This is a genomic window from Pseudomonas sp. NFACC42-2 (assembly GCF_900116055.1).
In the GTDB taxonomy this organism is placed as follows: domain Bacteria; phylum Pseudomonadota; class Gammaproteobacteria; order Pseudomonadales; family Pseudomonadaceae; genus Aquipseudomonas; species Aquipseudomonas marginalis.
On the sequence record NZ_FOZO01000003.1, the window covers coordinates 1 to 737,915 of the forward strand.

Here is a 737,915-nt window from a genome sequence, read left to right on the forward strand (position 1 = left end):
CTCTTTGCGTAACGAAAGAGGGCATGCTTGTGCGGTTGATCAAGTCGGCGTGACGGAAGTCTCCAAGGTAGTCGGGGCGTGTTTATCGATAGCATAATCAGAGTCCAGCTCGTTACTCTCCCGGATGGTAAAGGTTCGTTTGATGGACACGTCCACACCCTTGACTTCGCTGGGTTCGACATCCGGATTCAAGAGACGTCCCTTGGATAGCACGCTGACCTTGGTGACGTTGGTGGAAGGATCGTGATCGATTTGAAAGGTCGTATCCGTAGCGCTGAACAGATAAGGCTCTTTCAGAACCGCATGGCTGTTCAAGTCGACTACACCTGGCCCGGTCGCTCCCTGATGGGCTACTTCGGAGATCCTGGCACGCAGTTCCGGATCGGGAATGGCAGCTTCAAAGCGGTCTATGCTGTTTCTCATAAGAAGATCAGCGGTTTCTGCCGAGACTTCATTCCCTGTTTGGCGGAGTTCGTTTAATTGCATGTTGATGTTGATTTCCGTGCGACTTTCCCCGTTATTTATGATGTAAGGGTTACGGCGTACATCTTTGATAAAGGGCGATGCATAGTCGCTGCTGCCATATTCCGAGGGGCCGGCGGTTTCTGCAGCTAGAACTTCAAAGTCGGATTTTTTGTCGATTGACCAGTTAACGTTGAATTTCGTTTTGTCGCCGCTTGGATCGCGGAAATTTTTAGTGGCGAGGTCAAACTCGGCTCCATCATTGATTTGCAAATACTGATCGACGGCCTCGGCCCCTTTCATCACATTGCCTTCGACGTCGCGAAATTGTGTAGCGAAGTTGGCAGGGTGCCTTGCTTCATCGCTGGGGGCGGGTAAGGGCGCACGTCTCCAAGGCAGTCTGATGCCGCCATCTCCCTTGGCAGGCGCCCACTCGCCATCACCAAAAGAGTGAACGATCATCACCTGTTTTCGGGTTCCGGGATCAATGATCTCTACACGGTTGTTGCTCAGTTTGAAATTGCTTTTGATCTCATAGACCTCGGGAACACCTGTCGCATCGGTATAACGAATGTACCAGCGGTCTTCCCCGGGGGTTGGCCCCTTGACCCGGTAAATACCTTTGGCGTTGCGCGGGGCATTTTCAATCACCTGCTCACCGTTCGGCACTGCATGCTGGCTGATCTTTCCCGATTGGCTTGGGCGTATCCGGTCGACTTCTCCAGTCGGTGGCAACTGAATGTCTCCTGTTGCTCCACCGGACGCAGGTTCGGCGGGCATGCCATCGATAGTGTTCGAAGCCTTGGGTGGGCGTACCAATTCCACATCGCTTGTTTCAGGGTTGAACCTCCAATTGTAAAGTTCTGCATTCAGCGCATTAGAAAGGCCGGGCAGATCACCTTCCCCAAGCTCTTCCGCACCTGGTACCAGTTCGTGTGCCAATTGCAGCCCCGATATCACGGCCGCAGCATTTCCGCCAACGCGATCCTCTGCCGTCATGCCATAGGTGCCATCATGAATGCCAAAGACAATGTTGCCAGCGTTGCCAATGACGGGAACGTAGCCGAAGGTATTCCCCCAGAATTCTCTGGCTGCTTTCCAGGATTGTTGCGAGGAGCCAAACACTTCTGTCTGGTCGGCCCATACCGAATTTTTTGTGTTTATGTCCTGGTATTTATCGGCTAGTCCGTTGTTCAGGTCGCCATATTTAAGTTGATAGTCAGCGCCTCGCGCACGAGTGTAATTAAATGCCTCAGATACCGGTATGGATTGGTCTGAAAGCAAGTTTTTATACCCCTCAAGGTGAGCATTTTCGCCTGAAATCAGGTTGTCGAGAACTTCACCTGCCTTCGGCCAATGTGCGTCTTTTCCTCCTTGTCTATCCTTGGTATTTAAACTTTTAAGCACGCTGTCACGATGGTCTTTGGCCCAGCTGGCAAAGTCCTTGTCCCCGTGTATTTCGCGGATGATGCCGTTTTTCAAGTCGACCATCACTCCCTTGTTGGGCCTATTGTTGTAATCGCCGTCGTAGGGGGTGTAAGGAATAAATGCATGCCCTGCCAGTGGGTAGCCGTATATGTTGGGGATTATAACCTGCCCATTTTTATCCAATGTCCGGTTAATGGCTTCCTGACCTTCAGGGCTTAGGCTGTTGAATGCGCTTTTAACACTGCGCAGGCTTTGTAAGTTTCCCTGTAGAAGATAGATGTCTGCTTTTCCTGATCTTTTTGCCAGTTCTCCCGAGGCGTCTCGCATTGGCGCTGCTACGGTCGTTTCCCACCTATTTTGGAGGCTTTTGCCCAGCGACTCCAAGTCACTCACCGTACTCCTGTCTTTAGGGTCGATATTCATGAAGTTAAAGTTGATCGGCCCACCGCGCTCTACTTTATCGTGCAGCAGTGCGCCTGCTGCAATTTCCCATGCATAGTAAGTGCGTTTCTCTGAGGCGCTTAAATTCTCGGGAGTACCCCGCCCTACATAGGACTCGAATGTCACCGTGATTTTTTTATGCGGGTCGTATCCGGCTGCCAACAAACCAGCACTGAAGTAACCTGCGGGTTCCATGAATTGACGAGCATCCTGGTATTTAATATTCCTTTCGCCTTCTTTACCGGACTCGATATCCTTAATCTTCCAATCTACGCGATACGCATATTCTTTGACACGCTTCTCCCGTTCTTGCATAGAAGCGCTGTCCTTGGGCGGAGTTACGCGCCACCCATAAATGACACCGTTGTAATTACCCGGTTTAAGATCTTTTTTTTGCGTGTGGCCGTTTATTAACCCGCCAATATAAAATTTCTTGCCGTGCGGAGTATTGCCTCCCGGGTCCGGAGGGGCGATTGAGCGACGGACTCGATTCCGCGCGGGTTCTTGTTCTGCGGAGTACGCTTTTGGATCCAGGGCGTAGGCTGTTGATGAAGGATCAGCTGTCGAGGAAAATTGCAGTGGGGGGGGAGTCAGTTTTTGCATTGGCGGCTCGATTTACTTAGTGGTTTTTAAGCTCTATCGTTGATCATCTATGTGCTGCCAAGCGGCAATGATTTCAAACTGCTGTGCATTAGCAGGCATCGTACCGAGAACCTCGAAAAAGCCACATTTTTTCAAACTAAGATGGCAGTGACTTTAGTTACGTGGCCACGTGGATGCATCGAGTTCCCTTTATACAATTGGATTGGGCGCGTAGCGTAACCCTTAAGCTTATTCCTATGGAGCGGAAGAAATTTTTTTACGCGCAAGCAGCGTAAGCATGTTTCATGGCTGTCTGAGTTGGGGCACTTGCCATTTGAGTCTTACTGCTGCGGTTAGTGAAACTCTGCCTGCATGGCCTTCGAGAGCGGCGATGTGAGTAGTGATTTTATTCTGGCCGTGTGGGGGCTGATTGGCGACATAAGAACTGTCCAAAAAAAAGCGCAGCCTTTGAGGCTGCGCCGTTTCTAATGCTGCAAACTGTTTACTGCAAGACTTCAATCACCCCATCAGCACTCATACTGACCTGACTGGTACCTGCCTCCACTTCCGGCGTCGGTGCTGAATCCATCATGGCCGCCTTCATCATCATTCCGCCACGGGCATAAGGTTGTGGGTAGCCATTGGTGTTGAAGTTCAAGTTGACAATCTTGTAGCCCTTGCCGCCCAGCGCATCGGTGGCCAGTTGCGCGCGTGCTTTAAACGCGGCGACCGCGTCCTTGAGCAGGGCGTCTTCGCTGGCCTTGCGCGTGGTGTCGGCGATGGCGAAGTCCATGTTTTCCATTTTCAGGGTATTGAGCAACTCGCCGGTGAGTTTGGACAGCGCCGGGAAGTCCGCGCTTTCCAGGCGCAGTTCGGCGCGCTCGCGCCAGCCGGTGATCTTCTGGTTCTTGTTGTCGTAGATCGGGTAGCTGTTACGGCTGCCCTGGCGCAAGGTCACGCCTTGGACTTCGCGCGCCTGGCCCAGGGCCTTGTTCATGGTGGTGGTGATTTCGGCGGCGAGCTTGGCCGGGTCGGCGTTCTGGGACTCGGTGTAGAGGGTGACGATCATCTTGTCGCGGGCCACTTCCTGGCTGACCTCGGCGCGCAGGGAAATCTGGTTGTAATTCAGTGCATCGGCGGCCAGTGCCGGAAGGCTGGCCAGGGCGCTGGCGCTGAGGGTGAGAACAACTGCACTGCGAGTGAAACGAGACATGGAAGCTCCTTAGGGTGTTCGTATCGGTATGACTGTAGACGGTGGTGTCGGGTTCTTCGGGTTTACACATTCGCTACACATCGGGTAATCGCCGACGAACGGTCATTTGCCCGGCCTGCGGCAAAGAGCCACACGCGCCATGCCAGGGCGCCTGCTTCGTTTATACTCCTGCCGATCCGCCTGCAGCGCTCATCGGGAGAGCTCATGCTCGCCGCCGTAAAACTGACTTCCGCCACCCGCCAGAACCTATGGCGCCTGACGTTCATTCGTACCCTGGTACTGGCCGCGCAGGCCGGTTCGGTCGGGCTCGCCTATTGGTTCGACCTGCTGCCGCTGCCGTGGCTGCAATTGGGCGTGACCCTGGGTTTCTCCATCGTGCTGTGTGTGTTTACCGCCATTCGGTTGCGCACCACCTGGCCGGTGACCGAGCTGGAATACGCCCTGCAATTGGCCTGCGACCTGTTTATCCACAGTGTGTTGCTGTATTTCTCCGGCGGTTCCACCAACCCGTTCGTTTCTTATTACCTGGTGCCATTGACCATCGCAGCAGTGACCTTGCCGTGGCGTTATTCGGTGGTGCTGTCGGGTATCGCCCTGACCCTGTACACCCTGCTGCTGGCTCGGTTCTATCCGTTGCAAACGTTCCCCATCGCCCGAGAAAACCTGCAGATCTACGGGATGTGGCTGAGCTTTGCCCTGTCTGCCGCCGTGATCACCTTCTTTGCCGCGCGCATGGCCGAAGAGCTGCGCCGCCAGGAAGAACTGCGCGCCATTCGCCGCGAAGAAGGCCTGCGTGACCAGCAACTGCTCGCCGTCGCCACCCAGGCCGCCGGCGCGGCCCATGAATTGGGCACGCCGTTGGCGACCATGAGCGTGCTGCTCAACGAAATGACCCAGGACCATCACGACCCGGCGCTGCAAGAGGATCTCGGCGTGCTGCGCGAACAGGTCAAGCAATGCAAGCAAACCTTGCAGCAACTGGTACGCGCGGCTGAAGCCAATCGCCGCCTGGCGGTCGAGATGCAGGACGTGACCCAGTGGCTCGACGAAGCCCTGAACCGCTGGCACCTGATGCGCCCCGAAGCCAGCTACCGTTTCCATCTGCTGGGGCAGGGGACCGTGCCGCGCCTGGCGCCACCGCCGGACCTGACCCAAGCCTTGCTCAACCTGCTGAACAACGCCGCCGACGCCTGCCCCGAAGGCCTGGAAGTCCGGCTGGACTGGGATGTGGATGACCTGACGATCAGCATTCGCGACCATGGTGCAGGCGTGCCGCTGGCCATCGCCGAGCAGATCGGCAAACCTTTCTTTACCACCAAGGGCAAAGGCTTCGGCCTCGGCCTGTTTTTGAGCAAGGCCAGCGTGACCCGCGCGGGCGGCTCAGTGAAGCTCTATAGTCATGAGGAAGGCGGTACGCTCACCGAGCTGCGCCTGCCCCGTGTCGCACGAGGAGATATCGATGAGTGACGAGATCCAAGTCGAAGGCGAAGAACTGCCGCACCTGTTGCTGGTAGATGATGACGCCACGTTTACCCGCGTGATGGCGCGCGCCATGAGCCGTCGCGGTTTTCGTGTGAGCACCGCCGGCTCCGCCGAAGAAGGCCTGGCCATCGCCCAGGCCGACCTGCCGGATTACGCCGCGCTCGACCTGAAAATGGATGGCGATTCCGGCCTGGTGCTGTTGCCGAAGCTGCTGGAACTCGACCCGGAAATGCGTGTGGTGATCCTCACCGGTTACTCCAGCATTGCCACGGCCGTCGAGGCTATCAAGCGCGGTGCCTGCAACTACTTGTGCAAGCCGGCGGATGCCGATGATGTGCTGGCCGCATTGCTGTCCGAGCACGCCGACCTCGACACCCTGGTGCCGGAAAACCCGATGTCGGTGGACCGCCTGCAGTGGGAACACATCCAGCGCGTCCTCACCGAACACGAAGGCAATATCTCCGCCACTGCCCGCGCCCTGGGCATGCACCGGCGCACCCTGCAACGCAAGCTGCAGAAGCGTCCGGTACGCCGCTGAACCTAAGCTGAACAGCCTGCTTCAGGCCGCACGGAACCCTGAACCGATCACCTATGATCGGTTCAAACGCCTGCCTTCCTCCCTACGAGCCTGAACGATGAATCAGAACGCTGAGTACTCCGCGGTCAATGACGCTGTGCGTGGGCAATTTTTTCGCCGAACCTGGGCGATGATCACGCCTTATTGGCGAAGTGAAGAGAAGGGCAAGGCCTGGTTGTTGCTCGCCGTGGTGATTGGCCTGTCGCTGTTCAGCGTGGCCATTTCCGTGTGGCTCAACCACTGGTACAAGGACTTCTACAACGCCCTGGAAAACAAGGACACCGCGGCCTTCTGGCAACAGATCGGTTATTTCTGCGGTATCGCCACGGTGGCGATTCTCGGCGCGGTCTACCGTCTCTACCTCACCCAGATGCTGACCATTCGCTGGCGTGCCTGGCTCACCGAAAAGTATTTTGCCCGCTGGCTTGGCAACAAGAACTACTACCAGCTCGAGCAGGGCGGCTACACCGATAACCCGGACCAGCGGATTTCCGAAGACCTCAACAGCTTTACCCTGAACACCCTGAGTCTTGGCCTTGGGCTGTTGCGCAATGTGGTCAGCCTGGTGTCGTTCTCCATCATTCTGTGGGGCGTGTCGGGCAGTATTGAAGTGTTCGGTATCACCATCCCCGGCTACATGTTCTGGTGTGCATTGGTCTATGCCGGTGTCGGCAGTTGGCTGACCCATCTGATCGGTCGTCGTTTGATCGGCTTGAGCAACCAGCAGCAACGCTTCGAAGCGGACTTGCGTTTCTCCATGGTGCGGGTGCGGGAGAATGCCGAGAGTATCGCCCTGTACAACGGCGAACCTAATGAGCATCAGCGGTTGAGCGCGCGGTTCGGAAAGGTCTGGCATAACTACTGGGACATCATGAGGGTGTCCAAGCGCCTGACGTTCTTCACTGCCGGCTATGAACAGATTGCGATCGTCTTTGCGTTTATCGTGGCTGCCCCGCGCTACTTTTCCGGCAAGATCGAACTGGGCGAGCTGATGCAAATCAACTCGGCGTTCGGCAATGTGCAGGGCAACTTCAGCTGGTTTATCAGCGCGTACGCCGACCTGGCCGGCTGGCGCGCGACCAGCGACCGTCTACTGAGTTTTCAGCAGGCCATGCGTGAAAACGAGCAACGCCCAGCTGCCATCGACGTCAGCGCTGAAGGCGAGCGTCTTGTGGTGCAAGGTCTGGGCTTGAACCTGGTGGATGGTCGCCACCTGCTGACCGACGCCAACATGATCGTTGAACCGGGCCAGCGCGTCATGCTCAGCGGCCGTTCCGGCAGCGGCAAAAGTACCTTGCTGCGCGCCATGGGACATCTCTGGCCGGCTGGTCACGGCAGCATTCGCCTGCCGGTCAGGCGTTACCTGTTCCTGCCGCAGAAGCCTTACCTGCCGATCGGCACGCTCAAGGCGGTGTTGAGTTATCCACAGGACGACAGCGTCTATTCGGCAGAACGTTATGCACAGGTCCTGGAAACCTGTCGCCTGCCGCACCTGGTGGAGCGACTGGACGAAGCCAACCATTGGCAACGCATGCTCTCGCCCGGCGAGCAACAGCGCCTGGCCTTTGCCCGTGCCTTGTTGTTCGCGCCGCAATGGCTGTACATGGACGAGGCGACGTCGGCGATGGATGAAGAAGATGAGGCGACGTTGTATCAGGCGTTGATTGATGAATTGCCGGGGTTGAGCATTGTCAGCGTCGGCCATCGCAGCAGCCTCAAGCGCTTCCATGGGCGGCATGTGCGGATCGAGGGTGGATGGCTTCAAGAGCAACCTGTGGCCTGAGGCCCCTTGTTCTGGAGAATGGTGCCCAACAAAAAGCCCGGTTGATCAGCGATCAACCGGGCTTTTCTATTGCTTGAAAATAATTTACTTCTTCAAGCCGTAATGCTCATCCAGCATGCCTGGGGCGTTTGGCGTTTTTGGCGCGTAGTCCCGTGGCGGCTCCTGGTTTTCCCGGGGTGGAGTCAGGCGTTCCCGTGGAGTTTGCGGTGCATCGGAATGCAGCGCGGCCAGCAGGCGCTGGCGGGTGATGTCGTCGAGGGCCAGGCGGTTTGCGCCATCGGCGAGGTGATCCTGTACTTCCTGGTAGCTCTGGGTGAGTTTCTTGACCAGGGTCGCGGTGCTGTTGAAGTGGGTAACAACCTCGTTCTGATAACTGTCAAAACGTTCCTGGATGTCATCCAACTGACGCTGCGTGCGGTTAGGCGCGGCATTCGGCAGCAGGCGGGCAACCAGGAATCCAATGGCGACACCGGCAACCAAGGCGAGAGTCGGCAACAACCAAACTAAGAGCGAGTGTTCCACGAGTCCTTCCTCTATAAACGGCTTTGCTTTACGTTAACGGCTCAAACCTGCGCTGTATACCGCGATTAAGCTCGCAATGATGCCATGCACAGACTTTTAGCTAGACGAGTCGACCCTTTGAGAGGTCACGGAGTTCATTCCTTGCTCATGCGTGAAACCCCCGTTTTGATCGATGGCCCGGTAGGCCAATTGGAAGCCCTGTACCTGGATCACCCCGAGCCACGTGGCCTGGCGCTGATCTGCCACCCTAATCCGGTGCAGGGCGGGACCATGCTCAATAAAGTCGTTTCGACCCTGCAACGCACGGCTCGCGATGCCGGGTTGATTACTTTGCGTTTCAATTACCGTGGCGTCGGCGCGAGTGCCGGCACCCACGACATGAGCACCGGTGAAGTGGACGATGCCGAAGCGGCTGCCACCTGGCTGCGTGAAAAGCACCCCGACCTGCCGATCACCCTGCTCGGTTTTTCCTTTGGCGGCTACGTGGCGGCCAGCCTCGGCGGCCGCCTGGAAGCCAAAGGCGAAAAGCTCGCGCACCTGTTCATGGTCGCCGCGGCGGTGATGCGCCTGCGCGATACCGATGTGCTGCCCCACAGCTGCCCGTTGACCTTGATCCAGCCGGAAACCGACGAAGTGGTCGACCCGCAAACCGTCTACGACTGGTCCGCCGCCTTGAAACGCCCCCATGAGCTGCTGAAAGTGGCAGAATGCGGGCACTTTTTTCATGGCAAGCTCACCGATCTCAAGGATCTGGTGCTGCCGCGCCTCTCGAATTGATAGCAGTCTGATAAGCGATTACCCATGACGACTCGTACCCGTATCCTCACCGGCATCACCACCACCGGCACGCCGCACCTGGGCAACTACGCCGGTGCGATCCGCCCGGCGATCCTGGCCAGCCAGGATGCCAATGCCGATTCCTTCTACTTCCTGGCCGACTACCACGCCCTGATCAAATGCGATGACCCGCAGCGTATCCAGCGCTCGCGTATGGAAATCGCCGCGACCTGGCTGGCCGGTGGCCTGGATGTGAACCGGGTGACCTTCTATCGTCAGTCCGACATCCCGGAAATCCCCGAGCTGACCTGGCTGCTGACCTGCGTCGCCGCCAAGGGCCTGCTCAACCGCGCCCATGCGTACAAGGCCTCGGTGGACAAGAACGTGGAGACCGGCGAAGACCCGGATGCGGGCATCACCATGGGCCTGTACAGCTACCCGGTGCTGATGGCGGCGGACATCCTGATGTTCAACGCGCACAAGGTGCCGGTGGGCCGCGACCAGATCCAGCACGTGGAAATGGCCCGCGACATTGGCCAGCGCTTCAACCACCTGTTCGGCAACGGTAAAGAATTCTTCACCATGCCCGAGGCGCTGATCGAAGAAAGCGTTGCCACCTTGCCGGGCCTGGATGGCCGCAAGATGTCCAAGAGCTACGACAACACCATCCCGTTGTTCACCAGCGCCAAGGACATGAAAGACGCCATCTCGCGGATCGTCACCGACTCCCGCGCGCCCGGCGAAGCCAAGGACCCGGACAACTCGCACCTGTTCACCCTCTACCAGGCATTTGCCAGCAAGGCCCAGGAAGAACAGTTCCGCGGCGAGCTGCTGCAAGGCCTGGGCTGGGGCGAGGCGAAGAACCGTCTGTTCCAGCTGCTTGACGGTCAGCTCGGCGAAGCGCGCGAGCGTTACCACCAGTTGATGTCGCGCCCGTCGGACATGGAAGACCTGTTGCAGGTCGGCGCCAGGAAAGCCCGTGCCGTAGCCGCGCCATTCCTGGCCGAGTTGCGTGAAGCGGTGGGCCTGCGTTCGTTCGTCAACCAGGCTGCGGCGCCGGTCGCGACCAAGAAGAAAGCCGCGAAAGCCGCGCGTTTCGTGAGCTTCCGTGAAGACGACGGCAGCTTCCGCTTCCGCCTGTTGGCCGCCGATGGCGAGCAACTGCTGCTGTCGCGCAATTTTGCCGATGGCAAGGCGGCCGGCGCGGTGACCAAGCAACTGCAAAGTGGCGCTGCGCTGGATGTACGCAGCGAAGCCCTGAGCTTCAGCGTATGGCTGGACGGCGCCGCAGTGGCCGACAGCGCCGCGTTCGCCGATGCCGCATCCCGTGATGCCGCCATCGAAGCCTTGCGCATCGCGTTGACCCCAATCGAGGATTAACCCGACCAAGGGTTGATTGCCATTATCCAGGGCCGTCGTTACAGTGACGGCCCGTTTTTGTTGCCTTGCTAACGAAATTATGACGCCCCTAGAACGATACCAAGCTGATCTGAAACGCCCTGAATTCTTCCATGACGCGGCCCAGGAAACGGCGGTGCGTCATTTGCAGCGCCTGTACGACGACCTGGTCGCGGCCTCACAGAGCAAGCCGGGGATGCTCAGCAAGCTGTTCGGCAAGAAAGACCACGTGCCGGTCAAGGGTCTGTATTTCTGGGGCGGCGTGGGCCGGGGCAAGACCTACCTGGTCGATACGTTCTTTGAAGCGCTGCCGTTCAAGGAAAAGGTACGGACACACTTCCACCGCTTCATGAAGCGCGTGCACGAAGAGATGAAGACCCTGCCGGGTGAGAAAAACCCGCTGACCATCATCGCCAAGCGTTTTTCCGATGAAGCGCGGGTCATTTGCTTCGATGAGTTCTTCGTCTCCGATATCACCGATGCCATGATCCTCGGCACCCTGATGGAAGAGTTGTTCAAGAACGGCGTGACCCTGGTCGCCACCTCGAACATCGTGCCCGACGGTTTGTACAAGGACGGCCTGCAACGTGCGCGCTTCCTGCCGGCCATCGCGCTGATCAAGCAGAACACCGAGATCGTCAACGTCGACAGCGGCGTCGACTACCGCCTGCGTCACCTCGAACAGGCGGAGTTGTTCCATTTTCCGCTGAACGAAGCGGCGCACGAAAGCCTGCGCAAAAGCTTCCGCGCCCTTACGCCGGAATGCACCCAGGCGGTGGAAAACGACAAGCTGATGATCGAGAACCGCGAAATCATCGCCTTGCGTACCTGCGATGACGTGGCCTGGTTCGAATTCCGCCAACTGTGCGACGGCCCGCGCAGCCAGAACGACTACATCGAGCTGGGCAAGATCTTCCACGCGGTGATCCTCAGCGGCGTGGAGCAGATGAGCGTCACCACCGACGACATCGCACGACGGTTTATCAACATGGTCGACGAGTTCTACGACCGTAACGTCAAGTTGATCATCTCGGCGGAAGTCGAACTCAAGGACCTGTACACCGGCGGGCGCTTGAACTTCGAATTCCAACGGACATTGAGCCGTTTGCTGGAAATGCAGTCCCACGAGTTCCTGTCGCGCGGGCACAAACCCTAAGACCGATGTAGGTCAAGTGTGGGGGCTTGCTCCCGATAGCGGTCTTTCAGTAACAGATGCACTGACTGATCCACCGCTATCGGGAGCAAGCCCCCTCCCACATTTGCCTACGCAGCCTGTTGGAATTGCTGGCGGTATTGGTTCGGCGATAACTCGGTGTGTTGGCGAAACAACCGCGCAAAGAAACTCGCATCGTCGTAACCCACCTCATAACTGATGGTCTTGATGCTCTTGCGGCTGCCCGAGAGCAGGCCCTTGGCCGTCTCGATGCGCAGTCGTTGCAGGTAATGCAGCGGCTTGTCGCCGGTGGCGGTCTGGAAGCGGCGCATGAAGTTGCGGATGCTCATGCCGTGTTCCCGGGCGACGTCTTCGAAGCGGAATTTGTCGGCGAAGTGCTCCTCGAGCCAATGCTGGATCTGCAGGATGATCACGTCCTGGTGCAGCTTCTGGCCGCCAAAACCGATACGCCCGGGTGAATAGCTGCGCTGCACTTCGTAGAGGATGTCGCGGGCCACGGCCTGGGCGATGTTGGCGCCGCAGAAACGTTCGATCAGGTAGATATACAGGTCGCACGCCGAGGTGGTGCCGCCGGCGCAATACAGGTTGTCGGCGTCGGTGAGGTGCTTGTCCTGGTTGAGCTGGACCTTGGGGAAGCGTTCGCTGAAGGCGTTGAAGAAACGCCAGTAGGTGGTCGCCTCCTTGCCATCGAGCAGGCCGGCTTCGGCCAGCCAGAACACCCCGGTGGCTTCGCCGCAGAGTACCGCGCCCCGTGCATGCTGTTCGCGCAGCCATGGCAGCACTTGCGGGTAGCGCGCGCACAGGGCATCGAAGTCATCCCAGAAGGCTGGTAGCACGATGATGTCGGCGTCTTCCAGGCCGCTGTCCACCGGCATGATCACGTCACTGAAGCTGCGCACCGATTTTCCGTCGGGGCTCACCAGGCGTGTTTCGAACGCTGGAGTCAGGCCCAGGCCTTGCTGTTTGCCATAGCGCAGGCTGGCGAGATGGAAGAAATCCTTGGCTTGCATCAGGGTTGAAGCGAATACCCGATCAATGGCCAAAATGCTGACGCGCCGCAATGGCGTGGAGATTTGGTTAGACATAATTTCATTTATTCTTATAGGGGAAAGTGGTCACCAGACGGCTGGATCGTCTTATTTTTTGTCGCATGTGTCCAGTGTCCTGTGACGCCATCGGGGCATAGGCTCTGTGGGTTCGTCCTTGTCCGACAATCCACGCAGGTGACCCATGATTCCGAGAACCTTGTTCAGCCCGGAGCACGACCTCTTCCGCCAGAGCGTGCGCACCTTTCTTGAAAAAGACGCTGCACCGTTTCACGGGCAATGGGAGAAGCAGGGCTACATCGACCGTAACCTGTGGAGCAAGGCGGGGGAGGCGGGGATGTTGTGTTCCCATCTGCCGGAGGAGTACGGCGGGCTGGGCGCGGACTTTCTCTACAGCGCGGTAGTGATCGAAGAGATCAGCCGCCTGGGCCTGACCGGCATCGGCTTTTCCCTGCATTCGGACATTGTCGCGCCCTACATCCTGCATTACGGCAGTGAAGCGCTGAAGCTCAAGTACCTGCCCAAGTTGATCTCCGGTGAGATGGTCACGGCCATCGCCATGACCGAGCCAGGGGCCGGGTCCGACTTGCAAGGGGTCAAGACCACCGCCGTGCTGGACGGTGATGAGTACGTGATCAATGGCTCCAAGACCTTTATCACCAACGGGTACCTGGCTGAGCTGGTGATCGTGGTCGCCAAGACCGATCCCAAGGCCGGTGCCAAGGGCACCAGCCTGTTTCTGGTGGAGGCCGATACGCCCGGCTTCGCCAAGGGCAAGCGCCTGGAGAAGGTCGGCATGAAGGCCCAGGACACCTCGGAGCTGTTCTTCCAGGACGTGCGGGTGCCCAAGGAAAACCTGCTGGGCCAGGCCGGCATGGGCTTCGCCTACCTGATGCAGGAGCTGCCCCAGGAGCGTTTGACGGTGGCAATTGGCGCACTGTCATCCGCCGAGGCTGCGCTGCAGTGGACCCTGGAATACACCCGTGAGCGCAAGGCGTTCGGCAAGGCGATTGCCGACTTCCAGAACACCCGTTTCAAGCTGGCGGAGATGGCCACGGAGATTCAGATCGGCCGCGTGTTCGTCGACAAATGCATGGCGCTGCACCTGGAAGGCAAGCTGGATGTGCCCACTGCCGCGATGGCCAAGTACTGGGCCACGGACCTGCAATGCAAGGTGCTGGATGAGTGCGTGCAGTTGCACGGGGGCTACGGCTTCATGTGGGAATACCCGATTGCGCGGGCGTGGGCGGATGCGCGGGTGCAGCGGATTTATGCGGGGACCAACGAGATCATGAAGGAGATCATTGCGCGGGCGCTTTGAGTGCTGTGTTGTTTGTGAGGGCCCTATCGGGGCGGTGCGACGATTCGACTTGCCCCCGATAGCGGTCTACAGATCAATCAAGGCGCAGGATTCGGATGATCCTTCTGAATCGCCTCAATCCCTTCCAACACCTCTTTCGACAGCTTCAGATCAGCACTGGCGATGTTGCTGTCCAGTTGCTCCAGCGACGTTGCGCCAATAATGTTGCTGGTCACGAACGGTTGTTGGGTCACAAACGCCAACGCCATCTGCGCCGGATCCAGGCCATGCTCCCGCGCCAGTGCCACATAACGGCTGCACGCCGCCTCCGACTGCGGGTTGAAGTAGCGGCTGAAACGGCTGTACTCGGTCAGGCGCGCCTTGGCCGGGCGTGCGCCACCTTCATACTTGCCACTGAGCATGCCGAACGCGAGGGGCGAGTAAGCCAGCAGGCCGCATTGCTCACGGATGGCCACTTCGGCCAGGCCCACTTCAAAGCTGCGGTTGAGCAGGTTGTAGGGGTTCTGGATCGATACCGCGCGGGGCCAGCCACGGGCTTCGGCCAGGGCCAGGAATTTCATGGTGCCCCACGGGGTTTCATTGGACAGGCCGATATGGCGGATCTTGCCGGCCTTGACCTGCTCGTCCAGGGCTTCGAGGGTTTCCTCCAGCGGGGTGAGGTGGTCTTCGTCCTTGTGCTTGTAGCTCAGTTGGCCGAAGAAGTTGGTGCTGCGCTCCGGCCAGTGCAACTGGTAGAGGTCGATCCAGTCGGTTTGCAGGCGCTTGAGGCTGGCGTCCAGTGCCTCGACGATGTGCTTGCGGTTGTGGCGCAGGTGGCCATCGCGGATGTAGTCGATGGTGTTGCCGGGGCCGGCGATCTTGCTGGCGAGGATCCAGTCGCCGCGGTCGCCGCGACTTTTGAAGTAATTGCCGATATAGCGTTCGGTGGTCGCGTAGGTGTCGGCCTTGGGCGGCACCGGGTACATTTCCGCGGTGTCGAGGAAGTTGATCCCCGCCGCCTTGGCCCGTTCGATCTGCGCGAAGGCCTCTGCCTCGCTGTTCTGCTCGCCCCAGGTCATGGTGCCCAGGGCTATCGCGCTCACGTTCAGATCCGTACGGCCCAGCTGTCGATAATCCATCGGGTACTCCTTCAGGGAAAACAATCATAAAAGCAGGTTGAATTTTTTTTCGCAATCTGCATAATTGCCCACCTCTTTCTGCAGTGGAAGTGATGCGCCGCCTGCCGAAGAATCTTGCCGTTGAACGGACGCGCCGACCCGAGCCCCCGATAGCGTCTGTATCCGGCTGCCTTTGACTTGTCAAAGTAAGCACTATTCAGTAAGATCCGCCGTCTAATTTACAGGGCGGCCCCTGAGGCTATTAAAGAATGACAACTTTTACTGCAAAACCGGAAACAGTTCAGCGCGACTGGTTTGTCGTCGACGCCGCTGGTCAGACCCTGGGTCGTCTGGCCACTGAAGTCGCCAGCCGTCTGCGTGGCAAGCACAAGCCTGAGTACACCCCTCACGTTGACACCGGTGACTACATCGTGATCATCAACGCTGAGCAGGTACGTGTTACCGGCAACAAAGCGCAAGACAAAATGTACTACCGTCACTCCGGTTTCCCAGGCGGTATCAAGTCTTCCAACTTTGAAGGCCTGATCTCCAAGAAGCCTGAAGCCCCGATCGAAATCGCGGTCAAAGGCATGCTGCCGAAGGGCCCACTGGGTCGCGATATGTTTCGCAAGCTGAAAGTCTATGCGGGCGCTGTACACCCTCATGCTGCTCAGCAGCCCCAAGAACTGAAGTTTTAACGGAATAGTTCATTATGTCGGCGACTCAAAATTACGGCACTGGCCGTCGCAAAACCGCAACCGCACGCGTTTTCCTGCGTCCGGGCACTGGTAACATCTCGATCAACAACCGCACTCTGGACAACTTCTTCGGTCGCGAAACTGCCCGCATGGTAGTTCGTCAGCCGCTGGAATTGACCGAGACTGTTGAAAAGTTCGACATCTACGTCACCGTTATCGGTGGCGGTGTAAGTGGTCAAGCTGGCGCAATCCGCCACGGTATCACTCGCGCTCTGATGCAGTACGACGAAACCCTGCGTGGCGCTCTGCGCAAAGCTGGCTTCGTGACTCGTGATGCCCGTGAAGTTGAACGTAAGAAAGTCGGTCTGCGTAAAGCGCGTAAGCGTCCGCAGTACTCGAAGCGTTAATTCGCTTTACGTTCCACAAAAACGCCCAGCCTCCTTACGGAGCTGGGCGTTTTTTATTGCCTGCGATTTATGCACATTTTTCACCGTGACAACTTGCCACATCCGTAGACCCCCTATACTACAAGGCCTGGAGGCGGAGCCCCGGGCAATTCCCTTGTCAGACGTGGGGCTTTTCATTACCATTCGGCAAAATTTTTATAAGTTCAGATTTAATACTTAGTAGACGCCTGATTTAACAGGCCAAAAAGCTGATGGGAGAGGACTGAATGAGCAATGACGGCGTGAATGCAGGCCGGCGTCGCTTCTTGGTAGCAGCCACATCCGTGGTGGGTGCTGCAGGAGCGGTGGGGGCTGCGGTCCCGTTCGTGGGGTCATGGTTTCCCAGTGCCAAGGCGAAAGCCGCAGGTGCACCGGTGAAGGTGAATATCAGCAAGATCGAACCAGGCCAGCAGATGATTGCTGAGTGGCGCGGCCAGCCGGTATTCATTGTTCGTCGTACGGAGGAAATCCTGGGAAATCTGAAAAAGATCGAAGGCCAGTTGTCTGACCCCAAATCTGAGAAATCCGACCAACCCGCCTACGCCAAAAACGAAGCACGTTCGATCAAGCCAGAGATTCTGTTGCTGGTCGGCCTGTGTACCCACTTGGGATGCTCACCCACCTTCCGCCCGGAAGTTGCTCCAGTCGATCTGGGTAAAGACTGGGTCGGTGGTTATTTCTGCCCCTGCCACGGCTCCCACTACGATCTGGCGGGACGCGTCTACAAGTCCCAGCCCGCGCCCTTGAACCTGCCCGTGCCTCCGCATACCTACGAAACTGACGACCTCATTGTCATTGGCCTCGATAAGGAGAACGCGTGATGAGCAAGTTCATGGATTGGGTCGATGCACGCTTCCCCGCTACTAAAATGTGGGAAGACCATCTCAGCAAGTATTACGCGCCAAAAAACTTCAACTTCTTCTACTTCTTTGGTTCCCTGGCACTGCTGGTGCTGGTCAACCAGATCGTCACCGGTGTCTGGCTGACGATGAGCTACACCCCGTCGGCGGAAGAGGCGTTTGCTTCCGTCGAATACATTATGCGTGACGTCGAGTACGGCTCGATCCTGCGCCTGCTGCACTCCACCGGCGCTTCAGCGTTCTTTATCGTGGTCTACCTGCACATGTTCCGTGGCCTGCTCTACGGTTCGTACCAGAAACCACGGGAGCTGGTGTGGGTGTTCGGCATGCTGATCTACCTGGCGCTGATGGCGGAAGCCTTCATGGGCTACCTGCTGCCATGGGGCCAGATGTCGTACTGGGGCGCCCAGGTGATCATCTCGCTGTTTGGTGCGATCCCGGTCATCGGCAACGACCTGACCCAGTGGATCCGCGGTGACTACCTGATCTCCGGTATCACCCTGAACCGCTTCTTCGCCCTGCACGTCGTGGCGCTGCCCATTGTGATCCTGGGCCTGGTGGTGCTGCACATCCTGGCGTTGCACGAAGTGGGTTCCAACAACCCGGATGGCGTGGACATCAAGAAGCACAAGGACGAGAACGGCATCCCGCTGGATGGCATCCCGTTCCACCCGTACTACACCGTGAAAGACATTGTCGGCGTGGTCGTGTTCCTCTTCGTGTTCTGCTCGATCGTGTTCTTTTTCCCGGAGATGGGCGGTTATTTCCTCGAGAAGCCTAACTTCGAACAGGCGAACGCCTTCAAGACACCTGAGCACATTGCCCCGGTCTGGTACTTCACGCCGTTCTACGCGATCTTGCGGGCGATCCCCGACAAACTCATGGGCGTCATCGCCATGGGCGCGGCCATTGCGGTGCTGTTTGTGTTGCCGTGGCTCGACCGAAGCCCGGTCAAGTCCATGCGCTACAAAGGCTGGCTGAGCAAAATCTGGCTGTGGGTGTTCTGCATTGCGTTCGTGATTCTGGGCGTGTTGGGCGTATTGGCGCCGACCCCTGAGCGTACGCTGCTGTCGCAGGTCTGCACCTTCCTGTATTTCGCCTACTTCATTCTGATGCCGTTCTACACCCGGCTCGAGAAGACCAAACCGGTTCCGGAAAGGGTGACTGGCTGATGAAAAAATTATTCGTTGCATTGATGCTTGCGGCGCTGCCGCTACTGTCCTTCGCTGCCGAGCACGGCGGCCCGGAACTGGAAAAAGTCGATATCGACGTGTCTGACAAGGCGGCTATGCAAGACGGCGCGCGTACGTTCGCCAACTACTGCATGGGCTGCCACAGTGCCAAGTTCCAGCGTTACGAGCGGGTAGCCGATGACCTCGGTATCCCCCATGAAATGATGCTGGAGAAGCTGGTGTTCACTGGTGCCAAGATCGGCGACCACATGAATATCGGCATGAAGCCTGCCGACGCCAAGACCTGGTTCGGCGCAGCACCGCCTGACTTGACCCTGGTGGCACGTGTACGCGGCACCGACTGGCTCTACGGCTACCTGAAATCCTTCTACGAGGACCCGGCGCGCCCTTATGGCGTGAACAACCGTGTGTTCCCGAACGTCGGCATGCCTAACGTTCTGGTCGGCCTGCAAGGCAAGCAAGTGGTAGGATGCAAGCAGGTTCAGGTCGTCGAAGACGGCAAGAAGCAATATGATCCGTTGACCGGTACGCCTCTGACTCATGAAGCGTGTGATCAACTGAAGATAGAAACCCCTGGTTCGTTGACTGACGAGCAGTTTGACGAGAAGGTCAAGAATCTGGTGACCTTCCTGGCCTATTCGGCCAACCCGGTCAAACTGCAACACCAGCGCATCGGGACGTATGTCTTGCTGTACCTGGCTTTCTTCTTCGTATTCGCTTATCTGCTTAAGCGCGAATACTGGAAGGATGTGCATTGATCCAACCGTAAGCAATTGCTGTTAATCTTGCGCGCCCAGCGGCATCTCTAACCCGCAGCGATCTGGACTTTCCAGAGGCTGCAGAGATGCTTTCTGGGCGCGCTCGTTTTTGAGCTTTCCATAATTTCAACAAGCGAGGAGGACCGCCATGGGCGTGACCAATCGGTTGGCCTGTTACTCCGACCCCGCCGACCACTATTCCCACCGAGTACGCATCGTACTCGCAGAGAAGGGTGTCAGCGCCGAGATCATCAGTGTGGAGGCGGGTCGTCATCCGCCGAAACTGATCGAAGTGAACCCTTACGGCAGCTTGCCCACCCTGGTCGATCGTGACCTGGCGTTGTGGGAGTCAACCGTGGTGATGGAATATCTGGATGAGCGTTACCCGCATCCGCCTTTGCTGCCGGTGTATCCGGTGGCCCGTGCCAACAGCCGCCTGCTGATCCATCGGATCCAGCGAGATTGGTGCGGGCTGGTGGATTTGATTCTGGATACCCGCAGCAAAGAAGCCGCTCGGGTGCAGGCGCGCAAGGAATTGCGCGAGAGCCTGACCGGTGTTTCGCCGTTGTTCGCCGATAAACCTTTTTTCCTCAGCGAGGAACAAAGCTTGGTGGATTGCTGCCTATTACCCATACTCTGGCGTTTGCCGATTCTGGGCATTGAACTGCCACGGCCGGCCAAGCCGTTGCTTGATTACATGGAGCGCCAGTTTGCGCGTGAGGCTTTCCAGGCAAGTCTGTCTGGGGTCGAACGCGATATGCGCTAAGGCTTAAGGAGCCGTTGATGAACTCCAGTCGACCTTACCTGGTCCGCGCGCTCTATGAGTGGATTGTGGATAACGATTGCACCCCGCACATGCTGGTCAATTCCGAATTTCCTGCGGTTCAGGTACCGCAGGGGTTTGCCAGTGACGGGCAGATTGTGTTGAACGTATCACCCAGCGCCGTGCGCCACCTGCACATGGACAATGAAGCGGTGAGCTTCGAAGGGCGTTTCGGCGGTGTGCCGCATACGCTGTTCGTGCCGATTGGCGCTATCCTCGGCATCTATGCCCGGGAGAACGGCCAAGGCATGGTGTTCGATCTGGAGTCGCCTTTCGAGGACGACGAAGCGATTGAACACGAAGACGGCGATGATGTGCCGCCACCGGATAGCGAGCCACCGCGTCCAAGCGGTCGGCCGAGCCTGAAAGTGGTGAAGTAAAATGCGCAAGTCTTCGGGCCTGCGTTAAAAAATGCCTCGGCTCTGCCGGGGCATTTTTTTGTCAAAATCTCCCCACTGTTTCGCTGGCGGCCCCCGTGGTGAACTGAGTGTTGAGGCCGTCTTGCCAGTAGACCTCGTTGACATTGCTCAGGCTGCGGATCAGGCATTTCCATTCGATGTGCTGCTGTGTCGGCCACACGACAGTGCCACTCCAGCGATTGGATGCGCCGGGTTGCAGTGGGATGGCGTGGGCCGGGTCCCAGGCGCCGAGTTCGATAGGCGACCCCACTGCGTAGACTGCCTGGCCGAGCCCCGGCCTGACGTTGTCGCAGTGCAAGGTGGTCGTGGTGTCGGAAGGTGCCGGGGCGGCCTGCCACGAGCGGATGCGCTGCCCGTCCGCAAACAGGGCCGGGCTGAAGCCTTCAGGCACCTTGGAAAGGTCGGAGTCCAGGGCGATCAGCAGGCGCTTGCGGCTGCCTTGGAGGGTGGCCACCAATCCGGAATAGTGGGTCTGGAAACTGATGGGTGAATCGGCCCTGATGCCGGCGTCCTTGCGCAGGCTGATCAGCTTGCGGATCAGGTCGCCGCGGCCCCAGTCGTACATGTCGGGCCAATACACAGTCGGCGTACCGGGGCTCAGCAGGATATAGGCATAGGCGATATTGCGTTGCGGGTCGGCAAGGGGCCAATGGTGTTGCCCGCCGTATTGCCCTGGCGAATAACCGGTGTCGTGGTTGTCGACAAAGGTCACCGCGACCTGCCGCCATGCCGGTTCGGGATTGCCATTCAAGCCGTGGCGCCACTCGGCCAAGCTGCCATTTTGCATGCGCTCCTTGAGGGCGAAATCGAACACGCTGCAGTGGGACCGATCCGACCAGTCCTTCAACGCATCCTGCCAACTGGCCTGGCTGTGCCAGTCGTTCGCCGGATACTCGCCGGGGCCTTTCCACAACTCGCCGACGCAGAACGCTTGGTCACCAAAGTTTTTCATCCACACATCGACCCGCTCCGGCGCGTAGCCGCGCACAAAATCGAAGCGCAAGCCTTTGGCGCTGTAGTTGTCCCGCAGGTTCCTGAATTCCTGCATGAAGCGCTGCGAGACTTCCGAGTTGTTTGTGTTGAGGTCGGCCGAACCGCTCATGAACGCATCGCCCTCATCACAGGCGACGGGGGCGGTGCAGTCATCGCGCCACAGCTTGAGCCCCCTGGGAAAGCGTATCTGTTTACTTGGCAGCTTGTCGTTCATATGGTTGGGCACCACGTCGTATATCGCTTGCACGCCGGCACCTGCCAAGGCAGCGACCGCCTGTTTGAGCTGGCTGTCACTGCCGTATTGGCTGTTCTTGTCGAAGTCGCTCCAGAAGTAGCCTTCACCGCCGCCGGACGTTCCCGATGTCGCGTCGCTCCAACTGGATTGATCGGTCCAGGCGGGCGGCAGCCAGATTTTGGTGAAGCCGTCCTGGCCGATAGTGGGGGCCATTTGTGCCAGCACCTCATACCATTTCTGCGGAGTATTGCGGCTGGAGTTCCAGTGGAAACCCTGCAGCAGGATGTCTTCGCCACCGCCATTGCGCACACTCGGCGGTGCAGCGTAGACGGCGCATGCCAGCAGCCAGACAATCGTTGTGCAATACCAGCCTGTGCGTTTCATCACCCGTCACCTGTTTGCTGGAACAGGCTTTACTCTGCTACGGGGATGGAAAACCGTCTGCTGTCATAATTGCCAGGTGCGCGAGAACGTTTGGCACTAAGACCCAGGCGTGAAGTAGCCACGCGTTATGTTCGAATTTGAACCCCCTTTTCACGGGAGCCCTATACGGCCGGGGCTGAAAGCTGCCCGCTTGTACATGAAAGTGCGGTACAAACGGTGATCGTACAACCGCCATGGGCTATGATGCTGTTTTAGTCCACCGAGATAGATGATTCCACATGGAAAACGCCAGCACCGCCCCTCGTCTTCCCCGCAAGCGCCGCAGCCTTGCCCAGGAATTGGTCACGGTGCTGTCCGAGCAGATCCGTGATGGTCAACTCAAACGTGGCGACAAGCTGCCCACCGAATCGGCGATCATGGACGCCCATGGCGTCAGCCGCACCGTGGTCCGCGAGGCCATCTCCCGCTTGCAGGCGGCGGGGCAGGTGGAAACCCGTCATGGTATCGGCACCTTTGTGCTCGACACGCCGAGCCCGAGCGGCTTTCGCATCGATCCGGCTACGGTAGTCACTTTGCGTGACGTGCTGGCGATTCTCGAACTGCGGATCAGCCTGGAAGTGGAATCCGCCGGGCTCGCCGCACTGCGCCGTAGCGATGAACAGCTGGCCGCCATGCGCGCGGCCCTCGATGCCCTGAATGAAAGCGCGGCGCACGCCGGTGATGCAGTGGCCTCGGACTTCGCATTCCACCTGGAAATTGCGTTGTCCACCGGCAACCGCTACTTCACCGACATCATGACCCACCTGGGCACCAGCATCATCCCCCGTACGCGGCTGAACTCGGCACGCCTGGCCCATGATGACCACCAGCACTACATGGGGCGCCTGAGCCGCGAACACGAAGAGATTTATGAGGCGATTGCCCGCCAGGATTCGGATGCGGCGCGGGCGGCGATGCGCTTGCACCTGACCAATAGCCGTGAGCGGCTGCGCCATGCTCATGAAGAGGCTGAAAGGGCAGGCTGATCGTCAGCAGGTGGCTTATGTGCCGTTCAGCGTTTTCTATGACGTTTGCATTGATTGGATGTAGGACGCTAACGAGTCCAGTGTCGCTTTCTTCGCCACGTCATCAGGAAGCTTCAACTGAAGCGCCTTCACGGACGTGTCAATCACACGACGCCTTTCGTTCTCGTCAGCAATCAGCTCGGCCAAAGGCATATCGGGATCAAAGTCTTGATCTTTATTGTCCCGATGGGCTTCGAAACTGGAGGCCAGTAGGCCGAAAATTTCATCAGTGGTTTTCATGACGCACCTCTCTCATCAAACTTAGTAAAAGAAGCAAAAATCAAGCACAGACCGGAGCTGGCGCAACGTTATGGTCCTTGATGTTCCGTCGCATTGATTTTCCTGGGGCCCGTTCCCTTGTCGGCACTATGGTGCGGTGGCCTGACGCTTCAGGCATCAGGAGTGCTGCAACAAATCGCCTCAGGAGCCAATTTCTAAGCCCCTGAGGTGTGTTATCCGCCCTTGATGAACGGTACATAACTGTTAGAACTCACAGTATCGACAGGCGGTACCGCTCAAGCCGGCGTATTCGGCTTGTAATCCTTGAGCAACAAATACGTACTCCACCCCCACCAATCATTGGTCCAGTGCTTGTCGTTGAGGTCATTGACCTCCTTGCGACGCAGCACTTTGTCTCCCTCCATCTTGAACAGCGGCGAAAAGTTATTCGCCGGGTTCTGCGCGGCATTCAGATCCGGCACATACAGTGGCGACTTGAAGGCAGCCGCGGAGGGCGCCATCCCGCTGATAAAGGTCTCGAAGATCTCATCGGCCGAAGCCTGCACGGCGCGTTTGACCTGTACCCGATTAGCCGCGTCGACAGTGTCGAAGTAGCGTTTATCCCCATAGGCGTGCCACTCATCCCCCAGCGCATTGCGCACCTTGAGCCCGAACTTGCTGTCTTCATCGTGCATGAAGCGGCTAATCAGCGAGCCCAGTTCGCCCGGTGTGACGACCGCCGCCAGCTGTTTGCGCGGCACGCGCAGGTGGCCGGCAGAAAATAGATCGGTCAAGAAGTGATCGGCAAAGCCGTTCATGGCGTAGGCCAGTTCCAATGCCTGATCGGTCCCGGTCTGGTGGGCTACTACAGCCTGTTGCAAGGCGGCTGTATGCCCCGCCAGGTAGGCCGCCAGCGCCCATTCGCCGAAGTGGTCGGCGTTGTCCGCCGCCAGTTTCAGGTAACGCCCCAGTGGAATCAGTGCCGACACCGCGCTGCCGCCACCGGTGATGCGGTTCCATTCCTCGGACAACGTATCACCCAGGGCATCATAGGCTTCATGGGCTTGCTTGCCGTCCTTGATCGCCTGGTTGACCGCGTTGATCTCTTTTTGCATCACCGCCAGGATCTTCGGCGCTTCGTCCCGCGAGGCTGGCAGCACGGCCAGTGAGTTGAACGCGGCGCTGAAACGTTGCATACGATCGGCAGGTGAGATGCCCTCGTTGATGGGCTGGCCGGGGATACCATAAAAGTCACCGCCCAGGGCGATCACTTGGCCGTAGGTGAGTGCCAGCCCGTTGGGCAGGTGCAGTTCGACTTGCCGCGCGGGGATTGCCGGGGCGTCCTTGCTGAAGCGCAACAGCGTATCGTCGCCGATGGCGGTGTGTTCTCCGCCTTCGAAGCGCAGGGTAGGCGGTTTTTTTGCGGGTGCTGCGAGTTCAGGACCTGACATGTTAGCTCCTTGCTATGTCGTAGGAATCTTCCTTGATTGCTGTATGTATATACAGTCATGCCGAGCATAGAGGAATAATTTCCTACGTCAAGAACACCGCTGCCCAAGCCTTCCAACTCCCTCAAGTACACAACGCCGATGAATTGCAGTTGACGAAATTATTTATAGTTGTACGATGACGTACGACATCAACAAAACCAACAACCTTTCAATAGAAAGTCTTCGCCCAGGGTGTTCGAATAATGAATCCACAAGAACTGAAGTCCATCCTCTCCCACGGTCTGCTGTCTTTCCCGGTGACCGATTTCAACGCCCAGGGTGACTTCCACCAGGCGGGCTACATCAAGCGCCTGGAATGGCTGGCCCCCTACGGCGCCACTGCTTTGTTCGCAGCGGGCGGCACCGGTGAGTTTTTCTCCCTCGCCGCCAGCGAATATTCCCAAGTGATCAAGACCGCCGTTGATACCTGCGCCACCAGCGTGCCGATCCTCGCCGGTGTCGGTGGTTCGACCCGCCAGGCTATCGAGTACGCGCAAGAAGCCGAGCGCCTGGGCGCCAAAGGCCTGCTGCTGCTGCCGCACTACCTCACCGAAGCCAGCCAGGACGGCGTTGCCGCCCACGTTGAAGCCGTGTGCAAATCGGTCAAGATCGGTGTGGTGGTCTACAACCGCAACGTGTGCCGCCTGACCGCTCCGCTGCTGGAACGTCTGGCCGAGCGCTGCCCGAACCTGATCGGCTACAAGGATGGCCTGGGTGACATCGAGTTGATGGTGTCGATCCGCCGCCGTCTGGGCGATCGTTTCAGCTACCTCGGCGGCCTGCCGACCGCAGAGGTCTACGCTGCTGCCTACAAGGCCCTGGGCGTACCGGTGTACTCCTCGGCGGTGTTCAACTTCATCCCGAAGACCGCGATGGATTTCTACCACGCCATTGCCAAGGACGATCACGCTACCGTCGCCAAGATCATCGACGACTTCTTCCTGCCGTACCTGGACATCCGTAACCGCAAGGCCGGTTATGCCGTGAGCATCGTCAAGGCGGGTGCAAAAATCGTCGGCTATGACGCAGGCCCTGTGCGCACGCCGCTGACCGATCTGCTGCCGGAAGAATACGAAGCCCTGGCCGCGCTGATCGACAAGCAAGGTCCGCAATAAATTATCCACAAGGCCGCTGAGCAATCAGCGGCCTTTTGCGTCAGGAGAAGATTCGTGTCCCAAGTAAAGCGTTTTGAGAACTACATCAACGGTGAATGGGTTGCCGGCGCCGACTACTGCGTCAACCTCAACCCGTCGGAGTTGTCCGATGTCATTGGTGAATACGCCAAGGCCGACGTCATCCAGGTCAACGCCGCCATCGACGCCGCCCGCGCCGCATTCCCGACCTGGTCCACTTCCGGGATCCAGGCTCGCCACGATGCCCTGGATAAAGTCGGCAGCGAAATCCTCGCCCGTCGCGAAGAACTCGGCACCCTGTTGGCCCGTGAAGAAGGCAAGACCCTGCCGGAAGCCATCGGCGAAGTGACCCGCGCCGGTAACATCTTCAAGTTCTTCGCCGGTGAATGCCTGCGGTTGTCCGGCGACTACGTGCCGTCGGTACGCCCGGGCGTCAACGTGGAAGTCACCCGTGAAGCCCTTGGCGTGGTCGGCCTGATCACCCCGTGGAACTTTCCGATCGCCATTCCCGCCTGGAAAATCGCCCCGGCCCTGGCCTACGGCAACTGCGTGGTGATCAAGCCGGCTGAACTGGTACCGGGCTGCGCCTGGGCCCTGGCGGAGATCATCTCCCGCGCCGGTTTCCCTGCCGGTGTGTTCAACCTGGTAATGGGCAGCGGCCGTGTGGTGGGCGATGTGCTGGTCAACAGCCCGAAAGTCGACGGCATCAGCTTCACCGGTTCCGTCGGTGTGGGTCGCCAGATCGCTGTCAGCTGTGTATCGCGCCAAGCCAAAGTGCAGTTGGAAATGGGCGGCAAGAACCCGCAGATCATTCTTGACGACGCTGACCTCAAGCAGGCCGTCGAGTTGTCGGTACAGAGCGCGTTCTACTCCACCGGCCAGCGTTGCACGGCGTCCAGCCGCCTGATCGTCACCGCCGGTATTCACGACCAGTTCGTCGCGGCCATGGCCGAGCGCATGAAGTCGATCAAGGTCGGCCACGCGCTCAAAAGCGGCACCGACATCGGCCCGGTGGTTTCCCAGGCCCAACTGGACCAGGACATGAAGTACATCGACATCGGCCAAAGCGAAGGCGCGCGGCTGGTGAGCGGTGGCGGCCTGGTCACCTGCGACACCGAAGGCTACTACCTGGCGCCGACGCTGTTTGCCGACAGCGAAGCCGCCATGCGCATCAGCCGTGAAGAGATCTTCGGCCCGGTCGCCAACGTCGTGCGCGTGGCGGACTACGAGGCGGCGCTGGCCATGGCCAACGACACCGAGTTCGGTTTGTCGGCGGGCATTGCCACCACCTCGTTGAAGTACGCCAACCACTTCAAGCGTCATTCCCAGGCGGGGATGGTGATGGTCAACCTGCCGACCGCAGGCGTGGATTACCACGTTCCATTCGGTGGCCGTAAAGGCTCGTCCTATGGCTCGCGGGAGCAAGGTCGCTATGCGCAGGAGTTCTACACCGTGGTGAAAACCAGCTACATCGGTTCGTAATACGCAACACCCAGTGGGGGCCGGAGGCCTGCCGGTCCCTACGACAAAAACAGAAAACCATTACCCGCAAAAAAAATAATTAGTGGGAGTACTTCTACATGCAAGCGACCAAGCCGACCCATGTCCGCTATTTGATCCTGCTCATGCTGTTCCTCGTGACCACGATCAACTACGCCGACCGGGCCACCATCGCAATCGCGGGCTCCAGCCTGCAAAAAGACCTCGGCATCGACGCGGTCACCCTCGGTTATATCTTCTCCGCATTCGGTTGGGCCTACGTGGCCGGGCAAATCCCCGGTGGCTGGCTGCTGGACCGATTCGGCTCGAAAAAAGTCTACGCCCTGAGCATCTTCACCTGGTCACTGTTCACCGTGCTGCAAGGCTATGTCGGTGAGTTCGGTGTCTCCACCGCAGTGGTTGCGCTGTTCATGCTGCGCTTCATGGTGGGCCTGGCTGAGGCGCCGTCCTTCCCGGGCAACGCGCGCATTGTTGCCGCCTGGTTCCCGACCGCCGAGCGCGGTACGGCCTCGGCGATCTTCAACTCGGCGCAGTACTTCGCCACGGTGTTGTTCGCGCCGCTGATGGGCTGGATCGTCTACCGCTTCGGCTGGCAGCACGTGTTTATCGTGATGGGCGTGATCGGCATCGTGTTCTCGCTGATCTGGCTGAAAGTTATCCACAGCCCGCGCCAGCACCCGATGATCAACGAAGCCGAGCTCAATCATATCGCCGCCAATGGCGCGATGGTCGATATGGACCAGGACAAGGGCAAGGGTAAGAAAACCGACGGTCCGAAGTGGGATTACATCCGTCAGTTGCTGACCAACCGCATGATGCTTGGCGTGTACCTGGGCCAGTACTGCATCAACGGCATCACCTACTTCTTCCTGACCTGGTTCCCGGTGTACCTGGTGCAGGACCGCGGCATGACCATCCTCAAGGCCGGTTTCATCGCCTCGTTGCCGGCGATCTGCGGGTTTATCGGTGGCGTGCTGGGCGGGGTGATTTCCGACTATCTGCTGCGCAAAGGCCATTCGCTGACGTTCGCCCGCAAGGCGCCGATCATTGCAGGCCTGCTGGTCTCCAGCAGCATCATCGCGTGTAACTACGTTGACGTTGAGTGGATGGTGGTGGGCTTCATGGCCTTGGCCTTCTTCGGCAAGGGCGTCGGCGCACTGGGCTGGGCGGTCGTGTCCGACACCTCGCCGAAACAAATCGCCGGTCTCAGTGGCGGCCTGTTCAACACCTTCGGTAACCTCGCGTCGATCACCACGCCGATTGTCATCGGCTACATCATCAGCACCACCGGCTCGTTCAAGTGGGCCTTGGTGTTTGTCGGCGCCAACGCGCTGGTGGCGGTGTTCAGCTATCTGGTCATCGTCGGCCCGATCAAGCGTGTAGTACTCAAAGAGCCGCCAAGCAAGGGGCCTGAGTTGACCAACCTAACCGAAGCGCATTCCTGAGGGGCCCCGTGATGCAGTTGATTGAACATGCCGACTCGCCGCGCTCCATCCGCCTGCACGAGCGCGACAACGTAGTGATCGTGGTCAACGACCAGGGCGTACCGGCCGGAACCGAGTTCCCGGACGGCTTGGTGACCGTGGATTTCATCCCCCAGAGCCACAAAGTGACCCTGGAAGACATCCCCGAAGGCGGTCAGATTATTCGCTACGGACAGACCATCGGTTACGCCCTGGCGCCGATTCCGCGCGGCAGTTGGGTCCAGGAAGATCAACTGCGCATGCCCACCGCGCCACCGCTGGACAGCTTGCCGCTGTCCACCGAGGTGCCTGAAACCCAGGCACCGTTGGAGGGGTTTACCTTCGAGGGCTATCGCAACGCCGACGGTACCGTGGGCACGCGCAATATCCTCGGCATCACCACCACGGTGCAGTGCGTGACGGGCGTGCTGGACCATGCGGTCAAGCGCATCAAGGACGAATTGCTGCCCAAGTACCCGCACGTCGATGACGTGGTGGCTCTGACCCACAGCTACGGCTGCGGGGTGGCGATCACCGCGACGGATGCCTACATCCCGATCCGTACCGTGCGTAACCTGGCGCGCAATCCGAACCTGGGCGGCGAAGCCCTGGTGATCAGCCTGGGCTGCGAGAAATTGCAGGCCGGGCAAGTGATGCACGACAACGACAGCTCCGTCGACCTCAGCGAGCCGTGGCTGTATCGGTTGCAGGATTCCAGCCACGGCTTTACCGAAATGATCGAACAGATCATGGAGCTGGCCGAAGTGCGCCTGAAGAAGCTCGACCAGCGTCGCCGAGAAACCGTGCCGGCGTCCGAGTTGATCCTGGGCATGCAGTGCGGCGGCAGTGATGCGTTTTCCGGTATCACCGCCAACCCGGCACTGGGCTATGCCTCGGATCTGTTGCTGCGGGCCGGGGCGACGGTGATGTTTTCCGAAGTCACCGAAGTGCGTGATGCCATTTACCTGCTGACTTCGCGCGCAGAGACGAAGGAAGTTGCCGAAGAGTTGGTCAGGGAAATGGACTGGTACGACCGTTACCTGGCCAAGGGTGAAGCGGATCGCAGTGCCAACACCACGCCAGGCAACAAGAAGGGCGGGCTGTCGAACATTGTCGAGAAGTCCCTGGGCTCCATCGTCAAGTCCGGCAGCAGCGCGATCAACGGCGTGCTGGGCCCTGGCGAGCGCTTCAAAAGCAAGGGCCTGATCTTTTGCGCCACGCCGGCCAGTGACTTTGTCTGCGGCACCCTGCAATTGGCGGCGGGGATGAACCTGCATGTGTTCACCACGGGGCGTGGCACGCCTTATGGGCTGGCGATGGCGCCGGTGGTGAAGGTCTCGACGCGTACGGAGCTGGCGCAGCGCTGGCCGGACCTTATCGATATCGACGCCGGGCGCATTGCCACCGGGCGCGCGACCATCGAGGAATTGGGCTGGGAGTTGTTCCACTTCTACCTGGACGTGGCCAGCGGTAAGAAGCAGACCTGGGCGGAACATCACAAGCTGCATAACGACATCACCTTGTTCAACCCGGCGCCGATTACCTGAGACCGCGTCGCCTGCCATCGGGGGCAAGCCCCCTCCCACACTTGAAGGTCGTCACAATTCAAACTGTGGGAGGGGGCTTGCCCCCGATAGCGGTCTATCAGACGCCGTTGGGCTGTATGGCTTATCATTAGCCTCCTGACGACGTTCACCAAGGTTCTCCCCGGCATGCTGGCAATTTTCCTCACCACCCTCACCATCACTGCGCCGGTATTCGCCATGCTGTTCCTGGGTGTGCTGCTCAAGCGCATCAACTGGATCAACGACAACTTTATCCACACGGCTTCGTCCCTGGTGTTCAACGTCACCATGCCGGCGCTGCTGTTCCTCGGCATCCTCCACGCCGACCTGCACTCGGCGCTCAAGCCGGGGTTGCTGATCTATTTTGCCGTCGCCACGCTGCTGAGCTTTGCCCTGGCCTGGGGCTGGGCGATTTTTCGCTGCAAGCGTGAAGACCGGGGCATCTACACCCAGGGCGCGTTTCGCGGCAACAACGGGGTGATCGGCCTGGCCCTGGCGGCCAGCATGTATGGCGACTACGGCATTTCCCTCGGCGCGATCCTCGCGGCGCTGGTGATCCTGTTCTACAACACCCTGTCGACCATTGTGCTGGCGGTGTACAGCCCAGTGATCAAGTCCGACCCGTGGAGCATCTGCAAAAGTGTGGTGGCCAACCCGCTGATCATCAGCGTGATCGTGGCGGCGCCGTTCGCGTATTTTCAGATTGGCCTGCCGGGCTGGCTGGAAAAATCCATGCAGTACCTGGCGGACACCACCTTGCCGCTGGCATTGATCTGCATTGGTGGCACTTTGTCCCTGGCGGCGCTGCGCAAGAGCGGCAATATGGCGCTGAGCGCGAGCTTGATGAAGATGGTCTGGCTGCCGGTGGTCGCGACCCTGGGCGCGTGGCTGCTGGGCTTTCGCGGGCCGGAGTTGGGGATCCTGTTCCTGTACTTCGGTGCGCCAACCGCTGCGGCGAGCTTCGTGATGGCCAGGGCGGCCGAGGGCAATCATGAACTGGCGGCGGCGATTATCGTGATCACCACGCTGATGGCGGCAGTGACCACGAATATCGGGATTTTCGTGTTGCAGGCGGGTGGCTGGATCTAGCCTTCTTTCTGATAGGTGTCGATGACTTCCTGCGCCGCCCGAAACGCATCGATCGCCGCCGGTACGCCGGCATACACCGCGCAATGCAGCAGCGCTTCGCGAATTTCCTCCACAGTACAGCCGTTGTTCAATGCGCCACGCACGTGGCCCTTGAGCTCCTGGGGGCACTTGAGCGCGGTGAGGGCGGCCAGGGTAATCAGGCTGCGCGTCTTCAGCGGCAAACCTTCGCGGCTCCACACGCTGCCCCAGGCATGTTCGTTGACGAAGTCCTGCAGCGGCTGGGTGAATTCGGTGGCGTTGCCCAGGGCGCGGTCGACGAACACATCGCCCATCACCTGGCGACGCATTTCAACCCCGGGCTTTTTCTGATCGGTCATTGCGATTCCCTCTTGTGTTGGCGGCGCCAGGCTCGCAGCGTGCTGAACAACAGGAAAGCCATCAGCGCTGGCAGGACGTAATACAGCATCAGTTGTTCAAGCTTGTTGGCCAGGGGCATGCCGGTGGTGAACGACATCACGTGCAGCCCATACGCCAGGTACAGGCCCAGCAGCACCAGGCCTTCGGCGCGGGTGACGCGGTAACCGGTATAAAACACCGGCAGGCACAGCACCACCACGCCGAGCATCACCGGCAGGTCGAAGTCCAGGGCGTTGGGCGACACCGACAGCGGCGAAGGCGCGAGCAGCGCGGTCAGCCCCAATACGCCCAGCAGGTTGAACAGGTTGCTGCCGATCACGTTGCCCACGGCAATTTCCCGCTGGCCGCGCAGGGCGGCAATCAGTGAGGTGGCCAGGCAGGGCAGCGACGTGCCGACGCCGATCAGCGTTAGGCCGATGATGCGCTCCGACAGGCCCAGGTCCGCCGCCACATCCACCGCCGCGCCGAGCAGCAAGTGCCCGGCCAGCACCAGGATCAACAGCCCGCCCAGCATCTGCAGCACACTGCTCAGCCAGGGCGCCCGGGCGACGGTATCCAGGGTGCGCGGGCGGCGCGAATGGCGGGTCTGGTAATGCAGCACGCCGAGGTAGGCCAGCAGGGCAATCAGCAGCAGCAGGCCATCGACCGGCGTCAGTTCTTCATTGGCCGCCAGGGTAAACACCAGCAGCCCGGCGAGGATCATCACCGGAATATCCACGCGCACCAGCTGCCGCGAGACGCGCAGGGGGATGATCAGCGCCGACAGGCCCAGGGTCACGAGGATGTTGAAGATGCTGCTGCCGATCACGCTGCCCACGGCAATGTCGGTATTGCCGGCCAGGGTGGCCTGCAGGCTGACGGTCATCTGGGGCGCGCTGCTGCCGAAGGCGACGACCGTAAGGCCGATGATCAGCGGCCGCACCTTGAGGCTGGCGGCCAGGCGCACGGCGGCGCGCACCAGGATTTCGGCGCCGAGGATCAGCAGCACCAGGCCGCTGACCAGTTCGAGCAGGCTCCAGGGCGAGAGGGCGGTTAATCCGAAAATGGCCAGGGCTCCGTCTTCAATTGCTCAGGGCTTGCACGCGAACCCGCGCGGTGCCGCTGCTCAGCATACCCAGTTGCTCGGCCGCCTTGCGTGATAGATCGATCAAGCGCCCACGGGTATGCGGGCCGCGATCGTTGATGCGGACCACGACGGATTTGTCGTTGTCGAGATTGGTGACCTTGACCTGGGTGCCGAAGGGCAGTCGCCGGTGGGCGGCGGTCAGGGCGTTCTGGTTGAAGGGTTCACCGCTGGCAGTTTTTTTGCCATGGTGTCTGGCGCCGTAATAAGAGGCGGTGCCGGTTTCGTCGTAGCCGTTGGGGTCGATGAGGCCGCTGGCGCAGCCGGCCAGCAGTGAGAATAGAGCCCATAGGCCTAATAGACGCTTCATTATCAAGGTGCCCCCATCACAAATGTGGGAGGGGGCTTGCCCCCGATAGCGGTGATTCAGTCAAAACAGCAGTGACTGACACTCTGCTATCGGGGGCAAGCCCCCTCCCACAGGGAGTCCGAGTCAGGCATGAAGTCTCGCCCGGACCATTCATCGCAATCAGCCTTCGAGCTTGCTTTTGAGCAGTTCGTTCACCTGTTGCGGGTTGGCCTTGCCTTTGGAGGCTTTCATCGCCTGGCCGACAAAGAAACCGAACATCTTGCCGCGCTTGGCTTCGTCTGCGGCACGGTACTGTTCGACCTGCTCGGCGTTGGCCGCCAGCATTTCATCCAGCACGGCCGAGATGGCGCCGCTGTCGGTGACTTGCTTGAGGCCGCGTTTCTCGATGATCTCGTCGGCGCTGCCTTCACCGCTGGCCATGGCTTCGAACACGGTCTTGGCGATTTTGCCGGAGATGGTGTTGTCCTTGATGCGCAGCAGCATGCCGCCCAATTGCTCGGCCGACACCGGCGCTTCGTCGATCTCCAGGCCCTGTTTGTTCAACAGGCTGCCCAGCTCGACCATCACCCAGTTGGCCGCCAGCTTGGCGTCGCCGGCGATGCTCACGACCTTTTCGAAGTAGTCGGCTTGCTCACGGCTCGAAGCCAGCACGCTGGCATCGTAGACCGACAGGCCGAACTGCGCCTGGAAGCGCTCGCGTTTTTGCGGTGGCAATTCCGGTAGGGTGGCGCGGATGTCATTGAGGAACGAATCCTCAAGCACCACCGGCAACAGGTCCGGATCGGGGAAGTAACGGTAGTCGTTGGCTTCCTCTTTACTGCGCATGGCGCGGGTTTCGTCTTTGTTCGGGTCGTACAGGCGCGTTTGCTGGATCACCTTGCCGCCGTCCTCGATCAATTCGATCTGGCGCCGTACTTCGGTGTTGATCGCCTTCTCGATAAAGCGGAACGAGTTGACGTTCTTGATCTCGCAGCGAGTGCCGTACTCGGCCTGGCCTTTTGGCCGCACCGACACGTTGCAGTCGCAACGCAGCGAGCCTTCGGCCATGTTGCCGTCACAGATGCCCAGGTAACGCACCAGCGCGTGGATAGTCTTGACGTAGGCCACGGCTTCCTTGGCACTGCGCATGTCCGGCTCGGACACGATCTCCAGCAGCGGGGTGCCGGCACGGTTCAGGTCGATACCGGTGGCACCGTTGAACTCTTCGTGCAGGCTCTTGCCGGCGTCTTCTTCCAGGTGCGCACGGGTGACGCCGACACGCTTGATGGTGCCGTCTTCCAATGGGATGTCCAGGTAGCCCTTGCCGACGATCGGCAATTCCATCTGGCTGATCTGGTAGCCCTTGGGCAGGTCCGGGTAGAAGTAGTTCTTGCGCGCGAACACGTTGTGCTGGCCGATCTCGGCGTCAATCGCCAGGCCGAACATCACCGCCATGCGCACGGCTTCCTGGTTCAGCACCGGCAGTACGCCGGGCATGCCCAGGTCTACCAGGCTGGCCTGGGTGTTGGGCTCGGAGCCGAACGTGGTGGCGCTACCGGAGAAAATCTTCGATTGGGTGGCGAGCTGGGTATGAATCTCCAGCCCGATCACAACTTCCCATTGCATAGTGTTCTCCTCAGAAGCCGGTAGGGGTGCGAGTGTGCCAGTCGGTGTTCAACTGGTACTGGTGCGCCACATTGAGCAGGCGGCCTTCCTGGAAATACGGGGCGAGCAATTGCACGCCCACCGGCAGGCCATCGACGAAACCGGCAGGCATGGACAAGCCCGGCAGGCCCGCGAGGTTGGCGGTGATGGTGTAGAGGTCTTCCAGGTACTCGGCAATCGGGTCGCCGGTCTTGGCACCGATCTTCCAGGCCGGGTTCGGCGTGGTTGGGCCGAGGATCACGTCGACTTCTTCAAAGGCAGCCATGAAGTCGTTCTTGATCAGGCGACGGATCTTTTGCGCCTTGAGGTAGTACGCGTCGTAATAGCCGGCGGACAGGGCGTAGGCACCGACCATGATCCGGCGTTGCACTTCGGCGCCGAAGCCTTCGCCACGGGAGCGTTTGTACAGGTCGGTCAGGTCCTGCGGGTTCTCGCAGCGGTAGCCGAAGCGCACGCCGTCGAAACGCGACAGGTTGGAAGAGGCTTCTGCCGGCGCGATCACGTAGTAGGCAGGAATCGCATGCTGGTTGTTCGGCAGGCTGATTTCCTTGATCACCGCGCCGAGCTTTTCCAGCTCCTTGACGCTGTTGTGCACCAATTCGGCAATGCGCGGGTCGAGACCGGCGCTGAAGTATTCCTTCGGCACGCCGATGCGCAGGCCCTTGAGCGAAGTGTTGAGGCTGGCGCTGTAGTCCGGCACCGGTTCATCGATGCTGGTGGAGTCCTGCGTGTCGAAGCCTGCCATGCCTTGTAACAAAATCGCGCAGTCTTCGGCCGTGCGGGCCAGGGGCCCGCCCTGATCGAGGCTGGAGGCGTAGGCGATCATGCCCCAGCGGGAAACGCGACCGTAGGTCGGCTTCAGGCCGGTGAGGTTGGTGAAGGCCGCCGGCTGGCGGATCGAGCCGCCGGTGTCGGTGGCCGTGGCGGCTGGCAGGAAGCGCGCGGCAACGGCCGCAGCCGAACCACCGGATGAACCGCCGGGCACGTGTTCCAGGTTCCATGGGTTCTTCACCGCGCCGTAGTAGCTCGACTCGTTGGCCGACCCCATGGCGAATTCGTCCATGTTGGTCTTGCCCAGGGTCACGGCCCCGGCAGCGGCCAGCTTGGCGACCACGGTGGCGTCGTAGGGCGCCTTGAAGTTGTCGAGCATCTTCGAGCCGCAGCTGGTGCGCACGCCCTGGGTGCAGAACAGGTCCTTGTGGGCGATAGGTGCGCCCAGCAGGGCACCGTTTTCACCGTTGGCGCGGCGTACATCCGCGGCCTTGGCCTGGCTCAAGGCCAGCTCTTCGGTGAGGCTGATGAAGCTGTTGACCTTGGGGTCCAGCTCGGCGATGCGCGCAAGCAGGGTCTTGGTCAGCTCTTCGGAGGAAAACTTTTTGTCGGCGAGACCGCGGGCGATCTCGGCCAGAGTCATGTGATGCATGAAAGGCTCTTTCCCTTTAGTCGATGACTTTCGGAACCAGGTACAGGCCGTTTTCGACCGCTGGCGCGATGGACTGGTAGGCCTCGCGATTATTGCGCTCGGTCACGACGTCTGCGCGCAGGCGCTGGCTGGCTTCCAGCGGGTGAGCCAGGGGCTCGATGCCGTCGGTATTCACGGCCTGCATTTGGTCAACCAGCCCGAGAATGCTGTTCAGGGCTGCGGTGGTCTGTGGAAGATCGGCTTCATTCAGGCCAAGCGAGGCCAGATGAGCGATTTTTTCCACGTCGGAGCGTTCAAGCGCCATGGGAATCTCCAGTGGAAAACAGAACGGAGGCTGTCCGTGTGTTAGATTGTCGGAACACTACCGCATTTCTACGGTCTTACGGCCGCGATTGTGGGGGTTGGTGCACAGAAAGTCGGCCAATTTAGCACATTGGCGCCTTGCCCAAAATCCCTGTCGTTGTTAGAGTTTGCCGCACTTTTTTACCCACGCGTTGCCTAGGGTCCTTTCCCCATGTTCAAGAAACTGCGTGGCATGTTTTCCAGCGATCTTTCCATTGACCTGGGCACTGCCAACACCCTTATTTACGTGCGCGAGCGCGGTATCGTCCTGAATGAGCCATCGGTTGTGGCCATTCGGACCCATGGTAATCAGAAAAGTGTCGTTGCCGTCGGCACCGAGGCCAAGCGCATGCTCGGCCGAACACCAGGCAATATTGCTGCCATTCGTCCGATGAAAGACGGCGTGATCGCCGACTTCAGCGTCTGCGAAAAGATGCTGCAGTACTTCATCAACAAGGTTCACGAAAACAGTTTCCTGCAGCCCAGCCCTCGTGTGCTGATCTGCGTTCCGTGCAAATCCACCCAGGTGGAGCGTCGTGCCATCCGTGAATCGGCGCTTGGCGCCGGTGCCCGCGAAGTGTTCCTGATCGAAGAGCCGATGGCTGCTGCGATCGGTGCCGGCCTGCCGGTTGAAGAAGCGCGCGGTTCGATGGTGGTGGATATCGGTGGTGGTACCACTGAAATCGCCCTGATCTCCCTGAACGGTGTGGTGTATGCCGAATCCGTACGCGTAGGCGGCGACCGTTTCGACGAAGCGATCATCACTTATGTACGTCGCAACTACGGCAGCCTGATCGGCGAATCCACCGCCGAGCGCATCAAGCAGGAAATCGGTACCGCTTACCCGGGCGGCGAAGTTCGCGAAGTCGATGTTCGCGGTCGCAACCTGGCCGAAGGTGTTCCACGTGCCTTCACCCTGAACTCCAATGAAGTGCTGGAAGCTCTGCAAGAGTCCCTGGCCACCATCGTTCAGGCTGTGAAGAGCGCCCTGGAGCAATCGCCGCCGGAGCTGGCGTCCGATATCGCCGAGCGAGGCCTGGTGCTGACCGGTGGTGGCGCCCTGTTGCGCGACCTCGACAAGCTGCTGGCCCAGGAAACCGGCCTGCCGGTGATCGTCGCCGAAGACCCGCTGACCTGCGTCGCCCGTGGCGGTGGTCGTGCACTGGAAATGATGGATAAACACACCATGGACCTGCTCTCCAGCGAATAAGACCGTTGGTTGCACCATGTTTCGCCCGCAGGCAGCACTTTGCAGTGCTGCCTGTTGGCGTTTATCTTCTTCAATCTGCATCCAGGCCGGTTAGATGCCGTATGAATAAAGAGAACATTTGCCTGGGAGGAGCGGCCTATTAAACCGCTTTTCGCCAAAGGCCCCTCATTGGGCGTGCGCTTATTGGTGCTGGTCGTGCTTTCGGTCGCATTGATGGTGGTCGATGCCCGCTTTGCGCTGCTCAAGCCGGTGCGTAGCCAAATGTCGCTGGTGTTGATGCAGACCTACTGGATCACCGACCTGCCGCAACGTCTCTACCAGGGCGTGGCCAGCCAATTTGGCAGCCGCACCGAGCTGGTTGCCGAGAACGAAAAACTCAAGACCGAAAACCTGCTGTTGCAGGGGCGCATGCAAAAGCTGGCGGCCCTCACCGAGCAGAACGTTCGGCTGCGCGAGTTGCTTAACTCTTCCGCGCTGGTCAACGAAAAGGTCGAAGTGGCCGAGTTGATCGGCATGGACCCCAACCCCTTTACCCATCGCATCATCATCAACAAGGGTGAGCGCGACGGTGTGGTCCTTGGTCAGCCGGTACTGGATGCTCGGGGACTGATGGGGCAGGTAGTCGAGCTGATGCCCTACACCTCGCGGGTTCTGCTGCTGACGGACACCACCCACAGCATTCCGGTGCAGGTCAACCGTAACGGCTTGCGCGCGATTGCCAGCGGTACCGGTAACCCTGAGCGCCTGGAATTGCGTCACGTGGCGGATACGGCCGACATCAAGGAAGGCGACCTGCTGGTCAGCTCCGGCCTGGGCCAGCGGTTCCCGGCAGGCTATCCGGTGGCAACGGTCAAGGAAGTGATCCACGATTCCGGCCAGCCCTTCGCCATTGTGCGTGCCGTACCCACTGCCGCCCTGAACCGCAGCCGCTACCTGTTGCTGGTGTTCAGCGACAACCGTACTCCGGAAGAACGCGCCAACGACGCCGCCCAGGCCCAGGAAGCGGAAGACAAGAAGAACGGCACTGCGCCGATCATTCCTGCGACCGTGCCCAAGCCTCAGTCGACTACCCCCGTTGTACCGGCGGCAACTCCGACAGCTACTGCGCCTGTGGCCACACCGGTCAAGCCTGCGGCCCATAGCGCGCGCGCGGTGAAACCGACTGCAGCGAAACCGCCGGCCACCACGCCTGCCACTACGACGCCCGCTGCGAAGCCTCCAGCCGCAGCCCCGGCCACCACACGGCAGAGGGAGGAATAATGGCCGGTACTCATTCGAGCAATGGCTGGATCGTCTGGCTGACATTCGCCATCGGTTTGCTGCTCAGCGTTTCGCCGCTGCCGCAGTTCATGGAGATCCTGCGTCCGCTGTGGCTGGCATTGCTGCTGGCATTCTGGTCGCTGAACCTGCCGCATAAAGTGGGCATGGTGACGGCGATGTTCCTGGGGTTGGCGGAAGATGTGCTGTATGGCACCTTGCTGGGCCAGAACGCGTTGATCCTGACCCTGATCACCTTCCTGGTGCTGTCGTTGCAGCAGCGCCTGCGCATGTTCCCGATGTGGCAGCAATGCCTGGTGATCCTGGTGATCTTTGGCCTGGCGCAGTTGGTACAGTTGTGGCTCAGTGCCCTGACCGGCAACCGCCAGCCAACCCTGGCGCTGGTATTGCCGGCCCTGGTCAGTGCGCTGCTGTGGCCGTGGATCAGTTTCGGCCTGCGCGGGTTACGTCGTCGCTATAAAATCAATTGAATGGATTGCGAGGCTCTGCCTGGTTATCGAACCCCACAGGGAGAGTCTGCAATGAATTCGCTATATCTGGCCTCGGGCTCCCCGAGGCGGCGTGAACTGCTGACCCAGATCGGTGTGCCTTTCACCGTGGTCAGCGCCGCCATTGATGAAACCCCTCTTACAAACGAAACCCCTGTTTCCTACGTCGAGCGTCTCGCTCGCGGTAAGGCCGCAGCGGGTTTTGCTGCGCTCGGGCAAAGCTCGACCGCCTGCGTCCTGGGCGCCGATACCGCAGTGATCGTGGACGGCAAGATCCTCGGCAAGCCCGTAGACCAAGCCGATGCGTTGGCGATGTTGATGGCACTGGCGGGGCGTGAACATGAAGTTCTGACTGCGATTGCCCTGACTGACGGCCAGCGCTGTGAAACCCAATGTGTAAGCAGTCGTGTACTTTTCCGTGGGATTTCTGTCGAGGAGGCTACAAGCTACTGGCACAGCGGCGAACCCCAGGACAAGGCGGGCGGCTATGCTATCCAAGGGCTTGGCTCGGTGTTTGTGGCCGGGCTCAATGGCAGTTATTCCGCCGTGGTAGGCCTGCCGGTGTGCGAAACCGCGCAACTGCTTGCCCAATTCGGCATACCCTGTTGGCAAAACCTTACCGCGCGCTGAGCACGTGACTCCAGCGCCCAGCCTTAAGCGACCGGTCACTATTGTGAAAACGCCTGAACGAGACCCAGCCATGAGTGAAGAGATTCTGATCAATATCACGCCGATGGAATCGCGCGTGGCGGTGGTAGAGAACGGTGTTCTGCAAGAAGTGCATGTCGAGCGCACCCAGAAACGCGGGATCGTCGGCAATATCTATAAGGGCAAGGTGGTGCGGGTGTTGCCGGGGATGCAGGCGGCATTTGTCGATATCGGCCTGGACCGGGCGGCATTTATCCACGCCTCGGAGATCTCCCTGCGCGAAGGGCCGGCGGTGGAAAGCATCAGTGCCTTGGTGCATGAAGGGCAGAGCCTGGTGGTGCAAGTCACCAAGGACCCCATCGGCTCCAAGGGCGCACGCCTGACCACTCAACTGTCGATTCCGTCGCGCTACCTGGTTTACATGCCGCGCACCGCCCATGTCGGCATTTCCCTGAAGATTGAAGACGAAGCCGAGCGCGAGCGCCTGAAAAAGGTGGTCAGCGACTGCGTGGCCGCCGAAGGTATCAAGGAAGCGGGCGGCTTTATCCTGCGTACCGCAGCCGAGGGCGCCGGTGCCGACGAAATCCTCATGGACATTCGCTACCTGCGGCGCCTGTGGGACCAGATCGGCGCACAGATCAAGACCATCGGCGCGCCGAGTGTGATCTACGAAGACCTGGGCCTGGCCCTGCGCACATTGCGCGACCTGGTCAGCCCCAAGATCGAGAAAATTCGCATCGACTCGCGGGAAACCTTCCAGCGCACCACGCAATTTGTTGCCGAGCTGATGCCGGAAATTGCCAATCGCCTGGAGCATTATCCTGGCGAACGGCCGATCTTCGACCTGTATGGCGTCGAGGACGAAATCCAGAAAGCCCTGGAGCGCAAGGTGCCGCTCAAGTCCGGTGGCTACCTGGTGGTGGACCCGGCGGAAGCGATGACCACCATCGACGTCAACACCGGCGCGTTCGTAGGCCATCGCAACCTTGAAGAGACCATCTTCAAGACCAATCTCGAAGCGGCCACGGCGATTGCTCGACAACTGCGCCTGCGTAACCTGGGCGGCATCATCATCATCGACTTCATCGACATGGAAGATGAAGAGCACCAGCGCCAGGTACTGCGCACACTCGAAAAACAGCTGGAACGCGATCACGCCAAGACCAATATCATCGGCATCACCGAACTGGGCCTGGTGCAGATGACCCGCAAGCGCACCCGCGAGAGCCTGGAGCAGGTGCTGTGCGAGCCCTGCAGCAGTTGCCAGGGCCGCGGTAAGTTGAAGACTCCGGAAACGGTTTGCTACGAGATTTTCCGGGAAATCCTCCGAGAGGCACGGGCCTACCAGGCCGAAGGTTATAGAGTGCTCGCCAACCAGAAAGTGGTCGACCGCCTGCTGGATGAAGAATCCGGTAACGTGGCTGAATTGGAGGGGTTTATCGGGCGTACGATTCGCTTCCAGGTCGAAACCATGTATTCCCAGGAACAATATGACGTGGTGCTGCTCTGATCCCCATTCGCTTTCTTTTTACGCGACTCGCAGACGTTGATCTGCAGTCCGACTACTGCCTTGAGGGTCGCCTGACATGGAGCGTCTGATACGCTTTTTTGCCGCTTTGACCCGTTGGGGCCTTGGGCTGTGCGCCTTGCTGCTGGTGTTGGCGGCGGTGTACGTGAGCCTGGGGCGTGAATTGACCCCGCTGGTGGCCGAATACCGCGCGGAAATCGAAGCCAAGGCCCAGGCTGCGGTGGACATGCCTGTGCACATCGGCAGCCTTGAAGGCCGCTGGAGCGGTTTTGCGCCCGTGTTGCTGGCCCACGACGTAATGGTCGGCGAGGGCAGCAGTGCCTTGCGCCTGGATCAGGTCGAAGTGGTGCCGGATATGTGGGCCAGCCTGACGGCGCGCGAAGTGCGTATTGCGCACCTGGAAGTCAGTGGCCTGCAACTGAGCGCCAAGGAAGACAAGGACGGCCATTGGGCGCTGCAAGGCTTGCCGATGCAGGACGATCAGCCGCTGGACCCGGAGCAATTGCTCAAGCGCATGCAGATGGTCAAGCGCGTATCGCTGCTCGACAGCCAGGTCACCCTGCAACCGTTCGACCAGGCGCCGCTGACCCTGACGTATGTGGGCTTGAGCCTGCACACGGGCGTCACCCGCCAGCGCCTGGACGCCCGCCTGACCTTGCCCGACGGCCAGCCCCTTGCCCTGAGCCTGCGCAGCCGCATTCGCGCGAGCCAGTGGAAGGACGCTGAAATCGAGGCCTACCTGAGCCTGCCGCAGAGCGACTGGGCCAAGTGGATCCCCGCCAGGCTGACCCAGCAGTGGAAACTCACGCAGTTCAAGGCCGGCGGTGAATTCTGGCTGAGCTGGGGTAAAGGCACGGTGCAACGTGCGGTGGTGCGCCTCAACTCGCCGCAGGTGAAGGGCAGCTACGCCGAACGCAAGCCGGTCCATATCGAAAACCTTGCACTTACGGCCTATCTGCAACGCAGTGATACCGGCTTGAAGGTGTTGTTTGATTCCCTGGCGATGAACCTGGGCGAGACCCGATGGGAATCGCGCCTGCAATTGCAGCAGACCCTGGCGACTGACACGGCCCTGGAAGCCTGGAAGCTGCAGGCTGATCGCATCGACCTGACCCCCATCACACCGTTGCTCAACGCCCTGGCGCCACTGCCGGAAGGTGTCGCCAAGACCGTCGAGCACCTGAAGGCCACCGGCCTGCTGCGTAATGTGCTGGTGGATTTCCGTCCTCAAGACACCACCGATCAAAAAGTCAGCTTTGCCGCCAACCTGGAACGGGTCGGGTTTGACGCCTACTTCGGTGCGCCGGCCGCACGCAACGTTTCCGGCAGCATCAGCGGCGACCTGGGCCAGGGCGAGTTGCGCATGGACAGCAAGGATTTTTCCCTGCACCTCGATCCGATCTTCGCCAAGCCCTGGCAGTACCTCCAGGCCAATGCACGCCTGACTTGGAAGCTGGATAAACAAGGCTTCACCCTGATCGCCCCGTATATCAAGGTGCTGGGGGAAGAGGGCAAGATCGCTGCCGACTTCCTGATTCGCCTGCATTTCGACCACAGCCAGGAGGACTATATGGACCTGCGGGTCGGTATGGTCGATGGCGATGGACGCTTTACCCCTAAATACCTGCCGGCCGTACTGAGCCCCGCGTTGGATGAGTGGCTGCGCACGGCAATTCTCAAGGGCGCGGTGGACCAGGGGTTCTTCCAGTACCAGGGCTCGCTGAACCACGACGCATTGCCGGCTGCGCGCAATATCAGCCTGTTCTTCAAGGTGCATGACGCCGAACTGGCGTTCCAGCCGGGTTGGCCCCATGTGAACAAGGTCAATGGCGAAGTGTTTGTCGAAGAGGCGGGCGTACGCATCCTGGCCAGCAAGGGGCAGTTGCTCGACACCAAGGTCAAGGACGTCTACGTCAATATTCCCCACGCGCCGTCCGGCAAGGAAAGCCATCTGCTGCTTACCGGTGGTTTTGCCGGTGGCCTGGGCGATGGGCTGAAGATTCTCCAGGAAGCGCCAATCGGTACGGCCTCCACCTTCGCCGGCTGGAAAGGCGAAGGAGACCTGCAGGGCTCGCTGGATCTGGACGTTCCGCTGGTCAAGGGCATCGAGCCCAGGATTGTGGTGGATTTCCAGACTGACAAGGCACGCCTGCAATTGGCGGAACCGCCTCTGGACCTGACGCAGCTCAAGGGCAATTTCCGCTTCGACAGCACCAAGGGCTTGAGCGGCGAAAAGATTACCGCCCAGGCATTTGACCGGCCGATCACCGCGCAGATCTTTGCCGATGGCAAGCCAGGCAATATCAGCACCCGTGTCGCTGCCAAGGGGCAGGTGACGGTCAAGCGTCTGACGGATTGGTTGAAAGTCAGTCAGCCGTTGCCGGTGTCCGGTGATATTTCGTATCAGTTGCAGCTCAACCTGGACGGTGCCGACAGCCAACTGATGGTCAGCTCCAACCTCAAGGGCGTTGCAGTGGACTTGCCTGCGCCGTTCGGCATGCCGGCCAGCCAGGGACGTGACAGCGTATTCCGCATGACCTTGCAGGGGGCTGAGCGTCGCTATTGGTTTGATTACGGTGAGTTGGCCAACTTCACCTTTGCCGCGCCGCCGGACAAACTCAATGACGGCCGTGGCGAGTTGTTCCTCGGCGATGGCGATGCCGTGCTGCCAGGCGCCAAGGGCTTGCGCATCCGTGGCGTGCTCTCGGAGCTGGATATCGACCCGTGGAAAAAACTGGTGAACCAGTATGCTGGCAATGACCCGGGTGGCAGTGCCAAGCAGTTGCTCAGCGGTGCCGAGTTCAAGATTGGCAAGCTCACCGGCCTGGGTACCCAGTTCGATCAGGTCAACCTGCAGCTGGATCGAAAGCCCGCTGCCTGGGGCTTACAGTTCGACAGCCAGCAGGCCAAGGGGGCGGTGAACCTGCCGGATGCCAAGGGCGCGCCGATTGCGGTCAACCTGCAATACGTGAAGCTGCCGGCGGTGGACCCGACGGTACAGGCTGATGAAAATGCACCGGACCCGTTGGCCAGTATCGATCCCAAGGATATTCCGGCGTTGGATATCGCCATTGACCAGCTGTTCCAGGGGCCGGACCTGATTGGCGCCTGGTCACTCAAGATCCGGCCAACGGCCAAAGGCCTGGCCTTCAATACGCTGGACCTGGGCCTCAAGGGTATGCAACTCAAGGGCGCCGGCGGATGGGAAGGTGTTTCGGGTGACAGCAGCAGTTGGTACAAGGGGCGCCTGGACGGCAAGAACATCGCCGATGTACTCAAGGGCTGGGGCTATGCGCCCACGGTCACCAGCGAGGATTTCCACCTGGATGTGGATGGGCGTTGGCCGGGTTCGCCGGCCTGGGTCGGGCCTAAACGTTTCTCCGGCAGCCTGGATGCGACGTTCCGTAAAGGTCAGTTTGTCGAGGTGGAAGGTGGTGCCCAGGCGCTGCGGGTATTCGGCCTGCTCAACTTCAACTCCATCGGACGCCGCCTGCGCCTGGACTTCTCCGACCTGCTGGGCAAAGGCTTGAGTTATGACCGGGTCAAGGGCCAATTGGTCGCCAGCAATGGCGTGTTCGTGACGCGCGAGCCGATCACCATGACCGGCCCGTCGAGCAACCTGGAGCTCAATGGCACCCTGGACCTGGTGGCTGACCGTGTCGATGCCAAGTTGCTGGTGACCTTGCCGGTGACCAACAACCTGCCGATTGCCGCGCTGATCGTGGGCGCGCCGGCGATTGGTGGAGCACTGTTCCTGATCGACAAGCTGATCGGTGACCGTGTTTCGCGTTTCGCCAGCGTGCAATACAAGGTGGAAGGCCCATGGAAGGATCCAAAAATCACCTTCGACAAGCCCTTTGAAAAACCAAACTGAGAGCCTGTGGAGTAGCATGGCCCCATGCCTTTTACGGAGTATCGGCCCATGTCCTTTGCAGTAATCCAAATGGTCAGTCAGAGCGATGTGCTGGCCAACCTGGTCCAGGCCCGGCGCTTGTTGGAACAAGCGGCGGCCGGCGGTGCGAAGCTGGCGGTGCTGCCGGAAAACTTTGCCGCCATGGGCCGCCGCGACGTGGCGGATATCGGCCGCGCCGAGGCGCTGGGTGAAGGTCCGATCCTGCCATGGTTGAAACAGACCGCCCGCGACCTCACCTTATGGATAGTGGCTGGCACACTGCCGTTGCCGCCCAAGGATCAACCGCACGCCAAATCCAATGCCTGCTCGCTGCTGATCGATGATCGCGGCGAAGTCGTCGCCCGTTACGACAAGCTGCATTTGTTTGATGTGGACGTGGCGGACGCCCGGGGTCGCTATCGGGAGTCCGATGACTATGCTTTCGGGAGTAACGTGGTGGTGGCGGATACGCCGGTCGGCCGTTTGGGCCTGACGGTGTGCTACGACTTGCGCTTCCCCGAGCTGTACAGCGAGCTGCGCGCGGCGGGTGCTGAATTGATTACCGCGCCCTCGGCCTTTACCGCCGTGACCGGTGCCGCCCACTGGGATGTGCTGATTCGTGCACGGGCCATCGAAACCCAGTGTTACCTGCTGGCCGCCGCCCAGGGCGGTGTGCATCCAGGGCCACGGGAAACCTATGGTCATGCGGCGATCGTCGACCCATGGGGCCAGGTGCTGGCACAACAGGATCAAGGCGAAGCGGTGTTGCTGGCCGAACGCGATAGCAGTGAACAGGCGTCGATACGGACGCGCATGCCGGTGGTCAACCATCGGCGCTTTTTCTCGCAGGGTGCCCAGCGGCCTGCCTCAGAACGATGAATTTAAGGCCAAACCTATGAGCGAGTTGTTGTCCTCAGTCAGTGAACACCTCCTGGCACCCGGTGGCGTGACCATCGAAAGCTTGCAAACCGTGCTCGGCGATCTGGCCGGGCCAGGCATCGATGCCGCCGACCTGTATTTCCAGGGGCAGATCTCCGAGTCCTGGGCCCTGGAAGATGGCATCGTCAAGGAAGGCAGTTTCAATCTTGACCAAGGTGTGGGCGTCCGCGCGCAATCCGGTGAAAAGACCGGTTTTGCCTACAGTAACGCGATCACCCTGGAGGCGTTGGGCCTGGCCGCACGTGCCGCGCGTTCGATCTCCCGTGCCGGTCAACATGGCACGGTACAGGCGTTCAGCACCCAGGACGTGGCGCAGTTGTATGCGCCGGACAACCCCCTGGAAGTGATCAGCCGCGCGGAAAAGGTCGAGTTGCTCAAGCGTATCGATGCGGCCACCCGCGCCCTGGACCCACGTATCCAGCAGGTCTCCGTGAGCATGGCCGGTGTGTGGGAACGCATCCTGGTGGCGTCCACCGACGGGGGGCTGGCGGCGGACGTACGGCCGCTGGTGCGTTTCAATGTCAGCGTGATCGTCGAGCAGAACGGCCGCCGCGAGCGTGGCGGCCACGGCGGCGGCGGGCGTACCGACTACCGTTACTTCCTCACCGACGACCGTGCCATGGGCTACGCTCGTGAGGCTTTGCGCCAGGCGTTGGTGAACCTGGAAGCCATTCCTGCGCCGGCCGGCACGCTGCCGGTGGTGTTGGGCTCGGGCTGGTCCGGCGTATTGCTGCACGAGGCCGTGGGCCATGGCCTGGAAGGCGATTTCAACCGCAAGGGCAGTTCCGCCTACAGCGGGCGTATGGGCGAGATGGTTGCCTCCAAGCTGTGCACCATTGTCGATGATGGCACCCTGGCCGGTCGCCGCGGCTCGCTGAGCGTCGATGATGAAGGCACGCCGACCGAATGCACCACCTTGATTGAAAACGGTGTGCTCAAGGGCTACATGCAGGACAAGCTCAATGCCCGCCTGATGGGCGTGGCGCGCACCGGTAATGGCCGTCGCGAATCTTATGCGCACCTGCCGATGCCCCGCATGACCAACACCTACATGCTCGGTGGCGAAAGCGACCCGGCGGAGATCATCGCCTCGGTGAAGCGTGGCATCTACTGCGCCAACCTCGGCGGCGGCCAGGTGGATATCACCAGCGGCAAGTTCGTGTTCTCTACCAGCGAGGCGTACCTGATCGAAGACGGCAGGATTACCGCGCCGGTCAAAGGGGCAACGTTGATTGGCAATGGCCCGGAAGCCATGAGCAAGGTGTCGATGGTCGGCAACGACCTGGCCCTGGACAGTGGTGTGGGCATGTGCGGGAAAGATGGGCAGTCGGTGCCGGTAGGGGTCGGCCAGCCAACGCTGAAAATTGATGCGATCACCGTGGGTGGCACGGGGTCGTAAGGGGTGGAGCTTCGGGTGGCGAAGACCGCCACCCGGGGAAGGGCATCAACGCAGACCGCGTTGAGTCTCGTCCAGCTCACGGATGTATTTGAAGATTTTACGGCTGGTGGCCGGCGCCTTGTTATGCGCCTGCTCGTGCTGGGCCTGACGGATCAGGGAGCGCAGTTGCTGGCGGTCCGCGTCCGGGTAGTCCAACACGAATTTCTCCAGCACCGCGTCATCGCCCGAGATCAGGCGGTCACGCCAACGTTCCAGGTTATGGAAACGTTCGTTGTACTGGCGAGTGGAGGCATCGGTTTGATCAAGCAAGGCGAGAATGGCGTCAGTGTCCTGATCGCGCATCAGCTTGCCGATAAACATGATGTGCCGTTTACGCGCGATATTCGCGGTGTGCTTGGGTGCGTCCGCAAGCGCCCGGCGCATCTCGTCGGTCAGTGGCAGTTTTGCAATCAAGTCTTTCTTGAGCGTTGTAAGGCGCTCGCCCAGGTCAACCAGAGCATGCAGCTCACGTTTGACCTGGGTTTTGCTTTTCTCCCCATCGAGGGAGTCGTCGTAAGAATCAACCATGGTGGCAGTCCGCAAAGAAACGCCGCCATGATAACCAGTCGGGGGCCGCTTGTCCGGCCCGGTCGCTCGATGGCCTTAGCCGAAAGCAGAATTTGAGTGGAGAAAACCATGAGTGCAGCCCAAAGCGTCGGTCCGCAAGCGTTACCGGCCCTGCAGGAACAAGTCGAGCAGATCCTTGCCGAGGCCAAGCGCCAGGGGGCCAGTGCCTGTGAAGTGGCGGTGTCGCTGGAGCAGGGGTTGTCGACGTCGGTACGTCAACGGGAAGTGGAAACCGTCGAATTCAACCGTGACCAGGGCTTTGGCATCACCTTGTATGTGGGGCAGCGCAAAGGTTCGGCCAGTACGTCGGCCAGCGGCCCGGAGGCCATACGCGAAACGGTTGCCGCCGCGTTGGCGATTGCCCAGCACACCTCTGAGGATGAAAGCTCGGGCTTGGCCGATAAGGCGCTGATGGCCAAGGACTTGAAGGATTTCGATTTGTTCCATGCCTGGGACATCACGCCCGAGCGGGCCATCGAGCTGGCGCTGACCTGCGAAGCGGCGGCGTTCGATGCCGATACCCGCATCAAGAACGCTGATGGCACCACGTTGAACACGCATCAGGGCTGTCGCGTCTACGGCAACAGCCACGGGTTTATCGGCGGGTATGCGTCCACGCGCCATAGTCTGAGCTGCGTGATGATCGCCGAGGCCAATGGCCAGATGCAGCGTGATTACTGGTACGACGTAAGTCGGCAGGGCGAATTGCTCGCAGACCCGGCCAGCATTGGTCAGCGTGCCGCACAACGTGCCGCGAGCCGCCTGGGCGCGCGCCCGGTGCCGACGTGTGAAGTGCCTGTACTGTTTTCGGCGGAGCTGGCAGGCGGTTTGTTCGGCAGTTTCCTGAGTGCCATTTCCGGCGGCAACCTGTATCGCAAGTCTTCGTTCCTTGAAGGGGCGATCGGCCAGACGTTGTTTCCCGAGTGGCTGACCATCGATGAGCGTCCGCACTTGATGCGGGCCATGGGCAGTTCGGCGTTCGATGGGGACGGCCTGGCCACGTATGCCAAGCCGTTCGTCGAAAACGGTGAGCTGGTGTCTTACGTACTCGGCACCTACTCAGGCCGCAAACTCGGCCTGCCAAGCACCGCCAACGCCGGTGGCGTACATAACCTGTTCGTGACCCATGGCGACGAAGACCAGGCGGCGCTGTTGCGTCGCATGGGACGTGGCCTGCTGGTAACCGAATTGATGGGCCATGGCCTGAACATGGTCACTGGGGATTATTCCCGTGGCGCGGCGGGCTTCTGGGTGGAAAACGGTGAGATTCAGTTTGCCGTCCAGGAAGTGACCATCGCCGGCAACATGCGCGATATGTTCAAGCAGATCGTTGCCGTGGGAAATGACCTGGAGCTGCGCAGTAATATTCGCACAGGCTCGGTGCTGATCGAGCGGATGACTGTCGCAGGCAGCTAATCCCGCTACAGCGGCACAAAAAGGCGCGCCCTCTTACGGATGGCGCGCCTTTTTTGTGGGCGTGTGTCAGGGGGATTGAGGTGTTACTCTTGTTTTGATTCTCAATATCATTTAATAATAAATATCATTAACGGATGAGTGTGGATCATGAGTTCTGTCCTGCATGAGGATCCTTACCTGGAAAGCTGGCGCTGGATGAGTCGCCAGATTCGCTGTGGTCTGGATCCCAATGAGCCTCGCCTGATCGAACATTACCTCAACGAGGGCCGATACCTGGCGTGTTGTACCGCGACCCATCCGTGGACTATCGCTGAAACCTCATTCCGCCTGCTGATCGACACCGCCAGCGATATTGCACTGCCGTGGCATTGGCGATCCCTGTGTCTGGACCAAGCCTGGCGCCCACTGCGCGACCTGGAAAAACTCTCTCACTGTGCCTGCCGCCTCAAGCGCTGGCAGACCTTTGCCTGGCAATTGGCGACCTGCGAATTGCTTCCCTCCATTTCCGTTTCTGACCTGGTGCAAGGATCTTCCGATGAGTAACACCCGTATCGAACGCGACAGCATGGGCGAACTGCAAGTCCCCGCCGAGGCCTTGTACGGTGCGCAGACACAGCGCGCGGTGAACAACTTTCCGATCAGCCACCAACGTATGCCGGCGCAATTCATTCGCGCCCTGATCCTGGCCAAGGCGGCGGCTGCCAAGGTCAACGTTGACCTCAAGCAGATCAGTGAAGGGCAGGGCAAAGCCATCGTCGATGCCGCCCAAGGCTTGCTTGAAGGCGATTACATGCGGCATTTCCCGGTGGATATCTTCCAGACCGGTTCCGGCACCAGTTCAAACATGAATGCCAACGAAGTGATTGCGACGCTCGCCAGCCGCTTGCTCGGCGAAGCGGTCAATCCCAATGATCATGTGAACTGCGGCCAAAGCAGCAACGACATCATTCCGACCACCATCCACGTCAGTGCAGCGCTGGTGCTGCACGAGCAGACGCTGCCGGCCCTGCTGCACCTGGTGAAGGTGATCGAGCAGAAAGCCGAAGAGGTTCACCCATTCATCAAGACCGGCCGCACGCACCTGATGGACGCGATGCCGGTGCGCATGAGCCAGGTGCTCAATGGTTGGGCCCAGCAACTCAAGGCCAACATCGGCCATCTGCAAGATTTGCTGCCGAGCCTGCAGGCTTTGGCCCAGGGCGGTACGGCGGTGGGCACCGGGATTAACGCGCACCCGGAATTCGCCGCGCGTTTCAGTCAACAGCTCAGTAGCCTGGCAGGCGTGAAATTCACGCCGGGCGAGAACCTGTTCGCGCTGATCGGCTCCCAGGACACTGCTGTCGCCGTCTCCGGCCAGTTGAAAGCCACCGCCGTGTCGCTGATGAAAATCGCCAACGACCTGCGCTGGATGAACTCCGGCCCGCTGGCCGGTCTCGGGGAAATCGAGCTGGAAGGTCTGCAGCCGGGGTCCTCGATCATGCCAGGCAAGGTCAACCCAGTGATTCCGGAAGCGACCGCCATGGTGGCTGCCCAAGTCATCGGCAATGACACGGTGATCACCGTTGCTGGCCAATCCGGCAATTTCGAGCTGAATGTGATGCTGCCGATCATTGCCCAGAACCTGCTCAGCAGCCTCGAGTTGCTGGCCAATGCCAGCCGTCTGCTGGCAGACAAGGCCATCGCCAGCTTCAAGGTCAACGAAGCCAAGCTCAAGGAAGCGCTGTCGCGTAACCCGATCCTGGTCACTGCACTCAACCCGATCATTGGTTACCAAAAGGCCGCTGAGATTGCCAAGAAGGCTTATCAGCAGGGCCGTCCGGTGATTGAGGTGGCCCTTGAGCACACCGATCTGCCCCGTAGCCAACTGGAAGTCCTGTTGGATCCGGAAAAACTCACGGCTGGCGGCGTGTAAACCCGACCCTGCTTTGGAGGCTCACCATGGAGCACTGGAAACGCACGATCGAACGGGCCAATCGCTGCTTTATGCAGGGCGAATTGGTTGACGCTCGCGAGGCCTATCTGCAAGCCCTGGCCCTGGCTCAAGTGTTGTTCGAGCGCTGGGCGAATGCCGACGAAGCAGTAGCGGCCTGCGTCATTTCCCATCACAACCTGGCGGATTTGCACCTGCGCCTGAATCAGCCCGAGGAAAGCGCCGAATACCTCTGCGCCATTCACCAGCGCTTGCTCCAGGCCATGCAGGACGTGCGCCTGAGCCCGCAGCTGCGGGAAGCGGCGCTGCGTCAGAGCAGCAAGACTTACGTCGAACTGTTGAATTTCATCAGCGATCACGGTGAGTACCCGCGCACCCATCGCTTACTGGGCGGTACTGCGGTGCAGCCGACCCCGTCTCAATACGGAGCACATTGATATGACCTACACCTTGCCTGCCTTGCCCTATGCCTACGATGCCCTGGAACCGCATATCGATGCGCAAACCATGGAGATTCACTACACCAAGCACCACCAGACCTACATCAATAACCTCAATGCTGCAGTCGAGGGCACCGAATTTGCGGGCTGGCCTGTAGAGAAACTGGTGTCCAGCGTGCAGCAATTGCCGGAAAAACTGCGTGCGGCCGTCATCAACCAAGGCGGCGGCCACGCCAACCACTCCCTGTTCTGGGCGGTGATGTCGCCTGAAGGCGGCGGCAAGCCCGACGGCGCGTTGGGAAAAGCCGTTGAAGAGCAACTCGGCGGTTTCGACAGTTTCAAGGAGGCTTTCACCAAAGCCGCCTTGACCCGTTTCGGCAGCGGCTGGGCGTGGCTGAGCGTCACCCCGCAAAAGACGCTGATAGTGGAAAGCAGCGGCAACCAGGACAGCCCGTTGATGAATGGCAACACGCCGATCCTCGGCCTGGACGTCTGGGAGCATGCTTACTACCTGCGCTACCAGAACCGTCGGCCTGAATACATCAATGCGTTCTACAGCGTCATTAACTGGCCGGAAGTTGCCGCACGCTATCAGGCCGCGTTGGCCTGACATTCACTTCGATAACAAGATCTAAGGCCGACTATGGGCACTGAAACACTGGCGATCAGCAGCGTGCGAATGTTTCGTTATGCGTTTGGTTCGCTGCTGCTGTTGGCAGGTACTGCATTGCTGGTGGCCCACGGGCTGGCCTGGCTGGACCTTGAACCGCGCATCATGCGCGCCTTGCAGGGCGGGGCGATTTGCGCGCTTGGCACGGCGCTCGGGGCGGTTCCGGTCTTGGTGATTCGGCGGATGCCCGTGGCGTTGAGCGACACCTTGTTGGGCTTCGGTGCTGGTGTAATGCTGGCGGCGACCGCGTTTTCGCTGGTCGTACCGGGTATTGCCGCTGCCGAAGCCCTTGGCCTTTCGCCCTGGGGTGCAGGTGGGCTGATCAGCTTCGGCATCATGCTGGGGGCATTGGGTTTGTACCTGGTGGACCGCAAGGTCTCCGGCGCCAGTCCGGAGATGTTGGTGGGCACCCCGGATAAACCGGTGATTCCACCGCGCATCTGGCTGTTCGTGTTTGCCATCATCGCCCACAACATTCCCGAAGGCATGGCCGTTGGCGTCTCAGCCGGCGGCGGCATGCCGGATGCCGACAGCTTGGCCATGGGCATTGCTTTGCAGGATGTGCCCGAAGGTCTGGTCATTGCGCTGGTATTGGCCGGGGCAGGGATGTCGCGGGTCAGGGCATTCCTGATTGGCGCTGCGTCAGGCTTGGTGGAGCCGGTGTTCGCCGTGCTTTGCGCCTGGCTGGTGACCCTGGCCGAGGTGCTGTTGCCGTTGGGCCTGGCGCTGGCTGCTGGCGCGATGTTGTTGGTGGTCACCCACGAAGTGATCCCGGAGTCGCGCCGCAACGGTCACGAAAAGCTCGCCAGCCTCGGGCTGTGCATGGGGTTCTGCTTGATGATGGTGATGGATACCGCCTTGGGATGAGGCCTCAGCGGGGGTAGGGGTTACTCACCCTCATCAAAGAAGTTGTTGATCAGCGCCACCAGGGCGTCCATTGCTTCCTGCTCTTGCTCGCCCTCGGTGCTCAAATGAATCTTGGTGCCCTTGCCGGCCGCCAACATCATCATCGCCATGATGCTTTTGCCATCGACCATGCTCTCAGGTGTGCGCCCGGCGCGGATCTGGCAAGGGAACTGCCCGGCAATACCGACGAATTTGGCCGAGGCGCGGGCATGCAGACCCAGCTTGTTGATGATTTCAATTTCCAGAGCGGGCATCGCGGGGGTGTTCCTTTCAGCTGAGGTCGCGGTGGCGAACCTGGACGTTCTTGAGGGTTTGTTGCAGCACCTGGCCCAGGCGCTCGGTCAGGTAGACGGAGCGGTGGTGGCCCCCGGTGCAGCCGATGGCAATGGTGACATAGGCTCGGTTGCTCGCGGCAAAGCGCGGCAACCATTTGAGCAGGTAGCTGGAAATGTCCTGGAACATCTCCTCCACATCCGGTTGCGCGGCCAGGTAATCGGCCACAGGCTGATCCAGCCCCGACTGGTCACGCAGTTCCGGCTTCCAATAAGGATTGGGCAGGCAGCGCACGTCGAACACCAGGTCGGCATCCACCGGCATGCCACGCTTGAAGCCGAAGGACTCGACCAGGAATGCCGTGCCGGGCTCCGGCTGGTTCAGCAGGCGGAGCTTGATGGCATCGCGCAACTGGTACAGGTTGAGGCTGGTGGTGTTGATCTTGAGATCGGCGAGGTCAATGATCGGCCCCAGCAGCTTGGTTTCGTCCTCGATGGCTTCGGCCAGGGAACGGTGTGGGCTGCTGAGGGGGTGACGTCGGCGGGTCTCTGAGAAGCGCTTAAGCAGGGTTTCTTCGTCGGCGTCCAGATACAGCACATCGCAATGAATGTGCTTGGCGCGCACCTCTTCGAGCAATTCCGGAAAACGCGTGAGGTGGCTCGGCAGGTTGCGGGCGTCAATCGAAACGGCGACCAGGGGTTGTGCCAATTCGGTATGGATCAGTGCCCGCTCCGCCAATTCCGGGAGCAGGCCGGCGGGCAGGTTGTCGATGCAATAGAAGCCGTTGTCCTCAAGGACGTTGAGGGCGGTACTTTTACCCGAGCCGGAGCGGCCGCTGACGATGATCAAACGCATGATTACTGCCCGCTTTGTTCATCCAGGACAACTTGGTACAGCGCCTCGTTGCTACTGGCACTGCGCAGTTTGTCGCGTACTTCCTTGCGGTCGAGCATGCTTGCGATCTGCCGAAGCAGTTCCAGGTGTGCGTCGGTGGCGGCCTGTGGGACCAGCAGAACAAACAGCAGGTCTACCGGGGCGCCGTCGATCGCGTCGAAATCGATAGGTGCGTCCAGGTGCAGCAGGGCGCTGACAGGTGTCTCGCAGCCTTTGAGGCGGCAGTGGGGAATGGCGATGCCGTTGCCAAAACCGGTGGAGCCGAGTTTTTCACGGGCAATCAGAGCCTCAAAGACATCTTGCATCTCCAGCTCAGGCACTTGGCTGCTGATCAGGTTGGCAATTTGTTCGAGGGCTTTCTTCTTGCTGCCGCCCGGCACGTTCACGAGGGAACGGCCGGGGGTCAGGATGGTTTCAAGTCGGATCATGGGGGGAGAGTTAACGACCTGTGCCCTGAAGCAGGCTCAGATTCTTTTCCTTATGCTTTTTGAGTTGGCGGTCAAGCTTGTCTGTGAGCAAGTCGATTGATGCATACATGTCTTCATGTTCGGCATTGGCGACCACTTCTCCACCGGGTATCTGAAGAGTCGCTTCGATTTTCTGCTGAAGCTTGTCGACCTTCATGATGACCTGCACGTTGGTGATCTTGTCGAAATGACCCTCAAGCTTCCTCAGCTTCTGCTCGACGTAGTCGCGTAGTGGAGGGGTGACTTCTACATGGTGTCCACTGATGTTGACTTGCATACAGCTTCTCCTTCGTTGCCAGTGCATAAAGCGGCGGGTAGGAATACCCGCCACTGGAACGCTGTGGCCCGCCCGTCACATCAAACGCTTACGCTCGCTGGAAGGCGCGATCCCAAGGGACTCGCGGTACTTGGCGACGGTTCGACGGGCGACCTGAATGCCTTGTGCCTCCAGTAAACCAGCGATCTTGCTGTCACTCAACGGCTTTTTCTGATTTTCCGCAGCAACCAGTTTTTTGATGATTGCGCGGATCGCCGTGGACGAGCATTCGCCGCCTTCGGATGTGCTGACATGGCTGGAGAAAAAGTATTTCAGCTCATATATGCCCCGGGGGGTATGCATGAATTTTTGTGTGGTCACCCGGGAAATCGTCGATTCGTGCATGCCCACCGCTTCTGCGATGTCGTGCAGGACCAGCGGCTTCATCGCCTCGTCACCATATTCCAGGAAGCCGCGCTGGTGCTCGACGATCTGGGTGGCCACTTTCATCAGGGTTTCGTTGCGGCTTTGCAGGCTCTTGATGAACCAGCGCGCTTCCTGCAACTGGTTGCGCATGAAGGTGTTATCGGCGCTGGTGTCGGCACGTCGCACAAAACCGGCATATTGCGGGTTGACCCGCAGGCGCGGCACCGATTCCTGGTTCAGTTCCACCAACCAGCGCTCGTTGTCCTTGCGCACGATTACGTCGGGAACGACGTATTCGGCTTCGCTGGACTCGATCTGCGAGCCTGGACGCGGGTTGAGGCTTTGCACCAGCTCGATGACCTGGCGCAGGTCGTCTTCCTTGAGTTTCATGCGCCGCATCAACTGGCTGTAGTCGCGGCTGCCCAGCAGGTCGATGTAGTCGGTGACCAGGCGCTGGGCCTCTGTGAGCCAAGGGGTCTTGGCGGGCAGCTGGCGCAATTGCAGCAGCAGGCATTCGCTCAGGGTGCGGGCACCAATGCCGGCGGGCTCGAACTGTTGGATGCGGTGCAGGACCGCTTCGATTTCGTCCAGCTCGATGTCCAGTTCCGGGTCGAAGGCCTCGAGAATCTCTTCGAGCGTCTCGTCCAGATAACCCTGGTTATTGATGCAGTCGATCAGGGTCACGGCGATCAGGCGATCGGTGTCCGACATCGGCGCGAGGTTCAGTTGCCACAGCAGATGGCTCTGCAGGCTCTCGCCGGCGGAAGTACGGGTGGTGAAGTCCCACTCGTCATCGTCATTGCTGGGCAGGCTGCTGGCGCTGGTCTGGTAGACGTCCTCCCAGGCGGTGTCCACCGGGAGTTCGTTGGGAATGCGTTCGTTCCAATCGCCTTCCTCAAGGTTATCCACCGTGGGGGCGGTTTCCTGGTAGGAGGGTTCCTGTACGTCGGAATTGGGTTTTTGCTCGATGTTGTCGGCCAATGGGTCTGCATTATCGAAGTCGTCGCCTTCTTCCTGGCGTTCGAGCATCGGATTGGACTCCAGGGCCTCCTGGATTTCCTGTTGCAGGTCCAGGGTCGACAATTGGAGCAGGCGGATGGCCTGTTGCAGCTGCGGTGTCATCGTCAGCTGCTGGCCCATTCTCAGGACTAGCGATGGTTTCATGGCAGGGGCTTAACACCTTATTCGCCGGCGCAATGCGCCATCCACGACAGGGCGCGTGAGCGCCAAACATAAGCAAATTATATGCCTGATATCGGGGGCTTTGCCTAGAGCGCGGTAACAATAAAAATCCGGAGGTTTTCATTGACTCCCGCGCATCGGGCAAACGACCTGCCGCCGCCTTGTTTTTGCAGGCGGCCTTACAGGCGGAACTCGTGACCCAGGTACACTTCCTTGACCAGTTCGTTGGCCAGGATGGTGGCAGAGTCGCCTTCGGCGATCAGTTGGCCATCGTTGACGATATACGCGGTTTCGCAGATATCGAGGGTCTCACGCACGTTGTGGTCGGTGATCAGTACACCGATGCCCTTTGCCTTGAGGTGGTGGATGATCTGCTTGATGTCGCCGACCGAGATGGGGTCGACGCCGGCAAACGGTTCGTCCAGCAGGATGAACTTGGGGGCGGTGGCCAGGGCGCGGGCGATTTCCACGCGACGACGCTCACCACCGGACAGGCTCATGCCAAGGTTGTCGCGAATGTGGTTGATGTGGAATTCCTGCAGCAGGCTTTCCAGTTCTTTGCGGCGACCGTCACGGTCGAGTTCCTTGCGGGTTTCAAGGATGGCCATGATGTTGTCGGATACCGACAGCTTGCGGAAGATCGACGCTTCCTGCGGAAGATAGCCGATACCGGCACGGGCGCGGCCGTGCATTGGCTGGTGGCTCACATCCAGGTCGTCGATCAGTACGCGACCTTGGTCCGCCTGGACCAGGCCGACGATCATGTAGAAGCAGGTGGTCTTGCCGGCGCCGTTGGGGCCAAGCAAGCCGACGATCTGGCCGCTGTCGATCGACAGGCTGACGTCGCGCACGACCTGACGGCTTTTATAGGCCTTGGCCAGATGCTGGGCTTTCAGGGTTGCCATTACTCGGCCTTCTTCTTCGGCTGGATAACCATGTCGATGCGTGGGCGTGGCGCGGTGACCTTGCTGCCATTGGCACGACCGGCGTTGGCGATCTGCTTCACGGTGTCATAGGTGATCTTCTCGCCTTCCGTGGAGTTGCCATCGGGGCTGAGTACCTTGGCCTGGTCGATCAGCACGATGCGATTCTGCTGGGCGTGATACTGGATGGTCTTGCCGTAGCCCTTCATCGGGCCGGTGTCGGTAGCCGACTGCTTCTGTTCGAAGTAAGCCAGGTTGCCCACCGAAGTCACTACGTCGATATCGCCCGCCTGGGTGCGCGTCAGAGTCACCGTGTTGCCGGTGATCTTCATCGAGCCCTGGGTGATGATCACGCCGCCGGTATAGGTGGCGACGCCTTGCTTGTCATCCAGCTGCGCATCGTCAGCCGAGATGTGGATCGGTTGCTGGCTATCGTTCGGCAGAGCCCAGGCGCTCACGCTTCCCAGTGCTGCGCCCAGACCGAGCAAAATAGGGAGAGTTTTAACGAGCCTCATACTGTCCTCTTACGTTCGATAGCAGGTGTATCCTGCTTTCTTTCAAATACGCTTTCATTCCCTTGCCAGTCGATACACCGCCAGCGCCGTCGATTCTAACGTCTTGCTCGGTCTGCGCATATTGCTTCTGTGGGAATACGGTCATGCGACTGCTGGTAATCACGGTGTCACGGTTTTTGGCGTCAGTGCGCGCAACGCGTACCGAGTCAATCAGTTCTACCTCGGTGCCGTCCGGGTTGACCTCGCCACGCTTGCTCGTGACATGCCATGGGAACTCGGTGCCGCGGTACAGGTTCAGGTCCGGGTTGGTCAGCAGGGTGACTTCGGTGGCCTTCAAATGCTCGACTTTGTCCGAGGTCATCTCGTACTGCACCTTGCCGTCGGGCAGGAACTGCACGCTGTAGGCATTGGTTGCGTAATAGTCGATAGCCCCTTCTTCAACCTGCGCTGCAGGCTGGTCGAGGAAGCGCCCCGGGCTGATATTCCAGTAGCCCACCGCGAGGAACAGCGCGGCGATGACTCCGAATAGCAGGAAGTTGCGAATCTTTTTACTCAGCATAAAACGCTCTATAGGTAGGCGGCGTGGGCCGCTTCAAGACTGCCCTGGGCTCGCAGGATCAGTTCACAGAACTCGCGGGCGGCACCTTCGCCGCCACGGGCGGTGGTGACGCCATGGGCGTGCTCGCGAACAAACGTCGCCGCATTGGCGACGGCCATGCCCAGGCCCACTCGGCGAATGACCGGCAAGTCGGGCAGATCATCGCCCAGATAGGCGACCTGCTCATAGCTTAGGTTGAGTTGGCCAAGAAGCTCGTCCAGAACCACCAGTTTATCCTCGCGGCCCTGATACAGGTGAGGAATACCGAGGTTTTGTGCGCGGCGTTCCACAACGGGGGTTTTTCTGCCGCTGATAATCGCCGTTTGCACGCCCGAAGCCATCAGCATCTTGATGCCCTGGCCGTCGAGGGTATTGAATGTCTTGAATTCGCTGCCATCTTCGAGAAAGTACAGGCGGCCATCGGTCAGCACGCCGTCAACGTCGAAAATCGCCAGTTTGATGTGTTTGCCGCGTTGCAACAGGTCGCTGGTCATTTACATCACTCCCGCACGCAGCAAGTCGTGCATGTTCAGGGCGCCCACCGGGTGGTCGTCGCTATCGACCACCACCAGCGCGCCGATCTTGTGGTCTTCCATGATCTTCAAAGCTTCGGCCGCCAGCATTTCAGGGCGTGCAGTCTTGCCATGGGGGGTCATCACGGCGTCGATGGTAGCGGTGCGGATATCGATGGTGCGGTCCAGGGTGCGGCGCAGGTCACCGTCAGTGAATACCCCGGCCAGGCGCCCGTCGGCTTCCAGGATCACGGTCATGCCCAGGCCCTTGCGGGTCATTTCCATCAGCGCGTCCTTCAGTAGGGTGCCGCGCTGGACGTGGGGCAATTCCTCGCCCGAATGCATGACGTTTTCCACTTTCAGCAGCAGGCGGCGGCCCAGGGCACCACCCGGGTGGGAAAACGCGAAGTCTTCAGCGGTGAATCCGCGGGCTTCCAGCAGCGCCACCGCCAGGGCGTCGCCCATGACCAGGGCGGCGGTGGTGGAGGAGGTCGGCGCCAGGTTCAGCGGGCAGGCCTCGTGGTCCACGTGAACATTCAGGTTCACGTCGGCGGCCTTGGCCAGCGTAGATTCCGGGTTGCCGGTGAGGCTGATCATCTTGATGCCCAGGCGCTTGATCAGCGGCAGCAGGGTCACGATTTCATTGGTGGTGCCGGAGTTGGACAGCGCCAGGATGATGTCATCCTTGGTGATCATGCCCATGTCGCCGTGGCTGGCTTCGGCCGGATGCACGAAAAATGCGGTGGTCCCGGTGCTGGCCAGGGTGGCGGCGATCTTGTTGCCGACGTGGCCCGATTTGCCCATGCCAACCACGACAACACGGCCCTTGCTGGCCAGGATCATCTCGCAGGCGCGTACGAAATCTGCGTCGATATGGGCCAGCAAGCCTTCTACGGCTTCAACTTCGAGGCGGATGGTGCGTTGCGCGGATTGAATAAGGTCGCTGGATTGGCTCATGTCTGAAGTCGTATAGCCTGACGAAAAGTCGGCGATTATAGCGGTAATGATCAATTCCCTCACGCAAGTTCGTCAGGCTTTATTCAACGAATGCCTGATATCGATCCTCAGTAACATAGCCAGCAACGTTTTTTCCCTGTCCTTAAACTGAACTAGCGCAGTTCCGGCCTTGGGCGCCCTGTACCAGCAGTGATATAGTTCGCCGCCAGTTCGGTCCGCCCAGCCCATGTGGCGATCTATATGCGTCACCGTTGCAAACGTTTGTCGCATGCATGGTGTCTGAGTGAGAGGCTGCATCCCAAGGAGTTTAGATGAGTGCCGATAACGCCTACGCGGTCGAGCTGAAGGGACTGACCTTCAAGCGCGGGACGCGCAGCATCTTCAATAACGTCGATATTCGCATTCCCCGCGGCAAGGTCACGGGCATCATGGGTCCGTCCGGTTGCGGCAAGACCACGCTGCTGCGTCTGATGGGCATGCAATTGCGCCCCAGCGCCGGTGAAGTATGGGTCAACGGCCAGAACCTGCCGACGCTGTCGCGCAGCGATCTGTTCGATGCGCGCAAGCATATGGGGGTGCTGTTCCAGAGCGGTGCGCTGTTTACCGACCTCGATGTGTTCGAGAACGTGGCGTTTCCGTTGCGGGTGCATACCCAGCTGTCCGACGAAATGATTCGTGACATTGTGTTGCTGAAACTGCAGGCCGTGGGCCTTCGCGGCGCCATCGACCTGATGCCCGACGAACTGTCCGGCGGCATGAAGCGCCGCGTGGCCCTGGCGCGCGCCATTGCCCTCGACCCGCAGATCCTCATGTACGACGAGCCCTTCGTCGGCCAGGATCCGATTGCCATGGGCGTGCTGGTCCGCCTGATCCGTCTGCTCAACGATGCCCTGGGTATCACCAGCATCGTGGTCTCCCACGACCTTGCAGAAACCGCGAGCATTGCCGATTACCTTTATGTAGTCGGCGATGGCCAGGTGCTGGGGCAGGGTACGCCTGAAGAACTGATGAACGCCGACAACCCGCGTATTCGCCAATTCATGACCGGCGATCCCGATGGCCCCGTGCCTTTTCACTTTCCGGCAGCGGATTACCGCTCAGACCTTCTGGGGAAGCGCTGATGCGCAAGACATCTCTTATCGAGAAGGTTCGCCTTTTCGGTCGATCCGGTATCGACATCGTCGAAGTGCTGGGCCGCTCGACGATTTTCCTGTTTCACGCGTTGCTCGGCCGCGGAGGCATTGGCGGCGGCTTCGGCCTGTTGATCAAGCAGCTGCATTCGGTGGGCGTGATGTCCCTGGTGATCATTGTGGTCTCCGGGGTGTTCATCGGGATGGTGCTGGCGTTGCAGGGCTTCAATATCCTGTCCAGCTACGGTTCGGAGCAGGCGGTGGGGCAGATGGTAGCCCTGACGCTGCTGCGTGAGCTGGGGCCGGTCGTGACTGCGTTGCTGTTCGCCGGGCGTGCGGGTTCTGCGTTGACCGCCGAAATCGGCAACATGAAGTCCACCGAGCAGTTGTCCAGCCTGGAAATGATCGGCGTGGACCCGCTCAAGTACATTGTTGCCCCGCGCCTGTGGGCCGGCTTTATTTCCCTGCCGTTGCTGGCGATGATCTTCAGCGTGGTCGGTATCTGGGGCGGTTCGTGGGTAGCAGTTGACTGGTTGGGCGTCTATGACGGCTCCTACTGGGCCAACATGCAAAACAGCGTGACCTTCAGCGGTGACGTGCTCAATGGTGTCATAAAGAGCATCGTATTCGCCTTTGTAGTGACCTGGATCGCCGTATTCCAAGGCTATGACTGTGAGCCCACTTCAGAAGGGATCAGTCGCGCCACCACCAAGACCGTTGTGTACGCCTCGTTGGCAGTACTGGGCCTTGACTTCATTTTGACCGCCTTGATGTTTGGAGATTTCTGATGCAAAACCGCACTGTGGAAATCGGTGTCGGCCTTTTCTTGCTGGCTGGCATCCTGGCTTTACTGTTGCTGGCCCTGCGAGTCAGCGGCCTTTCGGCCAGCCCCACCGCCGATACTTATAAACTTTACGCGTACTTCGACAATATCGCCGGTTTGACTGTCAGAGCTAAAGTGACCATGGCCGGTGTGACCATCGGCAAGGTCACGGCAATCGATCTGGATCGCGACAGCTTCACCGGGCGAGTGACGATGCAACTGGACAAGAAGGTAGATAATCTGCCGACCGACTCCACTGCATCTATCCTCACTGCGGGTCTGCTGGGCGAGAAGTACATCGGTGTCAGCGTGGGCGGGGAAACAGCCCTGCTCAAGGATGGCTCGACCATCCACGACACGCAGTCGTCGCTGGTACTTGAAGACCTGATCGGTAAATTCCTGCTCAATACGGTCAATAAAGACGCCAAATGAGGAATCTGTACATGATCTCTACCTTGCGACGTGGCCTCCTGGTACTGCTGGCAGCGCTGCCGTTGATGGCCAACGCAGCGGGTTCTGCGCACGAGCTGGTGCAGGACACTACCAACAGGATGTTGGCTGACCTGACTGCCAATAAAGAGCAGTACAAGCAAGATCCGAGCAAATTCTACGAGGCGCTGAACAGCATCGTGGGCCCGGTCGTCGATGCTGAAGGTATTTCGCGCAGCATCATGACGGTCAAATATTCGCGCAAGGCCACCGATGCGCAAATGCAAACGTTCCAGGAAAACTTCAAGCGCGGCCTGTTCCAGTTCTATGGCAACGCTTTGCTTGAGTACAACAACCAGGGCATTACCGTCGCTCCCGCCGGGGATGAGTCGGGCGACCGCACCAGTGTCAACATGAGCGTCAAGGGCAACAATGGTGCCGTCTACCCGGTGCAGTACACGCTGGAGAAGATCAATGGCGAGTGGAAACTGCGCAATGTGATCATCAACGGCATCAACATCGGCAAGCTGTTCCGTGACCAGTTCGCCGACGCCATGCAGCGCAATGGCAACGACCTGGACAAAACCATCAATGGTTGGGCCGGTGAAGTCGCCAAGGCCAAGGAAGAGACCGATAAAGCCGCCGGGAAACCTGCGCAATGACCGAGTCGGCTGTTCGTCTCGGCGACGCGGGAGAGCTGTTCCTCAGCGGCGTGCTCGATTACCGCACCGGGCCCGACCTGCGCAAGCAGGGCCATGCGCTGATCAAGACCAGCACGGCCCCTGCGCTGGTGCTGGATTGCTCGGCGGTAACCAAGTCCAGCAGTGTCGGCTTGTCGTTGCTGCTGTGTTTCATGCGTGATGCCGAGGCGGCCAAAAAGTCGGTGAGCATCCGTGCATTGCCCGAAGACATGCGTGAAATCGCCGAAGTTTCCGGTTTGACCGAGCTGTTGGCGCATCCTTAATACACATTATCGATAAAGCCCCCCGTCAGAGTCCTGCTATGCGGGGTTCGCAGGCGCGGGGCTTTTTTGTATGATGTGCGACCCGTGCGCACTGGGCGCCGATAGAGGTTGATCATGCAGGCCCTAGAAGTTAAGAGCTTTCTCGAAGGAAAGCTGCCGGATACGAACGTAGAAGTTGAAGGCGAAGGCTGCAACTTCCAGCTGAACGTGATTAGCGATGAACTGGCGGCACTCAGCCCGGTCAAGCGTCAGCAGCAGATCTATGCCCATTTGAACCCGTGGATCACCGATGGCAGCATCCACGCGGTCACTATGAAATTTTTCAGCCGCGCGGCCTGGGCCGAGCGCACCTGAGCCCCCAAGGCGTCGAGATTCTTATGGATAAATTGATTATTACCGGCGGTGCCCGCCTTGATGGCGAGATTCGCATTTCCGGTGCGAAAAACTCTGCCTTGCCGATCCTGGCTGCGACCCTGCTGTGCGATGGCCCTGTGACCGTGGCCAACCTGCCGCACCTGCACGACATCACCACCATGATCGAGCTGTTTGGTCGCATGGGTATCGAGCCGGTAATCGACGAGAAGCTGTCCGTCGAAATCGACCCGCGCACCATCAAGACCCTGATCGCCCCGTACGAACTGGTAAAAACCATGCGTGCGTCGATCCTGGTACTGGGCCCGATGGTCGCTCGTTTCGGCGAAGCCGAAGTCGCATTGCCTGGCGGTTGCGCCATTGGCTCGCGTCCGGTGGACCTGCACATTCGTGGCCTTGAGGCCATGGGCGCGACCATCGACGTCGAAGGCGGCTACATCAAGGCCAAGGCGCCGGAAGGCGGCCTGCGTGGCGCCAACTTCTTCTTTGATACCGTCAGCGTGACCGGTACCGAGAACATCATGATGGCTGCTGCTTTGGCAAACGGCCGCAGTGTGCTGCAAAACGCTGCGCGCGAGCCTGAAGTGGTCGACCTGGCCAACTTCCTGATCGCCATGGGCGCCAACATCACCGGCGCCGGCACCGACACCATCACCATCGAAGGTGTGAAACGCCTGCACCCGGCCACCTACAAAGTGATGCCGGACCGCATCGAGACCGGTACCTACCTGGTTGCTGCCGCCGTCACCGGTGGTCGCGTCAAGGTCAAGGACACCGATCCGACCATCCTGGAAGCGGTCCTGGAAAAACTGCGCGAAGCCGGTGCCGAAATCACCACCGGTGAAGACTGGATCGAGCTGAACATGCACGGCAAGCGGCCAAAAGCCGTTAACGTGCGTACCGCTCCATACCCGGCGTTCCCGACCGACATGCAGGCGCAGTTCATCTCCTTGAACGCCATTGCCGAAGGTACCGGTGCCGTGATCGAGACCATCTTCGAAAACCGTTTCATGCACGTGTACGAACTGCACCGCATGGGCGCGAAGATCCAGGTCGAAGGCAACACTGCCATCGTGACCGGCACCGAGAAGCTCAAGGGCGCGCCAGTCATGGCCACCGACCTGCGCGCTTCGGCCAGCCTGGTGATCTCGGCGCTGATCGCCGAAGGCGACACCCTGATCGACCGCATCTACCACATCGACCGTGGTTACGAGTGCATCGAAGAAAAACTGCAGATGCTCGGCGCGAAAATCCGCCGCGTACCGGGCTAGTCCCCGGAGTGATCTGTGGCGAGGGAGCTTGCTCCCGCTGGAGTGCGAAGCGCTCCCAAGATTTTTGGGGCCGCTTCGCGACCCAGCGGGAGCAAGCTCCCTCGCCACAGGGCTGTGCTTGCTGTTAGCTGAATTTGTTTCAAATCGAGGCTGTCATGGCCTCGATCTGTGTCCGGCGCCGTTTGCGACCGGACAGCAATAGCCTGATGAAGGACTGACGTTTCCCATGTTGACCATCGCACTGTCCAAGGGCCGCATCCTTGACGACACTTTGCCGCTTCTGGCTGAAGCGGGCATCGTGCCGACCGAGAATCCGGACAAGAGCCGCAAGCTGATCATCCCTACGACCCAGGACGACGTTCGCCTGCTGATCGTACGGGCTACCGACGTGCCGACCTATGTTGAACATGGCGCGGCCGACCTCGGTGTCGCCGGTAAAGACGTGTTGATGGAATACGGCGGCCAAGGCCTGTACGAGCCGCTGGACCTGCGCATTGCCCTGTGCAAGCTGATGACCGCCGGCCGTGTCGGTGATGTCGAGCCTAAAGGCCGCCTGCGCGTAGCCACCAAGTTCGTCAATGTCGCCAAGCGTTACTACGCCGAGCAAGGCCGCCAGGTCGATATCATCAAGCTCTACGGCTCGATGGAACTGGCGCCGCTGATCGGCCTGGCCGACAAGATCATCGACGTGGTCGACACCGGCAACACCCTGCGTGCCAACGGTCTCGAACCACAGGACTTTATCGCCGACATCAGCTCCCGGCTGATCGTCAACAAGGCGTCGATGAAGATGCAGCACGCCCGTATCCAGGCGTTGATCGACACCCTGCGCCAGGCAGTGGAGTCTCGACACCGCGGTTGACTCACCCGCGTAGCTGAAAAGCTGCGCCCGTCTATCCGCCTCATAGCCAGAATTCTCAGGTGCCCAAGCGGAAACGACTGCTAGTTTAGGGCGCCTGAGTTTTTGCCAATTCTATTGAGGCCCTCGCTATGACCACGTCCACTGCAATTGCCCGACTCAACGCTGCCGACCCGGATTTCGCCCATCATCTGGATCATCTGCTGAGCTGGGAAAGCGTGTCCGACGACTCGGTCAACCAGCGGGTCCTCGACATTATCAAGGCGGTGCGCGAGCGCGGTGATGCGGCGCTGGTGGATTTCACCCGGCAGTTCGACGGTCTGGACGTCAAGTCCATGTCCGACCTGATCCTGCCCCGCGAACGCCTGGAACTGGCCCTGACGCGCATCACCGCGCCCCAGCGCCAGGCCCTCGAAGTCGCCGCGACCCGAGTGCGCAGCTACCACGAAAAACAGAAGCAGGATTCCTGGAGCTACACCGAAGCCGACGGCACCGTACTGGGCCAGAAGGTCACGCCCCTGGACCGTGCCGGTTTGTACGTGCCGGGTGGCAAAGCCTCGTACCCCTCGTCGGTATTGATGAACGCGATTCCTGCCAAGGTGGCCGGCGTGACCGAAGTGGTCATGGTGGTACCAACCCCGCGCGGTGAAATCAACGAACTGGTACTGGCTGCCGCCTGCATCGCCGGTGTCGACCGCGTGTTTACCATCGGCGGTGCCCAAGCGGTTGCCGCCCTGGCTTATGGCACCGAAAGCGTACCCAAGGTCGACAAGGTGGTCGGCCCCGGCAACATCTATGTGGCCACTGCCAAGCGCCACGTGTTCGGCCAGGTCGGTATCGACATGATCGCCGGCCCTTCGGAAATCCTCGTGGTGTGCGACGGCCAGACCGACCCGGACTGGATCGCCATGGACCTGTTCTCCCAGGCCGAGCACGATGAGGACGCCCAGGCGATCCTGGTCAGCCCGGACGCCGAGTTCCTCGACAAGGTCGCCGCCAGCATCGATAAGCTGCTGCCGACCATGGACCGCGCCGAGATCATCGAGAAGTCGATCAACGGCCGTGGCGCGCTGATCCTGGTGCGTGACATGGAACAGGCCATCGAAGTGGCCAACCGTATCGCGCCGGAGCACCTGGAGCTGTCCGTGGCCGATCCACAGGCCTGGCTGCCGTCGATTCGCCATGCGGGTGCGATCTTCATGGGCCGCCACACCAGCGAAGCCCTGGGCGACTACTGCGCCGGTCCCAACCACGTGCTGCCGACTTCCGGCACCGCGCGCTTCTCGTCGCCGCTGGGGGTGTATGACTTCCAGAAGCGTTCGTCGATCATCTTTTGCTCGCCACAAGGCGCTTCCGAATTGGGCAAGACCGCTTCGGTGCTGGCCCGTGGTGAATCCTTGAGCGCCCACGCCCGTAGCGCTGAGTACCGAATCCTGGAAGAGGGGGAATAACACATGAGCAAATTCTGGAGCCCCTTCGTCAAGGACCTCGTGCCTTACGTGCCCGGCGAGCAACCGAAGCTGACCAGGCTGGTCAAGCTCAACACCAATGAAAACCCCTACGGCCCGTCGCCCAAGGCGCTGGCTGCGATGCAGGCCGAGTTGAACGACAACCTGCGCCTGTACCCGGACCCCAACAGCGACCTGCTCAAGCAGGCCGTGGCCAAGTACTACGGGATAGACGCCGGCAAGGTGTTCCTCGGTAACGGCTCCGATGAAGTCCTGGCGCACATCTTCCACGGCCTGTTCCAGCACGAGCTGCCGTTGCTGTTCCCGGATATCAGCTACAGCTTCTATCCGGTGTACTGCGGCCTCTACGGCATCAAGTCCGACCCGGTACCGTTGGACGAGCAGTTCCAGATCCGCGTAGCGGACTACGCCAGGCCCAACGGCGGGATCATCTTCCCTAACCCGAACGCGCCCACCGGCTGTGTGCTGGCGCTGGACGCCGTGGAGCAGATTCTCAAGGCCAGCCCGGATTCGGTGGTGGTGGTCGATGAAGCCTATATCGACTTTGGCGGCGAAACCGCCATCAGCCTGGTGGACCGTTACCCGAACCTGCTGGTGACCCAGACCCTGTCCAAATCGCGCTCACTGGCCGGTTTGCGTGTGGGCCTGGCCGTGGGCCACCCGGACCTCATCGAAGCGCTGGAGCGGGTCAAGAACAGCTTCAACTCCTATCCGCTGGATCGCCTGGCAATTGTCGGCGCGGCGGCGGCGTTCGAGGACCGGGAGTACTTCGAGAAGACGTGCCGGTTGGTCATCGACAGTCGCGACCAATTGGTCGCGCAACTGGAAGGCAAGGGCTTTGAAGTGCTGCCGTCAGCGGCCAACTTCATCTTTGCCCGCCACCCACGGCACGATGCAGCCGGCCTGGCGGCCAAGCTGCGTGAGCAAGGGGTGATCGTGCGGCACTTCAAGCAGGAGCGGATTGCCCAGTTCCTGCGGATCAGCATCGGTACGCCGGAGCAGAACCAGGCGCTGATCGATGGGTTGGGTGAGCTCTAAGCCAAACTGAAGATCAAAAAATGTGGGAGGGGGCTTGCCCCCGATAGCGGTGTGTCAGTCAGCTAATGAATTGACTGACACACTGCCATCGGGAGCAAGCCCCCTCCCACATTAGGTTCTGCCATATGTGTTAGATCAGCGGCTCATCCGGCTTCTTGTTCTTCCAGCCATCATTGCCCGGCAGCAACAGGTTCAGGCCAATCGCTACCACCGCACACAGGGCAATGCCCTTCAGGCCGAAGTCATCCGGACCGGTCCCGGTTCCCACCAGCACCCCACCAATCCCGAACACCAGGGTCACCGACACAATCACCAGATTGCGCGCCTCACCCAGGTCAATCCTGTGGCGGATCAAGGTGTTCATCCCCACCGCGGCAATCGAGCCGAACAGCAGGCACAGGATCCCGCCCATCACCGGTACCGGGATGCTTTGCAGCAGTGCACCGAATTTGCCGATGAACGCCAGGCTGATGGCAAACACTGCCGCCCAGGTCATGATCTTCGGGTTGTAGTTCTTGGTCAGCATCACCGCGCCCGTCACTTCGGCGTAGGTGGTGTTCGGCGGGCCGCCAAACAGGCCGGCGGCCGTGGTGGCGATCCCGTCACCGAGCAGGGTGCGGTGCAGGCCAGGTTTCTTCAGGTAGTCGCGACCGGTCACGCTGCCCACCGCAATCACGCCGCCGATATGTTCGATCGCCGGGGCCAGGGCCACCGGGACGATAAACAGGATCGCCTGCCAGTTGAACTCCGGCGCGGTGAAGTGGGGCAGGGCGAACCACGGGGCGGCGGCGATCTTCGCCGTGTCGACCACGCCGAAGTAGAACGCCATGGCAAAGCCCACCAGCACGCCGGAGATGATCGGCACCAGGCGGAAAATGCCCTTGCCGAACACCGCGACGATCAACGTGGTCAGCAGCGCCGGCATCGAGATCATCATCGCCGTCTGGTAATGAATCAACTCGGTTCCATCGCCGGATTTACCCATCGCCATGTTCGCGGCAATCGGTGCCATGGCCAGGCCGATGGAAATGATCACCGGGCCGATCACCACAGGTGGCAACAGGCGGTCGATGAAACCGGTGCCTTTGATCTTCACGGCCAGGCCGAGGAAGGTATAGACAAAACCGGCCGCCATCACCCCGCCCATGGTCGCCGCGAGGCCGAACTGGCCCTTGGCAAGAATGATCGGGGTAATGAAGGCAAAGCTCGACGCCAGGAAGACCGGCACCTGCCGTCCTGTCACCAGTTGGAACAACAACGTGCCCAGGCCGGCGGTGAACAGGGCGACGTTTGGATCAAGACCTGTGATCAGTGGCATCAACACCAGCGCGCCAAATGCTACGAAGAGCATCTGTGCGCCAGACAGGATCTGGCGCCAAAGCGGGTCGTTGAACTCATCCTGCATGCTCACGCGTCCTTCTGCTTGGTGCCGAAGATCTTGTCACCGGCATCGCCCAGGCCTGGGATGATGTAACCGTGTTCGTTCAGGCGCTCGTCGATGGAGGCGGTGTAGATCTGCACGTCCGGGTGGGCTTTCTCGACGGCGGCGATGCCTTCGGGCGCGGCCACCAGCACCATGGCACGGATGTCCCGGCAACCGGCTTTTTTCAGCAGGTCGATGGTGGCAACCATGGAGCTGCCGGTAGCGAGCATCGGGTCGATGATCATGGCCAGGCGCTCGTTGATTTCCGGTACGAGTTTTTCCAGGTAGGTGTGGGCCTGCAGGGTTTCTTCGTTGCGGGCGACGCCGACGGCGCTGACCTTGGCGCCCGGGATCAGGCTGAGCACGCCTTCGAGCATGCCGATACCGGCACGCAGGATCGGCACCACGGTAATTTTCTTACCGGCGATTTTCTCGACCTGGACGGTGCCAGCCCAACCTTCGATGTCGTAGGTTTCCAGGGGCAAATCTTTGGTGGCTTCGTAAGTGAGCAGCGCTCCAACTTCCTGAGCAAGCTCACGGAAATTCTTCGTGCTGATGTCGGCGCGGCGCATAAGGCCGAGTTTGTGTCGGATCAGCGGGTGGCGGATCTCGCGAGTGGGCATGGGAAAGGCTCCGGCGGCGGGCAAAAAAACCGGCCTAGATTAATCTATCCGAGGGTGTTGTCCTATAGACATCTAGTACGTTAGTCCATTAAGGCTTGCTCGGAGCGCATGAGAAGCGTACCTTCGCCCGCTTTTCTTGCCACAGCACCCCTTGGAGAGCGCCATGTCCGCTGATCTCGAGCATATCCGTCAAATCATGCGCGAGGCTGACTGCCTGTACACCGAAGCGCAAGTCGAAGCAGCGATCGCCAAGGTCGGCGCACACATCACTCGCGAGATGGCCGACACCAACCCGGTGGTCTTCTGCGTGATGAACGGTGGCCTGATCTTCGCCGGCAAATTGCTGACTCACCTGCAGTTCCCGTTGGAAGCGTCTTACCTGCACGCCACTCGTTATCGCAACGAAACCAGCGGCGGCGACCTGTTCTGGAAAGCCAAGCCGGAAGTTTCGTTCATCGACCGCGACGTGCTGATCATCGATGACATCCTCGATGAGGGCCACACCCTGGGCGCGATCATCGACTTCTGCAAACACGCTGGCGCACGTAAGGTGCACACCGCCGTGCTGATCGACAAAGACCACGACCGCAAGGCCCGTCCCGAGTTGAAAGCCGATTTCGTCGGCCTGCCGTGCATCGATCGCTACATCTTCGGTTACGGTATGGATTACAAGGGCTACTGGCGCAACGCCAATGGAATCTACGCCGTCAAAGGTATGTAACCCATGACCCGCTTTCTTGATCAGACGCTGTTTGCCGAGTTGGCCGAGAAAGCGGGCGCCAGCCTCCGTGGCCGGCATCATCACAACTTTCATCAGATGGAAGAGCCGTGCCATCGCCTGGCCGTGGGCCTGCAGCCCAGCACCTACGTGCCGCCCCATCGGCACTTGAGCGCGGACAAGGCGGAAACCTTGCTGGTCCTCCAGGGGCGCTTGGGCTTGCTGGTGTTCAGCGACACCGGCGAGGTGCTTGCCAAGCGCGTGATGCAGGCCGGCGGCGAATGCTCGGGCGTCGACCTGCCGCCCGGCGTGTTCCATGGCCTGGTGGTGCTGGCGCCCGACACGGTGATGTTCGAGTGCAAGGCCGGGCCTTATCGGCCGGTGGGCGAAGGCGAACTGGCCGATTGGGCGCCCCGTGAAGGCGACGCCAACGTGGCCGAGTATCAACGCTGGATGCTTGCCCAGTTCGATTGAGCTACAGTGCTGGGCCACCTCTTGCGGAGCGGCCCATGAGCCTGTTGATACGCACCTGCGCCGCCCTGGCGTTGACCCTCAGTCTGCCGCTGGCTGCGGCGCCTGCGCCGATGCATGCGCAGTTCCTGCCGCCGGACGATCTGACCCTGCGCGCCGAAACCCCTGACCAGCAGCAACTGCTGCAAGTCACCGAGTATGCGGTGGTGGTGGGCAACCAGCGTCAATCCACGCAACAGCCGATCCCGGTGACCTCGCCGCTGATGATCCGTCTCAAGGGCAAGTCCCTGAACAAAGGCGCGACTATCAGCCAGGTGGTGCTCAACTTCGATGCCGAAAGCAAAAGCCTGAAAAAGCCGGTATACGATGACAAGAGCAAAACCTTGACCCTGTCCTACCCGGTGGCCCAGTACCGAGTGATTGTCGACCTGCTGCGCAATGACACGGTGTATGTGCAGTTCCTCAGTTACGCCAACGGGCATGTCTGGGCGGATGTGCATACCGGTGCTGTTCGTAGCAAATAGCAAAAACACTGAAGAACCAATGTGGGAAGGGCTTGCCCCCGTCCACATTGGTTCTTCACCGCTTTCGAAGCCTGCGCCTCGCAGGTAGACTTCAAATCCCGTGTAAATGTCTGCTGGCTGGAGTCGGTAATGCGTAAAGATAAGAAACAGGTGATTGGTGACGAGATCGGCGACGACCAGATCAAGTTGTTCCTGGACTTCGAGCCGGTTGACGCGACTTCCCCGTCCCTGCACAAACTGATCAAGGCCTACCGTGGCCTGCGTATCGACGACTTCGAACGCTTCCTGGTTTTCTTCAAGGCGGCCGGTTTGGACCTGGATGGCAAGGATGAGCACGGCCAGACCTTTGTCGACCTGATCAAGGACCAGCGCAACGCCGCCGACTATATCGAGCTGATCGACAACGCCCGCGGCTGATTATTCCCGGCCACAAAAAACGCCCCGTTCTCATCGCGAGAGCGGGGCGTTTTTCATGGCCGCAATGCCTTAGGCGTAGCTCTCGGCCTCGTTGCTCTGCTCAACCAGTTCGAGGCTGATGTTGTTCTGCGTATTGATCTTGCGATACAGCTCGGCATCAGTCTCCAGGACCTTCTCCCGTGCCGGGAAGATCTCGTGCAGCTTGGTCGCCCATTCACCGGCAGCTTTCTGCGGGAAGCAACGCTCGATCAATTCCAGCATGATCGACACCGTCACCGAGGCGCCCGGGGAGGCACCCAGCAGCGCAGCCAGCGAACCGTCCTTGGCCGCGACCAGCTCGGTGCCAAATTGCAGCACGCCGCCTTTCTTCGGGTCTTTCTTGATGATCTGCACCCGTTGGCCGGCCACTTCCAGGCGCCAGTCTTCGGCTTTCGCTTCAGGGTAGAAGCGACGCAGGGATTCCAGGCGCTGCTCCATGGACTGCATCACTTCGCTGACCAGGTACTTGGTCAGGTCCATGTTGTCGCGGGCCACGGCCAGCATCGGGCCAATGTTGCCGGCGCGAACCGACAGCGGCAGGTCGAGGAACGAACCGTGCTTGAGGAACTTGGTGGTAAAGCCGGCGTACGGTCCGAACAGCAGGGATTTCTTGCCGTCGACTACGCGGGTGTCCAGGTGCGGCACGGACATCGGCGGCGAGCCCACGGCAGCCTGGCTGTAGACCTTGGCCTGGTGGTGCTTGACCACTTCCGGGTTGTCGCAACGCAGCCACTGGCCGCTGACCGGGAAACCGCCAAACCCTTTGCTTTCTTCGATACCCGAGGCTTGCAGCAGCGGCAGGGCCGCGCCACCGGCGCCGAGGAACACGAACTTGGCGTCCACTTCGCGGCTGTTGCCGCTGTTGACGTCCTTGATGCTCACGGTCCAGCCCGCACCGTTACGCTTGAGGCCGGTCACGCGCTTGCTGTACTTGACCTGGGCGTCCGGGGAGCTGGTCAGGTGAGCGAGCAACTGGTTGGTCAGGGCGCCGAAGTTGACGTCGGTGCCGTTCATCACGCGGGTGGCCGCGATTTTTTCGTCGAGCGGGCGCCCCGGCATCATCAGTGGCATCCACTCGGCCATTTCGCTGCGGTCTTCGGTGTAGTGCATGTCCGAGAACGCATGGTGCTGGCTGAGGGTTTCAAAGCGCTTCCTGAGGAACTCCACGCCTTTTTCGCCCTGCACGAAGCTCAGGTGCGGCACCGGGCTGATAAAGGACTTGGACGAGCCAAAGGTGCCCTTCCTGGTCAGGTAGGCCCAGAACTGCTTCGACACCTCGAACTGGGTGTTGATGTGCACGGCTTTCTTGATGTCGATGGAACCATCGGCGGCCTGGGGCGTGTAGTTCAGCTCACACAGCCCGGCGTGGCCGGTACCGGCGTTGTTCCACGGGTTGGAACTTTCCGCGGCACCCGAGTCCATCAGCTCAACGACTTCCAGCTTGAGGCCGGGGTCGAGCTCTTTGAGCAGTACGGCCAGGGTGGCACTCATGATGCCGGCCCCTACCAGTACTACGTCGACTGCTTCGTTATGCGCCATTTAACGCGTCTCCAAAATCTGCAGCACCAAATTGACGGCATGGCTGCCAGGAGTGACGGGGCGTTTCACGTGTTGCCCCAGGTTACCCATGGCCAGGATCGCCATGTCCGTTTCGCAATTCCTTGCACATTCAGCACACGCTTCCTGCCCGGCCTGATCTGCCTATGAACGCATTCATGGGCGCCTGTGGCAATTCGACTTATGGTCAAAGCGTGGGATTCGTGCAATCAATCCGTAGCGGACAGGCTCAAGCTCCGGTGTTTGCGGAGTACTCGGGCCTGTGTGGTTGGGCTGTTCCAGACGCTGATGGTGCTTGTACAAACGCCAAACTATTCATTTGCTCGCCACACTCTTGTGAAGTTGTGAAAACCCGTTTTTTTCACGCTCTTTTGAAGACGTGAACCTCAAAAAAGGGCTGCCCCGGCCTGGCACCTGGCCCGCAAACCTCTGCCGACACGCGGCAAAACGGGCAAACAACTCAAGTGGCCGAGCGCAATGGCAGCTCTGGCAGATTCGGCAAAGGCGGGTGGTTTGCAAAGGAAACAGCAAGCGCGCCAGCTTCACAGGATCTGTGTGGGCGGCTCTCTGTGGGCGATTCTTGGGGTTAATACCGAGGCATTAACGATGCTGCGAGGCCCGATCAGGAGACGTCCTTATAATCGGGGGGAGATTGTAGCGAAGAACGCCGGGGAAATGGGCGGGTTTTATGACTTTTATTAGGCGTTCGGTCAGGCGGCCAACGCCTGGTGACGTGGCGACCGCGCAGGGCGTGGGCTTACACGGGCGCGGGCCGGCAACGGATGATGCATCCAGCTCAGGCGAATTTCTTCGATTTCCACCCAGCCTTCGCCGACGGGAGGCTGGCAGCACGCTTTGAACGCCTGGCAACGGCCTTGCGCATCGAGCAGGGCGAACTGGCGAAGGGCGGGCTTGCGCGTAAACAGCGACCAGAGAAAATGCATGGCGATCAACCTCCTGAGATTGAGGCCAAGCATGCCTGCTTCGGATGACGAGCCCATGTAACGGCTATGACATATCGGTGACATCGAACCGCAGGCGAAGCCCCGGGTCACAGGTTGTAACTGACGCTAGTTCCCTGCAGGGGCGCCCCGCTATACTGCCGGCCTGTCGGTACCTGATTTCTGGAGAGAAGCGCATGTTGCAACGCCTGTTGTTCGGTTTGATCACTGTGACCAGCTTGACCCTGGTTGGCTGCGCCAACAGCCCGCAGCAACTGACCCCGGAACCGAAAATCACCACGCAGTTGGCCCCGGTGGGCCATGGCCAGCCGGTGTCGGTACGGGTGGTGGACGGTCGTCCGTCGCCGACACTCGGTTCGCGCGGTGGCCTGTACCCGGAAACCGCCCTGGTGTCGGTGAACGCTCAAGACGTGCTGCCCAAGCTGCAGGCCCAGGCCGAAGCGGCCGTGCGCCTGCTGGGTTTCACCCCCAGCCCCAACTCACCGGGCGCTCCGCAGTTGACGATCACCCTGGCCGAGTTGAAGTATCAGTCGCCTAAAGACGGTCTTTACGTGACCGAGGCGTCCATTGGCGCCACCTTCAAGTCCGACGTCACCGCCGGCACCCGTCGCTACAGCGGCCGTTACGGTGCGTCGCTGAACCAGCGCTTCGGCATGTCGCCTAACCAGGAAACCAACACCAGGCTGGTCAGCGACGTCCTGAGCGACGCCTTGACCCGCCTGTTCAAGGACCCAAGCATCGGTTCATTGCTCAGCTCGCAGTAATCGCTCAAACAAAAAACCGGGCTCAACGATGAGTCCGGTTTTTTTATGCCTTCAGTTTCACGCGGCCGTGTCGATACAAAAGTCCAGCATGCTCACCCCCGTCAACAGATCGGCCTCGGGCAAGTCCGCATGCTGGTGCCCGCCAAGGGCGCAATACACCAGCCAGTGGCGGTCCTGCACGTTGAACGCCAGGCCGCCGATCAGCGCCTCCTGCTCGTCGCTTTGGGCAATCAGATACAGCCGATCCTGGTTGTGCGCGTGCAGCATGACAAGCTCCTGAATGTTCGAAGGGCAACAGAGTGGCTTGTTAAGGTGACGTTCAGGTGACGGCGTAAATTACTGGATACATTAGCCGTCCATGGGAGATGGAGCGGTTTTGCTGCTCGAGGCCACTACCGTCAAGGTTTGTATCTGAACCGATACCCACAGACTGTTTCATCGAGGTTTGCGATGGCGCTGCCCGCACTATTGATCAATGCCGTGGCTTTATCAGTGGCCTGCCCAGGCGCTGCGCTGCTGTTCATCACCCGCCTGCGCGAGCAACGCGCCATGGCTGAACTGACGGCGCAAAGTGAAGATCGCGCAATCGACCAGCCCATGCTGTTCCTGGATGTGCGCACCGAGCGGGCGCACCGTGTGGCTTACCGCATCGGGTTCGCCTGCCTTGGACTGGCGCTGGCTACTTCCTGGCTCAGCACCCGAATCTAAAAAAACGCAGAACCAATGTGGGAGGGGGCTTGCCTCCTCCCATATTTTCTTGATCGGTGGTTACAGCGGGATCCCCGCCTTGACCCGATACTGATTGCGCACTGGCGTCGCGTATTGCACCACCAGGAACGGACGGTGCTCGGCCGGGCAGTCGTTCAGGCGCCGCTCCCACTCCGCCTTCGCCTTGGCCAGTTCATCCGCCGGGAACACCTCGGCCGCCTTCGGCACCTGCAACTGCGGGTCGGCATCGCTCCACTGGGCGTACGCCAGGTAGTGCACCGGGAACAGCCGGTAGCCGCCGAGAATCTGCCGATCCATTTCCACGGCCAGGACCTTGGTGTCTTCGAAACGCTCGGTAATCGGCGGCGCGAAGTTGATATGTACGCGGCCTTTGTAGCCGGTGATGCCCAGGGCAATGCTGACGTCATCCTCGCCTTGCGCCTTGACGTAGGTGCCGGTGGTGGCGCGGATATAAAGTTCGCGGGCCTTGGCGGCATCGCACGGGTCGTACTCGTAGCTGATGGACACCGGCGTCAGGTTGAGTGACTGGATCACTTCGGCAAACGGCTCGTCCTTGCGGCTGACATGGAACATCTTGAGGATCGCCGACTCGGTGCGGTCATCCCCGTCCTTGGCGCGGCCTTCGGCCTGGGCGATCCAGATCGACTGGCAGTCGTTGCGGATCGAATGGTTGATATAGGCCGACAGCAGGTTGAACGCCGCCATCTTCTCCTTTCGCCCGGTGATCGAACGGTGCACGATGAAGCTCTTGTTCAGGCGCATCAGGTCACTGACAAACGGCTTTTGCAGCAGGTTGTCGCCGATGGCGATCCGTGGCGTCGGCAGGCCGGCGTGGTAGACGGCATAGTTGACGAAGGCCGGGTCCATCACGATGTCGCGGTGGTTGGCCAGGAACAGGTAGGCGGTGCCGGATTTGAGCTGTTCGACGCCGGTGTAGGTCACGCCGTCGGTCGCCCGGTCAATGGTGTGGTCGACGTAATACTCGACTTTGTCCTGAAGCGTGGCCACGGTGGTGACACCGGCGAACTCGCGGCGCAGTTTGCGCGCGATCATCGGCTTGAGCAGCCAGCCCAGGGCGCCGGCAAAGCGCGGGAAGCGGAAGTGGGTCAGGATGTCCAGAAAGGCCTTGTCACTGAACAGCCGGGCCAGCACTGCCGGGACTTCGCTGTCGTTGTAAGGTCGGATGGTATCGAATTCGCCCATCATGCTCTCTTGTTAGAAACGGCTAGGGTAAGTAAAGGAAATACCAGGGAGCGTCCGGGCAATTGGCCCGGCCGGAAAATAGCCCTGTAAATAGACCGGCGATTATACGCACAAGTCACCTGGGAGACTGCGATGCTGGAAACTGCACTGTACGATTGTCCTTATTGTGGTGAAGCGGTAGAGACCGCGGTGGATTTATCCGGCGGTGATCAGACCTACATCGAGGACTGTCAGGTGTGTTGCCGACCGATCATTTTCAACCTGCAGGTCCATGGTGAAGAGTGGATGCTCGAAACCCGCAGTGAAAACGAATAACAGGTACGCCCATGCAGCGAATCTACGAACCGGAAAACCTGATGGAAGGCGAGTTGCTGCAGCAAATGCTCGCCAGCGAGGGCATCGAGGCGCACCTGGTAGGGCGCCATTTGCTCGGCGGCACGGGGGAGTTGCCGATCTTCGGCCTGCTGGGGCTGGAAGTGGACAACGACCGGGCGGCTGAAGCCCGCGAGCTGATTACCGCCTATATCGGTGCGCAACCCCTGCCCGGCGACGAACCCGACAGCTTCCCCGACGTATTGGTCTGTTAGGCTGTCGGTCGGTTTACCCAAGAGTCGTGTTGCCCCATGTGTGGACGTTATGCCCTGTTTCGCTGGAACCCTACCTTTGCTGCCCTGCCGGGCTTTCCGGCCGACCAGCAGGCCCAGTGGAACATTTCCCCGAATGATTCGGTGCTGATCCAGCGCCTCAATGACGGCCAGCGCACCCTGGCACGGGCGCGCTGGGGCCTGACGCCGCCCTGGCTGACTGACCTTTCCCGCACCCCGGCCCATGCCCGTGCCGAAACCCTGGCCGAGCAACCGATGTTTCGCGAAGCGTTTCGCCAGCGTCGTTGCCTGCTGCCCGCCAACGGCTTTTACGAATGGCGCGGCACCCAGCGCAAGCGTCCGTACTGGCTGACGCCGGGGGAGGGCTCGACCCTGTTTTTTGCCGCGATCTGGGAGGCGTACCCGGTGCAGGAGCAGGTGTGGCTGAGTACGGCAGTGGTGACCCAGGCCGCCCAGAGTCAGCGCCGGCCGTTGATTCTGGACGCGGCGGGGCAGGCCGCCTGGCTCGATCCCGAGACGCCCTTGCATGTGTTGCAAGGCTTGCTGGCCAGTGAGCCGGCCCCATTGCGTGAGCGAGTCCTGGCCAACATGGTCAATGATCCCAAGCTCAACGGGCCGGAGTGCCTGACCCCGGCCTGAGCCTGAGGCCGGTTGCTCACTGAAGTTGCCGGGCGTGTGAGATGTGTCCGAAATTCATCGGTTACACGTCTGTTGTATCTGGCGCCGATACAAATGAGCGCCTACGATACGCGCCATGTTTTCAGGGCGTCTTTTCAGGGAGAGTGTATTGATGAAGAAATCATTGGCCGTAAGTGTATTGGCGGCAGGCGTGTTGCTGGCCGGGTGTCAGTCGGTCAACACCACCAGCGGCGGCGCCGTCGGGGTTGAGCGCAAGCAATATATGTTCAGCATGCTGTCGAGCCAGGAAGTCGACCAGATGTACGCCCAGTCCTACCAGCAGACCCTGGGCGAGGCCAGCAGCAAAGGCCAGTTGGACAAGACCAGCGCCAATGCCAAGCGCGTGCAGGCGATCGCCAATCGCCTGATCGCCCAGGCGCCGACCTTCCGCCCGGATGCGGCGCAGTGGAAGTGGGAAGTGAACCTGATCAAGAGCGATGAGATGAACGCCAACTGCGGGCCTGGCGGCAAGATCTTCGTGTACAGCGCGTTGATCGACAACCTCAAGCTCACCGACGATGAACTCGCCGCGGTGATGGGCCATGAAATCGCCCACGCCTTGCGGGAGCATGGCCGCGAAGCCATGTCCAAGGCCTACGGTATCGAGATGGCCAAGCAGGGCGCCGGCGCGTTGTTCGGCCTGGGCCAGGACAGCCTGGCGCTGGCCGATACCGTGGCCAACTACGGCATGACCTTGCCCAACAGCCGCAGCAATGAAAACGAAGCGGACCTGATCGGTCTGGAACTGGCGGCCCGCGCCGGCTACAACCCGAACGCGGCGATCACGCTGTGGAACAAGATGGCCAAGGCTTCGGAAGGCGCACCGCCGGAGTTCATGAGCACTCACCCGGCCTCCGACAGCCGCATTGCCTCGTTACAGGCGGCGATTCCGAAGGTGATGCCGCTCTACCAGCAGGCCAAGAAGTCCTAAGACTTCAACGACAAGTAGCAAGCTTCAAGCTGCAAGAAAAAGCACTGCTTCTTCCTGCAACTTGAGGCTTGAAGCTTGCAGCTAGATCCAGCCACTGCTCTGCATGGCCTTGTACACCGCCACAATCGCCAGGACAAAGAACGCCGTAGCCGCCAATCGGCGAATCAACGTCAGTGGCAATTTCTCCGCCGCGAAATTCCCCGCCAGAACCACCGGTACGTTGGCAATCAACATGCCCAGGGTGGTGCCGATAATCACCAGCCACAGTTCCGGGTATTGCGCCGCTAGCATCACTGTGGCGATCTGGGTCTTGTCCCCGATTTCCGCCAGGAAGAAGGCAATCAGCGTGGTCAGGAACGGCCCGAACTTGCGCGAAGTGCTGGCTTCGTCATCGTCGAGTTTGTCTGGCACCAGGGTCCACAGCGCGGTGGCGCAGAAGCTGGCCGCGAGAATCCAGTGCAATACCGCATCCGAGAAGAAACTCCCGAACCAGGCCCCCACGGCACCGGCCGCCGCATGGTTGGCCAGGGTCGCAGCGACGATGCCGGCGATGATCGGCCAGGGTTTGCGAAAGCGTGCGGCAAGGATGAGCGCGAGCAGTTGCGTCTTGTCGCCGATTTCGGCCAAGGCAACGATTGCGGTAGGAACGAGCAATGAATCCAGCATCAGGTAGGTTTCCAGGGGCGGGTCGACACGGCTATGACACGTACAGCCTTCCCGCCCCGGGTAAGGTGTGCGTGTCATAGGTCTTGTCAAACCCCGGTCCGTCTGTGCGGACTCCTGGGTCGCATACGCCATGGCCTGTTGACCAAGTATGTTGACGTATGCCGGACGAGCGTGGCGCTCGTGGGAGACTACTCCCCTAGGACGGAGCGGATTCTGCCTAGGCAAAATCCATTCGGCAAGCGTTCTTTTTCAAACGGCCATCAGCCGCGCTTGGCACGGTAGATGCGAAAACCATTGCCTTCGGCCTTGACCGCACACACGCCCAGATGCTCTTCGATCAACGGCTGGTACTTGAGGAAGCTGTTAGCCACCAGGCGAAGTTCGCCACCTTTTGCCAGGTGTTTCGCCGCTTTTCGCAGCAGGTTCTCGGTGGCGAAATAATCGGTGTGCACCCCGACATGGAACGGCGGGTTGCTCAAAATCGCGTTCAAACCCATCGGCGCGGCGTCGATGCCATCACCGGTCAGCACCTCGGCTTCCAGCCCGTTGGCGGCCAGGGTCAGGCGACTGCTGGCAGCGGCGAAGGCGTCCACATCCAGCATCGTTACGCTGTTGTGCGGGTAGCGCCGTTTGACCGCCGCCCCCAGCACACCGGCGCCGCAACCGAAGTCGAGCAAATGGCCGCTCGGCAGTTTGTCCAAGTGCTCCAGCAACAGCTCGGTACCGCGATCCAGACGGCCGTGGCTGAATACACCCGGCAGGCTCACCACCTTGAGCGGGCCTTCGGCCAGCGGCACATCGAACACCTGCGCCAGGCTCTCCAGCTCGACCGCTTGCGGAGCGTTGGCCACGGTGATTTGCCACAGCTGGCAATGCCGCGCGTTGTCGAGCTTGCGCGGTTTGCCATACGGCGCCATCTGCTTGGCGGCGCTTTCGATACCGCCTTTTTTCTCCCCCACCAGGAACAGTTCGGCGCCGGGCAGTCGCGCTGCCACGGCGTTGAGCAGGTAATCGGTGAGGTCCTTGGATTTGGGCAGGAAGATCACCGCCGCATCGAACCCGCGCTCGGGCGCATTCACCCCAAACTGGCTGCGCTCCGGGAAGCGTGCGTCGAGCGCCGCCTGGTCGCCGGCATGCCAGCACCAGCCGTGGGCGTTGGGCAGGCGACCCAGCAGGTCGTCGGCGGGCAAACCCACCAGCAGCAGGTTGCCTTGAAAAAGTTCGGCCTGACGAAGCAGTACTTCACTGCGCGGATCCATGGTCTGCTCCTTGAAAAGGGGCGCAGTTTATCAACTGACGACGCGCAGCGGGGCGCCGCTGAAAAAGCCCCGGGCGTTTTCCGCCAGTTGGCCGACGATACGCTGCCGCGCTTCACGGCTGCCCCAGGCGTTGTGGGGTGTGACGATCAGTCGAGGAATATCGCCGGCCAGCAACGGGTTGCCATTGACCGGGGGCTCAACACTCAGCACATCGGTCGCCGCGCCGCCCAGGTGGCCGCTGCGCAGGGCATCGGCCAGGGCCTGCTCGTTGATCAAGCCACCGCGCGCGGTGTTGACGATAAATGCGCCGGGCTTGAGCCGCGCCAATTCACGGGCGCCGATAAAGCCCCGGGTGTGTTCATTGAGCGGGCAGTGCAAGGTGAGTGCGTCCACCTGCGCCAGCAGTTCATCCAGGGGCACGCGGTCGGCACGGGCAGGGCGCCCGGGGATCGCGCCGAGTAGCACGCGCATGCCGAAGGCTTCGGCCAGGCGGGCCACGGCACTGCCCAGTTCGCCATGGCCCAGCAGGCCGAGGGTCTTGCCTTCCAGCTCGACAATCGGGTGGTCCAGCAGGCAGAACTGCTTGGCCTCCTGCCATTTGCCGGCGCTCACATCGCGCTGGTAGTCCTGCAGCCGCGTCGCCAGGTTGAGCAACAGCATGATCGTGTGCTGCGCCACCGACGGTGTGCCGTAGCCCTGGCAGTTGCTCACGGTGATGCCGTGGGCGCGGGCGGCTTCCAGGTCAATGTTGTTGGTGCCGGTGGCCGATACCAGGATCAACTTGAGTTCCGGGCAGGCCGCCAGGGTCTCGCTGTTGAGCGGGATTTTGTTACTGATCGCCACCTGCGCGCCTTGCAGGCGCTCGACCACATTCTGCGGTGTGGTGCCCGTCAACAACTGCAAGTCGCTGAAGCTGCCGTGCAACTCGCTGAGGTCGAGGTCGCCCAGATCCAGGGAGGGGTGATCAAGGAAGACGGCGCGGCGATTGTTCGTCATCAACTGTACCTTTTGCGACAGGGTTCGAAGGCGTAATCTGCCGAGCCTACCAGATGAAATAATCCGTTACTTAATGGAGTGAGTATGTACGCCGCCGAGTTTTTGACCGTAGCCCTGATTCACCTGTTGGCGGTGGCCAGCCCCGGCCCGGATTTCGCGGTGGTGGTGCGCGAGAGTGTGACCCACGGCCGTCGCGCCGGGACGTGGACCGCGCTGGGCGTGGGCTCGGCGATTTTCCTGCACGTGGGCTATTCGTTGCTTGGCATTGGCCTGATCGTGTCCCAGTCCATCGTGTTGTTCAATGCACTGAAATGGGCGGCCGCCGCCTACCTGCTGTACATCGGCTTCAAGGCCCTGCGCGCCAAACCGGCCAAGCCTGCCGCCGAGGGCGAGTTGCACCGCGAAGCGGGCGAGCGCACCCCGCGCGGCGCGTTTACCGCAGGCTTCGTCACCAACGGCCTGAATCCCAAGGCGACGTTGTTCTTCCTGTCGCTGTTCACCGTGGTGATCAACCCGCACACACCGCTGGCGATCCAGGCCGGCTACGGCGTGTACCTGGCGGTGGCGACGGCGTTGTGGTTCTGCCTGGTGGCGATGTTGTTCAGCCAGCAGCGCGTGCGCGCCGGGTTTGCGCGGATGGGGCATTGGTTTGATCGGACCATGGGAGCGGTGTTGATCGCGATTGGGGTGAAGTTGGCGTTTACCAGCGCGAAATAAACGCTGTTCTCAAGTAAACACAATCCAGTGTGGGAGGGGGCTTGCTCCCTCCCACATTTGACCTCCATTGCCCTGAATAATGGCTCAAAGCTAGCATTCCCCAGCTTCTGCAAATCATTCCTTTGGCTGATTTAGCTGAAACATAACCTCTCTACAGTGCAGGTCTTCAAGCCAAGACCGTGCAGTCATAAAAGGGATTCGTATGTTGCAGACCCGTGTTATTCCGCCCGCAGAAGGTGCGTATCAATACCCGCTGTTGATCAAGCGCCTGTTGATGTCCGGTACCCGTTACGAGAAGACCCGGGAAATCGTCTACCGCGACAAGCTGCGCTACACCTACCCGACCTTGATCGAGCGCGTCGCGCGCCTGGCCAACGTGCTCACCGCAGCCGGGGTCAAGGCCGGTGACACCGTGGCGGTGATGGATTGGGACAGTCATCGTTACCTGGAATGCATGTTCGCCATCCCGATGATCGGCGCGGTGATCCACACCATCAATGTGCGCCTGTCGCCGGAACAGATTCTCTACACCATGAACCACGCCGAAGACCGCTTCGTGCTGGTCAACAGCGAGTTCGTGGGGCTCTACCAGGCCATTGCCGGGCAGCTCAACACCGTGGACAAGACGCTGCTGCTCACCGATGGCGAAGCCAAGACCGCCGAGTTGCCCAACCTAGTCGGTGAGTATGAAACCCTGCTGGCCGCCGCTAGCCCGAAGTACGATTTCCAGGACTTCGACGAACACTCCGTCGCCACCACCTTCTACACCACCGGCACCACCGGCAACCCCAAGGGCGTGTACTTCACCCATCGCCAACTGGTGCTGCACACCATCGGCGTGGCGACCATCATGGGCAGCGTCGACAGCGTGCGCCTGCTGGGCACCAACGACGTGTACATGCCGATCACGCCGATGTTCCACGTGCATGCCTGGGGCCTGCCGTATGTGGCGACCATGCTTGGCCTGAAGCAGGTCTACCCCGGCCGCTACGACCCGGAATACCTGGTAGAGCTGTGGCGCAAGGAGAAGGTCACCTTTTCCCACTGCGTGCCGACCATCCTGCAAATGGTGCTCAACGCCAAGGCTGCCCAAGGCGTCGATTTTGGCGGCTGGAAAATCGTCATCGGCGGCAGTGCGCTCAACCGCACGCTGTATGAGGCGGCAAAGGCCCGTGGGATTCAGCTCACCGCCGCGTACGGCATGTCCGAGACCGGCCCGCTGGTGTCCTGCGCCCACCTCAACGAGGAACTGATGGCCGGCACCGAGGACGAGCGCATCAGCTACCGCATCAAAGCCGGCGTGCCCGGGCCGTTGGTGGAAGCGGCGATCATGGACGCCGAGGGGAATTTCCTGCCCGCCGACGGCGAGTCCCAGGGTGAGTTGGTGCTGCGCGCGCCGTGGCTGACCGAGGGGTATTACAACGAGCCGCAGAAGGGCGCCGAGCTGTGGGCGGGTGGCTGGATGCACACCGGCGACGTGGCCACCCTCGATGCATTTGGGGTGATCGATATCCGCGACCGCATCAAGGACGTGATCAAGACAGGCGGCGAGTGGATCTCCTCCCTGGCCCTCGAAGACCTGGTCAGCCGTCACCCGGCGGTACGCGAAGTAGCGGTGGTGGGCATTGCCGACCCGCAGTGGGGCGAGCGCCCGTTTGCGTTGCTGGTGGTGCGTGATGGCCATGAGATTGGGGCCCGCGAGCTCAAGGAACACCTCAAGCCTTTTGTCGAACTGGGCCATCTGAGCAAGTGGGCGATTCCGAGCCAGATCGCCGTTGTTACGGAAATTCCCAAGACCAGTGTCGGCAAGCTCGACAAAAAACGTATCCGTATTGACATCATTGAATGGCAGGCCAACAACAGCACCTTCCTGTCCACCCTCTGAGCTGATTTGCCGTGCCCTTAGTGGCACGGCGATGCTCTATCTCGCGCCTTCACTTGTGATTTGCCAATTTTCAGCCATCCTTGCCGCGTCGGCCTTCGCCGACATGGCGAAAGGGCTGTGGCAGACGGGTTGGTGATGCAAATCACACTTTAGAGGGATCAAGCGGTACCCCCTGCTGGCTATAGTCCCACCCAGAGTTTTTCAAGGATGCATCGCTTCGGGCCATGGAGGTTCAGTTGCCAGGCGGCATTGGAATCGTTGTATTCCGGCCGTTACAAGCATCACAGAACAAACTCACTGCCATAACAATAATGCACATGGAGTAGCGTCGATGACCTCAGTAAACCAGTTCTGGCGCCGGGCAAGACTGCCCCTGGCCGTCAGTCTCGCCTCTACGCTCGCCGGGCCCGCATTCGGCGTCAGTTTCAATATCGGTGAAATCGAAGGGAGTTTTGACTCGTCGCTGTCTGTGGGGGCGAGCTGGTCGACGGCCAAGCCCAACCGTGACCTCATTGGCGTCAACAATGGTGGAAAGGGGTTGTCCCAGACCTCCGATGACGGCCACTTGAACTTCAAGCGTGGCGAGACGTTCTCGAAGATCTTCAAGGGCATCCACGATCTGGAATTGAAATACGGCGACACTGGCGTATTCGTGCGTGGCAAGTACTGGTATGACTTCGAACTCAAGGACGAAAGCCGTGAGTTCAAGGACATCAGCGACAACAACCGCAAGGAGGGCGCCAAGTCCTCCGGTGGGCAGATTCTCGACGCCTTCGTCTATCACAACTATGCCATTGCCGATCAGCCGGGCAGCGTGCGGTTCGGTAAGCAGGTGGTGAGTTGGGGCGAAAGTACCTTCATCGGCGGTGGTATCAACTCCATCAACCCGATCGACGTGTCTGCGTTCCGTCGTCCGGGTGCGGAAATCAAGGAAGGCTTGATTCCGGTCAACATGTTCTATGTGTCGCAAACGCTGACCGATAACTTGTCGGCGGAAGCCTTTTATCAGTTGGAGTGGGACCAGACGGTTACCGATAACTGCGGCACTTTCTTCTCTCAACCTGATGTTATTTCCGATGGCTGCAGTAACAATTTGCGAGTGTTGAACAGCCGTCGCTTCCTCCCTGCCGGAGTACTCCCAGGGCTCGCCGCAAATGGCGTCGACGTCAATAACGAGGGCGTACTGGTGCGTCGCGGCCCGGACCGTGATGCGCGCGACAGTGGTCAGTTCGGTGTCGCGTTCCATTACAATTTCGAGCCTCTGGATACAGAGTTCGGCGCTTATTTCATGAACTACCACAGTCGTGCGCCGATCTTCAGTGCCCAGGGGGCCCCACAATCAGCCTACACTGGCGCAACGCCAGGTGTGCCTGGCCAATTGCGTCCGTTGGTGGTCGCCGGTAACTCCAATTATTTCGTCGAGTACCCTGAAGATATCCGTCTCTATGGTTTGAGTTTCTCCACCACCCTGCCCACAGGGACTGCATGGAGCGGCGAGTTGAGCTACCGTCCTAATGCCCCGGTCCAACTGAGTACCACAGACATTCTCTTTGCCGGTGTCACGCCGCTTCCGCCCTTCAATAATGCATCTGTGTTGAAAGGGTCGCCGGGTCAGGATTTGCATGGCTACAATCGCAAGGAAGTCACCCAGTTCCAAACCACCTTCACGCACTTCTTCGACCAAGTCATGGGCGCCAGTCGCTTGACCACCGTCGGTGAAATCGGCGTGACCCACGTGGGCGGTCTGGAGAGTAGGTCCCAGGCGCGTTATGGCCGCGATCCGGTGTTCGGTCCGGGCCAGTTGCCGGGTGGTTTCTGTACCGCACTCAACAACTCCACTGCTCAAGGCGGCGGCCAGGCCAATGCTGCCAACCTCAACACCAACTGCAATAACGATGGCTTCACCACCGCCACCTCATGGGGCTACCGCGCACGTGCAATCTGGGAATACCCGGATGTGTTCGCTGGCGTCAACCTCAAGCCAAACGTGGCCTGGTCCCATGACGTAAAAGGTTATTCGCCAGGCCCTGGTGGCAACTTTGAAGAGGGCCGCAAAGCGGTGAGCCTGGGGTTGGACGCTGAGTATCAGAACACCTACACGGCGAGCCTTGCCTACACCAACTTCTTTGGTGGTGACTTCAACACCTCAAGTGACCGCGACTTCGTCGCCCTGAGCTTCGGCGCCAACTTCTAAGCACACTGTATTTTCAGGAAGACCAGAACATGAAAATAACCAAAAGTCTGTTGCACGTGGGTGTGCTTGGGCTGTCGATCCTGGCGAGCAATGTCATGGCGGCCGTGTCGGCGGATGAAGCCGCCAAGCTGGGCACGACGCTGACGCCGATGGGCGCGGAAATGGCCGGTAACGCGGCCGGCACCATCCCGAAATGGTCGCCGATGCCGACCAACGCCGGCGCTGTGGATGCCAAAGGTTTCCTCGCCAACCCGTACGCCAGTGAGCAACCGCAGTTCACCATCACCGCGCAGAACGTCGAGCAGTACAAGGACAAGCTGGCACCGGGGCAGTACGCGATGTTCAAGCGTTACCCGGAGACCTTCAAGATGCCGGTCTACCCGACCCATCGCGGCGCTACCGTGCCGGCCGATGTGTTCGCCTCCATCAAGAAGAACGCCACCACCACCAACCTGGTGTCTGGCGGCAACGGCCTGGAAAACTTCGAAACCGCCATACCGTTCCCGATCCCGAAAAGCGGCGTGGAAGTGATCTGGAACCACATCACACGTTATCGCGGTGGCAGCGTGACCCGCCTGGTGACCCAGGCCACGCCGCAAACCAACGGCTCCTACAGCCTGGTGTACTTCCGCGACCAGTTCGTGTTCCGCGACAAGATGAAGGACTTCGACCCGAAGAACCCGGGCAACGTGCTGTTCTACTTCAAGCAGCAAGTGACCGCGCCGGCACGTCTGGCCGGTGGTGTGCTGCTGGTGCACGAAACCCTGGACCAGGTGAAGGAACCGCGTTCGGCGTGGGTCTACAACGCCGGCCAGCGCCGCGTGCGTCGGGCGCCGCAAGTGTCCTATGACGGGCCGGGTACCGCCGCCGACGGCTTGCGTACCTCCGACAACCTCGACATGTACAACGGTGCGCCGGACCGCTACGACTGGAAACTGGAGGGCAAGAAGGAAATCTACATCGCCTCCAACAGCTACAAGATCGACGATCCGAAGCTCAAGTACGCCGACATCATCAAGGCCGGCCACATCAACCAGGACCTGGCACGCTACGAGCTGCGCCGTGTCTGGCACGTGGTCGCGACCTTGAAGGAAGGCCAGCGCCACATCTACGCCAAGCGTGACTTCTACATCGACGAAGACACCTGGCAAGCCGCAGTGATCGACCACTACGACGGCCGTGGCCAACTGTGGCGTGTCGCCGAAGCCCATGCCGAGAACTACTACGACAAGCAAGTGCCGTGGTACGCCCTGGAAACCCTCTACGACCTGCAGTCCGGCCGCTACCTGGCCCTGGGCATGAAGAACGAAGAGAAGCAGGCCTATGACTTCGGCTTCACCGCCACCACCAGCGACTTCACCCCGGCGGCCCTGCGCCAGGACGGTGTTCGCTAAGTTGCACGAGTAACTCAAGGTGGGAGGGGGCTTGCCCCCGATAGCGGTGTGACAGTCAGCGCAGCATTGACTGATCCGCCTCTATCGGGAGCAAGCCCCCTTCCACTTTTTGTTTGTGGCGATATTTCTTGTCTCAGTTCTTTTTCAGGCAAATGTTGCAAAGATCTACAAACCCGCCGCTTTTACCGCTAGTCTGCGGACATCTGCAATGCCGACAACAGCCTTCTACAAGAGCCCGGCGATGACTGATCTGTCCCGAATCCAAGGGCCTGCCAGCCGGATAATCCCGACCCTGGAAGGTCGCTTCTACAGGCCCCCGCTGCCTGATGGCTACGTGCTGCGTCCGCGCCTGTGTGAACGGCTGGGCGCCGGCCTGGAGGGGCGGTTGCTGCTGGTCTGCGCACCGGCCGGGTTCGGCAAGAGTTCGTTGGCGGTGGAGTTCTGCCAGGGCCTGCCGGCTCACTGGCACAGCCTGTGGCTAGGCCTGAGCCCACGGGACAACGACCCGGGGCGTTTTCTTGAGCGCCTGCTCGAAGGGTTGCAGCACTACTTCCCGGCACTCGGCGCCCAATCCCTGGGCTTGCTGAAAATGCGCCAGCGTCACCAACCCTTTGCGTTTGAAGAGTGGCTCGACGGCCTGCTCGATGAGCTGACCGTGCACCTGTCCACCCGTGCGCCATTATTGCTGGTGCTGGATGACTACCATCTGGCCCAGGGACCGGTGCTGGACCGATGCCTGCAATTCTTCCTTAACCATTTGCCTGATGGCCTGGTGGTGCTGGTCACCAGCCGCCAGCGCCCGGACTGGCATCTGGCGCGCCTGCGGTTGTCACGGCATTTGCTGGAGTTGCACGAGCAAGACCTGCGCCTGACCCATGCCGAATCCCAGGCGTTGCTGGATCGCCACAGCAGTTCCTTGAGTGGTGAAGCCCTCGACAATCTCATTCGCCGCAGCGAAGGCTGGGTGGCCGGTCTGCGCTTTTGGCTGCTGGCGGCTTCCGAAGCCGGCAGCGAGGACGCCTTGCCACAAAGCCTGCACGGTGGGGAAGGGCTGATCCGCGACTACCTGCTGGAAGAAGTGATCGACTGCCTGCCACCCGAAGTGCAGGCGTTCCTGTTCGACACCGCGCCCCAGGAGCGTTTTTGCAGCGAGTTGTGCGATGCCGTGCGCGAAGCCCATGACAGCGCCGAGATCCTGCGTTACCTGCAAGCCCACCAGGTGTTCCTGGTGCCCCTGGACGAGCAGGGACACTGGTACCGTTATCACCATTTGTTCTCCGACCTGCTGCGCACCCGTCGCGCGAGCAGCAATGTCTTGCCGGCCGCCAGCCTGCATCTGCGCGCGTGCCGTTGGTTCAACGCCCAGGGCTTGATCGACGAGGCGGTGGAGCAGGCGTTGCGTGCCGGGCACCTCGACGTGGCGGCCAACCTGGTGCAGAACCTGTCCGAAGAACAACTGCTGGCCGAGCAGAATGTCGGCATGTTGCTGCGCTGGAAAATGGACTTGCCCGACAGCCTGCTGATCAGCACGCCGCGCCTGATTGTGCTGTACAGCTGGGCGTTGGCACTGGCCTGCCAGTTGGATGCGGCGCAGGAGCTGTCCGCGTACCTCAGTCGCTTCCTGCCGGCGCCCTCGGCCACCGCACAGCGCTCGATGCTGGCCCAGTGGCTGGCGCTGAGCGGGATTATCGCCCGCGGTCGAGGTGACCGTGAATTGACGCAGCGCTATTGCAGCGAGGCGTTGGACAGCCTGCCGCAACGGCGTTACGGCCAGCGCCTGGTGTGCCTGTCGACCCTGTCCAACCTGGCCATTGCCGATGGCGATCTGTGGCGCGCCCGTGGCCTGAACCGCGAATCCCTGGAACTGGCGCAGCGCGTCGGCAACCCGCTGTTCGAAGCCCTGGCCCATTACGACCGTGCACGGGTGCTGCAGGCCCGTGGCGAAATCCTGCGCGCCCTCGACGAGGTGCGCCAGGGCCTGCAGCGCCTGCACGGCCTGGCACCGCAGCGACTGTATGCGGTGCGTGCGCGGCTGTCGCTCTACGAAGGCTATTTGCTGTTGGTGCGCAACCAGCCCGAAACCGGCATTGCCCTCCTGCGCGCAGGCCTGGCCGAGGCGCGGGCCTGTCGCGATATCAGCGTGCTGATCGGCCATTGCGTGATCGCCAGCTTCGAAGGGCGGCGCCATGACTTTCCCAAAGCCTTCGCCGAACTCGCCGAAGCCGAGCGCTTGATGCATATCTGGGATGTGCCGCCGATCTACTACCTGGCGATGATTACCCTGATCAAATGCGAACTGTGGCTGGCCCAGGGGCGCACCGATCTGGCGGATGCCTGGCTGACGCGCCTGGGGCAGACTTACCACGGCGAACAGGCCGCCGCTGCACCGGAATTCCATCCGCACTTGCCGCAGCATATCGGGCTGCAACAAGCCGCCCTCGATGCCGTGCGCCATCAGCCCCTGGCGGCGCTGGAGCGGCTCGACGCACTGGCGCAACAGGCCCACGACAGTGGGCGCCAGATGATTGCCCTGATGGCGCTGACCCAGCAGGCCCAGTTGCTGCTCGAGTGCGGTCAGGAAGCCAGGGCGCGGCCGGTGCTGGCCCAGGCGTTCGAGGCGGGTGCCGGGGGCGCGTTACAGCCGTTCCAGCGCTTGTTGGACGGGCATCCGGACTGGATGCGCGAGCAATTGGGCAAAGACCCGCAAGGTGTGCTGCACCAGAGCCTGCTCGCGCTTCTCCCGGCGGTCGTGACGCCCGAGGTCACGACCAGCCACGAAACCCTGAGCACGCGCGAGCTGGCGGTCCTGCAACTGATCGCCCAAGGCTGCTCCAACCAGGAAATCAGCAACCAGCTGTTTATCTCCCTGCACACCGTCAAGACCCACGCCAGCCACATCAACAGCAAACTTGGGGTGGAGCGACGCACCCAGGCCGTGGCGCGAGCCAAGGCCATGGGCTTGCTGGCGTAAGTGCCGGACGGTTTACGGTGTCGTCGGGCACTGGCCGGCTGACCTGTCGACCGCCTGGCTGACCTGCGCGGCAAAGCGCTTGAGATTGTTTTGATGGGCGAGCACCACGTTGTCGATGCTCGGCCCGGCGGGCGACTGCAACGTGGTCCGGCAGGTCAGCGGTGGGCGCTCGGTGCCACCGGCCGGGCGCAGGCGCCATTTGACGTCGAGCAATGCGTATTGGCCGGGTACGGAGTCAAAGCGCTGCACTTCAAGACGCAACAACATCGATTGTCGAGGGTTGCTGTTGGCCAGTTGGTCCACCAGCGCACTCCTCAGCTCATCCGCGAGGCTCGCGGCCCACCACTGGGTTTCCAGGATCGCCACGCCACTGTCGCCCTGGCGGATCACAATCTGCGGTCGGTCGACCTGGGGGGGAACGGTGATGCTTTCAATCCGGATGCTGCCTGCGTCGGCTCCCGTGGCCGTATTCCAGTGCGCCGGTGTCAGCGTATGAAAGGTAATCGGCGTACTGCTGCACGCCGCCAGCAACAGCAGCATGCCGACCACTGTGATTTTCAACGGAAACGTCATGGCGCTTGCTCCAGGGGTCATTTGCGTGGAGGTCCTTGCAGGTCCAGGGGCGCGGCGTTGTCGGGACGGCCGCGAATCAGCGATTCCGGGTGACGGCCCAGGTAGTCCGACAGTTCGCGCAGGGAACGCGACATGCGCCCCAGTTCATCCAGGGTCTGGGTCAACTGCTCGCGCTGCGGTGAATCCTCGGCCAGGGTCGAACTGGCCGATTGCAGCGTCTTGCTCACGTCAGCCAGGGTGTTCTGCACGCCGGGCAGGGTCTTGGCGTTGAATTGGGTCAGGCCTTTGCGCAGCTCGACCAGGTTGCTGTCGAGGTTGCCGGCAATGCGTTCGATCGGCAGTTGGTTGATCTTGTTGACGATGCTCTCGAGTTTTTCCTGCAGTTGCTCGAGGTTGCCGGGAATGGTTGGAATGCTGACCGGGCGCAGGCTGGGGTCAAATTTGACCTTCTCGGCTTTCGGGTAGAAGTCCAGCGCGATGTATAACTGGCCAGTCAGCAGGTTGCCGCTACGCGCCTGTGCGCGCAGGCCATTTTCGATGAACGAGCCGATCAGCCGTACGCCGGCGGCCTCATCGTTGGGGTCATGGTTCATGACCTTGAGCAGTTTGGTGTGGGCCTGCCCGAGCAACTGTGGATAGATCACGATACCGACGTTGAGTGGGAAGCTGCGTTTACTGGCATCGAAGTCCAGGTTGATCGACACCACCTTGCCAAACTCGACGCCGAGGAACTCCACCGGCGCCCCGACCTTGAGCCCGCGCAATGCCTGGTCGAAGCGCAGGGTCATGTATTGCCCCTCGCCATTGGGTGGGGCGAGGGCGCTGTCCTGGTCGTCGAAGAGCTCAAAGGTACGTGCTTCGTCAGCCGGTTTGTCGTTGGGGCTGTACGGCGGTGCCCGAAAGGCGATGCCGCCGACCAGCATGGACGAAAGCGATTCGGTCTTCAGCGCGAAGCCATTCGCGCCGACGCTCAGGTCAACCCCGCTGGCATTCCAGAAACGCGTGTTTTCGGTGACATAGGCATCATTGGGCGCATGCACGAACACCTCGACATTGACACCCTTGCCTTCGGCATCCAGCTCGTAGGCCACCACCTGGCCGACCTCGATTTTGCGGTAGTACACCGGTGAGCCGATATCCAGCGAACCGAGGGTCTGCGTGTGCAGCGTGAAACGCTTGCCCGGTTCGCCGTAGGTGATGGGCGGCGGGTTTTCCAGGCCTTTGAACTGCTTGGCACGGGTCTCCGATTGGCCGATGTCGGCACCGATGTAGTCGCCGGAGAGCAGGGTATCGATGCCGGATACGCCGCCGGCGCCGATACGCGGGCGCACCACCCAGAACTGTGAATCGGCGCGGGTGAAGCTTTCGGCCTGCTTGGCCAGTTGAACCGTGGCGTTGACGCTCTTCTGGTCGTCGCTCAAGGCGACGTCGGTCACCTGGCCGATCACCACGTTGCGGTACTTGACCTCGGTTTTGTTCGCGGTCAGACCGCTGCCGGTCTTGAAATTGAGGGTGATGGTCGGGCCCTGTTGGAGGACGCTGTGTACCACCAGCGAAATCCCCACCAGCACCGCGACGATCGGCACGATCCACACCAGCGAAACGCTGAAGCGCCGTGTCTTGATTGCAGGCGATCCTGGGGCTTGCGGGGTGTCAGTGGGATGTGACGTCATCCGCGGTCTCCTTGTTGTGTGGGGTTTCCCAGATCAGCCTCGGGTCGAAGCTCATGGCGGCCAGCATGGTAAACACCACCACCAGGCCGAAAAACAGGATGCCCAGGCGCGGCTCGATGGTGCCCAGGGCCTGGAACTTCACCAGTGCGGCCACCAGCGCGACCACGATGACATCCAGCATCGACCAGTAGCCAATCAGTTCGACGAAGCGGAACAGCTTCGAACGTTCCTTGCGTGCCCAAAGGCTATTGCGCTGCACGGTGACCAGCAGCAGGGCCAGGGACACAAACTTGATGCCGGGCACTGCGATGCTGGCGATGAAAATAATCAGCGCGATGTCCCACGCGCCGTGCTGCCAGAACTCCAGCACCCCGCTCATGATGGTGCTGTCCGCCCCCGAGCCGAGCATGGTGGTGTTCATCACCGGCAGGAGATTGGCCGGCACATAGAACGCCAGCGCGGTGAGCATGTAGGCCCAGGTGCGCGTCAGGGAACTGACCTTGCGCCGGTGCAAGGGCGCGCCGCAGCGCTCGCATTCGGTCGGCCCGTCGCGTAGGTCGCAGGACAATCCGCAACTGTGACAGAGGCACAGGCCGAGCTCGCTGGCCGTCGGCGGTGTGTTCATACGGTGTCCCACAGGTCGCGCACATCACGTCCGGCAATGCGGATCAGTAACAGGCTGAGCACGGCCAGGGCAAACAGGCCGGTGCCGGGGATCACATCAAGCATGCCGGCCAGCTTGAACACCGCCACCATTGCCCCGAGCAGGCACACCTCCAGCATGCTCCAGGGCCTGAGTGCCTCCAGCCAACGCATGCACAATCGGAACGCCGGTGAGCGCTTGCCCGCGAGGGCGAAGCTCAAGACCCACATCAGCAGCAGCAACTGGAACACCGGCGCGATGATGATGGAAATGGCCGCCACCAACGCGATAAACGTGATCGGCCCCAGGCTCAGCGCTACCACCGAATCCCATAGCGTGGCGCTGCTTTTCAGGCCTTGCAGGCTGATACTCATCACGGGATAGAAATTGGCGAACGTCCACAGCACCGCAGCCGTCAGCGTCAGGGCGAGACGCTGTTGCACGGTCAGGCCGTTGTAGCGCTGGAGCACGCCTGCGCAACGTATGCAGTGGGCTTTTTGATGTTTGGCGAGCGTGACTTTTTCGTACACACAGTCGCAGTGCTCGCAGATGATCAGTTGATTCGCCATGGGGATCGCTCCAACGCGGCACGGTGGCGGGGGCCTGGGTTGTTTTTCGATGGCGTGGGCAAGCTTAGCAGTCGCTGCTCTTCAGGTCTGGCACCGCGTCAACCATACTGTGCGAAATATGCCATAGCGCCCGCAGGAGCATCGATGAATATTGAAAAAGCCGCGCTGATCCGCGAAACCTTTCCGGTCGGCCCGTTGCAGTGCAACTGCACGATCATTGGCGACCCCATCACCAAAAAGGCCATCGTGGTCGACCCGGGTGGCAACCATGAACTGATCCTGGCGCGCCTCGATGCCCTGGGCCTGAAAGTGGTGAGCATCATCCACACCCATGCCCATCTCGATCACTTCCTGGCCTCGGGGCAATTGAAGGAAAAGACCGGTGCCACCCTGCACCTGCACAAGGAAGACCAGTTTCTCTGGGACAACCTGGAGATGCAGTGCCAGATGTTTGGTGTGCCCTACACTCCGGTGCCGTCGCCGGATCGCTGGCTGGCCGATGATGAGGAGCTGGCCTGTGGGTGCGGTGTGGCGCTGCATACACCGGGGCACACGCCCGGCTCGATGAGCTTCTGGTTTGCCGACGCCAAGCTTCTGATTGCCGGGGACACGCTGTTTCGGCGCGGTGTTGGACGTACGGATTTGTGGGGCGGGGACCAGGCGACGATCGTGCGTTCGATCAAGCAACGGCTCTACACGCTGGACGAGGGCGCGACGGTGGTGACCGGCCATGGCCCGGACACGCGCCTGGGTGACGAGATGCGTGAGAACCCGTTTGTGCGGGCGTGAAGCAATGGTTCGAACGGCAATCCGCTGTAGCAAAAACTCAGGCCGCGTTCAGCATGTGTCTGCTACGGTTTCTGTAGCAACGCAAGACCCGAATGTTTTGTTACAGCTCGGGGCGCGCCCACGGAATTTTTACCGTTTGTCGCGTTCCAAACTCGGCACGGGCCCATTGCCAATGTCCTTTGCACCACAGAATGCAAAAGTAGGAGCTCCCTTCATGTTCACTCCGCGTCGTCTGCTTGTTGTCGCTACCGCCGTAGCCCTGTTGTCCGGCTGCGCTTCACCTAATCCTTATGGCGGTGGCAGCCAGGGACAGGCGAATAATGAATCCAGCGGTATGAGCAAGACCGCCAAGTACGGTGGCCTGGGTGCCCTGGCCGGTGCATTGGCGGGTGCTGCCATCGACCATAACAACCGTGGCAAGGGCGCGCTGATCGGTGCCGTGGTTGCGGGGGCCGGCGCCGCGGGTTACGGCTACTACGCCGACCAGCAGGAAAAGAAACTGCGTGAGAGCATGGCCAATACCGGGGTTGAAGTTCAGCGCCAGGGCGACCAGATCAAGCTGATCATGCCGGGTAACATCACCTTCGCCACCAACTCGGACGCGATCTCCAGCAGCTTCTACCAGCCGCTGAACAACCTGGCCAACTCCCTCAAGCAGTTCAACCAGAACACCATCCAGATCGTCGGTTACACCGACAGCACCGGCAGCCGCCAACTGAACATGGACCTGTCCCAGCGCCGTGCCCAGAGCGTGGCCAACTACCTGACGTCCCAAGGCGTCAATGGTGCCAACCTCAGCGCACGCGGTGCCGGCCCGGATAACCCGATAGCCAGCAACGCCGACGTGAACGGTCGTGCGCAGAATCGTCGCGTAGAAGTGAACCTCGGCCCGATCCCCGGCCAGCAGTACGGCCAGCCTGGCGCGCAGCAGCAAGCGCCGCAGCAGAACAACCAGTTCCAGGGCAATCCGTACCAGCAATACCAATAAACGCTGGTCACTAAAAAGGGCGCCATGCAGTGAATGCATGGCGCCCTTTTTTATGGCTGGCGCTTACATCAATCGATGTACTCGAACACCTTGACGATCTTCTGCACGCCGGACACGCCCTGCACCAGGTTGGCTGCGCGCGTGGCTTCCGCCTGGGTCAGCAGGCCCATCAGGTAGACGATGCCGTTATCGGTGACCACTTTGATCCGCGAGCCGGGAATCGCGTTGTCGGTCAGCATCTGTGCCTTGATCTTGGTCGTCAGCAGGGCATCGTTGCTGATGGCCAGCAGGGTGATCGGGTCCATGACCTGCAATTCGTTGTGGACCTTCTTGACCCGCTGTACGGCCGAGGCCGCCTGTTCGGCCTGGGCCTTGAGGTCGGCGCGTGGCGTTTGGCCGGCGAGCAGTACCACGCCGTTGAAGCTGGTCACGACGATGCGTGAAGCACCGTTGCCGAGGTCCGTGGCGGCTTTGGCAATGTTGACTTCGACCTTGGTTTCGATCAGCGAGTCGTCAATCTTGCTGCCGAAGGTGCGGGTGCCCTTGTCATCCTGAATAGGGGTGTCACGTGTCGCAGTGATTGCCGTGCTGCAGCCGCTGATGCCGAGGCACAACGTAATGGCCAAAAGGCCGAGGCGGTTAACGGTCATTCTTCACTCCCAAACAGTTGGCTGTCGATCAGATCGCACAGGCAATGGATCGCCAGCAGGTGGACTTCCTGAATACGTGCGGTGACATTGGCCGGGACGCGAATCTCCACATCTTCGGGCAGCAGCAGCGAGGCCATGCCGCCGCCGTCGCGTCCGGTCAATGCTACGACAATCATTTCGCGATCATGTGCGGCCTGGATCGCTTGAATAATATTCGCCGAGTTGCCGCTGGTGGAGATCGCCAGCAGCACATCGCCTGGTTGGCCCAGGGCGCGGATCTGCTTGGAGAAGATTTCGTTGTAGCTGTAGTCGTTGGCGATCGAGGTGATCGTCGACGAATCGGTGGTCAATGCGATGGCCGGCAGGCTCGGGCGCTCACGTTCGAAGCGGTTGAGCAGCTCGGACGAAAAATGCTGGGCATCGCCGGCCGAACCGCCGTTGCCGCACGAAAGCATTTTGCCTTCGTTGAGCAAGGCATTGACCATGACCTGACTGGCTTGCTCGATGTGCGGTGCAAGTACGTCCATCGCCTGTTGCTTGGTGTCGATGCTGGCCTGGAAAAGCTGGCGAATTCTGGATTGCATGTCCATCTGTGTGACCTTAAGTAGCGCGGCTGTTTGGCACAGGAATGTGCAGCCCGCAAAGCAAAGAGCAAAAGTGTGTGGTGAAGATGTCCGGTGAATCAGCTGTCGAAGGCATTTTGCAGCCAGTTCAGATCAACCTGACCAGACGGGGTGCTTTCCATGGCAACCACATCGAAACGGCAGGGGGCGTCGGCCCAGCGATGCTCTTCTTGCAGGAAAAACTGCGCAGCGAGTATCAGCTTCTGACGCTTGCGCCCGTCGATACTGGCGAGCGCGCCACCCCATTGTGCGTGTTTTCTGTAGCGGACTTCGACGAATACTACTGTATCGCCGTCAAGCATGACCAGATCAAGCTCGCCGCGTTTACACAACCAGTTCTGCGCCAGCAGGCGCAGACCCTGTTGTTGCAAGTGTTTCAATGCTTGAAGTTCGGCATCCTTGCCGCTTTGTGCAGTAGACCGCTCCGGCATCAGCGCGGGGTGTCCGGCAGGCGCTGGATCTCGCCACCGACGAACTTCGCCCATGGCATCTGGCGATCGACGCGCTGGTTGGTGCTGATGCCCAGGTTGCCCGAGAGGCCGTCAATCCGTGTGTCCGGCAGAGCCTTCAACTGGCCCAGGCGCGGGGCCAGGCGGTAGGCGTCGACGCCCATCGCATACAGGCGGCCAAGGCTGCCATTGGCTTGCGGCCATTGTGCGGCAACCTGGTTACGCAGCGGGTCGGTGGTGTTGAGCAGCCAAGGGGTTTCGCAGAACATCACGTTGGTCATGTCCAGGTACTGGTTCTTGTCGCCGCTGGCGCTGAATACGTGGGACGTGGCGTACACCGGCACATCACCGGCGTACTGGAAGTTCAGGGTCGGCTTGATCTGCTGGGCCAGTTGCGGGGTAACGGCCAGGAAGATGAACTCGATGTCCTGGCGACGTGACGGCTGTGCCGCTACGTCTGTGCCCACTGTGCTTTGCAGGCTCTTGGCGCGGCCTTCGCTTTTACGCAGTTGGAACAGGTCGGCAATTTGCTGGGCGAGGGCGACCGGCTGGTCGACATACTCGACACCGACAACCGTGCCACCGTTGGCTTCCCAATCCTGGCGGAAGGCCTTGTAGACACGCTCGCCCCACTCGCCACGGGGCACCATGGCAGCGGCGCGGTGCAGGCCATCGGCACGGGCGCGGCGCGACACTTCGCGGGCTTCGTCTTCAGCGGCCAGGCCGAACTGGAACAATTGCGCCGGGCCCTGATCGGTCTCGCTGTAGTTCAACGCCAGCGTGGTGATGGGGAGCTGAGGACGCGTGCTGAGCTGTTTGACCAATGGCTTCTCCAGCGGACCAACTACCAATTGCACGCCTGCAGCCTGGGCCTTGGCATAGAAGTCGTCGATGGAGGCCAGGCGCGAACTGTCATAGAACTCGATGACCGGTGGCTTCTGCCCGGCTTGTTCAGCCTGGTAGTGCGCCGCCATGAAACCTTCGCGCAGGGCCTTGCCGACGGAGGCCAGCGGGCCTTCCTGGGGCAGCAGCAGGGCGATCTTGTTCAAGGGCTGGCTGGCCAGCTCCTTGAGCTTGGTCAGCGGGGTTGGCAGTTGCACGGCGGCCGGGTGGCCCGGGTTCTGTGCGCGCCAGGTGTCGATAGCGGCCTGCTGTTGCTCAAGCGTACCGGCGCCCTTGACCGCTTGGGCCAGGGTGATCCAGCCGTCCAGGGTCGGGTTGCCGCTGGCTTGCAGTTGTTCTGCAGGCAGTGCGGCAATCAAGGTCCAGATGGCTTCGTGATTGCTTTTGGCGGCATCGCCGCTGAGCAGTGGCGCCATGGCGACGCGCTCGCGAGCAGCGGCCAGGGTCTGGCCATCGGCTTCATAAGCGCGGGCGTGCACGCTGCCGGTGCGAATCTGCTGTTCGGTCGGCAGCTCCTTCAGGCTTTGCAGGCTCGGATGGTTCAAGGCGGTCAATGCGGCCTTGGGCTGGTTGCGCGTCATGGCCAATTCGGCAGCCAGGGTGCTGGCAAAGACTTGCGCGGCTGGCTTGAGGACATCCAGGGACACTTGCGCAAGAATCTGCGACGAGCGGCCAGGGTTGTTCTGGCGGTAGGCCATGTCTGCCGCACTCAGGCGCAGCAACGCGGCCTTTTCTGGCGTCTTGGCGGTGGTAGCCTGTTCGAGCAGTTGCTCGATACTGGCGTCCGGGGTCCGTGGAAGGTCGCCAAGGCTGGACGAGGGCGAGCTGGCGCAAGCGGCCAGTAAGGCAGCGAGGCAGAGGGCGGAGAGCAGCCGCAGGCAAGCGATCATGTAAGTGTTCCTGATACCGATCAAATTAGCGTGGAATTGTACCCAAGCACTGGCCCAGGCGCGATGTTACTGGCGTGAAACCGTCGATTTAGGTCGTGCAAGTGGTGCGATCAGCCACGCACGGCTGAAAAGCCATCGGCCGCGATGGCATATTTTCAAGGCGCCTACGCGCTACAATATGGCTTTTGCCAACCATCGAGGTGTGCGCTTTGACTGCTCCAGGTCCTTTGAATTCCACTGCAGGCTCGCTTTTTGTCGTGGCGACGCCCATTGGCAACCTGGACGACATCAGTGCCCGGGCGCTGAAAGTGTTGCGCGAGGTTAAATTGATTGCGGCGGAAGACACTCGACACTCCCAGCGTTTGATGCAGCATTTTGGTATCAGCACGCCATTGGCGGCTTGTCACGAGCATAACGAGCGCGAAGAAGGCAGTCGCTTTATCGTGCGGTTGTTGGCGGGCGACGATGTGGCCCTGATCTCGGATGCGGGTACGCCGCTGATCTCCGACCCTGGATACCATCTGGTCCGCCAGGCGCGTGCCGCAGGTATCAATGTAGTGCCTGTTCCAGGAGCGTGCGCGCTGATCGCTGCATTGTCGGCGGCAGGCCTGCCCTCGGACCGTTTTATTTTCGAAGGTTTCCTGCCGGCCAAGGCCGTGGGGCGTCGTGCGCGTCTACAGGCATTGAAAGAAGAGCCGCGCACCCTGATTTTCTACGAAGCGCCTCATCGTATTCTTGAATGCCTGCAGGATATGGAACTGGTGTTCGGCGGCGAGCGCCTGGCTCTGCTGGCCCGTGAGTTGACCAAAACCTTCGAAACCCTCAAGGGCCTGCCGCTGGAAGCGCTGCGCGCGTTCGTCGAGGGCGACAGTAATCAGCAGCGCGGCGAGTGTGTGGTGTTGGTGGCGGGCTGGACCGCGCCGGAAAATGAAGAGGCCGTCGGCAGCGAGGCCATGCGTATCCTCGACCTGCTGCTCAAGGAGATGCCCCTCAAGCGCGCCGCGGCGTTGGCGGCGGAAATTACCGGCGTGCGCAAGAATGTGTTGTATCAAGTCGCGCTGGATAAACAGAAAGCCGAATAGTTCCGGGGGTAAACCGGTATTCCGTCCGAACGTGATGGCAATGCTGCACTTTTAATACTTGTCCTGAGGCCGTCGTGCCGTTAACCTGCGCGGCGGAGAGTCGATTGGACAGTCGCTGCCCTCTATGAAAATTAGGGGGGGGAGGAAAGTCCGGGCTCCATAGGGCGAAGTGCCAGGTAATGCCTGGGAGGCGTGAGCCTACGGAAAGTGCCACAGAAAATAACCGCCTAAGCACTTCGGTGCCGGTAAGGGTGAAAAGGTGCGGTAAGAGCGCACCGCACGACTGGCAACAGTTCGTGGCTAGGTAAACCCCACTTGGAGCAAGACCAAATAGGGTCCCAAGGCGTGGCCCGCGCTGGGACCGGGTAGGTTGCTAAAGATGTCCAGTGATGGCCATCGTAGACGAATGACTGTTCAAGACAGAACCCGGCTTATAGATCGACTCTCCACCTTTTTCCTTTTGTCCGAACCTCGGGCAGAAAACCGGTAGTAACGCAAGAATCCCTCCCTGCCAAATCATTGGCAGATGCATCTTCGTAATACCAAAAAAATCTTACTCTTAATAAATCACTTTAACTTTGATCTGTAGCTCTTTGAGCTATTTGTGCTTGTCGAGCCAAAAACACCGCCGAACTCTGGTTTCTCCTCCTTTTACGCTCCTAAATCTCCGATCTGTAAGGCTTTTCCTTGAATCCGCGCCTTGACGGTGTGGTGGGCGCATTCCTATAGTGTGCGCAAGTGGCGGAAAGTGGCACAAAGTGGGTTTTTTGAACGTAAAACGCTAAAATTTGGAGAAACGCATCTGTGTTTCGCGGAGCTAACGCTATCAGTCTCGATGCAAAAGGCCGTCTCGCCATGCCGAGCCGGTATCGTGACGAGCTGATTTCGCGAAGTTCCGGACAGTTGATCATCACAATCGATGCCGTTGACCCTTGTTTATGTGTTTACCCCCTCGATGAGTGGGAGTTGATTGAGACCAAGTTGCGTGCCTTGCCTTCATTGCGTGAAGAAAACCGCCGTCTGCAGCGTTTGCTGATTGGTAATGCCGTCGACCTCGAACTCGATGGCAGTGGTCGTTTCCTGGTGCCCCCGCGCTTGCGCGAGTACGCCAAGCTGGATAAGCGCGCGATGCTGGTCGGCCAACTGAACAAGTTCCAATTGTGGGACGAAGATGCCTGGGATGCTGTTTCTGCAGCTGACCTGGCTGCTATTCAACAACCGGGCGCCATGCCTGATGAACTGCGTGATTTGATCCTGTGACTATTGATAGCGGCTTTAACCACATCACCGTACTGCTTGACGAAGCCGTTGAGGCTCTCGCCGTACGCGCGGATGGCTGCTATCTGGACGGTACCTTTGGCAGGGGCGGGCATAGCCGGTTGATCCTCAGCCAGCTCGGGCCCGACGGCAAGCTCCTCGGGTTCGACAAAGACCCCCAAGCGATTGCCACCGGGCAAGCGCTAGCGGCCGAAGACGGCCGCTTTGTCGTTGTGCAGCGCAGCTTTGCCGAACTCGGTGCCGAAGTCGCCGAGCGCGGCATGGCGGGCAAGGTGGCCGGGGTTTTGCTCGACCTGGGCGTGTCTTCGCCGCAGCTCGATGACCCGGAGCGCGGCTTCAGCTTCATGAACGACGGCCCCCTCGACATGCGCATGGATCCTACCCGTGGCGTCAGTGCCGCGCAGTTCATTGCCACTGCGCCGGTGGAAGAAATCGCCCGTGTGTTCAAGGAATACGGTGAAGAGCGCTTCGCCGGCCGCATGGCCCGGGCCGTGGTGGAGCGTCGCGAAATCCAGCCGTTCGAGCGCACCGCCGACCTGGCCGAAGTGCTGAAAGTCGCCAACCCCGCGTGGGAAAAGGGCAAGAACCCGGCGACCCGCGCGTTCCAGGGCCTGCGTATCCACGTCAACAACGAATTGGGCGACCTGGAGGCTGGCCTCGAGGCTGCCCTCGAGGCGCTGGAAGTGGGGGGGCGCCTGGTGGTGATCAGCTTCCATTCCCTGGAAGACCGTATCGTCAAGCTGTTCATGCGCCGCCTGGTCAAGGGCGAGTCCGACAACCTGCCGCGCAACCTGCCGGTACGTTTCGAGGCCTTTGTGCCGAAAATCAAAATCCATGGCAAAGCGCAGTTCGCTTCCGAAGCCGAACTCAAGGCCAACCCACGTTCCCGTAGCGCCGTCATGCGCGTCGCGGAGAAGCTGCGGTGAGCAAGCTTTTCGCCAAGCCCCTCCCGGGCGGCAGCTTCTTTATGTTGCTGCTGTTTGTCGGCGTGCTGGTGTCCGCAATTGCGGTGTCCTACAGCGCCCATTACAACCGCCAACTGCTCAATACCCTCTATGGGGAATTGAGCGTGCGTGACAAGGCGCAGGCGGAGTGGGGCCGTTTGATCCTCGAGCAAAGCACCTGGACGGCCCATAGCCGTATCGAAGTGCTGGCCACCGAACAGCTGAAAATGCACATCCCGGGTGCGGCCGAAGTGCGCATGGTGGCGCCATGATGAAACTCGAAGGCGCACTCTACCCATGGCGCTTCCGCCTGATGCTCGGCTTGCTGGCATTGATGGTGGGTGCGATTGCCTGGCGGATCATCGACCTGCAAGTGGTCGACCGTGACTTCCTGATCGGCCAGGGCGATGCCCGTAGCCTGCGTCATATCCAGATCCCTGCGCACCGTGGCCTGATCACTGACCGTAACGGCGAGCCGTTGGCGGTGAGTACGCCGGTGACCACCCTGTGGGCCAACGCCAAGGAATTGCAGGTTGCCAAGGACAAGTGGCCGCAGCTGGCTGCCGCCCTGGGCCAGGATCCGAAAGCCTTGGCTGAGCGCCTCGAGGCCCAGGCAAATAAAGAATTTATCTACCTCGTTCGCGGCCTTACCCCCGAACAAGGCCAGCAGGTGCTCGACCTTAAAGTCCCCGGTGTCTACGGCATCGAGGAGTTCCGTCGTTTCTACCCGGCCGGTGAAACCACTGCCCATATGGTCGGCTTTACCGACATTGACGATCATGGTCGTGAAGGTGTGGAACTCGCCTACGATGAATGGCTGGCCGGGGTACCGGGAAAACGACAGGTCATCAAGGATCGGCGCGGCAGGTTGATCAAGGATGTCCAAGTCACCAAAAACGCCAAGGCCGGAAAGCCCTTGGCGTTGTCGATTGACCTGCGCCTGCAATATTTGGCCAACCGTGAGCTGCGTAACGCGATCATCGAGAACGGCGCCAAGGCCGGCAGCCTGGTGATCATGGACGTGAAGACCGGCGAGATCCTCGCCATGGTCAACCAACCGACCTACAACCCGAACAACCGACGCAACCTGCAACCGGCGATGATGCGTAACCGCGCGATGATCGACGTGTTCGAGCCGGGCTCGACCATGAAAGCCATCTCCATGAGTGCCGCCCTGGAAACCGGACGCTGGAAACCCAGCGACAAGGTCGAGGTGTATCCGGGTACCTTGCAACTGGGTAAATACACCATTCGTGACGTGTCCCGTACTGAAGGTCCGGTGCTGGATTTGACAGGTATCCTGATCAACTCCAGTAACGTGGGCATGAGTAAGGTCGCCTTCGATATCGGTGGTGAAACCATCTACCACCTGGCGCAGAAGATCGGCCTGGGGCAACCCACCGGCCTGGATTTCCCGGGTGAGCGCGTTGGCAACCTGCCCAACTACCGCGACTGGAAAAAAGCCGAGACCGCCACGCTTTCCTACGGCTACGGCCTGTCGGTGACCGCCATCCAGCTGGCCCATGCCTTCTCCGTGCTGGCCAATAACGGACGCATGGTGCCGCTGAGCCTGATCCACGTCGACGAAGCGCCGAAAGCCACCCAGGTGATCCCGGAAAACGTCGCCAAGACCATGCAGGGCATGCTGCAACAAGTGATCGAGGCACCGCGCGGCGTATTCCGTGCCCAGGTGCCGGCGTATCACGTGGCCGGCAAGTCCGGTACCGCACGTAAGACGTCGGTCGGCACCAAGGGCTACGCCGAAAACTCCTACCGCTCGCTGTTCGCCGGCTTCGGTCCGATGAGCGATCCACGCTACGCCATCGTCGTTGTGATCGATGAGCCGAGCAAGGCCGGTTACTTCGGTGGCCTGGTATCGGCGCCGGTGTTCAGCAAAGTGATGTCCGGCACCCTGCGCCTGATGAACATCACCCCGGATAACCTGCCGCCGACCCAACAAGCGAATGCCGGACCACCGGCCGCTGCAGTAAAAGCCAATGGAGGGCGCGGCTGATGTCTCTTAGCCTGAACAAGATTTTTGCCCACGCCGGCCGCGATCTGCTGATTCGCGAGTTGACCCTGGACAGTCGTAACGTGCGCGCTGGCGACCTGTTCCTGGCAGTGCCGGGCGGCAAGTTCGATGGCCGTGCGCACATCGCCGACGCGCTGCAGCGCGGCGCGGCTGCCGTGGCCTATGAAGTCGAAGGCGCCACGGTGCTGCCGATCACCGACGTGCCGCTGATCCCGGTCAAGGGGCTGGCCAAGCAACTGTCCGATATTGCCGGGCGTTTTTACGGCGACCCGAGCCGCCACCTCAATCTGGTGGGCGTGACGGGCACCAACGGCAAGACCAGCGTGACCCAATTGGTCGCCCAGGCCCTTGACCTGCTGGGCCAGCACTGCGGCATCGTCGGCACCCTGGGCACCGGTTTTTATGGCGCGCTGCAAAGCGGCCTGCACACCACGCCGAACCCCATCGCCGTGCAAGCGACCCTGGCCGACCTGAAAAAGGCCGGTGCCAAGGCGATTGCCATGGAAGTGTCGTCCCACGGTCTGGACCAGGGCCGCGTCACCGCCCTGGCCTTTGATGTGGCAGTGATGACCAACCTGTCCCGCGATCACCTGGATTATCACGGCACCATGGAGGCGTACGCCGCCGCCAAGGCCAAGCTGTTTGCCTGGAATGACCTTAAGTGCCGGGTGATCAACCTGGACGACGCTTTTGGTCGCCAACTGGCGGCCCAAGACAGCGAAGCGCGCCTGATCACCTACAGCCTGGAAGACGCCGGCGCGTACCTGTATTGCCGCGAAGCCCAATTCAATGACGAAGGCGTGCGCGCCACACTGGTCACGCCTCAGGGCGAGCACCACTTGCGCAGCAGCCTGCTCGGGCGTTTCAACCTGAGTAATGTACTTGCCGCCATCGGCGCGCTGCTCGGCCTGGATTACGCACTGGACGAGATTCTCAAGGTGCTGCCGAAGCTCGAAGGCCCGGCCGGTCGCATGCAGCGCCTGGGTGGCGGTACGCAGCCGCTGGTGGTGGTTGACTACGCCCATACCCCGGATGCGCTGGAAAAAGTCCTCGAAGCCTTGCGCCCTCACGCCAAGGGCAAGTTGCTCTGCCTGTTCGGCTGTGGCGGTGATCGTGATCGCGGCAAGCGGCCGTTGATGGCCGAGATCGTCGAACGTCTGGCCGATGGTGTGCTCGTCACCGACGACAACCCGCGCAGCGAAGACCCAAGCCGGATTTTCGATGACATTCGCACCGGCTTCAAAGACGCATCCAAGGCCACCTTCGTCGCCGGTCGCGGCGCGGCAATCGCCCAGTTGATCGCCAGCGCCAGCGCTGACGATGTGGTTGTGCTGGCCGGTAAGGGCCACGAGGATTACCAGGAAATCAACGGCGAGCGTCATGCCTTCTCCGATCTGGTCGAGGCCGATCATGCCTTGACCGCCTGGGAGGTTGCCCATGCTTAAGGCGATGACGTTCAGCGAACTGACCCAGGCCCTGTCGGGCCGCGTACTGTCGAGCGATTGCAGCTTCAGCGGTGTGAGCATCGACAGCCGCGCGATCCAGCCGGGGCAACTGTTTGTCGCCCTGGCCGGTCCGCGTTTCGACGGTCACGACTACCTGAACGAAGTCGCCGCCAAAGGCGCCGCAGGTGCCTTGGTGCAGCGCGAAGTGGCTGATTCCATCTTGCCGCAACTGCTGGTCGCCGATACCCGTCTGGCCCTCGGTCAATTGGGGGCGCTCAACCGCGCCGCCTTCGACAAGCCCGTTGCCGCCATCACCGGCTCCAGCGGCAAGACCACGGTCAAGGAACTGCTTGCCGGTATCCTGCGTACGCGCGGCCCCGTGCTGGCCACCCGTGGCAACCTGAACAATGATTTCGGCGCTCCGCTGACCCTGCTCGAACTCGCCCCGGAACACACGGCGGCAGTGATCGAGCTGGGTGCATCGCGCATCGGCGAAATCGCCTACACCGTGGCGCTGACCAAGCCCCACGTCGCCATTATCAATAACGCCGGTACGGCCCACGTCGGCGAGTTCGGCGGCCCGGAAAAAATCGTCGAGGCCAAGGGCGAGATCCTTGAGGGTCTCGCTGCATCGGGCACTGCAGTCTTGAACCTGGACGACAAGGCCTTCGAGACCTGGCGTGTACGCGCCGCCGGTCGCAAGGTCCTGACGTTTGCCGTGCTTAACGCCGCGGCTGATTTCCATGCCTCCGACATCACCGTCGATGCTCGTGGCTGCCCGTCGTTCACGTTGCATACCCCGCAAGGTAGCGAGCACGTGCAACTGAATTTGCTCGGCAACCATAACGTCGCCAATGCCCTGGCCGCTGCGGCTGCGGCTGGCGCCTTGGGCGTGTCGCTGTTCGGTATCGCTACGGGCCTGGGCGCGGTGCAGCCGGTCAAGGGCCGCACTGTTGCGCAACTGGCGAGCAACGGCATGCGTGTGATCGATGACACCTATAACGCCAATCCATCGTCCGTCAACGCCGCTGTCGACCTGCTCAAAGGCTTCGATGGGCGCAAGGTGCTGGTGTTGGGCGATATCGGCGAGTTGGGCGACTGGGCTGAACAAGGTCATCGCGAAGTCGGCGCGTATGCCGCAGGCAAAGTCGACGCCCTCTACGCCGTCGGCCCGAACATGGCCCATGCCGTGGCTGCCTTCGGCCCCGGTGCGCGACATTTCGCTACCCAGGCCGAGTTGATCCAGGCACTGGGCGTGGCAGAACAAGACAAACACACAACCATTTTGATCAAGGGATCGCGCAGCGCGGTGATGGAAAACGTCGTCGCGGCCTTGTGTGGCTCAAGTACGGAGAAACATTAATGCTGCTGCTGCTGGCTGAGTATCTGCAACAGTTCCACAAAGGCTTCGCGGTCTTTCAGTACCTGACCCTGCGCGGGATCCTGGGTGTGCTGACCGCGCTGTCTTTGTCGCTGTTTTTAGGGCCGTGGATGATCCGCACCCTGCAGAACCTGCAAATTGGTCAATCGGTTCGTAATGACGGCCCGCAGTCGCACCTGTCCAAGTCCGGCACCCCGACCATGGGCGGTGCGCTGATCCTGTCGTCCATCGGTATCAGCACCTTGCTGTGGGCCGACCTGCACAACCGCTACGTATGGGTGGTGCTGCTGGTGACCCTGCTGTTCGGCGCCATCGGCTGGGTCGATGACTACCGCAAAGTGATCGAGAAAAACTCCAAGGGGCTGCCAAGCCGCTGGAAGTATTTCTGGCAGTCGGTGTTCGGCCTGGCCGCCGCGATCTTCCTCTACACCACGGCGCCAAGCGCGGTGGAAACCACCTTGATCATCCCGATGCTCAAGGACGCCAGCATCCCGTTGGGCATCGGCTTCGTGGTGCTGACCTACTTCGTGATCGTCGGCTCCAGCAACGCGGTGAACCTGACCGACGGCCTCGACGGCCTGGCGATCATGCCTACGGTAATGGTAGGCGGCGCCCTGGGTATCTTCTGCTACCTGTCGGGTAACGTGAAATTCGCTGAATACCTGCTGATCCCCTACGTACCGGGCGCGGGTGAGCTGATCGTGTTCTGCGGCGCCTTGATCGGTGCCGGCCTGGGGTTCCTGTGGTTCAACACCTACCCCGCACAAGTCTTCATGGGCGACGTCGGCGCACTGGCGCTGGGCGCGGCCCTGGGCACCATCGCGGTGATCGTTCGCCAGGAAATCGTGTTGTTCATCATGGGCGGTGTGTTCGTGATGGAAACCCTGTCGGTGGTCATCCAGGTGGCGTCCTTCAAGTTGACCGGGCGCCGCGTGTTCCGCATGGCGCCGATTCACCACCACTTTGAACTCAAGGGCTGGCCTGAGCCGCGTGTGATTGTCCGTTTCTGGATCATCACCGTGATTCTGGTCCTGGTCGGCCTTGCCACCCTGAAACTGAGGTAGAAACGAGTGTCCCTGATCGCTTCAGACCACTTCCGCATCGTTGTCGGCCTCGGCAAGAGCGGCATGTCCCTGGTTCGCTTCCTGGCGAACCGGGGCACGTCGTTTGCCGTGGCCGATACGCGGGAAAATCCACCGGAGCTGGTCACGCTGCGCCGTGACTACCCGCACGTGGAAGTGCGTTGTGGCGAGCTGGATGTCGAGTTTCTGTGCCGCGCCGATGAGCTCTACGTGAGCCCCGGCCTGGCCCTGGCGACACCGGCCCTGCAAGCCGCAGCGGCCCGTGGCGTGAAGCTGTCCGGCGATATCGACCTGTTTGCACGCAATGCGAAGGCGCCGATCGTGGCCATCAGCGGTTCCAACGCGAAAAGCACCGTGACCACCCTGGTCGGCGAGATGGCGATGGCGGCCGGCAAGCGCGTGGCCGTGGGCGGTAACCTCGGCACGCCGGCGCTGGACCTGCTCAGCGACGACGTCGAGCTGTACGTGATGGAACTGTCGAGCTTCCAGCTGGAAACCACCCACGACCTGGGTGCTGAAGTGGCCACCGTGTTGAACGTCAGCGAAGACCACATGGACCGCTACAGCGGCCTGCCGGCGTACCACCTGGCCAAGCACCGGATCTTCCGCGGTGCCAGGCAATTTGTGGTCAATCGCCAGGATGCGCTGAGCCGTCCGCTGGTGGGCGAGGGCATGCCGTGCTGGACCTTCGGCCTGGGCAAACCCGACTTCAAGGCCTTCGGCATTCGTGAAGAGAATGGCGAGAAATACCTGGCCTTCGAATTCCAGAACCTGATGCCGGTGCGCGAGCTGAAAATCCGTGGCGCCCATAACCAGTCCAACGCCTTGGCCGCGTTGGCGTTGGGGCACGCCGTGGGCTTGCCGTTCGACGCCATGCTGTCGAGCCTGCGCACCTTCGGCGGCCTTGAACATCGCTGCCAGTGGGTCCGCGACCTTAATGGTGTCAGTTACTACAACGACTCCAAGGCCACCAACGTGGGGGCCGCATTGGCCGCCATCGAAGGCCTGGGCGCCGATATCGAAGGCAAACTGGTGCTGATCGCCGGTGGCGACGGCAAGGGTGCCGATTTCAAAGACCTCAAGGCACCGGTGGCTGCCCATTGCCGCGCCGTGGTGTTGATGGGCCGCGACGCCGATTTGATCGCCGCCGCGCTTGGCGATGCCGTGCCACAGGTGCGTGCCACCTCCCTGGACGACGCTATTGCCCAGTGCCAAGCCCTGGCCCAACCAGGCGATGCGGTACTGCTGTCGCCGGCGTGCGCCAGTTTCGACATGTTCAAGAACTACGAAGAGCGCGGCCAGTTGTTCGCCCGCGCCGTGGAGGGCTTGGCATGAGCATCGATTTCAGAAACATCATCAAGCCGTACCCGTCGCCGATCATCACCGGGCGCGGCATCGACCTTGATTTCCCGATGCTCGCCGGTTGCCTCGCGCTGCTGGGCCTGGGCCTGGTGATGATCACCTCGGCTTCTTCCGAAGTGGCCGCCGTGCAGTCGGGCAATACCCTGTACATGATGATCCGTCACCTGGTGTACCTGATCATCGGCCTGGGCGCGTGCATCGTCACCATGATGATTCCCATCGCTACCTGGCAGCGCCTGGGTTGGCTGATGCTGATCGGCGCCTTCGGCTTGCTGATCATGGTGATCCTGCCCGGCATCGGCCGCGAGGTGAACGGCTCGATGCGCTGGATCGGCTTCGGTGCGTTCAACGTGCAACCGTCGGAAATCGCCAAGGTGTTCGTGGTGATCTACCTGGCCGGTTACCTGGTGCGTCGCCAGAAGGAAGTGCGCGAAAGCTGGATGGGCTTCTTCAAGCCATTTATCGTGCTGCTGCCCATGGCCGGCCTGTTGCTGATGGAGCCTGACTTCGGCGCCACCGTGGTGATGATGGGCGCGGCGGCGGCGATGCTGTTCCTCGGCGGCGTGGGCTTGTTCCGCTTCAGCTTGATGGTGGTGCTGGCGGTGGCGGCGGTGACCATCCTGGTACAGGCGCAACCGTACCGGATGGCGCGTCTGATCACCTTTACCGACCCCTGGTCCGACCAGTTCGGTTCCGGCTACCAATTGACCCAGGCCTTGATCGCCTTCGGTCGCGGCGAATGGCTGGGCGTGGGCCTGGGCAACAGCGTGCAGAAGCAGTTCTACCTGCCGGAAGCGCACACCGACTTCGTGTTCTCCGTACTCGCCGAAGAACTCGGCGTGGTCGGCTCGCTGTGCACCGTCGCCCTGTTCGTGTTCGTGTGTGTACGGGGCATGTACATCGGCCTGTGGGCCGAGAGGGCCAAACAGTATTTCGCCGCCTACGTGGCCTACGGCTTGTCGTTCCTGTGGATCGGCCAGTTCCTGATCAACATCGGGGTGAACGTCGGCCTGCTGCCGACCAAGGGCCTGACCTTGCCGTTCCTCAGCTATGGCGGCAGTTCGTTGGTGATCTGCTGCGCCTGTCTTGGCTTGTTGCTGCGCATCGAGTGGGAGAGTCGAACCCATCTGGGCAGCGAAGAGATGGAGTTCAGCGAAAGCGACTTCGCCGAGGAGCCGACCCATGGGCGCTAACGTGCTGATCATGGCCGGCGGCACCGGGGGCCATGTGTTCCCGGCCCTGGCGTGCGCGCGGGAATTCCAGAACCGTGGCTATACCGTGCACTGGCTGGGTACACCGCGCGGCATCGAAAACGAGTTGGTGCCGAATGCGGGCTTGCCGTTGCACCTGATCAACGTCACGGGCCTGCGCGGCAAGGGCAAGTTGTCCCTGCTCAAGGCCCCGTTCGTGTTGCTCAAGGCGGTGTGGCAGGCGCGCAAGGTCATCCGTGAACTGCAGCCGGTGTGTGTGCTCGGCTTCGGTGGTTATGTGACCGGCCCCGGTGGCGTCGCCGCCAGACTTGCCGGCGTGCCGGTGATCGTGCACGAGCAGAACGCCGTGGCGGGTACCGCCAACCGTTTGCTGGTGCCGCTGGCTGCGCGGGTGTGCGAGGCGTTCCCCAACACCTTCAGTATGTCGGATAAGCGCCGTACCACCGGCAACCCGGTGCGCACCGAGCTGTTTATGGACATCGCCCGCGAAGCACTGGCGGGGCGCAAGGCGCACCTGCTGATCCTGGGCGGAAGCCTGGGCGCCGAGCCGCTGAACAAATTGCTGCCGGAAGCCGTGGCGCAACTCCCTGTGGAATTGCGCCCGGAGATCTTCCACCAGGCCGGCAAGAACCACGATGAAGTCACCGCCACGCGTTATCGCGACGCCGGTGTGGCGGCCAATGTGCAGCCCTTTATCAAAGACATGGCCCATGCCTATGGCTGGGCCGACCTGGTGGTCTGTCGCGCGGGTGCGCTGACCGTCAGTGAACTGGCTGCTGCCGGTCTGCCGTCCTTGCTGGTGCCCTTGCCCCACGCCATCGACGATCACCAGACCCGCAACGCCGAATATTTGGCCGGGGAGGGCGCTGCCTTCCTGCTGCCGCAAAGAACGACTGGCGCCGCCGATTTGGCCGCACGCCTGACCGAGGTTTTGATGCAACCGGAACGACTCAACAACATGGCGAGCACCGCAAGCCGCCTGGCCAAACCTGACGCAACCCGCACCGTGGTCGATATCTGCCTGGAGGTGGCCCATGGTTGAGAATCAGAAAGCCATGCCACAACCGGAAATGCGCCGCATCCGTCGCATCCACTTCGTCGGTATCGGCGGCGTGGGCATGTGCGGCATCGCCGAAGTGTTGCTGAACCTGGGCTACCAGGTGTCCGGCTCGGATTTGAAAGAGTCGCCGGTCACCGAGCGCCTGAAGTCCTTTGGCGCGCAGATCTTTATCGGTCACCGCGCCGAGAACGCTGCCGAGGCTGACGTGCTGGTGGTGTCCAGCGCCGTGAACACCTCCAACCCGGAAGTGGCCACCGCCCTCGAGCGCCGCATTCCCGTGGTGCCCCGCGCCGAGATGCTCGCCGAGCTGATGCGCTATCGCCACGGCATCGCCGTCGCCGGTACCCATGGCAAGACCACCACCACCAGCCTGATCGCCTCGGTGTTCGCCGCCGGTGGCCTGGACCCGACCTTCGTCATCGGTGGCCGCCTGAATGCAGCCGGTACCAATGCCCAGCTCGGCACCAGCCGCTACCTGATCGCCGAAGCCGATGAAAGCGACGCCAGTTTCCTGCACCTGCAACCGCTGGTCGCTGTGGTCACCAACATCGACGAAGATCACATGGCCACCTACGACGGTGACTTCAACAAGTTGAAGAAAACCTTCGTCGAGTTCCTGCACAACCTGCCGTTCTACGGTCTGGCCGTGCTCTGCCTGGACGACCCGGTGGTGCGCGAAATCCTGCCCCAGGTCAAGCGTCCGACCGTGACCTACGGCTTCAGCGAAGACGCCGATGTGCGCGCCATCAATGTGCGCCAGGAAGGCATGCAGACCTACTTCACCGTGCTGCGTCCAGACCGTGAGCCGCTGGATGTGTCGGTGAACATGCCGGGCAACCACAACGTATTGAATTCCCTGGCGACCATCTGCATCGCCTCCGACGAGGGCGTCAGCGATGAAGCCATCGTCGAGGGCCTGTCGCGCTTTGCCGGTGTCGGTCGACGCTTCCAGGTCTACGGCCAACTGCCGGTGGAAGGCGGTGACGTGATGCTGGTGGATGACTATGGTCACCACCCGACCGAAGTTGCCGCGGTGATCAAGGCCGTGCGCGGTGGCTGGCCGGAGCGTCGCCTGGTGATGGTCTACCAGCCGCACCGCTACAGCCGCACCCGTGACTTGTACGACGATTTCGTCAATGTATTGGCCGATGCCAATGTGCTGCTGCTGATGGAAGTCTACCCGGCCGGTGAAGAACCGATCCCCGGCGCCGACAGCCGCAAGCTGTGCAACAGCATCCGCCAGCGCGGCCAGTTGGACCCGATCTACATCGAGCGCGGTGTGGACCTGGCGCCGATCGTCAAGCCGCTGCTGCGCGCCGGCGACATCCTGCTGTGCCAGGGCGCCGGTGATATCGGCGGCCTTGCGCCTAAGTTGCTGGCGAGCCCGCTGTTTGCGGCCGCCAAGAAGGGGGCGTCGAAATGACTGCTGACTACGGCTCCCTGTTTTCGACAATCGCGCCAGCCGACTTCGGCCGCGTGGCCGTGCTGTTCGGCGGCAAGAGCGCCGAGCGCGAAGTGTCGCTCAAGTCCGGCAACGCCGTGCTCGATGCGCTGCAAAGTGCCGGCGTGAATGCGTTCGGGATCGACGTGGGCGATGACTTCCTCGCCCGCCTGCAGGCCGAGAAGATCGACCGTGCCTTCATCATCCTGCACGGTCGTGGCGGTGAAGACGGCAGCATGCAGGGCCTGTTGGAGTGTGCCGGTATCCCTTACACCGGCAGCGGCATCCTCGCTTCGGCACTGGCCATGGACAAGTTGCGCACCAAGCAGGTGTGGCACAGCCTGGGTATTCCGACCCCGCGTCACAGCGTTCTGTGCAGCGAAGACGATTGTATTTCTGCAGCCAAGGAACTGGGCCTGCCTTTGATCGTCAAACCTGCCCATGAAGGCTCCAGTATCGGCATGGCTAAAGTGAACTCGGCCGCCGAATTGATCGACGCATGGAAAGCGGCAAGTACCTACGATTCGCAAGTGTTGGTGGAACAGTGGATCCAGGGTCCCGAGTACACCATCGCCACCCTGCGTGGCCAGGTATTGCCGCCCATCGCATTGGGCACGCCCCACACCTTTTACGACTACGACGCCAAGTACCTGGCCTCCGATACCCAGTACCGGATCCCGTGCGGCCTTGACGCAACCAAAGAACAGGAATTGATGGACCTCACGGCGAAAGCCTGTGAGGCGTTGGGTATTGCCGGTTGGGCACGGGCAGACGTGATGCAGGATGACCAAGGGAATTTCTGGTTCCTGGAAGTCAACACCGCACCGGGCATGACCGACCACAGCCTGGTACCGATGGCCGCTCGCGCAGCCGGCCTGGATTTCCAGCAATTGGTGCTGGCGATTCTGGCCGCCAGCATCGAGCCAAGAGGCTAAGGACATGAAAGGCGCATCGCTTCGTCATCAGCCCCCACAAGCACCGAGCCGCAAGCCGGTGCCACGGGGTGCCAGTCGAATGGTGGCTAAAGAGCCGATGTCGGCGCGCCTGCCGAAAGCCAACTTTGGTTTCCTCAAGGCGCTGTTCTGGCCGGTGATGCTGGTGGTGTTGGGCTTCGGCACTTACGAGGGCGCGCAGCGTCTATTGCCGTATGCCGACCGGCCGATCACCAAGATCAGCGTGCAGGGCGACCTGAGCTACATCAGCCAGCAAGCGGTGCAGCAGCGTATCGGCCCGTTCCTGGCGGCGAGCTTCTTCACCATTGACCTGGCCGGTATGCGTCGGGAGCTGGAGCAGATGCCGTGGATCGCCCACGCCGAAGTCCGCCGTGTCTGGCCGGACCAGGTGACGATCCGCCTGGAAGAGCAGCTGCCCGTGGCCCGTTGGGGCGATGAGGCGCTGTTGAACAACCAGGGTCAGGCGTTCACTCCGCGTGAGCTGGCCAACTACGAGCACCTGCCGCAGCTGTTCGGGCCGCAGCGGGCGCAGCAGCAAGTGATGCAGCAGTACCAGGCCCTGAGCCAGATGCTGCGGCCAATGGGCTTCTCCATTGCACGCCTGGAACTGCGTGAACGGGGCAGCTGGTTTTTGACGACCGGGGCAGGCAGTTCCGGCCCGGGCATCCAGTTGTTGCTGGGACGCGACCGCTTGGTGGAAAAGATGCGCCGTTTCATCGCCATCTATGACAAGACCTTGAAAGAACAGATTACGAACATTGCGAGCGTCGACCTGCGTTACGCCAACGGCCTTGCCGTCGGCTGGCGTGAACCGGCTGCGCCCACGGCAGCGCAACCCGCTGTCGCGAAGAATTAAGAAGAGGCAGGACCCATGGCAAACGTGCAAAGCGGCAAAATGATCGTCGGTCTCGATATCGGCACCTCCAAGGTGGTGGCGCTGGTGGGCGAGGTCGGGGAAGACGGCACGATCGAAATCGTCGGTATTGGCACGCATCCGTCCCGGGGCCTGAAGAAGGGCGTGGTGGTCAACATCGAGTCCACCGTGCAATCGATCCAGCGCGCCATCGAAGAAGCGCAGCTGATGGCCGGTTGCCGGATTCACTCGGCGTTCGTCGGCGTGGCGGGCAACCATATCCGCAGCCTGAACTCCCACGGCATCGTGGCGATTCGCGACCGCGAAGTCAGCGCCGCCGACCTTGAGCGCGTCCTCGACGCTGCCCAGGCCGTGGCGATCCCGGCTGACCAGCGTGTGCTGCACACCCTGCCGCAGGACTACGTGATCGATAACCAGGAAGGCGTCCGCGAGCCCCTGGGCATGTCGGGCGTGCGTCTGGAAGCCAAGGTCCACGTGGTGACCTGCGCTGTCAACGCTGCACAGAACATTGAAAAATGCGTGCGCCGCTGCGGCCTGGAAATCGACGACATCATTCTCGAGCAGCTTGCCTCCGCGTATTCGGTACTGACCGACGACGAAAAAGAGCTTGGCGTATGCCTGGTGGATATCGGCGGCGGCACCACCGACATCGCGATCTTCACCGAGGGTGCGATCCGTCACACCGCCGTGATCCCGATTGCCGGCGACCAGGTGACCAACGACATCGCCATGGCGCTGCGTACGCCGACCCAGTACGCCGAAGAAATCAAGATCCGCTATGCCTGCGCCCTGGCCAAGCTGGCCGGTGCCGGTGAAACCATCAAGGTGCCAAGCGTGGGCGACCGTCCACCGCGCGAGCTGTCGCGCCAGGCCCTGGCCGAAGTGGTCGAGCCGCGCTACGACGAGCTGTTCACCCTGATCCAGGCTGAACTGCGTCGCAGCGGCTACGAAGATTTGATCCCGGCCGGCATCGTGCTGACCGGTGGCACCTCGAAGATGGAAGGCGCGGTCGAACTGGCCGAGGAAATCTTCCACATGCCGGTACGCCTGGGTGTTCCCCATGGCGTGAAAGGCCTGGGCGACGTGGTGCGCAACCCGATTTATTCCACCGGTGTGGGCTTGCTGTTGTACGGGCTGCAGAAGCAGACCGACGGCATTTCCCTGTCGGGCCCGAGCAACCGTGACAGCTACCGCAGCGACGACGAGGCCAAGGCGCCGTTGTTCGAGCGGCTGCAGGCGTGGGTCAAAGGCAATTTCTAAAGATTTACCGCAACACCGCAGCACCGAAACAAGCAGTAGGCGAAAAAACTAGAGAAAATGAAAGGAGAGGGAACATGTTCGAACTCGTAGACAACATCCCCGCCAGCCCGGTCATCAAAGTGATCGGTGTCGGCGGTGGCGGCGGCAACGCTGTCAACCATATGGTCAAGAGCAACATTGAAGGCGTTGAATTCATCTGCGCCAACACTGATGCCCAGGCGCTGAAAAGCATCGGCGCGCGGACCATCCTGCAATTGGGCACAGCCGTGACCAAGGGCCTCGGCGCTGGCGCCAATCCGGAAGTCGGCCGTCAAGCCGCCCTGGAAGACCGCGAGCGTATTGCCGAAGTGCTGCAGGGCACCAACATGGTGTTCATCACCACGGGCATGGGCGGCGGTACCGGTACCGGTGCAGCGCCGATCATTGCCGAAGTGGCCAAGGAAATGGGGATTCTGACGGTTGCGGTCGTGACCCGTCCGTTCCCGTTCGAAGGCCGCAAGCGCATGCAGATCGCCGACGAAGGTATCCGTCTGCTGTCTGAAAGCGTCGACTCGTTGATCACCATTCCCAACGAGAAGCTGCTGACCATCCTGGGCAAGGACGCAAGCCTGCTGTCCGCGTTCGCCAAGGCTGACGATGTACTGGCCGGTGCCGTTCGCGGTATCTCCGACATCATCAAGCGTCCAGGCATGATCAACGTCGACTTTGCCGACGTACGTACTGTCATGAGCGAAATGGGCATGGCAATGATGGGCACTGGCTGCGCCAGCGGTCCGAATCGTGCACGCGAAGCCACCGAAGCGGCCATCCGCAACCCGTTGCTGGAAGACGTGAACCTGCAAGGCGCACGCGGCATCCTGGTGAATATCACCGCCGGTCCTGACCTGTCCCTGGGTGAGTACTCCGACGTGGGTAGCATCATCGAAGCCTTCGCTTCCGAGCACGCCATGGTCAAGGTCGGTACCGTTATCGATCCGGACATGCGCGACGAGCTGCACGTGACCGTGGTTGCCACCGGCCTGGGCGCGAAAATCGAGAAGCCTGTGAAGGTCATCGACAACACCCTGCATAACAGCCAGGCCAGCCACGCGAGCCAAGCGGCTGCCGCTCCTGCGCCTTCGCGCCAGGAACTGCCGTCGGTGAACTACCGTGACCTGGATCGTCCGACCGTGATGCGCAACCAGGCTCAGGCCGGTGCTGCGGCGTCCCGTAGCCCGAATCCGCAAGATGATCTGGACTACCTGGACATCCCGGCATTCCTGCGTCGTCAGGCCGATTAATGGAATGTATCAGGGCTATGAAGGTGATTGGTGTTCAGCAAAGGTCTGGTCTGCTATTATCGCCAGCCTTTGTTGATACCAGTTCGCAATTTGCGCTGAAGCGGTCCAAGCCATGATTAAACAACGCACCCTGAAGAATATTATTCGTGCCACAGGTGTAGGTCTGCACTCCGGGGAGAAGGTATACCTGACCCTCAAGCCTGCACCTGTCGACACCGGCATCGTGTTTGTGCGTGCCGACCTGGACCCTGTGGTGCAGATTCCTGCTCGCGCGGAAAATGTTGGCGAAACCACGATGTCGACCACGTTGGTCAACGGTGACGTCAAAGTGGACACGGTGGAGCACTTGCTCTCGGCCATGGCCGGTTTGGGCATCGATAACGCCTACGTCGAGCTCTCCGCGTCCGAAGTCCCGATCATGGATGGCAGCGCTGGACCCTTCGTATTCTTGATTCAATCTGCCGGCCTGGAAGAACAGGACGCAGCCAAGAAGTTCATACGCATTCTGCGGGAAGTGACAGTAGAAGACGGCGACAAGCGCGCCACCTTCGTCCCGTTCGAAGGCTTTAAAGTGAGCTTTGAGATCGATTTCGATCACCCGGTATTCCGTGACCGCACCCAGAGTGCAAGCGTGGATTTTTCCAGCACTTCGTTCGTAAAAGAAGTCAGCCGCGCCCGTACCTTTGGTTTCATGAGTGACATCGAGTACCTGCGCAAGCACAACCTCGCACTCGGCGGCAGCGTTGAAAACGCCATTGTGGTCGACGCGGATGGTGTACTGAACGAAGACGGCCTTCGCTATGAAGACGAATTCGTGAAGCACAAGATCCTCGATGCAATCGGTGACCTCTACCTGCTGGGCAATAGCCTGATAGGCGAGTTCAAAGGCTTCAAGTCGGGCCACGCCCTTAACAACCAGCTGCTGCGCAAGTTGATTGAGCAGACAGACGCTTGGGAAGTCGTGACCTTCGAAGATGCCAGCACCGCACCGATCTCTTACATGCGTCCCGTTGCGGCGGTGTAAGTCACAACTCTCTTTCTTTAGTTTTTAAAGGCTGCCTTCGGGTGGCCTTTTTTTATGTGCCTGTGGCGCGCCTCCCTCGTTCCCATGCGCAGCGTGGGGACGATCATCACCCCTCACTGGCATCCACAATCCGATTGCGCCCCGTGTGCTTGGCCTCATACAACGCCCTGTCCGCACTGAGCAGCAAAGCCTCCAGGGACATCCGGCTGCGCTTGTCCCGGGTGCTCATGCCGATGCTTGCCGTGATCGGCTGCTCATCCCCCGCCACCCGCGGCAAATGTTCGATGCTGCTGCGGATATGCTCGGCGATGACCCAGGCGCCCTTGGCGTCCGTATTGGGCAGCACCACCGCGAACTCCTCGCCGCCGTAACGCGCCGCGAGGTCCGCAGGGCGGCGGATATTGGCGCTGATCACCTGGGCCACCGTGCGCAGTGCTGCATCGCCACCATGATGGCCGTGGCGGTCGTTGAAGGCCTTGAAGTGGTCCACGTCGATCATCAGCACGGTCAGTGGTTCGAGCGAACGTTGCGCCCGGTCCCATTCAAGGCGCAGGCGCTCGTCGAGGATGCGGCGGTTGGCCAGGCCGGTCAGGGCGTCGGTGGCTGCCAGTTCTGACAGGACGCGCTCTGCGCGATAACGGCGGCGCAGTTCCCGGCGCAGCATCCAGGTCAGCCATAACAAACCGATACACAGGATGCCCGTGGCGCCACTGGTCAGCAGTGCGGCGCGCTTCCAGGGGGCGAATACATCTTCACTGGACAGGGCCACTACCACGATCAGCGGCAGGTCCCCGACATTGGTGAACGTGTACAGGCGCTCCTTGCCGCTGATGGCAGAGATGGCCTGGAAGGTGCCACTGCCTTCACGCAGTATCCTCTTGAAATTCGGTCGCTCGCTCAGGTCCTTGTCGATCATGTCGCTTTCGAGCAGTGGCTGCTGGGCCAATAAAAAGCCTTTTTTATTAAGTAGGTTGACGCTGCTGCTGTTGCCGATGGTGACGGTGTTGAACAGCTGGTCGAAATAGGCCAGGCGCATGGTCGCGACCGCAACGCCAGCAAACTCACCGTTAGGCCCCGACACACGCCGGCTGAATGCCATGCGCCAGACCTGATCGCAGTCGCAATGAATCCTGAACGGCCGGCTGATATACAAGCCGGCCTGGGCGTCCTTGGTATGCACCTGGAAGTAATCGCGGTTGGCAAAATTGCGCGGGGTGGGCTGCAGGGTGGAAGAATCGGCGATCACCGCACCATCGGCGTCCAACAACAGCACTTCACCCTTGAAAGGTGCGGCAGTGGACAAGTCAAACTGCACCAGGTGCTGGATATTCGCCGCAACCTGGGACAGGTCTTCGCGTTGTTTGGCGGCAATCAACCCTTTGAGTGCCAGGTCGTAGAGCTCGACGTTACGCAGCACGTCGGCGTTGATCAACTGGGCGATATTGGTGGTTGAGCGCGTAGCGGCCTGCAGGGTGCTGGCGTGTTCGCGGATCAGCAACGCGGCGACGATGACCACGATCAAGACAACAGTGATACCGCTGCCCAAAACCATTAACAGTTCTGGGCGTGCGGGCAGGGTACGGACACGGCGTTGGCTCATCGGGCAGACTTCAGCGATGTGGATGCTGGCAGTTTAGTTCTACCCGATGAAAATTAAATCATTGCCTAAAAAGAAAGATCCGTGGATTCAGAACACGTTGATCGGGTAGTCGACGATCACCCGGTATTCATCCACATCCCGGTCTACCGCCGAGTAGCCATGACTGCCGCGATTGGTCGCCCATTGCAGGCGCACGGCCAAATCCTTGGCTTTGCCGCCCTGCACCACATACTTCAAATCGATATCCCGTTCCCAGTGCTTGGCGTCCTTGCCGTCAGCGCTGTACCAGGCACTGTAGCCACGGCTTTGCGGGTCGACTTTGGTCAGATCGGTCTTACCGCTGATGTAGGACACCGCCGAGGTAAGGCCAGGCATGCCGAGGCCGGCGAAGTCGTAGGCGTACTTGAGCTTCCATGAGCGCTCATTGGGGCCGTTGAAGTCCGAGTATTGCTGGGAGTTGTCCAGGTACACGCTGTCGCCCTGGCTGATGTAGTCGAACGGCGTGTTGCCGTTGACCCGCTGGTAGGCCGCGGTGATGCTGTGGTGACCCACGCCGACGGTGAAATGCAGGCTATAGGTGTTGTTGTCGATACCCCCCAGCAGCGACTGGCCGGTGTCCTGGGTGTGGTAGTAGTGCAGGCCCGGGTTGAGGCTGACCAGGTCGTTCAGCGCGTAGGTGTAGTCCAGGTCGTAGTAGTACTGGTGCCACACGTCCTTGAGTTCGGAAGCGTACAGGTTGCTGGTCACTCCCGGGATGCCGCTGAACGACAGGCCCGCCCAATTCATGTGCTGGCTGTCAGCGTTACTGGGCAATGCGCCGTAGCTGGTGCCGATGCGTCGGTGGCCGCTCTGGTTGTAGAGCTTGGTGAAGCTGGCCTGGCCACCTTCGAGCATCCAGCCGTCGAAACTGTGGTTGCTCAGGCTCACGCCACGGAAAGTCTGCGGCAGCATGCGCGTCATGCCGCCGGCGATCACCGGGTTGTTGAGGAACAGGTCGCCGGCCTTCAGTTCGGTGTCGAAGGCGCGCATCTTCAAGGTGCCCCCTGCGGTGGAAAACGAGCCGGGCGCTTTGCCACTGCCGTCAGCACTGCCGTAGGGAAGGATGCTGGAACCGTCGGTGCCGCCACCGCCGTCGAGCTTGAGGCCGAGCATGGCGTGGGCGTCCAGGCCGAAGCCGACGGTGCCCTCGGTGTAGCCGGATTCGAAGGTGCCAATAAAACCTTGGCCCCATTCCTTGCTGTCATCGGTGTGGAGGTCGCGCCGGTCGCGGTTCATGTAGTAGTTGCGGGTGTTGATGTCGAGGTGCGCGCCTTCGACGAATCCGTCGGCGGGGGTGGTGTCTGCCGCGTGGGCAAGGGGAACGATCGTTGCTGCAATCGCGAGGAATAACGGGGTGAACGTCAGCGAGTTCTTCACCGGTGGAGCTCCTTTGGTCAATCGAAAACGGCCAGTGTCGTGGGGGTGTGCCTGGCCTTTTTTTAGCGCAAAAAAAAGCCGCTGAAGTCAGCGGCTTTAAGACAGATTCCCAGTGTAGAGCCCTGGAAATAAGTCGAGGGAAATTCGGGTAAGCGGGTCAGCTGCCTTTGCCGTCGCGCTCATCGATGCGTCAAAGTAACGCAGGCGAGCGCTGCGATACAGAGTGTAACAAGATAATGACTGTTGCCAAAACAGCAACAGTGATGCTGAGGGCCATGGGGGAGATGTCTAGACCGGCAGGGTAATGCCAAAGGTATTGCCGCTGACATCGCTGCGCACGAACACATCACCGCCGTGCATCAAGGCAATCGCCTTGACGATGGCCAGCCCCAAGCCGTGATTCGCCCCGCTGTTGCTGCGCGACGCGTCCACCCGATAGAAGCGTTCGAACAGCCGGGGCAGGTGTTCGCTGGCAATCACCTCACCAGGGTTGGTCACGCCGATTGCCACCTGATGCTCCAGCACGTCGATGTTCACATCGATCACCTGCCCCGGCGCGGTGTGCTGCACCGCATTGCTCAGCAGGTTGATCAGGGCGCGGCGCAGGTGGGCTTTTTCGATCTGCACCCGGGCGTCGCCATGCACGCGTACCTGAACCTGGGCGTCTTCAAGGATGAAGTCCAGGTAGTCGAGAGTGGTCGCCACTTCATCGGCCAGGGAGCTTTCGCTCAGCTTGGTGGCCTTGCTGCCCTGGTCGGCGCTGGCGAGGAACAGCATGTCGTTGATGATCGAACGCAGGCGTTCCAATTCCTCGAGATTGGATTGCAGCACCTCGAAGTAGTGCTCGGCCGAGCGCCCGCGTGTCAGGGCAACCTGGGTCTGGCCGATCAGGTTGGTCAGCGGCGAGCGCAGTTCGTGGGCGACGTCGGCGTTGAACGACTCCAGGCGCGAGTAGGCCTGTTCCACGCGGTCCAGAGTGGCGTTGAACGAGTTGACGAACTGACTCAGCTCCGGCGGCAGCGGCGACAGTTGCAGGCGCCCGGAGAGCTTCGGTGGCGCCAGTTTCTGTGCTTCATCCGAGAGTTTGCCCAGCGGCTTGAGGCCAATGCGCGACACCCAGAACCCCAGCAGCGCGGCCAGCACCACGCCGACCAGCGCCAGGCTGACCAGCGCCACCAGCAGGTGGTGCTGGGTGGCGCGGAAGTTTTCGGTGTCGATGGCAATCATGAAGCGCAGCGGCGGGCGTTGGTCCTTGGCCGGGAACTGGCTCACCAGCACCTTGAACGGGTACTCGCGCCCCGGCAGGCGCAGATCCCGCTTGCCGGTCGGGCCCTCGGCGAAGGCGCGGATCTGCGCATCGGGGGTGCCATACTCGTAGGTCGGATCGCTGCTGACGACCCAGAAGCGGATGCGCTTGTCTTCCTCGCCGAGTAATTTGAGCTTGGCTTGAATCTTCACCCAATGGTCCGGCGTGCCGAAGCGGTTCACAGAGGATTCCAACACGCTGTAGCGCGCGTCCAGCTCCGCCCCTGGCAGCAAGCCCAGGCTGCGGTCCACCTGCTGATACAGCGCGCCGCCGATCAACAGGAATATCAGCGCCGCCACCAGGGTGAACATGCTGCTGAGGCGCAGGGCAATGGAGTTAGCCGACACTGCGATTCTCCAGCACATAACCCATGCCGCGAATGGTGTGCAGCAGCTTGTGTTCGAACGGCCCGTCAAGCTTGGCGCGCAGGCGCTTGATCGCCACCTCGACCACGTTGGCGTCGCTGTCGAAATTGATGTCCCAGACCATTTCTGCAATCGAGGTCTTGGAGAGGATTTCGCCCTGGCGCCGCGCCAATACGCTGAGCAACGAGAACTCCTTGGCGGTCAGGTCCAGGCGCACGCCATTGCGGCTGGCCTTGCGGCTGATCAGGTCGATCCACAGGTCGGCGACTGTGACCTGCACCGGCTCGTGGCCGCCGCTGCGGCGGGTCAGGGCTTGCAGGCGCGCCACCAGTTCGAGGAAGGAAAACGGTTTGCCAAGATAATCGTCGGCGCCTTCGCGCAGGCCGCGGATACGGTCTTCCACGCGCTCACGGGCGGTCAGCATGATCACCGGCGTCTGCTTGCGCGCACGTAACGCCCGCAGCACGCCAAAGCCATCGAGGCCGGGCAGCATCACGTCGAGCACGATCACCGCGTAATCGTTTTCCAGCGCCAGGTGCAGGCCCTCGACGCCCTCACGTGCCACGTCGACGGTGTAGCCTTGCTCCGTCAGGCCGCGGTGCAGGTAGTCGGCGGTTTTTTCTTCATCTTCAACAATCAGTACGCGCATGAGCCTTTTGCTCCAGGGCGGTGCCTTGGCCTCAGTGTGTGGTCGCCAGCTCAATCGCTGGTTTGGGCCGGTGGAAAAACTTCTCAAGGTACAAGTATATGACCGGTGTGGTGAACAGCGTCAGCGCCTGGCTCACCAGCAAGCCGCCGACCACCGCGATGCCCAGGGGCTGGCGCATTTCCGCGCCAGGGCCGGCGCCGAGCATCAGTGGTACCGCACCGAGCAGGGCGGCGAGGGTGGTCATGATGATCGGCCGGAACCGCGTGATGCAGGCTTCATAGATCGCCTCCTCCGGCGGCAGCCCGCGCACCCGCTGGGCGTCCAGGGCGAAGTCGATCATCAGGATGCCGTTCTTCTTCACGATCCCGATCAGCAGCACCAGGCCGATCAGCGCCATGATCGAAAAGTCCTGGCCCATCAGCGACAGCATGATCAGCGCGCCCAGCCCCGCCGAGGGCAAGGTGGAGATAATCGTCAGCGGGTGCACGAAGCTCTCATACAACACACCCAGAATGATGTAGACCGCCACCAGCGCCGCGAGGATCAGCCAGGGCTGGCTGGCCAGCGAACTCTGGAACGCCTGGGCCGCGCCCTGGAAGTTGCCGATGATGGTGGCCGGCATGCCGATTTCATTCTTGGCCTGGTTGAGCATGATTACCGCGTCACCCAGCGCCACACCGGGTGCCAGGTTGAACGACAGGTTGGCGGCGGGGAACATGCCGTCATGGCTGATGGACAGAGGTCCCACGGTCGGTGGGTCGACCTTGGCCACTGCCGACAACGGCACCATCTCATTGGTCAGCTTTGATCGCAGGTAGAAGTAGTTCAGGCTTTCGGCCTTGCCGCGCTGTTGGCTGTCCAGCTCCAGCACCACCTGGTACTGGTTGATCTCGGTCTGGAACTCGTTGATCTGGCGCTGGCCGAAGGCATCGTAGAGCGCCTGGTCGACGTCGGTGGCGGTCAGCCCAAAGCGCGCGGCGGCCTGGCGATCAATGCTGATATGGGTGATGCTGCCGCCCAGTTGCAGGTCGTTGGACAGGTCGCGAAACGCCGGGTTGGCGCGCAGTTTTTCGGTCAGGCGCTGGGTCCAGGTGTTGAGTGTCGGGCCGTCGTTGCTCTTGAGTACGTACTGGTACTGGGCGCGGCTGGGGCCGGAGCTGAGGTTGATGTCCTGGCCCGCGCGCAGGTACAGCACGATGCCCGGCACTTTCGCGAGCTTGGGCCGGATGCGGTCGATGAACTGGCTGGCGGACACGTCGCGATCACCGCGGTCTTTCAAGGCGATCCAGAAGCGCCCGTTGGCGATGGTCTGGTTGCTGCCGGTCACGCCCACCGAATGGGAAAACGCCTGCACCGCCGGGTCATCCTTGACGATTTCGGCCAGGGCCTTGTGCTTGGCGACCATGTCCGGGTATGACACATCGGCCGCCGCTTCGCTGGTGCCGAGCACAAAACCGGTGTCCTGTACCGGAAAGAAGCCCTTGGGGATAAACACGTAGCCGGCCACGGCCAGGGCCAGGGTCACCACGAATAGCGCGGCCATGCTGCGCTGATGGGCCAGCGCGCGACGCAGGTTGCGCGCGTAGCCGGCCAGCAGGCGTTCGCTGAAGCCGGGTTTGTCGTGGGCGGGATGGGTCGGGGCGCGCATGAACAGCGCGGCCAATGTCGGTGCCAGGGTCAATGAGACCACCACCGAAATCAGGATGGTCGAGGTGGCCGTCAGCGCGAACTCCTTGAACAGCCGTCCGACCACGCCACCCATGAACAGCAGCGGAATAAACGCCGCCACCAACGAGAAGCTGATGGACACCACGGTAAAGCCAATCTCGCCGGCGCCCTTGATCGCCGCTTCGCGCTTGTCGAGCCCCGCTTCGAGGTGGCGGTGAATGTTCTCCACCACCACGATGGCATCGTCGACCACAAAGCCCACGGCGATCACGATCGCCACCAGGGTGAGGTTGTTCAGGCTGAAGCCCATCAGGTACATCAACGCAAAACTGGCGACCAGCGACACGCCGAGCACGCTGGACACAATCAGTGTCGCCGACAACTGGCGCAGGAACAGCGCCATCACCGCCACCACCAGCAGGATGGCGATCAGCAGGGTGACTTCCACTTCATGCAGGGACGCGCGGATGGTCTTGGTGCGGTCGGTCAACACGCTGACCTGCACCGACGCCGGCAGCATGCCTTGCAGGCGCGGCAGTTCGGCCTGGATGCGGTCCACCGTCTCGACAATGTTGGCGCCGGGCTGTCGCGAGATCACCAGGTTGACCCCCGGAGTGTCGCCGGACCAGGCCTGCACGTAGGCGTTTTCCGAACCGTTGATGACTTTGGCGATATCGCGCAGTTGAACGGGGGCGCCATCCTTGTAGGACACAATCAGTCGGGCATAGTCCTCCGGGTGAAACAGCTGGTCGTTGGTCGACAGGGTCGACACGCTGTTCTCGCCGTAGATCGCACCCTTGGCCAGGTTGAGGCTCGATTGCTGGATGGCCAGGCGAATATCGGCCAGGGTCAGGCCGATGGCCGCGAGTTTGTCGGGGGACGCCTGCACACGGATCGCCGGGCGTTGCTGGCCGGTGATGTTGATCTGGCCGACCCCGTCGATCTGGCTGATCTGCCGCGCCAGCAGGGTTTCCACATAGTCGCTCAACTCGGTGCTGGGCATGCTGTCGGAGCTGACACTGAGGATCAGCACCGGGCTGTCCGCCGGGTTGACCTTCTTCCAGGTGGGCAGGCTCGGCATGTCGCTGGGCAGCTTGCCGGATGCGGTGTTGATCGCTGCCTGCACTTCCTGCGCGGCGGTGTCGATGCTCTTGTCGAGGGTGAATTGCAGGGTCAACAGGCTTGAGCCCAAGGCACTGCTGGAGGTCATCTGGGTCATGCCGGGGATGGCGCTGAACTGCACTTCCAGTGGCGTCGCCACCGAGGAGGCCATGGTGTCCGGGCTGGCGCCGGGCAGTTGTGCCGTGACCTGGATCGTCGGAAATTCCGCCTCCGGCAGTGGCGCGATGGCCAGGCGCGGAAAGGCAATGATCCCGAGCAGCACCAGGGCGAAGGTCAGCAACAACGTGGCGACCGGGTGGTCGACGCACCAGGCCGAGGGTGAACGGCTGCCGTTCATGGCTGCACCTTGGCGTCGACGGTCTGGATCACCTGCGGTGGCTCCTTGAGCACCTCCACCTGGGCACCGGCCTTGAGCCGCGACTGGCCATCACTGACCAGTACATCACCGGCCTGCACGCCCTTGATAATGTTGACGTCGCTGTTCTGATAGGTGACTTGTACCGGCACCACGTCGACCTTGTCACCGTTGACCCGGTACACGAAGTGCGAATCCAGGCCGCGTTGTACAACGGTCGGCGGCACCACCAAGGCATTTTTGTCGAGGGCGGTCTGGATCTTGATGGTCACCAGTTGCCCCGGCCACAGGCGTTGCGAGGCGTTGTTGAACTCGGCCTTGGCGCGCAGGGTGCCGGTGGTGGAGCTGATCTGGTTATCGATCAGGCTCAAGTGGCCTTCGCCGAGCAGGTCGCCGGTCTGGCCGTCGGTGTCGGCACCCAGGTAGGCGTCCACGCTGGCCTGGGCAGGCGCGGCGATCAGGCCTTGCAGGGTCGGCAGCATCTGTTGCGGCAAAGAGAACTCGACGGCAATCGGGTCGATCTGGGTCACGGAGAACAGGCCCTGGGTATCGCTGGTGCGCAGGAAGTTGCCTTCATCCACATTGCGAATACCGACGCGGCCACTGACCGGCGAGCGAATCTGGGTGTAGGACAGCTGGACCTGGGCTGCATCGATGGCGGCCTGGTTACCTTGGACGGTGGCCTTGAGCTGGTTGACCAGGGCTTGTTGCTGGTCGTAGGTCTGCTTGGACACGCCGTCGTCGACGCTCAATTCCTTGTAGCGCTTGAGGTTGACCAGCGCCACCTGCAATTGCGCCTGGCTTTCGCCCAGTTGTGCCTTGGCCTGGTCGAGACTGGCGCGGATCGAGCGATCATCGATTCTGGCCAGTAGGTCGCCGGCCTTGACCCACTGGCCTTCCTTGACCGGCAATTGGATGAGAATGCCGTCGACCTGCGGGCGAATGACCACACTGTGCAGGGACAGCACCGTGCCGATGCCGCTGACAAAGCGTGGAATGTCCTGCTGCGCTACGCTCACCACCCGCACCGGGATCGCGGTGGGTGCCGCCAGTCTGGCCTTGGCTGGGCGGGTCAGCGCCCAGGCTGCAACCGCCACGACCACGAGGACACCCACGATCAGGGCAGTTTTTCGTTGAATGTGCATGGGTGAGGCGCCGGGGCAAAGGATGGGGAGAGTGAGCGGTCGTTATAGCCCTTCAACCCGGTCAGCACGGTGACGGCTAACTGACAGCGCTGTCAGCAAACTCCGACCATTCGTACCGGTGGTGGTTAAAGATCCGAAGCTCGCAGGTATACTGCGCGCCAGTGTGGCCCGCAAGCCGGCCCCGCATCATTTTTTGCACGCCCCGGAGCTTTCATGACTTCCCCGACACAACCCCCTGTTGAAGCGAACGACAACGTCGATCCGGCCAGCGCCGAAGGCGTTGAAAAAGCCGAGATCCCGGCGTTCAAGTTTCCGTTCAAGCCGGGTGAGTTGGCTGGGTCCAGGAATGCGGCCCAACCGTGGTACAAAAACGGCGCCAAGAACGGCCATACCAAGTCGCCAGGCATGGCACCGCCGGGTACTCGTCGTTCGATGGGTAAACGCTGAGGTTAACAAGTCGTACATCGTGTCGATTGTTGCCTACAGCCTCTGCTGAAATTTCTGATTGTAGGTCTACGACCGTTTCTTGAAAGCTTGCACAGCCTTTGCTCTGTCCCAGTGGTTTCAGGGGGGAGGGGGGCGATGCTGGTCTTTCCGGAAAAGGACGTCTCCCTTGGCTCTGATACACATCTGTGTAGTGCTTGCCCTGTTGCTTGCGGCGGATGCCTCTGCGGCCGATGATCCATCGCAGCGTGAAATCCGTTTCGCCGTTGCTGCACAGTTCCCCCCGTTCCAGAGCCGCGACCCGCAAGGGCAGTTGGTCGGCTTGAATATCGAGTTGGGCAACGCCCTGTGCGTGCAGTTGAATGCACGCTGCATCTGGGTCGACCAGGTGCTTGCCGAAGATTTCATCTCCCTTGAAGCCAGGAAATTCGACGCGATCATGGGGATAGCGCCGACGTCGCAACGACAACGCTGGGTGGGCTTCACCGATAACCTCTACCCCTTCACCACGCGCCTGGTGGCGCGCCGGATGTCCAACTTGCAGCCGCGGGTAAAGTCGCTCAAGGGCAAGCGTGTCGGCGTGTTGCTGGGAAGTAATCGTGAGGCTTTTGCCCGCTCGATGTGGGCGCCAAATGGCGTCATCGTCAAGAGCTTCTGGCTCAACAATGAATTAGTCAGCAGCCTTAAAGCCGGCGAGATTGATGCGACCCTGCAAGGCACGGTGGAAATTCGTGAAGCCTTGCTCGACACCGAAGACGGCCACGATTTCGACTTCGTCGGCGCTGCCATTTCGTCCGAGCTTTTGGGCGATGGTGTGGCCATCGCGGTGCGCAAACCTGACACCGCATTGCGCAACGAACTCAACTGCGCCCTTGAACAACTGAAGCAGAGCGGCGAGTACCAGCGGATCATCCAGCCCTACCGCCTTGACGCCGTTCCTGCCGAGCACTGATCGGCGGCCTTCAAGGTCTACGCTGCCCGCAGCGAGATAAACGCATAGTTGGCCGGCACCTCGGTGGCAATCTGCGCGCCGGCATCCAGCAACTGTTCGGCGATGTCCATCCCCGATACATGAAACACCCATTCATTGGCCACGGCCGGCCGGTCCACCGCCCACTCAATCGCCTGGGCAAACGCGCCCATGTCCGGCAGGTACGCGGTAAACCCATCGCCCTTGAGGGCCGTGGTGCGAATGCCGAGCAAGGCGCACACCGCCTCCTTGGTCTGCACGTCGTCTCGGTCGGCCTGGCGCGAGCGTTGGATCAGTTCCACCAGTTCCTGGTCCATCAATTCACCCCCGACGATCAACGCCGGGCCCTGTTCCCAGGATTCCGGCGGGCAATCCTTGGCGGCGGGGTTGAGTGGGATATGGGGGTTGATCTCCATCGGGTAGATGCGGCACACCAACGGGCGGCGCTCGTAGATGCGGCATCGGTTGTCTGCGTCAAGATTCCGGCAGCGCCCGGCGTTGTAGGCGGCAAAGGTGATTGCCACAAACGCCTCGGTGCTGCCGCTGGGTACCACCACCGAACGCCGCTCGGCATGTTCGCGCTGCAGTTGAGGCAGGCCCAGGCCATTGCTCAGGAAACCTTCCACCAGAACGATGACGTTACCGCCGTCAGCCGCCCATTGGCGGGCTTCCTGGAGGGTCAGGGGGACGTGGTGATCGCTGCAGCATTTGCCGCAACCGACACAGGAAAAATGGGTGTTCATGGCGGATCTGTCACCAGGCTAGGTCAGAGGGCACACAGGAACAGTGACGGGTTTTTACCTCTATCCACCGTTGTGCTGCTCTGGAAGCAAGTTATGCGCCAGCGCCTGTCAGTCCTCGGCGACCACATCCCGCAGCACAAAGACCATGCCCGCGCTTTCGTACAGTTGTCGGGCGCGCCGGTTGCTCTCCAGCACCTTGAGGTCGACATAGGGTTCGCCGCGCTGCTTGAACACCTGGAAGCAGTGCAGCAACAACGCGCGGCCCAGGCCTTGGCCTTGAGCGCAAGGATGCACGGACAGGTTCTTGATAAACGCGCTGGTCCAGCACTGCGCCACGCCGAGAATGCCATCGCCATTGCTGGCCACCAGACACAGCGTGGGGTCGAATTCGGCGTCGCTGACGAACAGATGCTGCCAGGCGTGCAGATGAGGAACGCGGCCTCCCCCTTGCTCCTGGGTCATGCGCAGCACTGCATGGATCGCCGGGGCCAGCTCTTCGCGGTAATGATCCAACTGCGTATGGGCCGGCCATTGCGGTGCAGGCAGGCTGCCGGTGAGGTCGCGGCGCAGCAGTTGGAAATGCTCCGCCACCGGTTACAGCCCCTGTTGCGCCACGGTCTGGGCGGCGACCACCAGGCACTTGGTCAGTTCGGGCGAGGAGAACTTGGTCAGCACCGCGTTGGCACCGGCCAGGCGCGCCTTTTCGCTGTTCATCGCGCTGTCCAGGGAGGTATGCAGCAGTACGTAAAGATCCTGGAAGTCCGGGGTTTCGCGCAGGGTGCGGGTCAGGGCATAACCGTCCATTTCGGACATCTCGATGTCCGACACCACCACATTGATCTGCGCGGCCGTGCCTTGCAGTTCCAGCAGCACATCGATGGCTTCCTTGGCGCTGCGCGCGGTGTGGCAGGTCAGGCCAAGGTTGCGCAGGGTGTGTACCGACTGCTGCAGGGCGACCTGGCTGTCATCCACCACCAGGATCCGCGCATTGCCGAGCACTTCCGCCTCTTCCATGGTCAGGTCGGTAGGCGCCGCTTCAATCGGCGCCGGGGCGATGCCATGGATGACTTTTTCGATGTCCAGCACCTGCACCAGGCCGCCTTCCACCTGGGTCACCCCGGTGATGAACGCACGGTTGCCGCCGGAGCCGTAGGGCGGTGGACGGATATCGGTGGTCAGGCAATGCACGATCTTGCTCACGGCCTGCACATGCAGGCCCTGCTTGGAACGGCTCACGTCGGTGACGATCAGGCAGCCGCCGTTCGGGTCTTCCAGGGGCATTTCCCCCAGGGCGCGACTCAGGTCGATCACCGCCAACGAATTGCCACGCAGGGTGGCGATGCCTTTGACGTGGGGATGGGACTCCGGCAGCTTGGTCAGCGGCGGGCAAGGGATGATCTCGCTGACTTTCAGCAGGTTGATGGCCATCAGCTTGCCGCTGCGCAAGGTAAAGAGCAGAAGCGAGAGTGAGTCTGCGCGGGCTTTGGTGGTGGACATAAAAACCTTCTGTGGATCAGGGATGACGAACTTCTATTGAGGGTTATCGACTCGGGAGAGCCAGGCTTTAACCCGATTTTGTGTCGGGCTGGGCCCGTGTCAGCCCTTCCACACCTGCGGGTTCACCAGGTCCTGCGGACGCTGGCCGAGCAGGGCGCTGCGCAGGTTGTCCAACGCGCGGTTGGCCATGGCTTCGCGGGTTTCATGGGTCGCCGAGCCGATGTGCGGCAGGGTCACCGCATTGCTCAGCTGGAACAGCGGCGACTCGGCCAACGGCTCCTGCTCATACACATCCAGCCCGGCACCGCGAATGGTGTGGTTTTGCAGGGCCTGGATCAGCGCCGGTTCGTCCACCACCGGGCCACGGGAAATATTGATCAGGATTGCGCTGGACTTCATCAGTTCCAACTCGCGGGTGCCGATCAGGTGGCGGGTCTTGTCGCTCAACGGCACCACCAGGCAGACGAAATCCGCCTCGGCCAGCAACTGGTCCAGGCTGCGGAACTGTGCGCCCAGTTCCTGTTCCAGCGCGGCCTTGCGGCTGTTGCCGCTGTACAGGATCGGCATATTGAAGCCCAGGCGCCCACGCCGGGCCACGGCCGCGCCGATATTGCCCATGCCAACGATACCGAGGGTCTTGCCATGCACGTCACAGCCGAACAGCGGCGCGCCGACGCTGGCTTTCCACTGGCCGGCCTTGGTCCAGGCGTCCAGCTCGGCGACCCGGCGCGCGCTGCTCATCAGCAGGGCGAAGGCCAGGTCGGCGGTGCTTTCGGTCAGTACGTCGGGGGTGTTGGTGAGCATGATCCCGCGCTCGTTGAAGTACGGCACATCGTAGTTGTCGTAACCCACTGACACGCTGGACACCACCTCCAGCTTGCCCGCGCCTTCGAGCTGCGCGCGGCCCAGCTTGCGACCCACGCCGATCAAACCGTGGGCGTGGGGCAGGGCTTCATTGAATTGAGCGTTGATATCGCCCAGCTTGGGGTTGGGCGCGATCACGTCGAAATCCTGTTGCAGGCGTTCGATCATTTTCGGGGTGACACGGCTGAAGGCGAGGACAGTCTTTTTCATTGCAGGCGGGCTCATCGACTACGGGAGAATGCCAAGCAAGCTAACATTCCTTGCCACTATTGTCAGGACACTGCAGACCTGTATCGCCTGGTAGCAATCAGTTTGCCAGCCGCGCACCGCTCAGGCTGCCGCTCAACTCATACGCCACCAACTCCGCCTGGTGCGCCGCCAGGATCTCCGGCAACGAACCGCGCAGGTATTCCACCCAGGTCTTGATCTTCGCATCCAGGTACTGGCGAGACGGGTAGATGGCGTACAGATTCAACTCCTGGGAACGATAGGTGGGCATGACCCGCACCAATGTGCCGTTGCGCAGGCCTTCGATGGCCGCATACACCGGCAGCAGGCCGACGCCCATGCCGCTGGTGATCGCGGTTTTCATCGCGTCGGCGGAGTTGACCAGGAACGGCGACGTATTGATTGCCACGCTTTCCTGGCCTTCAGGACCGTTGAAGGTCCACTTGTCCAACTGGATCACCGGGCTGACCAGGCGCAGGCAGGCGTGGTTGAGCAAGTCCTGGGGCCGTTGCGCGCAGCCCTTGGCCTTGACGTAGTCCGGCGAGGCGCAGGCGATGCTGTAGGTGATGCCCAGGCGCTGGGAGACGAAGCCCGAGTCCGGCAGCTCGCTGGCCAGCACGATGGACACGTCGTAGCCCTCGTCCAACAGGTCCGGCACGCGGTTGGCCAGGGTCAGGTCGAAGGTCACGTCCGGGTGGGTGCGGCGGTAGCGGGCAATCGCGTCGATGACGAAATGCTGGCCGATACCGGTCATGGTGTGCACTTTCAGCTGCCCGGCGGGGCGGGCGTGGGCGTCGCTGGCTTCGGCCTCGGCTTCTTCGACGTAGGCCAGGATCTGCTCGCAGCGCAGCAGGTAGCGTTTACCTGCCTCGGTGAGGGCAATGCGGCGGGTGGTGCGGTTGAGCAAGCGGGTTTGCAGATGGGCCTCTAGGTTGGAGACCGCGCGCGAGACGTTGGCGGTGGTGGTGTCCAGTTGCGCGGCGGCGGCGGTGAAGCTGCCCGCTTCGGCCACGCAACTGAAGGCGCGCATGTTTTGCAAAGTGTCCATGGAGAGTTCTCAGGGGAGATGCCAAATTGTGACAGAAAGTTACGCCGTCCAGTGATCCCTACCAACGGATTATCGCTTGAACGGTAACAAAGATTCACAGGAATGCCAGCTTATCGTCCTCCATGTCGCCGCCTAGAATTGCGCCACCTCCCCCCGCAACACCACCTCAGGAATTCGTTCGCCGTGCCGCGTCGCATCAGCAGAGAGCTGAAGACTCTCATTAACCGAGCGCTGAAGGCTCTCAGTGTTTGCGCTTTATCGTTAGCAATCAGCGGCTGCATCGGAACCGGAGGAATCGCCCCCCAAGGCCAGGCCCTCAATGCCACTACCCTGGCCACCGACGAAGCGATCCGCAGCGCCGCCCAGGACGCCCATTGGCCCACCGCACAATGGTGGCAGGCCTACGGCGACCCCCAGCTCAACCGCTGGGTCGAACTCGCCACCCAAAACAGCCCGAGCATGGCCATGGCGGCCGCGCGGGTGCGGGAAGCGCGGGCCATGGCCGGGGTTGCCGAGTCGGCCGAGTCACTGCAGATCAACGCTGATACCACCCTCAAACGCCACAATTGGCCCAAGGATCAGTTCTACGGCCCGGGTGAATTGAGCGGTGCCAACACCTGGGACAACAATGCGTCCCTGGGTCTGAGCTACGCCCTTGACCTGTGGGGCCGCGAAAGCAACGCCACCGAGCGTGCCGTCGACCTAGCCCACATGAGCGCGGCCGAAGCCCGCCAGGCCCAGCTTGAACTGCAGAACAACGTGGTGCGCGCCTATATCCAGCTGTCGTTGCATTACGCCAACCGCGATATCGTCGTGGCGACCCTGGCCCAGCAACAGCAGATCCTCGACTTGGCCAACAAACGCCTGGACGCCGGGATCGGTACCCATTTCGACGTGAGCCAGGCCGAAACGCCGCTGCCGGAAACCCATCGCCAATTGGATGCCCTGGACGAGGAAATCGCCCTGAGTCGCAACCAGTTGGCGGCGCTTGCCGGTAAAGGTCCGGGGGAGGGGGCCACGTTGCAGCGTCCGACGCTGTCCCTTGCCGCACCACTGAAACTACCCTCGAGCCTGCCCGCGCAATTGCTCGGCCAGCGCCCGGATGTGGTTGCCAGCCGTTGGCAGGTCGCGGCGCAAGCCCGTGGCATCGATGTGGCCCACGCCGGTTTCTACCCCAACGTCGACCTGGTCGGCAGCCTCGGCTACATGGCCACCGGCGGCGGCATGCTGGCGTTTCTCGCCGGCAAGAAATTCAACTACAACGTCGGCCCGGCGATCACCTTGCCGATCTTCGACGGCGGCCGCCTGCGGGCCGAGCTGGGGGAAGCCAGCGCCGGCTATGACATCGCCGTGGCGCGCTACAACCAGACCCTGGTCAATGCGCTCAAGGGCATCAGTGACCAGTTGATCCGCCGCGAGTCCATGGACAAGCAAGCTTCGTTTGCCGCGCAGTCGGTGGCCTCGGCACAGAAGACCTACGACATCGCCATGATCGCCTACCAGCGTGGCCTGACCGATTACCTCAATGTGCTCAACGCCCAAACCCTGCTGTTTCGCCAGCAACAGATCGAGCAGCAGGTCCAGGCCGCGCGGCTTGGCGCCCATGCCGAACTGGTGACCGCACTGGGTGGCGGCCTCGACGCCGGCAAAGACCTGCCGCAGGACGCCAAGACCCTCCCGAGCAAGACCCCGGCGGCGCTTGCCATGTTTGATCACTGAATAGTTTGGTCACTGAGTAGGATTTAATGACTCCGATGCCTGCACCGCTGCGCTGGCTGCACTCCCTTGAGTGGCGCCGTGGTTTTTTCGACTGGGCACGCAGCGACGGCGTGACCTGGGTGTACATCTTCAAGGTGCTGATCGCCGCGTTCCTCACGCTGTGGCTGGCCATGCGCCTGGAACTGCCGCAACCGCGCACCGCGATGATCACCGTATTTATCGTGATGCAACCCCAGAGCGGCCAGGTGTTCGCCAAGAGCTTCTATCGTTTCCTCGGCACCCTGGCGGGGTCGGCGGTGATGGTGGTGTTGATCGCGTTGTTTGCGCAGAACACCGAGTTGTTCCTGGGGGCGCTGGCAATCTGGGTCGGCATTTGCACCGCTGGCGCGACACGCAACCGTAACTTTCGCGCCTACGGCTTCGTGCTGGCCGGTTACACGGCAGCGATGGTCGGCCTGCCGGCCCTGGCCCATCCGGACGGCGCCTTTATGGCGGCGGTGTGGCGGGTGCTGGAAATCTCCCTGGGGATCCTGTGTTCCACCTTGGTCAGCGCGGCGATCCTGCCGCAGACCTCCAGTGCAGCGATGCGCAACGCGCTCTATCAGCGCTTTGGCGTGTTCGCGCTGTTCGTCACCGACGGCCTGCGCGGGCGCAGCCAACGTGAAGGGTTCGAGGCCAGCAACGTGCGCTTTATCGCCGAAGCCGTGGGCCTGGAAGGGCTGCGCAGCCTCACGGTGTTCGAAGACCCGCATATGCGCCGGCGCAATGGTCGGCTCAGTCGCCTCAACAGCGAGTTCATGGGCATCACCACGCGCTTCAATGCTTTGCACCAGTTGCTCGAACGCCTGCGCACGGACGCCGCGGATCACGTGGTGGCGGCGATCAAACCGGGCCTGCAGGATCTCGCCGAAGTCCTCGATGGCTTCTCCGGCCGCGCCCTCACCAGCCCCGACGCCGCGCGCCTGGTCAACCAGCTCAGCGCCTACAAGGACAGCCTGCCCGCCAAAGTCCGCAGCCTGCGTGCGACCTTCCAGGAGGGCAATCCGAGCGAGGCCGAACAGCTGGATTTTCACACCGCTTATGAACTGCTCTACCGCTTCGTCGATGACCTGCACAACTACGCGCAAACCCACGCCTCCCTGGCCGATCACAGCCATGCACGGGAGCAATGGGACGAAACCTTCAGCCCCAAAACCAACTGGCTGGCCTGCGCCGCCTCGGGGATTCGCGCGTCGTTCATCCTGATTGTGCTGGGCAGTTACTGGGTGGCCACGGCCTGGCCCAGCGGTGCCACCATGACCTTGATCGCTGCTGCCACCGTCGGCCTGTCCGCCGCCACGCCCAACCCCAAGCGCATGGCGTTCCAGATGGCCTGCGGCACCTTGATCGGCGCGTTGGTGGGTTTTGTGGAAATGTTCTTTGTGTTCCCGTGGATCGACGGCTTCCCGCTGCTGTGCGTGATGCTCGCTCCGGTGATCATCCTCGGCGCGTTCCTCGCCTCACGCCCGCAATACGCCGGTGTGGGCGTAGGCCTGCTGATTTTCTTCAGCACCGGTTCGGTGCCGGACAACCTTACGGTCTACAACCCCTACACCTTTATCAACGACTACATCGCCATGATCATTGGCATGCTGGTGTGCGCGGCGGCGGGGGCGATCATCCTGCCGCCCAACAGTCGCTGGCTGTGGCGGCGCCTGGAGCAGGACCTGCGTGAACAGGTGGTGTATGCCATCAGCGGCAAGCTCAAGGGGTTGGCGTCGAGTTTCGAAAGTCGCACCCGAGACCTGCTGCACCAGGCCTACGGCCTCGCTGTCGGCCAGCCGCAAGTGCAACGCGACCTGCTGCGCTGGATGTTCGTGGTGCTGGAAGTCGGCCACGCGATCATCGAGTTGCGCAAGGAACAGGCGATCCTGCCGGTGCACCCGGCCTATGCCGAATCCCAGCCGTGGCGCCAGGCGATCCGGGTGATGGGCCGCTCGTTGGTGCGCCTGTTCCTGCAACCCAGCGCCAGCAACCTGGAGCGTGGCCTGATCGCCGTCGACCACGCGATCAGCCGCGTGCAGGCCACCGACGAACCCTTTGCCCCGCACTTCGACACCTCGGCCCTGCGCCGGGTGAAAAGCTACCTGCACTTTATCCGCACCTCGTTGCTGGACCCGCAATCACCGCTGGCGGCCCTCAAAGGAACCCCGAATGCCTCGTGAAATCGCATTCCACGGCATCTATATGCCGACCATGACCCTGATGTTCCTGATCGCGGCCGTGCTGGCCTGGGCCCTGGACCGCTTCCTGGCCGGCTTCGACCTGTACCGGTTTTTCTGGCACCCGGCGTTGCTGCGCCTGAGCCTGTTCGTTTGCCTGTTCGGCGCCCTGGCGCTGACCGTCTACCGTTGAGAATGCCCCGATGAAAAAATTTTTCAGCCTGCTCGCGACCTTGCTGGTACTGGCCTTGGCGATCTGGATTGGCCGCACGTTGTGGGTGCACTACATGGAAACGCCGTGGACCCGCGACGGCCGCGTGCGTGCCGACATCATCAACGTCGCCGCAGACGTCACCGGCGAAGTGGTCGACGTGCCGGTGCGCGATAACCAATTGGTCAAAAAGGGCGACCTGCTGATGCAGATCGACCCCGAGCACTACCGCATCGCGGTCAAGCAGGCGCAGTCCCTGGTCGCCTCGCGCAAGGCCACCTGGGAAATGCGCAAGGTCAACGCCCACCGCCGCGCCGACCTCGACGCCCTGGTGATCTCCAGGGAAAACCGCGACGACGCCAGCAACATCGCCGACTCGGCCCTGGCGGATTACCAGCACGCACTGGCACAACTCGAAGCGGCTGAACTCAACTTGAAACGCACCCAGGTCGTGGCGGCAGTGGACGGCTACGTCACCAACCTCAACGTGCATCGCGGCGACTACGCACGCATCGGCGAAGCCAAGATGGCCGTGGTGGATATGAACTCGTTCTGGGTCTACGGCTTCTTCGAAGAAACCAAGCTGCCCCATGTGAACGTCGGCGACAAAGCTGACATGCAGTTGATGAGCGGCGAGACGTTGAAGGGGCACGTAGAAAGCATCTCGCGCGGCATCTACGACCGCGACAACCCCGAGAGCCGCGAACTGATCGCCGATGTGAACCCGACCTTCAACTGGGTGCGCCTGGCCCAGCGCGTGCCGGTGCGGATTCATATTGATGAAGTGCCGGAGGGGGTGTTGTTGGCAGCGGGGATTACCTGCACCGTGATCGTCAACCAAACGCCGAACTGAAATGTGGGAGGGAGCAAGCCCCCTCCCACATTCGATCTTTGTTGACAGGCAGATTGGGCACCGCTTCAGGTTTGTGCGTTGGCTCTGATTTCTTGTCGACGTTTGACCCGCAGCATGCTGACGAAGCGGCGGTGGTTTCTTGTATTGAGAATCAGCAGGCAGAACAGCGATTGGAGCAGTGGAAATAATGCAAATAACGTAACTGGGTTGTTCCCCAGGTAGCCTGCCGAAAGCAAGGCGTTCAGGGCCGCGACCTTCATAAATGCCGATAAGAATAGGGTCAGTCGCTGGCGAGTCGTCGTGTACGCATCCGGCACACCGCTTTGCAGGAAGTCACTTGGCATCCCTTCACCTGTGAGTGGACAGAGGTGAAGGAGCCTGGGGATAGTTTCCTTGTAATGATCTCAGGCCGTTCGCTGTTTTTTGTAGGAACCGGCCGGGCAGTTATTTCAATTCGCTACATAAATTTCATGCAGATGACGCCACAACGGTGCGCTACTGGCCTGTTTCTCAAACACCGCGGTGGCACGGCGATTGTCGATAGCGTTCGTTGAGCCTGGAACAGGGCCACTAGCACAGCGTGAGATTGGCCCGGCCTTGTTAGCCAAAGAAACTAAATAGAGCGCCAATGCCGCCCGCTGGATCTGTACCCGCGACGTTGGCACCCACGATAACGCGGTGGTCGCCCCGCTTGGCTAACACCAAAGGGGTGGACATGACGGGGGCGTCCAGATCGATGTAGCCCTTGTTGTTGAAGTTCATATTCAGTGTGCCATCGGCCTTGAATTGAGCGATATATACCCAAGTACCTTCGGATGCCGTCGTAAGGTTCCCAGCGCTTGTGTTCATGATGCACTGCCAGCCAATGTCACGGTTGTCATCAAATTCACTGACCAGCGGTTGGCCGTTATTGAACAGTTGATGCGCGGCGCCATTGGGGGTAATGGCCTGGATCAGGCCTTTCGTCGTTCCATTGCCATTCAGGCCGACTTGACCGGCGCCAATAAGACTTTTGTCCGTTCGTTCGACAAGATCGTAAAGCGTGGTGTCACCCTCAATGCTGTCAACGCGGTGAAAACCAGGGGTCTGCGGGCTGCCAAAGGCAGCATCTGTGGTTCCGTCAGGGTTGAGGCGGGCGAAGAAGGCTGTTTGGCGCCCTGGGGAGAATTGGGCATGCCCCGCGATGACTATTTTGTAATCATTGCCCTGGCTGATGCATGCGTTGATGGCAGTGGCGGCACTGGGGCCGAGAAGGTTGAAGTCGAGCCTGCCATTGCCGTTCAGTCCAGGATCCAGCCGCCCATTGGGTAACAGTCGAAACAGCACACCTACGGTCAGGGCTGGATTGTGGCGTTTGGAATAATTGGCGCTTACCAGAATGCATCCGTCCTTTTGCACATGCACTTTAACCGAGTCCTCCGTCAGCCCCTCATCCGGCATGGTTTGAAGAATGCATCGGCCTTCTTCGGCAAAACTTGTGTCGGGTCTGCCCTTGTCGTCGAAGCGAGCAACCACCAAGTCGGCCCAATTGTCGAATGAGCTGCGTGATGTCCAGCCCACCATGAGGATTTTCCCATCGGGCTGTACAGTCAGCCTTGAAGCTCCGGCTGGTAATGACTGCACAAAGTCACCAGTGACCAGTTCGTTTGGCGTAAACGCTCCATCCAGGCTCCCGTCGGGCTTCAGGCGCCCCAAGCCGTAGACGAAATGTTCTTTTTTAAACAGGTTGGCACTGAACAGAAGCTGGCCGTTGTTATCCGTAGTAAGCCCCTTGAGTCGAAAACGAAGGGTCAGGCCGGGAATATGGTTGAGTATCGAATACAGGGTGGTTTGCCCATTGATGCCAAAGTCCGGGTCCGGAGTACCGGGTTGATTCAATGGCTGACTGTTGGAAGAACTCATCGCAGCATTCCTTCACGCACTCGAGGGGATGGTGGCCAAGTCAATAACACAGCAGGTTTTGGCTGGACTAAGCTGCAAGACTGTTCCTGGGACACCCCCTCGTCTACTGTCAGATCTGACAGGTACTAACTGGCCATTAGTTGTTGCGCGCCTGAGGCACAAATGTCTCATGCAAATGCCGCCATAACAGCGCACCACTGGCCTGCTTCTCGAACACTACGGTGGCGCGGCGATCCGTCTGCGTGCCGCTGGCGTCGATCTGATGTTCGCGATAAGTCACCGTTGCGCCGCGCGCATGCCGGTCAATCCCAGCCATTTCACTCAAGGTGATCTTCAACCCCGGGCGCATACCACCCAGGCGAGTGAACAGCGCGTTGACCCCGGCTGCATTGACGCGTGTGCCGGTGGCGGGGGCGATCATGCTGAACTCGGGCGAGAAGCGCGCAAGCAGGCTTTGCAGGGTGCCTTCCGGCGCAACCCCGGCAAACCATTGCTCGATCTCGACGTGGGTCTGGATCACTTCTTCAAAAAAGTCGCTGTAGTCGATCATTTACAAACTCCCATTCAAACCAAAGCGTTTTTTCAACACGGCTTCCAATAATCCCTTGGGCAACAACGCGGCCATCAACGGCAACGCCCGGCTGCCATTGCCGGAGCGCAACAGGCGCGGTGGCTGTGGTTGTTGCACCGCCTTGAGCACATCTGCTGCAAACACGCTGGCCGGGGTGGGCTTGTCCTGAGAGGCCTGGCTGCGTGCGCGAATACCCTCGCGCAACGGCCACCATGGCGACTGTTGGTTGATCAACAGCTCGGCCTGGGCCCCGGCGTTTTTGGCAAAACTCGTATTGATGGCGCCGGGCTGGACTTCCATCACCCTCACCCCAAATGGTGCCAGCTCCATGCGCAGTGCATCACTCAACGCATGCACCGCCGCCTTGGACGCGCAGTAGGCGCCGGCAAACGGCGTGACCAGCACGCCGGAAACGCTGCCGATATTCACCACCAGCCCTTTGCGCTTGCGCAGGGCTGGGAACAGCGCCTGGGTCACGCCGACGATGGAAAATACGTTGGTCTCGAACTGGCGCTGCATCGCCTCGGTGCCGCCATCGAGCAGCGGGCCCATGGCGCCGTAGCCGGCGTTGTTGACCAGTACATCCAGCTCGCCCAGCTGTTCGGCCAGGCGCTGTAAAGCGGCACTGTCGTTGACGTCGAGTTCGAAGGCATTGAAACCCGCAGCGGCGAGGGCGGTGACGTCTTGCGGGCGGCGGGCGCTGGCCCACACGTTGAAACCGGCGGATTTGAAGGCCTCGGCCAGGGCGCGGCCAATACCGCTGGAGCAACCGGTGATGAGTACGTTGAGCATGGATCAGTCCTTTGTCAGTCCGAGAAGCTGCCTTGCAGATGCTCGGCGCGAAATTCCAGGGTTTGCGCGCGGTAGCCGGGGCGCAGGGGCGGGGTGGGCAGGCAGTCGTCCCAAGTGGCGCCGGCCTGCAACTCGCCGGGGCCACGATAGCGCGGGGCGGCGTAGACGTTGTCGGCCAGGTTGACCGTATCGCCCGGCGCATAGGCGGCGACGCGCCAGCGCAGTTCGGTGAGGGGTACGTCGTTGCCGTTGTTCAGGGTCAGCTTGAGCGGGCGGTCAGCCGGGCATTCCTGCGGGGCGTAGGTGATGCGCAGTTCAAGGCGCGCCAGTTGCGAGGCTTCACGGTTGTCCAGCCACACCACCCACACCGCGACAAGACCCAGGCCGACGGCAGCGGCCAACGACACCGGCAATGCCTTGGCCGGGTAGCGCAGCAGGAGGATCAGCCAGGTGATGATCAGTAGAACGCCGAAGAACATGGAGACCACCTCGAGTAGGGAACGAGCATCCTAACTTAAGCGTAGGTGGGATTGGCTACCTTGAGTGCTGTGGTGGGTGTGCCGGCCTCATCGGGGGCAAGCCCCCTCCCACATTTGAATGTATTCGCAGATCAAAGGTGGGAGGGGGCTTGCCCCCGATGAGGCCCGCCCAGCCAGCGCAAATCCCAAACAAAAAGCCCCCACCCAACCCACTGCGGATAGGGGACGCAATGGGCTGGGCGAGGGCTTCTTGTACGACTGTTTTACTGCGCGATAGTTTTCACCGACACGCCACGTTCAACCGGCGTCGAGCGCCCGTAGATATCTTCGAAGCGCTCGATATCGTCTTCGCCCAGGTAGCTGCCCGATTGCACTTCGATGATCTCCAACGGGATCTTGCCCGGGTTGCGCAGGCGGTGCACCGAGGCGATCGGGATGTAGGTGGACTGGTTCTCGCAGAGCAGGAACACGTTCTCGTCACAGGTGACTTCGGCGGTGCCGCTGACCACGATCCAGTGTTCGGCGCGGTGGTGGTGCATCTGCAACGACAGGCACGCGCCCGGCTTGACCGAGATGTGCTTGACCTGGAAGCGGCCGCCCATGTCCACCGAGTCGTAGGAGCCCCACGGACGATAGACTTCGCAATGGTTCTGGGTTTCGCTGCGGCCCTGTTCGTTGAGGGTGTTGACCATCTGCTTGACGCCCTGGACCTTGTCCTTGTGGGCAATCATCATCGCGTCCTTGGTTTCCACCACGACGATGTTTTCCAGGCCGATTACCGACACCAGCTTGCCGTTGCCGTGGATCATGCAGTTCTTGCTGTCCTGGATCACCACGTCGCCCTTGGTGACGTTGCCGTTGGCGTCTTTATCGTTGACCGCCCACAGCGAAGCCCAGCAACCCACGTCGCTCCAGCCGGCGCTCAACGGCACCACGCAGGCGCGCTGGGTTTTTTCCATCACGGCGTAGTCGATGGAGTTGTCCGGGCAGCAGGCGAAAGTGGCTTCGTCGAAGGTCACGGTATCGGCGTCTTGCTGGCTGCGCTCCAGGGTCAGCACGCAGGTGTCGTAGATGTCCGGATCGTGCTTTTTCAGCTCTTCCAGGAAGCGGCTGGCGCGGAACAGGAACATGCCGCTGTTCCAGAAGTAACCGCCGCTTTTGACGAATTCGACGGCGCGTTTTTCATCGGGTTTTTCCACGAACTGCTGTACGCGGCTCACGCCTTCGGGCAGCAGCGAATCGTTGGTGGACTTGATGTAGCCGTAGCCGGTTTCCGGACGGGTCGCCGGCACGCCGAACAGCACCATCTCGCCACGCTCGGCGGCCACGGTGGCCAGGGCCAGGGCGCGTTGCAGGGCTTTCTGGTCGTCGATCACGTGGTCGGCCGGCAGCACCAGCATCAGTTCGTCACGGCCTTCGTTGACCAGCATCATCGCGGTGAGGGCCACGGCCGGCGCGGTGTTGCGGCCGAAGGGTTCCATCAGGATGCGTTGGCACTCCAGTTTACGGTTGGCCAGTTGCTCGTTGACGATGAAGCGATGGTCCTTGTTGCAGACCACGATTGGGGAGTCCATGCCTTCGAACACCAGGCGTTCCAGGGTTTGCTGGAACAGCGTGTGCTCGCCGGTCAGGGCCAGGAATTGTTTGGGGAACTGTTTGCGGGAAAGCGGCCAAAGACGTGAGCCGCTACCACCGGAAAGGATTACTGGGATCATGTGTTTCTCCTTGAATCAATTTGGGTCAGAGCTACGAAGGTTTGTCGTTTCACTCTTGTTTTTGTCTCGTGTCCGGGCCGGCCGCAGCCGACCCGGAAAATTCATTCAGCGGGTCGACACCGGGCGTTTTACCCAGACTGGCGAAATGCTCGAACCCGAACCGGTGACGTACAGCACCGCTGCTTCACCGCGCTCCAGGGCCACTGGCTTGACGTCGCCGACTTTCTTGTCGCCGTCATACAGCGCCAGGCTCACCTTCACCGGGTTGATTTCACGTTCGCCACGGCCTTTGGCAGCCACCGACTTGACCACGTCGGTCTTGCCGTCGGCGGTCTTCAGGGTCAGGGCCTTGTCGCTGAGGTTCTGCACGCGCACCAGGGATTTCTGCTTGTTCTTGAACGGCGGTTCTTCGATCAGCTGTGGCTGGCCGCTGTTGTTGTTGACCAGGGTGTAGTAGTGGTCCGGGGCGAGCTTGACCGGCACGGTCTGGCTGCCGACCTTGGCGCTGTAGTCGCCGCCGGGCATGAAGCTGAAGTCGCTGCTGGCCAGCGGGGCCACGTCGCTGAGGTTGGTGCTGCCGACAGTGGCGCTGACTTCCTGGTTGGAGGCGTTGTAGATCCGCACGAAGCTTGAGCCTTTCGGTGCGACTGGGCCGTACAAGGCAGCGTCACCGGCGAAGGCGGACAGGGATACCAAGCTCATACCGGCGGCCAGGGCCAGAGTCTTAGCGAGACGACGCGGAGTAGTAGTGAAAGTCATGTGAGTTACCTCTCTTTCAGTTTTGCGCCCGGTCGGGCGTCTCGGATTTTGGGTTTTTAGCTGGGGTGTTCAGTGCCATGTTTTGTTGGCGCGAACCGGCTTGTTTAAGTTGCGCAACCCACGATGGGTCGGCATCACCGATTTCGTTGTTCACGGGCAGATAGCGTTCAGGAAACTCCCAGATCAGCACCTGTGGCGGGCTGTTCTTGAAGTCGTCACTTTTCAGGTAGCTGAGCATCGGCAGGATCGGGCCGTGGCCGTCTTCGGCGTAGCTGACCACGTCGCTGCCCAGGGCTTGCTTGAGGGCGCCGACGAAGTTCCAGTTGGGGTTGGCGCTGTAGCTGGTGCCCACCAGGGCCACCGGGGTTTCGCTGTCGCTGAACAGCGCGTCGTCGCCTTTGGTTTCGGCCAGGTGCGTGACGCGTTTTTCCAGCGGCTCTTTCGGTGGCATCAGGTTTTCGAACAGCGGGTCCAGGGGCAGGAACAGACGCAGGTCGCCTTTATGCGGCTCGGTCTTCTCGGCCTCGGTGACAAAACGCTGCGGCTCGCCGTGGAGCGGGGTCTTGTCGGCGATGGTTTTAGCCAATTGCTTGGCAGCGATTTCGGCGCCGTCCGGGGTCCAGTGGGTGTCGGTGCGCAGGAACACCTGCTTGCCGCCCAGCTTGGCCTGTTGCAGCGGGCCGAGCAGGTCCGGGGCGATGATCTTGTCGGCGGCTACACGGGCGTGGAAGTCCTGGTACAGGTTGGCGTGGATGCTCGCCGGTTTCACTTCACCCAGGTGTTCCGGGTACAGGCGCACCTTGGCCGGCACGATCGCCATCACCAGTTGGATGCCCTGGGCCTTGAGCTTCTGGCGTACGCCTTCGACCAGCGCGTAGTTGCCTTGAAGGTTCTGGTCTTCGTTGACGGCGGGGTTGAACTCCTCGTCGCTGTACAACCAGTGATCGCGGCCCAGCACCACCCCAGGGCGGCCTTCATTGAACAGCTTGTAGTCCAGCGCGGCCCAGAGGTTGGTGCCCAATCGCTTGATCGGGAACTCCTCGTCGTAATGGGTCTCGACGGCCTTGGTCCAGCGACCGTTGAGCACGGTTGCGTCGGCGTTGGTGCTGAAGCCCAGGAAGCTGCGCAGCGACCAGGCACCCAGGGCCAGCAGCAGCACCAGGAACAGGCCGATATAGAGGACGCGTAATGAACGGGTCATGGTCGGCTCCCTCAGAATTGGAAGTAAAGGAACGGCGAGAAACTCTGCGCCGACAGTTTGAGAATCGACGCCACGAACAGCAGCAGCACTGCAGCGCGCATGGCGTAGCGTGGCCAGTCAGCGGTCCAGTAGGCCGGTTGCACGGCAGCGTCACGGCCAACGGTGAAACCTGGCTCGTGGATGCTGCCCGGGTTGTCGCCCGGCACGGCCTTGATCAGGCTCGGGTCGGCCGGCTTGGTTTTCTCGGCAGGGCGGTTGGTGTAGAAGTCGCGCAGGCCGAAGAACGCCAGGGTTACGTACGCCACCACCAGGGTCGCGACTTGCAGGCCGGTGAGGTTGGCGCGGTTGAGTTCCGACAGCGACCACTCGCCGAAGCTGAACATCGCACCGTACATACGGCCGGCGACGTGGAGGTTTTCGGCGCGGAAGATCACCCAGCCCATCACCACCAGCAGGAAGGTGAAGGCCCAGCGCAGGACATTGAAACTGCGCGGTGCGGTGTTGAGGCCGATGGCTTTTTCAATCGCCAGCCACATGCCGTGCCAGGCACCCCACACGATGTAGGTGATGTTCGCACCGTGCCACAGGCCACCGAGCAGCATGGTCAGGAACAGGTTGCGGTAGGTGGTCAGCGTGCCTTTACGGTTGCCGCCCAAGGTGATGTACAGGTAGTCACGCAGCCAGGTGGACAGGCTGATGTGCCAGCGCCGCCAGAATTCGGTGATCGACTGGCTGATGTACGGCTGCTTGAAGTTTTCCATGAAGCGGAAACCCATCATCAAGCCCAGGCCGATGGCCATGTCGCTGTAGCCGGAGAAGTCGAAGTACAACTGCGCGGTGTAGGCCAGCGCCCCCAGCCAGGCATCGCCGGTGGTGGGGTTTTGCAGGGCGAAGCAATGGTCGGCCACCACCGCCAGGGTGTCGGCGATGAAGACCTTCTTGATGAAACCCTGCATGAACCGCGTGCAGCCCTCGGAGAACTTGTCGAGGGTGTGGGTGCGGTTGTTGAACTGGTCGGCCAGGTCGCGGAAACGCAACACCGGGCCGGCGATCAGGTGCGGGAAGATCGCCACGAACGCCGCGAAGTCGATGAGGTTGCGGGTCGCCGGGGTATCGCCACGGTACACGTCGATGATGTAGCTGATGGACTCGAAGATGTAGAACGAGATCCCGATCGGCAGCAGCACGTGGGTGAGGATGAACGGCTCCAGGCCGGCCGACTTCATCATCACGTTGATGCTGTCGACGCCGAAGTTGGCGTACTTGAAGTAGCCGAGGATACACAGGTCGACCACCACGCCCAGCAGCAGCCAGCGCTGGGCCGGCTTGGTGCGCACGCCGGCGGCACCGACCTTGAGGCCGATCCAGTAGTTCCACAGCGTGACGGCGGCGAACAGCGCCAGGAAGTCCACTCGCCACCAGGCGTAGAACACGTAGCTGGCCAACAGCAGCAGCAGGTTGCGATAGCGTTGCCCGCTCAAGTAGTACAAGCCGAGAAAGATCGGCAAGAACAGAAACAGGAACACATTGGACGAGAAAACCATCCCGATCTCTCCATGTTTAACCAACAGTCAAGGGCCAGAGCCCCCCCAAACCCCCCACGAAAAAACGGGGAGGGCGGTACAACATTCCTACTGACGAAACCGGCTCAAAAATGTGGGAGGGGGCTTGCCCCCGATGGCGGTGTAACAGTCGCCATCTGTGTTGAATGACACCCTGCTATCGGGGGCAAGCCCCCTCCCACATTTTTTACCGAGTTCGCTCAGGAACCTTTATTGCCTTTCTCATGCGTCGGGTCGTAGACCTTGGTCAGGTCACCCCCGAGGCGGAAGGTCTTGAACGGCTGCATCCCGTGCTTGCGCTCGATCACATCCGGCGCGCAGGTGTAGAGGGTGCAGAACGGTTCGAGCCAGGCATACTTCATGTCCTCCTTGAGGTCCTTCATGTCCTGCTCCTTGCCGTTCTTCTGTTCGAAGATCTCCGGGTCCTTGACCCCGGCCAGCACTTTGTCGCCCAGGCGCTTGAGTGCGCTGTTGTTTTCCTGGCGCAGGTCAACACCGTTGACCAGGGCAAAACTGGCGATCATCGCCAGCGGCGGCAGGGCGTAGTTGTGGTACGACAAGGCGCGTTGCTGACGCTTCAATTCGTTGGGCAAGAAGCCTTGGTCGTCGACCTGGTTCACGCCGACCTTGTATTCCTTCACGGCCCAGTCAAACAGGTCGCGACGGTTGGTGGCGATGGAGGTTGCCATCACCGACCAGGCGGCCCAGTAGGAGTGGTTGTTGGTTTTTTCCAGCGGCAGGTTGTCCCAGTCGCTGACCACCTGATCGGCCAGTTTGTTGAACCAGGCTTCGATCAGTTGCGATTCCTGCTGGTGGTTGGCCAACGGGTGCGAGTCGGAGAACTTCAGGCGCACATAGGCCGACGCCATGCTGCCCAGGGCCCATTTGCGCATGGACTTGCCGGTGTGGTTGAAGTCCTTGGACATCAACGCATCGGCCTTGGCCCAGCTGGTCAGCCAGTTGAGCGTGCATTCCAGCTGCTCCGGACGACCGTCGCGCATGAACTGCATCACGCGCTTGCTGGTGTCTTTTTCCAGCTTGGTGATGTCGGCGGTGCTGTCGCGAAAGGCTTTTTCCGACTGAACATTCAGCGTGGAACGGGCCTTGTCGGAGCCTTCGTACTTGCTGCGAAATTGCAGCGAGCCGGTGTACGGCGCCGGCATGGCATCGCAGTCATTCTTGAAGTCGCCGGTCTTGAACGCTTCAATCGGTGCGAAGTAGCCCTGGGGCGGACGCAGCGGGGCGGCGGCGTTGACCGAACCGGCGAAGATCGCCAGGCCCAGCAACGATGGAATCCATAACTTCTGCATAAGTAACCTCATTGCCCTGTCGAGGCGGTCTGTTGACCGCCCGCTGGGAATACGTTGCGTGTGCAAATTTTCGCTTCGACCTTCTGCGCGGCAGCGCCCGCTTCGGGGCCCTGCACTTCCACGGCCAGCAAGTTCTGCGAGGCCCAGTCTTCATCGGTGCGCAGTTCAAAGGCGAAACGCCCGTCTGTATCGGATGTTTCGGGTTTCTCGATCTTGATGTCCTCGTGGCGCCCGTTCATGTACCAGAGGGTGGCTTGCAAGGTTTTCACCGACGGGTCGGCGAAGCGGATATCAACCTGGTGATTGGCATTACGCAGGTCTTTGTTCGAACTGTTAACCAGCAATTCGTTCTTGCCGGGTTTCAATGTTGTGCTCGCGGTCATCTGCGCGGTCTTGCCTTCGCAGCCGTTGTCGAGCAGCGCCATCATCTGGCGGTAGATGGTCTCCTGGTCCAGGCGATACAGCGGCGAGAACTCCCAGATCAGGATTTTCGGCGGGCTCTTCTGGAATTCGTCGCTGCCCAGGTACTGGATCATCGAGCCTTCCAGGCCACCGCCGGGGAAGGCGACGTTGAGGATGTCGGCGCCGATTTCTTCTTCCAGGAACCCGGCAAAGTTGTAGTTCTTGCCGCTGTGGCTGGTGCCCACCAGGGTAATCTGCGGGTTGCCCGAATCGCCGAACAGGTCGCCGTCGCCGGCTTCGCCTTTCGGCTCGGTGGTGAACTGGTCCATGTACTGGATCGCGTAGCTGGTGCCGCACAGTTGCCCCGCCATGTTGTGCAGGGTGCCGGTCTTGCCCATGCGTCCGGAGCGCTTGGTCTCGAATTCGCGCTTGGGAATCTCGGCATATTCAGGCATCTGCTTAACCTTGGCCGCGACGATTTTCGCCGTGCGCTGGGCGCCGTACGGAGTCCAGTGCTGGTCGCCGCGGAAGTAGAAGTCGTGGGCCGGCAGTTCGTCCGGCAGTTGCTCGTTGGTCAACGGCGACAGGTCCGGCACCACGTAGCCCATCTTGGCGAAACGGCCGAGCATGGTCTTGTAGTTGCCCAGGGCCTTGTCGAAATCGAACGAGGCTTTTTCCGCGGGGTTGAGCTTGTTGCGGTTCACCAGGCCACGGGTCGGCTGGTAGACCACCACCAGTTCCACGCCCTTGGCCTTGAACGCGTCGTGCAGTTGTTGCATGCGCTTGTAGCCGGCCGGGCTGGTGTCGAATTCGGTGCGCAGGTCTTCCTGGGTACGGAACAGCCAGTCGCCCTGGGCTTGCACCAGGGTGGTGAAGTTCTGCTGGTAGCGCGTGGTGTAGTTCTTCGCGTCATGGGCGGCCGGGCACAGGCTGCAGCAGGGCTCGGCGGTGAAGGTCGGCGCCTTGATTTCGTCGGCGCGCACGCCCTGGCTGGCCGCGAGCAGGCCGAGGGTCAGACCCGAGAGGCTCAGCAGTTTGATCATGTGTGGGTGCATAAGGGTCATCCTCAGTCCTGCATTTCGGTCTGGCGTTCGACAGGGTCGATCAGCACGGCTTTCTGCTGGCGCACCAGCAGGTCGAGAATTTCTTCCTGGCGATCGCCCAGCACGCCGGAAAAGCTGATGCCGCTGGATTTGGTCGGCGCCAGCATCGACACGCGGTACAGCTCGATACTCAGTGGCGAGTCGATGGACAGCGGCCCGCTGCCGTTCCCCGCCAGTTCCCCGCCGACCACGATCAGCGAGACCTTGGCGTCGAACGGGTCGAGGGCGATGTCGCGGTCGGTGTCGGTCAAATCCTTGATGTGGCCGTACACGCCGGTCAGGCCGTTGGCCATGGAGGTGTTTTCGTACAGCTTGATGTTCACGCTGTTACGCACGCGGATGCCGTGGCGACGGTTGCTGATCACCTTGTTGCCCCACAGCAGGTTGTCGCCGCTCTCATAGAGGGTGATGCCGTCGGTGTGGTTGCGGTAGATCTCGTTGTCGGCGATCAGGTTATTCACGCTGTTACGGTCGATCACCAGGCCCGAAAGCTTGTTGTCGTAGCTGCGGTTGTTGAAGATGAAGCTGTCGTTCACTTCCCGGGAAATGATGATGCCGTGCTTTTTCTTGGTGCCGTAGACGGTGTTGTCCGCGATGATCAGGCCGTGGGAACGGTCATGGGGGTCAATGCCGTAGACGATGTTGTCTTTGTAGGTATTGCCCTTGATCACGAAGCCCGTGGTCTCGTAGCAGTAGAAGCCGTACCACATGTCCGAGAACTCGGAATCGATGATCCAGCCGGTCGGCTCAGGGCGCTTGAGCACCTTGGCCATGTTCGGCGTGTACTGGGAAATACTCACCCCGTACGACTTACTGTTGGCATAGCCGAAGCTGGCCATCTTGGTCTTGGAGACGTAAGTCTCGGTGCCGCCCCAGGCCAGCAGGAACGGGCGGAATTCCTTGGGCGACTTGAACAGCGCCGGGCCGTTGGCTTTTTCGTCCCAACCGGTGATCTTGGTGTCACGCACAAACAGCTGGCCGTCGTTGATCAGGAACGAACCGGCCTGCTGGGACAGGCGCAGCTCCTGGGTGTTTTTATCGATGTCCAGGATGCCCTTGCGCCCGACCACGATCGGCAACTTGGCCAGGAACACGCCCGGCGAAGTTTCGCTGAAGTACTGCTTGGGCACTTTGCCCAGCAGGTCCTTGAGGTTCATGTAGCCGTCGTCGACAAAGATCGCCTGGGGAATGCCGTGCTGGCGCACCACCCATTCGGCCATCTTGTTGTCGCCGCCGATAAAGTCCTTGAGGGCGTCTTCCTGCATCATGCGGCGGATGCTGATCTTGCCGGGCTTGGTGCGTACGATCTTCTTTTCCATCGCTGCGGCGGTGTAGCCCGACAGGTCCGGCAGGGTAGGCTTGGCCATTTCCAGCGGCGCGGTCGGCGGGCTGGAAATGGTGTAGGTCTTGGCCTGTTGCAGTTCCTTGGCGATGGTCGGCGCCTTGGCCGCCGTATCGGCAAACGCTGTGGCACTGGCCATCAGCATTGCCGCGACGAGTAGGCTTTGAGCATTCATTGCACAGGCTCCCATCAGAATTTCCAGATCACGTCGACAAACGCGCGATGCATGTACGAGTCGACCTGGCTGCCATAGGCATCACCTGGTTTGAACACACCGGCACGGAACCGCACCAGGGCTGACGGCTCGTCAACCGACTGGCTGAGCGCGGCCGGCAGCAGGCCTTTCTTGAAGTACTTGGTGACCACCAGGTCCATCTCCTGGCCCAGGTCTTTTTTCCCATCGGCCAGCGGCAGTGAGGTGCTGGCGACAATGTCACCGGCGGCATCAGTGGTGTTGTCCAGTGCCGCAATACCGTTGCTGCTGACCGGCTTGTTGCCGTCGACGCGCCAGAATTTGTGGTACACCAGGCTGGCGTCGTAGTCCTCGCGCAGCTGCCAGGAACCGAACAGGCTCATGGACTGCATGTTGTTCATCTCGCCGCGAAATGCTTCGCCGAAACGGTGCACGCGGGACTGGGTGCCGGTGAAGTTCGAGCGGTTGCTTTGCAGGCCGTTCTGTTCATAGTTTTCACTGGCGCGGGCGTAGGCTGCACCCACTTGCCACTGCGGATCGAGACGCAGGCGGATACCAATATCGGTGGCCCAGCCATTCACGTCGTCGCTGCGCTTGGCCTGGTCGGGGCGGCTGCCATCGGACTTCAATGCGTTGACTGTGTCGCGATCACCGCGCATGCCGGTCAGGCTCGCCCAGTAATTGACGGTGTTGGTGTTGCGCCAGTTGTAGGCGTCGCTGTTGGCTTCGATGCCGAGCCAGGTCAGGTCGCCGTTTTCGCGCTTGTCCAGCGAGTCGGTGGGCACGCCCGGTTCCGGGTAGTCGAGCTTGCCGTTGTCATGGGTGTGGTGGCCACGCAGGCCGATCCACTGGCCCGGCGTCCACTGGTAGGACGCGTCGGCGTAGAGGTGCTGACGGTCCTTGTCCTTGGGCGACAGTTCCTTGAGGTCGGTGCGGTATTCGCTGAAACGTTCGGCGACGCCGACGTTGGCCTTGAGCAGGGTGGTGTCGAAGGTCCAGTTCAGCGCTTCGATGTTGGTGTCGCGCCATTGGCCGTCGTCGTTGCGCAGGCGTTGGCGACCGAGCTTGAGGATCTCGCCGGGGTAGGGCGTGAAGCCGCTGTAGCCGACCCAGAACTCACGCATGGCCAGGTAGTTTTTCTTGGTCTTGCGGTCGTTGTTGGTGGTTTGCTGGTTTTCGTCATCCGCCGACTGTTGCAGGGTGTCGGTCTCGATGATGTCGCTCGAAGCAACCGCCTGGCCCATGGCGTAGGCGCTCCAGTTGCCGCTTTCGCCGTAGATCCACGGGCGCAGGTCGAGGCCGATGCCGTTGACGTCGCCGCCTTTCTGGGTGCCGAGGTCGCGGTCATCTTCGGACTGGCCGGTGACTTTGACTTCCAGGCCGAAATTCTTGGCTTCGGTCAGCGCGGCCAGGGTCGGGCACGACCACAGCAGGGCGAAGGTCAGGCCGATGCCGGCCTGCACGAATGGATTGAGCTTCATAGGGATTCCTCGCCGTCTTCTTCTTCCAGGGCGTGCAGTTGTAGCGTGCTCTGGGCCAGGGTGCCGCGGGCGGCCAGTTCCTGTTGCACCAGGCGTTGGCCTTGGGCGCGTTGTTCCGGTGTGAGCGGGGCTTCGAGCTGCGTGGCCAGGTCATTGGCCTCTGGCGTGCCCTGGGCTTTGGCCAATTGGCTGAAGACATAGGCATTCAATGGGTCGGGCTTGGTGCCCTTGCCTTGGGAAAACAATTGGGCGATGGCGAAGTCGGCGCTGTTCTGGCCGTTGCGCGCAGCGGTCAGCAGGTGGTCCAGGGCTTTTTGCGAATAGACCTGGCCCAGGTAACCACGGCGGTAGATCTGGCCGAGGTAATAGTCGGCAGCTACTTCGCGGCCCACGGCTTTCTGGAAGTGCGCTTCAGCCGCCTTGGCGTCCGCCGGCACCCACTTGCCTTCGTAGTAGAGCTTGCCCAGCAACAGCTCGGCGCGCGGCTGATCGGCGGCGCGGCCGTTGTCCAGGTACTTCATCATCTGGTCGACGTCGCCCAGTTCGGGGAAGTCGTAGAGCAGTTGCGCCAGGCTGACCCAGGAAGCGGGGTAGCCGGGGGCGATTTTTTCCAGCAGGGCCTGGGCGGTTTTCTCGTCGGTCTTGCCCAGCGTGGCGTCGCCCAATACGCGGGCGACGCTGTCGACGCGTTGGGCGGTGACGGTGCCGCGGCTGTAGCCGGCTTCCATCTGCTTGAGCAGTTCGGCCTGTTTTTCCGGCTCGGCTTTTTTCTGGTAGACCGTGGCCAGCTCGACATAGCAGATATCGGTGGTGTTCAGCGCGGCCTTGCAGATGCGCTCCACATCATCCAGATGCTGGTCGTAGGTGTCCTGGGTGCGATACAGCAGGACCTGGGCCAGGCCGGCTTCCGGGTAACCGGCGGCCTGCCACTTGCTGATCTGCTGCTGGGCATTCACGTTGGGGAAGCTGTGGGGGTATTGCAGGTACAGCATCGCCAGCGGGATCAGGGTGTTGCCTTCGCCATTGGCAAAGGCTTTTTTCAGCAGACCTTCGGCTTCATGGTGCTCGGCTTCGGTAGAGCCTGGCTTGGCCACCAGCAGCCGACCGAGGCGGGCCTGGGCGCGCGGCGAGGTATCCGCCGCGGCACGGTAGGTGGCCTCGGCCTGTTTGATTTGCGCCGGATCGCGGGTGCCTACCTGGATATCGGCCAGGCCCACCTGGGCCTCGCTGTAACCCAGTTCTGCCAGTTGCTGGTAATTCTGCTGCGCGGTGACGGTGTCGCCACGCTTGAGCGCTTCATTGGCCAGGCGTTGGTCGGGCAGGCCGGCGCAACCGGCGAGGGCAATGGCCAGCGCCAGGGGCACGGGCAGGGTTCGAAGGGCGCTCATGATTAAAGACCCGCAGCCATGGCTTTATCGATCAGCCAGTTCAGGGATGGGCCACGGTCGCTGGTCACTTCCACCGGGCGGCCGGCGTAGGCGCTGTCCAGCGGGGCGTCAGGCTTGATCTGTACGCGGATGTCGGAGGACAGGTCGGCGCTGTTCAGGCTGGTGCTGCTGACGATGGTGCCGGTGCGGGTCTGTTCTTCGTCGGCCACCTGGAAGCTCACCGGGGTACCTGGGCGCACGTCACCGAACTGGCGATAGGTAAAGCGAGCTTCGACGTTAGCCTGGCTGCCGCGTGGCACCAGTTGGAAGATCACGTCGCCTTTGCTGGCGTACTGGCCGTCGGCGACCAGTTGCTGGGCGACCACGCAATCACACGGCGAGGTGAGAGTGCCGGTCATTTGCTTGCCGAACAGCTCTTCGACCTTGGCCGGCTGCAGCTGGTCTTCGTCCAGGTGGCCCTTGAGCACATCCAGCATGCTGGTGCTGAAGGTCGCCAGTGGCGCGCCTTTGGCTGCAATCGCGTCACCCTTTAGCAGGCTTTGCACGGTGCCGTCGCGGGGCATGGTCACGTTCATGCCGGGCACGCTGACCAGGCCCGCCTGGGCGTGGCTGACGAAGTACATGCCGTACACCGATTTGAACACGAAGCCGAAGGCTGCCAGGCCGACGAGGAAGATCGCCAGGCTGAACGTCACGGCGCGCAGGCGACCGAAGGCGCTCATGTTGCTGCCGCTGTCCTTGACCTTGCGCGCCTTGGTGAAGTTGTCGCGTTGCAGGGTCGCCAGCACGTCACCCATGGTCACGATGTCGCCGGACAGGTGCGAGGTGATCAGGTGGCGCAGGGTGGAAATATCCTGGGCGTCGAGGTTCTGGAACTGGCAACCGGTGCGGCCGGTCTGGCGGTCGTAGGAGCGGATCTGCAGCTCTACGTCCATGGCCAGGCCGAGGTTATCGATGACGAACTGCAGGCGACCCTTGTGCACTTCACCCACGGTCAACGGCTGGGTGGCGGTGAAAGCCAGGCCGCCGGCGGACAGGTCGATCACCCGCGCTTCGGTCTGGGTGCGGTCAGTGTTGAAGAAGCGCAGCTTGGCCGGGATTTTGACCCGGGCATGTTGACGCTGGGCTTCGGACTCGTGGACAACGTTGGCGTTTACTTGGCTGTTCATGACGGTGTAATTCCTTGGTTAATTCAGGCTTGGCAGGGTCAGACCATCATCAGCAACACGGCAACGAAGATGCTGCCGGCGGAGAAGGTCATGGTCCGAGACGACCAGGTGTTGAACCAACGTTGAAAGCTGGCCAAATCGCGGGTCAGTTTGGTGTCCTGGCGGGTCCAGGACTGTTGATCAAGGCGGAAGAACACGTAGATCTTCACCAACGCGCCCATGATCTGGTTGTAATAGAGAATCGCCGGGTAAGCCGGGCCGATCTTGTGGCCGGAGCACGACAGCAGCAGGGTCAGGATCAGGCGGGTGATGCCGATCCACAGCAGGTACGCGAGGATGAACGCGCCGCCGTACTTGAAGGTGGCGATGATTGCCACGGTCAGGCCGAGCAGGGAGGTCCACATCGATACGCGCTGGTCGAACAACACGATGCTGGTGAACAGGCCCAGCCGGCGTACACCCAGGCCCAGGGCGCGGGAGTTCTGGCGCAGGTTGTTGCCGTACCAGCGGAACATCAGCTTGCGGCTCGCCTTGATAAAGCTCTTTTCCGGCGGGTGTTCCACGGTGTGGATCGCCGCATCGGGCACGTAGAAGGTGTCGTAGCCCAGGCGCATCAGGCTGAACCAGCTGGACTTGTCGTCACCGGTAAGGAACTTGAAGCGGCCCAGGCGCCAGTGTTGCAGCGAGTCGCTTTCCACGTCGGCGATAAAGCCCGGGTCAGTCACGACGTTGGCGCGGAACACCGACATACGGCCGGTCATGGTCAGCACGCGCTTGGACAGGGCCATGGAGCACATGTTGATGTGGCGCTGGGCGAAGCGCAGCTTGTGCCACTCGCTCATGATGTAACCGCCGCGCACTTCGCAGAATTCGTTGGTGGTCAGGCCGCCGACGTTGCCGAACAGCTGGAACCACGGCACGGTCTTGCGCACCACGCCTTCGGCGAGCACGGTGTCGCCATCGATCACGGCAACCACGGCGCGGTCGTCCGGCAGGTGGCGGGAGATGGCGCGGAAGCCGAAGGCCAGGCCGTCGCGCTTGCCGGTACCGGCGATACGCACGAAGTCGAGCTTGACGTGATCCGGCGGGTTCATTCGTTCCCAGAGGCTCTTGACCAGCAGCTCATCGGACATTTCCACCAGCGAGCAGACCACGGTGGTGGGGAAGCCGCATTCGATGGCCTCGCGAATCACCGAGCTGTAGACCTGCGCGGTGGTCAGCGCATCGATACGGAAGCTGGTGACCATCAGGAACACGTGGGACGGGTCGGCAGCCTTGCCCAGCTTGCGCACTTTACGGCGCAGGTGCGGGTAGACCACGTACAGGAACAGCATGCCGCGAAAGAAATGCGTAGCACCCATCGAGTAGCGCCAGATACCGACGGCGCCAATCAGGAAAATAAAATTCTTCGACTCGGAGTCGAACGTACTCGCCGGCAACAGCAGGGCGAGACCCATCAGCAGGCTCAGAAAGAACAGCCAGCCGGCGGATTGGAGCAGTACGTGTTTTAACTTGGACATAAGCGTCATCCGAAGGTGAAGAAGGCTTCGAGCTGCAAGCGCTGGGGATTGGTACGCCTGCAGCCCGAAACTTACCGTTGCTGTTACCAGCAAATGCCTTCGGTACGGCCTGTCGTACTGGTGGCCTTGGACATGAAGCCCACCAGGTCGATCACTTGCTTGCCGTGCGGTGCGTTCTGCGCCAGGGCACGGAACTTCTCGTCGCGGTTGCCGAGGATGATCACGTCGGAGTTGTTGATCACATCATCGAAGTCCGAGTTGAGCAGGGACGACACGTGGGGGATCTTGCCTTCGATGTAGTCCTTGTTCGCACCGTGGACACGGGCGTACTCGACGTTGCTGTCGTAGATGCTCAGGTCATAGCCCTTGCCGATCAGCATTTCCGCCAGCTCGACCAGCGGGCTTTCGCGCAGGTCGTCGGTACCGGCCTTGAAGCTCAGGCCCAGCAGGGCGACTTTGCGTTTGTCGTGGCCGGCGACGATGTCGAAGGCGTTCTGCACCTGGGACTCGTTGCTGCGCATCAGCGAGTTGAGCAGCGGCGCTTCCACGTCCAGGGAGCCGGCGCGGTAGGTCAGGGCGCGCACGTCCTTAGGCAGGCAGGAGCCGCCAAACGCGAAGCCTGGGCGCATGTAGTACTGGGACAGGTTGAGGGTCTTGTCCTGGCAGACCACTTCCATCACTTCGCGACCGTCGACGCCGACCGCCTTGGCGATGTTGCCGATCTCGTTGGCGAAGGTGACCTTGGTGGCGTGCCACACGTTGCAGGTGTACTTGATCATCTCGGCTACGGCGATGTCCTTGCGGATGATCGGTGCGTCGAGTTCTTCGTACAGCGACTGCAGGACATCGCCGGAGGCTTTGTCGAATTCGCCGATGACGGTCATCGGTGGCAGGTCGTAGTCGGCGATGGCGGTGGATTCGCGCAGGAATTCCGGGTTGACCGCAACACCGAAGTCGACGCCGGCTTTCTTGCCGGAGCAGTCTTCGAGGATTGGGATCACCACGTTGGCGACGGTGCCCGGCAACACGGTGCTGCGTACCACGATGGTGTGGCGGGTGGTCTTGTCACGCAGGACAAAACCGATCTCGCGGCATACCGATTCGATGTAGTTGAGTTCCAGGTCGCCGTTCTTCTTGCTCGGCGTGCCGACGCAAATCATCGACAGGTCAGTATCGCGGATGGCGTCGGCGAAGTTGGTGGTGCCGCGCAGTCGACCGTTTGCGATGCCCTGGCTCAACAGTTCGCCCAGACCCGGCTCGACGATCGGCGATTTACCGGCGTTGATCAGGTCGATCTTTTCCTTGGAGATGTCTACGCCGACCACTTCGTGGCCACGGGCAGACAGGCAACCGGCACATACTGCGCCAACGTAACCCAAACCAAATATGCTGATGCGCATCGCAATTACCTCTGTATTTAAATCATGCCATTAGATGGCCGGAGTTCATGTTTGCAAACGTCACAAATGCCGCGAAAGTTGGGCGAATAGACGCCGACTTGCCGCGTACAGGCATGTTGAATAACGAGTGACTAACTATTGCACTCAAGTTGTGCGCAACTTGGCCTTGTTATTGGGGCCTGCCCTGAAATGCAGCCAGCCTTCCTGGGAGAAGGGCCTGGCGCCAGTGCCGCAGGGCCTTGATAGAGGCTGTAAGCCTTTACGTATCAATGCCTTGGGTTGTCTCACTGACCCATTAGGGTAAGCACAGCCTTGGCCTTATAGTTCGTGGCAATGGATCCTTATCGCCGCTCTCAACTAATCGGTTGGTAATGTGACCACTGAGTCAAAGTTGAATATGACAACTTCGCTACTTCCGTTGGTCCGCCTTGTAAGTCATCTCCTACAGAAACAGAGAATTTCGTTACCGGTGGTATGAGCAGCGCTTCAGGGCGAAGTTCCTGGCCGCTCATCCTGTTTCCCGAAATTTCTTGAAATATAGGCAAAGATGGCACTGGTACTATATTGATAGCACTTGCTATCTGGGCCAGTAGTTACGGGTAGTTGGCGCGAAGGGATAGTTTTGTGCCACTAGTGTTTTAAAAAAGTGGTGCCACTACGAAAAAATTTTGGAAATGTCGAGTGAAAAAAATGTTAGGGATGTGTCGGGATATTTTTTGACGTCAAATAAATGACGATTCTTGGTGTGAAGCGCGGACAAAATGTGGGAGGGGGCTTGCCCCCGATGTCAGTGCATCAGTCGATAGATTCGTGACTGAACCACCGCAATCGGGGGCAAGCCTCCTCCCACATTTGGATTTCATTGTCTGAAAGAGGCGGGTACGGCCTTATTCCGGTGCATGATCGCGCAGGAACACCAGATTGTCCGGCTTGGACTGCTCCGCATTGAAGCGGTAACCCTGCACATCGAACTGCTTGAGCCTGGCCGGATCGTTGATGCGCTCTTCGATCACGAAGCGGCTCATCATGCCCCGGGCCTTTTTCGCGTAGAAGCTGATGATCTTGTACTGGCCGTTCTTCAGGTCCTTGAACTCGGTGTTGATGATCCGCGCGTTCAGAGCCGTGCGCTTGACCGCCGAGAAGTACTCGTTGGAGGCCAGGTTGAGCAGTACGTCGTCGCCTTGTTCGGCCAGGGCTTCGTTCAGCCACTCGCTGATGCGCGTGCCCCAGAAGGCGTACAGGTCCTTGCCACGGGCGTTGGCGAGTTTGGTGCCCATCTCCAGGCGGTACGGCATCATCAGGTCCAGGGGGCGCAGCAGGCCGTACAGGCCCGAGAGCATGCGCAGGTGGTCCTGGGCGTAGCTGAAGTCGGCATCGCTGAAGGTCTCGGCGTTGAGGCCGGTGTACACGTCGCCCTTGAACGCCAGCAAGGCCTGCTTGGCATTCTCGGGGGTGAAGGCCGGGGTCCAGCTGCCGAAGCGGGCAGCATTGAGGCCGCCGATCTTGTCGGACACGTGCATCAATTCGCTGATCTGCGCCGGGCTCAGTTCGCGCAGTTGCTCGATCAGCGCCTGGGAATGGTCCAGATACTGTGGCTGGGTAAAGCGCTGGGTCACCGCTGGGGTCTCGAAATCGAGGGTCTTGGCGGGGGAAATCACCATCAGCATGAAGTCGTCTCCTGTAATCGTGCGGGGATTCTAGGGGTTGGGGCGTTTTGACTCCACCTATGATGGCGATAGGCGCGATCCGCTATGATGGCCGACGACTCTGGAGAGGGAGACCCTGTGTGCGAATAGCGCTTTTGTTGTCGGCGTGCCTGCTGTGCCTGAATGCCCAGGCGGCGCCGGTGGATGTAGCCAGCCTGGACCGTGGCACCTGGCCGGAAAAACTCAGCAGTCCCGCACTGTTCGACGTGGCTTCGCGTGCGGAAATCCTGATGTTCGCCCACAGCCTGCTGGCCAGTGAATCCCAGGATGAAACCGCACTCAAGCAGCGCCTGGGCTTGAAGATCATCAACCTGGCGGCCATCGACGACCTGCGCCGCGAGCTGTGGCAGCGCCTGCTGGAGAACTACACGTTCGCCCAGCAGAGCTGCGAAGTCGACGCCTCGTTCTGCTACCTGGTGGAGAACATGGACGACCTGCGCGAGCAGGCCGGCAAGCTGGCGATCAGCGAAGACTCCTTCTATATAGGCTGGGCCGCCCCCAGCCATGCCTTCCACGAGCGTTATCTGGACGAACTGCTGCGCAAGGCCGCGCTGTTTCCGCAGATCAGCAGCGAAGTCGCGCGCTTTGGCGACCATGAACGCAATGGCGATGAGTTCAACGACCGCCTGTTCCTGCTGACCTTCGACGGCGGTCCGGCACCGGTCAGCGGCAACACCGACTGGCTCGCCGACTACCTGCGCAAGCAGAAGATGAACGCCACCTTCTTTGTCCTCGGCAGCAGCCTGCAAACCCGTGTGGAGCGCAGTTCCGCCGCTGAGGTGGAGGCGTTGTACCAGGGCCAGTGCGTCGGCACCCAGGGCTGGCAGTACCGTTCCCACAGTCATTGGGTGGACTGGCAGAGTTCCATCACCCGCAGCGCGCAGTTGGTGCAGAACCTGATGCCGGAAAACTACGTGCCGCTGTTCCGCCCGCCTTACGGGCAGCGGCGCGCGGACAGCCAGGGGTTCTTCCAGTCCCAGGGCTTGCAGGTGGCGTTATGGGACATCGATTCCCAGGACGAGCCGGGCAAGCTCAAGGCCGATGAGTCGGCGCAACGGGTGCTGACGTTGATGCTGTTGTGGCGCAAAGGCGTGATTGTGTTTCACGACACCCAGGACAAGGCGCGGGTGGCATTGCCGATGTTGCTGCAGGCAACGGCGCAAAGTGGGCTGGGTTGGCAGGACTGCCGGGAGGCGTTTCGTTAAAAGGATGAAGTGCCCGGCCCTGTTGGGTACGAGGCCTTTTTACGCTGATTTTGTGCGGCATTTCGATGCAGGCGGACTTCCGACTTTAACGGTGCATCGGGCACTCGGCTAGTGCTATTCGTCATCCTGAAAAATAAACTTCAAAAAAGCGTCAAAGTGCTTTTTCCTGTCATGGGTTTTGCGGTATTACGAAGTCAGATCGCCGAAACCTGCAACACAGGTGGCGTCTTCCAAGACTCCTCATGTGGGCACTGCGCTTGACGTCACTCAGGTGCAGTCGGTGGTCGAATCGAGGCGCAGCACTGTTGTGGTATTGCGTCGACTGGCTCCCACAAAGGTGACCGAGTATGGATGATCATGGACGTAACCCTTCTTCCGACCAGCCAATCCTTTATGTGCTTGATACCAATGTACTGATCCACGATCCAAACGCACTGCTTAACTTCGAAGAACACCACGTCGCCATCCCGATGATCGTGCTTGAGGAGCTCGACAAACTCAAAAGCGGGCACCACAGCGTGGCTGCCGAATGCCGCCAGGCCATCCGCCTGATCGACAAGACCCTGGGCGAAGCGTCACCCGAGGACGTTGAGGTCGGCGTGCCGATCCAGCGCGGCAAAAGCGGGCCCAAGGGCTTGCTGTCGATCCTGATGAGCAAGCGCAGCGAGCCCAACAGCCTGCTGCCGGAAAACCTGAACGACAACAAAATCATCAACCAATTGATCGACCTGCACGCTCGCGACAAGGACCTGCGCGTGGTGCTGGTGACCAAAGACATCAATATGCGCCTCAAGGCACGAGCGTGTGGGATCGCTGCCGAGGACTACAGTACCGACCAGCTGGTCGACGACGTGTCGATGCTGTCCCGTGGTTATCACATGATGACCGGCTCGTTCTGGGACCGTGTCAGCAAGGTCGAAACCCGTCAGGACCATGGCCGTACCTGGCACCAGGTACAACTGATCGACAATCTGCCGGCCGTGCATATCAATGAATTCATCGTCGACGAACAGGGCTTCGTGGGCTGGATCAAAGAGATCCAGGTCGACAAGCTGCTGATCCTTGACCTGCATCAGGAACCCCTGTTGCACCAGGAAGCCTGGGGCCTGAAACCGCGTGACATCTACCAGAGCCTGGCGCTGTATGCGCTGCTCGACCCGGACATCCACCTGGTCAACCTGACGGGCGCTGCCGGTTCCGGTAAAACCATCCTCGCCCTGGCTGCCGCCATCGAGCAGACCATGGTGACCAAGCGCTATCGCCGCATCATCGCCACCCGCTCCGTACAGGGCCTGGACCAGGAAATCGGCTTTTTGCCCGGTACCGAGGCGGAAAAAATGGAGCCGTGGCTGGGGGCGATCACCGACAACCTCGAAGCCTTGCACATGGATGACGAAAACACCCATGGCAGCGTCGACTACATCCTCAGCAAAGTGCCGTTGCAGTTCAAATCCCTCAACTACATCCGAGGTCGCAGCTTCCAGCAGAGCCTGATTTTGATCGATGAATGCCAGAACCTGACCCCGCACCAGATGAAAACCATCATCACCCGTGCCGGCGCCGGTTCCAAAGTGGTGTGCCTGGGCAACCTGGCACAGATCGACACCCCTTACCTGTCCGCGACCAGCTCCGGGCTGACCTACCTGACGGAACGCTTCAAGGATTTCCCGAACGGCGTGCATATCGCGCTGCAAGGGGTGCCTCGCTCGATTCTGGCTGAATACGCAGAGTCGCACCTGTAACCGTTGGAGCGGCGGTGCGTCGCACCGCTGCTCCCACATTTATTGCGTGTTGGGTTTACAATCGCCGCTCCTGATCAGGAGTATCCCTGTGCTGACTCATCTCGATTCCCAAGGTCGCGCCCATATGGTCGACGTCACCGACAAGTCCGTGACGTTCCGGGAGGCGGTGGCCGAAGCGCGGGTGCGCATGCTGCCCGAGACCCTGCAAATGATTGTCGACGGCGCCCATCCCAAGGGCGACGTGTTTGCCGTGGCCCGTATCGCCGGGATCCAGGCGGCGAAAAAAACCAGTGATTTGATCCCCCTGTGTCACCCGCTGATGTTGACCGGTGTCAAGGTCGAACTGAGTGCCGATGGCGCAGACTCGGTGCACATCGTCGCGCGCTGCAAGCTGTCCGGGCAGACCGGCGTAGAGATGGAAGCGTTGACGGCGGCCAGCGTCGCGGCGCTGACGATCTACGACATGTGCAAGGCCGTGGATCGCGGCATGACCATCGAAAACATTCGCCTGCTGGAAAAGCTTGGCGGCAAGAGCGGGCATTTCAAGGCGGATGGACAATGAGCATCAACGTACTGTTTTTCGCGCGTTACAGCGAAAAAATAGGCCTGGATTCACTTGAGATGGAAGGCGACTTCGCCACGGTCGATGCCGTGCGCCAGGCGCTGGCCGCTGATCCGAGCTTTGAAGTGCTCAACGAAACCAGCCTGATGTGTGCCCGCAACCAGGAGTTGTGCGCTCTCGACGAGCCGTTGCAGGCCGGTGATGAAGTCGCGTTCTTCCCGCCCGTGACCGGAGGCTGAACATGGCCATTCGTGTACAGGTCGAACCGTTTGACCCCGGTGCCGAGGTCAACGCGATGCATGCCGCGAATGTGGGCGTGGGCGCGGTGGTGAGTTTTGTCGGCTATGTGCGCGACTTCAACGAGGGGCGCGAGGTGTCTGGCATGTTCCTCGAACACTATCCGGGCATGACTGAAAAAGCCTTGGCCAAGATCGCCGTCGAAGCCGAGCAACGCTGGCCGCTGCTCAAGCTCGAAGTGCTGCATCGTATCGGTGCGCTGCAGCCGGGTGAGCCGATTGTGTTCGTGGCGGCCGCCAGCGCTCATCGCCAGGCGGCGTTCGATGCCTGTGCGTTTGTGATGGATTACCTGAAGACCCGTGCGCCGTTCTGGAAGAAGGAAAACACCAGTGAGGGTGCGCGCTGGGTGGAAGGGCGGGACAGCGACCACGCCGCAGCGGATCGCTGGAAGTAGCCAGCCGAACACAGAACCAAATGTGGGAGGGGGCTTGCCCCCTCCCACATTTTTATTGCATTTCAGCTTACGGGCGTTTGCGTTCTACAGCCCGCAGCAAGTGCGTCGGCGGTGTCTCGCAACTGATCTTGCGCCCCAGCAGCGTTTCGATGGAAGGCAACTGATACGAGTCATCCTCCCCGGCAAAGCTGATCGACACGCCCGCAGCCCCCGCACGGCCGGTACGGCCGATGCGGTGCACGTAGTCGTCCGGCACTTCCGGCAGGGTGAAGTTGATCACGTGGCTGATGCCGTCGATGTGAATCCCGCGCCCGGCCACGTCGGTGGCCACCAGCACGCGGATCTTGCCTTCGCGAAAGCCTTCCAGGGTCTTGATGCGCTTGTGTTGCGGCACATCGCCCGACAGTTGCGCGGCATTCACGCCATCGCGCACCAGGCGTTCCTCGATGCGGCGCACTTCGTCCTTGCGGTTGGCGAACACCATCACGCGTTCCCAGCCGTTGTCGTTGACCAGGTTGTAGAGCAGCTTGTACTTGTCGGCACCGGCCACGGCATAGATGTGCTGTTCGACGTTTTCGCTGGCGACGTTCAGCGCTTCGATTTCGACGATGGACGGCTCGGTGGTCCACTGCTTGGCGAGGTTCATCACGTCTTCGGTAAAGGTCGCGGAGAACAGCAGGGTCTGACGCTCGGCCTTTGGCGGGGTCTGGCGAATGATCTGACGCACTTGTGGGATGAAACCCATGTCGAGCATGCGGTCGGCTTCGTCCAGCACCATCACTTCGACCATGTCCAGGTGCACGTCGCCGCGCTGGTTGAAGTCCAGCAGGCGGCCGGGGGTGGCCACGAGGATGTCGCAGTGGCGGGCTTCGAGGTGCTTGAGCTGCTTGTCGAAGTCCATGCCGCCGACGAACGTCATGACGTTGAGGCCGGTGTACTTGGTCAGGTCGGCGGCGTCCTTGGCGATCTGCACCACCAGTTCACGGGTCGGCGCGATGATCAGTGCGCGCGGTTCACCCATGTAGCGTTCTTTCGGCGGCGGCGTTTGCAGCAGCTGGGTGATGATCGAGATCAGGAACGCGGCGGTCTTGCCGGTGCCGGTCTGGGCACGACCGATGGCATCTTTGCCGGCGAGGGTAAAGCCCAGTACCTGCGCCTGGATCGGCGTGCAGTACGGGAACCCCAGGTCCTGGATGGCGTGCATCAGTTCCGGGGCCAGGTCGAAATCGTGGAAGCGGGTCTTGCCTTCCTGGGGCTCGACGACGAAATCCTCGAGTTTCCACGGGATCACCGGCGGTTTGGGTGCGCGTTCCCGGCGAGGCTTGGGGGCGGGTGCGGCTTGCGTCTCGGGTTTTGCCTGTTCGGGCGGTGTCACCGTCGGCGTCTTCGGCTGGGCGACAGGTGCAGTCCGGCCTGGCTGTTGACCGTCATTGCGGCTGCCGGAGGCGGGGACAGGAGCACTGGGAACAGGCGCGAGCGGCTCAGCCTCGCTTTTGCCGAACATCTTCTTGAGTGCTTTGAGCACGGTGATCTCATTAATTGGTTAAGGAATGTACGCCGGCCAGTGTAATGCAAGAATCGGGCGCGGCGTAGTGCGTCTGTCATACGGCTACATAAACGTGGGGTTCAGCCCAGGCGAGCGGTCAACCAAGTCCCTATATCGTGTATCTCCTGGGGTAACACTTCGTGGCCCATTGGGTATTCCTGCCATGTCACGGTGACACCACGGGTTTTCAGATGCTCGTAGGCGCTGCGGCCCATGGCGTTCTGTACCACCTCGTCGTACTGGCCGTGCAGGCATAGCGTTGGAATGCGTTGTTGGCTGGCCGACAATTCGAGTTCGTCACTGAAGGTGGGCGCGTAGGTGGAGAGGGCGATGACGCCGCCCAATGGCCCCTCCCAATTCAGGAATGCGGTGTGGAAGACCACGGCGCCACCTTGGGAAAAGCCCGCGAGGAAAATTCGCGAAGCGTCTATTCCGGTTCTCTTCTGTACTTCGATCAGATCGGTCAGCATTTTTGCCGACACTTCCAGCTCTTCCAGGCTGATCGAGCGGGCCGGGCTCATGGCCTTGATGTCGTACCAGCTGGGCATCTCGTAGCCACCATTGATCGTCACCGGACGGGTCGGTGCCTGGGGCAATACAAAGCGGGTGGACAGCAAGCTTTCCTGCAGCGCCTCGGCCACCGGCAGGAAGTCGTAGCGATCGGCACCCAGGCCATGCAACCAGATGACGCAGGCGTCTGCGGGCTTGGCGGGCTGAAGAATCAAGGGTTCGGTCATGGTTGCTCCATATATGTGCGTGCGCTCCGATTGGGTGCGTCGGAACGGTGCGCGACTGGTTGATCTGTTAAGAGAATGTCGCAAGGTTGAATCTTTTTCTATTGACCAAGGGCTGAAACGACTCAGCCGCCACTCTGGTACGCGCCTTGCTATGTGTAGGTCGATGTCAGAACTTTCCTGGGACGGTAACACTATCAGTGACTGCCGCTTTCAGGATAGCCGCTGGAATTACCGCGAAAGCCTCATGCCGCTTGACCCTAAAAAAAGCCAACACGGGTCGATATCGCCTCATAAGGGTGCGCTGAGGTTGGAGCTTCGACACAACAAGAGCAACTGGAGGTTTGAATGAAGGTATTGAAATCCACCCTGGCCATCGTTTGCGCGGCGGCTGTACTGGGTGTCAGCGGTTTCGCCCAAGCCGGCGCTACTCTGGACGCTGTGCAGAAGAAAGGCTTTGTGCAATGTGGCGTGAGTGACGGCTTGCCGGGCTTCTCGGTACCGGATGCCAGCGGCAAGATCCTCGGGATCGATGCTGACGTTTGCCGCGCCGTGGCCGCTGCCGTTTTCGGCGACGCCACCAAGGTCAAATTCAGCCAGTTGAACGCCAAGGAGCGTTTCACCGCGCTTCAATCCGGCGAAGTCGACATCCTGTCGCGCAACACCACCATGACCAGCTCCCGCGATGCGGGCATGGGCCTGAAATTCCCGGGCTTCATCACTTACTACGACGGCATCGGCTTCCTGGTTAACAACAAGCTGGGCGTCAAAAGTGCCAAGGAACTGGACGGTGCAACCATCTGCATCCAGGCCGGTACCACCACTGAGCTGAACGTTTCCGACTACTTCCGTGGCAACAACCTCAAATACACCCCGATCACCTTCGACACCTCCGATGAAAGCGCCAAGTCGCTGGAATCCGGTCGTTGCGACGTACTGACCTCCGACAAGTCCCAACTGTTCGCCCAGCGCAGCAAGCTGGCCTCGCCAAAGGACTACGTGGTTCTGCCGGAAACCATTTCCAAGGAACCGCTGGGCCCGGTCGTGCGTAACGGCGATGACGAGTGGCTGGCCATCGTGCGCTGGGTGGGCTACGCCATGCTCAACGCTGAAGAAGCCGGCATCACGTCCAAAAACGTTGAAGCTGAAGCCAAGTCCACCAAGAACCCGGACGTTGCGCGTCTGCTCGGTGCTGACGGCGAATACGGCAAAGACCTGAAAGTGAAGAAAGACTGGGTCGTACAGATCGTCAAGCAAGTCGGTAACTACGGTGAAGTGTTCGAGCGCAACCTGGGCAAGAGCACCCCGCTGGAAATCGACCGCGGCCTGAACGCGCTGTGGAACAACGGCGGCATTCAATACGCACCGCCTGTGCGCTGATCGCTGATGGTTCTGTCACCCGGTGGGCCAACCGCCGGGTGATGTTCTGTTCCATTCTTTCCGGGGCACTTCATGCAAAAACAAATCGGCGCACCAAATCGGAAGCTCAGCTTCAGCGATCCCAAAGTGCGTGCGTGGCTCTTCCAGATCATCACGATTGTGGCGGTGATCTCGCTGGGCTGGTACCTCTTCGACAATACCCAGACCAACCTTCAGCACCGGGGCATTACCTCGGGTTTCGACTTTCTTGAGCGCAGTGCCGGCTTCGGCATCGCGCAGCATTTGATCGATTACACCGAATCGGACAGCTATGCCCGCGTCTTTGTGATCGGGCTGCTCAACACTTTGCTGGTGACCTTTATTGGGGTGATCCTGGCGACCCTGCTGGGCTTCATCATCGGCGTAGCGCGCCTGTCTCCGAACTGGATGATCAACAAGCTGGCGACCGTGTATGTGGAAGTGTTCCGCAACATTCCGCCGCTGCTGCAGATCCTGTTCTGGTACTTCGCGGTGTTCCTGACCATGCCGGGGCCGCGCAACAGCCATAACTTCGGCGACACTTTCTTTGTCAGCAGCCGTGGCCTGAACATGCCCGCAGCGCTGGCCGCTGACGGGTTCTGGCCGTTTGTGGCCAGTATCGTGGTTGCCATCGTGGCAATCGTGCTGATGGCGCGTTGGGCCAACAAGCGCTTTGAGGCGACCGGCGTACCGTTCCACAAGTTCTGGGCGGGCCTGGCGCTGTTTATCGTGATCCCGGCGTTGTGTGCCTTGATCTTCGGCGCGCCGCTGCACTGGGAAATGCCCAAGCTGCAGGGCTTCAACTTTGTCGGCGGCTGGGTACTGATCCCTGAACTGCTGGCGCTGACCCTGGCGCTTACCGTGTACACGGCAGCGTTTATCGCCGAGATCGTGCGTTCGGGCATCAAGTCCGTCAGCCACGGCCAGACCGAAGCTGCACGCTCCCTGGGCCTGCGCCCTGGGCCGACGCTGCGCAAGGTCATCATCCCGCAAGCCCTGCGGGTGATCATTCCGCCGCTGACCAGCCAGTACCTGAACCTGGCGAAGAACTCGTCGCTGGCCGCCGGTATCGGTTACCCGGAAATGGTTTCGCTGTTTGCCGGCACGGTGCTCAACCAGACCGGCCAGGCCATCGAGGTTATTGCCATCACCATGAGCGTGTACCTGGCGATCAGCATCAGCATTTCCCTGCTGATGAACTGGTACAACAAGCGCATTGCGCTGATCGAGCGGTGAGGAAACGCACATGAGTTCGCATACTTTCAAACCTGATATGCCGCCGCCGAGCAAAGTCTTCGGACCGATGGCCTGGATGCGCGCCAACCTGTTTTCCAGCTGGCTCAATACCTTGCTGACGCTGTTGGCGTTTTACCTGATCTACCTGGTGGTGCCACCAATCCTGCATTGGGCCATCCTCGATGCCAACTGGGTCGGCACCACCCGCGCCGACTGCACCAAGGAAGGCGCGTGCTGGGTGTTTATCCAACAGCGCTTCGGGCAGTTCATGTACGGCTACTACCCCGGCGACCTGCGCTGGCGTGTGGACCTGACCGTGTGGCTGGCCATCGTCGGCGTGGCGCCGTTGTTCATCTCGCGTTTCCCACGCAAGGCGGTCTATGGCCTGAGCTTCCTGGTGCTGTACCCGATCATCGCCTACTTCCTGCTCCACGGCGGGATCTTCGGGCTGACCAATGTGGCAACCAGCCAATGGGGCGGCCTGATGCTGACCTTGGTCATCGCCACCGTCGGCATCGCCGGTGCCTTGCCGCTGGGGATTGTGCTGGCCTTGGGGCGGCGCTCGAACATGCCGGCGATTCGTGTTGTCTGCGTGACCTTCATCGAGTTCTGGCGCGGCGTGCCGTTGATCACCGTGCTGTTCATGTCCTCGGTGATGCTGCCGTTGTTCCTGCCCGAAGGCATGGGCATCGACAAGCTGCTGCGGGCGTTGATCGGCGTGATCCTGTTCCAGTCGGCCTACGTGGCCGAAGTGGTGCGCGGTGGCTTGCAGGCGATTCCCAAAGGTCAGTACGAAGCGGCCGCAGCGATGGGCCTGGGTTACTGGCGCAGCATGGGCCTGGTGATCCTGCCGCAAGCCCTGAAGATGGTGATCCCGGGCATCGTCAACACGTTTATCGCGTTGTTCAAGGACACCAGCCTGGTGATCATCATCGGCCTGTTCGACCTGCTCAACAGCGTCAAGCAAGCCGCCGCCGACCCTAAATGGTTGGGTATGGCCACTGAAGGCTATGTGTTTGCCGCCCTGGTGTTCTGGATTTTCTGTTTTGGTATGTCGCGCTATTCCATTCATTTGGAACACAAGCTCGACACAGGCCACAAGCGTTAGGAGTTGATGTTATGAGCGAAGCGATCAAACAGCCTGTGAGCCCTGAAGGCATTATCCAGATGCAGGGCGTCAACAAGTGGTACGGCCAGTTCCATGTGTTGAAAGACATCAACCTCAACGTCAAGCAGGGCGAGCGTATCGTGCTGTGCGGCCCGTCGGGTTCGGGCAAGTCCACCACCATCCGTTGCCTCAACCGTCTGGAAGAGCACCAGCAGGGCCGCATCGTGGTCGATGGCGTGGAGTTGACCAACGACCTCAAGCAGATCGAAGCAATCCGCCGTGAAGTCGGCATGGTGTTCCAGCACTTCAACCTGTTCCCGCACCTGACCATCCTGCAGAACTGCACGCTGGCGCCGATGTGGGTGCGCAAGATGCCCAAGCGCAAGGCCGAGGAAATCGCCATGCACTACCTGGAGCGTGTGCGCATCCCGGAGCAGGCCCACAAGTTTCCGGGGCAGTTGTCCGGCGGCCAGCAACAGCGTGTGGCGATTGCCCGTGCGCTGTGCATGAAGCCGAAGATCATGCTGTTCGACGAGCCGACCTCGGCCCTCGACCCGGAAATGGTCAAGGAAGTACTCGACACCATGATCGGCCTGGCCGAAGACGGCATGACCATGTTGTGCGTGACCCACGAAATGGGCTTCGCCCGCACCGTGGCCAACCGCGTGATCTTCATGGACAAGGGCGAGATCGTCGAACAGGCGGCGCCGAATGACTTCTTCGACAACCCGCAGAATGACCGGACCAAGCTGTTCTTGAGCCAGATCCTGCATTGATCGATGCTTGAAAAAATAAACCCGGCCTGGCCGGGTTTATTTTTAAGGGTTAGGACGCTTTGATTGCTTCAGTGTCGTTGTTCACGGTGTAGGTGAAGGCGCCGCGCATATTCGCGCCTTCAGCCAGGACTTTCGCGTCCGCAAGCAGGTGCGGGTGGCGATCCAGTAATCGCATCAGCAGCACCAAGGGCTTGGGGGCAAGAAGTTCGCCGCGTTCGTAGCGAGAGAATGCGTTGTGGCCGCCACCGGACAGCAGATCCACTGCTTCCTTTTGCGTAAGGTGCAGTTTTCGGCGGATGCGCTTCATCTCGGCGCCGATCATTTTTCGGGCGGCGAGGACTAGCTCGTCACCCGCTTGTCCATAGCGATCTGCACTATCGGTATCGGGGTCCCAAAAGCCGTCGCCGCATACCTTGCATTCCCAGCCTGCCAGATTGTCGACTCGACGTTCCATGCCTTTGAGGCTGATGGTTTCGCTGCGGCCCTCGAAATAGCTCAACGCATCAGGGGCGCCACAGATGTAGCACAGCTCGGTTTTTTTCATGGGTTTTTCTCCTTGAAGGAGATCACCGGAGGCCTACCGTCTGTGCGATAAGTGACCTTGATGTAAATCTCCATGCCTTTCGAATGAGTGTGGTACACGTCCTGCCAGACTCGATGGTCTCCATAAGTGGTCATCGACTTGTACAACATCCAGTTTTGCAACTCATAGATGACGTCCTGCATGTCCTCAAGGCTGAAGCGCAGATCCCAGCCGCATCGTTGTGCTGACTGGGTGAACGCTTTCCTCCCAAGCCGCCTGACATCCGCCTTGATCACCGTCAGATCGTAATGAGGTGTGTACTTTTCCATAAGACACCTGAGCTGAATAATTACCCTTTGAGGGTAATTTTACCAATCGAAAATACTGCTCCTTTTCCTGCCTAAGAACCGTAGTGCGTTGCCTTTGTAGGAAACTCTGAATAGGCTGTAGGAAAATTCATCCTATGATTGGACGAAAGCCTGCATCCCATGACAGACATCGCCCCCTTGATCAAACGCTCCCTGGTGGACCAGGCCCTTGAGCAATTGCGCTGGCGTATCAGCGAAGGCCGGTGGGCCATCGGCGAACGCCTGCCCACCGAGCCGGAGCTGGCCGCCGAGCTGGGCATCAGCCGCAATACCGTGCGCGAGGCCATGCGCGTGCTGGCGTTTTCCGGGTTGATCGAGATCCGCCAGGGCGACGGCAGTTACCTGCGCTCGATGACCGACCCGCTGGGGGCCATGCGCGCGTTATCCCACTGCACCCTGGAGCAGGCGCAGGAGACGCGGCAGATCCTGGAAGTGGAGGCCGTCGGGCTCGCGGCGGTGCGCCGTACCGAAGCCGACCTCACCGCTTTGCATGAGGCACTCAAGGCCAGCGCGGTGCTGTACCACGGTGACCTGGAGGCCTATATCAGCGCCGACCTGGTATTCCATAAACGCCTGGTGGATGCCGCGCACAATCCGGCATTGAGCGAGCTGTACCAGTACTTTTCCGCCATCGTCGGCGCGCAGTTGCGCCAGACCCTGAACATCTCGCCGCGTCGCCAGGCGGTGTTCGACCTGCATATCGCCCTGCTCGAAGCCGTGGAACACCAGGACCCGGAACGCGCCAAATCCCTTTGCCGGCAGTTAATCAATGAACCCTGAAACCAAGCGTACGAGCGAGTTGGACGAACTGTTGATCGACGCCGAGGCCGACGACGAAGTGGTGCAAGCCAGTCACCCGCTGGTAAGCCGCCCTTGGCTGTTGCTGCTGGGCCTGATCCTGGTGGCCTTGAACCTGCGCCCGGCGTTGTCGAGCGTGGCGCCGTTGCTGGCCGAGGTTTCCAGCAGTCTGGGATTGTCGGCGGCCCAGGCCGGTTTGCTGACCACCTTGCCGGTGTTGTGCCTCGGCTTGTTCGCGCCAATGGCACCGGTCCTGGCCCGGCGGTTTGGCGCCGAGCGGGTGGTGCTGGGAATCCTGCTGACCCTGGCCGCCGGCATCATCCTGCGCAGTTCGTTTGGCGAAGTGGGGTTGTTCGCCGGCAGCCTGATTGCCGGTGCGAGCATCGGCATCATCGGCGTATTGCTGCCGGGCATCATCAAGCGTGATTTTGCCAGACAAGCCGGCGCCATGACCGGTGTCTACACCATGGCCCTGTGCCTGGGCGCAGCGTTGGCAGCGGGCGCCACGGTGCCGCTGAGTCATTACTTTGGCGACCACTGGACCATTGGCCTGGGTTTCTGGGTGCTGCCGGCGTTGGTGGCAGCGTTGTTCTGGTTACCCCAGGTCGGCCAGAAACACGGCGCCCACCAGGTCGCCTACCGGGTCAAGGGCCTGTTGCGTGACCCGTTGGCCTGGCAAGTCACCGTGTACATGGGCCTGCAATCGTCCCTGTCGTACATCGTGTTTGGCTGGCTGCCGTCGATTTTGATCGGCCGCGGCCTGAGCGCAACCGAAGCCGGGTTGGCATTGTCCGGTTCCATCGTCATGCAATTGTTCAGCTCCCTCGCTGCGCCCTGGCTCGCAACCCGTGGCAAAGACCAGCGCCTGGCGATTGTGGTGGTGATGCTGCTGACCCTCGGCGGCCTGTTCGGTTGCCTGTATGCGCCGCTGGACGGCCTGTGGGGTTGGGCGATCCTGCTCGGCCTGGGCCAGGGCGGCACGTTCAGCCTGGCGCTGACCCTGATCGTGCTGCGCTCGCGCGACTCCCATGTGGCGGCCAACCTGTCGAGCATGGCTCAGGGCATTGGTTACACGCTGGCGTCCGTAGGCCCATTGGCGGTAGGCCTGGTGCACGACTGGACGGGCGGCTGGTCGGCCATCGGCTGGATTTTCGCGGTGATCGGCCTGGGCGCGATCGTCGCCGGGCTGGGCGCGGGGCGGGCGCTGTATGTGCAGGTCAGCAGCGAGAAAGTCTAGAGGTACAGCACTTCCAGGGTCGCCGAGCCGTCGAGCCAGGTGTCGCTGCTCAGGTCCAGGTTCTGTTTGGCGTTGATCACCGCCTCGATCTTGACGGTGCTGGTCAACGCCTGGATCGCCGAAGGTCCGCTGGTACTGCCTTGGGTGTCGGTGAATCCCAGGTAACTGTTGGCGCCAATGTCGATCGGGTTGAGGTTGGCGGTGCGCCAGGCCAGGCCGCCGGTGGTGGATTCGGTGCCATAGGCCGTCGCGAGGCTGTCTACCTGGGTCTGGCGAGGGTCGAAACTCAGGGAATACAGGCCAATGCGATTGCCACTGTTGTCCAGCCCCAGCCCGTAGTAAATCTCGCTGTTGACCGTGGCCGTGCCGTCGCGGTTGTCACGCATGCGCAGGGCAAAGCGGTTCGGCGCGTTACAGCCGATACTGACTTGCAGGTGCTTGACCGGTAATCGAGTGCCCTTTTCGACGTTGAGGTCCTGCTGGGAAATCTTGCCGTAGTCGATCAGTCCGTTGCTCGACAGCAGGGGTGTGCAGGCGGTGGGCGTCAGCCGGCCTTTGACACTCAGGTCCACGCTGGAGGCGGCCAGGGTGTGGGGGGCTGTGGTGAGTAACGCCAGGGCGCACACGACAGTGCGATACGTGTTCATAAGGGGAGCTCCAGAGGTCAGGGGTAGATGATTTCAAGGGTGCCCGAACCGTTGATGTACACCACGTTGCGCAGGTCCAGTGATTGGGTCGGGGCCAGGTAAGCCTTGATGCGCACCGTACCGACGAGGTGCTGGATCGGCACCGGCCCACGGGTATTGCCGACGCTATCGGTAAACCCCATCAGGCTGTTGGCGGCGATGGGGATCTGCCGGGCACTGGAACTGCTCCACGCCGCCCCGCCACTGGTAGAGTCGGTGCGATACAGGGTGCCGAGGGCATCGGCGCTGAACTCGGCCGGGTCGATGTTCAAGTAGAAGCGCCCAATCTTGTTCTGGCTGCCGTCCAGATCCAGGCCGTAGGCGGTTTCATCGATACCGCCGGTGGCCGAGCCTTCGCGGTTGTCATGCATCTTCAGCGCGAAAGACGTAGGCGCGTCGCAACTCACGGAGAGTTGCAGGGTGCGGGTCGGCAGCGGGGTTTCATTGCTGGTATTGAGGTCCTTGGCCAGCAGCGTGCCGTAATCCACCAGCCCGCCATTGGACAACTGCGGTGTGCACGCGGTGGGTGCGAAGTGGGCGCGCAAGGTGAGTTCCCGCGAGCGGTCGCCGTGGCGGGTATCGAACGTCCCGGACACTTCCCAGGTGGTCGCCTCGCGCACCCGGGTCGCGGCGACGTCGGCCCAGGTGCTGAGGCCCACTTGCAGCGCGAAGTGCTTGCCCTGTACGACGCGGGTGCCTTGCACGGGGGCCACGCCGTGGCCTGGCAGCCAACTCAACGTCGTACCGACGGCGGCCGGTGCCTGGCCGGCCGCCGGCAGCAAGCCCAGCTCCACCGCCTGGCCGTCCAGCACGCCGTCGCTGACCTGCAGAGCGTAGGTGCCGTGCTCGGTAAATTGCAGGCGTTGGGCACTGGCCGCGAGGGCGCGATAGAACACACTCATGTCCGCCGGTTGCGGGCAGTTGAGGTTCAGGCTCAAGCGGCGTTCGCCGAGCAGGCGCTGTGGCGCGGCGTCGTGTTGTGCAAGGCGCTTCATCAGGCCGAAGTCGAGTACCGGCTCGCTGATGTTCAACCGGCACTCGTCGTCGGCCCACACGTTAGCGACGAGGCCGACGCTCATCAATGCAGCCGTCAGCCAGGGGGCGCGGAAAAGGGGCATGGTGATCGTCCTCATAGGGGGTTGCAGCGCGCGGGCGCGGTTTCGAAATACACCTGGGGATCGCCTTTGGCCGGTACCTCGAAGTGCAACCGGCAGCGCGTCATGCCGGGCGCGCTGACCCACAGTGCGGATTGCTCCAGCACATTGGGCAGGAACACCTGGCCGCCGTCCTGCACCAGGGTCACGAACTCGCCGCCGGCGGTGCTGACGGAGGCGCCACGGGGCAGCAGTGCGCCTTGTTCGGTACGTGCGGTGAGCAACACTCGGCGAGTCAATGTCACCCCGAACTCGACCCGATCCACCGCGCCACGCCCGGCCGAGATCATTGCCAGGCCGTTGTTGATATCGGCATTGCGTGGCAGTGAGCGGGTCTGCACTTCCACCGGGCTGCGACCATAGGCGTTCACCTGGGGCACCACGGCCTGGCCTTGCCAGTCGGTCCATACCGGGCCGCTGGGGGTGCTCAGCTTGATGCCGCCCATATCGCCCACCGAGACCACGGCGAAGGTGTCGCGTACCGGATAGGGCGAGAAGGTGACACCGTCGCCATGCACTACCACGCCACCCCGGGCGCTGCCTTGATAGCTCGACCGCTCGGCATCGGAGCGGCTGTAGCTGACATCGAGCTGGCTGTAGCGCGGCAGGGCCGAGAGCCCGAGGGTGGTTTCCACTTGTTGGTCGCGGGTATCGTGTTCGGCGCCGACGCGGTAACTCAACTGATCGTCGAGTTGTTCGTTCAGCCCCAGGCCCGTGCGATGTTCGCCGCCCGAGTTGCGCACCCAGGCGCGTACGCGACGACTCTCGCCCAGGGGCAGGCTGACATTCAGGTACACCGCGTTGTCCTGTTGCTGGCGTCCGCCCATTTGCCACTCGGCACTGGCCGATAACGACACACCCCCGACGCTGGTGCCCCAGGACGCCAGGCCCCGGCTGCTGCTGTCGCCATCAAAATTGCTGGAGCGCGACATGCCCGCACTGAATGCTCCCAGCCACGGGTGCGACCAGCCCAGGGTGGCACTCTGTTGATGGCGATAGCGGGAGCGCCGCTGCTGGGTGGACTCGAGTTCGTAGGTGGATTCTTCCAGCTCCCGATAGCCTGGAGTACGCCAGGAGTTGGCCACACTGAACGACCATTGATCATTCAGGCGCTGAGACCATGACAGGTCGGTCTGCACGCCACGCACCTTGTCCCGTGCCTGAGTATCGGCGACCTGGGTGCCCAGTTGCACCTGACTGTCCAGCCATGGCAGCCAACCCAGGCTCAGCCCCGCCGCACGGTATTCACTGGCCGCCAGCACACCGCTGCCCAGGGACAGTTGCGGGTGCACGGCGCCGGTCCAGCCTGCGCTGACCACCCAAGGATCGTCACCCTGGGCATCGCCGATAGTGCGCACGCGGCCCGCCGCCACCGAGTACCCCGGCGCCGCCAGTCCCAGGCCGAGCATGGCGGCGGGGACGGTGAAACGGCGCTCGCCACCGCTGCTTTCCTTGACCGTGACTTCGACGTCCGAGCGTGAGTTCAGGCGCCGCACATCCGTCAGGGAAAACGGCCCGGCCGGCACCACGGTGGAGTGAATCAACGCGCCGTTCTGCCGCACCTCGACCTGGGCCGGGCTGTTGGCGATACCGTCGATGGTCGCGCCCTGGCCTTGCTCTTGAAGCGCCTGTTCGGTCAGTACCTGCACCCCGGTGATTTGTGCACCGGACAATACCGGGTTGTAGAGATTGATCTGCCCGGCTTGCAGGACCGCCTGATGGCTGGCAAAGGTGCGTTGGGCATACGCCTCAAGGTGGGTGCTGCGCGACAGGCCATCCTGCCAGGTCTGCACCTGGCGGCTGCGCACGATCCAGTCGCCCGCGTTGAAGCCCACCTCGGTGTTGGCGGAGCCGAAACGACTGTCGTCGTCCTCGAAGCGGTTATAGAAACCCGTGAGGTCGTAATTGAGCAGGGCGGCGACACCCCCGGTCTGATAACCGGAGATGTCCTGTTGCAGCGGTCGCAGGGCTTCGCTGGGCACCACCAGCGACACGGTGAGGCTGGCCGGGTCCGGCTCCACCAGGCTTTGGGGGTACTGTGCGAACAGGTCATGACAGGGACCGCTGTCGCCGGGCACCCTCAGGTTGGCGGCGTCCAGCAGGGCCTGGTCAAAGCAGAGTTGGCCGTGTTGATCGAAACCGACTTCCAAGCGCCCCCTGGGCCGGCCGTTGACCCGCAGGCTCACCGCGTGCCGGCCGGCGGCAAAGCGCGGTGCGTCCAGCAGCAGGCTGGCCAACTGCGGGTCGATGCCGCGTTGGTGCAGGGTGGTCGCATCGAAGCCGGTTTGTTCTGCGCCCCAGGCTTCGGCGGGCAACAGGCTGCACGCCAGCAGCAGAACGGAGAGGGCGCTGCGGTTGGGGATGTCGGGCAGGGCATCGCCGTCACGGTAGTTCAATACTGTTTTCACGAAAGACACTCGAATAATGGCGCCTGTGCGCCCGGTGACGGTCTTCGAGCCGTCACTTCGTTATGCAGGCGCCGGGCGCCTGTCGTGTTGGTCAGGTGAGGGGGGCTTCGTAGGCGGCTACGGCAAAGCCATACACCGTGGCCGGTTGCAGCCGCACTTTAGTGGCGGCGCCACCGGTGGCCGGTACGCTCAGGGTTTCCCCCGGCAACACGTAGGTGCGCGGCAACATGGCCTTGCCGTCGCCAGGCAGCAGGCGCAACTCCTGGGCCAGGCGCACCACATACGGGCTGTCGTTGCGCACCTGCAGCGTGTTGCCGTGCTGCGACCAGGCCAGGCGGGTCCAGGGCGTGCGATTGAGGGCCAGGCCCTTGGGGTGAATGATCACCGGCAGGTTCTGGCGCACGGTCACGCCCACCCGGGCATGCCCGGCTTCGGTGGCGGGGCGGCCCTGGGGCATGCCTTCGAAGATCGCGCGCTTGAGCCGCTGGGTCAGCAGCGGTTGTTGGCGTTGCAGGATGAACCGCACCAGTTGCGATTTGGAGGCCTCCACCCGCGACAGGGGCGGGGTGACGACGAGCAACGGCTCGCGGTCTTCGGGAATGTCTTCCAGGGTGACGTGGAGCAGGGCCAGTTGGCTGTCGGTGTTGGTGACCGAAACGGCCGCTTCACCTTCGGCTTCGTAGACGATGACCACGGAGGTGTCCGGGATCATGCCGTCGGCCTGCGCTCCCGTGCCAAACAGCAGCGTCAGGGCAATGAGGCAGGTTGAGGTTTTGAGCAATGTCGTCGTCATGACGGGGTTTTCCATTGGGGCAGCATGAAAAGGTCAGAGATAGCGCAGGTCCAGCACGATGGAACCGTCCAGCGGCACCTCCTGGTTCAGGGTCAGGTACCGGGTGAAGTTGATGGAGGTGTCGATGCGCAGTTGGGCGCTCAACTGGCCGATGAAGTCGGGTTGGCGATCACCGGGTGGGGCGAAGCCCACATAGGATTTGGGATAGGCATTCGGTTCCGGCGACCAGGTTTCACCGTTGTCACTGGAGGCCAGCACCTGCATGGACTGCGCATCGCCGATGGGGTTGCGGTAGGACAAGGCCACGGATCCCAGGCGCTCGGCCGGCACATGAATGTTCCTGCCCAGACCATAGAAAAAGCCGGGGGCCAGTGACGACTCGGCGCGGTTGTCGAGCCCCACCAGGGCAAACAGCATCGGCCTGCTGCATTGCACATTCAGTTGCAGCAACTGGCTGGGCAACACCGTGAATTCGTTGGCGTTCAAGGTGTGCGAGGGGATTTTTCCGTGGTCGACCATGCCTTGGTCTGACAGCGTGACGTGACAGGCGTCCGGCGTCAGCCGCCCGGTCACCGTGAGGTCGACGAAGGCAGCGGCGAACACCGCAGGAGTCGTCGTCAGCAAGAGCAATACAGCCAGGCGTTGAGTGAGCGTGTTCATGGGGGGGCGCCACGGGTCGAGTTGAATACGGGCGGTACAGAAACAACGCCCATGCCCGTGAGGGACTGCCAGGCATGGGCGCCCAGGGCGTTACAGGTACTTCACTTCCAGGGTGGCCGAGCCGTCTAGGGTGACCTCGTTGCTCAGGTCCAGGCTGTCGGTGCGGGCGATGGAGGTTTCAACCACCAACTCCAGGGACAAGTCCTTGACCGGCACCGGTTGACTGTCGTCAGCCATGCTGGCCACCGACATGTACAGGCCCGGGTCCCAGAATTTTTCTCTGTACCAGTTATCCTGGCCGTTGAAGGACGCAATCGGCTGCACCGCGACACCGTCGGCGACCGGGTTGTCGAGTATCAGGCCAAACCAGCCGAGCTTCTGGTTGCCGTTGATCAGGCCCAGGCCGTAGTAGGAAGAGCTGATGGACGAGCCAACCCGGTTGTCGACCGAGTGCAGTGCAAAGCTGATCGCGCTGTCGCAGCTGACGACCAGGCTCAAGGTGTGGGTCCCAATAAGCGTCGGGTTGCTTATGTTCAGGTCCTTGGCGGAAATCTTGCCGTGGTCGATCACGCCTCCGCTGGACAGCACGGGGGTGCAGGCGCTCGGTACGATCAGGCCCTTGACGGTCAGGTCGACGGTGGACGCGGCGTAGCTGGTGGCAGAACCGAGCAGCATCAGGCCGGTGGCAAGTACGGTAAACAGGGGCTTCATGGGCGACGAGTTCCTTTCGATTGAGTCTGAGTGGCGCATTACAGGTAGTTGACTTGGACCGTGGCGTGCCCGTCGACGGGCACTTCGTCGGTCAGGGTCAGGCCGTTGGCGGGGGCGATGTGGGTGAACAGGCGGATTTCGGCATCGAAGTCCTGCACCGCAATGGGCACCAGTTGGTTGCCCCTGGCGATTGCCGTCAGCATGGTGTGGGTGAGCATGCTGGTGGGCAGCCATGTAACGCCGCCATCGACAGACGTAATGGCGCGTGCAGCGACGCCGTCCGCCACTGGGGCATATAGGTGGAAGGCAGCGCCGCCGAGTTTTTCACCGTCCGATGTCATGCCCAGGCCATGCCAGTTGGCGTGGTTGGCCGAGGAACCGGCGCGGTTGTCGATGGTGCTCAGGGTGAAGAAGGTCGGCGCCTCACAGCGCACACTCAACTGCATGGTTTGGTGGGGCAGCGAGGTGTACTGCTCGGCCTCGAGATCCTTGGCTGCCATTTTTCCGAAGTCGATCGTGCCACCGCCGGAAATCAGCGGCGCGCAGGCGCTGGGCGTGATGCTGCCCTTGACGGTGAGGTCTGTATTGCTGGCGGCAAACACCGCTGGCGTAAACAACAGCAACAGTGCTGCGCGAGTGACAAATAGGTTCATAGGGGCAATCACCATTTGAGCAGGGTCGATGGACGCTGGGTAAGCGCTACAGGTACTTCACTTCAAAGGTCGCAGAACCATCCAATGCCACCTCGTTGGTCAGCGTCAGTGTGTTGGCCGCTGCGATAGCGGTGTTGAGCACAATCTCCACGCTCATGTCCTGCAGCGGGTGAGGTTGCCAGCCAATCGTTTCGTCCAGGCTTCCCAGTGCAATCAGATAGTTGGGCTCTACGCTGTCGTCTTCTGCGAGCCACGTCCAACGGCCTTCGGTGTACGACACCAGCAAGGTTGACGGCTTGTCGGCGACGGGATTGCGCATGGTCAGGAAGTACCTGCCCAGTTTCTCCGTTTCGTTGATCAGGCCCAGTCCAAACGCGGCGGGACGGGTGGAGGAGCCGGCACGGTTGTCGAAAGGCTTGATGGCAAACAGCGTCGATGCCTCGCAGCTGACGGACAGTTGTACGGTTTGTGTGGGCAGCAGGGTCTGGCTGTCGAGGTTCAGGTCTTTCGCGGAAATTTTTCCGAAATCCACTGCGCCCGGCAGGTTGGGCGTACAGGCACTGGGGGTGATCAAACCTTTGACCGTCAGGTCCACCGTGCTGGCAGCCAAGACAGGTAAGGCACTGGTGAGCAACAGGGCGGCGCTCAACAGGGTTAGGGACTTGCTCATCTCTATAGGTTCCACTAAGGGGCTGGCTGATAAAGGCTTGCGCACGGCATCGTCCGAGCTTTTTGTGGAAGGCGGCGAGCAGGGCGGCGGGTGGTGTTTTGCTGGGATCGACGAAACTGGCCAATCCATTCCCTCTTTGGGGTGGCGGCAATTTAGCCGTGGGGAGTGGCGGGGGAAATACAACTATTACGACAATCGGAGTAGTCAGTATTTGAGTGAGAGTTCGTGGGAATTAATGTTTTAGATTGTAGGAAAGTTGGGTTTTTCGTAGTTGTTGTATCGCCTTTTTCATGTTCGCAAGGCTATTCATTGTTGCTTATGACTGTCACATGAGCGCCATGGGGATGTTGCACGCTGTTCGTTGATTTGGCTGTTGCATCTTCCTGCTCCCATTCAAGTGGATGTTGATGAACTCATGGGCTGAACAATCAATGTAAGCACAGTGAGGTGACCATGGTGACAAGGGTATTTTCCAAGCAAGTACCTGTCCTGAAGTTGGCACCCTCGCCTTTGCCACCGTTGGAGGAGGCGCCGGCTCGTCGTTCAGGCGCGATTGCATGGCCGACGCGAGCCAGCCTGATCGAGATTTTCGGCAGTGATGAGATGGTGAATCGGGCGTTGGCCAGCCTGATTGAGGAAGCACGGGAGGACGATGCCTGGCTGGACCTGGCGCAGGCCCGCGCCGATGCGCCCTTGCTGGTGGAGCGATTGCACCGTGTGGTGGGCAGCATGGCCTTTGTCGGCGGAGTCGACCTGGAGCGTTGCGGCGAGCAGCTGATTGCGCGGGTCCAGGCCGATGGTGTGGTGGCGAATACGCCGCATTTGCAAGCCTTCCAGCGCAACTTGCGGGGGTACATTGCTTATCTGAGCCGCTTATGAGTCCGCCGGACTCAAAGGTTTGTAGGCGGTTATTGCCGTGTGTTGGAGGTTTTGGATGTAGGTAATTTCTTTTTGTTTTGTAGGCGTAAAGTTGCCACCTATCAAACACTGGGTGCTGTCCGGAACAGGCTGCGTCGGGTGGTTGTTGAGACAAGAGGACACAGGTATTTTTGCGCCAATTCCAGTTGCCATCATTCGTGGGTATTTATGTTGCGTGTAATTATTGCCGACGATCATCCCATTGTGCGCATCGGGCAACGGGTGGTGATTGAGGCGGGCGGTAGATGCAAAGTGGTCGGTGAGGCCGACGGTCCCGATGAGTTGCTCAAGTTGCTGAGCAGCGTGGCGTGTGACGTGCTGGTGACTGACTTCGCCATGCCCGGCGGCCAGCAGGCCGACGGCTACGGACTGCTGGGGCTGTTGCGGCGCCAGTACCCGACTTTGCCGGTGATTCTGGTCACCATGTTCGCCAATGTGGCGACGCTGCGTGCGTCCTTTGCCCACGGGGCACGGGCGATTGTCGCCAAGAGCGCCTCGGCCCGGGAGCTGCCCACCGCTATCGCGACAGTGACCAGGGGCGAGACGTTTGTCAGTGAATGCCTGCGCGCGCAGTTGGCGGAGGCGGGCACCGGCGATCAACTGCAACAGCCGCAGTTATCCAGCAAGGAGCGCGAAGTGGTAAGGATGCTGGCCAGCGGCATGACCGTCAGCCAGATTGCGGCCCGGGTCAATCGCAGTATTTCCACGATCAGCAAGCAGAAAAGCACGGCCATGAGCCGGCTGTGCATTTCCACCGACGTGGATCTGTTTGCCTATGCCCGCAGCTGCGGCATGGTGCCGTAGCGCCTGGTGGGGCATTCCCGGTGTAAATGGCGATAGAGTTTTACCGGCGCCCGGACTATCTTGGACGGCTTACAACCCTTGGTCTGGAACCTGCCCATGAGCGACGCACACAACGCCCTGATCACCGAGTTCTACAGCGCTTTCCAACGGCTGGACGCCGAGGCCATGGCGGCCTGCTACACCGACGATGTGCTGTTCAGCGACCCGGCGTTCGGTGAACTGCGCGGCCGCGACGCTGGCGATATGTGGCGCATGCTCACCACCCGGGCCAAGGATTTCTCCCTGACGTTCGACCATGTGCGCAGCGATGAAACCACCGGCAGCGCGCATTGGGTCGCGACCTACCTGTTCAGCGCCACCGGTAACACGGTGGTCAACGATATCGGCGCGCGGTTTGTGTTTCGTGATGGCAAGATCTGCGAACACCACGACCACTTCGATCTGTGGCGTTGGTCGCGCCAGGCGCTGGGCCTCAAGGGCCTGTTGCTGGGCTGGTCGCCGGCCTTGAAAAATGCCGTGCGTGCCCAGGCGCTCAAAGGCCTCAGGGCATTCCAGGCCGGTCGTTGATAAGCTTGGCGCTCTTCTGGTTTGCCGAATCGACCCGTGACTGATCCTTCTGAACCCAAACCCTGGTTTGTGTACCTGGTACGCGCCGCCAATGGCGCGTTGTATTGCGGCATCAGCAATGACCCGGTGCGTCGTTTTGCCTCTCATCAGAGCGGCAAGGGCGCACGGTTTTTCCTGTCCAGCCCGGCGGTCGCGCTGGTGTACACGGAGCAATGCGCGAGCAAAGGCGAGGCGTTGCGCCAGGAGCGCTTGATCAAGAAGTTGAAGAAAAGCGCCAAGGAGTGCCTGGCCGCAAGTGGCTCATTGATTTGACTGATGGGTTCCCATCGTCCCCGCCTGGGGTTTTGCAGGTTAAGCTAGCCGCTTATCTATCGAGCGGAGCCTGGCATGTCTGAGTTGATTCTCCACCATTACCCGCAATCCCCTTTTGCTGAAAAAGCCCGCCTGATGCTGGGCTTCAAGGGCTTGTCCTGGCACTCCGTGCGCATCTCGCCGGTGATGCCCAAGCCTGACCTTACGGCCCTGACCGGCGGCTATCGCAAGACGCCGGTGCTGCAGGTCGGTGCCGACATCTACTGTGACACCGCCTTGATCGCCCGACGCCTGGAGCAGGAAAAGTCCGCCCCGGCGCTGTTCCCCCAAGGCCTGGAACTGGTTACCCAAGGCTTCGCCGCCTGGGCCGACTCGGTAGTGTTTTCCCATGCCGTGGCGCTGGTGTTCCAGCCTGAATCCCTGGCCGTCAAATTTGCCAACGTACCGCCACAGATGCTCCAGGTGCTGGTGGCTGACCGCAGCAAATTGTTCAGCGGTGGCAGCGCCGCCCGCGTGCAACTGGACCAGGCCAAGCATCAATGGCCGGCGATCATCCATCGTATCGATCAGCAATTGCAGCACCCGACGGGGGATTTCCTGTTCGGTGAGCCGTCGATTGCCGACTTTGCCCTGGCCCATCCGCTGTGGTTTCTCAAGGGCTCATCGGTGACTGCGCCGTTGGTGGATGCGTATCCCGCTGTCGCGGCGTGGCTGGACCGGGTGCTGAGCTTTGGCCATGGCACTGCCAGTGAGATCAGCGCCGAGCAAGCGCTGGAAGTGGCGCGTAACGCTACGCCCACTGCGCTGTCCGATGAGGTTTTCGAGGACTTGAACGGCTTCAAACCCGGCCAGCAGGTGACCATCTCGGCCACTGACTACGGCACCGACCCCGTGGCCGGTGAGCTGCTGTTTGCCGGGCGCGAGGAACTGATCCTGCGTCGCACCGATGAACGCGCCGGCACCGTGCATGTGCATTTCCCACGCTTGGGGTTCAGCATTCAGGCGCAATAAATAAAAATATTTACCCACAGAGGTGAGGTAAATCCCCCGCCCATCCGTGTAGTGCTTGAAACTGCGATCTATTCGCATTAACAGCGTTTTCTACACGGGTTCTCACAGCATGAAGTCGACGGCAGGCGGTTTGGTTAAACAGTGGCTGGGAGCCTCGGTATTGGCGGTGTCGGGGCTGGCATTGCTGCCCCTCTGCATGGCACAGGCGCAGGAGCAGCAAAGCGCCCAGTTCACCTTCGCCCTGGCGGCCAAACCGCTGCCCCAGGCCTTGAGCGATTTCAGCCGGATCACCGGGATCAGCGTGATCTACACCGATGAAGCGCCCTATGGCCTCAGTGCCCCGGCGGTCAGCGGGCAAATGAGTGCGACCCAGGCCCTGCAACGCTTGCTGGCGAACAGCGGCTTTACCTTCCGCCAGCTCGACGCCCGCACCCTGGCCTTGGAACCGGTGCCCACCGATGGCGCGCTGAACCTCGGCGCCACCACCATCAGCGGTGTCGGCCAAACCGAGGACAGCACCAGCTACCAGCCCCCGCCCACCAGCTCGGTGATGCGTTCCCGCGCGTTGCTGTTGGAAACCCCGCAGACCGTCAACGTGGTGCCCGCCCAAGTGCTGCGCGACCAGACCCCGCGCAACCTGGATGACGCCCTGGCCAATATCAGCGGCATTACTCAGGCCAACACCCTGGCCAGCACTCAGGACGCGGTGATGCTGCGCGGCTTCGGCGATAACCGTAACGGCTCGATCATGCGCGATGGCATGCCGGTGGTGCAGGGCCGGGCGTTGAATTCAACCGCAGAACGGGTCGAAGTGCTCAAGGGCCCGTCGTCGCTGCTGTATGGCATCCAGGACCCGGGCGGCGTGGTCAATATCGTCAGCAAAAAACCGCAACTGACCCAGGCCACGTCCCTGACCGTGCGCGGCTCGACCTTCGGGGATGGCAAGAACGGCAGCGGCGGCAACCTCGACACCACCGGGCCGATTGGTGATTCGGGCCTGGCCTATCGCCTGATCGTCGACCATGAAGACGAGGACTACTGGCGCAACTTCGGCACTCACCGCGAGTCGCTGGTGGCGCCGTCCCTGGCCTGGTACGGCGATTCAACCAAGTTGTTGTTCGCCTACGAACACCGCGAATTTCTCTCGCCGTTCGACCGCGGCACCGCCATCGACAAGTCCAACCACCCGCTGGACATCCCGGCCACTCGCCGTCTGGACGAGCCGTTCAACAACATGGAAGGGCGTTCCGACCTGTACCGCTTCGAAGCCGACCACGACTTGAACGACGACTGGAAAGCCCATTTCGGCTACAGCTGGAACCGTGAGACCTATGATGCCAGCCAGGTGCGCGTCAGCGCGGTAAACACCGACGGCACCCTGACCCGCAAGATGGACGGCACCCAAGGTGCGATCACCACCGATCGCTTCACCACGGCCAGCCTGGAAGGCAAGGTCAATGTGCTGGGCATGCAGCATGACCTGGTGTTCGGCCTGGACGACGAGTACCGCAAGATCTACCGCGCCGACCTGATTCGCCAGAGCTCGCGTGGTACGTTCAACTACAACAACCCGGTGTACGGCAACGAAGTCGCGGGCACCACTGTCAGCGCTGCCGACAGCGCCCAGACCGACCTGTTGCGCAGCGACTCGCTGTTCTTCCAGGACGCGATTCACCTGACCGACCAGTGGATCTTTGTGGCCGGTGCGCGCTATCAGATGTATGACCAGTACGCCGGCAAGGGCGTGCCGTTCAAGGCCAACACCGACGGCAATGGCCAGGCCTGGGTGCCGCGTGCCGGCCTGGTGTACCGCTACACCGATGAGTTGTCGTTCTACGGCAGCTACACCGAGTCGTTCAAGCCCAACTCCACCATCGCGGCCTTGGCCGATGGCAGCACGCTGACCGGCGACCTCACGCCGGAGGAATCCAAGTCGTGGGAGCTGGGCGCCAAACTCGACATCCCCGGACGCATCACCGCCAGCGCAGCGTTGTTCACTATCGACAAGCGCAATGTGCTGGTGTCGGTGGGCTCCGGCGCCAACACCATCTACAGCATTGCAGGGCAGGTGCGTTCCCGTGGCCTGGAACTGGACGCCAGCGGCCAGTTGACCGACAAGTTGAGCCTGATCGGCAGCTACGCCTTCACCGAGGCCGAAGACATCAAGGACAACGACCCGACGCTGGAAGGCAACCGCCTGCAAAACGTGGCCAAGCACACCGGCTCGCTGTCGGTGGCCTACGACTTCGGCAATATCTTCGGCGGCGATCAGTTGCGCGTGGGCACCGGTGCGCGCTATGTCGGCGAGCGCGCAGGCGACGCCGCCAACGACTTCAACCTGCCGGGCTACACCGTGGCGGACGCCTTCGCCACCTACGACACCAGGATCGACGGGCAGAAGGTCAAGTTCCAGGTCAACGTGAAGAACCTGTTCGACCGCGTTTACTACACCTCGGCGGCCAGTCGCCTGTTTGTGTCCATGGGCGATGCGCGGCAGGTATCGGTGTCCAGCACCCTGGAGTTCTAAAACCTGGCAGGCTCGCCACAAAGGTACGGAGCTGTTAGCGTTGCGGCCACCAATGGCTTTGCGGAACACGGTACTGATGCACTTTGGACGATGGCTGCACCTGCTGTACCTGAGCGTTTTACTGGGCGGCTGCGCGAGTGTTTCGCAGCCTTCCACGCCTTCAACCCTGGATCACCTGCTGGCCGATCCTGTCCTCAACGGCGCCACGGTTTCCGTCATGGTGCGCGACGCCCGCAGTGGCAGCACCCTCTATCAACACAACCCGCGCGCACGTCTGATCCCTGCGTCCAACCTCAAGTTGCTCACCACCGCTGCGGCGATGGATGTGCTGGGGCCGCAATACCGTTTTTCCACCCAGCTGTTGAGCAACGGCACCCAGCAAGGCGAGCGCCTGGCCGGCAACCTGTACCTGCGTGGCCTCGGCGACCCGACCACGCAATTCGCCGATTACCAGGCATTGGCCGCCCAGTTGGCCAGCCAGGGCGTGCGCCAGGTGCAAGGCGACCTGGTGTTCGACGACACCTGGTTCGACGCCGAGCGCCTGGGCGTGGATTGGGCGCAAGACGATGAAAGCACCTACTACGGCGCGCAGATTTCGGCATTGACGGTGTCGCCCAATGCGGATTTTGACGCGGGCACCTTGCTTGTCACCGCGAAGGCTCCCGTCGCGCTCGGCCAGCCAGTAAGCGTGATGCTGAGCCCGTCCACCGACTACGTGCAACTGAGCAACCGTGCCGTCAGCGGCCCCGGCAACAGCTACGCCATCACCCGCCAGCACGGCACCAACCTGCTGCAACTCAGCGGCGCGCTCGCACCGGGCAAGCAAAGTCGGCAGTGGGTGAGTGTTTGGGAGCCGACGCAACTGGTGGCCAATCTGTTTGAGCAGGCCTTGGCGCAGCAGGGCATCCAGGTGCTGGGCCGGCGCGTGATCGGTGGCACCAGCCCCACGACGGCGACGGTGTTGGCGGAGCATCAATCGGCGCCGTTGCAGGACTTGATCACACCGTTGCTCAAGCTCTCGAACAACAACATGTCCGAAGCCCTGCTCAAGGCCATGGGCCGCAAAACGGCCAATGCGGGCACTGCGGCAGCGGGCGTGGCGGCGGTGGCGGCGTTCATGCAGCGCCAGGGCCTGGACCCGGCGACGCTCAGCCAGGTAGATGGCTCAGGTTTGTCGCGACGCAACCTGGTGTCGGCGCAAAATCTCACGGATCTGCTGCTGGCCGCTTCAAAACAACCCTGGTTCGACGCCTGGTACAACGCCTTGCCGATTGCCGGCAATGCCGACCGTATGACCGGCGGCAGCCTGCGCTATCGCCTGCGCGGGACGGCTGCCCAAAACAACCTGCACGCCAAGACCGGCTCCATGGCCGGCGTATCATCGTTGAGCGGCTATATCACCGATGCAGAGGGACGGCGCCTGGTATTTTCGATGATCAGCAATAACTACGTCAGCGACGCAGCCCCTGTCCGCGCCCTCGAGAATCGCGTGGCGCTGGCCCTGGCCCAGTGGCACGACTAGTTCAGGGCTGGTAACCCATCCGCCAACTCACGGCCCGGGTCGCCGCCAGCAAGCGCTGCGCCGCCGGGCCATCTTCGTCGGCGTGGAACAGCGAGGTGGGGCCGACCACGGTCATCACCGCCGCCACGTGCCCGACCGCGTTGAACACCGGCGCCGACAGCGCATCCACCCCTGGCATCAGCAGGCCATGCACAAAGTGCAGGCCGCGCCGGCGGATCTGTTCACAGGCCGTGGCGTAGGCCTGGTCGTCGGCGAGGGCATGGGCGGTGCCGGCCTGGATTTCACGCTCACGCAACTCGACGGTTTCCCGCGACGGCAGGAAGGCACTGAACACCAGCCCGGTGGATGAACTGAGCAGCGGTAACACCGACCCCAATTGCGTCACCACCGTCACGGCGCGCACGGCCGGTTCGATCTGCACCACTGTCGCGCCCTGGTTGCCCCATACCGCCAGGAAGCAGGTTTCATTCAACTCGTCGCGCAGCTCCGCCAGGGGCATCGCGCCGACTTTCAGAACGTCCATGCTGCCCAGCGCGGCCAGGCCCACGCGCAGCGCCTCGCGCCCCAGGCCGTAATGGTTAGTGGCGGCATTCTGCTCGGCAAAACCCGAGGCGATCAACGCCTGTAAATAACGATGCACCTTGCTTGCCGGCATCTGCACATGATCGGCCAGCCGCGACAACGACGTGGAGGGCGACAGTTCGGCCAAGGCCTTGAGGATATCGGTGCCCACTTCGGCCGAGCGGACTTTCTGTTTACCGGTGTCGCGGGGCTTTTCCATGGAGGGGCGAGAATCCGAGAGATGAATGGGCGTCTTTATAGCTTGACGGTCGATAGTGATCAAATTACGTTATGCGTAACTGGATTACGATAAAAACAACTTCCGTCTTGAGGATGATCCATGAACCTCGAATACCTGTCGGGCTTCGGCAATGAATTCGCCAGCGAAGCCCTGCCCGGCGCCTTGCCGGTCGGGCAGAACTCCCCGCAAAGAGCGCCCTACGGGCTGTATACCGAGCTGTTTTCCGGCACCGCCTTCACCATGGTGCGCAGCGAAGCCCGCCGCACCTGGCTGTACCGCATCCAGCCATCGGCCAATCACCCCGCGTTTGTCAAGCTGGAGCGGCAGTTGGCCGGCGGCCCGTTGGGCGCGGTGACGCCCAATCGCCTGCGCTGGAACCCGTGGGATATTCCGACTGAGCCGACGGACTTTATCGACGGCCTGGTCGGCATGGTGGCCAACGCCGGGTCGGAAAAACCCTCGGGCATCAGCATCTATAACTACTGCGCTAATCGCTCCATGGACCGTGTGTTCTTCAATGCCGACGGCGAACTGTTGATCGTGCCCGAGCAGGGCCGCCTGCGCATCGCCACCGAACTGGGGGTGCTGGACGTCGAGCCGCTGGACATTGTGGTGTTGCCCCGTGGCCTCAAATTTCGTGTCGAGCTGCTGGATGCGCAAGCGCGCGGTTACGTCGCCGAAAACCATGGCGCGCCTCTGCGACTGCCGGACCTGGGGCCTATCGGCAGCAACGGCCTGGCCAATCCGCGTGACTTCCTCACGCCGGTGGCCCACTACGAAGACCTCAGGCAACCGACCACGTTGGTGCAGAAATTCCTCGGTGAACTGTGGGCATGTGAGCTGGACCATTCACCGCTGAATGTGGTGGCCTGGCACGGCAACAACGTGCCGTACAAATACGACCTGCGCCGCTTCAACACCCTTGGCACCGTGAGTTTCGATCATCCCGATCCGTCGATCTTCACCGTATTGACCTCGCCCACCAGCGTGCACGGCCTGGCCAACCTCGACTTCGTGATCTTCCCGCCGCGCTGGATGGTGGCCGAGAATACCTTCCGTCCGCCGTGGTTCCACCGCAACCTGATGAACGAATACATGGGCCTGATCCAGGGCGCCTACGATGCCAAGGCCGAAGGTTTCCTGCCCGGCGGCGCCTCGCTGCACAGTTGCATGAGCGCCCACGGCCCGGACGGTGAGACCTGCACCAAGGCCATCAACGTGGACCTGGCGCCGCACAAGATCGATAACACCATGGCCTTCATGTTCGAGACCAGCCAAGTGCTGCGTCCCACTCAGTTCGCCCTGGAGTGCCCGCAACTGCAACCTTCCTACGACGCGTGCTGGGCCTCGTTGCCCGTCACCTTCAACCCGAACCGGAGATAACCCATGACGCAGCCAACCCCTACCCGCAGTTGGGTAGCCTCCGCCAATGGTCACCGCGATTTCCCCCTGCAAAACCTGCCGCTGGGCGTGTTCAGCATTAATGGCTCTGCCCCGCGCAGTGGCGTGGCGATTGGCGATTCCATCCTTGATCTGCATGCCGCTTTGGATGAGTTTGAAGGCGAAGCCCGCCGTGCCGTTGAAGCCACTGCCGGCGGCCAGTTGAACGCCTTCTTCGAATTGGGCCGTGGTCCGCGTGTGGCCTTGCGCGAGCGCCTGCTGGAACTGTTGGCGGAGGGCAGCAAACTGCAGACCCGTGAAGCGCAGGTGCTGCACCGCGCCGCCGATTGCCAGATGCACCTGCCGGCGAAGATCAACGACTACACCGACTTCTACGTCGGCATCGAGCACGCGCAGAACGTCGGTAAACTGTTCCGCCCGGATAACCCGCTGCTGCCGAACTACAAGTATGTGCCGATCGGTTATCACGGCCGCGCCTCGACCATTCGCCCCTCGGGTGCCGACGTCCGTCGTCCCAAAGGCCAGACCTTGCCGGCTGGCCAGACCGAACCGAGCTTCGGCCCCTGCGCACGCCTGGACTATGAGCTGGAGTTGGGCATCTGGATTGGCCAGGGCAACGCCATCGGCGACTCGATTGCCATCGGCGATGCAGCCGAGCATATCGCCGGTTTCTGCCTGCTCAATGACTGGTCGGCGCGGGACATCCAGGCCTGGGAATACCAGCCGCTGGGCCCGTTCCTGTCGAAGAGCTTCATCACCAGTATTTCACCGTGGGTGGTCACGGCCGAAGCCCTGGAACCGTTCCGCAAAGCCCAGCCGGCGCGGCCCGAAGGCGATCCGCAGCCACTGCCGTACCTGCTGGATAACCGCGATCAGGCGGCCGGCGCGCTCGATATTGAGCTGGAGGTACTCATCACCACCGCTTCGATGCGCGAGCAAAACCTGCCGGCTCATCGCCTCGCCCTGAGCAACAGCCTGCATATGTACTGGACCGTCGCGCAGTTGGTGGCGCACCACAGCGTCAACGGTTGCCAACTGCAGGCCGGTGACCTGTTTGGTTCGGGCACCTTGTCCGGCCCTGAAGCCGGGCAGTTCGGCAGTCTGCTGGAGATGACCGAAGGCGGCAAGAAGGTCATCGAACTGCCTTGCGGCGAAGTGCGCAGGTTCCTTGAAGACGGCGACGAAATCATCCTGCGCGCCCGTTGCAGTCGTGAAGGCTTCGCCTCCATCGGCTTCGGCGAATGCCGTGGCACCGTGGTCGCGGCGCGCTAGGAGGGCAGGGCGATGGAACTCTATACCTACTACCGCTCTACGGCGTCCTATCGGGTGCGCATCGCCCTTGCGCTCAAGGGCCTGGATTTCACTGCGGTGCCCGTCAACCTGCTGGTGCCGGCGGGTGGCGCCAATCGCCAGCCGGAGTACCTGGCCATCAACCCCCAAGGTCGTGTGCCGGCCTTGCGCACCGATGACGGCGAGCTGCTGATTCAGTCCGCGGCGATCATTGAATACCTGGACGAACGTTATCCACAGGTGCCGCTGCTTTCCAAGGACATGGCCGCCCGTGCCCATGAACGCGCAGTGGCGTCGATCATCGGCTGCGATATTCACCCGTTGCACAACTCCAGCACCCAGAACCTGTTGCGTCAGTGGGGACATGACGAGGCGCAGGTGCTGGAGTGGATCGGGCATTGGATCAGCCAGGGGCTGGGGGCGGTGGAACAGTTGATTGGCGATAAGGGCTATTGCTTCGGCGAGCAGCCGGGGATGGCCGATGCCTTCCTGATTCCCCAACTGTATGCGGCGGAGCGCTTCAAGGTGCCGTTGGGGGCGTATTCACGCATCGGCAGGGTGGCGGCGTTGGCGGCGCAGCATCCGGCATTTATCCAGGCCCACCCTGCCAATCAACCCGACACTCCTGAGTGATCGTGCCCGCGCAGAGCGTGAGCACAATAATAAAAACAGGTACCTTGCGATGCACAATCAGATTGCCAGCTTTCGCGCGGCACTCGATGCCCGTCCGGTGTCGCGCTACCAGTGGTTGATTCTCCTGTTGCTGGCCTTGTTGCTGGTAACCGATGGCTACGATGCCCAGGTGCTGGGTTATGTGGTACCGGCGCTGGCGTCGGATTGGGGGCTGGAAAAGGCCGCGTTCGGCCCGGTATTCAGTGCCAACCTGCTGGGGCTCACGCTGGGCTCGCTGCTGGTGACTCCCCTGGCCGACCGCTTTGGCGTTCGCCGCATCCTGCTGGGCTGCGTGCTGATCTACGCCAGCCTCACGGTGTTGATGGTCTTCGCCAGCTCGCTGACCACGCTGATGGCGGCGCGCTTTATCTGCGGTATCGGCATGGGCGGCGCGATGCCCAGTGCCATGGCGTTGATGTCGGACTATTCCCCGCCACGCTTGCGCACCTTGATGGTGACGTTGGCGGCGTGCGGCTTTTCGTTCGGCGGCGCAGCCGGTGGGTTTGTGGCCGCAGGATTTATCGACGGCTTTGGCTGGCAGGCGGTGTTTCTTGCCGGCGGCGTGACGCCGTTGCTGCTGTTCCCTTTCCTGGTGTGGCTGCTGCCGGAATCCCTGCCGCGCCTGCTGCGCGATGCGCCGCCGTATGCACGCTTGCATAAGGTCACCGCGCGCATGTTGCCTGGGTGGCGTGCGCCGCTGGCGAGCGAGGACGAAAACCGCCGCGAGCAGGGCAGCCCATTGACGGTGGTGGAGCTGTTTCGCCATGGCTATGCACGCCCGACCGTGCTGATCTGGGCGACCTTCTTTGTCAGCCTGATCCTGCTGTATTTCATGATCAGCTGGTTGCCGTCACTGCTGCTGGAAAGTGGCCTGGCGTTGAGTGAAGCCAACCTGGTGACCTCGATGTTCCTGTTCGCCGGCACCTTGGGTGCCATCGGCATGGCCTGGTTTGCCGATCGATTGAAGCACAAGGTGCGGCTGTTGTCCGGCGTGCTGGCGGCAGCGGCGGTGTGTACCGTGCTGCTGGGGCTGAACCACGACAATCCGCGCTATCTGGTGGCCTGTGTGTTTGCCGCCGGGTTTTGCATCATCGGCGGGCAACTGACCCTTAATGCTTTCGCCAGCAATTTTTATCCGGCGCATGTACGCGCCACCGGTACGGGTTGGGCATTGGGTGTAGGGCGCTTCGGCTCGATCCTGGGCCCGTTGCTGGGCAGCATGCTGCTGGCGATGCATATTCCGGTGCAGCAGATTTTCTTCTTCTGCGCGATTCCGGCGGTGATCGCGGCGTTGTTGATCATTCAAGTGCGTTCGCCCGCGACTGACGCGCCGAAGAGCCCTTTGCATGGCGATATCCTCAAGGTGCCGGCCAATCACTGACGATATTGCATCTACATCGAGCAGGATCCCTGTGGTGAGCGGGCTCACCACAGGGAAATATGCGCTTGAGAGCAGTGGGTTCAATGCACCACGGAGTTGGGCGGCAAGTGTCCCAGCCGTTCAGTCAGGCGCAGGCGTTGGATTGGGTCTTCACTGAGCATCAACGCGTGTTCCAGGTCAAAGCGCTCGGCGTTGGGGCAGTCCAGGCGTTGATACAGGCTGGCCCGTGCGAGGTAATCGGCAGCGCTGGCATTGCCCAGTTCCAGCACGCGCTCGGCGTCGATCAGCGCGGCCAGGGGGTTGTCATTGGCCAGGTGCAACTGGCGCAGGTTGCGTGACAGCCGTTGCAGGATCGAACGGGGTTCGGCGGTGTGCAAGTGGTCGACCTGCAACTTGAGGTTGGGGCCATACTGGCGTTGCAGCAGCTCGCGGCAATCGTTGGGGTACAGGCGTCGCCCGCCGCAGGGGTCCAGCAGGTGATCGGCACCGGGCACCCGCAGCAGGAAGTGGCCGGGAAAGTTGACGCCGACCATGGGAATGCCCAGGCGTCGCGCCAGCTCCATGGCAATCAACCCCATGGCCAGGGGCTGCCCGCGTTTGCGTTGCAACACCTTGTCCAGCAGGGCGGCGGCGGGGCGCAGCGGGGTGAAGTCATCCTGGGCGAAGCCGAGGTCATTCATGCGTCGCAGCAAGGGCTGGCCCAGTTCGTCCGCTGGCTGCAGGGGCATGCCCTGGCTGACCTGTTGCTCGAGCAATTTCAGGTCCTGCATGATCAACGCCGGTTGCACCGCCGGGTCATGCTCGGCAGCCATCCACAGCGCGGCTTCAAACAGCGCGGGGGGCGAACGTTCCAGGCAGGCGAAAAAGGCTTGGCGGGGCTTCATTGCTTTCTCCGGCGGATGCCCCGTTTTAGCCTTGCTGGGAAATTTCGTCCAGTGTCTTGAGAGATATCCTACGTGCTTATGTCGCAGGGCCTGCAAAACCGAGCGGCTTATTCCAGCGCACTTCGGCAGTTTTCTGCCGCAAGCCTATACTTGGCGACACAAGAGTGATTCGGGAGCTCGACGATGTTTGCTCTCATGCACAGCACCCGCCTTGAATCGCTGCACCTGAGCATCGACCCGGTGACGGGGTTGAAGGCGGTCATAGCCATCCATAACAGCCGCCTGGGCCCAGCCTTGGGTGGTTGTCGCTACCTTGCCTACCCCGACGATGAAAGCGCCGTGGCGGACGCCGCGCGCCTGGCCCAAGGCATGAGCTACAAGGCCGCCCTGGCCGGGTTGCCGGTGGGGGGCGGGACGGCGGTGATCCTGCGCCCCGCCCATGTGGAAAACCGCGCGGCACTGTTTGAAGCCTTCGGTCGTTGCATCGAGCAACTCGACGGTCGCTACATCACCGCTACCGACAGCGGCACCTCGGTCGCCGACATGGACTGCATCGCCCAGCACACTCGCTTCGTTACCAGCACCACCGCCGCCGGCGACCCTTCGCCCCATGCCGCCATGGGCGTGTTCGCGGGTATCCGCACCACCGCCATGGCCCGCCTGGGCAGCGACAACCTCGAAGGCTTGCGCGTAGCCATCCAGGGCCTGGGCAACGTGGGCTTCGCCCTGGCCGAACAACTGCACGCCGCCGGCGCCGAACTGCTGGTCAGCGACATCGACCACGGCAAGGTGCAACTGGCCATGGAACAGCTCGGCGCGCACCCGATCGCTAACGACGCCTTGCTCAGCACCCCGTGCGACATCCTCGCACCCTGCGGCCTGGGCGCCGTGTTCAACCGCACCAGTGTCGGCCAACTGCGCTGCGCCGCCGTGGCAGGCTCCGCCAGCGCACAACTGACCAACCTGCAAGTAGCCGACCAACTCGAAGGGCGCGGCATCCTCTACGCCCCGGACTACGTGATCAACTCCGGCGGCCTGATCTACGTCGCCCTCAAGCACAGCGGTGCCGAACTGCCGACCATCACCGCGCACCTGTCCAACATCGGTACGCGCCTGACGGAAATCTTCGCCCACGCCCAGGCCGAAAAACGCTCCCCGGCACGGGTCGCGGACGAACTGGCCGAGCGCCTGCTCTACAAATAGGCCAGGCATTAAAAAGGCCCTGAATCATCGACTCAGGGCCTGTTCAATTCGGGCTTTATTCCGCCGGCGCGTTCAGCAACTCGGACAGCGCGTCCGGTTGACTCTTGAACGCCTTGGCAAACACATCGCGATTCTTCGCCATGTAGATCCCGGCTTCCTCCACCTGCTGCTCGCTCAGGGACGGCACGGCTTTTTGCAACACTTCTGCGAGCAACTCAGCGAGTTCAAGCATCTTGTCATGACGGTCAGCTTCGGCTTTATCCATGAACAAACGCTCCAGATCTCGGCTGCTGCGGTATACCACTTCGACGGCCATTCACCACCTCACATGCCTTCACGATAGTTGTCTTTTGCGACTACTGTATTTATATACAGCGAAAAGGGTAAGCCAAACCGTGGGGTTTGGGTAGCAGTTTTTTAATGTAGCCCGTAAATACAGGTCAGGCGTGCCTCATGTCACCCCGCCATCATCTTATACCCGCCTCTGGCCTTTTTTCTGCATGCAGAACAACCGTCACGTCCAACCCGCATTATCCGGTCGAACCGACCTAAGGAAGCACCATCGTGAAATTTAATTGGGCCGAAAAGCTGCGCCATCAAGTCCATGGGCTGGCCGAGTCCCTGGGTAACCTGTTTGTCGAGTCGTTCCATTACCTGGCGTTGTTCGCCATCGGTGCGGTGACCGCCTGGGCAGCGGTGATGGAATTCCTGGGGATGCTGGAGAACGGGCACATCAAGATCGATGACATCCTGCTGCTGTTCATCTACCTGGAATTGGGCGCGATGGTCGGGATTTACTTCAAGACCAACCACATGCCGGTGCGCTTCCTGATCTACGTGGCGATCACCGCGCTCACGCGGCTGTTGATCTCCAACGTGTCCCACCACAACCCGCCCGACCTCGGCATCATCTACCTGTGCGGCGGGATTCTGCTGTTGGCGTTTGCGATTCTGGTGGTGCGCTACGCGTCGTCGGCGTTCCCGTCGGTGAAGGTCGAAGGCCCGCGTCGCAAGGGCGAGGCGAGCCTGGAGACCGAGAAGGGCGAGCTTTAAAGCCCGACGCTGAAGGGCAGGGCGCGGGTCGGTGGCCGCTGCAGCAGTTTGTGGCTGTCGCCGTCCGTCATCACCGCCAGGATCTCCATGGCGCTGTGGCCCTGCTCGATGGCGATGCCGAATTGAATGCTTTGCACCAGGCGTTTGAGCCGTTGCGGGTCGTTGCGTTGTTCGGCGCTGATCATGCGTTTGGCCACTACGCCCGTCTCGTCCGAGAGGGTGAGCATGATGCTGCCGTCGAGCCGTTGGATGCTCAGGTTGACGCGGTATTTTGGGGTGAAGGTGTCGGTGATGATCTGAAAAGGATTGTCCATGGTGCGTTACCGCCTGATAAGAACATGCAGTCATTGACGACCGGCGTCGTGATTAGTTCGCGTTGCCTGACCACCGGCCACTCCGTCGCTGAGGTGGTACAAATTCCGTTTACCTCGTGGGCTGTACAGCAAAGGGCGTGCCGTACAGCGATCTGTCAAACAATGAGCTCCTTATGTGGGAGGGGGCTTGCTCCCGATAGCGGTGCATCAGTCAATGAATACTTGGCTGATGCACCGCTATCGGGAGCAAGCCCCCTCCCACATGGGTTCTATGTTGTTATTGAGATCGGTGATCCGTTTCAGGGCAACACGGAAAAAACGATCGCTGACAGCGCAATCAGCACTCCACCCAGCTGACCGCCAGGCCGCCCCGTGAAGTTTCTTTGTATTTGTCGTGCATGTCGGCGCCGGTATCGCGCATGGTGCGGATCACCCGGTCGAGGGAAATGAAATGCTTGCCGTCACCGCGCAGGGCCATTTGCGTGGCGTTGATGGCCTTGACCGCGGCGATGGCATTGCGCTCGATGCACGGCACCTGCACCAGGCCGCCGACCGGGTCGCAGGTCAGGCCGAGGTTGTGTTCCAGGCCGATTTCGGCGGCGTTTTCCAGTTGCTCCGGGGTGGCACCGAGGATGTCGGCCAAGCCGGCGGCGGCCATGGCGCAGGCTGAACCGACTTCGCCCTGGCAACCGACTTCGGCACCGGAGATCGAGGCGTTTTTCTTACACAGAATGCCGACGGCGGCGGCGGCCAGGAAGAAATTGACCACATCGTCGTCAGATGCGTCGGCATTGAACTTCATGTAGTAATGCAGCACCGCCGGGATGATCCCCGCTGCGCCATTGGTCGGCGCCGTGACCATGCGCCCACCGGCGGCATTTTCTTCGTTGACGGCGAGGGCGAACAGGTTGACCCATTCCATGGCCGACAAGGTCGAGGTGATCACATTGGGTTTGCCGATTTCCAACAGGCTGCGGTGCAATTTCGCTGCACGCCGTGGCACGTCCAGGCCACCGGGCAGGATGCCTTCATCGCGTAAGCCTTGTTCCACACATTCGCGCATCACCGACCAGATATGCAGCAGGCCGCTGCGGATCTGTTCTTCGCTGCGCCAGGCGCGTTCGTTGGCCATCATCAATTCCGAAACCCGCAGGCCGTGCTGGTTGCACAGGGCCAGCAGCTCGACGGCGCTGGAGAAGTCGTAGGGCAATTGCACATCGTTGGTCGGCGCGATGCCCGAAGCCGCTTCAGCGGCTTCGATGATGAAACCGCCACCCACCGAATAATAGGTCTGCTCGCTGAGCAGGCCGTTGTCGCCGTAGGCGTGCAGGGACATGGCGTTGGGGTGGTAGGGCAGGCTTTCGTCCAGCAGCAGGAGGTCGCTGTGCCAGTTGAAGGCAATTTCCTGTTGACCGGCCAGCAACAACCGTCCGGACTCGCGCAGCTGTTGGATTCGGGTGTTGATCGAAGTGGGATCGACCTGATCCGGCCATTCGCCCATCAAGCCCATGACGCAGGCGCGGTCGGTGGCGTGGCCGACACCGGTGGCGGACAGCGAACCATACAGGCGCACTTCGACCCGGCGCGTTTCATTCAGCAAGTGCTGGTCGTTCAAGGCCTGTGCGAAGGTCGCCGCCGCGCGCATGGGGCCGACGGTATGGGAGCTGGACGGGCCGATGCCCACTTTGAATAGATCGAAAACACTGATAGCCATGCTAAAGCCTTACAAGCAATGGAGTAGGAATCGCTGCCATGTTTTGTAGGACGAGCGCAATTGGCGCGATACTGAGCCTCTGGATCGGCACTGACCAACGAATTATCCTAAGACACCCTTTAGCTGGACTAAACCCTATGGCTCGCCCTCTCCATGGCCAGACTTACGTCTGGTTGCACGTGTTTTCCTGCGCTGCCCGGCATCTGTCGTTCACCCGCTGCGCCGAAGAACTGCACATCACGCCGGGGGCGGTGAGCCAGCAAATCCGCCAGTTGGAGGAGCGCCTGGGGTTTCGGCTGTTTCATCGACGGGCACGGGGGGTGGAGCTGAGTGCCGAGGGCCAGCGCCTGGCGGCAACGGTGGGGGAGGCTTACGGCAGCATCGACGCCGAGTTGCAGCGGCTGGATGCGGGAATGATCAGCGGCACACTTCGCCTGCGCTCGATTCCATCATTTCTCGGCAAGTGGCTGACCCCACGCTTACCGCGCTTGCAGCAGCGCTTCCCGGATATCCAACTGCGTATGGTTGCCGAGGACAGCAGCATCGCCCTGCATGAAGGTGACTTTGACCTGGCCATTGACCTCAACGACGGCAGCTACCCTGGCCTGTTATCCACAGCCCTGCTGGATGAGCAGATTTTCCCGGTCTGCGCCCCCAGCCTGTTGCGGGGGCGACCGCCCTTGCACGGGCCGGCCGATCTCGTGCATTTTCCGCTGCTGCATGACATTACCGCCTGGCGTGGGAGTTATGAGTATGCGGAGTGGGAGTTCTACCTGAATGCCATCGGCTATCACGTCGCCGATGTACGCCGTGGCCACACCTTCAACCGCAACCACTTGACCATCGAAGCCGCCATCGCCGGCATGGGCGTAGCGATTGCGCGACGGACCTTGCTCAATGATGAGCTGGAACGCGGCACCTTGATCGTGCCGTTCGGCCTCGCGGTGCCCAACCACAAACGTTATGTGCTGCTGTATGCGCCGGGCGCCCTGAACCATCCGGGCGTGCGCGCGGTGCATGACTGGCTGGTGGAGGAAGCAGGAATTTTTCGCGCCTTGCACCCGCTGGGGGAGGGACAATTGTGAGGATCGCGGGGCGTAAGAAGATGTAACTAACTCCCCACCCTAACAGCGTTTCTGCTCGTCGTCAGGGTTAATTTGTAATGTAGGATTTATCTTTGCAAAGGGGTTGAAATGTTTCTCTGGCTGCTCAATTGTGTAATCAAGAGGTCATGGTTTCACCACCCCGGTGTTGCAGTTTGTGACCTCTCGCGAGCTAGCTGAAATAAGGGAAGAACTATGCAAATCCAAGTCAATAGCGATAACCATATTGAAAGCAGCATCCGACTGGAGGAGTGGGTACGTACTACCATTGAGAGCACGCTCGAACGTTATGAAGAAGACCTGACCCGAGTGGAGGTCTACCTGCGGGATGAGAACGGCGACAAGCCCGGTCCCCACGATTTAAGTTGCCGCCTGGAAGCGCGGCCAAAAGGCCATCAACCGCTGTCGGTGTCCGCCAAGGGCGATACCCTGGAACAAGCGATTGACAGCGCGGCCACCAAGCTGGATCACGCATTGGAACATCTGTTTGGCCGACTGCAAGGCAAGCCCCGCGCTGCCGCGAAAAACCAGCCCATCAACAAAGTGAACGAAGACGCGCTGGAACAGGAATTCCTGGAAAACGAAAACGCGGTCATCAACGGCTGACGTTCTTTTCACCCCCTGCAAACGGGCCTGCATCTGCAGGCCCGTTTTCGTTCAGGCGCCGCGTCGGAAAAAATACCGGCTCAACAGCGCCAGCCCCCCAGCCCCCAACCCGGCAAACAGCATCGCCCAACCGGCGCCGTGGCGCAGTGCCGCCTGGGCATCGTTGGCTGCCAGCCCCATCGACTCCAACTTTCCTGCGGCAATGTTCTGGCTGATGGCCGGCCACTCCATTGCCGTGGTGGCGGGCAGCATCTCGGCCAGCTGATGGCTGATCCCCAGCAACAGCACCAGGCCCATCAGGGCAATGTTGAGCGCCAGGGTGATCAGCCGCGCACTGAGGTCGATGCCGGAGGCCATGCCCGCGCGGTCGGCCGATACCGAGCCGGTGGTGGTATTGGTGGTGGGCGAGTTGGTCAGCGCCAGGCCTGCGCCGGCGATCACGCAGCTTAGCAGCACCAGCCCGATACGTGGGTGCGCGGCGCCGTTGACGGCGGCCATGGCCAGAAAGCCCGCGCCCATCAGGCCCAGGCCGAGGGGGATGATGCGTTCGGCGCCATAGCGCAGGGCCAGGCGCTCGGCCAGCGGCGGTACCAGCAAGGTCGGCAGGGTATAGGCGAGCAGCGCGGCGCCGGTGGTCAAGGTGTCGTAACCCAGGCCTGCCTGAAAGTACAACGGCAGGTAGATCATGAACGGCCAGAAGCTGAAGTTCATGCCGATCGAACCCATCAACGCGCCGTTGAAACGCTGGATGCGGAACACCGAGAAGTCGAACATCGGGTGCGCACTGCGAAGCTCGACCGTGATGAACAGCAGCAGGCCGAGCCCCGACAACGCCGCCCAACCGAGCATCGCCGGTGTGCCGAAACCGTGCTCGCTGCCTTGGGTGATGAAGTACACCAGGGCAAACACCGACAGGGTCAGGGTGAGCATGCCGGCGATGTCCAGGCGATGGGCGGCCGGGTCGCGGGACTCCTGCACGCTGATGCGCAGCAGCACCAGGGTGAAGAGGGTGAGCGGCACATGTACGAGGAACACCCAACGCCAATCCGCCACTGCCAGGATCAATGCGCCGATCATCGGCCCGAAGCCCAGGCCCACGCCGGCAATCACGCCCCATATCGCAAACGCCCGTGCCCGCGATGCCGGTTCGCGGAACAGGTGCGAGAGGATGGCGAATTGGCAAATCATCATCGCCCCGGCACCGATGCCCTGGATAAACCGCGCCGTGATCAGCAGCGAGGTATCCTCGGCCAGCCCGCAGGCCAGTGAAGCCAGGCCAAACACCCAGAGGCATAGCACCAGCATGCGGCGACGGCCAAAGCGGTCGGCCAATGTGCCCGCTGCCATCAGCACGCTGGTGCAGGCCAGGGTGTAGGCATTCATGATCCACTGGGCGTCCTGGAAGCCCGTGCCCAACTCTCGCTCGAGCGTCGGCAGGATCACCGGCACGCTGGAAATCTCCAGGCCGAACATCAGGGCGACAAGGCACACGGCCGTGAGGGCCAGCCCATTCCTGGCGGTACGCGGGGGGCTGGTGGTGGTTAACGTGGCGGCGGGTGGCATGGGATTCTCCTGTGGATGAAGTGTCGCGTTATTTTCAGGGGAATCTGTTTCGTTATTCGTGATAAATTTTCCACTGATAGGGGAATCAAGGGCGACAATCGAGCCATGACGACACCGCGTTTTGATGGCGTTGAGCTGTTTCTGCACATCGTCGAAAGCGGCAACCTGACCGAGGCCGCCGAACGGCTGAACCTTACCCGCTCCGCGGTCGGCAAGGGCCTGGCGCGATTGGAAGCACGCCTGGGCACGTGCCTGTTGCAGCGCTCCACCCGCCGCCAGCGGCTGACCGAGGACGGCCAGGCCTACTACGAGCATTGCCTGCGCGCGTTGGCGGAACTCGAGGCAGCCGAATCGGTGCTGGAAAGCGGCCGGCAACAGCCACGCGGCCGTTTGCGGGCCAGCTTGCCACTGGCCTTCGGGCATCACTACGCGGCCCCGGCGTTGTGGGGGTTGATGGCGCGCTATCCGGAACTGGAGATCGAGATCAGCTTCGCCGATCGGCTGGTGGACCTGGCACAGGAAGGCTTCGACGTCGCCGTGCGGATCGGCCCGCTGCCCGACACCGACCGCCTCAGTGCACGTCGCCTGGGCGAACAGGCCGTTGGGCTGGCGGCGTCACCGGCGTACTTGCAGCGCGTCGGACCGATTGAATGTATCGAAGACCTTGCCGGCCATCGCGGCATTGCCTATCGCAGCACGACCTCGCAGCGCAATCCCGTGGCCTCGCCGTTGATGATGGACGACCTCCAGGCCGTGGCCGATGCCGCCATCGCGGGCGTCGGCCTGGCCTGGTTGCCGAGTTGGTTGATTGCGCACTATGTGCTGCGTGGGCAGTTGGTCGCAGTGTTGCCCGGCTATCGCGAGCAACCTGCGCCGATCCATGTGATCTGGCCGACAGCCGTGCATATGCCGGCCAAGACGCGTTGTGCAATCGACGCTCTGGTCGCCGCCACCCCCAGTTGCCTGGCGGGCAGTTAGAACGCGATAGAGGTCTGCACGTACAGCGTACGCGGCTCACCCACGTATTTACCCTTGTTGTTGTCGTCGAACGAGCGGGTGAAGTACTGCGTGTTGAAGATGTTCTTCATGCCGACCGCCACATTCAGATCCGACAGTTGCGGGCCGAAGTCATAGGCTGCGCGGCTGCTGAACAGCATGTAGCCGGGGATTCGGCCGTTGGCGCCGTCAGCACTTTCTGCCTGGGTGTTGGCGTTGTCGGCGAATTGGCTGCTCTGATAGCTGCTGTCCACATTGAGTTTCCAGCGCCCTTCGGTGTAACCCACGCCGAGGGTGCCTTTGTGCTTGGACGAGAAGGGCACGCGGTTGCCTTTGTTCGGGCCGTCTTCGCGGATGGTGGCGTCGACGTAGGCGTAGGTAGCGTACACATCGAAACCGGCCAGCGCCGGGCTCAAGCCATCGAGGGCGTAGTTGACGCTGGTTTCAATACCCTGGTGGCGCGTTTCGCCGCGGGCGATCACCGAATCGTTGGTCTGGTTGCTTTCATACTGGTTGTCGAAGTTGATCAGGAACGCGCCGATCTCTGCGCGCAAGGTGCCGTCGTCATAGCGGGTGCCCAGTTCCCAGGTGCGGGCTTTTTCCGGTTTCACTTCACCGCTGGTCACACGGTTGGGCATCTGGCTGTACTGCACGCTGCCGAATGAACCTTCGGTGTTGGCGTACAGGTTCCAGTCGTCGGCCAGGTGATAGAGCACGTTCAACGCCGGCAGCGCGGTGTTGTAGTCGCCTTTGTATTTGACGTTGGTCAGGTTGTTGCTCTGCTGGGATTCGATCATCTCGTAGCGAATGCCCGGGGTGATGGTCCATTTGCCGATATCAATCCGGTCATCGACGAAGAACGCATTGGCTTCGGTGCCGCCACGGGTGTCGCGGTCGTTGCGGCTGTCGGTGCTGGGGATTTGCTGGTTGTTGGCTGAAATCGGCGTGCGGTAGCGCAACTCGTGGCCGGCTTCGTTGATGTAGCGGTAGCCGACGCCCACTTCATGGCTGGTCGGGCCGAGGTCAAAGCCTTGGGCGAAACGGGTTTCCACGCCACGCACCCAATACTCGCGCGGGGACAGCGACAGGAAGGTGCCCTGGTCCAGGTAGCCGCTGCGCAGGGTCTTGGTGAAGAAGCTGTTGACGGTGAATTCGCGGCGGTCCTGCTCGTAGCGATAGCCGACGTTGAACATCGTACGGCGGCCCCAGAATTTGTCGTAGGGGCGGGTGGACTGATACGGATCGGCCTTGTAGTCCGCGACGTTCAAGCCCCCAGGCATATCGGCCTGGCCTTCGTAGTACTGCGCCATGGCGTTGAAGCTGTTGGCGTCGTCGAGCTGGTATTTGCCTTTGAGGATCAGGTCGTCGATGCGCGTGTTGCTGTTTTCGCGCCAGTCGCCGCCACGGGTGCCGGAATACAAAATCGCGCCGCCCAGGCCATTCTCGGCAGTGCCGCCGGCCAGCAGGTTGCCGGTGGTCTTGAAGCCGTCATGGCTGGAAGACGGGCTGGTCTCGGTCTGCAAGCCACCTTTGACGGTGGGTGCATCCGGGATCGCGCGGGTCACGAAGTTGACCACGCCGCCGACGTTCTGCGGGCCGTAGCGCACCGCGCCGCCGCCACGCACCACGTCCACGGCGTCCATGTTGCCCATGCTGATCGGCGCGAAGGACAGCTGCGGCTGGCCGTACGGCGCGAAGGGCACAGGGATGCCGTCCATCAGCACCGTTGAGCGCGAGGCCAGGCGCGGGTTGAGACCGCGAATGCCGAAGTTCAGCGCCATATCGTGGCTGCCGGTGCCGTTATTGTCCGGGGCGTTGACGCCGGGGATGCGGTTGAGCACGTCCTTGGCCTGGGTGGCGCCCTGGCGTTCGAATGCTTCGCGGCGGATCACGTCACGGGCGCCGGGGTGTTCGAAGACATTGGTTTGTGCCGCATCGCCGAGCCAGTCGCCGACCACGCTGGAGGTCGCCAACTCGACAGCCGCCGGCGCCGTTGCCGGTTGCAGGCTGTAGGCGTTGTCGCCTTCGGCGCGGGCTTGCAGGCCGGTACCTTCCAGCAGCTTCTGCAGGCCCTCGGCGGCGCTGTAGCTGCCGGACAAACCACGGCTTTGCATGCCCGCCGTGACTTCGGAACCGAAGGAAATCAACACGCCGGCTTCACGACCAAACTGGTTCAGGGCTGCTTCCAGCGAGCTTGGGGCGATGTGATACGGCTTGGTATCGGCCGCCATCACGCAAGGCAGTACGGTCAGGCTGAGGCTGGCGCCCAGCAGCAGTTGGCGCAAGGTGCGGGCGAGAAGGGTGGGTTGCTGGGGCATGACGGGCGGTCCTGAGAAGGAAGGATCAAGGTGGCTTTCCTTCTCTGTCACGCGAGGTGCGGAAAACGGCTCACGGTGGCTGAAAATAATTTATGCACGTGCCTGGACGCTCACCCAATAACGGGTAAAACGCCGCACCTTGACCGGCAGGCTGACCTCCAGCAGGTCGAGGATGCGTTCGCTGTCGTCCAGCGGGTAGCTGCCGGACAGCAGCAGGTTGGCGACTTGCGCATCGCAATTGAGCTGGCCACGGCGATAGCGACCCAGTTCGGCGAGAAAGTCCTCCAGGCGCATATGCGCGGCCACCAGCATGCCGTCGGCCCAGGCGCCGCTGTTGGCATCGGTAGGTCGCGGGGTGTCCCAGCCTTTACGGGTGAAATTGACCTGGCGCGCCGCGTCGACCGTCAGGGGCAGGCCGCTGTAGGTGTTGGGCATCACCTCGACGCGGCCGTCCAAGACCGCCAGTTGGGTGTGGTCGTTGAACTGGCGCACATTCAGGCGCGCCGCCTGGCTGCTGAGCAGGCCCTGGCCGGTCAACACCTGCAGCGGCGTGCTGCCGGCCATGCCGGTGAGCAGGATCTCGCCTTCGAGCAGGCGAATCAGCCGTTGCCGGCCGTCGAAATGCACATCCACGGCGCTGCCGGTATTGAGCTGCAACTGGCTGCCGTCGGCCAATTGCACCTTGCGCCGTTGGCCGACGGGGCTGCGATAGTCGGCGCTCAACGGCGGCAGGATATGCTGCTGGCGCAGGCTCCAGGCGGCGGCCGAACCGGCGCCGAGGATCAGCAACAACTTCAGCGCCTGGCGCCGGCTGCTGGACTTAGGTGCGTTCAACGCCGCATGGGCCAGGGGCGAGGGCATGCCGCGCAGGCGCTGGTTGACGCGCTGGATATGGTCCCAGGCGCGCTGATGTTCGCTATGGGCATTCAGCCATTGTTGCCAGGCCGCCTGCTGGCGTGGGTTGAGCGCGCCTTGCTGCATTTCCATCAGCCAGCGCACGGCTTGTTCGGCGACCTGGGTCGAGACATTCATAGGGCGAAGTAGCAGCGCAGGGCGGCTTTATGCAGGTGGCGCTTGACGGTGGCGATGGAGATGCCCAGTTCGGCGCCGATCTGCGCATACGTCAGGCCGTCGAGTTGGGCCAGCAGGAACGCGCGCTTGACCAGCGTGGGTAAGCCGTCGAGCAACTGGTCCAGCTCCAGCAGGGTTTGCAGGATGATCGCGCGCTCTTCTTCTGATGGCGCTACCTGCTCAGGCATCTGCGCCAAGGCGTCGAGGTAGGCGCGTTCCAGGTCCTGGCGGCGGTAGAAGTTGAACAACACGCGCTTGGCGACCGTGGTGAGGAACGCGCGGGGCTCGACCAGCGTTGGCGCCTCCCGTGCGGTCAGGACCCGGATGAAGGTGTCCTGCGCCAGGTCTGCCGCACTTTCCGGGCAGCCGAGCTTGCGTCGCAACCAGCCGGTGAGCCAGTGGTGATGGTCGTTGTAGAGCACTTCGACAGGGTTGGACGACTGCAACGCAAACACTCCACAAGCATGGGTATGCTTTAGAGAACAAGAATTGTTCGCATTGTAGGGCGCTGGAAACCGTTCGGCAATGCACGAAGGCAGGTGTTTCATCCGTTCTGTTTTGCTTATGAGAATATTTATCATTAATATTGCGCGCTGATGAACCTGGCGCCTCCCGCATGAAAAGCAAAACCTCACTGCCTGCCTCCTATCGTCTCGCCGTTACGTCGCGCGTGCTGGCTGCTGTCGTCGGCGGTTACCTGATGGCGTCCCTGGCCAGCATCTGCCTGGCGCTGTGGATGCCTGTCTCCCGCGCCGATGCGGTGATCACCGGGATGATGAGTTCGTTCGTGTTCTACCTGTTGGCGGTGCTCTGGTGCTTTGCCTGTCGTACGGCATGGCGCGCCTGGTGTGGCGTGCTGCTGCCGAGCGCGGCGTTCGCTACCTTGGCAGGCCTGGGCTTGTGGATGGCACGCATATGAAAGAGGGCTTTCGCCAGGCCATGGCCTGGCTGCACACCTGGGCAGGGCTGATCTTTGGCTGGCTGCTGTTTGCGATTTTTCTGACGGGCACCCTGGCCTATTTCAAGGATGAGATCACTCACTGGATGCAGCCCGAGGTACAGGCCCACCCCCTGGATGACGCGCGCAGCCTGAGCGTCGCCCAGGACTACCTGCAGAAGGCCGCACCCACGGCCGCACGCTGGTTCATCACCTTGCCGGATAGCCGCGACCCTGGCCTGTCTGTGATGTGGCAAGACAAAGTCGACCCCGGCAAACGCGGCAATTTCATTCAGAAAACCCTCGACCCCGTGAGTGGGCAGGCCGTAGAGGCCCGGGAAAGCATGGGCGGGGAGTTCTTCTATCGCTTCCACTTCCAGCTGCAAATGCCTTACCCGTGGGGCCGCTGGCTGTCGACCATCGCAGCGATGGTGATGTTCGTGGCATTGATCACGGGCATCATCACCCATAAGAAAATCTTCAAGGACTTCTTCACCTTCCGCCCCCGCAAAGGCCAGCGTTCCTGGCTCGACGGGCATAACGCGGTGGGTGTGCTGGTGCTGCCGTTTCACCTGATGATCACCTACAGCAGCCTGGTGATTTTCATGAGCATGGTGATGCCTGCGCCGATCGTGGCCTCCTATGGCAACGACACCCGGGCCTTCTTCAATGACGTGTTCCCCGCCACCAACAACGCGCCGGCGCTGGGCCAGCCAGGCCAATTGCTGTCATTGCTGCCGATGTACGAGCAGGCGAGGGCGCAGTGGGCGGGTGGGCATGTCGGGCGGCTGGCGGTGAACAACCCGAGTGATGTAAACGCTTCGGTCAACGTGTTCCGTGCCAGCTCCGACCGCGTGGTGCATGACTTCGGCAGTACCGTGTCGTTCAACGGCAACACCGGCGAGTTGTTGCGGGTCAGTGCTGAACCATCGCTGCCGGCGGCGATCGGCGGCAGCTTCTATGGCCTGCACATGGGCCATTTCGCCGGTCCGGTGCTGCGCTGGTTGTACTTTATCTGCGGCCTGGCGGGCACGGCGATGATCGGCACGGGGCTGGTGATCTGGCTCGGCAAGCGGCAACTCAAACATGCAAAAAGCGGCGTGATGCCGTTTGAACTGCGGCTGGTGGAAGTGCTGAACATCGCCAGCATGTCCGGGCTGTTGATCGCCATTGCAGCCTTCTTCTGGACCAACCGTTTATTGCCAGTGGGCTTTGCCGAGCGCTCCGATTGGGAAGTGCAGGCCTTCTTTATCACCTGGGGCCTGAGCCTGTTGCACGCGATCCTGCGCCGGGGCCGCCAGGGTTGGGTTGAGCAATTGAGCTTCGCAGCACTGCTGTTTGCCGCAATCCCGTTGCTCAATGCCCTGACCACGTCGCAGCACTTGGGCGCTTCACTGGCGACGGGTGACTGGGCCATGGCCGGCTTCGACCTGACCTGCCTGGCCAGCGGCCTATTCCTCGCCTGGGCAGCCTGGAAGATGCGGCACCGCAAGGCCCCGCAGGCCAAGACCGAACGGGCGCGGCCGCTGCAACTCAAGCAGGAGGCGAACTGAATGCTCCTCGCGCTGCTGATGTGTTACGCCGGGTTTACCGCCTTGTGCCTGTCCACCGACCGTCACCACGGCGAACTGCTGCACAGCAGGCCATCGCCTCGGCGGCGTATTGTTTTGCGCGTCATCGGTTGGCTGCTGCTGACCGTGTCGATCTGGCCCGCCGTGGCTGTCGCCGGTTGGGGCCTGGGCCTGGTGGAGTGGTGCGCGGTGTTGATGCTCAGTGCCCTGTTGCTGGTGCTGTTGCTGCCGTATCGGCCAAGGCTGGCCTTGCTCCTGGCAGGCGTCGGCCTGCTGGCCAGCCCTGTTGCGGCCTTCGCTGTTTTCTGAGCCCCTGCCATGATGATCAGCACCCCACCCGATTCCCAGGACAGCCCCCAGGCTGACGCGGCGGGTGGGCGTGCGCATTTCCTGCAGGTGTTCCTGTCCCAGCGTTCGCAGATGGAAGCGTTGGTGAGCCGCCGTGTCGGGTGCCGCGCCACTGCGGCCGACCTGGTGCAGGACCTGTTCCTGCGGTTTTGGCGTCGGCCATTGGTGCAGGTCGAAGAACTCAGCACCTACCTGTTGCGCTGCGCCGGCAATATCGCCATCGACCACCTGCGCAGCGAAGGCGCGCGGGTGCGCAGCAGTGAAGGCTGGCTGCCGGAACAGCAGGATAACCAGGGCTCCGAGCCCCAGGCGGCGCTCGAGGCGGGCAACGACCTGCGGCATGTCGAAGCCGCCCTGCGCAGCCTGCCGGAGCGCACCCGGCAGATCTTCCTGCTCAACCGCATTCACGGGCGCAAGTACGCGCAAATCGCCAAGGCCATGGGCCTGTCCCAAAGCGCCGTGGAAAAACATATGATGCGTGCCCTCGAAGCCTGCAAAGCCAGCCTTCGCGAACCATCGCCATCGCGCACGCCAGGGAAAGCACCGTGAATCCGACCTCCACGCCAGACCAGGAACAAGCCGCACTGGCCTGGCTGAGCCTGTTGCACGACCAGCCCAGCAGTGGCGACCAGGCCACGTTCAGCCGCTGGCTAAGGGCAGATCCTGCGCACGTCGAAGCCTATGCCCAGGCCCAGGTGCTCTGGGAGTTGAGCGAAGTGCCGGCACGCCAACTGGCGGATGAGGACGCGCTGGCACTGCAGGGCTACCTCAATGCGATGAACACCCCTAGGCGCTCGCGGGTGGTGCGCTGGTCCGGCGCCTTGGCCCTGGCGGCATGCCTGGTATTGATGGTGTCCATGGGCGCCGGTTGGCAGCCTTCGCGCTGGATCGATGACTTCGGCGCCGATTACGTGAGCGCACCGGGAGAAGTGAAGACCGTCACCCTGGCCGATCAATCCCGGGTCACGCTGGATGCGGACAGCGCCATTGCCGTGGACTTCAGCCACGGTGAGCGGCATATCCAATTGCGTCGCGGTGCAGGTTTTTTCAGCGTCACCCACACCGGCGACTCCTTTGTGGTCGAGGCGGGCGGCGGCGAAGCGCGGGTGCTGGGGACGCAGTTCGAAGTGCGCCTGCAACCGGCGGGGGCCGAGGTAACAGTGTTGTCGGGGCGGGTGGGCGTGACCGCGTCGAAACAGGGCCCGCAGCAAATTCTGACGGCGGGCCAGCAAGTGGCCTACGCCGATGGCAGCGCCGATCCCTTGCACGCGGTCGACAGCGAATCCCGCCTGGCCTGGCGGGATGGCTGGCTCAACTACTACAAGGCACCGCTGGCCGATGTGGTCAAGGACTTGGGGCGTTACTACCCTGGCCGCATCCTGCTGCTCAACGAAGCGATGGGCGCCAGGCGCGTCAGCGGCAGCTTCCCGAGCAAGGACCCGCAGGCGGTACTCAACGCCTTGCAAGCGGTGTTGGGGTTCGAGCAGCACAGTCTGTTGGGGCGGGTAATCGTGGTGCGCTGATTACTTCAGCGCGGCCATGATCGCGTCAGGGTTGTAGTCGCGAATCAGCGTGCCGTTCACGTCCACAAACGGAATCCCGCCACCACCCAGCGCCTCATACGCCTTGCGCGCCTGGGCGTCCTTCTCGATATCGACGGCCTGGTACGGAATGCCCTTCTGGTCGAGGAAGCGGCGGATCTGCTTGCAGTAGCCGCACCACTCGGTGGCATACAGCACCACCCGCGCCGAGGCTCGCGTCTGCTCCGGCACCACCTGGGAAGGGTTGAACAGCCGCTCGACCTTGCCCCAGTTCTGGATAACCACCACCACCAGCAATACCAGCAGGACTTTCTTGAGGACCCCGCCCAGCATCAGTTACGGCGCTTGAGCTGGTCGGTCAGTTGGGTCGGCAGGCCCTTGATGATCAAGGTGCCGGCGGCTTCGTCGTACTCGATCTTGTCGCCCAGCAGGTGCGCTTCAAAACTGATGGACAGGCCCTCGGCGCGCCCGGTAAAGCGGCGGAACTGGTTGAGGGTGCGTTTATCCGCCGGGATTTCCGGCGACAGGCCGTAGTCCTTGTTGCGGATATGGTCGTAGAACGCCTTGGGCCGATCTTCATCGATCAACCCCGACAATTCTTCAAGGCCCATGGGTTCGCCGAGTTTGGCCTGGCTGCTGGCGTAATCCACCAGGGTCTTGGTTTTTTCGCGGGCGGATTCGTCCGGCAAGTCTTCGCTTTCGACGAAGTCGCTGAAGGCCTTGAGCAGGGTGCGCGTCTCGCCCGGGCCGTCGACGCCTTCCTGGCAGCCGATGAAGTCGCGGAAGTATTCCGAGACCTTCTTGCCGTTCTTGCCTTTGATAAACGAGATGTACTGCTTGGACTGCTTGTTGTTCTGCCACTCGGACACGTTGATACGCGCTGCCAGGTGCAACTGGCCCAGGTCCAGGTGGCGCGACGGGGTGACGTCCAGCTCGTCGGTCACCGCCACGCCTTCACTGTGGTGCAGCAGGGCGATGGCCAGGTAGTCGGTCATGCCTTGCTGGTAGTGGGCAAACAGCACGTGGCCGCCGGTGGAGAGGTTGGACTCTTCCATCAGTTTTTGCAGATGTTCGACGGCGGTGCGGCTGAACGTGGTGAAATCCTGGCCACCCTCGAAATATTCCTTCAACCAGCCGCTGAACGGGTGCGCGCCGGATTCGGCATGGAAGAAACCCCAGGCCTTGCCTTGTTTGGCGTTGTAGCTCTCGTTGAGGTCGGCAAGCATGTTCTCGATGGCGGCCGACTCGGCGAGCTCGGAGTCGCGGGCGTGGAGAACTGCGGGTGTGCCGTCGGGTTTTTTGTCGATCAGGTGGACGATGCAATGACGGATCGGCATGGGCTTCTCGGCTGGTTGAAGGGGAGCGGTCGGCCTCCCCGAAAAGTCGCCCAGTGTACCGCACCCATTGGTCAAGACACGCGTCGAAGGGCATTTTGGATGCTCTCGGACGAGGCATATGCCTTTTTTTCACGGTTTAGAGCGATAAAGCTGACCAAATGGGTAGGTAGAAGCGGATATTTCCCCGTCTCTGTGCTAGTTTTGCCCCGTCTTACGCCAAGTCTCGGCGATAAGCGTGCATTCAGCATCTGTCAGGTCGAACCAATCCCCGTTTCAAGCATCTATAACCCCGATCTCCGTGGTTATAGCCGGGGGTGCCAGGCCATGACGGTCGGGCTCGACGGCTGACACTGCACTCTGCAATCCATATGAATTTGATAGGGAAGGAACACCACAATGGCTATTACTAAAGACCAACTGATCGCTGACCTGGCTGAAGCAGTAGACGCACCGAAAACCACCGTGCGCGCTCTGCTGGACCAACTGAGCCAAGTTGTTGCTGACCAGCTGGAAAACGGCGGCGAAATCACTCTGCCAGGCGTTGGCAAACTGAAAGTGACCGAGCGTCCTGCCCGTACTGGCCGTAACCCTTCGACTGGCGCTGCCATCGAAATCGCTGCCAAGAAAGTTATCAAGCTGGTTGTGGCCAAAGGCCTGACCGACGCTGTTAACAAGTAAGACGCAGCAAAAAAAACCGTGCTCCGGAGCGATCCGGGCACGGTTTTTTGTTGCCTGGGATTTGTCTCTATCGCACCCAGCGCTGGCGCCAGATCTGCTGTTCGTTCTTGGTCTGGAAGGTCCAGGCCACGAAACGGCTCTGCTTCTGGCCCTGGGACATTTCCACCACCTGGCTTTCCAGCACGCCGGCTTTTTTCAGGGCGGTCTCGATCGCGGGCAAATTTGACGCTTTTGACACCAGGGTGCTGAACCACAACACCTTGTGGGCAAAGTGCGCACTCTCGGCGATCAACTGCGTCACGAAGCGCGCTTCACCGCCTTCACACCACAACTCGGCCGATTGGCCACCGAAGTTGAGCACCGGCAATTTGCGCTTGGGGTCGGCCCGGCCCAGGGCGCGCCACTTGCGCTCGCTGCCCTTGGTGGCTTCGTCCATGGACGCATGGAACGGTGGGTTGCACATGGTCAGGTCAAAACGCTCACCCGGCTCCAGCAGGCCCAGCAGGATGTGCTTGGGGTTTTCCTGCTGGCGCAACTGGATGACCTTGCTCAGGTCGTTGGACTGCACGATGGCCTTGGCGGCGGCCACGGCGATAGGGTCGACCTCCGAGCCGAGGAAGTTCCAGCGGTACTCCATATAGCCAATCAGCGGGTAGACGCAGTTGGCGCCCATGCCGATGTCCAGCACCTTGACGATTGAACCGCGCGGGATCTTGCCCTCGTTGACACTGGCCAGCAGGTCGGCGAGGAAGTGCACGTAGTCGGCACGCCCCGGTACCGGCGGGCACAGGTAATCCGCCGGGATGTCCCAATGCTGGATGCCATAGAAGGCCTTGAGCAACGCCCGGTTGAACACCCGCACCGCGTCCGGGCTGGCGAAGTCGATGCTCTCTTTGCCATAGGGGTTGATGATCACGAATTGCGCCAGTTCCGGCGTGGTCTTGATCAACGCCTGGAAGTCGTAACGACCTGTGTGGCGGTTGCGTGGGTGCAGGGTAGCCTCTTTGCGCGGCGCGACGGGTTTGGCCGTGGCTGCGGTCTTAGGCTTCTTGCGTGGAGGTTTGGGCGTAGTGGGGGCGGTCATGATGATTCTGGTGTTGGCTCAAAGTGGCGGCCATTGTCACACATTCCCGAGGATAACTCGGTCAAATGTGGGAGGAGGCTTGCTCCCGATAGCGGTGGATCAGTCAAGACTAGCCTGGCTGACAGATCGCCATCGGGGGCAAGCCCCCTCCCACATTGACTGTATTGCCAGCAAGGGATTGGGAAACACCAGGCAAAAAAAGAGACCCGAAGGTCTCTTTTTTCACGCGGATTGACCCTTAGAGGCTGGAAATCCGCGCATGTTGCTCCGCCAGCTTGCCCAAAGCCTGTTCGGCCTCGGCCAGCTTGGCGCGTTCCTTGTCGATCACTTCAGCCGGAGCCTTGTCGACGAATGCCGCGTTGGACAGCTTGCCGCCCACCCGCGCCACTTCACCTTGCAGGCGCAGGATTTCCTTGTCGAGACGGGCCAGTTCCGCGCCCTTGTCGATCAAGCCGGCCATCGGCACCAGCACTTCCATCTCGCCGACCAGCGCGGTCGCTGACAGTGGCGCTTCGGCGCCATCCGCCAATACGGTGATCGATTCCAGCTTCGCCAGCTTCTTGAGCAGCGCATCGTTCTCGGTGAGACGACGCTGGTCTTCGGCGTTGGCGTTCTTCACGAATACCGCCAGGGGCTTGCCCGGGCCGATGTTCATTTCGGCGCGGATGTTGCGCGTGCCGAGCATCAGGGTCTTGAGCCATTCGATATCGCTTTCGGCCGCCTCATCGATGCGTGCTTCGTTGGCCACCGGCCAAGGTTGCAGCATGATGGTCTTGCCGTCTTTGCCGGCCAGCGGCGCGAGGCGCTGCCAGATTTCTTCGGTGATGAACGGCATGAACGGATGCGCCAGGCGCAGGGCGACTTCGAGCACGCGTACCAGGGTGTGACGGGTGCCGCGCTGACGTTCGATCGGCGCGTTTTCGTCCCACAGCACGGGCTTGGACAGTTCCAGGTACCAGTCGCAATACTGGTTCCAGATGAACTCGTACAAGGCCTGTGCGGCCAGGTCGAAACGGAACTGGTCGAGTTGACGGGTCACTTCGGCCTCGGTGCGCTGCAACTGCGAGATGATCCAGCGGTCGGCCAGGCTAAGTTCGATGGCCTCGCCGTTCTGGCCGCAGTCTTCGCCCTTGTCCAGCACGTAGCGCGCGGCGTTCCAGATCTTGTTGCAGAAGTTGCGATAGCCTTCGACGCGGCCCATGTCGAACTTGATGTCGCGACCGGTGGACGCCAGCGAGCAGAAGGTGAAGCGCAGCGCATCGGTGCCGTAGCTGGCAATGCCGTCAGCGAATTCGTCGCGGGTCTGCTTCTCGATCTTCTTCGCCAGTTTCGGCTGCATCAGGCCCGAGGTGCGTTTCTGTACCAGGGTTTCCAGGTCGATGCCGTCGATGATGTCCAGCGGGTCGAGGACGTTGCCCTTGGACTTGGACATCTTCTGGCCCTGGCCATCCCGCACCAGGCCGTGCACGTACACGGTCTTGAACGGTACCTGCGGGGTGCCGTCCTCGTTCTTCACCAAGTGCATGGTGAGCATGATCATCCGGGCAACCCAGAAGAAAATGATGTCGAAGCCGGTGACCAGCACGTCGGTGGAGTGGAATTTCTTCAGGAATTCGGTCTGCTGCGGCCAGCCCAGGGTGGAGAAGGTCCACAGGCCCGAGCTGAACCAGGTGTCCAGTACGTCGTTGTCCTGTTGCAGTGCCACGTCGGGACCGAGGTTGTGCTTGGCACGTACTTCGGCTTCGTCGCGGCCCACGTAGACCTTGCCCGACTCGTCGTACCAGGCCGGAATGCGGTGGCCCCACCACAGCTGGCGGCTGATGCACCAATCCTGGATATCGCGCATCCACGAGAAGTACATGTTTTCGTACTGCTTGGGCACGAACTGGATACGCCCGTCCTCCACGGCAGCAATCGCCGGCTCGGCCAGTGGTTTGGTGGACACGTACCACTGGTCGGTCAGCCACGGCTCGATCACGGTGCCGGAACGGTCGCCCTTCGGCACTTTCAGGCCGTGGTCGTCGACGCTGACCAGGAGGCCGGCGGCGTCGAACGCGGCAACGATCTGCTTGCGCGCTTCGAAACGGTCAAGGCCGGCGTATTCGGCCGGGATCTTGCCGTCGATGCTTTCGTTCAGCGTACCGTCGAGGTTGAACACCTGGCAGGCCGGCAGCACGGCGGCATTCTTGTCGAAGATATTCAACAGCGGCAGGTTGTGGCGCTTGCCGACTTCGTAGTCGTTGAAATCGTGGGCCGGGGTGATTTTCACACAGCCGGTGCCGAATTCAGGGTCGCAGTAATCGTCGGCGATGATCGGGATGCGGCGGCCTACCAGCGGCAACTCGACGAACTTGCCGATCAGTGCCTGGTAGCGCTCGTCGTTCGGGTTGACCGCGACGGCGGCGTCGCCAAGCATGGTTTCCGGACGGGTGGTGGCGACGATCAGGTAGTCGTTGCCTTCAGCGGTCCTGGCGCCGTCGGCCAGCGGGTACTTGAGGTTCCACAGGAAACCTTTCTCGTCGTGGTTTTCCACTTCAAGGTCGGAAATCGCCGTGTGCAACTTGGTGTCCCAGTTGACCAGGCGCTTGCCGCGGTAGATCAGGCCGTCTTCATGCAGGCGCACGAAGGCTTCTTTCACCGATTCCGACAGGCCGTCATCCATGGTGAAGCGCTCGCGGCTCCAATCCACGGACGAGCCGAGGCGACGGATCTGACGGCTGATGTTGCCGCCGGACTGGTCTTTCCACTCCCAGATTTTTTCCAGGAATTTCTCGCGACCCAAGTCGTGACGGTTCTGGCCGGTGGCTTCGAGTTGGCGCTCCACCAGCATCTGGGTGGCGATACCAGCGTGGTCGGTACCCGGTTGCCACAGGGTATTGCGGCCCTGCATGCGGCGGAAACGGATCAACGCATCCATGATCGCATTGTTGAAGCCATGGCCCATGTGCAGGCTGCCAGTGACGTTCGGTGGCGGAATCATGATGGTGTAGGACTCGCCCGCGCCTTGCGGAGCGAAATAGTTCTCGGACTCCCAGGTGTTGTACCAGGAAGTTTCAATAGCGTGCGGCTGGTAGGTCTTATCCATGCGCGGCGGGACCCTAGTTGGCATATATTCAGGAAAGCCGGCAAGTATAACGGGGGATAGGGCGCAGGGCGAGGCGAAGGCGGGCTTAAGGTGCAGGCAATCAAATGTGGGAGGAGTTTGCCACCTCCCACAGGGGATCTATGGACGGTTCAAGACTGGTACTGGCTGAGCAGCCGCTCCATCCGCGCATCCATCCGGCGCTTGATCTCGGTTTCGATATGGGGGGCAAAGTCGTCGATCACGTCTTGCATGATCAATTGCGCAGCGGCACGCAGTTCGTTGTCCAGGTGCAGCAGCAGGGCGTCGGGGCCCTTTTCAGCCGCAGCAGGGGCAGCGTCCACCACAACGGGGGCTTCGACAACCGGTTCCGGGGCGACCTGCTTGCCGCCGACCATGTCGAACAACAGCGGAATCTGTACCTCGCCATCGGCCTGTTCGGTCAATAGCGGCGGTTGCAAGTCATCATCACCCAGCAACTGGCGGATCGACTCGAGGTCGTCCAGCAGGTGGTCATCTTTTTTTGTCGGGTTGGGAGTGTCCATCATGTACTCAAAGTCGTTGTAGCCGGTGATCTTGCAAAGGATAGCCCTGTTCGCGGTAGAAACGGAAACTCTCCCGCGCGGCCTGACGAATAGCCGGATCTTCCACCACCACTTCCGCCACACGGGCGAAGGCCTTGGCAAAAGGCGGTACTTTCAGGTCCAGGTTGACCAGCAGGTCCTGGTGATTGCCGCAACTGTCCCCCAAACCCAGGACAACCTGGCCTTCGGGTTCTGATTCTGCGGGGCCGTGGGGCACGAAGCTTTCGCCCTTGAAACGCCACAGGCGGGCGTCGAGCTCGTCGCGTTGGGCGGCATCGCTGCAATGCAGGTAGATGCGGTGGCCCATGCGCCAGGCTTTCTCGGTGAGCTTGCAGGCGAAGTCCAGGCGCGCGAGCGGATCGGCGCTGGGCAATATATAGAAGTCGACTTGGGTCATTGCGGTTCCTGAGGCCGGGGCGGCGAGATCACCACCCCGGCATCTTCAGTGTCAGGCTTTGGCGCGGTCCAGCAGGTATTGGGTCAGCAATGGCACCGGACGGCCGGTGGCGCCCTTGTCCTTGCCGCCGCTGGTCCAGGCCGTGCCGGCGATGTCCAGGTGTGCCCAGTTGAAGTTCTTGGCAAAACGCGACAGGAAGCACGCAGCCGTGATGGTGCCGGCTTTCGGGCCGCCGATGTTGGCGATGTCGGCGAACGGGCTGTCCAGCTGTTCCTGGTACTCATCGAACAGCGGCAGTTGCCAGGCGCGGTCGTCGGCGGCCTTGCCGGCGCTGAGCAGTTGCTCGATCAGCTCGTCGTTATTGCCCAGCAGGCCCGAGGTGTGGGAACCCAGGGCCACGATGCAGGCGCCGGTCAGGGTGGCGATGTCGATCACGGCCTGTGGCTTGAAGCGCTCAGCGTAGGTCAGGGCATCGCATAGGACCAGGCGGCCTTCGGCGTCGGTGTTGAGGATTTCCACGGTCTGGCCGCTGAGGGTGGTGACGATGTCGCCCGGACGGGCTGCGCCGCCGCTCGGCATGTTCTCGGCGCAGGCCAGGATGCACACCAGGTTGATCGGCAGCTTCAGTTCCAGCACGGCGCGCAGGGTGCCGAACACGCTGGCGGCGCCGCCCATGTCGTACTTCATCTCGTCCATGCCCAGGCCCGGCTTGAGGCTGATGCCGCCGGTGTCGAAGGTAATACCTTTGCCGACCAGGGCGTAAGGCTTCTCGGACTTCTTGCCGCCGTTGTATTGCATCACGATCAGGCGTGGCGGCTGGTCGCTGCCCTGGCCCACGGCATAGAACGAGCCCATGCCCAGTTCCTTGATCTTCTTCTCGTCCAGGACTTCGACTTTCAGGCCTTTGAACTCTTTACCCAATGCCTTGGCCTGTTCGCCCAGGTAGGTCGGGTGGCAGATGTTCGGCGGCAGGTTGCCCAGGTCGCGGGTGAACGACATGCCATTGGCGATGGCCTGGGCGTGGGTCACGGCGCGCTCGACTTCAGCCTGGGCGGCCTTGATGGTCAGCAGGGTGATTTTCTTCAGGGCACGGGGTTCGGTTTTCTGGCTCTTGAACTGATCGAAAATGTAGCCGCCGTCCACCAGGGTCTCGGCCAGCAGGCGGGTCTTGCCGTAGCTGTCACGGCCTTTTACGACGATTTCATCGAGTGCCAGTGCCGCATCGCTGCCGCCCAGGCCCTTGAGGGTGTTGAGGATGCCGCTGATGATCTTGCGGAACGGACGGTCGCCCAGTTCAGCGTCCTTGCCCACGCCCACCAGCAATACGCGGTCGGCCTTGAGGTTGGGCAGGCTTTGCAGCAGCAGGCTCTGGCCGACTTTGCCGGCCAGGTCGCCGCGCTTGAGAACCGCGCTGATCGCGCCGCCGCTGAGTTCGTCGAGCTGCCTGGCGGCTACGCCGAGCTTGCGGCCTTCGCCGATGGCGACCACGAGGGTGGCGGTTTTCAACGTTTCGGGGCTAACGCTTTTTACAACCAATTCCATTTTCGGGTCCCTTATATAAGGTCTGAGAGCCTGGCGTCTGTACGCAGGCTTTAAAGCGTGGCGGCTGTGTAAACCACCAGCGACAAAGGCGGCAGTTTGAACCTCGCCGACGGAGCCTGACAACCCTTTGTGCCTGCACATGAGGTTGCGCAGTGACAGGCGCGGTCAATCACAGGATAATGCGCCATCTTTTTAGCCGGTCCGGTGCAAACGGGCTGACTCGGTATGCTTGCTTGTTTGGCCGCCTTAGCCTGACAACCCTGGAGTGTCTGGTTTGATCGTCTTCCGTTATCTGTCCCGCGAAGTCCTGTTGACCCTGAGTGCCGTGAGTGCGGTCCTGCTGGTCATCATCATGAGTGGTCGTTTCGTCAAATACCTGGCCCAGGCTGCCTCCGGCGCCCTGGACCCAGGCTCGCTGTTCCTGATCATGGGCTTTCGCCTGCCGGGATTCTTGCAACTGATCCTGCCGCTGGGCCTGTTCCTCGGCATCCTGCTGGCCTACGGCCGCTTGTACCTTGAAAGTGAAATGACCGTGCTCTCGGCCACCGGCATGAGCCAGCAGCGCCTGCTGGGCATGACCATGATTCCGGCGGCCGGCGTTGCGCTGATCGTGGCCTGGCTGAGCCTGAGCCTGGCTCCCCAGGGCGCGATGCAGTTCCAGCTGGTGCTGAACAAACAGGACGCGATGACCGAGTTCGATACCCTCGAGCCGGGCCGTTTCCAGGCACTCAATGACGGCTCACGGGTGACTTACACGGAAACCTTGACCGACGACCGCGCCAACCTGGGCGGTGTGTTCATCTCCGAGAAACGGTTTGGCCAGGACAAGAAAGACCGGGGCATTTCCGTACTGGTGGCCGATTCGGGCCGCCAGGAAGTGCGTCCTGACGGCAGCCGCTACCTGATCCTGGAAAATGGCTATCGCTATGATGGCAGTCCAGGCATGGCCGACTATCGCGCGATCAAGTACGACACCTATGGCGTGATGTTGGCCCGCCCGGACATCAGCGACGAAGTCACCGACCGCGACGCCATCCCCACGGCGGACCTGATCGGCAGCAAGGAACTGCGTTCCATCGCCGAGCTGCAATGGCGGATTTCCCTGCCGCTGCTGGTGTTTATCGTGACCCTGATGGCCGTGCCGCTGTCGCGCGTCAACCCGCGCCAGGGCCGTTTCCTCAAGCTGTTGCCGGCGATCCTGCTGTACATGGCTTACCTCACCATCCTGATTTCCGCCCGCGGCTCCCTGGAGAAAGGCAAGCTGTCGCCGGTCCTGGGCCTGTGGTGGGTGCACGGCATGTTCCTGGTGATCGGCCTGGGGCTGCTGTATTGGGAGCCTATTCGTTTGAAAATGATGAGCCGTCGTGGCCAGAAGGAGTTGGCTCGTGGCTAAGCTCGATCGCTACATTGGTAGCAGCGTCCTGATCGCCATCCTGGCGGTACTGGGCATTATCCTGGGCCTGGCCTCGTTGTTCGCCTTCATCGATGAAGTCGGTAACGTCAGCGACACCTATACCGTATGGGACGTGCTCAGCTACGTGGCACTGACCGCGCCGCGTCGTCTCTACGACATGATGCCGATGGCCGCGCTGATCGGTTGCCTGATCGGCCTGGGCAGCCTGGCCAGCAACAGCGAACTGACCATCATGCGCGCCGCCGGGGTGTCCATCGGGCGTATCGTCTGGGCGGTCATGAAGCCAATGTTGCTGCTGATGCTGTGCAGCGTGCTGATCGGTGAATACGTCGCGCCGCCGGCCGAAACCACCGCCCAGGCCAATCGAGCCCTGGCCCAGGGCTCGGGCGATGCACAAAGCGCCAAGCATGGCCTGTGGCACCGCCAGGGTGATGAGTTCATCCACATCAACGCCGTGCAACCGGGCGGGCTGTTGATCGGTGTGACGCGCTACACGTTCGACAAGGAACGTCACATGCTGTCGTCCAGTTTCGCCAAACGCGCGCAGTACGGCGACGAAAAGTGGCAACTGACCGACGTCACCACGACTTACTTCCGCAATGTCGGCCAAGGCACCAAGGCCAGCACCGAAGTGATCAATGTGCCGAGTGAAGAGTGGGATATCGCGCTCAAGCCGGAACTGCTCAATACGGTGGTGATGATCCCCGAAAGCCTGCCGATCTCCGGGTTGTGGGGCTATATCCACTACCTGAAGGATCAAGGCTTGAATAACGGTCGTTACTGGCTGGCATTTTGGGTCAAGGTGTTGCAGCCGGTGGTGACCGCCGCACTGGTGCTGATGGCGATCTCGTTCATCTTCGGTCCGTTGCGCTCCGTGACCCTCGGCCAGCGGGTATTCACTGGCGTGCTGGTCGGTTTCACCTTCCGCATCGCCCAGGACCTGCTCGGCCCGTCGAGCCTGGTGTTCGGGTTCTCGCCACTGTTTGCAGTGCTGGTGCCGACGGCCATCTGCGCCCTGGCCGGGTTCTGGCTGCTGCGCCGAGCGGGCTGATAGCGCACCGATGGATAAAAAATGCCCCGCTCGGATGAGCGGGGCATTTTTGTTCTGGTCAGCAAAGATGACGCCCGGCCTGAGCATCAGGTACAATTCCCGGCTATTTTTCAGCGGGCAATCTGCCTGCAGCCTTTTTGAGTGTTGATCCGTGAGTGATTTGAGTCATATCCGCAATTTCTCCATCATCGCCCACATTGACCATGGTAAGTCGACGCTGGCCGATCGATTCATCCAGATGTGCGGCGGCCTTGCCGAGCGTGAAATGGAAGCCCAGGTGCTGGACTCCATGGACCTCGAACGCGAGCGCGGGATCACCATCAAGGCCCACAGCGTTACCCTGTACTACACCGCCAAAGACGGTATCAAGTACCAGCTGAACTTCATTGACACCCCGGGCCACGTGGACTTCACCTATGAAGTCAGCCGCTCCCTGGCGGCCTGCGAAGGTGCGCTGCTGGTGGTGGACGCGGGCCAGGGCGTTGAAGCCCAGTCCGTGGCCAACTGCTACACCGCCATCGAGCAAGGCCTGGAAGTCATGCCGGTGCTGAACAAGATCGACCTGCCACAGGCCGATCCGGACCGGGTAAAGGAAGAAATCGAAAAAATCATCGGCATTGACGCCACCGACGCCGTCGAGTGCAGCGCCAAGACCGGCCTGGGCGTCGACGAAGTGCTCGAGCGCCTGGTCAAGACCATTCCAGCCCCCACCGGCAACTACGAAGATCCGCTGCAGGCGTTGATCATCGACTCCTGGTTCGACAACTACCTGGGGGTTGTCTCCCTGGTACGCGTGCGCCACGGCCGCGTGAAGAAGGGCGACAAGATCCTGGTCAAGTCCACCGGCAAGATCCACCTGGTGGACAGCGTCGGTGTATTCAACCCCAAGCACACCGCGACCACTGATCTGAAAGCCGGTGAAGTAGGCTTCATCATCGCCGGTATCAAGGACATCCACGGTGCGCCGGTGGGTGACACCCTGACCTTGAGCTCCACCCCTGACGTCGACGTGCTGCCGGGCTTCAAGCGCATCCAGCCGCAGGTCTACGCCGGCCTGTTCCCGGTCAGCTCCGACGACTTCGAAGACTTCCGCGAAGCCCTGCAAAAGCTGACCCTCAACGACTCGTCGTTGCAGTACACCCCGGAAAGCTCCGACGCCCTGGGCTTCGGCTTCCGCTGCGGCTTCCTCGGCATGCTGCACATGGAAATCATCCAGGAGCGCCTGGAGCGCGAATACGACCTGGACCTGATCACCACGGCGCCGACGGTTATTTTCGAGCTGCTGCTCAAAAACGGTGAAACGATTTACGTCGACAACCCGTCCAAGCTTCCAGACCTGTCTTCCATCGAAGACATGCGCGAACCGATCGTGCGGGCCAATATCCTTGTGCCGCAGGAACACCTGGGCAACGTCATTACCCTGTGTATCGAAAAGCGTGGCGTGCAGCACGACATGCTGTTCCTCGGTACCCAGGTGCAAGTGACCTACGATTTGCCGATGAACGAAGTGGTCCTGGACTTCTTTGACCGTCTCAAATCCACCAGTCGCGGCTATGCTTCGCTGGATTATCATTTCGACCGTTACCAATCGGCTAATCTGGTGAAACTGGATGTGTTGATCAACGGCGACAAGGTCGATGCCCTGGCACTGATCGTGCACAAGGACAACGCGCACTACAAAGGTCGCCAGTTGACCGAGAAGATGAAAGAACTGATTCCGCGCCAGATGTTCGACGTCGCGATCCAGGCCGCCATTGGCGGGCAGATCATTGCGCGAACCTCCGTCAAGGCACTCAGAAAGAACGTACTGGCCAAATGCTACGGTGGCGACGTCAGCCGTAAGCGCAAGCTGCTTGAGAAGCAAAAGGCCGGTAAAAAACGCATGAAGCAAGTGGGCAACGTGGAAATTCCACAAGAAGCCTTCCTTGCGGTGCTCAGGTTGGATAGTTAGGTCCTATGTCGCTAAATTTCCCGCTGTTGCTGGTCATCGCCGTTGCCGTTTGCGGTCTCCTGGCGTTGCTCGATCTGGTGTTCTTCGCCCCGCGTCGGCGGGCGGCTATCGCGTCCTATCAGGGCAGCGTCAGCCAGCCCGATGGCATGGTGATCGAGAAGCTGAACAAAGAGCCCTTGCTGGTTGAATACGGCAAGTCGTTCTTTCCGGTGTTGTTCATCGTGCTGGTGCTGCGCTCGTTCCTGGTGGAACCGTTTCAGATCCCGTCGGGCTCGATGAAACCTACCCTGGACGTGGGCGACTTCATCCTGGTGAACAAGTTCTCCTACGGGATTCGCCTGCCGGTGATCGACAAGAAGGTCATCGAAGTCGGTGATCCGCAGCGCGGCGATGTGATGGTGTTCCGCTACCCGAGCGACCCGAACGTCAACTACATCAAGCGTGTGGTAGGCCTGCCGGGCGACGTGATTCGCTACACCAGCGACAAGCGCCTGTTTATCAACGGCGAGTCGGTGGCCGAGAAGCTGATCGGTTCCGAACCGAACAGCCTGGGCAGTGCCGAGCTGTACCAGGAAAAACTCGGTGCGGTAGAGCACGAGATCCGCAAGGAAATGAGCCGCTACCGCGCCATGCCTGATGGTGAGTGGAAAGTGCCGGCCGGGCACTATTTCATGATGGGCGACAACCGCGACAACTCCAATGACAGCCGTTACTGGGATGACCCCAGCATTCCCAAGGACCTGCTGGGCATGGTTCCCGACCAGAATATCGTCGGCAAGGCCTTTGCGGTCTGGATGAGCTGGCCGGAACCCAAGCTCAGCCACCTGCCGAACTTCTCGCGGGTCGGGCTGATCAAGTAATACAAGCGGCGCTGTGCACACAGCGCCGACTGCTTTTCTGGGGCCTGGACATTTTCCGTCCCCGTGCAATACCAACAGGATTTGAATTTGAACACTGCGTCAATCGTCGATGGCCGCCGGTGCCACCACACAGATATGGGTAAACCGTGACCGTTTCTCTAAGTCGTCTCGAGCGCCAGCTCGGCTACACCTTCAAGGATCAGGAATTGATGGTCCTTGCCCTCACACACCGCAGCTTTGCAGGGCGTAATAACGAACGCCTGGAATTCCTCGGTGATGCCATCCTCAATTTCGTCGCCGGTGAAGCGCTGTTCGAGCGCTTCCCCCAAGCCCGTGAAGGCCAGTTGTCACGCCTGCGCGCACGCCTGGTAAAAGGCGAGACCCTGGCCGTGCTGGCCCGTGGCTTTGGCCTGGGCGAGTACCTGCGGTTGGGGTCCGGTGAGTTGAAGAGCGGCGGTTTTCGCCGTGAGTCGATCCTGGCCGATGCGCTTGAGGCGTTGATCGGCGCGATCTACCTCGATGCCGGCATGGAAGCGGCCAAGGAGCGCGTCACCGCGTGGCTGACCTCCGAGATCGAAAGCCTCACGCTGGTAGACACCAACAAGGATCCGAAGACCCGCCTGCAGGAATTCCTGCAATCGCGCGGTTGCGACCTGCCACGCTACGAAGTGGTGGATATCCAGGGTGAGCCCCATTGCCGCGTGTTCTTCGTGGAATGTGAAATCACCTTACTGAATGAAAAAAGCCGAGGTCAGGGTGTGAGCCGTCGTATTGCCGAACAGGTAGCGGCCGCTGCAGCACTGATTGCCCTGGGCGTGGAGAATGGCCATGACTGATTCAACCGCAACACGCTGTGGCTATGTTGCCATCGTCGGCCGCCCGAACGTGGGCAAGTCCACGCTGCTGAACCATATCCTCGGCCAGAAGCTTGCAATCACCTCGCGCAAGCCGCAGACCACCCGCCACAACATGCTGGGCATCAAGACCGAAGGCAGCGTGCAAGCGGTCTACGTCGACACCCCGGGCATGCACAAAGGCGGCGAGAAAGCCCTTAACCGCTACATGAACAAGACCGCCTCGGCAGCGTTGAAAGACGTCGACGTGGTGATCTTCGTGGTCGACCGCACCAAGTGGACCGACGAAGACCAGATGGTGCTGGAGCGTGTTCAGTACGTCACCGGCCCGTTGATCGTCGCGTTGAACAAGACCGACCGCATCGAAGACAAAGCCGAGCTGATGCCGCACCTGAGCTGGTTGCAGGAGCAACTGCCGAACGCCCAGATCATGCCGATCTCGGCCCAGCACGGGCACAACCTCGAAGCCCTGGAGCGCGTGATCGCCGGCTACCTGCCGGAGAACGAGCACTTCTTCCCGGAAGACCAGATCACCGACCGCAGCAGCCGTTTCCTCGCCGCCGAACTGGTGCGTGAGAAAATCATGCGCCAGATGGGCGCCGAGCTGCCGTACCAGATCACCGTCGAAATCGAAGAGTTCAAGCAGCAGGGCAAGACCCTGCACATCCATGCGCTGATCCTCGTCGAACGTGACGGCCAGAAGAAAATCATCATCGGCGACAAGGGCGAGCGCATCAAACGCATCGGCACCGAAGCGCGCAAGGACATGGAATTGCTGTTCGATTCCAAGATCATGCTTAACCTGTGGGTGAAGGTTAAGGGTGGTTGGTCCGATGATGAGCGTGCGTTGCGCTCCCTTGGCTACGGCGACCTGTAAGGGCACCGCAGGGCTGAAAATGTGGGAGGGGGCTTGCCCCCGATAGCGGTGGGTCAGTTAATAGATAAGTGACTGAACCACCGCCATCGGGGGCAAGCCCCCTCCCACATTAGGTTTGTGTTGTTTTCAAGATAGAGAACCCATGTCCCAATCCCCGCCCCCCAGCCAACTCGCCTATGTGCTGCACAGCCGCGCCTACCGCGAGACCAGCGCCCTGGTGGATTTCCTCACGCCCCAAGGCCGCCTGCGCGCGGTGTTGCGCAGCGCGCGGGGCAAGGCGGGGACATTGGCGCGGCCCTTCGTGGCGTTGGACGTGGAGTTTCGTGGCAAGGGCGAGCTGAAAAACGTCGGCCGCCTGGAAAGCGTCGGCACATCCGCCTGGCTCAATGGCGATGCATTGTTCAGTGGGCTCTACCTCAATGAGCTGCTGATCCGCCTGCTGCCCGCCGAAGACCCGCACCCGGCGGTCTTCGATCACTACGCCGCCACCTTGCTGGCTCTGGCAGAGGGCCGCCCCCTGGAGCCGCTGTTGCGCGCCTTCGAATGGCGACTGCTCGACGACCTGGGCTACGGCTTCGAACTGAACAACGACCTGCACGGCGACCCCATCGCCGCCGACGGCATGTACCGCCTGCAGGTGGATGCAGGCCTGGAGCGTGTGTACCTGCTGCAACCGGGGCTGTTCCAGGGCACCGAACTGCTGGCCATGAGCGAGGCCGACTGGAGCGCTCCCGGTGCCTTGTCCGCCGCCAAGCGCTTGATGCGCCAGGCCCTGGCCGTGCACTTGGGCGGACGGCCGTTGGTCAGTCGCGAGTTGTTTCGAAAGCCCTGACATCCCCGTGTATGCTGTGCAGCGTTTCTTCCCCTTTTCAGGAGCGCTTCCGTGACCACCAGCAATCGCATTCTTCTTGGCGTCAACATCGACCACGTCGCTACCCTGCGCCAGGCCCGGGGCACCCGTTACCCTGACCCGGTCAAGGCCGCGCTGGACGCCGAAGAAGCGGGTGCCGACGGCATCACCGTGCACCTGCGCGAAGACCGCCGCCACATCCAGGAGCGTGATGTGCTGCTGCTCAAGGACGTGCTGCAAACCCGCATGAACTTCGAGATGGGCGTCACCGAAGAAATGATGGCCTTCGCCGAGCGCATTCGCCCGGCGCACATCTGCCTGGTGCCGGAAACCCGCCAGGAACTGACCACCGAAGGCGGCCTCGACGTGGCCGGCCAGGAAGCGCGGATCAAGGCCGCCGTGGAGCGCCTGTCGAAGATCGGCAGCGAGGTCTCGCTGTTCATCGACGCCGACGAGCGCCAGATCGAAGCGTCCCGCCGTGTCGGCGCGCCGGCCATCGAACTGCACACCGGCTGTTACGCCGACGCCACCACACCGACCGACGTGGCGGATGAGCTGCAGCGCATCATTGACGGTGTGAACTGCGGCCTTAATGAAGGCCTGATCGTCAATGCCGGCCACGGCCTGCACTACCACAACGTCGAAGCCGTGGCCGCGATCAAGGGCATCAACGAGCTGAACATCGGCCACGCGCTGGTGGCCCACGCGCTGTTCGTCGGTTTCAAAGGCGCGGTGGCCGAGATGAAGGCGCTGATCCTGGCGGTCGCCAAGCGCTGACCGCAGATCCGCGGCAATGCGAAGCCTTACTGTTTAGCCAATGCAGGTGTATCGTATCCGCCCTTTGCAGGCCCTGCGCCTGCGGCAGATACGTGAGGTTGTTGTGTCCCGATCCTTTTCCCGTCGACAAATCCTGGGTGGTCTTGCAGGCCTGGCCGTAGTGGGCGTCGGTGCCGGTGGCGCCTACCGCTACTGGCTGGGGAAAGTCGCCGAAGCCGAAGCGGGGCACGATTATGAACTGATCGCCGCGCCGCTCGATGTGGAACTGGTGCCGGGGCACAAGACCGAAGCCTGGGCCTTTGGCCCGTCGGCGCCGGGCACCGAGTTGCGCGTGCGCCAGGGTGAATGGCTGCGCGTGCGCTTTATCAACCACCTGCCGGTCGCCACCACGATCCACTGGCACGGTATCCGCCTGCCGCTGGAAATGGACGGCGTGCCCTACGTCTCGCAATTGCCGGTGCTGCCCGGCGAATACTTCGACTACACATTCCGCGTGCCCGACGCCGGCAGCTACTGGTATCACCCCCATGTGAACAGCAGCGAAGAACTCGGCCGCGGCCTGGTCGGCCCGCTGATCATCGAAGAACGCGAACCCACAGGGTTCAAACACGAACGCACCCTCAGCCTGAAGAGCTGGCACGTGGACGAAGAGGGCGCCTTTGTCGCCTTCAGCATTCCCCGTGAGGCCGCGCGCGGCGGTACGGCCGGGCGGTTGTCGACCATCAATGGCGTATCCCAGGCGGTGATCGACTTGCCCGCCGGGCAGATCACCCGCGTGCGCCTGCTCAACCTCGACAACACCCTGACCTATCGCATCAACATCCCCGACGTCGAAGCGCAGATCTACGCGCTGGACGGCAACCCTGTCGAACCGCGCCCGCTGGGCAAGGAATACTGGCTGGGTCCGGGCATGCGTATCTGCCTGGCGATCAAGGCGCCGCCGGCGGGTGAAGAACTGTCGATCCGCAACGGCCCGGTGCGCCTGGGCACTTTCCGCTCAGTCGCCAACACCGACGCACCGACCGAATGGCCACCGGCATTGCCCGCCAACCCGATTGCCGAGCCGGACCTGGCCAATGCGGAGAAACTCAACTTCAATTTCGAGTGGGTCGGTTCAGTGTCGGTGAATGTCGATAATGGCAAGCCGCCGAGCCTCTGGCAGATCAACGGCCAGGCCTGGGACATCACCGACAAGACCTGCGCCGACCGCCCGATTGCCAAGCTGGAAAAAGGCAAGAGCTACATTTTCGAATTGAAGAACATGACCCAGTACCAGCACCCGATCCACCTGCACGGCATGAGCTTCAAGGTGATCGCCTCGAACCGCCACAAGGTGATCCCGTATTTCACCGACACTTACCTGCTGGGCAAGAACGAACGCGCCCGCGTGGCCTTGGTGGCGGATAACCCCGGGGTGTGGATGTTCCACTGCCACGTGATCGACCATATGGAAACCGGCCTGATGGCCGCCATCGAGGTGGCGTGATGCGCCAGTTTCGCCCCACGGCGATCATCGACCGCAGCCGCGACCAGGATTTCATGCGCGAAGCCCTGGCCCTTGCCGCCCAAGGCGCGGCGCTGGGCGAAGTGCCGGTGGGCGCGGTGCTGGTGCAGGACGGTGACATCATCGGTCGCGGCTTCAACTGCCCGATCAGCGGCAATGACCCCAGTGCCCACGCCGAAATGGTCGCCATCCGCGCCGCCGCGCAGGCTGTCAGCAACTACCGCCTGCCAGGCAGTACGCTGTACGTGACCCTGGAACCGTGCAGCATGTGCGCCGGCCTGATCGTGCATTCGCGGATTGCACGGGTGGTGTATGGCGCGTTGGAGCCGAAAGCGGGGATCGTGCAAAGCCAGGGGCAGTTCTTTACCCAGGGCTTTCTGAACCATCGGGTGTTATTTGAAGGCGGTGTGCTGGCCGAGGAGTGCGGCACGGTGCTGAGCGAATTCTTCAAGGCCCGCCGGGCCAAGCCCCCGCTCTAAAGAACACTTCATTTTTTCAGGGAGCTTGGGGGCTTACTTTTTAGCGATGATGACTGCCCGCATCGGCGCCGGCAGCCCTTCAATCGTCTTGCTGTGATCCTGCGGATCGAGGAAGTCGCTGAGGGACTGATACTTCATCCACGCCGTCCCGCGCTGTTCCTCCACCGTAGTCACGCTCACGTCCACGCACCTCACATCACTGAACCCGGCACGCCGCAGCCACAGCATCAGTGCCGGCACCGACGGCAGGAACCACACGTTACGCATCTGCGCATAACGGTCTTCCGGCACCAGTACCTGTTGCTGGTCGCCTTCCACCACCAGGGTTTCCAGGACCAGCTCGCCGCCCTTGACCAGGGTGTCCTTCAGCGCCAGCAGATGTTCGATCGGCGAGCGGCGGTGATAGAACACCCCCATGGAAAACACCGTGTCGAAGCCTTCCAGGTTCGCCGGCAGGTCTTCAAACGGGAACGGCAGGTGCCAGGCCTTGGGTTCGGACAGGTAACGCTGTACGGCCTGGAACTGGCAGAAGAACAGCCAGTTCGGGTCGACGCCAATCACGCTGTCGGCCCCGGCGCCGAGCATGCGCCACATGTAGTAACCGTTGCCGCAACCGACATCGAGGATGCGTTTGCCTTTGAGGTCCAGGTGCGGGGCCACACGCGACCATTTCCAGTCCGAGCGCCATTCGGTGTCCACATGCACGCCGAACAGGTGGAACGGGCCCTTGCGCCACGGGCTCAAGCCCATCAGCGCGGTGTGCATCTGCGCGCGGGTGGCGTCGTCGCAATCGGTGTCCAGCACCAGGCCATTGAGCAAGTCGACTTCGCTGGGCTGGATCCTTGGCAGCGCGTCCAGGGCACTCTGCCAGCGCTCCAGGTCGCCATGACCCTTTTCCATCTTGCTATCGAGCTGCGCTTGCAGGCCTTGGGCCCATACGGCCAGCGGGGTGCCGACCAGATGGCGGGCGAGGGGGGACAGATCAATCATGGCAAGGCAATCAACGAGGCAAAGTTAAGACACTGGAACCATGGCACGACTTTCGAGAACCCGGCTGCCAGCAGGCGTTCGCGGTGTTCTTCGAGGCTGTCGGGCTTCATGACGTTTTCGATGGCGCTGCGCTTTTGGGCGATTTCCAGTTCGCTGTAGCCGTTGGCGCGTTTGAATGCGATATGCAGGTCGGTGAGCAGCGCATGCTCTTCCAGGTCATTGAAGCGCAGCTTTTCCGAAAGGATCAATGCACCGCCGGGCAGCAATGACTGGCGGATACGCCCGAGCAACGCCAGGCGCTCATCCGGGGCGATGAATTGCAGGGTGAAGTTCAACGCCACCACCGAGGCCGGTTGGAACTGCAACGCGAGGATATCGCCGTCGATCACCTCGACCGGCAGCAGCTCCTGGAACATCGAGTCCTGGCCATTGAGGTATTCGCGGCAGCGCTCGACCATGGCCGCCGAGTTATCCACCGCGATCACGCGGCAACCGTCGGTGCGCACATGACGGCGCAAGGCCTGGGTCACCGCACCCAGGGACGAACCCAGGTCGTAGAGCACACTGTGCGGTTGGGCAAACTGCGCCGCGAGCACGCCGAGGTTTTCGACAATCGTCGGGTAACCGGGCACCGAACGCTTGATCATGTCCGGGAACACCCGCACCACGTCCTCGTTAAAGGCGAAGTCCGGCACCTGGGGCAGGGGCTGGGCGAATAGGCGATCGGGTTCTTTGCTCACGGTTGTTCCGGCGACGAAGGGGAAAGGCCGGCATTTTAGCCAAGTTGGCCCTCGTGTGCGCGGGTTGTCTGATGGAAAGCCGAGGCGGTGATGCCCCACTGTCCCAGCCAGTAGGTGACGATCAACAAATACGGCGCGGCGTCGAATGACAGCACAAACCGGTTGATACCTATCAGCGTGTCGGAAAACACAAACGACACCGCGCCCGCCGCCGCCAGCAGCGCCGAGCGTTTCGGTACATCGCTGCCCACGCGTGCCAGCGCGCGCCAGAGCATGGCGCTGATCACCAGTGCGTAAATCACCACCGGTACCAGCAGTTCGCCAAGACCGTGGGAGATCAGGATGCCCAGCAGGATCGCGCCCACGCCCAGCGCCAATACCAACGGCACCAGCGCCAGACGGCGACAGTCGCTGAAATAGGCTTTGAGATAGGCCAGGTGGGCACACAGGAAAGCGCCGAGGCCGAAGATAAACAGGTCGCCCGGCCAGGCCAGCAATACATCGCCGACCAGGGAGAAAATCAGCCCGAGGCTGATCCAGCGTCGATAGTCGGTCGGCGGCGCATCATGCAGCCAGCCCAGCAGCGCCAGCACCGGCAGCGGCTTGACCAGCAGGCACAGCAACGTGGCATGGGTGCTCAGGCCGTAGATAAAGGTGCCTGCGCCCATCAACGCAAGAATCAGCCATGGCATATCAGTTCACCGTAATGGCGCAATCGAAGGTCTCGGCGGGCTCGGCTTCCGGTTCCCAGGGTTGCTGGGAGGTCAGGCGCAAACGACCCTGGCCGGCCGTGAATGCCTGGAAGCGCCAGGTGGACTGGCCACCGCCGCCGATCACACCGGATTCCGAGCTGCTGTACACCTCGGGGCTCAGCGCACGCAGTACGCCACCGGCGGAATCCTGGATGGCCCAGCGGTAGCCGGTGGTGGGGTTGCTTGGCAGGGTGAGGATCAGGTTTTGCCCGGTCTTGAGTTGCAGCGGGCAAGCGCCCTGTTCTTCCACGGTGACGTTTTGCTTCGGCGCACTGGCGCAGGCGGCGAGCAGGCAAAGGCTCAGGGGGAGAAGCAGGCGGGCAGCGGTCATGGAGGCTCCGTTGTTTGGCGACGAAGATCGAGCATAACCGAAGATAAGACAGGGTGTTACAAGCAGGATACCGGTTGCGGCCACTCACGCCATCGGGGGCAAGCCCCCTCCCACATGTTGATGTGTGAACACATTCAAGTGTGGGAGGGGGCTTGCCCCCGATGAGGCCAGTTCAGGCGCTAGCGCTCTATCAGAACAACACCTTCGCCACATCCGCAAAACGTTTGGCAAAGTGCACGGTCATGCCTTCCTTCAGGTACTCCGGCAACTCTTCAAAACTGCCACGGTTCGGCTCCGGCAGAATCAGCTCGTGGATCTTCTGGCGCCGCGCCGCAATCACCTTCTCGCGCACCCCGCCAATCGGCAGCACATGCCCGGTCAACGTCAGTTCGCCGGTCATGGCCACGCCTTTTTTCGGCGCTTGATTGCGCGCCAGGGACAGCAGCGCGCTGGCCATGGTCACCCCGGCGCTCGGGCCGTCCTTCGGCGTGGCGCCTTCCGGTACGTGCAAGTGCACAAAGGCTTCGTCGAAGAACTTCGGATCGCCGCCAAACGACTTCAGGTTTGAGCTGATGTAGCTGTAGGCGATTTCGGCGGACTCTTTCATCACCTCACCCAACTGCCCTGTGAGCTTGAAGCCGCGATTGAGGGTGTGGATGCGGGTCGCCTCGATCGGCAACGTAGCGCCACCCATGCTGGTCCAGGCCAGGCCGGTGATCACACCGGTACCCGACAACACCTGTTCGTTGCGGAACACCGGCATGCCGAGGGAGCTTTCCAGGTCCTTGTTGCCGATCTTGATCACCGAGTTCGGCGCGTCCAGCAGCTTGACCACCGCCTTGCGCACCAGTTTGCCCAGTTGTTTCTCCAGCTGGCGCACCCCGGCTTCACGGGCATAACCGTCGATCAGTGCGCGCAGGGCACCATCACTGATGCTCAGGCTGTTTTTCGAAACGCCGGCTTTTTCCAGCTGTTTTGGCCACAGGTGGCGTTTGGCGATGGCGACTTTTTCTTCGGTGATATAGCCCGACAGGCGAATCACTTCCATACGGTCCAGCAGCGGGCCGGGGATCGAGTCCAGGGTGTTGGCGGTGCACACGAACAGCACCTTGGACAGGTCCAGGCGCAGGTCGAGGTAGTGGTCGAGGAATTCGACGTTCTGCTCCGGGTCGAGGGTTTCCAGGAGTGCCGAGGCCGGATCGCCCTGGAAGCTCTGGCCCATCTTGTCGATCTCGTCGAGCATGATCACCGGGTTCATCACTTCCACATCCTTGAGCGCCTGCACCAGCTTGCCCGGCAGGGCGCCGATGTAGGTGCGGCGATGGCCCTTGATCTCGGCCTCGTCGCGCATACCGCCGACGCTGAAGCGATAGAACGGCCGCCCGAGGGACTCGGCGATGGACTTGCCCACGCTGGTCTTGCCCACGCCCGGCGGGCCCACCAGCAGCACGATGGAGCCGGCGACCTCGCCTTTATAGGCGCCCACCGCGAGGAACTCGAGGATGCGGCTCTTGATGTCATCCAGGCCGGCATGGTGCTTGTCCAGCACCTTGCGTGCGTGCTTGAGGTCGAGTTTGTCCTCGCCATACACGCCCCAGGGCACCGAGGTGGCCCAGTCCAGGTAATTGCGCGTGACGGCGTATTCCGGCGAGCCGGTTTCGAGGATCGACAGTTTGTTCAGTTCTTCATCGATACGTTTTTTCGCCTGGGCCGGCAGCACCTTGCCTTCCAGGCGTTGCTCGAACTGTTCGACGTCGGCGCTGCGGTCGTCCTTGGTCAAGCCCAGTTCCTGCTGGATGACCTTGAGCTGTTCCTTGAGGAAGAACTCGCGCTGGTGCTCGCCGATCTTGCGATTCACCTCGGCGGAGAGTTCTTTTTGCAGGCGCGCGACTTCCACCTCCTTGCGCAGCATCGGCAGGACTTTTTCCATGCGCTTGAGCATCGGCACGCAGTCCAGCACTTCCTGCAGCTCGTTACCGGTGGCCGAGGTCAGCGCGGCGGCGAAGTCGGTGAGGGGCGACGGGTCGTTGGGGCTGAAGCGGTTGAGGTAGTTCTTCAGCTCTTCGCTGTACAGCGGGTTGAGCGGCAGCAGTTCCTTGATCGCATTGATCAGCGCCATGCCGTAGGCCTTGACCTCGTCGGTCGGCTCGCTGGGCTGGTGCGGGTATTCCACTTCGACCAGGTACGGTGGGCGGTGGTGCTTGAGCCAGGTCTTGATGCGCACGCGGGTCAGGCCCTGGGCGACGAATTGCAGCTTGCCGTTCTCGCGGCTGGCGTGGTGCACCTTCACCAGGGTGCCGTACAGCGGCAGGCTCGAGGTGTCGAAATGGCGCGGGTCTTCGGGCGGCGTGTCCATGAAGAACAAGGCCAGGGAGTGATGGTCGGATTTGCTCACCAGCTCCAGGGTCTCGGCCCACGGCTCTTCGTTGACGATCACCGGCAGCACTTGCGCCGGGAAGAACGGCCGATTGTGGATCGGGATGATGTAGACCTTGTCCGGCAGGTTTTGCCCAGGCAGGGCCAGGCCGGTATTGGACGAAGGGGTTTCAGCGTTTTCGGGGTCGGCGTAATCGTTGAGGTCGTAATCAGGGAATTCTTGCTGGTCGCTCATGGGGCACCTGCATAAGGAAGTATGCAAGTTAGATGGGGCGGGGTCGCAGTGGTTTCAATGGTGGGGGTGAGATAGCAACATATTGCATGAAATTACTGCGGCGACTTGGTCAATGTGGGTCAGCTGATTTTGTGGAGGTAGGCGGGGAGTGGCTGCTCTGGCAGCACCGACAGGACTTTCAAGCGCTGCAACATCCGCTGCCGGGCCCGTTGCAAGTGCTCGCGCAGGTTCAACGCGGCCGCATCGAATGCGCCATGCAGCAGCAACTCCAAAATCAAGCGATGTTCGGCGAGCATCGCCGGATCAGCGCCGATCCCCAACAATCGGTAAAAAATCCGGCTGATGATCATCGGGCTCTGGCCCTGGCGAATCAGCGCGGCAATCTTGCGGTTTTGCAGGCCGGCCAGGCAGCGCTGGTGCAAGTCCTCTTCGATCTGCTCGATGGCTTCCAGGCTGCACTGGGGGCTGTCCTGGGCATCCAGCACACGCTGCAGCATGGCTTCGAGCATGTCGCGGTCGAGGTTCGGGGCACTCTGGCGCAGGGCTTCGGGTTCGAGGCAGGCGCGCAGTTCGTAATCTTCGGTGACTTCCCGCGCGGTCAGGGGCCCCGCCAGCCATTGGGAATAGGGCTCTTTTTCAACCAGGCCGCGGTCGCGCAGGCGCATCAGCGCTTCACGCACCACCGCGCGGCTGACGCCGTAGTGGTCGGCGGCGGCTTGCTCATCCAGGCGGTAATGGCCGAAGGCGATGCAGGTGGACAGCGCCGCGCCGATTTCCTCGACGATGCGCTCGCCCAGGGGCCGGGTGTCCACCAGTTCGGCCTCGCCATTGAGGCCCAGATGCGTATGGCTCAGGGGCAGGCGCAGCGGCTCCATGGCCAGGCCTTCGGGGTTGATCAGGTAACCCCGGCCGTTGAAGCGGCAGATCAAGCCTTCAGCGTGCAGCAGGTCCAGCGCCTTGCGCACCGGCACGCGGCTGGTGCCGAACAGCTCGGCCAGGGGCGCTTCCAGCAATACCAGGCCATGGCGCGCGGTGCCATTGACGATCGCGTCGCGCAACACCTGGTGAATCATCGCGTAACGGGAGGCCGAGGCGGACACTGCTTTCATCGATTTCTCAAAGGCATGTAGGACGATGGCCGGGGATTCTCTCATAAGTTGCGCCTGTCACTCTGCGCCACGTCGGTGGCACTTTTTTGGGGCCTTGAATGTAGGAATGTTACTTTTCTGCACCAAAATGTACTTATTAATAAAAGATACATTATTTCATTGAAGGCGCTTCGCAAGCGTGGCGCACGTTTTTTTTCCATCGATCAACACCATCTATCCAGTAGCTCTGGGTAAGAATGCGTAATCGCGCCAAAAGCGTTACGCAGAGACTGGCACGAAAGCTGCCTTTGTAAAATGTACATTTTATGAATATGTACGTTTTATGAGGTTTCTCCTGATGTCAGACGCCACTTCACTGGCCGAGGATTTCGCCAGCGGTCGCAGCGACCCGGTGCAAGCCCTCGAACAGGCACTCGATCAAGCGAGCCGCTCGACCAGCGTATTTATTGCCCTGACCGCCGAACGCGCCCGCCGTGAAGCCGAAGCGTCCGCCGCCCGTTGGCGTGCCGGCCAGCCCTTGAGTGTGTTCGATGGTGTACCCCTGGCCTGGAAAGACCTGTTCGACGTAGCCGGCAGCATCACCACCGCCGGCGCCGCCTACCGCCGCGCAGCGCCCGCCGCGTTGCTCGATGCCCCCAGCGTGGGCCTGTTGTGCCGTGCCGGGATGGTCAGCGTCGGCAAGACCAACCTCAGCGAACTCGCCTATTCCGGGTTGGGCCTGAACCCGCATTTCGGCACGCCGCACAATCCCCGTGGCACCGACCAGGCGCGCATTCCCGGCGGCTCGTCGTCCGGTTCGGCGGTGGCTGTTGCTGCGGATATCGTGCCGATCGCCATGGGCACCGACACCGCAGGTTCGATCCGCATTCCGGCGGCGCTCAACGGCCTGGTGGGTTACCGCAGCAGCAGCCGACGCTACAGCCGCGACGGTGTGTTTCCCCTGGCCCGTTCCCTCGACAGCCTTGGCCCGTTGACCCGCAGCGTGCGCGATGCCTTGGCCATCGACGACCTGCTCCATGGACGTGCCCGGCAGCACACTGCCCGCCGCCTGAAAGGGCAGCGTTTTGTGTTGGAACAGGGTGTGCTGGCCGACGTGGAGCCTGCGGTGCGCAACAACCTGCTGCGCGCCGTTGAGCGACTGAAGGCCGAAGGTGCGCTGATTGATGAGCGTGAAAGCACCCCGTTCCAGGCCACCCTGGACCTGATCAAGCACCAAGGCTGGCTCGGCGCGTTCGAAGCCTTCGCCCTGCACCAGGCCCTGCTCGACAGCAGTGATGCCGAGCAACTCGACCCCCGTGTGCGCCGCCGCCTTGAAGCCGCGCGCGCATTGCCGGCCAGCCAACTGATCCACCTGACCGACGCGCGCCGCCGCCTGCAACAGCAACTGCTCGACGCGCTTGACGGCGCGATCCTGATCACCCCCACCGTCGCCCATGTCGCCCCGGCATTGGCACCGCTTGAAGCCGACGACGAACTGTTCGTGAAAACCAACCTCGCCACCCTGCGCCTGACCATGCCCGGCAGCTTTCTCGACATGCCGGGCATCAGCTTACCCAGCGGCCGCGATGCCCAGGGCCTGCCCACCGGGCTGCTGCTCAGCGCCCCGAGCGGAGAAGACGCGCGGCTGTTGCGTGCGGCCTTGTCCGTCGAATCCGTCCTCAACCTTTAAGGAGACACACCATGGCTAAAGACATCCTCTGTGCATTTGGCGTCGACGTCGATGCCGTCGCCGGCTGGCTCGGTTCCTACGGCGGCGAAGACTCGCCCGACGACATCTCCCGCGGCCTGTTCGCCGGTGAAATCGGCGCGCCGCGCCTGCTCAAACTGTTCGAACGCTACGGCCTGCGCACCACCTGGTTTATCCCCGGCCACTCGATGGAAACCTTCCCCGAGCAGATGAAGGCCGTAGCCGACGCCGGCCACGAAATCGGTGTGCATGGCTACAGCCACGAAAACCCGATTGCGATGACTGCCGAGCAGGAAGAAATCGTCCTCGATAAGTCCATCGAACTGATCACCCAAGTCACCGGCAAACGCCCCACCGGCTACGTCGCGCCGTGGTGGGAATTCAGCAAGGTCACCAACGAGCTGTTGCTGAAAAAAGGCATCAAGTACGACCACAGCCTGATGCACAACGACTTCCACCCCTACTACGTGCGCAAGGGCGACAGCTGGACCAAGATCGACTACAGCCAGCACCCCGATACCTGGATGAAACCCCTGGTGCGCGGCGAAGAAACCGACCTGGTGGAGATCCCGGCCAACTGGTACCTCGACGACCTGCCGCCGATGATGTTCATCAAGAAAGCCCCCAACAGCCACGGCTTCGTCAACCCGCGCCACCTCGAAGAAATGTGGCGCGACCAGTTCGACTGGGTCTACCGCGAGCACGAACATGCGGTGTTCACCATGACCATCCACCCCGACGTGTCCGGCCGCCCGCAAGTGCTGCTGATGCTCGAGCGCTTGATCGAACACATCCAGAGCCACGCCGGCGTGCGCTTCGTCACCTTCGACGAAATCGCCGACGACTTTATCCGCCGCCAACCGCGTACCTGATCCCAACCCAAGCAGCCCCCACCTCCCGAGGCGCGATTATGTCCATCTACAACAAGCTTGACCTGACTGGCTGGAAACCCCGGCAACTGACGTCCCAGGAAGTGCGCTTCGCCACCTGGATCGCGTTTTTCGCCTGGGTGTTTGCGGTGTATGACTTCATCCTGTTCGGCACCTTGCTGCCGGAGATCGGCCGACACTTCGGCTGGGGTGAAGTGGAGCAGGCTGAAATCGCGACCTGGGTGGCGGTGGGTACCGCCGTTGTCGCCTTGGCCATCGGGCCGATCGTCGACAAGCTGGGGCGGCGCAAAGGGATTATTTTTACCGTGGCCGGTTCCGCACTGTGCTCGGCGCTGACTGCCATTGGCGGGGCGTGGGGCAAGTCGCCGCTGATTCTGATTCGTTCGCTGGGCGGCCTGGGGTATGCCGAAGAAACCGTCAACGCCACCTATCTGACCGAGCTGTATGGCGCCTCGGAAGACCCGCGCCTGACCAAGCGTCGCGGCTTCATCTACAGCCTGGTGCAGGGCGGCTGGCCGGTCGGTGCATTGATCGCCGCCGGTTTGACCGCGCTGTTGCTGCCGGTCATTGGCTGGCAGGGTTGCTTCATCTTCGCCGCGATCCCGGCGGTGGTGATCGCGATCATGGCGCGCAAGCTCAAGGAGAGCCCGCAGTTCCAGATCCACCAGCGCATCAGCCAACTGCGTAAAAGCGGTGCGGTGACCGAAGCGCAAAACGTTGCCGTGACCTACGGCGTGGACTACGACGAACACAGCAAGGCCGGTCTCAAGGCGGCCTTCCGTGGCCCGGCCCGTCGCGCCACCCTGGTGATCGGCGCTGCGTTGCTGCTCAACTGGGCAGCGATCCAGGTGTTCAGTGTGCTCGGCACCTCGGTGATCGTCAGCGTGCACCACATCTCGTTCGAGAACTCGCTGATCATCCTCGTGCTGTCGAACCTGGTGGGTTACTGCGGCTACCTCAGCCACGGCTGGATGGGCGACAAGATCGGCCGCCGCAATGTGATCGGCCTGGGCTGGATGCTCGGCGGCCTGGCGTTTGCCGGCATGCTGTTTGGCCCGAGCAACATGCCGATGGTGGTCGGGTTGTACAGCCTGGGCCTGTTCTTCCTGATCGGGCCGTACTCGGCGGCGCTGTTCTTTATCAGTGAAAGTTTCCCCACCAGCATCCGCGCCACCGGCGGCGCGATCATCCATGCCATGGGCCCGATTGGTGCCGTGGTCGCGGGCTTTGGTGCGACCCAGGTGTTGTCCGCCGGCAGTGACTGGCAGACCGCCGCGCTGTGGTTCGGCGCGCTGCCATGCTTCTTGTCCGGCGCGCTGATGTTTGCCGCCCGCCATGTGCGTCCGGAAACCGTTCAGTAAGGAGAATGTGATGAGCCGTAAAGTTGCCCTGATTACCGGTGCCGCCAGTGGCATCGGCCAAGCCCTCGCCGTGGCCTATGCCCGCAGCGGCGTGGCGGTGGTGGGCGGGTATTACCCGGCCGATCCCCACGACCCGGGCACCACCGTGTCGTTGGTGGAGGACGCGGGGGGCGAGTGCCTGATGTTGCCGCTGGACGTAGGCGATACCGCCTCGGTGGATGCTCTTGCCGAACAGGCGGTACAGCATTTCGGCCGGCTGGATTACGCGGTGGCCAACGCCGGTTTGCTGCGCCGCGCGCCGCTGCTGGAGATGACCGACGAGTTATGGGACGAGATGCTCAATGTCGACCTGACCGGGGTGATGCGCACCTTCCGCGCGGCGACGCGGCATATGAGCGAAGGCGGCGCGCTGGTGGCGATCTCTTCGATTGCCGGCGGCGTGTATGGCTGGCAGGACCACAGCCATTACGCGGCGGCCAAGGCCGGTGTGCCGGGCTTGTGCCGTTCGCTGGCGGTGGAATTGGCGCCCCTGGGCATTCGCTGCAATGCGGTGATCCCGGGGTTGATCGAGACGCCGCAGTCGCTGGATGCGAAGAACTCGCTGGGGCCGGAAGGTCTGGCAAAAGCGGCGCGAGCGATTCCGTTGGGGCGGGTAGGGCGCGCGGATGAAGTGGCGTCGCTGGTGCAGTTCTTGACCAGTGAAGCGTCGAGTTATTTGACCGGGCAGAGCATCGTCATCGACGGCGGCCTCACCGTGCGCTGGCCTGACTGATGTACTTGATCCAAATGGGGGAGGGGGCTTGCCCCCGATGGCAGTGTGTCAGTCACAGGTGTCATAACTGACACAGCGCTATCGGGGGCAAGCCCCCTCCCACATTGGAACTGTGTTTGCTTCAGGAGATTTTCATATGCCTCAATTGAATAACCGCCGCGCCGTGATCACCGGTGCCGGCAGCGGCATCGGTGCCGCCATCGCCCGCGCCTACGCCGTTGAAGGCGCGCGCCTGTTACTGGCCGACCGCAACCCCGCCAGCCTCGCCGAAACCGCGATCGCCTGCCGCAATCTCGGCGCCGAAGTGGTCGAGTGCGTGGCCGATGTCGGCACGGTCGAAGGCGCCCAGGCCGGTGTCGACCGTTGCGTCGAACACTTCGGTGGCATCGATATCCTGGTCAACAATGCCGGGATGCTCACCCAGGCGCGTTGCGTCGACCTGTCCGTCGAGATGTGGAACGACATGCTGCGCGTCGACCTCACCAGTGTGTTCGTCGCCAGCCAACGCGCCTTGCCGCATATGTTGGCGCAGCGTTGGGGACGGATCATCAACGTGGCGTCGCAACTGGGCATCAAGGGCGGCGCCGAACTCACCCACTACGCGGCCGCCAAGGCCGGAGTCATCGGTTTTACCAAGTCCCTGGCCCTGGAAGTGGCCAAGGACAATGTGCTGGTCAACGCCATCGCTCCCGGTCCGATCGAGACGCCGTTAGTGGGGGGTATCAGTGCCGACTGGAAGCGCGCCAAGGCCGCTGAATTGCCCTTGGGACGCTTCGGCCTGGCGGATGAAGTGGCGCCCACCGCCGTGCTGTTGGCCAGCGAGCCGGGCGGCAACCTGTTCGTCGGCCAGACCCTGGGCCCGAACTCCGGCGATGTCATGCCATGAGCGGGGTTTAGCCATGTGCGGACTTTGCGGATTGCTCGGCGAAGACCTGCACTGGAGCGACCCCCTGGGCGATGAACTGCCCCGGCGCCGCGAACGCCTGCGCCGTATCGCTGCGATCAACCAGGTGCTGGCGGTGTTCCGGCTCAAGGTCGAAGACTTCCAGGGCGCGTCCTATCTGCTGGTGGGCGCCACCGGTAAACAGGCACTGGCGAGCGGCTTGGATCAACTGTGGCAGGCAGCTGAAACCATGCTCGGCCGGCCGCTGGATCCCCTTGATCCGCGTCTGCTCGATCACTTGGAGTCAGCGCCATGAGCATGCCCCTGAATGTCATCACCGGCTTTCTCGGCAGCGGCAAAACCACCTTGCTCCAGCGCCTGCTGCAAGGCGAAAGCCTGGGCGACACCGCGTTGCTGATCAACGAATTCGGCGATATCGGCATCGACCATCTGCTGGTGGAAGAAGTCGCGCCGGACACCGTGCTGCTGCCCAGCGGCTGCATTTGCTGCTCCATCCGTGGCGAGCTCAAGGACGCGTTGCTCGGCCTGTTGCAACGCCGCGAGCGTGGCGAAATTCCTGCGTTCAAACGGGTGATCCTCGAGACCACCGGCCTGGCCGACCCGGCCCCGATCCTCGCCACCTTGAACAACGACGTGCAACTGCGCGGGCGTTTTCATATCGGCCTGGTGGTGACGTTGGTCGACGCCAGCCACGCCGCGTTGCAGGAGCGCCTGCACCCGGAATGGCTGGCCCAGGTTGCGGCCGCAGACCGTTTGCTGCTGAGCAAGACTGATCTTGTGGATGACTGCGAACCGCTGCGTGCGCACCTGCAGGCGCTCAACGCCGGTACGCCGATCCTCGATACCCACGCCATCCACAGCGGCGACCAACTCTTGCTCGGCGAAGGCCTGCGCAGTGCCGAGCCCGCCCTGGAAGTCAGCCGCTGGCAATTGCACCAGACCACCAGCGCCACCCACGGTACGGCCCAGGTGTGCAGTATGACCTTCGACCGGCCGCTGGACTGGGTCGGCTTCGGGGTGTGGTTGTCGATGCTGTTAAGATGCCACGGCGAACGAATCCTTCGCGTCAAAGGACTGCTCAACGTGAACGCCAGTAACGCCCCCATCGTCATTCATGGCGTGCAGCATTGCCTGCATGCTCCGGTCCATCTGCCCGCCTGGCCAGGCACCGAGCGGCAATCGCGCCTGGTGTTTATCCTGCGCGGTCTCGACCCAGCGTTGCTGCGGCGTTCCTTTGAGGTGTTCTCACGGCGGTTCGCCGGATGATCACCTTACGGGTGCTCGGCACCTCGGTCACTTTGCTCGAATGCCTGCGCGTGCGCGCCGAACAGGAACTGGGGATTCGCCTGGTGTACCAGGTGCACGATGTGGAGCAGGCCCAGCGCATCGCGGTGATGCAGCCCGACAGCTATGACCTGTACGACCAATGGTTTCACAACGTCGACTTCGTGTGGCCGGCCCGGGCGATCCAGCCCATCGACACGCGGCGCATCGCGCTGTGGCACGAGATCAACGACCTGCCCAAGCGCGGCCGGCTGTCGCCCAACGACCGCCTGGGCAGCGGCAGCGTGCCCAGTGAGCGCCTGTTCGTGCAGCACGACGGCAGCCTCGGCAGCACCGTCACCGAGCGCATCAGCATGCTGCCCTTGACCCACAATGCCGACAGCTTCGCCTACCGCCCCGAGCGCCTGCCCGAGGGTTTTTGCCACGGTAACGAAAGCTGGGGCTGGCTGCTGGACCCGGCCTGGCGCGCCCGCACGGCGTTGCAGAGCGATGCCGCCATCGGCGCCCTGGATGCTGCGCTGGCGGTGCAGGGCGCGGGGCTGGCGCGCTTCAACGACATCGGCAATATGAGCATCGAAGAGATCGACGTGCTCGCCGATATTCTGGTGCGCAAGCAGAAGGAAGGGCATTTCGCCGCCTTCTGGTCCGATGATGAAGAGGCCGCGCAACTGATGCTCAGCCCGAGCATCGATATCCAGAGCCTGTGGTCGCCAACCCTGATGCGCCTGCACCGCGCCGGAGTGAAATACCGCCTGGCGGTCCCCCGCGAAGGCTATCGCGCCTGGTTCGGCGGCTTGTCATTGTCGCGCCATGCCCGGGGCCCGGTGCTGGATGCGGCCTACGCCTACCTCAATTGGTGGCTGTCCGGCTGGCCGGGGGCGGTGATGGCGCGCCAGGGTTACTACATCGGCAACCCGGCGCGCAGCCGTGATCACCTGAGCAGTGCCGAGTGGGATTACTGGTACGCCGGCAAGCCTGCGCGGGAGGAGCTGCTCGGCAGTGATGGGTTGCCGTTGATCGATATCGGCGAGGTGCGCGATGGCGGCTCCTATGAGCAGCGCATGGGGCATATCGCGGTGTGGAACTCGGTCATGGATGAGCACAACTACCTGGTGCGGCGTTGGGGGGACTTCATGCGCGCCCGCAGCTGATCGGCGGGTACGGTCAAGCGGTTGTCGCCAATAAAATGACAGTTAAATCCCCGGTTTTATTCGGTGCGCTTCTGCTCTGCCCCAGCTACTCTGCTAAAACAAAATTTCCAGTCTAAATGGATATTTTTTTGACGACGGGTCTGGGCGCAGGGACTGCACATGACTAAGGGACGCGGCGGCAGAGAGAGGCGAACGCTGCCAGAGGGCACTGCCATGACATGGCGCCATACCTTTCAAACCCGCATTGCCGGGGTGTTGGCGCTGTTGCTGCTGGTGGTGGTCGCCGCCACCTATTTCGCCGTCAAGAGCGCCACCCGCCGTGCCGTGGAGAACCAGGCACAAGTCCAACTGAAAACCGGAACCCAGGTATTCGAGCGTCTGCTGGACCTGCGCGGGCGGCGCCTGCAATACGGGCTCGACTGGCTCGCCGGCGATGGTCCGTTCAAGCAGGCCGTGGCCGGAGCCAAGCCCGCGCCGATCCTGGCGGCACTGCGTCGCCACGGCACCGGCATCCGTTCCAGCGAAGTGTTTGTGCTGGGCCTGGATGGCAAGGTCATGGTCAGCACACTCCCCATCCTCACCCGCGGCCAGCCGTTCCCCTATGACGCCGCCTTGCGTCATGCGCGGCGCAGTGGCCTGCAAATGCTGATCGTGGCCCTGGACGGGCGGCCCTACCTGCTGGTGCAGGATGAAGTGCGCGATCCGTTGCCCATCGCGCGCATCGTGATGGGCTTTGCCATGGACCAACTGTTCGCCTATGAACTGCGCTCCATGAGCAACCTGGAAGTGTCGTTTCTCAGTGTGCAGGACGGCACGCCCGGCCCGCTGTTCAGCACCCAGCCCGACGCGTACCGGGCCACCGCCCTCAGCCTGTTGCACGCCGCACCGTTCGACCCTGAGGCGCAGATCCATGTATTTCACGGTCAGCGCGTGCTCAGCCGAGTGCTGGCGTTGGCCAACACCGGCGACGGCGATGAAGTGCGCGTATTGCTGCAAAGCCCGCTGGACCATGCGCTGGAATCCTTCGCGCCGCTGGACCGGCAGTTTCTCGGAATTGCCCTGGCGGTGCTGCTGGTGTCGCTGGCCGGCGCGTTGTTCCTGGCGCGGCGGGTCTCGCGCCCGCTCAACGCCCTCGTGGAGGCGGCGGGGCGCATCGGCGCCGGTGATTACCGTACGCCGGTGCGGGTACGCAGCCACGATGAGTTCGGTTTGCTGGCCCGCGCCTTCAATGCCATGCAAAGCGGCATCGCCGTGCGCGAACGGCAACTGGCCCATAACGCCCTGCATGATCCGCTCACCGGCCTGCCCAACCGAGCCCTGGCCATGGAGCGCCTGGGCAGTGCGATCAGTGCTCGGCGGCCGGTGGTATTGCTGTACCTGGGCATCGAGAACTACCGGGTGATCAACGAAGGCTTCGGCCCGGAGGGGGTCGAGGACATGCTGCGCGAAGCCAGCCGCTGCCTGTCCATGAGCCTGCTGGCCAGCGACACGGCGGCGCGCATCACCGGCAGCGAATTTTTGCTGTTGCTGGAAAACACCGAGATCGACCGCGCCGTGGCCCGCGCCGACCGCCTCTACGCGCTGCTCACCGAGCCTCAGCGCATCGGCAATGATGAAGTGCGCCACGAAGTCAGCATCGGCATCGCCGCCTACCCCGCCGATGGCCAGCAGGTGGAAGAGTTGATCAGTCGCGCGGCGATCGCCCGCCACGATGCGGCGACGCTGCCGGGCTATCTGCAGATCTACCAGCAGGACCGCGACCTCGCCCACCAGCGCCAGATCACCCTGATCCGCGACCTGCGCCGGGCCGTCGTCGAAGGCGAGCTGTACCTGTGCTACCAGCCCAAGCTCGACCTCAAGCATGGCGAGGTGTGCCAGGCCGAAGCCCTGCTGCGCTGGCAGCATCCCACCCTGGGGCTGGTGTCGCCCGCCGAGTTCATCCCCCTGGCCGAGCGCACCGGCAGCATGGGCGGCCTGACCCTGTGGGTGATCGAAGAAGCCATCCGCCAGATCGGCGAGTGGTCGCAGCGCGGCATGCACATTCAATTGTCGGTGAACATCTCGGTGGATGACCTGGCCGATGACGACCTGGCGATCCGCGTCAGCACCTTGCTGATGCAGTACGGCGTGGCGGCCCGGCAGCTGATTTTCGAAATCACCGAAAGCGCGATCATGCACAACCCGCAGCAAGCCTTGAGCGTGCTGGAGCAACTGCGCGCCTGCGGCATCAGCCTATCGGTGGATGACTTCGGCACCGGCTATTCCTCCCTGGCGCAACTGCAGCGCTTGCCGGTGCAGGAGTTGAAGATCGACCAATCCTTCGTGCGCAACCTCGACAGCACCAGCGGCGACGGCGTGATCGTGCGTTCGACCATCGAAATGAGCCACAACCTGGGGCTCAAGGTGGTGGCCGAAGGTGTGGAATTCGAGCCCAGCCTCAAGCTGCTCAAGCAGTGGAACTGCGATACGGCCCAGGGCTACTTGATCAGCCGTCCGCTCAATGCCATGGCGTTCGAGCTGTGGATGCGGCGCGAGCGGCAGCCGCTTTAAGGCAACAGAAGGCGAGCAGGTGTGTAATATTTTTAACTCTAAAGCGTCCGTCAGTAATTGCGGATTGATATGAAGGGCTGTTATTTCTAACAGGTTATTTTGGTTTTTTTTATGCTTTTATGCGGTTGAGACTGTCGCCTTGGTTGAGCGAGTCAACGTCCTCTGCAGGAGTGTTTATTATGTCGACTTTTGATTATTCATCTCTCCGTAAAATCCCTGATGGAAATGAAAAAAACGTCAAGGGCTCCTTGAAGGGAACTATAAAAAACCTCGATGCCGAAAAAGAATTTCCGCTGGAAGCTCATTATTTTCATAGAACCAACCGTCATCCTATTATTACTATTGGCGGAAAAGATCCAGAACACGCTCATACCAGCGATTATTTTCTACAGATCATAATGGACGATCTTGAACCCGCCACCAGAATCTATGAAGTAGGCGAGCCAGGTTGGAAGGGGTGTATATATTATCGGGACATTATTGAGACGGAGTATTCTGCTGTCAGCGGTTGGCTTAAGCTAAATAACTTTCAGTCGATTAAGAGACTTGAAGGTGAACTTCATGTTTTTGCTAATCTTCATGGGACTGAGAACTATGAAATTCATGTGCATTTTAGCATTCAAGGGGTCAATTCTTAAGGTGACGCCGTCCCAGGAGGAATGATGATTGGAACGTCTGCTTTTTTGTGATCGGCCTGCCTGGCCGACCTGAATGTGCAAATAATCCTGGCCCGTAATGATCGCCTGCTTGGCGGCAATGCGTGGTGAGGTGATCGAAGAATACTGATCCCGGCAAGCAACATTGTTCCAGTGTGGGAGGGGGCTTGCCCTCGATGGCGGTGTGTCTGTGACACTTGTCTTGGCTGACCCCCTACAATCGGGGCAAGCCCCCTCCCACAGTGAACCCTGCTCCACCTATGAAAAAGGCGGCTACCTGTGAGGGTAGCCGCCTTTGTTTTGCCGTCAGTGTTGCTTAATCCGGCAGTTTGAACGCCATCACGTAGTCACCCTGCTTGGTCCCCAGGGAACCATGACCACCCGCCATGACCAGCACGTACTGCTTGCCGTCCTTGCCGGTATAGGTCATCGGGGTGGTTTGCGCGCCGGCGGGCAGGCGGCCTTCCCACAACTGCTTGCCGTTTTTCACGTCATAGGCCCGCAGGTACTGGTCGAGGGTACCGCTGAGGAAGGACACACCACCGGCGGTGGTGAAGGTGCCGCCCAGGCTAGGGACGCCCATGCTCAATGGGATCGGAACCGGCGAGCTGTCACGCACGGTACCGTTCTTGTGCATCCAGATAGTCTGGTGGGTGGTCAGGTCGACCGCGGCCACGTAACCCCACGCCGGTGCCTGGCACGGCAGGCCCAGGGGCGACAGCAGTGCTTCGAGGATCACGCCGTACGGCGCGCCTTTGTTCGGCTGCACGCCCTGGGTTTCGCTGACGCGCGGGCCTTGCTTGGCGATGTCGGCCGCCGGGATCAGCTTGGATTTGAACGCCATGTAGCTCGGGTTCACGAAGGCGATCTGGCGTACCGGGTCGACGGAAATGCCGCCCCAGTCGAACACGCCGAAGTTACCTGGGTAAACGATCGAACCTTGCAGCGATGGCGGGGTGAACGGACCGTCGTAGCGCATGGATTTGAAATCGATGCGGCACAGCATCTGGTCGAACGGCGTCACGCCCCACATGTCACGCTCCTTGAGGGGCGGTGGCATGAAGTTCAGCTCGGACTTCGGCTGGGTCGGGGAAGTACGGTCGCCCGCGACAGCGCCCTGGGGTACGGCCACTTCGTGGATCGGCACCACCGGCTGGCCGGTGGCACGGTCCAGCACGTAGATGCTGCCTTGCTTGGTCGACGCCATCACCGCCTGCTTCACGCCGGCTTCGGTCTTGATGTCGATCAGCGACGGCTGGCCGCCGACGTCCATGTCCCACAGGTCATGGTGAGTGAACTGGAAGGTCCACTTTACGTGGCCGCTGTCGATGTCCAGGGCGGTCAGGCCCGCAGCGTATTTCTCGGAATCGTCGGTACGGTCGCCGCCGTACTGGTCGGGCATCTGGTTGCCCATCGGCAGGTAGAGCATGCCGAGTTTTTCATCCACGGCGAACATGGACCACATGTTCGGCGAGTTGCGGGTGTAGGTCTTGCCTTCGGCCAACGGGGTGGTGTCGTCCGGGTTGCCGCTGTCCCAGTTCCACACCAGCTTGCCGGTGTGTACGTCGAACGCGCGGATCACGCCGCTGGGCTCGTCGGTGGAGACGTTATCGGTGACGTGGCCACCAATCACCACCAGGTTTTTGGTCACGGCCGGTGGCGAAGTGGAGTAGTAACCGCCTGGGGCGAAGCTGCCGATGTTGGCACGCAGGTCGACCTGGCCTTTGTCACCGAAGTCTTCGCACATCTTGCCGGTGTCGGCGTTCAGGGCGATCAGGCGGGTGTCGGCGGTCGGTACGAAGATGCGTTTCGGGCAGGCATTCGGCGCGGCAGCCGGGCTGGCGCTGCCGGTCGGGCTCTGCTCGGAAGCGTAGGCGGCGTCATCGTGATACGACACGCCACGGCAGGTCATGTGTGCCCAACCCTTGAAGTTCTCGGCGCCCTGGCTGCTGATCTTCGGATCGAAACGCCAGATTTCCTTGCCGGTGTCCGGGTCCAGCGCGATCACCTGGCTGTGCGGCGTGCACACGTAGAGCATGCCGTTGACCTTCAACGGGGTGTTTTCCGCGGTGGTCTCGCCTGGATCGTTCGGGCCGGGGATGTCGCCGGTGCGATAGGTCCATGCCGGTACCAGCTTGTGCGCGTTTTCCGGAGTGATCTGCGCCAACGGCGAGTAACGATCACCGTAGGCCGAGCGGCCGTAGGAGTTCCAGTCGCCATCCGCCTGGGACGGTGCAGCGCTGGCCATGCCCGGTACCGCGTCGCGGTCCAGTTGGCCGCTCTTGACCATTTCACCGGGGTTGGTGAATTGGCTGGCCAGGGCGGTTGCACCGGCCAGCACCACGGCCACGCTCAGCGCGCCAGTGCCCAGCGGGGCAGGTTGGCCGCGCAGCAACGGACGGCGAAACCACGGAAGCAGCATGACGATGCCCAGAGCGAACAGCAGCGCCAGGCGCGGCACCAGCTGCCACCAATCCAGGCCGACTTCCCACAGGGCCCATACGGTGCTGGCGAACAGCACCAGCGCGTACAACCCGAGCGCGGCGCGGCGGGTGGCCAGCAGCAGCAGGCCGGTCAGGGTGATGCCGATACCGGCCAGCAGGTAGTACAGCGACCCGCCGAGCAGGCTCAGCTTGACGCCGCCGGCCAGCAAGGCCAGGCCCATGATCAGCAGCAAGATCCCCAGCAGCCTGGGCAGCAGGCGGCTTGGGCTCGAAGCACCATCAGTGCTCATAGTGTGTTTCTCCGTGACGTTGGAATAATTGTGTAACCCCGTGCTTCATTCACTGTAGATGACGATTCGGCGCAGGCTTGGTTCAGCGTTAATTCGGTTTTTCCGGGGAAAGCGGGGGTTATCCACAGGCAGGTGATTTATCCCCAGGCGCAGGTCGATGTAAGACAGCGCTGTCTTGGCGGGCAGGAATAATCAGCAAGATAGGATCGACCGGGGGAGTGAAACGTTTCAGTTTATTGCCGACAAGGATAAAGCGCGGACGCGCCGAGAGAAAGCGCAAATCGCAAGATGCATCATTTCCGATTTGGTAACAGTGACAGATCGTCGCTGCCCAATCAGGGTGGGAGGGGGCAAGCCCCTCCCACAGGGGCATTTCAGTGTGTTTAGAAGGTGGTGCGGATGCCCAATTGCACGCTGCGCCCCGGTGCCGGCGCGATATCGCGCAGGATCGAGCTGGCATAACGCACGGTCTGGTTGGTCAGGTTTTCACCGTTCACAAACGCCAGCCATTGGCTGCCGCCGACATTGAAGCGATAGCCCGCGCTCGCGCCCAGGGTGGTGTAGCCATCGGTACCGCTCTCGTTATCCGGCACACGCCCTTGCCCGGCCGCGTGCTCGACGTCGATGCGCGCCTGCCAGCGATCCAGTTCCCACAGCAGGCCGCTGTTCAAACGCAGCGGCGCGATGCGTGGCAAGGCTTCGCCGGTGTCCAGGTTGGTGGCGCGGGTGTAGTCGCCTGACAGCTCCAGCGCGAACTTACCGTAGGCGCCTTCACCGAGCTTCCAATGATCCTGGGCCTCGAAGCCGGTGAAACGTGCGCGCACACCGGAGTATTCGTACTCGGGGATGCCGCCAGCGTCTTCTTCGCCTTCGTCGTTCAGCGTACGACCGGTGCCCAGCAAACCGATGTAATTGGAGAAGTGGCTGTAGAACACGCCGAAGCTGCCCTTGTGGGTGTCGGTGTCAAAGCGCAGGGCCAGGTCGCTGGACACGGCTTTCTCTTTCTTCAGGTTGGCATCGCCCAACTCATAGGTGCCGGTGGCAACGTGGGCACCGTTGGCGTACAGCTCGTAGAAGGTCGGTGCGCGCTCGGTGTAGCCCAGGGTTGCGGCCACGGACCAGATCGGCGTGAGGGTATACACCGCGCCCGACGACAGGCTGCCGGCGGTGAAGTGGTTGCTCCTGTCGGCGCCGGCGAAGCGTTCGTTGCCCTTGGCGTCGGGGTCGATGCGGGTGTGTTCCAGGCGCCCGCCGAGGCTGAGTTTCAGGCGGTCGGTGGCCTGCATTTCTTCGAGGATAAACAGCGCGCCGGCGTTGGTGTCGGTCTGCGGCACGAAGGCCTCTTCACCGAGGGCCGAGAATTCGTTGCGGGTGACCTGCGCACCGACCACGCCGTCGAACGGGCCGATAGGTTGGTGCCGCGCTTCGACGCGGGCCTCGTAGCCCTTGTTCTTGAAGATCGTGCCGGTCTCGCCGCCTTCGATCTCGCGGTGCTCGTAGTCGGTGTAGCCTGCGTCGACTTTCACCGACGTAAACGGACCTTGCAGGTTGCGGATTTCGGAGGCAAACGCGTAGTGATCCTGCTGCATGCGGATGCGTACAGCCTGTTCGGCGGGGGAGCCATAGTTGCTGTCGTAGTTGCTGTAGGACAGCCCGGCGTAACCGTCGTCCCAGGTGTAGGAGCCGCCTACCGCGCCGCCGTCCTGGCGTCCGTCGCTGTTGCCCAGGCGGCCGTTCTTGCCGGGTGCGTCGTCGCTGTCCGGGGCGTGGCGGCTGCGGGCCTGGCCGGGGATTTTCAGGTCGTTGAATTCCCGCGCGTTGGCATCCAGGTGCAAGGCGAAGGTGCCATTGCCGGCTTCCAGCTTGCCCGCACTGCTGCGTGTGGTGTCGGCGCCGCCGTAGCGCAGTTCACCGGCGCCGTGGATGCCCTCGATGGCTTCGGTTGGGATGCGGTTGTCGAAGGTATTGACCACGCCACCGATGGCGCTGCCGCCATACAACAGCGCTGCCGGGCCGCGTACGATTTCGATGCGTTCGACATTCACCGGGTCCAGCGGCACCGCGTGGTCGTAGGACAGTGACGAGGCATCCAGCGCGCCCACGCCATTGCGCAGGATGCGAATGCGGTCGCCGTCCTGGCCCCGGATGATCGGCCGGCTGGCGCCCGGGCCAAAGTACGAAGACGAAACGCCCGGCTGCTTGTTCAGGGTTTCGCCGAGGCTGCCTTTTTGTTGCAGGGTCAGCTCATCGCCCTCCAGCACGGTGGTCGGCGAGGCGAGTTGCTCGCTGCCCAGCGGGTTGCCGGTGATGACTTGGGGTTGCAGCTCCAGGGCGTGGGCTTCCGAGCTGATCAACAGGGCGGCGGCGAGCGGCGACAAGCGCCACAGGGAGGAGAGGGACATCGGACATTCCTTGGCAAAACGACGAAAAGATTTGAGATGTATAGTTACAATATAACATCTCTTTTTTGCCGGGAGCGGGAACTTTTTTTACCTGCCAGGGCGGAGTGATAAGGTGTACGCCTTCGTGAGCACTTTTTCATAGGCCCGGCATGACCGCGACAAACAACGACCCCCTCCACGGCGTGACCCTGCAACACGTCCTCACCACCCTGGTGGAACACTACGAATGGGCAGGCCTGGCCGAACGCATTGATATCCGTTGCTTCAAGAGCGACCCGAGCATCAAGTCGAGCCTGACGTTCCTGCGCAAGACCCCATGGGCGCGGGAGAAGGTCGAAGGCTTGTACGTCAAGCTGATGCGCACCAAACGCCCGCTGGATTGACCTCATGAAGCGGTATGTGGCGGCAGCGGCGCTGGCCGGTTGGGTGGGCCTGGCGATTCAGCAATACCTGATTTTCTATTCGCGCTGGGAGTCCGGCGCCAGCCTGCTCGGCGGGCTGATCAACTTCTTCAGTTTCTTCACGGTGCTGACCAATACCCTGGCAGCGGTGGTGCTGAGCTATGCGTGGGTGAAGCGCGATTCTGCAGCCAGGCGGTTTTTCCTCGCCCCCGGTGTCAGCAGCGGCATCGCCGTCAGCATCGTGGTGGTCGGCTTGGCCTACAGCCTGTTGCTGCGGCATCTGTGGCAGCCCGAAGGTTTTCAATGGATCGCCGATGAACTGCTGCACGACGTGATGCCGCTGCTGTTCGTGCTGTACTGGTGGCGCTGCGTGCCCAAGGGCCGGTTGCGCTTCAAGCACATTGGCCTGTGGGTCATCTACCCGCTGGTGTACTTCGGCTATGTGCTGCTGCGTGGGGATTTGCTCGGGCAGTACCAGTACCCGTTCATCGATGTCGGCACCCTGGGTTATCCACAAGTGTTTGTGAACGCCGGGGAAATTCTGCTGGGGTTCGTGCTGGTTGCCCTGGCGGCGGTCGGCCTGGACAGGACCTTGAAGTCACCCCGAATTTAACCTGTACAGACATCTCTGGGCAGGGAGCAACTCCCTTCTTCCAGGCGTTAAGCCTCGTCATTCCTCCCGCTGCGCACCGTCCATGGTTTTCCATTGAACGGTGTTTCGCCACGTCGCGCACTTATCAACACGTTAGTTGATGAACTCCAGTAAATGTTGTTATTTTTCGTTGAGTGTAATCCCTCTCTTACAGTGATATCTGAAGACAAGCTTTTGTAACTAAGGCTGATGTAGTCCAATTCTTACGGATAATTTTAAAGTTTTGGCAATTTGCCATGCTTTTCCTATGTATTTAAGTAATGCAAGGCTACGTAATTAGAAGAACTGGCCGACTTATGTTCTTGGAAATCGGTCGGGATAATCGCCTGGCTTCAAATTAGCTGGTTTGCAATACAAGTAATTGGAATAAATCTAGGAATTCTGTGCGCCACGGCGGCGGGATTACTTAAACGACGTTTATTACTAATGTGGGCATCTATAAATGAAAGCTAAAATGAAAACCGCGCTGTTCTCTATCGGGCTGTTGGTGGGGTCGATGTCCGTTGCCCAAGCGGCGGACGGAACTGTCACGTTCTTGGGGTCGGTCCATTCGGGTGCCTGCTCTATCAAGCCTGATTCGGTCGATCAGACCATTCCCCTTGGCGCCATCGCAAAACATCAATTGCAAGCGGGCGGGAAGTCCGAGCCGCGTCGCCTGCTGATTGAACTTGAGGGCTGCGACCTGGCGGGTCTCACCGATAACACCGTAACCACCACCTTCACCGGAGCGCCATCGAGCGTTGTGCCGGGTGCGCTGGGTACCGTCGGGAGCGCGGGCAACGTGGGCATCATGATGACCCATGGCAGCAAACCCGTTGAATTGGGCGTGGCTACCTCGCCGCAAGTGATTGCCGCCGGTGACAACACGCTGGAGTTCGGGGCCTATGTACAAGGCGCTGCCACGGGCGACATCGTGCCGGGCGACTTCAGCGCGGTGACCAACTTCACCTTGGCTTATCAGTAAGCGTTTTCCCCCGCCACCCAGCGTGGCGGGGGGAGGCTGGTGGAGGCACAGGTGAAAACATTCATAAGTCTCGCTATCTCCTCTTCCTTGGCGATGTTTATCAGCCCTGGGGTGGTTGCCCAGGAGCCTGCTCAAGGTGATGGGCTTGTCACGCTGGGAGGAGAGGTCGTCGACTCGGCCTGCGGGCTGGAGTTGGTCAGCGTCGATCAAACCATCGATATGGACCCCGAACCCATTGGCCGGTTCTTGCGGCGCGCCAGGGGCCAGGACCAGTCCTTCCAGTTGCGCCTGGTCAATTGCACCTTGAGTCGTACCGATCCGTCCCGTCCAGGGGTGACGTTGCCTGACTGGCAGCACCTTCGGGTGACGTTTGACGGCCCCACCGACAGAGGCGGTCGTTCTTTTGCGGTCTTTGGTGGCTCCCAAGGCGTCGCGCTCAATATTGAGGATTCTGCTGGCCAACTAAGTGTTCCGGGTCAGCCGATGACTCCACATCCGTTAACGGAAGGCGACATGACGCTGCACTACACGCTTCATTTTGTCGGTAACGGATTGCCCATTGTGGCCGGCGCCCACCGTACTGCCGTGCGGTTCAAGTTGGAATATTTTTGAACGTTGACGGATTGCTTGCATGTTAAATACAGCGAAGGTCAAAAATACGCTGCGCCCAAGCCTTTTTGGCGGGTTGATATCATTGGCAGGCACTGCATGGGCTGCTGGGGATATTGAGTTCAATACTGATGTTCTTGATCTGAGTGATCGCACTAATATTGACTTGTCTCAGTTTGCCCGCAGTGGGTTTATTCTGCCGGGCACCTATTCGATGGTGGTGCAGATTAATGCCCAGCCTATTGCTGAACAGTCGGTGGCTTTCTATCCCCCCGATAATGATCCTAAGGGCAGCCAGGCGTGTTTGTCGGCGGATCTCGTCGGCCAGTTGGGCCTCAAGGCCTCGGACGCTGCCGAACGCAAGTGGTGGAAAAACGGCGAGTGCCTGGATACCGAAAGTTTGCCTGGCATGGAGGTCAGTGGCGACCTGGCCACCTCCACACTGAACATCAACCTGCCTCAGGCCTACCTCGAGTACAGCGCCATCCATTGGGATCCGCCGTCCCGTTGGGATGAGGGTGTGCCGGGGCTGCTGGTTGACTACAACATGACGGCGCAGTCCAGCTATCAAAAGAATGACGGCACCCGCAACAACCTCAGCGGTAACGGAACCCTTGGCGCCAATGCCGGGGCCTGGCGCCTGAGGGCAGACTGGCAGGGGCGGATCGAGAAAGGCGTGGACGGAGCCCCCAGGGATCAACCGCAGCTGGAGTGGAGTCGCTACTACGCCTATCGCGCAGTGCCTGCACTGAAGGCACGCTTGACGGTCGGAGAGGACTACCTGTACTCGGACATCTTCGACAGCTTTCGTTTTACCGGCGCGTCGCTGATCTCGGATCAAAGCCAACTGCCACCCAACCTGCGTGGCTACGCCCCGGAAGTCGTCGGGGTCGCCAAGACCAACGCAAGAATCATCATCAGCCAGAAGGGCCGCGTGCTGTATGAAACGCTGGTCGCCGCCGGCCCTTATCGCATCCAGGACCTCAGCGACGCCGTGAGTGGCGCGCTGGATGTGCGGGTCGAGGAGCAGGATGGTTCGGTTCAGACCTTCCAGATCGATACGGCAGGCGTTCCCTACCTGACGCGTCCTGGGCACGTTCGATACAAGCTGGCGTCCGGGCGCCCGTCCGATCTTCAGTACGGCGCCAACGGCAGCGTTTTCGGTACCGGCGAATTCTCCTGGGGGATCAGCAATGGCTGGTCGCTGTTTGGCGGTGGGATAACGGATAACAACTACCGCGCATTGTCTGTCGGGGTCGGTCGCGACCTGCTGGCGTTCGGCGCCGTATCGCTGGATGCCACCCAGTCCCACGCCAGTGTGTGGAACCAGACACTCTCGGGCAAATCCTACCGTCTGCAATACTCCAAGCACTTCGAGCAGTACGACAGCCAGGTCACGTTTGCCGGTTACCGGTTTTCCGAGAAAAACTACTTGAGCATGAGCGAATACCTGGACGCCCGTCATTACGGGTTGAACGGTGAGCGCGGCGGGATCGAGCGCGGTGAATACATCGAGGGCTGGAAGCCGATTGGCGACAGCAAGGCCCTGTATACGGTGACGCTCAACAAGCAGTTTCGTGACCTTGGGGCGACCGTCTACGCCAGCTACAACAAACAGACTTACTGGGGGCGCCCGGACACTCAGCGCTGGAGCCTGTCGATGTCGCGCTACTTCAATGTGGGAACCGTCAGGAACATGAGCCTGTCCCTGAACATGTTTCGCACCCAGGAGTATGCCTACAAGGATAACGGGATGGCGCTGACGGTCAGCCTGCCGTTGGGGCGCAGCGGCACCCTGTCGCTGGACGCCAACAGGACCTCGGGTAAAGAGAGTTTCTCGACGCGCTACAGCGATCGCCTCGATGAGCGCAACAGCTACCAGCTCAATGCAAGCGACCGCTCCGCCAGCGGCTACCTGAGTCATATCGGCGACCAGGCCGACATCGATCTCAGCGCCAGTACCCAGGAAGGCAATGGCAGGACCCTCAGTGCATCCATTCGCGGCGGTGGCACGCTCACGCCCTACGGTGCGGCGCTGCACCGAACCAATGGCACCGGTGGCACCCGCCTTATGCTCGACACCGGGGGGGTGCCCGATGTGCCTGTGCGTGGTTACGGCACATCGACCCGCACCAACGCGTTCGGCAAGGCAGTGATTTCCGATATCAGCAGCTACCAGCGTACGGCCGCCAGTGTCGACCTGGAGAACCTGCCGAGCAACGTTGAAGCCACTCAATCGGTGACCCAACTGACCCTTACCGAAGGGGCCATTGGTTATCGATCCCTGGACGTGATTGCCGGTGAGAAGGCCATGGCTGTCCTGCGCCTGCCGGATGGCAGCGCACCGCCCTTCGGCGCGACGGTGAAGAACACAAAACAGCAGGACACCGGGATTGTGAACGACGGTGGCGCTGTTTACCTGAGCGGTATTCAGGCCGGTGAGCAAATGATCGTCAGTTGGGGCGGCATCGAACGCTGCCTGCTCACGCTGCCCGTCGCGCTGCCCGCAGACAGCTTGACCGATGCCTTGCAATTGCGCTGCCAGAGCGTAGCCACTGATCAATCCTCACCCGAGCCAGCAGCGCTGACCGGGAAGCGTACCGATACGGAGAACAACGCCTCATGATGCTCAATACGCACCCCACACGCCTGGTCTTCGCACTGCTGGCTCTAGGCCTGACCCAGAGCGCCGGCGCCGCGGTTGGCCTGGACCGAACCCGGGTGATTTTTGACGGTGGCAAGGAGGCGACCAGCGTGAATATCACCAATAACAACACCCAACTGCCGTACCTGGCCCAAGGCTGGATCGAGGACGAGGAGGGCAACAAGATCACCTCGCCCTTGATCGTGCTGCCGCCGGTTCAACGCTTGGAGCCCGGCAAGCAAAGCCAGGTGAAAGTGCAGGCGTTGCCGGCGGCCAAGTCGTTGCCGCAGGATCGCGAGACGGTCTACTACTTCAACCTGCGGGAGATTCCACCGCGCAGCGACAAATCCAACACCCTGCAAATCGCGCTGCAGACCCGGATTAAATTGTTCTACCGACCGCAGGCCATCGCTCCCAGTCAGCAAGACCTGTCCAACCCCTGGCAGGAAAAGCTGACCCTGACCCGCCAGGGCGACCGTTACCAGGTGAACAACCCTACGCCTTACTACGTGTCTCTGGTGGATGCTCGCAGCAGCAGAGACGGCAAGACCGTGCCGGGTTTCGAGCCCGTGATGATCCCGCCTAAAGGCGCGCAAACCCTCGGGCCGACGGCCAAGGCGCTGGGCAATTCACCCTACCTGGCCTACGTGAATGACTACGGCGGGCGTCCATTACTGGCGTTCACCTGCACGGGCGAAACATGCAAGGTGAACTTGCAAGTCTCGACGCCTAATGAGTAGCGGCCTGCAGCGGGAGAGCGTCATGAAGTTGCACAACGTGAAAGTCCTGGGCTGTGTGTTACTGGTCCTGGCAACGCGCGCGGGCGCCGAGGATGACGATGGAATCGATGGCCAGCGTGGCCGGTTGAACGTTTCCGGATCCATGCATGAGTCTCCTTGCACGCTGGAGATGACATCGCTGCATCAAACGGTCGACTTGGGCGCCGTGTCTGCCAGTCAGCTGCAACGACCTGGCGATCAGGCGCCATCGAAGCCGTTTCAACTGCGTTTTCAGGATTGCCAGCGCACCGCAGGCAGTATCCGCAGCGAACGTACCGGGAACCTCGCATGGAGCGCTCACCAACCGGTGTTGTCGGTGACGTTTGTTGCCCCTGCCGATGCCGACGACCCACGGCTGGTCAAAGTGCAAGGCATCACCGGGATGGGGCTGCGGTTGACCGATGCCCTGGGGCGCGATGTACAGCTGGGCTCCAGGGGCGAACCGTTGTTTCTGAGCGAGGGCAGCACGACCCAGACGTGGAATGTTCAACCCACGCGTACCGCCGCGCCGTTGACCAGCGGAGCGTTTCGGGCCGTGGTGGATTTCAGGCTCAGTTATGAGTAAGGGCAAAACAATGGCTAAGTCAGTCGGCTCGCGCGCCATTCTTATCGCGGGGGGCCTGTTGTGGGCGGTCAGTCAAGGCGCGCAGGCCGAGACGAGCCTGATCATCCGCGCGGTCATCATTGCGCCTCCACCCTGCGTCATCAATGGCGGCGGTACGCTCAATGTGCCTTTTGGCAATGACCTTCTTACGTCACGGATCGACGGGGTCAACTACCGTCGCAACGTGCCTTACACCGTCACCTGTGACGCCCCGTTCAGTAACGCGATGACCCTCCAGCTCAGGGGGACCGGGGCTTCGTTCGATGGGCGTGTGCTCTCGACCCGCAACCCGGACCTGGGGGTCAAGCTATCGCTCAATGGCGCGGACTGGCCGCTGAATTCGAGCGTGAATTTTACCTATCCGAACTTTCCCGTGGTGCAGGCGGTGCCTGTCAAGCGCGCGGGTAGCCGGCTGGTGGGAGGCGCATTCGATGCTGCCGCCACCTTCGTGATCGATTACCAGTGATGAGGAGCGCGCAATGACATGCTGGCAGCAGCGAGCTTTGCTCGCTTTGTGTTCCATCGGCCTCTGTAATAGTGCGTCGGCCAACGTAACGTTCAGCGGAACCCTTAACGAGCCCCCGCCCTGCACCATTGATGCGGGCAACAAGATTGAAGTCGACTTTGGGGATGTGGGGGTCAAGCGGGTCGATGGGGTGAAATATCGCCGGGGGGTGGGTTACACCATCAACTGCGGCGTCGACACACTCCCGTGGGTACTCAAGTTGAGTGTCAACGGTATCCCCACGACGTTCGACGGCGCGGCATTGCAGACCAGTGCACCTGACCTGGGTATTCGGATATTCCAGAACAACCTGCCGTTTCGACTCAATACGCCACTGGACATCACCCTGTCTTCCCCGCCGGTATTGGAAGTCGTGCCGGTCAAACAGCCGGGTGCAACGCTCGCCCCCGCCAGGTTTACCGCGGTGGCGACGTTGTTGGCCGAGTACCAGTAGGAGTTGGATATGGGACATGAAACTGTTCATAGGGCCAGGTTGTACGCCGTGCTGGCGTGCCTGCCGGCCCTGGGCCTGATCTGCGAAGCACACGCGGCGGACAACCTGAATTTCAAGGGCAACCTGGTTGAAGAGGCGTGCACCATCCGCCCGGGTGACGAGGCCATCAGCCTGGAACTCTGGGACCTGACCAGCAAGCACCTCTACATCAATACGCGTTCGGTGGGCAAAGGTTTCAAGCTGCACCTGGAGGACTGCGACACCACCATCGGCGACACGGTGACCATCACGTTCGGCGGCGTAGAAAACCGGGAGCTTCCGGGGTTGCTCGCACTCGATGGTGGAAGCGGCGCCTCTGGTATCGGGATCGGGATAGAGACGCTGGGTAACAAGCCCTTGCCGCTGAATAAAACCAGCGCCGAACAGGGACTGAGTAATGGCAGCAATGTCATCGAACTCAAGGCCTACGTGCAGGGGGAGCCGACGGCCATCAGGGACCAGACCATAGGGTACGGCAGCTATACCGCGACCTCTACTTTTACGCTGGATTATCCGTAATTCAAACGCTCAACAACCGGGCGCATACGCATGGGGCTCCAGATCAATCAGGTCTGCACGAACTGATTGTTCGCTGGATGGCGCCTGTGTAGATAAGCAACGAGAGATCAACATGAAACGACTATATGACAGCGCCATTGTGCTTCTCCTGCTGATTGGCGTCAGCACGACCGCGCAGGCCGTAGACTGTCGGGTCAATGGCGGTGAGTGGGCGCGCGTCACTCATCTGACCGTCCCCGTAACGGTACGACTCGATGCGGATCGCACGAGGATCCTGATGGAAGGTGCCCGGCTCGAATGTCGGTTTACGGCTGGAGCAGGCCCGGCTTGGGGGGCGGACTATTGGGAAACCGGCAATGCCTCCGGGACGCCCTGGACATCCGGCCCCAAGTTCGTCGGTGAACAGAGTGGTTTGCGCATCAATGGCGCATTCCTTAATACCCCGGTTCCAGCGGGTATCCGGGTGGCTACCATGCCCAACAACGGGATCGGCTATCCGATCAATATCACCCCCTACATCCTGGTGCGTCACAGTCCCTCCAATCCGATCGATATACGAACAGGAGATACCCTTGGCCTGTTGCGTCTTACCAGCTCGAACAATTACGACGCGACTCGGCCGCAACTCACGGTCACGTATACGGCCGCCAACAACTTCACCATCTCCCCGTCCACCTGCACGATCAACAATAACAACCCGATCGAGATCAACTTCGGCAATGTGCACCAAAGAGCAATAGGTACCGATCCGCTGACCACGACCATCCGCAGCAACCGCCGGCTCACCTATTCATGCCCGGACGGTGGGATTACCACGCCGATCACCATCACCTACAAAGGCACGGCCTCGTCGTTCGACACGCGCCTGCTGCGCATGACCAACCCGGACGTGGGCACGGCCCTGGTTCGTGGCGCAAGCGCGGTTCAAGTCGGTGCTTCATTCCTGACCCAAATCACCAACAGTGTGGGGAGCGACGATGTAACGTTTTCCCTCGTACGGCGTGCCGGTTCACTGCCTGCCGCTGGGGTTGTCAGCGGCAGCGGTGTCCTCGTAATGGGGGTGCCCTGAGGCTTACTCTTCCTCGCTGCCTTCCGCACGCCAGTAACCCACCGCCTTGAGGAACGCCTCATTGACCTTGTGGGTGTCCAGCAGCACCCGGCGTACCTGGCGCGACAGCCTGGTTTCGGTGGCGACAAAGCTGTACAACGAACCGCTCGGCAGCGTCAGTTTTTGCACGGTGTCGAGCAGGTCGTCCTGGCCGCGCACGACCCATTTCACCTCCACATCGGCAGCACTTTCCAGTGCCTGCCGTTCCGCCGCATTGGCGATTTCGATCACCGCCAGCACCTTGCGCCCGGCCGGCAATTCTTCCAGGCGCCGAGCAATGGCCGGGATCGCCGTCTCATCGCCGATCAGCAAATAGCTGTCGAACATATCCGGCACGATCATCGAGCCCCGTGGCCCGCCGATATACAGGTGCTGGCCGACCTTGGCCTGTTCGGCCCAGGTGGAGGCCGGGCCGTCGCCGTGCAGCACGAAGTCGATGTCCAGTTCGCCGATATCCAGGTCGAAGCGCCGTGGCGTGTAGTCGCGCATGGCCGGTTGCGGGCCGTCGCCCTTGATGTTGAAGGTCGGGCTTTCCAGCGCCGCTTGTTCGGCGGCGTTCTGCGGGAACAGCAGCTTGATGTGATCGTCACTGCCCAGGCTGACAAAGCCCGCCAGTTCCGGGCCGCCCAGGGTGATGCGGCGCATGCGCGGGGTGAGGTCGACTACCCGCACGACTTCGAGGCGGCGGCGTTTGATTTCGTGGGTCACGCGGTGGATGGCTTGCGTATTCATTGAGCTGTCCCGTCGGCAATGGCTTGGGCGGCGCCGTTGAGCAGCGCCGCGACACGAACGATTTCTTCCGGGCTCCAGCGCCCGTGGTGCGAATGCAAGGCATGGCGCAGGTTATGCACCGCCTCGTGGATTTCCGCTGGGCGATCATGACCGCGCAGCGAGCGTTTGCTCACGTCCATGCGCAGGCGAATGCCGTCGAGGGCCACTGCCTGTTCGCTTAGGAAGAGACGACCGACCTCGGTGATTGTGTAGCGTTTTTTTCCACCTTCGGCGTCGCCGGCGATCAATTCGCTTTCTTCCAGGAAGGTCAGCGTGGGGTAGATCACCCCGGGACTGGGGCTGTAGGCGCCGTCGAAGAGGGTTTCGATCCGGCGAATAAGGTCATAGCCGTGGCACGGTTGTTCGGCGATCAGGGCCGGCAGCAGCAATTTCAGGTCACCGGGCGCAAAGACGCGCGGGCCACGTCCGCCGCGTTCGCGGCCGGGGCGTTTTTCGAAGCCGTCGCGGTCGTCACCGTGGTCTCGGTGGTGATGAGGGTCTCTCATTGTCGTGTTCTCCTGTCTGATTTAGATACAACTTAAGATATATCTTACAGCTTGCGCAAAAACCTCTGACGAACGGTAGCGGCGTCAGAAGGGGGCCAGGAAAGGGGCTGATGCCTTGAAATAGCGTCTGGCAATACCAGCAATTACTTGACAGGTAAATGGCACTTTTATGAATGAAAGATAAACTGGTTAATTAGGGTATTAGTTCTCGTCAGATTGACAGCCCCTCAATATATGGGTTGTAGCCTATATCCTACGGATAAGTGATTGCTACCAGTAGTACTGGGGCATGTGCGGTGTAATAAATGGATGACAGTTAATATTCATATTATTGAATAATAAGGTTTTTATCTGTCACGTCACGTCGTGATTAATTACGCGTTTAAGCGAAAGCGCTGGCATTGTTAAATGGGTTTTCGAGGGACTATTTACCGGCGTCGCAAGACACGAATTACTCGGGTTTTGCCATGCAGTAGATAACGAATCCTCAACTAACATCTGATGCCACAACAGGTAATTAAAATGCTTAAAAAGACCGCTTTCGTACTGCCATTGATCGCACTGGCTGTCGGCTCTTCCAGCGTGTTCGCCGCCGGTGAAGCCACCAGCGTCATCAACATCAAGGCAACCATCCCAACCAAACAGTTCCACGCCCAGCCGTTGGACCCGGATTTCGGTAAGGACGAAACCATGTCCTACAACACCGTCACCGGTCAGTTGACCCCGATCCGTGCGACCTACGCGGTAAAAAATACCGACGGTTCGATCAAGGCCTACATCGAAGGCGGCCCGGCTTCCCTGAGCAACGGCACCTCCGCCATTCCCCTGACCACTACCTTCAACGGCGTGACCCTGACCGGTTCGCCATTGGAAGTCGTGGATGATGCCAGCTCCACTCCCGGCACCCAGGCTGACCTGGTCGTTGCGGCCGCCAAACCGGCTGACACCGACGCCGGCCTGTTCACCACCAACTACACCGTGGTGTTCGATCACGAGCCACGCGTTACGCCTTGAGCGCGATTTGTTGATCGATAAGCGTCGGCTTATTGCTTAACCCTTACCGATCGACAGGCAGCCTCTGTCGGTTGATCGGTATTCAAGTATTCCCCGAGTGTAATCAGAGTATCCGTTCATGTTCCCGATGATTTTCATCGCGACAGCGCTTGCCTTGTTGTTTTGTACGGGGGCGTTTGCAGCTGACGCGACAACTGGCACAACCCCAAGAAGTTTGCTGTCCCAGGCCAAGGGTTTGCCGGCGGACTTTGAAGAGCACTTTTTTGATGTACCGTTGGCGGTACGGGTCGAACTGGATCAGGAGTTTGTCGCTGAAGCGATGATTGTGCTGACCCGCGACGACCGCCTGACCCTGCTGGATTTCACCGACCACGAAGGCAGCGTGATCAAGGATGTCGAGCGTGATCGCTGGGGTGATTACCTCAAGCAGGGCGTGCCGTTGGGCGCCTGCGAAAGCAGCTGCCCGGCGCAACTGCTGGCGGTCCACTACAACCTGGAAAAATCCCTGGTCACGTTGCTCACCGAAAACGCCGAGCGTGAGGGGCAAGAGTCCAAGTACTACTCCCTGCCCACCGGTGGCAGCACCGGCCTGATCGTGCGTAACCAGTTCAACCTCAGCGGCGGCCAGGGCCAGGACCTCGGCGGACGCCTGGGACTGGACGCCAGCGGCAGCCTGGGCAATTGGAACCAGGTGATGAACATGCAGTTTTCGCGCTTGGGCGGCCCGGACGACGATGCCCTCAACCACGCCGTGTACTCGCTGTACGCCCAGCGTGAGCTGCACGGTGAGTTCCTGCGCCTGGGCTATTTCACCCCCAACGCCGAAGGCCTGACCCGCCAACTGCGCACCTTCGGTGCCAGCCCCGACACCGCCGTGGGCGTGATGTATGGCAGCTCCGACAGCCTGATGATCAGCAACCCCAAGCCGAGCATCTACCCGATTTACGTCACCGCCAATCGCCAGGCCTCGGTGGAGATCTACCGCAACGGCCTGCTGATCAACACCCAGGCCGTCTCCACCGGCCTGCAAAGCCTGGACACGCGGCCCTTGCCCGGCGGCATCTACGAGGTGGAAGTGCGCCTGGTAGAGGACGGCCAGATCACCAGCACCACCCAGGAATTGGTGTACAAGCCCAACAACTGGCGCAACCTCGACAACCGCTGGCGCTACAACGTATTTGCCGGGCAAGAGAGTAAGTTGCTCAGTAACTGGGACGAACAATCCAGCGGCGACCTCACTGCCGGCGTATCTCTCAACTACCTGGCTCACCCGCGGGTGGTGCTGGGCATGTCCGGGCGTCAGGTCAAGGACAGCATGCAATACGGCACGTCGCTGGACTGGAGCCTGGCCAATAACGCCAGCCTGTATGCCAACGTCTACCAGACCGACAACTACGGCACCGGTGTCGACTTCAACAGCCTCTACAACTACGGCTTGGGCAGCGTGGTGTTCAACCATACGCGCAGTTGGCTGGACAATCGTAACACCTATGAAACCCTGCCCGACGGTACCCGCATCCGCCAGCGCGATGTGTTCGTCGGCCAGACCAGCCTCTCGTCGCTGTCCGTCAATCATCGCCTGAGCAACCTGCGTTCCATCAATGCGCGGCTGGCCTACAGCGAAGGCAACAACGAAGGCCTGGGCCTGGACCTGGGCTGGACCGAACGCACTCAATTGTTCGGCAGCGATGCCAACTGGCGCTTGTCGGTGTTCGATCGTCCAGCCAGCTCCAGCACGGGTGACAAACGCAATCGCGGGGTCGACCTGAGCGTCAGCCTGGCGCTCGGCAGCCCCGGCGAGCAGTGGTCCGCCAGCATTGGCACGCGTACCTCCCGCGATGGTCAGCGCGACAACAATGGCTCGCTGAGCTACCGGCGCGACTTGCAGGACCACGTGCTGCAAAGCGTCTCCGGCACGGTGCTGGCCGATACCTACGGCGTGGGCCTTTCGGGCATGGCCAGCTTCCAGAACGACGCGGTCAATGGCGATGGCTTCGTGCAGCGCTCCTCATTCAACAACGACTTGACCGGTGGCCTGAACCTGGACAGTACCTTCGCCTTCGGTGGGCAGAAGATGGTACTTACCAGCCAATACGCCGGCAGCGGCTCGGGGATGATTGTTGACGTCGAAACCGATGTGGACGACATCGTCCTGCGCGCCGATGACCTGAGTGGCGGCAGCACCGTGCTGCGGCCGGGGCGCAACTTCATCCCGATCGCCGCCTACAAGGGCAGTTCGGTCAGCTTCGACTTCGACGGCAACCACGCCCCGGCGGCGAATATCCAGCCACCGCGCACCGCCTACCACCTGAACAAGGGCGGCGTGGACTACCGCAAGGTCAGCGTGATGCGCACCGTCACCGTGCTCGGGCGCCTGGTGGATCCCCAGGGCAAACCGCTCAAGGGCCATCACATCCTCAACCACGCCAGCCGTGGGGTGAGCGAGGTCGACGGGTTCTTCTCCCTGGAAATGAACGCCAGCTCGCCCACCCTCGAAGTGCGCCGCAATAACCAGTTGCTGTGCCAGTTCCGCCTGGATACCGCGAATGCGCGCAATGAAAACGATGTGCTGATGATCGGCGATCTGCGTTGTACGCCGGACACGCTGGCCGATTCCACCTTTAAGTCTGAGACGGCGGGTTAAATGATCACCATGAAAAAGGTTTCAGAAGTAAATATTTTCAGGGCTTTCAGACGCCGTCTCTCACGTTGCGCGATACCCGCGATAGTGCTGGCGTTTTCCCTCGACGCTCATGCCGGGAGGGTCGAGATAACGGCGGATTTCCGGCCTGATCCGGCGAACCCGATGGTCAACAAGTTCACGAACACAACACCTGACTTCGGTTACTGCCAGAACTGGCCACCGTATTGCCGAGAGCGCAATATCTTCAGTCTTAACCTGCCGATGGGGGCTTTTCCGCAAACGGTAGGTGGCCCGATTGCTGCCAACCACAGCGACCCGCGCGAGGGTGCCTTTTGGCGGGTGCCTTCGCAGTGGCGAACCCTGACGGTGACGAATCAGAAGGGGGATACCGAGCAACTCGAAATTCGAGTCTCCGGGATCGGTGGCCGTGCCGACCTGGGGGAGGACGCAAGGATCATTACTGGCGAGCCTGATATCTATAAAGCTGTCACCGTTTTATGGTCATCGGGCCGCTGGAACTTTGCCCCGTTGCCGTGCATTTCCCCTGGAGGGCTCAATGGCAACGTCGACCATGTGATCTGGATGTGGTTGATACCCGAAGGGGCCACCCAATGCAGCACCACGGCGCGTTTCGATATCCCCAACTTCTTCTACCGTTACGTCCAATTCGCTTATGAACTGCGAACCCCCAACCCGCTGGGGATGCCGACTGGCGTCTACCGTGGAAGCCTGACCTACACCATTGGTCCGGGCATGGACTTTGACTTCGGCAATCGCGTATTGCCCAACGACAGTATTGCCCAGCTCGATTTTGTTCTGAATGTCGAGCACACCCTTCGGGTGGAAGTCCCCCCCGGTGGCAACCGGGTCGAACTGATCCCTCAGGGCGGCTGGCAGGCCTGGTTGAACCAGGGACGCAAGCCGGCGCGGCTGTTTCGTGACCAGACTTTCAATATCTCTGCTTCGTCGCGCTTCAAGATGCAGATGGCCTGCGAGCGAGTCATCGGTGACACCTGTGCATTGAAAAACAACACTGACGGTCATGAAGTACCCCTGGATATCAGCGTCAGCCTGCCCCATGGCTTGAATGGTCAGGATGGTGCAGCCGTGAACCGTCTGCCGCTGCTGTTGAGCGGTGCCGGTACCGAGTTGTTCCAGCCGGGGTTCTACGTGGATCGACGGCCTGGCACGTTGCACTTCGAGGTCACGAAAGAATCCACCGACCAGATGCTCAGTCGGGGCGGGTCCACCTACTCGGGCCAGGTTTCGGTGGTCTGGGATTCAGAACTATGAGGTGTCGTCAGATAGACGCTGTCAGGGATGCACACATTAAGGTATCGAAGTGGGTAGGGCAGGGTTCGCAGGTTGTGGCCAGTCTGTTATTGGCGTCGTTGGCCATGCCAGCAATGGGCGTGGAGATGAATATCCATGCCGAGTTTCGGCCGGACCCTGCACAGCCGCACTTGAATAAGTTCGAGAACAAAACGCCGAGCGTTGGTTATTGTGTGGCTTTTCCCGCGCAATGTACCTCCTTGAACATATTCAGTCTGCGGGCGGCCATTACGGCTGATTCCGTTGCGCAGATCTCTGCGTTCCATACGGACCCACGGCAAGGCGCAATGTTTAAAGTTCCAACGGAGTGGCAGGACCTGACCGTGGTCCATCGACAGACTCAGGAGACCGAGACGTTAAGGGTACGGATCATGGGTGTCGGTTCGACGTATATCGTCCCCAATCTGGTCGACCTGGTTGGAGGCGGCGTTACCCCTTTGCAGGCTCATCAACGAATGTGGACCGGCTCCAGTTGGGTGTACCCGCCAAGCTCTTGTCTGGGGACCGGGGTAAGCCTTTATTGGCCGTCACTGTCAATGTATGGGTTTTTCTGGCGCACACCCGTCGGCTCTTTATGTGCCAAACAGGCCAGGTTCGATATTCCCACCATGCGCTTAAGCACTCTGGAGTTTGCGTATGAACTCGCTACGCCCAACCCGCTGGGGATGTCCTCAGGTGAGTACGTTGGCAGTCATCAATACACCGTAGGGCCCGGGAGGGACTTCGATTTGGGCGACGTGATGTTACCCAGCAGTCCTACCTTGACCCTGAACTTCACCCTGGCTGTGCAACATGACCTCAAAGTCGAAGTGCCTCCCAACGGTAACCGTATCGAGCTGGTGCCCCAAGGCGGTTGGCAAGCGTGGCTGAATCAGGGCCGCAAACCCGCGCGTCTGTTCCGCGACCAGACCTTCAGCATTTCTGCCTCGTCGCGTTTCAAGATGCAAATGAGCTGCGAGCGGTCTATCGGCGACACCTGCGCCTTGAAGAACACCACCGACGGCCACGAGGTGCCGCTGGACGTCAGCGTGAGCCTGCCCCATGGCCTGAATCGACCGGACGGCAGCGCCGTGCAGCGCCAACCGCTGTTGCTCAGCGGCGCCGGCACCGAGCAGTTCCTGCCGGGTTTCTATGTCAACCGGCGGCCCGGCACGTTGCACTTCGAGGTCAAGAAGGGCTACGCCGACCAGATGCTGGAACGCGGTGACACGACTTACACGGGCCAGGTCACGGTGGTCTGGGATTCGGAACTCTGAATGAGGTTTATGGCGATGAAACATCTACTGGCGCTGTGTGCGCTGTGCTGGTTGCCGCTGTCGGCGCCGGCGGCCCCCAACATCAATGTGGGGGTGTTCTATGACTACCTGGACGGCGACAAAAGCACCTACCTGAAACGGGTCTTCAACGGCGGCGACAGCACGGCGTTCATCAAGGTGTCGGTGATGGAAATCCTCTACAACGCCGACGGCAGCTCCGAGGAAGTCGAGCTCCAGGGTAACGCCGAAAACACCGCTCGCGATGGCTTGATGGCCACGCCGGCGCGCCTGATCGTCCCCTCCAATGGCATGCAGGGCACACGCTTGCTGTACCTGGGCGCGCGGGAAAAAGAGCGCTATTTCCGCCTGCGCTTCGTGCCGGTGATGCCGGAGCCGGAGGATGACTTTGCCGTGTCCAGTGAGGAGCGTGAATCTTACAAAGACAGTCTCTCGGCCGGGGTCACGGTGCTGGCCGGGTTCGGCACGGTGTTCTTCGTGCGCCCCAAAGACACTCGCTTTGCCACCCGTATCGATGAGCAACCTTTGCAGTACGCGCTGCATAACGAGGGCAACAGCGTGGTGGTGGTGGATCAGTTCAAGGACTGCGTCAGTGGCGATGCCCAGGACTGCCTGCCCGTCACCAAGAACCACATCCTGCCCGGCCGTGCTTTCAGCTTTCCCAAGCAGGCCGGGCGTACCTACCGCTTCACCCTGGTCGAGGGCAGCGAGAAAAAAACCTATGAGGTCAAAGGCTGATGGTCAGAGAAAGAGCCTACCGAGCCGGGTATCGGCCGGGCAAAGTCGTCATGACGCTGTTGCTGCTATTGGTCGGTGTGCTGCTCAGTAGCCGGGCCCTGGCGATTCGTGAAGAGCAGGTGTTCGATGTGTCGGTCACCATCCCTACCGCCGATTTTTATGTGCTGCCCATCAACCCGGTGTTTCTGGAGCGCGAGCAGGAGATGGCCTGGAACCTGGTGAGTCGCACGCTCAAGCCCTTGCGTGAGCACTTTGACGTGAAGAACAGCGGCGGCGGCATCGTTGCGCGCCTGGGGGAGTTGCCGGTGCTGTCCAACGGCCGGCGCCTGATCCCGTTGAATGTCAACTTCAACGGTGAATGGCTGGACTTGACCGACACCCTGGTGGTGCCTGCCGAGGAAGCGCGGGCCGGCAAGCGGGTATTGCTGGAAATCGCCGCCGTCGAGCCCGAGGGCGGTTATACGCCGGGCGACTATTTCGGCAGCGTTCATCTGATCTTCGACGCGTTGCGACCGTGATAACGAGGTGCTTATGAAATACGTTTATGCAGTACTGGGCCTGTGCCTGTGGTCCTTCAACGTCCAGGCCGGGCCGGCCATCAACGTCGGCGATTTTTACGACTATATGAATGGCGACAAGAACACCTACCTCAAGCGCGTGTTCAACGGTGGCAGCAGCACGGCGTTCGTCAAGATCAATGTCACGGAGATGCTCTACAAACCCGATGGCAGCTACGACGAAGTGCCCCTCAAAAGCCAGGCCGACGGCATCGTACGCGACGGCCTCATGGCCAGCCCGGCACGCCTGATCGTGCCGGCCAATGCGATGCAAAGCACGCGCTTCCTGTTCATGGGCGAGCGCGATCGGGAACGTTATTTCCGGGTGCGCTACCTGCCGGTGGCACCGGAAAAGGATGATGACTTCGGCATCAATGACGAAGACCGCGCCTCCTATGAAGCATCCCTGGCGGCGGGTGTGCGGGTGATGTCCGGATACGGCACGGTGTTTTTCGTGCGGCCCGAGCAAAGCCGCTTTGATACCCGCGTCGAGAATGGCGGGCGCACCTACACCCTGCGCAATGCCGGTAACACCGTCGTGGTGGTGGATGAGTTCAAGGACTGTGCGGTCGCCGACCGTATGGACTGCGCGCCGATCACCAAGAACCATATCTTCCCTGGTCGAGTGTTCAGCTTTGAAAAACAGACCGGGCGGGTCTACCGGTTCTTCCTGGTAGAAGGCAGTTCCGAGAAAGTCGTCGAGATCAGCGGCTGAGGCACGCTGCACAAGGTATGGCCACCCGGTTGCAGATACGGCATCAGCACCGGCGCCATGCCCTTGAGCACCTGCACCGGCAGCGCCGAGGTAAAGGTGAAGTTCTGCGCGCCGCTGCCGGGGACGAACGCGGTGAGGGTACCGAAATGCCGGTCGCCGATATAGAACACAAAGGTCGCCGTGCGGTTGATCGACTTGGAGCTGAGGACGCGCCCACCGGCGCCAATTGCTTCGATGCGGTTGTCCCCGGTACCGGTCTTGCCGCCCATGGCCAGCGGTGTACCGTCGGCCAGCTTGAAGCTGCCGGACACGCGTTTCGCCGTGCCCGCATCCACCACTTGGGACAACGCGCCGCGCAAGGCGGTGGCGACTTCGCTGGGCATCACCCGCTTGCCTTTGTCGGGGTTGTTGACCAGGCGGGTTTCATAGGGTGTGTCGGCGGCAAAATGCAGGCTGTCGATGCGCAGCGTCGGCTCGCGTATGCCGTCGTTAAGGATCGTCCCCACCAGTTCCGCCAACGCCGCCGGGCGGTCCCCCGAGCTGCCGATGGCGGTGGCCAGGGAAGGCACCAAATGGTCGAACGGGTAGCCGACCGCCTGCCAGCGTTGATGAATATCCAGGAACGCCTCGATCTCCAGCATGGTGCGGATGCGACTGTCGCGCGCGCTCTTGTGGCGGCTCTTGAACAGCCAGCCATAAACCTCCTGGCGCTCGTGCTCGCTGGCGGCGACGGCCTGGGTGAAGGTGGACTCGGGGTGGTTCAGCAGGTAACCGAGCAGCCACAGGTCCAGGGGGTGGACCTTGGCGATATAGCCTTGGTCCGGTAGGTCGTAGGCACCTGGGCCGTAGTCTGTGTAGAGCTTGGCCAGGCGTTCGTCGGTGAGTTTTTCTGCGGTTTTGCTGCCGGTCAGGTGGGAGCGCACGAAGCTGTTGAAACTCGCCTGGCTGGCCTGGGGCAACAGGTAGCGGTGCACGGCGGCCAGGCGGATGGCGGTAGGGTGCAGGCCGTCCAGAAAGGTCGCGAGCCGGGCCTGGGTGTCCTTGTTGCGGTACTTTTTCCAGAAGCGCAGCAGGAAGGTCGTGCCTTCGCGGTCGGCGAACTGGGCCAGGTATTCCTGGCGCCGGGGGTCGCTGTCGTCCTTGAGCAACTCGGCACTGTTGTTGTCACCGTGATAGGTGCTGTAGCGCACCAGGTCGCGCATCAGGCGAATGAACGGCAGGTTGATCGACTCGCGCAGGGCGTCGCGCAAGGTCGGGTTGCGGCCGTTGTCTTCATTGCGAAAGTTATGGAAGCGATGCAGGCCACCACCGGTAAAAAAGCTTTCGCCGGGGCTGGCGGAATATTGCCGGTCGAGGGCGGCGTCGAGCATTTTCGACAGGCTCTGGTCGCGGTTTTGCGCCAGGTAATCCACGGCCCAGCGCGACAAGCGGTCCTGCTCGTCAATCTCGACTTTCTTCAACCCGGCGGGCGTCTGGCCGGCATAGCGCTGGTGCAACTCGCTGATGATTTGCAGGTAGGTGGTGAGCACCCGCAGCTTGGCGGTGGAGCCCAGTTCGAGCTTGCTGCTCTCATTGATATCGAAAGGTTGGTCGGTGTTGTCGGTCTGCACCCGCACCCGCGCGCCGTCGCCGGTCATCTCGTAGAGCGTGAAGCTGTAGCGCACCTGAGTCGTGCTCGCGGGTGTCAGCAGGCGCGGGCCGAGCAGGCCGAGTTGCCCGGCGAAGGCCGGATCGGCCAGGTGCTTGAGGTAGGCGGTGGCCTGGGTTTGCAGGTCATTTTGCAAGGTGCTGGTGGCGGACAGGTCGAGGCGATCAAGGTCATACAACGGGCGGTTGAGCAGGGTGGCGAGACGGCTGCGGGCCACGCTGATGCCTTTGTTGGTTTCAATCGGTTGGATCGTCGGTTGCTGCTGCCAGTCGCGGTAACTGACCTTGCTGGCCAGGGCCGCCTTGGCCAGGGCTGGGTCGATGACGCTGTTTTGTTCCAGCAGGCGGATATGGCTGTCGGTCAGGGTCGCCAGCTCTGCGTGGCCTCTGGACAGGTAATGGGAAGGCCGGCGCTGGGCGATCATCAACGACAACACTTCGCGCAGGGCCAGGCCTTTTTGCGCGAGGTTCTGTGGGCTGTTGTCGGCGAGCAGCGCGTTGGTGCGGTTGAAGTCGGCGCCGTACCACACCCGCAGACCTTCGGCCATGCCATGCACTTCGCCGTGACCGGGCACTGCAGACAACGGCACGCTATTGAGGTAGTCGCGCACGATGTTCTGGCGCGCCTGCAAGGTCTGCGGGCCGTCCTGATAGGCGCGCACGCTGGCGGAAAACATCTGGCGCAGTTTCTCGCCGCCCGACAGCGTCAATCCGTCAGGGGAGTGGCGGTATTTTTCCAGCTGGGTGGCCAGGGTGCTGCCGCCGGCGCTTTGCCCCGGCAAGTGCAACAGCCTGGCCACTTGCGACCAGGCCGCCTTGGCGAAGCGCGGCCAGTCCACCGCCGGGTTGGCTTGGGGCTGGGCCGGGTCGAGCAATTCGCGGTTCTCGATGAACAACAGGCTGTTGACCACCACCGGCGGGATCGCGCTGAAATCCTGGTACGCATGCTGCGGGTAGGTGAACTGGTACAACGGCTCGGCGCGGCAGTCGTAGATCGACAAGCCGGCCTGGATCTTCTCCGCATAGGGCACGAACAGGCCGCGCTCGACATAGCTCATGAGCGGTGCCGAAAAGCGCACCTGGCGCTGGATCAGATAATTGCGCTTGAGCAGGCGCGGCAGGAATTGATCGAGGTCGCTATAGCCCAGGCGTTTGTCGAAAGGCCCGTCGCCGGGATACACGATGGCATCGCTGGCACCGGGCTCCAGGGTGTAGTGCAAGGTGGCGGCCAGGCGGCTCAGTTCGCGGGCTTGCCACTGCGCGGTGCGCATTTCGCGCTGGGCGGCAAACCCCGCGGCGATCAGTGCGATCACCAGCAGCAGCCACACCATGCGCCACCGGTACAAGCGTTTGCGGGGGCGTGGTGGCAATGGCTGTTCATCCGCGCTATCGGTGGGAACCGCAGCCTTGGTTGAATCGGTTTGCCATAAAGCGCCCATAGTCGATTGATCCCATCCCGGCAGATTGATCGGACTTGAATAGAGCTTAGACGGTGATTGACGCCGTTGAGGAATTTGTCTGCGTGGGGGCACTCGGTTACCGCAGATGAACGCGCTACTTCCTTACCGTTCAGGACTTACCGGACCGAATCCAGCGTCCGTCACAAGGAAGTCCAACCCATGCCTGCAACCCCCTCGTCGCGGCGTAGCCATATCGAGCAAATCCTCAGCCTGTTTTCCTCCCCACCGACCCTGCGCGAAGCCGCGATCAAGCAGGCGCAAGCCACGCTGGATCGGCGCTTCCCCAGCCTCGGCCTGCGTGCGGAACACGTCGCCATCGGCACCCCGATGCCGGCCGACCAGACCCACTACAGCGCCCTCGCCGATGAAGTGGTGACGCGCCTGGCCAGCGCGCAGCCGACGCGCTATGTAGAGGATTACCATCAGGTGTTCGTGCATCAACGGGAAATCCATGTGCCCGGTGACCCGCCGCTGCTGGATGTTGAAGAGGTGGTCAACCAACTCGGGGCGGACCTGCTCGATGCCTGGCTTGAACAACTGCTGGACTGGTGGCGGGCTTTGGTGCCGGTGAACACCACGCGCTGGGCCTACCTGTCCGATGATTGGCTGGCGTTGCTGTACGACAGCCCGCAGCCGCCGGGCATGGACGCGGCGCAGTTCACTCGTTTGTTCCCACGCGCGTCGCTGCGGGCCGGTCGCCCTGATCGCCAGTGGACCCTGGACGCGGCAGCGTTGCCGGTGCACACCGTTCATGTCAGGCCCCAAGGCAGCGCGCAGACCCCGGAGATGCTGCCGCTGTTGATTCTCGACCAGTGGCTGTTCAGCCCCGCGACCGGCCTGCACCCGCTCAAGCGCCTGGACGATATCGAAGTCTTGATTCCCGACTACCTGAGCGCGCGCCTGGCCGACCAGGCGCTTGAGTGGTTTGTGCAGGAGCCGTGGGGCGATCCGTTCGATGCGCTGGCCGCCAGCTATGCCGAACGCCAACGCGCGGATGTGTTGGCCATCGACCGTTCGGTACCGCGTTCGTCCGCACAGTTTCAAGCCATGCTCGATTATGTGACCGACCCCTCGCGCTGGTTCGAGTCGGTGCTGACCCCGTATCAACTGCGCCTGCAGGACCAACTGCCACTGTGGCTGATCCATGCCTCGGCGGCCGACAGCCTGGCCTACGCCCATGCATTGCAGGCCCTGGTGGTGGCGGGCGCGGGTACGTTTCTTGACGGTATCGCGCCGATCCGGACCTTTGCCGACCAGGCCCTGAAGGACTGCCTGCGCAAGGATCGCCGCGCCAGTAGCATCGAGCCGCAGGATATCGAGCTGACTTACCACATCGTCACGGCGGCCATGACTGCCGGCGGCTTTGCCACCGGCGATGTACATCCGCTGACGTTGACACTGACGGACCTGGCCCTGGAGAACCTCGGCGGTTTCCCGCACTTGCCCTCGGCGATCAAACTCAAGGGCAGTCCCGCGCCAGACTGGCTCACGGCGACCTTGCTGCTGGGCTGTGTCAGCGAGGTGGATATCGGCCAGGCGTACCCGGCGCTGCTCAAGCAAACACTGCTGGACGACCCGGCCGAGCGGCAACGCCGTGAAGCGCTGTTTACCCGACAGGTGCGGGCGCAACTGCCGCTGCTGGCGTTGCAGATGAAGCTCAAGGGCGAGCACGGCCTGACCGACGCCGGCTATCGCTTGGTGCAGGCGGCCCTGATGCAACCGCCGCAGGCGGCGTTATGGCCGCTGGCATTCAAGGCCACGCCCACGTCTTCCCCAGACACGGTGCTCAATCTGTATGTGATTGGCCCAAGGGATGCCGACGACGGGCCACATCTGCTCTACCAGCCACTGTTCAGCCCCAGCCTGCAGGAGTTTTCGTCCGCCCAGGCGTTGTTCGAGGCGATCAAGGCGGCCGGTCCGTTGCAGGACACGGTGCTCGCCTGGCTGCCGCCAACGCGCCAGGCGCTGTATGCCAATGGCGGTTTCGAAGAACCCCATGTACGGCATTTTCTCGCTGGCGATGAGTTCAGTGTGCCCGAGCGTCCGGCGTCGGTTCGCTTGAGCAAACAGTTGATTGCGCAAGACCCGTTGCCTCGGGTGTTCGCCTCCACGGTGCAGGCGCTGGTCAGCCTGGCAGAGCGCCAATCGGTGTCCAACGCCGAGCAGCGCTGGGCGACGTTGAAAGAAGGTGGCTGGCTGCTGTTCAACAGCCTGTTGCCGTTTCTGCGAGGCCCGGTGGCGCTGGCGGGATGGATGGTGCAGGTGATGGACAGCGTGCACCGTGATGTGCAGGCCGTCAGCGGCACCGACCCGGCCGCCCAGGCCCAGGGCGTGATGGACCTGTTGAGCAACCTGGTGCTGATCCTCGCGCATCGGGCTTCGCCCCACGAGGTGCCGTCGACCCTGGATCTGCGCGATCCGGCGTTCGCACCAAGCCCGCCAAGGCTGGCGCCGCCGACCCTGACGCGCGGCCCGCTGAACATGCCGTTGCGTGCCCCCGGTGGTTGGAGCAATGCCCGTGACACCCTGACGCCGCCTCTGCAGGCCCGGCTCGAACGCCTCAGCCTTAAGGCGTTCGCTCAGCCCTGGCCGGCGCGTTTGCCGGGTGCGCAGGTAGGCGGACGGCTCGACGGGGTGTTGTTCAACGCCGCCGCACAGCCGCCGCAGTGGCAGGTGCTGGTGCGCGGCCATGTCTATCGGGCCAGGGTCACGGATGACAGTGTGCGGGTGATCAGTGCCGATGGTCGTGAGATGGGGCCTTGGCTGAAGCTGTTGGACACTGGCCGTTGGGAGGTGGACTTGCGCCTGCGCCTGCTGGGTGGTCAGGCCGATACAGTGGTGGTGACCAACCCCGAGTCGCGCCGCCAGCAACTGGAGCAGGATTATCGCCAATACGGCCAGCGGCGCGAGGCGGCCAATCGGGCCGTGGTGGTGGCTTACCACCTGCTGACCAGTGAGGTTGCCAATCTCACCGACGAGCAGCGCGCCCGGGCGGGAATCCGCTATACCCAGGAACTGCAGAATAAGCTGGATGCGGCGCTGTTGGAGTTGGATTGCCTCAAGGACCTGCAGGCACTCAAGCACCGGCCGGGTTACGAACGTGAACTGTCGACGGCGCTCGAAGGGATAATCCTCAACCTTCAGCAACTGTTGGCGCAGGCCCGCGTAACGACCATCGCCATCAATACCCGGTTGGTTCCGGTGCTGGACCAGGTGCAGTCGTTGAATGAGCAGGAGAGCAGCCGGGATATCAATCAACAGGCGCACCAGGCGTTGATGGACGGCCTGCGGCAGTTGGCTGACAGCAACGAGCACGCCATCCGCTGGCGCATCCAGGAAGTCAGCTTCCTGCACGCGCTGGAAGGCGTTCCCAAGTACGGCAGGGACCGCGCCCAGAGCTTGCGGATGGGCCAGGCGGCATCGCCGTCGGTGTTGGATCTGCAGTCGTTGCAAGTCACGGCGTTGTGGGCGGTGGCGCTTAAGACCGAGGGGCCGCGGCTGGACGAGGATTTTTTCCAAAGCCTGGACGACACTATCAACCGTGCACGTTGGGCCAGCCGGTCCCAGGCGCAACTGCATGAGTTGGCGCCCCTGAGCGCGCAATTGCGTATCGAGTTGCTGGATAGCCTCAACCATGTCTACGCCCAGACCAATGACCGCATCGAGTTCTGGCGAGCGATGGAGCCGGACAAATTCCACCTCGATTACCTGGATAAGTTGCAGCAACTGTGTGGCCAATTGCACGCGGAGGTCGAGCGCGAACTGTCTGTGGCCCTGACCCCTGTGAGCCCCGCACCGCGTGCTGCGCCGACACCGCGCGTGGCGCTGAAAAACATCATCCGCACGCGCAACCAGGATCTGTATGTGGCCCAGGTCAAGATGACCACCGGTGAGCAGCCGGTCGAGGTGGCTGAGGTGGTGGACGCCCAGAACACCGTGATTGCCTCGTTTACCCACGCCGCCGACGGGGTGTGGGAGCCGGTCAAGAAGCCGGTTCCCCGGCGCGCCGCTGCGCTGCCTAATCTCAATCGTTTGATTGAGCAGGGCGAGGCGTTGCAGGCGTCGGTCGCTCCGGCCATTGCCGAGGTGCTCAAAATGGCGCAGAAGGCCAATGAACCGCAGTCGTTGCAGGACCTTCTGGATCAGCACGCCGCCAAGTTGCGCCAGTGTGGCGACGCCATCCACCGTCACTTGCAGCACAGCGAACCGGGTCGCCTTGCCGCCACGCAACAGGCGCGGGCCAGGACCGTAGCCGACGAGTTGCGCGCTGCGGCCAGCCGCTTATCCGAGCAGGGCCTGCAGGTGCGCTTGAGTGCCATCAAGGCGCGCCTACCCACCCAGTCCAGCGTGGACGTGCTGGTCAGCCATCATGAAGCGCGTATTTTTCGCCAAGGCGAGCGGGTTGCCCTGGCCGCCAGCCCCCATGATTGGCTGCAGACCTATGTGGTCATGGATGTGCATACCCGCCGGCCGTTGTGGTACGCGCATTTCCACTATGAGCGCCAGGCCGGGCCGGACGATCATTTCACCGCCGCGCACCTCAAGACCCTGGAGCAGCACCGCATGGGTAAGCAGTCCCAGGCCCAGGCGCAGGCCCAGGCATTTGCCAGTATCCAGGCCGGGCAGACCGGCCGCGTGCGGCAGACCCTGGAGATCCATCGCGGTGAAATCTACCTGCGCATGGCGCGCAGATTGTTCTTCGAAGCGCCGATGTGGACGCCAGACTGGCAGGTCCAGGCTTGAAGTGCTGCACCATTGCCGTGCGATACTCCAACCGCGCAATCGGAATTTTCCGGGAATTCCCGCTGAATATTTCCGTTTATAGAGTGAAAATCACTGGGTTGAGCTTTTTATACTGCACCCCCCTGATCTGGCCCGGCCAGACCGGTTGACCCAAAAGGCCAGCCGGAGACGGTACCCCATGGCTGACCCGCCGTGGCGTGCCGGACTCGGAGGCTCATATCCAATAACAAGACGAGGTTGTATCCCTATGCCAGTCGGCAACCACCTGCCCCATGGCGAGACCGCTTCGGGCGGCCCGCTCAAACGCGAACTGGGCGAACGGCATATCCGCCTGATGGCGCTCGGCGCCTGTATCGGTGTCGGCCTGTTCCTCGGCTCGGCCAAGGCCATCGAAATGGCCGGTCCGGCCATCATGCTCTCCTACATTATCGGTGGCCTGGCCATCCTGGTGATCATGCGCGCCCTCGGCGAGATGGCCGTGCATAACCCGGTGGCCGGCTCGTTCAGCCGCTATGCCCAGGACTACCTCGGCCCGTTGGCGGGTTTTTTGACCGGCTGGAACTACTGGTTCCTGTGGCTGGTGACCTGCGTGGCGGAGATTACCGCCGTGGCGGTGTACATGGGCGTGTGGTTCCCCGACACACCGCGCTGGATCTGGGCCCTGGCAGCCCTGATCAGCATGGGCACCATCAACCTGATCGCGGTGAAGGCCTTCGGTGAATTCGAATTCTGGTTCGCGCTGATCAAGATCGTCACCATCATTGCCATGGTGATCGGCGGCGTCGGCATCATTGCCTTCGGCTTCGGCAACGACGGCGTGGCCCTGGGCATTTCCAACCTGTGGAGCCACGGCGGCTTCATGCCCAATGGCGTCCAGGGCGTGTTGATGTCCCTGCAAATGGTGATGTTCGCCTACCTGGGCGTGGAGATGATCGGCCTCACCGCCGGTGAAGCGAAGAACCCGCAGAAGACCATTCCCCGCGCCATCGGCTCGGTGTTCTGGCGCATCCTGCTGTTCTACGTGGGCGCGTTGTTCGTGATCCTGTCGATCTACCCGTGGAATGAGATCGGCACCCAGGGCAGCCCGTTCGTGATGACCTTCGAGCGCCTGGGCATCAAGACCGCCGCCGGCATCATCAACTTCGTGGTGATCACTGCGGCACTGTCGTCGTGTAACGGCGGCATCTTCAGCACCGGGCGCATGCTCTACAGCCTGGCGCAGAACGGCCAGGCCCCCGCGACTTTTGGCACCACCTCCCGTAACGGCGTGCCCCGCAAGGCGCTGTTGCTGTCGATTTTCGCGTTGCTGCTGGGCGTGTTGCTCAACTATCTGGTACCGGAGAAAGTCTTCGTCTGGGTCACGTCCATCGCCACCTTCGGCGCGATCTGGACGTGGGTCATGATCCTGCTGGCCCAGCTCAAGTTCCGCAGGAGCCTGAGCCCGGCCGAACAGAAAGCCCTCAAGTACCGCATGTGGCTGTACCCGGTCAGTTCGTACCTGGCCCTGGCGTTCCTGGTGTTGGTGGTGGGCCTGATGGCGTACTTCCCGGATACCCGCGTGGCACTGTATGTGGGGCCGGCGTTCCTGGTCCTGCTGACCGTGTTGTTCTACGTGTTCAAGCTGCAGCCGACCCAGGTTGCCGTGGGTTCACAGCGCTCGGCATGATCCCTTGATGCGGGCCGGCCTGTGTCACGACAGGTCGGCCCGTACCGAATCAGACGCGCTGCAACGTGCGTTGCGTGCCCTCGGTCAACTGCCGCACCAGGCGGTTGTGTTCGTTGGTTTCCTCGTCGGCCAGTTGCTGGCGACGTTCCAGGTATTCATCCGAACGCCTGTCCGTTAACTCCTGATCGAGCACGCTGACTTTGTAGGTGATGGTGTCCTTGACGGTGAAAAAGGCCTCCGGCTCGCTGCTGGCCAGGTACTCGACCCAGAACTCGGTGGCCAGGATCGCCTCCTGCAACGCCGGTGACTGGCCGAGCCTGCGCAGGGTCCGGCGCGCGTCGTCGATCACCGCCGGTGTCACATAGTCATCCACGCTGTACAGCAGCTCCAATGGATAAAACGGCAAGTTGAATTCCCGCGCCAGTTTACTGCGCAGGTAGATGGTCACCTCGGCGGGATCGACATCCAGGTCGGCCCGCTCACGCGCAAGCACGAACTGGTCGGCAAAGTGATCGAGCTGATTGAGGTAGAAGCAACTCTTGGCCAGTTCCAGTAAGGCCCGGTCGGCCAGGTAGCTCCTGGGTTGCAGCTTGGCCTGGTGGATACGGTGATGCAGCTCCATGTTGGTAAAGGCCAGCAGTACGCTGTCGCCGCAATTGCCTGAACCGTAGGTATTGAGGCAGATCGTGTTGCGCAGTTGGGTCGATTCGCCCATCGCGATCAACAGGCTCCAGACCCGCTCGGTCAACCGCGTCCTTGACGCGGTGCTGCGGTAGGCGTGGGTCCTCTTCAGGTCGCGCAGGACCCGGAACACATCATCGGCACTCGCCGTTTCATTCGCCTGCAGTTGCTCCCACAGTTGTCGGCGGGCCGCCACGTCCTGCGCCGCAACGCCGGTCAGCCAGGTATCGAGGTCATTCGACGCCACGGGGGCATGGGCCGGTGTGCGCAGTTGACCACCCAGGCGGATACCCGTGGCGATACGGTAGGCGTCGATGCTTGCCAGGGTCTCGGCGGACAGCGGGTTTTCGTGCAGCAGGGTGTTGCGATTGGCCATTTGCAGCCAGGGGTTACTGAAGACTTCGTCGGGAATGGTGCTGATCCCGTTGGCCTGCAAGTGCAGCTCGGTCAGCACCGGCAGCGCGCTGGCGCCGATGGGCCATTGGGTGATGCCGGTGTTGGCCAGGCGCAGGGTATTGAGCTGCAGCATCCGGCTGACATCCGGAGTGAGGGTCAGGTCCGGGTTGTCGTTCAGGTCGAGTTTCTGCAGGTTGACCATAGTGGCCAGGCGTTGTACCGACTCTTCGGTCAAACGCAGGTCGTTGTCGTTAAGGTCAAGGTGGGTGAGCCAGGTCATGTCGGTGATCGCGCTGGGCAAGTCGGTGAGGCGACAGTCGATGCGCAAGGCCTTGAGCTGGGTGAATTTGCCCAGGAACTCTGCCCCCGTGGCGGGGAAGGCGTTACCGGAAATTCGCAGGTATTCAATGTGGCTGAAGCCGCTGGTGCCGGTCAGGAACGACCCCGGCGGCAGGCCTTCGTCGTCCAGCTGCAACTCCAGTGACGGCACGTTGAACAGACCGGCGATATAGAACGTCGCGTTTTCGCGCCGCCATGCGCCCCGCAGTTGGTAGGCGATATGGCGACGCCGGCCACGGTTCATGCCCAGTGGGTCATTGAGTTCGTTGTCGGCCGGCAGCAGGGTTTCGCTCCAGCGTGACAGCTCCACATCCATGGCCTGGTACTCGGCCTGGCGGCGCTCCAGCTCGATGAGTTTTTCCGGGTCGGTCATGTTCAATGACTGGAGCAATCGTCGTGCATCGTCATTGTTGAAGTGCGGGTAAAGCTCCTGGACCTTGGCTACCAGGTCCGGTGGCCGGTGGCCACGGAAAGGCCAGATGCGCTGCCACAACGGATACACCAGAAACGAACGATCAACCCCCATGGCCGGTTGCATCCAATGTTGCAGGTGCGGGATATCCAGCAGGCCCTTGATTTCCACGCGGCGTGCGAAGGCCAGTTCGGCCAACTGGTTGCGCAGCTGCGCGATGCCGCTTTCGCTGTCCGCCTCAAGCAGGGCCTGCTCGTCAGGGGACAACGTGCTGAGAATAACCCGCAGCAATCTGTTCGAAGGCTGACCCAACGGCTCACCCTGCTGGTTGTAGGCCTGGTAACCCCGGTTGGTCTTGGCGACGGTCTTGCGTGACGAACCCTGCAGATGCCCCGCGGTTTCCAGCAGGCGCCCCTGATTGTCCCGTTCACGAACATCGATGCGCAGGGTCTTCGGCCAGGCGGGCAGGTTGCGCAGCAGGTACAGGGTGATCCGGTCGCTGTCGGCGTTGATGCAGGCATCCACATACAGGCCCTCGAACGCACGGTTCAAGCGTAATTCGTGGCCGCTCAGGCGCGCTTGTTCGGCCAGGCGCAGGCTCAGTTGATCGTGTTCATGCAGCTGTTTGAGTTCGCGCTTGGAGGCCTGGCCGAGAATCGCCTTGACCGTGCTGGTGGACAGGTCCGGATGCTTGGTCTTGAAGCGGCGCTCCCGTTCGGTGCCTGCGGACTCGCTGCGCCGGTACAGGGATTCGAGGATTTGCGGCCTCTCCCGGTCGGTATATTCAACGATCCTGGTGATCAGCTGGAACAGGCGCTGTTCCTGAGTCTTGGGCAGCGCGCCGAGCAGCGCCAGGGCCAGATCGTCGTCAGCGATGAATTTTTCCAGCAGCCCTGACGTCTCGAGGTCCTTATCGGTGGCGCTCACCACCTTGGCGTCGGGCCGATGACGGGCGGGGTATCTGAGCGGGGCGTCCCGGTCGACAATCTCCAGCACGTGGCTGTCGGGCCAGCCGGGCAGGCTGGAGACCACCAGCAGTTGCAGGTCCGGGTCTGGAGCGGTGGCGGAAGTGTTGGGGAGTTCATACATCGACTCGATGAAATGGTCGATTTCCTGATCGATGCGCAAGCGCTTGCAGGTATCGGCCAACAACGGAGGCGACGCTCGGCCGCTTCGGTGTATCTGGCGCAGCACGTGGGGCGGGGTGTCGGTCAGGGCGAGAATGGCGCTGGCGGTGTCCTGGGGGAATGTGTAGTGATCACCCCCAAGGCGGTACAGCAGGCTGTGGTCATCCCAGCCCATGGGGTTTTCGCTGGACAGGCGCCAGGCGCCGTCGCTGTTGTGCTCCAACGTTGGCGTGTCGACACCGATCTTTTGCGGATGTTTGAGCCGCCACTTGAAGATCCGCTTGTCATGGACAATTCGGTACCAGGAACCGAACAGGGGCAGATAGTGGTCGCCGTGGTGGGGGAAAATGCCCAAGGCATCGGGCCGCAGGTTGGTCGGCAGCGACAAGGTATGCTCGTACTGCGCCAGCGAACCATCGGCCAATCTTACAAAACCTTCCGGGCCGCGCTGCCTGCTCATGTAGTCGCCCAACGTCGTGCGCAGGCCCATGGCGTCGGTGGCACCGCGCATGCCCAATTGTTGCCGTTCATGGGGTTGCAGCACCGAACCAATGGCCAAGTAGAAGCTGTCCACCGCCGGCGACACCGCAATCGTGCCGGCATTGCGCATGTCGTAAGCTTCATAGACGCCTTTGCCATAGTGGCGCAGTTCCACGGTGAGGTCGTCGGGACCGCTGGAGGCATACGGCGTTGCGCTACGCCCCGCGACCACTTCGGTGATGACGAAATCGCGCTTGAGGCTGCGGCGTATCAGCGCCGAGGCAAATTCCCTGGCCCATTGATCGGCATCATTGTTGAACTGGCGCGGGTGATACAGCGCGTCGATGGCGGCGTCTATACGCAGGGCGGTGCGATGGTTATCCAACAGTTCGGCAAAGGCCGTCGGCAGCCCGCCTTCGCGTAGATAGGTCTGCTGCTGGCGTGGGGTAAGGGGATGCTGTGCCAGCAGACGCTCCAGCAAGGCCGGTGATAGCGGGCTGTTGAGGTCGCGCAGTTTTTTCAGCAACGGCGTAACCGCCACCAATGGCATCGATGCCTTGACCGGCAGGAAACGCCGCACATTGGCGGGGGGCAATAGCTCATGTTTTTCATAACCGGCGTAACTCACCAGGGCCGCGAACAGTGCCAGGCGTTCGCGACGCGCCAGGGCGGCAACGTCGCGACGTACTGTCATGATCCGCTGCTCGGGTGTGGCGGCGCTTCGATTTGTGAGGCCCAGTTGCGAGGTGGCCGGTTGCAGGTTGATGACCAGGCTCAACAAGGGGTCTGCCCGATAAGGCGGCAAGCCGCGGTCTCCTTCGGCCTGGTAGCTGCCTTCTGCGCTGCGGATGATTGTAATCGTCGTCGGGTCGGGCACCGGCTGCTCGGTATTGCTGTAGGTTTCGATCAAGCCGTGTTGCGGATCGTTGATGCTCAACAGGACAGCGGCGGGCCATTCGGGGAGTTGGGTCAGCAGCGACAGGACCACGCTGTCACCATAGGGGGGCAGGTAACCGGCTTCGTGAAAGTGATCGATGATGTGCTCGATCACCTGGTCGGCTTGCAGGCGCCGCACGCCTTCGATCAGGTTCAGCGGTGCCGGTTCGCCACGCCACACATCCTCCAAGGTGGCGCGAGAGGTGGCCGTGCTGCGCAGCATCTGTTCCAGGTCGGCCTGGGCGATGACCGACGAACCATTGGGCAGCATCTGTTGCAGCAACTGGGTATCCGACAGGGCTTGGGTGTTGTGCAGGTCGAAGGTCCAGGCTTGCAGCGCCGGGTTGAAGATAATCGGTGGCTTGTAGCCGCTGCTGTTCTTGAGTACGTAGCGCTGAGTGGCCTGGTCGTGGGCGACCTCTGCCACGAGGGTCTGGTTGTCATGGTGCAGCTTGACGTATTGCCGGCCTTGTACGGTGAACACACCCAGCGTGTCGGCGCGTTTACCCTCAAGCAGGTATTGCTGGCTGTGGGCGTAGGGGCGAGCATCGGGCTTCCACAGCTCCTCCACACCGTCGGGGCGCGTGACTTTGCGCGGGTTGCCCAATCGTTGCAAGTGTTCGAGCATGCGCTGGCGATGGACCCTGCCGGCGACGCTGATCAGGCGCCCACTGATGGCCATGTCGGCGACGTCGGTAAGGGTCGAGGCGAAGTTGCTGGCATCGCCCTTGACGGCTTCGCTCAGACCCACGCTGACGCTATAAGTCATGCTGCCCAGTACCGCCAGTTGCATGACGCGGTTCATCCCCGTGACCCCGCCGGGCAGTGGCGTGAGCAGTAATTGCAAGACTTCTGAGGCGATCGCCGCCGCCGCATCCTTGAGGGCTTGCCAGTCGGCCTCGGAACGGGTACTGGCCAGGGTGTCCATATCGGCCTGGCAGCGTTGGATCTGTCGGTAAGACAAGGCTTGCACCAGGGTGACGGCGGGGCCAGTGTGCGGGTCTGTGGAGAAGCGGATATCGTTGAGCGTGCGCTCCGGAAAGGCTTTGTGAAAGCCGTCATACAGATGCCCGGCCAGCCAGTTCATGCCCTCGGGGCGTTTCTCCTGGGTCAGTAATGGTTTGAACACGGACATGCCCACCAGCGGTAGCTGCCGGGAAAACCAGCCAAGGTCATTTTTTCTGTGGCTCTCCAGCAGTTGCTGGCGGAAATCGGCCTCTGCCGTTTGGGCATCACGGTGATAGCGAAATGCACCGCCGGGACGGAAAGGAAAATAAGACAGTACCCCCAGGCTTGCGACCTTGATCAGCATCAAGGGCACCGGGATTGAGCTGTCCCAGGGCACAAAGGGCACCGCGATGATGGGGGTCACCCCCGAGGTCAGGCTCAGACTTTCGACGGGCAGTTGTGGCCCGCTGCCGTCGATCGATGCCGTGAGACTGTCGTACGTCGCGCGGGTCAGACCATTGTGGGCGCGGTTGCGCCACGCATCCAACACATCGAACTGCAACAGCGCCAGCGCCGCGTCGCCCATCAACCGGCGCAGTGTGCCGCCTTCACCAAGGGTGGCCTGGATCTGCTCTTGCAGTTGATGGCCCAGGTCCAGATCGCGGGCGATGGCGATGAACTCCCGGGCGCTCAGGCTGCGATCGCCGTCGGGGCCCACCACTTTGCTCGCGTCGACCAGGCTATAGCCGGAAGTCTGGCGAAAGGAGGTGGTAAAGCCGAAGTTCACGCAGGCGGCCTCCCACAACGACATGCTTTTGACATGTATGATTTCGCGATAATCGATATCGGAGCGGCGGGGAAGTCGGAGGTGGCTGCCCGGTTGTCGCTCCCATGGCAGTGGTTGCTCTATCCTTTCTATATAAGTGGTGTCGAAGCGATACTGCTCCGGATCGCGCCCACCGATTCGGCCACGCAACTGCGCCAGGCCGTCTGCCTTGAAGCTGCGGACCACCCGCTCCTTTTCGGTCTCAACCGCGGCCAGGGCCGCCAGGGCATTGCGTTGCAAGCGCAGGAAACGTAGTTTTTCCTCGGCGTCCAGGCCCTCCAGGGCTTGCAGGACATTACGCTGGATCAGCTCCAGAGCCTGTTGCTGGGACCAGGCGGTACTCGATTGCAGATTGCCGGACAGGCCGTTGAGTAATTGATGAGTCGGCATGCGCTCTACCTTTCACGATAAGTGGAAGGCAGATGGAATCACCGCGCATGCCGGCGCAGGGGCTATCTATTTAAAGGCCGGCGCCTCGCCGCGCAGCGCCCGGTCCAGGTGCTTGTTGAACTCCAGCCACGCCGCCAGCCCGGCCATCAGCGCCAGCCCCAGCAACGCGCTGAAAATCTGCATTGGCCAGGCATCCTCGGCCAGGGCGTTGAGCATGTCCGCCAGCGGTGCCAGCAGCACGCCGAGGCAGAACACCTCCAGGGAGTAGCGACCCATGCGGCAGCTTTGCTCGGCCAGCCAGTTTTGCGTCCAGCCGCGACCGGGCAACAGCCTGGCGGTGACATAGGCCAGGGCCAGGAAGTGCAGCAGGCGCAGCGGTGACAGGTCGGTCTTGCTGATGGGGTAGATCAGGTCGCTGAGCCAGGACGGCATCAACGCGTCATGCACCTCGGGCCAGCGCCATGACAGGGTCAGCACACACGCCACCACGGTGTACACCGCCGCCGCCAGGAACAACGGCTGGCGCTTGAGCGCACGCTGTTCCGGCGGGCGCGCCTGACTGGCCCGCAGCGCCGCCGCGCCACCGAGGATAAACAGGAACTGCCAGGTCACCGGGTTGAAGTACCACACGCCGTCGGCAATCGCCCGCAGGTTCCAGCCCATCCACGGCGCCAGCAGATACACCGTCGCCGACGCAGCCACCACCAGCCAGGTGTGGCGCAGCAGCAGCGGCAACACCAGCGGCAACCCTGCCAGCAGCACGATATATAGCGGCAGCGGGTCCATCAGGTTGGGCTTGAAGCGCAGCAGCAGCTCGTCGGTGAGGGCCTGTTGCGGGTGGGTGACGAAGTGCGTCAGGCCCATCTCTTCGACCAGGTCGCGGGTTTCCACATGGCTGTTGGCGAAGAACACGATGCCCATCAGCATCGCCAGCAAAAAGATATGCACCACGTACAACACCCAGGCGCGGCGCAGGATTTTCAGCGAGGCAATCCAGTAGCCGTCGCGTTGCAGGATCTTGCCGTAGGCCAGCACTGCGGCGTAACCGGCGAGGAATACAAAGACCTCGGCCGCATCGCTGAAACCAAAGTTGCGCAGGGTGATCTGGCCGAGAGGATTGTGGGGGACGTGATCCCAGAAAATGAAGATCAACGCCAGGCCCCGAAAAAAATCGATGCGTGGGTCGCGTCCGTTCAGCATGGCAGCGGGCTCTTGAACAAAAGGTTTAGTAGTGACCGGCGAGCGCGCAGGTTGTCGTACGCCGCACGTCGGGCGGGCGCAGGTTGGCGGTATTTGTAAGCAATTGCAAAGGATGGGTATTACTGAATGTCTCAACTTGCGGCGCTGTGTACCTGTTAATTCCGACAGTAGACGAGCAATGGGGGGGCGTGGCTTGCTGGAGGCAGGCGAAACGGGGCGATGGCATGGCCAGACTGTGGAAGGGATTCTCCAGCTACACGCTGATTGGGGGCGTCAATACGTTGATCCACTGGCAGCTGTTTTACGTGTTCAGCACGGCGCTGGACTTTAGCCAGGCAGTGAGCAACTTCCTCGCCTTTTGCGTGGCGGTGTCCTTCTCGTTTTATGTCAACGCGACCTGCACCTTTGCCATGTCTGCATCGTTGGCCCGCTACCTGGCGTTCGTTGCGTGCATGGGCGCTTTGAGCCTGGGCGTGGGATGGCTGGCGGATCGCTGGGGTGTGCCGGGGATTGTCACAGTGATGGTGTTTTCCGTGGTCAGTCTGGTGTGCGGTTTTTTGTTGTCGCGCTGGGTGGTGTTCCGCGAGCGTGGGCAATGAGGGTTTCGCTGATCGTGCCTGTGTTCAACGAAGAACAGGCGATCGAGCCGTTCTACCGTGCCGTGCGTGAGGCGCCTGGTTTGCACGCCCATGGAGTCGAAATAGTGCTTATCAACGATGGCAGCACCGACCGTACGGCCGAGCGTGCCCGGGTACTGGCCATGACCGGCAGCGATGTGATGCTGATCAATCTATCGCGCAACTTCGGCAAGGAGGCCGCGCTGTTCGCCGGGCTTGAATACGCCACGGGGGACGCCGTGGTGCCCATGGATGTGGATTTGCAGGATCCGGTCGACGTGATTCCGCGCTTGATCCACGAATGGCAGAGCGGCGCCGACGTGGTGCTGGCCAAACGTCGGGACCGCTCCAGTGACGGCTACTTCAAACGTCGCAGTGCGGCGTTGTTCTACCGTCTGCTCAATCGCATGTCCTATACGCATATCGAAGAGAACGTCGGTGACTTCCGGCTGATGGACCGCAAGGTGGTGGACGTGATCAAGGCCCTGCCCGAACAGCAGTTGTTCATGAAAGGCGTGTTGTCCTGGGCCGGCTTCACCGTGGCCATCGTCGAATACGACCGTGCCCCTCGCACAGTCGGCCAGAGCAAGTTCAACGCCTGGAAACTCTGGAACCTGGCATTGGATGGCATTACCTCGTTCAGCACTTTGCCGCTGCGATTGTGGAGTTACATCGGTGGCGGTATTTCGCTGATCGCGTTGGTGTACGCCGGGTACCTGGTGGTGGACAAGGTGATGTTTGGCAATGACGTGCCGGGGTATCCATCCTTGATGACGGCGATCTTGTTCCTGGGCGGGGTGCAGCTGATTGGGATCGGGATACTCGGGGAATATGTGGGGCGCATCTATATGGAAACCAAACACCGGCCGCGCTATGTGGTTAAAGGCGTTGTGCGTCGGGAGAGCAAGAGGGATCTTGAGGGAGGTAGCGCAAAGTGAGTACGCATGAATGGTCCAGGAAGGAAGGTTTTATATTCTTTTTGCTGGCTATTTTGGTCTATGTGTATCCATTGATTCTGGCGGACTATTTTTACGTTGAAGATAGCTTTCGGGCGGTCTATGGGTATGCGTCGTGGCGTGCTGAAGGGCGTTTTTTGATTGATGGTTTTTATCATTTGTTATCCCTGTCCAATGGCGCTCCAGACGCTTTTCCACTGGGCCTGCTGGTCGCGTGTGTGGTCATGGCAATGGCGTTGACGCGCCTGGCGTTTCATTACTTTTGTCCTGTGAGTGTTTTGTCGGCGGCGGTGGTATTGCCGATGTTTTTCAGTCCCTTGTTTCTCAGTGATCTGGTTTATAAGTACGACGGCCCGGTGATTACCGTCGGCGTGGCGATGATCGTGTTTGCGATCACCTTGAAGTCTGAAAGGAAATGGGTCGAGTGGTGGGGCGGCAGCGTGTTGGTTGGCGGTGCGCTGTGTATTTATCAGCCACTTATGAATAGCTTTCTCGGCTTGTGCTGCATCGAACTGTACAGAGCGATCAACGATAAAAAAGTCACCCGTGAATGGATGATGCTGGGCTTTGAAAAGGCCACCCAGGCGGGCGTCGCCTCGCTTTTTTATGTGTGTGCGATCGTCCCGTTTGTGGGCGGGGAGCGTCAGCGGCTGCTTGCTTTGGATGAGCATTGGCCAGTTGTCATATTGCAGCGCTTAAAAAACGCTGAAGAAAGAATCCGGCCCTTATACACGGGCGATAGTGCATGGCTTTTCGGGGTGATGGCGATTCTGTTCGGGATGGGTTATGCCTGGGCGTGGTGTTCTGCGTTGCGTGAACGGCCACGGTGGGTGAGTAAAGTCCTGGTGAGTTTGGCTTTTGGGGCGATAGTGCCGTTGATGATCATGTTTGTGCCAGGAATCATGCTGGTTTTTTTCTATGAAAATAGTGATTCAAGGGCGATGCTGGGGGCCGGGCCTTTGCTGGTTTTTTTACTGCTGGTGATCTACCAGTGGTTAAACGCTGTACAGCGCAAGTTGACGGTGTTTGTGCTGCTGCCAATAATTTTGCTGTTGTCCATTTCTTATAGTTATGGGCGCGTCTTGAGTTTGAAGAAGACGTTGGAAACTGCCGTGATGAGCAGTTTGGCTTATTCGATAAGCGCTAATGCAACGCTGGCATCGGTTAAGGTTTTTTACTTTGATGGCGGTGCTCAGGATTATTGGTTGCCGGCCTCTGCCGGAACTGTTTCGGGCATGCCGGTCATGCCGTATCTGGTGAATGCTGGCTTTTTGTTTTTACCCGCGGCAATGGCCAGGGTGGGGATCACGAATGTGGTACAGGCCAGCCGCGAACATTCGGGCGACGCACGATTGACACGCGACGCCCACCCCATCGTCGATAATTTGTTTTACTCCATTTATCTTGAGGATGGGGACGGTTATATCGTCATGAAAAAACAGCCACGTGTTAACCCGTGATTGCGGTTGTTTCATACCGCCTCAACTAGATATCAATGATCACCAGGGTGCCCTGGCTATCTGGAAGTACGGCATGAGCGGTGCCCGCTTCCACGAGGTACATCTGGCCGGTCTCTACGTGGATCTCTTCATCAGCGATGCTCAGGCGCAAATGGCCGCTGATCACCAGTAGCCCTTCGTTGTAGTCGTGCACTTCTTCTTCGTAAGCCTGCTCATCCATGCGCAACACCTTGATCCGCGCCGGGCCGACCTGGCCCAGGCGTATCGATTTCCAGCTGTCAGGCAGTTGCCCGGCGAGTGCAGCGAAGTCCAGTAACGGCATGTGAATCTCCTTGTTTCTACGATGCCGTCGGTGGTCCGGTTCAGCAGGAAAGGGTGTTTACAGGTTATGCAGCCACCACCTCATGGGGCTCAAAACTGTCCGCCCGCGCCATCTGCCACATGCGCGAATAGAACTCGCCATTCACTTCGCCACTGAGCAGCTCGCCAGGCTTGAGGAATACATGCAACTGCGAAAACAGCTTGATCTCGGTGGCCGACATGCGTCGTACCAGATGCTTGGCCGACAGCTGCGACGGGTGATCCAGGCCTGCCGCCGCGAGCATTTCGGCCAGGGCCTTGAGGGTGTTGCGGTGGAAGTTGAACACGCGCTGGGCTTTGTCCGGTACCACCAGGGCGCGTTGGCGCAACGGGTCCTGGGTTGCGACGCCGGTCGGGCACTTATTGGTGTGGCAGCTTTGGGACTGGATGCAGCCGATGGCGAACATGAAGCCACGCGCCGAGTTGGCCCAGTCGGCGCCGATAGCCAGCACGCTGGCGATGTCGAAGGCGCTGACGATCTTGCCGCTGGCACCGAGCTTGATCTTGTCGCGCAGGTTCAGGCCCACCAGGGTGTTGTGCACGAACAGCAGGCCTTCGCGCAGCGGCACGCCGATATGGTCGGTGAACTCCACGGGCGCGGCGCCGGTGCCGCCTTCCTTGCCGTCGACGACGATAAAGTCCGGGAGGATGCCGGTTTCGAGCATGGCCTTGGCGATGCCCATGAATTCCCACGGGTGGCCCAGGCAGAACTTGAAGCCCACCGGCTTGCCGCCGGACAGTTCACGCAATTGGGCGATGAATTGCATCAGCTCGATAGGGGTGGAGAAGGCGCTGTGGCGCGACGGCGAGATGCAGTCTTCGCCCATCATGATGCCGCGCGTTTCGGCGATCTCTTTAGTCACCTTGTGCTTGGGCAGGATGCCGCCGTGGCCGGGTTTGGCGCCCTGGCTCATCTTGATTTCGATCATGCGCACCTGCGGGTTTTGCGCCTGCACCGCAAAGCGCTCCGGGTCGAAGCGGCCGTCGCTGGTGCGGCAGCCGAAGTAGCCGCTGCCCAACTCCCAGGTCAGGTCGCCGCCGTTTTCGCGGTGATAGGGGCTGATGCTGCCTTCGCCGGTGTCATGGGCAAAATTGCCAAGCTTGGCGCCCTGGTTGAGCGCGCGGATCGCATTGGCGCTCAACGAGCCAAAGCTCATCGCCGAGATATTGAACACCGACGCCGAATACGGCTGGGTGCATTGCGGGCCGCCGACCATCACGCGAAAGGCGCTGGGGTCGCTCAGGGGCGCGGGGCGCATGGAGTGGCCGATGAATTCGAAACCCAGCTGGTACACATCGATCAGGGTGCCGAAGGGCTTGTCGGCGGTTTCGTTCTTGGCCCGCGAGTAAACCAGCGAGCGTTGCGAGCGCGAGAAGGGCAGGGCGTCGCTGTCGGACTCCAGCAGGTACTGGCGGATTTCCGGGCGGATGGCTTCCACCAGGTAACGGATATTGCCCAGGATCGGGTAGTTGCGGCGCACCGCGTGGGGGCTTTGCAACAGGTCGAAAATACCGATCAGGCTCAACACGCCGGTGACCAGGGTGATGGGCCACAGCCATTCGTGTTGGATAAAGGGCAGGCTGGCGAGGGTGAAAATGACGCACACGGCAAAGAAGGCGTAACGGCTTAGCAAGGACAGGCTCATACGGTTTCCTTGGGTTCGGACTCTCAGGTCGATCCGGCATTCTGCGCCAGTAATGAAACGCCAGACAACCTGCAGGTGTACTCAGTTTGATCCCGGTGATGGGACGGACTGGCCCGAGATAGACAAGGCGCGGCCATCGGTCAGTTCAAACCGGGCCTGGTTTTCGGTGGTCGAATCTGCCCCGACGAAGACGGTGAACGTACCGGCCTCAATCACCGGCGAAAAGTCGCTGTCGAGCAGGGCAAAGTCCGCCTGGTCAAGGGTGAAGGTCAGCTCCCGCGCCTCGCCGGGCGCCAGCTGCACTTTGCGGAAACCGCGTAGTTGGCGAACCGGGCGGGTCACGCTGGCGACATCATCGCGCAGGTATAACTGCACGATTTCTTCGCCTGGGCGCGCTCCGGTATTGGTGACGGTGATCGCCACGCTCAGCACTTGGGTGGACGCCAGCCGCTGTGTGCTGAGCCGCGGTGCGGAGTAACTGAACGAGGTATAGCTCAGGCCGAAGCCGAAGGGATACAGCGGCGTCCAGTGTTCATCGATGTAGCCGGAGGTATACCTTTCATCGCCGCTGGGCGGACGCCCGGTGCTTTTGTGCGCGTAGTAGAGGGGGATCTGCCCCACGTTGCGCGGGAACGTGATCGGCAGTTTGCCGCTGGGGTTGACATCGCCAAACAGGATATCGGCCACGGCATGGCCCATCTCACTGCCCAGGAACCAGGTTTCCAGCAGCGCCGGCGCCTGGCGCACGTTCTGCGAGAGCACCAGCGGGCGGCCATTCATCAACAGGATGACCATGGGTTTGCCGCTGTCCAGCAGGGCACGCAACAGCGCTTCCTGGGCACCCGGCAGTCCGAGGTCCGCGCGACTGCGGGCTTCGCCGCTCTGATCGGCGTGCTCGCCGAGTACGGCGATCACTACCTCGGCACGGCGGGCGGCCTGCCGGACCTCGTTGAGGTTCTGAGTCTCGTTGCTGATAGGCGAAGCGCCGGGCAGGTAAACCACCTCGGTGCCAGGGGCGACGGCGCGGCGTATGCCCTGCAAGACCGTGATCGAGTCTTCCGGATGAGCCGCCAAGGTCCAGGGGCCGAGCGTGGCCTCGGCATCCGTGGCCAGGCTGCCGACCACCAGCACGTTGCGCAGGTGCTTGGACAGCGGCAGCAGGGCGTCGGTGTTTTTCAACAATACGATGGACTTCTGCGCGGCCTCGCGTGCCAGTGCCCGGTGCTGCGGGGTCAGGACATTGGCCCGTTGCCGCGCCTCGTCGCTGTAGCGGTAGGGATCGTCAAGCAGTCCCAGGCGCTGCTTGGCCTGGAGTACACGGCGCACCGCATTATCCACGGCGGTCAGGGAAACCTGGCCAGTGCGCACCAGGGTGGGCAGGTATTGGCGGTACGTCTGGCTGACCATGTCGATGTCCACCCCGGCGTTGAACGCCAGCCGTGCCCGGTCGGCCGGGCTGCCGGCGATGCCGTGCTGGCTCAGTTCCCAGAGGGCGTTGAAGTCACTGACAATGAGGCCACGGAACCGCCACTGATTGCGCAGCACACCGGTCAACAGCGCGGTGTTGCTGTGCAGGGGCGTCCCGGCCAGTTCGTTGAACGACGGCATGATCCCATCGACGCCAGCCGCCACGGCCGCCTGGAAAGGCGGCAAGTACACTTCCCGCAACGTGCGTTCCGACACGTCGGCGACGTTGTAGTCGCGCCCGCCTTCGGCGGCGCCGTAGGTCACGAAGTGTTTTGCGGTCGCCAGCATATATGACGGGTCGGCAGGCCCGGCGCCGTGGAACCCCCGCACCTTGGCGCTGGCCAGCGCTGCGCCCAGGAACGGATCTTCGCCGGTGCCTTCCACCACACGGCCCCAACGCGGGTCGCGGGCAATGTCGATCATGGGCGCGAAGGTCCAGTGTATGCCGCTGGCCGTCGCTTCAACGGCCGCCGCGCGAGCGGTCCGTTGTGCCAGGTCAGGGTCCCAGGCCGCAGCTTCTGCCAACGGCACGGGAAATACGGTGCGAAACCCGTGGATCACATCAAAGGCAAACAACAACGGTATAGGCAGGCGCGAACGGGTGACGACGTGTTCCTGCAACCGGCGGGTCTGTTCGACGCCGTAGGCACCAAGGACCGAGCCCACGGTGCTCATGGGCAGTTGCGCCAGCTCGCCTGGGTCAATGACCGGGCCGGTAGGTGTGTCCTGGACGCCGAGCTGGTTGAGTTGAGCGACTTTTTCTTCCAGCGTCATCTGCTGCAACAAGGCCTCTACGGGGTCCTGCTCGCCGGCGTGGAGAGCGTTGCCGCTGACATTGAGCGCCAGGCAGAGCAGCGCCCATTGGCTGCCGAGCCTCATGGGCTATTGCCGGTGTCAGCCGTTGAAGGGGTACCGATTGCCGTCGATTCCGAATGGAAGGGGTGGTACTGATACAGCCAGGTCTCTGACAGCGGCTGGCCGTCAAGGCGCAGGAACAGGCGCAATTCCACCGGGTCCTTGCCGTCGACGCTCACGTCGAACTGTGCGCGCCAATGGCCGGCGACGCCGTCCGGCACCGCTTCGGTAAAGACCCGGCTGAGCTCGCCCCTGGAGCAACTGATCACGGCCTCGGGCTTGATTCCCGGTGCGAGTTTTTCCAAGGGGACGCCCTGGAATTCCACCACGAATTTACGCACCCCCAGCGGGCGCGGCTCGCCCGGTGAGCCGCCTTTGCCCAGGCGAGTGGCCACGCACACCGCCAGTGGCGAAACGTAGGGTTCCCGGGCCAGCCAGTGCAGGCGATACCGCAGCGCATAGCGGTTGCCCGCTTCCGCCGGGGCCGAGGGCACCCACATCGCGACGATGTTGTCGTGGATCTCGTCGTCGGTGCCGTTTTCCATCAGTTGCACGCTGCCTTCGCCCCAATCGCCCAACGGTTCGACCCACAGGCTGGGGCGCCGTTGGTAATTCACCCCATCGAGGTAGTGGTCAAAATTACGGTCGCGCTGTAGCAGGCCGAAGCCCTTCGGTTGCCGATCGCTGAACGCCGAAACCAGGGTGCGTGGCGGGTTGTTCAAGGGCCGCCAGATACGTTCTCCGTTGCCGGTCCACAGCGCCAGGCCGTCACTGTCGTGGACCTCGGGGCGCCAGTCGGCGGCGGTGCGCTTGGCGGTTTCACTGAACCAGAACATCGAGGTCAGCGGCGCAATGCCCAGCCGGCTGACGTTCTTGCGCAGGAAAAACGTGCAGTCGATGTCCATGACCACGCCCTGTGTGCGGTGGATCACGAAACGGTAGGCGCCGCAGATACTGGGGCCGTCGAGCCGCGCGTAGAGGGTCATGGCGTTTGTGTGCTGGTTCTTTGGCGGCTCGAACCAGATGTGGGTGAAGTTGGGGAATTCTTCGGCCTTGCCGGCTTGTGCCACATCCAGGGCAATCGCCCGTGCCGACAGACCGTACTGGTACAACTCGCCGATGGCCCGGAAGTACGACGCGCCAAGAAAGGCCACCCAGTCGTTTTGTTGCCACGCCAGCCTGGCCTGGTCGCCCAGGCGGCTTTCCTGGATACGAAAGCCGGCGAATCCACTGTTACGCGGCAGGGCATGGGCCGGGCTGTCGCCCGGCATATCGAAGTGCGCCGGGTCGTAGACGATCTCGCGGGCGATGCCGTTGTCCAGCACATACAGCCTGACGGGCGTGCGAAAAAACGACCCCAAGTGAAAGAATGTGACAGGGAACTTGCCGGGGCCTTTGGCGAACAGGGCGTGCTCGGGTTTGAAGCGGATCTGGCCATGAGCGGCGTAGTCGAGTCGCGCCAGCAGCGCGGCCGATGCGGTGCTGGGGTAGGTGTAGGGTTTCAAGGCATCGGCTTGTGCCTGTTCGATCAAGCCTTCGAAGGAAAAAGTACTGGACGGGTCGGCTGTATCGGCCGCCGGGGCGTCCCTGCCCAGTGGCATGAGCAAGGCGCCCAGTGACGCGTATGTGAGGAACTCGCGGCGCGTAGACATGGTGTCATTTCCTTCGACGATGAGAGCCCAGGCCTCACGTTCAGCACGCCACCGGCATGCAATCGTGTTGCTTGTGTGGAGTCTCGAGTCGGGAAAAGGGTCTGTCTACTGTCAGAAATAACAGGTTGCGCAGGGGCGGATGATTCGGCGGCGTGTCCTACGCCGCCGTCTGCCGAATCGGCAATACCACGCGAAACTTAGTGCCCTTGCCCAGTTCGCTGCTGACAGAGATATCGCCATGGTGTTTCTTGACGATGCCGTAGGAGAGTGACAGTCCTAACCCAGTGCCTTCCCCCACCGGCTTGGTGGTGAAAAACGGGTCGAAGATTTTCTGCACCGCCTCGGGGGCAATCCCGCAGCCGTTGTCCGCCACTTCCAGCCACACGTTCTCGCCTTCCACACCGTTGCTGATGGTGATGATGCCGCGCTCCGGCCCCATGGCCTGCGCGGCATTGATCACCAGGTTCATCACCACCTGGTTGAGCTGGGAGGCCAGGCATTCGATCTCTGGCAGCGGTGCGTAGTGCTTGACCACATCGGCCTTGTACTTGAGTTCGCTGGCAACGATGTTCAGGGTCGAATCGATGCCCTGTTGCAGGTTTGCGAATTGCCAGGTCTGGTCGTTGTCCACCCGCGAGAAGTTTTTCAGGTCCTTGACGATCTGCACCACGCGGCCGATGCCCTCCTTGGACTCGTGGATCAACACCGGAATGTCTTCCTGTAGAAACTCCAGTTCCAGGCGGGTGCGCAAGGCCTTGAGCTGCTCGTGCTGTTCACCCGTGGCGAGGCTTTCTTCGGCCTGCCGGTAAGCCTCCAGCATCTGTTGCAACTGGGCGAAGTAGCCGTCGAGGGTGCTGAGGTTGGACGAGATAAAGCCTACCGGGTTATTGATCTCATGGGCCACACCCGCAGCGAGTTGCCCCAGGGAGGCGAGTTTTTCCGACTGCACCAGTTGGCTTTCCAGGTGCTTGCGCTCTTCGATTTCCAGCTGCAGCGCGTGGGTGCGTTGTTCCACCAGCCGTTCCAGATGAGTGGTTTGCAGGGTGGCGCGACGGGCCATGTCCCATTTATTGGCCAGGGTGTTGGCCATCTGCTGGACTTCGATGTTATCGAACGGTTTTTTCAGGATCAGCAGGCGATCATGGCCTTGCAGGCGGTCGAGCAGGTCCTCCCAGGAATAGTCCGAATACGCGGTGCACACCACCACTTGCAGGTCGGGGGCGACTTTCCAGAGCTCTTCTATGGTCCTCGCGCCGTCCCAGCCCTGGGGCATGCGCATGTCGACAAACGCCAGGGCATAGGGCTGCTGGTGCGCCATGGCGGTGATGAGCAACTGCAGGCCTTCTTCGCCGCCATAGGCCGAGTGCAGGTCGAAAGGGGGGGCCGTGGGTTTGCTGGTTTCGCCGAACAGTGCCGACTCCATGTCATCCAGCTCCTGGTTGGATTCAGTGGGCGGCATCAGGATCTTGCGGAAATCCTCATGAATCGACGGCGTGTCGTCAATCAACAGGATGCGCCGGTTGGGAGGCTGGTTCATACGAGGCTTCCGGCAGGAATGAGGGGGATCGTCAGGGTGAATAGCGCGCCCAGGCCCGGCCCGTCGCTGTGGGCGCTGAGGTGGCCGTCCATTTCGACGGCGGCCAGGGCGCAGCTGTGCAGGCCGAAGCCGTGGCCTTCCTTGCGGGTGGTAAAACCGTGGGTAAATATCCGCGTCATGTTCTCGGCCGGTATGCCTTCGCCTTCGTCCTTCACGCTGATTTGCAACCTGTTGTCCTCCAGCGACTGGACCGTAAGGGTCATCTGCCGTGGCCGGTCGGTGAGGTTGGACATGGCGTACTTGGCGTTGCTGATCAGGTTGACCATGATCAGCAGCAAGCGGTGTTTGTCCGCGAGGACTTCCGGCACCTGCCCGTAGTGCTTGACCACTGTGACATTGTGCCGGCTCAGGGCCCCCGCGTTCATGCGCAGGGCGTCTTCCATCAAGGTGCTGATCTGCACCGGTTCCTTGAGCGAGGGCGCGCCCGCATAGGATTGTTGGGTGGAGACGATGTCCTTGATATGGTCCACGCTCTTGCTCAGTTGCCCCAGCTCCTCGATCAGGCCTTGCTGCTCGACGGCAATGGCGTCCACCAATTGGTTCAAGTAGCCGGGCAGCAGCTTGCCCTTCTCATCCTCGGTGATAAAAGTGCCCAGGTCGCCCTGGCGTTCGTTGATCAACTGCATGGCCTTGCCCAGCCCCATTGCCTTGCTGCTGCGCAGTTTGCGGGTGACCAGGTCGGCGGAAATGTTCACGCTGTTAAGCACGTTGCCGACGTTGTGCAGCACGTTGGTGGCGATCTCCGCCATGCCGGCCTGGCGTGCACTGTCCATCAGCTCGCTCTGGGCATCCTTGAGCTGTCGGGTGCGCCGTTCCACGCGCTGTTCGAGGGTTTCGTTCACCGCCTGCAAGGCGCGGTTGACACGGTTGATCTCGGCGAAACTGCGCAGCAGGCGAACCGTCAGGAACAGCAGCAGGGCGACCAGCAGTGTGGAGAACACCAGCAGGTAACGGTGGTATTGCTGCTCGACCAGGTCGAGGGCCTGTTGGTCCTGGTTGAGGTGGGTGGTCAGGTCATCCAGGCGTTCGGCTACCGGAATGGCGGCGATCTGTTCGAGCAACGTGTTCACCACCGGCTGCTCGCGCAGGATCAGTTCGATGTGATTGCTCAGGATCTCCACCGGGCCGCGGAATTCGCTGGGCAGCAGTTCCTTGTTGACGGCCAGCTTGCCCAGGCCGACGAGAATGTCGGCGGCGCGCTCGTCGCTGGTGACCTGGGCGAACTCAAGGCTGCTGAGCAGCAGGTCGTAGGTGTCGGTGGCCACGCTTTGCAGTTGCGCTTTTGTATCGTCGTTCACCTGGTTGAACTGCGCCTGGATATCGTCTTCGGCGGTCGGCAGGAAAGCCAGGGAGTTGCGCAATACCGCGTTATGGGACTTGAACTGGTCGACGCGCCGGGCCTTTTCCTGGATGGCCGCCTGATAAGCCTGCTGGCTGGCTTGCCAGGCGGGCAGGTCTTGCGGGCTGTGGTGCGAGCCGCGTGCTTCCAGCTCGGCCCACAACCGGGTCATTTCCGTCAGGGGCGTCACCAGGGGGTCGTAGTTGTGGGTGATGGCGATCCTGGCCTTGAGGACTTCGCTGTCCCACTGGGCGTTGAGTTGCTGCAATTGCCGGATCAGGTCCCGGGAGTGGGTGTAGGAAGACGCCTGGTCGCTGGAGGACTTGATGTACAGAAAGATCAGGGTCGAGGCCAGCAACAGGGTGATCAACCCCAAGGCCAACTGGCTGGTGCGGCGGCGAGAAAGGGTCATGACGGTCTGCTCATAAAGGCTTGCCTTTCCATTCGCCGGTCAGGGTCTTGAGAAACTGGATGATCAGGTCTTTATCCTCCTGCGAAGGGTTGCGCCCCAGTTGGAACTTGAACATCACGTCGACCGCTTCTTCCAGGGTCTTGGCCGAGGCATCGTGAAAATACGGGGCCGTGACCGCGACGTTACGCAGGCTGGGGACCTTGAACACGTGCCGGTCTTCCTCATCCTTGGTCAGCAGGTAGCGCCCCAGGTCCGACTCGACGGGGTTGCCGCGCACCTTGAAGTAGTCGCCCATCACGCCGAATTTCTGGAACATGTTGCCGCCGATGTTGATGCCCTGGTGACAGGCGATGCAACCGTAATCCTTGAAGCGCTGGTAGCCGTACTTTTCCTGGATCGTGAGGATGTCCGTGTTGCCCAGCAGGTACTGGTCAAACCGTGAGTTGGGCGTCAGCAGCGTGCGTTCATAGGTGGCCAGGGCGTTTTGCACATTGGCGGCGGTGACGCCATCGGGGTAGGCCTGTTTGAACGCTGCCTGGTAGTCGGGCAGGGCGGTCAGGTTCTGCACCACGGTGTTCCAGTCGCTGCCCATTTCCACCGGGCTGATGACCACTTGCTCGACCTGCGCTTCCAGGGTGTCCACACGGCCATTCCAGAACTGTTTGAAGTTCAGGCTGGCGTTGAAGACCGTCGGCGTATTGATCTCCACGGGCTTGCCGTCGAAACCCAGGGAGAAGGGCCTGGTGTCGGCGCCCCCGGCTTCGAGGTGATGGCAACTGGCGCACGACAGCGTGTTGTTCACTGACAGGCGCGGCTCATTGAACAACTGGCGGCCCAGCTCGACCTTGGCCGCATCCAGGTGCGGCGCCGGCGGCAGGGGCTTGAGCGCTTCGTCCAGCGGCGCGGCCGTCACGGTCGTCCCCAGGCACAGCCCTAACGCGAGGATGGAGCCGAAACGGTAGGTTGAAACATCGCTCAAGCGAGCACTCCTTGCAGGCATAGGGCTATTGGTCGGGCATCAGTGTGGGGCTGCCCACCTGCAGCAACTGGGCGAAATCCTTCGCAGGCACGGCCTTGCTGAACAGAAAGCCCTGGCCTTCTTCACAGTGCTGGGCTCTCAGGAAGTCCAGCTGTTCGACGGTCTCTACCCCTTCGGCGATGATGTTCAGCTCCAGGCTCTTGCCCATGCCGATGATAGCGCTGATCAGCTGCGCGTCCTGGCTATTTTCGTGCAGCCCGCGCACGAATGATTGGTCGATCTTCAGCACATCGATGGGAAAGCGTCGCAGGTAGCTGAGGCTGGAGTAGCCGGTGCCGAAATCATCCAGGGCCAGGCGCACGCCCATGGCCTTGATCCGGTTGAGGATATCGACCGTATCGTCGACATTCTGCATCAGCACGCTTTCGGTGATTTCCAGCTCCAGCTGGTTGGGCGGCAGGCCGGTCTGCTTGAGGATGGCGGCCAGGTTGTCGACAAACTCCCGCTGGCGGAAGTCGATGGCCGAGATGTTCACCGAGATGCGCAGCGGCGCCAGGCCCATGGCGCGCCAGGCCTGTGCCTGTTCGCAGGCGTGGCGCAGCACCCATTGGGTCAAGGGGACGATCAGCCCGCTGTCTTCGGCCACCGGAATGAAATCGGCCGGGTGGACCCAGCCCGAGCGCGGTTGAAACCAGCGGATCAGCGCCTCTGCGCCGAGGATCCGCCCGGTTTTCAGGTCCAGCTTGGGCTGGTAGTGCAGTGCAAACTCATCGTGCTCCAGGGCCTGGCGGATCGCGCTTTCCAGGTTCTGCTGGTGCCGGGCGCGCAGGTTCATGTCTTCGGTGTAGAAACTCAGGTCGTCCGGGCCACGCTCCTTGGTGGTGTGCATGGCGGTTTCGGCGTGCTTGATCAGTTCCACCGCAGTGCTGCTGTCATTCGGGTAGATGCTGATGCCGAGGCTGGCGGTGACGCTCAGGTCGTGCCCCGCGACATGCCGGGTAACGCTGATGGCCTGGAGTACCTTCTGGGCGATGTGCTGGGTTTGCTGGGGGTGCTGGACATCATTGAGCAGGATCACAAACTCGTCCGAACCATAGCGAAACACCGAGTCCGACTCACGCACGGCCGCCACCAGGCTTTGGCTGACCTGCTGGAGCACCTCATCCCCCACCGGATAACCCAGGGCGTTGTTGATGCGCTTGAAGCGGTCGAGGCCGATAAACATCACCGCCAGTTGCGTGTCATGGCGCCGGCCCAGGGCAATGGCCTGGGTCAGGCGGTCGCCCAGCAGCGTGCTGTTGGGCAACTCCGTGAGCGCGTCGTATTGCAGCAGGTGCGAGACTTTCAGCAACTCCTGCACGCGCTCCTCAATCGTGCGTTCGAGCCCGATCACCTTGAGGGCGGCATCCTGGGCGAGCTGCCATTTCCACGTAAGGGCGCTGGCCATCTGGCGGATTTCCAGGTGGTCGAAGGGCTTCTTCAGGATCAGCAACTGGTCGTTGTACTTCAATCGCGCTTCGATCGCTTCAAAGGAATAGTCGGAATAGGCGGTGCACAGGGCTATCTGCAGGTTGGGATCGACGTTCCACAACTGCTCGATGGTTTGCAGGCCGTCCCAGCCAGGCGGCATGCGCATGTCGATGAACGCCATGGCGTAGGGGGTGTTGGTTGCCAGGGCCCGACTCACCAGATCCAAGGCTTCCTGACCCTGGTAGGCGGAATCGAGGATAAACGCCTGGCGAGCAACGGTCGTTGTGCCGAACAGGGTCTGCTCAAGGGTATCCAGGGAGGGCTCGGCGTCGGCATCGGCGCAGAGGATCTTGCGAAAGTCCAGGTGGATGGACGTGGCGTCATCGACGATCAGGATACGACGGTTGGCCCGCCCTGAGTTCGGGATCATAGTGTGCGCCTTATCTGCAAACGGTTCGACGGCATAACCATTCCTTCCTTGGTTCCATGGCTGAGCGGGGCGCAGACCTGCCGTGACAGTGTAGTCGAGGTCCCTTGAATTCGGCGGCCAGTTGGCGTCAAATCAACCCCGCGCCTTAAGCGAGGGAAGACGGCTTGGCACAGGGGTTCAAATCAGCTCAATTCAGTTCAATGTGAAGGCGCAACAGGCATGGATGAACAACTTGCGACGAAACCCACTATTTTGCTGGTCGACGATGAAGAGTCGATCCTCAACAGCTTGCGCCGCCTGTTACGCGGCCAACCCTTCGATGTCGTGCTCGCGGGCGGCGGCGCCGAGGCCCTGGAGATCATGGCGGCCCGGCCCATCGACCTGGTGATGAGCGATGCGCGCATGCCCGGCATGGACGGCGCGCAATTGCTGGCCGAGGTTCATCGCCTTTATCCCGCCACCAGTCGCATCCTGCTCACCGGCTACGCCGACCTGCCGACGATCATCAAGGCGATCAACGAAGGGGCGATCCACCGCTATATCGGCAAACCCTGGAACGACGACGAACTGAAGCTGATCCTGCAGCAGGCCCTGGAATTTCAGCGGCTGGAGCGCCTGGCCCATCAGCAGAACGATCAGCTCAAGCTGTTGAACGCGACCCTGGAAAAGCGCGTGGCAGCACGCACCAGTGAGTTGCAACAGACCGCCGACATGCTCGACCTGGCCTACGACGAGCTCAAGCGCAGCTACGTGACCGGCACCGAAGTGTTTTCGTTGCTGGCCAACCTGCGCCTGCCCAAGAACAAACAGACCAACCGTGCACTGATCGAGCTGGTGCGGGTGTACTGCACCGCCCAGTCCATAGACGAAGCCAGCGCCCGCGACATGGCCATGGCCGCCGCGTTGTACAACATCGGCAAGCTGAGCTGGAGCGACAGCATGTTGATCGAGCCGGCTGACAAGCTGCACAGCACCGATCGCGAGCGCTACCGTGGCTATCCGGCCCAGAGCGAATCGCTGCTGATGACCCTGGAGCCGATGAAGGATGCGGCGCGGATCATCCGTCATCACCAGGAACGCTGGGACGGCAGTGGTTTTCCCGACCACCTCAAGGGCGATGCGATTCCGTTCGGTTCACGCCTGCTGAAACTGGCGGTGGACTTCATCGAGTTGCAGAAAGGCCTGATCCTTGAGCGGCACCTGAACAGCGATGAAGCGCTGTTGTATATCCGCAAGTATGCCGGGCGTCTCTACGATCCGGACCTGGTCGAGGGCTTCATCCTGGCGTGCGCTGCGTTTCTCAGTGACGTGACCCTGGGCGATCCGACCGTCAAGGTGCTCACCACCCGTGAGCTGGAGGACGGCATGGTCCTGGCGCGTAACCTCAACGCCGATAACGGCATGTTGCTGCTTAACGCCGGCAAGGTGCTGAACCTGCCGTTGGTGGACAAGCTGATTGCGTTCGAGGCGATGGAAGGCGCCAAGTACAGCGTGTTCATCAAGGAACCGGACGAGAGCGAAGGGGTGCTCCATTAATTTTCATTGTTTGAGTTCAAGGTTTTCAGTTCATGCCTAGCACTATCCGTATCGCCGCTGCCCTGCTGATCGGCAGCGATGGCCACACCCTGCTGGTGCGCAAGCGCGGCACCCAGGCCTTTATGCAACCCGGTGGCAAGATCGACGCCGGTGAGCAGCCCGCCGAGGCCCTGGCCCGCGAGCTGTACGAAGAGCTGAACCTGCGCATCGAGCCCGGCGACGCGGTCTACCTGGGTCACTTCTCGGCCCCCGCGGCCAACGAACCGGGGTTTACCGTGGACGCTGAATTGTTCCAGGTGCAGATCGATGTTCCGGTAAGTCCGGCCGCTGAAATCGAAGAGGTGCGCTGGATCGACCCGGCCGGTGATGGCGGCCTGGTGCTGGCGCCCTTGACCCGCGACCTGATCCTGCCGTTTTACCGCGCTTCACTGACCACGCCGGCCTGATGCGAATGAGCGTGCGTGCGCTGGGGGCCAACGATGCCGAGGTTTATCGGGCGTTGATGCTGGAAGCTTACGGCGCCTATCCCCAGGCGTTCACTTCCAGTGTGGCCGAGCGTGGGGCGATGCCGTTGAGCTGGTGGGAAAAACGCCTGGAGAGTCCGCTGGATCGTTTGCTCGGCGCGTACGTCGACGGGGAGCTGGCCGGCATCGTTGGCCTGGCCTTCGAGCCTCGGGAGAAGGCGCGGCACAAAGTGACCCTGTTCGGCATGTACGTGACCCGGGCGCACCAGCACAAAGGCCTGGGCCGGCGATTGGTCGAGGCCGCGCTGGATGAGGCACGCCAGCATCCGCGCCTGAAAGTGATCCAACTGACCGTCACCGCCGGCAACGACGCGGCGTTTGCGCTGTACCGACGCTGCGGGTTTATCCAGTACGGCCTGGAACCGTTGGCGGTGCGGGTGGGGGTGGACTACTTCGACAAAATCCACATGTGGCGCGAACTCAACGCTGACTGAGAGCCAATGTGGGAGGTGGCAAGCACCCCACATTTGGAATTGTATTGTTTCAGCGCACCGCGCTCACGCCATCCAGCGTTGAAAACGACGTGTCCTTGGCCGTCAGCAAAAAATCGCGCATATACGGCGCATCCAGCATGTCCGCACGAATCCCCGCATACAGCGTCGCAAACAAGCCTTTCTCGCCCAGGCGCTTGGCCTTCACGTAGCCGCGCGAGCTGTATTCATGCAGCGCCCAATGGGGCATGCCGCACACGCCGCGGCCGCTGGCGACCAGTTGCATCATCATCACCGTCAGTTCCGAGGTGCGCACCTGGGCCGGTTCCACATCGGCCGGTTCCAGGAAGCGGGTGAAGATGTCCAGGCGGTCACGCTCCACCGGGTAGGTGATCAGGGTTTCGCTCAGCAGGTCTTCGGGCACGATGTACGCCTTGTTCGCCAGCGCGTGCTGGTTGGCCACGGCGAGCATGGCTTCGTAAGTGAACAGCGGCACATAGGTGATGCCCGGCAGCTCCAGCGGGTCGGACGTCACCACCAGGTCCAGGTCGCCACGGGCCAGGGCCGGCAGCGGCGCGAACGCAAAGCCCGAGGCCAGGTCCAGCTCGACTTCCGGCCAGGCATCGCGGAACTGGTCGATGGTCGGCATCAGCCACTGGAAACAACTGTGGCACTCGATCGCCATGTGCAGGCGTCCGGCGGTGCCACCGGCCAGGCGCGCGATATCGCGCTCGGCACCACGCAGCAGGGGCAGGGTGGCGTCGGCCAGTTGCAGCAGGCGCAGGCCGGCGCTGGTGAAGCGCACGGGTTTGGTCTTGCGCACGAACAGCGGCATGCCCAGGCGCTCTTCCAGCTCCTTGAACTGGTGGGACAGTGCCGATTGCGTCAGGTGCAGGCGCTCGGCGGCCTCCACCAGGCTGTCGGCCTCGCGCAAGGCGTGCAGGGTCTTGAGGTGACGGATCTCGAGCACGGGCTCTCCATGAAGACAATTTGTGACGAAGCGGGATAGCGTGAGTTTGTCTCATGTTGCAAGCCGTGTCGACCATGACCACCGGGCACTCTTCATCAAACTGTCATGGAAGTGTGGCAGCGCCCTTGAACAAACTTCATCAGACTCGCGCTCTACTGGGGTTCTGCGTTTCGGTGTTTTTCATGCGCGTGTTGCTTTTACTGGCCGCTCTACTGTTCGGCCTGCCGTCTTTTGCGGCGTCTCGATGTGATGTCAATGTCCCGACCCAAACGGTCGACCTGGCCCAGGTGAGCATCGCCTACCAGAGTATCGGCCGTGCGTCCGACCCGGCCTTGCTGCTGGTGATGGGCTTGGGCGGGCAACTGATCCACTGGCCCGACGAAGTCGTCGTTGCCCTGTGCCAGCAGGGTTTCCGGGTGATCCGCTACGACAACCGCGATGTCGGCCTCTCCACCTGGCGCCAGGCGCCGGCGAACGCCAACCTGACCTTTGAAGTGCTGCGCTACAAGCTCGGCCTGCCGGTATCGGCGCCTTACACGCTGACGGACATGGCCGATGACGCCCTGGGCCTGATGGACGCCTTGCAGATCCAGCAGTTCCATGTACTGGGCGCAAGCATGGGCGGTATGATCGCCCAGCACCTGGCGGCGATGGCGCCCCAGCGCGTGGAAAGCCTGACCCTGGTCATGACCAGCTCCGGCGCCGAAGGCTTGCCGGCCCCGAATGCGGCGCTGGTGCAGTTGTTGTCGCGACGCAGTGCGCCGAATCGTGAAGTGGCGCTGGAGCAGCAGGCCGATTTGCTCGCGGCGCTGGGCAGCCCGACGGTGAAGGACGATCGCCAGGTGTTGCTGCACCAGGCGGCGCTGTCCTATGACCGCGCCTTCAACCCGGACGGCGTGAAGCGCCAGATCATGGCGATCCTCGCCGAACCCAGCCGTGTGCCGCTGCTCAACCAGCTGCGCGTGCCGACACTGGTGGTCCACGGCACCGCCGACCCTTTGCTGCCGGTGATGCACGGCGTGCACCTGGCGGCGCATATCCAGGGCAGCCAGTTGAAGTTGATTCCCGGCATGGCCCATCGTTTCCAGGAAGCGTTCAAGGCGCCGCTGCTGACGGCGGTGCTGCCGTACCTGCAGGCGCATCGTGAAGATGCCGCCCATTGGGCGCAGATCGATCCGGTCGGGCCTTCGAAGCTGCTGTGACATTGGTGTATCGTGCACCCTTTACGGCGTATTGAAGCCTGCGAGGTTGCCTGTCATGAGTACTCCCCTGAAAATCGATTTCGTCAGCGACGTGTCCTGCCCCTGGTGCATCATCGGCCTGCGCGGCCTGACCGAAGCCCTCGACCAGCTTGGCACCGAGGTGCAGGCCGAGATCCATTTCCAGCCGTTCGAACTGAACCCGAACATGCCCGCCGAAGGGCAAAATATCGTCGAACATATCACCGAGAAATACGGCTCCAGCGCCGAAGAATCCCAGGCCAATCGTGCGCGTATCCGCGACATGGGCGCCGAGCTGGGCTTTGCCTTCCGCACCGACGGCCAGAGCCGTATCTACAACACCTTCGACGCACACCGCCTGCTGCATTGGGCCGGGCTCGAGGGCTTGCAGTACAACCTCAAGGAGGCGTTGTTCAAGGCCTACTTCAGCGATGGCCAGGACCCTTCCGATCACGCCACCCTGGCGATCATCGCCGAAAGCGTCGGCCTGGATATCCAGCGCGCCGCCGAGATTCTCGCCAGCGATGAATACGCCGCCGAAGTCCGCGAGCAAGAGCAGTTGTGGATATCCCGTGGGGTGACGTCGGTGCCGACCATCGTGTTCAACGACCAGTACGCCGTCAGCGGTGGCCAGCCGGCGGAAGCCTTTGTGGGCGCGATTCGCCAGATCATCAGCGAAGCTAAAAACTAAAATCGGACACTGATCCAAATGTGGGAGGGGGCTTGCCCCCTCCCACATTTGTTTCTCACTGTCCTTGAGGTAAGCGCTGGCCCGCCCCTTGCATCGCCCCCCTAAAGCCATAGGGGAAACATGACCTTGAACATTCTCGACCTCGACCACAGCCTCACCGGTCAGGCACCGATTGCCCGGCGTCTGGCCAATGGCCGTGCCACGCGTATCGACCTGCTGGACCTGGGCCCGAAGCTGCGCCTGTGGTCCACCGAAAAAACCTGGAAGCGCTTCGCCGAACGCCTGGCCCGGCGGCCTCGGCCCACGGACGCGCGCCCGGAGATCCTGTTCGTCGGCTCCGGCGATTATCACCACCTGACGCCGGCGTTTCTGGCCGACCTGAAAGAACCCATCAGCCTGATCCACTTCGACAACCACCCAGACTGGGTGCGCTTTGCGCCCAAGCGTCACTGTGGCTCGTGGGTCAACCGCGCATTGAACATGCCGGCGATCAAACGCATCGTCACCCTCGGCCCATGCAGCGATGACCTGCATAACCCGCAACTGCGTGGCGGCAACCTCGGAGCCCTCAAGCGCGGGCGCCTGCAACTGTTCCCCTGGCAGCACCCGCCGTCAAAAGTCTGGGGCCGGGTCGGCGATGGCGCCGGCCACCAGCAGCAGGAAAACCACCTGCACTGGCGCAACCTGGCGGAGCTGGACTGGGCTGCGTTTCTCGAGCAGATGATCGGCAGCCTGCCCACCGAAGCGATCTGGATCACCATCGACAAAGACGTGCTCGCCAGTGAAGACGCCGCCACCAACTGGGACCAGGGCGGCATGCGCCTGACCCACCTGCTGCAAGCCCTGCGGGCGTTGGCGGCGCGTAAGCGCATCATCGGCATCGACGTGTGCGGCGAGTTCGCCACGCCGGCGTTCAGCAACGCGTTCAAGCGTTGGGAAGCCAAGTCCGACCAGCCGCCCGCGGAGCGCTGGAGCCCGGAGGATCTGCAGCGCAACGCCGCCACCAATGAAGCCCTGATCGACCTGTTTGAGGAGCTGTTCCCGTGACCTTGACTGTGGTGTTGCTGGTGGCCTTTTCCATCGTGCTCGATGTGATCGGTCAACTGTGTTTCAAGCTCGGCCTGGACCGCTTGCCGGAGCTGGAGGGCGGCTTTCGCCTGAAGGCGTTCTGGGGCCAGGTGTTCAATGCGCCGTTGCTGTGGGCGGGGATCGGTGCCTATGTAATCGAGTTTTTCGTGTGGCTCGAAGCGCTGTCTCGTGCGCCGTTGAGCCTGTTATTCCCGGCGGCGGCCCTGGCTTATTGCGGGGTGGTGCTGGCCGGCAAGGTGATACTCGGCGAAACCGTCAGCCGCCGTCGTTGGCTGGGCACGCTGGTGATTACCTTGGGTGTGATGCTGGTAGCGATTGCTGGGAGTCAGGCATGAGTACGCAAACGATGCATACCGGTTGGTTGCATGGGCGCCTCGGCACTGTGGTGCTATGGGCCTTGCTGATCTGCACCGAGAGTGCCGGGCAGCTGTTTACCAAAGTTGCAGGGGACCAGCTGGGGCAGATGGATTTCAACTGGCAGTGGTTGTCCGAGGTGGCACGCAACCCGGGGATCCTGGCGGCGATCGCCAGTTACATCGGCGCGTTTTTCGTGTGGATGCTGATCCTGCGGCGCAGCAGCCTGTCCCTGGCGTTTCCCCTGAGTTCACTGGTGTTTGTGGTGGTGTTGCTCGGTTCGTGGCTGGGGCTGGGGGAACATATCAGCCCGCTGCATTGGGTGGGGGTGGCGGTGATTATCGGCGGAATCGCGCTGCTGGCCGAGGGCGAGGAAAACTGAAACACGGACCCATGTGGGAGGGGGCTTGCTCCCACATATTGTCCGAAGTGATCAATCGAACGTGTAGCTGATCGCCGTCTGCACCTGGCCCTGGTTCACGTCGCCCGTCTCCTTGACGATGCTGCTGTTGGCCGCCGAGCCCACCAGGTGGATCCAGCTGGCGCTGGTCAGCAGCGACCAGTGGGAGGCCAGGGGGAATTCGAAGCTCTGGGTCAGCGTGAGGTTCTGGAATCCGCCGCTGGCGTTGTAGGGGCGAATGCCGGAGGCCACGGATTCATTGGCGTCTACCCCGAAATAGGTTTGAGTCTGGCGCGCATCGGCGAAATTCGCCGCCAGGCCGCTGCTGCCGATAATCCCGCCACCGAGTGGATAGCCCAGCTCGCCGCCGACCTTGCCCAGCGCGCCGCTCTGCGAATGCCCGCCGCCCACGGCCTGGCCCATCCGGGCGTACACGCGCCAGAAGTCGGCCGGCGCGTATTGGATGAAACCGCCCACTTCCGCCATGTCCGACACATTGCGCAGGCCTTGCAGCTCGCCGTTGGAGGTACGCCCCTGCAGGTAGTTGATATAGGGGCCGGCGGTAAAACCGTTGCTGTTCAGGGCGCTCCAGGTCAGGCCGTCATCGGTGCTCAGGCTGACAGGGCCCCAGTCCAGGTCCAGGTAGGGCACGGGGCGGGTTTCGTAGCGGCTGCCGGTCGGATCATGGGGTTGATAACTGAGGCCCGCGCCGACTTCACCGGTGATCGGGGCTGCCAGGGCGGTGTCGGCAATGCCCCACAGCCCGAGTAAACCGGCGAATGCAGCAGCAGTGAGTTTGAGCATGGAGCGGTTTCCTTATCTGGGCATGCGCGCATGAACGCGCGAAGGGCATCCCTTGCGCAAGCACTCATCTTGTTTGTAGCAAGCTACAAAAATTGTAGCTGCCGTGACTCCTGTCCCCGCGTGCACCCAGCCCGGCTGGGCTTCAGCCAGTTGGCACACTCCCTGCTCTACCCCTTGGGCAAGCGCACACAGCGCGCTCCTCAAGGTAAACGCAGATGATCCACTGGCATATCGTGTGTGACTTCGACGGGACCATTACCCCCACCGATGTCATCGACAACGTCCTCCAACGCTTCGCCGGCCCCGAGTGGGAAACCATCGAACAGGAATGGCTGGATGGGCATATCGGTTCCCGCGAATGCCTGAGCCGTCAACTGGCGCTGATCAAGGCCACCCCAAGTGAACTGCTGGCGTATTTCGACAGTGTCGAGATCGACCCGGATTTCCCCGACTTCGTCGATCACGTGCTTGGCCTGGGCGCTTCCCTCGAAGTGGTCAGCGACGGCATCGAGCAAGGTATCGCGCGGATCCTGTCGCGCAACTACGTGACCTTGCTGCCGATCCTTGCCAACCGCCTGCGCCAGGTCGACCAGAACAGCTGGCGCATCGACTTCCCGTATGCCAGCGATGCCTGCCGCGCCGCGTCCGGCAACTGCAAGTGCAAATCCACCCCGCGCAACAAGCGCGTGCTGGTGATCGGCGACGGCAAGTCGGACATGTGCGTGGCCTCCACCGCCGACTTCGTGTTCGCCAAAGGCAGCCTCGCCCAGTACTGCGCGGCCAACAACATCCCTCACGCGCGCTTCGACACCTTCGCCGAAGTGCCTGCGTTGCTGGCCCGCCTGCCTCAGGGCATCGCCGCCAACGCCACCACCTTCAATACCTCTTCTGACAATCAGGAACTCTTCCACCATGTCTGATATCCGCATCGCCACCGCCGAAGACCAGATCCTTCTGGATAAAGAAGCCAAGTATTGTTCCTACGGCGACACCGTTCACTACATCGAGCCACCGCGTATTTTCAGCCGTTGCGAAGGCTCCTATGTGTGGGACACCGAGGACCAGGCCTACCTCGACCTGCAAATGTGGTACTCGGCCGTCAACTTCGGCTACGCCAACCCGCGCCTGAACAATGCGCTGAAACAGCAGATCGACACCCTGCCGCAAATCGCCAGCCAGTACCTGCACAAAGGCAAGATCGAGCTGTCGGAAATGATCGCGGTGGACGCCAAGAAGAAATTCGGCCTCGACGGTCGCGTGCACTTCAACGTCGGCGGTTCGCAGTCGATCGAAGACTCCCTGAAGGTGGTGCGTAACGCCACCAACGGCAAAAGCCTGATGTTCGCCTTCGAAGGCGGCTATCACGGCCGGACCCTCGGCGCGTCGTCGATCACCTCTAGCTACCGCTACCGTCGCCGCTACGGCCACTTCGGCGAGCGTGCGCAGTTCATCCCGTTCCCGTACCACTTCCGCGGTCCCAAGGGCATGACCAAGGAAGAGTACGGCAGCCACTGCGTGCAGCAATTCGCGCGCCTGTTCGAGACCGAATACAACGGCGTGTGGGACCCGAAAGTCGGCCAGAGTGAATACGCTGCGTTCTACGTCGAGCCGATCCAGGGCACCGGCGGCTACGTGATCCCGCCGATGAACTTCTATCGCGAACTCAAGCAGGTACTGGACCAGCACGGCATCCTGATGGTGTCCGACGAAATCCAGATGGGCTTCTACCGCACCGGCAAACTCTGGTCCATCGAGCACTTCGACGTCCAGCCGGACGTGATCGTCTTCGGCAAGGCGCTGACCAACGGCCTCAACCCACTGGGCGGCATCTGGGCCCGTGAAGAGTTGATCAACCCGAAGATCTTCCCGCCAGGTTCGACCCACTCCACGTTCGCCTCCAACCCATTGGGCACGGCGGTGGGCCTGGAAATGTTCAAGATGACCAACGAAGTCGACTACGGCGCAATGGTCATGGCCAAGGGCAAATTTTTCCTTGAAGGCCTGCAGGACCTGCAGAAACGTTTCCCGATCATCGGCGACGTCGATGGCCTGGGCCTGGCCCTGCGCTGCGAAATCTGCGGCCCGGACGGCTTCACGCCGGACAAGGCGACCCTGGACTACATGGTCGAAGAAGGCATGAAAGGCGACATGGTCGTCGATGGCCGCAAACTCGGCCTGATCCTCGACGTGGGCGGCTACTACAAAAACGTGATCACCCTGGCACCGTCCCTGGAAATCAGCTACCCGGAAATCGAACTGGGCCTGAAGCTGCTCGAGCAACTGCTGGTACGGGCGACCCAACGGTGAGCGCCGCCGGGATCGACCTCGGTGAAGGCAGCGCCGGTTTCGTTCTCGGTGAAGGTCCGGTCGGGATCCTGTTGATCCACGGCCTGACCGGCACTCCGACGGAATTGCGCCAGGTCGCCAAGGGCCTGGCCAAGGCGGGTAACTGCACGGTGTACGTGCCCACCCTGGCCGGGCACTGCGGTGACAACAGCGACCTGCAGGCCACCGGCTGGCTGGACTGGTACGAGGGCGTGCGCAAGACCTTCGTGCAGGTCAGGCAACGCCACGAGCAGGTGTTTGTCGGTGGCTTGTCCATGGGCGCGGTGATGTCGATGTACGTGGCCGCCGAGCACCCTGGGCAAGTTGCCGGGCTGTTGATGTATTCCACCACCCTCAAGTACGACGGCTGGAGCATCAACAAGCTGGCATTCCTCACGCCGTTGCTGATGAAAATTCCGTTCGGCGTGCATATATGCCGCTTCGAAGAGAAGCCGCCCTACGGCATCAAGAACGAACGCCTGCGGGCAATCGTCGAGCGGCAGATGAAGGAAGGGCAGAGCAGCGAAGCAGGTTTGCTGACCATGGAAGGCATCACGGTGCGCGAATTGCACCGCATGAACGCCGTGGTCAGGAAACGCATGCCCAAGGTCAAGGTGCCGGCCCTGGTGCTGCACTCCCTCGAGGACGACATCACCAGCCGCTGGAACGCCGATTACGTGGAGCGTCACCTGGGCGGCCCGGTGACCAAGATCCTGCTGGACAACTGCTACCACATGATCACCGTCGACCTGCAATACCGCCGGGTGATCGAGTTGAGTGCCGGCTTTGTCGAGCAGCACACCGCGTTTGTGGACGCCGGCTTACTGGGTGGTGAGCGGGCTTGCCCCGCGCCGGGCGGCGAAGCCGCCCCATCACTGACACTGCATGCGTCCAGTTAGAACTGAGGTGCCTGGGTTTGGGGCTGCTTCGCAGCCCAGCGCGGGGCAAGCCCGCTCACCACAGCAAGCCAGCTCACCACAATGAGCCGCTCACCACAGCAAGCTCGCCAGCCATAACAAGGGAAACGATGTGATCACCACCCAAGCCTTCCCGACCATCCGGGCCCTCCAGCGTAGCGCCTGGAACGACTGTTTTCCCGGTGCCCTGGAAGACTGGGACTATTACGTCGCCGTGGAAAATGCCGCCATCGATGACTTCCAATGGCGCTACCTGGCGGTTTATGACAACGGAACGCTGGTGGCCGTGGCCGCCGCGTTCATCACCCATTATCGCCTCGACACCACGGTGTCGGGCGCTGGCAAGCGTTTGGCCGAACGTGTGGAGCGGCTGTGGCCGGGTGTTTTGCAATTGGGCCTGTATGCCATTGGCTCCCCGGTGGCCGAGCGTTGCGACGCCGGGGTGGCCAGTGGCGTGCCCGAGTCGCGTCGCCCGTTGTTGCTCAAACACTTGCTGGAGGCCGCGCGCCAGGATGCCGATGATTTCGGTATCGGCCTGCTGGCGGTCAAGGATGCACCCAGCCAGGATCCCCATTGGCTCGACAGTTGCCGGGTGGCGGGTTTTCAACGCATGCCGGGCTTGCCCACCGGTGTGTTGCCGCTGCCGTACGGCTCGGTGGACGCCTACCTCGTTTCGCTGGGCAAATCCACCCGCAAGGACTTGCGCCGCAAGCTGCGTGCGCCGGGACCACGGGTGGAGTGGCGCAGTAATATCGACGACGTGCTGCCCGAGATCATGGGCCTGTATGAAGCCACGCTGACGCGCGCCGAGTTGCAGTTCGAACGCCTGCCTGCCGGCTATTTCACCGGCGTGCTGGAACGTCTTGGCGATCGCGCCGTCTGTGTTCTTTACTGGGTCGACGAGCAGTTGGTGGCGTTCAACCTGCTGCTGCTGGACGAGCACCGGCTGGTGGACAAGTTTTTCGCCCATGACGTTGCGTTCACCCGTGACTACAACCTGTACTTCCGCAGTTGGCTGACCAACGTCGACTACTGTATTCAACACAATATTGCGGTGTATGAGTGCGGCCAGGCCGGCTATGCCAGTAAGCTGCGCCTGGGTTGCGAGTTCCAGGGCAACAGTGTGTTTTTTCGCCACCGCAACCGGCTGGTCAACGGCCTGCTCACGCTTGTAAAACTGTTTATTCGACCGGATCGTTCCGACCCTGCCATGGCTGCTGCGATAAGCGAAACCTGATGATCACCAAGACCCGCCAGAAAGCCCGCCCCTTTGCCATTTCGCGCTGGAGCGTCCAGCGCAAGCTGGTGCTGGCGTTCTGGCTGGTCAGCGTGATTCCCACCATGATCGCGGCGGAGCTGGCGGCGACCACGCTGTCGCAGATTTTTGACAGCAACGTGCGCATCTGGCTGCAGGAATCGACCAAGATCGTCAAGGACGAGATCGGCGACATCCTTCACGACAACGCGCGCATGGCTAAGCTGTTCCTGCGCTACACCAGCCCGCCCTCGAGCCGGCAGGCGGCCAAGCATGACCGGCTGACCGCGGACATCGCCGATGCCACCGACATCGACGTGGTGGCGCTGATCCGCACCAGCGATCAAAAAGTGGTGTTCAGCACGGCCTCCGATGACATCGTCAAACAGATCAGCCTGACCAGCAACGCGGTGCTGCAGACCGTGCAAGTGGCGGGGGTGAGTACCGGGATTGTGGTCTCGACCTTCGAAACCAGCCAGGACGGCGTCGACTACCGCCTGTTGGTGGCGACCTACCTGGACAGCAGCTTTCTCACCAGCGTGGCCGATGTGCATTCTCTCGACCTGCGCCTGTACCTGGCCAACCCCGAGGGGTTCTCGGAGATATTTTCGACCCAGCGCTTCGTGGATCACCCTTCGCGCATTCCGAAAAGTGTCGAGACCGCGATGCGCAGTACCAAGCAGCCCAGCGAGCAGTTCACCAACAGCTACAGCGGGTTGTACTGGCCGATTTTCAACGACGCCGGTGACCTTCAAGGCGTGATTTTCAGCGGCCTGCTGCGCCATACCAGCCTGGTGGGGCTGGTGAACCAGAGCAATCTGTTCGTGCTGATTTTCCTGCTCAGCTCGGCGCTGTCCCTGGCGGCGGGGGTGCTGGTGTCACGGCGCCTGACCAAGCCGTTGCGGGACTTGTCCGAAGGTGTGGGTGCGGTGATCTCAGGCAACTACACGCACCGCGTGCTGGTCAGTGGCGGCGACGAACTGGCGCAATTGAGCAGCACCTTCAACCATATGACCGAGCGCCTGGGCGAGCTGCACCACCTCGAAGCCCAACTGCGCCGGCGTGATCGCCTGCATGCCCTGGGCGAAGTCGCCATGGGCCTGGCCCATGAGATCCGTAACCCGTTGGGCATCATCAAGACGGCCACCCAGTTGTTGCACCGCCGCGCAGACTTGCCGGACGCCGACAAGCGTCACCTGGAATATGTGATCAGCGAAGTCAGCCGCATCAATGACTTGATCACCGAGTTCCTCGACTTTGCCAAACCCAACCCACCGTTGCGCGTGCTGCAGCCGGCCCGTCCGCTGGTGGAGGAGATCCTGGGCTTCTGCGCGCCGGAACTGGCCAGCCATAACATCGACGCGCAGATCGACGACCAGGCGCCGGGGGCGACGATCTACGCCGATGCCAAGCAACTCAAGCAGGCCTGCCTCAACCTGATTCTCAACGCCATCGATGCCATGCCTGAAGGCGGGCGCCTGACCCTGGGCATCCGCAGCGAGGGCGACAACACCGTCATCGCCATCGCCGACACCGGCCAGGGCATCGCACCGGAGATGATCGAGCGCATCTTTACGCCATTCGTCACCACCAAGGCCTCGGGCACGGGCCTGGGCCTGGCCAAAGTCTATTCGATCATGGAAAGTCACGACGGCAGCATCGAATGTGCCAGCGAAAACGATGCCGGCGCCACCTTCAGCCTGTACATTCCAGCGACAGGCGAAGACGACGAGGACAGTCATGACGCATAACATTCTGGTAGTCGACGACGAACCCAAGCTCTGCGACCTGCTGGCGTCGGCCCTGGGCCAGAACAGCGTGCAGGTGTTCATTGCGGGCAACGGCCTGCATGCGCTCAAGGTGCTGGAACAGGAAGACATCGACCTGGTGATCAGTGATTGGCGCATGCCGGGCATGGACGGGCCGGCCTTGCTGGCCGAGATCAAGGTGCGTTATCCCCACGTGCCGGTGATCGTGATGACCGCCTACAGCACGGTGAAAAACGCCGTGCAGTCGATGCGCAACGGTGCCTACGACTACATTGCCAAACCGTTCGATATCGACGAGCTGGACATCACCGTGGCCAAGGCCCTGCAGTTTCGCGACATCATGCGCGACAACGCGCGCCTGCGCGCCGAGCTGGATGAGCAGGCGCAGTTCGACAGCCTGGTGGGCGACAGCCCGGCGTTTCGCAAAGTGCTGCAGGCGGTGGATTCGGTGCGCGACAGCAGTACCACCATCCTGCTGACCGGCGAAAGCGGCACCGGCAAGGAAATGGTCGCCCGCGCCATCCACAAGCACGGCAGCCGTGCCGACAAGCCGTTTGTGGCGGTCAACTGCGCGGCGATCCCCGAAGGGCTGCTGGAAAGCGAAATGTTCGGTCATCGCAAGGGCGCGTTTACCGGCGCCGTGTCTGACCGGGTCGGGCGCTTCCAGCAGGCCGACAAGGGCACGCTGTTTCTCGATGAAGTGGGCGATATGCCCCTGGCACTGCAGGCCAAGATCCTGCGCGCCTTGCAGGAGCGGGTGATCGAGCCGGTGGGCGACCCCCGCGAGCGCAAGGTGGATGTGCGGGTGATCGCCGCCACCAACAAGAACCTGCTGGAGGCGGTGGCCAACAAGGAGTTTCGCGAAGACTTGTATTACCGCCTCAATGTGTTCCCGATCCCGCTGCCGGCCCTGCGTGAACGCGTGGAAGACATCGCGCCCCTGGCCCGTCACTTTGCCCGGACCCTCAGCGCCACGGCCGGCAAGCGGATTACCGGCTTCAGCCCTGAGGCATTGCAGGCCATGGCCGCGTATCACTGGCCGGGCAATATCCGTGAGCTGCAAAACTGTGTGGAGCGCGCGACCATCGTGGCAGCCACGCCCGTGATCGAAGACATTGATTTGCCGGGCTATCTGTTTGCTTCCAAACCCAGCGAAGGCGACGTGGCCGCGATCCTCAGCGACGGGCCGGGGATTCCCCAGGACCTGGATGCGGCGCTGGCGGAGGTGGAGAAGGCCTACATCCTGGCCGCCTTGCAGGAGAGCAACGGCGTGCAGGCTGCGGCGGCGGCGAAGATCGGGATTTCCGAGAGAAGCTTCTGGTATCGGTTGAAGAAGCTGGGCATCCAGGTCGACAAAATAGTCCGCTGACACGCCTCGATTAAAAGTGTGGGAGGGGGCAAGTCCCCTCCCACATTGTTTGACCGAGTCGGGTCAGGCATGGATGCGTACCCAGATACTCACCAGGATCGTCGCGGCCATCAGCCACGCTACCGCTGCTACGGCTAAAGAGGCCTCCAGCCGCATCCGATCTACCATCACATACAACGTCGCCAAATACACGAAGTAGGGAATGATCGACCACATCCCGAACAGGATCGTGGTCTTCAAATCGTCCAGCGCGCGGCCCTTGCCGACGATGTAGTGGGCGATCAACGCAAAGGTCGGAAACAGCGGCACCAGCCCGGCGATGTAGTAGTTTTTGGTCTTGGCCAGCGCCGCCAGGATCAGCACCACCGCCGCACCCAGGGCGGCTTTCAAAAAAAGATCCATCAGTGGCTCAACCCGTATTTCTTGACCTTGTCGAACAAGGTGGTCTTGGCCATGCCCAGTTCCTGGCTGGCCTGGGTCAGGTTGCCGCCGCTGCGTTGCAGGGCATCGCTGAGCAGGTTGCGTTCAAAGGCTTCCACCGCTTCGGTGAACGCCAGGCCTTGGCTGCCGCTGCTGGCACCACTTTTCTTGAAAGCGGGCAGGCCGAGGGCGAAGCGTTCGGCGACGTTGCGCAGTTCGCGTACGTTACCGGGCCAGTCGTGGCTCATCAGGCTGGACAGGGTCTGGTTGTCCAGTTCCGGCGCGGTGCGGTCAAAACGCAGCGACGACTGCTGCAGGAAGTGTTCGAACAGCTGCAGGATGTCTTCGCGGCGCTCGCGCAGGGGCGGCAGTTCCAGAGTCACCACGTTGAGGCGGTAGTACAGGTCGCTGCGGAACTGGCTGGCGCGGCTCAGTTCGTCGAGGTCGGACTTGGTGGCGGCGATCACCCGGCAATCCACGGCCACGCTCTGGTTCGAGCCCAGGCGTTCCAGGGTGCGCTCCTGCAGCACTCGCAGCAATTTGATCTGCAGGTTGATCGGCATGCTTTCCACTTCATCGAGGAACAGCGTGCCTTCATGGGCGTGTTCGATCTTGCCGATACGGCGCTTGCCTGCGCCGGTAAAGGCGTTGGCTTCGTGGCCGAAAATCTCGCTTTCGAACAGGTTCTCCGGCAGGCCGCCGCAGTTGAGGGCGACGAACTGGTGGGCGTGCCGGCGGCTGAAATCATGCAGGCAACGCGCGACCAGCTCCTTGCCGGTACCGGTCTCGCCTTCGATCAGCACGTTGGCCGAGGTGTCGGCGACGTTGGCGATCAGCTCGCGCAGGTTCTGCATGGCCGGCGAGCGACCGATGATGCGGCCTTCCAGCGAATCCCGCTCAGCCAACTGGCGGCGCAGCGACCAGACTTCCCGCGCCAGCCCGCGTTGTTCCAGGGCGCGGCGGGCGACGTCGACCAGGCGCTCGGGGGAGAAGGGTTTCTCCATGAAGTCGTAGGCGCCATTGCGCATGGCGCCGACGGCCATGGAGATGTCGCCATGCCCGGTGATCAGCACCACCGGCAGGCTTTTATCCAGGGCCTTGAGACGGGTGAGCAGTTCCAGGCCGTCGATGCCCGGCAGGCGAATGTCGCTGATCACAATGCCGGCGAAGTTCTCGCCGATGCGTTTCAACGCTTCTTCGGCACTGCCCACGCCCACGCTGGGGATATCTTCCAGCGCCAGGGCCTGTTGGCAGCCGAGCAGCACATGGGGGTCGTCTTCAACGATCAGCACGGTGAGGTCTTGAGGATCAATATTCATGTCGACTCAGCTTGTTGAGCGCCCACCAGCGGCAGGCTCAGGACAAAGGCAGTGCCACCGCCGGCCGGGTGCTCCACGGCGAGGGTGCCGCCGGTGGCCGCCGCGAGGCTGGCGGAGAGGGTCAGGCCCAGGCCCAGGCCTTGCTCGCCGGGTTTGGTGGTAAAGAAGGGTTCGAACAGATGCTTGCGCGCCTCGGCGTCGATGCCGTGGCCGTTGTCGCGCACCAGCAGGCGGTATTTGCCCTCGGCGGCGCTGCCTTCCAGCCACAACTCGGGAGCCGGTTGTGCCTGCATGGCGTCGAGGGCGTTGCCGATCAGGTTGACCAGGATCTGTTCCAGGCGCGTCTGGTCGATCTGCAATTGGGCCGGGGCAAAGTTGCGGTGCAGGCTCAGCGGCAGGCTGTCCAGGCGTGGGCCGAGGACCTGGAACGCGGCGTCCACGGCCTTGGCCAGGCTGGCTTCGCCCTGGTCATCGCCGCGTCGGGCAAAGGAGCGCAGGCTGGCGGTGATGCGGCCCATGCGGTCGATCAGCTCGTTGATGGTCTTGAGGTTGGCGCTGGCGGTGTCCAGCGCGCCGCGTTCGAGGAAGCGCACGGTGTTGCCGGACAAGGTGCGCAACGCAGCCAACGGCTGGTTCAGTTCATGGGCGATGCTGGTGGACATCTGGCCGATGGCCGCAAGCTTGCCGGCCTGTACCAGTTCATCCTGGGCGCGGCGCAGGGTTTCCTCGGCCTGGCGCCGTTCGCGGATCTGGCCCTTGAGCCGCTCGTTGCTGGCGCGCAGGTCGGCGGTGCGTTCGGCGATCCGCCGTTCCAGCTGGCTGTTGGCTTCCTGCAAGGCTTCCCGCGCAGCGAGGCGGGTGGCGATGACTTTGCGCCGCTCGTTCCAGGCAATCAGCAAAAACGCGACGAGGCCAAACGCGACAGCCACCAGGATGCCCTGGTTGATCGCCGCGCGGCGCAGGTCGTTGAGCGGGGTGAGCAGGGTGAAATTCCACGGTGTGTCATTGAGTGTACGGGTTTGCGCCAGGTAGCTGACTTCGTGCTCGTCGTTGACCACTTCAGTATTGGCCGGGAAGGTCAGCTTCTCGCTGCGTTCATTCAAGCGCTCACGGGCCAGGGGTTCCAGTTCGTTGAGCGTGGCCCAGTAATATTGCAGGCTGTGGGCCAGGCGATCCTTGGTCTCGTCGCTCAGCGGTCGCACCGCCTTGAGGCGTCGAGCCGGGTCGCTGGAGAGAATGATGATGCCGTTCTCGTCGCTCACAAAGGCTTCGAGGCGCGCGCGTTGCCAGCGCTCTTCCAGGGCTTCGAGGCGCACTTTTACCACCGCCACGCCGATGATCTTGCCGTGTTCCTCCAGGCCATGGGCCAGGTAGTAGCCGGGTTCGCCGTTGGTGCTGCCGATGCCGTAGAAACGCCCGGGCTGGCCGCGCACGGCATTCTGGAAATAGGCGCGAAAGGACAGGTCTTCACCCTGGTAACTGTCGGCATCGCGCCAGTTACTGGTGGCCAGCACGCGGCCGGTGGTGTCCATCACGTAGATGGCCCGACTGCGACTGCGTCGGTTCAGGCCTTCGAGGTAGTCGTTGACCGTCTTGCGGGTTTCCTGGTTCGGCTCGGCCAGCAGCTTGGAGACGCTCGACTCCAGCTCCAGCAGGCTGGGCAGGTAGGTGTATTTGCTGATTTCACTTTCGACGGTGCGGGCATGCAGCTCCAGCTGGCGTTCGCCGTTGTCGCTGAGGGTGCGGATGCCGTAGTACTCACTGATCCAGAAGCCGATATAACCCAGGCCGATCATCAGGGCGATGATCAACGGCGGCAGGAACAGTTGGCGAATCAGACGAGGTTTCACGGCAAGTGATGGCGGTGCGGCGCGATAGAGGTTGGGGTCGCATTTCATCACAGATGCCTTGGGTCAACCAGTTGTGGCGAAGGGGGTGGCCCCTTCACCACAGCTGGGTGGTACTTAGTGCTGCAGGATTTTCTCAAGGAAGTGCTGCGCGCGCTCGGAGCGGGCGCTGATGTCGCCGAAGAACTCTTCCTTCGGGCAGTCTTCGATGATCTTGCCGGCGTCCATGAAGATCACGCGGTCGGCCACTTTGCGGGCAAAGCCCATTTCGTGGGTGACGCACATCATGGTCATGCCTTCCTGGGCCAGTTGCACCATCACGTCCAGTACTTCGTTGACCATTTCCGGGTCGAGGGCCGAGGTCGGTTCGTCGAACAGCATGACGATCGGGTCCATGGCCAGGGCGCGGGCGATCGCCACACGTTGCTGCTGGCCACCGGAGAGCTGGCCAGGGTGCTTATGGGCGTGCGCCGACAGGCCGACGCGCTCAAGCAGTTGCAGGCCTTTCTTGGTGGCTTCTTCCTTGCTGCGGCCGAGCACCTTGATCTGTGCGATGGTCAGGTTTTCGGTGATGGTCAGGTGCGGGAACAGCTCGAAGTGCTGGAACACCATGCCCACGCGCGAACGCAGTTGCGGCAGGTTGGTCTTCGGGTCGGCGATGGAGGTGCCGTCGACGATCACGTCGCCTTTCTGGAACGGTTCCAGCGCGTTGACGCACTTGATCAGGGTGGACTTGCCCGAGCCCGATGGCCCGCACACCACGATCACTTCGCCTTTTTTAACCTCGGTGCTGCAATCGGTCAGCACCTGGAAGTCGCCATACCACTTGTTGATGTTCTTGATCGAGATCATACGGCAAACCTTTTTTGCAGACGCTTGACCAGCAGCGAGGCGGAAAAGCTGATGATGAAGTAGACGACACCGGCGAAGATCAGGAACTCATTGGAGCGCCCGATGATGTCGCCGTTGGAGCGGGCGGAGTTGAGGAAGTCCACCAGGCCCACGGTGTAGACCAGCGAGGTGTCCTGGAACAGGATGATCGACTGCTGCAGCAGCAACGGGGTCATCTTGCGGAACGCCTGGGGCAGGATGATCAGGCGCATGGTCTGGCCATAGGTCATGCCCATTGCCTGTGCCGCCGCCATCTGGCCCTTGGGGATCGACTGCACGCCGGCCCGCACGATCTCGCAGAAGTACGCGGCTTCGAACATCATGAACGCCACGACGCAGGAGGTGAACGCGCCGATCGGGGTGTCTTCGCCGGTGATCCAGCGCAACACGAACGGCACCGCCAGGTAGAACCAGGTGATCACCAGCAGCAGCGGGATCGAGCGGAAGTAGTTCACATAGGCGCCGGCCACCCGGGACAGCAGTTTGCTGGACGACAGGCGCATCAGTGCGAGGATCGTACCCAGCGCGATACCGCCGATCACGCCCATGACCATCAGCTTCAAGGTCATGACCATGCCGTTCCACAGGCCCGGGATGGCGGGGATGATGCCGCTGAAATCGAGTTCCATTATTTACCCCCCACGGAGATCAGGCCGGGCACGGCGACTTTCTTCTCGACCACGCGCATCAGCAGCATCAGGCTCATGTTCAGGGTGAAGTAGATCAGCGTGGCCAGGGTGAAGGCTTCAAACAGGTTGGCCGAGAACTCGGCGGTCTGTTTGGTTTGCGCCAGCAGTTCCATCAGGCCGATCAAGGACGCCACGGAGGAGTTCTTGAAGACGTTGAGGAATTCCGAGGTAAGCGGCGGAATGATGATCCGGTAGGCCTGGGGCAGCAGCACGTTCCAGTAGATCTGCGGCAACTTGAAGCCCATGGCACGTGCAGCGGCCTCTTGGCCACGTGGCAGCGCCTGGATACCGGTACGCACTTGCTCGCACACACGGGCAGCGGTGAACAGGCCCAGGCACACGACAACGCTCAGGTAGGCCGAGGTGGTCGGGTTGAGGTCCTGTTTGTACCAGTCCTGCAGGTTCTGCGGCAGCAGGTCGGGTATCAGGAAGTACCAGATGAACAGCTGCACCAGCAGCGGCACGTTACGAAACAGTTCCACGTAGCAGGTCGCGATGCCCGATACGAGGCGGTTTGGCACGGTGCGCATGACCCCCAGAATGGAGCCCAGCAGCAAGGCGATAATCCATGCCACGACAGCGATGGCGATGGTCCAGCCCAGGCCGGCGATGTACCAGTCGAGATAAGTCTCGCTGCCCACGCCGGTGGACTTGAAGAACACGCCCCAGTCCCAGTTGTAATTCATTAGGGTCTCCCCTCGAGATCGATCGATGTACAAGCACCCGCTTGGGGAAAGTCCATTCCCGCCTGGCGATGAACGCCAGGCACACGCGATCGGCTCGAAAACCGCCCGGTCGAGTGTTCCAAAGTATAGCCAGCAGGTAGTAACAGACGCCTGAGGGAGCGTGGCTCCCTCAGGCGATAAGGTTAGTCAGGAATCAGATTTTTACTTCAGGCGCCGGCTTGTCGGTCGGGTTCTTGATCAGTTCCTTAACCTTGTCGCTCATTGGGAAGTTCAGGTTCAGGTTTTTTGGTGGGATCGGGCTTTCGAACCACTTGGCGTAGATCTTGTTGATTTCGCCGGACTTGTACAGGCCAACGATGGCGTCATCCACCGCTTTCTTGAAGGCAGGGTCTTCTTTGCGAACCATGCACGCGTAGGCTTCGAAGGACTGTGGAGTACCGGTGATGACCCAGTCATCCGGCTTCTTGGCCTTGGCTTCTTCACCGGCCAGCAGGGCGTCGTCCATCATGAAGGCTACGGCACGGCCGCTTTCCAGCATCTGGAAGGACTCGCCATGGTCTTTGGCGGAGATGACGTTCATGCCCATCTGCTTGTCAGCGTTCATCGCCTTGATGATGCGCTCGGACGTGGTGCCGGCGGTGGTCACGACGTTCTTGCCTTTCAGGTCGGCGAAGTCGGCGTAGCTAGGCTTGCCTTCCTTGTCTTTCTTGACCAGCAGGCGAGTGCCGATTTCGAAGATGTTGGTGGTGAAGGCGACTTGCTGGGCGCGTTCGGCGTTGTTGGTGGTGGAACCGCACTCGATGTCGACGGTGCCATTCTGAACCAGCGGAATACGGGTCTGCGAGGTGACCAGGTTGTACTTGGCCTGCAGGTCGGGTTTGTTCAGGTCTTTTTTCAGGGCTTCGACGATGGCCAGCTGAATGTCGTGGGAGTAGCCCACAGGTTTGCCCGAACCATCCGCAATGTAGGAAAACGGAATGGAGCTGTCGCGGTGCCCGAGGGTGATGGTGCCGGAGTCGTTGATTTTCTTCAGTGTGCCGGTGAGTTCGGCGGCAAAAACTGGAGTGCTGATCAGAGCAGCAGCGATAGCTGCGCCCAGGATATGGGGAACGATGCGCATCAATACTTCCTCGACATTTGTTTTTTTTATGAAGCCGGCTAGACGGCTCTCTTGTACAGCGAATGCCCGTAACGGCTCCTGAAGCGTCCCAGGCAATCGTCTAGGAGTGTAGAGCATGAGTCGTGCCAGACCGGAAATAAAAGCTTAACAAGTTGATTTTAATGAGGATTAATTTTGTATGACGACAAATATGTAACCGTTGGATCCGGTAAACCGAATAGGATTACGTGTGGCGTTCGGAAAACCGAATGCCTGGCGCTATAAAAAAGCCCCCGGGCCTTACGGCGCAGGGGCTTTTGTACGACGGGCCTGTCAGGCCGCTTCGATCTTGCTGCGGGTCTGCTCAACCTTGGACAGGTAGCGTTGCACGTTGTCCTGTTCCTGTGGGGTGGTGAACAGGCCGAGTTTGGTCCGGCGCCAGAGCACGTCCTGGGGCTGGGTTACCCATTCCTCGGCACACAGGTAATCGACCTCGCGGGTGTACAGGCCGCCTCCCAAATGTTCACCCAGGTCAGCCAGCGACTGCACGCCTTCGAGCAGGCGCCAGGTGCGGCTGCCATAGGTGGTGGACCAGCGGCGCGCGATTTCGCTCGGCAACCAGTCGAACTTGCTGCCAATGGCCTCGGCCAGGGCTTGCGGCGTGGTCATGTCCTCGCCGCCGGGCAGGCTGGCGGTGGCGGTCCAGCTGGGACGCATCTGCGTGAAGTACGGGGCCAGTTGCGCCATCGCCGATTCGGCGAGCTTGCGGTAGGTGGTCAGCTTGCCGCCGAACACCGACAGGATCGGCGCCTCGCCCGTACCACCGGACAGCGACAGGGTGTAGTCACGGGTGATGGCCGACGGGTTGTCCGACTCGTCGTTGCACAGTGGGCGCACACCCGAGTAGGTGTGGACGATGTCGTCGCGGCTCAGCTGTTTCTTGAAGTGCGCGTTGACCACCTTGAGCATGTAGTCGGTTTCACCTTCGGTGATCGCCACTTTCGCCGGGTCGCCGGTGTATTCGCGGTCGGTGGTGCCGATGATGGTCAGGTGGTTCAGGTACGGAATGGTGAAGACGATGCGCTGGTCTTCGTTCTGCAGGATGTGCGCGTGGGCGCCTTCATACAGTTTCGGCACGATCAGGTGGCTGCCCTGGATCAGGCGGATACCGTAGGGCGAGTCCAGCTTCAGGTCGTCCTTGATGAACTTGGCGACCCACGGGCCTGCGGCGTTCACCAGGGCGCGGGCACGGATCGAGAACAGGCTGCCATCGGCGCGTTCCATGTTCATGTCCCACATGCCATTGCTGCGATGGGCACTGATACAGCGGGTCTGGGTATGGATATGCGCACCCTTTTCACGGGCCGCCATGGCGTTGAGGACGACCAGGCGGGCGTCGTCGACCCAGCAGTCGGAGTATTCGAAGCCTTTGGTGATTTCGCTTTTCAGCGGGCTGTCAGGGCCGAACTTGAGGCTCTTGGAGCCGGCGAGTTTCTCGCGCTTGCCCAGGTGGTCATAGAGGAACAGGCCGGCACGGATCATCCACGCCGGGCGCAGGTGGGGGCGGTGTGGCAGGACGAAGCGCATCTGCTTGACGATGTGCGGGGCCTTGGCCAGCAGCACTTCACGTTCAGCCAGGGCTTCGCGTACCAGGCGGAATTCGTAATGTTCGAGGTAGCGCAGGCCGCCGTGGATCAGTTTGCTGCTGGCGGAGGAGGTGTGGCTGGCCAGGTCGTCCTTTTCGCAAAGGAATACCGACAAACCGCGACCGGCTGCGTCTGCTGCAATGCCGACGCCGTTGATCCCGCCACCGATTACGGCAACGTCATAGACTTCGGCAAGCGGTGGAGCAGGCAAGGTAGAAGGGTTCATCGACTGGCCTCGGGAGCTTTTTCGTATTGGAATTCGAACATTAATGTTCATTTGCGAAAATGGTAGCTGATAAACGTGGGCACAGCCAGCCGACTTCGATTGAAAAAACTCATCGAAGGGCGGGAAAAGGAAAATTTGTGAACATAAGCCTGGGCAAGGCTCGAGAAAAAGGCGCTGGATAAATCGCCATCGGGGGCTTGCCCCGATGGCTTCAGTGCAGACGCTATACGACTTCCAGGCGAACCTTGTGCTGGTTCAACAACTGCACCAAGGCTGGCACCGGCTCCTGATCCGTCACCAGGCAGTCCACCAGGCTGATCGGCCCCAGTCGAATCATGGCATTGCGCCCGAATTTGCTGGAGTCCGCCGCCAGGATCACCTGGCGTGCATTGGCGATGATCGCCTGGGAAACCCGGACTTCCTGGTAGTCGAAGTCCAGCAGGCTGCCGTCCTCGTCGATACCGCTGATACCCACCAGCGCGAAGTCGACCTTGAACTGGTTGATAAAGTCGACACTGGCCTGGCCCACCACGCCGCCGTCACGGCGCACGTTACCGCCCGTCAGCAACACATCGAAGTCGTCCTTGGCGCTGAGCATGGTGGCGACGTTGAGGTTGTTGGTGATGATTTTCAGGTGGCTGTGGTTGAGCAGCGCACGGGCAATGGATTCCGTGGTGGTGCCGATATTGATGAACAGCGAGGCGTGATCGGGGATTTGTGCCGCGATGGCTTCGCCGATGCGTTGTTTCTCATCGCGCATCTGGTCGGCCCGCATGGCGTACGCGGTGTTCTCGACGCTGGAGTCATAGGCCGCGCCGCCGTGGTAGCGGCGCAGCAGATTGGCGTCCGCCAGCTGGTTGATGTCGCGGCGGATGGTTTGCGGGGTGACAACGAATAGCTGCGCCATTTCCTCGATACTGACGTAGCCGCGTTCGCGGACCAGTTCGAGGATTTGCTGCTGGCGGGGAGGCAGATTCATGGGGCGTCCTTTGGGCTGCCATACAAAAGTGGCCCATGATGACGCAGGAATCTGCTCCCTGCCAGTTACAACCCGATATGGGGCCGGCGCATGGCTTATTCGGCGCCTTCGTGGGGTTCCCAGTCGCGGGTGCGGCTCACCGCTTTTTGCCAGCCGGCGTAGAGTTTCTCCTTGGCGGCTTCTTCCAGCTGCGGTTCGAATTCGCGCTCGATCACGGCCTTGCCGCGCAGCTCGTCGAGGCTGCCCCAGAAGCCGCAGGCCAGGCCTGCCAGGTAGGCGGCGCCGAGTGCAGTGGTTTCGCGCATTTGCGGGCGCTCGACCTGGGTGCCGAGGATATCGGCCTGGAATTGCATCAGGAAGTTGTTGGCCACCGCACCGCCGTCCACACGCAGGGCCTTGAGGCGTTCGCCCGAGTCCTGTTGCATGGCGTCGAGTACGTCGCGGGTCTGGTAGGCAATCGATTCCAGAGCGGCACGAATAATGTGATCCACGCGTACGCCGCGGGTCAGGCCAAACAGTGCGCCACGGGCATACGGGTCCCAGTAGGGGGCACCCAGGCCGGTGAAGGCCGGGACCAGGTACACGCCGTTGCTGTCCTTGACCTTGCCGGCGAAGTATTCGGTGTCGGTGGCATCGGCGATGATTTTCAGCTCGTCACGCAGCCATTGCACGGTGGAGCCACCGTTGAACACCGCGCCTTCCAGCGCATAGGCCACTTCGCCACGGGGACCGCAGGCGATAGTGGTGAGCATGCCGTGCTTGGACTTGACCGCTTTGTCGCCGGTATTCATCAGCAGGAAGCAGCCGGTGCCGTAGGTGTTCTTGGCCTGGCCGGCCTCCACGCACATCTGGCCGAACAGTGCCGCTTGCTGGTCACCGGCGATACCGCCGATGGCGATGCCGCTTTTGGTGCGGCCGTAGATCTCGGAGGAAGACTTCACTTCCGGCAGCATTTCCCGCGGAACGTCGAGGATCTCCAGCATCTTCGCATCCCACTCCAGGGTGTGGATGTTGAAGAGCATGGTGCGCGAGGCGTTGGTGTAGTCGGTGACGTGGGTTTTGCCGCCGGTAAATTTCCAGATCAGCCAGCTGTCGATGGTGCCGAACAGCAGCTCGCCGTTGCGCGCACGCTCGCGGCTGCCTTCGACGTTATCGAGGATCCACTTGAGCTTGGTGCCGGAGAAGTACGGGTCGGTGACCAGGCCGGTGGTGTCGTTAATGTATTGCTCGTGGCCGTCGCGCTTGAGCTGCTGGCAGATCTCGGTGCTGCGGCGGCACTGCCAGACGATGGCGTTGTAGATCGGGCGGCCGGTGATCTTGTCCCAGACCACGGTGGTTTCACGCTGGTTGGTGATACCGATGGCGGCGACCTGGTCATGGTGCAGGCCGGCTTGTGCCAGGGCCTCGACCATCACCGCGCTCTGGGTGGCGAAGATTTCCATCGGGTCATGCTCGACCCAGCCGGCTTGCGGGTAGTGCTGGGTGAATTCACGTTGGGCGGTGCAGACCACGTTGGCGTCGCGATCGAAGATGATTGCCCGGGAACTGGTGGTGCCCTGATCAAGGGCAATGATGTAGTTCTTATTCTCGATATCGGTCATGTCTATTGCCTTGGACGAAATAAGGAAGTCAGAAATCAGCCGGGGCCGCGAAGGGCAGGGGACCAGGCTGGCGCTTTCAGGAAATACGAGTCTTGCCGTTGACAGCCGTGTCAGTTGTTTCCGCTATAGCAGGTGCGGCGCTCGGCAAGTGGCGGGCAATCAGCCCACGATAGGCCGCAGCACCGAGGCATGCGCCGACAATCGGCGCGAAAATCGGAACCAGGAAGTAAGGAATATCGCGGCCGCCAGTAAAGGCCATTTCACCCCAGCCAGCGAAAAAGGTCATCAGCTTGGGCCCGAAATCCCGCGCCGGGTTCATCGCAAAGCCGGTCAGCGGGCCCATGGCACTGCCGATGACCGCAATCAGCAGGCCGATCAACAGTGGCGCCAGCGGGCCGCGCGGCAGGCCGTTGTTGTCATCGGTGAGGGCCATGATCACGCCCATCAGGATCGCGGTAATGACCATTTCCACCAGGAAGGCCTGCGCCGTGCTCAGCAGTGCATGGGGGTAGGTGGAGAACACCGAGGCCAATTCCAGGCTGGCCTGGGTGCCGCGTACCAGATGGTGGGTTTGTTCGTAATCGAAAAAGAGATTGCTATAGAGCGTGTACACCAGCGCCGCCGAGCAGAAGGCTCCGGCGATTTGGGCCAGGATGTAGAACGGCAGTTTGCGCTTGTCGAAGTCGGCAAAAATACACAGGGCGATACTGACCGCCGGATTGAGGTGAGCCCCGGAAATACCGGCGCTCAGGTAGATCGCCATGCTGACGCCGATCCCCCAGATGATGCTGATTTCCCACAACCCGAAGCTGGCACCCGCGACCTTGAGCGCAGCAACGCAGCCTGTACCGAAGAAGATCAGAAGCGCAGTCCCCAGGAACTCGGCCATGCATTGGCTCGAAAGTGAAGGCTGTTGAAGAGCAGTTGTCATGGAAAACCTCGATTGTTGTTCTTGTCTGGCGCACTGCCTCAACGGACGGTTGCGCGATTTTCACCGTGACGAGGATCCCCATCCAAGACACGGCTTACTGCTGGAACGCTGCAGGTGTATTCCTACAGTATTCGGAAACGAAAAAATATAGACAAGAATGACGGCTGTCAAAGGTCGAAAGTGAACTGTCGGTCACTTTCCAACTATTGGTTTGATGAATGATCACGCTCGCCACGTTAAGTATTGTGGACGGGGAGGGCGGACTAGAGCGTTTTATGCGGGCTTGGCCTAGAATTGGTCCTCTGTTTGCCACGCTCGGAGAGGTCATGACCCCCGCATTGGATTTGTTGAAAAAAGTTCGCGCCGAACATCGCATCCACAGTTATGAACACGATCCCAAGGCCGCCTCCTATGGCCTGGAGGCCGCAGAAAAATTGGGCCTCGACCCGGCGCAGGTGTTCAAGACCTTGTTGGCCAGCAGTGAAAAAGGCGAATTATTGGTGGCTGTGGTGCCGGTCGTCGGAAGTCTCGACCTCAAGGCCCTGGCTCACGCGGCGGGTGTGAAAAAAGTCGAAATGGCTGATCCGGCAGCGGCGCAGCGTTCCACCGGTTACCTGCTGGGAGGCATCAGCCCACTGGGGCAGAAGAAGCGTCTGCGCACATTTATCGATGTAACGGCACAGCCGTTTGCGACAATTTTTGTGAGTGCGGGGAGAAGGGGACTGGAAGTGGAGTTGTCCGCCGCAGTGCTGGCGGAACATACCCAGGCCAAATTCGCAGAAATTGGCCGGGCGTAGTCCCGGTATCCTGGATAACCAATGTGGGAGGAGGCTTGCCCCTCCCACACGTTGATCATTGACTCAGCCAGCCGGGCTGTAGCGTCGTACGCCGGATTCGGCGTGAGGAACCTGCGCCGCGACGCTGCCTGAGGCCTGGAACAGCACCAGATGCTCAGCGGCCACGCGAATGCCCACCTCGGCGCCCACCTGATGGTCGGCATGGCTGGGGAAAATCGACTCCAGCTGCGCGCCGGTCGGCAGTTGCAGGCGGTACAGGGTTGATGCGCCGAGGAAGGTTTTGCCGACGATCCGCGCTTTCAAGGCACTGTCCGGCGCGTAGACGATGTCGTCCGGGCGCAGCAAGACGTCCACCGCACCCCCCGTAGGCCAGGTGTAGGCGCGGTTTCCGCGCAGGTCGCCGAGTTCGGTGTGGACGGACTCGGGCGAACTCAACTGGCCACGAATGAAATAACCCTGGCCGATAAAGCTGGCGACATACGGCGTCAGGGGTTCGTGATAGAGGTTGTAGGGGGTATCCCACTGCTCCAGGCGGCCCTCCTTGAATACTCCGACGTGATCACTCACGGCGAATGCCTCTTCCTGGTCATGGGTGACCAGGATCGCACTGGTGCCCCGTGCCTTGAGGATGTCGCGTACCTCGTGGCTGAGCTTGCGCCGCAGTTCGCCGTCGAGGTTGGAGAACGGTTCGTCCAGCAGCAACAGCTGTGGCTCCGGTGCCAGCGCGCGGGCGAGGGCGACGCGTTGTTGCTGGCCGCCCGACAGTTCGTGGGGGAAACGCTTGCCCAGGTTCTTGAGGTTGACCAGCTCCAGCAGTTCAGCGACCACACGGTCTTTTTGCGGGTGTTTGCGAATGCCGAAGGCGATGTTGTCGGCCACGCTGAGATGGGGGAACAGCGCGTAGTCCTGGAACACCATGCCGATGCGACGTTTCTCCGGTGCCAGGGTAAAACCGGCGCTGGAGATCACTTCGCCCGCGAGGCTGATTTCGCCTTCATGCACCGGCTCAAAACCGGCAATCGCGCGCAAGGTCGTGGTTTTGCCACAGCCCGAAGAACCCAGCAGGCAACCGATATCGCCCGCGTTGAGGTGCAGATTGAGGTTCTGCACCACCCGTTGATCCTGGTAACCGCATGCCAGATTGCGCAAGTTCAGCAGTAATGGCTGGCTCATGCGTGGTGGTACGCCGGTTCGACGAGAAATTCGAGCAGGGCTTTTTGCGCGTGCAGGCGGTTCTCGGCCTGGTCCCAGGCCACGGAGCGTGGGTCATCGAGCAGGTCGAGGCTGATTTCCTCACCCCGGTGGGCGGGCAGGCAGTGCATGAACAGCACGTCCGGCGCGGCCATGTCGAGCAGGGCGCGGGTCACCTGGAAGGGCGCGAACAGGGCCAGGCGCTTGGCGGTTTCGTCTTCCTGGCCCATGGAGGTCCAGACGTCGGTGCTGACCAGGTGGGCGCCGATCGCTGCATCCTTTGGATCGCGCAGGATCTGCACACGGCCATCGGCCTTGGCCAGGAACTCGGCGGCCGGTTCGAAGCCTTCCGGACAGGCGATGCGCAGGTGGAAGTCGAACTGAATCGCCGCTTCTATATAGCTGTTGCACATGTTGTTGCCGTCACCGATCCAGGCCACGGTCTTGCCCTGGATCGAGCCACGGTGCTCAAGGAAGGTCTGCATGTCGGCCAGCAACTGGCACGGGTGCAGGTCGTCGGACAGGCCGTTGATCACCGGCACGCGCGAGTTGGCGGCGAATTCGGTCAGGGTGCTGTGGGCGAAGGTACGGATCATCACCGCATCGAGCATGCGCGACATGACGATCGCGCAATCGCTGATCGGCTCGCCACGGCCCAGTTGGGTGTCACGCGGCGACAGGAAGATGGCCTGGCCACCCAGCTGGATCATGCCGGCTTCGAACGACAGGCGGGTGCGAGTCGACGATTTCTCGAAAATCATCCCGAGCACGCGGTTTTTCAAAGGCTCGAACAGTACGCCGCGGTTACGCAGGTCTTTAAGCTCAATGCCTCGACGGATCACGCTGACCAGCTCTTCGGGCGTGCAATCCATCAGGGAGAGAAAGTGCCTTGCGCTCATCATTAACTACCTTTTTGCAACAGACCGCAGATACTCAAAGCCTTGTTTATTGTGACAACGGGCGAGACCTGCGGCGAAAGCCGCACGGGGCGACGAAATAGGGGAAGGCGCGATATTGACATTAAATGTCGCGTCTTACCAATAGGGCTACGTTTTTTGGGGTGTTCAAGAAGGGCGCGAGAGCGCTTTTGAAGACGATTTCCTGACAGCAGCGGGCCATTTGTACACTGACGCCATCACCTTTTGCAATGCGCGGGGGCGGGCCTGGATCAGGCTGCGTCGGTTTCAGAGGTTGATGACAGGTTCTGTAACATTTGCTCATGTTTGCGCATGGCCTGGCCTGATGGCTATCGATTCACAGGACGAACGATGCTGGCGCCTGTCATGGTCACAGCCCATAGTCAGGCCAAAGCCCAATAAAGAGACTGGCCATGACCAAGACTCTCCACCACCGTGCCTGCCACCTGTGTGAAGCCATCTGTGGCCTGACCCTGGAAACCACCCAAGCCGAAGACGGCAGCCTGGCGATCACCTCGATCAAGGGCGACGCACTGGACAGCTTCAGTCGCGGCCATATCTGCCCGAAGGCCGTGGCGTTGCAGGACATCCAGAATGATCCTGACCGTCTGCACCAGCCCATGTTGCGGGTGGGCAGCGAATGGCAGCCAATCCCTTGGGATGAGGCGTTTGCCCTGGTCGCCGAGCGGCTGGCGGGCATCCAGGCGCGGCATGGGCAGCATGCGGTGGCGGTGTATCAGGGCAACCCCAGCGTGCACAACTATGGGCTGATGACCCACAGCAACTACTTCCTCGGCCAGCTCAAGACGCGCAATCGGTTTTCTGCCACCTCCGTAGACCAGTTACCCCATCACCTCACCAGCCACCTGATGTACGGCCATGGCCTGTTGCTGCCGATTCCGGACATCGACCACACCGACTTCATGCTGATCCTGGGTGGCAACCCGCTGGCCTCCAACGGCAGCATCATGACCGTGCCCGATGTGGAGAAGCGTCTCAAGGCCATCCAGGCCCGGGGCGGCAAGGTGGTGGTGGTCGATCCTCGGCGCAGTGAGACGGCGGCGATCGCTGATCAGCATCTGTTCGTGCGGCCTGGCGGCGATGCGGCGTTGCTGTTCGGGGTACTCAACACACTGTTCACCGAGAACCTGACGCGTGACAGTCATTTGCCGGTAGGGGGGCTTGAGGATGTGCGCCGTGCGATCCTCGGCTTTACCGCCGAAGCCATGAGCCGCCAGTGTGCCGTACCCGCCGGGCAGATTCGCCAGTTGGCACGGGATTTCGCTGCTGCGGATAAAGCGGTGTGCTACGGGCGCATGGGGGTGTCGACCCAGGCGTTCGGTACGCTGTGTCATTGGCTGGTGCAGTTGATCAACCTGGTCACTGGCAACCTCGACCGCGAAGGCGGTGCGTTATGCACCAGTCCGGCAGTGGACTTGGTCGCGTCCACCGGTGGCGGGCATTTCAATCGCTGGCAGAGTCGCGTGTCCGGGCGCCCGGAGTACGGCGGTGAGTTGCCAGTGTCGGCGTTGGCTGAAGAAATGCTCACCGGCGGCGAAGGACAGATCCGCGCGCTGGTGACGGTGGCGGGCAACCCGGTGCTATCGACCCCCAATGGCCGCCAGTTGGAGCAGGCCCTGGACGGCTTGGAGTTCATGCTCAGCATCGACCTCTATATCAACGAGACCACGCGTTATGCCGATCTGATCCTGCCGTCCACTTCGGCGCTGGAAAACGACCACTACGACACCACGTTCAATATGTTCGCCGTGCGCAATGTCACCCGTTTCAATCGCGCGATCCTGCCCAAGCCTGAGGGTGCGTTGCATGACTGGGAGATCTTCGTCGGCCTGGCCACGGCATTCGCTGCGCACACCGGTATGGCGCTCAAGCCCACCATGCCGCCTGCGCAAATGATCGACTTAGGCCTGCGCGCCGGCGCTTATGGTGATGCGTCGAGCCATCAGTTGTCGGTGGCGAAGCTGGCGGATCATCCCCATGGCATGGACCTGGGGCCGCTCAAGCCAAATCTCGCAGCGCGCTTGAAAACCGTGGATGGCAAGGTGCAGGCGGCACCGGCAGTGATTCTGGCGGATCTGGCGCGCTTTGCGGCGCAGCCGATGCCTGGGGCTGACGAGTTGCTGCTGATCGGCCGTCGCCATGTGCGCAGTAATAATTCCTGGATGCATAACTATCACCGGCTGGTGAAGGGCAAGCCTCGGCACCAGTTGCATATGCATCCCGACGACCTGGCCAGTCGCCAGTTGGCAGATGGGCAACGGGTGCGCGTCAGTTCACGTATCGGCATGATCGAGGTGGAGGTGGTCGCCAGCCTGGACATGATGCCCGGTGTGGTCAGCCTGCCCCATGGTTGGGGTCACGGCCGTCCGGGGGTGCAGATGAGCATCGCCAGCGAGCAACCGGGGGCGAGCGCGAATGACTTGACCGACGAGCGGCAATTGGATGAGTTGTCGGGCAATGCGGCATTGAATGGCGTACCGGTCCAAGTCGCTGCCGCATAAGGAGCCCGAGCACCGCGTTGGAATTTTGCGTTACAATGCGCCACCGTGCCGACCTGTGAGTCGCAAAGTTCCAGCCGAGGTGTTCCATGGATATCATCGAAACGATCAAAGAGCAGATTGCCAACAACACCATTCTGCTTTACATGAAGGGCGCACCTAACGCTCCTCAGTGCGGTTTCTCCGCGAAGGCTTCCCAGGCTGTTATGCAGTGTGGCGAGAAGTTCGCTTACGTGGATATCCTGCAAAACCCGGAAATCCGCGCCAACCTGCCGAAGTACGCCAACTGGCCTACCTTCCCGCAACTGTGGGTAGCCGGCGAGCTGGTCGGCGGTAGCGATATCATCACCGAAATGGCAGCTGATGGTTCGTTGCAGGCGTTGATCAAAGATGCAGCGGCAAACGCGGCGGCCAAGACCGACGCTTGATTCGCCTGCAATAAAAAGCCCCGCTTCTCGTGAGAGAGCGGGGCTTTTTTGTACCTGAGAGAGCGACGGGATTATTCGCCCATCTGCGATTGCAGGTAGTTTTCCAGGCTGACTTTATCGATCAGGCCCAGTTGGGTTTCCAGCCAGTCGATATGTTCTTCCTGGTCTTCCAGGATGTCTTCCAGCAGCTCGCGGCTGCCGAAGTCGCCCTTGGTCTCGCAATGTGCGATGGCGGCCTTGAGGTCGCTGTGGCTCTTGCGTTCAAAGCCCAGGTCGCTGCTGATCATTTCCTGGGTGTGCTCGCCGATGTTCAGCTTGCCCAGGTCCTGTACGTTCGGCAGGCCTTCGAGGAACAGGATGCGCTTGATCAGCGCGTCGGCGTCCTTCATGGCCTTGATGGATTCCTTGTATTCACGCTTGCCAAGCTTTTCCAGGCCCCAATCGTCGTACATGCGCGCATGCAGGAAGTACTGATTGATCGCGACCAGTTCATTGGCAAGGATTTTGTTGAGTTGCTGGATGACTGAGATGTCGCCTTTCATGACTGGGGTCCTGCCCTGTAGTAGCTGTGTATAAGGCGGAGTTTGAGCGGCGAAAACCCTAGTGTCAAACCTAAGTTATTGAATAATAAATGAAAATTAATCGGAATAAGAATGTTTGTGTTCCGCGTCTTAGCGCTAACTAATTGAATTACAGGCATAAAAAAACCGGACACTCGGTCCGGTTCTTCAAAACACGCCTATTTAAGCGTGTGTAAATTCTGCTGAGTAGGGAACAGCGGCCTGGGCTGTTTGCAGCTGCGTCAGGGTTTCCCGTACCACTTGCTTGGCGAGGCAAGCACATTTACCACATTGACTGGCAACGCCGGTGGTTTCACGCACTTCCTTGTAGCTGCAGCAACCTTCATAGATCGCTTCGCGGATTTGTCCGTCGGTGACGCCGGTACACAGGCACACATACATAAGGGAGAACCGTCGCGGGTTTAAGGCTTAAGTGCGATGGATCTTAATGTTAACGAGAATGATTGTCAAAGTAGATTCGTAGGGTATTGGCCTGCACCGCCCTCACGCTGACGAACGGTTTTTTCAGTGTATGATGGTCGGTCTTCACGAAGCGTGACTGCGTCACAGGGCTGTCGCTTGAATGCGGCAGACTCAAGGCCGGTCCTTTTACTTCAATCGTCACCCTTACATCAGGAGATACCCAATGAGCGTACTCGTCGGCAAACAAGCCCCGGATTTCGACGTACCTGCTGTGCTCGGCAATGGCGAAATCGTTGACAGCTTCAAACTGTCTGAAGCCATCAAAGGCAAATACGGCCTGGTGTTCTTCTACCCACTGGACTTCACCTTCGTCTGCCCTTCGGAGCTGATCGCTCTGGACCACCGCATGGACGATTTCAAGGCACGTAACGTTGAAGTGGTTGCCGTTTCCATCGACTCCCATTTCACCCACAACGCCTGGCGCAACACGGCCATCAACGATGGCGGCATCGGCAAAGTCAAATACACCATGGCTGCCGACATGAAGCACGACATCGCCAAGGCCTACGACGTTGAGTCCGAAGGTGGCGTGGCTTTCCGTGGCGCGTTCCTGATCGACGACAAGGGCGTTGTGCGCTCCCAGATCATCAACGACCTGCCGCTGGGCCGTAACATGGAAGAGCTGATCCGCCTGGTCGACGCCCTGCAATTCCACGAAGAGCACGGCGAAGTCTGCCCTGCCAACTGGAAAAAAGGCGACAAAGGGATGAACGCTTCGCCAGAAGGCGTTGCGGCTTACCTGACCGAGAACGCTGGCAAGCTGTAAGCCGGACTCGCGGGACAAAAAAACCGGCCTGAGAAGGCCGGTTTTTTCATGCGCAGGATTTGACCTCAGTCGCCGAAGTCTTCCCAGCCGCCCATCTGCTTCCAGCGGTTGACGATGCCGCAGAACAACTCGGCGGTCTTCTCGGTGTCGTAGCGGGCCGAGTGGGCTTCGCGACCGTCGAAGTCGATGCCGGCCGCCTGGCAGGCCTTGGCCAAGACGGTCTGGCCATAGGCCAGGCCAGCAAGGGTGGCGGTGTCGAAACTGGAGAACGGGTGGAACGGGTTGCGCTTCATGTCCAGCCGCGTCACGGCGGCGTTGAGGAAGCCCAGGTCGAAGCTGCTGTTATGCCCGACCAGAATCGCGCGCTTGCAGCCGTTGGCCTTCAAGGCCTTGCGTACGCCACGGAAGATATCGGTGAGTGCCGCCTCTTCGCTGACGGCCATGCGCAAGGGGTGATCCAGCTTGATCCCGGTGAACTCCAGGGCTGCCGCTTCGATATTGGCACCTTCAAACGGCTCGACGCGGAAGAAGTGGGTGTGCTCCGGATACACAAAGCCCTGTTCGTCCATGCCGATAGTCGTTGCGGCGATTTCCAGCAGTGCATCGGTGGCGCAATTGAAGCCGCCGGTTTCTACGTCGACAACGACAGGCAGGTAGCCGCGGAAACGTTCGGCCATCGGGTGGCGCGAACCACCACCGCCACCGTGTTCCTGGTCGTCATCGTAATGGTCTTCACTCACTTGCTTTCCTCCAGCAGGCGCCAGCGCAGTGTTTCACCGGCGCGCAGCGGGATAACGGTCAGCTCGCCAAATGGCAGGCTGGCGGGGGCGGTCCAGTCTTCACGGACCAGGGTGATACGGTCGGTATTCGCCGGCAGGCCGTAGAATCGCGGGCCATTGAGGCTGGCGAAACCTTCGAGTTTATCCAGTGCGTTGCGCTGTTCGAACGCTTCGGCATACAGCTCGATGGCGGCGAACGCGGTGTAGCAGCCGGCACAACCGCATGCGGCTTCCTTGGCGTGCTGGGCGTGGGGCGCAGAGTCGGTGCCGAGGAAGAACTTTGGATTACCGCTGGTCGCGGCATCCAGCAAGGCCACCTGGTGGGTGTTGCGCTTGAGGATCGGCAGGCAATAGAAGTGCGGCCGAATCCCGCCCACCAGCATGTGGTTACGGTTGTACAGCAGGTGATGGGCGGTGATGGTTGCGCCGACGTTGGCCGAGGCCTCGGTGACGAACTGCACGGCATCGGCCGTGGTGATGTGCTCGAACACCACCTTGAGGGTCGGGAACAGCTCGACCACACGGCGCATGTGCTCGTCGATGAAGATTTTCTCGCGATCGAACACGTCCACGTCGCCACGGGTGACTTCACCGTGGATCAGCAGCGGCATGCCGACTTCGGCCATGGCTTCGATGGCCGGCAGGATCTTGTCGATGCTGGTCACGCCGGAATCGGAGTTGGTGGTCGCGCCGGCCGGGTACAGCTTGGCGGCGTGCACGAAACCGCTGGCCTTGGCCTGGCGAATTTCTTCGGGCTGGGTGCGGTCGGTGAGGTAGAGCACCATCAACGGTTCGAAGCGGCTGCCGGCCGGCCGTGCAGCGAGGATGCGCTGGCGATAGGCGTCGGCTTCGGCGGCGTTACGCACCGGTGGTACCAGGTTAGGCATGATGATGGCGCGGCCAAACGTACGCGCTACATCGGCCACGGTTTGGGGCAACGCAGCACCATCGCGAAGATGAATATGCCAGTCGTCGGGACGCAGCAGGGTCAGGCGGTCGGACATTGGGGATTCCAGGCGGGTCAATCTGGTGGGAATGCTACCGGAAAAGACTCTTGCAGGCACTCGCTATCAAGTTTTGCAGGATGCATCCGATAGCCTTTCGTATGCCTTATCGATGTATGACGCTTTGAAGTGTTGTAGAAACCAGTGGAGCCTCCCGTGCGCCAGCATTATCTAGCCCTGCTCAGTGTGTTCGCCAGCCTGCCTGCTATGGCACTCACGTTCCAGACTCGTCTGGAGAACATTGAGTGGAAGGTGGAGGGGGACAAGTTCGAGTGCCGCCTGACCCAACCGATCACCGACTTCGGTTCGGGTGAGTTCGTGCGCCGGGCCGGCGAGCAGGCGACGTTTCGTCTGAAAGCCTATAACGGGTCGCTGGGCGCAGGGTCGGCCACCTTATTGGCCGCCGCAGCCCCCTGGCAGCCCGGTCGGGGTGACATCAATCTCGGCGCCGTACGTGCCGGCAGCGGTGATGTGCTGTTCAACAGCTCTCAGGCCCAGGCCGGGCGTCTCTTCAACGGTTTGCTCGATGGACGCTCGCCCACTGTGCGGCACTATGGACGTGAGGGTGGCTATTCGGAGATTCGCCTGCTGCCGGTGAAATTCAACAAGGCCTACAGCGACTATCAGCTGTGCACCGCCAAGCTGCTGCCGATGAATTACGATCAGGTCAAGCAGACCGAAGTGGGCTTCCCCGGTGGCGGCATCGAGCTGGACGCTGCGGCAAAGCAGAAGCTGGCGGTGATTCTCGAATTCATGAAGGCGGACCCTACCGTCAACCATATCGAATTGAACGGCCACTCGGACAACAGCGGCAATCGCCTGAGCAACCGTGATGTTTCACGCCGTCGTGCGCTGGCGGTGATGGACTACTTCAAGGCCAACGGTATCCCGGAGTCCCAGATTACCCTGCGGTTCCATGGCGAAAGCTACCCCTTGGCGCCCAACACCACTGCCGCCAACCGGGCCCGTAACCGCCGTGTGAATATTCAGCTCGAACGCGTGGCTGCCCCTGAGAAACCGGCTCCCCAGGCCACGGGGCCGAGCAACCCGGCACACACCTCCTGACGTGCGACCATCGGTCGCCCGCTCGACATAATCTGTCGCTTTATCTTCATTTGCTGTCGCGCCCCTGTAAATCCACGGTTTTGATCGGTAGAATCGACGCCTTTCCGTACAACCCCGTGGAGTGATGGCATGGCCGACGTAAACAAGGTCGTTCTCGCGTATTCCGGCGGCCTGGACACTTCGGTGATCCTCAAGTGGCTGCAGGATACTTATAACTGTGAAGTGGTGACCTTCACCGCTGACCTGGGTCAGGGCGAAGAGGTCGAACCTGCACGTGCCAAGGCGCAAGCCATGGGCGTGAAAGAGATCTACATTGACGACCTGCGCGAAGAGTTCGTCCGCGATTTCGTCTTCCCGATGTTTCGCGCCAACACTGTCTACGAAGGCGAGTACTTGCTGGGTACTTCCATCGCACGTCCGCTGATCGCCAAGCGCCTGATCGAAATCGCCAACGAAACCGGCGCTGATGCCATTTCCCATGGCGCCACCGGCAAGGGCAACGACCAGGTGCGTTTCGAACTGGGTGCCTACGCGCTCAAGCCTGGTGTGAAAGTGATTGCCCCGTGGCGTGAATGGGACCTGCTGTCCCGTGAAAAGCTGATGGATTACGCTGAAAAGCATGCAATCCCGATCGAGCGTCATGGCAAGAAAAAGTCCCCGTACTCGATGGACGCCAATCTGCTGCACATCTCCTATGAAGGCGGCGTGCTGGAAGACACCTGGACCGAGCACGAAGAAGACATGTGGAAATGGACCGTCTCCCCGGAGAATGCTCCAGACAAGCCGCAGTACCTGGAACTGACCTACCGTAATGGCGACATCGTCGCGCTGGACGGCGTCGAAATGACCCCGGCCACCGTATTGGCGACCCTGAACCGTATCGGTGGCGAACACGGCATCGGCCGCCTCGACATCGTCGAGAACCGCTATGTGGGCATGAAGTCCCGTGGTTGCTACGAAACCCCGGGCGGCACCATCATGCTGCGTGCCCACCGCGCCATCGAGTCCATCACCCTGGACCGTGAAGTGGCTCACCTCAAAGACGAGCTGATGCCCAAGTACGCCAGCCTGATCTATACCGGCTACTGGTGGAGCCCTGAGCGTCTGATGCTGCAACAGATGATCGATGCTTCCCAGGCCCACGTGAATGGCGTTGTGCGTCTGAAATTGTACAAGGGCAATGTGATCGTTACCGGCCGTAAGTCGGATGACTCGCTGTTCGACGCCAACATCGCCACTTTCGAAGAAGATGGCGGCGCCTACAACCAGGCCGACGCAGCGGGCTTTATCAAGTTGAATGCATTGCGCATGCGCATTGCTGCCAACAAAGGTCGTTCGTTGTTCTGAGTGTCAAGCCGGTTTTAAAAATGGCCCCTTATTCAAGGGGCCATTTTTTTTCTTGAATTTTTGATTAAGTCCACTTTGTTTAAACTTGTTTAATCGGTGTTGTTGATTATTGGGTCGCTGGTTTTTTGTCGGGGGAATGTTTTTTATCATTTATGTAGGAACCAGTCTTACAGATAATTCACTCATGTAGGTGCGAGGAGTATGTAAGAAGCCAAAAATTCTGTAGGAAATAAGGATGTAAGTAAATATGTTAAATGGAACTGAAACTACCGATTTTTCTCTGCCGGCTCCGCTACCTGCAGTCGACAGGCAAGGGGCATTTCCTGATAGTTGCGTGCGGCACGTTTACCTTATCCCCTGGAAGGGCTGGAAATTTCACTCAAAATATGTGAGGTCCCGGAAAGTTCTGAAAGGCCCCATAAAACTGGAAACATCTGTATCGGTGTTTTTTTGTAGGGCGTTTCCTTTATCTCTGTGGGTTGGGTCTCTGCTTGCTGTTGCTCGGGGGGGAACGCTATGCCAACTAGGAAACGACTAGGCTATTGTGTTTGCTCTAAATAATTCGAACAGCGAAATTGGACTTTCTCATGAATAAAGTGCTGATCGTAGATGATCATCCCGTCATTCGTCTTGCTGTGCGTATGCTAATGGAGCGTCATGGTTATGAGGTCGTTGCAGAGACCAATAACGGTGTCGATGCGTTGCAACTTGCGCGGGAGCATATGCCGGACATTGTCATACTGGATATTGGGATTCCCAAGCTCGATGGCCTGGAAGTTATTTGCCGGCTTTCGTCTACCAAGCAGGCTGTCCCGTTCAAGGTCCTGGTGCTCACCTCCCAGGCTCCAGGTCACTTTTCCATGCGTTGCATGCAGGCGGGCGCTGCGGGCTATGTGTGCAAGCAACAGGACCTGACCGAATTGCTGAGTGCGATCAAGGCGGTGTTGTCGGGCTACAGCTATTTCCCAAACCAGGCACTCAACTCGGTACGCTCCACCATGGGCAATGCCAGTGAGGCCGATATGGTCGAGCGTCTGTCTGGCCGGGAGATGATGGTGTTGCAGCAATTGGCTCGGGGCAGGACCAACAAGGAGATTGCCGACGGTATGTTTCTCAGCAACAAGACCGTCAGCACCTACAAGACTCGTCTGCTGCTCAAGCTCAATGCCCGCTCTCTCGTGGACCTGATCGAGCTGGCCCAGCGTAACGGCTTGGTATAGGTGAGGGCACAGCACGGCGCCTAGGCCGCACAACCGGCAGAAAAAAGCCTCCGACAGGGAGGCTTCCGGCCGTCGACCGCTTGATCAGAGGTCGAAGTCGTAGTCGGCCAGTTGTTTTTGCAAGCGTCGTTCTTCCAGAAGGTTGTCGATAGTACGGCGTTTGCTCAGATTGGTCTTGGCGACCTCTGCCACAGGTGCTTCCACGCCATCGTCCTCCGATTCAACGAGGTCGTCTTCCACATCCAACTGTTCTTTGTCAGTGCTCATAACGTTAACTCCGGAGTAAGACTGCCGTTGGCGCTCCTTATAACGATAATCCATGAATGGGTAAAAAAGATTTTTTCAATCGACTGATCGAGAAAACCAATGAACCCTCAATCGTCCGACGTCTTGTCCTTGTATTCGCACAGGTCTTCAATGCGGCAGCTGCCGCAGCGCGGCTTGCGGGCCTGACAAACATAGCGTCCGTGCAGGATCAGCCAATGGTGGGAGTCAAGCAGGTACGGTTTGGGTACGAACTTCATGAGCTGCTTTTCCACTTCGACCACGTTCTTGCCGCGTGCTATGCCGGTTCGATTACTGACCCGAAAAATATGGGTATCCACGGCCATGGTGAGTTGCCTGAATGCGGTGTTGAGCACCACGTTGGCGGTTTTACGACCCACCCCCGGCAGGGCTTCCAGTGCTTCGCGGGTTTCTGGCACTTCGCTATTGTGCCGTTCTATCAGCAAGCGGCAGGTCTCGATGACATTCTTGGCCTTGCTGTTGTAGAGGCCGATGGTCTTGATGTACTCCGATAACCCGTCCACGCCCAGGGCGTAAATCGCCTCTGGCGTGTTTGCCACGGGATACAGCCTGGCCGTGGCCTTGTTGACGCCGACGTCCGTGGATTGGGCCGACAGGATCACCGCAATCAGTAACTCGAACGGCGAGGAGTAGGCCAGTTCGGTCTTGGGTTCCGGATTGTCTTCGTGAAGCCTGCGGAAAATTTCCAGGCGTTTTGCGGCGTTCATGGGGCGGAAGGTTCCTTTCGGGCAGTCAGCGTAGTTTCGAATAGTGGGTCCAGGCCTGGAGTCCTGCGAGCAGGACAACCCGACGATATCAATGTGGTGTCGGCGATGGACTGTAACAACCCCCAGGATTATCAGTCATGTGCCATGGGCGTCTACTTGGCGCTGCGCATCATTGAGCTTGTGTTGCGCGTCGGCTAATTGTTGCGGATCAGCCTGTTGGTCCAGGGCTTTCTTCAACTCGGCCCGGCGCATCGCCAATTGGATTTTGGCGCGCTTGAGGTCGGCGTTGTTGACGGCAGGCAGCGGTGTCGCGGGTGTGTGATGCTGGACCAAGGCTGCCAACGCCTGCTCCGCTGCCTCGAACTGCTGTTGCAGGGCGATCAGTTGGGATTGTTGTTCAAAGGTCGGCGGGTGCCCAAAAGCCTGCAAGGATTTGTGCAATTGGGCGCGGCTCATGGCCACATTGATCTTGGCTTTTTTCACCTGCGCATCCTGGGCGGCTCGCGCTGCGTCAAGTGGCAAAGGGGGAGCTAGTGCTGAACGCTGAGGCCGCGCCACACGTTGGGCAGTTCTGTGCTCTTCTTCCCGTTGCAGGCGTGCATTGCGTTGTTCAAAGCGTTGCCGTGCACGGTCGCGCTTGAAATCTCGTTCACGGCGTTCGTTTTCGTTAGTTGCCAGGCCGCCGACGATCGGCAGCCCTGTGACCAGTGGGCGCATCTCAATACAATCGACGGGGCAGGGCGCGACGCACAGGTCGCAACCGGTGCATTCATCGATGATAACGGTGTGCATCAACTTGGCGGCGCCGACAATCGCGTCCACCGGGCAGGCCTGGATGCATTTGGTGCAGCCGATGCACTCGGCCTCGCGGATGTAGGCGACCTGGGCCGGGGCGTCCCCACGGCTGGTATCCAGCTCCAGAATGGGTACACGCAGTAATAGCGCGAGGCCGGTGATCGTCTCCTGTCCTCCGGGTGGGCATTTGTTGATTGCCTCGCCCCGGGCGATACCCTCGGCGTAAGGCTTGCAGCCCGGGTGCCCACATTTGCCGCATTGTGTCTGCGGCAGCAGCGCGTCGATACGTTGAATCAGATTCATGGAGTGATCATTGGCGTGCCGGTTGAACAAACAGGGTTTGATTATCCGGCAAGCGAGAAGGGGGGACTAGTTGAAAAGCCCCGTCGCCGAAACGACAGGGCTGTTTTGCAGCGCTTACTTGATACGTTGACCCGGCTTGGCGCCGCTGTCAGGGCTCAGCAGGTAGATCTCTTCGCCGCCAGGGCCCGCCGCCATCACCATGCCTTCGGAAATACCGAACTTCATTTTCCGCGGCTTGAGGTTGGCAATCATCATGGTCAGGCGACCATTGAGCTTGGACGGGTCCGGATAGGCGCTCTTGATTCCGGAGAACACGTTGCGTTGTTCGTCACCAATATCCAGGGTCAGGCGCAGCAGTTTGTCGGCCCCTTCCACGGCTTCGGCCTTGATGATCAGCGCCACGCGCAGGTCCACGGCAGCAAAGGCGTCAAAGTCGATTTCCGGGGAAAGCGGGTCCTTGGCCAGCTCGCCGTTACCGGCCGGTTTCGATTCTCCGGTATCGGTCTGGCTGGCGGCCAGGTCTTCTTTCGATGCGTCGGTCATTGCCTGGACCTTGACCGGGTCGATCCGGGTCATCAGAGGCTTGAATTCATTCAACTGATGGTTGCTGAGCAACGTGGCGTGGTCGTTCCAGGTGAGCGGGGCGACATTGAGGAACGCCTCGGCGTCGGCGGCCAGCAATGGCAACACGGGCTTGAGGAAGATCACCAACTGGCGGAACAGGTTGACGCCGGTGGCGCAGATCGCCTGGACCTCTTCCTGCTTGCCTTCCTGCTTGTTCAGCGACCAGGGGGCCTTGTCGGCAATCCAGGCGTTGGCGCGGTCGGCCAGGCCCATGATCTCGCGCATGGCGCGGGCAAAGTCGCGGGCTTCATAGGCGTCGGCGATGCTTGGCGCGGCAGCCAGGAACGCGTCGGTCAGTTCCGGCGCGGCGTTCTCGGCCACCAGCAGGCCGGCGTTGCCCTTGTGGATAAAACCGGCGCAGCGGCTGGCGATGTTGACCACCTTGCCAACCAGGTCCGAGTTGACCTTCTGGACGAAGTCTTCCAGGTTCAGGTCCAGGTCGTCGACGCCACGGCCCAGCTTGGAGGCGTAGTAGTAGCGCAGGTATTCCGGCGACAGGTGGTCCAGGTAGGTGCGTGCCTTGATAAAGGTGCCACGGGACTTGGACATCTTCTGGCCGTTGACCGTCAGGTAGCCGTGTACGGCGATGCCGGTTGGCTTGCGGTAGCCCGAACCTTCGAGCATCGCTGGCCAGAACAGGGCGTGGAAGTTGACGATGTCCTTGCCGATGAAGTGGTACAGCTCGGCGGTGGAGTCCTTGCCCCAGAACGCATCGAAGTCCAGCTCCGGCGTACGGTCGCAGAGGTTCTTGAAGCTGGCCATGTAGCCGATCGGCGCGTCCAGCCACACGTAGAAGTATTTGCCGGGCTCGCCAGGGATCTCGAAACCGAAGTACGGCGCATCGCGGGAGATGTCCCACTGTTGCAGGCCTGCATCCAGCCATTCGGCGATCTTGTTGGCCACGGCGTCCTGCAGGGTGCCGCTGCGGGTCCAGGTTTGCAGCATCTGCTGGAAATCCGGAAGCTTGAAGAAGAAATGCTGGGAATCCTTGAGTACCGGGATGGCGCCGGAGATCGCCGAGCGTGGGTTCTTCAGGTCAGTCGGTGCGTAGGTGGCACCGCATTTTTCGCAGTTGTCGCCGTACTGGTCTTCAGTGCCGCATTTCGGGCAGGTGCCCTTGATGAAGCGGTCGGCCAGGAACATTTTCTTTTCCGGGTCGAAATACTGCGTGATCGAGCGCGTGGCAATGTGCCCGGCGTCCTTCAAGCGCAAGTAGATCTGGCTCGACAGCTCGCGGTTTTCGGCGGAGTGGGTCGAGTGGAAGTTGTCGAAATCCACCAGGAACTCGGCAAAGTCGGCGCTGTGTTCAGCCTGCACATTGGCGATCAGTTGTTCCGGGGTGATGCCTTCCTTTTCGGCGCGCAGCATGATGGCCGAACCGTGGGCGTCGTCCGCGCAGACATAGATGCATTGATTGCCGCGATGCTTCTGGAAGCGCACCCACATATCGGTCTGGATGTACTCAAGCATATGGCCAAGATGGATGGAACCATTGGCATAGGGCAGGGCGCTGGTGACGAGGATCTTGCGTGGCTCGGACATGGGGCTCGGCTACTTGATGAAACGGAGGTCGGCCACTATAAAGCGCCGGGAAATTTATTTCACCCCGTGGTGCTGTTTCAGAATCTTCCGCACCTGCGAAAGCATGCCGTAACGCTGCTGGAACGGTTAGGATAGCCGCCTGTTTCAGTCAGTCTTTTTTCGGGAGTTGCCCATGAGCGCCGTCAATCGCGCAGCGGTGGAAGCCGTTCTTCGCCAGTACACCGACCCCTATTTGAACCAGGATCCGGTCACCGCCGGCTGTGTACGCGCCATCGAGTTCCAGGGTGACCAGGTCTCGGTCCAACTGGTGTTGGGTTATGCCGCTGGCCTGTTCAAGAGCGGTTGGGCGCAGATGCTGCAAATGGCCATCGAGGGCCTGGACGGCGTGCGTGCCGCCAAGGTCGACATCCAGTGCGTGATCGCCCCGCACAAGGCCCAGGCGCAGATCCCGGGCCTGGCCAACGTCAAGAACGTGGTGGCAGTCGCTTCCGGCAAGGGCGGCGTGGGCAAATCCACCACCGCAGCCAACCTGGCCCTGGCCCTTGCCCGTGAAGGCGCGCGCGTGGGTATTCTCGACGCCGATATCTACGGCCCGAGCCAGGGCGTGATGTTCGGCATCGCCGAAGGCACGCGGCCGAAGGTCAAGGACCAGAAGTGGTTCGTGCCGATCGAGTCCATGGGCGTGGAGGTCATGTCCATGGCGTTCCTGACCGATGACAACACGCCGATGGTGTGGCGCGGGCCGATGGTGTCCGGCGCATTGCTGCAGTTGGTCACCCAGACCGCCTGGGGCGACCTGGATTACCTGGTGATCGACATGCCGCCAGGCACCGGCGATATCCAACTGACCCTGGCACAGAAAGTCCCGGTGGCCGGCTCGGTGATCGTGACCACGCCCCAGGACCTGGCGTTGCTGGACGCCAGGAAGGGCGTGGAGATGTTCCGCAAGGTCAACATTCCGGTGCTGGGTGTCGTGGAGAACATGGCGGTGCACATCTGTTCCAACTGCGGCCACGCAGAGCATCTGTTTGGTGAAGGCGGTGGCGAGAAGCTGGCGACCCAATACGGCGTTGAACTACTGGCCTCGTTGCCATTGTCGATGGGCATTCGTGAACAGGCCGACGGCGGCAAGCCCACCGTCGCGGCAGAGCCTGATGGCCAGATCGCCATGATCTACCAGGAGTTGGCTCGCCATGTGGGCGCACGGATCGTCCTGCAGGAAGCGGCGGCCCCGGCAATGCCGACCATTACCGTCAGCGACGACTGAACTTGCTGAAGGACAAGAAGCCTCGACTTGTCGGGGCTTTTTCTTGTCTAGGGATCGGTCAATGGGTTTCTTTTACGCTTTTACGCAATGGCGCGCGTAAGCATTCACTTACTTTCTCGTAAGTATTTGGTTTTTTTGTTAGGCGTGTGCGTCTCGAATCTTTGAGGGAGTTTTCTATCTGTTTGAAAGATAACAATTATTTATCTTTGTCTGGGTGCTGGAAACTCTCAGTGCCGGGTTTGGATCCCGTTGAACTTCCCTCGGAACTCTCTAACATCAGCCCTGTGTCCACGGATTGACACAGCCATCAAGGAACGATGGTTGAAGGAACATCGCAGGATGCGATTCATCAGGATGATGAAAAGGAACACAGGGACTAGGGAAAAAATGTGGGCGGGTCATACCGCCCCTTTTTTCGTCTATAGAAAAGTGAATGCGCTCCCCGGAACGCAAAAAAGGCCCTTCAAGGGCCTTTTTTATTGGGCAGCGGCGCTTTTAGCGCTCTAGTTGCTCAATCTTGTTGGGTTTGCCATCCCATTCGGTGGCATCCGGCAACGGATCTTTCTTCTCGGTGATGTTTGGCCAGATTTCAGCCAATTCAACGTTCAACTGAATGAACTGTTCCATGCCCGCCGGGACTTCGTCCTCGGAGAAAATGGCGACGGCCGGGCATTCAGGTTCACACAGGGCGCAGTCAATGCACTCGTCCGGGTGGATGACCAGGAAGTTCGGGCCTTCGTAGAAGCAGTCCACCGGACACACTTCTACGCAGTCGGTGTACTTGCACTTGATGCAGTTGTCGGTGACGACGAAGGTCATTTCTAATTCTCTCCTCAGGCGGCGGCAGCGAAACCCTTTGTGGTAGGGCTCGCGAGGTTCGGGAGCGATAGTCTGCAGGCCAGGCTAAGAGCCAGCAGCATCCCAAACCGCGCGAGAGTCTATCAGCTTGCAAGCGTGAGCGTTATATCCGAGTCTTCAGTGCATATAACATTTCCAGCGCTTTTCGCGGCGTCAAGTCGTCCAGATCAAGCTTTGCCAACTCATCCAGCACCGGATGGGGCAGGCTGGCGAACATATCGCTCTGGTGCGGCGCAGCAGGTTTGCGGCTGGCCTTGGCAGGGCTGGCCACCACGGTTTCATGGGGCAGGGCCGTGGTTTCCAGGCGGCTGAGGTGTTCGCGAGCACGGGTGATCACGTCGTTCGGCACGCCAGCCAATTGCGCCACGGCCAGCCCGTAACTCTGGCTGGCCGGCCCTGGCAGCACGTGGTGCAGGAACACGATGCGCTCGTTGTGCTCGGTGGCGTTCAGGTGCACGTTGGCCACCAGCGGCTCGCTTTCCGGCAGCACCGTCAGTTCGAAGTAATGGGTGGCAAATAGCGTATAGGCACGCAGGTGCGCCAACCGCTCGGCCGCCGCCCACGCCAGGGACAGGCCGTCAAACGTACTGGTGCCGCGACCCACTTCGTCCATCAGCACCAGGCTGCGCTCGGTGGCGTTGTGCAGGATATTGGCGGTCTCGCTCATTTCCACCATAAAGGTCGAACGGCCACCGGCCAGGTCATCGCTGGAGCCGATCCGGGTGAAGATACGATCCACCAGGGACAGCTCGCAACTGGCTGCCGGCACAAAACTGCCGATATGCGCCAGCAGTACGATCAACGCGGTTTGACGCATGTAGGTGGATTTACCACCCATGTTCGGCCCCGTAATCACCAACATGCGCGTATCGTCGTCCAGCGACAGGTCGTTGGCGACGAACGGCGTGGTCAGCACCTGTTCCACCACCGGGTGGCGCCCCTGCACGATGCGCATGCACGGCTCACTGACAAACCGCGGGCAGTTCAGGTCGAGATTCAGCGCCCGTTCGGCGAGGTTGCTCAGCACATCCAGCTCCGCCAGGGCGGCGGCGGTGTCCTGCAGCGGCGCCAGCTGGCTGATCAAGTCTTCCAGCAACGCCTCGTAGAGCATCTTTTCCCGGGCCAGGGCACGGCTCTTGGCCGACAGCGCCTTGTCTTCAAACTCCTTCAGCTCCGGGGTGATAAAACGCTCGGCTCCCTTGAGTGTCTGGCGGCGTTGATAGTCGATGGGGGCCGACTCGGCCTGCTTGCTCGGCAACTCGATAAAGTAGCCATGCACGCGGTTGTAGCCCACCTTCAGGTTGGCCAGGCCGGTGCGGGCTTTTTCGCGGGCTTCCAGGTCGATCAGGAACTGCCCGGCGTTTTCGCTCAGGGACTGCAGTTCGTCCAGTTCGCTGTCGTAGCCGGTCTTGAGTACGCCGCCGTCACGGATGATCGCCGGCGGGTTGTCGATAATGGCCTTTTCCAGCAGCGCTGCCAGTTCCGGGTAGGTACCGGCCGTTACGGCGAGCTGTTGCAGGTGCGGCGTGTCCAGTTCGGTCATCGCCACTTGCAGTTGCGGCAGGGCGCTGAGGGCATCGCGCAGACGCGCAAGGTCACGGGGCCGGGCATTGCGCAGGCCGATCCGCGCCAGGATGCGCTCGATGTCGCCGATCTCCTTCAACTGCGGCTGCAGCTTTTCAAAGCGATAGCCGTCCAGCAGGCAGGTAATCGATGTCTGGCGCGCCTGCAGCACCGTCAAATCCCGCAACGGACGGTTCAACCAGCGGGTCAGCAGACGGCTGCCCATGGCGGTTTGGCAGCGGTCGACCACCGATTGCAGGGTGTTATCGCGCCCGCCGGACAGGTTGGTGTCCAGTTCCAGGTTGCGACGGCTCGCGCCATCGAGCACCACGGTATCGTCCAGGCGCTCGTGGCGCAGGCTGCGCAGGTGCGGCAGGGCGGTGCGCTGGGTTTCCTTGGCATAGCTGAGCAGGCAACCCGCAGCGCCGATGGCCAGGGTCAGGGTTTCGCAGCCGAAGCCTTTAAGGTCCTGCACCGAGAACTGCTGGCATAGACTTTTCAGCGCCGAGTCACGCTCGAAATCCCACGGCGCACGACGCTTGGTCCCACGGCGTTTTTCCGCAGGCAGATCCTTCGGCCAATCATCCGGGATCAACAACTCCACCGGGTTGATGCGCTCCAGCTCCGCCAGCAGGTTTTCCCAGCCCTTGATCTCCAACACGCTGAAATTGCCGCTGGTGATGTCCAGTACCGAAAGCCCGAACAAGCGCTCATCGCCCAGCACCGCAGCGATCAGGTTATCGCGACGCTCATCCAGCAGCGCCTCATCACTCACCGTCCCCGGCGTAATAATGCGCACCACCTGGCGTTCCACCGGGCCCTTGCTGGTGGCCGGATCGCCGATCTGCTCGCAGATCACCACCGACTCGCCCAGCTTCACCAGCTTGACCAGGTAACCCTCCAGCGAGTGGTAAGGAATCCCGCACATCGGAATCGACTGCCCCGCCGACTGCCCGCGCGCGGTCAAGGTGATGTCCAGCAACTTGGCGGCCTTCTTCGCGTCTTCATAGAAGATCTCGTAGAAGTCGCCCATGCGATAGAACATCAACTGATCAGGGTGCTGGTTTTTCAGGCGCCAGTACTGCTGCATCATCGGGGTGTGAGAGGACAGATCGGACGTGTTTTTACTCATTGGATAATAGGCAAATTCGTTGAAAGGAGTGGGGCAAAGGTGGGGCACTCGGCCCTGCTGATTTTGCAATGGCCGCAAGGTTAACACGCGAGGTCGGCCCTTCGCAGGTCGCAAACGGATAGGTAAAACGCAAAGTGGGATGGCGCATTTGTTTAAATGCGCAACGCTTCTGCAGGGACGTGTCGCTGTTGGCACGCAGCCGAAAATGCTTCCCTCAGTACGATGAGGCGATCGCCTTGGCCAGTTGCATGTCGGACATAACAGGCGAGGCGTAGGTCGAGCGATAGTACCGAGATGCCTGTTCGAACTCAGCACCGCGGATCTCGCCGTCCGAACCGATAAAGGCCAGGGCATCGGTTTGGGACGATGTGAAAAGCTTTGGCGCATCGGTCGTGAGAGCGCTGGCTCCCCCAATCAGGATGGTGGGCACGAACGTCGTGTACATCAGCGCTTTATCGAAAGGGTTGGCGTTTTCTGCGGCCACTGCTGGGGCGCCGATCAATACCATGACAGCGATTGCCAGAGTCTTCCATGAGTCCATTCTTCGAAGCTTCCATTTCTGTGAGAGGGCGGCACGATAGCAGAGGCGGTCCCTTTGCAGATATAAGGCGCTCCCGAGCACAATGAATCCCGCGCTGAAGATGCGCTTTCGATTGAAGCAGGTCCGCTGAAAGGTATTCCGAGTGCATAGTTAATGCATGGATGATGCAAATTAGCATTTGCCAACCCCAAAAACTCCCGTCACTATCGCCGCTATGCAAAAACGCAACGTTTCTATCGTCTTAAGAGAACTGCTGGACCGCGACCGGATCTCCCCCACGGAGCTTCACCGGCGTACTGGCGTGCCTCAATCCACGTTGTCCCGGATCCTCAGCGGCAAGATCGTCGATCCGTCGGATAAACACATCTCGCGCATCGCCGAGTACTTCCGCGTCAGCACCGATCAACTGCGCGGGCGCGCGGCGGTGGGGGCTTTGCGCGATGACGGGCGCGACCCGATGCATTCGGAACTCAAGGATATAAGCCTGTGGGACGACGACACGCCCGTTAATGATGACGAGGTGTCTATTCCCTTTCTGCGCGAGGTTGAATTGGCTGCTGGATCAGGAAGATTCGTCATCGAGGAAAGCGAGAAGGCTAGCCTGCGTTTTGGAAAGCGCAGCCTGCGGCATAACGGTGTGCAGTTCGACCAGGCCAAGTGTGTGACGGTGCGCGGCAACAGTATGCTGCCGGTACTGCGCGACGGCGCGACGGTCGGCGTGAATGCTGGCAAAAGTGGCATCGGCGACATCGTCGATGGCGACTTGTATGCCATCAATCACAATGGCCAGCTGCGGGTTAAACAGCTCTATCGCCTGCCTTCCGGTATTCGTCTGCGTAGTTTCAATCGCGATGAACACCCGGATGAGGACTACAGCTTCCAGGATATCCAGGATGAGCAGATCAGCATCCTTGGGCATGTGTTCTGGTGGGGGATGTACGCCCGTTAACCTCCTTGCGTAAGAGAGAGCCCGCCATCGAGCGGGCTTTTTTTCGTCTGTTGAAAATCGCCAAACCCTTTGCCCGCAAGGCCTAAAATGCATTCGTGCATGAGCTGGCTGAAAATAAATGCATTGGTGCATTGACTGTATATGCATACATGCATATCCTTCATCTCAAGCCAGCCAACAAGGTGGTGGAGGCGGCAAGGATGCTGCCAAGGAAGACAAGGAAGGCACGCAACATCGGCAAGGACGCCATCAGAGCGATGGCAGGGACGCCAGGCAACACCGGCAAGGATGCCGACGCTCTTTAGTGACACCGCTTCAGCAACAGGCAGCGATGAACCGGCCTTAACGGTTCAGAGGGTTGGCAACTGACCCGGGTGTGCAGCGTAAAGCACCAGAAGCAGTTATCCGGCAGACAGGGATCGTGGTCGGAAAAACATCGAGGAAAGATCCGTACCGCGCCAGTAGCGCCGAAAGATCGAAGCTGGACCGCATTACTGAAAAGCCCGGGCAACCGGGCTTTTTGGAATGCCTACCTACACATGGATTTACCCAAAAGCCGGTGTGTTGCCGGCATTGCTCAGCCAGGAGGCGTGACATGACAAACGAGCAGCAAGCGTTAGCGGAAATGCCTATCTGGCTGGTGATCGCATTGGCGCTGATTGGCGGCGTATCCGGCGAAATGTGGCGCGCCGACAAGGAGGGCGCCCGCGGTTGGTCGCTGGTCCGGCGCCTGGCCCTGCGGTCCGGGGCGTGCATGGTCTGCGGGGTTTCGGCATTGATGCTGTGCTACGCCGCCGGCATGTCGATCTGGACCGCCGGCGCCATTGGTTGCCTGACGGCCATGGCCGGCGCGGACGTCGCCATCGGCCTTTATGAACGCTGGGCGGCCAAGCGCATCGGGGTCAACGAAGCGCCGACATCCCGCTCGGATCGGCAGTAACTGCTGCAAGGACGCAACTGATGACACTTATCGAAAAAACCTCCCAACTACCTGTAGCCATTGAGGGGGCGCTGAAGCGTGCCTTCCCACAATTACAGGTAGGCAACCACCAGGACGTTGGCGGCGCCGGGGATCACACTGGCGTGCTGATCAGCGTGGAACGCAACGGCCCCGGTGTGCGTTCCCGTGAAGGGCGCAAGGCGCATGCCTTGTCGGTATCACTCAGGGTTACGGTCGCCAGCGCGGCGGCGCCTTTTGACGCGTGCGACCTGGCCAGCCAATTGATGGACCTGGCCCTGGATAACCGCTGGGGCCTGCCGTCGGACCAGTGCGATTTACCCACGGCCGTCGTCGCGGCGCCCTCTGGGCTCGCCAGCGCCGAAACGGACTACGACACCTGGACCGTGTCCTTCACCCAAACCCTCTATCTCGGCCCGTCGTTGCTCGAAGATCCCACCGGCACACCGCTGTTTGCCCACACCTGGGAAGTCTCGGACATCGACGATCCGGATCAATATCGGCCCCTGCAGGAGTAGGCCATGTTCGACGCATTGTTACGCATGCAACTGGGACCGATTGTCGAGCGCCTGGCGGAAATGGAAGCCCAGCTCGAAGACCTGTATCGACGCGCGGACAGTTTCTGCCGCATTGGCGTGTGCCAGGAGGTCGACGCTGCCAGCAATACCTGCAAGGTCAGCCATGGTGAGTTGCTTACCCCGGCGATTCGATTCTTCAACCCCAGCGCCGGTGCGCAGACCGAAACCCGTATTCCATCGGTGGGCGAACAATGCCTGCTGCTCAACTACGGCGGTGGGGAAGGGGGCATGCAGTCTGTGGCGCTATTCGGGCTGAACAGTAGTCTGTTTCCACCGGTGTCCAGCGTGGCTTCGCTGACCCGGCGGCGCCATCAGGATGGCACCCAAAGCGACTACGACGATGCCAGCCACACCTTCAACTGGATTAACGGCCCAACCACGTTCAGCGGATCCCGCGAACAGGTCGACATCAAGGTCGGCGCTGCCAGCCTGATCCTGAGTGCCCAGGGCATCACCCTGCAACTCGGCGCCACCGGCCTCTCGCTGGATGCCGCCGGCGTGCATTTGAGCGGCCCGCTGGTGGATCACCAGGGCCGCGTGATCAGCCGCGCATAAGGATTTGCCATGATCGGAATCGATAGGAACACCGGGGCAGCCGTCGATGACTGGCTGCAATTCGTACAGCGTGCCACCCGAGCGCTGACCACCCCCTTGGGCACTCGCCAGAAGCGCCCGTTGTACGGCTCGATGATCCCGCAACTGCTCGGCCAGAACCTTGGCGATGACCTGTTGATCCTCGCCCAAAGCCACGCCGCGCAAGCGTTCTACAACAGCGAGAACGGCATTGCCGACTTCCAGCCCCAGGTCATCGTCGCCACCCGCCAGGGCGCCGGGTTATTGCTGCGTTTTGCCGGTACCTGGAAAAACCGCCAACAATCCTTCGAGGTCGTGACATGAGCATGCTGATCCCAGGCCAGAACCAACTGGCGGAGCCGGCGATTATCGCGATCGATGAGTTCGAACCACTGCTGGCGGAGTTCAAGGCGTTTGTCGTCGACTACGTCGCCACCCGCGCGCCGCAGAGCGCGGCCAGACTCAAGGTCAGCCTCGACAACGAAAGCGAGCTGTTGACCCTGGCCCTGGAAGCGTTTTGCGTACGCCTGCAAACCCACGAACGCAAATACAACGCCCGCATCAAGCAGATGCTGGCGTGGTGGGCCACCGGCAGCAACCTGGATGCACGCCTGGCCGATATGGGCCTGGAACGCCAAGTGCTCGACCCCGGCGACCCGGCGGCTTTCCCACCGGTGCCACCCACCCTGGAAAGCGACGACGACGCGCGCCTGCGCTATTACCTGGCGCCCCATGCGCCGGCGGCTGGTTCGCGGATGCAGTATCGCCGCGAAGTCTTCACCCTCGGCGAGCGGCCGTCGGTCAAGGTGCAAAGCGCCACACCGGGCGTGGTGACCGTCAGCTACACCTTCGATCCGGATGGCTATGCGGCCCGGGTCAAGGATGGCAACGGACGGCGCACGGCGCCTGGCGAAGTGATGGTCACCGTGCTTTCAAGGGAAGGAGATGGCACGCCGTCCGCCGATTTGCTTGACGGCGTACGTCGACATTTCGCACGGCCCGATGTACGGCCTGAGACCGACCTGGTCACCGTCCAAGGTGCGCAAATCCTGCCTTACAAAATTCGCGTGGTGGCCAGGATCAACGCCGGTCCGGATTCCGGACTCACCCAAGTCGCCGCGCAGAAATTGCTGCAAGACTATGCAGAGTCCTGCCATCGCCTGGAAGGCCGCGTAGACCCAAGTTGGATCGACTATGCGATCCACAGCGCCGGTGCCGCGCAGCTGCAGATCCTCGAGCCGCTGGCGCCGATCATCAGCACGGCATTCCAGGCCCCGTATTGCACGGGCGTCGAGGTGGAGGTGCGCACGCTATGAGTGAACCCAAAGCGAGCTTGTTGCCTGCCAACAGCTCACCGCTGGAGAAGGCTTTGGATCTGGGGTTTGGTACGTTGCTGGAGCGGGTCACCCCACCGTTTCCCGAACTGATGGACCCGGATCGTACACCCGCGGCGTTCTTGCCCTACCTGGCGGCGGACCGGGCGGTCAACGAGTGGAGCGCCACAGCCCCTGAGGCCGAGAAGCGCCTGACCGTCAAACTCGCCTGGCCCACCACGCGCCGGGCCGGCACCCGCCAGGCCTTGGAAAATGCCGCCAAGGGCCTGCAACTCAGCCCTGAAGTGCGCGCCTGGTACGAACAGAAACCACCGGGCGTGCCCTACAGCTTTGCAGTACGCGCCTGGACCGATTTGCCCTACAGCGAAACCATCGATGCCCGACTCGACCGCCGCCTGGCCGATGCCAAAAGCGAACGCGACATCCTGTCGATCTCCGTGGGCCTGAGCGCTTTCGGCCGCCACAGCATTGGCGCCGCCACGCTGTGCGGCGAACTCACCATGATCTACCCAAACGTGCTGGCGGGCGTCGAGGCCTCGGGCCGCGCCTTTATGGCGGCCGGTCTGTACAGCGTTGAAACCACCACCCTTTATCCACAGGAGCACTAAATGGCTGACTATTACACCCTGCTCACGAATGCGGGGATCGCCTACGAAACCGTCTGCAAGGCGGCCGGCGTGCCGATCAAACTGGCGCAGATTTCCGTCGGTGACGGCAACGGTGCCGTCTACAACCCCGACGCCAACGCCAATGCGCTCAAGCGCGAAGTCTGGCGTGGGCCGCTGAATGCGCTGTTCCAGGACGAGAAAAACGCCAACTGGCTGATGGCCGAAGTCACCATTCCATCGGATGTCGGCGGCTGGTATGTGCGGGAAGCCGGACTGTGGACGGACACCGGGATCTTGTATGCCGTCGTTAAATATCCGGAGTCGTATAAACCGGTGCTGGCGACGTCGGGATCGGGGAAAGAGTTTTATATTCGCTCGATCTTTGAGACCAGTAATGCGTCGATCGTGACGTTGTTGATTGATGACACGGTGGTGAAGGCAACTCGGGCTTGGGTGATGGACTACCTGGCGAAGGGGACGTATTCCAAGGCTGAGATTGAGGCGATGATTGCCAAGGCTTCGGCGTTGCCAGTGGGGTCTGTAATCGCGTTCCCTGTGGACAAAATCCCGCCGGGTTTCTTCGAGTTAGATGGGAGTGTAAGGAGCGCTGCGGCTTATCCCGACTTATCAAGCTTTCTAGGCTCAGCGTTCAATAAAGGTGACGAAGGTGTTGGGAATTTTCGACTGCCGGAATCGCGTGGTGAATTTTTGCGAGGCTGGGACCATGGGCGGGGGATTGATGTAGGCCGTGCGGTTGGTGGCTATCAGCCTAGCGGTGGAGTCGTAATGGGAATTGACGGTAGGCTTTCCAGTTCTGCTGGAACTATTGCCCCGTATAGCGTGGTTGTACCTGCTGACGGAAGTCAGACCGCTTGGCTTAATACAGGGGACGCGGGAAGTGCTTCCGATGTTGATCTCAAGTTTTCACTTAGTTCTTCGGCGCTTAAACCACGAAACATAGCCGTTATTTGGTGTATCAAAGCTTGGAACGCCCCCATCAATCAGGGAAGCATTAATATTGCAGCCCTCGCGGCATTGGCTGCCCAAGCGACCGAACTCAACCAAGGCACCGCAAAGGTCGCCACTGCTGTGCAAATGCTTGATAGCGCAAATGATTTGGTAATGGTTACACCAAAAAAGCTGCGCCTGGGTTTTGCCGCGAGTTTTACCCCAACGGGTTATTTCGTTTTCCCAAGCTGGTTAGGCGGCTTGGTTATTCAATGGGGCGCCGTTGAATATCAGACAGATGGCGATAGCTTACTGGCCGTTTCATTTCCTGTTGAGTTCCCAATTTCTGTGCTCTATGCCGACTGGACTGTAGAGAGCGGCATTCTGAGTTCCGTGATCGGGTCTTATGTGCATCAGGTGACGAAAAAAGGCATGTACTTGACGTGCGATAAGCAAGTTTCATCTGTGGCAACCGTTGTCGCGCGCTGGTTTGCATTCGGCAGATAAGGAGAATCTATGCGTTTTTACAGTCCATCAACAGGCTGCACGTACTTGCCAGCGATGCATGGCGAGAGTATTCCGGGCGATGCAGTGGAAATCTCGGATGAAGTTTTTCTACGGGTCATTGCAAATCCAGAACGAGGAAAGGTCCGGGCGCACGATAACAACGGGCAGCCCTACTTGATCAATGCCCCGGTCTTTGAGGTCGACCTTGAAGGTGTTGAGCGCATGTGGAGAGACGCGGAAATTGAACGAGTTAAATGGCTGCGTGAGCGTCATCGCGATCAACTTGAAATTGGCACTGAAACCACGCTGAAGGATGAGCAGTTTTCTGAATTGCTGCTGTATGTGCAATCTCTGCGCGACTGGCCGCAATCATCCGCCTTCCCGGATAGCGAGCACCGTCCCATAGCTGCGCCCTGGATTGCCGAGCTAACCAAATAACGCCCTGCACTGACGGGGCGTTTTCTTTCCCGAGTTGGAATGACCCGCCGCCCTGAGCGGTTTTTTTGTGCCTGGAGATCCCACCTATGACCCACCGCCAAACCTACACCGTCCTCATCCCATTCCCAACCGGAGGTGGCCATTGGTCCACCGTCGGCGAGGAACTGGACCTGCTGGACGTCGAAGCATCCGCCCTGCGCACCGCTGGCCGCCTGGAACTGACCAGCGTCCTCAACGCCACCCCGGCCAAAAAGGCCACTACCCAGAAGGCTGACTAACCATGGCTGAGGTTCTGAACTTCGAGCACAACGGCATCACCGTGAATGCCACCGAATCCCCCGAGGCCATGGGTGGCCTTGGCGACAATGTGATCGGCCTGGTCGGCACCGCGCCGAATGCCCATGCGTCGATCCCGAAAAACGCGCCGTTCCGTATCAACAGCTTCACCACCCAGGCGCTGCTGGACCCTACCGGCGCGGAGACTGGCACGCTGTTCCACGCGGTCTACCAGATCCTCAAAGTGGTCAAGGTGCCGGTCTACGTGGTGATCGTGGAGGAGGGCGCCACTCCGGCGGACACCCTCAACAATGTGATCGGCGGCAACGAGCCGGGCACCGGTCGCAAGCTGGGACTGGCGGCACTGGCCAGCGTGCCGGAAGACCTGACCATCATCGGCGCCCCTGGCTTCACCGGTACCAAGGCTGTGGCGGGTGAGTTCGCGGCCTTCGGCAAGCGCATCAAGGCCCGTGTAGTGCTGGATGGCAAGGACGCGGCGGTGGCCGACCAGGTGACCTACAGCGGCGAACTGGGCGGTGCCGAGCTTGGTTTCGACCGTTGCCTGCTGGTGCACAACATGCCGTCGGTGTACTCCAAGGCGGCGAAGAAAAACGTGTTCCTCGCGCCGTCGTCCCTGGCGATCGCTGCGCTGGCCAAGGTCAAGCAGTGGGAAAGCCCGGGGAATCAGGTGACGTTCGCCGAGGACGTTTCCCGCGTGGTCGAGTACAACATCCTCGACACCTCCACGGAAGGCGACCTGCTCAACCGTTACGGTGTGAGCTACTACGCCCGCACCATCCTCGGCGGTTTTTCGCTGCTGGGTAACCGTTCCATCACCGGCAAGTTCATCAGCTATGTCGGGCTGGAAGATGCCATCAGCCGCAAGCTGGTCAAGGCGGGTCAGAAAGCCATGGCCAAGAACCTCACCAAGTCCTTCATGGACCAGGAGGTCAAGCGCATCAACGACTGGCTGCAAACCCTGGTCGCCGACGAAACCATTCCCGGCGGCAGCGTGTACCTGCACCCGGAACTCAACAGTGTCGAGAAGTACAAGAACGGCACCTGGTTCATCGTTATCGATTACGGCCGCTATGCGCCGAACGAACACATGATTTATCAACTTAACGCCCGCGATGAAATCATCGAGCAGTTCCTGGAGGACGTTCTCTAATGTTTACCAACCGAGTCAGACAGGCCATTGCGGCCACCCTTCAAGGCCTGCCGTTGTCCGCGACGGTCGAGGAGTTCACTCCGCCGAAGATCGAGTTCGACATGGAGTCCATGTCCGGCGGGCGCTTTATCGCCGAAGAAATGGCCAAGAGCGGCAAGGTGCTCAATGCCACCCTGGTGCTGCAAGGTGCCGGCCCGGAAATCATGTTGGCCCTGGGCGTGCGCCTGGGGGATGACATCCTGCTGAACGTGCGGGAAGCCGGCCAGGATCAGGACGGCAAGACCTACTTCACCTATCACACGGTCGGCGGCAAGCTGAAATCCCTGGCCGAAGCCAAGTTGAAGATGGGCGACAAAGCTCTCACCACGCTTGAGCTTTCCTGCCGCACTTACAACCGCCTGGAAAACGGCATCCCGGTCATCGACATCGACGTGCGCACCCAGAAGTTCGTGCTCAATGGTGTCGACATCCTCGGCGATGCCCGCCGTGCGGTGCTGATTCCGTAACTCCCCGGGGGCGGGCGTGCTCGCCCCTTACTTCATCAAGGAATTGCCCCATGGCCTGGATGCCACCGCTGCACCTCCTGCTGTCTCCGATCACCGCCGACACCGGCGCGACGATCCAGCAGGTGCAACTCAAGCCGCTGTACTACGCCGCGCAAAAAGCCGCGCTGGCACGGGCCGGTGATGACGAGGACGACCAGTTTTTCGAACTGGCGAAACTCGCCACCGGCCTGTCGGAAAAAGAACTCGACCAGCTCAAGCGCCCGGACTACGTGACAATCGCCCAATACGTACATGAAATGTCGACGCGCCCTGCGTCGTTTTTCCTCGGTGAGGCTGAGCAACCGGCCCACGACCAGCCGGTCCAATTGTTGCTGCCCCTCGAGGCTGCGGGTCGTAGCCTCACCAATCTGCCCCTGGAAATGCCCGCCCTGCGCGCCACCAAGGTGATGAAAAAACTCCCCACCAACAAAGAGCGCGCTGAGTTCATCACTGCTCACTGCACTGGCCTGATGATCCCCGATCTTGCCGGCCTGACTGTGCCCGACTGGACGGAACTGCAGGAGCGTATCGACGATTTTTTAAATCAACCGGCGGACTTCTTTCGGAGCGCGACATCGAAGTGATCCTCGATGTGGTGCCGCTGATTTATTCGGTCAATGAGGCGGAGATTCTTGACTGGGACGCCGGCAAAGCATTGCGCCGCTACGACATTGCGATCACTCGCCTTGGCGTTAAACAGGAGTAAGCGGGATGCAAGAGACTCAATATCAGACCAGGCTCGCCCAGGAAGACAAGCGCTGGATGATCGGCGATGTGGAACTTGGTAATGTGCTCGCGCCGTTTTCCGCAAGCCTTGCCACACCTCTGAGTCTGGAGGCGACGCCGCAGCCGCAGTCGGAACTCAGCTCGGCACTGATCACCGTCAGTGTGGATATCAACGCCTTGACCCTGGAGCAAGTACGGCTGCGTGAGACACTGGAATCGCTCAACAGCACGTTGTTCATTACGAGCGGAGCACTGGCGGGCCCGGCTGGCGGCTCCATCAGCAGTGAAACGAAAAGCACGCCGGAAGGAAAAGCGTCTGCCGACGAATCCTCGATCACACAGTTGCTCAAGTGGTCGGGTGAAGGCCTGGCGGAGTCGGCCAGGACCAAGGTTTCAGACAAAGCACTTGAGGTGACGCTTGGTAAAATTCCCGGCGTCGGCGCGTTGTTCAAGGGCGCCAGCAAGGGGAGCGACGGTTGCTGCCCAGGCGTCAGCGAGGCGCTACGTGGGCGCGAGCGCTTCGGACCAAAGTACACGAGCGGGCGCAAAAAATCGGGTAGACCAAGGTTGGCGAGGTTGAGGAACACCTCTACCTCCAGCAAAGCGACCAGTGGGTTTAACTCGACGGTGCGCAACCTGTTCGAGAAGGTGAGCAAGGTGTTGGAAGCCCCACGATTAGGCTTTCATGGCGGCGCAACAACTCAACGTGTCTCCCCAAGCCCAAGCCCGCCGGACACTTGGCAGGGGAGCAATGTCGTGCGCAATCTGGCGTCAGGCAAGGGCGTCGGGTTAATTGACGCGTTGGAACGAGGCTTGGTTCCGATGCCCGTCCAAGTGGGCGTGAATACTCCCCACCCTATATCGCCCAGCCCTTTGAGTCATTCCACTGGGGAGGTTGCCCGCGTATCAACGCCAGCAACCTCCCGCCTGGCTGACACGATGATCCGGCTGGAGTCGGTCGGAGCCCGCCGTCTCGGTCCGATGCGGTACGTCGACGCTGCACTCAATGTGGTTCAAGGCGTACGCAACGGTGACGTAAACGCCGTCGGCTCAGGCCTCAGCACCGCCGGTGGTGCCTGGGCCGGTGCCTCCGCAGGCGCCGCTATCGGCACTCTGATTTTCCCCGGCGTTGGCACTGCTGTCGGTGGCGCAATCGGTGGTTTGCTCGGCAGCGAGGCAGGCAGTTGGCTCGGTGACAAACTGTTCGGCTCAACGGATCGCCTGCCTGCGCCCAATGCGGTGAGCAAGGAACTCAACGCGGCGCGTACGGACAACGTGCAAGTCACCATCGCCCCGAGTATCCAGATCACCGGTGTAAACCCCGCCGACGCCCAGCAGGTCGTCAACCAGGTAATCCAAGCCTTGCAGTTCCAATGCATGCCGATGGTCGCCGACACCCTGGGCATCCGACGCAACGCGGCACTGGCCGATCCTCCAGGAGGTGATTGATGCGACAACAAATGGTACTCGGCGACTTTATTTTCGGCTTGTCTCGAGGATTCGCCTATTCTTCGTTGGTCCGTGCCAGCGATGGCGGCTGGAGTGACCTGGCGATTATTGCCAGCAAGTCGCAGTCGCGGCAGAGCGGTCAGAAGCTGGAAAAACTCACATTCGGCGGCACAGCCATGTACGGCGTAGGCATGCAACGCCTGGACGAATTGCGCGCGCTGCAAAATGCGCGAGCGCCATTGCCTCTGGTTGACGGTATTGGCCGTAACTGGGGCTTGTGGCGGATCAATTCGATTGTGGAAACCCAGAGCAATGTCATCGATGACGGCACCGCCATGGTCATGGCCTGGACGCTGGAGCTGGAGGAGTTCGTCAATGCGTAGAGTGCGAAGTATCGCCGGTGATTCGGTCAACCTGTTGCTTTATCGCGAGGTGGGCCGTTGCGACGACACGGCGGAGGAAACCCTCTGGCGCCTGAACCCCGAGCTTGCCGAATATGGCCCGGTGCTGCCGGCCGGCGTGTGGGTGATCGTGCCTGAACTGCACGCTCGGCCCGGAGCTGTGCGACCCGTTTTGGCCTGGGATTAAGGAGGCGGCATGGCACAGGGATTTACGCCTATCGTGGAGTTTTATGGTGCCAACGCGGCGCTGCTCAATCAACGCTTGATGCACTGGAGCCACACCGACGCCGCGGGCATTGAGACCGACCGGCTGGAGCTGACCCTGAATATCGAGGGCCTGGACGGCCTGCCCACGCTGAACGGCAAGATCGGCTTGCGTGCCGGTTACCTGGAATCGGGGTTGGTGGAAAAGGGCGAGTTTGTCGTCACCCAACGCACACCGGTGCTGTTTCCCATGCGCTTGATGATCGTGGCCACCGCAGCGCCCTTCAGCGTGGTCGATGCAACGGGTTACCGCCAGCGTCGATCCGCCAGCTACGGTCCGACCACCCTGGGCGCGCTGTTTCGCCAACTGGTCAGTCGTCACGGCTATTCACCGCGAGTGGCGCCGGCGCTGGAGGGGATTGCGATTGCGCACATCGACCAATCCAATGAAAGTGACATGGCGTTCATTTCGCGCCTTGCCCGACTTTATAGTGCAGTCACCAAACCGTTCAACGAACTCTATGTATTGGCCGAAGCCGGCCAAGCCAAATCGCTCTCCGGCCAGCTGCTGCCGGAAGTAAAGCTGTCCGTGACGGATGACAATCGCCCCGGTGAACAAAGCTTTATCACCGCCAAGCTCGACGAAAAATCCCGCTCGAAATACCAAGGCTGCCGCACCAGTTGGTGGGATGCCTCCGCCGGCAAGCAGCGAGTCGTCCAGGTGGGGAATGCGCCGTTCAAAACCTTGCGCCAACGCTACCAGAACGAAGCCGAGGCCCGCGCCGTTGCCGAAGGCGAACTACGTCGTGTGGGGCGTGAAAATTTGAAGTTGCTGATCGATTGCCCGGGCAATCCATTGTTGGCGGCGGAAGGGTTGTTAGTGCTGGATGAGAGCTGGCCGTCCTATATGCAGGGGCGCTGGTCGATAAAGCAGGTGGTTCATGTCGGCGATCCGGCGACGGGATACCGTAGTTTGATCACGGCCGGTGGGTTGTCGATATAGCTACTTTTCGAGAGTAAAACCAATGGTGATAACACTCCCCCAGCTGCTTGACGTTATGCCGGATGCCCGCCTTAGAGCGGGCGTTTTTTTAATGCCCTTGAATGCGGCTTTCGTTCGTTTCGAGATCAACTGTGCGAAGCGCATTGCCGCCTTCCTCGCCCAGATCGGCCACGAATCCAGTGAGCTGCGTTACGTGCGCGAGTTGGGCAGCGATCACTACCTGGGCAAATACGACACCGGCAGCCTGGCCGCACGCCTGGGCAATAGCCCCGAAGCGGATGGTGATGGCCAGTTGTACCGCGGCCGAGGACTGATCCAGATCACCGGTCGGCGCAATTACCTGGCTTGCAGCCAGGCGCTGTTTGGTGATGATCGTCTGTTACGGGAGCCGATGTTGCTGGAGCAACCGCAATGGGCGGTTGAGTCGGCCGCTTGGTTCTGGCAGATCAATGGCCTGAATGAGCTGGCCGACAAGGACCAATTCACCACCATTACACGGCGTATCAATGGCGGGCTGAATGGGCTGGCGGATCGCTTGCGGCTGTGGGCGCGGGCGAAGGCGGTGTTATGCGTTTCCTAGGGACCTACCAACTGATCGGTGCTTGCCTGTTGGTGGCGGTGACCTGGCAGGTACAGGCCTGGCGCTTGGGGGTACAACTTGAGCGCCAGGCTTCTGCCCATGCACAGGCGCTCAGCCAGCAAAGCCAGGCGGCCTTGCATCAACAACAGGCTGAACAGGACAAACGGCTGGCCCTGGAGCAACAGCTCAGTGCCAGCGACCAACACCATGCTCGGGAGTTGAGCGATGCCCAACATAACCAGGCTGCTCTGCGCGACCGTCTGGCCACTGCTGATGTGCGGTTGTCAGTCCTTCTCGACGCCACCGAAGCCGCCGATGGCTGCGCAGTGCCAAGTACCACCACCACCGGCGGCCTGGTTCATGCAGCCGCACGAGCCCGACTTGACCCGGCGCATGCTCAGCGAATTATCGGCATCACCGATGCCGGCGACCAAGGACTGATCGCCTTGCGCGCTTGCCAGGCGTATGTGCGCGCTGTCGCCCGCTGATCTCTTGTTCCAGCCTGTCGCTTGCACGAGCGATTTGCTCCTGTAGGGTAGGCAAACCCCCGCCCACTTCTGGAGACCGTCGTGAAGGAAATCACTCAACTTGCCGCTGACCTGGGCCGCCGCCTGCAGGTGCTCAATGCCCACGTCACCACGGCCGAATCCTGTACCGGTGGCGGTATCGCCGAGGCCATTACGCGGATCCCGGGGAGTTCGGCCTGGTTCGAGGCGGGGTATGTCACCTATTCCAATCGGCAGAAGACCCGGCAGCTGAATGTGCCGGAAACCTTGTTTCCAAAGGTTGGGGCGGTCAGCCGGGAAGTGGTGGAGGCCATGGTGCGCGGCGCCCAGGAGAAAAGCCTGGCGCGCTTTGCCGTGGCGGTCAGCGGTGTGGCGGGGCCCGATGGTGGTTCGGTGGACAAGCCGGTGGGCACCGTGTGGCTGGCCTTTGGCGTTGGCGAGGAGGTCACGGCCGAGCTTCAGCACTTCCCCGGCAACCGCGACGAGGTCCGCCGACAAACGGTGAAGGCCGCGCTGGAGGGCTTGTTGCGACGAGCTGCAGCAGAAATAGAAAATCAGGGGTAGGCGATCTCCGATCTTTGTGGAACAATACTGTCTACTTATACAGGTGTTGGCCGTCAGGCCTTATTGATTACGTGAGGACTTTAATGGACGACAACAAGAAGAAAGCCTTGGCTGCGGCCCTGGGTCAGATCGAACGTCAATTCGGCAAGGGTGCCGTAATGCGTATGGGCGATCACGACCGTCAGGCGATCCCGGCTATTTCCACTGGCTCTCTGGGTCTGGACATCGCGCTCGGCATTGGCGGCCTGCCAAAAGGCCGTATCGTTGAAATCTACGGTCCTGAATCTTCCGGTAAAACCACCCTGACCCTGTCGGTGATTGCCCAGGCGCAAAAAATGGGCGCCACGTGCGCGTTCGTTGACGCCGAGCACGCCCTGGATCCTGAATACGCCGGCAAGCTGGGTGTCAACGTTGACGACCTGCTGGTGTCCCAGCCGGACACCGGTGAGCAAGCCCTGGAAATCACCGACATGCTGGTGCGCTCCAACGCCATCGACGTGATCGTGGTCGACTCCGTCGCAGCCCTGGTACCCAAGGCTGAAATCGAAGGCGAAATGGGCGACATGCACGTGGGCCTGCAAGCCCGCCTGATGTCCCAGGCGCTGCGTAAAATCACCGGTAACATCAAGAACGCCAACTGCCTGGTGATCTTCATCAACCAGATCCGCATGAAGATCGGCGTGATGTTCGGCAGCCCGGAAACCACCACCGGTGGTAACGCGCTGAAGTTCTACGCGTCGGTCCGCCTGGACATCCGCCGTACCGGCGCGGTGAAAGAAGGTGACGAGGTGGTCGGTAGCGAAACCCGCGTCAAGGTCGTGAAAAACAAAGTGGCTCCGCCTTTCCGCCAGGCTGAATTCCAGATTCTCTACGGCAAGGGTATCTACTTGAATGGCGAGATGATCGACCTGGGCGTGCTGCACGGTTTCGTCGAAAAGTCCGGTGCCTGGTATGCCTACAATGGCAGCAAGATCGGTCAGGGCAAGGCCAACTCGGCCAAGTTCCTGGCGGACAACCCGGATATCGCTGCCACGCTTGAGAAGCAGATCCGCGACAAACTGCTGACCCCAACACCAGACGTGAAAGCTGCCGCCAACCGCGAGCCGGTTGAAGAAGTAGAAGAAGCCGACACTGACATCTGAAGTAAACGATGACCGTTGTACTGGATACACTCGTCGCCGTTCGGCGTACCGCAATGGACCTGCTCGCTCGCCGCGAGCATGGTCGAGTCGAGCTGACGCGTAAGCTGCGTCAGCGCGGCGCGGAACCTGAGATGATCGAAACCGCCCTTGACCGTTTGACGGAAGAGGGGCTGCTTTCGGAATCCCGTTATCTCGAAAGTTTTGTCTCCTACCGAGCCCGTTCCGGCTATGGCCCGGCCCGTATTCGCGAAGAGCTGAGCCAGCGCGGTTTACAGCGAGCCGATATCGACCTTGCCTTGCGTGAGTGCGGTATCAGTTGGCAGGCGCAATTGGAAGACACCTGGCGCCGCAAATTCTCGGGCCATCTCCCCATTGATGCCAGGGAGCGCGCAAAGCAAGGGCGCTTCCTGAGTTATCGCGGTTTTTCTATGGAGATGATCAGCCGCTTACTCAGCGGTCGAGATATGGACGACTGAACAACCTTGTTGTGTGGTGAACGGCCTTGTTGTGCGGTGAATGGGCTTGTTTGTGGTGAGCGGGCTTGCCCCGCGCTGGGCTGCGAAGCAGCCCCAATGGCCTCACCTTCGATCTAAACCTGAAACACCAAACCTGAAGCACCCAAAAAAGGCCCGCTATGAAAATAGCGGGCCTTTTTGCGTTTCTGGATCCTGCGTTTCTGGATTTCACGCCGGCTGCGGCGCTACCCGCTGTTGCGTCTTCCCCTGAGCCTGCGCCCAGTTCTCCGGCAAGTTGATGTAATCCACCAGTTCCCGCAACCGGCCCTGGTCGCGGCCATTGAAGTTAAACACCAGTCGCGTCAAATGGCTGAACTTCGGCTCATCATGCTCCTCGCCCGTATAGGCAAGCTGCTGGAATTCTCCACTCAACCGCAGGCTGGCAAATTCACTCTGCAAATGAGCCAGCGCTCGATCGCTGAGCGGGTGATTCATGCGCACCACAAACTCACGCTTCAACCAGCGCGTGGAATGGAAGTTGGCATAGAACTGATTGATCTCTTCCACTGCCTCTTCAGCGCTGTACACCAGGCGTACCAGCTTGAGGTCAGTGGGCAGGATGTAGCGATTGGCTTCCAGTTGGCTACGGATAAAGTCCAGGGCGCCTTGCCAGAAACCGCCACCCGGCGCATCCAGCAACACCACCGGCACCAGCGGGCTTTTGCCGGTCTGGATCAGGGTCAATACTTCCAGCGCTTCATCCAGGGTGCCGAAACCACCCGGGCACAACACCAGCGCATCGGCTTCCTTGACGAAGAACAGCTTGCGGGTAAAGAAGAAGTGGAAGGACAGCAGGTTCTCGGTGCCATCGATAGTCGGGTTGGCATGCTGTTCAAACGGCAGGGTGATATTGAACCCCAGGCTGTGTTCCAGGCCTGCCCCTTCATGGGCCGCCGCCATAATGCCGCCGCCACCACCGGTGATTACCATCAGGTCCGAACGGGCCAGTGCGGCACCCACCTCGCGGGCCAAGGCGTACAGTGGGCTTTCCACCGGGGTGCGTGCCGAGCCGAACACCGTGACCTTGCGGCGCCCCTTGAACTGTTCGAGTACGCGGAAGGCGTGGTCCAGTTCGCGAATGGCTTGCAAGGTGATCTTGGCGTTCCAGCGGTTGCGGTCGTCCTGGGCCATGCGCAGCACGGTCAGGATCATGTCGCGATACAGGGGGATATTCGGGCTGTTGGGGGCGATCTGCTGGAGCTGAGCTTCAACTTGCTGCGTAAGGTCAGCCCCGTTTTCTTCAAAATGCCGGAGCAGGCGGTCATTCGGTTCGTAAGGCATTCAACTTCTCCTTCTTCACAGAGGCTGGGCCAACGGCGAGAGATTCGTCCGGGGGCCACGACACTGCATGTGTCGCTGCATACCAAGGCATTGCACGTGTTCGCCAGGCAGCAAACGGGCTCTGTATATTCCTTGTGATTTAAAAACCTTTGCACTGCACGTCGCAGGAGGGCAACCCTCTTTTGCCCTGGAAATGTTACAGAACGGCGTGGAAGCCGTGATGAACGGGCGGTCGGGATGACTTGATCATGGGCCGAAAAACCCTTGGCTGGCAACCGCTTATTGGTCACTCGACAGGGAGTTCAGCTGACTGCTGGGAAGCGTGCGCGCTACTGGGCAGCAGCGCGCGAAGGGCAAGCGAGGATTACTTTTTCTTCTTGGCGGCAGCCGGGGCCGGGCAATCCGCTTCCACGAATTTCACCGATGCCACAGGACGATTGGTCTTGTTCTCGGTGATTTCATAGCGCATCACTGCGCCCTTGGCCATCAGCTCGCGATAACCTTTGTTCAGGCATACGCTTTGCCCCAGCTGGAAGTAAACCGCCTTGGGGTTGGCGCGCATCTGTTCGGCGCGATCAGGCAATACGCTGAGGTGATCGATCAGTTGCATGCCCTCAACGGTGTAGGCCACTTCCAGGGTTTTTTCGTCGATTTCCCGGGGCAGGTCCTTGTTGCTTTCAGTCGCGACGCTTTGCAGCTTCCGGTTCATTTGGGCCTCCAGCAGCGAGGCCGCCTGGGCGCCCACGGGCAGTACCAGCGCAAGTGCGATGGATGGGGCGGCAAGACGCAGCATGGAACGCAGCATGAAACTCTCCTGATTCGGTTACTGGTGCATAGACCAGCCACTGCGCTGTGCGTTCAGTGGCGCGCAATTATAGGTGACCCCTTGCCACTACAGCCAGGCGTATCGCTGGTAAACTGCGGTCACTTCAGCCTTCCACGAGTTTTCTCCGTGTCGATCTACCCCTCTGTACGGCGCATCCGATGAGCCACGCCGTCTCCCGCCTGCGTACCCAGCGACTGGCACGCGCGATCAAGCCCTTCGTCAATCGAGGCTCCCGTGCCGAACGCTGCCCCGGCTGCCGGGTCATCCCCGAGTATTGCCTGTGCGCCTGGCGCCCCCAGGTCGAGGCCAGGTCCGCCATGTGCCTGCTGATGCACGATGTCGAACCCATGAAACCCAGCAACACCGGTTGGCTGATCGCCGACGTGGTCGAGGACACCACGGCATTCGCCTGGTCGCGCACCGAAGTCGACCCGGATTTGCTCACCCTGCTCGCTGACCCGCAGTGGCAGCCCTATATCGTGTTCCCCGGCGAATTCGTGGCGCCCGAGCGTGTTGTCAGTACCGTGGCGGTGGCAGAAGGCAAGCGCCCGCTGTTCATCCTGCTGGATGGCACCTGGAGCGAAGCGCGCAAGATGTTCCGCAAGAGTCCCTATCTGGAGCATCTGCCGGTATTGAGCCTGGCGCCTGAGCAGCTTTCGCGCTACAAACTGCGCCGCTCCAAGCGTGATGACCATTTCTGCACCGCCGAAGTCGCCGCCCTGTGCCTGGAGCTGGCCGATGACGCCGCTGCAAGCGAAGTGCTGGACGCCTACCTCGACGTATTCAGCACCCATTACCTGGCCGCCAAGTTCCAGCTGCCACTGGACCCGACCGACAGCGTCCATACTCGTCTTGCACCCTATATACCCGTGCTATAGCCAGACGATGTTTGCATGATGGCACCGTAAACCTGCACCCCGCTAAAATGCCTAGGGGCGTAGTGCTTGACCCCCCAGGCTGCGCTGGGCATGCTGAGCGCCGATTGGGGTGCAACCGTGAGTTTTCGACGTCGTTCCAAGTGCTTTTGACGTTGAACGTACCCTGTGGCGATAGCTGCCTGGCCGTCGCCTTGTGTATTGGTGAACCCCGAACCCATCGGGGCTACCATAAAAAACAGGATCATTTAATCAATGGCCACATACGAAATCCTGATAGCCGATGACCACCCGCTGTTTCGCAGTGCGCTGCATCAGGCCGTGACCCTGGGCCTTGGCCCCGACGTGCGCCTGGTTGAAGTGGCCAGCATTGCCGAGCTGGAAACCCGCCTTACCGAAAAATCCGATTGGGACCTGGTGCTGCTCGACCTGAACATGCCCGGCGCCTACGGTTTCTCGGGGCTGGTGCTCCTGCGTGGGCAATACCCGCAGATCCCCGTGGTGATGGTCTCTGCCCAGGAAGACGCCGACGTGGTGGTGCGTTCCAAGGAGTTTGGCGCCAGTGGCTTCATTCCAAAGTCCAGCGCGATGGACGATATTCAGAAGGCCGTGCGTGCAGTGTTGGACGGTGATGTGTCCTGGCCGCCGCAGGCATTTGAACACATCAACGTGTCCGACGAAGCCAAGGCCGCCCGTGATGGCTTGGCCAGCCTGACGCCCCAGCAGTTTCGGGTGCTGACCATGGTCTGCGAAGGTTTGCTGAACAAGCAGATCGCCTATGAGCTGAGTGTGTCGGAAGCGACCATCAAGGCGCATGTCACGGCAATCTTTCGCAAATTGGGGGTGCGCACGCGGACCCAGGCGGCGCTGCTCTTGCAACAACTTGAGTCAATTGCTCAGCATTAAGTTGTTACCGATTCACGCTTTTTTGACTTTGCGTGATCTAGTTTCCCCACTTCTTTGGTTCAGTTACCTACGTCTATGTCGCCTTTCAAGGGTCAAACCGGTCTCAAACGTATCTTCAATGCAGGGGGCTATTCCCTGGATGGCCTGCGCGCGGCTTTCACCGGTGAGGCGGCGTTCCGTCAACTGGTGTTGTTGAACGTCATCCTGATCCCGCTGAGTTTTTTCCTGCACGTCAGCCGTGTTGAGCGGGCGCTGCTGATTGCGGTGTGCCTGTTGGCCTTGATCGTTGAATTGCTCAATTCGGCGGTAGAAGCGGCGATCGACCGTATTTCCCTCGACCGCCATCCTTTGTCGAAAAACGCCAAGGACATGGGCAGCGCCGCGCAATTCGTGGCGCTGACCATGATCACCCTGGTGTGGGCCGTGATCCTGATCTGACGATCAGGCAATGCTCGGCAGCACGATCTCGTCGCTGCGCTGAACCCCGGCGGTGAAGGTGCGGCACAGCTCCAGGAACTCGCGCATGGCCGAGGTCTGGTATTTCTGTTTATGCCAGATGAAGTAGAACTGCCGGGCCAGGTCCAGGTCCGGGGTTTCTACCGGCACCAGGCTGCCACGGCGAAATGCATCGCGCAGCGCCAGCCGGGAAATACACCCAATCCCCAAACCCGATTCCACCGCCCGTTTGATCGCCTCGGTGTGCTCCAGCTCCAGGCGGATATTCAGCGCGCTGCGGTGATGGCGCATGGCCTGGTCAAAGGTCAGGCGCGTGCCGGAGCCTTGCTCCCGCAGGATCCAGGCCTCATGGGTCAATTCTTCCAGGGTGGCCACGCCGTGTTTGGCCAAGTGGTGCTGAGGCGCGCAAAACACCACCAGCTCATCTTCCACCCAGGTTTGCACCTCGATATCGGGGTGGCTGCAGTCGCCTTCGATTAGACCCAGGTCAATTTCGTAGTGCGCAACCTGGTGCACGATATTGGCAGTGTTCTGCACATGCAGCTTCACCTGGCTTTCCGGGTGCTGCTGCATGAAGCTGCCGATCAGCAGGGTGGCCAGGTAATTGCCAATGGTCAGGGTAGCGCCGACCGCCAGGGAGCCGAAGCCGGACTTACCGTTGAGCAGGTCTTCGATCTCCTTGGCCTGATCCAACAGTGCCACCGCTTGGGGCAACAGCTGATGGCCCAGGGCGTTGAGACTCAGGCGTTTACCGGCGCGGTCGAATAATTGGCAGCTGGATTGACGCTCCAGCTCGGTAATCGAGGTGCTGGCGGCGGATTGAGATAAGGCCAGAAGGCCAGCAGCGCGGGAGACGCTTTCCTGCTGGGCGACGGCGACGAAGACTTGCAGTTGACGGAGAGTAAATCGCATATCGATATAACCGATAACCCTTATCTTAATAATCCAGTTAACAGATATTGTCGCCGCCATTAGAATGCTGTGCAATTGCGCACTTCATCTTTGGCGCAGACCCATTTCCAGGAGTCCCCCGTACATGAGCAACATGAACCACGAGCGTGTCCTCAGTGTTCATCACTGGAACGACACTCTGTTCAGCTTCAAGTGCACCCGCGATCCGGGCCTGCGCTTCGAGAACGGTCAGTTCGTGATGATCGGCCTGCAACAGCCCAACGGCCGCCCGCTCATGCGCGCTTATTCCATTGCCAGCCCTAACTGGGAAGAGCATCTGGAGTTCTTCAGCATCAAGGTGCCGGATGGCCCGCTGACTTCACAATTGCAGCACTTGAAGGAAGGCGACGAGATCATCATCAGCAAAAAACCGACAGGCACCCTGGTGCTTGACGATTTGAAGCCGGGCAAACACCTCTACCTGCTCAGCACCGGTACCGGCCTTGCTCCGTTCATGAGCGTGATCCAGGACCCGGAAACCTACGAGCGCTTTGAAAAAGTGATCCTGTGCCACGGCGTGCGCTACGTCAACGAAGTCGCTTACCGCGAATTCATCACCGAGCACCTGCCGCAGAACGAATTCTTCGGCGAGGCCCTGCGTGAGAAGTTGATCTACTACCCGACCGTGACCCGCGAGCCATTCGAAAACGAAGGCCGCCTGACCGACCTGATGCGCAGCGGCAAGCTGTTCAGCGACATCGGCCTGCCACCGATCAACCCAGAGGACGACCGCGCCATGTTGTGCGGCAGCCCAAGTATGTTGGACGAGACCAGCGAAGTGCTGAACAGCTTCGGCCTGAAGGTTTCGCCGCGGATGCGTGAGCCGGGTGATTACTTGATCGAGCGCGCGTTCGTCGAGAAATAACTGCGGTAAAAAATGTGGGAGGGAGCAAGCCCCCTCCCACATTGGGTTTCCGGTTTATCCCGCTGGCACCACTTCCAACACACAAATCATCCCGGCCTCTGGATAGTGCCAGCGCACATCCACATCCCAGAACTGCGCCCCGTATTCGCGTTCAGGCCCCGGCGTCTGGTAGGCCGGGCGTGGATCCTGTGCCAGACACTGATCGATCAACTCCACCAACGGCTCCCCAAGGCGCTGGGCGTGGCCTTGTGCCTGCTGCAGTGCGCTCTTCAGCCACTGCACGGGAATCAGCTGCGGCGCACCACTGGCGATGCTGTTGGTGGCTGTGTCGATGATGTCGGCGTAGGGCACATACGGCTTGATATCCAATACCGGGGTGCCATCGAGCAAATCGATTCCGGAAATCCATAGCCGGCCCGGCTCCACCCTGTCCAGCTTGACCACTGATTGGCCAATCCCGTTGGGCCGATGAGTCGCGCGGGTCGCAAACACGCCCATGGACGTGTTGCCGCCCAGGCGGGGCGGGCGCACTTTCAGGCGGGGCTTGTCTTCCAGGGCCTGGTGAAACAGAAACAACAGCCACACGTGGCTGACCTGCTCCAGGCCCTGTACCGCCTCGCCCTGGTCGAATGGCGCCACCAACTCCAGCACGCCCCGCGCGGCAGGCGCCAGTTGCGGTTGGCGCGGAATGGCGAACTTCTCCTTGAAGCAGGAGCGTACGAAACCGACCGGCGAGACCTGGTAACCCATGGCTTACGTGCGAACCCGCAGCGTCAGGCCCTTGAGGAAGTTACGCAGCAGCTGGTCGCCACAGGTGCGGTAGTTGGTGTGGCCGAACTTGCGAAACAGTGCGCTCAGCTCAGGCTTGGACACCGGGAATTCGGCAGCCTTGAGGATGGCGTGCATGTCGTCCTCTTTCAGTTCGAAGGCCACACGCAGTTTCTTGAGGATAATGTTGTTGGTCACCGGGGTTTCGATCGGCTGCGGCGGACGGCTTTCGTCCTTGCCGCGCTTGAAAATCACCAGGCCATCGAGGAAGTGGGCCATGACCTCATCCGGGCAGAACACAAAACCCTCTTCCTCGTCTTTCTTGAGGTAAGTCAGCAGGTCTTCCTTGGTCACGTCCATGCCGCCGAGCTTGATAAGCTCGACCATCTTGTTGTCGCTGATGTCGAGCATGTAGCGCACGCTGCGCAGTACGTCGTTGTGAATCATGGTGGGCAATCCTGGTTTTCAACGGTGGGCGCCGCCGGATGGGGCGGTGCCTGGAAAGGGGGAGGCTGTTTAGAACTTTTCTTTGCCGGACAGATAACGCCATTGGCCAACCGGCACTTTGCCGATGGACACGCCGCCGATGCGAATGCGGCGGATCGCGACGACTTTCAGGCCAACGGCTTCGCAGAACAGGGCGATCACGCCTGGTTGCGGGTTTTTCATCGCAAATCGCAGGCGATTTTCGTTCTGCCAGCTGGCTTTTACGGCTGGCAGCTCTTTGCCTTTGTAGGTCAGGCCGTGGTTCAGGCGGTTGAGGCCGTGGGCAACCATGTCGCCTTCAACCTCCACCACGTATTCCTGCTCGATCTTGGCGGCATCGGCGGTCAACTTGCGCAGAATCTTCCAGTCCTGGGTAAACACCAGCAGGCCGCTGGCCTTGGCTTGCAGGTCGGCGCTGGCGGTCAGGCGCAGGAAGTGGCCCTTGAGCGGACGCTTGCTGAAGCGGTGTTCCTCCGAGAGGGTTTCGGCGCTGATCGAGGCCATTGCCGTCTCGGCATCGACCCCGGCCGGGGCGTGGAACAGGATGGTCACCGGCTCTGGCGCGGTGGCCTTGGCCTCTGGGTCCAGTTCGACCTTCTGGGTGGTGATCTTGAATTGCGGTTCGTCGATCACTTCACCGTCCACCGAGACCCAGCCGCCTTCGATAAACAGCTCAGCCTCCCGACGGGAGCAACCGACCAGTTCGATAAGGCGTTTGGAGAGGCGTATGGGGTCAGTCATGACAAGGGCCGTAACAAAAGGGGGCGGCTATTGTACCTGTGTGGCCGCGGTTAATCCCGGCCCCATTTCATTTAGCCCTGACGGGCGTTTTGTTGTTGCTGGCGCAAGCGCAGGTGCAGCAACGGATAAGGCTGGCCCAGGCCGTCATGCTCGGTGCGTCCGATCACTTCGAAACCCTGCTTGAAATAGAACCCCAAGGCTTGGGGATTCTGCTCGTTAACGTCGAGTTCTTCGGCGTTCATGTGCTCGATTGCATAACGCAGCAACTGCCGGCCGAGGCCCTGCCCGCGGTATTGCGGGTCGATAAACAGCATCTCCACCTTACCGCACGCCACCCCGGCAAACCCGGTGATGCGTTGGCGCGAGTCACGGGTGCAGATCAGCATCACCGAATCCAGGTAGCGGGTCAGCAGCAGGTTTTTCAGCAATACGATGTAACTGTCCGGCAAAAAATCATGGGTGGCCCGCACCGAAGCCTCCCATATGCGCGCCAGCTCCGCGTAGTCGCTGGTTTTAGGTGTGTGGATAACCGAATGCTGACGCATGCCCGCTGCCCCTTGCGATGATTGGCGCTGATGGGCAAAACGATAGACCTAAAAAAGCCCCGCATCTTGTCCAGAAGCAGGGCTTTTCAAGTTTTTTTGATCAGTCGCGCTTTTCAGCCCACAGATCGTACTCATCAGCGTCGGTCACCGTGCACCAGACCTTGTCACCCGGCTTCAAGCCGCTGGCATCGTCGATAAACACGTTACCGTCGATTTCCGGTGCATCGAAGAAGCAACGGCCGACTGCGCCTTGCTCGTCGACTTCGTCGATCAGCACTTCGATTTCCTTGCCGATACGCAGTTGCAGGCGCGCCGAGCTGATTGCCTGTTGGTGCGCCATGAAGCGCTCCCAACGGTCCTGCTTGACGTCGTCCGGGACCACGGCCAGGTCCAGCAGGTTGGCCGGGGCACCTTCCACGGGCGAGTACTGGAAGCAACCCACACGGTCCAGTTGCGCTTCGGTCAGCCAGTCCAGCAGGTACTGGAAGTCTTCTTCGGTTTCGCCGGGGAAGCCGACGATGAAGGTCGAACGGATGATCAGCTCGGGGCAGATCTCGCGCCAGTTCTTGATGCGCGCCAGGGTCTTGTCTTCGAAGGCCGGGCGTTTCATGGCCTTGAGCACTTTCGGGCTGGCGTGCTGGAACGGGATGTCCAGGTACGGCAGGATCTTGCCGGCGGCCATCAACGGGATCAGCTCGTCCACGTGCGGGTACGGGTAGACGTAGTGCAGGCGCACCCACACGCCCAGGCTGCTGAGGGCTTCGCAGAGTTCGGTCATGCGGGTTTTCACCGGCGCGCCGTTCCAGAAGCCAGTGCGGTATTTCACATCGACGCCGTAGGCGCTGGTGTCCTGGGAGATCACCAGCAGCTCCTTGACGCCGGATTTGACCAGGCGCTGGGCCTCGTCAAGTACGTCACCCACCGGGCGGCTGACCAGCTTGCCGCGCATCGACGGGATGATGCAGAAGCTGCAGCTGTGGTTGCAGCCTTCGGAAATCTTCAGGTACGCATAGTGACGCGGGGTCAGCTTGATGCCTTGAGGCGGTACCAGGTCGATCAGCGGGTTGTGATCCTGGCGCGGCGGCACCACGTCGTGCACGGCATTGACCACCTGCTCGTACTGCTGCGGGCCGGTCACGGCCAGTACGCTGGGGTGCACGTTGCGGATATTGCCTTCTTCCACACCCATGCAGCCGGTCACGATGACCTTGCCGTTTTCCTTGATGGCTTCGCCGATCACTTCCAGGGACTCTGCCTTGGCCGAGTCGATAAAGCCGCAGGTGTTGACCACCACCACGTCGGCGTCCTGGTAAGTGGACACGACGTCATAGCCTTCCATACGCAGTTGCGTGAGGATGCGCTCGGAATCGACGAGCGCCTTCGGGCAACCCAGGGAAACAAAGCCAACCTTGGGGTTGGCTTTTGCGATGGTGGTGGACATGTCTAACCTCGGTATTGAATGACGCCGCCAGTCGGGCACGACAGGGCTGCGGACGGGCGCTTGCTGCGCCTCTGATCAAAAAGTGCGCAATTCTAGCGACGGGCAACGCACTTGACCAGCTTTATGCAGGGAAATGCGACGAGTGCTGCGCTATGCTTCGCGCCGTTGCACACGGGTAAAACCCTTGGGTCAATAAAACGTCTGTTACGAGAAGTAAAACAGCGCATGCTAGGGTCAGCTTAGACGCGCTGTTTATAAGAGACCTCAGGTCAAAGGGCAGGAGTGGTTGATGGGTCAGGCAAGTAGTCAGGCAGCAGGTGCCGAGCATTCCAACGCAAAGCCGATCGGCATGCTGGTGGCAGCGGTCGGGGTGGTTTACGGCGATATCGGTACCAGCCCGCTCTATACCCTCAAAGAGGTGTTCAACGGTGGTTATGGGGTGCAGGTCAACCATGACGGTGTGCTGGGGATCCTGGCGCTGATCTTCTGGTCGTTGATCTGGGTGGTGTCGATCAAGTACATGCTGTTCGTGCTGCGCGCCGATAACCAGGGCGAAGGCGGCATCATGGCCCTGACCGCGTTGGCGCGAAGGGCGGCGGGGGAGCGCAAGAAGTTGCGCAGTTTCCTCGTGGTGTGCGGCCTGTGCGGTGCGGCGCTGTTCTATGGCGACAGCATGATTACCCCGGCGATTTCGGTGCTGTCGGCCATTGAAGGCCTGGAACTTGCGTTCGACGGCCTGGAAAAATGGGTGGTGCCGATCGCCCTGGTGGTGCTGGTGGCGCTGTTCCTGATCCAGAAGCACGGTACCGACCGCATCGGCAAGTTGTTCGGGCCGGTGATGGTGACCTGGTTCCTGGTGTTGGGTGCTCTCGGTGTGTATGGCATTACCCTGCACCCTGAAGTGCTCAATGCCTTGAACCCGATGTGGGGCGTGCGTTTCTTCGAGGCCCACCCTGGCATTGGCGTGGCAATCCTCGGTGCGGTAGTGCTGGCGTTGACCGGTGCCGAGGCGCTGTATGCCGACATGGGCCACTTCGGCCGCAAGCCCATCGCCCGCGCCTGGTTCATCCTGGTGTTGCCGGCGCTGGTGCTCAACTATTTCGGCCAGGGCGCCATGCTGCTGGGCGACCCGGAAGCCGCACGCAACCCGTTCTACCTGTTGGCGCCGAGTTGGGCGCTGATCCCGCTGGTGGTGTTGTCCACCCTGGCCACGGTGATTGCGTCCCAGGCGGTGATCTCCGGTGCGTTCTCGTTGACGCGCCAGGCGATCCAGTTGGGTTATATCCCGCGTATGCATATCCAGCACACCTCAAGCGCCGAACAGGGCCAGATCTATATCGGTGCCGTGAACTGGTCGCTGATGGTCGGCGTGATCCTGCTGGTGCTGGGTTTCGAGTCCTCCAACGCACTGGCGTCGGCCTACGGCGTGGCGGTGACGGGGACGATGCTGATGACCACCATCCTGGTGTCGGCAGTCATGCTGTTGCTGTGGAAATGGCCACCGATTCTGGCCGTGCCGGTCCTGGTCTGCTGCCTGTTGGTGGACGGGCTGTACTTCGCGGCCAACGTGCCGAAGATCATCCAGGGCGGCGCCTTCCCGGTATTGGCGGGGATTGTGCTGTTCGTGCTGATGACCACCTGGAAGCGCGGCAAGCAATTGTTGGTGGACCGCCTCGATGAAGGTGGCCTGCCGTTGCCGATCTTCATCAGCAGCATCCGCGTGCAGCCGCCGCATCGCGTGCAGGGTACCGCGGTGTTCCTTACCGCGCGCCCGGACGCCGTGCCCCATGCGCTGTTGCACAACCTGTTGCATAACCAGGTGCTGCATGAACAGGTGGTGTTGCTGACAGTGGTCTACGAAGACATCCCGCGTGTCCCGGCCTCACGGCGCTTCGAGGTGGATTCCTACGGCGAGGGGTTCTTTCGCGTGATCCTGCATTTCGGCTTTACCGATGAGCCGGACGTCCCCGAAGCGTTGAAGCTGTGCCATTTGGACGGCCTGGATTTCAGTCCGATGCGCACCACGTATTTCCTCAGCCGTGAAACCGTCATCGCCTCCCGCATCAAGGGCATGGCTCGTTGGCGCGAAGCGTTGTTTGCATTCATGCTCAAGAACGCCAACGGCAACCTGCGGTTCTTCAAGCTCCCGGTCAACCGAGTGATCGAATTGGGCACCCAGGTCGAAATGTAAGCCTGCGCGGTACGGGAGCCGGCAATCGGCTCCCGCTTTACGTCTGAACCCTGTGCAATCCACGGTTGTCGACTAGGCTCTAAGCACTGTTTGAATAGTGCCCACAGACCCCAGAAGAGGTGCGCCATGAGTCAGCTGCTCGAACCCTATACCCTGCGCCAATTGACCCTGCTCAACCGTATCGCCGTGTCGCCGATGTGTCAGTACTCAAGTGTCGATGGCCTGGCCAACGACTGGCACCTGGTCCACCTCGGTAGCCGCGCGGTCGGCGGCGCCGGGCTGATATTCACCGAAGCCACCGCCGTAACCGCCGATGGCCGCATCACGGCCGAAGACCTGGGCCTGTGGAACGACGAACAGATCGAGCCCCTGCGGCGCATCACACGGTTTATCGCCGCCCAGGGCGCGGTGGCGGGCATCCAGCTGGCCCATGCCGGGCGCAAGGCCAGCACCCACCGCCCATGGATCGGCAAGCACGGCAGCGTCAAGCCGCAAGACGGTGGCTGGGTGCCGGTGGGACCGTCGCCGATTGCCTTCGACCCGCAGCACACCCAACCCAAGCCATTGGATGAGGCGCAGATCCAGCAAGTGATCGCCGATTTTGTCGCCGCCGCCAGGCGCGCCCTGACCGCCGGTTTTGAAGTGGTGGAAATCCACGCCGCCCATGGTTACCTGCTGCATCAATTCCTCTCGCCCATCAGCAACCAGCGTCAGGACCGGTACGGCGGCTCCTTCGAGAACCGTATCCGCCTGGTGCTGCAAGTGACCGAGGCGGTGCGCGAAGTCTGGCCCCAGGAGCTGCCGCTGTTCGTGCGGGTGTCGGCCACCGACTGGGTGGAAGACGGCTGGAACCCTGATGAAACCGTGGAGCTCGCGCGCCGTCTCAAAGACCTGGGCGTGGACCTGATCGACGTGTCCTCCGGTGGCACTGCGGCCAACGCCGAAATCCCCACCGGCCCCGGTTACCAGACGCGCTTTGCCGAGCGTGTACGCAAGGAATCGGGCATCGCCACCGGCACCGTCGGCATGATCACCGAACCGGCCCAGGCCGAGCACATCCTGCGTACCTGCCAGGCCGACATCATCTTCCTGGCCCGTGAACTGCTGCGTGACCCTTACTGGCCGTTGCATGCCGATGATGATCTGGGCGGGCGCAAGGCTATTTGGCCGGCTCAGTACCAACGAGCGACCCACCGGGACCAACCGATTCATGAGTCTGACTTGAGGGATTGATCTTGCGTCGGCGCCCTTGAAACCCACCTTGAACCGGTGGGTTTTTTTTGCCTGCTGCTGTGGGATGGAGTTGTAGGTATTTGTTACCGAAGTGATTTTTTAAGTGAATGCTCTAAAAAAATCCCACACGTAACGAGATTGTTTCTACGCTTAGGGTAGGACTGATTTCTGGCCCAGGAAGTCAGCCTGTTTGTTCACGGAGGCATTGCGCTCCCCGGGAAACGGTTTGTGGGCACAGGAGTTTTTGATCGATATCAGGAGAAACAGTCCATGGCCAAGTCCTATGGTGTAGCGGGTGCGGTGGTGTCTTTTTTTACCCGCAGGGTGTCCTTGCGTGGCCGCAGGTTGAGTTCGGACGAAGCCGAATTACTGGCGCAGTATCGCGCCCTGACCGAGAGCGATCAGGTGGCGATGCGCTATCTGATTGGGGCGATGAAGAGTGTGTCGCGGTTCTGATGCCGTGCTGAAGGATCGTTCCCACGCGAGCGTGGGAACGATCTGGATCAGGTGTACTTGCGCTGCTCCGGCGCCGGCGGGAAGTACTGATACAACCAGGTTTCACTCAGGGTGCGGTCCTGGGTGCGAATAAACAGCCGCAGTTCCACCGGCTCCACGCTGTCGCTGGTCGGGTACCAGTCGAACAGGATGCGGTAACCCTTGATGTTGTCGAGCACCAGCACGCTGAAATCCTTCACTTCGCCGTGGGAGCAGGTCACCACCGGCTCGATCCCGGTGCCGGCCGGCAAACGGTCCAGGCCGCCGCCCTTGAAGTCCACGGCAAAGCGGCGCGCCCACACTGGCGGGTAGTGCTCGCCCGGCGCCCAACCTTCGGTAAAGCCGCCCATGCCGGAACGGGTCGCATCGACTTGCGCCAGCGGCGTGCTGACCGGGGGCAGGGCGCTCCAGTACAGCTTGTAGCCATAGTTGAGTGAATCGCCGGCCGCCACCGGCTTTTTCGGGGTCCAGAAGGCCACGATGTTGTCCAGGGTCTCGCCGGTGGTGGGGATTTCCAGCAGGTCGATCGAGCCTTCGCCCCAGGCGGTGGTCGGTTCGACCCACAGGCTTGGACGCTTGCTGTACCAGTCGACGGTATCCTGGTAGCTGGCGAACTCATGGTCGGTCTGCACCAGGCCGAAACCTTTCGGGTCGGTGTCGGCGAACGCATTGAACTGCAGCTTGGCCGGGTTATTCAACGGGCGGCAAATCCACTCGCCATTACCCCGCCACATCGCCAGGCGGTCCGAGTCGTGGATCTGTGGGTGGATGGTGTCGCACATGCGCCGCTCGTGGGTGCCGCAACTGAACATGCTGGTCATGGCGGCGATGCCCAACTGTTCGATGGCGGTGCGGGCATTGATGTTGGCGTCGATGGCCATCACCACTTGGTTGGCCTGGCAGTCGATATCGAAGCGATAGGCGCCGGTGGCGCTCGGCGAGTCGAGCAGGGCGTAGACCACAAAGCGGGTCGCGTTCTTATCCGGGGTCTCGAACCAGAACTGCGTGAAGTCGGGGAACTCCTCGCGTTTCTTCGCGTAGGTATCAATCGCCAGGCCACGGGCGGAGAGGCCGTACTGGCCGGTGGAATCCACCGCGCGGAAGTAGCTGGCGCCGAGAAACGACAGCACGTCATGGCGATCCAGTTCCGGCGCCTTGAACAACTTGAAGCCGGAGAAACCCAGGTCGCCGGTCAGCTGTTTGGTGTCGACGGTGGTTTTTTCATAATTGAACAGCGAAGGGCGGAAATGCACTTCACGGGCTTCACGGGTCTTGGGGTCGACGCTGTGCATGCGCACCGGCGTCTTGAAGCCCATGCCGACGTGGAAGAACTGCACGTCGAGCTGGCCGTTCAATTCCTTCCACAGCGAATGGTTGCCGTCGTAGCCGATGGCGTTGAAATTCTGCGGGGTCATGGTCGCCAGGGTGGGCGGCAGCACTTGTTTGGTGTCTTTATACGCGGTCCCTGCGAGCTGTTTGGCTTGTGCCTTGAGCGTTTCAAAATCGAACGCCACGGCCTTGCCATCGGCGGCACGGTTCCCGGCCCAGGCCTGCGCGGCAAGCAGGCCGCTGGCCGATAAACCGGTGTAGGCCGCAATGGCCATGGAGGCTTTGAGCAAATTCCTGCGGTGCATAGAGACAACCTGTCGTGAGCAAATCCCGCGCCGTTCCTGGCACGTGCTGGATCAGAAATTACGGTTCGGACATGCCTTCGGCCAAACACAACGGACATTAAACAGACGCCGGATAGCTTAAGCGGTTCGATGACGTAGGAAAATTGATTGATGGCGGGGTGATTGCATTGCAAATGCGACAAGACATTTCCGGCGCTGTGAGTGAACACATTACCCACGAATTATGAAGATCCAAATGTGGGAAGTGGGATGGCGACGCCGCTGCGGGTGATGTCCAGAGGGGGATGCCTGTAGGAGCGAGCAAGCTCGCTCCTACAATAAAGCGTTACGGCACTTGGGCGATCAGTGCTTGAACATCACATGCCGAACCGTGGTGTAGTCCTCCAAGCCATACATGGACATATCCTTGCCATACCCCGACAGTTTCTGACCACCGTGGGGCATTTCGCTGACGAGCATGAAATGGGTGTTCACCCAGGTGCAGCCGTACTGCAAGCGCGCGGCCAGGCGGTGGGCGCGTCCTACGTCGGCGGTCCATACCGACGACGCCAACCCGTAGTCCGAATCATTGGCCCAGCCCAGCACCTGCGCCTCATCGGTGAATTTGGTCACCGACACCACCGGCCCGAACACCTCGCGGCGCACGATCTCATCGTCCTGTTGCGCATCGGCGAGTACGGTCGGCTCAAAGAAGAAGCCATTGCCTTCCACCGCCTTGCCACCGGTGACCAGGCGGATATGCGGCTGCGCCACGGCGCGTTCGACAAACCCGGCAACCCGGTCGCGGTGTTGCGCAGTGATCAACGGGCCCAGCTCAGTGGCCGGGTCATCCTGCAAGCCGTATTTGATGCTGGCGACCGCCGCGCCGAGTTTCTCCACAAAGGCGTCGTAGATGTCCGCCTGCGCATAAATCCGGCACGCTGCGGTGCAGTCCTGGCCGGCATTGTAGAAGCCGAAGGTACGAATGCCTTCCACCGCTGCATCGATATCCGCGTCGTTGAAGATGATCACGGGCGCCTTGCCGCCCAGCTCCATGTGCAGGCGCTTCACGCTGTCGGCGGTGCTGGAGATGATATTCGCGCCGGTGGCGATGGAGCCGGTCAGCGACACCATGCGCACTTTCGGGTGGTTCACCAGCGGACTGCCCACGGTAGGCCCACGGCCGAACACCAGGTTGAGTACTCCGGCGGGGAAAATCTCCGATGCCAGCTCGACCATCCGCAACGCGGTCAGCGGGGTTTGCTCCGACGGCTTGAGCACCACGGTATTGCCCGCGGCCAGGGCCGGTGCGATTTTCCAGGCGACCATCATCAGCGGGTAGTTCCACGGCGCGATGGACGCGATCACGCCCACCGGGTCGCGACGGATCATCGAGGTGTGGCCGGGCAAATATTCACCGCCGGCCGAACCGCTCATGCAACGGCTGGCGCCGGCGAAGAAGCGGAACACGTCGGCAATCGCCGGGATCTCGTCGTTCAGCGCGGCGCTGTAGGGCTTGCCGCAGTTGTCCGATTCCAGCTTGGCCAGTTCTTCGCCGTGGGCCTCGATCACGTCGGCCAGTTTCAGCAGCAACAGCGAGCGATCCTTGGGCGCGGTTTGCGACCAGCCTTCGAAGGCCGCATCGGCGGCGCGCACGGCGGCGTCGACCTGGGCTTCGCTGGCTTCTTTGATTTCCACCAGCACGCGGCCCAATGCCGGGTTGAACACCGCTTGCGCTGGGCCTTCGCCTTCGACCAGATGGCCGTTGATCAAGAGTTTGGTTTGCATGGTTCAGTCCTCCAAAAAGCGATCGTTATGTCACTGAATAAACCGGCTCTGAATGTGGGGGCTTGCTCCCGATGACAGTCTTTCAGTCACATCATCTACAACTGACACACTGCTATCGGGAGCAAGCCCCCTCCCACATTTGAGCTCGGTGTCTTCAACAAAAAATTATTTACCACCACTCCCGGCCACGCTTTCACCACCGCGGGTCAGGTAATAGGCGCCCAGGATCGGGAACATCGTCACCAGCATCACCAGCATCGCGACCACATTGGTCACCGGCACATCCCGTGGCCGGCTCAATTGGTTGAGCAACCACAGCGGCAACGTACGCTCGTGGCCGGCGGTGAAGGTGGTGACGATGATTTCGTCGAACGACAGCGCAAACGCCAGCATGCCGCCGGCCAGCAGCGCCGAGCCGAGGTTGGGCATGATGATGTAGCGGAAGGTCTGCCAGCCGTCGGCGCCCAGGTCCATCGAAGCTTCGATCAGGCTGTGGGACGTACGGCGCAGGCGGGCGATGACGTTGTTGTAGACGATCACCACGCAGAACGTCGCGTGGCCGACGATGATGGTGAACATCCCCGGCTCGATGCCCAGGGTCTTGAAGGTCGCCAGCAACGCAATACCGGTGATGATCCCCGGCAGCGCAATCGGCAGGATCAACATCAGCGACACGCCTTGCTTGCCAAAGAACTCGCGGCGATACAGCGCCGCCGAGGCCAGGGTGCCCAGCACCATGGCAATCAGGGTGGCGATGGCGGCGATCTGCAGCGACAGCTTGATCGCTTCCAGCACATCCGGCCGGGCGAAGGCCACGCTGAACCACTTCAGGGTAAAGCCCTGGGGCGGAAAGCTGAACGCGGCTTCTTCGGTGTTGAAGGCGTAGAGGAAGATGATCAGGATCGGGAAGTGCAGGAATACCAACCCGCCCCAGGCTGCGATCTTCAAGCCTAATGATGATTTCTCAGAGTGCATCGAAGGCCCCCAGGCGTTTGACGATGGACAGGTAAACCGCGATCAGCACGATCGGCACCAGGGTGAACGCCGCGGCCATGGGCATATTGCCGATGGCGCCTTGCTGGGCGTAGACCATGCCGCCGACGAAGTAACCCGGCGGACCCACCAGTTGCGGCACGATGAAATCGCCCAGGGTCAGCGAAAACGTGAAGATCGAACCGGCGGCAATCCCCGGCACCGACAGTGGCAGGATTACCTGCATGAAGGTCTGGCGCGGCTTCGCGCCGAGGTCGGCGGAGGCTTGCAGCAGCGACGGCGGCAAGCGCTCCAGGGACGCCTGAATCGGCAGGATCATAAAGGGCAGCCAGATATAGACGAACACCATGAAGCGCCCCAGGTGCGAGGTGCTCAAGGTGCTGCCGCCCACGCCGGGAATGCCCAGCACGAACTGCAATACCGGTTCCAGGCCCAGGTGCTGCACGAACCACTGCGCCACTCCACCTTTGGCCAGCAGCAAGGTCCAGGCATACGCCTTGACGATGTAGCTGGCCCACATCGGCATCATCACCGCGATATAGAAGAACGCCTTGGTCTTGCCCGTGGTGTAGCGCGCCATGTAGTAGGCGATCGGGAAGGCGACGATGGCGCTGGCGATTGACACCACGATCGCCATGCCCAGGGTGCGCAGGATGATGTCGAAGTTCGACGGCTGGAACAGCGCGGCGAAGTTGGCCAGGGTCAGGTCCGGGGTGACCGCCATGGTGAAGTCGTCAAAGGTATAGAAGCCTTGCCATAGCAGGGTCAGCAACGAACCCAGGTAGATCGCGCCGAACCAGATCAGCGGCGGAACCAGCAGCATCGCCAGGTACAGGTTGGGCTTGCGGTACAGCAGGTTGGAAAACCTGCGCATCGGCGGTTGGGAAAGGGCCAGGCTCATGTCACACCTCGCCTGCGCGGTCAGTCAGTGGCGTCATGGCTTCCCGCGCCCAGCGGGCGGTGATGGGCTGGCCGACCTGATGGCCGCTGCTGATGTCCAGCCACTGGTTGTTGGCCTGGCTGATGTTCAGCGCCTGGCCGTTTTCCAGTTTCAGTTCATAGCGGGTGGCGCTGCCCTGGTACTGGATGTCGTGCAGCAGGCCGCTGATTTCCACTTCGCCGGCGCCCAGCGGGCCCTCGGCAAACCGTACGTGTTCCGGGCGGATCGAGAACGGCTGCGCACTGCCGCTGAGGCGCTGGGCCAACTCGCCGCGAATCACGTTGGAGGTGCCGACGAACTCGGCGACGAACGCGGTGGCCGGTTTCATATACAGGTTGCGCGGGGTGTCGACCTGTTCGATACGGCCCTTGTTGAACACCGCCACACGGTCGGACATCGACAGCGCTTCGGTCTGGTCGTGGGTGACGAAGATAAAGGTGATGCCGAGCTGGCGTTGCAGCTTCTTCAGCTCGCTTTGCATCTGTTCGCGCAGCTTGAGGTCGAGGGCGCCCAAGGGTTCATCGAGCAGCAACACGCGGGGGCGATTGACCAGGGCACGGGCCAGGGCCACCCGTTGGCGTTGGCCGCCGGAGAGCTGTACCGGCTTGCGCTCGCCGTAGCCACCGAGGGCGACCATCCCCAAGGCTTCTTCGGCGCGGTTGAGGCGTTCGGTCTTGCCCACGCCTTTGACCTTGAGGCCATAGGCGACGTTGTCGCGCACGTTCATATGGGGGAACAGTGCGTAATCCTGGAAAACCGTGTTTACGTCACGCTGATACGGCGGCAAGCCAGCGGCTTCCTCGCCATGAATGCGGATCGAGCCTGCGCTCGGCTGCTCGAAACCGGCGATCAGGCGCAGGCAGGTGGTCTTGCCCGAGCCGGATGGGCCGAGCATGGAAAAGAACTCGCCGTCCTGGATATCGATGGAAACCCGGTCAACGGCGTTCACTTCGCCGAACTGACGGGAAACGTGGGTGAATTGGACTGCAAGCGTCATGGTGCGGTGCTCCAAAAAGGCGCGGGTGGTCGCAGCGCCCGGCCTGGACTGCTGAAAAAACAAAACATCCGTGAATGCGGTCAATGTGGGAGGGGGCAAGCCTCCTCCCACAGGGGATCTATGCCGTCTGCAGGGTCTTAGCGGCCGCCCATGATCGCGATGTAGTCCTGGGTCCAGCGGCTGTACGGCACGAACTTGCCGCCCTCGGCCTGCGGGGTTTTCCAGAAGGCGATCTTGTCGAACTGGTCGAAGCCGTTGGTCTTGCAACCCTCGGCGCCGAGCAGTTCGCTTTCCTTGCAGGCTGCGGGCACCGCCGGCAGCGAGCCGAACCAGGCGGCAACATCGCCCTGGACTTTCGGCTGCAGCGACCAGTCCATCCACTTGTAGGCGCAATTCGGGTGTTTGGCCTCGCTGTGCAGCATGGTGGTGTCGGCCCAGCCGGTGGCGCCTTCCTTGGGAATGGTCGAAGCAATCGGCTGCTTCTCGTTTTGCAGGCCGTTGACCTGATACGGCCAGGCGCTGGAGGCCACCACGCCTTCGTTCTTGAAGTCGCTCATTTGCACGGTGGTGTCATGCCAGTAGCGGTGGATCAACGGTTGCTGCGCGCGCAACAGGTCGAGCACAGCCTTGTACTGGGTTTCGGTCAGCTCGTACGGGCTCTGGATGCCCAGCTCAGGCTTGGTGGACTTGAGGTACAGCGCCGCATCGGCGATGTAGATCGGCCCGTCATAGGCCTGCACGCGACCTTTGTTCGGCTTGCCGTCCGGCAGGTTCTGCGCATCGAACAGCACATTCCAGCTGGTGGGCGCGGTCTTGAACACGGTGGTGTTGTACATGAGCACGTTCGGCCCCCACTGGTACGGGGTGCCGTAGGTCTGCTGGCCCACCACGTACCACGGCGCATCCTTGAGGCGCGGGTCGATGTTCTTCCAGTTGGGGATCAACGCCGTGTTGATCGGTTGCACACGCTTGCCGACGATCAACCGCAGCGACGCATCCCCGGACGCGGTGACCAGGTCATAACCGCCCTTGGCCATCAAACTGACCATTTCGTCAGAGGTGGCGGCGGTTTTCACATTGACCTTGCAGCCGGTTTCCTTCTCGAAACCTGTGACCCAGTCGTAGGCCTTGTCGCTTTCGCCACGTTCGATATAGCCGGGCCAGGCGACGATATCCAGCTGGCCTTCACCAGCGCCCACCGCCTTGAGCGGTTCGGCGGCCTGGATACTGACGCTGGCCAGCAGCGCGGTGGTCAAGGCACTGAGCAGTGCGGTCTTATGCGCAGACATGGGGGTTCCCTCTTCTTTAATTATGGTCGGGGCAGTGTGTGAAGCCGTAACGCATGAGCTTAGTTGTTGTTTTAAAGATGCTGGCTGTGGCGGGCCATGATGTGGCGCACCACGCTGTAGTCCTGTAGCGAATCGCTGGACAGATCTTTCCCATATCCCGAGCGCTTCAAGCCGCCGTGGGGCATTTCGCTGACCAGCATGAAATGGCTGTTGATCCAGGTGCAGCCGTATTGCAGGCGCGCGGCGACCTGCATGGCCTTGTCCAGGTTCTGGGTCCAGACGGAGGAGGCCAGGCCGTATTCGGAATCGTTGGCCCAGTCCACCGCCTGTCCCAGTTCGTCGAAGCGGGTCACGGTGACCACCGGGCCGAACACTTCGCGCTGGACGATTTCATCGGTCTGCTTGCAACCGGCGAGCAGCGTCGGCTGGTAATAGAAGCCGGCCCCGGAATGCACGGCGGCGCCGGTGACCCGCTCGATATGCGGCTGTCCGAGGGCCCGCTCGACAAAGCTGGCCACGCGGTCGCGCTGGCGCGTGCTGATCAGCGGGCCGAGTTCGTTATCGGCATCGCGCTTGCCGGCGAAGCGCAGGCTGCTGACGGCTGCGCCCAGCTCGGCGACCAATTTGTCGTGGATGCCCGCCTGGGCGTAGATGCGGCATGCCGCCGTGCAGTCCTGGCCGGCATTGTAGTAACCGTAGGCACGCACGCCTTCGACCACGGCTTGCAGGTCGGCGTCGTTGCACACGATCACCGGCGCCTTGCCGCCCAATTCCAGGTGTGTGCGCTTGAGGGTCTTGGAGGCGGCCTGCAGGATTTTCTGGCCGGTGACGATGTCGCCGGTCAGCGAGACCATGCGCACCTTGGGGTGGCTGACCAAATGGCTGCCGACGCCTTCACCGCCACCGCACAGAATGTTGATGACCCCGCGTGGTAACACGTCCTTCAGGACCGGGGCCAATGCGAGGATCGACAGCGGCGTGTGTTCCGATGGCTTGAACACCAAGGTATTACCGGCCGCCAGCGCCGGGGCGATCTTCCACGCGGCCATCATCAGCGGGTAGTTCCACGGCGCAATCGAGGCCACCACGCCAATCGGATCGCGGCGCACCATACTGGTGTAGCCCGGCAGGTATTCGCCGCTGAGCTGGCCGGTCTGGCAGCGCACGGCGCCGGCGAAGAAGCGGAACACATCAATGGTGGCGCTCAAGTCATCCTGGCGCGCCAGGTGTAACGGCTTGCCGCAGTTCAGCGATTCCAGGCGGGCCAGATAGTCGGCGTGTTTCTCGATGGCGTCGGCGATGCCCCGCAGGATGTTCGAACGTTGTTGCGGCGTGGTCCGCGACCAGCCGGCAAAAGCGCGGTGTGCGGCGAGGATCGCACTTTCGACCTGCTCGGTGCTGGCTTCGGCGATCTGGGTGAGCACTTCGCCGGTGGCCGGGTTGAGGATCGGCTCGGCAACGCCCTGGCCCTGGACCAGTTCGCCGTCGATCAGCAACGCGGTGAGCAGCGGGGTGGGCGCGCCGGACATTTTTCGTGATCTCTTTTCTTGTGCGGTCATGGGCGTTCTCTTACAAGGCGCCTGACCTTCTCTTATGGATAGACAGAGACTAGAGGTCAGGCGCGAGGTCAACAAATACTAAATACTGAATGCAGCATTCGATTAAATAGATGGCTTTCGCGGGTGTGGTTGTTCCCGCGCCACGGTGAGGAACGGATCCACCAAGGCCGGCCGCGCGGTGCCCCGACGCCAGGCCAGGCCGACGTCCAGGGTCTGGCTGAGGTCGGCAATCGGCCGCGCTTCAATAATGTCGCCCTCCAGGGACCAGGGGCGGTAGGTCATGTCCGGCTGGATCGACACGCCCAGGCCCGCGGCCACCAGGCTGCGCACGGCCTCGGTGGAGGCGGTGCGCAGGGTCACGCGCGGTTGCAGGCCGGCAGCGGACCACAGGCGCTGGGCGTTATGCCCCATTTCGTCGACGTTCAGCTGAATCAACGGCTCGCTTGCCACGTCGGCGAGGTTGATGCTGTCGTGCTCCAGCAGCGGGTGTTGCGCCGGTAGCCACAGGCGGTGGGGCGAGTGGGTGAGGACTTCGGTCTGCAGGGCGTGGCGGTCTTCCAGGTTGGAGAGGATCAGTACGCCCACATCGATCTCGCCGCTGACCAGCAAATGCTCGATATATGGGCGTTCGTCTTCCATCACGCGGATCTCCACGTTGGGGTAGGCGCGCTGGAAGCGGGTAAGCAAATCCGCCAGGTAGTAGCCGGCGACCAGGCTGGTCACGCCGATGATCAACTGCCCGGCGACCTGGTCGGTGCTCTGTTGCAGGCTGCGCTTGGCATTGTCGACGGTGGCGAGGATCAAGTGCGCCTGGCGCAGGAACTGGTGGCCCTGGTGCGTGAGGGTCATGCCCTTGGCGTGGCGGTTGAACAGGGTGACGCCGATTTCCTGCTCCAGTTGCTGGATCGCCAGGGTCAGGGTGGACTGGGAAATGAACGCGGTCTGCGCGGCGGCGGAGATCGAACCGGTCTCGGCCACGGCGATAAAATGCCGGATTTGACGCAAGGTCATCATGCTGGAATTACCAGTGGGGTGTTTTTATAGATTTATCCGAGTGTATATCGATTTAAGCGAAGGGCAGCGGCGTTACATCTGGAAGCACTCTAGATCGCGGCTTTTTGGCACTTAGTTTTACGCTGAGGGCCTATTGGTCCTATGAACCCTAGTGTCTGGAGGCTACGAATGAATACCCGTGGATTGCTCGATCAGTTGCTCAAGTCCGGCCAGGACATGTTGCAGAACAAAACCGGCGGCCAGCGCAAGCAGGACGATAAAGGCGCCCTCGGCGGCGGTCTGGGCAGCCTGCTCGGCGGTGCGGGCGGTGGCGCCCTGGCGGCGGGGGCGATGGGCCTGTTGCTGGGCAACAAGAAGGCGCGCAAGTTTGGCGGCAAGGCCCTGACCTATGGCGGGCTGGCCGCGTTGGGCGTGATTGCCTACAAAGCCTACGGCAACTGGCAAGCGAAGCAGGCCAACGCGCCTCAGGGCGAACCGCAAACCATCGACCGCCTGCCACCGGCCCAGGTCGAGCAGCACAGCCAGGGGATCCTCAAGGCATTGGTCGCCGCCGCCAAGGCCGACGGCCATGTGGATGAACGCGAGCGCGCACTGATCGAAGGTGAATTCACCAAGCTGGACAACGACCGCGAACTGCAAAGCTGGCTGCACGCCGAGCTGAACAAGCCGCTGGACCCGGCCGACGTCGCCCGCGCCGCCGGCACCCCGGAAATGGCCGCCGAGATGTACATCGCCAGCGTGATGCTGGTGGACGAGGAGAACTTTATGGAAAAGGCGTATCTGGACGAATTGGCCCGCCAACTCAAGCTCGAGCCGGGCTTGAAGCTGGAACTGGAAAAGCAGGTACGGCTTAACCAATAACCACCGAAGGTACGCAAACCATAGATGTGGGAGGGGGGCAAGCTCCCTCCCACAGGTGTTTTTGCATGTAGGTCGGCACAACACCGAAACCCATTGATAAATGAGGGCTTCTGCTCAGCTATACTCCCCTCCATTTGAATGGCCCTTCGAGGAAACACTGTGAAGAATTGGACCTTGCGCCAGCGGATTTTGGCGAGCTTTGCGGTCATTATCGCGATCATGCTGCTGATGGTTGTGGTCTCCTACTCACGGTTGCTGAAGATCGAAGCCAGCCAGGAATCGGTACGTGACGACGCCGTGCCGGGGGTTTACCTCAGTTCGATGATCCGCAGCGCATGGGTCGACAGTTATTTGCAGACCATCGATATCATTGGCCTGCGTGAGGATAAAACCTTCACCAATAGCGATAAATCGGACTACAAGGCCTTCGAGGCGCGTATCGAACAGCAGATGGCCAATTACGAAAAAACCGTCAATAGCCAGGCCGATCGCATGGAGTTCGATAACTTCAAGGCCGCCCACATCAACTACAACAAGGTCCTGGCCCAGGTACTCGATCGGGTCGAAGCCAATGACCTGCCGGCCGCGCGTGAACTGCTGGAAGAGCAATTGACGCCGATCTGGACCGAAGGGCGCATGAAGCTCAATGACATCATCACGGAAAACAAGGCCGTGTCCGACAACGCGACGGCCGCCATTGACGACGCCGTTGCCTCGGCCAAGGTCAGCATGTTCCTGTCGCTGGCCGTGGCGATCCTCGCCGCCGGCCTGTGTGGCCTGCTGCTGATGCGCGCGATCATGGCGCCGATGCAGCGCATCGTCGAGATCCTCCAGACCATGCGCACCGGTGACCTGAGCAAACGCTTGAACCTGGAGCGCAAGGACGAGTTCGGCGCGGTGGAAACCGGCTTCAACGACATGATGACGGAGCTCACGGCCCTGGTGTCCCAGGCCCAGCGCTCTTCGGTGCAGGTCACCACCTCGGTCACCGAGATTGCGGCCACCTCCAAGCAGCAACAGGCCACTGCCACTGAAACCGCGGCCACTACTACTGAGATCGGTGCCACTTCGCGGGAGATCGCTGCCACTTCCAAGGATCTGGTTCGCACCATGACCGAAGTGTCTACCGCCGCCGACCAGGCCTCGGTGGCCGCCGGTTCCGGCCAGCAAGGACTGGCGCGCATGGAAGAAACCATGCACTCGGTGATGGGCGCCGCCGACCTGGTGAACGCCAAGCTGGCGATCCTCAATGAGAAGGCCGGCAATATCAACCAGGTGGTGGTGACCATCGTCAAGGTCGCCGACCAGACCAACCTGCTGTCCCTGAATGCCGCCATCGAGGCCGAAAAGGCCGGTGAATACGGGCGCGGTTTTGCCGTGGTGGCCACCGAAGTGCGGCGCCTGGCCGACCAGACCGCCGTGGCCACCTATGACATCGAGCAGATGGTGCGTGAAATCCAGTCAGCGGTTTCGGCGGGCGTGATGGGCATGGATAAGTTCTCCGAAGAAGTCCGTCGAGGCATGTTCGAAGTGCAGCAAGTGGGCGAGCAGCTGTCGCAGATCATCCATCAGGTACAGGCCCTGGCGCCGCGGGTGTTGATGGTCAACGAAGGCATGCAGGCCCAGGCCACCGGCGCCGAGCAAATCAACCATGCCCTGGTGCAACTGGGCGATGCCAGCAGCCAGACGGTGGAGTCCCTGCGCCAGGCCAGCTTTGCCATCGATGAACTGAGCCAGGTTGCGGTGGGTCTGCGCAGCGGCGTGTCGCGTTTCAAAGTCTGATGAGCGACCTCGCGGCTAAACGCGGCGCCATTCCGGCAGCGAAAAAAGCCTTGTTCCTGGTGTTTCGCATCGGCAGCGAACGCTTTGCGCTCAAGGCCACGGAGGTGGCCGAGGTGTTGCCACGCCTGCCGCTCAAGCCCATCGCCCATGCGCCACTGTGGGTGGCGGGCATCTTTGCCCATCGCGGCGCATTGGTGCCGGTCATCGACCTGAGCGCGCTGACCTTCGGCACAGCGGCCCAGGCGCGTACGAGTACGCGCCTGGTGCTGGTCAATTACCAGCCGCACACTTGGGTCGAATCGCGCTGGCTCGGGCTGATCCTCGAACAGGCCACGGACACCCTGCGGTGCGACCCGGCCGAATTCCAGCCTTACGGCCTGGATAACCGCCAGGCGCGGTACCTGGGGCCGGTGCGGGAGGATGCCCTGGGCCTGATGCAGTGGATTGGCGTGAATGACGTGCTCACCGATGATGTGCGCGCCCTGTTGTTTTCTGCCGAGCTGAGCCTATGAGCAACGACCCGCGTTTCTTTGCCTTCTTGAAAGAACGTATCGGCCTGGACGTCGCGTCGGTCGGCGAGGCCATCATCGAGCGCGCCGTGCGTCAGCGCAGCCAGGCCGTGCAGGCGCAAACGCCAGGGCAGTACTGGCAGCACCTGCAAAGCTCCGAGGACGAGCAACACGCGCTGATCGAAGCCGTGATCGTCCCCGAGACCTGGTTTTTCCGTTACCCCGAATCCTTTGCGACCCTGGCCCGACTGGCGCTTGCACGCCTGGCCGAGATCAAGCAGATGCGCGCCCTGCGCATCCTCAGCCTGCCGTGTTCCACCGGCGAAGAACCCTATTCCATTGCTATGGCCTTGCTGGATGCCGGGTTGGCGCCGCACCAGTTCAAGGTCTTGGGCCTGGATGTCAGCCCGCTGTCGGTGGAGCGCGCCCGGCGCGGGGTGTACGGCAAGAACTCGTTTCGCGGCGGCGATATTGCCTTTCGCGACCGCCACTTCACTGAATACGGCGACGGGTTCCATATCGCCGACCGCGTGCGCGAACAGGTGCGCCTGCAAGTCGGCAACCTGCTCGACCCGGCGCTGCTGGCGAACGAGGCGAGCTACGATTTCGTGTTTTGCCGCAACCTGCTGATCTACTTTGACCAGCCGACCCAGAAGCAAGTCTTCGACGTACTCAAGGGCCTGACCCATGTGGACGGCGTGCTGTTTATCGGTCCCGCGGAGGGCAGTTTGCTGGGGCGCCACGGCATGCGCTCGATTGGGGTGCCGCAGTCATTTGCCTTCAGCCGGCATGCCGAACCGGTGCAGCCTGAGCCGGTATTCGTGCCCATGCCGACGCCACCGCGCAGCGCCGCGCCGGTCCCGGTCAAGCCGCGACCGTTCAGCACGGCCAGCACCCAGGCGGGGCCGATCAAGGCGCCGCCCTCCGATGCGGGCGCCTTGCTCAGCCGCATCGCCAGCCTGGCCAACGAAGGTAAAAGTGCCGAGGCCCGCGCCGCCTGTGAGCAGTATCTGAACAGTCACCCGCCGGCCGCCCAGGTGTTCTACTGGCTGGGGTTGCTCAGCGACGTGGCCGGCAGCGCCCTGGAAGCCCAGGGGTTTTATCGAAAAGCCTTGTACCTGGAACCCCAGCATCCGCAGGCCTTGATGCACCTGGCCGCCTTGCTCGAGTCCCAGGGCGACAGTGCGGGGGCGCGCCGTTTACAGGCGCGGGCCGCCCGCAGCGAGCGAGCAGACAGTGAGTCCAAACGATGAGTAGCACCGAGGCGCTCAACACCGCAGGCCTGGACTTGACCCTGGCCGACACCCAAGCCATCGACGACTGCTGGAACCGTATCGGTATCCATGGCGACAAGTCGTGCCCGCTGCTGGTGGAGCATATCCACTGTCGCAACTGTTCGGTGTACTCGGCTGCCGCCACGCGCTTGCTGGACCGCTATGCCTTGCAGCAGGACGACCGTCGTCCGGTGGCGGCTGCCGAGGTTGACGAAAAGATCGTCACCCGCTCGCTGTTGGTGTTCCGCCTCGGCGAGGAATGGCTGGGCATCGCCACCCGCTGCCTGGTGGAGGTGGCCCCGTTGCAACCGATTCATTCGCTGCCGCACCAGCGCTCCCGTGCCTTGCTCGGTGTGGCCAATGTGCGTGGCGCGCTGGTGGCGTGCCTGTCGCTGGTGGAGTTGCTTGGCCTGGAAACAACCCAACAGGGCGCCAGCGGTGGGCGGATCATGCCGCGCATGCTGATCATCGCCGCGCAGGACGGCCCGGTGGTGGTGCCGGTGGACGAAGTGGATGGCATCCATGCCATCGATGAGCGCACCCTGAAGGCGGCGTCGGCCTCGGGTACCCAGGCCAGCGCGCGCTACACCCAGGGTGTGTTGCAGTGGAAAGGCCGTAGCCTGCGGTGGCTGGACGAGGCGCAATTGTTGTCCGCCGTGACCCGGAGCCTCACATGACCCCCGACCAGATGCGCGACGCGTCGCTGCTGGAGCTGTTCAGCCTGGAAGCCGATGCCCAGACCCAGGTGCTGAGCGCGGGCCTGCTGGCCCTGGAGCGCAACCCTACCCAGGCCGACCAGCTTGAAGCCTGCATGCGTGCCGCGCATTCGCTCAAGGGCGCGGCGCGCATCGTCGGAGTGGACGCCGGGGTCAGCGTGGCCCATGTCATGGAGGACTGCCTGGTCAGCGCCCAGGAGAGTCGGCTGTACCTGCAACCCGAGCATATCGACGCCTTGCTGCAAGGCACCGACCTGCTGATGCGTATCGCCACCCCTGGCAACGATGTCGGCACGGCGGACATCGACGCCTATGTGGCGTTGATGGAGCGCCTGCTGGATCCATCCCAGCCCAGTGCCTACGTCGCGCCGCTGCCCGCTGCGCCTGAGCCCGCCCCGGCGCCGCTCATCGAAGAGCTGCCGCCGGAGCCTGAGCCCGCACCGCCCGTCGCCAGCGATCCGCCGCGTCAGGGCCGGCGCATGACTGAAGGTGGCGAACGTGTATTACGCGTGACCGCCGAACGCTTGAACAGCCTGTTGGACCTCTCGAGCAAGTCCCTGGTGGAAACCCAGCGGCTCAAGCCCTACCTGGCCAGCATGCAACGTCTCAAACGGATTCAAAGCCAGAGCGTACGCGCCCTGGATACCCTGGATGGCCAGCTCAAGACCCTGGGCTTGAGCCTCGAAGCCGAGGAAGCCCTGGCCGATACCCGTCGCCTGTTGAGTGAAGCCCAGGCGCTGCTGGCGGAAAAGACCGCCGAGCTGGATGAGTTTGGCTGGCAGGCCGGCCAGCGTGCCCAGGTGCTCTACGACACTGCGCTGGCCTGTCGCATGCGCCCGTTTGCCGATGTGCTGGCCGGGCAGGTGCGCATGGTGCGCGACCTCGGCCGCAGCCTGGGCAAGCAAGTGCGCCTGGAGATCGAGGGTGAAAAGACCCAGGTCGATCGCGACGTGCTGGAAAAGCTCGAAGCGCCACTTACCCATCTATTGCGCAATGCCGTCGACCACGGCATTGAAATGCCCGAGCAACGCCTGCTGGCAGGCAAACCCGCCGAAGGCCTGATCCGCCTGCGCGCGTCCCATCAGGCCGGCCTGCTGGTGCTGGAGCTGAGTGACGACGGCAATGGCGTCGACCTGGAGCGCCTGCGCGGCACCATCGTCGATCGGCATCTTTCAACCTGGGAAACGGCCCTGAACCTGAGTGAAGAGGAACTGCTGACGTTCCTGTTCCTGCCGGGGTTCAGCCTGCGCGACAAGGTCACCGAAGTGTCCGGGCGCGGTGTCGGACTGGATGCGGTGCAGCATATGGTCCGCCAACTGCGCGGCGCGGTGGTGCTGGAGCAGGCGGCGGGGCAGGGCAGTCGCTTCCACCTGGAGGTGCCGCTGACCCTGTCGGTGGTGCGCAGCCTGGTGGTGGAAGTCGGCGAGGAAGCCTATGCGTTCCCGCTGGCGCATATCGAGCGCATGTGCGACCTGGCCCCCGACGACATTGTGCAGTTGGAAGGCCGCCAGCATTTCTGGCACGAAGGTCGGCATGTGGGCCTGGTCGCCGCCAGCCAGTTGTTGCAGCGCCCATTGGGGCAGAGCAATGACGAAACCTTGAAGGTGGTGGTGATCCGCGAGCGCGATGCGGTTTACGGGATTGCCGTGGAACGCTTTATCGGCGAGCGCACCCTGGTGGTGCTGCCGCTGGATGATCGCCTGGGCAAGGTCCAGGATATTTCCGCCGGTGCCTTGCTGGACGACGGCTCGGTGGTATTGATCGTCGATGTGGAAGATATGCTGCGCTCGGTGGACAAGCTGCTCAACACCGGGCGCCTGGAACGCATCGCCCGGCGCAGCCAGCAGGCCACCGAGGCACCGCGCAAGCGGGTACTGGTGGTGGACGACTCGCTCACTGTGCGGGAGTTGCAACGCAAGTTACTGCTCAATCGCGGGTACGAAGTGGCCGTTGCGGTCGACGGCATGGATGGCTGGAACGCCTTGCGCTCCGAAGACTTCGACCTGCTTATCACTGATATCGATATGCCTCGTATGGACGGTATTGAATTGGTCACACTCCTGCGCCGTGACAGTCGCCTGCAATCGTTGCCGGTGATGGTGGTGTCGTACAAAGACCGTGAAGAAGACCGCCGTCGCGGGCTGGACGCTGGGGCCGATTATTATCTGGCCAAGGCCAGCTTCCACGATGACGCGCTGCTGGATGCCGTGGTGGAGCTGATCGGAGGCGCGCGCTCATGAGGATTGCGATCGTCAATGACATGCCCCTGGCCGTGGAGGCCCTGCGCCGTGCCTTGAGCTTCGAGCCCATGCACCAGGTGGTGTGGGTGGCCAGCAATGGCCTTGAGGCGGTGCAGCGCTGCGCCGAATTGACCCCGGACCTGATCCTGATGGACTTGATCATGCCGGTGATGGACGGCGTGGAGGCCACGCGGCAGATCATGGCCGAGACCCCGTGCGCGATCCTGCTGGTGACCGTCGACCGCCAGGCCAATATGAGCCGGGTGTTCGAGGCCATGGGCCACGGCGCCCTGGATGTGGTGGACACGCCGGCGCTCGGCGTGGGCAACCCCAAGGATGCGGCGGCGCCGTTGCTGCGCAAGATCCTCAACATCGGCTGGCTGATCGGCCAGCGTGGCAGCCGTGTGCGCGCCGAAACCACCCCGGAGCGCAGCACCGGCAAACGCCAGAGCCTGGTGGCGATCGGTTCTTCGGCGGGTGGCCCGGCTGCCCTGGAAACCCTGCTCAAGGGATTGCCCCGGGACTTTGCCGCCGCCATTGTGCTGGTGCAGCATGTGGACCAGGTCTTCGCCGCCGGCATGGCCGAGTGGCTGAGCAGCGCCTCCGGCCTGCCGGTACGCCTGGCCCGCGAAGGCGAACCGCCGCAAAGCGGGGTGGTGCTGCTGGCCGGCACCAATCACCACATTCGTTTATTGAAGAATGGCACGCTAGCCTATACCGCAGAGCCGGTGAACGAGATTTACCGGCCTTCGATCGACGTGTTTTTCGAAAGCGTGGCCAGCCACTGGAATGGCGATGCCGTCGGCGTACTGCTGACCGGTATGGGTCGTGACGGGGCCCAGGGGCTCAAGTTAATGCGTGAACAAGGTTATTTGACCATCGCCCAGGATCAGCAAAGCTCGGCGGTGTATGGCATGCCCAAAGCGGCGGCGGCGATTGATGCTGCTGTCGAAATTCGCCCACTGGATAGAATTGCGCCCCGATTGCTGGAGGTCTTTGCAAAATGATCATGACCTTCCGCGGTGTTGGCTTGCAGGCAGTAATTCAGGTGACTGCACATGAATGATTTACAGATCGACGACATCAAGACCGACGAAAACGCCGCCATGGTGTTGCTGGTCGACGACCAGGCCATGATCGGCGAAGCCGTCCGGCGTGGCCTGGCCCACGAAGAAAACATCGACTTCCACTTCTGTGCCGACCCGCACCAGGCGATTGCCCAGGCCATCCGCATCAAACCCACGGTGATCCTGCAGGACCTGGTGATGCCCGGCCTCGACGGCCTGACCCTGGTGCGCGAATACCGCAATCACCCGGCCACGCAGAACATCCCGATCATCGTGCTTTCCACCAAGGAAGACCCGCTGATCAAGAGCGCGGCGTTCTCGGCGGGGGCCAACGACTACCTGGTCAAGTTGCCGGACAATATCGAACTGGTGGCGCGTATCCGCTATCACTCGCGCTCCTACATGACCCTGTTGCAGCGCGATGCCGCCTACCGTGCGCTGCGGGTCAGCCAGCAACAGCTGTTGGACACCAACCTGGTGCTGCAACGGCTGATGAACTCCGATGGCCTGACCGGGCTGTCCAACCGCCGCCACTTCGACGAATACCTGGAGCTGGAATGGCGCCGCGCCATGCGTGACCAGACCCAGCTGTCATTGCTGATGATCGACGTGGATTTCTTCAAGACCTACAACGACAGCTTTGGCCACGTCGAGGGTGATGAAGCCTTGCGCAAGGTCGCCAACACCATCCGCGAAGCCAGCAGCCGCCCCTCGGACCTGCCGGCGCGCTACGGTGGCGAAGAGTTTGCCCTGGTATTGCCGAACACCTCGCCGGGAGGGGCACGCCTGGTGGCGGAAAAGCTGCGCATGGCCGTCGCCGCGCTGAAAATCCCGCATATCGCCCCGGCGGAAGGCTCGAGCCTGACCATCAGCATCGGGCTATCGACCATGACGCCGGTGCAGGGTACGGATTGCCGCCAGTTGATCATGGCGGCGGACAAGGGCTTGTATACGGCCAAGCACAACGGGCGAAACCTGGTCGGCATCGAGTGACTCGAGGCCGCAACAGATCAAAATGTGGGAGGGGGCCTGCCCCCTCCCACATTTAACCCTGCGTAGTCTGCCTTTTCGCCAGGCGGGCTGCCGCTCCCCCCCGTTTGCCGTTATACTCGCCGGCTTTCAAAAGTTCGCCAACGAGTGCTGCCCGCCATGGAAATCAACCCGATCCTTAACACCATCAAGGACCTGTCCGAGCGCTCCGAAACTATTCGGGGGTATCTTTGACTACGATCAAAAGCATGAGCGTCTGACCGAAGTCAATCGCGAGCTTGAAGATCCGAGTGTCTGGAACAAACCTGAATACGCCCAGGAACTGGGGCGCGAGCGCGCTGCGCTGGCGCAGATCGTCGACACCCTCGACGAACTGAACACCGGCCTGGCCGATTGCCGCGACCTGCTGGACATGGCCGTCGAAGAAAACGACGAAGGCGCAGTGGGCGATGTCGTCGCCGAGCTGGCCCGTCTCGAGGAAAACCTCGCCAAGCTTGAATTTCGTCGCATGTTCAGCCACGAAATGGACCCGAACAACGCCTACCTGGACATCCAGGCCGGTTCCGGCGGCACCGAAGCCCAGGACTGGGCCAACATCCTGCTGCGCATGTACCTGCGCTGGGCCGACAAGCGCGGTTTCGACGCCACCATCATGGAACTGTCGGCCGGTGAAGTCGCCGGCATCAAGGGCGCGACCGTACACATCAAGGGCGAATACGCCTTTGGCTGGCTGCGTACCGAGATCGGCGTGCACCGCCTGGTGCGCAAGAGCCCGTTCGACTCCGGCAACCGTCGCCACACCTCGTTCTCTGCGGTGTTCGTCTCGCCCGAGATCGATGACAAGGTGGAAATCGAGATCAACCCGGCTGACCTGCGTATCGACACCTACCGCTCCTCCGGTGCCGGTGGCCAGCACGTAAACACCACCGACTCGGCCGTACGTATTACCCACGTACCGACCAATACCGTGGTGAGCTGCCAGAACGAACGTTCCCAGCACGCGAACAAGGACACCGCCATGAAAATGCTGCGGGCCAAGTTGTACGAGCAGGAAATGCAGAAGCGCAACGCCGCTTCCCAGGCCCTGGAAGACACCAAGTCGGATATCGGCTGGGGTCACCAGATCCGCTCTTATGTGCTCGATGCGTCGCGGATCAAGGATCTGCGCACTAACATCGAACGCAGCGACTGCGACAAGGTACTCGACGGTGACATCGACGAATACCTGGAAGCCAGCCTGAAATCTGGCCTGTAACCCCTTGTAGGAACCGGGGGGACGCCTAGTCCCTGCCGGCGATCCCCGGCCGCAGGCCGGGGACCACGAACCTGATGGAAAATTTAAAGACATGAGCGACCAACAACTCGACCCGCAAGCCCTGCAACAGGAAGAAAACTCCCTGATCGCCCTGCGCAAGGAAAAGCTGGCTGCCGAGCGCGCCAAGGGCAATGCCTTCCCCAACGACTTCCGTCGCGACAACTACTGCGATGCCTTGCAGAAGCAGTACGCGGACAAGACCAAGGAAGAGCTGGCAGAAGCGGCGATCCCGGTCAAGGTGGCAGGTCGCATCATGCTCAACCGTGGCTCGTTCATGGTGATCCAGGACATGACCGGGCGTATCCAGGTCTACGTCAACCGCAAGACCCTGTCTGAAGAAACCCTGGCCTCGGTGAAAACCTGGGATATGGGCGACATCATCGCCGCCGAAGGCACCCTGGCCCGTTCCGGCAAGGGCGACCTGTACGTGGAAATGACCAGCGTGCGCCTGCTGACCAAGTCCCTGCGCCCGCTGCCGGACAAGCACCACGGCCTGACCGACACCGAACAGCGCTACCGTCAGCGCTACGTTGACCTGATCGTCAACGAAGACGTGCGCCAGACCTTCCGCGTGCGTTCGCAGGTCATCGCCCACATCCGCAGCTTCCTGATGCAGCGTGACTTCCTGGAAGTGGAAACCCCGATGCTGCAGACCATCCCGGGTGGTGCCGCAGCCAAGCCGTTCGAAACCCACCACAACGCACTGGACCTGGAAATGTTCCTGCGTATCGCGCCTGAGTTGTACCTCAAGCGTCTTGTGGTCGGCGGCTTCGAGAAGGTGTTCGAGATCAACCGCAATTTCCGTAACGAAGGCGTCTCGACCCGGCACAACCCGGAATTCACCATGTTGGAGTTCTACCAGGCCTACGCCGACTACGAAGACAACATGGACCTCACCGAAGAACTGTTCCGCGAGCTGGCGCAACTGGTCCTGGGCAGCACCGACGTGCCGTACGGCGACAAGGTGTTCCACTTCGGCGAGCCGTTCGTGCGTCTCTCGGTATTCGACTCGATCCTCAAGTACAACCCTGAGCTGACCGCCGACGACCTCAACGACATCGACAAGGCCCGCGCCATCGCCAAGAAAGCCGGTGCCAAGGTGCTCGGTTTCGAAGGCCTGGGCAAACTGCAGGTGATGATTTTCGAAGAGCTGGTGGAGCACAAGCTGGAACAGCCGCACTTCATTACCCAGTACCCGTTCGAAGTGTCGCCGCTGGCCCGTCGCAACGACGACAACCCGAACGTCACCGACCGTTTCGAGCTGTTCATCGGCGGCCGCGAAATCGCCAACGCCTACTCCGAGCTTAACGACGCGGAAGACCAGGCCGAGCGCTTCATGGCCCAGGTGGCCGACAAGGACGCTGGCGACGACGAAGCCATGCACTACGACGCCGACTTCGTACGTGCCCTGGAATACGGCATGCCGCCAACGGCCGGTGAAGGTATCGGCATCGACCGCCTGGTGATGTTGTTGACCAACTCGCCGTCGATCCGCGATGTGATCTTGTTCCCGCACATGCGGCCACAAGCGTAAACGTAGCGAAATCCGAAGCCGCCTTTTATAAGGCGGCTTTTTTATGTGGCGTTTTTAAGCGTCAAGCAAACAGCGCCAGGTTTTGATCTATTCAAGGATGTGTGTCGTGAACCGCGTAACCGCTCAAGAAGGTGCCGCCGGCATTGCCGCTGCCGTGGCTGAAAGCGTCCAGTACCAGGGCCGTAAGGCCAGCCGTCGGGGCAGCGAGCAACGCAGGCAAGACATTCTCGATGCAGCCATGCGCATCGTGGTGCGCGATGGCGTGCGGGCCGTGCGTCATCGGGCCGTGGCGGCCGAGGCCGGTGTGCCGTTGTCAGCCACTACCTATTACTTCAAGGACATCGATGACCTGCTCACCGATACCTTCGCCCAGTATGTTGAACGCAGCGCCGCCTTCATGGGCAAGCTATGGGTGCGTAACGAAGGCCTGCTGCGTGAGATGGTTGCCTATGGCGATGGCAGCCCGGAATCGCGCTCGCAACTGGCCGATGACATTGCGCGGCTGACCGCCGACTATGTGCTGCGCCAACTGACCAACCGCCGCGAACATTTGATGGCCGAACAGGCCTTTCGCCAGGAAGCCTTGCTCAACCCGCGCCTGGCCGAGCTGGTGCGGTCCCACCAGCAGATCCTGTTGCAGGGCACAGGACAGTTTTTCCAGGTCTTGGGCTCCCGCGAGCCGCAACAGGACGCCAAGGTGTTGACGGCGATTATCAGTCGGATGGAATATCAGGGCCTGCTGGGCGGCGCAGAGCCTCTGACCGGTGAAGAGATGCTTGAGATCCTCAAGCGTTACATGCATTTGGTGTTGGCCTCGGTCTGACACCGGGGGAGTCCAATGAAAACCTGGCGTGTGGCGGTAATCGCCTTGTCGTTCCTGCTGCTCAGCGGTTGCCTGGTCACGTTCAAGGACCCGTTGCCCGCCCATGAGGCGGCGCCGGATGAGTTGCTGGGCCATTGGACCAGCAGGAATGCCTGGGGCGAACCGCTCAATCTGCGTATCAGCCGTGCCGGTGAGCACCGCTACAAGGCAGTGAGCTACCCTAAAGCCACGCCGGCCCAGCGTGATGAGTACCTGTTTACCGTTTCGCGTCATGGCAACCGCTGGTACCTGTCGGCACCGTTGCCGGCCCGGTTCGGAGGGCATTACTTCCTGGCGGGGTTCGAGTTCGACGATAAGCACGAATTGGTGGTCTATAACCTCGACCTCGAACAGATTCACCAGGCCATCGAGCAACAGGTGCTGCAGGGCGGCAGCGTGGAGACCGTCGAAGGCGCCGGCGTACGGGTCGACAGTTCCATGAGCCAGGTGTTTGCCTACCTGGATGACCCGGCCAATGCCGATGTGTTCGTTGAAGCCGTGCGCTACCAGCGTGCGGGCAAATAACGTTTAAAGAGGAAGCACCGGGTGGACGATTACCAGCAGACGATACGCAGCTTGTCCGATCGCATTGTGCTGGCGCAAACACCGATTCGCGTCCTCGACGCCGTGAAGTGGGACGACCACATTCGCCAGGGATTTCTCAAGGCCAAGGGCAAGGCCATGCCCGCCGTGGATCGCGACTACTACCTGAACCGACCGCTGTCGTTCGACTCCAGTGCGGTAAAGCTGGAATTCCAGAACATCGAACGCGACATCACTCGCCGCCTCGGCCAGTTCAGCCCGGTGGGGCAGATCATGCGCCGCATGTGCCGCGAATACCGCATGGTGGTGCGCATGCTCGAAGCCCGCGGCACCGAGGACTTCGGCCTGATTTCCCAGGAGCTGTACGGCGCCGCTTCCGACGCCTTCCACGCCGGCGACCCGACCCTGGCTGACCTGGGCCTCATGCTCTCCGACTACCTGAACAATATCGACGGCCGTGGCGACCTCAAGGACGAAGCCAAGACCCTGACCGCCAAGGACGCCGTGGCCCTGCTGCAAACCCGCCTGAACAAGGTATTTGGCGAAGCCGAAGAGACCATCCGGGTGTTTGAGTCCGACGGTATCGTCGCCGATGCCGCCGCAGGCGCCGACTACATCAAGATCCGCGCCGACGCGATGTTCAACGACCGCGACGTGCGTGCGCTGGAAGTCCACGAAGGCCTGGTGCATGTCGGTACCACGCTCAACGGCCAGAACCAGCCGATCTGCACCTTCCTGTCCAAGGGCCCGCCGTCGTCCACCGTGACCCAGGAAGGCCTGGCGATCCTCATGGAGATCATTACGTTCGCCTCCTACCCGAGCCGCTTGCGCAAGCTGACCAACCGCACCCGTGCGATCCACATGGTGGAAGAGGGTGCCGACTTCCTGCAGGTGTTCGAGTTCTTCCGCGAGCAAGGCTTTGAAATGGCCGAAAGCTATGGCAACGCCAGCCGGGTATTCCGTGGCTCGGTGCCGAACGGCCTGCCGTTTACCAAGGATCTGTCCTACCTCAAGGGCTTTATCATGGTCTACAACTACATCCAGCTGGCTGTGCGCAAAGGCAAGCTGGAGCAAGTGCCGCTGCTGTTCTGCGGCAAGACCACCCTGGAAGACATGCGCACCTTGCGTCAACTGGTGGACGAAGGCCTGGTGGTGCCGCCCAAGTACCTGCCTGAACAGTTCCGCGACATGAATGCACTGGCGGCGTGGATGTGTTTCTCCAACTTCCTCAACCACTTGAGCCTGGACCGGATCGAGGCGGATTACTCCAATATCCTTTAAACGTTGTTATTCACGAGGCTTCAACGGATGAGAATCCTCGGCATTCTGTGCCTGCTACTCACATTGAACGGTTGCAGCTCGCTGCTGTTCTACCCTGAACCCGGCCTGCCGTTCACGCCCGAAAAAGCGCACTTGCAATACCGCGATGTCACCCTCACCACCGCCGACGGCGTAAAGCTGCACGCGTGGTGGCTGCCGGCCAAGGCCGGAGTACCCGTCAAAGGTACGGTGCTGCACCTGCACGGCAACGGCGGTAACCTGGCCTGGCACCTGGGTGGCAGCTGGTGGTTGCCGGAGCAGGGCTACCAGGTACTGCTGCTGGACTATCGCGGTTACGGGCTGTCGGCAGGCAAGCCCTCGCTGCCGGCGATCTATCAGGACGTGGACGCGGCGTTCAACTGGCTCGACCAGGCGCCCGAAACCCAGGGCCAGCCGTTGATCGTCCTCGGTCAAAGCCTGGGCGGTGCGCTGGCGGTGCATTACCTGGCGGAACACCCGCAGCGTCAAGTACAACTCAAGGCCCTGGTACTGGACGGCGTGCCGGCCAGTTATCGTGACGTAGGACAATTCGCCCTGAGCACCTCCTGGTTAACATGGCCCTTCCAGGTGCCCTTGTCTTGGCTGGTGCCCGACGCCGACAGCGCGATCAACGCCATGCCGCAACTGACCGGCGTGCCGAAATTGCTGTTCCACAGCCTGGATGACCCGATCGTGCCCGTGGCCAACGGTATCCGCCTGTATCAGGCCGCGCCGCCGCCACGGGTATTGCAGTTGACCCGCGGCGGCCATGTGCAGACCTTTGCCGACAAGACTTGGCAAACCGTGATGCTGCGCTATCTGGACGACCCGCAGCACTTCAACGGCCTGCGCCGCCTGGGCGAGATTCCGAATTACCCCATTCCTAAAGTTGATCCATCAGAGAGCCCGCAATGAGCGAAGAACGCAACATGATCCCGCTGATCCTCACCGGTATCGGCACCATCATCGGCACCGTCGGCTGCCTGTGGTACTACGGCTATTTGCACTTCGCCAAGCCTGAGGATGCGTTGCTGCTCAGCGACTTCACCATGCTCAAGACCGTGCCGGGCGAGGACTACAAGATCTCCCTGACCCCGGCCGCTCAAGTGGCACAGTGCGTCGATGGCGTGCTGGTCATGTTCGATACTGAGCAGAAAGGCTTGAGTGGTGTGTTGGTCAATAATAAGAAGCAGGCGGTGCGTTGCATGGGCCAGGAAACCCCGCAACTGCAGCAGTAAGCCAGCGTCGAGTCCGTGGGAAAACGCCACTCAGCCTGGCGAATCGTCCCTTGGTGCAGGTCCGAGTCTTCCCAGGCCGGAACCATCTCTATTTGCCCGCCACAGACTATGGACTGATCGGTGTGATTGATCGGTTCTTTTCGTTAGTTATTGTGGAGTCGACATTTATGACAAGCATCAACGGAACACAGTCTCCAGTGAATACGGGCAGCTATGGCGCCGGCGGGAGCCCCCAGGCAGACCTCAACCAACAGATTGATGACGTAAAAAACAAAATTAACCAAATGGAGTCACAAGGCTCCCAGGGTGGGCAGGGAAGCGGTGGGGCCGGCGGCGGAGAGAGTCTCGAGGACCTGAAGGAGCTACTGAAGAAGCTGCTTGCACAACTGCAGCAACAAGGTGCACAGGGCGGCCAAGGCGGCGAAGGTGGCCAGGGCAATGGCCAGATTCCGCAACCCGACTATCAGGGGGGAGGCTCGATCAACACCTGATTGCCCACCCGTGGAAAAACCCGCCTGCCATAGGCGGGTTTTTGTGTATCCGGGGTCAGGTTAGCCACGGCCCGCTCAATGTGCACAAGGGGGCGGGATTTATTTGGAACCATATCGCGCAAGACGCCACAGAAAGCGGTGTAACTTACACAGTTCAGGGCCGAGAAAGTGGCGATATCTATTTTTTCAACTCCTGCGAATCCTGCAGCTCCTGAAAGTCCTGCATTACGTAACATGCGGGATATGGTCAGGTGCCATGAGGATCTGGAACGGCAGCAAGCTCGGGAGCAGAAAAAGCAACTGATGGAGCATTTGCCGAAACATGCCCATGCCCCGAAGATTGAGCTGCCAGCGGAGGACACAAACCGTCCTGTCCAATTCGGCGAGCCCAAAAAAAACCCACCATAAGGTGGGTTTTCTTATCCAGCATCAATCAATCAGTTGGCGACGGACGAGCGTGGCTTGACCGGCTGGTTGTCGTTGGAGATGGTCACTTCAACGCGGCGGTTCATGGCACGGCCCGAGACGCTGCCGTTGTCGGCAACCGGGTATTCCTTGCCATAGCCGGTGGTCACGATGCGGCGTGGGTCAACGCCCATCTTGATCAGCGCAACCTGCACCGAAGCGGCACGTCGCTCCGACAGGCTCTGGTTGTAGGCATCGCTGCCTGTGCTGTCCGTGTAACCTTCAACGATCACCTGGCGATCCGGGTTTTCCTGAAGGAACTGCGCCAGCTTATTGATGTTGACCAGGCCGCTGGACTTCAGGTCGGCCTTGTTGGTGGCAAACAGCACGTCGCCAAAGGTCACCAGGGTACCGCGCTCGGTTTGCTTGGCGTTCAAGCTGTCCTGCAGCTGCTTGATCTGCGCATCACGGGCCTCGAGCAGTGCACGGGCACGTTCGTCGCCGGCGTTTTTCAGCTTGGCTTCGGATTCGCGCAGCACGATGGTGTCTTTGGCCACTTCAACGCGCTGGTTGGTCAGGTAGGCCAGTTGATCGACCTTCTTCTGGTCTTCCTTGTCGCGGTAGGCCTTGTCAGCCTTGTCCAGCCAATCGCTGGCGTCCTTGGTTTCCAGCGCGGCAAGCTTGGTGGCTTGCGGGTTGGTTTGCAGGGACGAGAAGTTGGTCCGTGCGTTTTCCAGGTTCGCGTTGGGCGGGGTAGAGCAGGCCGCCAGGGCAACGCTCATCGCCAGCAGGGCAGGGATCATCAATTGTTTACGCATAGTCGTGTCGTCCTTTCAATTCGATATCGGGTGCAGTGCAATCAGGCGCGGCGCTTTATTTCTGCTGGATAGCAGCCGGGCGCATACCTTCCTGACGCAGCTCCTGAACAGCTTTCTGGGAATCCTTCACAGCCTGTTCGGCCTTGGCCGCCTGGGACTTGCGCTCTGCAACGCGAGCATCCCATTCAGCCTGTTCGGCCAGGCGGCGCGCCTCGTCATAATTCTTGTCGTGCATGGCGATTTCGGCTTGCTTGAGCTTGTCCTGGGCCGATTTCATTTCAACTGCTGCGTACTCGGTACCGCCGGCGCTCACTGCGCTGTTGACCGCGGACTGAGTCACCGCGTATTGCTCGGTTGGCGGGTTGCCGGCGCAGCCAGCCAAAACGAAGCTGGTGCCGATTGCCAGCGCGGCCAATTTAAGCCCGCGCAGGTGGTTAAACGTGGATTTGGCAGTGCTGGTCTTCATCGTCTTCAACTCCATTGGATAGCTCCTAAAAACATCAAAATCCATCGCAGTCGGTGAACGGCTTGGGGCGCGGCGGTAAAGCGCGACAGGCCCTTTCAAACGGCCGTTCCAAGTGATGGCTTACTGGCTGTGACCGGAGGCTTTTTTCAAAAGTTCAGAAGAGATGGCGATTTGCCTAAAAAAATATCTGACTGATTGGTCAGGGTAAAAAATTGGAACTTTTGCCACGTGCAGGGGTACTCCGGGCCTCGGCAGAGGCCCGGAATACGGGGTTCAGATGGGTGTCAATCGAGTCCGTCAGTGCTTTTGGTCGTCGGCACTGGCAGACAAATCATGCAGATAGCGACGGGACAAGGTCAGGAACCGCGGCGTAGGCCCGACGTCCTCATAGAGCGGGTCGCCCTCTTCATCGGTGGCGATGACCTGTTGCCCCTTGATGTAGGGAAAGCTGGCTTCCAGCTCCTCAAGGGCGGCGCCGATCAGCTCGCCGAGCAATTCTTCGGTGTGGCGCTTGGGGTACATCTCGGCGATGGCTGCCAGCCGTGCAGCCGCCTCCACATCCAGATGGATGGCGTACTCGGTCTTGGTCAGGCGACCCTTGGCGTTCTCTTCCCAATGTTGGGCCAGTTCTCGAATTTTCATGGCAACCTCAATAAAGCCTGCGGTGGCGGGCGGTGATGAGTGACCAGCCGTGCGCGTGGATAAACGCGGCGGCTCACACTTGAGACTAGCTGCAAGTCACAAGGTTTAAAGTCTTGTCATAAAACGACGCCGGCGGCACTCTGACACACCTGCGCGTCCCGGATTTCTGGCTGGAGATTGGCTGATGAGTGATATCGATGCACGCTTGCGTGAGGATGTTCACCTGCTGGGTGAGCTGTTGGGCAACACCATTCGAGAGCAGTACGGCGATGATTTTCTCGCCAAGATCGAACAGATCCGCAAAGGCGCCAAGGCCGACCGCCGCGGAGCCGCCCCGGACAAAGCCGCGGGTGATGAACTGAGCGCCAGCCTCAATCAGTTGCAGGAAGACGAACTGCTGCCGGTGGCGCGGGCCTTCAACCAGTTCCTCAACCTGGCCAATATCGCCGAGCAGTACCAGTTGATTCACCGGCGCGACGAGTCGCAACCGGCACCGTTCGAGTCCCGTGTCTTGCCCGAGTTGCTGGCGCGCCTGCAGGGCGAGGGCCACAGCAATGAGTCCCTGGCCCGCCAGTTGGGACGCCTGGACATCGAACTGGTCCTCACCGCCCACCCCACCGAAGTGGCGCGTCGCACCCTGATCCAGAAATACGACGCTATCGCCGCGCAACTGGCGCTGCAGGATCACCGCGACCTCACCACTGCTGAGCGCGAGCAGATCCGCCAGCGCCTGCAACGCTTGATCGCCGAAGCCTGGCACACCGAAGAAATCCGCCGCACGCGGCCCACCCCTGTGGATGAAGCCAAGTGGGGCTTCGCGGTGATCGAGCATTCGTTGTGGCACGCCATCCCCAATTACCTGCGCAAGGCCGACCAGGCGCTACACGCTGCGACGGGCCTGCGTTTGCCGCTGGAAGCCGCGCCGATCCGCTTTGCGTCGTGGATGGGCGGCGACCGTGACGGCAACCCGAATGTCACCGCGCCGGTCACCCGCGAGGTGTTGCTGCTGGCGCGCTGGATGGCGGCCGACCTGTACCTGCGCGATATCGACCACCTGGCCTCCGAACTGTCGATGCAAAAGGCCAGCCCGGCGTTGCAGGCCAAGGTCGGCGACAGCGTCGAACCCTATCGTGCCCTGCTCAAGCAACTGCGCGAACGCCTGCGCGCCACGCGCCAATGGGCACATACCGCGTTGAGCAGCAGCACGCCGGCGCCTGCCGAGGTGTTGCAGAACAATCGCGACCTGCTTGAGCCACTGGAGCTGTGCTACCAGTCACTGCACGCGTGCGGCATGGGTGTGATCGCCGACGGCCCGCTGCTCGACTGCCTGCGCCGGGCCGTCACCTTTGGCCTGTTCCTGGTGCGCCTGGATGTGCGCCAGGATTCCAGTCGTCATTCGGCGGCCATGACCGAAATCACCGATTACCTGGGCCTGGGCCGTTACGAGGACTGGAACGAAGAGATGCGCATCAGCTTCCTGATGAAGGAGCTGGCCAACCGTCGACCGCTGTTGCCGGGCTATTTCAAGCCATCGGCCGATACGGCCGAAGTGCTCAATACCTGCAAGGAAGTGGCCGCCGCGCCTGCCGCCTCGTTAGGCTCGTATGTCATCTCCATGGCCGGTGCCGCCTCGGACGTATTGGCGGTGCAACTGCTGCTTAAAGAGTCGGGCGTGCAACGGCCGATGCGCGTGGTGCCGCTGTTCGAAACCCTGGCCGACCTGGATAACGCCGGTCCCGTGATCGAACAACTGTTGCTGCTGCCGGGCTACCGGGCGCGCTTGCAGGGCCCGCAGGAAGTGATGATCGGCTACTCCGACTCGGCCAAGGACGCCGGCACCACCGCCGCCGCCTGGGCGCAGTACCGGGCCCAGGAGCGGCTGGTGGATATCTGCCGTGAGCAACAGGTGGAATTGCTGCTGTTCCACGGTCGCGGCGGCACCGTCGGGCGTGGCGGCGGCCCCGCCCACGCGGCAATCCTGTCGCAGCCACCGGGTTCGGTGGCGGGGCGTTTCCGTACCACCGAGCAGGGCGAGATGATTCGCTTCAAATTCGGCTTGCCGGACATTGCTGAACAGAACCTCAATCTCTACCTGGCCGCCGTGTTGGAAGCGACCTTGCTGCCACCGCCGCCACCGGAGCCGGCGTGGCGCCATTTGATGGATGAATTGGCGGCCGACGGCGTCAGCGCTTACCGCGCGGTGGTGCGGGAAAATCCGCAATTCGTCGAGTATTTTCGCCAGTCCACCCCGGAGCAAGAGCTGGGCCGTCTACCTCTGGGCAGTCGCCCGGCCAAGCGTCGTGCCGGTGGTATAGAAAGCCTGCGCGCCATTCCGTGGATCTTCGGTTGGACCCAGACTCGCCTGATGCTGCCGGCCTGGCTGGGTTGGGAGGCCGCGTTGAGCAAGGCCCTGGAGCGCGGCGAAGGTGAACTGTTGGGGCAGATGCGCGAACAGTGGCCGTTCTTCCGCACCCGCATCGATATGCTGGAAATGGTCCTGGCCAAGGCCGATGCCGATATTGCGCGCCTGTATGACGAGCGCCTGGTGCAGCCGGACCTGTTGCCACTGGGGGCGCACTTACGCGACCTATTGTCGCAGGCCTGCGACGTGGTGCTTGGCCTGACCGGCCAGTCGCAACTGCTGGCCCACAGCCCTGACACCCTGGAGTTCATCCGCCTGCGCAACACCTACCTCGATCCCTTGCACCTGTTGCAGGCTGAGTTGCTGGCGCGCTCGCGTCGCCAGGAAGCCGCGCAGGACAGCCCTCTGGAACAGGCGTTGCTGGTGTCCGTGGCCGGTATTGCCGCCGGCCTGCGCAACACCGGCTGAGGTTTTTTGCGTGTTCTCAAAGGCTTGCGGATAAACCACGACGGCCGCCCTGAAAGGGGTGGTCGGCGTTTACAGCGCGGGTTGCACTCAGGCACACCCTACCTATGACGTACGCGTGGCGCGGGTTCCTGCGACTTTTGGCGGCTTGTGTGGTTAGGGCCCGCTGTGTATCTTGATCAGCCTTTGGCCGTTTGGGCGGCCTGGGCCCATGTTTTCATGAGCCCTATATTTTTACGCGATTGGCCCCTCGCGGCGAATCCGAGCGTCATCTCTATAAAAAATTGAGGAGCACATCGATGCGCGTCATTCTGCTGGGAGCTCCCGGGGCCGGTAAAGGTACTCAGGCAAAGTTCATCACTGAAAAATTCGGCATTCCACAAATCTCCACCGGCGACATGCTGCGTGCTGCCGTCAAGGCCGGCACCGAGCTGGGCCTGATCGCCAAGAGCGTGATGGACAGCGGTGGCCTGGTCTCCGATGACCTGATCATCAACCTGGTCAAGGAACGCATCAGCCAGGAAGACTGCAAGAACGGCTTCCTGTTCGATGGTTTCCCACGCACCATTCCCCAGGCTGAAGCCCTGGTGAAAGCCGGCGTCGAGCTGGACGCCGTGGTGGAAATCGCGGTTGAAGATGAAGAAATCGTCCAGCGTATTGCCGGTCGTCGCGTCCACGAAGCCTCCGGCCGCGTGTACCACACCGTCTACAACCCGCCCAAAGTTGAAGGCAAGGACGATGTCACCGGTGAAGACCTGGTGCAGCGTAAGGACGACACCGAAGAAACCGTGCGTCATCGCCTGTCGGTCTACCATTCCCAGACCAAGCCGCTGGTGGATTTCTACCAGAAGCTGTCCGCAGCCCAAGGCAAGCCGAAGTACAGCCATATCCCTGGCGTCGGCTCGGTGGAAGCCATCACTGCCAAGGTCCTGCAAGCACTGAGCTGATCCTTTATCGGCTTGATAGACAACGGCCCGCTTGCGGGCCGTTGTTGTTTATACTGGCGCACTTTTTTTCGACTTGGACACCCACACCGATGAGCACCCTGCTGGCCCTGGACACCGCGACTGAAGCTTGCTCCGTTGCCTTGCTGCACGATGGCAAGGTCACAAGCCACTACGAGGTGATCCCGCGCCTGCACGCGCAGAAGCTGTTGCCAATGATCAAGCAGCTGCTTGAAGACGCGGGCATCACCCTGTCGGCCGTGGATGCCATCGCCTTCGGCCGTGGCCCGGGAGCGTTCACCGGAGTGCGCATCGCCATTGGCGTGGTCCAGGGCCTGGCCTTTGCGTTGGAGCGCCCGGTGCTGCCGGTTTCCAACCTTGCCGTACTGGCCCAACGTGCCTTGCGCGAACAGGGCGCGCGGCAGGTGGCGGCGGCGATCGATGCGCGTATGGACGAAGTGTATTGGGGGTGCTACCGCGAAACGGCTGGCGAAATGCGCCTTGTCGGCGTGGAAGCCGTGCAGCCACCGGAATCGGCGGTATTGCCCGACGATGCCAGCGGTGACTGGTTCGGCGCTGGCACCGGTTGGGGGTATGGCGAGCGCATCGGGGTTCAACCCGCTGGCCAGGACGCCACCCTGTTGCCTCACGCCGAAGATCTGCTGACCCTGGCGCGCTTTGCGTTCGAACGTGGCGAGGCGATTCCTGCGGATCAGGCCGCACCGGTCTACCTGCGCGATAAAGTCGCGCAGACCAAGGCGGAAAGAGGGATTATTTGACGCCAAAAATGATGGCAATTTGAGGCAAAAGTCGCCAATCGTCAGAATTTGCCCGGGTTTTTAAACCTTTTTCAAATTATGTGTTCTAGTTATCACCAGAGCATTTGCGCGCGACGGACAGTGCTGCCAAAATGCCATTACTGATAGCGAGTTCGCGCCTATGCGTATAGATGGATTTTCCTCACAGTCGTACCCGATCAAGCGCAAGCCGCGTAAGGCAAACGCCAGGGTGGACGACTCCGTCGAGGATTCGCCGGACTTCATCGAGGTCCAATCCGATGCGCAGGCCAGTTCACAAGCCCGCATCAGCGGCGTTCCCGCCCGTCAGCAAGACATGGTCTTCCCGCGCTCCATGAGCAAAAGCGTTGCCACCGCCCTGGCCAGCTACCTGACCACCGCCGGATTTGTCGAATGGGATATGGAAGTGCTGGGTCTCGACATCCACATCTGATGCGCCTGCCTTACTACCTCGGCTGCCCGTCCTGGAGTGAAAACGCCTGGCGCGAGTACCTGTACCCAGCCGACGCCCGCTCCAGCGATTACCTTGCCCTTTATGCCCAGGTCTTCAACGCCGTCGAAGGCAATACCACGTTCTACGCTCGCCCCTCGGCCGCTACCGTGCAGCGCTGGGCCGACATCATGCCCGACGATTTTCGCTTCACTGCCAAATTCCCCGGTGACATCAGTCACGGTGGCGACTTGCGCGAGCAATTGCCGGCGGCGGAAAGTTTTGTCGGTTTGATGAGCCCGCTCGGTGAACGTGTTTCGCCGCTGTGGCTGCAACTGTCGGCGAGTTTTTCGCCGCAACGCCTGGCTGAACTGGCCGGTTTTATCGATGGCCTGGAACGCCCGATGGCGGTTGAAGTACGCCACCCTGAGTTCTTCGCCAAGGGCGATGCCGAGCGCACCCTCAACCGTTTGTTGCGTGATCGGGGTGTCGAGCGCATCTGCCTCGACCCGCGTGCGTTGTTCAGTTGCACGTCGACCTCGGCGGCGGTACTGCACGCACAATCGAAAAAGCCCAAGGTGCCGCCCCGTCCGGCAGCGCTGACCCGGTTTCCCCAAGTGCGTTTTATCGGTCATCCGGAGCTTGAGGCCAACGACCCGTTCCTGGTGCCGTGGGTGGAAAAAATCGCGGGTTGGATCGAAGAAGGCCGCACACCCTACGTGTTCTTGCACACCTCGGATAATCGCCTTGCCGCGCAACTGGCCCTGCGTTTTCACACGCAACTCATGGCGCGCCTGCCTGGCCTGCCGGCGCTGCCGACCTTGCATCGAGAACCCGAAGTCGAGCAACTGGGGTTACTCTAGGGCTCCTTTTCCCGCCAGGAGTCAGTCATGGATGCCCAAACCCTTCGCGCCGAAACCTTCAAGGCCCTGCATGAGCGAGACCGCGCCTTCGTGATGCCTAACCCGTGGGACGCCGGCTCTGCGGTGATGCTCACCAGCCTTGGCTTTGAAGCCCTGGCCACGACCAGTGCGGGTTATGCGTTCAGCCTGGGGCGCCCGGACGCGGAAGGGGCGTTGTCCCTGGAGGACACCTTGCGCAATGCCAGCATGATTGCCAAGGCCACCGCGCTGCCGGTGGCGGCCGACCTGGAAAACGGCTTCAGCGATACCCCTGATGGCTGTGCCGAAACCATCTTGCGAGCGGCGGCCAGCGGTATCGTGGGGGGCTCTATCGAAGATGCCACCGGCGTTGCCGTCGACCCGATCTATCCCTTCGACCTTTCCGTAGAGCGCGTGGAAGCCGCCGTTGCCGCTGCCCGCAGCTTGCCATTCCCCTTCACACTGACGGCCCGCGCGGAAAACCTCCTGCATGGTCGCCTGGATCTGCCCGACACTATTCGCCGCCTGCAGGCCTACGCCGAAGCCGGCGCCGACGTGCTTTATGCGCCGGGCCTGCGCAGTGCCGAGGACGTGCTGGCGGTGGTCAAGGCCGTGGCGCCAAAGCCGGTGAACGTGTTGATGTCCGGCGGCCTGAAACTCAGCGTGGCGCAATTGAGTGCGATGGGGGTAAAGCGCATCAGCGTGGGCTCGGCCATGGCACTGGCGGCCTATGGTGAGTTCTACCGAGCGGCCCAGGAAGTCTATGAGCTGGGCACTTTCAGCTTTACCGAGCGCTCGATGCCCTTCAGCCAGGCCAATCAGTTCTTCAAGGACTGAGCCGTGCGTTTTTTCAAAGTGCTGGGTGCTCTACTGGTGCTTGGTGGTGCATTTGTCGTGGGTGTATGGCGTGGCTGGCTACCATTGCCGGCAGAATGGAACCCCTGGTCGCCGCTGGACGTGAGGTCCAGCCCTAACCTGTTGACCCGCTACAAGCTGGGGCGCCTGCAGGATGACCCTGTGCTGTGCGACCAAGTGCTGAAAACCTCTGGTTTGCGTGTCAGCCATCAGGCTGACACGCCCGCCGACGCTGCCTGTCCTCTGCGCAATACCTTGCGCGTGCAGGGGGCAGACGTGGCATTAAGCAGCAGCTTTCTCGCCAGCTGCCCGTTGGCCGTGGCGTTCGCGCTGTTCGAGCGTCACAGCCTGCAACCGGCAGCCCAGGCGGTGTTCGGCCAGGCGGTGACACGGGTCGATCACCTGGGCAGCTTTGCCTGTCGCAACATGTATAGCCGTGCCGAAGGGCGGCTCAGCCAGCATGCGTCGGCCAATGCCCTGGATATTGCCGGGTTTCGCCTGGCGGATGGGCGCAGTATCAGCGTGCTCAAGGATTGGTCTGGGGAGGGCGACAGCGCGCGGTTCCTGCGCCAGGTGCGCGATGGCGCCTGTGATGATTTCAATGTGGTGTTGAGCCCGGACTACAACGCCGCGCACCGCAACCATTTCCATCTGGACATGGGGCGTTGGTGGGTGTGTCGTTAGGCCGCCAGGCGCAGGTTGTGGGTGATCAGTGGGCGTGCCCAGTGGGAGTCGAAGTCCAGCGCTTTCTGTTGCGCCAGCAGTTCTTCGGTTGGGTAAGGCGTGGCGGGTGGTGGCAGCAGGTCCAGTTCGAACTCGGCAATCGGCAAGTGCAGAGGGCGTGGTTCCGGCGCCGGGCCGGGCTCAGGCAATGGCTGGCCGGCGGTCAGGACGATCGGGCGAACCCAAGCGCTTTCGAAATTCTGCTGGCGCTGCTGCGCGACGATTTCTTCCTGTGGGAATGGCGTGGCGGCCGGTGGCAGCAACTCGGTTTCGAATTCGGCGATGGGCAGGAACAGTGGCTCAGGTGGGGCGATCTCGGTGTCTTTGACGTCGCACTCGCGCTGGGTGAGGATCTGCGACAACAGGTCGGCACCGGCGCTGGGCTCTACCGCCGGGTCCGCCGGTGCCGACGCCTTGGCGGCGAGCGCGTCCGGCGTTTCACCGAGCTGTTCGGCCAGCGCCCGGGCGAAGAAGTCCTGCCAGACATGACTCACCCCGGCCAGCGCTTGGGTATTGCGCAGGCCGTAGTGGTTATGGGTCGGCAGTACACCGATGGTTAGGGGGAGAATGTCTGACATTTTTCTCGGTCGACGCTCAGCTCTGGCAAAATACCTGACTGTTGTTTTTATCGGCCGTTGTTTGCCGATCCTTAATATTTTTGAGCGTAGCGATTGATGAGCGAACAACCAGCGGCCAGCCGCATCCAGGTCGAGGCCTTGGGCGAAGGTTTCCAGGCCCGGGCCGAGCAGTGGGCTGAACAGCTCGGCTTGCCTTTACAGCTCGCGGATGCGGATTTTTCCCTGCAAGTGGGGGAGCACGGCCTGCAACTGCAGCAGCTTGGGCCTGACGCGCCGGGACCGGTGCGGGTGGACTTCGTCGAAGGCGGCGCGGCTCACCGTCGGCTGTATGGCGGCGGCAGCGGACAGATGATCGCCAAGGCCGTGGGCATTGCCCAAGGCGTGCGTCCCCGTGTGCTGGACGCCACGGCCGGTCTGGGCAAGGACGCGTTCGTGCTGGCCAGCCTGGGCTGCGAGATGAGCCTGATCGAGCGCCAACCGCTGATTGGCGCCCTGCTCGAAGATGGCCTGGCACGCGGCGCGGAGGATTTCGACGTGGCGCCAATCGTCGCGCGCATGAAGCTGCTCAAGGGCAACTCCATTGACGTGATGCTCTATTGGAAAGGGGAGCCGCCCCAGGTGATCTACCTCGACCCGATGTTCCCTCACCGTGAGAAAACCGCCCTGGTGAAGAAAGAAATGCGCCTGTTCCGGCCGCTGGTGGGCGATGATCCGGACGCACCGGCGTTGCTGGCCGCCGCCCTGGCCTTGGCCAGCCACCGTGTGGTGGTCAAGCGCCCGCGCAAGGCGCCCTGCATCGAGGGGCCCAAGCCGAGCCATGCGCTGGATGGCAAGTCCAGCCGGTATGACATTTATCCCAAGAAAGCGCTCAAGCCTTAAAAGGTATGCAAGATCTTGTGGCGAGCCCGCTCGCCACAGTGAATGGGCTAAGGCCTATAGGCCCGCATAAACAACCCCACCACCTCCTGCACATGGGCTTCGGCGGCTTCCTCACTCAGTTGCCCGCCGCAGCCATACAGCAGGCAGAAGTTCGCGGTGCCCTTGAGCAGGCAGAAGAAGTGCTCGGCTGCCGTAAGCGGTCTGTCGATGCTCAGCGCGCCGCTCTGGTCGATCTTGCCGAGCAGGCGCTCCATGCCCTGGAGCATGCGCATGGGCCCGGCTTCGAAGAAGATCTGTGAGAGTTTCACGTCCTGATTGCCGGTGGTCATCATCAGGCGATGCAGGTTAACCGACTCTTCACTGTTGATCAGTCGATGGAACCCCCGCGCGATATTCAACAATACCGTTTCCACCGGCATGCCTTCGGGCAGTTCGAAGTACATCACCGGCAACTGTTCCTCGCACTTGGCCACCACGGCGGCGGTGAACAAGGTTTCTTTGTCGGTGAAGTGGCTGTAGACGGTCAGTTTCGATACGCCGGCCTCAAGGGCCACGGCATCCATGCTGGTGTTGGCGTAGCCGTTGCTCAAGAACAGGATTTTCGCTGCCGAGAGGATAGCCTGGCGTTTTGCCATGTCCTTGGGACGCCCGGGGCTATTGGTGCTTACACGATTGTCGGACATTTCTACCTTTAATACTGGACTGGCGAGTTTGGTATTAATAACATACCGGCAAGTATAATTATTCCTAGCTCCATTTGCGAAAGGTCCTTCAGCATGCGCAGCACTTTCCTGCCCTTTGCGTTGCCTGTCTGCCTGGTCTTCCTGTTGGCCGCCTGCGGCCATGAAGAAGCGGTCCAGACCACCGTCCGCCCGGCCATGGTGGTGCAGCCGCAACCCTCGGCGCAGTCGACGGACAGCTACCCCGGTGAAGTACGCGCGCGCTATGAGCCGGACCTGGCCTTTCGCATCGGTGGCAAAGTCAGCAAGCGTCTGGTGGAGGAGGGCGAGCGGGTCAAGACCAACCAGGCGCTGGCGGAACTTGACCCTCAGGATGTGCGCCTGCAACTGGAGGCCGCCCGTGCCCAGGTCGCCGCTGCCGAGGCTAACCTGCGCCTGGTGCGCGCCGAGCGTGATCGCTACAAGACCCTGATGGACCGTCAGATGGTCAGCCGTTCCCAGTACGACAATTCCGAAAACCTCTACCGTTCCGGTGAAGCGCGCCTCAAGCAGATCAAGGCCGAGTTCGACGTGGCCAGTAACCAGGCCGGTTACGCCGTATTGCGCGCCCCGCAGGATGGCGTTGTCGCCAAGCGCGCGGTGGAAGTCGGCCAAGTGGTCTCCGCGGGCCAGACCGTGTTCACCCTGGCCACCGATGGCGAGCGCGAAGTGCTCATCAGCCTGCCCGAACAAGGGTTTGGTCGCTTCAAGATCGGTCAACCGGTCGCGGTGGAATTGTGGAGCCAGCCGGGCCAGCGTTTCACCGGGCGCATCCGTGAACTGTCGCCTGCGGCTGATCCAAAATCGCGCACCTTCGCCGCTCGCGTTGCCTTCACCGGCGGCAAAGTCCCGGCGGAACTGGGGCAAAGCGCTCGCGTATTCATACAGGCCGACGGCGTTGTTCCGCTGTCGGTACCGCTGTCTGCCCTGAGTGCGGAGAACGGTGCGTCCTACGTCTGGCGTGTACAGCCGGACAACACCCTCAAGCGCACGCCGGTACGCATCGGCGCCTTTGGCGAAAAAACCGTGCCGGTGCTGGAAGGCTTGACCCCCAACGACTGGGTGGTCGCAGCAGGCGTGCATGTGCTCCACGAGGGCCAGCAAGTGCGCGCGGTGGATGGCTCCAACCGTATAGTGAACCTGGCGGCCAAGGAGTAGTCCCCGATGGCTTTCAATCTTTCCGAATGGGCGTTGCGTAACCGCCAGATTGTACTGTTCCTGATGATCCTGCTGGCTGTGGTCGGTACTTTGTCCTATACCAAACTGGGGCAAAGCGAAGATCCACCGTTTACCTTCAAGGCCATGGTGATCAAGACCAACTGGCCCGGCGCTACGGCCCAGGAAGTCTCGCGCCAGGTCACCGAGCGTATCGAGAAAAAACTGATGGAGACCGGCGAATACGAGCGCATTGTCTCTTTCTCTCGCCCGGGTGAGTCCACCGTCACCTTCATGGCGCGCGACTCCATGCACTCTGTGCAGATTCCTGAGTTGTGGTACCAGGTGCGCAAGAAGATCAGCGACATCCGGCAGACCTTGCCGCCGGATATCCAGGGGCCGTTTTTCAACGACGAGTTCGGTACCACCTTCGGCAATATCTACGCCCTGACCGGCGACGGCTTCGACTATGCCGTGCTCAAGGACTACGCCGACCGCATCCAGATTCAACTGCAACGAGTGGCGGATGTGGGCAAGGTCGAGTTACTTGGCCTACAGGATGAGAAGATCTGGATCGAGCTGTCCAACCTCAAGCTCGCCACCCTTGGCCTGCCGTTGGCTGCTGTGCAGCAGGCGTTGCAGGAGCAGAACGCGGTGTCCACTGCCGGCTTCTTTGAAACCCCGAGCGAACGCGTGCAACTGCGCGTGTCGGGCAACTTCAAGACGGTGGAAGAGATCCGCGACTTTCCGGTTCGTGTCGCTGATCGAACCTTCCGCATCGGTGATGTTGCCGATATTCACCGCGGCTTCAACGATCCACCGGCGCCGCGCATGCGTTACATGGGGGCGGATGCTATCGGACTGGCCGTGGCCATGCGTGATGGCGGCGATATCCTGGTGCTGGGCAAGGCTCTCGAAGGCGAATTCGCACGTTTGCAAAAGAACCTTCCGGCGGGCATGGAGCTGCGCAAGGTATCAGACCAACCGGCAGCGGTGAAAACCGGTGTCGGCGAATTCGTGCAGGTGTTGGCCGAGGCATTGGCGATTGTCTTGCTGGTGAGTTTCTTCTCCCTCGGCATACGCACTGGCATGGTCGTAGCCCTGGCGATTCCGCTGGTGCTGGCAATGACCTTTGCCACCATGTATTACCTCGGTATCGGCCTGCACAAGATTTCCCTCGGCGCGTTAGTGCTGGCCCTCGGCTTGCTGGTGGATGACGCAATCATTGCCGTGGAAATGATGGCAATCAAAATGGAGCAGGGCTACGACCGGCTCAAGGCGGCCAGTTTTGCCTGGACCAGCACCGCCTTCCCGATGCTCACCGGCACGCTGATCACGGCGGCCGGCTTCCTGCCGATTGCCACCGCGCAGTCGAGCACAGGTGAATACACGCGCTCGATCTTCCAGGTGGTGACAATCGCCTTGCTCGCCTCATGGATCGCCGCCGTGGTGTTTGTACCGTACCTGGGGGAAAAGCTCCTGCCGGACCTGGCGAAGATTCACGCGGCCAAACATGGCACCGATGGCCCGGATCCCTACGGCACGCCGTTCTACCAACGTGTAAGACGTTTGGTGGAGTGGTGCGTGCGTCGGCGCAAAACCGTGATTGTCCTGACGTTGCTGCTGTTTATCGGCTCGGTGGCGTTGTTTCGTTTTGTGCCGCAACAGTTCTTCCCGGCCTCAGGCCGCCTGGAGCTGATGGTCGACCTGAAACTGGCCGAAGGCGCTTCCCTGAGCAACACCGCCGACCAGGTCAAGCGCCTGGAAGCCTTGCTCAAGGAACACGCCGGCATTGATAACTATGTGGCCTACGTCGGCACCGGTTCGCCGCGTTTCTACCTGCCCCTGGACCAGCAACTGCCAGCGGCCAGTTTTGCGCAGTTCGTGGTGTTGGCTAAGACCATCGAGGGGCGCGAAAGCCTGCGCACCTGGCTGATCGAAACCCTCAACGAACAATTCCCCGACCTGCGCTCGCGCGTTACCCGCCTGGAAAACGGCCCTCCCGTCGGCTATCCGGTGCAGTTTCGCGTAACCGGCGAACACATCGAGGAAGTCCGCGCCCTTGCACGGAAGGTCGCGTCCAAGGTTCGCGAAAATACCCACGTGGTCAATGTGCACCTGGACTGGGAAGAGCCGAGCAAGATCGTCTACCTCAATATCGACCAGGACCGCGCCCGCGCCCTCGGCGTCAGTACCGCCAACCTGTCGAAATTCCTGCAAAGCTCACTGACCGGTTCCAGCGTCAGTCAATACCGGGAGGACAACGAGTTGATTGAAATCCTCCTGCGCGGCACCGTCCACGAGCGCACCGAGTTGTCGCTGCTGCCCAGCCTGGCGGTGCCGACCGACAACGGTAAAAGCGTGGCCCTGTCGCAGATCGCCACCCTCGAATACGGCTTCGAAGAGGGCATTATCTGGCACCGCAACCGCTTGCCGACGGTGACGGTGCGCGCCGATATCTACGGCAAGGAACAACCGGCAACGTTGGTCCAGCAAATCCTGCCAACCCTTGAGGGTGTGCGCGCCGAACTGCCGGATGGCTACCTGCTGGAAGTCGGTGGCACCGTCGAAGACTCCGCCCGCGGTCAGAACTCGGTGAAGGCCGGCGTGCCGCTGTTTATCGTGGTGGTGCTGACCTTGTTGATGCTGCAACTGCGCAGCTTCTCACGCACGGCGATGGTGTTTCTGACCGCGCCGTTGGGCCTGATTGGCGTGACGCTGTTCCTGCTGGTGTTCCGCCAGCCCTTCGGCTTCGTGGCCATGCTCGGGACCATCGCGTTGTCGGGGATGATCATGCGCAACTCGGTGATCCTGGTGGACCAGATCGAACAGGACATCAAGGCCGGGCTGGCGCCGTGGCAGGCAATTATCGAAGCCACCGTGCGGCGTTTCCGCCCGATTGTGCTGACCGCCCTGGCGGCGGTGCTGGCGATGATCCCGCTGTCACGCAGCGTGTTCTTCGGGCCGATGGCAGTGGCGATCATGGGCGGCTTGATCGTGGCGACGGCGTTGACCCTGTTGTTCTTGCCGGCGCTCTACGCGGCGTGGTTCAAGGTTCGGAAGGCGGCATAGAGGGGTAAGGGCCAATATTTGAGTGTCGAAACGGGCGGCAGGATCCGGGAACGCTTCCTGCATTCCTGCCACTTAGAGACTACCTGATCACAGGTATGGATTTGTCGATGTCAGTTGTTGACGACAACGGTAAATGCACTCATCTCTTTGGACTTAAGGATTACTTTATGTTTTTTTGCCCCTTCAAGTGCTTTTTTTCTGCGCTGTCGATGTCTCAAAGACCCCCGGTAAGCGCTCCTTGCCCGCAAGAGCCGCCACCCCGGCCTTGCCCGCCGCCGCCCCGGCCTTGCTACGCAAAACCGCCTAGCCCTTGCCGGCCTGAGCCCAGTCCCGCGAGGCCACTCCCTTGTTCAATGCGTTCGGCCGAGCCGCCCAGGAATATTGGCTATGGAGTGGCAACAACGACGACTTTTGTCATGGGCGCTTTCCTATAGGTGTCTCGTTTAACCGCTGGAACGAATCTGCATGCCCTCCCGGTGAGGGCATCTTGCGGGTACTTGCAGTAGACTTCGCGAGTTTGATGATGGCCACTGTCGCCGGGCCATCCATGTTGACGCGTCAGTTTCGATGGGTGGAACGACTTTGGGTCGTCACTCTTGAGGAAAACCTGCATGTTCGCCTGCATTCCAGCCTTGATGTTGCTACTGCTTGCCCCCGGTCCCACCAATACCTTGCTGTTTCGTGCCGGCGTATTGTTTGGCTATCGTGCGTCCTGGTGGTTGGCATTTGTCGAGTGCCTGGCTTACGTGCTTCAGGTTTCGATATGGGGTGTTGCACTGCTCTACCTGGCGGCCTATTCGCCTTGGGCGTCGAAGTTCACGCAATTGGCGGCGGCCGGATACCTGCTGTATGTCTCGTACAAGCTCTGGCAACGCAAAAACAGCACCGTCGACCCTGGCCGCGACCGCCTCAGTGGGTTGAGCTTTTTCTGGTTGACACTGATGAACCCCAAGGGGCTGTTGATCGTGTCGTTCATTGCGCCGGCCGGCACCTTTGCCGCATGGCAAGGCTATGCCGGGTTCATGGCCACACTGGCATTGGTGGTGATACCGGTAGGGTCTGCGTGGATCGTATTCGGCAGTCGCTTCGAAGGGCTGCAAAAAGCCTGGCTGACACCCTTGAAGATCAACCGTGCGACGGCGCTGGCCATGGGGGGCTTTGCAACGTTGACGGTGGGGCGATTGGCTGAGTCGGTATTGCATTGAAGAAAGGCATGTCTCAATTTTCGTGGTTATTGAGATAGGTGGGGTTTTCTGCTGTACTCAAGTCTCAGAAATCAAAAATTGAGATTTTGATGATTAAACTGCCACCCAAGGTGCCGGAACGGGTTTTTGTTCTCATTGGCCAGGAGCCCCATCTTCAGCATCTATCTGACTATATGAAGCTGTCTCAGCCAACAGACAGTCGGGGCCGCTATTTGCACTTTGATCAGCTACGCCACCGTTTTCCTCAGCACTTGGATCAAGCGATATGCTGGGGGATCGTAAAGTACGAGCGCTCCCGTCTGTATCAGCAAATAGTGCCCGTAGGTACGCCTGAGGTCTGGTGCAACTTTGTATTAACGCCAACCGCACAACGCGTGGTCTCCACGGTCGACAGGTATGCCTCGACTGCCGCGCTTGAGTACATGAGCAGCAAGGTCGGGAAGGCTGCTCATATAAAGTATTTGCTCAACGACCTGATTGAAGATGAGGCGATCAGTAGCAGCCAGTTGGAGGGCGCGGCAACCACGACGCTCGTTGCAAAAGATATGTTGAAGCGAGAGCGACTGCCCAGAACGCCAGATGAAAAAATGATCATCGGCAATTACCGAATGATGCGTTTCGCTTGGGATAAGAGAAACGAGCCGCTAAGTGTGGAGTTGATCGCGGACATGCACGAAGTAGGTGTTCAGGGCATTGACGATGATAAATATTCTCCTGGCAGCTTTCGTTTAAACGATGAGGTGGTTGTCCAGGATGGTGATGGCAATGTTGTGCATTCGCCACCTCCCGCAGAGGGGATCATCACTCGGCTGGAGCGGTTGGCTGATTGGATCAATACTTGTCACGACGATGCTACGGCCACCCGCTACCTGCATCCACTGATCAAAGGCATTTCTCTGCACTTTGCCTTGGGTTACGAGCATCCCTTTCGGGATGGCAATGGTCGTGTTGCGCGTGCGTTGTTTTATTGGTTCATGTTTAAAAGCGATTACGCGGCATTCAGGTATATCTCCATCAGTGTCTTGCTGAAGAATGCGGCTGTTCAATACGGTATGTCTTATCTGTATACGGAGACGGATGAACTCGATCTGACTTACTTCATCGACTATCAGTGCTCCATCGTGCAACGCGCAGTTGATGGATTTAAGCAGTCTTACGAGATAAGTGTCCGAGAGGCCGAGGCGTTTGAGCGTTGGTTGTGGGAGTCAGGACTTTATAAGGAACTGAATGAGAAACAAAAGACGGTATTTCAGGTCGCCAAGAGCGGTACCGCCAAACAGTTCACAGCCGTCAATGTGAAGGAAAATCTAGGCTGTTCTTACAATACGGCATCGGCCGTGCTGAACGGTCTAGTCGACTTGAATATATTTGTCAAAAAGAAGGTTGGCCGCGAATGGTTCTTTTCAATGCGAGATCAAGCAGAAATACAAAAGAACTGGTTAAAGACTTCTCATTGAGCGGCTTCCCAATGCCCACGTCTCGCTGAAACGTGGGCATCACAGCTATTACAAGGCGCCAAACACCTTCTTCGCCAGACTGGTGGCCGCAGCCGCCGGGTTCTTGCGAATCGTCTCTTCCTGCTGCGCAATCATCTTGAACAAACCATCCAGCGCCTGTTCGGTCACGTAGCTTTCGACGTTGGCGCTCTTGGCATCCACGGCGCCAAATGCAGCGGCCTTGCCTGCCAGGGCGTTGTACTGCTGGGCTACGCCCACCTTGTCGGTAGCGGCCTTGACGATCGGCAGGAACTTGGCGCGGATGGCTTCGCGGCTGCTTTTGTCCAGATACTGGGTGGCGGAGTCCTGGCCGCCGCTGAGGATGCCCTTGGCGTCGGTCACGCTCATGTTCTTCACCGCATTGACCAGGATCGGCTGGGCCTGGGTTACGGCGGTTTCAGCGGCTTTGTTCATGCTGTCTTCCAACTGCGTGACCTGGTCACCCATGCCGAACATTTTCAGTTTGTCGGCGACTTTGCCCAGCTTGCCCGGCAGGCCGATCTTCACTTCAGGGTTGTTGCTGAAACCGCCGGGTACACCCAGTTGTTTCACGGCGATCTGTGCGCCTTGGGTCAGGGCATCCTTGAGGCCGCCGCTGGCGTCGCCCTGGGACAGGCTACTGAGGTTCAGGGCCATGGCATTGGCGCCGAACAGCAGGCCGGCACACAGGGCAGTGAGGCGAAGGGAGTTGCGGAGCATGGGAGCGTCCTTATGTTCGAGTTCAGGGTGCTACGGCGTTCACGCGCACGCGCAGCGGCTGTGGATCCTGGCCGTTGAGCTGCACCGTGTGCCGTTCGGTGGTGATAAACAGTAGCTTGCCATCCAGTTCGATGCGAGCGCTCACCGAATAACTGTGGCCCGGCTTGACCTGTGCGGGGTCGTAGGTCAGGTGAAACGGCAGCGGCACCTGGCCTTTGACCGGGCCTTTCTGCTCGGCCAGCGTCACTGCGGGCGCATCCGCGAGGGACACGTCTTGCAGGCTCACGCTCAAGGTGGCGGCGGGCGGCAGGGCAATGCGTTGCAGGTAGAACACTTCGCCGTCGAGGCTGGCCTTGGGCGCTGGATGCATGGATTGGCAGGCTCCGAGCAGGGCGGTGAGGCCCAGGAGAATGATCTTTTTCATGGTGCAGCTCCTTTTCAACGGCGCCAGCATCCAACTGGCGCCTTGTTCAATCTAGCGTGTTTCTTCCGCTTCCACCGGTGCTTCGGCTGCGCCATCCACACGGTGCAAGGCCACCTGGCGGATCGACAAGCGAATCTCCGCGGGCAACACGCGCTTGGCCGCGCCTTCGGCCAGTTCGCCGAGCAGATCGTGGTAGCTCAACTTGCCGGCCTCGTCGCGACGCAGCACATCTTGTTCCAGCAAGGTCTGGATGAAATGTCGGAAAAGGCTCTTGTCGAAGAATTCCGGGGCGTTGAGGCCATGCAGGATCGACAGGCGCTGGGCCATGATCGTGCACAGGTCTTCCAGTTCTTCGGCGCTGATGCTGTTCTGGCCGCTGTTGAGCAGCAGCGAGATCGCCATGTAGAAGCGTTGCAGGGTCTGGGCGATGGTCTTGGACAGCAGGGTCAGCAGCACGAAGTGCCGCGAGCTCGGTGCGGGGCGCAGGTACACGTTGTTTTCGAAGCGCAGCAGGCCCTGTTCGACGAACGCGTCCAGCCATTGATCGACCACCGTATCCAGCTCTTCCAGCGACCAGCGGATAAACAGCTCCGATTGCAGGTACGGGTACAGCGCGTGGGTATAGCGCAGGATCTGCTCGCGGCTCATTCGGGAGCTGCTCTGGAAGAAGCTGGCCAGCAGCGCTGGCAGGGCGAAGATGTGCAGTACGTTGTTGCGGTAGTAGGTCATCAGGACGGCGTTCTGCTCGTCCAGGTACAGAATCTTGCCCAAGGCATCGCTCTGTTCCGACAGCAGGTCCATGTCCTTGACGTGCTTGATCAGCGCCAGGCCGTCGCCTTCGGGCAAGGTGGTGTGGGGCGAATAAGGCACGCGGCGCAGCAGCGCCAGGTACAGGTCCAACTGGCGGGCCATGGCCTGTTCATCCAGGGCCAGGCGCGTGGTCGACAGCAGCGCCAGGGCCACCAGGTTCACCGGGTTCACAGCGGCGGCTTCGTTCAGGTGGCGGGCCACCTGTTCGCCGAGGCGGTTGGTGGTTTCGTTGAGCCAGGCCGGTTTGTAGTTCGGGCCCAGTTCCTGGGCGCGCCAGTCCGGTTGCTCGGCGTCGAGGAACTCCGCCAGCTTGATCGGCTCGCCGAAGTTGACCGCGACCTGGCCAAAGCGCTGCTTGAGCGCGCCGACCACTTTGAAAATATCGAAGATCGACTCTTTCTTCTTGCTCGCACCCCGCAGCTCGCCGAGGTAGGTGCGGCCTTCGAGCACGCGCTCATAGCCGATATACACCGGCACGAACACGATCGGCATGCGCGAGGAGCGCAGGAAACTGCGCAGCGTAATCGCCAGCATCCCGGTCTTCGGCTGCAGCATGCGCCCGGTGCGTGAGCGCCCGCCTTCGACGAAGTATTCCACCGGGAAGCCCTTGGTGAACAAGGTGTGCAGGTATTCGTTGAACACCGAGGTGTACAGCGGGTTGCCCTTGAAGGTGCGGCGCATGAAAAACGCACCGCCACGGCGCAACAGGCTGCCGATCACCGGCATGTTCAGGTTGATGCCGGCGGCGATATGCGGCGGGGTCAGGCCGTTCTTGAACAGCAGGTAGGACAGCAGCAGGTAGTCGATATGGCTGCGGTGGCAAGGCACATAAATCACCTCGTAGCCCTGGGCAACCTGTTGCACGCCCTCGATGTTATTGACCTTGATGCCGTCGTAGATCTTGTTCCAGAACCAGCTCAACACCACTTCCAGGAAGCGGATCGCGGTGTAGGTGTAGTCCGAGGCGATCTCGTTGCCGTAGCGCAGGGCCAGGGCCTTGGCTTTTTCCGGGCTGATTTTTTCCCGCTCGGCTTCGTCAAGGATGGCCTGGCGCACCAGTGGCATGTTGACCAGGCCTTTCACCAGATTGCGCCGGTGGGACAAATCGGGGCCGATCACCGCAGTCTTCAGGTTACGAAAGTGCACGCGCAGGATGCGTTGGGCCATGCGCACGGTGCGTTCGTGGCCTTTATTGTGCTCGATCAATTCACGCAGGTTGATGGGCGCGGAGAATTGCACGCGGGTCTTGCGCCCCAGGATCAGGATGCTCAACAACCGGCGTAGACGCCCGGTGACCGCCCAGCTGTCGGCAAACAGCAGTTTCCACGGGCTGGACTCGCTCGCAGGGGTTTGTCCCCAGAACACGCTGACCGGAATGATTTGTGCATTCTCTTCGGCGTGTTCGCTGAGGGTGTTGACCAGGCGGGTCAGGGTCGGCGGCGCGCCGCGCTTGTCCTGGCGCCCCAGCCAGTCCGGCTCGGGCGTGAGGTAGAAGAACGCCGCGGGTTCCATCAGCGGGCCTACCGATACCGGCAGTACCGGGCGCGGCAGACCGGCCTTGGTGCACTCGGCATCGACCACGGCCAATTCGGTGAGGGAAGGCGATTGCAGGACGTAAAACACCGGCCGGCTGCGGTCCAGGTTGAGGGTAAGGGACGACTGGTTGATCGTCTCCGAGCGAACCCAGAGGTACAACAGTCGGCGCAAGGTGCCAAACACCAGACGGCGGAACGGGGAGCGGGTCATAGGCGAGCTGCTTCAAGTGGGAAAAACCGAGCAGGCGCTCGGGCGGGTAGTGTGCCGTATTCGCCGAAAATCGGCAAAAAAGCAGCGATGTAAACTTGAGTTGATCGTTTTTGAGCCTGTCTTATACTCGGCAGTTCAACGCGATCGGCTCAACAATAACAATCAAGTGGGAGTGAACAGATGGCAACGCGCGAGACAGGCAATGTGAAGTGGTTCAACGACGCCAAGGGCTATGGCTTTATCCAGCGTGAAGATGGCAAGGATGTGTTTGTGCACTACCGCGCCATTCGCGGCGACGGCCACCGTTCGTTGGCCGAGGGCCAGCAGGTGGAATACGCCGTGGTAAGCGGCGAGAAGGGGTTGCAGGCGGAGGATGTGGTCGGTTTGTAATGCGGATTTGTTACACCGCAGAACCCATGTGGGAGGGGGCTTGCCCCCGATTGCGGAGTGCCAGTCACTGAATATATTGGCTGATACACCGCTATCGGGGGCAAGCCCCCTCCCACATTTGATTGGGTTAACAGTTCGGATCAGGCAGTTTTCCAGGTGATCTGCTCTTCACCGTCCGCGCTGATGCGGATCCAGGTGTCGGCGCTTTCCTCACCTTCTTCCTCGACCCAGCTACCCGGTGCGCAGCGCACTTCCACGTTCAGCGCAGCAAACGCAGCGCGGGCGCAGGCAATGTCGTCTTCCCACGGCGTCTGGTCACTTTCCAGGTACAGGCTGTTCCACTTGCCTACGGCTTTCGGCAGCCAGGTGACCGGCACATTGCCGGCCTTGCACTTGTAGGTCTGGCCACGCTGGACCCAGTCGCTGCAAGGGCCCAGGGCAGCGCCCAGCCAGGCGGCGATGGCCTTGTAGTCGACGTCGGCGTCCTTCAGGTAAATCTCGATATCGGGTTGGCGCATGGATATTCCTCGTTGCGGGATTCGAAAATCCATTCGCGGATGGTTAAAAGTCGGTTATTGAAGCACGAAATAATCGTAGCGCATCGATACCGTGACCAGCAGCGGCTCGGCCGCCTTGATCACCTCGGCACGGCGTTCGGCACTGGCGCGCCAGCCGTGGGGGGTCATGGCCAGCAGGTTGGCGCGGTCCTGGGGCTCGGCCAGGCTTAACTTGAATTCCAGGGTTTCACTGTGGGCCAGGCTCATGCCGTCCGGCACCAGGGCCAGGTGCTTGTCGTCGGTGTACTCGCGCACTTCGTCGTACAGGCGCTCGCGCAGTTCCATCAGGTGGCCGCTGGTCGGGCCGACCTTCATCAGGCCGCCGCCGGGACTGAGCAGGCGCTTGGCCTCTTGCCAATCCAACGGGCTGAACACACTGGCGAGGAACTGGCAGCTGGCGTCGGCCAACGGCACGCGGGCCATGCTGGCGATCAACCAGGTCAGCGTCGGGTCGCGTTTGCACGCGCGCTTGACCGCTTCCTTGGAAATGTCCAGGGCGTAGCCATCGGCATGGGGCAGGGCCGCGGCGATTTGCGCGGTGTAGTAACCCTCGCCGCAACCGATGTCCACCCAGCGCTGCGGTGCGCGTTCGGCGGCCAGCTCGGCCAGGCGCCTGGCCACCGGGGCGTAGTGCCCGGCGTTGAGAAAGTCACGGCGCGCCTCGACCATCGCCAGGTTGTCGCCCGGGTCGCGGCTGTTCTTGTGCTGCACCGGCAGCAGGTTCAGGTAACCCTGGCGCGCGCGGTCGAAACGGTGCCCGGCCGGGCACGCCACGCCATTGTCCACCGCGTTGAGCGGGGCGCTGCAAATCGGGCAGGCCAGCATCAGGCGAGCAACTTGATCAGGGTCTGGTAATAGATTTCGGTCAGCACGTCGAGGTCGCTGGCCAGGATCCGCTCGTTGACCTGGTGGATCGTCGCGTTCACCGGGCCCAGCTCGACCACCTGGGTGCCGAGGGTCGCAATGAAGCGCCCATCGGAGGTACCGCCACTGGTGGAGGCCTGGGTCTCACGCCCGGTGATCGCCTTGATGCTGGCCGACACCGCATCAAGCAACGCGCCCGGCTCGGTGAGGAACGGCAGGCCGGACAGCGCCCACTCCACATGCCAGTCCAGGCCATGCTTGTCGAGAATCGCCGCAACGCGCTGTTGCAGGCCTTCGACAGTGGATTCTGTGGAAAAACGGAAGTTGAACACCGCCGTCAGGTCACCCGGAATCACGTTGGTGGCGCCGGTGCCAGAGTTGAGGTTGGAGATCTGGAAGCTGGTCGGCGGGAAGAAGGCGTTGCCGTTGTCCCAGTGCTCGGCGGCCAGTTCGGCCAGGGCCGGTGCGGCCAGGTGGATCGGGTTCTTCGCCAGGTGCGGGTAGGCCACATGGCCCTGTACGCCGCGCACGGTCAGGGTGGCGCCGAGGGAGCCGCGACGGCCGTTCTTGACCACGTCACCCACCAGGGTGGTGCTCGACGGTTCGCCGACGATGCACCAGTCCAGGCGCTCCTTGCGCGCAGCCAGGCGTTCGATCACGGCCTTGGTGCCATGGTGCGCCGGGCCTTCCTCATCGCTGGTGATCAGGAACGCGACCGAGCCCTTGTGGTCCGGGTAGTCGCTGACGAAGCGCTCGGCCGCCACCAGCATGGCGGCCAGGCTGCCTTTCATGTCGGCCGCGCCACGCCCGCAGAGCATGCCGTTTTCGTCGATCAATGCGTCGAACGGGTCGTTCTGCCAGGCTTGCACCGGGCCGGTGGGGACCACGTCGGTGTGGCCGGCGAAGCACAGCACCGGACCATCGTGCTTGCCATGGGTGGCCCAGAAGTTGTCCACGTCCTCGATGCGCATCGGCTCCAGCGCAAAACCGGCGTCGCCCAGGCGCTGCATCATCAGCTTCTGGCAATCGGCGTCGATCGGCGTGACCGAGGGACGACGGATCAGGTCGATGGCAAGTTGAAGGGTCGGCGAAAGGTCGGCATGGGCCGTCATGGGAAAACTCCGGGAAGCATGTTTGGAAGAGCAGGGCGGGCAGACAAAACGGCCGTTATCTTATAGCAAAACGGCGGCCAGAGGCCGCCGTTTAGTGCATTGCGCAAGTTTTTAAGCCACAGGTGCAGGCTCAGGTGCCACGGCCGGTTTCGGCAGCGACGACAGGAACGCCATGATCAACGCCGCCACATACGGCAGCGATTGCACCAGCAACATCACCACCCAGAAACGTATGTCATTGCTCGGCAGGCCTTGCACCAGGTAGATCCCCAGCGCCGCGCCCCACAACAGCAGCATGATGAACATTTCTTCGCGGGCTTCGGAAATCGCTACCCAGAAGCCGTGGTTATCCGCGTTTTTCGGTGTACGAAAGAACGGAATGCTGGTGGTGAAGAAGCCATACAGCACCGCCTTGGCGATGGTGTGGGACAACGCCAGGCCAGCCAGGGCGGCGCAGAACGCATCCTTGAGGTTCACACCTACCGCGCGGCGGTAGAGGAAGATGATCTTGCCCACCTTGAACACGAACAACGCCAACGGCGGGATCGCGAAAATCAACAGCGGCGGGTCGACCCGCGTCGGCACGATGATCATCGCCGCCGACCACAACAGCGCGCCGACGGTGAAGAAGATGTTCATGCCATCCGCCACCCACGGCAACCAGCCCGCGAGGAAGTGGTAGCGCTGGCCACGGGTCAGCTCGGTGTCCTTGCCACGCAGCAGGCTGGCGGTGTGACGCTTGATGATCTGGATCGCGCCATAGGCCCAGCGGAAGCGCTGTTTCTTGAAGTCGATAAAGGTATCCGGCATCAGGCCCTTGCCGTAGCTGTCGTGGTAATACGCCGCCGACAGGCCTTTCTCGAATACCCGCAGGCCGAGTTCGGCGTCTTCGCAGATGCACCAGTCGGCCCAGCCCAGTTCCTCGAGCACCGAGCGACGGGTCATGGTCATGGTGCCGTGCTGGATAATCGCGTCGCGGTCGTTACGGGTGACCATGCCGATATGGAAGAAACCTTTGTATTCGGCGTAGCAGAGCTTCTTGAAGGTGCTTTCGTTCTGGTCGCGGTAGTCCTGCGGCGACTGCACCACGGCGATTTTCGGGTCGGCGAAGTGCGGCACCATGTGCTTGAGCCAGTTCGGCGACACGCAGTAGTCCGAGTCGATCACCGCGATCACTTCGGCATCCTTGGCGGTGTGCGGGATCAGGTAGTTCAGTGCACCGCCCTTGAAACCGGCCAGGGGGGCGACGTGGAAAAACTTGAAGCGCGGGCCCAGGGTTTCGCAGTAGTCGCGCACCGGTTCCCATACCGCCGGGTCCTTGGTGTTGTTGTCGATGATCAGGACTTCATAGTCCGGGTAATCGAGGGCCGCCAGGGCGTCGAGGGTCTGTTTGACCATCTCTGGCGGCTCGTTGTAGCACGGCACATGGATCGACACTTTCGGGCGGTAGTCCGATTCCCCTTCCACCGGCAGGAATTCACGCCGGCGCTTGTGGGTCCATACCGCTTCCGCCAGTTCGTGGGCTTCGGTCAGCAACACAATGAACACGCCCAGGGCGCCCAGGGCCAACAAGATGCCGACGGTCACGCTGAACCAGGTGCTGTATTGCTGGCTGTAGTCGTAGCCGATCCACACCAGTACGGAACCGCAGAGGAACGCGATAAAGGTCAGGAAGGTGCGGCCACGCTGGCGCAGGGATGAGCCGTCAATCATCAGCAGGGTCAGGGACAGCAAGGCGAGCACCACCGAGCCGATCGCCAGGACGCGCCACTGCGGGATTGCCACCACCGGCCCTTCGAAGTTGAATTTCTGCTGGCGCGCGGCGTTGTAGACGCCCCAATACGCGCCGGCCGAGCCTTCGTCGCTGACCTTCCACGGCTGGTCGAAGGCCTCGATCACGAAGTAGTTGTAGCCCTGGCGGTTCAGCTTGTTCACCAGCGTACGCAGGTAAATGGCCTGGTCTGCGGGAGACGTTTCATTCCCGCCGCGCATACGGCCGTTACTTGGCCAGCCCACTTCCGACAGCAGCAGCGGCTTTTTCGGGAACAGTTTCTTCAGGTCCCTGGCGCGGTCGAGTACGTACTGGCCGGCCTTGTCCATCGGGATGTATTCCCAGAACGGCAGGATGTGCGCGGCGATCAGGTCGACGTGCTTGGCCAGTTGCGGGTTCTTTTCCCAGATATGCCATTGCTCGGAGGTCGTCACCGGGACTTTCACGGCGGCGCGCACTCGGTCCAGCAGCACAATCAGCGCTTCAGGTGTGATCTCTTCACGGAACAGCGCCTCGTTACCGACGACAACCCGCACGACACTGCGCGAGCTGTTGGCGATCTCGATGGCGCGCTGGACTTCGCGCTCGTTACGCTCCAGGTCCGGGCTGATCCAGATCCCCAGGGTTACGCGCAGGCCGAACTCTTCGGCCAGCTTGGGAATGTCCCCCAGCGTGCCGTCGACCGAGTAGGTGCGGATGTTATCCGTCAGCTTGCTCATGATCTCCAGATCGCGACGCATCTGCTCGTCGGTGGGGTACTGGTTTTTCTGCGGGTACTGGCCTTGCTGGAACGGCGAGTAGGAAAAACCGGAGATCTGCTCGGGCCAGTTGGGAGCAGTGACCGGGCGGTTGATCAGCGCCCAGAAGCCGGTGAACAGCGCGGCAATTGCCAGCACTATCACCAGGTTGAGTCCAAATTTACGCGATGCCATGGTTATGTCGGGTTCCAAAGGGTGTGGAACGAAAAGAGGTGTCGGCCTGCACCGAACGGCGCGCATCCTACACCGGCCTTTCCCTGACCGTACAGCAAGCCGAGAAAAACCGGACATTGGGCAGCGAAAGTACATCTAAGTTCTTAACTTGTAGCTTGTAGCTTAAAACTTGTCGCTGCGTAGTCCTATAATGCGCGCCGGTTTTTGGGGTAATGGTCATGAGTACAGAAGATCCGCGGTTTGCAGGCGTCGCCCGCTTGTATGGCATTGAAGGCCTGGAGCGCTTGAAAGCGGCCCATGTGGCGATCGTCGGCGTCGGCGGCGTCGGCTCCTGGGCGGCGGAAGCCATGGCCCGTTGCGGAGTGGGCGAGATTTCGCTGTTCGACCTGGACGACGTCTGCGTCAGCAACAGCAACCGCCAGTTGCACGCCTTGGACAGCACCGTGGGCAAGCCCAAGGTCGAGGTGATGGCCGAGCGCCTGCGCGCGATCAACCCGGATTGCACGGTGCATGCGGTGGCGGATTTCGTCACCCGCGACACGATGGCGGAGTACATCACGCCCAACATCGATTGCGTGATCGACTGCATCGACGCCGTCAATGCCAAGGCCGCGCTGATCGCCTGGTGCAAGCGCCGCAAGATCCAGATCATCACGACTGGTGGCGCCGGCGGGCAGATCGACCCGACGCTGATCCAGGTCTGCGACCTGAACCGCACCTTTAATGACCCCTTGGCGTCGAAAGTGCGCTCCACCTTGCGCCGTGACTACGGCTTTTCCCGCACCGTGACCCGTCATTACAGCGTGCCGTGCGTGTTTTCCACCGAGCAACTGCGCTACCCCAAGCCGGATGGCAGCATCTGCTTGCAGAAGAGTTTTGTCGGCGATGGGGTGAAGCTGGACTGCGCCGGCGGGTTTGGCGCGGTGATGATGGTGACGGCGACCTTCGGCATGGTCGCGGCGACCAAGGCGGTGGACAAGATTGTGGCCGGGGCGCGCAGGCCTTCGGAGCGGGTCAAGCCCGCCTGAGTCTCAGAACGTTACACGGTTCAAATGTGGGTATGACTGAGTTCGCGCATGCGCTGCAGGACTGCATTCAGCCCATTGCTGCGCGACGGCGACAGTTGACGGGAAAGCCCCAGCTGATTGAACCAATCCGGCAAGTCGACCGCCTGCAACTCGTCCGCCGACAACCCATTGACCCGTGCCAGCAGCAATGCCACCAAGCCACGAATCATCCGCGCATCGCTGCTCGCGGCGAACTGCCAGTGGCCATCGTGCAAGCGTCCCACCAACCACACCAGGCTCTCACAGCCCTGCACCAGGTTGGCATCGACCTTCTCCTCATCCGCCAATACGGGCAGGCGTTCACCCCACTGCATCAGCATTCGCGCGCGTTGTTCCCAACTGCCGACTGATTGAAAGGCCTCCAGCGCAGCTACCGCATCCACCGGCAGGCTCATCGCAGCATATCCAGCGCCCGGTCCAGTGCTTCAAAGAAGCGTTCCAGGTCATCGGAGTCGTTATACAGCGCCAGGGAGACACGGATCGCCCCCGACAAATGCATCGCCTTGAGCAGTGGCATCGCGCAATGATGGCCGGCACGTACGGCAATGCCTTGTTCGGTCAGCAGGTGCGCGAGGTCGGCATTGTGCACGCCCTCGACCACAAAACTGACCAGCGCCGCCTGCGGCGACCCCAGCACACGGACACCATTGCGCGCGTTCAGCCCGCGCAACAGGTAGTCATGCAGGGCTGCTTCATGGGCGAGCACCGCGTGCTGATCCAGCGAACCCAGGTAGTCAAGGGACGCGCCCAGGCCGATCACACCGGCGATCGGCGGGGTGCCGGCCTCGAAGCCCAGCGGTGCCGGGCGAAAGCTCGCGCTTTGGTACTCAGCCTGTTGCACCATCTCGCCACCGAATTGCCAATGGCGCAGGTGATGCAGGGCTGCGTGGCTGCCGTACAGCACGCCGACGCCGTCCGGACCGTACAGCTTGTGGCTGGAAAATACATAGAAGTCGCAGCCCAGGGCCTGCACGTCGTGGCGGCCGTGGACGATGCCTTGGGCGCCATCGACCACGGTCAGGGCGCCGTGGGCCTGGGCCAACGCCAGCAAGGCCGGCAGCGGCTGCCAGGTGCCAAGCACGTTGGACAGTTGGCTCACCGCCAGCAGGCGTGTACGCGGGCCGATCGACTCGGCGGCGGCTTGCAGGTCGATCACGCCGTCATCACCGAGAGGCAGTACCACCAGGGTGAGCGCGCGACGCTTGGCCAGTTGCTGCCACGGCAACAGGTTGGCGTGGTGTTCCAGGGCGCTGATGACAATCTCATCGCCCGCATTGAATAAGTGCTCAAGGCCATAAGCCAGGAGGTTCAGCGCTGACGTCGCGCCATGGGTAAACACGATTTGCCCGCTGTCACCTGCATTCAACCACTGCGCAACCTTGCTGCGACTGTCCTCGAAGGCCTGGGTCGCATGGGCGCCCGGCAAATGCTGGGCACGGTGCACATTGGCGGCGCCATTGGCGTAGTAATGGCTGATGGCATCCAGCAGGGCCTGGGGTTTTTGCGTCGTCGCGGCGTTGTCCAGGTAGGTCTGGTCTTGCCGTTGCAGGGTGGCGATGGCCGGAAAGTCGGCGCGCCAGGGGGAGGGCACAAGCATGGTGTTCAAGACTCGTATAAGCGGGCCCCAGGTTCGGGGCCCGCTAGTGGCATCGAGTGGCTGCTTAGTTGTGAGCGTGCAGCGCTTCGTTCAGTTCGATGGCCGATTTGTGGGTTTTGCACTCCACGGCACCGGTCTCGGAGTTACGGCGGAACAGCAGGTCGGGTTGGCCGGCCAGCTCACGGGCCTTGACCACCTTGACCAGTTGGTTCGACTCGTCAAGCAGCGCAACCTTGGTGCCGGCGGTGACATACAGGCCCGACTCCACGGTGTTGCGGTCGCCCAATGGGATACCGATACCGGCGTTGGCGCCGATCAGGCAGCCTTCGCCGACCTTGATCACGATGTTGCCGCCGCCCGACAGGGTGCCCATGGTCGAGCAACCGCCGCCCAGGTCCGAACCCTTGCCGACGAACACGCCAGCCGATACACGGCCTTCGATCATGCCCGGGCCTTCGGTGCCGGCGTTGAAGTTGACGAAACCTTCATGCATCACGGTGGTGCCTTCGCCCACATAGGCGCCGAGGCGGATACGCGCGGCATCCGCGATACGCACGCCGCTCGGTACCACGTAGTCGGTCATTTTCGGGAACTTGTCCACCGAGAACACTTCCAGCAGCTCGCCACGCAGGCGGGCTTCCAGTTGGCGTTCGGCCAATTCGTTGATGTCGATCGCGCCCTGGCTGGTCCAGGCCACGTTCGGCAGTTGCGGGAACACACCGGCGAGGCTCAGGCCGTGTGGCTTGACCAGGCGATGGGACAGCAGGTGCAGCTTGAGGTAGGCCTCCGGGGTGGACGTCAGTGCGGTGTCTTCGGCCAGCAAGGTGGCGACCAATGGGGTGTGGCTTTCGGCCAGGCGGCTCAGCAGGGCAGCCTGGGTGGCGTCGACGCCTTTGAGCGCGTCAGCCAGTTGCAGGGCCTGGGCGACGGTGAAGGTGATCGCCTGGTTGCCTTCGCTGTAGCCGAGGATCGGCGCGATGGCGGCAACGATTTCTGCCGATGGGTTGAGCAGGGGTTGTGCGTAAAACACTTCCAGCCAAGCACCTTGGCGGTTCTGAGTGCCGACGCCGAAGCCCAGGCTGAACAGGGAATTGGACATGCTGTTACCTCTACAAAAATGGAAGGGCTGGCCTACTTGAGGGCCGCCGAATAACTATCTGGCTTGAAGCCAATCAGGGTTCTGTCACCGAGATCAAGCACCGGGCGCTTGATCATCGAAGGTTGTGCGAGCATCAATTCAATGGCTTTCGACTGATCGAGATCGGCTTTGCGTTCGTCTTCGAGTTTGCGAAAGGTGGTGCCCGCACGGTTCAAAACCACCTGCCAACCGTGCTCGTTGCACCATTGGGTCAAGTGTTCGCGGTCGATACCGGCCGTTTTGTAGTCGTGGAACTCATAGCTCACCGCGTGCTCGTCGAGCCAGGTGCGCGCTTTTTTCATGGTGTCGCAGGCTTTGATGCCGAAAAGGTGCAACGTTTTGCTTGAAGCGGTCAAGGAATTGCCCCCCCTGCTTTACTGATGCAAGTGCCAATGAAAATGAAAGGTCACGGATTATGCCACGCCCAGAGATTTTGGGTGCCGCTCGTCAGCAGCGTGCGACTTTTGTGCAAAAGCCAGCGCGCAGCATAGGCCGGTAAGATAGCCGGGTAATATGGCACTTCAACGGCCAGTTGTTGCCTGATGTGTGTCGTTGCAAGCCGATCGTCCGGGAAACCCGCGTTATGCAAACCGCCTACACCGTTCTTATCCTGCTGATGCTGGTCAGCGTTTCGCGTCTGGTCGGACGTGTCATCCCCCTGCCGTTACCCCTGGTGCAGATTGCCGCCGGCGCCTTGCTGGCCTGGCCCACACTGGGGCTGCATGTGGCGCTGGACCCGGAGCTATTCCTGTTTCTGTTCCTGCCACCGCTGCTGTTCTCCGATGGCTGGCGCATGCCCAAGCGCGAATTGTGGCGCCTGCGTGGGCCGATCCTGACACTCGCCGTCGGGTTGGTGCTGTTCACCGTGGTCGGTGCCGGCTACTTCATTCATTGGCTATTGCCGACGATCCCGCTGCCGGTGGCCTTCGCCCTCGCGGCCGTGTTGTCGCCCACCGATGCCGTGGCCGTGTCGGCAATTGCCCAGAACCGCTTGCCGACGCCGCTGATGCATATGCTTCAGGGCGAAGCGTTGATGAATGACGCCTCGGGCCTGGTGACCTTCAAGTTCGCCTTGGCGGCCGCGTTGACCGGTGTGTTCTCGTTGGCCGATGCCAGCCTGACCTTTGTCCTGGTGGCCTTGGGCGGCCTGGCGGTGGGGGTGGCGCTGAGTTGGCTGGTCGGCCGCCTGCGCGCCTGGATGATTGCCCGGGGCTGGGATGACCCGGCAACGCATGTGGTGTTCATGTTGCTGTTGCCGTTTGCGGCCTACGTGTTGGCCGAACGGCTCGGCGCCTCGGGCATCTTGTCGGCGGTCGCGGCGGGCATGATGCAGAGCTGGCTCGACCTGCTGCCTCGCCAGACCAGCACGCGCCTGCTCAATCGCAGTGTCTGGTCATTGCTGGAATTTGCCTTCAATGGCCTGATCTTCCTGCTGCTGGGCCTGCAATTGCCGGACATCATCAAGGCCGTGGCCAGTCATGAGCCGACGCTGTGGCCCACCTTGTTGTATCGCTGCCTGGATGTGACTGCGATTTTCCTGGTGCTGGTGGTGCTGCGTTTTATCTGGGTGCAGAGCATCTGGCGCCTGTCGGGTTTGTTCCGGCGGCTGCGTGGGAAAAGTGAGTTGACCCTGGTGCCCACTGCGCGTTCCTGCTGGCTGTTGACCGTGGGCGGTGTGCGCGGTGCGGTGACCCTGGCCGGTGTAATGTCGGTGCCATTGCTGCTGGTGCCAGGCCAGGATTTCCCCGAGCGCGACCTGCTGATCTTTATCGCGGCCGGTGTGATCCTGCTGTCACTGATCGCCGCCTGCATCGCCCTGCCGCTGCTCTTGCGGGGCGTTGAAAAGAGTCCGGATGAAAAGCGCCATAACGAAGTGCGCGAGGCCTGGAAAAAAACCGCAGTGGCGGCTATCCATGCCCTGGAGGCGGAAGAGCCCGTGGAAACCGCAACCCAGGACGCCGCCCAGGCCGCGCTGGCCACTGAGCTCAAGGCGCGCCTGATGTCGGAATATCGCCATCAACTGGAGGTGTTCAACGATTCAGCCGAGGCCCAGGCGCTGGCCCAGCAAATGGATCAACTGGAGCGAAAGTTGCGTCTCAAGGCGTTGCGCGCACAGCGGTTGGAGTTGTACAGCTTGAGCCGTCATCACCAGATTGGTGATGACGTGTTGCGAGAGGTGCTGGCAGAGTTGGATATGAGTGAGGCGAACTTGGGGGCCGTGAAGTAGAAGTGGTATTACGCAGTGGGAGGGCGATCAGGTTTGATTAATATCTTCATCAACGTATAAATGAGTTGCCCCGCAGGCGTACTGTCCTGTGGATAAAGCGATTGAATAAAATGCTTATCGCCCTCTGATAATTGCAACGGTTTAGGGGTTTCGCTTGGGCTTTTCAATCGCGGCCTGGAGAAACTGTAGTGCATGATTGATTTTTCATCGTAAGGCGAAGTTTTCACCGCGCTGCGATGTGATTTCTTGAGGATGTCGTGGTAAGCCTCACCTCGTGTTTTATTTCGGGATTCGTAATCTTTGTAAACTTCATCGTCATCAAATACCAATGTCCGATCCGGGTGCTGGTGTTCATGCCTTAAACCCAGCGCATGACCAAACTCATGTACCACCTGCGCTTCAATACGTTCCGGCGAACTGCCGAAGCCAATACTCATCGTCGGTTCAGAGGGGGAGGCGTTTTTTGCGTCCGTTCCAACATACGACCAGCCTGCAGTGCTCGTGTTGTTTGCGGTAATTCTGATATCGCCCTGCGCTGTATCGACGAACTTGAAGTGCAGGTTTGTGTGAGGCGTCCATTTTCTGATATTGGCTTTTACCAGCGTCTTCTGCGCGTCCGTCATATCCAGCAACGCTATCTTCAGGACTGAATGCTGTGGCCAGAGTTTGTCGGGGGTGGCGATGCCACGTTTATGCCGGGTGGGATTTGATTCGGGCGTCGTAAAGGCGGCTGTATTGTATGGGGAAGTAGCGGGAGGCAAGTTGCAGACGGTCATGTCTTCTCTCCATCAAAAGTAAAAAGCCAGGCAGCCATGAACGGCACGGACTGCCATTGGCATCATTGTTGGCTGCTACTTTTGGTGGGTGAGAGACGCAGGCGTGTTCCCGTTCAAAGGGTTGCTTGATCTTTCTTTGAGTTGGCCGCTCCGGAACGCGCGAGCGGCCCTTGGGATCAGCGACGACGCTGAATGAAGTCCCGAATACGCTCAGCCGCTTCCACACATTCGGCCAGCGGCGCAACCAACGCCAGGCGCACGCGTCCGGCGCCGGGGTTCACGCCATCCACTTCCCGGGACAGGTACGAACCCGGCACCACGGTCACGTGTTCCTCCACGAACAAATCGCGGCAGAACGCGGCATCATCGCCTTGCACATTCGGCCACAGGTAGAAGCCGCCGTCCGGGGCTTGTACGTCCAGCACCGGCTTGAGGATTGCCAGCACGGCATCAAACTTCTCGCGGTACAGGTCCCGGTTGGCCTGCACATGGGCCTCGTCCTGCCAGGCCGCGATGCTTGCCAGCTGGGTTTGCACCGGCATCGCACAGCCATGGTAAGTGCGGTACAGCAGGAAACCCTTGAGGATCTCGGCGTCGCCCGCGACAAAACCGGAGCGCAGGCCTGGCAGGTTGGAGCGCTTGGACAGGCTGTGGAACACCACGCAACGCTTGAAGTCCTGGCGACCCAGCTCGACGCACGCGCTGAGCAGGCCCGGTGGCGGGGTTTGTTCGTCGAAGTACAGTTCGCTGTAGCACTCGTCGGCGGCGATAACGAAGTCATATTCGTCGGCCAGGGCGATGAGTTTTTTCAGGGTGTCGACCGGGATCAGTGCACCGGTCGGGTTGCCGGGGGAGCAGAGGAACAGGATCTGGCAGCGTTTCCAGATGTCCGGCGATACCGCGTCGAAATCCGGGTTGAAGCCGTTTTCATCCAGGCATGGCAGGTAGTGCGGCTTGGCCCCGGCCAGGAACGCGGCGCCTTCGTAGATCTGGTAGAAGGGGTTCGGGCTGACCACCAGCGCGTCGTCGCCCCGGTTGACCACGGTCTGGGTGAAGGCGAACAGCGCTTCACGGGTGCCGTTGACCGGCAGGATAGTACGCGAAGGATCCAGCCAGCCCTTGGGTACGTCGAAGCGGCGTTCGCACCAGGCACCGATGGCCTCGCGCAGGGCCGGGATGCCCAGGGTGGTCGGGTACACCGCCATCTGGTCGAGGTTGTTGGCCAGGGCATCGGCAACGAATTGCGGCGATGTGTGCTTGGGTTCGCCGATGGACAACGCGATCGGGCGCTTGTCCGGGTTCGGCGTGACGCTACCCAGCAGGGCACGCAGCTTTTCGAACGGGTAGGGCTGGAGCTGGTTCAGGGCGTTGTTCATCGGTGGATCTCGTGCAAGGCGTTAAAAACTGGGAGGGGAGCGGTGGGCCGCTCCTGGTATCAAATCGTCAGGCGCGTCAGCTCGACACCGGGTTCCTGGGGCACGCTCAACTGCTGCACGATCGCCGCCTGCAAGCGCAGGCACAGCTCCGGGTCGGACAGCGGCTGGTTATCGGCATCGGTAATAAAGAACACGTCCTCCACGCGCTCGCCGAGGGTCGCAATCTTGGCGTTCTGCAGTGACAAATCGAATTCCAGGAAAATGCCGCCGATCCGTGCCAGCAGGCCTGGCCGGTCCGGCGCGCTGAGTTCCAGCACGGTCACCGGGCGCTGCGCATCGTTGGAAATGGTCACCTGGGGCGCAAAGGCAAAGTGCTTGAGCTGACGCGGTACCCGGCGCTGGATGATCGTCGGGTAGTCGTCGGGGTTACGCAGGGCTTCGGTCAGGCCTTCGCGGATCTTTTTCACCCGCGCCGGGTTATCGCCGATGGACTCGCCTTCGGTGTCGAGCACGATATAGGTGTCGAGGGTGAACTGGCTGCTGGAGGTGATGACCCGTGCGTCGTGGATGTTCAGGTTGAGCTGGTCCATGGCCGCCACGGTCACGGCGAAGAAGTCGTGCTGGTCGGGCGCATAGATGAAGATCTGCGTGCCGCCTTCGAATTCGCGCTGGGTGGTTTCCTTGATCAACACCAGGGGGCCGCCATCGGCCGGCTGCTGCAGGATCGCGTCACTGTGCCAGGCGACATCGCCGGCGGTGTGGCGCAGGAAGTAATCGTCCCCCAATTGCGACCACAACTGCTCGACGTCGTCCGGGTCGTTGCCGCCGCGCACCAGGATGTCCAGGGCGGCGCTTTGGGTGCGGCGGATCTGCTCTTCGCGGTCCACCGGGTTTTCCAGGCCACGGCGCAGCGCGCGCTTGGTCTCGGTGTAGAGCTGGCGCAACAGGCTGGCGCGCCAGGAGTTCCACAGCGTCGGGTTGGTGGCGTTGATGTCGGAGACGGTCAGCACGTACAGGTAATCGAGGCGGGTCTCATCGCCGACGGTCCCGGCGAAATCGTGGATCACCTGCGGGTCGGACAAGTCCTTGCGCTGGGCGGTGGTCGACATCACCAGGTGGTTCTGCACCAGCCACACGATCAGGCGGCTGTCCCACAGCGGCAACTGATGGCGTTGGCAGAACGCCTCGGCATCCACCGCGCCGATTTCCGAATGGTCGCCATGCCGACCCTTGCCGATGTCGTGGTACAGGCCGGCCAGGTAGATCAACTCCGGCTTGGGCAGCTTGGCCATGAGCTTGCTGGCCAGCGGAAATTTCTCTGACACCTGGGTGTACTGCAACTTGCGCAGGTGCTTGATCAGGTTGAGGGTGTGGGCGTCCACGGTGTAGATGTGGAACAGGTCGTGCTGCATCTGCCCGACGATAAACCCGAACTCCGGCAGGTAACGCCCGAGGATGCCATAGCGGTTCATGCGCCGCAGGTTGCGGTGGATGCCGATCTTGCACTTGAACAGCTCGATAAACAGGCTGGTGTTGCGAATGTCGTTGCGAAAGTCGTCGTCGATCAGGTGACGGTTTTCCCGCAGCAGGCGGATGGTGTCGGCGCGTACGCCCTTGATTTCCGGCTGCTGGGCCATCAGCACGAAGATTTCCAGCATGGCGAACGGAGTGCGGCGGAACACGTTGTCGTTGCGCGCCTCGATATAGCCGTCGTGCAGTTGGAAGCGCGAATTGATCGGCTGCGGCGGTGCTTCGTCTTCCGGAGCGAGGATCACTTCTTCGAAATGCTGGATGATCAGGTCGCTGAGCTGGGCAATGCTCATGACCACCCGGTAGTACTGCTGCATGAAGCTTTCGATGCTGGTCTTCGCGTCTTCACCTTCAAACCCCAGCAGGGTGGCGATGGAGCGCTGGTGGTCGAACAGCAGGCGATCTTCGGAGCGCCCGGCGAGCATGTGCAGGGCGTAGCGCACTTTCCACAGGAATTCCTGGGACGACGCCAGCAGGGCGTTTTCGCTCTCCACCAGGAAACCTTCGCCGGCCAGGGCGCGCAGGTTCAGGGTGCCGTATTGGCGACGTGCGACCCACAGGATCGTCTGGATGTCGCGCAACCCGCCCGGCGAGCCTTTGACGTTGGGTTCGAGGTTGTATTCGGTGTCGTTGTACTTATGGTGCCGGGCCTTCTGCTCGGCACGCTTGGCCAGGAAGAAATCCTTGCTCGGCCACATGTGCGCGGTGCTGGTGACTTCGAGCATGCGCTGGCGCAGGCGCTCGGGGCCGGCGATGGTGCGGCTTTCCATCAGGTTGGTGATGACGGTCAGGTCGGCGCGGGCCTCTTCGGCGCACTCATCCACCGAGCGCACGCTCTGGCCGACTTCCAGGCCGATGTCCCACAGCAGTGTCAGAAAGCGCTCGATGGAATCGCGAAATATCTCATGGTCGGCGCTGTCCAGCAGGATCAGCAGGTCGATGTCGGAGTACGGGTGCAGCTCGCCACGACCGTAGCCGCCGACCGCTACCAGGGCAATATCGGCGTCTTCGCTCCAGCTGAACTGTTCCCAGGCTTTTTGCAGGATGTTATCGACGAACCAGGCGCGGTCCTCGATCAGCCGGCGGATGTCCCGGCCGCTGCGAAAGCGCTCGTCGAGCACCTCGCGGGCCTGGCGGATCGCCTTTTTGAACGCGGCGATGGGGCTCGCTTTCAGTGCCAGCTCGGCCTGGAACTGGCCACGGTCGAAGAGTTCGGGATCCACCTGGGGCATTGATCGGCTTTCCTTTCTATCTATCAGTCAGTCACAACACAGTTTGGGAAAACCTTGGCGGCCCTTCACGCCGAAACGCGTGGGATCGTGTCGTCGGCGCGCAGGGTGAAGATCTCGTAGCCGGTCTCGGTGACCAGCAGGGTGTGTTCCCACTGGGCCGAGAGCTTGCGGTCCTTGGTGATGGCGGTCCAGCCGTCGCCCAGCACCTTGGTGTCGGCCTTGCCCTGGTTGATCATCGGCTCGATGGTAAAGGTCATGCCTGCCTTGAGCTCCATGCCGGTGCCGGCGCGGCCGTAGTGCAGGATCTGCGGTTCTTCGTGGAAGACCGTACCGATACCGTGGCCGCAGAATTCGCGCACCACCGAGAAACCGTTCTTTTCGGCGTGCTTCTGGATCACTTCACCGATGTCGCCCAGGCGGCAGCCAGGCTTGACGATCTCGATGGCCTTGTACATGCATTCCTGGGTGACCTGGGACAGGCGCTCGGCCCACACCGGCACGGTGCCGACGTGGAACATGCGGCTGGTGTCGCCGAAGTAGCGGTCCTTGATCACGGTGACGTCGATGTTCAGGGTGTCGCCGTCCTTCAACGGCTTGTCGCCCGGAATCCCGTGGCAGACCACGTGGTTGACCGAAGTACAGATCGACTTGGGGAAGCCCTTGTAGTTCAGCGGCGCAGGAATGGCGCCCTGCACATTGACTATATAGTCGTGGCAGATCTGGTTCAGGGTTTCCGTGGTAACGCCGGGCTTGACGTGCTCGGCAATCATTTCCAGCACATCGGCAGCCAGTTTGCCGGCAATGCGCATGCCGGCGATGTCTTCGGCGGTTTTCAAACTAACGGTCATACAGGCTCTCTCTAGCGCGATGCGCTGAAATCAATACGGTTTACGGGCGTGCGACAAAAGGTTGCAGAATTCGCACAAGCGCCAAAAAACGCGATTCTAACAGACGCGGGCGGCAAATCATGAGCCCCTGACGATCGCTTCTCTCTATCAGATGGGGTTATATCGGCTCTATTCAAAGGGTTGCGTACACGTCGCCCAGGCCAAATGTGATTGCGTGTTTCGTTTTCGCCCTTCGTGTGGTATAAAATGCGCCGCTTTCCGGGGATACCCCGAAAAGCTTAAATCCACACACGTGTCGACACGATGACCTGGGTGCCGGAGGCCTTGATGCCGCTGGTTGGTCATTGGGATACGTGGAGGCCAAACCCGACTTATTAAGGAACTATCATGTCCCAAGTCAACATGCGCGATATGCTGAAGGCCGGTGTGCACTTCGGTCACCAGACCCGTTACTGGAACCCGAAAATGGGTAAGTACATTTTCGGCGCGCGTAACAAGATCCACATCATCAACCTTGAAAAAACCCTGCCAATGTTCAACGAAGCTCTGACTTTCGTAGAGCGCCTGGCCCAGGGCAAAAACAAGATCCTGTTCGTCGGCACCAAGCGTTCCGCTGGCAAGATCGTTGCTGAAGAAGCAGCACGTTGCGGTTCGCCGTACGTCGATCACCGCTGGTTGGGCGGCATGCTGACCAACTTCAAAACCATCCGTGCTTCCATCAAGCGTCTGCGTGACCTTGAAGTGCAGGCCGAAGACGGTACTTTCGCCAAGCTGACCAAGAAAGAAGCGCTGATGCGCACTCGTGACCTGGAAAAGCTCGATCGTTCCCTGGGTGGTATCAAGGACATGGGCGGTCTGCCTGACGCACTGTTCGTTATCGACGTTGATCACGAGCGCATCGCGATCACCGAAGCCAACAAGCTGGGCATCCCTGTTATCGGCGTAGTCGATACCAACAGCAGCCCGGAAGGCGTTGACTACATCATCCCAGGCAACGATGACGCCATCCGCGCTATCCAGCTGTACATGGGTTCGATGGCTGACGCTGTCATCCGTGGTCGCAACCACGTTGCTGGTGGCACCGAGCAGTTCGTTGAAGAAGCTCCGGTAGCCGCAGCTGAGTAATTGACGCCCTGGCGTTGACTCAGTAAGCAAAAAGGGGGCTTGGCCCCCTTTTTGCCACCTCGAAAACCATTTGTCAGCAGCGCAGCTACATCACCTGTAACGTGCAGCGGCTAACAAGGGTGGTTCGGGAAGAATTGATCCCCCGTTCGATCGGGTGGAATGGTTGAAAACCTATCCAAGAGGAATTTGAAAATGGCAGCAATTACTGCAGCGTTGGTTAAAGAACTGCGTGAGCGTACCGGCGAAGGCATGATGGATTGCAAGAAAGCCCTGGAAAAGGCTGACGGCGACATCGAAAAAGCCATTGATGACATGCGTGCTTCCGGCGCCATCAAGGCTGCCAAGAAAGCAGGCAACGTGGCTGCTGAAGGCGCTATCGCTCTGAAAGAAGACGGCAAGTCTGCTGTTCTGCTGGAAGTGAACTCCCAGACCGACTTCCTGGCCCTGCAGGACGACTTCAAGGCATTTGTTGCTGCCAGCGTTGAAAAAGCGTTCGCCGACAAGCTGACTGACGTCGCTCCGCTGATCGCCGCTCAAGAAGCTGATCGCCTGGTACTGGTCGGCAAGGTTGGCGAAAACGTCAACATCCGTCGCCTGGTACGCGTTGAAGGTGATGTTGTCGGTGGTTACCTGCACGGCAACAAGATCGGCGTTGCAGTGGTCCTGAAGGGCGGCAACGTTGAGCTGGCCAAAGACATCGCTATGCACGTAGCGGCCAGCAACCCTGAGTTCCTGCTGCCTTCGGAAGTTTCTGCCGAAGCGATCGAGCGTGAAAAGGCTGTGTTCCTGCAGCTGAACGAAGAAAAAATCAAAGGCAAGCCAGAAAACATTGTTGAGAACATGGTCAAGGGCCGTATCAGCAAGTTCCTGGCCGAAGCAAGCCTGGTTGAACAGGCGTTCGTCAAGAACCCTGAAGTCAAGGTTGGCGAACTGGCCAAGAAAGCCGGTGCTGAAATCGTTTCCTTCACTTACTTCAAAGTAGGCGAAGGCATCGAGAAGCCGGTCGACAACTTCGCTGAAGAAGTTGCTGCCCAGCTGGCTGCCGCCAAGCAATAAGACAGTTTTTAACTGTCGCCCGAAAGAGGCTGCCCGCTCACGCGCGCAGCCTCTTTTCAAATGGGCAGGCCGATTTAATTTGGCTTACCCTCGGAACTGGCTTACAAAGCCGTGTTCCGATGGCGCTGTGAGAGCGTCCAGCTAGAGTGAACGCAAGCCGTAAACGGCTCGCCAAGAATTTTTTAAAAATACGCCGCAGGAGAGATTCGCAATGGCTCAGCAGGGCAGTGGTTATCAGGCTCGCTATAAACGCATTCTACTCAAGCTTAGCGGCGAGGCCCTGATGGGCTCGGAAGAGTTCGGGATCGACCCCAAGGTACTCGACCGCATGGCGCTGGAAGTCGGCCAGTTGGTCGGCATCGGCGTACAGGTCGGCCTGGTGATCGGTGGCGGTAACCTGTTCCGCGGCGCGGCACTGAGTGCGGCCGGCATGGATCGGGTTACCGGCGACCACATGGGCATGCTGGCCACTGTGATGAACGCCCTGGCCATGCGTGACGCCCTGGAGCGTGCCAATATCTCGGCTATCGTGATGTCGGCTATTTCCATGGTGGGTGTGACCGATCACTATGATCGTCGCAAAGCCATGCGCCACCTGAACGCCAAAGAGGTGGTGATCTTCGCTGCCGGTACCGGCAACCCGTTCTTCACCACGGACTCGGCTGCTTGCCTGCGCGCCATCGAGATCGATGCCGACGTGGTGCTCAAGGCGACCAAGGTAGATGGCGTGTACACCGCAGACCCATTCAAAGACCCGCATGCCGAGAAGTTCGATCATCTGACCTACGATGAAGTGCTGGATCGCAAGCTGGGTGTGATGGACCTGACGGCTATTTGCCTGTGCCGCGACCATAAGATGCCGCTGCGCGTATTTAACATGAACAAGCCCGGTGCCCTGCTGAATATCGTACACGGCGGCGCGGAAGGGACTCTGATCGAGGAAGGCCAACAATGATCAACGAAATCAAGAAAGACGCCCAAGCGCGTATGCAAAAATCCCTGGAGTCTCTGAGCCACGCATTCGGCCAGATTCGTACCGGCAAAGCGCACCCGAGCATCCTGGGCAGCGTGATGGTGCCCTACTATGGCACTGATACCCCGCTGAGCGGCGTGGCCAACGTTACTGTAAAGGATTCGCGCACCCTGCAAGTCGTGGCCTTCGAGCGCAACATGCTCGCGGCAGTCGACAAGGCCATCCAGAGCGCTGGCCTGAACCTCAACCCCACCAACCTGGGTGAGTTGCTGCTGATCTCCATGCCGGCCCTGACTGAAGAAACCCGCAAGGGTTTCACCAAGCAGGCCCGCAGCGCGGCTGAAGATGCGCGGGTTGCAGTGCGTAACATTCGTCGTGATGCCTTGGGCGAGCTGAAGAAGCTGGTCAAGGACAAGGAAATCAGTGAAGACGAAGAGCGTCGTGCCGTCGCCGATATCGACAAGCTGACCAAGGAAGCCGAGGCGAAGATCACCCAGGCAACCGACGAAAAAGAAAAGGACCTGATGGCCGTATAAGGGGTCAGGACGCCTTCATGGAAAAGACCAAGCAGACTGTGCCCTCCGTGGTGCCGCGCCATGTCGCGATCATCATGGATGGGAATAATCGCTGGGCGAAGAAGCGCTTTATGCCGGGTGTTGCCGGGCATAAGGCGGGTGTCGATGCGGTACGGGCCGTGATCGAGGTGTGTGCCGAGGCCAAGGTCGAGGTATTGACCCTGTTCGCGTTCTCCAGTGAAAACTGGCAGCGGCCCGCCGAAGAAGTCAGTGCCTTGATGGATCTGTTCTTCAAGGCCCTGCGTCGTGAGGCCAAGCGCCTGAATGACAACAACATCAGCCTGCGCATCATCGGCGACCGCTCGCGCTTTCACCCGGAACTGCAGGCGGCCATGCGTGAAGCCGAGGCGATCACTGCCGGCACTGACCGCTTTGTGCTGCAAATCGCGGCCAACTACGGTGGTCAGTGGGATATTGCCCAGGCTGCGCAGCGACTGGCCCGCGAAGTGCAGGCCGGTCATCTGCGGCCGGACGACATCACGCCTGAACTGTTACAGACCTGCCTGGTGACCGGCGACCTGCCGTTGCCTGACTTGTGTATCCGTACCGGTGGTGAGCATCGCATCAGCAATTTCCTCTTATGGCAATTGGCCTATACCGAGCTGTACTTCTCCGACCTGTTCTGGCCGGACTTCAAACACGATGCCATGCGCACTGCGCTGGCCGATTTCGCTTCCCGTCAGCGTCGCTTCGGTAAAACGAGTGAGCAGATCGAAGCTGGAGCCCGGGTTTAAATGCTTAAACAACGAATCATCACAGCACTGATACTGTTGCCGATTGCCTTGTGCGGGTTTTTCCTGCTGGATGGCTCTGGCTTTGCGCTGTTTATCGGCCTGGTGGTAACCCTGGGTGCCTGGGAATGGGCGCGGTTGGCAGGTTTCAACGCACAGTTGCCGCGTGTGGTGTATGCCCTTGTGGTGGCGGTGCTGCTGTTGCTGATGCACACCCTGTCGAGCATCATCGTGCCTTGGGTGTTGGGGGCGGCGGTGCTGTGGTGGGCGCTTGCGACCTACCTGGTGCTGACTTTTCCGCGCAGCAGTGGCCAGTGGTCCAGTGTTGCCAGCAAGCTGGTGATTGGCTTGTTGATTCTGTTGCCTGCCTGGCAAGGGCTGGTGGAGATCAAGAATTCGCCGATGGGTAACTGGCTGATCATGGCGGTGATGGTGCTGGTCTGGGGCGCAGACATCGGCGCCTACTTCTCTGGCCGGGCATTCGGCAAGCGCAAGCTGGCGCCGGCAGTCAGTCCGGGCAAGAGTTGGGAAGGCGTGTATGGCGGCCTGGCGTTGACGCTGGTGATCACGCTTGTGGTGGGGCTGGTGCGCGACTGGTCGGCGAAGGAGATCTTCCTGGCCCTGCTGGGCACGGCCATCGTCGTATTTATCTCGGTGGTCGGTGATCTCACCGAAAGCATGTTCAAGCGCCAGGCCGGGATCAAGGACAGCAGCAACCTGCTGCCGGGCCATGGCGGGGTGCTGGATCGTATCGATAGCCTTACCGCAGCCATCCCGATCTTTGCCGTGCTGTTGTGGATGACCGCTTCGTGAGCCGCCTGCAACAAGTGACCGTGCTGGGTGCAACCGGCTCGGTAGGGTTGAGCACCCTGGATGTGATCGCTCGTCATCCCGACCGCTATCAAGTGTTTGCCCTGACCGGGTTCACCCGTCTCAGCGAACTGCTGGCACTGTGCGTGCGCCACGTGCCGCGCTTTGCCGTGGTGCCCGGGCGTTCGGCTGCACGGGGCCTGCAGGATGATCTGCGGGCTGCCGGGCTGGCCACTCAGGTGCTGGTGGGGGAGGAGGGGTTGTGCCAGGTCTCGGCCGATGCCGAGGTGGATACGGTGGTGGCCGCTATCGTCGGTGCCGCCGGCTTGCGTCCGACCTTGGCTGCCGTGGATGCGGGCAAGAAGATCCTGCTGGCCAACAAAGAAGCGCTGGTGATGTCCGGCGCGCTCTTCATGCAGGCGGTGCGCAAGAGCGGCGCCGTATTGCTGCCCCTCGACAGTGAACACAATGCGATCTTCCAATGCATGCCCGGCGACTTTGCTCGCGGCCTGGGACAGGTGGGTGTGCGTCGGATTCTGCTGACCGCGTCGGGTGGTCCTTTCCGGCAAACTCCCTTGGGGGAGTTGGAGCAGGTGTCTCCGGACCAGGCGTGCGCTCATCCTAACTGGTCGATGGGGCGCAAGATCTCCGTAGACTCGGCAAGCATGATGAATAAAGGCCTGGAGTTGATCGAAGCCTGCTGGTTGTTCGATGCGCGACCGGAGCAGGTCGAGGTGGTGATTCACCCGCAAAGTGTGATTCATTCACTGGTCGACTACGTGGATGGCTCGGTATTGGCCCAATTGGGCAATCCGGATATGCGCACCCCGATCGCCAATGCCCTGGCCTGGCCGGAGCGAATTGACTCCGGCGTGGCGCCACTGGACCTGTTTGCCATTGCCCGCTTGGACTTCGAGGCGCCGGACGAGCAACGTTTTCCGTGCCTGCGTCTGGCGCGTGAGGCGGCGGAGGCGGGTAACAGCGCGCCGGCGATGCTCAATGCGGCGAATGAAGTGGCCGTGGCGGCGTTTCTCGAACGGCGCATCCGCTTTCCGCAGATCGCGAGTATCATCGAGGACGTCCTGGGTCTTGAACCCGTGGTGGCAGTCAATGACCTCGGCGCGGTATTCGAGGCGGACACCAAGGCACGCGCCTTGGCCGAACAATGGTTGAACCGCAACGCGCGTTAGTCTTGTGGGCGCGATTGAGCCCTGGGGCACTGGATTGGAATGCGGAGAAATTAGATGAGTGCGCTTTACATGATTGTCGGCACCCTGGTTGCTCTGGGTGTGCTGGTTACCTTCCACGAATTCGGCCACTTCTGGGTGGCACGTCGTTGCGGCGTCAAGGTACTGCGCTTTTCCGTCGGTTTCGGCATGCCACTGGTTCGCTGGCACGACCGGCATGGCACCGAGTTCGTGATCGCGGCCATCCCGTTGGGTGGCTACGTCAAGATGCTCGATGAGCGTGAAGGTGAAGTGCCGGCCGATCAGTTGGACCAATCCTTCAATCGCAAGACCGTTCGTCAGCGTATCGCCATTGTTGCGGCCGGTCCGATCGCCAACTTCCTCTTGGCGATGCTGTTTTTCTGGGTCCTGGCCATGCTCGGCAGCGAGCAGGTGCGTCCAGTCATCGGCGCGGTCGAGGCGGACAGTATCGCCGCCAAGGCAGGTCTGGTGGCGGGGCAGGAAATTGTTTCCATTGATGGTGAGCCGACGACGGGTTGGGGCGCGGTCAATTTGCAGCTGGTCCGTCGTTTGGGTGAAAGCGGCACCGTCAATGTCGTGGTGCGTGAGCAGGATTCCAGTGCCGAGACCCCGCGCACGTTGGCCTTGGACCATTGGCTCAAGGGCGCTGACGAGCCTGATCCGATCAAGTCCCTGGGCATCCGTCCATGGCGTCCTGCGCTGCCGCCGGTACTAGCTGAGCTGGATCCGAAGGGTCCGGCCCAGGCCGCTGGCCTGAAAACCGGCGATCGCTTGCTGGCCCTCGATGGCCAGGTGTTGGGTGAGTGGCAGCAGGTGGTCGATCTGGTGCGCGTACGCCCTGATACGAGGATTGTGCTGAAAATTGAGCGTGACGGTGCTCAAATCGACGTCCCCGTGACCCTGGCGGTACGTGGGGAAGCCAAGGCGGCCGGGGGTTACCTGGGTGCAGGCGTCAAGAGTCCGGAGTGGCCGCCCTCGATGGTGCGTGAGGTCAGTTTCGGGCCGCTGGCGGCCATTGGCGAGGGTGCAAAACGCACCTGGACCATGAGTGTGCTGACCCTTGAATCCCTCAAGAAAATGTTGTTCGGCGAGCTCTCGGTAAAAAACTTGAGTGGACCGATAACCATTGCTAAAGTGGCGGGCGCTTCTGCCCAGTCGGGTGTCGCGGATTTCCTGAATTTCCTGGCTTATCTGAGTATCAGCCTGGGTGTTCTGAATTTGCTGCCCATTCCAGTATTGGATGGGGGGCATCTGTTGTTTTATCTGGTCGAGTGGGTGCGTGGTCGCCCCTTGTCGGATCGGGTGCAGGGTTGGGGGATACAGATCGGTATCAGCTTGGTGGTCGGGGTGATGTTATTAGCCTTGGTCAACGATCTGGGTCGACTGTAACGCTTCGCTGAATTGCGAATCTGCCGCATTTTGCGGCAGTTTGTTTATTGCCAGTTGGAATAAGAAAGGACTTCATGAAACGTCTGCTGCTAACTGCGGTTCTCACCGTATTGATGATCGCCGAAGTTCACGCCGAGTCCTTCACCATCTCCGATATTCGCGTCAACGGCCTCCAGCGGGTTTCCGCGGGTAGCGTCTTTGGTGCCTTGCCGTTGAACGTCGGGGAACAGGCTGATGACCGTCGCCTGGTGGAATCCACTCGTGCGCTGTTCAAAACCGGGTTCTTTCAAGACATCCAACTGGGTCGCGAAGGTAACGTCCTGGTCATCACCGTCGTCGAGCGACCTTCCGTCGCCAGTATCGAGATCGAAGGCAACAAGGCGATCTCCACTGAAGACCTGATGAAAGGCCTGAAGCAATCCGGCCTGGCCGAGGGCGAGATCTTCCAACGCGCCACCCTTGAAGGTGTGCGTAACGAACTGCAGCGCCAGTACGTTGCCCAGGGTCGCTACTCCGCGACCGTGGAAACGGAAGTCGTGCCGCAGCCTCGTAACCGTGTTGGCCTCAAGGTCAACATCAACGAAGGTACCGTGGCGGCCATTCAGCACATCAACGTGGTGGGCAACACCAAGTTCGCTGATGAAGACCTGATCGACCTGTTCGAGCTAAAGACCACCAACTGGTTGTCGTTCTTCAAGAACGATGACAAGTACGCCCGCGAAAAACTCTCCGGTGACCTGGAACGCCTGCGTTCCTACTACCTGGACCGTGGCTATATCAACATGGATATCGCTTCGACCCAGGTGTCCATCACCCCGGACAAGAAGCACGTCTACATCACTGTCAACGTCAACGAAGGCGAGAAGTACAAGGTTCGTGACGTGAAGCTCAGCGGCGACTTGAAAGTGCCTGAAGACCAGGTCAAGGCCCTGTTGCTGGTGCAGAAAGACCAGGTGTTCTCGCGCAAGCTGATGACCACCACGTCCGAACTGATCACCCGTCGCCTGGGTAACGAAGGCTATACCTTCGCCAACGTCAACGGCGTGCCTACCCCCCACGATGAAGACCACACCGTGGACATCACCTTTGTCGTCGACCCAGGCAAGCGTGCCTACGTGAACCGCATCAACTTCCGTGGCAACACCAAGTCTGCGGACGAAGTGCTGCGCCGCGAAATGCGCCAGATGGAAGGTGGCTGGGCGTCGACTTACCTGATCGACCAGTCCAAGACCCGTCTTGAACGCCTGGGCTTCTTCAAGGAAGTGAACGTCGAAACGCCAGCCGTACCGGGTGTGGATGACCAGGTTGACGTGAACTACGCCGTGGAAGAGCAAGCGTCGGGTTCGATCACCGCCAGTGTCGGTTTTGCACAGAGCGCCGGCCTGATCCTCGGTGGTTCCATCACCCAGAACAACTTCCTGGGTACCGGTAACAAGGTGTCCATCGGCCTGACCCGAAGCGAATACCAGAGCCGTTATAACTTCGGTTATGTCGACCCCTACTGGACTGCCGACGGCGTGAGCCTGGGCTACAACGCCTTCTACCGCACCACCGACTACAAAGACCTCGACGTCGACGTAGCCAGCTATGCAATCGACAGCCTGGGTGTGGGCGCCAACATCGGTTACCCGATCAGCGAGACTTCGCGCCTGACCTTCGGCCTGACTGCGCAACAGGATGAGATCAAGACCGGTGTGTACACCGTGGACGAGATCTTCGACTTCACTCGCAAGGAAGGCGACAAGTTCCTGAACTTCAAGGCGTCCGCCGGCTGGTCCGAGTCGACCCTGAACAAAGGCGTGCTTGCCACCCGGGGGCATTCCCAGAGCCTGACGCTGGAAGCAACGACGCCGGGCAGCGACCTGTCGTTCTTCAAGCTCGACTACCGTGGCCAGTTGTTCCAGCCGTTGAGCGATAACTACACCATGCGCCTGCACACCGAGCTGGGCTATGGCGACGGTTATGGTTCCACCAATGGGCTGCCGTTCTACGAGAACTACTACGCGGGTGGCTTCAACTCCGTGCGGGGCTTCAAGGACAGCACCCTGGGTCCACGCGGTACACCGAGCCGTGGCGTTGGTGTGACCGGTAACCAGGGCACCGTAGCTGACTCCGACGACGACCCGCTGCCATTCGGTGGTAACGTGTTGATCCAGGGGGGGGCGGAAATCCTGTTCCCGCTGCCGTTCGTCAAAGATCAGCGGTCCCTGCGTACTTCGGTCTTCTGGGATGTGGGTAACGTGTTCGACTCCAAGTGCGAACAGATCACCAACCCAAGCGGCGTGAAGTCACGGACTGAGTGCAACGACGTGAGCCTCAGCAACCTGGCGAGCTCGGTGGGTGTCGGTGTGACCTGGGTGACTGCGCTTGGCCCGTTGAGCTTTGCTCTGGCCATGCCGATCAAGAAACCGGATAACGCTGAAACCCAGATTTTCCAATTCTCCCTCGGCCAGACGTTCTAAGCGTCTGACCCAAGATAACGACAACGGATTCTGTAGGAGTACATCGTGCGTAAGTTGACTCAATTGGTTCTGCTGGCCACCGTGCTGGTAGCCACCCCGGCCTTCGCCGAAATGAAAATCGCCGTCCTGAACTATCAGATGGCCCTGCTGGAATCCGATGCGGCCAAGAAATACGCCGTGGATGCCGAGAAAAAATTCGGTCCGCAACTGACCAAGCTCAAGACGTTGGAAAGCAGCGCCAAGGGTATCCAGGACCGTCTGGTAGCGGGTGGCGACAAGATGCAGCAAGGCGAGCGCGAGCGTCTGGAGCTTGAGTTCAAGCAAAAGGCCCGTGACTACCAGTTCCAATCCAAGGAGCTGAACGAAGCCAAGGCTGTTGCCGACCGTGAAATGCTGAAACAGCTGAAGCCTAAACTCGACAGCGCCGTGGAAGAAGTCATCAAGAAAGGTGCCTTTGACCTGGTGTTCGAGCGTGGCGCAGTGATTGACGTCAAGCCTCAATACGACATCACCCGTCAGGTGATCGAGCGCATGAACCAGCTGAAGTAAGCCATGACCGCGACTATCAAGCTCGGCGAGTTGGCCGAGTTCCTGGGAGCCACCTTGCGTGGTTCCCCGGAGAAGGAAATCACTGGGCTAGCCACCTTGCAGGAGGCTGGCCCAGCTCAGTTGAGCTTCCTCGCAAACCCCCAATACCGTAAATACCTGGTCGACTGCCAGGCCGCAGCCGTGTTGCTGAAGGCCGCTGACGCCGAGAGTTACGCCGGGGATGCCCTGGTAGTGGCTGACCCCTACCTGTCGTACGCAAAGGCGTCGCATCTGTTCGACCCGAAGCCCAAGGCAGCAGGGGGTGTTCATCCGTCTGCGGTCATCGCCGATGATGCCCAGGTTGACCCTGCGGCCAGCATCGGTGCGTTTGCGGTGATCGAGAGCGGTGCACGCATCGCGGCCGGTGTAACGGTCGGCGCGCATTGCTTTATCGGCGCTCGCTGTGTAATCGGCGCCGACGGTTGGCTGGCACCTCGCGTGACCCTGTACCACGACGTGCGTATCGGTGAACGTGTGGTCATTCAGTCGGGTGCTGTGATTGGCGGTGAAGGCTTTGGCTTTGCCAACTCGAAAGGCGTCTGGCACAAGATTGCCCAGGTCGGCGGCGTATTGATCGGCGACGACGTGGAAATCGGTGTCAACACGGCGGTCGATCGCGGGGCCCTGGCCGATACCGTGATCGGTAACGGCGTGAAGCTCGACAACCAGATCCAGATCGCCCACAACGTGCAGATTGGCGATCACACCGCCATGGCCGCGTGTGTAGGCATTTCCGGCAGCACCCGGATCGGCAAGCATTGCATGCTCGCCGGTGGCGTAGGGCTGGTGGGGCATATCGATATTTGCGACAACGTTTTCATCACCGGCATGACCATGGTGACCCACTCGATTACCGAACCGGGGGCCTACTCATCTGGTACCGCCATGCAGCCCGCAGCTGAATGGCGCAAGAGCGCAGCACGTTTGAGGCAGCTCGACGACATGGCTCGACGTCTCAAACAGCTGGAAAAGCGTGTTGGGGACGTGACCCCTGGCGGTAATGCTTCATCAGAAGGCTGATACCATTTCCATATCAAGTGTGCACAGCCGCTAGACTGCCTCCTTGATTTGCTAGCGGGGCGTGCGTTTAGTCGCCCGCCCCCAATCTTTATTACAGGCTTCCCCCCGAAATGATGGACATCAACGAGATTCGCGAATACCTGCCTCACCGTTACCCGTTCCTGCTGGTGGACCGTGTAGTGGACCTCAATGTTGAGGAAAAGCGCATTCGTGCCTACAAGAATGTCAGCATCAACGAACCGTTCTTCAACGGTCACTTTCCCGCGCATCCCATCATGCCGGGCGTATTGATCATCGAAGCAATGGCCCAGGCTGCCGGTATCCTTGGTTTCAAAATGCTCGACCTCAAGCCTGCCGACGGCACGCTTTACTATTTCGTGGGCTCCGACAAGTTGCGCTTTCGCAACCCGGTTACCCCGGGTGACCAGTTGATCCTGGAAGCCAAGTTCATCAGCTGCAAGCGCCAGATCTGGAAGTTCGAATGCCAGGCCTCGGTAGATGGCAAGCCGGTGTGCTCTGCCGAGATCATCTGTGCGGAACGCAAACTATGAGTTTGATTGACCCTCGCGCAATCATCGATCCGTCGGCCGTACTGGCCGCCGACGTTGAGGTCGGCCCCTGGTCGATCATCGGCGCAGGTGTGGAAATCGGCGAGGGGACTGTCATCGGGCCGCACGTGATCCTCAAGGGTCCGACCCGCATTGGCAAACACAACCGCATCTACCAGTTTTCCTCGGTAGGCGAAGACACCCCGGACATGAAGTACAAGGGTGAAGAAACCCGCCTGGTAATCGGTGATCACAACATCATCCGTGAAGGCGTGACCATTCACCGTGGCACCGTGCAGGATCGTGCCGAGACCACGCTGGGTGATCACAACCTGGTCATGGCCTATGCCCATATCGGTCATGACAGCGTGATCGGCAACCACTGCATCCTGGTCAACAACACCGCGTTGGCTGGCCATGTACACGTTGACGATTGGGCGATCCTGTCCGGCTTTACCCTGGTGCATCAGTATTGCCATATCGGCGCCCACAGCTTTTCCGGCATGGGCACTGCCATCGGTAAGGACGTTCCGGCGTTCGTCACGGTGTTCGGCAACCCGGCCGAAGCCCGCAGCATGAACTTCGAAGGCATGCGCCGTCGTGGCTTCAGCGAAGAGGCGATCCACGCCCTGCGCCGTGCCTACAAGGTGGTCTACCGTCAGGGGCTGACGGTAGACCAGGCGTTGATCCAACTGGCCGAGCCGGCAGCGTTGTTTCCGGAAGTCGCGGTGTTCCGTGACTCGATCCAGGCGTCGACCCGCGGCATCACCCGCTGATCATGGCTACTGTGCGTATTGCGCTGGTGGCCGGAGAAGCTTCCGGCGACATTTTGGGCGCAGGTCTGATGCGGGCACTCAAGGCCCGGCACCCTGCGGTGGAGTTTATCGGCGTCGGCGGCCCGCTGATGCAGGCCGAAGGCCTGACGTCGTACTTCCCCATGGAGCGTCTGTCGGTCATGGGGCTGGTCGAGGTGCTGGGTCGCCTGCGTGAGCTCCTGGCTCGTCGCAAGCTGCTGATCCAGACGTTGATCGAAGAAAAGCCCGATGTCTTTATCGGAATCGATGCGCCGGACTTCACCCTCAATATCGAACTCAAGTTGCGTCAGGCCGGGATCAAGACCGTGCACTACGTCAGCCCCTCCGTGTGGGCATGGCGGCAGAAACGGGTGTTGAAGATCCGCGAAGGCTGCGACCTGATGTTGACCCTGTTGCCGTTCGAAGCCAGGTTCTACGAGGAGAAGGGTGTGCCGGTGCGGTTTGTCGGGCATACCCTGGCTGACAGCATTCCTTTGCAGGCTGACCGTGCAGCAGCGCGTGCCGAGCTGGGGTTGCCCGAAGGCCCGCTCGTCGCGCTGATGCCGGGCAGTCGAGGTGGCGAAGTGGGCCGTCTTGCCAGCGTGTTTTTCGATGCTGCCGAGCGCCTGCAAGCCTTGAAGCCCGGGGTACGGTTCGTGTTGCCCTGCGCCAGCCCGCAACGGCGTGCACAAATCGAGACACTGCTGGTCGGTCGCAATCTGCCATTGACCCTGCTCGACGGTCGGTCGCACCTGGCCTTGGCGGCCTGTGATGCGGTGCTGATCGCTTCGGGTACCGCGACCTTGGAGGCCTTGCTCTACAAGCGCCCGATGGTCGTGGCCTATCGCCTGGCGCCGCTGACGTTCTGGATTCTCAAGCGCATGGTCAAAAGCCCTTACATCTCCTTGCCCAACTTGCTGGCCCAGCGTCTGTTGGTGCCGGAGTTGTTGCAGGACGATGCAACGCCCGAAGCCCTCGCGCAAACCCTACTACCCTTGATCGACGGCGGCGAAGAACAGACCCGCGGTTTTGACGACATTCACCGCACCCTGCGCCGTGATGCATCGAACCAGGCGGCCGACGCCGTATTGACCCTGATCGGCCAAAAACAGGAAGCTTTATGAGCACGCAAATAGGCCTGGATTTCAGCCTCGTTGCCCAAGCCCACGAACTGGTTGCCGGTGTTGACGAAGTAGGGCGCGGCCCGCTGTGTGGTGCAGTGGTGACGGCGGCCGTGATCCTGGATCCGAACCGTCCGATCCTGGGGCTCAACGACTCGAAAAAACTTACCGAAGCGCGCCGTGAAAAACTCTACGACGAAATCTGTGAAAAGGCCCTGAGCTGGCATATCGCCCGGGCTGAAGTCGAAGAAATCGACGAGTTGAACATTCTGCACGCCACGATGCTGGCCATGCAGCGTGCCGTTGAAGGCCTGCATATCGCGCCAAAACTGGCGATGATCGACGGCAACCGTTGCCCGAAGCTGGCGATGCCGGCTGAGGCGGTGGTCAAGGGCGATAGCAAGGTTCCAGCCATTGCCGCCGCGTCGATCCTGGCCAAGGTCAGCCGAGACCGTGAAATGGCTGCCTTCGAATTGATTTACCCCGGCTACGGCATCGGGGGCCATAAAGGCTATCCGACGCCCGTTCATCTGGAAGCCCTGGCCCGTCTCGGCCCAACGCCGATCCATCGGCGCTCGTTTGCCCCGGTGCGCCAGGCGTATGAGCTGCGCGAGAACCTCAGCGAGGTTTAGTCGCAAGGCTGATGTTTTTGCCAAGGCCCGGTACAATCCCGGGCCTTGTTGTTTCTAAGTTTCTGGACAGGATCACTATGCCGGCTTCATTCGTTCACCTGCGCCTGCACACTGAATACTCCCTGGTCGACGGCCTTGTACGGATCAAACCGCTGGTCAAGACCCTGGTGGGCATGAACATGCCTGCGGTCGCGGTTACCGATCAGAACAACATGTGTTCCCTGGTCAAGTTCTACAAGAACGCCATGGGCGCCGGCATCAAGCCGATCTGCGGCGCCGACCTGTGGCTGTCCAACAAAGACCCGGATAACCCCCTGAGCCGCATCAGCCTGCTGGCGATGAATGGCGTGGGTTATCGCAACCTCACCGAATTGATTTCCCGTGGCTTTATCGACGGCCAGCGCAACGGCTCGATCATCATCGAGCGCGAATGGGTCGCCGAGGCCAGCGAAGGCCTGATCATGCTGTCGGCCGCCAAGGAGGGCGAGATCGGTATCGCACTGCTGGGCGGCAATCCCCATGAAGCCGAAGTGCTGGCAAGGGAGTGGATGCAGGTCTTCCCCGACCGTTTCTACCTGGAAGTCCAGCGCACCAACCGCCCCAACGATGAAGAGCATCTGCACGCCGCCGTAGCCCTGGCCGACAAGCTGGGCGCGCCCTTGGTGGCGACCAACGATGTGCGCTTTATCAAGAAGGAAGATTTCGAGGCCCACGAAACCCGCGTGTGTATCGGTGAAGGCCGGGCCCTGGATGACCCGCGTCGTTCCAAGAACTACAGCGAAGAGCAGTACCTCAAGAGCGCGGAGGAGATGGCCGAGCTGTTCAGCGACCTGCCCGAGGCCCTGGAAAACTCCGTCGAGATCGCCAAGCGCTGCAACATCGAAGTCAAGCTGGGCAAGCACTTTTTGCCCAACTTCCCGATTCCCGATGGCATGACCATCGACGAGTATTTCCGCAAGGTGTCGTTTGATGGCCTGGAGGAGCGTCTCTCCGTCCTGCTGCCCAAGGACACCACCGAAGATTACGAGGCCAGGCGCCAGGTCTATGTCGATCGGCTGAATTTCGAGCTGGATATCATCATCCAGATGGGGTTCCCCGGTTACTTCCTGATCGTGATGGACTTTATCCAGTGGGCCAAGAGCAACGGCGTGCCGGTAGGCCCGGGCCGGGGGTCGGGTGCCGGCTCGCTGGTCGCCTATGTACAGAAGATCACCGACCTCGACCCCCTGGAATATGACCTGCTGTTCGAACGGTTCCTGAACCCGGAACGGGTCTCCATGCCCGACTTCGACGTCGACTTCTGCATGGACGGTCGCGACCGTGTGATCGAATACGTGGCCGAGAAATACGGCCGCAACGCCGTGAGCCAGATCATCACCTTCGGTTCCATGGCGGCCAAGGCGGTTATCCGTGACGTGGCGCGGGTGCAGGGCAAGTCCTACGGCCTGGCGGACCGCCTGTCGAAGATGATCCCGTTCGAAGTCGGCATGACCCTGGAAAAAGCCTACGAGCAGGAAGAGATCCTGCGCGACTTTATCAAGGTCGATGAAGAAGCCGCCGAAATCTGGGAGATGGCGCGCAAGCTCGAAGGCGTGGTGCGTAACGTCGGTAAACACGCCGGTGGCGTGGTAATTGCGCCGACCAAGCTGACTGACTTTTCGCCTATCTATTGCGATGAAGAGGGCGGCGGCCTGGTCACCCAGTTCGACAAGGACGATGTGGAGGCGGCCGGCCTGGTGAAGTTCGACTTCCTCGGCCTGCGGACCCTGACGATCATCGACTGGGCGCTCAAGACCATCAACCGCGACCGCGCCAAGGTCAACGAAGAGCCGTTGGATATCGCCTTCATTCCGCTGGACGACAAGCCCACCTACACCTTGCTGCAAAAAGCCGAAACCACGGCGGTGTTCCAGCTTGAATCCCGCGGCATGAAAGAGCTGATCAAAAAGCTCAAGCCCGACTGCCTGGAAGACTTGATCGCACTGGTGGCCCTGTTCCGTCCGGGCCCGCTGCAATCGGGCATGGTGGATGACTTCATCAACCGTAAGCACGGCCGTGCCGAACTGGCGTATCCGCACTCCGATTACCAGTACGAAGGCCTCAAGCCGGTATTGGCGCCGACCTACGGCATCATCCTGTACCAGGAACAGGTGATGCAGATCGCCCAGGTGATGGCTGGCTACACCCTCGGTGGCGCGGACATGCTGCGGCGGGCCATGGGTAAGAAAAAGCCCGAGGAAATGGCTAAGCAACGCGGCGGCTTCATTGAAGGGTGCGCCACCAACAATATCGATGCCGACCTGGCCGGTAACATTTTCGACCTGGTGGAAAAGTTCGCCGGTTATGGCTTCAACAAATCCCACTCCGCCGCCTACGGCCTGGTGTCGTACCAGACGGCCTGGCTGAAAGCCCACTACCCGGCGCCGTTCATGGCTGCGGTACTCTCGGCGGATATGCACAACACCGACAAGGTCGTGACCTTGATCGAGGAAGTGCGCACCATGAAGCTGCGCCTCGACGCACCGGACGTGAACGCCTCGGAGTTCAAGTTCACGGTGAACGACGAAGGCCGCATCATCTATGGCCTGGGCGCGATCAAGGGCGTGGGCGAAGGCCCGGTGGAAGCCATCACCGAAGCGCGCCAGGACGGGCCGTTCAAGGATCTGTTCGACTTCTGTGCACGGGTTGACCTCAAGCGCATCAACAAACGTACCCTCGATGGCCTGATCCGCAGCGGCGCGCTCGACCGTCTCGGGCCGTATTTCCACGATGAGCCGAAGGCGTACCAGGCGAATATCGATCGCAACCGCGCGGTGTTGCTCACCGCCATGGAAGAAGCGATCAAGGCCGCCGAACAGACCGCCCGCACCCACGACAGCGGCCACGCCGACCTGTTTGGCGGGTTGTTCGTCGAAGAAGATGCGGACGTGTATGCCAACCACCGCAAGGCCAAGGAGCTGACCCTCAAGGAACGCCTCAAGGGTGAGAAAGACACCTTGGGCCTGTACCTCACCGGTCACCCTATTGACGAATATGAAGGCGAGATCCGTCGTTTCGCCCGTCAACGCATCATCGACCTGAAACCGGCGCGGGATACCCAGACCGTCGCCGGCATGATCATCGCCCTGCGGGTGATGAAAAACAAAAAGGGCGACAAGATGGGCTTTATCACCCTCGACGACCGCTCGGGCCGGATCGAGGCGTCGCTGTTTGCCGACGCCTTTCATTCCGCGCAGTCGCTGCTGCAGACCGACGCCATGGTGGTGGTGGAAGGGGAGGTCAGCAACGATGACTTCTCCGGCGGCTTGCGCCTGCGGATCAAGCGGGTGATGAGCATGGAAGATGCGCGCACCAACCTGGCCGAAAGCCTGCGCCTGAAGGTGAAGACCGAAGCCCTCAAGGGCGATCAGCTACGCTGGTTGGGTGACCTGCTCAAGCGCCATCGTGGCGCCTGCCCGGTGACCATGGAGTACACCGGCAACGACGCCAAGGCCATGTTGCAGTTTGGCGAGACGTGGCGAATTGATCCCGCTGACGGCTTGATTCAAGCTTTGCGTGACCAGTTCGGCCGTGACAACGTCTTCCTCCAATACCGTTGACGGTCAGGACGCCTGACCTCGGCTGAACATTTAATCTCGACCTAAACGCGCCTCTCCCTTAAGGTAGGGCGCGAATAGACAACCGGCTGGCCAGGCAACCCTTGGCCGTCGACCCAAGACGGACGCTTATGAACCCGAATTTTCTTGATTTCGAACAGCCGATCGCTGACCTGCAAGCCAAGATCGAAGAGCTGCGCCTGGTCGGCAATGACAATTCGCTGAATATCGGCGATGAGATCGCTCGCCTGCAAGACAAGAGCAGCACGCTCACCGAAGACATCTTCGGCAAGCTGACCAGCTGGCAGATCGCGCGCCTGGCCCGCCACCCGCGCCGTCCGTATACCCTGGACTACATTCAGCACATCTTCACCGAGTTCGACGAGCTGCACGGCGACCGCCATTTCTCCGACGACGCGGCCATCGTGGGCGGTATCGCTCGCCTGGACGACCAGCCGGTCATGGTCATCGGTCACCAGAAAGGCCGTGAAGTGCGCGAGAAAGTACGCCGCAACTTCGGTATGCCGCGTCCGGAAGGCTACCGCAAGGCGTGCCGCCTGATGGAAATGGCCGAGCGCTTCAAGATGCCGATCCTGACCTTCATCGACACCCCGGGTGCTTACCCGGGTATCGATGCCGAAGAGCGCAACCAGAGCGAAGCGATTGCCTGGAACCTGCGCGTCATGTCTCGTCTGAAAACCCCAATCATTGCCACCGTGATCGGTGAAGGTGGTTCCGGCGGTGCACTGGCCATTGGCGTCTGCGACCAGTTGAACATGTTGCAATATTCGACCTACGCGGTGATCTCGCCGGAAGGTTGCGCCTCGATCCTGTGGAAAACCGCAGAGAAGGCGCCGGACGCTGCCGAAGCCATGGGCATCACTGCCGATCGCCTCAAGGGCCTGGGTATCGTCGACAAAGTGATCGCCGAGCCATTGGGCGGCGCCCACCGCGATCCGGCCGCCGCCGCTGCCACTATCCGTGCCGAGCTGGGTTCGCAACTGGCGATGCTCAAGAAGCTGGACAACGAAGCGCTGCTGGCCCGTCGCTACGAGCGCCTGATGAGCTACGGTCTCTAAGGTCGCAGCAGCACTAATGTGGGAGGGGGCCTGCCCCCGATTGCTGAGTGTCAGTCACTGTATTCACTGGCTGATGCACCGCTATCGGGGGCAAGCCCCCTCCCACATTTGCTTTGTGTATGCTTGGCTTGGGTATTCCAGATTTGCGGCGGTAACCTGTGATGAAACCGACTTTATCCGCCAAGCTCCTGCACGCCCTGGCCCCCTGGCGCAACGCCCCTGCTTGGCATATCGCCTTCTCTGGTGGTCTTGATTCCACTGTCCTGCTGCATCTCCTGGCCAACGCCGAAGCCCTTCCGCCTCTAAGCGCCGTCCATGTCCACCATGGCCTGCAGGCTGTCGCCGACGCCTGGCCAGGTCATTGCCAGTCGGTGTGCGACAGCCTGGGCGTACCCTTGCGGGTCATGCGCGTGCACGTGCAGCCCGGCGCCAGTCTTGAGCGTGCAGCGCGTGATGCGCGTTACCGGGCTTTTGCCGAGGTGATCGGGGCAGGGGAAGTGTTACTCACCGGCCAGCATCGCGATGATCAAGCCGAAACGCTGCTATTCCGCCTGCTGCGCGGTGCCGGGGTGCGAGGGCTCGCCGCAATGCCTGCGCATCGCCCGTTGGCAGGTGGTTTCCTGGTGCGGCCGTTGCTGGAGGTCTCGCGCGCCGAGCTGGAAGCCTACGCCGATGAGCATCAACTCACGTGGATTGAAGATCCTTCCAACACCGATCCACGTTTCTCCCGTAATTACCTGCGTCACCGCGTGATCCCGACGCTGACGGCGCGTTGGCCCCAAGCTGTCTCCAGTCTGGCCCGGACTGCCGACCACCTCGATGAAGCCCAGGCGCTGCTGGGTGAACTGGCCTGCATGGACCTGCAAGCCGCCGATCAACCTTCGCGGTTTCCTTGGCTGGTGTTGCCATCATTGGACCTTGGTCCACTGCGCGAACTTTCCGATGCCCGTCAGCGCAATGTCCTGCGCCATTGGCTGGCGCCGCTGACCCGTTTACCCGACAGCGACCATTGGGCCGGCTGGTATTCCCTGCGCGACGCCAAGGGCGACGCGCAGCCCTTATGGCGTCTGGCTGATGGGGAGTTGCACCGTTGCGGCGCACGCATCTGGTGGTTGCCTCGCGGCTGGTCGGAGTTTTCCCACGCATCGGTGAGCTGGCCTGATCCGCAAAAGCCACTAGAGTTACCCGGCAATGGCCTGCTGGAAATGAGCGGCAAGGTGCCCGAAGGCCCGCTGGAGGTGCGTTATCGCCAGGGCGGTGAAATGCTTGAAGTGCCAGGCCGGGGCCGGCGTGACTTGAAGCGCCTGCTTAATGAGCATGGTGTGCCGAGCTTCGTCCGTGGCAGATTGCCGCTGCTGTATCAGGGCGAGCAATTGCTCGGCGTGCCCCTCCTCACTGGACTCTGGGCCGCACCGAGTGAAGCTTGGCAATTACATTGGATGCCACGGAGCTGCGATCAAGGTTTGAGCTGATAGCGCCTTTCCGGTAGACTACGCTCCCTTCTTGATACAACTTCTGTGGATTCGCCTGAATCGCAGCAGTTGCCGATTACCAAGCAGTCTTTGCTGGGCGATTCCAAAAAATGTGTAGCGATCAACGTACCGGCAGTTTCACTGCTGGTCTGTCACAACGCGGCGGTTTTTTTGAAAGGTGCACTGTGATTAATGCAGGTGATCGGGGGCTTCGGCCTCTCTTCGCTTTCCCCGGCGGCTCGGACCGCTTTAACGCAGACTTCTAGGGTTTTTCATGACGCGCTACATATTCGTCACGGGCGGTGTTGTTTCTTCATTGGGGAAAGGCATTGCCTCCGCTTCATTGGCGGCCATCCTGGAGGCGCGGGGGCTTAAAGTCACCATGCTCAAGCTGGACCCGTACATCAACGTCGACCCGGGCACCATGAGCCCGTTCCAGCACGGTGAAGTGTTCGTCACACACGACGGCGCCGAGACCGACCTGGACCTGGGCCACTACGAGCGGTTCATCCGCACGACCATGACCCAGAACAACAACTTCACCACCGGCCGCGTCTACGAGCACGTGCTGCGCAAAGAGCGCCGTGGTGACTACCTGGGTGCAACCATCCAGGTGATCCCGCACATCACCGACGAAATCAAGCGCCGCATCATCAAGGGTGCAGGCGATGCCGACGTGGCGATGGTCGAGATCGGGGGCACCGTGGGTGATATCGAATCCCAGCCGTTCCTCGAAGCCATCCGCCAGCTGCGTTTCGAAGTCGGCGCCAAGCGCGCGATGCTGATGCACCTCACGTTGGTGCCGTACATCGCCACCGCCGGCGAAACCAAAACCAAGCCTACCCAGCACTCGGTCAAGGAACTGCGTTCAATCGGCCTGCAGCCGGACGTGCTGGTATGCCGCTCCGACCACCCGATCGACATTTCCTCGCGTCGCAAGATCGCGCAGTTCACCAACGTTGAAGAACGTGCGGTGATTGCCCTCGAAGACGCCGACACCATCTACAAGATCCCGGGCATCCTGCATTCGCAAGGCCTGGATGATTTTGTGGTCGAGCGTTTCGGCCTGCAGTGCAACGGCGCGGACCTGTCCGAGTGGGAAGCCGTGGTTGACGCCAAGCTCAACCCTGAGCACGAAGTCACCATCGCCATGGTCGGCAAGTACATGGAGCTGCTGGACGCCTACAAGTCGCTGATCGAAGCGATGAGCCACGCGGGCATCAGCAACCGTACCAAGGTCAACCTGCGCTACATCGATTCCGAAGACATCGAGAACCAGGGCACAGCGTTGCTCGAAGGTGTCGATGCGATCCTCGTTCCAGGCGGTTTCGGCCTGCGTGGCGTGGAGGGCAAGATCACCGCCGTGCAGTACGCTCGTGAGAACAAGGTGCCGTACCTGGGCATCTGCCTGGGCATGCAAGTGGCCGTTATCGAATTCGCCCGTAACGTGATGGGCTGGAAAGACGCCAACTCCACCGAGTTCGACAGCAAGAGCGGCCACCCGGTCGTGGGCCTGATCACCGAGTGGGAAGATGCCACCGGTGCCGTCGAAACCCGTACCGAAAGCTCCGACCTGGGCGGCACCATGCGCCTTGGCGCGCAAGACTGCCTGCTGGAGCCGGGTTCCCTGGTTCACGATTGCTACGGCAAGGACGTGATCGTCGAGCGTCACCGTCACCGCTACGAAGTGAACAACAACCTGCTGCCGCAGATCAAAGAGGCTGGCCTGAAAATCTCCGGTCGCTCCGGTGATGGCGCGCTGGTTGAAGTGGTCGAGGCCCCGGATCATCCATGGTTCGTCGCTTGCCAGTTCCACCCTGAGTTCACCTCGACTCCGCGCGACGGTCACCCGTTGTTCAGCGGTTTCGTCAAGGCTGCACTGACGCAACACCAGAAGAAGGCGTAAACCTGATGGCCCAGAAGATCATTCGCGTAGGCGACATCGAGATTGCCAACGACAAGCCCATGGTGCTGTTCGGCGGCATGAACGTGCTGGAAAGCCGTGACATGGCGATGCAGGTCTGTGAAGAGTACGTCAAGGTTACCGAGAAACTGGGTATCCCCTACGTGTTCAAGGCCAGCTTCGACAAGGCCAACCGTTCGTCCGTGACCTCCTATCGCGGCCCGGGCCTTGAAGAAGGCATGCGGATCTTCCAGGACATCAAGCAAGCCTTCGGCGTGCCGATCATCACCGACGTCCACGAGCCTGAACAGGCTGCCGTGGTCGCCGAGGTGTGCGACATCATCCAGCTGCCGGCCTTCCTGTCGCGCCAGACCGACCTCGTGGTCGCGATGGCCAGGACCGGCGCGGTGATCAATATCAAGAAAGCCCAGTTCCTCGCGCCCCAGGAGATGAAACACATCCTGAACAAGTGCGTGGAAGCGGGTAACGACCAGTTGATCCTCTGCGAGCGCGGTTCGAGCTTCGGCTACAACAACCTCGTGGTGGACATGCTCGGTTTCGGCATCATGAAGCAGTTCGAATACCCGGTGTTCTTCGACGTGACCCACGCGCTGCAAATGCCCGGTGGTCGCGCCGATTCCGCCGGTGGGCGCCGTGCCCAGGTACTGGACCTGGCCAAGGCCGGCATCAGCCAGTCCCTGGCGGGCCTGTTCCTCGAAGCCCACCCGGACCCGGACAACGCCAAATGCGACGGTCCATGCGCCCTGCGCCTGGACAAGCTGGAGCCATTCCTGGCCCAGCTCAAGCAGTTGGACGAGCTGGTCAAGAGTTTTCCGACGGTAGAGACCGCGTAAGCGTTGATTCTCCGGTAGACTTTCCCACGCTTTACGCTCAGGCCTACGGGCCTGAGCCTTGTCGCCTGCAAGCCTGCCCCGTTGTTCCACCCTTGCGGTCGGTCAAAAGATTTCCTTCAGCTGCGTCGTTTTCGTCAACTTTGGAGTGTTTACAACAATGGCAAAAATCGTCGACATCAAAGGTCGTGAAGTTCTCGACTCCCGTGGCAACCCCACCGTCGAAGCCGACGTGCTTCTCGATAACGGCATCATCGGCAGCGCCTGCGCGCCGTCCGGTGCTTCCACAGGTTCGCGCGAAGCGCTGGAACTGCGTGATGGCGACAAGAGCCGTTACCTGGGCAAGGGTGTCCTCAAGGCCGTAGCCAACATCAACGGTCCGATCCGCGACCTGCTGCTGGGCAAGGACCCGCTGGACCAGAAAGCCCTGGACCACGCGATGATCAAGCTCGACGGCACTGAAAACAAAGGCAGCCTCGGCGCCAACGCCATCCTCGCCGTGTCCCTGGCTGCTGCCAAGGCGGCCGCCCAGGACCAGGACCTGCCGTTGTATGCCCACATCGCCAACCTGAACGGTACCCCAGGTGTGTACTCGATGCCGGTTCCGATGATGAACATCATCAACGGTGGCGAGCATGCCGACAACAACGTCGATATCCAGGAATTCATGGTGCAGCCGGTCGGCGCCAAGACCTTCTCCGAAGGCCTGCGCATGGGCACCGAGATTTTCCATCACCTCAAAGCCGTGCTGAAAGCTCGTGGCCTGAGCACTGCCGTAGGTGACGAAGGTGGTTTCGCACCGAACCTGGCGTCCAACGAAGATGCACTGAAAGTGATCTCCGAAGCCGTGGCCAACGCCGGCTACACGTTGGGCACCGACGTGACCCTGGCCCTGGACTGCGCCGCCAGCGAGTTCTACGAAGATGGCAAATACAACCTGTCCGGCGAAGGCCAGGTGTTCAACTCCGAAGGTTTTGCCGAGTACCTGAAGGGCCTGACCCAGCGCTATCCGATCATCTCGATCGAAGACGGCCTGGACGAGTCCGACTGGGATGGCTGGAAGATCCTCACCGACAAGATCGGCGAAAAAGTCCAGCTGGTGGGTGACGACCTGTTCGTGACCAACACCAAGATCCTGAAAGAAGGCATCGACAAAAAGATCGCCAACTCGATCCTGATCAAGTTCAACCAGATCGGCACCCTGACCGAAACCCTGGAAGCCATCCAGATGGCCAAGGCTGCGGGCTACACCGCCGTGATCTCGCACCGCTCCGGCGAAACCGAAGATTCGACCATCGCCGACCTGGCCGTGGGCACTTCGGCGGGCCAGATCAAGACCGGCTCCCTGTGCCGTTCCGACCGTGTGTCCAAGTACAACCAATTGCTGCGTATCGAAGAGCAACTGGCCGGCAAAGCCAAGTACAACGGTCGCGGCGAGTTTCGCGGCTGATCGGTAAGTGGTAAAAAGTCGGTGGATTGCGTCGGAAAGATCACGAAGGTGCGAGTTTCGACGCTAATCTGATGGCGATCAAGCACAAGCCTGGTTCTTCCAGGCTTCGTGCTATCAGTTGCTGTAAAAGTTTTGCATGGCGTGTTTTTCCACTGGATACCCGATATTCGATGCGCAGTCCCAATTGGTTGTTCCTCGTCTTGCTCTTGTTGCTGGCTGGCCTGCAGTACCGCCTGTGGGTAGGTAATGGCAGCTTTGCGCAGGTAAAAGACCTGACCCAGCAAATTGCCGACCAGCACGCCGAGAACGAACGCCTGCTGGAGCGCAACCGCGTCCTAGATGCCGAAGTGCTTGAGCTGAAAAAGGGTACCGAGACCGTTGAAGAGCGGGCCCGTCATGAGTTGGGCATGGTCAAGGAGGGCGAAACCCTCTACCAGTTGGCCCAATGAGTTACCGTTTGCCGGCCTTCTGGGCCGTAATACCTGCCGCGGGCGTCGGTGCCCGGATGGCCGCGGACCGTCCCAAGCAGTACTTGCAATTGGGCGGGCGCACTATTCTCGAACACAGCCTTGGCTGTTTTCTCGACCATCCCAGCCTCAAGGGGTTGGTGGTCAGTCTTGCTGCTGATGATCCGTATTGGCCCGACCTGGCGTGTGCCGCTGACCCGCGTATCCAACGTGCGGACGGTGGTTCGGAGCGCTCGGGTTCGGTGCTCAATGCACTGCTGCAACTCAATGCCCTGGGCGCCGGCGATGACGATTGGGTGTTGGTGCATGATGCGGCGCGGCCTAATTTGAGCCGTGATGACCTCGACAAGTTGCTGGCCGAGTTGGCGGACGATCCGGTAGGCGGCCTGCTGGCGGTGCCGGCTCGCGATACTCTCAAGCGCGTCGACAAGCTGGGGCGGGTGGTGGAAACCGTCGACCGCAGCTTGATCTGGCAAGCCTATACGCCGCAGATGTTCCGCCTCGGGGCCTTGCACCGCGCATTGGCTGACAGCCTGGTGGCCGATGCGGTGATCACCGATGAAGCCTCGGCCATGGAATGGTCCGGGCAGGCGCCGCGCTTGATCGAAGGGCGCTCGGACAATATCAAGGTGACCCGGCCGGAAGACCTGGAGTGGCTGCGACTGCGGTGGGCCAATCGCCGGTAGTCAATTGCACCGTGTCGACTTCATCGCAGGCAAGCCAGCTCCCACATTCGATCACCTTCTCCCCAGACAGCTCGGTCAAATGTGGGAGCCGGGCTTGCCCGCGATGAGGCCCGCCTAGGCACCCAATACTCAACCGCTGTACTCCGGCCGTTCGGCCAACCCCTCTTTCAAGAAATCCACCAGCTTCCTGACCTTTGGCGACAAATGTCGCTGCTGCGGATACAGCGCCCACACCGCCGTATTCGGCGGCTGATGCGCCTCCAGCAGCGACACCAGCGCGCCGCTGTGCAGATGCTCCAGCACGTAATAGTCCGGCAGTTGGCACAACCCCACCCCTTGCAACGCCGCATCCAACACCGCTTGCCCACTGTTACAGCGCCAGTTTCCCTGTACCCGTTGGGAAAATTCGCGCCCGTCCTGGGCCAGCTGCCAAATATCCGAGCTGCCGATCAGGCAGTTATGCCGACTCAACTCCGACAAGCTATGGGGCCGTCCGTACCGGGCCAGGTAGGACGGCGACGCGCACAGGTACATACGTCGAGGTGCGAGGCGGCTGGCAACCATGCGCGAATCCTGCAAGCGCCCCAGGCGAATCGCCAGATCGAGGCCTTCGTGCACCAGATCCAGTTGGCGGTTGCTCAGTTCGATATCCACCCGCAATTGCGGGTACAGGCCCATGAACCGCGTCACCAGCGGCACGATGAAACGCTCGCCATAGGCCACCGCGCAGGTCATGCGCAACATGCCTTTTGGCTCGCTGGCAAGGTCACCCACCGCACGCAGGGCTTCTTCGCGGCCGTCCTGTAGACGCTGGCAATGTTGCAGAAATGTCTGACCCGCTTCAGTCAGGGTCACCTTACGGGTACTGCGATACAGCAACCGCGTTTGCAGGCGCTCTTCCAGGCGCGCCACTTGGCGGCTGATATGGGACGACGACACCCCCAGCCGCTCGGCGGCTGCCGTGAATTGGCTGCATTCGGCAACGGCAACGAACTCATCGATGCCTTCCCAGCGGTTCTCCAACATGGTGATTATCCCTATACAGCAATAAAGTTTTGCTTTTGCCTGGATTATTAATCAAGGAGCCATGTTTTACACTCTCTCCATCATTTTTAACGCCCTGGAGAAACCTGGATGATCAAGTCCCGCGCTGCCGTTGCCTTTGAAGCCAAGAAACCCCTCGAGATCGTGGAAGTCGACGTGGCCATGCCCAAGGCTGGCGAAGTGCTGTTGCGTGTGGTCGCCTCCGGGGTTTGTCATACCGACGCCTACACCCTGTCCGGCGCTGACCCGGAAGGCATCTTCCCATCCATCCTTGGCCATGAAGGCGGTGCGGTGGTCGAAGCCATCGGCGAGGGCGTGACGTCGGTGGCGGTGGGCGACCATGTGATCCCGCTGTACACCCCGGAATGCGGCAAGTGCAAATTCTGCCTGTCGGGCAAGACCAACCTGTGCCAGGCCATTCGTTCCACCCAAGGCAAAGGCCTGATGCCGGATGGCACCACGCGCTTTTCCTACAAGGGGCAGCCGATTTTCCACTACATGGGCACCTCGACGTTCTCCGAGTACACCGTGCTGCCGGAAATTTCCGTCGCCAAGATTCCCAAAGAAGCGCCGCTGGAGAAGGTCTGCCTGCTCGGCTGTGGCGTCACCACCGGCATCGGTGCGGTGATCAACACCGCCAAGGTCAAGCCGGGTGACACCGTGGCCATCTTCGGTCTTGGCGGTATCGGCCTGTCGGCCGTGATCGGTGCGGTCAAGGCCAAGGCCGGCCGTATCATTGCGATTGACATCAACCCGGCCAAATTCGAGATCGCCAAGCAACTGGGCGCTACCGACTGCATTAATCCGAAAGACTATGACCGCCCGATCCAGGACGTGATTGTCGATTTGACTGACGGTGGCGTGGACTTTTCCTTCGAGTGCATCGGCAACGTGCAACTGATGCGTGCCGCGCTCGAGTGCTGCCACAAGGGGTGGGGCGAGTCGGTGATCATCGGCGTTGCCGGTGCCGGCCAGGAAATCTCCACCCGCCCATTCCAGCTGGTGACCGGTCGCGTCTGGCGTGGCTCGGCGTTCGGTGGCGTACGCGGCCGTACCGAGTTGCCAAGCTACGTGGAAATGGCCCAGACCGGCGAGATTCCGCTGGACACTTTCATCACCCACACCATGGGTCTGGAAGACATCAACAAAGCGTTTGACCTGATGCATGAAGGCAAGAGCATTCGTACCGTCATTCACTTCTGAGGTTGCCCATGAGCCTGGAAAACCTGTCGTGCCAGAAGAGCTTCGGCGGCTGGCATAAACGCTACAAGCATCACTCCGATGTGCTCGGCTGCGACATGACCTTCGCCGTCTACCTGCCGCCGCAAGCGGAGCAGGGCGGCAAGCTGCCGGTGCTGTACTGGCTGTCCGGCCTGACCTGCACCGATGAGAACTTCATGCAGAAAGCCGGTGCCCAGCGCATGGCGGCGGAACTGGGGTTGATCATCGTGGCGCCGGACACCAGCCCGCGTGGGCCCGGTGTACCGGGCGACCCGGACAATGCCTGGGATTTCGGCCTGGGCGCAGGGTTTTACCTGAATGCCACGCAGGAGCCGTGGGCCAAGCACTATCGGATGCATGACTACGTGGTGCAGGAATTGCCGGCATTGGTTGAGGCGCATTTTCCGGCTTCGGACAAGCGCGGCATCAGTGGCCACTCCATGGGCGGCCACGGTGCGTTGGTGTGTGCCCTGCGCAACCCTGGGCGTTACCTGTCGGTGTCGGCGTTTTCGCCGATCAATAATCCGATGGATTGCCCGTGGGGCCAGAAAGCCTTCTCCCGTTACCTGGGTGAAGAGCGCGCCAAATGGCGCGAATGGGATGCCTGCGTGCTGATCGGAGAGGCCTCGGAAAAGCTGCCGTTGCTGGTGGATCAAGGTGACCGCGACGATTTCCTCGCCGTGCAGCTCAAGCCCGAAGCCTTGCAGCAAGCGGCCAGGGCGGCCAGCCATCCGCTGGAACTGCGCCTGCAGCCCGGCTACGACCACAGCTACTTCTTTATCGCCAGCTTCATCGAAGACCATTTGCGACATCATGGTCGTGCTTTGCTCGGTTAATGTGAGGCAAAAGTAGGTAGAATCACGCCCTGAATTAAATCGGGGCGTTTTTTTATGCGTATTGGCCACGGCTACGATGTGCACCGTTTCGCTGAAGGCGATTTCATCACCCTGGGCGGCGTGCGCATTGCGCACCACCATGGGTTGCTGGCTCATTCCGACGGCGACGTTGTCCTGCATGCCTTGAGCGACGCCTTGCTCGGCGCGGCGGCACTGGGCGATATCGGCAAGCACTTTCCGGATACCGATCCCACCTTCAAGGGCGCGGACAGCCGTGCCCTGCTGCGCCATGTGGTCGGCCTGATCCATGCCAAGGGCTGGAAGGTCGGCAATGTCGATAACACCATCGTGGCCCAGGCGCCGAAAATGGCCCCGCATATCGAATCCATGCGCGCACTGATTGCCGCAGACCTGCAAATTGAATTGGATCAAGTCAACGTGAAAGCCACCACCACCGAAAAGCTCGGGTTCACCGGTCGTGAAGAGGGCATCGCGGTGCACTCCGTCGCCTTGTTGCTGCGCGCATGAACGACCTGCAACTGCTGGGCCCGCGTGCCTATGGCGAGGCCCTGGGCAGCGCGGTCCTGAAGGCCACGGCTGAAGATTTCCAGGTCGACGAAGTGCTCGATATTCCGCTCAGCGGCGAAGGCGAGCACCTGTGGTTGTGGGTTGAGAAGCGCGGGCTCAATACTGAGGAAGCCGCGCGGCGTATCGCCAAGGCGGCTGGCGTGCCGTTGCGCACTGTCAGCTATGCCGGGCTCAAGGACCGCCAGGCGTTGACCCGCCAGTGGTTCAGCGTTCAACTGCCGGGCAAGGCCGATCCGGACATGAGCTCTGCGGAAAACGACACCCTCAGGATCCTGAAAACCGCCCGCCACAAGCGCAAGCTGCAGCGTGGCGCGCACTCGGCCAACGGCTTTACCTTGCGCCTGACCCAATTGGCCGGTGATACCGCCGCCATTGACGCTCGGTTGCAATTGATTGCCCAGTACGGCATCCCCAACTATTTCGGCACCCAGCGTTTTGGCCACAACGGTGGCAATGTCGTCGACGCGCGGGAATGGGCGGCGCGCAAGGCCCTCCCGGAGCAGCGCAATGTGCGTTCGCGGTTGTTGTCCACCGCGCGCAGTTTTCTCTTCAACAAAGTGCTGGCGGCGCGCGTCGCCGACGGTTCCTGGCAGCGCGCGCAAGTGGGTGATCTGCTGGCGTTTACCGACAGCCGCAGCTTTTTTCCGGCGGGGGAGGCTGAGTGCAGCGACCCGCGCCTGGCGATCCTGGACCTGCACCCCACCGGCCCGCAGTGGGGCGAGGGTGATTCTCCGGCGACAGGTGTCACGTTTGAGTTGGAGCAGGCGGTTACCGCCGGTGAAGCCGACCTGCGTGATTGGCTGGTGAGTGCCGGCATGAGCCAGGAACGTCGCATTCTGCGACTGCCCATTGGCGGGTTGACGTGGCATTATCCCGGGCCTGACATTCTGCAATTGGAATTCGTCCTGCCGGCCGGATGCTTCGCCACTGTCTTGGTGCGCGAGCTTGTTGATCTGGTGCCGGTGGGGCAGACGGACAGCCCATGCGTATTCTGATATCAAACGATGACGGTGCCACCGCACCCGGCCTTGCCGCGCTCTATGCTGCGCTGCAGGATTACGCCGAGTGCGTGGTGGTTGCCCCCGACCAGGACAAGAGCGGCGCCAGCAGTTCGCTGACGCTCGACCGTCCGCTGCACCCGCAGGTTCTGGCCAATGGCTTTATCAGTGTGAACGGCACCCCCACCGACTGCGTGCACCTGGCGATCAACAGTTTGTTGGACCAGGAGCCGGACCTGGTGGTGTCGGGCATCAACCTCGGCGCCAACCTTGGCGACGACGTGCTGTATTCCGGCACGGTGGCGGCGGCGCTTGAAGGACGCTTCCTTGGCCGCACCTCGTTTGCGTTTTCGTTGGCATCGCGGCAACTGGACAACCTGCCCACCGCGGCCTATTTCGCGCGCAAGCTGGTGGAGGCCCATGGCGCCCTGGACCTGCCGCCGCGCACGGTGCTCAACGTCAACATTCCCAATTTGCCCCTCGACCACATTCGCGGTATCCAGCTTACGCGCCTGGGCCATCGCGCCCGTGCGGCAGCGCCGTTGAAGGTCGTCGACCCGCGTGGCAAGGAAGGCTACTGGATCGCGGCAGCGGGCGATGCCGAAGACGGTGGCCCAGGCACGGACTTTCACGCGGTGATGCAAGGCTATGTGTCGATTACCCCGTTGCAACTTGATCGCACCTTCAGTGATGCCTTCAGTGGTCTCGATGGCTGGCTGGAGGGGCTGCGCTGATGGCTCGTGAACAAGACGACCTGCTGCGCCGGGGCATCGGGATGACCTCCCAGCGCACCCGTGAGCGTTTGATCCAGCGCCTGTACGAAGAGGGGCTTTCCAACGCCCAGGTGTTGGAAGTGATCCGGCGTACGCCTCGCCACCTCTTTGTCGATGAAGCCTTGGCCCATCGTGCCTACGAAGACACGGCATTGCCCATCGGCCATAACCAGACCATCTCCCAGCCTTATATGGTTGCGCGCATGAGCGAGCTGCTGCTGGCGGCGGGGCCGTTGGACAAGGTGCTGGAGATCGGCACCGGTTCCGGCTACCAGACGGCGGTGCTATCGCAACTGGTGGAGCGGGTGTTCTCGGTGGAGCGCATCAAGGTGCTGCAGGACCGCGCCAAGGAACGCCTGGTGGAGCTGAACCTGCGCAACGTGGTATTCCGCTGGGGCGATGGTTGGGAAGGTTGGCCGGCGCTGGCGCCCTACAACGGGATTATCGTCACTGCCGTGGCCACCGATGTGCCGCAGGCGCTGCTCGATCAACTGGCCCCGGGTGGGCGGCTGGTCATTCCGGTGGGGTCCGGTGAAGTGCAACAATTGATGCTTATTGTCCGTGAAGACGACGGTTTTTCCCGGCATGTACTCGGCGCCGTGCGTTTCGTGCCGTTGCTCAATGGCCCGCTGGCCTGATCATTTTTCGCGGGCAGTGAATTCTGTTGGTGAGGATGTGTCTTACGGCGGGGTCTATCAAGTCAACGTGATAGGCGGGGCGATTCAACGCGCAGAATGATTCGTTTCAGTCGCGTGACGGTAAAACTTCAATGCCCAGTTATACTTGCGTCATATTTCAAGCCTGATACAGGCATTCATGTTCAGCCACCACAAAGGGAGCGGCGGGTGAGTCTCACAGGTCTTGCGCAGCGTATGAGTAAAACAAGTTTTCAGCGACTGGTGCTTGGCCTTGTCTTTGGTTCCCTTCTGGTAGGGTGTTCCAGCTCGCCAAGCAGCGGTGCACGGGTCGTTGACCGCAATAACGCTGCACCACAAAAGCCGACGGTGACCACCGGGCAGTATGTCGTGCGCAAGGGCGACACCTTGTTCTCGATTGCCTTCCGTTATGGCTGGGACTACAAGGCTCTTGCAGCCCGTAACAATATTCCTGTGCCCTACACGATACATCCGGGTCAGACGATTCGCTTTGACGGTCGCACCGGTTCTACCCCTACGGCAGTTGTGACAAACACCGGATCTTCGCCGTCGTCTTCGAGCAAAACCACCATCATTACCCGGCCTGCGGGTACCGCTTCGCCGAGTGTCGCGAACAAGCCGGCACCCGCGCCGTTGCCCCCCGCAGGGCCTGCGCCGACCGGTTGGGGATGGCCCTCAAATGGAGTGTTAATTGGAAAATTCTCTTCAAACGGCAGTTTGAATAAAGGCATTGATATTGCCGGGGATTTGGGACAGCCTGTTTTAGCTGCGTCTGATGGGACGGTGGTGTACGCCGGGAGTGGTTTGCGGGGCTACGGCGAGCTGGTCATCATCAAACACAGCGATACCTACGTCAGTGCTTACGGCCACAACCGTAGGCTGTTGGTTCGGGAGGGGCAGCAGGTCAAAGTCGGACAGACAATTGCCGAAATGGGATCAACTGGTACGGACCGGGTGAAACTGCACTTTGAGATTCGCCGTCAAGGGAAGCCTGTAGATCCACTGCAATTCCTACCCCGTCGTTGATATGTTGCACAGCCTGTTCCTCACGTAGAAGGAACAGGCTCCAGCGTTGCCAAGGATAAAGGCGTCGCTTGAGCTTGAGGTCGAACTCACCAAAGGACTATAACAATGGCTCTCAGTAAAGAAGCGCCGGAGTTTGACATCGACGATGAGGTTCTCCTTATGGAGACCGGCATCGCTACGGAATCGATGTCGAATGAGGGACCTGCTGTACCTTCAGTTCGCACCAAATCCAAGAACTCCACCGCGTTAAAGCAACACAAATACATTGATTACACGCGGGCGCTCGATGCGACCCAGCTGTACCTCAATGAAATCGGCTTTTCCCCTCTGCTGACTCCCGAAGAAGAAGTCCATTTTGCGCGCTTGTCGCAAAAGGGTGATCCGGCTGGGCGCAAGCGCATGATTGAAAGCAACCTGCGCCTGGTGGTGAAAATCGCCCGACGCTACGTCAATCGTGGGCTGTCCTTGTTGGACCTGATCGAGGAGGGCAACCTGGGCTTGATCCGGGCGGTGGAGAAGTTCGATCCTGAGCGGGGCTTCCGCTTCTCGACCTATGCCACCTGGTGGATTCGCCAGACCATCGAACGGGCGATCATGAATCAGACCCGCACGATCCGGTTGCCGATCCATGTGGTCAAGGAACTCAACGTCTACCTGCGGGCGGCACGTGAGCTCACTCAAAAACTCGATCATGAACCCTCGCCCGAAGAAATCGCCAACCTGCTGGAAAAACCGGTAGGAGAGGTCAAGCGCATGCTGGGTCTTAACGAGCGTGTGTCTTCGGTCGACGTCTCGCTGGGTCCGGACTCGGATAAAACCCTGCTGGACACCCTGACGGATGATCGTCCTACGGATCCCTGCGAGCTGCTGCAGGACGATGATCTTTCCCAAAGCATTGACCAGTGGCTGTCGGAGCTCACTGACAAGCAGCGTGAGGTGGTGATACGCCGCTTCGGCCTGCGTGGTCATGAGAGCAGCACGCTGGAGGACGTAGGCCTGGAGATTGGCCTGACCCGTGAGCGGGTGCGGCAGATCCAGGTGGAAGGGCTCAAGCGCTTGCGCGAGATCCTGGAGAAGAATGGCTTGTCGAGTGAGTCGTTGTTTCAATAACCACGCCGCTTGAGTGCTTGAGTGCTTGAATGTGGGAGGGGGCTTGCCCCCGATAGTGGTCTGTCAGTCAATGCAAGTATCGACTGCTACGCCGCCATCGGGGGCAAGCCCCCTCCCACATTTTTTGCGCACGACATTTTATTCATATATGCCCAAATCCCAGGCATAAAAAAACCCCGCTTTTAAGGGCGGGGTCTTTTCGACTGAGTCAGTACAAGTTAGATAACTTGAACTTCTTCAGCTTGCATGCCTTTCTGACCGCGGGTAGCGATGAAAGAAACCTGTTGGCCTTCTTTCAGGCTTTTGAAGCCGTCGGATTGGATAGCTTTGAAGTGAACGAACAGGTCGTCACCGGATTGTGGAGTGATGAAGCCGAAGCCTTTTTCATCGTTGAACCACTTAACGGTACCAGTTTGGCGATTAGACATGGTGTATCTCCTTGGACAAAGTTAACTGCGACTCAGGAAAAGCCCTGGCCGAGACTGAGTGCAAAGAGCAGGAAAAATTCTTGGAGATGGTTGGATCGAAATTCAACATATCGTGTAGAGATTCTCAGTGACACAAGCAGCACAGTGGCGCCACCTTAACCCTTTTTCCGGAACGTGCCAATGGTATTTCCGAAGGTTTCTCTATTTTCGTGACTGGCGGTGGTATTTACACACACCGGTTGCGGCAATGCGGGTCCCGGCCCCGCTGGCTGCGCCTTATGGCAGCCGGTGCGTTCATCAAGAAAAGCCCGGCGCCCTTTGAACCCCAACGCCGGCCCCGGTAAGATGCCCCACAGAATTTTTCCACCTCGCTATTCAGGACACCCGCCATGAGCATCAAATCGGACAAGTGGATTCGCCGCATGGCGCAAGAGCACGGCATGATCGAACCGTTCGTCGAGCGTCAGATTCGTGGTGAAGGCGATGACCGCGTGATCTCGTACGGCGTTTCCAGCTACGGCTACGATGTGCGCTGCGCCGACGAGTTCAAGGTGTTCACCAACATCAACTCGGCGATCGTCGATCCGAAGAACTTCGACGAAAAGAGCTTCGTCGATGTGAAAAGCGACGTGTGCATTATCCCGCCGAACTCCTTTGCCCTGGCACGCACCGTGGAATTCTTCCGTATTCCCCGCGACGTGCTGACCATCTGCCTTGGTAAAAGCACCTACGCGCGCTGCGGCATTATCGTCAACGTGACGCCACTTGAGCCTGAGTGGGAAGGCCACGTGACCCTGGAGTTCTCCAACACCACCACCCTGCCGGCGAAAATCTACGCCAACGAAGGCGTGGCGCAGATGCTGTTCCTGCAGTCTGACGAGGCCTGTGAAGTGTCCTACAAAGACCGCGCCGGCAAGTACCAGGGCCAGCGCGGCGTCACCTTGCCACGCGCTTGATCGAAAGGTCCTACGCGTAAAGGGAATTAGTCCGCAGAAAGTGACTCTATTGGGTGTACTGCCTCGGTGCGTGCAAAACGCACCGAGCCACGCTTGAGGAGTGCCTTATGAAGATTGACCCGCGAATCAGCGCAGAACTTGCCCGGCTTGAACCCAACCAGATTGGCGTTCTGGCCTGGTCCCTGATGGCTGACCCCGCCTATGCAGGCGGCATCCCTGGCCAACCCGATGAAGATTGGCCACAGCAGCCCACCGAACCCGGTGAGCCGACCCTTCCGGACGAGCCGCCTCCCGCACCGGTCGCCTGATACCCGCAGGGCCGGTCAGCGAACCTGCCACACCTGGTGATCGCCGATAACAAAGATTCGGCGGTCATTGTCCTGCTCCACCGTATGCCCCCCGGTAAACGCCCCAAACGCCGGCAGCAGGCTGACGCGCGTGCCGAACTGGAAACACGGCAGGCGCAGGCTCTGCCGGCCCTTGCCGCGCAAGCGATACACCGGGTGCACATGCCCCGCCAGCACATGGTGGCTGGCATGGGCGTGCGGTTCGTGTTGCAGGGCGAAAGGGCCCATCAACAGGGGCTCCGGGACCACTTCGATGTTCAAGTCAGCCGGTGGGTCGCCTGCGCGTTTATCGTGATTGCCGCGAATCAAGGTCATCGACAGGTCGCAATGACGGGCTCGCCAGGCCCTCAAGGCGCTGAGGGTGCCGCTGGCGTGGGAGCCGGGCCCGTGGAGGAAATCGCCGAGAAAGATCACCTGGGTGCACGGTACGGCCGCCAACAGCCGGTCCAGGCGTTGCAGGTTCTCGGTGGTGGTGCCTTGCGGTACCGGCTGGCCCAGGCTGCGATAGGCCGATGCCTTGCCAAAGTGTGCATCGGCGATCAGCAGGCACTGGCGCGCGGGCCAATAGAGCGCCTTATCCGCCAACAGCCGCAGCTCTTCGCCCTCCAGCGTCACTGAGCACACCATCAGCGTTTGCCGTTATCGGCGACTTTTTCCAAGTCCTTGACCATCCGCGCAATGCGCTCCGAGAGTTTTTCCGAACTCATGCTTTCGCGCATCCGTTCTATCAGCAGTGGGAAGGCCAGGGGCGTAGGGCGTTCGATCCTATGCACGTCCAGTGTCAGCGCCGAGAGGCGAAGCAAGGTCTCCTCCAGCCGACGAATATCCAATTCGTCGCGCAGGACTTCTTCCCCCGCCTGGGCCAGCAACAGGTTTTGCGGGTCATATTGCTTGAACACTTCAAAGAACAACCCGCTGGACGCCTGCACCTGGCGCGTGCTTTTCGGCGCGCCGGGGTAACCGGCAAACACCAGCCCGGCGATACGCGCAATCTCGCGAAAGCGGCGCAGGGCGAGCTCCCCGGCGTTCAGGCTGGCTGCCACGTCTGCCAGCAACTGCTTCGGGCTCAGCAGCGCCCCACTCAGCAAGCGTGGCCAATCCACCTCGGTGGCGCTGAGCAACTCCAAGCCGTAATCGTTGACGGCAATCGAGAAGGTCACAGGCTGCTGCTGGCTGACCCGCCACGCCAGCAGACTCGCCAGCCCCAGGTGCACCTGGCGGCCGGCAAACGGGTAGAGGAACAGGTGCCAGCCCTCCCGCGATTTCAAGGCTTCGGCCAGCAAGTGCGCGCGCGTCGGCAAGCCGGACCAGCGCAGTTGCGTCTGCAACAGCGGTTGCACGGCCTGCATTTCCGGGCCCTCGTAGCGTCCGTGCGCCGCCGCATCGAAGCGTTCCACCACGGCTTGGGCCAACTCGTTGGAAAGGGGCATGCGCCCGCCATTCCAGCGGGGTACGGCAGCTTTTTTGGCGCTGCTGCGGCGCACATAGGCGGTCATGTTTTCCACCCGCACCAGTTCCAGCAGGCGACCGGCAAACAGGAAACCATCGCCAGGCTTGAGGCGTGCAATAAAGCCTTCTTCAACACTGCCCAGGTTCTTGCCACCGCCGCCCTTGCTCCAGAATTTCAGCTGGATGCTGGCGTCGCTGACAATGGTGCCCACGCTCATGCGATGGCGGCGCGCAAGCCGGGCATCGGGGACGCGCCAGATGCCGTGCTCGTCCGGCTCCACGCGGCGGTAATCCGGGTAAGCGGTCAGCGATAAGCCGCCATGCCGTACAAAACCCAGGGCCCAGGCCCAATCGGCCTCGCTGAGGTTTCGATAGGCCCAGGCGCCACGGACCTCCGCCAGCAGAGCCTGCGGCGTAAAGCCAGCGCCCAGGGCCATGCTCACCAAATGTTGTACGAGCACATCCAATGGCTTGTGGGGCGATTCGCGGGCTTCGATGCGCCGCGCTGCAATGGCGTCCTGGGCCGCAGCGGCTTCCACCAGTTCCAGGCTGTGGGTCGGCACCAGGGTCACCCGCGACGGCCGTCCGGGTGCATGGCCGGAGCGCCCGGCGCGTTGCATCAGGCGCGCCACGCCTTTGGCCGAGCCGATTTGCAGCACGCGCTCCACCGGCAAAAAATCCACCCCCAGGTCCAGGCTGGAGGTGCACACCACCGCCTTGAGCTGACCGTCTTTCAACGCCCGCTCCACCCAGTCGCGGGTCTCGCGGGCCAGCGAACCATGGTGCAGGGCAATCACCCCGGCCCAATCCGGCCGAGCCTCGAGCAGCGCCTGATACCAGATTTCCGACTGCGCCCGCGTGTTGGTAAACACCAGGCAACTGCTGCTGGCGTCGACCTCGGCGACCACCTGCGGCAGCATCTTCAAGCCGATATGCCCGGCCCACGGAAACCGCTCTGCGATGGGCGGCAGCAAGGTGTCGACGCGCAACTGCTTGGCCGTTTGCCCCTGCACATTAATCCCGTCCCCTTGTGGGATCAGCACTTCCAAGGCGTGGGACTGGTTACCCAGAGTGGCCGAAATGCCCCACACCATCAGTTCAGGATGCCAACGCCGCAGCCGCGCCAACGCCAGTTGCAACTGCACGCCGCGCTTGTTGCCGATCAGTTCATGCCATTCATCCACCACCACCATACGCAGGTGCGCCAGACTCGTTTCGCTGTCGGCGCGGGCGAGCATCAGGGTCAGGCTTTCCGGGGTGGTGACCAGGGCGGTGGGCTGGCGTCGGGTTTGCCGGGCACGCTCGCTGCTGCTGGTATCGCCGGTGCGCAGGCCGACGCTCCAGGGAATCTGCAAGGCCTCGAGCGGCGCTTCGAGGGCGCGTGCGGTGTCGGCGGCCAACGCACGCATGGGCGTGATCCACAGCACGGTCAGTGGCTCAGCCGGCGGTTTGCGTTTACCGGTGGCGGGCGGGCGGGTGATCGCGAAACGGTTGAGGGCGGCAAACCACAGGGCGTAGGTTTTGCCGGCGCCGGTGCTGGCGTGCAGCAAGCCCGAGCGGCCGTCCTTGACCGCCGTCCATACGTCTTTCTGGAAAGCGAACGGCTTCCAGCCTTTGGCGGCAAACCACGTTTTGGCGAAGTCGAGGGGTTTTGCCATGGGGCGGCGAACGCTCTGGAGGGCCTATTCCACAGACCCTCCAGGCGTCGCAAAGGTTTACTTCAAATTGCCGCTCAGGAACTGTTGCAGGCGCTCGCTCTTGGGATTGCCCAGCACATCCTCCGGCGCGCCTTGCTCTTCCACCAGGCCCTTGTGCAAGAACAGCACCTGGCTGGATACCTTGCGTGCAAAGCTCATTTCGTGGGTCACCATGATCATGGTGCGGCCTTCCTCGGCCAGGCCCTGGATCACCTTCAACACTTCACCCACCAACTCCGGGTCGAGGGCCGAGGTGGGTTCGTCGAACAGCATCACCTCCGGCTCCATGGCCAGGGCACGGGCGATGGCCACCCGTTGCTGCTGGCCACCGGACAGGAACGCCGGGTATTGGTCCGCCACGCGTGCCGGTAAACCCACCTTGTCCAGGTAGCGACGGGCGCGGTCTTCGGCGTCCTTCTTGCTGCAACCCAGCACCCGGCGCGGGGCCATGGTGATGTTTTCCAGCACGCTCATATGACTCCACAGGTTGAAATGCTGGAACACCATCGCCAGCCGCGTGCGCAGGCGCTGCAATTCGGCATCGTCGGCCACGCGCATGCCATGGCGGTCGCTGACCATGCGGATCGGCTGGCCGTCGAGGGTCATGGCGCCGTCGTTGGGGGTTTCCAGGAAGTTGATGCAGCGCAAAAAGGTGCTTTTGCCCGAGCCGCTGGCGCCGATCAGGCTGATCACATCACCGGTCCTGGCCTTGAGCGAGACACCTTTGAGCACCTCATTGTCGCCATAGCTTTTATGCAGGCCTTCAACGGTCAATTTGTACATGGGGCGTGCATCCTCAAGGCGAAAGTAGATAGCCGCTGCGGTAGGCCTCGGTGCCTGCGACATGGCCGACGACCATCCCGGCAGTGGCCATGCGGCGCAGCGAACGGGCGTAAAGCAGGCCGGCCTTCTGGCAGTGCACGGGCGTTACGCGGTCGGTAATGGGGTCGATGATTTCGGCGATCAGTTGCCCGGCTTCCAGGTATTCGCCGGGCAGGGCGCTGAACACCAGCAGGCCGCCCACCGGCGTTGCCACGGGTTCGACGCCTGCCAGCGGCGTGGCGGGGTAGGGCAGCTCGGGCAGCGGTACCGCGTCGCCGGCAATCGCGCCGAAGTGAATCAGGTAGTCGATGATTGCCTGGCAGTCGAGGGCGGCCAACCCATGGTTGACGTCGCCCTGGCCGCGCAGTTCGACGGTCACCGAAAAGCTGCCCATGGGGATCGGGAAGCGCGCGCCAAAGCGTTGCTGCAACTGCCACCACACCAGGGTGAAACACTCATCGAAGGATTGTCCGCCGGAGTCTGTGGCCAGCAAGTTGGCCTCGGAGCCGATATAGCGTGCCAGCGGCTCCACCTGCGGCCAGGCTTCGGGCGTGGTGTAGAGGTGCGCCACGGCTTCGAAGTCGCAATGCAGGTCCAGCACCATGTCGGCATCGCAGGCCAGGCGTTGCAGCACCAGCCGCTGGGCGTGCAATTGGGTCGTGGCGGTTTGACCGGCGAGGGCGGTGCTCAACGCGGTACGGATCAGCTCGACGTTGTGCCGGGGATCATCCCCGAGCAACGCTTCGACCTGGTCGCCCACTTCTTCGCTGAGGTCGACAAACAGGCGGTTGAAGTTCTGTCCGCTTTCCAACTCGTAGCGGCCCAGGGGGATGTCCATCAACACCTGTTCCAGGCCTGCCGGATTGGCGATGGGCACCAGCACGATCTCGCTCAGTAACCGCCCGGCTGCCGCCAACTCGGCCAGGCGCACCTTCAAGTGCCAGGCCACCAGCATACCCGGCAGTTCATCGGCATGCAGCGATGACTGGATGTAGACCTTGCCCTCGGCGCGTTCGGGGCCGAAGTGGAAACTGTGAATCTGCCGCGCCGTGCCTGGCACCGGCGCGATCAGATCGTGTACCTGATGACGCATGAAGGCTCCTTAATGGCTGGGCCCGAGAAACGCCAGCCAACGGCGCTCCGCCAGACGAAACAGACCGACCAGGGCAAAGGTCACGGTCAGGTAGATCAGCGCGGCGATACCGAATGATTGGAACGTCATGAACGTGGCCGAGTTGGCGTCACGCGCCACCTTGAGGATGTCCGGGATCGTCGCGGTAAACGCTACCGTGGTCGAGTGCAGCATCAAGATCACTTCGTTGCTGTAGTAGGGCAACGAGCGGCGCAACGCCGACGGCATGATCACGTAGGCGTACAACTTCCAGCCGCTTAAACCGTAGGCCTTGGCCGCCTCGACTTCGCCGTGGGCCATGCTGCGGATCGACCCGGCGAAAATCTCCGTGGTGTAGGCGCAGGTGTTGAGGGCGAAGGCCAGGATCGTGCAGTTCATCGCATCGCGAAAGAACGCATCCAGCAGCGGCTGTTCACGTACGGCGGCGATGCTGTAGATGCCGGTGTAGCAGATCAGCAACTGGATATAGAGCGGCGTGCCACGGAACAGGTAGGTGTAGAACTGCACCGGCCAGCGTACCAGCGGGTTGCGCGATACACGGGCGATGGACAGCGGGATCGACACCACAAAGCCGATGACCAGGGCGGCGCTGAGCAGCCACAGGGTCATGGCCAGGCCGGTGATGTGCTGGCCGTCGCTATAGAGGAAGGGGCGCCAGTATTCCTGCAAGAGTTCGATCATCGCACCGCCTCCCGTGAGCCTGCGGAGTAGCGACGTTCAAGACGACGCAGGACGAAGTTGGACGCGCTGGTGATCAACAGGTAGATCAGCGCGGCGAGTACCAGGAAGTAGAACAGTTGGTAGGTGCTTTTGCCGGCATCCTGGGCGGCCTTGACCAGGTCCGCCAGGCCGATGATCGACACCAGGGCAGTGGCCTTGAGCATTACCATCCAGTTGTTGCCGATACCCGGCAGGGCAAAACGCATCATCTGCGGGAAGGTCACGTAGCGAAAGCGTTGCCCGCGCTTGAGGCCGTAGGCCGTGGCGGCTTCCAGCTGGCCACGGGGCACGGCGAGGATCGCGCCGCGAAACGTCTCGGTGAAATAAGCACCGTAGATAAAGCCCAGGGTGATCACCCCGGCGCTGAATGGGTCGATCTCGATGTATTCCCATTCCATGAAGTCGGTCAGGCCGGTGAGCCAGGTTTGCAGGCTGTAGAAAATCAGCAGCATCAGCACCAGGTCGGGTACACCGCGAATCAGGGTGGTGTAGAGCTGGGCGGGGATACGCAGGAAGGGCAGGCTGGAAAGTTTGGCGCTGGCGCCGAGCAGGCCCAGCAATACGCTGACGACCAGGGACAGCACCGACAACTTGATGGTCATCCAGGTGCCTTGCAGCAACAACGGGCCGAAACCCTTCAAGCTGAGTGCGCTCAGCCCGAGGGTTTGCAACAGTTCTTCGAACATAAATCAGGACCTATGGCGATAAAAAAGCGCCCCTCCACAGGAGGGGCGCCCCAGGCATTATTTGCCGCTGTACAGGTTCAGATCGCCAAAGTGTTTCTTCTGGATGGTGGCGTAGGTGCCATCATCGTGTAACGCTTTGATACCTTTATCCAAAAGGGCCTTCAGTTCAGTGTTACCTTTTTTGATACCGATGGCGGTTTTCGATGGCAGCAATGGGTCATCGATGGCGGCGCTGACTTCATAGCCGGCACCGGCCGGGGACTTCAGGAAGCCCAGTTCGGCTTGCAGCATGTCCTGCACGGAAGCGTCGAGACGACCGGAAGTCAGGTCGGCGTAAACCTGGTCCTGGTTGGCGTAGGCTTTGGTGGTCACGCCGGCTTTATCCAGTACCGCCTTGGCGTAGGCTTCCTGGATGGTGCCTTGCTCGTAGCCCACGGATTTGCCCTTGAGGGACTCTGGGGTCGAGTAACCCGCACCTTTCTTGAACACCAGCGAGGTCGGGCCGGAGAACAGTTCGCTGGAGAAGTCGATGGCCTTCTCGCGCACCGGGGTCACGGTCATGGACGAAATCACTCCGTCGAACTTGTTGGCTTTGAGGCCTGGAATCATGCCGTCAAAGTCACTTTCGACCCACTTGCACTTCACTTTCAGTTCGGCGCAGATCGCATTGCCCAGGTCGATATCGAAGCCTACCAGGCTGCCATCGGCCGCCTTGGATTCGAACGGCGCGTAGGACGGATCGACACCAAAACGCAGTTCCTTGTATTCCTTGGCCAACGCGGTACCGGCGGCCATGCACAGAGCCAGTGCAGAAAGGGTCAGCAATGCTTTTTTCATTATTTAATCCCTGGAAACCAAGATAAGCGCTTGTGGCGCGTTTTAGGACTGTTACTGAACGGTGTCAGACGGATCACGAGTAGCAATTTCTGCACCATAGTTCCGAATGAGCGTTTTAAAAGGTGGGACAAGGGAGTAATGAGTGTAGGAGATGCCCGAAAATGGGCATTGAAAATCGAGCGCACTATTTCGGAACATTTGGAGATCCGGTTGGGGGGGCGGGGTTCTGGCTCAGGCCAGTAAGTCCTGCAGGGTGGCAAGGTTATCCGCCTCATCCACCGCCTTGTCCTGGCGCCAACGCAACATCCGCGGAAAGCGCACCGCAATCCCGCTCTTGTGCCGCTTGGACAGGGCAATGCCTTCAAACCCCAGCTCGAACACCATGCTGGGCGTCACGCTGCTGACCGGGCCGAACTTCTCCACGGTGGTCTTGCGCACGATGGCGTCGACCTTGCGCATTTCTTCGTCGGTCAGCCCTGAATAGGCCTTGGCGAAGGGCACCAGCGTGCGATCACTGCCGGGCGGGCCATCCCATACGGCGAAGGTGTAGTCGCTGTAGAGGCTGGCGCGCCGGCCATGGCCGCGTTGGGCGTAGATCAACACCGCATCGACACTGAAGGGGTCGACTTTCCACTTCCACCACAGGCCCATGTCCTTGGTGCGGCCCACGCCGTACAGGCCGTCGCGAGCCTTGAGCATCATGCCCTCCACGCCGAGGCTGCGGGAGGCTTCGCGTTGCTGTGCCAGGTCCTGCCATGTGGCACCCGTCAGCAGGGGCGAGGGCTGCAACACGGGTTGGTTGCACTGGGCAATCACCTGTTCCAGTTGGGCGCGACGTTCGGCCTGGGGGTGGTTGCGCCAGTCGTCGCCTTGATGTTCCAGCAGGTCATAGGCGAGGACCGCAACCGGGGCATCGTCGAGCACTTTTTTGCTCAGGGTCTTGCGGCCAATGCGCTGCTGCAGAAGGGCGAAGGGTTGTACCGAGTCCTTCCACACCACGATCTCGCCATCGATCACCGTGCCATCGGGCAGCCCACTGACCAGGCTGTGCAGTTCGGGGAAGCGCTCGGTCACCAGCTCTTCGCCCCGCGACCAGATCCACAGCCGACCTTCGCGCTTGACCAGTTGCGCGCGAATGCCGTCCCACTTCCATTCCACCTGCCAGTCTTCAGGGGCGCCGAGCAACGCGTCGAACTGCTCCACCGGCTGCGACAACCCGTGAGCGAGAAAAAACGGATAAGGCTGTCCGCCCCGTTGCGCATGCTCGTCGGATGATTCGGCGGCGATCAGCTTGAGGTAGCCTTCGGCTGTCGGTCGGTTGGATAAATCGGTGTAGCCCACCAATCGCTGCGCGACGCGCTTGCTGTCGAGGTCGGCCATGGCGGCGAGCGCGCGGGTGACCAGCAATTTGGACACGCCGACGCGAAAGCTGCCGGTGATCAACTTGATGCACACCATCAGGCTCGGTTGGTCCAGTTGCGCCCATAACGCTGGCAACCGTTCGGCCAGGTCCAGGGGCGACAGGCCACGCAGCGGCAGGAGTTTTTCTTCCAGCCACACGGCGAGGCCGTCCTCGGAGGTGTAGGTGGATTCCGGCAGGAGCAGGGAAATCGTCTCAGCCAGGTCGCCTACCGATTGGTAGCTTTCTTCGAACAGCCACGGCTCGATGCCGGATGCTTCGGTGGCCATGTCCCGCAGCAGACGCGTCGGTACCAATTGCCGCGGTCGTCCGCCGGACAGGAAATACACCGCCCACGCAGCGTCTTCAGGCGGCGCTTGCAGGAAGTAGGCTTGCAGGGCCGCGAGCTTGGCATTGCTGGAGGTGGTGGCGTCGAGGTTGGCGTACAGCTCGGCGAAGGCTTTCATGCCGTGGCCTCCTCTTCGTCATCGCCGTATTCGGTGGTGAAGCCCTGGGCATCCAGGCCTTTTTCCCGCAGGTGGCGTACCAATACACCGACAGAGCCGTGGGTGACCATCACCCGTTCGGCGCCGGTTTGTTCGATGGCCCACAGCAGCCCGGGCCAGTCGGCGTGGTCCGACAGCACGAACCCTCGATCCACCCCGCGCCGCCGCCGGGTACCGCGCAGGCGCATCCAGCCGCTGGCGAAGGCATCGCTGTAGTCGCCGAAGCGCTTGATCCAACTGCTGCCACCGGCGGACGGCGGCGCGATGATCAGGGCCTGGCGCAGCAATGGGTCGGTCTTTTTGAAATCGCCGGCGTAGAGGGTTTCGGGGATATAAATGCCGGCCTCGCGGTACACCCGGTTCAGCGGCTCGACCGCGCCATGGCTGAGGATCGGCCCGATGCTGGCGTCGATACCATGCAGGATGCGCTGGGCTTTGCCGAAGGAATAACAGAACAACACACTGGCTTTGTCGGCGGCGATATTGGCCTGCCACCAGTCGTTGATCCCGGCGAAGATCTGCGCCTGGGGCTGCCAGCGGTAGATCGGCAGGCCGAAGGTGGATTCGGTGATAAAGGTATGGCAACGCACCGGTTCGAAAGGCGCGCAGGTGCCGTCCGGTTCCACTTTGTAGTCGCCGGACGCCACCCAGACTTCGCCCTGGTATTCCAGGCGCACCTGGGCCGAGCCGAGTACATGCCCGGCGGGGTGGAAACTCAGGGTCACGCCGTGGTGGACGAGTTTTTCGCCATAGGCCAGGGTTTGCAGGTTGATGTCCTGGCCCAGGCGCGAGCGCAGGATGCCCTCGCCAGGGGCGGCAGCCAGGTAGTGTTGATTGCCCGTGCGGGCGTGGTCGCCGTGGGCGTGGGTGATGACAGAGCGTTCCACCGGGCGCCAGGGATCGATGTAGAAATCTCCGGCGGGGCAGTAGAGGCCTTCGGGCCGGGCGATGACAAGGTCCATGGGGTGACCGGGGCGATGGGCTTATCAGGTATGAGGCGGGGGCGAGCGCAGAAGTTCTATCGGAATGCATGTGGGCAAAATGTGGGAGGGGGCTTGCCCCCGATAGCAGTGGTTCAGTCAAAACATCGGTGACTGATACACCGCCATCGGGGGCAAGCCCCCTCCCACATTTGGATCAGGTTTTGTCAGGTTGAAGTCAGGTCACTTGCCTGGGGTCAGGGTCAACCTGGCCTTCCCATATACTTTCTCGAAGTTCTGCGGCTGCATCGGGAAGCTCAGGTATTGCGCCTTGAGCGACGGGTCGATGCCGTTGGCGTAGTTCGGGCTGGCCGGGTTGCCGGACTGGCCGATGCCTCCCTGGCCCATCATCGGTTCCACCTGGCCGAAGTCGACGATCATGCGCAGCGCCGGCACCTGGGTGGTGTTGAAGTCCTGGCCCCAGCTGTACGGTGCCGGGTTCAAGGTGTTGTGGTCGCCACCGGACGCCAGCGGGCCGCGAATCACTTGGCCACTGGTGTTTTTCCAGGTGGTGCTGTGCAGCTTGCCCCACTGCCAGGCCTTGTGGTCAGCACCCAGTTGGCTCTCGCCAGCGCTGATCGCGGCGGCCAGGCTGCGGGCGAGGATGGTAGGTTTGTCTTCTTTCTGCGCGGTGCGCACGTCGTCCCAGAACGGGCTGTCTTCGCGGCCCAGCAGGTGGTCGGCCTGGGCGGCATAGGACAGGTTGGCGTTGCTGACAAAGGCTTTCCAGCTGGCACTGTTTTCCGGCCCCAGTTCGTCGAGGAAGATCTGCCGGGTGCTTTCCTGCAGGAACAGTTCGTAGAGCGCCGCGTCGGCGGACGTCGACACCAGGCGGCCGTCGAAGGCCATCAGGCGCTTCAGTGCTTCCCGTGCCTTGGCCTGGTCGGCCGCCGGCAACGCATCAATCGCCTGCTTCAATGGCTGGGCCATACCCGGCGCCTGGAACATGGTCTTGAGCTTGGCGGCAAAGGTGGTGGTCTGGTCGTATTGCATGGCGATCATGCTGCGGCTGTCATGCTTGCCCGCATTGGCCAGTTGCGCCAGGCGCTCGCTGCGCTCCGGCGCATCCCAGGAGTTGGACAGCTGCATGCCGTAGCCGCGCGGCGCGGTGCGTTGGTTGGCGGTGCCGATCCAGCCTTGGGCCGGGTCCTGGTCATAGGGGTGCAGCATCGCGTCGGCGTAACCGTCCCAGTCAAAGCGTGTATCCCAACCGGGCGAGGGCAGCAGGCCTTCGCCTTCGCGGCGGTTGGGGAAGCGGCCGGTGACCTGCCAGCCAATGCTGCCGGCGTCGGCGAAGACCATGTTCAAGGCAATGGCGCGAATGTTGCGGGTTGCGTCCGAGGCCTTGCCGGCGTTTTGCGCGCGGGAGAGGTCGAAGAACGCGTCGAGGCTCTTGTCATCCTTGAAGTCGGCGGTTTGCAGGGCCAGGCCAAAACCGCTGGTCAGGGCCTGGCTGCTGTTGAGCAGGGCGCCGTGGCGGGTTTCGTACACCACTTCGCGAATCGAGCGTTGACCCTTGACGAAGAAGGTTTCATTACGCACTGCTGCCGGCAGCCATTTTCCGTTGTTCTCGTAGTACAACGCGCTGCCCTGGCGTTTGACCTTCTCCAGGAACAGGTCCTGGGTATCGCCCTTGACCGTGCTCATGCTCCACGCCACGTTGCCGTTGAAACCGGACAACAGGGTCGGCAGGCCGGCAATCGAGGCGCCGACGGCCTGGTATTTCGGTGCGCGAATCTGCACGTAGTTCCACGGCGAGGGTGCTTGCGGCTGGGCGGCGAGGTCGCCTGCCAGCAGGCTCTTGCCGCTGCGGCTGCGTTGCGGGCCGATGGCCCAGTTGCTCGACGTGGTAACCGCCAGCGAGTTGAGGCTGCTCAATTGCTGGCTGACCGCGTCCAGCCCGGCCAGGCCGGTGATCTGGCTGAGGTTCACGCCCTTGAGTTTCTCGGCCTCGGCCAGGGGGATCGGCTCATCCGGCGCGCTCGGTGTCAGCCAGGCGAGTTTGTCCACGCCGACCTTTTGCGCCAGCAGCAACGACGCCAGCTCTTCCTGCAGGTTGGCCGACTCGCTGAAATTCAGCAGGCAGAACAGCAGCGCCGAATCTTCCGGCTTCCAGTACTCAGGCTTGTAGCCGGTCTGGGCCAGGTCCGGCGGCAGCTTGTCGCGGTAGCGGAACAGGTAGGCGTTGACGCCACGGGCATACACTTCGAAGAAGCGCTTGAGACGCGGCGACGAGGCGTTGTACAGCTCGCCGGCGCTTTTTTTCAGGTTGACCGCGCGCATGAAGCGGTCCACATCCAGCACCTCGGGCCCGGACATCTCCGCCAGGCGGCCCTGGGCCAGCAGGCGCAGGCTGACCATCTGGGTGATGCGGTCACTGGCGTGCACATAACCGAGGCTGAACAGCGCGTCGTGGAAGGTGTTGCTTTCGATCAGCGGCATGCCCTGGGCGTTGCGGCGTATCGAAACATTCTGTGCGAGGCCCTTGATCGGCTGTACGCCGGCCACTGGCGGCAGGGTGTCCTGGGTGCTCTGGAGCTGGCAACCGGCCAGGCTTAATGCACTGGCCACTGCCGCGGCAACGCCGAACCGGGGAAGAAAATGTGAGAGGGCTGGCGAGGCCATGGCAAAGCTCCTGCGGGGGGTAGCGTCAGTAAAGGCGCTACGTTAGTGAGCGCGGTGAAACGACGCAAGCAGGAGTTTGGGTAAAGCGTTAGATCTTGAGTCGCACCGCCCCTCCCACCTGTTGACCGCGCACGACTTCAGGTCAGGATTTAGGCGGATTGACCTTTTGGACTAATTCATACGCCCGAACCGTCGCTGGCCGTTCCTTGATGCTATTGAACCAGCGATGAACGTGTGGGAAATCTTCCAGGCGCTGGCTCTGCCACTTGTGGGAAACGATCCACGGATAGATCGCCATATCGGCAATGCTGTAGTCCTCACCCGCCACGAACGCACGGTCCGCCAGACGTCGGTCCAGCACACCGTATAGACGGGCGGTTTCATCTACGTAGCGCTTGATCGCGTAGGGGATTTTCTCCGGTGCGAACTGGCTGAAATGATGGTTCTGACCCGCCATCGGCCCGAGCCCGCCCATTTGCCAGAACAACCATTGCAGGGCTTCCTGGCGACCGCGCAGGTCTTTTGGAATGAATTGGCCGGTTTTTTCCGCGAGGTACAGCAGGATCGCGCCGGATTCAAACAGCGAGATCGGCGCGCCGCCGTCGCTCGGGTTCTGATCGACGATGGCCGGGATGCGGTTGTTGGGGGCAATCTTCAGGAAGTCCGGCTTGAACTGGTCGCCCTGGCCGATGTTGATCGGGTGCACGTTGTAGGGCAGACCGGCTTCTTCCAGGAACAGCGATACTTTGTGACCGTTGGGGGTGGTCCAGTAATACAGGTCGATCATGAAGCTCTCCAAAAGTGGTGATGCTTGAGCGAATGCCTGTAGGTATAGGTAAAGGTGGGAGGGTAGAAATTCAATCAAACATTTGCGTCTACCCTTAGACGCTTTCGATTTGGAATGCGATGCAGCTGTGGAAGGGAGTGAACTCCCTCACACACACGTGGGCCCTCAGCGCGATTTACGCGCCGTGGCACTTCTTGAATTTCTTCTCACTGCCGCACGGGCAAGGATCGTTGCGACCAACGTCCTTCAATGCGTTGCGCACCGGCTCCTGGTGAGCGTGGCCGCAGTTCGGGCCGTGGACATGGCCGTGGTCGTGATCATGGTGATCGTGATCGTGGTTGCAGTCAGGACCATGGACATGGGGTTGCTGAGTCATCGATGTCGCTCCGGAATAAAATCGCCGGGGATTATCTCGCCATTGTGGTTCACCTGCACGTCATAACCGATGAATAATCCGGTTTTCAGTTCACCCTCCAGGCGATACGGCACAGGCTGGTCGGGTTTTTTCAGCATCTGCACCACATCGCGGATCTGCGGCCAGAGGTTGGTGCGCACCGACACCTTGAAAAATGCATGGCCCTTGGGCGGTACCGTCAGCCATTCATTGGACTCGCCTTCGGTGAGCACAAAATCATCCAGGGTGACCTTGTAGATCAGCCCACGCACGGTCAGGTCCGAGTCGTCGCGGTTATCCACGCGAAAGTACAGCTTGAATTTCTGCTCCAGCAGCTTGGCCCGCACCACTTCGACTTTCACCAGGGAAACGTGGGGCGGGGGCGAATCGTCTTCGAACCAGGAGGCGCAACCGGTCAGGCCGAAGGTTAACGCCAGCATCAAGCTGTAGATCCGAAGCATGGCGTGAGTCCTGTGGTAGTTAGAGATAGCTGGAACAACACTTCTTGAATTTTTGCCCACTGCCGCACAGGCACGCATCGTTGCGTCCGGTTTTCACTTCCACCGTGGGGTCGATGAAGTACCAGCGCCCTTCATTCTGTACGAAAGAGGACTGCTCGCGGTGGCTATGTTCGCCGGTGCTGTCATGCCAGCGTGCGGTGAAGGTCACGAAGGCGTGTTCCGGCTGGCCGCCGAACACCTCGGAACTTTCAACTTCCAGGCCGAGCCAGGTGCTCTGGGCGCTCCAGGCGGCGATGGCCTCACGGTCCAGGCCAGCCTGTTGCGCGGGCAAAGTGGTTGCGACCAGATAGTCCACCAGGCCCAGCACATAGGCGCTGTAGCGTGAACGCATCAGGGCGCTGGCACAGGGCGCCGGGTGCCCGGCGTGATAATGGCCGCAGCAGGCATCCAGCAGGTTGCCACTGCCGCAGGGGCAAATGGATGTACTCATTAATTACCACCAATACTTTCCGAAGTTTTCCGGGTTAGCCCAGAAACGGGCGTTGAGCCAGTCCGGCACCTGTTTATAGTCAAGCAGATCGTAGGTAAACAGCGTCAGCACTTGCTCATCGCGCTGGAAACGCTCGCCGGCCTGGAGGGCCAGGGAGAAGAAGTCGGTTTCCTTCCAGCCGCAGGCGCCCAGGTCCACCAGCACCGCAATGCGGCTGGCGTTGAGGTTGCGGATACCGCCGAGCAGGGTCAGGCCTTGGGGTTTTGGCAGGTGCTCGAGGCAATCGACCACCAGCGCCAGGTCAAACCGCTGGGCCGCCAGTGCTTGCGGCAATGGCCCTGGGTCGGCGCAAAACACCTGGGTCTCCGGGTGTGCGGCTTTAAATGCATCCAGCGCCGGGAACTGGCTGGCACCCAACAGCAACAGGCGTTTTGGCTGGTGCAGATCCAGCAGTGCAGCCAAGGCTTGCTGGGGCGTACGGGAAGAAATACCAGCGGTCATCAGAAATCCTCACATCAGGACCGTAGAGACTAGCGCGGCTGAGCGTGCGGGCCTAGGGCGGGCGGTTGCGAAAAGTCCTGCGTGGGCGGCGATCCCCAATGAATACGGGGCTTGGCGTAGTGGCACAGTTGAAAAGAGCGGTCTTTACTCCACCCATCGGCCCCCGCCGATCCCTTCAGGAGAAAGTCAGATGAGCATCATGCGGACAGCTCTACCCTTGGTTCTGCTAACCGGAGTATTGACAGGTTGCGCAGGCTTGCAAAAAACCGATTGGCCTACCTGTGCCGCTGTCGGCGGTGTGACCGGTGCAGCGATCGGTGCGACTGAAAGCTCGGCCTACGCAGGCTATGGCGCGTTGCTGGTCGGCGGCATGGCCGGCGCCTATTGCTGGGTGCACGGCGATGGCGACGAAGATGGCGATGGCGTGCCGGACAGCCGCGACAAGTGCCCGGGCACCCCGAAAGGCGTGCAGGTCGACGCCAATGGTTGCCCTCCGGCACCGCCGGCGGCGGTGGTTGAGGAGGTGGTGGTGGTCAAGGAAGAAACCATCGTGATTCGCGATGTGCACTTCCAGTTCGACTCGGCCAAGTTGACGGCAGCGGATAAAACCAAACTCGACACCATTGCCACGCGCCTGAAACAGGAAGCCCCGAGCGCCCAGCTACGGGTCAGTGGTCACACCGACAGCGTCGGTAAAGATGCCTACAACCAGAAACTCTCGGAAAAACGTGCCCATTCGGTCACCGATTACCTGATCGGCGCCGGGGTGCCCCGCAGTGCCTTTGTGTCTGTCACCGGGGCGGGCGAAAGCCATCCGGTCGCCGACAACAAGACCGCTGAAGGCCGCGCCCTGAACCGCCGCACGGAAATCCAGATCAACCGCTGACAGCCCTTGCCCCTGTGGGATCCACAGGGGCATTGCCGGCCACCCTCGCTTGAACCGCTCCCTGCTCAAGTTTTTTGAACCTTCACTGGCAAATCGCCTGTAGAAGTCGTTACTGTGCGTCCAAAGAAAAATTTGAAAACATTCAGGAGCCCCATGATGCGTAAGGTTTTTCTGTTGGCCCTGTTGGTCAGCCCCGTTGCCCTGGCCCAGAGCGTCAGTGTCGAAACCAACTCATTGATGCGCCTTCCCTCCAGCACCAGCGTGTTGCAACTGGAGCGCCTGGACGTGGCGGACTACGGCACGTTGCTGATTCCGGCTACCATCAGCCAAGTCACGGTGGATGAACTGCACCTGGGCCGCGACGCACGCATCGCGATTGTGCCTGGCAATACCGCGCTGCAATTGCAGGTGCGGCATGCGCAACTTGAGCAGGGCAGCCAGATCACCTCGCGCGGTGCCCCCGGCACCCATGAAAAACCGGCCAAGGCCGGGCGTGACCTGACCTTGCGCATCAACTCGCTGACGGCCGAAGAACTCTCGGTGGATGCCCGTGGCGGCGCCGGTGCCCAAGGGTATGCCGGGCTGGATGGCGCCAATGGCGTGGATCCTGGGTGCACCTGGGGCTCGGCGGGGCGCGGTTTCAATGGCGATAACGGCGGCGATGGCCTGCCGGGTGGAGCGGGTGCACAGGTGCGCGTGGAGTTGCCGAAGGACTTCCCGGCGGAACACATCAAGGTCTGGGTGGATGGCGGGGCTGGCGGTTTGGCCGGCACGGCCGGCAAGCCGGGCAAAGGCGGGGAGTCCAAAGGTTGCCTGGTGTACCGCACCGAGGGTGGCGAGAAGGGCCGGCCAGGGTTGGAAGGGCAGCCGGGGCCAGCTGGGCCTGCGGGTACCGTGACTATTCAGCGGCTCTAAGCTTTAAAGAGCTGCAAGCTTCGAGCTTGCAGCTTGCGGCTGTACTCAAAACATCGGCCGAGCCGATGCAATCGCCACCACCACCAATCCCACGATCAGGTTGATTCCCACCAACTTGCGAATCTGCCCCAGTGCAGCCGCACCCGCCGGCCAATCCTCAGCCGCCACCGCCGCCTTCAGTTGCGGAAACTTCAGCGCCTGGATACGGATAAACAACGCCGTCATCACCAGATACAAACCCATCATCACCTGCACATAGCGCGGTGCGCTTTCAAACCCGCTGAAGCGCAGGTGCAGCAGGCCGACGCCGCTGATCGGCAAAACCAGCACTGCCACCCATACCCACACGAAAAAACGTTGAAACACATTGGCCCACAGCTTGAGTCGGGCAGGGCCCTCAAGGGCCGCCACAGCGGCGGGGCGCAGGATCATCCAGGCGAAAAACATGCCGCCGACCCAGATCAGGGCGGCCAATACATGCAGGGTGTAAACGAGGCTAAACGCGGTCATTGTGGTACTCCGTTCTGCGCGGGATTAATTAGCGGGGTATGATAGCTGCCGATCCGAACCACTGAAAATTTATCCAGCGTTTTTTGCGCCCGACTATCCATGATCAGCACTGAACTCAAAACCACGATCCAGGGCGCCTACACGCGTTTTCTCGAAGCCAAGAGCTTGAAACCGCGCTACGGCCAACGCCTGATGATCGCCGAAGTGGCCAAGGTCCTCGGGGATATCGACACCGATGACGAAGGCCGCCGCGAAGGTGAGCCCGCCGTCGTGGCCGTCGAAGCCGGTACCGGTACCGGCAAGACCGTGGCCTACAGCCTGGCTGCGATCCCGACCGCCAAGGCCGCCGGCAAGCGCCTGGTGATCGCCACCGCCACCGTCGCCCTGCAGGAGCAGATCGTCTACAAAGACCTGCCCGACCTGATGCGCAACAGCGGCCTGAACTTCACCTTCGCCCTGGCCAAGGGCCGTGGCCGCTACATGTGCCTGTCCAAGCTCGACGTGCTGCTGCAGGAAGGCCACGCGCAAACCGCCACGGCGTCGCTGTTCGAGGAAGAAGGTTTCAAGATCGAGGTGGATGAGGTCAGCCAGAAGCTGTTTACCAGCATGATCGAGAAACTGGCCGGCAATAAATGGGACGGCGACCGCGACAGCTGGCCCACCGCCCTCGAAGATGCCGATTGGGCGCGCCTGACCACCGACCACAGCCAGTGCACCAACCGCCATTGCCCCAACTTTGGCCAGTGCGCCTTCTACAAGGCCCGCGAAGGTATGGGCAAGGTCGACGTGATCGTTACCAACCACGATATGGTCCTGGCCGACCTGGCCCTGGGCGGCGGTGCCGTGTTGCCGGACCCGCGAGACACCCTTTACGTGTTCGACGAAGGCCATCACCTGCCCGACAAGGCTATCGGCCACTTCGCCCATTACACGCGCCTGCGCTCCACCGCCGACTGGCTGGAAACCACCGCGAAGAATCTGACCAAATTGCTCGCCCAGCATCCGCTGCCCGGCGATCTGGGCAAGCTGATCGAACAGGTGCCGGAGCTGGCGCGGGAGATCAAGACCCAGCAACAGTTCATGTTCAGCGCCTGCGAACAGGTGGCCGACTTCAAGCCCGGCGAAGATGTGGAAGGCCGTGAGCGCCCGCGCCACCGCTTTGTCGGCGGGATGATCCCCGAGCATATGCGCGAAATGGGCATCGAGCTGAAGAAAGGCTTTTCCCGTCTTACCGACCTGTTTACCCGCCTGACTGACTTGCTCAAGGAAGGCATGGACGGTGAGGTCAATATCGGCATCGCCAGCAACCAGGCCGAAGAGTGGTACCCGCTGTTCGGCAGCCTGTTGTCCCGTTCCCAGGGCAACTGGGAGCTGTGGACGGCCTTTACCGTCGAAGACCCGGAAGACAACCCGCCCATGGCCCGCTGGCTGACCCTGTCGGAAAGCGGTGCGTTGTTTGATATCGAGGTCAACGCCAGCCCGATCCTTGCCGCCGAGATGCTACGCCGTAACCTGTGGAACGTGGCGTATGGCTGCCTGGTGACCTCCGCCACGCTGACCGCCCTGGGCACCTTCGACCGCTTCCGCATGCGCGCGGGGCTGCCGAAAAAGGCCGTCACGGCGGTGGTGCCAAGCCCGTTCCACCATGCCGACGCCGGTGTGCTGCGGGTGCCCGATCTCAAGGCCGATCCACGGGATGCGCCGGCGCACACCGCTGCGATCATCCGCGACCTGCCCTCCCTGGTGGAAGGTTCGCGCGGCACCCTGGTGTTGTTCTCGTCGCGCAAACAGATGCAGGACGTGTTCGACGGCCTCGACCGCGACTGGCGCAAGCAGGTGTTTATCCAGGGCAACCTGTCCAAGCAGGAAACCCTGAACAAGCACAAGGCGCGTGTCGATGGCGGGGATTCCAGCGTGCTGTTCGGCCTGGCGAGTTTCGCCGAAGGCGTGGACTTGCCCGGCGCCTACTGCGAACACGTGGTGATCGCCAAGATCCCGTTCTCGGTGCCGGATGATCCGGTCGAGGCCGCGTTGGCCGAATGGATCGAAGCGCGGGGCGGTAACCCGTTCATGGAGATCTCGGTGCCGGATGCTTCCTTGAAGCTGGTGCAGGCCTGCGGTCGCTTGCTGCGTACCGAGGAAGACCGGGGCACCATCACCTTGCTCGACCGCCGCCTGGTGACCCAGCGCTACGGCAAGGCGATCCTGAATGCGTTGCCGCCGTTCCGGCGCGAAATTTCTTAAACCATCGTGGGCGAATTCGCCCACTTCGTGGTCTATCTCACTGCTATCGATTTATGTCATCAGGCTATTTACCGGCCGTTTGGGAGAACCTTGTTCGTATGATTCGCACGCTGCCCGCCCTTTTTGCCCTGCTGTTCACTGCGCCGTTGATGGCCGCGCCCGCGGGGCAACAGACATTGTTCAACTTCGTCCGGCCTGCCGATGTGGTCAAGGTGGCGACCCAGGACGCCAGCCTGCCGCAATACAACGCCGAACAAACCCCCGAAGGCGAGGTGTTGCGTCGCATCACCTTCAACCCGGCCGCCGAGCCGAGCCTGGTGCTCAGCCCACAGGCCGGTGCCTGGGACTGGTCGCAGTCCGGCGCCATGAGCCTGCGTATCCAGAGTGCCATGGACTGGGCGCTGACCCTCTACGTCAAGGTGCAGAGCAGCGATGGCAAGACCCTGGTCAGCCGCATCGACCTGCCGGCCGGCCCCGCCCAGACCTTGCTGGTCCCGCTGCAAGCCAACTCGCCGTTGAGCCAGGGCATGAAGGCCGGCCCGCCGATGCCGATCACCGTGGATGGCCAGCGCGTGTTGCTGGCCAGCAGCGCCGGCGAGATCGACCGTAGCCAGGTGGTCTCGGTGACCCTGTCGATGATCAAGCCCAACGTCGCGCAAAGCATCCTGCTGGAACGCTTTGGTGTGCAGAACAGCGAGCCGGTGCTGAAGGCGGCCTACAGCGAACTGGTGGATACCTATGGTCAGTCCACCCGTGCGCGCTGGCCGGAAAAGGTCAGCAGCGACGAACAGCTCAAGGCGGCTGCGGCAAAGGAACAAACCCAACTGCAGGGCTGGCTGGCCGCGCGTGATAAATCCGCTTTGGACACGTTCGGCGGCTGGAACAAAGGGCCGGCGTTCAAGGCCAGTGGCTTTTTCCGCACCGAAAAGCGCGACGGTCGCTGGTACCTGGTGACTCCGGAAGGCCATCCGTTCTATTCCCTGGGTGTCAATACCGTGGCCCCGGACAACAGCCAGACCTACGTGGCCGGTCGCGAGTGGATGTTCGCGGCGCTGCCAAAGGCCGGTGAACCCTTCGACAAGTACTACGGCAGCGGCGATAACCGCACCGGCAATGGTGCGGGCGAAGGTCGTGGCTTCGCTGCCGGGCGTTGGTACGATTTCTACGGCGCCAACCTGCAGCGCACTTATGGCGGCGAAGGGTTCGACCAGAAACGCTGGGTGACCCATACCCTCGATCGCCTGCAAGCCTGGGGTTTCAACACCGTGGGCAACTGGAGCGACGACGCGTTGGCCACTGCCGATCGTGTGCCGTACACCTTGCCGTTGTCGATTGTCGGCGATTACGCCAGCATCAGCACCGGTACCGACTGGTGGGGTGGCATGCCCGATCCGTTCGATCCGCGTTTCGCCATGGCGACCGAACGCGCGGTGGCTATTGCCGCCCGCGACCACCGCGACGACCCCTGGCTGATCGGCTTCTTTGCCGATAACGAACTGGCCTGGGCCGGCCCCGGCGATGATCCGAAATCCCGCTACGCCCTGGCCTACGGCACCTTGCGCATGACCACCGACGTACCGGCCAAGCGCGCGTTTCTCAAGCAATTGCGTGACAAGTACCGCAACGAACAAGGCCTGTCGAAAGCCTGGGGCATCGAGTTGGCGGGGTGGGAGCTGATGGAAGATCCGGGCTTCGAGCCGCCGGTGCCCAACCCTGAACACCCGGAAATCGAAGCTGACTTCAAATACTTCCAGAAGACCTTCGCCGATGCCTACTTCAAGACCATCTCCGACTCGCTGAAATGGCACGCACCCAACCAACTGCTGCTGGGTGGGCGTTATGCGGTGAGTACGCCGGAAGCCGTGGCGTCGTGCGCGCAGTATTGCGATGTGCTGAGCTTCAACATGTACACGCTCAAACCCCAGGACGGCTATGACTTTGCCGCGCTGCGCGCCCTGGACAAACCAGTGTTGATCACTGAATTCAACTTCGGCTCTGCGGACCGTGGCCCGTTCTGGGGCGGCGTGACCCAGTTGGCCAGGGAAGAAGAGCGTGGCGTGGCGTATGCCAACTTCCTCAAGCAAGCCATGGCCGAGCCGTCCATTGTCGGCGTGCATTGGTTCCAGTACCTGGACCAGCCGGTGACCGGCCGGTTGCTGGACGGTGAAAACGGCCACTTCGGCCTGGTGGGCATCACTGACGTACCGTTCCAGGGGTTTGTCGACAGTGTGCGTAGAAGCAACCTGGCGGCGGTGGATCAACTGGGCAAGGAAGCGGAAAAGGCCAAGGCCGCCAGCACCGCGCGTGAAAGCGAAGGCAGCAAACCTGGGCGCGAGGGCAAAGGCCCGGGGCAGGGCGCCGGACACGCCGGTGGGCATTCGGGAAATGGTCATTGATTCATTGTTGACGGGTTCACAAATCCCACAATGGCTGGAACAATGTCGGCCACTTTTTACGGTGTTTTCCTAGGGGGCTTAGGTGCAGGTTCAAGGTCATTACGAGCTCCAGTTCGAAGCGGTGCGTGAAGCGTTCGCCGCGTTGTTCGATGACCCGCAGGAGCGTGGCGCCGGGCTCTGCATCCAGGTCGGCGGCGAAACCGTCGTTGACCTGTGGGCCGGTACCGCCGACAAGGACGGTACCGAGGCCTGGCACAGCGACACCATCGTCAACCTGTTTTCCTGCACCAAGACCTTCACCGCTGTCACGGCCCTGCAACTGGTGGCCGAGGGCAAGTTGCAATTGGACGCGCCAGTGGCCAGGTACTGGCCTGAGTTCGCTGCTGCCGGCAAGGAAAACATTACGCTGCGCCAGTTGCTCTGCCATCAGGCCGGGTTGCCGGCCATCCACGAGATGCTGCCCACCGAAGCCTTGTACGACTGGCAATTGATGGTCGACACCCTGGCAGCCGAAGCCCCCTGGTGGACGCCGGGCCAGGGCCATGGCTACGAGGCGATTACCTATGGTTGGCTGGTTGGCGAATTGCTGCGCCGCGCCGATGGGCGTGGGCCGGGTGAGTCCATTGTGGCGCGGGTGGCACGGCCGCTGGGGCTGGACTTCCACGTGGGCCTGGCCGACGAAGAGTTTTATCGTGTTGCACATATAGCGCGCAGCAAAGGCAATATGGGCGATGAAGCCGCGCAGCGTTTACTGCAAGTAATGATGCGCGAGCCCACCGCCATGACGACGCGGGCATTTGCCAACCCGCCGTCTATTCTCACCAGTACTAATAAACCTGAATGGCGACGCATGCAGCAGCCGGCGGCAAATGGTCACGGTAATGCGCGTAGTCTGGCGGGTTTTTATAGTGGTTTGTTGGACGGTAGTTTGTTGGAAGCCGACATGCTCGAAGAATTGACCCGTGAACACAGTATCGGGCCGGATAAAACATTATTGACACAAACCCGCTTCGGGCTGGGCTGCATGTTGGATCAACCACAGTTGCCCAATGCTACATTTGGCCTTGGCGCCCGTGCGTTCGGGCATCCAGGCGCCGGCGGCTCGGTGGGTTTTGCCGATCCTGAGCATGATGTAGCGTTTGGTTTCGTGACTAATACATTGGGGCCTTATGTACTTATGGACCCGCGGGCACAGAAGTTGGTCGGAATATTGGCCGGTTGTCTGTAAACCCCTTGCCGTTTCACATTTTTTTGTTACAAAGGCAACTATAAGAAGGCGCTGAACGAAATGATGTAACTTTAATGTTCTGTAAGCGTCTGTTTAACGGGTCATCGAGACCCCCGTTTCTTTTCTCATTTTGTGGATATCTCATGTTATCGAACAAGTCCTTGGCACTGGCGCTTTGCCTCACTATTACCGGTTGCGCACAAACTCCACAAAATGATGCCGAGGGTGGGCATTGGTGGTCATTTGGATCGGATAAGGCCACGACCAAGGACGCAGTGACCCAAACCGACGCCAAGCCGGATGCCAAGCCAGCTGCCGGCGCCAAGCCTGCCGCACCTGTAGCTGCTGCTGCTGCGCCTGTCGCCTCCGCGCCAGCGCCGGCCGCCAAGGCTGACACCGGTTCCAGCTGGTGGCCGTTCTCCTCCAAGAGCGCCGACGAGAAGGCCGCTGATGCCAAGGCTGACCTGAAAGCCGACCTCAAGGCCGCGACCCCGGCTCCAGATGCCGCGCCTGCCGTCGCCAAGACCGACAGCGAAACCCATTGGTGGTGGCCGTTCGAAAGCAAACCCAAGCCATTGGCCAAGGTCGACGTGACCAATGTGCCAATGCCTGACCCGAAAATCACCCAGGCCTGGTTGGACGACTACGAGCCGCGCCTGCGCGCCGCCATCAAGGACAGCAACCTGCAACTGGAACGTCGCGATAACGTACTCGTGGTGATTGCTCCGGTAGACGGCTCTTACAACCCGAAACGCCCGGCGATGCTGCTGCCGGTTACCCTGGGGCCGTTCACTCGCGTCGCCAAGGCGGTTGAAGCCGATCCAAAAACCGCCGTGCTGGTGCTGGGTCACGTGGATGCCACCGGTACCGCGCCTGCCAGCCAGGCGTTGACCAAGGAACGCGCGCAGTCCATTGCCTCGATCTTCAGCCTCAGCGGCCTGAAACAGGACCGCCTGATGCTGCGTGGCATGGGTGACCTGATGCCACGTGCCGCCAACGACAGCACCCAGGGCCGCGCGCTGAACCGCCGCATGGAAATCATGTTCACCCAGCGCACGACCATGCTGGCGCTGTTGAGCAAGTATCAATCGGGCAAGACCCCGCCTGTAGCCGAAATGGTTGCGGTGCAGAACGTTCCAGCACCGGCCCCGGCCGCCAAGGCCCCGGCTAAAAAGGCACCCGCGGCTAAAAAGGCTGCTGCCAAGCCCGCGGCTAAAAAAGCCCCGGCCAAGCCTGCTGCGAAGAAACCGGCCCCGGCCAAAGCCAAGGCTGCCGCACCGGCTGCGAATGACCAGGCGAAAAACTGATCCGCTGAACCACAAGGATAAAGCCGCATGACCCAGGCACTGGCCGATATGCGCCGTGACTACACACGGGACGGTTTGAGCGAGGCCCAGGCCCCGAATGAACCGTTTGCGTTATTCCACCAGTGGTTTGCCGATGCGGTGAAAACCGAGCAGCCACCGGTGGAAGCCAATGCCATGACCCTGGCTACGGTCGACCAGGACGGTCGTCCGCACTGCCGCATCCTGCTGCTCAAGGGCCTGGATGCGCAGGGCTTTACCTTCTTCACCAACTATCAGAGCGCCAAGGGCGAACAGCTTGCGGCGCGGCCGTTTGCGGCCATGACGTTCTTCTGGCCGACCCTGGAGCGCCAGGTGCGTATTGAAGGAAGGGTGGTCAAGGTCACCCCTGAGGAGTCCGACGCTTATTATCAGGTCCGCCCCCTGGGCAGTCGTTTAGGCGCCTGGGCTTCCCCGCAGAGCCAGGTCATTCGTGACCGTGAAGAACTGCAGGACCTGCTCAAGGCCACGGAACAGCGTTTCAGCGATACCCAGCCCGACTGCCCCGAGCATTGGGGTGGCTATCGCCTGCTGCCGGAGCGCATCGAGTTCTGGCAAGGCCGCGCCAGCCGCCTGCATGACCGCCTGAACTACCGCCTGCAAGGGACCGAATGGACCCGCGAGCGCCTGGCGCCCTGAGCGGCACCTTTCGTCACCCCACTGGAATGATGTCGATCACACCGAAGTCTCTGTTGAAGAGGCTTCGGCTGTGTAGTGCTGTGCGGCGTTCTTCAGCCACTGCGGCAAATCGCCTCGCTTGATCTTCGACGCCCGTGCCTGCTCCAGTTGTTGCAACATATAGGCACGCTTGTGCAGGTCGTCGCCTGCGAGGGACAGTGCCAGGTCGCGGTCTATCCAGCGTCTGATACGCAGGTACAGCCAGCCGTGGAAGTACAGGCCGGCGACGGTAATGACTACAATGATGAAATAGTCCATGAAGTTCCTGGTTACGATGAGAGTGCTACCGTTGGTCGGTATTTTGGCTACGGGCAGTCTGTACTGAGGCTGAATGAAAGCAATTTCCTGCCGGGCTTGTCGTGACAGGCGTCAAGCTGCAGCGTCTAATGAATACCTGTCCTTTGGAGTTGATGCTATGCGTAAGTCCGTTTTACTGGTTGCCTGCTTTACCACGCTGTCGTTGCTGCTGGGTGGCTGCGCCTCGAGTCTGACCGGCGACTCGTACTCCCGTGACGAAGCGCGTCGTGTACAGACCGTTCGCATGGGCACCATTGAATCCCTGCGTCCGGTAAAAATCGAAGGCACCAAGACCCCAATCGGCGGCGCTGCCGGCGCGGTCATCGGTGGTGTTGGCGGCAGCGCCATCGGCGGTGGCCGTGGCAGTATCGTGACTGCCGTGATCGGCGCCGTTGCCGGCGGCCTGCTGGGCTCGGCTACCGAAGAGGGCCTGACCCGCACCCAGGGCGTGGAAATCACCGTTCGCGAAGACGACGGCAGCATGCGCGCCTACGTGCAAGCCGTGCAGGAAAATGAAATCTTCCGCATCGGTGATCGCGTCCGCATCATGACCGTTGATGGCACCAGCCGCGTTACTCGCTGACCGGTAAGCAGCCGGCAAAAGAAAACCCCAACCGGGTGACCGGTTGGGGTTTTTTATGGGCTGCGTTTCAGTCGGCTCAGGCTTTTTTGCGACTCGCCATCGCCGTCACCCCATACCCGATACACGCTGCGAGTATCGATCCGGTCAGAATCCCCATTCGATCCTCCCCGGCAAACTCACTGGCACCCGGCACAAACGCCAGGGAGCCGACGAACAGGCTCATGGTGAAGCCGATGCCGCACAGGATCGCCACGCCGAAGACCTGGCCCCAGTTAGCGCCGCTGGGCAGTGCTGCGAGGCCGGTCTTGATGGCCAGCCAGGTGAGGCCGAACACGCCGACGGTCTTGCCGACCAGCAGGCCGGCGGCAATGCCCATCGGCACGTGGTGGGTGAAGCTCTCCAGGCTGACCCCGGTGAGTGACACCCCGGCGTTGGCGAAGGCGAACAGCGGCAGGATGCCGTAGGCCACCCATGGGTGCAGGGCGTGTTCCAGTGTAAGCAGCGGCGAGGGCTCGGCATTCCTGGTGCGCATCGGGATGCAGAACGCCAGGGTCACGCCGGCCAGGGTGGCGTGCACGCCGCTCTTGAGTACGCACACCCATAGGATCAGGCCGATGATCAGGTAGGGACCGAGCTTGATCACGCCCAGGCGGTTCATTGCAATCAAGGCAACCAGGCAGGCGCCCGCGCCGGCCAGGGCTGCACCGGACAGGTCGGCGGAATAGAACACTGCAATAACAATGATCGCGCCCAGGTCGTCGATGATGGCCAGGGTCATCAGGAACAGCTTCAACGACACCGGCACCCGCTTGCCCAGCAGTGCCAGGACGCCCAGCGCGAAGGCGATGTCGGTGGCCATCGGGATTGCCCAGCCGGAGAGGGCGGCGGGGTAGTCCTTGTTGATCGCCCAGTAGATCAGCGCCGGCACCACCATGCCGCCGATGGCGGCTGCGCCAGGCAGCACCACTTGCGAAGGCTTGGACAGGTGGCCGTCAAGCAGCTCGCGCTTGACCTCCAGGCCGATCAGCAGGAAGAACAGGGCCATCAGGCCATCGTTGATCCACAGCAGCGCGGGCTTGGCGATTTGCAGCGCGCCAATCTGGGCCACCACCGGCACGTCGAGAAACGCGCCATACAGGTGCGACAACGGAGAGTTGTTGATGATCAGAGCGAAGGCGGCAGCAGCGATCAGCAACAGGCCGCTGGCGGCTTCCAGCTGGAAGAAACGGGTAAAAGTGCTACGCAGAGGCAAGGGATGCTCTCCAATCCAGGTTCAATAGGTGGGTACCCTAACCCGTACCGTTAGTTGTTAAAACAAAAGTTATATTCTTATTTGTTATAAGAGATGGGGTAGGGTGGCGTAGCGCCAAAGCCTAGCAATTGTGTGTCCAATTGAGTCGTCACTGTATCTGTGTGCAGTGTAGGAAACATCCTAAGATCGGTACTGAAATCCTTAGAGTTCTTCCTTATGAGCGACCACCGTCCCTGGGCCCGCGAAGCCATTCGCATCATCGAAGCGGACTTCCAACGCAGTGCTGACACGCATCTGATTCCGTTACCGCTGCCGGGCCTGCCGGGCATCGAGTTGTACTTCAAGGATGAATCCAGCCACCCCACCGGCAGCCTGAAACATCGGCTGGCCCGTTCGCTGTTCCTGTACGCGCTGTGCAATGGCTGGCTCAAGCCGGGTGCACCGGTCATTGAAGCATCCAGCGGTTCGACGGCGATTTCCGAAGCGTATTTTGCCCGGCTGCTCGGGGTGCCGTTCATTGCGGTGATGCCCGCCACGACATCCCAGGAAAAGATCGCGCAGATTGCCTTCTACGGCGGCAAAAGCCATCTGGTACAGGATCCCACGCAGATCTACGCCGAGTCCGAACGCCTGGCCCAGGAAAGCGGCGGTCATTTCATGGATCAGTTCACTTATGCCGAGCGTGCCACCGACTGGCGGGCGAACAACAACATCGCCGAGTCGATCTTCCAACAGATGCGCTTTGAGCGGCACCCGGAACCGAGCTGGTTGATTTCCAGCCCCGGTACCGGCGGCACCACCGCCACCCTGGGTCGTTATGTGCGTTATCGCCAGCACTGTACCCGCGTGTTGTGTGCCGATGCCGAGCGCTCGGTGTTTTTCGATTTCTACCAGAGCGGTGACGCCAGCCTGCGCCTGGACTGTGGTTCGCGGATCGAAGGCATTGGCCGGCCACGGGTCGAGGCGTCGTTTTTGCCCAAGGTGATTGATGCGATGGTCAAGGTGCCGGATGCGCTGTCGCTGGCGGCCATGCATTACCTGGCTGAGCGCCTGGGGCGGAGAGTCGGCGGTTCCAGCGGGACCAACCTGATTGGCGCATTAATGGCGGCGCAGCAGATGAAAGCGGCTGGGGAGTCAGGTTCGATCGTGGCGATCTTGTGTGATGGGGGCGAGCGGTATGCAACGACCTATTACGATCAGGCGTGGTTGGCGGGGCAGGGCTATGCGCTCGAGGGGTTGATCGCGGCCGTGGCCGCCAGTGTGGAGCAGGGCGAGCCATTACCCGCCAGCATCCTGCGCGCGAATATCTGACCCGATGCAAACCAAATGTGGGAGGGGGCAAGCCGCCTTCCACATTTAATTTGCCCTGTTCTCAGGCCTCGATGCCGAGCATATCCCGCGCCAACGCCTCGGCAATCCGAATCCCGTCGACACCGGCCGACAGAATCCCACCCGCATACCCAGCGCCTTCACCGGCCGGGAACAGGCCTTTCACGTTCAGGCTCTGCATCGATTCGTCACGGGTAATCCGCAGCGGCGACGAGGTGCGCGTCTCGATACCGGTCAACACGGCATCGTGCAGCGAGTAGCCCTTGATCTGCTTCTCGAACGCCGGCAGTGCTTCGCGGATCGCTTCGATGGCGAAGTCCGGCAAGGCCAGGGCCAGGTCACCCAGGGCCACCCCTGGCTTGTAGGACGGTTCCACACTGCCGATCGCCGTGGACGGCTTGCCGGCGATAAAGTCGCCGACCAACTGTGCCGGGGCCTCGTAGTTGCTGCCGCCGAGGATGTAGGCGTGGGACTCCAGGCGCTCCTGCAACTCGATACCCGCCAGCGGGCCGCCTGGGTAATCCACTTCCGGCGTGATGCCGACGACGATGCCGGAGTTGGCATTGCGCTCGTTACGCGAGTACTGGCTCATGCCGTTGGTCACCACACGGTTCGGCTCGGAGGTCGCTGCTACCACAGTGCCCCCCGGGCACATGCAGAAGCTGTAGACCGAACGGCCGTTCTTGGCGTGGTGCACCAGCTTGTAGTCGGCGGCGCCCAGCTTCGGGTGCCCGGCATATTTGCCCAGGCGCGCGGCGTCGATCAGCGATTGCGGGTGTTCGATCCGAAACCCCACCGAGAACGGTTTGGCCTCCATGTATACGCCACGGCCATGGAGCATGCGGAAGGTGTCGCGGGCGCTGTGGCCGAGGGCCAGGATCACATGTTTGGAGAGGATCTGTTCCCCACCGTCGATGACCACGCCATTCAACTGACCGTCTTCGATCAGCACGTCGGTCACCCGTTGCTCGAAGCGCACTTCACCGCCCAGGGCGATGATCTGCTCGCGCATGTTTTCTACCACGCCGGTGAGGCGGAAGGTACCGATGTGGGGCTTGCTGACGTAGAGAATTTCTTCCGGCGCGCCGGCTTTGACGAACTCGTGCAGGACTTTGCGACCGTGGAATTTCGGGTCCTTGATCTGACTGTAGAGCTTGCCGTCGGAGAAGGTCCCGGCGCCGCCTTCACCGAATTGCACGTTGGACTCGGGGTTGAGCACGCTTTTGCGCCACAGGCCCCATGTGTCCTTGGTGCGCTGGCGTACTTCCTTGCCGCGTTCGAGGATGATCGGCTTGAAGCCCATCTGCGCCAGCAACAGCCCGGCGAAGATACCGCACGGGCCAAAACCGACGACCACAGGCCGTTCGACCAAGCCTTCCGGGGCCTGGCCCACGACCTTGTAGCTGACGTCCGGCGCCGGGTTGACGTTGCGGTCATCGGCGAACTTGAGCAGCAGGGCGGCCTCACCCTTCACATTGAGGTCGATGGTGTAGATGAAGCACAGCTCCGACGACTTCTTGCGCGCGTCGTAGCTGCGTTTGAACAGGGTGAAATCGAGCAGGTCATCACTGGCGATGCCCAGGCGCTGCACGATGGCAGGCCGCAGGTCTTCTTCGGGATGGTCGATGGGCAGCTTGAGTTCGGTGATTCGTAACATGACGGGATCCGGTAGGCGGCGGACAAAGAGGCCGGCTGTTTTGCAAACCGGCGATTATAAGCCTCAATGGCGGTTTTCCGTCAGGTTAAAACAGCGCAGGGCTGAATCAGTCGTCCCGGGAACCACCAAACGCCGCGCAACCGCGCTGCACCTGGCCGTTGACGCGCAACTCCGCCGTCATGTGTTGCAGGCTGCCGCTGACGCTGTCGATGCAGCGCTGCGGCGCGACCCACAGTTCGATGTGCTGGTTGTTGGCTTCGGTCATCAGGTTGAAGCGGCCGTCGCCGATTTGCTCTTCGACATAAGGCACCGCCAGTGGCGGCTGGCCTTCACGCTCGAGCACCATGCCCTTGGCGGTGACGTTCATGGCCCAGGCCGGCTTGTGGCCGTTGGCCCGCAGGGTCATGCGCTTGAAGTCCGGGTCGGTGCAGGCAGAGGTCGAGCGCTCTACGCGATAGAGTTGTTGCAGGTCGACGCTGCCCTGGGTGCCGCTGGCGACGCCCGAGAACTTGCCACGCAAATCGGCAAACAATGCCCCTTGCTGGCCGGCCAGGGAGGCCGCTTCCTGCAGGATGCTGGTGCCACTGGTGTCGTTGACGACATAGTTGCGTTTATCGTCGCACGGCTGGAACAGCAGCTTGCTACCTACCGCCGTGAGTTCGCCCTGCATGCGGGTCAACCCGGCGGTAGACGGCTTGGTCGGCTCGTTTTCGAACATCTGGCAAGCGGCTAACACAGGAAGCAAGGCAAACAGGGCAAGGTTACGGGCGGCACGCATGATCGGGTCTCCAGACAAGTGCCGCCACGTTACGCAGGCTGGCGTTGCATCACAACCCCGCAGCCCTGCTTCAGGCAATTCTTACAATGGTTACATTCAGCCAACAATAAATGTCTGGCCGGTCTGTAAGCCCTCCACGCTTTTTGCATAGGCCAATGCCACATCGGCCCCCGGAACCGGTTTATAGCCACGGAAGTACGGTGCGTAGCTGCCCATGGCCTCCACCAGCACGGTCGGGCTCACGGAGTTGATGCGCAGCCCCCGTGGCAATTCGATTGCCGCGGCTTTGATAAACGCGTCGAGTGCGCCATTGACCAGCGCAGCCGAAGCGCCAGTACGGATCGGGTCACGGTTGAGAATGCCACTGGTGAAGGTGAACGACGCGCCGTCGTTGGCATACTCGCGGCCGATCAGCAGTAGGTTGACCTGGCCCATCAGCTTGTCACGCAGGCCCAGTTCAAAGTCGCTTTCGCTCATATCCCCGAGCGCCACGAAATTCACGTTGCCTGCAGTGCAGACAAGTGCGTCGAATTTGCCGGTCTGCTCGAACAGGTTGCGGATCGAGGTGCTGTCGCTGATATCCACCTGGAAGTCGCCGCTGCTGCGGCCAATGCTGATCACCTCGTGACGCTGGGCCAGTTCGGCCTTGACTGCCGAGCCGATGGTGCCGCTGGCGCCAATCAATAGGATTTTCATTGGGCTGTTCCTACAGGAGTAAGTGAAGGTTCAGTCTAGAGTGGCTTTTTAAGCGGATAAACGTGCTAATAGGCAACCTTTGGTTTTCAAATGGAAACAATCCATGAGTGAGATGGATGACTTGGCAGCCTTTTCCGTACTGATCGAAGCCGGCAGTTTTACCGTGGCGGCCGAGCAACTGGGTTGCAGCAAGGGCCAGCTGTCCAAGCGCATCAGCCATTTGGAGGCACAGTTCAGCGTGGTCTTGCTGCACCGCACCACACGCAGGCTCAGCCTGACCGCCGCCGGTGCGGCGCTGTTGCCCCAGGCGCAAGCGCTGGTGGTGCAGGTGGATCGCGCCCGACAGGCATTGGCGCGTCTCAAGGACGATTTGGCCGGGCCCGTTCGTATGACGGTTCCGGTTTCATTAGGGGAAACCTTCTTCGATGGTTTGTTGCTGGAGTTTTCCAAGCAGTATCCCCAGGTGCAGATCGAGCTGGAGCTCAACAACAGCTACCGAGACCTGGCGCGAGACGGCTTTGACCTGGGGGTGCGTTCGGGGGCGATTGAAAACGAGCGTCTGGTGGCCAGGCCGCTGCTGGCCTGGCACGAGATGACCTGTGCCAGTCCCGTTTACCTGGAGCAACATGGCGAACCACTGACCCCTGGGGATCTTGCGGCGCACACCTGTTTACTCAACAGCCACTACAGCGGTCGCGAGGAATGGTTGTATCACCAGCAGCACGAGTTGTTGCGGGTGAGGGTGAGCGGAACCTTTGCCTCCAACCATTACAACTTGCTGAAGAAGGCTGCCCTGGTCGGTGCCGGTATCGCCCGCTTGCCGTCCTACGTGCTGCCGACGGAATTGGCTGACGGCCGATTGCGTTGGCTCCTGCGTGATTACCAGACGCGGACTATGCCGATGTACCTGGTCCATCCTTATCAAGGCGGCCTGCCGAGACGGACCCAGGTACTGGCCGACTACCTGGTGGACTGGTTCAAGCGCAGCGGTGAGGCACTGGATCGGCTTTAACGGTAGCGGCGCGCAATCAGGTGATCGATGGACAGGCTGCCCGGGCCTTTGGCGACTAAAAGCAACAGCAGCGCCATCCAGGTGCCGTGGGTGGGATAGGCGTCCGGGTAGACGAACAACTGAATGACCAGGGTCATGCCGATCAAGGCCAGGGCTGAGAAGCGCGTGGCCAGGCCCGCCAGGATCAGCACCGGAAAAAAGTGCTCGGCAAACGCCGCCATGTGCGCGGCGACTTCCGGCGACAGCAATGGCACGTGGTATTCACTGCGAAACAGCGGCAATGTCGAGGCGGCGAGTCTGGGGGTACCGAGTTCGAACGTGCCGTTGATCAGGTCAATGGCAAGGCCTTCGACCTTGGTTTGCCCGGACTTCCAGAACACTGCCGCAATGGAGAAGCGCGCAATAAACGCGATCAGGCTGTAAGGGATTTTCTCGAAAAGCGCGATGGCCTGCTTGATCAGGCACGAAGCGGAAGTGTTCATGGCGATACCTGTTGTTCTGGGAGCAGATGAGTGAGTGCGTCGTGGTTGATCAGCAGCGTGAGGCATTGGTGCAGGTCGAATTCGGCGCTGGCCTCGAGGGCATTGGCGACGGCCATTTCCAGCGCCGAGCCGCGTTTCAGGCTATTGATAAAGGCGACGGAGCCGCCGTCGATGGCGAAGACCTTGACGCTCAACCCTTGGCGCAACACCAGCGCGCTCTGGGGATGCCAGGGATCCAGGGTGGCCAGGGCGCCCTCGGTCTGGTGTACCGCCCATACCGCCACCACTGCGTAGGCGGAGTTCAATGTGCCAACGCACGGGTGCAGTTGCAGATGCAGCGCCCCCGGCTTCGTGTGGGCTTGCAGTTGTTGCAGAACGGCTTGCGGGTCCACCACGGCTGTATCCGCTGCGTGATAAGCGCGAACCCGCAAGCGTTCCAACCGGGCGACATCGGCCAGGTAGGGCACGCTGGCGGCCGGTTCAAAACCTTGGATAAAGTCGGCGAATGTGCCGCCGTACTCGCTGATCAGCGGGCTGGCAGGCGGGTAGGCCTGGACGAAAATGCCGGCCATGGCGCGGAAAAATTCATCGCCGACCAATTGCGCGGTTACGGGGTATGCGGTTGCCAGCGCATTGATCAACGAGTTGTGAACATTGTTGCGATACACCGCAAAACGACTGGCCGGGTCGGCCCCGTTGTTGCTGAAAAGGCCGACGGGGCAAGGTTGGCCGGGCGCCAGCAAGGCGCTGGAAAAGGCGTCGTGAAGGCTCATGGGTGGACCTGCGATAAGTACCGTTCAGCGTGCTGGGCTTCCGCGCATAGCACGCTGAAGGCCGGCACTTGGTTGTCGCGCTCGATCAGGGTTGCGACCGGGCCCGTCAGCGCGAGTACGTGTTCGTACAGCAGCCACACCGCGTTATCGATGGGCGCGCCATGGTCATCGATCAGCAGGCGATCGCCCAGGCTGTCGGTGTCTTCGGCGAAGCCGGCCAGATGAATCTCACCCACGGCGCGCAATGGTAGGGCGTGGATGTAGGCCAGAGGGTCGCGCTGGTGGTTGATGCACGACACGTAGACGTTGTTCACGTCCAGCAGCAGGCCGCAGCCGGTGCGGCGGATGATCTCGCCGATGAAGTCGGTCTCGTCCAGGGTCGAGCGCTGGAACTGCAGGTAGGTCGATGGATTCTCCAGCAGCATCTGCCGCTTGAGGGTGCTCTGTACCTGGTCGACGTGCTCGCAAACTCGACTCAAGGTGGTGGCGTCATAAGCCAGGGGCAGCAGGTCGTTGAGGAACACCGGGCCGTGACTGGACCAGGCCAGGTGTTCGGAAAATGAGTGGGGTTGGTAGCGTTCGATCAGTGCGGCCAAGCGTCCCAGGTGCTCACGGTTGAGCGGGCCTTCGCCACCGATGGACAGGCCCACGCCGTGCAACGACAGCGGGTAACGTTCGCGAATCAACCCCAGGTAATGATGAAACGGGCCGCCGGCCACCATGTAGTTTTCGGCGTGCACTTCAAAAAAACCGATGTCGGGCGAAGTATCGAGCACTTCCTTGAAGTGCTCGTGCTTCAGCCCCAGCCCGGTCCGATAGGGGAGCCCAGGCATCTGAATCGGTGAGACTGTGGGCAGGAGTGAAAGCGTCATCATCCGTACTCAGGCCAGGCAGGGGTCAGGACTTGGCGGTGAAGGCGGCTTCCTGGCCGAAGCCGGTCGGCGAGGTGGAGCTTGGGGTTTGGGTGCAGGTGCCGGCCGGGACCAGTTTCCAGGCGTTGGCCTGATCCTTGGTCTTCGAGGTGCCGGCGCAGGACGTGCCGGCACCGGCGGCGCAATCGTTCTTGCCGGCTTCAGCGACGCCGAAGCACTTCTGCATGTCGTCGGCAGCGTGGGCGGTGGTGGTCAGGGCGGATAGGCTCAAGGCCGAACTCAGGGCGAGGACGAGGCTAGCGGCGGACAGTTTGGTGGTCATGGTGGATCTCCAGCAGTAGGTTGAGGAGCGGGCTTGAATGCCTGCTTGCACCACTAGAGGCGGGAGGGGGATGTTCGTTACAAGGCCAGACGAAATAATTTCAAACAATGCAAAAAAATGTGGGAGGGAACTTGCTCCCTCCCACATGAGATCCGGCTTATCCAGCAACCGTCTCTTAGCCGCCCAGGTACGCCTCACGCACCTTCGGATCGGTCAGCAGCTGCTCGCCAGTGCCCTGCATCACCACCCGGCCGTTTTCCAGCACGTAGGCGCGGTCGGCGATTTTCAGCGCCTGGTTGGCGTTCTGCTCCACCAGGAACACCGTTACACCGTCCTTGCGCAGTTGTTCGATGATGTCGAAGATCTGCTGGATGATGATGGGTGCCAGGCCCAGGGAGGGTTCGTCCAACAGCAACAGTTTGGGCTTGCTCATCAGCGCCCGGCCGATGGCGAGCATTTGCTGCTCGCCGCCGGACATGGTGCCGCCGCGCTGGCTGAAGCGCTCCTTGAGACGAGGGAACAGGTGCAGCACCTTGTCCATCTGCTCCTGGTAGTCGCCCTTGTCGGTGAAGAACCCGCCCATGGCCAGGTTTTCTTCCACGGTCAGGCGCGAGAACACCCGCCGGCCTTCCGGCACCACGGCAATGCTCTTGCGCATGATGTGCGACGACTGCTGGCCCACCAGCTCTTCACCCATGTAGCGGATGCTGCCGCTGTGGGCCTGCGGCGAGCCGCACAAGGTCATCAGCAAGGTCGACTTGCCGGCGCCGTTGGCGCCGATCAGCGTGACGATCTCACCCTGGCGCACTTCGACGTTGACGCTGTGCAGGGCCTGGATCTTGCCGTAGAAAGTGGAAACGTTTTCGAATTGCAGCATTTTACGCTTCCCCCAGATAGGCTTTGATCACTTCAGGATTGTCGCGGATCTGCTCCGGCGTCCCGTCCGCCAGCGGCGTGCCCTGGTTGATCACCACGATATGGTCGGAAATGCTCATGACCAGTTTCATGTCGTGTTCGATCAACAGCACCGTGGCGTTGTTTTCCTCACGCAACACGCTGATCAGCGCCTTGAGGTCTTCGGTTTCCTTGGGGTTCAGGCCGGCGGCCGGTTCGTCGAGCATCAGGATCCGCGGACGGGTCATCATGCAGCGGGCGATTTCCAGGCGACGTTGCTGACCGTAGGCCAGGGTGCCGGCGGGGCGGTTGGCGAACTCGGTGAGGTTGACCTTGTCCAGCCAGTACGCAGCGTACTCCATGGCCTCGCGCTCGCTCTTGCGGAACGCCGGGGTCTTGAACAGGCCCGCAAAGAAGTTGGTGTTCAGGTGACGGTGCTGGGCGATCAACAGGTTCTCGACCGCCGTCATGTCCTTGAACAGCCGTACGTTCTGGAAGGTGCGCACCACGCCCTTGCGGGCGATCTCGTGGCCGGCCAGGCCCTGGATCGGCTGGCCGTCCAGCAGAATGCTGCCGCCACTCGGCTTGTAGAAACCGGTGAGGCAGTTGAACACCGTGGTCTTGCCGGCGCCGTTGGGGCCGATCAGCGCAACCACCTGTTTCTCTTTCACGGTCAGGGCGACGCCGTTGACCGCCAGCAAGCCGCCGAAGCGCATGCTCAAGTTTTCGACTTTCAGGATCTCGCGGCTCATTTGCGCAGCTCCATGTGTGGACGTTGCATGGGCAGCAGGCCTTGAGGTCGCCAGATCATCATCAGCACCATCATGGCGCCGAACATCAACATGCGGTATTCGCTGAACTCACGCATCATTTCCGGCAGCAGGATCATCACGATCGCCGCCAGGATCACGCCCAGCTGCGAGCCCATGCCACCCAAAACCACGATGGCGAGGATGATCGCCGACTCGATGAAGGTGAACGACTCCGGGGTCACCAGGCCTTGGCGAGCGGCGAAGAAGCTGCCGGCAAAACCGGCGAACGCGGCACCCAGGGTGAAGGCGGAGAGCTTGATGATGGTCGGGTTCAGGCCCAGGGCACGGCAGGCGATTTCATCTTCGCGCAACGCTTCCCAGGCACGGCCGATCGGCATGCGCAGCAAGCGGTTGATCACGAACAGTGCCGCCAGCGCCAGCAACAGCGCCACCAGGTACAGGAACACCACTTTGCTCACCGGGTTGTAGTCGATCCCGAAGTACTCGTGGAACGTCTGCATGCCTTCGGCAGCGGTGCGGTCGAACGACAGCCCGAAGAACGTCGGCTTGGGGATGCTGCTGATGCCGTTGGGGCCACCGGTGATGTCGGTCAGGTTACGCAGGAACAGACGGATGATTTCCCCGAAGCCCAGGGTCACGATGGCCAGGTAGTCACCACGCAGGCGCAATACCGGGAAGCCCAGCAGGAAGCCGAACGTGGCCGCCGCCATGCCGGCCAGCGGCAGGCAGATCCAGAAGCTCCAGCCCAGGTAGTGCGACAGCAGCGCGTAGGTGTAGGCACCCACGGCGTAGAAGCCCACATAACCCAGGTCGAGCAGGCCGGCCAGGCCCACTACGATGTTCAGGCCCAGGCCCAGCAACACGTAGATCAGGATCAGGGTGGCAATGTCGACCGCACCGCGCGAGCCGAAGAATGGCCAGATCAACGCGGCCACGATCAGGCCGATGATGATGTAGCGCTGGGTGCGTGGCAGGGTCAGGAATTGGCTGACCTTGGGCGAGACCAGCGGGCCACGGTTGCGCTTGAACAGTGCGCCGACCTGCTGGGTGAACAGCACGCGCAGGAACATCAGCACTGAACACAGGGCGATGATGGTCAGCGTCACGGGGCCGGTGCCATGCACTTCCAGGTTGATGCCGACAATGCTCAGCTTGAGACCGAGTACCGGGAAGGCCACCGCCCACACCAGCAAGGCGCTGAAAAACGCCGATTTAAGATATCTGCTCATACTTTCTCAACCTCCGGACGGCCCAGGATGCCGGTCGGACGGAACAACAGCACCAGGACCAACAGGCCGAACGCGACGACGTCCTTGTATTGGTCGCCGAAAATATCGGCACCAAACGCCTCGGCCACCCCCAGCACCAGGCCGCCGAGCATCGCGCCCGGGATACTGCCGATGCCGCCCAATACCGCTGCGGTAAAGGCCTTGAGGCCTACCAGGAAACCGGCGTTGGGGTTGATCACGCCGTACTGCATGCTCAGCAGTACGGCCGCGACGGCTGCCAGTGCGGCACCGATCACGAAGGTCAGGGCGATGATGTTGTTGGTATTGATGCCCAACAGGTTGGCCATCTTGATGTCTTCGGCGCAGGCCCGGCAGGCGCGCCCCAGACGGGAGCGGGAGATGAACAGGGTCAGGCCCAGCATGGCCACCAGGGTGACGACGAAGACCAGGATCTGCATGTAGGAAATCAGCACTTCTTCCGCACCGCCCGGACCGAAGGAGAAGCTCCCCGGGATCAGGTTGGGGATGGATTTATCCTTGGAGTCCTGGGACAGCAATACGGTGTTCTGCAGGAAAATCGACATGCCGATGGCGGAAATCAGCGGGATCAAACGGTTGCTGCCACGCAAGGGACGGTAGGCAACGCGCTCGATACTGTAGCCATAGGCACTGGTTACGACGATCGACGCCAGGAACGCGGCGGTCATCAACAGCGGCAGGGAGTGGATACCCATCATGGCCAGCCCGGCAAGGGCAATGAAGGCCACGTAGGAACCAATCATGTATACCTCGCCATGGGCGAAGTTGATCATTCCAATGATGCCGTAAACCATTGTGTAGCCAATGGCTATCAAGGCATAGGTGCTGCCAATGGTCAGCCCATTAACCAGCTGTTGGAAAAAATGATAGATCTCAGGCATTACAGCGCTCCTAAAAACCCGATACGCATTTCACTGGTGGAGTCATGTTCCGGCCCCGTGCTGTGTTCTGTGAGCACATTTGCACAAAGCGTTTGCCAGCGAACCGCTGGTGACGGTTTTAAGATTTTCAGGTGAGCCAGCGCCCGGATCGCGGGTGACAGGCCCATAAACCTCGTAAAACAAAGCCCACTGCTCTCACAGTGGGCTTGTTGGACCAGTAACGCCTGGCTTACTGAGGGGAAACTTCGGTTTTTGGTTTGCCGAAGTGCCATTCGTAGACCACGAACTTGAAGTCCTTCAGGTCGCCCTTGGCGTCGAAGCTCAGCTCGCCGGTAGGGGTCTTGAAGGTGCCCGCGTGGATGGCTTCGGCCACTTTGGCGGTGTCTTCGCTCTTGGCGGCCTTGATGCCGCCGGCGATGACTTCAATGGCCGAGTAGGCCGGGAACACGAACGGACCGGTTGGGTCCTGCTTGTTCTTGGCGAACTCTTCAACGATGGCCTTGTTGGCCGGGTCGGTATCGAAGGATTTAGGCAAGGTCACCAGCAGGCCTTCGGAAGCACCCTGGGCGATTTGCGAAATGGAGTCGTTGCCGACACCTTCCGGACCCATGAACTTGGCGTTCAGGCCTTTTTCCTTGGCTTGGCGCAGGATCAGGCCCAGCTCCGGGTGGTAGCCGCCGTAGTAGACGAAGTCGACGTTGGCTTGCTTGAGCTTCTGGATGATCGAGGAGAAGTCTTTGTCGCCGGCGTTCAGGCCTTCGAAGACGGCAACCTTGGTGCCTTTCTTCTCGAGGGTCTGTTTGACGGCGGTGGCGATGCCTTCGCCGTATTGCTGCTTGTCGTGCAGGACGGCAACGATTTTCGGCTTCACGTGGTCGGCGATGTAGTTGCCGGCCGCCGGGCCCTGGGCGCTGTCCAGGCCGATGGTGCGGAAGATCAGCTTGTAGCCACGGGCGGTGATTTCCGGGCTGGTGGCTGCCGGGGTAATCATGATCACGCCTTCGTCTTCATAAATGTCGGACGCTGGCTGAGTGGAGCTGGAGCAGAGGTGACCGACCACGAACTTGACGCCGTCGTTGACCACTTTGTTGGCTACGGCCACCGCTTGTTTAGGATCGCAGGCGTCGTCGTATTCCTTGGCTTCGAGCATCTTGCCGTCGACCCCGCCCTTGGCGTTGATGTCGGCGATGGCCTGCTTGGCACCCATGAATTGCATGTCGCCGTATTGCGTTACAGGACCGGTCTTTGGACCGGCGATGCCGATCTTGATGGTGTCGGCTGCGAACGAATGGCCGGCAACCCCAGCCAGGACCATAGCGGCAAACAGTTTGGAAATCTGCTTAGTAGCCTTATTCATAGTGCTCCACTCTTACTGTTGTATTTTTTATAGTTCTGGCGGCCTTGTGAGCTGCTGAACCGGATCGGATATGTCGGATATCCCCCGGCAGCCGCCTGGCAACTGTACCGGTACAGTGTAGAGCGCCGGTTGATCGCTTGAAAAGCTGGCTGCCGGGGGCAAACCCCGGGGGTGTCGCTTAAATGAAAGAAAAAGACAGAATTGCGGCGGGGGTAATGCCTGACTCTCGCGCATTCCTTGGCTTTCCTGACACTTTCAATCGATAACGCATTTGCAACTGGGTTTTTCTGCCTGAAGCGTGACGTTATGATTGCGCCGATTTTTTCTTCAGGTGAACTCCCATGACGCAAGAACCTAGCACCCTCTATGCCAAGCTGCTCGGTGAAACCGCCGAAATCTCCTGGAAAGAGCTTGAACCCTTCTTTGCCAAAGGTGCCCTATTGTGGGTCGACCCAAGCCTGGATTTGATCGAAGCCGCCGAGGGAATGGCTGAGGACAATCGCGACAAAGTCGCTGCCTGGCTGGCCGCGGGCAGCCTTGGCGAAGTGTCTGCACCGCGGGCATTGGACCTGGTGGAACGCGATCCGAGCTTATGGGCGGTGGTGGTTTCCCCGTGGATTCTGATCCAGGAAAGGGCAGCGTAAGAAAAGCTTGCACGAAAAAGGTGCGTGTTTTTCGCGCGAAGAAGTGTGTAGTGGAGTAACCGCTGTCGGCGTGATGGCATCTTGCCGTGGAGAAAGGTCACAGCCAAGGGTGACGTGCACGTCACGGGAACAGTTTCAGGCCGCGCCGAAAGCCTGGGGAATTGTTTCCGGGTGTGCCAATGAGGTGGAATCTGGTCGTCACTGAAAGCGCCATCGCGGGCCTGCCCGCGATGGCATCCCCTCAAGTCAGCCGGTCTTGCCGGTATGGTTGTTCAACGAGATAACCTTGGTCTTGCCGATCCTGTGACGATAAATCTCGCGCAGGTACTTGATCGCCTTCTTCACGCAATCCCGTGACAGGCGAATGTCATTGATCGACACGAACTTCTCTTTGTCGTTGATCAACTCGCGGTACTTCTTCTCATACATCGGCTTGATCGCGTACCAGTTGGTATCGAGGATCTTCGCCGGGTTTTCAAACTCGTTGAGCAGTTCGTCGATGCGGTCTTCGTCGAAGTCCTCGTGGATGATGAAATCCAGGATCGAGTTATCCAGGGTGTCGTCGAAGCGGTACGGGTTGCGCGCGAAGCAACGCTTGATGAAAGCCACGATCAGCGTCAGGAAGTCATCCGACAGGCACGGGCTCTTGGCGATCAGGGTGGTCAGCGACAGGTTGGCGGACGCGCCGATCACCAGGGCATAGCGCTTGAGGGTGGTGTTGGGGAACAGGCTGTTGAGGTGAGTCTTGAGCCGGTTCAGGTCCATGTAGGACAGCTTGTAGTCCTTGGGCAGCGAGACGATCGACACCACCGACGAGCAGTTCTTGAAAAAGTGCAGGTCATGCAGCGCCGCCGCGTCGTAGCCGGAGTTCTTGTATTGCTCCAGGGACGCCTTGTAGCGCTTGGACTCGATCGGCAACAGGCTGATGCCTTCGATGGCCTGGGTGACCTTGTTGAAATGCGGCAGGTCGATGGAGCGGAAGAACAGGTCGTCGATGTTCAGGCGCTGGGGCTCTTTCTCGAAGACTTTGAACTTGTCATTGGACGGCGCCGGGGTTTCCGGTACGACGGATTCGGCGTAGGCAATCGCCACCGGCCCGGCCAGGCTCATGAACAGGTCATTGGCGTCCAGGCGGATGGTTTCGCCGATGTCGATGCCGGCGCGACGGAAGTAGTTCTGGTCGTAGTCGGTGGTCACGGCCTGGGCGGTGAGGATGTTGAAGATCTGCTGGGAAATGTACTGGTTGGCGTGTTTTTCCATGGCATTGACGTCAATGTTCTGGATATTGCCGTCATCGCTCTCTTCGGCGTAGCGCATGATGTCGTTGGAGATCAGCATCATCGCGTTCCACGGCCGGATACGCCCCTTTACGCTGGCTTCGCTGCTGTCTTCATTGTCGAAGTTGTACGAGAAGTCCCATTCTTCCGACAGGTACTTGCACAGCAAGCGTCCGGCGTTGATGTGGAGCGCCTCGGACATTTCGCTGCGGTGGTCGGAGATGTTCGGCAGCACGCAAATACCGCTGGTGAAGATCGGCTCGAACACGAATGCGTGGCCGCTCTTGCTGTCGTGTTCGTCGGCGGGCTTGGTGTCGAACGTCTTGTTCATGTACGAATGCTGCTGCGCCAGGCCGAACTCCGAGGCCATGCCCGAACCGGTACCGCCGCCGGCGCTGAAGATCGAGAAGTACAGGCGCGACTGGTTGGCCTTGATGCCGCAGGAGTCGATCAGGTACGAGTGGATCATCTTCCAGTCGGGGCTGGAAAAGCGCTGGGTGTCTTTGTTGAGGATGATCTTGGCCAGGTACTGGCCGAGGATCGGCGCGTTACCGGCGCCACCGGCATGGACTTCGGAGAGGTCCATGATTTTCATCTTGCTGTAGTCGCGCAGGAAGCCGCTTTTTTCGCCCTTGCGCGAGAAACGGATACGCCCGGCGATGTCCTTGTCCAGGTCACCGAGCATCACCAGCGGTTCCACCAGGAACACCGGCTTGCTGGCCTTGCCGCCGCCCAGGCGCAGGTTGTTGCGAATCCACTGGGCCGGGCTGTAGCCCTTATCCAAGGATTTGTCTTCGGTGCTGAATTCGTTGAGGTAGAACTTGCGGGCGTTGTACACCAGCTCCGCCACGTCCAGCGCGATGTTCGAACCGCAGCGGCCCAGGCCGATCAGGCAGACCGAGGGGAATTCCTGCTCGCTGTGCTGCTCGCTGTCGCCTTCCAGGTGAGGCGGGCGCGGGAACACCATGTCGCGCAGGCCGTCGAGGTTATCGAGGATGCGGTCGGTATTGGTTTCGGTGAAGTACAGGTATTGCTGGGTGGCCAGCGGGCGCGCGGTGCTCAATGACTTTGAACCTGAGGGTTTGCCCTCAGGCGCTGGGAGCAACACGTCGGATACCACGGTGCCAGAGTTATTTTTAGAGGTCATTGTGCGCCATGTGCCTGGGCGGATGGCTGAAAAGTATCAAATAGCCATCACGGAATGGGAGATCGCGACTTTACAGTGCGTCCTTGTCCGAACCATCAGGCTTACCCAGTGTGCTCAGGAAAAACCTGGCCGGACTCTGATGAATCGGCCGTTCGTCGGCGATCTTTAGGTAAGTGATGGCGAAATGCCAAAGATTCGACGTCAGCGAATTGGCCTGACAACGGAGGTGGATCCGGGGCGGCCTGGGGACAGCTCTTTTGTCGCAGGGGTGTCCTTGGTGCTCGCCACGCTGGTTGGGGGGATCGGATTGCGCCTGTCGATCCCCTGCATTGCGCCCATTATTTCACTGGCGGCCACCGCCGGGCTCAACAGGTAGCCCTGGACGAAATCACAGCCGTGTTTGAGCAGCAGTTCGAACTGAGCCTGGGTTTCCACTCCCTCGGTCACTACCTGCAGGTGCAGGGTGTGAGCCATGCCGATAATCGCCTGGACGATCTCGATGTCGGCGGTCGATTTGGGAATGTCCTGGATAAACGAGCGATCGATCTTCAGAGTGTTGAGCGGCAGGCGCTTGAGGTAGGCGAGGGAGGAGTAGCCGGTGCCAAAGTCGTCGATGGCCAGCGACACGCCCAGCGCGCGGATTTGCCGCAGCAGGGCCAGGGTGCTGCTGATATTGCCCATCAAGGCATTTTCGGTCACTTCCAGCTCCAGGCGGTTGGCGCTGATCCCGCTGAAGCGCAGCGCATCTTCGATCTCATCCGCCAGCTCATCGCGGGCCAGGTTCAGGGCCGAGCAATTCACTGTCATGGTCAGTTCGGTATAGCCTCGGTCGGAGAGCAGGCTCAAGTCATGACAGGCCTGGCGCAAGACCCAGTGGTCGAGTTCGGCGATCAGCCCGTTGCTTTCGGCAATTCCGATAAACCGGTCTGGGGTCAGCAGCCCCTGTTGCGGATGCTGCCAGCGCACCAAGGCCTCCAGGCGTGTGACTTTGCCCAGCTTCATGTCAAAGATCGGTTGGTAGAACAGTACCAACTGGTTCTGGGCGCGCAGGGCGCTGCGTAGCTCTTCTTCCAATTGCAGTTCGAGGAAGGCACGGGTCTTCAGGTTGGAGCTGAAGAAGTTCAGGCCATTGCGTCCCATGTCCTTGGACTGGTACAGCGCCAGGTCGGCGTTCTTGAGCAGCTCTTCGCAGGTCAGGCCATCCTCGGGAAACAGGCTGATGCCGATGCTGGTGGTCATCACCATACGGCGGCCGGCGAGTTCGACCGGGTCCTTCATCTTCTGCATGATGCGCTGGGCCAGGTGTCGCGCTTCGTCGCGGTGGTGAACGCTGATCAGGATGCAGAACTCATCGCCGCCAAACCGTGCGACCACGTCCGCATGGCTGCGCACGGAGCCTTTGATATGGCTGGCGAGAACGCTGAGCAATTGATCCCCAGCGTCATGGCCGAGGCTGTCGTTGATGCGTTTGAAGTGATCAATATCGAGGAAAATAACCGCCATCATGCCGTTTGAAGCCGTTTTTTCGGCGATTTTTTCCGCAAAAATCTGATTGAAGCCGCGCCGATTAAGCAGGCCGGTCAGCGCATCGTAATGAGCCACCTGTTGCAGGGAGGCGCGGGCCTGGTCCAGTTCGCTGAGCAGCGCGTTGACCCGACGCAGGTCGCGCTCCTTGTGCTGCAGCTTCTTGTCCGCCAGTGCGGCGCTGATGCTGCTGCCGATCACCAGCAGGGTGATCACGGCGACCGACAGGCCCAGTTGGATGGGGTTGTTATCCAGCGCTAATGAGAGGTCGGCCCCCGTGGGGACGATCAGTTGCATGGAGGCCATGCCGGTAAAGTGCATGCTGATAATGCCCGCGCCCAACATCAGGCTGGCGGCGTATTTGAGCAGTTGATGGAAGACGCCGGCGCCGGTGCGCAGGTAGCTCGACAACAACAGGGCGGCCAGGCTGGCGCCAATGGCGATGCCCACCGAGGCGAGCAGCAGGCCCGACTCGAAATACGCCTGGGCCTGGGAACGCATGGCCGACATGCCGACGTAATGCATCATGGCGATGCCGATGCCCATCCACAGCGATGCCAGCAGGTATTGGTTAAATCGCAGTCTGGTGTGACTGAGGGTTTGCATGGCGAACAACGAGGCGATCAGGGCGATGACCAGCGAGGCGAACGTCATGAGCAGGTCGTAGTGAATCGCGATGGGGGCCTGGAAGGCCAGCATGCTGATGAAGTGAGTGGACCAGATACCCCCTGCCAGGCAACCGGCACCCAGCCAACGCCAATGGCGGCGAGCGGTAGGGTCTTCGACATGGCCAACCCGTTCGGCCATGTCCAGGGTGCCGAACCCCGCCGCACAGGCGACCAGATAGGCCAGCAGCACCAGAAAAGGGTTATGACTGCAATTGAGTAATAAGTGCCCGTTCGCTGGGAGGTCGGTAAAAAAGTGCAGACCTAGCCATTCCATAGCATGTCCCGTCATAGCGTCACGTCACAGCCTACGGCGATGACCTATGAGGTCGAGTATAGAAGCCTCGCGGGATTTTCCAGCGATAATGGCACTTTGCTCTGAATGATTTTGGCATGCCGTGCATAGCAATTAGTGCTAAGCGCTGATGGGCAATTCCAACTCGAACGGTGCTTGTAACGGCGGCAGGCCGAACGCAGCACGGGCGGCGTCGCAATCGACATTCTGCTCGCCCTGGCTCCATGAAGCTTCGAATTCTCGGCAGGGGCTTGAGCGTTGCTCATAAATCGAGCAGCTCGTACCTTTGCCGACTTCGCCTTCAAGGCTGCAGCAGCGCGCGGGCTTCTGGTCGGTGCCGATCATTGCCACGCGGGTGGGGTTGATCTGCACCACCAGGTCGTCAGGCACCGTCCCCCCCGAGGAGGCGCACTCACCCCAGAAGAAAGACACACGAAAGTGTGAACAGCAGGCACCGCAACTCAGACACGGACTGGCTTCGGACATGGGCGTCATCGATAAGAAAAGTAGAGTGGGGGACTACTGGAAGGCTCGCCATTCTAATCGGGTCGTGGCCGTTGGGAAGGGGGGCAGGCACTTATATTTTTGTCGGCAAAGTCCCGTGTTGTCGGGTGAAATCATGCCCTATCAGCTTTACGAATCATTACAGACAACCACGGCTCGCCTGACTATGTTGCAGGTACCGGGCGGGATGCATCGGGCATCGCAGCTCTCATAACAATAAAAGAGACGGACCCATGCAGAACTCGACCCAAGCGGCGAATGCCTGGCGCATTCTGTTCCTGCTGTTCCTCGCCAACCTGTTCAACTTCTTCGACCGCACCATTCCGGCGATCATCATCGAGCCGATCCGCATGGAATGGCACCTGAGCGACTTCCAGCTCGGCATCATCGGCACCGCCTTCACCATCGTCTACGCCATTGCCGGCCTGCCGCTGGGGCGTCTGGCCGATACCGGCTCGCGCAGCAAACTGATGGGCTGGGGCCTGTTCGCGTGGAGCGGGTTGACGGCGATCAACGGCCTGGTCGGCAGTTTCTGGACGTTTTTGCTGGTGCGCATGGGCATCGGTATCGGTGAAGCCAGCTATGCGCCGGCTGCCAACTCGCTGATTGGCGACCTGTTCCCGGCGCACCGTCGCGCCCGGGCCATGGGGATTTTCATGCTGGGCCTGCCTTTGGGCCTGTTGCTGGCGTTCTTCACTATCGGTTGGATGGTCAAGGCGTTCGACAGCTGGCGCGCGCCGTTCTTCATCGCCGCCGTGCCGGGGCTGATCCTTGCGGTGTTCATGTTCTATATCAAGGAACCCAAGCGCGGCGCCGCCGAAGCCGTACAAGTCTCCCAGGAGCGCGTCGATCGCCCGATTCGCCGCGTGCTGGCCGTGCCGACCTTCCTGTGGCTGGTGCTGGCCGGGTTGTGCTTCAACTTCGCCACCTACGCGTGCAACTCGTTCCTGGTGCCGATGCTGCAGCGCTATTTCCTCATGCCCCTGCAGGACGCGGCGGTCGCCACCGGCGTCATCGTCGGGTTGACCGGCCTGGTGGGCCTGACCTTGGGGGGCTGGATTGCCGACAAGATCCATCAACGTGTTGCCAATGGCCGACTGCTGTTTGCGGCGTGCAGCCTGATCATCTCCACCGTAACCACCGCCTGGGCCCTGCATGCCGGGCGCATCGAGATCGGCGTGTTTGTGGCGCTGTTCAGTGTGGGCTGGTTGTTTGCGTATAACTTCTACACCTGTGTGTACACGGCGATCCAGGACGTGGTCGAGCCGCGCCTGCGGGCCACGGCGATGGCGCTGTTCTTTGCCGGTTTGTACTTGCTGGGCGGGGGCATGGGGCCGATTGTGGTGGGCGGGTTGTCCGACCATTTTGCCCATTCGGCGATGTATGCGGCGGGGGCCGAGCAGATGACCGAGGCTTACAAGGCGGTGGGCTTGCATGACGCCATGTACCTGATTCCGGTGGCGCTGTTCTTGACGATGCTGTTTCTGTTCCAGGCGTCACGCAGTTTTGTGCGTGATGCCAAGCGGATGAAGGAGGGGTTGAAGGGGGTTGAGGTGCCGGCTGCGGCCGCGATGGCTTGATTCTGCGGTGACGCTATCGGGGGCAAGCCCCCTCCCACATTGATCGGTGACCGACATGACAACGCGGTCAACTGTGGGAGGGGGCTTGCCCCCGATGAGGCCCGCAACGCCAACGCTGTTCTCAAGTGAATAAAAAAGGCCCGCATTGCGCGGGCCTCTATCCAACAGGGCAGGGCGGTAATCAACCCGCTACCAACACCCGAATCGCCTCCAGTCGCAGCGCCGCCTTGTCGAGCATGGCCAGGCCTTGCTCACGTTGGTTGCGCAGGGCGACCAGCTCGCTGTCGCGGACGGTCGGGTTGACCGCTTGCAACGCGGTCAGGCGCGCCAGTTCTTCGTCGGTGTCTGCCGCCAGGCGACGCTTGGCTTCGGCCACACGTTCGGCGTGACGCGGTGTGATCTTCTCTTCACCGGCATTGATCCGCGGTGTGAGTTGATCGCGCTGGGCCTGCACGAACTTGTTGGCGCTGGCCCGTGGCACGCTTTCCAGCTGGTCGTTCAAGGTTTCGAACGAGACGCGGCCGGACAGGTCGTTGCCATTGGCATCCAGCAGGCAGCGCAGTGCCGCCGGCGGCAGGTAGCGGCCCAGTTGCAGTGCGCGGGGCGCGACCACTTCGCTGACGTAGAGCAGTTCCAGCAACACGGTGCCTGGCTTGAGCGCCTTGTTCTTGATCAGCGCCACGGCGGTGTTGCCCATGGAGCCGGACAGCACCAGGTCCATGCCGCCCTGCACCATCGGGTGTTCCCAGGTGATGAACTGCATGTCTTCACGGGACAGCGCCTGGTTGCGGTCGTAGGTGATGGTCACACCTTCGTCGTCGCCCAGGGGGAAGCTGGCGTCGAGCATCTTCTCGCTGGGCTTGAGGATCAGCGCGTTTTCCGAATGGTCTTCGCTGTCGATGCCAAAGGCGTCGAACAGGGTTTCCATGTAGATCGGCAGGGCGAACTGGTCGTCTTGCTCGAGGATGTCCTCCACCAGCGCATCGCCTTCACCGGCGCCACCGGAGTTGAGCTCCAGCAAGCGGTCGCGGCCGGTGTGCAGTTCCTGCTCCAGGCGCTCGCGCTCGGCACGGGCCTCGTCGATCAGGGCTTGCCACTCGCTGTCGTCGGCGTTTTCCAGCAGCGGCAGCAGGCGCGGGCCGAACTGGTGCTGCAAGGCGTTGCCCGTCGGGCAGGTGTTAAGGAATGCGTTAAGGGCTTCGTGGTACCACTGGAACAGGCGCTGTTGCGGGCTGGTTTCCAGGTACGGCACGTGCAGTTCGATCACATGTTTCTGGCCGATCCGGTCCAGACGGCCGATCCGCTGTTCCAGCAGGTCGGGGTGGGACGGCAGGTCGAACAGCACCAGGTGGTGGGAGAACTGGAAGTTGCGGCCTTCACTGCCGATTTCCGAGCAGATCAGTACCTGGGCGCCGAATTCCTCATCGGCGAAGTAAGCAGCGGCGCGGTCACGCTCGAGGATGTTCATGCCCTCGTGGAACACCGTGGCCGGGATGCCGGAGCGGACGCGCAGGGCATCTTCCAGGTCCATGGCGGTTTCGGCGTGGGCGCAGATCACCAGGACCTTGGTGCGCTTGAGCATTTTCAGCTGGTCGATCAGCCACTCGACGCGCGGGTCGAAGCGCCACCAGCGGTTTTCTTCGTCGATGTCCGGTTGCGACTGGAAGCTGACTTCCGGGTACAGCTCGGCGTGTTCGCCCAGCGGCAGCTCGAGGTATTCGTCCGGGTTCGGCAGCGGGTAGGCGTGCAGCTTACGCTCCGGGAAACCCTGCACGGCGGCACGGGTGTTACGGAACAGCACGCGGCCGGTGCCGTGGCGGTCGAGCAGTTCACGCACCAGGCGCGCACTGGCTTCGGCGTCGCCATCGTTGACGGCGGTCAGCAGCGCTTCGCCTTCGTTGCCGAGGAAACCCTGGATAGTCTTGTGCGCGGCAGGCGACAGGCGGCCCTTGTCGAGCAGCTCCTGCACGGCTTCGGCCACCGGGCGATAGTTCTCGCTTTCGGCACGGAAGGCGTGCAGGTCGTGGAAACGGTTCGGGTCCAGCAGGCGCAGGCGCGCGAAGTGGCTGTCCTGGCCCAGCTGTTCCGGGGTGGCGGTGAGCAGCAGCACGCCCGGGATGACCTCGGCCAGTTGTTCGACCAGGCTGTATTCCGGGCTGGCTTTGTCTTCATGCCAGACCAGGTGGTGAGCTTCGTCGACCACCATCAGGTCCCAACCGGCGGCGAACAGCGCGTCCTGGGCCTTCTCATCGTCCACCAGCCACTCCAGCGCGACCAGGGCCAGCTGGGTGTCTTCGAACGGGTTGGCGGCATCGCTTTCGATAAAGCGTTCTTCATCGAACAGCGCCACTTGCAGGTTGAAGCGGCGGCGCATTTCCACCAGCCACTGGTGCTGCAGGTTTTCCGGTACCAGGATCAGTACGCGGTTGGCGCGGCCCGACAGCAGTTGGCGATGGATCACCAGGCCGGCTTCGATGGTCTTGCCCAGGCCCACTTCGTCCGCCAGCAAGACCCGTGGTGCGATACGGTCAGCGACTTCACGGGCGATGTGCAATTGGTGGGCAATAGGTTGCGCACGCACGCCACCCAGGCCCCACAGCGAGGATTGCAATTGGCGGCTGGTGTGTTCAAGGGTGTGATAGCGCAGCGAGAACCAGGCCAGCGGGTCGATCTGCCCGGCGAACAGACGGTCGCTGGCCAGGCGGAACTGGATAAAGTTGGAGAGCTGGGTTTCCGGCAGGGTGACCTGCTCGTGCTGCCCATTGAGGCCGTGGTAGACCAGCAGGCCGTCGACGTCGTCGACTTCCTGCACGGTCATTTTCCAGCCTTCGAAATGGGTGATGGAGTCACCCGGCGAGAACCTCACACGGGTGAGGGGCGCATTCCGTAGCGCATACTGGCGGGTGTCGCCAGTGGCCGGATAGAGCACGGTCAACAAGCGGCCGTCCTGTGCCAGAACGGTGCCTAACCCCAGCTCTGCTTCGCTGTCACTAATCCAGCGTTGCCCCGGTTGATACTGCTGCGCCATGCTGCCTGACTCCCGCCGTGAAAAAGCCGACTATGTTAACGGAACAAGGCCCCACGCCCAAGGACTCTGACAAAAACTACGCCGTTTGGGCGGCCGGGTGAGCACGCAATCGACGGGTGGCGGGCACTTGTGAGTGTCGACTGGGTCACAGGTTGGCGAACCTGCGCTCAAGTCGTCGCGCGGCCCGCCGACAGCCTGCTGACAGGAGAACAACTATCATGCTTCCACCTATGCTGCCCGTCAGCGTCGTACCGGTTACGTCGCAACTCGACCCGGTCCGCCAGAAACCCGATATTCCGCCCGTGGTTCCTGTGCAAGCGGGCTCCAACGAAAGCACCATCGACCTGAAAAAGGGCGATGCCGAGCAGTCGACCCTGTTGTTGCGCGAAGAGCAACGCCGCCAGCAGGAACAGCAGAAACGCCGGCGCGAAGCCGATGAAGACCCGGATCAACACTTGGCGATCCCGGGCGACCTGCTCAATGCCGACAACACCGTACCGGTTGTGCCGCTGATCGAAGACGCGCCGCGCCAGGGCTTGTGGGTGGACGTCGAGGTTTAGCCCCGCAGTTCCCCCAGGGCCGTCATCAGCAACTCGATGTCGTGATCGTTGTTGAACGGGCTGACGGAGATCCGCGCAATACTGGTCAGGCCACGGGCCTGCATATCCAACGGGGTGTAGGCCACACCGTTGGCTCCGATATTGATCCGCTTCAATCCCAATTGCCGCTTGAGTTCGAAGGCGTCCCAGCCGGCGAGGTTGAAGGCGATCAGGCCTGATTGAAGCGTGCCCAGGTCATGCAGGGAAACGCCCGGAATCCCGCGCAACGCTTCGCGGATTCGCCTGCTGGTGTGCGTGATGCGTTCCCACACACGCTCGATCCCCAGCTGATTCATCTCCTGCAGCGCATTGCCCAGGCCTGCCAACAGGGCAAAGGACACCTCGCTGGTCTCAAAGCGCCGGGCGTCGTTGCGCAGGTCAAAACCGTCGGCGCTCCAGGGGGCGGAAAACACGTCGCGCTGGGCGGGGTTCAAGTGCGGGAGGAAATCCGGCCGCACATACAGCAGCGCCGTCCCCCGTGGCCCGCGCAGGTGCTTGCGCCCGGCCGCCTTGAGCACATCGCACTGCAACGCCTGCACGTCCACCGGCACCTGGCCGACGGCTTGGCCGGCATCGATAAAGTAGGCGATGGCATGACGCCTGGCCACTTCGCCGATGGCCTGGGCGGGGTTGATCAGGCCGCCGTTGGCGGGGAGCCAGGTGAGGTCGATGAGCTTTACGCTTGAATCGAGCATGGCTTCCAACGCCACGGGGCACACCGCGCCGCTAGCATCGCAGGGGATGACGTCCACCCGCGCGCCGGCTTGCACCGCCAACTGCATGCTCGCCAGGTTGCCGCCCCATTCGTGGCGTCCTACCAGAATGCGGTCGCCCGGCTGCCACGGGCCCAAGGCCTGGAACGCCATGCTCCAGGCGGTCGAGCCGCTGCTGGCAAAGGCAATAGACGGGGTGGGCGCGTTGAGCAACTGCGCGGCAGCGCGGCGAGCTTTCTCCACCAGCACGGCGCCCTGTTCGCCGGCTTCCATCGGGCCGTCACGGGCTTCGCGTTGCAGTTGGTCGACGATGGCATCGAGGGTTGCCTGGCTTGGTAATGAGGCGCCGGCAGGGTTGAAGTGCACGATGCCCGACTGGCAGCCGGGAGTGCCATCGCGCAGGTGTTGGACCTCAAGCGGGCTCACGGCTGCCACTCGAAAATCCCGTCAACCTCCACCGCCACGCCGGCCGGCAGGCTGCAAACACCCACTGCCGTGCGCACATGCCGGCCCTTTTCGCCGAGGGCATTCACCAGCAGGTTGGACGCACCATTGGCCACGGCGCCCTGGTGCTGGAAGTCGCTGCTGCTGGCGATAAACACCCCCAGGCGCAGGACGCGCACCAGGCGCGACAGGTCATCGCCCAGGGCATCGCTCAATTGCGCGAGCAAGCCCAGTGCAGCCAGTTCCGCGGCCTGGATACCTTCTTCCTCGCTGAGGGATTCGCCCAGGCGGCCCACGTAGGCAGGCTTGCCGTCTATCAGCGGGATTTGCCCAGAGATAAACAGCTGGTTCTGGCTGACCACATGGTTGATGTAGTTGGCAATCGGCTGGCTGGGTGATGGCAGCGTCAGGCCGAGGGCTTGCACGCGGTGGCGGAGGGAGTCGCTCATGGTGAATCCTCTTGGGTCAGGAGGTTTCAGCATGTGGGGCAGGGGGGAGTGTCGACAAACGGATAGATCTCATTCGACGTATCGAAATAACTCACGTGTCGCGGCAGATGTCCTTCAACCACTCGCTGAAACACCGCGCGGCGTCGCTGGCAGGGCCTTGCGCTGCAATCAACCAGTAGCCTATTTCACTGTGATAGGGCGGCCAATCGAAGGCTTCTACCAGGCTGCCATCATCCAGCCTGCGTTGGATCAAGCGATGACGGCCCATGGCAATGCCCTGGCCGGCCACCGCGGCTTCGACCACGATGTTGTAGTCGTGCAGCATGACGCGCGGATGGTGCTTGAGGTCGACTTGATAGTGCCCAGACCAGTCCGTCCACTCAAAAGGACGGTGCGAAGTGGCCATCAACAGCGCACCGTTGTGCACTTGGCTGGCCTTGAATGCCGGGCTGCACACCGGTGAGATCACCTCCGGCATCAGTCGTGTGGCCTGCACGTCGGGCCAGTCGCCCTTGCCGTAGCGAATGGCCAGGTCGACTTCGGCCGCCGCGACGTTTGCCAGTTGAATCGCCGGCAGCAGCTCCACCTGGATATGCGGATAGCGGTTGAGAAAACCCGCCAGGCGCGGCGCCAACCACAGGGTGGCGAACGACGCCAGCAGGCCGACACGTAACACCGTGGCGTTGGGCACCACCCGTTGGGCGCGGGTCGCGACGGCAATGGCGTCCAGGGCGGGACGGATTTCGGCGTAGTACTGCTGGCCGTCTGCGGTCAGATCGATCGCGCGGGTGCGTCGGATAAACAGCGATTTACCCAGGTGCAGTTCGAGCTTTTGTACCTGATGGCTCAGGGCACTCTGGGTTACCGACAATTCCTGCGCGGCCTTGATAAAGCTCAAGTGCCGGGCCACGGCTTCAAAGGCGCGCAGGGCCAGCAGCGGCGGAAGATCCTTATGCAGTGCCACCTGAATACGCCTCCTTGAGTGGTTGGAAAGTGCCGATTTTGGGCGGCGCTCGGTTTTTTGTCGCCGGTTGATTTGCCGTCGGGCGCAGGAGTCCGCATTATTGAGCCTTACTCGCCACGACGTAAGCCAAGCCATGAGTGATGACGACAAGCTGATCGACCTGAACGCCGAACGCGCCAAGCGCGTGCATGACCTGAATGACAAGCGCCTGAATGAAGTGCGCCAGGCGTTTGAGCACGCAATGCCGTTGGGCAAAGCCAAGAAAAAATCAAAGAACAAACCCAAAAAGCGTTAAAACGGCCTGCATCTATTGATGCAGGTCAGTTACTGCCCTTCTTTACGCCCCGTCGCGGGCGACATTGATCCCCGTCAATTTTTCAATCCGCCTTCTCCATTAACTTAGCCCTATCGCAACAAGGCAAGTGCAGGAGGCCGGTCATGTTTATCGATAATGTGGTATTCGCCGGAGTGCTGACTGTAAGCCTCATGGTGCTGTTTTTTGTAGGGTTTGGATTTTTTATCTGGAAAGACGCGAACAAGCGTAAAAAACCTTAGGTCTTTCCGGGTTACATGAGCACGCAAGGCATTTTGGGCGACTTCGGTCGCCCTTTTTTTTGGGTGTTCAATTCTGGTCCATAAAAAAAGGTGCGGTCCTCACAGAGGCCGCACCTTTTTTGTCAGCGCCTGGCGATCAGTTACCCAGTGCCTTGGAGGCCAGCCAGAACAAGCCGGCCGAGAGGCCTACGGTCGCAGGCAGGGTCAACACCCAAGCCATCAGGATGGTCTTGACCGTGCCACCTTGCAGGCCGCTTTTGTTGGCGACCATGGTGCCCGCCACGCCGGAAGACAGGACGTGGGTGGTGGAGACCGGCAGGGCGAAGATATTGGCAAAGCCAATCATCGTGGCGGTGGTGATCTGTGCCGACATGCCCTGGGCATAGGTCATGCCCTGCTTGCCGATCTTCTCACCGATCGTCAGTACCACACGCTTCCAGCCCACCATGGTGCCCAGGCCCAGGGCCAGTGCGACCGCGAGGATCACCCAGAACGGTGCGTACTCGGTGGTGGCGGTGAGGTCCTTGCGCAGCTTGTCGAGGTCGGACTTCTCACGCGCTTCCAGGCCCGGCAGCTTGCCGACTTTTTTCGCGGTGTCGTCCAGGCACAGCAGGTAGCGGCGCACTTCGATGCGGTGATCGGCACTCAGGGAATGGTAATCGGAGACGCCTTTCAAGGTATCCAGCAAGGCATTGATGGTGGGTTCGGTCTGCTGCGGGTTGCAGCGGAACTTGCCCGGCAGGTCGTCTTTCACGCTTTTGCCCAGGGCCAGGAACTCACCCAGGGTCTCGTGGTTGCGCTGGTAGAACTGGTTAAGGTGCAGCGTGGCGTCGCGAGTACGTTCGATCTGGTAGGTGGTGCTGCCCAGGTCGAGTACGAACTGCGCCGGCACGATACCGATCAGCACCAGCATGATCAGGCCGATGCCTTTCTGGCCATCGTTGGAGCCGTGCACGAAACTCACGGCCATGGCCGAAATCACCAGGACCAGGCGGTTCCAGAACGGCGGGTGCTTCTTGTCGTCGAGCTTGCGGCGCTGGTCCGGGGTCTTGTGCATCTTCGACAGCGGGCGCCACCATTTCAGGCCGATCAGCACCAGGGCTGCGACCAGGAAGCCGGCCATCGGCGAGAACACCAGGGACGCGCCGATATCGACGGCCTTCTGCCAGTTCACACCGTCAGCCAGGGGGATGTCGTTGATCAGGGCATTGGCCAGGCCGACACCGAGGATCGAACCGATCAGGGTGTGGGAGCTGGAGGCGGGGATACCGAAGTACCAGGTGCCCAGGTTCCAGGTGATCGCCGCGGCTAACAACGAGAAGACCATCGCCAAGCCATGGCCGGTGTTCACATTGATCAGCAACTCCACGGGCAGCAGGTGCACGATGGCGTAGGCGACACCGACACCACCGAGCAACACGCCGAGGAAATTGAATACCCCGGAGAAGAACACGGCCAGATGCGGCGGCATGGCTTTGGTATAGATGACTGTGGCCACCGCGTTAGCGGTGTCATGAAAGCCATTGATGAACTCGAAGGCGAGGACAAAGGCCAGGGCGAGCAACAGGCTCACGAGAACCCAAGCATCCAGTCCGCTGAATAAATCGATCATGAAGGTTTTCTGACCCGGTCGTAAGGGGGCGCGATTATGCCAGAAAACCTCGGTAATCGATGCACTAGCTGCTCATCGGTATCAATCTTCATCGAATCGCCCTGGGCGAAAGCTGGCGATCCCAGGGTTTTCGGGGCTTTGGCAAGTCTTTGATTTATAAAGCACAGGGCTGAAAAGACAGGGTTTTGTCACCAAATCGTCATGCCTGAAACATTTGTATGAAATTTTACAGGCGATGGTGGGATTCAGGTCGGCTGGAGGATGGCTAAATGGCATCGCTGCAGGCAAGGCCCTGGACTCGATCCGAAGCGCTTATGGCTCTTCGGCCTTGAGTTCCTGTTCAATCTTTTGGATTTCCTGGGCAAATGCCTGGTCGAGCAGGCTGGCTCGCTTGCGCCATGGTTTGCGTTCAGGTTCAGGCTGGGCGGCGTAGGTGGTGACTTCCCCGCCGTAAACGTCCTTGTAACGTTGCTCCTGGCGCTCAAGTTCCGCGCGCAGTTCATCTTTCGTCACGTTGTTACCTAATTGAGTTGAGTGTAAATACGTAGCAGCGTTAATGCCTGAATGCCGCCTCGGGCTATTTCAAAATTGAATCCATGAAGTGTTCAAGTTTGAAATAGAAACGAGAGGCCACTGTTGTGGCAGTCATTCCAGGCAGGTAGTTGCGACCGTCCATGCACGGCCTGTGCATGGTTTGGCGAGCTCCGGCCCCGATATGAAACCGGGTTGACCTCCGCACAGGGTGCATTATAGCGGCGCATTTGAATAACACTATCGGCATAAAGTTAAAAACCGTCAACTTTGTGTGAGTGTTTTGTTACGTCGACGCGTCAGTATTTGCTGAAATTCTGGCGTCATAAACTCAACAAGGAAACAAGCTATTAAATAAACGGCTTAACTTTGCCGGGGATGCGGTTGATAGATCGCCCTCAGGCGCAGGGCTAAATTGCGATAATCGCATGGTTGTCCGATAATCGCCCAATGTTGCGGGGCCTGCCTTGTGCATCACGGCTGGCCCGGCTTGTAATAGCAGCCCAATCCCCCTGCGGTTGACAATAAGAGAAAGGAACCTGGCATGAACGATCAATTGCGCAACTCTTTCGCGTCAGTGGCGCCGCCGATCGTTGCCTCGCCGGCCAAGCGTATCCAGGCGTTTACCGGTGACCCCGACTTCATGACCTCCCTGGCCCGCGGCCTGGCCGTGGTGCAGGCGTTCCAGGAGCGCAAGCGCCACCTGACCATCGCCCAGATCAGTCACCGCACCGAGATCCCCCGCGCCGCCGTACGCCGCTGCCTGCATACCCTGATCAAACTCGGCTATGCCACCACTGATGGGCGCACCTATTCATTGCTGCCCAAAGTCCTGACCCTGGGGCATGCCTACTTGTCCTCCACGCCGTTGGCGGTATCGGCCCAGCCTTATCTGGACCGTATGAGCGAGCAATTGCACGAAGCCTGCAACATGGCCACCCTCGAAGGCGACGACATCCTCTACATCGCCCGTTCGGCCACCACCCAGCGCCTGATTTCCGTGGACCTGTCGGTGGGCGGACGGTTGCCGGCCTATTGCACCTCCATGGGCCGCATCCTGCTCGCGGCATTGGATGACGCTTCGCTGCAGGACTACCTCGACCATGCCGACCTGCAAACCAAGACCAGCCGCACCCTGACCACCCCTGAAGCCTTGTTCGAATGCCTGCAACAAGTGCGTCAGCAGGGCTGGTGCATTGTCGACCAGGAACTGGAACAGGGCCTGCGCTCCATCGCCGTGCCGGTGTATGACGCGTCCGGCCAGGTGCTGGCGGCGCTCAATGTCAGTACTCACGCTGGGCGGGTCAGCCGCAGCGAACTGGAGCAGCGTTTCCTGCCGAGCATGCTCAGTGCCAGCCGTGAGTTGAGTGCGCAGTTGTTTGCCTAAGGTGTTCGGTGACCGCACAGATCCCGGCTTGATCAATTGACGATGTTTCCCCCGGCTTATTACTGTGCGGCAGCGCTCTTGAGGGCGCCCCAATAATAATGACGGCCCCAGGCCGTTGGCCCGCCATCGGTGTGGAATAAGAATAATGAATCAGCCTTCTGTCGGTACCACCCTGGACGTGCAGTCCTTTATCAACACCCAGCCACTGTCCCGTTACCAGTGGCGCGTGGTGATCCTGTGTTTCCTCATCGTTTTCCTCGATGGCCTCGACACCGCCGCCATGGGTTTTATCGCGCCCGCGCTGTCCCAGGACTGGGGCATCGATCGCGCCAGCCTTGGCCCGGTGATGAGTGCTGCGTTGATCGGCATGGTATTCGGCGCCCTGGGTTCCGGACCGCTGGCTGACCGTTTCGGGCGCAAGGTTGTACTGGTGGGCGCGGTACTGGTGTTTGGTGCCTTCAGCCTGGCCTCGGCCTACAGCAGCAACGTGGATCAATTGCTGGTGCTGCGTTTTCTCACCGGGCTGGGCCTGGGTGCCGGCATGCCGAACGCGACGACCTTGCTCTCCGAATACACCCCTGAACGCCACAAGTCGCTATTGGTGACCAGCATGTTCTGTGGTTTCAACCTGGGCATGGCCGGTGGCGGGTTTATCTCGGCCAAGCTGATCCCGGCGTTCGGCTGGCATAGCCTGCTGCTGATCGGTGGCATCCTGCCCTTGATCCTCGCAGTGGTACTGCTGGTGTGGCTGCCGGAGTCGGCGCGTTACCTGGTGGTGCGCAATCGCGGCACCGACAAGGTGCGCAAAACCCTGTCGCCCATCGAACCCTCTATTGTTGCCCAGGCCACGGCCTTCAGCGTGCCCGAACAAAAAACCGTCAAGGCGCGCAACGTGTTCGCGGTGATTTTCTCGGGCACCTACAGCGCCGGCACCTTGCTGCTGTGGCTCACGTACTTCATGGGCCTGGTGATCGTGTACTTGCTGACCAGTTGGCTGCCGACCCTGATGCGTGACAGCGGCGCCAGCATGGAGCAGGCCGCCTTCATCGGCGCGTTGTTCCAGTTTGGTGGCGTATTGAGCGCCGTCGGCGTGGGATGGGCGATGGACCGGTTCAATCCCCACAAGGTCATCGGCACCTTCTACCTGCTGGCCGGGGTGTTTGCCTACGCGGTGGGGCAGAGCCTGGGCAATATCACCCTATTGGCCACCTTGGTGCTGGTCGCCGGGATGTGCGTCAACGGTGCGCAATCGGCGATGCCGTCCCTGGCCGCGCGCTTCTACCCAACCCAAGGCCGTGCCACCGGCGTGTCGTGGATGCTCGGCATCGGCCGTTTCGGCGCGATCCTCGGCGCGTGGATGGGCGCCACCTTGCTCGGCCTCGGCTGGAACTTCGAGCAGGTGCTCACCGCCCTGGTGATTCCGGCCGCTTTGGCCACGGCAGCCGTGGTGATCAAAGGCATGGTCAGCCATGCGGATGCGACCTGAGATCAATCGATAGCCTGCCAACAATCCGTTCGATAATCGAACGCTGAGTCGATTATCGGATTGTTTGGCCGATTTCCCCGGCTTAATCTTCAAGCACTTCGGCGCCACCTCAGCGCCTTTTCGATCCACACCGGGAGCCCAACCCCATGGCTGAAATTCTTGCGCTGCGCGACGCGGTGAAGCAATTCGTGAACGACGGCGACACTGTCGCACTGGAAGGCTTCACCCATCTGATCCCAACGGCAGCGGGTCATGAAATCATTCGTCAGGGCAAGAAAGACCTGACACTGGTGCGTATGACGCCTGACCTGATCTACGACCAGTTGATCGGTGCCGGGTGTGCGCGCAAGCTGATTTTCTCCTGGGGCGGTAACCCGGGTGTAGGTTCCCTGCATCGCCTGCGTGACGCGGTCGAAAAGCAATGGCCGCAACCGTTGGAAATCGAAGAACACAGCCACGCCGACCTGGCCAATGCCTACGTCGCCGGAGCATCGGGCCTGCCGTTCGCGGTGCTGCGCGCCTACGCGGGTTCCGACTTGCCCAAGGTCAACCCGCTGATCAAGACCGTAACGTGCCCGTTCACCGGAGAGGTGCTGGCAGCGGTGCCGTCGGTGCGTCCGGACGTCACCGTGATCCACGCGCAAAAGGCTGATCGCAAGGGCAACGTGCTGCTCTGGGGCATTCTTGGGGTGCAGAAGGAAGCGGCCCTGGCGGCCAAGCGCTGCATCGTCACCGTGGAAGAAATCGTCGATGACCTGAACGCGCCGATGAACAGCTGCGTACTGCCGACCTGGGCCCTCACTGCGGTGTGCCATGTACCCGGTGGTGCCCATCCATCCTACGCCCACGGCTACAACGAGCGTGACAACCGCTTCTACCAGGCGTGGGACCCAATCGCTCGCGACCGTGGGACCTTTACCGCCTGGATGGATGAATACATCCACGGCACTGCCGATTTCAGTGAGTTCCAGGCCAAGCTGACCACACAGCAGGAGGCCAAGTAATGGCTTACTCGACCAATGAAATGATGACCGTCGCCGCCGCGCGCCGCCTCAAGAACGGCTCCGTGTGCTTTGTGGGCATCGGCCTGCCGTCCAAGGCCGCCAACCTGGCGCGCCTGACTTCGTCGCCGGATGTGGTGCTGATCTACGAATCCGGCCCGATTGGCGCCAAGCCCAGCGTATTGCCATTGTCGATCGGTGATGGTGAGCTGGCGGAAACCGCCGACACCGTGGTGCCGACCGGCGAGATTTTTCGCTACTGGCTGCAGGGCGGGCGTATCGACGTGGGCTTCCTCGGTGCCGCGCAAGTCGACCGTTTCGGTAACATCAACACCACCGTGGTCGGTGATTATCACCAACCCAAGGTGCGCCTGCCGGGCGCCGGTGGCGCGCCGGAAATCGCCGGCTCGGCCAAGAGCGTGTTGATCATCCTCAAGCAGTCGTCCCGTTCGTTTGTCGACAAGCTGGACTTCATCACCTCGGTCGGCCACGGCGAAGGTGGCGATTCGCGTAAACGCCTGGGTCTGCCGGGTGCCGGTCCTGTCGGAATCATTACCGACCTGTGCATCATGGAGCCGGAAGAGGGCACCCACGAATTCGTGGTTACCGCCCTGCACCCAGGGGTGACCCGCGAGCAAGTCGTAGCGGCCACCGGTTGGGCGATTCGATTTGCCGAGCAGGTCAGCACCACCGCCGAACCGACCGAGGTGGAACTGACCGCCCTGCGTGACCTCGAAGCACGCACGGCCGCCGCCCACGGCCAAGCACCGGGAGAAGCCTGATGCGCGAGGTCTTTATCTGCGATGCGATTCGCACCCCCATCGGCCGCTTTGGCGGCGGCCTGTCCAGTGTACGCGCCGATGACCTGGCGGCCGTGCCGATCAAGGCGCTGATCGAGCGCAACCCTTCCGTGGACTGGTCGGCCGTTGACGAGGTGTTCCTCGGCTGCGCCAACCAGGCCGGTGAAGACAACCGCAACGTCGCCCGCATGGCGTTGTTGCTGGCCGGCCTGCCGGAGAGCATTCCGGGGGTGACCCTCAACCGTTTGTGCGCCTCGGGCATGGATGCGATCGGTACCGCGTTTCGCGCCATCGCCAGTGGCGAAATGGAGCTGGCGATTGCCGGTGGTGTCGAGTCGATGTCCCGTGCGCCGTTCGTGATGGGCAAGGCGGATGCGGCGTTTTCGCGCAACATGAAGCTGGAAGACACCACCATCGGCTGGCGTTTTATCAACCCGTTGATGAAGGCCCAGTACGGCGTGGACGCCATGCCGCAGACCGCCGATAACGTCGCCGACGACTACCAGGTCTCCCGCGCCGACCAGGACGCCTTTGCCCTGCGCAGCCAGCAACGCACCGCCGCCGCCCAGGCGGCCGGGTTCTTCGCCGAAGAAATCGTGCCGGTGCGGGTCGCCCAGAAAAAAGGCGAAACCGTGGTGGAGCACGATGAGCACCCCAGGGACACCACCCTTGAAGCCCTGGCCAAACTCAAGCCGGTCAACGGCCCGGACAAGACCGTCACCGCGGGCAATGCCTCGGGGGTGAACGACGGTGCGGCCGCGCTGATCCTGGCGTCTGCCGAAGCGGTGAAAAAACACGGCCTGACTGCCCGCGCCCGTGTGCTGGGCATGGCCAGCGCCGGTGTTGCGCCACGGGTGATGGGCATCGGCCCGGTGCCGGCGGTGCGCAAGCTGGTGGAGCGCCTGGGCCTGGCCGTCACTGACTTCGATGTGATCGAACTCAACGAAGCCTTCGCCAGCCAAGGCCTGGCGGTGCTGCGTGAACTGGGCATCGCCGACGATGCACCCCAGGTCAACCCGAACGGTGGCGCCATCGCACTGGGCCACCCCTTGGGCATGAGCGGTGCGCGACTGGTACTGACAGCCCTGCATCAGTTGGAAAAAACCGGCGGCCGTAAAGGCCTGGCGACCATGTGCGTGGGCGTCGGCCAAGGCCTGGCCCTGGCGATCGAACGCATCTAATAAGAGAGGACAGCTCCATGAGTGACAAGCCCGGTTACCGGCGCCCGCAAGCGGGCACTCAGCCTGATTACCTGCACCCGGCCTACCAGTCGACGAACCTGCGTTCGCCGTCCCAGCCGTTGGTGTTCCTGCCTCATTCCTTGTCGGAAATCACCGGCCCGACCATCGGCGCCGAGCGAGTCAGCGAAAAGGACAACGACCTCACCGCCCAACACGACGGCGAACCGTTGGGCGAACGCATCATCATTCATGGCCGCGTGCTGGATGAAAACGGCCTGCCGGTGCCGGGCATCCTCGTGGAGATCTGGCAGGCCAACGCCGCCGGTCGCTACAACCACAAGCGCGACCTCCACGATGCGCCGCTGGACCCGAACTTCACCGGCACCGGGCGCACCGTCACCGACGCCGATGGCTGGTACCAGTTCCAGACCATCAAGCCTGGAGCCTACCCATGGGGCAACCACCACAACGCGTGGCGCCCGGCGCATATCCATTTTTCGCTGTTCGGCCCGAGCGTGCTGACACGCCTGGTGACGCAGATGTATTTCCCCGGCGACCCGCTGCTGGAATACGACCCGATCTACAACTGTGTGCCGGATACCAGCGCCAAGGAGCGCCTGATCGCCCGTTTCGACCTGGAAAAGACCATCCCTTCCTATGCCCTCGGCTACCGCTGGGACATCGTCCTGCGCGGCCGCGACGCCACGCCGATGGAGAAATGAGATGACACTCTACGCGACCACGTCCCACACCGTCGGGCCGTACTACCACATCGGCCTGACCTGGCTGAACCGCGAGGATTTGACCGTCGCCGCCACCCTCGGCGAGCGCGTGGCGATCAGCGGGCAAGTGGTGGACGGCAACGGTGATGTTGTCAACGACGCCATGCTCGAAGTCTGGCAGGCCAATGCCGCCGGCAAGTACGCCCACCCTGAAGACGAGCAGGACAAGGCGCTGGACCCGAACTTCGAAGGCTTTGGCCGGGTACCGGTGGATGCCGAAGGGCGCTTCCGCTTTACCACGATCAAGCCGGGCAGCGTGGCGGGCCTGCAAGGTACGACCCAGGCGCCGCACCTGGTGGTGCTGGTGTTTGCCCGTGGGCTGGTGAAGCACCTGCTGACGCGGATTTATTTCGAGGGCGAGGCGTTGAACGGGGATGACCCGTTGCTGGCCTGTGTGCCTGCCGAGCGGCGCGGCACGTTGATTGCCAAGCCGGACGCGGCGGGTGTGCATCAGTGGAATGTGATTTTGCAGGGCACAGATAAGGAGACGGTGTTCTTCGATTATTGAGTCGCTTGTCAGGGCCCCATCGGGGGCAAGCCCCCTCCCACATTTGATAGGCGGCGCGGTCAAAATGTGGGAGGGGGCTTGCCCCCGATGGGGCCGGTTCAGGCACTGCCTACGCAAAAGTCTGCTTGCGGAACATGGTTGTTGCAAAGTATGTCTAGGCTATAACCGTTCCCACTGAGTGAAAAACCATGACAACAACCACCAGTCACTACACCGGAGAAGAGCGCAGCAAGCGGATCTTTGCGATTGTCGGTGCCTCCTCCGGCAACCTGGTCGAATGGTTCGACTTCTACGTCTATGCCTTCTGCGCCATCTACTTCGCCCCGGCGTTTTTCCCGTCGGATGACCCCACGGTCCAACTGCTCAACACCGCTGGCGTGTTCGCCGCCGGCTTCCTGATGCGCCCCATCGGCGGCTGGCTGTTCGGCCGGGTCGCCGACAAGCACGGGCGCAAGAATTCGATGATGATCTCGGTGCTGATGATGTGTGCCGGTTCCCTGGTCATCGCTTTTTTGCCCACCTACAAAGACATTGGCGCCTGGGCCCCGGCCCTGCTGCTGGTGGCGCGGCTGTTCCAGGGCCTGTCGGTGGGGGGCGAATATGGCACCACCGCCACCTACATGAGTGAAGTCGCACTCAAGGGTCAGCGTGGGTTTTTCGCCTCGTTCCAGTACGTGACCCTGATCGGTGGCCAACTGTTGGCCGTGCTGGTGGTGGTGATCCTGCAACAGATCCTCACTGAAGAAGAATTGCGCGCCTGGGGCTGGCGGATTCCGTTCGTGATCGGTGCGATTGCGGCGGTGATTTCCCTGCTGCTGCGTCGCACCCTCAAGGAAACCACCAGCAAGGAAACCCGCGAGGACAAGGACGCCGGCAGTATCGCCGCGCTGTTCCGTGACCATAAGGCGGCATTCATCACCGTGCTCGGCTACACCGCAGGCGGTTCGCTGATTTTCTACACCTTTACCACCTACATGCAGAAGTACCTGGTAAACACCGCCGGGATGCACGCCAAGACCGCCAGTTACATCATGACCGGCGCGCTGTTCCTGTACATGTGCATGCAGCCGCTGTTCGGCATGCTGGCCGACAAGATCGGCCGGCGTAACTCGATGCTGTGGTTCGGCGCGTTGGGCACACTGTGCACGGTGCCGATCCTGCTCAGCTTGAAAACCGTCAGCAGTCCGTTCCTGGCGTTTGTGCTGATCACCCTGGCCCTGGCGATTGTCAGCTTCTACACCTCGATCAGCGGCCTGGTGAAGGCGGAAATGTTCCCGCCACAAGTGCGCGCCCTGGGCGTGGGCCTGGCCTATGCGGTGGCCAACGCGATCTTCGGCGGTTCGGCGGAATACGTGGCCCTGGGCCTCAAATCCATGGGCATGGAAAACACCTTCTATTGGTATGTCACCGGCATGATGGCGGTGGCCTTCCTGTTCAGCTTGCGCCTGCCGAAACAGGCGGCGTACCTGCATCACGATTTGTAAGGGATGAGTTATGACACTGCGCACGAGCAATCAACTGTTCGACGCTTACTTCACCGCTGACAGCATGGCCGAGGTGTTCTGCGACCAGGGACGCCTGCAGGGCATGCTCGATTTCGAAGCCGCGCTCGCCCGGGCGCAGGCCCGGGTCGGGTTGATTCCCCAGGCCGCCGTGGCGCCGATTGCCCAGGCGTGTCTGGCGTCGCTGTACGACGTGGACGCCCTCGGCGTGGCGATTGCCACGGCGGGGAATTCGGCGATTCCGCTGGTGAAGGCGCTGGGCAAGTTGATTGCCAGCGGCGATGCCGGGGCCGAACGCTATGTGCACCTGGGCGCGACCAGCCAGGACGTGATGGACACCGGGCTGGTGCTGCAACTACGCCGGGCCCTGGGGTTGATCGAAACGGACCTGGCGCGTCTGGGCGATGTGCTGGCCGCCCAGGCCCAGCGTTATGCGACGACGCCGTTGGCCGGGCGTACCTGGTTGCAGCACGCGACGCCGGTCACCCTGGGAATGAAGATTGCCGGTTGGCTGGGCGCGGTGACGCGCAGTCGCCAGCGTTTGAAAGAACTGCAACCGCGTTTGCTGGTGCTGCAATTCGGCGGCGCGTCCGGGACGTTGGCGGCACTCGGTGAACACGCCATGCCGGTGGCCGAGGCGCTGGCGGCTGAGTTGCAACTGAGCCTGCCTGAACAACCCTGGCACACCCAACGGGATCGTCTGGTGGAGTTCGCCTCCGTCCTGGGCCTGATCGCCGGCAGCCTCGGCAAACTGGGCCGCGATATCAGCCTGCTGATGCAAACCGAAGCGGCCGAAGTGTTCGAGCCGTCGGCGCCCGGCAAGGGCGGTTCGTCGACCATGCCGCACAAACGCAACCCGGTCGGCGCCGCTGTGCTGATCAGCACCGCCACGCGCGTGCCCGGCCTGGTGGCGACGATGTTCAGCGCCATGCCCCAGGAACACGAACGCAGCCTGGGCCTGTGGCACGCCGAATGGGAAACCTTGCCGGAGATTTGCCGCCTGGTGTCCGGGGCCTTGAAACAAGCGCTGCTGGTGAGCGAAGGGTTGGAAGTCGACCCCGGACGCATGGCCCACAACCTCGACCTGACCCAAGGGCTGGTGCTGGCCGAAGCCGTCAGCATCGTGCTGGCTCAACGCCTGGGCCGGGAAACCGCGCACCACCTGCTGGAGCAATGCTGCAAACGCGCCGTTGCAGAAGGGCGCCACTTGCGCGCGGTGCTGGCGGACGAACCGCAGGTCACCGCCGAGCTGTCCGCCACCGAGTTGGACCGCCTGCTCGACCCGGCCCATTACCTGGGCCAGGCGCCCACCTGGGTCACTCGCGCTGTCACCGAACACTTTGCATTGACCGCCTAAGGAGAACGCTGTGGCTTTCGTACAACTCGCCGAGGGCGAACTGCATTACCAACTCGATGGCCCCGTGGACGCACCGGTGCTGGTGCTGTCCAACTCGCTGGGTACCGACCTGCATATGTGGGACATCCAGATCCCGGCGTTTACCGAGCATTTCCGGGTGTTGCGTTTCGACACCCGTGGCCACGGCAAATCCCTGGTGACCGAGGGACCGTACAGCATCGAGCAGTTGGGCCACGACGTGATCGCACTGCTGGATGCGCTGGATATTCAGCGTGCGCACTTTTGCGGGCTGTCCATGGGCGGCTTGATCGGCCAATGGCTGGGGATTAATGCCGGTGAGCGCCTGCAGCGCCTGGTGGTGTGCAACACCGCCGCCAAAATCGGCACGCCGGAGATCTGGAACCCACGGATCGAGATGGTCCTGCGTGATGGCGCGGCGGCCATGGTGGCCTTGCGCGATGCGTCGATTGCGCGTTGGTTCACCGCCGATTTTGCGGCAGCCAACCCGCACCAGGCCAAGCAGATCACCGACATGCTTGCCGCGACTTCGCCCCCAGGTTACGCGGCCAACTGCGCTGCCGTGCGTGATGCGGATTTCCGTGAGCAGTTGCCGAAGATCAAGGCGCCAACCCTGGTGATTGCCGGCACTGAAGACGCCGTGACCCCACCGGCCGGTGGTCACTTTATCCAGCACCATGTGCAGGGCGCCGAGTACGCCGAGTTCTACGCCGCGCACCTGTCCAATGTGCAGGCCGGTGCGGCGTTCAGTGATCGGGTGATCACGTTTCTGCTGGCCCGCTGAGGCAGCTGTTGTGGCGAGTTGAAATCTTATTGAACCAGGAGTTTTTTGTGGACGAGAAACAACGTTATGCCGACGGCCTGCAGGTGCGCCGCGAAGTGCTGGGCGATGCCCATGTCGACCGCAGCCTCAATGCCCTGACCGAGTTCAACAGCGAGTTCCAGGACATGATCACCCGCCACGCCTGGGGTGACATCTGGACCCGCCCCGGGCTGCCTCGCCACACCCGCAGCCTGATCACCATCGCCATGCTGATCGGCATGAACCGCAGTGAAGAGTTGAAGCTGCATTTGCGTGCGGCGGCCAGCAACGGCGTGACCCGTGCCGAGATCAAGGAAGTACTGATGCAGAGTGCGATCTATTGCGGGATTCCGGCGGCGAATGCCACGTTTCACCTGGCGGAGTCTGTATGGGATGAGCTGGGTGTCGAGTCGCGCGAGTGATCAGTGGGAGTCCGCGTCCCACACCCAATTCCACACGCCCGGCAGATGCACTGCTTCATTCACGTCTTTGACCGTACGCGCCAGCGCCGCGCGTTGCAGGGCGGCCGTATCGGTGTAGAACGGTTCGGCTGCGGTCTTCATGCCATTGATCCGGGCGCTGTCCAGCAGGATCTGCAGGTATTCCTGCATATGCCGCGCGGTATAGCGGTTGATATCGTGGAAGGTCACCACCACCGGTATCACGCCGTCCACCGTCGGCAGTTCCCCCAGCGCGATGCGCTCGCGCACCACCGACAGTTGTCGATACAGGTTGGCGCGGCGCCTTGGGCTGCCATTGAAACCCCAGATCTTTCCGTCATTGGCGCTCAGGTCAGTCAGCAGGACCTGCATGCCGTGGCGCTGGTAGGCGGCGAAGGTGCGCCGGTCGTAGTTCCAGAACGGCGGGCGGACCAGCACGGGCGGCGCGCCGGTGATCGAGGCGATATCGCTCGCGCCCTGGCTGAGGGTGCGCTCCAGCTCGGCATCATTCAGCCAGCGGTGGTTGGTATGAAAGGTCGTGGCAGTGTGAAAAGCCAGCACATGCCCGCCGGCGTATTCACGCGCCATCGTCTTGCGCCCCCGCGAGCTGCCGCCGGAACGCGACGATTCGGTCTGCAGGAAGAACACCGCCTTGATCCCCGGCAGCACCGGGTTGTGCGCCAGGTCGGCGAGCACTGAGCGGCTGGGGTTGTCGTAGCCCGAGGCGCTGGGGCCGTCATCGAAGGTCAGCAAAAAACGGATCGGCGCCTGGGCTTGCAGGCGTTGCTCGGTCTGCGCGGTCAGGGCGATGGGCGCGCCGATACAGCCGCTGAGGCTCAAGGCCAGGGCAAGCACGGCGGATGCGATGGCAAAGGATTTCATGGTGTGCGCAGGCTCGGATAAGAGGCCGCTGCTGGGCGGATCAGCAGCGGCAGGCGCGCACGATACAGTAAGTGCCGCGCCGGATTACAGCAGACTTATCGGGTAACTGACGATCAACCGGTTTTCATCGAACTCGTTGTTGCTGTAGTCGCGGCGCATGCTCGAATTGCGCCAGCGCACCGTGAGGTTCTTCACCACGCCGCTTTGCACGGTATAACCCAATTCGCTTTCGCGACCCCATTCCTTGCCATCGGTGATGGTGCCGGTGTGCACGTTGCTGCCGCTGATATAGCGGTTCATCAGGGTCAGGCCCGGTACGCCGAGGGCGGCGAAGTTGTAGTCGTGGCGCACCTGCCAGGATTTTTCCTCGGCGTTGTCGTAACTCGAGTTGTAGCTGTCGTTGGCCAGGGTGCCGCCGCTGGTGCCGTTGACGCGCATCCACGCGCTGTTGCCGGTGAGTTTTTGCAGGCCGACGTAGAAGGTGTTGCCGCCATACTTGGCCGAGAACAGGCCGGACCAGGTCTTGTTGTCCAGGTCGCCGGCGCGGGCGCTGCCGTCGTCCTTGCCGTAGAAGAACCCGAGGTTGGCGCCCAGGGTCCAGTCGCCCAGGGGCTGGCTGTGGATCAGGTTGACGAACTGCTGGCTGTAGATGTCCTTGAGCTGGGCGTTCCACAGTCCGATCTGGGTGCGTTTGTCGTTGAAGGCGTACTCGCCGCCCTGGAAGTTGAAGCGGTCCGAGGTGAACGCGGTTTTGCCGACCATCGACATGTCCGACATGCTGCTGTCGTCGCGCGGGCTGTTGGCGCGGAACTGGCCGCCGTAGAGGGTCAGGCCGTCGATTTCCTTCGAGGTGATCTGCCCGCCGCGCAGGGTTTGCGGCAGGGAGCGGCCATCGTCGGCACGCAGGATCGGCAGCACCGGCATCCATTCGCCGACCTTCACTTCAGTCTTGGAAATACGCGCCTTGAACGCCACCCCAAGGCGACCGAATTCATCCGCAGGGCGGCCATCGTGGTCCAGCGGCAGCAATTGGGTGCCGCCGGTACCGCGCCCGCCATCGAGCTTCAACGAGTACAGCCCCAGCACATCCACACCGAAACCGACGGTGCCTTGGGTAAAGCCGGACTTGGCGTCGAGGATGAAACTCTGTGTCCACTCCTGCGCGCCACCCTGGGTTTTGGTGGGGTTGGTGAAATTGCGGTTGAAGAAGAAATTACGCAGGTTGAGGTTGGCGCTGGCGTCCTCCAGAAAACCGTGCTCTTCGGCGACGACGGGCAGGGCAAGACTGGCGATAGCGGTGGCCAGCAGGAGCCGGCGCGGGTGAAAAGTGCTCATGGTGGTGGACCTGTTGTTATTGGGTTTATGCAGGTGGCGGCCATGGTGCGGGGCGGTGCGGGGGCGGTTCAATCGGGGCAGGGCGGGTTGTGGGCGATGATCGAACGCAAGTTGCCGGGCGCACAGGCCCGGCACTGCAGGGTTATCGCTTGGGCAGGTCGAAGTGGGTCCAGGGCACAGTCGGCAGGTAGTGTTGCGCAGCTACGATCAGCGCCACCATCACCACCAGGAACACCATTTGCAGAGGGCTCCAGAAGGCCCAGTGCAGGCCGTTCAACCAGGGGTAGCCTTCGGCGAACTTCTGGCTCATATGACCGATGCGTTTTTTGTGCAGCAGGTTGATCAGCAGTGCGCCGGCATAGGTCACCGCACCCAGTACACCGAGCATCAAGCCGCAGGCCACCAGCATGATTGCCTGCGGTACGCCGTGGCGAATCACCAGCCAGTAGTCGTTGGGGTTGATTCGCTTGGGGATCAGGTACTGGCTCAGCCACACATCCAGCACCCGATAGGTTGAACTCATTCCGGCCCACACTTGGGTGACGCGAAAGCCAACGGCCGCCGGCACGAACGCCATCAGCATGAAAATGACCAGCGACATCCCGTCCATTCTGTCTGGCTTATCGTGGGCGATGCTCAGGCCAAGCCCCAAAGCGAAGACGGCCCATAGCCGGATAAATACCTGGGTGTAGATCGGCCGGGGCACGAATTTGCGCCAAAAGAACAGGTCTGTTTGAGGCAGGCGCTCCACCAGTTGCGGATAGCGCCAGGTCAGTGTTTGCGCCAGGTGCTGGCAGGCGTTCCACTCGTTCTCGCCAAACCCATCGATCATGCGTTTGTGTTGCGTGGCGGACATCGGCGTCAGCAGCAGGCGCGCGGCCAGGGCATCGGCTGATGTGCGCCGCGTGTCCTGGGCCTTGTCCTGCAGGTTGGCGTAGAAGCTTTCCTGTTCGCAACGGGACACCAGTTCGCGCCACATCCACGCCGGTTCCGGGTAGACGCCTTTCTGGTCGTCCCAGCCGAAGGCCTGGCACACCCGCTCGAACAGCGGCACGCTCCACTGGGTGTCATGCAGCAGGTGCAGGACGATGCGCTGCCACTGCTGTTGCAGGTCGAACACCCGCAGCCAGGGTTGGTCGTTGTACTGCGTGAGCTGGGTGATGAACTCGCGCTCGGCCTTTTGCTCCAGCAGTTCCTGCAGGGTGCGGCGGTAGTCTTGCAGCAGCTCGCCGGTCAGTGCTTCGTATTGCCAGGACGTCATCGCCACCTGCTGCCAGGGGGTCAGCCATTCCAGGTGTTGCGCGGCCCAAGCGGCGATGGCGCCGCGTTCGCCCGGTGCGTCGAAACAATGGCGCAACAGGCTGGCCTGGAACGCATCGGTGCAGCCCTGTTGCCGAGCCTGGGCCCAGCGTTCCTCGAGGTTACGCGCGGTCAGGCCGTCGAGCAGGGCCTGGGCCGGGTCAGGTGTGGGGGCGTCGAAGGGCGCAGGGCTGACGGGGATGATGTCCAGCAGTTCGGCCAGGTCATTCAGGTTGGCGTAGACCGCTTCGGCCACGGGCGCCTGGACGGGTTCTGCCTCTTCGTTATCAGCTCGCCAGCGAGCTTCATTCAGCGCGTGTTCATAGGCCTCGCGCAGGCGCTGGAAGCCTTGGGCGTCGTCGTCCGGGCGGCAGTTTTTCAGCAGCCGCGCATAGCTGCGCTTGATGGTGCGCTCGTCGGCGTCATCCGGCAGTTGCAGTACGGTCCAGCAATCCATTGGTGTGCCCTCAGCGCCAGAACCCGTTGTCGAGTTGCTCAAGTTGACGGCTCAGTTCGCTGCGGGCGTCGCGGATGCGGCGTTCGTCCTGGGTGTCGAGTACCTGCTGGAACTGCGCCGCCCAATGCCCGAGCTGTTCGCGCAGCTCGCCGAGGTTTTCCTGGTAGAGCCGTTCGAGGCGGGCGACGAGCACCGTATTGACCTGCTGGTCGCGGGGGTGGACCTTCAATTGCGCCAGGGCTTGCAGGCGTTGCTGGATTTCCTGCGGGTTGAGCACGCCGGGGTTGTTCTCGATCACCAGCGAATGCTGCTCGCCGGTCAGCGGGATATTCACCTGGGCTTCCAGCAGGCCGTTGTTGTCGTAGGTGAAACGCACGTCCAGGGAGACTTCACCGGCCTTGCGCTTGGGCACCGGAATATCCAGTTGGCCCAGCTCGATGTTGTCTTTGACCAGGCGGCTTTCGCCTTGGTAGATCTTCAGCAGTACGTGGGCCTGGTCGTCGTGCAGGGTGACCACGCTTTTGACCCGGCTGACCGGCACGCTGCTGTTGCGTTCGATCAACGGCAGGTAATGGCCGCTTTCGATATGGCCGCCGTACTGGTTGGAGGTTTCGATGCCCAGGGTGTAGGGGCAGACGTCGGTCAGCACCACTTCTTCGAGGGCGGCGGAACGGGCCTTGAGGGCGGCCTGGATCGCCGCACCATGGGCGACCACCTGGTCGGGATCGAGGCTGATGGAGGGAAAGCGCCCGAACAGGCCTGCGGCGAGTTTGCGCACCAGCGGCATGCGCGTGGTGCCGCCCACCAGCAGGATTTCATCCAGGTCGCTGACCCGAATCCGCGCATCGCGCAGGGCGCGTTCGATCGGCGCGCGCAGGCGTTCCAGCAGCGGCGTGTAGAGCTTGGCCAGTTCCTGTTGGGTGATGGTTTTTGTCCATTGCTGGCCGTCGACGCGCAGCGCGAATTGGGCGCTGTCGTCCTGGCCCAGGGCTTTGCGTACGCGCTCGGCTTCGCGGCGCAGGGCTTGCAGCACCGTGCTGGTGGGCGGGAAACCCGTGGTGTTGCGTTGGCTGTCGACAAAGTGTTCGAGCAACAGGGTGTCGAAGTCTTCGCCACCGAGGAAGTTGTCGCCGGCGCTGGCGCGGACTTCCATCACCCCGTCGAACAGCTCGATGATCGACACGTCGAAGGTGCCGCCGCCAAGGTCGAAGACCAGGAACGAGGTTTCTTTATCACGCTGATGCAGGCCGTAGGCCAGGGCCGCGGCGGTCGGTTCGTTGATCAGTTTTTCAACGCTGAGCCCCGCCAGTTCACCGGCGATGCGCGTGGCCTTGCGTTGGCCATCGCTGAAGTAGGCGGGCACGCTGATCACCGCGTCGGTAACGATTTGGCCGTAGGTGCGCTCGATGTCCTCCTTGAGGCTCTTGAGCACCAGCGCCGAGAGCTCTTCGGGGCGGAACGAACGGTCGCCCAGGCGCACTTCGGTGGCGCTGCCCATGTAGCGCTTGAACAGCGAGGTGGTCAGGTGCGGGTGGGTGTGCAGGCGCTCCTTGGCGGCCTGGCCCACCAGGACACGGCCTTGGTCATCCAGCCCGACCACGCTGGGGGTCAGCAACTGGCCCAACGCGTTGGGCACCATTTCGGCGGCATCGCCGCGCCAGACGGCTGCGAGACTGTTGGTGGTCCCCAGGTCGATTCCTACGATCATTACGACAAGCTCCCTCTGTGGTCTGTAAGAATCTGTGACAGATTTTACCCTGAAAGGTTGAGCGCAAAGCAAGGCGGGAGCGCTTTGTGACGAGCGGGGCAAGCCCGCTCGCCACAGAGAGCTTGGCCAACCTGTCAGCCTTATGTTTAACCGCTTCTGCGTCTACTGTCAGGGTTGACAGTAGATGACCCGTTTTTGAACGGCTATGTTCAAGGCGGTGGCAGTACTTTTTCTGGTGCTCAAGGGAGAAGTGCTCATGAGCTTTGGAACAGACATGGGTGAGTTGTTAACGTCGTCGAATACGTTCAACGCGGACCTGATCTTTGGGGGTAACAAGAAGATCCCGATTACATTCGACACATTCGAGTTGATCTATATCGAGGGTGCTCAGTTTTTCATTCGTTTAGGATTTGAGGACAATCCGGGTTCGAGAAATGAACTGACTCTTGAGGCTAAAGAGTTGAAAGCAGGCCAGACCTATCCGATCCGGCCGCAAGCCCCTGGAATCAGGGCAGCTTTTGCCTTGGGAAAACGCATCGAGTATTTTCCCGACGAATATTCGGGGGCCCTGACGGTTGACCGTCTTGAATACAAGGACGGCCATATAGCGCTGAGCATGCAGTTTTCCATCTACTTCAAGCCAGATGGCAAGGGCGATATGGAAGTTGTTTGCCATGCCCTTCAAATTACCTGCGCGTTAGCGAACCACAGCACAACGGGTAAGTTTGTACCCAAGCACCGAGCGCAAGCGAAGGTTCCAGTTTTTTGTGAGATCGACGCCAGTGTCGATGGCAGTTATGACCCCATCGACCTGGGTGATGTATTTTTCGTGATCTACTCAGACTCAAGTTATTTTATTCAGTGCTTGCCCCGTCATGGAGGTGATCGTGCGTCCCTTGAGTTTGCAGGGAGTGCCTTGAAAACCTTTACTGATTATCCAATCACAGGGCCTGGGGGGGCGCCAGAAAGTGTTGATACGCTTCTTATTATGCGGCCTGAATTCTCATACGGGTTTTCTGATCCGACGGGTACATTCCGCGTAAGGCGCACTGAAGATTCAGAGGAAGGGTTCTGGTTTATCGCTGAGTTTAATTTCTCACTCACTGCCCGCAACGCCGATGGAAGAGAAATCGAGTATAAAATTACGAGCCTTAGGTTTCAGGTGCAAGTCAGTGAATTGAGAACTTAACCTTGACACCCAGCCTGTAAAATATCGCGGGCCATAAAAAACCGCCTCCTGATAAGGGAGGCGGTTTTTGTTTATTGCGGCGTTATCAGAACAACTTCAACGCCGGTGCTTCTTCTTTCAACGGCTCGTTCTTCGCAGTCTGCTCGTTCCAGCCACCGCCGAGGGCCTTGTACAGGTTGACCTCGCTGGTCAGTTGCGCCAGGCGGTCGGTGATCAGCGATTGCTGGGCACTGAACAGTTGGCGCTGGGCGTCGAGGAAGGTCAGGTTGCTGTCGACACCGATGCGGTAGCGCCGCTCGGCCAGGCGGTAGTAATCCTGGTTGGCCGCGACGAAGCCACGCTGGGCCTCCAGCTGCTGCTTGTAGGTCTCACGCGCGGCGAGGCCGTCGGAGACTTCCTGGAAGCCGGTCTGGATCGCCTTCTCGTAGTTCGCCACGTTGATCTCTTTCTGGATCTTCGAATAGTCCAGGCTGGCGCGCAGGCTGCCGGCGTTGAAGATCGGGATGTTGATCTGCGGGGCGAACGACCAGGTACCCGAACCGCCTTTGAACAGGCCGCCCAGGGTAGGGCTGGCGGTACCGGCGCTGGCGGTCAGGCTGATGCTCGGGAAGAACGCTGCACGGGCCGCCCCGATGTTGGCGTTGGCGGCCTTGAGGTTGTACTCGGCCTGCACGATGTCGGGACGACGTTGCAGCAGGTCCGAGGGCAAGCCGGCCGGTACGTCGCTGAGCAGGTCATCCGACAGCGGCTTGCTGGCGATATTCGCCGGCAGGCCGGTGCCCAGCAGCAGGGTCAGGCTGTTTTCGTCCTGGGCCACCTGGCGAGTGTAGCGTGCCAGTGCCACGCGGGCATTTTCCACCGAGGTGCGCGCCTGGCTGAGGTCGAGGGCCGACGCCACGCCGACTTCATTACTGCGCGAGGTCAGTTTGAAACTCTGCTCGTACGCGCCGAGGGTGTCCTGGGTCAGCTTGAGCAGTTCCTTGTCGGCCTGCCAGGTCAGGTAGGCATTCGCCACGCTGGCCACCAGGCTGATCTGGGTGCTGCGCCGTGCTTCTTCAGTGGCGAAGTACTTTTGCAGCGCTTCTTCACTCAGGCTGCGCACACGACCGAACAGGTCCAGCTCATAAGAACTGATCCCGAGGCCGGCCGAGTACTGGCTGGTGATGGTCGATTCGCCGGTCTGCGACAGCTTGGCCGGGGTGCGCGAACGGCTGCCGCTGCCCGTGGCCGATACGGCCGGGAACAGGTCTGCACGCTGGATCTGGTACTGCGCCGCATACGCGTCGATGTTCAGGGCCGCGACACGCAGGTCACGGTTGTTCACCAGCGCGGTCTGGATCAGCTGTTGCAGGGCAGGGTCATGGAAAAACTGCTTCCAGCCCTGCTCTGCAGCGGCCTGGCCCGGCGCCTGGGCCGACGAATACGCCGGCCCCTGTGGGAACTGAGCTGCCACCGGCGCTTCAGGGCGCTGGTAGTCAGGGATCAGCGAGCAGCCACTGAGCACGAATGCGGTGACGGCTAAGGAAAGTAGCGACTTGCTCATTGGCCAGCCTCTTGAGGAGTTTGCTTAGGTTCAGTCTTTTTACGTTCGCCCATGGCGGACACGCTCGCAAAGAACAGTGGCACCCAGAAGATCGCCAGCACCGTGGCCGTGATCATACCGCCAATTACACCGGTACCGATTGCGTGCTGGCTGCCTGAGCCGGCGCCCGAGGAGATCGCCAGCGGCAACACGCCGAGGACGAACGCCATGGAGGTCATGATGATCGGCCGCAGGCGCATCCGCGAAGCCTCGATGGCCGCCTCGACGATGCCTTTGCCTTGCTCGTGGAGTTCCTTGGCGAACTCCACGATCAGGATGGCGTTCTTCGCCGCCAGGCCCACCGTCACCAGCAAGCCCACCTGGAAGAACACGTCGTTGGACAAGCCGCGCATGCTGGTGGCGATCAACGCCCCCACCACGCCCAGTGGAACCACCAGGATCACTGCGATCGGGATCGACCAGCTTTCGTACAGCGCCGCGAGGCACAGGAACACCACCAGCAGCGACAGCGCATACAGTGCCGGCGCCTGGGAGCCGGACAGGCGTTCTTCATACGACAGGCCCGTCCAGGCGTAGCCCACGCCCGCCGGCAGCTCCTTGGCGATACGTTCGACTTCGGCCATGGCGTCACCGGTGCTGTAGCCCGGTGCCGGGGTACCGAGGATTTCCATCGCCGCTACACCGTTATAACGCGAGAGCTTCGGCGAGCCGTAGATCCACTTGCCCGAGGCGATGGCCGACAACGGCACCATCTTCCCGGAGTCGCTGCGCACGTACCATTTGTTCAGGTCTTCCGGGGACATCCGGCTGGCCGCTTCACCCTGCACGTAAACCTTCTTCACCCGACCACGGTCGATGAAGTCGTTGACGTAGCTGCCACCCAAGGCAATCGCCAGGGTCTGGTTGATGTTGGACAGCGTGATGCCCTGGGCGCTGGCCTTCTCGTCGTCGACGGTGAGCTCGTATTGCGGCTCATCGTTCACGCCGTTGGGGCGCACACCGGCCAGGATCTTGCTCTGGGCAGCCATGCCCAGGAACTGGTTACGCGCAGCCATCAGCTTTTCATGGCCGACACCGCCCTGGTCTTGCAGGAACACGTCGAAACCGGTGGCGTTACCGAGTTCCAGTACAGACGGCGGCACAATGGCAAACACCATGGCGTCCTGGAAGGTCTGCATGAAGTAACCCTGGGCACGCTTGGCAATCTCGAACACCGAGGTGGACGAGTCGCGCTCATCCCACGGCTTGAGCATCACGAAGGCCAGGCCCGAACTCTGGCCACGACCGGCGAAGTTGAAGCCGTTCACGGTAAACACCGATTTCACGCCTTTGCCTTCGCCCGGCTCGCCTTCCTTGTCATTGAGCAGGTAGGCGCGCATGTCGTCGATGACTTTTTGCGTGCGTTCAGCCGACGAGCCTACCGGGGTCTGCACCTGGGCAAAGATCACGCCCTGGTCTTCATCGGGCAGGAACGCAGCCGGGATGCGCATGAACAGCCAGATCATGCCGGCGATGATCAGGGCGTACACCAGGAACGCCGGGATCTTGTGCTTGATCATGTTACCCACGCCGCGCTCGTAGCTCAGTACGCCACGGTCGAAGGTGCGGTTGAACCAGCCGAAGAAACCACGCTTGGGTTGGCCGTGTTTTTCCGGGTCGATCGGCTTGAGCATGGTGGCGCACAGGGCCGGGGTGAAGATCAGGGCAACCAGTACCGACAACGCCATGGCCGAAACGATGGTGATGGAGAACTGTTTGTAGATCACACCGGTGGAGCCGCCGAAGAACGCCATCGGCAACAGTACCGCCGACAGTACCAGGGCAATACCCACCAGGGCGCCCTGGATCTGGCCCATGGACTTGACCGTCGCCTCTTTCGGCGACAGGTGCTCCTCGGCCATTACCCGCTCGACGTTTTCCACCACGACGATGGCGTCGTCCACCAGCAGGCCGATGGCGAGGATCATGCCGAACATGGTCAATGTGTTGATGGTGAAACCGAACGCCGCGAGGATCCCGAAGGTACCCAGCAGTACCACCGGTACGGTCATGGTGGTGATGATGGTGGCACGGAAGTTCTGCAGGAACAGGAACATCACCAGGAACACCAGCACGATCGCTTCGATCAGGGTGTGCACTACACCGGAGATCGATTCGGTCACGACCGGGGTGGTGTCATACGGCACCACCGCCTTCATGCCAGGCGGGAAGAACGGTTCCAGGGACGCCACGGTGGCACGGATGGCCTTGGCGGTGTCCAGGGCGTTGGCGCCCGACGCGAGCTTGATCGCCATGCCGGAAGCCGGGTTGCCGTTGAACTGCGCGCTGATGCTGTAGTTCTGGCCGCCGAGTTCGATACGCGCCACGTCACGCAGGCGAACCTGGGAACCGTCGGCATTGACCTTCATCAGGATATTGCCGAACTGCTCAGCCGTCTGCAGGCGGGTCTTGCCGATGATGGTGGCGTTCAGCTGGTTGCCGGGCAGGGCAGGCAGGCCGCCCAATTGACCGGTGGCCACCTGGACGTTCTGTGCCGAGATGGCCGTGCTGACATCCACCGGCGTGAGCTGGAAGTTATTCAGCTTGGCCGGGTCCAGCCAGATACGCATGGCGTACTGCGAACCGAACACCTGGAAGTCACCCACACCTGCGGTCCGGGAAATCGGGTCCTGGATGTTGGAAACGATGTAGTTGGACAAGTCATCCTTGGTCATGCTGCCGTCTTCCGACACCAGGCCGATCACCATCAGGAAGTTCTTTACCGACTTGGTTACGCGGATACCCTGTTGCTGCACTTCCTGCGGCAGCAATGGGGTCGCCAGGTTCAGCTTGTTCTGCACCTGGACCTGGGCGATGTCCGGGTTGGTACCCTGGTTGAACGTCGCGGTGATGGTCATGCTGCCGTCGGAGTTACTGTCCGAGGCCACATAACGCAGGTTGTCGATACCGTTGAGCTGTTGCTCGATGACCTGCACCACGGTGTCCTGCACGGTTTGTGCGGACGCGCCTGGGTAGGTCACCTGGATGTCGATGGCGGTTGGCGCGATGGCCGGGTATTGGTTGATGGGCAACTTCAGGATCGACAGTGCCCCGACCAGCATGATCACCAGGGCAATTACCCAGGCGAAAATGGGACGGTCGATAAAAAATTTCGACATGGATTACTCCCCCTGGCCAGGCGCGGCAGCAGGAGCAGCGGCGGAACCGGCGGGCTTGGCGTTGTCAGCCTCCTTGACCTTGACCTCCACACCCGGCTTGACGTACTGCAGGCCTTCGGTGATCACGCGGTCACCGGCGTTCAGGCCTTTCTCCACCAGCCAATAGGCGCCGGCGGTGCGGTTTGCCACCAGTACACGCTGCTCGACCTTGTTGTCGGCGTTGACCACCAGCGCCGTCGGGATGCCCTTGAGGTCGCGGGTCACGCCTTGCTGTGGCGCGAGGATCGCCTTGCTGTTCACGCCGGCTTGCAGCTGGGCGTGTACGAACATGCCCGGCAGCAGGGTGTGGTCAGGGTTGGGGAACACGGCGCGCAGGGTCACGGAGCCGGTGGTCTGGTCGACCGAGACTTCGGAGAATTCCAGCTTGCCGTCATGGCCGTAGTCGCTGCCGTCTTCCAGGGTCAGCTTGACCTTGGCGGCGTTGGCGCCGGCTTTTTCCAGTTGGCCGCTTTCCAGGTCGCGGCGCAGTTTCAGCATTTCCGCCGAAGACTGCGTGACGTCGACGTAGATCGGGTCCAGTTGCTGGATTACCGCCATGGCATCGGTCTGGCCATTGCTGACCAGCGCGCCTTCGGTCACCGAAGAACGACCGATACGCCCGGAGATCGGCGCGAACACCTTGGTGTAGCGCACGTTGATCTGGGCGGTTTGCACGTTTGCTTCCGCGGTCATGCGGTTGGCCACGGCGGTGTCGTATTCCTGGCGGCTGACGGCTTGCTCATCGACCAACTGCTTGTAGCGGTCGGAGATGGACTTGGTCTGGGTCAGGCTGGCTTGTGCGCTTTTCAGCGTGGCTTCATAGACCGACGGATCGATCTGATAGAGCTGCTGGCCTTCCTTCACATCCGCGCCTTCCTTGAACAGGCGCTTGAGGATGATGCCGTTGACCTGCGGGCGAACTTCCGCGATGCGGTAGGCGGTGGTGCGGCCGGGCAGCTCGGACGTCAGGGTATAGGCTTGCGGTTGAATGGTGACCACGCCGACCTGAGGGGCTTGAGCGGGCGGAGCCGCTTCTTCCTTTTTACATCCGCTGAGCAGCGATGCCAGGGCGACGGCAGTGACCAGAGCGGTAACAGCTGGCTTAAGTTGCATGAAGATCCTCGGGTCAGGCGCGCAGGGTGCGCACAAGAAGTGTGGAAGGGTAAAAAACAAGCTGTGAGTGGATAAGTAGCTTGCTACGCAATATACTTACGTTCATGGTTGTTTGTAAACTCTTGACAGGCTTCGCGGATTGTTGACAAAGCAGGCCAAAAGTCTCGATTCCATTACGTTCGGCGCCCATGACGGTGTCGTCCCACAAATATTCGGATGATCGTTAACATCTATTAACACTGCGTTAACGATAGTCTCAGGTGTCCTGATTGAGGTTGTACTGCCATGGTTCGTCGCACTAAAGAGGAAGCTCAGGAAACGCGCAGCCAAATTCTCGAAGCCGCCGAGCAAGCCTTTTATGAGCGCGGCGTTGCACGGACGACGCTGGCGGATATCGCTGCGCTGGCCGGCGTCACGCGGGGCGCTATTTATTGGCACTTCAGTAATAAATCCGATCTGTTGCAGGCCCTGCTGGACACGCTGCATGAGCCACTGGACGAATTGGCCAGGGCCAGTGAAAGCGAGGACGAAGTCGATCCGTTGGGGTGCATGCGCAAGCTGCTGATTCATTTGTTTCATCAGGTGGCCCTGGACCCGAAAACCCGGCGCATCAATGAGATTTTGTTTCATAAGTGCGAATTCACCGATGAAATGTGCGACATGCGCCGTCAGCGCCAGACCCACAGCCTGGAATGCAACCTGCGCATCGGCCTGACACTGCGCAACGCGGTCCATCGCGGGCAACTTCCGGAAAACCTCGACACCACCCGTGGTGCAGTGTGCATCCATGCCTACATCAACGGGCTGATCGGCCAGTGGCTGCTGGTACCCGACAGCTTCCAGCTACATCAGGAGGCCGAACGCTGGGTGGATGCAGGGCTCGATATGCTGCGCCTGAGCCCCAGCCTGCGCAATTGAGACAAAATGCGTAATTGCATCAGGTTGTGTCAACAGTAAAGCCTAAGGACCGTCAATCGTCCTTCTGCCTGATGGGTGGGGTGACTTTATATACGGGCTGGCGGACGGTTGATACATAGCCGCCTAAGTATTTTGTAGGGATTTTGTTGCAAGGCTGTTAAGGAGTGTTTCCCAGGGCAACATAGTGTCAACAATGTGGGAGGGGGCTTGCCCCCGATGGCAGTGGTTCAGTCAACACATACAGTGACTGACGCACCGCTATCGGGAGCAAGCCCCCTCCCACATTTGGTTTCGCGTGTCGGGCGATTACAGCGGCAGCGTCGGGTAATCGATGTAGCCCACCGGGCCCTGGCCGTAGAAGGTTTCCGGATGCGCTTCGTTCAACGGCGCATCGGCTTTCAGGCGTGCTGGCAGGTCCGGGTTGGCAATGAACGGCACACCCCAGGCCACGGCGTCCGCTTTGCCTTCGGCCAGCCAGGCATTGGCGCTGTCCTTGGTGAAACGTTCGTTGGCGATGTACACGCCGCCAAAGGCTTTTTTCAATTGAGGACCGAGGCTGTCCGCACCTGCCTTTTCACGAGAGCAGATGAAGGCGATACCACGCTTGCCCAGTTCGCTGGCGACGTAGGTGAAGGTCTCCTTCAGGTTGTCGTCGCCCATGTCGTGGGCATCGGCGCGCGGTGCCAAATGCACACCCACACGGCCAGGGCCCCAGACCTCGATGGCCGCATCGGTCACTTCCAACAGCAGGCGTGCACGGTTTTCCAGGGAGCCACCATAGTTGTCGGTGCGCTTATTGGTGCTGCTTTGCAGGAACTGGTCGAGCAGGTAGCCGTTGGCGCCGTGGATCTCCACGCCATCAAAGCCTGCGGCCTTGGCGTTCTCGGCGCCGGTGCGGTAAGCGTCGACGATGTCGGCGATTTCAGCGGTTTCCAGGGCGCGCGGCGTCGGGTAGTCGGCCAACGGGCGTACCAGGCTGACATGACCTTTAGCCTGGATCGCGCTCGGCGCCACCGGGGTTTCGCCGTTCAGGTAGGACGCGTGGGAAATGCGGCCCACGTGCCACAGTTGCAGGAAGATCTTGCCCCCTGCGCCATGCACGGCCTTGGTGATATTGGCCCAGCCGCGCACCTGGTCGTTGGACCAGATGCCCGGCGTGTCCGGGTAGCCCACGCCCAGCGGTGTCACCGAAGTGGCTTCGCTGAGGATCAGCCCGGCGGAAGCCCGTTGCACGTAGTACTCGGCCATCAGCGCGTTGGGTACGCGGCCGGCATCGGCGCGGCAGCGGGTCAGCGGTGCCATGATGATGCGGTTCGACAGCTCCAGGTCGCCCAGTTTGATCGGATCGAAAATAGTCGTCATGGGAAAACACCCTTCTCTTTGAAGTTGATCAGTGGGTCGCAGGGGCCAGGTCGGCATCGCCGCCCTGACGGAAAGTAATCAGGGTCACCAGCAGCGCCAGGATCGCCAGGGCCGCTGCCGCCAGAGGCACGCTGCTCAGGCCGAAACCGTGGGCAATCACGCTGCCGCCCACCCAGGCGCCGAGGGCGTTGCCGATGTTGAAGGCGCCGATGTTCAGGGTGGACACCAGGTTCGGCGCGGCCTTGCCGAAGGTCACCACGTTGATCTGCAGCGCAGGTACGGCGGCAAATGAAGCGGTGGCCCAGAGGAACAGGGTGATCTCGGTCGGGATCACGGCGATGCTGGTCCAGGTCAGCGCGGTGGACACCACCGCCATACTGATAAACACGCCGATCAGGGTGGCTGCCAGGCGTTTGTCCGCCAGCTTGCCGCCGATGATATTGCCCACGGTGAGGCCCAGGCCGATCAGCAGCAGGGTCCAGGTCACGCCTTTGGGCGACACGCCGGTGACATCGCCGAGCAGCGGCGCAACATAGGTGAAGAGGGTGAACATGGACGCGGCGAACAGCGCGGTCATGCTCAGCGACAACCAGATGCCGGCACCCTTGAGGGCGGCCAGTTCGGCGCGCATGTCGAGTTTTTCTTCGTCACGCTTGGCCGGCAGGAAGCGGATCAGGCCGATCAGCGCCACTACGCCAATCACCGTCACCGCCCAGAAGGTCGAGCGCCAGCCGGCTTCCTGGCCCAGCGCAGTGCCCAGTGGCACACCAAGCACGTTGGCCAGGGTCAAGCCGGTGAACATCAGGGCCACGGCCGAAGCGCGCTTGTTGGCCGGCACCAGGTTGGCGGCGACCACCGAACCGATGCCGAAGAACGCACCGTGGCACAGCGCGGTGATCACACGGGCAACCATCAGCACGTTGTAGTCACTGGCCAGGGCGCAGAGCAGGTTGCCGATAATGAAGATGCCCATCAACGCTACCAGGGCCGCCTTGCGGGGCAACCTGGCGGTGGCCAGTGCCATAAATGGCGCACCGATGGCCACGCCCAGGGCATAGCCGGTGACCAGCCAGCCGGCGCCGGGAATCGACACGCCGAGGTCCGCCGCCACATCGGGCAGCAGGCCCATGATCACGAACTCGGTAGTGCCGATGGCGAAGGCGCTCAGGGCCAGGATGAGTAGCGAGAGGGGCATTATCGTTTCCTTGTTACAACGTCGCGCTGATTTCAGCGCTGAGTTCAGTGGTAAGCGCCGCGAGGAAGGCTTGGATCACTTCCTCATTGCGCTTGAAAAAGTGCCACTGCCCGGCCTTCTGGCTGCTGATCAATCCCGCCCGTTGCAAGGTGGCCAGGTGGGCCGACACGGTCGACTGGGACAAGCCGCAGCGCTGGTCGATCTGCCCGGCACAGATACCGTATTCGTGGTTGTGCACTTGCTCGGGGAACTGCACTTTCGGGTCTTTCAGCCAGGTGAGGATGTCTCGTCGTACTGGGTGCGCCAGGGCTTTTATTATTTCGTCGAGGTCGATGGACATGGCAGGTGCTCGGTGTCGTAAAGCGTTATATCGCGATGAGGCGAACTTTAAATCGTTATATCCCGATATACCAATATGAATTTGCTCTGAGCTCAGGCTGAATCGGTATATCGGGTTATAACGATACATTGGCGCCAGTGCTAGACTGCGCCGCATGAATTATCTCGCACATCTGCACCTGGGCGGCCAACTTCCTGCGCAACTGCTGGGCAGCCTGTACGGCGACTTTGTCAAAGGCCGCCTGCAGGGCCAGTTCAGCCCGCCAATCGAAGCGGCGATCCAGTTGCATCGCTCGATCGACCGCTTCACCGACAGCCACCCGTTGGTGGGCGAGGCGTTGTCGCGCTTCAGCCTGACCCGCCGGCGCTATGCCGGGATTGTCCTTGATGTGTTCTTCGATCACTGCCTGGCGCGGGATTGGGCGCTGTACGCCGACCAGCCCCTGGAGCACTTCACCTCGCAGGTGTACCGCGTGCTGGCGGCCGAACCGCAGTTGCCGGGGCGGCTGGCGCAGATAGCGCCGTATATGGCCGCGGATGACTGGTTGGGGTCGTACCGCGAGTTTGCGGTGATGGAGCCGGTGTTGCGCGGGATTTCGCGGCGGCTCACACAACCCCAGGAATTAGGGTTTGCGATGCAGGAATTGCGTGAGTTGTATGAGCCGTTGAGTGAAGACTTCCGGATCTTCTACCCCGAACTGCAAGCCTTCGCGCATAACCACCTGACAACACAAAGCTAAATGTGGGAGGGGGCAAGCCCCCTCCCACATTTGGAGCAGTGTCTAGCTCATATCACGCGGCAAAGGCTGGTCGCGCCGCTACTTGTTCAGTCTCCGGCACCGGCCCAAACAACGCCTTCTGCACCGCCTGCTGCGCCTGGAACGCCAGCGCCGCACGTTCCTGCCCGGCGCAGGCAATCGGCTTGAGCACATGGATTTCCACATCGCCCTGGTCATTGCCGAACAGGCGCATCAGGTGCGAGAGCAAATCGTCATCGCCAATGAACGGTGCCAGCGGGTCGATCTGCCCATTGCGCAGATAACGGATGGCCACCGGTTGCAGCGACACATCCGCATCAATCGCACTGGCCAGCAAGCGCCCGTGGAAGGTGCGCAGGCTGCGGCCGTCGGTGGTGGTGCCTTCGGGGAACATCAGCAGCGGGTGCTGTTGTTCCAGATGGCGGGTCATCTGCTTGCGGATCAACTGGCTGTCACCCGAACCGCGACGGATAAACAAGCTACCGGCCTTCGCCGCCAACCAGCCGGCCACCGGCCAGGTGCGCACTTCGGCCTTGGACAAAAACGACATCGGCGCCACTGCGCCCAGCAACGGAATATCGGTCCAGGACACGTGGTTGCTCACCCACAGCATGGGCTGGGTCGGCAACTCGCCGTGCACTGTCACGCGAAAGGGCAGGGCGTTGGTCAGCCGCGCCATGAAGAACCGCGACCAGCGTTGGCGCCGCACCATCGAGTTGGCCACGCCCAAGCGTTCGAACACACCAAACACACTGGCCATGCTCAAGCCCAGCGCCACTACCACCAGTACCCGGGCGATGCGCCCGTACACGCGCAGGCGGCTCATCACATGGCCGCCTTGAAGTGGCGCGCATAGCGCGGGCATAGCTCATCGCGCTTAAGCAGGATGAACACGTCGGCGACCTGGAAATCCTCATCCCAGCACGGTTCGCCGCAGATCTTCGCACCCAGGCGCATATAGGCCTTGAGCAGTGGCGGCATCTCGGCGATTACGTTGGTCGGCAGGTCCAGCGCCGGCAGCGGTTTTTTCGGTTCGGCGCGCAGGTGTTCGTTGCACAGGTAACGTTCGCGCAGGCGCTGCATGATCGCGTGGGCCTGGATGCCGCCGTCGTGCATCGGGATGCTCGCGCAGCCCATCAGATAGCTGTAGCCGCCCTGGTTGAGCACTTCGGCCAACTCGCCCCACAACACGGCGATGGTGCCGCCGTTGCGGTAGGCCGGGTCGACGCAGGTGCGGCCGATTTCCAGGATCGGGCCCTGCAGATGCAGCAGGCCATGCAGGCTGAATTCTTCTTCGCTGTAGAACCGGCCCAGGGTGCTGGCGGCCTGGTGGTCGAGCAAACGGGTGGTGGCGACGAGTCGACCGCTGTTCAAGTCCCGCACGCCGATGTGGCTGCAGTGAACATCATAGTCATCCATGTCCAGGCCGTGTTCCGCGCCTTTGAGCTTGGCGTTGAACTCGCCGCTGAAGACGTTGAAACGCAGGGCCTGGGCTTCCTGCAAAGCCTTGGCGCCAACCAGGCGTTCGGCTTGCAGACGGCGTTCATTGCCGGTGTCGCTGATGCGGGCGATCTGAGTCATGGCGAATCTCCGAGTGCCAGCCACGTTTCGGCCGGTCGACTTTGTTGTCCAAAGTCAGGCTATGTAGCCCCGGTGTCATCTCCATGAAGTTATGGTGACGCTTGGATGACAGGACCTCTGTAGCAAATCTGTCATTGCCCTCGGCTAGGCTCGCGGGCTTGAATGCTCCCTTGAGTGTGTGTCCATGGTCAGAGGCCTGCTGTGCGTTTCCCTGCTGTTCGTCACCGTTACCGCCTGCGCTGAAACCTGGCCCGACAAGGAGTGGGCCAAGGGCACGCCACTCGCAGGACCCGCCGTCGAAGCCCTTGACGCCTATGCATTCCCGCCCCGTGACGACAGTGCCCGCCAAGGCATTCGCACCGACGCGCTGCTGGTGATCCGCGACGGTGTGGTCATCTATGAACGCTACGCCGCGCCGACCACGGCCAGCACGCCACACTTGACCTGGTCCATCAGCAAAAGCCTGATGGCCACGGTGCTCGGCGTGGCCTACGGCGAAAACCGTTTCAAACTGACCGACCCTGCGGCACGCTTTTACCCGCCGATGAAACAACACCCCAAGGTGACCATGGCCGACCTGCTGCACTGGGCCTCGGGCCTCGACTGGCAGGAAGACTATGAATACGCGCCGCTGAAGTCCTCGGTGGTGGCGATGCTTTACACCCGTGGTCGCGCCGATATGGCCGAGTTCGCCGCCAGCACTGAGTCCTTCAGCGCACCGGGCCAGGCCTTTCGTTATTCCAGCGGCGACAGCAATATCCTGTCCGCCGCGCTCAAGGGCATGCTCGGCCACAAGGCGTACATGAGTTACCCCTGGGACGCACTGTTCAAGCCGCTGGGCATTCACAACGCCACCTGGGAAACCGATGCCGACGAAACCTTTGTCGCCTCGTCCTATGCGTTCCTCACCGCGCGTGACCTGGCGCGTGTCGGCCTGCTGATGGCCCGCGACGGGCGCTGGGGGGATCAACAATTGCTGCCCAAAGACTGGGTGGCGTTCAACCGCCAACCCTTCGACAAATACACCGCCGGCCAGGACGAAGCCGTCCCCGGTGGCCAATGGTGGCTCAACCAGGGCGCCCCGAGGCCCTGGCCCGACGCCCCCGCCGACACCTTCGCCGCCCTCGGTCATTGGGGCCAGGCGCTGTACGTGATGCCCGACGAACACCTGGTGATCGTGCGCTATGGCGATGATCGCGACGGCAGCTACCGCCACAACGAACTGCTCAAGCGCGTGCTTGCGGCGGTGCAACCATGATCCGTCGTCGGCCGTTTACCAGCCTGTTTCTCGTGCTGCTGCTTGCCCTGTCGGGTTGGGTGTGGCACGAGCGCGTCAACCTGCAAGCCTTCCCTGACATCATCGCGGCCTATACCGCCAAGGAGTATTGCTCGTGCCGCTATGTGGCGAACAATCCAGCCGACTATTGCCGGGGTTATGTGAAGCAGTACGTGCCCACCAGTGCGTTCAGCGACAACCCGGAGCGTAGCGAAGTGACGGCGAGCGGGTTGGGGCGCACGCACAGCGCGCGGTGGTTGGGGGATCGGCAGGGCTGTCGTCTGAATCCCTGACACAGCGCAAGCCACCCCCCCACATTGGATTTGCGCCGTTCGTGACATTGCGCTTAAGGTTCGTGCAGGTTTTTCGCCCCACGAGTCCTTAATGTTCAACGCGTCTGTTATCAAACCCCTGGCCTTCGCCCTGCTGGCCGCTGCCGTGGTGCCCGCCCATGCCGACTGGTACCTGGACAACGAGTCCTCGCGCCTGTCGTTCGTCACCACCAAAAACACCGAGATCGCTGAAGTCCATCGCTTCCTGGTGCTGCACGGCAAGGTCGACAGCAAGGGCGCGGCGCAATTGGAAGTGGAGCTGGAGTCGGTCAACAGCGGCATTCCGCTGCGCGACGAGCGCATGCGCAACCAGCTGTTCGAGATCAAGACCTTCCCCGAGGCGCTGATCAGCGCACAGATCAACCTGCAACCCATCAATGACCTGGCTCCTGGCGCGCAACTGGAACTGCGCTTGCCCCTGAGCGTCACCCTGCATGGCAAGACCCAGACCTACAGCGCCGAGTTGTTGGCCACGCGCCTGGATGACCGGCGTTTCCAGGTGGTGACCCTGGAACCGGTGGTGTTGCATGCCGAGGATTTCGACCTGGCGCCGGGGGTGGCGATGTTGCGCAAAGCGGCCGGGCTCAAGTCGATCAGTTTGTCGGTGCCGGTGGGTGCGGTGCTGATCTTTACGGCGCGCTGACATGAGCGGCGCAGTGTTCCCGTGGCGCAGCGCCAACCGTTTCGAGTTGTTGATCGACGGCCCGCAATTTTTTCCGCAGATGCTGGTGGGCATTGCCCGGGCCGAGCGGCAAGTAGAGTTGGAATTGTATTTGGTGGAGGCTGGAGCCTGCGCCGAAGCGATGGTGCAAGCATTGGTGCTCGCGGCCGAGCGCGGCGTGCGGGTGCGTTGTCTGTTTGATGATTATGGCAGTCTGGCCTTTACCCTCGGGCTGCGCAAACGACTGACGGACGCTGGTGTGGAGCTGCGTTTCTACAATCGCCTCAGCTGGCGCCGCTGGATGCGCAACCTGTACCGCGACCACCGCAAGCTGTTGCTGATCGACCAGGAAACCGCCGTGGTCGGCGGCACGGGGGTCACCGATGAGTTCTGGACGCCGGGGCAAGACACCGCCGACTGGCATGAAGTGATGGTGCAGATCCGCGGCCCGCTGGTGCTGGACTGGCAGGCGCTGTTCGAACGGCAATGGCACGCCAATGTCGCGCGCCGGGCGTGGAAGCCCGCCACCCATTTCGGGTTGCCGCGTTTGCCCAAGGTGCCGGCGACGGGGCCAGGCCTGGGCCGAGTGGCCTATGCAGACGCCCGACAGCACCGCGATATCCTGCAATCGCTGATCCGCGCGCTGAACAGCAGCCAGCAACGTATCTGGTTTGCCACGCCATATTTTTTGCCCACCTGGGGCGTGCGCCGCGCATTGCGTCGGGCCGCAGGGCGTGGGGTGGATGTGCGTTTGCTGCTCACCGGCCCGCGCACCGATCACCCGTCCGTGCGCTACGCCGGGCATCGTTATTACCCGCGCTTGCTGCGCTCAGGCGTGCAGATATTTGAGTACCAGCCGTGTTTTTTGCATCTGAAGATGGCGCTGGTGGACGATTGGGTGAGTATCGGCTCGTGCAACTTCGATCACTGGAATCTGCGCTTCAACCTGGAAGCCAACCTGGAAGCGTTGGACCCTGGGCTGACGCAGGCGGTGGCGGCGAGCTTTACCGCGGATTTTGCCCAGAGCCTGGTGGTCAGCCTGGAAGCGTGGAAGGCGCGGCCGTTGTGGCGGCGGGTGAAGCAGCGGGTATGGGGGTGGATTGATCGGTTGGTGGTGAACCTGCTGGATCGACGCGGCTAGCAAGAGCACTGAGGTCAAATGTGGGAGGGGCCTTGCTCCCACATTTTTTGACCGCGTCAGGCGTTAGAGCAGTTCGAAGGTCTGCTGCTGCACATCCTGGGAATCCAGCCCGATCTGCACATTGAACTCACCCGGTTCGGCGGCGAACTTGAGCTGGGTGTTGTAGAACTTCAAGTCTTCCTCGGTGATGGTGAAGTGCAAGGTGCGCTCTTCGCCAGCCTTGAGCATGACCTTCTGGAAGTCCTTCAGCTCCTTGATCGGACGGATCATCGAACCCGCCACGTCCTGGATATACAACTGCACCACGGTTTCGCCATCGACCTTGCCGGTGTTCTGCACCGTGACGCTGGCGTCGAGCTTGCCGGTCTTGTTCAGGGTGGTGGACGACAGCGCCATGTCCGACAGGCTGAACGTGGTGTAGCTCAGGCCATAGCCAAACGGGAACAGCGGCCCGGTGGTGTCATCGAAGTACTGTGAGGTGTAGTTGCCCGGCTTGCCCGGGGTGAATGGCCGGCCGATGGTCAGGTGGTTGTAGTAGGTCGGAATCTGCCCCACGGAGCGTGGGAAGGTGATCGGCAGCTTGCCCGATGGGTTGTAGTCACCGAACAGCACGTCGGCGATGGCGTTGCCGCCTTCGGTACCGGCGAACCAGGTTTCCAGGATCGCGTCGGCTTGTTGTTTCTCTTCCAGGATCGACAGCGGGCGGCCGTTCATCAGTACCAGCACCAGCGGTTTGCCGGTGGCTTTCAGGGCCTTGATCAGGTCGCGCTGGCTTTGCGGGATATTCAGGTCGGTGCGGCTGGAGGATTCGTGGGACATGCCACGGGATTCACCCACGGCGGCCACCACCACGTCGGCATCCTTGGCGGCCTTGACCGCTTCATCGATCATCACCTGGGCCGGGCGGGTGTCATCCACCACTTCCGGGGCATCGAAGTTGAGGAAGTTGAGGTAGTCGACCACCGCCTTGTCGTTGGTGATGTTGGCGCCACGGGCGTAGATGATCTTGCCTTTTTCGCCGATGACCGCGTTCATGCCGTCAAGCAGCGTGACCGATTGTTCCGGCTTGCCGGCCGCCGCCCAACTGCCCATCATGTCGATCGGCGCCTTGGCCAGTGGGCCCACGAGCGCGATGGTCGCGGACTTTTTCAGCGGCAGGGCGTCGTTCTGGTTCTTCAGCAGCACCAGGCTGCGGCGCGCCACATCACGGGCCTCGGCACGGTGCAGACGGCTTTCGGCGTAAGTGTCGGCCGGGTCATCCTCGGCCTTGCCGATGCGCAGGTACGGGTCTTTGAACAGGCCCATGTCGTATTTGGCGCCGAGCACTTCACGCACGGCATTGTCGATGTCGCTCTGTTCGATCTCGCCGGACTTGAGCAACCCCGGCAGTTCCTTGCCGTACAACGAGTCGTTCATGCTCATGTCGATGCCGGCCTTGATCGCCAGCTTGGCGGCTTCGCGCCCGTCCTTGGCCACGCCGTGCTTGATCAGCTCGAAGATCGCGCCGTGGTCGCTGACGGCCAGGCCCTTGAAGCCCCAGTCCTTGCGCAGCAGGTCGTTCATCAGCCAGGTGTTGGCGGTGGCGGGCACGCCGTTGATCGAGTTCAGCGCCACCATCACGCCGCCGGAACCGGCCTTGATCGCCGCGTGGTACGGCGGCAGGTAGTCCTGGTACATCTTGACCGGGCTCATGTCGACCACGTTGTAGTCACGTCCGCCTTCCACTGCGCCGTACAGGGCGAAGTGCTTGACGCTGGCCATGATGCTGTCGGCATTCGCGGGGCTGGCGCCCTGGAAGGCCTTGACCATTACCTCGGCAATGCGCGAGACCAGATAGGTGTCTTCACCGAAGCCTTCGGACGTGCGACCCCAGCGCGGGTCGCGGGAGATATCGACCATCGGTGCAAAGGTGATGTCGAGGCTGTCGGCGGCGGCTTCCCGGGCGGCGATGCGTCCGGAGCGGCCGATGGCGTCCATGTCCCAGCTGGAGGCCAGGGCCAGGCTGATCGGGAAGATCGTGCGGTGGCCGTGGATCACGTCATAGGCGAAGAACATCGGGATCTTCAAGCGGCTGCGCATGGCCGCGTCCTGCATCGGACGGTTTTCCGGGCGGGTGATGGAGTTGAACGTGCCACCGATGCGGCCGGCGGCGATTTCCTTGCGGATCAGCTCACGGGGCATTTCCGGGCCGATGCTGATCAGGCGCAACTGGCCGATTTTTTCATCCAGGGTCATCTGCTTGAGCAGGTCGCTGACGAAAGCGTCCTTGTCCTTAAGCGCAGCAGGCTTTGTTTCTGCCCAGACGGGGTGGGTGGCCAGCGTGGCAACAAGGCCGAGCAAACACAGCTTCTTCATGAATATCCTTTTTCGGCTCACTGCACAGCGCTTGGGCTGATCGGCCAAAATGTGGGGAGCGTCTATTGTTGTTCGGGTGTTGTTCAGATAAATGCAGCACACTCTGAACTCTTTATCGCGCTGGGCATCTTTGTAGCTGATTGGCTCGATGCATTCCAGTGGTGGCGGATTATGCCCCAAGCGTGTGGTTTTTAGGGTTAGTCGTCATATTCCATCCAGTTTGGGCAGGAGAAACACCATGCAAGCAGCACAACATTCCCGCTGGGGCCTCAAGGCCGCGGCTTTGCTATTGATCAGCACAGTATTGAGCGGCTGCGGCATCAATAACATCCCGACCCTGGACGAACAGGCCAAGGCGGCCTGGGGCCAGGTGCAGAACCAGTACCAGCGCCGCGCCGACCTGATCCCCAACCTGGTGGAAGTGGTCAAGGGTTACGCGGCCCATGAGCAGGACACCCTGACCGCCGTGATCGAGGCGCGGGCCAAGGCCACCTCGATCCAGGTGGATGCCAGCACCCTGGACAACCCGGAAAAACTCAAGCAGTTCCAGCAGGCCCAGGACGGTTTGAGCGGTGCCCTCAGCCGCTTGATGGTGGTCTCCGAGCGCTACCCGGACCTGAAGGCCAACCAGAACTTCCTGGCCCTGCAATCCCAGCTCGAGGGCACCGAAAACCGCATCGCCGTGGCCCGTCGCGATTTCATCCAGGCCGTGCAGGCGTACAACACCGAGATCCGCACTTTCCCTGGTCGCCTGTGGCACAGCGTGATGTACAGCGACCTGCCGATCCGCGCCACCTTTGAAGCCACCAGTGCCGATGCCGATAAAGCGCCGCAGGTGAAGTTCAAATAAGGCTGCACTGAGGTGTCGATGCGTTTATTACGGATAGGCCTGGCGCTATGGATGCTGGCCTGCGTGGGTGTGGCCCAGGCGGCGCTGACGTTCCCGGCGTTGAGCGGGCGGGTGGTGGACACCGCCCAGATGATCGACCCGGCCACGCGCGAGCACATCACCCAGCAGTTGCAGGCGCTGGAGCAGACCCGTGGCGACCAGATCGTGGTGGTCACGGTGCCCGACCTGCAGGGCGTGCCCATCGAGGACTACGGTTACCAGTTGGGTCGCCAGTGGGGCATCGGCCAGAAGGGCAAGGATAACGGCGCGTTGCTGATTGTCGCCCGTGACGAGCGCACGTTGCGCATCGAGGTCGGCTATGGCCTTGAAGGGGTGCTTACCGATGCGCAGGCCTGGGTGATCATCAACCAGGTGATTGCGCCCAAGTTCAAGGCCGGCAATTTCAGCCAGGGCATCAGCGACGGCGTGGCGGCGATGGTGCAGGTGGTCGGCGGCGAACCGCTGGCGGTGCCGGCGCATGTGGCGGATGCCAACTTTGCCAAGGATAATCCCGGCTTTTCCATCGGCCTGTTCATCCTGCTGATCGGCGTGTTGTGGCTGTGCAATCGCATGGGCCTGCCGGTGGGCGCGATCCTTTTGGCGATCCTCGGCAGCAGTGGACGCGGCGGCGGTGGCGGGGGAGGTGGCGGCGGTTTCCGAGGCGGCGGTGGTGGCTTCGGCGGCGGCGGCGCGTCGGGCGGCTGGTAATGACAATAACTAGAGAGCAACTACAACCATGGCATTACTGACTGAACACGAGCAGCGCCAAGTCGCCGAAGCGATTGCCCGGGTCGAAAAAAACACCGACGCCGAACTGGTCACCGTGCTGGCGGCCCGCGCCGACGATTACGCCTACATCCCCCTGCTGTGGGCCAGCCTGATCGCCTTGGTGGTACCGGGCGTGGTGCATTACCTGTCGGGCTACCTGACCATGTACACCTTGCTGTTGGCGCAGTGGGTGACGTTCATCGTGTTGTGCCTGCTGTTTCGCCTGCCCAAGGTAACCACCCGCCTGATCCCGCGCTCGGTGCGCCATTGGCGCGCCTCCAACCTCGCGCGCCGGCAGTTCCTGGAGCAGAACCTGCACCACACCCTGGGCAGCACCGGGGTGCTGATTTTTGTCAGCGAGGCGGAGCGTTATGTGGAAATCCTGGTGGACGACGGTATCTCCAGCCGCCTGGATGACAGTCATTGGGATGGGATCGTCAAGGCGTTTACCCAGCAGGTGAAACAGGGGCAGACGCTGGCTGGGTTTATTGCCTGCATTGAGGCGTGTGGCGAATTGCTCAAGGTGCATGTGCCGGTGACTCAGACACGTAATGAACTTCCCAACCGCCTGGTCGTACTCGAATAGCCCCAACACCACTGAACCAATGTGGGAGGGGGCTTGCCCCCGATGGCAGTGTGTCAGCCAATCAATCCAGTGACTGACACTCAGCTATCGGGGGCAAGCCCCCTCCCACATTTGAATCTGCGCTGACCACTGGTCAAATAACCCCGTGCCCTAAACCCCCATCCCCCCTAAAATGCCCGGCATTCCCTGCCCGAGGCGTTTTTGTTCATGTCCGTTACCGCTCAACCTGCCAGCCCCGCGCCGGATCATCACGCCCAGTTCATCGAACTGTTGAGCACAAGCCTTGCGCAGAACGCCTTTATCAAGCTGGTGCTGGCCAAATACGTCGGTGACGAAGCCGAGTTGCAGCGGCTGATCGTCAAGGCAGTGACGGTCAAGGAGCAGCCGTGCCTGTCCTTCGTCTACCGCTACAAGACCCGCGACATCACCAAGAACTTGCCGCTGGCCGACGGCGTGGCGGCGATTGCCGCGTTGCTGCCGGGCTCGTTCAAGAACGCGCACCTGCTGTCGCTGACCGACGAAGCCCAGTTGGAATACAGCAAGAAGAACAAAAGCTCGCTGTTCAGGAGCAAGCCTCAGCAACTGCGCGAGGCGCCATCGGTCGAGCATAACCGTGAGAAGCATCGCTTCCTCGACCTGAGCCGGCCGTTCCTCGCCGACCTAGGCGTGACCGACGCCAGGCAGGCGTTGATCCCGTCGATGTCGCGCAAGTGGAAGCAGATCAACAAGTTCATCGAAGTGTTCAGCCATGCGCTGACCTCCTCACCGCTGAAGCTGGACCAACCGGTGCGCGTCGCCGATTTTGGTTCGGGCAAGGGCTACCTCACGTTTGCGATTCACGACTACCTGCGCAACACCCTCAAGGCCGAAGGCGAAGTCACCGGCGTCGAGTTGCGCGAAGACATGGTGACCCTGTGCAACACCGCCGCCGCTCGCCTGGAACACCCGGGGCTGGTGTTCAAGTGCGGCGACGTACGCAGCGTGGCGCCCAGCCAGCTGGACGTGATGATCGCCCTGCATGCCTGCGACATCGCCACCGATTACGCGATCCACACCGGCATCCGCTCCGGCGCATCGATCATCATGTGCTCACCGTGCTGCCATAAGCAGATTCGCCTGCAGATCCAGAGCCCGGCGCTGCTCAAGCCGATGCTGCAATACGGCCTGCACCTGGGCCAGCAGGCGGAAATGGTCACCGACAGCTTGCGTGCGTTGTTCCTCGAAGTGTGCGGCTACGAGACCAAGGTGTTCGAATTCATTTCCCTGGAACACACCAACAAGAACAAGATGATCCTGGCGGTCAAGCGTGCGGAGCCGGTGGACAACGCGCAGTTGCTGGAGAGAATCCAGGAGTTGAAGGCGTTCTACCACATCACCGAACACTGCCTGGAAACCCTGCTGCGCGCGGATGGCTACCTTAAATAGGGGGCTCACGCCGACTTAGCGATCGGCGCAGCCTGCACCGCGGTCTTGCGCCCGAGCATTACCGTGACGATGACCCCACAGGCAAACACCCAGGTAATCGGCTCGATATGTTCACCAAAGAACAGCGCCGAAAACGCGATGGTGAAGAAGATCTGCAACAGCTGAATCTGGCTGACCCGCGCAATGCCGCCCATGGCCAACCCCGCGTACCAGGCGAAGAAGCCCAGGAACTGCGAGAACAGCGACACATAACCAAAGGCCCACCAGGCGCGCATCGAGACCGCGCCTTGGTGCTGCGCCGCCAGGTACCACACCGGGCCGATCAACACCGGCGTGGACAGCACCAGCGCCCAGCAGATCACCTGCCAGCCGCCCATCTCCTTGGCCAACCGGCCGCCTTCGGCATAGCCCAGGCCACCCACGGCTATTGCGCCGAGCATCAATAAATCGCCGGCCTGGATACTGCCGGCGCCGGTGATCAATGCATAACTCAACACCAACCCGCTGCCCAGCGCCGCGCAGGCCCAGAAGGCTTTCGACGGCCGCTCATGGGACAGCCACGCCGCATACAGGGCCACGCACAGCGGTTGCAGGCCATTGACCAGTGCGCCATGGGACGCAGGCAAGGTTTGCATGGCCCACGCCGACAGCACCGGGAAGCCCAGAATCACCCCCGCAATGACCAGGCACAAACCCCGCACCTGGCGCCAGGTCGGCCAGCGCTCACGGCGCCACAGCAACAGCGCCGCCGCCGGGACCGCCGCAAACAAGGCACGGCCCAGGCCGTTGAGCAGCGGGTGGATCTCCTGCACCACGATACGGGTGAAGGGCAGGGTCAGGCTGAAGATGATGACACCCAGCAGGCCGAGGGCCATGCCGGTGTTTTCGCGCGAGCTCATGGGCAGGATCCGAAATCCAGAGGGCTTCAAGGGAAGCCCATCTAGCCACAACCCCCGCCGATTGCGGGCCTACAGCTGAGTGCGGATTTATCCGTACAGTTTTCAGAAGAAGCGCGTGATGCTGATCTTGGCGTCGCGCCCCTTGGTGTAGGCACGGTCGCCGCTCAGGGCCGGACGGAAGTTGTTGTTGAACATATTGTCCAGGGTGAAGTTGACCTCAGTGCCCTTGAGGTACGCCTGCTGCGGCTTCCATTTGGCGAACAGGCCCTGGGTGTTGTAGCGCTTGTTGCCATACTGGTCGTAGAACACGTCGCCGACGCTGGAGCCCGGGCCGCCCGAATATTTGTCGCTGGGCAGGCGGTCGGTGGCGCCGATGAATTGCCCCGTCCAACCGACCTGGGCATCCCAGGCCGGGATGTTGGTCCCTAACACCAGTACCCATTTGGTCGGCGGAATATCGCGTGCCGATACATCCGGCCCCCATGGGTTGGTGTAGGCCCCTTCGTGTTGGCCGGTGGCGTAGGCGTACGATACCGAGCCGAACAGGTAGGTGGAGTTATAGAACGACTCGACCTCGAAGCCCTTGATGGTCAGGCCGCCGATATTGCGATAGTTGGACATCGCCCCCGGCGGGCAGGCCGTGGAAATACTGCCGCCGTTGATAGCCTGGTTCTGGCAGCCCACACCGGTAGCCTTGAAGATTTCGTCCTCGACTTTGTTGTGGAACAGGGTCGTGCGTATTTGCAGGTTGTCATCCTGGGCGATCAGGTTATCGAAGCTGGTGATGTTACCCACGGTGATCGAGGTGATGCGCTCCGGGTCGAGGTCGACGCTGGTGGCGGTGCGGCTGCCCAGGCCTTGCACTTCGTACTGCTCGTCGATCACCGGTGCGCGCCAGGTCTGGCTCCAATTGGCAAACAGCCCGACATGGGGGGTTACCGTCCAGAACAGTGCCAGGCGCGGCGACCAGCCGGTGTAGGTCCGGTCGCTGTAGTCGTGGCCGACGGCCGGGTCGGGGTTGCTGTAGTACGGTGCATCGTTGGCCTCGCCGCGGTTGCGCACGTGGTCGTAACGCAGCGATGGGGTAACGGTCACATCCCCCAGGGTCACCGCGTCCTGGATGAAGAAGCTGTTGGTATCGACCTTGCCATGCGGCATGAAGCCCGGTTGGAAATGCCCGTAGTTGTAGCGTGGGGTGTTGTAGGTGGCGCCGGGCATCCACATCTCGGTTTCGCGGGTGTGCTTGCGAATTTGGCCGCCGAGGGTCACTGCGTGTTGCAAGGGACCTGTGTCAAACAGGCTGACGTTGCGGATGTCGAGGTTCTTGTCGGTGTAGGCCGTGTCCATCTTGCGTCCGCCGGTGGCCAGCTGGAAAAACGCCGTGGCATCGCGCTCGTCGGTCTGGTCGGTGTTGGACTGGGAGTATTTGACGGTCAGGTCCACCAGCGGGTTGTCCAGGGGCTGGTACTCATACTTGCCCGACCACGTGGTGTCGACGGTGTCGCGGTGGGCTAAAAAACGCTTGAGTGCTCCTTCGTAGCCGTAGCGATCAATGTTGGCCTGAGTCGGTGGCGTGGGGTAGCTGGCGGCGGAAAACGGTGTCCAGCGGTTGCTGTGGGACCGTGAGTAGGACAGGCCGACGCTGTGTTCATCGGTGAAGTGCGCATTGACCTTGAACAGCTTGCCGTCCACATCCTGGGCCGTATTGGGCAGGCGTTGGGGGTTGATCGGGTACTGGTTGTTCTCGTTGGGCAGCTTGGCGGCCACCTTCATGTCGTCACCGTCGCGTTTTGTCAGGTAGGCCAGCGCATCGAAACGGCCGTCGTCGGTGCGGCCATACACGGCGCTGCTGTAGACCTGTTCGTGGTCGTTGCTGGAATAACCGTACTTGAGCATCGCACCGCTGTTGCGACCGTCCTTGAGCAAATCCGGGGCATCCTTGGTGGTCATGTTCACCGTACCGCCAAAGCCGCCGTTCCCGCTGAACGGCGAGTTGGGGCCTTTCTCCACTTCGATGCTCTTGATCAACTCCGGCTCGATAAACACGGTGCCTTGCTGGTAGCGCTCGAAACCGCTTTTGGTCGCGCCATCGACGGTCAGCGGCACGTCTTCGGCATCGCCGAAGCCACGGATGTTGATGGTCTGACCGCCGGGTTTCAGTGAGCCACCCTGGCTCACGCCGGGCAGGGTCTGCAACAGGCTGGGGATGTTATTGGCCTGGTAGCGATCGATATCCGCCTGGCTCAGGGTGGAGCGGCCGACGGTGCTGGAGTCGACCTGATTGCCGGTGCCGATCACGCTCAGGGTGTCCAGCTGGATCGCGCCGCTCTGGGTGGTCTTGGCCTCTTCGGGCTTTACCACGTACGTGCTGCCGACCTTGATCAGGGTGAACGCGCCGTTTTTCAGCAGGCTGCGAATCGCCACTTCCGGTGTGAAGTCACCGTTGAGTGCAGGTGCCTGCACGTTCTTGAGCAGCTCCTCATCGAACAACAGCTGGATCTTCGCCTGCTGCGCTACTTGGCTCAGGGACGTGGCCAGCGCCTGGGCGGGCAGTTGCAAGGTGAATGACTCGGCCTGGGCGCTGAGGCTGAACGCCAGGCAGGTGGCGATAAGGGTCGGTCGAAGATACAGGTGCGAAGCGTGGCAAGGCGCGCGAAACATGGAATCCCCCGGAGCGGCCAAATGGCCAAAAAAGGTGTGCTGATCAGATACAGACCGGAGGAAGACGGGGCAGGCAAAAAAATCCACACCTGCGAATGCAAAATATTCTCAAATAAGAATTTCGCAGGTTATTTGCTCGGTTCAATCCGCACGATGCCATCGGCCGAGACCACGGTTTTCACCGGCAACAGGGCGGGCAGGGCGTTAAGCAGGGCATCCGGATCATTCACGTCCAGATTGCCCGAGACTTTCAGGTGCGCTACCGCGTTGCTGACCTGCAACGGTGCCTGCGGGCGATACAGGCTCAGTTCATCGATCAGGCTGGCCAGTTCACGGTTGCGGAACGACAAGTGCCCGCTGCGCCAATCGGCCACTTCTTCGGCCGTGAGGGTTTGCTGTTGCAAGGTGCCCTTGGCGTAGCTGTAGATGGCGCGTTGCTGGGCCCCGAGCAGAGAGACGGGGCTTGTGGCGGACGGCTCGAAAGCGACCTGGCCGTGGGCGACGCTGACCACCAGTTGCTGCTGGCTGCGGCGCACATCGAAGCCGGTGCCGACCACCCGCACACTGGCCTCGCCGGCTTGAACGAACAGCGGCCGCTCTTTGTCGGCCGCCACTTCGATATACACCTGGCCCTTGTCCAGGTGCACGATGCGCTGGTGGGCGCTGAAGTCCACGCGCAGGCGGGTGTTGGCATTCACCGACAGGGTGCTGCCATCGGGCAGGTTCAGGGTGCGCATGCCCTTGGCATGGGCCGCCACCTGGCTGTGATACAACTCGCGGGGCGCACCGATGTGAGGGGCCAATACGGCGCATAGCACGGCGGCGGCTACGGCCAGGGCCGGGCGCAATACCGATGCTTTGCGCTTGGGCAGCGCCACGGGTTTGTTCAGTTGCTGCAACTGGGCCAGGTCGGCCCACAACTGCTCGAATTCGGCATAGGCGCGGGCATGGGCGGGCGTGGCCTGCCAGGCGGCAAAGGCCTTGCGATCGGCACGGCCTGTGTCGTTCCGGTTGCGCGCAAACCAACTGGCGGCTTGGGCATCGATGGCGTCACTGGCTTCGATATCCAGGCCGTCGGTGTCGCTCAGGCGGTTCATTCTGGCTGCTCCGTGCCGGGGTCGTTTTGAAGGCGTCGCTTGCAATGCAGCAGGGCAAAAGCGATGTGCTTTTCCACCATGCTCGTCGAAATACCCATGCGCTCGGCGATCTGCGCCTGGCTCAGGCCTTCGAAGCGGTGCAGCATAAGGGCTTCTCGCCGGCGGGGCGAGAGTTCGGCGAGGACTTCTTTCAACTGTTCCAGGCGTTGCAGGCGCTGGGCGGCGGCCATGGGGTCGTTTTGCTCGTCGGTGATCGGTTCCGCGTCCCTGTCGGCCTGATCTGGGTGGACGGTCTGCCGTACCTTCTGTTTGCGCCAGTGATCACGCAGCAGGTTGCGTGCCATCTGGAACAAAAATGCCCGTGGCTGTTCGACCTTGGCCCGGTCGCGGTAGTCCAGCCACTGGGTAAAGACGTCCTGGGTCATGTCCGCCGCGTCGCTGGCGTTGTCCGTGCGTCTGCGCAGGAAATACAGAATATCTGCATAGAACCCGCGAAAGGCATCGGCCGACACCGGGTCGGGCTTGGGACGAGACATGGATATCCTTCTTGACGAAGCACGACGTGGAAAAGTCGTGAATGATATCGAGAACTATTGTCATTTGTCTCTATTTTAGACGGGCCCGGATTAAAATATGGGGAGGAGGCAAACCCCTCCCACATAAGGTCGCAGTTTTACCGCAGCAAGGTCTTCAGTTGTTCGATCCCTGCTTCACCCAATGGAAACACCGGCAAACGAGGATCGCCCGCCTCCAACCCGGTCAGGCGCAGCCCGGCCTTGATCGTCGCCGGCAACCCGCCCTTGAGGATGAACTCCAGCAAAGGCAACTGCCGATAAAACAGCTCGCGCGCCTTGTCCAGGTCATTGGCCAGCACCGCCGCATACAACGCCAGGTTCAGGTGCGGGATCAGGTTGGGCGCCGCCGTGCACCAACCCTTGGCTCCGGCCGCAAAGGCTTCCAGGGCCAGCGGGTTGCAGCCGTTGTAGAACGGCACGTCGCTGTGGCGCCGCAGTTGATGCATGCGTTGAACGTCCCCGGTGCTCTCCTTGACCATCGTCACGTTTGCCACCTGCTTGACGATACGCAGGATCAGCTCCACCGACATGTCCGTACCGCTGGTGGCCGGGTTGTTGTAGAGCATGATCGGCACGCCGATGCTGTCGCCGATCGCAGCGTAGTGGGCGAGGATTTCCGCCTCGCTGAGCTTCCAATACGAGGCCGGCAGCACCATCACCACATCCGCGCCATTGGCTTCGGCGTAGCGGGCGCGGCGCACGGCCTTGGCGGTGGTCAGGTCGGAGACGCTGACCACCGTGGGCACGCGCCGGGCGATTTTTGCCAGGCTGTAGGCGCTGACTTCGTCCCACTCGGCATCGCTCAAATACGCACCTTCACCGGTGCTGCCCAGAGGCGCGATGGCGTGCACGCCGCTGTCGATCAAACGGTCGATGGAACGACCGAGGGCGTCGAGGTCGATGCGCTGGCCGTCAGCGCTGAACGGGGTGATGGTGTAGCCGATGATGCCGTGAATCGTTGGGCTGGACATGGAAAGTCTCCGGTAGAAAAAGGTCGGGTCAGTTCAGGCAATCGGCGTGCTGGCGCAGGTTCTGCCGCACGTAGTAATTGAACGCGGCGCCGTGGCGCTTGGGTCGGGAAATCCAGGCATGGGCTTCGCGCCCCAGTTGCGGCAGGATCGGCTTGATCGCACCGGCTGCCATGGCGAGCAACTGCAACTTGGCCGCGCGTTCGATCAACTGCGCGATCACGCACGCTTCCTCGACACTCCCTCCGGTCGACAACTGGCCGTGGTGCGACAGCAGGATCGCGCGCTTGTCGCCCAGGGCCTCGGTGATGATTTCCCCCTCTTCATTGCCCACCGGCACGCCCGGCCAGGCCTCCAGGAACGCGCAGTCTTCGTACAACGGGCAGAGGTCCATGTGGGACACCTGCAACGGCACTTCCAACATCGACAGTGCAGCGATATGGGTCGGGTGCGTATGAATAATGCAATTCACATCCGCTCGCCCGCGGTACACCCAGCTGTGAAAACGGTTGGCCGGGTTGGGGATGCCGTGACCTTCCAGCACCTCAAGATCCTCGTTTACCAGCAACAGGTTGCTGGCCGTGATTTCATCAAAACCCAGGCCCAGTTGCTGGGTGTAGTAGGTGCCCTGTTCAGGCCCGCGCGCGGTGATTTGGCCGGCGAGACCGGAGTCGTGACCGTGTTCGAACAGGATTCGGCAAGTGAGCGCCAGCTTTTGCCGGACGGTCCACGTATTATCCGCCAGGGTGTTTTGCATCTGGACCAGCGCTTGCTTGACCAGTTGGTCTTTGGGGAGTGCTAATGTCTTGGCCATATCGGTGTCCTTTGGGTGGTTCAATGGACGTCGGATTTGCTGGTCTCCCGCTGCTCGCAAGGTCGTTGGGTGAGGCAAATGACACTAATGATGCTATATGACACAAAGTGTCATTATCAAGCGCAGCTTATCGCTTCTGCATGGATTAACCGCAGCACATGTCTATCCGTTTGAAATTATTGAGGAAAAAACTTGGCGTGACCTTGGAGGCCCTGGCTGAAAAGTCCGGGATGACCAAGAGTTACCTGTCCAAGGTCGAGCGTGGGCTCAACACGCCGTCGATTGCCGCTGCGCTGAAACTGGCCAAGGCGTTGAACGTGAAGGTCGAAGAACTGTTCAGCGAAGACCGTGTCAGCCTCGACAGCTACAGCCTGGTGCGCAGCCATGAGCGGCCCGACACCGCGCCGGGTTACGCAGTGCTGGCCCATCAGGTCAGTGAGCGCAGCTTGTTGCCGTTCATCATCTACCCGCCGGCGCAATTCTCCGACAAAACCTTCAAGGAGCACCTTGGAGAGGAGTTCTTGTTCGTGCATGAAGGGGCGGTGGAAGTGGATTTCATGAACGAACGGGTGATTCTGGAGCGCGGCGATGCGCTGCATTTCAATGCGCAGAAGCCGCATCGGCTGCGTTCGGTAGGGCCTGTGCAGGCGCAGCTATTGGTGGTTGTACACAGCTCGCAAGAATGACCGCGCTGACGGTTTGAAATGCGATCGGTATGGGCGGGAGCAAGTCCCGCCCACCGGTGGCTCAACGTTCGACAGGTACCGACAGTGCCGGATCACCCAACGGATGCGCGCGCGCGGCAAAAAACTTCAACTGCACGCCAGAGCCATCAAACAACTGCGAATACCGCCGCTTCTGCTGGCGAATAAACCCGTCGCTGCGGCCCGATACCGAGATCGCCAGGGTCGCGGGCCGGGACTGGCGAATTGCATCCACCAGGTGTTGGTCCTGCGTTCCCAGGTCATGGCCAAAGATGCACAGCGCGCCCTCATGGCTCAGTAACTGTTCATAGCAGAACGACAGGTAATCCGAGCTGCGGATGGTCTTGAGCTTCTCTTGCACCGTGCCTTCGTTGATAAACAGCGGCACATCGTCCAGGGTCTTGATCGTGTTGTTGATCGCAAAGCTGCTGAGCAAGGTGCTGTCGGTGCTCGGCAATTTGCGTGCGGTGCCGTCAAGGTTGCGCACCAGGTGCAGGCCGCCGTGCAGGTAGAGGATGCGCGTGGTATCGGTGTGGGTGTTGCGCAGGTCGAAGCTCGAGTCGGCGCTGCGGAACAGGTCGTCGATGCCCGGCGTGTGCAGGATCGCCCAATAGTTGAGCAGGTCGTAATTGGTGGTGAATACGCTGGCGTAGTTCGCCAGTTCGCGGTTGATCGTCGCCAGCGTCGACGGCTGCACCAGGCGCCACGGAATGTGCACGGCGTGGATGGTATTGATCAGCGCTTCCTTGATCGCGTAGTAGCGATTACGCGGTGCCGCCGAGCTGACCGCCAGGGCCTTGTTGACTCGGCTGGTGGTTTTCAATGCCCCCAGGGTCTGCTCGAAGCTGCGGGTCTGCAGGGCGTCGAACACACTGAGCTCGGATGGGCCCAGGGGTTTTTCTTCGACGGTGCGTGCGTTTTCGAACAGCGAGTCGTAGGCAAAGTCTTCCCAAATCGTGCGGCTCGCGCCATTGCCGATCAGAATCCCACTGAAGGCGGTGCTGCTGCGCAGGGCGCTCCAATCTTCAAGGTGGGCGTCAATATCCTGGAAATCCTTCATTGCTGTGGGTCTACTCGAAATCGGCTGGATGGCGACTTTATCACGAGCCGGCGTTGATCCTGGTCAAGATGCCGCAGGCAAGTGAGGTTGATGCTGTAGGCATACACGTCATCCGAGGATTCGCCATGAGCAGCACCTTCTTCATTCCCGCCGTCAACATCATGGGCACCGACTGCCTCGACGAAGCCATGAATGCCATTCGCAACTACGGTTTTCGCAAAGCGCTGATCGTCACCGATGCGGGCCTGGCCAAGGCGGGCGTGGCCAGCATGATCGCCGAGAAGTTGGCGATGCAGGACATCGATTCGGTGATCTACGACGGCGCCAAGCCCAACCCCAATGTGGAAAACGTCGAGAAAGGCCTGGCGTTGCTGCAGCAGAGCGCCTGCGATTTCGTGGTGTCCCTGGGCGGCGGTTCGCCCCATGACTGTGCCAAGGGCATCGCCCTGTGCGCCACCAACGGCGGGCATATCAGCGACTACGAAGGCGTCGATCAATCCAGCAAGCCGCAGATGCCCCTGGTGGCGATCAACACCACCGCCGGCACCGCCAGCGAGATGACCCGTTTCTGCATCATCACCGACGAAACCCGCCACGTAAAAATGGCCATCGTCGACCGCAACGTCACGCCGCTGCTGTCGGTCAACGACCCGAGCCTGATGGCCGGCATGCCCAAGGGCCTCACCGCCGCCACCGGCATGGACGCCCTGACCCACGCCATCGAAGCCTACGTGTCCACGGCGGCCACTCCGATCACTGACGCCTGCGCGATCAAGGCCATCGAACTGATCAGCGCCAACCTGCGCCTGGCCGTACGCGACGGCAGCGACAAAGCCGCGCGGGAAAACATGGCCTATGCCCAGTTCCTCGCAGGCATGGCGTTCAACAATGCGTCCCTGGGTTTCGTGCATGCCATGGCCCACCAACTCGGCGGTCTCTACGACCTGCCTCACGGCGTGTGCAACGCGGTGCTGCTGCCCCATGTGCAAAGCTTCAACGCCAGCGTCAGTGCCAAGCGCTTGAGCGATGTCGGCCGCGCGCTGGGCGCGGACACCCAGGGTATTACTGTGGAAGAGGGCGCTCAGGCGGCCATCGCGGCTATTCGAGCGTTGTCCCAGGACGTTGAAATCCCCGCCGGCCTGCGCGAACTGGGGGCCAAGTTGCAGGACATTCCGCTGCTGGCTACCAATGCATTGAAGGACGCGTGCGGGCTGACCAACCCACGGCGCGCCGATCAGCGTCAGATTGAGGAGATCTTTCGCAGCGCGTTCTGACGGCGCAGCCTCAAGCGGCAAGCGTTAAGCTACAAGCTGTTAAGGTGCGAGTCTCGCACTGCATTCAACTTGAGCATGAAGCTTGCGGCTTGCCGCTGAGGTCCCCTTATGAGAGTTCTGTTATTCGGTGCCACCGGCATGGTCGGCCAGGGCGTCCTGCGCGAGTGCCTGCTGGCCGCTGACGTACAGGAAGTCGTCGCCGTCGGCCGCACGCCCCTGACCCGGGAACACGGCAAGTTGCATCAGGTGTTGCACAGCGACATGCTGGATTTCCAACCCCTGGAAAACCTGCTGCAAGGGTTTGACGCGTGTTTCTTCTGCCTCGGCGTCTCCTCGGCGGGCCTGAATGAAACCAAGTACACCCACCTCACTTATGACCTGACCCTCGTCGCCGCCAGCACCCTGGCGCGGCTTAATCCGCAGATGACGTTCATCTACGTGTCCGGCGCCGGTACCGACAGCTCCGAGGCGGGCAAGTCGATGTGGGCGCGGGTCAAGGGCAAGACCGAGAATGCCTTGCTGCGCCTGCCGTTCAAGGCGGTGTACCTGTTCCGGCCAGGGATCATTCAGCCGCTGCACGGTGTGCGTTCGAAGACGCCGTTGTATCAAGCCTTCTATTCCGTGCTCGGGCCCGTGCTGTCGTTGGTGCGTCGGGTCAAGCCGGGCTGGGTGGTGAGCACGGAGACTGTCGGCCGGGCGATGCTCGCGGCGGTGCGCCATGGCGCGCCGCAACCGGTGGTGGAACAGGCCGAGATCAATCGCCTGGCATCCGAGCGCGCCTGATGTTGCACAAGAGCCTGGTGCGTCGCCTTGACTTGATCACCCTGCAGCTGTTCGTCGCGGTGTTCGAAGAGGGCACCCTGACCCGCGCCGCCGCCCGCGAAGCCATCGCCGTGTCGGCAGCCAGCAAGCGTTTGATGGAGCTGGAGCAGGTGCTGGGGGTGAGCCTGTTCGTGCGACGGGCCAAGGGCATGGACCTCACCGCCGCCGGCGAAACCCTGCTGCACCATGCCCGGCAGATGCTGTTCAACGTGGAAAAAATGGGCCTGGAGCTTGGCGAGCATAGCCACGGCGTGCGCGGTTACGTGCGGATGCTGGCCAATCTCTCGGCGATTATTCAGTTTCTTCCGGAAGACTTGCGGGATTTTTCCAGGCTGCATCCCGAAGTGAAAACCGACCTCGAAGAACGCCCCAGCAACGGCGTGGTGCAAGGTGTGCTGGATGGGGTGGCGGACCTGGGGATCTGCTCCAGTGATACCGACACCAAGGGCCTGCCCAGCGTGACCTATCGCCACGACAAACTGGTGGTGTTGATGCCGGCGGATCACCCCTTGGCGCCGCGCGAAAGCCTGGCCTTCGCCGAGACCCTGGACAGTGACTACGTGGGCCTGCACGCCGCCAGCTCGATCAACATGCGCACCCACGCCGCCGCGCGCGAGGCCGGCAAGACACTGCGCCTGCGTATTCATGTGCCGGGCTTTGATGCGATGTGCCGGATGGTCCAGGCGAACATGGGCATCGGCATCCTGCCGCTGAAGGCCTATGAATTGTTTGGCCGTGCCCTGGGCCTGCATGCCGTGCCACTGACCGATGCCTGGTCGGACCGCAGTTTGATCCTGGTGGTGCGCGATGAGGCGCAGTTGTCGCCAGTGAGCCGGCTGCTGTTCGATTACCTGAGCGTTCGCATTCAGCGAACGCTCCTTGCCAACTGACGGTTGGATTTTTCCTGTCCCTGTCCTCTAGCCTTGGCTGCACATTCCAAGAATAAGAGGTACACCCCATGACGGCTCCCTTGAGCGGTATCAAGGTGATTGAGATCGGCACGCTGATTGCCGCACCGTTCGCCGCCCGGCTGATGGCCGAGTTCGGCGCCGAGGTGATCAAGATCGAAGCCCTGGGGCAGGGTGATCCACTTCGTAAATGGCGAAAGCTGCATGAAGGCACCTCGCTGTGGTGGTACCTGCAATCGCGCAACAAGAAATCCCTGGCCCTGGACCTCAAGTCCGCTGAAGGCCTGGACCTGATCAAGCAGCTGCTCGGCGACGCCGATGTGCTGATCGAAAACCTGCGCCCCGGTGGCCTGGAAAAACTCGGCCTGGGCTGGGACGTACTGCACGCGCTCAACCCCAAGCTGACCCTGGTGCGTATCTCCGGCTACGGCCAGACCGGCCCGTACCGCGACCGCCCTGGTTTCGGTGCCATCGGCGAAGCCATGGGCGGGATTCGCTACACCACCGGCAACCCCGACTCGCCCCCGGCGCGGGTCGGCGTCAGCCTAGGCGACTCCCTGGCGTCGTTGCATGGCGTGATCGGCGCGCTGATGGCGTTGCTGCGGGTCAAGACGGGCCAGGGCGACGGGCAGGTTGTCGATGTGTCCCTGGCGGAAAGCGTGTTCAACCTGATGGAAAGCCTGGTGCCCGAATACGACATGCTCGGCCACGTGCGTGAGCGCAGCGGCGGTGCCTTGCCCGGTATCGCACCTTCGAATACCTACCTGACCGCCGACGGTGCCTATGTGGTGATCGCCGGTAACAGCGACCCGATCTACAAGCGCCTGATGACCACCATCGGCCGTGCCGACCTGGCCGAAGCCGCCGAATTCGCCCACAACGATGGCCGTGCGGCGAAAAGCGCTTTGCTCGATGCCGCCATCACCCACTGGACCAGCAGCCTGCCTATCGAGCAGGTGCTCAGCGCCCTGGAAGCCGCCGAAGTGCCGGCCGGGCGCATCTACTCCGTGGCCGATATCGTCAGCGACCCGCACTACCAGGCGCGCGACATGTTGCTCAATGCCGAGCTGCCGGGCGGTGTGTCGGTGAAGATGCCCGGCATCGTGCCCAAGCTCTCGGAAACCCCCGGCGCCGTGAACTGGCAGGGCCCGAGCCTGGGCCAGCACACCGATGACATCCTCGGCAGCCTGGGCCTTACGGTTGCCGACATCCAACGCCTGAAAACCTCGGGAGTGGTGCAATGATCACTGACTATTCCGACCCGCTGATCGTGCAGGAAGTGTCCCCGCGCGATGGCCTGCAAATCGAACCGACCTGGGTCGAGACCGCTGACAAGATCGCCCTGATCGACCAGCTTTCCCTGGCCGGTTTTTCGCGGATCGAAGCCGGTTCCTTCGTGTCGCCCAAGGCCATCCCTGCATTGCGCGATGGCGAACACGTGTTCCAGGGCATTGCGCGCAAAGCCGGGGTGATCTACGTTGCGCTGATCCCTAACCTCAAGGGCGCCCAGCGCGCCGTCGAGTCGCGCGCCGATGAACTGAACCTGGTGATGTCGGCCAGCCAGACCCACAACCTGGCGAATATGCGCATGCGGTGCGAGGCGTCGTTGGCGGCATTCGGCGAGATCGTCAGCTTTGCCGCCGGGCACCCGGTACGCCTCAACGGCAGCATCGCCACCACCTTTGGCTGCCCGTTCGAAGGCAGGATCAATGAAGATCGCGTGCTGCAACTGGTCGAGGCCTATCTGCAACTCGGCATCCAGGGCATCAGCCTTGCCGACACCACCGGCATGGCCAACCCGCGCCAGGTGGAACGCCTGGTCAAGCGCGTGTTGCAACACGTGCCGGCCAGCGACCTGACCCTGCATTTCCATAACACCCGCGGCCTGGGCCTGTGCAATGTGCTGGCCGCCTACGAAGCCGGGGCACGGCGTTTTGACGCGGCGTTGGGTGGCCTGGGTGGGTGCCCGTTTGCGCCGGGGGCGTCGGGCAATATCTGCACCGAAGACCTGGTCAACCTGTGTGAAGAGGTGGGCATTCACACCGGAGTCGACCTGCCGCACCTGCTGAACCTGTCCCGCCGCTTGCCGGTCTTGCTGGGCCATGAATTGCCTGGCCAGGTGGCCAAGGCCGGGCGCAATTGCGACCTGCATCCGCCGCCGGACTACATCGCCGCCTTGTAACGCCATACCAGACAACAAAAACAATCGGACGCCTGTGAGCAGTCCGCTGGAGAGAAACCATGAGCACTAATACGTTGGAGGCCGGCGCGCGCCCGGCCGCTGAAATCGATGCCGAAAAAGCCCTGGTCAGCAAGGTCGCCTGGCGCCTGATGCCGCTGATCATGGTGTGCTACCTGTTCGCGTTTTTTGACCGCATCAACATCAGCTTTGCCAAGTTCCAGCTGCAGGCCGACCTCAGCCTGAGCGACACCGCCTACGGCCTGGGCGCCGGGTTGTTCGTGGTGGGGTATGTGATCTTTGAAGTGCCGAGCAACATGATGCTGTACAAGGTCGGCGCGCGGCGCTGGATTGCGCGGATCATGATGTCGTGGGGCCTGGCCACGGCGGCCATGGTGTTTGTCACCGCCGAATGGCAGTTTTATGGCCTGCGTTTCATCATCGGTGCGATGGAGGCGGGCTTCGCGCCCGGTGTGCTGTATTACCTGACGTTGTGGTTCCCGCAGCACTTCCGCGGGCGCATTACCTCGATGCTGTTCCTGGCGTCCGCCTTTGCCGGCCTGGTAGGTGCGCCGTTCTCCGGCCTGGTGCTGGAACACCTCGACGGCGTGCTGCAGATGCGCGGCTGGCACTGGCTGTTCCTGCTCGGCGGCTTGCCCTGCATCGGCTTGGGCTTGCTGGTGCTGACCCTGCTCAAGGACCGTATCGAAGATGCGCACTGGCTGACGCCGGCGGAGAAGACCCTGCTGTCGAGCCGCATTGCCCGGCATGAGCCGAACACACATGGCGGCTCACTGTTGTCGGCGATCCGCATTCCCGGCTTCCTGATGCTCGGGCTTATCTACTTCCTGATCCAGGTGGCGTCTTACGGCCTCAACTTCTGGGCGCCGCAGCTGATCCGCAGCGCCGGCACCCAAAGCCCGGTGATGATCGGCCTGCTCACCGCGATTCCCTATGTGTGCGGCGCGATCAGCATGGTGGTGATCGGGCGGCTGTCGGACGCGACCGGCGAGCGCCGCAAGTTTGTCTGCGGCTTGGTGGTGCTGGGCGCGGTGGGCTTCTTCAGTGCGGGGATCTTTGCCGACCACACCACCTTCCTGATCATCGCCCTGGGCATGTTGGGCGCCGGCATCATCGCGTCGATCCCGACCTTCTGGACCCTGCCACCCAAGTTGCTGGCCGGTGCCGGCGCAGGCGCGGCGGGCGGGATTGCGGTGATCAATACCCTCGGGCAGTTCGGTGGAATTGTCAGCCCGGTGATGGTGGGGCGGATCAAGGACCTTACCGGCAGCACCACCCCGGCACTCTATGTGATCGGCGTGTGCGCGCTGTTGGCGGCGGCGCTGCTGCTGTGGGGCCTGCCGCAAAAGCTGCGCACCCTCGACAAGGCCTGATCAGCCGGCGGTTGTCAGCGCGTGGGCCGGTGTGGCGCTGAACTGAATCAACGCCACGCCGCCCATCAACAACAACGCGCCAAGGATTCGGGGCGTTGTCAGTGGGCGCTCCGCCAGGCCAAACAGGCCGAAGTGATCCAGCAGCAGCGACGCGAGAATCTGCCCGGCCATGGCCAGGGCGATAAACCCCGACGCGCCCAGCTTGGGCAGCAGCGTCAACGCCAGCGCGATAAAGCACACGCCAAACGCGCCCCCGGCCCACATCCACAGCGGCGCCTTGGTGATAAATGCGAGGCCGGGCAGCGGCAGGCGCAGCGCCACGATCACCGGCAGCAGCACGAGGATGCTCACCAGCAGCGACGCCAGGGTGGCCCACAGCGGGTGCCCAAGGCCGCGTCCGAGGCTGGCGTTGATCGCACTTTGAAATGGCACCACCGCCCCGGCGATCACCGCCAATAACACAAAACCGGCCCAATGCAACGTCGTCATGGCGAATCTCCCAGAGGTTTTGCTGGACTCTAGGCTATTCGTCGCGCAAATTTAAATTCCAAGCTTTTATACAGAGCATGCAGCTGATGAATGATCTGCGTCGCATCGACCTTAACCTGTTGGTGGTCCTTGACGCCTTGCTCAGTGAGCAACACGTCACCCGCGCCGCCGAGCGTTTGCACCTCAGCCAGCCGGCAGTGAGCCACGCGCTGGCGCGCTTGCGCGATTTATTGGGTGACCCGTTGCTGGTGCGCCAGGGCGGCACGTTAGTGCCCACGGCCCGCGCCCTGGAGTTGGCGGCGCCATTGGCCGAAGCCCTGGCCCAGGTGCAGGCGCTGCTGGCGCCGAATCGCTTCGACCCGGCATCGGCCAAGCGCCGGTTTCGCGTGGCGATGTCGGACTACAGTGCGGCGATTTTCCTACCGGGTCTGGTCCGCGTCCTGCGACGTGAAGCGCCCGCTATCGACCTGCAAATCATCCAGGCCAGCCGCGAAGGCATGGTGGAGGGCGTGCTCAATGGTGATATTGACCTGGCTGCCGGCGTCTTCCCCGACATGCCCGCCGAGCTGCGCACTGCGCCGTTGTTCGAAGAGCATTACACCTGCCTGTTGGACCGCAACAGCCTGCCGCAGGGCGGTGTGCTCGACCTGCCCACCTACCTGTCGCGCCCCCACGTACTGCTGGAAATGCGCGGCAGCGGCGCGCCGGAAATCGAGCGAGCACTGACCGCGATTCGTGAGCGACGGCATGTGGCAATCAGCCTGCCGCACTGGGGCGTGGCGCCGCAGTTGATCGAGGGCACGGACTTGATTCTCACCGTATCGTCGCGAGGCTTGCTGAATATTGATCACCCGCGTCTGGTCGCCGTGGCGCCGCCGTTTCATATTCCGTCGTTTACCTTTGAACTGGCATGGCATGCGCGACGGGGCGGGGATTCGGGGTTGCAGTGGTTGATTGGGCAGGTGCAGGGAGGGTTACAGGGCTGAATGGTTGCTACCAGGATGTCGGTGGCTGGCGACGTGTATGAAAAATTCGCATCACTTGTAATCGTCCATCTCGAATACGGTAGGGAACGATGTAAGGCCATCGAGGCACTACCCACTCCCGAGTTCCTGGCACTCGACCTTCCTTTCCCATTGCAGGAAATTCGGCGACATGTCCTAGTCCAACCATGATGGCCTGGACGAACTCATGGGCGGCTTTGGGGTTTTGCTGCGCAATGTACGTGGCTTCATCATCAAGGTTCTTGAGGGCTGTCCTCAGCCACTCAACCTGCATTGGTGCGCCATTTATCGGCGACGGCTTTTACCTCCGCAGCCGTTGCGAACTCGCCTGCGTCTGCTTCTTTCAATGCTTTTTGAATTTCTTCGATTTGCCACGCTTCGCGCGTCAAGTATTCGCGTAATGCATCGACTGCGAGAAAGGATTTGCTGCGCCCGGTCGCCTTGGCGAGACTGGCAAGCGTGGCGGCGATGTCTTCGGGTATGCGTAGGGACATAACAGACATGGGGAGCCTCGATGTAGTGATGTGTAGTGCAACATACTACATTGTCACCTCTTCACGATTTACCCCCGTTCGTCAGGGGGATCCGATAAGGAAAATGCTCATGCTCTCAGGCCTCAATCACTTGACTCTGTCGGTCACCGATTTGCAACGCAGCGTCGGGTTTTACCATGAGTTGCTGCAACTCAAGCTCGACGCCACCTGGGACTCCGGCGCCTATTTGTCATTGCCGGGCCTATGGCTATGCCTGTCGCTTGATCCGCTGCGCGAGTCGAAGCCAGGGGCCGATTACACCCACTATGGGTTCACTGTCGCAGCGAGTGAGTTCGCTGCGCTGGTCTCGCGCCTGCGCGCCGCCAAGGTGCAAGCGTGGCGCGACAATCGCAGCGAAGGCGCTTCGTTCTATTTCCTTGATCCCGACGGCCATAAGCTCGAAGCCCATGTGGGCGACCTGGCTTCGCGTCTGTTGGCTTGCCGCGACAATCCCTATGCGGGAATGAGGTTTTACCCATAGCGCAGGAACTTGCAGAATCCGCCCACCTTCCCATGCTTTGTCAGAGTCGCGACCATGACCCCCTCCTTGCTGCTTGCCGTCCTCGCTTCGGGTTTTATCTACGGTATTACGCCTGGCCCCGGGGTACTGGCGGTGTTTGGCATCGGCGCCGCCCGGGGCCGTCGTGCGGGGGCGGGGTTTCTGTGCGGGCACTTGCTCGGCGATGTGCTGTGGTGCAGTACGGCGCTGATCGCGATTGTGGGCGCGCGGGAAGTCGGCAGCAGCGCGTTCGATGTGCTCGGCGTGCTCAGTGGCCTGTACCTGTTCTGGCTTGGCTGGCGCGCGATTCGTACCCAGCGTCGCAGCAGTGAAGCCCCCCAGGGCGCGGCGCGGCATCCGTTCTGGCACGGCATCCTGTTCGGCTTGACCAACCCCAAGGCGTATCCGGTGGCCGTGGCGACATTTACTGCATTGCTGTCCAGCCGCGCCGAATTGCTGACCTGGTCGATGCTGCCGGCGTTGATCTTCCTGAGCTTCGTCGGTGGCCTGTTGGCCTACGCAATCCTGATCGGCGTGGTCGGTGCCCAGCGGGTGCGCACGGTGTATCAGCGCCATGAAATCCTCATCACCAGGCTCTGCGGCGTGATGTTTATCGGCTTCGCCATCAATGCCCTGGCCCATGCGCTGCCAGGCCTGTTCGGCAGCAAACCGGCCTGACTGGGCACGACCGTTCGTCGCGCGGGCAAGTTTTTTCTAAACCTTTGCCGCCCTGAAAATTCGAATTCAGGGCGAGGTGTCTTTCCCCGCACCTATTTTTGCCCTGGAGGAACCCATCATGAGCCGCATGGCTATCCGGTTACGCACCGCCAGTTTCGCGATGCTGCTGGGCCTCGGCGCCAGCAATGCTTTCGCCCAGTCGCCTGCTGAATTCATCGAGCAGGCTTCGGCCAAAGGCATGGCCGATATCGAAACCAGTCGCATGGCCCACGCCAAGACCTCGTCCCAGGAAATCAAGGACTACACCATCGAGGTGATCAACGAGCGCACCCTGGCCAACCAGCATTTGGCGGCGATCGCCAAGAAGCTCGACCTGCCCGTGGCCCCACGGGAGAAGATCGTCGACAAGGCCGAAACCCTGATGCCCGAACTCAAGGACGGCGACTCCTTCGACGCGGCCTACACCGCGCAGCAAGTGAAGGAAAACGAAGACGCCATTGCCCTGTTCAAGCGCGAAGGGGCGGCCTCGGATGTGCCGGAAATCAAGGCACTGGTGGATGAGACGCTGCCCAAGCTGGAAGAGCGCCTGCAAAAGGCCCGAGCCCTGGCGTCGACCTACGGTAAGGGCCATCAAGGCGATGGTTGAGCCCTTCGCTTGATATGAAAAACGGCGGTTGGATCCTATCCAACCGCCGTTTTTTTACGCCTGGTTCAGGTCGGTTTTGTTCGGGGCCGCGTCATCGGCCGCGTGGCCGCAACTGCTGTTCAGGCTTACGGTGCCGGTGTTGCCGATGCTGCGGTATTCCTGGCGCAGTTTTTCCAGTTCCTTGCGGTCCAGGCCATCCAGGCTCAGCACGGCGTTCTGCGCATCCTTGGAGACGCGCAGCAGCTCGTCAATCTTGATGTGCAGGATGTCGTTATCGCGGTTTTGCGTGTTCTGGATCAGGAACACCATCAGGAAGGTGATGATGGTGGTCGAGGTGTTGATGATCAACTGCCAGGTGTCGTTGTAGTGGAAGTACGGGCCGCTCAAGCTCCACAGGCAAATCAACGCGACCGCCGCATAGAACGTCCGGGCACTGCCTGCCCAACGGGACAAGGATTGTGAGACTGCGGAGAATTTCATGACCGTTTTCCTTAAGGTGAGTGATGAAAATACTGACCGCAGGCACGCTCTGAAATTTCTTTTTACATCTTGGGATATGAACAACGTTGTGCGTTTTTCTTCCGGACTTTTAGGAGTGGGCTTACGGCACGCCGATGGAGCGAGGGGCAAGACTGGGATTTTATCCGGGAACGCCCTATGCACGTTAACGCCGCCTGTGACCTGACCGCGCTTTATCACCAGACCGAAGATCATTACTTCGCTGCCACTTGCTCGCTGCATCGTCGCTACAACGCCTGTATCAACGCTTATTTTATCGACGGGTATTTCGAGCCTGCGAACCTGTTGTTTATCCGGATAGGCAGCACCCCGATGGGGGACGCCATGGCGGCGCCCATGGAACTGATTCGCTGTATCTTGATGAATACACGCATCGTGATTCATGAGGAAAAGGTCGCGCAGGTAGGTGCGGTGCTGATGGGGATCGGCTTTCAGGCAGCCGAAAAGACCACGGCGATGGCCCTCGACCTGTCACGCCTTGTTTCATCGGAGCGTGACAGCACTGTACAGGTCAGCTTGACTCGAAACCTGGACGGCTGGGCGGCTCCCCTTGGCAGTGCGTTTTTGCTCCCGCCTGAATGGGTTACGCGTTATCAGGCACGGCACCAGCGGGCGCTTGACGTGGGTCAAGCGCTTTACCACTTCACCTTGTCCACTGAGGGGCAGGTGAGGTCTTCGTTGACGCTGTCCATGTGCAATGGAGAGGCCCGGCTTAACGATGTCGGCACGATCACGGAGTTCCGCGCCAAGGGGTATGCCACGCAACTGATTCAAACCGCGCTGCTTCATGCTTCGAGCCTGGGGGCCCGGCGCTGTTTTCTTGAAGCAACGACGCAGGGTGTTTCGGTGTACCGCAAGTTGGGTTTCGAAGATTTATTCGACTACCAGTCTTTTGTCCGTGGCCCGGTCGCAGGCCAGTGATCAGAAGGTCATTTTCCCTTGACCACGGTCCTCAAGCGTCAACAGATACTGCTTGGCTTCGAGTCCTCCGGCAAACCCGGTCAAGGTGCCCGAGGCACCAATCACTCGATGGCACGGCGCAATGATCGAGATGGGATTGCGCCCATTGGCAGCGCCCACGGCTCGTACGGCTTTCGGGTTGCCAATTTGTCGGGCGATCTGGCTGTAGCTGCGGGTTTCGCCAAAAGGAATAGTCAGCAGTGCCTGCCAGACCTGTTTCTGAAAGTCGGTACCGGTGAAATCCAGTTCCAGGTCGAATGTGTGGCGAGTCCCCGCGAAGTACTCCTTCAACTGGCGCTCGGTTTCCAACAGCACCGGGCTGTCGTTGGCTTCGTGCAATTGACCCAGGCGCACACGGTTGGCGCGCTCGACTTCCCACAGGATGGCACTGAGCTTGCCATCGCGCGCCACCAGGGTGAGTTCCCCGACAGGGGAGGGCATGAGCTTGTATTCGTAGGGCATGAGCGGGCTCCTCGAAGGGCGGTTGTTAAACGCTACAGGCCTACGGTAATGCCATCCGCCGGACTGAACACTACGTTTCTTGCGGTGGAATTCTCACTGACCCTGGACATTCCAGTAAACCCAGTTGGAATAGTACGGGTACCAGTAGAACCAGGAAATCCTGTAGAGCCCCATGATGACTGAGGCCTCCCCGATGGCGACCAGGGAAATCAGATTGAACAGCGTGACGATTGCCGCGAATACGGTGACGCCTCGGCTGGCATGGCGCCTGGCAAACACTACGCCGTAGACGGATGCGGCGATGGATCCGAGCGCCAGCCCCAGCCCCAAGGGATACGGAAGCCGCACCAGCGCGACCAGCAGTGGTAACACCAGCACCCAGCCGAGTACTTGGCGCAGTACAGGTGTGGATGTGGGGTGTTTGGGTTCAGTCATGTCAATAACCCTTGGGTGGCAAGCTCAATGAAGCGACATCATCACGCTATGGATCCGGTGCCGCATTCAGACTTTGCTCCCGTTGCAGCTACCGATCCTGTTGCAGCACCTTGAGCGCCGCCGACGCGAGGAAGCCGGAGCGGCTTTTTTCTTCCGGGTGGTGCAGTACATATTCATCGATGCGGTTGAGCAGGTAGCCCGGCAATGTGATGTTGAGTTTTTGCGCCTTGCCCAGGTACTTGGTGACATCGATGTCTACAACCGCCCAAGTGCAGCCGGCGTACTGAGGGTTGGCGGCATGCACGGTGACCTTCTGGGCGCTCGGGATCGGCGCGCCGTCTTCCGCGAGGATTTCGAAGTGCCCTTCGATGGCTTCGCGCGCCATGGCCATGGCGTCGTCCAGGTCATCACCGGCAGAGTAACAACCGGGAATATCCGGGACTTCCACACCCCAGGCGTGGTCTTGGTCGCCGGTTGAAATTGCGATGGGGTACAGCATGTTCGTTGTCCTCCAGGGACGATTAACTCAACAGAGCTTGTTTCAAAATGCTCTTGGCGGTCTTGTCCAACAGGTCTTTCTTTGGATGGGGGATCGTCACCAAGCCAGGCTTCGTCGGGTGCTTGAAGTGGTGATGACTGCCTCTGATGCGCACCAGGTACCAGCCGTCTGCGACGATGTGACCTATCAAGTATCGGCTATCCACAGCACCTCCTTGTGGTGTGTGTTGGTGGTGACTATAACCACTGAAAATAAATTATCAACACTCTACCTACCAGTCTTCGATGACTGGTATTTCGGCAGGTGGTGAATGCAGTGTAAAAGCCAGTGGGATCGGCGCTGTGGGGAGGTATTGCGAGGTTTTTCGGGTCATTGCCGGATGTGTAATGCCTCTTCGATAACGGCAAGAAACGCGTCAATCAACACACTGTGTCTTTCGGTCGGTGTCAGCACCAACAATCGCGCACACGCATCTGCCTCCACCAAAGGCCGATAAGTCACGCCCTTGTTCATCAAACTCCGGGTACAGGCCGGCACCAGCGCCACCCCTTGCCCGGCGGCCACCAGTGCAATGATCGATGTGATCTGCCGTCCGGTCGGTCCGGCCTGCAGGGGCACACCATGGTGGCGGTAAAGCTGCTCGATGGACTGGTTCAGCCCCGAGCCGTAATCGGCTGGAAACAAAATCAAAGGATAGGCACTGAGCTGCGCCAGGCTGATGTCGGCCTGGCTGGCCAACGGGCTGTCACTCGACACCGCTGCCACCAAGGGTTCCTCGCCCAACGACAGCGCTTGCACCGCGTCGTTTTGCGGTAACAGCCGGCTCAAGCCAATATCCAGCCGTCCATCGGCCACTTGCGCGCCGAGACTGCCGGAGGCGCATTCCACCAGGGTCAGTTGCACATCGGGAAAGCGTTGGGCGAAGGCCTGGATCGATTGGCTGAACAGGTCCGACAGGGCGATGGAACTCACATAGCCCAGAGCCAGTTGCCCAGCCGTGCCCGCAGCCAATTTACTCGCGATCACCTGTGCCAATTCAACCTGGTCCAACACACCACGGGCGTAGGGCAGGAACGCACGGCCCTGGGCGGTGAGCGTCACTGTGCGGCTGGTGCGATCGAACAGCTTGAAACCCAACTCTGCCTCCAGCGCTGAAATATGCCGGGTCAAAGGCGGCTGGGCGAGGTGCAGGCGCAGGGCCGCGCGACCGAAGTGCAATTCTTCGGCGACGGTCAGAAAGTAACGCAGCTTGCGTAGGTCGAGCATCCTGATCCTTGGGTATCAATCGGTCGGAATTCGGTATTGGTTTAAGACCCGCCGGCCATTCTATAAAGACCTTTCAAAATAAAACGAGAGGTTTCATGAAACCGCGCCTGCATTGTGCCCGCCTTGCCCTGTTCCTGTGTGGCTGCGCGGCGTTTCTCAACCTCTATGCGACCCAAAGCATCCTCCAGACGTTCGCTGCGCACTTTCATATCAGTGCCAAGGAGGCGGGGTGGAGCATCACCGTCACCACCCTGGCGGTGGCGATCACCGCCCCGTTCGTCAGTCGCCTGACCGGGCGCTTCGAGCAACGCAGTGTGATTGTCGTGGCGGCTTTACTGCTGGCAGTGCCGGCGTTGATGACCGCCTATGCCGACAGTTTTGCCGAAGTGCTGGTATGGCGTTTTGTCGAGGGCATGCTGATCCCGGTACTGTTCGCCACCAGCGTGGCTTACATCGGCGACCGCTGGCGCGGCGGCACGGTCACGGAGGTGACGAGTCTCTACGTCGCGGGCACCGTGTTGGGCGGGTTCGCCGGGCGCTTCGTCACCGGAGTCATGACCGAGTATGTGGGCTGGCGCGAGGCCTTTGAAGTGCTCGCGGTGCTGAGCTTGATGGTCGGCGGATTCATCCAGTTTCTGTTGCCGGCCAACCGCCCGCGGACCGTGCAGGTTAAAGCCTCCTCGTCAGGTGTATTTCGCAGGCCGCTGTTGGCCGCATACGCCGTAGGTTTCTGCGTGTTGTTTTCGCAAGTCGCGGCGTTTACCTACGCAGGTTTGTACTTGGGCCTGCCGCCGTTCAACCTCGGGCCTGCGGCGTTGGGGACGCTCTATATGGTGTTCCTGTTGGCGTTGATCGTGATCCCCATCGCTGGACGCCTCAGCAAAGCCCGGCCCCATGCCCAACTGCTGGGTGTCGCCGCCGTGCTGGGCGTCAGTGGTTCGGCGTTGACCCTGATGCCCTCCCTCTGGTGCATCGTAGTCGGCCTGGCGTTCAGTTCCACCGGTGTGTTCCTCGCCCAAGCGGCCGCCAATGGGTTTATCACGGCCACCGCGGGCGATAACAAGACGGGTGCTGTCGGGGTGTATCTCACCTGTTATTACCTGGGCGGCAGTGGCGGCGCCATTGTCCCGGCGCTGATCTGGGAACGCTGGGGCTGGGCCGGTTGCGTGGTGCTGATCATCGGTTTCCAACTGCTGACCTTGTTGATCGCCTTGACCGGCTGGAAGCCCCTTAAACCTGAGCTGATTCCTGCACCATGAACGACACCGTCGCTGTGCCTTCGCCCGAATCATCGACGCGCCGGCGCGCCTTGTGCGCCGGTTGCAGCGCCCATGCCGTGCATGATGGGCTCACTGATGTGATCTACGTTTTGCTGCCTGTCTGGCAGGCTCAGTTCGCCTTGTCCTACGCCCAGATCGGCCTGCTGCGGGGTGCCTATTCCGGGATGATGGCCGTGTTCCAATTACTGGCCAGCCGCGCCGCCAGACGCTGGGGCCGCACACCGATGCTGGTGGGCGGCACGGCGCTGGCGGGTGTTGCCTACCTGCTGGTGGGCCAAGCGACAGGGCTGGCTATGTTGCTGGTGGCGCTGCTGCTCGGCGGCCTGGGCGCCAGCACCCAACACCCACTGGCCTCGTCGATGATCACCGACGCCTACGAGGACGGCGGTGGGATCAAGCAGGCGCTGTCCCAGTACAACTTCTCCGGCGATATCGGCAAAACACTGATTCCTGGTCTGGTCGGGCTGCTGCTCACCGTCATCAGTTGGCAGGCGAGTGCCACGTTGCTGGGCCTGCTTGGCCTGACGGCGGCGGGGCTGTTGTGGTGGCTGATTCCTGCACAAGCATCCGAATCCACCGCCACAAAAAAAGCCAAGTTTCTCAGTGGTAGCGGCTCCGCCACGGGCCTGCGCGCGCTGATCCTCACCGGCACCCTCGACAGCGCCGTGCGCATGGGCTTCCTCACCTTCCTACCGTTCCTGCTGCAAGCCAAAGGCGCCGGTACTGCCGGCATCGGTCTTGCGTTGACCCTGCTGTTCATCGGTGGTGCCTTCGGCAAACTGTTCTGCGGCTACCTCGGCGCACGCATCGGCATGATGAAGACCGTATGGATCACGGAAACCAGCACCGCAGTGCTGATCGTCGCAGCGGTGTACCTGCCGCTCAGCGGGTTGATGGTGATGCTGCCGCTGTCGGGCCTGGTGCTTAATGGCACCTCCTCGGTGCTGTACGGCGCCGTGCCCGACCTTGCCGGCGCGGGCAAGCGCGAGCAGGCGTTTGCACTGTTCTACACCGGCACGATTGGCGGTGGCGCGCTGGCGCCGGTGGTGTTTGGTGCAGTGGGGGATGTGCTGGGCGTGCCGGTGGCGGTGATGGTGTTGGCGGGGATGTTGGGTGTGACGTTGCCGTTGGCGTGGGTGGTGCAGAGGAGTGGGGTTGAGGCTTAAAAGGCTCACTCTCGGGTACTTGGAATTTTTTGCTTAATGCCACGGAGTCGAACGGCTGAGGTTCTCGGCTGGACTCAACCATCGCCAGTTCTGCCCGAATTTTCTCACGGGCTTTGGCCGCAAAATCGACAGCCCTTAGGAACTCTGATTTATCACCCTCTGCAATCACCTGAGAAAGGTATTCGTGGATGGCTTCCTCGCTGTCGAGCAGGTCAACAATATCGAAAACGGCTTGCCTTCCCAGGCCGCCCATACCACGGGGGAGGGGAGCCAGGATTTACAGTGTCGCCGCCAGCGAAAACGGAATGCGCAACGCACCGATAGGCCCTTCACGCGTACCGCACATTTCATCGTGAACGCAGTGCTGCACCAGTACGCAAGGAAACGGCGGAACCCGCTGCAACAGGTCGCGTAAATGCGTGGTGGACCCGATGCGCATCGGCTTGCCGTGATCGTCCAGTAACGTTGCCTCGACGTGCTCCAGCCTGACGCGAGCGATATAGAAACCGCCCTCCAGGGACAGCAACTCCAGCTCACGTATTTCGCCTTTCCCGGCCAGCTCGGCCAGCATTTGCATATTCATGATTCACCCTCGCTTAGGGCTCATTGGTGACGAAAAACAACGTGACCTGGCCCCACTCATGGCCTGGCTCTTCGAAGGTGCGGGGCGAAGTGCCGCCGCTCGAAGTATGATACTTGTACAAGAAAAATAATTTGTACAGTTTTGTGCGCGCTTTATTTTTCGAATCTCAAATCCCACCCACAAAAAAACCGGCCACCAAGGACCGGTTTTTTTATGCATCCCCCGCCAAAACCCTGCCGGCGTGGAATCTATGTCTGAGTGGAGCGGGTGAAGGGAATCGAACCCTCGTTATCAGCTTGGGAAGCTGGAGTAATGCCATTATACGACACCCGCTCAGAGCGGCTGACTTTGTACCAGATGTGCGCCGGGATTTGAAGTTTTTCTTCGGAATTTGTGCAGCTTGCCGTGGCGAGCAGGTCCGCTCGCCACGGCAAGCCTTCATTTCAGATGGCGAATGCATGCTGCGTCTGGCCCTGGTGATAACGCAATCGGCTGGCCTGCCGTTCCGGTTTCAAAAAGCCCACCACCGCGTCCCGGCTGTCCCGGCAGGCGGCCTTGTGCTCCATATCCAGGAAGTGCCCCGTCGCCTGGATGGTGCTGAAGCTGCTCTTCGTCACGTACTGCCCGAACTGCCTGGCGTCTTCGGCGCTGGTGTATTCGTCCCATTCGCCGTTCAAAAACAGCACCGGCACATCGATCTGCCGCGCGGCCTTGAGGTAGCACAGGCGGTCGTTGTGCAGTACCTGGCTGATGTGAAAATGCATCTGCCCGTATTCGTGCTCGGCCAGGCTGCTCACATGCTTGTAGTTGAAACGCTTGAACAGCGACGGCAGGTGTTTGCCGATGGTGCTGTTGATCAAGTGCCCGACGCGGTCGCGGTCGAGGTTGCCGAGGTAGTCGACGCCACGCTCCAGGTAGTCGCGCATTGGCGCGTTGATCACCGGCGAGAACGAGCTGATCACCGCCTTTTCCACATGCCGTGGCCGCTGGGCGAGGGCCACCAGGGTGGCGGCGCCGCCCCAGGAGAAGGACAGCACGTGCTCGGCGGCGAAGTGGTCGATAAGCTCCAGGAGGATCTGGCCTTCAACTTCCTTCGTCAGCATTTGCTCATGACGGTTATGGATTTTGGAGCGACCGGCGTAGGGCTGGTCGTACAAAACCACATTGAATTGCGGGTACAGGCTTTTCACGGTTTGGGCGAAGGAGGCCGTGGTGGCCAGCGAGCCGTTGACCAGGATGATGGTCTTTTCAGCAGCATCCGCGCGGTAGAACTCCGTGTAAACCCGATACTGACCCTGTATATCCAACACAGCGATTTCTGGCCTCATGTCGTAAGACTCCTGGCAAGCGGGTAGGGCGCGCAGATCACTCTGCACGAGCTTTATGACAGGTAGGCATACGCCTGGAAGATGAGAGCCCATGTCGGTCCGATGACGGCTGGCCGACGGCTGTTGTTAGGGCGGGCTGTTTGCCTGGGAGGCCCGTAGATCAAGCGCGGGCGGGGCAAGGTGTTTCTTGGAGGTTATAGGCGACTCGTCAGTCATATTTTGGCTGACGGTTTGATTCAAGCAGTAGACCGGGGATGCCGCAAGTCACAGAAATGGGTTTTTGCCATCACCGGCCGAACGGTCGTCAGACCCGTCGGATTTCTTCCTCGGACAGCGCCCGGTACTTGCCGGGCGCCAGGGCCGCATCCAAGCCCAATGGGCCCATTCGCTCACGGTGCAGGCCGATCACTTTGTTGTTGAAGTGCCCGAACATGCGCTTCACCTGGTGATAGCGGCCTTCGATGATGCTCAGTCGGGCCAGGCGTGGCCCCAGCAGCTCCAGCTCGGCCGGTTGCGTGGTCAGGTCTTCAAAAGCGAAATAAAGGCCCGCTGCAAAGGTTGCCGCGTATTCGGGGCCGATGTCCTGCTCCGTTTCTACCCGATAGACCTTGGGCAACTTGGTCTGCGGTTGCGTCAGGCGCCGCGACCACTGGCCGTCGTTGGTGATCAGCATCAGGCCGGTGGTGTTGAAATCCAGGCGACCGGCGATATGCAGCTCGTCTTTGTCCGGCTCATCCAGCAGGTCCAGGACGGTCGGGTGTTGCGGGTCCGAGGTCGCGCTGACGCAGCCCTGGGGTTTGTGCAGCATGAAGTAGCGCGCCGCTTTACCCACCTGCAGCACGTCATCGTCCACGCACACGCGGCTGAATTCGCGCACTTCATGATGTGGGTCGCTGACAGCCACGCCATCCACCGTCACCCGCCGCTCCACCAGCAACACGCGCACTTGCTGGCGATTGAAACGCGGCAGGTTGCTGAGGAAACGGTCAACGCGCATTGCGAAGCTGCTCATCCACCTGAGCACAGCGCGGGCACAGGCAGGCCGTGTTGCGCAATGCATCGGGCAACGCTTCAAGCACCGCCGGGTCGATGGTGACGCTGTAGCACCAGCACGGCTGGTCGGCGGTGCGTGGGTCGGCCAGGGTGCAATCGTTGCGGGCACCGCAGGCGGGGCAAAGGGTTGGCGTGGTCATGGTCGCTGGGGCAGGGTCTCGGAAGTCCCTGCACGATACAGCGCCGGTCAGTCCCGTTCCAGCACCACGACCCGTTGGCCGGCGCCAATGCCGCTGCCCGGCTGCACCGGGATTTCCCGCACCACCCCGGCAAAGGGCGCCAGCACTGGGATCTCCATTTTCATCGACTCCAGAATCACCAGCACATCCCCGGCTGCAACCTTTGCGCCCACGGCCACCGGCACCTGCCAGAGGTTGCCGGCGATAGGGCTGTCGATGCTGTATTCATTGGCCTTGAGCAGCGTGTCTTGCGCCGCTGGCGCCGCGAGCTCTTCGCTGTCGAAATGCGCCTGGCCGCTGGCGATCCAGCGCTCACGCTCGGCGTTGAACGCCTGTTGCTGTTGTTCACGAAAAGCACTGATCCCCGAGGCTTCCCGCGCAAGAAATGCCTGGTAATCCGCCAGGTTCAGGGTGCTCTCCTCGATATCCAGTTCGAAGCGTCCCAGGGGGAAATCCCGACGAATCCGTACCAGTTCATCCGCGCTCACGGGATAGAACCGAATCTGATCGAAGAAGCGCAGCAGCCACGGCTTGCCGTCAAACGCCGCCACTTCGCGATAGCGGTTCCACATCTGCAAGGTGCGCCCGACAAACTGATAACCGCCGGGTCCTTCCATGCCGTACACGCACAAATACGCGCCGCCGATGCCCACCGAATTTTCGGCGGTCCAGGTGCGGGCCGGGTTGTATTTGGTGGTCACCAGGCGATGACGCGGGTCCAGCGGCGTAGCCACCGGCGCGCCGAGGTAGACGTCGCCCAGGCCCATCACCAGGTAGCTGGCGTCGAACACGGTGTGGCGCACTTCATCGAGGTTGGCCAGGTCGTTGATGCGACGGATGAACTCCAGGTTGCTCGGGCACCACGGGGCGTCCTTGCGCACGGTGGTCATGTATTTTTCGATGGCCAGCTGGCACGCCGGGTCGTCCCAGGACAGCGGCAGGTGCACGATGCGCGAGGGCACTTGCAGGTTTTGCCGGGTGCACACGGCGGTCCACTCGTGGCTGATCAGTGCGATCAGGTCGGCGAGGGGCAGTTGTTCCGGCTGGTAGTGGATCTGCAACGAGCGGATCCCGGGCGTCAGGTCGATCACGCCCTTCAGCGCTCGGGTTTCCAGGGCCTGCATCAGGGCATGGCCGCGAAAGCGCAGCACCAGGTCCAGCTCGGGCGCGCCGATTTCCAGCAGCAGGTGGGTGTCGCCGGCGAGGCGGGCGACCAGGCGGGTGTCGGCGTGGCCGATGTCCAATACCAACGGTGATTCAATCGCACAGTGAGACCGAGTCGCCTGCATCGCGGGCAAGTCCGGCTCCCACGTTTGATCCCATTTCAGGGCGAGGTCGCGGGCGGTCTTGAGGTCCACCGGTTCAAAGCGAATCTTGTCACCGGCCTTGAGCTGGCCGAGTTGCCAAAGGTCCGCCTCGATCACCGTCACCGGGCATACGAAACCGCCCAGGCTCGGCCCGTCCGGTCCCAGGATCACCGGCATGTCCCCGGTGAAATCCACGGCGCCGATGGCATAGGGGTTGTCATGGATATTCGACGGATGCAGCCCTGCTTCGCCGCCGTCCGTGCGTGCCCACAATGGCTTGGGTCCGATCAGCCGAACACCGGTGCGGCTGGAGTTGAAATGCACTTCCCACTGCGTGGCGAAGAACGTGTCGATGTACGCCGGCAGGAAGTATTCCGGCGCGCCGTGGGGGCCGTAAATCACCCGCAGTGTGCGGACCTCCGGCAGCGGTTCAGCGACTGATTGTTGCCCGGCGTTCCGGTCTTCCAACGGCAACAGATGCAACACATCGCCCGCCCGCAAGGCGCGCCCGCCATGCCCGCCAAACTGGCCGAGGGTGAAGGTGCTTTTGCTGCCCAGGTAGTCCGGCACTTGCAGCCCGCCACGCAGGCACAGGTAACTGCGCGCCCCGGCGCCGGCGAGGGTGCCCAGGCTCAGGACCGACCCGGCCTCAATCAACAACGCGGTGTTCATTGGCACGGCTTGATCATTCAACCGCAGCGGGATTTCAGCGCCGGTCACGGCGACCACCGCCGCGCAATTGAAGCGCAGCAGCGGCCCGCTCAGGGTGATTTCCAGCGCCGCTGCTCCCTCGTCGTTGCCCAGCAGGCGATTGCCCAGGCGCAGCGCGCGGCTGTCCATCGGCCCCGACGGCGGCACGCCCACGGCCCAGTAGCCGAGGCGGCCGGGATAGTCCTGCACACTGGTTTGCGTGCCTGCGCTGATCACTTCAAACGTGGCGGCCACGTAGACCAGGTCTTCCAGGCACCGCGTCCACGGCCGGCCATTGGCAAAGGGCGGAGCCAGCAGGATTTGGCACAGGTAATCGCGGTTGGTTTCCACGCCGTACAACCGACTGTCACTCAACGCCCGGTGCAGATCCAGGCGCGCCTGTTCGCGGGTGGGCGCCCAGGTGATGAGCTTGGCGATCATCGGGTCGAAGTACGGCGGGATCTCGCAGCCGGCTTCCACCCAAGTGTCGATTCGCAGGCCCTCGGCCAGCGGGAAATCCACACAGGTCAGCAAGCCAGGGCTGGGCTGGAAATCGCGGCCCGGGTCTTCGGCATACAGGCGCGCCTGGATCGCGTGGCCCCGGGGGGTTAACTCGAGTGTGTTCAGCGGCGGCATTTCCCCGGCCGCCAGTTGCACCATCCAGCGCACCAGATCCACGCCCCATACCTGTTCGGTGACGCCGTGTTCCACCTGCAAGCGCGTGTTCACTTCGAGGAAGTAGAAGCGCCCGTCAGCACTGTCATAGATAAATTCCACGGTGCCGGCGCTGCGGTAGTTCACGGCCTTGGCCAGGGTGATGGCGGCGGCGCACAGGGCCTCGGCCATGCCTTCGGGCAGGTTCGGCGCCGGGGTTTCTTCGAGGACTTTCTGGTTGCGCCGTTGCACCGAGCAGTCGCGCACGCCGAGGGCGATCACTTCACCGGCGCCGTCGCCGAACACCTGCACTTCCAGGTGGCGCGCGTGCTCGATGTACTTCTCGATAAACACGCCGGCATCGCTGAAATTGTTCTGCCCCAGGCGTTTGACCGCCTCGAAGGACTCGCTCAACTCCACGCTGCTGCGGCATACGCGCATGCCGATACCGCCACCGCCGGCGGTGCTTTTGAGCATCACCGGGTAGCCCACGGCGTCGGCGGCCAGCAACGCAGAGGCGAGGCTGTCGAGCAGTTCGGTGCCTTCCAGCAGCGGGATCTTGTGTTGCTTGGCCAGGGCGCGGGCGGTGTGCTTGAGGCCAAATACCCGCAGCTGTTGCGGCGTCGGCCCGACAAAGGCGATGCCGGCGTTTTCACAGGCTTCGGCAAACGCGGCGTTCTCCGACAGGAAGCCGTAGCCGGGATGGATCGCCTTGGCCCCACAGGCCTTGGCGGTGGCGAGGATTTTGTCCACCGCCAGGTACGTACTGGCCGCTGCGCCTTCACCGAGGCTGTAGGCCTCGTCGGCTTGCTGGATATGCAGGCTCGCCGCATCGGCCTCGGCGTACACGGCGATGCCCTTGACCTGCAGCTCGCGCAAGGTGCGCAGGATGCGGCAGGCGATGGTGCCACGGTTGGCGATCAACAGTTTTTCGAACATGGCAAAACCCTGCGGGCCGTCCCGCAAAGTGGGGGAGCACTGCGGTCGTCCGCAGTGTGTGCAGTCAGTGTGGATCCCACATTGGCGCGCTATTGTTTGCGGATGCACTGCCCGGCTCGGGATTGGCACAGGGCAAACAGCCAACGGCGCAGGCGCTTGAGTTTCAGTTCCATACCAGCAGCTCCGCAGGGGTGGGGTTGTAGGCGTTGCACGGGTTGTTCAACTGCGGGCAGTTGGAGATCAGCACGATCACATCCATCTCCGCCCGCAGGTCGACGTACTTGCCGGGGGCGGAAATGCCGTCTTCGAAGGTCAGCCCGCCGTCGGCCGTCACCGGCACATTCATGAAGAAATTGATGTTCGGCCCGATGTCGCCTTTGCCCAGGCGGCCGTCGTGGGCACAGGCGCGCAGGTAGTTGTCGCGGCAGCTGTGCATGTAGCGTTTTTCCAGGGCGTAGCGCACGGTGTTGCTCTCTTGGGCGCAGGCGCCGCCGAGGGTGTCGTGGCGCCCGCAGGTGTCATCGACGATGGTCAGCATCGGCTGGCCGAGGTTGGAATACAGCACGCTGCCGGTGCCCAGGTACACGCTGTTCTGCCGGCGCAACGTGCGTTGCACGTCGTAGCGTTCACGCGGGTTTTTCACGCTGTAGAACAACGTGTCGACGGCCTGGTTGCCCTCCAGGTCGAGGATGCGCAGGGTCTGCCCGGCCTTGACCTCCATCAGCCACGGTTCGCCGGCGGGGATGGTTGCGCGGTACACGGCCGCGTCCGGTTGTTTCAGTGCGATAGACATGGCAGTTCCTCAGGCGAACAGGCGGTCGGTGTTGATAAAGCCGCGCTCGTTTTCCGGGCGCGAGGTGCGGCAGTGTTCGGCGACGCTTTTGTCGGCGTTCATCCAGCTCAGTTTCAGCGGTTGCGGGGCGTAGTGCGGGTTCGGGTCCATGGGGTGTTGCAGCGCGGTGAGTACCACCAGGGTGTCCATCGGCGCATAGAGTTCGATGTAATCGCCGGCCCTGGAATTACCCGGTACAAAGTGCAGGCCACCGTCGCCATCCACCGCGACTTTGCTGAACAGGTTGAGGGTCATCAGCAGGTCGGACAGACCCAGCCCCCACTTGCCCAACTCCACAAGCAGGTTGTCGGTGCCGTTGCGGAAGAAGCCATTGCGCAGTTCCTGGTAGCGGCCCTGGCCGTACTTCTCGGCGACTTCGGCGGCGCACAGTACGCCGCCGATGCTGTCGCTCCAGCCGCAGGTGTCGGCGGTGATCGCGGCCAGCACGCGGCCCATGTCCGAGTACAGGCAATGGCCGGTGGTGAGCTTGGCGGTGTGTTGGCATTTGAGGCTGTCGGGCAGGTTCAGGCGCTCGGTTTTTTCGTTGGCGTTGAGCAGGGTCAGGCTGACGTTGGCGCCGCCGCGGAGGTCGGTCAGGCGCAGCAGTTGGCCGCGCTTGAGCACGAACGAACGGTGGCCGCCGCCGGGCAGCATTTCTTCGGCGAAGGGTGGGAACAGTTGGGTGGAATCGGTCATTTGGACGTGGCTCCAAGTTCGGCGGCGAGCGCCTTGCGGCGTTCGCTGTTCAAAGGGATGTCGTAGGTGATGCGCGCGCCATAGGCGCCGGGGGCGTGGGGATCGACGCGAACCTTGTCGAACACCAGCAGGCGCGTGCCGAGGCTGAAGCCTTCGCTCAGGTCATGGGTGACCATGAACACCGTCAGCTGGGTTTCGTGCCATAGCGCCAGCAGCAGCTGGTGCATGTCCTTGCGAATGCCCGGGTCGAGGGCGCCGAAGGGTTCGTCCAGCAGCAACACACGGGGTTTCATGATCAGGGCCTGGGCGATGGCCAGGCGTTGTTGCATACCACCGGAGAGCTGCGCGGGGTACTTGTCCAGGGCGTGGCCGAGGCCGACCTTGTGCAGCAGCGCGGCAGCCTGTTCGCGGGCGTCCTTCCTGGCTTTACCGAACAGCCGGCCCAGCAGGCGAGAACGTGGCAGTTCCAGGCCGAGGGCGACGTTGTCGAGCACCGTCAGATGCGGGAACACCGAGTAGCGCTGGAACACCACGCCACGGCTGGCATCCGGCTCGGCGGCGAGGGCCTGGCCGTCCAGCAGGATCTGGCCCTTGCTCGCGGTTTCCTGGCCCAGCAGCAGGCGCAGGAAGGTCGACTTGCCACAGCCGGACGTGCCCACCAGCGTGCAGAATTCACCCTCGGCGACCTGCAGGTTGAGGCCTTCGAGCACCACCTGATCGCCATAGCGCTGCCACACATTATTGACGCTGATAAAACTCATGCCCGCGCTCCTTCGTACCAGGGGAACGCACGCCGGGTCAGGGCCTTGAGGCCCCAGTCCATCAGCCACGCCAGCAGGGTGATCCACACCACATAGGGCAGGATCACGTCCATCGCCAGGTAGCGTCGTACCAGGAAGATCCGGTAGCCCAAACCGTCGGTGGAGGCGATGGCTTCGGCGGCGATCAAAAACAACCACGCCGAGCCGAGCATCAGCCGCAGCGAGATCAACAGGCGCGGCAGCAATTGCGGCAATACCACACGCAGCATCAGGGTCCAGGTGGAGGCGCCGAGGGTCTGCGCCTTCACCAGCAGCTCGAGCGGAATTTCCCGCGCGCGCTGTTCCAGGTCTCGGGCCAGGCAGGGGGCGACGCCGATGACGATCAGCATCACCTTGGACAATTCCCCCAGCCCGAACACGATGAACAGGATCGGCAGGATCGCCAGCGGCGGGACCATCGACAGCACCGTCAGCAACGGTGACAACGGCGCGCCAAACAGCGGCAGCGTGCCGGCGGCGATCCCCAGGCACAGGCCGGCGAGGGCGCTGATCCCCAGGCCGATGGCGAGGCGCCGCAGGCTGGCGGCGCTGTCCTGCCACAGTACGTATTCGCCGGTGCGAGTGTCGGCGTTGAAGGCCAGGCGCTTTACCGCGTCAAGCATTTGCCCGGCGCCGGGCAGCAGCTTGTCGTTGGGGTTGTCCGCCAGGCGCTCGGCCGAGCCCACGAAGTAGGCGAACAGCAGCAGGGCGAACGGCAGCAGCACCAGCAACAGGCGGCTGGAGCGGTCCGGATGACGGTTGATCAGGCGCATGGCCGGGTCCTCTTACAGCTTGCCGTCGGCGGCCATCTGTACGTAGCTGGGGTCGAACTGCAGCTTGAGGTTGGCCTTGTCGCCACTGGTCACACCGTTGGCGAAGCGCATGCCCACGGCGCTGGCGTCCTTGGCGCCTTCACCCAGCAGGCCGTGTTTAAACGAGAACTCGGCGACTTTGCCCATGGTGGCGGGCAACTGTGGGCTGGTGGCGAAGGCCAGGGCTTCCTGGGGCGTGGCGAACAGCTTGGTAGTGTCCAGTTGCGACTGGAAGCCCGCAAGGTCAGTGCCCGAGGCCTTGGCCATATGTTCGAGGGCTGCGGTGCTGGCGGGGCCCTTGGCGTTCATCAGCGCGACCACTTCGAACCAGGCGCCGGTCAGCGCTTTACCCAGCTTGGGGTTGTCTTTGAGGACCTGGGTGTTGACCACCATCATGTCCATGATTTCGCCGGGCACTTTGCTGGAGTCGAACACTTGGCTCACCCCAGGCTTGGCCTTGATCTCCGAAAGCATCGGGTTCCAGGTGGTGACGGCCTGGACCTGGTCGGTATTGAAGGCCGCCGCGATGTCGGCATCGGAGGTGTTGACCACCTTCAGGTCTTTTTCCGTCAAGTCCGCCGACTCCAGCGCGCGGGCCAGCAGGTAGTGGGACACCGAGAGTTCCACCATGTTGACGTTCATGCCCTTGAGGTCGGCCACGGTCTTGCCGGTGCCCTTGATCACCACGCCGTCGTTGCCGTTGGAGAAGTCGCTGACCACCAGCGCGGTGCTGTCCACGCCACCGGCGGCGGGGATGGTCAGGGCGTCCATGTTGGTCATGGTGCAGCCGTCGAACTGGCCGGCGGTGTATTGGTTGATGGATTCGACGTAGTCGTTGAGCTGCACCATGTCGATGCTGATGCCGTACTTCTTCGCCCACTTGTCGAGGATGCCTTGGCTGCCGGCGTACTCCCACGGCATCCAGCCGGCGTAGATCGTCCAGCACACGCTGAAGTGTTTTTTGGGGGCGGCTTGGGCCTGGACGCTCAGCACGGCGGCAAAGACGACGGCGAGCAGGGCGGGTAAACGGATTGAGGGCATGGGTCTTCTCCAGTTGATCAAGGGCGAGCAGGAGCAACGCGGCACCGTGAACGGTGGCTTGTCTCCCGGGCTTTTATCCCGCCGTGTAACCTCAACTGGAGGTCGCCAACTCTCGGACCAGCCACTCGCTTTCGGCGAGCCGGAACCCTAGTCGGCCATTGCAAATTGTGGTGCCGCGAACCTGTATCAATCCTGCACGCAAGAGATAAAGCGAGAGTCGTGCCAAGTGGCTTCGATGCCCGGCGGTTCAGCCGGGCGGGCGGGAGAGGAGGGTGTAGAAGAGGGCGGTGTGCGCCACGCGGGTGCGTCGGCGCACTGCTATGAGGCGCTTACAGCTGGAACTTGCTGACCAGCACATTGAACGAGGTGGCCAGGCGCGACAGGTCCTGGCTGGAGGCGTTGGTCTGGTGCGCACCGGCGGCGGTCTGGGTGGACAGGTCCTGGATGTTGAGCAGGTTGCGATCCACCTCCCGGGCCACCTGGGCCTGTTCCTCGGACGCCGAGGCGATCACCAGGTTGCGCTCGTTGATGCTGGCCACGCTGGCGGTGATGCGCTCCAGCGCCTGGCCGGCGTTTTGCGCCAGGGTCTGGGTGTTGTTGGCCCAGGTCAGGCTTTTGTTCATGGCGGCCACGGCGCCATCGGCACCGGCCTGGACTTCACCGATCATTTTCTCGATGTCGACCGTGGAGGTCTGGGTGCGGTGGGCCAGCGCCCGCACCTCATCGGCCACCACGGCAAAACCACGGCCTTGTTCACCGGCTCGGGCAGCTTCGATGGCGGCATTGAGGGCCAGCAGGTTGGTCTGGTCGGCAATGCCGCGGATCACATCGATCACCTTGCCGATTTCACGCACCTGGCCGGCGAGGTCGACGACCGATTGGGTCGAATCGTTGATCTCGACCACCATCGATGACATGCCCGACACGGCCTGCTCCACCTGCTGGCGGCCGTCCTCGGCTTCGGCGGTGGCCTGGCGCGACGCCTCGGAGGTCGACACGGCGTTGCTCGCCACTTCGTCGACCGCTGCGGTCATCTGGTTGACGGCGGTGGCGGCTTGCTGGATTTCGTCGTTCTGGCGAGTCAGGCCACGGCTGCTTTCATCGGTGACGGCACTCAGCTCTTCGGCTGCCGACGCGAGCTGGTCGGAGGCATTGGCGATTTCCACCAGGGTGTTTTTCAGGCCGCCCTGCATATCCGACAACGCCATCAACAGTTGCCCGGCTTCGTCGGTGCGGTCGGTAACGATGGCTTGGGTCAGGTCACCCTTGGCAATGCGCTGCGCGCCTTCCACCGCCTGGGCGATGGGACGGGTGATGAGCCGCGTGATCAGCACGCCAATGATGATTGCAATGATGAAGGCCAGCACGATGCCGGCAATCATCCAGGTCATCGCGCTGTTGCGCAGCTCGTCGGCGGCGGCGGCACCTTCCTTGATCTGGCGGTTATTGGAGTCGACCATCACGCGAATCAGCTCACGTGCCTGGCGGAACAGTTCATTGTTACTGGTGTTGAGCTGCGTACGGGCTTGCGCAAGCTGGCCGGCATCGAGCATCGCGATGATGCCTTCGGAGTTACTGACGTAGGTGGGCCAGATCTGGTCGAACTTGTCGCCGGCTGCCCGTTCGTCATCTTCCAACGGTGTGGCGCGATAAATGGCGTAGGCGGTCTGGCTGCGTTTGAGTTCGTTGGCGATGTCCTGGCGCACGCGTTCGCGGTCCTGCTGGGCCACATCGCCATTGCTGGCATCCACCAGGCGATACAGGCCGCGGTTGTGGGCGACCATGCCATTGAGGGTGGCGGCGGTATTGCTCACCGAGACCAGGTTGTTCGAGAAGGTCAGTTCAAGCGCCGAAGCCAGCCGTGTCACGCCCTTGATACCCAAGGCGCCCACGACGAGGGTGATGAACGCGCACAATACAAATGAGAGCAGCAGTTTGGTTGAAATCTTCATGACTGGAATCCGGGGATGAGGGGAGGAAGCTCGCGCTAGAGCCTCCCTGGCATTGTGCGATGTCGTAATGACATCATGCAAATCCGGAAAGTTTCAGTTCGTACAAAAAAGCCCTGTTCATGACGGTTACACACATGTTTCAAACTATTGCGAAAACGCACCAGTTTCGTTTTTTGATGTCAGATACTTCGTCATTCAGTGAAAGCTGAATGCCGCCCCCCAGCGTCGCTGGAGGTGCTCTTCCGCGGTCCAGGAGGCCGCCATGTATCGACGACTGCTGCTCAGCGCTTTACTCGGTCTGACCCTTTCCGCTTGTGTGCCCTACTACGATGGAGGCCAGAGCTACTACCGTTCCGAGGTCTACACCTCACCGGCGCCGGCTTATTACTATGGCGGCGGCACGGCGTATCAATATCGCCGTGATTACTACCCGTCGCCGCGTTACTACGCTCCGGCACCGCGTTACTACTCGGCACCGCGTTATTACCAGCCGGCGCCTCGCTATTACCCGTCAGGGCCAAGGGCCGGTTACCGGCCATACCCGAACCAGGGCTGGGGGGATCGTTGGAACAATGGCGGGCATGGACGCGGTGGCGATCATGACCGTGGAGGTGGCCGCGGCGGTCACCGTTGACCGGCCTGTATGACAAGCGGCGCATGAAGCGCCGCTTTTTCATGGGCGCAAAACCTCAGTAATCGGACAAGTCCGCCAGCGGGTGCCGGCCTTCCCACGCCTTGGTGAAGTGCGCCTGCACCACGGCGTCCGGGACCGTATTGATGTCAGGCCAATGCCAATGGGGTTTCTGGTCCTTGTCGATCAACCGCGCGCGTACCCCTTCGCTGAATTCCGGATGGCGGCAGCAGTTCAGGCTCAGGGTGTATTCCATCTGGAACACCTCGGCCAGGGACAGATGGCGGGCCCGCTGGATCTGTTCCCACACCAGGTGCGCGGTCAGCGGGCAGCCTTCGCTCAATGTCTTGCCGGCGCGATTGAACAGTGGGTCCGCGTGGTCACGCAGCGGGCTCAAGGCGCGCCAGGCGCTGCGCACATCGCCGACGTCCAGCCATTCGTCGATCTGTGCCCGGCGCGGCAGCCATTGCGCCTCGGGTTGCTGGGCCACGGCTTCCTGGGCCAGGGCCTTGAACAGGCTGTTGAGCTGTATCGCGGTCTGCTCCTGCCAGTTCAGTTGCAGCAAGCCATCGAGCAACTCGTCTTGTTGATCGTCGCGCAGGAAACGGTCGGCCAGGCCCAGGTCCAGGGCGTCACGGCCGTTGATATGGGCGCCGGTGAGGCCAAGGAATAAGCCCAGCTTGCCGGGCAGGCGCGACAGGAACCAGCTGGCGCCCACGTCCGGGTACAGCCCGATGCTGATCTCGGGCATGGCCAGGCGGCTACTCGGTGTGACAATCCGTATGGCCGCGCTTTGCAGCAGGCCCATGCCTCCGCCCAGCACGTAACCGTGGCCCCAGCAGATCAGTGGTTTAGGGTAAGTGTGCAAGCGGTAGTCGAGACGATATTCCGCAGCAAAAAACTGTGCGGCCAGGGCCGGCACTTCACCCGGCTGCTCGCGGCAGGCTTGGGCCAGGCTGCGCACTTCGCCGCCGGCGCAAAAGGCCTTGGGCCCGTTGCCACGCAGCAGCACACAGACGATGGCCGGGTCTTTGGCCCAGGCCTCCAGGCGATCTGTCAGGGCCAGGATCATCGGCAAAGAGAGGGCATTGAGGGATTTTTCAGCGTCGAGGCTGGCGATGCCGACGCGGGCGCCGCCATTGCCGGTCAGTTCTTCGAAGTGCAGATTCATCGTGACCTCAATCGAGAAGGTGAAGGATCAGTATGATCGCTTCGTGGGAAAGTGCCGGTGGTGTGTCAGATCAATTGACAAGCAGGGCCGGCTTTCCTAGGGTTCGCCTCATTCTTTTCTACAAGACATTTCAACTATGACCGAAGGCGACCGTATCAAACTCGAACCCAGCTGGAAACACGCCCTGCGTGATGAGTTCGATAAGCCCTACATGGGCCAGTTGCGCGAGTTCCTGCGCCAGGAACATGCCGCCGGCAAAGAGATCTACCCGCCCGGCCCGCTGATCTTCAATGCGCTTAACTCAACGCCGCTGGACAAGGTCAAGGTGGTGATCCTCGGCCAGGACCCGTACCACGGCCCCGGCCAGGCCCACGGTTTGTGCTTCTCGGTACAACCGGGCGTGCCGGCGCCGCCGTCCCTGGTCAATATCTACAAAGAGCTCAAGCGCGACCTGAACATCGACATCCCCAACCACGGCTGCCTGCAAAGCTGGGCCGACCAGGGCGTGTTGCTGCTCAACACCACCATGACCGTGGAACGCGCCAACTCCAATGCCCATGCGGGCAAGGGCTGGCAGTTCTTTACCGATCGGATTATCGAGGTGGTCAGCGAACACCAGCCGCATTTGGTGTTCCTGTTGTGGGGCGCCCATGCCCAGGGCAAGCAGAAGCTGGTCGATGCCACCAAGCATTTGGTGCTGACGTCGGTGCATCCGTCGCCGTTGTCGGCGTACCGGGGGTTCCTGGGGTGCGGGCATTTCAGCCGCACCAACAAGTTTCTTGAGCAGAACGGCGAAACGCCGATTGAGTGGCGCCTGCCGCCGCTCTAAGGCCAGGCACAGTTCAACCTGTGCCGAAGGTTTAGATTTTTTCCGGCTGACGGTTCCAATGCCGAAACAACGGCTCTGCCAGAAACAGCACAAACAACAAGCGCATCACCTGCATCGCCGTCACCAACGGCACCGACAGTTGCAGGGTCTCGGCCGTAAGGCTCATCTCGGCAATCCCACCGGGCATCATGCCCAGGGTCAGCGAGCGCAAATCCAGGTGGGTGAGGGCGCTCAAGCCCACCGCCGCCAACGTTGCCAGCGCCATGGTCAAGGCCGTGCCGATCAAGGTGCGGCCCATGAACGACGGCGCTCGACGAAAGAACTGCCGATTGAAGTGGCAGCCCAACCCGCTGCCGATCAACCATTGGCCGATCTGGCTGCCGCCGTCGGGCAGGCCGATATGCAGGTCCCACACCACGCTGGCCGTCGCACTGACCAGCAAGGGGCCGAACAACCACGGGTTAGGCTGGCGCAAGCGCTGCCAGCCCCAGGCCACCAGTGCACCGAGTGGAAACAGCAGCGCCAGCCACGCCCAACTGACCGGTGCCGGATGAAACTGCGGCGCACCGCCGCCCAACAGATACTTGAAGATCGCCGGCACACACAGCACCACCACCAGCACGCGCAGACTTTGCCCAGCCGCGACACGGCTGAGTACCGCGCCATTGCGCGAGCCGAGGTTGACCATCTCCCCGGAACCGCCCGGCATGCTCGAGAAAAACGCGGTGGCGCGGTCTTCACCACTGCGGCGCATCAACCACACGCCGACCACGCTCGACAGGCTGGTGACCAGCGCCCCGAAGAAAATCAGGCCGAAGTGGCTCATCACCTGTTCGATCACCACCGGGGTGAAGTGCAGGCCGATGCCGATGCCCACCACCCATTGGCCGCATTTGCGCCCGCCGGGAATCTCCGCCAACTGCCAGGGCGTTAGGCAACGCACGAGGATGATCGCCAGTAAGGAGCCGACCATGTACGGCAAAGGCCAGCCGACCAGGCTGGCCAGGTAACCGCCGGCCAGGCCGACCAGCGGTGTTCCCCACCAATGTTTAAAGGTGACCTCAGACATCGGCCACGGCACGACGCTGCAGGGCACGTTTGCGGTAGATGCGCACCAGCGGGAAGGCCAGCATCAACGCGGTCAGTACCCACACACCGAAGGTGATCGGGCTTGACCAGAGAATCTGCAGGTCACCGTTGGAAATCGACAGCGCGCGGCGCAGGTTCTGCTCCATCAGGCCGCCGAGGATAAAGCCCAGCAGCACCGGCGACAGCGGGAAGTCCAGCTTGCGCAGGATGTAGCCGAAGATGCCGATGCCGACCATCAGGAACAGGTCGAAGGTGGTGGCGTGCACCGCGTACACACCGATCGCGGTGATGATCGCGATCACCGGCACCAGCGCCCAGTTCGGCACGGCGAGGATGCGCGTGAAGATGCGGATCATCGGGATGTTGAGGATCACCAGCATGATGTTGGCGATAAACAACGAGGCGATCAGGCCCCAGACGATGTCCGGTTGCTGTTGGAACAGCAGAGGGCCGGGGGTGATGTTGTACAGCGACAGGGCGCCGATCATCACGGCGGTGGTGCCCGACCCGGGAACGCCGAGGGTCAGCATCGGTACCAGGGCACCGCAGGCGGACGCGCCGATGGCAGTTTCCGGTGCCGCCAGGCCGCGCATGTCGCCCTGGCCGAATTTGCCGCTGGCACCGGCCAGGCGTTTCTCGGTCATGTAGGCCACGGCCGAGGCCAGGGTCGCGCCCGCGCCGGGCAGCACGCCCATGATGAAACCGAGCAGGCCGCAACGAATGTTCACCACGAACACCGAACCTGCTTCCTTCAGGTTGAACATCATCCGCCCGGTGGCTTTCACTGCTTCCTGGCCACGGTGGGTTTTTTCCAGCAGTAACAGAATCTCGCTGATGGAGAACAAGCCCAGCACCAACACCACAAACTGGATGCCGTCGGTGAGGTGGATGTTATCGCCGGTAAACCGGTACACGCCGCTGTTGGCGTCGATACCCACGGCGGAAAGGAACAGGCCGATCAGCGCCGCCACGAAGGTCTTCAGCGGTTTGTCACCGGCCATGCCGCCCAGGCAGACAATCGCGAACACCATCAGCACGAAATATTCCGCCGGGCCGAAGGCAATCGCCCATTTGGCCAGCAGCGGCGCGAACAGCACCATGCCGCAGGTGGCGATAAACGCGCCGATGAACGAACTCCACGCGGACAACGACAGCGCCACGCCGGCCAGGCCTTTGCGGGCCATCGGGTAGCCGTCGAGGGTGGTCATCACGGTGGAGGCTTCGCCCGGGATGTTCAGCAGGATCGAGCTGATACGGCCGCCGTATTCGCAGCCCAGGTACACGGCCGCCAGCAGGATCAGCGCCGATTCCGGCGGCAGGCCCAGGGCGAACGCGATGGGGATCAACAGCGCCACGCCGTTGATCGGGCCCAGGCCCGGCAACAGGCCGACCACGGTGCCGATCAGGGTGCCGCACAGGGCAGTCACCAGGTTGTAGGGGGACAGCGCAACGCCGAAGCCCTGGCCCAAATAGCCGAAAGTATCCATATCAGTTCTCCAGAACGTCGAGCAGGCCGAGGGGCAGCGGAACATCCATGGCCTTATCGAACAGCAGATAAAGACCGATGGCCATCAGGCTGACGATCACCACGCTGGGCACCCAGCGACCGCCATACAGGCGCGCCATGGGGATGCCGATCAGCATGCTGCTGAGGATGAAGCCCAGGGGTTCGAAGGTGCCGGCAAACACGATCAACAGCGCCACGCAGATGCCGATCTTGACCAGGGTCTGGCGGTCCAGCGCCGGTTCTTCTTCGGTGTGCTGGGTGGGTTGCGGGCGGAACAGCATGTAGATCAGCGCCAGGCTCATCAGCCCGAGCATCAGCAATGGGTAGGCGCGGGGCCCTACGGGTTCGTAGGAAAACGACGCCTGGTAGGGCCAGGCCATCAGCGCCAGACCGGCGCAGGCCAGCAGCAGCGCGGCGGCGAATATGCGTTGTAAGAGCATGTTGAACTCCTGGGCCATGCCTGGGGTTCGCCAGGCATGGCCGCGCGACAGAGGGGCGATTACTGGATCAGGCCGAACTCTTTGGCCAGCACTTTGTAGTCAGCCACCTGTTTCTTCACGTAGGTGTCCAGCTCCGGGCCGGTCATGGCGAACGGGAACAGCTCGCGCTGGTCACGCAGCTTGGCGAACTCGTCGGAGGCCAGCAGTTTGTCGAAGGCCTCCTTCCACCAGGCGTAGTCGGCATCGCTGACTTTTGGCCCGAGGTAGAAGCCACGCACCACCGGCCAGACGATGTCGTAGCCTTGCTCTTTGGCGGTCGGAATATTCTTCATTTCCGGCTCGTCCAGGCGCTCCTCGGAGAACACCGCCAGCAGGCGCATGTCACCGCTGAGAATGTGCGGCATGGAGTCGGAGATGTCGGTACTGCCGACCTGGATATGCCCGCCGAGCAGGGCGGTGGCGATTTCACCGCCGCCTTCGAGCGCCACATAGCGCAGCTCGCGCGGGTTGATCCCGGCGGCCTTGGCGATCAGCGCGGTTTGCATCCAGTCCTGGCTGCCCACGGTGCCGCCGGAACCGATTACCACACTGCCCGGATCTTTCTTCAGGGCTTTGACGAGATCGTCGAGGGTCTTGTAGGGCGAATCGGCTTTAACGGCGATGGCACCGTAGCTGGTACCCACGGCGGCCAGCCAGCGTACGGCGCTCTCATCGAAGCGCCCGAACTTGCCCTGGGCCAGGTTCAGCAGCGAACCGCTGGACCAGGCCACGAGCGTACCGCCGTCTGCAGGACGCTGGGCCACCACGGCGTTGTAGGCCACCGCGCCCACGCCGCCCGGCATGTAGGTCACGCGCATTGGTTTGCTCAGCAGTTTCTCGTTGACCAGCGCGCTTTGCGCCAGTTTGCAGGTCAGGTCAAAACCACCGCCGGGGGAGGCCGGGGCGATGCATTCCGGGCGCTTGGGTTCGTCGGCGGCCAGCAGTTGGCCGGCGAACAGCATGCAGCCGGCGGCGAGGGCCAGTTTACGCAATGAAGGGGTCATGGTGATCTCCGTCTTTGTTGTTATGAGTGGCTTACCAGAGCGCAACGCTGTAGCTGACCAGCAGGCGCATTTCATCCGCATCACGGGCTGAATAGTTGGAACGGTAGGTGGCATTGCGCAGACGCACGGCGACATCCTTGAATGTGCCGCTTTGCACCACGTACTTGATCTCGCTGTTGCGCTCCCATTCCTTGCCGGTGTCGCCGTTCCTGAGCTTGATATTGTCACCCGAGAGGTAACGGCTCATGAAACTCAGGCCGGGAATGCCCAGCTTGGCGAAGTCGTAGTCGTAGCGCGCCTGCCAGGAGCGCTCTTCGGCGCCGGCAAAGTCGTTGATCTGCACGAAGTTGACCAGGTACGGGTCGCTGCCATCCACATAGGGAAAGGCACTGTCGCCGGACATATGCTGGTAGCCGGCGCTGAGCTTATGGCCATTGAGGGCATAGCTGAACAGGCCGTTGAGGGAGGTGTTGTCGATCTTGCCGCCACGGGCTGCGCCTGCGTCATCGCTGATCGCCAGGCGCAGGTCGGTGGCGAAGGTGCCGGGGCCCATCGGGCGTGCGGCGACCAGGCCGAGGAAGTGCTGGCGGTACACGTCGTCGAGTTGGGCGAAGTGGTAGCTGCCGGTGATCTTGTCGGCGAACTTGTAGTCGACACCGCCGAAGTTGAAGTGCTTGCCGGTGGCACCGCTGAGGAAGCGGCTGTTCTTGTTGTTGAGGGCGATGTCCTCGTAGTTGCTGTCGTCGCGGTCCTTGGTCTTGTCGAGACGGCCGCCGGTGAAGACCAGGTTCTTGAATTCCTTGGAGGTGACCAGGCCACCGTTGAAGGTCTGCGGCAGAATGCGCCCGTCATTGGGCTTGAGGATCGGCAGTTCAGGCATCAGCGAGCCGATCTTGAGCTCGGTGGCGGAAATCTTCACTTTGCCGGTCAGGCCCAGCTTGGAGTATTCGTTGGCGGCGCGGCCATCGTCGTGAGTGGGCAGCAGGCCGGTGCCGGTGCGGTCGGGGCTGGAGTCGAGCTTGACCCCGAGCATGCCCAGCGCATCCACGCCAAAGCCGACGGTGCCGTCGGTGTAGCCTGATTGCAGGTTGAGCATGAAGCCCTGGGCCCACTCGTCGCGCTTGGACTGCTGGGCGCTGGTGCCGTCGCGAAAGTCGCGGTTGAAGTACATGTTGCGGGTTTCCAGGGTCGCGCTGCTGTCTTCGAAGAAGGCAGCCTGGCCAAGCGGCGAAAAGCCGGCAAGGGCAGCGGCACTGACAAGGGCGGTGTGGGTCAGGCGGGAAATACGAACAGGCGGGCAAGCCTGTGGCTGTGTCGACAGCATCGTGGTGCACTCCGTTATTGTTCTTATTTTGGCGAAAACGCTTCGAGGCGTTTTTCGGGCGCGACCCATCAGGTCGCTCGGCAGGCATGACCTACCGTGGCTGGATGCTAAAGGGCGAAGCTTTCACTAACCTTTCAGCTGCCTTTCAATGTTTTCAGGCTTCACAGGGCAGTCGGCGCCTGTAAACTGCCCGGCAAAGCGTGGCGCCGACCACGTCCGAATAAGGTGGAAATCCATGCGTGTCCTTCTGGTTGAAGACCATCTGCAACTCGCCGAAAGCGTCGCCCAAGCGCTCAAGAGCACAGGTTTGACCGTTGACGTATTGCATGACGGCGTGGCCGCCGACCTGGCCTTGAGCAGTGAGGATTACGCGGTGGCCATCCTCGATGTGGGCCTGCCGCGCATGGACGGTTTCGAGGTGCTGGCGCGCTTGCGGGCGCGTGGGAAAAACCTGCCGGTGCTGATGTTGACCGCGCGCAGCGATGTGAAGGACCGCGTGCATGGCCTGAACCTGGGCGCCGATGACTACCTGGCCAAACCGTTCGAACTGACTGAACTGGAAGCGCGGGTCAAGGCGCTGCTGCGCCGCAGTGTATTGGGCGGCGAGCGCCAGCAGGCCTGCGGTGTGCTGGTCTATGACCTCGACACCCGCCGTTTCACCGTGGGCGGCGAGTTGATGACGTTGACCTCCCGCGAGCAAGCCGTGCTTGAAGCGCTGATTGCCCGCCCAGGCCGGGTGATGAGCAAGGAGCAACTGGCTTCCCAGGTGTTCGGCCTGGACGAAGAGGCCAGCCCCGACGCCATCGAAATCTACGTGCACCGCCTGCGCAAGAAGCTCGATGGCCAACCCATCGCCATCGTGACGTTCCGCGGTCTCGGCTACCTGCTGGAAGCCCGCGATGCATAAGCCCAGCAGCCTGCGCTGGCGCCTGCTGTGGAACCTGGCGCTGCTGCTGGTGCTGTTGATGCTCGCCAGTGGCATGAGTGCCTACTGGAACGGTCGCGAAGCGGCCGACACCGCCTATGACCGCACGCTGCTGGCCTCGGCGCGTACCATCGCCGCGGGCCTGACCCAGGTGGACGGCACCCTCAGCGCCAACGTGCCCTATGTCGCCCTGGACACCTTTGCCTACGACAGCGCCGGGCGCATCTACTATCAGGTCAATGACATTGATCAGAAGCTGATTTCCGGCTACGAAAACCTCCCCGGCCCGCCCCCCGGCACACCGCGCACCGACGACTACCCGGCGCTGGCGCGCTTCTACAACGCCAAGTACCAGGGCCAGGAAGTGCGGGTGGTCAGCCTGCTGAAGGCGGTCTCCGAACCGAACATGAACGGCATGGCGGAAATCCGCGTGGCCGAAACCGATGAGGCACGGGTGAGCATGGCCCGCAGCCTGATGGCTGACACCTTGCTGCGCCTGGGCATGCTCGCCATTGGCGCCTTGTTGCTGGTGTGGTTTGCCGTCAGCGCCGCCTTGCGCCCGCTGGAGCGCCTGCGCACGGCGGTGGAAGAGCGCCAGCCCGACGACTTGCGGCCGTTGCCGTTGGTGGAGGTTCAGCATGAGTTCGGCCCGCTGGTGCGTTCCCTCAACCACTTCACCGAACGCCTGCGCGGCCAGTTCGAGCGTCAGGCGCAGTTTATTGCCGATGCATCCCATGAACTGCGTACCCCGTTGGCGGCGCTCAAGGCGCGCCTGGAGCTGGGCCTGCGCGCCGAAGATCCCGCAACCTGGCGCAGTACCCTGGAGACCGCCGCCCAAGGCACCGATCGGTTGACCCACCTGGCCAATCAGTTGCTGTCCCTGGCGCGCATCGAAAACGGTGCCCGGGCGATTGCCGAAGGCGGCGCGCAGTTGCTGGACCTCAGCCAATTGGCCCGTGAACTGGGCATGGCCATGGCGCCGTTGGCCCATGCGCGCGGCGTGGCACTGGCACTGGAGGCGGATGAACCGGTGTGGTTACGTGGCGAGCCGACGCTGCTCAACGAGCTGTTGAGCAACCTGGTGGACAACGCCCTGGCGCACACGCCACCGGGCGGCAACGTGATCCTGCGCGTCACGGCGCCGGCGGTACTGGAGGTGGAAGATGATGGCCCGGGTATTCCGCAGGATGAGCGCGACCGGGTGTTCGAGCGCTTTTACCGCCGCAGCCAGCAAGGCATGGGCTCAGGCCTGGGGTTGGCGATCGTGGGCGAAATCTGTCGCGCGCATCTGGCCCAGATCAGCCTGCATGACGGCGAGCACGCGGGGTTGAAGGTGCGGGTGAGTTTTATCGCCGGTTGATCAATCGAACATGGCGCGCGCTTCATCCAGCTCTGCACGCAGTTTTTCGCTGTAGGGATCAACCCGCAGTTTTTTCATCGCAGGCACGCTGGAGACGTCCACCTTGGCCAGGGGGTGGTCGGTGCCGTGATGGCAATACAGCATGGCAATCTGCACCAGGTCGATGTAGTCGAGGCAGGCTGAGTCCCGTTCCAGGTTCAGGTACTGGCCCGGCAGTTTCGCCAGCATTTCCGGGAAGTCCCAGCCACTCAGCAACTTGTCGCCCAGCACCGGGTGGATGCTGTCGATCACGTGGTTGAGGCTGACCGGATCTGACAGCAGCTCGTAGTGGTCTTCGGCGTAGGTCAGGATCGGCAGCACGCCGATCTGGTGCACCAGGCCGCCCAGCGCTGCCTGGTCCGGCTTGAGCTGGCTGTGGTTGCGGCACAGGGCGTAGCTGACGCCCGCCACTTCCAGGCTGCGGCGCCACACATCGCGCATTTTCTGTTCGACCACTTCGGAACGGGCGTGGAAGATCTGTTCCATCACCAGGCCGATGGCCAGGTTGCTGCTGTAGTTGGTGCCCAGCCGGGTGATGGCGGTGTGCAGGTCGGTGACTTCCTGGGTGGCGCGCAACAGCGGGCTGTTGACCACTTTGATCAGGCGCGCCGACAACGCAGTGTCGCGGCCTATCACTTTGCTCAAGTGGCTGATGCTGATTTCCGGGTCTTCAGCGGCCTGACGGATGTTCAGGGCCACTTCCGGCAATGTCGGCAGAACCAGGTCATCGTTGTCGATGGCCTTAACCAACGCCTGTTGGACTTTTTCCGCCAGTTTGTTCATTCATGCTCTCTAGGGTGTTGCAGGAAAATACGGCGACTAACGCTGGATCTCACGATCACGGTCAAGGGTGTAAGGCAGGTCAAGCAGTTGCAAACCGGGGCCTTCCAGTGTGCCTAGGTGCACATCGCCACTATCGGCAGCTTCGGCTTGCAATACCGCCAGAAGTTCAATCACCTGGTCAGCTTTTGCTGCAATCACCACTTCGCCGATCGAGCTGTTGTGGCTGGGGGAAAACAACGGGGTGCCTGGCTCGGGCATTTGCGCCGCGTTCAGGCTCAAGCGGTACAGGCGACGCTTGAGTTTGCCCAGGTACTGCATGCGCGCGACGATTTCCTGGCCGGTGTAGCAGCCTTTCTTGAAGCTGACACCGCCCACGGCCTGCAGGTTGAGCATCTGCGGGATGAACAGTTCGCGGGTCTGGGGCATGACCTGGCCGATACCGGCGCGGATCTGGCCCAGTAGCCAGTGATTCAAGTCGGTTTGTGTCAACTGTGCGGCCAATTGGCCGCGCACGCTGTCGGCTTGCTCGGCAGGTACCCAGAGTTCGGCGCGGGCGGGAGACACGCGGACGGCGATCAGGTGTTCGGTACGGGCAACGCTGTCCGTTTCGGTGGGCAGCTCAAGGCCAAGGCCGGTCAGCGCCTGATCGCCATCGATCACACCGAAACGCACCCAGGCGGCGCTTTCGTCGGTGAGCTTGGACTTGGAGAACACCGCATATTTCTTCAGGTCCGCCAGTTGCGGTTCGAGCAGTTCGCTGGCCATGGCCAGAAGTACGCCGTCGCCCTGCAACAGGATGCGGAAGCTCGACTGCATGCGGCCTTTTTGCGTGCAGCGCGCACCGAGGCTGGCCTGGGTATCGCTCAGGTAATTGAGGTTGCAGGTGAGTTGTCCCTGCAGGAACTTGGCAGCGTCGGAGCCGCGGACGGCGAGAACGCCTTCGTGGGACAGGGGGCAGAAGAAAGCAGAGTCAGCCATGGGTCATCGCAGGTCAAAAAGTCATGGGTGCATCATAGAGGGGCGCCCGGCAAATGGATAGTTTCCGTAGGGGGCGACCAAAGCCGACTGTTCCGGTGCCGTCGGGCCTGTATACTTGCGCTCTATTTGAGGAGCGCTCCATGGTCGAAGATGTAGAAATCAATCGTCTCTACTGGCACAGCCGTCGTGGCATGCTTGAGCTTGATGTGTTGCTGGTGCCTTTTACCAAAGAGGTGTATGCGACGCTCAATAAGGAAGATCGCGATCTCTACGTCAGGCTGCTGACTTGCGAAGATCAGGACATGTTCGGCTGGTTCATGGAGCGGGCCGAATCCGAAGATCCTGAACTGCAGCGCATGGTCCGGATGATCCTGGATCGTGTCCAGCCCAAGTAATCGTTTCGAATGCCGCTGGCAGGCCTCACGGCTGCTGCTGGCGGCGTATCTCCTTGCCCAGCTCTTCGCGCTGGGTGCACTGATGGTCCTCGACGCTTCCTTTGCCGTCCTCGGTGTGCTGGCGTGCCTGGCCCAGGCTGCCTGGGTATTGCCGCGTTATGTCCTGCTGACTCACCGTTCGTCGATTCGTGGTCTGCGACGGGATGAGGAGGGCTGGCAGTTATTCAGCAGTGAGTGCGGCTGGCATCGCGTGCAGCTGCGCCCCGACAGCCTGGCGCTGCCGCTGATTGTGGTGTTGCGCTATCGCGTGCCGGGGGAATGGCGGGTGCGCTCGGTCTGCGTGCCGACGGATTCGCAGGCCGCCGATGTGCACCGGCGCCTGCGGGTTCGCTTGAAGTTCAGCCGCCGTAGGTGGTTGGCACCAGAATAGTGTCACGGGCCTCGGGCAACATCTGCGGGTAGTCGAGGGTGTAGTGCAGGCCCCGGCTTTCCTTGCGTTCCATGGCCGAACGGATCATCAACTCCGCGACTTGGGCCAGGTTGCGCAGTTCGATCAGGTCACGGCTGACCTTATAGTTGCTGTAGAACTCATCAATCTCATCCAGCAGCAGTCGCACCCGGTGCTGTGCCCGTTGCAGGCGCTTGTTGGTGCGCACGATCCCCACGTAGTCCCACATGAAGCGCCGCAGCTCGTCCCAGTTGTGGGCGATGATCACGTCTTCGTCCGAATCGGTAACCTGGCTGGCATCCCAGCGGGGCAGGGCGGCCGGCACCGGGATGCGTGGCAGTTGTTCGAGAATGTCCGCCGCGGCCGAGCGGGCGTAGACGAAGCATTCGAGCAGCGAGTTGCTGGCCATGCGGTTGGCGCCGTGCAGGCCGGTGAAGCTGGTTTCGCCAATCGCGTACAGGCCGGGTACATCGGTACGCCCATGCTGGTCGACCATCACGCCGCCGCAGGTGTAGTGCGCCGCCGGTACCACCGGGATCGGCCCTTTGGTGATGTCGATGTTGAACGCCAGGCAGCGCTCGTAGACAGTCGGGAAGTGGGTCTTGATGAACGCTTCGGGCTTGTGGCTGATGTCCAGGTAGACGCAGTCGATGCCCAGGCGCTTCATTTCATGGTCGATGGCGCGGGCGACAATATCCCGTGGAGCCAGCTCGGCGCGCGGGTCGAAGCGCTGCATGAAGCGCTCACCGTTGGGCAGCTTGAGGTGTGCACCTTCGCCGCGCAGGGCTTCGGTGATCAGGAAACTCTTGGCCTGTGGGTGATACAGGCAGGTGGGGTGGAACTGGTTGAATTCCAGGTTGGCCACCCGGCAGCCCGAGCGCCATGCCATGGCAATGCCGTCGCCGCAGGCGCCGTCGGGGTTGCTGGTATAGAGGTAGACCTTGGCGGCGCCGCCGGAGGCGAGGATGGTGAAGCGTGCACCATAAGTATCCACTTCGCCGCTGGCGCGGTTGAGCACATAGGCGCCGAGGCAGCGTTCGCCCGGCAGGCCCAGGCGCTTTTCGGTGATCAGGTCGACAGCGACGCGTTGTTCCAGCAGTTCGATGTTGGGGCGTTGGCGGGCCTGATCGAGCAAGGTCCTGAAAATCGCGGCACCGGTGGCATCGGCGGCGTGGATGATACGGCGATGGCTGTGGCCGCCTTCGCGGGTCAGATGGAACTCGAAGCCGCCGTCATCGCTGCCTGCGTGTTCATCGCGGGTGAAGGGCACGCCCTGGTCGATCAGCCATTGGATCGCCTCGCGGCTATGCTCGACGGTGAAGCGCACCGCGTCTTCGTTGCACAGGCCGCCGCCGGCGTTGAGGGTGTCTTCAACGTGGGATTGCACCGTATCGGTGTCGTCCAGCACCGCGGCGACACCGCCCTGGGCCCAGAATGTCGAACCGTTGGCCAGGTCGCCTTTGCTCAGGACGGCAATGCGCAGGTGGCTGGGAAGGGTCAGCGCAAGGCTCAAGCCGGCCGCGCCGCTGCCGATCACCAGGACATCGTGTTGAAACTGTTGGCTCATTTGAAGGATTCCGCAAAAAGCGATCCACAGGGCTGGCGCAAACAGGACGCCTGGATCGGCGAATCAAAGGGTCACACGGGCCACTAGTATATAGAGGGGGGGAGCGGCACAATAGCCGGGCATTCGTGGCAATGTGAGATTACGGTGCACGGCTCGGGTAAAATCGACAGGTTATTGAGGTGGGAACTTTTTGCATAAGCCTCGACTCAATAGCAGGTTGCCCGAAAGCTGGGAAACGTTGAGTTTATTGGCCCGTCGGGAGCATTGGACGCGTCAGAAAACCGACGACAAGATTATTCGCGCAGCCGGCGTTGCCCGCGCTGCGTTTTTCGTGTGTGCCAAATCAGTGCATGCCGGAAACTTGCTTGAAGGGGGAGAACTTTTGCGAAAAGTCCGAGTCTATGTTTGCAAGCCTGATCGTTTAGTTATGCAAGCCTCCTTCAAGTACAACGAGGAGTGTTCATGCTAACCCAGGAAGAGGATCAGCAGCTGGTCGAGCGCGTTCAACGCGGTGACAAGCGAGCATTTGATCTGCTAGTGCTGAAATACCAGCACAAAATTCTCGGGTTGATCGTGCGGTTTGTGCACGACACCCATGAAGCGCAGGACGTTGCACAGGAAGCCTTTATCAAGGCGTACCGTGCACTGGGCAATTTCCGCGGTGATAGTGCGTTTTACACGTGGCTCTACCGCATCGCCATCAACACGGCGAAGAACTATCTGGTGTCTCGCGGACGCCGCCCACCGGATAGCGATGTAAGTTCAGAAGATGCAGAATTTTACGATGGTGATCACGGCCTCAAAGATCTCGAGTCGCCGGAGCGTGCATTGCTGCGCGACGAGATCGAAGGCACCGTTCATCGCACAATTCAGCAACTGCCAGAAGATTTGCGTACGGCGTTAACTTTACGTGAATTCGATGGTCTGAGTTACGAAGACATTGCGAGCGTCATGCAGTGTCCGGTGGGGACTGTAAGGTCACGGATTTTCCGGGCCCGGGAAGCCATCGATAAAGCCTTGCAACCGTTGTTGCAGGAAAACTAAAGACAGCGGCGACAGCCAAGAGAGGAACCGCCATGAGTCGTGATGCCCTGCAGGAATCGCTGTCCGCAGTGATGGATAACGAAGCGGATGAACTGGAACTTCGTCGAGTGCTCAACGCATTTGATGATGCCGAAACCCGTGATACCTGGTCTCGTTACCAAGTCGCTCGGGCGGTGATGCACAAGGATCTTCTAATCCCTCGTCTGGATATTGCTGCGGCCGTTTCTGCCGCGCTGGCTGATGAAGCCGTTCCGGCAAAAGCTGCTCGTGGCCCTTGGCGCAGCCTGGGTCGCCTGGCAGTGGCTGCCTCGGTGACTGTTGCAGTGCTGGCCGGTGTTCGCCTGTACAACCAGGACGAAATCGCCGGTGCCGAACTGGCCCAGCAGACTCAGCAACCGGTCATGGCCGGTCCGCAAGTCAAAGGCCCAGCGGTACTGGCCGGTTACAAGGAAAGCTCAGACACCACCGGCCCTATGGCCAACGGTGTGCTGCAAGGGCAATCCGGCTGGCAGGACCAGCGTCTTCCAGGCTACCTGCGCCAACACGCACAGGAATCCGCCTTGAAAGGCACTGAAAGCGCTCTGCCATACGCTCGCGCTGCAAGCCTGGAAAACCGCTGATCCGTTAAGGAGCCCTATGCGCGCCATACCGCTCCTTACGTTATTGCTCAGTGGTTGGTTTGCACTCCCCGCCCATGCCGATGAAGCCCAAGACTGGCTGACTCGACTTGGGCGTGCTGAGCAGCAGCAAAGTTTTCAAGGTACGTTTGTCTACGAACGTAATGGTAGTTTTTCTACCCATGACATCTGGCATCGTGTCCAGAATGGCCAGGTCCGTGAGCGGCTCTTGCAGCTCGATGGTTCTGCCCAGGAAGTCGTTCGTGTAGACGGTCGTACTCAGTGCGTCAGCGGCGCTCTTGTCGCCGGCCTTGGCAATTCGCGTGATGCACCCTCGCGCGCCCTCGATCCGCAAAGACTCAATCAATTCTACGAACTGGCCGTTATCGGAAAATCTCGCGTGGCCGGTCGCAATGCAGTGATTGTGTCGATTACGCCCCGTGATCAATACCGCTACGGTTTTGAGCTGCATCTTGATCGTGAAACTGCGCTGCCGCTCAAATCCTTGTTGCTGAATGATCAAGGACAATTGCTGGAGCGCTTTCAGTTCACTCGATTGGACACCTCCACCACACCCAATGATCGCGACTTGCAGCCCAGCGGCGAATGCACCTCCATCGCCGTCGGCGACACCAAGGCAGCGGCCGTAGAGGCCGCCGAGGCGTGGCACTTGGAGTGGTTGCCGCCAGGCTTTCAGCTGACCAATAACAGCGCCCGCAAGGATCCCCATACCAAGGCCACGGTCGACAGCCTGATGTATGAAGATGGACTGGCGCGCTTCTCGGTGTTTCTCGAACCGATCAGCGATGTGAGCGTGACCGAGACTCGCACCCAATTAGGCCCCACGGTTGCTGTATCTCGTCGCTTGAATACGGTGGATGGCGAAATGATGGTGACGGTCGTCGGCGAAATACCTATTGGCACCGCCGAACGTATCGCACTGTCGGTGCGCGGTGAAAAAAAGGCCACCCCCAAGCCGTGAGTCGTTAATCCTATGTTCATCCAGATCTTTCACAGTACGCCCATGCCAGGTTGGCTGCCGAGAGCATGAAATGTCTGGATCAGCATTTTCACTTGCAAAAATCTCCCATGTTTTTTATAGGTCAGGGCTTGTTGGCCCTGGCCTTGTTTAGTTCGCGGAACAAAGATGTCGTTCGCAGTTTTCGGCGTTTCTTGAACCCTGTCGCTCAACCCTGCTCGTCGTAACGGGAGCTGTATGTCGATACCACGTTTGAAGTCTTACCTATCCATAGTCGCCACGGTATTGGTGCTGGGTCAGGCCGTGCCCGCGCAAGCGGTCGAGTTGCCTGACTTCACCCAATTGGTTGAGCAAGCCTCGCCTGCCGTGGTGAATATCAGTACCACCCAGAAGCTGCCGGATCGCAAAGTCTCCAACCAGCAGATGCCTGACCTGGAAGGCCTGCCGCCGATGCTGCGCGAGTTCTTCGAGCGTGGCATGCCACAACCGCGTGCGCCCCGTGGTGGCGGTGGTGGCCAGCGTGAAGCGCAGTCCCTGGGGTCGGGCTTCATCATCTCGCCAGATGGCTACATCCTCACCAATAACCATGTGATTGCCGACGCCGACGAGATCCTTGTGCGCCTGGCTGATCGCAGTGAGCTGAAAGCCAAATTGGTCGGCACCGATCCGCGTTCCGATGTGGCCTTGCTGAAGATCGAGGGCAAGGACCTGCCGGTGCTGAAGCTGGGCAAGTCCCAGGACCTGAAGGCGGGGCAGTGGGTGGTAGCCATCGGCTCGCCGTTTGGTTTTGACCATACCGTCACCCAGGGTATCGTCAGTGCCATTGGTCGCAGCCTGCCGAACGAGAACTATGTGCCGTTCATCCAGACCGACGTGCCGATCAACCCGGGCAACTCCGGTGGCCCGTTGTTCAACCTGGCGGGCGAAGTGGTGGGGATCAACTCGCAGATCTACACCCGTTCCGGTGGCTTCATGGGGGTTTCGTTCGCCATTCCTATCGACGTGGCCATGGATGTTTCCAATCAGCTGAAAAGCGGTGGCAAGGTCAGCCGTGGCTGGTTGGGCGTGGTCATTCAGGAAGTGAACAAGGACCTGGCTGAATCCTTCGGCCTCGACAAGCCGGCGGGCGCCCTGGTCGCGCAAATCCAGGACGACGGCCCGGCTGCCAAAGGCGGCCTGCAAGTCGGCGACGTGATCCTGAGCATGAACGGTCAACCGATCATTATGTCGGCCGACCTGCCGCACCTGGTTGGCGCACTCAAGGCCGGCAGCAAGGCCAAGCTGGAAGTGATTCGTGATGGCAAGCGCCAGAATGTCGAGCTGACCGTGGGTGCGATCCCTGAAGAGGGCGCGACCCTGGATGCCCTGGGTAATACCAAGCCGGGCGCCGAGCGCAGCAGCAATCGCCTGGGCATTGCCGTGGCCGAGCTGACTGACGAGCAGAAGAAAGCCTTCGATCTCAAGAGCGGCGTGGTGATCAAGGAAGTGCAGGACGGCCCGGCCGCCTTGATCGGCCTGCAGCCTGGCGACGTGATCACTCACCTGAACAATCAGGCGATTGAGACTACCAAGCAGTTCACCGACATCGCCAAGGCGTTGCCGAAGAACCGCTCGGTATCGATGCGCGTGCTTCGCCAGGGGCGTGCCAGCTTCATTACCTTCAAGCTGGCCGAGTAACCCACCCGGCCAATAAAAAGCCCCGCCTTCGTGTTACGAGGGCGGGGCTTTTTTGTGGGCGATGGGTTTAGCCCATCATGCCTTTAACCAGGCGCTCCTGTTCGATCAACTCACGCTGACGTGCATCGATACGTGACGACAACGGGAAATTGCTGCCGGCGCGACGTTTGGCAAAGTCCAACTGCTGAATCGCCTGCTGGAAGTCGCCCACCAAAGCAAAGTATTCGGCGCGAGCCTGATGCAGGCCGATGATATTGCCCGACAAGCCACGGGTCTCGGCGACCTGGTACCACACATCCGGATCGTCCGGGCGCGACTTGAGCAAGCCATCCAGGGCCTTTTCCGCATCGGCGGTGCGATTCTGTTTAAGCAACAGATCTACCCGAATCTGATTCAGCGGGTAGTTGCCGGGGTATTGGGTCAGCATCCGATCCGTGCGTTGCTGGGCATCGGGCAGGTGGTTGTTGTCGATGTCCAACTGGATCTGCGCCAGGTTGTAGGTGATGTCATTGGGCGCCTTGGCCAGCAAGGGTTGCAGGCTTTCCCGTGCCTGTTTGAACTGGGAGGCTTTGATCTGGGCGATGGCCAGGCCATAGCGCGCCACGTCGTTTTTAGGATTTTCGTCCAGTTGCGCCTGGAAGCGCTTGGCGGCGAGTCCGGAGGTGTCTTCGTATTGCAGTTGTACCCGCGCGCGAATCAGCTGGTAGCGCAGGCTGTCTTCCTTGCCGCCGGCCTTGGCCTGTTCCGCGCGGTTGCGGGTGTCGGCGATACGCGATTCGGTCACCGGGTGAGTCAGCAGGAATTCCGGCGGCTTGGCGTCGAAGCGATACTGACGCATCAGACGTTCGAACATGGTTGGCATGGAGCGCGGGTCGTAGCCGGCTTTCTCCAGGTTGACGATGCCGATACGGTCCGCTTCCTGTTCATTCTGGCGAGAAAATCGTCGTTGTTCCTGGATGGCCGCGGCCTGTGTGCCGGCGATTGCAGCGATCCCGGCATCCCCGGCACCGGCGGCGGCCGCAATGATGCCGCCGAGGAGGGCGGCCATCATCGGGATCTGCATGCGCTGCTGCGCCTCGACACCACGGGCGAAGTGACGCTGGGACAAGTGAGCCAGTTCGTGGGCCAGCACCGACGCGTATTCCCCTTCGGTCTGGGCATTGAGAAACAGGCCTCCGTTCACGCCGACGATACCGCCGGGTGCGGCAAAGGCGTTCAGCTGCGGGCTGTTGATCAGGATGAATTCCAGGCGCCGGTCATTCACCTGGCTGGTTTCCACCAGCTTGTACACGCTCGTTTCGACGTAATCCTTGAGCTGCGGGTCGTTCAACTGCGAGACCTGGCCCCGTAGGTAGGCCAGCCAGGCGCGGCCCAGCTGATATTCCTGTTGCGGCGAGACAATGGCAGAACTGGCGTCGCCAAGTGACGGCAGGTCGTCAGCGAAGCCTGGGGAGGCCAGCAGGCAAGCCAGCGTCAGCAGGGTGGGGCGCAAAAAAGTCATGCACAGAGCCTTTCGACAAAGAGCTTACTGTAGCCGGACACTGAGCTTCGGACCAGATATTCTAAGCACCCCGAATGCGTGCCCGGAGTAAAACCATGACCGACGCTGTAGCCTTTGATGCCGAACTCGATGCCAGCGGCCTCAATTGCCCGTTGCCTCTGCTCAAGGCCAAGCTGGAACTCAATCGATTGGCCAGTGGCGCTGTGCTCAAGGTGATCGCCACCGACGCAGGTTCCCAGCGTGATTTCCGCACCTTCGCCAAGCTGGCCGGCCATACCCTGTTGCATGAAGAAGACGTCGCCGGTGTGTACCGTTACTGGTTGCGCAAGGCCTGAACCGTTTGCCCCTACCACCCGAGGTTGATTGATGTTCAAAGTGTTACGAGACTGGATCCAGCGCTACTTCTCCGATGAAGAAGCCGTGGTGCTGGCGGTCCTGCTGTTTCTGGCCTTTACGGCCGTACTCACCTTGGGAGGCATGCTGGCGCCGGTACTGGCGGGGATGGTGCTGGCTTACCTGATGCAGGGCCTGGTCACCACCCTGGAGCGTCTACGCTTGCCGGGCGGCGCGGCAGTGGGCCTGGTATTCGCCTTGTTCATGGGGCTGCTGGTGGTGTTTGTCGTCGTGGTATTGCCGCTGCTGTGGCACCAACTGATCACGTTGTTCAACGAGTTGCCGGGCATGCTCGCCAAGTGGCAGTCGCTGTTGCTGCTGTTGCCGGAGCGCTACCCGCATCTGGTGTCGGACGAGCAGGTGTTGCAGGCCATAGAAGTGGCACGGGGCGAAATCGGAAAATTCGGGCAATGGGCGCTGACCTTTTCCCTGTCCAGCCTGCCGCTGCTGGTCAACATCATGATCTACCTGGTGCTCGTACCGATCCTGGTGTTCTTCTTCCTCAAGGACCGCGCCATGATCGGACGTTGGGTGAGCGGCTATCTGCCCCGCGAACGAGCGCTGATCACCCGGGTGGCCGAAGAAATGAACCGGCAGATCGCCAACTACATTCGTGGCAAGGTCATCGAGATCATTATCTGCGGGGGCGTTACCTACATCGCGTTTATCGCACTGGACCTCAACTACGCCGCCTTGCTGGCACTGCTGGTGGGGATTTCGGTGGTGGTGCCGTATGTCGGTGCCGTGGTGGTAACAGTGCCGGTGACCTTGATCGCCTTGTTCCAGTGGGGCTGGAGCGACCAGTTCATCTACCTGATGGCGGTCTACGGCATCATCCAGACCCTGGATGGCAACGTGCTGGTGCCGCTGCTGTTCTCGGAGGCGGTCAACCTGCACCCGGTGGCGATCATCTGTGCAGTGCTGTTGTTTGGTGGACTGTGGGGATTCTGGGGGGTGTTCTTTGCGATTCCCCTGGCGACGCTGTTCAAGGCCGTGCTGGATGCGTGGCCGCGGCAGGAGCCGGTGGTGGCACCGTTGTTGTAAGGGGAGGTGCGAATCACTGCTTCATCGCCGCAGTGATCCGCGCTACAGATCAGGCCTTGTTCAACGCCTGGGCTGCGGCCAGAACGGCGTCCACATGGCCCGGCACTTTCACGCCGCGCCATTCCTGGCGCAGCACACCGTCCTTGTCGATCAGGAAGGTGCTGCGATCCACACCCAGGTATTCCTTGCCGTACAGCTTCTTCAGCTTGATGACATCGAACAGCTGGCAGACCGCTTCATCCTTGTCGCTGATCAGCTCGAACGGGAATTCCTGCTTGCCCTTGAAGTTCTCATGGGACTTCACGCTGTCGCGCGACACGCCAAACACCTCTGTGTTGGCGGCCTTGAATGCCGCGTACTGGTCACGGAAACCCTGGCCTTCGGTGGTGCAGCCCGGGGTGCTGTCCTTCGGGTAGAAGTAGATCACCACTTGCTTGCCCTTGAGGGCGGCAAGGCTGAAGGTCTGGCCGCTGGTGGCCTGGGCTTCGAAATCGGCTACGGGTTTGTCGATGACTACCGCCATGAAAAAACTTCCTTACATTGGGTTCTGTGGGCGCCACGGCTCGATCAACGCGTCGAGGTTCAGGGCATCGGCGAAATCCAGGAACTGGTCGCGCAGCCAACTGATCTGCACGCCGGCCGGCAGGGTCACGGTGAAGGTGGCGTTGAGCATGGTGCCGCCGGTCTGCGGGGCCTGGTAGGTGTCGCAGGTCAGGTTCTCCAGTTCGACGTTGTGGTCGATGAAGAACTGGCACAGCTCATTGACGATGTCCGAGCGGTAGGCCGAGCTGACATACGCCACATAAGGAAGCGCCTGCGGGCGATTTTCCAGGGCGGCGCTGCGCACCACGTTGACGGTGAAGTCGTGCTTCTTGGCCAGGCCCGGCAGGCCGGTCTCCAGGCGCGCCAGGGCATCCCAGGTGCCGGAAATCTGCAGGACCAGCGCACTGCACTCGCCATGGCGGGTCAGGCGGGAGGTCACCACGGCACAGCGGTTTTCATGGCTGGCGCGGCACAGGACGTTGGTCAGCTCCATGGGGTTGGCGCCGAGGGCACTGATAACAAGGAATTGTTCGCGAACTGTGGGGGTGGACATGCAGCCTTCCTAAAACGATGAGCGGTCGATACTGTGAGGGCTGTATCGATCAAAGCATGAAGGGTAGCGAAAAGCGTCGCCAAGGGATAGGAGGTGGCGTTTTCATTGCGTGATCCGCCTGATTTTGCCCAGCCTCAACCCGTGCTTTGGCCCAATGATGGCATTGCCCGTCGTTTAGTTGCGCCAGAACGCATCCTCAGGCGGTACTTCGCTTGTACAAGCATCTTGGCGCCAGTACCATTACGGCTCTCTTTTTCCGGCAGGAGCGGTTGCATGATTGCGGGCAGTATGGTGGCACTGGTCACACCCATGGATGCACAAGGTCATCTCGACTGGGACAGCCTGGGCAAACTGGTGGACTTCCACCTGCAAGAAGGCACCAATGCCATCGTGGCGGTCGGCACCACAGGTGAATCGGCCACCCTCGATGTGGAAGAACACATCCAGGTGATCGAATTCGTGGTCAAGCGTGTCGCGGGGCGTATTGCCGTGATCGCCGGCACGGGCGCCAACTCGACGCGCGAAGCCATCGAGCTGACCCGAAACGCCAAGAAAGCCGGCGCCGACGCTTGCCTGCTGGTGACCCCGTACTACAACAAGCCGACCCAGGAAGGCCTGTACCAGCACTTCCGCACCATTGCCGAAGCCGTCGACATCCCGCAGATCCTCTATAACGTGCCGGGTCGTACCGCGTGCGACATGAAGGCCGAGACCGTGATCCGCCTGTCCACCGTGCCGAACATCATCGGCATCAAGGAAGCCACCGGCGACCTGCAGCGCGCCAAGGACATCCTGGCCGGGGTGAGCAGCGATTTCCTGCTGTATTCCGGTGACGACGCCACGGCTGTCGAGCTGATCCTGCTGGGCGGCAAGGGCAATATCTCCGTGACCGCCAACGTGGCCCCGCGCGCCATGAGCGACCTGTGTGCCGCCGCCATCGCCGGCGACGCCGTGACCGCCCGTGCGATCCACGAGAAGCTGATGCCGCTCAACAAGACACTGTTTATCGAATCCAACCCTATTCCCGTGAAGTGGGCGCTGTTCGAGATGGGCCTGATGCCGGACGGTATCCGTCTGCCGCTCACCCGCCTCAGCGAAGCCTGTCACGAACCGCTGCGACAGGCCTTGCGCCAGTCCGGCGTCCTGGTTTAATTGAGGAAGCACTACGCATGAAGCGATTGGCCGGACTTTCCGCACTTGCCTTGATTATCTCCAGCACCAGTGGCTGCGGTTGGATCTGGGGCCCGGAAGGCTACTTCCGTGACCGCGGCAGCGATTACCTGGAAGCACAAGCAACCAAACCGATGCAACTGCCGCCGGACGTCAACGTCGCCAAGCGCCTTGACCCGTTGCTGCCGATTCCACGCAACGTTGCCGACGACACCACCAAGGGTGAATACGTCGTGCCACGTCCACAGCCGATCTCGGCCGTAGCGGATGCCAGCGATTACAGCCTGCAGAAGAGCGGTGATTCGCGTTGGATCGTGGCGCAGCGCCCACCTGCCGAAGTCTGGCCGGTAGCGGTGCAGTTCTTCCAGGACAACGGTTTCCGCATCGACGAGCAGCGCCCGCAGACCGGTGAATTTACCACGGCATGGCAGCAGGGCAGCGAGCTGTCCGCCACTATGGCCAAGCGCCTTCAGGCCGGTGGTGTCGCCGCCGACAGCGAAGCCCGTGTGCGTGTGCGCATCGAGCCGGGCGTACAGCGCAACACCAGTGAAGTCTATGTGGTCAGCGCCGAGCGTCCAGCCGGCAGCACCGCCAACGTCGACTTCACCAACCGCTCGGTCAACACCGGTGTCGACTCGGCATTGGTCGACGAGATGCTGGCCAGCATGAGCCGTATTTCCGAGAAGGGCGGTTCCGTTTCCCTGCTCGCCGCCCGTGATTACGACACCCCGAGCCGCGTCAGCCTCACCGAGGACGGCAGCGGCAACGTGGTGCTGAACCTGGGTGAAGACCTGGATCGCGCCTGGGCCAGCGTCGGCCGCGCGTTGGAGCAAGGCCCTTGGCGTGTTGAAGACATCAACCGGAGCCTGGGCCTGTACTACATCAACGTGGCTGAAAAGGCCGAGCGCAAAGACGAAGAGCCTGGTTTCTTCGGCAAACTGTTCGGCAGCAAGCCGACCAAGGAAGAAATCGAGACCCGCGCCGAGCGTTATCAGGTGCGTTTGAGCAAGGTTGGCGAGACTGTGCAGGTCACCGTCGAGAAGAACATCAACACCGTGGCGCCGGCTGAAACAGCGCGCAAGGTGTTGGGCGTGATTCAGGACAACCTGGGCTGATCCGATGCGTTTTGCCGTTCTCGGCAGCGGTAGCCAAGGGAACGGCACGCTGGTCGCCCATGACGACACGTACGTGCTGGTGGATTGTGGTTTCTCGTTAAAGGAAACCGAGCGGCGCCTGCTGCGCCTGGGGGTTCACCCCTCGCAGCTGAGCGCGATTCTGGTGACCCACGAACATGCCGATCACGTGCATGGCGTGGGTTTGCTGTCTCGGCGCTACAATCTTCCGGTGTACCTCAGTCGCGGCACACTGCGCGGGATGCGCAAACCTATAGAACCCGCAGGTTTCCTGGCCGGTGGCGAGCAGCTGCAAATCGGTGCCCTGAGCATCGATGTGATTGCCGTGGCGCACGACGCCCAGGAACCGACGCAGTATGTATTCAGTGACGGAGAGCGGCGTTTCGGCGTGCTCACCGACCTGGGCTCCTACTGCGCCAAGGTACTGGACGGCTACCGGAACCTCGATGCCTTGATGATCGAGTCCAACCACTGCCGAGACCTGTTGGCTCGCGGTCACTATCCGTACTTTCTCAAGCAACGGGTCGGCGGCGAACTGGGACATTTGAACAACCATCAGGCGGCGTACCTGGTGTATGAGTTGGGCTGGCAAGACCTGCAACACCTGGTCCTGGCCCACTTGAGCAGCAAGAACAACCTGCCGACGCTTGCCCGGCAATGTTTTGTCGACACCCTCGGGTGCGACCCGGACTGGCTGCAACTGGCCGATCAAGATTCAGGGCTCGACTGGCGACATATCGCCTAGCCCACCTCACTCAAAGCGGAGCCCATCATGGAAAAACGTGAAGAACTCTACCGCGGCAAAGCCAAGTCGGTTTACAAGACCGACGACGCCAACCGCCTGATCCTGCTGTTTCGCAACGACACCTCGGCGTTCGACGGCAAGCGCATCGAACAACTTGATCGCAAGGGCATGGTGAACAACAAGTTCAACGCCTTCATCATGCAGAAACTCGAAGCGGCCGGCATTCCGACCCAATTCGACAAACTGCTGGGCGACAACGAGTGCCTGGTGAAGAAGCTGGACATGATCCCGGTGGAATGCGTCGTGCGTAACTACGCCGCCGGCAGCCTGGTCAAGCGCCTGGGCGTGGAAGAGGGCCTCAAGCTCAACCCTTACACGTTCGAGCTGTTCCTGAAGGACGACGCCAAGGGCGACCCGTTCATCAACGAATCCCACGTCGTGGCGTTCGGCTGGGGCACCGCCGAGCAACTGGCACGCATGAAGGAGTTGTCCCTCAAGGTCAACGACGTGCTGAGCAAGCTGTTCGACGACGCAGGCCTGCTGCTGGTGGACTTCAAGCTGGAATTCGGTGTGTTCCACGATGGCTCCATCGTCCTCGGCGACGAATTCAGCCCGGACGGCTGCCGCCTGTGGGACAAGGACACCAAGAAGAAGATGGACAAGGACCGCTTCCGCCAAGGCCTCGGTGATGTGATCGAAGCCTACGAAGAAGTCGCCAAGCGTCTCGGCGTGCCGCTTTAATCGACGCAAGCATCTGATAGCACGGAAAAAAATCTCGTTTGAGCTTTGCTTCCACGAAACAGGCTGTTATGATGCGCGCCGTTGGAGAGATGCCAGAGTGGCCGAATGGGACGGATTCGAAATCCGTTGTACCTTCACCGGTACCTAGGGTTCGAATCCCTATCTCTCCGCCATTACATAGAAAAAGCCCCGTAGCTGAATAAGCTACGGGGCTTTTTCGTTTCTGAGATTTGGGGGCAAGCTACTCGTTCCGAGCAGCAAACAGGGTCGTAGTGGTTGTTTCCAGCAGGCACAACCAACCGTATTCCGTCTTCAAGCATGCCTTACTGGCTTGATCAGGCTTTCTGCTGGAATACCAAACATCTCATGCAGTTTCCAAATCATCGGCAAGGTCAGCGCTCGTTTTCCATTCAGCACTTCATGAACACGATTCTGACGGCCAATGGCGGGAATAAGATCAGCCGCCGACAGGCCAGACTGTTCCATTCTGAAGCGAATGGCATCGATTGGGTTGGGCAGGTCTACGGGAAAGTGTTTGGCTTCATAGGCCTCGATCAGCGTGATCATTACGTCAAAGTAATCACCTTCCGGGGTGCCGGGTTCTGGTTCGTTGTCGAACAGCGCAGAGACAGACTTGAGCGCGTCCTTGTAATCCTGTTCGGTGTGGATAGGTCGGATGTTCATGGGTTACTCCGTTTCGTCATCTTTGATGTGTTCCCAGTATTCTCGTGGGCATCATGCTCGGCGACGCTGCAAATAACTCACTGATATTTATAACTTCCCATTTCCTGGGTGTACGTCCCTCAAGTCTTTATCCAAACGGCCGAAACACTCTCGTACGACATCGTATCCCTAATAAGAGAGTCCCCCCTAATGTCCCTTCGCAGCCTGTCCATCGCCCGCCGTGCGGGTCTGGGTTTTGCCCTGATTGCTTTGCTCGTGGCCCTGCTGGGGTTTTTTGCACTGTCGAACATGGCAAGCATCCGCGCCAGCGCGGTGCAGGTGGAAAGCGGGCTGGTGCCGAAGATGCGGCTGGTGGCGGACATTCGTGAAATCATGCTGCGCATTCGTACGATCTCTTTGCGCATGGCCCTGGACCCGAACCCGGCGAGCATCCCGCAATACCGTAGCCAGATGGACACCCGCAGCCAGGACCTGAGCAAACGGCTGGCCGACCTCGATGCAGTGATCGACACCCCCGAAGTACGCACGCTCTATGACCAGTTCCAGGTTTCGCTGCGCCAATACCAGCAAGGGCTGGCGCAGTCGTTTATCCTTGCCGACAAGCAGCAGGGCGCCGAGCTCAACAAGCTGTTGCTGGTGGATATGAAAACCGTGGTTGATGGCTCCGGGGCCCAACTCAATGCCCTGGCCGACTACTACAACGCCCAGATCAACCAGCAAGGCCAGGCGGCCGAATCGCAGTACGGCCGTTCGCGCACCATGGTGTTCGGCTTTGTGATCGTGGCCGGGTTGAGCACCGTGCTGCTGGCCTGGTTGCTCACGCGCAGCATTGTCGGCCCGCTCAGTCATGCCGTACGGGCTGCCGAGAACGTTGCCCAAGGTGACCTGACCCAAACGGTGGACGTGAGCGGCGACGACGAAGTGACGCGCCTGCTCGTGGCACTCAAGACCATGCAGGCCAACCTGCGCGGGACCTTGCAACTGATTCGCCAGTCGGCCGGGCAGATGGCGTCATCGGCCACCGACCTCAACGGTATCACCGACCAGAGCAGCCGCAGCCTGCAAAAGCAGACCGCTGAAATCGAGCAGGCCGCCACCGCCGTCAACGAGATGACCTCGGCGGCGGATGAGGTAGCGCGCAATGCGGTGTCCACCTCCGAGTCCACTCGCCTTTCCAATGAAACCGCACGCGAAGGCCAGCACCGTGTGGGTGAAACCGTCAGCGCCATTCAAGCCCTGAGCACCAACATCGGCGAAACCTCGACCCTGGTGCAGAACCTCGCCGAGCAATCGCGGGATATCGGCAAGGTGCTCGATGTGATCCGCTCCATCGCCGAGCAGACCAACCTGCTGGCACTCAACGCTGCGATCGAGGCGGCGCGGGCCGGTGAGTCCGGGCGTGGCTTTGCGGTGGTGGCTGATGAAGTCCGTGCACTGGCCCACCGTACCCAGCAATCGACCCTGGAAATCGACCAGATGGTGACCGCGATGCGCACGGGGTCCAACGACGCGTTGAGCTCGATGCAGTCGAGTACCCAGCGTGCCACCGACACTCTGGCATTGGCTGAGGGCGCGGGCGGCGCATTGAGCCAGATCACCGACTCCATCGACCAGATCCACCAGCGCAACCTGGTCATCGCCAGCGCCGCCGAGGAGCAGGCCCAGGTGGCCAAGGAAGTCGATCGCAATATCGTCAATATTCGCGACCTGTCTGCACAATCTTCTTCCGGCGCCGGGCAGATCAATGGATCGAGCCGAGAACTGGCGCAGCTGGCCGTTTCCTTGAACGAAGCCGTCGCAAGGTTTCAGCTGTAGTGACATGCGCGGGCTAGTTCAGTGTCGACTCGTCCACGATCTCGATATTGACGGCCTGCCAGTCGCCGCCCGGGCCCCTGACCAATTCGTAGGTGACCGTCTGCCCCTCGTGCAGCCGCCGGCCACCCTGGGCGGTGGTGGCGCTGCGAAAGAAAATGTCCTGCTCATCGTAGGCGGCAGTCTTGCTGCTGATGGAGATTGCAGTCTGTGGAGTTTTCCTGGGCATGGCCGTTCTCCTTTCCAGTGCAATAGGTGGCCCGTCGGGGCAGGCATGTCTGCGGGCATCAAGCGGGTCAGGACACGATTTGGACTTTATCGGCCTGCATGCCTTTCTGGCCCTGTACGGCTTCGAAGGTGACCTTCTGGCCCTCCTTCAATGTTTTGAACCCGTTGCCCTCGATTGCCCTGAAGTGGACGAACAGGTCGGGGCCGCTCTCCGGTGTGATGAATCCGTAACCCTTTTCATCGTTGAACCACTTCACTGTGCCGTTCTGTCTGTCGCTCATTCTTGGTGTCCTCGAACCGGTGTGCCCCGCTGCTGATTCGTCGCGGTACCCATAAGCAAAGTCCCGAAGCCACTGCTCGTCAACGCGCCACGGGACCAGCGGTACTGTCATTCCTGACAGGTTCGCCGCCTGTGCCGTTGCGCGATACTGCTTCGTTTTACCGTGGGTTTTCGCGCTGGGCGGGCATCCGATTTCCGCCGCCTTCGGGCACCAGGCAGGTGCCTTGTGGCGTGGTGCCCCTGTCCCTTCTAACCCTCGCCTGCCGTCCCATCCAGCCCACGACGGATCTTTTCCAGCAACTCATCGATATGGAACGGCTTGGAAATCAGATCCATGCCTTCGCCGAGGAAACTTTGCCGGTTCGCGGCATTTTCCGCGTAGCCGGTCATGAACAGGATCGGCAAGGTGTGGCGGATCTCGCGTGCCACGTCTGCCAGTTCGCGCCCGGTCATAAAGGGCAGGCCGACGTCGGTCAACAACAGGTTGATGCTCGGGTCGCTGCGCAGGCAGACCACCGCTTCGTCACCATTGGCGGCCAGGCTGCAACGGTAGCCGGCGTCGGCCAGGACTTCGGCGACAAAGCTGCGCACCGAAGGCATGTCTTCGACGACCAGCACATGTTCGCCCTTGCTCTGGCCGGGTGCGGCCAGAGGCTTGGTCACGATGCTGGCAGGCCCGCTGGCGGCGGGAAGCATGATGGTCACTTCGGTGCCCTGGCGGGTCACACTGCGGATTTGTGCATCACCGCCGGACTGGCGGGCAAACCCGTAGATGGTCGACAGGCCCAGCCCGGTACCCTGGCCCAGTGGTTTGGTGGTGAAGAAGGGGTCGAAGACTTTGTCGATGACGCTGTGTTCGATGCCCACACCGTTGTCCCGCACCGACAGGGCGATGTAGGCGCCATTTTCCAGTTTCAGGTTGCCACTGGAGTAGGCCGGGTAAGTCGTCACCCAGACAGTGCCGCCCTTGGGCAGCGCGTCGCGGGCGTTGATCACCAGGTTCAGCACCGCACTTTCCAGCTGGATCGGATCGACCATCGCCACGGCTGGGTTGTGGGTCAGCTCCAGCTTCAGCGCGATATGTTCACCGATGGTGCGTACCAGCAGTTCTTCCAGGGAGCGGATATGCGCGTTGATGTCGATCGGCCGCGTGTCCAGCGGTTGCTGGCGGGCGAAGGCGAGCAGGCGGTTGGTCAGGCCGGCGGCGCTCAGGGCCGAGCTCAACGCTGCATCGGCATAGGCCATGACCTTGTCGGTGCGCTGGGTCTCGATGCGTTTCTTGATCAGCTCCAGGCTGGTGATGATCCCGGTCAGCAGGTTGTTGAAGTCATGGGCAATGCCGCCGGTGAGCTTGCCCAGGGCATCCATCTTCTGCGCCTGCAACAGTTGCGCCTCGGTACGTGCCAATTGGGTGGCGGCGTTGGCCAGCTCGGCCTGTTGGTGCCGCTCGCGGTGGCGGTGCTCGGTGACGTCTTCGACAAACACCAGGCTCAATTCGGCGCTGCGGTAGGGTGAAACCTGCCATTCGGTCTCCCGCATCTGGCCGTCGACCTTCATCTGCAGGGTGCCCTTCCAGCGCTCGCCGGCAGCCAGGCGCTGGCACAGTTCCTGGAGCACGCCGAGTTGATCGGCGGCGAAGCACTCCAGCAGGGCGTCGGGGTTGAGGTTGTCGTGAATCAACTGGGCGAAGGCGTGGTTACATTCGTGGACCTTGAGCTGTGCATCCATGACCGCAATCGGTGCGCTGATATTGAAGAATATTTCGCGAAAGCGCGCCTCGCTCTCGCGCAGCGCATATTCGGTGTCACGCACCCGCAGCAGGGTCCGCAGGGTCGCCAGCAGCACATCGGGGTCGATGGGGTGGATCAGGTAGGCATCGGCCCCGGCATCCAGGCCGGTGATGATATCGCCGGTCTCGATGGAGGCGGCCGACACGTGCACCACCGGCAGCAAGGCCGTGACCGGATCGGCGCGCAGCCCGCGTACGATGTCGAAGCCGCTCATGTCCGGCAGGTTGACGTCGAGGATCAGCCCGTCGATCTTTTGGCTGGCGATCAGGTCCAGCCCTTCCTGGCCGGTGCCGGCCTCGAGCACGCGGTAGTCATGGTTCTCCAGGCGCCGGCGCAGGGCATAGCGGGTCGCCGCGTTGTCGTCGACGATCAGCAGTTGGATGTCACGGTTCATCAACAAGCCCGCCAGGAATAGAGAGAGGAATGATCACGAAGAACATCGAGCCCACGCCTGGGGTACTTTCCACGCCGACGCGGCCTCCGAGCAACTCGGCAAAGCGTTTGCACAGCGACAGCCCCAGGCCGGTGCCGCGCAGGCGTTTTTGCAGCGGCGAATCGATCTGGGAAAAGTCTTCGAACAGGTTGCTGTGCAATTCGGCCGGAATGCCCAGGCCGGTGTCGTGCACGGCAAAGCGGATTTCCTGATCACCCACTCTCTGCGCCGACACTCGCACTTCACCTTGCACCGTGAACTTCAGGGCGTTGGAGATGAAGTTGCGCAGGATCTGTGCGAGCTTCTTGTCATCGGTGTACAGCTTGGGCAAGCCGATCGGCTCTTCGAAGATCAAGTCCATCGACGTCGCATCGACGATCGGGCGGAACATCCCGCGCAACGCCGAGAACAGATCGAACATGTCGAACCAGGCCGGCGAGATCGTGATGCGCCCGGCCTCGATCTTGGCCAGGTCCAGCAGGTCGTCGACCATTTCGCGCAGTTCGCGTGCGGAGCTGCGGATAAACCCGACCTGTGTGTGCTGCTCGGGGCTCAGCGGACCGTCGAGTTCGTCGACCAGCAGGCTGGTGATGCTCAGGATCGAGCCCAGGGGCGTGCGGAATTCATGGCTCATGTACGACAGGAAACGGCTTTTCAGGTCCGACGCCTGGCGCAGTTGGTCGGCCTGGGTATCCAGCTCGGCATAGAGTGCCAATACGCCCTGGTTGGTTTCGTCCAGTTCGGCGCGCAGTGCATCGGCTTCCAGGCGAAGCGTTCGCACTTGCTCCTCAAGCGAAACGGTGGTGTCAGCCATCGGTGGCCTCCAGGGCAATCACAAAGACGGTAACGTCATCCCGGCCGCGAGAGAAATCACGGTGCAGGACGGCGGCGATCAGGGCAGGGTGGCGATGTGAAAGCCCGGGATAGTCCGCCAGGTTCCAGCGTGACTGCAGGCCGTCGCTGTAGAGGATCAGCATCTGGCCACCCACTTGAGCGTAGTCGAAGGGCTGCGCCTTGCGAAACTGCACGCCGACGATCCCGGGATGGGACGCCAGCCCGCGGGACTTGCCGGGGCCGATCAGGCTGGCGCCGATATTGCCCACCCCGGTAAAACGCAGGCTGTCGGTCGTGGCATCGTACTGCGCCACGGCCACGGCTGCGCCGCGGGTGCCGTTCATGCCGATATGCAGGTCGTTGAACAGCTCGCTTGCGTCGAAGAAGGCGTCTTGGGCAAACACCGCTTCGCCGGCCTGCGCCGCGCGTTCGGCTTCGCTGCCATGGCCCAGGCCGTCGGCTACCATCACGCTGAACCGGCCGGGTTCGATCACCAGGTGCCAGGCATCGCCGCAGGCCGGGTCGTCGTGCAGGGAATGCTGGCTGACGCCGTAGCGGATATCTTTGCTGGCCGATGCCCGTGGATACAGGCGCGCCAGCATTGCCGTGCCGCGCTGATCGGCGTACACGTCGAACACCTGGGCCACACGCGAAATGGCGCCCATGCCAATGCCCTGGGTACCGCCGGTGGAAAAGCCGTCCACCAGGCAACTGTCCAGGTCAAAGCCCTGGCCACGGTCCACGGCGATCAGCTCCACGCCCTGGTTACCCGTGAGGCGCAGATGCAATTGGCCATGGGCGGCATGCTTGAGGATATTGCTGGCCAGCTCGGTGGCCACCAGTGCCACGCGGCCGGCATCGGTCTCGTCGAAGCCCGATTGTTCGGCCAACTGTTGCGCGGTGCGTCGGGCATGGCCGATCTGGCTGACATCCTCGATCAACAACACTTGGGTCAGGGCACTGGGAATATTCAGGCCCATCGGGTAATCGTCACGCGGGTGCCTTGGCCGGGTGCGGTGTCCAGTTCAAACTCGTCCACCAACCGCTTGGCGCCGGTCAGGCCCAGGCCCAGGCCGCTGCCGGAGGTCCAGCCGTCGGTCATCGCCAACTTGAGGTCGGGGATGCCCGGCCCTTCGTCGCGAAAGGTCAGGCGCAGGCCTGGGCGGTGGTCTTTTTCGACCACGGCCCAGTCCATATGGCCGCCGCCGCCGTACACCACGGTGTTGCGCGCCAGCTCACTGACGGCGGTGACCAGCTTGGTCAGGTCGATCAGGCGCATGCCGCATTCCTGGGCCAGCTTGCGCACCAATTGTCGGGCCAGCACTACGTCCTGTTCGATGAGCACCGGGTGAGTGCCACTGCTGGCCTGGGTCATGAGTGATCTACCCGGTCACGCAGCAACTTCATGCCGCGCTCGACGTTCAACGCGGTCGCCACGCCCGGCAGGGTCATGCCCAGTTCCACCAGCGTGATCGCTACGGCCGGCTGCATGCCCACCAGCACGGTCTGGGCATCCATGATGCGCGACAGGCCGGAAATGGTGCCGATCATGCGGCCGATAAACGAGTCGACCATGTCCAACGCCGAAATGTCGATCAGCACGCCCCGGGCGGATGTACGGCTGATGCGCTCGGACAGGTCGTCCTGCAGCGTCAGCGCGAGCTGGTCATGCATGTCGACCTGGATCGTCACGAGCAGGAATTCGCCCATCTGCAAAATAGGGATACGTTCCATGCTTAAACAGCCTTGCTGATGGTGACGCCCAGGCGTTTCAGGGCCAGCGCCAAGGCATCCGCCAGGTTGGCCTTGGTCACCACCCCTTGCAGGTCGAGACCCAGGTGCACGATGGTCTGGGCGATCTGCGGACGCACGCCGCTGATGATGCAGTCGGCCCCCATCAGGCGGATGGCCGTAACGGTTTTCAACAGGTGCTGGGCTACCAGGGTGTCCACGGTGGGTACGCCGGTGATGTCGATGATGGCGATTTCCGAGCCGGTGTCGACGATGCGCTGCAGCAGGGACTCCATGACCACCTGGGTGCGTTGCGAATCCAGGGTGCCGATCATCGGCAGGGCCAGCACGCCGTCCCATAGCTTGACCACCGGGGTGGACAGTTCCAGCAATTCTTCCTGCTGGCGCTTGATCACCGACTCACGGGATTTCTGGAACGTACGGATGGTGTGCATGCCCAGCGCGTCAAGCAGCTCGGAGATTTCCCAGAGTTGTTCGGCCAGTTGCGTCGGTTGTTCGGCGTATTCCCGTTGCAGCAGCGCGAACAGCGGGCCCTTGAGGGCAAAGATAAAGCTGGCGGTCTGTTGCGAGTCCTGGCCGACCAGGGCGCGGCTGTGGGAGAGCTTTTCCAGGAATACCCGGGTTTCTGCCCAGTTTTCATGGTTGACCGGCTGGGAACCGCCTTGCTGCAGGGCCGTGATCAGCAGGTTGAGGAAGTCGTTGGCCTGCTGCCGGGTGTCTTCGGCCTTGACGTTACGCGTGGCCCCCGAAGCTTCAAGGCTGGCAACCCATTCGGTCAGCAGGGTCGGGCGATGGGTGTGCAGTGCCTGGATGGTGTGAGCTTGCAGAGTTGCCACGGGAAACCTCCTTGAATGCCTTGTTGAGTGGCATGCAATTTATACTAAATTGAAGTGCTTTGAATTGTTTCGAAGGTTTTCGTTCATTCGCCTCAAGCCCTGTGGACCGGGCACTTCGGGCTGGTGGAGGCGGGATGGGGGTCGATGCTGCCGTCGATCGCAATACCGGCGTCGGAGCAGCCCATTTGGCTGAGTGTGCCGTGGGTGGAACCGCAGGTGATGGGTAATGTGGGCTTGATCAAACGCCGCGGACGGAGCTGGCCGTCGGCGGCGCTGGAATTGGAGCGGTGGGGGAGGGAGATACCGTTTCGGTCAGCGTGCCACCGAGTCCAGGCCGGTGGATTGCACCACCGGTTGTGCCTGGGGCGAGGCCAGGAACTGCAACAACGCCTTGGCCTGTGCAGGGTGTTCGGCATTGACCGGAATGCCCGCCGCAAAGCGCGTCACCGATTGCACGTCTTCCGGGATCTTGCCGACGTAAGTCACACCCGGCACCGGCAATAACTCCGCCACCTGCTGCAAGCCCACTTCGTAATCGCCCTTGGCAACCTGTTCGGCCACCGGGAGGCGTTCAATCATGGTGCCTTTGGCGGGCATGCCGAGCTTCTTGAACAGCTCTTTCTCGACATACACACCGCTGGCGCTGTCCGAATACGCCACGGACTTGGCTTGGCTCAGCACTGCCTTGAGTTCGGCATCGGTGCCGATCGCGGGTTTGGCCGCACCTTGTTTCACCACCATACCGATACGTGAGTCGGCCAGTTCTACGCGGGACGCCGGGTCGACCTTGCCTTGTTTGATCAAGTCATCCAGGGCGTAGCCGACCATGATCACCACGTCGGCGTGCTCACCTCGGGCCAGGCGGTTGGGAATCGCTTCCGGCGCCTTGCCCATGGAGGGGCCGAGGATGGTATCGAGGGTGTCGCCGCTGTGCTGGGCGTATTGCGGGCCCAGCAGTTTATAGGCGGCGGTGAAGCCACCGGAGGTCATCACCTTGAGTTCCTCGGCCTGGGCCGTCAGCGCCAGGGCACCGAGGGCCAGGGCCGCCAGGGGCTTGAACAGTGGCTTCATCACGCTGCCCCCTGCATCACCTGCCCGCGTGCATTGGCGCGACGATACAGCGCCAGGGTCGAACACAGCGCGCACAGCGCTGCGAACATCATCCAATAGGCCGGCGAGGCCTTGTCTTCGGTGATGTGGATGAACCAGGTGGAGATCGCCGGGGTAAACCCACCGAAGATCGCGGTCGCCAGGCTGTAGGCCAGGGAGAAGCCCGCCACGCGCACTTCCACCGGCATGATTTCCGTGAGGGCGGGGATCATCGCGCCGTTGTACATGCCGTACAGGAACGAGAACCACAGCAGCGTCTCCAGCATATGGGCGAAGCTCGGTGCATTCACCACATAGGACAGCGCCGGATAAGCCGTGAGCACCGTCAGTGCGGTCATGGCGATCAGCACCGGCTTGCGACCGAAGCGGTCGCTCAGGGTGCCGCCGATCGGCAGCCAGACAAAGTTCGACACCGCCACCAGCAAGGTCACCAGCAGCGCGTCGGAGGTGCTCAATTGCAGCACGGTCTTGCCGAAGGTCGGCGCGTACACGGTGATCAGGTAGAACGCGGTGGTGGTCATGGCCACCATCAGCATGCCGCCGATGACCACGGTCCAGTTTTTCACCAGTGTGGCCAGCACCTCGCGCATGGTCGGGCGATGCTTGCGGTTGGCGAATTCTTCGGTTTCCTGCAGGTTGCGACGCAACACAAAGATAAAGGGGATGATCACGCAACCGATGGCGAACGGAATGCGCCAGCCCCAGTCGGCAACCACCGCCGGTTCCATCCACACGTTCAAGCCATAGCCCAGGGCGGCGGCGACCACGATGGAGATCTGTTGGCTGCCCGATTGCCAGCTGGTGTAGAACCCCTTGCGGCCTGGGGTGGCCATTTCAGACAGGTACACCGACACACCGCCCAGCTCCGCACCGGCCGAAAAGCCTTGCAGCAAGCGGCCCAGTAGCACCAGCGCCGGTGCCCACAGGCCAATGGTGTGATAGCCCGGCACCAGCACGATCAACAGCGTGCCGCTGGCCATGATCGACAAGGTCACGATCAACCCTTTGCGGCGACCGACGTCATCGATATAAGCGCCGAGGATGATTGCGCCCAGTGGGCGCATCAGGAAGCCTGCGCCGAACACCGCGAAGGTCATCATTAATGAGGCAAATTCATTGGCGGCAGGGAAGAACGCGGCAGCGATGTAGGTGGCGTAGAAGCCGAACAGAAAGAAGTCGAACTGTTCAAGGAAGTTGCCCGAAGTAACGCGGAATACCGCACCTACTTTCGAACGGGCAGAATCGGGCCGGGAAGGGCTAGTCATGGGTTTGTGTCTCCAGCGTTCTTTTTTAAGTGCTTGTTTCGCGTAAGACCGAGAATAGTGGCTGACACATTTAGAAATGAAAAGTGAAAAATATGGATTGATTAATGTCTGTTGGTTATGAATTTGCGCGCCTTTCAAAGATCCCGCTCTGTTCTATGCTGGAAGGTATGACCAATTCTTACGGAAGGGAGATGGCTATGGGCAATGAACCGAAGCGCCAAGATGAGCCGGAGCATGAGCAACCCCGGCGACATGAAGAGGAAAAACCCCAGACCTGGAAGCACCCGGACGACGGCACTGAGCTGTCCGAGCGGGATCAGGAGCGTCCGCTCAAGCCCTGATCAATGTTCGGCCGGGGCTAAAAAGCACCCTTGACGGGCCATGAACTGCCTCCACGAAGGGCTCTCCGTGGGGGCAGGTGTTACCTGGGGCGGGGTTTCGAATTGCGCCAGCGCGATGCCGGTATCGGCAATGTTGCGGATGTTCATCAAGGCAGTAGCGTCCAGTTCAAAGAGGGGCGTTATGAAACCAGCAACGAAACAGGAAAACCCGACGCCAGCACCAGGTACGCCATCACTGCTGCCAGGCATAGGCCGACGAACACCCGCAACAAGGTGCGGACGGTGGGGCGGGTGACAAAGCGGATAAGCCAGAGGCAGAACCCGGCCACCAGAATGGCCAGGCCAAAAATGACCAGCACGGTAGTGTTCCTGCGACGTGCGAGCGCTGTTTATAGTCCCAAAGCCGCGTGATGAACAGTGTGCACATAGACGCGGCCGACCGGGCTTTCTAAACTGCGGCTTGTCTTGGGCAAGGGGCAGGCGCCGATGAATCGCAATGAATTACGCAAGGCCGACATCAACCTGATGGTGGTCTTCGAAGCACTGATGCTCGAGCGCAATGTGACGCGGGTGGCCGAGAAGCTGTTTCTCGGCCAGCCGACCATCAGTTCGGCCCTCAACCGTCTGCGCACCTTGTTCAACGACCCGCTGTTCATTCGCGTCGGCCATCGCATGGAACCTACCGCGCGCGCCGAGGAAATCATCCAGCACCTGTCGCCCGCCTTGGACTCACTGTCGTCGGCCTTGAGCCTGACCCACGATTTCGACCCATCCATCAGCACCATGACCTTTCGCATCGGCCTGTCCGACGACGTCGAGTTCGGCCTGTTGCCACCGTTGCTGCGCGCCTTGCGCCAGGAAGCGCCGCAGGTGGTGTTCGTGGTGCAGCACGTGGACTATTGGCGGATTCCCGATCTGCTGGCGTCCGGCGATATTACCGTCGGCATCACCCAGACCCGTGGCCTGCCGGCGAATGCCAAGCGCAAGCTGCTGCGTCATATCCGCCCGCGACTGCTGCGCGCCGATGCCTCGGACACCCCGTTGACCCTCGATGAATATTGCTCGCGCCCCCATGTGCTGGTGTCCCACACCGCCAACGTGTCCGGGTTTGCCGATGAGTGGCTGGCGGAAATCGGCCGCAAGCGCCATGTGGTGTTGTCGGTGCCGCAATACAGCGCATTGCCCGCGCTGCTGGCCGGGACCGACCTGATCGCCAGCCTGCCGGACTACACCGCCGAGGCCATGGCGGTGTCGGGCAACCTGTTCTGTGAGCCGTTTCCGTTCGAGACGCCGACCCTGGATTTGTCCATGGTCTGGCTCAGTCATGTGGACACCGACCCTGCCGAGCGCTGGGTGCGTTCGCGGCTGGAAGCGTTCATGAGCGATCGGGGCCAGGCGAACAAGGCCTGAGGCTTTTATCCGTGCTATATCTACAGACTTTCCTACGAATGACTCGGAGTCATCCATGCCACACCTGCACTTGGAATACACCGCCAACTTGACAAACCTGGCCGTCGAGAAAACCCTGTTGCGGCTCAACAATGTGCTGATGGCGTCCGGGCAGTTCGGTTCCGAGTTCGATATCAAAAGCCGCGCCGTGAAGCTCGAGAGTTTTCAGGTCGGCACCTCCCTCAACCCACGCGGTTTCATCGCGGTGAAGCTGTCACTGCTCAGCGGGCGGTCGCCGCAGGTCAAGCAGCAATTGTCGCAAAGCCTGCTGGCAGCGTTGCAGGACATGGGCGACTGGCCGGCGGATCTACAGGTTCAACTCAGTGTCCAGCTGGTCGACATGGATCGCGACTCCTACAGCAAAGTCGCGATCGGCTAACCCTCGTCACAGAAGTCAGAGTAATCCCTGATCCGCACACACCTTCACCACCTGTTCACGAAACCAGGTATTGGCACTGTCCTGTTCACTGCTTTCATTCCACTGCATATCCAGGGTGAACCCCGGCAATCCGTTGGGGGCCTCGCAGTGGCCGAACACCGTCGCCGGTGCCAGCAGTTTCTGCACGCGGCGCGGCAGGGTGACGATGAAGTCGGTGCCGGTGATCATCTTCAGCGCCGCGCTGTAGCTGTTGGCGCGGGCGATCACCTGGCGCTTGTGGGCCTGGCGCGCCAGCCAGCCGTCGATCATGTTGGTGTCGGAGGTCCATGGCGTGGGGAACACGTGGCGCCGTTCGACGAATGATTGCAGGCTGAATGCCGGCTCGCGCGGTGCCGAGCGTTTATCGAAGACGCACACCAGATCGTCCTCCAGCAGCATCTGGCTCTTGAAGTCTTTATGGGCGCGGTGAAAGTGCGGTCCGAAGCAGATCACCAGGTCCAGGCGGCCCTCGCGCAGGTCGTCGGCGGGGATGTCGGCTTCCAGTTTCTGCACATTGACGATCACCGGCAGGTCGGCGCGGTCGAAATGCTTCAACAGGCGCGGCAGGATCAGTTGTTCGAAGTACTCCGGCGCGCAGACATTGAAGGTCACGGCCTTCTGGGTCGGGTCGAAGGCCTGGCCACCGGCGTGGCACAGGTTGATGCTTTCGAGGATCTTCTGCACATGGGCGTACATGGTGGTGGCCTTGTACGTAGGCCGCATGCCCGCCCGCGTGTTGATAAACAGTTCGTCTTCAAAACTGGTCCGCAGTTTCTTCAGGCTGTAGCTCACGGTGGACTGGCTGACGAACAGCGTTTCTGACACGTCGGTAACGCTGCTCTGGTCATAGACGGCGATAAACACCATCAAGTCCTGCATATCGAGTTTTCTGAGCAAGTTACTGTTTAACATCGGTTTCGTCCGTAAACCCCATGTACCGAAGTCAGTACAAGACAGCGCGAAAGCTTAACGGAACGGCCGTACCAATAGAAAGCTCTGTAGGGCGTTTCTATGTTTGTCGTGGGACAAATACTGTTTACAACACGACGTCAGCGAATGTGTTCTGCGTAATGCCTTGGGTTGAAGCGCGTGACGATCAGCAGCATCACCACGACCACCGCCGTCAACGACCACCAGGCCCATTCGAAGCTGCCCAACTGGTCGCGGATCATCCCGGCGATCAGCGGCGACAGGCCGGCAATCAGGTAGCCGATGCCCTGCACGAATGCGGTAAGGCCCCCCGCGCGGCGCGGGTTGTCGAGGTGGTCGAGGGACAGGATCAGGCTCATCGGGAACAACCCGCCGATACCCAGGCCCAGCAGGCACGGCCACAGCAGACTGAGGTGTTGCGGGCTGAGGATCAGGCCGCAGAACCCCAGGATGATCAGCCCCAGCAACACCGCCACCACCCCGCGTTTATCCCGGCTGCGGTTGGCGATGGCCGGCGTCACCAGGCCGGACACCACCTCCATCGCGGTCAGGAAACCCAGCAACAAACCGGCATTCTGTTCGCTCCAGCCTTGCTCCACGTAGTACGGCGCCAGCCACGCCAGTACGCAGGTGTAGGACGCCGTACCGAGGCCGAAAAAGATCGCCAGCAACCAGGCGCGGCCGTTGCCGAAAAACGATTCCTGAGGGCCGGCGGCGGCTTGGGGCAACGGTGGCAACCCCGAGCGCTGGGCGTACCAGAACACCAGGGCCAGCAACGCCAGAAACCCCCAGATCGCCAGGCCGATGCGCCAGCTGCCGGTCTGCACCTGCACGAAGGGGGAGAACGCTGCCGCCAGCGCCGCGCCGCCCATGATGGCGGTGACGTAGAGGCCCATGAACAGCGAAACGTTGTCGCTGAACCGCGACTTGATCAGGGCCGGCATCAACGCCTGGATCATGGCGATGCCCACACCGGCGGCAATCGCGCTGACGATCAATTCCAGGGCCGAATCCAGGAACAATCGCGACAACGTCGCCACGCCAATCACCAGCAGTGACAGCACAATGCTGCGGTGCTCGCCAACGCGCTTGGCCAGGCCCATGCCAAAGAACATCGCCAGGCCCATGGCCATGACCGGCAACATGGTCAGCAACGCCGCGCTGCTGAAACTCAACGGCACGTCGCCGCGAATCGACGACAACAACGGCCCCACGGCGGCCATCGACGGCCGCAGGTTAAGGGCGACCAGCACGACGCTGATCATCAGCCATACGGCGGTGGTGGGTTTTGCCTGAACGTTTTCCATGGGCCTGCCTTGAGTGAACAAGGGTGAATCAGGCCACGCAGGGGGGAGGGGGGCAAATGAGAAAGTCGCAGGGACTATCTAAAAATTGCGGTTAACTGAACCACCGCTATCGGGGCAAGCCCCCTCCCACAGTTGTTCTGCGTCGTCAGATAGACCGGATCACATGCTTGATCTCCTGAAACGCCGCCAGCCCCCACGGGCCCAGCTCACGGCCGATACTGCTCTGCTTGTAACCGCCCCATGCGGTCTGCGGGAAGATCACCTGCGGTGCGTTGATCCACACCAACCCGGCCTGCAAGGCATTCGCCACGCGCTCGGTGGTCTCGACGCTACGGCTGACCACGCTGGCCACCAGGCCGAAATCGCTGTCGTTGGCCAGGGCAATGGCCTCTTCCTCAGTGGCAAAAGGTCGTACACACAGCACCGGGCCGAAGATTTCTTCGTTCCACAATGCACTGTCCAATGGCACGTCGGTAAACACCGTCGGGCGAATGAAGTAGCCCTTCGCCAGGTTCGCCGGGCGTTCGCCGCCACACACCAATCGCGCGCCAGCCTCGACGCCCCGTTGGATATGCCCCAGCACCCGCTGATACTGCACGCGGTTGATCAGCGCGCCCATTTCCACGTCGTCGGCAAACGGGTCGGCGACGCGAATCCCTTCAGCCCGTGCCTGCAAGCGTTGCAGGAATTCATCCGCCAGGCTGTCGGCCACCAGCACGCGGCTGGTGGCGGAACACATTTGCCCGGCGTTGAAAAAGCCACCGCCACACGCCAGCTCCACCGCCAGGTCGAGGTCGGCATCCGCCAGTACCAGCAGCGAAGATTTACCACCCAATTCCAGGCTCACGCCCTTGATGGTTTCCGCTGCGCGTTGCATCACCTGCACGCCCACGGCGTTGCTGCCGGTGAAGGAAATCTTCGCCACGCGACGGTCTGCCGCCAGCGGTGCGCCAACGGCCAAGCCGGTGCCGCAGACCAGGTTGAACACCCCCGCCGGGCAGCCCGCGTCAGCGATGATTTGCGCCAGCTGCAACTCTGCCAACGGCGTGACTTCCGAGGGCTTGAGCACTACGCAGCAACCGGCGGCGAGGGCCGGGGCGAGTTTCCAGGCGGTGGTGACCATCGGGAAATTCCACGGCACGATCAGCCCCACCACGCCGCACGGCTCACGGCGCAGGCGCGCGCTGAAGTCATCGCTGGGCAGCGCCACCGGGCGATCCTGGCCGGCGTCCATGTCGTCGGCGATACCGGCGTAGTACTCGAACGTGGCGATCACATCGTCCACATCGATGCCGGCTTCAAACAGCGGCTTGCCGTTGTTGCTCGATTGCAGGTGCATCAACTGCTCGCGCTGCGCGCTGACGCCTTGGGCGATTTTGCGCAGCAGGCTGGCGCGATCGCGGCCGCTACTTTTCGACCAGTCGATAAAGGCCGCGCTGGCTGCATCCACGGCCTGGGTCACGGCCTGCCCATCGCCGACGCTGACGCGGGCCAGGGTCGCCTCGGTGGCCGGGTTGATCACCTCCAGCACGTCATGGCCGGCACGCCATGCGCCGTCGATATACACACCGTTCAATACTGCGCTCATACCGCTACTTCCTTCATCCATAGGTCCTGGTTGATCTCAATCAGCGTCGGCCCCGGGCGATCGGCGGCGGCGCGCAAGGCGCTGCGTAGCTGTGCAACGCTGTGAGCGCTGTCGGCAGCACTGCCGAGGGCCTTGGCCACGCCGATAAAGTCCGGGGTGTAGATGTCTACGCCGACCGGTTCGATGGCGCGGTTGAGCATGTATTTCTTGATCTCTTCATACCCCTGGTTATTCCACAGCAGCACGATGATCGGCGTGCGCGCTTCCACCGCGCTGGCCAGTTCCGGCAGGGTGAATTGCAGCCCGCCGTCACCGATCAAACACACCACCGGCTGCCCATCGCCACGGCCCAGCCAGGCGCCGATGGCGGCGGGCAGGGCGTAGCCCAAGGTGCCGTAGCCGGTGGAGGAATTGAACCAGCGGCGCGGGTGGTCGAGGTTCAGGGTCAGGTTGCCGCTGTACACCGGTTGGGTCGAGTCGCCCACCAGCACGGCGCCCGGCAGTGCTTCCAGCACCGTATTGAGGAACAGGGTTTGCGCGCGGGCGGCGGCGTCCCAGGTGGGGGCCAGTTCGGCCCACAACCGGGCGACGCGCTGAGCGCCCCAGTCGGTGCGGCGAGGGCCCAGCGGCGTGCGGTTCAATTCCGTCAGCAAGGCATCGGCGGCGATCTGCGCATCGGCCACCAGTGCGAGGTGCGGCGGGTAGTTGCGTACGGTCTGATCGGGGTCGATATCGATGCGTAGCAGCGCGCCGGGTATCTCGAAGCCACCGGCGAAGGTCACGTCGTAGTCGGTCTCGGCCAGCTCGGTGCCGATGGCCAGCACCACATCGGCCTCGGCCACCAGCGCGCGGGTAGCGACCAGGGACTGAGTCGAGCCGATCAGCAGCGGATGCTCGGAAGGCAGCATGCCCTTGGCATTGATGGTCAGGGCCACCGGCGCGCCGAGGGCTTCGGCCAGGCGGGTCAATTCGGCGGCCGCCTCAATCGCGCCGCCACCGGCCAGGATCAGCGGGCGTCTGGCGTTGGCGAGCAACTGGCTCATCTGCCTGACCGCCGCCGGTGCCGCACCGGCACGGGCGATGCTGACCGGTTGACTGCCCAACAGTGCATCGGCGTTTTCCACCAGCACATCCAACGGAATCTCGATATGCACCGGGCGCGGCCTGCCGGCCTGGAACAACGCAAACGCCCGCGCCAGCACCGCGGGCAGCTCCGCTGCCGACATCAATGTATGGGAGAACGCCGCCACCCCGGCCATCATCGCGCCCTGGTTCGGCAGCTCATGCAGCTTGCCGCGCCCACCACCCAATTGGCTGCGCGATTGCACGCTGGAAATCACCAGCATCGGGATCGAGTCGGCATAGGCCTGGCCCATGGCGGTGGTGATATTGGTCATGCCCGGGCCGGTGATGATGAAACACACGCCCGGTTTGCCACGGGTGCGCGCGTAGCCGTCGGCCATAAAGCCGGCGCCCTGTTCGTGGCGCGGGGTGACGTGGCGGATGCTCGAGCGGGCCAGGCCGCGATACAGCTCCACGGTGTGCACGCCGGGGATACCAAACACCTGGTCCACGCCGTAGCGTTCCAGGAGGTTGACCAATACTTCGCCGCAGGTCGCCATAGGTGTCGCTCTTGTCATGGAATCGTGGCGGTATTGGACCGGTTGGCCCGTAGCGGCAACAATCGATAAAAAGTCATACTAGCCATGTCCTCACGTCATGGCTGCGCCCTTATGAAACGCCTTCCGCCACTGCCCGCGCTGCATACCTTCTGGGTCACGGCCCAGTGCTCCAACTTCACTCGCGCCGCCGAGCAACTGCACATCACCCAAGGCGCGGTGAGCCGGCAGATCGCCGGGCTGGAGAGCCATTTGGGCTACGCCTTGTTCCAGCGCCAGGCACGGGGGTTGAGCCTGACCGAAGAAGGTCGCGAGTGGTCGCAACGGGTGCAGCAGGTGTTCGGCCTGCTCGGCGACGCGGTGGAGCAGATCGGCAATCGTCGCCATACCCTGCAAATCAAGGCCTCCACCTGTGTGATGCGCTGGTTGTTGCCGCGCTTGATGCAGTGGCAAAAGGAACGCCCGGATGTGCCGGTGGAACTCACCACCACCGTGGCCTACAGCGTGGATTTTCGTCGCGAGCGATTCGACGCGGCGGTGATCTATGCGCCCATCGCCGAGCAGTCGGCCGAGGCGCGGCACTTGTTCGACGAACAACTCACCCCGGTCTGCGCACCGGCGCTGCTCGCCGGTTTGCACACCCCGGCGGACTTGCAGCAACAGGTGCTGTTGCACCCCACGCGGGATGAGCGCGATTGGGCGCGGTGGCTCAAGGCGGCGGATACGCGGTTGAGCAACGTGAGCCAGGGGCATCATTTCGAGACGTTGGACTTGGCGATGAACGTGGCCTCCCAGGGCTCCGGGGTGGCGATGGGCGACAGTGCGTTGATGGGCGAGGATCTCAAGGCGGGGCGCTTGGCGATGCCGTTTGAACTGCGGGTACCGACGGGGAAGGGGTACTACCTGGTGTATCCGCCGGAGACGGTGCCGTCGGCAGGGCTTGAGGCGCTGATGGATTGGTTGGTGAGCCAGGCGCAACAGTCGTAGGCGCTGAAGATCCAAATGTGGGAGGGGGCAAGCCCCCTCTCACAGGTGTCAGTAGCCGACGGTGAAGCGCTTGCGCGAGTGCTTCGGGGTTTCCACTTCATCGAGCATGGCGATGGCGTAGTCGGCAAAGCTGATCGAGCTGGTACCGTCACTGCTCACCAGCAAGTCATCCTGGCCCAGGCGGAATTTACCGGTGCGCTGGGTGCCATCGAACAGGGCCGACGGCGACAGGAACGTCCAATCCAGGTCCTTTTCCTGACGCAGCACGTCCAGAAACGCGGCGCCTGCACTGGCTTCGGCCTTGTATTCAGCCGGGAAGCCCGCGCTGTCGATCACACGCCCGCCACCGGGCAGCAGCAACGAACCGGCGCCGCCGACCACCAGCAGGCGTTTCACCCCGGCTTTTTTCACCGGGCCGATCACGGCGCTGGCGGGCAGGGTGGCGAAGTGTGCCGCACTGATCACCACATCGCTGCCGCTGATGGCTTGTTCCAGGGCATTGGCATCCAGTGCATCAACCTGCTTGACGGTGACGCCGGGGCGTACGGCGAGCTTGTCGGTATTGCGCGCGATAGCAACCACGCTATGCCCACGACGCAGGGCTTCTTCCAGCAATTGGCTGCCGGCACGGCCGGTGGCCCCAATGATTGCGATCTTGCTCATGATGTTCTCCAGTACGGTCAGGGTTTAAAGCCATTCACCACTTCATTTCGCCCTTGGCGACTTTGGCGCTCAGTTCCAGCGAGCTTTCGTCGGCGAGGGTGGGGTAGCGCTTTTTCATGGCCGCGATCAGGGCGGCGGCGTCCTTGGCCTTGGCGGTTTCTACGTCGAAGGCCTTGATGTAGTCGGCAGTAAAGGCCACGGATTGCGGTGACGGCGTGCCCAGGTAGTGGCCAGGAATCACCGTGCGTGGCTTCAACTGTTCGATGCGTTGCAGGGTCGCAAGCCAGTCTTTATGGGATTGCGCGCTTTGGGTATCGGCCATCCACAGGTGAATGTTTTGCGCGACCACGACGCCCCCGACCACGGCCTTGATCGACGGGATCCACACGAAGCTGCGGTCCGGCTGCGGGCCGTCCAGGCCGATCACCTCCAGTTGCTGCCCTTCAAGGGTCAGGCTGTGGCCTTGCAGCACCTGGGGCACGATGGTTTTGCCCGGTTTGTCGGCACCCATTTTCGGGCCCCAGAACTCAAGTTTGCCGGCCACGGTGGCGTTGATATGGTCGACCACCGGTTGCGGTGCCAGGACCTTGGCGTCGGGGAACGCGGCCGTCAGGGTGTCGAGGCCGAAGTAGTAATCCGGGTCGCCGTGGCTGATGTAGATGGTGGTCAGGTGTTTGCCGCTGGCGCGGATCTTCTGCACCAGTTGCTCGGCCTGGCCCTTGCCGAATTGCGCGTCCACCAGGATTGCGTCTTTGGCGCCGCTGACCAGCACCGAGCTGACCGGGAAGATCGCCGCCTCGCCTGGGTTGTAGACATCCAGGGTCAGGTCGGCCGCCGCTGCATGGCCGGCAAATGCCAAGGCAGCGGTGAAGGTCAAGCGCTTGAGGGTTGAGAACATCGGGCAGCTCCAGCAGTGGATTCAAAGGATGCACAGAGCTTAGTTGCACTAAACCGAACTAAAAATGCGATGCTGGGACATAGTTTGTTTCTGAAATCGGGCAAATCATGGATCGTCTTCAAGCAATGCGCGTGTTTGTCATGGTGGTGGACCTGGGCAGTCAGTCCGCCGCCGCCGATCATCTGGACCTGTCGCGCCCAGTAGTGTCGCGTTACCTGGCCGAGTTGGAAGACTGGGTCGGCGCGCGCCTGTTGCACCGCACCACGCGCAAACTCAGCCTCACGGCGGCCGGTGGCGAAACCCTGCCACGCTGTCGGCAACTCCTGGAATTGTGCGGCGATATGCAGGCCGCCGTCAGTGAGCCCGATAAGGCGCCCCGTGGCCTGTTGCGCCTGAGTGCCAGCACCTCGTTCGGCCAGGCGCAATTGGCCGAGGCCATCGCGGAGTACGTCAAGCGCTACCCCTTGGTGACCATTGACCTGCAAATGCTCGACCGCACGGTGAACCTGGTGGACGAACGCATCGACCTGGCCATCCGCACCAGTAACGACCTGGACCCCAACCTGATCGCCCGGCGCCTGACAGTCTGTCGCTCCGTGGTGTGCGCAACCCCGGCGTACCTGTTGGAGCACCCGGCGCCGCAGAAAGTCGAGGACCTGGCCCGGCACAACTGCCTGACCCATTCGTACTTCGGCAAAAGCCTGTGGCATTTCGAGGAGCACGGCGAGCACGTCTCGGTGCCGGTGCACGGCAATATCACCGCTAACGAAGCCAGTACGTTGTTACGCGTGACGCTGGCCGGCGCGGGTGTAGCGATGCTGCCCAGCTACCAGGCCGGCGATCACATCCGCCGTGGTGAACTGGTACGTCTGCTACCCGAGGCCGAACCCCGGCAGATGAACATCTACGCGGTCTATGCGTCACGCAAACACATGCCTTCGGCGCTGCGCAGCCTGCTGGATTTCCTGGTGGTGAGGTTCCCCGAGGAGCCGGTGTGGGATAGGGGGCTCTAAAGCGACATAACCCTGTTGAATGTCGCCCAATAATGGCAACTCGCCCTGGTTGACCTATGCTTTAAACAGCACCCTGTAGATCCGCTCAGAGGTCTGTGCCATGAGCATTAAAACCCGCAAATACCTGATGATTTTCTTCCTCTGCGCCTTGGCGACCGGCCTGTATGGCACCGCCGCCTACCGCGTGGAGCAGACCCGGATGCAGCCGACCTTTGCGATCAGCTGCCATCAGGACCAATGCGTTCCCCACACCGGCAGTTTCAGTGCACTCAGGTAGGCGGCTGTTCGGCCTTGAGTTGCTCGCGAAACGCCTTGGGTGAGAACCCGACCCGTCGGCGGAACAGCCGAGAGAAGTTGGTCGGGTCGGAAAAACCCAGTACTTCCGACATCTCGTTGATGGTCATGCTGGTGTAGGTCAGCAGGCGCTTGGCTTCGAGTAATTGGCGGTCATGCATGATCTGCAAGGCAGGCTGGCCACCCAGTTCCCGACACGTTCCATTCAGGTGCGAGACCGAGATACCCAGCTTGTGGGCCAGATCCTCAATCTTCGGGTGTTCCCGATAGTGCTGTTCAACCAATTGCGTAAAGCGCCGGAAATACTCGCGGCCCCTTGGTGCACGCGGGTGGCGACGCTGGATGGCCTGACGGCTGATCCACACCAGCAGCACACTGACCAGCGCATGCATCAGCATGTCCCGGGCCGGTTGGTCGTCGGCGTATTCGTCCTGCAGGCGGGCGAACTGGCTGTTGAGGTAGTCACTGTCCTTGCCCGCCGGGTAGCTGCCCAGGGTCTGCAAACCGCCTGCCGTTGCGCCCAGCTGGGCTTGCAAGTGGCTGACCAGCGGTGCCGCCAGGGTGACTACATAGCCTTCGACATCTTCGGCAAAGCGAAACCCATGTACGCACAACGGCGGCAATACCTGCAGCGTGGCTTCGTTGAGGGTGGTGCGCTGGCCTTCGATTTCCAACTCGGCCTGGCCTTTGTGCACGTACAGCAGTTGGCACAGATCCGCATGCCGGTGGGGTTGGATTTCCCACTGGTATTCCCGACTGCGCCGGGAAATGGTTTCGCAGTGCAACAAATCGGGGGTCGGCCATTGCTGGCTTTCTCCGTAAAGCTTGAAGACCGGAATCGCGGTGTTGGTCATGGTTTCAATCCGATACTCAGGACAGTGGTGCGGTAATCGCCCAAATTGGCAAAAAGCGCAGGTTTTGTCGCAGTTTTCACCTTCTTATACTGCGCACTCAAGTGAAAACTGTCAGCCACAAGATCAATGACAACTCTTTCACTCGATCCGTTCGGGTGGAACTTGCGGGCGATAAAAATAATGAAAACCCTGAAAACCCAAGTCGCCATTATCGGCGCCGGTCCCTCCGGACTCTTGCTCGGCCAGCTGTTGCACAACGCCGGTATCCAGACCCTGATCCTGGAGCGCCAGAGTGCCGACTACGTGCAAGGCCGCATCCGCGCCGGGGTGCTGGAACAAGGCATGGTCAACCTGCTGCGCGAGGCGGGCGTGAGCCAGCGCATGGATGCCGAAGGCCTGGTGCATGATGGCTTCGAGCTGGCGCTGGACGGTCAACTGACCCACATCGACCTCAAGACGCTGACCGGCGGCCAATCGGTGATGATCTACGGCCAGACCGAAGTCACCCGCGACCTCATGGCCGCCCGCGCCGCCGCTGGCGCCACCACCCTGTATGAAGCACGCGACGTGCAGCCCCATGATCTTAAAAGTGATCGACCCTGGCTGACGTTCGAGCATCAGGGCCAGGCGTTTCGCCTGGAGTGCGACTACATCGCCGGTTGTGATGGGTTCCACGGTGTGGCGCGCCAGTCGATCCCAGCTGAATCGCTCAAAGTGTTCGAACGGGTCTACCCCTTCGGTTGGCTGGGCATCCTTGCCGACACCCCGCCGGTGCACGCGGAACTGGTGTACGCCAAGCATTCACGGGGCTTTGCGCTGTGCAGCATGCGTTCACCGACGCGCAGCCGCTATTACCTGCAAGTGCCGGCCGAGGAGCCCGTGGATGAATGGTCGGACGAACGCTTCTGGGCGGAACTGAAAACCCGGCTGCCCAACGCTTTGGCTGAACAGCTGGTCACCGGCCCCTCCATCGAAAAAAGCATCGCGCCCCTGCGCAGTTTTGTGGTGGAACCGATGCAGTACGGGCGCCTGTTCCTGCTCGGCGATGCGGCCCATATCGTGCCGCCCACCGGGGCCAAGGGCTTGAACCTGGCGGCCAGCGACGTGAGCACCTTGTTCCGGATTTTGCTCAAGGTGTATGGCGAGGGGCGCGTGGACTTGCTCGAACGTTATTCCGCCATCTGCCTGCGCCGGGTGTGGAAGGCCGAACGGTTTTCCTGGTGGATGACCTCGATGTTGCATCAATTCCCTGAGTCCGACGGATTCAGCCAGCGCATTGCCCAGAGCGAGCTGGAGTACTTCATCCACTCCGAAGCCGGGCGCCAGACCATCGCGGAAAATTACGTCGGACTTCCTTACGAGCCTATCGAATAGCCTGCTATCGTATCGAGCATTCCCGCGGGCCGCCTTTTCCCGCGGGCCCTGCTCGAAGGTTCTGCCGTGACTCAGCTCAATCAGCCCGCGCCCCCGCTCCCCGCGGTGCGCAGTATTCTCGCCTCGTTGATGATGGCGATCTTCCTCGGCGCTCTGGACCAGACCATTGTCGCCGTGTCCATGCCCGCCATCTCCGCGCAATTCCACGACGTCAACCTGCTGGCCTGGGTCATCTCCGGTTATATGGTGGCGATGACGGTGGCGGTGCCGATCTACGGCAAGCTCGGCGACCTCTACGGGCGGCGGCCGATGATGCTGATCGGCATGGGCCTGTTCACCGTCGCTTCGTTGTTCTGCGGCATGGCCCAGAGCATGGAGCAACTGGTGCTGGCGCGGGTGCTGCAGGGCATCGGCGCCGGCGGAATGATCTCGGTGAGCCAGGCGATCATCGGCGACATCATCCCGCCCCGTGAGCGCGGGCGCTATCAGGGCTATTTCAGCAGCATGTACGCAGTGGCCAGCGTGGCCGGGCCGGTGTTGGGCGGCTACATGACCGAGTATTTATCCTGGCGCTGGGTGTTCCTGATCAACCTGCCGCTGGGGGCCGGTGCCTGGTACGTGGCCCATCGCACCCTGGTGGGGCTGCCGGCGCCGCAACGCAAGCCGATCATCGATTACCTCGGCACGGTGCTGATGATCATCGGCCTCACCGCCTTGCTGTTGGGCATCACCGAAATCGGCCAGGGCCATTATTGGCGTGACAGCCAGGTGCTGGGGCTGCTGGCCTGTGCCCTGGTGGCATTGACCCTGTTCGTCTGGCACGAGCGCCGCGCCCGCGAGCCCTTGCTGCCGATGCACCTGTTTGCCAACCGCAGTGCGGTGCTGTGCTGGTGCACGATTTTCTTCACCAGCTTCCAGGCGATTTCCCTGACGGTGCTGATGCCCTTGCGCTTTCAGACAGTGACCGGCGGCGGTGCCGACAGCGCTGCCTTGCATTTGCTGCCCCTGGCGATGGGCCTGCCCATCGGCGCCTATTGCGCCGGGCGCATGACCTCGGTGACCGGGCGTTACAAACCGATGATCCTCAGCGGCGCGCTGTTAAGCCCGCTGGCGATCCTGGGCATGGCCTACAGTGCGCCCCAGGATATGCTGCTGACCGGCGTATTCATGTTGCTGTGCGGGATCGCCGCCGGCATGCAGTTCCCCACCTCCCTGGTGGGGGCGCAGAACTCGGTGGAGCAACGGGACATCGGCGTTGCTACCAGCACCACCAACCTGTTCCGCTCCCTGGGCGGCGCGGTGGGGGTGGCGTGCATGTCGGCGTTGCTGCTGGCGTTGTTGCTGGACTCCAGCTTCGCCCACCTGGCCAGCGGTGCGCTGGTGGCCGAGGGCGGTTCCGGCAACGTGCTGCTCGACGGCCTGAACGCCGCGCCAGGCCCGGCGCAGGATGCCCTGCGCGGGGAGCTGGGGGTGACGTTCCGGCATTTGCTGCTGGTGAGTGCGGGGGTATCGCTGCTGGGGTTGGCGGCGGCGATCGCGATGCCCAATCGCGTGCTGCGCGGGCGGGAAGACAAAAACCGCTGACTGACACAATAGAGATCTGATGTGGGAGGGGCTTGCCCCCTCCCACATTTGAATGCATTCCAGTTCAGATCAGGGGCTGTAGTAACCCACCGCAACCATGAAATGCCCGGCCTTGCGCACATACGCATGCTTGTTCTCGACCTTATCCGTCACCGGGTTCTTCCAACGGTACTTGTATTCCCCCTGGTCCTGCTCGGCCATCAGCTTGAGGATCGGCTCGCCCACCGGCTTGCCGTCGGGGTCCTTGATCTTGCTGAAGTCAGTGTTGATCAGGCGCAGGTTGGTGCCATGGGCCACGTAGCGCTGGGTGTTCAAGTCCACGACAAACACATAGAGGTCATCCTGCAGGAAACCGCCCTGCAATGAGTTGATGGCCTTGAGTGTGCCGGCTTCATCCTTCAGCAACGCGTTCACCGCCTTGTTGCGCAGGGCCCGGGCCTGTTCCGGGGTGGCGCGCGGCAGGTAGTAACCCACGGCCAGGATGCGCTGGCCGACACGCTGGTAAAACACATGCTTGTGCTCGACCTTGCCGTCGTTCCAGTTCTGCCAGCGGTAGTCGGCCTGTTGGATACCCTGGCCTTCCGGCACCTTGAGCGCGTCCTTGAATGACTGGCGCAACTCTGGCCCGAGTACCTCGGACACATCCCGGCCGATCAAGGCGGAGGAGGGCCCGCCGCTGGCGAGCAGCACGCCCTGGGTGTCGACCACGAACACATAGCGGTCGTGATCGATGAACTCGCCCTGGCGGCTGAACGCCGCGAAGGCCTTGTCACCGTTGCTCTGGTAGTAGGCCAGGGCTTTTCCCAGCAACGCCTTGGCGGCCTGGGCGTCCTCACCCGGCGCGTCGGCGTGCACCTGGCTGAAACACAACAGCAGCAGCCAGGTGGCGCGGAGCAATCCCTTCATGTTCCGTCCCTCGTTCTTATTGATGTGACCACAGCGTAGACGGCTCTGGCTCAGGGCGCCGCCAACCATTGGCTGACGATGCCGTCGTAGACGCCGGTGGCCACGCTCAGGTGCAACCACTGGTCGACATAGCTCTTCCACGCCACATCATCGCGGGGCAGCAGGAAGGCCTTTTCGCTGTACTGCATCTGCCGCTCCGGGTTGACCGCGCACAAGCCGGGCTTTTGCTTCTGCTGGTAACGCGCCTCGCTGGCGTCGGTGATCATCACGTCGGCCTTGCCGGCCAGCAGTTCGTCGAAGATGGTCACGTTGTCGTGCAGGCGGATTTGCGCCTGGCCCAGGTGGGCGCGAGCGAAGATTTCGTTGGTGCCGCCCGCCGGTTCGATCACGCGCACCTGGGGCTGGTTGATCTGCTCCACGGTCTGGTAGCGCTTGACGTCGGCGCAACGCACCAGCGGGATCTTGCCGTCGACCCCGAGGGACTGGCTGAAGAAGGCTTTTTTCTGGCGTTCCAGGGACACCGAAATCCCGCCCACGGCAATGTCGCAGCGCTGGGCGAGGAAGTCCGGCATCAGGGTTTTCCAGGTGGTGGGCACCCACTGGATCCTGGCATTAAGGCTCTTGGCCAGGGACTCGGCCATGGCAATGTCGATGCCTTCATAGCCGCCATCGGCGCGCAACGAGGTGTAGGGCTTGTAGTCGCCGGTGGTGCAGACGCTGAGGGTGCCGCGCTCAAGCACCTGGTCAAGGCGCGAGGGGGCGGTGTCGGCCAGGGCGGAGGTGGCCAGGCTTGCCAGTACGCACAGGGTTATCGTTGTTTTCATGCGATCGGGTCCTTGGGGCATGCTCGGGGGCGGTCATTATTTCCAGCAAGGGCCAAGGTAGCAAGGCGCGGCGAATGTTTAGCCAAGTCGCAACCAAACTCCATCAACCCTGAATTTAAACACCTATGTGGGCGTGTGACGCTGGGCGTATCTCTATCATTGTGATCCACCCATGGGCGGCTCTTCCGACACTCACCCTGCGACACTGCCCTCCGAACTCGCCTTCTGGGCCCTGTTCCACTGCCGCCACGCGCGCCCGCCAGACTCCCTTCTCCTACGCTGATTTACCCCACGGATGACGCACCCTTGTGTGCGGCTGCCTGACACAAACGTACGAGAAACCCCCATGAGTGTTTTTGCCAGCCTGCACGAAGCCCACGCCTTCCTTGAACGGCATCCGGACATCGAGATGTTCGAGCTGTTTATCCTCGACAACAACGGCGTGCCGCGCGGCAAGTTGCTGCACCGCGACGAATTGCTGGCGGTGTATGAAAGCGGGCGGCCGCTGCCCAGCACCATCCTCGGCCTGACCATCAATGGCGACGATGTGGAGAATTCCGGGCTGGTGTGGGAGGTGGGCGATATCGACTGCCGCGCCTACCCGATCAGCGGCAGTTTGCAGCGCATGCCGTGGCGGCTGATCCCCACCGCTGCGGTGCAGGTCAGCATGCATCCCACCGAAGGCCTGCCCGCCACCGTGGCCGACCCCCGGCATTTGCTGGCCAAGGTAATCGAAGGGCTGAACGCCGACGGTTATTACCCGGTGATGGCGGCGGAGCTGGAGTTCTACTTGCTCGACCAGAAGCCCGACAGCAATGGCCGCCCGCAACCGGCGCGGGACGTGGACGGCGGTCGCCCGCGCGCGACCCAGGTCTACGGCCTGCGTGAGCTGGAGCAGATCGAACCGTTCCTCGCCGACCTTTACAGCGCCTGCAAACTGCAAGGCATTCCGGCGCGCACGGCGATCTCCGAATACGCCCCGGGCCAGGTGGAAATCACCCTGGAACACCGCGCCGACGCCCTGCAAGCCATGGACGAAGCGGTGCGCTACAAGCGCCTGGTCAAGGGCGTGGCGCACAAACACGGCATGGCTGCGTGCTTCATGGCCAAGCCGTTCGATGACCTGGCGGGCACCGGCATGCATATGCACGTCAGCCTGGCCGACGCCGAGGGCAACAACCTGTTCGCCAGTGAAGCCGCCGACGGCACGCCACTGCTGCGCCACGCAGTGGGGGGCATGCTCAGCACCCTGCTCGATTCACTGCTGATGTTCTGCCCCAACGCCAACTCCTATCGCCGTTTCCAAACCAACAGCTATGCGCCGCTGGCCGCCACCTGGGGCGTGGACAACCGCACCGTCAGCCTGCGGGTGCCGGGTGGTCCGGCCCATTCCCGGCATATCGAACACCGCATTTGCGGCGCCGATACCAACCCTTACCTGGCGGCGGCCGCGATCCTGGCGGGCATCCAACGTGGCCTTCGCGAACAACTCGACCCCGGTGCCCCGGTGGAAGGCAACGGCTACGCCCAGGCCAAGGCGTTGCTGCCCACCGATTGGCTCACCACCCTGCGCGCACTGGAGGCTTCAAGCTGGGCGCGGGAGGCGTTCGGCAGCGACTTCCTGGGCGTGTACCTGGCGGTGAAACATGCTGAATACCGCCAGTTCATGGGCGAGGTGGGCGAGCAGGACTGGCGTTGGTATCTGCATCAGGCGTGATGGTTTTTACGCTGGTGAGGGCTTCGACCTTTTTTTCACGTTGCAAGGGTTAAGCTGCGAATCAAGGTCGTTCACTACCGTTTCAGTCACATGAGCCTGCGATGTCGCCACAACCTCCTTCTTCCATCGAGATCGAATACGCCGAACGCTGTGGCCTTGAGCACGCCAGGGTCTGCGGTGACACGCGCCCGCCCGGGCTGCGCCAGCGCCTGGCGTCATGGCGCGACGAGTGGTTGGTGCGCCAGGCGCTCAAGGTCGCTGGCGAGCCGGGGCTGATCCTGGACCTGGCCTGCGGCTCGGGGCGCTTCTGGCCGGTGTTGGCCGAGCACGTCAACCGGGTGATCCTGGCCTCGGACAATTCCCAGGACATGCTCGACCATGCCCGTAGCCACCATCCGCCGTCATTGCTCAAGCGCGTCAAGACCTTCCAGGGCTCGGCGTTTTCCATCGGTTTGTCGGCGAATGCGGTGGATTGCATTTTCTGCCTGGAGTTGTTTCGTCATGTGCCCAGCAGCGAAGGGCGCATGGCGTTGCTGCGCGAGTTTCACCGGGTCAGCCGCGACACGGTGATTGTGTCGGTACCCTCGCGTACCGCTGTGGAAGAGGAATTTCGCCAGGCCGGGTTCAAGGTCTTGAGTCAGCAGGAATTCATGCCGGGCTCCAGCCTGTGGCGGGTCTACGTTCTTCGTAAGAAAGGATAACTCCCACTTGTCGGACTATTCTTCATCTCCTGTCTGAGTTTTCATGGTTGCCTGTGCACTGCGGATGCTCGCTAGCCCCGTTCGCGATATATACTGCGCGCCATTCTTCAAGGGAGAGCCGTGTGGCCATCGATATTCACTGGATCTGCGACAACGATAGCCTCGGCCAGCATTGCGCCGAATGGCAGCAGTTGCCATTCGTCGCCCTCGACACCGAATTCATGCGGGTCGACACCTTTTATCCCATTGCCGGGCTGATCCAGATCGGTGATGGCGTACGCGCTTACCTGATCGATCCCCTGACCATCGACAACTGGCAACCCCTGGCCGCGTTGCTGGAGAACCCGGCGGTGATCAAGGTGGTGCACGCCTGCAGCGAAGACCTTGAGGTGTTGCTGCGCCTGACCGGCAGCCTGCCGGTGCCGTTGTTCGACACCCAATTGGCCGCCGCCTACCTGAACCTCGGCTTCTCCATGGGCTACTCGCGCCTGGTGCAAGCCGTGCTCGATATCGAGTTGCCCAAGGGCGAGACCCGCTCGGACTGGCTGCAGCGGCCGTTGTCCGAGACCCAGGTGAGCTACGCCGCCGAAGACGCCGTGCACCTGGCCGAGGTCTACATTCGCCTGCGCCCGCGCTTGTCGGATGATAAATACGCCTGGGTCCTGGAAGACGGCGCCGAACTGGTTGCCAACCTGCGCCGCGAAGTCGACCCGTACGAGGTGTACCGTGACGCCAAGCTGGCGTGGAAACTGTCCCGTGCCCAGCTCGCCGTATTGCGTGAACTCTGCGCCTGGCGCGAGCAGCAGGCCCGCGCCCGCGACCTGCCGCGCAACCGCATCATTCGCGAACACTCGCTGTGGCCCCTGGCCAAGTCCCAGCCGGACAACCTCGCCGCCCTGGGCAAGATCGAAGACATGCACCCGCGTACCGTGCGCCAGGATGGCCAGTTCCTGCTGGACCTGATCAAGCGTGCCGGCAGCGTGTCCATGGACCAATGGCCGCCGGCCGTGGCCGAACCGCTGCCGGTGGACGCCGCCACGCTGATCAAGCAACTGCGCGCCCTCGGCCAGACATTCGCCGAGCGCCTGGAGATGGCGCCGGAACTGATGCTGCGCAAGAAAACCCTCGAAGCCCTGGTTAAAAGTGGCTACCCCGATGGGCCTTACCAATTGCCAGACTCGCTGCGTGGCTGGCGCCGCGAGTTGATGGGCCAGGCGTTGCTCGACAGCCTGGCCCCTGCCGGAGAACAGCCTTGAAACGTATTTGCTCCATCTATCGCAGCCTGAAAAAAGACGGCATGTACCTCTACGTGCTCAAAAGCGACGCCCTGGAGCGCGTGCCGGAGCCGTTGATGGCGGCGTTCGGCAAACCGCACCACGCCTTCGACATGGTGCTGACGCCGGAGCGCAAACTGTCGCGCGAGGACATCGTGGTGGTGCTGGAAAACCTCGACAAGCAGGGCTATCACTTGCAAATGCCGCCGGCCGAGGACGAGTACATCGAGCACCTGCCCGAAGAGCTGCTGCGTCGCAACGACCCGATGTGATCGGGTAGTGCCCCGCCCGGGGCACAGGTTTCAATGGAATCGTATTAGTGGGCGGTGGCCGTAGGGAAGCGGGCGGCCGTCTGCACTGTTTTTGAAAGGTTTGAACCATGCGTGTTCTGATTGCTGAACAGGATCACCCGCTCTACGCCCAATTGCTCAATGACGCGGCGCCGGACCTGGAGGTGCTCACCAGCGGCGACTCGGCCGAACTGTCGCGCCTGGCCGCCGATTGCCCGGTATGGCTGGGCCAGCCGGACCTGTTGGCGACACTGTTGCGCCAGGGCCACCAGCCGCAGTGGCTGCAATCGACCTGGGCCGGCATTACGCCGCTGCTGGCCGAAGGCTTGCCCCGCGACTATCGCCTGACCCGCGCCGTCGGTATTTTTGGCCAGGTCATGGCCGAATTTGTCCTCACTTACATGCTGGGCCACGAGCGTGAAGTACTGGCGCGACTGGTCAGCCAGGTCGAGCGCAAGTGGGACAGCCGCACCGGCCAGAGCCTGGCGGGGCGCAAGGCGTTGATCGTGGGTACCGGTGACATCGGCCAGCGTGTCGCCGAGTTTCTCGTGCCGTTCGGCGTCAAGTTGTACGGCATCGCCAGCACTGCGCGGGAACAAGCGCCGTTTATCGAAGTGGCCGGGCTCGACCAACTGGGTCGGTTGGTGGGGGAGGTGGACTACGTGATCAACCTGCTGCCCAACACGCCGAACACCCATGACCTGTACGACGCAGCGCTGTTCAAGCAGTTCAAGCCGACCGGTTTGTTCATCAACGTCGGGCGCGGTGTGGCGGTGGTGGATGCCGATCTGGTCGAAGCCCTGAAAGAAGGGCACCTGGCCGGCGCGGTGATCGACGTGTGCCGCCAGGAACCGTTGCCGCAGCGCCACCCGTTCTGGACCGCCTGGGGCCTGCTGTTGACCGGGCACAGCTCCGCGCCGACCTCGCCGCCGATGATGGTGGAGCTGTTCCTGGAAAACCTGCGCGCGTACAAGGCCAAGCAAGCCTTGCGCGGGGAAGTGGATTTCGAGCGCGGTTACTGACGGCGACACAAAGCCTGATAGTCAAGATGGAACCTCCTTTGCGGGCACTCCCACCCAGTGACCGCAGAGGGCGCAAACTCGCGCCTTTTTAAGGACACCCATTTGACTGAGGACAGGTACGCCCATGAGCACTTTCACACCTCCCTCTTCCAATACGCCGCCATTGGCGCTTTCCAGCGGCGCCAACGTGCCTTTTTCCGAAGCACCGGATCCCACAGACGACGCTGTCATGGCGGCGACTTACCTGAGGCTTGATCCCGAATCCGAGGCGGGCCCCACGCGCAATAGCGTCGCCGGTTTTGACCTGGCGCACAGTCGGCACTGGGGGCAACCTGCGTCGGTGGTGGTGGACGAATTGGCCAGGCACCTGATCGACAAAGGCCGAGCGCACGCGGGAATTGCCCACCAGGGGGCATCGCTGCTTCTGGCCAGGGTGGCGCCGGAATACTTGGTCAAGGACATTCCCAGCAGCGTGCCCTATGGCAGTGTGCTGTGGGTGCAATTGACCATGGCGGTAGCCAGGATTGAAGCGCAAACCCCTGGCAGTACGCTTGGCATGGGGTACGCCGAGATTTTCCTGGCCGCCGAGAAACTCAATACTGACGCAACGCTCACCCAGCAGATTGCCTATGACGCGCTGAGGGACTGGGGTGTCGCCAATGGGTTTCTCGCCGCCCCTGGTGTACCGCCATCGGCCAATGAAATGGAGCGCGTGAGGATCGCGTTCAACCACCAACTGGAGGCGTTGAAAACCACCAGCACCTTGCTGCAGACGCAAATCCCCAGCCGAAGAGACATGGCGCTTGCCCAACTTGAACAGACGTTTCCTGACCTGGATAAGCGCCTCTTCGAGGTGAGGAACCTGCATAAGGCCTGGTTAAAGAAGGGCCGGCCAGGCGTTCACCCCGGTGCGCGTTCGATGCTCGATATCGTCATGGAAGGGGGCAAGCTGGGGGCCCAGGAGCATTGGCTCAGCAATGACAAACGCCTACCCGTCACGCGCTTTTGCGACCTTTATTCAGCCGGCAAACTGGGGGTCGCTGCGCCGTTCAAAGAGGCCTTCGACACGGCGATACACGCGCATGCAGAGGGGCACCAGAACCGGGTCAGGCAACTGATCGCCACGTTGCCTCTGGAAGACCGCAAGAACCTGGAGTATGGAGAGTTGGCGTTCTTCCATACCAACCAATATAAAATTGCCGGTGATTTGTTTACCCCGCCTGCCCTGCATGTCAGGGGGCATACGCTGGAGGTGAAGGCGACGCGAAACGGGCAGGTCAATCTGTACACGATCGACACGCGACGCGGCACCATCGAGAAAGACAACTTTCTGATACGCCGCCGCACCGAACCTTATACCGCCAGCAAAATGGAGGAGCGCGACGCCAACATCCTGTCCAAAACCGTGCTGTTTGAGCCTGATAAGGAGAAGTACGCTTCGCAGTTTCAGACGCAACCTGAAGGTGCGCGGCCGCCTGACAGCTTCAACTCCGCGCGCAGTCGTGCGATCGCTGACGTGTTCGTGCAGTCCCTCGACCTGAAGAATGACGATCTGCTCAATGAAGCCAGAGACACCACGTCCTATGATCAGGAGCGCACCAGAAATGCGGCGATTTCCGAGTTTTTTCTGAATCTCATCCCTTTTCGCTCGGCGATTGTCAATTTTCAAAATGGCAATGTCGGCCAAGGTCTCTTCGACTTGGGCATGGATGTCGTCGGCCTGGTGACACTGGGGGCGGGTAAGGCCGCGCAGGCGGGCAAGGTCCTCGGCAGCGCCGTCTCGACGCTGGGCCAGGCGGCCAAGGCGGCGAGGTTTGTCGGGGCCACCGCTATTGAAGCCTTCAACCCTTTGAGCGGGGGCGACCTGCTGGTGGATGGTGGCAGGTGGTTGCTCAATGGCGGTCGTCACGCTGCGGCGAAAGTGTCCCGGCAGCTCAGTCGCCTCAAGGACTCGGCCGGCGAACTGAACAATCAGCTGTATCGCGAGTTTAAAGTGCCGGCGTCGAGAATTGCCGGGCTCTCACCCAACAGTCAGGGGGTTTATGTCAGCGTCGACGGACATATGTCCCATATTCGCCATACGGACAGTGCGGGCCACACCGCCATTTACGAAGTACGCCAAGTCGGCCGAACGCAGGATGGACGGATACAGGCGCGGGTTTACCACAATGACCGGCAAACCCCATTGTTGCTCGAACGTGTCCAGGGTGATCAATGGCAGCGCCTGGGGATTCGCGGCGGTAGCCCGGTTTCGGTCAAGGCCGACCTGGGACCTCAGATTGGCCAGGGTGGGGAAGGCGTCGTCTACGCCAGTCTTGACGGGAAGAGTGTCTACAAAGACCTGGGGCCTACACGGCTGACCACTGCCGAGGGCCATATCGACATGCAGGTGGTGAACCTGAACAAATATTATGGCGATGGCTTTGCCGAGGTGATGATCGACGAAGGCCGCAAATACATAAAAATGCGCAGAATCGAAGGTGTAGATCTAAGCCAGATTGAAAAGGGCAGTCTGCCGCCGAACGCACGGACGCTGATCGACGATGTATTGGCGCAGATGGAGGCGAAGGATATTTTTCACAATGATCCACAGCTGAAAAACTTCATGTACTCCAGCAAGGAAAACAAGATTTACCCCATCGATTTGGATGGTATGTCTGCCGAGTTCATGGTGCCGGTTGTCAGGAGGGCGTACGACCGGCAAACCGTTGAATTGCGCAACGCATTCCGTGAACTCATCGCTCAAGAGCCTTGATGGTTCACCCTGCCGTTTTGCAACGGCAGGGCGTCTCCGCCTTAAAGGCTGAAGTCACCCTCGGACACCAGCTCGCTCAGCGGCTTGCGCGGGCTTGGCGCTTCACGGCCTTGCAGGTACTCCGGCAAGGTCGATTTGTCGCCCAGCTTGCCCACCGCAACGGCGGCATGCAGCGCATAACCCTGTGGAATCTTCAGCTCCTTGCGCGTCAGCTCCTGATCGAAGCCGGCCATGCCGTGGGTGTGCCAGCCGCTGAGGCTGGCTTGCAGCGCCAGGTGGCCCCAGGCCGAGCCGGTGTCGAAGGTGTGCCAGAGTGCCGGGGTTTCTTCCGTGGCACCGGGGGCGATGAAGTCGGTTTTCGAGGCAATGATCACCAGGGCCGACGCATGCTGTGCCCAACCACGGTTGAATTCATTCAGCAGGCCCAGGAAGCGCTCCCAGTCCGGCGTATCACGGCGTGCGTAGAGAAAACGCCAAGGCTGCGAGTTGTAGGCCGACGGTGCCCAGCGTGCGGCTTCGAAGAAGCTCAGCAGGGTTTCCTGCGGGATGCTCTCGCCGGTAAAGGCACGGGGCGACCAGCGTTCGGTGAACTGGGTATGGATCGGGTAATCGGCAACGCGTGTCATGGGCAGCTCCTGATCGTCAATTCGGCGCTCAAAGCTACTGCGCCCCCGCTAGACTGACAAGTCTTGTCATACCGACAGTCGTAAGCGCTTGGCCCCAGGGGCCTTGGGCACTAGACTGGCGGCCTTTTCACCTACCGATACCGATGTAGAGCCATGGCCGCCAAAGTCGAACCTTTCTGGATACGCAAAACCCTTGAACACCTCGACCAGGAGGAGTGGGAGTCGTTGTGCGACGGCTGTGGCCTGTGCTGCCTGCAAAAGCTTGAGGATGAAGACGACAACAGCGTCTATTACACGCGCATCGCCTGCAAGCTGCTGGACCTGAAAACCTGCCAGTGCACCGACTACCCCAACCGCCGTGCCTCGGTACCCGACTGCATCCAGCTCACCCCGGGCCAGGCCGACCAGTTCAAATGGCTGCCGCCCACCTGCGGCTACCGCCTGGTCAGCGAGCGCAAGGACCTGCCGCTGTGGCACCACCTGGTCTGCGGCGACCGCGATGCCGTGCACCACGAACGCATTTCCCAGTCCGGGCGCATGCTCAGCGAAGGCAGCGTGCCCGAGGATGACTGGGAGGATTACCTGATCTTCCGCGCGGGCTGAGCAAGGAGTGTGTATGAGGGTGGGAACCAAGCTGGCGGCAAGCCTGGTGTTGCTGGCGTTGAGCATGCCTGCGTGGTGCGCGAAGAAAGTCGACCTGGATTATCACGTCAAGCTGCTGCCCCAGGACGATCAGGCCGAGGTGCGGGTGAGCCTGTCCCAGGGTTCGGCGGTGCGCAGCCTGAACTTCGACCTGGGCCGCACCGGCGACTACAGTGACTTCAAGGCCGATGGCCAGTGGAGCATCAATGACCACCGCGGCCTGTGGCAACCCAGCGCCAACAAGGCCAGCCTGACCTATCGGGTGCGCCTGAGCCACGCGCGCAAACCGGGTATTTATGAAGCGCGGATGACCCCGAGCTGGGCACTGTTTCGCGGCGAAGACCTGGTGCCGCCCGCACGCCTCGACCAGCAGGACGGCGTCGAACTGGTCTCGCGCCTGGTGTTCGAACTGCCGGCCGGCTGGAAAAGCATCGAAACCGCCTGGCCGCGCATCGGCAAGAACAAGTTCCGCATCGACAACGTCTCGCGCCTGTTTGACCGGCCCACCGGCTGGATGCTCGCCGGCACCCTGGGCAGCCGCCGCGTGCGCCTGGGCGAGACCGAAGTGACCATCGCCTCGCCCAAGGGGCAAGCCATGCGGCGGATGGATGTGCTGACACTGCTGACCTTTGTCTGGCCGCAGGTGGAAGCGGCGTTCCCACGTCATCCGGCCAAGCTGCTGGTGGTGGGCGCCAGCGATCCGATGCGCCGTGGCGCGGTCTCGGCGCGCGACTCGATCTACCTCAACAGCCGCACGCCGCTGGTCAGCGAGAACGGCAGCAGCCCGTTGATCCGTGAAGTGGTGCAGGCGATTGGCCGCTTCAACGACCACGACACCAGCGACTGGATCAGCGAGGGGCTGGCGGAGTACTACGCCATTGAACTGGTGCGCCGTGCCGGCGGGGTGACCGATGAGCGCTATCAGGCGATACAGGCGCGCTTGGCCAGGGACGGCAAGGACGTGACCAGCCTGCGCGGCGACCACGTCAGCGGTGCGACGGTGTCACGGGCGGTGGTGGTGTTGCAGGAGCTGGATCGCGAGATCCGCGTAAAGACTCACAACAAGCGCTCCCTGGATGATCTCGCGCAGGCGGTGATGCGCGCCAACAGCATCACCACCGCCGAGTTTGTGCAGTTGGCCGAGAGCATCATCGGCGAATCGTCGGTGGTGCTCGATTCCAAACTCTTACGCTGATGCCTAGCCCTTCCACATTTGAATCTAACCCGTGGTTTTAACCGCTTTCTCCGCCGCCACTTCCGCCTTGGTCTTCAGGTTTTTCAGCTCTGCACCGGCACGCTCGATCTTCGTGCGCACGCTGTTCATTTCCTGGCGGCCCTGTTCCAGCTTGTCTTTAAGCGCGCTGTGCCCGGTAAAGCCGCGCGCCAGGGCCACGCCGCCGATCGCCACCTGAATCAGGCCGAAAATCCCGCCACGGCGCAGGCCTTTGCCCACCATCATTACGCCACCGGCCACCGAGCCGATACGTTCCCAGCCGTGCACGTTCTGGGTGGGCTGATTCTGGAAGGGGGTGTGTTCGATGATAGGTCGCAAGGTTGTGCTGTCGCTCATGATCTGTCTCCAACAAGGGCAAGTGTATGCAGCTGACTGCGCGCAGGCGCCGGATGTTCCCAAAAGATCAGTACTTGGGACCCGAACGGGTGTTATTGCCCTTGGCCATGCGGTCGTAGAGCACCACGTTGACGGTGGCGGCCAGGTTCATGCAGCCGGTGGTGGGGATGTACACGACGTCTTCGCACCAGTCGCGGATGTCTTTATCCAGCGACCCGTCTTCAGGGCCGAAGATATACAGCGCGCGGTCGGGGTGAGTGTATTCGGGCAGCGGGCGGGCACCGTCCACCAGCTCCACGGCGACCGGGATGCAGCCCAGGGGCAGGATCTTCTTCAGGTCATCGATGCCGATCAGCGGAATGTCGTGGTGGACCTTCTTGGTGTCGGTGATGAAGTCCCGGGCGCGCTCGTAGCGCACGCCGGTGTAGAACACCGAGGCCACGCCGTAGCAGCCGGCGGCACGCATGACCGAGCCAACGTTTTCGGGGGATTTGGGGTTATACAGACCGATGCAGCTGTAGCGTTTATTGCCCACGGGGAAGGGTGCCTTGGAGAAAAGCGGCGATTATACGGCCTGAAGGCGGTGTATTGCTTGGGCTAACGCTATCGGGAGCAAGCCCCCTCCCACATTTGAAAGTGTTCGCAACTCAAAATGTGGGAGGGGGCGTGCTCCCGATGAGGCCAGGACAGGCGACGACACTCTTCAGTCGTCCTTCTTCATCAACCCCGCCAACGCCGCAAACGGGTTATGCGTGGCCTTGGCGATCGTCGGGCTGCTGGTGGAGCCTTCGCCGAAGTATTGCTGGTCGGTGTAGCGCGAGTGTTCGTTGTCGTGGCAGTACAGGCACAGCAACTCCCAGTTCGAGCCGTCCTGGGGATTGTCATCATGATTGTGGTTACGGTGGTGTACGGTGAGTTCGCTCAAGCGCTTGCCTGCGAACTCACGGGCGCAGCGGCCGCACACGTGGGGGTACATCTTCAGGGCTTTGTCGCGGTAGCCCATTTCCCGGTCGCGCTGGGCATCGGCAAGGATGCGGTCCAGCTTGGCGGTGTGGGAGGGCGGGTTGGTCGAGCTCATCATGGCTCCTGGCTGTTTGGTGGTCACGGATAGCGTTGATTCTAGCCGCTTGCGCCGCAAATGACCGCTGGGATCGATTTACTTTACTCATAAGGATCTGAAAAACATGCGTCTGCTTTCATGGACTGTTGCACTGCTGCTGTGTGTCGTTACCCTTCAGGCCCAGGCGCTCTCGACGCCCAAGCCCGGGCAGGTGATCGAGGTTGCCCTTGAACAATTGCATCCGACCCAGGCGGTGGTGGGCTTCGACCAGATCTACTATAGCCTGGGCCTGTTCGCCGACAAACCCGCCAAGGTCTTCGATGAATACTGCGAAACCAACGGCCAGGGCGAGGCCGACAAGGTGCCCGACAAGGCTGACCTGCACCAGCCCGACAGCTTCACCTGCAAGGACCCGGTGGGCACCCATCCCGAGGACATGAAAACCGTGGTGGTCGGCCCCGCCGGCCAACTGTACCTGACCGACGGTCACCACAGTTTCACCACCTTGTGGGAAGTGCCCGGCGGCGGCCCGCGCCTGAAAATGTGGGTGAAGGTCACCGATGACTTCAGCAACAGCCCGAACATGGCGAGCTTCTGGCAGCGCATGGAAGCGGCCCGCAAGGTCTGGCTCAAGGACAACCAGGGCCAGGCCCTGCCGCCGGAACAACTGCCGGCGCACCTGGGCTTCAAGAACCTGCAGGACGACACCTTCCGCAGCCTGGTGTATTTCACCCGCAAGGCCGCCTATGGCAAGCCGAATGACGGGCAGATCGCCCCGGAGTTTCTGGAGTTCTATTGGGGTAACTGGCTGCGCACACAGATTGATCTGGGCCAGTACAACTTGAACAAGAAAGGCGGCTACAAGGATGCTATCGAATCGGTCGCCAAGCGCATGGTCAGCCTGGCGCCGGGCTCGCAGGTGGGGGACAGCGGTTTTACCGCCCATCAACTGGGCGGCATGACCCGGCTGGACCGCGATGAGCTGGAGAAGACCTTCGACAAAAAAGTGCCGTACGTGATCGACTACCGCAAATCCCACAACTGACAGGGATCAACATGTGGGAGGGGCGTCTTGGGAAGCGTGCTCAGCCCTTGAGCTTCTCCGCTATCCAGATGGTATGCCGGGTGCCCTTGTTGCCATGGGCAAACACCTGCACTTCCTCGGCCTTGAAACCGGCCTTGCGCAGTTTGTCGCTGAACAGTTTGTCGGCGCTGGCGGACCACACCGCCAGCACGCCCTTGGGCCGCAAGGCCTTGGCGCAGGCAGCCAGGCCACCGGCGGAATAGAGCCAGCTGTTGGCCTTCTGCGTCAGGCCTTCGGGGCCGTTGTCGACGTCGAGCATGATCGCGTCAAAGCCCTGGGGCTCGGCCTGCAGCACCTTGGCCACGTCTTCCATGCGGATCACCGTGCGCGGGTCCAGCAGTGGGCGGCCGGACTTTTCCCCCAGTGGCCCCCGGTTCCATTCCACGACACCGGGCACCAGTTCCGCCACCACCACTTCGGCGCTCTTGCCCAGGTGCTTGAGCGCCGACGCCAGGGTAAAGCCCATGCCCAACCCACCGATCAATACCCGTGAGCCCGGGCGCCCCGCGACCTTGCGGCAAGGGATTTCCGCCAGCGCGTCTTCGGAGCCGTGCATGCGCGTGTTCATCAACTGGCCGCCGTCACCGCCCTGGATCTTGATGACAAAGTCTTCACCGTATTCGAACAGGCACAAGGCACCGCCGTTGTCGGGGATCGGGGTGGTGTCCAGCAGAACGAAACGTTTCATGGAAATCTCATTGGGAAGGGCATTCTTGCGCGGTTGGGAGTAGCCTTACGACATTCCGGTCAGGCCATGGAGCCATCGATGAAGTGCAGCATTCTAACGGTCATTGTGTTGAGCGCGCTCGCATTGGGTGCGGCGCAGGCTCAGGAGTTGCAAACCGTACCGGTGGCGCCGGCACCTAGCCCCGGCGCACCGGGCACGCCAACGCCGACGCTGTATCCGCAGATCACCCCGCCGGCCGTGCCGAAGACGAATGGCTCACCGCCGTTGGTGCCCATCGTATTGCCGACACCGCCGAAGGACCAGACGGTGCCCGGCCTGCAGCAGAACGACAGCAAGCCGAAGACGCCCGGCGGTTAAAACTGTTGGGAGAGTAATTGCCCATCGGCCATGCGCAGGCGCTTGGACAACGCGATGGCGATTGCGCGGATGATCTTCGCCGCCACACGCGGCGTTTCATTGAGCATCTTTTCCAGGGCGTCCTTGCCCAGGTTCAACAACACGCAGTCGCTGGCGGCCACGCAACTGGCGGAGCGCCGCTCGCCGTCAAGCACGGCCATCTCCCCAAAGGCCCGGCCGCTGCGCAGGGTGGCAATGGTCAGGCGCTGGCCGGTGTGGTTGGTTTTCTGCACCGCCACCTGGCCGCTGTGGATGATGCACATGAAGGTGCCGGCATCGCCCTCGAGGAAAATCACCTCGCCCTCGGCAATGCTGCTGATATTGAAGTAGCCGGCGGCGACGTAGAAGTCTTCCGGCAACAACGGGTCGAACAGGCCGCAGTCCATGAGCATGTCGCGGATTTCGGTATTCATTAGCGTCGGTAGTGCCATGGCTGCAATCTTGGTCCATCAATCAGGAGGCGGTCTGAATGTTCAGACAGGACCGCCCCGCTAAGTTCCTTAAACCAGCCCCAGCGCCTTGAACACGAATGCATATTCGAGGGCTACGTCACGTAATCCCTGGTAGCGACCGCTCATCCCGCCATGGCCGGCACCCAGTTCGGTCTTGAGCAACAGCAGGTTGTCGTCCGTCTTGGTCGCGCGCAACTTGGCCACCCACTTGGCCGCTTCCCAGTACTGCACGCGGCTGTCGTTGTAGCCGGCGATCACCAGCGTGGCCGGGTAGGCCTGGGCGCTGACGTTTTCGTACGGCGCGTAGGCCTTGATGCGTTCATACACCGCAGGCTCTTCGGGGTTGCCCCACTCGTCGTACTCGGTGATGGTCAGCGGCAATTCCGGGTCGAGCATGGTGTTGAGCACGTCGACAAACGGCACTTCGGCAATCGCCGCCTGGAACAACTCCGGACGCTGGTTGAGCACCGCGCCGATCAACAGGCCGCCGGCACTGCCCCCGCTGATGACCAGTTGCCTGGAGGTGGTCAGGCCCTCGGCGATCAGGTGTTCGGCACACGCGATAAAGTCGCTGAAGGTGTTCTGCTTGTGTTCCTGCTTGCCATTGCGATACCAGGCTTCACCCAGTTCGCCACCGCCGCGCACATGCGCAATGGCGAAGGCCACGCCACGGTCCAGCAGGCTCAGGCGTGCATGGGAGAACCACGGGTCGAGGCTTGAGCCATAGGCGCCGTAGCCATACAGGTACAAGGGTGTCGGTTTGCCGAGTTGGTCGCGCTTGACCACCAGGCTGATCGGCACCTGGGTGCCATCGGCGGAGGTGGCCCACAGGCGCTGGCTGACGTAGTCATCGGCATTGAACACGCCGAGTACCGGGGTTTCCTTGAGCACCTGCTGCGCGCCGCTGGCCAGTTCCAGCTGGCGCACCTGGGCCGGGCGGTTCAGGGCTTCATAGCGCAGGCGGATCTTGTCGCTGACGAATTCCAGGCTGTTTTGCACGTAGAGGCTGTAGGCGGCGTCGGGCAGCTCCACGCGATACGCCGGCAAGCCCTGGGGGTGCACTTCGATCACCGGCAGGCCGCCGATGCGCAGGCTCAGGGTCATGGCGCCGGTGTTGAGGCTGACGCCGTCGAGCATCACGTCATCGCTGTGGGGGATCAGGTTCTGCCACTCATCCTCGGTCGGCACGTCGCCAATGTCGGTCGCCACAAACAGGGCGTAGTTGATGCCATCACGGTTGCTGCGGATAAACCAGGTCCACGCGCCATTCAGTTGGCCGTGGTCGACATCGTATTCATGGTCCTCGACCCGTGGCGCCAGGCAGGTGAAGACCAGGTGCGGCTGGTCGGCATCCAGCGCCCAGACCTCGCTGGTGGTCTTGCTGCCGAGCGAGAGCAGCAACTGGCGCTCGGAGCTGGAACGGTAGCAATGCAGGAAGAACCGGCCGTCGGGCTCATGGAACACTTCCTGCGCCGCCGTGCCATCCAGGCGGTAGCGATACAGCTTGTGCGGGCGGTGGGTGTCGTCCAGCTCGCCGAAGAACAGGGTCAGGCTGTCATTAGCCCAGGTCATGCTGCCGTCGCAATCCTGGAACTCCAGTTCGCTGACTTTGCCCGTGGCCAATTCCTTCACGAACAGGGTATAGATCTCTTCGCCACTGGTATCGAGGCTGTAGGCCAGGCGCTGGTGATCGGGGCTGATGCTGAATGCGCCGAGGGAAAAGAAGCCGCCGTTGGCCAGCACGTTCGGGTCCAGCAACAGCTCTTCGCTGCTGTCGTCCACCTGGTTGCCGTCGTCGGCCGGGCGGCGGCAGCGGTAGTGGCGGGCGTATTCGTCACCGGCGGTGGTGCGCGTGTAATACAGGTACGGGCCCCAGGGGGAGGGCAGGGACAGGTCGGTTTCGAGAATGCGGCCCTTGATCTCCTCGAACAGGGTTTCGCGCAGGGCCTGCTGGTCGGCGAGCTGGGCTTCCTGGAAGGCATTTTCGGCCTTCAGGTAATCAAGGACCTCAACGCTGTCGCGCTCTTGCAGCCAGGCGTACGGGTCCTGGCCTGGGGCTTTACGGGCAATCGGGGCGGTCGATGAAGGCATGGAGCACTCTCTGTCTGGCGGAAGGTGGCAGGCATTGCAGCCGCGACACGCAAAAGCCGTTATCATAGCCGCCTGTTTGCCTACCTTGCCATGGACACCATGACCGAGAACGACTATCTGACCGCTTGGGGCCTTTACGCCTTCGCTGCCTTGGGCTGCCTGTTGGTGTGGTGGCGCATGACCCGCTGGATCTGGCGCTGGCTGCGCGAACCGCTGCAATTGCTGATGGCCGTGCTGTTGCTGAGCCCGACCATCGTCGACCCGGTCAAGACTCAGTTCGCGCCGGCCGTGGCCATCACGGCCCTGGACCTGGTGCTCAAGGTCGGCAATAACGCCTGGCGGGCGATTTCCGATTTGTTCATGTACACCCTGATCGCTTTTGGTGTGTACCTCGTGTTTGTGCTGATCCGCTGGCCCATCGAGCGCGCCGCCAACGCCCGCCGTGAGCGCAAGGCCGCCACCGACGCCGCCTTGGCCGCCGAGCCTGTGGATGAAGACGATGAGCCGTTCCGTCGTCCTGCACCGGTGAGCGGTATGCGGGTCGAACCGCGCCTTTAACGTTGTCCGCCCTGCAGCGAGAGCCCTGGCATGTGTGAATTATTGGGCATGAGTGCCAACGTCCCCACCGATATCGTGTTCAGCTTTACCGGGCTGATGCAGCGCGGTGGGCGTACCGGCCCCCACCGCGACGGTTGGGGCATCGCCTTCTACGAAGGTCGTGGCCTGCGCCTGTTCCAGGACCCGGCCGCCAGCAGCGAGTCGGAAGTCGCCCTGCTGGTGCAGCGTTACCCCATCAAGAGTGAAGTGGTGATCGGCCATATCCGCCAGGCCAACGTCGGCAAGGTGAGCCTGGCCAACACCCACCCGTTCGTGCGCGAACTGTGGGGCCGCAACTGGTGTTTCGCCCACAACGGCCAGTTGGCGGACTTCCATCCCCGCGCCACGTTTTATCGGCCAGTCGGCGATACCGACAGCGAAGCGGCCTTCTGCGACCTGCTCAACCGCGTGCGCGAGGCCTTCCCCGAGCCGGTGGACATCGAACAGATGCTGCCGGACCTGATCGCCGCCTGTGCCGAATACCGCAGCAAAGGTGTGTTCAACTGCCTGCTCAGCGACGGTGACTGGCTGTTTTGCTATTGCTCGACCAAACTGGCGCAGATCACCCGGCGTGCGCCGTTTGGTCCGGCGCGCCTGAAGGATGTCGACGTGATCGTCGATTTTCAGGCCGAAACCACCCCCAATGATGTGGTGACGGTGATCGCCACCGAGCCGTTGACCGACAACGAAAACTGGACCCGCTACGAACCGGGCCAATGGAGCCTGTGGCGACGCGGTGAATGCGTCAGCCAGGGCGTTACCGAGTAAGGATATCGACCATGTTGCTCAGTTATCTGCGGTTGGTGCTGTTTGCCATTGGCCTGTTGGTCGGCGTGCAAGTGCCGGGGTTTATCAACGACTACGCCAAGCGCGTCGAAGCCCACCTGATCGAGGCCCAGACCGGCCTGAGCGGGTTTGAAACCACCGCGCGGCAGTTCTTCAACGGTGACTTGAAGGCCTTGGTGGCGCATTACCGCGCCAGCGACGACCCGGTGTTCCAGAGCGACGCCAACAGCCTGGGCGCCATGCTTGACCGCCAGGTGGCGTTGGACAAGCAATTCCAGGCCATGCAAGGCCCATGGTACATCCGCGCCCTGCAAGTGGCGGTGGCCGCCGACCCGGATATCCGCCTGGAGACCTGGAACGGCTACAGCTACCAGATCCTGCTGACCCCCGAAGCCATGGGCTGGGGCCTGGGCGGGGCGATGCTGCTGTCGTTTGGCCTGGAGTGCCTGTTCCGCCTGATCGACTGGGTGGTGCTGGGCGGCAAGCGCTTGCGCCAGAGCCGGCCAATCGAAGAACGGGACCTGAAAGGTCTCTAACCCACACCTCGGTCTAATGTGGGAGGGGCGGTGCGACGACTCGACGTGCCCCCTCCCACATGTGTATCCGGTTTATTCAGTTGCTCAGCACCATCCGCTCTTCGCCGACTTCCTCGGCATAGCGGGTAACGACCTTCTGGCACAGCCCGACAATCTCCTCCACCAACTCCACCCCCACGCGCCACGACACCACCACCTGCAGGTTCGGCAGTTTCTGCGCCATCGGCAACATCACCAATTCGCCCCGCGCCAATTCTTCCCTGACCAGCACCGGCGGCAACGCACCAATCCCGAAGCCATCGCGCAACAACCGGGTAATCGCCGACACCGAGTTCACGCAGTTCATCCGTGGCGCGGCCACGCCGTTGGCCTGCATCAGGCTGATGACGTCCTGGTGCGGGTGGGAGTTTTTCGAGTAGGTGATGATGCGCTCCTGGGCCAGTTCGGCGAGGGAGGCGTAGTCGCGGTTGTAGATCGACTGGCTGGCGACGATCCAGGCCATGGGATGGCTGGCCAGCTCCAGGCTGCGCACGGTTTCCAGGCGCAGCAGGTCGGTTTGCAGGATCAGGTCGAGAAAGCCTTTTTGCAGCTGATCGCTGAGGTTAAGCGCGGTATCGGCGACCAATTCGATTTCCACCAATGGGAAATGGTCCATCAGTTCCGCCACCAATGGGCTGAGCCAGGTGTGGATCACCGTGTCCATCGCACCGATGCGAATGCGCCCGACCTTGCTGCTGGTGGTTTCCAGGGACTGCTTCAGGCCCTGCATGGTCACCATCATTTGCTCGGCGTAATCGAGCACCTTCAAGCCTTCCGGGGTCAGGCTCACGCCCCGGGAGTCGCGCAGGAACAGCTTTACCCCCAGCTCGCTTTCCAGCACGGCGATGCGGCTGGAGATCGAGGCCTGGGTGGTGAACAGCTTCTCCGCAGTCAGGCGGAAGCTCTTGAGCTTGGCCACCCAGACGAAGGTTTCGAGGAACTTCAAATTCATGGGATCAACTTTTTCTTATGCATGGATCGGTTTTTATTAGTTGGACGCCGCACCGGGCAAACGCCAAAAATCAGGCTATTCCACGATAAGCGCCGTTGGGGTATCAGGACAAGTTGCGAGTTCTGCGTAAAAAATCCCACACTACAAAAAAACAAAGCCTACAGGAGCAACCAGCGTGAGCCGTCTGCTATTGAATTGCGACATCGGCGAGAGCTTTGGCAACTGGACCATGGGTCTGGACGCCGAGGTCATGCCGTTCATCGATTGCGCCAACGTGGCCTGCGGCTTTCATGCCGGCGATCCGAGCATCATGCGCAAGACCGTCAGCCTGGCCCTCAAGCACGGTGTACAGGTCGGCGCACACCCGGCGTACCAGGACCTGCAAGGCTTCGGCCGCCGCTCCATGGCCTACACCCCCCAGGAAATCCAGGACCTGCTGCATTACCAGATCGGCGCCCTCGACGGCATCTGCCGTGCCCAGGGCGGGCGTGTCAGTTACGTCAAGCCCCATGGCGCGATGTACAACGACATGATGGCCAACCCGGCGCAACTGCGTGCTGTGATCGAGGCCGTGGCCGCGTATGGCGACCTGCCGCTGATGCTGCTGGCGACCCGCGACAACAGCGCGGCCCAGGCACTGGGCGACGAATACGGGGTGATCCTGTGGTTCGAGGCCTTTGCCGACCGTGCCTACGACGCCAACGGCCATCTGGTTTCACGTCAATTGCCGGGGGCGGTGCACCATGATCCAGAGGTCATCGTCCAGCAGTCCTTGACTCTTTCCCGTGGCGAACCCCTTACCGCCAGCGACGGCAGCCCGTTGCTATTGCGCGCCAATACCCTGTGCGTGCATGGCGACAATGCCAGCTCGGTCGCCGCCGTAAAGCGTATCCGCGAGGCATTGAAGCCAGCATGAAGCCACGGATTGAAGTGGTGGCGATCGACTGCCTGATGGTGCGTCTGTTCGAGGTGATCGCCGAAGCCAATATGCCGTGGATGCTCGCCGCCACCCAGCGCCTGCGCAGCGGCTTTGGCGCAGCCCTGGTGGACCTGGTGCCGTCCTACACCACCTTGATGGTGCATTACGACCTCACGGCGTTGAACCCGGCCCAGGCGCGGGAATTGATCGACCAGGCCCTGACCGACCTGCAACCCCAGGCCCAGGGCAGCGGCCAATGCCATGTGCTGCCGGTGTTGTACGACCTGAGCGTCGGCCCTGAATTGACATTGCTCGCCCGGCGCAGTGGCCTGGCCGTCGACGACGTGATCCGCCGCCACAGCGCCCACGAATACCAGGTGTTCGCCCTCGGCTTCGCCCCCGGTTTTGCCTTTATGGGGCTGGTGGATGAAATCCTCGCCACACCGCGCCTGAGCACCCCACGCAAACGCGTGGCGGCCGGCAGCGTGGGCATCGCCGAGCGGCAAACCGCCGCCTACCCGGTGGTGTCCCCCGGTGGCTGGAACCTCATTGGCCGCACGCCGGCCAAGCTGTTTGACCGCGAGCGCGACGGCTACAGCCTGATGCAGCCCGGTGACACGGTGCGCTTTGAGTCGGTCAGCCACGCCGAATTTATCAATCTGGGTGGCGATGACACGCCGTTGGAGGCGCAGGCATGAGCCGCTTGATCATCGAGGCCAGCACGCCGCTGTGCCTGCTGCAGGACGCCGGTCGTTTTGGCGTGCGCCACCTGGGCGTGACCCAGGGCGGCGCGCTGGATTGGGTGTCGATGTCCTGGGCCAACTGGCTGCTGGGCAATGCGCTGGACGCGCCGGTGGTGGAAATCACCCTCGGTGGCTTTACCGTGCAGGCCGAGGACTATTGCCTGTTGTCGCTGGCCGGTGCGGATCTGGGGGCGTATATCGATGAACGTGCGATCAGCCCCGGGCGCAGTTTTATCCTGCAAAAGGGCCAGCGCCTGCGCTTTACCCAGCCGTTCAGCGGCGCGCGGGCTTACCTGGCGGCACCCGGCGGGTTTGATGCGCCGGATGTGCTGGGCAGTTGTGCCACGGTGGTACGCGAGGAACTCGGCGGGCCGGACGGCTTTGGCAAGGCCCTGGCCGAAGGGGGGCGGTTGGGCTATTCGGGTACCGGCGGAGCGATGAAAGTGCTGAGCGCACAGGCGTTGCCGGCCAAGGCGCCGCTGGATGTGATCGTCGGCGCCCAAATTGGCCTGTTCAGCGGCCAGAGCCTGTTCGATGCCTTTAACACCGAGTGGGCCCTGGACAGCCGCGCCGACCGCATGGGCATGCGCTTGCTGGGCACGCCCTTGCAATACCAAGGGCCGTCGCTGATTTCCGAAGGGATCCCGTTGGGCGGCATCCAGGTGCCGCCGGATGGGCAGCCGATCGTGTTGCTCAATGATCGGCAGACTATTGGCGGTTATCCGCGTCTGGGGGCGTTGACGCCTTTGTCGCTGGCGCGGTTGGCGCAGTGTTTGCCGGGAGAAAAGGTGAGGTTGGTGCCGGTGGTGCAGGAAATGGCACATCGGCAGCATGTCGAGTATTTGCGCCGATTTACATAACACCGCCCCTCCCACATGAGATCTCCTGCATTATGGGGATCGGCGTTTATTTGGAGAGAAAGCGCATCCCTTCCTCAAGCCCGCGCAACGTCAGCGGGTACATCTGATCCTCCACCAACTCCCGCACAATCCCCGTCGAGGCCGTATAACCCCAGGTATCCTTGGGATACGGGTTTATCCAGATCAGTTTCTTGTACTTGGCCATGAAGCGCTGCATCCACACATACCCCGGCTCTTCATTCCAATGCTCGACGCTGCCGCCGGCCTGGGTGATTTCATACGGCGCCATCGACGCATCGCCGATAAAGATCACTTTGTAATCGGCACCGTACTTGTGCAGCAGGTCCTGGGTGGAGGTGCGCTCCGAGGTGCGGCGCTGGTTGTTTTTCCACACCGATTCGTACACGAAGTTGTGGAAGTAGAAGTACTCCAGGTGCTTGAACTCGGTCTTGCAGGCCGAGAACAGCTCTTCGCAGATCTTCACGTGGGCGTCCATCGAGCCGCCGATATCGAACAGCAACAGCAGCTTGATGGTGTTGCGCCGTTCCGGGCGCATCTGGATATTCAGCAGTCCGGCATCGCGAGCGGTGTGGTCGATGGTGCCGTCGATGTCCAACTCTTCGGCCGCACCCTGGCGGGCGAACTTGCGCAGGCGGCGCAGGGCGATCTTGATGTTGCGGGTGCCCAGTTCCACCTGGTCGTCGAGGTTCTTGTACTCGCGCTGGTCCCAGACCTTCACGGCCTTGCCCTGGCGTTTGCCGGCGTCGCCGACGCGAATGCCTTCGGGGTTGTAGCCGCCGGAGCCGAACGGGCTGGTACCGCCGGTGCCGATCCACTTATTGCCGCCGGCGTGGCGTTCCTTCTGTTCTTCCAGGCGTTTCTTGAATGCCTCGATCAGTTTGTCGAGGCCGCCGAGGGACTGGATCTGTGCGCGCTCTTCGTCGCTCAGCGAGCGTTCGAACTCCTTGCGCAGCCAGTCTTCGGGGATCAGTGCCTGCAGGTGGTCGTCGAGCTTTTCCAGGCCATTGAAGTAGGCGCTGAAGGCGCGGTCGAACTTGTCGAAATGCCGTTCGTCCTTGACCAGGATCGCCCGGGCCAAGTAGTAGAACTCGTCCATGTCGGCAAAGGTCACGCGCTGCTTCAGCGCGTTGATCAGGTCGAGCAGCTCGCGCACCGACACCGGGACCTTGGCTGCGCGCATTTCATTGAACAGGTTGAGCAACATTATCGATTACCGCGACGGCTCATGAATGCCAGGCGTTCCAGTAACTGCACGTCTTGCTCGTTCTTGACCAAGGCACCGGCCAGGGGCGGGATGGCCTTGGTGGGGTCGCGCTCGCGCAGCACCGCTTCGCCGATATTGTCGGCCATCAGCAACTTGAGCCAGTCGACCAGCTCGGAGGTGGACGGTTTTTTCTTCAGGCCGGGGACTTTGCGCACGTCGAAAAACACGTCCAGCGCCTCGCTGACCAGCTCCTTCTTGATGTCCGGGTAGTGCACGTCGACGATTTTTTGCAGGGTGGTGCGGTCGGGGAAGGCGATGTAGTGAAAGAAGCAGCGGCGCAGGAATGCGTCCGGCAGTTCTTTTTCGTTGTTGGAGGTAATGATGATGATCGGGCGCTTCCTGGCCTTGATGGTCTCGTCGATTTCGTAGACGTAGAACTCCATCTTGTCGAGTTCCTGCAGCAGGTCGTTGGGGAACTCGATGTCAGCCTTGTCGATTTCATCGATCAGCAGGATCACCCGCTCCTCGGACTCGAATGCTTCCCAGAGCTTGCCCTTCTTCAGGTAGTTGCGCACGTCGTGCACCTTGTCCACCCCCAGTTGCGAATCGCGCAGGCGACTGACCGCGTCATACTCGTACAAGCCTTGGTGGGCCTTGGTGGTGGACTTGATGTGCCAGGTAATCAGCTTGGCGCCGAAGGACTCGGCCAGTTGTTCGGCGAGCATGGTCTTGCCGGTGCCGGGCTCACCCTTGACCAGCAGTGGGCGCTCCAGGGTGATGGCAGCGTTGACGGCCAGTTTCAGGTCATCGGTGGCAACGTAGGCCTGGGTGCCTTCGAACTTCATCGGTCATTCCTCGAATTCATCAATGCCCGGACTATACCGCGCGGCCCCGGCGACTGTGAACGCAGACGGGTTATTCAGTCTCTGAATGACCGGTCACGCCCCAGATCCTTTCTTGTGTTTTTCCGCCTCCCACGCCCGCGCGTCGGCTCTATCCCTGAGCTTGCTGCCGCCCCAAAGGGCGAGTGCAGCCACGATCAGCGTACCCAGGCCGGTGAAAATGAACTGTCGCGCAAATGGCCCTCCGTTCATGGCGGCCGCGGCGATTTTCACCACGCCTGAATAGGCCCATAGATAGCCCATGATTGTCAGTATCCAGCCTACGATGCGCATTTCAGTGTCCTTACTCATTCGTTGGGGTGTGGGTGTAGGGAACGGCATCATAGCGGGCGGCACTGGCCGGGCTCAATCCGCCGAGGGCTTGGGCTGCTCATAGCGCGCATTGAACGCCTGGATAAAACCATTACGCAAAATCGCCAAAAATGCGGAGAACGCGCTGACATTTTGCTGGTGCACGCTGCCACTGAGTTCCACGCGGGTGGCGAACTGGTTCTTTGCCTGGTTTTTCAATACGGTCTCGCTGGCGCCCACCACGGCCTCCCAGATCGAACGAAAGATGTTTTTGTCCTTGTTCTCCACGTCCTGCTGCCAGTCGAAGACTTCCACGTCGCGCAGCAGCGGTTTGATGTACCCGGTCAATTGACCTTTTTCCGCCTGGGCTTCGATCACCACGTCCCCGGTGCCGGCCTTGAAGTCGAACTTGCCATAGGCCGCGGCGAAGTCGTTCATGCGCTTGAGCTGCAAGTCCCTGGCGCGGAAGCGAAACTCGAAGTTCTCGAAATTGCTCAGCGGGTCGAAGGTGGCGGTGGCTTCCAGCGGAGCCTGGCCTTGCAGCAGGGCCTTGCCGTCGAAGCGCGCGTCGCGCCGGCCTTTGACGTCGACCACATTGGTCAGGTTGTAGAAGCTGGCGTTGACGTCGGTCGCATCGATCTTCACCACGGGTTTGGAGCTGAAGTTGTGGAAGGCGATCTTGCCGTTTTCAATGCGCACTTCGTCGAGGGTGATGGGGGCCAACTTACTCAACTGCTCGCGCCAGTCGGTACCCTTACCGGTCTGGGAGGCTTGTTTGTTGGCGCCGCCGTCGACGAAGTTAACCTCGGGCTGGATAAACAGCACTTTGGCCACCACCGCGTGGTCGTACCAGAGAGCGTGCCAGCTCACCGCCAGGTCGATCAGCGGCGCCTTGACGAACGGGACGGGCACCTTGCCGTCGACCTTGACGATCTCCAGGCCGTTGATCCTGTAGGCGCCCCGCCACAGCGCGAGGTCCACGTCGGTCACCTGGCCGCGGTAATCGCCCATGTTGGCGAGCTTGTCATTCAGGTAGTTACGCACCAGGTAAGGGAGCGCGATGCTCACGGCGACCAGGACCACCAGCAATCCGGCAATGGTCCATAGTGGCCAGCTGTAGCGACGTTTCATGGGGAGAGTCCTCTGTCCATACTGGTGCGGTGGACCCCTGCGGCAGGTGCAACGTTCCTTCGACTGGACGCTTTGCAGCACGAGGCATACCCTTGGAACCTTTCTGAAAACCGCCTAATAGGATCCGCCATGAGCCGCATTTTTGCAGACAACGCGCACTCCATCGGTAACACGCCCCTGGTTCAGATCAACCGTATCGCACCGCGTGGCGTGACCATCCTGGCCAAGATCGAGGGGCGTAACCCAGGCTATTCGGTGAAGTGCCGCATTGGCGCAAACATGATCTGGGACGCCGAAGGCACCGGCAAACTCAAGCCGGGCATGACCATCGTTGAACCGACTTCCGGCAATACCGGTATCGGCCTGGCCTTTGTCGCCGCCGCCCGTGGCTACAAGTTGCTGCTGACCATGCCGGCGTCCATGAGTATCGAACGCCGCAAGGTGCTCAAGGCCCTCGGCGCCGAATTGGTCCTGACCGAGCCGGCCAAGGGCATGAAGGGCGCCATCGACAAGGCCGGCGAAATCGTTGCCAGTGACCCGGCCACCTACTTTATGCCGGCCCAGTTCGAAAACCCGGCCAACCCGGCCATCCACGAAAAAACCACCGGCCCGGAAATCTGGAACGACACCGATGGCGCCGTGGACGTGCTGGTGGCGGGCGTGGGCACGGGGGGCACCATTACCGGTGTGTCGCGCTACATCAAGAACACTGCAGGCAAGCCGATCCTGTCGGTGGCTGTCGAGCCGATGGTGTCGCCGGTGATCACCCAGGCCCTGGCCGGTGCCGAGATCAAGCCCAGCCCCCACAAGATCCAGGGGATTGGCGCCGGGTTCGTGCCGAAGAACCTCGACCTGTCGATGGTCGACCGCGTGGAACTGGTGACCGACGAGGAATCCAAGGCCATGGCCCTGCGCCTGATGCAGGAAGAGGGCATCCTGTGCGGTATTTCCTGCGGTGCCGCCATGGCCGTGGCCGTGCGCCTGGCCGAGAAGCCGGAAATGCAGGGCAAGACCATTGTGGTGATCCTGCCGGACTCCGGTGAACGCTACCTGTCGAGCATGCTGTTCAGCGATTTGTTTACCGAGCAGGAAAACCAGGCTTGATTTATGTCAGCCGGTCAGCCTGGGCCTTCTGCATAATGGCCCAACTGTTTATCATGGCCGGCTGTCACGTCTGGTCTCCCGTCACCGGGAGGCTGTTGGCCAGGCGCTTATTTCCAGGAGTTGCTGCATGACCTTTTCTTTGGCCGCCAAACTGTCGGTGTTGTTGCTGTTCATCGGCAGCACGCTGTACGTGCACCTGCGCGGCAAGGCCCGTTTGCCGATGTTGCGCCAGTTCGTCAACCATTCGGCGCTGTTCGCCCCCTATAACGCCTTGATGTACCTGTTTTCGGCCGTGCCGTCCAAGCCGTACCTGGACCGCAGCAAGTTCCCGGAACTGGACGTGCTCAAGGACAACTGGGAAGTGATCCGCGAAGAGGCCATGCACCTGTTCGACGAGGGTTACATCCGCGCCGCCGAAAAGAACAACGATGCCGGTTTTGGTTCGTTCTTCAAGAAGGGTTGGAAGCGTTTCTACCTCAAGTGGTACGACAAACCCCTGCCATCGGCCGAGGCGCTGTGCCCCAGGACCGTGGCGCTGGTGAGCAGCATCCCCAACGTCAAGGGCGCGATGTTCGCGCTGTTGCCGGGGGGCAGCCACCTCAACCCGCACCGTGACCCGTTTGCCGGTTCCCTGCGGTATCACCTGGGCTTGTCCACGCCGAACTCCGACGACTGCCGCATCTTCGTCGACGGCCAGGTATACGCCTGGCGCGACGGTGACGACGTAATGTTCGACGAAACCTACGTGCACTGGGTGAAAAACGAAACCGACAAGACCCGCGTGATCCTGTTCTGCGACATCGAGCGTCCCCTGAGCAACCGCCTGATGACCCGCGTCAACCGCTGGGTCAGCAAGCAATTGGGCCGCGCCACCGCACCGCAGAACCTGGATGACGAGCGCGTCGGCGGCATCAACCAGGCGTATGCCTGGAGCAAGACCTTCAGCGACAAGTTCAGCGGTGTGGTCAAGCAATGGAAGCGCAAGCATCCGAAGGCTTACCGCATTGCGCGGCCGGTGCTGGCGGTAGTGGTGTTGGTACTGCTGTGGAAGTGGTTGTTCGGCTGATCTGAAGCGTTAAACGCGGTCAAAATGTGGGAGGGGGCTTGCTCCCGATGGCGGTGGATCAGTCATAGATGTTTTGACTGACATACCGCCATCGGGGGCAAGCCCCCTCCCACATTTGATCTCCTGTGTTCTTAAGAGGCAATCAACTGCCGCAGCACATAGTGCAGAATCCCCCCCGACTTGAAGTACTCCACTTCATTCAAGGTATCGATCCGGCACAGCACCTCGACCTTCTCGCTGCTGCCGTCCTCCCGGGTAATCACCAGCGTCAGGTTCATCCGCGGCACGATCTCTACCTCGGTCAGGCCGAGGATATCGATCTTCTCCTTGCCCGTAAGCTTCAGCGCCTTGCGGTTCTGATCCAGCTTGAACTGCAGCGGCAGCACGCCCATGCCCACCAGGTTGGAACGGTGAATCCGCTCGAAACTCTCGGCGATCACCGCCTTGACCCCCAGCAGGTTGGTGCCCTTGGCGGCCCAGTCGCGGCTGGAGCCGGTGCCGTATTCCTGGCCGGCGATCACCACCAGCGGTGTGCCCGAGGCTTGGTACTTCATGGCCGCATCGTAGATCGGCATTTTCTCGCCGGTGGGGATGTACAACGTATTGCCGCCTTCCTCGCCGCCAAGCATTTCATTACGGATGCGGATATTGGCGAAGGTACCCCGCATCATCACTTCATGGTTGCCCCGGCGTGAGCCGTAGGAGTTGAAGTCACGCGGCTCCACGCCTTGCTCGCGCAGGTAGCGGCCGGCGGGGCTGTCGGTCTTGATGTTGCCGGCGGGGGAAATGTGGTCGGTGGTCACCGAGTCCCCCAGCAACGCCAGTACGTGGGCGCCCTTGACGTCTTTGATCACCGGCAGAGGCCCGGCGATGTCGTCGAAGAACGGCGGGTGCTGGATGTAGGTGGAGTCTTTCTGCCACACATAGGTCGCGGCCTGAGGCACTTCAATGGCTTGCCACTGTTCGTCACCGGCAAACACCTCGGCGTATTCCTTGTGGAACATTCCGGTGCTGACTTGCGCAACGGCGTCAGCGATCTCCTGGCTGCTCGGCCAGATGTCCTTCAAATACACCGGATTACCCTGTTGATCGTTACCCAGCGGTTCGCTGCTGATATCGATGCGTACGGTCCCCGCCAAGGCGTAAGCCACCACCAGCGGCGGCGAGGCCAGCCAGTTGGTTTTCACCAGGGGGTGCACGCGGCCTTCGAAGTTGCGGTTGCCGGACAGCACCGAGGCTACGGCGAGGTCGGCCTTCTGGATGGCTTTTTCAATCGGCTCGGGCAACGGCCCGGAGTTGCCGATGCAGGTGGTGCAGCCATAGCCCACGAGGTCGAAGCCAATTTTATCCAGATACTGGGTGAGGCCCGCGGCCTTGTAGTAGTCGGTGACCACTTTGGAACCGGGCGCCAGGGAGGTCTTCACCCAGGGTTTGCGCGTGAGGCCTTTCTCCACGGCTTTTTTCGCCACCAGCCCGGCAGCCATCATCACGCTGGGGTTGGACGTGTTGGTGCAGGAGGTGATGGCGGCGATCACCACGGCGCCGTTTTTCAGGCGATAGGTCTGGCCTTCGTATTCATAGTCGGTTTCGCCCACCAGGTCGGCGTTGCCCACGGCCACACCGCCGCCGCCTTCACTTTCCAGGCGGCCTTCTTCCTTGGTGGTGGGTTTGAACTGCAGGTCGAGGAAGTCGCTGAACGCCTGGCCGACGTTGGGCAGGGACACGCGGTCCTGTGGGCGTTTCGGCCCGGCGAGGCTGGCTTCGACGCTGCCCATGTCGAGGGCCAGGCTGTCGGTGAACACCGGTTCCTGGCCAGCGTTGCGCCACAGGCCCTGGGCCTTGGTGTAGGCCTCGACCAGCTTCACGGTGGCAGCCGGGCGCCCGGACAGGCGCAGGTAGTCCAGCGTCACCTCATCCACCGGGAAAAAACCGCAGGTGGCGCCGTATTCCGGGGCCATGTTGGCGATGGTCGCGCGGTCCGCCAGGGGCAGGTCGGCCAGGCCGTCGCCGTAGAACTCGACGAATTTACCCACCACGCCTTTCTTGCGCAGCATCTGGGTGACGGTCAGCACCAGGTCGGTGGCGGTGATGCCTTCTTTCAATTTGCCGGTGAGCTTGAAGCCGATCACTTCCGGGATCAGCATCGACACTGGCTGGCCGAGCATCGCCGCTTCCGCTTCGATCCCGCCCACGCCCCAGCCGAGCACGCCGAGGCCGTTGATCATGGTGGTGTGGGAGTCGGTGCCCACCAGGGTGTCGGGGAACGCGTAGGTGCGGCCGTCCTCGTCCTTGGTCCACACGGTGCGGCCCAGGTATTCGAGGTTGACCTGGTGGCAGATGCCGGTGCCCGGCGGTACCACGCTGAAGTTGTCGAAGGCGCTCTGGCCCCAGCGCAGGAAGGCGTAGCGTTCGCCGTTGCGCTGCATTTCGATGTCGACGTTCTGCCCGAAGGCGTCGGCGTTGCCGAACTTGTCGACCATCACCGAGTGGTCGATCACCAGGTCCACCGGCGAGAGCGGGTTGATGCGCTGCGGGTCGCCACCGGCCTTGGCCACGGCGGCGCGCATGGCGGCCAGGTCGACCACGGCGGGTACGCCGGTAAAGTCCTGCATCAACACGCGGGCGGGGCGGTACTGGATCTCACGGTCGGACTGGCGTTCTTTGAGCCAGGCGGCAATGGCCTTGAGGTCGGCGCCGGTGACGGTCTTGTTGTCTTCCCAGCGCAGCAGGTTCTCCAGCAGCACCTTGAGGGACATCGGCAGCTTATCCAGGTCACCCAGGCGCTTGGCGGCTTCGGGCAGGCTGAAATAGTGGTAGGTCTTGTCGTCGATTTCTAAAGTTTTAAGGGTACTCAGGCTATCAAGGGATGACATTACATGACTCCTTATGGTCCGCACGGCTACGGACCTGACGGGACGAACAGAGCTTTCAAACTAGCGCTGTTTTCAGTAGCTGGCTAATTACTGGACTCTATGGACAGAACCAAGGTTCCGAACTCGGCTATCATGCGCGCGTTTTCATGACAGGCATTGCGATAGCGCAACGTCAGTTGAGTCACCAGGAGAGTCGATGAACACCCTTTTTATGCACTGCCGCCCGGGGTTTGAGGGCGAAGTCTGTTCCGAGATCGCGGAACACGCCGCGCGCCTGAACGTTTCCGGCTACGCCAAGGCCAAGACCGGCAGCGCCTGCGCCGAATTTGTCTGCACCGAAGAAGACGGCGCCCAGCGCCTGATGCACGGCCAGCGCTTTGCCGAGCTGATCTTCCCGCGGCAGTGGGCGCGCGGGGTGTTTATCGACCTGCCGGAAACCGACCGTATCAGCGTGATCCTCGCTCACCTGCGTGAGTTTCCGGTGTGCGGCAGCCTGTGGCTGGAGATGGTCGACACCAATGACGGCAAGGAACTCTCGAACTTCTGCAAGAAATTCGAAGTGCACCTGCGCAAAGCCTTGTTGAACGCCGGCAAGCTGGTGGACGACCCGAGCAAGCCGCGCCTGCTGTTGACCTTCAAAAGCGGCCGCGAAGTGTTCATGGGCCTGGCCGAGTCGAACAACTCGGCGATGTGGCCGATGGGCATCCCGCGCTTGAAATTCCCCCGGGACGCGCCAAGCCGCTCAACCCTGAAACTGGAAGAGGCCTGGCACCACTTTATCCCCCGCGACCAATGGGACGAGCGCCTGCATGGCGACATGACCGGTGTCGATCTGGGTGCGGCCCCTGGCGGCTGGACCTGGCAGCTGGTCAACCGTGGCATGCTGGTGACCGCCATCGATAACGGCCCCATGGCCGAAAGCCTGATGGACACCGGCCTGGTGCAGCACCTGATGGCCGACGGATTTACTTTCGTGCCCAAGCAGCCGGTGGACTGGATGGTCTGCGACATCGTCGAAAAGCCGGCGCGCAACGCGGCATTGCTGGAGACCTGGATCGGCGAAGGGTATTGCCGCGAGGCGGTGGTGAACCTGAAGTTGCCGATGAAGCAGCGTTACGCCGAGGTCAAGCGCCTGCTGGAGCGTATCGAAGACGGCTTCAAGGCGCGGGGCATTCGGGTGGAGATCGGCTGCAAACAGCTGTATCACGACCGTGAAGAAGTGACCTGCCACCTGCGTCGGCTGGTGGATGTGAAGAAAACCAAGGCCCGCTAAACTGAGCGCCGGTTTTAGGAGTAGACAATGAGCGATATTTTCGACACCGCCGTGGATGGCACCCTCGACGCAACGGGCCTCAACTGCCCTGAGCCGGTGATGATGCTGCACCAGCACATCCGCGACCTGCCGCCCGGCGGCTTGCTCAAGGTGATCGCGACCGACCCGTCGACGCGCCGCGATATTCCCAAGTTCTGCGTGTTCCTTGACCATGAACTGGTGGATCAACAGGAGCAGGCCGGTACGTACTTGTACTGGATCCGCAAAAAGGCCGATTAACCCCGCGCCTTCTCCAGGCGAATGCGCCGGCGTGCACTGCGCGCCAGGCGCACCAGCAGCATCCCCGCCGCACAGCTCAAGCCCACGATCAGCCCTTGCCACAAACCGCTCGGGCCGCTGGGTTCGCCCAGCCAGTTGCTCAGCCCCAGGGCGTACCCCACCGGCAGCCCCACGCCCCAATAGGCAAACAGGGTCAGCACCATGGTGACACGGGTGTCCTGGTAGCCCCGCAGGGCGCCGGCGGCGGTGACCTGGATCGAGTCACTGAACTGGAACAGCGCTGAAAACACGATCAGCGTCGAGGCCAGGTGGATGACAATCGGGTCCGGGGTGTAGATCGCCGCAATCTGCTCGCGAAACACCAGCATCAGGCTGCAGGACAGGCAGGCATAAGCCAGCGCCGTGCCCATGCCGACCCCTGCGGCGAAGCGTGCTTCACGCGCCTCGCCACGCCCCAGGGCCTGGCCGACGCGCACGGTGACGGCCATGCTCAGGGAATAAGGGATCATGAACACCAGTGAGCTGACGTTCAGCGCGATCTGGTGCCCCGACACAACGGTGGCGCCCAGGCTGCCGAGCAGCAGGGCGATGACGGCAAAGATGCTCGATTCGGCAAAGATCGCGATGCCGATCGGCAGGCCAATCCCCAGTACGCGCTTGATCACCGACCACTGCGGCCAGTCGAAGCGCTTGAACAGTTCACTGCTCTGGTAGGCGGCCCCCCAGCGGGTCCAGGCGGCCATGCCGAGCATCATCACCCACATCGCAATGGCCGTGGCCCAGCCGCAGCCCACGCCGCCCATGGCCGGCACGCCCAGGTGACCGTAGATGAAGATGTAGTTCAACGGAATATTCAGCGCCAACCCGCACAGGCCCATGGCCATGCTGGGCAGGGTGCGGCCCAGGCCATCACTGAAACAGCGCAGCACGTAGTAGAGGGCGATGGCCGGCATCCCGGCGGCGATGCCATGCAGGTAGCCCATGGTGGGGGCGATAAGGTCCGGCTCGACCTTCATGGCATGCAGGATTGGCTCGGCGCAGAGCAACAGCAGCGCGCCGATGATGCCGACCACCACCGCCAGCCACAGTGACTGACGCACCAATGGCCCGATTTCGCCGTAGTGGCCCGCACCGTAGCGCTGGGCGACTTTCGGCGTGGTGGCCAGCAGCGTACCGGTCATCAGCAGGTACACCGGAATCCAGATCGAGTTGCCCAGGCCCACCGCCGCCAGGTCCTGGGGGCTGACGCGCCCGGCCATCACCGCATCGACGAAGCTCATGGCCGTGGTTGCCAGTTGGCCGATCATGATCGGCAGCGCGAGCGTCAGCAGGCCACCCACTTCCCGGCTGATGCGGGCGGGGCGGGTGAGGGGGGCAGTGGCAGTGTTCACGTACGCAAGTCCAGTCAAGAGGGTGCAAGGCCGCGGATTCTACGCCTTGACGTAACGGTCAGGAAAAAACCTGTGTTAGGGATTTGTAAGCGACCTGCCAGCCCCCTCCCACATTGAAGATCGCATCCCTGTACACTGCTGATCCGCCAAAGGAGCCTGCCATGCTGATTGTTGCCGACGAAAATATCCCGCTGCTCGATGAGTTCTTCCAAGGATTTGGCGAGATTCGCCGAGTGTCCGGCCGTTCCATCGACCGCGCCACCGTCGAGCAGGCCGATGTACTGCTGGTGCGCTCGGTAACCAACGTCAACCGCGCCCTGCTGGACGGCACGCAGGTGCGTTTTGTCGGTACCTGCACCATCGGCACCGACCACCTCGACCTCGATTACTTCAAGCAGGCTGGTATCCAGTGGTCCAGCGCGCCCGGCTGCAATGCGCGGGGTGTGGTGGACTATGTGCTGGGCAGCCTGCAAACCCTGGCCGAGATCGAAGGCGCCGACCTCAACCAGCGTACCTATGGCGTCGTCGGCGCCGGTGAAGTGGGCGGGCGACTGATCGAAGTGCTCAAGGGCCTGGGCTGGAACGTGCTGGTCTGCGATCCGCCGCGGCAGATCGCCGAAGACGGCGATTACGTCAGCCTCGAGCAGATCCTCGAGCAATGCGATGTGATCAGCCTGCACACGCCGTTGACCAAATCCGGCAATGGTTCCACCTGGCACCTGTTTGATCGCGACCGCCTCAACCGCCTCAAGCCCGGCACCTGGCTGATCAACGCCAGCCGTGGCCCGGTGGTGGACAACGCCGCCCTGCGCGATGTGCTGCTGGCGCGTGAAGACCTGCAAGCGGTGCTGGACGTGTGGGAAGGCGAGCCCGAGGTGGACGTCGACCTGGCCGACCTGTGTGTGCTGGCCACCCCGCATATCGCCGGCTACAGCCTGGACGGCAAGCAGCGCGGTACGGCGCAGATCTATCAGGCGTTCTGCGCGCACCTGGGCCATGAGCCCAGCATTCAGCTGGGCGACTTGTTGCCGCAACCGTGGCTGGCCGAAGTGCACTTGAACGCATCGACCGATCCGGCCTGGGCGCTGGCGACGTTGTGCCGCAGCGTGTACGACCCGCGCCGTGATGATGCGGATTTCCGTCGCAGCCTGGTGGGCAGCGTCGAAGAACAACGCAAGGCGTTCGACGTGCTGCGCAAGCATTATCCGGAGCGTCGTGAAATCGACGGCTTGAAGGTGCGCATTGTGAATGGGGAGTCAGCGGTGTTGGCGAGCATCGTGTCCGCATTGGGCGCGGCAACCGTTTAAACACCGAACAAAAAACCCGGCCACCTGGGCCGGGTTTGAAAGAGCGTAGGCCCTTCAGCCTTGCTGGGCAGGCTTGACCAGTCGCTGTTCCAGCTCGCGGCACGCTTGCTGGATCATCTCTTCGGTAATCTGCACTTCGCGGCCCTGGGCGTCGATCACGGAGCAAGGCAAATGCTGCGGTTGGCGGATCACTTCAATCTTGGCATCGCTGCTGTTTTGCAAGGTCATGGCCTGTCTCCTCATCAGGTTGTGTACCTACTGTATAACCCCCGAGTGACCGCGCTGTTACAACTCCTTACGAGATCACCGGTTCGAACACCCAGTCCACCAGAAACCGCTGTGGATTTCCAGCCGGGCGTTAGACCGATAGCCTCTAGGGGCCAGCATCGGCGGGCATAATTAACCTGACTCATTGTTATTCGCGCAAGTTCCCCCCATGTAAGCAGGCAGGTACCAATCCTTTCCGATCAGGTGATGCCCTCCATGCTCTCAGTCCGTCAACGCCGTGCAATTCGCCTGGCCAGCCGCTTCATCGCGCCCTACCGCTGGCAGGCCATCGGTGCCCTGTTCGCGCTGATCGTCACCGCCGGCATCACCTTGTCCATGGGGCAGGGCATTCGCCTGCTGGTGGACCAGGGCTTCATGACCCAGTCGCCGCACCTGCTCAACCAGTCCATCGGGCTGTTCATGGTGCTGGTGCTGGGCTTGGCCGTGGGCACGTTTGCGCGGTTTTACCTGGTGTCGTGGATCGGTGAGCGGGTGGTGGCGGATATTCGCCGGCAGGTCTTCAACCACCTGATCTACCTACACCCAGGTTTCTACGAGAACAACCGCAGCTCGGAAATCCAATCGCGGTTGACCACCGACACCACCCTGCTGCAATCGGTGATCGGCTCGTCGTTGTCGCTGTTCCTGCGCAATGCCTTGATGGTGATCGGCGGCATCGTGCTGTTGTTCATCACCAACCCCAAGCTCACCAGCATCGTGGTGGTGGCGCTGCCGCTGGTGCTGGCGCCGATCCTGATCTTCGGCCGTCGCGTGCGCAGCCTGTCGCGCCTGAGCCAGGACCGTATTGCCGATGTGGGCAGCTACGTGTCCGAGACCCTTGGCCAGATCAAGACCGTGCAAGCCTATAACCACCAGATCCAGGACGAGCAACGCTTTGCCGTGACCGTGGAAGAGGCGTTCACCACCGCACGCAAACGCATCGCCCAGCGCGCCTGGTTGATTACCCTGGTGATCATGCTGGTGCTGGGTGCGGTGGGCGTGATGCTGTGGGTCGGCGGCATGGATGTGATCAGCGGGCGCATTTCCGGCGGCGAGCTGGCTGCGTTCGTGTTCTACAGCCTGATCGTCGGTAGCGCCGTCGGTACCCTGAGCGAAGTCCTCGGTGAACTGCAACGTGCCGCCGGTGCAGCGGAGCGCATTGGTGAGCTGTTGCAGTCGAGCAACGAGATCCAGGCGCCGGCCACGGGCAGCGTGCAGTTGCCCGAGCGCGTCAGCGGGCGCATGGAGCTGCAGGACTTGCGCTTTTCCTACCCTTCGCGGCCGGACAGCTACGCCATCGACGGTCTGAACCTGAGCATCAACCCCGGCGAAACCCTGGCACTGGTGGGGCCGTCCGGCGCGGGCAAGTCGACGATTTTCGACCTGCTGCTGCGCTTCTACGATCCCCAGCAAGGCCGCATCCTGATTGAAGGCCAGGCGCTGACCGATCTCGACCCCCTGGACCTGCGTCGCCACTTCGCCCTGGTGTCCCAGAGCCCGGCGCTGTTTTTCGGCAGCGTCGAGGAGAATATCCGCTACGGCAATCCAACGGCCACGCGCGAGCAAGTCGAAGCCGCCGCCCGCATCGCCCACGCCCACGATTTCATCCTGCAAATGCCCGACGGCTACCAGACCCACCTCGGCGACGGCGGCATGGGCCTCTCCGGCGGCCAGCGCCAACGATTGGCGATTGCCCGTGCGTTGCTGGTGGACGCGCCGATCCTGCTGCTGGACGAAGCCACCAGCGCCCTGGATGCCCAGAGTGAACACCTGATCCAGCAAGCGTTGCCGCAATTGATGCAAGGGCGCACCACGCTGGTTATCGCCCATCGACTGGCGACGGTGAAGAACGCTGACCGTATCGCGGTGATGGATCAGGGCAGGCTGGTGGCGGTGGGCACGCATCAGCAGTTGATTGCGAGCAATCCGTTATATGCGCGATTGGCGGCGTTGCAGTTCAGTGATGGGGCTGAGGAGAGCAGCGAACACTGAGTTGCGGTGCGCATAAAAAATGCCCGCATCTCTCAATGCGGGCATTTTCATTTCTGCTTCAAACCTTATTGATCATCAAAGTAGCGCTCATGCCAATCCACCAACGGCTGTGGCGAGTTGAGCTTCTGCCCGTAGATCACCGAATAAGACAGCACGTTCTGCACATACTGGCGGGTTTCGTCGAACGGGATGCTTTCCACCCAGACGTCGAAGCTCAGGTGGTCGGCGCCACGCAGCCACTGGCGCACACGGCCGGGACCGGCGTTGTAGGCGGCGGAGGCGAGGACACGGTTGCCGTTGAACTGACTGTGCACCTGGCTCAGGTAAGCCGCGCCGAGCTGGATGTTTTTGTCCGGGTCCAGCACCTGGGCGGGTGAGGCCAGGGGGATGCTGAACTTGCGCGCGGTGTCCTTGGCGGTGCCGGGCATCAGTTGCATCAGGCCGCTGGCGCCGACCCCGGAGCGGGCGTCGTCCATGAATGCGCTTTCCTGGCGGGTGATGGCAAATACCCAGCTGGAATGCAGGCCACGGACCTTGGCTTCGCGCACCAGGGTGTCGCGGTGGGCCATCGGGAAGCGGATGTCCAGGTCATCCCAGTACTGGGCCTGGCTGATGGTGCGGATCGCTGGGAAGTACCACTTCATGTCGTAGGCCAGCTTGGCCTGAGCGACCATTTCGTCACGGTTGAAGTGGCGGCTGACGTGGTACCACTCGCGGCGGCCATCCACGATCTGGCCACGGGCGTAGAACTCAAGGGCACGGCGCACACCGGGGGTGTTACGCACTTTGTTGACCAGCGCCTGGCTCATCAGCAGCGGCTTGTTCTTCAACTGGTACGGAGCCTTGGAGCGATCGGCGGCCAGGAAGCCATAGAAGTCCCGTTCCTGCGCGAGATTCTTGTACAGCACCAGGGCTTGCGGGTTTTTCGGCTCGGCCAGTTCCAGGCTGCGGGCCTGCCAGTAGCGCCAGCGGTTGGTGGTGGCCAAGTCCTGTGGGAGTTTGCGCGTCAGTTGGTAGGCGTCTTCCCAACGGGCCAGGCGCAACAGCAGGCGCAGACGCCATTCCGATACGGTGTTGTCGCGCAACTCGGGGTCGTATTTGGTCATCACCTCAAGGGCGCGCGGGTCGAAGCGCTTGGCCAGGGTCAGGCCGATTTCACGGGCGATTGCCACTTTTTCGTCACGGGAGAAGTGCATGCTGCTGGCGTAACCGTCGAGCAGGGCCATGGCCTTGTCCGGATCCTGGCGTGCCAGGCGGCGCAGGCCCAGGCCGACGGCGTCAGACATCGCCTCGGTGGCCGGCAGGAAGCGCGATGGGTCGCTGAGCATGTCGGGCTTTTGCGCCACGTCCACCATCAGGCGGCCCTGGGCGCCCAGGGTCGGCAGGGTTTTTACCAGGCTGTTGGCCAGCGGGTAATTGCGTGCTTCGGCGGCGAGTTTGGCGCGGTCCCAGATTTTTTGTTCAGTGAGTTGGCCGTCGGCGGCCCATTGGCTGAAGGTGGCATCGCAGGCGGCCGGCTGGGATTTGCCGGTCATCCAGAGTTTTTCGGTGGTCTTGTAGCCTTCAGCCTTGAGGTTGTGGGTCAGTTGGAACTGACCGTGCAGGCAGTCCAGCTCGACGAAATTAAGCTTGGGGTCGTAGTACTTTTCAAAGGTCTGCCAGTCGCCACGCTCGGCCAGCCAGCGCAACCAGCGCAGCTTCATCCAGTTGGCCTGGGGCAGGTCGCCGTTTTTGGCGAGGAATTGTTCGATTTCCTCGTTGCTGGCGGTCTTCAACCGGGCGGTCAGTTCGTCGTAGGCCAGGTAGGGCGTCAGCGGGTAGTCGGCCAGGGCCTGGCTGTATTGCATGTAGGGGCCGGTATCGCCCTTGGCCAGGGCGCGTTTGGCTTCATCGTAATATTGACGTTGGGTGGTGAGGTCCACGGCCTGGGCGGATTGAACGGCGGTGGCGGAAAGAAGCAGACAAGATAAAAAGTTGAAAAGGCGACTGCGCATGAGACGTCCGTGCAGAGAAATCACGACTAGCACCGGCACCGCCGACACTGATTGCCCCTAGCTTAGCCTTTTGCCATCGACCGGCGAAAGCTTTGCCGGGTGGTTCGTTCAAGTTCTCCGGAAATGTCCTACAGAACGTGTCGGTAGCGAAAATGCTGGCCGCATCCCACCCTCAAGTCAGGTAGAATGCGCGCCCAGTTTTTGGAGAAGCGTATGACCCTGCTCAAATTCAGCGATGTGTCCCTTGCTTTCGGCGCTATGCCGTTGTTGGACAAGGTGTCCTGGCAGATCGCCCGTGGTGAGCGGGTGTGCATCATCGGCCGCAACGGCACCGGCAAGTCCAGCATGATGAAGCTGGTAAAGGGCGATCAGAAGCCCGATGACGGCTCTGTCTGGCGTGCCCCAGGCCTCAAGATTGGCGAATTGCCGCAGGAATTGCCGGTGGCCGACGGACGGACCGTGTTCGACGTAGTTGCTGAAGGCCTGGACGGTGTCGGTGAGTTGCTTGCGCAATACCATCACCTGGCCCAGAACTGCGTCACCGAAGCCGACCTGGACAAGCTGATGCACGTCCAGCAGGACCTCGAAGCCCGTGATGGCTGGCGCCTGCAACAACTGGTCGACAGCACCTTGAGCCGCCTGCAGCTGCCGGCCGACAAGACCCTCGCCGAGTTGTCCGGCGGCTGGCGTCGTCGTGTGCTGCTGGCCCAGGCCCTGGTGTCCGAGCCGGACCTGCTGCTGCTCGACGAGCCAACCAACCACCTGGACATCGGCGCCATCGCCTGGCTGGAAGAAGCCCTCAAGGATTTCCAGGGCGCCGTGCTGTTCATCACGCACGACCGTTCCTTCCTGCAAAACCTCGCCACGCGCATCCTCGAGCTGGACCGTGGTGGCCTGATCGACTGGAACGGCGACTACGCCAGCTTCCTGGTGCACAAGGAAGCTGCGCTGTCCGCCGAAGAAACCGCCAACGCCCTGTTCGACAAGAAACTGGCCCAGGAAGAAGTCTGGATCCGCCAGGGCATCAAGGCGCGCCGCACCCGTAACGAAGGCCGCGTGCGTGCCCTCAAGGCCCTGCGCGTTGAGCGCAGCGAACGTCGCGAGCGCACCGGCAAGGCCAATATCCAGCTGGATACCGCCGATAAGTCGGGCAAGCAGGTCATGGTGCTGGAGAACGTCAGCTTCCATCACCCGGATGGTCCGTTCCTGATCAAGGACTTCTCCATGGTCCTGCAGCGCGGCGACCGTATCGGCCTGTTGGGTGCCAACGGTACCGGCAAGACCACCTTGCTCAAGCTGATGCTCAATGGTCTGCAGCCGACCAGCGGCACGGTGGAAGAGGGCACACGCATCGACGTGGCCTACTTCGACCAGTTGCGCCATCAGTTGGACCTGGAAAAGACCGTGATCGACAACGTCGCCGAAGGCCGCGACTTTATCGATATCGACGGCCAGAGCCGCCACGTACTCAGCTACCTGGGCGATTTCCTGTTCAGCCCGCAACGTGCGCGTACGCCAGTGAAGGCCTTGTCCGGTGGCGAGCGTGCGCGCCTGCTGCTGGCCAAGCTGTTCAGCAAGCCGGCCAACCTGTTGGTGCTCGACGAACCGACCAACGACCTCGACGTGGAAACCCTCGAGCTGCTGGAAGAGGTCCTGCTGACCTTCAACGGCACTGTGCTGATGGTCAGCCACGACCGGGCATTCCTCGACAACGTGGTCACCAGCACCCTGGTCTTCGAAGGTGAAGGCAAGGTGCGCGAATACGTCGGTGGTTACCAGGACTGGCTGCGTCAGGGCGGCTCGCCGCGTCTGTTGGGCGTGACCGAGAGCAAGTCCGGCAAGGCCGACCTGGCCTCCGCTGTGGTGGCTCCGGTGGAAGCGGCTGCACCGGCCCAGGAAGCGGCACCGGCGACCAAGAAGAAACTCAGCTACAAGCTGCAGCGTGAGCTGGAAGCCTTGCCGGGTGATATCGACGCCAAGGAACAGCAGATCGCCGCGGTAGAAGCGGAAATGGCTGACGCGGGTTTCTACCTGCGTCCGGCAGCGGAAACCGCCAAGGTCATCGCCTCCCTGGAGACGTTGAACCAGGAGCTGGAAGTGCTGGTCGAGCGTTGGGCCGAGCTGGATGCCTGAGTGACCTTCGTGCAATAAAAAAGCCCGGCGCCCTAATATGGGCGCCGGGCTTTTTCATATGAAATGCGGTTCAAATGTGGCCTTAAGAGGTTTTTACCAGCCTGACGGCCAGTACATCGCACGGCGCACCGTGCAGCACATCATTGGCAGTGGAGCCCAGCAGCAACGCCAAACCATGACGGCCATGGCTGCCGACCACGATCAGGTCGCAATGCTGCTCCTTGGCCAGGTGGTGGATTTCCTGGCGCGGTTGGCCGTAGGTGAGGTGGGAGTTTTCCTTGGTCACTTCGGGGTATTTGACGATCAGGCGGTCAAGGCGCTCCTTGGCCTGGTCGAACTGTTGTTGCTGCAATTGGGAAAGGTCCATGGGCACGTCGCCGCCAAAGGCCATGGCCATGGGCTCGACGATATGCACCAGTGACAGTTTTGCGCCACTGGCAACGGCAAACGCTCGGGCGCGCTTGATCACTGGATCGCACTCTTCGGTCAGGTCTACGGCGACCAGAATATGTTCGTAGGACATGGGGCGTTCCTCCAGGGGACTGCAATAGATTCAGTATGGCTGCTTTCAAGCGGATAGGGTTGCGTCAGGTCAAATCCGCTCATCAGAAAAATCGGGAGTACACATATGACGGTCTGGATAGTGGTGTCAATCCTTGTCGTGGTTCTGAGCCCCCTGGCATGGCTGCGCCCATCGCGCCATCAGAGCGGGCGCATGGCCTTGCGCATGGAGGCACGCCGCATCGGCCTGGCCATGCAACTGGCGCCCCAGGAGTGGCCGCACTGGCTCAAGCAAGAGCCGCCGAGCCCCTGTGCGCAGTATTGCCGACCCCGGCGCGGCAGTATGCCGGCCGTTTGGAGCTACTGGCAGCTGGAGCCGGGCGTGTGGGTCAATCAGTGGCGCGAAGTGTGTGTGGACGAGAAGTTGTTGCCGCATTTTGCAACGCTGCCGGCGAATGTCTACAAGGTAGAGGCGGACAAGCAAATGATCGCCCTTTACTGGGGCGAGAAGGGCGAGGCGAGCGACCTGCTGGCCATTGATACATTGCTCAAGGCCCTGGCCTGATGCCTGTGTGTCAAACCCCAGGCAATAAAAAGCCCGAAAGCATCATCGGGCTGGAGTTGGCCAGGCAGGCCGGTAAATCCGGGTTTCCTGCGTCGGATGTTCATCCAGGCGCATTACGGTTGTCGCTAGCCTAGCGGCATATCCGGTTCTGTACAGCGGTTTTCCCTATCTTTTTCATTATTGATTTCGTGAATAGTTGAATATTGACGAATCGCGGGCCTGGCCCCGGGGTTCTGAAATGACTGGAAAGTCGTGTTTTTCCTAGCCTTTCGAGCGATTGACAATTGCTCGGAATTGGATGAAGGTGGCGTACCCAAATCAAACGGGCGTATGAATTGAGCGTTTGTCTGTCAGACCGCTCATACAGAACCCCGACTATCGCATTGGCGGGTGTGCCTGGCGGATTGGCCTGAGCATTGACGAAATTATCAATGTCCAAGCATAGGCCAGCGTCCAATGTGTACTGTTCAGCTTCCATATCGTGGAGATCAGTTGATGATTTACGAAGGTAAAGCCATCACGGTTAAGGCTCTTGAAAGTGGCATCGTCGAACTGAAGTTCGACCTCAAGGGTGAGTCCGTCAACAAGTTCAACCGTCTAACCCTGAACGAACTGCGTCAGGCCGTAGACACCATCAAGGCTGATGCATCGATCAAAGGCGTGATCGTCTCCAGCGGCAAGGACGTGTTTATCGTCGGCGCTGACATCACCGAATTCGTCGACAACTTCAAGCTGCCCGATGCCGAGCTGGTGGCTGGCAACCTCGAAGCCAACAAGATTTTCAGCGATTTCGAAGACCTCAACGTACCCACCGTTGCCGCGATCAATGGCATCGCGCTGGGCGGCGGCCTGGAAATGTGCCTGGCGGCGGACTTCCGCGTCATGGCGGCCACCGCCAAGATCGGCCTGCCTGAAGTCAAGCTGGGCATCTACCCAGGCTTCGGCGGCACCGTGCGCCTGCCGCGCATCATTGGTGCCGACAACGCCATCGAGTGGATTGCCGCCGGCAAGGAAAACCGTGCCGAAGACGCGCTGAAAGTCGGTGCCGTCGACGCCGTGGTGGCTCCGGACAAACTGGCCGAAGCCGCGCTGAACCTGATCAAGGGCGCCATCAGCGGCGAATTTGACTACAAGGCCAAGCGTCAGCCGAAGCTGGAAAAACTCAAGCTCAACGCCATCGAACAAATGATGTCGTTCGAAACCGCCAAGGGTTTCGTGGCTGGCCAGGCCGGCCCGAACTACCCGGCGCCGGTTGAAGCGATCAAGACCATCCAGAAGGCCGCGAACTTCGGTCGCGACAAAGCCCTGGAAGTGGAAGCGGCAGGCTTCGTCAAACTGGCCAAGACCTCTGCTGCCCAGAGCCTGATCGGCCTGTTCCTGAATGACCAGGAACTGAAGAAAAAGGCCAAGGCCTACGACGAAATCGCCAAGGACGTGAAACAGGCTGCCGTGCTCGGCGCCGGTATCATGGGCGGCGGTATCGCCTATCAGTCGGCGTCCAAAGGCACGCCGATCCTGATGAAGGACATCAACGAACACGGTATCGAACAGGGCCTGGCCGAAGCCGCCAAGCTGCTGGTCGGCCGCGTTGATAAAGGTCGTATGACGGCTGCGAAGATGGCTGAAGTGCTTAACGGTATTCGTCCTACGCTGTCCTACGGCGATTTCGGCCATGTCGACCTGGTGGTCGAAGCGGTTGTCGAGAATCCGAAGGTCAAGCAGGCGGTACTGGCTGAAGTTGAAGGCCACGTCAAAGACGACACCATCCTGGCGTCTAACACCTCGACCATTTCCATTTCGCTGCTGGCCAAGGCCCTCAAGCGTCCGGAAAACTTCGTCGGCATGCACTTCTTCAACCCGGTACACATGATGCCGCTGGTGGAAGTGATCCGTGGCGAGAAGTCCAGCGAGCTGGCCATTGCCACCACCGTTGCCTACGCCAAGAAAATGGGCAAGAACCCGATCGTGGTCAACGACTGCCCGGGCTTCCTGGTCAACCGCGTGCTGTTCCCGTACTTCGGCGGTTTCGCCAAGCTGGTCAGCGCCGGTGTGGACTTCGTGCGCATCGACAAGGTCATGGAAAAATTCGGCTGGCCAATGGGCCCGGCGTACCTGATGGACGTGGTCGGCATCGACACCGGCCACCACGGTCGTGACGTGATGGCTGAGGGCTTCCCGGATCGCATGAAAGACGACCGCCGTTCGGCGATCGACGCGCTCTACGAGGCCAAGCGCCTGGGCCAGAAGAACGGCAAGGGCTTCTACGCCTACGAGGCGGACAAGAAGGGCAAGCAGAAGAAAGTGGCCGACCCGTCGGTGCACGAAGTGCTGGCTCCGGTCATCTACGAACAGCGTGAGGTGTCCGATGAGGACATCATCAACTGGATGATGATCGCCCTGTGCCTGGAAACCGTGCGTTGCCTGGAAGACGGCATCGTTGAAACCGCCGCCGAAGCCGATATGGGCCTGGTGTACGGTATTGGCTTCCCTCCATTCCGTGGTGGTGCGCTGCGTTACATCGACTCGATCGGTGTGGCCGAGTTCGTTGCCCTGGCTGATCAATACGCTGATCTGGGCCCGCTGTACCACCCGACCGCGAAGCTGCGTGAGATGGCCAAGACCGGCCAGCGCTTCTTCGGTTAAGTGCCCAGACGACTAGAGCGAGAATATTTATGAGCTTGAATCCAAGAGACGTCGTGATTGTCGACTTCGGTCGTACGCCGATGGGCCGCTCCAAGGGCGGCATGCACCGCAACACCCGCGCTGAAGACATGTCGGCGCACCTGATCAGCAAGTTGCTGGAACGCAACGTCAAGGTCGACCCGAACGAAGTCGAAGACGTGATCTGGGGCTGCGTCAACCAGACCCTGGAGCAGGGCTGGAACATCGCGCGCATGGCGTCGCTGATGACGCAGATCCCGCACACGGCAGCCGGCCAGACCGTCAGCCGCCTGTGTGGCTCGTCCATGAGTGCGCTGCACACCGCCGCCCAGGCGATCATGACCGGCAACGGTGATGTGTTCGTGGTCGGTGGCGTGGAGCACATGGGCCACGTCAGCATGATGCACGGCGTCGATCCTAACCCGCACATGTCGCTGTACGCGGCAAAAGCCTCGGGCATGATGGGCCTGACCGCGGAAATGCTCGGCAAGATGCACGGCATTACCCGTGAAGCCCAGGATGCGTTCGGCGTGCGTTCCCACCAGCTCGCCCACAAGGCGACCGTGGAAGGCAAGTTCAAGGATGAAATCATCCCGATGAACGGCTACGACGAGAACGGCTTCCTCAAGCTGTTCGACTACGACGAAACCATTCGTCCGGATACCACCCTGGAAAGCCTGGCGGCCCTCAAGCCTGCCTTCAATCCAAAGGGCGGCACCGTGACGGCGGGTACTTCGTCGCAAATCACCGACGGCGCCTCGTGCATGATCGTAATGTCGGCGCAGCGTGCCCAGGACCTCGGCATCCAGCCGCTGGCGGTGATTCGTTCGATGGCGGTGGCGGGTGTAGACCCGGCAATCATGGGCTATGGTCCAGTACCGGCGACACAAAAAGCCTTGAAGCGCGCGGGCCTGACCATCTCCGATATCGACTTCTTCGAGCTCAACGAAGCTTTCGCTGCACAGGCCCTGCCGGTGCTGAAAGATTTGAAAGTGCTCGACAAGATGAACGAGAAGGTTAACCTGCACGGCGGTGCGATTGCCCTGGGCCACCCATTCGGTTGCTCCGGTGCGCGTATTTCCGGCACTTTGCTTAACGTGATGAAGCAAAATGGCGGTAACCTTGGGGTTGCAACCATGTGCATTGGTCTCGGCCAAGGCATCTCCACCGTCTTCGAACGCGTCTAAGCGTTGAGTCGACGGAAGCCGGGGCCCAGTGCCCCGGTTTTTGTTTTTTGGAATTTTTAATATTTTTTTTCAACAAATTTTGTAAGGGGGCCAGAGCATGAAAGTCGAACCAGGGCTCTACCAACATTATAAAGGTCCGCAGTACCGCGTTTTCAGCGTGGCACGGCATTCCGAGACCGAAGAAGAAGTGGTGTTCTACCAAGCACTGTATGGCGATTACGGCTTTTGGGTGCGCCCCTTGAGCATGTTCCTGGAGACCGTCGAAGTTGACGGCGAGCAGGTCCCGCGCTTTGCTTTGGTCCAGGTCGAACCCAGTCTTTTTTCAGGGCAATAACGGCAGGTCGCGCAGAATGCTGCGCTTGACCTCACCTTGTTGCCACTATATATAGCGTTGCCGCGTCAGGCGCCAACTGCCTTTCACTTCTCGAATTCAGGAATTTTCCGATCCATGGGCAAATCGCTGGTCATTGTGGAATCCCCGGCTAAGGCCAAGACCATCAACAAGTACTTGGGCAACGAGTACGTGGTGAAGTCGAGTATCGGCCATATCCGAGACCTGCCCACCAGCGGTTCGGCTAGCGCCAGCAAGGAGCCTGCCGCCAAGCGCGGCAAGGCGGCCGCGGGCGAAGGTCCGGTGCTCACGCCTAAAGAGAAAGCGCGCAAGCAACTGGTCTCGCGCATGGGTGTGGACCCGGATCATGGCTGGAAGGCCAAGTACGAAATCCTTCCGGGCAAGGAAAAGGTCATCGAAGAGCTGCGCCGGCTCGCCAAGGATGCCGACACCATCTATCTCGCAACGGACTTGGACCGCGAAGGGGAAGCCATTGCCTGGCACCTGCGGGAAGCCATCGGCGGTGATGACAGCCGCTACAAGCGTGTGGTGTTCAACGAAATCACCAAGAAAGCCATCCAGGAAGCCTTCTCCAAGCCGGGCGAACTGGACATCGATCGCGTCAACGCCCAGCAGGCCCGTCGTTTCCTCGACCGCGTCGTGGGCTACATGGTCTCGCCGCTGCTGTGGGCCAAGATCGCCCGTGGCCTGTCCGCCGGCCGTGTGCAATCGGTAGCGGTCAAGCTGGTGGTGGAGCGCGAGCGTGAGATCCGTGCGTTCAACCCCGAGGAATACTGGGAAGTCCACGCCGACCTGGGCACCGCCAAGGGCGCCAACGTGCGCTTCGAAGTGGCCCGTGAGAAAGGCGAGGCGTTCAAGCCGCTGAACGAAGCCCAGGCCATGGCCGCGCTGGAAAAGCTCAAGGCCTCCAGCTACAGCATCGTCAAGCGTGAAGACAAACCGACCAGCAGCAAGCCGTCGGCACCGTTCATCACCTCCACCCTGCAGCAGGCCGCAAGTAACCGCCTGGGCTTCGGGGTGAAGAAAACCATGATGATGGCCCAGCGTCTGTACGAAGCCGGCTACATCACTTATATGCGTACCGACTCCACCAACCTGTCGCAAGACGCGGTGGCCATGGCGCGTACCTATATTGAAAGCGAATTCGGCAAGAAGTACCTGCCGGAGAAGCCGAATGTCTACAGCAGCAAAGAAGGCGCCCAGGAGGCGCACGAAGCGATTCGTCCTTCCGATGCCAACACCGAGCCAAGCAAGCTGAGTGGCATGGAACGCGACGCTGAGCGCCTCTACGAGCTGATCTGGCGCCAGTTCCTGGCTTGCCAGATGCTGCCGGCGCAATACCTGTCCACCACTGTCAGTGTCGGCGCCGGGGACTTCGAGCTGCGCGCCAAGGGCCGTATCCTCAAGTTCGACGGCTACACCCGCGTGATGCCGCAGATCGCCAAGCCTGGCGATGACGATGTGCTGCCGGACATGGCCCAGGGCGACACGTTGAAGCTGATCAAGCTCGACCCGTCCCAGCACTTCACCAAGCCGCCGGCGCGTTATTCGGAAGCCAGCCTGGTGAAAGAGATGGAGAAGCGCGGTATCGGTCGTCCGTCGACCTACGCGGCGATCATCTCCACCATCCAGGACCGTGGCTACGTCGCGCTGCACAACCGTCGTTTCTATTCGGAAAAGATGGGCGATATCGTTACCGAGCGCCTGTCCGAGAGCTTTTCCAACCTGATGGACTACGGCTTTACCGCCGGTATGGAAGAGAACCTCGATGACGTGGCCCAGGGCGAGCGCGACTGGAAAAACGTGCTCGACGAGTTCTACGGCGACTTCAAGAAAAAACTCGAAGTGGCCGAAAGCCCTGAGAGCGGCATGCGTGCCAACCAGCCGGTGATGACCGACATCCCGTGCCTGACCTGTGGCCGTCCGATGCAGATTCGTACCGCATCCACCGGCGTGTTCCTCGGTTGCTCGGGCTACAGCCTGCCGCCGAAAGAGCGCTGCAAGGCCACCGTCAACCTGGTGCCGGGCGATGAAATCGCCGCCGACGACGAGGGTGAATCCGAGTCGCTGGTACTGCGTGGCAAGCACCGCTGCCCGATCTGCAGCACGGCGATGGATGCCTACCTGCTGGACGAGAAGCACAAGCTGCATATCTGCGGTAACAACCCGGATTGCGACGGCTACGAGATCGAAGAGGGCAGCTACCGCATCAAGGGCTATGAAGGCCCGAGCCTGGAATGCGACAAGTGCGGCAGCGAGATGCAGCTCAAGACCGGCCGCTTCGGCAAGTTCTTCGGTTGCACCAACCCGACCTGCAAGAACACGCGCAAACTGCTGAAAAGCGGTGATGCGGCGCCGCCGAAGATGGACCCGGTGAAGATGCCGGAACTCAAGTGCGAGAAGGTCAACGACACCTACATCCTGCGTGATGGCGCCTCGGGCCTGTTCCTGGCGGCCAGCCAGTTCCCGAAAAACCGCGAGACCCGAGCGCCGTTGGTGCTGGAGATCGTGCCGCACAAGGACGAGATCGATCCGAAGTACCACTTCCTGTGTGAAGCGCCGAAGAAGGATCCTGATGGCCGCCCAGCCGTGATCCGCTATAGCCGCAAGACCAAGGAGCAGTACGTGCAGACCGAAGTGGACGGCAAGCCTACCGGCTGGAAAGCGTTCTACGACGGTGGCAAGTGGAAGGTCGAGGACAAGCGCCAGGGCGCTTGACCCGTCGGATGCGCTGAAGATCCAATGTGGGAGGGGGCTTGCCCCCGATAGCGGTATATCAGTCGACATGTGTATGACTGATGCTTCGCTATCGGGGGCAAGCCCCCTCCCACATTTGGATCTGTTTGGATCTGAAAGTCGAGTTTTGACCCGCATAAGCAGCGGTTTATTGCACTTGCAGTAGGTTCGGCTGATCCGTGACACTGTTCAGCCAGCATCACGCTTATTCGTTGTGGAGATTGCCGTTATGGCCAACGAGCTCTATACCCGTACCAATCAGAAAATTTATTTTGCGGGTTTGTCCCTGGAAGCCCTTGGCCGTGCCGAGGAGGGGAAGGAGATGAACGCGATCGCGCTGGTCCAGGCCGGTCGTGAAGCTGCGTTGTTCCACCTGTATGGTGCGTTACTGGGCTTGTGTCATGAGATCGCCGGGTTCTACCGTTTGCCCCAGGCCGGTTCGCCCCGTGCGGAAATGATCATGAATCGTGAGGTGCTGGAAAGCATGGCGATCCCTGAGCTGGCCGAGCTGGTGGAAATGGCACAGAGCCCTGACAGCTGGGTCGCGCGTCTGCTGAAGGCCCATGCGGATATGTTTCAGCCGCCCCGTGTTCCCCATGTGCCCAAGGGCGATGTGACCCAGCCCTTGATCGTGGCGGTGGCGCTGGAAGAGGAAGAGCCCGAGCCACTGAGTCGCGAAGAGTTGGAAGGCTGGCGTCAGGCGCTGAAAAAGATGGCATTGCGCTTTCGTGAAGGTTTGAACGAGTGCTGAACGTTGGTCGGATTCACATGGCACCGTTCATCAAGCCGTAAAGAAACCCCTTCAGATCCTCAGCGAGGCCGGGCGGATGACTGATATAATCCCGGCCTTTCGTGGAGAACAGACTTTTATGCCGACGTCCTTTCTGGAAATTGTTGAGTTGCCTGACGGCCGAATCGAGCTGCGCCGGGCCGAGGACGAAGGTTCTCTGGTTATCCTGGATTTTTCCGAGGACGCCAAGGTGTTCCTGCAGGGCCAGCACGTGGAAGTGGCAAAAGCCATGTTGAGCGTTGGTGTGCAGATGGCCGGTCGCCTGGCAGAAGGCGAGCCCGAGAAAGAAGACGGCCCGCGCGTTCTTCACTGAGTGTGGCAAGTGGGTTCGCTGTTGTGGCAAGCCCGCTCACCACAACAGGCCCCCTCCACAGGGATAGCCTGCGGCACACAGAATTAACCCAATCGAATATTCAAGCTCTGTGCATCGCCGGTACGCGCTGCGCTGATCAGCTGTGCCTTGGCAGTGGCATTCAGCGGGTTGAGCCAGCTCACCACGGTGTGGCTACGGCCCAGGCGCAAGGCTTCACAGGTCAACTGCTGAGCACTTTGCGCACCGCGTGGTTGCAGCAACAGGATGCGCTCGCGATTGAGGCCGGCATCCCGCAGCCAGGCCTGGGTCAGGCTGGCGGGCGGAGCGATCAGCGTCAACCAGCGTGCATCCTGTTCCTCGCTCAGTTCACGAAGAATCGGCGCCAGCAGGCTCAGGCAGCTCCCGGCCGCACCGCGCAACGACAGTTCACTGAACGCCTCAGGTTCGGCGCCCCAGGGCGCCTCGACCGTTTCCTTGAGGATGGGCGCAAGGGGTTGGGCCATAAAGGCCTCGAACAGCGACAGTTGTGTGTGTTGGGGGGTGTGCACGAGCTGCATGATGCCTCCTTTAGCGGCGAATGACGCCGACGCTCAGGCCTTCGATCACCAGGTCCTGATCTTTCAGGTTCACTTCAATCGGGGCGAACTCAGGGTTCTCGGCCAGGAGCCAGACCTTGCTGCCTTCGCGCTTGAAGCGTTTGACGGTGACTTCATCGCCGATACGGGCGACAACGATCTGGCCATTACGGGCTTCGCGGGTAGTGTGGACGGCCAGCAGGTCGCCATCGAAAATACCCACGTCCTTCATGCTCATGCCATGTACCCGTAACAGGTAGTCGGCGCGAGGGTGGAAGAAGGTCGGGTTGATGTTGCAGGATTCCTCGACGTGCTGCTGCGCCAGGATGGGCGCACCGGCGGCGACGCGACCGATGATCGGCAGTGTCGATTCGTCGGCCTTGGCTTCGAAGCCAGGGATGCGAATACCCCGTGAAGCACCGGGGGTCATCTCGATCGCGCCTTTGCGAGCGAGGGCCTTGAGGTGTTCTTCGGCGGCGTTGGGGGACTTGAACCCCAGTTCCAGCGCAATTTCGGCTCGTGTCGGCGGGTAGCCGTTGTCATCGAGGCAGCGCTTGATAAAAGCCAGAATCTCAGCTTGGCGTGGCGTCAGTTTTAGCATGTTGATCGCTCTGTCTTTTTATACAGTGACTGGGATTATATACAGTGAACTGCGCTTGGCAATCATCCTTTTCTACGCCTCCGCTGGACGGTCATTCGTTAGCTGTCCTACAAGGCAGAGATAGCGCTGCCTACAGACCTGGGAGTATGTGATTAAATAGCGATGAAATAGATGACTGCCCGGCCGGAAAGCGAACTTGCAGGCTTGACAAGACACACCCTGAAACGTATGTTTCAAACAAGTGTTTGTCAGGCGGAGTATCCATGGCCCAGTCGGAAACCGTTGAACGCATTCTCGATGCTGCCGAGCAATTGTTCGCGGAAAAAGGATTTGCTGAAACTTCATTGCGGCTGATCACCAGCAAGGCCGGGGTCAACCTCGCCGCGGTGAACTACCATTTCGGCTCGAAAAAGGCCCTGATCCAGGCGGTATTCTCGCGCTTTTTGGGGCCGTTCTGTGCCAGCCTCGACCGTGAACTCGAGCGCCGCCAGGCCAAGGCCGACCACAAGCCGACCCTGGAAGACCTGCTGGAAATGCTCGTGGAGCAGGCGCTGGTGGTTCAGCCACGCAGCGGCAATGACCTGTCGATCTTCATGCGCCTGTTGGGCCTGGCATTCAGCCAGAGCCAGGGCCACTTGCGCCGTTACCTGGAAGACATGTACGGCAAGGTATTCCGCCGCTATATGTTGCTGGTCAACGAAGCCGCCCCGCGTATTCCGCCTATCGAACTGTTCTGGCGCGTGCACTTCATGCTCGGTGCGGCCGCATTCAGCATGTCCGGGATCAAGGCGTTGCGTGCGATTGCCGAGACCGATTTCGGCGTGAACACTTCCATTGAACAGGTGATGCGCCTGATGGTGCCGTTCCTTGCCGCCGGCATGCGCGCTGAAACCGGCGTGACCGACTCGGCCATGGCTGCCGCCCAATTGCGCCCGCGCAGTAAATCCACGCCAGCTGCCGCCAAGGTTTGACCGCTCCGGGTGTGCGCGGCCGCTTGCATCCGCTAAGCTAGCTGCCCATGCCGAATTCAGCTATTTACTCGCAACCTGTTGTCCTCACTGCGCCTGGTGGGGTCAACGGGTTGTGTGCGTTATTTAAGGAAGGTTTATGACTGCTGCCCTGCAAGGTTCTTTGATGGTCGACGTGGCCGGTACTTGGCTGACGGTCGAGGATCGCCACCTGTTGCGCCAGCCTGAAGTCGGTGGCCTGATCATTTTTGCGCGCAATATCGAGCACCCACGGCAGGTGCGGGAATTGAGCGCGGCGATTCGTGCGGTGCGCCCGGACCTGCTGCTGGCGGTCGACCAGGAAGGCGGTCGCGTACAGCGCCTGCGCCAGGGCTTTGTGCGCCTGCCGGCCATGCGCGCGTTGGCGGACAACCCCAACGCCGAGTACCTGGCCGAGCAGTGCGGCTGGATCATGGCCACTGAAGTACTGGCGGTCGGTCTCGACCTGAGCTTCGCCCCGGTACTGGACCTGGACTACCAGCGCAGCGCCGTGGTCGGCACCCGTTCCTTCGAGGGCGATCCCGAGCGCGCCGCCGTGCTTGCCGGTGCCTTTATCCGAGGCATGAACAGCGCCGGCATGGCCGCCACCGGTAAACACTTCCCGGGTCATGGCTGGGCCGAGGCTGATTCCCACGTCGCGATTCCCAACGATGAACGCAGCCTGGAACAGATTCGCGCCAATGACCTGGTGCCTTTCGCACGCCTGAGCAAGCAGTTGGCGGCAGTGATGCCGGCGCATGTTATCTACCCGCAGGTGGATGCGCAGCCTGCCGGCTTCTCACGCCGCTGGTTGCAGGACATCCTGCGCGGCGAGTTGCAGTTCGATGGGGTGATTTTCAGCGATGACCTGTCGATGGCCGGTGCCCATGTGGTCGGCGACGCTGCCAGTCGGATCGAGGCGGCGCTGACCGCCGGTTGCGACATGGGGCTGGTGTGCAACGACCGTGCGGCGGCTGAGCTGGCGCTGAGTGCGGCGCAGCGCATGAAGGTCACGCCGTCGGCCCGCATCGCGCGTATGCGTGGGCAGGCGATTGCTTCGACTGACTATAAACAGGACCCACGTTGGTTAACGGCCCTGGCTGCTCTGAGAGCCGCTCAACTCATCGACTAATGCGTAGCAGCTGCCGAGCGCAAGCGAGGCTGCGTCAGGCGCGCTGATGATCCAGGACCGAGTCGCGGCCTACGCA

Annotated in this window: 699 protein-coding genes, 2 tRNA genes, 1 other RNA gene, 4 pseudogenes and 2 riboswitches; of the genes and pseudogenes, 388 read left to right on the top strand and 318 right to left on the bottom strand. The window is 61.3% G+C overall.

Features of this window, described 5'->3' with window-relative positions; all coding sequences use genetic code 11:
• Nucleotides 1-39: 39 nt before the first annotated feature.
• Together BM416_RS07290 and BM416_RS07295 are read right to left on the bottom strand one after the other, a co-directional pair.
• Nucleotides 40-2,934: a hypothetical protein gene (locus BM416_RS07290; RefSeq protein ID WP_256577468.1), complete on the bottom strand. Its 2,895-nt coding sequence runs from the start codon at nucleotides 2,932-2,934 to the stop codon at nucleotides 40-42.
• Between the two features lie 481 nt (nucleotides 2,935-3,415).
• Nucleotides 3,416-4,126 (bottom strand): SIMPL domain-containing protein, encoded by a 711-nt coding sequence (locus BM416_RS07295; RefSeq protein WP_092486940.1) that lies wholly within the window; start codon nucleotides 4,124-4,126, stop codon nucleotides 3,416-3,418.
• Nucleotides 4,127-4,330: 204 nt separating this feature from the next.
• Here BM416_RS07295 and BM416_RS07300 point away from each other — a divergent pair, with 204 nt between their 5' ends.
• From BM416_RS07300 to BM416_RS07310, 3 genes are all read left to right on the top strand, one after another.
• Nucleotides 4,331-5,593: an ATP-binding protein gene (locus BM416_RS07300; RefSeq protein ID WP_027604851.1), complete on the top strand. Its 1,263-nt coding sequence runs from the start codon at nucleotides 4,331-4,333 to the stop codon at nucleotides 5,591-5,593.
• Complete coding sequence (locus BM416_RS07305) at nucleotides 5,586-6,146, top strand: response regulator transcription factor (protein WP_010565532.1); 561 nt, start codon at nucleotides 5,586-5,588, stop codon at nucleotides 6,144-6,146. The genes BM416_RS07300 and BM416_RS07305 overlap by 8 nt, the downstream gene beginning before the upstream one ends.
• 97 nt (nucleotides 6,147-6,243) lie before the next feature.
• Nucleotides 6,244-7,968, top strand: a complete 1,725-nt coding sequence (locus tag BM416_RS07310) for an ABC transporter ATP-binding protein/permease (protein WP_092486943.1) — start codon at nucleotides 6,244-6,246, stop codon at nucleotides 7,966-7,968.
• 84 nt (nucleotides 7,969-8,052) lie between these two features.
• Here BM416_RS07310 and BM416_RS07315 read toward each other — a convergent pair whose 3' ends face one another.
• Nucleotides 8,053-8,490, bottom strand: a complete 438-nt coding sequence (locus tag BM416_RS07315; protein WP_003171734.1) for a Z-ring associated ZapG family protein — start codon at nucleotides 8,488-8,490, stop codon at nucleotides 8,053-8,055.
• 147 nt (nucleotides 8,491-8,637) lie between these two features.
• Between BM416_RS07315 and BM416_RS07320 the strand changes: the two genes are divergently transcribed.
• From BM416_RS07320 to zapE, 3 genes are all read left to right on the top strand, one after another.
• A complete protein-coding gene (locus tag BM416_RS07320; protein ID WP_065924314.1) occupies nucleotides 8,638-9,267 on the top strand; it encodes an alpha/beta hydrolase in 630 nt (209 codons plus the stop codon).
• Nucleotides 9,268-9,291: 24 nt separating this feature from the next.
• On the top strand, nucleotides 9,292-10,647 hold the full coding sequence (locus BM416_RS07325; protein WP_092486946.1) for a tryptophan--tRNA ligase: 1,356 nt from the start codon (nucleotides 9,292-9,294) through the stop codon (nucleotides 10,645-10,647).
• A gap of 79 nt (nucleotides 10,648-10,726) precedes the next feature.
• Nucleotides 10,727-11,821, top strand: coding sequence for a cell division protein ZapE (gene zapE / locus BM416_RS07330; RefSeq protein WP_027604847.1), 1,095 nt, complete (start codon nucleotides 10,727-10,729; stop codon nucleotides 11,819-11,821).
• 107 nt (nucleotides 11,822-11,928) lie between these two features.
• Here the strand turns inward: zapE and BM416_RS07335 are convergent, their stop codons facing one another.
• Nucleotides 11,929-12,849: a GlxA family transcriptional regulator gene (locus tag BM416_RS07335; protein ID WP_175539052.1), complete on the bottom strand. Its 921-nt coding sequence runs from the start codon at nucleotides 12,847-12,849 to the stop codon at nucleotides 11,929-11,931.
• A 220-nt stretch (nucleotides 12,850-13,069) separates the two neighbouring features.
• Between BM416_RS07335 and BM416_RS07340 the strand changes: the two genes are divergently transcribed.
• Complete coding sequence (locus tag BM416_RS07340; protein WP_092486952.1) at nucleotides 13,070-14,206, top strand: acyl-CoA dehydrogenase family protein; 1,137 nt, start codon at nucleotides 13,070-13,072, stop codon at nucleotides 14,204-14,206.
• Between the two features lie 77 nt (nucleotides 14,207-14,283).
• Here the strand turns inward: BM416_RS07340 and BM416_RS07345 are convergent, their stop codons facing one another.
• Complete coding sequence (locus BM416_RS07345) at nucleotides 14,284-15,324, bottom strand: NADP(H)-dependent aldo-keto reductase (protein WP_092486955.1); 1,041 nt, start codon at nucleotides 15,322-15,324, stop codon at nucleotides 14,284-14,286.
• 248 nt (nucleotides 15,325-15,572) lie between these two features.
• On the opposite strand from BM416_RS07345, the gene rplM reads away from it, so the two are divergent.
• From rplM to BM416_RS07380, 7 genes are all read left to right on the top strand, one after another.
• The gene (rplM, locus tag BM416_RS07350; protein WP_003171742.1) at nucleotides 15,573-16,001 is read left to right on the top strand and encodes a 50S ribosomal protein L13; all 429 of its coding nucleotides are present in this window, start codon (nucleotides 15,573-15,575) and stop codon (nucleotides 15,999-16,001) included.
• Nucleotides 16,002-16,015: 14 nt separating this feature from the next.
• Nucleotides 16,016-16,408 carry a 30S ribosomal protein S9 gene (rpsI, locus tag BM416_RS07355; protein WP_003171743.1) on the top strand — a complete coding sequence of 131 codons (393 nt, stop codon included), beginning with the start codon at nucleotides 16,016-16,018 and terminating at the stop codon, nucleotides 16,406-16,408.
• A gap of 266 nt (nucleotides 16,409-16,674) precedes the next feature.
• Entirely contained in the window at nucleotides 16,675-17,268 is a 594-nt protein-coding gene (gene petA / locus BM416_RS07360) for a ubiquinol-cytochrome c reductase iron-sulfur subunit (RefSeq protein WP_027604843.1), read from the top strand.
• Entirely contained in the window at nucleotides 17,268-18,479 is a 1,212-nt protein-coding gene (locus BM416_RS07365; RefSeq protein ID WP_003171746.1) for a cytochrome b, read from the top strand. The genes petA and BM416_RS07365 overlap by 1 nt, the downstream gene beginning before the upstream one ends.
• Nucleotides 18,479-19,258 carry a cytochrome c1 gene (locus tag BM416_RS07370; RefSeq protein ID WP_027604842.1) on the top strand — a complete coding sequence of 260 codons (780 nt, stop codon included), beginning with the start codon at nucleotides 18,479-18,481 and terminating at the stop codon, nucleotides 19,256-19,258. The genes BM416_RS07365 and BM416_RS07370 overlap by 1 nt, the downstream gene beginning before the upstream one ends.
• Nucleotides 19,259-19,406: 148 nt before the next feature.
• The gene (locus BM416_RS07375) at nucleotides 19,407-20,024 is read left to right on the top strand and encodes a glutathione S-transferase N-terminal domain-containing protein (RefSeq protein ID WP_049710008.1); all 618 of its coding nucleotides are present in this window, start codon (nucleotides 19,407-19,409) and stop codon (nucleotides 20,022-20,024) included.
• A 17-nt stretch (nucleotides 20,025-20,041) separates the two neighbouring features.
• Entirely contained in the window at nucleotides 20,042-20,461 is a 420-nt protein-coding gene (locus BM416_RS07380) for a ClpXP protease specificity-enhancing factor (RefSeq protein WP_092486958.1), read from the top strand.
• A gap of 61 nt (nucleotides 20,462-20,522) precedes the next feature.
• Here BM416_RS07380 and BM416_RS07385 read toward each other — a convergent pair whose 3' ends face one another.
• Complete coding sequence (locus BM416_RS07385; RefSeq protein WP_092486961.1) at nucleotides 20,523-22,112, bottom strand: glucan 1,4-alpha-maltotetraohydrolase domain-containing protein; 1,590 nt, start codon at nucleotides 22,110-22,112, stop codon at nucleotides 20,523-20,525.
• 278 nt (nucleotides 22,113-22,390) lie between these two features.
• Between BM416_RS07385 and BM416_RS07390 the strand changes: the two genes are divergently transcribed.
• A complete protein-coding gene (locus BM416_RS07390; protein WP_027604839.1) occupies nucleotides 22,391-23,137 on the top strand; it encodes a FadR/GntR family transcriptional regulator in 747 nt (248 codons plus the stop codon).
• A gap of 36 nt (nucleotides 23,138-23,173) precedes the next feature.
• Here BM416_RS07390 and BM416_RS07395 read toward each other — a convergent pair whose 3' ends face one another.
• Together BM416_RS07395 and BM416_RS07400 are read right to left on the bottom strand one after the other, a co-directional pair.
• On the bottom strand, nucleotides 23,174-23,416 hold the full coding sequence (locus BM416_RS07395; protein ID WP_092486964.1) for a hypothetical protein: 243 nt from the start codon (nucleotides 23,414-23,416) through the stop codon (nucleotides 23,174-23,176).
• Between the two features lie 275 nt (nucleotides 23,417-23,691).
• The gene (locus BM416_RS07400; protein WP_092486967.1) at nucleotides 23,692-24,846 is read right to left on the bottom strand and encodes a phospholipase; all 1,155 of its coding nucleotides are present in this window, start codon (nucleotides 24,844-24,846) and stop codon (nucleotides 23,692-23,694) included.
• Nucleotides 24,847-25,088: 242 nt separating this feature from the next.
• On the opposite strand from BM416_RS07400, the gene kdgD reads away from it, so the two are divergent.
• The 5 genes from kdgD to BM416_RS07425 all read left to right on the top strand — a co-directional run bounded on the left by kdgD (nucleotide 25,089) and on the right by BM416_RS07425 (nucleotide 31,635).
• Complete coding sequence (gene kdgD / locus BM416_RS07405; RefSeq protein WP_027604837.1) at nucleotides 25,089-26,000, top strand: 5-dehydro-4-deoxyglucarate dehydratase; 912 nt, start codon at nucleotides 25,089-25,091, stop codon at nucleotides 25,998-26,000.
• Nucleotides 26,001-26,054: 54 nt separating this feature from the next.
• Nucleotides 26,055-27,500 carry an aldehyde dehydrogenase family protein gene (locus tag BM416_RS07410; protein WP_092486970.1) on the top strand — a complete coding sequence of 482 codons (1,446 nt, stop codon included), beginning with the start codon at nucleotides 26,055-26,057 and terminating at the stop codon, nucleotides 27,498-27,500.
• Between the two features lie 98 nt (nucleotides 27,501-27,598).
• Nucleotides 27,599-28,963: an MFS transporter gene (locus BM416_RS07415; protein ID WP_027604835.1), complete on the top strand. Its 1,365-nt coding sequence runs from the start codon at nucleotides 27,599-27,601 to the stop codon at nucleotides 28,961-28,963.
• An 11-nt stretch (nucleotides 28,964-28,974) separates the two neighbouring features.
• Nucleotides 28,975-30,528, top strand: coding sequence for a galactarate dehydratase (gene garD / locus BM416_RS07420; RefSeq protein WP_092486972.1), 1,554 nt, complete (start codon nucleotides 28,975-28,977; stop codon nucleotides 30,526-30,528).
• Nucleotides 30,529-30,693: 165 nt separating this feature from the next.
• Nucleotides 30,694-31,635 carry an AEC family transporter gene (locus BM416_RS07425; RefSeq protein ID WP_027604833.1) on the top strand — a complete coding sequence of 314 codons (942 nt, stop codon included), beginning with the start codon at nucleotides 30,694-30,696 and terminating at the stop codon, nucleotides 31,633-31,635.
• Here BM416_RS07425 and BM416_RS07430 read toward each other — a convergent pair.
• From BM416_RS07430 to gatC, 6 genes are all read right to left on the bottom strand, one after another.
• The gene (locus BM416_RS07430; protein WP_027604832.1) at nucleotides 31,632-32,012 is read right to left on the bottom strand and encodes a carboxymuconolactone decarboxylase family protein; all 381 of its coding nucleotides are present in this window, start codon (nucleotides 32,010-32,012) and stop codon (nucleotides 31,632-31,634) included. The two genes, BM416_RS07425 and BM416_RS07430, sit on opposite strands and share 4 nt — an antisense overlap.
• Nucleotides 32,009-33,055, bottom strand: a complete 1,047-nt coding sequence (locus tag BM416_RS07435; RefSeq protein WP_092486975.1) for a calcium/sodium antiporter — start codon at nucleotides 33,053-33,055, stop codon at nucleotides 32,009-32,011. Before BM416_RS07435 ends, BM416_RS07430 begins: the two co-directional genes overlap by 4 nt.
• Before the next feature lie 58 nt (nucleotides 33,056-33,113).
• Nucleotides 33,114-33,485 (bottom strand): septal ring lytic transglycosylase RlpA family protein, encoded by a 372-nt coding sequence (locus BM416_RS07440; RefSeq protein WP_027604830.1) that lies wholly within the window; start codon nucleotides 33,483-33,485, stop codon nucleotides 33,114-33,116.
• Between the two features lie 159 nt (nucleotides 33,486-33,644).
• Nucleotides 33,645-35,090 (bottom strand): Asp-tRNA(Asn)/Glu-tRNA(Gln) amidotransferase subunit GatB, encoded by a 1,446-nt coding sequence (gatB, locus tag BM416_RS07445; protein WP_053131586.1) that lies wholly within the window; start codon nucleotides 35,088-35,090, stop codon nucleotides 33,645-33,647.
• A 10-nt stretch (nucleotides 35,091-35,100) separates the two neighbouring features.
• Nucleotides 35,101-36,552, bottom strand: a complete 1,452-nt coding sequence (gene gatA / locus BM416_RS07450; protein WP_092486978.1) for an Asp-tRNA(Asn)/Glu-tRNA(Gln) amidotransferase subunit GatA — start codon at nucleotides 36,550-36,552, stop codon at nucleotides 35,101-35,103.
• Nucleotides 36,553-36,568: 16 nt separating this feature from the next.
• On the bottom strand, nucleotides 36,569-36,856 hold the full coding sequence (gene gatC, locus BM416_RS07455; protein WP_003171764.1) for an Asp-tRNA(Asn)/Glu-tRNA(Gln) amidotransferase subunit GatC: 288 nt from the start codon (nucleotides 36,854-36,856) through the stop codon (nucleotides 36,569-36,571).
• Nucleotides 36,857-37,066: 210 nt separating this feature from the next.
• Here gatC and mreB point away from each other — a divergent pair, with 210 nt between their 5' ends.
• The 8 genes from mreB to tldD all read left to right on the top strand — a co-directional run bounded on the left by mreB (nucleotide 37,067) and on the right by tldD (nucleotide 48,276).
• On the top strand, nucleotides 37,067-38,104 hold the full coding sequence (gene mreB / locus BM416_RS07460; protein ID WP_002555108.1) for a rod shape-determining protein MreB: 1,038 nt from the start codon (nucleotides 37,067-37,069) through the stop codon (nucleotides 38,102-38,104).
• A gap of 186 nt (nucleotides 38,105-38,290) precedes the next feature.
• Entirely contained in the window at nucleotides 38,291-39,364 is a 1,074-nt protein-coding gene (gene mreC / locus BM416_RS07465) for a rod shape-determining protein MreC (RefSeq protein ID WP_371856050.1), read from the top strand.
• The gene (mreD, locus tag BM416_RS07470) at nucleotides 39,364-39,852 is read left to right on the top strand and encodes a rod shape-determining protein MreD (RefSeq protein WP_027604826.1); all 489 of its coding nucleotides are present in this window, start codon (nucleotides 39,364-39,366) and stop codon (nucleotides 39,850-39,852) included. Before mreC ends, mreD begins: the two co-directional genes overlap by 1 nt.
• A 51-nt stretch (nucleotides 39,853-39,903) precedes the next feature.
• The gene (locus BM416_RS07475; RefSeq protein WP_092486984.1) at nucleotides 39,904-40,500 is read left to right on the top strand and encodes a Maf family protein; all 597 of its coding nucleotides are present in this window, start codon (nucleotides 39,904-39,906) and stop codon (nucleotides 40,498-40,500) included.
• A gap of 70 nt (nucleotides 40,501-40,570) precedes the next feature.
• A complete protein-coding gene (rng, locus tag BM416_RS07480; protein ID WP_092486987.1) occupies nucleotides 40,571-42,028 on the top strand; it encodes a ribonuclease G in 1,458 nt (485 codons plus the stop codon).
• A 76-nt stretch (nucleotides 42,029-42,104) separates the two neighbouring features.
• Complete coding sequence (locus BM416_RS07485) at nucleotides 42,105-45,920, top strand: YhdP family protein (RefSeq protein ID WP_092486990.1); 3,816 nt, start codon at nucleotides 42,105-42,107, stop codon at nucleotides 45,918-45,920.
• Nucleotides 45,921-45,968: 48 nt separating this feature from the next.
• Nucleotides 45,969-46,817 (top strand): carbon-nitrogen hydrolase family protein, encoded by an 849-nt coding sequence (locus BM416_RS07490; RefSeq protein ID WP_092486993.1) that lies wholly within the window; start codon nucleotides 45,969-45,971, stop codon nucleotides 46,815-46,817.
• 16 nt (nucleotides 46,818-46,833) lie between these two features.
• Nucleotides 46,834-48,276 (top strand): metalloprotease TldD, encoded by a 1,443-nt coding sequence (tldD, locus tag BM416_RS07495; protein WP_065924298.1) that lies wholly within the window; start codon nucleotides 46,834-46,836, stop codon nucleotides 48,274-48,276.
• 45 nt (nucleotides 48,277-48,321) lie between these two features.
• On the opposite strand, the gene yjgA is transcribed toward tldD, so the two are convergent.
• Nucleotides 48,322-48,843, bottom strand: a complete 522-nt coding sequence (yjgA, locus tag BM416_RS07500; RefSeq protein WP_017138246.1) for a ribosome biogenesis factor YjgA — start codon at nucleotides 48,841-48,843, stop codon at nucleotides 48,322-48,324.
• A gap of 108 nt (nucleotides 48,844-48,951) precedes the next feature.
• On the opposite strand from yjgA, the gene pmbA reads away from it, so the two are divergent.
• From pmbA to BM416_RS07530, 6 genes are all read left to right on the top strand, one after another.
• Nucleotides 48,952-50,298 (top strand): metalloprotease PmbA, encoded by a 1,347-nt coding sequence (gene pmbA, locus BM416_RS07505; RefSeq protein ID WP_027604821.1) that lies wholly within the window; start codon nucleotides 48,952-48,954, stop codon nucleotides 50,296-50,298.
• 147 nt (nucleotides 50,299-50,445) lie between these two features.
• A complete protein-coding gene (locus BM416_RS07510) occupies nucleotides 50,446-50,841 on the top strand; it encodes a hypothetical protein (RefSeq protein ID WP_027604820.1) in 396 nt (131 codons plus the stop codon).
• Nucleotides 50,834-52,210, top strand: coding sequence for a class II fumarate hydratase (locus BM416_RS07515; protein ID WP_092486996.1), 1,377 nt, complete (start codon nucleotides 50,834-50,836; stop codon nucleotides 52,208-52,210). Before BM416_RS07510 ends, BM416_RS07515 begins: the two co-directional genes overlap by 8 nt.
• A 26-nt stretch (nucleotides 52,211-52,236) precedes the next feature.
• Entirely contained in the window at nucleotides 52,237-52,665 is a 429-nt protein-coding gene (locus tag BM416_RS07520) for a hypothetical protein (RefSeq protein WP_027604818.1), read from the top strand.
• Nucleotide 52,666: 1 nt separating this feature from the next.
• The gene (locus tag BM416_RS07525) at nucleotides 52,667-53,278 is read left to right on the top strand and encodes a superoxide dismutase (protein WP_092486999.1); all 612 of its coding nucleotides are present in this window, start codon (nucleotides 52,667-52,669) and stop codon (nucleotides 53,276-53,278) included.
• 33 nt (nucleotides 53,279-53,311) lie between these two features.
• Nucleotides 53,312-54,205: a ZIP family metal transporter gene (locus BM416_RS07530; protein WP_092487002.1), complete on the top strand. Its 894-nt coding sequence runs from the start codon at nucleotides 53,312-53,314 to the stop codon at nucleotides 54,203-54,205.
• Nucleotides 54,206-54,225: 20 nt separating this feature from the next.
• Here the strand turns inward: BM416_RS07530 and BM416_RS07535 are convergent, their stop codons facing one another.
• The 10 genes from BM416_RS07535 to BM416_RS07580 form a co-directional block, all read right to left on the bottom strand.
• Nucleotides 54,226-54,498 (bottom strand): HPr family phosphocarrier protein, encoded by a 273-nt coding sequence (locus tag BM416_RS07535; RefSeq protein WP_027604815.1) that lies wholly within the window; start codon nucleotides 54,496-54,498, stop codon nucleotides 54,226-54,228.
• 16 nt (nucleotides 54,499-54,514) lie between these two features.
• Nucleotides 54,515-55,372, bottom strand: coding sequence for an RNase adapter RapZ (rapZ, locus tag BM416_RS07540; RefSeq protein ID WP_027604814.1), 858 nt, complete (start codon nucleotides 55,370-55,372; stop codon nucleotides 54,515-54,517).
• Nucleotides 55,373-55,374: 2 nt separating this feature from the next.
• Nucleotides 55,375-55,839 carry a PTS IIA-like nitrogen regulatory protein PtsN gene (gene ptsN / locus BM416_RS07545; protein ID WP_092487005.1) on the bottom strand — a complete coding sequence of 155 codons (465 nt, stop codon included), beginning with the start codon at nucleotides 55,837-55,839 and terminating at the stop codon, nucleotides 55,375-55,377.
• Between the two features lie 10 nt (nucleotides 55,840-55,849).
• Nucleotides 55,850-56,155, bottom strand: a complete 306-nt coding sequence (gene hpf, locus BM416_RS07550) for a ribosome hibernation-promoting factor, HPF/YfiA family (RefSeq protein WP_027604812.1) — start codon at nucleotides 56,153-56,155, stop codon at nucleotides 55,850-55,852.
• 75 nt (nucleotides 56,156-56,230) lie between these two features.
• Nucleotides 56,231-57,724: an RNA polymerase factor sigma-54 gene (locus BM416_RS07555; RefSeq protein WP_092487008.1), complete on the bottom strand. Its 1,494-nt coding sequence runs from the start codon at nucleotides 57,722-57,724 to the stop codon at nucleotides 56,231-56,233.
• Between the two features lie 197 nt (nucleotides 57,725-57,921).
• A complete protein-coding gene (lptB, locus tag BM416_RS07560; protein WP_016974288.1) occupies nucleotides 57,922-58,647 on the bottom strand; it encodes an LPS export ABC transporter ATP-binding protein in 726 nt (241 codons plus the stop codon).
• Nucleotides 58,647-59,180 (bottom strand): lipopolysaccharide transport periplasmic protein LptA, encoded by a 534-nt coding sequence (gene lptA, locus BM416_RS07565; protein ID WP_027604809.1) that lies wholly within the window; start codon nucleotides 59,178-59,180, stop codon nucleotides 58,647-58,649. The genes lptB and lptA overlap by 1 nt, the downstream gene beginning before the upstream one ends.
• Entirely contained in the window at nucleotides 59,167-59,739 is a 573-nt protein-coding gene (lptC, locus tag BM416_RS07570) for an LPS export ABC transporter periplasmic protein LptC (RefSeq protein WP_065924291.1), read from the bottom strand. Before lptC ends, lptA begins: the two co-directional genes overlap by 14 nt.
• 8 nt (nucleotides 59,740-59,747) lie before the next feature.
• Complete coding sequence (locus BM416_RS07575; RefSeq protein ID WP_027604807.1) at nucleotides 59,748-60,272, bottom strand: KdsC family phosphatase; 525 nt, start codon at nucleotides 60,270-60,272, stop codon at nucleotides 59,748-59,750.
• Nucleotides 60,273-61,247: a KpsF/GutQ family sugar-phosphate isomerase gene (locus tag BM416_RS07580; RefSeq protein ID WP_027604806.1), complete on the bottom strand. Its 975-nt coding sequence runs from the start codon at nucleotides 61,245-61,247 to the stop codon at nucleotides 60,273-60,275.
• Nucleotides 61,248-61,558: 311 nt separating this feature from the next.
• On the opposite strand from BM416_RS07580, the gene BM416_RS07585 reads away from it, so the two are divergent.
• From BM416_RS07585 to hisC, 10 genes are all read left to right on the top strand, one after another.
• On the top strand, nucleotides 61,559-62,368 hold the full coding sequence (locus BM416_RS07585) for an ATP-binding cassette domain-containing protein (protein ID WP_003171811.1): 810 nt from the start codon (nucleotides 61,559-61,561) through the stop codon (nucleotides 62,366-62,368).
• Nucleotides 62,368-63,165 carry a lipid asymmetry maintenance ABC transporter permease subunit MlaE gene (gene mlaE, locus BM416_RS07590; protein ID WP_065938534.1) on the top strand — a complete coding sequence of 266 codons (798 nt, stop codon included), beginning with the start codon at nucleotides 62,368-62,370 and terminating at the stop codon, nucleotides 63,163-63,165. Before BM416_RS07585 ends, mlaE begins: the two co-directional genes overlap by 1 nt.
• The gene (mlaD, locus tag BM416_RS07595; protein ID WP_003171814.1) at nucleotides 63,165-63,632 is read left to right on the top strand and encodes an outer membrane lipid asymmetry maintenance protein MlaD; all 468 of its coding nucleotides are present in this window, start codon (nucleotides 63,165-63,167) and stop codon (nucleotides 63,630-63,632) included. Before mlaE ends, mlaD begins: the two co-directional genes overlap by 1 nt.
• An 11-nt stretch (nucleotides 63,633-63,643) precedes the next feature.
• Complete coding sequence (locus BM416_RS07600; protein WP_092487011.1) at nucleotides 63,644-64,291, top strand: MlaC/ttg2D family ABC transporter substrate-binding protein; 648 nt, start codon at nucleotides 63,644-63,646, stop codon at nucleotides 64,289-64,291.
• The gene (locus BM416_RS07605; RefSeq protein ID WP_092487014.1) at nucleotides 64,288-64,593 is read left to right on the top strand and encodes an STAS domain-containing protein; all 306 of its coding nucleotides are present in this window, start codon (nucleotides 64,288-64,290) and stop codon (nucleotides 64,591-64,593) included. Before BM416_RS07600 ends, BM416_RS07605 begins: the two co-directional genes overlap by 4 nt.
• 114 nt (nucleotides 64,594-64,707) lie before the next feature.
• On the top strand, nucleotides 64,708-64,947 hold the full coding sequence (locus BM416_RS07610; RefSeq protein WP_027604803.1) for a BolA family protein: 240 nt from the start codon (nucleotides 64,708-64,710) through the stop codon (nucleotides 64,945-64,947).
• A gap of 23 nt (nucleotides 64,948-64,970) precedes the next feature.
• A complete protein-coding gene (gene murA, locus BM416_RS07615) occupies nucleotides 64,971-66,236 on the top strand; it encodes a UDP-N-acetylglucosamine 1-carboxyvinyltransferase (RefSeq protein WP_092487017.1) in 1,266 nt (421 codons plus the stop codon).
• A gap of 226 nt (nucleotides 66,237-66,462) precedes the next feature.
• Entirely contained in the window at nucleotides 66,463-67,098 is a 636-nt protein-coding gene (gene hisG, locus BM416_RS07620) for an ATP phosphoribosyltransferase (RefSeq protein WP_027604802.1), read from the top strand.
• 128 nt (nucleotides 67,099-67,226) lie between these two features.
• Complete coding sequence (gene hisD, locus BM416_RS07625; RefSeq protein WP_092487020.1) at nucleotides 67,227-68,546, top strand: histidinol dehydrogenase; 1,320 nt, start codon at nucleotides 67,227-67,229, stop codon at nucleotides 68,544-68,546.
• Nucleotides 68,547-68,549: 3 nt separating this feature from the next.
• Entirely contained in the window at nucleotides 68,550-69,602 is a 1,053-nt protein-coding gene (hisC, locus tag BM416_RS07630) for a histidinol-phosphate transaminase (protein ID WP_092487023.1), read from the top strand.
• A gap of 130 nt (nucleotides 69,603-69,732) precedes the next feature.
• Here the strand turns inward: hisC and BM416_RS07635 are convergent, their stop codons facing one another.
• Entirely contained in the window at nucleotides 69,733-71,007 is a 1,275-nt protein-coding gene (locus BM416_RS07635; RefSeq protein ID WP_092356139.1) for a uracil-xanthine permease family protein, read from the bottom strand.
• A gap of 2 nt (nucleotides 71,008-71,009) precedes the next feature.
• Nucleotides 71,010-71,648, bottom strand: a complete 639-nt coding sequence (gene upp / locus BM416_RS07640) for a uracil phosphoribosyltransferase (protein ID WP_027604798.1) — start codon at nucleotides 71,646-71,648, stop codon at nucleotides 71,010-71,012.
• A gap of 163 nt (nucleotides 71,649-71,811) precedes the next feature.
• On the opposite strand from upp, the gene BM416_RS07645 reads away from it, so the two are divergent.
• The 4 genes from BM416_RS07645 (at nucleotide 71,812) to BM416_RS07660 (ending at nucleotide 73,778) form a co-directional block, all read left to right on the top strand.
• The gene (locus BM416_RS07645; RefSeq protein WP_027604797.1) at nucleotides 71,812-72,369 is read left to right on the top strand and encodes a hypoxanthine-guanine phosphoribosyltransferase; all 558 of its coding nucleotides are present in this window, start codon (nucleotides 71,812-71,814) and stop codon (nucleotides 72,367-72,369) included.
• A gap of 3 nt (nucleotides 72,370-72,372) precedes the next feature.
• Entirely contained in the window at nucleotides 72,373-72,840 is a 468-nt protein-coding gene (locus BM416_RS07650) for a WbuC family cupin fold metalloprotein (protein WP_065938539.1), read from the top strand.
• A gap of 35 nt (nucleotides 72,841-72,875) precedes the next feature.
• Nucleotides 72,876-73,361 carry a hypothetical protein gene (locus BM416_RS07655; protein ID WP_027604795.1) on the top strand — a complete coding sequence of 162 codons (486 nt, stop codon included), beginning with the start codon at nucleotides 72,876-72,878 and terminating at the stop codon, nucleotides 73,359-73,361.
• A gap of 129 nt (nucleotides 73,362-73,490) precedes the next feature.
• The gene (locus tag BM416_RS07660; RefSeq protein WP_027604794.1) at nucleotides 73,491-73,778 is read left to right on the top strand and encodes a PA4642 family protein; all 288 of its coding nucleotides are present in this window, start codon (nucleotides 73,491-73,493) and stop codon (nucleotides 73,776-73,778) included.
• 69 nt (nucleotides 73,779-73,847) lie between these two features.
• Here the strand turns inward: BM416_RS07660 and mqo are convergent, their stop codons facing one another.
• Nucleotides 73,848-75,356 (bottom strand): malate dehydrogenase (quinone), encoded by a 1,509-nt coding sequence (gene mqo, locus BM416_RS07665; protein ID WP_092487026.1) that lies wholly within the window; start codon nucleotides 75,354-75,356, stop codon nucleotides 73,848-73,850.
• A 728-nt stretch (nucleotides 75,357-76,084) separates the two neighbouring features.
• Nucleotides 76,085-76,318 carry a hypothetical protein gene (locus tag BM416_RS07670; RefSeq protein WP_092487029.1) on the bottom strand — a complete coding sequence of 78 codons (234 nt, stop codon included), beginning with the start codon at nucleotides 76,316-76,318 and terminating at the stop codon, nucleotides 76,085-76,087.
• A gap of 194 nt (nucleotides 76,319-76,512) precedes the next feature.
• On the opposite strand from BM416_RS07670, the gene BM416_RS07675 reads away from it, so the two are divergent.
• The gene (locus tag BM416_RS07675) at nucleotides 76,513-77,100 is read left to right on the top strand and encodes a YajG family lipoprotein (protein ID WP_092487032.1); all 588 of its coding nucleotides are present in this window, start codon (nucleotides 76,513-76,515) and stop codon (nucleotides 77,098-77,100) included.
• A gap of 57 nt (nucleotides 77,101-77,157) precedes the next feature.
• On the opposite strand, the gene BM416_RS07680 is transcribed toward BM416_RS07675, so the two are convergent.
• A complete protein-coding gene (locus BM416_RS07680; RefSeq protein ID WP_027604790.1) occupies nucleotides 77,158-77,367 on the bottom strand; it encodes a hypothetical protein in 210 nt (69 codons plus the stop codon).
• A gap of 183 nt (nucleotides 77,368-77,550) precedes the next feature.
• Here BM416_RS07680 and BM416_RS07685 point away from each other — a divergent pair, with 183 nt between their 5' ends.
• Nucleotides 77,551-77,808 (top strand): hypothetical protein, encoded by a 258-nt coding sequence (locus tag BM416_RS07685; RefSeq protein WP_065924279.1) that lies wholly within the window; start codon nucleotides 77,551-77,553, stop codon nucleotides 77,806-77,808.
• A gap of 60 nt (nucleotides 77,809-77,868) precedes the next feature.
• Here the strand turns inward: BM416_RS07685 and BM416_RS07690 are convergent, their stop codons facing one another.
• On the bottom strand, nucleotides 77,869-79,032 hold the full coding sequence (locus BM416_RS07690) for a 1-acyl-sn-glycerol-3-phosphate acyltransferase (RefSeq protein ID WP_175539043.1): 1,164 nt from the start codon (nucleotides 79,030-79,032) through the stop codon (nucleotides 77,869-77,871).
• A 132-nt stretch (nucleotides 79,033-79,164) separates the two neighbouring features.
• On the opposite strand from BM416_RS07690, the gene BM416_RS07695 reads away from it, so the two are divergent.
• The 4 genes from BM416_RS07695 (at nucleotide 79,165) to BM416_RS07710 (ending at nucleotide 81,246) form a co-directional block, all read left to right on the top strand.
• Nucleotides 79,165-79,347 (top strand): CPXCG motif-containing cysteine-rich protein, encoded by a 183-nt coding sequence (locus tag BM416_RS07695; RefSeq protein WP_027604787.1) that lies wholly within the window; start codon nucleotides 79,165-79,167, stop codon nucleotides 79,345-79,347.
• A gap of 11 nt (nucleotides 79,348-79,358) precedes the next feature.
• Nucleotides 79,359-79,619: a putative signal transducing protein gene (locus BM416_RS07700; RefSeq protein ID WP_027604786.1), complete on the top strand. Its 261-nt coding sequence runs from the start codon at nucleotides 79,359-79,361 to the stop codon at nucleotides 79,617-79,619.
• Nucleotides 79,620-79,655: 36 nt separating this feature from the next.
• Nucleotides 79,656-80,276: an SOS response-associated peptidase gene (locus BM416_RS07705; protein WP_027604785.1), complete on the top strand. Its 621-nt coding sequence runs from the start codon at nucleotides 79,656-79,658 to the stop codon at nucleotides 80,274-80,276.
• 151 nt (nucleotides 80,277-80,427) lie between these two features.
• Entirely contained in the window at nucleotides 80,428-81,246 is an 819-nt protein-coding gene (locus tag BM416_RS07710; RefSeq protein ID WP_027604784.1) for a M48 family metallopeptidase, read from the top strand.
• An 81-nt stretch (nucleotides 81,247-81,327) separates the two neighbouring features.
• Here the strand turns inward: BM416_RS07710 and BM416_RS07715 are convergent, their stop codons facing one another.
• The 3 genes from BM416_RS07715 to BM416_RS07725 all read right to left on the bottom strand — a co-directional run bounded on the left by BM416_RS07715 (nucleotide 81,328) and on the right by BM416_RS07725 (nucleotide 84,167).
• Nucleotides 81,328-81,912 (bottom strand): TMEM165/GDT1 family protein, encoded by a 585-nt coding sequence (locus tag BM416_RS07715; RefSeq protein ID WP_092487038.1) that lies wholly within the window; start codon nucleotides 81,910-81,912, stop codon nucleotides 81,328-81,330.
• An 89-nt stretch (nucleotides 81,913-82,001) separates the two neighbouring features.
• A riboswitch (yybP-ykoY riboswitch) is annotated at nucleotides 82,002-82,121 on the bottom strand.
• A 51-nt stretch (nucleotides 82,122-82,172) separates the two neighbouring features.
• Entirely contained in the window at nucleotides 82,173-83,171 is a 999-nt protein-coding gene (locus tag BM416_RS07720) for a class I SAM-dependent methyltransferase (RefSeq protein ID WP_092487041.1), read from the bottom strand.
• Between the two features lie 30 nt (nucleotides 83,172-83,201).
• Nucleotides 83,202-84,167 carry a 2-hydroxyacid dehydrogenase gene (locus BM416_RS07725; protein ID WP_092487044.1) on the bottom strand — a complete coding sequence of 322 codons (966 nt, stop codon included), beginning with the start codon at nucleotides 84,165-84,167 and terminating at the stop codon, nucleotides 83,202-83,204.
• 84 nt (nucleotides 84,168-84,251) lie between these two features.
• On the opposite strand from BM416_RS07725, the gene BM416_RS07730 reads away from it, so the two are divergent.
• From BM416_RS07730 to BM416_RS07750, 5 genes are all read left to right on the top strand, one after another.
• Complete coding sequence (locus tag BM416_RS07730; RefSeq protein ID WP_065938546.1) at nucleotides 84,252-84,884, top strand: LysE family translocator; 633 nt, start codon at nucleotides 84,252-84,254, stop codon at nucleotides 84,882-84,884.
• Nucleotides 84,885-85,086: 202 nt separating this feature from the next.
• Nucleotides 85,087-86,769, top strand: coding sequence for a fatty acid--CoA ligase (locus BM416_RS07735; RefSeq protein ID WP_092487047.1), 1,683 nt, complete (start codon nucleotides 85,087-85,089; stop codon nucleotides 86,767-86,769).
• 331 nt (nucleotides 86,770-87,100) lie between these two features.
• Complete coding sequence (locus BM416_RS07740) at nucleotides 87,101-88,963, top strand: DUF1302 domain-containing protein (RefSeq protein ID WP_092487050.1); 1,863 nt, start codon at nucleotides 87,101-87,103, stop codon at nucleotides 88,961-88,963.
• A gap of 29 nt (nucleotides 88,964-88,992) precedes the next feature.
• On the top strand, nucleotides 88,993-90,357 hold the full coding sequence (locus BM416_RS07745; protein WP_065924270.1) for a DUF1329 domain-containing protein: 1,365 nt from the start codon (nucleotides 88,993-88,995) through the stop codon (nucleotides 90,355-90,357).
• Between the two features lie 241 nt (nucleotides 90,358-90,598).
• Nucleotides 90,599-93,328, top strand: coding sequence for a winged helix-turn-helix domain-containing protein (locus BM416_RS07750; RefSeq protein WP_092487053.1), 2,730 nt, complete (start codon nucleotides 90,599-90,601; stop codon nucleotides 93,326-93,328).
• Between the two features lie 12 nt (nucleotides 93,329-93,340).
• Here BM416_RS07750 and BM416_RS07755 read toward each other — a convergent pair whose 3' ends face one another.
• From BM416_RS07755 to BM416_RS07770, 4 genes are read right to left on the bottom strand one after another with little or no spacing between them, the layout of a single operon-like run.
• Nucleotides 93,341-93,901, bottom strand: coding sequence for a PqiC family protein (locus BM416_RS07755; protein WP_065938550.1), 561 nt, complete (start codon nucleotides 93,899-93,901; stop codon nucleotides 93,341-93,343).
• Nucleotides 93,902-93,918: 17 nt separating this feature from the next.
• Complete coding sequence (locus BM416_RS07760) at nucleotides 93,919-95,574, bottom strand: PqiB family protein (RefSeq protein ID WP_092487056.1); 1,656 nt, start codon at nucleotides 95,572-95,574, stop codon at nucleotides 93,919-93,921.
• Nucleotides 95,555-96,199, bottom strand: coding sequence for a paraquat-inducible protein A (locus BM416_RS07765; RefSeq protein WP_092487059.1), 645 nt, complete (start codon nucleotides 96,197-96,199; stop codon nucleotides 95,555-95,557). The genes BM416_RS07760 and BM416_RS07765 overlap by 20 nt, the downstream gene beginning before the upstream one ends.
• A complete protein-coding gene (locus BM416_RS07770) occupies nucleotides 96,196-96,786 on the bottom strand; it encodes a paraquat-inducible protein A (RefSeq protein ID WP_092487062.1) in 591 nt (196 codons plus the stop codon). The genes BM416_RS07765 and BM416_RS07770 overlap by 4 nt, the downstream gene beginning before the upstream one ends.
• A 144-nt stretch (nucleotides 96,787-96,930) precedes the next feature.
• On the opposite strand from BM416_RS07770, the gene BM416_RS07775 reads away from it, so the two are divergent.
• Nucleotides 96,931-97,575: an MBL fold metallo-hydrolase gene (locus BM416_RS07775; protein WP_092356165.1), complete on the top strand. Its 645-nt coding sequence runs from the start codon at nucleotides 96,931-96,933 to the stop codon at nucleotides 97,573-97,575.
• Between the two features lie 214 nt (nucleotides 97,576-97,789).
• Nucleotides 97,790-98,563: a YiaD family glycine zipper/OmpA-like lipoprotein gene (locus BM416_RS07780; protein ID WP_027604771.1), complete on the top strand. Its 774-nt coding sequence runs from the start codon at nucleotides 97,790-97,792 to the stop codon at nucleotides 98,561-98,563.
• Between the two features lie 68 nt (nucleotides 98,564-98,631).
• Here BM416_RS07780 and BM416_RS07785 read toward each other — a convergent pair whose 3' ends face one another.
• From BM416_RS07785 to BM416_RS07800, 4 genes are all read right to left on the bottom strand, one after another.
• Complete coding sequence (locus tag BM416_RS07785) at nucleotides 98,632-99,213, bottom strand: BON domain-containing protein (protein ID WP_027604770.1); 582 nt, start codon at nucleotides 99,211-99,213, stop codon at nucleotides 98,632-98,634.
• On the bottom strand, nucleotides 99,210-99,803 hold the full coding sequence (locus BM416_RS07790) for a phosphoheptose isomerase (RefSeq protein WP_007904374.1): 594 nt from the start codon (nucleotides 99,801-99,803) through the stop codon (nucleotides 99,210-99,212). The genes BM416_RS07785 and BM416_RS07790 overlap by 4 nt, the downstream gene beginning before the upstream one ends.
• 92 nt (nucleotides 99,804-99,895) lie before the next feature.
• Complete coding sequence (locus tag BM416_RS07795; RefSeq protein WP_065924262.1) at nucleotides 99,896-100,267, bottom strand: YraN family protein; 372 nt, start codon at nucleotides 100,265-100,267, stop codon at nucleotides 99,896-99,898.
• Nucleotides 100,267-102,078, bottom strand: a complete 1,812-nt coding sequence (locus BM416_RS07800; RefSeq protein WP_092487065.1) for a penicillin-binding protein activator — start codon at nucleotides 102,076-102,078, stop codon at nucleotides 100,267-100,269. The genes BM416_RS07795 and BM416_RS07800 overlap by 1 nt, the downstream gene beginning before the upstream one ends.
• Nucleotides 102,079-102,287: 209 nt before the next feature.
• Between BM416_RS07800 and rsmI the strand changes: the two genes are divergently transcribed.
• The 18 genes from rsmI to lpxC all read left to right on the top strand — a co-directional run bounded on the left by rsmI (nucleotide 102,288) and on the right by lpxC (nucleotide 121,787).
• Nucleotides 102,288-103,160, top strand: coding sequence for a 16S rRNA (cytidine(1402)-2'-O)-methyltransferase (rsmI, locus tag BM416_RS07805; RefSeq protein ID WP_027604767.1), 873 nt, complete (start codon nucleotides 102,288-102,290; stop codon nucleotides 103,158-103,160).
• Between the two features lie 96 nt (nucleotides 103,161-103,256).
• Nucleotides 103,257-103,610: RNase P RNA component class A (gene rnpB, locus BM416_RS07810), an RNA gene on the top strand.
• Nucleotides 103,611-103,964: 354 nt separating this feature from the next.
• On the top strand, nucleotides 103,965-104,420 hold the full coding sequence (gene mraZ / locus BM416_RS07815) for a division/cell wall cluster transcriptional repressor MraZ (RefSeq protein WP_003171868.1): 456 nt from the start codon (nucleotides 103,965-103,967) through the stop codon (nucleotides 104,418-104,420).
• Nucleotides 104,417-105,364 (top strand): 16S rRNA (cytosine(1402)-N(4))-methyltransferase RsmH, encoded by a 948-nt coding sequence (gene rsmH / locus BM416_RS07820; protein ID WP_010213048.1) that lies wholly within the window; start codon nucleotides 104,417-104,419, stop codon nucleotides 105,362-105,364. Before mraZ ends, rsmH begins: the two co-directional genes overlap by 4 nt.
• Complete coding sequence (gene ftsL / locus BM416_RS07825; RefSeq protein ID WP_003216203.1) at nucleotides 105,361-105,654, top strand: cell division protein FtsL; 294 nt, start codon at nucleotides 105,361-105,363, stop codon at nucleotides 105,652-105,654. Before rsmH ends, ftsL begins: the two co-directional genes overlap by 4 nt.
• Nucleotides 105,654-107,396: a peptidoglycan D,D-transpeptidase FtsI family protein gene (locus BM416_RS07830; RefSeq protein WP_162844256.1), complete on the top strand. Its 1,743-nt coding sequence runs from the start codon at nucleotides 105,654-105,656 to the stop codon at nucleotides 107,394-107,396. The genes ftsL and BM416_RS07830 overlap by 1 nt, the downstream gene beginning before the upstream one ends.
• Complete coding sequence (locus tag BM416_RS07835; RefSeq protein WP_065938557.1) at nucleotides 107,396-108,859, top strand: UDP-N-acetylmuramoyl-L-alanyl-D-glutamate--2,6-diaminopimelate ligase; 1,464 nt, start codon at nucleotides 107,396-107,398, stop codon at nucleotides 108,857-108,859. Before BM416_RS07830 ends, BM416_RS07835 begins: the two co-directional genes overlap by 1 nt.
• Entirely contained in the window at nucleotides 108,852-110,222 is a 1,371-nt protein-coding gene (gene murF, locus BM416_RS07840) for a UDP-N-acetylmuramoyl-tripeptide--D-alanyl-D-alanine ligase (protein WP_092487068.1), read from the top strand. Before BM416_RS07835 ends, murF begins: the two co-directional genes overlap by 8 nt.
• The gene (mraY, locus tag BM416_RS07845) at nucleotides 110,222-111,304 is read left to right on the top strand and encodes a phospho-N-acetylmuramoyl-pentapeptide-transferase (protein ID WP_003171875.1); all 1,083 of its coding nucleotides are present in this window, start codon (nucleotides 110,222-110,224) and stop codon (nucleotides 111,302-111,304) included. The genes murF and mraY overlap by 1 nt, the downstream gene beginning before the upstream one ends.
• Nucleotides 111,305-111,310: 6 nt before the next feature.
• The gene (murD, locus tag BM416_RS07850) at nucleotides 111,311-112,657 is read left to right on the top strand and encodes a UDP-N-acetylmuramoyl-L-alanine--D-glutamate ligase (RefSeq protein ID WP_092487071.1); all 1,347 of its coding nucleotides are present in this window, start codon (nucleotides 111,311-111,313) and stop codon (nucleotides 112,655-112,657) included.
• Entirely contained in the window at nucleotides 112,654-113,877 is a 1,224-nt protein-coding gene (gene ftsW, locus BM416_RS07855) for a putative lipid II flippase FtsW (RefSeq protein ID WP_092487074.1), read from the top strand. Before murD ends, ftsW begins: the two co-directional genes overlap by 4 nt.
• On the top strand, nucleotides 113,867-114,937 hold the full coding sequence (murG, locus tag BM416_RS07860; RefSeq protein WP_092487077.1) for an undecaprenyldiphospho-muramoylpentapeptide beta-N-acetylglucosaminyltransferase: 1,071 nt from the start codon (nucleotides 113,867-113,869) through the stop codon (nucleotides 114,935-114,937). The genes ftsW and murG overlap by 11 nt, the downstream gene beginning before the upstream one ends.
• Nucleotides 114,930-116,378, top strand: coding sequence for a UDP-N-acetylmuramate--L-alanine ligase (gene murC / locus BM416_RS07865; RefSeq protein WP_027604760.1), 1,449 nt, complete (start codon nucleotides 114,930-114,932; stop codon nucleotides 116,376-116,378). The genes murG and murC overlap by 8 nt, the downstream gene beginning before the upstream one ends.
• Nucleotides 116,375-117,331, top strand: coding sequence for a D-alanine--D-alanine ligase (locus tag BM416_RS07870; protein WP_027604759.1), 957 nt, complete (start codon nucleotides 116,375-116,377; stop codon nucleotides 117,329-117,331). The genes murC and BM416_RS07870 overlap by 4 nt, the downstream gene beginning before the upstream one ends.
• 4 nt (nucleotides 117,332-117,335) lie before the next feature.
• Nucleotides 117,336-118,205, top strand: coding sequence for a cell division protein FtsQ/DivIB (locus BM416_RS07875; RefSeq protein ID WP_027604758.1), 870 nt, complete (start codon nucleotides 117,336-117,338; stop codon nucleotides 118,203-118,205).
• 15 nt (nucleotides 118,206-118,220) lie between these two features.
• Nucleotides 118,221-119,483 carry a cell division protein FtsA gene (ftsA, locus tag BM416_RS07880; protein WP_027604757.1) on the top strand — a complete coding sequence of 421 codons (1,263 nt, stop codon included), beginning with the start codon at nucleotides 118,221-118,223 and terminating at the stop codon, nucleotides 119,481-119,483.
• A gap of 74 nt (nucleotides 119,484-119,557) precedes the next feature.
• Nucleotides 119,558-120,763 (top strand): cell division protein FtsZ, encoded by a 1,206-nt coding sequence (gene ftsZ / locus BM416_RS07885; protein ID WP_017526184.1) that lies wholly within the window; start codon nucleotides 119,558-119,560, stop codon nucleotides 120,761-120,763.
• A gap of 112 nt (nucleotides 120,764-120,875) precedes the next feature.
• Nucleotides 120,876-121,787: a UDP-3-O-acyl-N-acetylglucosamine deacetylase gene (gene lpxC / locus BM416_RS07890; RefSeq protein ID WP_003171886.1), complete on the top strand. Its 912-nt coding sequence runs from the start codon at nucleotides 120,876-120,878 to the stop codon at nucleotides 121,785-121,787.
• A gap of 106 nt (nucleotides 121,788-121,893) precedes the next feature.
• On the opposite strand, the gene BM416_RS07895 is transcribed toward lpxC, so the two are convergent.
• The 6 genes from BM416_RS07895 to BM416_RS07920 form a co-directional block, all read right to left on the bottom strand.
• Nucleotides 121,894-123,387, bottom strand: a complete 1,494-nt coding sequence (locus BM416_RS07895) for a sensor domain-containing diguanylate cyclase (RefSeq protein WP_092487080.1) — start codon at nucleotides 123,385-123,387, stop codon at nucleotides 121,894-121,896.
• Between the two features lie 87 nt (nucleotides 123,388-123,474).
• Nucleotides 123,475-124,803 carry an OprD family porin gene (locus BM416_RS07900; RefSeq protein WP_092487083.1) on the bottom strand — a complete coding sequence of 443 codons (1,329 nt, stop codon included), beginning with the start codon at nucleotides 124,801-124,803 and terminating at the stop codon, nucleotides 123,475-123,477.
• Nucleotides 124,804-125,091: 288 nt separating this feature from the next.
• Nucleotides 125,092-126,456: a heavy metal sensor histidine kinase gene (locus tag BM416_RS07905; protein WP_092487086.1), complete on the bottom strand. Its 1,365-nt coding sequence runs from the start codon at nucleotides 126,454-126,456 to the stop codon at nucleotides 125,092-125,094.
• Nucleotides 126,446-127,123, bottom strand: coding sequence for a heavy metal response regulator transcription factor (locus tag BM416_RS07910; protein WP_024073527.1), 678 nt, complete (start codon nucleotides 127,121-127,123; stop codon nucleotides 126,446-126,448). The genes BM416_RS07905 and BM416_RS07910 overlap by 11 nt, the downstream gene beginning before the upstream one ends.
• A gap of 31 nt (nucleotides 127,124-127,154) precedes the next feature.
• Nucleotides 127,155-130,250: a multidrug efflux RND transporter permease subunit gene (locus BM416_RS07915; RefSeq protein ID WP_092487089.1), complete on the bottom strand. Its 3,096-nt coding sequence runs from the start codon at nucleotides 130,248-130,250 to the stop codon at nucleotides 127,155-127,157.
• Nucleotides 130,247-131,413 (bottom strand): efflux RND transporter periplasmic adaptor subunit, encoded by a 1,167-nt coding sequence (locus tag BM416_RS07920; protein WP_092487092.1) that lies wholly within the window; start codon nucleotides 131,411-131,413, stop codon nucleotides 130,247-130,249. The genes BM416_RS07915 and BM416_RS07920 overlap by 4 nt, the downstream gene beginning before the upstream one ends.
• 213 nt (nucleotides 131,414-131,626) lie before the next feature.
• Between BM416_RS07920 and BM416_RS07925 the strand changes: the two genes are divergently transcribed.
• Nucleotides 131,627-131,860, top strand: coding sequence for a hypothetical protein (locus BM416_RS07925; protein WP_092487095.1), 234 nt, complete (start codon nucleotides 131,627-131,629; stop codon nucleotides 131,858-131,860).
• Nucleotides 131,861-132,026: 166 nt separating this feature from the next.
• Nucleotides 132,027-132,809 (top strand): transporter substrate-binding domain-containing protein, encoded by a 783-nt coding sequence (locus tag BM416_RS07930; RefSeq protein WP_092487097.1) that lies wholly within the window; start codon nucleotides 132,027-132,029, stop codon nucleotides 132,807-132,809.
• Between the two features lie 17 nt (nucleotides 132,810-132,826).
• On the opposite strand, the gene BM416_RS07935 is transcribed toward BM416_RS07930, so the two are convergent.
• From BM416_RS07935 to BM416_RS07955, 5 genes are all read right to left on the bottom strand, one after another.
• A complete protein-coding gene (locus BM416_RS07935) occupies nucleotides 132,827-133,570 on the bottom strand; it encodes a YkgJ family cysteine cluster protein (protein WP_092487100.1) in 744 nt (247 codons plus the stop codon).
• Between the two features lie 108 nt (nucleotides 133,571-133,678).
• Nucleotides 133,679-134,161, bottom strand: a complete 483-nt coding sequence (locus BM416_RS07940) for a GNAT family N-acetyltransferase (protein ID WP_092487103.1) — start codon at nucleotides 134,159-134,161, stop codon at nucleotides 133,679-133,681.
• Nucleotides 134,162-134,164: 3 nt separating this feature from the next.
• On the bottom strand, nucleotides 134,165-135,067 hold the full coding sequence (locus BM416_RS07945) for a chemotaxis protein CheV (RefSeq protein ID WP_027604746.1): 903 nt from the start codon (nucleotides 135,065-135,067) through the stop codon (nucleotides 134,165-134,167).
• A 99-nt stretch (nucleotides 135,068-135,166) separates the two neighbouring features.
• Entirely contained in the window at nucleotides 135,167-136,141 is a 975-nt protein-coding gene (locus tag BM416_RS07950; RefSeq protein ID WP_092487106.1) for a 2-hydroxyacid dehydrogenase, read from the bottom strand.
• 97 nt (nucleotides 136,142-136,238) lie between these two features.
• Nucleotides 136,239-137,207: a LysR family transcriptional regulator gene (locus BM416_RS07955; protein ID WP_027604744.1), complete on the bottom strand. Its 969-nt coding sequence runs from the start codon at nucleotides 137,205-137,207 to the stop codon at nucleotides 136,239-136,241.
• A 183-nt stretch (nucleotides 137,208-137,390) separates the two neighbouring features.
• Between BM416_RS07955 and BM416_RS07960 the strand changes: the two genes are divergently transcribed.
• Genes BM416_RS07960 through BM416_RS07975 form a run of 4 tightly spaced genes read left to right on the top strand, consistent with a single transcriptional unit; the run spans nucleotide 137,391 to nucleotide 142,191 of the window.
• Nucleotides 137,391-138,926: an efflux transporter outer membrane subunit gene (locus BM416_RS07960; protein WP_092487109.1), complete on the top strand. Its 1,536-nt coding sequence runs from the start codon at nucleotides 137,391-137,393 to the stop codon at nucleotides 138,924-138,926.
• Nucleotides 138,927-138,952: 26 nt separating this feature from the next.
• On the top strand, nucleotides 138,953-141,130 hold the full coding sequence (locus tag BM416_RS07965; RefSeq protein WP_092487111.1) for an FUSC family protein: 2,178 nt from the start codon (nucleotides 138,953-138,955) through the stop codon (nucleotides 141,128-141,130).
• Entirely contained in the window at nucleotides 141,120-141,320 is a 201-nt protein-coding gene (locus tag BM416_RS07970) for a DUF1656 domain-containing protein (RefSeq protein ID WP_017738673.1), read from the top strand. Before BM416_RS07965 ends, BM416_RS07970 begins: the two co-directional genes overlap by 11 nt.
• Nucleotides 141,321-141,330: 10 nt before the next feature.
• Nucleotides 141,331-142,191 carry an efflux RND transporter periplasmic adaptor subunit gene (locus tag BM416_RS07975; RefSeq protein ID WP_074843945.1) on the top strand — a complete coding sequence of 287 codons (861 nt, stop codon included), beginning with the start codon at nucleotides 141,331-141,333 and terminating at the stop codon, nucleotides 142,189-142,191.
• A 65-nt stretch (nucleotides 142,192-142,256) separates the two neighbouring features.
• On the opposite strand, the gene BM416_RS07980 is transcribed toward BM416_RS07975, so the two are convergent.
• The 18 genes from BM416_RS07980 to yaaA all read right to left on the bottom strand — a co-directional run bounded on the left by BM416_RS07980 (nucleotide 142,257) and on the right by yaaA (nucleotide 164,147).
• Nucleotides 142,257-142,535, bottom strand: coding sequence for a hypothetical protein (locus BM416_RS07980; RefSeq protein ID WP_175539044.1), 279 nt, complete (start codon nucleotides 142,533-142,535; stop codon nucleotides 142,257-142,259).
• A gap of 256 nt (nucleotides 142,536-142,791) precedes the next feature.
• Nucleotides 142,792-144,093, bottom strand: a complete 1,302-nt coding sequence (locus tag BM416_RS07985) for a hypothetical protein (protein WP_092487114.1) — start codon at nucleotides 144,091-144,093, stop codon at nucleotides 142,792-142,794.
• 136 nt (nucleotides 144,094-144,229) lie between these two features.
• Nucleotides 144,230-144,643, bottom strand: a complete 414-nt coding sequence (locus BM416_RS07990) for a hypothetical protein (protein ID WP_027604738.1) — start codon at nucleotides 144,641-144,643, stop codon at nucleotides 144,230-144,232.
• The gene (locus BM416_RS07995; RefSeq protein ID WP_092487117.1) at nucleotides 144,644-145,456 is read right to left on the bottom strand and encodes an SDR family oxidoreductase; all 813 of its coding nucleotides are present in this window, start codon (nucleotides 145,454-145,456) and stop codon (nucleotides 144,644-144,646) included. It abuts the gene before it with no gap.
• Nucleotides 145,457-145,470: 14 nt separating this feature from the next.
• Nucleotides 145,471-145,935: a hypothetical protein gene (locus tag BM416_RS08000; protein ID WP_027604736.1), complete on the bottom strand. Its 465-nt coding sequence runs from the start codon at nucleotides 145,933-145,935 to the stop codon at nucleotides 145,471-145,473.
• Nucleotides 145,936-146,198: 263 nt separating this feature from the next.
• Nucleotides 146,199-147,650: a mannose-1-phosphate guanylyltransferase/mannose-6-phosphate isomerase gene (locus BM416_RS08005; RefSeq protein WP_027604735.1), complete on the bottom strand. Its 1,452-nt coding sequence runs from the start codon at nucleotides 147,648-147,650 to the stop codon at nucleotides 146,199-146,201.
• 105 nt (nucleotides 147,651-147,755) lie between these two features.
• Nucleotides 147,756-148,409 carry an alginate O-acetyltransferase AlgF gene (locus BM416_RS08010; RefSeq protein ID WP_027604734.1) on the bottom strand — a complete coding sequence of 218 codons (654 nt, stop codon included), beginning with the start codon at nucleotides 148,407-148,409 and terminating at the stop codon, nucleotides 147,756-147,758.
• 16 nt (nucleotides 148,410-148,425) lie between these two features.
• The gene (locus BM416_RS08015) at nucleotides 148,426-149,610 is read right to left on the bottom strand and encodes an alginate O-acetyltransferase (protein ID WP_027604733.1); all 1,185 of its coding nucleotides are present in this window, start codon (nucleotides 149,608-149,610) and stop codon (nucleotides 148,426-148,428) included.
• 11 nt (nucleotides 149,611-149,621) lie between these two features.
• Entirely contained in the window at nucleotides 149,622-151,154 is a 1,533-nt protein-coding gene (locus BM416_RS08020) for an MBOAT family O-acyltransferase (protein ID WP_092487120.1), read from the bottom strand.
• Nucleotides 151,155-151,372: 218 nt separating this feature from the next.
• On the bottom strand, nucleotides 151,373-152,482 hold the full coding sequence (locus BM416_RS08025) for a mannuronate-specific alginate lyase (protein ID WP_092487123.1): 1,110 nt from the start codon (nucleotides 152,480-152,482) through the stop codon (nucleotides 151,373-151,375).
• Between the two features lie 8 nt (nucleotides 152,483-152,490).
• Complete coding sequence (locus tag BM416_RS08030) at nucleotides 152,491-153,939, bottom strand: alginate O-acetyltransferase (RefSeq protein WP_092488028.1); 1,449 nt, start codon at nucleotides 153,937-153,939, stop codon at nucleotides 152,491-152,493.
• A gap of 11 nt (nucleotides 153,940-153,950) precedes the next feature.
• Nucleotides 153,951-155,519, bottom strand: a complete 1,569-nt coding sequence (gene algG, locus BM416_RS08035; protein ID WP_092487125.1) for a mannuronan 5-epimerase AlgG — start codon at nucleotides 155,517-155,519, stop codon at nucleotides 153,951-153,953.
• Nucleotides 155,519-157,003: an alginate export family protein gene (locus tag BM416_RS08040; RefSeq protein ID WP_092487128.1), complete on the bottom strand. Its 1,485-nt coding sequence runs from the start codon at nucleotides 157,001-157,003 to the stop codon at nucleotides 155,519-155,521. The genes algG and BM416_RS08040 overlap by 1 nt, the downstream gene beginning before the upstream one ends.
• A complete protein-coding gene (algK, locus tag BM416_RS08045; protein WP_092487131.1) occupies nucleotides 157,000-158,391 on the bottom strand; it encodes an alginate biosynthesis TPR repeat lipoprotein AlgK in 1,392 nt (463 codons plus the stop codon). The genes BM416_RS08040 and algK overlap by 4 nt, the downstream gene beginning before the upstream one ends.
• Before the next feature lie 2 nt (nucleotides 158,392-158,393).
• Nucleotides 158,394-159,560, bottom strand: a complete 1,167-nt coding sequence (locus BM416_RS08050; RefSeq protein ID WP_092487134.1) for an alginate biosynthesis protein Alg44 — start codon at nucleotides 159,558-159,560, stop codon at nucleotides 158,394-158,396.
• A gap of 38 nt (nucleotides 159,561-159,598) precedes the next feature.
• Complete coding sequence (alg8, locus tag BM416_RS08060; RefSeq protein ID WP_161985711.1) at nucleotides 159,599-161,080, bottom strand: mannuronan synthase; 1,482 nt, start codon at nucleotides 161,078-161,080, stop codon at nucleotides 159,599-159,601.
• Nucleotides 161,081-161,163: 83 nt separating this feature from the next.
• On the bottom strand, nucleotides 161,164-162,480 hold the full coding sequence (locus BM416_RS08065; protein ID WP_092487137.1) for a nucleotide sugar dehydrogenase: 1,317 nt from the start codon (nucleotides 162,478-162,480) through the stop codon (nucleotides 161,164-161,166).
• Between the two features lie 887 nt (nucleotides 162,481-163,367).
• Nucleotides 163,368-164,147, bottom strand: a complete 780-nt coding sequence (gene yaaA, locus BM416_RS08070) for a peroxide stress protein YaaA (RefSeq protein WP_092487140.1) — start codon at nucleotides 164,145-164,147, stop codon at nucleotides 163,368-163,370.
• Between the two features lie 119 nt (nucleotides 164,148-164,266).
• On the opposite strand from yaaA, the gene BM416_RS08075 reads away from it, so the two are divergent.
• From BM416_RS08075 to moaE, 5 genes are all read left to right on the top strand, one after another.
• Nucleotides 164,267-165,391: a polysaccharide deacetylase family protein gene (locus tag BM416_RS08075; protein WP_092487143.1), complete on the top strand. Its 1,125-nt coding sequence runs from the start codon at nucleotides 164,267-164,269 to the stop codon at nucleotides 165,389-165,391.
• 347 nt (nucleotides 165,392-165,738) lie between these two features.
• Nucleotides 165,739-167,133, top strand: a complete 1,395-nt coding sequence (locus BM416_RS08080; protein ID WP_005785025.1) for a PhoH family protein — start codon at nucleotides 165,739-165,741, stop codon at nucleotides 167,131-167,133.
• An 88-nt stretch (nucleotides 167,134-167,221) separates the two neighbouring features.
• The gene (moaC, locus tag BM416_RS08085) at nucleotides 167,222-167,695 is read left to right on the top strand and encodes a cyclic pyranopterin monophosphate synthase MoaC (RefSeq protein ID WP_027604721.1); all 474 of its coding nucleotides are present in this window, start codon (nucleotides 167,222-167,224) and stop codon (nucleotides 167,693-167,695) included.
• The gene (gene moaD, locus BM416_RS08090) at nucleotides 167,692-167,934 is read left to right on the top strand and encodes a molybdopterin converting factor subunit 1 (protein WP_092487145.1); all 243 of its coding nucleotides are present in this window, start codon (nucleotides 167,692-167,694) and stop codon (nucleotides 167,932-167,934) included. Before moaC ends, moaD begins: the two co-directional genes overlap by 4 nt.
• A gap of 2 nt (nucleotides 167,935-167,936) precedes the next feature.
• On the top strand, nucleotides 167,937-168,386 hold the full coding sequence (gene moaE / locus BM416_RS08095; protein WP_092487148.1) for a molybdopterin synthase catalytic subunit MoaE: 450 nt from the start codon (nucleotides 167,937-167,939) through the stop codon (nucleotides 168,384-168,386).
• Nucleotides 168,387-168,453: 67 nt separating this feature from the next.
• Here the strand turns inward: moaE and rhlB are convergent, their stop codons facing one another.
• A complete protein-coding gene (gene rhlB / locus BM416_RS08100; protein WP_175539053.1) occupies nucleotides 168,454-169,917 on the bottom strand; it encodes an ATP-dependent RNA helicase RhlB in 1,464 nt (487 codons plus the stop codon).
• Nucleotides 169,918-170,012: 95 nt separating this feature from the next.
• Nucleotides 170,013-170,669 carry an alpha/beta hydrolase gene (locus BM416_RS08105; protein ID WP_092487154.1) on the bottom strand — a complete coding sequence of 219 codons (657 nt, stop codon included), beginning with the start codon at nucleotides 170,667-170,669 and terminating at the stop codon, nucleotides 170,013-170,015.
• A gap of 345 nt (nucleotides 170,670-171,014) precedes the next feature.
• Between BM416_RS08105 and BM416_RS08110 the strand changes: the two genes are divergently transcribed.
• From BM416_RS08110 to BM416_RS08125, 4 genes are all read left to right on the top strand, one after another.
• Nucleotides 171,015-172,046 (top strand): amino acid ABC transporter substrate-binding protein, encoded by a 1,032-nt coding sequence (locus BM416_RS08110; RefSeq protein ID WP_092487157.1) that lies wholly within the window; start codon nucleotides 171,015-171,017, stop codon nucleotides 172,044-172,046.
• A 72-nt stretch (nucleotides 172,047-172,118) separates the two neighbouring features.
• Complete coding sequence (locus tag BM416_RS08115; RefSeq protein ID WP_092487160.1) at nucleotides 172,119-173,300, top strand: amino acid ABC transporter permease; 1,182 nt, start codon at nucleotides 172,119-172,121, stop codon at nucleotides 173,298-173,300.
• Between the two features lie 10 nt (nucleotides 173,301-173,310).
• Nucleotides 173,311-174,408, top strand: a complete 1,098-nt coding sequence (locus BM416_RS08120; RefSeq protein WP_092487163.1) for an amino acid ABC transporter permease — start codon at nucleotides 173,311-173,313, stop codon at nucleotides 174,406-174,408.
• 11 nt (nucleotides 174,409-174,419) lie between these two features.
• The gene (locus tag BM416_RS08125; protein ID WP_003171943.1) at nucleotides 174,420-175,184 is read left to right on the top strand and encodes an amino acid ABC transporter ATP-binding protein; all 765 of its coding nucleotides are present in this window, start codon (nucleotides 174,420-174,422) and stop codon (nucleotides 175,182-175,184) included.
• A gap of 49 nt (nucleotides 175,185-175,233) precedes the next feature.
• Here BM416_RS08125 and BM416_RS08130 read toward each other — a convergent pair whose 3' ends face one another.
• Both BM416_RS08130 and BM416_RS08135 read right to left on the bottom strand, forming a co-directional pair.
• A complete protein-coding gene (locus BM416_RS08130) occupies nucleotides 175,234-175,728 on the bottom strand; it encodes a type II toxin-antitoxin system MqsA family antitoxin (RefSeq protein ID WP_092487166.1) in 495 nt (164 codons plus the stop codon).
• Nucleotides 175,725-176,036: a type II toxin-antitoxin system MqsR family toxin gene (locus BM416_RS08135; protein WP_092487169.1), complete on the bottom strand. Its 312-nt coding sequence runs from the start codon at nucleotides 176,034-176,036 to the stop codon at nucleotides 175,725-175,727. The genes BM416_RS08130 and BM416_RS08135 overlap by 4 nt, the downstream gene beginning before the upstream one ends.
• A 159-nt stretch (nucleotides 176,037-176,195) precedes the next feature.
• Here BM416_RS08135 and BM416_RS08140 point away from each other — a divergent pair, with 159 nt between their 5' ends.
• Together BM416_RS08140 and BM416_RS08145 are read left to right on the top strand one after the other, a co-directional pair.
• Nucleotides 176,196-176,855, top strand: coding sequence for a FadR/GntR family transcriptional regulator (locus BM416_RS08140; protein ID WP_092488034.1), 660 nt, complete (start codon nucleotides 176,196-176,198; stop codon nucleotides 176,853-176,855).
• On the top strand, nucleotides 176,845-178,110 hold the full coding sequence (locus BM416_RS08145; protein WP_092487172.1) for a CynX/NimT family MFS transporter: 1,266 nt from the start codon (nucleotides 176,845-176,847) through the stop codon (nucleotides 178,108-178,110). The genes BM416_RS08140 and BM416_RS08145 overlap by 11 nt, the downstream gene beginning before the upstream one ends.
• Here the strand turns inward: BM416_RS08145 and BM416_RS08150 are convergent.
• The 8 genes from BM416_RS08150 to BM416_RS08185 all read right to left on the bottom strand — a co-directional run bounded on the left by BM416_RS08150 (nucleotide 178,107) and on the right by BM416_RS08185 (nucleotide 185,845).
• Nucleotides 178,107-178,757, bottom strand: coding sequence for a DUF1120 domain-containing protein (locus BM416_RS08150; protein ID WP_092487175.1), 651 nt, complete (start codon nucleotides 178,755-178,757; stop codon nucleotides 178,107-178,109). The genes BM416_RS08145 and BM416_RS08150 overlap by 4 nt on opposite strands.
• A gap of 17 nt (nucleotides 178,758-178,774) precedes the next feature.
• Entirely contained in the window at nucleotides 178,775-179,914 is a 1,140-nt protein-coding gene (locus BM416_RS08155; RefSeq protein WP_371856049.1) for a DUF1120 domain-containing protein, read from the bottom strand.
• Nucleotides 179,915-179,925: 11 nt separating this feature from the next.
• Nucleotides 179,926-182,358 (bottom strand): fimbria/pilus outer membrane usher protein, encoded by a 2,433-nt coding sequence (locus BM416_RS08160; protein ID WP_175539045.1) that lies wholly within the window; start codon nucleotides 182,356-182,358, stop codon nucleotides 179,926-179,928.
• Between the two features lie 91 nt (nucleotides 182,359-182,449).
• Nucleotides 182,450-183,151, bottom strand: a complete 702-nt coding sequence (locus tag BM416_RS08165) for a fimbria/pilus chaperone family protein (RefSeq protein WP_092487181.1) — start codon at nucleotides 183,149-183,151, stop codon at nucleotides 182,450-182,452.
• Between the two features lie 33 nt (nucleotides 183,152-183,184).
• A complete protein-coding gene (locus BM416_RS08170) occupies nucleotides 183,185-183,811 on the bottom strand; it encodes a DUF1120 domain-containing protein (RefSeq protein ID WP_092487184.1) in 627 nt (208 codons plus the stop codon).
• Nucleotides 183,812-183,901: 90 nt separating this feature from the next.
• Nucleotides 183,902-184,522, bottom strand: coding sequence for a DUF1120 domain-containing protein (locus BM416_RS08175; RefSeq protein WP_092487187.1), 621 nt, complete (start codon nucleotides 184,520-184,522; stop codon nucleotides 183,902-183,904).
• Nucleotides 184,523-184,560: 38 nt separating this feature from the next.
• On the bottom strand, nucleotides 184,561-185,175 hold the full coding sequence (locus BM416_RS08180) for a DUF1120 domain-containing protein (RefSeq protein WP_092487189.1): 615 nt from the start codon (nucleotides 185,173-185,175) through the stop codon (nucleotides 184,561-184,563).
• 46 nt (nucleotides 185,176-185,221) lie between these two features.
• Complete coding sequence (locus BM416_RS08185) at nucleotides 185,222-185,845, bottom strand: DUF1120 domain-containing protein (protein ID WP_092487192.1); 624 nt, start codon at nucleotides 185,843-185,845, stop codon at nucleotides 185,222-185,224.
• Between the two features lie 453 nt (nucleotides 185,846-186,298).
• On the opposite strand from BM416_RS08185, the gene BM416_RS08190 reads away from it, so the two are divergent.
• From BM416_RS08190 to dacB, 7 genes are all read left to right on the top strand, one after another.
• Nucleotides 186,299-186,724 (top strand): hypothetical protein, encoded by a 426-nt coding sequence (locus BM416_RS08190; RefSeq protein ID WP_092487195.1) that lies wholly within the window; start codon nucleotides 186,299-186,301, stop codon nucleotides 186,722-186,724.
• Nucleotides 186,725-186,931: 207 nt separating this feature from the next.
• Nucleotides 186,932-187,567, top strand: a complete 636-nt coding sequence (locus BM416_RS08195) for a response regulator (RefSeq protein ID WP_092487198.1) — start codon at nucleotides 186,932-186,934, stop codon at nucleotides 187,565-187,567.
• A gap of 96 nt (nucleotides 187,568-187,663) precedes the next feature.
• On the top strand, nucleotides 187,664-188,134 hold the full coding sequence (locus BM416_RS08200) for a nuclear transport factor 2 family protein (protein WP_092487200.1): 471 nt from the start codon (nucleotides 187,664-187,666) through the stop codon (nucleotides 188,132-188,134).
• Between the two features lie 36 nt (nucleotides 188,135-188,170).
• Nucleotides 188,171-188,446: a GIY-YIG nuclease family protein gene (locus tag BM416_RS08205; RefSeq protein WP_090409144.1), complete on the top strand. Its 276-nt coding sequence runs from the start codon at nucleotides 188,171-188,173 to the stop codon at nucleotides 188,444-188,446.
• A gap of 75 nt (nucleotides 188,447-188,521) precedes the next feature.
• Nucleotides 188,522-189,457, top strand: a complete 936-nt coding sequence (locus tag BM416_RS08210; RefSeq protein ID WP_092487203.1) for a glutathione S-transferase family protein — start codon at nucleotides 188,522-188,524, stop codon at nucleotides 189,455-189,457.
• A gap of 109 nt (nucleotides 189,458-189,566) precedes the next feature.
• On the top strand, nucleotides 189,567-191,984 hold the full coding sequence (locus BM416_RS08215; protein ID WP_092487206.1) for a TonB-dependent siderophore receptor: 2,418 nt from the start codon (nucleotides 189,567-189,569) through the stop codon (nucleotides 191,982-191,984).
• Between the two features lie 76 nt (nucleotides 191,985-192,060).
• Nucleotides 192,061-193,506, top strand: a complete 1,446-nt coding sequence (gene dacB, locus BM416_RS08220; RefSeq protein WP_092488040.1) for a D-alanyl-D-alanine carboxypeptidase/D-alanyl-D-alanine endopeptidase — start codon at nucleotides 192,061-192,063, stop codon at nucleotides 193,504-193,506.
• 1 nt (nucleotide 193,507) lies between these two features.
• Here the strand turns inward: dacB and BM416_RS08225 are convergent, their stop codons facing one another.
• A complete protein-coding gene (locus BM416_RS08225) occupies nucleotides 193,508-194,287 on the bottom strand; it encodes an IclR family transcriptional regulator (RefSeq protein ID WP_092487209.1) in 780 nt (259 codons plus the stop codon).
• Between the two features lie 120 nt (nucleotides 194,288-194,407).
• Between BM416_RS08225 and hmgA the strand changes: the two genes are divergently transcribed.
• From hmgA to BM416_RS08245, 4 genes are read left to right on the top strand one after another with little or no spacing between them, the layout of a single operon-like run.
• Complete coding sequence (gene hmgA, locus BM416_RS08230) at nucleotides 194,408-195,691, top strand: homogentisate 1,2-dioxygenase (RefSeq protein WP_092487212.1); 1,284 nt, start codon at nucleotides 194,408-194,410, stop codon at nucleotides 195,689-195,691.
• 3 nt (nucleotides 195,692-195,694) lie between these two features.
• Nucleotides 195,695-196,981 carry a fumarylacetoacetase gene (gene fahA / locus BM416_RS08235; protein ID WP_092487215.1) on the top strand — a complete coding sequence of 429 codons (1,287 nt, stop codon included), beginning with the start codon at nucleotides 195,695-195,697 and terminating at the stop codon, nucleotides 196,979-196,981.
• 12 nt (nucleotides 196,982-196,993) lie between these two features.
• Nucleotides 196,994-197,632: a maleylacetoacetate isomerase gene (maiA, locus tag BM416_RS08240; protein ID WP_092487218.1), complete on the top strand. Its 639-nt coding sequence runs from the start codon at nucleotides 196,994-196,996 to the stop codon at nucleotides 197,630-197,632.
• A gap of 49 nt (nucleotides 197,633-197,681) precedes the next feature.
• Nucleotides 197,682-199,052 carry an MFS transporter gene (locus BM416_RS08245; protein ID WP_092487221.1) on the top strand — a complete coding sequence of 457 codons (1,371 nt, stop codon included), beginning with the start codon at nucleotides 197,682-197,684 and terminating at the stop codon, nucleotides 199,050-199,052.
• 80 nt (nucleotides 199,053-199,132) lie between these two features.
• Here the strand turns inward: BM416_RS08245 and BM416_RS08250 are convergent, their stop codons facing one another.
• On the bottom strand, nucleotides 199,133-199,936 hold the full coding sequence (locus BM416_RS08250; protein WP_092487224.1) for a SirB1 family protein: 804 nt from the start codon (nucleotides 199,934-199,936) through the stop codon (nucleotides 199,133-199,135).
• Nucleotides 199,937-200,119: 183 nt separating this feature from the next.
• Between BM416_RS08250 and BM416_RS08255 the strand changes: the two genes are divergently transcribed.
• A complete protein-coding gene (locus BM416_RS08255) occupies nucleotides 200,120-201,139 on the top strand; it encodes a Leu/Phe/Val dehydrogenase (RefSeq protein WP_090409122.1) in 1,020 nt (339 codons plus the stop codon).
• Nucleotides 201,140-201,194: 55 nt separating this feature from the next.
• Here BM416_RS08255 and BM416_RS08260 read toward each other — a convergent pair whose 3' ends face one another.
• A complete protein-coding gene (locus tag BM416_RS08260) occupies nucleotides 201,195-201,455 on the bottom strand; it encodes a YebG family protein (RefSeq protein WP_012722374.1) in 261 nt (86 codons plus the stop codon).
• 248 nt (nucleotides 201,456-201,703) lie between these two features.
• Here BM416_RS08260 and BM416_RS08265 point away from each other — a divergent pair, with 248 nt between their 5' ends.
• Complete coding sequence (locus BM416_RS08265; RefSeq protein WP_027604688.1) at nucleotides 201,704-202,192, top strand: phosphate-starvation-inducible protein PsiE; 489 nt, start codon at nucleotides 201,704-201,706, stop codon at nucleotides 202,190-202,192.
• On the opposite strand, the gene BM416_RS08270 is transcribed toward BM416_RS08265, so the two are convergent.
• Nucleotides 202,189-202,506: a DUF3509 domain-containing protein gene (locus BM416_RS08270; RefSeq protein WP_065938619.1), complete on the bottom strand. Its 318-nt coding sequence runs from the start codon at nucleotides 202,504-202,506 to the stop codon at nucleotides 202,189-202,191. The two genes, BM416_RS08265 and BM416_RS08270, sit on opposite strands and share 4 nt — an antisense overlap.
• A gap of 337 nt (nucleotides 202,507-202,843) precedes the next feature.
• Nucleotides 202,844-204,220, bottom strand: a complete 1,377-nt coding sequence (locus tag BM416_RS08275; protein ID WP_092487227.1) for an L-serine ammonia-lyase — start codon at nucleotides 204,218-204,220, stop codon at nucleotides 202,844-202,846.
• A 137-nt stretch (nucleotides 204,221-204,357) separates the two neighbouring features.
• Between BM416_RS08275 and BM416_RS08280 the strand changes: the two genes are divergently transcribed.
• Both BM416_RS08280 and BM416_RS08285 read left to right on the top strand, forming a co-directional pair.
• Nucleotides 204,358-205,305, top strand: a complete 948-nt coding sequence (locus BM416_RS08280; protein ID WP_092487230.1) for a LysR substrate-binding domain-containing protein — start codon at nucleotides 204,358-204,360, stop codon at nucleotides 205,303-205,305.
• A gap of 213 nt (nucleotides 205,306-205,518) precedes the next feature.
• Complete coding sequence (locus BM416_RS08285) at nucleotides 205,519-205,929, top strand: HPF/RaiA family ribosome-associated protein (protein ID WP_027604683.1); 411 nt, start codon at nucleotides 205,519-205,521, stop codon at nucleotides 205,927-205,929.
• A gap of 51 nt (nucleotides 205,930-205,980) precedes the next feature.
• On the opposite strand, the gene BM416_RS08290 is transcribed toward BM416_RS08285, so the two are convergent.
• Nucleotides 205,981-207,492 (bottom strand): MFS transporter, encoded by a 1,512-nt coding sequence (locus tag BM416_RS08290; RefSeq protein ID WP_092487233.1) that lies wholly within the window; start codon nucleotides 207,490-207,492, stop codon nucleotides 205,981-205,983.
• Nucleotides 207,493-207,597: 105 nt separating this feature from the next.
• Between BM416_RS08290 and BM416_RS08295 the strand changes: the two genes are divergently transcribed.
• On the top strand, nucleotides 207,598-208,470 hold the full coding sequence (locus BM416_RS08295; RefSeq protein WP_027604681.1) for a LysR family transcriptional regulator: 873 nt from the start codon (nucleotides 207,598-207,600) through the stop codon (nucleotides 208,468-208,470).
• Here the strand turns inward: BM416_RS08295 and fecA are convergent.
• The 3 genes from fecA to BM416_RS08310 form a co-directional block, all read right to left on the bottom strand.
• Nucleotides 208,467-210,806: a TonB-dependent Fe(3+) dicitrate receptor FecA gene (gene fecA, locus BM416_RS08300; RefSeq protein WP_092487235.1), complete on the bottom strand. Its 2,340-nt coding sequence runs from the start codon at nucleotides 210,804-210,806 to the stop codon at nucleotides 208,467-208,469. The genes BM416_RS08295 and fecA overlap by 4 nt on opposite strands.
• 90 nt (nucleotides 210,807-210,896) lie before the next feature.
• The gene (locus BM416_RS08305) at nucleotides 210,897-211,838 is read right to left on the bottom strand and encodes a FecR domain-containing protein (protein ID WP_092487238.1); all 942 of its coding nucleotides are present in this window, start codon (nucleotides 211,836-211,838) and stop codon (nucleotides 210,897-210,899) included.
• Nucleotides 211,835-212,323: a sigma-70 family RNA polymerase sigma factor gene (locus tag BM416_RS08310; protein WP_092487241.1), complete on the bottom strand. Its 489-nt coding sequence runs from the start codon at nucleotides 212,321-212,323 to the stop codon at nucleotides 211,835-211,837. Before BM416_RS08310 ends, BM416_RS08305 begins: the two co-directional genes overlap by 4 nt.
• Before the next feature lie 170 nt (nucleotides 212,324-212,493).
• Here BM416_RS08310 and BM416_RS08315 point away from each other — a divergent pair, with 170 nt between their 5' ends.
• The 5 genes from BM416_RS08315 to BM416_RS08335 are packed head-to-tail and all read left to right on the top strand — an operon-like array spanning nucleotide 212,494 to nucleotide 216,256.
• Nucleotides 212,494-212,796: a DUF3649 domain-containing protein gene (locus BM416_RS08315; protein ID WP_092487244.1), complete on the top strand. Its 303-nt coding sequence runs from the start codon at nucleotides 212,494-212,496 to the stop codon at nucleotides 212,794-212,796.
• The gene (locus BM416_RS08320) at nucleotides 212,793-214,367 is read left to right on the top strand and encodes a PepSY-associated TM helix domain-containing protein (RefSeq protein ID WP_092487247.1); all 1,575 of its coding nucleotides are present in this window, start codon (nucleotides 212,793-212,795) and stop codon (nucleotides 214,365-214,367) included. Before BM416_RS08315 ends, BM416_RS08320 begins: the two co-directional genes overlap by 4 nt.
• Nucleotides 214,368-214,694, top strand: coding sequence for a DUF3325 domain-containing protein (locus BM416_RS08325; protein ID WP_092487249.1), 327 nt, complete (start codon nucleotides 214,368-214,370; stop codon nucleotides 214,692-214,694). It abuts the gene before it with no gap.
• A 9-nt stretch (nucleotides 214,695-214,703) separates the two neighbouring features.
• Entirely contained in the window at nucleotides 214,704-215,282 is a 579-nt protein-coding gene (locus BM416_RS08330; protein ID WP_027604674.1) for an RNA polymerase sigma factor, read from the top strand.
• Entirely contained in the window at nucleotides 215,279-216,256 is a 978-nt protein-coding gene (locus tag BM416_RS08335; RefSeq protein ID WP_092487252.1) for a FecR family protein, read from the top strand. The genes BM416_RS08330 and BM416_RS08335 overlap by 4 nt, the downstream gene beginning before the upstream one ends.
• Here BM416_RS08335 and BM416_RS08340 read toward each other — a convergent pair whose 3' ends face one another.
• Together BM416_RS08340 and yejK are read right to left on the bottom strand one after the other, a co-directional pair.
• Nucleotides 216,257-216,607, bottom strand: coding sequence for a glutaredoxin family protein (locus tag BM416_RS08340; protein WP_092487255.1), 351 nt, complete (start codon nucleotides 216,605-216,607; stop codon nucleotides 216,257-216,259).
• Nucleotides 216,607-217,611 carry a nucleoid-associated protein YejK gene (gene yejK / locus BM416_RS08345; protein ID WP_012722392.1) on the bottom strand — a complete coding sequence of 335 codons (1,005 nt, stop codon included), beginning with the start codon at nucleotides 217,609-217,611 and terminating at the stop codon, nucleotides 216,607-216,609. The genes BM416_RS08340 and yejK overlap by 1 nt, the downstream gene beginning before the upstream one ends.
• A 396-nt stretch (nucleotides 217,612-218,007) precedes the next feature.
• On the opposite strand from yejK, the gene BM416_RS08350 reads away from it, so the two are divergent.
• Nucleotides 218,008-218,289: an HU family DNA-binding protein gene (locus BM416_RS08350; protein ID WP_003188840.1), complete on the top strand. Its 282-nt coding sequence runs from the start codon at nucleotides 218,008-218,010 to the stop codon at nucleotides 218,287-218,289.
• Nucleotides 218,290-218,356: 67 nt separating this feature from the next.
• Here BM416_RS08350 and rlmF read toward each other — a convergent pair whose 3' ends face one another.
• The 5 genes from rlmF to BM416_RS08375 form a co-directional block, all read right to left on the bottom strand.
• On the bottom strand, nucleotides 218,357-219,373 hold the full coding sequence (gene rlmF / locus BM416_RS08355) for a 23S rRNA (adenine(1618)-N(6))-methyltransferase RlmF (protein ID WP_027604671.1): 1,017 nt from the start codon (nucleotides 219,371-219,373) through the stop codon (nucleotides 218,357-218,359).
• A gap of 238 nt (nucleotides 219,374-219,611) precedes the next feature.
• A complete protein-coding gene (locus tag BM416_RS08360; protein WP_092487258.1) occupies nucleotides 219,612-222,458 on the bottom strand; it encodes a valine--tRNA ligase in 2,847 nt (948 codons plus the stop codon).
• 149 nt (nucleotides 222,459-222,607) lie between these two features.
• Complete coding sequence (locus BM416_RS08365) at nucleotides 222,608-223,000, bottom strand: DNA polymerase III subunit chi (protein WP_065924183.1); 393 nt, start codon at nucleotides 222,998-223,000, stop codon at nucleotides 222,608-222,610.
• A 7-nt stretch (nucleotides 223,001-223,007) separates the two neighbouring features.
• Nucleotides 223,008-223,436, bottom strand: a complete 429-nt coding sequence (locus BM416_RS08370; protein ID WP_027604668.1) for a DNA polymerase III subunit chi — start codon at nucleotides 223,434-223,436, stop codon at nucleotides 223,008-223,010.
• Between the two features lie 51 nt (nucleotides 223,437-223,487).
• Nucleotides 223,488-224,978 carry a leucyl aminopeptidase gene (locus tag BM416_RS08375; protein WP_065924182.1) on the bottom strand — a complete coding sequence of 497 codons (1,491 nt, stop codon included), beginning with the start codon at nucleotides 224,976-224,978 and terminating at the stop codon, nucleotides 223,488-223,490.
• Between the two features lie 274 nt (nucleotides 224,979-225,252).
• On the opposite strand from BM416_RS08375, the gene lptF reads away from it, so the two are divergent.
• The 10 genes from lptF (at nucleotide 225,253) to tadA (ending at nucleotide 235,595) form a co-directional block, all read left to right on the top strand.
• A complete protein-coding gene (lptF, locus tag BM416_RS08380; RefSeq protein ID WP_092487261.1) occupies nucleotides 225,253-226,371 on the top strand; it encodes an LPS export ABC transporter permease LptF in 1,119 nt (372 codons plus the stop codon).
• Nucleotides 226,364-227,443: an LPS export ABC transporter permease LptG gene (gene lptG / locus BM416_RS08385; protein WP_092487264.1), complete on the top strand. Its 1,080-nt coding sequence runs from the start codon at nucleotides 226,364-226,366 to the stop codon at nucleotides 227,441-227,443. The genes lptF and lptG overlap by 8 nt, the downstream gene beginning before the upstream one ends.
• Before the next feature lie 151 nt (nucleotides 227,444-227,594).
• Nucleotides 227,595-229,394: a translation elongation factor 4 gene (gene lepA, locus BM416_RS08390; protein WP_027604664.1), complete on the top strand. Its 1,800-nt coding sequence runs from the start codon at nucleotides 227,595-227,597 to the stop codon at nucleotides 229,392-229,394.
• A 5-nt stretch (nucleotides 229,395-229,399) separates the two neighbouring features.
• Nucleotides 229,400-230,254, top strand: a complete 855-nt coding sequence (lepB, locus tag BM416_RS08395; RefSeq protein WP_027604663.1) for a signal peptidase I — start codon at nucleotides 229,400-229,402, stop codon at nucleotides 230,252-230,254.
• Nucleotides 230,255-230,400: 146 nt separating this feature from the next.
• Nucleotides 230,401-231,090, top strand: a complete 690-nt coding sequence (rnc, locus tag BM416_RS08400) for a ribonuclease III (RefSeq protein WP_027604662.1) — start codon at nucleotides 230,401-230,403, stop codon at nucleotides 231,088-231,090.
• Complete coding sequence (gene era, locus BM416_RS08405) at nucleotides 231,083-231,985, top strand: GTPase Era (protein ID WP_027604661.1); 903 nt, start codon at nucleotides 231,083-231,085, stop codon at nucleotides 231,983-231,985. The genes rnc and era overlap by 8 nt, the downstream gene beginning before the upstream one ends.
• A gap of 142 nt (nucleotides 231,986-232,127) precedes the next feature.
• On the top strand, nucleotides 232,128-232,817 hold the full coding sequence (gene recO / locus BM416_RS08410) for a DNA repair protein RecO (protein ID WP_092487267.1): 690 nt from the start codon (nucleotides 232,128-232,130) through the stop codon (nucleotides 232,815-232,817).
• Nucleotides 232,818-232,868: 51 nt separating this feature from the next.
• Entirely contained in the window at nucleotides 232,869-233,612 is a 744-nt protein-coding gene (gene pdxJ, locus BM416_RS08415) for a pyridoxine 5'-phosphate synthase (RefSeq protein ID WP_092487269.1), read from the top strand.
• A 103-nt stretch (nucleotides 233,613-233,715) separates the two neighbouring features.
• Complete coding sequence (locus BM416_RS08420; protein ID WP_139237736.1) at nucleotides 233,716-235,098, top strand: multicopper oxidase family protein; 1,383 nt, start codon at nucleotides 233,716-233,718, stop codon at nucleotides 235,096-235,098.
• A complete protein-coding gene (gene tadA / locus BM416_RS08425) occupies nucleotides 235,098-235,595 on the top strand; it encodes a tRNA adenosine(34) deaminase TadA (RefSeq protein WP_027604657.1) in 498 nt (165 codons plus the stop codon). Before BM416_RS08420 ends, tadA begins: the two co-directional genes overlap by 1 nt.
• Nucleotides 235,596-235,628: 33 nt before the next feature.
• On the opposite strand, the gene cmoB is transcribed toward tadA, so the two are convergent.
• The 6 genes from cmoB to BM416_RS08455 all read right to left on the bottom strand — a co-directional run bounded on the left by cmoB (nucleotide 235,629) and on the right by BM416_RS08455 (nucleotide 242,128).
• A complete protein-coding gene (cmoB, locus tag BM416_RS08430; RefSeq protein ID WP_092487275.1) occupies nucleotides 235,629-236,585 on the bottom strand; it encodes a tRNA 5-methoxyuridine(34)/uridine 5-oxyacetic acid(34) synthase CmoB in 957 nt (318 codons plus the stop codon).
• On the bottom strand, nucleotides 236,582-237,325 hold the full coding sequence (gene cmoA, locus BM416_RS08435) for a carboxy-S-adenosyl-L-methionine synthase CmoA (RefSeq protein WP_065926593.1): 744 nt from the start codon (nucleotides 237,323-237,325) through the stop codon (nucleotides 236,582-236,584). Before cmoA ends, cmoB begins: the two co-directional genes overlap by 4 nt.
• 35 nt (nucleotides 237,326-237,360) lie before the next feature.
• The gene (locus BM416_RS08440; protein ID WP_092487278.1) at nucleotides 237,361-238,017 is read right to left on the bottom strand and encodes a lysoplasmalogenase; all 657 of its coding nucleotides are present in this window, start codon (nucleotides 238,015-238,017) and stop codon (nucleotides 237,361-237,363) included.
• 1 nt (nucleotide 238,018) lies between these two features.
• The gene (locus BM416_RS08445) at nucleotides 238,019-238,408 is read right to left on the bottom strand and encodes a protease inhibitor I42 family protein (RefSeq protein ID WP_092487281.1); all 390 of its coding nucleotides are present in this window, start codon (nucleotides 238,406-238,408) and stop codon (nucleotides 238,019-238,021) included.
• A 190-nt stretch (nucleotides 238,409-238,598) separates the two neighbouring features.
• Nucleotides 238,599-241,019 carry an endopeptidase La gene (lon, locus tag BM416_RS08450; RefSeq protein WP_092487284.1) on the bottom strand — a complete coding sequence of 807 codons (2,421 nt, stop codon included), beginning with the start codon at nucleotides 241,017-241,019 and terminating at the stop codon, nucleotides 238,599-238,601.
• 119 nt (nucleotides 241,020-241,138) lie between these two features.
• On the bottom strand, nucleotides 241,139-242,128 hold the full coding sequence (locus BM416_RS08455) for a GntR family transcriptional regulator (RefSeq protein ID WP_092487286.1): 990 nt from the start codon (nucleotides 242,126-242,128) through the stop codon (nucleotides 241,139-241,141).
• A 337-nt stretch (nucleotides 242,129-242,465) separates the two neighbouring features.
• Here BM416_RS08455 and BM416_RS08460 point away from each other — a divergent pair, with 337 nt between their 5' ends.
• The 10 genes from BM416_RS08460 to BM416_RS30340 all read left to right on the top strand — a co-directional run bounded on the left by BM416_RS08460 (nucleotide 242,466) and on the right by BM416_RS30340 (nucleotide 253,365).
• The gene (locus tag BM416_RS08460; protein ID WP_092487289.1) at nucleotides 242,466-243,797 is read left to right on the top strand and encodes an amidase; all 1,332 of its coding nucleotides are present in this window, start codon (nucleotides 242,466-242,468) and stop codon (nucleotides 243,795-243,797) included.
• An 11-nt stretch (nucleotides 243,798-243,808) separates the two neighbouring features.
• Entirely contained in the window at nucleotides 243,809-244,687 is an 879-nt protein-coding gene (locus BM416_RS08465; RefSeq protein ID WP_003234086.1) for a polysaccharide deacetylase family protein, read from the top strand.
• Between the two features lie 38 nt (nucleotides 244,688-244,725).
• Complete coding sequence (locus BM416_RS08470; protein ID WP_092487291.1) at nucleotides 244,726-246,066, top strand: MFS transporter; 1,341 nt, start codon at nucleotides 244,726-244,728, stop codon at nucleotides 246,064-246,066.
• Nucleotides 246,067-246,076: 10 nt separating this feature from the next.
• Complete coding sequence (locus tag BM416_RS08475; protein ID WP_092487294.1) at nucleotides 246,077-246,838, top strand: SDR family NAD(P)-dependent oxidoreductase; 762 nt, start codon at nucleotides 246,077-246,079, stop codon at nucleotides 246,836-246,838.
• Nucleotides 246,839-246,974: 136 nt separating this feature from the next.
• Nucleotides 246,975-247,724, top strand: a complete 750-nt coding sequence (locus tag BM416_RS08480) for an SDR family NAD(P)-dependent oxidoreductase (protein ID WP_092487297.1) — start codon at nucleotides 246,975-246,977, stop codon at nucleotides 247,722-247,724.
• Nucleotides 247,725-247,737: 13 nt separating this feature from the next.
• Entirely contained in the window at nucleotides 247,738-248,037 is a 300-nt protein-coding gene (locus BM416_RS08485; protein ID WP_092356256.1) for a hypothetical protein, read from the top strand.
• Entirely contained in the window at nucleotides 248,034-249,008 is a 975-nt protein-coding gene (locus BM416_RS08490) for a CobW family GTP-binding protein (protein ID WP_092487300.1), read from the top strand. Before BM416_RS08485 ends, BM416_RS08490 begins: the two co-directional genes overlap by 4 nt.
• Nucleotides 249,005-250,177, top strand: coding sequence for an ABC transporter substrate-binding protein (locus BM416_RS08495; RefSeq protein WP_065938648.1), 1,173 nt, complete (start codon nucleotides 249,005-249,007; stop codon nucleotides 250,175-250,177). Before BM416_RS08490 ends, BM416_RS08495 begins: the two co-directional genes overlap by 4 nt.
• A 213-nt stretch (nucleotides 250,178-250,390) precedes the next feature.
• The gene (locus BM416_RS08500) at nucleotides 250,391-252,727 is read left to right on the top strand and encodes a putative bifunctional diguanylate cyclase/phosphodiesterase (protein WP_092487303.1); all 2,337 of its coding nucleotides are present in this window, start codon (nucleotides 250,391-250,393) and stop codon (nucleotides 252,725-252,727) included.
• Between the two features lie 179 nt (nucleotides 252,728-252,906).
• The gene (locus BM416_RS30340; RefSeq protein WP_139237737.1) at nucleotides 252,907-253,365 is read left to right on the top strand and encodes a hypothetical protein; all 459 of its coding nucleotides are present in this window, start codon (nucleotides 252,907-252,909) and stop codon (nucleotides 253,363-253,365) included.
• A 334-nt stretch (nucleotides 253,366-253,699) separates the two neighbouring features.
• Here the strand turns inward: BM416_RS30340 and BM416_RS08505 are convergent, their stop codons facing one another.
• Together BM416_RS08505 and BM416_RS08510 are read right to left on the bottom strand one after the other, a co-directional pair.
• On the bottom strand, nucleotides 253,700-256,117 hold the full coding sequence (locus BM416_RS08505) for a glucose/quinate/shikimate family membrane-bound PQQ-dependent dehydrogenase (protein WP_092487308.1): 2,418 nt from the start codon (nucleotides 256,115-256,117) through the stop codon (nucleotides 253,700-253,702).
• A gap of 383 nt (nucleotides 256,118-256,500) precedes the next feature.
• Nucleotides 256,501-258,519, bottom strand: coding sequence for a TonB-dependent receptor (locus tag BM416_RS08510; protein WP_092487311.1), 2,019 nt, complete (start codon nucleotides 258,517-258,519; stop codon nucleotides 256,501-256,503).
• Nucleotides 258,520-258,668: 149 nt separating this feature from the next.
• On the opposite strand from BM416_RS08510, the gene BM416_RS08515 reads away from it, so the two are divergent.
• From BM416_RS08515 to BM416_RS08565, 11 genes are all read left to right on the top strand, one after another.
• Nucleotides 258,669-258,902, top strand: coding sequence for a VF530 family protein (locus BM416_RS08515; RefSeq protein ID WP_027604640.1), 234 nt, complete (start codon nucleotides 258,669-258,671; stop codon nucleotides 258,900-258,902).
• Between the two features lie 4 nt (nucleotides 258,903-258,906).
• Complete coding sequence (locus tag BM416_RS08520; protein WP_092487313.1) at nucleotides 258,907-259,533, top strand: Pr6Pr family membrane protein; 627 nt, start codon at nucleotides 258,907-258,909, stop codon at nucleotides 259,531-259,533.
• Nucleotides 259,534-260,026: 493 nt separating this feature from the next.
• Nucleotides 260,027-260,536 carry a fimbrial protein gene (locus BM416_RS08525; RefSeq protein ID WP_092487316.1) on the top strand — a complete coding sequence of 170 codons (510 nt, stop codon included), beginning with the start codon at nucleotides 260,027-260,029 and terminating at the stop codon, nucleotides 260,534-260,536.
• 51 nt (nucleotides 260,537-260,587) lie between these two features.
• Nucleotides 260,588-261,148 (top strand): fimbrial protein, encoded by a 561-nt coding sequence (locus tag BM416_RS08530; protein WP_092487319.1) that lies wholly within the window; start codon nucleotides 260,588-260,590, stop codon nucleotides 261,146-261,148.
• Between the two features lie 19 nt (nucleotides 261,149-261,167).
• Complete coding sequence (locus BM416_RS08535) at nucleotides 261,168-263,771, top strand: outer membrane usher protein (RefSeq protein WP_092487322.1); 2,604 nt, start codon at nucleotides 261,168-261,170, stop codon at nucleotides 263,769-263,771.
• Nucleotides 263,768-264,529: a fimbria/pilus periplasmic chaperone gene (locus BM416_RS08540; protein WP_092487325.1), complete on the top strand. Its 762-nt coding sequence runs from the start codon at nucleotides 263,768-263,770 to the stop codon at nucleotides 264,527-264,529. Before BM416_RS08535 ends, BM416_RS08540 begins: the two co-directional genes overlap by 4 nt.
• Before the next feature lie 22 nt (nucleotides 264,530-264,551).
• Nucleotides 264,552-265,133: a fimbrial protein gene (locus BM416_RS08545; RefSeq protein WP_092487328.1), complete on the top strand. Its 582-nt coding sequence runs from the start codon at nucleotides 264,552-264,554 to the stop codon at nucleotides 265,131-265,133.
• Nucleotides 265,134-265,143: 10 nt separating this feature from the next.
• Nucleotides 265,144-265,638 (top strand): fimbrial protein, encoded by a 495-nt coding sequence (locus tag BM416_RS08550; protein WP_092487331.1) that lies wholly within the window; start codon nucleotides 265,144-265,146, stop codon nucleotides 265,636-265,638.
• Between the two features lie 13 nt (nucleotides 265,639-265,651).
• Nucleotides 265,652-266,131 (top strand): fimbrial protein, encoded by a 480-nt coding sequence (locus BM416_RS08555; protein ID WP_092487334.1) that lies wholly within the window; start codon nucleotides 265,652-265,654, stop codon nucleotides 266,129-266,131.
• 9 nt (nucleotides 266,132-266,140) lie between these two features.
• Nucleotides 266,141-266,689 (top strand): fimbrial protein, encoded by a 549-nt coding sequence (locus tag BM416_RS08560; protein ID WP_092487337.1) that lies wholly within the window; start codon nucleotides 266,141-266,143, stop codon nucleotides 266,687-266,689.
• 112 nt (nucleotides 266,690-266,801) lie between these two features.
• Nucleotides 266,802-267,758 carry a fimbrial protein gene (locus BM416_RS08565; RefSeq protein ID WP_092487340.1) on the top strand — a complete coding sequence of 319 codons (957 nt, stop codon included), beginning with the start codon at nucleotides 266,802-266,804 and terminating at the stop codon, nucleotides 267,756-267,758.
• 3 nt (nucleotides 267,759-267,761) lie between these two features.
• On the opposite strand, the gene BM416_RS08570 is transcribed toward BM416_RS08565, so the two are convergent.
• Both BM416_RS08570 and BM416_RS08575 read right to left on the bottom strand, forming a co-directional pair.
• On the bottom strand, nucleotides 267,762-268,529 hold the full coding sequence (locus tag BM416_RS08570; RefSeq protein WP_092487343.1) for a siderophore-interacting protein: 768 nt from the start codon (nucleotides 268,527-268,529) through the stop codon (nucleotides 267,762-267,764).
• Complete coding sequence (locus BM416_RS08575) at nucleotides 268,526-269,074, bottom strand: PadR family transcriptional regulator (RefSeq protein ID WP_092487346.1); 549 nt, start codon at nucleotides 269,072-269,074, stop codon at nucleotides 268,526-268,528. Before BM416_RS08575 ends, BM416_RS08570 begins: the two co-directional genes overlap by 4 nt.
• A gap of 522 nt (nucleotides 269,075-269,596) precedes the next feature.
• On the opposite strand from BM416_RS08575, the gene BM416_RS08580 reads away from it, so the two are divergent.
• From BM416_RS08580 to BM416_RS08610, 7 genes are all read left to right on the top strand, one after another.
• On the top strand, nucleotides 269,597-270,088 hold the full coding sequence (locus tag BM416_RS08580; protein ID WP_092487349.1) for a CS1 type fimbrial major subunit: 492 nt from the start codon (nucleotides 269,597-269,599) through the stop codon (nucleotides 270,086-270,088).
• Between the two features lie 118 nt (nucleotides 270,089-270,206).
• Nucleotides 270,207-272,732, top strand: a complete 2,526-nt coding sequence (locus tag BM416_RS08585) for a CS1-pili formation C-terminal domain-containing protein (protein WP_092487351.1) — start codon at nucleotides 270,207-270,209, stop codon at nucleotides 272,730-272,732.
• Nucleotides 272,733-274,025: a hypothetical protein gene (locus BM416_RS08590; protein WP_256577472.1), complete on the top strand. Its 1,293-nt coding sequence runs from the start codon at nucleotides 272,733-272,735 to the stop codon at nucleotides 274,023-274,025. It begins immediately after the preceding gene.
• A gap of 647 nt (nucleotides 274,026-274,672) precedes the next feature.
• On the top strand, nucleotides 274,673-275,320 hold the full coding sequence (locus BM416_RS30800; RefSeq protein WP_256577473.1) for a hypothetical protein: 648 nt from the start codon (nucleotides 274,673-274,675) through the stop codon (nucleotides 275,318-275,320).
• Between the two features lie 15 nt (nucleotides 275,321-275,335).
• On the top strand, nucleotides 275,336-276,076 hold the full coding sequence (locus BM416_RS08600) for a pilus assembly protein (protein WP_092487353.1): 741 nt from the start codon (nucleotides 275,336-275,338) through the stop codon (nucleotides 276,074-276,076).
• Nucleotides 276,077-276,126: 50 nt separating this feature from the next.
• A complete protein-coding gene (locus BM416_RS08605; protein WP_092487356.1) occupies nucleotides 276,127-276,594 on the top strand; it encodes a CS1 type fimbrial major subunit in 468 nt (155 codons plus the stop codon).
• A gap of 13 nt (nucleotides 276,595-276,607) precedes the next feature.
• Entirely contained in the window at nucleotides 276,608-277,348 is a 741-nt protein-coding gene (locus tag BM416_RS08610; RefSeq protein ID WP_092487359.1) for a pilus assembly protein, read from the top strand.
• Here BM416_RS08610 and BM416_RS08615 read toward each other — a convergent pair.
• Nucleotides 277,291-280,434: a transglycosylase domain-containing protein gene (locus BM416_RS08615; RefSeq protein ID WP_092487361.1), complete on the bottom strand. Its 3,144-nt coding sequence runs from the start codon at nucleotides 280,432-280,434 to the stop codon at nucleotides 277,291-277,293. The genes BM416_RS08610 and BM416_RS08615 overlap by 58 nt on opposite strands.
• Before the next feature lie 180 nt (nucleotides 280,435-280,614).
• Between BM416_RS08615 and BM416_RS08620 the strand changes: the two genes are divergently transcribed.
• Together BM416_RS08620 and BM416_RS08625 are read left to right on the top strand one after the other, a co-directional pair.
• The gene (locus tag BM416_RS08620) at nucleotides 280,615-285,198 is read left to right on the top strand and encodes a hypothetical protein (RefSeq protein WP_092487364.1); all 4,584 of its coding nucleotides are present in this window, start codon (nucleotides 280,615-280,617) and stop codon (nucleotides 285,196-285,198) included.
• 247 nt (nucleotides 285,199-285,445) lie between these two features.
• Nucleotides 285,446-286,864 carry an amino acid permease gene (locus BM416_RS08625; protein ID WP_092487367.1) on the top strand — a complete coding sequence of 473 codons (1,419 nt, stop codon included), beginning with the start codon at nucleotides 285,446-285,448 and terminating at the stop codon, nucleotides 286,862-286,864.
• A 49-nt stretch (nucleotides 286,865-286,913) separates the two neighbouring features.
• Here BM416_RS08625 and BM416_RS08630 read toward each other — a convergent pair whose 3' ends face one another.
• Nucleotides 286,914-293,399 carry an NEL-type E3 ubiquitin ligase domain-containing protein gene (locus BM416_RS08630; protein WP_092487370.1) on the bottom strand — a complete coding sequence of 2,162 codons (6,486 nt, stop codon included), beginning with the start codon at nucleotides 293,397-293,399 and terminating at the stop codon, nucleotides 286,914-286,916.
• A 66-nt stretch (nucleotides 293,400-293,465) separates the two neighbouring features.
• Nucleotides 293,466-294,599: an OpgC family protein gene (locus tag BM416_RS08635; protein WP_092487372.1), complete on the bottom strand. Its 1,134-nt coding sequence runs from the start codon at nucleotides 294,597-294,599 to the stop codon at nucleotides 293,466-293,468.
• Nucleotides 294,600-294,823: 224 nt separating this feature from the next.
• On the opposite strand from BM416_RS08635, the gene BM416_RS08640 reads away from it, so the two are divergent.
• From BM416_RS08640 to BM416_RS08650, 3 genes are read left to right on the top strand one after another with little or no spacing between them, the layout of a single operon-like run.
• Complete coding sequence (locus BM416_RS08640; protein WP_065938668.1) at nucleotides 294,824-295,198, top strand: GtrA family protein; 375 nt, start codon at nucleotides 294,824-294,826, stop codon at nucleotides 295,196-295,198.
• Nucleotides 295,195-296,154 carry a glycosyltransferase family 2 protein gene (locus BM416_RS08645; protein WP_065938669.1) on the top strand — a complete coding sequence of 320 codons (960 nt, stop codon included), beginning with the start codon at nucleotides 295,195-295,197 and terminating at the stop codon, nucleotides 296,152-296,154. Before BM416_RS08640 ends, BM416_RS08645 begins: the two co-directional genes overlap by 4 nt.
• Nucleotides 296,151-297,632 (top strand): glucosyltransferase domain-containing protein, encoded by a 1,482-nt coding sequence (locus BM416_RS08650; protein ID WP_092487375.1) that lies wholly within the window; start codon nucleotides 296,151-296,153, stop codon nucleotides 297,630-297,632. Before BM416_RS08645 ends, BM416_RS08650 begins: the two co-directional genes overlap by 4 nt.
• 25 nt (nucleotides 297,633-297,657) lie before the next feature.
• Here the strand turns inward: BM416_RS08650 and BM416_RS08655 are convergent, their stop codons facing one another.
• The 9 genes and pseudogenes from BM416_RS08655 to BM416_RS08690 form a co-directional block, all read right to left on the bottom strand.
• Nucleotides 297,658-297,954: a cupin domain-containing protein gene (locus tag BM416_RS08655; protein ID WP_092487378.1), complete on the bottom strand. Its 297-nt coding sequence runs from the start codon at nucleotides 297,952-297,954 to the stop codon at nucleotides 297,658-297,660.
• Between the two features lie 64 nt (nucleotides 297,955-298,018).
• Nucleotides 298,019-299,638, bottom strand: coding sequence for an FMN-binding glutamate synthase family protein (locus BM416_RS08660; protein ID WP_092487381.1), 1,620 nt, complete (start codon nucleotides 299,636-299,638; stop codon nucleotides 298,019-298,021).
• An 81-nt stretch (nucleotides 299,639-299,719) separates the two neighbouring features.
• The gene (locus tag BM416_RS08665) at nucleotides 299,720-301,984 is read right to left on the bottom strand and encodes a glycoside hydrolase family 3 N-terminal domain-containing protein (protein ID WP_092487384.1); all 2,265 of its coding nucleotides are present in this window, start codon (nucleotides 301,982-301,984) and stop codon (nucleotides 299,720-299,722) included.
• Nucleotides 301,981-303,561: an OpgD/OpgG family glucan biosynthesis protein gene (locus BM416_RS08670; RefSeq protein ID WP_256577489.1), complete on the bottom strand. Its 1,581-nt coding sequence runs from the start codon at nucleotides 303,559-303,561 to the stop codon at nucleotides 301,981-301,983. The genes BM416_RS08665 and BM416_RS08670 overlap by 4 nt, the downstream gene beginning before the upstream one ends.
• Before the next feature lie 208 nt (nucleotides 303,562-303,769).
• Nucleotides 303,770-304,432, bottom strand: coding sequence for a sensor histidine kinase (locus BM416_RS31105; RefSeq protein WP_371856051.1), 663 nt, complete (start codon nucleotides 304,430-304,432; stop codon nucleotides 303,770-303,772).
• A 60-nt stretch (nucleotides 304,433-304,492) separates the two neighbouring features.
• A pseudogene (locus BM416_RS31110) lies at nucleotides 304,493-304,576 on the bottom strand (hypothetical protein); the annotation flags it as partial.
• A 569-nt stretch (nucleotides 304,577-305,145) separates the two neighbouring features.
• The gene (locus BM416_RS08680) at nucleotides 305,146-306,960 is read right to left on the bottom strand and encodes a DAHL domain-containing protein (protein ID WP_092487393.1); all 1,815 of its coding nucleotides are present in this window, start codon (nucleotides 306,958-306,960) and stop codon (nucleotides 305,146-305,148) included.
• A 10-nt stretch (nucleotides 306,961-306,970) separates the two neighbouring features.
• Nucleotides 306,971-307,939 carry a cytochrome-c peroxidase gene (locus BM416_RS08685; protein ID WP_092487396.1) on the bottom strand — a complete coding sequence of 323 codons (969 nt, stop codon included), beginning with the start codon at nucleotides 307,937-307,939 and terminating at the stop codon, nucleotides 306,971-306,973.
• Nucleotides 307,940-307,964: 25 nt separating this feature from the next.
• A complete protein-coding gene (locus BM416_RS08690) occupies nucleotides 307,965-309,839 on the bottom strand; it encodes a putative bifunctional diguanylate cyclase/phosphodiesterase (RefSeq protein WP_092487398.1) in 1,875 nt (624 codons plus the stop codon).
• Nucleotides 309,840-310,058: 219 nt separating this feature from the next.
• On the opposite strand from BM416_RS08690, the gene BM416_RS08695 reads away from it, so the two are divergent.
• From BM416_RS08695 to BM416_RS08705, 3 genes are read left to right on the top strand one after another with little or no spacing between them, the layout of a single operon-like run.
• Nucleotides 310,059-311,375 (top strand): response regulator c-di-GMP phosphodiesterase, NosR family, encoded by a 1,317-nt coding sequence (locus tag BM416_RS08695; RefSeq protein ID WP_092487401.1) that lies wholly within the window; start codon nucleotides 310,059-310,061, stop codon nucleotides 311,373-311,375.
• A 32-nt stretch (nucleotides 311,376-311,407) separates the two neighbouring features.
• Nucleotides 311,408-311,821 carry an NUDIX hydrolase gene (locus tag BM416_RS08700; RefSeq protein ID WP_092487404.1) on the top strand — a complete coding sequence of 138 codons (414 nt, stop codon included), beginning with the start codon at nucleotides 311,408-311,410 and terminating at the stop codon, nucleotides 311,819-311,821.
• A 5-nt stretch (nucleotides 311,822-311,826) separates the two neighbouring features.
• Nucleotides 311,827-312,333 carry a GNAT family N-acetyltransferase gene (locus BM416_RS08705; protein ID WP_092487407.1) on the top strand — a complete coding sequence of 169 codons (507 nt, stop codon included), beginning with the start codon at nucleotides 311,827-311,829 and terminating at the stop codon, nucleotides 312,331-312,333.
• Between the two features lie 49 nt (nucleotides 312,334-312,382).
• Here BM416_RS08705 and metR read toward each other — a convergent pair whose 3' ends face one another.
• The gene (gene metR / locus BM416_RS08710) at nucleotides 312,383-313,300 is read right to left on the bottom strand and encodes a transcriptional regulator MetR (RefSeq protein WP_027604617.1); all 918 of its coding nucleotides are present in this window, start codon (nucleotides 313,298-313,300) and stop codon (nucleotides 312,383-312,385) included.
• Between the two features lie 182 nt (nucleotides 313,301-313,482).
• Here metR and BM416_RS08715 point away from each other — a divergent pair, with 182 nt between their 5' ends.
• From BM416_RS08715 to BM416_RS08735, 5 genes are all read left to right on the top strand, one after another.
• Nucleotides 313,483-314,502 carry an alpha/beta fold hydrolase gene (locus BM416_RS08715; RefSeq protein WP_065938682.1) on the top strand — a complete coding sequence of 340 codons (1,020 nt, stop codon included), beginning with the start codon at nucleotides 313,483-313,485 and terminating at the stop codon, nucleotides 314,500-314,502.
• 55 nt (nucleotides 314,503-314,557) lie between these two features.
• Nucleotides 314,558-315,211 carry a DsbA family oxidoreductase gene (locus BM416_RS08720; RefSeq protein WP_092487410.1) on the top strand — a complete coding sequence of 218 codons (654 nt, stop codon included), beginning with the start codon at nucleotides 314,558-314,560 and terminating at the stop codon, nucleotides 315,209-315,211.
• Nucleotides 315,212-315,337: 126 nt separating this feature from the next.
• On the top strand, nucleotides 315,338-316,258 hold the full coding sequence (locus tag BM416_RS08725) for an arginase family protein (RefSeq protein ID WP_092488048.1): 921 nt from the start codon (nucleotides 315,338-315,340) through the stop codon (nucleotides 316,256-316,258).
• On the top strand, nucleotides 316,255-316,635 hold the full coding sequence (locus BM416_RS08730; RefSeq protein ID WP_092487413.1) for a DMT family transporter: 381 nt from the start codon (nucleotides 316,255-316,257) through the stop codon (nucleotides 316,633-316,635). Before BM416_RS08725 ends, BM416_RS08730 begins: the two co-directional genes overlap by 4 nt.
• Nucleotides 316,632-317,036, top strand: a complete 405-nt coding sequence (locus BM416_RS08735) for a DMT family transporter (protein WP_065926540.1) — start codon at nucleotides 316,632-316,634, stop codon at nucleotides 317,034-317,036. Before BM416_RS08730 ends, BM416_RS08735 begins: the two co-directional genes overlap by 4 nt.
• Nucleotides 317,037-317,087: 51 nt before the next feature.
• Here BM416_RS08735 and BM416_RS08740 read toward each other — a convergent pair whose 3' ends face one another.
• A complete protein-coding gene (locus BM416_RS08740) occupies nucleotides 317,088-317,858 on the bottom strand; it encodes a MipA/OmpV family protein (protein WP_092487416.1) in 771 nt (256 codons plus the stop codon).
• A gap of 215 nt (nucleotides 317,859-318,073) precedes the next feature.
• Here BM416_RS08740 and BM416_RS08745 point away from each other — a divergent pair, with 215 nt between their 5' ends.
• The 6 genes from BM416_RS08745 to BM416_RS08770 all read left to right on the top strand — a co-directional run bounded on the left by BM416_RS08745 (nucleotide 318,074) and on the right by BM416_RS08770 (nucleotide 325,493).
• The gene (locus tag BM416_RS08745; protein WP_027604610.1) at nucleotides 318,074-318,778 is read left to right on the top strand and encodes an MtnX-like HAD-IB family phosphatase; all 705 of its coding nucleotides are present in this window, start codon (nucleotides 318,074-318,076) and stop codon (nucleotides 318,776-318,778) included.
• Entirely contained in the window at nucleotides 318,771-320,165 is a 1,395-nt protein-coding gene (locus tag BM416_RS08750) for an aspartate aminotransferase family protein (protein WP_065938687.1), read from the top strand. The genes BM416_RS08745 and BM416_RS08750 overlap by 8 nt, the downstream gene beginning before the upstream one ends.
• Nucleotides 320,162-321,082, top strand: coding sequence for an alpha/beta hydrolase (locus BM416_RS08755; protein WP_092487419.1), 921 nt, complete (start codon nucleotides 320,162-320,164; stop codon nucleotides 321,080-321,082). Before BM416_RS08750 ends, BM416_RS08755 begins: the two co-directional genes overlap by 4 nt.
• A gap of 130 nt (nucleotides 321,083-321,212) precedes the next feature.
• The gene (locus tag BM416_RS08760) at nucleotides 321,213-322,337 is read left to right on the top strand and encodes a GNAT family N-acetyltransferase (protein WP_092487421.1); all 1,125 of its coding nucleotides are present in this window, start codon (nucleotides 321,213-321,215) and stop codon (nucleotides 322,335-322,337) included.
• On the top strand, nucleotides 322,337-324,106 hold the full coding sequence (locus BM416_RS08765) for an ATP-binding protein (RefSeq protein WP_092487424.1): 1,770 nt from the start codon (nucleotides 322,337-322,339) through the stop codon (nucleotides 324,104-324,106). Before BM416_RS08760 ends, BM416_RS08765 begins: the two co-directional genes overlap by 1 nt.
• The gene (locus BM416_RS08770; RefSeq protein ID WP_092487427.1) at nucleotides 324,096-325,493 is read left to right on the top strand and encodes a sigma-54-dependent transcriptional regulator; all 1,398 of its coding nucleotides are present in this window, start codon (nucleotides 324,096-324,098) and stop codon (nucleotides 325,491-325,493) included. The genes BM416_RS08765 and BM416_RS08770 overlap by 11 nt, the downstream gene beginning before the upstream one ends.
• Nucleotides 325,494-325,556: 63 nt before the next feature.
• Here the strand turns inward: BM416_RS08770 and BM416_RS08775 are convergent, their stop codons facing one another.
• From BM416_RS08775 to BM416_RS08825, 11 genes are all read right to left on the bottom strand, one after another.
• Complete coding sequence (locus BM416_RS08775; protein WP_092487430.1) at nucleotides 325,557-325,895, bottom strand: GlpM family protein; 339 nt, start codon at nucleotides 325,893-325,895, stop codon at nucleotides 325,557-325,559.
• The gene (locus BM416_RS08780; RefSeq protein WP_065926532.1) at nucleotides 325,895-327,232 is read right to left on the bottom strand and encodes a two-component response regulator AauR; all 1,338 of its coding nucleotides are present in this window, start codon (nucleotides 327,230-327,232) and stop codon (nucleotides 325,895-325,897) included. The genes BM416_RS08775 and BM416_RS08780 overlap by 1 nt, the downstream gene beginning before the upstream one ends.
• Nucleotides 327,229-329,130: a two-component sensor histidine kinase AauS gene (locus BM416_RS08785; RefSeq protein WP_092487433.1), complete on the bottom strand. Its 1,902-nt coding sequence runs from the start codon at nucleotides 329,128-329,130 to the stop codon at nucleotides 327,229-327,231. Before BM416_RS08785 ends, BM416_RS08780 begins: the two co-directional genes overlap by 4 nt.
• Nucleotides 329,131-329,196: 66 nt before the next feature.
• On the bottom strand, nucleotides 329,197-329,931 hold the full coding sequence (locus tag BM416_RS08790) for an amino acid ABC transporter ATP-binding protein (protein WP_076951395.1): 735 nt from the start codon (nucleotides 329,929-329,931) through the stop codon (nucleotides 329,197-329,199).
• Nucleotides 329,928-330,599: an amino acid ABC transporter permease gene (locus BM416_RS08795; RefSeq protein ID WP_027604601.1), complete on the bottom strand. Its 672-nt coding sequence runs from the start codon at nucleotides 330,597-330,599 to the stop codon at nucleotides 329,928-329,930. Before BM416_RS08795 ends, BM416_RS08790 begins: the two co-directional genes overlap by 4 nt.
• A complete protein-coding gene (locus BM416_RS08800) occupies nucleotides 330,599-331,345 on the bottom strand; it encodes an amino acid ABC transporter permease (RefSeq protein ID WP_024073702.1) in 747 nt (248 codons plus the stop codon). The genes BM416_RS08795 and BM416_RS08800 overlap by 1 nt, the downstream gene beginning before the upstream one ends.
• A gap of 193 nt (nucleotides 331,346-331,538) precedes the next feature.
• The gene (locus tag BM416_RS08805) at nucleotides 331,539-332,465 is read right to left on the bottom strand and encodes a glutamate/aspartate ABC transporter substrate-binding protein (RefSeq protein ID WP_027604600.1); all 927 of its coding nucleotides are present in this window, start codon (nucleotides 332,463-332,465) and stop codon (nucleotides 331,539-331,541) included.
• Nucleotides 332,466-332,777: 312 nt separating this feature from the next.
• On the bottom strand, nucleotides 332,778-334,316 hold the full coding sequence (gene glpD / locus BM416_RS08810) for a glycerol-3-phosphate dehydrogenase (RefSeq protein WP_092356338.1): 1,539 nt from the start codon (nucleotides 334,314-334,316) through the stop codon (nucleotides 332,778-332,780).
• A 223-nt stretch (nucleotides 334,317-334,539) separates the two neighbouring features.
• The gene (locus BM416_RS08815) at nucleotides 334,540-335,295 is read right to left on the bottom strand and encodes a DeoR/GlpR family transcriptional regulator (RefSeq protein ID WP_092487436.1); all 756 of its coding nucleotides are present in this window, start codon (nucleotides 335,293-335,295) and stop codon (nucleotides 334,540-334,542) included.
• A 95-nt stretch (nucleotides 335,296-335,390) separates the two neighbouring features.
• Nucleotides 335,391-336,896 (bottom strand): glycerol kinase GlpK, encoded by a 1,506-nt coding sequence (gene glpK / locus BM416_RS08820; RefSeq protein WP_027604597.1) that lies wholly within the window; start codon nucleotides 336,894-336,896, stop codon nucleotides 335,391-335,393.
• Between the two features lie 76 nt (nucleotides 336,897-336,972).
• The gene (locus BM416_RS08825) at nucleotides 336,973-337,827 is read right to left on the bottom strand and encodes an MIP/aquaporin family protein (protein ID WP_027604596.1); all 855 of its coding nucleotides are present in this window, start codon (nucleotides 337,825-337,827) and stop codon (nucleotides 336,973-336,975) included.
• Nucleotides 337,828-338,153: 326 nt separating this feature from the next.
• On the opposite strand from BM416_RS08825, the gene ybaK reads away from it, so the two are divergent.
• Nucleotides 338,154-338,624 (top strand): Cys-tRNA(Pro) deacylase, encoded by a 471-nt coding sequence (gene ybaK / locus BM416_RS08830; RefSeq protein WP_027604595.1) that lies wholly within the window; start codon nucleotides 338,154-338,156, stop codon nucleotides 338,622-338,624.
• Nucleotides 338,625-338,687: 63 nt separating this feature from the next.
• On the opposite strand, the gene BM416_RS08835 is transcribed toward ybaK, so the two are convergent.
• Both BM416_RS08835 and argF read right to left on the bottom strand, forming a co-directional pair.
• Entirely contained in the window at nucleotides 338,688-339,797 is a 1,110-nt protein-coding gene (locus BM416_RS08835) for an ABC transporter ATP-binding protein (protein WP_092487439.1), read from the bottom strand.
• Nucleotides 339,794-340,714, bottom strand: coding sequence for an ornithine carbamoyltransferase (argF, locus tag BM416_RS08840; RefSeq protein WP_027604593.1), 921 nt, complete (start codon nucleotides 340,712-340,714; stop codon nucleotides 339,794-339,796). The genes BM416_RS08835 and argF overlap by 4 nt, the downstream gene beginning before the upstream one ends.
• 431 nt (nucleotides 340,715-341,145) lie before the next feature.
• Here argF and BM416_RS08850 point away from each other — a divergent pair, with 431 nt between their 5' ends.
• Together BM416_RS08850 and grxD are read left to right on the top strand one after the other, a co-directional pair.
• Entirely contained in the window at nucleotides 341,146-343,254 is a 2,109-nt protein-coding gene (locus BM416_RS08850; protein ID WP_092487442.1) for a molybdopterin oxidoreductase family protein, read from the top strand.
• An 86-nt stretch (nucleotides 343,255-343,340) separates the two neighbouring features.
• Nucleotides 343,341-343,679, top strand: a complete 339-nt coding sequence (grxD, locus tag BM416_RS08855) for a Grx4 family monothiol glutaredoxin (protein ID WP_027604591.1) — start codon at nucleotides 343,341-343,343, stop codon at nucleotides 343,677-343,679.
• Between the two features lie 71 nt (nucleotides 343,680-343,750).
• On the opposite strand, the gene bfr is transcribed toward grxD, so the two are convergent.
• Together bfr and BM416_RS08865 are read right to left on the bottom strand one after the other, a co-directional pair.
• Nucleotides 343,751-344,221: a bacterioferritin gene (gene bfr, locus BM416_RS08860; RefSeq protein ID WP_012722487.1), complete on the bottom strand. Its 471-nt coding sequence runs from the start codon at nucleotides 344,219-344,221 to the stop codon at nucleotides 343,751-343,753.
• A gap of 201 nt (nucleotides 344,222-344,422) precedes the next feature.
• Nucleotides 344,423-344,641: a bacterioferritin-associated ferredoxin gene (locus BM416_RS08865; protein WP_074844072.1), complete on the bottom strand. Its 219-nt coding sequence runs from the start codon at nucleotides 344,639-344,641 to the stop codon at nucleotides 344,423-344,425.
• 244 nt (nucleotides 344,642-344,885) lie between these two features.
• Here BM416_RS08865 and BM416_RS08870 point away from each other — a divergent pair, with 244 nt between their 5' ends.
• Complete coding sequence (locus BM416_RS08870; RefSeq protein WP_003172097.1) at nucleotides 344,886-345,488, top strand: peroxiredoxin; 603 nt, start codon at nucleotides 344,886-344,888, stop codon at nucleotides 345,486-345,488.
• A gap of 65 nt (nucleotides 345,489-345,553) precedes the next feature.
• Here the strand turns inward: BM416_RS08870 and rnt are convergent, their stop codons facing one another.
• Entirely contained in the window at nucleotides 345,554-346,228 is a 675-nt protein-coding gene (gene rnt, locus BM416_RS08875; protein WP_027604590.1) for a ribonuclease T, read from the bottom strand.
• Complete coding sequence (gene pyrC, locus BM416_RS08880; RefSeq protein WP_027604589.1) at nucleotides 346,225-347,271, bottom strand: dihydroorotase; 1,047 nt, start codon at nucleotides 347,269-347,271, stop codon at nucleotides 346,225-346,227. Before pyrC ends, rnt begins: the two co-directional genes overlap by 4 nt.
• A 156-nt stretch (nucleotides 347,272-347,427) precedes the next feature.
• Here pyrC and BM416_RS08885 point away from each other — a divergent pair, with 156 nt between their 5' ends.
• The 3 genes from BM416_RS08885 (at nucleotide 347,428) to BM416_RS08895 (ending at nucleotide 350,903) form a co-directional block, all read left to right on the top strand.
• Nucleotides 347,428-348,336, top strand: a complete 909-nt coding sequence (locus tag BM416_RS08885; protein ID WP_065938697.1) for a flagellar protein MotY — start codon at nucleotides 347,428-347,430, stop codon at nucleotides 348,334-348,336.
• A 129-nt stretch (nucleotides 348,337-348,465) separates the two neighbouring features.
• The gene (locus tag BM416_RS08890; RefSeq protein WP_012722490.1) at nucleotides 348,466-349,683 is read left to right on the top strand and encodes an argininosuccinate synthase; all 1,218 of its coding nucleotides are present in this window, start codon (nucleotides 348,466-348,468) and stop codon (nucleotides 349,681-349,683) included.
• Between the two features lie 587 nt (nucleotides 349,684-350,270).
• Nucleotides 350,271-350,903, top strand: coding sequence for a response regulator transcription factor (locus BM416_RS08895; RefSeq protein WP_027604587.1), 633 nt, complete (start codon nucleotides 350,271-350,273; stop codon nucleotides 350,901-350,903).
• 84 nt (nucleotides 350,904-350,987) lie between these two features.
• Here BM416_RS08895 and BM416_RS08900 read toward each other — a convergent pair whose 3' ends face one another.
• The 4 genes from BM416_RS08900 to metG all read right to left on the bottom strand — a co-directional run bounded on the left by BM416_RS08900 (nucleotide 350,988) and on the right by metG (nucleotide 355,180).
• On the bottom strand, nucleotides 350,988-351,170 hold the full coding sequence (locus BM416_RS08900; RefSeq protein WP_027604586.1) for a PA3496 family putative envelope integrity protein: 183 nt from the start codon (nucleotides 351,168-351,170) through the stop codon (nucleotides 350,988-350,990).
• A gap of 107 nt (nucleotides 351,171-351,277) precedes the next feature.
• Nucleotides 351,278-351,916: an endonuclease III gene (gene nth / locus BM416_RS08905; protein WP_027604585.1), complete on the bottom strand. Its 639-nt coding sequence runs from the start codon at nucleotides 351,914-351,916 to the stop codon at nucleotides 351,278-351,280.
• A 135-nt stretch (nucleotides 351,917-352,051) separates the two neighbouring features.
• On the bottom strand, nucleotides 352,052-353,014 hold the full coding sequence (gene rsxB / locus BM416_RS08910; RefSeq protein WP_092487445.1) for an electron transport complex subunit RsxB: 963 nt from the start codon (nucleotides 353,012-353,014) through the stop codon (nucleotides 352,052-352,054).
• 114 nt (nucleotides 353,015-353,128) lie between these two features.
• Nucleotides 353,129-355,180, bottom strand: a complete 2,052-nt coding sequence (metG, locus tag BM416_RS08915; protein ID WP_074844076.1) for a methionine--tRNA ligase — start codon at nucleotides 355,178-355,180, stop codon at nucleotides 353,129-353,131.
• A gap of 172 nt (nucleotides 355,181-355,352) precedes the next feature.
• Here metG and apbC point away from each other — a divergent pair, with 172 nt between their 5' ends.
• Nucleotides 355,353-356,447, top strand: a complete 1,095-nt coding sequence (apbC, locus tag BM416_RS08920) for an iron-sulfur cluster carrier protein ApbC (protein WP_092487448.1) — start codon at nucleotides 355,353-355,355, stop codon at nucleotides 356,445-356,447.
• A 495-nt stretch (nucleotides 356,448-356,942) separates the two neighbouring features.
• Here apbC and fdxA read toward each other — a convergent pair whose 3' ends face one another.
• From fdxA to BM416_RS08935, 3 genes are all read right to left on the bottom strand, one after another.
• On the bottom strand, nucleotides 356,943-357,266 hold the full coding sequence (gene fdxA / locus BM416_RS08925) for a ferredoxin FdxA (protein WP_092487451.1): 324 nt from the start codon (nucleotides 357,264-357,266) through the stop codon (nucleotides 356,943-356,945).
• A gap of 142 nt (nucleotides 357,267-357,408) precedes the next feature.
• A complete protein-coding gene (gene mutS / locus BM416_RS08930; RefSeq protein WP_065926522.1) occupies nucleotides 357,409-360,000 on the bottom strand; it encodes a DNA mismatch repair protein MutS in 2,592 nt (863 codons plus the stop codon).
• A gap of 214 nt (nucleotides 360,001-360,214) precedes the next feature.
• Nucleotides 360,215-360,541, bottom strand: coding sequence for a DUF2388 domain-containing protein (locus tag BM416_RS08935; RefSeq protein ID WP_092487454.1), 327 nt, complete (start codon nucleotides 360,539-360,541; stop codon nucleotides 360,215-360,217).
• Between the two features lie 205 nt (nucleotides 360,542-360,746).
• Between BM416_RS08935 and BM416_RS08940 the strand changes: the two genes are divergently transcribed.
• The 23 genes from BM416_RS08940 to recX all read left to right on the top strand — a co-directional run bounded on the left by BM416_RS08940 (nucleotide 360,747) and on the right by recX (nucleotide 376,477).
• Nucleotides 360,747-361,490, top strand: coding sequence for a LexA family transcriptional regulator (locus tag BM416_RS08940; protein ID WP_169899530.1), 744 nt, complete (start codon nucleotides 360,747-360,749; stop codon nucleotides 361,488-361,490).
• Nucleotides 361,491-362,085: 595 nt separating this feature from the next.
• Nucleotides 362,086-362,430: a phage holin family protein gene (locus BM416_RS08945; RefSeq protein WP_092487457.1), complete on the top strand. Its 345-nt coding sequence runs from the start codon at nucleotides 362,086-362,088 to the stop codon at nucleotides 362,428-362,430.
• A 20-nt stretch (nucleotides 362,431-362,450) separates the two neighbouring features.
• Entirely contained in the window at nucleotides 362,451-362,966 is a 516-nt protein-coding gene (locus BM416_RS08950; protein ID WP_092487460.1) for an ATP-binding protein, read from the top strand.
• 3 nt (nucleotides 362,967-362,969) lie between these two features.
• Entirely contained in the window at nucleotides 362,970-363,581 is a 612-nt protein-coding gene (locus tag BM416_RS08955) for a phage baseplate assembly protein V (protein ID WP_092487463.1), read from the top strand.
• Between the two features lie 9 nt (nucleotides 363,582-363,590).
• Entirely contained in the window at nucleotides 363,591-363,923 is a 333-nt protein-coding gene (locus tag BM416_RS08960) for a phage baseplate protein (protein ID WP_092487466.1), read from the top strand.
• Nucleotides 363,920-364,915 (top strand): baseplate J/gp47 family protein, encoded by a 996-nt coding sequence (locus tag BM416_RS08965; RefSeq protein ID WP_092487469.1) that lies wholly within the window; start codon nucleotides 363,920-363,922, stop codon nucleotides 364,913-364,915. Before BM416_RS08960 ends, BM416_RS08965 begins: the two co-directional genes overlap by 4 nt.
• The gene (locus BM416_RS08970) at nucleotides 364,912-365,541 is read left to right on the top strand and encodes a phage tail protein I (RefSeq protein ID WP_092487472.1); all 630 of its coding nucleotides are present in this window, start codon (nucleotides 364,912-364,914) and stop codon (nucleotides 365,539-365,541) included. The genes BM416_RS08965 and BM416_RS08970 overlap by 4 nt, the downstream gene beginning before the upstream one ends.
• The gene (locus BM416_RS08975; RefSeq protein ID WP_092487474.1) at nucleotides 365,542-366,996 is read left to right on the top strand and encodes a phage tail-collar fiber domain-containing protein; all 1,455 of its coding nucleotides are present in this window, start codon (nucleotides 365,542-365,544) and stop codon (nucleotides 366,994-366,996) included.
• A 9-nt stretch (nucleotides 366,997-367,005) separates the two neighbouring features.
• Nucleotides 367,006-367,434 (top strand): tail fiber assembly protein, encoded by a 429-nt coding sequence (locus BM416_RS30550; protein ID WP_175539046.1) that lies wholly within the window; start codon nucleotides 367,006-367,008, stop codon nucleotides 367,432-367,434.
• An 86-nt stretch (nucleotides 367,435-367,520) separates the two neighbouring features.
• Nucleotides 367,521-367,712 (top strand): hypothetical protein, encoded by a 192-nt coding sequence (locus BM416_RS08985; RefSeq protein ID WP_092487477.1) that lies wholly within the window; start codon nucleotides 367,521-367,523, stop codon nucleotides 367,710-367,712.
• Nucleotides 367,713-367,714: 2 nt separating this feature from the next.
• On the top strand, nucleotides 367,715-368,881 hold the full coding sequence (locus BM416_RS08990) for a phage tail sheath protein (protein WP_092487480.1): 1,167 nt from the start codon (nucleotides 367,715-367,717) through the stop codon (nucleotides 368,879-368,881).
• A complete protein-coding gene (locus BM416_RS08995) occupies nucleotides 368,881-369,387 on the top strand; it encodes a phage major tail tube protein (protein WP_092487483.1) in 507 nt (168 codons plus the stop codon). The genes BM416_RS08990 and BM416_RS08995 overlap by 1 nt, the downstream gene beginning before the upstream one ends.
• Nucleotides 369,388-369,437: 50 nt before the next feature.
• The gene (locus BM416_RS09000; protein ID WP_092487486.1) at nucleotides 369,438-370,010 is read left to right on the top strand and encodes a phage tail assembly protein; all 573 of its coding nucleotides are present in this window, start codon (nucleotides 369,438-369,440) and stop codon (nucleotides 370,008-370,010) included.
• Nucleotides 370,007-370,132 carry a hypothetical protein gene (locus BM416_RS30805; RefSeq protein WP_017844653.1) on the top strand — a complete coding sequence of 42 codons (126 nt, stop codon included), beginning with the start codon at nucleotides 370,007-370,009 and terminating at the stop codon, nucleotides 370,130-370,132. The genes BM416_RS09000 and BM416_RS30805 overlap by 4 nt, the downstream gene beginning before the upstream one ends.
• 5 nt (nucleotides 370,133-370,137) lie before the next feature.
• Complete coding sequence (locus BM416_RS09005; protein ID WP_092487489.1) at nucleotides 370,138-371,601, top strand: hypothetical protein; 1,464 nt, start codon at nucleotides 370,138-370,140, stop codon at nucleotides 371,599-371,601.
• Complete coding sequence (locus BM416_RS09010) at nucleotides 371,601-371,984, top strand: phage tail protein (RefSeq protein ID WP_065938716.1); 384 nt, start codon at nucleotides 371,601-371,603, stop codon at nucleotides 371,982-371,984. Before BM416_RS09005 ends, BM416_RS09010 begins: the two co-directional genes overlap by 1 nt.
• Nucleotides 371,977-372,189, top strand: coding sequence for a tail protein X (locus BM416_RS09015; RefSeq protein WP_027604555.1), 213 nt, complete (start codon nucleotides 371,977-371,979; stop codon nucleotides 372,187-372,189). The genes BM416_RS09010 and BM416_RS09015 overlap by 8 nt, the downstream gene beginning before the upstream one ends.
• A 9-nt stretch (nucleotides 372,190-372,198) precedes the next feature.
• Nucleotides 372,199-373,209, top strand: a complete 1,011-nt coding sequence (locus BM416_RS09020; protein ID WP_092487492.1) for a contractile injection system protein, VgrG/Pvc8 family — start codon at nucleotides 372,199-372,201, stop codon at nucleotides 373,207-373,209.
• Nucleotides 373,210-373,231: 22 nt separating this feature from the next.
• Nucleotides 373,232-373,789: a glycoside hydrolase family 19 protein gene (locus tag BM416_RS09025; protein WP_092487495.1), complete on the top strand. Its 558-nt coding sequence runs from the start codon at nucleotides 373,232-373,234 to the stop codon at nucleotides 373,787-373,789.
• Nucleotides 373,777-374,277 (top strand): lysis system i-spanin subunit Rz, encoded by a 501-nt coding sequence (locus tag BM416_RS09030; protein ID WP_092487498.1) that lies wholly within the window; start codon nucleotides 373,777-373,779, stop codon nucleotides 374,275-374,277. The genes BM416_RS09025 and BM416_RS09030 overlap by 13 nt, the downstream gene beginning before the upstream one ends.
• 81 nt (nucleotides 374,278-374,358) lie before the next feature.
• Nucleotides 374,359-374,859 (top strand): CinA family protein, encoded by a 501-nt coding sequence (locus tag BM416_RS09035; protein WP_092487501.1) that lies wholly within the window; start codon nucleotides 374,359-374,361, stop codon nucleotides 374,857-374,859.
• Nucleotides 374,860-374,942: 83 nt separating this feature from the next.
• Entirely contained in the window at nucleotides 374,943-376,001 is a 1,059-nt protein-coding gene (gene recA, locus BM416_RS09040) for a recombinase RecA (RefSeq protein ID WP_065926514.1), read from the top strand.
• A gap of 8 nt (nucleotides 376,002-376,009) precedes the next feature.
• Nucleotides 376,010-376,477, top strand: coding sequence for a recombination regulator RecX (recX, locus tag BM416_RS09045; RefSeq protein ID WP_012722522.1), 468 nt, complete (start codon nucleotides 376,010-376,012; stop codon nucleotides 376,475-376,477).
• A 207-nt stretch (nucleotides 376,478-376,684) separates the two neighbouring features.
• Here recX and BM416_RS09050 read toward each other — a convergent pair whose 3' ends face one another.
• Complete coding sequence (locus BM416_RS09050) at nucleotides 376,685-377,797, bottom strand: LOG family protein (protein WP_065926513.1); 1,113 nt, start codon at nucleotides 377,795-377,797, stop codon at nucleotides 376,685-376,687.
• A gap of 364 nt (nucleotides 377,798-378,161) precedes the next feature.
• A complete protein-coding gene (locus BM416_RS09055; protein WP_027604548.1) occupies nucleotides 378,162-378,602 on the bottom strand; it encodes a PA3611 family quorum-sensing-regulated virulence factor in 441 nt (146 codons plus the stop codon).
• 179 nt (nucleotides 378,603-378,781) lie between these two features.
• Between BM416_RS09055 and BM416_RS09060 the strand changes: the two genes are divergently transcribed.
• The 3 genes from BM416_RS09060 to BM416_RS09070 all read left to right on the top strand — a co-directional run bounded on the left by BM416_RS09060 (nucleotide 378,782) and on the right by BM416_RS09070 (nucleotide 380,842).
• Entirely contained in the window at nucleotides 378,782-379,501 is a 720-nt protein-coding gene (locus BM416_RS09060) for a tRNA-uridine aminocarboxypropyltransferase (protein WP_092487503.1), read from the top strand.
• Between the two features lie 252 nt (nucleotides 379,502-379,753).
• Nucleotides 379,754-380,404: a response regulator transcription factor ErdR gene (gene erdR, locus BM416_RS09065; protein WP_092487505.1), complete on the top strand. Its 651-nt coding sequence runs from the start codon at nucleotides 379,754-379,756 to the stop codon at nucleotides 380,402-380,404.
• Between the two features lie 75 nt (nucleotides 380,405-380,479).
• Complete coding sequence (locus tag BM416_RS09070; protein ID WP_065938722.1) at nucleotides 380,480-380,842, top strand: diacylglycerol kinase; 363 nt, start codon at nucleotides 380,480-380,482, stop codon at nucleotides 380,840-380,842.
• A gap of 3 nt (nucleotides 380,843-380,845) precedes the next feature.
• On the opposite strand, the gene BM416_RS09075 is transcribed toward BM416_RS09070, so the two are convergent.
• Complete coding sequence (locus BM416_RS09075; RefSeq protein ID WP_175539047.1) at nucleotides 380,846-381,772, bottom strand: LysR family transcriptional regulator; 927 nt, start codon at nucleotides 381,770-381,772, stop codon at nucleotides 380,846-380,848.
• 124 nt (nucleotides 381,773-381,896) lie between these two features.
• Between BM416_RS09075 and fpr the strand changes: the two genes are divergently transcribed.
• Nucleotides 381,897-382,676: a ferredoxin-NADP reductase gene (fpr, locus tag BM416_RS09080; RefSeq protein WP_003172178.1), complete on the top strand. Its 780-nt coding sequence runs from the start codon at nucleotides 381,897-381,899 to the stop codon at nucleotides 382,674-382,676.
• A gap of 54 nt (nucleotides 382,677-382,730) precedes the next feature.
• On the opposite strand, the gene tsaA is transcribed toward fpr, so the two are convergent.
• From tsaA to rimO, 5 genes are all read right to left on the bottom strand, one after another.
• Nucleotides 382,731-383,426 (bottom strand): tRNA (N6-threonylcarbamoyladenosine(37)-N6)-methyltransferase TrmO, encoded by a 696-nt coding sequence (gene tsaA, locus BM416_RS09085; protein WP_092487511.1) that lies wholly within the window; start codon nucleotides 383,424-383,426, stop codon nucleotides 382,731-382,733.
• Nucleotides 383,427-383,429: 3 nt separating this feature from the next.
• The gene (locus BM416_RS09090) at nucleotides 383,430-383,891 is read right to left on the bottom strand and encodes a YehS family protein (RefSeq protein WP_027604540.1); all 462 of its coding nucleotides are present in this window, start codon (nucleotides 383,889-383,891) and stop codon (nucleotides 383,430-383,432) included.
• Nucleotides 383,892-383,960: 69 nt separating this feature from the next.
• Nucleotides 383,961-384,671: an rRNA pseudouridine synthase gene (locus BM416_RS09095; protein ID WP_092356391.1), complete on the bottom strand. Its 711-nt coding sequence runs from the start codon at nucleotides 384,669-384,671 to the stop codon at nucleotides 383,961-383,963.
• Between the two features lie 71 nt (nucleotides 384,672-384,742).
• Nucleotides 384,743-385,216 (bottom strand): GNAT family N-acetyltransferase, encoded by a 474-nt coding sequence (locus BM416_RS09100; RefSeq protein ID WP_092487514.1) that lies wholly within the window; start codon nucleotides 385,214-385,216, stop codon nucleotides 384,743-384,745.
• Nucleotides 385,217-385,316: 100 nt separating this feature from the next.
• Nucleotides 385,317-386,657, bottom strand: a complete 1,341-nt coding sequence (gene rimO, locus BM416_RS09105; RefSeq protein WP_005785474.1) for a 30S ribosomal protein S12 methylthiotransferase RimO — start codon at nucleotides 386,655-386,657, stop codon at nucleotides 385,317-385,319.
• 289 nt (nucleotides 386,658-386,946) lie between these two features.
• Here rimO and BM416_RS09110 point away from each other — a divergent pair, with 289 nt between their 5' ends.
• From BM416_RS09110 to BM416_RS09120, 3 genes are all read left to right on the top strand, one after another.
• Nucleotides 386,947-388,848 carry a potassium transporter Kup gene (locus tag BM416_RS09110; protein WP_092487517.1) on the top strand — a complete coding sequence of 634 codons (1,902 nt, stop codon included), beginning with the start codon at nucleotides 386,947-386,949 and terminating at the stop codon, nucleotides 388,846-388,848.
• A gap of 126 nt (nucleotides 388,849-388,974) precedes the next feature.
• Nucleotides 388,975-390,081: an NADH:flavin oxidoreductase/NADH oxidase gene (locus tag BM416_RS09115; protein ID WP_092487520.1), complete on the top strand. Its 1,107-nt coding sequence runs from the start codon at nucleotides 388,975-388,977 to the stop codon at nucleotides 390,079-390,081.
• 270 nt (nucleotides 390,082-390,351) lie between these two features.
• Nucleotides 390,352-390,537 carry a hypothetical protein gene (locus BM416_RS09120; RefSeq protein ID WP_065926501.1) on the top strand — a complete coding sequence of 62 codons (186 nt, stop codon included), beginning with the start codon at nucleotides 390,352-390,354 and terminating at the stop codon, nucleotides 390,535-390,537.
• Nucleotides 390,538-390,584: 47 nt separating this feature from the next.
• Here the strand turns inward: BM416_RS09120 and BM416_RS09125 are convergent, their stop codons facing one another.
• From BM416_RS09125 to BM416_RS09160, 8 genes are all read right to left on the bottom strand, one after another.
• Complete coding sequence (locus BM416_RS09125) at nucleotides 390,585-392,210, bottom strand: glucan biosynthesis protein D (protein WP_065926500.1); 1,626 nt, start codon at nucleotides 392,208-392,210, stop codon at nucleotides 390,585-390,587.
• Nucleotides 392,211-392,552: 342 nt separating this feature from the next.
• A complete protein-coding gene (locus tag BM416_RS09130; RefSeq protein WP_092487523.1) occupies nucleotides 392,553-393,977 on the bottom strand; it encodes a gamma-aminobutyraldehyde dehydrogenase in 1,425 nt (474 codons plus the stop codon).
• A 165-nt stretch (nucleotides 393,978-394,142) separates the two neighbouring features.
• Nucleotides 394,143-394,952 (bottom strand): ABC transporter permease, encoded by an 810-nt coding sequence (locus BM416_RS09135; protein WP_025856826.1) that lies wholly within the window; start codon nucleotides 394,950-394,952, stop codon nucleotides 394,143-394,145.
• Nucleotides 394,942-395,871: an ABC transporter permease gene (locus BM416_RS09140; protein ID WP_027604529.1), complete on the bottom strand. Its 930-nt coding sequence runs from the start codon at nucleotides 395,869-395,871 to the stop codon at nucleotides 394,942-394,944. Before BM416_RS09140 ends, BM416_RS09135 begins: the two co-directional genes overlap by 11 nt.
• 1 nt (nucleotide 395,872) lies before the next feature.
• Nucleotides 395,873-396,907: an ABC transporter ATP-binding protein gene (locus BM416_RS09145; protein ID WP_092487526.1), complete on the bottom strand. Its 1,035-nt coding sequence runs from the start codon at nucleotides 396,905-396,907 to the stop codon at nucleotides 395,873-395,875.
• Nucleotides 396,908-397,044: 137 nt separating this feature from the next.
• Nucleotides 397,045-398,196: a putative ABC transporter substrate-binding protein YdcS gene (ydcS, locus tag BM416_RS09150; protein ID WP_092487529.1), complete on the bottom strand. Its 1,152-nt coding sequence runs from the start codon at nucleotides 398,194-398,196 to the stop codon at nucleotides 397,045-397,047.
• A 71-nt stretch (nucleotides 398,197-398,267) separates the two neighbouring features.
• Nucleotides 398,268-399,725 carry a gamma-aminobutyraldehyde dehydrogenase gene (locus tag BM416_RS09155; protein ID WP_175539054.1) on the bottom strand — a complete coding sequence of 486 codons (1,458 nt, stop codon included), beginning with the start codon at nucleotides 399,723-399,725 and terminating at the stop codon, nucleotides 398,268-398,270.
• A gap of 132 nt (nucleotides 399,726-399,857) precedes the next feature.
• On the bottom strand, nucleotides 399,858-400,769 hold the full coding sequence (locus tag BM416_RS09160) for a LysR family transcriptional regulator (protein WP_092487535.1): 912 nt from the start codon (nucleotides 400,767-400,769) through the stop codon (nucleotides 399,858-399,860).
• A gap of 168 nt (nucleotides 400,770-400,937) precedes the next feature.
• On the opposite strand from BM416_RS09160, the gene BM416_RS09165 reads away from it, so the two are divergent.
• From BM416_RS09165 to BM416_RS09240, 16 genes are all read left to right on the top strand, one after another.
• Nucleotides 400,938-401,630, top strand: a complete 693-nt coding sequence (locus tag BM416_RS09165) for a tellurite resistance TerB family protein (RefSeq protein WP_092487538.1) — start codon at nucleotides 400,938-400,940, stop codon at nucleotides 401,628-401,630.
• A gap of 159 nt (nucleotides 401,631-401,789) precedes the next feature.
• Nucleotides 401,790-403,412 carry a methyl-accepting chemotaxis protein gene (locus tag BM416_RS09170; protein WP_092487541.1) on the top strand — a complete coding sequence of 541 codons (1,623 nt, stop codon included), beginning with the start codon at nucleotides 401,790-401,792 and terminating at the stop codon, nucleotides 403,410-403,412.
• Complete coding sequence (locus BM416_RS09175; protein WP_092487544.1) at nucleotides 403,412-403,924, top strand: chemotaxis protein CheW; 513 nt, start codon at nucleotides 403,412-403,414, stop codon at nucleotides 403,922-403,924. The genes BM416_RS09170 and BM416_RS09175 overlap by 1 nt, the downstream gene beginning before the upstream one ends.
• Complete coding sequence (locus BM416_RS09180; protein WP_092487547.1) at nucleotides 403,921-405,174, top strand: CheR family methyltransferase; 1,254 nt, start codon at nucleotides 403,921-403,923, stop codon at nucleotides 405,172-405,174. The genes BM416_RS09175 and BM416_RS09180 overlap by 4 nt, the downstream gene beginning before the upstream one ends.
• Nucleotides 405,171-405,872, top strand: coding sequence for a chemotaxis protein CheW (locus tag BM416_RS09185; protein ID WP_092487550.1), 702 nt, complete (start codon nucleotides 405,171-405,173; stop codon nucleotides 405,870-405,872). Before BM416_RS09180 ends, BM416_RS09185 begins: the two co-directional genes overlap by 4 nt.
• Nucleotides 405,869-408,151, top strand: coding sequence for a hybrid sensor histidine kinase/response regulator (locus BM416_RS09190; RefSeq protein ID WP_092487553.1), 2,283 nt, complete (start codon nucleotides 405,869-405,871; stop codon nucleotides 408,149-408,151). Before BM416_RS09185 ends, BM416_RS09190 begins: the two co-directional genes overlap by 4 nt.
• Nucleotides 408,148-409,158 (top strand): chemotaxis response regulator protein-glutamate methylesterase, encoded by a 1,011-nt coding sequence (locus tag BM416_RS09195; RefSeq protein ID WP_092487556.1) that lies wholly within the window; start codon nucleotides 408,148-408,150, stop codon nucleotides 409,156-409,158. The genes BM416_RS09190 and BM416_RS09195 overlap by 4 nt, the downstream gene beginning before the upstream one ends.
• 51 nt (nucleotides 409,159-409,209) lie before the next feature.
• Nucleotides 409,210-410,211, top strand: a complete 1,002-nt coding sequence (locus BM416_RS09200; protein ID WP_065926488.1) for a response regulator — start codon at nucleotides 409,210-409,212, stop codon at nucleotides 410,209-410,211.
• A gap of 156 nt (nucleotides 410,212-410,367) precedes the next feature.
• A protein-coding gene (gene prfB, locus BM416_RS09205; RefSeq protein WP_098465888.1) for a peptide chain release factor 2 occupies nucleotides 410,368-411,463 on the top strand; the annotation gives its coding sequence in 2 pieces (ribosomal slippage) (nucleotides 410,368-410,439 and nucleotides 410,441-411,463; 1,095 coding nt in all).
• A 91-nt stretch (nucleotides 411,464-411,554) separates the two neighbouring features.
• Nucleotides 411,555-413,057 carry a lysine--tRNA ligase gene (gene lysS / locus BM416_RS09210; protein ID WP_027604516.1) on the top strand — a complete coding sequence of 501 codons (1,503 nt, stop codon included), beginning with the start codon at nucleotides 411,555-411,557 and terminating at the stop codon, nucleotides 413,055-413,057.
• A 106-nt stretch (nucleotides 413,058-413,163) separates the two neighbouring features.
• Nucleotides 413,164-413,880, top strand: coding sequence for a TetR/AcrR family transcriptional regulator (locus BM416_RS09215; RefSeq protein ID WP_027604515.1), 717 nt, complete (start codon nucleotides 413,164-413,166; stop codon nucleotides 413,878-413,880).
• A 15-nt stretch (nucleotides 413,881-413,895) separates the two neighbouring features.
• Nucleotides 413,896-414,444: a hypothetical protein gene (locus BM416_RS09220; RefSeq protein ID WP_092487559.1), complete on the top strand. Its 549-nt coding sequence runs from the start codon at nucleotides 413,896-413,898 to the stop codon at nucleotides 414,442-414,444.
• Nucleotides 414,445-414,465: 21 nt separating this feature from the next.
• On the top strand, nucleotides 414,466-415,743 hold the full coding sequence (locus BM416_RS09225) for a flavohemoglobin expression-modulating QEGLA motif protein (RefSeq protein ID WP_092487562.1): 1,278 nt from the start codon (nucleotides 414,466-414,468) through the stop codon (nucleotides 415,741-415,743).
• Nucleotides 415,744-415,770: 27 nt separating this feature from the next.
• Nucleotides 415,771-416,676, top strand: a complete 906-nt coding sequence (locus BM416_RS09230) for an alpha/beta hydrolase (RefSeq protein WP_027604512.1) — start codon at nucleotides 415,771-415,773, stop codon at nucleotides 416,674-416,676.
• Nucleotides 416,673-416,999 (top strand): PA3694 family proteiin, encoded by a 327-nt coding sequence (locus BM416_RS09235; protein ID WP_003172217.1) that lies wholly within the window; start codon nucleotides 416,673-416,675, stop codon nucleotides 416,997-416,999. Before BM416_RS09230 ends, BM416_RS09235 begins: the two co-directional genes overlap by 4 nt.
• A 167-nt stretch (nucleotides 417,000-417,166) precedes the next feature.
• The gene (locus BM416_RS09240) at nucleotides 417,167-417,490 is read left to right on the top strand and encodes a hypothetical protein (protein WP_092488051.1); all 324 of its coding nucleotides are present in this window, start codon (nucleotides 417,167-417,169) and stop codon (nucleotides 417,488-417,490) included.
• A gap of 437 nt (nucleotides 417,491-417,927) precedes the next feature.
• Here BM416_RS09240 and BM416_RS09245 read toward each other — a convergent pair whose 3' ends face one another.
• The 3 genes from BM416_RS09245 to BM416_RS09255 form a co-directional block, all read right to left on the bottom strand.
• The gene (locus BM416_RS09245) at nucleotides 417,928-418,713 is read right to left on the bottom strand and encodes a lipotoxin F family OmpA-related lipoprotein LptF (protein WP_027604511.1); all 786 of its coding nucleotides are present in this window, start codon (nucleotides 418,711-418,713) and stop codon (nucleotides 417,928-417,930) included.
• Between the two features lie 55 nt (nucleotides 418,714-418,768).
• Nucleotides 418,769-419,179 (bottom strand): DUF4398 domain-containing protein, encoded by a 411-nt coding sequence (locus BM416_RS09250; RefSeq protein ID WP_169899499.1) that lies wholly within the window; start codon nucleotides 419,177-419,179, stop codon nucleotides 418,769-418,771.
• A gap of 297 nt (nucleotides 419,180-419,476) precedes the next feature.
• A complete protein-coding gene (locus tag BM416_RS09255) occupies nucleotides 419,477-419,821 on the bottom strand; it encodes a hypothetical protein (protein ID WP_027604509.1) in 345 nt (114 codons plus the stop codon).
• A 184-nt stretch (nucleotides 419,822-420,005) separates the two neighbouring features.
• Here BM416_RS09255 and ppc point away from each other — a divergent pair, with 184 nt between their 5' ends.
• The 7 genes from ppc to BM416_RS09290 all read left to right on the top strand — a co-directional run bounded on the left by ppc (nucleotide 420,006) and on the right by BM416_RS09290 (nucleotide 427,239).
• Nucleotides 420,006-422,651: a phosphoenolpyruvate carboxylase gene (gene ppc, locus BM416_RS09260; protein ID WP_092487565.1), complete on the top strand. Its 2,646-nt coding sequence runs from the start codon at nucleotides 420,006-420,008 to the stop codon at nucleotides 422,649-422,651.
• A 296-nt stretch (nucleotides 422,652-422,947) separates the two neighbouring features.
• Entirely contained in the window at nucleotides 422,948-423,595 is a 648-nt protein-coding gene (adk, locus tag BM416_RS09265; RefSeq protein ID WP_010212617.1) for an adenylate kinase, read from the top strand.
• A gap of 89 nt (nucleotides 423,596-423,684) precedes the next feature.
• Nucleotides 423,685-424,371 (top strand): tRNA (adenosine(37)-N6)-threonylcarbamoyltransferase complex dimerization subunit type 1 TsaB, encoded by a 687-nt coding sequence (gene tsaB, locus BM416_RS09270; protein WP_092487568.1) that lies wholly within the window; start codon nucleotides 423,685-423,687, stop codon nucleotides 424,369-424,371.
• Nucleotides 424,372-424,531: 160 nt separating this feature from the next.
• Nucleotides 424,532-424,822 (top strand): hypothetical protein, encoded by a 291-nt coding sequence (locus BM416_RS09275; RefSeq protein ID WP_065938748.1) that lies wholly within the window; start codon nucleotides 424,532-424,534, stop codon nucleotides 424,820-424,822.
• Entirely contained in the window at nucleotides 424,822-425,682 is an 861-nt protein-coding gene (locus BM416_RS09280; RefSeq protein WP_092487571.1) for a DUF72 domain-containing protein, read from the top strand. The genes BM416_RS09275 and BM416_RS09280 overlap by 1 nt, the downstream gene beginning before the upstream one ends.
• A gap of 27 nt (nucleotides 425,683-425,709) precedes the next feature.
• Nucleotides 425,710-426,537, top strand: a complete 828-nt coding sequence (locus BM416_RS09285) for an isocitrate lyase/PEP mutase family protein (protein ID WP_092487574.1) — start codon at nucleotides 425,710-425,712, stop codon at nucleotides 426,535-426,537.
• Nucleotides 426,538-426,540: 3 nt separating this feature from the next.
• Nucleotides 426,541-427,239, top strand: a complete 699-nt coding sequence (locus BM416_RS09290; protein ID WP_092487577.1) for an extensin-like domain-containing protein — start codon at nucleotides 426,541-426,543, stop codon at nucleotides 427,237-427,239.
• Here BM416_RS09290 and BM416_RS09295 read toward each other — a convergent pair.
• On the bottom strand, nucleotides 427,236-427,856 hold the full coding sequence (locus BM416_RS09295) for an energy transducer TonB (RefSeq protein WP_092487579.1): 621 nt from the start codon (nucleotides 427,854-427,856) through the stop codon (nucleotides 427,236-427,238). The two genes, BM416_RS09290 and BM416_RS09295, sit on opposite strands and share 4 nt — an antisense overlap.
• Before the next feature lie 96 nt (nucleotides 427,857-427,952).
• Here BM416_RS09295 and BM416_RS09300 point away from each other — a divergent pair, with 96 nt between their 5' ends.
• On the top strand, nucleotides 427,953-428,735 hold the full coding sequence (locus BM416_RS09300; RefSeq protein WP_092487582.1) for a class I SAM-dependent methyltransferase: 783 nt from the start codon (nucleotides 427,953-427,955) through the stop codon (nucleotides 428,733-428,735).
• Nucleotides 428,736-428,782: 47 nt separating this feature from the next.
• Here BM416_RS09300 and BM416_RS09305 read toward each other — a convergent pair whose 3' ends face one another.
• Nucleotides 428,783-429,418 carry a TetR/AcrR family transcriptional regulator gene (locus BM416_RS09305; protein ID WP_092487585.1) on the bottom strand — a complete coding sequence of 212 codons (636 nt, stop codon included), beginning with the start codon at nucleotides 429,416-429,418 and terminating at the stop codon, nucleotides 428,783-428,785.
• A 93-nt stretch (nucleotides 429,419-429,511) separates the two neighbouring features.
• Here BM416_RS09305 and BM416_RS09310 point away from each other — a divergent pair, with 93 nt between their 5' ends.
• The 4 genes from BM416_RS09310 to BM416_RS09330 all read left to right on the top strand — a co-directional run bounded on the left by BM416_RS09310 (nucleotide 429,512) and on the right by BM416_RS09330 (nucleotide 436,343).
• Nucleotides 429,512-430,612, top strand: coding sequence for an efflux RND transporter periplasmic adaptor subunit (locus tag BM416_RS09310; protein ID WP_092487588.1), 1,101 nt, complete (start codon nucleotides 429,512-429,514; stop codon nucleotides 430,610-430,612).
• A gap of 6 nt (nucleotides 430,613-430,618) precedes the next feature.
• Nucleotides 430,619-433,681 carry an efflux RND transporter permease subunit gene (locus BM416_RS09315; RefSeq protein ID WP_092487591.1) on the top strand — a complete coding sequence of 1,021 codons (3,063 nt, stop codon included), beginning with the start codon at nucleotides 430,619-430,621 and terminating at the stop codon, nucleotides 433,679-433,681.
• 611 nt (nucleotides 433,682-434,292) lie between these two features.
• Nucleotides 434,293-434,886 (top strand): LysE family translocator, encoded by a 594-nt coding sequence (locus BM416_RS09325; protein ID WP_092356443.1) that lies wholly within the window; start codon nucleotides 434,293-434,295, stop codon nucleotides 434,884-434,886.
• 92 nt (nucleotides 434,887-434,978) lie between these two features.
• Complete coding sequence (locus BM416_RS09330; RefSeq protein ID WP_371856052.1) at nucleotides 434,979-436,343, top strand: Fic family protein; 1,365 nt, start codon at nucleotides 434,979-434,981, stop codon at nucleotides 436,341-436,343.
• Nucleotides 436,344-436,391: 48 nt separating this feature from the next.
• Here BM416_RS09330 and BM416_RS09335 read toward each other — a convergent pair whose 3' ends face one another.
• The 3 genes from BM416_RS09335 to plsB are packed head-to-tail and all read right to left on the bottom strand — an operon-like array spanning nucleotide 436,392 to nucleotide 440,061.
• Entirely contained in the window at nucleotides 436,392-437,081 is a 690-nt protein-coding gene (locus tag BM416_RS09335) for a DUF4197 domain-containing protein (protein WP_092487599.1), read from the bottom strand.
• Between the two features lie 22 nt (nucleotides 437,082-437,103).
• Nucleotides 437,104-437,505 carry a YbaY family lipoprotein gene (locus tag BM416_RS09340; protein ID WP_027604494.1) on the bottom strand — a complete coding sequence of 134 codons (402 nt, stop codon included), beginning with the start codon at nucleotides 437,503-437,505 and terminating at the stop codon, nucleotides 437,104-437,106.
• Nucleotides 437,506-437,556: 51 nt separating this feature from the next.
• The gene (plsB, locus tag BM416_RS09345; protein ID WP_092487602.1) at nucleotides 437,557-440,061 is read right to left on the bottom strand and encodes a glycerol-3-phosphate 1-O-acyltransferase PlsB; all 2,505 of its coding nucleotides are present in this window, start codon (nucleotides 440,059-440,061) and stop codon (nucleotides 437,557-437,559) included.
• Between the two features lie 180 nt (nucleotides 440,062-440,241).
• On the opposite strand from plsB, the gene BM416_RS09350 reads away from it, so the two are divergent.
• A complete protein-coding gene (locus BM416_RS09350) occupies nucleotides 440,242-440,451 on the top strand; it encodes a cold shock domain-containing protein (protein ID WP_017529713.1) in 210 nt (69 codons plus the stop codon).
• Nucleotides 440,452-440,591: 140 nt separating this feature from the next.
• Here the strand turns inward: BM416_RS09350 and BM416_RS09355 are convergent, their stop codons facing one another.
• The 4 genes from BM416_RS09355 to BM416_RS09370 form a co-directional block, all read right to left on the bottom strand.
• The gene (locus BM416_RS09355) at nucleotides 440,592-440,969 is read right to left on the bottom strand and encodes a hypothetical protein (RefSeq protein ID WP_065948851.1); all 378 of its coding nucleotides are present in this window, start codon (nucleotides 440,967-440,969) and stop codon (nucleotides 440,592-440,594) included.
• A gap of 54 nt (nucleotides 440,970-441,023) precedes the next feature.
• A complete protein-coding gene (locus tag BM416_RS09360; protein WP_092487605.1) occupies nucleotides 441,024-441,833 on the bottom strand; it encodes a putative RNA methyltransferase in 810 nt (269 codons plus the stop codon).
• Nucleotides 441,833-442,984, bottom strand: a complete 1,152-nt coding sequence (dapE, locus tag BM416_RS09365) for a succinyl-diaminopimelate desuccinylase (RefSeq protein WP_027604490.1) — start codon at nucleotides 442,982-442,984, stop codon at nucleotides 441,833-441,835. The genes BM416_RS09360 and dapE overlap by 1 nt, the downstream gene beginning before the upstream one ends.
• Before the next feature lie 111 nt (nucleotides 442,985-443,095).
• Entirely contained in the window at nucleotides 443,096-445,687 is a 2,592-nt protein-coding gene (locus BM416_RS09370; RefSeq protein ID WP_027604489.1) for a glycosyltransferase, read from the bottom strand.
• Nucleotides 445,688-445,905: 218 nt separating this feature from the next.
• On the opposite strand from BM416_RS09370, the gene tcdA reads away from it, so the two are divergent.
• Nucleotides 445,906-446,715, top strand: a complete 810-nt coding sequence (gene tcdA, locus BM416_RS09375) for a tRNA cyclic N6-threonylcarbamoyladenosine(37) synthase TcdA (RefSeq protein WP_175539048.1) — start codon at nucleotides 445,906-445,908, stop codon at nucleotides 446,713-446,715.
• Nucleotides 446,716-446,735: 20 nt separating this feature from the next.
• On the opposite strand, the gene BM416_RS09380 is transcribed toward tcdA, so the two are convergent.
• The 4 genes from BM416_RS09380 to BM416_RS09395 all read right to left on the bottom strand — a co-directional run bounded on the left by BM416_RS09380 (nucleotide 446,736) and on the right by BM416_RS09395 (nucleotide 449,791).
• Nucleotides 446,736-447,149: a SufE family protein gene (locus tag BM416_RS09380; RefSeq protein WP_065938765.1), complete on the bottom strand. Its 414-nt coding sequence runs from the start codon at nucleotides 447,147-447,149 to the stop codon at nucleotides 446,736-446,738.
• A complete protein-coding gene (locus BM416_RS09385) occupies nucleotides 447,146-448,351 on the bottom strand; it encodes an aminotransferase class V-fold PLP-dependent enzyme (RefSeq protein ID WP_092487611.1) in 1,206 nt (401 codons plus the stop codon). Before BM416_RS09385 ends, BM416_RS09380 begins: the two co-directional genes overlap by 4 nt.
• 64 nt (nucleotides 448,352-448,415) lie before the next feature.
• A complete protein-coding gene (gene dapD / locus BM416_RS09390) occupies nucleotides 448,416-449,450 on the bottom strand; it encodes a 2,3,4,5-tetrahydropyridine-2,6-dicarboxylate N-succinyltransferase (protein WP_092487613.1) in 1,035 nt (344 codons plus the stop codon).
• Between the two features lie 32 nt (nucleotides 449,451-449,482).
• On the bottom strand, nucleotides 449,483-449,791 hold the full coding sequence (locus tag BM416_RS09395) for an arsenate reductase (RefSeq protein WP_231982825.1): 309 nt from the start codon (nucleotides 449,789-449,791) through the stop codon (nucleotides 449,483-449,485).
• A gap of 281 nt (nucleotides 449,792-450,072) precedes the next feature.
• On the opposite strand from BM416_RS09395, the gene BM416_RS09400 reads away from it, so the two are divergent.
• Entirely contained in the window at nucleotides 450,073-451,716 is a 1,644-nt protein-coding gene (locus BM416_RS09400; RefSeq protein WP_092487616.1) for a Na+/H+ antiporter, read from the top strand.
• A gap of 8 nt (nucleotides 451,717-451,724) precedes the next feature.
• On the opposite strand, the gene BM416_RS09405 is transcribed toward BM416_RS09400, so the two are convergent.
• The 4 genes from BM416_RS09405 to map all read right to left on the bottom strand — a co-directional run bounded on the left by BM416_RS09405 (nucleotide 451,725) and on the right by map (nucleotide 457,478).
• On the bottom strand, nucleotides 451,725-452,492 hold the full coding sequence (locus BM416_RS09405; RefSeq protein WP_092487619.1) for a M12 family metallopeptidase: 768 nt from the start codon (nucleotides 452,490-452,492) through the stop codon (nucleotides 451,725-451,727).
• Nucleotides 452,493-452,668: 176 nt separating this feature from the next.
• On the bottom strand, nucleotides 452,669-453,868 hold the full coding sequence (dapC, locus tag BM416_RS09410; protein WP_092487622.1) for a succinyldiaminopimelate transaminase: 1,200 nt from the start codon (nucleotides 453,866-453,868) through the stop codon (nucleotides 452,669-452,671).
• A gap of 59 nt (nucleotides 453,869-453,927) precedes the next feature.
• Nucleotides 453,928-456,630, bottom strand: a complete 2,703-nt coding sequence (locus BM416_RS09415) for a [protein-PII] uridylyltransferase (RefSeq protein WP_092487625.1) — start codon at nucleotides 456,628-456,630, stop codon at nucleotides 453,928-453,930.
• Between the two features lie 65 nt (nucleotides 456,631-456,695).
• The gene (map, locus tag BM416_RS09420) at nucleotides 456,696-457,478 is read right to left on the bottom strand and encodes a type I methionyl aminopeptidase (protein WP_012722594.1); all 783 of its coding nucleotides are present in this window, start codon (nucleotides 457,476-457,478) and stop codon (nucleotides 456,696-456,698) included.
• Nucleotides 457,479-457,865: 387 nt separating this feature from the next.
• Here map and rpsB point away from each other — a divergent pair, with 387 nt between their 5' ends.
• The 23 genes from rpsB to ispD all read left to right on the top strand — a co-directional run bounded on the left by rpsB (nucleotide 457,866) and on the right by ispD (nucleotide 484,014).
• Entirely contained in the window at nucleotides 457,866-458,603 is a 738-nt protein-coding gene (gene rpsB, locus BM416_RS09425) for a 30S ribosomal protein S2 (protein WP_003219330.1), read from the top strand.
• 192 nt (nucleotides 458,604-458,795) lie between these two features.
• A complete protein-coding gene (tsf, locus tag BM416_RS09430) occupies nucleotides 458,796-459,659 on the top strand; it encodes a translation elongation factor Ts (RefSeq protein WP_065926460.1) in 864 nt (287 codons plus the stop codon).
• 211 nt (nucleotides 459,660-459,870) lie between these two features.
• The gene (gene pyrH, locus BM416_RS09435) at nucleotides 459,871-460,614 is read left to right on the top strand and encodes a UMP kinase (RefSeq protein WP_003172271.1); all 744 of its coding nucleotides are present in this window, start codon (nucleotides 459,871-459,873) and stop codon (nucleotides 460,612-460,614) included.
• A complete protein-coding gene (gene frr, locus BM416_RS09440) occupies nucleotides 460,611-461,168 on the top strand; it encodes a ribosome recycling factor (protein WP_027604479.1) in 558 nt (185 codons plus the stop codon). The genes pyrH and frr overlap by 4 nt, the downstream gene beginning before the upstream one ends.
• A 17-nt stretch (nucleotides 461,169-461,185) precedes the next feature.
• Nucleotides 461,186-461,941, top strand: a complete 756-nt coding sequence (uppS, locus tag BM416_RS09445; protein WP_027604478.1) for a polyprenyl diphosphate synthase — start codon at nucleotides 461,186-461,188, stop codon at nucleotides 461,939-461,941.
• Entirely contained in the window at nucleotides 461,942-462,751 is an 810-nt protein-coding gene (locus tag BM416_RS09450) for a phosphatidate cytidylyltransferase (RefSeq protein ID WP_092487628.1), read from the top strand. It begins immediately after the preceding gene.
• Nucleotides 462,748-463,938 (top strand): 1-deoxy-D-xylulose-5-phosphate reductoisomerase, encoded by a 1,191-nt coding sequence (gene ispC / locus BM416_RS09455; RefSeq protein ID WP_092487631.1) that lies wholly within the window; start codon nucleotides 462,748-462,750, stop codon nucleotides 463,936-463,938. Before BM416_RS09450 ends, ispC begins: the two co-directional genes overlap by 4 nt.
• 54 nt (nucleotides 463,939-463,992) lie before the next feature.
• Nucleotides 463,993-465,345, top strand: coding sequence for a sigma E protease regulator RseP (gene rseP / locus BM416_RS09460; RefSeq protein ID WP_027604475.1), 1,353 nt, complete (start codon nucleotides 463,993-463,995; stop codon nucleotides 465,343-465,345).
• A gap of 74 nt (nucleotides 465,346-465,419) precedes the next feature.
• Nucleotides 465,420-467,807, top strand: coding sequence for an outer membrane protein assembly factor BamA (gene bamA, locus BM416_RS09465; protein WP_092487634.1), 2,388 nt, complete (start codon nucleotides 465,420-465,422; stop codon nucleotides 467,805-467,807).
• A gap of 45 nt (nucleotides 467,808-467,852) precedes the next feature.
• Nucleotides 467,853-468,356 (top strand): OmpH/Skp family outer membrane protein, encoded by a 504-nt coding sequence (locus BM416_RS09470; protein WP_003219314.1) that lies wholly within the window; start codon nucleotides 467,853-467,855, stop codon nucleotides 468,354-468,356.
• Nucleotides 468,357-468,359: 3 nt separating this feature from the next.
• Nucleotides 468,360-469,415 (top strand): UDP-3-O-(3-hydroxymyristoyl)glucosamine N-acyltransferase, encoded by a 1,056-nt coding sequence (lpxD, locus tag BM416_RS09475; protein WP_065938775.1) that lies wholly within the window; start codon nucleotides 468,360-468,362, stop codon nucleotides 469,413-469,415.
• 110 nt (nucleotides 469,416-469,525) lie between these two features.
• Nucleotides 469,526-469,966 carry a 3-hydroxyacyl-ACP dehydratase FabZ gene (fabZ, locus tag BM416_RS09480; RefSeq protein ID WP_003172281.1) on the top strand — a complete coding sequence of 147 codons (441 nt, stop codon included), beginning with the start codon at nucleotides 469,526-469,528 and terminating at the stop codon, nucleotides 469,964-469,966.
• A complete protein-coding gene (lpxA, locus tag BM416_RS09485) occupies nucleotides 469,963-470,739 on the top strand; it encodes an acyl-ACP--UDP-N-acetylglucosamine O-acyltransferase (RefSeq protein WP_027604472.1) in 777 nt (258 codons plus the stop codon). Before fabZ ends, lpxA begins: the two co-directional genes overlap by 4 nt.
• Before the next feature lie 2 nt (nucleotides 470,740-470,741).
• Nucleotides 470,742-471,881: a lipid-A-disaccharide synthase gene (gene lpxB / locus BM416_RS09490; RefSeq protein WP_092487637.1), complete on the top strand. Its 1,140-nt coding sequence runs from the start codon at nucleotides 470,742-470,744 to the stop codon at nucleotides 471,879-471,881.
• Nucleotides 471,878-472,510, top strand: coding sequence for a ribonuclease HII (gene rnhB / locus BM416_RS09495; RefSeq protein WP_092487640.1), 633 nt, complete (start codon nucleotides 471,878-471,880; stop codon nucleotides 472,508-472,510). The genes lpxB and rnhB overlap by 4 nt, the downstream gene beginning before the upstream one ends.
• A 77-nt stretch (nucleotides 472,511-472,587) precedes the next feature.
• Complete coding sequence (gene dnaE, locus BM416_RS09500; protein ID WP_092487643.1) at nucleotides 472,588-476,109, top strand: DNA polymerase III subunit alpha; 3,522 nt, start codon at nucleotides 472,588-472,590, stop codon at nucleotides 476,107-476,109.
• A gap of 128 nt (nucleotides 476,110-476,237) precedes the next feature.
• A complete protein-coding gene (locus tag BM416_RS09505; protein ID WP_003172288.1) occupies nucleotides 476,238-477,185 on the top strand; it encodes an acetyl-CoA carboxylase carboxyltransferase subunit alpha in 948 nt (315 codons plus the stop codon).
• A 161-nt stretch (nucleotides 477,186-477,346) separates the two neighbouring features.
• Nucleotides 477,347-478,657, top strand: coding sequence for a tRNA lysidine(34) synthetase TilS (gene tilS, locus BM416_RS09510; RefSeq protein ID WP_092487646.1), 1,311 nt, complete (start codon nucleotides 477,347-477,349; stop codon nucleotides 478,655-478,657).
• 274 nt (nucleotides 478,658-478,931) lie between these two features.
• On the top strand, nucleotides 478,932-480,563 hold the full coding sequence (locus BM416_RS09515; RefSeq protein ID WP_053137224.1) for a CTP synthase: 1,632 nt from the start codon (nucleotides 478,932-478,934) through the stop codon (nucleotides 480,561-480,563).
• A gap of 5 nt (nucleotides 480,564-480,568) precedes the next feature.
• Nucleotides 480,569-481,414 carry a 3-deoxy-8-phosphooctulonate synthase gene (gene kdsA, locus BM416_RS09520; protein WP_027604465.1) on the top strand — a complete coding sequence of 282 codons (846 nt, stop codon included), beginning with the start codon at nucleotides 480,569-480,571 and terminating at the stop codon, nucleotides 481,412-481,414.
• 157 nt (nucleotides 481,415-481,571) lie between these two features.
• Complete coding sequence (gene eno, locus BM416_RS09525) at nucleotides 481,572-482,861, top strand: phosphopyruvate hydratase (RefSeq protein ID WP_053137218.1); 1,290 nt, start codon at nucleotides 481,572-481,574, stop codon at nucleotides 482,859-482,861.
• A gap of 170 nt (nucleotides 482,862-483,031) precedes the next feature.
• Nucleotides 483,032-483,310: a cell division protein FtsB gene (gene ftsB / locus BM416_RS09530; RefSeq protein WP_003172294.1), complete on the top strand. Its 279-nt coding sequence runs from the start codon at nucleotides 483,032-483,034 to the stop codon at nucleotides 483,308-483,310.
• The gene (gene ispD / locus BM416_RS09535; protein WP_092487649.1) at nucleotides 483,307-484,014 is read left to right on the top strand and encodes a 2-C-methyl-D-erythritol 4-phosphate cytidylyltransferase; all 708 of its coding nucleotides are present in this window, start codon (nucleotides 483,307-483,309) and stop codon (nucleotides 484,012-484,014) included. Before ftsB ends, ispD begins: the two co-directional genes overlap by 4 nt.
• A 129-nt stretch (nucleotides 484,015-484,143) precedes the next feature.
• Here the strand turns inward: ispD and BM416_RS09540 are convergent, their stop codons facing one another.
• Nucleotides 484,144-485,040, bottom strand: coding sequence for a LysR substrate-binding domain-containing protein (locus BM416_RS09540; protein ID WP_053137212.1), 897 nt, complete (start codon nucleotides 485,038-485,040; stop codon nucleotides 484,144-484,146).
• 108 nt (nucleotides 485,041-485,148) lie between these two features.
• On the opposite strand from BM416_RS09540, the gene BM416_RS09545 reads away from it, so the two are divergent.
• From BM416_RS09545 to rpoS, 8 genes are all read left to right on the top strand, one after another.
• Nucleotides 485,149-486,261 carry an S-(hydroxymethyl)glutathione dehydrogenase/class III alcohol dehydrogenase gene (locus BM416_RS09545; RefSeq protein ID WP_017137160.1) on the top strand — a complete coding sequence of 371 codons (1,113 nt, stop codon included), beginning with the start codon at nucleotides 485,149-485,151 and terminating at the stop codon, nucleotides 486,259-486,261.
• Between the two features lie 2 nt (nucleotides 486,262-486,263).
• On the top strand, nucleotides 486,264-487,115 hold the full coding sequence (fghA, locus tag BM416_RS09550; RefSeq protein ID WP_175539049.1) for an S-formylglutathione hydrolase: 852 nt from the start codon (nucleotides 486,264-486,266) through the stop codon (nucleotides 487,113-487,115).
• Between the two features lie 54 nt (nucleotides 487,116-487,169).
• Nucleotides 487,170-487,643 carry a 2-C-methyl-D-erythritol 2,4-cyclodiphosphate synthase gene (ispF, locus tag BM416_RS09555; RefSeq protein ID WP_092487654.1) on the top strand — a complete coding sequence of 158 codons (474 nt, stop codon included), beginning with the start codon at nucleotides 487,170-487,172 and terminating at the stop codon, nucleotides 487,641-487,643.
• Nucleotides 487,640-488,698, top strand: coding sequence for a tRNA pseudouridine(13) synthase TruD (truD, locus tag BM416_RS09560; RefSeq protein ID WP_092487657.1), 1,059 nt, complete (start codon nucleotides 487,640-487,642; stop codon nucleotides 488,696-488,698). The genes ispF and truD overlap by 4 nt, the downstream gene beginning before the upstream one ends.
• On the top strand, nucleotides 488,686-489,435 hold the full coding sequence (gene surE, locus BM416_RS09565; protein ID WP_065926446.1) for a 5'/3'-nucleotidase SurE: 750 nt from the start codon (nucleotides 488,686-488,688) through the stop codon (nucleotides 489,433-489,435). The genes truD and surE overlap by 13 nt, the downstream gene beginning before the upstream one ends.
• Before the next feature lie 41 nt (nucleotides 489,436-489,476).
• The gene (locus BM416_RS09570) at nucleotides 489,477-490,112 is read left to right on the top strand and encodes a protein-L-isoaspartate(D-aspartate) O-methyltransferase (RefSeq protein ID WP_169899534.1); all 636 of its coding nucleotides are present in this window, start codon (nucleotides 489,477-489,479) and stop codon (nucleotides 490,110-490,112) included.
• A gap of 207 nt (nucleotides 490,113-490,319) precedes the next feature.
• Complete coding sequence (locus BM416_RS09575) at nucleotides 490,320-491,156, top strand: peptidoglycan DD-metalloendopeptidase family protein (protein ID WP_092487660.1); 837 nt, start codon at nucleotides 490,320-490,322, stop codon at nucleotides 491,154-491,156.
• A 105-nt stretch (nucleotides 491,157-491,261) separates the two neighbouring features.
• Nucleotides 491,262-492,266 carry an RNA polymerase sigma factor RpoS gene (gene rpoS, locus BM416_RS09580; RefSeq protein WP_025855149.1) on the top strand — a complete coding sequence of 335 codons (1,005 nt, stop codon included), beginning with the start codon at nucleotides 491,262-491,264 and terminating at the stop codon, nucleotides 492,264-492,266.
• A 218-nt stretch (nucleotides 492,267-492,484) separates the two neighbouring features.
• On the opposite strand, the gene BM416_RS09585 is transcribed toward rpoS, so the two are convergent.
• Nucleotides 492,485-492,694, bottom strand: a complete 210-nt coding sequence (locus BM416_RS09585) for a cold-shock protein (protein WP_002554837.1) — start codon at nucleotides 492,692-492,694, stop codon at nucleotides 492,485-492,487.
• A 389-nt stretch (nucleotides 492,695-493,083) separates the two neighbouring features.
• Between BM416_RS09585 and dcd the strand changes: the two genes are divergently transcribed.
• Nucleotides 493,084-493,650 carry a dCTP deaminase gene (gene dcd / locus BM416_RS09590; protein ID WP_003172320.1) on the top strand — a complete coding sequence of 189 codons (567 nt, stop codon included), beginning with the start codon at nucleotides 493,084-493,086 and terminating at the stop codon, nucleotides 493,648-493,650.
• Between the two features lie 107 nt (nucleotides 493,651-493,757).
• The gene (locus tag BM416_RS09595) at nucleotides 493,758-493,958 is read left to right on the top strand and encodes a hypothetical protein (RefSeq protein ID WP_027604457.1); all 201 of its coding nucleotides are present in this window, start codon (nucleotides 493,758-493,760) and stop codon (nucleotides 493,956-493,958) included.
• A gap of 15 nt (nucleotides 493,959-493,973) precedes the next feature.
• On the opposite strand, the gene pdeM is transcribed toward BM416_RS09595, so the two are convergent.
• The 15 genes from pdeM to BM416_RS09670 all read right to left on the bottom strand — a co-directional run bounded on the left by pdeM (nucleotide 493,974) and on the right by BM416_RS09670 (nucleotide 509,483).
• Nucleotides 493,974-494,624 carry a ligase-associated DNA damage response endonuclease PdeM gene (gene pdeM, locus BM416_RS09600; protein ID WP_092487663.1) on the bottom strand — a complete coding sequence of 217 codons (651 nt, stop codon included), beginning with the start codon at nucleotides 494,622-494,624 and terminating at the stop codon, nucleotides 493,974-493,976.
• On the bottom strand, nucleotides 494,624-497,104 hold the full coding sequence (locus BM416_RS09605; protein WP_092487666.1) for a ligase-associated DNA damage response DEXH box helicase: 2,481 nt from the start codon (nucleotides 497,102-497,104) through the stop codon (nucleotides 494,624-494,626). Before BM416_RS09605 ends, pdeM begins: the two co-directional genes overlap by 1 nt.
• 57 nt (nucleotides 497,105-497,161) lie before the next feature.
• Nucleotides 497,162-497,926 carry an ABC transporter ATP-binding protein gene (locus BM416_RS09610; protein ID WP_016973168.1) on the bottom strand — a complete coding sequence of 255 codons (765 nt, stop codon included), beginning with the start codon at nucleotides 497,924-497,926 and terminating at the stop codon, nucleotides 497,162-497,164.
• Nucleotides 497,927-497,939: 13 nt separating this feature from the next.
• On the bottom strand, nucleotides 497,940-499,058 hold the full coding sequence (locus BM416_RS09615; protein ID WP_092487670.1) for a succinylglutamate desuccinylase/aspartoacylase family protein: 1,119 nt from the start codon (nucleotides 499,056-499,058) through the stop codon (nucleotides 497,940-497,942).
• 9 nt (nucleotides 499,059-499,067) lie between these two features.
• Entirely contained in the window at nucleotides 499,068-499,778 is a 711-nt protein-coding gene (locus BM416_RS09620) for an ABC transporter permease (RefSeq protein WP_092487673.1), read from the bottom strand.
• Nucleotides 499,775-500,503 carry an ABC transporter permease gene (locus tag BM416_RS09625; protein ID WP_065926441.1) on the bottom strand — a complete coding sequence of 243 codons (729 nt, stop codon included), beginning with the start codon at nucleotides 500,501-500,503 and terminating at the stop codon, nucleotides 499,775-499,777. The genes BM416_RS09620 and BM416_RS09625 overlap by 4 nt, the downstream gene beginning before the upstream one ends.
• 57 nt (nucleotides 500,504-500,560) lie before the next feature.
• Nucleotides 500,561-501,340: a transporter substrate-binding domain-containing protein gene (locus BM416_RS09630; RefSeq protein ID WP_027604451.1), complete on the bottom strand. Its 780-nt coding sequence runs from the start codon at nucleotides 501,338-501,340 to the stop codon at nucleotides 500,561-500,563.
• A gap of 231 nt (nucleotides 501,341-501,571) precedes the next feature.
• Nucleotides 501,572-503,206 (bottom strand): ATP-dependent DNA ligase, encoded by a 1,635-nt coding sequence (locus BM416_RS09635; RefSeq protein ID WP_092487676.1) that lies wholly within the window; start codon nucleotides 503,204-503,206, stop codon nucleotides 501,572-501,574.
• Nucleotides 503,203-504,207 (bottom strand): ligase-associated DNA damage response exonuclease, encoded by a 1,005-nt coding sequence (locus tag BM416_RS09640; protein WP_092487681.1) that lies wholly within the window; start codon nucleotides 504,205-504,207, stop codon nucleotides 503,203-503,205. Before BM416_RS09640 ends, BM416_RS09635 begins: the two co-directional genes overlap by 4 nt.
• 201 nt (nucleotides 504,208-504,408) lie before the next feature.
• On the bottom strand, nucleotides 504,409-506,850 hold the full coding sequence (locus BM416_RS09645) for a penicillin acylase family protein (protein ID WP_092487684.1): 2,442 nt from the start codon (nucleotides 506,848-506,850) through the stop codon (nucleotides 504,409-504,411).
• A gap of 142 nt (nucleotides 506,851-506,992) precedes the next feature.
• Nucleotides 506,993-507,637, bottom strand: a complete 645-nt coding sequence (locus tag BM416_RS09650; RefSeq protein WP_092487687.1) for a glutathione S-transferase N-terminal domain-containing protein — start codon at nucleotides 507,635-507,637, stop codon at nucleotides 506,993-506,995.
• Nucleotides 507,638-507,812: 175 nt separating this feature from the next.
• Complete coding sequence (locus BM416_RS09655; RefSeq protein ID WP_003189235.1) at nucleotides 507,813-508,013, bottom strand: SEC-C metal-binding domain-containing protein; 201 nt, start codon at nucleotides 508,011-508,013, stop codon at nucleotides 507,813-507,815.
• Nucleotides 508,010-508,492 carry an LEA/WHy family protein gene (locus tag BM416_RS09660; RefSeq protein WP_027604446.1) on the bottom strand — a complete coding sequence of 161 codons (483 nt, stop codon included), beginning with the start codon at nucleotides 508,490-508,492 and terminating at the stop codon, nucleotides 508,010-508,012. The genes BM416_RS09655 and BM416_RS09660 overlap by 4 nt, the downstream gene beginning before the upstream one ends.
• A 19-nt stretch (nucleotides 508,493-508,511) precedes the next feature.
• A complete protein-coding gene (locus BM416_RS09665; RefSeq protein ID WP_065926434.1) occupies nucleotides 508,512-508,982 on the bottom strand; it encodes a YchJ family protein in 471 nt (156 codons plus the stop codon).
• Between the two features lie 3 nt (nucleotides 508,983-508,985).
• Nucleotides 508,986-509,483: a DUF6231 family protein gene (locus BM416_RS09670; RefSeq protein ID WP_092487690.1), complete on the bottom strand. Its 498-nt coding sequence runs from the start codon at nucleotides 509,481-509,483 to the stop codon at nucleotides 508,986-508,988.
• 190 nt (nucleotides 509,484-509,673) lie between these two features.
• On the opposite strand from BM416_RS09670, the gene BM416_RS09675 reads away from it, so the two are divergent.
• Nucleotides 509,674-510,369, top strand: coding sequence for a PA1041 family peptidoglycan-binding anchor lipoprotein (locus tag BM416_RS09675; protein WP_027604443.1), 696 nt, complete (start codon nucleotides 509,674-509,676; stop codon nucleotides 510,367-510,369).
• A gap of 156 nt (nucleotides 510,370-510,525) precedes the next feature.
• Complete coding sequence (locus BM416_RS09680) at nucleotides 510,526-511,284, top strand: hypothetical protein (protein WP_092487693.1); 759 nt, start codon at nucleotides 510,526-510,528, stop codon at nucleotides 511,282-511,284.
• Between the two features lie 45 nt (nucleotides 511,285-511,329).
• Here BM416_RS09680 and BM416_RS09685 read toward each other — a convergent pair whose 3' ends face one another.
• On the bottom strand, nucleotides 511,330-511,794 hold the full coding sequence (locus BM416_RS09685; RefSeq protein WP_027604441.1) for a CopD family protein: 465 nt from the start codon (nucleotides 511,792-511,794) through the stop codon (nucleotides 511,330-511,332).
• 99 nt (nucleotides 511,795-511,893) lie between these two features.
• Here BM416_RS09685 and dinG point away from each other — a divergent pair, with 99 nt between their 5' ends.
• The 5 genes from dinG (at nucleotide 511,894) to pdxH (ending at nucleotide 519,644) form a co-directional block, all read left to right on the top strand.
• Nucleotides 511,894-514,038, top strand: coding sequence for an ATP-dependent DNA helicase DinG (gene dinG, locus BM416_RS09690; protein ID WP_027604440.1), 2,145 nt, complete (start codon nucleotides 511,894-511,896; stop codon nucleotides 514,036-514,038).
• A 98-nt stretch (nucleotides 514,039-514,136) separates the two neighbouring features.
• Nucleotides 514,137-516,434 carry a beta-galactosidase gene (locus tag BM416_RS09695; RefSeq protein ID WP_092487696.1) on the top strand — a complete coding sequence of 766 codons (2,298 nt, stop codon included), beginning with the start codon at nucleotides 514,137-514,139 and terminating at the stop codon, nucleotides 516,432-516,434.
• A gap of 82 nt (nucleotides 516,435-516,516) precedes the next feature.
• Nucleotides 516,517-517,662, top strand: coding sequence for a serine hydrolase domain-containing protein (locus BM416_RS09700; protein ID WP_092487699.1), 1,146 nt, complete (start codon nucleotides 516,517-516,519; stop codon nucleotides 517,660-517,662).
• A 143-nt stretch (nucleotides 517,663-517,805) separates the two neighbouring features.
• Complete coding sequence (locus BM416_RS09705; protein WP_092487702.1) at nucleotides 517,806-518,969, top strand: OmpA family protein; 1,164 nt, start codon at nucleotides 517,806-517,808, stop codon at nucleotides 518,967-518,969.
• A 27-nt stretch (nucleotides 518,970-518,996) separates the two neighbouring features.
• Nucleotides 518,997-519,644, top strand: a complete 648-nt coding sequence (gene pdxH, locus BM416_RS09710; RefSeq protein WP_027604436.1) for a pyridoxamine 5'-phosphate oxidase — start codon at nucleotides 518,997-518,999, stop codon at nucleotides 519,642-519,644.
• 36 nt (nucleotides 519,645-519,680) lie between these two features.
• Here pdxH and BM416_RS09715 read toward each other — a convergent pair whose 3' ends face one another.
• Complete coding sequence (locus BM416_RS09715; RefSeq protein WP_092487704.1) at nucleotides 519,681-519,941, bottom strand: hypothetical protein; 261 nt, start codon at nucleotides 519,939-519,941, stop codon at nucleotides 519,681-519,683.
• Between the two features lie 157 nt (nucleotides 519,942-520,098).
• On the opposite strand from BM416_RS09715, the gene BM416_RS09720 reads away from it, so the two are divergent.
• Entirely contained in the window at nucleotides 520,099-520,563 is a 465-nt protein-coding gene (locus BM416_RS09720; protein ID WP_003189251.1) for an outer membrane lipoprotein, read from the top strand.
• A 76-nt stretch (nucleotides 520,564-520,639) separates the two neighbouring features.
• Here BM416_RS09720 and nhaA read toward each other — a convergent pair whose 3' ends face one another.
• Complete coding sequence (gene nhaA, locus BM416_RS09725) at nucleotides 520,640-521,815, bottom strand: Na+/H+ antiporter NhaA (protein WP_092487707.1); 1,176 nt, start codon at nucleotides 521,813-521,815, stop codon at nucleotides 520,640-520,642.
• Between the two features lie 216 nt (nucleotides 521,816-522,031).
• Between nhaA and BM416_RS09730 the strand changes: the two genes are divergently transcribed.
• Nucleotides 522,032-523,126, top strand: a complete 1,095-nt coding sequence (locus BM416_RS09730; protein ID WP_027604433.1) for a PLP-dependent cysteine synthase family protein — start codon at nucleotides 522,032-522,034, stop codon at nucleotides 523,124-523,126.
• A gap of 61 nt (nucleotides 523,127-523,187) precedes the next feature.
• On the opposite strand, the gene BM416_RS09735 is transcribed toward BM416_RS09730, so the two are convergent.
• From BM416_RS09735 to BM416_RS09745, 3 genes are all read right to left on the bottom strand, one after another.
• Nucleotides 523,188-524,801, bottom strand: a complete 1,614-nt coding sequence (locus BM416_RS09735) for an NAD(P)/FAD-dependent oxidoreductase (protein WP_092487710.1) — start codon at nucleotides 524,799-524,801, stop codon at nucleotides 523,188-523,190.
• Nucleotides 524,802-524,907: 106 nt separating this feature from the next.
• A complete protein-coding gene (locus BM416_RS09740; RefSeq protein ID WP_092356477.1) occupies nucleotides 524,908-525,579 on the bottom strand; it encodes a COG3650 family protein in 672 nt (223 codons plus the stop codon).
• Between the two features lie 96 nt (nucleotides 525,580-525,675).
• A complete protein-coding gene (locus BM416_RS09745; RefSeq protein WP_092487713.1) occupies nucleotides 525,676-526,275 on the bottom strand; it encodes a short chain dehydrogenase in 600 nt (199 codons plus the stop codon).
• Between the two features lie 103 nt (nucleotides 526,276-526,378).
• On the opposite strand from BM416_RS09745, the gene BM416_RS09750 reads away from it, so the two are divergent.
• On the top strand, nucleotides 526,379-527,287 hold the full coding sequence (locus BM416_RS09750; RefSeq protein WP_092487716.1) for a LysR family transcriptional regulator: 909 nt from the start codon (nucleotides 526,379-526,381) through the stop codon (nucleotides 527,285-527,287).
• Here BM416_RS09750 and BM416_RS09755 read toward each other — a convergent pair.
• The 9 genes from BM416_RS09755 to BM416_RS09795 all read right to left on the bottom strand — a co-directional run bounded on the left by BM416_RS09755 (nucleotide 527,284) and on the right by BM416_RS09795 (nucleotide 534,909).
• Complete coding sequence (locus BM416_RS09755; protein WP_092487719.1) at nucleotides 527,284-527,769, bottom strand: DoxX family protein; 486 nt, start codon at nucleotides 527,767-527,769, stop codon at nucleotides 527,284-527,286. The genes BM416_RS09750 and BM416_RS09755 overlap by 4 nt on opposite strands.
• Complete coding sequence (locus BM416_RS09760; protein ID WP_092487722.1) at nucleotides 527,766-528,542, bottom strand: HvfC/BufC N-terminal domain-containing protein; 777 nt, start codon at nucleotides 528,540-528,542, stop codon at nucleotides 527,766-527,768. The genes BM416_RS09755 and BM416_RS09760 overlap by 4 nt, the downstream gene beginning before the upstream one ends.
• The gene (locus tag BM416_RS09765; RefSeq protein WP_092487725.1) at nucleotides 528,539-529,417 is read right to left on the bottom strand and encodes an MNIO family bufferin maturase; all 879 of its coding nucleotides are present in this window, start codon (nucleotides 529,415-529,417) and stop codon (nucleotides 528,539-528,541) included. The genes BM416_RS09760 and BM416_RS09765 overlap by 4 nt, the downstream gene beginning before the upstream one ends.
• A 22-nt stretch (nucleotides 529,418-529,439) precedes the next feature.
• Nucleotides 529,440-529,736, bottom strand: a complete 297-nt coding sequence (locus tag BM416_RS09770; protein WP_027604425.1) for a BufA1 family periplasmic bufferin-type metallophore — start codon at nucleotides 529,734-529,736, stop codon at nucleotides 529,440-529,442.
• Between the two features lie 175 nt (nucleotides 529,737-529,911).
• Nucleotides 529,912-530,613 carry an ABC transporter ATP-binding protein gene (locus BM416_RS31115; RefSeq protein WP_017844798.1) on the bottom strand — a complete coding sequence of 234 codons (702 nt, stop codon included), beginning with the start codon at nucleotides 530,611-530,613 and terminating at the stop codon, nucleotides 529,912-529,914.
• Nucleotide 530,614: 1 nt separating this feature from the next.
• On the bottom strand, nucleotides 530,615-531,382 hold the full coding sequence (gene livG / locus BM416_RS09780) for a high-affinity branched-chain amino acid ABC transporter ATP-binding protein LivG (RefSeq protein WP_005785832.1): 768 nt from the start codon (nucleotides 531,380-531,382) through the stop codon (nucleotides 530,615-530,617).
• Complete coding sequence (locus tag BM416_RS09785; RefSeq protein WP_027604423.1) at nucleotides 531,379-532,632, bottom strand: high-affinity branched-chain amino acid ABC transporter permease LivM; 1,254 nt, start codon at nucleotides 532,630-532,632, stop codon at nucleotides 531,379-531,381. The genes livG and BM416_RS09785 overlap by 4 nt, the downstream gene beginning before the upstream one ends.
• Nucleotides 532,629-533,552 (bottom strand): high-affinity branched-chain amino acid ABC transporter permease LivH, encoded by a 924-nt coding sequence (gene livH, locus BM416_RS09790; protein ID WP_003172375.1) that lies wholly within the window; start codon nucleotides 533,550-533,552, stop codon nucleotides 532,629-532,631. Before livH ends, BM416_RS09785 begins: the two co-directional genes overlap by 4 nt.
• A gap of 229 nt (nucleotides 533,553-533,781) precedes the next feature.
• A complete protein-coding gene (locus BM416_RS09795) occupies nucleotides 533,782-534,909 on the bottom strand; it encodes a branched-chain amino acid ABC transporter substrate-binding protein (RefSeq protein WP_027604422.1) in 1,128 nt (375 codons plus the stop codon).
• A 341-nt stretch (nucleotides 534,910-535,250) separates the two neighbouring features.
• On the opposite strand from BM416_RS09795, the gene BM416_RS09800 reads away from it, so the two are divergent.
• Nucleotides 535,251-535,553 (top strand): DUF2288 domain-containing protein, encoded by a 303-nt coding sequence (locus BM416_RS09800; protein ID WP_027604421.1) that lies wholly within the window; start codon nucleotides 535,251-535,253, stop codon nucleotides 535,551-535,553.
• A gap of 246 nt (nucleotides 535,554-535,799) precedes the next feature.
• Here BM416_RS09800 and BM416_RS09805 read toward each other — a convergent pair whose 3' ends face one another.
• The 3 genes from BM416_RS09805 to BM416_RS09815 form a co-directional block, all read right to left on the bottom strand.
• On the bottom strand, nucleotides 535,800-537,977 hold the full coding sequence (locus tag BM416_RS09805) for a hypothetical protein (protein WP_092487728.1): 2,178 nt from the start codon (nucleotides 537,975-537,977) through the stop codon (nucleotides 535,800-535,802).
• A 201-nt stretch (nucleotides 537,978-538,178) separates the two neighbouring features.
• A complete protein-coding gene (locus BM416_RS09810) occupies nucleotides 538,179-540,443 on the bottom strand; it encodes a putative bifunctional diguanylate cyclase/phosphodiesterase (protein WP_092487731.1) in 2,265 nt (754 codons plus the stop codon).
• A gap of 138 nt (nucleotides 540,444-540,581) precedes the next feature.
• On the bottom strand, nucleotides 540,582-540,947 hold the full coding sequence (locus tag BM416_RS09815) for a YkgJ family cysteine cluster protein (RefSeq protein ID WP_027604417.1): 366 nt from the start codon (nucleotides 540,945-540,947) through the stop codon (nucleotides 540,582-540,584).
• Nucleotides 540,948-541,198: 251 nt separating this feature from the next.
• Here BM416_RS09815 and BM416_RS09825 point away from each other — a divergent pair, with 251 nt between their 5' ends.
• Nucleotides 541,199-542,545 carry a spinster family MFS transporter gene (locus tag BM416_RS09825; protein WP_092487737.1) on the top strand — a complete coding sequence of 449 codons (1,347 nt, stop codon included), beginning with the start codon at nucleotides 541,199-541,201 and terminating at the stop codon, nucleotides 542,543-542,545.
• A gap of 181 nt (nucleotides 542,546-542,726) precedes the next feature.
• Here BM416_RS09825 and rapA read toward each other — a convergent pair whose 3' ends face one another.
• Nucleotides 542,727-545,573, bottom strand: a complete 2,847-nt coding sequence (rapA, locus tag BM416_RS09830) for an RNA polymerase-associated protein RapA (RefSeq protein ID WP_092487740.1) — start codon at nucleotides 545,571-545,573, stop codon at nucleotides 542,727-542,729.
• A 218-nt stretch (nucleotides 545,574-545,791) separates the two neighbouring features.
• Between rapA and BM416_RS09835 the strand changes: the two genes are divergently transcribed.
• Complete coding sequence (locus tag BM416_RS09835) at nucleotides 545,792-546,133, top strand: hypothetical protein (RefSeq protein WP_027604414.1); 342 nt, start codon at nucleotides 545,792-545,794, stop codon at nucleotides 546,131-546,133.
• Here the strand turns inward: BM416_RS09835 and BM416_RS09840 are convergent.
• The 3 genes from BM416_RS09840 to BM416_RS09850 form a co-directional block, all read right to left on the bottom strand.
• Nucleotides 546,130-547,311, bottom strand: coding sequence for an aminotransferase class V-fold PLP-dependent enzyme (locus tag BM416_RS09840; RefSeq protein WP_092488054.1), 1,182 nt, complete (start codon nucleotides 547,309-547,311; stop codon nucleotides 546,130-546,132). The two genes, BM416_RS09835 and BM416_RS09840, sit on opposite strands and share 4 nt — an antisense overlap.
• Nucleotides 547,308-547,778, bottom strand: a complete 471-nt coding sequence (locus BM416_RS09845; protein ID WP_092487743.1) for a RidA family protein — start codon at nucleotides 547,776-547,778, stop codon at nucleotides 547,308-547,310. The genes BM416_RS09840 and BM416_RS09845 overlap by 4 nt, the downstream gene beginning before the upstream one ends.
• Before the next feature lie 91 nt (nucleotides 547,779-547,869).
• On the bottom strand, nucleotides 547,870-548,742 hold the full coding sequence (locus tag BM416_RS09850; protein WP_092487746.1) for a LysR substrate-binding domain-containing protein: 873 nt from the start codon (nucleotides 548,740-548,742) through the stop codon (nucleotides 547,870-547,872).
• A 100-nt stretch (nucleotides 548,743-548,842) separates the two neighbouring features.
• Here BM416_RS09850 and BM416_RS09855 point away from each other — a divergent pair, with 100 nt between their 5' ends.
• Together BM416_RS09855 and ccoM are read left to right on the top strand one after the other, a co-directional pair.
• Entirely contained in the window at nucleotides 548,843-549,037 is a 195-nt protein-coding gene (locus BM416_RS09855) for a hypothetical protein (protein ID WP_139237740.1), read from the top strand.
• A 143-nt stretch (nucleotides 549,038-549,180) separates the two neighbouring features.
• Nucleotides 549,181-549,297, top strand: coding sequence for a cytochrome c oxidase subunit CcoM (gene ccoM / locus BM416_RS30980; RefSeq protein WP_017530457.1), 117 nt, complete (start codon nucleotides 549,181-549,183; stop codon nucleotides 549,295-549,297).
• Between the two features lie 136 nt (nucleotides 549,298-549,433).
• Here the strand turns inward: ccoM and BM416_RS09860 are convergent, their stop codons facing one another.
• Both BM416_RS09860 and BM416_RS09865 read right to left on the bottom strand, forming a co-directional pair.
• Nucleotides 549,434-550,909: an inorganic phosphate transporter gene (locus tag BM416_RS09860; RefSeq protein ID WP_027604410.1), complete on the bottom strand. Its 1,476-nt coding sequence runs from the start codon at nucleotides 550,907-550,909 to the stop codon at nucleotides 549,434-549,436.
• 312 nt (nucleotides 550,910-551,221) lie between these two features.
• Nucleotides 551,222-551,422 carry a hypothetical protein gene (locus BM416_RS09865; protein WP_003172389.1) on the bottom strand — a complete coding sequence of 67 codons (201 nt, stop codon included), beginning with the start codon at nucleotides 551,420-551,422 and terminating at the stop codon, nucleotides 551,222-551,224.
• 562 nt (nucleotides 551,423-551,984) lie between these two features.
• Here BM416_RS09865 and pcaR point away from each other — a divergent pair.
• From pcaR to pcaC, 11 genes are all read left to right on the top strand, one after another.
• The gene (gene pcaR / locus BM416_RS09870; protein ID WP_025855315.1) at nucleotides 551,985-552,827 is read left to right on the top strand and encodes a pca regulon transcriptional regulator PcaR; all 843 of its coding nucleotides are present in this window, start codon (nucleotides 551,985-551,987) and stop codon (nucleotides 552,825-552,827) included.
• Nucleotides 552,828-552,972: 145 nt separating this feature from the next.
• Nucleotides 552,973-554,313, top strand: a complete 1,341-nt coding sequence (locus BM416_RS09875; protein ID WP_092487752.1) for a 4-hydroxybenzoate transporter PcaK — start codon at nucleotides 552,973-552,975, stop codon at nucleotides 554,311-554,313.
• A 146-nt stretch (nucleotides 554,314-554,459) separates the two neighbouring features.
• Nucleotides 554,460-555,317, top strand: a complete 858-nt coding sequence (locus BM416_RS09880; RefSeq protein WP_065928284.1) for a CoA transferase subunit A — start codon at nucleotides 554,460-554,462, stop codon at nucleotides 555,315-555,317.
• Complete coding sequence (locus BM416_RS09885; RefSeq protein WP_027604407.1) at nucleotides 555,317-556,096, top strand: CoA-transferase subunit beta; 780 nt, start codon at nucleotides 555,317-555,319, stop codon at nucleotides 556,094-556,096. The genes BM416_RS09880 and BM416_RS09885 overlap by 1 nt, the downstream gene beginning before the upstream one ends.
• A complete protein-coding gene (gene pcaF / locus BM416_RS09890; protein ID WP_175539055.1) occupies nucleotides 556,093-557,295 on the top strand; it encodes a 3-oxoadipyl-CoA thiolase in 1,203 nt (400 codons plus the stop codon). The genes BM416_RS09885 and pcaF overlap by 4 nt, the downstream gene beginning before the upstream one ends.
• Before the next feature lie 17 nt (nucleotides 557,296-557,312).
• Nucleotides 557,313-558,017, top strand: a complete 705-nt coding sequence (gene pcaH / locus BM416_RS09895; RefSeq protein ID WP_027604405.1) for a protocatechuate 3,4-dioxygenase subunit beta — start codon at nucleotides 557,313-557,315, stop codon at nucleotides 558,015-558,017.
• 1 nt (nucleotide 558,018) lies between these two features.
• Nucleotides 558,019-558,585 (top strand): protocatechuate 3,4-dioxygenase subunit alpha, encoded by a 567-nt coding sequence (gene pcaG, locus BM416_RS09900; RefSeq protein WP_092487758.1) that lies wholly within the window; start codon nucleotides 558,019-558,021, stop codon nucleotides 558,583-558,585.
• Nucleotides 558,586-558,773: 188 nt separating this feature from the next.
• The gene (locus BM416_RS09905) at nucleotides 558,774-560,069 is read left to right on the top strand and encodes an MFS family transporter (protein ID WP_065938827.1); all 1,296 of its coding nucleotides are present in this window, start codon (nucleotides 558,774-558,776) and stop codon (nucleotides 560,067-560,069) included.
• Nucleotides 560,070-560,079: 10 nt separating this feature from the next.
• On the top strand, nucleotides 560,080-561,444 hold the full coding sequence (locus BM416_RS09910; protein WP_092487761.1) for a 3-carboxy-cis,cis-muconate cycloisomerase: 1,365 nt from the start codon (nucleotides 560,080-560,082) through the stop codon (nucleotides 561,442-561,444).
• Between the two features lie 10 nt (nucleotides 561,445-561,454).
• Nucleotides 561,455-562,246 (top strand): 3-oxoadipate enol-lactonase, encoded by a 792-nt coding sequence (gene pcaD / locus BM416_RS09915; RefSeq protein WP_092487765.1) that lies wholly within the window; start codon nucleotides 561,455-561,457, stop codon nucleotides 562,244-562,246.
• Nucleotides 562,247-562,293: 47 nt separating this feature from the next.
• Nucleotides 562,294-562,686 carry a 4-carboxymuconolactone decarboxylase gene (gene pcaC, locus BM416_RS09920; protein ID WP_027604400.1) on the top strand — a complete coding sequence of 131 codons (393 nt, stop codon included), beginning with the start codon at nucleotides 562,294-562,296 and terminating at the stop codon, nucleotides 562,684-562,686.
• Here pcaC and BM416_RS09925 read toward each other — a convergent pair whose 3' ends face one another.
• The 4 genes from BM416_RS09925 to BM416_RS09940 form a co-directional block, all read right to left on the bottom strand.
• On the bottom strand, nucleotides 562,687-563,586 hold the full coding sequence (locus BM416_RS09925) for a polysaccharide deacetylase family protein (protein ID WP_092487768.1): 900 nt from the start codon (nucleotides 563,584-563,586) through the stop codon (nucleotides 562,687-562,689). It abuts the gene before it with no gap.
• A gap of 84 nt (nucleotides 563,587-563,670) precedes the next feature.
• Nucleotides 563,671-564,921 (bottom strand): OprD family porin, encoded by a 1,251-nt coding sequence (locus tag BM416_RS09930; RefSeq protein ID WP_065938968.1) that lies wholly within the window; start codon nucleotides 564,919-564,921, stop codon nucleotides 563,671-563,673.
• 142 nt (nucleotides 564,922-565,063) lie between these two features.
• Nucleotides 565,064-566,677 (bottom strand): J domain-containing protein, encoded by a 1,614-nt coding sequence (locus BM416_RS09935; protein WP_092487772.1) that lies wholly within the window; start codon nucleotides 566,675-566,677, stop codon nucleotides 565,064-565,066.
• A 10-nt stretch (nucleotides 566,678-566,687) separates the two neighbouring features.
• The gene (locus BM416_RS09940; RefSeq protein ID WP_092487775.1) at nucleotides 566,688-568,385 is read right to left on the bottom strand and encodes a molecular chaperone HscC; all 1,698 of its coding nucleotides are present in this window, start codon (nucleotides 568,383-568,385) and stop codon (nucleotides 566,688-566,690) included.
• Nucleotides 568,386-568,590: 205 nt separating this feature from the next.
• Between BM416_RS09940 and BM416_RS09945 the strand changes: the two genes are divergently transcribed.
• Nucleotides 568,591-569,574: a hypothetical protein gene (locus BM416_RS09945; RefSeq protein ID WP_092487778.1), complete on the top strand. Its 984-nt coding sequence runs from the start codon at nucleotides 568,591-568,593 to the stop codon at nucleotides 569,572-569,574.
• A gap of 85 nt (nucleotides 569,575-569,659) precedes the next feature.
• On the opposite strand, the gene adeC is transcribed toward BM416_RS09945, so the two are convergent.
• From adeC to BM416_RS09960, 3 genes are read right to left on the bottom strand one after another with little or no spacing between them, the layout of a single operon-like run.
• Nucleotides 569,660-571,117: an AdeC/AdeK/OprM family multidrug efflux complex outer membrane factor gene (gene adeC / locus BM416_RS09950; protein ID WP_065928271.1), complete on the bottom strand. Its 1,458-nt coding sequence runs from the start codon at nucleotides 571,115-571,117 to the stop codon at nucleotides 569,660-569,662.
• Nucleotides 571,114-574,275: an efflux RND transporter permease subunit gene (locus BM416_RS09955; protein WP_092487781.1), complete on the bottom strand. Its 3,162-nt coding sequence runs from the start codon at nucleotides 574,273-574,275 to the stop codon at nucleotides 571,114-571,116. The genes adeC and BM416_RS09955 overlap by 4 nt, the downstream gene beginning before the upstream one ends.
• A gap of 3 nt (nucleotides 574,276-574,278) precedes the next feature.
• Entirely contained in the window at nucleotides 574,279-575,427 is a 1,149-nt protein-coding gene (locus tag BM416_RS09960) for an efflux RND transporter periplasmic adaptor subunit (protein ID WP_065947337.1), read from the bottom strand.
• 285 nt (nucleotides 575,428-575,712) lie between these two features.
• On the opposite strand from BM416_RS09960, the gene BM416_RS09965 reads away from it, so the two are divergent.
• Nucleotides 575,713-576,345, top strand: a complete 633-nt coding sequence (locus BM416_RS09965) for a TetR family transcriptional regulator (RefSeq protein ID WP_027604391.1) — start codon at nucleotides 575,713-575,715, stop codon at nucleotides 576,343-576,345.
• Nucleotides 576,346-576,651: 306 nt separating this feature from the next.
• Here BM416_RS09965 and BM416_RS09970 read toward each other — a convergent pair whose 3' ends face one another.
• From BM416_RS09970 to BM416_RS09980, 3 genes are read right to left on the bottom strand one after another with little or no spacing between them, the layout of a single operon-like run.
• Nucleotides 576,652-577,707, bottom strand: a complete 1,056-nt coding sequence (locus BM416_RS09970; RefSeq protein WP_027604390.1) for an alkene reductase — start codon at nucleotides 577,705-577,707, stop codon at nucleotides 576,652-576,654.
• A gap of 28 nt (nucleotides 577,708-577,735) precedes the next feature.
• Nucleotides 577,736-578,902, bottom strand: coding sequence for an MFS transporter (locus tag BM416_RS09975; protein WP_065938835.1), 1,167 nt, complete (start codon nucleotides 578,900-578,902; stop codon nucleotides 577,736-577,738).
• A 13-nt stretch (nucleotides 578,903-578,915) separates the two neighbouring features.
• Nucleotides 578,916-579,242, bottom strand: a complete 327-nt coding sequence (locus BM416_RS09980) for an ArsR/SmtB family transcription factor (protein ID WP_027604388.1) — start codon at nucleotides 579,240-579,242, stop codon at nucleotides 578,916-578,918.
• 154 nt (nucleotides 579,243-579,396) lie between these two features.
• On the opposite strand from BM416_RS09980, the gene BM416_RS09985 reads away from it, so the two are divergent.
• Nucleotides 579,397-579,981 (top strand): acyl carrier protein phosphodiesterase, encoded by a 585-nt coding sequence (locus BM416_RS09985; RefSeq protein WP_092487785.1) that lies wholly within the window; start codon nucleotides 579,397-579,399, stop codon nucleotides 579,979-579,981.
• 52 nt (nucleotides 579,982-580,033) lie between these two features.
• On the opposite strand, the gene BM416_RS09990 is transcribed toward BM416_RS09985, so the two are convergent.
• A complete protein-coding gene (locus tag BM416_RS09990) occupies nucleotides 580,034-580,825 on the bottom strand; it encodes a lysophospholipid acyltransferase family protein (RefSeq protein ID WP_092487788.1) in 792 nt (263 codons plus the stop codon).
• Nucleotides 580,825-581,580 carry an L-ornithine N(alpha)-acyltransferase gene (gene olsB, locus BM416_RS09995; protein WP_027604385.1) on the bottom strand — a complete coding sequence of 252 codons (756 nt, stop codon included), beginning with the start codon at nucleotides 581,578-581,580 and terminating at the stop codon, nucleotides 580,825-580,827. Before olsB ends, BM416_RS09990 begins: the two co-directional genes overlap by 1 nt.
• 184 nt (nucleotides 581,581-581,764) lie before the next feature.
• Between olsB and BM416_RS10000 the strand changes: the two genes are divergently transcribed.
• The 4 genes from BM416_RS10000 to BM416_RS10015 all read left to right on the top strand — a co-directional run bounded on the left by BM416_RS10000 (nucleotide 581,765) and on the right by BM416_RS10015 (nucleotide 584,990).
• Nucleotides 581,765-582,838: a serine hydrolase domain-containing protein gene (locus BM416_RS10000; RefSeq protein ID WP_092487791.1), complete on the top strand. Its 1,074-nt coding sequence runs from the start codon at nucleotides 581,765-581,767 to the stop codon at nucleotides 582,836-582,838.
• The gene (locus tag BM416_RS10005) at nucleotides 582,835-583,149 is read left to right on the top strand and encodes an amidase (RefSeq protein WP_065938841.1); all 315 of its coding nucleotides are present in this window, start codon (nucleotides 582,835-582,837) and stop codon (nucleotides 583,147-583,149) included. Before BM416_RS10000 ends, BM416_RS10005 begins: the two co-directional genes overlap by 4 nt.
• Before the next feature lie 91 nt (nucleotides 583,150-583,240).
• Entirely contained in the window at nucleotides 583,241-583,831 is a 591-nt protein-coding gene (locus tag BM416_RS10010) for a YceI family protein (protein ID WP_065947339.1), read from the top strand.
• 1 nt (nucleotide 583,832) lies between these two features.
• Entirely contained in the window at nucleotides 583,833-584,990 is a 1,158-nt protein-coding gene (locus BM416_RS10015; RefSeq protein ID WP_092487794.1) for a phospholipase D-like domain-containing protein, read from the top strand.
• A gap of 63 nt (nucleotides 584,991-585,053) precedes the next feature.
• On the opposite strand, the gene bglX is transcribed toward BM416_RS10015, so the two are convergent.
• A complete protein-coding gene (bglX, locus tag BM416_RS10020; protein WP_092487797.1) occupies nucleotides 585,054-587,345 on the bottom strand; it encodes a beta-glucosidase BglX in 2,292 nt (763 codons plus the stop codon).
• A 238-nt stretch (nucleotides 587,346-587,583) separates the two neighbouring features.
• On the opposite strand from bglX, the gene BM416_RS10025 reads away from it, so the two are divergent.
• From BM416_RS10025 to BM416_RS10040, 4 genes are all read left to right on the top strand, one after another.
• Nucleotides 587,584-588,195 (top strand): LemA family protein, encoded by a 612-nt coding sequence (locus BM416_RS10025; RefSeq protein ID WP_065928260.1) that lies wholly within the window; start codon nucleotides 587,584-587,586, stop codon nucleotides 588,193-588,195.
• An 18-nt stretch (nucleotides 588,196-588,213) separates the two neighbouring features.
• Nucleotides 588,214-588,942, top strand: a complete 729-nt coding sequence (locus tag BM416_RS30985) for a TPM domain-containing protein (protein WP_092487800.1) — start codon at nucleotides 588,214-588,216, stop codon at nucleotides 588,940-588,942.
• 28 nt (nucleotides 588,943-588,970) lie between these two features.
• Complete coding sequence (locus BM416_RS10035; RefSeq protein WP_092487803.1) at nucleotides 588,971-589,588, top strand: TPM domain-containing protein; 618 nt, start codon at nucleotides 588,971-588,973, stop codon at nucleotides 589,586-589,588.
• 207 nt (nucleotides 589,589-589,795) lie between these two features.
• Nucleotides 589,796-591,013, top strand: coding sequence for a class I SAM-dependent methyltransferase (locus tag BM416_RS10040; protein WP_092487806.1), 1,218 nt, complete (start codon nucleotides 589,796-589,798; stop codon nucleotides 591,011-591,013).
• A 5-nt stretch (nucleotides 591,014-591,018) separates the two neighbouring features.
• Here BM416_RS10040 and BM416_RS10045 read toward each other — a convergent pair whose 3' ends face one another.
• The 6 genes from BM416_RS10045 to BM416_RS10070 form a co-directional block, all read right to left on the bottom strand.
• Entirely contained in the window at nucleotides 591,019-591,912 is an 894-nt protein-coding gene (locus BM416_RS10045; protein ID WP_092487809.1) for a DMT family transporter, read from the bottom strand.
• Nucleotides 591,913-592,014: 102 nt separating this feature from the next.
• A complete protein-coding gene (locus BM416_RS10050; RefSeq protein WP_092487812.1) occupies nucleotides 592,015-594,573 on the bottom strand; it encodes a TonB-dependent receptor in 2,559 nt (852 codons plus the stop codon).
• 128 nt (nucleotides 594,574-594,701) lie between these two features.
• Nucleotides 594,702-595,670: a FecR family protein gene (locus BM416_RS10055; RefSeq protein WP_027604373.1), complete on the bottom strand. Its 969-nt coding sequence runs from the start codon at nucleotides 595,668-595,670 to the stop codon at nucleotides 594,702-594,704.
• Nucleotides 595,667-596,206, bottom strand: coding sequence for an RNA polymerase sigma factor (locus tag BM416_RS10060; protein ID WP_027604372.1), 540 nt, complete (start codon nucleotides 596,204-596,206; stop codon nucleotides 595,667-595,669). The genes BM416_RS10055 and BM416_RS10060 overlap by 4 nt, the downstream gene beginning before the upstream one ends.
• Nucleotides 596,207-596,343: 137 nt before the next feature.
• Nucleotides 596,344-597,216 carry a dihydrodipicolinate synthase family protein gene (locus BM416_RS10065; RefSeq protein ID WP_065938852.1) on the bottom strand — a complete coding sequence of 291 codons (873 nt, stop codon included), beginning with the start codon at nucleotides 597,214-597,216 and terminating at the stop codon, nucleotides 596,344-596,346.
• A gap of 28 nt (nucleotides 597,217-597,244) precedes the next feature.
• Nucleotides 597,245-598,027 carry an aldolase gene (locus BM416_RS10070; protein WP_027604370.1) on the bottom strand — a complete coding sequence of 261 codons (783 nt, stop codon included), beginning with the start codon at nucleotides 598,025-598,027 and terminating at the stop codon, nucleotides 597,245-597,247.
• Nucleotides 598,028-598,185: 158 nt separating this feature from the next.
• Here BM416_RS10070 and BM416_RS10075 point away from each other — a divergent pair, with 158 nt between their 5' ends.
• Nucleotides 598,186-598,713, top strand: coding sequence for a helix-turn-helix domain-containing protein (locus tag BM416_RS10075; RefSeq protein ID WP_027604369.1), 528 nt, complete (start codon nucleotides 598,186-598,188; stop codon nucleotides 598,711-598,713).
• Nucleotides 598,714-598,774: 61 nt separating this feature from the next.
• On the opposite strand, the gene BM416_RS10080 is transcribed toward BM416_RS10075, so the two are convergent.
• A complete protein-coding gene (locus BM416_RS10080; RefSeq protein WP_092487815.1) occupies nucleotides 598,775-599,791 on the bottom strand; it encodes a DUF4917 family protein in 1,017 nt (338 codons plus the stop codon).
• Nucleotides 599,792-599,916: 125 nt separating this feature from the next.
• Between BM416_RS10080 and yiaY the strand changes: the two genes are divergently transcribed.
• The 6 genes from yiaY to BM416_RS10110 all read left to right on the top strand — a co-directional run bounded on the left by yiaY (nucleotide 599,917) and on the right by BM416_RS10110 (nucleotide 606,368).
• Nucleotides 599,917-601,065 (top strand): L-threonine dehydrogenase, encoded by a 1,149-nt coding sequence (gene yiaY, locus BM416_RS10085; RefSeq protein ID WP_092487818.1) that lies wholly within the window; start codon nucleotides 599,917-599,919, stop codon nucleotides 601,063-601,065.
• 108 nt (nucleotides 601,066-601,173) lie between these two features.
• Nucleotides 601,174-601,848: an NAD(P)H-binding protein gene (locus BM416_RS10090; RefSeq protein ID WP_065938855.1), complete on the top strand. Its 675-nt coding sequence runs from the start codon at nucleotides 601,174-601,176 to the stop codon at nucleotides 601,846-601,848.
• Nucleotides 601,848-602,777: a LysR family transcriptional regulator gene (locus BM416_RS10095; RefSeq protein WP_027604364.1), complete on the top strand. Its 930-nt coding sequence runs from the start codon at nucleotides 601,848-601,850 to the stop codon at nucleotides 602,775-602,777. Before BM416_RS10090 ends, BM416_RS10095 begins: the two co-directional genes overlap by 1 nt.
• 68 nt (nucleotides 602,778-602,845) lie before the next feature.
• On the top strand, nucleotides 602,846-604,039 hold the full coding sequence (locus BM416_RS10100) for a CaiB/BaiF CoA transferase family protein (protein ID WP_027604363.1): 1,194 nt from the start codon (nucleotides 602,846-602,848) through the stop codon (nucleotides 604,037-604,039).
• Nucleotides 604,036-604,977, top strand: coding sequence for a hydroxymethylglutaryl-CoA lyase (locus tag BM416_RS10105; protein ID WP_092487821.1), 942 nt, complete (start codon nucleotides 604,036-604,038; stop codon nucleotides 604,975-604,977). Before BM416_RS10100 ends, BM416_RS10105 begins: the two co-directional genes overlap by 4 nt.
• Before the next feature lie 59 nt (nucleotides 604,978-605,036).
• Nucleotides 605,037-606,368 carry an MFS transporter gene (locus BM416_RS10110; RefSeq protein WP_092487824.1) on the top strand — a complete coding sequence of 444 codons (1,332 nt, stop codon included), beginning with the start codon at nucleotides 605,037-605,039 and terminating at the stop codon, nucleotides 606,366-606,368.
• Here the strand turns inward: BM416_RS10110 and BM416_RS10115 are convergent, their stop codons facing one another.
• Nucleotides 606,369-606,857, bottom strand: a complete 489-nt coding sequence (locus tag BM416_RS10115) for a DMT family transporter (protein ID WP_092487827.1) — start codon at nucleotides 606,855-606,857, stop codon at nucleotides 606,369-606,371. It lies immediately after the preceding gene.
• Between the two features lie 77 nt (nucleotides 606,858-606,934).
• On the opposite strand from BM416_RS10115, the gene BM416_RS10120 reads away from it, so the two are divergent.
• Nucleotides 606,935-607,843 (top strand): LysR family transcriptional regulator, encoded by a 909-nt coding sequence (locus BM416_RS10120; RefSeq protein ID WP_256577480.1) that lies wholly within the window; start codon nucleotides 606,935-606,937, stop codon nucleotides 607,841-607,843.
• Nucleotides 607,844-607,850: 7 nt separating this feature from the next.
• Here BM416_RS10120 and BM416_RS10125 read toward each other — a convergent pair whose 3' ends face one another.
• Nucleotides 607,851-608,135 (bottom strand): type II toxin-antitoxin system RelE/ParE family toxin, encoded by a 285-nt coding sequence (locus BM416_RS10125; protein WP_092487830.1) that lies wholly within the window; start codon nucleotides 608,133-608,135, stop codon nucleotides 607,851-607,853.
• Nucleotides 608,125-608,364, bottom strand: coding sequence for a CopG family ribbon-helix-helix protein (locus BM416_RS10130; RefSeq protein WP_065928241.1), 240 nt, complete (start codon nucleotides 608,362-608,364; stop codon nucleotides 608,125-608,127). The genes BM416_RS10125 and BM416_RS10130 overlap by 11 nt, the downstream gene beginning before the upstream one ends.
• A gap of 100 nt (nucleotides 608,365-608,464) precedes the next feature.
• Here BM416_RS10130 and fos point away from each other — a divergent pair, with 100 nt between their 5' ends.
• The 3 genes from fos (at nucleotide 608,465) to BM416_RS10145 (ending at nucleotide 610,217) form a co-directional block, all read left to right on the top strand.
• Entirely contained in the window at nucleotides 608,465-608,875 is a 411-nt protein-coding gene (gene fos, locus BM416_RS10135; RefSeq protein ID WP_092487833.1) for a fosfomycin resistance glutathione transferase, read from the top strand.
• A gap of 54 nt (nucleotides 608,876-608,929) precedes the next feature.
• Nucleotides 608,930-609,571, top strand: coding sequence for a LysE family translocator (locus BM416_RS10140; RefSeq protein WP_027604357.1), 642 nt, complete (start codon nucleotides 608,930-608,932; stop codon nucleotides 609,569-609,571).
• A 118-nt stretch (nucleotides 609,572-609,689) separates the two neighbouring features.
• Nucleotides 609,690-610,217: a DUF4142 domain-containing protein gene (locus BM416_RS10145; protein ID WP_027604356.1), complete on the top strand. Its 528-nt coding sequence runs from the start codon at nucleotides 609,690-609,692 to the stop codon at nucleotides 610,215-610,217.
• A gap of 54 nt (nucleotides 610,218-610,271) precedes the next feature.
• On the opposite strand, the gene BM416_RS10150 is transcribed toward BM416_RS10145, so the two are convergent.
• Nucleotides 610,272-610,697 carry a low affinity iron permease family protein gene (locus BM416_RS10150; RefSeq protein ID WP_053136892.1) on the bottom strand — a complete coding sequence of 142 codons (426 nt, stop codon included), beginning with the start codon at nucleotides 610,695-610,697 and terminating at the stop codon, nucleotides 610,272-610,274.
• 177 nt (nucleotides 610,698-610,874) lie between these two features.
• Between BM416_RS10150 and BM416_RS10155 the strand changes: the two genes are divergently transcribed.
• A complete protein-coding gene (locus BM416_RS10155) occupies nucleotides 610,875-611,657 on the top strand; it encodes a GNAT family N-acetyltransferase (RefSeq protein WP_092487836.1) in 783 nt (260 codons plus the stop codon).
• Here the strand turns inward: BM416_RS10155 and BM416_RS10160 are convergent, their stop codons facing one another.
• The 5 genes from BM416_RS10160 to BM416_RS10180 all read right to left on the bottom strand — a co-directional run bounded on the left by BM416_RS10160 (nucleotide 611,658) and on the right by BM416_RS10180 (nucleotide 614,358).
• Complete coding sequence (locus BM416_RS10160; RefSeq protein WP_092487839.1) at nucleotides 611,658-612,158, bottom strand: methylated-DNA--[protein]-cysteine S-methyltransferase; 501 nt, start codon at nucleotides 612,156-612,158, stop codon at nucleotides 611,658-611,660.
• 93 nt (nucleotides 612,159-612,251) lie between these two features.
• Nucleotides 612,252-612,593: a hypothetical protein gene (locus BM416_RS10165; protein WP_092487842.1), complete on the bottom strand. Its 342-nt coding sequence runs from the start codon at nucleotides 612,591-612,593 to the stop codon at nucleotides 612,252-612,254.
• Nucleotides 612,594-612,681: 88 nt separating this feature from the next.
• A complete protein-coding gene (locus tag BM416_RS10170) occupies nucleotides 612,682-613,092 on the bottom strand; it encodes a type II toxin-antitoxin system HicB family antitoxin (RefSeq protein ID WP_053136883.1) in 411 nt (136 codons plus the stop codon).
• Between the two features lie 22 nt (nucleotides 613,093-613,114).
• Nucleotides 613,115-613,297 carry a type II toxin-antitoxin system HicA family toxin gene (locus BM416_RS10175; protein WP_003189411.1) on the bottom strand — a complete coding sequence of 61 codons (183 nt, stop codon included), beginning with the start codon at nucleotides 613,295-613,297 and terminating at the stop codon, nucleotides 613,115-613,117.
• A 164-nt stretch (nucleotides 613,298-613,461) separates the two neighbouring features.
• Entirely contained in the window at nucleotides 613,462-614,358 is an 897-nt protein-coding gene (locus BM416_RS10180; protein ID WP_092487845.1) for a LysR family transcriptional regulator, read from the bottom strand.
• A 95-nt stretch (nucleotides 614,359-614,453) separates the two neighbouring features.
• On the opposite strand from BM416_RS10180, the gene BM416_RS10185 reads away from it, so the two are divergent.
• A complete protein-coding gene (locus tag BM416_RS10185; protein ID WP_092487848.1) occupies nucleotides 614,454-615,617 on the top strand; it encodes an MFS transporter in 1,164 nt (387 codons plus the stop codon).
• On the top strand, nucleotides 615,614-616,804 hold the full coding sequence (locus tag BM416_RS10190) for an MFS transporter (protein WP_092487851.1): 1,191 nt from the start codon (nucleotides 615,614-615,616) through the stop codon (nucleotides 616,802-616,804). The genes BM416_RS10185 and BM416_RS10190 overlap by 4 nt, the downstream gene beginning before the upstream one ends.
• A gap of 118 nt (nucleotides 616,805-616,922) precedes the next feature.
• On the opposite strand, the pseudogene BM416_RS31120 reads toward BM416_RS10190, so the two are convergent.
• From BM416_RS31120 to BM416_RS10250, 13 genes and pseudogenes are all read right to left on the bottom strand, one after another.
• Nucleotides 616,923-617,057, bottom strand: a pseudogene (locus BM416_RS31120) (hypothetical protein); the annotation flags it as partial.
• 24 nt (nucleotides 617,058-617,081) lie between these two features.
• The gene (locus tag BM416_RS10195) at nucleotides 617,082-617,387 is read right to left on the bottom strand and encodes a DUF6482 family protein (protein WP_027604346.1); all 306 of its coding nucleotides are present in this window, start codon (nucleotides 617,385-617,387) and stop codon (nucleotides 617,082-617,084) included.
• Between the two features lie 259 nt (nucleotides 617,388-617,646).
• Nucleotides 617,647-617,720 (bottom strand) — tRNA-Gly (locus tag BM416_RS10200).
• A gap of 110 nt (nucleotides 617,721-617,830) precedes the next feature.
• Nucleotides 617,831-618,715 (bottom strand): alpha/beta fold hydrolase, encoded by an 885-nt coding sequence (locus BM416_RS10205; protein ID WP_092487854.1) that lies wholly within the window; start codon nucleotides 618,713-618,715, stop codon nucleotides 617,831-617,833.
• 304 nt (nucleotides 618,716-619,019) lie between these two features.
• Nucleotides 619,020-619,712 (bottom strand): 16S rRNA pseudouridine(516) synthase, encoded by a 693-nt coding sequence (locus tag BM416_RS10210; RefSeq protein ID WP_092487857.1) that lies wholly within the window; start codon nucleotides 619,710-619,712, stop codon nucleotides 619,020-619,022.
• A complete protein-coding gene (locus BM416_RS10215) occupies nucleotides 619,702-619,908 on the bottom strand; it encodes a cysteine-rich CWC family protein (protein ID WP_065938870.1) in 207 nt (68 codons plus the stop codon). The genes BM416_RS10210 and BM416_RS10215 overlap by 11 nt, the downstream gene beginning before the upstream one ends.
• A 47-nt stretch (nucleotides 619,909-619,955) precedes the next feature.
• A complete protein-coding gene (gene uca / locus BM416_RS10220; RefSeq protein WP_092487860.1) occupies nucleotides 619,956-623,537 on the bottom strand; it encodes an urea carboxylase in 3,582 nt (1,193 codons plus the stop codon).
• Nucleotides 623,538-623,700: 163 nt separating this feature from the next.
• Nucleotides 623,701-624,330, bottom strand: coding sequence for an urea amidolyase associated protein UAAP2 (locus BM416_RS10225; protein ID WP_074844417.1), 630 nt, complete (start codon nucleotides 624,328-624,330; stop codon nucleotides 623,701-623,703).
• Nucleotides 624,331-624,339: 9 nt separating this feature from the next.
• On the bottom strand, nucleotides 624,340-625,065 hold the full coding sequence (locus BM416_RS10230; protein WP_092487863.1) for an urea amidolyase associated protein UAAP1: 726 nt from the start codon (nucleotides 625,063-625,065) through the stop codon (nucleotides 624,340-624,342).
• Nucleotides 625,062-625,826, bottom strand: coding sequence for an ABC transporter ATP-binding protein (locus BM416_RS10235; protein ID WP_092487866.1), 765 nt, complete (start codon nucleotides 625,824-625,826; stop codon nucleotides 625,062-625,064). Before BM416_RS10235 ends, BM416_RS10230 begins: the two co-directional genes overlap by 4 nt.
• Nucleotides 625,823-626,638 (bottom strand): ABC transporter permease, encoded by an 816-nt coding sequence (locus BM416_RS10240; protein ID WP_092487869.1) that lies wholly within the window; start codon nucleotides 626,636-626,638, stop codon nucleotides 625,823-625,825. The genes BM416_RS10235 and BM416_RS10240 overlap by 4 nt, the downstream gene beginning before the upstream one ends.
• Nucleotides 626,639-626,650: 12 nt before the next feature.
• Entirely contained in the window at nucleotides 626,651-627,718 is a 1,068-nt protein-coding gene (locus BM416_RS10245) for a putative urea ABC transporter substrate-binding protein (protein ID WP_092487872.1), read from the bottom strand.
• Between the two features lie 60 nt (nucleotides 627,719-627,778).
• Nucleotides 627,779-627,880: riboswitch (guanidine-I (ykkC/yxkD leader) on the bottom strand.
• A gap of 167 nt (nucleotides 627,881-628,047) precedes the next feature.
• Complete coding sequence (locus tag BM416_RS10250; protein WP_092487875.1) at nucleotides 628,048-629,670, bottom strand: methyl-accepting chemotaxis protein; 1,623 nt, start codon at nucleotides 629,668-629,670, stop codon at nucleotides 628,048-628,050.
• Nucleotides 629,671-629,932: 262 nt separating this feature from the next.
• On the opposite strand from BM416_RS10250, the gene BM416_RS10255 reads away from it, so the two are divergent.
• Entirely contained in the window at nucleotides 629,933-630,304 is a 372-nt protein-coding gene (locus BM416_RS10255; protein WP_081744398.1) for a hypothetical protein, read from the top strand.
• Nucleotides 630,305-630,359: 55 nt separating this feature from the next.
• Here the strand turns inward: BM416_RS10255 and BM416_RS10260 are convergent, their stop codons facing one another.
• Nucleotides 630,360-631,472 carry an enoyl-CoA hydratase/isomerase family protein gene (locus BM416_RS10260; RefSeq protein WP_092487878.1) on the bottom strand — a complete coding sequence of 371 codons (1,113 nt, stop codon included), beginning with the start codon at nucleotides 631,470-631,472 and terminating at the stop codon, nucleotides 630,360-630,362.
• Nucleotides 631,473-631,608: 136 nt separating this feature from the next.
• On the opposite strand from BM416_RS10260, the gene ung reads away from it, so the two are divergent.
• Entirely contained in the window at nucleotides 631,609-632,301 is a 693-nt protein-coding gene (gene ung / locus BM416_RS10265) for a uracil-DNA glycosylase (protein ID WP_092487884.1), read from the top strand.
• 31 nt (nucleotides 632,302-632,332) lie between these two features.
• On the opposite strand, the gene BM416_RS10270 is transcribed toward ung, so the two are convergent.
• Genes BM416_RS10270 through BM416_RS10290 form a run of 5 tightly spaced genes read right to left on the bottom strand, consistent with a single transcriptional unit; the run spans nucleotide 632,333 to nucleotide 637,704 of the window.
• On the bottom strand, nucleotides 632,333-633,370 hold the full coding sequence (locus BM416_RS10270; RefSeq protein ID WP_092487886.1) for an AbrB family transcriptional regulator: 1,038 nt from the start codon (nucleotides 633,368-633,370) through the stop codon (nucleotides 632,333-632,335).
• Entirely contained in the window at nucleotides 633,363-634,877 is a 1,515-nt protein-coding gene (locus tag BM416_RS10275; RefSeq protein ID WP_027604329.1) for a tripartite tricarboxylate transporter permease, read from the bottom strand. Before BM416_RS10275 ends, BM416_RS10270 begins: the two co-directional genes overlap by 8 nt.
• A gap of 1 nt (nucleotide 634,878) precedes the next feature.
• Complete coding sequence (locus tag BM416_RS10280) at nucleotides 634,879-635,337, bottom strand: tripartite tricarboxylate transporter TctB family protein (RefSeq protein WP_027604328.1); 459 nt, start codon at nucleotides 635,335-635,337, stop codon at nucleotides 634,879-634,881.
• A gap of 59 nt (nucleotides 635,338-635,396) precedes the next feature.
• Nucleotides 635,397-636,380 (bottom strand): Bug family tripartite tricarboxylate transporter substrate binding protein, encoded by a 984-nt coding sequence (locus tag BM416_RS10285; protein ID WP_027604327.1) that lies wholly within the window; start codon nucleotides 636,378-636,380, stop codon nucleotides 635,397-635,399.
• Nucleotides 636,381-636,411: 31 nt separating this feature from the next.
• Nucleotides 636,412-637,704, bottom strand: coding sequence for an OprD family porin (locus tag BM416_RS10290; protein WP_092487889.1), 1,293 nt, complete (start codon nucleotides 637,702-637,704; stop codon nucleotides 636,412-636,414).
• 235 nt (nucleotides 637,705-637,939) lie between these two features.
• Between BM416_RS10290 and BM416_RS10295 the strand changes: the two genes are divergently transcribed.
• A complete protein-coding gene (locus tag BM416_RS10295; protein ID WP_027604325.1) occupies nucleotides 637,940-638,611 on the top strand; it encodes a response regulator in 672 nt (223 codons plus the stop codon).
• Nucleotides 638,604-639,989, top strand: coding sequence for a sensor histidine kinase (locus BM416_RS10300; protein ID WP_027604324.1), 1,386 nt, complete (start codon nucleotides 638,604-638,606; stop codon nucleotides 639,987-639,989). Before BM416_RS10295 ends, BM416_RS10300 begins: the two co-directional genes overlap by 8 nt.
• Here BM416_RS10300 and BM416_RS10305 read toward each other — a convergent pair whose 3' ends face one another.
• Together BM416_RS10305 and BM416_RS10310 are read right to left on the bottom strand one after the other, a co-directional pair.
• The gene (locus BM416_RS10305) at nucleotides 639,990-640,811 is read right to left on the bottom strand and encodes an HDOD domain-containing protein (RefSeq protein WP_065938887.1); all 822 of its coding nucleotides are present in this window, start codon (nucleotides 640,809-640,811) and stop codon (nucleotides 639,990-639,992) included. It abuts the gene before it with no gap.
• A 36-nt stretch (nucleotides 640,812-640,847) separates the two neighbouring features.
• Entirely contained in the window at nucleotides 640,848-641,789 is a 942-nt protein-coding gene (locus tag BM416_RS10310; protein WP_092487892.1) for a CAF17-like 4Fe-4S cluster assembly/insertion protein YgfZ, read from the bottom strand.
• A gap of 140 nt (nucleotides 641,790-641,929) precedes the next feature.
• On the opposite strand from BM416_RS10310, the gene BM416_RS10315 reads away from it, so the two are divergent.
• Nucleotides 641,930-642,184, top strand: a complete 255-nt coding sequence (locus BM416_RS10315) for an FAD assembly factor SdhE (RefSeq protein ID WP_027604321.1) — start codon at nucleotides 641,930-641,932, stop codon at nucleotides 642,182-642,184.
• Nucleotides 642,168-642,614, top strand: a complete 447-nt coding sequence (locus BM416_RS10320; protein WP_092487895.1) for a protein YgfX — start codon at nucleotides 642,168-642,170, stop codon at nucleotides 642,612-642,614. Before BM416_RS10315 ends, BM416_RS10320 begins: the two co-directional genes overlap by 17 nt.
• On the opposite strand, the gene nadB is transcribed toward BM416_RS10320, so the two are convergent.
• Entirely contained in the window at nucleotides 642,583-644,199 is a 1,617-nt protein-coding gene (nadB, locus tag BM416_RS10325; protein WP_065928214.1) for an L-aspartate oxidase, read from the bottom strand. The two genes, BM416_RS10320 and nadB, sit on opposite strands and share 32 nt — an antisense overlap.
• A 462-nt stretch (nucleotides 644,200-644,661) precedes the next feature.
• On the opposite strand from nadB, the gene rpoE reads away from it, so the two are divergent.
• The 4 genes from rpoE (at nucleotide 644,662) to BM416_RS10345 (ending at nucleotide 648,516) form a co-directional block, all read left to right on the top strand.
• Nucleotides 644,662-645,243, top strand: coding sequence for an RNA polymerase sigma factor RpoE/AlgU (gene rpoE, locus BM416_RS10330; protein ID WP_003172477.1), 582 nt, complete (start codon nucleotides 644,662-644,664; stop codon nucleotides 645,241-645,243).
• A gap of 32 nt (nucleotides 645,244-645,275) precedes the next feature.
• Nucleotides 645,276-645,863 carry a sigma-E factor negative regulatory protein gene (locus tag BM416_RS10335; protein WP_003172479.1) on the top strand — a complete coding sequence of 196 codons (588 nt, stop codon included), beginning with the start codon at nucleotides 645,276-645,278 and terminating at the stop codon, nucleotides 645,861-645,863.
• Between the two features lie 16 nt (nucleotides 645,864-645,879).
• A complete protein-coding gene (locus tag BM416_RS10340) occupies nucleotides 645,880-646,842 on the top strand; it encodes a MucB/RseB C-terminal domain-containing protein (protein ID WP_092487898.1) in 963 nt (320 codons plus the stop codon).
• 234 nt (nucleotides 646,843-647,076) lie between these two features.
• On the top strand, nucleotides 647,077-648,516 hold the full coding sequence (locus BM416_RS10345; protein ID WP_065938892.1) for a DegQ family serine endoprotease: 1,440 nt from the start codon (nucleotides 647,077-647,079) through the stop codon (nucleotides 648,514-648,516).
• A gap of 67 nt (nucleotides 648,517-648,583) precedes the next feature.
• On the opposite strand, the gene BM416_RS10350 is transcribed toward BM416_RS10345, so the two are convergent.
• Nucleotides 648,584-650,017 carry a M48 family metalloprotease gene (locus BM416_RS10350; protein ID WP_027604315.1) on the bottom strand — a complete coding sequence of 478 codons (1,434 nt, stop codon included), beginning with the start codon at nucleotides 650,015-650,017 and terminating at the stop codon, nucleotides 648,584-648,586.
• A gap of 95 nt (nucleotides 650,018-650,112) precedes the next feature.
• Between BM416_RS10350 and BM416_RS10355 the strand changes: the two genes are divergently transcribed.
• Nucleotides 650,113-650,352, top strand: a complete 240-nt coding sequence (locus BM416_RS10355) for a sulfurtransferase TusA family protein (RefSeq protein WP_003172483.1) — start codon at nucleotides 650,113-650,115, stop codon at nucleotides 650,350-650,352.
• Nucleotides 650,353-650,383: 31 nt separating this feature from the next.
• On the top strand, nucleotides 650,384-651,454 hold the full coding sequence (locus BM416_RS10360) for an AI-2E family transporter (protein WP_027604314.1): 1,071 nt from the start codon (nucleotides 650,384-650,386) through the stop codon (nucleotides 651,452-651,454).
• 49 nt (nucleotides 651,455-651,503) lie between these two features.
• Here BM416_RS10360 and BM416_RS10365 read toward each other — a convergent pair whose 3' ends face one another.
• Complete coding sequence (locus BM416_RS10365) at nucleotides 651,504-651,977, bottom strand: peroxiredoxin (RefSeq protein WP_065928211.1); 474 nt, start codon at nucleotides 651,975-651,977, stop codon at nucleotides 651,504-651,506.
• A 12-nt stretch (nucleotides 651,978-651,989) separates the two neighbouring features.
• Complete coding sequence (locus BM416_RS10370) at nucleotides 651,990-652,550, bottom strand: glycine cleavage system transcriptional repressor (protein ID WP_003172487.1); 561 nt, start codon at nucleotides 652,548-652,550, stop codon at nucleotides 651,990-651,992.
• 273 nt (nucleotides 652,551-652,823) lie between these two features.
• Between BM416_RS10370 and dapA the strand changes: the two genes are divergently transcribed.
• The 5 genes from dapA (at nucleotide 652,824) to BM416_RS10395 (ending at nucleotide 656,512) form a co-directional block, all read left to right on the top strand.
• Nucleotides 652,824-653,702 carry a 4-hydroxy-tetrahydrodipicolinate synthase gene (gene dapA / locus BM416_RS10375; protein ID WP_065928210.1) on the top strand — a complete coding sequence of 293 codons (879 nt, stop codon included), beginning with the start codon at nucleotides 652,824-652,826 and terminating at the stop codon, nucleotides 653,700-653,702.
• Between the two features lie 17 nt (nucleotides 653,703-653,719).
• Entirely contained in the window at nucleotides 653,720-654,835 is a 1,116-nt protein-coding gene (bamC, locus tag BM416_RS10380) for an outer membrane protein assembly factor BamC (protein ID WP_027604311.1), read from the top strand.
• 4 nt (nucleotides 654,836-654,839) lie between these two features.
• A complete protein-coding gene (locus tag BM416_RS10385; RefSeq protein ID WP_027604310.1) occupies nucleotides 654,840-655,598 on the top strand; it encodes an MBL fold metallo-hydrolase in 759 nt (252 codons plus the stop codon).
• A gap of 27 nt (nucleotides 655,599-655,625) precedes the next feature.
• Nucleotides 655,626-656,339: a phosphoribosylaminoimidazolesuccinocarboxamide synthase gene (gene purC / locus BM416_RS10390; protein ID WP_027604309.1), complete on the top strand. Its 714-nt coding sequence runs from the start codon at nucleotides 655,626-655,628 to the stop codon at nucleotides 656,337-656,339.
• Between the two features lie 83 nt (nucleotides 656,340-656,422).
• A tRNA-Ser gene (locus BM416_RS10395) sits at nucleotides 656,423-656,512 on the top strand.
• Nucleotides 656,513-656,651: 139 nt separating this feature from the next.
• Here BM416_RS10395 and BM416_RS10400 read toward each other — a convergent pair.
• Entirely contained in the window at nucleotides 656,652-657,023 is a 372-nt protein-coding gene (locus BM416_RS10400) for a helix-turn-helix domain-containing protein (RefSeq protein WP_092487900.1), read from the bottom strand.
• A gap of 189 nt (nucleotides 657,024-657,212) precedes the next feature.
• Here BM416_RS10400 and BM416_RS31125 point away from each other — a divergent pair.
• Both BM416_RS31125 and BM416_RS31130 read left to right on the top strand, forming a co-directional pair.
• A pseudogene (locus tag BM416_RS31125) lies at nucleotides 657,213-657,980 on the top strand (MCP four helix bundle domain-containing protein); the annotation flags it as partial.
• 48 nt (nucleotides 657,981-658,028) lie between these two features.
• A complete protein-coding gene (locus tag BM416_RS31130) occupies nucleotides 658,029-658,838 on the top strand; it encodes a methyl-accepting chemotaxis protein (RefSeq protein WP_371856053.1) in 810 nt (269 codons plus the stop codon).
• A 13-nt stretch (nucleotides 658,839-658,851) separates the two neighbouring features.
• On the opposite strand, the gene BM416_RS10410 is transcribed toward BM416_RS31130, so the two are convergent.
• From BM416_RS10410 to BM416_RS10445, 8 genes are all read right to left on the bottom strand, one after another.
• On the bottom strand, nucleotides 658,852-659,064 hold the full coding sequence (locus BM416_RS10410; protein ID WP_092487906.1) for a cold-shock protein: 213 nt from the start codon (nucleotides 659,062-659,064) through the stop codon (nucleotides 658,852-658,854).
• 67 nt (nucleotides 659,065-659,131) lie between these two features.
• On the bottom strand, nucleotides 659,132-659,344 hold the full coding sequence (locus tag BM416_RS10415) for a cold-shock protein (RefSeq protein WP_027604304.1): 213 nt from the start codon (nucleotides 659,342-659,344) through the stop codon (nucleotides 659,132-659,134).
• 248 nt (nucleotides 659,345-659,592) lie between these two features.
• Nucleotides 659,593-661,527 carry a response regulator gene (locus BM416_RS10420; RefSeq protein ID WP_092487909.1) on the bottom strand — a complete coding sequence of 645 codons (1,935 nt, stop codon included), beginning with the start codon at nucleotides 661,525-661,527 and terminating at the stop codon, nucleotides 659,593-659,595.
• Nucleotides 661,517-662,380: a sensor histidine kinase gene (locus tag BM416_RS10425; protein ID WP_092487912.1), complete on the bottom strand. Its 864-nt coding sequence runs from the start codon at nucleotides 662,378-662,380 to the stop codon at nucleotides 661,517-661,519. Before BM416_RS10425 ends, BM416_RS10420 begins: the two co-directional genes overlap by 11 nt.
• Nucleotides 662,373-663,380 (bottom strand): ATP-binding protein, encoded by a 1,008-nt coding sequence (locus BM416_RS10430; RefSeq protein ID WP_092487915.1) that lies wholly within the window; start codon nucleotides 663,378-663,380, stop codon nucleotides 662,373-662,375. Before BM416_RS10430 ends, BM416_RS10425 begins: the two co-directional genes overlap by 8 nt.
• Nucleotides 663,371-663,775 (bottom strand): ATP-binding protein, encoded by a 405-nt coding sequence (locus BM416_RS10435; RefSeq protein ID WP_027604300.1) that lies wholly within the window; start codon nucleotides 663,773-663,775, stop codon nucleotides 663,371-663,373. Before BM416_RS10435 ends, BM416_RS10430 begins: the two co-directional genes overlap by 10 nt.
• Nucleotides 663,772-664,134, bottom strand: a complete 363-nt coding sequence (locus BM416_RS10440) for an STAS domain-containing protein (protein ID WP_027604299.1) — start codon at nucleotides 664,132-664,134, stop codon at nucleotides 663,772-663,774. The genes BM416_RS10435 and BM416_RS10440 overlap by 4 nt, the downstream gene beginning before the upstream one ends.
• 2 nt (nucleotides 664,135-664,136) lie before the next feature.
• Nucleotides 664,137-664,988: an STAS domain-containing protein gene (locus BM416_RS10445; RefSeq protein ID WP_092487919.1), complete on the bottom strand. Its 852-nt coding sequence runs from the start codon at nucleotides 664,986-664,988 to the stop codon at nucleotides 664,137-664,139.
• 114 nt (nucleotides 664,989-665,102) lie between these two features.
• Here BM416_RS10445 and BM416_RS30825 point away from each other — a divergent pair.
• Nucleotides 665,103-665,306: pseudogene (locus BM416_RS30825) on the top strand (LysR family transcriptional regulator); the annotation flags it as partial.
• Here the strand turns inward: BM416_RS30825 and BM416_RS10455 are convergent.
• Together BM416_RS10455 and BM416_RS10460 are read right to left on the bottom strand one after the other, a co-directional pair.
• Nucleotides 665,301-666,059, bottom strand: a complete 759-nt coding sequence (locus tag BM416_RS10455) for a substrate-binding domain-containing protein (protein ID WP_092487922.1) — start codon at nucleotides 666,057-666,059, stop codon at nucleotides 665,301-665,303. The pseudogene BM416_RS30825 and the gene BM416_RS10455 sit on opposite strands and share 6 nt — an antisense overlap.
• Nucleotides 666,059-667,363 carry an MFS transporter gene (locus tag BM416_RS10460; protein WP_092487925.1) on the bottom strand — a complete coding sequence of 435 codons (1,305 nt, stop codon included), beginning with the start codon at nucleotides 667,361-667,363 and terminating at the stop codon, nucleotides 666,059-666,061. The genes BM416_RS10455 and BM416_RS10460 overlap by 1 nt, the downstream gene beginning before the upstream one ends.
• Nucleotides 667,364-667,560: 197 nt before the next feature.
• Here BM416_RS10460 and BM416_RS30555 point away from each other — a divergent pair, with 197 nt between their 5' ends.
• Nucleotides 667,561-667,704 (top strand): hypothetical protein, encoded by a 144-nt coding sequence (locus BM416_RS30555; protein ID WP_162844254.1) that lies wholly within the window; start codon nucleotides 667,561-667,563, stop codon nucleotides 667,702-667,704.
• Nucleotides 667,705-667,883: 179 nt separating this feature from the next.
• Here the strand turns inward: BM416_RS30555 and BM416_RS10470 are convergent, their stop codons facing one another.
• A complete protein-coding gene (locus tag BM416_RS10470; RefSeq protein ID WP_092487928.1) occupies nucleotides 667,884-668,063 on the bottom strand; it encodes a hypothetical protein in 180 nt (59 codons plus the stop codon).
• Nucleotides 668,064-668,190: 127 nt separating this feature from the next.
• On the opposite strand from BM416_RS10470, the gene BM416_RS10475 reads away from it, so the two are divergent.
• Complete coding sequence (locus BM416_RS10475; protein WP_092356590.1) at nucleotides 668,191-669,114, top strand: LysR substrate-binding domain-containing protein; 924 nt, start codon at nucleotides 668,191-668,193, stop codon at nucleotides 669,112-669,114.
• Between the two features lie 55 nt (nucleotides 669,115-669,169).
• A complete protein-coding gene (locus BM416_RS10480; RefSeq protein ID WP_092487931.1) occupies nucleotides 669,170-669,532 on the top strand; it encodes a 5-carboxymethyl-2-hydroxymuconate Delta-isomerase in 363 nt (120 codons plus the stop codon).
• 15 nt (nucleotides 669,533-669,547) lie between these two features.
• Here BM416_RS10480 and BM416_RS10485 read toward each other — a convergent pair whose 3' ends face one another.
• From BM416_RS10485 to BM416_RS10500, 4 genes are all read right to left on the bottom strand, one after another.
• The gene (locus BM416_RS10485) at nucleotides 669,548-670,483 is read right to left on the bottom strand and encodes a LysR family transcriptional regulator (protein WP_092487934.1); all 936 of its coding nucleotides are present in this window, start codon (nucleotides 670,481-670,483) and stop codon (nucleotides 669,548-669,550) included.
• Between the two features lie 137 nt (nucleotides 670,484-670,620).
• On the bottom strand, nucleotides 670,621-671,808 hold the full coding sequence (locus BM416_RS10490; protein WP_092487937.1) for a cyanate transporter: 1,188 nt from the start codon (nucleotides 671,806-671,808) through the stop codon (nucleotides 670,621-670,623).
• Between the two features lie 145 nt (nucleotides 671,809-671,953).
• Complete coding sequence (locus BM416_RS10495) at nucleotides 671,954-673,396, bottom strand: aldehyde dehydrogenase family protein (protein WP_092487940.1); 1,443 nt, start codon at nucleotides 673,394-673,396, stop codon at nucleotides 671,954-671,956.
• Nucleotides 673,393-675,018 (bottom strand): 5-guanidino-2-oxopentanoate decarboxylase, encoded by a 1,626-nt coding sequence (locus BM416_RS10500; RefSeq protein ID WP_092487943.1) that lies wholly within the window; start codon nucleotides 675,016-675,018, stop codon nucleotides 673,393-673,395. Before BM416_RS10500 ends, BM416_RS10495 begins: the two co-directional genes overlap by 4 nt.
• A 111-nt stretch (nucleotides 675,019-675,129) precedes the next feature.
• On the opposite strand from BM416_RS10500, the gene BM416_RS10505 reads away from it, so the two are divergent.
• Nucleotides 675,130-676,002: a LysR substrate-binding domain-containing protein gene (locus tag BM416_RS10505; protein WP_092487946.1), complete on the top strand. Its 873-nt coding sequence runs from the start codon at nucleotides 675,130-675,132 to the stop codon at nucleotides 676,000-676,002.
• Nucleotides 676,003-676,050: 48 nt separating this feature from the next.
• Here the strand turns inward: BM416_RS10505 and BM416_RS10510 are convergent, their stop codons facing one another.
• Together BM416_RS10510 and BM416_RS10515 are read right to left on the bottom strand one after the other, a co-directional pair.
• Complete coding sequence (locus BM416_RS10510) at nucleotides 676,051-676,665, bottom strand: NAD(P)-dependent oxidoreductase (RefSeq protein ID WP_092487949.1); 615 nt, start codon at nucleotides 676,663-676,665, stop codon at nucleotides 676,051-676,053.
• Nucleotides 676,666-676,699: 34 nt separating this feature from the next.
• Entirely contained in the window at nucleotides 676,700-677,563 is an 864-nt protein-coding gene (locus BM416_RS10515; protein WP_092487952.1) for an MBL fold metallo-hydrolase, read from the bottom strand.
• A gap of 107 nt (nucleotides 677,564-677,670) precedes the next feature.
• Between BM416_RS10515 and BM416_RS10520 the strand changes: the two genes are divergently transcribed.
• Both BM416_RS10520 and BM416_RS30560 read left to right on the top strand, forming a co-directional pair.
• On the top strand, nucleotides 677,671-678,576 hold the full coding sequence (locus tag BM416_RS10520) for a LysR family transcriptional regulator (RefSeq protein ID WP_092487955.1): 906 nt from the start codon (nucleotides 677,671-677,673) through the stop codon (nucleotides 678,574-678,576).
• 100 nt (nucleotides 678,577-678,676) lie between these two features.
• Complete coding sequence (locus tag BM416_RS30560) at nucleotides 678,677-678,853, top strand: hypothetical protein (protein WP_162844255.1); 177 nt, start codon at nucleotides 678,677-678,679, stop codon at nucleotides 678,851-678,853.
• Here the strand turns inward: BM416_RS30560 and BM416_RS10525 are convergent.
• Nucleotides 678,846-679,724, bottom strand: coding sequence for a helix-turn-helix domain-containing protein (locus tag BM416_RS10525; RefSeq protein WP_092487958.1), 879 nt, complete (start codon nucleotides 679,722-679,724; stop codon nucleotides 678,846-678,848). The genes BM416_RS30560 and BM416_RS10525 overlap by 8 nt on opposite strands.
• A gap of 189 nt (nucleotides 679,725-679,913) precedes the next feature.
• Between BM416_RS10525 and pobA the strand changes: the two genes are divergently transcribed.
• Together pobA and BM416_RS10535 are read left to right on the top strand one after the other, a co-directional pair.
• Entirely contained in the window at nucleotides 679,914-681,098 is a 1,185-nt protein-coding gene (pobA, locus tag BM416_RS10530; protein WP_175539056.1) for a 4-hydroxybenzoate 3-monooxygenase, read from the top strand.
• Between the two features lie 66 nt (nucleotides 681,099-681,164).
• A complete protein-coding gene (locus tag BM416_RS10535; protein WP_092487965.1) occupies nucleotides 681,165-682,682 on the top strand; it encodes an MDR family MFS transporter in 1,518 nt (505 codons plus the stop codon).
• A gap of 69 nt (nucleotides 682,683-682,751) precedes the next feature.
• Here the strand turns inward: BM416_RS10535 and BM416_RS10540 are convergent, their stop codons facing one another.
• Both BM416_RS10540 and BM416_RS10545 read right to left on the bottom strand, forming a co-directional pair.
• Nucleotides 682,752-683,588: a cache domain-containing protein gene (locus BM416_RS10540; RefSeq protein WP_092487968.1), complete on the bottom strand. Its 837-nt coding sequence runs from the start codon at nucleotides 683,586-683,588 to the stop codon at nucleotides 682,752-682,754.
• A 50-nt stretch (nucleotides 683,589-683,638) separates the two neighbouring features.
• Nucleotides 683,639-684,412 carry a transporter substrate-binding domain-containing protein gene (locus tag BM416_RS10545; protein ID WP_065938920.1) on the bottom strand — a complete coding sequence of 258 codons (774 nt, stop codon included), beginning with the start codon at nucleotides 684,410-684,412 and terminating at the stop codon, nucleotides 683,639-683,641.
• Nucleotides 684,413-684,758: 346 nt separating this feature from the next.
• Between BM416_RS10545 and BM416_RS10550 the strand changes: the two genes are divergently transcribed.
• The 6 genes from BM416_RS10550 (at nucleotide 684,759) to BM416_RS10575 (ending at nucleotide 692,171) form a co-directional block, all read left to right on the top strand.
• On the top strand, nucleotides 684,759-686,129 hold the full coding sequence (locus tag BM416_RS10550) for a glutamine synthetase family protein (protein ID WP_092487971.1): 1,371 nt from the start codon (nucleotides 684,759-684,761) through the stop codon (nucleotides 686,127-686,129).
• 101 nt (nucleotides 686,130-686,230) lie between these two features.
• Nucleotides 686,231-686,830, top strand: a complete 600-nt coding sequence (locus tag BM416_RS10555) for a class I SAM-dependent methyltransferase (RefSeq protein WP_027604278.1) — start codon at nucleotides 686,231-686,233, stop codon at nucleotides 686,828-686,830.
• A gap of 122 nt (nucleotides 686,831-686,952) precedes the next feature.
• Nucleotides 686,953-688,086, top strand: coding sequence for a ribonuclease D (gene rnd / locus BM416_RS10560; RefSeq protein WP_027604277.1), 1,134 nt, complete (start codon nucleotides 686,953-686,955; stop codon nucleotides 688,084-688,086).
• Complete coding sequence (locus BM416_RS10565) at nucleotides 688,083-688,376, top strand: YcgL domain-containing protein (RefSeq protein WP_065938924.1); 294 nt, start codon at nucleotides 688,083-688,085, stop codon at nucleotides 688,374-688,376. The genes rnd and BM416_RS10565 overlap by 4 nt, the downstream gene beginning before the upstream one ends.
• A 107-nt stretch (nucleotides 688,377-688,483) precedes the next feature.
• Complete coding sequence (locus BM416_RS10570; RefSeq protein WP_027604275.1) at nucleotides 688,484-689,416, top strand: D-2-hydroxyacid dehydrogenase; 933 nt, start codon at nucleotides 688,484-688,486, stop codon at nucleotides 689,414-689,416.
• A 124-nt stretch (nucleotides 689,417-689,540) separates the two neighbouring features.
• The gene (locus BM416_RS10575; RefSeq protein WP_139237741.1) at nucleotides 689,541-692,171 is read left to right on the top strand and encodes an OspG family effector kinase; all 2,631 of its coding nucleotides are present in this window, start codon (nucleotides 689,541-689,543) and stop codon (nucleotides 692,169-692,171) included.
• A gap of 41 nt (nucleotides 692,172-692,212) precedes the next feature.
• Here BM416_RS10575 and BM416_RS10580 read toward each other — a convergent pair whose 3' ends face one another.
• The gene (locus tag BM416_RS10580) at nucleotides 692,213-692,797 is read right to left on the bottom strand and encodes a nitroreductase family protein (protein ID WP_027604274.1); all 585 of its coding nucleotides are present in this window, start codon (nucleotides 692,795-692,797) and stop codon (nucleotides 692,213-692,215) included.
• Between the two features lie 153 nt (nucleotides 692,798-692,950).
• Between BM416_RS10580 and BM416_RS10585 the strand changes: the two genes are divergently transcribed.
• Both BM416_RS10585 and BM416_RS10590 read left to right on the top strand, forming a co-directional pair.
• Entirely contained in the window at nucleotides 692,951-693,400 is a 450-nt protein-coding gene (locus tag BM416_RS10585) for a YcgN family cysteine cluster protein (protein ID WP_003172524.1), read from the top strand.
• A gap of 13 nt (nucleotides 693,401-693,413) precedes the next feature.
• Entirely contained in the window at nucleotides 693,414-694,634 is a 1,221-nt protein-coding gene (locus tag BM416_RS10590) for a hypothetical protein (RefSeq protein ID WP_092487977.1), read from the top strand.
• Nucleotides 694,635-694,658: 24 nt separating this feature from the next.
• Here the strand turns inward: BM416_RS10590 and BM416_RS10595 are convergent, their stop codons facing one another.
• The 3 genes from BM416_RS10595 to BM416_RS10605 all read right to left on the bottom strand — a co-directional run bounded on the left by BM416_RS10595 (nucleotide 694,659) and on the right by BM416_RS10605 (nucleotide 696,087).
• Nucleotides 694,659-695,009, bottom strand: a complete 351-nt coding sequence (locus tag BM416_RS10595; protein ID WP_027604272.1) for a YgaP family membrane protein — start codon at nucleotides 695,007-695,009, stop codon at nucleotides 694,659-694,661.
• 67 nt (nucleotides 695,010-695,076) lie between these two features.
• Nucleotides 695,077-695,544 carry an RNA methyltransferase gene (locus BM416_RS10600; protein WP_065938927.1) on the bottom strand — a complete coding sequence of 156 codons (468 nt, stop codon included), beginning with the start codon at nucleotides 695,542-695,544 and terminating at the stop codon, nucleotides 695,077-695,079.
• A gap of 168 nt (nucleotides 695,545-695,712) precedes the next feature.
• Nucleotides 695,713-696,087, bottom strand: a complete 375-nt coding sequence (locus tag BM416_RS10605; protein WP_003210675.1) for a YajD family HNH nuclease — start codon at nucleotides 696,085-696,087, stop codon at nucleotides 695,713-695,715.
• Between the two features lie 106 nt (nucleotides 696,088-696,193).
• Between BM416_RS10605 and BM416_RS10610 the strand changes: the two genes are divergently transcribed.
• On the top strand, nucleotides 696,194-697,114 hold the full coding sequence (locus BM416_RS10610; protein WP_092487980.1) for a ParB/Srx family N-terminal domain-containing protein: 921 nt from the start codon (nucleotides 696,194-696,196) through the stop codon (nucleotides 697,112-697,114).
• A gap of 40 nt (nucleotides 697,115-697,154) precedes the next feature.
• Here the strand turns inward: BM416_RS10610 and BM416_RS10615 are convergent, their stop codons facing one another.
• A complete protein-coding gene (locus BM416_RS10615) occupies nucleotides 697,155-697,841 on the bottom strand; it encodes a spermidine synthase (protein ID WP_065929156.1) in 687 nt (228 codons plus the stop codon).
• 78 nt (nucleotides 697,842-697,919) lie between these two features.
• Between BM416_RS10615 and BM416_RS10620 the strand changes: the two genes are divergently transcribed.
• A complete protein-coding gene (locus BM416_RS10620) occupies nucleotides 697,920-698,198 on the top strand; it encodes a hypothetical protein (protein ID WP_027604268.1) in 279 nt (92 codons plus the stop codon).
• On the opposite strand, the gene BM416_RS10625 is transcribed toward BM416_RS10620, so the two are convergent.
• Both BM416_RS10625 and BM416_RS10630 read right to left on the bottom strand, forming a co-directional pair.
• Nucleotides 698,195-698,668: a cyclic nucleotide-binding domain-containing protein gene (locus BM416_RS10625; RefSeq protein ID WP_027604267.1), complete on the bottom strand. Its 474-nt coding sequence runs from the start codon at nucleotides 698,666-698,668 to the stop codon at nucleotides 698,195-698,197. The two genes, BM416_RS10620 and BM416_RS10625, sit on opposite strands and share 4 nt — an antisense overlap.
• Before the next feature lie 69 nt (nucleotides 698,669-698,737).
• Entirely contained in the window at nucleotides 698,738-700,780 is a 2,043-nt protein-coding gene (locus BM416_RS10630; protein WP_092487983.1) for a S9 family peptidase, read from the bottom strand.
• A 24-nt stretch (nucleotides 700,781-700,804) separates the two neighbouring features.
• Here BM416_RS10630 and BM416_RS10635 point away from each other — a divergent pair, with 24 nt between their 5' ends.
• The 3 genes from BM416_RS10635 to BM416_RS10645 are packed head-to-tail and all read left to right on the top strand — an operon-like array spanning nucleotide 700,805 to nucleotide 702,699.
• Nucleotides 700,805-701,338: a hypothetical protein gene (locus tag BM416_RS10635; protein ID WP_027604265.1), complete on the top strand. Its 534-nt coding sequence runs from the start codon at nucleotides 700,805-700,807 to the stop codon at nucleotides 701,336-701,338.
• Nucleotides 701,339-701,368: 30 nt separating this feature from the next.
• Nucleotides 701,369-702,145 carry a class II glutamine amidotransferase gene (locus BM416_RS10640; protein WP_065928175.1) on the top strand — a complete coding sequence of 259 codons (777 nt, stop codon included), beginning with the start codon at nucleotides 701,369-701,371 and terminating at the stop codon, nucleotides 702,143-702,145.
• 11 nt (nucleotides 702,146-702,156) lie between these two features.
• Nucleotides 702,157-702,699 carry a DUF2937 family protein gene (locus BM416_RS10645; protein WP_027604263.1) on the top strand — a complete coding sequence of 181 codons (543 nt, stop codon included), beginning with the start codon at nucleotides 702,157-702,159 and terminating at the stop codon, nucleotides 702,697-702,699.
• 76 nt (nucleotides 702,700-702,775) lie between these two features.
• Here the strand turns inward: BM416_RS10645 and BM416_RS10650 are convergent, their stop codons facing one another.
• Complete coding sequence (locus tag BM416_RS10650) at nucleotides 702,776-703,690, bottom strand: LysR family transcriptional regulator (RefSeq protein WP_092487986.1); 915 nt, start codon at nucleotides 703,688-703,690, stop codon at nucleotides 702,776-702,778.
• A gap of 175 nt (nucleotides 703,691-703,865) precedes the next feature.
• Between BM416_RS10650 and BM416_RS10655 the strand changes: the two genes are divergently transcribed.
• From BM416_RS10655 to BM416_RS10665, 3 genes are read left to right on the top strand one after another with little or no spacing between them, the layout of a single operon-like run.
• A complete protein-coding gene (locus tag BM416_RS10655; protein WP_092356644.1) occupies nucleotides 703,866-704,606 on the top strand; it encodes a 5-oxoprolinase subunit PxpA in 741 nt (246 codons plus the stop codon).
• On the top strand, nucleotides 704,603-705,307 hold the full coding sequence (gene pxpB / locus BM416_RS10660; protein WP_092487989.1) for a 5-oxoprolinase subunit PxpB: 705 nt from the start codon (nucleotides 704,603-704,605) through the stop codon (nucleotides 705,305-705,307). The genes BM416_RS10655 and pxpB overlap by 4 nt, the downstream gene beginning before the upstream one ends.
• Nucleotides 705,304-706,212 carry a 5-oxoprolinase subunit C family protein gene (locus BM416_RS10665; RefSeq protein ID WP_092487992.1) on the top strand — a complete coding sequence of 303 codons (909 nt, stop codon included), beginning with the start codon at nucleotides 705,304-705,306 and terminating at the stop codon, nucleotides 706,210-706,212. Before pxpB ends, BM416_RS10665 begins: the two co-directional genes overlap by 4 nt.
• Nucleotides 706,213-706,258: 46 nt before the next feature.
• Here BM416_RS10665 and BM416_RS10670 read toward each other — a convergent pair whose 3' ends face one another.
• The 4 genes from BM416_RS10670 to BM416_RS10685 all read right to left on the bottom strand — a co-directional run bounded on the left by BM416_RS10670 (nucleotide 706,259) and on the right by BM416_RS10685 (nucleotide 709,761).
• The gene (locus BM416_RS10670; RefSeq protein WP_024074064.1) at nucleotides 706,259-707,437 is read right to left on the bottom strand and encodes a vWA domain-containing protein; all 1,179 of its coding nucleotides are present in this window, start codon (nucleotides 707,435-707,437) and stop codon (nucleotides 706,259-706,261) included.
• Complete coding sequence (locus tag BM416_RS10675) at nucleotides 707,437-708,282, bottom strand: AAA family ATPase (RefSeq protein WP_065938937.1); 846 nt, start codon at nucleotides 708,280-708,282, stop codon at nucleotides 707,437-707,439. The genes BM416_RS10670 and BM416_RS10675 overlap by 1 nt, the downstream gene beginning before the upstream one ends.
• A 93-nt stretch (nucleotides 708,283-708,375) precedes the next feature.
• Entirely contained in the window at nucleotides 708,376-708,612 is a 237-nt protein-coding gene (locus BM416_RS10680) for a hypothetical protein (protein ID WP_092487995.1), read from the bottom strand.
• A gap of 72 nt (nucleotides 708,613-708,684) precedes the next feature.
• A complete protein-coding gene (locus tag BM416_RS10685; RefSeq protein WP_092487998.1) occupies nucleotides 708,685-709,761 on the bottom strand; it encodes an AsmA family protein in 1,077 nt (358 codons plus the stop codon).
• Nucleotides 709,762-709,890: 129 nt separating this feature from the next.
• Between BM416_RS10685 and cysK the strand changes: the two genes are divergently transcribed.
• Nucleotides 709,891-710,865 (top strand): cysteine synthase A, encoded by a 975-nt coding sequence (gene cysK, locus BM416_RS10690; RefSeq protein WP_027604255.1) that lies wholly within the window; start codon nucleotides 709,891-709,893, stop codon nucleotides 710,863-710,865.
• Between the two features lie 127 nt (nucleotides 710,866-710,992).
• The gene (locus BM416_RS10695; protein WP_092488001.1) at nucleotides 710,993-711,931 is read left to right on the top strand and encodes an aspartyl/asparaginyl beta-hydroxylase domain-containing protein; all 939 of its coding nucleotides are present in this window, start codon (nucleotides 710,993-710,995) and stop codon (nucleotides 711,929-711,931) included.
• Between the two features lie 131 nt (nucleotides 711,932-712,062).
• Here the strand turns inward: BM416_RS10695 and acnA are convergent, their stop codons facing one another.
• Nucleotides 712,063-714,804 (bottom strand): aconitate hydratase AcnA, encoded by a 2,742-nt coding sequence (gene acnA / locus BM416_RS10700; protein WP_092488004.1) that lies wholly within the window; start codon nucleotides 714,802-714,804, stop codon nucleotides 712,063-712,065.
• A 196-nt stretch (nucleotides 714,805-715,000) separates the two neighbouring features.
• Here acnA and rlmM point away from each other — a divergent pair, with 196 nt between their 5' ends.
• Entirely contained in the window at nucleotides 715,001-716,077 is a 1,077-nt protein-coding gene (gene rlmM / locus BM416_RS10705; protein ID WP_046490414.1) for a 23S rRNA (cytidine(2498)-2'-O)-methyltransferase RlmM, read from the top strand.
• A gap of 27 nt (nucleotides 716,078-716,104) precedes the next feature.
• Nucleotides 716,105-716,356, top strand: coding sequence for a sulfurtransferase TusA (gene tusA, locus BM416_RS10710; protein WP_027604251.1), 252 nt, complete (start codon nucleotides 716,105-716,107; stop codon nucleotides 716,354-716,356).
• On the opposite strand, the gene BM416_RS10715 is transcribed toward tusA, so the two are convergent.
• Nucleotides 716,353-717,747 carry an MATE family efflux transporter gene (locus BM416_RS10715; RefSeq protein ID WP_027604250.1) on the bottom strand — a complete coding sequence of 465 codons (1,395 nt, stop codon included), beginning with the start codon at nucleotides 717,745-717,747 and terminating at the stop codon, nucleotides 716,353-716,355. The genes tusA and BM416_RS10715 overlap by 4 nt on opposite strands.
• 161 nt (nucleotides 717,748-717,908) lie before the next feature.
• Between BM416_RS10715 and pdxB the strand changes: the two genes are divergently transcribed.
• Nucleotides 717,909-719,054, top strand: coding sequence for a 4-phosphoerythronate dehydrogenase PdxB (gene pdxB / locus BM416_RS10720; RefSeq protein ID WP_092488007.1), 1,146 nt, complete (start codon nucleotides 717,909-717,911; stop codon nucleotides 719,052-719,054).
• Nucleotides 719,055-719,108: 54 nt separating this feature from the next.
• On the opposite strand, the gene BM416_RS30565 is transcribed toward pdxB, so the two are convergent.
• Nucleotides 719,109-719,282, bottom strand: a complete 174-nt coding sequence (locus BM416_RS30565) for a PA1571 family protein (RefSeq protein WP_027604248.1) — start codon at nucleotides 719,280-719,282, stop codon at nucleotides 719,109-719,111.
• Nucleotides 719,283-719,528: 246 nt separating this feature from the next.
• Between BM416_RS30565 and BM416_RS10725 the strand changes: the two genes are divergently transcribed.
• Nucleotides 719,529-721,313, top strand: coding sequence for an ABC transporter transmembrane domain-containing protein (locus BM416_RS10725; RefSeq protein WP_175539051.1), 1,785 nt, complete (start codon nucleotides 719,529-719,531; stop codon nucleotides 721,311-721,313).
• 65 nt (nucleotides 721,314-721,378) lie between these two features.
• Here BM416_RS10725 and BM416_RS10730 read toward each other — a convergent pair whose 3' ends face one another.
• Nucleotides 721,379-723,307 (bottom strand): transglycosylase SLT domain-containing protein, encoded by a 1,929-nt coding sequence (locus tag BM416_RS10730; protein ID WP_092488013.1) that lies wholly within the window; start codon nucleotides 723,305-723,307, stop codon nucleotides 721,379-721,381.
• Nucleotides 723,308-723,520: 213 nt separating this feature from the next.
• On the opposite strand from BM416_RS10730, the gene BM416_RS10735 reads away from it, so the two are divergent.
• Nucleotides 723,521-725,440 carry an ATP-binding cassette domain-containing protein gene (locus BM416_RS10735; RefSeq protein WP_092488016.1) on the top strand — a complete coding sequence of 640 codons (1,920 nt, stop codon included), beginning with the start codon at nucleotides 723,521-723,523 and terminating at the stop codon, nucleotides 725,438-725,440.
• 82 nt (nucleotides 725,441-725,522) lie between these two features.
• Here BM416_RS10735 and BM416_RS10740 read toward each other — a convergent pair whose 3' ends face one another.
• Nucleotides 725,523-725,963 (bottom strand): universal stress protein, encoded by a 441-nt coding sequence (locus tag BM416_RS10740; protein WP_027604244.1) that lies wholly within the window; start codon nucleotides 725,961-725,963, stop codon nucleotides 725,523-725,525.
• Nucleotides 725,964-726,068: 105 nt separating this feature from the next.
• Between BM416_RS10740 and BM416_RS10745 the strand changes: the two genes are divergently transcribed.
• The 7 genes from BM416_RS10745 to BM416_RS10775 all read left to right on the top strand — a co-directional run bounded on the left by BM416_RS10745 (nucleotide 726,069) and on the right by BM416_RS10775 (nucleotide 734,545).
• Complete coding sequence (locus tag BM416_RS10745) at nucleotides 726,069-726,506, top strand: hypothetical protein (protein ID WP_027604243.1); 438 nt, start codon at nucleotides 726,069-726,071, stop codon at nucleotides 726,504-726,506.
• Between the two features lie 495 nt (nucleotides 726,507-727,001).
• Nucleotides 727,002-729,149: a fatty acid oxidation complex subunit alpha FadB gene (fadB, locus tag BM416_RS10750; protein ID WP_092488019.1), complete on the top strand. Its 2,148-nt coding sequence runs from the start codon at nucleotides 727,002-727,004 to the stop codon at nucleotides 729,147-729,149.
• Between the two features lie 29 nt (nucleotides 729,150-729,178).
• Nucleotides 729,179-730,354 carry an acetyl-CoA C-acyltransferase FadA gene (gene fadA / locus BM416_RS10755; protein WP_026136849.1) on the top strand — a complete coding sequence of 392 codons (1,176 nt, stop codon included), beginning with the start codon at nucleotides 729,179-729,181 and terminating at the stop codon, nucleotides 730,352-730,354.
• 97 nt (nucleotides 730,355-730,451) lie between these two features.
• Nucleotides 730,452-730,688, top strand: a complete 237-nt coding sequence (locus BM416_RS10760) for a DUF1653 domain-containing protein (protein WP_027604241.1) — start codon at nucleotides 730,452-730,454, stop codon at nucleotides 730,686-730,688.
• 114 nt (nucleotides 730,689-730,802) lie between these two features.
• Nucleotides 730,803-733,424, top strand: a complete 2,622-nt coding sequence (topA, locus tag BM416_RS10765; RefSeq protein ID WP_027604240.1) for a type I DNA topoisomerase — start codon at nucleotides 730,803-730,805, stop codon at nucleotides 733,422-733,424.
• A 247-nt stretch (nucleotides 733,425-733,671) separates the two neighbouring features.
• Nucleotides 733,672-734,193 carry a DUF6586 family protein gene (locus tag BM416_RS10770; RefSeq protein ID WP_027604239.1) on the top strand — a complete coding sequence of 174 codons (522 nt, stop codon included), beginning with the start codon at nucleotides 733,672-733,674 and terminating at the stop codon, nucleotides 734,191-734,193.
• Between the two features lie 118 nt (nucleotides 734,194-734,311).
• Nucleotides 734,312-734,545, top strand: a complete 234-nt coding sequence (locus BM416_RS10775) for a hypothetical protein (protein WP_010212068.1) — start codon at nucleotides 734,312-734,314, stop codon at nucleotides 734,543-734,545.
• An 83-nt stretch (nucleotides 734,546-734,628) separates the two neighbouring features.
• Here the strand turns inward: BM416_RS10775 and sulA are convergent, their stop codons facing one another.
• Both sulA and lexA read right to left on the bottom strand, forming a co-directional pair.
• Complete coding sequence (gene sulA, locus BM416_RS10780; RefSeq protein ID WP_065939343.1) at nucleotides 734,629-735,102, bottom strand: SOS-induced cell division inhibitor SulA; 474 nt, start codon at nucleotides 735,100-735,102, stop codon at nucleotides 734,629-734,631.
• 10 nt (nucleotides 735,103-735,112) lie between these two features.
• Nucleotides 735,113-735,721: a transcriptional repressor LexA gene (gene lexA, locus BM416_RS10785; RefSeq protein ID WP_003172575.1), complete on the bottom strand. Its 609-nt coding sequence runs from the start codon at nucleotides 735,719-735,721 to the stop codon at nucleotides 735,113-735,115.
• A 263-nt stretch (nucleotides 735,722-735,984) separates the two neighbouring features.
• Between lexA and BM416_RS10790 the strand changes: the two genes are divergently transcribed.
• Both BM416_RS10790 and nagZ read left to right on the top strand, forming a co-directional pair.
• Nucleotides 735,985-736,692 carry a TetR/AcrR family transcriptional regulator gene (locus BM416_RS10790; protein WP_027604237.1) on the top strand — a complete coding sequence of 236 codons (708 nt, stop codon included), beginning with the start codon at nucleotides 735,985-735,987 and terminating at the stop codon, nucleotides 736,690-736,692.
• Nucleotides 736,693-736,828: 136 nt separating this feature from the next.
• A complete protein-coding gene (nagZ, locus tag BM416_RS10795; protein WP_092488022.1) occupies nucleotides 736,829-737,839 on the top strand; it encodes a beta-N-acetylhexosaminidase in 1,011 nt (336 codons plus the stop codon).
• Nucleotides 737,840-737,915: the final 76 nt, after the last annotated feature.

Bases quoted from the DNA above. Each gene is read 5' to 3' on its own strand.
- BM416_RS08785 (WP_092487433.1), bottom strand. From the start codon at position 329,130: ATGAAATGCGACCCCAACCTCTATCGCGCCGCACCGCCATCACTTGCC.
- livG (WP_005785832.1), bottom strand. From the start codon at position 531,382: ATGAGCCGCGAGATCCTGAAAGTCGAAAACTTGAGCATGCGCTTCGGC.
- BM416_RS10725 (WP_175539051.1), top strand. From the start codon at position 719,529: ATGCCCTCCATGCTCTCAGTCCGTCAACGCCGTGCAATTCGCCTGGCC.
- maiA (WP_092487218.1), top strand. From the start codon at position 196,994: ATGGAACTCTATACCTACTACCGCTCTACGGCGTCCTATCGGGTGCGC.
- BM416_RS10280 (WP_027604328.1), bottom strand. From the start codon at position 635,337: ATGCTCTTACAACGCATATTCGCCGCCGCGCTGCTGCTGGCCTGCGCC.
- tldD (WP_065924298.1), top strand. From the start codon at position 46,834: ATGAGCGAGTTGTTGTCCTCAGTCAGTGAACACCTCCTGGCACCCGGT.
- BM416_RS08200 (WP_092487200.1), top strand. From the start codon at position 187,664: ATGAGCGACGCACACAACGCCCTGATCACCGAGTTCTACAGCGCTTTC.
- BM416_RS08210 (WP_092487203.1), top strand. From the start codon at position 188,522: ATGTCTGAGTTGATTCTCCACCATTACCCGCAATCCCCTTTTGCTGAA.
- BM416_RS08115 (WP_092487160.1), top strand. From the start codon at position 172,119: ATGCAAAAACAAATCGGCGCACCAAATCGGAAGCTCAGCTTCAGCGAT.
- BM416_RS08500 (WP_092487303.1), top strand. From the start codon at position 250,391: ATGACATGGCGCCATACCTTTCAAACCCGCATTGCCGGGGTGTTGGCG.
- BM416_RS07920 (WP_092487092.1), bottom strand. From the start codon at position 131,413: ATGCACATTCAACGAAAAACTGCCCTGATCGTGGGTGTCCTCGTGGTC.
- BM416_RS09400 (WP_092487616.1), top strand. From the start codon at position 450,073: ATGCAAACCGCCTACACCGTTCTTATCCTGCTGATGCTGGTCAGCGTT.
- BM416_RS08340 (WP_092487255.1), bottom strand. From the start codon at position 216,607: ATGCTGGGCGGGGTCCTCAAGAAAGTCCTGCTGGTATTGCTGGTGGTG.
- BM416_RS09930 (WP_065938968.1), bottom strand. From the start codon at position 564,921: ATGAGCACTTTTCACCCGCGCCGGCTCCTGCTGGCCACCGCTATCGCC.
- BM416_RS07985 (WP_092487114.1), bottom strand. From the start codon at position 144,093: ATGAGTTCTTCCAACAGTCAGCCATTGAATCAACCCGGTACTCCGGAC.
- BM416_RS08455 (WP_092487286.1), bottom strand. From the start codon at position 242,128: ATGAAAGCAGTGTCCGCCTCGGCCTCCCGTTACGCGATGATTCACCAG.
- BM416_RS10480 (WP_092487931.1), top strand. From the start codon at position 669,170: ATGCCACACCTGCACTTGGAATACACCGCCAACTTGACAAACCTGGCC.
- BM416_RS08765 (WP_092487424.1), top strand. From the start codon at position 322,337: ATGATCACCAAGACCCGCCAGAAAGCCCGCCCCTTTGCCATTTCGCGC.
- BM416_RS10025 (WP_065928260.1), top strand. From the start codon at position 587,584: ATGCAAGCAGCACAACATTCCCGCTGGGGCCTCAAGGCCGCGGCTTTG.
- BM416_RS08465 (WP_003234086.1), top strand. From the start codon at position 243,809: ATGGCTAAAGACATCCTCTGTGCATTTGGCGTCGACGTCGATGCCGTC.
- BM416_RS09815 (WP_027604417.1), bottom strand. From the start codon at position 540,947: ATGTCCGAAGCCAGTCCGTGTCTGAGTTGCGGTGCCTGCTGTTCACAC.
- BM416_RS08590 (WP_256577472.1), top strand. From the start codon at position 272,733: ATGATCACCATGAAAAAGGTTTCAGAAGTAAATATTTTCAGGGCTTTC.
- cmoB (WP_092487275.1), bottom strand. From the start codon at position 236,585: ATGATTGATCTGTCCCCCCTCGCCCGCCATCTGGTCGGCACCCCGCTG.
- murG (WP_092487077.1), top strand. From the start codon at position 113,867: ATGGGCGCTAACGTGCTGATCATGGCCGGCGGCACCGGGGGCCATGTG.
- BM416_RS08295 (WP_027604681.1), top strand. From the start codon at position 207,598: ATGACGACACCGCGTTTTGATGGCGTTGAGCTGTTTCTGCACATCGTC.
- BM416_RS09360 (WP_092487605.1), bottom strand. From the start codon at position 441,833: ATGCTGGCCTGCCCGATTTGCAGCGCCCCGCTCAACGCGGTGGACAAT.
- BM416_RS08495 (WP_065938648.1), top strand. From the start codon at position 249,005: ATGATCACCTTACGGGTGCTCGGCACCTCGGTCACTTTGCTCGAATGC.
- BM416_RS30800 (WP_256577473.1), top strand. From the start codon at position 274,673: ATGCGCTTAAGCACTCTGGAGTTTGCGTATGAACTCGCTACGCCCAAC.
- BM416_RS09200 (WP_065926488.1), top strand. From the start codon at position 409,210: ATGAATGATTTACAGATCGACGACATCAAGACCGACGAAAACGCCGCC.
- BM416_RS09960 (WP_065947337.1), bottom strand. From the start codon at position 575,427: ATGCAACTTAAGCCAGCTGTTACCGCTCTGGTCACTGCCGTCGCCCTG.
- BM416_RS30555 (WP_162844254.1), top strand. From the start codon at position 667,561: ATGGGCAATGAACCGAAGCGCCAAGATGAGCCGGAGCATGAGCAACCC.
- BM416_RS07535 (WP_027604815.1), bottom strand. From the start codon at position 54,498: ATGCCCGCTCTGGAAATTGAAATCATCAACAAGCTGGGTCTGCATGCC.
- BM416_RS07575 (WP_027604807.1), bottom strand. From the start codon at position 60,272: ATGACCAGCGACCTGTTGCAACGCGGCAAACACATCAAACTGGCGATT.
- pdeM (WP_092487663.1), bottom strand. From the start codon at position 494,624: ATGGTGTGCTCAGTGACGCTGGAGGGCGAAGAGCTGCGGCTGTTGGCG.
- BM416_RS30550 (WP_175539046.1), top strand. From the start codon at position 367,006: ATGCGTTTTTACAGTCCATCAACAGGCTGCACGTACTTGCCAGCGATG.
- BM416_RS10590 (WP_092487977.1), top strand. From the start codon at position 693,414: ATGAGGGTGGGAACCAAGCTGGCGGCAAGCCTGGTGTTGCTGGCGTTG.
- BM416_RS10425 (WP_092487912.1), bottom strand. From the start codon at position 662,380: ATGGCTGACACCACCGTTTCGCTTGAGGAGCAAGTGCGAACGCTTCGC.
- BM416_RS07580 (WP_027604806.1), bottom strand. From the start codon at position 61,247: ATGAGCCAATCCAGCGACCTTATTCAATCCGCGCAACGCACCATCCGC.
- BM416_RS30560 (WP_162844255.1), top strand. From the start codon at position 678,677: ATGAGCATTAAAACCCGCAAATACCTGATGATTTTCTTCCTCTGCGCC.
- BM416_RS08975 (WP_092487474.1), top strand. From the start codon at position 365,542: ATGGCTGACTATTACACCCTGCTCACGAATGCGGGGATCGCCTACGAA.
- BM416_RS10525 (WP_092487958.1), bottom strand. From the start codon at position 679,724: ATGACCAACACCGCGATTCCGGTCTTCAAGCTTTACGGAGAAAGCCAG.
- ydcS (WP_092487529.1), bottom strand. From the start codon at position 398,196: ATGTCTGCGCATAAGACCGCACTGCTCAGTGCCTTGACCACCGCGCTG.
- BM416_RS07990 (WP_027604738.1), bottom strand. From the start codon at position 144,643: ATGATCGACTACAGCGACTTTTTTGAAGAAGTGATCCAGACCCACGTC.
- fdxA (WP_092487451.1), bottom strand. From the start codon at position 357,266: ATGACCTTCGTCGTCACCGACAACTGCATCAAGTGCAAGTACACCGAC.
- BM416_RS09735 (WP_092487710.1), bottom strand. From the start codon at position 524,801: ATGTTACGAATCACCGAACTCAAGCTGCCCATCGACCATCCCGAAGAA.
- BM416_RS08270 (WP_065938619.1), bottom strand. From the start codon at position 202,506: ATGGACAATCCTTTTCAGATCATCACCGACACCTTCACCCCAAAATAC.
- BM416_RS07370 (WP_027604842.1), top strand. From the start codon at position 18,479: ATGAAAAAATTATTCGTTGCATTGATGCTTGCGGCGCTGCCGCTACTG.
- BM416_RS10580 (WP_027604274.1), bottom strand. From the start codon at position 692,797: ATGACACGCGTTGCCGATTACCCGATCCATACCCAGTTCACCGAACGC.
- BM416_RS09905 (WP_065938827.1), top strand. From the start codon at position 558,774: ATGACAACAACCACCAGTCACTACACCGGAGAAGAGCGCAGCAAGCGG.
- BM416_RS09120 (WP_065926501.1), top strand. From the start codon at position 390,352: ATGGCCAAGTCCTATGGTGTAGCGGGTGCGGTGGTGTCTTTTTTTACC.
- BM416_RS07530 (WP_092487002.1), top strand. From the start codon at position 53,312: ATGGGCACTGAAACACTGGCGATCAGCAGCGTGCGAATGTTTCGTTAT.
- ftsA (WP_027604757.1), top strand. From the start codon at position 118,221: ATGGCAAACGTGCAAAGCGGCAAAATGATCGTCGGTCTCGATATCGGC.
- BM416_RS09095 (WP_092356391.1), bottom strand. From the start codon at position 384,671: ATGACTGACCCCATACGCCTCTCCAAACGCCTTATCGAACTGGTCGGT.
- BM416_RS07305 (WP_010565532.1), top strand. From the start codon at position 5,586: ATGAGTGACGAGATCCAAGTCGAAGGCGAAGAACTGCCGCACCTGTTG.
- hisG (WP_027604802.1), top strand. From the start codon at position 66,463: ATGTTGACCATCGCACTGTCCAAGGGCCGCATCCTTGACGACACTTTG.
- rnhB (WP_092487640.1), top strand. From the start codon at position 471,878: ATGAGCACGCAAATAGGCCTGGATTTCAGCCTCGTTGCCCAAGCCCAC.
- BM416_RS09250 (WP_169899499.1), bottom strand. From the start codon at position 419,179: ATGAAGACCAGCACTGCCAAATCCACGTTTAACCACCTGCGCGGGCTT.
- BM416_RS07780 (WP_027604771.1), top strand. From the start codon at position 97,790: ATGTTCACTCCGCGTCGTCTGCTTGTTGTCGCTACCGCCGTAGCCCTG.
- BM416_RS10790 (WP_027604237.1), top strand. From the start codon at position 735,985: ATGGCCCAGTCGGAAACCGTTGAACGCATTCTCGATGCTGCCGAGCAA.
- BM416_RS08485 (WP_092356256.1), top strand. From the start codon at position 247,738: ATGTGCGGACTTTGCGGATTGCTCGGCGAAGACCTGCACTGGAGCGAC.
- BM416_RS08545 (WP_092487328.1), top strand. From the start codon at position 264,552: ATGAAGTTGCACAACGTGAAAGTCCTGGGCTGTGTGTTACTGGTCCTG.
- BM416_RS09670 (WP_092487690.1), bottom strand. From the start codon at position 509,483: ATGACCGCTGGTATTTCTTCCCGTACGCCCCAGCAAGCCTTGGCTGCA.
- BM416_RS10335 (WP_003172479.1), top strand. From the start codon at position 645,276: ATGAGTCGTGATGCCCTGCAGGAATCGCTGTCCGCAGTGATGGATAAC.
- BM416_RS09885 (WP_027604407.1), top strand. From the start codon at position 555,317: ATGGCTTACTCGACCAATGAAATGATGACCGTCGCCGCCGCGCGCCGC.
- murC (WP_027604760.1), top strand. From the start codon at position 114,930: ATGGTTGAGAATCAGAAAGCCATGCCACAACCGGAAATGCGCCGCATC.
- BM416_RS10045 (WP_092487809.1), bottom strand. From the start codon at position 591,912: ATGAGCTCGCGCGAAAACACCGGCATGGCCCTCGGCCTGCTGGGTGTC.
- BM416_RS07525 (WP_092486999.1), top strand. From the start codon at position 52,667: ATGACCTACACCTTGCCTGCCTTGCCCTATGCCTACGATGCCCTGGAA.
- BM416_RS10285 (WP_027604327.1), bottom strand. From the start codon at position 636,380: ATGACCCCTTCATTGCGTAAACTGGCCCTCGCCGCCGGCTGCATGCTG.
- BM416_RS07685 (WP_065924279.1), top strand. From the start codon at position 77,551: ATGGCGCTGCCCGCACTATTGATCAATGCCGTGGCTTTATCAGTGGCC.
- BM416_RS08565 (WP_092487340.1), top strand. From the start codon at position 266,802: ATGAAACGACTATATGACAGCGCCATTGTGCTTCTCCTGCTGATTGGC.
- BM416_RS10500 (WP_092487943.1), bottom strand. From the start codon at position 675,018: ATGGCGACCTGCGGCGAAGTATTGGTCAACCTCCTGGAACGCTACGGC.
- hmgA (WP_092487212.1), top strand. From the start codon at position 194,408: ATGAACCTCGAATACCTGTCGGGCTTCGGCAATGAATTCGCCAGCGAA.
- BM416_RS08140 (WP_092488034.1), top strand. From the start codon at position 176,196: ATGACAGACATCGCCCCCTTGATCAAACGCTCCCTGGTGGACCAGGCC.
- BM416_RS10205 (WP_092487854.1), bottom strand. From the start codon at position 618,715: ATGAGGCCAGAAATCGCTGTGTTGGATATACAGGGTCAGTATCGGGTT.
- BM416_RS08990 (WP_092487480.1), top strand. From the start codon at position 367,715: ATGGCTGAGGTTCTGAACTTCGAGCACAACGGCATCACCGTGAATGCC.
- BM416_RS10105 (WP_092487821.1), top strand. From the start codon at position 604,036: ATGATCACTGACTATTCCGACCCGCTGATCGTGCAGGAAGTGTCCCCG.
- BM416_RS08010 (WP_027604734.1), bottom strand. From the start codon at position 148,409: ATGACTTTCACTACTACTCCGCGTCGTCTCGCTAAGACTCTGGCCCTG.
- BM416_RS08255 (WP_090409122.1), top strand. From the start codon at position 200,120: ATGTTTGCTCTCATGCACAGCACCCGCCTTGAATCGCTGCACCTGAGC.
- BM416_RS08065 (WP_092487137.1), bottom strand. From the start codon at position 162,480: ATGCGCATCAGCATATTTGGTTTGGGTTACGTTGGCGCAGTATGTGCC.
- dnaE (WP_092487643.1), top strand. From the start codon at position 472,588: ATGCCGGCTTCATTCGTTCACCTGCGCCTGCACACTGAATACTCCCTG.
- BM416_RS07345 (WP_092486955.1), bottom strand. From the start codon at position 15,324: ATGGATTATCGACAGCTGGGCCGTACGGATCTGAACGTGAGCGCGATA.
- yaaA (WP_092487140.1), bottom strand. From the start codon at position 164,147: ATGCTGATGGTGATTTCCCCCGCCAAGACCCTCGATTTCGAGACCCCA.
- acnA (WP_092488004.1), bottom strand. From the start codon at position 714,804: ATGTCATCCCTTGATAGCCTGAGTACCCTTAAAACTTTAGAAATCGAC.
- BM416_RS09140 (WP_027604529.1), bottom strand. From the start codon at position 395,871: ATGAGCCTGGCCCTTTCCCAACCGCCGATGCGCAGGTTTTCCAACCTG.
- BM416_RS10625 (WP_027604267.1), bottom strand. From the start codon at position 698,668: ATGGCACTACCGACGCTAATGAATACCGAAATCCGCGACATGCTCATG.
- BM416_RS10120 (WP_256577480.1), top strand. From the start codon at position 606,935: ATGCAGCTGATGAATGATCTGCGTCGCATCGACCTTAACCTGTTGGTG.
- BM416_RS10675 (WP_065938937.1), bottom strand. From the start codon at position 708,282: ATGAAGTTCGAAGGCACCCAGGCCTACGTTGCCACCGATGACCTGAAA.
- BM416_RS10630 (WP_092487983.1), bottom strand. From the start codon at position 700,780: ATGCCTTCATCGACCGCCCCGATTGCCCGTAAAGCCCCAGGCCAGGAC.
- BM416_RS08535 (WP_092487322.1), top strand. From the start codon at position 261,168: ATGTTAAATACAGCGAAGGTCAAAAATACGCTGCGCCCAAGCCTTTTT.
- surE (WP_065926446.1), top strand. From the start codon at position 488,686: ATGCGTATTCTGATATCAAACGATGACGGTGCCACCGCACCCGGCCTT.
- BM416_RS08815 (WP_092487436.1), bottom strand. From the start codon at position 335,295: ATGAATCTGCCTCCCCGCCAGCAGCAAATCCTCGAACTGGTCCGCGAA.
- BM416_RS08960 (WP_092487466.1), top strand. From the start codon at position 363,591: ATGATCGGAATCGATAGGAACACCGGGGCAGCCGTCGATGACTGGCTG.
- recA (WP_065926514.1), top strand. From the start codon at position 374,943: ATGGACGACAACAAGAAGAAAGCCTTGGCTGCGGCCCTGGGTCAGATC.
- BM416_RS08260 (WP_012722374.1), bottom strand. From the start codon at position 201,455: ATGGCCGTCGAAGTGGTATACCGCAGCAGCCGAGATCTGGAGCGTTTG.
- BM416_RS10400 (WP_092487900.1), bottom strand. From the start codon at position 657,023: ATGAACATCCGACCTATCCACACCGAACAGGATTACAAGGACGCGCTC.
- BM416_RS08995 (WP_092487483.1), top strand. From the start codon at position 368,881: ATGTTTACCAACCGAGTCAGACAGGCCATTGCGGCCACCCTTCAAGGC.
- BM416_RS07700 (WP_027604786.1), top strand. From the start codon at position 79,359: ATGCAGCGAATCTACGAACCGGAAAACCTGATGGAAGGCGAGTTGCTG.
- BM416_RS09255 (WP_027604509.1), bottom strand. From the start codon at position 419,821: ATGAAAATTCGAGAACTGGCCCAACATTGGGAAGAGAACGCCAAGGGT.
- fadB (WP_092488019.1), top strand. From the start codon at position 727,002: ATGATTTACGAAGGTAAAGCCATCACGGTTAAGGCTCTTGAAAGTGGC.
- BM416_RS07585 (WP_003171811.1), top strand. From the start codon at position 61,559: ATGAGTGCCGATAACGCCTACGCGGTCGAGCTGAAGGGACTGACCTTC.
- rpoS (WP_025855149.1), top strand. From the start codon at position 491,262: ATGGCTCTCAGTAAAGAAGCGCCGGAGTTTGACATCGACGATGAGGTT.
- BM416_RS09620 (WP_092487673.1), bottom strand. From the start codon at position 499,778: ATGATCGAACTCTTGCAGGAATACTGGCGCCCCTTCCTCTATAGCGAC.
- BM416_RS10035 (WP_092487803.1), top strand. From the start codon at position 588,971: ATGGCATTACTGACTGAACACGAGCAGCGCCAAGTCGCCGAAGCGATT.
- rng (WP_092486987.1), top strand. From the start codon at position 40,571: ATGAGTGAAGAGATTCTGATCAATATCACGCCGATGGAATCGCGCGTG.
- BM416_RS10550 (WP_092487971.1), top strand. From the start codon at position 684,759: ATGAGTGTTTTTGCCAGCCTGCACGAAGCCCACGCCTTCCTTGAACGG.
- BM416_RS08470 (WP_092487291.1), top strand. From the start codon at position 244,726: ATGTCCATCTACAACAAGCTTGACCTGACTGGCTGGAAACCCCGGCAA.
- BM416_RS08900 (WP_027604586.1), bottom strand. From the start codon at position 351,170: ATGAGCACTGACAAAGAACAGTTGGATGTGGAAGACGACCTCGTTGAA.
- murF (WP_092487068.1), top strand. From the start codon at position 108,852: ATGCTTAAGGCGATGACGTTCAGCGAACTGACCCAGGCCCTGTCGGGC.
- BM416_RS08365 (WP_065924183.1), bottom strand. From the start codon at position 223,000: ATGGACACTCCCAACCCGACAAAAAAAGATGACCACCTGCTGGACGAC.
- BM416_RS07600 (WP_092487011.1), top strand. From the start codon at position 63,644: ATGATCTCTACCTTGCGACGTGGCCTCCTGGTACTGCTGGCAGCGCTG.
- BM416_RS07365 (WP_003171746.1), top strand. From the start codon at position 17,268: ATGAGCAAGTTCATGGATTGGGTCGATGCACGCTTCCCCGCTACTAAA.
- BM416_RS31115 (WP_017844798.1), bottom strand. From the start codon at position 530,613: ATGCTGCAATTCGAAAACGTTTCCACTTTCTACGGCAAGATCCAGGCC.
- BM416_RS09130 (WP_092487523.1), bottom strand. From the start codon at position 393,977: ATGCAAACCAAACTCTTGATCAACGGCCATCTGGTCGAAGGCGAAGGC.
- BM416_RS10680 (WP_092487995.1), bottom strand. From the start codon at position 708,612: ATGCGCATCGTAGGCTGGATACTGACAATCATGGGCTATCTATGGGCC.
- BM416_RS10345 (WP_065938892.1), top strand. From the start codon at position 647,077: ATGTCGATACCACGTTTGAAGTCTTACCTATCCATAGTCGCCACGGTA.
- BM416_RS08440 (WP_092487278.1), bottom strand. From the start codon at position 238,017: ATGCCATGGCTGATTCTTGCGTTGATGGGCGCAGGCACCTTTATCTAC.
- BM416_RS07945 (WP_027604746.1), bottom strand. From the start codon at position 135,067: ATGTCCACCACCAAAGCCCGCGCAGACTCACTCTCGCTTCTGCTCTTT.
- BM416_RS10730 (WP_092488013.1), bottom strand. From the start codon at position 723,307: ATGCGCAGTCGCCTTTTCAACTTTTTATCTTGTCTGCTTCTTTCCGCC.
- era (WP_027604661.1), top strand. From the start codon at position 231,083: ATGACTGATTCAACCGCAACACGCTGTGGCTATGTTGCCATCGTCGGC.
- BM416_RS10555 (WP_027604278.1), top strand. From the start codon at position 686,231: ATGTCGCCACAACCTCCTTCTTCCATCGAGATCGAATACGCCGAACGC.
- BM416_RS07730 (WP_065938546.1), top strand. From the start codon at position 84,252: ATGTACGCCGCCGAGTTTTTGACCGTAGCCCTGATTCACCTGTTGGCG.
- BM416_RS09805 (WP_092487728.1), bottom strand. From the start codon at position 537,977: ATGACCTCTAAAAATAACTCTGGCACCGTGGTATCCGACGTGTTGCTC.
- BM416_RS09630 (WP_027604451.1), bottom strand. From the start codon at position 501,340: ATGAAAAAAGCATTGCTGACCCTTTCTGCACTGGCTCTGTGCATGGCC.
- BM416_RS09955 (WP_092487781.1), bottom strand. From the start codon at position 574,275: ATGTCGAAATTTTTTATCGACCGTCCCATTTTCGCCTGGGTAATTGCC.
- BM416_RS10430 (WP_092487915.1), bottom strand. From the start codon at position 663,380: ATGGGCCTGAATATTCCCAGTGCCCTGACCCAAGTGTTGTTGATCGAG.
- BM416_RS08805 (WP_027604600.1), bottom strand. From the start codon at position 332,465: ATGCGCATCGTTCCCCATATCCTGGGCGCAGCTATCGCTGCTGCTCTG.
- BM416_RS09695 (WP_092487696.1), top strand. From the start codon at position 514,137: ATGATTCGCACGCTGCCCGCCCTTTTTGCCCTGCTGTTCACTGCGCCG.
- BM416_RS09115 (WP_092487520.1), top strand. From the start codon at position 388,975: ATGAGTCAGCTGCTCGAACCCTATACCCTGCGCCAATTGACCCTGCTC.
- pcaH (WP_027604405.1), top strand. From the start codon at position 557,313: ATGAGTGACAAGCCCGGTTACCGGCGCCCGCAAGCGGGCACTCAGCCT.
- BM416_RS10270 (WP_092487886.1), bottom strand. From the start codon at position 633,370: ATGTCTGAGGTCACCTTTAAACATTGGTGGGGAACACCGCTGGTCGGC.
- gatB (WP_053131586.1), bottom strand. From the start codon at position 35,090: ATGCAATGGGAAGTTGTGATCGGGCTGGAGATTCATACCCAGCTCGCC.
- BM416_RS09965 (WP_027604391.1), top strand. From the start codon at position 575,713: ATGGTTCGTCGCACTAAAGAGGAAGCTCAGGAAACGCGCAGCCAAATT.
- pyrH (WP_003172271.1), top strand. From the start codon at position 459,871: ATGGCTCAGCAGGGCAGTGGTTATCAGGCTCGCTATAAACGCATTCTA.
- nagZ (WP_092488022.1), top strand. From the start codon at position 736,829: ATGACTGCTGCCCTGCAAGGTTCTTTGATGGTCGACGTGGCCGGTACT.
- BM416_RS08305 (WP_092487238.1), bottom strand. From the start codon at position 211,838: ATGAATGTCTCGACCCAGGTCGCCGAACAAGCCGTGCGCTGGCTGATG.
- BM416_RS08285 (WP_027604683.1), top strand. From the start codon at position 205,519: ATGCAAATCCAAGTCAATAGCGATAACCATATTGAAAGCAGCATCCGA.
- BM416_RS09155 (WP_175539054.1), bottom strand. From the start codon at position 399,725: ATGTCCGGCGCGCCCACCCCGCTGCTCACCGCGTTGCTGATCGACGGC.
- BM416_RS08610 (WP_092487359.1), top strand. From the start codon at position 276,608: ATGAAATACGTTTATGCAGTACTGGGCCTGTGCCTGTGGTCCTTCAAC.
- BM416_RS07830 (WP_162844256.1), top strand. From the start codon at position 105,654: ATGAAACTCGAAGGCGCACTCTACCCATGGCGCTTCCGCCTGATGCTC.
- BM416_RS09835 (WP_027604414.1), top strand. From the start codon at position 545,792: ATGCTTCCACCTATGCTGCCCGTCAGCGTCGTACCGGTTACGTCGCAA.
- BM416_RS10010 (WP_065947339.1), top strand. From the start codon at position 583,241: ATGTTCAACGCGTCTGTTATCAAACCCCTGGCCTTCGCCCTGCTGGCC.
- BM416_RS07650 (WP_065938539.1), top strand. From the start codon at position 72,373: ATGACCCGCTTTCTTGATCAGACGCTGTTTGCCGAGTTGGCCGAGAAA.
- BM416_RS10165 (WP_092487842.1), bottom strand. From the start codon at position 612,593: ATGACTGAACCCAAACACCCCACATCCACACCTGTACTGCGCCAAGTA.
- BM416_RS07725 (WP_092487044.1), bottom strand. From the start codon at position 84,167: ATGACGAACAATCGCCGCGCCGTCTTCCTTGATCACCCCTCCCTGGAT.
- BM416_RS08290 (WP_092487233.1), bottom strand. From the start codon at position 207,492: ATGCCACCCGCCGCCACGTTAACCACCACCAGCCCCCCGCGTACCGCC.
- BM416_RS07380 (WP_092486958.1), top strand. From the start codon at position 20,042: ATGAACTCCAGTCGACCTTACCTGGTCCGCGCGCTCTATGAGTGGATT.
- lpxD (WP_065938775.1), top strand. From the start codon at position 468,360: ATGACCGCGACTATCAAGCTCGGCGAGTTGGCCGAGTTCCTGGGAGCC.
- grxD (WP_027604591.1), top strand. From the start codon at position 343,341: ATGGATATCATCGAAACGATCAAAGAGCAGATTGCCAACAACACCATT.
- purC (WP_027604309.1), top strand. From the start codon at position 655,626: ATGGAAAAACGTGAAGAACTCTACCGCGGCAAAGCCAAGTCGGTTTAC.
- BM416_RS09160 (WP_092487535.1), bottom strand. From the start codon at position 400,769: ATGATGACCTTGCGTCAAATCCGGCATTTTATCGCCGTGGCCGAGACC.
- kdgD (WP_027604837.1), top strand. From the start codon at position 25,089: ATGAATCCACAAGAACTGAAGTCCATCCTCTCCCACGGTCTGCTGTCT.
- BM416_RS10515 (WP_092487952.1), bottom strand. From the start codon at position 677,563: ATGTTCTCAACCCTCAAGCGCTTGACCTTCACCGCTGCCTTGGCATTT.
- BM416_RS10050 (WP_092487812.1), bottom strand. From the start codon at position 594,573: ATGTTTCGCGCGCCTTGCCACGCTTCGCACCTGTATCTTCGACCGACC.
- BM416_RS07555 (WP_092487008.1), bottom strand. From the start codon at position 57,724: ATGAAACCATCGCTAGTCCTGAGAATGGGCCAGCAGCTGACGATGACA.
- BM416_RS08705 (WP_092487407.1), top strand. From the start codon at position 311,827: ATGAGCGTGCGTGCGCTGGGGGCCAACGATGCCGAGGTTTATCGGGCG.
- BM416_RS09315 (WP_092487591.1), top strand. From the start codon at position 430,619: ATGGCTTTCAATCTTTCCGAATGGGCGTTGCGTAACCGCCAGATTGTA.
- BM416_RS07655 (WP_027604795.1), top strand. From the start codon at position 72,876: ATGAGCCTGTTGATACGCACCTGCGCCGCCCTGGCGTTGACCCTCAGT.
- BM416_RS09370 (WP_027604489.1), bottom strand. From the start codon at position 445,687: ATGGCATCGCGTAAATTTGGACTCAACCTGGTGATAGTGCTGGCAATT.
- BM416_RS10575 (WP_139237741.1), top strand. From the start codon at position 689,541: ATGAGCACTTTCACACCTCCCTCTTCCAATACGCCGCCATTGGCGCTT.
- BM416_RS10260 (WP_092487878.1), bottom strand. From the start codon at position 631,472: ATGAATCTGCACTTCGAAGAACTGACCGGCAATGGCGGCGCCCGCGTC.
- mlaE (WP_065938534.1), top strand. From the start codon at position 62,368: ATGCGCAAGACATCTCTTATCGAGAAGGTTCGCCTTTTCGGTCGATCC.
- BM416_RS08525 (WP_092487316.1), top strand. From the start codon at position 260,027: ATGAAAACCGCGCTGTTCTCTATCGGGCTGTTGGTGGGGTCGATGTCC.
- BM416_RS08280 (WP_092487230.1), top strand. From the start codon at position 204,358: ATGGCTCGCCCTCTCCATGGCCAGACTTACGTCTGGTTGCACGTGTTT.
- alg8 (WP_161985711.1), bottom strand. From the start codon at position 161,080: ATGTCCAAGTTAAAACACGTACTGCTCCAATCCGCCGGCTGGCTGTTC.
- BM416_RS10000 (WP_092487791.1), top strand. From the start codon at position 581,765: ATGGTCAGAGGCCTGCTGTGCGTTTCCCTGCTGTTCGTCACCGTTACC.
- gatA (WP_092486978.1), bottom strand. From the start codon at position 36,552: ATGCATCACATGACTCTGGCCGAGATCGCCCGCGGTCTCGCCGACAAA.
- eno (WP_053137218.1), top strand. From the start codon at position 481,572: ATGGCAAAAATCGTCGACATCAAAGGTCGTGAAGTTCTCGACTCCCGT.
- BM416_RS08490 (WP_092487300.1), top strand. From the start codon at position 248,034: ATGAGCATGCCCCTGAATGTCATCACCGGCTTTCTCGGCAGCGGCAAA.
- BM416_RS07610 (WP_027604803.1), top strand. From the start codon at position 64,708: ATGCAGGCCCTAGAAGTTAAGAGCTTTCTCGAAGGAAAGCTGCCGGAT.
- BM416_RS09645 (WP_092487684.1), bottom strand. From the start codon at position 506,850: ATGGCCTCGCCAGCCCTCTCACATTTTCTTCCCCGGTTCGGCGTTGCC.
- BM416_RS07710 (WP_027604784.1), top strand. From the start codon at position 80,428: ATGAAGAAATCATTGGCCGTAAGTGTATTGGCGGCAGGCGTGTTGCTG.
- BM416_RS07870 (WP_027604759.1), top strand. From the start codon at position 116,375: ATGACTGCTGACTACGGCTCCCTGTTTTCGACAATCGCGCCAGCCGAC.
- BM416_RS08970 (WP_092487472.1), top strand. From the start codon at position 364,912: ATGAGTGAACCCAAAGCGAGCTTGTTGCCTGCCAACAGCTCACCGCTG.
- truD (WP_092487657.1), top strand. From the start codon at position 487,640: ATGAACGACCTGCAACTGCTGGGCCCGCGTGCCTATGGCGAGGCCCTG.
- BM416_RS10005 (WP_065938841.1), top strand. From the start codon at position 582,835: ATGATCCGTCGTCGGCCGTTTACCAGCCTGTTTCTCGTGCTGCTGCTT.
- BM416_RS09910 (WP_092487761.1), top strand. From the start codon at position 560,080: ATGACACTGCGCACGAGCAATCAACTGTTCGACGCTTACTTCACCGCT.
- BM416_RS09800 (WP_027604421.1), top strand. From the start codon at position 535,251: ATGACGCAAGAACCTAGCACCCTCTATGCCAAGCTGCTCGGTGAAACC.
- BM416_RS10745 (WP_027604243.1), top strand. From the start codon at position 726,069: ATGACGGTCTGGATAGTGGTGTCAATCCTTGTCGTGGTTCTGAGCCCC.
- BM416_RS09945 (WP_092487778.1), top strand. From the start codon at position 568,591: ATGTTCAAGGCGGTGGCAGTACTTTTTCTGGTGCTCAAGGGAGAAGTG.
- BM416_RS08520 (WP_092487313.1), top strand. From the start codon at position 258,907: ATGAAGCGGTATGTGGCGGCAGCGGCGCTGGCCGGTTGGGTGGGCCTG.
- BM416_RS07980 (WP_175539044.1), bottom strand. From the start codon at position 142,535: ATGCCAAGTGACTTCCTGCAAAGCGGTGTGCCGGATGCGTACACGACG.
- BM416_RS09060 (WP_092487503.1), top strand. From the start codon at position 378,782: ATGAGCCACGCCGTCTCCCGCCTGCGTACCCAGCGACTGGCACGCGCG.
- BM416_RS07965 (WP_092487111.1), top strand. From the start codon at position 138,953: ATGACTCCGATGCCTGCACCGCTGCGCTGGCTGCACTCCCTTGAGTGG.
- BM416_RS08665 (WP_092487384.1), bottom strand. From the start codon at position 301,984: ATGAGGCTCGGCAGCCAATGGGCGCTGCTCTGCCTGGCGCTCAATGTC.
- BM416_RS09220 (WP_092487559.1), top strand. From the start codon at position 413,896: ATGAAAACCTGGCGTGTGGCGGTAATCGCCTTGTCGTTCCTGCTGCTC.
- BM416_RS10460 (WP_092487925.1), bottom strand. From the start codon at position 667,363: ATGACTAGCCCTTCCCGGCCCGATTCTGCCCGTTCGAAAGTAGGTGCG.
- BM416_RS10615 (WP_065929156.1), bottom strand. From the start codon at position 697,841: ATGAAACGTTTCGTTCTGCTGGACACCACCCCGATCCCCGACAACGGC.
- BM416_RS10275 (WP_027604329.1), bottom strand. From the start codon at position 634,877: ATGGATACTTTCGGCTATTTGGGCCAGGGCTTCGGCGTTGCGCTGTCC.
- BM416_RS08185 (WP_092487192.1), bottom strand. From the start codon at position 185,845: ATGAGCAAGTCCCTAACCCTGTTGAGCGCCGCCCTGTTGCTCACCAGT.
- BM416_RS09845 (WP_092487743.1), bottom strand. From the start codon at position 547,778: ATGAGCGACTCCCTCCGCCACCGCGTGCAAGCCCTCGGCCTGACGCTG.
- BM416_RS09355 (WP_065948851.1), bottom strand. From the start codon at position 440,969: ATGCGCCAACCCGATATCGAGATTTACCTGAAGGACGCCGACGTCGAC.
- BM416_RS10090 (WP_065938855.1), top strand. From the start codon at position 601,174: ATGAGAGTTCTGTTATTCGGTGCCACCGGCATGGTCGGCCAGGGCGTC.
- BM416_RS09760 (WP_092487722.1), bottom strand. From the start codon at position 528,542: ATGAGCCTTCACGACGCCTTTTCCAGCGCCTTGCTGGCGCCCGGCCAA.
- BM416_RS09880 (WP_065928284.1), top strand. From the start codon at position 554,460: ATGGCTGAAATTCTTGCGCTGCGCGACGCGGTGAAGCAATTCGTGAAC.
- rplM (WP_003171742.1), top strand. From the start codon at position 15,573: ATGACAACTTTTACTGCAAAACCGGAAACAGTTCAGCGCGACTGGTTT.
- fecA (WP_092487235.1), bottom strand. From the start codon at position 210,806: ATGCCCCAGCAACCCACCCTTCTCGCCCGCACCTTGCGCCAACTGCTG.
- BM416_RS10350 (WP_027604315.1), bottom strand. From the start codon at position 650,017: ATGACTTTTTTGCGCCCCACCCTGCTGACGCTGGCTTGCCTGCTGGCC.
- BM416_RS10065 (WP_065938852.1), bottom strand. From the start codon at position 597,216: ATGTCCAGCCCAACGATTCACGGCATCATCGGCTACACCATCACCCCG.
- lpxC (WP_003171886.1), top strand. From the start codon at position 120,876: ATGATTAAACAACGCACCCTGAAGAATATTATTCGTGCCACAGGTGTA.
- tusA (WP_027604251.1), top strand. From the start codon at position 716,105: ATGAGCGATATTTTCGACACCGCCGTGGATGGCACCCTCGACGCAACG.
- BM416_RS09340 (WP_027604494.1), bottom strand. From the start codon at position 437,505: ATGAAAAAGATCATTCTCCTGGGCCTCACCGCCCTGCTCGGAGCCTGC.
- BM416_RS08275 (WP_092487227.1), bottom strand. From the start codon at position 204,220: ATGGCTATCAGTGTTTTCGATCTATTCAAAGTGGGCATCGGCCCGTCC.
- BM416_RS31130 (WP_371856053.1), top strand. From the start codon at position 658,029: ATGGCGTCATCGGCCACCGACCTCAACGGTATCACCGACCAGAGCAGC.
- BM416_RS09235 (WP_003172217.1), top strand. From the start codon at position 416,673: ATGAGCGAAGAACGCAACATGATCCCGCTGATCCTCACCGGTATCGGC.
- BM416_RS09540 (WP_053137212.1), bottom strand. From the start codon at position 485,040: ATGTTGGAGAACCGCTGGGAAGGCATCGATGAGTTCGTTGCCGTTGCC.
- BM416_RS09650 (WP_092487687.1), bottom strand. From the start codon at position 507,637: ATGATCGACCTGTATTACTGGACCACCCCCAACGGTCACAAAGTATCG.
- BM416_RS08605 (WP_092487356.1), top strand. From the start codon at position 276,127: ATGACGCTGTTGCTGCTATTGGTCGGTGTGCTGCTCAGTAGCCGGGCC.
- ybaK (WP_027604595.1), top strand. From the start codon at position 338,154: ATGACCCCCGCATTGGATTTGTTGAAAAAAGTTCGCGCCGAACATCGC.
- BM416_RS10295 (WP_027604325.1), top strand. From the start codon at position 637,940: ATGCGTGTCCTTCTGGTTGAAGACCATCTGCAACTCGCCGAAAGCGTC.
- recX (WP_012722522.1), top strand. From the start codon at position 376,010: ATGACCGTTGTACTGGATACACTCGTCGCCGTTCGGCGTACCGCAATG.
- ftsZ (WP_017526184.1), top strand. From the start codon at position 119,558: ATGTTCGAACTCGTAGACAACATCCCCGCCAGCCCGGTCATCAAAGTG.
- BM416_RS08645 (WP_065938669.1), top strand. From the start codon at position 295,195: ATGAGGGTTTCGCTGATCGTGCCTGTGTTCAACGAAGAACAGGCGATC.
- dapA (WP_065928210.1), top strand. From the start codon at position 652,824: ATGATTGCGGGCAGTATGGTGGCACTGGTCACACCCATGGATGCACAA.
- BM416_RS09175 (WP_092487544.1), top strand. From the start codon at position 403,412: ATGAGCGACCTCGCGGCTAAACGCGGCGCCATTCCGGCAGCGAAAAAA.
- BM416_RS08505 (WP_092487308.1), bottom strand. From the start codon at position 256,117: ATGAGCACTGATGGTGCTTCGAGCCCAAGCCGCCTGCTGCCCAGGCTG.
- BM416_RS10545 (WP_065938920.1), bottom strand. From the start codon at position 684,412: ATGAAAACAACGATAACCCTGTGCGTACTGGCAAGCCTGGCCACCTCC.
- BM416_RS08015 (WP_027604733.1), bottom strand. From the start codon at position 149,610: ATGACCCGTTCATTACGCGTCCTCTATATCGGCCTGTTCCTGGTGCTG.
- pyrC (WP_027604589.1), bottom strand. From the start codon at position 347,271: ATGTCCGACCGCCTGACCCTGCTGCGTCCCGACGACTGGCATATTCAT.
- tsaB (WP_092487568.1), top strand. From the start codon at position 423,685: ATGAGCACCCTGCTGGCCCTGGACACCGCGACTGAAGCTTGCTCCGTT.
- BM416_RS09860 (WP_027604410.1), bottom strand. From the start codon at position 550,909: ATGATCGATTTATTCAGCGGACTGGATGCTTGGGTTCTCGTGAGCCTG.
- BM416_RS08870 (WP_003172097.1), top strand. From the start codon at position 344,886: ATGAGCGTACTCGTCGGCAAACAAGCCCCGGATTTCGACGTACCTGCT.
- BM416_RS07765 (WP_092487059.1), bottom strand. From the start codon at position 96,199: ATGAACACACCGCCGACGGCCAGCGAGCTCGGCCTGTGCCTCTGTCAC.
- BM416_RS10145 (WP_027604356.1), top strand. From the start codon at position 609,690: ATGAGCCGCATGGCTATCCGGTTACGCACCGCCAGTTTCGCGATGCTG.
- BM416_RS09180 (WP_092487547.1), top strand. From the start codon at position 403,921: ATGAGCAACGACCCGCGTTTCTTTGCCTTCTTGAAAGAACGTATCGGC.
- BM416_RS10230 (WP_092487863.1), bottom strand. From the start codon at position 625,065: ATGACCGATTCCACCCAACTGTTCCCACCCTTCGCCGAAGAAATGCTG.
- BM416_RS10370 (WP_003172487.1), bottom strand. From the start codon at position 652,550: ATGTCCACCCCCACAGTTCGCGAACAATTCCTTGTTATCAGTGCCCTC.
- BM416_RS10305 (WP_065938887.1), bottom strand. From the start codon at position 640,811: ATGAACAAACTGGCGGAAAAAGTCCAACAGGCGTTGGTTAAGGCCATC.
- BM416_RS08250 (WP_092487224.1), bottom strand. From the start codon at position 199,936: ATGAAGCCCCGCCAAGCCTTTTTCGCCTGCCTGGAACGTTCGCCCCCC.
- BM416_RS31105 (WP_371856051.1), bottom strand. From the start codon at position 304,432: ATGCTGGAGGCTTACCGGCAGGCCGAAGAAAGCCTCGCCACGGGTGAA.
- lptC (WP_065924291.1), bottom strand. From the start codon at position 59,739: ATGCTGAGTAAAAAGATTCGCAACTTCCTGCTATTCGGAGTCATCGCC.
- BM416_RS08325 (WP_092487249.1), top strand. From the start codon at position 214,368: ATGCTCCTCGCGCTGCTGATGTGTTACGCCGGGTTTACCGCCTTGTGC.
- BM416_RS09230 (WP_027604512.1), top strand. From the start codon at position 415,771: ATGAGAATCCTCGGCATTCTGTGCCTGCTACTCACATTGAACGGTTGC.
- BM416_RS09740 (WP_092356477.1), bottom strand. From the start codon at position 525,579: ATGCGTGCCGCCCGTAACCTTGCCCTGTTTGCCTTGCTTCCTGTGTTA.
- bamA (WP_092487634.1), top strand. From the start codon at position 465,420: ATGAAACGTCTGCTGCTAACTGCGGTTCTCACCGTATTGATGATCGCC.
- BM416_RS07675 (WP_092487032.1), top strand. From the start codon at position 76,513: ATGTTGCAACGCCTGTTGTTCGGTTTGATCACTGTGACCAGCTTGACC.
- algG (WP_092487125.1), bottom strand. From the start codon at position 155,519: ATGGGAGCCTGTGCAATGAATGCTCAAAGCCTACTCGTCGCGGCAATG.
- BM416_RS08625 (WP_092487367.1), top strand. From the start codon at position 285,446: ATGCCAGTCGGCAACCACCTGCCCCATGGCGAGACCGCTTCGGGCGGC.
- BM416_RS08445 (WP_092487281.1), bottom strand. From the start codon at position 238,408: ATGACCGCTGCCCGCCTGCTTCTCCCCCTGAGCCTTTGCCTGCTCGCC.
- BM416_RS10520 (WP_092487955.1), top strand. From the start codon at position 677,671: ATGGATCGTCTTCAAGCAATGCGCGTGTTTGTCATGGTGGTGGACCTG.
- BM416_RS08695 (WP_092487401.1), top strand. From the start codon at position 310,059: ATGGATGAACAACTTGCGACGAAACCCACTATTTTGCTGGTCGACGAT.
- BM416_RS07670 (WP_092487029.1), bottom strand. From the start codon at position 76,318: ATGCATTTTCTCTGGTCGCTGTTTACGCGCAAGCCCGCCCTTCGCCAG.
- BM416_RS08700 (WP_092487404.1), top strand. From the start codon at position 311,408: ATGCCTAGCACTATCCGTATCGCCGCTGCCCTGCTGATCGGCAGCGAT.
- BM416_RS09680 (WP_092487693.1), top strand. From the start codon at position 510,526: ATGCGTAAGGTTTTTCTGTTGGCCCTGTTGGTCAGCCCCGTTGCCCTG.
- BM416_RS08640 (WP_065938668.1), top strand. From the start codon at position 294,824: ATGGCCAGACTGTGGAAGGGATTCTCCAGCTACACGCTGATTGGGGGC.
- BM416_RS09285 (WP_092487574.1), top strand. From the start codon at position 425,710: ATGGATGCCCAAACCCTTCGCGCCGAAACCTTCAAGGCCCTGCATGAG.
- BM416_RS07750 (WP_092487053.1), top strand. From the start codon at position 90,599: ATGACTGATCTGTCCCGAATCCAAGGGCCTGCCAGCCGGATAATCCCG.
- BM416_RS10740 (WP_027604244.1), bottom strand. From the start codon at position 725,963: ATGTCCTACGAACATATTCTGGTCGCCGTAGACCTGACCGAAGAGTGC.
- BM416_RS10250 (WP_092487875.1), bottom strand. From the start codon at position 629,670: ATGAAGATTTCAACCAAACTGCTGCTCTCATTTGTATTGTGCGCGTTC.
- BM416_RS07475 (WP_092486984.1), top strand. From the start codon at position 39,904: ATGAATTCGCTATATCTGGCCTCGGGCTCCCCGAGGCGGCGTGAACTG.
- lexA (WP_003172575.1), bottom strand. From the start codon at position 735,721: ATGCTAAAACTGACGCCACGCCAAGCTGAGATTCTGGCTTTTATCAAG.
- BM416_RS08795 (WP_027604601.1), bottom strand. From the start codon at position 330,599: ATGGAACTCGATTTCAGCGGCATCATCCCCGCCATCCCGGGCCTGTGG.
- BM416_RS08630 (WP_092487370.1), bottom strand. From the start codon at position 293,399: ATGCCGACTCATCAATTACTCAACGGCCTGTCCGGCAATCTGCAATCG.
- pdxB (WP_092488007.1), top strand. From the start codon at position 717,909: ATGCTGATTGTTGCCGACGAAAATATCCCGCTGCTCGATGAGTTCTTC.
- BM416_RS10240 (WP_092487869.1), bottom strand. From the start codon at position 626,638: ATGCGCCTGATCAACCGTCATCCGGACCGCTCCAGCCGCCTGTTGCTG.
- BM416_RS10195 (WP_027604346.1), bottom strand. From the start codon at position 617,387: ATGAATATGCAAATGCTGGCCGAGCTGGCCGGGAAAGGCGAAATACGT.
- BM416_RS07740 (WP_092487050.1), top strand. From the start codon at position 87,101: ATGACCTCAGTAAACCAGTTCTGGCGCCGGGCAAGACTGCCCCTGGCC.
- BM416_RS07690 (WP_175539043.1), bottom strand. From the start codon at position 79,032: ATGGGCGAATTCGATACCATCCGACCTTACAACGACAGCGAAGTCCCG.
- BM416_RS08835 (WP_092487439.1), bottom strand. From the start codon at position 339,797: ATGAGCCAGCCATTACTGCTGAACTTGCGCAATCTGGCATGCGGTTAC.
- BM416_RS08080 (WP_005785025.1), top strand. From the start codon at position 165,739: ATGGATGATCATGGACGTAACCCTTCTTCCGACCAGCCAATCCTTTAT.
- BM416_RS09515 (WP_053137224.1), top strand. From the start codon at position 478,932: ATGACGCGCTACATATTCGTCACGGGCGGTGTTGTTTCTTCATTGGGG.
- yejK (WP_012722392.1), bottom strand. From the start codon at position 217,611: ATGCCGATCCGTCATTGCATCGTCCACCTGATCGACAAAAAACCCGAC.
- BM416_RS07970 (WP_017738673.1), top strand. From the start codon at position 141,120: ATGCCTCGTGAAATCGCATTCCACGGCATCTATATGCCGACCATGACC.
- metG (WP_074844076.1), bottom strand. From the start codon at position 355,180: ATGTCCGAGCCACGCAAGATCCTCGTCACCAGCGCCCTGCCCTATGCC.
- ppc (WP_092487565.1), top strand. From the start codon at position 420,006: ATGAGTGATATCGATGCACGCTTGCGTGAGGATGTTCACCTGCTGGGT.
- BM416_RS07995 (WP_092487117.1), bottom strand. From the start codon at position 145,456: ATGCTCAACGTACTCATCACCGGTTGCTCCAGCGGTATTGGCCGCGCC.
- BM416_RS09720 (WP_003189251.1), top strand. From the start codon at position 520,099: ATGCGTAAGTCCGTTTTACTGGTTGCCTGCTTTACCACGCTGTCGTTG.
- BM416_RS10410 (WP_092487906.1), bottom strand. From the start codon at position 659,064: ATGCCCAGGAAAACTCCACAGACTGCAATCTCCATCAGCAGCAAGACT.
- BM416_RS10605 (WP_003210675.1), bottom strand. From the start codon at position 696,087: ATGAGCTCGACCAACCCGCCCTCCCACACCGCCAAGCTGGACCGCATC.
- map (WP_012722594.1), bottom strand. From the start codon at position 457,478: ATGACCGTTAGTTTGAAAACCGCCGAAGACATCGCCGGCATGCGCATT.
- BM416_RS10775 (WP_010212068.1), top strand. From the start codon at position 734,312: ATGCCGACGTCCTTTCTGGAAATTGTTGAGTTGCCTGACGGCCGAATC.
- BM416_RS10300 (WP_027604324.1), top strand. From the start codon at position 638,604: ATGCATAAGCCCAGCAGCCTGCGCTGGCGCCTGCTGTGGAACCTGGCG.
- BM416_RS10125 (WP_092487830.1), bottom strand. From the start codon at position 608,135: ATGCAGGTTGAGTGGCTGAGGACAGCCCTCAAGAACCTTGATGATGAA.
- BM416_RS08480 (WP_092487297.1), top strand. From the start codon at position 246,975: ATGCCTCAATTGAATAACCGCCGCGCCGTGATCACCGGTGCCGGCAGC.
- BM416_RS10440 (WP_027604299.1), bottom strand. From the start codon at position 664,134: ATGGAACGTATCCCTATTTTGCAGATGGGCGAATTCCTGCTCGTGACG.
- BM416_RS30565 (WP_027604248.1), bottom strand. From the start codon at position 719,282: ATGACCTTGCAAAACAGCAGCGATGCCAAGATTGAAGTGATCCGCCAA.
- BM416_RS09020 (WP_092487492.1), top strand. From the start codon at position 372,199: ATGGCACAGGGATTTACGCCTATCGTGGAGTTTTATGGTGCCAACGCG.
- yiaY (WP_092487818.1), top strand. From the start codon at position 599,917: ATGAGCAGCACCTTCTTCATTCCCGCCGTCAACATCATGGGCACCGAC.
- BM416_RS10415 (WP_027604304.1), bottom strand. From the start codon at position 659,344: ATGAGCGACAGACAGAACGGCACAGTGAAGTGGTTCAACGATGAAAAG.
- BM416_RS07440 (WP_027604830.1), bottom strand. From the start codon at position 33,485: ATGAAGCGTCTATTAGGCCTATGGGCTCTATTCTCACTGCTGGCCGGC.
- BM416_RS10100 (WP_027604363.1), top strand. From the start codon at position 602,846: ATGACGGCTCCCTTGAGCGGTATCAAGGTGATTGAGATCGGCACGCTG.
- BM416_RS10760 (WP_027604241.1), top strand. From the start codon at position 730,452: ATGAAAGTCGAACCAGGGCTCTACCAACATTATAAAGGTCCGCAGTAC.
- tilS (WP_092487646.1), top strand. From the start codon at position 477,347: ATGAAACCGACTTTATCCGCCAAGCTCCTGCACGCCCTGGCCCCCTGG.
- BM416_RS09380 (WP_065938765.1), bottom strand. From the start codon at position 447,149: ATGAGCCTGCCGGTGGATGCGGTAGCTGCGCTGGAGGCCTTTCAATCA.
- olsB (WP_027604385.1), bottom strand. From the start codon at position 581,580: ATGACTCAGATCGCCCGCATCAGCGACACCGGCAATGAACGCCGTCTG.
- hisD (WP_092487020.1), top strand. From the start codon at position 67,227: ATGACCACGTCCACTGCAATTGCCCGACTCAACGCTGCCGACCCGGAT.
- BM416_RS09785 (WP_027604423.1), bottom strand. From the start codon at position 532,632: ATGAGCAGATATCTTAAATCGGCGTTTTTCAGCGCCTTGCTGGTGTGG.
- BM416_RS08955 (WP_092487463.1), top strand. From the start codon at position 362,970: ATGTTCGACGCATTGTTACGCATGCAACTGGGACCGATTGTCGAGCGC.
- dcd (WP_003172320.1), top strand. From the start codon at position 493,084: ATGAGCATCAAATCGGACAAGTGGATTCGCCGCATGGCGCAAGAGCAC.
- rpsI (WP_003171743.1), top strand. From the start codon at position 16,016: ATGTCGGCGACTCAAAATTACGGCACTGGCCGTCGCAAAACCGCAACC.
- BM416_RS10155 (WP_092487836.1), top strand. From the start codon at position 610,875: ATGCACGTTAACGCCGCCTGTGACCTGACCGCGCTTTATCACCAGACC.
- murA (WP_092487017.1), top strand. From the start codon at position 64,971: ATGGATAAATTGATTATTACCGGCGGTGCCCGCCTTGATGGCGAGATT.
- BM416_RS09195 (WP_092487556.1), top strand. From the start codon at position 408,148: ATGAGGATTGCGATCGTCAATGACATGCCCCTGGCCGTGGAGGCCCTG.
- BM416_RS09705 (WP_092487702.1), top strand. From the start codon at position 517,806: ATGTTATCGAACAAGTCCTTGGCACTGGCGCTTTGCCTCACTATTACC.
- hpf (WP_027604812.1), bottom strand. From the start codon at position 56,155: ATGCAAGTCAACATCAGTGGACACCATGTAGAAGTCACCCCTCCACTA.
- BM416_RS09295 (WP_092487579.1), bottom strand. From the start codon at position 427,856: ATGTCAGACATTCTCCCCCTAACCATCGGTGTACTGCCGACCCATAAC.
- BM416_RS08320 (WP_092487247.1), top strand. From the start codon at position 212,793: ATGAAAGAGGGCTTTCGCCAGGCCATGGCCTGGCTGCACACCTGGGCA.
- BM416_RS10420 (WP_092487909.1), bottom strand. From the start codon at position 661,527: ATGAACCGTGACATCCAACTGCTGATCGTCGACGACAACGCGGCGACC.
- BM416_RS09795 (WP_027604422.1), bottom strand. From the start codon at position 534,909: ATGAATAAGGCTACTAAGCAGATTTCCAAACTGTTTGCCGCTATGGTC.
- lptB (WP_016974288.1), bottom strand. From the start codon at position 58,647: ATGGCAACCCTGAAAGCCCAGCATCTGGCCAAGGCCTATAAAAGCCGT.
- BM416_RS08780 (WP_065926532.1), bottom strand. From the start codon at position 327,232: ATGAATATTGATCCTCAAGACCTCACCGTGCTGATCGTTGAAGACGAC.
- bfr (WP_012722487.1), bottom strand. From the start codon at position 344,221: ATGAAAGGCGACATCTCAGTCATCCAGCAACTCAACAAAATCCTTGCC.
- BM416_RS10185 (WP_092487848.1), top strand. From the start codon at position 614,454: ATGAAACCGCGCCTGCATTGTGCCCGCCTTGCCCTGTTCCTGTGTGGC.
- BM416_RS09325 (WP_092356443.1), top strand. From the start codon at position 434,293: ATGTTCGCCTGCATTCCAGCCTTGATGTTGCTACTGCTTGCCCCCGGT.
- BM416_RS09975 (WP_065938835.1), bottom strand. From the start codon at position 578,902: ATGCCCCTCTCGCTACTCATCCTGGCCCTGAGCGCCTTCGCCATCGGC.
- BM416_RS07510 (WP_027604820.1), top strand. From the start codon at position 50,446: ATGAGTTCTGTCCTGCATGAGGATCCTTACCTGGAAAGCTGGCGCTGG.
- BM416_RS10670 (WP_024074064.1), bottom strand. From the start codon at position 707,437: ATGTTGCTCAACCTGTTCAATGAAATGCGCGCAGCCAAGGTCCCGGTG.
- BM416_RS07680 (WP_027604790.1), bottom strand. From the start codon at position 77,367: ATGCTGCACGCGCACAACCAGGATCGGCTGTATCTGATTGCCCAAAGC.
- BM416_RS09635 (WP_092487676.1), bottom strand. From the start codon at position 503,206: ATGAAAGCCTTCGCCGAGCTGTACGCCAACCTCGACGCCACCACCTCC.
- BM416_RS09185 (WP_092487550.1), top strand. From the start codon at position 405,171: ATGAGTAGCACCGAGGCGCTCAACACCGCAGGCCTGGACTTGACCCTG.
- BM416_RS07915 (WP_092487089.1), bottom strand. From the start codon at position 130,250: ATGAACGGCAGCCGTTCACCCTCGGCCTGGTGCGTCGACCACCCGGTC.
- BM416_RS08800 (WP_024073702.1), bottom strand. From the start codon at position 331,345: ATGAATTACAACTGGGACTGGGGCGTGTTCTTCAAGTCCACCGGCGTG.
- upp (WP_027604798.1), bottom strand. From the start codon at position 71,648: ATGCCCACTCGCGAGATCCGCCACCCGCTGATCCGACACAAACTCGGC.
- BM416_RS09030 (WP_092487498.1), top strand. From the start codon at position 373,777: ATGCGTTTCCTAGGGACCTACCAACTGATCGGTGCTTGCCTGTTGGTG.
- BM416_RS09985 (WP_092487785.1), top strand. From the start codon at position 579,397: ATGAATTATCTCGCACATCTGCACCTGGGCGGCCAACTTCCTGCGCAA.
- BM416_RS07385 (WP_092486961.1), bottom strand. From the start codon at position 22,112: ATGAAACGCACAGGCTGGTATTGCACAACGATTGTCTGGCTGCTGGCA.
- pxpB (WP_092487989.1), top strand. From the start codon at position 704,603: ATGAAGCCACGGATTGAAGTGGTGGCGATCGACTGCCTGATGGTGCGT.
- BM416_RS08720 (WP_092487410.1), top strand. From the start codon at position 314,558: ATGAGTACTCCCCTGAAAATCGATTTCGTCAGCGACGTGTCCTGCCCC.
- BM416_RS09145 (WP_092487526.1), bottom strand. From the start codon at position 396,907: ATGACGCTTGCAGTCCAATTCACCCACGTTTCCCGTCAGTTCGGCGAA.
- yjgA (WP_017138246.1), bottom strand. From the start codon at position 48,843: ATGGTTGATTCTTACGACGACTCCCTCGATGGGGAGAAAAGCAAAACC.
- BM416_RS08550 (WP_092487331.1), top strand. From the start codon at position 265,144: ATGGCTAAGTCAGTCGGCTCGCGCGCCATTCTTATCGCGGGGGGCCTG.
- BM416_RS10080 (WP_092487815.1), bottom strand. From the start codon at position 599,791: ATGAAGGATTTCCAGGATATTGACGCCCACCTTGAAGATTGGAGCGCC.
- BM416_RS10770 (WP_027604239.1), top strand. From the start codon at position 733,672: ATGGCCAACGAGCTCTATACCCGTACCAATCAGAAAATTTATTTTGCG.
- BM416_RS09100 (WP_092487514.1), bottom strand. From the start codon at position 385,216: ATGCGTCAGCATTCGGTTATCCACACACCTAAAACCAGCGACTACGCG.
- BM416_RS10435 (WP_027604300.1), bottom strand. From the start codon at position 663,775: ATGACCCAGGCCAGCAGTGGCACTCACCCGGTGCTCATCGAACAGGAC.
- BM416_RS09135 (WP_025856826.1), bottom strand. From the start codon at position 394,952: ATGCACTCTGAGAAATCATCATTAGGCTTGAAGATCGCAGCCTGGGGC.
- BM416_RS07770 (WP_092487062.1), bottom strand. From the start codon at position 96,786: ATGGCGAATCAACTGATCATCTGCGAGCACTGCGACTGTGTGTACGAA.
- glpD (WP_092356338.1), bottom strand. From the start codon at position 334,316: ATGAACCCTTCTACCTTGCCTGCTCCACCGCTTGCCGAAGTCTATGAC.
- BM416_RS09595 (WP_027604457.1), top strand. From the start codon at position 493,758: ATGAAGATTGACCCGCGAATCAGCGCAGAACTTGCCCGGCTTGAACCC.
- BM416_RS09335 (WP_092487599.1), bottom strand. From the start codon at position 437,081: ATGCTCCGCAACTCCCTTCGCCTCACTGCCCTGTGTGCCGGCCTGCTG.
- BM416_RS10365 (WP_065928211.1), bottom strand. From the start codon at position 651,977: ATGGCGGTAGTCATCGACAAACCCGTAGCCGATTTCGAAGCCCAGGCC.
- BM416_RS07910 (WP_024073527.1), bottom strand. From the start codon at position 127,123: ATGCGCGTACTGATTGTTGAAGATGAAGAAAAAACCGCCGACTACCTG.
- BM416_RS08360 (WP_092487258.1), bottom strand. From the start codon at position 222,458: ATGGATAAGACCTACCAGCCGCACGCTATTGAAACTTCCTGGTACAAC.
- BM416_RS08460 (WP_092487289.1), top strand. From the start codon at position 242,466: ATGTCAGACGCCACTTCACTGGCCGAGGATTTCGCCAGCGGTCGCAGC.
- ftsB (WP_003172294.1), top strand. From the start codon at position 483,032: ATGCGCAGTCCCAATTGGTTGTTCCTCGTCTTGCTCTTGTTGCTGGCT.
- BM416_RS07520 (WP_027604818.1), top strand. From the start codon at position 52,237: ATGGAGCACTGGAAACGCACGATCGAACGGGCCAATCGCTGCTTTATG.
- BM416_RS07950 (WP_092487106.1), bottom strand. From the start codon at position 136,141: ATGAAAAAGACTGTCCTCGCCTTCAGCCGTGTCACCCCGAAAATGATC.
- BM416_RS10215 (WP_065938870.1), bottom strand. From the start codon at position 619,908: ATGACCACGCCAACCCTTTGCCCCGCCTGCGGTGCCCGCAACGATTGC.
- BM416_RS07660 (WP_027604794.1), top strand. From the start codon at position 73,491: ATGCGTAAAGATAAGAAACAGGTGATTGGTGACGAGATCGGCGACGAC.
- BM416_RS08225 (WP_092487209.1), bottom strand. From the start codon at position 194,287: ATGGAAAAGCCCCGCGACACCGGTAAACAGAAAGTCCGCTCGGCCGAA.
- BM416_RS08330 (WP_027604674.1), top strand. From the start codon at position 214,704: ATGATGATCAGCACCCCACCCGATTCCCAGGACAGCCCCCAGGCTGAC.
- BM416_RS08560 (WP_092487337.1), top strand. From the start codon at position 266,141: ATGGGACATGAAACTGTTCATAGGGCCAGGTTGTACGCCGTGCTGGCG.
- lysS (WP_027604516.1), top strand. From the start codon at position 411,555: ATGAGCGACCAACAACTCGACCCGCAAGCCCTGCAACAGGAAGAAAAC.
- petA (WP_027604843.1), top strand. From the start codon at position 16,675: ATGAGCAATGACGGCGTGAATGCAGGCCGGCGTCGCTTCTTGGTAGCA.
- BM416_RS07705 (WP_027604785.1), top strand. From the start codon at position 79,656: ATGTGTGGACGTTATGCCCTGTTTCGCTGGAACCCTACCTTTGCTGCC.
- BM416_RS10735 (WP_092488016.1), top strand. From the start codon at position 723,521: ATGACCCTGCTCAAATTCAGCGATGTGTCCCTTGCTTTCGGCGCTATG.
- BM416_RS08145 (WP_092487172.1), top strand. From the start codon at position 176,845: ATGAACCCTGAAACCAAGCGTACGAGCGAGTTGGACGAACTGTTGATC.
- BM416_RS10015 (WP_092487794.1), top strand. From the start codon at position 583,833: ATGAGCGGCGCAGTGTTCCCGTGGCGCAGCGCCAACCGTTTCGAGTTG.
- BM416_RS09505 (WP_003172288.1), top strand. From the start codon at position 476,238: ATGAACCCGAATTTTCTTGATTTCGAACAGCCGATCGCTGACCTGCAA.
- BM416_RS09055 (WP_027604548.1), bottom strand. From the start codon at position 378,602: ATGCTGCGTTCCATGCTGCGTCTTGCCGCCCCATCCATCGCACTTGCG.
- rpoE (WP_003172477.1), top strand. From the start codon at position 644,662: ATGCTAACCCAGGAAGAGGATCAGCAGCTGGTCGAGCGCGTTCAACGC.
- BM416_RS07760 (WP_092487056.1), bottom strand. From the start codon at position 95,574: ATGACGTCACATCCCACTGACACCCCGCAAGCCCCAGGATCGCCTGCA.
- fahA (WP_092487215.1), top strand. From the start codon at position 195,695: ATGACGCAGCCAACCCCTACCCGCAGTTGGGTAGCCTCCGCCAATGGT.
- BM416_RS07310 (WP_092486943.1), top strand. From the start codon at position 6,244: ATGAATCAGAACGCTGAGTACTCCGCGGTCAATGACGCTGTGCGTGGG.
- BM416_RS09125 (WP_065926500.1), bottom strand. From the start codon at position 392,210: ATGCACCGCAGGAATTTGCTCAAAGCCTCCATGGCCATTGCGGCCTAC.
- rseP (WP_027604475.1), top strand. From the start codon at position 463,993: ATGAGTGCGCTTTACATGATTGTCGGCACCCTGGTTGCTCTGGGTGTG.
- BM416_RS08850 (WP_092487442.1), top strand. From the start codon at position 341,146: ATGACCAAGACTCTCCACCACCGTGCCTGCCACCTGTGTGAAGCCATC.
- livH (WP_003172375.1), bottom strand. From the start codon at position 533,552: ATGCCTGAGATCTATCATTTTTTCCAACAGCTGGTTAATGGGCTGACC.
- BM416_RS08150 (WP_092487175.1), bottom strand. From the start codon at position 178,757: ATGAACACGTATCGCACTGTCGTGTGCGCCCTGGCGTTACTCACCACA.
- BM416_RS07320 (WP_065924314.1), top strand. From the start codon at position 8,638: ATGCGTGAAACCCCCGTTTTGATCGATGGCCCGGTAGGCCAATTGGAA.
- BM416_RS10490 (WP_092487937.1), bottom strand. From the start codon at position 671,808: ATGGAAAACGTTCAGGCAAAACCCACCACCGCCGTATGGCTGATGATC.
- fos (WP_092487833.1), top strand. From the start codon at position 608,465: ATGCTCTCAGGCCTCAATCACTTGACTCTGTCGGTCACCGATTTGCAA.
- BM416_RS10075 (WP_027604369.1), top strand. From the start codon at position 598,186: ATGTCTATCCGTTTGAAATTATTGAGGAAAAAACTTGGCGTGACCTTG.
- BM416_RS08585 (WP_092487351.1), top strand. From the start codon at position 270,207: ATGTTCCCGATGATTTTCATCGCGACAGCGCTTGCCTTGTTGTTTTGT.
- BM416_RS07335 (WP_175539052.1), bottom strand. From the start codon at position 12,849: ATGCAAGCCAAGGATTTCTTCCATCTCGCCAGCCTGCGCTATGGCAAA.
- BM416_RS07400 (WP_092486967.1), bottom strand. From the start codon at position 24,846: ATGTCAGGTCCTGAACTCGCAGCACCCGCAAAAAAACCGCCTACCCTG.
- BM416_RS07775 (WP_092356165.1), top strand. From the start codon at position 96,931: ATGAATATTGAAAAAGCCGCGCTGATCCGCGAAACCTTTCCGGTCGGC.
- BM416_RS07835 (WP_065938557.1), top strand. From the start codon at position 107,396: ATGTCTCTTAGCCTGAACAAGATTTTTGCCCACGCCGGCCGCGATCTG.
- BM416_RS10190 (WP_092487851.1), top strand. From the start codon at position 615,614: ATGAACGACACCGTCGCTGTGCCTTCGCCCGAATCATCGACGCGCCGG.
- topA (WP_027604240.1), top strand. From the start codon at position 730,803: ATGGGCAAATCGCTGGTCATTGTGGAATCCCCGGCTAAGGCCAAGACC.
- BM416_RS08120 (WP_092487163.1), top strand. From the start codon at position 173,311: ATGAGTTCGCATACTTTCAAACCTGATATGCCGCCGCCGAGCAAAGTC.
- BM416_RS09745 (WP_092487713.1), bottom strand. From the start codon at position 526,275: ATGAAAATCCTATTGATTGGCGCCAGCGGCACCATCGGCTCGGCAGTC.
- algK (WP_092487131.1), bottom strand. From the start codon at position 158,391: ATGAGCGCCCTTCGAACCCTGCCCGTGCCCCTGGCGCTGGCCATTGCC.
- BM416_RS10650 (WP_092487986.1), bottom strand. From the start codon at position 703,690: ATGAATTTGAAGTTCCTCGAAACCTTCGTCTGGGTGGCCAAGCTCAAG.
- mreD (WP_027604826.1), top strand. From the start codon at position 39,364: ATGGCCGGTACTCATTCGAGCAATGGCTGGATCGTCTGGCTGACATTC.
- BM416_RS09010 (WP_065938716.1), top strand. From the start codon at position 371,601: ATGCGACAACAAATGGTACTCGGCGACTTTATTTTCGGCTTGTCTCGA.
- BM416_RS08350 (WP_003188840.1), top strand. From the start codon at position 218,008: ATGGCTATTACTAAAGACCAACTGATCGCTGACCTGGCTGAAGCAGTA.
- BM416_RS10495 (WP_092487940.1), bottom strand. From the start codon at position 673,396: ATGAGCGCAGTATTGAACGGTGTGTATATCGACGGCGCATGGCGTGCC.
- BM416_RS07895 (WP_092487080.1), bottom strand. From the start codon at position 123,387: ATGAGCCAACGCCGTGTCCGTACCCTGCCCGCACGCCCAGAACTGTTA.
- BM416_RS08745 (WP_027604610.1), top strand. From the start codon at position 318,074: ATGATCCACTGGCATATCGTGTGTGACTTCGACGGGACCATTACCCCC.
- BM416_RS10570 (WP_027604275.1), top strand. From the start codon at position 688,484: ATGCGTGTTCTGATTGCTGAACAGGATCACCCGCTCTACGCCCAATTG.
- BM416_RS08370 (WP_027604668.1), bottom strand. From the start codon at position 223,436: ATGACCCAAGTCGACTTCTATATATTGCCCAGCGCCGATCCGCTCGCG.
- tcdA (WP_175539048.1), top strand. From the start codon at position 445,906: ATGAGTACAGAAGATCCGCGGTTTGCAGGCGTCGCCCGCTTGTATGGC.
- BM416_RS09875 (WP_092487752.1), top strand. From the start codon at position 552,973: ATGAATCAGCCTTCTGTCGGTACCACCCTGGACGTGCAGTCCTTTATC.
- garD (WP_092486972.1), top strand. From the start codon at position 28,975: ATGCAGTTGATTGAACATGCCGACTCGCCGCGCTCCATCCGCCTGCAC.
- BM416_RS09245 (WP_027604511.1), bottom strand. From the start codon at position 418,713: ATGCGTAAACAATTGATGATCCCTGCCCTGCTGGCGATGAGCGTTGCC.
- lepB (WP_027604663.1), top strand. From the start codon at position 229,400: ATGTCGCTAAATTTCCCGCTGTTGCTGGTCATCGCCGTTGCCGTTTGC.
- BM416_RS10290 (WP_092487889.1), bottom strand. From the start codon at position 637,704: ATGCTGTCGACACAGCCACAGGCTTGCCCGCCTGTTCGTATTTCCCGC.
- BM416_RS09395 (WP_231982825.1), bottom strand. From the start codon at position 449,791: ATGAAAAAAGCGCGCACCTGGCTCGACGAGCACGCGGTGAGCTATGAG.
- BM416_RS07290 (WP_256577468.1), bottom strand. From the start codon at position 2,934: ATGCAAAAACTGACTCCCCCCCCACTGCAATTTTCCTCGACAGCTGAT.
- BM416_RS09350 (WP_017529713.1), top strand. From the start codon at position 440,242: ATGGCAACGCGCGAGACAGGCAATGTGAAGTGGTTCAACGACGCCAAG.
- BM416_RS09025 (WP_092487495.1), top strand. From the start codon at position 373,232: ATGGTGATAACACTCCCCCAGCTGCTTGACGTTATGCCGGATGCCCGC.
- BM416_RS09715 (WP_092487704.1), bottom strand. From the start codon at position 519,941: ATGGACTATTTCATCATTGTAGTCATTACCGTCGCCGGCCTGTACTTC.
- pmbA (WP_027604821.1), top strand. From the start codon at position 48,952: ATGAGTGCAGCCCAAAGCGTCGGTCCGCAAGCGTTACCGGCCCTGCAG.
- BM416_RS10130 (WP_065928241.1), bottom strand. From the start codon at position 608,364: ATGTCTGTTATGTCCCTACGCATACCCGAAGACATCGCCGCCACGCTT.
- BM416_RS09300 (WP_092487582.1), top strand. From the start codon at position 427,953: ATGAGCGAACAACCAGCGGCCAGCCGCATCCAGGTCGAGGCCTTGGGC.
- BM416_RS08165 (WP_092487181.1), bottom strand. From the start codon at position 183,151: ATGACGACGACATTGCTCAAAACCTCAACCTGCCTCATTGCCCTGACG.
- plsB (WP_092487602.1), bottom strand. From the start codon at position 440,061: ATGACCCGCTCCCCGTTCCGCCGTCTGGTGTTTGGCACCTTGCGCCGA.
- ispD (WP_092487649.1), top strand. From the start codon at position 483,307: ATGAGTTACCGTTTGCCGGCCTTCTGGGCCGTAATACCTGCCGCGGGC.
- apbC (WP_092487448.1), top strand. From the start codon at position 355,353: ATGAGCGCCGTCAATCGCGCAGCGGTGGAAGCCGTTCTTCGCCAGTAC.
- BM416_RS09765 (WP_092487725.1), bottom strand. From the start codon at position 529,417: ATGATGACGCTTTCACTCCTGCCCACAGTCTCACCGATTCAGATGCCT.
- lon (WP_092487284.1), bottom strand. From the start codon at position 241,019: ATGAGCGACCAGCAAGAATTCCCTGATTACGACCTCAACGATTACGCC.
- pdxH (WP_027604436.1), top strand. From the start codon at position 518,997: ATGACCCAGGCACTGGCCGATATGCGCCGTGACTACACACGGGACGGT.
- BM416_RS08690 (WP_092487398.1), bottom strand. From the start codon at position 309,839: ATGATCCCGAACTCAGGGCGGGCCAACCGTCGTATCCTGATCGTCGAT.
- frr (WP_027604479.1), top strand. From the start codon at position 460,611: ATGATCAACGAAATCAAGAAAGACGCCCAAGCGCGTATGCAAAAATCC.
- rsxB (WP_092487445.1), bottom strand. From the start codon at position 353,014: ATGAATCTGATTCAACGTATCGACGCGCTGCTGCCGCAGACACAATGC.
- bamC (WP_027604311.1), top strand. From the start codon at position 653,720: ATGAAGCGATTGGCCGGACTTTCCGCACTTGCCTTGATTATCTCCAGC.
- BM416_RS07340 (WP_092486952.1), top strand. From the start codon at position 13,070: ATGATTCCGAGAACCTTGTTCAGCCCGGAGCACGACCTCTTCCGCCAG.
- BM416_RS08245 (WP_092487221.1), top strand. From the start codon at position 197,682: ATGCACAATCAGATTGCCAGCTTTCGCGCGGCACTCGATGCCCGTCCG.
- BM416_RS08635 (WP_092487372.1), bottom strand. From the start codon at position 294,599: ATGCTGAACGGACGCGACCCACGCATCGATTTTTTTCGGGGCCTGGCG.
- BM416_RS08125 (WP_003171943.1), top strand. From the start codon at position 174,420: ATGAGCGAAGCGATCAAACAGCCTGTGAGCCCTGAAGGCATTATCCAG.
- BM416_RS10665 (WP_092487992.1), top strand. From the start codon at position 705,304: ATGAGCCGCTTGATCATCGAGGCCAGCACGCCGCTGTGCCTGCTGCAG.
- BM416_RS08040 (WP_092487128.1), bottom strand. From the start codon at position 157,003: ATGAAGCTCAATCCATTCGTGCAGGCCGGCATCGGCCTGACCTTCGCC.
- BM416_RS09685 (WP_027604441.1), bottom strand. From the start codon at position 511,794: ATGACCGCGTTTAGCCTCGTTTACACCCTGCATGTATTGGCCGCCCTG.
- BM416_RS09810 (WP_092487731.1), bottom strand. From the start codon at position 540,443: ATGGAATGGCTAGGTCTGCACTTTTTTACCGACCTCCCAGCGAACGGG.
- BM416_RS08050 (WP_092487134.1), bottom strand. From the start codon at position 159,560: ATGAACAGCCAAGTAAACGCCAACGTTGTCCACGAGTCCGAAGCCCAG.
- BM416_RS07875 (WP_027604758.1), top strand. From the start codon at position 117,336: ATGAAAGGCGCATCGCTTCGTCATCAGCCCCCACAAGCACCGAGCCGC.
- BM416_RS08155 (WP_371856049.1), bottom strand. From the start codon at position 179,914: ATGCCCCTTTTCCGCGCCCCCTGGCTGACGGCTGCATTGATGAGCGTC.
- BM416_RS10360 (WP_027604314.1), top strand. From the start codon at position 650,384: ATGTTCAAAGTGTTACGAGACTGGATCCAGCGCTACTTCTCCGATGAA.
- BM416_RS07715 (WP_092487038.1), bottom strand. From the start codon at position 81,912: ATGCTGGATTCATTGCTCGTTCCTACCGCAATCGTTGCCTTGGCCGAA.
- BM416_RS09050 (WP_065926513.1), bottom strand. From the start codon at position 377,797: ATGCCTTACGAACCGAATGACCGCCTGCTCCGGCATTTTGAAGAAAAC.
- BM416_RS09310 (WP_092487588.1), top strand. From the start codon at position 429,512: ATGCGCAGCACTTTCCTGCCCTTTGCGTTGCCTGTCTGCCTGGTCTTC.
- tsf (WP_065926460.1), top strand. From the start codon at position 458,796: ATGGCAGCAATTACTGCAGCGTTGGTTAAAGAACTGCGTGAGCGTACC.
- BM416_RS10385 (WP_027604310.1), top strand. From the start codon at position 654,840: ATGCGTTTTGCCGTTCTCGGCAGCGGTAGCCAAGGGAACGGCACGCTG.
- BM416_RS08110 (WP_092487157.1), top strand. From the start codon at position 171,015: ATGAAGGTATTGAAATCCACCCTGGCCATCGTTTGCGCGGCGGCTGTA.
- BM416_RS07695 (WP_027604787.1), top strand. From the start codon at position 79,165: ATGCTGGAAACTGCACTGTACGATTGTCCTTATTGTGGTGAAGCGGTA.
- BM416_RS09570 (WP_169899534.1), top strand. From the start codon at position 489,477: ATGACCTCCCAGCGCACCCGTGAGCGTTTGATCCAGCGCCTGTACGAA.
- BM416_RS08180 (WP_092487189.1), bottom strand. From the start codon at position 185,175: ATGAACCTATTTGTCACTCGCGCAGCACTGTTGCTGTTGTTTACGCCA.
- BM416_RS08475 (WP_092487294.1), top strand. From the start codon at position 246,077: ATGAGCCGTAAAGTTGCCCTGATTACCGGTGCCGCCAGTGGCATCGGC.
- gatC (WP_003171764.1), bottom strand. From the start codon at position 36,856: ATGGCGCTTGAACGCTCCGACGTGGAAAAAATCGCTCATCTGGCCTCG.
- dinG (WP_027604440.1), top strand. From the start codon at position 511,894: ATGATCAGCACTGAACTCAAAACCACGATCCAGGGCGCCTACACGCGT.
- hisC (WP_092487023.1), top strand. From the start codon at position 68,550: ATGAGCAAATTCTGGAGCCCCTTCGTCAAGGACCTCGTGCCTTACGTG.
- BM416_RS08510 (WP_092487311.1), bottom strand. From the start codon at position 258,519: ATGTCCCTCTCCTCCCTGTGGCGCTTGTCGCCGCTCGCCGCCGCCCTG.
- BM416_RS08680 (WP_092487393.1), bottom strand. From the start codon at position 306,960: ATGACCCTTTCTCGCCGCCGCACCAGCCAGTTGGCCTTGGGGTTGATC.
- BM416_RS08005 (WP_027604735.1), bottom strand. From the start codon at position 147,650: ATGATCCCAGTAATCCTTTCCGGTGGTAGCGGCTCACGTCTTTGGCCG.
- tsaA (WP_092487511.1), bottom strand. From the start codon at position 383,426: ATGGGTTACCAGGTCTCGCCGGTCGGTTTCGTACGCTCCTGCTTCAAG.
- ftsW (WP_092487074.1), top strand. From the start codon at position 112,654: ATGAGCATCGATTTCAGAAACATCATCAAGCCGTACCCGTCGCCGATC.
- fpr (WP_003172178.1), top strand. From the start codon at position 381,897: ATGAGCAACATGAACCACGAGCGTGTCCTCAGTGTTCATCACTGGAAC.
- BM416_RS08025 (WP_092487123.1), bottom strand. From the start codon at position 152,482: ATGCAGAAGTTATGGATTCCATCGTTGCTGGGCCTGGCGATCTTCGCC.
- BM416_RS09405 (WP_092487619.1), bottom strand. From the start codon at position 452,492: ATGACCGTCTGCAACTTGCCTCCCGCTACTTCCCCATACAATACAGCC.
- BM416_RS10070 (WP_027604370.1), bottom strand. From the start codon at position 598,027: ATGGCCAAGACATTAGCACTCCCCAAAGACCAACTGGTCAAGCAAGCG.
- BM416_RS08895 (WP_027604587.1), top strand. From the start codon at position 350,271: ATGAATAAAGTGCTGATCGTAGATGATCATCCCGTCATTCGTCTTGCT.
- BM416_RS08965 (WP_092487469.1), top strand. From the start codon at position 363,920: ATGAGCATGCTGATCCCAGGCCAGAACCAACTGGCGGAGCCGGCGATT.
- BM416_RS07295 (WP_092486940.1), bottom strand. From the start codon at position 4,126: ATGTCTCGTTTCACTCGCAGTGCAGTTGTTCTCACCCTCAGCGCCAGC.
- BM416_RS09605 (WP_092487666.1), bottom strand. From the start codon at position 497,104: ATGGCAAAACCCCTCGACTTCGCCAAAACGTGGTTTGCCGCCAAAGGC.
- BM416_RS07515 (WP_092486996.1), top strand. From the start codon at position 50,834: ATGAGTAACACCCGTATCGAACGCGACAGCATGGGCGAACTGCAAGTC.
- BM416_RS08865 (WP_074844072.1), bottom strand. From the start codon at position 344,641: ATGTATGTGTGCCTGTGTACCGGCGTCACCGACGGACAAATCCGCGAA.
- BM416_RS10115 (WP_092487827.1), bottom strand. From the start codon at position 606,857: ATGACGACGTTGCATTGGGCCGGTTTTGTGTTATTGGCGGTGATCGCC.
- BM416_RS07790 (WP_007904374.1), bottom strand. From the start codon at position 99,803: ATGGACATGCAATCCAGAATTCGCCAGCTTTTCCAGGCCAGCATCGAC.
- bglX (WP_092487797.1), bottom strand. From the start codon at position 587,345: ATGAAGAAGCTGTGTTTGCTCGGCCTTGTTGCCACGCTGGCCACCCAC.
- BM416_RS08750 (WP_065938687.1), top strand. From the start codon at position 318,771: ATGTCTGATATCCGCATCGCCACCGCCGAAGACCAGATCCTTCTGGAT.
- BM416_RS08030 (WP_092488028.1), bottom strand. From the start codon at position 153,939: ATGCACCCACACATGATCAAACTGCTGAGCCTCTCGGGTCTGACCCTC.
- BM416_RS10225 (WP_074844417.1), bottom strand. From the start codon at position 624,330: ATGTCTATCGCACTGAAACAACCGGACGCGGCCGTGTACCGCGCAACC.
- BM416_RS08570 (WP_092487343.1), bottom strand. From the start codon at position 268,529: ATGAATACGCAAGCCATCCACCGCGTGACCCACGAAATCAAACGCCGC.
- BM416_RS07325 (WP_092486946.1), top strand. From the start codon at position 9,292: ATGACGACTCGTACCCGTATCCTCACCGGCATCACCACCACCGGCACG.
- BM416_RS10595 (WP_027604272.1), bottom strand. From the start codon at position 695,009: ATGAGCGACAGCACAACCTTGCGACCTATCATCGAACACACCCCCTTC.
- BM416_RS09750 (WP_092487716.1), top strand. From the start codon at position 526,379: ATGAGTGAGATGGATGACTTGGCAGCCTTTTCCGTACTGATCGAAGCC.
- BM416_RS09940 (WP_092487775.1), bottom strand. From the start codon at position 568,385: ATGATCGTAGGAATCGACCTGGGGACCACCAACAGTCTCGCAGCCGTC.
- recO (WP_092487267.1), top strand. From the start codon at position 232,128: ATGTCCCAATCCCCGCCCCCCAGCCAACTCGCCTATGTGCTGCACAGC.
- dacB (WP_092488040.1), top strand. From the start codon at position 192,061: ATGCACTTTGGACGATGGCTGCACCTGCTGTACCTGAGCGTTTTACTG.
- ccoM (WP_017530457.1), top strand. From the start codon at position 549,181: ATGTTTATCGATAATGTGGTATTCGCCGGAGTGCTGACTGTAAGCCTC.
- BM416_RS09450 (WP_092487628.1), top strand. From the start codon at position 461,942: ATGCTTAAACAACGAATCATCACAGCACTGATACTGTTGCCGATTGCC.
- BM416_RS08540 (WP_092487325.1), top strand. From the start codon at position 263,768: ATGATGCTCAATACGCACCCCACACGCCTGGTCTTCGCACTGCTGGCT.
- BM416_RS07925 (WP_092487095.1), top strand. From the start codon at position 131,627: ATGACTTCCCCGACACAACCCCCTGTTGAAGCGAACGACAACGTCGAT.
- BM416_RS10170 (WP_053136883.1), bottom strand. From the start codon at position 613,092: ATGCTGTACCCCATCGCAATTTCAACCGGCGACCAAGACCACGCCTGG.
- rapA (WP_092487740.1), bottom strand. From the start codon at position 545,573: ATGGCGCAGCAGTATCAACCGGGGCAACGCTGGATTAGTGACAGCGAA.
- BM416_RS10150 (WP_053136892.1), bottom strand. From the start codon at position 610,697: ATGAAATTCTCCGCAGTCTCACAATCCTTGTCCCGTTGGGCAGGCAGT.
- kdsA (WP_027604465.1), top strand. From the start codon at position 480,569: ATGGCCCAGAAGATCATTCGCGTAGGCGACATCGAGATTGCCAACGAC.
- BM416_RS08130 (WP_092487166.1), bottom strand. From the start codon at position 175,728: ATGAAAAAAACCGAGCTGTGCTACATCTGTGGCGCCCCTGATGCGTTG.
- rimO (WP_005785474.1), bottom strand. From the start codon at position 386,657: ATGTCCACCACCATCGCAAAAGCCAACCCCAAGGTTGGCTTTGTTTCC.
- BM416_RS07300 (WP_027604851.1), top strand. From the start codon at position 4,331: ATGCTCGCCGCCGTAAAACTGACTTCCGCCACCCGCCAGAACCTATGG.
- BM416_RS10180 (WP_092487845.1), bottom strand. From the start codon at position 614,358: ATGCTCGACCTACGCAAGCTGCGTTACTTTCTGACCGTCGCCGAAGAA.
- BM416_RS10140 (WP_027604357.1), top strand. From the start codon at position 608,930: ATGACCCCCTCCTTGCTGCTTGCCGTCCTCGCTTCGGGTTTTATCTAC.
- BM416_RS09015 (WP_027604555.1), top strand. From the start codon at position 371,977: ATGCGTAGAGTGCGAAGTATCGCCGGTGATTCGGTCAACCTGTTGCTT.
- BM416_RS09545 (WP_017137160.1), top strand. From the start codon at position 485,149: ATGATCAAGTCCCGCGCTGCCGTTGCCTTTGAAGCCAAGAAACCCCTC.
- BM416_RS09615 (WP_092487670.1), bottom strand. From the start codon at position 499,058: ATGCGTCATCAGGTACACGATCTGATCGCGCCGGTGCCAGGCACGGCG.
- sulA (WP_065939343.1), bottom strand. From the start codon at position 735,102: ATGCAGCTCGTGCACACCCCCCAACACACACAACTGTCGCTGTTCGAG.
- BM416_RS09000 (WP_092487486.1), top strand. From the start codon at position 369,438: ATGGCCTGGATGCCACCGCTGCACCTCCTGCTGTCTCCGATCACCGCC.
- erdR (WP_092487505.1), top strand. From the start codon at position 379,754: ATGGCCACATACGAAATCCTGATAGCCGATGACCACCCGCTGTTTCGC.
- mreB (WP_002555108.1), top strand. From the start codon at position 37,067: ATGTTCAAGAAACTGCGTGGCATGTTTTCCAGCGATCTTTCCATTGAC.
- BM416_RS10110 (WP_092487824.1), top strand. From the start codon at position 605,037: ATGAGCACTAATACGTTGGAGGCCGGCGCGCGCCCGGCCGCTGAAATC.
- pcaG (WP_092487758.1), top strand. From the start codon at position 558,019: ATGACACTCTACGCGACCACGTCCCACACCGTCGGGCCGTACTACCAC.
- nadB (WP_065928214.1), bottom strand. From the start codon at position 644,199: ATGAGCCAACAGTTTCAACACGATGTCCTGGTGATCGGCAGCGGCGCG.
- BM416_RS08215 (WP_092487206.1), top strand. From the start codon at position 189,567: ATGAAGTCGACGGCAGGCGGTTTGGTTAAACAGTGGCTGGGAGCCTCG.
- BM416_RS08825 (WP_027604596.1), bottom strand. From the start codon at position 337,827: ATGACAACTGCTCTTCAACAGCCTTCACTTTCGAGCCAATGCATGGCC.
- BM416_RS07800 (WP_092487065.1), bottom strand. From the start codon at position 102,078: ATGATCGCTTGCCTGCGGCTGCTCTCCGCCCTCTGCCTCGCTGCCTTA.
- BM416_RS30340 (WP_139237737.1), top strand. From the start codon at position 252,907: ATGTCGACTTTTGATTATTCATCTCTCCGTAAAATCCCTGATGGAAAT.
- BM416_RS08170 (WP_092487184.1), bottom strand. From the start codon at position 183,811: ATGAACACGCTCACTCAACGCCTGGCTGTATTGCTCTTGCTGACGACG.
- BM416_RS10455 (WP_092487922.1), bottom strand. From the start codon at position 666,059: ATGAAGCCACTGTTCAAGCCCCTGGCGGCCCTGGCCCTCGGTGCCCTG.
- BM416_RS08580 (WP_092487349.1), top strand. From the start codon at position 269,597: ATGCTTAAAAAGACCGCTTTCGTACTGCCATTGATCGCACTGGCTGTC.
- BM416_RS07415 (WP_027604835.1), top strand. From the start codon at position 27,599: ATGCAAGCGACCAAGCCGACCCATGTCCGCTATTTGATCCTGCTCATG.
- BM416_RS10255 (WP_081744398.1), top strand. From the start codon at position 629,933: ATGTATCGACGACTGCTGCTCAGCGCTTTACTCGGTCTGACCCTTTCC.
- BM416_RS07395 (WP_092486964.1), bottom strand. From the start codon at position 23,416: ATGAAAACCACTGATGAAATTTTCGGCCTACTGGCCTCCAGTTTCGAA.
- BM416_RS09990 (WP_092487788.1), bottom strand. From the start codon at position 580,825: ATGAGCCGCCTGCGCGTGTACGGGCGCATCGCCCGGGTACTGGTGGTA.
- BM416_RS10310 (WP_092487892.1), bottom strand. From the start codon at position 641,789: ATGGCTGACTCTGCTTTCTTCTGCCCCCTGTCCCACGAAGGCGTTCTC.
- BM416_RS08195 (WP_092487198.1), top strand. From the start codon at position 186,932: ATGTTGCGTGTAATTATTGCCGACGATCATCCCATTGTGCGCATCGGG.
- BM416_RS07720 (WP_092487041.1), bottom strand. From the start codon at position 83,171: ATGGATCCGCGCAGTGAAGTACTGCTTCGTCAGGCCGAACTTTTTCAA.
- BM416_RS08105 (WP_092487154.1), bottom strand. From the start codon at position 170,669: ATGACCGAACCCTTGATTCTTCAGCCCGCCAAGCCCGCAGACGCCTGC.
- uca (WP_092487860.1), bottom strand. From the start codon at position 623,537: ATGTTCGAAAAACTGTTGATCGCCAACCGTGGCACCATCGCCTGCCGC.
- BM416_RS10685 (WP_092487998.1), bottom strand. From the start codon at position 709,761: ATGAAACGTCGCTACAGCTGGCCACTATGGACCATTGCCGGATTGCTG.
- BM416_RS10620 (WP_027604268.1), top strand. From the start codon at position 697,920: ATGAAGTGCAGCATTCTAACGGTCATTGTGTTGAGCGCGCTCGCATTG.
- cysK (WP_027604255.1), top strand. From the start codon at position 709,891: ATGAGCCGCATTTTTGCAGACAACGCGCACTCCATCGGTAACACGCCC.
- glpK (WP_027604597.1), bottom strand. From the start codon at position 336,896: ATGACCGATATCGAGAATAAGAACTACATCATTGCCCTTGATCAGGGC.
- BM416_RS10485 (WP_092487934.1), bottom strand. From the start codon at position 670,483: ATGTTAAACAGTAACTTGCTCAGAAAACTCGATATGCAGGACTTGATG.
- BM416_RS09665 (WP_065926434.1), bottom strand. From the start codon at position 508,982: ATGAGTACATCCATTTGCCCCTGCGGCAGTGGCAACCTGCTGGATGCC.
- lptA (WP_027604809.1), bottom strand. From the start codon at position 59,180: ATGAGGCTCGTTAAAACTCTCCCTATTTTGCTCGGTCTGGGCGCAGCA.
- BM416_RS10355 (WP_003172483.1), top strand. From the start codon at position 650,113: ATGACCGACGCTGTAGCCTTTGATGCCGAACTCGATGCCAGCGGCCTC.
- BM416_RS09280 (WP_092487571.1), top strand. From the start codon at position 424,822: ATGCGCCTGCCTTACTACCTCGGCTGCCCGTCCTGGAGTGAAAACGCC.
- mlaD (WP_003171814.1), top strand. From the start codon at position 63,165: ATGCAAAACCGCACTGTGGAAATCGGTGTCGGCCTTTTCTTGCTGGCT.
- dapE (WP_027604490.1), bottom strand. From the start codon at position 442,984: ATGACGGCCCATGCCGACCTTTCGCCGACCCTTCAACTTGCCATCGAC.
- rpsB (WP_003219330.1), top strand. From the start codon at position 457,866: ATGTCCCAAGTCAACATGCGCGATATGCTGAAGGCCGGTGTGCACTTC.
- BM416_RS08190 (WP_092487195.1), top strand. From the start codon at position 186,299: ATGGTGACAAGGGTATTTTCCAAGCAAGTACCTGTCCTGAAGTTGGCA.
- BM416_RS09005 (WP_092487489.1), top strand. From the start codon at position 370,138: ATGCAAGAGACTCAATATCAGACCAGGCTCGCCCAGGAAGACAAGCGC.
- BM416_RS10505 (WP_092487946.1), top strand. From the start codon at position 675,130: ATGAAACGCCTTCCGCCACTGCCCGCGCTGCATACCTTCTGGGTCACG.
- BM416_RS10095 (WP_027604364.1), top strand. From the start codon at position 601,848: ATGTTGCACAAGAGCCTGGTGCGTCGCCTTGACTTGATCACCCTGCAG.
- BM416_RS09275 (WP_065938748.1), top strand. From the start codon at position 424,532: ATGCGTATAGATGGATTTTCCTCACAGTCGTACCCGATCAAGCGCAAG.
- BM416_RS07795 (WP_065924262.1), bottom strand. From the start codon at position 100,267: ATGCCGGAGCGGTCTACTGCACAAAGCGGCAAGGATGCCGAACTTCAA.
- dapD (WP_092487613.1), bottom strand. From the start codon at position 449,450: ATGTCCAATTCCCTGTTCAGCCTGGGCTTCGGCGTCGGCACTCAGAAC.
- argF (WP_027604593.1), bottom strand. From the start codon at position 340,714: ATGAGCGCAAGGCACTTTCTCTCCCTGATGGATTGCACGCCCGAAGAG.
- BM416_RS07375 (WP_049710008.1), top strand. From the start codon at position 19,407: ATGGGCGTGACCAATCGGTTGGCCTGTTACTCCGACCCCGCCGACCAC.
- BM416_RS09675 (WP_027604443.1), top strand. From the start codon at position 509,674: ATGAGCATCATGCGGACAGCTCTACCCTTGGTTCTGCTAACCGGAGTA.
- BM416_RS08655 (WP_092487378.1), bottom strand. From the start codon at position 297,954: ATGCCGTTACTGGACTTCGCTGCACTCGCCGGGCAACTGCCTGACAGC.
- BM416_RS09925 (WP_092487768.1), bottom strand. From the start codon at position 563,586: ATGAAATCCTTTGCCATCGCATCCGCCGTGCTTGCCCTGGCCTTGAGC.
- BM416_RS10645 (WP_027604263.1), top strand. From the start codon at position 702,157: ATGTTGCTCAGTTATCTGCGGTTGGTGCTGTTTGCCATTGGCCTGTTG.
- BM416_RS10210 (WP_092487857.1), bottom strand. From the start codon at position 619,712: ATGCGCGTTGACCGTTTCCTCAGCAACCTGCCGCGTTTCAATCGCCAG.
- BM416_RS07935 (WP_092487100.1), bottom strand. From the start codon at position 133,570: ATGAACACCCATTTTTCCTGTGTCGGTTGCGGCAAATGCTGCAGCGAT.
- BM416_RS07735 (WP_092487047.1), top strand. From the start codon at position 85,087: ATGTTGCAGACCCGTGTTATTCCGCCCGCAGAAGGTGCGTATCAATAC.
- rapZ (WP_027604814.1), bottom strand. From the start codon at position 55,372: ATGCGTTTGATCATCGTCAGCGGCCGCTCCGGCTCGGGTAAAAGTACC.
- uppS (WP_027604478.1), top strand. From the start codon at position 461,186: ATGGAAAAGACCAAGCAGACTGTGCCCTCCGTGGTGCCGCGCCATGTC.
- BM416_RS07605 (WP_092487014.1), top strand. From the start codon at position 64,288: ATGACCGAGTCGGCTGTTCGTCTCGGCGACGCGGGAGAGCTGTTCCTC.
- rlmM (WP_046490414.1), top strand. From the start codon at position 715,001: ATGAACACCCTTTTTATGCACTGCCGCCCGGGGTTTGAGGGCGAAGTC.
- BM416_RS08715 (WP_065938682.1), top strand. From the start codon at position 313,483: ATGCGCGTGTTGCTTTTACTGGCCGCTCTACTGTTCGGCCTGCCGTCT.
- BM416_RS10060 (WP_027604372.1), bottom strand. From the start codon at position 596,206: ATGTCTCGTCCCAAGCCCGACCCGGTGTCGGCCGATGCCTTTCGCGGG.
- BM416_RS10510 (WP_092487949.1), bottom strand. From the start codon at position 676,665: ATGAGCAAGATCGCAATCATTGGGGCCACCGGCCGTGCCGGCAGCCAA.
- BM416_RS08555 (WP_092487334.1), top strand. From the start codon at position 265,652: ATGACATGCTGGCAGCAGCGAGCTTTGCTCGCTTTGTGTTCCATCGGC.
- BM416_RS09415 (WP_092487625.1), bottom strand. From the start codon at position 456,630: ATGCCCCAGGTGGATCCCGAACTCTTCGACCGTGGCCAGTTCCAGGCC.
- BM416_RS08620 (WP_092487364.1), top strand. From the start codon at position 280,615: ATGCCTGCAACCCCCTCGTCGCGGCGTAGCCATATCGAGCAAATCCTC.
- BM416_RS09610 (WP_016973168.1), bottom strand. From the start codon at position 497,926: ATGTACAAATTGACCGTTGAAGGCCTGCATAAAAGCTATGGCGACAAT.
- BM416_RS10315 (WP_027604321.1), top strand. From the start codon at position 641,930: ATGGTCGAAGATGTAGAAATCAATCGTCTCTACTGGCACAGCCGTCGT.
- BM416_RS08985 (WP_092487477.1), top strand. From the start codon at position 367,521: ATGACCCACCGCCAAACCTACACCGTCCTCATCCCATTCCCAACCGGA.
- BM416_RS09825 (WP_092487737.1), top strand. From the start codon at position 541,199: ATGCAGAACTCGACCCAAGCGGCGAATGCCTGGCGCATTCTGTTCCTG.
- ptsN (WP_092487005.1), bottom strand. From the start codon at position 55,839: ATGATCCGACTTGAAACCATCCTGACCCCCGGCCGTTCCCTCGTGAAC.
- BM416_RS08575 (WP_092487346.1), bottom strand. From the start codon at position 269,074: ATGAGAGACCCTCATCACCACCGAGACCACGGTGACGACCGCGACGGC.
- BM416_RS09385 (WP_092487611.1), bottom strand. From the start codon at position 448,351: ATGCTTGTGCCCTCCCCCTGGCGCGCCGACTTTCCGGCCATCGCCACC.
- BM416_RS09070 (WP_065938722.1), top strand. From the start codon at position 380,480: ATGTCGCCTTTCAAGGGTCAAACCGGTCTCAAACGTATCTTCAATGCA.
- BM416_RS08020 (WP_092487120.1), bottom strand. From the start codon at position 151,154: ATGGTTTTCTCGTCCAATGTGTTCCTGTTTCTGTTCTTGCCGATCTTT.
- BM416_RS10160 (WP_092487839.1), bottom strand. From the start codon at position 612,158: ATGCCCTACGAATACAAGCTCATGCCCTCCCCTGTCGGGGAACTCACC.
- ispF (WP_092487654.1), top strand. From the start codon at position 487,170: ATGCGTATTGGCCACGGCTACGATGTGCACCGTTTCGCTGAAGGCGAT.
- BM416_RS10245 (WP_092487872.1), bottom strand. From the start codon at position 627,718: ATGCCCTCAATCCGTTTACCCGCCCTGCTCGCCGTCGTCTTTGCCGCC.
- BM416_RS09640 (WP_092487681.1), bottom strand. From the start codon at position 504,207: ATGGACCTTGTCATCGCCCGGCCCGAAGGCCTCTACTGCCCCGCCGGA.
- BM416_RS09240 (WP_092488051.1), top strand. From the start codon at position 417,167: ATGACAAGCATCAACGGAACACAGTCTCCAGTGAATACGGGCAGCTAT.
- BM416_RS08740 (WP_092487416.1), bottom strand. From the start codon at position 317,858: ATGCTCAAACTCACTGCTGCTGCATTCGCCGGTTTACTCGGGCTGTGG.
- BM416_RS07425 (WP_027604833.1), top strand. From the start codon at position 30,694: ATGCTGGCAATTTTCCTCACCACCCTCACCATCACTGCGCCGGTATTC.
- BM416_RS09660 (WP_027604446.1), bottom strand. From the start codon at position 508,492: ATGCTTCGGATCTACAGCTTGATGCTGGCGTTAACCTTCGGCCTGACC.
- BM416_RS07785 (WP_027604770.1), bottom strand. From the start codon at position 99,213: ATGACCGTTAACCGCCTCGGCCTTTTGGCCATTACGTTGTGCCTCGGC.
- BM416_RS09110 (WP_092487517.1), top strand. From the start codon at position 386,947: ATGGGTCAGGCAAGTAGTCAGGCAGCAGGTGCCGAGCATTCCAACGCA.
- BM416_RS09755 (WP_092487719.1), bottom strand. From the start codon at position 527,769: ATGAACACTTCCGCTTCGTGCCTGATCAAGCAGGCCATCGCGCTTTTC.
- BM416_RS08770 (WP_092487427.1), top strand. From the start codon at position 324,096: ATGACGCATAACATTCTGGTAGTCGACGACGAACCCAAGCTCTGCGAC.
- adk (WP_010212617.1), top strand. From the start codon at position 422,948: ATGCGCGTCATTCTGCTGGGAGCTCCCGGGGCCGGTAAAGGTACTCAG.
- mutS (WP_065926522.1), bottom strand. From the start codon at position 360,000: ATGAGTAAAAACACGTCCGATCTGTCCTCTCACACCCCGATGATGCAG.
- BM416_RS08375 (WP_065924182.1), bottom strand. From the start codon at position 224,978: ATGGAATTGGTTGTAAAAAGCGTTAGCCCCGAAACGTTGAAAACCGCC.
- BM416_RS09970 (WP_027604390.1), bottom strand. From the start codon at position 577,707: ATGACGACTATTTTCGATCCGATCAAACTGGGCGACCTGGAGCTGTCG.
- BM416_RS09770 (WP_027604425.1), bottom strand. From the start codon at position 529,736: ATGACCACCAAACTGTCCGCCGCTAGCCTCGTCCTCGCCCTGAGTTCG.
- BM416_RS08315 (WP_092487244.1), top strand. From the start codon at position 212,494: ATGAAAAGCAAAACCTCACTGCCTGCCTCCTATCGTCTCGCCGTTACG.
- moaE (WP_092487148.1), top strand. From the start codon at position 167,937: ATGGCCATTCGTGTACAGGTCGAACCGTTTGACCCCGGTGCCGAGGTC.
- BM416_RS08000 (WP_027604736.1), bottom strand. From the start codon at position 145,935: ATGTTCTTCGGCGTTCTACTGATCATCACCTGGCTGATCCTCCTGCTG.
- BM416_RS10640 (WP_065928175.1), top strand. From the start codon at position 701,369: ATGTGTGAATTATTGGGCATGAGTGCCAACGTCCCCACCGATATCGTG.
- BM416_RS10475 (WP_092356590.1), top strand. From the start codon at position 668,191: ATGAATCGCAATGAATTACGCAAGGCCGACATCAACCTGATGGTGGTC.
- lpxA (WP_027604472.1), top strand. From the start codon at position 469,963: ATGAGTTTGATTGACCCTCGCGCAATCATCGATCCGTCGGCCGTACTG.
- mqo (WP_092487026.1), bottom strand. From the start codon at position 75,356: ATGGCGCATAACGAAGCAGTCGACGTAGTACTGGTAGGGGCCGGCATC.
- BM416_RS10540 (WP_092487968.1), bottom strand. From the start codon at position 683,588: ATGAAGGGATTGCTCCGCGCCACCTGGCTGCTGCTGTTGTGTTTCAGC.
- BM416_RS09730 (WP_027604433.1), top strand. From the start codon at position 522,032: ATGAGCGACCACCGTCCCTGGGCCCGCGAAGCCATTCGCATCATCGAA.
- BM416_RS10585 (WP_003172524.1), top strand. From the start codon at position 692,951: ATGGCCGCCAAAGTCGAACCTTTCTGGATACGCAAAACCCTTGAACAC.
- BM416_RS08735 (WP_065926540.1), top strand. From the start codon at position 316,632: ATGAGTACGCAAACGATGCATACCGGTTGGTTGCATGGGCGCCTCGGC.
- ung (WP_092487884.1), top strand. From the start codon at position 631,609: ATGACCGAAGGCGACCGTATCAAACTCGAACCCAGCTGGAAACACGCC.
- BM416_RS09075 (WP_175539047.1), bottom strand. From the start codon at position 381,772: ATGCGATTTACTCTCCGTCAACTGCAAGTCTTCGTCGCCGTCGCCCAG.
- BM416_RS07755 (WP_065938550.1), bottom strand. From the start codon at position 93,901: ATGACGTTTCCGTTGAAAATCACAGTGGTCGGCATGCTGCTGTTGCTG.
- BM416_RS10040 (WP_092487806.1), top strand. From the start codon at position 589,796: ATGTCCGTTACCGCTCAACCTGCCAGCCCCGCGCCGGATCATCACGCC.
- BM416_RS08945 (WP_092487457.1), top strand. From the start codon at position 362,086: ATGACAAACGAGCAGCAAGCGTTAGCGGAAATGCCTATCTGGCTGGTG.
- BM416_RS08515 (WP_027604640.1), top strand. From the start codon at position 258,669: ATGACCGCGACAAACAACGACCCCCTCCACGGCGTGACCCTGCAACAC.
- fadA (WP_026136849.1), top strand. From the start codon at position 729,179: ATGAGCTTGAATCCAAGAGACGTCGTGATTGTCGACTTCGGTCGTACG.
- zapE (WP_027604847.1), top strand. From the start codon at position 10,727: ATGACGCCCCTAGAACGATACCAAGCTGATCTGAAACGCCCTGAATTC.
- BM416_RS08175 (WP_092487187.1), bottom strand. From the start codon at position 184,522: ATGAAGCCCCTGTTTACCGTACTTGCCACCGGCCTGATGCTGCTCGGT.
- BM416_RS08135 (WP_092487169.1), bottom strand. From the start codon at position 176,036: ATGGAAAAGTACACACCTCATTACGATCTGACGGTGATCAAGGCGGAT.
- BM416_RS07955 (WP_027604744.1), bottom strand. From the start codon at position 137,207: ATGGACACTTTGCAAAACATGCGCGCCTTCAGTTGCGTGGCCGAAGCG.
- BM416_RS08600 (WP_092487353.1), top strand. From the start codon at position 275,336: ATGAAACATCTACTGGCGCTGTGTGCGCTGTGCTGGTTGCCGCTGTCG.
- BM416_RS09980 (WP_027604388.1), bottom strand. From the start codon at position 579,242: ATGTCCATCGACCTCGACGAAATAATAAAAGCCCTGGCGCACCCAGTA.
- rlmF (WP_027604671.1), bottom strand. From the start codon at position 219,373: ATGACCGCCCCCACTACGCCCAAACCTCCACGCAAGAAGCCTAAGACC.
- BM416_RS10610 (WP_092487980.1), top strand. From the start codon at position 696,194: ATGCGTCTGCTTTCATGGACTGTTGCACTGCTGCTGTGTGTCGTTACC.
- BM416_RS09190 (WP_092487553.1), top strand. From the start codon at position 405,869: ATGACCCCCGACCAGATGCGCGACGCGTCGCTGCTGGAGCTGTTCAGC.
- BM416_RS07390 (WP_027604839.1), top strand. From the start codon at position 22,391: ATGGAAAACGCCAGCACCGCCCCTCGTCTTCCCCGCAAGCGCCGCAGC.
- BM416_RS08935 (WP_092487454.1), bottom strand. From the start codon at position 360,541: ATGGACTCATGGAAGACTCTGGCAATCGCTGTCATGGTATTGATCGGC.
- pcaR (WP_025855315.1), top strand. From the start codon at position 551,985: ATGAACGATCAATTGCGCAACTCTTTCGCGTCAGTGGCGCCGCCGATC.
- BM416_RS07745 (WP_065924270.1), top strand. From the start codon at position 88,993: ATGAAAATAACCAAAAGTCTGTTGCACGTGGGTGTGCTTGGGCTGTCG.
- BM416_RS07645 (WP_027604797.1), top strand. From the start codon at position 71,812: ATGTCCGCTGATCTCGAGCATATCCGTCAAATCATGCGCGAGGCTGAC.
- BM416_RS10695 (WP_092488001.1), top strand. From the start codon at position 710,993: ATGACCTTTTCTTTGGCCGCCAAACTGTCGGTGTTGTTGCTGTTCATC.
- BM416_RS09655 (WP_003189235.1), bottom strand. From the start codon at position 508,013: ATGACTCAGCAACCCCATGTCCATGGTCCTGACTGCAACCACGATCAC.
- BM416_RS10055 (WP_027604373.1), bottom strand. From the start codon at position 595,670: ATGAACCGCCTGAGCGACACCGACGGCCTGGATATCGAAGCCAGTGAC.
- BM416_RS07430 (WP_027604832.1), bottom strand. From the start codon at position 32,012: ATGACCGATCAGAAAAAGCCCGGGGTTGAAATGCGTCGCCAGGTGATG.
- fabZ (WP_003172281.1), top strand. From the start codon at position 469,526: ATGATGGACATCAACGAGATTCGCGAATACCTGCCTCACCGTTACCCG.
- BM416_RS10235 (WP_092487866.1), bottom strand. From the start codon at position 625,826: ATGAGTTTTATCAGCGTCAATAATGTGTGGCAGCGCTATGGCGATCAG.
- dapC (WP_092487622.1), bottom strand. From the start codon at position 453,868: ATGAACAACGCCCTGAACCAGCTCCAGCCCTACCCGTTCGAAAAGCTG.
- BM416_RS09305 (WP_092487585.1), bottom strand. From the start codon at position 429,418: ATGTCCGACAATCGTGTAAGCACCAATAGCCCCGGGCGTCCCAAGGAC.
- BM416_RS30985 (WP_092487800.1), top strand. From the start codon at position 588,214: ATGCGTTTATTACGGATAGGCCTGGCGCTATGGATGCTGGCCTGCGTG.
- BM416_RS08790 (WP_076951395.1), bottom strand. From the start codon at position 329,931: ATGATCTCGATCAAGAACATCAACAAGTGGTATGGCGACTTCCAGGTG.
- BM416_RS07485 (WP_092486990.1), top strand. From the start codon at position 42,105: ATGGAGCGTCTGATACGCTTTTTTGCCGCTTTGACCCGTTGGGGCCTT.
- BM416_RS09935 (WP_092487772.1), bottom strand. From the start codon at position 566,677: ATGGATTGCTGGACCGTACTGCAACTGCCGGATGACGCCGACGAGCGC.
- BM416_RS09090 (WP_027604540.1), bottom strand. From the start codon at position 383,891: ATGATTCACAACGACGTACTGCGCAGCGTGCGCTACATGCTCGACATC.
- BM416_RS07975 (WP_074843945.1), top strand. From the start codon at position 141,331: ATGAAAAAATTTTTCAGCCTGCTCGCGACCTTGCTGGTACTGGCCTTG.
- moaD (WP_092487145.1), top strand. From the start codon at position 167,692: ATGAGCATCAACGTACTGTTTTTCGCGCGTTACAGCGAAAAAATAGGC.
- BM416_RS08890 (WP_012722490.1), top strand. From the start codon at position 348,466: ATGGCCGACGTAAACAAGGTCGTTCTCGCGTATTCCGGCGGCCTGGAC.
- BM416_RS08615 (WP_092487361.1), bottom strand. From the start codon at position 280,434: ATGGGCGCTTTATGGCAAACCGATTCAACCAAGGCTGCGGTTCCCACC.
- BM416_RS09625 (WP_065926441.1), bottom strand. From the start codon at position 500,503: ATGTTCGAAGAACTGTTGCAAACCCTCGGGCTGAGCGCACTCAGCTTG.
- BM416_RS08775 (WP_092487430.1), bottom strand. From the start codon at position 325,895: ATGGATCTTTTTTTGAAAGCCGCCCTGGGTGCGGCGGTGGTGCTGATC.
- mraY (WP_003171875.1), top strand. From the start codon at position 110,222: ATGCTGCTGCTGCTGGCTGAGTATCTGCAACAGTTCCACAAAGGCTTC.
- lpxB (WP_092487637.1), top strand. From the start codon at position 470,742: ATGGCTACTGTGCGTATTGCGCTGGTGGCCGGAGAAGCTTCCGGCGAC.
- tadA (WP_027604657.1), top strand. From the start codon at position 235,098: ATGCGCCAGTTTCGCCCCACGGCGATCATCGACCGCAGCCGCGACCAG.
- BM416_RS07635 (WP_092356139.1), bottom strand. From the start codon at position 71,007: ATGCAGGATGAGTTCAACGACCCGCTTTGGCGCCAGATCCTGTCTGGC.
- BM416_RS10340 (WP_092487898.1), top strand. From the start codon at position 645,880: ATGCGCGCCATACCGCTCCTTACGTTATTGCTCAGTGGTTGGTTTGCA.
- BM416_RS09585 (WP_002554837.1), bottom strand. From the start codon at position 492,694: ATGTCTAATCGCCAAACTGGTACCGTTAAGTGGTTCAACGATGAAAAA.
- BM416_RS08950 (WP_092487460.1), top strand. From the start codon at position 362,451: ATGACACTTATCGAAAAAACCTCCCAACTACCTGTAGCCATTGAGGGG.
- adeC (WP_065928271.1), bottom strand. From the start codon at position 571,117: ATGAGCAAGTCGCTACTTTCCTTAGCCGTCACCGCATTCGTGCTCAGT.
- BM416_RS08660 (WP_092487381.1), bottom strand. From the start codon at position 299,638: ATGAGCCTGTCCTTGCTAAGCCGTTACGCCTTCTTTGCCGTGTGCGTC.
- BM416_RS08670 (WP_256577489.1), bottom strand. From the start codon at position 303,561: ATGCCACTGGGCAGGGACGCCCCGGCGGCCGATACAGCCGACCCGTCC.
- BM416_RS07490 (WP_092486993.1), top strand. From the start codon at position 45,969: ATGTCCTTTGCAGTAATCCAAATGGTCAGTCAGAGCGATGTGCTGGCC.
- BM416_RS09165 (WP_092487538.1), top strand. From the start codon at position 400,938: ATGAATACCCGTGGATTGCTCGATCAGTTGCTCAAGTCCGGCCAGGAC.
- nth (WP_027604585.1), bottom strand. From the start codon at position 351,916: ATGAACGCCGCAAAACGCCTGGAAATTTTCCGCAGGCTTCACGAAGAC.